The organism is Nocardioides sp. Z30_9 (genome assembly GCF_058215735.1).
The window spans coordinates 1,515,754-2,211,807 of sequence record NZ_JBZAJF010000001.1; the positions used below are offsets into that span (position 1 = coordinate 1,515,754).

General features: G+C 70.7%; 656 protein-coding genes, 8 tRNA genes, 5 pseudogenes and 1 riboswitch (1 of these 670 only partly in view). Of the genes and pseudogenes, 224 read left to right on the forward strand and 445 right to left on the reverse strand.

From position 1 onward, the window contains the following. Window positions 1-628: the 3' portion of a hypothetical protein gene (locus AC4BGB_RS07360; RefSeq protein ID WP_490546115.1), read on the forward strand. It extends 728 nt beyond the left edge of the window; only the last 628 of its 1,356 coding nucleotides appear in the window; the start codon falls outside the window, past its left edge; it ends in the stop codon at window positions 626-628. 12 nt (window positions 629-640) lie between these two features. On the opposite strand, the gene AC4BGB_RS07365 is transcribed toward AC4BGB_RS07360, so the two are convergent. Both AC4BGB_RS07365 and AC4BGB_RS07370 read right to left on the reverse strand, forming a co-directional pair. After that, complete coding sequence (locus AC4BGB_RS07365) at window positions 641-1,693, reverse strand: NAD-dependent epimerase/dehydratase family protein (protein ID WP_490546117.1); 1,053 nt, start codon at window positions 1,691-1,693, stop codon at window positions 641-643. Beyond that, on the reverse strand, window positions 1,690-2,538 hold the full coding sequence (locus AC4BGB_RS07370) for an S-methyl-5'-thioadenosine phosphorylase (protein WP_490546119.1): 849 nt from the start codon (window positions 2,536-2,538) through the stop codon (window positions 1,690-1,692). The genes AC4BGB_RS07365 and AC4BGB_RS07370 overlap by 4 nt, the downstream gene beginning before the upstream one ends. Before the next feature lie 48 nt (window positions 2,539-2,586). Here AC4BGB_RS07370 and AC4BGB_RS07375 point away from each other — a divergent pair, with 48 nt between their 5' ends. The 5 genes from AC4BGB_RS07375 to AC4BGB_RS07395 all read left to right on the forward strand — a co-directional run bounded on the left by AC4BGB_RS07375 (window position 2,587) and on the right by AC4BGB_RS07395 (window position 11,608). After that, the gene (locus tag AC4BGB_RS07375) at window positions 2,587-3,483 is read left to right on the forward strand and encodes a sterol desaturase family protein (RefSeq protein WP_490546121.1); all 897 of its coding nucleotides are present in this window, start codon (window positions 2,587-2,589) and stop codon (window positions 3,481-3,483) included. Between the two features lie 52 nt (window positions 3,484-3,535). Next, window positions 3,536-8,188, forward strand: coding sequence for an ATP-dependent helicase (locus tag AC4BGB_RS07380; protein ID WP_490546123.1), 4,653 nt, complete (start codon window positions 3,536-3,538; stop codon window positions 8,186-8,188). Further along, window positions 8,188-8,973, forward strand: coding sequence for an Fpg/Nei family DNA glycosylase (locus AC4BGB_RS07385; protein WP_490546125.1), 786 nt, complete (start codon window positions 8,188-8,190; stop codon window positions 8,971-8,973). The genes AC4BGB_RS07380 and AC4BGB_RS07385 overlap by 1 nt, the downstream gene beginning before the upstream one ends. A 103-nt stretch (window positions 8,974-9,076) precedes the next feature. Continuing rightward, window positions 9,077-10,591 (forward strand): spermidine synthase, encoded by a 1,515-nt coding sequence (locus AC4BGB_RS07390; RefSeq protein WP_490546126.1) that lies wholly within the window; start codon window positions 9,077-9,079, stop codon window positions 10,589-10,591. Window positions 10,592-10,615: 24 nt separating this feature from the next. Beyond that, on the forward strand, window positions 10,616-11,608 hold the full coding sequence (locus AC4BGB_RS07395) for a hypothetical protein (RefSeq protein WP_490546128.1): 993 nt from the start codon (window positions 10,616-10,618) through the stop codon (window positions 11,606-11,608). Window positions 11,609-11,640: 32 nt separating this feature from the next. Here the strand turns inward: AC4BGB_RS07395 and AC4BGB_RS07400 are convergent, their stop codons facing one another. Both AC4BGB_RS07400 and AC4BGB_RS07405 read right to left on the reverse strand, forming a co-directional pair. Further along, window positions 11,641-12,300 (reverse strand): LuxR C-terminal-related transcriptional regulator, encoded by a 660-nt coding sequence (locus AC4BGB_RS07400; RefSeq protein ID WP_490546130.1) that lies wholly within the window; start codon window positions 12,298-12,300, stop codon window positions 11,641-11,643. After that, complete coding sequence (locus AC4BGB_RS07405) at window positions 12,297-13,625, reverse strand: ATP-binding protein (RefSeq protein WP_490546132.1); 1,329 nt, start codon at window positions 13,623-13,625, stop codon at window positions 12,297-12,299. Before AC4BGB_RS07405 ends, AC4BGB_RS07400 begins: the two co-directional genes overlap by 4 nt. A 124-nt stretch (window positions 13,626-13,749) precedes the next feature. Here AC4BGB_RS07405 and AC4BGB_RS07410 point away from each other — a divergent pair, with 124 nt between their 5' ends. From AC4BGB_RS07410 to AC4BGB_RS07420, 3 genes are read left to right on the forward strand one after another with little or no spacing between them, the layout of a single operon-like run. Then, window positions 13,750-15,096, forward strand: a complete 1,347-nt coding sequence (locus tag AC4BGB_RS07410) for a PspC domain-containing protein (protein ID WP_490546134.1) — start codon at window positions 13,750-13,752, stop codon at window positions 15,094-15,096. A 56-nt stretch (window positions 15,097-15,152) separates the two neighbouring features. Next, entirely contained in the window at window positions 15,153-15,503 is a 351-nt protein-coding gene (locus AC4BGB_RS07415) for a hypothetical protein (RefSeq protein ID WP_490546136.1), read from the forward strand. Further along, a complete protein-coding gene (locus AC4BGB_RS07420; protein WP_490546137.1) occupies window positions 15,500-15,760 on the forward strand; it encodes a PspC domain-containing protein in 261 nt (86 codons plus the stop codon). Before AC4BGB_RS07415 ends, AC4BGB_RS07420 begins: the two co-directional genes overlap by 4 nt. 6 nt (window positions 15,761-15,766) lie before the next feature. On the opposite strand, the gene AC4BGB_RS07425 is transcribed toward AC4BGB_RS07420, so the two are convergent. Next, window positions 15,767-16,531, reverse strand: coding sequence for a MerR family transcriptional regulator (locus tag AC4BGB_RS07425; RefSeq protein WP_490546139.1), 765 nt, complete (start codon window positions 16,529-16,531; stop codon window positions 15,767-15,769). Between the two features lie 142 nt (window positions 16,532-16,673). Between AC4BGB_RS07425 and AC4BGB_RS07430 the strand changes: the two genes are divergently transcribed. The 4 genes from AC4BGB_RS07430 (at window position 16,674) to AC4BGB_RS07445 (ending at window position 21,943) form a co-directional block, all read left to right on the forward strand. Continuing rightward, window positions 16,674-17,813, forward strand: coding sequence for an acyl-CoA dehydrogenase family protein (locus tag AC4BGB_RS07430; protein WP_490546141.1), 1,140 nt, complete (start codon window positions 16,674-16,676; stop codon window positions 17,811-17,813). 3 nt (window positions 17,814-17,816) lie between these two features. Continuing rightward, window positions 17,817-18,995, forward strand: coding sequence for an acyl-CoA dehydrogenase family protein (locus tag AC4BGB_RS07435; protein WP_490546142.1), 1,179 nt, complete (start codon window positions 17,817-17,819; stop codon window positions 18,993-18,995). Between the two features lie 50 nt (window positions 18,996-19,045). After that, window positions 19,046-20,899, forward strand: a complete 1,854-nt coding sequence (locus AC4BGB_RS07440) for an AMP-dependent synthetase/ligase (RefSeq protein WP_490546144.1) — start codon at window positions 19,046-19,048, stop codon at window positions 20,897-20,899. A 222-nt stretch (window positions 20,900-21,121) separates the two neighbouring features. Continuing rightward, window positions 21,122-21,943 carry a sigma-70 family RNA polymerase sigma factor gene (locus AC4BGB_RS07445; RefSeq protein WP_490546145.1) on the forward strand — a complete coding sequence of 274 codons (822 nt, stop codon included), beginning with the start codon at window positions 21,122-21,124 and terminating at the stop codon, window positions 21,941-21,943. A 46-nt stretch (window positions 21,944-21,989) separates the two neighbouring features. Here the strand turns inward: AC4BGB_RS07445 and AC4BGB_RS07450 are convergent, their stop codons facing one another. Beyond that, complete coding sequence (locus AC4BGB_RS07450; RefSeq protein ID WP_490546147.1) at window positions 21,990-22,877, reverse strand: glycerophosphodiester phosphodiesterase family protein; 888 nt, start codon at window positions 22,875-22,877, stop codon at window positions 21,990-21,992. 109 nt (window positions 22,878-22,986) lie between these two features. Here AC4BGB_RS07450 and AC4BGB_RS07455 point away from each other — a divergent pair, with 109 nt between their 5' ends. The 8 genes and pseudogenes from AC4BGB_RS07455 to AC4BGB_RS07490 all read left to right on the forward strand — a co-directional run bounded on the left by AC4BGB_RS07455 (window position 22,987) and on the right by AC4BGB_RS07490 (window position 33,272). Beyond that, complete coding sequence (locus tag AC4BGB_RS07455; RefSeq protein WP_490546148.1) at window positions 22,987-23,535, forward strand: YbaK/EbsC family protein; 549 nt, start codon at window positions 22,987-22,989, stop codon at window positions 23,533-23,535. A 186-nt stretch (window positions 23,536-23,721) separates the two neighbouring features. After that, window positions 23,722-24,674: pseudogene (locus tag AC4BGB_RS07460) on the forward strand (MMPL family transporter); the annotation flags it as partial. A gap of 309 nt (window positions 24,675-24,983) precedes the next feature. Further along, a complete protein-coding gene (locus AC4BGB_RS07465; protein WP_490546797.1) occupies window positions 24,984-25,763 on the forward strand; it encodes an MMPL family transporter in 780 nt (259 codons plus the stop codon). 54 nt (window positions 25,764-25,817) lie between these two features. Then, window positions 25,818-26,849: an LLM class F420-dependent oxidoreductase gene (locus AC4BGB_RS07470; RefSeq protein WP_490546149.1), complete on the forward strand. Its 1,032-nt coding sequence runs from the start codon at window positions 25,818-25,820 to the stop codon at window positions 26,847-26,849. 83 nt (window positions 26,850-26,932) lie between these two features. Beyond that, window positions 26,933-29,479: a bifunctional FO biosynthesis protein CofGH gene (locus tag AC4BGB_RS07475; protein ID WP_490546150.1), complete on the forward strand. Its 2,547-nt coding sequence runs from the start codon at window positions 26,933-26,935 to the stop codon at window positions 29,477-29,479. A 51-nt stretch (window positions 29,480-29,530) separates the two neighbouring features. After that, window positions 29,531-30,940, forward strand: coding sequence for a xylulokinase (xylB, locus tag AC4BGB_RS07480; RefSeq protein ID WP_490546151.1), 1,410 nt, complete (start codon window positions 29,531-29,533; stop codon window positions 30,938-30,940). Continuing rightward, on the forward strand, window positions 30,937-32,100 hold the full coding sequence (gene xylA / locus AC4BGB_RS07485) for a xylose isomerase (RefSeq protein ID WP_490546152.1): 1,164 nt from the start codon (window positions 30,937-30,939) through the stop codon (window positions 32,098-32,100). The genes xylB and xylA overlap by 4 nt, the downstream gene beginning before the upstream one ends. Before the next feature lie 2 nt (window positions 32,101-32,102). Beyond that, entirely contained in the window at window positions 32,103-33,272 is a 1,170-nt protein-coding gene (locus AC4BGB_RS07490; RefSeq protein WP_490546153.1) for an ROK family protein, read from the forward strand. 358 nt (window positions 33,273-33,630) lie between these two features. Here the strand turns inward: AC4BGB_RS07490 and AC4BGB_RS07495 are convergent, their stop codons facing one another. The 10 genes from AC4BGB_RS07495 to AC4BGB_RS07540 form a co-directional block, all read right to left on the reverse strand. Next, on the reverse strand, window positions 33,631-34,860 hold the full coding sequence (locus AC4BGB_RS07495; protein ID WP_490546154.1) for an ROK family protein: 1,230 nt from the start codon (window positions 34,858-34,860) through the stop codon (window positions 33,631-33,633). Between the two features lie 2 nt (window positions 34,861-34,862). Then, complete coding sequence (locus AC4BGB_RS07500) at window positions 34,863-36,152, reverse strand: sugar ABC transporter permease (protein ID WP_490546155.1); 1,290 nt, start codon at window positions 36,150-36,152, stop codon at window positions 34,863-34,865. A 7-nt stretch (window positions 36,153-36,159) separates the two neighbouring features. Next, window positions 36,160-36,939 carry an ATP-binding cassette domain-containing protein gene (locus tag AC4BGB_RS07505; RefSeq protein ID WP_490546156.1) on the reverse strand — a complete coding sequence of 260 codons (780 nt, stop codon included), beginning with the start codon at window positions 36,937-36,939 and terminating at the stop codon, window positions 36,160-36,162. Window positions 36,940-37,048: 109 nt separating this feature from the next. Next, window positions 37,049-38,164, reverse strand: a complete 1,116-nt coding sequence (locus tag AC4BGB_RS07510) for a sugar ABC transporter substrate-binding protein (protein ID WP_490546157.1) — start codon at window positions 38,162-38,164, stop codon at window positions 37,049-37,051. 159 nt (window positions 38,165-38,323) lie between these two features. Next, the gene (locus AC4BGB_RS07515; protein WP_490546158.1) at window positions 38,324-39,346 is read right to left on the reverse strand and encodes a zinc-dependent alcohol dehydrogenase family protein; all 1,023 of its coding nucleotides are present in this window, start codon (window positions 39,344-39,346) and stop codon (window positions 38,324-38,326) included. Then, window positions 39,346-40,215 (reverse strand): sugar phosphate isomerase/epimerase family protein, encoded by an 870-nt coding sequence (locus tag AC4BGB_RS07520; RefSeq protein ID WP_490546159.1) that lies wholly within the window; start codon window positions 40,213-40,215, stop codon window positions 39,346-39,348. The genes AC4BGB_RS07515 and AC4BGB_RS07520 overlap by 1 nt, the downstream gene beginning before the upstream one ends. Before the next feature lie 32 nt (window positions 40,216-40,247). Beyond that, a complete protein-coding gene (locus tag AC4BGB_RS07525) occupies window positions 40,248-41,234 on the reverse strand; it encodes an NAD(P)-dependent alcohol dehydrogenase (protein ID WP_490546160.1) in 987 nt (328 codons plus the stop codon). Window positions 41,235-41,293: 59 nt separating this feature from the next. After that, complete coding sequence (locus AC4BGB_RS07530) at window positions 41,294-42,535, reverse strand: sugar ABC transporter permease (RefSeq protein ID WP_490546161.1); 1,242 nt, start codon at window positions 42,533-42,535, stop codon at window positions 41,294-41,296. Then, window positions 42,532-43,365, reverse strand: a complete 834-nt coding sequence (locus tag AC4BGB_RS07535) for an ATP-binding cassette domain-containing protein (RefSeq protein ID WP_490546162.1) — start codon at window positions 43,363-43,365, stop codon at window positions 42,532-42,534. Before AC4BGB_RS07535 ends, AC4BGB_RS07530 begins: the two co-directional genes overlap by 4 nt. 76 nt (window positions 43,366-43,441) lie before the next feature. Next, complete coding sequence (locus AC4BGB_RS07540; protein WP_490546163.1) at window positions 43,442-44,518, reverse strand: ABC transporter substrate-binding protein; 1,077 nt, start codon at window positions 44,516-44,518, stop codon at window positions 43,442-43,444. Between the two features lie 148 nt (window positions 44,519-44,666). Between AC4BGB_RS07540 and AC4BGB_RS07545 the strand changes: the two genes are divergently transcribed. After that, the gene (locus AC4BGB_RS07545) at window positions 44,667-45,716 is read left to right on the forward strand and encodes a LacI family DNA-binding transcriptional regulator (protein WP_490546164.1); all 1,050 of its coding nucleotides are present in this window, start codon (window positions 44,667-44,669) and stop codon (window positions 45,714-45,716) included. Then, entirely contained in the window at window positions 45,713-47,215 is a 1,503-nt protein-coding gene (locus AC4BGB_RS07550) for an FGGY-family carbohydrate kinase (RefSeq protein WP_490546165.1), read from the forward strand. Before AC4BGB_RS07545 ends, AC4BGB_RS07550 begins: the two co-directional genes overlap by 4 nt. 22 nt (window positions 47,216-47,237) lie before the next feature. Here the strand turns inward: AC4BGB_RS07550 and AC4BGB_RS07555 are convergent, their stop codons facing one another. The 4 genes from AC4BGB_RS07555 to AC4BGB_RS07570 form a co-directional block, all read right to left on the reverse strand. Beyond that, window positions 47,238-48,509, reverse strand: a complete 1,272-nt coding sequence (locus AC4BGB_RS07555; protein ID WP_490546166.1) for a cytochrome P450 — start codon at window positions 48,507-48,509, stop codon at window positions 47,238-47,240. Window positions 48,510-48,635: 126 nt separating this feature from the next. Further along, the gene (guaA, locus tag AC4BGB_RS07560) at window positions 48,636-50,207 is read right to left on the reverse strand and encodes a glutamine-hydrolyzing GMP synthase (protein ID WP_490546167.1); all 1,572 of its coding nucleotides are present in this window, start codon (window positions 50,205-50,207) and stop codon (window positions 48,636-48,638) included. 235 nt (window positions 50,208-50,442) lie between these two features. Then, a complete protein-coding gene (locus AC4BGB_RS07565; RefSeq protein WP_490546168.1) occupies window positions 50,443-52,173 on the reverse strand; it encodes a GMC oxidoreductase in 1,731 nt (576 codons plus the stop codon). Next, complete coding sequence (locus AC4BGB_RS07570) at window positions 52,170-53,789, reverse strand: succinic semialdehyde dehydrogenase (protein WP_490546169.1); 1,620 nt, start codon at window positions 53,787-53,789, stop codon at window positions 52,170-52,172. Before AC4BGB_RS07570 ends, AC4BGB_RS07565 begins: the two co-directional genes overlap by 4 nt. A 184-nt stretch (window positions 53,790-53,973) precedes the next feature. Between AC4BGB_RS07570 and AC4BGB_RS07575 the strand changes: the two genes are divergently transcribed. Both AC4BGB_RS07575 and AC4BGB_RS07580 read left to right on the forward strand, forming a co-directional pair. After that, the gene (locus tag AC4BGB_RS07575) at window positions 53,974-56,868 is read left to right on the forward strand and encodes a metallophosphoesterase (RefSeq protein ID WP_490546170.1); all 2,895 of its coding nucleotides are present in this window, start codon (window positions 53,974-53,976) and stop codon (window positions 56,866-56,868) included. A 159-nt stretch (window positions 56,869-57,027) separates the two neighbouring features. Beyond that, window positions 57,028-58,584 carry a glycoside hydrolase family 16 protein gene (locus AC4BGB_RS07580; protein WP_490546171.1) on the forward strand — a complete coding sequence of 519 codons (1,557 nt, stop codon included), beginning with the start codon at window positions 57,028-57,030 and terminating at the stop codon, window positions 58,582-58,584. Between the two features lie 10 nt (window positions 58,585-58,594). On the opposite strand, the gene AC4BGB_RS07585 is transcribed toward AC4BGB_RS07580, so the two are convergent. Genes AC4BGB_RS07585 through AC4BGB_RS07595 form a run of 3 tightly spaced genes read right to left on the reverse strand, consistent with a single transcriptional unit; the run spans window position 58,595 to window position 61,370 of the window. After that, complete coding sequence (locus AC4BGB_RS07585) at window positions 58,595-59,491, reverse strand: hypothetical protein (protein ID WP_490546172.1); 897 nt, start codon at window positions 59,489-59,491, stop codon at window positions 58,595-58,597. Beyond that, on the reverse strand, window positions 59,488-60,657 hold the full coding sequence (locus AC4BGB_RS07590) for a Gfo/Idh/MocA family protein (RefSeq protein ID WP_490546173.1): 1,170 nt from the start codon (window positions 60,655-60,657) through the stop codon (window positions 59,488-59,490). The genes AC4BGB_RS07585 and AC4BGB_RS07590 overlap by 4 nt, the downstream gene beginning before the upstream one ends. Then, on the reverse strand, window positions 60,654-61,370 hold the full coding sequence (locus tag AC4BGB_RS07595; protein WP_490546174.1) for a Wzz/FepE/Etk N-terminal domain-containing protein: 717 nt from the start codon (window positions 61,368-61,370) through the stop codon (window positions 60,654-60,656). Before AC4BGB_RS07595 ends, AC4BGB_RS07590 begins: the two co-directional genes overlap by 4 nt. A 108-nt stretch (window positions 61,371-61,478) precedes the next feature. Between AC4BGB_RS07595 and AC4BGB_RS07600 the strand changes: the two genes are divergently transcribed. From AC4BGB_RS07600 to AC4BGB_RS07615, 4 genes are read left to right on the forward strand one after another with little or no spacing between them, the layout of a single operon-like run. After that, window positions 61,479-62,393: a glycosyltransferase family 2 protein gene (locus AC4BGB_RS07600; RefSeq protein WP_490546175.1), complete on the forward strand. Its 915-nt coding sequence runs from the start codon at window positions 61,479-61,481 to the stop codon at window positions 62,391-62,393. Beyond that, the gene (locus tag AC4BGB_RS07605) at window positions 62,394-62,843 is read left to right on the forward strand and encodes a UDP-N-acetylglucosamine--LPS N-acetylglucosamine transferase (protein ID WP_490546176.1); all 450 of its coding nucleotides are present in this window, start codon (window positions 62,394-62,396) and stop codon (window positions 62,841-62,843) included. Next, entirely contained in the window at window positions 62,840-63,418 is a 579-nt protein-coding gene (locus AC4BGB_RS07610; protein ID WP_490546177.1) for a glycosyltransferase, read from the forward strand. Before AC4BGB_RS07605 ends, AC4BGB_RS07610 begins: the two co-directional genes overlap by 4 nt. A 7-nt stretch (window positions 63,419-63,425) precedes the next feature. Then, window positions 63,426-64,766 (forward strand): phenylacetate--CoA ligase family protein, encoded by a 1,341-nt coding sequence (locus tag AC4BGB_RS07615; protein WP_490546178.1) that lies wholly within the window; start codon window positions 63,426-63,428, stop codon window positions 64,764-64,766. Here the strand turns inward: AC4BGB_RS07615 and AC4BGB_RS07620 are convergent. The 5 genes from AC4BGB_RS07620 to AC4BGB_RS07640 form a co-directional block, all read right to left on the reverse strand. Then, on the reverse strand, window positions 64,752-66,275 hold the full coding sequence (locus tag AC4BGB_RS07620) for an MATE family efflux transporter (RefSeq protein ID WP_490546179.1): 1,524 nt from the start codon (window positions 66,273-66,275) through the stop codon (window positions 64,752-64,754). The two genes, AC4BGB_RS07615 and AC4BGB_RS07620, sit on opposite strands and share 15 nt — an antisense overlap. Continuing rightward, a complete protein-coding gene (locus AC4BGB_RS07625) occupies window positions 66,272-67,639 on the reverse strand; it encodes a hypothetical protein (RefSeq protein WP_490546180.1) in 1,368 nt (455 codons plus the stop codon). The genes AC4BGB_RS07620 and AC4BGB_RS07625 overlap by 4 nt, the downstream gene beginning before the upstream one ends. Beyond that, the gene (locus AC4BGB_RS07630; RefSeq protein WP_490546181.1) at window positions 67,636-68,412 is read right to left on the reverse strand and encodes a CDP-alcohol phosphatidyltransferase family protein; all 777 of its coding nucleotides are present in this window, start codon (window positions 68,410-68,412) and stop codon (window positions 67,636-67,638) included. The genes AC4BGB_RS07625 and AC4BGB_RS07630 overlap by 4 nt, the downstream gene beginning before the upstream one ends. A 65-nt stretch (window positions 68,413-68,477) precedes the next feature. Continuing rightward, complete coding sequence (locus AC4BGB_RS07635) at window positions 68,478-71,522, reverse strand: fibrinogen-like YCDxxxxGGGW domain-containing protein (RefSeq protein WP_490546182.1); 3,045 nt, start codon at window positions 71,520-71,522, stop codon at window positions 68,478-68,480. A gap of 178 nt (window positions 71,523-71,700) precedes the next feature. Further along, window positions 71,701-72,396, reverse strand: coding sequence for a hypothetical protein (locus AC4BGB_RS07640; protein ID WP_490546183.1), 696 nt, complete (start codon window positions 72,394-72,396; stop codon window positions 71,701-71,703). Between the two features lie 326 nt (window positions 72,397-72,722). Here AC4BGB_RS07640 and AC4BGB_RS07645 point away from each other — a divergent pair, with 326 nt between their 5' ends. Beyond that, a complete protein-coding gene (locus AC4BGB_RS07645) occupies window positions 72,723-73,160 on the forward strand; it encodes an FAD synthase family protein (protein ID WP_490546184.1) in 438 nt (145 codons plus the stop codon). Between the two features lie 19 nt (window positions 73,161-73,179). Here AC4BGB_RS07645 and ligD read toward each other — a convergent pair whose 3' ends face one another. The 8 genes from ligD to AC4BGB_RS07685 all read right to left on the reverse strand — a co-directional run bounded on the left by ligD (window position 73,180) and on the right by AC4BGB_RS07685 (window position 80,646). Next, on the reverse strand, window positions 73,180-74,136 hold the full coding sequence (ligD, locus tag AC4BGB_RS07650; RefSeq protein WP_490546185.1) for a non-homologous end-joining DNA ligase: 957 nt from the start codon (window positions 74,134-74,136) through the stop codon (window positions 73,180-73,182). A 10-nt stretch (window positions 74,137-74,146) separates the two neighbouring features. Further along, window positions 74,147-74,932, reverse strand: a complete 786-nt coding sequence (locus tag AC4BGB_RS07655) for a 3'(2'),5'-bisphosphate nucleotidase CysQ (RefSeq protein ID WP_490546186.1) — start codon at window positions 74,930-74,932, stop codon at window positions 74,147-74,149. Between the two features lie 42 nt (window positions 74,933-74,974). Then, window positions 74,975-75,586, reverse strand: a complete 612-nt coding sequence (gene pth, locus AC4BGB_RS07660; protein WP_490546187.1) for an aminoacyl-tRNA hydrolase — start codon at window positions 75,584-75,586, stop codon at window positions 74,975-74,977. Window positions 75,587-75,596: 10 nt separating this feature from the next. After that, on the reverse strand, window positions 75,597-76,289 hold the full coding sequence (locus AC4BGB_RS07665; RefSeq protein ID WP_490546188.1) for a 50S ribosomal protein L25/general stress protein Ctc: 693 nt from the start codon (window positions 76,287-76,289) through the stop codon (window positions 75,597-75,599). Between the two features lie 206 nt (window positions 76,290-76,495). Continuing rightward, the gene (locus AC4BGB_RS07670; protein ID WP_490546798.1) at window positions 76,496-77,467 is read right to left on the reverse strand and encodes a ribose-phosphate diphosphokinase; all 972 of its coding nucleotides are present in this window, start codon (window positions 77,465-77,467) and stop codon (window positions 76,496-76,498) included. A gap of 91 nt (window positions 77,468-77,558) precedes the next feature. After that, complete coding sequence (gene glmU / locus AC4BGB_RS07675) at window positions 77,559-79,016, reverse strand: bifunctional UDP-N-acetylglucosamine diphosphorylase/glucosamine-1-phosphate N-acetyltransferase GlmU (RefSeq protein WP_490546189.1); 1,458 nt, start codon at window positions 79,014-79,016, stop codon at window positions 77,559-77,561. Between the two features lies 1 nt (window position 79,017). Then, window positions 79,018-79,096 (reverse strand) — tRNA-Gln (locus AC4BGB_RS07680). Between the two features lie 68 nt (window positions 79,097-79,164). Further along, window positions 79,165-80,646: a sensor histidine kinase gene (locus AC4BGB_RS07685; protein WP_490546190.1), complete on the reverse strand. Its 1,482-nt coding sequence runs from the start codon at window positions 80,644-80,646 to the stop codon at window positions 79,165-79,167. Window positions 80,647-80,809: 163 nt separating this feature from the next. Between AC4BGB_RS07685 and AC4BGB_RS07690 the strand changes: the two genes are divergently transcribed. Next, window positions 80,810-81,298 carry a MarR family winged helix-turn-helix transcriptional regulator gene (locus AC4BGB_RS07690; protein ID WP_490546191.1) on the forward strand — a complete coding sequence of 163 codons (489 nt, stop codon included), beginning with the start codon at window positions 80,810-80,812 and terminating at the stop codon, window positions 81,296-81,298. 20 nt (window positions 81,299-81,318) lie between these two features. Here AC4BGB_RS07690 and AC4BGB_RS07695 read toward each other — a convergent pair whose 3' ends face one another. The 7 genes from AC4BGB_RS07695 to rsmI form a co-directional block, all read right to left on the reverse strand. Then, a complete protein-coding gene (locus AC4BGB_RS07695) occupies window positions 81,319-82,167 on the reverse strand; it encodes an acyl-CoA thioesterase domain-containing protein (RefSeq protein WP_490546192.1) in 849 nt (282 codons plus the stop codon). A gap of 29 nt (window positions 82,168-82,196) precedes the next feature. Further along, window positions 82,197-84,020, reverse strand: a complete 1,824-nt coding sequence (locus tag AC4BGB_RS07700) for an ABC-F family ATP-binding cassette domain-containing protein (RefSeq protein WP_490546193.1) — start codon at window positions 84,018-84,020, stop codon at window positions 82,197-82,199. Further along, a complete protein-coding gene (locus tag AC4BGB_RS07705) occupies window positions 84,020-84,931 on the reverse strand; it encodes a 4-(cytidine 5'-diphospho)-2-C-methyl-D-erythritol kinase (RefSeq protein WP_490546194.1) in 912 nt (303 codons plus the stop codon). Before AC4BGB_RS07705 ends, AC4BGB_RS07700 begins: the two co-directional genes overlap by 1 nt. Beyond that, complete coding sequence (rsmA, locus tag AC4BGB_RS07710) at window positions 84,928-85,815, reverse strand: 16S rRNA (adenine(1518)-N(6)/adenine(1519)-N(6))-dimethyltransferase RsmA (RefSeq protein ID WP_490546195.1); 888 nt, start codon at window positions 85,813-85,815, stop codon at window positions 84,928-84,930. The genes AC4BGB_RS07705 and rsmA overlap by 4 nt, the downstream gene beginning before the upstream one ends. A gap of 22 nt (window positions 85,816-85,837) precedes the next feature. Next, window positions 85,838-86,941: a resuscitation-promoting factor gene (locus tag AC4BGB_RS07715; RefSeq protein ID WP_490546196.1), complete on the reverse strand. Its 1,104-nt coding sequence runs from the start codon at window positions 86,939-86,941 to the stop codon at window positions 85,838-85,840. A 267-nt stretch (window positions 86,942-87,208) separates the two neighbouring features. Next, window positions 87,209-88,087, reverse strand: a complete 879-nt coding sequence (locus AC4BGB_RS07720) for a TatD family hydrolase (RefSeq protein WP_490546197.1) — start codon at window positions 88,085-88,087, stop codon at window positions 87,209-87,211. Next, the gene (gene rsmI / locus AC4BGB_RS07725; RefSeq protein ID WP_490546799.1) at window positions 88,084-88,905 is read right to left on the reverse strand and encodes a 16S rRNA (cytidine(1402)-2'-O)-methyltransferase; all 822 of its coding nucleotides are present in this window, start codon (window positions 88,903-88,905) and stop codon (window positions 88,084-88,086) included. Before rsmI ends, AC4BGB_RS07720 begins: the two co-directional genes overlap by 4 nt. 111 nt (window positions 88,906-89,016) lie before the next feature. Between rsmI and AC4BGB_RS07730 the strand changes: the two genes are divergently transcribed. After that, the gene (locus AC4BGB_RS07730) at window positions 89,017-90,672 is read left to right on the forward strand and encodes a dolichyl-phosphate-mannose--protein mannosyltransferase (protein ID WP_490546198.1); all 1,656 of its coding nucleotides are present in this window, start codon (window positions 89,017-89,019) and stop codon (window positions 90,670-90,672) included. 14 nt (window positions 90,673-90,686) lie between these two features. Here AC4BGB_RS07730 and AC4BGB_RS07735 read toward each other — a convergent pair whose 3' ends face one another. Further along, a complete protein-coding gene (locus AC4BGB_RS07735) occupies window positions 90,687-90,845 on the reverse strand; it encodes a hypothetical protein (RefSeq protein WP_490546199.1) in 159 nt (52 codons plus the stop codon). Window positions 90,846-91,209: 364 nt separating this feature from the next. On the opposite strand from AC4BGB_RS07735, the gene AC4BGB_RS07740 reads away from it, so the two are divergent. Beyond that, window positions 91,210-93,360, forward strand: coding sequence for an MMPL family transporter (locus tag AC4BGB_RS07740; protein WP_490546200.1), 2,151 nt, complete (start codon window positions 91,210-91,212; stop codon window positions 93,358-93,360). Between the two features lie 19 nt (window positions 93,361-93,379). Here AC4BGB_RS07740 and AC4BGB_RS07745 read toward each other — a convergent pair whose 3' ends face one another. Beyond that, window positions 93,380-94,813, reverse strand: a complete 1,434-nt coding sequence (locus AC4BGB_RS07745; RefSeq protein WP_490546201.1) for a sugar porter family MFS transporter — start codon at window positions 94,811-94,813, stop codon at window positions 93,380-93,382. A gap of 73 nt (window positions 94,814-94,886) precedes the next feature. Then, a complete protein-coding gene (locus AC4BGB_RS07750) occupies window positions 94,887-95,357 on the reverse strand; it encodes an SRPBCC family protein (protein WP_490546202.1) in 471 nt (156 codons plus the stop codon). A gap of 92 nt (window positions 95,358-95,449) precedes the next feature. Here AC4BGB_RS07750 and AC4BGB_RS07755 point away from each other — a divergent pair, with 92 nt between their 5' ends. Both AC4BGB_RS07755 and AC4BGB_RS07760 read left to right on the forward strand, forming a co-directional pair. Further along, complete coding sequence (locus tag AC4BGB_RS07755) at window positions 95,450-96,040, forward strand: TetR family transcriptional regulator (RefSeq protein WP_490546203.1); 591 nt, start codon at window positions 95,450-95,452, stop codon at window positions 96,038-96,040. Between the two features lie 57 nt (window positions 96,041-96,097). Beyond that, complete coding sequence (locus AC4BGB_RS07760; protein ID WP_490546204.1) at window positions 96,098-98,422, forward strand: MMPL family transporter; 2,325 nt, start codon at window positions 96,098-96,100, stop codon at window positions 98,420-98,422. Here AC4BGB_RS07760 and AC4BGB_RS07765 read toward each other — a convergent pair. After that, window positions 98,412-100,370, reverse strand: a complete 1,959-nt coding sequence (locus AC4BGB_RS07765; protein WP_490546205.1) for a S9 family peptidase — start codon at window positions 100,368-100,370, stop codon at window positions 98,412-98,414. The two genes, AC4BGB_RS07760 and AC4BGB_RS07765, sit on opposite strands and share 11 nt — an antisense overlap. A 245-nt stretch (window positions 100,371-100,615) precedes the next feature. Between AC4BGB_RS07765 and AC4BGB_RS07770 the strand changes: the two genes are divergently transcribed. Next, window positions 100,616-101,848, forward strand: coding sequence for a TerC family protein (locus tag AC4BGB_RS07770; protein ID WP_490546206.1), 1,233 nt, complete (start codon window positions 100,616-100,618; stop codon window positions 101,846-101,848). Window positions 101,849-101,898: 50 nt separating this feature from the next. On the opposite strand, the gene AC4BGB_RS07775 is transcribed toward AC4BGB_RS07770, so the two are convergent. The 4 genes from AC4BGB_RS07775 to AC4BGB_RS07790 all read right to left on the reverse strand — a co-directional run bounded on the left by AC4BGB_RS07775 (window position 101,899) and on the right by AC4BGB_RS07790 (window position 107,851). Further along, entirely contained in the window at window positions 101,899-103,806 is a 1,908-nt protein-coding gene (locus tag AC4BGB_RS07775) for a glycosyltransferase family 2 protein (protein WP_490546207.1), read from the reverse strand. Between the two features lie 7 nt (window positions 103,807-103,813). After that, window positions 103,814-105,628, reverse strand: a complete 1,815-nt coding sequence (locus tag AC4BGB_RS07780; protein ID WP_490546208.1) for a hypothetical protein — start codon at window positions 105,626-105,628, stop codon at window positions 103,814-103,816. Then, on the reverse strand, window positions 105,628-106,818 hold the full coding sequence (locus AC4BGB_RS07785; RefSeq protein WP_490546209.1) for an NAD-dependent epimerase/dehydratase family protein: 1,191 nt from the start codon (window positions 106,816-106,818) through the stop codon (window positions 105,628-105,630). Before AC4BGB_RS07785 ends, AC4BGB_RS07780 begins: the two co-directional genes overlap by 1 nt. Window positions 106,819-106,960: 142 nt before the next feature. After that, entirely contained in the window at window positions 106,961-107,851 is an 891-nt protein-coding gene (locus AC4BGB_RS07790) for a LysR family transcriptional regulator (protein WP_490546210.1), read from the reverse strand. An 85-nt stretch (window positions 107,852-107,936) separates the two neighbouring features. On the opposite strand from AC4BGB_RS07790, the gene AC4BGB_RS07795 reads away from it, so the two are divergent. Further along, on the forward strand, window positions 107,937-108,662 hold the full coding sequence (locus AC4BGB_RS07795) for an aspartate/glutamate racemase family protein (protein ID WP_490546211.1): 726 nt from the start codon (window positions 107,937-107,939) through the stop codon (window positions 108,660-108,662). Window positions 108,663-108,871: 209 nt separating this feature from the next. Here the strand turns inward: AC4BGB_RS07795 and AC4BGB_RS07800 are convergent. The 7 genes from AC4BGB_RS07800 to AC4BGB_RS07830 all read right to left on the reverse strand — a co-directional run bounded on the left by AC4BGB_RS07800 (window position 108,872) and on the right by AC4BGB_RS07830 (window position 114,270). Further along, window positions 108,872-108,944 (reverse strand) — tRNA-Ala (locus AC4BGB_RS07800). A 166-nt stretch (window positions 108,945-109,110) separates the two neighbouring features. Continuing rightward, window positions 109,111-109,977: a divisome protein SepX/GlpR gene (gene sepX, locus AC4BGB_RS07805; protein WP_490546212.1), complete on the reverse strand. Its 867-nt coding sequence runs from the start codon at window positions 109,975-109,977 to the stop codon at window positions 109,111-109,113. 61 nt (window positions 109,978-110,038) lie between these two features. After that, complete coding sequence (locus AC4BGB_RS07810) at window positions 110,039-110,644, reverse strand: GNAT family N-acetyltransferase (RefSeq protein ID WP_490546213.1); 606 nt, start codon at window positions 110,642-110,644, stop codon at window positions 110,039-110,041. Window positions 110,645-110,658: 14 nt separating this feature from the next. After that, window positions 110,659-111,129, reverse strand: coding sequence for a MogA/MoaB family molybdenum cofactor biosynthesis protein (locus AC4BGB_RS07815; protein WP_490546800.1), 471 nt, complete (start codon window positions 111,127-111,129; stop codon window positions 110,659-110,661). 5 nt (window positions 111,130-111,134) lie between these two features. After that, window positions 111,135-111,614 carry a cyclic pyranopterin monophosphate synthase MoaC gene (gene moaC, locus AC4BGB_RS07820; RefSeq protein WP_490546214.1) on the reverse strand — a complete coding sequence of 160 codons (480 nt, stop codon included), beginning with the start codon at window positions 111,612-111,614 and terminating at the stop codon, window positions 111,135-111,137. Window positions 111,615-111,626: 12 nt separating this feature from the next. Then, window positions 111,627-112,874 carry a molybdotransferase-like divisome protein Glp gene (glp, locus tag AC4BGB_RS07825; protein WP_490546215.1) on the reverse strand — a complete coding sequence of 416 codons (1,248 nt, stop codon included), beginning with the start codon at window positions 112,872-112,874 and terminating at the stop codon, window positions 111,627-111,629. A gap of 10 nt (window positions 112,875-112,884) precedes the next feature. Continuing rightward, window positions 112,885-114,270, reverse strand: a complete 1,386-nt coding sequence (locus tag AC4BGB_RS07830; RefSeq protein WP_490546216.1) for a UTP--glucose-1-phosphate uridylyltransferase — start codon at window positions 114,268-114,270, stop codon at window positions 112,885-112,887. Between the two features lie 22 nt (window positions 114,271-114,292). Here AC4BGB_RS07830 and AC4BGB_RS07835 point away from each other — a divergent pair, with 22 nt between their 5' ends. After that, window positions 114,293-114,907 (forward strand): 5-formyltetrahydrofolate cyclo-ligase, encoded by a 615-nt coding sequence (locus AC4BGB_RS07835; protein WP_490546217.1) that lies wholly within the window; start codon window positions 114,293-114,295, stop codon window positions 114,905-114,907. Here the strand turns inward: AC4BGB_RS07835 and AC4BGB_RS07840 are convergent. From AC4BGB_RS07840 to AC4BGB_RS07860, 5 genes are read right to left on the reverse strand one after another with little or no spacing between them, the layout of a single operon-like run. After that, window positions 114,897-115,703, reverse strand: a complete 807-nt coding sequence (locus tag AC4BGB_RS07840) for an ABC transporter ATP-binding protein (RefSeq protein WP_490546218.1) — start codon at window positions 115,701-115,703, stop codon at window positions 114,897-114,899. The genes AC4BGB_RS07835 and AC4BGB_RS07840 overlap by 11 nt on opposite strands. After that, the gene (locus AC4BGB_RS07845) at window positions 115,700-116,749 is read right to left on the reverse strand and encodes a FecCD family ABC transporter permease (protein WP_490546219.1); all 1,050 of its coding nucleotides are present in this window, start codon (window positions 116,747-116,749) and stop codon (window positions 115,700-115,702) included. Before AC4BGB_RS07845 ends, AC4BGB_RS07840 begins: the two co-directional genes overlap by 4 nt. Next, on the reverse strand, window positions 116,746-117,792 hold the full coding sequence (locus AC4BGB_RS07850) for a FecCD family ABC transporter permease (protein ID WP_490546220.1): 1,047 nt from the start codon (window positions 117,790-117,792) through the stop codon (window positions 116,746-116,748). The genes AC4BGB_RS07845 and AC4BGB_RS07850 overlap by 4 nt, the downstream gene beginning before the upstream one ends. Beyond that, window positions 117,789-118,823, reverse strand: a complete 1,035-nt coding sequence (locus tag AC4BGB_RS07855; protein ID WP_490546221.1) for an iron-siderophore ABC transporter substrate-binding protein — start codon at window positions 118,821-118,823, stop codon at window positions 117,789-117,791. The genes AC4BGB_RS07850 and AC4BGB_RS07855 overlap by 4 nt, the downstream gene beginning before the upstream one ends. Window positions 118,824-118,875: 52 nt before the next feature. After that, window positions 118,876-121,437, reverse strand: a complete 2,562-nt coding sequence (locus tag AC4BGB_RS07860; protein ID WP_490546222.1) for a penicillin acylase family protein — start codon at window positions 121,435-121,437, stop codon at window positions 118,876-118,878. Window positions 121,438-121,520: 83 nt separating this feature from the next. Between AC4BGB_RS07860 and AC4BGB_RS07865 the strand changes: the two genes are divergently transcribed. From AC4BGB_RS07865 to AC4BGB_RS07875, 3 genes are all read left to right on the forward strand, one after another. After that, entirely contained in the window at window positions 121,521-121,841 is a 321-nt protein-coding gene (locus AC4BGB_RS07865; RefSeq protein ID WP_490546223.1) for an FmdB family zinc ribbon protein, read from the forward strand. A 52-nt stretch (window positions 121,842-121,893) separates the two neighbouring features. Further along, the gene (locus tag AC4BGB_RS07870) at window positions 121,894-122,559 is read left to right on the forward strand and encodes an SAF domain-containing protein (protein ID WP_490546224.1); all 666 of its coding nucleotides are present in this window, start codon (window positions 121,894-121,896) and stop codon (window positions 122,557-122,559) included. A 62-nt stretch (window positions 122,560-122,621) separates the two neighbouring features. After that, complete coding sequence (locus AC4BGB_RS07875; RefSeq protein WP_490546225.1) at window positions 122,622-122,987, forward strand: MscL family protein; 366 nt, start codon at window positions 122,622-122,624, stop codon at window positions 122,985-122,987. 5 nt (window positions 122,988-122,992) lie between these two features. Here AC4BGB_RS07875 and AC4BGB_RS07880 read toward each other — a convergent pair whose 3' ends face one another. Both AC4BGB_RS07880 and AC4BGB_RS07885 read right to left on the reverse strand, forming a co-directional pair. Beyond that, the gene (locus tag AC4BGB_RS07880) at window positions 122,993-123,169 is read right to left on the reverse strand and encodes a hypothetical protein (RefSeq protein ID WP_490546226.1); all 177 of its coding nucleotides are present in this window, start codon (window positions 123,167-123,169) and stop codon (window positions 122,993-122,995) included. Between the two features lie 18 nt (window positions 123,170-123,187). After that, complete coding sequence (locus AC4BGB_RS07885) at window positions 123,188-124,321, reverse strand: LCP family protein (protein ID WP_490546227.1); 1,134 nt, start codon at window positions 124,319-124,321, stop codon at window positions 123,188-123,190. A 279-nt stretch (window positions 124,322-124,600) separates the two neighbouring features. Between AC4BGB_RS07885 and AC4BGB_RS07890 the strand changes: the two genes are divergently transcribed. From AC4BGB_RS07890 to efeB, 5 genes and pseudogenes are all read left to right on the forward strand, one after another. Next, window positions 124,601-124,676: transfer RNA gene (locus AC4BGB_RS07890), tRNA-Arg, on the forward strand. Window positions 124,677-124,839: 163 nt separating this feature from the next. Next, a pseudogene (locus tag AC4BGB_RS07895) lies at window positions 124,840-125,016 on the forward strand (BldC family transcriptional regulator); the annotation flags it as partial. A gap of 499 nt (window positions 125,017-125,515) precedes the next feature. Further along, a complete protein-coding gene (efeU, locus tag AC4BGB_RS07900; protein WP_490546228.1) occupies window positions 125,516-126,391 on the forward strand; it encodes an iron uptake transporter permease EfeU in 876 nt (291 codons plus the stop codon). A gap of 16 nt (window positions 126,392-126,407) precedes the next feature. Continuing rightward, a complete protein-coding gene (efeO, locus tag AC4BGB_RS07905; RefSeq protein ID WP_490546229.1) occupies window positions 126,408-127,574 on the forward strand; it encodes an iron uptake system protein EfeO in 1,167 nt (388 codons plus the stop codon). After that, the gene (gene efeB, locus AC4BGB_RS07910) at window positions 127,571-128,854 is read left to right on the forward strand and encodes an iron uptake transporter deferrochelatase/peroxidase subunit (protein WP_490546230.1); all 1,284 of its coding nucleotides are present in this window, start codon (window positions 127,571-127,573) and stop codon (window positions 128,852-128,854) included. Before efeO ends, efeB begins: the two co-directional genes overlap by 4 nt. An 18-nt stretch (window positions 128,855-128,872) precedes the next feature. On the opposite strand, the gene AC4BGB_RS07915 is transcribed toward efeB, so the two are convergent. Then, the gene (locus AC4BGB_RS07915; protein ID WP_490546231.1) at window positions 128,873-130,042 is read right to left on the reverse strand and encodes a saccharopine dehydrogenase family protein; all 1,170 of its coding nucleotides are present in this window, start codon (window positions 130,040-130,042) and stop codon (window positions 128,873-128,875) included. Between the two features lie 697 nt (window positions 130,043-130,739). Between AC4BGB_RS07915 and AC4BGB_RS07920 the strand changes: the two genes are divergently transcribed. Together AC4BGB_RS07920 and AC4BGB_RS07925 are read left to right on the forward strand one after the other, a co-directional pair. Further along, the gene (locus AC4BGB_RS07920; protein ID WP_490546232.1) at window positions 130,740-131,012 is read left to right on the forward strand and encodes a DUF2277 domain-containing protein; all 273 of its coding nucleotides are present in this window, start codon (window positions 130,740-130,742) and stop codon (window positions 131,010-131,012) included. Then, window positions 131,005-131,880 (forward strand): NAD-dependent protein deacetylase, encoded by an 876-nt coding sequence (locus AC4BGB_RS07925; protein WP_490546233.1) that lies wholly within the window; start codon window positions 131,005-131,007, stop codon window positions 131,878-131,880. The genes AC4BGB_RS07920 and AC4BGB_RS07925 overlap by 8 nt, the downstream gene beginning before the upstream one ends. Here the strand turns inward: AC4BGB_RS07925 and AC4BGB_RS07930 are convergent. After that, a complete protein-coding gene (locus tag AC4BGB_RS07930; protein ID WP_490546234.1) occupies window positions 131,818-132,504 on the reverse strand; it encodes an iron-dependent transcriptional repressor DtxR in 687 nt (228 codons plus the stop codon). The two genes, AC4BGB_RS07925 and AC4BGB_RS07930, sit on opposite strands and share 63 nt — an antisense overlap. A gap of 178 nt (window positions 132,505-132,682) precedes the next feature. On the opposite strand from AC4BGB_RS07930, the gene AC4BGB_RS07935 reads away from it, so the two are divergent. Continuing rightward, window positions 132,683-133,354, forward strand: coding sequence for a LuxR C-terminal-related transcriptional regulator (locus AC4BGB_RS07935; RefSeq protein ID WP_490546235.1), 672 nt, complete (start codon window positions 132,683-132,685; stop codon window positions 133,352-133,354). A gap of 28 nt (window positions 133,355-133,382) precedes the next feature. Here the strand turns inward: AC4BGB_RS07935 and csrA are convergent, their stop codons facing one another. Genes csrA through AC4BGB_RS07960 form a run of 5 tightly spaced genes read right to left on the reverse strand, consistent with a single transcriptional unit; the run spans window position 133,383 to window position 136,894 of the window. Further along, entirely contained in the window at window positions 133,383-133,622 is a 240-nt protein-coding gene (csrA, locus tag AC4BGB_RS07940) for a carbon storage regulator CsrA (RefSeq protein ID WP_490546236.1), read from the reverse strand. A gap of 44 nt (window positions 133,623-133,666) precedes the next feature. Beyond that, on the reverse strand, window positions 133,667-134,134 hold the full coding sequence (gene fliW, locus AC4BGB_RS07945) for a flagellar assembly protein FliW (RefSeq protein ID WP_490546237.1): 468 nt from the start codon (window positions 134,132-134,134) through the stop codon (window positions 133,667-133,669). Then, window positions 134,131-135,021, reverse strand: coding sequence for a flagellar hook-associated protein FlgL (flgL, locus tag AC4BGB_RS07950; protein ID WP_490546238.1), 891 nt, complete (start codon window positions 135,019-135,021; stop codon window positions 134,131-134,133). Before flgL ends, fliW begins: the two co-directional genes overlap by 4 nt. Further along, a complete protein-coding gene (gene flgK, locus AC4BGB_RS07955) occupies window positions 135,021-136,415 on the reverse strand; it encodes a flagellar hook-associated protein FlgK (RefSeq protein WP_490546239.1) in 1,395 nt (464 codons plus the stop codon). Before flgK ends, flgL begins: the two co-directional genes overlap by 1 nt. Before the next feature lie 2 nt (window positions 136,416-136,417). Beyond that, the gene (locus AC4BGB_RS07960; RefSeq protein ID WP_490546240.1) at window positions 136,418-136,894 is read right to left on the reverse strand and encodes a flagellar protein FlgN; all 477 of its coding nucleotides are present in this window, start codon (window positions 136,892-136,894) and stop codon (window positions 136,418-136,420) included. Between the two features lie 289 nt (window positions 136,895-137,183). Between AC4BGB_RS07960 and AC4BGB_RS07965 the strand changes: the two genes are divergently transcribed. The 31 genes from AC4BGB_RS07965 (at window position 137,184) to AC4BGB_RS08115 (ending at window position 162,278) form a co-directional block, all read left to right on the forward strand. After that, window positions 137,184-138,047 carry a sigma-70 family RNA polymerase sigma factor gene (locus AC4BGB_RS07965; protein ID WP_490546241.1) on the forward strand — a complete coding sequence of 288 codons (864 nt, stop codon included), beginning with the start codon at window positions 137,184-137,186 and terminating at the stop codon, window positions 138,045-138,047. Between the two features lie 112 nt (window positions 138,048-138,159). Next, a complete protein-coding gene (locus AC4BGB_RS07970; RefSeq protein ID WP_490546242.1) occupies window positions 138,160-138,957 on the forward strand; it encodes a flagellin N-terminal helical domain-containing protein in 798 nt (265 codons plus the stop codon). A 114-nt stretch (window positions 138,958-139,071) separates the two neighbouring features. Then, window positions 139,072-140,394: a flagellar filament capping protein FliD gene (gene fliD, locus AC4BGB_RS07975; protein WP_490546243.1), complete on the forward strand. Its 1,323-nt coding sequence runs from the start codon at window positions 139,072-139,074 to the stop codon at window positions 140,392-140,394. A 29-nt stretch (window positions 140,395-140,423) separates the two neighbouring features. After that, on the forward strand, window positions 140,424-140,801 hold the full coding sequence (fliS, locus tag AC4BGB_RS07980) for a flagellar export chaperone FliS (protein WP_490546244.1): 378 nt from the start codon (window positions 140,424-140,426) through the stop codon (window positions 140,799-140,801). Next, the gene (locus tag AC4BGB_RS07985) at window positions 140,798-141,133 is read left to right on the forward strand and encodes a hypothetical protein (protein ID WP_490546245.1); all 336 of its coding nucleotides are present in this window, start codon (window positions 140,798-140,800) and stop codon (window positions 141,131-141,133) included. The genes fliS and AC4BGB_RS07985 overlap by 4 nt, the downstream gene beginning before the upstream one ends. A 149-nt stretch (window positions 141,134-141,282) precedes the next feature. Continuing rightward, entirely contained in the window at window positions 141,283-141,651 is a 369-nt protein-coding gene (gene flgB, locus AC4BGB_RS07990; protein ID WP_490546246.1) for a flagellar basal body rod protein FlgB, read from the forward strand. Continuing rightward, a complete protein-coding gene (locus AC4BGB_RS07995) occupies window positions 141,651-142,043 on the forward strand; it encodes a flagellar basal body rod protein FlgC (protein WP_490546247.1) in 393 nt (130 codons plus the stop codon). Before flgB ends, AC4BGB_RS07995 begins: the two co-directional genes overlap by 1 nt. After that, window positions 142,043-142,372 (forward strand): flagellar hook-basal body complex protein FliE, encoded by a 330-nt coding sequence (gene fliE, locus AC4BGB_RS08000; RefSeq protein WP_490546248.1) that lies wholly within the window; start codon window positions 142,043-142,045, stop codon window positions 142,370-142,372. The genes AC4BGB_RS07995 and fliE overlap by 1 nt, the downstream gene beginning before the upstream one ends. Beyond that, entirely contained in the window at window positions 142,372-143,961 is a 1,590-nt protein-coding gene (fliF, locus tag AC4BGB_RS08005; RefSeq protein WP_490546249.1) for a flagellar basal-body MS-ring/collar protein FliF, read from the forward strand. Before fliE ends, fliF begins: the two co-directional genes overlap by 1 nt. Then, window positions 143,961-144,974 (forward strand): flagellar motor switch protein FliG, encoded by a 1,014-nt coding sequence (gene fliG / locus AC4BGB_RS08010; RefSeq protein ID WP_490546250.1) that lies wholly within the window; start codon window positions 143,961-143,963, stop codon window positions 144,972-144,974. The genes fliF and fliG overlap by 1 nt, the downstream gene beginning before the upstream one ends. Then, complete coding sequence (locus AC4BGB_RS08015; RefSeq protein ID WP_490546251.1) at window positions 144,958-145,644, forward strand: FliH/SctL family protein; 687 nt, start codon at window positions 144,958-144,960, stop codon at window positions 145,642-145,644. Before fliG ends, AC4BGB_RS08015 begins: the two co-directional genes overlap by 17 nt. Further along, window positions 145,641-146,945, forward strand: a complete 1,305-nt coding sequence (locus tag AC4BGB_RS08020) for a FliI/YscN family ATPase (protein ID WP_490546252.1) — start codon at window positions 145,641-145,643, stop codon at window positions 146,943-146,945. Before AC4BGB_RS08015 ends, AC4BGB_RS08020 begins: the two co-directional genes overlap by 4 nt. Continuing rightward, the gene (locus AC4BGB_RS08025; RefSeq protein ID WP_490546253.1) at window positions 146,942-147,388 is read left to right on the forward strand and encodes a flagellar export protein FliJ; all 447 of its coding nucleotides are present in this window, start codon (window positions 146,942-146,944) and stop codon (window positions 147,386-147,388) included. Before AC4BGB_RS08020 ends, AC4BGB_RS08025 begins: the two co-directional genes overlap by 4 nt. Then, complete coding sequence (locus AC4BGB_RS08030) at window positions 147,385-148,344, forward strand: transglycosylase SLT domain-containing protein (RefSeq protein ID WP_490546254.1); 960 nt, start codon at window positions 147,385-147,387, stop codon at window positions 148,342-148,344. Before AC4BGB_RS08025 ends, AC4BGB_RS08030 begins: the two co-directional genes overlap by 4 nt. After that, window positions 148,341-149,654 (forward strand): flagellar hook-length control protein FliK, encoded by a 1,314-nt coding sequence (locus AC4BGB_RS08035; protein WP_490546255.1) that lies wholly within the window; start codon window positions 148,341-148,343, stop codon window positions 149,652-149,654. The genes AC4BGB_RS08030 and AC4BGB_RS08035 overlap by 4 nt, the downstream gene beginning before the upstream one ends. Before the next feature lie 9 nt (window positions 149,655-149,663). Continuing rightward, window positions 149,664-150,188 (forward strand): flagellar hook capping FlgD N-terminal domain-containing protein, encoded by a 525-nt coding sequence (locus tag AC4BGB_RS08040; protein WP_490546256.1) that lies wholly within the window; start codon window positions 149,664-149,666, stop codon window positions 150,186-150,188. A gap of 51 nt (window positions 150,189-150,239) precedes the next feature. Continuing rightward, on the forward strand, window positions 150,240-151,094 hold the full coding sequence (locus AC4BGB_RS08045) for a flagellar hook-basal body complex protein (RefSeq protein ID WP_490546257.1): 855 nt from the start codon (window positions 150,240-150,242) through the stop codon (window positions 151,092-151,094). Between the two features lie 237 nt (window positions 151,095-151,331). After that, the gene (locus tag AC4BGB_RS08050) at window positions 151,332-151,628 is read left to right on the forward strand and encodes a flagellar FlbD family protein (protein WP_490546258.1); all 297 of its coding nucleotides are present in this window, start codon (window positions 151,332-151,334) and stop codon (window positions 151,626-151,628) included. After that, entirely contained in the window at window positions 151,628-152,392 is a 765-nt protein-coding gene (locus AC4BGB_RS08055) for a motility protein A (protein ID WP_490546259.1), read from the forward strand. Before AC4BGB_RS08050 ends, AC4BGB_RS08055 begins: the two co-directional genes overlap by 1 nt. Window position 152,393: 1 nt before the next feature. Further along, window positions 152,394-153,290 (forward strand): OmpA/MotB family protein, encoded by an 897-nt coding sequence (locus tag AC4BGB_RS08060; protein ID WP_490546260.1) that lies wholly within the window; start codon window positions 152,394-152,396, stop codon window positions 153,288-153,290. After that, window positions 153,287-153,730: a flagellar basal body-associated FliL family protein gene (locus AC4BGB_RS08065; protein WP_490546261.1), complete on the forward strand. Its 444-nt coding sequence runs from the start codon at window positions 153,287-153,289 to the stop codon at window positions 153,728-153,730. Before AC4BGB_RS08060 ends, AC4BGB_RS08065 begins: the two co-directional genes overlap by 4 nt. Before the next feature lie 45 nt (window positions 153,731-153,775). Beyond that, the gene (locus AC4BGB_RS08070; RefSeq protein ID WP_490546262.1) at window positions 153,776-154,726 is read left to right on the forward strand and encodes a flagellar motor switch protein FliM; all 951 of its coding nucleotides are present in this window, start codon (window positions 153,776-153,778) and stop codon (window positions 154,724-154,726) included. Then, window positions 154,723-155,529, forward strand: a complete 807-nt coding sequence (gene fliN / locus AC4BGB_RS08075; protein ID WP_490546263.1) for a flagellar motor switch protein FliN — start codon at window positions 154,723-154,725, stop codon at window positions 155,527-155,529. The genes AC4BGB_RS08070 and fliN overlap by 4 nt, the downstream gene beginning before the upstream one ends. Window positions 155,530-155,531: 2 nt before the next feature. After that, window positions 155,532-155,984, forward strand: a complete 453-nt coding sequence (locus tag AC4BGB_RS08080) for a flagellar biosynthetic protein FliO (RefSeq protein ID WP_490546264.1) — start codon at window positions 155,532-155,534, stop codon at window positions 155,982-155,984. Beyond that, on the forward strand, window positions 155,981-156,880 hold the full coding sequence (gene fliP, locus AC4BGB_RS08085) for a flagellar type III secretion system pore protein FliP (protein WP_490546265.1): 900 nt from the start codon (window positions 155,981-155,983) through the stop codon (window positions 156,878-156,880). Before AC4BGB_RS08080 ends, fliP begins: the two co-directional genes overlap by 4 nt. 8 nt (window positions 156,881-156,888) lie before the next feature. Next, window positions 156,889-157,158 (forward strand): flagellar biosynthesis protein FliQ, encoded by a 270-nt coding sequence (gene fliQ, locus AC4BGB_RS08090; RefSeq protein WP_490546266.1) that lies wholly within the window; start codon window positions 156,889-156,891, stop codon window positions 157,156-157,158. 3 nt (window positions 157,159-157,161) lie between these two features. Continuing rightward, complete coding sequence (locus AC4BGB_RS08095) at window positions 157,162-157,929, forward strand: flagellar biosynthetic protein FliR (RefSeq protein ID WP_490546267.1); 768 nt, start codon at window positions 157,162-157,164, stop codon at window positions 157,927-157,929. 3 nt (window positions 157,930-157,932) lie between these two features. Beyond that, complete coding sequence (locus AC4BGB_RS08100; RefSeq protein ID WP_490546268.1) at window positions 157,933-159,093, forward strand: EscU/YscU/HrcU family type III secretion system export apparatus switch protein; 1,161 nt, start codon at window positions 157,933-157,935, stop codon at window positions 159,091-159,093. A gap of 76 nt (window positions 159,094-159,169) precedes the next feature. Next, entirely contained in the window at window positions 159,170-161,215 is a 2,046-nt protein-coding gene (gene flhA / locus AC4BGB_RS08105; protein ID WP_490546269.1) for a flagellar biosynthesis protein FlhA, read from the forward strand. Continuing rightward, entirely contained in the window at window positions 161,212-161,460 is a 249-nt protein-coding gene (locus tag AC4BGB_RS08110) for a hypothetical protein (protein WP_490546270.1), read from the forward strand. The genes flhA and AC4BGB_RS08110 overlap by 4 nt, the downstream gene beginning before the upstream one ends. Before the next feature lie 62 nt (window positions 161,461-161,522). Continuing rightward, on the forward strand, window positions 161,523-162,278 hold the full coding sequence (locus AC4BGB_RS08115) for a hypothetical protein (RefSeq protein ID WP_490546271.1): 756 nt from the start codon (window positions 161,523-161,525) through the stop codon (window positions 162,276-162,278). Between the two features lie 49 nt (window positions 162,279-162,327). Here the strand turns inward: AC4BGB_RS08115 and AC4BGB_RS08120 are convergent, their stop codons facing one another. Further along, complete coding sequence (locus AC4BGB_RS08120; protein ID WP_490546272.1) at window positions 162,328-162,762, reverse strand: MarR family winged helix-turn-helix transcriptional regulator; 435 nt, start codon at window positions 162,760-162,762, stop codon at window positions 162,328-162,330. Window positions 162,763-163,034: 272 nt separating this feature from the next. On the opposite strand from AC4BGB_RS08120, the gene AC4BGB_RS08125 reads away from it, so the two are divergent. After that, window positions 163,035-163,442, forward strand: a complete 408-nt coding sequence (locus AC4BGB_RS08125) for a hypothetical protein (RefSeq protein WP_490546273.1) — start codon at window positions 163,035-163,037, stop codon at window positions 163,440-163,442. Between the two features lie 3 nt (window positions 163,443-163,445). Here AC4BGB_RS08125 and AC4BGB_RS08130 read toward each other — a convergent pair whose 3' ends face one another. From AC4BGB_RS08130 to pdxH, 3 genes are all read right to left on the reverse strand, one after another. Continuing rightward, a complete protein-coding gene (locus tag AC4BGB_RS08130; protein ID WP_490546274.1) occupies window positions 163,446-165,482 on the reverse strand; it encodes an ABC transporter ATP-binding protein in 2,037 nt (678 codons plus the stop codon). Continuing rightward, window positions 165,479-167,215, reverse strand: a complete 1,737-nt coding sequence (locus AC4BGB_RS08135) for an ABC transporter ATP-binding protein (RefSeq protein WP_490546275.1) — start codon at window positions 167,213-167,215, stop codon at window positions 165,479-165,481. The genes AC4BGB_RS08130 and AC4BGB_RS08135 overlap by 4 nt, the downstream gene beginning before the upstream one ends. A gap of 82 nt (window positions 167,216-167,297) precedes the next feature. Beyond that, window positions 167,298-167,954, reverse strand: a complete 657-nt coding sequence (gene pdxH, locus AC4BGB_RS08140; RefSeq protein ID WP_490546276.1) for a pyridoxamine 5'-phosphate oxidase — start codon at window positions 167,952-167,954, stop codon at window positions 167,298-167,300. A 131-nt stretch (window positions 167,955-168,085) separates the two neighbouring features. Here pdxH and AC4BGB_RS08145 point away from each other — a divergent pair, with 131 nt between their 5' ends. Next, entirely contained in the window at window positions 168,086-169,216 is a 1,131-nt protein-coding gene (locus AC4BGB_RS08145) for a citrate synthase 2 (RefSeq protein ID WP_490546277.1), read from the forward strand. Window positions 169,217-169,234: 18 nt separating this feature from the next. On the opposite strand, the gene AC4BGB_RS08150 is transcribed toward AC4BGB_RS08145, so the two are convergent. Then, on the reverse strand, window positions 169,235-169,774 hold the full coding sequence (locus tag AC4BGB_RS08150) for a GNAT family N-acetyltransferase (protein WP_490546278.1): 540 nt from the start codon (window positions 169,772-169,774) through the stop codon (window positions 169,235-169,237). Between AC4BGB_RS08150 and serC the strand changes: the two genes are divergently transcribed. After that, window positions 169,773-170,906 carry a phosphoserine transaminase gene (gene serC, locus AC4BGB_RS08155; RefSeq protein WP_490546279.1) on the forward strand — a complete coding sequence of 378 codons (1,134 nt, stop codon included), beginning with the start codon at window positions 169,773-169,775 and terminating at the stop codon, window positions 170,904-170,906. The two genes, AC4BGB_RS08150 and serC, sit on opposite strands and share 2 nt — an antisense overlap. A gap of 42 nt (window positions 170,907-170,948) precedes the next feature. On the opposite strand, the gene AC4BGB_RS08160 is transcribed toward serC, so the two are convergent. The 5 genes from AC4BGB_RS08160 to AC4BGB_RS08180 all read right to left on the reverse strand — a co-directional run bounded on the left by AC4BGB_RS08160 (window position 170,949) and on the right by AC4BGB_RS08180 (window position 176,716). Continuing rightward, the gene (locus AC4BGB_RS08160; protein ID WP_490546280.1) at window positions 170,949-172,013 is read right to left on the reverse strand and encodes a hypothetical protein; all 1,065 of its coding nucleotides are present in this window, start codon (window positions 172,011-172,013) and stop codon (window positions 170,949-170,951) included. Between the two features lie 8 nt (window positions 172,014-172,021). Beyond that, on the reverse strand, window positions 172,022-173,230 hold the full coding sequence (locus AC4BGB_RS08165; RefSeq protein ID WP_490546281.1) for a class I SAM-dependent methyltransferase: 1,209 nt from the start codon (window positions 173,228-173,230) through the stop codon (window positions 172,022-172,024). Between the two features lie 96 nt (window positions 173,231-173,326). Then, on the reverse strand, window positions 173,327-174,604 hold the full coding sequence (locus AC4BGB_RS08170; RefSeq protein ID WP_490546282.1) for an MFS transporter: 1,278 nt from the start codon (window positions 174,602-174,604) through the stop codon (window positions 173,327-173,329). Next, a complete protein-coding gene (locus tag AC4BGB_RS08175) occupies window positions 174,601-175,068 on the reverse strand; it encodes a MarR family winged helix-turn-helix transcriptional regulator (RefSeq protein WP_490546283.1) in 468 nt (155 codons plus the stop codon). Before AC4BGB_RS08175 ends, AC4BGB_RS08170 begins: the two co-directional genes overlap by 4 nt. A gap of 220 nt (window positions 175,069-175,288) precedes the next feature. Beyond that, entirely contained in the window at window positions 175,289-176,716 is a 1,428-nt protein-coding gene (locus AC4BGB_RS08180; RefSeq protein WP_490546284.1) for an NCS2 family permease, read from the reverse strand. Between the two features lie 68 nt (window positions 176,717-176,784). Between AC4BGB_RS08180 and AC4BGB_RS08185 the strand changes: the two genes are divergently transcribed. Together AC4BGB_RS08185 and AC4BGB_RS08190 are read left to right on the forward strand one after the other, a co-directional pair. Beyond that, window positions 176,785-177,099 (forward strand): DUF2530 domain-containing protein, encoded by a 315-nt coding sequence (locus tag AC4BGB_RS08185; RefSeq protein ID WP_490546285.1) that lies wholly within the window; start codon window positions 176,785-176,787, stop codon window positions 177,097-177,099. A gap of 100 nt (window positions 177,100-177,199) precedes the next feature. Further along, window positions 177,200-177,745, forward strand: coding sequence for a dihydrofolate reductase family protein (locus tag AC4BGB_RS08190; protein ID WP_490546286.1), 546 nt, complete (start codon window positions 177,200-177,202; stop codon window positions 177,743-177,745). Between the two features lie 18 nt (window positions 177,746-177,763). Here AC4BGB_RS08190 and AC4BGB_RS08195 read toward each other — a convergent pair whose 3' ends face one another. Then, window positions 177,764-178,507 (reverse strand): DUF3027 domain-containing protein, encoded by a 744-nt coding sequence (locus AC4BGB_RS08195; RefSeq protein WP_490546287.1) that lies wholly within the window; start codon window positions 178,505-178,507, stop codon window positions 177,764-177,766. A gap of 69 nt (window positions 178,508-178,576) precedes the next feature. On the opposite strand from AC4BGB_RS08195, the gene AC4BGB_RS08200 reads away from it, so the two are divergent. Next, window positions 178,577-179,998, forward strand: a complete 1,422-nt coding sequence (locus AC4BGB_RS08200; protein WP_490546288.1) for an MFS transporter — start codon at window positions 178,577-178,579, stop codon at window positions 179,996-179,998. Between the two features lie 66 nt (window positions 179,999-180,064). Here the strand turns inward: AC4BGB_RS08200 and AC4BGB_RS08205 are convergent, their stop codons facing one another. Continuing rightward, window positions 180,065-180,460: a cold-shock protein gene (locus AC4BGB_RS08205; RefSeq protein ID WP_490546289.1), complete on the reverse strand. Its 396-nt coding sequence runs from the start codon at window positions 180,458-180,460 to the stop codon at window positions 180,065-180,067. A 161-nt stretch (window positions 180,461-180,621) separates the two neighbouring features. Continuing rightward, window positions 180,622-181,272, reverse strand: a complete 651-nt coding sequence (locus AC4BGB_RS08210; protein WP_490546290.1) for an HAD family hydrolase — start codon at window positions 181,270-181,272, stop codon at window positions 180,622-180,624. 79 nt (window positions 181,273-181,351) lie between these two features. On the opposite strand from AC4BGB_RS08210, the gene AC4BGB_RS08215 reads away from it, so the two are divergent. Then, the gene (locus AC4BGB_RS08215) at window positions 181,352-182,512 is read left to right on the forward strand and encodes a fatty acid desaturase family protein (RefSeq protein WP_490546291.1); all 1,161 of its coding nucleotides are present in this window, start codon (window positions 181,352-181,354) and stop codon (window positions 182,510-182,512) included. Between the two features lie 25 nt (window positions 182,513-182,537). Here AC4BGB_RS08215 and AC4BGB_RS08220 read toward each other — a convergent pair whose 3' ends face one another. The 4 genes and pseudogenes from AC4BGB_RS08220 to AC4BGB_RS08235 form a co-directional block, all read right to left on the reverse strand. Continuing rightward, entirely contained in the window at window positions 182,538-184,190 is a 1,653-nt protein-coding gene (locus tag AC4BGB_RS08220) for a DUF885 domain-containing protein (protein WP_490546292.1), read from the reverse strand. After that, on the reverse strand, window positions 184,187-185,863 hold the full coding sequence (locus AC4BGB_RS08225) for an AMP-binding protein (RefSeq protein WP_490546293.1): 1,677 nt from the start codon (window positions 185,861-185,863) through the stop codon (window positions 184,187-184,189). The genes AC4BGB_RS08220 and AC4BGB_RS08225 overlap by 4 nt, the downstream gene beginning before the upstream one ends. A gap of 43 nt (window positions 185,864-185,906) precedes the next feature. Next, window positions 185,907-186,626 (reverse strand): annotated as a pseudogene (locus tag AC4BGB_RS08230) (SDR family NAD(P)-dependent oxidoreductase). Between the two features lie 62 nt (window positions 186,627-186,688). After that, a complete protein-coding gene (locus AC4BGB_RS08235) occupies window positions 186,689-187,354 on the reverse strand; it encodes a histone deacetylase (protein ID WP_490546294.1) in 666 nt (221 codons plus the stop codon). Window positions 187,355-187,414: 60 nt separating this feature from the next. Here AC4BGB_RS08235 and AC4BGB_RS08240 point away from each other — a divergent pair, with 60 nt between their 5' ends. After that, window positions 187,415-187,993, forward strand: coding sequence for a YdeI/OmpD-associated family protein (locus AC4BGB_RS08240; RefSeq protein ID WP_490546295.1), 579 nt, complete (start codon window positions 187,415-187,417; stop codon window positions 187,991-187,993). A gap of 4 nt (window positions 187,994-187,997) precedes the next feature. Here the strand turns inward: AC4BGB_RS08240 and AC4BGB_RS08245 are convergent, their stop codons facing one another. Both AC4BGB_RS08245 and AC4BGB_RS08250 read right to left on the reverse strand, forming a co-directional pair. After that, complete coding sequence (locus tag AC4BGB_RS08245) at window positions 187,998-189,365, reverse strand: MFS transporter (RefSeq protein ID WP_490546296.1); 1,368 nt, start codon at window positions 189,363-189,365, stop codon at window positions 187,998-188,000. Between the two features lie 34 nt (window positions 189,366-189,399). Further along, complete coding sequence (locus AC4BGB_RS08250; RefSeq protein WP_490546297.1) at window positions 189,400-190,158, reverse strand: 3-hydroxybutyrate dehydrogenase; 759 nt, start codon at window positions 190,156-190,158, stop codon at window positions 189,400-189,402. A 124-nt stretch (window positions 190,159-190,282) separates the two neighbouring features. On the opposite strand from AC4BGB_RS08250, the gene AC4BGB_RS08255 reads away from it, so the two are divergent. The 5 genes from AC4BGB_RS08255 (at window position 190,283) to serA (ending at window position 197,069) form a co-directional block, all read left to right on the forward strand. Further along, window positions 190,283-192,454 carry a helicase-associated domain-containing protein gene (locus AC4BGB_RS08255; RefSeq protein WP_490546298.1) on the forward strand — a complete coding sequence of 724 codons (2,172 nt, stop codon included), beginning with the start codon at window positions 190,283-190,285 and terminating at the stop codon, window positions 192,452-192,454. Between the two features lie 55 nt (window positions 192,455-192,509). Then, window positions 192,510-193,478: a lytic transglycosylase domain-containing protein gene (locus AC4BGB_RS08260; RefSeq protein ID WP_490546299.1), complete on the forward strand. Its 969-nt coding sequence runs from the start codon at window positions 192,510-192,512 to the stop codon at window positions 193,476-193,478. A 100-nt stretch (window positions 193,479-193,578) separates the two neighbouring features. Next, window positions 193,579-194,085 carry a TY-Chap domain-containing protein gene (locus AC4BGB_RS08265; RefSeq protein ID WP_490546300.1) on the forward strand — a complete coding sequence of 169 codons (507 nt, stop codon included), beginning with the start codon at window positions 193,579-193,581 and terminating at the stop codon, window positions 194,083-194,085. A 99-nt stretch (window positions 194,086-194,184) separates the two neighbouring features. Further along, on the forward strand, window positions 194,185-195,834 hold the full coding sequence (locus tag AC4BGB_RS08270) for a DNA repair helicase XPB (RefSeq protein ID WP_490546301.1): 1,650 nt from the start codon (window positions 194,185-194,187) through the stop codon (window positions 195,832-195,834). Between the two features lie 26 nt (window positions 195,835-195,860). Further along, window positions 195,861-197,069, forward strand: a complete 1,209-nt coding sequence (gene serA, locus AC4BGB_RS08275) for a phosphoglycerate dehydrogenase (protein ID WP_490546302.1) — start codon at window positions 195,861-195,863, stop codon at window positions 197,067-197,069. A 10-nt stretch (window positions 197,070-197,079) separates the two neighbouring features. Here serA and AC4BGB_RS08280 read toward each other — a convergent pair whose 3' ends face one another. Next, complete coding sequence (locus AC4BGB_RS08280; RefSeq protein WP_490546303.1) at window positions 197,080-198,705, reverse strand: alpha/beta hydrolase; 1,626 nt, start codon at window positions 198,703-198,705, stop codon at window positions 197,080-197,082. A gap of 97 nt (window positions 198,706-198,802) precedes the next feature. Continuing rightward, window positions 198,803-199,558 (reverse strand): copper homeostasis protein CutC, encoded by a 756-nt coding sequence (locus tag AC4BGB_RS08285; RefSeq protein WP_490546304.1) that lies wholly within the window; start codon window positions 199,556-199,558, stop codon window positions 198,803-198,805. On the opposite strand from AC4BGB_RS08285, the gene AC4BGB_RS08290 reads away from it, so the two are divergent. Together AC4BGB_RS08290 and AC4BGB_RS08295 are read left to right on the forward strand one after the other, a co-directional pair. Then, window positions 199,551-199,904, forward strand: coding sequence for a DUF8819 family protein (locus AC4BGB_RS08290; RefSeq protein ID WP_490546305.1), 354 nt, complete (start codon window positions 199,551-199,553; stop codon window positions 199,902-199,904). The two genes, AC4BGB_RS08285 and AC4BGB_RS08290, sit on opposite strands and share 8 nt — an antisense overlap. A 19-nt stretch (window positions 199,905-199,923) precedes the next feature. Continuing rightward, window positions 199,924-200,565: a maleylpyruvate isomerase family mycothiol-dependent enzyme gene (locus tag AC4BGB_RS08295; protein WP_490546306.1), complete on the forward strand. Its 642-nt coding sequence runs from the start codon at window positions 199,924-199,926 to the stop codon at window positions 200,563-200,565. 9 nt (window positions 200,566-200,574) lie between these two features. On the opposite strand, the gene AC4BGB_RS08300 is transcribed toward AC4BGB_RS08295, so the two are convergent. The 8 genes from AC4BGB_RS08300 to AC4BGB_RS08335 all read right to left on the reverse strand — a co-directional run bounded on the left by AC4BGB_RS08300 (window position 200,575) and on the right by AC4BGB_RS08335 (window position 210,432). Further along, on the reverse strand, window positions 200,575-201,312 hold the full coding sequence (locus AC4BGB_RS08300) for a GntR family transcriptional regulator (RefSeq protein ID WP_490546307.1): 738 nt from the start codon (window positions 201,310-201,312) through the stop codon (window positions 200,575-200,577). 116 nt (window positions 201,313-201,428) lie between these two features. After that, window positions 201,429-203,969, reverse strand: a complete 2,541-nt coding sequence (locus AC4BGB_RS08305) for an ABC transporter permease (protein WP_490546308.1) — start codon at window positions 203,967-203,969, stop codon at window positions 201,429-201,431. Further along, entirely contained in the window at window positions 203,969-204,742 is a 774-nt protein-coding gene (locus tag AC4BGB_RS08310; RefSeq protein ID WP_490546309.1) for an ABC transporter ATP-binding protein, read from the reverse strand. The genes AC4BGB_RS08305 and AC4BGB_RS08310 overlap by 1 nt, the downstream gene beginning before the upstream one ends. Window positions 204,743-204,974: 232 nt before the next feature. Next, complete coding sequence (locus tag AC4BGB_RS08315; RefSeq protein ID WP_490546310.1) at window positions 204,975-205,748, reverse strand: SRPBCC family protein; 774 nt, start codon at window positions 205,746-205,748, stop codon at window positions 204,975-204,977. A gap of 8 nt (window positions 205,749-205,756) precedes the next feature. Then, window positions 205,757-206,608 (reverse strand): FAD binding domain-containing protein, encoded by an 852-nt coding sequence (locus AC4BGB_RS08320; RefSeq protein ID WP_490546311.1) that lies wholly within the window; start codon window positions 206,606-206,608, stop codon window positions 205,757-205,759. After that, window positions 206,605-209,139, reverse strand: a complete 2,535-nt coding sequence (locus AC4BGB_RS08325; RefSeq protein WP_490546312.1) for a xanthine dehydrogenase family protein molybdopterin-binding subunit — start codon at window positions 209,137-209,139, stop codon at window positions 206,605-206,607. Before AC4BGB_RS08325 ends, AC4BGB_RS08320 begins: the two co-directional genes overlap by 4 nt. Before the next feature lies 1 nt (window position 209,140). Then, complete coding sequence (locus AC4BGB_RS08330; protein ID WP_490546313.1) at window positions 209,141-209,674, reverse strand: (2Fe-2S)-binding protein; 534 nt, start codon at window positions 209,672-209,674, stop codon at window positions 209,141-209,143. Between the two features lie 107 nt (window positions 209,675-209,781). Further along, complete coding sequence (locus AC4BGB_RS08335; protein ID WP_490546314.1) at window positions 209,782-210,432, reverse strand: VOC family protein; 651 nt, start codon at window positions 210,430-210,432, stop codon at window positions 209,782-209,784. A 75-nt stretch (window positions 210,433-210,507) separates the two neighbouring features. On the opposite strand from AC4BGB_RS08335, the gene dapD reads away from it, so the two are divergent. Continuing rightward, window positions 210,508-211,473: a 2,3,4,5-tetrahydropyridine-2,6-dicarboxylate N-succinyltransferase gene (dapD, locus tag AC4BGB_RS08340; protein ID WP_490546315.1), complete on the forward strand. Its 966-nt coding sequence runs from the start codon at window positions 210,508-210,510 to the stop codon at window positions 211,471-211,473. Between the two features lie 6 nt (window positions 211,474-211,479). Beyond that, window positions 211,480-212,322, forward strand: coding sequence for a hypothetical protein (locus AC4BGB_RS08345; protein WP_490546316.1), 843 nt, complete (start codon window positions 211,480-211,482; stop codon window positions 212,320-212,322). A gap of 52 nt (window positions 212,323-212,374) precedes the next feature. On the opposite strand, the gene dapC is transcribed toward AC4BGB_RS08345, so the two are convergent. Both dapC and fdxA read right to left on the reverse strand, forming a co-directional pair. Beyond that, a complete protein-coding gene (dapC, locus tag AC4BGB_RS08350; RefSeq protein ID WP_490546317.1) occupies window positions 212,375-213,502 on the reverse strand; it encodes a succinyldiaminopimelate transaminase in 1,128 nt (375 codons plus the stop codon). After that, window positions 213,499-213,825 carry a ferredoxin gene (gene fdxA, locus AC4BGB_RS08355; protein ID WP_490546318.1) on the reverse strand — a complete coding sequence of 109 codons (327 nt, stop codon included), beginning with the start codon at window positions 213,823-213,825 and terminating at the stop codon, window positions 213,499-213,501. Before fdxA ends, dapC begins: the two co-directional genes overlap by 4 nt. 57 nt (window positions 213,826-213,882) lie before the next feature. Here fdxA and AC4BGB_RS08360 point away from each other — a divergent pair, with 57 nt between their 5' ends. Next, complete coding sequence (locus tag AC4BGB_RS08360; RefSeq protein ID WP_490546319.1) at window positions 213,883-214,905, forward strand: GNAT family N-acetyltransferase; 1,023 nt, start codon at window positions 213,883-213,885, stop codon at window positions 214,903-214,905. 8 nt (window positions 214,906-214,913) lie between these two features. On the opposite strand, the gene AC4BGB_RS08365 is transcribed toward AC4BGB_RS08360, so the two are convergent. From AC4BGB_RS08365 to AC4BGB_RS08395, 7 genes are all read right to left on the reverse strand, one after another. Next, window positions 214,914-215,429, reverse strand: coding sequence for a flavin reductase family protein (locus AC4BGB_RS08365; protein WP_490546320.1), 516 nt, complete (start codon window positions 215,427-215,429; stop codon window positions 214,914-214,916). Continuing rightward, window positions 215,426-215,938, reverse strand: coding sequence for an NADPH-dependent FMN reductase (locus AC4BGB_RS08370; protein WP_490546321.1), 513 nt, complete (start codon window positions 215,936-215,938; stop codon window positions 215,426-215,428). The genes AC4BGB_RS08365 and AC4BGB_RS08370 overlap by 4 nt, the downstream gene beginning before the upstream one ends. Window positions 215,939-216,063: 125 nt before the next feature. Further along, window positions 216,064-216,888, reverse strand: coding sequence for an esterase/lipase family protein (locus AC4BGB_RS08375; RefSeq protein WP_490546322.1), 825 nt, complete (start codon window positions 216,886-216,888; stop codon window positions 216,064-216,066). Between the two features lie 38 nt (window positions 216,889-216,926). Further along, complete coding sequence (locus AC4BGB_RS08380; protein WP_490546323.1) at window positions 216,927-218,642, reverse strand: VanW family protein; 1,716 nt, start codon at window positions 218,640-218,642, stop codon at window positions 216,927-216,929. A 9-nt stretch (window positions 218,643-218,651) separates the two neighbouring features. Next, a complete protein-coding gene (mshB, locus tag AC4BGB_RS08385; protein WP_490546324.1) occupies window positions 218,652-219,557 on the reverse strand; it encodes an N-acetyl-1-D-myo-inositol-2-amino-2-deoxy-alpha-D-glucopyranoside deacetylase in 906 nt (301 codons plus the stop codon). A gap of 9 nt (window positions 219,558-219,566) precedes the next feature. Beyond that, window positions 219,567-219,854 carry a hypothetical protein gene (locus tag AC4BGB_RS08390; RefSeq protein WP_490546325.1) on the reverse strand — a complete coding sequence of 96 codons (288 nt, stop codon included), beginning with the start codon at window positions 219,852-219,854 and terminating at the stop codon, window positions 219,567-219,569. After that, window positions 219,854-220,240, reverse strand: a complete 387-nt coding sequence (locus AC4BGB_RS08395; RefSeq protein ID WP_490546326.1) for a (deoxy)nucleoside triphosphate pyrophosphohydrolase — start codon at window positions 220,238-220,240, stop codon at window positions 219,854-219,856. Before AC4BGB_RS08395 ends, AC4BGB_RS08390 begins: the two co-directional genes overlap by 1 nt. 211 nt (window positions 220,241-220,451) lie before the next feature. Between AC4BGB_RS08395 and AC4BGB_RS08400 the strand changes: the two genes are divergently transcribed. Together AC4BGB_RS08400 and AC4BGB_RS08405 are read left to right on the forward strand one after the other, a co-directional pair. Then, entirely contained in the window at window positions 220,452-221,276 is an 825-nt protein-coding gene (locus AC4BGB_RS08400) for a hypothetical protein (RefSeq protein WP_490546327.1), read from the forward strand. A 65-nt stretch (window positions 221,277-221,341) separates the two neighbouring features. Further along, complete coding sequence (locus AC4BGB_RS08405; protein ID WP_490546328.1) at window positions 221,342-222,385, forward strand: hypothetical protein; 1,044 nt, start codon at window positions 221,342-221,344, stop codon at window positions 222,383-222,385. Window positions 222,386-222,433: 48 nt separating this feature from the next. On the opposite strand, the gene AC4BGB_RS08410 is transcribed toward AC4BGB_RS08405, so the two are convergent. Both AC4BGB_RS08410 and AC4BGB_RS08415 read right to left on the reverse strand, forming a co-directional pair. Next, window positions 222,434-223,264 (reverse strand): thioesterase family protein, encoded by an 831-nt coding sequence (locus tag AC4BGB_RS08410; protein WP_490546329.1) that lies wholly within the window; start codon window positions 223,262-223,264, stop codon window positions 222,434-222,436. Window positions 223,265-223,317: 53 nt separating this feature from the next. Next, window positions 223,318-224,544 (reverse strand): NADH:flavin oxidoreductase, encoded by a 1,227-nt coding sequence (locus tag AC4BGB_RS08415; protein ID WP_490546330.1) that lies wholly within the window; start codon window positions 224,542-224,544, stop codon window positions 223,318-223,320. Window positions 224,545-224,690: 146 nt separating this feature from the next. Here AC4BGB_RS08415 and AC4BGB_RS08420 point away from each other — a divergent pair, with 146 nt between their 5' ends. Beyond that, window positions 224,691-225,902 (forward strand): GAF domain-containing sensor histidine kinase, encoded by a 1,212-nt coding sequence (locus AC4BGB_RS08420; RefSeq protein ID WP_490546331.1) that lies wholly within the window; start codon window positions 224,691-224,693, stop codon window positions 225,900-225,902. A gap of 125 nt (window positions 225,903-226,027) precedes the next feature. On the opposite strand, the gene AC4BGB_RS08425 is transcribed toward AC4BGB_RS08420, so the two are convergent. From AC4BGB_RS08425 to AC4BGB_RS08455, 7 genes are all read right to left on the reverse strand, one after another. Beyond that, window positions 226,028-226,723 (reverse strand): hypothetical protein, encoded by a 696-nt coding sequence (locus AC4BGB_RS08425; protein WP_490546332.1) that lies wholly within the window; start codon window positions 226,721-226,723, stop codon window positions 226,028-226,030. A gap of 104 nt (window positions 226,724-226,827) precedes the next feature. Then, entirely contained in the window at window positions 226,828-227,463 is a 636-nt protein-coding gene (locus AC4BGB_RS08430; protein WP_490546333.1) for a class F sortase, read from the reverse strand. Next, window positions 227,460-228,527 (reverse strand): ice-binding family protein, encoded by a 1,068-nt coding sequence (locus AC4BGB_RS08435; RefSeq protein ID WP_490546334.1) that lies wholly within the window; start codon window positions 228,525-228,527, stop codon window positions 227,460-227,462. The genes AC4BGB_RS08430 and AC4BGB_RS08435 overlap by 4 nt, the downstream gene beginning before the upstream one ends. A 179-nt stretch (window positions 228,528-228,706) precedes the next feature. Next, window positions 228,707-230,347, reverse strand: a complete 1,641-nt coding sequence (locus tag AC4BGB_RS08440) for a peptide chain release factor 3 (RefSeq protein WP_490546335.1) — start codon at window positions 230,345-230,347, stop codon at window positions 228,707-228,709. 54 nt (window positions 230,348-230,401) lie between these two features. After that, window positions 230,402-230,782 carry an SdpI family protein gene (locus tag AC4BGB_RS08445; protein ID WP_490546336.1) on the reverse strand — a complete coding sequence of 127 codons (381 nt, stop codon included), beginning with the start codon at window positions 230,780-230,782 and terminating at the stop codon, window positions 230,402-230,404. Between the two features lie 40 nt (window positions 230,783-230,822). Further along, a complete protein-coding gene (locus tag AC4BGB_RS08450) occupies window positions 230,823-231,587 on the reverse strand; it encodes an endonuclease/exonuclease/phosphatase family protein (protein WP_490546337.1) in 765 nt (254 codons plus the stop codon). Window positions 231,588-231,733: 146 nt separating this feature from the next. After that, window positions 231,734-232,357 carry a CGNR zinc finger domain-containing protein gene (locus AC4BGB_RS08455; protein ID WP_490546338.1) on the reverse strand — a complete coding sequence of 208 codons (624 nt, stop codon included), beginning with the start codon at window positions 232,355-232,357 and terminating at the stop codon, window positions 231,734-231,736. A gap of 54 nt (window positions 232,358-232,411) precedes the next feature. Here AC4BGB_RS08455 and AC4BGB_RS08460 point away from each other — a divergent pair, with 54 nt between their 5' ends. Continuing rightward, a complete protein-coding gene (locus tag AC4BGB_RS08460; protein WP_490546339.1) occupies window positions 232,412-233,803 on the forward strand; it encodes an MFS transporter in 1,392 nt (463 codons plus the stop codon). Window positions 233,804-234,162: 359 nt separating this feature from the next. Further along, window positions 234,163-234,987 carry a maleylpyruvate isomerase N-terminal domain-containing protein gene (locus AC4BGB_RS08465; protein WP_490546340.1) on the forward strand — a complete coding sequence of 275 codons (825 nt, stop codon included), beginning with the start codon at window positions 234,163-234,165 and terminating at the stop codon, window positions 234,985-234,987. Here the strand turns inward: AC4BGB_RS08465 and AC4BGB_RS08470 are convergent. After that, complete coding sequence (locus tag AC4BGB_RS08470; protein ID WP_490546341.1) at window positions 234,956-235,534, reverse strand: putative immunity protein; 579 nt, start codon at window positions 235,532-235,534, stop codon at window positions 234,956-234,958. The genes AC4BGB_RS08465 and AC4BGB_RS08470 overlap by 32 nt on opposite strands. A gap of 139 nt (window positions 235,535-235,673) precedes the next feature. Between AC4BGB_RS08470 and AC4BGB_RS08475 the strand changes: the two genes are divergently transcribed. Further along, a complete protein-coding gene (locus AC4BGB_RS08475; protein WP_490546342.1) occupies window positions 235,674-235,901 on the forward strand; it encodes a hypothetical protein in 228 nt (75 codons plus the stop codon). Window positions 235,902-236,024: 123 nt separating this feature from the next. On the opposite strand, the gene AC4BGB_RS08480 is transcribed toward AC4BGB_RS08475, so the two are convergent. Next, window positions 236,025-237,041 carry a hypothetical protein gene (locus AC4BGB_RS08480; protein WP_490546343.1) on the reverse strand — a complete coding sequence of 339 codons (1,017 nt, stop codon included), beginning with the start codon at window positions 237,039-237,041 and terminating at the stop codon, window positions 236,025-236,027. A 95-nt stretch (window positions 237,042-237,136) separates the two neighbouring features. On the opposite strand from AC4BGB_RS08480, the gene AC4BGB_RS08485 reads away from it, so the two are divergent. After that, window positions 237,137-237,706, forward strand: a complete 570-nt coding sequence (locus AC4BGB_RS08485) for a TetR/AcrR family transcriptional regulator (RefSeq protein WP_490546344.1) — start codon at window positions 237,137-237,139, stop codon at window positions 237,704-237,706. 72 nt (window positions 237,707-237,778) lie between these two features. On the opposite strand, the gene AC4BGB_RS08490 is transcribed toward AC4BGB_RS08485, so the two are convergent. The 4 genes from AC4BGB_RS08490 to AC4BGB_RS08505 form a co-directional block, all read right to left on the reverse strand. Further along, window positions 237,779-238,132 carry a DUF1801 domain-containing protein gene (locus tag AC4BGB_RS08490; RefSeq protein WP_490546345.1) on the reverse strand — a complete coding sequence of 118 codons (354 nt, stop codon included), beginning with the start codon at window positions 238,130-238,132 and terminating at the stop codon, window positions 237,779-237,781. Between the two features lie 294 nt (window positions 238,133-238,426). Further along, window positions 238,427-239,176, reverse strand: coding sequence for an SDR family NAD(P)-dependent oxidoreductase (locus AC4BGB_RS08495; RefSeq protein WP_490546346.1), 750 nt, complete (start codon window positions 239,174-239,176; stop codon window positions 238,427-238,429). A 564-nt stretch (window positions 239,177-239,740) separates the two neighbouring features. Further along, entirely contained in the window at window positions 239,741-239,971 is a 231-nt protein-coding gene (locus AC4BGB_RS08500) for a type II toxin-antitoxin system RelE/ParE family toxin (protein WP_490546347.1), read from the reverse strand. Beyond that, window positions 239,968-240,189, reverse strand: coding sequence for an addiction module protein (locus AC4BGB_RS08505; protein ID WP_490546348.1), 222 nt, complete (start codon window positions 240,187-240,189; stop codon window positions 239,968-239,970). Before AC4BGB_RS08505 ends, AC4BGB_RS08500 begins: the two co-directional genes overlap by 4 nt. A 376-nt stretch (window positions 240,190-240,565) precedes the next feature. Here AC4BGB_RS08505 and AC4BGB_RS08510 point away from each other — a divergent pair, with 376 nt between their 5' ends. Both AC4BGB_RS08510 and AC4BGB_RS08515 read left to right on the forward strand, forming a co-directional pair. Further along, a complete protein-coding gene (locus AC4BGB_RS08510; protein ID WP_490546349.1) occupies window positions 240,566-241,120 on the forward strand; it encodes a hypothetical protein in 555 nt (184 codons plus the stop codon). A 604-nt stretch (window positions 241,121-241,724) separates the two neighbouring features. Next, on the forward strand, window positions 241,725-243,302 hold the full coding sequence (locus AC4BGB_RS08515) for a tyrosine-type recombinase/integrase (RefSeq protein WP_490546350.1): 1,578 nt from the start codon (window positions 241,725-241,727) through the stop codon (window positions 243,300-243,302). A 171-nt stretch (window positions 243,303-243,473) separates the two neighbouring features. Here AC4BGB_RS08515 and AC4BGB_RS08520 read toward each other — a convergent pair whose 3' ends face one another. From AC4BGB_RS08520 to ychF, 3 genes are all read right to left on the reverse strand, one after another. Next, a complete protein-coding gene (locus AC4BGB_RS08520; protein ID WP_490546351.1) occupies window positions 243,474-244,826 on the reverse strand; it encodes a carotenoid oxygenase family protein in 1,353 nt (450 codons plus the stop codon). A 153-nt stretch (window positions 244,827-244,979) separates the two neighbouring features. After that, on the reverse strand, window positions 244,980-246,176 hold the full coding sequence (locus AC4BGB_RS08525; protein ID WP_490546352.1) for an amidohydrolase family protein: 1,197 nt from the start codon (window positions 246,174-246,176) through the stop codon (window positions 244,980-244,982). A 331-nt stretch (window positions 246,177-246,507) separates the two neighbouring features. Continuing rightward, window positions 246,508-247,584, reverse strand: coding sequence for a redox-regulated ATPase YchF (gene ychF, locus AC4BGB_RS08530; protein ID WP_490546353.1), 1,077 nt, complete (start codon window positions 247,582-247,584; stop codon window positions 246,508-246,510). A gap of 203 nt (window positions 247,585-247,787) precedes the next feature. Between ychF and AC4BGB_RS08535 the strand changes: the two genes are divergently transcribed. The 4 genes from AC4BGB_RS08535 to AC4BGB_RS08550 are packed head-to-tail and all read left to right on the forward strand — an operon-like array spanning window position 247,788 to window position 253,064. Beyond that, a complete protein-coding gene (locus AC4BGB_RS08535) occupies window positions 247,788-249,287 on the forward strand; it encodes a long-chain-fatty-acid--CoA ligase (RefSeq protein ID WP_490546354.1) in 1,500 nt (499 codons plus the stop codon). Beyond that, complete coding sequence (locus AC4BGB_RS08540) at window positions 249,284-251,005, forward strand: PHA/PHB synthase family protein (RefSeq protein WP_490546355.1); 1,722 nt, start codon at window positions 249,284-249,286, stop codon at window positions 251,003-251,005. The genes AC4BGB_RS08535 and AC4BGB_RS08540 overlap by 4 nt, the downstream gene beginning before the upstream one ends. Before the next feature lie 12 nt (window positions 251,006-251,017). Next, a complete protein-coding gene (gene phaZ, locus AC4BGB_RS08545) occupies window positions 251,018-251,872 on the forward strand; it encodes a poly(3-hydroxyalkanoate) depolymerase (RefSeq protein WP_490546356.1) in 855 nt (284 codons plus the stop codon). Further along, window positions 251,865-253,064, forward strand: coding sequence for an acyl-CoA dehydrogenase family protein (locus AC4BGB_RS08550; protein WP_490546357.1), 1,200 nt, complete (start codon window positions 251,865-251,867; stop codon window positions 253,062-253,064). The genes phaZ and AC4BGB_RS08550 overlap by 8 nt, the downstream gene beginning before the upstream one ends. Before the next feature lie 12 nt (window positions 253,065-253,076). Here AC4BGB_RS08550 and AC4BGB_RS08555 read toward each other — a convergent pair whose 3' ends face one another. The 8 genes from AC4BGB_RS08555 to AC4BGB_RS08590 form a co-directional block, all read right to left on the reverse strand. Then, the gene (locus AC4BGB_RS08555; RefSeq protein ID WP_490546358.1) at window positions 253,077-256,121 is read right to left on the reverse strand and encodes a hypothetical protein; all 3,045 of its coding nucleotides are present in this window, start codon (window positions 256,119-256,121) and stop codon (window positions 253,077-253,079) included. A gap of 140 nt (window positions 256,122-256,261) precedes the next feature. Then, the gene (gene ilvA, locus AC4BGB_RS08560) at window positions 256,262-257,503 is read right to left on the reverse strand and encodes a threonine ammonia-lyase IlvA (protein ID WP_490546359.1); all 1,242 of its coding nucleotides are present in this window, start codon (window positions 257,501-257,503) and stop codon (window positions 256,262-256,264) included. A gap of 43 nt (window positions 257,504-257,546) precedes the next feature. Beyond that, a complete protein-coding gene (locus AC4BGB_RS08565) occupies window positions 257,547-257,981 on the reverse strand; it encodes a VOC family protein (protein ID WP_490546360.1) in 435 nt (144 codons plus the stop codon). A 24-nt stretch (window positions 257,982-258,005) separates the two neighbouring features. Continuing rightward, window positions 258,006-260,537 (reverse strand): DEAD/DEAH box helicase, encoded by a 2,532-nt coding sequence (locus AC4BGB_RS08570; RefSeq protein WP_490546361.1) that lies wholly within the window; start codon window positions 260,535-260,537, stop codon window positions 258,006-258,008. 62 nt (window positions 260,538-260,599) lie between these two features. After that, the gene (locus tag AC4BGB_RS08575) at window positions 260,600-261,889 is read right to left on the reverse strand and encodes an acetamidase/formamidase family protein (RefSeq protein WP_490546362.1); all 1,290 of its coding nucleotides are present in this window, start codon (window positions 261,887-261,889) and stop codon (window positions 260,600-260,602) included. Between the two features lie 92 nt (window positions 261,890-261,981). Beyond that, window positions 261,982-262,164, reverse strand: a complete 183-nt coding sequence (locus tag AC4BGB_RS08580) for a hypothetical protein (RefSeq protein ID WP_490546363.1) — start codon at window positions 262,162-262,164, stop codon at window positions 261,982-261,984. Window positions 262,165-262,286: 122 nt separating this feature from the next. Beyond that, entirely contained in the window at window positions 262,287-262,613 is a 327-nt protein-coding gene (locus AC4BGB_RS08585; RefSeq protein WP_490546364.1) for a TraR/DksA family transcriptional regulator, read from the reverse strand. A gap of 54 nt (window positions 262,614-262,667) precedes the next feature. Then, window positions 262,668-263,549 (reverse strand): metallophosphoesterase, encoded by an 882-nt coding sequence (locus AC4BGB_RS08590; protein WP_490546365.1) that lies wholly within the window; start codon window positions 263,547-263,549, stop codon window positions 262,668-262,670. A gap of 100 nt (window positions 263,550-263,649) precedes the next feature. On the opposite strand from AC4BGB_RS08590, the gene AC4BGB_RS08595 reads away from it, so the two are divergent. After that, complete coding sequence (locus AC4BGB_RS08595) at window positions 263,650-264,426, forward strand: exodeoxyribonuclease III (RefSeq protein WP_490546366.1); 777 nt, start codon at window positions 263,650-263,652, stop codon at window positions 264,424-264,426. Here AC4BGB_RS08595 and AC4BGB_RS08600 read toward each other — a convergent pair whose 3' ends face one another. Then, a complete protein-coding gene (locus AC4BGB_RS08600; RefSeq protein WP_490546367.1) occupies window positions 264,427-265,683 on the reverse strand; it encodes a metallophosphoesterase in 1,257 nt (418 codons plus the stop codon). Window positions 265,684-265,753: 70 nt separating this feature from the next. Further along, entirely contained in the window at window positions 265,754-266,842 is a 1,089-nt protein-coding gene (locus tag AC4BGB_RS08605) for a glycoside hydrolase family 26 protein (protein ID WP_490546368.1), read from the reverse strand. A gap of 204 nt (window positions 266,843-267,046) precedes the next feature. On the opposite strand from AC4BGB_RS08605, the gene AC4BGB_RS08610 reads away from it, so the two are divergent. The 4 genes and pseudogenes from AC4BGB_RS08610 to AC4BGB_RS08625 all read left to right on the forward strand — a co-directional run. After that, a complete protein-coding gene (locus AC4BGB_RS08610) occupies window positions 267,047-267,763 on the forward strand; it encodes a DUF222 domain-containing protein (RefSeq protein WP_490546369.1) in 717 nt (238 codons plus the stop codon). Then, window positions 267,733-268,149: an HNH endonuclease signature motif containing protein gene (locus tag AC4BGB_RS08615; RefSeq protein ID WP_490546370.1), complete on the forward strand. Its 417-nt coding sequence runs from the start codon at window positions 267,733-267,735 to the stop codon at window positions 268,147-268,149. Before AC4BGB_RS08610 ends, AC4BGB_RS08615 begins: the two co-directional genes overlap by 31 nt. Beyond that, window positions 268,146-269,330, forward strand: coding sequence for a DNA recombination protein RmuC (locus AC4BGB_RS08620; RefSeq protein ID WP_490546371.1), 1,185 nt, complete (start codon window positions 268,146-268,148; stop codon window positions 269,328-269,330). The genes AC4BGB_RS08615 and AC4BGB_RS08620 overlap by 4 nt, the downstream gene beginning before the upstream one ends. Window positions 269,331-269,382: 52 nt before the next feature. Continuing rightward, a pseudogene (locus AC4BGB_RS08625) lies at window positions 269,383-269,712 on the forward strand (DUF6542 domain-containing protein); the annotation flags it as partial. Between the two features lie 38 nt (window positions 269,713-269,750). Here the strand turns inward: AC4BGB_RS08625 and AC4BGB_RS08630 are convergent. Further along, window positions 269,751-270,371 (reverse strand): L-threonylcarbamoyladenylate synthase, encoded by a 621-nt coding sequence (locus tag AC4BGB_RS08630; protein ID WP_490546372.1) that lies wholly within the window; start codon window positions 270,369-270,371, stop codon window positions 269,751-269,753. Window positions 270,372-270,375: 4 nt separating this feature from the next. Further along, a complete protein-coding gene (locus AC4BGB_RS08635) occupies window positions 270,376-271,386 on the reverse strand; it encodes a 4-hydroxy-3-methylbut-2-enyl diphosphate reductase (RefSeq protein WP_490546373.1) in 1,011 nt (336 codons plus the stop codon). Window positions 271,387-271,423: 37 nt separating this feature from the next. On the opposite strand from AC4BGB_RS08635, the gene xseA reads away from it, so the two are divergent. Beyond that, the gene (xseA, locus tag AC4BGB_RS08640; protein ID WP_490546374.1) at window positions 271,424-272,686 is read left to right on the forward strand and encodes an exodeoxyribonuclease VII large subunit; all 1,263 of its coding nucleotides are present in this window, start codon (window positions 271,424-271,426) and stop codon (window positions 272,684-272,686) included. Next, window positions 272,679-272,885: an exodeoxyribonuclease VII small subunit gene (locus AC4BGB_RS08645; RefSeq protein WP_490546375.1), complete on the forward strand. Its 207-nt coding sequence runs from the start codon at window positions 272,679-272,681 to the stop codon at window positions 272,883-272,885. Before xseA ends, AC4BGB_RS08645 begins: the two co-directional genes overlap by 8 nt. 15 nt (window positions 272,886-272,900) lie before the next feature. Here AC4BGB_RS08645 and AC4BGB_RS08650 read toward each other — a convergent pair whose 3' ends face one another. Continuing rightward, window positions 272,901-273,497 (reverse strand): DUF4245 family protein, encoded by a 597-nt coding sequence (locus AC4BGB_RS08650; RefSeq protein WP_490546376.1) that lies wholly within the window; start codon window positions 273,495-273,497, stop codon window positions 272,901-272,903. A gap of 43 nt (window positions 273,498-273,540) precedes the next feature. Here AC4BGB_RS08650 and glpX point away from each other — a divergent pair, with 43 nt between their 5' ends. Both glpX and AC4BGB_RS08660 read left to right on the forward strand, forming a co-directional pair. Next, window positions 273,541-274,566, forward strand: a complete 1,026-nt coding sequence (glpX, locus tag AC4BGB_RS08655) for a class II fructose-bisphosphatase (protein WP_490546377.1) — start codon at window positions 273,541-273,543, stop codon at window positions 274,564-274,566. Window positions 274,567-274,575: 9 nt separating this feature from the next. Further along, complete coding sequence (locus tag AC4BGB_RS08660) at window positions 274,576-275,484, forward strand: carbohydrate kinase family protein (protein ID WP_490546378.1); 909 nt, start codon at window positions 274,576-274,578, stop codon at window positions 275,482-275,484. On the opposite strand, the gene AC4BGB_RS08665 is transcribed toward AC4BGB_RS08660, so the two are convergent. Further along, window positions 275,417-276,280 carry an esterase/lipase family protein gene (locus tag AC4BGB_RS08665; protein ID WP_490546379.1) on the reverse strand — a complete coding sequence of 288 codons (864 nt, stop codon included), beginning with the start codon at window positions 276,278-276,280 and terminating at the stop codon, window positions 275,417-275,419. The two genes, AC4BGB_RS08660 and AC4BGB_RS08665, sit on opposite strands and share 68 nt — an antisense overlap. 128 nt (window positions 276,281-276,408) lie before the next feature. Between AC4BGB_RS08665 and AC4BGB_RS08670 the strand changes: the two genes are divergently transcribed. Further along, on the forward strand, window positions 276,409-277,290 hold the full coding sequence (locus AC4BGB_RS08670; RefSeq protein ID WP_490546380.1) for an alpha/beta fold hydrolase: 882 nt from the start codon (window positions 276,409-276,411) through the stop codon (window positions 277,288-277,290). Window positions 277,291-277,320: 30 nt separating this feature from the next. Here the strand turns inward: AC4BGB_RS08670 and AC4BGB_RS08675 are convergent, their stop codons facing one another. Further along, window positions 277,321-277,965 carry a DUF1707 SHOCT-like domain-containing protein gene (locus AC4BGB_RS08675; RefSeq protein WP_490546381.1) on the reverse strand — a complete coding sequence of 215 codons (645 nt, stop codon included), beginning with the start codon at window positions 277,963-277,965 and terminating at the stop codon, window positions 277,321-277,323. Window positions 277,966-278,062: 97 nt separating this feature from the next. Between AC4BGB_RS08675 and AC4BGB_RS08680 the strand changes: the two genes are divergently transcribed. Then, entirely contained in the window at window positions 278,063-278,737 is a 675-nt protein-coding gene (locus AC4BGB_RS08680; RefSeq protein WP_490546382.1) for a spermine/spermidine synthase domain-containing protein, read from the forward strand. Window positions 278,738-278,761: 24 nt separating this feature from the next. Then, on the forward strand, window positions 278,762-280,159 hold the full coding sequence (locus tag AC4BGB_RS08685; protein WP_490546383.1) for a class II fumarate hydratase: 1,398 nt from the start codon (window positions 278,762-278,764) through the stop codon (window positions 280,157-280,159). A gap of 16 nt (window positions 280,160-280,175) precedes the next feature. Here AC4BGB_RS08685 and AC4BGB_RS08690 read toward each other — a convergent pair whose 3' ends face one another. The 6 genes from AC4BGB_RS08690 to AC4BGB_RS08715 form a co-directional block, all read right to left on the reverse strand. Then, window positions 280,176-281,036 carry an alpha/beta fold hydrolase gene (locus tag AC4BGB_RS08690; RefSeq protein WP_490546384.1) on the reverse strand — a complete coding sequence of 287 codons (861 nt, stop codon included), beginning with the start codon at window positions 281,034-281,036 and terminating at the stop codon, window positions 280,176-280,178. A gap of 69 nt (window positions 281,037-281,105) precedes the next feature. After that, a complete protein-coding gene (locus tag AC4BGB_RS08695; protein ID WP_490546385.1) occupies window positions 281,106-281,825 on the reverse strand; it encodes an aggregation-promoting factor C-terminal-like domain-containing protein in 720 nt (239 codons plus the stop codon). A gap of 163 nt (window positions 281,826-281,988) precedes the next feature. After that, the gene (phoH2, locus tag AC4BGB_RS08700; protein WP_490546801.1) at window positions 281,989-283,266 is read right to left on the reverse strand and encodes an RNA 5'-3' helicase PhoH2; all 1,278 of its coding nucleotides are present in this window, start codon (window positions 283,264-283,266) and stop codon (window positions 281,989-281,991) included. A 338-nt stretch (window positions 283,267-283,604) separates the two neighbouring features. After that, window positions 283,605-284,660, reverse strand: coding sequence for an oxidoreductase family protein (locus AC4BGB_RS08705; protein ID WP_490546386.1), 1,056 nt, complete (start codon window positions 284,658-284,660; stop codon window positions 283,605-283,607). Next, window positions 284,657-285,745 carry a TIGR03857 family LLM class F420-dependent oxidoreductase gene (locus AC4BGB_RS08710; RefSeq protein WP_490546387.1) on the reverse strand — a complete coding sequence of 363 codons (1,089 nt, stop codon included), beginning with the start codon at window positions 285,743-285,745 and terminating at the stop codon, window positions 284,657-284,659. The genes AC4BGB_RS08705 and AC4BGB_RS08710 overlap by 4 nt, the downstream gene beginning before the upstream one ends. Further along, window positions 285,745-286,506 carry an SDR family NAD(P)-dependent oxidoreductase gene (locus AC4BGB_RS08715; RefSeq protein ID WP_490546388.1) on the reverse strand — a complete coding sequence of 254 codons (762 nt, stop codon included), beginning with the start codon at window positions 286,504-286,506 and terminating at the stop codon, window positions 285,745-285,747. Before AC4BGB_RS08715 ends, AC4BGB_RS08710 begins: the two co-directional genes overlap by 1 nt. Window positions 286,507-286,581: 75 nt before the next feature. Here AC4BGB_RS08715 and AC4BGB_RS08720 point away from each other — a divergent pair, with 75 nt between their 5' ends. From AC4BGB_RS08720 to AC4BGB_RS08735, 4 genes are read left to right on the forward strand one after another with little or no spacing between them, the layout of a single operon-like run. Then, window positions 286,582-287,931 carry a flavin-containing monooxygenase gene (locus AC4BGB_RS08720; RefSeq protein WP_490546389.1) on the forward strand — a complete coding sequence of 450 codons (1,350 nt, stop codon included), beginning with the start codon at window positions 286,582-286,584 and terminating at the stop codon, window positions 287,929-287,931. Further along, entirely contained in the window at window positions 287,928-288,581 is a 654-nt protein-coding gene (locus AC4BGB_RS08725) for a TetR/AcrR family transcriptional regulator (protein WP_490546390.1), read from the forward strand. Before AC4BGB_RS08720 ends, AC4BGB_RS08725 begins: the two co-directional genes overlap by 4 nt. Beyond that, window positions 288,578-289,495, forward strand: coding sequence for an alpha/beta hydrolase (locus AC4BGB_RS08730; protein ID WP_490546391.1), 918 nt, complete (start codon window positions 288,578-288,580; stop codon window positions 289,493-289,495). Before AC4BGB_RS08725 ends, AC4BGB_RS08730 begins: the two co-directional genes overlap by 4 nt. Window position 289,496: 1 nt before the next feature. Next, a complete protein-coding gene (locus AC4BGB_RS08735; RefSeq protein WP_490546392.1) occupies window positions 289,497-290,495 on the forward strand; it encodes an LLM class flavin-dependent oxidoreductase in 999 nt (332 codons plus the stop codon). On the opposite strand, the gene AC4BGB_RS08740 is transcribed toward AC4BGB_RS08735, so the two are convergent. The 11 genes from AC4BGB_RS08740 to AC4BGB_RS08790 all read right to left on the reverse strand — a co-directional run bounded on the left by AC4BGB_RS08740 (window position 290,492) and on the right by AC4BGB_RS08790 (window position 301,731). Beyond that, window positions 290,492-291,730, reverse strand: coding sequence for an Nramp family divalent metal transporter (locus AC4BGB_RS08740; protein WP_490546393.1), 1,239 nt, complete (start codon window positions 291,728-291,730; stop codon window positions 290,492-290,494). The genes AC4BGB_RS08735 and AC4BGB_RS08740 overlap by 4 nt on opposite strands. A gap of 17 nt (window positions 291,731-291,747) precedes the next feature. Continuing rightward, window positions 291,748-292,377, reverse strand: coding sequence for a hypothetical protein (locus AC4BGB_RS08745; protein WP_490546394.1), 630 nt, complete (start codon window positions 292,375-292,377; stop codon window positions 291,748-291,750). A 9-nt stretch (window positions 292,378-292,386) separates the two neighbouring features. Then, entirely contained in the window at window positions 292,387-294,078 is a 1,692-nt protein-coding gene (groL, locus tag AC4BGB_RS08750; RefSeq protein WP_490546395.1) for a chaperonin GroEL, read from the reverse strand. Between the two features lie 65 nt (window positions 294,079-294,143). Next, window positions 294,144-295,172, reverse strand: coding sequence for an NAD(P)-dependent alcohol dehydrogenase (locus AC4BGB_RS08755; protein ID WP_490546396.1), 1,029 nt, complete (start codon window positions 295,170-295,172; stop codon window positions 294,144-294,146). Further along, entirely contained in the window at window positions 295,169-295,909 is a 741-nt protein-coding gene (locus AC4BGB_RS08760) for an iron-sulfur cluster assembly protein (protein WP_490546397.1), read from the reverse strand. The genes AC4BGB_RS08755 and AC4BGB_RS08760 overlap by 4 nt, the downstream gene beginning before the upstream one ends. Then, window positions 295,906-296,961 (reverse strand): amidohydrolase family protein, encoded by a 1,056-nt coding sequence (locus tag AC4BGB_RS08765; RefSeq protein ID WP_490546398.1) that lies wholly within the window; start codon window positions 296,959-296,961, stop codon window positions 295,906-295,908. Before AC4BGB_RS08765 ends, AC4BGB_RS08760 begins: the two co-directional genes overlap by 4 nt. Window positions 296,962-296,968: 7 nt before the next feature. Next, window positions 296,969-297,367, reverse strand: coding sequence for a propane 2-monooxygenase effector subunit MimD (gene mimD / locus AC4BGB_RS08770; RefSeq protein WP_490546399.1), 399 nt, complete (start codon window positions 297,365-297,367; stop codon window positions 296,969-296,971). Further along, entirely contained in the window at window positions 297,364-298,533 is a 1,170-nt protein-coding gene (locus AC4BGB_RS08775; RefSeq protein ID WP_490546400.1) for a ferritin family protein, read from the reverse strand. The genes mimD and AC4BGB_RS08775 overlap by 4 nt, the downstream gene beginning before the upstream one ends. 39 nt (window positions 298,534-298,572) lie before the next feature. After that, window positions 298,573-299,598 (reverse strand): NADH:ubiquinone reductase (Na(+)-transporting) subunit F, encoded by a 1,026-nt coding sequence (locus tag AC4BGB_RS08780; RefSeq protein ID WP_490546401.1) that lies wholly within the window; start codon window positions 299,596-299,598, stop codon window positions 298,573-298,575. 128 nt (window positions 299,599-299,726) lie between these two features. After that, the gene (locus AC4BGB_RS08785) at window positions 299,727-301,379 is read right to left on the reverse strand and encodes a ferritin family protein (RefSeq protein WP_490546402.1); all 1,653 of its coding nucleotides are present in this window, start codon (window positions 301,377-301,379) and stop codon (window positions 299,727-299,729) included. A gap of 103 nt (window positions 301,380-301,482) precedes the next feature. Further along, window positions 301,483-301,731, reverse strand: coding sequence for a hypothetical protein (locus AC4BGB_RS08790; RefSeq protein WP_490546403.1), 249 nt, complete (start codon window positions 301,729-301,731; stop codon window positions 301,483-301,485). Window positions 301,732-302,000: 269 nt separating this feature from the next. Between AC4BGB_RS08790 and AC4BGB_RS08795 the strand changes: the two genes are divergently transcribed. Both AC4BGB_RS08795 and AC4BGB_RS08800 read left to right on the forward strand, forming a co-directional pair. Then, window positions 302,001-303,770, forward strand: coding sequence for a sigma-54-dependent Fis family transcriptional regulator (locus AC4BGB_RS08795; protein ID WP_490546404.1), 1,770 nt, complete (start codon window positions 302,001-302,003; stop codon window positions 303,768-303,770). A gap of 54 nt (window positions 303,771-303,824) precedes the next feature. Further along, window positions 303,825-304,043, forward strand: coding sequence for a hypothetical protein (locus tag AC4BGB_RS08800; protein WP_490546405.1), 219 nt, complete (start codon window positions 303,825-303,827; stop codon window positions 304,041-304,043). Window positions 304,044-304,062: 19 nt separating this feature from the next. Here the strand turns inward: AC4BGB_RS08800 and AC4BGB_RS08805 are convergent, their stop codons facing one another. After that, window positions 304,063-304,839 (reverse strand): isoprenyl transferase, encoded by a 777-nt coding sequence (locus AC4BGB_RS08805; RefSeq protein ID WP_490546406.1) that lies wholly within the window; start codon window positions 304,837-304,839, stop codon window positions 304,063-304,065. A 103-nt stretch (window positions 304,840-304,942) separates the two neighbouring features. On the opposite strand from AC4BGB_RS08805, the gene trhA reads away from it, so the two are divergent. From trhA to AC4BGB_RS08825, 4 genes are all read left to right on the forward strand, one after another. Further along, entirely contained in the window at window positions 304,943-305,668 is a 726-nt protein-coding gene (trhA, locus tag AC4BGB_RS08810; protein WP_490546407.1) for a PAQR family membrane homeostasis protein TrhA, read from the forward strand. Window positions 305,669-305,786: 118 nt separating this feature from the next. Further along, the gene (locus tag AC4BGB_RS08815) at window positions 305,787-306,635 is read left to right on the forward strand and encodes an aldo/keto reductase (RefSeq protein ID WP_490546408.1); all 849 of its coding nucleotides are present in this window, start codon (window positions 305,787-305,789) and stop codon (window positions 306,633-306,635) included. A 58-nt stretch (window positions 306,636-306,693) separates the two neighbouring features. Continuing rightward, window positions 306,694-307,065, forward strand: a complete 372-nt coding sequence (locus tag AC4BGB_RS08820) for a thioredoxin family protein (protein WP_490546409.1) — start codon at window positions 306,694-306,696, stop codon at window positions 307,063-307,065. A 32-nt stretch (window positions 307,066-307,097) separates the two neighbouring features. Then, on the forward strand, window positions 307,098-307,715 hold the full coding sequence (locus tag AC4BGB_RS08825; RefSeq protein ID WP_490546410.1) for a class I SAM-dependent methyltransferase: 618 nt from the start codon (window positions 307,098-307,100) through the stop codon (window positions 307,713-307,715). A gap of 40 nt (window positions 307,716-307,755) precedes the next feature. On the opposite strand, the gene AC4BGB_RS08830 is transcribed toward AC4BGB_RS08825, so the two are convergent. After that, entirely contained in the window at window positions 307,756-307,983 is a 228-nt protein-coding gene (locus AC4BGB_RS08830) for a hypothetical protein (protein WP_490546411.1), read from the reverse strand. 12 nt (window positions 307,984-307,995) lie between these two features. Beyond that, on the reverse strand, window positions 307,996-308,871 hold the full coding sequence (gene mca / locus AC4BGB_RS08835; RefSeq protein WP_490546412.1) for a mycothiol conjugate amidase Mca: 876 nt from the start codon (window positions 308,869-308,871) through the stop codon (window positions 307,996-307,998). A gap of 24 nt (window positions 308,872-308,895) precedes the next feature. Here mca and AC4BGB_RS08840 point away from each other — a divergent pair, with 24 nt between their 5' ends. After that, window positions 308,896-309,321: a DUF4307 domain-containing protein gene (locus AC4BGB_RS08840; RefSeq protein ID WP_490546413.1), complete on the forward strand. Its 426-nt coding sequence runs from the start codon at window positions 308,896-308,898 to the stop codon at window positions 309,319-309,321. Window positions 309,322-309,421: 100 nt separating this feature from the next. Further along, window positions 309,422-309,919: a transcription elongation factor GreA gene (greA, locus tag AC4BGB_RS08845; RefSeq protein ID WP_490546414.1), complete on the forward strand. Its 498-nt coding sequence runs from the start codon at window positions 309,422-309,424 to the stop codon at window positions 309,917-309,919. 3 nt (window positions 309,920-309,922) lie between these two features. On the opposite strand, the gene ilvA (AC4BGB_RS08850) is transcribed toward greA, so the two are convergent. The 4 genes from ilvA (AC4BGB_RS08850) to AC4BGB_RS08865 are packed head-to-tail and all read right to left on the reverse strand — an operon-like array spanning window position 309,923 to window position 314,999. Next, window positions 309,923-311,125: a threonine ammonia-lyase gene (gene ilvA / locus AC4BGB_RS08850; protein ID WP_490546415.1), complete on the reverse strand. Its 1,203-nt coding sequence runs from the start codon at window positions 311,123-311,125 to the stop codon at window positions 309,923-309,925. Next, window positions 311,122-312,486, reverse strand: coding sequence for an AI-2E family transporter (locus tag AC4BGB_RS08855; protein WP_490546416.1), 1,365 nt, complete (start codon window positions 312,484-312,486; stop codon window positions 311,122-311,124). The genes ilvA (AC4BGB_RS08850) and AC4BGB_RS08855 overlap by 4 nt, the downstream gene beginning before the upstream one ends. Then, on the reverse strand, window positions 312,462-313,829 hold the full coding sequence (locus AC4BGB_RS08860; protein ID WP_490546417.1) for a glutamate mutase L: 1,368 nt from the start codon (window positions 313,827-313,829) through the stop codon (window positions 312,462-312,464). The genes AC4BGB_RS08855 and AC4BGB_RS08860 overlap by 25 nt, the downstream gene beginning before the upstream one ends. Before the next feature lie 9 nt (window positions 313,830-313,838). After that, window positions 313,839-314,999, reverse strand: a complete 1,161-nt coding sequence (locus AC4BGB_RS08865) for a cystathionine gamma-synthase (RefSeq protein WP_490546418.1) — start codon at window positions 314,997-314,999, stop codon at window positions 313,839-313,841. 101 nt (window positions 315,000-315,100) lie between these two features. On the opposite strand from AC4BGB_RS08865, the gene msrA reads away from it, so the two are divergent. The 3 genes from msrA to AC4BGB_RS08880 all read left to right on the forward strand — a co-directional run bounded on the left by msrA (window position 315,101) and on the right by AC4BGB_RS08880 (window position 318,366). Then, a complete protein-coding gene (gene msrA / locus AC4BGB_RS08870) occupies window positions 315,101-315,739 on the forward strand; it encodes a peptide-methionine (S)-S-oxide reductase MsrA (protein WP_490546419.1) in 639 nt (212 codons plus the stop codon). Window positions 315,740-315,812: 73 nt separating this feature from the next. Beyond that, complete coding sequence (locus AC4BGB_RS08875; RefSeq protein ID WP_490546420.1) at window positions 315,813-316,559, forward strand: hypothetical protein; 747 nt, start codon at window positions 315,813-315,815, stop codon at window positions 316,557-316,559. An 88-nt stretch (window positions 316,560-316,647) separates the two neighbouring features. Beyond that, window positions 316,648-318,366 carry a glycoside hydrolase family 2 protein gene (locus AC4BGB_RS08880; RefSeq protein ID WP_490546421.1) on the forward strand — a complete coding sequence of 573 codons (1,719 nt, stop codon included), beginning with the start codon at window positions 316,648-316,650 and terminating at the stop codon, window positions 318,364-318,366. A gap of 51 nt (window positions 318,367-318,417) precedes the next feature. Here the strand turns inward: AC4BGB_RS08880 and AC4BGB_RS08885 are convergent, their stop codons facing one another. Further along, entirely contained in the window at window positions 318,418-318,993 is a 576-nt protein-coding gene (locus AC4BGB_RS08885; protein ID WP_490546422.1) for an IMPACT family protein, read from the reverse strand. A 42-nt stretch (window positions 318,994-319,035) separates the two neighbouring features. Here AC4BGB_RS08885 and AC4BGB_RS08890 point away from each other — a divergent pair, with 42 nt between their 5' ends. After that, a complete protein-coding gene (locus tag AC4BGB_RS08890) occupies window positions 319,036-319,932 on the forward strand; it encodes a cobalamin-binding protein (RefSeq protein ID WP_490546423.1) in 897 nt (298 codons plus the stop codon). Window positions 319,933-320,175: 243 nt separating this feature from the next. On the opposite strand, the gene AC4BGB_RS08895 is transcribed toward AC4BGB_RS08890, so the two are convergent. Further along, entirely contained in the window at window positions 320,176-321,558 is a 1,383-nt protein-coding gene (locus AC4BGB_RS08895; RefSeq protein WP_490546424.1) for a cystathionine beta-synthase, read from the reverse strand. A gap of 176 nt (window positions 321,559-321,734) precedes the next feature. Here AC4BGB_RS08895 and AC4BGB_RS08900 point away from each other — a divergent pair, with 176 nt between their 5' ends. Together AC4BGB_RS08900 and AC4BGB_RS08905 are read left to right on the forward strand one after the other, a co-directional pair. Then, window positions 321,735-323,036, forward strand: coding sequence for an endonuclease/exonuclease/phosphatase family protein (locus tag AC4BGB_RS08900; RefSeq protein WP_490546425.1), 1,302 nt, complete (start codon window positions 321,735-321,737; stop codon window positions 323,034-323,036). A 26-nt stretch (window positions 323,037-323,062) separates the two neighbouring features. Further along, entirely contained in the window at window positions 323,063-324,130 is a 1,068-nt protein-coding gene (locus tag AC4BGB_RS08905; protein ID WP_490546426.1) for an SGNH/GDSL hydrolase family protein, read from the forward strand. Window positions 324,131-324,150: 20 nt separating this feature from the next. Here AC4BGB_RS08905 and AC4BGB_RS08910 read toward each other — a convergent pair whose 3' ends face one another. The 21 genes from AC4BGB_RS08910 to AC4BGB_RS09010 all read right to left on the reverse strand — a co-directional run bounded on the left by AC4BGB_RS08910 (window position 324,151) and on the right by AC4BGB_RS09010 (window position 345,896). Then, a complete protein-coding gene (locus tag AC4BGB_RS08910; RefSeq protein WP_490546427.1) occupies window positions 324,151-325,017 on the reverse strand; it encodes a Bax inhibitor-1/YccA family protein in 867 nt (288 codons plus the stop codon). Window positions 325,018-325,183: 166 nt separating this feature from the next. Continuing rightward, window positions 325,184-325,257 (reverse strand) — tRNA-Leu (locus tag AC4BGB_RS08915). A 29-nt stretch (window positions 325,258-325,286) separates the two neighbouring features. After that, complete coding sequence (locus AC4BGB_RS08920) at window positions 325,287-326,120, reverse strand: uracil-DNA glycosylase (protein ID WP_490546802.1); 834 nt, start codon at window positions 326,118-326,120, stop codon at window positions 325,287-325,289. Between the two features lie 19 nt (window positions 326,121-326,139). Further along, complete coding sequence (locus AC4BGB_RS08925; RefSeq protein ID WP_490546428.1) at window positions 326,140-327,090, reverse strand: Ppx/GppA phosphatase family protein; 951 nt, start codon at window positions 327,088-327,090, stop codon at window positions 326,140-326,142. After that, a complete protein-coding gene (locus AC4BGB_RS08930) occupies window positions 327,087-327,587 on the reverse strand; it encodes a DUF501 domain-containing protein (protein WP_490546803.1) in 501 nt (166 codons plus the stop codon). The genes AC4BGB_RS08925 and AC4BGB_RS08930 overlap by 4 nt, the downstream gene beginning before the upstream one ends. Window positions 327,588-327,625: 38 nt before the next feature. After that, window positions 327,626-328,207, reverse strand: a complete 582-nt coding sequence (locus tag AC4BGB_RS08935; protein WP_490546429.1) for an FtsB family cell division protein — start codon at window positions 328,205-328,207, stop codon at window positions 327,626-327,628. A gap of 16 nt (window positions 328,208-328,223) precedes the next feature. Beyond that, entirely contained in the window at window positions 328,224-329,501 is a 1,278-nt protein-coding gene (eno, locus tag AC4BGB_RS08940) for a phosphopyruvate hydratase (protein WP_490546430.1), read from the reverse strand. A 150-nt stretch (window positions 329,502-329,651) separates the two neighbouring features. Further along, window positions 329,652-330,365, reverse strand: a complete 714-nt coding sequence (locus tag AC4BGB_RS08945; RefSeq protein WP_490546431.1) for a hypothetical protein — start codon at window positions 330,363-330,365, stop codon at window positions 329,652-329,654. Beyond that, complete coding sequence (locus AC4BGB_RS08950; RefSeq protein ID WP_490546432.1) at window positions 330,362-331,045, reverse strand: nucleoside triphosphate pyrophosphohydrolase; 684 nt, start codon at window positions 331,043-331,045, stop codon at window positions 330,362-330,364. The genes AC4BGB_RS08945 and AC4BGB_RS08950 overlap by 4 nt, the downstream gene beginning before the upstream one ends. A 4-nt stretch (window positions 331,046-331,049) precedes the next feature. Next, a complete protein-coding gene (locus AC4BGB_RS08955; protein WP_490546433.1) occupies window positions 331,050-331,748 on the reverse strand; it encodes a hypothetical protein in 699 nt (232 codons plus the stop codon). Continuing rightward, window positions 331,745-335,299 (reverse strand): transcription-repair coupling factor, encoded by a 3,555-nt coding sequence (mfd, locus tag AC4BGB_RS08960; protein WP_490546804.1) that lies wholly within the window; start codon window positions 335,297-335,299, stop codon window positions 331,745-331,747. The genes AC4BGB_RS08955 and mfd overlap by 4 nt, the downstream gene beginning before the upstream one ends. A 562-nt stretch (window positions 335,300-335,861) precedes the next feature. Next, the gene (locus tag AC4BGB_RS08965) at window positions 335,862-337,583 is read right to left on the reverse strand and encodes a glycerol-3-phosphate dehydrogenase/oxidase (protein WP_490546434.1); all 1,722 of its coding nucleotides are present in this window, start codon (window positions 337,581-337,583) and stop codon (window positions 335,862-335,864) included. A gap of 38 nt (window positions 337,584-337,621) precedes the next feature. Beyond that, a complete protein-coding gene (locus AC4BGB_RS08970) occupies window positions 337,622-338,098 on the reverse strand; it encodes a universal stress protein (RefSeq protein WP_490546435.1) in 477 nt (158 codons plus the stop codon). Between the two features lies 1 nt (window position 338,099). After that, window positions 338,100-339,521 (reverse strand): APC family permease, encoded by a 1,422-nt coding sequence (locus AC4BGB_RS08975; RefSeq protein ID WP_490546436.1) that lies wholly within the window; start codon window positions 339,519-339,521, stop codon window positions 338,100-338,102. Window positions 339,522-339,622: 101 nt separating this feature from the next. Next, entirely contained in the window at window positions 339,623-340,729 is a 1,107-nt protein-coding gene (locus tag AC4BGB_RS08980) for a GuaB3 family IMP dehydrogenase-related protein (RefSeq protein WP_490546437.1), read from the reverse strand. A 35-nt stretch (window positions 340,730-340,764) separates the two neighbouring features. Further along, the gene (locus AC4BGB_RS08985; protein WP_490546438.1) at window positions 340,765-341,262 is read right to left on the reverse strand and encodes a universal stress protein; all 498 of its coding nucleotides are present in this window, start codon (window positions 341,260-341,262) and stop codon (window positions 340,765-340,767) included. Then, complete coding sequence (locus AC4BGB_RS08990; RefSeq protein WP_490546439.1) at window positions 341,259-341,531, reverse strand: SRPBCC domain-containing protein; 273 nt, start codon at window positions 341,529-341,531, stop codon at window positions 341,259-341,261. Before AC4BGB_RS08990 ends, AC4BGB_RS08985 begins: the two co-directional genes overlap by 4 nt. 93 nt (window positions 341,532-341,624) lie before the next feature. Then, window positions 341,625-342,722: a GNAT family N-acetyltransferase gene (locus AC4BGB_RS08995; protein ID WP_490546440.1), complete on the reverse strand. Its 1,098-nt coding sequence runs from the start codon at window positions 342,720-342,722 to the stop codon at window positions 341,625-341,627. Window positions 342,723-342,732: 10 nt separating this feature from the next. After that, entirely contained in the window at window positions 342,733-343,524 is a 792-nt protein-coding gene (locus tag AC4BGB_RS09000) for an HAD family hydrolase (RefSeq protein WP_490546441.1), read from the reverse strand. Continuing rightward, window positions 343,521-345,041, reverse strand: coding sequence for an IMP dehydrogenase (gene guaB, locus AC4BGB_RS09005; protein WP_490546442.1), 1,521 nt, complete (start codon window positions 345,039-345,041; stop codon window positions 343,521-343,523). The genes AC4BGB_RS09000 and guaB overlap by 4 nt, the downstream gene beginning before the upstream one ends. 42 nt (window positions 345,042-345,083) lie before the next feature. Beyond that, a complete protein-coding gene (locus tag AC4BGB_RS09010; RefSeq protein ID WP_490546443.1) occupies window positions 345,084-345,896 on the reverse strand; it encodes a GNAT family N-acetyltransferase in 813 nt (270 codons plus the stop codon). A gap of 104 nt (window positions 345,897-346,000) precedes the next feature. Between AC4BGB_RS09010 and AC4BGB_RS09015 the strand changes: the two genes are divergently transcribed. Beyond that, window positions 346,001-346,558 (forward strand): protein-L-isoaspartate O-methyltransferase family protein, encoded by a 558-nt coding sequence (locus tag AC4BGB_RS09015; RefSeq protein WP_490546444.1) that lies wholly within the window; start codon window positions 346,001-346,003, stop codon window positions 346,556-346,558. An 88-nt stretch (window positions 346,559-346,646) separates the two neighbouring features. Here the strand turns inward: AC4BGB_RS09015 and AC4BGB_RS09020 are convergent, their stop codons facing one another. The 5 genes from AC4BGB_RS09020 to AC4BGB_RS09040 all read right to left on the reverse strand — a co-directional run bounded on the left by AC4BGB_RS09020 (window position 346,647) and on the right by AC4BGB_RS09040 (window position 351,508). Next, window positions 346,647-348,026, reverse strand: coding sequence for a GntP family permease (locus AC4BGB_RS09020; protein ID WP_490546445.1), 1,380 nt, complete (start codon window positions 348,024-348,026; stop codon window positions 346,647-346,649). Continuing rightward, window positions 348,026-348,529 (reverse strand): gluconokinase, encoded by a 504-nt coding sequence (locus AC4BGB_RS09025; protein ID WP_490546446.1) that lies wholly within the window; start codon window positions 348,527-348,529, stop codon window positions 348,026-348,028. The genes AC4BGB_RS09020 and AC4BGB_RS09025 overlap by 1 nt, the downstream gene beginning before the upstream one ends. A gap of 190 nt (window positions 348,530-348,719) precedes the next feature. Next, window positions 348,720-350,339 carry a chaperonin GroEL gene (groL, locus tag AC4BGB_RS09030; protein WP_490546447.1) on the reverse strand — a complete coding sequence of 540 codons (1,620 nt, stop codon included), beginning with the start codon at window positions 350,337-350,339 and terminating at the stop codon, window positions 348,720-348,722. Window positions 350,340-350,475: 136 nt separating this feature from the next. After that, window positions 350,476-350,772, reverse strand: a complete 297-nt coding sequence (gene groES / locus AC4BGB_RS09035; RefSeq protein WP_490546448.1) for a co-chaperone GroES — start codon at window positions 350,770-350,772, stop codon at window positions 350,476-350,478. A gap of 169 nt (window positions 350,773-350,941) precedes the next feature. Further along, entirely contained in the window at window positions 350,942-351,508 is a 567-nt protein-coding gene (locus AC4BGB_RS09040; RefSeq protein WP_490546449.1) for a hypothetical protein, read from the reverse strand. A 192-nt stretch (window positions 351,509-351,700) separates the two neighbouring features. On the opposite strand from AC4BGB_RS09040, the gene AC4BGB_RS09045 reads away from it, so the two are divergent. Beyond that, entirely contained in the window at window positions 351,701-352,882 is a 1,182-nt protein-coding gene (locus AC4BGB_RS09045) for a class I SAM-dependent methyltransferase (RefSeq protein ID WP_490546450.1), read from the forward strand. A 9-nt stretch (window positions 352,883-352,891) separates the two neighbouring features. Here the strand turns inward: AC4BGB_RS09045 and AC4BGB_RS09050 are convergent, their stop codons facing one another. The 5 genes from AC4BGB_RS09050 to tsaD are packed head-to-tail and all read right to left on the reverse strand — an operon-like array spanning window position 352,892 to window position 356,775. Then, window positions 352,892-353,506 carry an MBL fold metallo-hydrolase gene (locus AC4BGB_RS09050; RefSeq protein WP_490546451.1) on the reverse strand — a complete coding sequence of 205 codons (615 nt, stop codon included), beginning with the start codon at window positions 353,504-353,506 and terminating at the stop codon, window positions 352,892-352,894. A gap of 58 nt (window positions 353,507-353,564) precedes the next feature. Next, a complete protein-coding gene (locus AC4BGB_RS09055; protein ID WP_490546452.1) occupies window positions 353,565-354,191 on the reverse strand; it encodes a nucleoside deaminase in 627 nt (208 codons plus the stop codon). Continuing rightward, window positions 354,188-354,577 carry a VanZ family protein gene (locus tag AC4BGB_RS09060; protein WP_490546453.1) on the reverse strand — a complete coding sequence of 130 codons (390 nt, stop codon included), beginning with the start codon at window positions 354,575-354,577 and terminating at the stop codon, window positions 354,188-354,190. Before AC4BGB_RS09060 ends, AC4BGB_RS09055 begins: the two co-directional genes overlap by 4 nt. A gap of 2 nt (window positions 354,578-354,579) precedes the next feature. Further along, complete coding sequence (locus tag AC4BGB_RS09065) at window positions 354,580-355,665, reverse strand: S-(hydroxymethyl)mycothiol dehydrogenase (protein WP_490546454.1); 1,086 nt, start codon at window positions 355,663-355,665, stop codon at window positions 354,580-354,582. 51 nt (window positions 355,666-355,716) lie between these two features. Further along, the gene (tsaD, locus tag AC4BGB_RS09070) at window positions 355,717-356,775 is read right to left on the reverse strand and encodes a tRNA (adenosine(37)-N6)-threonylcarbamoyltransferase complex transferase subunit TsaD (RefSeq protein ID WP_490546455.1); all 1,059 of its coding nucleotides are present in this window, start codon (window positions 356,773-356,775) and stop codon (window positions 355,717-355,719) included. A 116-nt stretch (window positions 356,776-356,891) separates the two neighbouring features. Here tsaD and AC4BGB_RS09075 point away from each other — a divergent pair, with 116 nt between their 5' ends. The 3 genes from AC4BGB_RS09075 to AC4BGB_RS09085 are packed head-to-tail and all read left to right on the forward strand — an operon-like array spanning window position 356,892 to window position 359,536. Beyond that, window positions 356,892-357,653 carry an SDR family NAD(P)-dependent oxidoreductase gene (locus AC4BGB_RS09075; RefSeq protein ID WP_490546456.1) on the forward strand — a complete coding sequence of 254 codons (762 nt, stop codon included), beginning with the start codon at window positions 356,892-356,894 and terminating at the stop codon, window positions 357,651-357,653. Between the two features lie 34 nt (window positions 357,654-357,687). Next, a complete protein-coding gene (locus AC4BGB_RS09080) occupies window positions 357,688-358,827 on the forward strand; it encodes a serine aminopeptidase domain-containing protein (RefSeq protein WP_490546457.1) in 1,140 nt (379 codons plus the stop codon). A gap of 40 nt (window positions 358,828-358,867) precedes the next feature. Beyond that, window positions 358,868-359,536: a GntR family transcriptional regulator gene (locus tag AC4BGB_RS09085; RefSeq protein ID WP_490546458.1), complete on the forward strand. Its 669-nt coding sequence runs from the start codon at window positions 358,868-358,870 to the stop codon at window positions 359,534-359,536. 18 nt (window positions 359,537-359,554) lie between these two features. Here the strand turns inward: AC4BGB_RS09085 and AC4BGB_RS09090 are convergent, their stop codons facing one another. The 11 genes from AC4BGB_RS09090 to AC4BGB_RS09140 all read right to left on the reverse strand — a co-directional run bounded on the left by AC4BGB_RS09090 (window position 359,555) and on the right by AC4BGB_RS09140 (window position 368,981). Continuing rightward, a complete protein-coding gene (locus AC4BGB_RS09090; RefSeq protein ID WP_490546459.1) occupies window positions 359,555-360,265 on the reverse strand; it encodes an ABC transporter ATP-binding protein in 711 nt (236 codons plus the stop codon). Then, window positions 360,255-361,106: an ABC transporter ATP-binding protein gene (locus tag AC4BGB_RS09095; RefSeq protein ID WP_490546460.1), complete on the reverse strand. Its 852-nt coding sequence runs from the start codon at window positions 361,104-361,106 to the stop codon at window positions 360,255-360,257. The genes AC4BGB_RS09090 and AC4BGB_RS09095 overlap by 11 nt, the downstream gene beginning before the upstream one ends. After that, window positions 361,103-362,110, reverse strand: a complete 1,008-nt coding sequence (locus AC4BGB_RS09100) for a branched-chain amino acid ABC transporter permease (protein WP_490546461.1) — start codon at window positions 362,108-362,110, stop codon at window positions 361,103-361,105. The genes AC4BGB_RS09095 and AC4BGB_RS09100 overlap by 4 nt, the downstream gene beginning before the upstream one ends. A gap of 4 nt (window positions 362,111-362,114) precedes the next feature. Beyond that, the gene (locus AC4BGB_RS09105) at window positions 362,115-363,032 is read right to left on the reverse strand and encodes a branched-chain amino acid ABC transporter permease (protein WP_490546462.1); all 918 of its coding nucleotides are present in this window, start codon (window positions 363,030-363,032) and stop codon (window positions 362,115-362,117) included. Between the two features lie 66 nt (window positions 363,033-363,098). Continuing rightward, entirely contained in the window at window positions 363,099-364,211 is a 1,113-nt protein-coding gene (locus AC4BGB_RS09110; protein WP_490546805.1) for an ABC transporter substrate-binding protein, read from the reverse strand. Window positions 364,212-364,480: 269 nt separating this feature from the next. Next, window positions 364,481-364,801, reverse strand: a complete 321-nt coding sequence (locus AC4BGB_RS09115; RefSeq protein WP_490546463.1) for a hypothetical protein — start codon at window positions 364,799-364,801, stop codon at window positions 364,481-364,483. Next, complete coding sequence (locus AC4BGB_RS09120) at window positions 364,798-365,145, reverse strand: Dabb family protein (RefSeq protein WP_490546464.1); 348 nt, start codon at window positions 365,143-365,145, stop codon at window positions 364,798-364,800. The genes AC4BGB_RS09115 and AC4BGB_RS09120 overlap by 4 nt, the downstream gene beginning before the upstream one ends. Then, a complete protein-coding gene (locus tag AC4BGB_RS09125) occupies window positions 365,145-365,945 on the reverse strand; it encodes an aspartate/glutamate racemase family protein (protein WP_490546465.1) in 801 nt (266 codons plus the stop codon). Before AC4BGB_RS09125 ends, AC4BGB_RS09120 begins: the two co-directional genes overlap by 1 nt. Continuing rightward, window positions 365,945-367,141: a CaiB/BaiF CoA transferase family protein gene (locus AC4BGB_RS09130; protein ID WP_490546466.1), complete on the reverse strand. Its 1,197-nt coding sequence runs from the start codon at window positions 367,139-367,141 to the stop codon at window positions 365,945-365,947. Before AC4BGB_RS09130 ends, AC4BGB_RS09125 begins: the two co-directional genes overlap by 1 nt. A 48-nt stretch (window positions 367,142-367,189) precedes the next feature. After that, window positions 367,190-367,513, reverse strand: coding sequence for an antibiotic biosynthesis monooxygenase family protein (locus AC4BGB_RS09135; RefSeq protein WP_490546467.1), 324 nt, complete (start codon window positions 367,511-367,513; stop codon window positions 367,190-367,192). Window positions 367,514-367,556: 43 nt separating this feature from the next. Beyond that, a complete protein-coding gene (locus tag AC4BGB_RS09140) occupies window positions 367,557-368,981 on the reverse strand; it encodes an FAD-dependent oxidoreductase (RefSeq protein ID WP_490546468.1) in 1,425 nt (474 codons plus the stop codon). Between the two features lie 150 nt (window positions 368,982-369,131). Between AC4BGB_RS09140 and AC4BGB_RS09145 the strand changes: the two genes are divergently transcribed. Genes AC4BGB_RS09145 through AC4BGB_RS09155 form a run of 3 tightly spaced genes read left to right on the forward strand, consistent with a single transcriptional unit; the run spans window position 369,132 to window position 371,765 of the window. Beyond that, window positions 369,132-369,917, forward strand: a complete 786-nt coding sequence (locus AC4BGB_RS09145; protein WP_490546469.1) for an SDR family NAD(P)-dependent oxidoreductase — start codon at window positions 369,132-369,134, stop codon at window positions 369,915-369,917. 49 nt (window positions 369,918-369,966) lie between these two features. Continuing rightward, window positions 369,967-371,199 (forward strand): homogentisate 1,2-dioxygenase, encoded by a 1,233-nt coding sequence (locus AC4BGB_RS09150; protein WP_490546470.1) that lies wholly within the window; start codon window positions 369,967-369,969, stop codon window positions 371,197-371,199. Next, on the forward strand, window positions 371,196-371,765 hold the full coding sequence (locus AC4BGB_RS09155; RefSeq protein WP_490546471.1) for an NADPH-dependent FMN reductase: 570 nt from the start codon (window positions 371,196-371,198) through the stop codon (window positions 371,763-371,765). The genes AC4BGB_RS09150 and AC4BGB_RS09155 overlap by 4 nt, the downstream gene beginning before the upstream one ends. A 21-nt stretch (window positions 371,766-371,786) precedes the next feature. Here AC4BGB_RS09155 and AC4BGB_RS09160 read toward each other — a convergent pair whose 3' ends face one another. The 3 genes from AC4BGB_RS09160 to rimI all read right to left on the reverse strand — a co-directional run bounded on the left by AC4BGB_RS09160 (window position 371,787) and on the right by rimI (window position 373,799). Then, window positions 371,787-372,611: an aspartate/glutamate racemase family protein gene (locus AC4BGB_RS09160; RefSeq protein WP_490546472.1), complete on the reverse strand. Its 825-nt coding sequence runs from the start codon at window positions 372,609-372,611 to the stop codon at window positions 371,787-371,789. Window positions 372,612-372,623: 12 nt separating this feature from the next. Then, the gene (locus tag AC4BGB_RS09165; protein ID WP_490546473.1) at window positions 372,624-373,097 is read right to left on the reverse strand and encodes a carboxymuconolactone decarboxylase family protein; all 474 of its coding nucleotides are present in this window, start codon (window positions 373,095-373,097) and stop codon (window positions 372,624-372,626) included. Window positions 373,098-373,304: 207 nt separating this feature from the next. Continuing rightward, entirely contained in the window at window positions 373,305-373,799 is a 495-nt protein-coding gene (rimI, locus tag AC4BGB_RS09170; RefSeq protein ID WP_490546474.1) for a ribosomal protein S18-alanine N-acetyltransferase, read from the reverse strand. Window positions 373,800-373,943: 144 nt separating this feature from the next. On the opposite strand from rimI, the gene sigK reads away from it, so the two are divergent. From sigK to AC4BGB_RS09200, 6 genes are read left to right on the forward strand one after another with little or no spacing between them, the layout of a single operon-like run. Beyond that, window positions 373,944-374,567, forward strand: a complete 624-nt coding sequence (gene sigK, locus AC4BGB_RS09175; RefSeq protein ID WP_490546475.1) for an ECF RNA polymerase sigma factor SigK — start codon at window positions 373,944-373,946, stop codon at window positions 374,565-374,567. Further along, the gene (locus AC4BGB_RS09180; RefSeq protein ID WP_490546476.1) at window positions 374,564-375,379 is read left to right on the forward strand and encodes an anti-sigma factor; all 816 of its coding nucleotides are present in this window, start codon (window positions 374,564-374,566) and stop codon (window positions 375,377-375,379) included. The genes sigK and AC4BGB_RS09180 overlap by 4 nt, the downstream gene beginning before the upstream one ends. After that, a complete protein-coding gene (locus AC4BGB_RS09185; RefSeq protein WP_490546477.1) occupies window positions 375,376-377,445 on the forward strand; it encodes an FAD-dependent oxidoreductase in 2,070 nt (689 codons plus the stop codon). Before AC4BGB_RS09180 ends, AC4BGB_RS09185 begins: the two co-directional genes overlap by 4 nt. Window positions 377,446-377,448: 3 nt before the next feature. Beyond that, window positions 377,449-378,738: a class I SAM-dependent methyltransferase gene (locus AC4BGB_RS09190; protein ID WP_490546478.1), complete on the forward strand. Its 1,290-nt coding sequence runs from the start codon at window positions 377,449-377,451 to the stop codon at window positions 378,736-378,738. Further along, entirely contained in the window at window positions 378,738-380,072 is a 1,335-nt protein-coding gene (locus AC4BGB_RS09195) for a class I SAM-dependent methyltransferase (RefSeq protein WP_490546479.1), read from the forward strand. The genes AC4BGB_RS09190 and AC4BGB_RS09195 overlap by 1 nt, the downstream gene beginning before the upstream one ends. Further along, entirely contained in the window at window positions 380,069-380,842 is a 774-nt protein-coding gene (locus AC4BGB_RS09200) for a DUF1295 domain-containing protein (protein ID WP_490546480.1), read from the forward strand. Before AC4BGB_RS09195 ends, AC4BGB_RS09200 begins: the two co-directional genes overlap by 4 nt. Here AC4BGB_RS09200 and tsaB read toward each other — a convergent pair. From tsaB to glmS, 7 genes are all read right to left on the reverse strand, one after another. After that, window positions 380,835-381,464: a tRNA (adenosine(37)-N6)-threonylcarbamoyltransferase complex dimerization subunit type 1 TsaB gene (gene tsaB / locus AC4BGB_RS09205; RefSeq protein WP_490546481.1), complete on the reverse strand. Its 630-nt coding sequence runs from the start codon at window positions 381,462-381,464 to the stop codon at window positions 380,835-380,837. The two genes, AC4BGB_RS09200 and tsaB, sit on opposite strands and share 8 nt — an antisense overlap. 581 nt (window positions 381,465-382,045) lie before the next feature. Continuing rightward, the gene (gene tsaE / locus AC4BGB_RS09210) at window positions 382,046-382,969 is read right to left on the reverse strand and encodes a tRNA (adenosine(37)-N6)-threonylcarbamoyltransferase complex ATPase subunit type 1 TsaE (protein WP_490546482.1); all 924 of its coding nucleotides are present in this window, start codon (window positions 382,967-382,969) and stop codon (window positions 382,046-382,048) included. Further along, a complete protein-coding gene (locus AC4BGB_RS09215; protein ID WP_490546483.1) occupies window positions 382,966-384,030 on the reverse strand; it encodes an alpha/beta fold hydrolase in 1,065 nt (354 codons plus the stop codon). Before AC4BGB_RS09215 ends, tsaE begins: the two co-directional genes overlap by 4 nt. Further along, window positions 384,027-385,184 carry an alanine racemase gene (alr, locus tag AC4BGB_RS09220; protein ID WP_490546484.1) on the reverse strand — a complete coding sequence of 386 codons (1,158 nt, stop codon included), beginning with the start codon at window positions 385,182-385,184 and terminating at the stop codon, window positions 384,027-384,029. The genes AC4BGB_RS09215 and alr overlap by 4 nt, the downstream gene beginning before the upstream one ends. A 21-nt stretch (window positions 385,185-385,205) precedes the next feature. Further along, entirely contained in the window at window positions 385,206-386,579 is a 1,374-nt protein-coding gene (locus AC4BGB_RS09225; protein ID WP_490546485.1) for an NAD(P)H-hydrate dehydratase, read from the reverse strand. A 38-nt stretch (window positions 386,580-386,617) separates the two neighbouring features. Continuing rightward, complete coding sequence (locus tag AC4BGB_RS09230; protein WP_490546486.1) at window positions 386,618-386,974, reverse strand: holo-ACP synthase; 357 nt, start codon at window positions 386,972-386,974, stop codon at window positions 386,618-386,620. 7 nt (window positions 386,975-386,981) lie between these two features. Continuing rightward, window positions 386,982-388,826: a glutamine--fructose-6-phosphate transaminase (isomerizing) gene (glmS, locus tag AC4BGB_RS09235; RefSeq protein ID WP_490546487.1), complete on the reverse strand. Its 1,845-nt coding sequence runs from the start codon at window positions 388,824-388,826 to the stop codon at window positions 386,982-386,984. A 24-nt stretch (window positions 388,827-388,850) separates the two neighbouring features. On the opposite strand from glmS, the gene coaA reads away from it, so the two are divergent. Beyond that, entirely contained in the window at window positions 388,851-389,807 is a 957-nt protein-coding gene (gene coaA, locus AC4BGB_RS09240; protein WP_490546488.1) for a type I pantothenate kinase, read from the forward strand. A 100-nt stretch (window positions 389,808-389,907) separates the two neighbouring features. After that, window positions 389,908-390,540: a hemerythrin domain-containing protein gene (locus tag AC4BGB_RS09245; protein ID WP_490546489.1), complete on the forward strand. Its 633-nt coding sequence runs from the start codon at window positions 389,908-389,910 to the stop codon at window positions 390,538-390,540. Between the two features lie 5 nt (window positions 390,541-390,545). On the opposite strand, the gene glmM is transcribed toward AC4BGB_RS09245, so the two are convergent. Genes glmM through rplM form a run of 3 tightly spaced genes read right to left on the reverse strand, consistent with a single transcriptional unit; the run spans window position 390,546 to window position 392,891 of the window. Continuing rightward, window positions 390,546-391,895 (reverse strand): phosphoglucosamine mutase, encoded by a 1,350-nt coding sequence (glmM, locus tag AC4BGB_RS09250; RefSeq protein ID WP_490546490.1) that lies wholly within the window; start codon window positions 391,893-391,895, stop codon window positions 390,546-390,548. Window positions 391,896-391,914: 19 nt separating this feature from the next. Beyond that, window positions 391,915-392,406 carry a 30S ribosomal protein S9 gene (gene rpsI / locus AC4BGB_RS09255; RefSeq protein ID WP_490546491.1) on the reverse strand — a complete coding sequence of 164 codons (492 nt, stop codon included), beginning with the start codon at window positions 392,404-392,406 and terminating at the stop codon, window positions 391,915-391,917. Between the two features lie 41 nt (window positions 392,407-392,447). Then, window positions 392,448-392,891: a 50S ribosomal protein L13 gene (rplM, locus tag AC4BGB_RS09260; protein WP_490546492.1), complete on the reverse strand. Its 444-nt coding sequence runs from the start codon at window positions 392,889-392,891 to the stop codon at window positions 392,448-392,450. A 336-nt stretch (window positions 392,892-393,227) separates the two neighbouring features. On the opposite strand from rplM, the gene AC4BGB_RS09265 reads away from it, so the two are divergent. After that, window positions 393,228-394,529 (forward strand): citrate synthase, encoded by a 1,302-nt coding sequence (locus tag AC4BGB_RS09265; RefSeq protein ID WP_490546493.1) that lies wholly within the window; start codon window positions 393,228-393,230, stop codon window positions 394,527-394,529. A 59-nt stretch (window positions 394,530-394,588) separates the two neighbouring features. On the opposite strand, the gene AC4BGB_RS09270 is transcribed toward AC4BGB_RS09265, so the two are convergent. Continuing rightward, window positions 394,589-394,747: a hypothetical protein gene (locus AC4BGB_RS09270; protein WP_490546494.1), complete on the reverse strand. Its 159-nt coding sequence runs from the start codon at window positions 394,745-394,747 to the stop codon at window positions 394,589-394,591. 268 nt (window positions 394,748-395,015) lie between these two features. Between AC4BGB_RS09270 and AC4BGB_RS09275 the strand changes: the two genes are divergently transcribed. Next, complete coding sequence (locus AC4BGB_RS09275) at window positions 395,016-397,820, forward strand: bifunctional glycosyltransferase/CDP-glycerol:glycerophosphate glycerophosphotransferase (RefSeq protein WP_490546495.1); 2,805 nt, start codon at window positions 395,016-395,018, stop codon at window positions 397,818-397,820. 40 nt (window positions 397,821-397,860) lie between these two features. Here AC4BGB_RS09275 and AC4BGB_RS09280 read toward each other — a convergent pair whose 3' ends face one another. The 3 genes from AC4BGB_RS09280 to AC4BGB_RS09290 form a co-directional block, all read right to left on the reverse strand. Further along, window positions 397,861-399,447: a long-chain-fatty-acid--CoA ligase gene (locus AC4BGB_RS09280; protein ID WP_490546496.1), complete on the reverse strand. Its 1,587-nt coding sequence runs from the start codon at window positions 399,445-399,447 to the stop codon at window positions 397,861-397,863. Between the two features lie 90 nt (window positions 399,448-399,537). After that, window positions 399,538-400,422 carry an EamA family transporter gene (locus AC4BGB_RS09285; protein ID WP_490546497.1) on the reverse strand — a complete coding sequence of 295 codons (885 nt, stop codon included), beginning with the start codon at window positions 400,420-400,422 and terminating at the stop codon, window positions 399,538-399,540. 204 nt (window positions 400,423-400,626) lie between these two features. Further along, window positions 400,627-401,838, reverse strand: a complete 1,212-nt coding sequence (locus tag AC4BGB_RS09290) for a PucR family transcriptional regulator (protein WP_490546498.1) — start codon at window positions 401,836-401,838, stop codon at window positions 400,627-400,629. A gap of 165 nt (window positions 401,839-402,003) precedes the next feature. Here AC4BGB_RS09290 and AC4BGB_RS09295 point away from each other — a divergent pair, with 165 nt between their 5' ends. Genes AC4BGB_RS09295 through AC4BGB_RS09315 form a run of 5 tightly spaced genes read left to right on the forward strand, consistent with a single transcriptional unit; the run spans window position 402,004 to window position 406,867 of the window. Further along, window positions 402,004-402,816 (forward strand): ABC transporter ATP-binding protein, encoded by an 813-nt coding sequence (locus AC4BGB_RS09295; protein WP_490546499.1) that lies wholly within the window; start codon window positions 402,004-402,006, stop codon window positions 402,814-402,816. 1 nt (window position 402,817) lies between these two features. Further along, entirely contained in the window at window positions 402,818-403,522 is a 705-nt protein-coding gene (locus tag AC4BGB_RS09300) for an ABC transporter ATP-binding protein (protein ID WP_490546500.1), read from the forward strand. An 11-nt stretch (window positions 403,523-403,533) separates the two neighbouring features. After that, entirely contained in the window at window positions 403,534-404,412 is an 879-nt protein-coding gene (locus tag AC4BGB_RS09305; RefSeq protein ID WP_490546501.1) for a branched-chain amino acid ABC transporter permease, read from the forward strand. Next, window positions 404,412-405,530 carry a branched-chain amino acid ABC transporter permease gene (locus AC4BGB_RS09310; protein ID WP_490546502.1) on the forward strand — a complete coding sequence of 373 codons (1,119 nt, stop codon included), beginning with the start codon at window positions 404,412-404,414 and terminating at the stop codon, window positions 405,528-405,530. The genes AC4BGB_RS09305 and AC4BGB_RS09310 overlap by 1 nt, the downstream gene beginning before the upstream one ends. Then, window positions 405,527-406,867: an ABC transporter substrate-binding protein gene (locus AC4BGB_RS09315; protein WP_490546503.1), complete on the forward strand. Its 1,341-nt coding sequence runs from the start codon at window positions 405,527-405,529 to the stop codon at window positions 406,865-406,867. The genes AC4BGB_RS09310 and AC4BGB_RS09315 overlap by 4 nt, the downstream gene beginning before the upstream one ends. A gap of 28 nt (window positions 406,868-406,895) precedes the next feature. Here AC4BGB_RS09315 and AC4BGB_RS09320 read toward each other — a convergent pair whose 3' ends face one another. After that, on the reverse strand, window positions 406,896-407,495 hold the full coding sequence (locus AC4BGB_RS09320) for a class I SAM-dependent methyltransferase (RefSeq protein WP_490546504.1): 600 nt from the start codon (window positions 407,493-407,495) through the stop codon (window positions 406,896-406,898). 110 nt (window positions 407,496-407,605) lie between these two features. On the opposite strand from AC4BGB_RS09320, the gene AC4BGB_RS09325 reads away from it, so the two are divergent. Then, window positions 407,606-408,028 carry a single-stranded DNA-binding protein gene (locus AC4BGB_RS09325; protein WP_490546505.1) on the forward strand — a complete coding sequence of 141 codons (423 nt, stop codon included), beginning with the start codon at window positions 407,606-407,608 and terminating at the stop codon, window positions 408,026-408,028. On the opposite strand, the gene truA is transcribed toward AC4BGB_RS09325, so the two are convergent. Further along, the gene (truA, locus tag AC4BGB_RS09330) at window positions 407,973-408,851 is read right to left on the reverse strand and encodes a tRNA pseudouridine(38-40) synthase TruA (protein WP_490546506.1); all 879 of its coding nucleotides are present in this window, start codon (window positions 408,849-408,851) and stop codon (window positions 407,973-407,975) included. The two genes, AC4BGB_RS09325 and truA, sit on opposite strands and share 56 nt — an antisense overlap. A 50-nt stretch (window positions 408,852-408,901) precedes the next feature. Between truA and AC4BGB_RS09335 the strand changes: the two genes are divergently transcribed. Both AC4BGB_RS09335 and AC4BGB_RS09340 read left to right on the forward strand, forming a co-directional pair. Then, a complete protein-coding gene (locus AC4BGB_RS09335) occupies window positions 408,902-409,498 on the forward strand; it encodes a DUF6198 family protein (RefSeq protein WP_490546507.1) in 597 nt (198 codons plus the stop codon). Window positions 409,499-409,545: 47 nt separating this feature from the next. Continuing rightward, window positions 409,546-409,953, forward strand: a complete 408-nt coding sequence (locus AC4BGB_RS09340; RefSeq protein WP_490546508.1) for a GatB/YqeY domain-containing protein — start codon at window positions 409,546-409,548, stop codon at window positions 409,951-409,953. Window positions 409,954-410,070: 117 nt separating this feature from the next. Here AC4BGB_RS09340 and rplQ read toward each other — a convergent pair whose 3' ends face one another. The 36 genes from rplQ to AC4BGB_RS09520 form a co-directional block, all read right to left on the reverse strand. After that, the gene (gene rplQ, locus AC4BGB_RS09345) at window positions 410,071-410,652 is read right to left on the reverse strand and encodes a 50S ribosomal protein L17 (protein ID WP_490546509.1); all 582 of its coding nucleotides are present in this window, start codon (window positions 410,650-410,652) and stop codon (window positions 410,071-410,073) included. A gap of 156 nt (window positions 410,653-410,808) precedes the next feature. Next, window positions 410,809-411,822, reverse strand: a complete 1,014-nt coding sequence (locus AC4BGB_RS09350; protein ID WP_490546510.1) for a DNA-directed RNA polymerase subunit alpha — start codon at window positions 411,820-411,822, stop codon at window positions 410,809-410,811. Window positions 411,823-411,891: 69 nt separating this feature from the next. Next, entirely contained in the window at window positions 411,892-412,500 is a 609-nt protein-coding gene (gene rpsD, locus AC4BGB_RS09355; RefSeq protein WP_490546511.1) for a 30S ribosomal protein S4, read from the reverse strand. A 28-nt stretch (window positions 412,501-412,528) separates the two neighbouring features. Then, on the reverse strand, window positions 412,529-412,936 hold the full coding sequence (gene rpsK / locus AC4BGB_RS09360; RefSeq protein ID WP_067441111.1) for a 30S ribosomal protein S11: 408 nt from the start codon (window positions 412,934-412,936) through the stop codon (window positions 412,529-412,531). Between the two features lie 77 nt (window positions 412,937-413,013). Continuing rightward, window positions 413,014-413,388: a 30S ribosomal protein S13 gene (gene rpsM / locus AC4BGB_RS09365; protein WP_490546512.1), complete on the reverse strand. Its 375-nt coding sequence runs from the start codon at window positions 413,386-413,388 to the stop codon at window positions 413,014-413,016. A 175-nt stretch (window positions 413,389-413,563) separates the two neighbouring features. After that, entirely contained in the window at window positions 413,564-413,677 is a 114-nt protein-coding gene (gene rpmJ, locus AC4BGB_RS09370; protein ID WP_004008316.1) for a 50S ribosomal protein L36, read from the reverse strand. Between the two features lie 32 nt (window positions 413,678-413,709). Continuing rightward, window positions 413,710-413,931 carry a translation initiation factor IF-1 gene (gene infA, locus AC4BGB_RS09375; protein ID WP_056536352.1) on the reverse strand — a complete coding sequence of 74 codons (222 nt, stop codon included), beginning with the start codon at window positions 413,929-413,931 and terminating at the stop codon, window positions 413,710-413,712. A gap of 239 nt (window positions 413,932-414,170) precedes the next feature. Continuing rightward, window positions 414,171-416,441: a transglutaminase-like domain-containing protein gene (locus AC4BGB_RS09380; protein ID WP_490546513.1), complete on the reverse strand. Its 2,271-nt coding sequence runs from the start codon at window positions 416,439-416,441 to the stop codon at window positions 414,171-414,173. Next, on the reverse strand, window positions 416,438-417,610 hold the full coding sequence (locus AC4BGB_RS09385; RefSeq protein ID WP_490546514.1) for a DUF58 domain-containing protein: 1,173 nt from the start codon (window positions 417,608-417,610) through the stop codon (window positions 416,438-416,440). Before AC4BGB_RS09385 ends, AC4BGB_RS09380 begins: the two co-directional genes overlap by 4 nt. Window positions 417,611-417,613: 3 nt before the next feature. Then, entirely contained in the window at window positions 417,614-418,579 is a 966-nt protein-coding gene (locus AC4BGB_RS09390; protein WP_490546515.1) for an AAA family ATPase, read from the reverse strand. Window positions 418,580-418,630: 51 nt separating this feature from the next. After that, window positions 418,631-419,371: a glutamine amidotransferase gene (locus AC4BGB_RS09395; RefSeq protein ID WP_490546516.1), complete on the reverse strand. Its 741-nt coding sequence runs from the start codon at window positions 419,369-419,371 to the stop codon at window positions 418,631-418,633. Beyond that, complete coding sequence (map, locus tag AC4BGB_RS09400; protein ID WP_490546517.1) at window positions 419,372-420,211, reverse strand: type I methionyl aminopeptidase; 840 nt, start codon at window positions 420,209-420,211, stop codon at window positions 419,372-419,374. It lies immediately after the preceding gene. A 2-nt stretch (window positions 420,212-420,213) separates the two neighbouring features. Beyond that, entirely contained in the window at window positions 420,214-420,789 is a 576-nt protein-coding gene (locus AC4BGB_RS09405) for an adenylate kinase (RefSeq protein WP_490546518.1), read from the reverse strand. Continuing rightward, window positions 420,790-422,085 (reverse strand): preprotein translocase subunit SecY, encoded by a 1,296-nt coding sequence (gene secY / locus AC4BGB_RS09410; protein ID WP_490546519.1) that lies wholly within the window; start codon window positions 422,083-422,085, stop codon window positions 420,790-420,792. A gap of 157 nt (window positions 422,086-422,242) precedes the next feature. Continuing rightward, the gene (rplO, locus tag AC4BGB_RS09415) at window positions 422,243-422,683 is read right to left on the reverse strand and encodes a 50S ribosomal protein L15 (RefSeq protein WP_490546520.1); all 441 of its coding nucleotides are present in this window, start codon (window positions 422,681-422,683) and stop codon (window positions 422,243-422,245) included. Beyond that, window positions 422,680-422,880 (reverse strand): 50S ribosomal protein L30, encoded by a 201-nt coding sequence (gene rpmD, locus AC4BGB_RS09420; protein WP_490546521.1) that lies wholly within the window; start codon window positions 422,878-422,880, stop codon window positions 422,680-422,682. Before rpmD ends, rplO begins: the two co-directional genes overlap by 4 nt. Next, window positions 422,880-423,506: a 30S ribosomal protein S5 gene (gene rpsE / locus AC4BGB_RS09425; protein WP_490546522.1), complete on the reverse strand. Its 627-nt coding sequence runs from the start codon at window positions 423,504-423,506 to the stop codon at window positions 422,880-422,882. Before rpsE ends, rpmD begins: the two co-directional genes overlap by 1 nt. A 40-nt stretch (window positions 423,507-423,546) precedes the next feature. Further along, entirely contained in the window at window positions 423,547-423,930 is a 384-nt protein-coding gene (gene rplR / locus AC4BGB_RS09430) for a 50S ribosomal protein L18 (RefSeq protein ID WP_490546523.1), read from the reverse strand. Window positions 423,931-423,932: 2 nt separating this feature from the next. After that, a complete protein-coding gene (gene rplF / locus AC4BGB_RS09435; protein WP_490546524.1) occupies window positions 423,933-424,472 on the reverse strand; it encodes a 50S ribosomal protein L6 in 540 nt (179 codons plus the stop codon). A 22-nt stretch (window positions 424,473-424,494) separates the two neighbouring features. After that, window positions 424,495-424,899 (reverse strand): 30S ribosomal protein S8, encoded by a 405-nt coding sequence (gene rpsH / locus AC4BGB_RS09440; RefSeq protein ID WP_490546525.1) that lies wholly within the window; start codon window positions 424,897-424,899, stop codon window positions 424,495-424,497. 101 nt (window positions 424,900-425,000) lie between these two features. After that, window positions 425,001-425,186 carry a type Z 30S ribosomal protein S14 gene (locus AC4BGB_RS09445; protein ID WP_027860504.1) on the reverse strand — a complete coding sequence of 62 codons (186 nt, stop codon included), beginning with the start codon at window positions 425,184-425,186 and terminating at the stop codon, window positions 425,001-425,003. 1 nt (window position 425,187) lies between these two features. Then, window positions 425,188-425,787 (reverse strand): 50S ribosomal protein L5, encoded by a 600-nt coding sequence (rplE, locus tag AC4BGB_RS09450; protein WP_490546526.1) that lies wholly within the window; start codon window positions 425,785-425,787, stop codon window positions 425,188-425,190. Continuing rightward, complete coding sequence (rplX, locus tag AC4BGB_RS09455) at window positions 425,787-426,140, reverse strand: 50S ribosomal protein L24 (protein WP_490546527.1); 354 nt, start codon at window positions 426,138-426,140, stop codon at window positions 425,787-425,789. Before rplX ends, rplE begins: the two co-directional genes overlap by 1 nt. Window position 426,141: 1 nt before the next feature. Then, the gene (gene rplN / locus AC4BGB_RS09460) at window positions 426,142-426,510 is read right to left on the reverse strand and encodes a 50S ribosomal protein L14 (RefSeq protein WP_490546528.1); all 369 of its coding nucleotides are present in this window, start codon (window positions 426,508-426,510) and stop codon (window positions 426,142-426,144) included. A 12-nt stretch (window positions 426,511-426,522) separates the two neighbouring features. Continuing rightward, on the reverse strand, window positions 426,523-426,810 hold the full coding sequence (rpsQ, locus tag AC4BGB_RS09465) for a 30S ribosomal protein S17 (RefSeq protein WP_490546529.1): 288 nt from the start codon (window positions 426,808-426,810) through the stop codon (window positions 426,523-426,525). Next, window positions 426,807-427,049 carry a 50S ribosomal protein L29 gene (gene rpmC / locus AC4BGB_RS09470; protein WP_490546530.1) on the reverse strand — a complete coding sequence of 81 codons (243 nt, stop codon included), beginning with the start codon at window positions 427,047-427,049 and terminating at the stop codon, window positions 426,807-426,809. Before rpmC ends, rpsQ begins: the two co-directional genes overlap by 4 nt. Continuing rightward, window positions 427,049-427,468, reverse strand: coding sequence for a 50S ribosomal protein L16 (rplP, locus tag AC4BGB_RS09475; RefSeq protein WP_490546531.1), 420 nt, complete (start codon window positions 427,466-427,468; stop codon window positions 427,049-427,051). The genes rpmC and rplP overlap by 1 nt, the downstream gene beginning before the upstream one ends. Window positions 427,469-427,473: 5 nt before the next feature. Continuing rightward, entirely contained in the window at window positions 427,474-428,337 is an 864-nt protein-coding gene (gene rpsC, locus AC4BGB_RS09480) for a 30S ribosomal protein S3 (RefSeq protein WP_490546532.1), read from the reverse strand. Further along, the gene (gene rplV, locus AC4BGB_RS09485; RefSeq protein WP_490546533.1) at window positions 428,337-428,774 is read right to left on the reverse strand and encodes a 50S ribosomal protein L22; all 438 of its coding nucleotides are present in this window, start codon (window positions 428,772-428,774) and stop codon (window positions 428,337-428,339) included. The genes rpsC and rplV overlap by 1 nt, the downstream gene beginning before the upstream one ends. Window positions 428,775-428,801: 27 nt before the next feature. Then, complete coding sequence (rpsS, locus tag AC4BGB_RS09490; RefSeq protein WP_490546534.1) at window positions 428,802-429,083, reverse strand: 30S ribosomal protein S19; 282 nt, start codon at window positions 429,081-429,083, stop codon at window positions 428,802-428,804. Between the two features lie 28 nt (window positions 429,084-429,111). Then, the gene (gene rplB / locus AC4BGB_RS09495) at window positions 429,112-429,945 is read right to left on the reverse strand and encodes a 50S ribosomal protein L2 (protein WP_490546535.1); all 834 of its coding nucleotides are present in this window, start codon (window positions 429,943-429,945) and stop codon (window positions 429,112-429,114) included. Window positions 429,946-429,979: 34 nt separating this feature from the next. Further along, the gene (gene rplW / locus AC4BGB_RS09500; RefSeq protein WP_490546536.1) at window positions 429,980-430,285 is read right to left on the reverse strand and encodes a 50S ribosomal protein L23; all 306 of its coding nucleotides are present in this window, start codon (window positions 430,283-430,285) and stop codon (window positions 429,980-429,982) included. Further along, window positions 430,282-430,977: a 50S ribosomal protein L4 gene (gene rplD, locus AC4BGB_RS09505; RefSeq protein WP_490546537.1), complete on the reverse strand. Its 696-nt coding sequence runs from the start codon at window positions 430,975-430,977 to the stop codon at window positions 430,282-430,284. Before rplD ends, rplW begins: the two co-directional genes overlap by 4 nt. Further along, entirely contained in the window at window positions 430,974-431,642 is a 669-nt protein-coding gene (gene rplC / locus AC4BGB_RS09510; protein WP_490546538.1) for a 50S ribosomal protein L3, read from the reverse strand. Before rplC ends, rplD begins: the two co-directional genes overlap by 4 nt. A 7-nt stretch (window positions 431,643-431,649) precedes the next feature. After that, window positions 431,650-431,958: a 30S ribosomal protein S10 gene (gene rpsJ / locus AC4BGB_RS09515; RefSeq protein ID WP_008360994.1), complete on the reverse strand. Its 309-nt coding sequence runs from the start codon at window positions 431,956-431,958 to the stop codon at window positions 431,650-431,652. A gap of 379 nt (window positions 431,959-432,337) precedes the next feature. Beyond that, the gene (locus AC4BGB_RS09520; protein ID WP_490546539.1) at window positions 432,338-433,657 is read right to left on the reverse strand and encodes an MFS transporter; all 1,320 of its coding nucleotides are present in this window, start codon (window positions 433,655-433,657) and stop codon (window positions 432,338-432,340) included. Between the two features lie 116 nt (window positions 433,658-433,773). Here AC4BGB_RS09520 and AC4BGB_RS09525 point away from each other — a divergent pair, with 116 nt between their 5' ends. Further along, window positions 433,774-434,199, forward strand: a complete 426-nt coding sequence (locus tag AC4BGB_RS09525) for a hypothetical protein (RefSeq protein WP_490546540.1) — start codon at window positions 433,774-433,776, stop codon at window positions 434,197-434,199. Between the two features lie 21 nt (window positions 434,200-434,220). Here AC4BGB_RS09525 and trmB read toward each other — a convergent pair whose 3' ends face one another. Further along, window positions 434,221-434,952 carry a tRNA (guanosine(46)-N7)-methyltransferase TrmB gene (gene trmB / locus AC4BGB_RS09530; protein ID WP_490546541.1) on the reverse strand — a complete coding sequence of 244 codons (732 nt, stop codon included), beginning with the start codon at window positions 434,950-434,952 and terminating at the stop codon, window positions 434,221-434,223. 186 nt (window positions 434,953-435,138) lie between these two features. Between trmB and AC4BGB_RS09535 the strand changes: the two genes are divergently transcribed. After that, complete coding sequence (locus tag AC4BGB_RS09535) at window positions 435,139-436,482, forward strand: aspartate aminotransferase family protein (RefSeq protein WP_490546542.1); 1,344 nt, start codon at window positions 435,139-435,141, stop codon at window positions 436,480-436,482. A 19-nt stretch (window positions 436,483-436,501) separates the two neighbouring features. Here AC4BGB_RS09535 and AC4BGB_RS09540 read toward each other — a convergent pair whose 3' ends face one another. From AC4BGB_RS09540 to rpsL, 5 genes are all read right to left on the reverse strand, one after another. Beyond that, a complete protein-coding gene (locus AC4BGB_RS09540; protein WP_490546543.1) occupies window positions 436,502-436,870 on the reverse strand; it encodes a VOC family protein in 369 nt (122 codons plus the stop codon). A gap of 114 nt (window positions 436,871-436,984) precedes the next feature. Continuing rightward, window positions 436,985-438,178: an elongation factor Tu gene (tuf, locus tag AC4BGB_RS09545; protein ID WP_490546544.1), complete on the reverse strand. Its 1,194-nt coding sequence runs from the start codon at window positions 438,176-438,178 to the stop codon at window positions 436,985-436,987. Between the two features lie 83 nt (window positions 438,179-438,261). Next, a complete protein-coding gene (gene fusA / locus AC4BGB_RS09550) occupies window positions 438,262-440,322 on the reverse strand; it encodes an elongation factor G (protein WP_490546806.1) in 2,061 nt (686 codons plus the stop codon). Window positions 440,323-440,458: 136 nt separating this feature from the next. Continuing rightward, on the reverse strand, window positions 440,459-440,929 hold the full coding sequence (rpsG, locus tag AC4BGB_RS09555) for a 30S ribosomal protein S7 (protein ID WP_490546545.1): 471 nt from the start codon (window positions 440,927-440,929) through the stop codon (window positions 440,459-440,461). Further along, on the reverse strand, window positions 440,929-441,303 hold the full coding sequence (gene rpsL, locus AC4BGB_RS09560; RefSeq protein WP_179517431.1) for a 30S ribosomal protein S12: 375 nt from the start codon (window positions 441,301-441,303) through the stop codon (window positions 440,929-440,931). Before rpsL ends, rpsG begins: the two co-directional genes overlap by 1 nt. Before the next feature lie 222 nt (window positions 441,304-441,525). On the opposite strand from rpsL, the gene AC4BGB_RS09565 reads away from it, so the two are divergent. From AC4BGB_RS09565 to AC4BGB_RS09575, 3 genes are all read left to right on the forward strand, one after another. Beyond that, the gene (locus tag AC4BGB_RS09565; RefSeq protein WP_490546546.1) at window positions 441,526-442,776 is read left to right on the forward strand and encodes a uracil-xanthine permease family protein; all 1,251 of its coding nucleotides are present in this window, start codon (window positions 441,526-441,528) and stop codon (window positions 442,774-442,776) included. Window positions 442,777-442,863: 87 nt separating this feature from the next. Further along, window positions 442,864-443,130: a helix-turn-helix transcriptional regulator gene (locus tag AC4BGB_RS09570; RefSeq protein ID WP_490546547.1), complete on the forward strand. Its 267-nt coding sequence runs from the start codon at window positions 442,864-442,866 to the stop codon at window positions 443,128-443,130. Further along, on the forward strand, window positions 443,127-443,633 hold the full coding sequence (locus AC4BGB_RS09575; RefSeq protein ID WP_490546548.1) for a hypothetical protein: 507 nt from the start codon (window positions 443,127-443,129) through the stop codon (window positions 443,631-443,633). Before AC4BGB_RS09570 ends, AC4BGB_RS09575 begins: the two co-directional genes overlap by 4 nt. Before the next feature lie 6 nt (window positions 443,634-443,639). Here AC4BGB_RS09575 and AC4BGB_RS09580 read toward each other — a convergent pair whose 3' ends face one another. Both AC4BGB_RS09580 and AC4BGB_RS09585 read right to left on the reverse strand, forming a co-directional pair. Beyond that, window positions 443,640-446,399, reverse strand: coding sequence for an FAD-binding and (Fe-S)-binding domain-containing protein (locus AC4BGB_RS09580; RefSeq protein ID WP_490546549.1), 2,760 nt, complete (start codon window positions 446,397-446,399; stop codon window positions 443,640-443,642). Between the two features lie 118 nt (window positions 446,400-446,517). Beyond that, on the reverse strand, window positions 446,518-447,420 hold the full coding sequence (locus tag AC4BGB_RS09585) for an NUDIX domain-containing protein (protein WP_490546550.1): 903 nt from the start codon (window positions 447,418-447,420) through the stop codon (window positions 446,518-446,520). 35 nt (window positions 447,421-447,455) lie between these two features. Here AC4BGB_RS09585 and AC4BGB_RS09590 point away from each other — a divergent pair, with 35 nt between their 5' ends. Next, window positions 447,456-448,511, forward strand: coding sequence for an acyltransferase family protein (locus AC4BGB_RS09590; protein WP_490546551.1), 1,056 nt, complete (start codon window positions 447,456-447,458; stop codon window positions 448,509-448,511). Here AC4BGB_RS09590 and AC4BGB_RS09595 read toward each other — a convergent pair. The 22 genes from AC4BGB_RS09595 to AC4BGB_RS09700 all read right to left on the reverse strand — a co-directional run bounded on the left by AC4BGB_RS09595 (window position 448,441) and on the right by AC4BGB_RS09700 (window position 474,169). Continuing rightward, window positions 448,441-449,256: a lysophospholipid acyltransferase family protein gene (locus AC4BGB_RS09595; RefSeq protein WP_490546552.1), complete on the reverse strand. Its 816-nt coding sequence runs from the start codon at window positions 449,254-449,256 to the stop codon at window positions 448,441-448,443. The two genes, AC4BGB_RS09590 and AC4BGB_RS09595, sit on opposite strands and share 71 nt — an antisense overlap. 105 nt (window positions 449,257-449,361) lie before the next feature. Beyond that, window positions 449,362-450,606 (reverse strand): geranylgeranyl reductase family protein, encoded by a 1,245-nt coding sequence (locus AC4BGB_RS09600; RefSeq protein ID WP_490546553.1) that lies wholly within the window; start codon window positions 450,604-450,606, stop codon window positions 449,362-449,364. A 108-nt stretch (window positions 450,607-450,714) separates the two neighbouring features. Further along, on the reverse strand, window positions 450,715-454,599 hold the full coding sequence (locus AC4BGB_RS09605) for a DNA-directed RNA polymerase subunit beta' (protein ID WP_490546554.1): 3,885 nt from the start codon (window positions 454,597-454,599) through the stop codon (window positions 450,715-450,717). Window positions 454,600-454,689: 90 nt separating this feature from the next. After that, window positions 454,690-458,193, reverse strand: coding sequence for a DNA-directed RNA polymerase subunit beta (rpoB, locus tag AC4BGB_RS09610; protein ID WP_490546555.1), 3,504 nt, complete (start codon window positions 458,191-458,193; stop codon window positions 454,690-454,692). A 182-nt stretch (window positions 458,194-458,375) separates the two neighbouring features. Then, window positions 458,376-459,275, reverse strand: a complete 900-nt coding sequence (locus tag AC4BGB_RS09615) for a J domain-containing protein (protein WP_490546556.1) — start codon at window positions 459,273-459,275, stop codon at window positions 458,376-458,378. A 4-nt stretch (window positions 459,276-459,279) separates the two neighbouring features. Next, a complete protein-coding gene (locus tag AC4BGB_RS09620; RefSeq protein WP_490546557.1) occupies window positions 459,280-459,828 on the reverse strand; it encodes a hypothetical protein in 549 nt (182 codons plus the stop codon). Window positions 459,829-459,831: 3 nt separating this feature from the next. Further along, the gene (locus AC4BGB_RS09625) at window positions 459,832-461,115 is read right to left on the reverse strand and encodes an MCE family protein (RefSeq protein ID WP_490546558.1); all 1,284 of its coding nucleotides are present in this window, start codon (window positions 461,113-461,115) and stop codon (window positions 459,832-459,834) included. Then, on the reverse strand, window positions 461,112-462,731 hold the full coding sequence (locus tag AC4BGB_RS09630; RefSeq protein ID WP_490546559.1) for an MCE family protein: 1,620 nt from the start codon (window positions 462,729-462,731) through the stop codon (window positions 461,112-461,114). Before AC4BGB_RS09630 ends, AC4BGB_RS09625 begins: the two co-directional genes overlap by 4 nt. Then, entirely contained in the window at window positions 462,728-463,921 is a 1,194-nt protein-coding gene (locus tag AC4BGB_RS09635; protein ID WP_490546560.1) for an MCE family protein, read from the reverse strand. The genes AC4BGB_RS09630 and AC4BGB_RS09635 overlap by 4 nt, the downstream gene beginning before the upstream one ends. Then, window positions 463,918-464,904, reverse strand: coding sequence for an MCE family protein (locus AC4BGB_RS09640; RefSeq protein WP_490546561.1), 987 nt, complete (start codon window positions 464,902-464,904; stop codon window positions 463,918-463,920). Before AC4BGB_RS09640 ends, AC4BGB_RS09635 begins: the two co-directional genes overlap by 4 nt. After that, a complete protein-coding gene (locus AC4BGB_RS09645) occupies window positions 464,901-465,953 on the reverse strand; it encodes an MCE family protein (RefSeq protein ID WP_490546562.1) in 1,053 nt (350 codons plus the stop codon). The genes AC4BGB_RS09640 and AC4BGB_RS09645 overlap by 4 nt, the downstream gene beginning before the upstream one ends. Then, window positions 465,950-467,281, reverse strand: coding sequence for an MCE family protein (locus AC4BGB_RS09650; RefSeq protein ID WP_490546563.1), 1,332 nt, complete (start codon window positions 467,279-467,281; stop codon window positions 465,950-465,952). Before AC4BGB_RS09650 ends, AC4BGB_RS09645 begins: the two co-directional genes overlap by 4 nt. Window position 467,282: 1 nt before the next feature. Further along, window positions 467,283-468,110 (reverse strand): MlaE family ABC transporter permease, encoded by an 828-nt coding sequence (locus AC4BGB_RS09655; protein ID WP_490546564.1) that lies wholly within the window; start codon window positions 468,108-468,110, stop codon window positions 467,283-467,285. 4 nt (window positions 468,111-468,114) lie between these two features. After that, window positions 468,115-468,900, reverse strand: a complete 786-nt coding sequence (locus tag AC4BGB_RS09660; RefSeq protein ID WP_490546565.1) for an MlaE family ABC transporter permease — start codon at window positions 468,898-468,900, stop codon at window positions 468,115-468,117. A gap of 7 nt (window positions 468,901-468,907) precedes the next feature. Then, window positions 468,908-469,861 carry an ABC transporter ATP-binding protein gene (locus tag AC4BGB_RS09665; protein WP_490546566.1) on the reverse strand — a complete coding sequence of 318 codons (954 nt, stop codon included), beginning with the start codon at window positions 469,859-469,861 and terminating at the stop codon, window positions 468,908-468,910. A gap of 314 nt (window positions 469,862-470,175) precedes the next feature. Beyond that, window positions 470,176-470,562 (reverse strand): 50S ribosomal protein L7/L12, encoded by a 387-nt coding sequence (gene rplL, locus AC4BGB_RS09670; RefSeq protein ID WP_490546567.1) that lies wholly within the window; start codon window positions 470,560-470,562, stop codon window positions 470,176-470,178. A 49-nt stretch (window positions 470,563-470,611) separates the two neighbouring features. After that, window positions 470,612-471,256, reverse strand: a complete 645-nt coding sequence (gene rplJ, locus AC4BGB_RS09675) for a 50S ribosomal protein L10 (protein ID WP_490546568.1) — start codon at window positions 471,254-471,256, stop codon at window positions 470,612-470,614. Between the two features lie 288 nt (window positions 471,257-471,544). Then, window positions 471,545-472,255 (reverse strand): 50S ribosomal protein L1, encoded by a 711-nt coding sequence (rplA, locus tag AC4BGB_RS09680; RefSeq protein WP_490546569.1) that lies wholly within the window; start codon window positions 472,253-472,255, stop codon window positions 471,545-471,547. Between the two features lie 109 nt (window positions 472,256-472,364). Continuing rightward, window positions 472,365-472,793 carry a 50S ribosomal protein L11 gene (rplK, locus tag AC4BGB_RS09685; RefSeq protein ID WP_490546570.1) on the reverse strand — a complete coding sequence of 143 codons (429 nt, stop codon included), beginning with the start codon at window positions 472,791-472,793 and terminating at the stop codon, window positions 472,365-472,367. 82 nt (window positions 472,794-472,875) lie between these two features. Then, the gene (nusG, locus tag AC4BGB_RS09690) at window positions 472,876-473,706 is read right to left on the reverse strand and encodes a transcription termination/antitermination protein NusG (RefSeq protein ID WP_490546571.1); all 831 of its coding nucleotides are present in this window, start codon (window positions 473,704-473,706) and stop codon (window positions 472,876-472,878) included. Window positions 473,707-473,775: 69 nt separating this feature from the next. After that, window positions 473,776-474,006, reverse strand: a complete 231-nt coding sequence (secE, locus tag AC4BGB_RS09695; RefSeq protein WP_490546572.1) for a preprotein translocase subunit SecE — start codon at window positions 474,004-474,006, stop codon at window positions 473,776-473,778. A 90-nt stretch (window positions 474,007-474,096) separates the two neighbouring features. After that, a tRNA-Trp gene (locus tag AC4BGB_RS09700) sits at window positions 474,097-474,169 on the reverse strand. Between the two features lie 156 nt (window positions 474,170-474,325). On the opposite strand from AC4BGB_RS09700, the gene AC4BGB_RS09705 reads away from it, so the two are divergent. The 3 genes from AC4BGB_RS09705 to AC4BGB_RS09715 are packed head-to-tail and all read left to right on the forward strand — an operon-like array spanning window position 474,326 to window position 477,426. Further along, on the forward strand, window positions 474,326-475,618 hold the full coding sequence (locus tag AC4BGB_RS09705; RefSeq protein ID WP_490546573.1) for an aspartate aminotransferase type Ic: 1,293 nt from the start codon (window positions 474,326-474,328) through the stop codon (window positions 475,616-475,618). Between the two features lie 4 nt (window positions 475,619-475,622). After that, on the forward strand, window positions 475,623-476,711 hold the full coding sequence (locus AC4BGB_RS09710; RefSeq protein WP_490546574.1) for an adenosine deaminase: 1,089 nt from the start codon (window positions 475,623-475,625) through the stop codon (window positions 476,709-476,711). A gap of 49 nt (window positions 476,712-476,760) precedes the next feature. After that, a complete protein-coding gene (locus AC4BGB_RS09715) occupies window positions 476,761-477,426 on the forward strand; it encodes a DUF4190 domain-containing protein (RefSeq protein ID WP_490546575.1) in 666 nt (221 codons plus the stop codon). A gap of 40 nt (window positions 477,427-477,466) precedes the next feature. On the opposite strand, the gene AC4BGB_RS09720 is transcribed toward AC4BGB_RS09715, so the two are convergent. From AC4BGB_RS09720 to AC4BGB_RS09735, 4 genes are all read right to left on the reverse strand, one after another. Next, a complete protein-coding gene (locus tag AC4BGB_RS09720; RefSeq protein ID WP_490546576.1) occupies window positions 477,467-478,555 on the reverse strand; it encodes a UDP-N-acetylmuramate dehydrogenase in 1,089 nt (362 codons plus the stop codon). A gap of 91 nt (window positions 478,556-478,646) precedes the next feature. After that, window positions 478,647-478,817: a 50S ribosomal protein L33 gene (rpmG, locus tag AC4BGB_RS09725; protein WP_183407901.1), complete on the reverse strand. Its 171-nt coding sequence runs from the start codon at window positions 478,815-478,817 to the stop codon at window positions 478,647-478,649. A gap of 50 nt (window positions 478,818-478,867) precedes the next feature. Next, window positions 478,868-478,941, reverse strand: a tRNA-Met gene (locus AC4BGB_RS09730). Window positions 478,942-479,009: 68 nt separating this feature from the next. Beyond that, window positions 479,010-479,082, reverse strand: a tRNA-Thr gene (locus tag AC4BGB_RS09735). Window positions 479,083-479,175: 93 nt separating this feature from the next. Between AC4BGB_RS09735 and AC4BGB_RS09740 the strand changes: the two genes are divergently transcribed. Further along, on the forward strand, window positions 479,176-480,000 hold the full coding sequence (locus tag AC4BGB_RS09740; RefSeq protein ID WP_490546577.1) for a thioesterase family protein: 825 nt from the start codon (window positions 479,176-479,178) through the stop codon (window positions 479,998-480,000). Between the two features lie 4 nt (window positions 480,001-480,004). Here AC4BGB_RS09740 and AC4BGB_RS09745 read toward each other — a convergent pair whose 3' ends face one another. The 9 genes from AC4BGB_RS09745 to AC4BGB_RS09785 all read right to left on the reverse strand — a co-directional run bounded on the left by AC4BGB_RS09745 (window position 480,005) and on the right by AC4BGB_RS09785 (window position 489,241). After that, window positions 480,005-480,916, reverse strand: coding sequence for an alpha/beta hydrolase (locus tag AC4BGB_RS09745; RefSeq protein ID WP_490546578.1), 912 nt, complete (start codon window positions 480,914-480,916; stop codon window positions 480,005-480,007). Between the two features lie 22 nt (window positions 480,917-480,938). Further along, window positions 480,939-482,372: an amidase gene (locus AC4BGB_RS09750; protein WP_490546579.1), complete on the reverse strand. Its 1,434-nt coding sequence runs from the start codon at window positions 482,370-482,372 to the stop codon at window positions 480,939-480,941. 62 nt (window positions 482,373-482,434) lie between these two features. Continuing rightward, window positions 482,435-483,019, reverse strand: coding sequence for a DNA-3-methyladenine glycosylase I (locus AC4BGB_RS09755; RefSeq protein ID WP_490546580.1), 585 nt, complete (start codon window positions 483,017-483,019; stop codon window positions 482,435-482,437). Beyond that, window positions 483,016-483,930, reverse strand: a complete 915-nt coding sequence (locus tag AC4BGB_RS09760) for a homocysteine S-methyltransferase family protein (protein ID WP_490546581.1) — start codon at window positions 483,928-483,930, stop codon at window positions 483,016-483,018. The genes AC4BGB_RS09755 and AC4BGB_RS09760 overlap by 4 nt, the downstream gene beginning before the upstream one ends. 50 nt (window positions 483,931-483,980) lie before the next feature. Then, window positions 483,981-484,262 (reverse strand): hypothetical protein, encoded by a 282-nt coding sequence (locus AC4BGB_RS09765; protein WP_490546582.1) that lies wholly within the window; start codon window positions 484,260-484,262, stop codon window positions 483,981-483,983. A 138-nt stretch (window positions 484,263-484,400) separates the two neighbouring features. Continuing rightward, window positions 484,401-485,327, reverse strand: coding sequence for a pirin family protein (locus AC4BGB_RS09770; protein ID WP_490546583.1), 927 nt, complete (start codon window positions 485,325-485,327; stop codon window positions 484,401-484,403). A 102-nt stretch (window positions 485,328-485,429) separates the two neighbouring features. Further along, window positions 485,430-486,878 (reverse strand): DEAD/DEAH box helicase, encoded by a 1,449-nt coding sequence (locus tag AC4BGB_RS09775; RefSeq protein ID WP_490546584.1) that lies wholly within the window; start codon window positions 486,876-486,878, stop codon window positions 485,430-485,432. A 252-nt stretch (window positions 486,879-487,130) separates the two neighbouring features. Further along, window positions 487,131-488,327 carry an acyl-CoA dehydrogenase family protein gene (locus AC4BGB_RS09780; RefSeq protein WP_490546585.1) on the reverse strand — a complete coding sequence of 399 codons (1,197 nt, stop codon included), beginning with the start codon at window positions 488,325-488,327 and terminating at the stop codon, window positions 487,131-487,133. Window positions 488,328-488,377: 50 nt separating this feature from the next. Beyond that, a complete protein-coding gene (locus AC4BGB_RS09785; RefSeq protein ID WP_490546586.1) occupies window positions 488,378-489,241 on the reverse strand; it encodes an oxygenase MpaB family protein in 864 nt (287 codons plus the stop codon). Between the two features lie 83 nt (window positions 489,242-489,324). Between AC4BGB_RS09785 and AC4BGB_RS09790 the strand changes: the two genes are divergently transcribed. Together AC4BGB_RS09790 and AC4BGB_RS09795 are read left to right on the forward strand one after the other, a co-directional pair. Continuing rightward, on the forward strand, window positions 489,325-490,668 hold the full coding sequence (locus AC4BGB_RS09790; RefSeq protein ID WP_490546587.1) for a cytochrome P450: 1,344 nt from the start codon (window positions 489,325-489,327) through the stop codon (window positions 490,666-490,668). Further along, window positions 490,665-491,213: a TetR/AcrR family transcriptional regulator gene (locus AC4BGB_RS09795; protein WP_490546588.1), complete on the forward strand. Its 549-nt coding sequence runs from the start codon at window positions 490,665-490,667 to the stop codon at window positions 491,211-491,213. The genes AC4BGB_RS09790 and AC4BGB_RS09795 overlap by 4 nt, the downstream gene beginning before the upstream one ends. A gap of 61 nt (window positions 491,214-491,274) precedes the next feature. On the opposite strand, the gene AC4BGB_RS09800 is transcribed toward AC4BGB_RS09795, so the two are convergent. The 4 genes from AC4BGB_RS09800 to AC4BGB_RS09815 are packed head-to-tail and all read right to left on the reverse strand — an operon-like array spanning window position 491,275 to window position 495,937. Next, window positions 491,275-491,943 carry a GNAT family N-acetyltransferase gene (locus AC4BGB_RS09800; RefSeq protein WP_490546589.1) on the reverse strand — a complete coding sequence of 223 codons (669 nt, stop codon included), beginning with the start codon at window positions 491,941-491,943 and terminating at the stop codon, window positions 491,275-491,277. 45 nt (window positions 491,944-491,988) lie between these two features. Beyond that, a complete protein-coding gene (locus AC4BGB_RS09805; RefSeq protein ID WP_490546590.1) occupies window positions 491,989-493,413 on the reverse strand; it encodes a carboxyl transferase domain-containing protein in 1,425 nt (474 codons plus the stop codon). Beyond that, window positions 493,413-494,612, reverse strand: a complete 1,200-nt coding sequence (locus AC4BGB_RS09810; RefSeq protein WP_490546591.1) for a CaiB/BaiF CoA transferase family protein — start codon at window positions 494,610-494,612, stop codon at window positions 493,413-493,415. The genes AC4BGB_RS09805 and AC4BGB_RS09810 overlap by 1 nt, the downstream gene beginning before the upstream one ends. Before the next feature lie 5 nt (window positions 494,613-494,617). Further along, on the reverse strand, window positions 494,618-495,937 hold the full coding sequence (locus AC4BGB_RS09815; RefSeq protein ID WP_490546592.1) for an SLC13 family permease: 1,320 nt from the start codon (window positions 495,935-495,937) through the stop codon (window positions 494,618-494,620). A gap of 116 nt (window positions 495,938-496,053) precedes the next feature. On the opposite strand from AC4BGB_RS09815, the gene AC4BGB_RS09820 reads away from it, so the two are divergent. The 3 genes from AC4BGB_RS09820 to AC4BGB_RS09830 all read left to right on the forward strand — a co-directional run bounded on the left by AC4BGB_RS09820 (window position 496,054) and on the right by AC4BGB_RS09830 (window position 497,971). Further along, the gene (locus AC4BGB_RS09820; RefSeq protein WP_490546593.1) at window positions 496,054-496,770 is read left to right on the forward strand and encodes a FadR/GntR family transcriptional regulator; all 717 of its coding nucleotides are present in this window, start codon (window positions 496,054-496,056) and stop codon (window positions 496,768-496,770) included. Continuing rightward, entirely contained in the window at window positions 496,767-497,534 is a 768-nt protein-coding gene (locus tag AC4BGB_RS09825; RefSeq protein ID WP_490546594.1) for a sulfite exporter TauE/SafE family protein, read from the forward strand. The genes AC4BGB_RS09820 and AC4BGB_RS09825 overlap by 4 nt, the downstream gene beginning before the upstream one ends. Window positions 497,535-497,605: 71 nt before the next feature. Beyond that, window positions 497,606-497,971: a UBP-type zinc finger domain-containing protein gene (locus tag AC4BGB_RS09830; protein ID WP_490546595.1), complete on the forward strand. Its 366-nt coding sequence runs from the start codon at window positions 497,606-497,608 to the stop codon at window positions 497,969-497,971. A gap of 2 nt (window positions 497,972-497,973) precedes the next feature. On the opposite strand, the gene AC4BGB_RS09835 is transcribed toward AC4BGB_RS09830, so the two are convergent. From AC4BGB_RS09835 to AC4BGB_RS09875, 9 genes are all read right to left on the reverse strand, one after another. After that, window positions 497,974-498,285, reverse strand: a complete 312-nt coding sequence (locus tag AC4BGB_RS09835; RefSeq protein ID WP_490546596.1) for a DUF202 domain-containing protein — start codon at window positions 498,283-498,285, stop codon at window positions 497,974-497,976. Between the two features lie 11 nt (window positions 498,286-498,296). Next, a complete protein-coding gene (locus AC4BGB_RS09840; RefSeq protein ID WP_490546597.1) occupies window positions 498,297-498,671 on the reverse strand; it encodes a YidH family protein in 375 nt (124 codons plus the stop codon). A 31-nt stretch (window positions 498,672-498,702) separates the two neighbouring features. After that, window positions 498,703-499,347 (reverse strand): response regulator, encoded by a 645-nt coding sequence (locus AC4BGB_RS09845; RefSeq protein ID WP_490546598.1) that lies wholly within the window; start codon window positions 499,345-499,347, stop codon window positions 498,703-498,705. Then, window positions 499,344-500,582, reverse strand: a complete 1,239-nt coding sequence (locus tag AC4BGB_RS09850) for a sensor histidine kinase (protein ID WP_490546599.1) — start codon at window positions 500,580-500,582, stop codon at window positions 499,344-499,346. Before AC4BGB_RS09850 ends, AC4BGB_RS09845 begins: the two co-directional genes overlap by 4 nt. A gap of 48 nt (window positions 500,583-500,630) precedes the next feature. Then, window positions 500,631-501,386 (reverse strand): ABC transporter permease, encoded by a 756-nt coding sequence (locus AC4BGB_RS09855; RefSeq protein ID WP_490546600.1) that lies wholly within the window; start codon window positions 501,384-501,386, stop codon window positions 500,631-500,633. Then, the gene (locus AC4BGB_RS09860) at window positions 501,383-502,318 is read right to left on the reverse strand and encodes an ABC transporter ATP-binding protein (protein ID WP_490546601.1); all 936 of its coding nucleotides are present in this window, start codon (window positions 502,316-502,318) and stop codon (window positions 501,383-501,385) included. Before AC4BGB_RS09860 ends, AC4BGB_RS09855 begins: the two co-directional genes overlap by 4 nt. A 101-nt stretch (window positions 502,319-502,419) precedes the next feature. Continuing rightward, window positions 502,420-503,874 (reverse strand): NAD-dependent succinate-semialdehyde dehydrogenase, encoded by a 1,455-nt coding sequence (locus AC4BGB_RS09865; protein ID WP_490546602.1) that lies wholly within the window; start codon window positions 503,872-503,874, stop codon window positions 502,420-502,422. Between the two features lie 71 nt (window positions 503,875-503,945). Then, window positions 503,946-504,350: a DUF2237 family protein gene (locus AC4BGB_RS09870; protein ID WP_490546603.1), complete on the reverse strand. Its 405-nt coding sequence runs from the start codon at window positions 504,348-504,350 to the stop codon at window positions 503,946-503,948. Then, the gene (locus AC4BGB_RS09875) at window positions 504,347-505,132 is read right to left on the reverse strand and encodes a MerR family transcriptional regulator (RefSeq protein ID WP_490546604.1); all 786 of its coding nucleotides are present in this window, start codon (window positions 505,130-505,132) and stop codon (window positions 504,347-504,349) included. The genes AC4BGB_RS09870 and AC4BGB_RS09875 overlap by 4 nt, the downstream gene beginning before the upstream one ends. Window positions 505,133-505,184: 52 nt before the next feature. Here AC4BGB_RS09875 and AC4BGB_RS09880 point away from each other — a divergent pair, with 52 nt between their 5' ends. The 3 genes from AC4BGB_RS09880 to AC4BGB_RS09890 all read left to right on the forward strand — a co-directional run bounded on the left by AC4BGB_RS09880 (window position 505,185) and on the right by AC4BGB_RS09890 (window position 509,018). Beyond that, on the forward strand, window positions 505,185-507,044 hold the full coding sequence (locus tag AC4BGB_RS09880) for a hypothetical protein (protein WP_490546605.1): 1,860 nt from the start codon (window positions 505,185-505,187) through the stop codon (window positions 507,042-507,044). After that, window positions 507,041-507,229, forward strand: a complete 189-nt coding sequence (locus tag AC4BGB_RS09885) for a hypothetical protein (protein ID WP_490546606.1) — start codon at window positions 507,041-507,043, stop codon at window positions 507,227-507,229. The genes AC4BGB_RS09880 and AC4BGB_RS09885 overlap by 4 nt, the downstream gene beginning before the upstream one ends. Before the next feature lie 73 nt (window positions 507,230-507,302). Continuing rightward, window positions 507,303-509,018: an NAD(P)/FAD-dependent oxidoreductase gene (locus tag AC4BGB_RS09890; protein ID WP_490546607.1), complete on the forward strand. Its 1,716-nt coding sequence runs from the start codon at window positions 507,303-507,305 to the stop codon at window positions 509,016-509,018. 17 nt (window positions 509,019-509,035) lie between these two features. Here the strand turns inward: AC4BGB_RS09890 and AC4BGB_RS09895 are convergent, their stop codons facing one another. The 5 genes from AC4BGB_RS09895 to AC4BGB_RS09915 form a co-directional block, all read right to left on the reverse strand. After that, window positions 509,036-510,079 carry a substrate-binding domain-containing protein gene (locus AC4BGB_RS09895; RefSeq protein WP_490546608.1) on the reverse strand — a complete coding sequence of 348 codons (1,044 nt, stop codon included), beginning with the start codon at window positions 510,077-510,079 and terminating at the stop codon, window positions 509,036-509,038. Between the two features lie 23 nt (window positions 510,080-510,102). Further along, window positions 510,103-511,131 (reverse strand): ABC transporter permease, encoded by a 1,029-nt coding sequence (locus AC4BGB_RS09900; RefSeq protein ID WP_490546609.1) that lies wholly within the window; start codon window positions 511,129-511,131, stop codon window positions 510,103-510,105. 37 nt (window positions 511,132-511,168) lie between these two features. Continuing rightward, entirely contained in the window at window positions 511,169-512,722 is a 1,554-nt protein-coding gene (locus AC4BGB_RS09905) for a sugar ABC transporter ATP-binding protein (protein ID WP_490546610.1), read from the reverse strand. A 225-nt stretch (window positions 512,723-512,947) separates the two neighbouring features. Further along, the gene (locus tag AC4BGB_RS09910; RefSeq protein ID WP_490546611.1) at window positions 512,948-521,614 is read right to left on the reverse strand and encodes a hypothetical protein; all 8,667 of its coding nucleotides are present in this window, start codon (window positions 521,612-521,614) and stop codon (window positions 512,948-512,950) included. Between the two features lie 418 nt (window positions 521,615-522,032). After that, a tRNA-Tyr gene (locus tag AC4BGB_RS09915) sits at window positions 522,033-522,118 on the reverse strand. 92 nt (window positions 522,119-522,210) lie between these two features. On the opposite strand from AC4BGB_RS09915, the gene AC4BGB_RS09920 reads away from it, so the two are divergent. Both AC4BGB_RS09920 and AC4BGB_RS09925 read left to right on the forward strand, forming a co-directional pair. After that, entirely contained in the window at window positions 522,211-522,702 is a 492-nt protein-coding gene (locus AC4BGB_RS09920; protein WP_490546612.1) for a YajQ family cyclic di-GMP-binding protein, read from the forward strand. After that, on the forward strand, window positions 522,699-525,482 hold the full coding sequence (locus tag AC4BGB_RS09925; protein WP_490546613.1) for a DEAD/DEAH box helicase: 2,784 nt from the start codon (window positions 522,699-522,701) through the stop codon (window positions 525,480-525,482). The genes AC4BGB_RS09920 and AC4BGB_RS09925 overlap by 4 nt, the downstream gene beginning before the upstream one ends. A gap of 105 nt (window positions 525,483-525,587) precedes the next feature. On the opposite strand, the gene AC4BGB_RS09930 is transcribed toward AC4BGB_RS09925, so the two are convergent. From AC4BGB_RS09930 to AC4BGB_RS09950, 5 genes are read right to left on the reverse strand one after another with little or no spacing between them, the layout of a single operon-like run. Then, the gene (locus tag AC4BGB_RS09930; protein WP_490546614.1) at window positions 525,588-526,400 is read right to left on the reverse strand and encodes an isocitrate lyase/PEP mutase family protein; all 813 of its coding nucleotides are present in this window, start codon (window positions 526,398-526,400) and stop codon (window positions 525,588-525,590) included. 56 nt (window positions 526,401-526,456) lie between these two features. Continuing rightward, window positions 526,457-527,458 carry a sulfate/molybdate ABC transporter ATP-binding protein gene (locus AC4BGB_RS09935; RefSeq protein WP_490546615.1) on the reverse strand — a complete coding sequence of 334 codons (1,002 nt, stop codon included), beginning with the start codon at window positions 527,456-527,458 and terminating at the stop codon, window positions 526,457-526,459. Next, a complete protein-coding gene (locus AC4BGB_RS09940) occupies window positions 527,458-528,264 on the reverse strand; it encodes a sulfate ABC transporter permease (RefSeq protein WP_490546616.1) in 807 nt (268 codons plus the stop codon). The genes AC4BGB_RS09935 and AC4BGB_RS09940 overlap by 1 nt, the downstream gene beginning before the upstream one ends. Continuing rightward, complete coding sequence (gene cysT, locus AC4BGB_RS09945) at window positions 528,257-529,105, reverse strand: sulfate ABC transporter permease subunit CysT (RefSeq protein ID WP_490546617.1); 849 nt, start codon at window positions 529,103-529,105, stop codon at window positions 528,257-528,259. The genes AC4BGB_RS09940 and cysT overlap by 8 nt, the downstream gene beginning before the upstream one ends. After that, window positions 529,102-530,130: a sulfate ABC transporter substrate-binding protein gene (locus tag AC4BGB_RS09950; RefSeq protein WP_490546618.1), complete on the reverse strand. Its 1,029-nt coding sequence runs from the start codon at window positions 530,128-530,130 to the stop codon at window positions 529,102-529,104. Before AC4BGB_RS09950 ends, cysT begins: the two co-directional genes overlap by 4 nt. A gap of 331 nt (window positions 530,131-530,461) precedes the next feature. Here AC4BGB_RS09950 and AC4BGB_RS09955 point away from each other — a divergent pair, with 331 nt between their 5' ends. The 3 genes from AC4BGB_RS09955 to rarD are packed head-to-tail and all read left to right on the forward strand — an operon-like array spanning window position 530,462 to window position 534,431. Continuing rightward, the gene (locus AC4BGB_RS09955) at window positions 530,462-532,411 is read left to right on the forward strand and encodes a 2-oxoacid:acceptor oxidoreductase subunit alpha (RefSeq protein WP_490546619.1); all 1,950 of its coding nucleotides are present in this window, start codon (window positions 530,462-530,464) and stop codon (window positions 532,409-532,411) included. Further along, window positions 532,408-533,493 (forward strand): 2-oxoacid:ferredoxin oxidoreductase subunit beta, encoded by a 1,086-nt coding sequence (locus AC4BGB_RS09960; protein ID WP_490546620.1) that lies wholly within the window; start codon window positions 532,408-532,410, stop codon window positions 533,491-533,493. Before AC4BGB_RS09955 ends, AC4BGB_RS09960 begins: the two co-directional genes overlap by 4 nt. Before the next feature lie 29 nt (window positions 533,494-533,522). After that, window positions 533,523-534,431, forward strand: coding sequence for an EamA family transporter RarD (rarD, locus tag AC4BGB_RS09965; protein ID WP_490546621.1), 909 nt, complete (start codon window positions 533,523-533,525; stop codon window positions 534,429-534,431). A 13-nt stretch (window positions 534,432-534,444) separates the two neighbouring features. On the opposite strand, the gene AC4BGB_RS09970 is transcribed toward rarD, so the two are convergent. The 18 genes from AC4BGB_RS09970 to AC4BGB_RS10055 all read right to left on the reverse strand — a co-directional run bounded on the left by AC4BGB_RS09970 (window position 534,445) and on the right by AC4BGB_RS10055 (window position 553,028). Continuing rightward, complete coding sequence (locus tag AC4BGB_RS09970) at window positions 534,445-534,828, reverse strand: DUF2752 domain-containing protein (RefSeq protein ID WP_490546622.1); 384 nt, start codon at window positions 534,826-534,828, stop codon at window positions 534,445-534,447. A 60-nt stretch (window positions 534,829-534,888) separates the two neighbouring features. Beyond that, the gene (locus AC4BGB_RS09975; RefSeq protein WP_490546623.1) at window positions 534,889-535,254 is read right to left on the reverse strand and encodes a CD225/dispanin family protein; all 366 of its coding nucleotides are present in this window, start codon (window positions 535,252-535,254) and stop codon (window positions 534,889-534,891) included. Window positions 535,255-535,358: 104 nt separating this feature from the next. Continuing rightward, window positions 535,359-536,351 carry a polyprenyl synthetase family protein gene (locus AC4BGB_RS09980; RefSeq protein WP_490546624.1) on the reverse strand — a complete coding sequence of 331 codons (993 nt, stop codon included), beginning with the start codon at window positions 536,349-536,351 and terminating at the stop codon, window positions 535,359-535,361. A gap of 31 nt (window positions 536,352-536,382) precedes the next feature. Continuing rightward, window positions 536,383-537,975 (reverse strand): NADH-quinone oxidoreductase subunit NuoN, encoded by a 1,593-nt coding sequence (gene nuoN / locus AC4BGB_RS09985; RefSeq protein ID WP_490546625.1) that lies wholly within the window; start codon window positions 537,973-537,975, stop codon window positions 536,383-536,385. Further along, a complete protein-coding gene (locus tag AC4BGB_RS09990) occupies window positions 537,972-539,501 on the reverse strand; it encodes an NADH-quinone oxidoreductase subunit M (protein ID WP_490546626.1) in 1,530 nt (509 codons plus the stop codon). The genes nuoN and AC4BGB_RS09990 overlap by 4 nt, the downstream gene beginning before the upstream one ends. Beyond that, the gene (gene nuoL, locus AC4BGB_RS09995; RefSeq protein ID WP_490546807.1) at window positions 539,498-541,396 is read right to left on the reverse strand and encodes an NADH-quinone oxidoreductase subunit L; all 1,899 of its coding nucleotides are present in this window, start codon (window positions 541,394-541,396) and stop codon (window positions 539,498-539,500) included. Before nuoL ends, AC4BGB_RS09990 begins: the two co-directional genes overlap by 4 nt. Before the next feature lie 66 nt (window positions 541,397-541,462). After that, a complete protein-coding gene (gene nuoK, locus AC4BGB_RS10000; protein WP_490546627.1) occupies window positions 541,463-541,762 on the reverse strand; it encodes an NADH-quinone oxidoreductase subunit NuoK in 300 nt (99 codons plus the stop codon). Further along, window positions 541,759-542,541 (reverse strand): NADH-quinone oxidoreductase subunit J, encoded by a 783-nt coding sequence (locus AC4BGB_RS10005; protein ID WP_490546628.1) that lies wholly within the window; start codon window positions 542,539-542,541, stop codon window positions 541,759-541,761. The genes nuoK and AC4BGB_RS10005 overlap by 4 nt, the downstream gene beginning before the upstream one ends. Next, on the reverse strand, window positions 542,538-543,098 hold the full coding sequence (nuoI, locus tag AC4BGB_RS10010) for an NADH-quinone oxidoreductase subunit NuoI (protein WP_490546629.1): 561 nt from the start codon (window positions 543,096-543,098) through the stop codon (window positions 542,538-542,540). The genes AC4BGB_RS10005 and nuoI overlap by 4 nt, the downstream gene beginning before the upstream one ends. Beyond that, window positions 543,098-544,294 carry an NADH-quinone oxidoreductase subunit NuoH gene (gene nuoH, locus AC4BGB_RS10015; RefSeq protein WP_490546808.1) on the reverse strand — a complete coding sequence of 399 codons (1,197 nt, stop codon included), beginning with the start codon at window positions 544,292-544,294 and terminating at the stop codon, window positions 543,098-543,100. The genes nuoI and nuoH overlap by 1 nt, the downstream gene beginning before the upstream one ends. 59 nt (window positions 544,295-544,353) lie before the next feature. Beyond that, on the reverse strand, window positions 544,354-546,858 hold the full coding sequence (locus tag AC4BGB_RS10020) for an NADH-quinone oxidoreductase subunit G (RefSeq protein WP_490546630.1): 2,505 nt from the start codon (window positions 546,856-546,858) through the stop codon (window positions 544,354-544,356). Further along, a complete protein-coding gene (gene nuoF, locus AC4BGB_RS10025; protein WP_490546631.1) occupies window positions 546,855-548,165 on the reverse strand; it encodes an NADH-quinone oxidoreductase subunit NuoF in 1,311 nt (436 codons plus the stop codon). The genes AC4BGB_RS10020 and nuoF overlap by 4 nt, the downstream gene beginning before the upstream one ends. Continuing rightward, a complete protein-coding gene (gene nuoE, locus AC4BGB_RS10030) occupies window positions 548,162-549,067 on the reverse strand; it encodes an NADH-quinone oxidoreductase subunit NuoE (RefSeq protein ID WP_490546632.1) in 906 nt (301 codons plus the stop codon). The genes nuoF and nuoE overlap by 4 nt, the downstream gene beginning before the upstream one ends. Further along, complete coding sequence (locus AC4BGB_RS10035; RefSeq protein WP_490546633.1) at window positions 549,064-550,404, reverse strand: NADH-quinone oxidoreductase subunit D; 1,341 nt, start codon at window positions 550,402-550,404, stop codon at window positions 549,064-549,066. The genes nuoE and AC4BGB_RS10035 overlap by 4 nt, the downstream gene beginning before the upstream one ends. Further along, window positions 550,404-551,183: an NADH-quinone oxidoreductase subunit C gene (locus AC4BGB_RS10040; protein ID WP_490546634.1), complete on the reverse strand. Its 780-nt coding sequence runs from the start codon at window positions 551,181-551,183 to the stop codon at window positions 550,404-550,406. The genes AC4BGB_RS10035 and AC4BGB_RS10040 overlap by 1 nt, the downstream gene beginning before the upstream one ends. Beyond that, the gene (locus AC4BGB_RS10045; RefSeq protein ID WP_490546635.1) at window positions 551,180-551,734 is read right to left on the reverse strand and encodes a NuoB/complex I 20 kDa subunit family protein; all 555 of its coding nucleotides are present in this window, start codon (window positions 551,732-551,734) and stop codon (window positions 551,180-551,182) included. The genes AC4BGB_RS10040 and AC4BGB_RS10045 overlap by 4 nt, the downstream gene beginning before the upstream one ends. A 58-nt stretch (window positions 551,735-551,792) precedes the next feature. After that, window positions 551,793-552,158: an NADH-quinone oxidoreductase subunit A gene (locus AC4BGB_RS10050; RefSeq protein ID WP_490546636.1), complete on the reverse strand. Its 366-nt coding sequence runs from the start codon at window positions 552,156-552,158 to the stop codon at window positions 551,793-551,795. Window positions 552,159-552,338: 180 nt separating this feature from the next. Then, on the reverse strand, window positions 552,339-553,028 hold the full coding sequence (locus tag AC4BGB_RS10055) for a demethylmenaquinone methyltransferase (protein ID WP_490546637.1): 690 nt from the start codon (window positions 553,026-553,028) through the stop codon (window positions 552,339-552,341). An 81-nt stretch (window positions 553,029-553,109) separates the two neighbouring features. Here AC4BGB_RS10055 and AC4BGB_RS10060 point away from each other — a divergent pair, with 81 nt between their 5' ends. Continuing rightward, window positions 553,110-554,396, forward strand: a complete 1,287-nt coding sequence (locus tag AC4BGB_RS10060; protein ID WP_490546638.1) for an isochorismate synthase — start codon at window positions 553,110-553,112, stop codon at window positions 554,394-554,396. A gap of 154 nt (window positions 554,397-554,550) precedes the next feature. Here the strand turns inward: AC4BGB_RS10060 and AC4BGB_RS10065 are convergent, their stop codons facing one another. From AC4BGB_RS10065 to AC4BGB_RS10085, 5 genes are all read right to left on the reverse strand, one after another. After that, window positions 554,551-555,168 (reverse strand): hypothetical protein, encoded by a 618-nt coding sequence (locus AC4BGB_RS10065; protein ID WP_490546639.1) that lies wholly within the window; start codon window positions 555,166-555,168, stop codon window positions 554,551-554,553. A gap of 10 nt (window positions 555,169-555,178) precedes the next feature. Next, window positions 555,179-555,814, reverse strand: a complete 636-nt coding sequence (locus tag AC4BGB_RS10070; RefSeq protein ID WP_490546640.1) for an MBL fold metallo-hydrolase — start codon at window positions 555,812-555,814, stop codon at window positions 555,179-555,181. Window positions 555,815-555,999: 185 nt separating this feature from the next. After that, window positions 556,000-557,616, reverse strand: coding sequence for a 2-succinyl-5-enolpyruvyl-6-hydroxy-3-cyclohexene-1-carboxylic-acid synthase (gene menD / locus AC4BGB_RS10075; protein ID WP_490546641.1), 1,617 nt, complete (start codon window positions 557,614-557,616; stop codon window positions 556,000-556,002). Continuing rightward, window positions 557,613-558,566 carry an o-succinylbenzoate synthase gene (locus AC4BGB_RS10080; protein WP_490546642.1) on the reverse strand — a complete coding sequence of 318 codons (954 nt, stop codon included), beginning with the start codon at window positions 558,564-558,566 and terminating at the stop codon, window positions 557,613-557,615. Before AC4BGB_RS10080 ends, menD begins: the two co-directional genes overlap by 4 nt. Beyond that, window positions 558,563-559,621 (reverse strand): AMP-binding protein, encoded by a 1,059-nt coding sequence (locus AC4BGB_RS10085; protein ID WP_490546643.1) that lies wholly within the window; start codon window positions 559,619-559,621, stop codon window positions 558,563-558,565. The genes AC4BGB_RS10080 and AC4BGB_RS10085 overlap by 4 nt, the downstream gene beginning before the upstream one ends. Before the next feature lie 63 nt (window positions 559,622-559,684). On the opposite strand from AC4BGB_RS10085, the gene AC4BGB_RS10090 reads away from it, so the two are divergent. Beyond that, on the forward strand, window positions 559,685-560,578 hold the full coding sequence (locus AC4BGB_RS10090; RefSeq protein ID WP_490546644.1) for a 1,4-dihydroxy-2-naphthoate polyprenyltransferase: 894 nt from the start codon (window positions 559,685-559,687) through the stop codon (window positions 560,576-560,578). Window positions 560,579-560,651: 73 nt separating this feature from the next. After that, window positions 560,652-560,786 (forward strand): hypothetical protein, encoded by a 135-nt coding sequence (locus AC4BGB_RS10095; RefSeq protein ID WP_490546645.1) that lies wholly within the window; start codon window positions 560,652-560,654, stop codon window positions 560,784-560,786. 6 nt (window positions 560,787-560,792) lie between these two features. On the opposite strand, the gene AC4BGB_RS10100 is transcribed toward AC4BGB_RS10095, so the two are convergent. After that, window positions 560,793-561,056, reverse strand: coding sequence for a DUF4229 domain-containing protein (locus AC4BGB_RS10100; protein WP_490546646.1), 264 nt, complete (start codon window positions 561,054-561,056; stop codon window positions 560,793-560,795). 69 nt (window positions 561,057-561,125) lie between these two features. Between AC4BGB_RS10100 and AC4BGB_RS10105 the strand changes: the two genes are divergently transcribed. Further along, window positions 561,126-561,338, forward strand: a complete 213-nt coding sequence (locus AC4BGB_RS10105) for a hypothetical protein (protein ID WP_490546647.1) — start codon at window positions 561,126-561,128, stop codon at window positions 561,336-561,338. Between the two features lie 144 nt (window positions 561,339-561,482). Here AC4BGB_RS10105 and ccsB read toward each other — a convergent pair whose 3' ends face one another. From ccsB to hemL, 6 genes are read right to left on the reverse strand one after another with little or no spacing between them, the layout of a single operon-like run. Continuing rightward, the gene (ccsB, locus tag AC4BGB_RS10110; protein WP_490546648.1) at window positions 561,483-562,505 is read right to left on the reverse strand and encodes a c-type cytochrome biogenesis protein CcsB; all 1,023 of its coding nucleotides are present in this window, start codon (window positions 562,503-562,505) and stop codon (window positions 561,483-561,485) included. After that, window positions 562,502-564,100 (reverse strand): cytochrome c biogenesis protein ResB, encoded by a 1,599-nt coding sequence (resB, locus tag AC4BGB_RS10115; protein ID WP_490546649.1) that lies wholly within the window; start codon window positions 564,098-564,100, stop codon window positions 562,502-562,504. The genes ccsB and resB overlap by 4 nt, the downstream gene beginning before the upstream one ends. A gap of 6 nt (window positions 564,101-564,106) precedes the next feature. Continuing rightward, window positions 564,107-564,880: a cytochrome c biogenesis CcdA family protein gene (locus AC4BGB_RS10120; RefSeq protein WP_490546809.1), complete on the reverse strand. Its 774-nt coding sequence runs from the start codon at window positions 564,878-564,880 to the stop codon at window positions 564,107-564,109. A gap of 11 nt (window positions 564,881-564,891) precedes the next feature. Further along, window positions 564,892-565,452, reverse strand: coding sequence for a TlpA disulfide reductase family protein (locus AC4BGB_RS10125; protein WP_490546650.1), 561 nt, complete (start codon window positions 565,450-565,452; stop codon window positions 564,892-564,894). Window position 565,453: 1 nt separating this feature from the next. After that, entirely contained in the window at window positions 565,454-566,149 is a 696-nt protein-coding gene (locus AC4BGB_RS10130) for a histidine phosphatase family protein (protein ID WP_490546651.1), read from the reverse strand. Next, the gene (gene hemL, locus AC4BGB_RS10135) at window positions 566,146-567,567 is read right to left on the reverse strand and encodes a glutamate-1-semialdehyde 2,1-aminomutase (RefSeq protein ID WP_490546652.1); all 1,422 of its coding nucleotides are present in this window, start codon (window positions 567,565-567,567) and stop codon (window positions 566,146-566,148) included. The genes AC4BGB_RS10130 and hemL overlap by 4 nt, the downstream gene beginning before the upstream one ends. A gap of 280 nt (window positions 567,568-567,847) precedes the next feature. Between hemL and AC4BGB_RS10140 the strand changes: the two genes are divergently transcribed. Continuing rightward, the gene (locus tag AC4BGB_RS10140; protein ID WP_490546653.1) at window positions 567,848-569,158 is read left to right on the forward strand and encodes a lytic transglycosylase domain-containing protein; all 1,311 of its coding nucleotides are present in this window, start codon (window positions 567,848-567,850) and stop codon (window positions 569,156-569,158) included. An 80-nt stretch (window positions 569,159-569,238) separates the two neighbouring features. Here the strand turns inward: AC4BGB_RS10140 and AC4BGB_RS10145 are convergent, their stop codons facing one another. From AC4BGB_RS10145 to AC4BGB_RS10180, 8 genes are all read right to left on the reverse strand, one after another. After that, on the reverse strand, window positions 569,239-570,723 hold the full coding sequence (locus tag AC4BGB_RS10145) for a SulP family inorganic anion transporter (RefSeq protein ID WP_490546654.1): 1,485 nt from the start codon (window positions 570,721-570,723) through the stop codon (window positions 569,239-569,241). A gap of 146 nt (window positions 570,724-570,869) precedes the next feature. Then, a complete protein-coding gene (gene hemB / locus AC4BGB_RS10150) occupies window positions 570,870-571,850 on the reverse strand; it encodes a porphobilinogen synthase (protein ID WP_490546655.1) in 981 nt (326 codons plus the stop codon). Window positions 571,851-571,866: 16 nt separating this feature from the next. Further along, the gene (locus AC4BGB_RS10155; protein ID WP_490546656.1) at window positions 571,867-573,549 is read right to left on the reverse strand and encodes a bifunctional uroporphyrinogen-III C-methyltransferase/uroporphyrinogen-III synthase; all 1,683 of its coding nucleotides are present in this window, start codon (window positions 573,547-573,549) and stop codon (window positions 571,867-571,869) included. Next, window positions 573,546-574,523 carry a hydroxymethylbilane synthase gene (gene hemC, locus AC4BGB_RS10160; protein WP_490546810.1) on the reverse strand — a complete coding sequence of 326 codons (978 nt, stop codon included), beginning with the start codon at window positions 574,521-574,523 and terminating at the stop codon, window positions 573,546-573,548. Before hemC ends, AC4BGB_RS10155 begins: the two co-directional genes overlap by 4 nt. Before the next feature lie 44 nt (window positions 574,524-574,567). Beyond that, a complete protein-coding gene (locus tag AC4BGB_RS10165; RefSeq protein WP_490546657.1) occupies window positions 574,568-575,863 on the reverse strand; it encodes a glutamyl-tRNA reductase in 1,296 nt (431 codons plus the stop codon). 49 nt (window positions 575,864-575,912) lie between these two features. Beyond that, on the reverse strand, window positions 575,913-576,590 hold the full coding sequence (locus AC4BGB_RS10170; protein ID WP_490546658.1) for a redox-sensing transcriptional repressor Rex: 678 nt from the start codon (window positions 576,588-576,590) through the stop codon (window positions 575,913-575,915). A 140-nt stretch (window positions 576,591-576,730) separates the two neighbouring features. Continuing rightward, window positions 576,731-576,967 carry a glutaredoxin family protein gene (locus tag AC4BGB_RS10175; protein ID WP_490546659.1) on the reverse strand — a complete coding sequence of 79 codons (237 nt, stop codon included), beginning with the start codon at window positions 576,965-576,967 and terminating at the stop codon, window positions 576,731-576,733. Window positions 576,968-576,971: 4 nt separating this feature from the next. Next, window positions 576,972-578,555, reverse strand: a complete 1,584-nt coding sequence (locus AC4BGB_RS10180) for a class I adenylate-forming enzyme family protein (protein WP_490546660.1) — start codon at window positions 578,553-578,555, stop codon at window positions 576,972-576,974. A 51-nt stretch (window positions 578,556-578,606) separates the two neighbouring features. Here AC4BGB_RS10180 and AC4BGB_RS10185 point away from each other — a divergent pair, with 51 nt between their 5' ends. From AC4BGB_RS10185 to AC4BGB_RS10195, 3 genes are all read left to right on the forward strand, one after another. Further along, window positions 578,607-579,515: an HAD family hydrolase gene (locus AC4BGB_RS10185; protein WP_490546661.1), complete on the forward strand. Its 909-nt coding sequence runs from the start codon at window positions 578,607-578,609 to the stop codon at window positions 579,513-579,515. A 119-nt stretch (window positions 579,516-579,634) separates the two neighbouring features. Continuing rightward, window positions 579,635-580,447, forward strand: coding sequence for a sigma-70 family RNA polymerase sigma factor (locus tag AC4BGB_RS10190; protein WP_490546662.1), 813 nt, complete (start codon window positions 579,635-579,637; stop codon window positions 580,445-580,447). Window positions 580,448-580,589: 142 nt separating this feature from the next. Beyond that, complete coding sequence (locus AC4BGB_RS10195; protein ID WP_490546663.1) at window positions 580,590-581,813, forward strand: DUF5667 domain-containing protein; 1,224 nt, start codon at window positions 580,590-580,592, stop codon at window positions 581,811-581,813. An 80-nt stretch (window positions 581,814-581,893) separates the two neighbouring features. On the opposite strand, the gene AC4BGB_RS10200 is transcribed toward AC4BGB_RS10195, so the two are convergent. The 15 genes from AC4BGB_RS10200 to AC4BGB_RS10270 all read right to left on the reverse strand — a co-directional run bounded on the left by AC4BGB_RS10200 (window position 581,894) and on the right by AC4BGB_RS10270 (window position 594,883). Then, window positions 581,894-583,321: a lysophospholipid acyltransferase family protein gene (locus tag AC4BGB_RS10200; protein WP_490546664.1), complete on the reverse strand. Its 1,428-nt coding sequence runs from the start codon at window positions 583,319-583,321 to the stop codon at window positions 581,894-581,896. Next, window positions 583,314-584,342 carry an NAD-dependent epimerase/dehydratase family protein gene (locus AC4BGB_RS10205; protein ID WP_490546665.1) on the reverse strand — a complete coding sequence of 343 codons (1,029 nt, stop codon included), beginning with the start codon at window positions 584,340-584,342 and terminating at the stop codon, window positions 583,314-583,316. The genes AC4BGB_RS10200 and AC4BGB_RS10205 overlap by 8 nt, the downstream gene beginning before the upstream one ends. Before the next feature lie 16 nt (window positions 584,343-584,358). Beyond that, window positions 584,359-584,460, reverse strand: coding sequence for a 30S ribosomal protein bS22 (locus tag AC4BGB_RS10210; RefSeq protein WP_081683056.1), 102 nt, complete (start codon window positions 584,458-584,460; stop codon window positions 584,359-584,361). 149 nt (window positions 584,461-584,609) lie between these two features. Next, a complete protein-coding gene (locus AC4BGB_RS10215) occupies window positions 584,610-584,807 on the reverse strand; it encodes a helix-turn-helix domain-containing protein (protein ID WP_490546666.1) in 198 nt (65 codons plus the stop codon). A gap of 165 nt (window positions 584,808-584,972) precedes the next feature. Next, window positions 584,973-586,157 carry an acetoin utilization protein AcuC gene (locus tag AC4BGB_RS10220; protein WP_490546667.1) on the reverse strand — a complete coding sequence of 395 codons (1,185 nt, stop codon included), beginning with the start codon at window positions 586,155-586,157 and terminating at the stop codon, window positions 584,973-584,975. A gap of 10 nt (window positions 586,158-586,167) precedes the next feature. Next, complete coding sequence (locus AC4BGB_RS10225) at window positions 586,168-587,583, reverse strand: DUF2079 domain-containing protein (RefSeq protein WP_490546668.1); 1,416 nt, start codon at window positions 587,581-587,583, stop codon at window positions 586,168-586,170. Continuing rightward, on the reverse strand, window positions 587,576-588,379 hold the full coding sequence (gene proC / locus AC4BGB_RS10230; RefSeq protein WP_490546669.1) for a pyrroline-5-carboxylate reductase: 804 nt from the start codon (window positions 588,377-588,379) through the stop codon (window positions 587,576-587,578). Before proC ends, AC4BGB_RS10225 begins: the two co-directional genes overlap by 8 nt. A 12-nt stretch (window positions 588,380-588,391) precedes the next feature. Next, complete coding sequence (locus AC4BGB_RS10235; protein ID WP_490546670.1) at window positions 588,392-589,321, reverse strand: proline dehydrogenase family protein; 930 nt, start codon at window positions 589,319-589,321, stop codon at window positions 588,392-588,394. A gap of 51 nt (window positions 589,322-589,372) precedes the next feature. After that, complete coding sequence (locus AC4BGB_RS10240) at window positions 589,373-590,119, reverse strand: ABC transporter permease (RefSeq protein ID WP_490546671.1); 747 nt, start codon at window positions 590,117-590,119, stop codon at window positions 589,373-589,375. Continuing rightward, window positions 590,116-590,832 (reverse strand): heme ABC exporter ATP-binding protein CcmA, encoded by a 717-nt coding sequence (gene ccmA / locus AC4BGB_RS10245; RefSeq protein ID WP_490546672.1) that lies wholly within the window; start codon window positions 590,830-590,832, stop codon window positions 590,116-590,118. Before ccmA ends, AC4BGB_RS10240 begins: the two co-directional genes overlap by 4 nt. Window positions 590,833-590,900: 68 nt before the next feature. Beyond that, window positions 590,901-591,521 (reverse strand): TetR/AcrR family transcriptional regulator, encoded by a 621-nt coding sequence (locus AC4BGB_RS10250; RefSeq protein WP_490546673.1) that lies wholly within the window; start codon window positions 591,519-591,521, stop codon window positions 590,901-590,903. Between the two features lie 34 nt (window positions 591,522-591,555). Then, window positions 591,556-592,410, reverse strand: a complete 855-nt coding sequence (locus AC4BGB_RS10255) for a hypothetical protein (RefSeq protein WP_490546674.1) — start codon at window positions 592,408-592,410, stop codon at window positions 591,556-591,558. A 103-nt stretch (window positions 592,411-592,513) separates the two neighbouring features. Further along, complete coding sequence (locus tag AC4BGB_RS10260) at window positions 592,514-593,083, reverse strand: hypothetical protein (protein WP_490546675.1); 570 nt, start codon at window positions 593,081-593,083, stop codon at window positions 592,514-592,516. 67 nt (window positions 593,084-593,150) lie between these two features. Continuing rightward, window positions 593,151-593,942 (reverse strand): sugar phosphate isomerase/epimerase family protein, encoded by a 792-nt coding sequence (locus AC4BGB_RS10265; RefSeq protein WP_490546676.1) that lies wholly within the window; start codon window positions 593,940-593,942, stop codon window positions 593,151-593,153. Window positions 593,943-593,950: 8 nt separating this feature from the next. Further along, a complete protein-coding gene (locus tag AC4BGB_RS10270) occupies window positions 593,951-594,883 on the reverse strand; it encodes a Ppx/GppA family phosphatase (RefSeq protein ID WP_490546677.1) in 933 nt (310 codons plus the stop codon). A 52-nt stretch (window positions 594,884-594,935) separates the two neighbouring features. On the opposite strand from AC4BGB_RS10270, the gene AC4BGB_RS10275 reads away from it, so the two are divergent. The 3 genes from AC4BGB_RS10275 to AC4BGB_RS10285 all read left to right on the forward strand — a co-directional run bounded on the left by AC4BGB_RS10275 (window position 594,936) and on the right by AC4BGB_RS10285 (window position 597,158). After that, window positions 594,936-595,709: a DUF3109 family protein gene (locus AC4BGB_RS10275; RefSeq protein WP_490546678.1), complete on the forward strand. Its 774-nt coding sequence runs from the start codon at window positions 594,936-594,938 to the stop codon at window positions 595,707-595,709. Window positions 595,710-595,782: 73 nt separating this feature from the next. Continuing rightward, complete coding sequence (locus AC4BGB_RS10280; protein WP_490546679.1) at window positions 595,783-596,421, forward strand: VOC family protein; 639 nt, start codon at window positions 595,783-595,785, stop codon at window positions 596,419-596,421. 26 nt (window positions 596,422-596,447) lie between these two features. Further along, window positions 596,448-597,158, forward strand: a complete 711-nt coding sequence (locus AC4BGB_RS10285) for a class I SAM-dependent methyltransferase (RefSeq protein WP_490546680.1) — start codon at window positions 596,448-596,450, stop codon at window positions 597,156-597,158. Between the two features lie 140 nt (window positions 597,159-597,298). On the opposite strand, the gene AC4BGB_RS10290 is transcribed toward AC4BGB_RS10285, so the two are convergent. After that, on the reverse strand, window positions 597,299-598,396 hold the full coding sequence (locus tag AC4BGB_RS10290) for a LacI family DNA-binding transcriptional regulator (RefSeq protein ID WP_490546681.1): 1,098 nt from the start codon (window positions 598,394-598,396) through the stop codon (window positions 597,299-597,301). A gap of 114 nt (window positions 598,397-598,510) precedes the next feature. On the opposite strand from AC4BGB_RS10290, the gene radA reads away from it, so the two are divergent. Together radA and disA are read left to right on the forward strand one after the other, a co-directional pair. After that, window positions 598,511-599,944 (forward strand): DNA repair protein RadA, encoded by a 1,434-nt coding sequence (gene radA, locus AC4BGB_RS10295; protein ID WP_490546682.1) that lies wholly within the window; start codon window positions 598,511-598,513, stop codon window positions 599,942-599,944. A gap of 9 nt (window positions 599,945-599,953) precedes the next feature. Then, window positions 599,954-601,039, forward strand: coding sequence for a DNA integrity scanning diadenylate cyclase DisA (gene disA / locus AC4BGB_RS10300; RefSeq protein ID WP_490546683.1), 1,086 nt, complete (start codon window positions 599,954-599,956; stop codon window positions 601,037-601,039). 55 nt (window positions 601,040-601,094) lie between these two features. Here disA and AC4BGB_RS10305 read toward each other — a convergent pair whose 3' ends face one another. Beyond that, window positions 601,095-601,856 (reverse strand): hypothetical protein, encoded by a 762-nt coding sequence (locus tag AC4BGB_RS10305; protein WP_490546684.1) that lies wholly within the window; start codon window positions 601,854-601,856, stop codon window positions 601,095-601,097. A 157-nt stretch (window positions 601,857-602,013) separates the two neighbouring features. Between AC4BGB_RS10305 and AC4BGB_RS10310 the strand changes: the two genes are divergently transcribed. Further along, window positions 602,014-602,874: an HhH-GPD family protein gene (locus AC4BGB_RS10310; RefSeq protein ID WP_490546685.1), complete on the forward strand. Its 861-nt coding sequence runs from the start codon at window positions 602,014-602,016 to the stop codon at window positions 602,872-602,874. A gap of 63 nt (window positions 602,875-602,937) precedes the next feature. Here AC4BGB_RS10310 and AC4BGB_RS10315 read toward each other — a convergent pair whose 3' ends face one another. The 7 genes from AC4BGB_RS10315 to lysS form a co-directional block, all read right to left on the reverse strand. Next, window positions 602,938-603,387 (reverse strand): hypothetical protein, encoded by a 450-nt coding sequence (locus AC4BGB_RS10315; RefSeq protein ID WP_490546686.1) that lies wholly within the window; start codon window positions 603,385-603,387, stop codon window positions 602,938-602,940. Between the two features lie 285 nt (window positions 603,388-603,672). Then, window positions 603,673-606,213: an ATP-dependent Clp protease ATP-binding subunit gene (locus tag AC4BGB_RS10320; protein WP_490546687.1), complete on the reverse strand. Its 2,541-nt coding sequence runs from the start codon at window positions 606,211-606,213 to the stop codon at window positions 603,673-603,675. Window positions 606,214-606,340: 127 nt separating this feature from the next. Beyond that, window positions 606,341-606,955 (reverse strand): flavin reductase family protein, encoded by a 615-nt coding sequence (locus AC4BGB_RS10325; protein WP_490546688.1) that lies wholly within the window; start codon window positions 606,953-606,955, stop codon window positions 606,341-606,343. A 4-nt stretch (window positions 606,956-606,959) separates the two neighbouring features. Continuing rightward, complete coding sequence (locus tag AC4BGB_RS10330; RefSeq protein WP_490546689.1) at window positions 606,960-607,676, reverse strand: response regulator; 717 nt, start codon at window positions 607,674-607,676, stop codon at window positions 606,960-606,962. Continuing rightward, a complete protein-coding gene (locus AC4BGB_RS10335) occupies window positions 607,673-608,944 on the reverse strand; it encodes a sensor histidine kinase (protein ID WP_490546690.1) in 1,272 nt (423 codons plus the stop codon). Before AC4BGB_RS10335 ends, AC4BGB_RS10330 begins: the two co-directional genes overlap by 4 nt. A gap of 93 nt (window positions 608,945-609,037) precedes the next feature. After that, window positions 609,038-609,361 carry a histone-like nucleoid-structuring protein Lsr2 gene (locus AC4BGB_RS10340; RefSeq protein WP_490546691.1) on the reverse strand — a complete coding sequence of 108 codons (324 nt, stop codon included), beginning with the start codon at window positions 609,359-609,361 and terminating at the stop codon, window positions 609,038-609,040. Window positions 609,362-609,441: 80 nt separating this feature from the next. Continuing rightward, window positions 609,442-610,911, reverse strand: coding sequence for a lysine--tRNA ligase (gene lysS / locus AC4BGB_RS10345; RefSeq protein ID WP_490546811.1), 1,470 nt, complete (start codon window positions 610,909-610,911; stop codon window positions 609,442-609,444). Between the two features lie 160 nt (window positions 610,912-611,071). On the opposite strand from lysS, the gene AC4BGB_RS10350 reads away from it, so the two are divergent. Beyond that, entirely contained in the window at window positions 611,072-612,235 is a 1,164-nt protein-coding gene (locus AC4BGB_RS10350; protein ID WP_490546692.1) for a zinc-binding dehydrogenase, read from the forward strand. Window positions 612,236-612,288: 53 nt separating this feature from the next. Here the strand turns inward: AC4BGB_RS10350 and AC4BGB_RS10355 are convergent, their stop codons facing one another. Genes AC4BGB_RS10355 through AC4BGB_RS10365 form a run of 3 tightly spaced genes read right to left on the reverse strand, consistent with a single transcriptional unit; the run spans window position 612,289 to window position 614,845 of the window. Continuing rightward, window positions 612,289-613,068 (reverse strand): type III pantothenate kinase, encoded by a 780-nt coding sequence (locus AC4BGB_RS10355; RefSeq protein WP_490546693.1) that lies wholly within the window; start codon window positions 613,066-613,068, stop codon window positions 612,289-612,291. Beyond that, window positions 613,068-613,943 (reverse strand): pantoate--beta-alanine ligase, encoded by an 876-nt coding sequence (panC, locus tag AC4BGB_RS10360; RefSeq protein ID WP_490546694.1) that lies wholly within the window; start codon window positions 613,941-613,943, stop codon window positions 613,068-613,070. Before panC ends, AC4BGB_RS10355 begins: the two co-directional genes overlap by 1 nt. Next, entirely contained in the window at window positions 613,940-614,845 is a 906-nt protein-coding gene (locus tag AC4BGB_RS10365; RefSeq protein ID WP_490546695.1) for a Rossmann-like and DUF2520 domain-containing protein, read from the reverse strand. The genes panC and AC4BGB_RS10365 overlap by 4 nt, the downstream gene beginning before the upstream one ends. 195 nt (window positions 614,846-615,040) lie before the next feature. Between AC4BGB_RS10365 and AC4BGB_RS10370 the strand changes: the two genes are divergently transcribed. After that, window positions 615,041-617,215 (forward strand): acyltransferase family protein, encoded by a 2,175-nt coding sequence (locus tag AC4BGB_RS10370; RefSeq protein ID WP_490546696.1) that lies wholly within the window; start codon window positions 615,041-615,043, stop codon window positions 617,213-617,215. Between the two features lie 86 nt (window positions 617,216-617,301). Here the strand turns inward: AC4BGB_RS10370 and AC4BGB_RS10375 are convergent, their stop codons facing one another. Beyond that, a complete protein-coding gene (locus AC4BGB_RS10375) occupies window positions 617,302-617,658 on the reverse strand; it encodes a CDP-glycerol glycerophosphotransferase family protein (RefSeq protein ID WP_490546697.1) in 357 nt (118 codons plus the stop codon). A gap of 101 nt (window positions 617,659-617,759) precedes the next feature. Between AC4BGB_RS10375 and AC4BGB_RS10380 the strand changes: the two genes are divergently transcribed. Next, window positions 617,760-619,544: a glycosyltransferase family 61 protein gene (locus AC4BGB_RS10380; RefSeq protein ID WP_490546698.1), complete on the forward strand. Its 1,785-nt coding sequence runs from the start codon at window positions 617,760-617,762 to the stop codon at window positions 619,542-619,544. 6 nt (window positions 619,545-619,550) lie between these two features. Here AC4BGB_RS10380 and AC4BGB_RS10385 read toward each other — a convergent pair whose 3' ends face one another. Beyond that, window positions 619,551-621,698: an acyltransferase family protein gene (locus AC4BGB_RS10385; RefSeq protein WP_490546699.1), complete on the reverse strand. Its 2,148-nt coding sequence runs from the start codon at window positions 621,696-621,698 to the stop codon at window positions 619,551-619,553. A gap of 153 nt (window positions 621,699-621,851) precedes the next feature. Continuing rightward, complete coding sequence (locus AC4BGB_RS10390) at window positions 621,852-622,943, reverse strand: glycosyltransferase family 2 protein (RefSeq protein ID WP_490546700.1); 1,092 nt, start codon at window positions 622,941-622,943, stop codon at window positions 621,852-621,854. Between the two features lie 81 nt (window positions 622,944-623,024). Between AC4BGB_RS10390 and AC4BGB_RS10395 the strand changes: the two genes are divergently transcribed. Continuing rightward, complete coding sequence (locus AC4BGB_RS10395) at window positions 623,025-626,639, forward strand: bifunctional glycosyltransferase/CDP-glycerol:glycerophosphate glycerophosphotransferase (RefSeq protein WP_490546701.1); 3,615 nt, start codon at window positions 623,025-623,027, stop codon at window positions 626,637-626,639. Between the two features lie 30 nt (window positions 626,640-626,669). On the opposite strand, the gene AC4BGB_RS10400 is transcribed toward AC4BGB_RS10395, so the two are convergent. Next, entirely contained in the window at window positions 626,670-628,457 is a 1,788-nt protein-coding gene (locus AC4BGB_RS10400) for a glycosyltransferase family 61 protein (protein ID WP_490546702.1), read from the reverse strand. A gap of 90 nt (window positions 628,458-628,547) precedes the next feature. On the opposite strand from AC4BGB_RS10400, the gene AC4BGB_RS10405 reads away from it, so the two are divergent. Continuing rightward, a complete protein-coding gene (locus AC4BGB_RS10405) occupies window positions 628,548-629,303 on the forward strand; it encodes a class I SAM-dependent methyltransferase (RefSeq protein ID WP_490546703.1) in 756 nt (251 codons plus the stop codon). A gap of 22 nt (window positions 629,304-629,325) precedes the next feature. Here the strand turns inward: AC4BGB_RS10405 and AC4BGB_RS10410 are convergent, their stop codons facing one another. From AC4BGB_RS10410 to hpt, 14 genes are all read right to left on the reverse strand, one after another. Next, window positions 629,326-630,765, reverse strand: coding sequence for a hypothetical protein (locus tag AC4BGB_RS10410; protein ID WP_490546704.1), 1,440 nt, complete (start codon window positions 630,763-630,765; stop codon window positions 629,326-629,328). A 73-nt stretch (window positions 630,766-630,838) separates the two neighbouring features. Beyond that, entirely contained in the window at window positions 630,839-631,852 is a 1,014-nt protein-coding gene (rfbB, locus tag AC4BGB_RS10415) for a dTDP-glucose 4,6-dehydratase (RefSeq protein WP_490546705.1), read from the reverse strand. Window positions 631,853-631,949: 97 nt separating this feature from the next. After that, window positions 631,950-632,897: a glycine betaine ABC transporter substrate-binding protein gene (locus AC4BGB_RS10420; protein WP_490546706.1), complete on the reverse strand. Its 948-nt coding sequence runs from the start codon at window positions 632,895-632,897 to the stop codon at window positions 631,950-631,952. A 56-nt stretch (window positions 632,898-632,953) separates the two neighbouring features. After that, window positions 632,954-633,745 (reverse strand): ABC transporter permease, encoded by a 792-nt coding sequence (locus tag AC4BGB_RS10425; RefSeq protein WP_490546707.1) that lies wholly within the window; start codon window positions 633,743-633,745, stop codon window positions 632,954-632,956. Next, window positions 633,742-634,437, reverse strand: a complete 696-nt coding sequence (locus AC4BGB_RS10430; RefSeq protein ID WP_490546708.1) for an ABC transporter permease — start codon at window positions 634,435-634,437, stop codon at window positions 633,742-633,744. The genes AC4BGB_RS10425 and AC4BGB_RS10430 overlap by 4 nt, the downstream gene beginning before the upstream one ends. After that, complete coding sequence (locus tag AC4BGB_RS10435; RefSeq protein ID WP_490546709.1) at window positions 634,434-635,537, reverse strand: ABC transporter ATP-binding protein; 1,104 nt, start codon at window positions 635,535-635,537, stop codon at window positions 634,434-634,436. The genes AC4BGB_RS10430 and AC4BGB_RS10435 overlap by 4 nt, the downstream gene beginning before the upstream one ends. A 186-nt stretch (window positions 635,538-635,723) precedes the next feature. Further along, entirely contained in the window at window positions 635,724-636,299 is a 576-nt protein-coding gene (locus AC4BGB_RS10440) for a hypothetical protein (RefSeq protein ID WP_490546710.1), read from the reverse strand. Between the two features lie 18 nt (window positions 636,300-636,317). After that, window positions 636,318-636,848 carry a DUF3180 domain-containing protein gene (locus tag AC4BGB_RS10445; RefSeq protein ID WP_490546711.1) on the reverse strand — a complete coding sequence of 177 codons (531 nt, stop codon included), beginning with the start codon at window positions 636,846-636,848 and terminating at the stop codon, window positions 636,318-636,320. A 40-nt stretch (window positions 636,849-636,888) separates the two neighbouring features. Then, window positions 636,889-637,458: a 2-amino-4-hydroxy-6-hydroxymethyldihydropteridine diphosphokinase gene (folK, locus tag AC4BGB_RS10450; RefSeq protein ID WP_490546712.1), complete on the reverse strand. Its 570-nt coding sequence runs from the start codon at window positions 637,456-637,458 to the stop codon at window positions 636,889-636,891. Next, a complete protein-coding gene (gene folB, locus AC4BGB_RS10455) occupies window positions 637,455-637,853 on the reverse strand; it encodes a dihydroneopterin aldolase (RefSeq protein ID WP_490546713.1) in 399 nt (132 codons plus the stop codon). Before folB ends, folK begins: the two co-directional genes overlap by 4 nt. Window positions 637,854-637,944: 91 nt before the next feature. Continuing rightward, a complete protein-coding gene (folP, locus tag AC4BGB_RS10460; RefSeq protein ID WP_490546714.1) occupies window positions 637,945-638,799 on the reverse strand; it encodes a dihydropteroate synthase in 855 nt (284 codons plus the stop codon). A gap of 31 nt (window positions 638,800-638,830) precedes the next feature. Then, on the reverse strand, window positions 638,831-639,442 hold the full coding sequence (folE, locus tag AC4BGB_RS10465) for a GTP cyclohydrolase I FolE (protein WP_490546715.1): 612 nt from the start codon (window positions 639,440-639,442) through the stop codon (window positions 638,831-638,833). Next, window positions 639,439-641,478 (reverse strand): ATP-dependent zinc metalloprotease FtsH, encoded by a 2,040-nt coding sequence (gene ftsH, locus AC4BGB_RS10470; RefSeq protein WP_490546716.1) that lies wholly within the window; start codon window positions 641,476-641,478, stop codon window positions 639,439-639,441. The genes folE and ftsH overlap by 4 nt, the downstream gene beginning before the upstream one ends. A 117-nt stretch (window positions 641,479-641,595) precedes the next feature. Continuing rightward, on the reverse strand, window positions 641,596-642,147 hold the full coding sequence (gene hpt, locus AC4BGB_RS10475; protein WP_490546717.1) for a hypoxanthine phosphoribosyltransferase: 552 nt from the start codon (window positions 642,145-642,147) through the stop codon (window positions 641,596-641,598). 65 nt (window positions 642,148-642,212) lie between these two features. Between hpt and AC4BGB_RS10480 the strand changes: the two genes are divergently transcribed. Beyond that, the gene (locus tag AC4BGB_RS10480; protein ID WP_490546718.1) at window positions 642,213-643,250 is read left to right on the forward strand and encodes an LLM class flavin-dependent oxidoreductase; all 1,038 of its coding nucleotides are present in this window, start codon (window positions 642,213-642,215) and stop codon (window positions 643,248-643,250) included. A 62-nt stretch (window positions 643,251-643,312) separates the two neighbouring features. Here AC4BGB_RS10480 and tilS read toward each other — a convergent pair whose 3' ends face one another. The 3 genes from tilS to dacB are packed head-to-tail and all read right to left on the reverse strand — an operon-like array spanning window position 643,313 to window position 646,799. Then, window positions 643,313-644,290: a tRNA lysidine(34) synthetase TilS gene (tilS, locus tag AC4BGB_RS10485; protein WP_490546719.1), complete on the reverse strand. Its 978-nt coding sequence runs from the start codon at window positions 644,288-644,290 to the stop codon at window positions 643,313-643,315. A 2-nt stretch (window positions 644,291-644,292) separates the two neighbouring features. After that, window positions 644,293-645,360, reverse strand: coding sequence for a zinc-dependent metalloprotease (locus AC4BGB_RS10490; RefSeq protein ID WP_490546720.1), 1,068 nt, complete (start codon window positions 645,358-645,360; stop codon window positions 644,293-644,295). Then, the gene (gene dacB, locus AC4BGB_RS10495; RefSeq protein ID WP_490546721.1) at window positions 645,357-646,799 is read right to left on the reverse strand and encodes a D-alanyl-D-alanine carboxypeptidase/D-alanyl-D-alanine endopeptidase; all 1,443 of its coding nucleotides are present in this window, start codon (window positions 646,797-646,799) and stop codon (window positions 645,357-645,359) included. Before dacB ends, AC4BGB_RS10490 begins: the two co-directional genes overlap by 4 nt. Before the next feature lie 106 nt (window positions 646,800-646,905). Between dacB and AC4BGB_RS10500 the strand changes: the two genes are divergently transcribed. Next, on the forward strand, window positions 646,906-647,448 hold the full coding sequence (locus tag AC4BGB_RS10500) for an inorganic diphosphatase (protein WP_490546722.1): 543 nt from the start codon (window positions 646,906-646,908) through the stop codon (window positions 647,446-647,448). Window positions 647,449-647,466: 18 nt separating this feature from the next. On the opposite strand, the gene AC4BGB_RS10505 is transcribed toward AC4BGB_RS10500, so the two are convergent. The 6 genes from AC4BGB_RS10505 to AC4BGB_RS10530 all read right to left on the reverse strand — a co-directional run bounded on the left by AC4BGB_RS10505 (window position 647,467) and on the right by AC4BGB_RS10530 (window position 655,948). After that, window positions 647,467-649,425 carry an acyl-CoA dehydrogenase family protein gene (locus AC4BGB_RS10505; RefSeq protein WP_490546723.1) on the reverse strand — a complete coding sequence of 653 codons (1,959 nt, stop codon included), beginning with the start codon at window positions 649,423-649,425 and terminating at the stop codon, window positions 647,467-647,469. Window positions 649,426-649,490: 65 nt separating this feature from the next. Beyond that, complete coding sequence (locus AC4BGB_RS10510; protein ID WP_490546724.1) at window positions 649,491-650,852, reverse strand: C40 family peptidase; 1,362 nt, start codon at window positions 650,850-650,852, stop codon at window positions 649,491-649,493. 161 nt (window positions 650,853-651,013) lie between these two features. Further along, window positions 651,014-652,057 carry a phosphatase PAP2 family protein gene (locus AC4BGB_RS10515; protein ID WP_490546725.1) on the reverse strand — a complete coding sequence of 348 codons (1,044 nt, stop codon included), beginning with the start codon at window positions 652,055-652,057 and terminating at the stop codon, window positions 651,014-651,016. Window positions 652,058-652,113: 56 nt separating this feature from the next. Next, window positions 652,114-653,211 carry an ABC transporter ATP-binding protein gene (locus tag AC4BGB_RS10520; RefSeq protein ID WP_490546726.1) on the reverse strand — a complete coding sequence of 366 codons (1,098 nt, stop codon included), beginning with the start codon at window positions 653,209-653,211 and terminating at the stop codon, window positions 652,114-652,116. Beyond that, window positions 653,211-654,809 carry an ABC transporter permease gene (locus AC4BGB_RS10525; RefSeq protein WP_490546727.1) on the reverse strand — a complete coding sequence of 533 codons (1,599 nt, stop codon included), beginning with the start codon at window positions 654,807-654,809 and terminating at the stop codon, window positions 653,211-653,213. Before AC4BGB_RS10525 ends, AC4BGB_RS10520 begins: the two co-directional genes overlap by 1 nt. An 86-nt stretch (window positions 654,810-654,895) precedes the next feature. Next, window positions 654,896-655,948 carry a thiamine ABC transporter substrate-binding protein gene (locus tag AC4BGB_RS10530; RefSeq protein WP_490546728.1) on the reverse strand — a complete coding sequence of 351 codons (1,053 nt, stop codon included), beginning with the start codon at window positions 655,946-655,948 and terminating at the stop codon, window positions 654,896-654,898. Then, window positions 655,946-656,061: riboswitch (TPP riboswitch) on the reverse strand. (Overlaps the previous gene by 3 nt.) A gap of 149 nt (window positions 656,062-656,210) precedes the next feature. On the opposite strand from AC4BGB_RS10530, the gene AC4BGB_RS10535 reads away from it, so the two are divergent. Then, entirely contained in the window at window positions 656,211-657,482 is a 1,272-nt protein-coding gene (locus AC4BGB_RS10535) for a resistance to Congo red protein (RefSeq protein ID WP_490546729.1), read from the forward strand. A gap of 39 nt (window positions 657,483-657,521) precedes the next feature. Here AC4BGB_RS10535 and AC4BGB_RS10540 read toward each other — a convergent pair whose 3' ends face one another. From AC4BGB_RS10540 to AC4BGB_RS10565, 6 genes are all read right to left on the reverse strand, one after another. Further along, the gene (locus tag AC4BGB_RS10540) at window positions 657,522-658,604 is read right to left on the reverse strand and encodes an MBL fold metallo-hydrolase (protein WP_490546730.1); all 1,083 of its coding nucleotides are present in this window, start codon (window positions 658,602-658,604) and stop codon (window positions 657,522-657,524) included. Next, on the reverse strand, window positions 658,601-659,701 hold the full coding sequence (locus AC4BGB_RS10545; protein WP_490546731.1) for an NAD(P)H-dependent amine dehydrogenase family protein: 1,101 nt from the start codon (window positions 659,699-659,701) through the stop codon (window positions 658,601-658,603). The genes AC4BGB_RS10540 and AC4BGB_RS10545 overlap by 4 nt, the downstream gene beginning before the upstream one ends. Further along, on the reverse strand, window positions 659,698-660,504 hold the full coding sequence (locus AC4BGB_RS10550; RefSeq protein ID WP_490546732.1) for an SDR family oxidoreductase: 807 nt from the start codon (window positions 660,502-660,504) through the stop codon (window positions 659,698-659,700). Before AC4BGB_RS10550 ends, AC4BGB_RS10545 begins: the two co-directional genes overlap by 4 nt. Window positions 660,505-660,568: 64 nt before the next feature. Then, window positions 660,569-661,474 (reverse strand): NAD-dependent epimerase/dehydratase family protein, encoded by a 906-nt coding sequence (locus AC4BGB_RS10555; protein WP_490546733.1) that lies wholly within the window; start codon window positions 661,472-661,474, stop codon window positions 660,569-660,571. Between the two features lie 66 nt (window positions 661,475-661,540). Continuing rightward, a complete protein-coding gene (locus AC4BGB_RS10560; protein WP_490546734.1) occupies window positions 661,541-662,308 on the reverse strand; it encodes a sensor histidine kinase in 768 nt (255 codons plus the stop codon). 213 nt (window positions 662,309-662,521) lie between these two features. Continuing rightward, on the reverse strand, window positions 662,522-663,526 hold the full coding sequence (locus tag AC4BGB_RS10565; protein WP_490546735.1) for a LacI family DNA-binding transcriptional regulator: 1,005 nt from the start codon (window positions 663,524-663,526) through the stop codon (window positions 662,522-662,524). A 104-nt stretch (window positions 663,527-663,630) separates the two neighbouring features. Here AC4BGB_RS10565 and AC4BGB_RS10570 point away from each other — a divergent pair, with 104 nt between their 5' ends. The 6 genes from AC4BGB_RS10570 to AC4BGB_RS10595 are packed head-to-tail and all read left to right on the forward strand — an operon-like array spanning window position 663,631 to window position 671,945. Then, window positions 663,631-664,989: an MFS transporter gene (locus AC4BGB_RS10570; RefSeq protein ID WP_490546736.1), complete on the forward strand. Its 1,359-nt coding sequence runs from the start codon at window positions 663,631-663,633 to the stop codon at window positions 664,987-664,989. Then, on the forward strand, window positions 664,986-665,855 hold the full coding sequence (locus AC4BGB_RS10575; RefSeq protein ID WP_490546737.1) for a shikimate dehydrogenase: 870 nt from the start codon (window positions 664,986-664,988) through the stop codon (window positions 665,853-665,855). The genes AC4BGB_RS10570 and AC4BGB_RS10575 overlap by 4 nt, the downstream gene beginning before the upstream one ends. Next, the gene (locus tag AC4BGB_RS10580; RefSeq protein WP_490546738.1) at window positions 665,855-667,678 is read left to right on the forward strand and encodes a sugar phosphate isomerase/epimerase and 4-hydroxyphenylpyruvate domain-containing protein; all 1,824 of its coding nucleotides are present in this window, start codon (window positions 665,855-665,857) and stop codon (window positions 667,676-667,678) included. The genes AC4BGB_RS10575 and AC4BGB_RS10580 overlap by 1 nt, the downstream gene beginning before the upstream one ends. Before the next feature lie 38 nt (window positions 667,679-667,716). Further along, window positions 667,717-670,122: an ATP-binding cassette domain-containing protein gene (locus tag AC4BGB_RS10585; RefSeq protein WP_490546739.1), complete on the forward strand. Its 2,406-nt coding sequence runs from the start codon at window positions 667,717-667,719 to the stop codon at window positions 670,120-670,122. A gap of 48 nt (window positions 670,123-670,170) precedes the next feature. Continuing rightward, a complete protein-coding gene (locus AC4BGB_RS10590; RefSeq protein ID WP_490546740.1) occupies window positions 670,171-671,181 on the forward strand; it encodes a methylenetetrahydrofolate reductase in 1,011 nt (336 codons plus the stop codon). Continuing rightward, complete coding sequence (locus AC4BGB_RS10595) at window positions 671,178-671,945, forward strand: class I SAM-dependent methyltransferase (protein ID WP_490546741.1); 768 nt, start codon at window positions 671,178-671,180, stop codon at window positions 671,943-671,945. The genes AC4BGB_RS10590 and AC4BGB_RS10595 overlap by 4 nt, the downstream gene beginning before the upstream one ends. 41 nt (window positions 671,946-671,986) lie before the next feature. On the opposite strand, the gene AC4BGB_RS10600 is transcribed toward AC4BGB_RS10595, so the two are convergent. After that, window positions 671,987-672,742 (reverse strand): DUF1353 domain-containing protein, encoded by a 756-nt coding sequence (locus AC4BGB_RS10600; RefSeq protein ID WP_490546742.1) that lies wholly within the window; start codon window positions 672,740-672,742, stop codon window positions 671,987-671,989. 184 nt (window positions 672,743-672,926) lie between these two features. On the opposite strand from AC4BGB_RS10600, the gene AC4BGB_RS10605 reads away from it, so the two are divergent. Continuing rightward, a complete protein-coding gene (locus AC4BGB_RS10605) occupies window positions 672,927-674,342 on the forward strand; it encodes an MFS transporter (RefSeq protein ID WP_490546812.1) in 1,416 nt (471 codons plus the stop codon). Window positions 674,343-674,376: 34 nt separating this feature from the next. After that, a complete protein-coding gene (locus AC4BGB_RS10610; RefSeq protein WP_490546743.1) occupies window positions 674,377-674,937 on the forward strand; it encodes a universal stress protein in 561 nt (186 codons plus the stop codon). Between the two features lie 22 nt (window positions 674,938-674,959). Here AC4BGB_RS10610 and rhaI read toward each other — a convergent pair whose 3' ends face one another. The 11 genes from rhaI to AC4BGB_RS10665 all read right to left on the reverse strand — a co-directional run bounded on the left by rhaI (window position 674,960) and on the right by AC4BGB_RS10665 (window position 688,359). Next, a complete protein-coding gene (gene rhaI / locus AC4BGB_RS10615) occupies window positions 674,960-676,123 on the reverse strand; it encodes an L-rhamnose isomerase (RefSeq protein ID WP_490546744.1) in 1,164 nt (387 codons plus the stop codon). Between the two features lie 13 nt (window positions 676,124-676,136). Continuing rightward, window positions 676,137-678,197 (reverse strand): bifunctional rhamnulose-1-phosphate aldolase/short-chain dehydrogenase, encoded by a 2,061-nt coding sequence (rhaD, locus tag AC4BGB_RS10620; protein ID WP_490546745.1) that lies wholly within the window; start codon window positions 678,195-678,197, stop codon window positions 676,137-676,139. Window positions 678,198-678,207: 10 nt separating this feature from the next. Beyond that, window positions 678,208-679,644 carry an FGGY-family carbohydrate kinase gene (locus tag AC4BGB_RS10625; RefSeq protein ID WP_490546746.1) on the reverse strand — a complete coding sequence of 479 codons (1,437 nt, stop codon included), beginning with the start codon at window positions 679,642-679,644 and terminating at the stop codon, window positions 678,208-678,210. Beyond that, entirely contained in the window at window positions 679,641-680,363 is a 723-nt protein-coding gene (locus AC4BGB_RS10630; RefSeq protein ID WP_490546747.1) for an HAD family hydrolase, read from the reverse strand. Before AC4BGB_RS10630 ends, AC4BGB_RS10625 begins: the two co-directional genes overlap by 4 nt. Then, entirely contained in the window at window positions 680,360-681,139 is a 780-nt protein-coding gene (locus tag AC4BGB_RS10635; RefSeq protein ID WP_490546748.1) for a class II aldolase/adducin family protein, read from the reverse strand. The genes AC4BGB_RS10630 and AC4BGB_RS10635 overlap by 4 nt, the downstream gene beginning before the upstream one ends. Beyond that, window positions 681,136-682,248 (reverse strand): ABC transporter permease, encoded by a 1,113-nt coding sequence (locus AC4BGB_RS10640; RefSeq protein ID WP_490546749.1) that lies wholly within the window; start codon window positions 682,246-682,248, stop codon window positions 681,136-681,138. The genes AC4BGB_RS10635 and AC4BGB_RS10640 overlap by 4 nt, the downstream gene beginning before the upstream one ends. Then, the gene (locus AC4BGB_RS10645) at window positions 682,245-683,261 is read right to left on the reverse strand and encodes an ABC transporter permease (protein WP_490546750.1); all 1,017 of its coding nucleotides are present in this window, start codon (window positions 683,259-683,261) and stop codon (window positions 682,245-682,247) included. Before AC4BGB_RS10645 ends, AC4BGB_RS10640 begins: the two co-directional genes overlap by 4 nt. After that, on the reverse strand, window positions 683,258-684,781 hold the full coding sequence (locus AC4BGB_RS10650) for a sugar ABC transporter ATP-binding protein (protein ID WP_490546751.1): 1,524 nt from the start codon (window positions 684,779-684,781) through the stop codon (window positions 683,258-683,260). The genes AC4BGB_RS10645 and AC4BGB_RS10650 overlap by 4 nt, the downstream gene beginning before the upstream one ends. Before the next feature lie 100 nt (window positions 684,782-684,881). Beyond that, window positions 684,882-685,919, reverse strand: a complete 1,038-nt coding sequence (locus tag AC4BGB_RS10655; RefSeq protein WP_490546752.1) for an autoinducer 2 ABC transporter substrate-binding protein — start codon at window positions 685,917-685,919, stop codon at window positions 684,882-684,884. An 89-nt stretch (window positions 685,920-686,008) separates the two neighbouring features. Next, entirely contained in the window at window positions 686,009-687,553 is a 1,545-nt protein-coding gene (locus tag AC4BGB_RS10660) for a rhamnulokinase (protein WP_490546753.1), read from the reverse strand. Then, on the reverse strand, window positions 687,550-688,359 hold the full coding sequence (locus AC4BGB_RS10665; protein WP_490546754.1) for a DeoR/GlpR family DNA-binding transcription regulator: 810 nt from the start codon (window positions 688,357-688,359) through the stop codon (window positions 687,550-687,552). The genes AC4BGB_RS10660 and AC4BGB_RS10665 overlap by 4 nt, the downstream gene beginning before the upstream one ends. Window positions 688,360-689,058: 699 nt before the next feature. On the opposite strand from AC4BGB_RS10665, the gene AC4BGB_RS10670 reads away from it, so the two are divergent. Together AC4BGB_RS10670 and AC4BGB_RS10675 are read left to right on the forward strand one after the other, a co-directional pair. Then, window positions 689,059-690,138, forward strand: coding sequence for an MsnO8 family LLM class oxidoreductase (locus AC4BGB_RS10670; RefSeq protein WP_490546755.1), 1,080 nt, complete (start codon window positions 689,059-689,061; stop codon window positions 690,136-690,138). A gap of 305 nt (window positions 690,139-690,443) precedes the next feature. Next, complete coding sequence (locus tag AC4BGB_RS10675; RefSeq protein WP_490546756.1) at window positions 690,444-690,647, forward strand: hypothetical protein; 204 nt, start codon at window positions 690,444-690,446, stop codon at window positions 690,645-690,647. A 365-nt stretch (window positions 690,648-691,012) separates the two neighbouring features. Here the strand turns inward: AC4BGB_RS10675 and bla are convergent, their stop codons facing one another. Together bla and AC4BGB_RS10685 are read right to left on the reverse strand one after the other, a co-directional pair. After that, window positions 691,013-691,846: a class A beta-lactamase gene (gene bla, locus AC4BGB_RS10680; protein WP_490546757.1), complete on the reverse strand. Its 834-nt coding sequence runs from the start codon at window positions 691,844-691,846 to the stop codon at window positions 691,013-691,015. 247 nt (window positions 691,847-692,093) lie between these two features. Beyond that, complete coding sequence (locus tag AC4BGB_RS10685; protein ID WP_490546758.1) at window positions 692,094-693,038, reverse strand: hypothetical protein; 945 nt, start codon at window positions 693,036-693,038, stop codon at window positions 692,094-692,096. Between the two features lie 737 nt (window positions 693,039-693,775). On the opposite strand from AC4BGB_RS10685, the gene AC4BGB_RS10690 reads away from it, so the two are divergent. Both AC4BGB_RS10690 and AC4BGB_RS10695 read left to right on the forward strand, forming a co-directional pair. Further along, entirely contained in the window at window positions 693,776-693,973 is a 198-nt protein-coding gene (locus AC4BGB_RS10690) for a hypothetical protein (protein WP_490546759.1), read from the forward strand. 281 nt (window positions 693,974-694,254) lie between these two features. Beyond that, window positions 694,255-694,575 (forward strand): response regulator transcription factor, encoded by a 321-nt coding sequence (locus AC4BGB_RS10695; RefSeq protein WP_490546760.1) that lies wholly within the window; start codon window positions 694,255-694,257, stop codon window positions 694,573-694,575. A gap of 847 nt (window positions 694,576-695,422) precedes the next feature. Here AC4BGB_RS10695 and AC4BGB_RS10700 read toward each other — a convergent pair. Beyond that, window positions 695,423-696,054: pseudogene (locus AC4BGB_RS10700) on the reverse strand (hypothetical protein); the annotation flags it as partial.

Here is a 696,054-nt window from a genome sequence, read left to right on the forward strand (position 1 = left end):
GCTGGCCGCGGCCGCCGTACGCCGTAGCGCGGTGTGGTCCGTCGTCTGGGCCGTGGTCGCGGGGCTGCTCCTGGGGTACGCCGTGATGCTCTCCTACGGACTCCCCCTGCTCGGGCTGCTCGCCGTCGCGGTGCTGGTGGTCGCCCGCAGCTGGCGTCCGCTGCCGTGGGCAGTCCTCGCGGCGCTGGCCGTGGTGCTGGCCTACGCCGCGCTCGGGTTCCGGTGGTGGGAGGCGCTGCCGGTGCTCCAGGAGCGCTACTGGGACGGGGTGGCCCGCAACCGCCCCAAGGAGTACTGGATGTGGGGCAACCTCGCCGCCCTGGTGTTCTGCACCGGGCCGATGATCGGCGCCGGACTGACCACGCTGTGGCAGCGGGCGCGTGACCTCGAGGTCGGCGCGGACGCGGCCCGGGCAGCGAGGTGGCTGGTCGGTGCGGGCTTGGCGATGGTGCTCGTCGCCGACCTCTCCCAGATGAGCAAGGCCGAGGTGGAACGGATCTGGCTGCCGTTCGTGCCGTGGCTGCTGGTCTCCTGCGCGCTGCTGCCCGAACGTTGGCGCCGGGCCGGGGTCGCGGTCCAGGTGGTCTCGGCGCTGGTGGTCCAGCACCTGCTGTTCACGGGCTGGTGAGCCTCGGCGTGCTCAGCGCACGGAGTCACGCAGCGGAGCCGTCGCGAACGCCGCGACGCCGCGCTCGGGAGGGATCTGCGCGGTGAACCCGAGCTCCGAGGTCGCCAGGGCCGGCGAGGCCACGACGTGGCGCACGTCGCCGACGCGGTAGTCCCCGGTCACCTCGGGGACCGGCCCGCCGGCGGCCTGCGAGAGGAGCTCGGCGACCCGCAGGATCGGCACCGGCGAGCCCGAGCAGACGTTGTACGCCGACCACGACTCCGCGGGACGGTCCGAGACGGCGTCGATTGCCAGCACGTTCGCGCGGGCGACGTCGTGGACGTGCACGAAGTCGCGCATCTGGCCCCCGTCCTCGAAGACCCGCGGTGCCCTCCCTGCCTCCAGGGAGGAGCGGAAGATCGCCGCCACCCCGGAGTACGGGGTGTCGCGCGGCATCCCGGGACCGTAGACGTTGTGGTACCTCAGCCCGATCGCCCGACCCGGCGCCTGCCGGGCCCACGCCAGCGCGTAGTGCTCCTGCGCCAGCTTGCTCGCGGCATAGCTGCTGCGCGGGTCCAGCCGCGCGTCCTCGGGCACCAGCTCCCACTGCAGCGACCCAGCGCAGCGGGGGCAGTGGTTCTCGAAGTCGCCGCTGTCCAGGGCGGTGCGGCTGCGAGCCGGCGGGGCCTGCTCGCCGTGCTCCGCGCATGCGTAGCGGCCCTCGCCGTAGACGACCATCGAGCTGGCCAGCACGAGTGCGTCCACGCCGCGGGTGTGCATCGCGGCGAGGAGCACGGCGGTGCCCAGGTCGTTGTGCCCGGCGTACGACGGGAGGTCGGCCACCGTGACGCCCGCCCCGACCATCGCCGCCTGGTGGCAGACCACGTCGACACCGTCGAGCAGGTCGGCCCACTGGTCGGCGGCGCGCACGTCGAGCAGGTGCAGGTCCGGGTCGGCGTAGCGGTGGGGTCCGTGGGCCTCGGGGATCAGCGCGTCCACCCGGACGACCTCGTCGCCGCGGGCGGCGAGCTGCTCGGCGATCTGGGTCCCGATGAACCCGGCGGCACCGGTCAGCAGGACCTTCACGCGGGCGCCGTGCTCGGCCCGGGGAGCTCGAAGGGCAGGGTCACGTCGGCGTGCCAGTCGGCGCAGCCACAGGGTCTCGACCCTCCACGGGGCTCACCGTCCGGCAACCCGGTCACGACGCGTGCCAGGAGCTCCTTCAGGCGCCCGATGTGCTTCTCGAACAGCGCGAAGACCTGTGCCTGGTCGACCGAGTCCTCGGCGCTGACGCCGGCGTCGAGGTCGGTGACCAGGGCGATCGTGGCGTAGCAGAGGCCGAGCTCGCGGGCGAGGACCGCCTCGGGGTGACCGGTCATGTTCACCACCGTCCAGCCGGCCTGCGCATAGCTCTGCGACTCGGCGCGGGTGGAGAACCGCGGCCCCTCGATCACGACCATCGTCCCGCCGTCGATCGTCCCCTCGCCTGCGGCGCCGAGGAGCGCCGCGCGCAGGTCGGGGCAGTAGGGATCGGCGAACGGCGCGTGCACCGCCCCGGAGTCGATGAAGGTCTGCGTCCGGCCGTAGGTGCGGTCCACCACCTGGTCGGGCACCACCAGCGTTCCCGGCTGGGTCTCCGGTTGCAGGCCGCCCACCGCGCAGGGGGCGAGCACCTGCTGCACCCCGAGGCTGCGCAGTGCCCAGATGTTCGCCTGGTAGGGGATCAGGTGCGGCGGGTACCGGTGACCCTTGCCGTGCCGGGGCAGGAACGCCACCGGCGTACCCCCGACCTCGCCGACGGAGATCGGCGCCGAGGGCTCGCCGTAGGGCGTGGACACGAACACCTCGCGCGGGTCGTCGAGGAACTCATAGAAGCCGCTGCCGCCGATCACGGCGACGCGCGGGTGCTCCGTGCCGGGGAGGTCCGTCATGCAGGCAGTCTGCCAGCGCCCCGGCCGTGGGTCCTCTATCGTCCGCCCATGCAGATGCTCGCCGACCTCTGGAACGCCGTTCCCGAGCCGTTGCAGGACCCGGTGGCGCTGGCCATCCCGGTGTTCCTGGTGATGCTGGCGCTGGAGTCGACCGCGGCCGTGGTCCTGGAGGAGCACGAGTCCCGCCCCGGCAGGGGTGCCTACGAGCGCCGCGACGCCCTCGCCAGCATCTCCATGGGCCTGGTCTCGATCCTGACGATGACCGCCTGGAAGCTCGGGGCACTGGTCGGATACGCCGCGCTGTTCGCCTACGTCGCGCCCTGGCAGCTCGACCCCCGCCACTGGACGACCTGGGTGATCGCGATCGTGGGCGTGGACCTGCTGTTCTACGCCGCCCACCGCCTCGCCCACCGGGTCCGGATCGTCTGGGCGACCCACCAGGCCCACCACTCCAGCGAGTACTTCAACTTCGCCACCGCCCTGCGACAGAAGTGGAACAACTCCGCCGAGATCGTGATGTGGCTGCCGCTGCCCCTGCTCGGGGTGCCGCCGTGGATGGTGTTCACCGGCTTCTCGATCAGCCTCGTCTACCAGTTCTTCGTGCACACCGAGCGGGTCGACAAGCTGTGGCGGCCGATCGAGCTGGTCTTCAACACCCCCTCGCACCACCGGGTGCACCACGGCTCGGACCCGGAGTACCTCGACAGGAACTACGGCGGCATCCTGATCGTCTGGGACCGGATGTTCGGCAGCTTCCAGCCCGAGCTGCACCGCCCGACGTACGGCCTGACCCAGCCGGTGGGCACGCACAACATCGTCCGGCTGCAGACCCACGAGTACGCCGCGATCGCCCGCGACGTACGCCGTGCGCCCGACCTCCGCACTCGGTTGGGCCACCTGTTCGGCCCGCCCGGCTGGCGGCCGGCCGCGCCCGGGACCGACTGAGGTCCCCTCCCACCGGCCCGGGCCTGTCGGTGCCGTCGGGCAGGATGTTGCGGTGCACCAGTTCAGTGAGGCGACCCGTACCTGGTTCGCCGCGGCGTTCGCCGAGCCGACCCCGGCCCAGGTCGGCGCGTGGGACGCGATCGCCGCCGGCCGGCACGCCCTGGTGGTGGCCCCGACCGGCTCGGGCAAGACCCTCTCGGCGTTCCTGTGGTCCATCGACCAGCTCGCCACGCAGCCGGTGCCGGAGAAGACCAAGCGCTGCCGGGTGCTCTACGTCTCCCCGCTCAAGGCGCTCGCCGTGGACGTGGAGCGCAACCTGCGGGCGCCGCTGGTCGGGATCCGCCAGACGGCCGAGCGGCTCGGCACCTCGGTGCCCGAGATCCGGGTCGGGGTGCGCTCGGGCGACACCACGCCCCAGGAGCGGCGCCGGATCCAGAGCACCCCGCCCGACATCTTGATCACCACCCCCGAGTCGCTGTTCCTGATGCTCACCTCACGCGCCCGGGAGTCCCTGGCCGGGGTGGACACCGTGATCATCGACGAGGTGCACGCGGTCGCCGGGACCAAGCGCGGCGCCCACCTCGCGCTCTCCCTGGAGCGGCTCGACGAGCTGCTGGACCGGCCGGCCCAGCGGATCGGCCTCTCCGCCACGGTGCGCCCCGTCGACGAGGTCGCGCGCTTCCTCGGCGGCTCCGCGCCGGTGGAGGTGGTCTCGCCGCCCTCGGAGAAGGAGTGGGACCTCAAGGTCGTGGTCCCGGTCGAGGACATGACCGAGCTCGGCGAGGAGGGCGACGACGGTCCCCGCGCTGGTTCGATGTGGCCCCACGTGGAGAGCCGCGTCCTCGACCTGATCGAGCAGCACCGCTCCACCATCGTGTTCGCCAACTCCCGCCGCCTCGCCGAGCGCCTCACCGCGAGACTGAACGAGCTGGCCGGGGAGCGGCTGGCGCTGGCTGAGGGATCCGCGACCGAAGTGAGCGGCCCACCCGGCGGTCGAGCAGCGAACGAAGTAAGCGGTCCACCCGGCGGTCGAGCAGCGAACGAAGTGAGCGGTCAGTCGAGACCCCCCTCGGAGATGGCCGGGCAGAGCGGCACCGCCGAAGGAGCCGCCCCGGTGGTTGCCAGAGCCCATCACGGTTCGGTCTCCAAGGAGCAGCGATCCGTGATCGAGGACGACCTCAAGCGGGGCCGGCTGCCCTGCGTGGTCGCGACCAGCAGCCTCGAGCTGGGCATCGACATGGGTGCGGTCGACCTGGTCATCCAGATCGAGTCACCGCCGTCGGTGGCCAGCGCGCTGCAGCGGGTCGGGCGCGCCGGTCACCAGGTCGGGGAGGTCTCCCGCGGCGTGCTGTTCCCCAAGCACCGCGGCGACCTGGTCCCCTCGGCGGTCACGGTCGAACGGATGCGCACCGGCGGCATCGAGGCGCTGCACGTGCCGGCCAGCCCCCTCGATGTCCTCGCCCAGCACGTCGTGGCGGCCACCTCGATGGACGCGTGGAACGCCGAGGCGCTCTTCGACGTCGTACGCCGCTCGGCACCCTTCGCCACTCTGCCCCGCAGCGCCTACGACGCCACGCTCGACCTGCTCGCCGGCCGCTACCCCAGCGACGAGTTCGCAGAGCTGCGGCCCCGGCTGGTCTGGGACCGGGTCTCCGGCGAGCTCACCGGGCGCCCGGGGGCCCAGCGGCTCGCGGTCACCAGCGGCGGCACCATCCCCGACCGTGGCCTGTTCGGGGTGTTCCTCGTCGGCGGCGCAGAGTCGTCCTCGGGCTCCGCCCGGGGGCAGTCCCGGGTGGGCGAGCTCGACGAGGAGATGGTCTACGAGTCCCGCGTCGGGGACGTGTTCACCCTCGGCACCACCAGCTGGCGGATCGAGGACATCACCCACGACCGCGTCCTGGTCTCGCCGGCCCCCGGCCAGCCCGGCCGGCTGCCGTTCTGGACCGGCGACACCCTCGGACGGCCCGCGGAGCTCGGCGCCGCGATCGGGAAGTTCACCCGCGAGATCGCGGCGATGACCCACGACCAGGCCATCGCCCGGGCCACCGGCGCCGGGCTCGACGAGTGGGCGGCGCGCAACCTGGTCGGGCTCGTCGAGGAGCAGCGCGAGGCGACCCAGGCAGTGCCCAACGACCAGCAGCTGGTGGTCGAGCGGTTCCGCGACGAGCTCGGCGACTGGCGGATCGTGGTGCACTCCCCCTTCGGCACCCCGGTGCACTCGCCGTGGGCGCTGGCGATCAACGCCCGGCTGCGCGAGCGCTACGGCGTGGACGCCCAGGCGATGGCCACCGACGACGGCATCGTGCTGCGGATCCCCGAGACCGACCAGGACCCGCCGGGCGCCGAGCTGATCGCCTTCGAGCCCGACGAGCTCGAGCAGATCGTCACCACCGAGGTGGGCGGATCCGCGCTGTTCGCGTCGCGGTTCCGGGAGTGCGCCGCGCGCGCACTGCTGCTGCCCCGCCGCGACCCCGGCCGCCGGGCTCCGCTGTGGCAGCAGCGGCAGCGGTCGGCGCAGCTGCTCGAGGTGGCGGCGCGCTACCCCTCGTTCCCGATCATCCTGGAGACGGTGCGCGAGGTCCTCCAGGACGTCTACGACCTCCCCGCCCTGGTGGCGTTGCACCGCAGGATCTCCGAGCGGCGGCTCCGCCTGCTCGACGTGAGCACCCAGCGGCCGTCCCCGTTCGCGCAGTCGCTGCTGTTCGGCTACGTCGCGGCGTTCATGTACGAGGGCGACTCCCCCATCGCCGAGCGCCGGGCCGCCGCCCTGACCCTCGACCAGGGCCTGCTCGCCGAGCTGCTCGGCCGCGCCGAGCTGCGCGAGCTGCTCGACCCCGACGTGCTCGCCGAGGTGGAGTCCGAGCTGCAGCGGCTGGCCGAGGACCGGCGGGTGCGCGACAGCGAGGGGATCGCGGACCTGCTGCGGCTGCTGGGTCCGCTGTCGACCGAGGAGGTCCAGGCGCGGTGCGTCAGCCCCGACGAGGTCCCCGGCTGGCTCGCGCTGCTCACCGACTCGCGCCGGGTCGTGCCGGTCTTGATGAGCGGCATCGAGCGCTGGGCGGTGGTCGAGGACGTCGCCCGGCTCCGCGACGGGCTGGGCGTGCCCGTGCCTCCCGGCGTCCCGGACGTGTTCACCGAGCCGGTCGAGGACCCGCTCGGGGACCTCGTGGGTCGCTACGCCCGCACCCACGGGCCGTTCCTGGCCGCGGAGGTCGCCGACCGGCTCGGGCTCGGCGTCGCCGTGGTGCAGCAGACCCTGTCCCGGCTCGGGGCCCAGGGCCGTGTCCTCGAGGGTGAGTTCCGGCCGCAGGGATCGGGCTCGGAGTGGTGCGACGCCGAGGTGCTGCGCTCGCTGCGCCGGCGCTCGCTCGCCCGGCTGCGGCACGAGGTCGAGCCGGTCGAGCCGGTGGCCCTGGGACGGTTCCTGCCGGCATGGCAGAACGTGACTCCCTCCGGCAGTGGGGCGCGAGCCCGTCTCCGCGGCGTGGACGGGGTCCTCACCGTGGTCGAGCAGCTCGCCGGGTGCGCCGTACCCGCCTCGGCGCTGGAGACCCTCGTGCTCCCCTGCCGGGTCGGGGACTACGCGCCCGCCATGCTCGACGAGCTCACCGCGGGCGGTGAGGTCCTCTGGGCCGGCCACGGGGGGCTGCCCGGCTCCGACGGGTGGGTCTCGCTGCACCTGGCCGACACGGCACCCCTCACCTTGCCCGAGCACGGCGAGCTGGAGCTCTCCGTCGACCACCAGGCGGTGCTCGACGCACTGGCCGGTGGCGGCGCCTACTTCTTCCGCCAGCTCGCCACCTCCGCGGGGACGCGCGACGACAAGGCCCTCTCGGCGGCCCTGTGGGACCTCGCCTGGTCCGGCCGCGTGGGCAACGACACCCTGGCTCCGCTGCGCGCCCTGACCCGCACCGGACGCAGCGCGCACCGCGTCAAGCGGGGACCGACGCGCGTGCGCAGCGCCCGGCCGCGGTTGACCGGGGCGGCACTGCGCGGGTCGCCCCCCGACGTGGCCGGGCGCTGGTTCCTGCTCCCGGAGCGGGAGAAGGACCCGACCAAGCGCGCGCACGCCACGGCCGAGAGCCTGCTCGAGCGGCACGGCGTGGTCACCCGTGGAGCGGTGGTCAGCGAGCGCACGCCGGGCGGGTTCGCCGCGACGTACCGCGTGCTGGCCGCGTTCGAGGAGACCGGGCGCTGCCGGCGTGGCTACTTCATCGAGGGCCTCGGGGCCGCCCAGTTCGGCACCTCGGGGGCCGTCGACCGGTTGCGCACCTTCCAGCAGCCGGTGCCGCAGGGCCGCGGTGAGGGCGACCAGGTCGCGGTCGCCCTGGCAGCGACGGACCCGGCGAACCCCTACGGCGCGGCCCTGCCGTGGCCCACCTCGACCGGGTCCGACGGCACCGGCCACCGTCCCGGTCGCAAGGCCGGCGCCATCGTCGCGCTCGTCGACGGGGAGCTCGTGCTCTACGTGGAGCGTGGCGGCAAGACGCTGCTCACCTTCACCGACGACGAGAACTGCCTCGCGACCGGCATCGAGGCCCTGGGCCGCGTCGTGCGCGAGGGCGCGCTCGGCCGGCTCACCGTGGAGAAGGCCGACGGCACCAGCATCCTGGGCGAGGACTCCGAGGTGCTCCGGCGCGCGATGGAGTCCGCCGGGTTCGTGGCCACCCCGAGGGGGCTGCGCCTGCGGCAGGGGGTGAGCTAGTGCCCGAGGGCGACACCGTGCACCGCACGGCCCGCAGGCTGGACCGGGCGCTGACCGGGCAGACCCTGGTCGCCAGCGACTTCCGGATCCCCTCGCTCGCGACCAGCGACCTCGCCGGCGCCTCGGTGCTGGGCACCGTCGCACGCGGCAAGCACCTGCTCACCCGCTTCGACACCGGCGTGACGCTGCACACCCACCTGAAGATGGAGGGCAGCTGGTCGGTGCACCCGGTCGGCACCAGGTGGAACAAGCCCTGGCACACCGCCCGGGTCGTGCTGCGCACGGCGACCACCGAGGCGGTCGGCTTCCAGGTGGTGCTCGACCTCGTCCGCACCGACCAGGAGGAGACCCTGGTCGGGCACCTCGGCCCCGACCTGCTCGGCCCCGACTGGGACCCCGACGAGGCACTGGTCCGGCTCGTGTCCCGACCGGAGGTCCCCATCGGCGACGCCCTGCTGGAGCAGCGCAACCTCGCCGGGGTCGGCAACGTGTTCAAGTCCGAGCTCTGCTTCATCGGCCGCGTCGACCCGCTCACCCCCGTCGGCGAGGTCCCCGACCTCCCCGCGATGGTCGCCAAGGCCAAGCAGCTCCTCGAGGTGAACAAGGACCGCCCCACCCGGATCACCACCGCCGACACCCGCCGCGGCTACCAGCTGTGGGTCTACGGCCGCCGGGGCCCCTGCCTGCGCTGCGGCACCCGTATCGCCAAGGCCGACCAGGGTCCCCCCGGCCAGGAGCGCCCCACCTACTGGTGCCCTCGCTGCCAGGTCCGGTTTCCCAGGTGATGAACCCGTACTGCCTCTTCACACACCCCTGCCACGTACGCCGCAGCAGCCCTCCCGATGACCGCCCAGGGACTGTTCTTGGGGGTCCCTATATGTTTCCGGCGTGACTGCACCTGTACGGGATCGTCCCCGCTACCTGCTCGAGCTCGTTGTCTTCGCTGTCGGCATGTCCAGCCTGGGGGCCGAGATCGCGGCGGCCCGGCTGCTGGCGCCGTGGTTCGGGGACAGCACCATCGTGTGGGCCAACACGATCGCCACGGTCCTGGTGGCGCTCTCGATCGGCTACGCGATCGGCGGCCGGCTGGCCGACCGCAACCCCACGATGGCGGGGATGGCGCGCTGGGTGCTTGCGGCCGCGGCGCTGCTCGCGCTGGTGCCGTTCGTCGCCGGCCCGTTCCTGCGCCTGTCGACCAAGGCGTTCGCCGACCTGTCCGGTGGGCTGTTCGTCGGGTCGCTGGTCGGCGTGGGCGTGATGATCGCGGTGCCCGTGCTGCTGCTCGGCATCGTCTCGCCGTACGCCGTGCGGCTGAAGGTGGACATCGTCGAGGACGCCGGCCGGGTCGCCGGACGGCTCTACGCGATCGGCACGCTCGGCTCGCTCGCCGGCACCTTCGGCGCCTCGCTGCTGCTGATCCCGCTGGTCGGCAGCCGCCGCACGTTCCTGATCTTCGCGCTGATGCTGGCGATCTCGGTGATCCCCGCGTTCGGCCGCAAGTGGGTCGTCGGCGCCGCGGTGGCCGCCGTGATCGCCGTGCTGATCGCCCTGCCGGTGGGGTCCACCAAGACCGTGACCAGCGGCGGCAAGGTGATCTGGGAGAAGGACACGGAGTACCAGTACGCGCGGGTCATCGAGGACGCTGACGGCGACCGCGTCCTGGAGCTCAACGAGGGCCAGGCCGTGCACTCGGTCTACCGCCCGGGCGAGTACCTCATGGGCGGGTACTGGGACTCGATGCTCACCCTGTCGTTCGCCGGTGAGCGCGAGCCCGAGCACATCGTCAACCTCGGCAGCGCTGCCGGCACGGTGGCCCGCGGGCTGACCCACTACTTCCCCGGCATGAAGATCGACGCCGTCGAGCTGGACCCGGAGGTGACCAAGGTCGGCCAGGAGCTCTTCGACTACACCGGCGAGAACATCACCACGCACACCGCCGACGCCCGTCCCTGGCTGCAGTCGCGCGAGGACAAGTTCGACTCGATCCTGGTCGACGCCTACCGCCAGCCCTACATCCCGTTCTACCTGACCACCAAGGAGTTCTTCGAGGTCGCGCTGGACCGGCTCTCCCCCGGCGGCACCGTCTCGGTCAACGTGGGTCACGTGCCCGGCAACGACGACCTGGAGAAGGTGCTCACCGCCACGATGCGCTCGGTCTTCGGCGAGGGCCGCGTCTGGCGCGACCCGGTGGACGAGACCAACACCGTGCTGCTGGCCACCAAGGGCGACTTCGACCCCAGGGTCAACCTGCGCAAAGCCGAGATGCCGGCAGAGGTGCGGGCGGTGGCCGACGAGGCCGCTGACCGCCTCGAGCCCGGCCTGCGCGGCGGCAAGGTCTACACCGACGACCGCGCCCCGGTGGAGTGGCTGATCGACGCCTCGCTCGCGAAGGTGGCCGAGTAGCCCTCCGCGGTTCACAATGGCTCGATGCTGCCAGACGCCCTGCCCGACCCCGAGGAGCTGTGGTGGTCCTGGGTCGTGCTCGCGGCCTCGCACCGCGCTGCGGGCGACGACCGGTGCTGGTACGACGCCCGGCAGGGCACCTTGTGCCTCGAGCTCGACTCCGGTGAGTGGCTGCGGATGCAGCGAGTGCGCGGCACCCGCTTCTCGCTGTGGGGCCGGTCCCGCGTGGCGCCGAGCACCGCGCCGGACCCCCGGCAGCTCGCCCCTGAGTGGGCGGTGACCGAGGCGACCCTGGAGGACCACCCCTCCTTCGTCGGCTGGCACGCCCACGGGGAGTGGGACACCAGCTCTCCGGGCACCGACGAGGGCGCCCCGCACCTGATCCGTCCGTTGCTCACCGTCGACCCGCGGGCAGTGACCGCGGTTCGTGAGGGGCGCACCGACCCCCAGACGCTCTCCACCTGGATCAACGGCGAGGACCTCACGGGGGCGGTCGACGTGGTGCTGCTCGCCACCGGAGCCGCCCCGGCCGCCGCGACCACGGGAGCGGTGAGCGCCCGGTTGCGCGCCCAGGTTCACGACCAGATGCACGATGCCGCCGAGCGCGAACGCCCCGTGGTCCAGCGGCCACCGGCCCTGGTGCGGTGGCTGCGCGTCAACACACCCCCCATCCCCTTCGAGTACGCCGTGATGGCGCGCCGTGAGCAGCTGCTCCCCGCCCCGCGGAACACCCCGCTCACCGAGCCGGCCCGGCGGAGCCTGACCAACGTGCTCGCGACCCTCCACCGCGACGAGGCCAACGAGGAGTCCGGCGCCTGGCTCTTCGCCCGGGTCGCCTCCAGCGACGGGGTCAACGTGCGCTTCCAGCGCGCCTTCGACAGCTGGCCCGAGTGGTACCGGCTGCACGCCGGCGAAGCGGCCCCGACGCTGGAGGACCTCGCCTGGGAGATGCACCAGCGCATCCCCGCCTGGCGCCCGCTGTGGGCCAGCCTGCTGCCGGCGGTCCCCCCGACCTGAGCAGCGCCTCGGCAGCGTCCGGGGCTCTGCCCTCAGAGCAGCCTGCGGTCCGATGCCCAGCGGGTCAGCTCGTGACGCGAGGAGAGCTGCAGCTTGCGCAGCACCGAGGACATGTGGGTCTCCACGGTCTTGATCGAGATGAACAGCTCGGCCCCCACCTCCCGGTAGGAGTAGCCGCGCGCGATCAGCCGCATCACCTCGCGCTCGCGCTCGGTGAGCCGGTCGAGGTCCTCGTCGACCGCTGCCACCTCGACGGTCCCGGCGAACGCGTCCAGCACGAAGCCGGCCAGGCGCGGGGAGAACACCGCGTCGCCCGAGGCCACCCGGTCGATGGCCGCCACCAGCTCGGGGCCGGTGATCGTCTTGGTGACGTAGCCGCGAGCCCCGGCCCGGATGGTCCCGATCACGTCCTCGGCCGCGTCGGAGACCGACAGCGCCAGGAACTGGGTCGGTGGGCCCTCGGTCTCCCGCCGCGGGGAGGCGGCCACCCGGCGCATCACCTCGGCCCCGCCACCGCCGGGCAGGTGCACGTCGAGCAGCACCACCTCGGGCTGGTGCGCGAGGACGGCGGCGACCGCCTCGTCGACGTCGGCCGCCTCCCCCACCACGTCCACGGCCGAGCCGAGCTCGGCCCGGACCCCGGTACGGAACATCGCGTGGTCGTCGACGATGACGACGGTGTGCAGGCTCATGGGCTGGACTCCTTGTTGCGTTGGCCGTGCGGCATGGACAGGCGGACCTCGGTGCCGGAACCCGGCACGCTGCGCACCGACGCGGTGCCGCCGTGGCGCTCCATCCGGCCGATGATGCTGCTGCGCACGCCCTGACGGTCGGGGGCGACCTGCGCCGGGTCGAAGCCGGTTCCGCGGTCGCGGACGAACACCTCGACGCCGGCCGGGGTGGCCTCGCCGTACACGTCGACGGCGCCGGCCCCGGAGTGCAGCGCCGCGTTCGCGATCGCCTCCCGGGTGGCGAGCACCAGCGGACGGTCACCCTCGGCGAGGGTCGCGTCGCCCACGCAGACCACCTCGACCGGTACGCCGAGACTGTCCTCCACCTCCGCGGCCACGCCCCTGAGCGCGTCGGCGAACGTGGCCGGCCCGGCGGTGTCGGGGTCAAAGAGCCACGAGCGGAGGTCTCGCTCCTGCGCGCGGGCGAGGCGGGAGACCGTCGCGGGATCACCGGCGGAGCGCTGGATCAGCGCCAGGGTCTGCAGCACCGAGTCGTGCAGGTGCGCGGCCACGTCCGCGCGCTCCTGGGACCTGACCCGGGCCTCGCGCTCCTCGCTGAGGTCCGAGGAGAGCCGCAGCAGCCACGGCCCGACCATGAACCCGAGCCCCACGATCCCGAAGGCGGCGGCCAGCCCGACGTTGAGCGCGACGGTGAGGTTGCCCGAGCGCAGCGAGAACAAGGTGACGGCGGCGATCAGCAGGAGCAGGCCGACGCCGATGCGCAGGTAGGACCGCCAGCCGCCCTCGCCCACGAGCGCTCCCACGGGACCCAGCCGGCCCCCGGGGTTGCGCCACCGGCCCTGCTGGGCCTCGTCGGCCTGGTGCCAGAGCAGCGCCACCCCGCAGCCCGCGAGCAGCAGCGGCCCCTGGGCCAGGGTCTGGCCGGTGACCATGGCGAGGGCGATCAGGATCCCGATCGCGATGGCGCCGACCGCGACCAGCGGCCCGTAGTCGGCCAGCCGTTGCTGCGGTCGCGCGCCGCGTCGGCCCTGCCGGGTGGCGGCGTCCAGGCCGGGTGAGCGCGACTCGGTGTGGCGTTGGGCGGGCAGGAACATCCACAGGGCGCCGTAGAGCACCACACCGAAGCCGCCGAACGCGACCAGGGCCAGCATGGCCATCCGCACCCACAGCACCGGCAGCCCGAGGTGCTCCGCGAGGCCCGATGCGACACCGCCGATCCAGCGGTCGTCGGTGGAGCGGAACGCGCGCCGGGGCCCGTCCGGGGCGGCGCCGGGCGGCACCGGGCCTGGGCCGGCGGGCAGTGGAGGGGGCAGGGGGCGGCTCATTTCCAGGTCATCGTGTCACCGCGCACCCCCGAGCCACATCAGGTATGACCCCTGAGCCGGTGCGCCGGGGTTTCAGGGTCGTCCCCGATGGTGCCGCTCGCCAGGCACCGCCACGATGGATGACATGAACCAGTACGGCGCCACCACCGACCCCTCCGGCACCTCGCCGGGTGACTCCCCGGACAACTCTCTGGGATCCGAGGAGTCCGGGCAGCACGGCGGCCCCCGCGTCACCGCCGAGCAGCTGCGCGACATCGACCGCCTGCGCCGCAGCACCAGCGACCGCTACATCGCAGGTGTCGCGGGCGGACTGGGCCGCTACCTCGACGTCGACCCCACCGTGATCCGCGTGGTCCTCGGGGTGCTCACCTTCTTCGGCGGGGCAGGTGTCCTGTTCTACGCCGTGGCCTGGCTCGTCCTTCCCGAGGAGGGACAGCAGCAGGCCACCGTCGACCTGCCTCCCGACGTACGCCGGGTGGTCCTGCTCGTGGTCGGGGTGGTGGCCCTCGCGGCCGTCCTCGGCACCCCGTTCATCGGCGACAACTGGGGCACGAACTTCCCGTTCCCCCTGGTCGCACTCGCCCTGGTCGCCGTGGCCCTGTTCGCCACCCGCGGTCGCCGCCGGGCCGACCGCGTCCCGCCGGCCCCCTGGGGCAGCGTCCCCACATCCCCCACCCCGACCCCCGACCCGAGAGGCACCACCATGTCGTCCACCCAGAGCGCGCCCGTCGAGCAGACCCGCCCGATCCACGCGCCCGGCACCGAGGCGGGTTGGATGCCGCCACAGAACCCCCCGCAGCACCCGGCCCAGGGCCCGCCGCCGGCCTACCTGCCGCCGCTGCCGCCCCGGCCACGGCGCACCGGGATGGTGCTGTTCTGGCCCACGCTGGCGCTGATCGCGATCGCCCTTGGCACCCTGGGCATCTTCGACGTCTCGGCGACGGTGAGCCCCTCGGCGTACTTCGCCCTCGCCCTGGCCGTGACGGGCGTGATGCTCCTGGTCGGCGCCTTCGTGGGCCGGCCCGGCGGCCTGATCGCCCTGGGACTGATGACCAGCCTCGCCCTGGGCGTGGCGAGCACCATCGAGGCCACCACCGACTGGGAGACCAGCGGTGAGTCGATGCGCGCCCAGCCGACCAGCGCCCAGGCGGTCCAGGACAGCTACCGGGTCCCCAACGGCTCGATCGACCTCGACCTCACCGGCGTCCGCGACCTCGCGGCCCTGGACGGCCGCACCATCGAGGTCGGCCTCAACGCCGGCGACATCACGGTGGTCCTCCCCCGCGGCCTGAACGCGATCGTCGACGCCGACCTGCGCTTCGTCGGGAACATCACCATCGGCAGCAGCAGTCGCGGGGGCTTCGAGCAGTCACTCACCCGGACGCTCACCGGATCGACCGATCCGACGGCTCCCACGATCACCCTGGACATCGACGCCCGCGCAGCCGGCATCGACGTCCAGCAGGAGTGATCCCCCGGTGACCACACGCCCGTCCCCGACACGTCCCCCGACTTCAAGGAGCACCCATGTCCGCCCCCCAGCCCCCCGCTGACCGCCGCGTCAAGATCCCCCACCTCGTCTTCGCCCTGCTCTTCCTCGGCCTCGTCGTCATCTGGTCCCTGGGTACCAGCGGGGTGCTGCGAGGCGAGTCCCTGACCATCCTGGGCCCCGCCGTGCTCGTCGCCGCCGGCGTCATCGGGCTCGGCGCCAGCCTCGCCGGCAGCCGCAGCCGCAACCGCGACGCCACCCTTGCCGAGCCCTTTACCGAGCCCTCTACTGGGCGCTCTTCCGAGGGCGAGGAAGCAGGTCGTTACGGGTACGACCACGATGAGTACGACCAGCCCGCGCCGTCCGACGACACCGAGGAGCTCCGATGACCGACCAGCCGAACGATCCCTACATGCAGCCCCCCGGGCAGCCGCCCGTGCAGCCCCCGCCGCCGCCGCGGCCGGTCAAGCGGCTCACCCGCAGCTCGGTGGACTCCCCGGTGAGCGGGGTCTGCGGCGGCATCGCGGAGTACCTCGGGATCGACGCCACCGTCGTTCGCGTGCTCGCGGTCCTCGCGATGGTGTTCACGTTCCCGGTGGGCCCGCTGGTCTACGTCGTGCTGTGGGCGATCATCCCCAAGCAGTGAGACGCCTCAGTCCCGCGAGGAGTCCGAGAGCGACCGGGTGATCACCTGGTTGGAGGCCCGCTGGAAGCCGCCGACGACCGCCTCGAGCGTGAGCTGGCGCAGCTGCGAGACCTTCTGCTCGAACGCGGCCTTGTCGGCCTCGCTGTGCGGCTGGCCCCGGAACGGGGCGAGGACCCGCGTGCGCAGGATGTGGGTGAGCTCGTCGGCCAGCGCGTCCATGTGCCGGGTGATCGCCTCGGCGGCCTCCTCCACGGAGTCGACCGGGATGTCGAGCTCGACCAGCTTCAGCGCGGAGTCGAAGGACGGCAGCGGCTCGTAGCGGTCGCCGTCGACGCGGACCGCGTAGATCCTCACCAGCCGGTCGATGTCCTCGTCGTCGAGGGTGCGCCCGGCGCGGCTCTCCAGCTCGCGCCGGGTCACCGACTCCCGCGGCCCCGCGCTCCACGAGGTGAGCAGCGCACGCTGCAGGGTGAGGTCCTCCACGGAGGCGTCGGCCGGGACCCGGGCGAGGTACTTCTCGATCGCGGCCAAGGTGAAGCCGTGGTCCTGCAGGGCCCGGATCAGGTCGAGGCGGGCGCGGTGCGCCGGGGTGTAGTACGCCATCCGCCCGCGGCGCGCCGGCGGTGGCAACAGCCCCAGGCCCGCGTAGTAGCGGGTGGTGCGCACCGTCATCCCGCTGGCTGCGGCGAGCTCGTCCACGGTGTAGAGCTGCTCCCCGGGCCCGGCTCCGGCCCCGGGTCCAACTGCGGGTGACCCTGGCTCGTCCGACACCCCTCGACCGTAACAGTCCTACTGGCACAGTGCCGCCTCCGCGTCTCATTGGCAGGCGGGTGCAGCCGCGTCGGCCTTGAAGCGTGACAGTTTTGCTGTAACAGTGAGAACGTCATCCTCACCCTGCCGACTGGAGCCCTTCATGCCCGACCTGTACACCGCTGAGCACGAGGACTTCCGGAAGAGCGCCCGGACATTCTACGAGCGCGAGGTCGTGCCGTTCCACGACCAGTGGGAGCAGGACGGGATCGTGCCGCGCGAGCTGTGGCTCAAGGCCGGCGAGGCCGGGCTGCTGTGCTTCGACGTGCCCGAGGAGTACGACGGCCCCGGCGTCGACGACTTCCGCTACAACGTGATCGTCTCCGAGGAGCAGACCCGCGCAGGAGTCAGCGGCCCCGGGTTCTCGGTGCACACCGACATCATCGTTCCCTACATCACCAGCCTCGGGACCGAGGAGCAGAAGCAGCGCTGGCTGCCCGGCACCGTCTCGGGCGAGATCGTCACCGCGATCGCGATGACCGAGCCGGGCGCGGGCAGCGACCTGCAGGGCATCCGGACCACCGCGGTCGACAAGGGTGACCACTACCTGCTCAACGGCTCCAAGACCTTCATCAGCAACGGCATCCACGCCGACCTCGTGATCGTGGTCGCCCGGACCGACCCCGAGGCCGGCCACAAGGGGATCAGCCTGCTGGTCGTCGAGCGCGGCATGGAGGGCTTCGAGCGTGGTCGCAACCTCGACAAGATCGGGCTGCACGCGCAGGACACCTCCGAGCTGTCCTTCACCGACGTCGTGGTGCCCAAGGAGAACCTCCTCGGCGAGGAGGGCCAGGGCTTCATCTACTTGATGATGAACCTCCCCCAGGAGCGGCTGATCATCGCGGCCCAGGCCGTCGCCGCCGCCGAGGCGGTCGTGGAGATGTGCATCGACTACGCCAAGACCCGCGAGGCGTTCGGCAAGCCGATCGGCAAGTTCCAGCACAACCGGTTCCTGGTCGCCGAGATGGCCACCGAGGTCCGGGTCGCCCGCGCGTTCCTCAACGAGTGCCTCACCAAGCACCTCGCGGGCGAGCTCACCGCTGTGGACGCGTCGATGGCGAAGTACTACTGCACCGAACTGCAGAACAAGCTGGTCAACCAGGGCGTCCAGCTCCACGGCGGCTACGGCTACATGATGGAGTACCCCATCGCCAAGGCCTACCTGGACAGCCGGATCTCCACGATCTACGGGGGCACGACGGAGATCCAGAAGGAGATCATCGGCCGGAGCCTGGGTCTCTAGGCGATGGACTTCGACCTTCCCGAGTCCGCCGTCGCCGTACGCGCGGGTGTCGCTGCCGTCGCAGCGAAGTACGACCACGCCTACTGGTCGCGGTGCGAGGAGAACCACCGCTATCCCGAGGAGCTCTACCGAGACCTCGCCGACGGCGGCTGGCTCGGCCTCAGCGTCCCCGAGGAGTACGGCGGCGGCGGGCAGGGACTGCTCGAGACGGCGATCGCCTGCGAGACCCTGTGCGCCTCCGGGGGCACGGCGGGCTCGTTCATCTACGTGCTCAACCCGGGCTTCGGCGTCACGACGCTGGCCCGGCACGGCACGCAGGAGCAGAAGCAGGAGATCCTCCCGGGCCTGGCCACCGGCGACCTCCAGTTCAGCTTCGGGCTGACCGAGCCCGACGCCGGCTCCAACGCCATCGAGATCACCACCAGCGCCCGCCCCGACGGGGACGACTTCCTGATCAAGGGCCAGAAGGTGTGGATCTCCAACGTCGAGCGGGCCGACTGGATGGTCGTGGTCACCCGTACGATCCCGGCCGCCGAGGCGAGGCCGCGCACGTCCGGCTTCACGCTGTTCCTCCTCGACGTCAAGGAGGCTCTGGCCGCCGGGACGTTGAGCTACACCCCGATCCCGAAGATGGGGTCGAACATCCTGCACTCCAGCCAGGTCTTCCTCGACGACGTCCGGGTCCCCGCCCACCGGGTGCTCGGCGAGGTCGACGAGGGCTTCCGGGTGCTGTGGGACGTGCTCAACCCGGAGCGGATCATCGCTGCTGCCGGTGCCGTGGGCGGTGCCGACGCCGCACTGGACGTCGCCTCCGACTACGCCCGTGAGCGCCAGGTCTTCGGGCGCCCGATCGGGTCGAACCAGTCGATCCAGTTCCCACTGGCCCAGATCAAGGCGAAGGCCGAGCTGGCCCGGCTGATGACCTACAAGGCCGCCTGGCTCTTCGACCGGGGCAGGCCGTGCGGGAGCGAGGCGAACGTCGCCAAGCTGACCGCGGCCCAGGCCTCGTGGGAGGCCGCGGACCAGGCGTTCCAGACCCTCGGCGGGATGGCGTACTCCAAGGAGTACCCGGTGGAGCGGATGTTCCGCGACGCCCGCATCGCCAAGAACATCCCGGTCTCGGAGCAGATGGTGCTCGCCCACATCGGCACCTCGATGCTGAACCTGCCGAAGAGCTATTGACGCTCCCCCGGACTGCGGAGAGACTCCAGACCCCCGACCAGGAGACTCACATGACCGATGTCCTCGCAGACCGGCAGCAGATCGAGGCCCTGATCGCGGGGAGGTCGATCGTGCAGGCGTTCGCGGACACCGTGGCCGAGCAGGGCGACGCCCCGGCGTACTCCGACAAGATCGGGGTCGAGGACCCGGCCGGCTGGCGCACACTGTCCTGGCGCGAGCTGCGCGAGACCGCCCTGGACGTGGCCGCGGCGCTGGTCGACCTCGGCGTGCAGCCCGGTGACCGGGTCGCGATCATGGCCTCGAACCGGATCGAGCACGTGGTCGCCGACATCGGGGCCCTGCACGCCGGCGCGACGCCGATGTCCATCTACAACACCCTCTCCCCCAGCCAGGTCGGCTACATCGCCGGCCACGCCGCCCCCGCGGTCGTGGTGCTCGAGAGCGCCGACCACCTCGCCCGCTGGGCCGACGCACTGGCCGCCGGCGAGGTCCGGCAGGTCGTGGTGCTCGACCCGGCCGCCGTACAGGGCGGGGCGATCACCTGGGACCAGCTGCTCGAGCGCGGCCGCGCCACCAGGGAGCAGCACGCCGCGGAGGTCGACCGTCGCTGGCAGGCCATCGACCCCGACCAGCCGGCGACGATCCTCTACACCTCCGGCACGACCGGCAACCCCAAGGGCGTGGTGATCACCCACCGCAACGTGCTCTTCGAGGTGGAGAGCAGCACCCGGACCGCCGGGCTCGAGGGCGAGGAGAACATCGGGGTCTCCTACCTGCCCTACGCCCACATCGCCGAGCGGGTGCTGGGCATCTACCTGCCGATGGCCCAGGGCGCCCACCTGCACCTGATCGGTGACCCGGCCCAGCTGGTCGGCGCGCTCGGCCAGGTCCGCCCGACGCGGTTCTTCGGGGTTCCCCGGGTCTGGGAGAAGATCCAGACCGGCATCGGCGGGCTGCTCGCGATGGAGACCGACGCGGCGAAGAAGCAGGCTGTCGCCGACGCGATGGCGGTCGGCCTGGAGTACGTCGAGTCGCTGCAGGTCGGTCACCAGACCAGCCCCGAGCTCCAGGCGAGGTACGACGCCGTCGACCAGGCCGTGCTCACCCCGATGAAGTCGATGCTCGGCCTGGAGCGGGTGACCTGGGCCGGCTCCGCTTCGGCCCCGATGCCGCTGGAGACCGCGCGGTTCTTCGCCGGCCTCGGGTTCGCCATCTTCGACATCTACGGGATGACCGAGACGACCGGCTCGGTCACCGCCTGCGGGCCCGGCCGGTTCAAGCTCGGCACCGTCGGCCAGGCCCAGCCCGGCATCGAGATCGCGATCGCCGAGGACGGCGAGATCCTCACCCGGGGCCCAGTGAACACCTCCGGCTACCTCCAGAACCCCGAGGCCACCGCCGACCTCGTCGACGAGGACGGCTGGGTGCACACCGGCGACATCGGCGAGCTCGACGAGGACGGGTTCTTGAAGGTCGTCGACCGCAAGAAGGAAATGATCATCACCTCGCAGGGCAAGAACATCGCACCCTCGAACATCGAGAACCTCCTCAAGGAGAGCCCCCTGGTCGGGCACGCGCTCGCCTACGGCGACTCCAAGCCCTACGTGGTCGCCATCATGACCCTCGACCCGGACGTCGCACCGGTGGTCGCCGGCAAGCTGGGCCTGGAGTACGCCGACCTCGCCGGCCTCGCGCAGGCACCCGAGATCCTCGCCATGGTGGAGGACGCGGTGGCGAAGGCCAACGAGCGGCTCTCCCGCCCCGAGCAGGTCAAGAAGTGGACCCTGCTGCCGGTGGAGTGGACCGCCGAGACCGCGGAGCTGACCCCGACGCTGAAGGTGAAGCGTCGCGTCGTGCACGCGAATTACGCGGACGCGCTCCAGGGTCTCTACGCCCAGTCGTGAGGCTGGACGCGGGCCTGCCACCCGGGCCCCTTACTTTGTAAACTTTTTGCCCTCGCACCCTTTGTGATGCTCATCTCGTCGGCTACTGTGAAACGACGCGCCGCGCAGATGCGGCGGGCATCTCGTTGAAGCCAACCGGCCGGATGCCGCAGTGCTGTAGGGGAATGGCACTCCTTCCCTCAGCTCTCCCTCGGGGAGCGATTCACAGGTCGGTGAGCACACATGCCTGCACTAGCTCAACCCCAAACGGCCGGTCAACTGGCCCCCGAACAGACCCGTCCCGAGAACGCCCGGGCCACCCGGACGCGCGAGCTCTTCACGCTTGCCGGGTGCGCCGGCACGGCCGAGGAGCGACGCGCGCTCCTCGACACCGTGATCGAGATGCACCTCGACCTCGCCCACGCCGAGGCCGGCCGCTACCGCTCGCGGGGCATCCCCGTCGACGACCTGCGCCAGGTCGCCGCTCTCGCGCTGACCAAGGCCACCCGGGGCTACGACGTCGCCACCGGCCACGACTTCCTTTCCTACGCCGTGCCCACCATCCGCGGCGAGCTGCGCAAGTACTTCCGCGACCACGGCTGGATGATCCGGCCGCCTCGCCGGATCCAGGAGCTGCAGGCCCGGATCAACGCCGCCGAGGCCGTGCTGTCCCACCGGCTCGGCCGGTCTCCGCAGCCGGCCGAGATCGCCGAGCACCTCGACGAGCCCCGGGAGTCGGTGATCGAGGCGCTGGCCAGCGACGGCTGCTTCGCGCCGGCCTCCCTGGACCACCCTGCCGGTGGCGACGGGTCCACGACCCTGGGCGAGCTGCTGCCGCTCGACGACGCCGAGCACCGCGCAGCCGACGCGCGGCTGATGCTCAGCCCGGTGCTGAACACGCTCGGCAAGCGCGACCGGCTGATCCTCGACATGCGCTTCCACCAGGGGATGACCCAGCGCGAGATCGCCGCCTGCATCGGGGTCACCCAGATGCAGGTCTCCCGGCTGCTGACCCGCATCCTGGGCCAGCTGCGCAACAGTGTCGGCGAGGTTCACGCGTCCTGAGGCGGGCCGATCCTGAGCCGGGCCGAGGCAGACGGGTCGTCGGCCGCTAGGACGCTGCCACGCCTCGCCCGGAGACCCAGCGGTCCCTGACCGTGACCGTTGCCGCGGGGAAGTCGGTGAGCAGCCCGTCCACCCCGAGGTCGAGCAGCCGGACGATGTCGTCGGGCGTCTCCTTCCTCAGGGTCCACACGAGGACACCGAGGCCCGCCCTCCTGGCCACCTCGACCGTGCGGGCGCCCGCGTGCCGCTTGTGCACCCCGATCGAGCTCGCATACCTCGCCTCTCGGTGCAGCACCCGGCGCTTGACCGGTTCCAGGGGCCCCACCAGGCGGACCAGCTCGTTGTCCACGCGGTGCCGCAGCGCCCGCAGCACCGAGGAGTCGAACGACATCACGCTGACCGGTGACAGCGCGCCGGTCAGGCTGCGCCGCCGCAGCAGGTCGAGCAGCGGCTCGTGCATCGGCATCCCGAGACCGGCGAAGACCTCGGGGTGCTTGAGCTCGACGTGCACCCCGAGCCGGCGGCCGGACCGGGCCGACTCGGCCTCCCGCAGGTCGAGCAGCTCCTCGAGGGTGAGCACGTGCCCCTGGCCGTCGTACATCGCGCTGGTGGGTCGCTTGCGCGGCCAGCGCTCGCGCGCCCGGAGCCGCCGCAGCTCGGCGAGGTCGAAGTCCTGCACGAACCAGCCGTGCTGCACCAGGCCGTCGACCACCAGCCGGCGGCGGCGGTGCGCGAACTCGGCACGCTGGGCCACGTCGGTGGTCCTGGCCAGGTCGAGGTCGTGGCGGCAGACCAGCACCCCGTCGCGGGTGCAGACCACATCGGGCTCGACCGACTCGGCGCCCGTGCGCCAGGCCAGCCGGTAGGCCATCGAGGTGTGCTCGGGGCGATGACCGCTGGCACCGCGGTGCCCGATCACGAGGGTTCTGTTCACACTCGCGACGCTCCCCGCCGCGAGTGACGGACCGGTGACGTGCGCCCCAACGGAGGGCGAGCGTCTGGGGCCGTCTGCGGCCGATCCGGGGTCCCCGTACCTTTCTCGCATGCAGATCGACTCGTTCGGCTCCTTGTCGCTCCGACCGGCCCTCGACCACCCCGAGCTCCTCGCCGCCCCGGTGCGCGAGGCGCTCGCCTCCTGGGAGCACGCGGGCGAGGTCGCCGTGGCCGTGATCGACCCCGAGCTGGCCGACACCGCAGCGATGACCGAGGCGTACGGCGTCTCGCTGGAGGCCAGCGCGAACTGCGTCGTGGTCTCGGGCCGGCGCGACGGCCAGGAGCGCTCGGCGGCCTGCGTGGTTCGCGCGGACACCAAGGCCGACGTCAACGGCGTCATCAAGCGCACCCTCGACGTGCGCAAGGCCTCCTTCCTCAACCACGACCGTGCCGTGACCGAGACCGCCATGGAGTACGGCGGGATCACGCCGGTCGGCATCCCCTCGGACTGGCGCCTGCTCCTCGACCCACGCGTGGTCGACATCGAGACCGCGATCATCGGCAGCGGCATCCGTGGGTCCAAGCTCTTCCTGCCGGGCCGGCTACTGGTCCAGCTCCCCCGGGCCGAGGTGATTCCGGAGATGGCTCGCCAGGTCTAGTCTCGAAAACTCGGGGTGGACGATGAGTTCTGGACGCTCCCGGGGTCTGCCTCAGGTCAGTGAGGTGACTCGCGCCTCGCGCCCGTCCCCTGGAGTGGACCCATGCATCGTCAGATCGCCGGAAGGCTGACCGGCCGCGTCACCAAGTGGATCGTGCTCGCCCTGTGGCTGGTCGCCTTCGGCGTCATGGGCAGCTTCGCGGGCAAGCTCACCGACGTACAGAACAACGAGGCCGCCTCCTGGCTGCCGGGGAACGCGGAGTCCACGCGCGCCCTGGACAAGCTGGGGCCGTTCCAGGACCCGAACGCGATCCCGACGACCGTGGTCTACGAGAAGGACTCCGGGTTCACCGCGGCCGACCTCGCCACCCTGCAGAAGCAGGCCGGCGAGCTGCAGGCGATGGACGACGTCGAGGGCAAGGTGATCGGGCCGATCCCCTCCAGGGACGGCAAGGCGGTCCAGACAACCGTGACGTTCGACCTCGGGTCCAACGGGTGGAACCTGATGCCCGACATCGCGAAGGACATCAAGGACATCACGGCGCTCGACGGCACCGAGGTCTACATCGCCGGGGCGGGCGGCTCGGCCGTGGACTCCTTCGAGTCCTTCGAGGGGCTCGACAGCAGCCTGCTGGTCGCGGCCCTCGGCGTGGTCATCGTGCTGCTGCTGCTCACCTACCGCAGCCCGATCCTTGGATCCTGCCGATCTTCTCCGTGGTGGTCGCGCTGGTCACCTCCCTGGGGGTGATCTACTTCCTGGCGAAGTACGCCGACCTGACCGTCAACGGGCAGAGCCAGGCGATCGTGTCGATCCTGGTGATCGGGGCCGGGACCGACTACGCGTTGCTGCTCGTCGCGCGGTACCGAGAAGAGCTCCGTCGTCACGACGACCGGCACGAGGCGATGGCGGTCGCGCTGCACCGGGCCACCCCGGCCATCATCGCCAGCGGGAGCACGGTGATCGTGGGCATGCTGTGCCTGCTGCTCGCCGAGATGAACTCGACCGCGGGGCTGGGCCCGGTGTGCGCGATCGGCGTGGGAGTCGCGCTGCTGGCGATGATCACGCTGCTGCCCGCCCTGCTGGTGATCTTCGGCCGGTGGATGTTCTGGCCCAAGCGCCCGACGTTCGGCTCCGACGAGCCGACCAGCCGCGGACTGTGGGCGCGGGTGGGCCAGTTCATCGCCCCGCGGCCGCGCAGGGTCTGGGTGGTCACCGCGGCCTGCCTCGGTGTCGCAGCGCTCGGCGTACTCACCCTGAACACCAACGGGCTCTCCGCCGAGGACACCTACACCCAGGAGTTCGAGTCGGTCACCGGCCAGAAGGTGCTCACCGAGCACGGCCTCGCGGACGCCTCCACACCGCTGCAGGTGGTCGCGAACGCGGACCGGGCCGACGCAGTGGCGCAGGCCCTGCGCGGCGTGGAGAACCTCGAGCCGCCGAGCCGACCGGTGGTCCAGGACGGGGTCGCGTTCATCAGCTCGAACCTGACCGTCGACTCCACCTCCGACGCAGCCTTCGACACGGTCGACGAGGCACGCGCAGCGGTGCACGGGGTCGACGGGGCGGACGCACTGGTGGGCGGCAGCTCCGCGATCCTCGCCGACATGCTGGAGGCGAACGCCCGGGACTCCCAGGTGATCATCCCGGTGACGCTGCTCGTGGTGCTGCTGATCCTGATGGTGCTGCTGCGAGCCGTGGCCTCGCCGCTGATCCTGATCGCCACGGTGGTGCTCTCCTTCGGCGCCGCCCTCGGCCTGAGCGCCCTGGCGTTCACCTACCTGTTCGACTACCCCGGCGTGGATCCCAGCTTCCCGCTGTTCGTCTTCGTCTTCCTGGTCTCCCTGGGCATCGACTACAACATCTTCTTGATGACCCGGGTGCGCGAGGAGACGATGACCCGCGGGACCCGGGCCGGGTCGCTGGTGGCGCTCTCGGCCACCGGCGGGGTGATCACCTCGGCCGGGCTGGTGCTCGCCGCGACGTTCGCGGTGCTGGCGTCCCTGCCACTGGTGTTCCTGGTCGAGCTCGGCTTCGCGGTCGCGCTCGGGGTCATCCTGGACACGATCATCGTCCGCTCGGTGCTCGTGACCGCGATCAACCTCGACCTCGGCGCGAAGATCTGGTGGCCCAGCGGGCTCGACCGCGCCGGTGGGCACGGCGGGGCGGGGGCGGTCCCGGGCCGATCGTCAGAGCAGAGCGAGCGCAGCGACGTACGCGTGCGGACCTGAGGAGGAGCGGCCCCGAGGTGGCGCCACGACCCTGACACCAATACTGTCAGCGTCATGAAGCTCTCCACGATGTTGATGTACGACGGAAACCCGCGCTCCGCCGCCGACCAGGTCGTCGGGCTGGAGAAGGCCGGGATCGACACGGTCTGGGTGGCCGAGGCCTACGGCTTCGACTCCCCCACGCTGATGGGCTACCTGGCCGCCGTGACCGAGACCGTCGAGATCGGCGCCGCGATCCTCAACGTCTACTCGCGCACGCCGACGCTGCTCGCGCAGACCGCCGCCGGCCTCGACAACGTCTCCGGCGGGCGCGCCATCCTCGGCCTCGGCGCCTCGGGCCCGCAGGTCATCGAGGGCTGGCACGGGATGCCGTACAGCAAGCCCCTGGGACGCACCAAGGAGGCGATCGAGATCATCCGCGCCGCTCTGCGCCGCGAGGTGATCGAGTACGACGGGAAGAGCTTCCACCTCCCCCTGCCGCAGGGTGAGGGCACCGGGCTCGGCAAGCCGCTGAAGATGCTGACCCGCCCCGAGCGCAGCAGCGTCCCGATCTACATCGCCGCCCTCGGGCCGAAGTCGGTCGAGGGCGCCGCGGAGTACGCCGACGGCTGGCTGCCGTTCATGTACAGCCCCGAGGGCGCCGCCCAGGTCTGGGGCGACGCGATCGCCGCCGGCACCGCCAAGCGCAGCGAGGACCTGGCGCCGCTGGAGATCTCCGCGGGCGGGCTCGTCGCGATCGGCGACGACGTCAAGGGCTTCCTCGACTTCGCCCGCCCGATGGCCGCGCTCTACATCGGCGGCATGGGTGCCCGAGGCAAGAACTTCTACAACGAGCTCGCCTGCAAGTACGGCTACGAGGCCGAGGCCAAGGAGATCCAGGACCTCTACCTCGACGGCAAGAAGAAGGAGGCCGAGGCGGCAGTGCCGCTCGAGCTTCTCGAGCGCACCAACCTCGTCGGCCCCGAGGGCTACATCAAGGAGCGGATCGCGGCCTTCCGCGAGTCCGGCGTGACCAACCTCCAGGTGGCCCCGGCCAGCGACGACCCGGCCGGGCTGGTGCGCCAGCTCAAGGAATGGGTCAGCTGAACCGGCCGGTTCGCCACGCGCGGGCGGGGCCCGACAGCGGGCCCTGCCCGCGTGGGCCCGGCACGCGGCTAGCCTGAAGCACGATGAGCGACCAGCCGGCCACCAGGCCCACCCCCCAGCAGACTCGCCGGGCGATCGCACGCGCCGAGCGCGGCGCCGCCCTGGACCTCGCCGAGGCCGCGGTGCTGCTGGAGGCGCGCGGCGAGGACCTCCAGCGACTGACCGCCGTGGCCGCACGGGTGCGGGACGCGGGCCTGGTCAGCGCGGGCCGGCCGGGGACCGTGACCTACTCCCCGAAGGTGTTCATCCCGGTCACCCGGCTGTGCCGCGACCGCTGCCACTACTGCACGTTCGTCACCACGCCGGGGCACCTCGAGCGCGCCGGCGAGGCGCCCTACCTCTCCCCCGACGAGATCCTCGAGATCGCCCGCCAGGGTGCCGAGCTCGGCTGCGCGGAGGCGCTGTTCACCCTCGGTGACCGGCCCGAGGACCGCTGGCCCGAGGCACAGGCCTGGCTGGACGCGGAGGGTTACGACTCCACCCTGGCCTACGTGCGCGCGATGGCCGTGCGCGTGCTGGAGGAGACCGGGCTGCTGCCCCACCTCAACCCCGGCGTGATGTCGTGGGAGGAGATGAACCGGCTCAAGCCGGTCTCCCCCTCGATGGGGATGATGCTGGAGACCACCTCGCGACGCCTGTTCGAGGTCAAGGGCGAGGCCCACCACGGCTCGCCCGACAAGGACCCGGCCGTGCGCGTGCGCGTGCTCGAGGACGCCGGCCGGCTCGGCGTACCGTTCACGACCGGGCTGCTGATCGGCATCGGCGAGACCGTGACCGAGCGCGCGGAGTCGATCTTCGAGCTGCGCCGCGTGGCCCGGCAGTACGGCAACGTCCAGGAAGTCATCATCCAGAACTTCCGCGCCAAGCCCGACACCGCGATGCGGCACACCGACGACCTCGGCCTCGAGGAGTACCTCGCCGCGATCGCCGTCTCCCGGATCGTGCTCGGCCCCAAGCTCCGGCTGCAGGCTCCCCCCAACCTCGTCGACCTCGAGGAGTGCACTGCGCTGCTCGGGGCCGGCGTCGACGACTGGGGCGGCGTCTCCCCTCTCACCCCCGACCACGTGAACCCCGAGCGTCCCTGGCCCTCCCTGGAGCGGCTGCGCTCGATCACCGAGTCCGCCGGGTTCACCCTGCGCGGGCGCCTGACCGCGCACCCGGAGTACGTCCTGGCCGGCGAGCCCTGGATCGACCCCCGCGTCTCGGCCCACGTGGCCGCCCTCGCCGACGACGACGGCCTGCTGCGAGACGGCGTACGCCCGGCCGGCCACCCCTGGCAGGAGCCTGACGGCGGCTTCGCGGTCGCCGGCTCCGGCAAGGGCCGCACCGACCTGCACGCCAGCGTCGACACCGAGGGCCGCACCAACGACCGCCGCTCCGACTTCGACGAGATCTACGGCGACTGGGACTCGCTCAAGGAGGGGATAGTCCGAGACAGTCCCGTCGCGGAATCGGTCAGTTCGGGACGGAAACGTCGCGGACTATCCGGTACGGCGGCACTCAAGGCAGCCGAGCGCGATCCCGGAAACCTGAGCGACGAGCACGCGCTCACCCTGATGACCGCCGAGGGCGAGCTGCTCGACCAGGTGTGCAAGCTGGCCGACGACCTGCGGCGGGAGACTGTCGGCGACGACGTCACCTACGTGGTCAACCGGAACATCAACTTCACCAACGTCTGCTACGTCGGCTGCCGGTTCTGCGCGTTCGCGCAGCGGCGTACCGACGCCGATGCCTACTCGCTCTCGCTGAGCCAGGTCGCGGACCGGGCCGAGGAGGCCTGGAACCTCGGCGCCACCGAGGTCTGCATGCAGGGCGGGATCGACCCCGAGCTCCCCGGTACGGCGTACTTCGACCTCGCCGCCGCCGTGAAGCAGCGGGTGCCGCAGATGCACGTGCACGCGTTCTCGCCGATGGAGATCGTCAACGGCTCCAGCCGCACCGGGCTGTCCTTCGAGGACTTCCTGATCAAGGCCCGCGAATCCGGCCTCGACACCATCCCGGGCACCGCGGCCGAGATCCTCGACGACGAGGTCCGCTGGGTGCTCACCAAGGGCAAGCTGCCCACCGCCACCTGGATCGACGTGGTCAGCACCGCACACCGCGTGGGGGTGCGGTCGAGCTCGACGATGATGTACGGCCACGTGGACAACCCGCGGCACTGGGTGCAGCACCTGCGGGTGCTCTCCCGGATCCAGGACGAGACCGGCGGGTTCACCGAGTTCGTGCCGCTGCCGTTCGTGCACACCTCCTCGCCGATCTACCTCGCCGGCGTCGCCCGGCCGGGCCCGAGCCTGCGCGACAACCTCGCGGTGCACGCGATGGCCCGGATCCTGCTGCACGGCCGGATCTCCAACATCCAGACCAGCTGGGTCAAGCTCGGTGTCGAGGGCACCCGGGCGATGCTCCAGGCGGGCGCCAACGACGTCGGCGGCACCCTGATGGAGGAGACGATCTCCCGGATGGCGGGCTCCGAGCACGGGTCGGCCAAGACGGTCGCGGAGCTGGTGGAGATCGGCGCAGGCATCGACCGGCCGGTCGTCGAGCGCACCACGACGTACGCCGCCCGCTAGTCCGCTCCCGCAGGCCCTTGACTTAGTTCAAGAGTCGTATAAAAGTAAGGGATGGCCGACTCACCCCTCGTCCTCGGCATCGACTCCTCGACCCAGTCGACCAAGGCCCTCCTCGTGGACGCCTCAGACGGCACTGTCGTGGAGCAGCGCTCGGCCGCGCACCCACCCGGCACCGCCGTCGACCCGCGGGCCTGGATCGCGGCGCTGGAGGAGGCTGCGGGACCGCTGCTCCCCCGCGCGGCAGCGGTGGCGGTGGGAGGCCAGCAGCACGGTGCGGTGATGCTCGACGAGTCCGGCGAACCGGTGCGGGACGCACTGCTGTGGAACGACCTCCGCAGTTCCGCGGCCGGCGAGGAGCTGGTCGCGGAGCTCGGCGGCCCCGACGCCTGCGCCGAGCTGACCGGGAGCGTGCTCACCGGCTCCTTCACGGTGACCAAGCTGCGCTGGCTGCGCGACCACGAGCCCGACGCCGCTGCGCGGGTGGACCGGATGCTGCTCCCCCACGACTACCTCACCTGGCACCTCGCCGGGCGACCCGAGGAGGCGACCACCGACCGCGGGGACGCCTCCGGGACCGGGTACTTCTCCACCCGCGAGGACACCTGGCTCCCCGACGTGCTCGAGCGCGCCCTGGGCCGCGGCGTACGCCTGCCCCGGGTCGCCGCCCCTGCCGAGGTGGTGGCCACCCGGGACGGGGCCGTGATCGCGCCGGGCACCGGCGACAACATGGCCGCGGCCCTCGGCCTGGAGCTGGGTCAGGGCGACGTCGCGGTCTCGATCGGCACCTCCGGCGTCGCCTCCGCGGTGACCACCGAGGCGGTCGCCGACGGCACCGGGCAGGTCTCCGGGTTCGCCGACGCCACCGGACGGTTCCTGCCGCTCGCGTGCACGATCAACGCCGCCCGCATCCTCGAGCTCGCCGCCCGGCTCCTCGACGTGGACCACGACGGCCTCGCGGAGCTGGCGATGCAGTCCGAGCCCGGCGCCCACGGCCTGACCCTGCTGCCCTACCTCGATGGCGAACGTACGCCGAACCGGCCCGACGCCACCGGCACCCTGCACGGGCTGACCACCGCGACCACGCGCGCCGACCTCGCCCGCGCCCACGTGGAGGGGCTGCTGTTCAGCCTGGCCGACGCGGTGGACGCCCTCGCGGCGGTCTCGGGGGCGACCGCCGAGCGCCTGCTGCTGATCGGCGGGGCGGCGCGCAACCCGGCCGTGCTCGCGTTGGCCCCCCTGGTCCTCGGCGAGCCCGTCGTGGTCCCGGCCCCCGGGGAGTACGTCGCCCTGGGCGCGGCCCGCCAGGCCGCCTGGGCCCTCTCGGGCGCGCCGACACCACCCGTCTGGAAGGTGTCCACCACCGAGCTGCCCACCGGTCGCACCGTCGCCGGTCTCCGCGAGGACTACCACCTGCTGCGCGAACGCACCGCCAACTGGAAACCACGAGAGGCACAGCCATGAGCGACTTCACCCCCACCCCGGAAGACAAGTTCTCCTTCGGTCTCTGGACCGTCCAGTACGGCGGCCGCGACCCGTTCGGGGAGCCCACCCGGCCCCCGATGGACCCGGTGCGCGCGGTGCAGAAGCTGGCGGAGATCGGCGCCTACGGGATCAACTTCCACGACGACGACGTGGTCCCCTTCGGCTCCGACGACGCCACCCGCGAGCGGATCCTCGACGGGCTGCGCAAGGCCCTCGCCGAGACCGGCCTGGTGGTCACCACCGCCACCACGAACCTGTTCTCCCACCCGGTGTTCAAGGACGGCGCGTTCACCTCCAACAACCGGGAGGTGCGCCGGTTCGCCCTGAAGAAGGTGATGCGCAACATCGACCTCGCCGCCGAGCTCGGCGCCAAGGTCTACGTGGCCTGGGGCGGCCGCGAGGGCGCGGAGTCGGGTGCCTCCAAGGACGTGATCACTGCCCTGGACCGCTACCGCGAGGCGTTCAACATCCTCGGCGACTTCGTCACCGACCGCGGCTACGACCTGCGGTTCGCCATCGAGCCCAAGCCCAACGAGCCGCGTGGTGACATCCTGCTGCCGACCGCCGGGCACGCGATGGCGTTCATCGAGACCCTCGACCGGCCCGAGATGGTCGGGATCAACCCCGAGGTCGGTCATGAGGAGATGGCCGGGCTCAACGCGGCGGCGGGGTACGCGCAGGCGCTGTGGCAGGGCAAGCTCTTCCACATCGACCTCAACGGCCAGAACGGGCCGAGGTACGACCAGGACCTGCGCTTCGGCGCCGGCAACGTGCGCGGCGCCTTCTGGGTGGTCGACACCCTGCTCGCCGGCGGGTACGACGGCCCGGTGCACTTCGACTTCAAGACCCCCCGCACCGAGGACGACAACGGGGTCTGGGTCGCCGCGCAGGCGTGCATGCGCAACTACCTGATCCTGCGCGAGAAGGCCCTCGCGTTCCGCGCCGACCCGGAGGTGCAGGACGCCCTCGAGCAGGCCCAGCTGCCCGAGCTCGCCGTACCCACCCTGGCCGAGGGCGAGAGCTGGGGCGACCTGGAGGCCGCGGACGTGCCCGACGTCGATGCGCTCGGGGCCCGTGACACGTCCTTCGAGCGGCTCGACCAGCTGGCGCTCGAGCACCTCTACGGGCTGCGCCCCTGAGCGTGCAGGCCGACGCAGGTCCCGCGGCCACCGACGAGGTACGCCGCCGCAACACCGCGCTCGTGCTGCGGCTGCTGCGCGAGGCAGGCTCGTTGAGCCGGGCGGACCTGGCGCGGCGCTCGGGGCTCGCGAAGGCCACGGTCGGGACGATCGTCACGCAGCTCGAGCGTGCCGGGGCGGTGAGCGCGGGCGAGAGTGAGTCGACCGGGCGGGGCCGTCCCAGCACTCCCCTGGCCCTGGCCGGGCGCAACCTGGCCGGGCTCGGGATCGAGGTGAACGTCGACTACATGACCGCCACCGCGCTCGACCTGGCCGGTCGCGAGCTCTTCTTCGAGGAGCGCCCGGTCGAGCCCGGGGCCGCCCGGCTCGGCGACGTGCTGGGGATCGTGCGCGAGCACGTGGAGCGCCTCGCGACCGACGGAGTCTCGCTGCTCGGCCTGACCATCGCGGTCCCGGGACTGATCGACCACGACCGCGGCGTGGTCGTCGCCGCCCCCAACCTCGGCTGGACCGAGGTTGCGCTCGCCGACGCCGTCCGCGCCGACCTCGGGCCGGGCATCCGCGTCGCCGTCGACAACGACGCGAACTGCGCGGCCCGCGCCGAGCGGGTGCACGGGGTCGCGGCGGGCATCGACGACTTCGTCTACCTGACCGGCACGGTGGGCCTCGGCGCCGGGGTGTTCAGCGGAGGCCGGGTGCTGCGCGGATCCCGCGGACTGGCCGGGGAGGTCGGGCACCTCCGCGTCGGGGACGACCAGCACGTCTGCGCGTGCGGGCGCACCGGCTGCTGGGAGGCCCTGGTCGGCCAGCGCGCACTGTCGCAGGCGACCGGGGTGCCGGTCCGGCCAGGCGAGGACCCGGTGTCGTACGCCGAACGGCTCGTCGCCGCGCCTGATGTCGGCGACGGCCTCGCCGTGGTCGCCGACGCGCTCGGTCGCGGGGTGGCCCAACTGGCCCTCACCCTGGACCCGCGGATGGTGGTCCTCGGCGGAGCGTTCGTACCCCTCGGCGAGCTCCTGGTCCCCGCAGTCGAGGCCGCCCTGGACGCGAGCTTCACCGGCGCCGGCTGCACCGTCACCCTGAGCACCCTCGGCCTGCACGCCGCCTCCACAGGCGCAGCAGTCGACGCCCTGGACGAGGTGTACGCCGGCACCCGCCCCCTGCCCGGCTGAGGCTGGGGGCACCACAAGGTGGTCGAGCAGCGAGCGGTGGGGCGAGCCCACGCGAGGTGAGCCAGGAGGCAGACGTACGCCGGGGCACGCGCCCGAAAGGTGGTCGAGCAGCGAGCGCCAGCGAGCGGACAGTCGAGACCACTCAGGGTGACCCGACAAGCAGCCGTACGCCGAAGCACGCGACCACATGGTGGTCGAGCAGCCTGGGGCGCGCGCCCCGGCGTACACCCGCCCCTCGGCGTACTTCTAGCTCCCGCCTCACCCGACGTGGTCTCGACTATCCGCTCGCTGGCGCTCGCTGCTCGACCACCTTGTGGGTCTCGCCCCCAGCCCGTCAGCCCGTCAGCCCGTCAGCCCGTCAGCCGAGGATCTCGGCCACTGCTCCCTGGGACCGCTCCAGGGACTCGGCCGGGTTGGCGAGGAGGTCGGTGAAGGCGAGCTCGGCGGCTCCGATGATCACCGAGTCGCCGCCCAGCCAGGGCAGGACGATCTGGACCTGTTCGGCGGGCGCGCGCAGGGCCCACTCGTCGAGGGCCTCCAGGACGTCCTCGCGGACCAGGGGGAAGACCCAGCGGAGCACGCCGCCGAGGATGACCATCTCGGGGTTGAACACGTTCACCAGGCCGCCGAGGCCCAGGCCGAGCGAGCGGCCCAGCCGCCGCAGCTCGGGGGACACTCCCGGTCCAGGCTGCAGGTAGTCGGCCAGCCGGTGGATCGCCTCGGGCGGGCAGCCGACCGCCTCGGCGACCGCGTGCGAGCCGATCTCCACCTCCCAGCAGCCGACGTTGCCGCAGCGGCAGGTGTGCCCGCGGGGGTTGAAGGGCTGGTGGCCGATCTCGCCGGCGTACCCGCTGGCTCCCCGCATCGGTGATCCCCCGACGATCACACCGCCACCGACGCCGACGTCACAGGAGATGAAGATCAGGTCGGACTTGTGCCGCCCGACGCCACGCGTGTGCTCGGAGAGCGCCCCCATCTCCGCGTCGTTGCCCAGGTGCACCGGCACCCGGCCGAGCCTGCTGGAGATCATCGAGCTCAGCGCCACGTCGGTCCAGCCGAGGTTGGGCGCGAACCGGACCAGGCCGACGCGGTCGGTCACCACGGCGGGTACGGCGATACCCACGCCCACCAGGCGCCCGTCCGGACCCGCGCTCCTCAACGTGGAGCGCATCATCTCCACGAGCGAGTCGAACAGCTCGTCGGGATCGGGATCACTCGGCGTCGCCATGGACACCCGGTCCAGGGGCAGCCCGCCGAGGCCGACCCGGGCGACGTCGACCGTGTCCACGCCCAGCTCGGCGGCTAGCACGAAGACGCCTTCCGGGTTCGGGTTCACGTCGATCGACGGCCGGCCGGCTCCGGCGCGCGGACCCGCTCCGACGAGCGGGATCGACTGGCGTACGGCGTCGAGGTCCTCGAGCTCGCGGACGAGGTCGGCGATCGTGGACCGGTTCAGCCCCATCCGCTCGGTCAGCTGCGCACGCGAGATGCCTCCCGAGCGGTGGACATGGCCGAGCAGCGTGCCGAGGTTGTGGCGTCGTACGGCGCCCTGGTTGGTGCCCGCGCCACGACGGGCCCGGTCGGCCACCGTCACGTCCCCGTGGCGGACCGGCGTCGGCGCGTGATCGCGTCGACCGATGCGGCGAGGAGGAGGACGCTGCCGGTGATGATGTAGTTGATGTAGGCGGACTGGTTGAGCAGGCCCAGGCCGTTGTCGATCGTGGCGATCACCAGACCGCCGATCACCGCGTCGCGGATCTTGCCCTTGCCGCCGAAGAGGCTGGTTCCGCCGATGACCGCGGCAGCCACGGCGTAGAGGAGCACGTTGCCCCCGCCCGACCCGGGTGAGACCTTTCCGGTGTACGACGCGCTGATGATGCCGCTGAGCACCGCCATGCTCGAGCAGATCACGAACGCGGAGACCTTCAGCCGGTCCACCGGGATGCCGGCTCGCCGCGCCGCCTCGGTGTTGCCGCCGACGGCGTAGATGTGCCGACCGTAAGGGGTACGACTGAAGACCAGCGTCCAGAAGATGAGCAGGGCGCCCACGACGAACACGGCGTACGGGATGCCCTCGATGACGAAGGTCGGGACCCGGCTCCGGTTCTTGCTCAGGACGAACGTCATCCCGAGCAGGACGACGCACAGGGCCACGAACTTGAACGCCACCAGCGAGTTCGGCGGGCGGTGCAGGTTCTTGCTCGCCAGCCGCGCCTGCCGCCAGAACAGCAACGCACCATAGGCCGCCAGCAGTGCGACCATCACGATCCAGCCGGTGAGGACGGGCATCGACTTGATCGTGATTGCTCGCAGCACCTCGTCGCGCACCGGGATCGTGCCGCCGAGCCCGATCAGCTTCAGGATCACGCCCTGCAGACCGAGGTAGAACGCGAGGGTCACCACGAACGAGGGGATCCCCAGCTTGGCGACCAGCACCCCGATGGCGAGCCCTACGAGAGCGCCGACGAGGAGCCCGATCAGCACCGCGACCGGCCAGCCGAGGTCGTGCCGGTCGATGGCCACCGCCGTGAAGCCAGCCGCCATGCCACCGGCGACGCCTGCGGACAGGTCGATCTCCCCGAGCAGCAGGACCGGGACCAGCCCCATGGCGAGCACGGAGATGGCGGATGCCTGAACCAGCAGGTTGGCGATGTTCAGGGTGCTGGTGAAGGTGTCCGGGCGCAGGGCGGAGAACACGATGAACAGCACTACCAGGCCCAGGATCGCCGGGAGCATCCCCATGTCGCCGCCGCGGAGCCGGTCACGGTAGGCCCGGAACGAGTCGCTGAGGGAAGCGCTGGCCTGGTCGTCGGCGAAATCCGCCGCGGCGAGGCTCGGCGCGGCGCCGGTGGACGCGGTGTCCTTCGGAGTGGTGGTCACGTCGCTCCTAGGCCGACTCGGCCGCGGTGGCGGCCGAGATGCCGATGTCTCCGGACCGCCCGGCTGTGATCAGCTCGACGATCTGGCTGTGGTTGGTCTCGCTCGTCTTCAGGTCCGCCGCGACCCGGCCCAGGAACAGGGCGGTGACCCGGTCGGAGACCTCGATGACGTCGAGCATGTTGTGGGAGATCAGCACGACGCCGAGCCCGTTGTCCGCGAGGCGCCGGACCAGGTCGAGAACCTGCCGGGTCTGTGCCACTCCCAGCGCCGCGGTCGGCTCGTCGAGGAGCACCACCTTGGAGTTCCACAGCACTGCCTTGGCAATGGCCACGGTCTGGCGCTGGCCGCCGGAGAGCGATGCGACGCTCTGCCGCACCGACTTCACCGTGCGGACCGAGAGCGAGGCCAGGGTGCTGCGCGCGCGATCCTCCATGGTCAGCTCGTCGAGCAGGACTCCCCCGGTCAGGGTCTCGCGACCCAGGAACATGTTCTGGACGATGTCGAGGTTGTCGCACAGCGCGAGGTCCTGGTAGACGACCTCGACACCGAGAGCGGCAGCGTCCTTCGGAGTGTGCAGAGTGACCGGCTTGCCCTCGAAGAGGAACTCACCGGAGTCCGCGCGGTTGATGCCTGCCACGGTCTTGACCAGGGTCGACTTGCCGGCCCCGTTGTCACCCACCAGAGCGGTCACCTGGCCGGGATAGACCTTCAGGCTCACGTCGTGGAGCACCTGGACAGCGCCGAAGCTCTTGTTCACTCCACGCAGTTCGAGCAGGGGTTGGGTCATGACGCCTCCGAGGTCGGTCGGGACGAGAGGTGCGGGAAAGGAGGTCGAGCCACGAGGGGCCCGGTCCCGGTGAGGAAGACCGGACCCGACGTGGTGATCGTCTGCCGGGTCAGGAGATCCCGGCCGCCTCGCACTCCTTCTCGAAGCCCTTGCAGACGTCGGCGGCCTTCTGTCCACCGTCGTCGATCACGGCCTTCACGTTCTCCTTGGTCACCGCGACCGGGTCGAGCAGGACCGAGGGGACCTCGCGCTTGCCCTCCGGGTCCTGCGAGGTGCCGTTGGTGTCGCCCTTCTCGCCCTTGGTCAGGCCGATGGCCAGGTCCGCGAGTGCTCCGGACTCTTCCTTGGCGGACTTGTAGACGGTCATGCACTGGGTGCCCCCGAGCACGTCCTGGAGACCCTGGACCGTCGCGTCCTGACCGGTGACCGGGACCTTGCCGGCGACACCGTTCTTCTCCAGGATCGCGATGGCCGAGCCTCCGAGCCCGTCGTTGGCGGCGAGCACGCCGTCGATCTTCCCCTTGTTCTGGGTGAACATCTGCTCGAAGATGTTGCCGGCCTCCTCGTTGTCCCAGCCGGGGACGGCCTGCTCGGCAACCTTCGTGTAGTTCTTGTTCGCGTCCAGCACCGAGTGCGCGCCCTTGGAGAACGAGGTCGCGTTGGAGTCGTCGGGCGAGCCGTTGAGGAAGACGATGTTGGCCTTGGTGTCCTGGCCGAGGCACTTCTGCAGCCCCTCCCCCTGGAGCTGGCCCACCTTCTCGTTGTCGAAGGAGACGTAGTACGCCGCGGAGCCGCCCAGGGTGAGCCGGTCGTAGTCGATCGTCGCGATGCCCTGGTTCTTGGCCTTCTCCTGGATCGCGGCGCCGGAGGCGTTGTCGAGGTTGACGATGGCCAGCACGGTGACGCCGCTGGAGATCATCGAGTCGGCGATCTGGGCCATCTTGTCGGCGTCGCCCTGCGCGTTCTGGATGTCGTAGTCGACGCCGGCCTCCTTGAACGCCGCCTCGAGGGCCGGACGGTCGGCGGTCTCCCAGCGCACCGAGGACTCGGTGTCGGGGAGGATCACCCCGACCTTGGCCTCGGACGCGCCGCTGCTGTCGCCGCTGTCGCTCTTCTTGTCGCTGTCACTGCCGCACGCGCTCAGGGTCAGGGAGAGCCCCAACGCACCAGCGACGAGTAGAACCGGGATCCGCTTCACGCAGATCGCCTCCTTTTGTGAGGTCACCGGCCCACTGCCCATGGTTCCCGGGCGGGTCGGAGAGGTAATAGTTGGTCGCGCCAACGTAACCTTCGTCACATTCCCGGTCTAGTGGTCTCGAACAACAAATGCCCGACGCCTACACCGGTCTAGACAGGTGTGAGGCACCGGGCATCGCTGTTTGAGTCACCGCTGCGGGTCGACGACCGCCTTCAGGCAGGTGGGGTCCGAGGACAGCGCGTCCAGGGCCGCGGCGTACTCCTCGAGCCCGAACCGGTGGGTGACCAGGCCGTCGGTGCGCACTCGTCCCGAGCGCAGCATCGCCAGCGATCGGTCCATGCAGTTCACCTGGGCGAAGGAGCCCTTGACCGCGAGCTGGCGACGGAAGATGTCGTAGGGGCGCCACTGCACCCGGTCCTCCTCCTCGCACATCCCGTAGACGAACACGGTGCCGTTGGCCCGCACGAGATCGGGCAGCAGCTGCACCACCGAGGACGCGCCGGTCACGTCGATGGCGACGTCGAACCCGCCCGGCTGCAGCGCTCGCAGCGTCTCGAAGGTGGCCTCGGCGTCGCGGGTGATCTGCACGACCCGGTCCACGCCGTACGACGAGGCCAGCACGAGCTTGAACTCGGTGGGAGCCGCGACCGTCACGCGGCCCGCTCCCCCGTGGACGAGCAGCTGTGCCAGCAGCAGCCCGGTCGTGCCGGACCCGATCATCAGCACGTCGGCACCGGGCTCGAGGCCCAGCACGTCCATCCCGTGCACCGCGCAGGCGAGCGGCTCGGCGAACACCGCGACCTCGTCGGGCAGGTCGTCGATCGGGTAGACCTTGTGCGCCGGGCTGACCAGCGAGTCGGCGAAACCGCCGGGTGCGTTGACGCCCAGGGACAGGAAGCTCTCGCAGAACAGGTGCTGGCCGCGCGAGCACTCAGGACAGCGCCCGCACGCCGAGGCGTTGTCGACCGCGACCCGCTGCCCGGGGACGAGGTGATCCACCCCGGCGCCGACCTCGCGGACGACGCCGACGCTCTCGTGCCCCGGCGTCAGCGGGAACTCCGCGAAGAACCCGCCGGCGTGCAGGTGCAGGTCGGTGCCGCAGACCCCGGCCAGGGTGACGTCGACGACGACCTCACCGGCGCCCGCGCGAGGCGTCGGCACCTCCTCGACGGCGAACTCGCGCGGTGCCGAGTAGACCAGGGCGCGCATCAGTGCAGCTGGACCGAGGCGACAGCGGCGAGCTGGTTGCGGATGTAGGAGTTCGCGTGCCGACCGAGGTCGTCACCGTCCTGCCACAGGTTGCGCCAGATCCCGAGCATGTTGCTCAGGTCCTCGTGCACGACGGCGGAGGAGAACGACTCGAACACGACCGGGCCGTCGAACCCGATCGTGGCGAGGCCACGGAAGAACCCGTCGAAGTCGACTGTCCCCGAGCCCAGGTAGCCGCGGTGGCTCTCCCCGATGTGCACGTAGCCCAGCCGATCGCCGGCGGCGAGGACCGGGGTGATCATGTCCGGCTCCTCGATGTTCATGTGGTAGGTGTCCAGGTGCACCGAGAGGTTCGAGGAGCCGGTCTCCTCGACGAAGCGCAGCGCCTGCCTGCTGGTGTTCAGCAGGTTCGACTCGTAGCGGTTGACCACCTCGACCCCGACCTTGATCCCCAGGGTGGCGGCGCGCTCGGCGATCCGGCCGATCGCCTCCTGGCTGTGCCGGCGGTTGAGGTCGGTCGCGGGCGCCATGTACTTGCGCATCGCGCTGTAGATCACGCCGACGAGGTGGGTGCCGCCCACCTCGGCGAGGAACTCCAGGCAGCGGCCGAGGAGGTCCTCACCGGCGGCCACGATCTCCGGGTCCTCGCTGGAGAGGTCGGTGATCTCCGAAAGACCCAGGGAAGCGGTCGCGGCGAGGCCTGAGTCGGCCAGCACCTTGCGGACCGAGGCCGCGTCGGCCTTGTCCGGATCCATCAACGGGATCTCGATGAGGTCGAAGCCCGCCGCGGCGGTCTTCTCGACCGCGAGCCGCAGGCCCGCGTCGTCGAAGGTTCCAGTCCACACGGAGGCGTGGCACCCGATCTGCATGGTCGTCCTTTCGAGGCCCCGAGCGGGACCGGTCAGAGCTGGGGGTGGATGACGGCCTTGACCGAGTCGGCAACGCGGCTGCCCAGCATGAGGGCGTCCGCGGTCTCCGCGAGCGGGAAGTGGTGGGTCACCAGCGGCGCGACGTCGATGCGCCCCGAGGAGACCAGCTCGATCGCGAGCGGCCACGTGTGGTTGTAGCGGTTGACCAGGCTCAGGGTCAGCTCGTTGACGTTGAGCTGCGAGAGCGGCAGGCCGATCGCCTCCTCCTTGGACATCCCGATCATCGCCGCGCGACCCGCGGGACGCAGCCGGCGCATGGCCTCGCCGAGCACCCCCGGAGCGCCCGAGCACTCGAGGAGCACGTCGAAGCGGTCCTCGGTGGGGGCGTCGCTGCGCTCGGTCTCGAAGCCCATGTCGCGGGCGATCCCGAGCCGGAAGTCGGAGAGGTCGGTGACGGTGACCTTGCCGGCGCCCAGGGCGCGCGCGGACGCGGCGGCCAGCAGCCCGACAGGACCGGCGCCGGTGACGAGCACCTCGTCGCCACCCGCGAGACCGGCGCGCTTGCAGCCCCAGATGCCCACCGACAGCGGCTCGAGGAGCGCGCCCTCCTCGTAGGTCATCTCGTCGGGGATCGGGTAGAGGTTGCGCGAGTCGATCGTCATCTTCTCCAACAGCGCACCGTCGTAGGGCGGCGTCGCGAGGAAGACCAGGTCGGGGCACAGGTGGTAGCGCCCGGCCATGCACTCGTGGCAGTTGCGGCACGGCGTACCCGGCTCGACCGCGACGCGGTCACCGACGGCGACGTTGGTGACGTCGGTGCCGACCGCGATCACCTGGCCGGAGACCTCGTGGCCCAGGATGATCGGGCCGTCGACGACGTAGTCGCCGATGCGCCCCACCTTGTAGTAGGCGGTGTCGGAGCCGCAGACGCCCACTGCCTCCACCCGCACCACTGCCTGCTGGGGGGACGGGTCCAGCTCGGGACGCTCCTCGATGACGATGTTCTCGAGCTCGGTCATGACTGCTGCGCGGTTAGCCACGGTGTTGCCTCTCTTGAGGGACGTGCACGTCGGTTGGGTCAGGCCCGGCCGTGTGAGACACGAGACTTGCGGGCCACGGAGTCGATCGCAACCGCGACGGCCAGGACGAGCCCGGTGATCACGAAGCGGTACGACGAGTCGAGGTTGAGCAGGGTGAGGCCGCTGGCGATCGCCGAGATCACCAGTACCCCGAGCAGGGCGGAGAACGCGCTGCCCCGGCCACCGAAGAGGCTGGTGCCACCGATCACGGCGGCAGCGATGGCGTTCAGGTTCACGTCACCCGTGCCGCTGCTGAGGTTCGCGGACGCCAGCCGGCCGGCGGCGAGGAGACCACCGACGCAGGCGAGCAGCGAGCACAGCATGAACGCGCTGAGGTAGACGTTGCGGACGTTGATGCCGGACCGGCGAGCGGCCTCGGCGTTGCCGCCCACCGCGAGCAGCGAGCGTCCCCACCGGGTGCGGGTGATCGCGTAGTTGAGCAGCAGCACCAGGCCCACGAAGAACACGACCATCCAGCCGACGCCGCGGTCCTGGTTGAGGTACCAGACCACCAGCCCGAGGACGACGACCAGGGCCACCGACCGCAGCACCAGCGTGCTGACCGAACGCGCGGACAGGTTGGCCTTGCGCCGGCGGGTCATGGTCTCGAACCCGGTGAGGAACAGGGCCAGGCCGGCGAGGACCACCAGCACGTAGGAGAGCCAGTGCGGCACGAACGCCAGCTGGGCGAAGTGCACCAGGGTGGAGTCGAAGGGCAGGTTGACCGAACCCTTGTCACCGAGGATCGCGAGCTGCAGGCCGAGGAACGCGAGCAGGCCGGACAGGGACGCCACGAAGCTGGGCATCCCGAACTTGGTCAGCAGGATGCCGTAGAGCAGCCCGATCGCCAGGGCCACCAGGCAGGCGACGCCGACGGCCAGGATCCAGTTCCAGTCGTGGCGCACGAACAGCACCGCGACGATGGCGCCGGAGAAGCCGCTCACCGAGCCGACCGAGAGGTCGATCTCACCGACGAGCAGGACGCACACGATGCCGAGCGCGATCACGCCCACCGCGCACATGTCGAGGATGAGGTTGACCATGTTGCCGCTGGAGAGGAACACCGGGTTCAGGATCTGGAAGACCGTCCCGATGAACAGCAGCCCGACGATCACGGGAAGCGCGCCCACGTCGCCGGCCTTGACGCTGCGCCAGAAGGTAGCGAGGGATCCCTTGATCCCCTGGCTCTGGCTGAGCCGCTCGTCGCTCTGGTCGAGGTTGGGCAGCTGCGTGGTGCTCATCGGTTCTCCTCCTCGACGGAGCCGTCGGCGACGGCGGGGTGCTCGGTGCCCTGCAACCGGTCACGACGACGCGTGACCACGTTGTCGCTGGCACCGGTGATGGCGGCGACGACCTCCTCGGAGGAGACCGTGCGCGCGTCGAACTCGCCGTTGTTGCGGCCGAGCCGGAGCACCACCACCCGGTCGGCGACCGCGCGGACGTCCTCCATGTTGTGGCTGATCATGATCACGCCGAGCCCGCGCTCGCGGAGCCGCTCGATCAGGTCGAGGACCTCCGCGGTCTGTGCCACACCCAGAGCCGCCGTGGGCTCGTCGAGGATGATGACGCGCGGGTCGCCGAGGAGCGAGCGGGCGATCGCGACCGTCTGTCGCTGGCCGCCCGAGAGCGAGGCGATCGGGATCCGGACGGTGGGGATCTTCGCCGAGAGCTGGCGCAGCAGCTCCCACGACTTGACCTCCATCGCCACCTCGTCGAGCCGGAGCGGCGAGAGCTCCTGGCCGAGGAAGAGGTTCTCGACGACGTTGAGGTTCTCGCACAGGGCGAGGTCCTGGAACACGGTGGCGATGCCGAGGCGGATGGCCGAGCTCGGGTCGGAGATCTGCACCTCCGAGCCGTCGAAGGCGATCGCTCCCGAGTTGGCCTGGTGCACGCCCGCGAGCACCTTGACCAGCGTCGACTTGCCGGCGCCGTTGTCGCCGACGATCGCGACCACCTCGCCGGCTCGTACGTCGAGATCGATGTCGGTCAGTGCGTTGACGGCACCGAACGTCTTGCTGACTCCGCGAAGACTCAGCAGCGCGGTCTGCGGCGTGGCGGGTGCAGCATTCATCGCTTCTCCTCAATCAGGTTGTCTCCCCCGAACCGGTCGCCGGGGCCCGCGTGGGGGACGCGGGCCCCGGCGTGGATCAGGAGATGCCGAGCTTGGCGCAGGCTGCGGCGTACTCCTTGGTGCACAGCTCCTTGGCCGTGTTGATCTTCTTGTCGATGATCTCGGCCTTGAAGTTCTCCGCGGTCACCAGCGTGGGCTCGTAGAGCTTGGTCGGGGAGCCGAACAGCTCCTCGGGAGAATCGGGCTTGTCACCGTTGATGAAGTCGGCGACGACCTCGGCCGCGGCTCCACCGACGATCTCGCTCGGCTTGCTGATGGTGTTGTACTGGTCACCGGAGATGATCAGCTGGAGGCCCGCGACGGTGGCGTCGTTGCCGCTCACCGGAGGGTTGGGGTTCATCCCGGCGGCCTTGAACGCAGCGATCGTGCCGCCGGCGGTGCCGTCGTTGGCAGCGACCACGCCGACGATCTTCTTGCCGAAGCGAGCGATCTGGCCGGCCACCCACTTCTGGGCGTTCTCGGGCTTCCAGTCGATGGTGTCGTACTCCGCCAGGACCTTCAGGCCACTGCCGTCGACGCCGTTGTGGATGCCCTTCTTGATCAGGCCGGCGGCCGCGTCGGTGGGCGAGCCGTTGACGATCAGGATCCCGGAGCCGGCCGGGACGGGAGCGGTCTTGACCTTCTCGACCAGCGAGGTGGCGATCTGCTCGCCGAGCGCCTCGTTGTCGAAGGAGACGTAGAAGTCCACCTTCGCGTCCGGGATCGGACGGTCGTAGGCGATCACCTTCACGCCCTTGGCGTGGGCCGCGTTGACCATGGTCACCGCCGCGGCGGAGTCGACCGGGTCGAGCACGATCGCCTTGGCGCCCTGCGCCAGCGCGGAGTTGAACTGCTGCTGCTGCTTGTTGGCGTCGCCGTCAGCGTTGTTGTAGAGCGGGGTGCAGTCGTCGCACAGCTCCTTGAGCCTCTTCTCGAAGCCCGGGCGGTCGTGCAGCTCGTAGCGCGTCGAGCCGGTGTCCGGCATCAGGAAGGCCACCTTGGTGGACCCCGATCCCCCGCTGCCACCGTCGTCGCTGCCGCATGCAGCGGCCGTCCCGGCGAGCAGCAGAACGCCTGCTGCCGCAAGGGCCTTCCGTGCGAAATGCCTTGCCATGGTGAGTCTCCCTCGGTGAGTTGTGCCGGCCTCGCGATCACCTTGACCCCGATTTTGAATCGTGTCAAAACTTGCCGGTCCGGCGATGCTAGGGTCCGGCTTGAAACGTGTCAACCATCACAGCCTCGGCCCACGAACCGGAGATCCCATGGACAGCGAGCGCCGCGTCGGCATCAAGGACGTGGCCCGGCACGCCGGCGTCTCGCAGGGCACCGTCTCCAACGTGCTGAACCATCCCGACCGGGTGAGCGGTCCCCGCCGGGAGGCGGTGGAGCAGGCCATCGAGAAGCTCGGCTACGTCCGCCACGAAGCTGCGCGGCACCTGCGTGCCGGGTCCTCCACCACGATCGGGCTGCTGCTGCTGGACGCCTGGAACCCCGGCTTCATCGACATCGCGCGCGGGGTCGAGGACACCACCACCGACCACGGCTGGACCGTGCTGATCTCCAACAGCGCCCGTGACAGCGAGCGGGAGAACGCCTACCTGCGGCTGTTCTCCGAGCGCCGCGTGGCGGGGTTGATCGTGGTCCCCCACGACCGGTTCGCCGAGGGGCTGCACCAGGTCCGGGCGATCGGCCTGCCGGTCGTGGTGGTGGACCGCGACGAGAGCGGCGAGCCCGGCATGTCGGTCGCCGTGGACGACATCGCGGGCGGGGAGCTCGCCGCGCGGCACCTGATCGAGCTCGGGCACCGGCACCTCGGGTTCGTCGGCGACGAGGAGTCCGCCGGCCCGGTGCACGAGCGGCTGGCCGGAGTCCGCAAGGCGGTCGCCGACTCGGCGTACGACGTGCGGCTCGACGTGCTGCCCGCGGACCTCAGTGCGGACGCCGGACGCGTGGTGGGCGACCAGCTGGCCGCGATGCCGCCCCTGGAGCGGCCCACGGCCCTGACCGCGGCGATCGACCTGCTCGCCTTCGGGGTCCTCCAGTCGCTGCTGCAGCACGGCATCCGCGTGCCCGACGACATCTCGCTGATGGGGTACGACGACATCCCGTTCTCCCGCCAGCTCTCGGTGCCCCTCTCGACCGTGCGCCGACCCCACTACGAGATGGGCGTGGCGGCTGCTGAGATGCTCACCGAGACACTGGCTGGTGACCCGCGCGAGGAGCGGCACGTGGTCTTCGAGCCCGAGCTGGTCGTGCGGGACTCGACCACCAGCCCTGCGAGCAGACGACCGGAGACGAGGACGAGACGATGAGCGAGCTGCTGCTGGGGATCGACCTCGGGACCGCGAGCAGCAAGGCCGTGCTGACCACGCCGGACGGCCAGATCGTGGCCACCGCCGTACGCCCCCGGCCGCGCAGCGTGCTGATGCCGTTCCCGGGCCACAACGAGGTCGACGCGGAGGCCGTGTGGTGGGGCGACGTCGTCTCGCTGACCAGGGAGCTGACGCAGGCCGCCGCCGGGCGCAGGATCGCCGCGCTCTGCGTGAGCGGCGTCGGCCCGTGCCTGCTGCTCGGCGACGACGACGCGAACCCGGTGCGCCCCGCGATCCTCTACGGGATCGACTCGCGCGCGACCGCGGAGATCGCGGAGCTCGACCGGCGCCTGGGCAGCGAGGAGGTGCTGCGCCGCTGCGGCACCCCGCTGACCACGCAGGCCGTCGGCCCCAAGGCACTGTGGCTGCAGCGGCACGAGCCCGACGCCTGGGCCCGGGCCACCCGGTGGTTCAACTCCAGCTCGTTCGTGGTGCAGCGCCTCAGCGGCGAGTACGTCCTGGACCACCACACCGCGAGCCAGTCGGTGCCGCTCTACGACATCGAGGCCAACACCTGGAACGACGACTGGTACGACGAGGTGATGGGCTCGATGGCGCGCCCCCGTCTCGTCTGGTCCACGGAGATCGTGGGCTCGGTGACCGAGGCCGCCGCGGCCGAGACCGGTCTCGCAGCGGGCACGCCGGTGTGCGCCGGCACCGTGGACGCCTGGGCCGAGGCGTTCAGCGGCGGGGTGCGGTCGCCGGGTGACCTGATGCTGATGTACGGCTCCACGATGTTCTTCGTCCAGGAGCTCGCCGACTTCGCCCGGCACCCCCAGCTGTGGAACACGATGGGGGTCGCCCCCGGCAGCAAGTGCCTGGCAGCGGGCATGTCCACCTCGGGAAGCCTCACCGGGTGGGTGCAGAGCCTGGTCGGCGACGTCCCGTTCGGGACCTTGGTGGAGGAGGCGGCCGCCGTACCCGCCGGGTCCGACGGGCTGCTCCTGCTGCCCTACTTCGCGGGCGAGCGGACCCCGATCTTCGACCACCACGCGCGCGGCGTGCTCGCCGGGCTCACCCTGCGCCACCAGCGCGGGCACATCTTCCGCGCGGTCTACGAGGGCATCGCCTTCGGGATCCGGCAGATCCTCGAGCTGCTCGACACCGAGACCAACCCGGTCACCCGGCTGGTCGCCGTCGGCGGCGGCACCCAGGGCCGGTTGTGGACCCAGGTGGTCAGCGACATCACCGGCCGCGAGCAGGAGGTGCCGGAGCAGACGATCGGCGCCAGCTACGGCGACGCCCTGATGGCCGCGATCGGCAGCGGCCTCGTGCCCGCGGAGACCGACTGGGCCAAGGTGGCCGACGTGATCGAGCCCGACCCGGCGGTCAAGCCGCTCTACGACGAGCTCTACGGCCTGTACTCCTCGCTGTACCCCGCCACCCGCGAGCACGCCCACGCACTGGCGAGGATCCAGGAGCTCGGCTCCCAGAAGTGACCGGAGCTGGGCTCCCAGGGGCTCAGCCGAGCAGCACCGGCACCGACTCCACGCCGTAGACGATGCTGAGCATCCGGTAGTCGAGGTCCTCGGAGGGGACCGCGAGCCGCATGTCGGGGAACCGCTTCGCCAGCGCGGGGAAGGCCATCTTCAGCTCCATCCGGGCGAGCTCGGCGCCCACGCAGCGGTGGAAGCCGTAGCCGAACGCGAGGTGGGAGGTGGTGGCCCGGTCGAGGTCGATGTGGTCGCCCGTCGTCGACCGGGGATCGCGGTTGGCGGCCGGGAGCGAGCAGACGATGACCGACCCCTCGGTGATGCGCTTGCCGCCGATCTCCACGTCACGCTTGACGAAGCGCGGGAACGCGACCTGGACCACGGAGAGCTGGCGCAGCAGCTCGTCCACGATCGGGCCGACGCTGGTGGGGTCGTCGACGAGGCTCTTCCACAGCTCGCGGTTCTCCAGCAGCACGGCGGTGCCGAGCGCCAGCATCGAGGCGCTGGTCTCCAGTCCCCCGGTGAACACCCCGTCGGCCAGGCCCCCGAGGTCGAAGTCGTTGATCTCGTCGCCGTGCTCGCGCACGATCTGGCCGATCAGGCCCGGGCCGGGGTTGAGCCGCTGGCGGCTCGCCTCCGCCAGGAGGAACTCGCGGGAGCCGCCGATCGCACCGATCGAGCTCTGCGCACCCTTGGAGATGTCGAAGCGTGCCGTTGCCAGCCTGCTGAACGTCTCCCGCTCCTCGTCGGGCAGGCCGAGGAGGTCGCAGATCACCAGGAACGGGATCGGGAACGCGAACGTCGGCACGAGGTCGACCTGACGTCCCTGCTCCCCCGCCGTCTCGATCTCGGAGACCTGCCTCTCCACGATGGAGGCGATGCCCGGCCGGATCCGCTCGAGGCGGCGCATCGTGAACTCCGGGGTGAGCAGGCGACGCAGCCGGGTGTGGTCCGGGGGGTCGGTGAAGCCGAGGCCGCCGAAGTCGCCGTCGGTCACGGACCCGCGACGGCCCATGTAGGGCCGGATGTCCGTGGAGTACGACGTGGCGTCGGAGAGCACCTCGCGGGACTCGGCGTCCCCGGTGACCAGCCACACGTCGAGCCCCATCACGGAGACGAGCTTCTGGACCGGGTCCTCGTCGCGCATGGCGCTCAGCCGCGGGCTCGGGGACATCACGTCGCGGCGCAGCGGCCACGACAACGAGTCCGGGACCTTCTCCATCCGGGAGAGGTCGATCCCTCCGGCGCGTGCGACCAGCCGCTGGCGCACGGCCTTCTTCACCGACATCATCAAGCTCATCCCACACCCCCTCGCACCAAACGTCTGACTGTGAAGTCTACGAAGTCCCCGGCTCGGCAGCCATCAGGAACACCCCCGTGGACCCCCCTGGTCCTGGCCGGGGAGGGGCCGGGGTCCACCCCGGCGCTACTCCCACTCGATGGTGCCCGGGGGCTTGCTGGTGATGTCCAGGGCGACCCGGTTGACCTCGCGGACCTCGTTGGTGATCCGCGTCGAGATCGTCTCGAGCACCTCGTAGGGCACCCGCGCCCAGTCGGCGGTCATCGCGTCCTCGGAGGTCACCGGGCGCAGCACGATCGGGTGGCCGTAGGTGCGTCCGTCACCCTGTACGCCGACCGAGCGGATGTCGGCGAGGAGCACCACCGGGAACTGCCAGATGTCGCGGTCCAGTCCGGAGCGGGTCAGCTCCTCGCGCGCGATCGCGTCGGCCTCGCGGAGGATGTCGAGCCGCTCGCGGTCGACCGATCCGATGATCCGGATGGCCAGGCCCGGCCCGGGGAACGGGTGCCGCCAGACGATCTCCGCCGGGAGCCCCAGCTGCTCACCGACGAGGCGGACCTCGTCCTTGAACAGCGTGCGCAGTGGCTCGACCAGCTCGAACTCCAGGTCGTCGGGCAGTCCGCCCACGTTGTGGTGCGACTTGATGTTGGAGGTGCCCGCGCCACCGCCGGACTCGACGACGTCGGGGTACAGGGTGCCCTGGACCAGGTAGGCGACCTTGGTCCCCTCCTCGGCCATCGACTTCGCGAGCACGTCGGCCTCGGCGGCCTCGAAGACCCGGATGAACTCCCGGCCGATGATCTTGCGCTTCTCCTCGGGGTCGCTGACCCCCTCGAGCGCGTCGAGGAAGCGCTTCTCCGCGTCCACGACGTGGAGGTCCACGCCGGTCGCGGCCACGAAGTCGCGCTCGACCTGCTCGGCCTCGCCCTTGCGCAGCAGCCCGTGGTCGACGAACACACAGGTCAGCCGGTCCCCGATCGCGCGCTGTACGACGGCCGCGGCCACCGCGGAGTCGACCCCGCCGGAGAGGCCGCAGATCGCCCGGCCGGAGTCGCCGAGCTGCTCGCGGATCCGCTCGATCTGCTCCTCGACGATGTTGACCATCGTCCAGGTCGGCCGGCAGCCGGCGATGTCGAGCAGGAAGTGCTCGAGCACCCGCTGGCCGTGCTCGGAGTGCAGCACCTCGGGGTGCCACTGGACGCCGGCGAGGCGTCGCTCGGTGTTCTCGAACGCCGCGACCGGGGTGGCCGCGGTCTGCGCGAGCACCTCGAAGCCCTCGGGTGCGCGTCGCACGGAGTCGCCGTGCGACATCCAGACGCGGTGCTGGGCCGGGATGTCGGCGAGCAGGGTGCCGGGAGTGGTGACCTCCACCGGCGTACGCCCGAACTCGGAGACGCCGGTGCGGGCGACCTCGCCGCCGAGCACCTGGGCCATCGCCTGGAAGCCGTAGCACATGCCGAACACCGGGACCTCCGCCTCGAAGAGGTCGGCGTCCACGTGGGGGGCGCCCGGGGAGTACACGGAGGAGGGCCCACCGGAGAGGATGATCGCGGCGGGCTTGCGGGCCAGCATCTCCGCGACGGGCATGGAGTGCGGGACGATCTCGGAGTAGACCTTGGCCTCACGTACCCGGCGAGCGATCAGCTGGGCGTACTGGGCTCCGAAGTCGACGACGAGAACGAGGTCGTGGTCGCTCAAGTTGGGCCCTTTCAGCGGAGATTTTCGTTCCTCTGAGTCTGTCAGAGAAAAATCTGGGATTCCGCGCGGGGGCGCATAACCCGATCGGGCAGGTGTCGTTGGTCCGAGCAGATCCGGTGTGACTGCTCCCTCCCAGGCCGGGTCGAACTGGTCCGCCCCCGCGTGGATCTCCCAGGGTCCGACCACCTCCCTCCCCGGTCGGGCCCTGGGTTCGTTTCCGGCTGCTGGAGCCGCGTCAGCTCACGCTCACGATCGGGAGCCGCAGCGCCGCAGGAGCCGTCTCGGGAACCGCCGGGTGGTTCGGGGCCACCGGGGTGAGCCGCTCGTAGTCCTCACCGATGGCCGGGCGCGGGTCCGGCTCGCCCTTGTTCGGCCACAGCGACATCGCCCGCTCGGCCTGCGCGGTGATCGTCAGCGACGGGTTCACGCCGAGGTTGGCCGAGATCGCGGAACCGTCCGCGACGTGCAGCCCCTCGTAGCCGTAGATCCGCTGGTAGGGGTCGACGACGCCGTTCTCGGGGCTGGTGCCGATCACGCAGCCACCGATGAAGTGGGCGGTCATCGGCATGTTGAACGGCTCGCCGATGGAGCCGCCCGCCGTACCGCCCATGATCGAGGCCATCTTGCGGACCACCTGGTTGGCGATCGGGATCCAGGTCGGGTTGGGGGTGCCGTGGCCCTGGCGCGAGGTCAGCCGCCACTTCTTGGTGCCCGGGATCGGCTTGGCGTAGGTGGTGATCGAGTTGTCCAGGGTCTGCATCACCAACGCGATGATCGTGCGCTCGGACCAGTGCTTGACGTCGTAGAGGTTGGCGACGTTCCTGCGTTCGCGCCACAGCTCCTTGAGCCAGGTCTGCCACCGGGGGGTGGGGCCGTCGCCGTCGGTGAGCACCGTCTGGATCAGGGCCATGAAGTTGCTGCCCTTGCCGTAGCGCACCGGCTCCACGTGGGTGTCCCCGTCGGGGTGGAACGAGGAGGTGATCGCGATGCCGTAGCTGTAGTCGATCGAGGTGTCCGGCGCGATCGCCCCGAGGATCGACTCGGAGTTGGTCCGCGACAGGAACCCCAGCCGGTCCGAGAGCTTCGGCAGGTGCCCCTCGGCCTTCATCCGGTGCAGCAGCTTCTGGGTGCCGATGGCCGCGGCGGCGAAGACGACCTGCTCGGCGGTGATGGTCTTCGTCGAGCCCGGGGTGGAGCGCTTGGCCTTGGTGAACTTCAGGTCGAGCTCGTAGCCACCCTCGGCGCCCGGCCGGACCCGCCTGACCGTGGTCAGCGGCATCACCTTCGCCCCGCGCTGCTCGGCGAGGTAGAGGTAGTTCTTCACCAGGGTGTTCTTGGCGTTGTACTTGCACCCGACCATGCAGTCGCCGCAGGCGATGCAGGTGTTGCGGTCCGGGCCCTCACCACCGAAGTAGGGGTCGGCCACCCGCTCGCCCCGGCGAGAGTCGGGCTCGCCGAAGAACACCCCGACCGGGGTGGGGTGGAAGGTGTCGCCCACGCCGAGATCGTTGGCGACCTTCTCCATCACGTCGTCGGCGGGGGTGCGCAGCGGGTTCTCCACCACTCCCAGCATCCGCTTCGCCTGGTCGTAGTACGGCGCCAGCTCGGCCTTCCAGTCCGTGATGTCGCGCCACTGGGCGTCGTTGTAGAACTGCTCGAGCGGCTCGTAGAGCGTGTTCGCGTAGACCAGCGACCCACCGCCGACACCGGCGCCGGCCATGATCAGCGAGTCCCGGACGGCCTCGATGCGCTGGATCCCGTAGCAGCCGATCTCGGGCCGGAACAGGTACTTCTTCACCTCGAAGGAGGTCTTGGCGTAGTCCTCGTCCTCGAAGCGGGCACCGGCCTCGATCACCGCGACCTTGTAGCCCTTCTCGACCAGGCGCAGCGCGCTGACCGATCCCCCGAACCCGGATCCGACGATGATGACGTCGTAGTCGAACCCTGATCCCGTGTCGGTGCTCATGCGCGTCCCAGCTTCTTCATGAGGCGCAGGTTAGCGTTCATCACCTTCGCGTAGGCCTGGTCGTTCATCCCCAGCATCGGGCCGAACCTGATCAGCTTCTGCACCGCCACCGACTGGGTCTCGGTGTAGCGCAGGATGCCCTCGGCGCCCTGTCGCCGGCCCATGCCGGACTTGCGCATCCCACCCATCGGGGCGTCGATGCTCGCGAAGGTGGCTCCGAAGGCCTCGTTGATGTTCACGGTGCCGCACTTGACCTGCCTGGCGATGATCCGCGCACGCCGGGTGTCGCGGCTGTAGATGGAGGCGTTCAGGCCGTACTCACCCGCGTTCGCGCGCGAGATGGCGTCGGCCTCGTCGTGGAACCGGTAGAGCGCGATCACGGGACCGAAGGTCTCGTCCCCGAAGCAGGTCATCTCCGGGGTCACGCCCTCGAGGATGGTGGGCTCGTAGAAGTAGGGCCCGAGGTCGGGTCGCGCCCGCCCGCCGGCGAGCACCGTGGCGCCCTTGGCCACGGCGTCCTCGACGTGGGCGGTGACGGTGTCGAGCTGGTCCTGGCTGATCAGCGAGCCCATGTCGGAGCCCCACTCGAGGCCGGGGCGCAGCGTCATCGCGCGCACGCGCTCGACGAACTTGTCGCGGAACCGGTCGTAGACCTGGTCGGCCACGAACATCCGCTCCATGGAGACACACAGCTGGCCGGCGTTGGAGAAGCTGGCCCGCACCGCACCCTCGGCAGCCCGGTCGAGGTCGGCGTCGCGCAGCACCAGGATCGGGTTCTTGCCGCCGAGCTCCAGCGAGCAGCCGATGAGCTGCTCGGCGCACTGCTGGGCGATGATCTTGCCCGTGGCCGTCGAGCCGGTGAAGCAGATGTAGTCGGAGCGCTCGATCATCGGTCCACCGAGCTCACGCCCTGGACCCGCGACGACGTTCCACAGCCCTGCCGGGAACCCGGCCTCCTCCAGCAGCTGCGCGGCCAGCAGCGCGCTCAGCATCGTCTGGGCGTCGGGCTTGGTGACCACCGCGTTGCCCGCGAGCAGCGCGGGAAGGCCGTCGCACAGCGCCATCGTGAACGGGTAGTTCCACGGCGAGATGATCCCCACGACGCCCTTGGGCACGTGGTTGACCTCGACGCGGGTCAGCCCGGGGACCACGCCGAGCTTGCGCTCGGTGCCGAGGTGCTGGTCGGCGGTGCGTGCGTAGTAGCGCGCGGTGAGCGCGATGTGCAGCGGCTCGTCGAAGGCGTGCTTGCGGGCCTTGCCCGACTCCCAGCAGATCAGGTCGATGATCTCGTCCTGGCGGTCCAGGACGAGGTCGTGGAGCCGCAGGAGCAGGGCGGAGCGGTGCTCCAGGCTGGTGCGTGCCCAGGCCTGCTGGGCGATCCTGGCCCGGTCGTAGGCCGCGCGCACGTCCGCCTCGCTGGACTGCGGGATCATCGCGAGCGGCTGTCCGGTCACCGGCGAGTACGCCGGGACGGCCTCCCCCGTGGTGGACACGACCCGCTGGGTCAGGCTCCGGGCATACCCGGGGTCCAGGGCGTACGACGCCGTGGGGTCGTGCTCGGGATCGGCGGGGCCGACCTGCTGGCGGGCGGACGAGGGCTCGGGCTGGGCAGTCATGCCGGGCAGCCTAGACTCGGCAGTAACTTTACACAATGGCTTGCGATGTAAAGACCGCCGCTTGAACCGCTAGACCACCTCCCCCACCTCCCTTCCGCCCGGCGCCCCCCGGTGTCAGACTCCGGGTTCTCCAGGGGGGTCCTCATTGCGTGCAGCCTGCTTCACCCTTGCGCTCGGATGCCTCGTGGCGACCGGCCTCACCAGCCCCGGCACCTCGGTGGCCGCGCCTCCGGCGGCCTCGGTGTCCCCGGCACTGGCGGACCAACAGGAACCCGCAGCCCCCTTCACGCTCGCCGTCATCCCCGACACCCAGGGCTACACCGTCGACGACACCCGGGCCGCGACCATGCACGCACAGACGCAGTGGGTGGTCGACCACTCGGAGGAGCTGGGCATCGAGTTCACGGTGCAGCTCGGCGATCTGGTGGAGACCTGGAACGACACGACCATGTGGCGCAGGGTGAGCTCGGCGTTCGAGACCCTCGACCAGAACGCGATCCCCTACTCCGTGCTCCCGGGCAACCACGACCTCAACGCGAGCACCGGCCTCGCCCAGTACTACGACCAGTTCTTCCCACCCTCGAGGTTCAGCGGCGCCGCCTGGAACACCGCCGAGAAGCGGTACGGCGGCTACCTGGGCTCGAACACCTTCGGCCCGGACCCCGCGAACCGCCGCAACATGAACAACTTCTCGCTGTTCAGCGCCGGCGGCCTCGACTGGGTCGTGATCAACCTCGAGTTCGAGTCCCCGACCGACAGCCTGCAGTGGGCCCAGCGGGTCCTCGACGCCCACCCGGACCGCAGGGCCATCCTGGTCACCCACGGCTTCGTGGACACCGCAGGTGCGCGCAACAACCTCAAGGTGCGGACCGGCGCCGAGATCTCGTCATCGAACCGCGTCTGGAACGACCTGGTCCACAAGAACTGCAACGTGGCACTGGTGATCAACGGCCACTACCACGACGGCGATCTCGGCGAGGCCCGTCGCAGTGACCCGAACGCCTGCGGGACACCCGTCCACCAGCTCCTCTCGGACTACCAGAGCCGGCCCAACGGAGGGGACGGCTGGCTGCGGTACTACACCTTCGACCCCGCCCACGACCGGATCGACGCCTTCACCTACTCACCGACCAGGCGGGAGTTCGAGACCGACGCGTCCAGCCGCTTCTCCCTCGACTACGACATGACGCCGGACCCCGACACGCGCACCGAGGTCGTGGTCCCGGGCGGAACCCCCTGGCGCTACCGCAACGCGACGGGCGCCTGGCCCAAGGACTGGGACCAGCCGGCGTACGACGACTCCTCCTGGCCCTCGGCGCGGGGACCGCTGGGCTTCAACGCGGGCATGCTGGCCACCAGCATCGACCTGGGCCCTCCGACCTCGAACCGGGCACGCGGCATGCTCTTCCGGCGAGGCTTCGCGCTCGACCGGCCCGAGGAGGTGACCAGCCTGCGACTGGTGACGAAGGCCGACGACGGCCTGGTCGTCCGGGTCAACGGACAGGAGGTCGGTCGCGCGAACATGCCTGCCGGTGCGGTGGACGCCACCACCTACGCCAGCGCCGCGCCACGCTCGATGGCCGCCACGACGGCCACCTACGAGGTCCCACTCGCGCTCCTGCGCCCGAGCGGCAACGTGATCGCGGCCTCCACCCACCTCAACTACCTCGGCACCACCGACGCCCACTTCGACCTGGTCGCGGTCGCGCGACGCGGGAGCGTCGCGGCGCCCCCCACGACACCGCAACCGCAACCGGTCACCCTGGTCGATGGCAGCGGCACCTGGCGATGGCGGTTCAGCCCAGACCCCTGGCCGGCCTCGTGGACCACGCCTGCCCTCGACGACTCGAGCTGGCGAACGGGAGCGGCCCCCCTGGGCTTCGGCACCACGGTCGCCACGAACATCGACGTGCCCGCCCCCACCAGCAACCGGCCGCGCAGCGCCCTGTTCCGCCGGACCTTCGTCATCGACGACCCCGCGCTGTACTCCGGTCTTCGACTGAGGAGCCGGGCTGACGACGGGGTGGCGATCTGGGTCAACGGCACCGAGGTCAACCGCACCAGACTGCCCGCGGGTGCGTTGTCCAACGCCAGCTACGCGACGGCCGCGGTGTCCACGGCCACCGCGGTCGGCACCCCCGTGGACGTCAGCGTCCCGGCCTCCCTGCTGCGTGCAGGGACCAACGTCGTCACCGCCGCCACCGTACTGAACTACCGGGGCACGCCGAACGCGTCCTTCACCGCGGAGCTCACCGCACTGCGGACACCCCCGCCGACAGCCCCTCTCGTTCCGGCCAGGCCGCAGGTGAGCGTGCGCGCCACGACGGCAGGCTCCGTGACCCTGGACTGGGCTCCCGGGGACGCCGTTCCGGTCACGGGGTGGGTGCTGCAGCGAACCGGGGCACCGGCGCTGGAGCTTCCCGGAGGCGCCAGGAGCCACGCGGACTCCGGGCTGGCTGCCCAGACGACGTACTCCTACACCCTGACGGCACGTAACGGCACCGCCTCCTCACCCCCGGTCACGGTCACGGCCACCACCCCCCGACCGGCCACGGCGACACCGGTGACCCTGGTGCCCACCGGTTCGCCCTGGAGACATCTCTACTCCTCGACCTGGCCGGCCGGATGGACCGCCACCGGCTTCGACGACACCGCCTGGGGCCGCGGCACGGCACCGCTGGGCTTCGGGTCCCCGACCATCGCCACGAACGTGGACGTTCCCGCGCCTACCTCGAACCGTCCGCGCAGCGTCCTGCTGCGGCACAGCTTCGAGGTCACCGACCCCGAGAAGCTCTCCGGGTCCCGGATCAGCACCCGGGCCGACGACGGCGTGGTGGTCTTCGTCAACGGCGTCGAGCTCGGCCGGAGCAACGTCGTCGCGGGCGCCGTCGGTCCCACGACGTACGCGACCGCCGCTCCGAGCACCAGCCGGGCGTTGGGCGCCGAGGTACGTTGGGAAGTGCCCCCCACGATGTTGCGAGTGGGCACCAACACGATCGCCGCACTTGTCCTGGTGAACTACCGAGCGACACCCGATCTGAGCTTCGACCTGTCGCTGACCGCCCAGTCGGTCAACTGAACCGTTCTGGAGTGCGGGATCTTTAATCCCGGTATGTCCGTTTTGCCTACTTCTAGGTGAATTAGACATTATTGTCACTTCATGACGACTTCGCCCCCCGCAGGTGGCTCGGCTTCCGCCCGACCCCACTCGGCGCTCTCGCGTCTACGAGTGGGCGTCGTGCTCGCTCTGCCCCTGGTCCTCGCGCCCGTGGCCCTCCAGGGCCCCGCACCCGCCAACGCGAGCGCCAGCACCTCGACCCTCTCTTCGGCCACGCGCATGGTGCAGACCGTCGCCCAGCGCAACGGGACCTTCGAGCGCGGCGCCCAGGGCTGGGCCGCGACGAAGACCCGACCCAAGCGGCTGGTCGCCGCCCGGGTCGGCGTCGCGCGCAGTCGCGCCGCGGTGCTCAAGGTGACCCCGCGCCGGGGAACCGTGCTGTCCAACAACCCGAACGCGGCGCAGGGCGTCCGGAGCAGCGACGTCTACCACGTCTCGGCCTGGGTCCGCACGACCCGGCCCGGGATCGGCGTACGCCTCTCGGCACGCCAGGTCAGCGGCAAGGGCACGCTCGTCTCGCGCACCGCCGGTCACCGGTCGGCCAACCGTTCCTGGCGCCTGCTCCGGACGACCCTGGCCGCCGCCCCCGGCGGTGGCTCGATCGACGTCCGTGTCCACGCACTGCCCGGGCCCCGCGGCCGCGTGGTCGTCGACAACATCAACCTCGTGCGGTCGCGCGCCGTGACCCAGGCCGTGTACGTGCCGGTCAGGCCGCCCACCCCGGCGCCGACCACCCCGCCCGTCTCCGGTCCGGTGAAGCCGCCGACCACACCGCCGGTCAAGCCGCCCACGACCCCGGCACCGACTACGCCGCCCGTGACCCCTCCGGTCACCCCGCCGCCGACCACGCCGCCGTCGTCGGCACCGGCGAGCTGGGGCGAGCCCACCTGGCGCGACGAGTTCAACGGGACCGCGATCGACCCCAAGAAGTGGAACGTCCGCACGCAGAGCAACCTCGGCCTGACCATCGACAGTGCCATCCCCGACGCCGGCCAGGTCGACGTCGAGGGAGGCCTGCTGCACCTGCGGGGCGACTGGCTGCCGAACGCGCCCCAGACACGTGCCGCCTCCGCGACCGGGGTCAAGATCCTCACCCACAAGACCGGCTACATCGACCAGCGCGGACTCCGCTCCGGGGACGTGTCCCTCGCACAGCGGTACGGCCGCTGGGAGATCCGCGCCAAGACGCCGACCGGCACCAACACCCTGGGCGCCCTGGCCGCGTTCTGGCTGCGCAACGGCAACAGCGGCGAGATCGACATGATGGAGGCCTGGGGCTACGGCACCGACTTCCCCAGCTCCGGCAAGGCGCTGAAGGACACCGCCAAGACGACCGTGTTCACCAACACCAACACGACGTCCTCCCTGGTCGCACAGGTGCGGCACCGGGAGTTCGGGGTGACCAGCAAGCCCTGGGAGGGGTTCCACAACTACGCCTTCGAGCTGCTGCCCGACAGCGCGGCGATGTACGTCGACGGCAAGAAGATCTGGAGCGTCACCCCCGCCACGCTGCCCGCCCTGTGGGGCCCGTCGTTCCAGACTCCACTGCACATGCGCCTGAACCTGCACGTGGGGCCCTCGGCCGCCTACTGGGGACTGCCCGACGCGGCCAACAAGCACCTGACGAAGCCGCTGGACTTCCAGGTCGACTACGTCCGGGTCTACGGAGCCAGCTGATCGCTCGGGTTCAGCCGCGAGCGGCCGAGGCCTCCGGCCAGGCCGCCGCGGCGACCTCGACGGTGTTGGCGATGTTCGCCCGGCTCGAGGCGCCGAAGACGACGCTGCGGATGTTCGGGAAGCCGGCGACCCACTCGAAGGCCTCCTGCGGTCGCACCGCGCCCGAGGCGTAGACCGACATGGCGATGGCCCTGAACTCGCGGTTCGCCAGCGCGTCGCGGTAGGCCTCGAAGCCGCCGCTCATCCGGAACCCGATCTTGTTCATGTTGGCGCACACGATCGGGTTCTCGATGCCGACCTGGTCGAGCTTGTCGAGCAGGAGCGGCAGGTTCATCGTGATGAAACCCGGCTCCGCGTCGTACTTCTCGCGCACGTGGCGGGCGAAGACGCTGAAGGCCTCGTCGAAGCCGAGCCCGAGCAGCAGGTCGACGACGACGTTCTGCAGGAAGACGACTGGCGTGGAGACGCCCTCGAACATGCTCATCTCGGCGTCGATCAGCATCGTCATCAGCTGGGAGACGTCCTTGGAGGCGAGCGCGGCGCCGCCCTTGAGGGCAGTGCCCACCAGGCTCGTCTCCGGCAGGAAGGCACGCACCGCACCGATCATCCCGAGCTCGGTCACCGCGTTCGCGTACTTGTGGGCGTAGGGCATGCACGGGTAGAAGCGGAAGTCGGCGTAGCGCGCCGGCTCGGCCCGCACCCGGTCCACGACCTCGGCGATCCGCTCGTGGGTGGTGCACATGAAGGTGCGCACGCCCTCGTCGTACGCCGCGTCGATCACGCTCATGATCGCGTCGGTGTCCTGGAAGCGCATCGACTGGGCGCGTGCCTTCTCCTCGGACATGTGGTTCACGCCGAAGAACTGGTTGTCCCCGAACAGGAGGCGGTCCATCTGGTGCTCGCTCATCGTGCCCGTCCCTTCACGCGGTGGCGGAGTTGGCGCAACGACGAGACCAGCCGTCGTGCGGCCGAGCCTCGAGACGTCGAACGCAGGGGCGGCTGTGGCCCCTGGGAGCCCGGCTGGAGCGAGGTGCCCGGAGCCTGGGAGTCGGTCAGCATCAGGTCCATCACCCGGTCAGTGATGGAGGCGGACGCGAAGGTGTTCAGGCCCGGGGGCCGGGTCTCGGGCAGCGTGCCGCGGGCCGACTGCACGAAGTAGTCGATCTCGGCGGAGTACTCCTCGCCGCGCAGGTAGAACCAGACCGGTTCGGTGAGGTCCGTGGTGTAGCGGACGTTCCAGCCCTGCCGGTAGCCGTCGGGGACCTCGGCTGCCTCGGTGAGGTAGACCTGGCACTCCTGGCGGTCGACGGTGATGCGGCCGTGCGTGCCCCACAGGGTCACCTTGGTCGACATCTTGCGGTAGGACTCGTCGGACCAGTTCACCGAGAGCTGGGCGCTGCACCCGTCGGCGTAGTCGATGGTCGAGTAGACGGCGTCCTCGGTGTCGGCGGAGAAGATGTGGGCCAGCACTGTGCCGCGGACCGACGTGGGCTCGCCGAGGTACCACGCGAGCAGGTCCAGCGGGTGGGCCGCGTAGTCGTAGAGCGCACCCCCACCCTGGTCGCGACGGGTCCTCCACGTGCTGCCCTTGGGTCGCAGCACGACCGGGCCGTAGGCCTCCGCCAGAGCGTGGGTGACCTTGCCGATCGCGCCCAGGTCGAGGAGGCGCCGGGCCTCGGCGAACGCGGCGACGAAGCGGTTGTGGTAGCCGACCTGGGTGCACAGGCCACGTTCGGCCGCCAAGGCGGCCAGCTCCTCGGACTCGGCGCCGCTGAGCGTGAGGGGCTTCTCGCAGAACACGTGCTTGCCCTGCTCGAGGGCCGCCTTGACCATGGAGAAGTGCGCCGTGGTCGGCGTCGCGATCACGAGGGCGTCGACCTCCGGGTCGGAGACCAGCTTCGCGTAGTCGCCGAGCCCGCGGATCCCGGTGTACTTGCCGAGGATGTCGAGCAGGTAGCCGTTGGAGTCGCACATGGCCGCGAGCTCCACGTCGGGGTGGGCCCCCAGCAGGGACAGGTGGGACAGGCCCATCTTGCCGACGCCGACGACGCCGACTCTCAGCTTTGCGCTCATGCTCGTCGACCGAACCGCAAGCGCACGGTGGCTGCGTAGAACCCGATCAGCGCTCCCGCTGCCAGGCCTCCGGCCACCCACACGAGGAGCCCGGGGGTGGAGGGGCTCGACGGCGCCTCCGCCTCGGACAGCACCCGGCCCGGCGACCCCAGGGTCTCGCGGGCGTCGTCATAGGAGGCGTTCAGGCTGGCGAGCCGCGCCTCGAGGACGGTCCGGTCGGCCGGGACCGTGGTCTCGGCGACCTCCTTCTTGAGGTCGGCAATCTCGGTGGACAGGAGCGCGACCTCGCGCTGCTGGCGACCACCGTTCTCGTTGGCCCGGTCCTCGAGGTAGGCCTTGGCGACGGCGTTCGCCGCGGCGGCGGCACGGTCCGCGTCGTCGGCGCTGACGCTGACCTGCAGCACGTCCGCACCCCGCGGGACGTTGACCGAGACCGAGTCCTTGAGCTCGCTGAGCTTCCAGCGGGACAGGTCCTTGACGGCCTCACGCAGCACTCCGGTGGAGCGCGCGATCGTCGCCTGGGTCTCCATGTTCGGCGAGCTCGAGTCGTCCAGGGTCGCAACCTCGACCGTCGTCGTGGCCTCGTAGGTGGTGGGCAGCAGGAAGCCGACCGCCGCCGCGACCAGGGCGCAGGCTGCGGCAGAAATCGCGATCAGGGTCCATCCGCCCCGCAGCACGCGCAGGAGGTTGACGAACGGCGCGTCCTCGGACAAACGGACTCCTATGTCATGGAACAAATCAAAAGGGCCGCTCCAAGAGCCGACCCAAGGCACACTAGGATAAACGACCCCGGCGCCGGATACTGAACAAAGGGCCATTACGTGACGCTTCATCCGGCTGTTTCAGCCGTTGTCCCGACTCACAACCGTCCCGAGCTGATGCGTCGCGCCGTCGAGAGTGTCCTGAACCAGGACTACCCCGGCCCGATCGAGGTCGTCATCGTCTTCGACGCGTGCCCCGAGGTCGCCCCCGACGTCGAGATCCCCGAGGGGCGCACGCTGCGCACCGTGACCAACCAACGCAGCCGCGGCCTCGCCGGCGCCCGCAACACCGGCATCGAGACCGCGAGCCACGACTTCGTCGCCTTCCTCGACGACGACGACTACTGGCTGCCGGGCAAGCTCGAGGCGCAGATGGCCAGGTTCGCCGAGTCGCCCCAGCCGGTGCTCGTCGGCACCGCGATGATGGTCGACGACGGCACCCGCCAGTACGAGCGGCTCGTGCCGCTGGAGGACATCCGGCACGCGGACCTGCTGCGCGACCGGATGGCCGGGCTGCACTCGAGCACGTTCGTCTTCCCCAAGCAGACGCTGTACGACATCGGCCTCGTCGACGAGCAGCTGCCCGGCAGCTACGGCGAGGACTTCGACCTGCTGCTGCGTACGGCGAAGCTCGGCCGGATCGCGGTGGTCAACCGACCGCTGGTCAACGTCACGTGGGGCGGCCAGTCCTACTTCTTCGGCAAGTGGTCGCTCTACGCCGACGGCCTGACCTACCTGCTCGAGACGCACCCCGAGTTCCGCCAGGACCGGACGGCGTACGGCAAGATCCAGTCGCAGATCGCGTTCTCCCGGGTGGCCGCGGAGGAACGCCGGACCGGTCGCACCTGGGCGCTCAAGGCGCTTCGGACCGACCCGCGGCAGATCAGGGCATGGCTGGCACTGGGCATCAGCCTGCGGCTGCTGTCCACCGGCTGGGTCGTGCGGACCGTGCAGCGGATGGGCAAGGGCATCTGAATGCGGCTGCTGATCACCTGCTCCGGGGGCGGACATCTCGCCCAGGCCTGGGCGCTGCGGCCGTGGTGGGAGCAGTTCGAGCGCACCTGGGTGACCTTCCCGACCGAGGACGCCCGCACCCGGTTGCGCGGTGAGCACGTGATCGAGTGCCACTACCCCACGGTGCGGCACCTGCCGAACCTCGTCCGCAACACCAGGCTCGCCAGGAAGGTCCTCGACGAGGTGCGCCCGGACCTGGTCCTGAGCACCGGCGCGGCGATCTCGGTCCCGTTCTTCGCCCAGGCCCGGCACTTCGGCGCCCGCACCGCCCACCTCGAGCCGATCGACCGGATCAACAACCCCTCGCTCAGCGGCCGGCTGCTGTACCCGTTCGCGGACCTGTTCATGGTGCAGTGGGACACGATGCAGTCGCTGCTTCCCGACGCCACCGACGTGGGCGTGGTGCTGTGAGCTTCTCGATCGTCGTCAGCGCCGGCACCTACCACTTCGGCTTCGACAGGCTGATGGGCTGGACCGAGTCGTGGCTGCGCCTGCACCCCGAGGTCGAGGCGACGGTCCAGCACGGCCAGAGCCGGCCTGTCGAGGGGGCCACGAACCACGAGATCATCGCCCACCCCGACCTGCTCGACCTCTACCGGGCCGCCTCCGTCGTGGTCCTCCAGGGCGGAGCCGGCGGCGTGATGGACGCCCGGGAGCTCGACATCGTGCCGATCGTGGTGCCCCGGATTCCCGTGGACAACGAGGTCGTCGACGACCACCAGATCGTCTTCGCCACCCGCTTGCGCGACCTCGGCATGGTCCACCTGGCCCAGTCGGAGGAAGAGCTGCACGCCGCCCTGGACCAGGCCCTGGCCGGCACGCTGCGGGTGCGCCCCGAGAAGTCCGACCCCTCCCCCGGCCCGGCAGCCGCCGCAGCGGCGCTGGACGCGCTGCTGGCCTCCCCCGTGCCCGCGGGTTCCTCGAGGCGCCGTCTGCGCCGGCTGACCACCCTGGTCGGGCGCCCCTCCTCGCGAGGCAGGAAGTAGGTCCGCGATGGCCTCACGCACGGCCAGGGTCGCCTTCGACCTGAAGACCCGCGCGGCGATGCGTTCGCAGCGCCGTGTGGCTGCCGCGCTCGAGGTCTCGGAGCGCCTGGACCCGGCCCTGCTGGTCCGGCAGCAGGCCAGTGAGTCGATGGCCCTGGCGCGGCACGCGTTCGACACCACCGAGCACTACCGAACCGCCATCACCGCAGCGGGCCTCGAGGCCGGTGACCTGACCGATCCCGGCAACTGGCGCCACCTCCCGGTCCTGGACAAGGCGACCCTGCGCACGGCGGGCCGCAGCCTCGTCTCCAGCGAGTGCCGGGACAAGGACCTGCTCCCCTCGGTGACCGGGGGCAGCACCGGTGAGCCGCTGACCGTGTACAACGACGCCCGGTCACCGGTCGCGCCGATGTGGTGGCGTCCCTACCGGTGGTGGGGCGTCTCCCCCGCCGACCACAGCGCCCTGATCTACCGGATGAAGCACTCCCGCCGCCAGGAGCTGCGCGAGCGGCTGGAGTGGTGGCCGACCCGGACGATCAAGCTCGACGCCCGCGGGACCACCCCCGAGGCGATGGATGCGTTCCTCGAGCGGTGGCGACAGGTGCGCCCACGCCTGCTCAACGGGTACGTCGGCGCGGTCCACGAGCTCGCCGCCCACGTCGCGGCCAGAGGCATCCAGGTCCCGCCGCCCGTGGCGATCGCGGTGACCGCCTCGATGCTGCACGCCACCCAGCGGCGCGAGATCGAGGAGGCGCTCGGCGCCCCTGTGCATGACTGCTACCGCTCGGCCGAGGTTCCCTGGATGGCCGCCCAGTGCGGCGAGCGCGACGGGCTGCACGTGATGGCGGACCTGCGCCGCATCGAGGTGCTCGACGCCCGGGGCGAGCCCGTCGCCCCGGGGACGACCGGCGACGTGGTGGTGACCGACCTGACCAACCACGCGTTCCCGATCATCCGCTACCGGATCGGCGACCGGGGGCGGCTCCGCGAAGATCTCTGCGCCTGCGGCAGGACCCTGCCCCTGATGGACCCCGTCGAGGGACGTGTCGTGGACGTGCTCAGGACGCCGTCGGGACGCACCCTTTCGGGCGGTCTCGGGACCCTGCTCACCCCGTGGTCGGGCACCTTGCGCAAGTTCCAGCTGCACCAGGCCGCGGACTTCAGCGTCGAGCTGCACTTCGTGGCGGCCGCGGAGGCCGGCAGCGAAGCCGTGGCCGCTGCCTGCGCCGAGGTGGTCGCCCAGCTGCGCGGGATGCTGGCGGACGAGGTGCCGGTGCAGGCCCGCCAGGTCGACGACATCGTGCACCAGGGCGGCAAGGTCCGCCTCGTCGTCTCAGCCCTTGCCTGACCCGGCGAGCACCTTGGCGCCCCTGAACTCGAGCCAGAAGGCCTCGAGTCCCAGCCGCGCGCGCAGCGCCCACGCCAGCGCCAGGTACACCGGTCCCAGCACCACCAGGTAGACGACGAGGTCCAGCACCTCGGTGCCCAGGACGAAGCGGAGCAACGCCCCGGCCACCCCGAACACGGCCAGGGGAAGCAGGCCTGCCCCGAGGAGCCGGTGCGGCGCGAGGTGCACCCCCATCCGCCCGTGCACCAGCCAGGCAGCGACGCAGGTGTCGAAGGCCACCACGAGGGCCCAGGTGACAGCGGCCCCGACGAGGCCGAACCTCGGCACCAGCAGCAGGTTACCGGCCAGGCTCAGCGCCAGGGCCGCGCCCTTGTTGTAGACCTGCCAGGTGCTGTTGCCGCCCATCAGCAGGATCGACTGCAGCATGCCGGTGCTGACCACGACCATCATCACCGCGCCGAGAAGCCCCACGACGAAGGCACCTTCGCGGAACCCCGGCCCGAACAGCCCCATCACCGCGGGGCCCATCACCACGAGCATCAGGTAGAACGGCCAGCTGATCAGCACCGCCGCCCGGGTGACCAGGGTGTGCAGCTCGCTCGCCTCGCGCAGCTCCCCTCGGGCCAGGAGTTGGGCGATCGTGGGTGCGGCAGCCACCCGGACCGCACGGTCGACGACCCGACCGGCCTGAACCGCCCGCGAGGCGACGGCATAGATGCCGGCCTCGCTGGGCGAGCGCACCGCCGCGACGATGAGCACGTCCACCCAGTCCAGGCCGAACTCGATGGCCACGCCCAGGGCCCGTGGCGCGGAGTACCTCCAGAACTCCCGCGCCGTCGGCCCGGCGTCCTGGCCCTCGCGGTCCCTGGTCCTCTTCAGGTCGCGGCGCAGCGGCACCACCAACCAGGCGAGCGTCACCAGCAGCCACAGCGGCACCGACGCCACCCAGGCGGCCAGCGTGACGTAGGTGCCCGCGCCCAGCAGGACCGCAAGGAAGACGCCGGCGAGGCGACTGGCAGGCACCGCGACGTCCTGGAGCAGGCTGAACGAGACGACGCCCCGCATCACCCGCACGGCGGTGTGCAGCACCCCCATCACGGCGGCCGCCGGCAGGAACCACGCGAGCAGCCGCAGGATGCGCTCCAGCGCGGCGGGGCTTCCCCCGGACATGACCTCGGCGATCGGCCCGGCCGCGAGGTGAAGCACGATCGCCACGACGACGGAGATCACCAGCACCGGCTGCACGGCCGTGCGGACCAACCGGCTCTCCCCGCCGACCTGGCCCAGGGCACGCCTGCGCGACAGCGCCCAGATCAGCCCGCTGCTGGTGCCGAGCCGCAGCACCGCGATCAGGATGGAGAAGACCGCGACGGCCTGGAAGAACAGGCCGGTACCGCTGGTCCCCAGCCCGCGGCCCACCGCCACCGCGACGAGCAGGGCACTGGCGGCCGAGAAGCTGGAGCCGACCAGGCTGACCGCCCCGGCCTTGAGGACACTCTCCCGGCTCACCCGTCCGGTCCGCCCGGTCGAGCCCGGGCGTCGCCCGTGTAGCGGTCGCGCAGCAGCCCCGCCACCAGGATCCCGAAGGGCACCAGCATCCGGTCCAGCCCGTAGTAGAGCGACATCACGCAGGTCGCGACCAGGGCCGCGCTGAGCCACACGTCAGCGCTCGAGCGCAGCTTCCAGGTGCGTACGACGACCCCGACCAGGAACCAGGCGAACAGCGCCATCCCCACGAACCCGAAGCAGAACATCATCGACCAGATGGCGCCCTGGGTCCCGACCGTGATCTCGCTGCTGAAGGACTCCCGGGGTGCGCCGTACCCCAGCACCGGCGACCCCAGCGCTCGTTGGAAGGTCTCCTGATAGAGCTGCATCCGGCCCTGGGAGGAGTTGCCGGTGGCCTCCCGCTCGAGGACGCTGGTCAGCAGCCCCATCCTGACCATGGCCACGGCCGAGACCAGGCCGAGACCGAGCACCGCGGCCGCGACGCGTGGCCGCCCGTTCGCGGCCGAACGCACCACCACCACGACCAGTGCCGCGCCGAGCGCGAGGATCATTCCCCGGTTGTTGGCTGCCACCGCGGGGGGGATGGTCAGCGCCAGCCCGACGAAGGTCAGGATCCGCGTCCTGCGGCTCCCGCTGTCGATCGCGGCCGCTATCGCGATCGGGATGAGCATCGACATCGCGGCGCCCCAGCCGTTGGTGAAGGAGAACGGTGCCGAGGGGCGCAGGAAGGGAGCGGCCGCCCCGTAGGGCGTCTGGATCTCTGCGAACTGGGGGAAGAACAGGCTGCGGACGTAGGGGTGCGAGGCCATGTCGGCGGGGAGCAGGTTCCCGACGGTGACCTTGAGCCGGCCGTAGGGCAGCAGCAGTCCCAGGTAGCCGCCCGCCAGCACCGCCACCCACATCGCGCTGAGTCCCTTGAGCAGCCGGGCCCGGGGAAGGTTCTCCGGAGCGTTCACCACGTAGACCATCAGCACGCCGACCGAGGCGAACTGCGAGAGCCGGACGACGTAGCCGAGCTCGTCGCCGGGCTCGAGCATCACGGCGCACGCGACCATCCAGGCCACCAGGGCCAGGAACGGCAGCACCCCGGGCACCACGTTGAGCGACCGGCGCAGCGTCAGGTAGAAGAGCAGCACGGGCATCAGCACGACCGAGCTCAACGGGAACAGCCCGGTCAGCCACCACAGCGGGACACCCCACAGCAGGCACAGGACGGGCCACGCCGGCAGGACGACCTCCGGCGTCGGCAGCAGGTCCTTGCCCCGTGGCGCCAGCAGCGGCCGGCGGTGCTTGGGAGCGCGCCGGGCCGGCGGCCCGGATGCTCCCCCGGCGGTCGGCACGGACGTGCCGGTGTCCACCGTCATCGATCAGCCTGCGAGGGGGCAGGGACCTTCCCGGGGCGACCGAGAGCACGCAGGGCGTCGTACTTGCGCCACAGCGAGAGGCAGGCGACGGCCACGGTGAACAGCAGCAGCGCGACGTAGGCGGAGACGAACACCGGCGCCCAGGGCAGGAGCAGCACCAGGAGGTAGAGGAACCCGACGTCGTAGGGGATCTTCACGAACGAGACCCAGGCCGGAGCCGAGGCGCCGGGCGCCGCGACCTGCTTGGGCAGCAGCCCGTCGGCGAGGATCTGGCCGAAGAACCACACCGAGGAGACGGTCGCGAACACGATCGCCGCGACGGGGGGCCAGGACTGCCCGAGGTCGCTGTGGAAGTACAGCGATGCCGCGATCGCCAGGTGGGTGAGCGGCTGGCGGATCGCGTCGACGACGTGGTCCAGGAACTCCCCCGAGGGACCCGAGGACCCCGAGAGCCGGGCCAGCTGCCCGTCCGCGGAGTCCAGGGCGTAGCCGAGCAGCAGGGCCAGCGAGCACCCGACGGCGACGGCCGGTGTGGGCGTTGCCAGGGCGATCACGCCCAGCCCGATCGCCGAGACCAGTCCGCCCAGCAGCGTGACCTGGTTGGGCGTCATGCCGGCGACGTGGGCCAGGGCCGCGAGACGTCGCCCGAGTCCCCGGTTGACCCAGCGGAGGTACGCCGGGACACCGGCCCCACTCTTCTGCGCCGCGGCCAGACGCGCTACAGCATCGCTGTAGCGGCTGGCCGCAGCGGCCTGTGCACCGCTCGAATCCATGCAGGTTCCCTCCCGACCTGCACGAGCCTAGATCACCAGGCCGTGCAGGACGGGAGAACCACTCACTAGCCCGCCGACTCCAGGACCGCCCGGAATAGCGTGTCCGGTGTCGCCCGGTAGTTCAGGTGCGTCTGCGCCGCGATCACGTTGGTCCCGTTCACCAGGGCCGAGGCAGGCACCGAGACCACGACGGGCGCTGCGTTCGTCTTCGTGCTGCGCGGGGCCGCGGTGGCGTAGGTGTTCGGGCCGATCGTGCCGGCGGGGAGGTTGACCCGCTGCGCCTCGACACCGTTCACGTAGACCACGACACCGTCGTCGGCCACGAATGTGAGCCGCTGGGGACCTGCCGCGCTCGCGTCGGCCACCTGGAAGGTGGTCCTGAACTGTGCCGAGAGCGGACGCGAGGTGGGTGCCCCCACGCTGATGTCGGTGGTCACCAGGTTGCTGCCGAACCCGAAGGTGCCGGTCCCGGTCCCCCACGACGCGTCGTTGAAGCCCGCCGTGGTCCAGCCGGCCTCCGGCCCGGTCGCCGCGTAGCGCCAGCGCCACTGCGTGGTGGGCCCGACCAGGATCTTGGGCGCCGTGGTGGTCACCGAGACCTCCCCGGACGTCGCCTCCTGGCCGTACTGGTCCCTGGCGGTCACCTTGTAGGTGTACGCCGTCCCTGCGCTCAGCTCGGTGTCGTCGTAGCGGGTCGCACCGGCAGCCAGGGTCGCCACCGTGGCGTTGCCCCGGGTGACGATGAACGAGCTGCCCGCCTGTGCCGGCCAGGTGAGCCTGATCGCCGTCGTCGACACAGCCTGGCCCGTGACAGCCGGAGCCGGCGGGGGCGCCGGCAGGTTGTCGGGGTCGGCGGAGGTGATCGACAGGGCCGAGGTGCTCGCCGAGCGGTTGCCGTTGGCGTCCACGGCGCGCACGAAGTAGCGCCGGGTGCCACCGAGCCGGCTGATCACCGTGCTGGTCGAGGTGGTCGTGGCGATGACCCGGTTCTCCTCGAGCACCTCGTAGGTGAGCGCACCGGAGGAGTCGTTGCTGCCGTTCCAGCTCAGCCGCACGTTGAGTGCGTCCACGTTGGCCTGGGACAGGCCGGAGGGGCTGGTGGGCGCCTGGTTGTCGCGCGGGGCGTACTTCATGAAGCCGCCCGACCACTGGTTGATGTATCCCTTGCGGATGGAGGTCGCGTAGTCACCGCCCACCCACAGCGCACCGCCGGAGTCCACGAACGTCCCCCAGGCACCGTAGCCCTCGCGACCCTTCACGATCGGGTTGAAGCCGGGCACGTAGTTGCCGGTCGCGGAGTCCCAGGCGCCGACGGTGCCGATGGAGTCGGCCTGGGTCCAGGTGGTTCCCGGGTCGCTCCAGGTGTAGGCGTCCTGATAGGTGTAGTCGCCGCAGTGGCACCCTCCGAAGACGGTGTCGGAGTTGGCGGCGAGCGTCTGGAAGTCGCCACCGGCCATGGTGATGCTGCCGGACCTCCGGGTCATCGTGTCGCGGTCGTAGCCGATGATCTGGTGCTGGGCGCCACCGTGGTAGAACCGGTCGCCGACCTCCTGGACGTCGAACTGCCAGGGCTCGGAGTTGAAGGCGCTGAAGTGAGCCCGCCATCCGGGGATGGCCTGGGGCGCGTCGGTCGTCGGCTGCACCGCGGTCACCTTGGGCTGGTCCTGGCCCTTCACGGTGGTGAAGTAGCCGGAGAAGTAGACCCGGTCTCCCTTGGTCGACGCGTTCACGCCGACGGTGGTGCCGTTGATGGCCGGGTTCCAGCGGATGTCCGGGCGCCCGTTGGACAGGTTGATCCGGCCGCCGTCCCACGAGGACGCGGCGTACGGCGCCTGGACGAGGTGGGTGAACGCGCCGGCGACGTAGAGGTAGCCACCGAAGACGTCGAGGCCACGGACCGCCGGGACTCCGCCGGAGTTGCGGTGCTCCACCTGGACCTGGGGTCCGGTGAGCGCACCCGTGGCGGGGTCGAGGAAGGCGAGGCCGGTCTGGGGCTGCCCGTTCACCTGGGTGAACGCACCGCCGACAGCGAGCCGGCCGTCCGGCAGCGCCTTGAGGGCCTTGACCTGGCCGTTCAGCGTCGGCTTGAAGCCGGAGACGAACTCCCGGGTGTTCACGTTGAACCCGGCCAGGTTGGACTGCTCGACCCGGCCGGTGCCTGCGGCGTCACGCTGGACGTACTTGAAGTTGCCGCCGGCGAAGACGGTGCTGCCGATCTGGGCGAACGACTGGACCTCGACGTTGAGCTCGTTGTTGATGCCGTTGGCGAGTCCGTTCACGCCCCAGACGGTGGGCTGGGCGTCGCTCTCGGGCAGGGCACGCAGCTCCTGCTTCGCGGTCCCTTCATTGGAGACCGTCGCGGTGAACACGGCGTCGCGCTGCAGCCGGGGACGCAGGAACATCTGGGTGAACGGGCGGCCGGCGCCCGCGTTGGCGACGTTGGACCAGATGTAGGAGTCGGCGGCGGTCGAGCCGCGCACGTTCGCGCCGTAGGCGAAGCCCCACAAGTAGCCCTGCGCCTGGGGGGCGTTGGTGTCCACGCGCCGCAGCGAGGTGTCCTGGCCGAAGCTGGAGGTCATGCCGCCACTGGACCCCGAGCCGTCGAAGGAGAAGCTCCCGACCGGGTGCCGGGCGCCGAAGGTCCAGGTCCAGCGGGTGCGCCGAGGCATCTGGAACCGCACCTCCTGCCAGCTCGTGCCGGCCTGGTTCGTGGCGCGGCGCAGCCGCACCCCCTCGGCCAGGGCGTTCACGTTGCCGCCGTTGAGGAGGCCGTCGATCGTCTCGGCGGGCAGCTGCGCGGGACTGAACGCAGCCGTGCCGGTGACGTTGTTGCGCACGTCCGCAGCCGAGCGGAGGCCCTGGTAGTGGGTCTTCCAGCCCTGCCGGCCCCGGCCCACGAGGACCCAGCCACCGCCGTCGGTGACCTGGTCGCAGTAGAACTGCTGCGGCGCCTGGAGCTGTGGGGTCACCAGCCAGTAGACGCCGCTGGGTGCGGCGGGCGTCTTCTGCTTGATCTCCCAGCACGAGGCTGCCGCGGACTCCTGGGTCAGGCCGTCGACCGGTCGCGTGGTCGCGGCCTGGCTCGGGGCTCCCGCCAGCAGCACGGGCACGCTGGCTCCTACGAGGATCGTGATGACCGCGCGGGCCACACGTGAGCGGGACGACATCATGTGCATTGCTCCATCTGAAGGGTGAAGAGGAAGTCCGACGTGCTGCGGTGCGGGGTCGATGGGCGGTGCGACGGGGCCGGAGGGGCCGCTGCGATCGCACCGGTGCGAATCCGGAAGCTCATGAGCCGGTCCCGGGGCACGCGGAGTTCGACGGGATCGAGTGGTCGACCACCCGCCACTTCCCGCCGATCTCGTGGACGCGGTAGATGTTCAGGACGCGCACCTCGGAGGGGCGCCGGTCCTTGGTCAGGTTGCGGCCCCGGGCGTCGCGCACGATCACCGGGCTGTTGTCCAGGCAGGCCGCGAGCACGACCGTCGGCGGCTTGGCGTCGAGGTCGACCGACCGGGTCGTCACGGAGAGCACCTTGGGGGCGCCCTCGATGGTCTGCTCCTCGAGCTCGTACTGCTGGGCGAGCGCCTCCATCTCGCCGAGCGCCGGGCCGGCGGCGTAGCTGCTCAACCCGGTGACCTTGCCCGGGTTCTCGGCGAGCTGCTCGGACGAGGCCTTGAGGAACCCACGCAGCCGGTCGTCGGCCGCCCGAGCCGTGCTCTGCTGCTTCGCGCTCAGGCCCTTGACCGCCGGGGCGGTGTCCCAGCCCTTCGGGGCGGGGGGCACGCTGGGGTCCGCCGGGCGGGGCGAGCCCGGTGAGGGCGTCGCGGTGGCCGCGGCGGAGGGGTCGCCCGGTGTGGAGCGAGCGGCCTCCTGGTCGTCGCCCCCGAGGACCCAGGTGAGCCCGAGCGCGGCCACCAGGACCACTGCGCAGGCAGCCACCAGGGCAGTGCGCCAGTTGCTCCGGATGAATCGTGGCGACATCAGCTGTGCTTCCCCCCAAGCCAGTCAGTGCGCCCAGTCGGAGCACCGCGATCATTGTGGGGTTGAGGTGGCAAATCGCCCAAGGACGACGATTTCGCGGCCTAGTCCACATAAATCTTCCGCCGGCCGTTCCCACGCTCATCTGGGTCCGCGCTCCGCGGATCGTCCTCGCCAGCCGCCGGGATCGCCTACCCTGAGGGCACTGGATCGAGGTCGGGACGACGGGGGGCGGGCATGCGCGAGTACGCATGGCCACAGATTCACGGTGTGAGCGGGTGCGGCGCGGACTCCTGCGCGCACCCCACGCAGCTGCCGGAAGGCGCGTCGTGACCGCGGCCGAGCGCTTCCGGGTCGGCTACGCCAGCGGCGTCTTCGACATGTTCCACGTCGGCCACCTCAACATCCTGCGCCGCGCCCGCCAGCACTGCCAGACGCTGGTGGTGGGCGTCGCCTCCGACGAGTACGTCGAGGCACTCAAGGGCAGGAGCCCGGTCGTGCCCCTGGTGGAGCGACTCGACATCATCTCGGCGCTCAGCATCGTGGACGAGGTGATCATCGACCACTCCGAGGACAAGACCCTCGCGTGGGAGGAACGCAACTTCGACGCGATCTTCAAGGGCGACGACTGGAAGGGCTCCCCCAAGGGACAGCGCCTCGAGCAGGCGATGCGTCCACTCGGGGTCGAGGTCGTCTACTTCCCCTACACGCTGAACACCTCGAGCACGCTGCTGCGCGCGCACCTCACCCGTTCCGAAGCGGTCTGAGCAACCGACCGGGTCCTGCTCAGTCCTCGTCGGGTTCGGCGGGCGGTTCCGCGCCGGCCTCTTCATCGCGCTCGGCCCACTCGAGCAGCGCGGCGAGGTCGAAGACCGCCTCGTCGATGCCGGCGTGCAGGTCGCCGAGCTCGGCGTACCTCGCCGGCATCGTCTCGATCGTGAAGTCGTCGGGACGGCAGGTGTCGACCTCCTCCCAGCGGATCGGTGCGGACACTGTCCCGATCGGGTTGCCCCGCACGGAGTACGCCGCCGCGATGGTGTGGTCGCGGGCGTTCTGGTTGTAGTCGACGAAGAGCTGGGCGGGGTCGCGGTCCTTTCGCCACCACGTCGTGGTGACCTCGTCGGTACGCCGCTCGACCTCCCGGGCGAAGGCGAGGGCGGCACGGCGTACGTCCTTGAAGCCGTGGTCGGGCGAGATCCGCACGTAGATGTGCATCCCGTTGCCCCCGCTGGTCTTCGGGAAGCCGGTGGCACCGAGGTCGTCGAGCACCTCGTGCGCGACGTGCGCCACCTGCTGCACCGTCTCCCAGGGGCACTCGGGTCCGGGGTCGAGGTCGATGCGCCACTCGTCGGGCTTCTCGGTGTCCGCGCGGCGGCTGTTCCAGGGATGGAACTCCACCGTGCTCATCTGCACCGCCCAGATCACCTGGGCCACCTCGGTGACACAGAGCTCGTCGGCGGTGCGGTTCCAGCGAGGGAAGTGCACCCGGACCGTCTCCATCCACGGCGGCGCTCCCTTGGGCAGCCGCTTCTGGTGCACCTTCTCCCCCGTCACCCCGGTCGGGAACCGGTGCAGCATGCAGGGCCGCTCCCGCAGCGCGTTGACGATCCCGTCCCCGACGCCGAGGTAGTACTGCACCAGGTCGAGCTTGGTCTCGCCCCGCGCCGGGAAGTAGACCCGGTCCGGATTGGAGACCCGGACCACCCTGTCGTCGATCTCCACCTCGGTGGCCGGGGAGGGCATCGGGACGCCCTCAGTCGGTGCCGTGGGCGCGGACGAAGTCCAGGATCACCTCGGCGAGCTCGGGGCGGCAGATCACCAGGTCAGGCAAGGAGACGTCCTCGCGGTTGTAGACCAGGGGGCTGCCGTCGACCCGGCTGGTGAACAGGCCCGCGGCCCGGGCCACCGCGACGGGGGCCGCGGAGTCCCACTCGTACTGGCCGCCCGCGTGGACGTAGGCGTCGCTGACGTCACGGATCACCGACATCGCCTTGGCCCCGGCCGATCCCATCGGCACCAGCTCGGCGTCGATCTCCTCGGCGAGCGCCCGGACGAAGGCGGGCGGGCGGGTGCGCGAGACGACCAGTCGCGGACGGGCCGAGGTCGAGGGAGGTACGACGGGCGGGTGGCCGGTGTCGTAGGTGGTCCCGAGCGCGGGCAGGGCCACTGCACCCGCGACGAGCTCGCCGCGCTCCCACAGGGCGACGTGCACCGCCCAGTCCTCGCGGGGCGGCTCGGAGAACTCGCGGGTCCCGTCGAGGGGGTCGATGATCCAGACCCGGTCGGCGTCCAGGCGAGCCTTGTCGTCGGTGCCCTCCTCGCTGAGCACCACGTCGTCGGGACGGGCCTCGCCGAGCAGGCGCAGCAGGAGCTCGTGCGCCGACAGGTCACCCGCGTCCTTGAGCGAGGCGCCCACCAGGCCCTGCTGCCTGATCCACAGGAGCTGCTCGCCTGCCTGCGTCGCTGCCCAGGCAGCCACTGCGTGGTCGTCGGCGCCGGGGGGCAGCTGGTTCTCGGGTGTCGGTGCGGATTCACTCACGCAGTCGACCCTAGTGCCCGCGACCTGACCAGCTCGGGAGCCTCAGCGGTTGTAGCGCTGCTGCGTGGCCTCGAGCCCGTCGGTGATCAGCGACTCGACGGCGTCGGCGGCGCTGTCGACCTGGAACGGCAGCTCCTTGCGTTCCGCCGCGGTGTAGCCGGAGAGCACGAAGTCGGCCGGGCTCTGCCGGCCCGGGGGACGCCCGATGCCGGCCCGCACCCGGTAGAAGTCGCCGGACCCCAGGGAGGCGCGCATCGACTTCAACCCGTTGTGCCCGTTGTCCCCGCCACCGAGCTTGGTGCGCAGGGTGCCGAAGTCGATGTCGAGCTCGTCGTGGATCGCGATGATCCTTTCCACCGGCACCTTGTAGAACGAGGCCAGCGCCTTGACGGGCCCGCCCGACTCGTTCATGTAGGAGCGCGGACGCGCCAGCACCACCCGCGCCGAGGTGGTGCCGGGCGCGCCCAGGCGTCCTTCGACGACCTGGGCGCGGCTGGCCTTGTGGGTGCGCCAGCCGCTGCCGAGGCGTCGGGCCAGCTCGTCGGTGACGAAGTAGCCGATGTTGTGCCGGGTCCCGGCGTACTCCGGGCCGGGGTTGCCGAGACCGACCACGAGCCACACCTCCGAGCCCGGGGACGGGGTCGAGTCGGTCACGGCAGGAGCGTCAGCTCTCGGAGCCGGAGTCACCCTCGGCGGAGGCGGCCTCGCCGGCCTCGGCCTCGGCTGCGATGTCCTCGTCGGACTCGTCGCGCTCGATGCCGACCTCGGCCTCGGCCTCCTCGAGCTCGGCCTCGACCTCGGCGGCCGTCGGCGCGTGCACGACGTTGACGACCAGCGCCTCGTCGTCGGTGAGCAGCAGCGAGCCCGTGGGCAGCGTGAGGTCCTTGGCCAGCACCTGGAAGCCGGCTGCGGCGTCCTCGACGGAGACCTCGATGAACTCGGGGATGTGGGTGGCCTCGGCCTCGACCGAGACGGTGTTCAGGTCGGTGACGACCATGGCGTCGGACTTGGCCTCGCCCACGACGTGGATCGGGATCTCGACGGTGACCTTCTCGCCCTTCCGCACCTCGACGAAGTCGACGTGCTCGAGGAAGCCCTTGATCGGGTCGGCCTGGACCTGCTTGGTCAGCGCGATGGTGGTGGTGCCCTCGACCTCGATGTAGAGCAGCGCGTTGGAGCCGCCGCGCTTGAGCGCCATCATCGTGTCGTGGCCCGGGAGGGTGATGTGCTTGGGGTCGTTGCCGTGGCCGTAGATGACCGCGGGCACCTTGTCGGCGCGACGGATGCGGCGGGCAGCGCCCTTGCCGAACTCCGTGCGGGTCTCGGCGGTGATCTTCTCTTCGGGCTTGTCAGCCATGGTCTGGTGCTCCTCGTGAGGTCAGGGGGGTACGTCGGCAGCGGCTGTCTCGGGGCCGGGACGAGCGATGCACCGCACTCCAGACGGGACGGTGCATGGCGAACCACGTTCCGGCCACGTCGATCACGGAGGTCAGTCCCTCGCCGAGGCAACTGGGCGATCCTACGCGACCCGGGCCGAGGGAGGCCAATCGGCAGCGGCCAGGCTCAGGCGTGGCCGTCGAACATCGAGGTGACCGAGCCGTCCTCGAAGACCTCCTTGATCGCCCGCGAGATCAGCGGCGCGATCGAGAGGCAGGTGAGCTTGTCGAACTCGTTGCCCGGGGCCAGCGGCAACGTGTTGGTGACGATGATCTCGGTCGCCGGTGAGTTCTTCAGCCGGTCCACGGCCGGGTCGGAGAGGATCGCGTGCGTGGCGGCGATGACCACGCCGGCCGCGCCGTCGGCCATCAGGGCCTCGGCGGCGTTCACGATGGTGCCGCCGGTGTCGATCATGTCGTCGACCAGGACGCACATCCGGCCGGCCACGTCGCCGACGACCCGGTTGGCGACGGTCTCGTTGGGGCGGTCGATGCGTCGCGACTTGTGGATGAAGGCCAGCGGCGCGCCGCCGAGGCGCGAGGACCACCGCTCCGCGACCTTGATCCGGCCGGCGTCGGGCGAGACCACGGCCAGCTTCTGCCCGGAGTACTTCTCCTTGACGTAGTCGGCCAGGATCGGCAGCGCCATCAGGTGGTCGACGGGACCGTCGAAGAAGCCCTGGATCTGGTCGGCGTGCAGGTCCACGGCGATCAGCCGGTCGGCGCCGGCGGTCTTGAACAGGTCGGCCATCAGGCGCGCGGAGATCGGCTCGCGACCGCGGTGCTTCTTGTCCTGGCGCGCGTAGCCGTAGAACGGCAGCACCACGGTGATCCTCTTGGCCGACGCGCGCTTGAGCGCGTCCACCATGATCAGGTGCTCCATGATCCACTCGTTGACCGGAGCCGTGTGGCTCTGGATCACGAATGCGTCGGAGCCGCGCACGGACTCCTCGTAGCGGACGTAGATCTCGGAGTTCGCGAACTCGTAGGCGGAGGTCGGCACCAGCCCGGTGCCGAGGTCCTCGACGACCTCCGCAGCCAGCTCGGGGTGAGCCCTTCCGGTGAAGACCATCAGGTTCTTCTCCGTGGTCTTCTTCATTCCGCTCACGCTTGGCGCTCCTCGGTCGGGCGGGACATGCCGGTCAATCGATTGTGACGCACCGACGGTCGGTTGACGAAACCGCGGGGGGTCACTGGCCGGATTCGACGGCGTTCTGCGCCGCCTCCGCCTGCCGGGTCCCGGCGCGGCGGCGCGCGACCCATCCCTCGATGTTGCGCTGCTGACCTGCGGTGACCGCCAGCGTGCCGGGGGGCACGTCCTCGCGGATCACGCTGCCGGCCCCGGTCGCCGCGCCGTCGCCGATCTCGACCGGCGCCACGAACGTGTTGTTGCTCGCAGTGCGGGCGTGGCGGCCGACGACCGTGCGGTGCTTGTTCACTCCGTCGTAGTTGGCGAAGATCGTGCCCGCACCGATGTTGGTGCCCTCGCCGATCTCCGCGTCTCCGACGTAGGACAGGTGCGGCACCTTGGCGCCGTCGCCGATCTTGGCGTTCTTGGTCTCCACGAACCCGCCGATCTTGCCGTCGGCGCCGAGCTCGGTGCCGGGGCGCAGGTAGGAGAACGGGCCGACGTTGGCGCCGGCGCCGATCACGGCGAGCTCTGCCTGCGTGCGTACGACGTGCGCGCCGGCCCCGACCTCGACGTCCTTGAGGGTGGAGTCCGGTCCCACGACGGCGTCCTCGGCGACCACCGTGGCGCCGAGCAGCTGTACGCCGGGCAGGATCGTCACGTCCTGCTCGAGCTTGACGTCCACGTCGATCCAGGTGGTGGCCGGGTCGACGATGGTGACCCCGTCGCGCATCCACCGGTCGAGGATCCGCCGGTTCTTCTCCCTGGCGAGCACGGCGAGCTGGGCCCGGTCGTTGGCCCCCTCGGTCTGCACCACGTCCTCGATGGCGAACGCCCCGACGGCGAGCCCGTCCTCGCGGGCGAGGCGCACGGTGTCGGTCAGGTAGTACTCGCCATTGGCGTTCTCGTTGGTCAGCCGCGGCAGCGCGCTGTCGAGGAAGGCCGCGTCGAAGGCGAGGATCCCGCTGTTGATCTCCGCCACGGCGGCCTCGGCCTCGGTGGCGTCCTTCTGCTCGACGATGCCGGTGACCTGGCCCGCCTCGTCGCGCAGCACCCGGCCGTAGCCGTGCGGGTTCGGCACCACTCCGGACAGGATGCTCACGCCGCGTCCGGCTGCGACGTGGTCGGCCACGAACGCGCGCAGGGTCTCGCCCTCCAGGAGCGGCGTGTCGCCGTACGCCACCAGCACCGTGCCCGAGCGCTCCTCCTCGGCCAGTGCCTCCCAGGCGATCCGGACGGCGTGACCGGTGCCTTCCTGGGTGTCCTGCACCGCGAGGACCGCGCTGGGCAGCAGCTGCTGGATGTGGGGACCGACCTGCTCGCGCTGGTTGCCCACCACCGCCACCACCCGGTCCGGGGCCAGCGAGGCCACCGCCTCCAGCACGTGTCCGATCATGCTGCGCCCGGAGATGGGGTGCAGGACCTTCATGGTCTTGGACTTCATCCGTGTGCCGCCACCCGCCGCGAGGACGATGACGGTGACGGACCCTGGGGTCGTGGTTTGCCTCGTGGTGCTCACGCTCCCCGGGTAGGAGTCGAACCTACGTCGCTAGTCCTGATTCAAAGTCAGGCGGGCCCTGCCGGCAGACCAACCGGGGATGGTGGAACGAGGCTACTTGCCCGGGGCGGGCCGGCCTCCTCGGCCCGTCCGGTTTCGCCGGGATTCCTCACCCCGGGACGTGCGGCAGGGTGACCCGGAAGGTGCTGCCCAGGCCCACCTCGCTCTCCAGCGCCACCGCCCCGCCGTGGGCGGCCACGATCGAGCTGACGATGTCGAGCCCGAGCCCGGTGCCGGGAATGTGCCGCTCCAGCGCGTCGCCTCCGCGGAAGAACCGCCCGAAGACGTGCTCGGCCTCGTGCGCGGCGATGCCGATCCCGTCGTCGCAGACCTCGATCTCCACCCCCTCCGCGCACTCCCGGAGCGAGACCCTCACCGAGCCCCGGGGCCGGCCGTACTTGATGGCGTTGGAGAGCAGGTTGTCGAGCACCTGGCGGATGCGCTGCTCGTCGACGAACGCGCACAGCCGATCGCCCGGGCCGGTCTTCAGCTCGAGGTGCGTCTCGGACTTCTCGGCGACCGGACGCGCGGCCTCCACGGCCTCATCGACCAGGGCGGTCAGGTCGGTCGGAGCCCGGTAGAGCTGCAACCGGGCCTCGCCGACCTGGCCGACGTGCAGCAGGTCGGAGAGCAGCGCGGCCAGGCGCTGCGCGTTGCGCTGGACCACCTGGAGCTGCTCGCTCACCTGCGCAGGCAGCTCGTCGTGCTCGCAGAGGATCTCGAGGTGCCCGAGGACCGAGGTGAGCGGTGTGCGCAGCTCGTGGGACACCGAGGACACGAACTCGTCCTGGACCTGCATCGCACGCATTAGGTCGGTGATCTCCTGGTAGGCGAGCGCGGCACCGAGCCGCTCCCCGTCGGGACCCCGCACCTGGCGCGCCGACGCGGAGAACGCCGTACGCGTCCGGGGGTCGCTCCCGACCCAGTACGTGTACTCGTCGAACTCCTCGCCCCGCACCGCCCGGGACGACGGGAGGTCCTCCTCGGCCATCCTGGTGCCGTCGAGGTGGTGGAGATGGTCGGGCTGCCCGGTCGCGCCTGCGTCGTCCGCGAGGACCGGGGCCTTGATGATCTCCCGGTAGCTGCGGTTGGTGCGTTCGTAGTGCCCGTCCCTGCCGATCAGCAGCAGTCCCACGCTGACGGCGTCGAAGACGGCCTCCAGTGTCTGGTGCTCCCGCTCGAGCGCCGCCCGGGCGGCCTCGATGCGCGCCTCGGTGTCGCGCTGCTCGGTCACGTCGAGGATCTGCGAGATGAAGTGCATCGGCGACCCGTCCGGTCCGCGCACCAGCGCCACCGAGAGGTCGCCCAGGACCACGTGGCCGTCGGCGCGCAGGTAGCGCTTGCGCAGCCGGTAGGAGTCGATCTCACCGGCGAGCGCCTGCCCGAAGAGGTCGAGGTCGGTCCCGAGGTCGTCGGGGTGGGTGATCTCCTGGAACCCCAGGGACATCAGCTCCTCGGCCTCGTGGCCGAGCAGGTCGCACAGGGCCCGGTTGACCATCAGCAGCCGGCCGTCGAGGCCGACCAGGGTCATGCCGATCGGCGAGTGCTGCAGGGTCAGGCGCCACAGGTCGCTGCCTGCTCCCTCGCCCATCGCACCTCCTGCGCTTCTGCGCGCACCGGACGCGGCGTCCGAGAGTGGCGCGGGGCCAATCTATCCACGGAATCACCCAAAACGTCCAGTTTTGACCACCAAGTGAAACTCGACCTCCCGCACTATCTCGATGTCAAGAATCTTTTTGAGCTAGAATCTCGGCATGGAGCAGGACGAGGTGGACGAGCTGGTCGAGGCATGGACCCGCGAGCGCGACGACCTCGATCTGGCACCCGTGGAGGTGTTCAGCCGGATCAGCCGGCTCTCGCGCCTGCTCGACAAGGCTCGCCGGGCCGCGTTCGCCGCCCACCAGGTCGAGCCGTGGGAGTTCGACGTCCTGGCCGCGCTACGCCGTGCCGGGCGCCCCTACCAGCTCACCCCGGGCGCCCTGCTCAAGCAGACGATGGTCACCAGCGGCACGATGACCAACCGGGTGGACCGGCTGGCCCAGCGCGGCTTCGTGGAGCGCTCCCCCGACCCGAGCGACCGTCGCGGGGTGCTGGTCCGCCTCACTCCTGCGGGCAAGCGCCGGGTGGACGCCGCCTTCGAGGCCCTGCTCGACAGCGAGCGCGCCCTGCTGGACCGCCTGCCGGCCGAGGACCGGACCCGGCTCGCCGCCCTGCTCAAGCAGCTGATGGTCCCGCTGCGCTGACCGGACCCCGGCTCGCGGCCTCAGGCCCCGGAGTTGCGGGGGTTGCGGGGGTCGTCGGCGAAGTCGTGGACCTCGAAGTCCACGCTGCGCTTGGCGTTGGCGATCGAGGTGACGACCGCGGTGCCCAGCCTGCCCTGGCGGTCGAAGACCGTGGCGGTGCCGACCGCGATTCCGTCGGAGCTGACCCGGTCGGTGGCGTGCAGGCCGATCTCGCGGCCGACCGGCAGCCGCGCCAGGGTCAGGGTGATGTCGGTGTTGATCTGCTCGACGCCGTTGCTGCCCCAGTTGGTGACCATGCTGGTGGAGTCCGCGACGCTGGCCGCCACCACGAAGCCCGAGGGGATCTCCTCGGGCACCACGGCGACGCCGACCTGCCAGGTGGACTTGCGCCGGCCGTTCTGGTGGGCCTTGAACGAGGGGTCCCACCCGAGGCCCTCGCTGGAGAACATCGGCACGTGCGGGTCGTCGGTGGGCGGGGCGACCTCGTGCGGCGGCGGCTGGGGCGACTCCGTCGGCTCCCACACGTCGCCGGTGGCAGGGTCGCTGACCTTGAGGAACAGCCCGCTGGCACGCGCCACCGGGACCCCGCCCTGCTCCACGACGGCGTCGACCAGGCACAGCCGGCGTCCCTCGCGCACCACCGTGGTGGTGGTGCGGCACAGCTCCATCGCGGCGGGACGGAACAGGTCCACGGTGTAGCGGGCCGGGCGGAGGTCGTCGCGTCCCAGCTCCGCGACCTGTCCCTCCAGTGCCCGGGCCAGGGCGCCGCTGAGCGCCACGCCGTGCATCTGGTTCTCGCTCCACAGGCTGCGCGCGAGGTCGGTGGGAGCCAGTGCGTCGCCGCTGGTGGTGAAGAACGAGAGCGTCATGGGTGCATTCTGACCCACGCCTGCTCCGCTCAATCCAGCAGTGCGACCGCCTCGAGCCATTCCGCCTCGAGCTCGCTCTTCTGGGCGGCGATCTGGTGCGCCTCGGTGGAGAGGGCTGCGAGCCTGCCGGTGTCGGAGGAGTGCTTGGCCATCTCCTCGGTGATCTCGGCCTCCCGCGCGGCCAGCCGGGCGATCTGCTTGTCCAGGCGCGAGACGGTCTTGCGGGCCGCGCGCTCCTGCGCGCCGCCGACCTTCGCCTTGGTCGACGGGGGCCCGGCGGGTGCGGCGTCGGTCTCGACGGGCGTCGTCCCTGAGGCTGCCGAGGCGGGTGCCGGCGGGCGCGCGTCGCCCCGCTTCCGGGCGGCGAGGTACTGGTCGACCCCGTTGGGCAGCATCGAGATCTGGCCGTCGCCCATCAGCGCCCACACGGAGTCGGTGACGCGCTCGAGGAAGTAACGGTCGTGCGAGACCACCACCAGGGTGCCGGGCCAGCCGTCGAGGAAGTCCTCGAGGACGTTGAGGGTGTCGATGTCGAGGTCGTTGGTGGGCTCGTCGAGCAGCAGCACGTTCGGCTCGGCGAGCAGCAGCTTGAGCAGCTGGAACCGGCGCCGCTCCCCACCGGAGAGGTCCCCGATCCGGGCGGTGAGCTTGTCGCCGGTGAAGCCGAACCGCTCCAGCATCGAGCTCGCCGAGATCTCCTGGCCGGTCGCGGTACGGGTCACCCGGCGGATGTCCTCGATGCTCGGCAGCACCCGAGCGTCCGGGTCCTCGGCCGGGACCTGCTGGAACAGGTGGGCCAGCGCGATCGTGCGGCCGTGCTTGACCGTCCCCGCGTCGGGCTGCAGCGATCCACCGATCAGCTGGAGCACCGAGCTCTTCCCGGCACCGTTGACGCCGACGATGCCGACCCGGTCGCCGGGACCGAGCCGCCACGTGGCGTCGTGCAGCAGCTGCTTCTCACCGCGGCTCAGGTCCACGTGCTCGAGGTCGACGACCTGCTTGCCGAGGCGCTGGGTGGCGAACTTCTGCAGCTCGATCCGGTCGCGCGGCGGAGGCACGTCCTGGATCAGCTCGTTGGCGGCGTCGATGCGGAACTTGGGCTTCGAGGTCCGTGCGGGAGCACCGCGCTGCAACCACGCGAGCTCCTTGCGGAGCAGGTTCTGCCGGCGCGACTCCGAGGCCGAGGCCTGGCGGTGCCGTTCGGCGCGAGCGAGCACGAAGGCGGCGTACCCGCCCTCGTAGGAGTCCACGACCCCGGCACCCTGCGGGCCGGGGTGCACCTCCCAGGTGCGCTCGGAGACGGCGTCGAGGAACCAGCGGTCGTGGGTCACCACCACCAGCGCGGACGTACGACGGACCAGGTGCTCGGCCAGCCAGGCGACCGCCTCCACGTCGAGGTGGTTGGTCGGCTCGTCGAGGATCAGGAGGTCGACGTCGTCGAGCAGCAGCCGGGCCAGGGAGCAGCGGCGGCGCTCGCCACCGGAGAGGCCGTGCACGGAGCGGTCCAGGGACACGTCCGCGAGCAGCACCTCCACCACCTCGCGGGTGCGGCTGTCGCCGGCCCACTCGTGGTCCTCCTTGCCAGCGAGCACGACCTCGCGCACCGTGTGGGTGTCGTCGAGCAGGTCGCGCTGGTCGAGGTAGCCGATGTGCAGGCCGCGCGTGAGCGAGACCCGTCCGGAGTCGGGCTCCTCACGCCCGGCCATCAGGTTGAGCAGGGTGGTCTTGCCGTCACCGTTGCGGCCCACGATGCCGATCCGCTCGCCCTCGGCCACGCCGAGGCTGACCTCGTCGAGCAGGATCCGGACGCCGTAGGACTTGGTGACCTTCTCGAGGTTCAGGAGGTTTGCCATCAGGAGTACTCCACCACGTGGGTTCCGGAGACCGGACCGAGGGCGACCAGCACCCGCGGATGACCGGCGTCGAGCAGGGTGGTGCGCACCCGGTCGGCGGAGCCGCGGTCGGCGCACAGGAACAGGCAGGTCGGTCCCGAGCCGGAGATGATGCCGCGCAGCGCGCCGGCCCGCTCCCCCGCGTCGATCAGGTCGCCGAGCTCGGGACGAAGGTCGATCGCCGCCGACTCGAGGTCGTTGCCCAGCGCGGCGGCGAGGACTCGGTTGTCGGAGTCCGCGAGCGCACCGAGCAGCGCGGGCGGCACCGTGACCTTCTCCGGCGCGTCGGGGCACAGCTCGTCGAAGTGCCGGTAGACGGCCGGGGTGGAGAGCCCGACCCGTGCCGGCACCGCCACCCACCACCGCGTGGCCTCGTCGAGCAGCGGGGTGACGATCTCGCCGCGGCCCCCGCCGTGGGCGGTGCCGCCCAGCAGGGCGAAGGGGACGTCGCTGCCCAGCTGGGCCCCCAGCGCCAGGAGGTCCTCGTCGGTGGTCTGCAGGTCCCAGAGCCGGTCCAGCGCCACCAGGGCGGCAGCCGCGTCCGCGCTGCCCCCGGCCAGGCCGCCGGCGATCGGGATGGACTTGCGCACGGTGAGCTCGGCGGCCCGGTCCACGCCGGCATGTGCCGCGAGCAGGCGTCCGGCGCGCACCACGATGTTGTCCTCGCCCAGCGGGAAGCCGTCGCGGTCGATGTCGTCCTCGGCCACGAGGTTCACCGACCAGCTCGAGGCGGTCACGGCGGTGACGTCGTCGTGCAGGCTGAGCGTCTGGTAGACGGTGGCCAGCGGGTGGTAGCCGTCTGGGCGCGGTCGCCCCACTCCGAGATGGAGGTTGACCTTGGCTGCCGCCCGCACGGTCACGGAGTCGGTCATCGCCGGTCCCCCTCCTGCTCCTGGGCCAGTGCCTCCGCGATGCGCACGAACTCGGGCAGCCGGAGCTCCTCACCGCGACGCATCGGGTCGATCCCGGCGGCGAGCAGGGCGCGCTCGGAGGCCTCCGCGGACCCGGCCAGCTCACGCAGGGACGGTCGCAGGGCCTTGCGCCGGTGCGCGAACGCCGCGTCGATCACCGCGAAGACCTGGTCCCGGCTCACCGCGGTGCTCGGTGGCTCCCGGCGCGTCCAGGCCACGAGCCCGGAGTCCACGTTGGGCGCCGGCCAGAACACGTTGCGCCCCACCGACCCCGCCCGGCGTACGTCGGCGAACCAGGCGGCCTTGACCGACGGGATTCCGTAGACCTTCGAGCCGGGCTGGGCCGCGAGCCGGTCCGCGACCTCGGACTGCACCATCACCAGCCCGCGCTCGAGCGAGGGCAGCAGGGCGAGCAGGTGCAGCAGCACCGGCACCGAGACGTTGTAGGGAAGGTTCGCCACCAGCGCGGTCGGAGCAGGCCCGGGCACCGAGGTGACCCGCATCGCGTCGGCGAGCACCACCTCGAACCGGTCGGTGTGGCCCGGGGCCCGGTCGGCCACCGTGGCGGGGAGCAGCCCGGCCAGTGCCGGGTCGACCTCGATCGCGACCACCCGGGCGGCGACGTCGAGCAGCGCCAGGGTCAGGGAGCCCAGGCCGGGACCCACCTCGAGCACCACGTCGGCGGGCCCGACTCCGGAGTCACGGACGATGCGCCGCACCGTGTTGGGGTCGATCACGAAGTTCTGCCCGCGCTGCTTGGTGGGGCGCAGGTCGAGCGATGCTGCCAGTGAACGCACCTCCGCCGGCCCGAGCAGTGCCGGGCCGGCGGAGGCGATGTCGTTCACAAGATGGAGCGTAGTCAGGCCCTCAGCCGAACTTCGCACCGCAGTGCGGCCAGGCGCCGTAGCCACCCTCGGCGGCCGCCACGCGTTCCGCGACGGCGATCTGCTGCTCGCGGCTGTTCTGGTGCGGCATCCCGGAGCCGCCGTAGGCGCGGAAGGTGCTCGGCAGGAACTGCAGGCCGCCGTAGTACCCGTTGCCGGTGTTCGCGGACCAGTTGCCGCCGGACTCGCAGGCGGCGATCGCGTCCCAGACACCGGTGTTCACGGTCTTCGTGCCGACCTTGACGATGCCGGCGACGGGCTGGCTCACGACTGCCTGCTTGACGACGGTGCGCTTGACGACCTTGCCGTTGCGGAACCGCACCTGGTAGGTCACGTCGCGGGCGCCGTCACGTCCCTGGCGGACGGTCTTCGTCTCGCCGGACATCATCGAGGAGTCCTTCTGCTTGCGGACCGGTGCGGGGATGGCCTCGCGCGGCACACGCTTGGTCTTGACGCCGATCTTGGTGACCACGACGCGGGTCCCGTTGGTCAGCTCGGCGCTGCGCGAGGGACGGACGATGTCGTTGCGGTCCACGTTGGCGCCCACCTCGTCGAGCAGCTCACCGACGGTGGCTGCGGGCACGTTGTGCCGCGAGGCCTTGGCGTCCGCGACCTGCACGGAGACGCGCTTGGGGGTGACGACCTCCAGCGCGAGCCCGGAGCGGTCGATCGAGGCGCTACGGCTGACCGAGAGCTGCGCGGCGGTGCCGATGCGCATCCCGATCTGGTCGAGCGCGGCCGACACCTTGGTGGCGGTGGTCCAGAAGGTCTTCTTCTCGCCGTCCACGGTGAGGTCCAGCGGGCGGGCGAGACGTACGGCGATCCGGGAACCGTCCTTCACCGGCGATCCGACGGCCGGGACGATGACGTCGTGCTTGCCGGGCTCGATGCCCTTGTCGGCAAGGACGTCGCCGACGTCCTTGGCGAAGGTGCGGACCTGCTGTTCCTTGCCGTCGACCGAGAGGGTGACGGTCCGGCTCATCGCGCTGTAGGCGGTGGCGGTGCCCGCGAGGGCGAGGACGGTCGCTGCGACCAGTCCGAGTAGAAGGGGTTTGTTCCGGCCGGGGTGCGTGAGTGAAGCGCGCACGGTTCTCCGATGTTCGCGATTTCCGGGCCGCAGGAGGCGGTGCCTGGCAACGAACGCGGTGATGGTCGCGACGCGGCTCCTAAGTGGCACCACCGGGTGTAGATAGAGCCTGCTCCCGGCCAACAGCCCACGACACTAGGTATGTAGCTCCCGGTTAGCAAGGTTGCTAGCAAGACGTGTGGGAGTGCTCACATTGGGATCCCGGGCGTGTCTGGGCGTGTCTGCGCGTGTCGCACCCGGGCCGATGCGACTGGTCGGGCCCCGGGGTCAGCCCCAGGGCCCTCCGAAGGCAGCGTCGGTGTTCGCCTCGATGGCGCGGCACAGCAGCCCCAGCCCCTCCTCGGTCTGCAGGCCCCGGGTCGCGGCCATCGAGCGCACCGTGAGCGGGACCAGGAAGGAGGCGTTGGTGCGCCCCCGGTGCGGCATCGGGGTGAGGTACGGCGCGTCGGTCTCCACCAGCACCCGGTCCAGAGGGGTGATCCGCAGGGCCTCGCGCAACGGCTCCGCGTTCTTGAAGGTGACCGTCCCCGCGAAGGACAGGTAGGCCCCGCGGTCCAGGCACCGCCGGGCGAAGTCGGCATCGCCGGAGAAGCAGTGCATCACCCATCGTTGCGGCGCCCCGACCTCGTCGAGCACGCGCAGCACGTCGTCGTGGGCGTCGCGGTCGTGGATCACCAGGGTCTTGTCCAGGGAGGTGGCCATCTCTACGTGGGCACGGAACGACTCGTGCTGGGCCGCGACGCCCTCCGGGCCGGTGCGGAAGTAGTCGAGGCCGGTCTCGCCGATCGCGCGGACCCGCTCGCTGCTGCGCGCCAGCGTCTCGATCTCGGCCAGTGCCTCCCCCAGCCGCCCCTGCTCCGCGAGACGCGGGGCCTCGTTGGGGTGCAGGGCCACGCCCGCGACCAGCCGGTCGTGCCGTTCGGCGGCCTCCACGGCCCAGCGGGCGCCGGGGAGGTCGCACCCGATCTGCACGATGCGCGCCACCCCCACCGATGCGGCGAGCGCGAGCGCCTCGGTCACCGGCAGCGCGGGCGACTCGCCGCGGCCCAGGTCGAGGTGGCAGTGGTTGTCGACCACCGGGTGGGGCAACGGCTCCGGCACGCCGGGGAGGTCGGAGCCGGCGGACGCGGGCGATCCGGGGCTCACGGGCGGTGCACCGCGTCGTAGACGACCCGCTTGGGGACCCCCGAGCGCCGGGCGACGTCGAGGATGGCCTCCTTGCGCGTGGCGCCGAGCTCCTCCTCCTCGGCGACCAGCGCGGCCAGGGCGAGCGGGTCGGTCACCGCCTCGGGCGCGGCCGCACCCTCCACGACGATCGTCACCTCACCCCGTACGCCGCCCGCGGCCCACTCGACGAGCTCGGCCAGCGGGCCGCGGCGTACCTCCTCGTGGGTCTTGGTCAGCTCCCGGCACACGGCCCCGCGCCGGTTCGCGCCGAACGTCTCCGCCATCGAGCCGAGCGTCGCGGCCGTGCGGTGCGGGGCCTCGAAGAACACCAGCGTGCGCTGCTCGTCGGCCAGCGCGGCCAGCCGCCGCGTCCGCTCCCCCGGCTTGCGAGGCAGGAACCCCTCGAAGCAGAACCGGTCGACCGGGAGGCCCGAGACCGCGAGCGCGGTGAGCACGGCGGAGGGGCCGGGGATGCCGGTGATCTGCACGCCGCGCTCCACGGCGGCGGCGACGAGCCGGTAGCCGGGGTCCGAGACGCTCGGCATCCCCGCATCGGTGACGAGCACGACCCGGTCGCCGGCGAGCAGCGACTCCACCAGCGAGTCGGTGCGCAGGTGCTCGTTGCCCTCGAAGTAGGACACCACCCGGCCGGAGATCTCGACGCCGAGGTCGCTGGTCAGGCGCCGCAGCCGGCGGGTGTCCTCGGCCGCGACCACGTCGGCGCCGCGCAGCTCGGCCGCCAGCCGCGGCGAGGCGTCGTCGGGCCGGCCGATCGGGGTCGCGGCCAGCACGAGCACGCCCGGACCGCGTCCGTCTCCCTGCGGGCCGGCCGGATCGGTGATCCGGTCGGCGTGGTGCTCGGCCGGTTGCGTCATGGCCCGATCATCGCAGCCGTAGCATCGTCCGACGTGACCCTCCCCGCCCCGCTCGAGCGCACGGTCGGGCTCAGCCGCACGGCAGCGGGAGACGTCGTGCCCAGTGCCTCGGTCCGGGCACGCCTGCGGGCCGTCGACACCGATCCGGTGCTCGCGTGGGTCGGCACCGCCGCGGTCACCCTCCTCGCCGCGTTCCTGCGGCTGTGGGACCTGGGCAAGCCCCGCGCGTTCCTCTTCGACGAGACCTACTACGCCAAGGACGCGTGGTCGCTGCTCCACCACGGCTACGCACAGGGCTACGTCGACAACGCGGACGTGCAGCTCCTCGCGGGCCAGACCGAGGGGCTGTGGAACGGGACCCCGAACATGGTGGTGCACCCCGAGGTCGGCAAGTGGCTGATCGCCCTGGGCGAGAGCGTCTTCGGGATGACCCCGTTCGGCTGGCGGGTGGCCTCGGCGGTCGTGGGCGCCCTGATGGTGCTGGTGATGATCCGGCTCGCGCGCCGCGTCACCCGCTCCACCCTGCTCGGGCTGGTCGCGGGCCTCCTGATGTGCTTCGACGGCCTCCAGCTGGTGCTCTCGCGGCTGGCGCTGCTGGACCTGTTCCTCGCGTTCTTCGTGCTGTGCGCGGTCAGCTGCATGGTGGCCGACCGCGACTGGGTGCGCAGCCGGCTGGCCCGCGCGGTCCCCGAAGGCTCCCGGCTCTCGCCGGACTCGTGGGGACCGCTGCTGCTGTGGCGGCCGTGGCGGTTGGCCACCGGTGTCTGCTGGGGGCTGGCCGTCGGCACGAAGTGGTCGGCACTGTTCCCGCTCGCCGCCTTCGGCCTGCTGATGTGGGCCTGGGACGCGGGCGCGCGGCGCTCCTTCGGCGTACGTCGTGCGTGGGTGAAGTCAGCGCTGATCGACGCGGCCCCGGCGGTGGTCTACGTGGTCGTGGTCCCGTTCCTGATCTACCTCGTGTCGTGGACCGGCTGGCTGCTGCACGCCGCCGAGTACGAACGGGCGCTCTCGAACACCCAGTACGGCCCCTACTGGGGCCGCTACCTGGAGAAGGACGCCCAGGGTTTCTTCCCCGAGCTGTGGCAGTCGCTGCGCTCGCTGTGGCACTACCACCACGACGTCTACTCCTTCCACACCGGCTTCCTCAACGAGAGCACCCACGTCTACCAGTCCAACCCGTGGGGATGGCTCACGCTGAACCGGCCGGTGGGGGTCGACGCCCAGCTCAACATCGCGCCCGGCCAGCAGGGCTGCGAGGCGGCGGCGGGATCGACCTGCCTGCGCCAGGTGCTGCTGCTCGGCAACCCGGTCGTGTGGTGGTTCGGCACGATCGCTGCACTGTGGGCGGTGGTGGCGTGGGTGGCCCGCCGCGACTGGCGCTACGGGCTGGTGCTGGTGGGCATCGCATCGACCTGGCTGCCGTGGTTCCGGTACGACGAGCGGCCGATCTTCAGCTACTACGCGGTGACGATCCTGCCGTTCCTGGTGCTGGGCGCGACCCTGCTCCTGGGAGAGATCCTCGGCCGGCCGGACGCGTCGAGGAGACGACGCAGCATCGGGGCCGTGGCGGCCGGGAGCGTCCTGGTGGCGACGCTGCTCGCGTTCGCCTGGTTCTGGCCGATCTGGACCGACCAGCTGGTCACCCACCGCGAGTGGGTGCAGCGCATGTGGTTCAAGCGCTGGATCTAGCGGGACCCGGCAGGTCAGACGCCCGAGTCGGCGAAGGCGCGGGGGGTGGGCTCACGCAGCGCGGGACGCTGGACCTGGCGCTCGAGCATGGTCATCCGGGCGACCGCGAACGCGATCACGAACATGCCGAAGATCCCGATCAGGATCACGGATGCCGGTGCGATGGTCAGCATGGCGTCCCTCCCTGGTGCTCGATGTGGACTAGACCGACAACATACCCTAAAACGACGAAAGCGGACATAGTTTGCTAAAGACTGATTTTTGGGCGTATAGCGACGTGGCGTAGCTCACTGTCGCGGGGCCATTGTGCAGCGCGGGGCCACCGGCCGGAAGCGTCGTCGCTCCGGGCCGTACCACCGCACCTGCAGGGCCCACGATCCGACCCTACGACGCGAACTCGCGCCGCGCCCGCATAACGCCGGAGAACTCGCGGGTCAAGTCCGGCCGTCCAGTCAGGGTCCAGTCGAGTGCAAGCCAGGCACAGAGCGCCGTCACAAGGTGTGCGACACCGGTCACCGACGACGCGAAGGACCTCCCATGTCACGCCTGCTGCACCGCCTCGGCCACGACACCGCCGCCCACCCGTGGCGCACGATCTCCGCCTGGCTCGTCCTCGCGGCCGCCGTCATCGCCCTCGCGGGGGCCTTCGGCGGGACCCCGCACGACGACTGGGACATCCCGGGGGCCCGGGCCCAGCGGGGCATCGACCTGCTCCGCGCCCACCTCCCCGAGGCCGGCAACGCGAGCGCCAGGGTCGTCGTGCACACCCGCGACGGGGCACCGGTGGCTGGAGCCGAGCTCGATGCGCTGAGCGACCGGCTGCGGGCGATGGACCACGTCCTCGGCGTCTCCGCCCCACGGATCAGCCCCGACCAGGACACCGCCCTGCTGACCGTGCACTACGACGTGCCGGTCACGGACCCCGACCTGATGGGCGAGCTGGGCCCGCTCGAGGCGGCGGTCGCGCCGACGAGGGCGGCCACCGACGGCGGCGTACGACGTGCCGAGCCGCCGCGCCTGTTCCAGGTCGAGCTCGGCGGGGAGCTCCCGGACACGGCGGCGGCGCCGATGTCAGGCCGTGGCGAGCTGATCGGCGTGGTGCTCGCCCTGCTGGTCCTGGTGCTGGTCTTCGGCTCCGTCGTGGGCGCCGGCCTGCCGGTGGCGGTGGCGCTGGTCGGGCTGGGAGTCGGCTCGGCGGGGATCACCCTGCTGGCCGCGGTGACCGACGTGAGCAACTCGGCCCCCACCGTCGCCTCGATGGTGGGGCTGGGGGTCGGCATCGACTACGCCCTGCTCCTGGTGACCCGGCACGTGGAGTTCCTCCGGGCGGGACAGGACCCTCGCCGGGCGGCCGGCAGCGCCGTGGCCACCGCCGGGCGCTCGGTCGTGTTCGCCTCGGCGACGGTGCTGGTCTCCCTGCTCGGCCTCAAGCTCGCCGACCTGCCCACCTACGACTCCTTCGGCTACACCACCGCGATCGCGGTGGTCGCGGTCGCGTCGGCTTCGCTCACGCTGGTCCCCGCCCTGTGCGGCCTCGCCGGACAGCGCCTGCTGCCCCGCCGGGTGCGGGCCGGGCGCCGTCCGACCGGCAGGCAGGTGACCGCCCGCTGGGCGGGCGTCGTCACCCGCCGGCCACTGGCGTGGACCCTGGCCGCGACGGTGCTGCTGCTGGCGCTGGCGGCCCCTGCCCTGGGGATGCGGACCTGGCCGCAGGACTCGTCGTCGTCCTCGACCGACCTGACCACGCGCAAGGCGCACGACCTGGTGGCCGCGGAGTTCGGCGCCGGCGCCAACGGCCCTGTCGCGTTCGTGACCCGGGGCAGCCCCGAGGACGCCGCGGTCCACGCCCGGGAGGTGGAACGGCGAGCCGACATCGCCGGCGTCTCCCCCGTGCGTACCTCCCCCGACGGCGCGGTGCACGTCTTCGAGGCCGAGCCCACCTTCGGTCCCACCGACGAGCGGACCCAGGCCCTGGTCGCCGACCTGCGCGAGCAGGCACCGCCGGGTGTCGAGGTCACCGGCACCACGGCCCTGTTCGCCGACATCGCCGACCAGCTCTCCACCCGGCTGTGGCTGGTGGTCGGGTTCGTGGTCGCCGTCTCGATGCTGCTGCTCGCGATGATGTTCCGCTCCGTGGTGGTGCCGGTGAAGGCGGCCGCGATGAACCTGCTCTCGATCGCGGCGGCGTACGGCGTGCTCACCGCGGTCTTCCAGTGGGGCTGGGGTGTGGAGCTCGTGGGGCTCGACCACGCGATGCCGATCTCGAGCTGGGTGCCGATCCTGCTGTTCGCGGTCCTGTTCGGCCTCTCGATGGACTACGAGGTGTTCCTGCTGTCCCGGGTCCGCGAGGACTGGCTGGACAGCGGTGACGCGCACGGCAGCGTGGTGCGCGGCCTGTCCTCGACGGCACGGGTGATCTCGGCCGCCGCATCGATCATGGTCGCCGTGTTCTGGGGGTTCGCCACCGAGGTCGACGTCGTGGTCAAGCAGCTCGGGGTCGGGATGGCGGTGGCGATCACCCTCGACGCCACCCTGGTCCGGATGGTGCTGGTGCCCGCCACGATGACCCTGCTCGGGCGCTGGAGCTGGTGGATGCCCACCTGGCTGGAGCGGGTGGTGCCCGTCCTCGAGGACGGGAGCAGCGCCACCTTCCCGGCGGCCACACCCCGCACGCCCGCCGGCGTGTGAGCCCTGCCTGGACATCCCGCTAGGCGGGCGCCACCTTGTCCTCGGCGAAGTCCTGCGGGCGGAACTCGCCGTCCTGCAGGTGCTGCTCGATGTTCTCCAGGCTGTGCCCGGTGAGCTCCGGCAGCAGCCGCCACACGAAGATCCACGCCGCCACATTGAAGAGCCCGTAGAGCCAGAAGACCTGACCCACCCCGAACGCGTCGATCATGGTCAACAGCGTCAGGGTGATCAGCAGGTTGGTGCCCCACAGGGTGGCCGACTGCACGGCCGTCCCGGCACCGCGTACGGCGAGCGGGTAGATCTCGGACCCGGTGAGCCAGCCCATCAGCTGCAGGCCGCCGGCGTTGAAGAACATGAACACGATCAGGCAGGCGATGATGAAGCCGATGTTGTCGCGACCGGCGTTGTCGGTGACGAAGAAGGCACCGAGCACGAACAGGCTGATCGCCGCACCGGGCACCATCACCAGGGTCAGCCGGCGACGACCGACCCGGTCCACGATGGCGAGGCCGACGATCATCATCACCAGGTAGGTCACGCCGAGCGCGACGCTGACCCGGAGCGCCTCGGTGGTGGAGAACCCGTTGTCGGTCAGGATCGTCGGGGCGTAGTAGATGATCATCTCGATCCCCGACAGCTGGGTGAACGCGGCGATGCCGCAGCCCACGACCAGGGCCGGCCGGACCCAGGGCTGGCGCAGGCCGCTCCAGCCCCGGTGGCTGCGCTTGGTCTCCTGCTTGCGCTGCTCGACCTCGACGATCTCCCCCAGCTCCTCGGAGATGTCGAAGCCCTTGGGACGCACTCGCTCCAGCACGGCGCGGGCCTCGTCCTCACGGTCCTGCTTGACCAGCCAGCGCGGGCTCTCGGGGAGGCGGAGCTGCAGGAGCAGCATGATCAGGGCGGGCACGGCGGCGGCGCCGATCGAGATCCGCCAGTCCACGGACTCCGAGGCACCGACCAGGGTCGAGATCACGATTCCGACGCCGATCGCGAGCTGGAAGCACAGCACCAGCCGGCCGCGCAGGCCCGCCGGCGCCATCTCGGCGACGTACATCGGCACGGTCTGGGTGGCGCCGCCGACCGCGAAGCCGAGCAGCACCCGCGCCCCGGCCAGGCTCAGCGCGTCCGGCGCCACCGAGCAGGCGAGGCTGCCGGCGATGAAGATCCCGCAGATCAGCAGGATGGTCCGGTGCCGGCCCCACCTCTCGGAGAGCAGGCTGCACACGAGGGCACCGATGACGGCGCCGAGCAGGATGCCGGCGGCGATGGACTGCTCCATCCCGTGGCCGGTGTCGAACTCCTCGCCGATCTGGAGCAGGGCGCCGGAGATGATGCCGGTGTCGTAGCCGTAGAGAAGTCCGCTGACCGCCGAGACCACGGCCACCGCGAGCATCAGCCCGTTGAGGGTCCCCGGAGCAGCGGCCGGGTCGTCCTGCTTCGTCGTCTGGCTCATGGACCCCTCCAAAGGATGTGGCGACAACCATGGCCGTCGTACCCCCGGGTAGCGCCGCCCACACCTCGGGCGGTCAGGACACGAGCAGCCGCTCGATGTTGTCGAAGGCCTGGCGTGCGTAGCCGCGCCACATCCGGCCGAAGGCCGGCATCGCCAGCGAGCCGAGCCGGCCCGCGGGATGCACGGTCCACGACCAGGTGATGCGTACGCCGGTGCCGGCTGGCTCGAAGGTCCACGCACCGTCGATCGAGGCGACCAGCAGCTTCATCGGCCCGGTGATCTCGCTGATCCGGTAACCGAACCGGCGCGGCCCGTCGACCTCCACCAGCTCCTCACGCATCGTGCCGCCGTCGGCGAGCGCGATCGTCCGCGTCTGACCGGCGGTGGCCCAGGGGCCGTCCTGGTCGCGGGTCGCCCTGATCGGCGGGATCGCGGCGTACCGCCGGTCGAAGATGCGGCTCAGCTCGTAGGGCAGCAGCTCCTCGAACGCGCGTCCAGGTTCCGCCGGGTAGGTGCGGCTGTGGCTCAGCTCGGTTGGTGTCATCCGGTGACCCTAGTCCCGGAGTCGTCCCCCGGTGGGCGAGATCACACCACGATCAGATGCACTCCTTGGGGCAGAGTGCAAGACTGCACTACGTGACTGAAAGTGCAACCTCCAGGGCCGGACGACGTCAGGAGACGTCGCTGCGGATCTCCAGGTGCGCCCAGGCGCTCGTCGACGAGCGCGGTCTCGACGGCTTCACGATGGACGAGCTCGCCGAGGCGGCCGGCGTCTCCCGCAGGACCCTGTTCAACTACTTCCCCGGCAAGCTCGACGCCGTCCTGGGCGACTCCCCCGAGCCCTCGGAGGAGGCCCTGGCGAGATTCCGTGCACGCGGGGCCGGCAGCAACCTCGTCGACGACCTGCGTGCCCTCGGGATCGACCTGCTCAGCGTCCCTGACCCGAGCCGTGCCGACCTGCTGCGGTTCCGCCGGATCGTGCACGAGCATCCACGGCTCCTCGCGGCCGCCTACGCACGCTTCCAGGTCCTGACCGGCCGCATCGTCGACGAGATCCGCCTGCGCGAGGGTGCGTCGTTCGACGCACAGCGGGCGCAGGTGGCGATCCGGCTCCTGTGCGGGCTCTTCGAATCCGCCTTCGAGCTGTTCCTCGACGACCCCGAGGAACGACCGATCACCACTGCCTTCGACGAGGTCCTCCAGGCAGCGCGTCACCTGCTCGCCTGACCTTCCTCCCTTCCCCCTTCCCCGCTTCCACTCGATCACCCCCCAGGAGAACCACCCATGGCCACCCTTCTGTACCGCCTCGGCAAGACCGCCTTCCGGCGGTGGCCGTTCTTCCTGGCCGGCTGGCTGATCGCGATGATCGCGGTCGGCAGCGTCGCGGCCACGCTCTCCAAGCCGATGAGCGACTCGTTCTCGATCCCCGGCATTCCCTCCGAACGCGCGGCGGACATGCAGGCCGAGCTCTTCCCCGGCGCCCAGGATGCCTTCGACCAGGCCTCGGTGAAGGTGGTCGTCGCCGCCCCGAAGGGCGAAACCCTGGCCGACCACAAGGCCGAGGTCGACGCCCTCGTGGAGGACCTCGCCGCACTGCCGCAGATGCCCGACGGCAAGGACCCGGAGGCACCGGGACCGGTGAACCCGGTGGTCGCTGCCCAGGCGCAGGAGCAGATGCTCCTCAAGTCCGCGGAGCAGTCCGGCCAGCCGGCAGCCGTCGCCAAGGCCAACGCCGAGGCACTCTCGCCGCTGTCGAAGGACGGCCGGGTCGGGACCATCACCTGGGACTTCGACGTGGACACCGTGGCCGACGTCGAGCCCGGCACCATCGAGGCTCTCAACGACACCATGGCGCAGGCCCGCGACCAGGGGCTCACCGTCGAGGCGAACGGGTCCGGCACCAGCGGCGTGCTCGAGATCGGAGGCACCTCCGAGCTGATCGGCATCGCGGTCGCCGTGCTCGTCCTGATCCTCACCTTCGGCTCCCTGGTCGCCGCCGGTCTGCCCGTGGTCACGGCCCTGTTCGGTGTCGGGCTGGGCATCACCGGCATCACCGCCCTGACGGCGGTCATGGAGATCGGCTCCACCACCCCGATGCTGGCCACGATGATCGGCCTCGGCGTCGGAATCGACTACGCGCTGTTCATCCTGGCGCGCTACCGCAGCGAGCTCGACCACACCGACGACCGAGAGGAAGCCACTGGCATCGCCGTGGGCACCGCCGGCTCCGCCGTGGTCTTCGCCGGGCTCACCGTCCTGATCGCCCTCGCCGCGCTCGGTGTGGCCAGGATCCCGTTCCTGACCACGATGGGTATCGCAGCGGCGGCAACGGTCTTCATCGCCGTGCTGGTGGCGCTGACCCTGCTCCCGGCCGTGCTCGGGATGATGAAGTCCAAGGCCTTCGCCGGCCAGGTGCGCAGCCCCCACCCCAAGCGCGACGCGAGCGGCAAGGTGCTGAACAACGGTGTCCGCTGGGCACGCCTGATCGGGCGACGCCCGGTCGCCGTGGTCCTGCTGGTGGTCGTGGCCCTCGGCTCCCTGGCCATCCCGCTCAAGGAGCTCCACCTCGCGTTCCCCAACGACAGCACCGCCTCCACCGACACCACCCAGCGCAAGGCCTCGGACCTGATCGCCGACGCCTTCGGGCCGGGTCGCGACGCGCCGCTGGTGCTGGTCGTCGACGGTCGTGACGTCGCCGAGAAGGACCGCCCCACGGCGTACGGCGAGATCGTGGAGTGGGCCAACGCACAGCCCGGCGTCGTCAACGCCCAGGTCGTGATGCAGAACGAGGAGGGCACCGGCGCCCAGGTGCTGGTGACCCCGTCGGCCGCCGGTGACGACACCGAGACCGAGGACCTGCTCGTGGACCTGCGCACCAACCAGTCCGACATCGAGGAGCAGACCGGCACCGAGATCGGGGTGACCGGCCTGACCGCGATCACCGCCGACGTCTCGGAGCGGCTCGCGGACGCGCTGCCGATCTACCTCGCGGTGGTCATCGGCCTGGCGTTCCTGCTGCTGACGCTCGTCTTCCGCTCGCTGCTGGTGCCGCTGACCGCGACCTTCGGGTTCCTGCTCTCCGTGCTGGCCACCCTGGGCGCCACCGTGGCGGTCTTCCAGGAGGGCGCCTTCGGGCTGATGGAGGGCTCGCCGATCGTGAGCTTCATGCCGATCTTCCTGATCGGCCTGGTCTTCGGCCTCGCGATGGACTACCAGGTCTTCCTGGTGACCCGGATGCGGGAGGCACACGTGCACGGCGCCACGACCAGCGAGGCGGTGATCGACGGGTTCCGCAACAGTGCCCGGGTGGTCGCTGCGGCCGCGGTGATCATGATCTCGGTGTTCGCCGCGTTCATCCTGATCGACGAGCCGATCATCAAGTCGATGGGCTTCGCGCTCGCGATCGCGGTGTTCTTCGACGCCTTCGTGGTGCGGATGGCGCTGATCCCGGCGCTGATGTACCTGCTCGGCGAGAAGGCGTGGTACCTGCCGAAGTGGATCGACCGGATCCTGCCGAACATCGACGTCGAGGGTGAGCAGCTCGACCGCCCGCACATGAGCGAGCTGCACGGCAGCCGGGCCGAGGACGAGGAGCTGGTCAGGGTCTGAGGTTCTCCACCTCGAGGGCCGGGATCTCCTCCTGCGCCGGGAGCTCGAACCCGAGCACCTGGGAGTAGAAGGAGAGCTCGGCCCCGAGGGAGTCCTTGATGTTCGCCGCCTTGCGGAAGCCGTGCTGCTCCCCCTCGTAGAGCCGGTAGGCGACAGGAAGTCCCTTCGCGCGCAGTGCCGAGACGATCATCTCGGACTGCGCCGGGGGGACAACCTTGTCCTCGGAGCCCTGCAGCACGATCAGCGGCGAGGTCAGCGAGTCGAGGTGCGAGAGCGGCGAGCGCTCCACGTAGACCTCGCGACCCTCCGGGTACGGCGCGATCAGCCCGTCGAGGTAGCGGGACTCGAACTTGTGCGTCTCCTCGGCGAGGGCCTCGGTGTCCGCGACGCCGAAGTAGTCGGCTCCCGCTGCGAACACGTCTGAGACCGCCAGCGCCATCAGCACCGTGAAGCCGCCGGCTGACCCGCCGCGGATCAGCGCGCGGGCAGGGTCGACCCGGCCCTGCTCCACCAGCCAGCGCACGACCCCCACGCAGTCGCCCACGTCGAGCACCCCCCACTGACCCTGGAGCCGTTCGCGGTAGGCACGTCCGTAGCCGGTGGAGCCGCCGTAGTCGACGTCGACGACCGCGAAGCCACGGCTGGTCCAGAACTGGGTCCCGAGGGCGAGAGCCGCCTTCGCGTTCGAGGTGGGGCCACCGTGGATCATCACGAGCACCGGCGGCAGCTCACCCTCGAGCGGGCGGGTCTCCGGGTTCGTCGGTGGGTAGAAGTTGGCGTACGTCGCACGGCCGTCCCCGCCCGGGAACTCGATGTGCTCGGGCACGGCGAACCACTCCGGGTCGATGCCCAGCTCGCGCACGGCGCTGAGCGTCTGCACCCGGTCCGGGGCGCCGGCCTCGAAGGCCAGCACCGCAGGCTCCTGCACGGGTGAGGCGCCGACCAGCACGACCCGGCTCCCCGAGGCCGCCAGGTCCGCGACATGGGTCACCTCGGTGGGCAGCCGGTTCGCCGTACCGTCGGGACCGACCAGCCACAAGGTGTCGACGCCCTGGTGCAGCGCGGCGAGGACGACGCGGCCGTCGCCGAGGAAGCCGTAGCGCCGCTGCGCGAAGGACCACTTGGGAGCACCGACGTCACCGGGCTCCTCGAACATCCGCTGGACCCCGCCCTCGGGCGTCCAGCGGTAGAGCGACCACCAGTCCGCGCGGTCGGAGCAGAACCACAGGGAACCGTCCGGCGCCCACTGTGGCTGGCAGATCCCCTCGGCGGGCTCGTCGACCCCGCCCGCGACGGTCTGCGCCCCCATCGGGGTCTGCACCTTCAGCGTCGAGGCGTCCCAGGGCATCGAGGGGTGGTTCCACTCCAGCCAGGCCAGGGAGCTCCCGTCGGGCGACCAGCGCGGGTCGGAGACGAAGTCGGGACCCGAGACCACGGTGTCCTGCGATCCCGCGGCATCGATCACGACGATCTCGTTGACCACGTCCACCGCGCGGCTGGTGCCCACCGGGTGGGTCTCGCGGACCACGGCCACCCGGCCGTCCACCGGGTGCACGTCGCCGTCGGCCCAGCGCACCGAGCCACCCTCGGGCGACGCAGGCGTCACGGCGACCGGCGCGGCGCCGGGGTCGACCCTCCGGAGCCGCTGGTCGGCCCAGTCGACGTACCAGACGACGCCGTCGCGGACCCACCACGCGCCCCCGCCGTACTCGTGGACGGCGGTGCGCGCATTGGCCGTCTCGTCCAGGACGTCCACGGGATCGGCACCCGGGGCCTGCCGCACGATCACCGTGCGACCGCCCTCGTGGGGCCGCATCTCGGACCAGTAGACGTCCGCGGCGTCCAGTGCCACGGCGCCGACGGCGCTGGCCTGCTGCACCACGACGTCCGCGGTGACGGGGGTGGACCAGGAACCGCAGGGACGTCGTACGGGAGCGTCGTGAGTCATCCTCCGACCCTAGTCATCGGGCTTCGCGCCGCCACAAGTCGTGCCCGCATCGATGTTTAGCCACCTCGCCGACCGGACAGGCTCACAGTGCTCTTCAGGGAGCAGACCACCCGCGGTTCCCCTTCCCCCCGATGGGGGTCCGCGGGTGGTTCTCTGGTTCTGGGTCCGCCCCGACCAGCACGTTTGGTCGGCCTCCTTACGCTGTCAGCGCCCGCGTCGATCCCCGGTATAGGAGTAACAGCTCGATGGATGTTTCGGCTCTCGTCTGGGGGCTGACGATCGTCGCGATCCTCGGCCTCCTGGCCTTCGACTTCGTCTTCCACGTCCGCAAGGCCCACGTCCCGACCCTGCGCGAGGCTGCACTGTGGTCCGCGCTGTACGTCGGCATGGCGGTGCTCTTCGGCCTCGGCGTGCTGGTGTTCGGCGGGACCGGGCCCGGCTCGGAGTACTTCGCCGGCTACGTCACGGAGAAGGCGCTCTCGGTCGACAACCTGTTCGTCTTCCTGATCATCATGAGCAGCTTCCGGGTGCCGCGCGAGGACCAGCAGAAGGTGCTGCTGTTCGGGATCGTGTTCGCGCTGATCGCCCGGACGGGATTCATCTTCCTCGGCGCCGCGCTGATCAACTCCTTCGCCTGGATCTTCTACCTCTTCGGCCTGATCCTGCTGCTCACCGCGGGCAACATGCTCAAGCCCGAGGGCGAGGAGTCGCACTCGGCCGACAACTTCATCATCCGGCTCGCCCGCAAGGTCTTCCACACCACCGAGCACTACGACGGCGACAGGCTCTTCACCGTCGAGAACGGCAAGCGCGTGATGACGCCGATGCTGCTGGTGATGGTGGCCATCGGCGGCACCGACATCCTGTTCGCGCTCGACTCGATCCCGGCGATCTTCGGCCTCACCCAGAACACGTTCATCGTGTTCACCGCCACCGCCTTCTCCCTGCTCGGGCTGCGCCAGCTCTACTTCCTCATCGACGGCCTGCTGGACCGGCTGATCTACCTCTCCTACGGCCTGGCGGCGATCCTGGGCTTCATCGGCGTGAAGCTGATCCTGCACGCCCTGCACGAGAACAACGTGCCGTTCATCAACGACGGTGAGCACGTCAAGGTCGTCGAGATCAGCACCGGGCTCTCCCTCAGCGTGATCCTGGGTGTCCTGGTCGTGACGGTCGCGGCCTCCTTGCTGAGCCCTGCCGGAAAGGCGCAGAACGCGATCGCCAACGCCCGCCGGCACGCGACCAACTACCTGGACTCGGAGTACACCGCCGACCCGGCCGAGCGCGAGCGGATCTTCAAGCTGCTGCTCGAGGAGCGTGACCAGATCGTCGACCTCGGGGCGAAGTACCGCCAGAAGGTGCGCGACGAACCCGCGCTGATGGCCCTGCTGGAACGGGCGCGCGCGAGCCACGAGGCCGCGGTCGAGCGGGGCGAGGCGGACCCCGCCGGTCCGTCGAAGATCATCGGGTCCCCGTAGCAGCCACACGGCTTGTCACGCGGGGTCCACGCTGCTGAACACCGACCGGGTCAGCGTGAGGTGCGACCGGGGTGGGAATCGGGCTCGTCCGGTGCCGGCCTCCCCCGGGCGCGGTACCACTGCCACGGGGAGTCAATCGGGGGGAACCGCATCGTGAGCAGCGAGGACAGGGTGAGGTAACTGCGGATCATCCGGAACACGAGGTACTCGGGCAGATAGAGCAGGGCCCTCGGCCGACCCAGCAGCAGACACACCGCGATCGCGACGAGCGCGGGGAGCCCGATCACCATGGCCAGCAGTGGCTGCCAGCCCACGCCGGCGAAGGCGACCTCGAAGATGCTGAGCGTCAGCGCGGCGAAGAAGAGCAGCGGGATCAGCATCGCGCGACGCGCCGTGTTGAACAGTGCGAAGGGCAGCACCACGGTCCCCGCCATCGATCCCGGCCGCAGCAATGCTCGCCGGTTGTGGGCGGCCACGTGGTAGGTGCTGCGGAACCACCGGATCCGCTGCTCGGTCAGGTGTGCCCAGGTGCGGGGGACCTCGCTGGCGTAGACGGCCCGCGGGTCGACGACGCAGCGGTAGCCCAGCGAGTTCAACCGCATGCAGATGTCGGTGTCCTCACCGTTGATCCCCTGCATGATCGGCCCGGCCTCGTCGAGCGCCGAGCCCCGGTACGCCGTCAGCATGCCCGGCACGCCCACGACCCCGCCGTACCCCATGCGTGCCACCTGGTAGAAGGCGTGCCGCAGGAGCACCTCGACCAGCCGCACCCGGTCGATGGAGGTCTCGGTGCGCGTCGGCAGCGGCAGGCCCCCCACGGCACCGACAAGGGGATTGCTGAAGTGCCGCATCACCTTGCCCAGGCAGCGCTCCTCGACCAGGGAGTCGGCATCGAGGCGCAGCACGAAGGGCTCGGTCAGCCGGTCCAGCCCGTGGTTCAGGGCCGCGGCCTTTCCCGGCCGGGCACAGCTGAGCATCGTGCAGGTCAGGTGACGGGTCCGCGCCATGGCCTCTTTCGCGACGGCGACGGTGTCGTCGTCGGAGGCGTTGTCCACGACGTACAGGTGCACCGGAGCGTCGTAGGACCCGGCCGCGAGGTCGAGAGCGTGGATGGTCGCCGCGATCCCGTGCGCCTCGTTGTGGGCGGGGACCAGCACGCCGACCGGCCCAGTGAAGTGCGAGCGGCTCCCCCTGGCCACCAGGACGACCCCGATCGCCGCGGCGAACACCGAGACTGCCTGCTGGACCAGGAACACGCCGGGGCCGATCCCGCCGAGGAGGGCGACGGCCCGCATCACCGACACCACGCCGTCCAGCTCCTGCGCCACATGGACCGCCAGTGCGACCGCCAGTAGCACCGGCACCAGCAGCCGGGCCCAGCCTCCGGCGCCGATCCGGGCCGTCGGCGCCGGAGCGGGCACGGGATCGGGAAGCCGGGCGTTGGCCAGCACGACCACGGGAAACACGGCCACGGCGATGATCGAGCCGATGATCTGTTGCGCGGCCACCGGTGGGGAGACGCCGGGGATCCGGTGTGCCGCCAGGGTCAGCAGGTCGACGGCCAGGCTGATCAGCAGGACTGATCCGACAAGCTCGAGGAACACCAACAGGCGACGCCAGAGGTTGGTGGCCAGGGTCAGGCTGTACACCGTGAAGTACACCAGGATGAAGATCCGCACGGGAATCGTCGCCTTGCTCCCGGAAGCGGAGAACAGCACGATGTCCCGGTCCTCCAGCCGTCCCGTCCCGATCAGGCCCGCGATCAGGAGCAGCGCCAGGAGGCTGAGCGCCACGAACGAGACGAGGAACGCGATCACCGTTCGGGGTGAGCGCCTCATGGCGTATTCCTCGGGGGCGCTGTCCACCGAGCGGTAGTGCTCACGAACGGCCTCGGGAGCGATGAGCTCCTCGGACCTCGACCCGGGCTCTCCCGCCCCGTCCTCGGCCGGAGTGGTCACCGCGTCGTCACCTCGGGGTCTCCGCCCTCACCTCGGGTGCGCTCACCACCCGGCCCGACCTGCTCACCACGAACCCGCCACCACCGCCGGCGACCAGGCGGGCCTGCTCCCGGCCGTACGGCGGCACGACCACCTCGGGGTCACCGACTGGTGTGAGCACCATGCCGGGCTCTCGGCCCGCACGTACGCACTGCAGCACGATGCCGTCCTCGAAGGAGGACAGGTCGAAGCCGCCGGAGCGGATCCGCCCGCCGGCGAGGGTGACCAGTGGAGCGTTCCGGGCCGGAGGCGGACCGAAGAACAGGAAGGGGCGCGCCCGGAGCGTGCCGTCCCAGGCGAACACGGCCTCCTGGCGCCAGCCGCTGAACTCCCCCAGCGTGGGCACCAGCCCGGCGAGGGCGGTGGTCGGGTCCTCGAGGACCGAGCTCGGCACGATGACGTCGTAGCCGTCGGCGTACTGCGCCGGTACGGCGGTGAAGCCGGCGCCTGCCCCGCCGCCGGTCAGGGCGGAATCCTTGAGCAGCTGAACGTCGTAGGAGGTCTGCCGGACGTTGCAGCCACCGAGGTCGCGGTCACGGATCAGCGTCACCGTCAGCTCGTTGCGCACCAGCTGGTCCCGGGGCGGGAGTGCGACCGACAACGACTGACGGCCGGCGCCGGGAAGCCGTGAGCTGGCGAGGAGGTCGTCGTTGAGGCGCACCTCCACCAGCCAGCGGGCGTCGACGGTGGTGGCAGGGACCATCATCGAGATCTGGAACGAGGCCGGCACGGTGCCACCCGGCAGGTCCGCCAGCGAGTACGGCACCCGCCAGCTGCGGCGGTCGGAGATCTGCTGCACCGACGTGTCGACCCCGAGGTCCTCGAGGGTCGCACCGCTGCCGACGGCCCGCTGAGGCGCAGCCGCCCTGGGGTCGGTGGAGCCGGAGTCACTCGTGGTGACCGCGCTCGTGGTCAGGAACGTCGGTACGACGTCGGCCGCGGGCGTGACCACACCGAGCAGCGTCACGTCGCCTCGCGTCCCGACCCGAACCGAGCCGCTGTCGGCCGCTGTCTCCCAGTCCAGGGTGGAGAGCGCGTCAGGGGGGCCGAGGAGGATCGGGGTCTCACTGTGGTCCTCGGCGTCCGGGACGCTCTCGGAGTAGGAGACGTCGTACCCACGCTGGGTGAGGAAGGCGCCCAGCCGGGCCGCGGTCGCGAACCACTCGCGTGAGCTCGCCCGGGGCGAGAGGACCAGCGTGACCTCGTGCCCCAGCTCCGCGACCACGTCCCGCACGGTGTGCAGCGGCTCGTCCAGCAGCTCCCCCCGCACCCGGGTGTCCTCGGCGTCCAGGGCCACCAGGGCACCGATCTCGGTGGTGACGTTGCACCGCCGCTGGTCCAGACTGCCCGTCGTGCGGAGCTGCACGTGCAGCTCACCGTCCTCGACGGCCCACCTGGGCACGTCGATGTCCGCCTTCAGCTCGCGGTCACCGGGCTCGAGCTCCGAGACGAAGACCGACTCGCCGTCGATCAGCACCCGCAGGAAGACGGTGCTGGCCTGCGCGACCTCGGTGTTCCCGCGCAGGAGCAGCACGGAATGCTCCAGGCGGGAGTCGACCGGCACCGGGACGGTGAAGCTCCCCGAGGTTGAGTTGTCGTCGCTGAGACGGATCCCGCTCACCTTCCCCAGGTCGAGCAGGCTCGTGCTGAACACGTGATCCGGGGGCACGTTGTCCTCGTCGTTGCTGAACCAGCTCGGGCGAGCCAGCACGGCCCCGACCACGACGAGAATCGCCACGAGGAGGAAGACCAGCGCCCCCACCGGCAGCCACCTTCCGCGCATCAGCCCTCCTCCGCGGCAGCTCGCCGGCCACGGGTCCAGTAGGACTCCGCCCGGATCTTGGAGCGGTCACAGCGATCGGCGTACCGGCTGGCGATCTCGATCGACTCCCGCATCAGCCCCTCGCCCACCAGGATCGGGTCGAGGCCGAGCGCGCGCAGGTTGTCGTTGCGCAGCGCCAGCTCGTTCTCGGCCGCCTCGACCCGGGGGTTGGAGACGTGGTCGACGGTCCCGCCGAGCATCCCCGCCACGAGCTGGGCGAGGTCCTCGACGCGCAGGGTCTCGGCGAGCTGGTTCATGATCCGCGCCCGGCCCCGCACCTGGTCGCCGGACTCCACGGCCATCCGCACGCAGCGCACGGTGTCCTGGATGTTGATGAACGCCCGCGTCTGGCCCCCGGTGCCGTACACCGTCAGCGGGTAGCCGATCGCTGCCTGCATCAGGAACCGGTTCAGCACGGTGCCGAAGTCGCCGTCGTAGTCGAACCGGTTGACCAGCCGGTCGTCGAGCCGGGTGTCGTCGGTCTGGGTGCCCCAGACGATGCCCTGGTGCAGGTCGGTCACTCGCACCTTGTCGTTCTCGGCGTAGTACTGGAACATCAGCTGGTCCATCGACTTCGTCAGGTGGTAGACGCTGCCGGGCTTGGTCGGGTAGAGGATCTCGCGGGTGACCGTGCCGCCCTGACGATCGGGGTAGCTCACCTCGAGGTATCCCTCGGGCAGGTCGACCGGCGAGGTCTCATAGCCGTAGACGCCGGTGGTCCCGAGGTGCACCAGGTGCGCGTCGAGGCCCACCTCCACGAGGCCCGCGAGCAGGTTGTGCGTGCCGTTGGCGTTGTTGTCGACCGTGTACCGCTTGTGGGCGCTGTCCTTCATCGAGTACGGCGCGGAGCGCTGCTCGGCGAAGTGCACGACCGCGTCCGGGCGCAGATGCTCCAGCAGGGCGAGGAGGCGGTCGTAGTCGTGGGCGAGGTCGAGGTCGTCGTACCCGATGACCGATCCGGTGACCTCTTCCCAGGCCGACAACCGTTCGGGCAGCGTGCGGATCGGGGTCAGCGACTGCACCCCGAGCTCTTCGTCCATCCGTCGCCGGACCAGGTTGTCGACGATGGTCACGTCGTGGCCCGCGCGGGACAGGTGCACCGCACTCGGCCAGCCACAGAATCCATCGCCCCCGAGAACAAGCACCTTCATGATCTCTCCTCACGGGTTGACCACATTCAGCGTAGGTCGCAGCCCTGCACCGAGGCTTCGTCCCGACCCGGCCGGCGGGCCTCACCGGCGGCCCCGCCTGCAGGGGCGGTCCAGACCGCTTCCGGCCCGGGCACAGCCGGGCTCAGGGCCGAGGCGCCCGCTGCAGCTCGGCGATCATCGCCTGCGTCGCTGGAACCCGGTCAGCCCCTTCACGGTGCACGAAGCCGAAGGTCCGGGTGCCGAAGGACGCGTGCCCGCGCACGGACACGGCCGGGTGCCGGTAGGCCTCCAGCGCCGACTGGGGCAGCAGCGTGACCCCCAGCCCGGCCGCGACCAGGTTCTGCACCACCACGTAGTCGTCACTGACGTGCCGCACGCGAGGCTCGAAGCCGGCGGCGGCGCACAGCCGCAGCGTGTGCGCCCGGCACCGCGCGCACCCCACGATCCACTCCTCCTCGGCGAGGTCGCGCAGGGCGAGGCGGCGGCGGCTCGCGGCGGGGTGCTCGGCCCCGACCACGAGGCGCACCGGCTCGTCGGCCAGGGGGTGCCACAGCAGACCCGGCGCCTCGACGGGCGCGAGGTCCTCGTATCCGAAGACCAGGGCGAGGTCGACGTCACCAGCGATCACCTGCGCGATCGCCTCGGGCGGCTCGGCCTCGACGAGCTCGACGTCGACCTCGCGGTGGCGTTCCCGCAGGCCCGCCACCGCACGCGGGACCAGGGTCGCCGCCGCCGAGGGGTACGCCGCCAGGCGGACCCGGCCGCGCCGGAGCTCGGTCAGGTCGGCGAGCTCCTCCCCCGCCATGTGCAGCTGTACGGCGATCGCGTCGGCGCGCGCGAGCAGCACCCGGCCCGGCTCGGTGAGGTCGACCCCACCGGCGCCGCGGAGCAGGAGGGCGCACCCCACCGACCGCTCCAGTGCCCGCAGGTGCTGGCTGACGGCCGGCTGGGTCCAGCCGAGCTCGCGGGCGGCGGCGCTGATCGAGCCCGCCCGGGCCACGGCACGGAAGATCAGCAGGCGTTTCGCATCCACCTGCTCGAGCATAAGTCCTGCTTATGGGTCGTCCTAGGAACTCGGGACTTCCGTAGGGCCCCGACCGGTGGCGAACATGGAGGGCATGAAGACGATCGGCCTCATCGGAGGCATGAGCTGGCACTCGACGCTGCAGTACTACCGCGTGGTCAACGAGCTCGTGGCGCAACGCCGCGGCGGCCACGCGTCGGCGCGGATCACCATGGAGTCCCTCGACTTCGCCGAGGTCAGGGAGCACCAGGTCCGCGGCGACTGGGACGCGGCCGGGCGCCTGCTCGCCGAGGCCGGCCGGCGTTGCGAGCGGTCCGGCGCCGATCTCGTGCTGATCTGCACCAACCTGATGCACCGGGTGGCCGACGACGTGGAGGCCGCCATCGACGTCCCGCTCCTGCGCATCACCGACGCGATCGCGGACCGGGCGCGCGAGTCCGGCTGGTCTCGACTCGGCGTGCTCGGCACGCGCTGGGTGATGGAGGAGGACTTCTACGTCGGACGGCTCGCCCGGGCGGGCCTCGACGTGGAGGTACCCGACCCCGACGAGCGCCGGGAGGTGGACCGGATCGTCTTCGACGAGCTCACCCTCGGCCGGGTCGAGGACCGGTCGCGGGCGGCGTACCTCGCGGTGATCGAGCGGCTGCGGGAGGCCGGCGCCGAGGCCGTGGTCTTCGGGTGCACCGAGATCGAGCTGCTCGTCAGTCCCGAGGAGTCACCGATCCCCGTCCTGGACTCGATGCGGACCCACGCCGAGGCCGCCGTCGCCGCCGCGCTCGGGGATCGCACCCCCGCCCCTGGCATCGGACGGGCTCCGTGAAATCCATATTTCGGACGAACCATGGCTTTATTGGTGCAGGACCGGCATCATCGCTGAGGTTTGCGGGCCGACCCCCGAGACGGCCCGAGACAAGCTGCCCGTCGTTAGGATATTGCGGCGGGCAGCACCCTTTTCCGCCCCGCCCACACCCTGCAGAAGTAGAACCGCCCGCCTCCTGCAGCTGCAGGTGACGGGCGGTTCGTCGTCGGTGGAGCTGAGGGGATTCGAACCCCTGACCTTCTCATTGCGAACGAGACGCGCTACCAACTGCGCCACAGCCCCATGCGCCGTTCAGCGCGAGGGAAAAGTTACCACCGGCAGGGCTGGCCCTCCGAATCGCCCCCTGCTGACAGCCTGCATGTTGGAGAGGGTTGTGGACGCTTCAGGCCCGGTCGGCACCTTGATGAGCGTCCATAACCCCGATTTACATGCGGTTGGCGCCGCGGCCCTAGGCTCCGGCGACCCGGCGCTCGCCGTTGCCGGTGTCGGTCTCGGTGGAGGCCGCCTCGGCCGACTCGGCGGCCTCGCGGGCCAGGGTGCTGTCGGCCTCGTCGTGGCCGGAGCTGTTCATCCCGGTGAGCTCGATCGTGCGGACCGTACGACGGGCGCGAGCCTTGTTCACGTAGGTCGGCAGCGTCAGCGGCAGCGGGTCCCACAGGGAGCCGTCGTCGGCGAGGGCGGCCTCGATCTCCGCACGCTCCAGGCCCACGGTGTCCTCGGCGAGCAGGTCGACGAGGTCCTGCGAGTGCTGGACCTTCTCGACGGGCGCGGGTGCGTGCTCGACCTCGATCGCGTCGGCCTGGGCGGCCTCGGGGACCGACGGGGCCACGACGGCCGAGGACCGGCGGGCGTTGAGCTTGCGGACCGAGAGCCGGGCGAGGACCAGCCAGCCGACCACCAGTGCCCCGGGGACCGCGGGCGCCCAGATCGGCAGGTAGGCGAACCAGGTCAGGGCCCACACGACGGCGAGTGCCGCGACGAGCAGCCCGAGCACCCGGCGGCGGCGCTGGGCCGCCTTGCGGGCCGCGGCACGGGTCACGAGGGGACGCGTCTGTGCAGGGACGCTCGGGGCAGCGGGCTTCGTGCGCCGGGGGGCGGTGACTGTCTTCTCGACGGTCTCGACGTGCTCGGTCTCGACCTCGACCACCTGCGTCTGGCCGCCCTTGGCCTTGCGGGTGAGGATGCGCACCTTGTCAGAGTGGCCCTCCACGAGGCGGTCACTGGCCAGCTCGTCGTGGTGCTTGAGCGCCTTCGGGATCAGGTAGAGCGCCCAGGCGACGGCGAGCACGACGAAGATAACTGCTGACAAGTCCACGGGGCTGACGATACGAGGGGGGCTGGGCCCGGAGCCGCATGCGTGGCGGTGTGTCGGGAGATCACTCGTGTGACTGCTGTGAATCTTGTGATCGGCGGGTGTTCTCGAGGCGTTTCAGCAGTCCCAGCGGCACTTCCTCGCGGGTGATCGCGAACAGCCGGTGGTCGCGCCAGTTGCCGTCGATGTGCAGGAAACGAGGGGCGAACCCGAACTCCTTGATGCCGAGCTTCTCCACCACGCGCAGCGAGGAGGTGTTCTCCGGCCGCACCGCCACCTCGATGCGGTGCAGCCCCACCGGTCCGAAGCAGTGGTCGATCGCCAGCGCCACCGCCACCGGGGTGATCCCGCGCCCGGCGTACTCCTGGTCGATCCAGTAGCCGATCGAGGCGAACTGCGCCGATCCCCGCACGATGTTGCTCACCGTCACCTGCCCGACGAACCGGCCGCCGAACTCCACCACGAACGGCAGCTGCCGGCCGGCCTTCGCCTCGATCAGCATCTGGCGCACCATCGCCCCGTAGCTGCGTGGCTGGACCTGGCTGCGGGAGGGCGCGGTCGCGTCCCAGCGGCCGAGCCAGCCGGCGTTCGCCTGCCGGACCCGCCGCCAGACGTCCTTGTCGTGCCGGCTGATCGGCCGCAACCGCACCTCGCCGGCATCCAGCACCACCGGCCAGCCGGCGCTCAGTGGTCGCTCCCCACGATCTGCTCGACGGCGTGCCGCAGCAGTGGTACGACGACCTCGAGGCCGTCCCTGACGCCGCCGCGCGACCCGGGGAGGTTGACCACGAGCGCGCCCCCCAGGGTGCCGGCGACCCCACGGGAGAGCGCCGCCGTGCTGACGCCCTTGCCGATGCCGTGCGCCCGGATGGCCTCGGCGATCCCGGGCACCTCGCGCTCCAGCAGGCCGCGGGTCACCTCGGGGGTGAGGTCGGTCGGGGTGAGACCGGTCCCCCCGGTGGTCAGCACGGCCCGCGCCCCGGACCGCACGGCCGCGCGGATCGCCTCCCCCACCGGCTCCCCGTCCGGTACGACGACGGGGTCGCCCACGGTCCAGCCGGCGCCGCGCAGCGCCTCGGCGATCAGCGGGCCGGTGGTGTCCTCGTAGACCCCGGCCGCCGCGCGGTTCGAGGCGACCACGACCGCCGCGGGCAGCGAGGTCACCGGGAGCCCTCGCGCCGGTAGGTGCCGCTCTTCCCGCCGGTCTTCTCCTCCAGCCGCACGTCGGTGATCTCCGCGTTCTTGTCGACCGCCTTGACCATGTCGATCACGGTCAGCGCCGCGACGCAGACCGCGGTCAGCGCCTCCATCTCCACCCCGGTGCGGTCCGTGGTGCGCACGGTCGCGGTGATCGTGACCCCGGAGTCGTGGACCTCGAGGTCCACGGTGACCCCGGAGATGGACAGCGGGTGGCACAGGGGGACCAGGTCGGGGGTCCGCTTGGCGGCCATGATCCCGGCGACGCGAGCCACCCCGAGGGCGTCGCCCTTGGGCACCCCGTCCCCGCGCAGCGCCTCCACCACCGCTGGGGAGACCAGCACCCGGCCGGTCGCGGTGGCCGATCGCGAGGTGACGTCCTTGCCGGAGACGTCGACCATCCTGGCCGCGCCGGACTCGTCGAGATGGGTGAAGCGCTCCATGTGGTTCCTCCCTCAGTCCAGCGGCCGGTCGAGCAGCAGCACCGGGACCTGGTCACCCTGGTCGATCCGGGTGACTCCCTCTGCCAGCACGATCAGCGCGTCGGCCTCGGCGAGGCCGGCGATCAGGTGCGAGCCCGCGCCACCGACGGGGGTGACCCGGACCCCCTCGGCGCCGAGCTCGACCTTCGCCCGGACCAGCTGCTGCTTGCCCGGCATCGAGCGCAGCGAGGTCTGGACGGTCGCGGTCACCAGCCGCCGCCCGGCGGGCTCGCGGCCCATCAGCTTGTGCAGGGCCGGGACCACGAACATCTCGAAGGAGACGTACGCCGAGACCGGGTTGCCCGGCAGCGTGAAGATGGGAGTCCGGTCCTCGCCGACGACGCCGAACCCCTGCGGCTTGCCGGGCTGCATCGCCACCTCGAGGAAGTCCACGGTGCCGAGCTCGGTGAGCACCTCCTTGACCACGTCGTGGGTGCCCTTGCTGACGCCGCCGCTCGTGACCACGAGGTCGGCCCGCGCCAGCTGGTCGGTGAGCGCCTCGGTGAACGCGGTGGGGTCGTCCGAGCTGGCGACCACCCGGTACGCGCTGCCGCCGTGCGCGCGGACCGCCGCCGCCAGCAGGTAGCTGTTCGCGTCGTAGATGCTGTCGTGCCCCAGGGGCCGTCCGGGCTCGACGAGCTCGGAGCCGGTCGACATCACCACCACCCGGGGCCGGGGCGAGGTGGAGACCCGGCCGAGGCCGACCGCGGCGAGCAGCCCGACCTGCCGGGTGCCGATGACCTCACCGCGACGCATCAGCACGTCGCCCTTGGAGACCTCCTCGCCGGCGCGACGGATGTGCTGGCCCTCCTCGGGCGCCCGGTGGACGAGCACCTCGCGGCCCTGCTCCTCGGTCCACTCGAACGGGACCACAGCGGTGCACCCGGCGGGGACCGGCGCCCCAGTCATGATCCGCACGGCGGTGCCCGGCGTCAGCGAGAAGATCGTGGCCTGCCCGGCCGCGATCTCACCGACCACCGGCAGGTGGGCGGGCCGTTCACCGGTGGCCTCGGCGACGTCGCGGAACGCCACGGCGTACCCGTCCATGCCGGAGTTGTCGAAGACCGGCAGCGAGACCGGGGAGACGACGTCCTCCCCCACGGGCAGGCCGATCGCGTCCATCAGCGGGTGGTCGAAGGGCTGCATCGACTCGATGCGGCTGAGCACTCGCTCGAGGTGGTCCTCGACCGGCAGCAGGTCCGGGGGCGGCTCGACAGGCATGGGGACGACCCTAGTCCGCGGTGGGTTCCTCACCGAGGACCTGGCCCGCCTCGATCCGGCCGTGCGCACCCTCGACCTCGACGGCGCCCCGGATCCGGACTCCCTTGCCGAAGGTCCAGTCGCCGGAGACCACCAGCGACTCCGCGCCCTTCAGCGACGGGACCCCGGTCGGGAACCGCTTGTCGAAGTCCTCGACCAGCTTGTAGTGCTCGTCGAGGTCGATGAACGGGAGCGTCTCGGCCACCTGGTCCAGGACGAAGTCCTCGCCGAGGTCGTAGGCGTCCGAGCGGAGCACCAGCAGGTCGTTGGTCGTCTTCACCGGCACGAACCGGTCCCGGCCGACCTCGATCGTGCGGGAGTCGTCGAAGACCTCGATCGCCGCGCCCATCGCGGTCTCGATCTGGATCACCTCGGGGCTCGAGGAGTCGCTGGGGTCGACGTTCTTGACGTTGCGGATCAGCGGCAGCCCGAGGATCCCGTCACGGCGCCGGCTCTCGTCGCGCATCCGCTCGAGGTCGAACCACAGGTTGTTGGTCGAGCAGTACTTGTGCCGGTCGAGGTCGCCCAGCGCCTCCAGGTCGGCCTTTGCCGTCTGCGCCGTCTCGCGCAGCACGATCCGCCCGTCGGCCTTGCGGCGGGCGAAGTGGCCGCCCTTGCGGTCGGACTTGGTACGCCGCACGGCCTCGATCGCGAACGGCGCACCCGACTCGGCGAACCACCCGGCGACCCGCGCGTCGGCCACGGCACCGAGGTTGTCGGAGTTGGAGACGAACGCCTGCCGGTAGCCGGCGTCGATGAGCTGGTCGAGCAACCCGCTCGACATCAGCGCCGTGTAGATGTCGCCGTGCCCGGGCGGACACCACTCCATCGACGGGTCCCGCGGCCAGCTGACCGGTCGCAGGTCGTCGGCGCGCAGCTTGGGCTCCTTGTTCTGCAGGAACTCCAAAGGCAGCCCGGGGACGGCGAGGTCCTGGTAGCGCTCCAGCGCGGCGAGGGTGTCGGCCGAGGTGCGGAAGCTGTTCATGAAGATCAGCGGCAGCGTGGCGCCGTACTCCCGGCGCTGGTGGAGCACCTGCCGGGCGATCACGTCGAGGAACGACAGTCCCCGGCGCACGCACAGCAGGGACTTGGCGCGGGCCATCCCCATCGAGGTGCCGAGGCCGCCGTTGAGCTTGATCACGACCGTGGCGCCGATCGCCTTCGCGGCCGCTTCCTCGCTCACCTCGACGTCGTCCAGTGAGGGCATGTCCAGCGGCTCGATCGTGCTCTCGGCGATCACGCCCTTCTCGCCGTGCTCGAGCTGTCGGTAGTAGTGCGCGAACACCTGGATGGCCAGGTCGTCCACGCCCGCGGCCTGCATCTTCTCGGTGGCCTGCCGCAGTCCTTTCGATGTCATGTGCCGATCGTAGGCTGATCGCGTGCCCGACTACATCGCTGCCGCCAAGCTAGCGCTCCGCGACCAGGTTCTGACCGCTCGCAAGCACCTCCCGCTGACCGTCCTGGGCGAGCGCGCCCGGTCGCTGGCCGACCATCTCGTGGCGACTCCCGAGGTCCGGGACGCCGCCACGGTCGCGGCCTACGTCTCGGTCTCCAGCGAGCCCGGCACCGGGCCGCTGCTCGACCGGTTGCGCGAGCAGGGCAAGCGGGTGATCCTCCCGCTGCTGCAGGGCGACGACGACCTCGACTGGGCGCCGTACGCCGGCCCGGAGGACCTGCACACGGCCCGCCGCGGGCTGCTCGAGCCCTCCGGTCCCCCGCTCGGCCGCTCCGCGGTGGCCACCGCGGACGTGCTCCTGGTGCCCGGCCTGGCGGTCGGCAGGGACGGCGTGCGCATGGGCCGGGGAGGCGGGTCCTACGACCGGGCCCTGGCCCGGGTGCCCGTGGGGACCTTCGTGTGCGTGCTGCTCAACGCCGAGGAGGTGCTCGACACCGTGCCGCACGAGGACCACGACCGGCCCGTCGCCGCCGTGGCGACCGAGCTGGGCGTCACCCGCCTCGGCCGCGGGGCGTCCCAGGCAGGGCCTACGCCGTGAGCGAGTGGTGCCGCCCGATCGGCAGCACCATCGGCTTGCCCGAGACCGGGCAGGGCTTGACCTGGCTCTCCATCCCGAACACGTCGCGCACCACCTCGGCGGTGAGCACCTCGTGCGGGTCGCCGGCGGCGTGCAGCCGGCCGGCCCGGACCGCGACGAGGTGGTCGGAGTAGCGCGCCGCGAGGTTCAGGTCGTGCAGCACCATCACGATCGTGGTGCCGCGGGTGCGGTTGAGGTCGGTGAGCAGGTCGAGGACGTCGATCTGGTGGCTCACGTCGAGGAACGTGGTCGGCTCGTCGAGCAGCAGCAGGTCGGTGCGCTGGGCCAGTGCCATCGCGATCCACACCCGCTGGCGCTGCCCGCCCGAGAGCTCGTCGACCGGCCGGTCGGCCAGCTCGGTGGTCTCGGTCACCGCCAGCGCCTCGGCGACGGCGTCGTCGTCCGCGGGTGTCCAGCGGGCCAGGAAGCCCTGGTGGGGGTGGCGGCCGCGGGAGACGAGGTCACCGACCACGATGCCCTCGGGGGCGATCGGCGACTGCGGGAGCAGCCCCAGCGTCCGGGCGACCTCCTTGGTCGGGAGGCGGTGCAGGTCCTTGCCGTCGAGCAGCACCCGGCCCGCCTGCGGCGAGAGCAGCCGCGCCATCGAGCGCAGCAGGGTCGACTTCCCGCACGCGTTGGCCCCGACGATCGCGGTGATCCGTCCCGGGGGGACGACGAGGTCGAAGCTCTCGACGACCGTGCGGTCGCCGTACCCGAGGGTGACGCCCTCGAGGCTCAGGGAATGTAGGTCGGTCACAGTGACCCTCCAGCACGGTTGTTCCGGACGAGCAGGTAGACGAGATACGGCGCACCGATGGTGCCGGTGATCACCCCGACGGGGTAGCGGGCGCCGAAGGCGAACTGGCCGACAAGGTCGGCGGCCATCACGAGCACCGCCCCGACCAGGGCCGCGGGGACCATCAGGGACCCGCCACTGCCCACGATGCGGGCCGCGATCGGGCCGGAGAGGAACGCGACGAACGCGATCGGGCCCGCCGCGGCGGTGGCGAAGGCGATCAGCGCGACCGCGGCCACGATCGACACGATGCGGGTGCGCTCCACCCGGACGCCGAGGGCCGACGCGGAGTCGTCCCCCTGCTGCATCAGGGTCAGGTTGCGCGACTGGGCGAGCAGGACCGGCGCGACGAGCACGACGGCCACCAGCAACGGGCCGACCTCGCCCCAGGTGGCGCCGTTGAGGCTGCCGGTGAGCCACTGCATCGCGGTCTGCAGGTCCCACGCCGCGGCCTGCACGATGACGTAGGCGACGACGCTGTCCAGCATCGAGGCGATCCCGATGCCGATCAGGATCAGCCGGGTGCCGACGACGCCGTCCTTGTAGGCCAGCACGTAGATCAGCAGCGCGGTGACCAGGGCCGCGGTGATCGCCATCAGCGACACCACGGTCTCCTCGACCGAGAGCACCACGATCGCAATCACGGCGGCTGCGCTGGCCCCGGAGCTGATCCCGATCACGTCGGGCGAGGCGAGCGGGTTGCGCAGCATGGTCTGGAACGTGGTGCCGGCGATGCCGAAGCAGGCGCCGGTGAGCACCGCCAGCACGGTCCGCGGCAGCCGCAGCTCCCCCACCGTGAACGACGCGCCCGGCACGACCTCGCCCATGATCACGCGGAGGACCTCACCGGGTCCGTAGAAGGTCTGCCCGACCATCAGGCTCACCGCGAACAGCACCACGGCGATCACGGCGAGGTTCACGCTGGTGAGGGCACGGCGGCGACTGCGGCGTACCCGCGACTGGGCCACGGTCCGGGCCGCCGAGTCGCGCACCGTCTGGGCACTCACAGCGCACGCAGCTTCTGCCGGCGGACGATCGAGATGAACACCGGGGCTCCGATCAGCGCGGTGACGATGCCGACGTCGATCTCGGTGGGCCGGGCCACGACCCGGCCGATGACGTCGGCGGTGGTGAGGAGCAGCGCGCCGACCACGGCCGAGCTCGGCAGCAGCCAGCGGTGGTCGATGCCGATCACCAGGCGGCACACGTGCGGCACGATCAGGCCGACGAACGCGATCGGCCCGGCCACCGCGGTGGCCGCACCGCACAGCGTGACCGCCCCCAGGAACGCGATCACGCGGGTCCGGGCGACGTGCTCGCCCTGTCCCGCGGCGACGTCGTCACCGAGGGCCAGGGAGTTCAGGCCGCGGGCCGTGGCCAGGCAGATCACCGCGCCGACGACGAGGAAGGGCAGGACCTGGCCCAGCTTGGAGTACGACGCGCCGCCGACCCCGCCGATCTGCCAGAACCGGAACTGGTCCATCACGTCGATGCGCGGGAGCAGGATGGCGCTGATCAGCGAGGTGAGCGCCGCCGAGGTGGCTGCTCCCGCGAGGGCGAGCTTGAGCGGGGTCGCACCGCCCCGTCCCAGGGAGCCCACCGCGTAGACGAACAGCGCCGCCAGGGCGGCACCGAGGATCGCGACCCAGATGTAGGAGGTGGACGACGAGAGCCCGAAGAAGGCGATGCCCGTCACCACGGCCAGCGAGGCCCCGGTCGTCACCCCGAGGATGCTGGGGTCGGCGATCGGGTTGCGGGTCACGCCCTGCATCACCGTCCCGGCGGTGCCCAGCGCCGCGCCGACCAGCATCGCGAGCAGGGTGCGCGGGATCCGCTTCTCCACCGCCGCCTGGGCGAGACCGTCGCTGCCGGCTCCCAGGGCGGCGAGGACGTCGCCTAGGGAGACGACGCGAGCGCCGAAGGCGACCGAGGCGAGCGCTGCGAGCGCCAGCAGCCCGAAGGCCACCACGATCCACAGCGCCCGCCCTGCCGCGGGACGCCGCCCGGGGGCGACGTCCCGCGGCATCGTTCGCAGGGGTGTCTGCGTCACGCCTTTTCAGCAGCTGCGGCCAGCAGGGCGAAGTACTTGTCGATGCCCCACGGGATGGACAGCGGCGAGGGGTTGGCCGAGGCCGCCAGCGGGGTGTTCTCCTCGAGCACGGCCACGGCGCCCTTCTTGATCGCCGGGATCTGCTTGAGCAGGGCGTCGGACTGGATCCCCTTGAGGATCTTGCCGTCCGGGTCGCCGTAGGTCACGAAGACGTCGACGTCGTTGAACTGGTCGGCGTTCTCGGAGCTGACGCTGCCCAGGAACTCGTCGCTGCCCTCGGAGGCCTTCGTCACCGCGGCGGGCATCTTCATGCCGACCGACTCCATGAACCCCGGACGGGTGTCGTTGGTGGTGTAGAAGCCGATCTTGCTCATGTCGGCGGGGTCGAAGTAGGAGAAGATCAGGCTCTTGTCCTTCAGCACCGGGTACTTGGCGAAGGCGTCACCGACCTGCTTGTCGAGGTCCGCGATGAGCTTCTCGCCCTCGGCCTTCATCCCGAGCGCCGTGCTGTTGAGCTCGATCATGTCCTGGACCGAGGTGGCCCAGGCGATCTCCGGGTAGGCCACCGTGGGGGCGATCTTGCTCAGCGTCTCGTAGTCCTTGTCGGTCAGGCCGGAGTACGACGCGAGGATCACGTCGGGCTTGGTGTCGGCCACGGCCTCGAAGTCGATGCCCTCGGTCTCGTCGAAGAGCACCGGGGTCTTGGCGTCGAGCTCCTCGAGCTTGTCCTCCACCCACGGCAGGACGCCGTCGGCGTCGTCGTCGCCCCAGGTGGCCTTGCTCATGCCGACCGGGACCACCCCGAGTGCCAGCGGCACCTCGTGGTTGGCCCACGCCACCGCGGCGACCCGCTTGGGCTTGGACGTGATCTCGGTCTTGCCGAGGGCGTGCTTGATCGTGACCGGGAAGGCGTCGGACCCGGCGTCGGACCCGGAGCCGGCGTCCCCGTCGTCCGACGAGCTGCCACAGGCACTGAGGGTCACGGCGAGGGCGACCGAGGTGGCCACGGCCAGCAGGCGCGGTGTGCGCATGATGGTGCTCCATTCTGCTAAGTAGGTAAGGCAAACCTAACCTACCGCGGACCTACCGCGGAGCGAGGACCATCCTGTGGTCCACTTCGCGACGTACGGCGTCGCGGCCGAAGGCCCAGCGCAGGGTGCGCCCCGACGCCCACAGCGGGGTCTGGTCGCGGTAGTTCCCCGAGGCGGGATGGCCCGAGGCACCGGTGAGGTTCACCCACCGCGAGCGGTCGAGGTCGTCGAGATCGACCACCATCCGCATCGACGGCGCCGAGGTGACGGTGTACCCCTGGCTGGCGTCCCAGTTTGTCGCGTCCACGGCGGCGCTCCCCCCGGCGGCCGCGAACGGCCCCCGGTTGAACAGCGCCTCCACGAGGCCCACACCGCTCTGGCCCAGCGACTGGTTCTCCAGCTCCAGGCGGTGCAGCCGGCCCCACTCCCACCGGTTGGGGCTCAGCGCCACCTTGCGGGTGAGCTCGTCGCGGGCGGCGAGCATCGCCTGGGACAGGATCATGTCGCGGTCCTCCACGACGTCCTCGGTCTTCGAGTCGTCCCACCACTGGTTGTCGGGCTGGCGCAGCAGGTTGCTGACCACCGCCATCCAGCGTTGTCCGCCCTCGGGCCACAGCGCCTCGGGCAGCTCGTCGTGGAAGGTCCGGCGCAGCAGGTTGCTCCAGACCACGTTGAAGTAGGCGGCCGGGGCGGAGTCGGCGGGCTGCGAGTAGTCCCAGTCGAGCAGCAGCCGCTGGCCGTCGGCGTAGTACTCCGAGGTCATCAGCTGGCGCAGCAGGTAGGGCACCAGCACCGGCGCCATCGGGTTGCGGTCGTCGAGCTGCAGGGCGCTCATGTCGCCGACGTCGAGCCGGGCCCCCTCCTCGAAGCGGCTCATGAGCACCGACCGGATCCGCTGGCTGCGGTAGCCGTGGTCCGGGGAGTCGCTGAGGTAGTGCTCGTACGACGGGCCGGTGACCGCCTGGTTGGCGGTGACGATGAACCCCTCGGCCGGGTTGAGGACGTTGGGCAGCTCCTCGAACGGCACGTAGCGGCCGCTCCAGTCGTTGGCCGAGCGCCAGCCCTCCGCCGGGTAGGCCCCGCTGCGGTTTCCCTTGCGGATCGGGATCGCTCCCGGTGCCTGGTAGCCGATGTTGCCCGCCCGGTCGGCGTACACCAGGTTCTGGCTCGGCACGGCGAACTTGGAGGCCGCCTCGCGGAACTCCCCCCAGTTCCTGGCCGCGTCGATCATGAAGATCGCGTCGGCCGTCGGCCGCGGGGTCAGGGCCGTCCAGGCCAGCGCCACGGCGTAGCCGTTGTCCCGCTCCGGGGAGTCCGCCCCCACCTTGGCGTTGGCGCCCACGCTGGAGAGCTCGGCGGAGACGTCGGAGAGCAGCGGTCCGTGGCGGGTGGAGCGCACCGTGATCAGCCGCGAGGACGAGCCGGCGACCCGGATCACCTCGTCGCGCTCCTCCAGCGGCACCTGCTTCCCGTCGTAGAGGTAGCTCTTGCCGCTGACCTTCTCCAGGTAGAGGTCGGTCACGTCGGGGTCGAGGTTGGTGAACCCCCAGGCGATGTCGCGGTTGTGGCCGATCACCACGCCGGGCATCCCGGCGAAGGTGAAGCCACTCACGTCGAAGGGGCACTCGGCGGTGACGGTGTTGCAGTGCAGGCCCATCTGGTACCAGATGCCGGGGATGGAGACGCCCAGGTGCGGGTCGTTGGCGAGCAGCGGCTTGCCCGAGACCGTGTGCTCCCCCGAGACGACCCAGCTGTTGGAACCGATCCCGCCTCCCTTGCCGAGCAGGTCCGGGATCGCCCCCACCCCCCGCTCGACCGCCTCGAGCGCCTGCAGGGCCGCGCGGCTCGGTGCCGGCCGCGGGTTGCCCTCCGCCAGTCCGCCGGACGACTCCTCGGCGTCGCGGACGATCGGGCGGTGCCGGTCGTAGGGGTAGCGCGGGTAGAGCTCGTCGACCTGCTCGGGGGTGCGGTTCACCGCCAGCCGGGTGCGGGCGATCTCCTCGCTCATGTTGCCGCGCAGGTCCCACGCCATCGCCTTGAGCCAGGCCAGCGAGTCGACCGGCGTCCACTTCTCCGGCTTGTAGTCCAGGCCGGTCGCGCCCAGGACGGTGTACTCCACCGCCAGCTCGGTGGCCGTGCGGCCCTCGAGGTAGGCGTTCACGCCCTCGCTGTAGGCCTCCAGGTAGGTCCGGGTCTCCGGGGCCAGCAGGTCGAGCTCTTGCGCCGCCACCCGGCGCCACCCCATCGTGCGGATGTACATGTCGGTCTCGACGGTGCTCTCGCCGAGCAGCTCACTGATCCGTCCCGCGGTCACGTGACGACGGAAGTCCATCTCGAAGAACCGGTCCTGCGCCTGCACGAACCCCTGGGCCTTGAACAGGTCGACTGCAGTGTCGGCGTACACCGAGGGGATGCCCTGCTTGTCGCGCAGCACCTCGACCTCGCCCGAGAGTCCCTCGATGCGCTGGACGCCCTCGGTGTCCGGGAGCGGGCGCCGGACCATGGCGATCCCGGCCACGAGACCGGCCACCAGGACGAGCACGACCACCATCGCGACGTACGCCGAGGCGCGTGCCCATCCGGGCCAGTCGCTGATGGGGTGCTTGGAAGTCACCTCAGGCATTGTGCCGTAGCATTCGCAGTCGACGACCACGAGTGCCAACCCCTCGTCCCGCACGACCCCCGGAGGACCAAGCAGTGCCCACGTACCAGTACTCCTGCACCGAATGCGGCCACTTCTTCGAGATCTTCCAGAGCTTCTCCGACGACTCGTTGACCGTCTGCCCCGAGTGCGAGGGACGGCTCCGCAAGGTGTTCAACGCGGTGGGCGTGGTCTTCAAGGGATCGGGCTTCTACCGCAACGACAGCCGCGGGCAGCAGAGCGGCGCCGACGCCCCCAGCGCGCCCAAGGAGTCCTCGGGCTCCTCGGAGAAGACCGGGGACACGGCCGCCAAGACCTCCACGCCGGACAAGCCCAAGGCCGCCACCCCCTCGTCGCCGGCCACCACCTCCTCCTGACCCTGTGGACGACCGGCGCACGCGCTGAGCGATCGTCCTACCGTCGGGGGCCATGAACCCCCTGCACCCGGTCCTGGGCCCCGTACTGGGCCCCGTCCTGCTCCGCCTCGGACGGCTGCGCCGCCGTGTGCTCCTGCACCGCCGCCCACTCGCGGCACTGCTCGCCGGGGCCGCCGTCCTGGCGGCCCTGCAGGCGACCTCTCCCCCACCGCCCGAGACCGTGCGGGTCTGGACGGCGAGCCGGGACCTGCCCGGCGGCACCGTGCTTGAGCCCGCGGACCTCGCGGACGTCCGGTTCGAGCCGGGCTCGGTGCCCGCCGCGGCCGTGCGCGACCCGCGTTCGGTGCTCGGACGCCCCCTGGCGGCGCCGATGGGGCGCGGCGAGGTGGTCACGGCGCTGCGCACCGTCGGTGAAGGGCTGCTCGCGGGCTACCCGGGCCGGACGGCGGTGCCGCTGCGGGTCACCGACGGCGCAGTCGTCGACCTGCTGCGCGTGGGCGACCGGGTCAGCTTCGTGGTGGCCGACCCCGAGGGCCGGACCGCGCCCCTCGTGCTGCTCGAGCGCACCCCCGTCGTGGCGATCCCCGCGGAGCCGGACTCCCGCTCGGACACGGGGCAGCCCGGGCGCCTGGTGGTCGCCGCTGTGCCGAGCAGCCGGGCCGGCGAGGTCGCCGCGCGGGCCGCGACGTCGATACTGATCCCGGTATGGGACCAGTAGCGTTGTTGAGGACTAGGAGAGGGCGTCCGAACCGGTCGGGTCCTCAACCAGGAGGAATCACCATGAGCGGCTTCAAGAACTTCATCCTGCGCGGAAACCTGATCGAGCTCGCCGTGGCCTTCATCATGGCCACGGCGTTCGCGGCGGTGGTCACCGCCACCGTGGAGCTGATCATGTCCCTGATCGGCAAGCTCGGCGGCCAGCCGGACTTCAGCGCCTGGCGGCCGGGCGACCTTCCCGTGGGCGCGTGGATCACCGCAGTGGTCTCGTTCCTGATCATGGCGGCGATCGTCTACTTCCTGATCGTCAAGCCCTACACCGCGGCCAAGGACCGGTTCTTCCCTGCCGAGGAGACCGGGACACCGGCCGACATCGCGCTGCTGGAGGAGATCCGCGACCTGCTCGCGACGCGTTCCGGTCCCGCCTGAGGGAGCTACTGGCCGTGGTGCGGCGGCACCTGTCGTCGCAGCCACTCGTCGCTGCTCTCGGAGGTCGTCCCCGACTCGTCGGCGTCGTCGTTGGTCTGCTCGGGAAGCACCTCGCCGAAGACCTCGGCGAGGCGGCGGCGCCTCGCCGCGCGCTCCGCGGGGGTCAGCTTGTCGTCGCTCATCGGCTCACGCCGTAGCGCTCAGGCACACAGGCCTGCCTCGGCGGCCGCCCTCTTGCGGGCCTCCTCCTGCGCCTCCGCGTCCGGCGAAGGGGCCTGCGACGGGCTGGCCGAGGCGGAAGGTGACCCGGACGGGGACGGGGTGGCCGAGCCGCTGGGGGCCTCTCCGGGCTTGCGTCCGGGGGTGACCGCGTCGGCGGCGAGGCGGCCGAGCGGCTTGTCGAATCGCACCTTGCGCCACACCTCGTCGGCCTCGGGCGCCCACTCGAGGCGGTTGGGATCGGGCGCGTAGGGCCGGTTGGGCACGGTGATGAACTGGATGTTGTCGAGCCCGATGTTCTTCAGCGACGACCCCAGCGAGGTGAGCTCCTGGAGGTGCGCGAACCCGGTGTCGGTGGTCAGTGACTCGGTGGCTGCGTCGAGGAAGCGGTAGAGCCGCACGGGGTTGGCCAGGGTGCCCTTGGAGACGACCTTCTCGATCATCGCCGCGATGAAGGCCTGCTGGCGCTTCATCCGGCCGATGTCGCCGTTGGCCGCACCGATGTCGTGGCGCACCCGGACGTAGTCCAGCGCCTGGGCGCCGTTGACCTTGTAGGTGCCCGCCGGGAGGTGGATGTGCCCGATGTCGTCGTTGACCTCCTTGGGCACGCAGACCTGGACACCCTCGATGGCGTTGACCATGTCCTTGAAGCCGGCGAAGTCGATCACCACGAAGTGGTCGATGCGGACGTCGGTCAGCTGCTCGACGGTCTTGATGGTGCAGGCCGGGCCGCCGACGGCGTACGCCGCGTTGAACTGGGTCAGCCCACCGGGGATGGTGCGCTTGCCGTTCTTGCTCACGCACTCGGGTCGCTCCACCATCGCGTCGCGCGGCAGGCTCACCCCGTAGGCGCGCTTCCGGTCGGCGGAGAGGTGCAGCAGGATCGTGGTGTCCGAGAGACCCGGGGTGTCCCCACCGATCTTGGTGCCGTCGCGGTTGTCGGAACCCATCACCAGGATGTTCAGCGGCCGGGTGGGCCCGTCGACCACCTGGTCGGGGCGGTCGTCGCCGAGCTGGTCGCCGAGCGTGACGGCATTGATGTTGCCCTCGAGCTTCTTGTAGGCCACCAGCAGCACCGAGGTGAGGACGAGGAAGAGGACGCCGACTACGATCACGACGCGTTGGGCGATCGTTCGGCCACGAGACCTGCCCTTGTGGCGCGGCGCTTCGCCGGGCGACTCATCCTCGGACAATGTGACCTTCGATCTCGACAGTGACCCCCCATTGTGACCGTGCGACCTCGGGTCGCCCAAATCATGACATGTGGCAGGTGGGGAACGGTGCACGTTCGTCCGGACCGTCGCGAACCGCCGACGGCCCAACGGCACCGCCTCGTCCCCGCATGGCAAACTTCTGCCGAACGCGCCGGAGACACTGCTTTCCGGACGCGTCCCGCCCCAGTAGCTCAGTGGATAGAGCAGCCGCCTCCTAAGCGAAAGGTCGCCAGTTCGACTCTGGCCTGGGGCACCACGGCTGGAACCGCTCTAGTCCAGTGGGGAGCAGTTTCAAGCGTGAAACCGAGGTGGAAGTCTCCGAGAAACGCCCAATTTGGAGCAGATCACCTTTTGACCATCCGAGTCCCAATATTTCGGGCCTATCCTCGGCAGGTACCTTCGGGGGAGATGAGGAACCGATGACCCAGCACCAGACCGCAGAAGAGCTGCTCACACCGGCAGAGGTGGCAGCCATGCTCTTCGTGGACCCCAAGACCGTGACCCGGTGGGCACGGGCCGGCAAGCTCGACGCGATCCGGACGCCCGGCGGTCACCGCCGCTACCGGACCAGTGATGTCCTCGCGATCATGGCGGGTGACTACAGCAACGAGATCGAGTCCGGATTCGAGACCCCCAGGCCGCTCGTCGCGAGCGTGGACGACGCCGAGCTCGGCACGGACGAGGCGACCGCACGCGCTTTCGAGGCCGAGGCCGACCGCGCCACCCGCCACGTCCTCGAGGCAGCTGCCGCGGTGACCGCGGCCGCGGAGAAGGCGGCCACCGCGGTCGCCCGCGCCCGGGCCGCACGCGCCCTGGTCGGCTCGCCGGCCCCAGCGGATGTCCAGGCGGATGTCCAGACCGGTGTCCAGTCGACTCCGGAGCCGGCTCCGGCCCGCCGCCGGCCCACCACGGACCTACAGGTGCCCTCGCAGCGCGGGAGCACCCACCAGGACGCCCACACCGCCTGACCGGCGGCGACGCGGTCCGTTCTCGCAGACCGTTCTCCTGGCCGGGCTCGGGCCCGGACGCCTTTTGCGCACCGGGTGGGGCAGGTTTACCTTAGCGAGGTAAGCCTTACTTCACTCCGGAGCCTCGATGTCCTCTTTCCCGCTCGGCAACTACCTGATCGGGTTGCGCGAAGGACTCGAGGCCAGCCTGGTGGTGGTCATCCTGATCGCCTACCTGGTGAAGTCGGGCCGAACGCACCTCCTCCCCCGCATCTGGGCCGGGGTCGGGGTCGCCGTACTCATCTCGCTGGCCTTCGGTGCGCTGCTGACCTACGGGCCGCGGCGGCTCACCTTCGAGGCGCAGGAGGCCATCGGCGGCATCCTGTCGATCGTCGCGGTCGGCTTCGTCACCTGGATGGTCTTCTGGATGGGCTCCCACGCCCGCGGGCTCTCCGGTGAGCTCCGCGGCAAGATCGACGTGGCGGCCGACGCCGGCCGGTTCAGCCTCGCCTTCGTCGCCCTGCTCGCTGTCGGGCGCGAGGGGCTGGAGACCGCGCTGTTCCTCTGGGCCGCGACGCAGGCGGCCACCGGGTCGGAGGGGTCCACGCTGACCCCGCTGCTCGGTGCCCTGCTCGGCATCCTCACCGCGATCGCGATGGGCTTCGCCTTCTACAAGGGCGTCCTGAAGATCAACCTGTCCAAGTTCTTCACCTGGACCGGCGCCATCCTGATCGTGGTCGCCGCCGGCGTCCTGGCCTACGGCGTGCACGACCTGCAGGAGGCCGGCATCCTCCCGGGGCTGAACAACCTCGCCTTCGACGTCAGCGCCCAGGTCCCGCCCGACTCCTGGCGGGGCACCCTGCTGAAGGGGACGCTGAACTTCTCCCCCGCCACCACGTGGTTCGAGGCCGGGGCCTGGCTGGCCTACCTCGTCCCCACGATGACCCTGTTCCTCCTCCGGATGCGCACCCCGCGCCCACCGGCCTCCTCCGCTCCGGCAACCTCGCCGGCGCGGGCCGCCTGACGAAAGGCTCCACCCCGTGAACCGACTGATCACGACCTCATTGGCGGTCGTCCTGCTGGGTGCGGGCTCGGCGTGCAGCCTGACCGAGTCCAACGAGCCCTCCTCCAGCGGGGGCAAGGGCACCATCGAGGTGGACTCCTCAGCCAAGGACTGCAAGCTCACCGCCACCGAGGCCCCCTCGGGCAACGTGGTGTTCAAGGTGAAGAACACCGGCAACCAGGTCACCGAGTTCTACCTGTACGCCGAGGATGGGATGCGGATCGTCGGCGAGATCGAGAACGTCGGGCCGGGCCTGTCGCGCGACCTCGTCGTACGCACCGCGCCCGGTGACTACGTCACCTCCTGCCGCCCGGGGATGACCGGCAAGGGGATCCGCTCGGACTTCAAGGTCACCGACTCCGGCAAGGACACCAAGATCACCGGGGTCGACCAGGCCACCATCGACGCCGCGACCACCCAGTACGCCGCCTACGTCAAGGACCAGGCCTCCCAGCTCGTCGACGAGACCGAGGCGTTCACCACCGCCTACGAGAAGGGCGAGGACGAGAAGGCCCGCGCCCTCTACCCGCAGGCGCGCGGCTACTGGGAGCGGATCGAGACCGTCGCGGAGTCCTTCGGCGACCTCGACCCGAAGATGGACCTGCGCGAGGCCGACCTCGAGGAGGGCCAGAAGTGGACCGGCTGGCACCGGATCGAGAAGGACCTGTGGCCCCCGGCGTCGGGCTACAAGCCGCTCACGCCGGCCCAGCGGGCGACGTACGGCGACGACCTGCTGGCCAACACCAAGACGCTGGATCAGCGGGTCCAGACCCTCGACTACACGGTGGACCAGATCGGCAACGGCTCCAAGGGCCTGCTCGACGAGGTGGCCGCCGGGAAGATCACCGGCGAGGAGGACATCTGGTCGCACACCGACCTCTACGACTTCCAGGCCAACGTCGACGGCGCCCGGGTGGGCTTCGAGGGCCTCGAGCCGCTCCTGGAGGTCAAGGACCCCGAGCTGGCGAAGCAGATCGAGTCGGCCTTCGCCGCCCTGCAGACCCAGCTGGACAAGTACAAGGTGGGCAAGGACGGCTTCGTCTCCTACGACAAGGTGACCGAGCCCCAGCGCAAGCAGCTCTCCGACGCCGTGAACACGCTCGCCGAGCCGCTCTCGAAGATGACCGGGGCGATCACGCTGTGACCCAGGGCCGTCCCCCCGGCAGCGGGCTCTCTCGCCGGCGGCTCCTCGGAGCAGCCGGCGCGGGAGCGCTCGCGGCGGGCGCTGCGGGGGTCGGCGGCTTCGCCTACGGCCACGAGTCGCAGGAGCCTGCTGCCGGCGGGGTCGACCGGGCGGCGTACCCCTTCGGCGGCAAGCACCAGGCCGGGATCACCACCCCCGCCCAGGACCGGCTGCACTTCGCCACCTTCGACGTGACCACGGACTCCCGCGAGCAGCTGGTCGCGCTGCTGCGGGAGTGGACCTCGGCTGCCCGTGAGCTGACCACGGGGGTGGCGGTCGGCGACGGCCTGCCCACGTCGTACGACGCGCCCCCGACCGACACCGGTGAGGCCGTCGGGCTCGACGCCTCGGGGCTGACCCTGACGTTCGGGTTCGGTCCCACCCTGTTCGAGAAGGACGGCAAGGACCGCTTCGGGATCCGGGAGCGGCGCCCCGCGGCGCTGCGCGAGCTGCCGCACTTCCCGGCCGACAACCTCGACCCCGCGCGCAGCAACGGCGACCTGTGCATCCAGGCCTGCGCGCACGACCCGCAGGTGGCGGTGCACGCGATCCGCAACCTCGCCCGGATCGGCTTCGGGACGGTCGCGATGCGCTGGACTCAGCTCGGCTTCGGGCGGACGTCGTCGACCTCGACCCGGCAGGCGACCCCGCGCAACCTGTTCGGGTTCAAGGACGGCACCGCTAACCTCAAGTCCGAGGACCCGAAGAACCTCGAGGAGTTCGTCTGGGTCCACGAGGACGACGACGCAGGCGCCACCTGGCTCGCCGGCGGCTCCTACCTGGTCGCCCGCCGGATCAACATGCACATCGAGACCTGGGACCGCACCAGCCTGCGCGAGCAGGAGACGCTGGTGGGTCGCGACCGCACCGAGGGCGCACCGCTCTCCGGCGGGACCGAGTTCACCGAGCCCGACTTCAAGCTCAAGGGCCGCGACGGACCGCTGATCGCGACCGAGTCGCACGTGCGGCTGGCGCACCCGACGCAGAACAAGGGCACCAAGATGCTGCGCCGCGGCTACAACTTCACCGACGGGAGCACCTCGCTCGGGCGCCTGGACGCCGGGCTGTTCTTCATCGCGTTCGTGCGCAACCCCGACGAGCACTACATCCCGATGCAGAACACACTCTCGGCGAAGGACGGGTTGATGGAGTACCTCCAGCACACCGGTTCCGGCCTGTTCGCCGTACCGCCCGGGGTCACCTCGAGGAGCGGCTACATCGGCGAGGGCCTGTTCGCCTGAGGCCCGGCTGAGGTTCGGCTAGCCGACGACCTCGAACTTCATGCCGGCCTTCTGCAGGCGGGAGAGCAGGTTCTCGGCCATCGCGGTCGCGGTGGTCACCTGCCCGGCCGTCGTGGGGTTGTCGTCGAGGACCAGGCACATCGCGGACTCCGCGAGCATCTTCGCGGTCTCGGTGTAGCCGGGGTCGCCGCCCGAGACGCGGGTGTGCACCGACTTGCCGGCACTCGTCCCGACGAAGTCCACCGTGAACCACGACTTCTCCCGGCGCTTCACCGAGGGTCCCTCGCCCTGCTGGAACTTGCCCTGGAGGAGGTTGCGCACCGGCTTGACCTGCGCGGCGAGGGCCAGCGCAGAGACCGCGGCGACACCGCCCACGGCGTACGGCAGGGTCTTGAGACCGGCGTAGTGGCTGTAGCGGAAGTCCGGGCCGTAGCTGGCCAGGGCCGCACCCGAGCGGGCCACCACGAACGGGTCGATCGTCGGCAGCGGCAGCAGCCACAATCCGAGCTCACGGTCCCGGCCCGGCTTGCCGGAGACCGCACGCGACTTGCGACCCTCCGGCCGGCCCTCCTTCTTGCTACGGGCGACCATCGCCTCGCGCATCTGCTTGGCCCGGCTGATCTGGCCCAGCGCCGAGGCGAGGGTGCCGCCGGAGAACTGCGCGCCGGCACGTACGGCGCCGCGCAGCGTGATCGGGTCGCTGGAGCCGAGCTGCTGGACGGTGAACCAGGCGCCGAGGTCGTGCGGGATCGAGTCGAACCCGCAGGCGTGCACGATCCGCGCCCCGGAGGCGACCGCGGCGTCGTGGTGCGCGAGGTACATCCGGTCCACGAACTCCGGCTCCCCGGTGAGGTCGACGTAGTCGGTGCCGGCGGCGGCGCACGCGGCGACCAGCGGCTCGCCGTACTCCAGGTAGGGACCGACCGTGGTGACCACGACGCGCGTGGACTCCGCGAGCGTGCGGAGCGAGGCCGCGTCGGTGCTGTCCGCCTGCAGCAGCGGGAGCTCGGTCAGCGCCGGGTCGATCTTGGCGAGCCGGGCCCGCACCACCTCGAGCTTGGACTGGTTGCGCCCGGCGAGCGCCCACCGCAGCCCGGCTGGGGCGTGCTCGGCGAGGTAGGCGGCGGTGAGCTCACCGGTGAAGCCGGTGGCCCCGAGGACGACGATGTCGTGTGCGCGATCAGGCAAGGTCACTCCTGGGTCGGTTACGAGCTGGTCCCCCATCCTCACCCATCCGCACGCCCCGCCGCCCCCACGGTCCGCGATGCGGTGCCCCAGCCGCCCCAGGGGGTCGAGCAGCGAGCGGTAGAACTCCCGGGCGTACGACGGCAACGAGTCGGACGTACGAGGGGCACGACCACAAGGTGGTCGAGCAGCGAACGCAGTGAGCGGACAGCCGAGACCACACAGGCGACCCGGGAGCCAGACGTACGACGGCACGAGGGCCCGCACTCGCACGTACGACGGGTACGACCACAAGGTGGTCGAGCAGCGAGCGCCAGTGAACGGACAGCCGAGACGAGCGGACAGTCGAGACCACCATGGGGGTCGCGCCCTACGGGGCGTACCCCCGCCCTCGGCGTACGTCTGGCTCTTGGCTCACCTGACGTGGTCTCGACTATCCGCTCGCTCCGCTCGCTGCTCGACCACCTAGTGGTCGCGTGCACCGGCGTACGTCTGCTTCCCCGCTCACCAACGTGGTCTCGACTAGCCGCTCGCTTCGCTCGCTGCTCGACCACCTAGTGGTCGCGCGCCCCGGCGTACGTCTGCTTTCCCGCTCACCCGGCGGGGTCTCGACTGTCCGCTCGCTGACGCTCGCTGCTCGACCACCTTGGGCGCCGCGGAACTGCTCGACCGGTCGGGAGGGGGCGCCTAGACTCGAATTATGTGCCGCAACATCCGCACCCTGCACAACTTCGAGCCGCCGGCGACGCGGGACGAGGTGCACGCTGCTGCGGTGCAGTACGTCCGGAAGATCAGTGGGTCCACCAAGCCGTCGCAGGCCAACCAGCATGCGTTCGACCACGCTGTCGCGGAGGTCGAGGCGGCGACGCGGCGGCTGCTGGAGAGCCTGAGCACCAGTGCGCCGCCGAAGAACCGCGAGGAGGAGGCGGCCAAGGCCCGCGCTCGGGCCGAGGTGCGCTACGCGCGTGGCTGATCCGGTCGGCACGCTGCTCGGCGGGCGCGTCGTCGTGCTCACCGGCGCCGGTCTCTCCACCGACTCGGGCATCCCCGACTACCGGGGCCCGGGGGCGCCGGTGCGGATGCCGATGACCTACCAGGATTTCGTCGCCACCCCGGACAACCAGCGCCGCTACTGGGCCCGCGCCCACGTCGGCTGGTCCCGGATGGGCGAGGCCGAGCCCAACGAGGGCCACCGCGCGCTGGCCCGGCTCGAGGCCGCCGGACGCGTGTCCTTCCTGATCACCCAGAACGTCGACGGCCTCCACGAACGCGCCGGCAGCCAGCGGATGGTCGCCCTGCACGGCCGGATCAGCGAGGTCGTCTGCCTGGACTGCCGCGGCCGCACGCACCGTACGGCGATGCAGCGACTGCTGAGCGAGGCCAACCCCGGCTGGCTGCAGCGGCACTCAGAGGTCCTGTCCCGACCGGACGGAGACGTCGAGCTCGACGACACGCACGCGTTCGTCGTCCCCGGCTGCTCGGGCTGCGGCGGCCGGCTCAAGCCCCACGTGGTCTTCTTCGGCGAGAACGTGCCCAAGGACCGGGTCCAGCGCTGCTACACCGCTCTCGAGTCGGCCGATGCCCTGCTGGTCGCGGGCTCGTCGCTGACGGTGATGTCCGGCCTCCGCTTCGTGCGGTACGCCGCCAAGGCCGGCCTTCCCGTCGTGATCGTGAACCGCGGCCCGACCCGCGGGGACCCGCTGGCCACCGTGAAGATCGAGGCCGGCTGCAGCGAGTGGCTCACCGCCTGGTCGCTCAGTGCCGGCGACGCAGAGCCCTCAGGAGGGCGTCACGAAGATGTGCTCGGCCGCCTCGGTCACGATCTCGGTCGTCTCGCCTGAGCTGCCCAGCAGCACGCCCTCGGGGGTGGAGACAGCGGCGATCACGGCGCCCGGGATCGCGCCCGCACGGCGCAGGGCGCCCATCAGCACCTCGTCCTTCTGCATCTCCTCGCTGATCCGGCGTACCCGCACCCGCCGCGACTCCGGGCCGACCACGGAGCTCAACGGTTCGACCCCGTCGCGGAAGTGCTCGCCCTCGCCGCTCTGGCCCAGCTCGGCCAGCCCGGGGATCGGGTTGCCGTAGGGCGACTCCGTGGGGTGGTCGAGCAGCTCGAGCAGGCGGCGCTCGACGGTCTCGCTCATCACGTGCTCCCAGCGGCACGCCTCCTCGTGGACCAGCTCCCAGTCCAGGCCGATCACGTCGGTCAGCAGGCGCTCCGCGAGGCGGTGCTTGCGCATCACCCGGGTGGCGAGGCCGTTGCCCTTCTCGGTCAGCTGGAGGTGCCGGTCACCCTCGACGGTCAAGAGGCCGTCGCGCTCCATCCGGGCGACCGTCTGGCTCACCGTGGGCCCGCTCTGGTGCAGCCGCTCGGCGATCCGGGCGCGCAGGGGCACGATGCCCTCCTCGACGAGCTCGTAGATCGTGCGGAGGTACATCTCGGTGGTGTCGATCAGATCGCTCACCCACTCATTCTGGCACTGTTCGCATGACGAGCGGGTGCCCACCTCGCTGCCGCGGACGCCGGGCGGCGCGAGCGCGACCCGGGCCCGGCGCTCTCAGCACGTGGACGCCAGGCGCGCCCTGAGGCGCCAATTCCCGCGTTTTGTTCCGCGCCGTCCCCCTTTGCGGATACAACTGAGCGTGCACTCATCGGGGCCCCATCGAGTCTTCCTCCTCGACGAGAACGAGATCTTCCGTCTCGGGGTCCGTTCGGTGCTCTCCGACAGCGAGGCCCTGCACGTCGTCGGCGAGACCGGGAGCCCGGAGCAGGCGATCTCCCTGGTGGCGGCCGCCCGCCCGCACGTGGCCGTGGTGGGTATCCGCGAGGACGGGGTGTCCCTGCTCGAACAGCTGCCCGAGCTCAAGGAGCGGCACCCGCCGATGCGCGTGCTGGTGCTGAGCCGCGCCGACAAGGACGAGCTGCTGGACGCAGCCCTGCGGGGAGGTGCCGACGGGTACCTGTTCACGAACCTCCACGCCGAGCAGCTCACGGCGGCGGTCTGCGCCATCGCCGAGGGCCGCACCCTGATCGACCCGGCCGTCGCCGTACGCCTGGCGACCCGCCGGCAGCGCGCACCGGAGGCCTCAGACGCGGCGGACGCGTTGCAGCTGCTCACGCCCCAGGAGCACAAGATCCTGGCCCTGATCGGCGAGGGGCTGACCAACCAGCAGATCGCCGACCGGCTCTACCTGGTCGAGAAGACCGTGCGCAACCACGTCACCCGGCTGCTCGCCAAGCTCGGGGTGCAGCGCCGTACGCAGGCCGCCCTGCTGGCGGCACGGCTCGGCGTGGGTCCGCACACGGGCAGCTGAGCGGCACCGGCCCTGCGTGAAAAGCGGGTCAGAGACCGCGCTGGCGGCGGATCGCCTCGCTGAGCGACTCCACCGTCTCGTCGCTGGGTGAGGCGGCGTCCTGGTTGGTGCTCTCCAACTGCGCCAGCAGCTCGGCGCGGTGCACCGCCACCGACCGTGGGGCGGCGATCCCCACGCGCACCACGTCGCCGCGCACCTCGAGGACGGTGACGACGACATCGTCTCCGATGGCGACGCTCTCACCTACGCGACGGCTCACAACCAGCATGCGCCCACGCTACCTGCCGAAGGACTCCACGGCAGGCACGTGGCTCAAGCGGCGCTCAGCGGCGTGGTCAGCGAGAGGGCGGGATCGTCGAGGACGACCTGCTGGGCCCGCCTGGTCGAGGTGTTCACCAGCAGGGGTGCCGCGAGGTTGGCGGTCGAGTCGGACAGCGAGGCGCCGGCGTTGACCACCACCAGCACGAGGACGTCCTCCGGGCCGGCGATGCCGAGCTCACGGACCGTGTCCTCGTCGACCTCGGGCACGTAGTCGGGGAAGAAGGCCGCCGGCGGCATCACCAGGAAGCGCAGCTCGGGCTCCTCGATCGAGCGGAGGGCGCAGAGCAGCCCGTCGTCGTCGAGCTGCACCAGCGCGAAGCGGCGCAGGGCGGGGAAGCCCGGCATCGGCTGCACGAGCTCGATCAGCGGTACGTCGGACATGTGACTCCCTGGTGAGTGGGCGGTCCTGTCGAGGTCGGTGACCTTGTCAGTGACCGGGGGCGCGTAGTCGATGGTCATCGCAAGAAGTCCAGGAGGCTCGGCTGCATCACGCGGGCCGTGGCCGCGAGGGCGGCCTGGTAGGCGGTCTCCTGCAGCTGCAGCTCCACCATGACCTTGGGAAGGTCGGCGTTCTCGACCTCGGAGAGCGAGCTCCTCAGGCGCAGCTCGAGGTCCGCGGAGGTCTGGGTGGCGGCATCGACCTGCTTGGCGCGCGTGCCGACCCCGGCGTGGGCCGTGTTCAACCGGTCGAGGTCGGCGTTGAGGTTGGTGATGCCTGCCTGGATGCCGGCCTGGTCGCCGTCTCGCAGCGCGGTCGAGAGCGCGGTGAGGTGGTCGAAGACGTTGTCGCCGGCCGGGCCGAACACGGCGTCGGCATCGGTGTCGACCCGGACCTGCACCCCGTCGGCGATGGTCCGGTTGACGGCGCCGGGCGTGCCCACGAAGGTGCCGGAGGCGTCGTACGCCTTGTCGCCGGCGGTGATGCCACCGAAGACCGGGCGACCGAGGTAGGTGGTGTTGGCCGCGGCCAACAGATTCTTGCGCAGCTCGTCGACCGTCGTGGCGAGGGCATCGCGAGCGGACTGGCCCACGGCGCCCGCATTGGCGCCCTGGAGCGCGAGGTTGCGCGCCTCCCGGGTCTGGTCGGTCACCGAGGTCATCGTGTGGTCGATGGTCCCCAGCCAGGCGGCGCCGTCCTGGGCGTTGCGCTGGTACTGGCGGGCCGCCGCGAGGTCGTCGCGCAGCCGCATCGCCGTGGTGGTCCCGCTCGGCGAGTCCGAGGGCCGGTTCAGCACACGGCCGGTGGACAGCTGCTCCTGGAGCCGGCCCATCCGGGACATGTTGGCCTGCAGCGACTCCAGCGAGTTGCGGGTCAGCATGCTCTGGGTGACGCGAGTGATGGCCATCAGCGCAGCAACCCGGTCCGGTTGATCAAGGTGTCGAGCACGGAGTCGACCGTGGTCATCACCCGGGCGGCCGCCTCGTAGGCCCGCTGGGCCGCGATCATGTTCACCATCTCCTCATCGAGGTCGACGCCGGCGAGCTGCTCCCGTGCGCTGTCGACCTGGCCGGTCAGGACCTGCTGGTTGGCGGCACGCCGCCGTGTCTCGATCACCTCGGTGCCGAGCCCGTTGACGAGCCGCTGGTAAGCCCCCTCCACCCCGGGTGCGGTGGCGAGCAGGTCAGCGTTCCCGGTGTCGGTGCCGCCCCCGGGGACCGAGGAGGCGGCCACGAGCCGGGGGTCGGTGAGGCTCACCGCGAGGGTGCCGAGGACGTCGGCCGGGTCGTAGGAGAACACCGCGAGGCCCGGGTCGCCGGCAGCGTCGTACCCCGCCTGGTGGCGGGTGTTGATGCCGTCGGCCAGGTCCTTGGCCACGGCGGAGAGCCCGGTCAGGTAGCCGGGCAGGGTGGTGGTCAGCAGGTCGGTGAGGCCGCCGAGCTCGCCGCCGATCCCGGCCGGGACCGCCGTGGTGCCGGACGCGTCCACGACGGCGAAGGAGACCGGGGCACCGTCGCTGTCCCCCGTCGGCGTGACTCCGCCGGCGACGGTGAGGCTGCCTGCCCGGCTGCCGGTCACGAGGGGTACGCCGTTGACCGTCACGTCCGCGCCGCCGTCGGCCCGCACGGTGGCCTTGGCGCCGGTGAGCTCCGCGAGCCGCATGGTGAGCTGGTCGCGCTTGTCGAGCAGCACGCCCACGTCGGAGCCGTTCATGGTGCCGGCCGCGATCGCCCGGTTGGTGTCGGCGAGGCCCCGAGCCACGGTGTTGGCCTCGCTCACGTCGCCGAGCAGGCGGACCCGCTGGTCCCCGGCCTCGGTCTCGACGTGGCGCGCCTGGACCCGGATGGCGTCGAGGACGTTGCGTGCGCTGGAGAGGACCTGTGCCCGGGCGGACTCGCTGGTCGGGCTCTTGGCGAGCTCGGACCAGGCGTCGCGCAGCTCGGCCAGCGAGGCGGCGATCCCCGCGTCGCCGGGCTCGCCGAGGCCGTCCTCGATCCGCTCGAGGCTGGCCGTGCGGACGTCGAGGTAGGCCTGGTTCCCGTGCTCACGGCGACCGCGCACGTTGAGCAGCTCGTCGGTCATCCGGGTCACCCCGGAGACCTGCACGCCGTCACCGGCACCGTCGTAGCGCGACCACATGGCCGGCTGGGTCGGCCCTCCGATGGCAGCCGCCTCCACGCGGCGCCGGGCGTATCCCTCGGTGGAGACGTTGGCGATGTTGCCGCCCGCGACGTCCATGGCCACGCGGTTGTACCGCAGCGCCGACAGGGCCGTGTTGAGGGAGGAGAAACCGCCGGACACCGCTACAGGCTCCTGTCGACCAGTCGCGGGACGGTCTCGGTCATCACGGCCGCTCCGTCGGGCGAGTAGCCCTGGGCGACGCGCTCGAGGCTCAGCAGCGCCTCGCGCGCGGAGCGCAGGCCGGTGGTGAGCAGGTCGCGGTTGGTCTCGGCCATCGCCGTGATCTCGCGGCTGACCTTCTCGAAGGAGTCCTTGTGGTCGAGCAGGATCGAGCGCCACGGCTCGTCGACCGCCTCCGCGAGGGCGCGCAGGCTCGGGTTGCTGGACAGCCCGATCGAGTCGGCGGCCTCGTCGGCCGCGACCGCCCGCAGGATCTCGGTCTCCCGCAGCATCTCCAGCACCAGGGCGACCTCCTTGGCGGCCCGGGACAGCCAGCGCGTACGACCGCTCGCGAGCACCAGCTGCTCCATCTCGAGCTTGAACAGCAACGAGTCGAGGAGCTCACGCTCGCGCCACAGGATCTGCGACAGCTTGTCCACTGGTCCTCTTCTCCTCGTCCGGTGCGCACTTCCCCAGGTCGGCCCCAGGACGGCGATGTCCCTCTCATCGGCGGCGAGCGGCCCGGCGTGAGCAGAACGAGCAAGAAATTCCGGCGCGATCGGCACGAGCTGGTCTACAAGGTGGACCTGTTTCGCTGGCCGCCGCGGAACCCCGAGTAGTCCCACCTAGCTATGCCTACTAGGGACATACGTCCCGAATCTCGCGACTCGCCCGATTTATCCCAAGAAACCCACCAGAAGGGACATAGAGCGCAAGAAGGTACGTCTCGTGACCAACGCACTCCAGTCCCCCGCCGTCTCGTCGGCCGACGAGATGATCACCGCGCATCTGCCCCTCGTCGCCCACGTGGTGCGCGAGACCATGGGCCGGGTGCCGGGCCACGTCAACCGCGACGACCTCACCTCCGCCGGCATGATGGCGCTGGTCCAGGCCCAGCGTGCGTACGACGCCAGCCGGGGCGTTCCCTTCGCCAGCTACGCCACCACCCGGATCCGCGGCGCCGTGCTCGACGAGCTGCGCAGCGTCGACTGGGCCTCCCGCTCGGTACGCCGCCGGGCCCGCACCCTCGACGAGACCCGTACCCACCTCGCCACGTCCCTGGGCCGGATGCCGAGCGCCCAGGAGGTCGCCGCCGCCGTCGGCCTGACCGCCGATGAGATCGCCCGCAACCAGGACGACATCGCGCGGGCCCAGGTCCTCTCGATCCAGGGCTCCGAGCAGTCCGACCTCGAGCACCTGCTGCCCACGGCCGGCGAGACCCCCGAGCAGGTCGTGGAGAACCGCGAACAGCTCACCTACATGGTCGAGGCCGTCGCCGAGCTGCCGGAGCGGCTGCGCACCGTGGTGGAGCAGTACTTCCTCGTCGAGCGCCCGATGGCCGAGATCGCCGCCGAGCTCGGGGTGAGCGAGTCCCGCGTCTCCCAGATCCGCGCCGAGGCGCTCGTCCTGCTCCGCGGGGCGATGGAACGCGCCCTCGCGCCCGAGCAGGTCGCCGAGACCGGCCGGGCGACGGGCTGCGCAGCTCGCCGCCGCGAGAGCTACTACTCCGCGGTCGCCGCCCGGCACGCCGCCGGCGGCAGCCTCGCGATCGGGGCCCACGCACACCCGGTCTCGCTCGACGAGACCGCGTGAGAAAACTTCTGTAAAAACATCTCAGGAGGTCGGCGGCCACGCCGATGAGACAGCCACGGAACCCAAGGACGGGGACCGGCACCACGACTCAACATCCAGGAAGGAAACCATCATGAGTCTTCGCATCAACCAGAACATCGACGCCTTCAACAGCTACCGCAACCTGTCGGTGACGCAGGGCCAGATGTCCAAGTCGCTGGAGAAGCTGTCCAGCGGATTCCGCATCAACCGCGCTGCCGACGACGCCGCCGGCCTCGCGATCTCCGAGGGCCTGCGCTCGCAGGTCGGCGGGCTCAAGGTGGGCGTGCGGAACGCCCAGGACGGTATCTCCGTCGCGCAGACCGCTGAAGGTGCCCTCACCGAGGTCCACTCGATGCTGCAGCGGATGAACGACCTGTCCGTCCAGTACGCGAACGGCACGCAGAACACCGAGTCGCAGGCCGCCCTCTCGGCGGAGTTCGACGCACTCAGCACCGAGATCGGCCGGATCAAGGACAACACCAAGTTCAACGGGGTGGAGCTCTTCTCCGGCGGCGCGCTGGCGTTCCAGGTCGGCTACGACAGCGGGGACACGATCGAGATCTCCGCCACCGCCCTGGCCGACTTCTCGACGGCCACCGCGATGGCTGCGATCGACATCACCGACAGCAACACGCTGAAGGCGGCCGTCACCGAGGTCTCCACACAGCGTGCCGCCCTGGGTGCTGTGCAGAACCGGTTCGAGCACACGATCAACAACGTGAACGTTGCGATCGAGAACCTGTCCGCCTCGGAGAGCCGGATCCGCGACACCGACATGGCCTCGGAGATGGTGAACTTCACCCGCTCCCAGATCCTGTCGCAGGCCGGCACCGCGATGCTCGCTCAGGCCAACCAGGCCCCGCAGAGCGTGCTCAGCCTGCTCCGCTGATCGACCACCGTCTGATCAGCACAGGCAGTACCAGCAGCTCCGGCGAGGGGGCGAGACCCCCTCGCCGGAGCTGTTCCACCTAAAAGCAACGACCAGCCAGGGAGGGGACGTCAGATGGCCACCGCATCGATCAGCGGACTCTCGAGCGGGCTCGACACCGCCACGATCATCGACCAGCTGATGCAGCTGGAGTCCGCCCCCCAGACCCGGCTCCGGACCACCCTGACGGCGGAGCAGAGCAAGGTCGCCCAGCTCCAGTCGATCAACACCAAGGTCGCCGCCCTGATGACGCAGGCCAAGGACCTGGCCGCCGGCACCGGGTGGAACGCCCTCACCGCCACCTCCTCGAGCACCGGCGTGGCCGTGAGCACCACCGGGGGCACGGCGGTCGGCAGCTTCGCCTTCACCGTCGACGCGACGGCCGCAGCCCACCGGCTGACCTTCGCGACCACGTCCGCCGCGAGCACCACGGTCGTCTCCGGTGGCACGACAGTCCAGCTCACCTCCGGTGGAGTCACCCAGAGCCTCGAGACCGGCGACGGCACCCTGGACGGCCTGGTCAACGCCCTCAACGGCTCCGGCACCGGCGTCACCGCCGCCAAGGTCAAGCTCGACGACGGCAGCTTCCGCCTGGTCGTCAGCGCCAGCAGGACCGGCGCCGCCGCAGGCTTCACCCTGACCAACGCCGACGGCTCGGACCTGCTCGGCGGGGCGAGCGTCACCGCCGGCCGCGACGCCGCCATCACCATGGGCGCCGACACGATCCACTCCCCCACCAACACCTTCACCGGAGTCGTCCCGGGCGTGGACCTCACCGTCTCCAGCGCCGCCGTCGGCACCTCCGTCGAGGTGTCCGTGGCGCGGGACAGCAACAAGGTCAAGGACAACGTCAAGTCGCTGGTCGACGGGGTGAACGCGATCCTGACCCAGATCGACTCGCTGACGGCGTACAACCCCACGAGCAAGACCACCGCGCCGCTCGCCGGCGACACCGGCCTGCGGGAGCTGCGGACCCAGCTGCTCAACTCGGTCTACCCCGGCGACGGGACCTCGATGGCCGAGATCGGCCTGCAGACCGACCGCTACGGCAAGCTCGTCCTCGACGCCACCAAGTTCGCCACGGCGTACGCCGCTGACCCCGCACGGGTCGCCGGCGCGTTCACCCGTGACTCCGGTGACGGGTTCGCGGCCCGGATCGCGACCATCGCGGAGAAGGCGAGCGACAAGTACACCGGCACCATCACGACCGCGATCACCGGCCGCAACTCCGCGATCGGGCGGCTCAACGACAGCATCGACAACTGGGACACCCGCCTGGAGCTGCGGCGCACCACCCTGACCCGTCAGTTCACCGCCCTGGAGACGGCGCTGAGCCAGATGACCAGCCAGTCCAGCTGGCTCGCGGGACAGATCAGCTCCATGACCGGATCATCGTAGAAGCCAAGGAGGGCACGAAGATGATGATGATGACCAACGCACGCGCCGCATACATGGATGCATCGGTGGCGACGGCAGACCCCAGCAGGCTCCTGCTGATGCTCTGCGACCGGCTGGTGCTCGACGTGCAGCGCGCGCACACCGCCCAGGTCGCACAGAACCACCAGGCCGCCCACGACCAGCTCCTGCACGCGCAGGCGATCGTCAGCGAGCTGCGCACCAGCCTCGACCCTGCCGGGTTCAAGGGCGGCGTCGAGCTCGCGGCGCTCTACGACTACCTCTACCAGCAGCTCGTCGTGGCCAACATCCGCCGCGACGCCGAGGTGACCGCGCAGTGCGAGCAGATCGTCGTCCAGGTCGCGGAGACCTGGCGCCAGGCAGCGCTCTCGCTGGCCAGGACGGCGTGAGCACGATGAGCGCGATGGCACGCGACGAGCGCCACGACGTGGCCCTGGAGTGGGAGGTCGAGCTCGACCGCCTCGACCTCGAGGTGATCAGGGTCGAGCGGCTGCTCAAGGCGATGAAGCCGATGGAGCACCCGGACTGGGTCGCGCCGTCCCCCTCCGGCCCGATGCCGCCGCACCTGCTCCCGCGAGCGATGGAGATCCACCGCCGGCAGACGGCGATGCTGGAGCGCGTGCTCCGCGCGATGCGGAGCACCACGCTGCACCGCACCTACGTGGAGACCCTCGCGGATCCGAACGACGCGGCGCCGCGCTACGTCAACGTGACCGGCTGAGTGGCAAATCCGCGATATTAGGGACATTTGGCCCCAATATCGGATTTTCTCCTTAACCCCGGCCTAGTCCGGCCGAAAGAACCAGCGAGCACGGATTGCTCGCCACTGCCGAAGGACCGGCGCCCCATCGCCATCTCCGGAGGCATGTCGTGTCCTTGGCCGTATCCGACGCTGTGAGCCGTGTGCTCGGAGTCGCCCTCGAGGGCGTCACCCTGCGCCAGAAGGTGACCGCCGACAACATCTCCAACGTCGACACCCCGGGGTTCCGGGCGACCAGCGTCGACTTCGAGACCTCCCTGCGACAGGCGGTCGAGGGCGGCAAGATCACCGCGAGCTCCAGCGGTGGCGTGAGCGTCGAGACGAACCCGACCGACACCCCCGTGGGCGCCAACGGCAACAACGTGGACCTGCGCAAGGAGACCCTCGCCGCGGTCCAGACGCAGTACCAGTACCAGATGCTCTCCCGCGCCGTGAACGACCGGTTCACCCGCATCCGCGACTCCCTCGGCGGCATGTGATGGGCGCCTTCGACGTGCTGCGGATCGCCAGCTCCAGCCTGGGCATGCACCAGACCTGGCTGGACACGCTCGCCAACAACATCGCCAACGTGAACACGGTCAAGCCGACCAGTGAGGACGCCTTCACGGCGCAGTCCGTGATCGCCGAGGCCCGCCAGGGCGGCGGCGTCCAGGTGGGCGGCATCGTCGAGGGTGACCCGGCCGGTCGCCTGGAGTACGCCCCGGACCACCCGCTGGCCGACGAGCAGGGCTACGTGCGGACACCCGAGGTCGACATGGCCAGCCAGATGAGCCAGCTGGTGATGGCCCAGCGCGGCTTCCAGGCCTCGGTCCAGGTCACCAAGGACGCCCAGGAGACCTACCAGTCCGCCCTGTCGATCGGACGTGCCTGATGAGTGTCTCCGGGATCGAGTCCATCGGGTTCACCCCGCTCGCCACCCCCACCCTCGACGCCGGCAGCGGCGTCAAGGGAGCTGCCGCCAGCAGCTCCGTCAAGGGTTCCGGCGAGTTCGGGGAGCTGGTGCTCGACGGCATCGACCGGCTGGAGTCGGTCCAGGCCGCCAGTGACCAGCTGGCCGTCAAGGCCGCGACCGGTGACCTCCAGGCGATCCACAACTACACGATCGCCGCCACCGAGGCTGCGGTGACCACGCAGCTGACGGTCGCTGTGCGCAACAAGGCCCTCGAGGCGTTCAACGAGATCATGCGGATGCCGGTGTGATGAAGGATCGAGTACTGCAGAAGTTCTCCGGGTACCAGCAGACCTTCTCCGGCTTCACCGCCGCGCAGAAGGTGGTCGCCCTCCTCGGGACCGGGGCCCTGCTCCTTGCCGCGGTGATGGTGTTCCGCTGGGTCTCCCAGCCCGACTACGCCCCGCTCTTCAGCAACCTCTCCTCCGAGGACGCCTCGGCCGTGATCGAGCAGCTCGACGCCCAGGGCATCGACTACGAGCTCGGCAACGGCGGCAACAGCGTGCTGGTGCCCCGCAACGACGTCTACAAGACGCGCATCCAGCTCAGCGGCGAGGGCCTGCCGAGCGGGTCCAAGGGCGGCTACTCGCTGCTCGACGAGCAGGACCTCTCCACCTCGCAGTTCAAGGAGCAGACCGACTTCAAGCGGGCCATGGAGGGCGAGCTCTCCAAGACGATCGAGGCGATGGACAGCGTCCAGTCGGCCGTCGTCCACCTCGCCATCCCGGCCAAGCAGGTCTTCGCCGACAAGCAGGACCCGCCGACCGCGTCGGTCCTCGTCGGCACCCGCCCGGGCTCCACGCTGAGCAACGAGCAGGTCCAGTCGGTCGTGCACCTGGTGGCCGCGAGCATCGACGGCATGGACGCGGAGAAGGTCACCGTCGCCGACTCCACCGGCAAGCTGCTCTCGACGAACGGATCGGTCGGAGGCGCCGCGGCGAGCACGCGCAGCCAGTACGTCACCGACTTCCAGAACGAGATCAACGCCCGTGTCCAGGCGATGCTGGACCGCGTGCTCGGCCCGGGCAACTCCAACGTCCAGGCCACCGCGGACCTCAACTTCGACAAGACCGTCACCGAGTCCCGCAAGTACGCGCCCGCCGACCCCGAGGGCCTGGAGCTCTCCTCCACGACCAACACCGAGGACTACACCGGACCGGCCGGCTCCGCCGCCGCCGCCGGCGTGGTCGGCCCGGACGGCCAGATGGACACCTCCGCGGGCGGGGACGGCTCCGGCTCGAGCTACGCCAAGAAGTCCGAGACCAAGGACAACGCGATCAACAGCACCACCGAGCGCCGCGAGGCCGCCCCCGGTGCGGTCGACTCCCTGCACATCGGCGTCGCCCTCGACCAGGAGGCCGCGGCGAGCAACGACCCCGAGGAGATCCAGCAGATGATCGCCTCGGCCCTGGGCATCGATCCCAAGCGCGGCGACACGGTGCGCGTCTCGGTCCTGCCCTTCGACCGCAGCGCCGAGGAGGCTGCCGCCAAGGCCGTCAAGGCCGAGGCGGCCGCCGCCGAGAAGGCCGGCCGGATGGAGCTGCTCCGCAACGTGTCCATGGGCGTCATGGTGCTGCTCGCGCTCCTCGCCGCCTGGATCACCGGGCGCCGCCGCAGCAAGAAGCGGCAGGAGGCAACGACGTACGTCGTCGAGCAGCTGCGCAACGACGCCGCCCGCCGCGACGAGGGCCGTGCCCTGGAGAGCCCGGCGAGCGCACTGCTGAGCCTCGAGGGTGCGTCCTCGCCCGAGGACGACATGCGCGCGGAGCTGATCGCCCTCGTTGAGAGTCAGCCCGAGGACGTCGCGGCCCTGCTACGCGGATGGCTGGTGGAGCGCTGATGACGCCGTCGGTTGCCACCATCGGGGTCCGCAAGGCCGCGATCGTGCTGATCCAGCTCGGCCGCGAGCGCGCGGCCCTGGTGCTGAGCAAGCTCAGCGAGGCCGAGGTCGAGGCGGTCAGCGCCGAGATCGCCCGCCTGGACTCGATCACCCCCGAGGAGAACTCGGCGGTGATGGGCGAGTTCCACGACCTGATGACCGCCCGGTCGCACATCGCCCAGGGCGGCCTGGAGTACGCCAAGCACCTGCTCGAGCAGTCCCTCGGTCCCGAGCGCGCCTCCGAGATCATGGACCGGCTCAACGCCGCGGCCGTGCAGCTGCCGTTCCAGTTCCTGCGGCGGGTGGACCCGGCCCAGCTGCGCTCCTTCATCGTCGACGAGCACCCGCAGGTGATCGCCCTGGTGCTGGCGCACATGTCCGCGGAGAAGGCCTCGCTGCTGCTCTCCGGGCTGCCCTCGGACCAGCAGGCCGAGATCGCGCACCGCATCGCGGTGATGGACCGCACCTCCCCCGAGATGATCAAGGCCGTCGAGAGCACCCTGGAGCGCAAGCTCTCCTCGATGCTCCAGCCGTCCGACGTGTCGCGCGTGGGTGGCGTGGACCCGCTGGTCAACATCATCAACCGCTCCGACCGGTCGACCGAGCGCCAGATCGTCGAGGGGCTCGAGGCCCTCGACGCCGCTCTGGCCGAGGAGGTCCGGAGCCGGATGTTCATGTTCGAGGACATCGTCCAGCTCGACGACCGCTCGGTGCAGCTGGTGATGCGCACGATCGACACCGGCAGCCTGGCGCTCGCCCTGAAGGGTGTCTCCGAGACGGTGCGCAGCAAGATCACCACGAACCTCTCCCAGCGTGCCGCCGCCGACCTGATCGACGAGATCGAGATCCTCGGCGCGGTCCGGCTCACCCAGGTCGAGGAGGCCCAGCAGGGCATCATCCGCTCGATCCGCGAGCTCGAGGAGCAGGGCCAGATCATGCTGCGCCGCGGGAACGACGATGACTTCGTCGTCTGAGCCGCGCGTGCTGCGCGCCGGCCAGGCCGGATCGGCGTACGCCCCGAGCACGCCGGACCTCCGTGCCGGCACCTGGACCCGGCTGGGGTCCAACAGCACCTTCGGCGACCTGGTCACCGAGGACACCCTGTCCGGCCTTGCCGAGCGCACCCGCTCGACCGCGGAGGCACAGGGGTACGCCGTCGGCTGGACCAAGGGCGTCCGCGAGGCCCGGGCCGCCGAGCAGGCCGCCCGCAGCGAGCAGGAGGAGCAGCTCCGTCTCGACTCCGAGCGCCGCGAGGCCGAGCACGCCAACGCCCTCGCCGCCCTGCGCGCCGCCGCCACCAAGCTGGGGCAGGCCCGGGCCGAGCTGGTGCACCGCCTCGAGGAGCAGTCCGCCGCCCTCGCCGTCGCGGTGACCACCGAGGTGCTGGGCCAGCGGGCCGCGGAGCAGACCCCCGTCGAGGTGGTACGCCGCGCGCTGGACGTCCTCCCCGAGGGCGCCCTGGCCACCGTGAGACTGAGCCCTGCCGTGGCCTACCACGTGCTCGACGCCGAGCTGCCCGCCGGCGTGACGATCGCGGTCGACGCGACCCTCGCGCAGGCCGACGCCCTGGTCGAGCTGCACGACCACGTCCTCGACCTGCGCATCGACCGCGCGGTCGCCCGGGTGCGGGAGGCGCTGCGATGAGCCTGCTCGCCACCTCGATGCTCGACCTCGCCAGGGACGCGGCCCGCCCCGCACGCCTGGGCCGGGTCTCCGAGCTGCTCGGGCTGCAGCTGCGGGTCACCGGCCTCGACGCCGCGGTCGGCGACCTGCTCTCGGTCGAGGGCGCCTCCCCCGTGCTCGCCGAGGTCGTCGCCAGCGGGCCGTCGGGCCTGGTGTGCCTGCCGTTGGGCTCCACCTCGGGCCTGAGCATCGGGGCGCCGGTGCACCCTGCCGGCGGGCCGCTGCGGATCGGTGTCGGCGACGCCCTCCGGGGACGGGTGCTCGACGGCCTCGGACGCCCGATCGACGGCGGACCCTCGCTCGACTCCCTGCCTCGCGTCACGGTGGAGCACGCTGCTCCCGGCGCCCTGGCCCGCCCGCGCATCGACCACCAGGTCGGGCTCGGGGTCCGTGCCCTGGACGCGCTCGTCTCCTGCGGCCGCGGCCAGCGTCTGGGCATCATGGCCGGCTCCGGCGTCGGCAAGTCCAGCCTGCTCTCGATGGTGGCCCGCGGCACCGACGCCGAGGTGTCGGTGATCGCCCTGGTCGGTGAGCGCGGCCGTGAGGTGCGGGAGTTCATCGAGAACGACCTCGGGCCCGAGGGCCTCGCTCGGTCGGTGGTCGTGGTGGCCACCTCGGACGCTCCTCCGGTCGAGCGGCTGCGCTGCGCCTTCGTGGCGACCCGCATCGCCGAGTTCTTCCGCGACAGCGGCTCGCACGTCGTACTGATGATGGACAGCCTGACCCGGGTCGCCATGGCGCAGCGCGAGATCGGCCTCTCGGCGGGCGAGCCCCCGGCCACGCGCGGCTACCCGCCCAGCGTGTTCACCCTGCTGCCGCGGCTCCTCGAGCGCGCGGGCACCAGCCCCGAGGGCAGCATCACCGGGCTCTACACCGTCCTGGTCGAGGGCGACGACCTCCAGGACCCGATCGGCGACAGCGCGCGCTCGATCCTCGACGGCCACGTGGTGCTCTCGCGGCGGCTCGCCACCTCGGGGCACTTCCCGTCCATCGACGTGCTCGAGTCGATCTCGCGGGTCACCGGCGCCGTGACCACCCGCGAGCAGCAGGAGGACGCCCGTCGGCTGCGCCGGCTGCTCGCCGCCCACCGGGAGGTGCGCGACCTCGTCGAGATCGGCGCCTACGTCAACGGCGCGGACCCGAACGCCGACCAGGCGCTGGAGCTGATGCCCCGCATCGAGGCGTTCCTGCAGCAGTCGATGGACGACCCGACCGACTGCGCCACCACGTGGGAGCGACTGCACGGGCTGGTGAACCGATGACCGCACGCGACGTGCACTCCCTCGACGCCGTGGCCCGGGTGCGCCGGGTCCGCGAGCGCGACAGCCTGGCCGGCCTCCAGATCGCCCTGCGCGAGGTGGAGACCTCCCGCATCGAGCTCGCCTCCGTCGAGTCGCGGCTCGCGGGCCTCGCCGGCGAGCACGCCTCCTCCCCGCTGGAGTTCGTGGCGCTGCGCCAGACCATGCTGGCCCTGGGCCAGGCGGTCGCGACCGCCCGCACCCGGCTCGAGTCGGCGGGCAGCCTCGCCGCGTCCGCACAGTCCCACTGGCAGCACGACCGCACCCGCCTGCGCACGATCGAGATGCTCCAGGAGCGACGCCTCGACGAGGCCCGCGCCGAGGCCCTTCGTGCCGATGCGAAGGTCCAGGACGAGGTCGCCACCCAGCTGTGGCGGCGTACCCGTGCGCTCGGGGAGGCATCGTGAGCGTCGGCGACGTCACCTCCCGGATCCAGCAGCTGCAGTCCCAGCTGGCGCTGCTCAGCCCGGTCCGCACGTCCTCGGTGGACGCGGCCAACGGGACCGCGTTCGCGCAGGCGCTCGGCACCGCAGGCACCGGCACCGGCGCGGTCACCGGCAACGACATCGTCAACGAGGCCAAGGAGTTCCTCGGCCTCCCCTACGTCTGGGGCGGCAACTCCAAGGAGCGCGGCGTCGACTGCTCCGGCCTGGTCCAGCAGGTCTACCAGAAGTTCGGCTTCGACCTCCCCCGTCTCTCCGCGGACCAGGCCCGCCAGGGGCGGCCCGTGGCCAGCCTCGCCGAGGCCAAGCCCGGCGACCTCCTCGCGTGGGACAACTCCAGCCGCAACAACGGCGCCGACCACATCGCGATCTACGTCGGCAACGGCAAGATGATCGAGGCACCCCGCACGGGACTCGACATCCGCATCGTCGACGTGCCGAAGACGCCCGACATGATCCGCCGGATCCTGCCCGACTCGGCCGTCTCGGGAGTCTCCCCCGTGGCCGCCGCCGGCGTCGCGGGTGGCGGCACCGTCTCCGGCGTGCCGTACGCCGACCTGTTCAACCAGGCAGGCGCGAGGTACGGCGTCAGTCCCGCCCTGCTCTCCGCGGTGGCCAAGCAGGAGTCCGGCTACCGCCCCGACGCCGTCAGCCCCGCCGGGGCGCGCGGCCTGATGCAGCTCATGCCCGGCACCGCGAAGGGCCTCGGCGTCACCGACTCGATGGACCCGGCCCAGGCCGTCGACGGAGCCGCCCGGATGCTCCGCGACCTGCAGAACCGCTTCGGCAGCACCGAGCTCGCGCTCGCGGGCTACAACGCCGGCCCCGGTGCGGTGATGAAGTACGACGGCATCCCGCCGTACGCCGAGACGCAGAACTACGTACGCAACATCATGTCGATGTTGGGGAGGACCGCATGACCCAGATAGCAGTCGAGTCCTCGGTCTCCGCCCTCCCGGCAGGGGTCCTCGGGAACCCGCCGGCCGTGGGGATCGGCGCCGCGGAGGCCTTCTCCGTGGCCATCCGGCTCGCGCTCGGAGTGCTCACGGCTCCGGCGACCACCGGGACCGCTCCCGGCGAGCAGGAGGGCGCCCAGGAAGGTGGCCAGGAGGGTGCGCAGGAAGCACCCGCCGATCTCCTGGCCGACCTCCTGGCCGGCTTGCGGCCAGGTCTCCAGGCCGGCGCCGCCGCGCTCTTCCCGGGCCCCCTCGGTGGCAGCCCCTCCGGGGACGCCACCGAGACCACCGACCCCGAGGCCGACGCCACTGCCGGTCCCGCTGTCGATGCTGGTGCCGTGCTCGGCCTCGCGTTGGCGCTGGACGGACTGCTCACGGTGCCGGTGCCCCCGGCACCGGAGGCCATCGCACTGTCGGGCGACGCGGGCACGGGCAACGGCGTCAGTGCCGACCTGGTGGTCCCGCCGGCCGACGGCCCGTCCGCGGACGCCCCGGCCGCCGCCACCCAGGCAGCGGACAACCGGTCCGGCGCCCAGACCACCGGCACCCAGCCCACCGGCACCCAGCCCACCGGCACCCAGCCCACCGGCACCCAGCCCACCGGCACCCAGCCCGTCGACGTACAGCCCGGCGACGTACAGCCCGGCGACCACCAGGCCGAGGCCGTCCCCGCGCCCTCCGGCCCCACGGGCAGCCAGGCCGTTGCCGGACCGGCGCAGGTCGCACCGGCGCCGGACCTGCCCACGACACCCGTCTCGCGCGCGGTGGCCGGCCAGGTCGTCCCCGAGGTGACCAAGCTGTTCAGCAACGGCGAGGGCGTCCACCGCGTGACCCTGGAGCTGAACCCGCGCGCGCTCGGCGAGGTCCGCGTCGTGCTGACGGTGCGCGACGGCGACGTGCACGTGCGGCTCGCCGCCGGCAGCGAGGCCCGGGAGGCGCTCGCGCTCTCCGCCCGCGACCTGACCCGCGCGCTCGAGCTGATCGGCGTCAAGGACCACAAGCTCACCCTCGCCGAGCTCCCGGGGGTGGCCTCCTCGAGCGGCACCCAGTCCGGGTCGCTCGCCGACACCCCGGAGAACCGGGACCAGCAGGCGGCCTTCACCGGTCGCTTCGACACCCAGCAACACCACGGATCGCGTCACTCACGGATGGGCGACGACAGCCATGCCACGGACGGCACCGACCACGACCACGGCTCCCGCTCCCGCGGGGACCGTTCGATCCACGAGGTCAGCCACGTCCCCAGCCGGGGCGGGGTCGACCTCCGGATGTGAGGAGGACGCATGTCCATCGGAGCCACCGAGCCGCTGACCTACACCGGCATCCTCGGCACCGGACCGACGACCGGTGCCGCCACCGGACCCACCACGACGACCAGCACCTCGGCCGACAAGGACATGTTCTTGCAGCTGCTGGTCGCCCAGATGAAGTACCAGGACCCGATGAACCCCACCGACTCCAGCCAGTTCCTGGCGCAGTCGGCGCAGTTCACCGCCCTGGAGAAGATGCAGGACGTCGCCGACCAGACCGCTCAGCTCGTCGCCAGCCAGATGGCCTTCGGTGCCAGCGGGCTCGTCGGGCGCAGCGTCTCCTGGACCTCGGCTGACGGGGCCCTCCAGAACGGCACCGTCAACGGGGTCACCTTCGGCAGCGACGGGCCCGTGCTCGACGTCGCCGGCAACCAGGTGCCGCTGGCCCAGGTCCAGTCCGTGACCTCGGGTACGCCGTCGACCGCCATCAGCAGAACCGATGGCAGCAGAACCGATGGCAGCAACACCGACGGCACCGAGAGCCCCATCACCGCGTAGCACCGCCGGCCCAGGGGCCGGTGCACCCATCCATCGAGAGGAACCCATCCCATGCTTCGCTCACTCTTCGCCGGCATCAGCGGCCTGCGTGTCAACCAGACCATGCTCGACGTCACCGGCAACAACATCGCCAACGCCAACACCGTCGGCTTCAAGTCCAGCACCACCGTCTTCTCCGACACGCTGAGCCAGATGCTCACCGCGGCGTCGGGGTCCAACGCCGCCCGCGGCGGCACCAACCCGGTCCAGGTCGGGCTCGGCGTCCAGGTCGCGGGCACCACGACCAACTACAACCAGGGCTCCGCGCAGAGCACCGGCCGGGCCACCGACCTGATGATCCAGGGCGACGGCATGTTCGTGGTCCGCAAGAACGGCGAGCAGCTCTACACCCGCGCCGGCTCGTTCACCTTCGACGAGACCGGCGGGCTGGTCAACCCGACCGGCGGCCGGGTCCAGGGCTATGCCCTCGACGGCAACGGCAACCCCACCGGCGGGCTGATCAACGTCTCGCTCGACTTCAGCGGGCTGACCCCGCCGGTCCCCGCGGGGGTGCAGATGACGTCGTACAACATCGGTGGCGACGGCAAGCTGCGTGGGGTGTTCTCCGACGAGACCCAGCGCGACATCGCCCAGCTGGCGATGGCCAACTTCAACAACCCGATGGGGCTGGAGAAGGTCGGCGAGACCTCCTTCCGGGAGACCGCGAACTCGGGCGCGCCCCAGGTCGGCCTCCCCGGTGCCGGCATGAACGGCGACCTCGTCGGCGGCATGGTCGAGATGTCCAACGTGGACCTCGCCGTGGAGTTCACCAACCTGATCCTGGCGCAGCGCGGGTTCCAGGCGAGCTCGCGCGTGATCACCACCTCCGACCAGGTCCTCGAGGACCTCGTCAACATCAAGCGCTGACCCTGCCGAGAGCACCCTGGCGCCCCGCGAGTCCGCGGCGCCAGGGTGCTCTCGTACGTCCGCCCGGCTCCTCCCCGCGCCACTGCTGCGACAACTGCTTCGGCCACCCTGCACAAAACCGCCTTTTTCGGACACCTTTTTCGGATCAACGGCTCAGGTCGGGGCGGGCACGGCCGATGGATCAGGTACCTGGCCACGGATGGCCGCTCACAGGTGTAGGCACAAGGAAGGTGCGTCGTGATAGCGCTCACGCGAATCTCAGGTCAGCCGTTCGTCTTGAACTGCGACCTCATCGAACGAGTCGACTCGACGGCCGACACCGTGATCACGCTGGTCGACGGCAAGAAGTACGTCGTCCTGGAGTCCCCCACCGCCGTGACCGAGGCGATCCGGCGCCACCGCAGCGAGATCATCACGCTGAGCCGCTACCTGCAGCCGGTCGACGTCGGCCTGGACGCCGACGGCCACTGCGGTGAGCCGACCCCCTCGGTCCCGCACCTGTCCCCGGTCACCCCGATCTCGCGGGAGGTGTGATGGATCCGGCACCCGCCATCGGCATCGGCGCCGCCTTCGCCGTCGTCGTCACCGCGAACGTGCTCGAAGGGGGCGACCCGACGAGCCTGTTGCTGCTCCCGCCGATCCTGCTCGTCTTCGGCACCACCCTGCTGGTCACCATGGCCGGCGGCACGATGCACGACGCGAAGACGGCCGTCTCCTCGGCCAAGCGCGCCTTCACCGGCAAGGCCGAGTCCCCCGAGGACCTCGTCCCGCAGGTGGTCACCCTCGCCGAGCGCGCCCGCCGCGAGGGGCTGCTGGCCCTGGAGGACTCCGTCAAGGAGGTCGACGACGACTTCCTGCGCCGCGGCGTCACCATGGCCATCGACGGCACCGACCCCGAGGAGCTGCGCGAGATCCTCGAGTCCGAGGTCTATGCCAAGCGTGCCGCCGACAAGCAGGCGGCGAAGTTCTACGCCGACGCCGGCGCCTACGCGCCCACCATCGGCATCATCGGCACCGTCATGGGCCTGGTGCACGTGCTGGAGAACCTGGCCGCGCCCGAGGAGCTCGGGCACCTCATCGCCGGCGCGTTCGTGGCGACCCTGTGGGGCGTCACGTCCGCCAACGTGATCTTCCTGCCGCTCGGCAACCGCCTCAAGCGGCTCGGCGAGCTCGAGGCGGCCCGGATGGAGGTCACCATCGAGGGCGTCGCGGCCATCCAGGCCGGGTCGAACCCGCGCGTGGTCGCGCAGAAGCTCCGCTCGCTGATCATCGGGCGCAGCCAGGAAGAGGCGGCCTGAGATGAGCCGCGGCAAACGTCAGGCTCCGCACGAGGAGCACGAGAACCACGAGCGCTGGCTGGTCACCTACGCAGACATGGTGACGTTGCTGATGGTGCTGTTCATCGTGATGTTCGCGATGAGCCAGGTCGACGAGAAGAAGTTCAACGCCCTCAAGGTGGGTCTCGCGGCCGGGTTCGGCCAGTCGACCTCCCTCCTCGACGGGTCCAGCAGCCTCCTCGAGCAGCCCGGCACCGCCATCGCGGCGCCGATCGCCCCCGCGGAGCTCGCCAGCGACCTGCCGCCCAAGCAGCAGGCCGCGGTCGCCCAGGCAGTGGAGCGCAACGACCGTCTCCGCCAGCAGCGTGAGTACGCCGACGCCGAGGTGGAGGTCGACCGGCTCGAGGGCATCCGCAAGCGGCTCTACGAGGCCCTGAAGAAGGCCGGCCTGCAGGACGACGTACGTACCGCGCTGGACGAGCGCGGCCTGGTGGTCAGCCTGGTCTCGCGCCACGTGGTCTTCCAGAACGACGTCGCCGAGCTCTCCCCCCGTGGCCGCAGGGTGGTCGACACGATCGCCCCGGTCCTGGCCGAGCTCGACGAGTCCCTCTCCATCGACGGGCACACCAACCAGGTGAAGGTGAAGCCGAAGTACTTCCCGACCGACTGGGAGCTCTCGGCCGCCCGGGCCGTGCGGGTGCTGCGGTACCTCAACGAGACCTGGAAGCTCCCCAACAAACGGATGACCGCCAGCGCGTTCGGCCCCGAGCGGCCCATCCTCGACCCGGCCAAGCCCGGGTCCCAGGAGGTCAACAAGCGCGTGGACATCGTCATCCACTCGTCGCTGCCGGCCCAGACCCGTTCCCTGATCAAGCAGGTCCTCAGCACCCACGACCTCCCCGGAGGAGAGCCCTCATGACCATCACTGCCATGCCCACGAGCCCGCCGGCCCAGGGCACCGACGGCGCGGCCCCGGCCGAGAGCAAGAGCCGGAAGAAGATCGTCGTCATCGTCCTCATCCTGGTGCTCGCCGCCGGCGGCTACTGGAAGTTCCGGCCCCAGCCCCCGGCCCCGCCGAAGCCCGGCGAGGTGATGACGCTCGACCCGATCCAGATCAACCTGGCCGGTGCGCACTACCTGCGCCTGGGCCTGGCGCTCCAGCTGTCCGACAAGGCCCACGAGGCCGACGGCAGCAAGGCACTGGACGCGGCGATCAGCGAGTTCAGCGGGCGCGACCTCGCCGAGCTCACCGACCCGAAGAAGAGGGAGAAGCTCAAGAAGGACCTCGAGCACGAGCTCGGGGAGCGCTACCACGGGGACGTGATGGAGGTGTACTTCACGGAGTTCGTCACCCAGTGAGCTGAAAAGGCTCAGGTCAGGTCCACGCCGGTCGATACGACGGGCGTGAACCCCGCATCCTCACCCTCCCGCGCCACCGGGGGTTCCGTCCTGCCCGAGGGCCGCGAGCGGCCCGCAGCGGTCGCCTACGACTTCAGCCGGCCGATCCAGCTCTCCCGCGAGCACGCCCGCATCCTGCAGGTGGGCCTGGACAGCTTCGCGCGCCAGGCGACGACCCTGTTCACCTCGTCCCTGCGGACGGTGTGCTCGCTGACCCTGCTCTCGGTCGAGCAGCGCAACTACGGCGAGTACGTCCACGGGCTGCTCGCGCCGACGTACATGACCATCTTCACCGCGGACCCGCTGGCGGGTCGCGGCGTGCTCGAGATGCCGGTCAAGGCCGCGATGACCTGCATCGACCACATCCTCGGCGGGCCCGGCTCCGACTCGCAGCCGCTGCGCACGCTGAGCGAGATCGAGAGCACCGTGATGACGCGGCTCATCGAACGCCTGCTGGCCGAGATGCGCTACTCGATGGGCAACGTGCTCGAGTTCGACCCCGTGATCCAGGGCGTCGAGTACAACCCGATGTTCGCCCAGCTCGCCGGCGCCTCCGACGTGGTGGCCGTCGCGACCTTCGACCTCCGCATCGGCGAGCGGCCCCACCGGGTGACGCTGTGCCTGCCGTTCAGCGAGCTGCTCCCCTACCTCGTCGCCGCGGCGGCACCGGCTCCGGTCTCCGACCGCGAGCGCGCCACCCGGGTCCGCTCGGCCGAGCTTCTGCGCCGCCAGTTCGAGTCGGTCCCGGTCGACATCGCCGTCCGCTTCCGGACGACGCACGTCTCCCCCGACTCGCTGGGCGAGCTGGCCGTCGGCGACGTCATCCGGCTCAGCCACCCCGCCGCCGCACCCCTCGACGTCACCACCGACGACACCGTCTTCGCCCACGCCACCCCGGGCTCGAAGGGTCCGAAGCTCGCCGCCCTCGTCGTGGGCGCCCCCAAGGAGGACCGATGACCACCCAGCTCCCCACCGTCGACACCACGATCGCGATCGCGGCCGCCACCCTCGCCTCGGGCGTGCTGCCCTCGGTGCAGCCACTGATCGTGGCAGGCGCCCAGGTCGGCACCGCCGAGGTCGGCGCCGGCTTCCCCGGCGCGGTGGTCGCCCGCCTCACCGGTCACCCCACCGCCCGGATCGGGATCCTCGTCGGTGACGAGCTCGTCGGCGCCCTCGCGTCCAGCCCGACGCCGGGGCTGCGACTCGCCGCCGCGGTGCAGCCCGCCGTGGACGCCGTGGCCCTCACCGTGGGCGCCACCGCCGAGGCGGCCACCGACGTCGACCCCGCCTCCCTGGCCGCCGAGCTCGGCGGGCCGTTCACCGTCGTACCGCTGATCGGCGCCGGCGCCGCCGCCGCGATCGCCGTGACCAACGACGTCCTCGTCGCCGCGACCACCGAGACGGGTCAGTTCTCCACCGCCACCAGCGCGGCCGCCGCGAACGCCCCGACCGTCCCGCCGGCCGCCGTCACGCACCAGCCACTGACCGGGAACCCACAGCCCGGAGTGGCTCCGCGACGCGGCATCGAGATGCTGCACGGCGTCGACATGGAGCTCACGGTCGAGCTCGGGCGCACCCGGATGGCCGTGCGCGACCTGCTCGCCCTGGCACCCGGCGACGTCCTCGAGCTGGACCGCGCAGCGGGCAGCCCCGCCGACCTCCTGGTCAACGGCCGATTGATCGCCCGCGGCGAGGTCGTCGTCGTGGACGAGGACTTCGGACTCCGGATCACCCAGATCCTCGACTCCAGCGCTGGGTGACCATGGTCGAGCTGGCAGTACGACTGGTCTTCTCACTGGCCGTCGTCATCGGTCTCCTCCTCGTCACCGTCAAGGTGGGAGGACAGAAGTTCCGTCCCCGCAACGGCGCCCTGGTGCGCGTCGTGCACCGTCAGGCGCTCAGCCGGGGAACCGCGGTCGCCGTCGTACAGGTCGGCAGCCGCGTGCTGGTGCTCGGCACCACCGAGCACCAGGTCAACGTGCTCGCCGAGCTCGAGGAGGGCGAGCTCGGCGAGCCGGCAGAGGTCGTCACGGCCCCGGCCGCGCGCGACGACCACGCCGAGGTCACCGACCTCGACGACGTCGCCGCCAGGCAGCCCCTCCCGTCCCTGCCGAAGGAGCGGTCGCTGGCCGCCACCGGCCCGCTGGCCGGCTCGGTGCTCTCCGCCGAGACCTGGCGCCAGGCGATGGCCGTCGCCACCGGACGCGCCTCGTGAGCACGGTCCGGCGCGCGCTGCTGCTCCTGTCGCTGCTGTTCGCCGGGTTCGTCGTCTCGATCGCCGTACTGCCGGCCACTGCCGGCGCGGCCACCAGCCCAGCCGTCAGCCCAGCCACCAGCACGGCCGGCGTCGGCCAGGTGAGTACGCCGAGCCTGCTGCCCGCCGCGCCCGGTGACCCCGGCGAGCCCGACGGCCCGGAGGGGCCGGACGGACCCGCGGAGCGAAACCAGACCGACGTCAACGTCAACCTGAGCGGGCTCACCGACAAGCCGAGCACCTCGGTCTCGGTCATCCTCACGATGACCCTGCTCTCGCTGCTGCCTGCGATCGTGCTGACCTGCACCAGCTTCACCAAGATCCTGGTGGTGCTGGGCCTGACCCGCAACGCGCTGGGGCTGCAGCAGTCGCCGCCCAACCAGGTGCTCGCCGGCCTCGCGCTGTTCCTGAGCCTGTTCATCATGACCCCGGTGCTCAGCGGCATGAACGACGCAGGGCTCAAGCCCTACATGGACGGCGACAAGACCTCCGCGCAGGCCTGGGAGGACGGCTCGGAGCCGCTCAAGGAGTTCATGCTGGACAACACCGAGGACGAGCAGCTCGAGCTGCTCACCAACGTGGCCAAGCGGGAGCTGCCCAAGAACCGCGCCGACGTCGGGCTGAGCACCCTGATCCCCGCGTTCGTGCTCAGCGAGCTCAAGCAGGCCTTCATCATCGGCTTCATCGTGTTCATCCCGTTCCTGGTGATCGACATCGTCGTCGCCGGAGCGCTGATGGCCCTGGGCATGATGATGATGCCGCCCGTGATGGTCTCGCTGCCCTTCAAGCTGCTGCTCTTCGTCCTCGTCGACGGGTGGGGACTGCTGATCAAGTCACTCATCTCGAGCTACGGGTAGGTGCCTCGATGACAGACACCACGATCATCGAGCTGGCGATGAGGACCATGATGGTGGCGCTGAAGCTCTCGGCACCGATCCTGGTCACCTCGCTGGTCATCGGCTTCGTCATCTCGATGTTCCAGTCGATGACGCAGATCCAGGAGTTCACGCTGTCCTTCGTGCCGAAGCTGATCGGCGTCGGGATCGCGCTGCTCGTGTGCGGCAACTGGATGCTGCACACGCTGATGACCTTCACCATCGACCTGTTCGAGGGCCTTCCGGCCATGCTGGGCTGACCGATGGAGATCACGGTCCCGGGCGACGCGCTCATCGGGTACCTGCTCGCCTCGGTACGGATCGTGTCGTGGCTGGCCGTCGTACCCCCGTTCTCCTCGCGAGCGGTGCCCAACACCGCCAAGGTGATCCTGTCCCTGGGACTGGCCTTCGCCGTCGCCCCCGCACTGAAGGACACCGCGCTGCCGACCACGGCCCTCGGCCTGGCCGCCGAGACCGCGACCCAGGTCGCGATCGGGGCCTCGATGGGCTTCGTCACCTTCATGCTGCTCGCCGCCATCGCGGCCGCCGGCGCCATGATCGACGTCTTCGGCGGCTTCTCGCTGGCCCAGGGCTTCGACCCCCTCGGGATGAACTCCAACACCGTCTTCGGCACCTTCCACCAGATGCTCGCGACGAGCATCCTGTTCGTCACCAACGGGCACATGCTCGTGCTGGGCGGCCTGCTCAGCACCTTCCGGTTCCTGCCGGTCGGCGCCAACCCCGACACCACGCACGCCACGGAGGTGATCGGGTCGGCCTTCCGGGTCTTCTTCACGACCGCCGTGCAGATCGCGCTGCCGCTGATCGCCGTGCTGTTCATCGCCGACCTCGGGCTGGCGCTGCTGACGAAGGTCGCGCCCCAGCTCAACGCCATCAATGTGATGTTCCCGGCCAAGATCGGGCTGACGCTGCTGCTGCTCGGGCTCTCCTTCCCGGTGCTGCCGCCCGCCGTGGCCAGGCTGACCGACCTCGCCCAGCAGGCGATGGCCGTGATGTCCGGGGCGGGGTGAGCGATGAGCGCAGGTAGCGGCGGCGGGGAGAAGACCGAGAAGCCCACTCCCAAGAAGCTCAAGGAGAGCCGCAAGGAGGGCCAGGTCGCACGGACCCAGGACCTGGGCGGCTGGGCCTCGATCCTGCTGTTCGGGCTGGCCCTGCCGATCCTGCTCAAGCACGAGCTCACCGCGCTGTGGGAGCTGCTCGAGCGGACCCTCGCGCTGACCGAGAACCCCTCCACCTCGGTGGCGCTGGACCTGCTCGGCGAAGGCGCCCGGCACGCGTTCTTCGCGCTGGTGCTGCTCGGCGGGCTGGTGATGGTGGTCGGCGTGGCCTCCGCGGTGGCCCAGGGCGGGTTCGTGCTGGCGACCAAGTCCGCCAAGCCGAGCGCCGCGAAGCTGGACCCGATCAAGGGGGCCAAGCGCATCTTCGGCCCGCAGGCCGCCTGGGAGGGCGTGAAGATCCTGCTCAAGAGCACGGTGGTCGCCCTGCTCGCCTATCTCGCCATCCGTGACCTGATGCCCCTGGTGGGCGGCCTGGTGCCGATGCAGGCCACGCTCGAGCAGCTCTCGCAAAGCGTCTTCGCGATGATTCGCAACATCGCCCTGGCGGGTCTGGTCCTGGCCGCCGCCGACTACGCGATGCAGCGGCGCCGCGTCGGCAAGCAGACCAGGATGAGCAAGGAGGAGGTCAAGCAGGAGCACAAGCAGGCCGAGGGCGACCCGATGCTCAAGGGCGCGATCCGGTCACGCCAGCTCGCCGCCTCGCGCAACCGGATGATCGCCGACGTGGCCACTGCCGACGTCGTGCTGGTCAACCCCACCCACGTAGCCGTCGCGCTGCGCTACGAGTCCGACAAGGGCGCACCGCGGGTGGTCGCCCGGGGCGCCGGCGCCATCGCGGCCAGGATCAGGGAGCGTGCCGTGGAGGAGCGGGTCCCGCTGGTCAGGGACATTCCGCTGGCCCGGGCGCTCTACTCCTCCACCCAGGTCGGCCAGACGATCCCGGGCGAGCTGTTCGCCGCGGTCGCCACGGTCCTCGCGTTCGTGATCAGCAGGCGCACCACCGGTCAGTACGGCGGCGAGCACCGGTCCCCCCGGCGCCAGGACGACCTGCCCGCCGTACTCCCCAACGGACGACGTCCCCGGATCTCCTCAGCATCTCCCCCGGCCGGCCGATAGGACCCACGTCGCCAGGACGGCGGGCACCGGCGCCAGGACGGCGCAGCGATCTCCGTTGTCCCCCGAAAGGCTCTCCGTGCCGCTGAAGCGTCTGACCCAGCTGGGCGTGCCCGTCGGCGTCGTCCTCATCGTGGTGATGCTCGTCGTACCGCTGCCCGCGATGGTCCTCGACCTGCTGATCGCGCTGAACATCGTCGCGGCGCTGCTGATCCTGCTCACCGCGATGTTCATCCACCGCCCGCTCGAGTTCGCCGCCTTCCCGGCGGTGATCCTGGTGATGACCCTGTTCCGCCTCGCCCTGAACGTGAGCGCGACCCGGCTCGTGCTCCTCGACGGGTACGCCGGCAAGGTGATCGACACCTTCGGGCACTTCGTCGTGGGTGGCTCCCTGATCGTCGGCCTGATCGTGTTCGCGATCCTGCTCGTGATCCAGTTCGTGGTCATCACCAACGGCGCCGGCCGCGTCGCCGAGGTGGGCGCGCGGTTCACCCTCGACGCGATGCCCGGCAAGCAGATGGCCATCGACGCCGATCTCAACTCCGGCCTGATCGACGAGGACGAGGCGCGCAGGCGGCGTCGTGAGGTGCACGCCGAGGCCGACTTCTACGGCTCGATGGACGGTGCCTCGAAGTTCGTCAAGGGTGACGCGATCGCGGCGATCATCATCACGGTCGTCAACCTGCTCGGCGGCTTCGCCGTCGGCGTCGCACAGAAGGGGATGCCCTTCGGTGAAGCGGTCGAGACCTACAGCCTGCTCACCGTCGGCGACGGCCTCGTCTCCCAGATCCCCGCACTGCTGCTCTCGGTGGCCACCGGCCTGATCGTCACCCGCAACACGGGCGAGGACGACATGGGCTCGGACATCCTTCGGCAGGTCACGGCCCAGCAGGTGCCGCTGCGGGTGGCCGGCTTCGCCGGGCTCGCCCTGTGCCTGATCCCGGGCCTGCCCAAGCTGCCGTTCATCGTCGCCGGTGGGGTGATGCTGCTGGCGTCCACGCGAGCGGGCAAGAAGCCCGAACCACCGGAGCCCGAAGCCGCCCTGGCCCTCACGTCCGGGGAGCAGGAGACGCCGGAGGACCTCGCCCTGGAGATCCAGGTCGACCCCCTGGCCCTGGACCTCTCCGCCGACATCGTCGACCTCGTGGACCCCAACGTGGGCGGCGACCTGCTCAGCCGGGTCAAGGCCCTGCGCCGCAAGATCGCCGCGGACATCGGCATCGTGATCCCACCGCTGCGGACCCGGGACAGCCTCGACCTGCCCGCCCAGACCTACGCGATCAAGCTCTTCGGCGTCGAGGTCGCGCGGGGCGAGGCGCCGCGCGGACAGGTGCTCGCGATCGGCGAGTTCCTCGGCTCCCTTCCCGGTACGCCGACCCAGGAGCCGGTCTTCGGCCTGGACGCCAAGTGGATCGCCTCCGAGCTGCGCAGCCAGGCCGAGCTCAGCGGTGCCACCGTCGTCGACCGGCCCTCCGTGATCACCACCCATCTCGCCGAGGTGGTGCACCAGCACGCCGCGCGCCTGCTGGGACGCGAGGACGTGCGCCTGCTGACCGACGTCGTCAAGCGCAGCCACCCGGTGGTCGTCGAGGAGCTCACCCCGGCCCAGCTCAGCCTCGGCGAGGTGCAGCGCATCCTGCAGGCCCTGCTCGACGAGGGCATCTCGATCCGCGACCTGGTCCGCATCTTCGAGGCGATCTCGCTGCGCGCGCAGAGCACCAAGGACCCGGACACGCTCGTGGAGAGCGCCCGGGTGGCGCTCGGCCCCGCGATCGTGGCCCAGCACACCAGCGCCGACACCGTGAACGTGATCAGCCTCGACCCCCGGCTCGAGCAGCAGATGCTCGAGGCCCAGCGCCAGACCGAGGCCGGCACCATCCTCGCGCTCGACCCCGACACCGGCCAGCGCGTGCTGACCCAGGTCGACCAGCTCGTCCGCGAGGCCCAGAACGCGAACACCAACCCCGTCGTCGTCTGCGCCCCGCAGATCCGGGCGTCCCTGCGCCGCTTCCTGCGGCCGACGATGCCCCGGCTGCCGGTGCTGTCCTACTCGGAGCTGATCGGCACCGGGCAGGTCCGCTCCGTCGGCGTGGTCGTCGTGGAGCGCCTGGCGGTCACCCGATGAGCGCTCCCCTCGGCCTGGTGCTCGGCACCAGCCTGGTGGTGGCCTCACCGGTCCTGTGGATGGTGCACGAGGGCAGCCTGAGCGCCACGGTCGCGCTGCAGCGCTGGGGCATCTGCCTGGTGGTCTGCTGGGTCGCGATCTCGGTGATCGGCGGCCTGGCGTTCCCGGACACCCGCAAGGGCGCGGCTGCCGCCGTACCGCCGGAGTCCGCGCAGCCGGAGACCGAGCCCACCGTCGCCGTGTGAGATCGGTCAGAGCGGGTGGGCACGGCTTGCCTCGGTCCGGGTGTCACGGGCAGGGTGGCCCGATGGAGGACGTGTTGCTGGTGCCGTCGCGCTACTGCGGGCCGGCGAAGTCGGGCAACGGCGGCTACGTCGCCGGAGCCCTGGCTGCCGAGCTCGGGGACACCGCGGGCCGAGCCGTGACGGTCAGGCTCCGCCAGCCCCCACCCCTGGACGCCACGATGCGGATCGTCCGCGCCGATGACGGGCTCGAGCTCACCTTCGGCGGCGCCGTGGTCGCACAGGCAGCCGGGTCCGAGGTCGACGTCGAGCCGGTCGAGGCGGTCCCGTGGGACCAGGCGGTCGCGGCGAGCGCGTCGTACCCCGGGCACCGCTCGCACCCGTTCCCCTACTGCTTCTCCTGCGGCACCGAGCGGATCGACGGGCTGCGGATCTTTCCCGGCGAGGTGCCCGCCGTCCGCGACGGACGCACGCGGGTGGCCGCACCCTGGGTGCCCGAGGACACCTCGGGCACTCCCCTGCGCGAGTACGACGACACCGCCGCCCGGGCCTGTCTGGCCGTGACGTGGTCGGCGCTGGACTGCGTCGGGGGCTGGGCCGGGGACCTGACCGAGCGGCTGATGGTCCTGGGGCAGATGACCGCCATCGTCGACGACCTTCCCGTCACCGGGGAGCCCCACGTGGTCACCGGTGAGCACCGCGGCTCCGAGGGACGCAAGACCTTCACCGCCTCGACGCTGCACGACTCCGACGGGCGCATCGTCGGGCGGGCCGAGCACACCTGGCTCGCCGTCGACCCGGCGACCTTCAACGGCCCCTGAAACGGCCCTGACGGCCCCTGACGGCCTTCAACCGCTGAGGGGCTGAGGGTCACTCCAGGGTGGCGTTGTAGGCCGTCAGCGAGCGCACGAACTCCCGCAGCTCCTCGTCGGTCCAGCCGTGCAGGCGCTCCCCGAGCGCCTGCCGACGGACCTCGGCGATGTCGGCGAGGCGCCGGTGCCCCTCCTCGCTGACGGTGAGGATCATCGCGCGCCGGTCGTCGCTGTCGCGGGCCCGCTCGATCAGCCCGAGGTCGAGCAGCACCTGGACCTGGCGGCTCACCGCGCCCTTGTCGATCGAGAACACCTCGACGAGGTCGCTGGCCCGCCGCGGCCCCGAGTCGTGCAGGGCCATCAGGATCGAGTAGGCCACCGGGGGCAGATCCGGGTGCAGCATCCGGGCGCGGTCCGCGATCACCCGCCGCAGCCGGCGCGCGAGCACGCTCATCTCGTGCTCGAGGGCTCGCAGGGTCTCGTCGTCGGCCACGGCCTCACCCTACAAATGTGTGCGGAATGCAGCGACCCGCAGGTGTGGCTTCGAGAAGCCGCTCGGGGGACGTTCCCGATTCACCTGCGGGTCGGGTGACTGCTTTGGATTCACCAGCGCGCTCTCGCACGGCTGGCCGGCGGGCTGCTAGCGGGCAGCCACCTCACGCGTCCTTGAAGAAATCATTCTTCGGACCACCTCCTTTCCCGTGTCCCACCACCGTAGGTCGTCGCGAGGCGTGACTCAACGGGTTTTCGGGTATGCACCCACGCATGAGCGAACAACCAGCAGACGCGACCGCCGACTCCGCGCCCGAGCCCGACGCCGGCAGCGACTCCGAGGAGTCCAGCTCGATCGAGCTCGAGGAGAGCGAGCCCGGCGAGGTGGGCGACGACAAGCTGCCCGAGGACCTGCAGCCGACCGAGGACAACCCGCTGGCCCGCCACCCCGGCCAGACCGGGAACGACGAGGACAAGATCGGCGCCGACGTCGAGGGCACCGACGCGGGGAACCCGTCGACGAACACCACCTACGGCAGCGGCCCCGACGACGGCGGCGCCTCGCAGGCGGAGCAGGACTCCTCCGACGACGCTCCCGGTGAGTCCGAGAACAGCGAGGTCAAGGCGGAGGAGGACGACGGCTCCTCGACGCTGGACAACGGCGGCGGCGGAGCCGGCTGACCCCTACCCGCCGGTGGCCGTGGGTGCGGCGAACTGGGCGTTGTAGAGCCGGGCGTAGGCGCCGTCGGCCAGCAGGAGCTCCTCGTGGGTGCCCTGCTCGACGATCGCCCCGTCCTCCATCACCAGGATCAGGTCCGCGTCGCGGATCGTGGAGAGCCGGTGCGCGATCACGAACGAGGTCCGGTCGCTGCGCAGTGCCGCCATCGCCTGCTGCACCAGCAGCTCGGTCCGGGTGTCCACCGAGCTGGTCGCCTCGTCGAGGATCAGCAGTGCGGGATCGGTCAGGAACGCGCGTGCGATCGTGACCAGCTGCCGCTCGCCGGCGGAGAGGTTCGAGCCCTCCTCGTCGATGACGGTGTCGTAGCCCTCCGGCAGCGAGTGCACGAACCGGTCCACGAACGTCGCCCGGGACGCCTCGAGGATCTCCTCCTCCGTGGCGTCGGGACGGCCGTAGGAGATGTTGTCGCGGATCGTGCCCTCGAAGAGCCAGGTGTCCTGGAGCACCATCCCGATCTGGCTGCGCAGCGCCGCCCGCGGCATCGTGGAGATGTCCACCCCGTCGAGGGTGATCCGGCCGCCGTCGACGTCGTAGAAGCGCATCACCAGGTTGACCAGGGTGGTCTTGCCGGCGCCCGTGGGGCCGACGATCGCGACGGTCTCCCCCGGCCGGGCGACCAGGGAGAGGTCCTCGATCAGCGGGACGGCCGGGTCGTAGGAGAACGTGACGTGCTCGAAGGACACCTGCCCCCGGCGCGAGCCTGCCGGTGCCGGAAGACTGTCGGAGTCGGCCGGCTCCTCCTCCGCGTCGACGAGCTCGAAGACCCGCTCCGCGGACGCGACCCCCGACTGGAGCAGGTTCATCATCGAGGCCACGGTGGTCAGTGGCTGGGTGAACTGGCGGGTGTACTGCACGAAGGCCTGCACCTCCCCCAGGGACAGGGATCCCGAGGCGACCCGCAGCCCGCCGATGACCGCGATCACGACGTAGTTGAGGTTCCCGATGAACATCATCGCCGGCATGATCAGGCCCGAGACGAACTGGGCGCCGAAGCTGACCTTGTAGAGCTCGTCGTTCTCCTCAGCGAGAGTCCGCTCCACCTCCTGCTGCCGGCCGAAGACCTTCACCAGCGCGTGGCCTGAGTAGGCCTCCTCGATCTGCGCGTTCAGTCGTCCCGTACGGCGCCACTGGGCCACGAACTGTCCCTGCGAGCGCTTCATGATCGCCCGCGTCAGCAGCAGCGAGACCGGCACCGAGACCAGGGCCACCAGCGCCAGCAGCGGGGAGATCCAGAACATCATCCCGAGCACGGCGAACACCGTGAGCAGCGAGGTCATCAGCTGGCTGAGCGTCTGCTGGAGGGTCTGGCTGACGTTGTCGATGTCGTTGGTGACCCGGCTGAGCAGCTCGCCGCGCGGGGATCGGTCGAAGTAGTTCAGCGGCAGCCGGTTGATCTTCTCCTCGACGTCCTGCCGCATCCGGTGCACGGTGTTCTGCACGACCCGGTTGAGCACGATGCCCTGGAGCCATCCCAGCAGCGCCGCCCCGACGTACACCGCGAGCACGGTGAGCAGCACGTTGCGCACCGCGACGAAGTCGACGCCCTGGCCGGGCACGATGTGGTCCATCCCGGCGAGCACGTCGGCGAGCTTGCTCTCACCGCTGTTCCGCAGCCGCTCCACCGCCTGCGCCTGGGTGGACCCGGCGGGGACGAAGTTGCGGCTGAACATGCCGGAGAACACCAGGTCGGTGGCGTGGCCGAGGATGCGCGGGCCGACCGAGAGCAGCAGCACGCTGCCCACGCCGAGGAGCACCACCACCACGGCCTTGGCGCGGTCCGGGCGCATCTGGGCGACGAGCCTCTTGGAGGACGGGATGAACGTCATCGCCTTCTGCCCGACCATGCCCCCGCCCATGGGGCCGCGGCCGGGGCCGCCGGCGGGCGCCTCGATCCGCTCGGTGGCCTCGAAGCCGGCCTGCTTGTCCTTCACGGCCGGGGCCTCGACCGGGGCCTCGACGGGGGCCTTCTCGCCCGGGCTCATGCCGCCTCCTCCGCGGTCAGCTGCGAGGTGACGATCTCCTGGTAGGTGCCGCAGGTCTCGAGCAGCTCGTGGTGGGTGCCGCGTCCCACCACCCGGCCGTCCTCGAGCACCAGGATCAGGTCGGCGTCGATGATCGTGGTCACCCGCTGGGCCACGATCAGCGTGGTCGAGTCGCGGGTCGTCGGTCGCAGCGCCGCCCGCAGCCGCGCGTCGGTGGCGAGGTCGAGGGCAGAGAACGAGTCGTCGAACAGGTAGATCCCCGGCTTGCGGACCAGGGCCCGGGCGATCGCGAGGCGCTGGCGCTGGCCGCCGGAGAAGTTCGTGCCTCCCTGGACCACCGGCGCGTCGAGCCCCTCGGCGAGGGACTCGACGAAGTCGCGGGCCTGGGCGATCTCAAGCGCGGCCCACAGCTCGTCCTCGGTGGCGTCGGCCTTGCCGTACTCCAGGTTGCTGCGGATGGTCCCGGAGAACAGGTAGGCCTTCTGGGGCACCAGCCCGATCTGGGACCAGAGCGCGTCCGGGGCGATCCGGCGTACGTCGGAACCACCCACCCGGACCACGCCCGAGGTCGCGTCGAAGAGCCGCGGGATGATGTTGACCAGCGTCGACTTCCCGGCACCGGTGGAGCCGATCACCGCCACGGTCTGTCCCGGTCGAGCGGACAGGGACACGTCGCTGAGCACCGGGGACTCCGCACCGGGGTAGGAGAACGTCACGTCCTCGAGGTCGAGCCAGCCGCGCCGGGCGGGGTCGGGCAGCTCGGGGTCCTCCGGCGGCGGTACCGAGGTCTGCGTGTCCAGCACCTCGACGATCCGGTCCCCGCAGACCGAGGCCCGCGGCACCATCATCAGCATGAACGTCGCCATCATCACCGACATCAGGATCTGCATCAGGTAGGACAGGAACGCGGTGAGCGCCCCGACCTCCATCTGGCCGTCGTCGACGCGGTGCCCGCCGAACCAGATCACGGCGACGCTGGAGACGTTCACCACCAGCATCACCAGCGGGAACATCGTGGCCATCCACCGCCCGGCCCGGACCGAGACGTCGGTGAGGTCGTCGTTGGCGCGACGGAAGCGGGCGGCCTCGTGGGGCTCCCGGACGAACGCCCGGATGACGCGGATGCCGGTGATCTGCTCGCGCAGGATCCGGTTGACCTCGTCGATGCGGACCTGCATCCGGCGGAAGTTGGGCACCATCCGGCTGACCACGAGGCCGACGCTGAGGAACAGCGCGGGCACGACCACGGCGAGGATCCAGCCCAGGCCGAAGTCCTCGCGCAGGGCCATCACCACGCCGCCGACCATCATGATCGGGGCGGAGACCGCGATGGTGCAGGCCATCAGCACCAGCATCTGCACCTGGGTGACGTCGTTGGTGCTCCGGGTGATCAGCGACGGGGCCCCGAACTCCTGGACCTCCCGCGCGGAGAACGTGCCCACGCGCCGGAACAGCGCGGCCCGCAGGTCGCGGCCCAGGCTCATCGAGGTCCGGGCGCCGAACCAGACGGCGCTGACCGAGCTGGCCGCCTGGACCAACGTGACGGCGAGCATCACCCCGCCGGCACGGACGATGTAGCCGGTGTCGCCGGTGGCCACCCCGCGGTCGATGATGTCCGCGTTCAGGCTGGGCAGGTAGAGCATCGCCACCACGCCGACGAACTGCAGGACGACGACGGCGGCCAGCCAGGACCGGTAGGGCTGGAGGTACTCGCGGACGAGGCGCAGCAACATCTCAGCCCTTCCTTCCCTGGTCCCCGGGAGGCGTCACGCCGGTCTCGCGCCTCATTCGCTCACTGCGGGTCACCTGACCACACTAGGGAGCAAGGCGCGACGTGCTCCAACCATTTGTCCCGCGCCGGTAGACCAGACGGTCGTGCAGCCGGCCCTTGCGTCCCTGCCAGAACTCCACCAGGTCCGGCAGCACGCGGTAGCCGCCCCACCGGGGCGGGAGCGGGACCGGGTCGGCGTCGGCGAACCTGCCCTCGACCTGCGCGTACAGGTCGTCGAGCTCGTGTCGCGAGGACACCTCCTGCGACTGCGGCGAGGCCCACGCGCCGAGCTGGGACTCGCGCGGCCGCACCGAGAAGTAGGCCTCGCTCTCCTCCTGCGAGACCGGGGTCGCGGTGCCCTCCACCCGGACCTGGCGCTGCAGGTCGTGCCAGGGGAAGAGCAGCGCGACCGCGGGGTTGGCGGCGAGGTCGTGGCCCTTGCGGGAGTCGTAGTTGGTGTAGAACACGAAGCCCTCGTCGAGCCCCTTGAGCAGCACCATCCGGGACGACGGGCGTCCCTGGTCCGAGACGGTGCTCACGACCATCGCGTTGGGCTCGTGCACCCCGGCCGCGACCGTGTCCTCGAGCCAGGCCCGGAACATCTCGACGGGGTCGGGCCGCAGGTCTGGAAGGTCGAGCCCGCGGTCGCCGTACTCCCTCCTGAGGGCGGCAAGGTCGGCACCGTTCGGCTTCTCGCGCATCCTCCGAACCTAGCGCCAGCGCCCCGGCCGAAGTCCGCAACTGGGTACCCAGCGTGACGGCGCGCACAGGAGTAGGCATGATGTGACAGTCCGCGACACTGCCGGACAGCCACTCGAAGGAGTCGTCACCAATGACCGAGGTACACCACGGCCTGGAGGGCGTAGTCGCCTTCGAGACCCAGATCGCCGAGCCCGACAAGGAAGGGTCCGCGCTCCGTTACCGGGGCGTCGACATCGAGGAGATCGTCGGCCGGATCCCGTTCGAGAAGGTCTGGGGCCTGCTCATCGACGGGTCCTACGACCCGGGTCTTCCCCCCGCCGAGCCGGTCAACCTGCCGATCCACACCGGCGACGTCCGCGCCGACGTCCAGGCCGGTGTCGCGATGCTCGCACCGATGCTGGGCATGAAGCAGACCTACGACATCTCCGACGAGGAGGCCCGCACCGACCTCAGCCGCGTCGCGGTGATGGTGCTGTCGTACGCCGCCCAGTCCGCTCGTGGTCTCGGCCTGCCGATCGTCCCCCAGCGCGAGGTCGACAAGGGGAACACCCTCGCCGAGAAGTTCATGATCCGCTGGAAGGGCGAGGCCGACCCCGCCCACGTCAAGGCGATCGACGCCTACTGGAGCTCGGCCGCCGAGCACGGGATGAACGCCTCGACGTTCACCGCCCGGGTGATCACCTCCACCGGCGCCGACGTCGCCGCGGCGTTCTCCGGCGCGATCGGCGCGATGAGCGGCCCGCTGCACGGCGGCGCCCCCTCCCGCGTGCTTGGGATGATCGAGGACGTCGAGAAGACCGGCGACGCGAAGGCCTACGTCAAGAAGCTGCTCGACGACGGTGAGCGCCTGATGGGCTTCGGCCACCGGGTCTACCGCGCCGAGGACCCCCGTGCCCGCGTGCTGCGCCGCACCGCCAAGGAGCTCGGCGCCCCTCGCTACGAGGTCGCCGAGGAGCTGGAGAAGGCCGCGCTCGCCGAGCTCAAGGAGCGCCGCCCCGACCGCGTCCTGGAGACCAACGTGGAGTTCTGGGCGGCGATCGTCCTGGACTTCGCCGAGGTCCCGGCCAACATGTTTACCTCGATGTTCACCTGCGCCCGCACCGGCGGCTGGTCGGCGCACATCCTGGAGCAGAAGACCACCGGCCGGCTGATCCGGCCCTCGGCGATCTACGTCGGCCCGGGCGAGCGTCCGGCCAGCGACATCGAGGGCTGGAACCCTGCGTGGGGCGACACCGACGCCTCCGAGGAGCCCGTCGCCTGATCGTCCGACGGCCCGGGGTCAGGTGCGGCGATCGCCCTGCCCCCGGGCCGTTGCGCGCTCCGGGGTGGGCGCCAGGCTGCGTGCGAAGCAGCGCGAGAGCGGCGCGTCCTTGTAGAACCCGAACCCGGGGATGCGCACGTAGCCCGAGGACTCGTAGAGCGCGATCGCCTCGGGCTGGCGGATCCCGGTCTCGAGCACCATCACCTGCGCCCCGGCTTCGCGGGCGGTCTGCTCGAGATGGGCCAGCATCTCGCGGGCGAGGCCCAGGCGCCGGCCGCTGGGGGCGACGTACATCCGCTTCACCTCGGCGCTGAGCCGGGTGCCGTCCACCTCGACGTCCTCGCGCCGGCGCCAGGCTCCGGTGGCCACCGGCCGGTCCTGGAGGTAGCCGACGAAGAAGGCGCCCATCGGCTCCTCGAAGTACGTCGGGTCGATCGGGGTCTCGTCACGCCCGCCGTAGCGCCGGACGTACTCCTCCTGGACCTCCTCGACGAGGACGGCCGCGTCCGGATGGGTGATCGGCAGCCGTTCCACCCGCCAGCCCGAGAGGTCCACCATGACTGACAGAATAGTGACCGTGACCGACATCGTGATCCCCGAGGAGCTCAAGCCTGCCGACGGACGATTCGGAGCCGGACCCTCGAAGATCCCTGTCGGCGCCCTGGACGCGCTGGCCGCGACCGGCACCTCCCTGATGGGCACCTCGCACCGGCAGGCTCCCGTGCGCAACCTGGTCGGGCACGTCCGCGAGGGACTCGGTGACCTGTTCTCGCTCCCCGACGGCTACCAGGTCGTGCTCGGCAACGGCGGCTCCACCGCGTTCTGGGACATCGCCACCTTCGGGCTGATCCGGGAGAAGAGCCAGCACCTGAGCTTCGGCGAGTTCGGCTCGAAGTTCGCCCAGGCCGCCACTGCGGCCCCCTTCCTCGCCGACCCCACGGTGATCAAGAGCGAGCCCGGTTCGCGGCCCGAGCCGGTGGCCGAGGAGGGCGTGGACGCCTACGCGTGGGCGCACAACGAGACCTCGACCGCGGTGATGGCGCCGGTCCGGCGGGTGGCCGACGACGACTCCCTGGTGCTCATCGACGCGACCTCCGGCGCCGGAGGGCTTCCGGTGGACCTCAGCGAGGCCGACGCCTACTACTTCGCGCCACAGAAGGCCTTCGCCTCCGACGGCGGCCTGTGGATCGCCCTGATGTCGCCGGCCGCCCTGGACCGGGCGGCCTCGATCGCGGCGAGCGGCCGCTGGATCCCCGCGTTCTTCGACCTGCCCACCGCCATCGAGAACTCGGCGAAGAACCAGACCTACAACACCCCCGCGGTCGCGACGCTGTTCCTGATGGCACAGCAGCTCGACTGGATGAACGGCCAGGGCGGACTCGACGCGATGGTCGCGCGGACCACCGCTTCCTCCCAGGCGCTCTACGGGTGGGCCGAGCGCACGTCGTACACCACGCCGTACGTCGTCGACCCGCAGCACCGCTCGCTGGTGATCGGCACCGTCGACCTCGACGAGGCGATCAGCGCCGACGCGGTCGCGGCGACCCTGCGGGCCAACGGCATCGTGGACACCGAGCCCTACCGCAAGCTGGGGCGCAACCAGCTCCGGATCGCGATGTACCCCGCGGTCGACCCGGCCGACGTCGAGGCGCTCACCGCGTGCGTCGACTTCGTGGTCGAGCGCCTCTGACCTGACCCGACCCCAGCTCGCGGCCGCCGCACCGGGGCAGGGTCAGTCCGACCGGTGGCGCAGGCCCAGGCCGATTCCCGAGGCGCCCACGCCGACGACGCCCAGGATCGCCCACATCAGCCAGGGGTCGGGCATCTCGAACCCGGCCCGGTCCTGCTCGCCCGGCGGCGGCTCGGGTGTCGGCACGGGACTGGCCGTGGACGAGGGGGTCGGGGCGGTCGGGGTCGCGGAGGCCGACGGGCTCGCCGAGGGCGTACCCGAAGGGGTGGCCACCGGGGTCGCTGCCGAGGTCGCCGCGGGTGCGGCAGCCGGCTGTCGCATCCGCTGCACCACGGCCGCGGGGAGGGACACCTCGTGCACCACCGCGCGCACGCCCTCGCTGCTCAGCCGGATCCGCCCGGTGGGCCCCACGGAGATCCCCTCGCCCTGGGGCTGGGGTGGGAGCGCGAAGGTCCCGACGGGTGCGAAGCCCGGGAAGGTGTAGACGCTGGCCTGTCCGGGGCCACGCACGATCACGTGGCGCCCGTCGGGCAGCATCGCGGCGTCCGTGGCGAGCTCGGCCACCCGGCCCACCGGCTCGAGCCGGTTCACCTTCGTGCGGCTCAGCCGGGCCGGGGCCCGGAAGACGGCGCCGCCGGAGAACGCCTTGGTGATCACGTGCAGGCGACCGGAGCGGTCCGCGAACAGGGACTCCGCGTCCCTGGAGCCACCGGGGTAGGCGAAGCGGTAGGTCGCGGCGACCCGGGTGGTCCGTCCGGGCAGCAGCTGGACTCGGTGGACGCTGACCCACTTGCGCCGGGCGCGGTTGTCCCCGATGTCACCGACCCAGACCGACCAGCCCCCGGCTGGGGCGAGGGCCTCCACGTCGACCAGGTCGGCGCGGTACCTCGTCGTGGCGACCGTGGCGCCGGTCGCCGCGTCGAGGAGGTAGAGCACCGGTCGGCCACCGGAGTCGTTGGTGGTGACCATGGCAGAGCCCAGGTCGACGAGCCCGCTGGACTCGTCGATCCGGGTGTCGCTGAACGCGAAGGCAGGACCGTCGTTGCCGTGGGCTGCCGACGCAGGGACCGACACCATCCCCCCGGTCAGCAGCGCAGCGATGAGCATGCGCCACCTCAATGCGGATCCCCCTCGTTCAGCAGCTCCGCCAGCTGCGGTGTGAGGTGCCACGAGGACACCAGCACGTCGTACTCGTCCTGGGCCTGCCTTGACGGAGCAGTCCCCGTACGCACGGCTCGCAACAGGGTGTTGCGCGGAGTGTGCACGCTGTCGACGAACTCGACGACGTCGACTCGGTAGCCGACCTGTCGGAGAATCCCTGCCCGCAGGGCGTCGGTCAAGGTATCGGCCAGACGTTCGCGAAGAATGCCGTCTCGGGTCAAACTGGTGTAGCCCACCGGTGTCGGATTTTCCCGTAATTGTCGAGAAATATCGTGATGACAGCACGGTGCTGCTAGCACCAGTTCCGCCTGCCAGCCGATGGCCCGGAACAGGGCGTCGTCGGTGGCCGTGTCGCACGCGTGCAGGGCCAGCACGACGTCGGGATGCTCCTCCAGGACCACGTCCCGGATGCCCGCGGTGAGGAAGGTGAGCTCATCGGCCACGCCGAGCTGCTCGGCGACCTCGGTGTTGTGCCGACGCGACTGCTCCTTGACGTCGACCCCGATGAGGTGCACCGGCAGCTGCTCGCGCAGCCAGGCGTGAGCGGCGAAGGTCAGGTAGGCGTTGCCGCAGCCGAGGTCGACGACCCGCAGCGGGTTCTCCGGCGTCGGGGTGCGCAGCCTCCCCGCCCGGGTGGCCTCGTCGATGGCCGCCGAGAGCGAGCGCAGGAACTCCTCGACCTGGCGGTACTTCGCCTGGCGCGACGGCTTCACCCGCCCCTGGGCGTCGGAGATGCCGAGCGCGCGCAGCACCGGGTGGTCACCGGGCAGGAGACGCTGCTTGGCGTGGTCGTGGCCGCGCTCGGGGACCACCGGCTGCTCCCGGTCCGTGGAGTGCGTCAGCGGCCGCCCCTTCTTGGTCACCCGGAGCTGGTGGGTCTGCGTGGTGGTCTCGACGTGCCAGTTGGCGAAGGGCTGGGCGAACAGCTCCTCGAGGGCGGCTGCGACGTCCTCGTGGTTCGTGACGTGGGCCTGGGTGTCGTCGTACGCCGTGACCTGGAGGCGCCTGCCGGCCTTCAGGTCGACGTAGCGCAGCTCCACGCGGCGCCACCGGGGCTCCGGCTCCCCGCGGCGCCGGCCCGAGGCCAGAGCGCGGACGAGGTGCTCCTCGTCGGCCACGAGGTCGCGCAGCCGGGTGAGTGCCAGCGAGAGTTCCTCGGCCATCACAGCCCTCGCTCTACTTGCTCAGGGCTGCGATCACCACGATGAGGATCAGCCCACCCAGCGCGACCGGAATCACCATGCGGCGGTAGCGGGGGTTCATGCCGGCGAGTCTATGGGCTCGGCAAGCGGCGCCCGACCGACCGTCACCTGGGGCTCGACGAAGCCCCGGCGGCGGGTGAAGATCGCCATCGCGAGCAGCACCCCGAGGATGGTCAGCCCGCCCCCGCCGATCAGCGTCCACCGGGCGCCGAACTGCTCACCGATCCAGCCGATGAACGGCGAGCCGATCGGCGTACCCCCCATGAACACCATCAGGTAGAGCGCCATCACGCGGCCCCGCAGGTGGGGTGCGGTGGCCAGCTGCATCGTGGTGTTCGCGGCCGTGATCATCGTCAGCGCGCTGAACCCGAGGAGCGGGACGATCAGGGCGAACGTGAGGTACGTCGGCACCAGGCCGGCGAGGATCTCGACCACCCCGAAGACCAGCGCGGCGCCGGCGACCAGCCGCAGCCGGATCCGGACCCGGCGAGCGGCCAACAGGGCTCCGGTGAGCGATCCGACGGCCATCGCGGAGCCGAGCAGGCCGTACTCGGTGGCGCCCTTGTCGAAGACCTGGGTGGCCATCAGCGCGGAGGTCATCTGGAAGTTCAGGCCGAAGGTGCCGGCGAAGAACACGATGGTGAGCACCAGCATCAGGTCCGGGCGACCGCGCAGGTAGCGCACGGCGTCGCGGATCATCCCCTTGTGCCGTGGCTCGGGCGGACTGGTGTTGAGGTCGGCGACCACCATCCGACGCAGCGCGAACACCACCGCCGCGTAGCTGAGGCCGTTGAGCAGGAACACCCAGCCGGTGGCCTCCGCTCCCCCGCCCAGCGCGCCGATCAGCAGCCCGGCGATGGCCGGCCCGGCCACCCGGGCGGCGTTGAAGGACGCGGAGTTCAGGCCGACGGCGTTGCTCAGGTCGTCGGGGCCCACCATCTCGCTGACGAAGCTCTGCCGGGCCGGGGCGTCGAAGGCCGAGCCGACCCCGAAGACGAACGCCAGCACGTAGACGTGCCAGACCTCGACGGTGCCGGTCACCGCGAGCGTGCCGAGCAGCAGCGCGGTGAGCCCCATCACGACCTGGGTCACCTGGAGCAGCCGGTGCTTGGGGAACCGGTCGGCGACCAGCCCGGCGTACGGCGAGAGCAGCAGCGCGGGCAGGAACTGCAGCCCCGTGGTGATGCCCAGCGCGACACCGTCGTTGGTGGCCAGCACGACGACCAGCCAGTCCTGGGCGACGCGCTGCATCCAGGTGCCGGTGTTCGACACGACACCACCCGTGGCGTACAGGCGGTAGTTGTGGTTGTGCAGGGAGCGGAACGTAGGACTCAAGTAGTGGCCAACCTCTGGATCAGTGGCGCGGCCTCACGCAGGAGGGCGCGCTCGTGCGGAGTGAGCTCGCGCAGTCGCTGGCTCAGCCAGGCGTCGCGCCGCCGGCGGCCGGCAAGCACGGCCTCCCGCCCCTGATCGGTCAGGTCGACGAGCACCTGCCTGCCGTCGCTGTCGTGCGGCCGGCGGACGACGTACCCCTGCTCGACCAGCCAGTTCACCGTCCGGGTCATCGACGGCGGCCGCACGTTCTCGTGCGCAGCGAGCGCACCGACGGTGCACTCGCCCTCACGGAACAGGATACCGAGCGCGCTCGACGCGGTGCTGGTCAGCGGGTCGTCCGGGTCCCGCTCGTTGCGCAACCGTCGGGACAGCCGCGCCACCGAGAACCGGAGCTCACTGGCCAGCCCACCCTCGGACCGCGACGTCTGCGGCCGGGGCTGCGGCGACTGCGTGACTGAAGACATATCGTTAGCATAAGTCATTACCCCCGCTAACCATTCCCTCAGCGCACAAACTTTCCCGCCGCCCGCCGAGCGGCGGCTGTGGCGCAGACGCGCGGACACAAGTTCTCGTTTCGCGGGAGCACGCACGCTCAGCCGACGCGGTCGACCCGACTTGTGTCCGCGCGTCTACGAGGCTGGGCCGGGACAGCTGGGCCAGGACAGGAGTGCCCGGTCAGCGTGCTCAGGTGAGGAGGTTGGTGAGCGGGTCGATCGCGAAGTAGGCGACGAACATCACGCTGATGCCCCACATCAGGGGGTGGATCTGGCCGATCTTGCCGCGGACGACCTTGATCAGGACGTAGGACAGGAAGCCGGCGCCGATACCGGCGGTGATCGAGTAGGTGAACGGCATCAGCACGATGGTGAGGAACGCCGGGATCGCGATCTCGATGTCGTCCCAGTCGATGCCCCGGACCTGCTGCATCATCAAGAAGCCGACCAGGACCAGCGCGGGTACGGCGGCCTCGCTCGGGATCACCTTGACCAGGGGGGCCAGGAAGATCGAGAACAGGAAGAGCACGCCCGTCACGACGGCGGCGAGACCGGTGCGGGCGCCCTCGCCCACGCCTGCCGCGGACTCCACGTAGGAGGTGTTCGAGGACACGCCGCCCGCGCCACCGGCGACGGCGGCGAGGGAGTCCACGACCAGGATGCGCCGGGTGTTCGGGGGTGCGCCTTCCTCGTCGAGCAGCCCTGCCTCGGCGCCGATGGCCGTCATCGTGCCCATCGTGTCGAAGAAGTCGGCCAGCATCAGCGTGAACACCAGCAGCACGACCGCGACGACGCCGATCGACTCGAAGGAGCCGAGCAGGTTGAACTCGCCGAGGGTGCCGAAGTCGGGTGCCTCGAAGATGCTGTCCGGCAGCGCCGGCACGGTCAGGCCCCAGCCGGTGGGGTTGTCGGCGCCCGCGGGGCCGAACTTCCCGAGGGTCTCGACCACGATCGCGATCACCGTGGTGGCGAGGATCGAGATCAGGATCGCGCCCCTGACCCGCAGCACCCACAGGGCGATCATCAGCACCAGGCCGATCACGAACACGGCCACGGGCCAGCCCTGGAGGCTGCCACCGTTACCGAGCTGGACCGGCACGGTGCTCATCGCGGCGTCGGGGATCCGGCGGACGAAGCCCGCGTCGACGAAGCCGATCAGGGCGATGAACAGTCCGATGCCGACCGAGATCGCGACCTTGAGCTGCGCGGGGACAGCGTGGAAGACCGCTTCCCGGAAGCCGGTGAGCACGAGGACCAGGATCACGATCCCCTCCATCACCACCAGGCCCATCGCGTCCGCCCAGGTCATCTGGGTGGCGATCGAGACCGCCACGAACGCGTTCAGCCCCAGTCCGGCGGCCAACGCCAGCGGATAGTTCGCGAACACACCCATCAGGATGCTCAGCAGGCCGGCCACGAGCGCCGTACCCGCGGCGATCGCCGCGAGGTTGCCCGGGGCGGCTCCTCCGAGGAGGTTGCCGTCGGTGTCCTCGATGAAGCCGAGGATCAGCGGGTTGAGCACGATGATGTAGGCCATCGTGAAGAAGGTGACCACACCACCGCGGATCTCCTGGGCGACGGTCGATCCACGTTCGGTGATCTTGAAGAACTTGTCCACGCGCGGAATCCAACCACGATGTCGGCTCCGGCCACGAACGGAGTCCCCAGCGGGGCTAGATTGGGGGCATGCAATCCGCCGACGACCAGCCCATGGTCCACGAGATCGGCAACCACACCTACGTCGTCGCGCCGGTCGATCCGCTCGACCTCGACGGGGTCCGCACGATGCAGGTCGGCACCGCCATCTGGGCCGTCGCCTTCGTCCTGCTGCTGCCGTTCTACAGCCGCCTCGAGGAGGCGGACAAGCTCTGGTGGCTGTGGACCTGCCTGGCCGGCTTCGGGCTCGGCCTCGTCGGCTGGGACCACGTACGCCGCCGGCGCAATGCCCGACAGCAGCCCACGGAGCAGCAGCTCACAGACCAGCAGCTCACCGACCGGTAGCCGGCCGGCGCGGCGACCGGGAGCGAGCTGCCGGGCCCGGCCAGGTTGTCGACGAGGGCGACCCCATCGCGTGGCACCGGCGTCGCGCAGGAGGCGAATGATGACCCGCACCGTCTACTACACCGCCACCACCCTCGACGGCTTCCTCGCCGACGAGCACGACTCCCTGGCGTGGCTCTTCGAGCAGGACATCGACCAGGCCGGACCGGGCGGCTACGAGCCGTTCATCGCCACCGTGAGCGCCCTCGTGATGGGTACGACGACCTACCGCTGGATCGGCGACCACATGCGCGCCCACGACGAGTCGTGGGCCTACGACATCCCCTGCTGGGTCTTCACCCACCAGGAGCTCGAGCCGCTGGGTGACGACATCACGTTCGTCTCGGGCGAGGTGGCCGAGCAGCATGCGGCGATCACCGCATCGGCGGGCGAGCGTGACCTCTGGGTCGTCGGCGGCGGCGACCTCGCCGGTCAGTACGCCGACGCGGGGCTGCTCGACCAGGTGATGGTCGCGATCGCACCGGTCACGCTGGGCGCGGGGCGTCCGCTGTTCCCGCGCCGGCACGACCTGGAGCTGGTCGAGGTGGGCCGCAACGGCGACTTCGTCGTGGCGACGTACGACGTCCGCGGCCCCCGCAAGGACTGACCGGGACCCAGCGGCGGCTCAGAACTGCTCGAAGTCGTCCACGCTCAGCGAGTCGAACACGTGGTCCGGCAGCGGGGGCGGCAGCTGCTTCTTGCGCAGCTGCGCCTCGGAGTGCGCGCCGCAGCCGTGGTCCAGGGAGACCACCTGGCCGTCGTCGTTGGCGAACTCGTTGGCGCACACGCCGAAGGTCTCCGACAGTGGGCCGGCGAGCCGGACCAGGAAGCCGCAGCCCTCGCAGCGGCCGGGGGCCGACTGCGCGATCGGCGTGTTCGGGCCGCGCTCGCCGTCGTACCACCGCTGCGCCGCCAGGTCACGGCCCTCCGTGGAGAGCACCCGGGAGCGGCCCAGGCCGAGCTCCTCGATGACGGCGCGATCCCACTGGTCGACGTCGCCGGCGAAGTAGGCGGGGACCAGGCGGGGGTCGTCCTCGTCGGTGGGCAGCAGGTCCCCCGGCGACAGGTCGCCGGACTGGATCCGCTCGCGCCACGGCACCCAGGCGGGCGCGAGGATGGCGTCGTCACCGGGGAGCATCACGATCTCGTCGATGGTCACGCGGTCCGACCCCGGAGCGTGGGCGACGGTGACCGCCCAGGCCCAGCCCGGGTAGCCGGCCTCGGTGCACGCGAAGCTGTGCGTGACGACGCCCTGCTCCTCCGGGGTGGCACCGAGGTGCTCCCCCACGACGTCGGCACCCACCTGCTCCACGAGGGCGGCTCGGGCGGTGTCGACTGCCTCGAGGGCGGACGGGTCAACTTGGGTCATCACGACCCCATTGTCACTCATGGGCAAGGGCTGTGTCCGTTGTGCCCTCGGAGTTGACAAGATGTGGACATGCATGACGAGGGGGCTGCGCCCGAGACCGAGGAACCGGCCCCGCCCGCGTCCGCTCCGCCGCGCGGGCGCCGGGTCGCCGGCGCGACCGGCCGCGGCCTGAAGCGGGCGGGTACGGCGACCGGCTCCGCCGCGACGTACACCTTCCGTCAGGCGCGGCGCGCCTCGCACGCCGAGGGCGCCGGCGACTCCGGCCTCTACCGGCTGATCGAGCTGCACGCGTTCAACGCCGCCGGCGACGCCGCGGTGGCGATCTCGCTGGCGGGCACCCTGTTCTTCGCCCAGCCCGGCGAGGCCCGTGGGCAGGTGGCCCTGTTCCTCGGCCTGACGATGCTGCCGTTCGCCATCGTCGCTCCCCTGCTCGGCCCGTTCCTGGACCGGTTCAGCCACGGCCGGCGCTGGGCGATCGGCAGCACGATGGCCCTGCGCGCGTTCCTGTGCTGGCTGATGGCCGACGCCGTCGCCACCCAGTCCCTGGCGATGTTCCCCACCGCCCTCGGTGTGCTCGTCTCCTCCAAGGCGTACGGCGTGGCCCGCGCCGCGACGGTCCCCCGCCTCCAGCCACCGACGCTGACCCTGGTCAAGGCCAACAGCCGGATCTCGCTGGCCGGGGTGGTGGGCGCCGGGATCGCGGCGCCGTTCGCGGCGGGAGCCGCGACCTTCGGCGCGCAGTGGTCGCTGCGGTTCGCGTTCGTGGTCTTCGCCGCCGCGACGATCCTCTCGATCCTGCTGCCCGCGAAGGCCGACGCCCACGGCGGCGAGCTCGGGGTCAGCCTGAGCGGCGGTGACAAGAAGAAGTTCCGCGTTCCCGCCGACCTCGTCTTCGCCCTGCGGTGCAACGCCGGACTGCGGATGCTCTCGGGCTTCCTGACGATGTACATGGCCTTCCTGCTGCGCCAGCACCCGCTGCCGGGCTGGGAGAACCGCACCACGCTGTTGATGGCGCTGGTGATCGGCGCCGCGGGGTTGGGCAACACCGTCGGGATCGGGCTCGGGTCCATCCTCACCCGGCTCAGACCCTCGGTCACGGTGGTCGTGGCGCTGCTGGCGGACGCGACCGCCGCGGTGGTCGTGGCGCTGTTCTACGGGCTGGTGCCCGCCGTGATCCTCGGCCTGACTGCAGGCATCGCCCAGGCGATGGGGAAGCTGGTGCTGGACGCGACGATCCAGCGCGAGGTGCCCGAGCGCAACCGCACCTCCGCGTTCGCGCGCTCCGAGACCCTGCTCCAGCTGTCCTGGGTGGTCGGCGGCTTCATCGGGATCGCGCTGCCGCTCCAGGTGGGCGGCAAGGTGGTCCCCGAGCTGGGCCTGGGCGTCCTGGCCACCCTGATGGTCGGCTGGACGGTGTTCGTGCTGCTCAAGCGGCCCGGACGGGCCTCGGAGGAGCCTGCGACCGCAGGCTCCGGGCCGCAGCCCGGCTGAGGGTGCCGCTCACCGCGAGCGGCGCCCAGAGCTCGCTGCCCAGAGCTCGCTGCCCAGAGCTCGGGCCTAGAGCTCCAGCTCGTCGGCCAGGCCACGGAGCAGCTTGGCGGTGGGCCGGGCGGTCTTGGCGTCGGGGCGGCGGCCGTGACGGTAGGCCTCCTCGACACCCTCGAGGAGGCGGATCAGGTCCTCGACGATCCCGACCATCTCCTCGGGGTTCTTGCGCTGCGCCTCACGCCGGTTCGCGGCGACCGACGGCGGGGCGTCGAGCACCTTGACCTGGTGGGCCTGCTCGCCCTTGCGGCCCGAGAGGATGCCGAACTCGACCCGGGTCCCGGCCTTGAGCGTGGTGAGCCCGTCGGGCAGGGAGGAGGAGCGGACGTAGACGTCGTCTCCGTCCTCGCGGGAGAGGAAGCCGAAGCCCTTCTCCGCGTCGTACCACTTGACCTTTCCGGTGGGCACGGCACTGCCTTTCTGTCTTGCTCGTCATGACTGGGCCGATGTCTGCCGGCCCGGGGAGTGCACAGCGTACGTGCTGCCCCCAGGGCCCACGAACCAGTTTCGGACGCTGGGCGCGTCTTGACCAGCCCACCGGGCAGGCGTCCGGCCCGGCAGCGGGGACGCTAGCCGCCCTGCCGCTCGCGGGGGCCCTCGACGAGGCGCTCGAGGACGAAGGCGTCCAGCCAGGCCGGGAACTCCGCGAGGTCGGTGAGCACCACGTCGGTGCCCGCCTCCACGAGCTCGTCGCGGGTGCAGCCACCGGTGAGCACCGAGACGCTCACGGCGTCCGCCGCCAGGGCGCCCTCCACGTCGTGCACGTGGTCGCCGACGTAGACCTGGGCCCCGTGCCGCCGCAGCACCTCCCCCTTCCCGGCTCCCCAGACCCGGCCCTCGACGACGTCGACGTCGAGGCCGAGGTGGTCGACGTGCAGCTGGGCGTTGGGCGTGTGCTTGCCGGTGACCAGGACGATGCGCCCGTCGTGACGGCGTACGGCGGCCAGCGCATCGGCCACCTCGGGGAACGCGGGCGTCGGCTCGACGGCGAGGTCGGGGTAGATCTCCCGGAACCGGTCGGCGGCCGCCTCGATCCGGTCAGGGTCCAGGTGCGGCTGCAGCAGCATCTCCAGAGGCGGGCCGAGCCTGGTGGTCATGTCGGTGGTGGGGAACTCCACCCCCAGCTCGGCCCCGAGGGCCTCCAGGGTCGCGGCGAAGCCCACCACGGTGTCGATCAGCGTCATGTCGAGGTCGAACCCCACGACCAGCCGGGCACGCATGGCGCCAAGGCTACGGGGTTCCGTCCGCGATTCCGGCGGCACTCTGGGGGTCCCGGCGCCGCTTGGTTAACCTCTTCTCGTGACGGCGCTCGAGAACAAGCCCCAGAACCAGGTGAGCCACCTGACGGCCGAGGACGTCGAGGCGCTCGGACGCGAGCTCGAGGACATCCGCGAATCGGTGCTGGAGAGCCGCGGCGAGGTCGACGCGGCGTACATCCGCCGGGTGATCGACACGCAGCGCAAGCTGGAGATGACCGGCCGGGCACTGCTGCTCGCGAGCCGCTACCGGCCGGCCTGGGTGCTCGGCACCGCCTGCCTGGCGCTCGCCAAGATCCTGGACAACATGGAGATCGGCCACAACGTCATGCACGGCCAGTGGGACTGGATGCGTGACCCGAAGATCCACTCGAGCACCTGGGAGTGGGACCACGCCTCACCCGCCGCGCAGTGGAAGCGGGCGCACAACGTCCAGCACCACACGTTCACCAACATCCTGGGCAAGGACAACGACCTCGGCTACGGCATCATGCGCGTCGACGAGGACCAGCCCTGGAAGCCGCGCTACCTCGTGCAGCCGCTGTGGAACTTCCTCAACGCCTGCATCTTCGAGTACGGCATCGCGATGTACGACATGGAGATCGGCGACCACCTCCGCCAGAAGCGCGGGGTCACCCCCGAGCTGCGCGCGAGCATCCGGCAGACCGCCGGGAAGGTCGCCCGCCAGGCCGCGAAGGACTACGTGCTGTTCCCCGCCCTCTCCGGGCGCGCCTGGCGCCGGACGCTGGCCGCGAACATCACCGCGAACGTGGTCCGCAACGTCTGGTCGCACTCGGTGATCATGTGCGGCCACTTCCCCGAGGGCGTGGAGACCTTCGAGCAGGAGTCGCTGCCGGTCACCGAGACCAAGGGCGAGTGGTACCTGCGCCAGATGCTGGGCTCGGCCAACATCACCGGCAGCCCGATGATGCACCTGCTCAGCGGCAACCTCTCCCACCAGATCGAGCACCACCTGTTCCCCGACCTGCCGAGCCGGCGCTACGCCGAGATCGCCCCGCGCGTCCGGGCCGTCTTCGAGCGCCACGGGCTGCGCTACCACGCCGCCCCGCTCGTGCGGCAGGTCGGCAGCGCGTGGCACAAGGTGGTCCGGCTCTCGCTGCCCAACGACTGGCTGGCCGAGACGAACGTGCGCACCGCCCCCCGACAGCTCGCCCGGCTGTTCCGCAGCGAGGTCCCTGCCTGAGCGACCCTCCGCCCCAGCCCGTGGCTCAGCCGGGCAGGCGAGAGCGGACGACGGCGTCGAGCACCCCCAGCGGGAGGGACCCGGAGTCCAGGACCGCGGAGTGGAACCGCTTGACCTCGAAAGCAGCCCCCTGCCGTGCCTGCGCGTCGGCGCGCATCCGCTGGATCTCCAGGCGGCCCACCATGTACGACGTGGCCTGACCCGGCAGCACGACGTAGCGGTCGATCTCCGGCCGGACCACGCCCTCGGCCAGCGGCGAGTTCGCGAGCATGTACTCGACCGCCTGCTCGCGGCTCCAGCCCAGGGCGTGCAGCCCGGTGTCAACGACGAGGCGGCAGGCACGCAACGAGTCGGCGGCGCACATCCCGATCCGGTCCACCGCCGTGCTGTAGAGCCCCATCTCGTCGGCCAGGCGCTCGGTGTAGAGCCCCCAGCCCTCGGCGTACGCCGAGTTGTTCAGGTGCTTGCGGAACTCGGGGACGTCGTCGAGCTCGCTGGCGATGGCGATCTGCAGGTGGTGGCCGGGGATGCCCTCGTGGAAGGCCATCGACTCCAGCTCGAAGGTGCCCCAGGCGGTGGGGTCGGAGATGTTGACGAAGAAGGTGCCCCCGCGGCTGCCGTCGCTGGCCGGTGGGTAGTAGAACGCCAGCGGGCCGGTCATCGTGGACTGCACGTCGCACGGCGCCTCGGGCAGCACCTCGAACCACTCCGGCATCGCCTCCCAGGCGCGGGCCATCGCCACCTCGGAGTCGTCGACGATCTGCTGGCCGGACTCGAAGTGCAGCCGCGGGTCGGTCCGCATCGCCTCGAAGATGCCGGCGAGGTCGTCGGTGCCGACGACCTCGGGGCCGAGCGCCCGGTACTCCTCGGCGAGCTTCGCGACCTGCTCGAGCCCGATCTCGTGGATCTCCTGCGCGGACTTGTCCGTGGTGGTGAACAGCCGCAGGCTGGAGGCGTAGGCGGCCTCGCCGTCCTCGACCCAGCTCAGGCCGCAGCGGTCGTCGGGGCGGCTGACCGGCAGCACCTCGTCGCGCAGGACGTCGCGGTAGGCCCGCATGCCGGGGCGGACCTCGGACTCCACGACCGCGCGCAGCCGTGCCTTCCACGCGTCGGCGTCCATCCCGTGCGGCGGCGAGCTGGTGACCAGCAGCGGGTCGTCGGCGACCGGCTTGGCCAGCAGCTCGTCGAGCTGGGTGAGCGTGTCCGCCGTCGCGAACCTCGCCGGGACGCGGCCGGAGGCGACGCCCTCGCGGTGCCGCTCGGCGAGCTGGCGGTAGTAGCGGGCCAACCCCCGGAACTTCTCCACGAGGGCGTCGGCGACCTCGGGGTCAGGCAGCGCCAGCATGCCGACCACAATCGGCATGTCCACCTGGATGCCGAAGACGGGGTCGACGGCGAACTCGGTCAGGCGGTGCTCGATCAGCTCCGCGCGGGTGGTGGCGTCGGAGACCAGCACGTCGCGGGTGACCCGCTGCTGTGGGTCCAGGTCGTCGTCCGCGATCGCCCGGGCCCGGTCCACGAACCCGCGCAGGGCAGCGACGTCGCGGTCCTCGTCCTCCCGGGTCACGGCCTCGAACCGGTCCGCCCGACGGTAGTCACCGAGCATGTGGCCCTCGGTGGGGTGCGTGTCGAGGTAGTGCTCCCAGTACGCCGCGGCCAGGGTCTCGATCTCGCTCATCGCTCGTCCTTCGTGTCGGTGGTCCCGAGGCCGAGGATCTCGTAGGTCTCCTCGCGCATCTGCACTTTGCGGATCTTGCCGGTCACCGTCATCGGGAACTCCTCGACCAGGAGCACGTAGCGCGGGATCTTGTAGTGCGCCAGCCGGCCGGAGGCGAACTCCCGCACCTTCGCCTCGTCGAGGGGCTGGGCGCCGGCGCGCAGCTTGATCCAGGCGGCCAGCTCCTCGCCGTAGCGCTCGTCGGGTACGCCGATGACCTGCACGTCCTCGACGTCGGGATGGGTGTAGAGGAACTCCTCGATCTCGCGCGGGTAAATGTTCTCCCCGCCCCGGATCACCATGTCCTTGATCCGGCCGACGATGTTGCAGTAGCCGTCCTCGCGCATCTCGGCGAGGTCACCGGCGTGCATCCAGCCGTCGGCGTCGATCGCCTCGGCCGTCTTCTCCTGCCCCTCGGGGTCGTCCAGCGGCCAGTAGCCGAGCATCACCGAGTAGCCCCTGGTGCAGAACTCCCCCGGCTCGCCGCGTTCCAGCGTCTCGCCGGTGGCCGGGTCGACGATCTTGACCTCCACGTGCGGGTGCACCCGCCCGATCGTGGCCGTACGACGGTCCAGGTCGTCGTCCGCACGGGTCTGGCAGGAGACCGGCGAGGTCTCGGTCATGCCGTAGGCGATCGCCACCTCCTCCATGTGCATGTCCTCGATGCAGCGCTTCATCACCTCCACCGGGCAGATGGAGCCGGCCATCACACCGGTGCGCAGGTGGGAGAGGTCGTGGTCGGCGAAGCTCGGGTCGTTCTGGATCGCGATGAACATCGTCGGCACGCCGTACAGGCCGGTGCACCGCTCCGCGGCCGTGGCCTCGAGCGTGATCGCGGGGTCGAAGCCGGGCGCGGGGATCACCATCGTCGCGCCGTGGGTGGTGCAGCCGAGGTTGCCCATCACCATGCCGAAGCAGTGGTAGAAGGGCACCGGGATGCACAACCGGTCCTCGTGGGTGAAGTTGATCAGCTCGGTGGTGAAGAACCCGTTGTTGAGGATGTTGCGGTGGCTCAGGGTCGCGCCCTTGGGGTAGCCGGTGGTCCCGGAGGTGTACTGGATGTTGATCGCGTCGCCCGGGTCCAGGGTCGCCATCCGTGACGCCACGGCGTCCTCGGGCAGCCCCTCGCCCTCGGCGAGGAGCGCGGCCCAGTCCTCGGTGCCGATGTGGACGACCCGCTCGAGGCTGCCGCCGTTGGCCGAGCCGGCCGAGACCTGGGGCCACACCTCCTCGACCATCGCCCGGTAGTCGCTGCTCTTGAACGACTCGGCGCTGAACAGCAGCCGCAGGCCGGACTGGTTCACGGCGTAGGAGAGCTCGTGGGTGCGGTAGGAGGGGTTGACGTTGACCAGGATCGCCCCGACCTTGGCGCTGGCGAACTGCGCGATCGTCCACTCCGCACAGTTCGGCGCCCAGATCCCGACCCGGTCGCCCTTCTCGATGCCCGTGCCGATCAGCCCGCGGGCCAGGGCGTTCACGTCCCGGTCGAGCTCCGCGTAGGTCCATCGCCTCCCCGTGGCGAACTCGACCAGCGCCTCGTTCTCGCCGTGCTCGCGCACGGTGCCTTCGAAGTTGGCGCCGATGGTCTCCTCGATCAGGGCCGGGCTGGTCTCACCGGCGGCGTAGGACTCCATCCCAGGAACCTACCGAGGCGACCGGGGAAGCGACAGGATCGACTCAGCCCATGCCGCCGTCGACGGCGAGCACGGCGCCGGTGACCATCCGAGCCTCGGGTGAGGACAGGTAGCGGATCGCGGCCGCGATCTCCGCCGGCGCGATCGTCCCCGACAGCATCATCATCAGCCGGTCCGCGACCCGGGTGTCGAGGTCGTCGGTGATCTTCTCGAACACCTCGGCCACGATCGGGGTGTCGACGGTTCCCGGGCAGATCGCGTTGACCCGGATGCCCTCGGGCGAGAGCTCGAGGGCCAGCGCGCGGGTGAGCATGGTGAGTCCGCCCTTGGCTGCGGCGTACGCCGTCGTGTAGGGCTGTGGCACCCGGCCCGCGACCGACGAGACGTTGACGATGTTGCCGGTGCACGCGCGGACGAGCGGCAGCGCCGCCTGCATCACCATGAACGGGCCCTTGAGGTCGATGTCATGCACCCGGTCCTACTCGGCGTCGGTGATCGTCTCGAACCGGCCGAACTGCACCACCCCCGCGACGTTGGCGAGCACGTCGATCCGGCCCTCGCCCGAGCAGGCCGCGATCGCGGCGTCCACCGACGAACGGTCACCCACGTCGCACGCGACGTGGGTGACGCCCTCGGGGACGCTGTCGCGCAGGTCGAGCCCGTAGACCCGCTCCCCCATCTCGGCGAACATCGCGGCAGTTGCGTGGCCGATCCCCGAGGCGGCTCCGGTGACGACGACGACGCGTGGCTCGGCAGTGCTCAACGGATGCCTCCTGGACCGTGGGACCGACGGTCAGGGCACTGCGCCGTCGGTAGGCCCGGACGCTACCAGCGACCTAGAACGTGTTCTAGGTTCGTTCGCGGGACACCGACCCGCTCCAGGTAGGCCGACGCCTCGCGCTCGGTCCAGTCGCGGCTCTCCCGCAGGCCCTCGGCGAGCATCGCGACGTACGCCGCCGACGGCTCGGTGCGCTCGACGTGGTCGAGGCCGTGCGGCGCCGTGAACAGCAGCATCGGGGCGCCCTCGAGCCGGCCCACCTCGACGAGGGTCTCGTAGCGACCCGGCCCGGCGCTGTGCCGACCACCGTCGATCCCACCGATCAACAGCTCCTCCAGCGGGTCGTCCTCCTGCGGGAGGCGATACATCTCCTGCGCCGCGATGTCCGCGAACTGCTGGGCGGTGACCAGGTAGGCGCGCGCCGCGGTGGGCGCTCCCCGAGCGGGGTCCTGGGTGTCGTGGTCGTAGAAGGCGACACCGCCGCCCCACTGCCGCGACTCGCCGGCGAAGTACAGCGTGCCCGGGAGGTCCACCGGCACGCTCCGGGTCGGCAGACGCCGATTCCGGGCGCCGGGGTTGGCGCGGCTGCCGCCCGGCGGGACGCCGCCCTCGAGGTAGGCCGCGAGCCGCCCGGCCGCCATGTTGGACCCGTAACTGACGTACCAGACCTCGCCGTGGACGGGCAGCTGTTCGGCGGCAGGATCCTCAGGCATCGCCCTCGACGTTACCGAACGGCCTTGCAAGCGAACGGTGTGGTCACCGAACCTTGACCGATGAGCAGTCCCGATGCCGAGCGCGTGCACCCGGAGACGGCGCAGGAGTGGCGGGCGTGGCTCGATGCCCACCACGAATCGTACGCCGGGGTGTGGCAGGTCTCGTGGCGCAGGCACACCGGGCGCCCCACCGTCAGCTACGACCAGGCGGTCACCGAGGCGCTCGCGGTCGGGTGGGTGGACAGCAAGGGGCAGCGCCTCGACGAGGACCGGACGATGCTGTGGTTCGGCCCACGTCGGGCCACCAGCGGCTGGTCACGCCCGAACAAGCAGCGCATCGAGCGGCTGTACGCCGAGGGCCGGATGGGCCCGGCCGGCCAGGCCGCGATCGACACGGCCCGGGCGAACGGCACCTGGACCCTGCTCGACGCCGTGGAGGACCTCGTCGTACCCGAGGACCTGGCTGCGGCGCTCGCCGCACACCCCGGCGCGCACGAGACCTGGGAGGGCTTCCCGCGGTCGGTCAAGCGCGGTCTCCTGGAGTGGATCGTCACCGCGAAGCGGGCGCCCACCCGGGAGGCCCGCATCGCCGAGACGGCCGAGAAGGCGGCGCGGGGCGAGCGCGCCCACCGGCTGTAGTCGCTCAGTCGTGCGCGCCCCGCACCACCCGGTCGTGGCGCAGCGAGGACGCCTTGGTCTCCTTGGCGAACAGGACCGCCACGATCGTGATCAGCGCGGCGACCGCGACGTAGACCCCGACCGCGAACGTGTCCTTCTCCTCTGCCGACCCGAGCAAGCGCACCGCGATGATCGGCGCCAGCGCACCGGCGAAGATCGAGGCGAGCTGGTAGCCGACCGAGGCACCGGTGTAGCGCACCGAGGTACCGAAGAGCTCGGAGAAGAACGCCGCCTGCGGCGCATACATCAGCGTGTGGAAGAACAACCCGACCACGACCGCGAGCAGGATCTGCCCCGGGCTGTTGGAGTCGAGCAGGCCGAAGAAGACGAACCCCCAGACCCCCACGCCGACGGCTCCGGTGAAGTAGAGCGGCCGCCGACCGACCTTGTCGGAGAGCGCGCCGATCGCCGGGACGAGGAAGAACTGCAGGGCGGCACCGATCAGCAGCATCCTCAGGATCACGTCGTTCTTCTGGTCCAGGTAGGTGGTGACGTAGGTGATCGAGACGATCGTGAAGATGTAGTAGCTGATGTTCTCCGCCATCCGCATCCCCATCGCGATGAAGACCTCCTTGGGGTAGGTCCTGATCACCTCGACGATCGGCATGTGCGAGGACTCGTCCTTCTTGGCCGCGATCTCGGCCTTGGCCTCCTTGAAGACCGGCGACTCCTCGAGCTGGAGCCGGACCCACAGCCCGATCAGCACCAGCACGGCGGAGAGCAGGAACGGGATCCGCCAGCCCCAGGCCTCGAAGTCGGCGTCACTCTGGAAGGCGGCCAGCACGAACAGCACCCCGGTGGCCAGCAGGTTGCCCAGCGGGACGCCCGCCTGTGGCCACGAGGACCAGTACCCGCGGCGTGCCTCGCTGCCGTGCTCGGCGGCCATCAGCACCGCTCCGCCCCACTCCCCGCCGACGGCGAAGCCCTGGAGCAACCGGCACACCAGCAGCAGGATCGGTGCACCGATGCCGATGGTGGCGTACGTCGGCAGCAGCCCGATCGCGAAGGTCGCGGCGCCCATCAACATCAGCGCGACCACGAGCATCTTCTTGCGCCCGACCCGGTCACCGAAGTGGCCGAAGACCACCCCGCCGAGCGGCCGGGCGACGAACCCGACGGCGTAGGTGCCGAACGCCAGCAGGGTGGCGTTGACCGGGTCTGCGTCCGGGAAGAACAGCTTGCCGAAGACGAGCGCGGCAGCCGAGCCGTAGAGGAAGAAGTCGTACCACTCCACGGCCGTGCCGACCAGGCTGGCGAAGACGACCTTGACGATGCCGTTCTCCTCGCCGCGGGACTGCTCCTCAGGGTTCAGGGGGGTGCTCATGGTGGACATCTGCGGCTCCTGGGGGGTGCGGCGGGTGGTTCGGTCAGGCGGCTGTCCAGCCGCCGTCGAGCAGGTAGGAGGACCCGTTGATCGAGGCGGTGCCGGGTCCGCACAGGAACGCGACCACCGCGGCGACCTCGTCGGGCTCGACAAGCCGCTTGACCGGCGTACGCGCGAGCAGGACCTGGTCGAGCACCTCGTCCTCGGCGATGCCGTGGCTGCGCGCCTGGTCGGCGATCTGGCCCTCGACCAACGGCGTGCGCACGTAACCGGGGCACACGGTGTTGCTGGTGACCCCCTTCTCGGCCCCCTCGAGCGCGATCACCTTGGACAGCCCCTCGAGCCCGTGCTTGGCGCTGACGTAGGCGGACTTGTACGGCGAGGCACGGAGGCCGTGCACGGAGGAGAGGTGCACGATCCGGCCCCAGCCGGCGGCGTACATCCCCGGCAGCAGCGCGCGGGTCAGCAGGAACGGCGCGTGCAGCATCACCCGGTGGATCTGGGCGAACCTCTCGGGGTCGAACTCCTCGATCGGCGCGACGTGCTGGATGCCGGCGTTGTTGACCAGGATGTCGATGCCGCGGTCGCCGAGCCCGAGGCCCTCGATCGAGCCGGCGTCGGCGAGGTCGGCGACGAGGTGCTCTCCGCCGACGTCGGCCGCCACCTGCTTGACCCCGTCCTCGTCCCGATCGAGGAGGAGGACGTGGGCACCGTCAGCGGCGAGGCGGCCGGCGACGGCGCGGCCGATGCCGCTGGCGGCCCCGGTGACCAGCGCGGTGTGTTCTCCGAGCGTGCTGTCCATGGATCAGGACGCTACGTGACGAAGATCACTCCCGCTACCGCTCGGCCACCCCGGATTCACTTGCGGCGCCGTCGGGGTCTGCGAACTCTCGCCCCGCACCGGGCGCCACCGTAGGATCGGACGGATGCCCACCCCCGCCCCGCGCACCCTCGCCGACCAGTTCCGCAGCTGGCCGGACGCGAAGCTGGCCGCGCTGCTGGAGGCCCGTCCCGACCTGGCCACCCCCGCACCGCACGACTCCGCGCAGCTCGCCGCGCGAGTGGTGGTCAAGGCCTCGGTGCTGCGGGCGCTCGACGGCCTGGACGCGCTCGAGCTCACCGTGCTCCAGGCGATCGTCCAGGAGGACGACCCCGCCGGCCTGCCGGCCCGGCCGGCGGCCATAGCCGAGGCGATCGAGCGGCTGGAGCAGCTCGCGCTCGTCTGGGGGTCGCCGCCCAGGCCGGTCCTGGTCGTCGGCGACCTGCTCCGGCTCCCGGCCGGCCCGCCTGCCGAGGAGGCGGCCCGCCTGCTCGAGGCCGCCGCACCACCGGCCCGGGCGATCCTGGACCACCTGGACGAGAACGGCGTCGACGGCAGGTGGAGCGGCGGTGCCGGCCCGACCGCCGATCTCGTCGCCGCCGGCCTGCTCGCCCGCACCGACGAGCGCCACGTGACGGTGCCGTGGTCGGTCCGGCTGGCGCTGCGGGTCGCGAGCGGCCGGCCGCTGGACGAGCCACCCGGGCTGGCCACCTCCGGGCGCGACCAGTCGATGATCGACCGGGCTGCCGCCGGCGCCGCCTTCGAGCTGGTACGCCGCGTCGAGCTCCTCCTCGACCGCTGGGGCACCCACCCCCCGGCGGCGCTGAAGGCCGGCGGTCTCGGCGTACGCGAGCTGCGCGCGGCGGCCACCCTGCTCCACATCGAGGTCGGCGTGGCAGCGCTGGTGATCGAGACGGCGGCGGCCGCGGGGCTGCTGGACCAGGGCCTGGGTCCCTCGATGAGCGGCGAGAACGACGCGGCCTGGTTGCCCACCGAGGCGTTCGACGCCTGGCAGCTCGGGTCGAGCGCCGAGCGCTGGGTGGTGCTGGCCCGCGCCTGGATGACCAACCCCCGACTCGTCTCCGCGGTCGGTGGCCGCGTGGCCGACAAGCCGGTGAACGCACTCTCCCCCGACCTCGCCCGGACCTGGCAGGTGGGGCTGCGCGCCGACGTGCTCGAGGAGCTCGGCGGCCTGGACGAGGGCCAGGTGCTCGCGAGCGGTACCGGTGTCCCCTCGCTGATCGACCGGATGCGCTGGCGCCGTCCGCGCCGCCCGGCGATGCGGCTCAACCAGGTCACGCCCACCCTCGAGGAGGCGGCGCTGCTCGGGATCACCGGGCTGGACGGCTACTCCACCTTCGGTCGCGAGCTGGTCGCGGGCAACGACCCCACCAAGGTGCTCGACGACCTGCTCCCGGCCCCCGTGGACCAGGTGCTGCTCCAGGCCGACCTCACGGCGATCGCCCCGGGACCGCTGGAGCAGGAGCTCGCGCGGAAGCTGGCGCTGGTCGCCGACGTGGAGTCGCGCGGCGGGGCGACGGTCTACCGGTTCGCCGCGTCGTCGGTCCGGCGGGCCTTCGACGCAGGCTGGTCGGCCGCCGAGGTGCACGAGTTCGTCGCCGAGACCTCGCGCACGCCGGTCCCGCAGTCGCTGACCTACCTCATCGACGACGTCTCCCGCCGCTTCGGCACCTTGCGGGCGGGACATGCGGAGTCGTTCCTGCGCAGTGACGACGAGACCGCGCTGACCGAGCTGCTGCACGCGGCCGGCGCCGAGTCGCTGCGCCTGCGCCGGATCGCGCCGACGGTGGTGATCTCCGACGTACCCCTGGGCACCCTGCTCCCCCGGATCCGCGAGCTCGGGCTGGCGCCGGTCGTGGAGGCCGCCGACGGCACCGTCCGGGTCGCGCGGCCCGACGTCTTCCGCGCACGGTCCCCGCGCCGCAAGCCGACCGCTCCCCCGCGGGTGCGGGCCGTCGCGCACACCACGGCCGTGGTGGCAGCGGTGCGCGCCGGGGACCGGGCCGCCGCCTCCCGGCCGACCCGCGGGGCCAGCGCCTCCAGCCCGACCGACGTGATCGCGATGCTGCGCCAGGCCGCCGAGTCCCGCGAGCAGCTGCTGATCGGCTACGTCGGCAACGACGGCACCGTCGCCGAGCGGGTGGTCAGCCCCGAGCGCGTCGAGGGCGGTCGCCTCACGGCGTACGACGAGCGCAGCGACGCGTCCCGCACCTTCGCCATCCACCGGATCACCGCGGTGTCCAAGCCCGTGTCCTGAGCGCCGCTGCGCGGATCGCTGCGCCGGGTCTTGACTGGTCAGTGAGGCTGGTGGGGTGTCGCGTCCCCGATGCCTGATCTCGCTGTTGGTCTGCCTCGTCCTGACCGGCTGCTCCGGCACCGGTGACCAGAGGGAGCCCGACCGCGCCGAACAGGGATCCCCTACACCCGGACCCGCGAAGACCGAGCTGCCGGAACCGCTGGCGCAGGCTCTGTCGGGCCGCCCACCGGTCTCCACCTCGCCGAGACAGCTGGTCGCACACGTCGTGGCCGCAGAGGGGGCGATCGACCAGCCGTCCACACCGCCCCATGTGCTCGCGGCGGCCGGCCACCTGCAGCAGGTGGCCTACCGGACGCTGGCCAGCCGGCCGCAGTGGGACGCGAAGGTCCGCCGCGCCCTGCCACCCGGGCTGGTCCGGGTGGTCGCCGACAACGTCGCCTCGCGCCGGGCGTTCCGGTCGATGCACCCCACCGCACGGGCCGACCTCCACACGGACCTGCCTGCCTGGCGGATCGTCCCGGCAGCCCCAGCCGCCGAGCTCCTCGGCCACTACCGCGCCGCGGAGAAGCGGTTCGGCGTCGACTGGGCCTACCTGGCGTCGATCAACCTCGTGGAGACCAGCATGGGCCGGATCCGGGGCACCTCGGTGGCCGGCGCCCAGGGACCGATGCAGTTCCTGCCCACGACGTGGGACATCTACGGTCGCGGCGACATCAACTCCGTGCGCGACTCGATTCTGGCGGCGGCCCGCTTCCTGCGCGCCCACGGGTTCAACGAACCGGGCGGCCGGCCGGGCGCCCTGTATCGCTACAACAACTCCAACGCCTACGTGCGAGGGGTTTCCCTCGTGGCCAGGCAGATCCAGCAGCGCCCCCGCGCCTTCCACGGCTACTACCACTGGAAGGTCTACTACCTCACTCGCCAGGGCAGCGTGCTGCTCCCGGAGGGGTTCTCCTCCACCCGCCGCATCCCCGTGCGCACGTGGCTGACGCAGAACCCGGACTCGCGCCCCTCCGACCCGTGAGCTCGGAAGCCCGGGCTCAAACCATGGCCTGAGACGGGAGCTGCTCAGGCACTGGACCACGGGGGGCATCCGCCCCTGCCTCCGACGTATGTTTGACCGCATGCCTTATGCAGACTGGGCGTCGGTCACGCGTGCCCTCGACACCACGCTGGAGCGCCTCACCGACGGGGAGTTCCTCATCCTCGGCGAGCCGGTCTCCTTGCGCAGACCCAGCCGCGGCCAGTTCCCTCTGCCCCACCGCGAAGCCAGCACCCGCTACGTGCAGGTGCTCCGGGTCGGCGAGGTCCTCTCGGCCGAGTGCGTGGGCGCCACCTCGATGGGCGGCACCTGGACCATGGCCCAGCACACGATCGAGCAGCTCCGCGGCCTCGGCTGGCTCACCCCGGCGGAGTGCCTGGTCGAGTTCGGCACCGTGACCCCCAACTTCGGCCAGTACGTCGACGTGGAGACCGCAGGCGCCCTACCCGACGTACTCGCCGCCAGCCTGGCCGTGCTCGGCGCCCGCCCCGAGTCCCTGGTCCTGGAGCACGCCGGCGGACTCGTCCGGCAGCCGATGGTCCCCTCGCAGGAGCGTCGGCGGCCGCTGGGCGAGCGCCCCTGGGCCTAGGGTCCCCGCCTGCGCTCGCCTCGAACCGCCGCCGAGGACACCGCGCCCAGCGGCCCGAATGGTGCTGCCGCGAGGACCGGTCCGTAGACTCGGCCTCCTATGAGCGACGGCCCCCTGATCGTCCAGTCCGACAAGACCCTGCTGCTGGAGATCGACCACGAGCAGGCCGACGCCTGCCGCAAGGCGATCGCCCCGTTCGCCGAGCTCGAGCGCAGTCCGGAGCACATCCACACCTACCGGCTCACGCCGCTCGGCCTCTGGAATGCGCGGGCCGCCGGGCACGACGCGGAGCAGGTCGTCAACGTGTTGCTGACCTTCAGCCGGTACGCCGTCCCGCACGCGCTGCTGGTCGACGTGGCCGAGACGATGGCGCGCTACGGAAGGCTCCGGCTCGACAAGGACCCCGTGCACGGCCTCGTCCTGAGCAGCGTCGACCGCGCGGTCTTCGAGGAGGTCGTCCGCTCCAAGAAGATCGCCGGGATGCTCGGTGAGCGCCTCGACAACCTGCCGGGCCAGGAGGGCAGCGTCGCGGTCCACCCGAGCCAGCGCGGCAACCTCAAGCAGGCGCTGCTCAAGCTCGGCTGGCCGGCCGAGGACTTCGCCGGGTACGTCGACGGCGAGGCCCACCCGATCGCGCTCGACGAGTCCGGGTGGACGCTGCGCCCCTACCAGCGCGAGGCGGCCGAGTCCTTCTGGCACGGCGGCTCCGGGGTCGTCGTACTCCCCTGTGGCGCCGGCAAGACGCTCGTCGGAGCCGCTGCGATGGCCGAGGCGCAGGCCACCACCCTGATCCTGGTGACCAACACGGTCAGCGCGCGGCAGTGGAAGGCCGAGCTGGTCAAGCGCACCAGCCTCACCGAGGACGAGATCGGGGAGTACAGCGGCGCGAAGAAGGAGATCAAGCCGGTCACCATCGCGACGTACCAGGTGCTCACGATGCGCCGTAAGGGCGTCTACCCCCACCTCGAGCTCCTCGACGCCAAGGACTGGGGCCTGATCGTGTACGACGAGGTCCACCTGCTCCCGGCTCCCATCTTCCGGATGACCGCCGACCTCCAGGCGCGCCGGCGGATCGGGCTGACCGCCACCCTGGTGCGCGAGGACGGCCGCGAGGGCGACGTCTTCAGCCTGATCGGCCCCAAGCGGTACGACGCGCCCTGGAAGGACATCGAGAGCCAGGGCTGGATCGCGCCCGCCGACTGCGTCGAGGTGCGGGTGACCCTGCCCGAGGGCGAGCGGATCGCCTACGCCACCGCCGAGCCCGAGGAGCGCTACCGGCTGGCCAGCTGCACCCACGCCAAGGTGCTGATCGCCGAGCAGCTGGTCAAGAAGCACCAGGGCGAGCCCACCCTGGTGATCGGGCAGTACCTCGAGCAGCTCGACGAGCTCGCCGAGCACCTCGACGCCCCGGTGATCAAGGGTGAGACCAGCGTGAAGGAGCGCGAGCGGCTCTACGCCGAGTTCCGCTCCGGCGAGATCGACCTGCTGGTGGTCTCCAAGGTGGCCAACTTCTCCATCGACCTGCCCGAGGCTGCGGTGGCCATCCAGGTCAGTGGCTCCTTCGGCTCCCGGCAGGAGGAGGCCCAGCGGCTGGGCCGGTTGCTGCGGCCGAAGGCCGACCAGCGGACCGCCCGGTTCTACACGATCGTCAGCCGCGACACGGTGGACGCCGACTTCGCCCAGAACCGGCAGCGGTTCCTGGCCGAGCAGGGCTACGCCTACCGGATCGTGGATGCGGACGACCTGTGAGAAATCCGCCCTCGTAGGCTGGCAGGGTGAGCAAGCACCAGGTCCTCCTCCTCGAGAACATCCACCCCGCCGCGACCGAGGTCTTCGAGCGCAACGGGCTCGTCGTACACACCCGCCCGGGATCGTTGGGTGAGGACGAGCTGATCGAGGCGCTCCAGGGCATGTCGATGGTGGGGATCCGGTCGAACACCAAGGTCACCGAGAAGGTCCTCGCCAGCGCCCCGGACCTGCTCGCGGTGGGCGCCTTCTGCATCGGCACCAACCAGATCGACCTCACCGCCGCCGCCCAGCGCGGCGTCGCGGCGTTCAACGCGCCTTACTCCAACACCCGCAGCGTGGTCGAGCTGGTGATCGGCGAGATCATCGCGCTGGCCCGCCGGCTGACCGAGAAGACCCAGCGGATGCACGACGGCATCTGGGACAAGTCGGCCGAGGGCAGCCACGAGGTCCGCGGGCGCACGCTGGGCATCGTCGGCTACGGCAACATCGGCACCCAGCTCTCCAACCTCGCCGAGGCCCTCGGGTTCCGGGTGATCTTCTTCGACAAGGCCGACCGGCTGGCCCACGGCAACGCCCGCCGGGTGAACACGCTCGAGGAGCTGCTCGAGCAGGCCGACGTGGTCAGCCTCCACGTGGACGGCCGCCCGGGCAACGCCGGCTTCTTCGGCGCCGCCCAGTTCGCCCGGATGAAGCCGCGGTCGCTGTTCATCAACGCCGCCCGCGGGATGGTCGTGGACGACGTCGCCCTGCGCGAGCACATACTGTCCGGACACATCGCCGGCGCCGCCCTCGACGTCTTCCCGATCGAGCCCAAGGCCCAGGGAGAGCCGTTCGAGTCGGTGCTGCGCGGCCTGCCCAACGTGATCCTCACCCCCCACGTCGGCGGGTCCACCCAGGAGGCGCAGGAGGAGATCGGCTACTTCGTCTCGGGCAAGCTCACCCGGTTCCTCACCGCCGGGAGCACCGAGCTGTCGGTGAACCTCCCCGAGGTGGCCGCCCCGGCGCTGGAGAGCGGTTCCAGGATCGCGCTGCTGCACCACAACGTCCCGGGTGTGCTCGCCTCGGTCAACCAGGTCCTTGCCGACCAGGACGCCAACGTGACCGCGCAGTACCTCTCCACCCGGGGAGAGCAGGGGTACGTCGTCACCGACGTGACCACCCAGCTGGCGGCCGACGCCCTCGAGGGACTGCGGACGGCCGACCACACGATCTGGCTGCGGACCTACTCGGCCTGATCGGTGCCGCTCAGCGCAGTGAGTGGCGCTGCGCGGCCACCAAGTCGGCCCGCAGCGACGCGGGCAGCCGGTCGGCGGGTCGTGCTGCCCCCGGGCGCCAGGTGGTGAACGCCTCCGAGGGGGGCGGCAGCCGTGGGCAGGCCCGGTCCGACCGCGTGCCGGGCAGCCTGGTCGGGGTCACCCCGGTGCGCAGGTAGCTCGCCACCGCGTTGTCCACGCACGTCACCCCGGACAGCGAGCTCGCGTGCGTGGTTCCACCCACGCCTGCGACCAGTGACGCCGAGGGGAACAGCCGGCGTACCGCGAGGGCACCGGAGTACGGCGTGGCCGCGTCCCGGGTCTCGCTGATGAGCAGGATCTTCGCCCGCACAGCCTTGCCGGAGACGGGCGGGCGGGACCGCTGGGGAGCCCGCCAGGTCAGGCAGGGCGCGTTGTACCAGGTGTTGCTCCAGGTCAGGAACGGCGCTCGGCGGTGCAGCACCCGTGCGTCGGAGAACGTGCGCGCCGCCGTCGGCCAGGGGGCGTCGGTGCACTCGGTCGCGTTGTAGACGGCGTACCCGTTGTCGTCGCCCATCTGGGCGACCCGGTAGCGGGCCAGGATCCCCTCGCCCTTGCGCCGGCGGACCAGCGCCGAGTAGTCGAGCCCGAGGCCCTCCCAGTCCTGGACGTAGTAGCCGGCCGTCAGCATCGTGTCGGCCAGCTCCGCGGGCCCCAGTCGCCTGCCGGCAGCGGGCTTGCGGTCCAGGCGCCGCAGCGTCTTGTAGTAGCCGCGCTTGATCGCGCGCCAGCGCTTGCCGAGGTGGAAGAGCCGGGGACGCGACGCGAGGTAGCGCCAGTAGACGTCCATGTTGGCCTCGAACGCACGGTCCTGGTCGAGGTTCGCGGCGTACCAGGTGCGGGCGGGGTTCACCACGCCGTCGAGGACGAAGCGTCCGACCCGGCTCGGGTAGCGGGTCGCGTAGACCTGCCCGAGGTAGGTCCCGTAGGAGAAGCCGTAGTAGCTGATCTTCTCCGCACCGAGGGCCTGGCGGATCGCGTCCATGTCCTTGACCGTGTCCAGCGTCGTCAGGTGCGGCAGCAGGGCGCGCTTGGCTGCGGTGTTGGCGCACGCGGCCGCGTAGCCGTTCGACTTGCGCAGCCAGTAGCGGGTGATCCAGCGCTTCTTCGGCACGTAGTTGGGGCGGTCGTAGCCGAACTGGTTCCGCGAGCAGCGCAGCGCCGGGCTGCTGGCCCCCACTCCGCGGGGGTCGAACCCGATCCAGTCGTAGGTCGAACCGACCCCGCCGGGAACGAAGTCGCTCAGCGCCGGCAGCGTCAGGTCGGACCCGCCGGGTCCGCCGGGGTTGGTGAGCAGCACGCCGTTGTAGGTGCGGGAGGTGTGCACCTTGCGGGTCAGGGCGAGCCTGATCCTCGGCCCCGTGGGCCGGGCGTGGTCGAGCGGGACCGCGAGGCTGGCGCACTGCAGCTCGTAGTAGGACAGCTCGGGGTCGGCGCACGGCCGCCATGCCAGCGTCGGTGCGGGGGCCGCTGCCGTGACTATTGTCGCGGCCGGGGGCTGGGCCTGGGAGCCGGCCGGGATGCTCACCAGCGTGACGCCCAGCGCCACCGCAGTGACGATCACCGACCAGCGCAGCACCGTGGTGGTTCCTTCCCGAGGACCGAGGGTCCGTCCGGTGGAGACCCACCAGCTCGCCAGTGCAGCATCCCGCCCGCCCGGGCCCCTGTCCACCCCCTCAGTCGTCGGTCGGGATCCCCAGGGCCCGGTAGAGGGCGTCGTCCAGAAGCATCCGCCACGAGCGGACCCGGTCGGCGTCGACGATCCCGCGGGTCCACGAGCCGCCGGCCCGGGCCGAGGACCCGATCGCGAAGCGGCGTACGCCGGCGCGCACCAGCCAGGGCACGACCTCCGGGGTGAGGGCACCTCCGACGGTGAGCAGCTCGGCCACCCGTGGGTCCCTGCTCGCCCTGGCGATCAGCTCGTCGGCTCCGTAGGCGAGCCCGCGTGTGGAGCCGGCGGAGATCACCGACTCCAGCCCCGGCAGCCCGATCACGTCGCGCCAGGCGCGGTCGGGGTCGAGGACCTCGTCGAACCCGTGGAACATCCAGGGGACACCGCCCAGCTCAGCGCACAGCAGGGCGCAGGTCGGCCGGTCGACCTCCAGGTTGCGATCCAGGTAGCCGTAGGCGACGCCCCGGGCGCCGAGCTCGACGAAGGTGGTGCCCAGGGTCACCAGTCGCCCACCGGGCACGGGCACCGGCTCGCGCCGGTCGCGGAGCACCACCCACACCGGGAGGTCGGTCTCCTTGACGACCGCCGAGACCAGCGCCGGCTCCGGGGACCAGTGCCCGTCCTCGGGATCGGCGCTGAGCAGGAGCCGGTCGGCGCCGCCTGCGGCGGCTGCGTGGGCGTCGCGCGGATGCAGTACGACGACATCGAGCTGGGCACCATCGGTGGGGCCGGCCACTTGGTCGGGGTTCACAATGTTCATCGTGACATCCCATGAAGTCCTGATGACGGCGCGTGCCCTGGTGTTGCACGACCTCGAGGTCACAGGGGTTGCCGGCCCCGAGGCCGTCTCGGCGCTCGAGGCCGCCGTGGTGGACCGCTCCTGGTGGCTCGAGCAGTGGGCGGAGGGTCGCGACTACGTGGTCGGCCTGGTGGCCCAGGACGTGCAGGACGCCCTCCTGGAGACCAGGGGCCGGTGGCCGCTGTGCCAGGTCTGCGACGACGGGGACCCGCACGCCCTCTACGTCCAGCCGGACCTGGGCGGCCCCGACCCCGTCTGGGCGTGCGAGCAGGCCGGCGTCGTGGTGGCGCCCGTCGGGAGGCTCTGACGGCGCTACCCTGCCGCGCATGACCCGCGAGACCCCCGACTCCGACCTCTGGCCGGCGACCCACGCAGCACGCCGTGCCCTGGCCGCGGACTTGTCCGCACTCTCCGAGGCCCAGTGGCGGCAGCCGTCGCTGTGCGCCCAGTGGAGGGTGGAGCAGGTCGTGGCCCATCTCAGCGCGGCGGCCAGCGTCGGGCGGCTGCGCTGGCTGGCGAGCATCGCCGGAGCGGGCTTCCGTCCCGCGGTACACAACGACCGGCGCCTGCGCGAGCACCTCGGCCATACCCCGGCGGAGACGCTGCGCCGCTTCGAGGCCGTCGCCGACTCTGTCACGGCGCCGACCGGGGACACGGCCGCCTACCTCGGCGAGGTGATCGTGCACAGCCAGGACATCAGGCAACCGCTGGGGATCGGCACCGAACCGGATCCGGCCGCGCTGCTGGCGGTCGCGGAGTTCTACTCCCGGCGCGACTTCACGGTGCCGAGCCGGACGCTGACGATCGGGCTGCGCCTGCGCGCGACCGACAGCGCCTTCGTCACGGGCGACGGTCCCGAGGTGGCCGGGCCGACCCTGGCGCTGGTGATGACGATGGCCGGACGGCGCGCGTACGCGGACGCGCTGGAAGGTCCAGGGGTGAGCGTCCTGCTCGACCGGCTCGGCTGAGCCGTTCGACTAGCGCAGGTGCTCTGGGCGCAGCACCGGCACCCACAGGGTGTAGCGGTCGGCGCGGTAGACGCTGCGGGTGACCTCCACGACGTTCTCCCGGCAGAACGCACGCCGGGAGATGTGCAGGACGGGCGAGCCGGGCTCGAGCTCGAGCAGCTCGGCCTCCTCGTCGGTCGCGATCCCGGCCAGCACCGAGTCCTCGCCCCAGGTGGGCATCAGGTCGCGCATCGCCAGCCAGAAGTACAGGCTGGCGGGCAGGGCCTCGTCGAGGAAGTTCGGGAACAGGTCGAGGGAGAGGTAGACGTGCTGGATCGCCATCGGCACCCCGTCGGCCAGCCGCAGGCGCTGCCAGTGGGCGATCGCGGCGCCCTCCTCGACCTCCAGGGCGCGGGCCACGCCCGGTCCGGCGCTCTCCCGACGGGCGAGCAGCGTCTTGGACTCCGGCAGCTTGCCGCGCCGCTCCATCTCCTCGGTGTAGGCCGAGAGCCGCATCTGCATGTCGATGAGCGGCTTGGTCACGAAGGTGCCGCGGCCGGCGACCCGCTCGAGCAGCCCCTGGGCCACCAGCGCGTCGATCGCGTGCCGCACCGTCATCCGGGCGACCCCGAACTGCTCGGCCAGGTCACGCTCGGAGGGTGCCGGCGTACCGGGCTCGGCGCTCACGATGACCGAACGGACGTACTCGCGGACCAGCACATGCTTGCGCCCGCGCCTGCCTCCGCCTCGCGGCGAGTGCTCGTCCACCCGTGAGCTCCTTCTTCAGACTTACCCCGAACCTAGCGGGCCGGGGGGCACCTGGGGGCCGAAGTTCACAAGATTTCACACTGTGCCCCTCCTGGACAGGGGTCTGAGGCCCCCGCTCAGTCGGTGCCGATGGCCTGCAGCACGTCGAGCCGGCCTGCGCGGCGGGCCGGCAACCGGGCCGCGAGCAGCCCGATCAGCACCGACGCCAGCAGGTAGATGCCCAGACTGAGCCACGGGACCTTGGTGACCTCAAGTCCCTCGTCGCGCAGGGAGGCCACCAGGGCGACGCCGAAGACCAGCCCCATCCCGATCCCCATCAGCGAGCCCAGCACGGCGATCGCCACCGACTCCAGACTGACCATCCGGCGCATCTGGCGGCGGTCGACCCCGATCGCCCGGAGCAGCCCGATCTCCCGGGTCCGCTCGATCACCGAGAGCCCCAGCGTGTTGACCACACCCAGGACCGCGATCACCAGGGCGAGCCCCAGCAGGGCGTAGATCATCAGCACCAGCCGGTCGATCGGGGCCCGCTGCTCTGCCGCGTACTCCCGCTGGTCCTTGACCGTGATGATCGGCAGGTCCTCGGTGTCCTTCTCCAGCGCCTGCTTCACCTTCGCCGAGCTGACTCCCGGGTCGAGCTTGAGCAGGAGGCTGGAGTCCTCGGGCTTGAACCCTCCGCCCTGCAGCGCCTCGAGGGTGGTGAGGTAGTTGGCGAAGTCGGCGTCGTGGATGCCGACCACGCGCAGCTTGGTGGGCCCCTTGGGGAACCGGAACGTGATCTCGTCCCCGACCTTGTAGCCCTCGTCCTTGGCCACGTTCTCGCTCACCAGCAGGGTGTTCCCGGTGAGGTCGTCGAGGGACCCGGCGCTGAGGTCCAGGCGCAGCACCTGGCCCACCGTGCGGGGGTCGGCCGCGCTGAGGTAGGTGCGGTCGCCGCCCTGCCGCTTGGCCGCTGCCTGGCGGACCTGGGTCACCGACGCGACCCCGGGCTCCTTCGCCGCCAGCTTGGCGATCTCGGGCGAGAAGCCCTGCCCGATGGCGTTGCTGATCACGATGTCGCCCTGGAAGGTGCGCTCGATGGTGCGGTCGATGCTCGCCTTGGCCGAGGACCCGGCGATCGACATGGTGGTGACCAGGGTCAGGCCGATCATCAGCGCGGAGGCGGTGGCCGCCGTACGCCGCGGGTTGCGCAGGGAGTTCTGCCCGGCCAGGGTGCCGATGCTGCCGAAGACCCGGCGATAGGCACCCGCAGCCACCGAGAGCAACGGTCGCGAGGTCGCCGGGCTGGCCGCGGCCATCCCGAGCATCGCCAGCAGGGCGCCCGCGCCGACCCAGTAGCCCTGCTTCGGCACGTCGGCGAACAGGCCGGTCGCGCCGGCGCCCACCCCGACGACCATCATCAGCGTCCCGACCAGCAGCCGGCGGCGCAGGGAGGACTCCGGCATCGCCACGTCGTCGCGCAGGGCCGCCACCGGCGGGATCCTGCTGGACCGCCTGGCCGGGAGGTACGCCGCGACCATGGTCACGAGCAGACCCACGCCGTACGCCGCCAGCGGGGTGCGCCAGCCGATGACGAGGCTGGTGCCGGCCAGGTCCAGCCCGAAGCTGGCGAACAGCGCGCGGATGCCGATCGCGAGGAGCACCCCGAGGCCGAGGCCGAGGCTGCTGCCCACCAGTCCCACGACGAACGCCTCGAAGAGCACCGACCGGGTGACCTGCCTGCGCGAGGCCCCCAGGGCGCGGAACAGGGCCAGCTCGCGGCTGCGCTGGGCCACCAGCATCGAGAAGGTGTTCACGATCAGGAACGACCCGACCACCAGCGCGATCCCGGCGAAGACGAGCAGGAAGATCGTGATGAAGGAGATCGCCTGGAGCAGGTCGCTGGCCGACTGGTCCGCGGCCTTGTCGCCCGTGACCGCCTGGACCCCCTTGGGGAGCACCTTCGCGACCTCGTCGCGCAGCTCCTCCTGGGAGACGCCCGGCTTCGCGGTCACCCAGGCGTCGCTGTAGACGTCCTTGCCGCCGAGGAACAGGTCCTGGGCGGTCCTGGTGTCGAACATGCTCACGGTGGCCCCGTTGAGCGAGCCGCCCTCCGGGAAGTCGGCGATGCCGACCAGCCGGGGCTGGAGCAGCGCCCGGTCGCCCGAGCTGATCAGCCGGACCTTCTCGCCCAGGTCGAAGTTGGCCCGTCGTACGGTCGCGGCATCGATCGCCACCTCGTCCTTCCCGCGCGGCTCGCGCCCCTCGGTGACCTGGAGGCCCTCCACCCCGTTCGCCGCCGGCGCCGAGCTGGAGTTGATGGCCAGGCCGGGCGCTCCCTGGCCGCCGACCACCCGGTTGTTCTCGCCGATCACGAACACCCCGACGCCGGTCACGTTGCCGTCCGCCCGGGCGGCCCCGGGCACCTTGGCCAGCTTGGCGACCAGGTCGCCGGGGATGGTCAGCGTGGTCTGCGCGGAGCTGTTGGCGTCGGTCCCCACCGGGCGCACCACCACGTCGCCGACGGTGCTGTCGAAGATGGCGGTGAAGCTCTTGTTCAGCGTGTCGGTGAAGATCAGCGTCCCTCCGACGAACGCCACTCCCAGCACGATCGCGAAGGTGCTCATGATCAGCCGCAGCTTGCGGCCGAGCAGGCTCTTCCAGGCAGCGCGCAGCATCAACGACCCGCTTCGCGCGCGGCCATCTGCTCCAGCACCGCCTCGCGAGTGGGCTCGCGCAGCTCCCCGGCCAGGCGGCCGTCGGCCAGGAACACCACCCGGTCCGTGTACCCGGCTGCCACCGGGTCGTGGGTGACCATCACGATCGTCTGGCCGAACTCGGTGACCGAGCGCCGCAGCAGGGTCAACACCTCGGCCCCCGAGCGGGAGTCGAGGTTGCCGGTGGGCTCGTCGGCGAAGACGATCGCGGGGCGGCTCACCAGCGCCCGCGCCACGGCGACCCGCTGCTGCTGGCCGCCGGAGAGCTGGTTGGGCCGGTGGTCGAGCCGGTCGCGGAGCGAGACCGTGTCGATCACGGTGTCGTACCACTCGGCGTCCGGCTTGCGGCCCGCGATCGACAGCGGGAGCAGGATGTTCTCCTCCGCGGTCAGGGTGGGGACGAGGTTGAACGACTGGAACACGAACCCGATCCGGTCCCGGCGAAGCCGGGTCAACCGCTTGTCGTCGAGGCTGCCGATCTCGGTGTCCCCGACCAGGACCTGCCCCGAGGTGGGCGTGTCCAGGGCCGCGCAGCAGTGCATCAGCGTCGACTTGCCCGAGCCCGAAGGCCCCATCACGGCGGTGAACTCCCCCGCACCGATGTCCAGGGTGACCCCGTCCAGCGCCCGCACCTCGGCCATCCCGCTGCCGTAGACCTTGGTCAGGTCCACCACCCGTGCCGCCACCTCGGTGCCGTCGGGAACAGGGGCCGGCACGTTCTCCACCGTCGTCATGAGGACAACCCTCCCAGCCGCCCGGTGATCGCGCACTCCACAATCGCCGTCGACCGGGCACTCGCGTCCCGCCGTAGCTCGCCGACCGGGCAATTGTGTTCCGCCGTACGCCGCCGACCGGGCAAATGTGTTCGCGGGCGACCAGGACGCACCCTGCTCGCTGTGACGTTTCTGCCCGCTCGGCGCAGTACGGCGTGACGTTTGTGCCCGCTCGGCGCAGTACGGCGTGAGGTCAGTGGCGCAGGCGGCGGCGGAGCTGGCGCAGGGCGAGGAGGACCAGGACGGCGGCGAGGGCCTGGCGCCAGTAGGCCTTCGCGATCACCGGGAGCACGGTGGCGCCCAGGTCGAGAGCCTCGTCGTTGCCGGGCCTGTTGACCTCGCGGGGGTGGAGCTCGCGCAGGTTGTCCGTCGACGGCTCGGGGGCTGGGGTACCCGGCCCGGTGACCAGACCCGTGGGTACGGCCGCCGAGGTCTCCGGCTCGGCGCTCGCGCTCTCGGCTGCGGCTGCGACTGCGGCTGTGTCCGCCTCCCTCGCGGCGGCGCTCGCCGCGCTGGAGTCGCCCACCTTCTGCTCCAGGCAGGCGGTGAACTGCCCGAGCAGCTTGTCGCTGACGTCCTGCATCACCCCGCGGCCGAACTGCGCCGGCTTCCCGGTGATGTTCAGGTCGGTCAGCACCTCGACGCGGGTGGAGGTGCCGTCCGCGCCGTCGGGGGTCATCGTCGCCGTCACGTGGGCTCCGGCCGTGCCGTTGCCCCGCTTGTCCTTGCCCTTGGCGTCGATGACCATCCGGTGCGCCGACTCGTCCTTCTCCACGAAGGTGCCCGAGCCGTTGTAGACGAGGGCGATCGGCCCCAGCTTCACCTTGCAGCTGCCGGTGAAGGTGTCACCGTCCACGGATCCCACGGTGGCTCCGGGGAAGCACTCGGCCACGGACTCGATGTCGTTGAACGCCGCCCAGGTCTCCTCGATCGTCGCCGGGACCGTGAACTCGTGACTCAGCTCCATGCCCATGCTCAGCCTCCCGCAGCGGAGACGACGGCACGACGGACCAGGACCGTGGCGAGGTGCCGCCGGTAGTCGGCGTCCCCGTTGAGGTCCGAGGGCGGGTTGGTGCCCTCGGCGGCCAGGTCGCAGGCCTCGCGTACGCCGTCCGCGGTCGCCGGCTGACCGACCAGCGCCTGCTCGGTGGCCGTCGCGCGCAGCGGGGTCGACCCCATGTTGACCAGGCCGATCCGTGCCTCGCTGATCGTGCCGCCGTCGGACTTCACCGCTGCCGCGACCGCGACGATCGGCCACTGGTGGGCGACGCGCACGAACTTCTCGTAGTCGGTGCCCCATCCGTCGTACTTCGGGATCCGGATGTGGGTGAGCAGCTCGTCCTCCCCCACAGCGGTCTCGAAGAGGTCCTGGAAGAAGTCGGCCGCGGCCACGGTGCGCTCACCGCCCTGCCCGGCGATGACCAGCTCGGCGTCCAGCGCCAGCACCGGCGCCCCGCAGTCGCCGGCGGGGTCGGCGTGCACGAGCGCGCCGCCCAGCGTGCCGCGGTGCCGGATCTGCGGGTCTGCCACCTCGGTGATCGCCTGGTGCAGCAGCGAGAGGCTGCTCTTCACGGTGGGGTCGGCCAGCAGCCGGTAGTAGGGCACCATCGCGCCGATCAGCACGCTGTCCCCCTCGTCCACGACCTCCTGCAGCGTGTCGATCGCACCGATGTCGACGAGCAGCTCGGGTGCGTTCAGCCGCATCCGGAGCACCGGGAGCAGCGACTGGCCCCCGGCGATCACCTTGGCGTCGTCACTGGCGGCGAGCGCCGCGAGCGCGTCGGCCACCGAGGTCGGTGCGAGGTAGTCGAACTTGGCGGGGATCACTGGCCCGCTCCTTCCGTGCGGTCGGTCTGGCCCTCTTGGCCGGTGGACTCGTCGAAGTGCGGGGCCGCACCTCCGGTCGTCGGGTCCGATCCCCCGGCATCACCGGAGTGGATCGCGCGCCACACCCGCTCGGGGGTGCACGGCATCTGGATGTCGCTCACCCCGAACGGCCGCAGTGCGTCGACCACGGCGTTGACCACCGCCGGGGTGGAGGCGATCGTGCCCGCCTCCCCGACGCCCTTGGTCCCGAGCGTGTTCGTGGTGGCCGGGGTGGTGTTGTGGTCCACGTCGAAGCTGATCGTGTCGGCCGCGGTGGGCACGAGGTAGTCCACGAACGACGCCGAGACGAGGGTCCCGGACTCGTCGTGAACGGCCTCCTCCCACAGCGCCTGGGCGATCCCCTGGACGAGCCCGCCGTGCACCTGGCCCTCGACGATCAGCGGGTTGACCACGTTGCCGACGTCGTCGACGCAGGAGTACTTGCGCATCTTGATCTGGCCGGTCTCGGTGTCCACCTCGACGGCGCACAGGTGGGTGCCGTGGGGGTAGTTGAAGTTCACCGGGTCGAAGGTCGCGTCCGCGTCGATGCCGGGCTCGATCCCGTCGGGGAGGTCGTGCGCGGCGAAGGCCGCCAGGGCCACCTCGGTGATCGCGACACCCTGGTCGGTGCCGCGTACGCCGAGCCGGCCCGCCTTGAACTCGATGTCGTCCACGTTGGCCTCGAGCATGTGCGCCGCGATCGGCTTCGCCTTCTCGATCACCTTGTCAGCCGCGCGGACCAGCGCCTCACCGCCGACCACCAGGGACCGGGACCCGTAGGTGTCCAGGCCCTTGTGCGCGATCGCGGTGTCGCCGTGCAGCACCTCGATGTCCTCGAAGGGGATGCCGAGCCGGTCGGCCACGATCTGGCTGAACGCGGTCTCGTGTCCCTGCCCGTGGGCACTGGCGCCGGTGAGCACCTCGACCTTGCCGGTCGGCAGCATCCGCACGCTCGCGTGCTCCCAGCCGCCGGCGCCGTAGTCGAGGCTGCCGAGCACCCGGCTCGGCGCGAGGCCGCACATCTCGGTGAACGTGGAGACGCCGATCCCGAGCTGGACCGGGTCGCCCGCCTCACGGCGCCGCTTCTGCTCGGCCCGCAGCTCGTCGTACCCGAAGCTGGACTTGGCCATCTCGGTGGCCACCTCGTAGTTGCCGGAGTCGTACTCCAGCCCCGCGACGGTGGTGAACGGGAACTCCTCGTGCTTGATCCAGTTCTTCTCCCGGACCTCGAGGGGGTCGACGCCGAGCTCGGCCGCGAGCTCGTCCATCAGCCTCTCGATGGCGTACGTCGCCTCCGGCCGGCCGGCTCCCCGATAGGCATCGGTCCACGTCTTGTTGGTGAGCACCGTCTGGACGTTGAACTGGTAGGCCGGGAACTTGTAGATCGCGTTGAACATGAACGCGCCCAGCACCGGCACCCCACCGCCGACGAGGCTGACGTAGGCGCCGAGGTCGGCGAGCAGCTCGACCTTCAGCCCGGTGACGGTGCCGTCCTTCTCCGCGGACAGGGTGAGCTTCTGCCACTGGTCGCGACCGTGGTGGGCGGCCATCAGCGACTCGGAGCGGGTCTCGGTGTACTTCACCGGCTTGCCCAGCCGGCGGGCCAGCACCATCGTGATGAACTCCTCCGGCGTGCTGTTCAGCTTGCCGCCGAAGCCGCCGCCGACGTCGGGTGCGATCACCCTGACCTTCGACTCCGGGATGCCGAGCACGTTGGCGAGCAGGAACCGCAGGATGTGCGGGATCTGGGTCGAGGACCACATCGTCACCTGCTCGCCGGTGGGGTCGACCACCGTCGAGCGGGGCTCCATGAACGCCGGGATCAGCCGCTGCTGGCGGTACTCGCGCTCGATCACGATGCCGTCGCCGCGTGCCTTCTCGATGGCCTGGTCGACGTTGCCGCCGGTGCCGGCCTGCTCGGAGTCGAAGACCCACAGCGCCGACTTGTTGGTGCCGAGGTCGGGGTGCGCGAGCACGGTGTCGGCCGCGGACTCACGCAGGTCGAGGGCGGCCGGGAGCTCCTCGTAGTCGACGTCGACGAGCTCAGCGGCGTCGCGCGCCTCGGCTGCCGTGCGGGCCACGACGACGGCGACGATCTCGCCCGCGAAGGCCACGTGGTCCACCGCCACCGGCGGATGGGCGGGAGTGACCTGGTCGGGGGTGATCGGCCAGGCGTTGGGCAGCGAGCCCTGCTCCTCGGCGACGTCCTTGCCGGTGATCACGGTGACCACGTTGGGGGCGGCCTTGGCGTCCTCGGTGTTGATCGCGGTGATCCGGGCGTGCGCGAAGGGGCTGCGCACCATCGCGAGGTGGAGCATCCCGGGCAGGGTGATGTTGTCGGTCCAGCGGGTGCGACCGGTGATCAGCCGCTGGTCCTCCTTGCGGCGCCGGTCGCGCCCGATCTCCATGCCGGTGCCGCCCGAGCCGTTGGCCGAGCCTGCCGAGGCGTCGACCGACCCGGTCGAGGCGGGAGCGTCCTGGGTGGTGGTCATCTCACATCACCGCCGTCTCGGTCTCGGCGTTCTCGGCCGGGGCCCCGTCCGCGGTCGTGTCCGCGGAGCCGCGGGCCGCGGTCTGCACTGCCTTGACGATGTTGTGGTAGCCGGTGCACCGGCACAGGTTGCCCTCGAGTCCGACGCGGATCTCCTCCTCGCTCGGATCGGGGTTCTCGTTGAGCAGGTCGACCGACTGCATGATCATCCCGGGGGTGCAGAAGCCGCACTGGAGGGCGTGGCACTCGTGGAACGCGGCCTGCACCTTGTGCAGCGCCCCGTTCTCCCCCGCCGTCGCGGCGAGTCCCTCGATGGTGGTCACCTCGCCCCCGTTGGCCTGGACGGCGAGGACATTGCAGGACTTCACGCTGCGCCCGTCGAGGTGCACCGTGCAGGCGCCGCAGTTGCTGGTGTCGCAGCCGATCACCGTGCCGGTCTTGCCGAGCTTCTCGCGCAGGTACTGCACCAGCAGCATCCTGGGCTCGACTTCGTCGGAGACCCGGTCCCCGTCGACGGTGAGTTCGATACGTGCCATGGGCGCACTCCATCATCAGGTGTCGGCTTGTGTGACCCCGCTCACAGTAGGGCGCGCCGGTTGGGGAAAGGTTGGCCCCCGAACCCCCGGGTCGGGTGACCCTCGCTTCACTGCGCAGGTGCGGCGAAGACGCAGAACTCGTTGCCCTCGGGGTCGGTCATCACGGTCCACTCCGGCAGCTCGGCCAGCACGGTGGCACCTGCCGCCAGGAACTCGCCGACCTCGCCGTAGACGTCCCAGTGGATCCGGTTCTTGACGGTCTTGGGCTCAGGGACGGGATCGAAGACCATCGCCTCGAAGGGCAGGCCGGGCACACCACTCAGGGACCACCAGGGATCCCCGTCGTTGTCCGCCTCGCCCCCGAACACCGAGGCCCACCAGCGTGCCTGCGCCTGCGCGTCCCCGCTGTCCACGACCAGCTCGTAGCCTCGGTAGGCCGGCAGCGCACCCTGGCGCACGAAGGCGCAGAACTCGCCGCCCTCCGGGTCGAGCAGCACCGTCCAGGGGTCACCGCCGTACCCGGGTGCAGGCCGGGCCCCCAGGGACAGCAGTGAGTCGACGGAGTCCGTGTGCACGTCGAGGTGCACCCGGTGCTTGACCGTCTTGGTCTCGGGCACCGGACAGATCCCGATGCCCATCCCCTCCTCGGTCCCCACGACATCGCCCGGGTCGCCGGGATCGCTGGGCTCGGCGAATGAGCACCCGGTCACGGCCGCCCAGAACCGACCGAGCTCGGTGCCCGGTCGGGCGCTGTCCATGCACAGCTCCTTGAACCTCGTCACGCCGTTCTCCCCTCACTGGCCGGTGCCTGCCCCACCGGTACCCTTCTGGCCATGTCCTCGCAGTCACCAGATTCCAGCCTGCCCGAAAACTCACGCGCGTGGGGCCACGGCCTGGCCACCATCTCCGATGACGGCACGGTCCTCGACACCTGGTTCCCGGCCCCGGAGCTGGGCACGACGCCCGCCGGCGCGCCCCCGGAGGAGCTGACGGCGCTCGCGCGCAAGCACCCCGAGCGCCGGGTGCGGACCGAGGTCGTCACCGTCGAGATCGACCTGGCCGAGGCACCGAAGGACGCGAGCGACGTCTACCTGCGCCTGCACCTGATCAGCCACCGGCTGGTCCGTCCGCACGGGCTCAACCTCGACGGCATCTTCGGCAAGCTCGCCAACGTCGTGTGGACCAGCGCCGGCCCCTGCTCGGTGGCCGACTTCGAGCAGGTCCGCCTCGCCCTGCGGGGCAACGGCCCGGTCCAGGTGTTCGGGGTGGACAAGTTCCCCCGGATGACCGACTACGTGCTCCCCAGCGGCGTACGCATCGCCGACGCCGACCGGGTGCGCCTCGGCGCGCACCTCGCCGAGGGCACCACCGTGATGCACGAGGGCTTCGTCAACTACAACGCCGGCACCCTGGGGAGCTCGATGGTCGAGGGCCGGATCAGCGCCGGGGTCGTCGTGGGCGACGGGTCCGACATCGGTGGCGGCGCCTCGATCATGGGCACGCTGTCCGGTGGCGGCAAGGCGGTCATCTCCATCGGCGAGCGCTGCCTGCTGGGCGCGAACGCCGGCATCGGCATCTCCCTGGGCAACGACTGCGTGGTCGAGGCGGGTTGCTACGTCACCGCCGGGACCAAGGTCAGGGTCGAGGGCCTGGACTCCGAGCCGCAGGTGGTCAAGGCGGCCGAGCTCTCCGGGGTCGACAACGTGCTGTTCCGCCGCAACTCGCTCAGCGGCGCGGTCGAGGCGCGCCCCTGGGCCGGCGAGGGCATCAGCCTCAACGCCGCGCTGCACGCCAACTAGACCCGCATGCGTTTCCGCTACCTCGTCTTCTTCGTCGTCCTCGCGGTCGTCGTGGGCGTCGGAGTGGCCATGTGGCGCGGGTCCGGCCCACTTCGCGACCCCGAGGGCTGCTCGGCCGCACTCGGCGCCCACCAGGTCGACCTCAGCGTGGAGCAGGCCGAGAACGCCACCCTGATCGCCGCGATCGGCCTGAGCCGGGGCCTGCCTGCCCGGGCCGTCTCGATCGCGCTGGCGACGGCGTACCAGGAGAGCAAGATCGCCAACATCGACTACGGCGACCGGGACTCGCTGGGCATCTTCCAGCAACGCCCCTCCCAGGGCTGGGGTACGCCGCAGCAGGTCCGCGACCCGGTCTACGCGACCAACAAGTTCTACGACGCGCTGGAGAAGATCCCCGACTACCAGAGCCTGCGGATCACCGAGGCGGCCCAGCAGGTGCAGCGCTCGGGCTTCCCCGAGGCCTACGAGGACCACGCGGCGGACGCCCGCACCCTGGCCTCGGTGCTCACCGGCTACAGCCCCGGCGGGCTGTTCAGCTGCGTGGTGCACGAGACCACCGAGCGGAGCACCGCGGACAAGCTGGTACGGCACCTCGAACGCGCGTACGGCGACCTCGACGTGACCCGCACCGGCTCGCGCCAGGACGTCGTGGTCACCGTGGGCAGCGGCGAGGCAGGCCAGCGCCTCGGCTGGTCGGTGGCGCAGTTCGTGGTGGCGCACGGGGTGCGGCTACGCCCCCAGACCGTGACCTACGGCGGGAAGCAGTGGCGCACCGGCCGGGACTCCGAGGACGGCTGGGTGGACGGCGCCGCAGGCAAGCCGTCCCGGGTGCGGGTCAGCCTCGGCTGAGGTCTTCGACAGCACGTCGGTCGAGCCTGTCGAGACCGGCCTTGTGGCCGGCTCAGGCGGTGAGGCGCGCGGCGGCGGCGGCCACGCGCTCGTCCGTCGCGGTGAACGCGACCCGGACGTGCTGGGTGCCGGTGTTGCCGTAGAAGGCCCCGGGGGCGACCAGGATGCCGCGGTCGGCGAGCCAGGCGACGGTGTCCCAGCAGGGCTCCTCGCGGGTGGCCCAGAGGTAGAGCGAGGCCTCGGAGTGGTCGACCCGGAACCCGGCGCTCTCGAGCGCGCCCCGCAGCGCGGCCCGGCGTACGGCGTAGCGGGCGTGCTGCTCGTCGACGTGGACGTCGTCGTCGAGGGCGGCGACCATGGCGCGCTGCTGCGGGCCGGGCATCATCAGCCCGAGGTTCTTGCGTACGGCGAGCAGCTCCGCCACGACCGCGGGGTCGCCGGCGACGAAGGCGCACCGGTAGCCGGCGAGGTTGGACCGCTTGGACAGCGAGTGCACCACGAGGATGCCCTCGGAGGAGCCGCCGGAGATCTCCGGGTGCAGCACCGAGAGCGGCTTCCCCTCCCAGGCGCACTCCAGGTAGCACTCGTCGCTGACCAGCAGCGTCCCGCGTTCGCGGCACCAGTCGACGACCTTGCGCAGGTGGTCGGGGGGCAGCACCCGCCCGGTGGGGTTCGACGGCGAGTTCAGCCACAGGATCCGCGGGGTCCTCGGCCCGATCGCGGTCAGCGAGTCGGCCGCGAGCACGTCGGCGCCGACGAGCCTGGCCCCCACCTCGTAGGTCGGGTAGGCTACCTCGGGGAAGACCACGAGGTCACCGGGACCGACGCCGAGGTGCAGCGGCAGCGACGCGATCAGCTCCTTGGAGCCGATCGTGGGCAGCACCGAGTCCAGCCCGAGGCCGGTGACGCCGTGTCGCCGCTCCAGCCAGTCGGCGCACGCCTGCCGGGTCTCGGGCAGCCCGATGGTCACCGGGTACCCGGGAGAGTCCGCCGCATCGGCGAGCGCCTGCCGGACGACCTCGGGGGTCGGGTCGACAGGCGTGCCGATGGAGAGGTCGACGATGCCGTCAGCGTGCGCGCCCGCCCGGTCGGCGTACGGCACCAACTGGTCCCACGGGAAGTCGGGCAGCCGGGAGGAGACCAACCCGTCGGGGATCGGCCCGGGAATGGCCGTGGTCACTCCGCCTGGGGCTGGGGAGGCAGCGCTGCGACCAGCGGGTGGTCCTTGTCGATCTCACCCATCTTGGCGGCACCGCCGGGAGACCCGAGGTCGTCGAAGAAGTGCACGTTGGCGTCGTAGTACTCCTTCCACTCCTCGGGCGTGTCGTCCTCGTAGTAGATGGCCTCGACGGGGCAGACCGGCTCGCACGCACCGCAGTCGACGCACTCGTCGGGGTGGATGTAGAGCATCCGCTTGCCCTCGTAGATGCAGTCGACCGGACACTCGTCAACGCACGCGCGGTCCTTCAGATCGACACAAGGCTGGGCGATGACGTAGGTCACCTGGGTCCTCCTGAGGTTCGGTCCGGGAGCGGACGGCTGCAAGCCTAGTATCCCACCGTGGCCGACGACGACAGCCCCGAGGTCCGAGACACGGGACCGCGCATCGTGAGCGGCCTCGGGCCCCACGTGGTGGGACAGCGAGTGGTCGTACGCCGGGTGCTGCGCGGCGAGACCGGCCCCTCGGGCGGCCCGGCGATGACCGACGTGCTCGGAGTCTGCGAGTCGTGGGCCGGCGGCGTGCTCACGGTCCGCCGCGAGGACGGCCTCCTGGTGGAGATCGCCACGGCCGACGTCGTCTCCGGCAAGCCGGTCCCGCCCCGCCCCTCGGTGCACCGGCGCCTCGGGGACGCGCAGGCCGACCTGCTGGCGCTGCCCGGCTGGCGCCCGGTCGAGAGCGCCCCCCTGGGCGAGTGGCTGCTCCGGGCCTCCGGCGGGTTCTCCTCCCGCGGCAACTCCGTGCTCGCGCTCGGCGACCCGGGGATGCCGCTCGAGGAGGCGGTGAGGCAGGTGACGCAGTGGTACGACGCCCGCTCACTGCCCCCGCGGGCCCACGTGCTCCCGGGCGGGGCGGAGGCCGCGGCCTTCGAGGCGGCGGGCTGGGCGGCGTACGACCCGACGCTGCTGATGCTCGGATCGGTGGCCCGGGTGCTGCGGCGCCTCGGCCGTGACCAGGTGGCTCTGCCCGGCCACGGAACCCGGGTGGACCAGGGCTGGCTGGCGACCGACGAGCGGGCGACCCGCTACGGCGAGGCCGCGGTGAGCGTCCTCGAGGCGGGCGAGGTCACCTTCGCCACCGTCAGGGACGAGGACGGCACCGTGCTCGCCCGCGGCCGGGGAGCCCTGCACGGCGAGTGGGTCGGGGTCTCCTCGCTGTGGACCCGGGAGGACCTCCGCGGCACCGGGCTGGGCAGCGCGGTGCTGTGGTCGCTGCTGGAGTGGGGCGCGGAGCGTGGGGCCACGACCGCCTACCTGCAGGTGGTGGAGTCCAACGATGCCGCGCGACGCATGTACGAGCGCCACGGCTTCGAGGTGCACCACCGCTACGCCTACCTCGTGGCCGAGGGCAGACAGGCGCGCTGAGCAACCCCTCAGGCGGGCGTGGCCAGCCTGCCGAAGCCGCTGCGGTGGAAGACCAGCGGACGGCGGCTCCCCGGGTCGTTGACCGCGTGCAGCCGCAGCAGCACGATCGTGTGGTCCCCCGCGGCGACCTCCTCGTGCAGGCTGCAGTCGAAGGACGCGACCGCCTCGTCGAGCAGCACGGCCCCCTCCCGGGTGGTGCTCGTCGCGAGTCCGGCGAACCGGTCTGCGGCCGGTCCCGCCAGCTGGCGGCAGGCGCGGTCGTGGTGGTCGGCCAGGACGCTGAGGCCCAGGTGCGCGGAGCGACGCAGCGCCGGCCAGGTCGCCGAGCCGTTCGCCACCGCGAACGAGACCAGCGGAGGATCCAGGCTGACCGAGGTGAACGAGCTCGCCGCCAGCCCGACCGGGTGGCCGTCCACCTCGGCGGCCACGGCGACCACGCCGCTGGGGAACGCGCCGAACGCGGACCTGAGCACGAGCGGGTCGAGCGCCTCGAGGACCGGCGATCCCGTCGTGGCCCGGGTCATGCCGGGACTCCCAGGTGTCGCTGCAGGAGCGGTCGAGCACGGCCCAGCCAGGCGTCGTACGCCGCCGGGTCGTCGTACGCCGAGTCGAGGACGTAGAGCCCACGGGCGGGGACGGCAGCGCCGATCTCGGTGAGCACCGGCCGCAGGGTCAGTTCCGGGGCCAGCGCGTGGGCCGGCCCGGCTCCCAGCATCAGCGGGACCGCCACCCCGGTGATGCCGTCGGCGGCGAACCGGTCCAGGAACAGCTTCAGCAGGCCGGTGTAGGTGCCCTTGTAGGTCGGGGAGGCGACGACCACCAGCTCGGCCGCGCCCACCGCCGCGACCAGGTCGGACACGACGGGGTCCTTCCAGTCCAGCAGCGCGGGGCCAAGGTCGGCGAGGTCGACGACGAGGTCCGGCTCGGTACCGGTGAGGGCCCGGGCGAGCCACTCCGCGGCCGCGCGGGTGCGCGAGCCCGGTTTCGGGTTGCCGACCACCACGGCGATCCTGGGCGCAGGTTCGATGCTCAACGTGTGGTCCTCACCTGGTCGGGAAAAAACTGCCTTATGTTTACTGCCTTAGTAGATTATCAAACGACGGCGGGTTCTGCTCGTCCCCACTCGGTGTCACGGGTGCGGCGGGGCCGCGACCGCGGTCAGGACAGGCAGGACGGCCGGTGGGCCGGGTTCGCCGGGCCCTCGCGGCCCAGGGCGTTGAGCACCCACCCGATGGCAGGTCCGTCCATCGGGATGAGCACGTGGCCGGCAAGATCGAAGGGACAGGAGGCCTGGAGCTTGATGTTCGTGGTGTTGTCCCCCGCGAGGTATCCCGAGGTGTAGGGCAGCACGACCTCGTCGTTGCGGGTGACGATGTTGGTGTAGCTGACCTCGCCCGGGGTCTCGTCGCCCGCGTTGAGGCGGCGCAGGAAGTCCGACCCGGTCTTCTGCTGCAGGCAGGCAGGGCACACGTAGCTCAGGCCCGGGGTCAGCAGGAGCGGGTTGGACGTGCCGTGGTTGGAGGGCGCGAGCCCGACGAGGTCGTCGACCTTGTCGGCTCCCCCGAGGAACTTGATGTAGTACCGCGGCATCATCCCGCCCTGGGAGTGGCCCACCATCGAGACCTGCCGCGCCCCGGTGCTGGCCAGGACCCTGTCCACGAACGTCTTGAGCTGCTGGGCCGACTGCTCGATGGGGCCGGTCGCCCGATTGCCGTAGTCCAGCGCGAAGACGCAGTAGCCGGCCGTCCGCAGGCGTGAGGACAGCCGGCCGAGCAGGCTCATGCTGTCCCCGAAGGTCCCGTGGACGATCACCACCGGCTCTGGGTGCGCCGCGGTCGGCCGGCACGACCACGGGTCAGCGGCCGTTGCCGCCTGCACCGCCACCCGAGGTGGGGCAGCACCCGCGGACGGGGCTGCGAGGATCCCGGTCCCCAGGGCCAGTGCGGTGAGTACGACGGCGATCCTGCGGGTCCGAGCGCGCATGTGGTGATCTCCAGGTCAGCTGCCTCGAGTCGGCTCCACTACGGCTTCGGCGGGGGCCCGCATCGAACGGTGTCACCAGCGATGTAGTCGGTGTGGAACTTCTCCTTGCGCAGCACCTTGCCAGATTCGAGGTCCCGGAAGTAGCGGAAGACGTCGACGCTGAAACCCTGCGTCCCGCTGGCCGGCTCGCAGTCCTCGTCCTGGAGGTACCGCACCTGGGGCGACCTGAAGTTGTAGCGGGACCCGGTGGTGGTGGTGATGTCCCAGCGCTTGGTGGAGTACATCGACACCGTGGCCGACCCCTGGCTGCCCGGGGTTGACTTGACCACGTTGGCCTTGACGAGCACGCCGTACGGCGAGTCGTTGGTGAACTTCAGGTCGAGCGTCGGCCAGGCCACGGTGGCCTCCCGGCCCTCGGGGTAGCGGTCGATGTAGACCGAGTGCGGCTTGTGCTCCACGTCCTTGAGCCCGGCGAAGAACATCGCGTTGAAGGTGGTCGTGGCGATCTGCGAGACGCCTCCGCCCAGGTCCTTCTTGAAGATCCCGTCGGAGACGATGTAGCCCTCGGTGAACTGGTTCTCCGCGGTGCGCTCGCCGACGATCCCGTTGAGGCTGAACGTCTCCCCCGGCTTGAGCAGGGTGCCGTCGATCAGCTCCGCCGCACGCGAGAGGTTGACGTTGCGGTACTCCGCGTAGGGGAAGTTCGTGGTGAAGGTGCTCACCTGCTCGGTGATCTTCAGCGCCTTGGCATCGGCGGTGGTGAACTTCGGCTGGCTGGTCCTGCCCTCGACCTCGAGGCTCCGCTGCGGCCCCGTCGCCACCGCGGCGTCGAGGAACCCGGTCTCGATCTCCTCGGGGTCGAGCTCCACCCCGACTCGTGCGGGGACCACGCGCGGCTTGCCGTTGCGCACCACGATCTCCGCGTCCCGTGGCTCCCGGCCGAGCGTGCGCATCACCGGTTCGAGCGCCTCGAGCATCTGCTCGCCGTCCACCCGCGGCTCCAGCTCGCCTTCGGCGGCCTCCATGGAGAGGGCCTTGCCGAACAGGCGCGGCGGCGCCTTCACCCGCTGGCCGCCGAGGACCAGGGTCACCGGCCCGGACATGGCTGGCTCGGCGAACTCGTCGAGCGCGCGGCGTACGGCCTCGTCACTGACCTCGGGCTCACGCACCGTCGTGGGCAGCTTCTGGGTGCCACCGCGCAGGAACCGGCTCTCGATCACCGACTCGGCCTTGTCGCGGTCGACCACCCGGCCGGGCCGGGCGAGGACCGGGACGGCACGCCCCTGCTTGAACTCGATGTTCCCCTCCACCGGGGGCGAGCCGAGCTTGGTGTCGAGGTCGTCGAACCTCGCCTCCAGCCTCGACCGGTCCACCGCGACCACCGCGGGGTGGTCCTCACCACCGGTGATCACGGCCCACATGCGGCTCAGCCCGAATCCCGAGCCGCCACCGGCCTTCTCGACCGAGGCGGCGTAGTCGACCGTGAGCCCCGCCGCGGCGGGCTTCACCTTCGCGGAGCGCCCGTCCCCGTAGGTCAGCACGACCGGCTGCTCCTCCCGGGGGCCCAGGCGGTCACGGAGTCGCTGCTCCGCCTCGCCCGGCGAGAGCCCGGCGATGCTGATGCCCTCCACCTTGGCGTTGCGGGGGGTCGAGTCACCGGCGACCAGGTACGTCGCCGTCCAGCCGCCGGCGCCGAGGACTGCCAGGCCCAGGACTGTCCATCCGGCGACCTTGGCGCCGAGCTTGTCACTCACCACCGGGCCTCAGCCGAGCCCGGCGAAGAGGTCGGTCTCGAGGCCGTCGGGTCCGACCGGGCCCTGGTGGCCCTTGGCGATCCGGAAGAACTCGGTCCCCCAGATCTCGTTGCCCTGGTTGTTGGAGAGGGCGAAGAACGGCCCGTCCACCGCGATCTGGGTGGCGTGGGCGCGCATGGCCTCGCGCTTGACCCCGGCGTACTCGTCGGCCTCGACCTTCGCGGCGAGCTCCGAGTCAGGAACCATGAACGCCGGCAGGTCGCCGTCGGGGTCCATCCCCTCGAAGGTGGTGGTGTCGCCAGCGGCGCGCAGGTCGCGCAGGCCCTGCCGGACCCGCTCCACTGACATCGCCCCCCAGTAGACCTTCGCGACGTCGTGGGCCTCGCCGAGGTCACGACGGAAGGACGGCACCGCGGCCAGGGCCACGGCGTACGTCGCCACGCGGTGGGCCTGGATGTGGTCGGGGTGGCCGTAGCCGCCGAAGTCGTCGTAGGTCACCAGCACCTGCGGACGGACCTCGCGGATGATCTCGACGAGGTAGCTGGCGGCCTCGGTGAGGTCGGCGTTCCAGAACGCGTTCGCGTGGACGTCGTCGGCCGGGATCGCGTGCCCGTCGGAGTGCCACTGCATCCCGGAGTCGCGGTAGCGCTTGAACCCACCGAGGTAGCGGTGGTCGGTGACCCCGAGCGCCTTCATCGCGTTGGTGAGCTCGATCTTGCGCTGGTCGGCGAGGGTGTCGTCCTTGTCGGCCGCCATGTGCTCCATCTCGGGCACGAGGATCTCGCCCATCTCCCCGCCGGTGCAGGTCACCAGGGTGACCCCTGCCCCTTCAGCGACGTAGCGGGCCATCGTGGCGCCCTGTCCGATGCTCTCGTCGTCAGGGTGGGCGTGCACGAGCAGGAGGTGCTTGTTCATGGGCTGATCCTATGTGGGCGGGAGAGGTGGCTCCCGTTTCAGCCGTCGCGGAGCGTCCGGCAGGACGAGCGGGGAGGGCGCCTCAGGCGGGGCGGGAGGCTCCAGCCAGCCGTCGTACTCCTCCAGGAGGATGTCCAACATCACGTCCGGAGCATCGGTGGTGACCACCCAGGGGTGGTCCTCGTCGTCGTCCTCGCCGGCGAAGCGCTCACGCTCGCAGGTCGCCTCGAAGCCGTTGGTCCGGAGCCGGGCGGCGACCGCACGCGCGTCGTCCTCGTCGAACAGCACCGCACGCATCAGGTGCCTCCCAGCAGATCGGCGAGCGGAGCCAGGAACGGCACGTCCGCCGGCGCCCAGCGCACCTCGTCGAACTGCTCCGCGCCCAGCCAGCGAACCGCGTCGTGCTCGGTGGGGACCGGGTCGCCGTCGACCAGGCGGGCCACGGCGACGCGCAGGGTGAGGTCCTGGCTGATCCGGCTCTCACCGTCGAGCCAGCCGGTCACCGCGATGCCGCAGCCGAGTTCCTCGGCCAGCTCGCGGACCGCCGCCGCCACCGGGTCCTCCCCCGGCTCCACCTTGCCGCCCGGGAGCTCCCAGAGTCCCGCCAGCTCGGAGGGACCCGACCTGCGCGCGGCGAGCACTCGGTGCTGCTGCACCAACGCGACACCCACGACCTCCTGCACCAGCGCAATCTAGCCAACCGCGACCCCCGGGCCCGACACCCGGGGTGAGCCGTTGGCAGGCCGTGGACATGAGTTCGCGGCCAGACGTCAGGGCCCTCGACGGCGACTGCGACGACGCCGGGCGGGTCGACACCCCCGCCTTCGGCGAGGGAGGTCCGTTCTCCGGAACGAAGGCCTGAACCCACGCGGCTCGCTCACTAGGATGCCGGCCATGCCGACGGCCTCCCGTGTCCCGCCAGTCTCGCCCTCCCCTGCCGGGGGAGCAGCGCCGGCGAGGGCGACCGGCCTGCCGCCCGTGCTGCTGCTGCCGTGGCGACTGGCGAACGCGGGTATCACGGTGACGCTCGCCGCAGGCGCTCTCCTGGCACCGCACGGGCCCGTGCGGCGCCGTGGCGGGTACGCCGACCAGGTGGCCGCGCTCTTCGGCGAGGACGGCATGATCGGCAAGCTCGACGCGATGTCGCGCGATCCCGAGAGCCCGCTGGGGCGGATCGCCGCCCTGGCTGAGGCGGCCGGGTCCGCGCGTCCCCTCGGCCGGGCCATCGCGAATGGCGGCGTCCTCGACCGGGTGCTCTCCGAGGACGGCCCCCTGACCCGGTTGCTCAGCGACGGAGGCGCCGTCGACCGCCTCCTGGCTTCCGACGGTCCCCTCGACCGGCTGCTCGCGCCGGGCGGTGCCCTCGACCGCTTGCTGGTCGAGGGCGGCCCGCTCGAGCGCCTCCTGGAGGACGACGGCGCTCTGGACCGGCTGACGCGTGCAGGAGGGGCGCTGGACACGGTGCTGCAACCCGGTGGGCTCCTCGACCGGCTGCTCGACGACCGTGGCTTCGTGGAGAAGCTGGTCGCCGACGGCGGCACCCTGGACCAGCTGGTCGCCCTCGGCCCGATGCTGGAGAAGGTCAATCCACGTCTGCTCGAGCTCGTGGCCCTCGTGCCCGACCTGCGCGACTCGATCGACGTCCTCGCCGCGTCGGTGGGTCCCCTCGGCGACCTGGCCAACCGGCTCCCGGGGCGCCGCAAGGTGCCCCCGACCTGACCTCGCCGTCCCCCGGCTCCCCCGGCTCCCCCCACGCGGGTGGCACGAGCCTCTACGTTGGCACGGTGGACCATCCTGACCAGCCGCACCTCCACCTGCGGCGTACCGACGAGAACTCCGCCGACATCGACGCCGCCGCGGACCAGCTCGGCCGGCGCGTGGGGATCGACGGCGTCCTGGCGAACCTCAACCGGTCGGCGCAGCGCACCCGGGTGCCGGGTCTCGCGGTCCGGCAGGGCTTCCGCTGGGACGACACCGACCAGGCCACGCAGCGCTGGTGGCCCCAGGGGATCACCACCTCGGCCGACGCCAGCGACACCGAGGACATCGGCGGGCGGCGCCTGCTGGTCACCAGCTGGTACTCCAAGAACGTGGACGGCCAGAACCACGGCAGCCGGGTCACGGTGGTCGACATCGACTCCCTGGAGTACCGCCACGTCCTGCTCGTCGTCCCCGAGCGCGGCCGCGACGGCCGGATCGAGCTGAAGCCACTGGTCGTGCACGCCGGCGGCCTGGTGTGGCGCGGCCCCTACCTGCACGTGGCCGGCACCCGGCGCGGGCTCTCCAGCTGCCTGGTGGACGACCTGATCCGGGTGGACTCGACCGAGGACACCTTCGGCTATCGCTACGTGCTGCCGGTGCGGTTCAGCTACTCAGCTGCGGCGACCAACGGGGTGGAGCAGCTGCGCTACTCGTTCCTGTCCCTGGACCGCAGCTGCCAGCCCCCGCGGCTGATCGCCGGGGAGTACGGCGTGCGCGAGATGACCCGGCGCCTGGCCAGCTTCCCGCTCGACCCGGACACGCACCACCTCGCCGCGCACGAGGACGGCACCTCCCGGCCGGCCTGGCTCGACGACCGCGGGATGGGCCACATGCAGGGGGCCGCGGTCGTCGGCGACACCTACTACGTCACCGCCAGCCGCGGCCGGCACCGCCTCGGCCAGGTGTACGTCGGCCGGCCCGGCGACTTCCGCCCCTTCCCCCGCACCTTGCCGGTCGGCCCCGAGGACGTCTGCTACTGGCCCTCGACCGACCAGCTGTGGTCACTGACGGAGTACCCGGGCAAGCGGTTCGTGTTCTCGATGGACCGCGCGCAGTTCCACCGGTGAGCGGGCGACCGGCGTACCCAACCGCCGCCGGTCAACCGACGCGGGGGCTCAGCTGACCGGCCGCGGCAGCAGCGCCAGCTGGCGGGACTGGGCGACGAGGCGGCCGGTGGAGTCCCAGACCTCGCAGTCCTCCTCGAACATGCCGCCGGAGATGTTGCGGCTGGCGTGCCGCACGATCGCCCAGCCGGGCGCGGGCCTGGTCCGCACGTGCGCGGTGAGCTCCAGGGTCGGTGCCCACCCGGGCAGGCCGAGGTCGAAGGTGACCGGAGGCAGCGCGTCGAGCACCAGCAGCAGCGCGATCGGGTCAAGCGGCCGGTCGTCGGCGAGCTTGAACCAGCCCTGGATGATGCCGCTGCGGCTCGGCTCGCCCAGTGCCCAGCCCGCGTACGCCGGGTCGAGGCGGGTGCCGAACCGTGCGAGGAGCGGGGCGACGGTGAGGAAGTCCGGAGGCGCGTCGGCCGTGGCCACGCACTGGTCGACCGGGGGCAGCTCGGGAGGCGGGATCTCCCGCAGCACCTCGCCCGGCGCCTGGTCGAGGTCGCTGAAGACGGCCAGTGCGGTGATCCGTTCGACCTGCCGGCCGTCCTGCTCCTGGACCAGGGTCGCCGACACCGTGGAACGACGCTTGCCCTCGCGCAGCCGGCGTACCTGCACCACCGCAGGGCCCGGCACGGTCGGGGTCAGGTAGTGGGCGGTGACGGTGACCGGGTCCGGCTGGCCCGCCTCGGCCAGCTCCGCTCGGATCGCGTTGCCGATCACGGCGAGCAGGTAGCCACCGTTGAGACCACCCCCGATCCCCCAGCCGGCGCCGAGGGCGACGGCGTACTCCCCGTCGGCGTTGCGGTGGTTGGCGATGCCGCGGTCGAGCTCGAAGTCCATGCGCGGACTCTACGACGGGCGCATCGGCGTACGGCGCGGCCCGCCGCCGAGGCTCATGCGTAGCCGGCGGGGGTCCCCCACGTCGCGCTGCGCGAGGAGCCGTCGGTGATCACCGGGCAGTGGGTGCCGACGAAGTTGGTCGGCATGCAGCGGTTGCAGTGGATGCACAGCGACGGGGTGCTCGCGTCCGCGGCGATCCGGTTCACCAGGTCCGGCTCGCGCAGGAGCGCACGCCCCATCGCCACGAACTCGAAGCCCTCGTCCATCGCGAGGTCCATCGACCGACGGTCGGTGATCCCGCCCAGCAGGATCATCGGCAGGCTGATCTCCTGACGCACCTTGCGGGAGTGCTCGAGCAGGTAGGCGTCCTGGTAGGGGTACTCGCGGATGAACTGCTTGCCCCCGTAGCGCATCACGGTCTTGATCGGCTGCGGCATCACCTCGGCGAACTCCTTGACCGGAGCGCCGCCGCGGAAGAGGTACATCGGGTTGAGCAGCGAGCTCCCCCCGGTCATCTCGAACGCGTCGACGGTGCCGTCCTCCTCGATCCAGCGGGCGGTCTGGATCGCCTCCTCCAGGGTGATGCCGCCGCGCACCCCGTCGGACATGTTCAGCTTGGTGATGATCGCGATCCGGTCGCCCACCACCTCGCGCACGGCGCGCAGGACGCCGCGGCCCACCTTGGCCCGGTTCTCCAGCGAGCCGCCGTACTCGTCCTTGCGGTGGTTCAGCTTCGGGCTCAGGAAGGCGCTGGCGAAGTAGCTGTGCCCCAGGTGCACCTCCACCGCGTCGAAGCCGGCCTCGATGGCCCGGCGCGCCGCGTTCGCGTGCGCCGCGGTGATCCGCTCGATGTCGGCGACCTTGGCCTTGCGCGAGATCCCGCCGGACATGTTCGGGAACCGGGTGCTCGGGGCCAGGGACGGGAGCTTGTTCCCGCGGGCGTCGGCCACCGGGCCGGCGTGGCCGATCTGGGCGGAGATCGCGGCGCCCTCGGCGTGCACCGCGTCGGTCAGCGCGCGCAGGCCGGGCATCGCCTCGTCGGTCCACAGGATCTGCTCGGGGGCGGTGCGGCCGTCGGGCGCCACGGCGCAGTAGGCGACGGTGGTCATCCCCACTCCCCCGGCGGCGTACGCCCGGTGGAAGTCGACGAGGTCCGTGGTCACGCGCGAGGCGTGGCTGAGCCCTTCGTACGTCGCCGCCTTGACCACCCGGTTGCGCAGGGTCAGCGGGCCGATCCGGCCCGGGGTGAAGACTGTCGGCTCTCCTAGAACGTGTTTCACTTTTTAAGGCTAGCGGGTCCTTTTCCGCGCGGAAAGCCGCTGAGACGGGATCTTCACATTTGTCCGGCTCAGCCGTAATTTGGATCAGCGGAGCACGATGAACATCGGTTCCCCCGAACCGGGGTCCGTGGACGAGGGGGCGAGGCATGTCTTCGAGTCCTTGTCCGCCCGTCCGTCCGGCCGACGCCGTGCTCGACATCTTGTCCCGACCCGACGACGCCGAGCTGCTCGAGCTTGTCCGGCTCGCCGCCGAGGTCTGCGAGAGCCAGGCCGCGGGGATCACCATCCAGCGTGGGGACAGCTACCACGTCCCGATCACCCACGGGCTGGCTCCGCTGGTGTGCTCCTCCGACGACACGTTCTGTCGCTACACGATGAGCACCGACGGCGTCTTCTGCGTCGAGGACGCCACCACCGACCCCCGGTTCGCCGGCATCAGCTGGGTGGACGGCCGCCTGGCACAGACCCGGTTCTACGCCTCGGCCCCGATCCACGCCCCCACCGGGGAGATGGTGGGCCGCCTGTGCGTCATCGACCCCGCGCCCAAGGTGCTGAGCAAGCTCCAGGAGCGGACCCTGGATGCGCTCGCGCTCAGCGCCACCCGGGTGATCGAGCTGCGGATGCTCCAGATGCCCCCGGTCACGGCGATCTCCCCCGAGGCCCACCGGGCCGGGGCGATCCCGATGGAGCAGGTCGCCGCCGAGCTGAGCCACGACCTGCGGGTGCCGCTGAGCGCGGTGATCGCCAGCGTGGAGATGCTCCAGGACGTCCTCAGCGAGGAGCCGGAGCGTGCCGTCGGCGCACTGCTCACCAGCGCGATGCGCGCGGCCGATCGGATGGACCGGATGCTCGACCAGCACCTGGGGTCACGGTCCGGTCCGGAGCCGACCCTGGACGAGGTCGACCTCGAGCAGGTGGCGCACCAGCTGGTGCTCGACTCGGCGCCCCTGCTGGAGCCGCTCGGCGCGGTGATCAGGACCGGGGAGCTGCCCGTCGTACGCGCGAACCCCGACGACATGTACTCCGTGCTGCAGAACCTGGTCACGAACTCGGTCAAGTTCGCCCGCCCCGGGCTGCCGCCGGTGGTACGGATCGCGTCGCGGCAGACCCACGGTGGCTGGCGCATCTGGGTCCGCGACAACGGGGTCGGCATTCCCGAGGACCGGCGGGTGGACGTCTTCTCGATGTTCAGCCGGGTCCACGACGACGTGGCCGGGCACGGCATCGGACTGGCCACGGTCGCCCGCATCGTCCGGGCCAACGGCGGCAGGGTCGGCGCGGAGTCGGTGCCCGGTGGTGGCACCGAGATCTGGTTCGAGCTCCCCGACACCGACGCCCGGCACGAGTCCGCGAGCTGACCTTGCTGGAGGCCCGTCGCGGGCCGCGCCCGCAACCCTCGCGGCCCGGACGTGGCCGACCCCCGTGACCTGTGGGCCACGGGGGTCGGAGTCATTGCACTGCGAGTGGACTCAGAGGTGAGCGATCACTTGCCGGGCGTGGTGTTCACGGTGATCTTGGCGGTGCCGACCAGCAGGCCGGGCTTGACCGCGTCGGTCTTGAAGGTCTCGTTGAGCAGCGGTGCGGCGACCGGCGAGATCTTGACCTGGGTGCCCTCGAGGGTCGCGGTGCCGGAGCCGGTCTGCAGCGGCTTCAGCGTGCGGCCGTCGAGCTCGAACACGTAGGCGCTGGAAGCGGCCGTCTTGCCGTTGACGACCACGTCGCCGTACACCCTGGAGACGCCGGGGTCGACGTTGAGGTTGTTCAGCTCGACCTTGGTGTCACCCGCGGTCAGGGAGAGGCCGGAGCCCTCGTGCTGGATCTGGCCGATGACGTACGGCGAGACCGCACCGGGCTTGAACACGGTCACGTTGCCGCCGCTGACCGGGAACACCAGGGCGCCGTCGGTGAGCTTGGCGGTGCCGGTGGTCCCGGGGGTGAGCTTGAGCGTGGTCAGTGCGTCCACGAAGCCCTGGTCGAGGGCGACCTGGGTGTCGTTGCCCTGGAGCGAGACGATCTCGGCCACCGGCTTGGGTGCCGAGGCCTTGCTCGAGGAGGAGGAGGAGGAGGAGGACGACGAGCTGCTGCTGTCGTCGCTGCTGCCGCACGCGGCGGCGGAGAGGCTGGTGGTCGCGACCAGCGCGACGACGGCGAGGGTCTTGCGGGAGAAGATGGTGCTCATGGGAAGTCACATCCTGTGGCTTGGCTTTGGGTTCGAAGCTGTCTCAGGAGGTGGTTCGCCACCAGCAGGGTTACGGATTGGTGCGTCTCAGGGGAGCTCAGGGCTCAGGCGTCGGGGAGCAGCTCGGCGAAGACCACGACGTTCTCCTCGAAGACGTTCGTGCCGGCCACCAGTCCCCCGCAGGTGATCAGCCTGAGTCCCGCGTGGTCGATGTTGCCGTAGACCTTGCGGGTCGGGAACCGGGCCTTCTCGAAGTGCTCGATCCGGGTCACCCGGAAGGTGGCGGTGCTCCCGTCCCTGCGCTCCACGTGGATCCGGTCCTCGCGGCGCAGGTCGGTCAACCGGGCGAAGACACCTGGCTCCACGAACCGGACGTGGCCCACGATGATGGCCGGCCCCAGCTCCCCCGGTGTGGGAGCACCGGTGAACCAACCGGCGGGAAAGGCTCCCGGCGGCGTCTCGAGCGCGCCGCTCTTCTCCAGGTCGAGCGCCATCAGGTCGGAGTCCACCTCGATGGCGGGGATCCGCAACCGGGTGGGGACCGAGCGCGGCATCGACGGCGCGGCGGCCTTCACCGCGGCCGGTGAGGGTGAGCTCGCTGCCGGCGGCTCGGGCACCGCGCGAGGTGTCGGCTCGGTGCTGCCGCAACCACCCAGCGCCATCGCCCCCAGGGCCAGGCACGTCGCCAGCGGGGCCCGCCACCTCCTTGAGCGCAGAGGTGACGGACGTGTGGTGCTCACCCGCGTTCGCGCCCGCGGCCCCGGACGGCGAAGACCAGCGCCGCGAAGATCGCGAACGCCGCGCCGCCCAGCGCCCCGACCGGTGCGCGCTCGGTGCTGACCGGTCCGACGTAACCGGTGTCGACGGATCCGGTGGGAGTCCGCTTCACCTGGTTGTCGGTGAACGTGCCCGTGCCGAACGAGCCGCTCTGGGTCCCACTCTGGGCGCCGGAGCCGGCCGAGCCCCCGGTGGCGCCGGGCGTGGCCGGCACCGGTGCGGCACTGGGTGCCGGGGTCGGGCTGGGGGTGGGGGTCGGCGGAGTGGCGGTGCCGGGGGCCACGGCGGTGTCTCCCGCACAGGTCGGGGTGGTGATCACGTTGCGGTTCAAGTTCACAGCACCGTTGCGGGCCAAAGCGCGGCCCTGGAGTGTCGCGCCGTCGTTCATGGTGATCGTCGTGAGAGCCATGATGGTGCCGACGAACGTGCTGGTTTTCCCCAACGTTGCCGAGCTTCCGACCTGCCAGTAGACGTTGCAGGGGTTGGCGCCGCCCGTCAGGACGATCGAGGCCGCGTCCGCGACGGTGAGCGTGGATCCAGCCTGAAAGACCCACACGGAGTCCGACGTCCCGCCGTCGGTTCTTCCACCGTCCAGGGTCAGCGCACCGGTCAGCGCCATCCCCGCCCCACGGTTGTAGATACCAGCGGTGAGCACCTCGCCGCCCAGCTCGTCGTCGGAGGCGTTCCTCGGCGTCTGGTCGGCTGCATTGACGTAGGCCGCCGTGAGGTGGTCCTTCGCGGTCAACGCCACTCCATCGGCCACGTGGTACGTGCCGCCCACCACCATGCTGCCGTTACCGGTGACCGCCGTGCCGGGGTGCAGTCCGACGTCGCGACTGATGGTCGTGGCCCCGGTGTTGGTCACTGTGGAGCCGGCCAGCACCGAGAAGGCAGAGGCAGTTCTCAGCGGCGGCACCTCCACGGCAGCGTGGGCGGCGCCGGAGAGCGGCCCGCCGACGAGCAGCGCGGCGAGCGCCGCTGCGGAGCTGGCACGGTAGAGATTGGTACGGGTCGGCGACGAGGGCATCAATACGGGTCCTCTGCTTGTGAACGTGGCGCCCTGAGGGATTTCGAGGTGGGGCTTATCCGGCAAAAACGCCGCGATCTGCCCCCAGCATAACCTCTGAAAGAGAACTATTTGGACATTTCTCTCGACGAAGCCCACGAGGCGACCACACCCGCGCCTGGCAACCGGCGACCGGTCGGTCAGCGCTCCCCCGCCAGGAGCGGCTCCAGGGTGAGCTCTGGATGGTCGCGCTCGACCACGCTGATCCGCCACTTGTCCGGCGCGAGCACCAGCAGGGTGCCGTCGTTGCGTTCCATCACCTCGAGACCGCGGATGGAGCCGAGCTCGGCGGCTGACGCGGCATCGGTACGACGGGCCTGGGTGTAGCCGAGCATCTCCAGCCGGATCGGGGCGCCGAACTCGCTCTCCATCCGGGCGACCGCGACCTCGAACTGCATCGGCCCCACGGCCGCGAGCACCGGCGACTGCGCCCCGCGCAGGTCCGAGCGGAGCACCTGGACCACGCCCTCGCCGTCCAGCTGCTCGATGCCGCGCCGGAACTGCTTGAACCGCCCACTGTCGGCCGCCCGCGCCACCGCGAAGTGCTCGGGCGCGAAGGTCGCGATCGGCGGGAAGGTGACCGGCTCGTCGAGGTAGATCGTGTCGCCGATCTTCAGCGAGAGCGCGTTGACGAGCCCGACGATGTCGCCGGGGTAGGCGGTGTCGATCACGGCACGCTCACGCCCGAAGATCGCCTGGGCGTACTTGGTCGCGAAGGGTCGCCCTGTCTGGGCGTGCGTGACCACCATGCCGCGCTCGAAGACACCGGAGCAGACCCGCGCGAACGCCACCCGGTCGCGGTGGTTGGTGTCCATCCCGGCCTGCACCTTGAACACGAACGCGCTGAACGGCGCGGCCACGTCGCGGACCTGGGCCGGACGACCGTCCGGGCCCTCCTCGCCGTGGCGGAACGCCGCGGCCGAGGGAGCCAGCTCGATCAGGGTCTCCAGGATCGCCGCGACGCCGAAGTTGGAGATCGCCGAGGCGAACAGCACCGGGGTGGTGAACCCGCTGAGGAAGAGGTCCTGGTCGTGGTCGGCCCCGTCGCTGGAGAGCAGGTCGGACTCCTCGACGGCCGTGTCCCAGGCATCCCCCTCGCGCGCGGCGGCCGCGTCCGCGCCCATCCGCTCCTCGGGTGCCCGGGTCGCGCCGCCCGCCGTACGCGTGTAGGCGACGTAGTCACCGGTACGCCGCTCCAGCACCCCGCGGAAGTCGCCGGCGATGCCCACGGGCCAGGTCAACGGAGTGGGGACGAGCTTGATCTCGTTCTGGATCTCCTCCATCAGCGACAGCGCGTCGAGGCCGGGACGGTCCCACTTGTTGATCACGGTGATCACCGGGATCCCCCGCGCCTTGCAGACCCGGAACAGCTTCAGCGTCTGCGGCTCGAGCCCCTTGGCCGCGTCCACCAGCATCACCGCGGCGTCCACGGCGGAGAGCACCCGGTAGGTGTCCTCGGAGAAGTCGGAGTGACCGGGGGTGTCGACCAGGTTGACCACGTGGTCGCCGTAGGCGAACTGCAGCGCCGCGGAGGTGATCGAGATGCCGCGCGCCTTCTCCATCTCCATCCAGTCCGAGACCGTGGAGCGCCGCCCGGACTTGCCGTGGATCGCACCGGCCTCGTTGATCACCCGGGCATGCAGTGCCAGGGCCTCGGTCAGCGTCGACTTTCCGGCGTCGGGGTGGCTGATCACGGCGAAGGTACGTCGACGGGCCGCCTCGCGGCGTACGTCCTGCTCGTGGGGCGTGCTGGGGCGGCTGTCTGTGGGCGTGGAAGTCACGGGGTCCTGCATCATCGGGGATCGGCCCGGCGGCGGCACGGGCGGCTGCCCATTCTACGGCCCGCTGGGACCCGGGCCGGCCCCTGCGGCTCGGGCTGCCCGGCCGCCGGCCACCGCCCCGTAGGTGACGAAGCCGAGGACCGCCACGCTGCCGACGAGGACCGCGACCGCCGCCACCTCGATCGAACCGACCAGGAGGGCGACCAGCCCCGCGACGACCGAGCAGCCGGCCGCCGCGACGGTGGGGCGCTCGGCGCGGCGATGCCCGGCCAGCCAGGCCTCGTCACTGGCCATCGTGCTGGGGATGCGGATGCCGACGTACGCGTTGCGTCCGAGCCGCCCGGCGGCCGCAGCGCGCGCCATCCACCACAGCATGGCGCCCGTGCCCAGCATCACCGCGCCCGTCACCAGTCGGACGGCCAGCTCCTCGCTCATGGGCGGGGACCCTAACAACCAGCCCGGCGGCGTACCTGCCTCAGGCCAGGTCGACCGTCAGCGCACGGTGGTCCGACAGTGGCAGCCGCCGTACGCACGAGCCCACGACGCGCTCGGCGATGCCCTGCGTCGCGAGCACGTGATCGAGCTGCGACCACGGTGACCCTGCGGGGAAGGTGCGGCCCGTGATCAGCGAGGTCATCCCCGTGAGGCGTTCGGCCCGCGCCTGCCCCATGTTCAGGTCACCCATCAGCACCAGCGGGCCGGCGCCCGCGTCGAGACCATCGCGGACGACGACCAGCTGCCGGCGGTTCCACCAGCCGAGGAAGGTCAGGTGCGTGGTGGCTACGGTCATCGGACCAACCGGTGTTTCCACCACCGCCGCCACCGCGACCCGCGGCTCGTCCTGGAGCATCGTCGGGAGCCGGCCTCCGGTGAGCCGCATCGCTCCCGTCATCGGTGCCGGCGCGAGCCGGAGCACCTGCCAGGAGCGCACCGGCAGCCGGGAGAGGAGCGCGACGCCGTACGCCGCAACGTCGGGGGTCTCGGTCCCGTCAGCGGGTGTCCACGCCGCCCCCGGTGTCCCGGTGAGGGCGGCGACGAAGCGGTGCTCCACCGCTCCCATCGCCTCGGCGGCCACGGCCGTCAGGTCCGCACCTCCGGAGCGCGGCTGCGAGCGATCGACCTCCTGCAGCGCCAGCACGTCGGCGTCCAGCGACCGCACCGCATCCGCGAACCGACCCACATCGACCCGCCCGTCCCCCGGATCCCGCCCGTGCAGGATGTTGAACGTCGCCAGCCGCATCCCCCGAGTCTCCCCCAGGTCACCCACGGCAGAACCGCATGTAAATCGGGGTTATGGACGCTCATCAAGGCTCGGACCGGGCCCGAAGCGTCCACAACCCTCGCCCAGTTGAGGCTGCCGGGGGGCCGGTACGGCGCTCGGCGCCGTCAGCGCTTCCGGGCGGCGGCGCGGCGCGCGACGTACCGCTCGATCTTCTGGGCGCGCCCGCAGTCGTCCATGTCGCACCACCGCCGGCTCCGGTTCTTCGACTGGTCCAGGAACAGCCACGGGCAGCGGGCGCAGCGCTTGACGCGGCGCAGGTCCGGGGACACCACCAGGTCCGCAGCCGACCACGCGACCGGGTGGAGCGGCGCCACCAGGTCGCCGTCGTCCGGCCAGGTCCAGGCCCGGCGCCCATCCTCGACCGGGTGCAGCTCGGCGGCCGCGAGCGCCGCCGTCGCGAACCCGCGCAGGGTGGTCCCCCACGAGATGGAGAGGTCGCCCTCCCCGGTGGCGACGCCGCCGAAGACCTCGTTGAGGCCGTCACGGAGCTCGTGCGCCTTCCCGAGGGCGGCCCGGGCCCGCCGGGGATGCCGTTCCGCCTCACGGCGCAGGGCAGCGACCCGGGACTCCGTCAGCGTGCCGACCCGCAACGACCAGCGCAGCAGGTCTTCGTAGTTCGAGACGTGGTCGTGCCGCGCCGGCCCCAGGGGGTCGTCGACGGTGTTCGCGTAGTCCAGAGCGAGGTTGCCCCCGATGATCGGCAGCTCTCGCGGTCGTGGTGTTTCCATCGAAGACAGTTTTACCAGTTGACGACCGATGGCACCTCTGCAAGCGTTGCCACCATGGCGGGTTTCACCAGAAACACCTCGTCGGAGCGGGCCGGCTCCACCCGGGTGGTCGCGGTCGCCGTCGTCCTGTGCGCGGTCCAGTTCGTCGACGTCCTGGGTGTCACGGTGGTGACCGCGGCGCTGCCGAGCATGCTGCGCGACCTCGACGCGAGCCCGGCGCAGGGCGCGATGGTCGTGAACGCCTACGCCCTGTTCTTCGGTGGGCTGCTGATGGTCGCCGCCCGCCTCGGGGACCGCGTCGGGCACCGGCGGGTGCTGCTCGCGGCGCTCGGGCTGTTCGCCGCAGCGTCGGTCCCCGGGGCCGTGGCCGGTTCGGTGTGGGTGCTCGCCGCGTCGCGTGCGCTCCAGGGGGTGGCAGCCGCCGCCTCGGTGCCCGCGGCGCTCCGGTTGCTGACGACCGTCGTACCCGAGGGCCCGGCGCGGCGACGGGCGATCGCCGGCTGGAGCGCCGCGGGCGCGGCAGCCGGCGGTGCCGGACTGGTGCTCGGTGGGCTGCTCACGCAGCTGGTGTCGTGGCGCGCGGCGTTCTGGGCCGACATCGTGCTGGGGGTCCTCCTCGCGGCGGCAGTCGTGCGCGCCATCCCGCGCGACGAGCTGTCCGGGGAGTCCGGACGGATCGGCTGGCTCTCGGCCGCCACCCTCACCATCGCCGCGATGGGCATCGTCGCCGGGACCACCCTGCTCGGCGACTCAGACTCGATGACGGCCGCACTCCTCGTGGTCGTCGTGGGGGTCGTGGCTGCGTTCGCCTTCGTCGTCGCGGAACGCCGGGCCACCCACCCGCTGGTGCCACCCCGCGCCCGCCGGTCACCCCAGCTGAAGTGGGGGGCGGTCGGCTCGTTCTTCGTCACCGCCACGTCGAGCGCATCGGTCACCGTGGCCACTCTCCACCTGCAGGACGAGCTCGGCCTGGGGCCTCTGGCCGCGGGAACCGTCCTCGTCGGGTTGAGCGTGCTCGTGGTGGCCGGTTCGGTGGTGGCCCCACGGTTGCTCCGGGCCTTCGGCTGGGGACCGGTGATCGGGGTCGGCCTGGGCACGATCGCCGTCGGCACCGGCCTGCTGGCCGCGTGGCCCCACGTGGTGGTGATCGGTCTCGGCACGGCGCTCTCCGGCCTCGGGGTGGGGATCGGCTCGGTCGCCTCCAACGACCTCGGGACCTCGGTCGTGGAGCAGCTGAAGGGCACCGCCACCGGCGTCCTGAACACGGCCGCCCAGCTCGGCACCGCCGTCGGTACGGCGCTCACGGTGCTGGTCGCCACCACGATCGGACCCCGTCCCGCCTGGCTGTTCGTCACGGCGTACGCCGTCCTGGCGGCTCTGGCCACGACGGCGCGGGGCCCTCGGCGCTCCTCCGCGACGCGGCGCGAGGAGACCGGTGTGACCTGACCTGCCCCGGTCGGAGGCGGTTCAGCCGAGGTCGACCGTGAGTGCGCGGTGGTCGGAAACCGGGAGCTGCCACGCCCACCGGCAGCCGGAGAGCAGCGCGACGCCGCTCCCAGCGACAACCCCTACGGCCAGCACGTAGGTCCCCTGGGCCAGCGTCGTACGCCACCGTGTGCCGGCAGGTCCGCCCGTGGCCCGATCATGTCCGAGCCCCGGCTCTGGCACCCCCGTTCGGCTTCGGTCCCCGTCGCTTGGGCGCCGCCTCGAGCCCGTCTCATTTCCACCAGCGCCGCACTGTCGGAGCCCGGGCCCGGTCACCTAGGATCTGCCCCCTCGGGCCGATTCCGACTGCGGAGGCAGCCATGCCCGATCGATCTCTCCAGAGCCCGGACAGGGACCACGTGGTGGCCGCGATGGCCATCCTCGCCAACCAGGTGGCGAACCTGATGGACGCTGTCACCGACTGGGACACACCGGTCCACGGGAAGCACTCCTGGTCCGTGGCCGACCTGGTCCGGCACATGTCGCTCCTCCCGGAGGTCTACACCCAGCAGGTGGGCGCCGAGACACTCGGCTACTCCCCTTCCGCAGCGGCGATGTCGCAGACCAACGCCGCGACCCTGGCGGCGACGGCGAGCCGGCAGCCCTCGGACCTCGCGGAGAACTTCCGTGAGGCCGTACCGACGCTGCTCGCCCACCTCTGTGACAGCGACCCCCAGGCCCCGTTGCCGTGGCACGCCGGGCTGACCCTCACGCCCGGCGAGCTGGGCGGCATGGCCATCGGGGAATGGCTGGTCCACGGCTGGGAGCTGGCGAAGACCATCGGTGCACCCTGGAACATCGAACCCGCGCACGCTCGCCTGGTCCTTGGCGCCTTCACCGCCATGCTGCCCGCGTGGCTCGACGTCGAGAAGGCTGCCGGCCACACCAACCGCTACGAGTACCGCCTGCGCGGCACCGACGAACGCTTGCGGATGACGTTCACCGACGGAGTGCTGAGCACCCGACACCCGGAGGGAGTGCCGTTCCGCCCGGACACGATCGTCTGGGCAGAACCGACGGCGCTGCTCCTGTACTTCTACGGGCGCACGCCGCTGTGGCGAAACGTGCTGAGCGGCAGCCTCCTCGCAGGCGGACGGCGCCCGCACCGGGCGCTCACGGCGAGCAACCTCTTCCACCCGGCCTGACCCGCTCTGGCGTCATCGACGGCTGACGTGCCTGGACCTGCTCGATGACCGCACCCAGGACGCCTCGCGAGAGCAGGCCGGGGCCCAGTGGTCCGGAGGGGTCCGCGCCCAGCGGCGGCAGCAGGCGCAGCACGGAGCTCTCCTCGTCCGTCAGCTGCGCCAGCTGCCAGTCCACCTCGCCCTGCACGGCGTCGGCACGCGCCGGCTCGGCCAGCGAGACCGCCTTGGCCGCGTACGCGGCAGCCCCCAACGCGTGCGCCCCCATGTGTGCGACGGCAGCAGCCTGGGCAACGGCTCGCGCCGCAGCAGCACCGGCAGGACTCGTGGCCGCACCGGCCGCCTTGACTGCGACCATGCGCAGACGAATCTGCTCGGCCGCCGTGCTCTCACCGCGTGCGAAGGCACGCGCGCGAGCCAGCGCGTCCGGCACGCGTGTGTCATCCGCCGCCTCGGCGCAGAACAGCGGCAGCACGCGCCCGGCGCACTCGGCTGCCCATCGCGCAACCACGCGACGGTCCGCTTCGCTCAGCGACTGCCTGGAGGTCACGCGGCGATCCTGCCACCACCGGGCCGGCGCGCTTTGGCGTACCCGCGTCTGCGCACCCGTGCCGCATTTGCTGGCGAATGACACTCGAGATCGGGCATCGGGATGTCATTTCCCAGCAAATGCGTGCGCGAGCGTCGAGGTGCACGGGAGCACCGGCACCCTCGAGCGTGTCGGCGAGCGGCAGGCACTGGTGCGCCTCGCCGCGCCGGTGCCCGGGATGTTCACCGTCTGCACGCACGACGAGGGCGAGGACAAGGCAGCCGCGAGCGTCCGGGCCTACCTGTTCTCCCCCGACGCGGCCGACCACGTGAAGCGCGAGGAGCCGTCATGGCAGGCCTGGCTGCAGGGACTCTCCGTCCCGGCCTGATCCCGGGGATCCCCCGTCGAAGCGGAGCGGTACGCGGTGAGCGCCGCTGGTCGCGTCCGCCGCAGCACCACGTCACCTGGTCGGACACGGAGTGCCTGATGCCCAAGGGCGGACGGCACGATCTCAGGCCGTCGGGAGTGCTGCCACCACTTTCCTGGCTCTGCCCGCCGCGATGCGCGGGCCGCTGAACCACAGCACGATCCCCGCCAGGACCCACAAGCCCAGGGTCAGTGCCGCAGCGCCTCCGCCGGCGCCGTCGAAGTACGCCACAGCACGGACCAGGGTGCCCGAAGCGCCGGGCGGCAGGAGCTGACCGATCATGGCCACCCCGGAGGGGAGCCACTGCGCGCTGGTCGCGATGCCGGCGAAGGGGTTGCCCACAAACATCATGGACATGGCGGCAATCGTGAAGCCCTTGGTGCCAAAGCACTCATGGAGGCCGGCGAGCGGCAGGGCCAGTGCTGCGATACCCAGGGCGACGCTTGCCGCGACCGGGACCAGAGGACCATCGATGCTGCCGAAGAGGTACTTCAGGACGGCAGCGACCACGAACCCACCGGCGACCGAGAAGCCGGTGAGGCCGGCGAAGATCCACCGGCGTCTCCCGGACAGCATGGAGCGGAACGCCACGGCGGGCACGATGCCGCCGAAGACCAGAGGGAAGGCCAGGCCGCCGATGCCCACACCCGTCGGGTCGTCGGCGGGAAGCGGAACCACGTCCACGATCTCGGCCGTCTGCCCGGTCCTGTCCGCCATCGTGACGCCGACGTCACTGACTGTCCCGGACACCGCGGTCGATCCGGCGCTCGCCACGTACACCTGCATGTCCTGGGGATCTGAGAAGTCGAAACCGCCGGCGATCTCCCGGTCCCGAACTCCCTGCTCCAGGTCGTCGACGCTCTCATAGGCCTTGACGACGAAGGCGCCCGGTGACTGGGACTCCAGGGTTTGCGAGACCGATTCGACCTTCTCCTGCGCCCCGACTACGCCCAGGTCCAGGTCCCGCGGTCCGGAAAGGATGGAGGGTGAGATGAAGAGCATCAGGAGTGCAAGCAGGATGACCGAGAGCCCGACGGTCAGACCCGCCCAGATGGCTGCGTGCTTTCGATGGAAGCCGGGTGCCGGCGGTTGAGCAGTCATGGATCCTTCGAAGATCTATGTGGAGGGATTTCCTCCGCTTCTACCGGACGATGTTCCTCCGGTTTAGACTCGCAGTCAATTCGGAGGGAGCCGGGATGAGGGCTGACGCTGCGCGGCGCAGAGAAGCGATCCTTGCCCAGGCGCGGCACCTGTTCGCCCAGCGGGGCGGCGACGTTGCGTTGGAGGCAGTGGCCGCGGCCAGCGGAGTGGGCATCGCCACCCTGTACCGCAACTTTCCCTCCCGCGACGAGTTGGCCCGAGCCGTGGTCCAGGACACTGTCGAGAGCATCCTGGAAGCCGCGAACGCGGCCCGCGCCGGGCTCGGCACGAACGCTGCAGCGTCGTGGGAGCGGCTGTTGTCGCAACTGACGTCCATGGAGCTGGGTGCGCTGACCGATGGCCTCGCACTGCAGGCCGGTGCCGACCTCGACTTGAACGCCACTCCCCTGGCGCAGGTTCAACGCCCGGCCGTCGAGGCGCTGGATCAGGTGCTGGCCGAGCTGAAGACCCGGGGGGCCGTGCGGCCGGCCCTCACCGCGCTGGAGGTGATCGTTGCGGTGGCGACGATCACGCGCCCGCAGATCTCTCCCATCCGCGAAGCGGCGCCGGAGGTGCAGGCCCAGCTGGCGCAGGCGTACCTGCTGTGGAGCACGACCACACGTTGAAGCGGAGCTCCACCGCATTCCGGAGCGAAGGAACGTGTGACCCGCCCCGGGGAGGGGCGGGTCACACGACGGTCAGGAGACCACGGTGCTGACGATCTCGGAGATGCGCTTCTCCGTGTCCTCATCCACGGTCTCGAAGTACCAGGCAGCTGGCATCAGCGCACCGTCCACACCGCCAGCGGGCCGGAAGTCAGCCTTCTCGGTGATGGCGAGATTCAGGCGTTCGTCATTGCGCAGCGTCACCAATGCCGGCGTGCTCGCCGACAGCGCATAGGCGGGCATCCCGTACCAGATCCGCGGCTTCAGAGCGGGGGCGACGGTCACGATGATGTCGTGAACACGCTGCATGGTGGAGCGCCGTGGCTCGTCCATCTTCGCGATCCTGTCGAGCACCTGGGTGAGGTTCTTCTCGTCCTTCGATGACATGTCATGTCCTCTCGTCGGCCGATGTCGAGCATCGGCGGAATGAAGTCGGCGCGTTGATGCGCCGCACCCCAACCCGGACGTGTCCTGAACTACTCAGGCCTCTCCGCGATGATTCAGGTGGTCTTCACCTGGAAGTGCTGTCGGTGGCGCGAGCCACCGCCCTAAGCGTATCCAGCGCGAGCCGACGACGCAGCAGCTCTCCCCACTTCACCAGTGTTGAACGCTGGAACTGGCCTACACGTTGAACTGGCCTACACGTTGAAGCCGACGCGCGGGCGAGGCTGGCCGGCGCGGTCAGCGGAGCATGACGCTGCCGCCGTCGACCATCAGCGTCTGACCGGTCATGTAGGAGGCGTCGTCGCTGGCCAGGAAGACTGCGGTGCGGCCGACATCGGCCTCGGGATCACCCAACCGTCCCAGCGGGGCGGCGCCCAGCAGCGCGGCCTCCCGCTCGGGGTGCTCAGCCAGGTACCGGTCCACCCCCTCGGTGCGCGCCAGCGGCGAGATGACGTTGACATTGATGTCGTCGCCGGCCCACTCGTGAGCGGCCACCCGGCTCATGGCACGCACCGCCTCCTTCGCGGCCGCGTAGGACAGCTGGGTGGGGTGCCCGGTCAGCCCGGCGCCGGAGGCGAAGTTGATCACCGAGCCGTGGGTGGAGCGCAGGTCCTCGTAGCAGGCACACATCAGCCAGAAGGCCGGGTAGAACCCGGTGTCGAACGAGATCGCGAACATCTCCATCGTGGTGTCCACGAAGGGCGCCTGCCGGCTCACGTGGGCATTGTTGACCAGCACGTGGACAGGGCCGTATGCCGACTCCGCCGCGTCTCGGATGACCTCGGCATTGCCCTGCTGGGAGATGTCGCTCGCCAGGAACTGGGCGGCGTCACCCAGCTCCGCGGCCAGCTCCTCGCCGCGGGCCTCGTCGACATCGACAAAGAGCACTCGGGCTCCCTCGGCGACGAACGCGCGCACGATCCCCTTGCCGATTCCGTTGGCGCCACCGGTGACGATGGCGGTCCTGTCCCGCAGTCGGTCGGCCATGCTCACTCCTGGATGTGTGGCGGTGCCCGGAACGTAGGGACCGAGCACATGGCGCCTTACCAAGGTATCTCTGCGCTCCGCATCGCCGCGCCGGAGAAGCGCTACCGAGCGGCCCCGAGCGGTACGCCAGGAGGACCCGTGCCCGACATCCCTCGGCCACGGACGACCGCAGGCCGGTCATCGCGATGGGGCACGGTTTCGGGGGTGTCCGGGCGCTGCGGCTCTATGCCTGTGCCGAGCGTTTCGTCGCCGCCGGTTATCTGGTCGCGGTCTTACACCTGCGCTGACCTGCGGTCATGCGTCGATTCAGACGTTGAAGCGGAACGAAATCGCCGGTTTTTTCGGCTGCTCTTGATTGTCGCCGGTTTCCGTTGAAACGGGCCTCTGACCTGCGCAAACACGGCCTTGAGGCCGTTGAGCGCCGATGGTCGGGATCGGTCTCAGCGTGACTTCTTGCGGACTGTTTGCGGACCGCTGGCTAGCCGACAGAGCGCCCGGAGACCGTCTCCTCGATCGACGCGGGGTCGCGCCGGACGTTCACGAGTGCGAGTACATCGATCCGGCTCACGCCAACGAGATACACGGCCATGTACGGGAACCCCTTGAGCAGCACTCGGCGGTAGGACTCAAACAGGATGACCCCGGCTCGGGGAACGTCTCGATGCGCTCGACCTGCTCGTCCAGCCGCGTCTCGAACCGACTCGGCAGCGCTGGGTCGAACTGCTCGTAGTGGTCATAGATCGCAGTCAGGTCATCTTCCACGCTGGGGTGGAAGACCAGAGGTAGTCGACTCACGCCCTACGCGCGGCAAGCCGGGCCTTGAGGTCGTCCCACGTCAGCCCCACCGAGGGGTCAGTTTCAAGCTCTGCTGCCCGGGCCCGGATCATCGCCTTCTGATCGTCGGTGACCTCGAGCGGCTCGGACTCGACAGTGCTCTCGATGTACTCGACCAGCTCCAAGCGCTCGTCAAGGCTCATTGCCTGGATCGCGGACTGAAGTGATGGGGTCACCATGATCAAAGGGTACGCCGACCCCGCCTCCGGCCGGCGGCGTTAGCTGGTGGCAGTCGTCCCCTCGGACGCCTGCACGCGTAGCAGCCAACGCACACCAGGCGGCGGATCCGACGTTCGGCGGACTAGTGGTCATGGTCGAAGAGGGGGAGCGCCAACCTTTGCGATGTGCCGCGATGGGAGGTTTTACGGTCCATGGCGAATCACGCCCAAACCCGAGCCAACGCACGCGCCATCTGTCGACCCGGCGCACGCACCCAGCCAGCCCCAAAGGCAGGTTAGGAAACACCTGAAAACGGACTCGCCAGGGCCCCGTGAAACGTAGCCTCGTGGCAACGTCGTCCGCCGCGGCCGACTGTGGCCCCTCCTGGGAGGCGCAATGCGTCCGGACGAAATCGACCTGTCCGCCTACCCCTCGTACCTCGGGCGCCACCCGGACCCCGCGAGCAAAGGCAGCGACATGTCTACTGAGGGAGTGGTGCGTGGCCTGGTCCGCGCGGCCCTCGCGGGCCTGGTCGGGGTGGGGCTGGGTCTGGTGGTCACGCGCGTAGGGTTCGTGTCGATGTCGGGTGGCATGTTCACCGGCGCCCTGACGTCGGCAGCGATGGTCTTGCTGTACACCCGCGGAGCCGGGGCAGCCCCACGGCGTGGCCTGGTCCCACTCATCCTGCTACACCTGATCGTCCTGGTCACGACCTTCACCGCGGTCCTCATCAGCAGGGCGTGGTGGGTCTACACCCTGCTGGACACCGAGCTTGGGGGCATGCCCCCGAGTAGGAGCAACTTCGTCTGGTCCACAGTCGTCGCTCAGCAAAACCCCGGCTATTTCTGGCGCTCGATGCTGTTGCTCACGCTGTACAGCATCTCTGGCAGCTGCCTGGCGCTCTGGTGGGTCTGGCGTCGCGCACGACTAAGCGAGGATCAGCAACACTGAGCGTGGTTGATCGAGCTCACCTGAGGGGACATGCATCACGGGCAAGCCGTGGACATGGACCGTCGGCCGATCGAGGGCCTTGGCCCGGTGTTGACGGAGGTGCGTGGCAAAGGGCGACTTCTCGCCTCGGGGGCTGCACCAACTAGAAGTGAGAGTCGTTGGTGGCGTGCCAAAGGCGGCTCCACGACAGAGCCCACGCCAGGTAGTCATCCGCTCATCGGCTATGTCAGTGCGTTCGCAACGCGCGCCGCGAGGAACGAGACGTGGTGGTGCGCACCGTCAGCAGAGCCCGTTGAGAGCCGTCTCTGGCCTTGGCCGACCAGAGACCACCGCGAACACGAGCTCTGCAGATGACGACACCACGACGCCCGCATTGAACTCCTCGATGTCCCGATGAATGGCTGACGTTGGCTGTCGACGGAACGAAGAATCTCCCTCCAGGACAGCGAAAATCGCTCTCAAATCACTGTCAAAGACGTCGTCAAAGACGTCGGCACGCATGCTACGAATGACGTAGGTGGGTCGCCCGTGGACGGGCGGCCCACGACGCATTTTTGGGCCTGCTGTTGGAAATCGTGGGTGGTGATGGGACGTGCACGGTGGCGTGAAGATCTACCGCGGGAACGCTGCTGCCGCCCGCTCATACGTGGAGGCCGACCACGCGCGCGTTGACGACTACTACCTCGCCGAGGGCAGTGGCCTGGCCGAGCGCTTCGTCGCCTCCCCCGTCGGAGTCGAGCGGGCCGGCGCTCTCGACGGTGACGGCTACGAGGCATGGGTCGCGGGTCTGGATCCGCTGAGCCGCGAACCACGTGGGCGACTGCGGACCGACCCCAAGGCCGTCCGGTTCGCCGAGGTCGTCGTGAACGGCCCCAAGTCCTGGTCGCTCGCTGCGGCGCTGCATCCTGAGATGGCCGCGGCGTACGACGCAGCAATGGATCGAGCCGCCGTGGAGATCGCGGAGTGGCTGGCCGAGCACTCCACGACCCGGGTCGGTCCTCGGGGTCGCCAGGTGCAGGTACCAGTGGCGGGCACCTACCGAGACGAGACCGGCAACGAGCACTCGCGCCACTTCGACCGCAAGGTCGATGCCCAGCACTGGCTGGACCGAGTCACGGCAGCCGTGGTGGCCGGCACCTACGCCGACCCCAAGGCCGGCCGGATCACCTTCGCGGCATTCTTCGGCGAGTGGTCAGCTCGTCGGGTCTGGGCACCCGGCACAGTGCTCGCGATGTCCCTGGCTGCAAGGTCGGTGCCGTTCGCTGGGACGCCACTCCAGCAGGTCCGACACTCGGACGTCGAGTCCTGGATCAAGACCATGGACGCTGCCGGCCTCGCCCCGGGCACGATCAAGACCCGATACGTCAACGTCCGATCGGTGTTTCGAGCAGCCGTCAAGGACCGAGTGATTGGCACGGACCCGACCGACGGCGTACGCCTCCCCCGCGGTCGTCGCGCCGACGCCGCGATGTCGGTCCCCACCCCGGAGGAGATCGGGCAGCTCATGGCCGTGGCCGACGAACGATTCCGGCCGTTCATCGGCCTGTGCGCGTTCGCTGGTCTCCGCCTGGGCGAGGCCGCCGGCGTACGCCTCGGCGACATCGACTTCCTTCGCAAGACGCTCAAGGTCTCGCGTCAGGTTCAGCGCGTCAACGGCGGAGCGATCGACATACGCGCGCCGAAGTACGGCTCCGAGCGAGTCGTCTACCTCGCCGACAGCCTCGTCAACCTGCTGGCCGACCACGTCGCCACCTACGGCACCACGGGGATGGATCGGTGGCTCTTCACCGGAGACAGCGACGACCCGCCGCAACAGAACACCGTCGGCTACTGGTGGCGCAAGACCCTCCGAGACGCGGGGCTGTCAGGCGTCAAGCTCCACGACCTGCGGCACTTCTACGCCTCCGGGCTGATCGCTGCCGGGTGCGACGTGGTGACCGTCCAACGCTCGCTCGGACACGCGAAGGCGACCACGACCCTCAACACCTACGCACACCTCTGGCCGGAACGCGGAGGACCGCACTCGCAAAGCCGCGGAATCGATCATGTCGACGGCCCTCGGACACCAGCCAACGGACATGCTTGCAGACGACGGGTCCCGCCGACACCCATCGTGAGAGTTCGCGCTTTCCAACCAATGCGAGCTTCCGCAACTGCATCCGAACAGCGCATCTGCCCATGACTTCAGGAGGCCTCCGATTGCCCGGGTCGAGAGTGTCTGGGGCGCTGCACATCACCCACTGTGACGCGGCTGGCACACGGTGAAGAACGCCGGAAGGTGTCCCCGTTGAACTGCGCGTTCGTCAGGTGCGGTTCCCTTGGGGCGACCCGCTCGGATCCCGAAATTCAATGCTCAGGCGAGGGACGAGTCGGGGATCCAGTTCCCATGGAATCCCTGCGGCACCCGGACCGGCAGGTGGACCGTGGCCACCGGATGTCCGAAGTCGTGGGCATCGATGATCACCAGGTCGCTGGCGTCGCGCGCGGCGTCGTACACGTAGCCCATGAGCCACCCGTCGTCCTCGCCAGCCGCGCTGCCGGCCGGGACGAACACCATCTCGCTGGCGATGCGGCCGGAGCCCAGGTCCACCTCGACGGTGGTGCCGCCGACAAGGTCGTGCTTGCGCACAGCGGTCCGAGGGTCATCGCCTAGGGCGCCCAGGTCGCGCACCGCGGATACGCCGATCGTGTAGCCGTAGCGGTGGCGGCGGCCAGTGAGTCGTTCGTCCCCGCGTGGGAACTCCGTGCCGCGATCGTCGATCGTCTGGGTGAGAACCTTGCGTGCCTGCGGGTCGATCGTCCAGCGCTCCAGACGGGGGCGATCGGACAAGGGCTCGCCGTCTTCGGCGAAGGCGTGGTCGTGCACCACCAGGTCGATGATCACTCGATCAGCGTCGTCGAAGGCGTTGAGGGGGTGGTACACGAAGCACGGCTCGACGTCGATCCACACGACGTCGGACCCGGTGCCGGCCCGGGGCAGGAGCCCGACCCGGGCCCCGTTGTCGGGGCGCCAGCGGAAGGGCAGGGCAACGCTCTGGAGGGCGAGCTCCAGGTCGAAGAGCACAGGCAGGTCGAAGAGCACGACCCGGGAGGCGGTCAGGCCCATGTCGTGGAGCATGACTGGAGCCGGAAGGTCGATGTCGACAGTGCTGATGAGCTCCCCGGCAGAGTCGATCACGTGATAGCGCAACGCGGGGTTGTCGAAGCCGTAGCTCATCACGTGCATCTCGCCGCTGTTCGGGTCGAACTTGGGGTGAGCGTTGATGCCGGCAGGGAGTGGGCCGCCGAAGTTGCGCGTGGCGACCGTTTCCAGGTCGCCCGTCAGCTCATAAGGCAGCGACCCCTCGGTCACGGCCAGGATCCGGCCGGCGTGGGCGAACACGTTGGTGTTGCCCGAGCCGGAATACCACCCGCCGTCCTCGTGGGGCACGGGGGACTGATCAAGATGCGCGCTGGCCTCGGGGCTACGCACCCAGCGGTTGCGGTACCAGCGTGGCCGGCCGCCGTGCAGGTCGACGCCGTGCACCATCCCGTCGCCCGCGAACCAGTGGTACGTGTCGGCCTGCGCTGCGAACGGGTTGGGCCCGGTGCGGATGTACCTGCCCGCCAGGCTCGGCGGCACCGCGCCCGTGACCTCGAGATCCGTGGCGGTCAACTCAGTGGCCACCGGCGCGAAGTTGCCGTCGAGGTACGTCGCTGCAGTCATCGTCTGCTCCCTGGCATCGAGCCGCCGAGCCGGCCCCACCAATAGACACCCTCTCCGGCTACGCGTCAATCCGCCGCCGGCGTCCCGTCAAATGCTCGTTCAGGATCGTTTGCCCCGCTGCGGTGTGCTCGCGTCTGCGATCGCGGGCGTCGCTCAGCCCAGCACGTTGGCGCCTCGGACGAGGACGGCGACCGGCCGGTCGAGCGCGGTCGGGTCGGTAGCGAGGTCGCCGTCGACGACCAGCAGATCAGCCGTGAGCCCGGCGGCTACCGCCCCGGTCACGCCGGCGAGGCCGACATGCTCGGCCGCGAACGATGTCGCGGTGGCCACCGCCTCCGCGACCGGATAACCGGCCTCCACAAGCGTCTGGATCGCGAGCGTGGTCCCGCCGTGCCGCTTTGGTGGCGCCGCCCCGGCATCGGTACCGGTGACCAGCCGGATGCCGTGCCCGCGGATCCGACGTGCCAGCTCGACCCGCTGGGCGTCCATGGTGCGGAAGTCCATGCCTGTCCGCACCATGACTGCCCGGATATCAGGCGGAATCGTGTCCTCCGGCGGCATCTGGGAGAAGTCGAAGCCCAACGTCATGTCAATCGTTATCCCCGCCGCAACCACCGCCTCCAGCAGCTCCTCCGACACCTCCGGCCCCCTCTCCGTCAGGCAGCTGAAGTGCTCGATCCCGTCCACACCAGCCCGGATCGCGTGCCACACCCCGGCGAGCGCATGCGCATGGGCCAGCACCGTCAGCCCGGCCCGGTGGCCGGCCTCGACGACGGCCGCCAACTCCTCATCGCTGAACTGTGCGGCGAACACATCGGTTCCGGCCGTGATCATGCCGCCGCTGGCCATCACCTTCAGCACATCAACCCCGCGGACGGCATGCTCGGCGACCTGCTCGCGCACGCCGTCCACGCCGTCCGCTACCCCGCCGAGGAAGTGGCAATGCCCGTCCGGCACGGTCAGCGGCGGCCCCGCCGTGCGCACCCGCGGCAGACCGGGCAGGGCGCGCGCCTTCAGCGTCCGATACCTGCGGTCCCCAAGGTCCAGGACGGTGGTGAGCCCGCGTGCGGCGCTGGCGGCCAACGATGCGCGGATCTGCGCGTCCAACTCCTCATCGGTTGCAGCGCCGGCTCGCTCCAACGCCCCCAGATCACCGTTGGACACCAGGTGCACGTGGCAGTCGAGCAATCCCGGCAGCAGCGTCCCCGCGTACGTCGTGACGTCGACGTCGCTCGGCAGCTCCCGGTGCCCCGACTCGACACCCAAGATCCTCTCGCCATCGACCAGCACCGTGCCCGCGCCCAAGAAGGCGGTCCCGTCGAACACTTGACCTGCCCGCATGGCCCGCATGCCACCGAGTCTGCCCCGAAGCCAACGTGCCCGCTAGGCGCCTTCGGACAGACCGACGCTTACCGCAGAGTCCGCCGCCGACCCCGGCTGCCATCCCTAGGAGTGACCGAGCGCAGCGGACCACGCGGCCCGACAGACCTACTGACGCCCGCCCATCTTGGGTGCGTCACATCGCCGCCAAAGCCCGAGGTGTAGCCAAGCCACCGACAGATCAAAGAGCCCACGCGCGCCCTCAGAACAGGCCTTGCGAGCAGGTCACGCTGAAATTCTTGCGGACTCAGTGCGGACCGCAGGGGTTCACACCCCCTCTGACCTGCGCTTTTACACAGATTCAGACGTTGAAGCGAAACTCCACCACGTCGCCGTCGGCCATCACGTAGTCCTTGCCCTCCATGCGGACCTTGCCGGCCGACTTGGCCGCGGCCATCGACCCGGCGGCGACGAGGTCGTCGTAGGAGACGATCTCGGCCTTGATGAAGCCCTTCTGGAAGTCGGTGTGGATCACGCCGGCGGCCTCGGGGGCGGTGGCGCCCTTCTTGATCGTCCAGGCGCGGGCCTCCTTCGGCCCAGCCGTCAGGTAGGTCTGCAGGCCGAGGGTGTCGAAGCCGACGCGGGCGAGCTTGTCCAGCCCGGGCTCCTCGACCCCCATCTCCGCGAGCATCTCGCGGGCCTCGGCGTCGTCGTCGAGCTCGACCAGCTCGGCCTCGAACTTGGCGTCCAGGAAGATCGCCTCGGCGGGTGCGACCAGGTCGCGCATCTTCTGCTTCAGCGCCTCGTCACCGAGCTCGTCGGCGTCGCAGTTGAACACGTAGATGTAGGGCTTCGCGGTGAGCAGCGAGAGCTCGCGGACCAGTGCGAGGTCGACCTTGGTCGAGATGATCGGGGTGCCGGCCTCCAGGTGCTCCTTGGCCTCCTGGGCGGCGGCGAGGTTGGCGGCGATCGCCTTGTTGCCGCGCGCCTCCTTCTCCAGCCGCGGGATCGCCTTCTCCACGGTCTGCAGGTCGGCCAGGATCATCTCGGTCTGGATCGTGGAGATGTCCGACTCGGGGTTCACCTCACCGTCGACGTGGGTGACGTCCTCGTCACGGAAGACCCGGGTCACCTGGCAGATCGCGGCGGCCTCGCGGATGTGCGAGAGGAACTTGTTGCCCAGCCCCTCCCCCTCCGAGGCGCCCTTGACGATGCCTGCGATGTCGACGAACTCGACCGTCGCGGGCAGCAGCTTCGCCGACCCGAAGATCTCCGCGAGCTTCGCCAGGCGCTCGTCGGGCACCGCCACCACCCCGACGTTGGGCTCGATGGTGGCGAAGGGGTAGTTCGCCGCGAGGACGTTGTTCTTCGTCAGGGCGTTGAAGAGGGTCGACTTGCCCGCATTGGGGAGACCGACGATGCCGATGGTGAGTGCCACGGCGAAGGAGTCTACGGCGGCGTACGACGCACCACGAATCGGCCGCGGCAACCGATACGGCCGTTCACCGACAAAGGGTGTGGCGCGCGCCACATCGGGTAGAGGACAAGGTACGAAGCAGCGACCCAGGGGGTCGTGATGCCTCGGACAGACTGTGACTGCCACCGGCACGCATCAGTGCAAGCGACGCTTTGGAGGCGACCGTGACCAACCTGGCCGACAACCTGACCCGAACAGCCGAACAGCACCCTGACCGGCCCGCCGTGAAGCTCGACGACCTGGTGCTGAGCTACGCCCAGCTGCAGGACGGCGCCCGCCGCGTGGCGGCGATGCTGAAGTCGAAGGGGATCGGTCCCGGCGACCGCGTCGGCCTGGTGCTGCCGAACGTGCCGCCCTTCCCGGTGCTCTTCTACGGCGCGGTCTCGCTGGGCGCCGTCGTGGTGCCAATGAACCCGCTGCTCAAGGCGCGCGAGGTGAAGTACTACCTCGAGGACTCCGGCGCCTCGTTGGTCTTCGCCTGGAAGGACATGGCCGAGGAGGCCGACAAGGGCGCCTCGGAGGTCGGCATCGAGTGCGTCGAGGTCGGCACCGACTTCGCGGAGATGCTGGCGGCCCACGAGCCGGAGACCGAGGTGGTCAGCCGCGACGACGAGGACGACGTCGTGCTGCTCTACACCTCCGGCACCACCGGGCAGCCCAAGGGAGCCCAGCTGACCCACCACAACATGATCACCAACGCCGCGACGACCGCCGAGACGCTCGTGGAGCTCACCGAGGAGGACGTCGTGATGGGCTGCCTCCCGCTCTTCCACGTCTTCGGCCTCACCTGCGGCCTGAACGCCTCGGTGCTCAAGGGCTCCTGCCTGACGCTGATCCCCCGCTTCGACCCGGCCAAGGCACTCGAAGTCGTGGCCCGCGACAAGGTCACGGTCTTCGAGGGCGTCCCGACGATGTACGCCGCGATGCTGCATGCCGAGGGCGCCGAGGAGGCCGACATGACCAGCCTCCGCTCCTGCATCTCGGGCGGCTCCGCGATGCCCGTCGAGGTGATGAAGAACTTCGAGAAGACCTTCGACTGCATCGTGCTCGAAGGCTACGGCCTCTCCGAGACCTCGCCCGTGGCCTCGTTCAACCAGCCCGGTCAGGAGCGCAAGCCCGGCTCGATCGGCACCCCCGTGCGCGGGGTGGAGATGAAGATCGTCGACGACGAGGGCCAGGACGTGCCCGAGGGCGAGGTCGGCGAGATCGCGATCAGGGGCGAGAACATCATGAAGGGCTACTGGGGCCGCGATGAGGACACCGCCGACGCCGTCAAGGACGGCTGGTTCCTCTCCGGGGACATGGCGAAGGTCGACGAGGACGGCTACTTCTTCATCGTCGACCGCAAGAAGGACCTGATCATCCGCGGCGGCTACAACGTCTACCCCCGCGAGGTCGAGGAGGCGCTCTACGAGCACGAGGCGGTGGCCGAGGTGGCCGTGATCGGGTTCAAGGACGACCACCTCGGCGAGGAGGTCGGAGCCGCGGTGGCCCTCAAGGACGGCTACGACGTGGAGGGCGAGGAGCTCCAGGCCTTCGCCAAGGAGCGATTGGCGGCGTACAAGTATCCCCGGGCGGTCTGGATCGTCGAGGAGCTCCCCAAGGGGCCCACCGGGAAGATCCTGCGTCGTGAGGTCGAGGCTCCCGAGGAGGCCAGGTCATGAGCGCCACCACCCAGGCCGAGGAGCGCATCCACGCGGCCGACGAGGACGGCAGCAGCAACGCCGCCGCCCCGCTCGACCTCCTGCTCGCCGACGCCACCAGCAGCCCGCTGCGCCGGTTCCTGCCCGGGATGTCCGGCGTCCGGTTCACCGCTGCGCTCGCTCGGCACCCCGGCCGCGTCGCGGGTCGCACCCTCGGGCTCGCTGCGGAGCTGGCCAAGGTCGGCGTCGGGAGGTCCGACCTGGAGGCGGGAGAGAAGGACCGCCGCTTCTCCGACGAGGCCTGGGACCGCAACCCGCTGTTCAAGCGCACCCTGCAGGGCTACCTCGCCCTCGGGGCTGCCGCACGCGGGCTGGTGGAGGACGCCGGGCTCGACTGGGGAGACGACCAGCGGATCAAGTTCATCGTCGACAACCTGGTCGAGGCCACCGCGCCGAGCAACAACCCGTTCCTCAACCCCAAGGTCCTCAAGCGGATGGTCGACACCGGGGGCGGCAACCTGGTCGAGGGAGGCCGCCGGTTCGTGCGGGACTTCGCCAGTGCCCCGCGGGTGCCCTCCATGGTCGAGCCGGACGCGTTCGAGGTCGGCACCGACCTCGCCGTGACGCCGGGTGCGGTGGTGCTGCGCACCGACGTCTTCGAGCTGATCCAGTACACCCCGCAGACCCCCAAGGTCCGGCAGGTGCCGCTGTTGATCGTGCCGCCCACGATCAACAAGTACTACGTGATCGACCTCGCCGAGCAGCGCAGCCTCGTCGAGTACCTCGTCGCCTCGGGGCAGCAGGTCTACTGCATCTCCTGGCGCAACCCCGACGTCCGGCACGCCGACTGGGGCCTGGACACCTACGGCCAGGCGATCATCGAGGCGATGGACGCCTGCCAGTCGATCTCGCGGCAGGACAAGGTCGCGCTCTTCGGGATCTGCTCGGGCGGGATGATCGCCTCGATGCTGCTCGCCCACCTCGCGGAGGTCGGCGACCTCGACCGGGTGGCTGCCTTCAGCCTGGCGGTCACGGTGCTGGACCAGGAGCAGGCCGGTCTGCCCAGCGCGCTGCTCTCCCACAAGGCGGCGGCGGCCTCGACCCGGGCCTCGGCCGAGAAGGGCTACCTGGACGGCAAGGTGCTGGCCGAGGTGTTCGCCTGGCTGCGGCCCAACGACCTGATCTGGAACTACTGGGTGAACAACTACCTGCTCGGGCACGCACCCAAGGCGTTCGACATCCTCTACTGGAACGCCGACCCGGTGCGGATGACCGCGGCGATGCACCGTGACTTCATGGACCTCATGATCAACAACAGCCTGACCAAGGCCGGCGAGGCACGGATGCTCGGGACCGACATCGACCTGGGCAGCATCTACACCGACACCTACGCGGTCGCCGGCATCGCGGACCACCTGTGCAAGTGGGAGTCCTGCTACCAGACCACCCAGCTCTTCGGCGGCGACACGAAGTTCGTGCTCTCCACCAGCGGGCACATCGCCGCCATGGTGAACCCACCCGGGAACCCCAAGGCGAGCTTCCAGACCGCGACCAGCAACCCCCCGGAGACCTCGGATTGGCTGAAGCAGGCCAGCAAGGTCAAGGGCAGCTGGTGGGACGACTACGTCGACTGGCTCGGCGAGCGCACCGGGCCGGAGCGGGCGAAGCCGCGGCGGATGGGCTCTGCCACCTACGAGCCCATCTGCGATGCTCCTGGAACCTATGTCCACGACCGCTGAGGAACGCCCCCTGTGACTGCCGACGACCGCGACCGGATCCGCACGGTCGCGATCCGAGGACTGCAGGCGCGGGTCTCCGTTCGCCCTGCGCGTGGCCGGCTGGCCGACGAGCCCCCGCTGCTCCTGTGCAACGGGATCGGGATCAGCTTCGAGGCGCTGCAGCCGCTCGTCGACGAGCTCGACCCCGACCGCGGCGTGGTCCGTTTCGACGTACCCGGCGTTGGCGGCAGCCCTGCTCCGCCGTTCCCCTACCCGATCGCCGCCCTGTCGTCGTGGGTCACCGCACTGATGGCGCGGCTGGGGCACCAGCGCTTCGACGTGTTCGGCCTGTCCTGGGGCGGTGGACTCGCCCAGCAGCTCGCGATCCAGTCCCCCCGCAAGGTGCGTCGGGTGGTGCTGTGCGCCACGGGGACCGGCGCCATGATGGTGCCCGCCCATCCCCGGGTGCTGGCCCGGATGCTCACGCCCCGGCGGCACCGGGATCCGAAGTACGCCGCCCGGATCGCGCCGGAGATCTACGGCGGCACGATGCGCAGCGACCCCGAGAACGGTGCGGCGCTGCTCCACGGGGCGACCCGTGCCGGACCGAAGCGGGGCTACTACTACCAGCTCGCCTCGATGGCCGGGTGGAGCAGCCTGCCGTTCCTGGGCTTGATCCGGCAGCCGACGCTGGTCATGGGCGGTGACGACGACCCGATCATCCCCGTCGCGAACCCGCGGATGCAGGCCGCGCTGATCCCCTCGTCGACGCTGCACGTCTACCACGGTGGGCACCTGGCGATCGTGACCGAGGCCGACGAGCTGGCCCCGGTGATCGAGCAGTTCCTGAACGACCCGAACGCGACCGAGAGGACCGGCGATGGCTGAGTCGACGGACCTGGGCCTCGAGGACTCCCCGTTCTCGGACTTCCTCGGCTTCGAGCTGCTGCTCGACGAGGCCGACCGCGAGCTGCTGAGCAACGTGCGCGCGTTCATGACGCGCGAGGTGGAGCCGGTGATCAACGACTACTGGACCCGCGCGGAGTTCCCCCACGACCTGGTGCCCGGGATCGCCAAGCTCGGCATCGCCGGGCTGGCGTACGACGGACCCGGCTGTCCCAACCGGGGGGCCGTGGTCGACGGCATGGTGGCGATGGAGCTGAGCCGGGTCGATCCTTCCATCGGCACGTTCATGGGGGTCCACGGCGGCCTGGCGATGGGGTCAATCCACCTGTGCGGCTCCGACGAGCAGCGCGAGCGCTGGCTTCCCGCGATGGCGCGGATGGAGCTGATCGGCGCCTTCGGCCTGACCGAGCCCGACGTCGGGTCCGCGATCTCCCAGGGCCTGGCGACCACCGCCCGCAAGGACGGTGAGGACTGGATCCTGAACGGCGAGAAGAAGTGGATCGGCAACGCCGCCTTCGCCGACCTCGTCGTCATCTGGGCCCGCGACGAGGACGACGGCCGGGTCAAGGGCTTCGTGGTGGAGAAGGACACCGAAGGGATGACCTTCGACAAGCAGGAGGACAAGATCGCCCTGCGCGTGGTGCAGAACGCGGAGATCCACCTGCACGACGTACGCGTCCCGGAGGCCAACCGCCTGCAGAAGGCCGACAGCTTCCGCGCCACCGCCGACGTCCTCCGGGTCACCCGGATGGGGGTCGCCTGGCAGGCCGCCGGCTGTGCGCGCGGCGCCTTCGAGCACGCATTGCGCTACACCAAGGCCCGCGAGCAGTTCGGCCGTCCGATCGCCTCCTTCCAGATGGTGCAGGACCTGCTGGTGAAGATGCTCAGCAACGTCACGGCCTCCACCGCCATGAACGTGCGTGCCTCCCAGCTGCTGGAGGCAGGCCTGCTCAAGGACGAGCACGCCTCGCTGTGCAAGGCCCACTCCACCGTCCGGATGCGTGAGGCGGTCGGCTGGGCCCGCGAGGTGCTCGGCGGCAACGGCATCCTGCTGGAGCACCACGTGGGCAGGTTCGTCGCCGATGCCGAGGCGATCTACTCCTACGAGGGCACCCGCGAGATGAACACCCTCATCGTCGGCCGCGCGATCACCGGCGAGGCCGCCTTCGTCTGAGCGGCCACCGGCTCACGGCTCCGGGAAGAACGCCACCGTCCGGAAGGGTGGCACCCAGGTGCCCGGCGGGAATTGCCGCGCCCAGTCCTCGACGGTCTCCCGATAGGCCGCGGTGTGCGGATAGCCGCTGTGCGTCATCACGAGCGGCCCCGGGTCCCCCGACGGCTCCACCGGCACCTCCGGGACGTAGAGGTCGTGGGTCCCCTCCCCGTTGGAGAAGACCCGGAAGCCCAGGGGGTCCGAGCGACGGAACAGGTTCACCCAGGGCGGTCGCTGCGAGTCGGTCCACGAGGTCGCGGCCAGCAGCCGCGCCCGCAGCGAGCCCGTCGCGTCGGGCGCCGGTGGAGCGGCGTCGGCAGGGAACGCGGTACCCGCCCGGGGTGCGTCGGGCTCGGGGTCCGCGAAGCGCACGGTGCCGCTCGTGGCGGCGTACCCCAGTGGTTCGGGACCGAGCACGGCCGGGAAGATCCGGCCGTACCAGGCGCGGATCTGGCTGCCGTAGGTGATGATCCGGACCCGCTGCAGCTCGGGCATCGTGAGCCTGCTCGCCACGGCCATCAGGATGGCCGACCCCTGGCTGTGCCCGGAGAGCACCACGAGGTGCCGGGTGTCGCGCAGCACCCAGCGGACCCGCACGAGGAGCTCGGGGACCACGCGCTCCGCGTAGCAGGGCGGAGCCAGCGGGTGCGCCGCCCGGGGCCAGAACGTGGTGAGGTCCCACAGGATCCCCACTCCCTTGCGCGTCCCGTCGTCCTTGCGCATCCGGGAGAGCACCAGGACCAGCGCCAGGGAGAAGCCCAGCACCCCCCACAGCGCGAGCTCCGCGAGCGGCCGGAACCCCGACCAGTGCCTCCACGGGGCCTTCCCCGTCGAGGCCCCCACGATCAGCACCAGCACGATGGGGACCGTCATCGCACCAAGCAGGTCCAGCAGGCGCTCGGCACGGTGGACGTACGCCGCCCGCAACCGGGCCCGCACGCACGCGTCCCGGTCCTTGGCCGGGACCGTGGGATCCGCTTCGATCACCGCACGCACCGGCCCGCTCAGGCGGCTGCTCAGCCGCAGCAGGCACACCCCCGCGAGGACCAGCGCGACCAGGAACCACACCACCTGCACGATCGGTGCCCACACCAGGACCTGCGGCAGCACGAGCGGTGCCTGCGGCGGGTCGCTGACCGCGACGTCCACGTCCGGTCTCTTGTCCACCGTCCGCACGCCGACCTCCGCGCCCTTGGTGTCCAGCGAGGCGCTCGCCACGAACCCGGGCTCCTCGACGGTGCAGGTCTCCGGCGGCTCGGTCTCCGTGTCCGCCCCGCTGCGCAGGCAGCCGTCCTGCACCACCAGCGATCCGTCCTCGGGCAGCACGAGCACGGAGTTGTGCATCTCGGTGGTGCCCAGTCGCACCGCCACCCGGCGCGAGTCCGCGTCGGCGCCCGGCAGTACCCGCACCAGGGTGTCCGTCTCGAGCCGGCCCGAGCGCACCACCAGCCGGTCGCTGGAGACGTCGACCACGCCACCGACCACGCGCACGTCACCGCCGAGCCGGTAGACGTAGCGACCGGTGGGGTCCCCGTCGTCCACCAGGTCGAGGTCCTGGGCATTGAGCGCCGATCCCACCTGGGAGGCCGCGTAGTGCGTCTGCAGGTCGGCGACGTCGTGCGCGGAGCCGTTGAGCTGGTCGGCCGCCAGCGTGACCACCGCTGTGGTGAACAGCAGCGCCGTCCAACCGGCGGCGTTGAGCAGCAGCGAGGCTCCGGCGCCGCGCCAGGCCGTTGGGGAGTCGTCTCGGCCGCGGTACTGCCGCAGCAGCATCACCAGCCAGCCGACCAGCAGCAGCCCCCACGCCGACCAGGTCACCTCCCGCGGCAGGCCGATCTCGTCCCCGACGTAGGTGCTCGAGGCCAGCAGCAGCACCGGGACGAGGAAGCCCGCCCCCACGGGCAGAGCGGTCCGCTTGCCGCTGCAGAAGGTCAGGGCCCCGACCGCGGCCAGCCCGACGAGCGTGGCGATGAACCACACGTTGTGCCCCGTCAGGTCACCCCCCTCGTCGAGACGTCCCGGGACCGGTGGCAGCACCAGCAGCGCCAGGTGGACCACGAGCAGGAGCACCGACGCCCGTAGCAGCTGTCCGCCCTGTCCGGTGGCGTCGTCCCCGGGCTCCGTGGCGCACTCCACGTCACCGGGTCGCAGCGATCCCGCGGTCCACACGACGACTGCGCCCAGCAGCGCCGCGGCCGCCAGCACGCCGGCCTGGAGCCAGGTCCACACCGAGGCCTTGTCGCTGCCGAGACCCAGCTGGACCACCGGCGCTCCGGTGTAGACGATGACCACCACCAGGGCGAAGGCGATGTGCAGGCGACGCAGCCGCAGGACCGTGATCCGCCCGTCCCACATCGCCCCGCGCTCCAGCGGGGCTGCCCCTACCCGGCGCTCCGGGCGGTCGGGGTCGCGCACCTCCTCGAGCCGGGCAGCCGAGCGCCCGGACAGCAGCCACAGGCCGGCCACGACCAGCAGTGGGACCACCGACCCCACGGCGATCCGTCGCGGCACTGTCTGCCACGGGTCGCGGGCCAGGAAGTCGAGCAGTCCGGGAAGAGCGCCGCAGCCCGGCGTCCCGCCGCGGTAGCACTGCCACGCGAGCAGGTCGATGCCGAGCAGGCAGGCCGTCAGCACGACCAGGGCCGTCAGCAGGAGCGCGCCGGTGCGCACGTAGCGGGCCGTCCGACGAGCCGCCGCGGTGTTCGTACCGAGCTCGGGGCGGGCCCAGTAGGCGAGGTTGGCGAGCGCGAACGGCAGCAGGAACAGCCACCCTGCACGGCGTACCCATCCCAGGAGCCCGCCGACGCCTGAGGTGAGGTTCCCCCAGGAGTAGGCCTCGACGGCCATGTTCTTGGGCAGCGTGCGGTTGGGGACGCAGCCGTCCGTCGTGCGGTAGAGGCCGGTGAGTCCGTCGCCGGCCACTTGCCCCACGGCGGTCGTGCCCAGCATCGAGGCAGGGGTGGTGCCGTGCACGCCGTGCACCCGGACCTCGAGAATGCCCGCGCCGTCCTGGGGCATGGCCGCCACCACCGATCGATCGCCTGCCCGTCAGCATCCACCGCCGTTCGGTCAGGGGCAATGGCCCGATCCGCTCATGACAACCGGGGCATTCCTCGCAGTGCCGGACGAGTCGGAGAGCGTCGTCGAGCGTCGGGGCCCTAGGTGACGAACTCGAACAGCGGCGACCCGGAGGCGACCTTCTCGATGGTCAGGTTGCTCGCACCCATCCGCTCCATCAGGTCGGGCAGCCCGTCCGCGGACGCGAGGTCGATGCCGATCAGCGCCGGGCCGGTCTCGCGGTTGGACTTCTTGACGTACTCGAAGACCACGATGTCCTCGCCGTCGGCCAGCACGTTGTCGAGGAAACCGCGCAGCGCTCCGGGCTCCTGGGGGAACCCGACCAGGAAGTAGTGCCGGATCCCCTCGTGCACCATCGAGCGCTCGATGATGTCGGCGTAGCGGCTGACGTCGTTGTTGCCGCCGGAGACCACGCACCCGACGCGGGACCCGGGTTCGAGGTCGAGCTGGGCCAGGGCGGTGGAGGCCATCGCTCCCGCGGGCTCGGCGATCACGCCGTCGCTCTGGTAGAGCGCGAGCATCTCGGTGCAGACCGCGCCGGGCTCGACGGTCACGATCTCGTCGACCAGGTCGCGCACGATCGGGAACGTGCGCGAGCCCACGGTGCCGACCGAGGCGCCGTCGATGAACGTGTCGAGCTCGGGGACCGGCACCGGGTGGCCGGCGGCCAGGGCCAGGGTCATGCTGGGCGCCCCGGAAGGCTCCACGCCGACGATGCGGATGTCGGGCCAGGTCTCGCGCAGCCAGACCGACATCCCCGCGAGGAGTCCCCCGCCGCCCACCGGGATCACCACCACGTCGAGCGGGCGGTCGGCGTCGCGGACGAGGCCCACCGCAACCGTGCCCTGCCCGGCGATGGTGCGCTCGTCGTCGAACGGATGTACGTAGGTGCTCCCGTGCTCGGCGGCGTAGAGCAGCGCGGCCGCGGAGGCCTCGTCGTAGGTGCGTCCCTGCATCGTCATCTGGACCCGGCCCGCGCCCAGCTCGCGGATCCGGTCGCGCTTCTGGCGAGGGGTGTTGGTGGGCAGGAAGATGTGACCCTCCGCCTGCAGGCGCGCACAGCTCAGCGCCAGGCCCTGCGCGTGGTTGCCGGCGCTGGCGCACACGACGCCGCGGGCGAGCTCGTCCGGGGTCAGCGAGGCCATCAGGTTGAAGGCGCCGCGCACCTTGTAGGAGCGACCGACCTGCTGGTCCTCCCGCTTGAGCAGCACCTCGACGCCGTACTTCTGCGAGAGCCGCTCCGAGCGCTCCATCGCGGTCGGCCGCGCGATCAGGGGTACGACGGTCGCCGCGTGAGCGACGTCCTCAGGGGTCACGGTCATGCCTCGACCCTAGAAGGTGGCCGCGGTCGGTCGAGCAGCACGGCTAGTCGAGGCAGAACTCGTTGCCCTCGACGTCCTGCATCACCAGGCACGACTCGTTGATCGCGTCCGCCGGCAGTAGGTGCATCCGCCTGCCGCCGAGCGCCACGAGCCGTGCCGCTTCCTCCTCCAGGACCGTGACCCGCTCGTCCCCGGTCAGGCCCACGCCGACGCGTACGTCGAGGTGCACCCGGTTCTTCACCGTCTTGGGCTCGGGCACCCGCTGGAAGAACAACCGCGGCCCGACCCCGTCCGGGTCCTGGCAGGCCCACTTGGAGCCCTGGGCCTCGACGGGAAGCGTGGCGTCGACCGCGTCCCAGGACTCGAACCCCGGCGGGACCGGCGGATCGACGTACCCGAGCACGGCCTTCCAGAACTCCGCGACTGCGCGCGGCTCCGCACAGTCGAAGGTCACCTGTACCTGTCTCACCTGGGCCATCGACCCAGAGTAGAACGCGGAGGCTCAGCCGCCCAGCCGCTGGAACCCGGTGACGTCGAGGACCAGCTCGCCCTCGTCGTCGGAGGCCGCCAGGTCCACGGTCGCCATGATCCGCCAGTCGTGGTCGCCCTCGGGGTCCCCGACGATCTGCTGGACCTCCCAGAACTGCTCGCCCTTCTCGATGAGCAGCATCTGCGGTCCCCGGGCGTCCGGTCCGGTGTCGATCGAGTCGTGCTCGGCGAAGTAGTCCTCCAGCGCCTCGCGCCAGTCCTCGGCCGTCATGGTCGAGGACGCGGCGACCTCGAGCTCGCCGAGCTGCTCCCAGCGACGCAGCGCCGCCAGCTCGACCCGGCGGAACATCGCGTTGCGCACCAGCACGGTGAACGCGCGCTGGTTGGCGGTGATCCGCTCCGGCACCGGGGGCAGGATGTCCGGGGCGACCGGCCCGGCCAGCCGGTCGGGGTCGCTGAGTCGCTCCCACTCGTCGAGCAGGCTGGAGTCGGTCTGGCGTACGACGGCGCCGAGCCACTCCTCGATGTCCTCGAGCTCGTCGGTCCGCACCCGGTCGGGAACGGTCTGGCGCAGCGCCCGGTAGGCGTCGCCGAGGTAGCGCAGCACCAGGCCCTCCGAGCGGGTGAGGCCGTAGTAGGCGACGTACTCACCGAACGTCATCGCGCGCTCGTACATGTCGCGCACCACCGACTTCGGCTGCAGCGCGTCCTCGCCGACCCACGGGTGTCGCTGGCGGTAGAGGCCGAAGGTGTGCTCGAGCAGCTCCTCGAGTGGCTTGGGCCAGGTGACCTCGTCGAGCAGCTCCATCCGCTCGTCGTACTCGATCCCCTCGGCCTTCATCTCCCCGATCGCCTCGCCGCGGGCCTTGTGCTCCTGCGCGGCGAGCACGGGACGGGGGTTCTCCAGGGTCGCCTCGAGCACGGAGATCACGTCCAGGGCGTAGGTCGGAGCCTCGGGGTCGAGGGTGTCGAAGACCGCCAGGGCGTACGCCGAGAGCGGCTGGTTCAGCGCGAACCCCAGCTGGAGGTCCTCGACCAGGCGCACCCGCCGGCCCTCCTCGCCGCGCGGCTCGACCAGCTCGACCACGCCCGCCGCGAGCAGCGAGCGGTGCTGGGCGGCGGCGAGACGCATCAGCCGGCGCTGGGAGCGCTCGTCCTCGTGGTTGTCGCGGAGCAGGTGGCGCATTGCCGCCGCGGGGTCACCCGGCCGGGCGATCACGTTGAGCAGCATCGCGTGGCTGACCCGCATCCGGGAGACCAGCGGCTCCGGCTCGGCGGCGACGATCCGCTCGAACATCTCCTCGGTCCAGGTGACCTGCCCCTCGGGCGCCTTCTTGCGCTGCACCCGCTTGAGCTTCTTCGGGTCGTCACCGGCCTTCTTGACCAGCCGGGCGTTCTCCACGACGTGGTCGGGCGCCTGCACGACGACGGTGCCGGCCGTGTCGAACCCGGCCCGTCCAGCGCGCCCGGCGATCTGGTGGAACTCCCGGGCCTTGAGCAGGCGCTGGCGGCGGCCGTCGTACTTGGAGAGGCCGGTGAACACCACGGTGCGGATCGGCACGTTGATGCCGACGCCGAGGGTGTCGGTGCCACAGATGACCTTGAGCAGGCCGGCCTGCGCGAGCTGCTCGACCAGGCGGCGGTACTTCGGCAGCATCCCCGCGTGGTGCACCCCGATGCCGTGCTTGACCAGCCGCGACAGGGTCTTGCCGAACCCGGGGCTGAACCGGAACCCGCCGATCAGCTCGGCGATCCGGTCCTTCTCCTCGCGGGTGCACACGTTGATGCTGGTCAGCGCCTGGGCGCGCTCCAGCGCCGAGGCCTGGGTGAAGTGCACGACGTAGACCGGGGACTGGTGGGTGGTGAGCAGCTCCTCGAGGGTCTCGTGCATCGGGGTCACCGCCCACTCGTAGCTCAGCGGGACCGGCCGGGTGACGCTGGTGACGGCCGTGGTCTCGCGTCCGGTACGACGGGTCAGGTCCTCCACGAACCGGGTCACGTCCCCGAGCGTCGCCGACATCAGCAGGAACTGCGCCTGCGGCAGCTCGAGGATCGGCACCTGCCAGGCCCAGCCCCGGTCGGGCTCGGAGTAGTAGTGGAACTCGTCCATCACCACCTGGCCGATCTCGGCCTCGGCTCCCTCGCGCAGCGCGATGTTCGCGAGCACCTCCGCGGTGCAGCAGATGATCGGCGCCTGGCTGTTGACCGCGGCGTCGCCGGTGAGCATCCCGACGTTCTCGGGGCCGAACACCTCGATCAGCGCGAAGAACTTCTCCGAGACCAGGGCCTTGATCGGCGCGGTGTAGAACGTGCGCTGCCCGCGGGCGAGCGCCGCGAAGTGCGCGCCGGTGGCGACCAGGCTCTTGCCCGTCCCTGTGGGCGTGGAGAGGATCACGTTGTTGCCGCTGACGATCTCGATCAGCGCCTCCTCCTGCGCCGGGTAGAGCGTCAGCCCCTGGTCGGCAGCCCAGGTCTCGAAGACGTCGAAGAGGACATCGGGGTCGGGGTCACCGGAGGCGGGGGGAAGACGGTCGAGGAGGGGCATCGCCCCGTCATCGTCCCCGAACGGCGAGCGTTAACCCAATTGCGCCCAGACTCCTGCGAGGGTCACCACCGCTTGGTCCGGCCGAAGTCCGCCTTCCGGATCAGGGCGTGGATGCCCGTCGTACGGTCGACGACCTGTGAGCACTGGAAGTCCGACGCGGCGGACAGGTAGGCGTAGGCGACCGGTGCGGCCATCCCGATGTCCTCGGTGAGGAACTTCAGCGCCTGCCGCACGGCGGTCTTCATCGCGATGTCGAGGCTGGTCGCGTTGCCGCCGTTCTCCGGGCCGTCGGGGTCGCTGAGCCCGATCGGGATCCACGACTCGGGTGTCTCGGCGAAGGGGTAGTCGAACGCCGTCCTCGGTGCCCCGCGCTGGCCCTTCTTCACCACGGTCAGCCGGAACGTGGGACGCAGCGACCCCTCCATCGCGGTCAGGGCGACCTCGCCGTCGCCCTGGGCCATGTGCGGGTCACCGGCGAAGAACATCGCTCCGGCGACCTGCACCGGGAGGTAGAGCGTGGAGCCGACCGTGAGGTCGTTGATGTCGATGTTGCCGCCCGCGTCGGTGGGCGGGACGGAGTCGACGACCGCGGAGGTGTCCCGCGCGACTCCCATCAGGCCCATGAACGGGTGCAGGTCGAAGCCGACCGGGACCGAGCCCGGCAGCCGGCCGCGCAGCACCTTCCCGCGGCGCTCCACCGAGGTGAACACGCTGATGTTGCCGCCCTCGTTGAAGTACGGCGCGAACGCGCGCACGCCCTCGAACTTCTCGGGGTACTCCCCCGGGAGCGCTCCCTTGCCGTGCCGGTTGGAGATCACGCCGTAGGGCACGCGCAGCGGCAGGTCGAGCACCTCGATCTTGAGCACGTCGCCCGGCTGCGCGCCGCGTACGGCGATCGGGCCGGTCACCACGTGCGGCCCCGGTCCGTCGTGGGTGGACCGGGCGGCGACGGCGATGGCGTCCTTGAGCACCTGTCGCTCCGGGACGCCGTAGGTCTCGAAGAACGCCCGGGGGTCCTTGCCCTGGTCCTCGAGCAGGCCCTCGTGGGAGATCGTGTCCATCGTGACGACGGACCCCGAGCTCACCACCGCGACCGGGGTGCTGGTTCGGTTGGGCAGCTTGCCCCAGTAGACCTCGTTCGCCTTCGCGGGCACGTAGCGCCCACGGGGTCGCCCGGCGCCGGGTTGCAGCACCGCGGTCGACCGCGATCCGGCCGTTGCCGCCTCGGCGTCGAGCAGTGCCGGCGCCGCTGCGGCCCCGGCGACGGCCGCTCCCAGGAGGGTCCGTCGGCCCAGGCCGGAGGCCGGCTCGGCCAGCGCGCTGGTGGTGGTGTCGTTCTCGAACTGAGGCATCTGGGACTCCCGAGGGGGTGAGGATGGGCTCCTCACGCAACCAGCGCCGTGTTTCAGCCTCAGGCTGCCGAGGTTGCGTCCCGGTTAACCACTCAGCGCCGCAACCGGCTCAGCACACCGCGCACGCCACGCCCGACCGCCTCGTCCTTGCGCCGCTGGCCGCCGTCGCCCGTACCCGGCGTGGTGCCGCCGGCGGGCCCGCCACGACGACCGCCCGCTCCCCCACCACTGCGCGAGCCCATCACCCGGTTCACGATTCCCCTGAGGTTCGCCATGACCCCTCCTGATCTGTCCGGCCGGGCGTCGTTGCCCGACGTACGTCTCGTGCCCCTGCTCCCCCGGATGCATGCCTGCGGACGGCAGCAGCGGTCCGGATCAGGCCCGGATCAGGCCCGGATCAGGCCCGGGCTGCGTCCCGCACGCAGAGCACCGACCACGGCAGCGCCTCGAGGCGTCCCTCAGGAATCTCCTCACCGCACACGTCGCAGCAGCCGTAGGTGCCCTCGTCGAGCTTCTCCAGCGCGCGCACCACGTCGGCGCGCGTCCCCTGGAGACCGTCGTGCACGGCGACCTGGGTGAGCCGGTCCACCGCCATCGAGGTCCCCTCGCCGATGCGCTTGCCGAACGAGATCGAACCCTGGTCCGAAGGCTTCTTCTCCAGGGTCGCCATCTGGTCGTCGATCTCCGCGAGCTTCGCGACGAGGGTGGTGCGGGGGTCATCCATCCCTCCAGCATGCCCCTCCGGCGCTCGCGCAACCCGACTGCCGGGAGACTCGCCTCAGTCCAGCGGGTTCTCGTGCGCCCAGACCGGCGAGTCCTTCGCGGAGAGCAGCTCGTGCCGGTCGGCGGGCGCCATCTCCTCGAGCTCGGCGGCGAGGTGCAACGGGTAGCCGGCCACCTCGTCGGCGTCCGGGAGCGGGACCACCGAGTGCACCACCCGGTCGTCGTAGAGGTGCATCATCGTGAGCGACTGGTGCCCGTCGACCGCCGAGAGCAGGCGTGCTGTCGGCGCCGGGTCCGCGAGGTAGCAGGTGGCCGACGCGACCGAGACCGGAACTCCGGCGAAGGTGGAGTACGACGAGTAGTGGAAGTGGCCGCCGATCACGCCACGCACGTCGGTGCCCGCGATCACCTCCCCCAGCCGGTCCTGGTCGTGCAGCTCGATCAGCGCGGCGGCCCGGGTCATCGGCACCGGGATCGGCGGGTGGTGCAGCGCGACCAGGGTGCCGTACGGCGCTCGCTCGGCCAGCACGTCGCCGAGCCAGGCGAGCTGGTCGGCGGAGAGCTCGCCGTGGTGGTAACCGGGGACGGAGGTGTCCAGGGCGACGATGCGCAGCCCGTCGACCATGTGGACGCGGTCCTGGGTCCTCACGCCGGAGCCCTCCTCACCAAAGAGCTCACGGGCGTAGTGCTCCCGCTCGTCGTGGTTGCCCATCACCCAGACCACCTCGGCGCCGAGCGCGGCGGCAGCCGGCTCCACGATCTCGCGCAGCGCCGCGTAGGCCTTCGGCTCCGCACGGTCGGCGAGGTCGCCGGTGAACACGATCACCTGGGGCGGCATCTCCAGGCGGCCGAGCCGCGCCATCGCGTGCCGCAGGTTCTCGTGGGTGTCGATCGAGTCGTAGAGGCGTCGTTCGGCCAGCAGGTGGGGATCACTCACGTGCGCCACGACATGACGAGGAAGGGGATGCTGCCCCAACGGCTTCACACGGACGAGCATAGGGGTCTCGTCTCAGATACTGACCACATAGGCTCGCCCGATGCGCATCGCCACCTGGAACGTGAATTCGCTCCGCAGCCGGATCGATCGGGTCGAGGCGTTCCTGCAACGGCACGACATCGACGTGCTCGCCCTGCAGGAGACCAAGGCCCGCGAGGACCAGCTGCCGCTGATGGGCCTCTCGGTGCTCGGCTACGAGGTCGCGGCCGTGGGCCACGACCAGTGGAACGGGGTCGCGCTGATCAGCCGCGTGGGCCTCGAGGACGTCGAGGTCGGGTTCCCGGGGATGCCGACGTGGGGCGACCCGGCGGCGGCCGAGGCCCGTGCGATCAGGGCCACCTGCGGCGGCGTACGGGTGTGGTCGCTCTACGTCCCCAACGGCCGCAAGGTCGACGACCCGCACTACCTCTACAAGCTCGAGTGGCTGGCCCGGCTCCGGACCGCGGCGCGCTCGATGACCGGTGACGTGGCCCTGGTGGGCGACTGGAACATCGCCCCGCAGGACGACGACGTCTTCGACATCGCCCAGTTCGCCAGGAGCACCCACGTGACCCCGCGGGAGCGGGCCGCCTTCAACGGCTTCCTCGAGGACGGCTGGGTCGACGTGGTCCGCCCGCACACCCCGGGCCCCGAGGTCTACACCTACTGGGACTACTACCGGCAGCGCTACGAGCGCAACCGCGGGATGCGGATCGACTTCGTGCTCGGCTCCCCCTCCCTCGCAGCCAGGGTGACCGGCGCGTTCATCGACCGCGAGGAACGCGCCGGCAAGGGCGCCAGCGACCACGCGCCGGTGATCGTCGACCTCGCCGACTAGTCACTTCGAGCGCAGCTGGAGCAGCGTCACCTGGGGCGGCGCGCCGACCCGCACCGGCGGGCCCCAGAAGCCGGCGCCGTTGGTGACGTAGACCGGCACCCCGTCCACCCGGCCCAGCCCCGAGACGACCGGTTGCTCCAGTCGGGCCAGCTGTCCGAAGGGGGCCATCTGCCCGCCGTGGGTGTGCCCCGAGACCTGCAGGTCCACGCCGTACTTCGCCGCCGAGTGCGCCTGCACCGGTTGGTGCGCCATCAGCACCACCGGGACGTCTGGGTCCCGGTCGGCGAAGGTCTGGGCGAAGTCGGGGGCGTCGTAGTAGTCCTTGCCGGCGAGGTCGTTGACCCCGGCGAGGTCGAGTGCCCCGCCTCGGAACAGCAGCTGCGTCCGCTCGTTGCGCAGCGTGCGGACGCCGAGCTCGTCGAGGCGCTCGATCCATTCCTCGTGACCCGAGTAGTACTCGTGGTTCCCGGTGACGAAGAACGAGCCGTGGCGTGACCGGATCCCGGCCAGTGGCTCCGCGCCGACGCCCCGATCCTCGACCGAGCCGTCCACCAGGTCGCCGACGATGGTCACGACATCGGCGTCGAGCTCGTTGATGCGGTCGACGATCCGGCGCACGTGCGCCTCGCCCGCCAACGGCCCGAGGTGGATGTCGGAGACGACGACCAGCCGGGTGCCGTCCAGCGAACGCGGCAGCCGGGGAAGGGCGATCTGCCGGCGGTCGAGCTGGGGTGGCCCGAGCGCGGTCCGTACGCCGTACCCGGCGGTGCCGGCGGTGGCCACCACGGCCCCGATCGCGAGGCCCCGGGAGAGAACCACCCTGCGCGTCGGACCGCTCGCCTCCGGCCCGGTTTCCTGAGTCCCGGTTTCTGGCCCAGGCCCAGGCCCACACACAGGCCCAGACGCAGGCACAGTCTCAGACGCAGCCCCGACCGCAGCCTCCTGCCTCTCCTGCCGGCGCCACCACCGCGAGACCGCGAACCGCGGAACCTCCAGGACGACCAGGAACGTGACCAGGTAGAACAGCACCCCGAGCCAGAGGTAGCCGGGCCAGGCCAGCCACTCCGCGACCCCGGTCCCGACCCCCACCAGGGTGGCCGGCACCAGCAGTCCGAGCACCCCGAAGACAACAGCGCCGATCCTGCGCACCCGTCGGTCGAGAACCGTGTCCCGCACCAGTCGTCGCCACAGGTAGAAGTGCACCGCAACGACCAGGAGCAGCGCGACGACGAGGGCTGCCAGGAAGGCGAGGATCACGCTCGGACGCTACGGGGGTGCGCCAACTACCGTGCCCATCCCCTTGACTTCTGGCCCCTGAACGCGCCGGTCAGAAGATTCGGTCCCTCCCGACCGCCCGGCCTGCCTGGGCGAAGGAGGCGAGGCTGCCGGGCCCGTTGGTCAGGTAGAAGTTGCAGCTCTTCCCCCGGAAGGTGCCGTTGGCGTCGAAGCGGACCACTGCCTTGAGGTTGGACAGCTGCCGCAGCGTCGCCGGGATGCCGGCGTGCCACTGCTTGGACCGGGTCTGGTTGGCGTTGTCGTACTGGGTGCCGTACTCGCTGAGCAGGAACGGCTTGTGCGCAAGGCCGATCTTCTGCATCCAGCGGTAGGTGGGCCAGACCTTCTGGCCGAACGTCTGCCAGCCCGTGCCGTTGCACCGGTAGAAGTTGTAGGGGTCCCAGCCCACCCAGTTGACGTAGGCGCCACCGGGATAGCCCTGCCGGATCCGGGCGGCGTTGCCCCCGCCGAGGTAGCCGGTGGAGACCCAGGCCCAGGCGACGTTGGAGACCCGGTAGCGGTTGAACACCTTGACGATGTGCCGGTACGCCGCCACATAGTCGGCCATCGAGCCCTTGTCGCGATGGGAGTCGAACTCCGGGTCGAAGGCGATGAACACCGGCCTCTTGTAGGCCTTCACCCGCTTCGCCGCGTTGTTGACGTAGCGGTCGTAGCGCCCGTTGGCGATGGCCCGCCAGGAGAGGTTCCGGTTGGTGTCGGAGACCCGCGCCTGCCAGGAGATGAACAGCTTGCGGCCCTCGGCGCCGAGGCGGCGCTCGTAGACGTCGGGGAACTGTCCCTGGTGGATGTGGTCGGAGAAGTCGTGGTACCTCAGGCTCAGGTCGAACCTGCGGCCCACCTGGGACTCGAGCCGGCGCACGGACGCCTCCGGGCCGCCGTTGCGGATGCTGTAGACCCCCCAGAGGGCGCCGCACTTCGGTGCGAACTTGGCCTTCGCCCCGCACCGGCGCTTCTTCTTCTTGGCCACGTGGACGACGTCGTCCTTGACGACGGCCTTCGAGCCGTCGGTGTCGGGCTGGGGGCCGGGGACGACCGCTTGGGTCGACATCACCAGGGCGGCGACGGCAGATCCGGCGATGAGGATTCTGCCCAGTCGTAGGGTCCGAGACGTGGGGAACATGGTGCTCCTGTCGATGCGAGTCGATCCGAGCCCCCGTTCGAGCAGGCTAACAAAGGAACCGGTTTCCCATCAGTGCCTCCGAAGACCGGATTGCCCGCGCGCCCGGACTGCCTGCTCGTCGCGACAAGCGGTTGAGTCCGCTGTTGCACACAGATCCGTTGTCACCTCTTGACTCGAACATCTGTTCGAATCGAGAATGGGTGCATGACCTCGCTCCTGGACCGCCGGCCTGACAGTGACCACCCGGTCCTGTCCGGGATGGCCGCCCTGGAGGCAGCGCTGGACCAGCTGCTGGCCGGCGCGAAGCAACCGCTCCCGGATGGCGAGTACTCCCTCCTGGTGACCCGGCTGGAGCGGGACAGCCGCCGCCTGGAGGCGGTGAAGCTCAAGGTGATGGGCGCGGCCGACAGAGCCGGGGCTGCAGCGGCCGCGGGGTTCACCGGGACAGAGGCATGGGTGGCCCGGCAGACCACCACCACCCGCGTCGCCGCGGCCCGGGAGGTGGGGATCGCCCGCGAGCTCGCCGGCGGTGGGCACGACACCACTGCTGCGGCTCTCGACGAAGGGACGGTCTCCCCCGCGCACGCCGCGGTGATCCTCCATGCCGCTCGCCAGCTCCCCGGGGGTGTCAGCGCGGAACAGCGCGAGGTCGTGGAGGCGATCCTGGTCGCCAAGGCGCAGCGGTTCGACCCCGACCAGCTGCGCCGCGAGGCCCGCCGTGCGATCGAAGCGATCGAGCCCGACCAGCAGGTCGTCGACGCCCACGAGGACGCACAGCTGCGCACCGAGGAGGAGGCCGCTACGACTGGGACCACCGCCGTGGTCTCGCGTTCGGCGAGCTGCTCGAGCACCTGCCCACCGACCACCTGCACCACAAGACCGCTGCCACCGTGGTGGTCACCATCGACCACACCGTCCTGACCGGGGCGCTGAAGGCGGCCCACCTCGACACCGGCCACCAGCTCAGCGCCGGTGAGGCACGGCGGCTGGCCTGCACCGCAGCGATCCTGCCCGCCGTCCTCGGCGCCGGCTCAGTGGCGCTGGACCTCGGCCGGGAGAGCCGACTGTTCTCCCAGGCACAACGCATCGCCGCCGGGCTGCGCCACGACACCTGCGCGGCCGAGGGCTGTGAACGTCCCTACGCCTGGTGCGAGCTCCACCATGAGCACTCCTGGAGCCACGGCGGCAGGACCGACCTGGCCAACGCGATCCCGTTGTGCCACTGGCACCACCAACGCATCCACGACTCCGGCTACCTCCACCACCGACAAGCCGACGGCACCCTGCGATTCAGCAGACATCGATGAGGTCCCCGGTGTTGTCGGTGCCTGCTGCCACCCTGATGGGCATGGACCTCCTGCTGCCCGTGCTCACCCTGGTCATCGGCATCCTGCTCGGCGCCGTCGCGGTGCTGCTGTGGTCCCGGCGTGCCGGGGACCCCGACGTGCTGCGGGCGCTCGCTGCCCGCGGTGACGACCAGGCCGTGCTCCGGGACGGCCTCGACCGGCTGCACGAGCGGCTGATGGACGTGGAGCAGCAGCGGGCCTCCTGGCAGGGCCAGCTGCGCCAGCAGGTCGCCGACATGCGGCACAGCACCGACCAGCTGCGGCGGGAGACCGGAGCACTGTCCACTGCCCTGCGCAAGCCCCAGGTCAGGGGCCAGTGGGGCGAGCTGCACCTGCGCAAGGCGGTCGAGCTGGCCGGGATGGTGGAGCACTGTGACTTCCAGCAGCAGGTCCACCTGACCCGGGAGGACGGCGCCCTGCGGCCCGACCTCGTGGTGCACCTGGCGGGGGGTCGCTCCGTGGTCGTGGACTCCAAGGTGCCGCTCGACGCCCACCTCGACGCGCTGGCGAGCGAGGACCCCGAGGAGGTCGAGGCCCACCTGCGCCGTCACGTGCGCCAGGTGCGCAGCCACGTCGACGCCCTTTCCGGCAAGGCCTACTGGCGCTCGATGCCCGGCGCCCCCGAGTTTGTGGTGATGTTCGTGCCGGCCGAGTCGTTCCTGGCCGCGGCGCTGGAGACCGACCCCGGCCTGCTGACGTACGCCGCCACGCGGGACGTGGTCATCGCGACCCCCACGACGCTGATCGCACTGCTGCGCACCGTGGCCCACGGGTGGACCACCGAGGCGCTGGCCGAACGCACCCGGGAGATCCACGAGCTCGGCCGCGAGCTGCACACCCGGGTGGGGGTGATGGGCGCCCACCTCGACAAGATCGGCCGCTCGCTGAAGGGAGCCGTCGAGGCGTTCAACAGCGCGGTCGGCTCGATTGAGAGCCGGGTGCTGGTCACCGCCCGCCAGTTCGAGGACATCGGGGTCACCCGCGCCGAGATCGCCCCGGTCCAGCCGGTGACCCAGGCCCCCCGGCCGCTGACGGCGGCCGAGCTGCTGGACGCCGTGGCCGAGCCACGACCGGAGTTCGGGCCCACCACTGACCCGGTGATGGGTGCCGAGACCGGCGAGTCGCGTCGCCCGAGCGCCTGACTGAGCCTACCTTGTCGCTGTGAGCGCACCCACCGTGTGGGAAGAGGGTCGGATGTCAGCCAGCCGCGTCACGCGGTTGGCGGTCCTGCTCGGCCTGGTGGTGCTTGCCATCGACCTGGCTATCTTCGGCCGGCTCACCGTTCTCTTCGACATCGGGTTCGTCCTGATCTGCATCGCCGCGGCGCTCGCGGTCCGTCCGCGGGACTCCTTCCGCGTCGGGGTGCTGCCCCCGCTGCTGATGCTCGGCTTCATCGCCCTGGTGGCCGTCGTCCATCGCGAGTGGATCGCCGACCCCGGTGACGGTCTCGTCCAGGCCGTGGTCTCGGGCCTCGCGCACCAGGCCAGCGGGCTGCTCACCGGCTACCTGCTGGCGCTGACCGTGCTCGGCGTACGCCAGCGGGTGCGCGTCCGGCGGCGGATTCACTCGAAGCGCGTCGGGTCCCCGGCGCCGACCCGTTCGACCACGGGCACCCCTTCGGACAGGTCGACCACGGTGGTGGGCACCGAGCCCGTCTCCCCGGCGTCGATCACCGCGTCCAACCACTGATCCAGCTCGTCCTTGATCTGCCAGCCGTCGGTCATCGGCTCGGCTTCCCCCGGCAGCAGCAGGGTGCTGGACAGCAACGGCTCCCCCAGCTCCTCGAGCAGCGCCTTCACCACCGGGTGGTCGGGGATGCGCACCCCCACGGTGCGCTTCTTGGGGTGCATCAGCCGCTTCGGCACCTCGCTGGTGGCGGGCAGGATGAACGTGTAGGGCCCCGGGGTGGCCGCCTTGACCGCCCGGAAGGCGGCGTTGTTGAGCTGGACCAGCTGACCGAGCTGGGCGAAGTCGCGGCACACCAGCGTGAAGTGGTGCTTGTCGTCGAGGCGACGCAGCCGCTTGATCCGGTCGAGACCGTCGCGGTTCCCCAGCTGCACCCCGAGCGCGTAGCAGGAGTCGGTCGGGTAGGCGACGAGGCCGTCGTTCCGCAGGAGGTCCACGACCTGCGCGATCGCCCGCGGCTGCGGGTCGACCGGGTGGACGTCGTAGTACCTCGCCACGACGCTACTGCCCGCTCTGGGCCAGAGCCGCCTTGCGGATGTCGCGCCGCAGCTCGGGGGGAAGGGCGAAGATCAGCGACTCCTCGGCCGTGTGCACGGCCTGGGCGTCGGGGAAGCCGCGTGCGGTGAGGAAGTCGAGCACGCCGGTGACGAGGTCGTCGGGCACCGAGGCACCGGAGGTCACGCTGATCGAGCGCACCCCGTCGAGCCACGCCTCGTCGATCTCGCTGGCGTCGTCGATGCGGTACGCCGCCCGGGCACCCGCCTCGAGCGCCACCTCCGCCAGCCGCACGGAGTTCGAGGAGTTCGCCGAGCCCACCACGATCACCAGGTCGGCATCGGGACTGATCGCCTTGACGGCCAGCTGCCGGTTCTGGGTGGCGTAGCAGATGTCGTCGCTCGGGGGGTCGAGCAGCAGCGGGAAGCGTTGCCGGATGGCGTCGACGGTGGCCATCGTCTCGTCGACCGACAGCGTCGTCTGGGACAGCCAGGCCACCCTCGCCGGATCCCGCACGACGATGTTGTCCACGTCCTCGGGGCTCTGCACCAGCTGGATGTTCTCCGGCGCCTCGCCGGCGGTCCCCTCGACCTCCTCGTGCCCCTCGTGCCCGATCAGCAAGATGTCGTAGTCGTCGGCGGCGAAGCGCTTGGCCTCGTGGTGGACCTTGGTCACCAGCGGGCAGGTGGCGTCGATCGTCTTCAGGCCGCGCTCGGCAGCCTGGGTGTGCACCAGCGGGGAGACCCCGTGGGCGGAGAACACCACCGTCTTGCCCTCGGGCACCTCGTCGAGCTCCTCGACGAAGATGGCGCCGCGGGCCTCGAGACCGGCCACCACGTGCTTGTTGTGCACGATCTGCTTGCGTACGTAGACGGGGGCTCCGTAGAGGTCGAGCGCCTTCTCCACGGTGATCACGGCACGGTCGACACCGGCGCAGTAGCCCCGCGGAGCGGCCAGCCGGACCGCGCGGTCGGCCTCCTCTGGAGGCAGGAAGCTCGGCGTACCCAGGTCGGTCATGTGCCTCATCGTAGGTCGCTGGCCTTAAGGTCGCCCAATGGCCATGGACACCTCTCCGGAGCATCCGGCCCCCGTCCGCCAGATCACCCAGGCGATCGGGCAGTGGATCGACCGGCTCGGTGCCGTCTGGGTCGAGGGCCAGGTCACCCAGATCTCCCGTCGTGGGGGGATGAACACGGTCTTCCTGACCCTGCGCGACAAGCTCGCCGACATCTCCGTGCAGGTGACCTGCAACCGCGCCGTGGTGGACTCCCTGCCCACGCCGCTGGTGGAGGGCGCTCAGATCGTCTGCCATGCGAAACCGACCTTCTACGCCAACCGCGGCACGCTCTCGCTCGCGGTCCGCGAGATCCGGCTGGTCGGCGAGGGCGAGCTCCTCGCCCGGCTGGAGCGTCGTCGCCAGCTGCTCGCGGCCGAGGGACTCTTCGCCGTCGAGCGCAAGCGCCCCCTGCCCTTCCTGCCGCGCAACGTCGGCCTGGTCACCGCGCAGAACTCGGCCGCCGAGCGCGACGTCCTCGAGACCGGCCGCCGCCGCTGGCCCGGTGTCCGCTTCACGGTGAAGTACGCCGCGATGCAGGGCATGCACGCCGTTCGCGAGGTGATCGCCGCGGTGGAGGTGCTCGATCGCGATCCGTCGGTCGACGTGATCGTGATCGCGCGCGGCGGCGGCTCGGTCGAGGACCTGCTGCCGTTCTCCGACGAGGCCCTGATCAGGGCGGTGTTCGCGGCGACGACGCCGGTCGTCTCGGCGATCGGGCACGAGCCGGACTCCCCGATCCTGGACCTGGTCAGCGACGTCCGCGCCTCGACCCCCACCGACGCCGCCAAGCGGGTGGTGCCCGACGTGGCCGACGAGTCGCAGCGGGTGATGCAGCTGCGTGAGCGTGGCCGGGCAGCGATCAGCAACCTGGTCGCCCGCGAGCTGCACCAGCTGGCCGCCCTGCGGTCGCGCCCGGTCCTGGCCGACCCCCGGACCGGACTCGACGAGCGGATGGCCGAGGTCGAGGCCTACCGCGAGCGGGCCCGGCGTACCTTCCGGCACCGGATCGACCGCGGCGACGACGACCTCGTGCACCAGATCGCCCGGGTGCGTGCACTGTCCCCGCTGGCCACCCTGCGCCGCGGCTACGCGGTGCTCTCCGACGGGCAGGGACAGGCCCTGTCCAGCGTGGCGACCCTCGAGGCCGGCGACACCATCCACATCCGGGTGGCCGACGGCCGCATCGGCGCCACCACCACCTCGGTCGACCAGATCGACCTGATGCCCGACTCCAGCGACGACGAGGACGACCGTGCCTGAACAGCCAAGCGAGACCGAGCTCTCCTACGAGGACGCCCGCGACCAGCTCATCGAGGTGGTGCGCACCCTCGAGCAGGGCGGCACCAGCCTGGCCGAGTCACTTGCCCTGTGGGAGCGGGGCGAGGAGCTGGCCAAGGTGTGCCAGCGCGCGCTGGAAGGGGCCAGGGCACGGCTCGACGAGGCCCTCGAGGAGGACTGACCCGGTCAGTCCGGCTCAGCCTGTGGCGGGCGGCACGCCCACCAGCGAGCCCGCGAGCTCGCGGACCTGCGCCGGCTTCGCTGTTCCCACCACGATCCAGGACTCCGAGGGCCCCGAGCTCTTGCCGCCGCCCGAGGAGCGGGCGACCGCGTAGTCCCCGCCGGCGTCGGTCCAGGTCTGCCAGGTCTCCCCCGCGATGGTGACGTCCTTGCCGCGTTCGGCATCGATGTCGACGTGGTCCTTGACCAGGTCCTCGATGCTCACCCGCGCCTCGTCGACCCCGACGTACTTGCCCTGGCCGGTCAGCATCCCGAGGTGCCAGCTCGGCGACACGCCGCGGGTGTACGTCGCGCTCGTGGCCCGCCATCCCGCCGGCAGCTGCTTCGGTGCCATCACCAGCAGCTGGCCGTCGGCCCTGGCCTGCTTGACCGAGGCCTGGTAGTCGACGGTGCGGACCGGGGTCGGCTCGTTGTCGGTGAACAGCGAGCGGAACGCTGTGAAGGCGAGCACCGCCAGCACCGTCACGAGCAGGGCGGCCAGCAGGCCGCCGTTGGTGCGCGTGTAGCGAGAACCCCCAGCAGATGGGGGTGTGGGGGTGTCCGACTCGCTCATGCGGCCCATCCTGCCAACCCGGTGGGAGGCTACGATCACTGCCATGACCGAGAGCCATGTCCCAGACTCCCTGTCCGTTGCTCCTTCCTTCCCCGACCGCAACCTGGCGCTGGAGCTTGTCCGGGTCACGGAGGCCGCGGCGATGGCTGCGGGCCGCTGGGTGGGCAAGGGCGACAAGAACGGCGCCGACGGGGTCGCGGTGAACGCGATGCGCACGTTGATCTCCACGGTCGGGATGCGCGGCACGGTCGTCATCGGCGAGGGCGAGAAGGACAACGCCCCGATGCTCTACAACGGCGAGGAGGTCGGCGACGGCGACGGGCCGGAGTGCGACGTCGCGGTCGACCCCATCGACGGGACCACGCTCGCGGCCAAGGGGATGGCGAACGCCATCGCGGTGCTGGCCGTCGCTCCCCGTGGCTCGATGTACGACCCCTCAGCGGTGTTCTACATGGAGAAGCTGGTCACCGGGCCCGAGGCCGCGGAGGTCGTCGACATCCGCTACCCCGTGGCCGAGAACATCCACCAGATCGCCAAGGCCAAGGGCACCAAGCCCGAGGACGTCACCGTCGTCGTGCTGGACCGCCCCCGTCACCAGCAGCTCGTCGACGACATCCGCGCCGCCGGCGCCCGGATCAAGTTCATCACCGACGGTGACGTCGCCGGGGCCATCATGGCCGCCCGCGAGGGCACCGGCATCGACCTGCTGATCGGCATCGGCGGCACCCCCGAGGGGATCATCTCCGCGTGCGCGATGAAGTGCCTCGACGGTGTCATCCAGGGCCGGCTGTGGCCCACCGACGACGCGGAGCGGCAGCGCGCCCTCGACGCGGGTCACGACCTCGACCGGGTCCTGTACACCGAGGACCTCGTCTCCGGCGACGACTGCTTCTTCGTCGCCACCGGCATCACGGAGGGCGAGCTGATGCAGGGCGTCCGCTACAAGGCCGGCGGCGCCACCACCCACTCGCTGGTGATGCGCTCGCGCAGCGGCACGATCCGCTCGATCCACTCCGAGCACAAGCTCAGCAAGCTGCGCGCGTACGCCGACGTCGACTACGAACGCTGACCCGCTCCGATGATCGTCGTCGTCGGTGAGGCGCTCGTCGACATCGTGGTCGACCGGGACGGCGACACCAGCGAGTCCCCCGGCGGCTCGCCGCTAAACGTGGCGGTAGGGCTGGGCCGCCTGGAGGTCCCCGCGACCCTGATCAGCCAGGTCGGGCACGACGAGCGCGGCGGGCTGGTGGTGCAGCACGTGACCGCCAGCGGCGCCGAGATCGTCACCGCGCCGACCTCCAGCGCCCGCACCTCCACCGCCACCGCCAACCTCGACGAGCGCGGTGCCGCCAGCTACGACTTCGACCTGGAGTGGTCCCTCCCGACGCAGGTCCTACCGCCCTGCCAGGCCCTCCACGTCGGATCGCTGGGCACGCTACTCGAGCCCGGGCGCGACAGCGTGCTCGACCTGGTCGAGCAGGCCTGTGCCCGCGACGTCTTCGTCAGCTACGACCCGAACCTGCGCGAGACGTTCGTCGACGACCGCGACCGGGTCCGCCGCGAGGTCATCGACCTGGCGGCCCGGTGCACGCTGGTCAAGCTCAGCGACGAGGACGCCGACCTGCTGGCGCCGGGGCTGGACCCCGACGACCTGGCCCGCGAGCTGCTCGGCGGCGAGCGCACCGAGCTCGTGCTGCTCACCCGCGGCGCCGAGGGGGCAACCGCGTTCACCCCCGCGGGCGAGATCAGCGAACGGCCCGGTCCGGTCGAGGTGATCGACACGGTGGGAGCCGGCGACTCCTTCACCGCCGCCACGCTGGCGCAGCTGTGGGACCTCGAGGCGCTCCGGCCCGCGGGCACGCCCCTGGAAGCCGACGCGGTGGCCCGCCTGCTGCGCGGCGCGGTCGAGGTCTCCGCGATCACCTGCCAGCGACGCGGAGCGAACCCACCTCGGCGTCAGGAGCTGCCTGCTGGCTGGCCCGGGTGACCTGCTGGGCCCGGAGCGCCGTGAGCACGTGCGCCATCACGATCGGGTCCACGGCCATCCCGCAGTGGCTGGTGCGCACCTCGACCTGCTTGGCCGCCGGGTCCAGGCAGGCCCGCCAGTCCACGATGCCGTCGCGCTTGCTGTAGATCGCGGTGAACGCGACCTCGGGATCGAGCGCCTCCTGGCTCTCCTCCCAGGACAGCCGCGCGCAGGTGCCACCGAAGCAGTCGGCGCTCATCATGCCGCCGAAGCCCACCCGGGTGAGCTTGGCGAGCATCTGCGCGTCCCAGGCCAGGATCTTGTGGATGGCTCCCGGTGCGAGCACCGGGCTGCCCATGCTGACGATGCCCTCGATCAGGTCGGGGCGCCGCGCGGCGAGGCCGCGGGCCAGCATGCCGCCGAGACTGTGCCCCACGACGGTGACCTTGCGGTCGCGCTTGATCGCGATCGACTCGATCCGCCGCTCGAGCCGGTCGGCCGCCTCGCGGGTGCACCCGACGTTGAGCAGGATCTGCGAGCGGTAGGTGCGGAAGCCCTGGTGGCGCAGGAAGACCGAGAGCCCCTTCAGGGTGCCGTCGAAGGCCATGAACCCCGGGACGAGGAGCACCGGGTCGTGCGGCGCGACCCGGTGGCTGCCGGCGTACGGCAGCAGGTCGCGGGCGCGCCGGTCGCTCCGGGCCTGGCGGAACAGTCGCGCACCCTCGGTGACGGCGCTGGCCTCGCGGGCGAGCGCCCGCAGGCCCTGGGGCCCCTCGAAGCCGGGGGGTGCCAGGAAGGACCCGATCGGAGAGTTCATTTTCTGAAGGTAGCGTTGCTACCGAGCTGTCCAACGTATTTCATTGATTGTTCCCACATTTCGTCACTTTAGGGTCATACATGCCTGTGCCGGTCTCGAAAGAACTGTTCGCTCCAGTCTCCCCCGGGGTGGAACTGTGCTACCAGACCTTCGGTGGTCCCGGCGGTGATCCGCTGGTGCTGGTGATGGGGTTGGGCGGCCCGATGACGTGGTGGGACCACGACCTGTGCACGATGCTCGCCGAGGCGGGATTCCACGTGGTGCGCTACGACAACAGGGACACCGGCCGGTCGACCAAGGTCCGCGGTCGCGTCTCCCGGCGCCAGCTGGTGGAGTCCTTCGTCGGGCGCCGCAGCGGGAAGGTCCCCTACACCTTGAGCGACATGGCAGCCGACGCGTTCGGGCTGATGGACCACCTCGGCTGGGACAGCGCCCACGTCGCGGGCGTGTCGATGGGCGGGATGATCGTGCAGACCATGGCCGTCGACCAGCCGGCCCGGGTGCGCTCACTGACCTCGATCATGTCCACGCTGGGCAAGCGTACCGTGGGCTGGCAGCACCCCTCGCTGCTCCCGATGCTGCTCGCCAACCGTGGAGCCGGCCGCGAGGCCTACGTGAAGACCTCGGCGAAGATGCAGCAGCTGATCGGCTCACCCGGCTACCCACAGACCGAGGAACAGGTGCGGGCGCGGGCGGAGGAGACCTTCAACCGTGGGATCTCGGCCACCGGGGTGATGCGCCAGATGCTGGCGATCCTGAACCAGCCCAACCGTGCCCGTGCGCTGGGATCGATCCGGATCCCCGCGGCGGTCGTGCACGGGTCAGCCGACAAGATGGTGCACCTCTCGGGCGGTCGCGCCACCGCCCGGGCGATCCCCGGGGCCGAGCTGCTGGTCATCGACGGCATGGGCCACGACATGCCGGCCGAGCTGTTCGCGACGTTCACCGAGATCATCCGTCGTACGGCGGACCGGGCGACGCAGCCGGCCAGGACCGACCGCTCGTCCTGAACCCTTAGTCCGGGAAGCTCTCGCCCGAGCTCAGGACCCCAGCATCCGGCGCTTGCGGGTGCCCGGCTGCGGCCGGCGCTGCACCGTGACTCCGCCCATCAGCGCGAACCCGTTGACCCGGACCAGCGGGGAGTCCGGGCCGAGCTCCGGCTCGACCTTGTCGCGTGCCTGGTCGAACGCACCCATGATGCCGACGCCGTTGACCACCACGCGGGTGTGCGCGTCGACGTAGACGTCGATGCCGCCCCAGATCGTGTACGCCTGGATCACCGTCTCCCGGCTGGTGAACTGCGCTTCCCGGAGGTCGATCTCGATCCCGCCCATCAGCGCGAAGGCGGTGTGCGAGGAGCCGACCTCCCACAGCCCCTTGCGCGAGACGCCGCTCATGATGGCGAGCGAGGTGTCGTAGCGCGTCGCGGGGACGCGAGGCACCTCCGGCCGCGGCCTGGCGACGGGTGCACCGGCCTGGGCGTTGAACGGCAGGTCGGCGGTCAGCGGGACCAGGTCGGCATAGGTCTTGGCCCGGTACGCCGCCTCGAGGCGCTCGTCGAGCTCCTCCATGTCGAGGCGCCCCTCCCCGGCAGCCTTCCGCAGCAGCTCGGAGACCTGGTGGCGGTCGGCATCGGAGATGCGCAGTCGCGACCGTTCGTCGTAGGGGTCGAGATGGCTGGGCATGAGCACAGGTTAGACAATCGGGCGAGCGGAGGGCACCGGGGCGAGCAGAACCCTGGCCGTCGTACCGTGTGGGGACGTCGAGCTCGGGAGGCAGGCAATGACCGGGTACGCCGAGACGGCGCGCGCAGAGTCGGCCCGCGGCGAGGTGGTGCTGCGGCGCCGGATCGAGGAGCATGCCGCGGACACGCTCGAGCTGCGCGTCAACGGGGTCTTCGTGATGGACACGCGGGAGACCACCACCGAGGTCGAGCTCGCGGCTGCCGCCCTCGACCTGGTCGAGGAGCCGCGCTCCGTCGTGGTCGGCGGACTTGGGCTCGGGTTCACCACGCAGCGTGTGCTGGCCGACCCGCGGGTGGAGCAGGTCACGGTGGTCGAGATCGAGGAGGCGGTCGTCGGCTGGATGCGCGACGGCACCATCCCGCACGGCCCCGCGCTGCTGGCGGACAAGAGGGTGCAGGTCGTCAACGCCGACATCGTGATGGCCTTCGCCGAGGCCACGAAGACCTACGACCTGGTGCTGCTCGACGTCGACAACGGTCCCGGGTTCCTGGTCCACGAGTCCAACGCGAAGCTCTACGAGACGCAGTTCCTGCGCACCGCCAGGGAGCTCGTCAACCCCGGCGGAGCGCTCGTGGTGTGGTCGGCGAACCCGGCGCCCGAGCTGGAGGCGGCGATGACCGAGGTCTTCGGCAACTGCACCGAGCACCGCTACGACGTGCTCCTTCAAGAGCGTTCGGAGCACTACCTGCTCTACCTCTCGCGACGTACCTGAGCCACCACCGGTAGCGTCCACCCCATGAGCGCCGAGAACACCGAGACCCGTACCGAGCACGACAGCATGGGCGACATCGAGGTCCCCAAGCACGCGTTGTGGCGCGCCCAGACCCAGCGCGCCGTGGAGAACTTCCCGATCAGCGGCACCACCCTGGAGCCCTCCCACATCGTGGCGATCGCCCGGGTGAAGAAGTCGGCCGCGAAGATCAACGCCGAGCTCGGGATCATCGCCGACGAGCAGGCCGCCGCGATCGCTGCCGGCGCCGATCAGATCATCGGCGGCGACCACCACGACGCCTTCCCGATCGACGTCTTCCAGACCGGCTCGGGCACCAGCTCCAACATGAACATGAACGAGGTGCTGGCCTCCCTCGCCGCCGGTGCCGGCACCGACGCGCACCCCAACGACCACGTCAACGCGAGCCAGTCGAGCAACGACACCTTCCCGACCTCGATCCACGTCGCCGCGGTCGAGGCGAGCGCCAACCTGCTCGTCCCGGCCCTCGACGAGCTCGCCACCTCGCTGGAGGCGAAGGCCGAGGAGTTCAAGAACGTCGTGAAGTCGGGGCGCACGCACCTGATGGACGCCACCCCGGTGATGCTGGGCCAGGAGTTCGGCGGGTACGCCGCGATCGTCCGGATGGGCATCGAGCGGGTCGAGTCGACCCTGCCCCGCGTCGCGGAGCTGCCGCTGGGCGGCACCGCCGTCGGCACCGGCATCAACACCCCCGAGGGCTTCGCCGAGCGCGTGATCGCCGACCTCGCCGCCGAGACCGGCCTGCCGTTCACCGAGGCCCGCAACCACTTCGAGGCCCAGGGAAGCCAGGACGCGCTCGTGGAGCTCTCCGGCCAGCTCCGCACGATCGCGGTCGGCCTGACCAAGATCTGCAACGACCTGCGCTGGATGTCCTCGGGCCCCACCACCGGCCTCTCCGAGATCCGCCTGCCCGACCTCCAGCCCGGCTCCAGCATCATGCCCGGCAAGGTGAACCCGGTCCTGCCCGAGGCGACGCTGATGGTGTGCGCCCAGGTGATCGGCAACGACGCCACCGTGGCGGTCGGCGGGGCCAGCGGCAACTTCGAGCTCAACGTGATGCTCCCGGTGATGGCCCGCAACCTGCTGGAGTCGATCCGGCTGCTCGCCAACGTGGCCCCGCTGCTCGCGCACCGCTGCATCGACGGGATCACCGCCGACGAGGAGCGCTGCCTGACCTACGCCGAGTCCTCGCCGTCGGTGGTGACGCCGCTGAACAAGTACATCGGCTACGAGGAGGCCTCCAAGGTCGCCAAGGCTGCCCTCAAGGAGGGCCGGACCATCCGCGAGCAGGTCCTCGAGATGGGCTACGTCGAGCGCGGCGACCTCACCGAGGAGCAGATGGACGAGGCCCTCGACGTACGGTCGATGACGCGCTCGGAGTGACCTGACACGCGCCGGGTCAGGACGCGGTGTGCGCCACGATCGCCGGGACCACGGTGTCCCACAGCGCCCGTGGCGGCACCTCGTGCCCCATCCCCCGCAACGGGAGCAGGGTCGCGCCACTGATCTCCGCGGCCAGCGCCTCGCCGTGGGCCAGCGGGAACAGCGGGTCGTCGGTGCCGTGCAGCACCAGGGTCGGCGTGTCGACGTCGGCCATGGTGTGCCCTGACTCCTCGCCCGTCCCCACCGCCACCCAGTGGTTGGCCAGGCTGGCGGCCAGGTCGCGGGTCCGTCCCACGACGGTGCGGCTCACGGCACGCACCTCCTCCTCGTCGAGGCCCAGCGACCCGGCGTAGGGCCGCAGCGCCTCCACGTTGGCCGCCACCACGGCGTCCGTGTCCGTCCAGTCCACCTCCGGTGTCTCCGCGGAGAACGTCTCGGCGACGCGTGCCTCGGGCGGCGGCAGCGGCGTCGACGACGTACGCCGGAACGCGCACGTCGTCGCGACCAGGGTCAGGCTGAGCACCCGGTCGCGCTGCCGCACGGCGAGGTCCTGCGCGATCCCACCGCCCATGGACACCCCGACGAGGTGGGCCGCGGCGATCCCGAGACCGTCGAGCACGCTGACGGCGTCCAGGGTGAGGTCGTCGCCGGTGTAGTCGGGCCGGCCCACCGGGGAGGCCGTGGACCGGCCGGTGTCGCGGTGGTCGTAGCGGACGACGAGGCGCCCTGCCTCGGCCAGACGACGACAGAAGTCCGGCTGCCAGTAGTCCATCGACGACGTCGCGCCGCCGATCAGCAGCACGGCCGGGTCACCGGCGCGTCCGAACGTCTCCACGCACAGCTCTGCCCCACGGGTCGGGACCATGGCTTCGGTCATGCCGGTGCCGACTTCCAGCGTCGGCCGAACTCATCGGCCTGCGCATGTCGGCCGAGAACCAGGCCCGGCTCAGTACCAGCCGGCGCCCTGCTTGAAGGACCAGGCGTCGCACGCGGTGCCGTAGCGGTCGTTGATGTAGCCCAGGCCCCAGCGGATCTGGGTCTCGGGGTTGTTCTCCCAGTCGGGGCCGGCCGAGGACATCTTCGATCCGGGCAGGGCCTGCGGGATGCCGTACGCGGAGGACGTGGGGTTGTCCGCGTTCACCTTCCACCCCGACTCCGATGACCAGAGGTTGTCCAGGCAGCTGAACTGCGAGGCCGGCATGTCGAACTCGGGCATCAGGGTGCGGGCGAGCTGCTGGGGGTTGGACCTGGCCCGCTCCAGCGACCTGGAGGCCGCAGCCCGGCGCTCGGCGCGCTTCACGAGAGCCTGAGCCTTCTTCTGGGCCTTCTTCTGGGCCTTCTTGGCCCCTGCCGCCTTGGCCCGTTCGACCAGGGGCTGGCGGTCCCCGGCCGAGCGGGAGACCCGCTCCTCGCGATCATCTGAGGAGGGGGGCGGCGTGGTGGTGGGGCTCACGCCGGTGAACGCCGTGGCCGTGGTCTCGTCGGGCGAGTCCTGCGCGACCATCCCCGAGGCGACGACGAGGCCGGTGCCTGCGACTGCGATCCCCGAGGAGAGGGCGAACTTGCGCAGCCGGCTGCGCAGACGGGCGATGCGGGTGGTTGTGGGCGTGCTTCGGTGGCTTGCGGAGTACTTGTGGAACAAGGGGGACCCTAGCGTTGACGACATGGAAGTCATTCACGCTCAACGTGCTGGGGGGAAGCGCGGAGCGTCAGGCGGGGAAGACCCGTCACCTTTCCCCATCTCCGGGGGTCGTGACAAGGCCAACCACGCCCTGAGCGGCGTGATCTCGTGCACACCCGCCCGACGCCACCCCGGCATCACCCCGGCATCACATGGTCATGTGCTCCAGCATCTCGGTGACCAGCGCGGCGATCGGGGACCGCTCCGAACGGGTCAGCGTCACGTGGGCGAACAGCGGGTGCCCCTTGAGCCGGTCCACCACCGCGACCACACCGTCGTGGCGTCCCACCCTCAGGTTGTCGCGCTGGGCGACGTCGTGGGTGAGCACCACCTTGGAGTTGGCGCCGATCCGCGACAGCACCGTGAGCAGCACGTTGCGCTCCAGCGACTGCGCCTCGTCGACGATCACGAAGGCGTCATGCAGGGACCGTCCGCGGATGTGGGTCAGCGGCAGCACCTCGAGCATCCCGCGGTCGAGCACCTCCTCGACGACGTCGGGGGTGGTGATCGCTCCCAGGGTGTCGAAGACCGCCTGGCCCCAGGGCGACATCTTCTCCGACTCGCTGCCCGGCAGGTAGCCGAGCTCCTGGCCCCCGACCGCGAACAACGGCCGGAACACCACCACCTTCTTGTGCGTACGGCGCTCCAGGACCGTCTCGAGGCCCGCGCACAGCGCCAGCGCCGACTTGCCGGTCCCGGCCCGGCCGCCCAGCGAGACGATCCCGATCTCGGGGTCGAGCAGCAGGTCGAGCGCGATCCGCTGCTCGGCCGAGCGCCCGTGGATCCCGAACGCCTCCCGGTCCCCGCGGACGAGGTGGACGCGCTTGTCCCCCTTCACCCGGCCCAGTGCGCTCCCCCGGTCCGACATCAGCACCAGGCCGGTGTGGCACGGCAGGTCGCGGGCGACGTCGAGGTCGACCACCTGGTCGTCGTACAGGTCGTCGAGGTCGGCAGCGGTCACGTCGACCTCGGCCATCCCGGTCCAGCCTGCGTCGGACTCGTGCACCTGCTCCCCGCGGTACTCGGCCGCGTCGAGGCCCACGGCGGAGGCCTTGATCCGCAGCGGCAGGTCCTTGGAGATCAGCGTGACGTCGTGGCCCTCGTTGCGCAGGTTGCAGGCCACCGCGAGGATCCGGGTGTCGTTGTCGCCGAGGCGGAAGCCCGAGGGCAGCGACGCGGGGTCGGTGTGGTTCAGCTCGACGCGCACGGTGCCGCCGTGGTCCCCCACCGGGACCGGCTCGTCGAGGCGGCCGGCCTGCACCCTGAGCTCGTCGAGCATGCGCAGCGCGGACCGGGCGAAGTAGCCGAGCTCGGGGTGGTGGCGCTTCCCCTCGAGCTCGGTGATCACCACCACGGGGAGGACGACCTCGTGCTCATCGAACCGTCTCAACGCGCCCGGATCAGCCAGCAGCACCGAGGTGTCCACGACGTAGGTGCGTCGACCGGAGGGCTGCGCCGGGGCCTCGGACGTGCTGGTCCCGACGGCTGCGCGCTTCGCTGTTGTCACTGGATCCCCTTGTGACCGGTGCGCGCACCCCTGCGCCCCGGTCCGCTAGCAGTGGTGCACGGACCGGGTGAGGCGTCGGGGGCCGGGGTGCCGACCTCCGATGGTGCTGTGGCCGTGATCTCTCACGAACTTCGCCCTCCTGGTGCGGCCTGCTTCCCCACAGGCCGGTCCGACGAAACTACGTCCGCCGGTGGCGCCATGGTGATCGACACGCCCTAGCCGGGAGGTGAACAGCCCGGTCCGCCTGGCGCCACGACTCAGAGCCGGCGCACGAGGTCGAGGGTCCCGTGGTCGCGGACGGCCGCGCACGAGCGGCGCACCATCGCCGCGAACATCTGGTCACCGCGCTCGGTCCGGGTGCCGTAGGCGCACCCGAAGACGGCCACCAGCGGCCCCTGGACCATCGCGAGGCGGTAGTCCTCCCAGCAGGCCTCGAAGGAGTAGTCAGCGACCCCGTGGCCCACCAGCGTCGAGTGGTAGGCCTCGACGAGCTCGCGCTCGCAGGCACGCCGGTCCGCCACCGGGAGGCTGGTCCCGAGGAAGTAGGCCAGGTCGCGGGCCGGCAGGGCCAGCGACAGCGTCTGCCAGTCCACCGCCCACACACGCACCTCGTCACCCCCGTCGCCCAGGGCGAACATCAGGTTGTCGAGCCGGTAGTCCCCGTGCATCAGCGCGAAGCAGTCCGGGCGCGCCAGCGCCCAGGGCTCGGCGACCTCGACACAGGCTCGGAGCGTCGCGACGTCCTCGGCGGCGATCAGCTCGCCGAGTCCCTCCACGAACAGCTCGGTCGCCGGCCCGTAGAGCTCCGCCAGCAGCGCCGCGTCGTCGGGTCCGTTCAGGGCCAGTCCCTCGACCTCGGTCAGGGCGGGGTCGCACCAGCGCGGCCCGTGCAGCCCCGCGAGGTTGACCACCGCCGCCCGCGCCTGCGCCACCGAGCACCCCGCGACCTGGTCACCCTGCTGCGCCGGAGCCAGGTCCTGCAGGAGGAGGGTGAAGTCGCCGGTGCCGGGGGTGATCAGCGCCAGGTCGCAGCTCGGGACCGTGACGGCGACCGTGCCCGCGAGCTCCGCGTAGAACCTCACCTCGCTGCGGTAGGCACCGGCCAGCAGCTCGCGCATGGCGGGGTCCGCGGCCGGGAGCTTGGCCAGCAGCGTGTGCTCCCCGTCCGAGTCGTCGAAGCACACCCGGAAGCAGGTGCCGATCTGGCCGGTCCCGACCGGCGCGAGGGACCTGACCTGCACCTCATGGCCCAGGGCCGTGCTGAGCCACTGCGAGGTCAGCCCGCCGGGCTCACAGATCACTGACCCGCTCACTGCTGCACCATCCAGCCGGGGTTGGCGGGCAGGGCAGCGAACCGCTCCGGCTCCCGGACGCGGGCCCAGGCCCCGAGCACGGGCTCCAGCTCGGCCGGGGTGGCGCCGTGCAGGATCACGCTGTCGGCCCCGGCGTCGAACTGGTCGGCGACCCGGGCCGCGCACTGCGCGGCGGTGCCGGTCGCGGAGGCCGCCAGCCAGTGCGCCGGCAGCACCTGGTCGCGCAGGTAGGTGAGCTGCTCGGTGGTCCCGATCGCGTCGAAGGCACCGGGGTAGCCGGTCACCAGAGGGTCGCCCCGGAACCTGACCAGGTCGTCGGGGTCCCAGCCGTTGGCGTCGACGAGGACCTGGCCGTAGCCCTGGAGATAGGTCGCCAGCCGGCCCACGGTCTTGCGCAGCGCGACCTCCTCGGGCACCGACTCCTCCACGGTCGCCAGCACGGACCAGACCCGCACCGAGGCCGGGTCACGCCCTGCCTGCTCCGCCGCGGTCCGCACGGTGCCGACGGCAGCGGCGAGCGTCTCGTCGGTGAGGTAGGTGTGCAGCACGACACCGTCGGCCACGCGTCCGGCCAGCTCCAGGGTCCGTGGGCCGATCGCGGTCATCAGCACCGGGATGTGCTCGTCGAAGGAGGGATCCTGGCTCAGGTAGGGGAACGACCCGGCGGGGCCGTCGTGGCCCACGACCGTGCCTCCCGACCACAGGGTCCTGAGGATGCCGACGACGTCCTCGAGCTGTGCGCCGGTCACCCGCGGCAGCCCCATCACGTCGAAGAGCAGGTCGAACCCGCGGCCGAGGCCGAAGGCGTACCTCCCGCCACTGAGCCGGTACAGCGTGGCCGCCATCGTGGCGGTCACCAGCGGGTGCCGGGTGTTGTGGTTCGTGGCCGCCGTACCGATCCCGATCCGGCTGGACACCGCGGCGGCGGCGCCGGCCAGCACGCCGGCGTCCTTGAGGCTGAACCGCTCGGAGAGGAACACCGCCCCGAGCCCGAGCTCCTCGGCCTCACCGACCTCCGCGAGCAGGTCACGGGGGTCGGCGGAGTGGCCGGCCAGCCCGTAGCACCCCAGCTCGGGGAAGAGCATCAGCCGAACGCCTTCATCACGTGGCCGTGGATGTCGGGGTAGCGCTTCAGGTGCGCTCCCCCGTTGATGTCGAGCACCTCACCGGTGATCCACTGTGCCGAGGCCAGGAACAGCACGGCCTCCGCGATCTCCTCGGGTGCGCCGGCCCTGCCCAGAGGCGTGTTCTCGAGGTAGTCGTCCTCGATGCCGGCGATGTCGAGCGCCGGGGCGGTCAACGGGGTGGGCACCAGACCGGGCGAGACGGCGTTGACCCGCACCCGCCGGAGCCCCAGCTCCAGGGCCGTCACCTCGGTGAGCATGGCCAGCCCTGCCTTCGCAGCGCAGTACGCCGAGAGCCCCGACCCGGGCTGACGAGCGTTCAGCGAGGTCAGCGAGATGATCGAGCCACCGTCGTCGACCAGCCGCCCGGCGTGCTTGAGCACCACGAAGCCACCCGTCAGGCAGACGTCGACCACCCGGCGGAACTCCTCGACCGGCATCTCCGTGACCAGCCCCAGCGTGCTCGACCCGGCGCTGTTCACCACCAGGTCCAGCCGACCCTCCTGCTCGCGGACCCCGGTCAGGAACGCCTCCACCGATGCCTCGTCGGTCACGTCGACCGGTGTGGAGCCGGTCAGGTCGGCGACGTGCACGCGGTACCCGGCGCGTTCGGAGGCTGCCGCGATGGCGGCGCCGATGCCGGAGGCTCCGCCGAACACCACCGCCACCGGGGTCTCGGTGGAGCCGGAGGTGGATGTGTCGTAGGTCACTGTCTGGGACATAGCCGGAACCCAAGCAGGTTTCTCCCGGAATTCACAGGTGTTGATAAAAATCGACACGTGCCAGAGGATGCGGTGGTGAACGCACCCACCACGGCTGTCATCGGCGCCGGCATCAGCGGGCTGACCACCGCGAAGATGCTCCAGGACTACGGCCTGCCCTACACCTGCTTCGAGGCCTCGGACCGGGTCGGAGGCAACTGGGCGTTCGAGAACCCCAACGGGCACAGCAGCGCCTACCGCTCGCTGCACATCGACACCTCGAAGCACCGGCTCTCGTTCCGGGACTTCCCGATGCCCGAGGACTACCCGGACTTCCCGCACCACACCCAGATCAAGGCCTACCTCGACGACTACACCGACGCCTTCGGCCTGCGCGAGCACATCGAGTTCCAGAACCGGGTCCTGAGCGCCCGACGGCTCGAGTCGGGCGGCTGGGAGCTCGACACCGAGGCCGGGGAGACCCGCCACGCCGACCTGCTCGTCGTGGGCAACGGGCACCACTGGGACCCGCGCTTCCCGAGCTTCCCCGGCGAGTTCACCGGCGAGGTGATCCACTCCCACGCCTACGTCGACCCCCGCGACCCGCTCGACTTCAGCGGCAAGCGGATCCTGGTGGTCGGCATCGGCAACAGCGCGGCCGACATCACCGTCGAGCTGTCCTCCAAGGCGCTGCAGAACGAGGTCACGCTCTCCACCCGCTCCGGCGCCTGGATCGTGCCGAAGTACATCGCCGGGAAGCCGGCCGACAAGTACTACGCCACCACGCCCTACCTACCGCTGTCCTGGCAGCGCAAGTTCGTCCAGGTGATGCAGCCGGTGAGCACCGGTCGGCCCGAGGACTTCGGCCTGCCCACGCCCAACCACAAGTTCTTCGAGGCCCACCCGACCCAGTCGGTCGAGCTCCCGCTCAGGCTCGGCTCCGGCGACGTCACCCCCAAGGGCAACGTGTCCCGGCTCGACGGCAGCACCGTGCACTTCGAGGACGGCACCAGCAGCGACTTCGACGTGATCATCTACGCGACCGGCTACAACATCACGTTCCCGTTCTTCGACGAGTCCTTCCTCTCGGCTCCCGACAACCGGCTGCCGCTCTACAAGCGGATGTTCAAGCCGGGGATCGACGACCTCGTCTTCGTCGGCTTCGCGCAGTCCACACCGACCCTGTTCCCGTTCGTGGAGTGCCAGGCCCGGCTGGTCGCGGCGTACGCCGCCGGCCGCTACCGGCTCCCCGAGCAGGAGGTGATGGAGCGGGTGATCGTGGAGGACGAGCAGAAGTACATCGGGCACTACAACACCACCGCCCGGCACACCCAGCAGGTCGACTTCTTCATCTACGAGCACGACCTGCGCACCAAGGAGCTCCCCCAGGGGCTGCGCCGGGCGGAACGGCTCGGAGCCCCGGCGCTGACCCGGGCCACGGCGTGAGCCGCCCATTGGCGGGCACGCGTGATCGCCGTCCGCCCCAGAAGGGCGACCAGCGCCGCGCCGCGCTGCTCGAGTCGCTCGACCGGCACCTCCAGGAGAGCAGCCTGGAGTCGGTCAACATCGCCGACATCGCCCGCGGGGCGGGAGTGACGCGGTCCGCCTTCTACTTCTACTTCGAGAACAAGGCCGTCGCCGTGGCCGCCCTGATGGAGGAGATGTACGACGAGGTCGTCGCCGCCTCGGGGCTGGTGGCCACCACCGACGGCCCGCCGGTGATGCGGATCGAGACCATGCTGCGCGGGCTCTTCGACGTGGTCGAGCGGCACCAGCACCAGTTCGCGGCGATGCTCGAGGCCCGGGCCACCACCGAGGCCGTCCGGGCCATGTGGGAGTCGGACCGCCAGTCGTTCGTGCAGCCGGTCTCCGACATGATCCAGCGCGAGCGGGCTGCGGGCCGTGCGCCCACCGGCCCCGACCCGGTCGCGCTCGCCACCGTGCTCCTCGAGCTCAACGACCGGATGCTCGAACGGGTCGCGCTCGGCGGCAGCCTGACCCGGGACCAGCAGATCGAGGCGTTGACCGCCATCTGGCTGCGCACCATCTACGGCACGCTCCCCGAGGAGCCTGCGTCCGAGGAGGACGGCTCATGACGCCCGAACAGCTCACCTTCGACTCCGAGGGTGTCGCCTGCGACGCCTGGCACTTCGCCGCGGGCAGCGACGACCTCACCGGCCCGGCCGGGCGGCCCGTCGTGGTGATGGCCCACGGCCTCGCCGGCACCAAGGACTCCGGCCTGCAGCCGTTCGCCGAGGCGCTGGCCGCCGCCGGGCTCGACGTGCTGGCCTTCGACTACCGCGGGTTCGGCGCCAGCGCCGGGACCCCCCGGCAGACGGTCAGCATGAGCGGCCAGCTCGCCGACTACCGCGCCGCCATGTCGGCAGCCGCCGCGCTGCCCGGCGTCGACCCCGACCGGCTGGTGCTGTGGGGGGTCTCCCTCGCCGGGGGCCACGTCTTCGACGCAGCTGCGGGCCGTGACGACGTGGCCGCGGTGGTGGCCGTGACCCCGCTCGTGGACGGCCTCGCGGCGGGCCGGCACGCGCTGGCCAGCCACACCAAGGCGGAGATGCTGCGCTCGACCGCCGCCGGGTTCCGCAGCCGGGTGGCCGGCCTCCGGGGCCGGGCGCCGGTGATGATGCCCGTCGTCGGCCGGCCCGGCGAGCTCGCGGCCCTGTCGCTGGAGGGCTCCTACGAGGACTACCTCGCGATCGCCGGCCCGACCTGGCGCAACGAGATCGACGCCACCGTGGGCCTGGAGCTCGGCGGCCACCGCCCGGTCCGGAGCGCCAGGCTGGTCCGCGCCCCCGTGCTGGTGCAGATCGCGGACTTCGACCGCAGTGCTCCCCCGCACGCCGCGTCCAAGGCCGCCTTCAACGCCCGGGCCGAGGTCCGGCACTACCCGTGCGACCACTTCGACATCTACCCCGGCAAGCCGTGGTTCGAGCCCGCGGTCGCGCACCAGGTCTCGTTCCTGACGCGCAAGCTGGCGCCGGTCGACGCGGTCTGACGTGGTCACCTTCGTCACCCGCTTCGACTTCCGCGCACCGGGCGCCGATCCCCGGGCCCGCCGGGAGCTGTTCGCCCGCGCGCTGGACCAGGTCACCTACGTCGAGGAGCACGGACAGGACGCCCTGATGCTCTCCGAGCACCACGGATCCGAGGACGGCTACCTGCCGAGTCCGATCGTCGCTGCGGCCGCGCTCGCCGCTCGGACGAGCCGGATCCCGATCTCGGTCTCGGCGCTCCTGGTCAACCTCTACGAGCCGATCAAGCTCGCCGAGGACGTGGCCGTGCTCGACCATCTCAGCGGTGGCCGGGTCAGCTACACCCTGGGGCTCGGCTACCGCCGCGAGGAGTACACCCTCTTCGACCAGCCGTGGTCGACCCGGGGCGCCGACATCGAGGAGACGATCCGGCTGCTGCTCTCCTTGTGGGCCGGCGACGAGGTCGAGCACCAGGGTCGCCGCGTCCGGATCACTCCCTCGCCGTACAGCCGGCCGCACCCGCTGCTCTTCTACGGCGGCGGGTCGCCGGTGGCGGCCCGGCGGGCCGCGCGCCTCGGGCTCGGCTTCGCGCCCCAGGTCGCCGACCGCGAGCTCCGCGAGCTCTACCGCCAGACGTGCCGCGAGCTGGGCCGGGAGCCCGGTTTCGTGATGGTGCCCCCTCCGGGTCCGGCCATCGTCTTCTGCGCCGAGGACCCCGACGCGTTCTGGGCCGAGCACGGCCACGTCCTGCTCGCCGACGCCCGGGCCTATGCCGCCTGGGCCGGCGACCAGCCCTCGGTCGTGCGCGACGACTCCACGACCGTGGCGGGCCTGCGCGAAGCCGGCCGGTACGTCGCGCTCACCCCCGACGACCTCGCCGAGCGGTGCCGGTCGGGCGAGATCAAGCTCGTCACCAGCCACCCGCTCTGCGCGGGGATGCCGGCCGAGCCGTCCTGGGAGAGCCTGCGCCTGATCTGCGAGCAGGTGATGCCCGCGCTGCGGGAGCAGGTCCCCGCTCCCTAGCGCGCGACGGTCAGCGCGATCAGGGTGACGTTGAGCCCACAGATCACGGTGGCCACCGCGGCGGCCGCGATCGTGGTCGGGCGCCGGTTCACCAGGGCGCCCATCACCTTGCGGCGGCTGGTGAGCAGCACCAGCGGGATCAGCGCGAACGGGATGCCGAAGGACAACACCACCTGGGAGATCACCAGCGCCCGCGTCGGGTCGACACCCGCGCCGATCACCACCAGGGCAGGCGCGAGCGTCACCAGCCGGCGCACGACGAGCGGCACCTTGCGGCGCAGGAAGCCCTGCATCACCACCTGGCCGGAGAACGTGCCCACGCCGGAGGCGGCGAAGCCCGAGGCGAGCAGCGCGAGCGCGAACAGCAGCGCCGCCGTGGGGCCCAACGCCTCGGAGAGACCGGCGTGGGCACCCTCGATCGTGTCCACGGGCTCCGGTCCGCCCGAGAGCACCTGCGCGGCGACGACGAGCATGGTCAGGTTGATGACCCCGGCCAGGGTCATCGCGGTGACCACGTCGATCCGCTGGCTGCGCAGCAGCGCCAGCCGCTCCCGCTCGGTGGAGCGCGCGTAGCGGTTCTGCGTGAGCGCCCCGTGCAGGTAGATCACGTGCGGCATCACCGTGGCACCCAGCATCCCGGTGGCCAGCAGCACCGTGTCCGTGCCCTCGAACCGCGGGGCCAGGCCGCCGACGACGCCACCGGCATCGGCCCCGCCGTGGACCAGGCTGTAGAGGAACCCCACGAGCACGACGAGCAGCAGCCCGGTGATCGCCATCTCGAACGGGCGCGCGCCCCGGCTCTGCAGCCCCAGCAGGGCGAACGCCACCGCGGCCGTGATCGCCCCGCCCACCAGGAGCGGCAGCCCGAACAGCAGGTGCAGCGCGAGCGCGCCGCCCAGGACCTCGGCCAGGTCGGTGGCGATGGCCACCAGCTCGGCCTGCGCCCAGAGGCCGCGCGTGACCCGGCGGGGGAAGTGGTCCCGGCACAGCTCGGCCAGGTTCTTGCCGGTGGCGATGCCGGCCTTGGCGGAGAGGTACTGGATCAGCATCGCCATCAGGTTGCTGACGACGACGACCCAGACCAGCAGGTAGCCGAACCGGGACCCGGCGGTGATGTTGGTGGCGAAGTTGCCGGGGTCGATGTAGGCGATCGCCGCGACGAACGCAGGTCCGAGCAGCGGCAGCGGTCCCCGCACGAACGCGACGCTGGCGAACCGTGCCTTGCGCTGGAACATCCTCCGGCTCCGGCTCGCTAGGCGAGCGCGTCCGCGAGCTCGACCGTCTCGAGCTTCTCCAGGTCGTCGCGCGAAGTGCCCTCGAGCTCCTCGAAGACCACCAGCTGCTGGGCCTCGATGCGCTCGTTGACCAGTGTGCTCAGCGCGTAGGCGATGGCGCCGGTCTGCCGCACGGTCAGCTCGTCGACCAGCGGGGTCCGGGCGGAGGTGATCGCCACCCCGCTCGCCGCACCCTGCTCGTCCTGGGTCACCGCGATGGTGAACTGCTCCCGCGGGCTGGAGACCGGGTCCGTGTGCTGCTCGCGCAGCTGGAGCAGGACCTGGTGCCAGGTGAGCACCTCGGTCTCGGGCAGCGCCCGGGTCAGGTCCTCCTCGGTGAGCACCGGCCCCGAGGTGCGCTCGGCGAAGCTGCGCGCGTAGGACAGCAGCGCCATCGTCCAGACCCCCTCGACGACGACCTCGTCGGGGCGCGGGCGGCCGGCGGTCTCGGCCACCAGCCGCTCGCAGCAGCGCAGCACGGTCTGCAGCTCCTCGAAGGTCTCGACCAGGTCGCGGAGCAGGGTCGCGCTCGGGCCCTCGAGCCGTCGTACGACGGCCGGTGGCGGGGGTGGCTCAGGCTGCTCGGGCGTGACGCCGTCGGCCGGCATGGTCCGCCCTCACCCGACCGACGGGCCGAGGCCGAGCGACTGCGGCGTGCTGGAGTCCGGGGAGGGCTGGTGCAGTCCCTCGTCGAGCTCCCCGAACTCGCTCATCAGCGCGCGGCTGCCACCCCAGGGGGTCTGCTCCTCGGCGATCAGCGTGTTGGTCGTGAGCAGCAGCCCGGCGACGGAGGCGCCGTTCTGCAGGGCCGAGCGACACACGCGCAGGGGGTCGATGATCCCCATGTCGATCATGTTCCCGTAGCTGCCCTCGAGCGCGTCGAAGCCCTCGTCGACGCCCATCCCCGCCACCGTGGCCACCACCTCGTGGCCGGGATAGCCGGCGTTGGCGGCGATCAGGTACGTCGGCTCGGTGAGCGCACGCCGGACGATGCCCACCCCGGTCGCGTAGTCGTCCTTGACGTCGAGATCGTCGAGGACGGGCGCCGCGTGCATCAGGGCGACGCCCCCTCCGGCCACGATGCCCTCGGCCATGGCGGCGCGCGTCGCGGACAGGGCGTCCTCGACCCGGTGCTGCAGCTCGGCCAGCTCGGCGTTGGTGGGTGCCCCGACCTTGATCACGGCGACCTTGCCCGACAGGGAGCCGATCCGCTCGCTGAGCACCTCCTCGTCGATACCGAACGTGGCCCGCTCGAGCTCCGCACGCAGCTGGGCGACGCGGAACTCGACCTTCTCCGAGGAGCCGGCGCCGTCGATGATCGTGGTCCGCTCGGCGGTGACCCGCACCTGGCGTGCCCGGCCGAGCTGCTCGATCTTCATCGTCTCCAGGCTGAACCCGGAGTGCTTGCTGTAGACCTCGCCGCCGGTGATCGTGGCGATGTCCTCGAGCTTGCGCAGCCGGCGGTCACCGAACCCGGGCGCCTTGGTGGCCACGCACCGGAAGACCCCGTTGACGTGGTTGTGCACCAGCATGCTCAGCGCCGATCCCTCCACCGTCTCGGCGATGATCACCAGCGGCTTCGGGTTGCGCATCACCTTGTCCAGCAGCGGCATGATCTCCTGGACCTTGGTGATCTTCTCGCTGCACAACAAGATGTAGGGGTCGTCGAGGATCGCCTCGAGGCTGGCCGGGTGGGTGACCAGGTAGGGCGAGAGGTAGCCGTTGTCGTACTCGAACCCCTCGACGAAGTCGACGCTCATCCCGTGCGCGGTGGACTCCTCGACGGTGACGATGCCGGAGTCCCCGACGGCGTGCAGCGCCTCGGCCAGCACCCGCCCGACGGTCTCGTCGTTGTTGGCGGAGATCGACGCGACCCGGGCGTAGTCCTCGAAGCTGACCACGGGGTGGGCGACCTTGCGGAGCTGGTCGACGAGGCTGCCGACCGCGAGGTCGACACCGCGCTTGACCAGGACCGGGTTGCCGCCCTTGCCGATCGCCTCCATCCCCTCGCGGATGATGGCCTGCGCGATCACGGTCGCGGTCGTCGTACCGTCGCCGACGATGTCGTTGGTCTTGATCGCCGCTTCCTTGACCAGCTGGGCGCCCATGTTCTCGAACTGGTCGCCGAGGTGGATCTCGCGAGCGATCGTGACGCCGTCGTTGGTCACCACCGGCGACCCCGTGATCTTCTCGAGGATCACGTTGCGCCCCTTCGGACCGAGCGTCGACTTCACCGCCTCAGCAAGCTGGTCCACGCCGGACAGCAACAGCCGCCTGGCCTCCTCGCCGAATCTCAGGTCCTTGGCCATGAGCGTCCTTCCTTGGTCGTAGCGGTGGTGACTCCGTCGTTGCTGGGTGCTGGTGGGGTGACGTCCTAGGGGACGAGGATCGCCCTGCCTCGGACCTTGCCGGCGTCGAGATCTGCCAACGCCTGCGGGGCTTCGCTGAGCGGATACGTCTTGGTGTGCAAGGTGACCTTGCCGGCCTGGGCGAGCACCATCAGCTCGGCCAGCTCGTTGTAGGTGCCGACGATGTTGCCGATGATGTTCCGCTCCGTGGAGATCACGTCGAGCGTCGGGACGACGAGGGTTCCGCCGTACCCGATGACGAAGTAGGAGCCGCTGGGCCGGGTCATCGCGAACCCCTCGTTCTCCGCGCCCTCCTCGGCCACGAAGTCGAGCACCACGTCGGCGCCCTCGCCGTTGGTGAGGTCCTTGACCGCGTCGACCTGCTTGCCGTCGGCGACCACGGTGTGGTGGGCGCCGAGCTGCTCGGCCAGCTCGAGGGCAGCCGGGTTGCGGTCGACGACGATGATGTTCGTCGCCGAGAGCGCTGCCAGGCACTGGATGCCGATGTGGCCCAGGCCGCCGGCGCCGATCACGACCGCTGTCGTGCCCGGGTAGAGGAGCGGGAGCGCCTTGCGCACCGCGTGGTACGCCGTGATGCCGGCGTCGGCCAGCGCGGCCACGTCCTGGGGTTGCGTGGACGGGTCGAGCTTCACGCAGGCCCGGGCGGAGGTCAGCAGGTACTCCGCCATGCCACCGTCGGTGCCGTCGAGGCCCGGGAACACGCTCTCGGTGCAGTGCATGTCCTGGCCCGCCCGGCACGCCCGGCACAGGCCGCACGTCGGTGTCGGGTGCAGGATCACGGTGTCGCCCACAGCCACGTTCGTCACCGCCGAGCCGACCTCGTGCACCCAGCCGGCGTTCTCGTGGCCGATCGTGTAGGGCAGCGACGGGTTCATCGCCTCGTCCCACTGACCCAGGATGATGTGCAGGTCGGTCCGGCACACCCCGGCTCCCCCGACCTTGACCACCACGTCGAGCGGACCCTTCACGGTCGGCTCGTCGACGTCCTCGACGGTCGGCTCTTCGTTGTACGCGTGCAACCGCACGGCCTTCATCTGATCTCCTCCAGCTGGCCCTCGCCGCGGGTGGCATAGCGGTGGGACAGCATGCCGCGGCACACGCTGCCGTTCGCCTCGGTGTTGACCCGGGTGAGGCGGGCCTTGCGCAGGTGCAGCGGCAGCGCCTCCACGCCGATCGCCGCACCGCTGATCGCGTCCACCAGCAGCGGGGAGTCGTCCCCGGCCGGCAGGCCCAGCTCGGCCCGCCGGTCACGCAGCCGGTCGAGCTCCGCGCTGGGCGGCACGTCACGCAGCCGCATCGCCGCCAGGTCCTCCGCGGTCCGGCCCGCGGCGAGCAGCGGGCGGCAGACCCGGTCCGTCCCCGCGAGCACGGCCTTGCGGACGAAGTCGGCCCGTAGCTCGTCGAGCTCCCCGGCCGCGAGCGCACCGAAGGACTCCGCGAACCCCGACCTCGCCGCGACACCCCGGTTGATGTCGGTGGAGGCGAAGTGGTCGTCGAGGAGCACCTCGGTGCGGCGTACGCCCTCGAGGGCGCTGACCGCGTCGTAGGCATCGGCGACCATCAGGAACGCGAAGTTGGGTGCGCAGAAGTACGTCGGCAGCCGGAGCCGCACCTGCACCTCTCCCCCCGGTGACACGGTGCACGACGAGACGAAGCCGAGCTCGGTGACGGGCTCGTCCAGCTCCGGGTCGCGCACCGTGCCCAACGCGGCGAGGACCCGGTCCCGCTGCGTCTCCCCCCGGCTCACCCCGTGGGTCACTGAAGAGGTCACACCCCGGCTCCGTGCTCCACCAGCTTGGCGTCGTCCGGGGCACCGGGCTCACCGGAGCCCTTGAGCTGGAGCTCGGCAGGCACCTCGATCCCGTAGAGCTCGGCCGCGTTCAGGCCGAGGATCTTCTTCTTGGTGTCGACGTTGACCCGCGGGTAGTCGGAGTACGTCTCGTCCGGGTAGTCCCAGTCGACGAAGCCCTCGATCTGCCACCTGGGCTCCCAGATGTTGTAGTCGCTGCCGAAGGTCATCTTGTCCTCGCCGACCCAGAACAGCAGCTCGCCCATCACCGTGGCGAAGAACTTCGGCCGCGCGTGCATCAGGCCGCCGATCACCACCGAGAGTCCCGCATACACGTTGGGCTCCTGGGTCGCCATGAAGCAGAAGTCCTCGATCCGCGGCAGCCCCACGTGCTCGACGATGAAGTTCAGCTCCGGGAAGTCCGTCGCTGCGTGGTCCACGTCGGAGACGTCGAAGGCGTCCTTGTCCAGCGGCCAGATCGTCGGTCCCTTGTGGACGTGGACGTTCTTGATCCCGAGCTCCTGCGCCCTCTCCAGGAAGCGGTAGGCGTCGGGGTCGCTGAGCTTGTAGCCGCGCGAGCCGTTGTTCCACTCGGCGGTGTAGAGCTTGACGCCCTTGGAGCCCCACTTCGCGACGTTGTCCTCGAACTCCTTCATGCCGGCGTCACCGTCGCGCGGGTCGAACCGCGTGTTCACGATGAACTTGTCCGGGTGCTTCAGGGCCAGGTCGCCGTTGCGCTCGGTGGTGTTGAACCCGTCGGTGTACCACTCCCGGAGGTACGTCGGCTGGAAGATCGCCTTGTCGACGTACCCGTCCTCGAAGACGTCCTTCATCAGGTCGTCCTCGGTGACCTTCTTGAAGTGCTCCGCGGTCTGGTGGGTCTCGGGCGGCCCGAGTCCCTGGTAGGCCTGGAAGCAGTCGATCCAGCCCTCGGCGTAGTTCTCGGCGCCCTTCACCCAGTTCTCGGGACTCGCGTCCCAGTAGTGCATGTGGCTGTCGACGACGAAGTACTTCTCCCCATCCTTCTCGTACATGGGTTCCTCACTTCTTCTCGAACGTGGGCAGGTCGAAGCCGATGTACTCGGCAGCGTCCTCGGGATTGGCGAACATGATCGTGCGGTCGTCCTCGTGGATCATCCGGCCGTAGTGGGTCGACATGTTCTCCTCGAACTGGGCGGCGTCGTAGAAGCCCTCCTCCTCGCCGAGGGCCTCCGAGATCTCGTCGTAGTCGAACTCCATCCGGTTGATCCCGTCGACGCGGATCATCGAAGGGAGCCGCGTGATCGTGACGCCCTCCTTGCTGCTCATCACCTCCGCGACGACGGCACCGACCTGGTTGTTCATCAAGGTCACACCGCACTTGTTCGAGGGGGTGCTGTCCTGCTTGAACGAGCTCTCGGTGGTGGCGTACGACGACTTCGTCGGCTGGTATCCGGTCACTGGGTCAGCTCCTGGGGGTTGTCGAGGCTCAGGTCGGAGAGGATTCCGCTGAACCGGCTCTTGGCACGGTCGAGGCCGTCCTCGAACCGCGGCGGCTTCGCGTCGGGCTGCGACCAGAGCGGCTGCAGCTGGCGGGCCGCGACCAGGCACTTGGGCACCCAGTTCGAGAGCCAGCCGTCGATGATGTCCTTGTTGTGGTCGGCGAACTCCTTGTCGTTCGTCAACAGCTCGAACATCGCCTTGGTGTAGCGGAGGTCGCGCGAGGCGTAGTCCCACTCCCCCGCACCGACGACCGTCGGCGTCACGTAGTCGCCGTTGCCCGGCGAGGCCTGCTGCACCAGCTGGCTCCGGAACAGCTCGCCGATCAACGGCTCGAAGACGACGTTCGCGGCGAAGATCGCCTCGGCCCAGTCGTCGATCACGGTGAGCTCCTCGGCCACCTGCCGCACGCCCTGCCACGAGGGGTCCTCGTTCCAGGTCGCGACGTGCGCCGTCCCGTCGAACCCGTCGATCTCCTCACTCAGCGTGAGGTTGTAGAGCGCCAGGTCCTGGGCGAACCGGATCCGGTGCATGCTGTTCACCGAGATCGCGTTGTTGTGCATGTTGGTGGGTGCGCGCCGCTGGGCGTTGGCGAACAGGTAGAGGCCCAGTCCGTGCTCGACGTGCATCCAGGCGCCGACGTTGCGCTCCACGAACGTGACCCAGTTGGGGTTCCACTGGTCGAACGCCTTGGTCTGCCGGGCCGTCTCCACGTTCTGGTTGATCTGCCGCACGACGTTGGAGTTGTTGCGGTAGAACGTCAGCTCCCACTCCTCGTTCGGGTCGCGGAACTCGTGCCACCCGTGGGCCGGCCACTCGTAGCCCCTGCCACCCGAACCGGGGTAGCGCTCCGGGTCACCCCGGTCCACGCCCCACGCCTTCATCACCGTCCAGTCCAGGGGGTAGCCACCCCGACCGTCGGAGAACCCGTAGAGCCACCCCTGGGCCAGGTAGTGCCGGGGGTCCGGCTGCACCTCGACCGTGACGTCCTCGTAGTGGGACTGCTTGCGCTTCTGCGGCGTGTAGTAGTTGTAGTGCCGCAGGGTGGAGTCGGGGAACTCCTTGGCGCCGGCCTCGGCGTCGGTGAACTCCGGCTTCGGTGAGCTGCGTTCCACTGTGGTGGTCATGGTCCTTCGGCCTCGCCTTCCTTGTTCTTCAGATGAGCCTTATTCGGGTTCGCTGGTGGTGGTGAACTTGTCGTAGTAGATGTTCTTCTCGGGCGCGCCCAGGGCGCCGAGGACCTCCATCGCCGCCTCGACCATCGGCGGCGGGCCGCAGACGTAGGAGTCGACGGCCGAGAGGTCGGTCTCGTACTTCTTGACGATGTCGGTGATCAGGCCGACCTCGCCGTCCCAGGGCTCGCCCTCGACGACCTCCGAGAGCGCCGGGACGAACTTGAAGTTGGGCAGTCGCTCCGAGAGCGCGTAGAGCTCCTTCTCGAAGCAGAGGTCCTGCTGGGTCCGGGCCCCGTAGTAGTACGTCGCCTTGCGGGTGCTCCCCTTCTCGGCGAGCGACCGCAGCACCGAGAGGATCGGCGCCATCCCCGCACCTCCCCCGACGAAGACGATGTCGGAGTCACGACCGTCGCGCAGGGTGAAGACCCCGAAGGGCCCGACCACCTCGATCTCGTCGCCGACCACGAGCTGGGTGTCGAGGTAGTTGGAGAACTCCCCGTCCGGGTAGCACCGGATCACGAACTCGAGGTGCCCGCTGTCCTTGCTCGAGGTGTTCGCCATCGAGAACGACCGGGTCGAGTCGGTGCCGGGGATGGTGATGTCGACGTACTGGCCGGGCCAGAACGCGATCTCCTTCGGCTCGACGAGCTTGAGCACGAGGTGGCGCATGTCGTGGGTGACGCGCTCGTTCGAGACGACCACGGCCCTGCCCTCCTGGATGGGGTGGCCCGAGCGCAGCATCTCCTCGTCGTAGTTGAGGAGCTCGATCGTCACGTCCTCGTAGACGTGCGCCCGGCACAGCAGCGTGTAGCCCTCCTCGAGCTCGAAGTCGGGAAGGGCGAAGGTGGAGTACTTGTCGAGCTCCATGTCGTCACCGTCGAGGACGAACGACTTGCAGGCGGCGCACTGCCCCTCCTTGCAACCGTGCATGAGCGTGATGCCCTGCTCGGCGGCGGCCCGCAGCACCGTCTTCTCCTCGTCGACCTCGATCTCGACGCCCACCGGCTCGAATCGCACGACATGCTTCTCGCCCATGAATCCCTTCCTGGCTGTTCTGGCTTGACCGCTGCTGACACCGGATCGGGGCCCCTGCGAGGAGTGCCGGCCGTTGGGCCGACGCTCCTCGCAGGCCCCGAATCGGTGGGTCAGGCGTCTGCCGGCGCGGGACGACCCGCGGGACCTCCCTTGATGTAGTTCGCGTGGAAGGCCTTCTGCTCGTCGGGAGTCATCTCGTTGAGCAGAACGTTGGGACTCTGCAGCGGAGGCATCCGGCGCAGGTGGTCCAGGTTCCACATCTTCTTGGGGTCGAGGTTCAGGTGCGGCTGCGCCACCAGCGTGTGCCCGTCGTCTCGCACGTAGCCCATGTCGGAGACCACGTCGGCCCAGTTCCAGCCGTGGTAGAGCGTCTCCCACTCGCGCTTGCCGATCAGCTGACCCATGTTGGGGGTCTCTCGTCCCTGGTAGGTCGGGCGGAACGCCTCGACGTCGGTCCAGCGGCAGGCCTCGTGGCAGTAGGTGCGCATCTGCCCGTCGACCTCGGCCATCACCATGTCCTCACGGACCAGGCACGGCACCATGCACGTCCAGCAGCGGTGCGGGTAGTCGTAGTTGACGTCCTCCGCCACGATCGGGTGGTGGCCGTTCGGCGTGGAGAGCCGGTTGTAGTTCTCCCACCAGGCGCCGTACTTGTCGTACCAGCCCGGGTACTTGTACTCGAACCACTCGAAGTCCTTGTCCGTCATCGGGTCCATCCGCCAGTAGTTGGCGACCCACCCGGTGCAGAAGAACTGGGCGACCTCGTGCACGTAGCCCTTGTTCCAGATCTGGTTCCACGACTCCTCGATGAGGTCGTGCGGGATGACCAGTCCGTACTTCTCCAGGGGCACCAGGTAGCTGCGGTAGTAGTCGTCGTAGATCCACCGGCGCCACATCTCCGCGTAGCTCTCCCGGTCCTTGCGGCGGTCCTTGGTGCCGTACTCGATGAACGTGCCGATCGCCGCGTCCACGACGCGGTGGTTGTTCCACCACGCGTAGCGCAGGTCGCGCTCGAGCAGCTGGTGGTTGCCCTCGTCGGCGAGTGCCATCAGCAAGGTGGCGTACCCGTTGCTGATGTGGCGCGACTCGTCGGACTGCACCGAGTGGAACACCGTCGGCAGCAGGTAGTCGCCGTTGGCGGCCGCCTCGGCCGGCATCGCCACGAACAGGGTGTTGGTGAAGGCCGTCTCGGCCACGATCGTGAGGTAGATGCTCGCCGCCGTGATGGCGTCACCGGTGATGAAGCCCTCGGCGAACTGGCGCCCGATCGTGCCGCAGTAGTCGTTCTGGAAGTTCCTCAGGCTGCTGTTGAAGCCGGCGGGATCGATGTAGTTGTTCATGTAGAGGCGCTTGAGGTTCTGCTGGATCGTCGAGTGGCGGACCTCGTCGATCATCTGGATCGCCTGCCCGTTGTGGAGCTCGGGGTTGGGGACCGTGCGGAACAGGAGGGGCATCGCCCGCGCAGCTGAGATCTCCGGCAGCGGGATGATGGACAGGAACAGCTTCTGCCACTCCAGCCACCGCTCCTGGACCTGGCGGAACATGTTGCCTCGGATGGCTCCGTCGGCCGCGCCGTAGACGCGGTGGTCCTTCTCCTCCTGCATCGGGAAGTACGACCGCAGCACCTGCTTGAGCGGATCCTTCTTCTTGGCCTTCTGGAACGTGTAGTCGGTTCCGTACTGGGAAACCGGTTCGTGGTAGAGAGGCTCCCAGGCCAGCTCTTGGATCTTCTCGTGAGCCTTGGCCACGCTTTGGCGAGTCATCACTACTCCTTCCTGTTCGTCGAGTAGTCCGGCTTTCAGTGAAGACCGATGTGGAGCGCCGTCACGTCTCACAATGAGACGAGCCGCCGCGGAGCCACCCGGCTCAGTCGTCCTCGAAGACGGCCTCGCGGATCTGGGCCAGGTGGGCTCGGACGTCGCGGGTCACCTCCCGGTTGCCCTCGGCCCGCGGCTCGATCCCGAGCGCCTGCAGCAGCGCCCGTGCCGGTGGCCCCGGGTCACCGCTCTCGCCGAGCACCGGATGCAGCCCCTGGTCCGAGAGGTGGGTGAACACCAGGTGCACCACGGTCCAGGGGTTGTAGCTCTCGGCCTCCGCGCCGTCGGCTGGGCCCATGTCGCACCTCCACAGATCCGGGCCGGAGGATCCCGCCCGGTCGAGATGCCGGGGACGCTACGCCGACCTCGGAGCCGGGCTGTCTCAATCTGAGACACCCCGTCAGGTGCCCCCGAGCGACACTCGACGGGACATTCGACTCGCGCTTACTGTGGCTGGTGGCCCGGACCTTGCTTCGGATCCACTCGGCACGTGGGTCCCGTGAGCCGCGCGGACATCGACGCTTGGGGGTCGGCTTGAAGCCATCACCGGTCTCATCGGGTCGAGCGGTGCCTGCGCAGAAGGTCGTGGCCGAGGGCCGGGTGCGCTTCCTGACCGACGACACCCCCGAGCCGATGACGGTGCGCGACACCATCCTCGCGTCGTGGCGCCGGTCCCAGGCCATGAAGGTGGCGGCCGACAAGATCGAGATGAAGTTCGAGCCCGACATCCACCTCGACACCCGGCTCACCCGTAGCGCCCAGCCCGTCCTGCGCAGCCTCGGCGAGCAGCTCCAGGGGCAGTCGCTCAGTGTGATCCTCACCGACCCGTCCGGGCTGGTGCTCAGCCGGCTGACCGGCGACGGCGAGCTCGAGCGCCACCTCGACCGCGTGCTGCTCGCACCCGGGTTCAGCTACGCCGAGGAGTTCGTGGGGACCAACGGGATCGGTACGGCCCTGGAGGTGGGCGGGCCCACCCACGTGTTCGGTCACGAGCACTACGCCGAGAACCTCGAGGAGCTGGCCTGTGCCGGCGTACCGATCCACCACCCGGTGACCGGCCGGCTGGTGGGGGCGGTCGACCTGACCTGCTGGCGCAAGGACGCGGGCAGCCTGCTGCTGACCCTCGCGAAGACCACGGCGCAGCAGATCCGGCAGGCGCTCCTGGCCGAGACCAGCGCCTCGGAGCTCGAGCTCCTCCAGGAGTACCTCCGCACCTGCAGCCGCCGGACCGGCATCGTCTTCGCCCTGAACGACGACATGGCGATGATGAACGACCACGCGCGCGCCTCGCTCGCCCACGGCGACCAGGCCACGCTGTTGACGCAGGCCTCGGAGGCCCTGGCCACCAGCGGCCGCGAGACCTTCGACGTCGAGCTGCCCTCGGGGCAGCAGGCACGGATGTTCTGCCGGCGCGTGGGCAGCGGGGACGCCCCGTCCGGGGTCGTGGTGCACGTGCAGCTCGAGCAGGCCGGCAAGCCGGGAGGCGGCGCCCTCGACCTCGCGCCCGCGGTCCCCCTCCCGAGCGTGGTCGGCTCGGGACCACGGTGGCTGCACGCCTGCCAGGAGGTCGAGCGGGTGTTCCGGTCGGGCGAGTGGCTGGCCGTCGAGGGCGAGCCGGGGGTCGGCAAGCTGACCGTCCTGCGCGCGGTCCAGCTGCGTCGTCAGCCGGTCGGCCGGTTCGAGCTCCTCGACGCGCGGAACGCCGCCCGGGAGCCGGACTGGCTGGACTCGGCGCGGCGGGCTGCGCTCGGGGACGCGCAGACGCTGGTGATCACCCACGTCGACGAGCTGACCGCGCCGGTACTGCGCAGCCTGGCCAGCACACTCCAGGACGCCCGGACCCAGGCCCGTCCCCCGTGGGTGGCGGTGACGCTGAACGACCGCAAGGTCAGTCCGGTGCTCGACCCCCTGCTCAGGCTCTTCCCGAGCACCGTCGAGCTGCCCCCGCTGCGACTCCACCTCGAGGACCTGCCGCTGCTCGTCGGCAGTCTGCTCGCCCGGCTCGGCCAGGGGGGCCACCTCAGCTGCTCGCCCGAGGCCCTGCGGCTGCTGATGAGGATGTCGTGGCCCGGCAACACCGAGCAGCTGCGCACGATGCTCCGCGAGGTGGTCCGGCATCGTCGTACGGGCGTGATCACCCCCGAGGACCTGCCGCCCGAGGTGCACGCGATGAGCCGCCGGGTGCTGAGCCCGCTCGAGGCGATGGAGCGGGACGCGATCGTGAGGTGCCTCAACGACGCCGGGGGCAACAAGGTCGCGGCGGCGCGAGCCCTGGGCATGTCGAGGGCGACGATCTACCGCAAGATCCACCTCTACGGGATCCTCACGCCCACCTGAGCGCGTCTCACAATGAGACGTGGGTCACATCCGACGCCACGTAGCGTCCGTGGAGTGGACCCCACTCCGTCCGTCGCGGTGCCGATGCTCCAGCTCGGCGTGCTGATGGGGATCGTCCTGCTCGGCAACGTGCTCGTCGCCAACCGGCTGCCCATCGAGAACGTGCCCGTGGTGCTTCGGCAGCGGGTGCTGCTGTGCAACCGGATGCGCCCCTGGCTGGGGGCCCTGGCGCTGGCGTTCACGGTCGGCGGGCTCGTCCTCCTGCTCGCCTGACGGTCGCTGCGCGACCTCCTCAGGAACCGTAGCGGCGCTCGCGCTCGGCGTAGGCCCGGACCGCGCGCAGGAAGTCCACCCGGCGGAAGTCGGGCCAGTAGGCCTCGCAGAAGTAGAACTCGCTCTGTGCGCTCTGCCACAGCAGGAACCCGCCGAGCCGCTGCTCGCCGCTGGTGCGGATGACGAGGTCGGGGTCGGGCTGTCCCTTGGTGTAGAGGTGCTTGGCGATGTGCTCGACGTCGATGACCTCGGCGAGCTCCTCGAGGGTGTCGCCGAGCCCGGCGTGCTCGTGCAGCAGCGACCGGACCGCGTCGGCGATCTCACGGCGCCCGCCGTACCCCACGGCGACGTTGACCAGCAGCCCGTCCACGTCGCTGGTCGACTCGGCGGCCTCCTTGAGCCGGGTCGCCACCTGGTCGGGCAGCAGGTCGAGGGCACCCACGGGGTGCAGCCGCCACCGACGCTGCTCGGCGAGGGTCTCGACGGCGTCCCCGATGATGCCGAGCAGCGGCTCGAGCTCGGCGGCGGGGCGGTTCAGGTTGTCGGTGGAGAGCAGCCACAGCGTGACCACCTCGACGCCGATCTCCTCGCACCAGCCGAGCAGCGGCTCGATGTTGGCGGCGCCGGCCCGGTGGCCCTGGGCGGTGTCCGCGCCGACGGCCCTGGCCCAGCGCCGGTTGCCGTCGAGCATCACCCCCACGTGCTTGGGGACCCGCGATGCGGGGAGGCGACGGGCGACTCGCGCCTCGTACGCCGGGTAGAGCACCCGACGCAGCCCCCGCTTCCAGTCCGCCACCCGGACGACTCTACTCGGGCGAACCCTTCAGGAAGCTGTGATTCCGCACTCCCGCGCCTCGGAGTCCGGAGCACTACTCGCCGCAGACCGGTAGTTTTGACCCGTGCCCCCCGAACACCCGCTCCCCGAGCGCATCACCGAGAACGCTCATGAAGCGGCCGAGCATGTCCGGACCAAGGTCCGCTACGTCAAGGACGAGGTCAAGCCCAAGCTGCGCGGGTGGCTGCACGCGAGCACCGTGCCGCTGGCGCTGGCTGCAGGCATCGTCCTGATCGCCCTCTCCCCGACCCTGACGACCCGGGTCGGGTCGGCCATCTTCGCCTTCACCGCCCTGCTGCTGTTCACGGTCTCGGCGATCTACCACCGCGGCAACTGGTCTGAGGGCACCTGGGCCTTCCTGCGCCGGTTCGACCACTCGAACATCTATCTGCTCATCGCCGGCTCCTACACCCCGTTCACGCTGATCCTGCTCGAGGGCAGCGCACGCGTGACGCTGCTGACCATCGTCTGGGTTGGCGCTGCCATGGGCGTCGCCTTCCGGATCTTCTGGGTCGATGCCCCGCGGTGGATCTACACCCCGATCTACTTCGCCCTCGGCTGGGTGGCCATCTTCTACGCCGACGACTTCGCCGACGGCGGCAACGCCGTGATCACGCTGATCGTGGCCGGCGGCGCCCTCTACACCCTCGGCGGCCTCGTCTACGGCCTCAAGCGCCCCAACCCCAACCCCGCCTGGTTCGGCTTCCACGAGGTCTTCCACACCTTCACGATCCTGGCCTTCATCTGCCACTACGTGGCGGCCTCGATCGCGACGTACCAGCTGCGCTGAGCAGCGGGATAGTCCGAGACGTTTCCGTCCCCGATCGGCCGGTTCGACGACGGGACTGTCTCGGACTATCCCGAACCGGGGCCTTCAGACCGGGCCCCGGGGCTGGCAGGGTGGAGGGATGAGCGACGCGATCTCGGTTCCGACGTACACCCTCAACGACGGGAGCACGCTGCCGGCCATCGGATTCGGCACCTATCCGCTCAAGGGTGCCGAGGGGGTGGAGGCGATCCTGAGCGCGCTGGAGAACGGCTACCGGCTGCTGGACACCGCGGTGAACTACCAGAACGAGACCGAGGTCGGGGAGGCGCTGGAGCGCTCGGGACTGCCGCGCGAGGAGGTCCAGGTCACCAGCAAGCTCCCCGGTCGCGACCATGCGTACGACGACGCGATCGCCTCCGTGCACGGCTCGCTGGCGCGGCTGGGCCTGGAGTACCTCGACGTGGCGCTGATCCACTGGCCCAACCCCCGGGTCGGGAAGTACGGCGAGGCCTGGCGCGCCCTGGTGCACCTGCGCGAGGAGGGGCTGGTCCGCTCGATCGGGGTCTCCAACTTCACCGAGGTCCACCTGAGCCGGATCATCGACGAGACCGGCGTGACCCCGGCGGTCAACCAGATCGAGCTGCACCCGCGCTTCCCCCAGGACGAGATGCGTCGCGTCCACGCGCGGCTCGGCATCCGCACGGAGGCCTGGAGCCCGATGGGCAAGCGGCAGGCGCCCCTGGAGGAGCCGGCGGTCACCGCACCCGCCGAACGGCTCGGCGTGACGCCGGGACAGGTGATCCTGAGGTGGCACGTCCAGCTGGAGTCGCTCCCGATCCCCAAGTCGAGCACCCCGGAGCGCCAGCGGCAGAACCTCGACGTCTTCGGCTTCGAGCTCACCGAGGCGGAGATGGAGGCCATCTTCGGGCTGGCTGACCCCGGCGGACGGCTCTTCGACGGTGACCCGGACACCCACGAGGAGATGTGATCTCGACCGGCGAACCCGCGATGTGCCCCCTCCTCTGACCGCCCGTACCGTGGAACCCATGGCAACCATCGAGCTGACGGGTGAGAACTTCGAGTCGAGCGTGGCGGAGAACGACGTCCTGTTCGTCGACTTCTGGGCGAGCTGGTGCGGCCCCTGCCGCCAGTTCGCGCCGACCTACGAGGCAGCCTCCGAGGCGAACCCCGACCTGGCCTTCGGGTCGGTGAACACCGAGGAGCAGCAGGAGCTCGCGGGCGCCGCGCAGGTCAGCTCGATCCCGACCCTGATGGCCTTCCGCGAGGGGATCCTCGTCTTCTCCCAGGCCGGCGCGCTGCCGCCCCCGGCCCTGGACCAGCTGATCACCGCGGTGCGCGAGCTCGACATGGAGGACGTACGCCGGCAGATCGCGGCTCAGAGCGCGAGCGAGGCCTGACCCGCGACCCGGCCCGCGGATAGCCTGCGGAGATGGACTCAGCAGCCTGGGACGAGAGGTACGCCGCGACCGAGCTCGTCTGGTCGACCGGCCCCAACCAGTTCGTCGAGCAGGAGCTGGCTGTGCTGCCGCCGGGGCGGGCCCTGGAGCTCGCGTGTGGCGAGGGACGCAACGCCCGCTGGCTGGCCGAGCGCGGCTGGCAGGTCACCGCGATGGACTTCTCCCCGGTCGCGATCGGGAAGGGCCGGCGGCTGAGCGAGGACAGGCGGGTCGCCGTGGACTGGCAGGTCGGCGACGTACTCACCGCGCCGCTGCCCAGCGGGCTCGACCTCGTGCTGATCACCTATCTGCAGGTGAGCGCTCCAGAGCGCCGGACCGTCGTACGCCGCGCCTTCGACGCGCTGGCCGGGGGCGGCACCCTGTTCGTGGTCGCCCACGACTCCACCAACCTCACCGAGGGCACGGGCGGCCCTCAGGACCCGGCCGTGCTGTACACCGCCGAGGACGTGCTCTCCGACCTCGAGGACGCCCCCCTCGACGTCATCCGCGCCGAGCGCGTGCCGCGGCACGTCGCCGGCACCGACGAGCACGGCTCCCGCGGAACAGCCTGGGACGCGCTGGTGCGGATCACCCGGAGGCCCAGCAGCTGAGCCGGAAGCTCGCCGAGCGGCCGCCGGGGCCAACCAGAAGTCAGGGCACCCGGCGCTTGCGGGGCTCGCTGGGCTCGAAGGTGCCTTCGTCGGCGTTGGTGCGCGCCTTGCGGAGGTGGCGGGTCAGGCTCCAGCCAAGCAGGCCGAGCGCCACCGCCAGCCCGATGAACACGAACATGGCCGTCCAGCCGGCCTTCACGTCCTCGGCGACGGGGACTTCGTCCACCCCGGACACGATCAGGGGGATCAGGGACATCAGCGCGTTCATGGCAACAGTCTCTCAGGCGCTCAAGTCGTCGCGCCCGCGGATGCCCGCGAACAGGTCGTCCTCGGGCAGCTCGGTCTCCACGAAGGACCGCGCCAGCTCGTAGTCCTCGGTCGGCCACGCCGCCTGGTGCACCTCGAGCGGCACGTGGAACCACGGGCCGTCGGGGTCGATCTGGGTGGCGTGGGCGAGCAGGGCCCGGTCACGTACCGGGAAGTACTCCCCGCACGGGACCCGGGTGGTGATCCGCGCGTCGTGGGCCGGGTCGACCTTCCAGTCCTTGAGCCGCTCGGCGTACGGCGACTCCAGGCCGCGGCGCAGCATCTCCTCGTGCAGCGCCTCGGTCCGCGGCCGGTTGAACCCGTGGTGGTAGTAGAGCTTCAGCGGCTGCCAGGGCTCCCCGGCCTCGGGGAACCGGTTGGGGTCCCCGGCCGCCTCGAAGGCGGCGACCGAGACGTTGTGGCACGCGATGTGGTCCGGGTGCGGGTAGCCACCGTTCTCGTCGTACGTCGTGAGCACGTGCGGGCGGAAGCTGCGGATCAGGCGCACGAGCGGCTCGGCCGCGACCTGCGGGTCCATCTGCCCGAAGCACCCCTCCGGAAGCGGGGGCTTGGGGTCGCCCTCGGGCCACCCGGAGTCCACGAACCCGAGCCAGTCCTGGGTCACGCCCAGGATCTCGCGGGCCGCCTCCATCTCCTGGCGGCGGATCTCGGTGATGTTGGCCAGCACGTCGGGCCGATCCATCTTCGGGTTCAGGATGGACCCGCGCTCGCCGCCGGTGCAGGTGACGACGTGCACGTCGACGCCCTCCTTGACGTACTTGACGGTGGAGGCGGCCCCCTTGCTCGACTCGTCGTCGGGGTGGGCGTGCACGTGCATCAGGCGGAGCATGGCGCCAAGTCTAGGGATGCGAACATGGTCCTTGTGAACGACGTGAAGACCGACGTGCTGGCGGACCGCTACGGGTCCGCGCGACCCCGCCGGCGCCCCGCCGTGATGGTCGCGTTCGTGCTCGCCACCATCCTGGTGGTGGCCTGGCTCGGCTGGATGGTCTGGGACCGGAGCAACCCGGAGGTGCAGTCCTCGCTGCGCACCTTCGACGTCGTCGACACCCGCACCGTGACTGCCGGCGTTGCCGTCAGGACCCACGGTGACGACGTCTCGGCGAGCTGCCTGCTCCGTGCTTTCGGCGACGACCACTCGGTGGTCGGCGAGAAGAACTTCAAGGTCTCCGGCTCGGAAGGGACCCGGGTCTACGAGGTGGAGGTGCGCACCGAACGGCCGGCCACCTCGGTGGAGCTGATCGGCTGCACGTCCGAGGGACAGTCCAGCCCGCGCTGATCCGGTGACGGGATCTGGCCGATGATTCTCCCTCCGGGGCGTCTCGTTGGTAACATTGTCCACTTGCCCGAATGGCCACACCGATCTGTAGGAGACATCCATGACCGAGCCGATCCAGGGCGATGTCGTCTGGTTGACCCAGGGGAAGTACGACGAGCTGCAGGCCGAGCTCGAGCACCTGCGGGGGGCCGGCCGCGCCGAGGTCGTCAAGAAGGTCAGCGAAGCCCGTGACGAGGGTGACCTGAAGGAGAACGGCGGCTACCACGCTGCGCGCGAGGAGCTCGGCAAGATCGACGGCCGCGTCCAGCAGCTGGTGGACATGCTGCGCCGTGCCCAGGTCGGCGAGACCCCTCCCGACGACGGCGTCGTCGAGCCCGGCATGAAGGTGACCGTGAAGCTGCTCGGCGCCGACCTGACCGAGGAGTTCCTCTTCGGCGCCCGTGAGATGGCCGGCGACGACATCAAGGTCTACTCCCCGCAGTCACCGCTCGGCCTGGCGATCCAGGGCGCCCGTCGCGGCGAGACCGTGACCTACACGCTGCCCAACGGCCGCGACCAGAAGGCCGAGATCCTCGAGGCCGTCCCCTACGTCGACTGAGCGCTACTCGACCACGTGGTGGGCGTGCTCGCGCAGGCGCAGGAGCACCTCCTCGGCATGCTCGAGACCACGGGTCTCCAGCTGCAACCGGACCGCGACCTCGCCCAGATGGAGCGAGGTGGTGGTCCGGTCGTGCATCACCTCGAGCACGTTGGCGCCTGCGTCGGCGAGGTCGGTGAGCAGCCGGGCCAGGCCGCCGGGGCGGTCGGGGATGTGCACCTGCAGGCTCAGGTAGCGCCCCGCCGAGGCCAGGCCGTGCCGGATCAGCTTGCCCAGCAGCAGCGGGTCCACGTTGCCGCCCGAGAGCACGGCCACCACGGGTGTCCCGAACGCCTTCGGCTGGTCCATCAGGGCCGCCACCGCGGCGGCGCCGGACGGCTCGACGACCATCTTCGCGCGCTCCAGCAGCATCACCAGGGCCCGGGAGAGTGAGTCCTCGGAGACGGTGACCACGTCGTCGACGTAGCGCTGGATCGCCTCGAACGGGACGTCGCCGGGCCGGGCCACCGCGATGCCGTCGGCCATCGTCGACATCTGGGTCAGCGCGACGGGCGCGCCCGTGCGCAGCGACTCGGGGAAGGCCGCCGCCTCCTCGGCCTGCACGCCGACCACGCGTACGTCGGGGCGCAGGCTCTTGACCGCGATGGCGATGCCCGCGAGCAGCCCGCCGCCGCCGGTGGGGACCATCACGGTCGCCGCCTCGGGGGCCTGCTGCAGGATCTCGATGCCGCAGGTGCCCTGCCCGGCGAGGATGTCGGTGTGGTCGAAGGGGTGGATGAACACCGCGCCGGTCTCGTCGGCGAACTCCTGCGCGGTGACCAGCGCCTCGGTGAGGGACTGCCCGGAGAAGCGCACCTCGGCGCCGTACCCGCGGGTGGCGTTGGCCTTGGGGATCGGCGCGCCGTGGGGCATGAACACGGTCGCCCTGATCCCGAGGAGCTGGGCCGCCAGCGCGACCCCCTGGGCATGGTTGCCGGCCGAGGCCGCGACCACTCCCCTGGCCCGCTCCGGCCCGGTGAGGCGCGAGAGCCGGACGTAGGCGCCGCGGATCTTGAAGGAGCCGGTGCGCTGCAGGTTCTCGCACTTGAGCAGGACGCGCCCGCCGACGATCGTCTGCAGCCAGCGCGACTCCTCCATCGGGGTGGTGATCGCCACCTCGGAGACCAGGCCGGCGACCGCCTCGATGTCTGTCAGGGCGACACTCACGTGGTCCCCGGTCCAGTGAGCTGCGGGCTGCCCGGGTCGTCGAGGTCGGCCAAGTCCTCACCGGTGGCGTCGCGGGGCACCGTGACGGGATCGTCGTCGGAGGCCTCCTCCGGGTCCTCGCCGACCTCGGTGTAGTTCGCGAGGTGCTGCACCACGGCGTTGAGCGACGCCGCCAGGGGTACGGCGATCAGGGCCCCGGGAATCCCGGCCACGATGATGCCCAGGGCGATGGCGACGATCACGCCGAGCGGGTGCACCGAGACGAAGCGGCCCATCAGGAACGGCTGGAGGACGTGGGCCTCGAGCTGCTGGACGGCGAGGACGACACCGAACATGAGCAGCGCGGTGAACGGCCCCTGGGCGACGAGGGCGACCAGCACGGCGACACCACCGGAGACGAACGCCCCGATCATCGGGACGAACGCGCCGAGGAAGACCAGCACACCGATGGCGCCCACGAAGGGCACGCCCAGCGCGAAGGCGCCGACCATGATCCCGATGGCGTCCGTGGCCGCCACCAGCACGGTGGCGCGCACGAACTGGGTCAGCGAGGTCCACGCCACCCGACCCGAGGAGTCGGCCCGGAGGCGTCCCGCACGGGGGAAGAGGCGGACCATCCAGGCCCAGATCATCGCGCCGTCGGCGAGGAAGAAGTAGGTGGCGAACAGCACGATGAACAGTCCCGCCACGACGTTGCCCACCGCGGCACCCACCTCGGTGACCTTGCCGACGGCGTCCTCGCCGAGGTTCGTGATCTGGGACTGCGCCCGGTCCAGGGCCTCGGTGATCTGGGAGTCGGTGATGTTCAGCGGGCCGGTGAGCAGCCAGTTGCGGATCTGCTCGATGCCGTCGGTGACCTGCTTGGACAGGTCCCCGACCCCGGAGACCACCTGGTTGCTGACGAAGGTCACCATCAGCGTGATCACGCCGATGCCGCCGATCACGACCAGGAGCGCGGCCAGCTTGCGCGGGATCCCGATCCGCTGCATCACCGTCACCAGCGGGCTCGCGAGCGCCGCGATCAGCAGGGCGATCACGATCGGGAGGACGACCACCATGAAGTAGTTGAACAGCCACAGGATCGCCAGCGCCGAGATGGAGATGACGATGAACCGCCAGGCCCAGGCCGCGGCGAGGTCGACGCCGTAGGGCACCTGTGCCCGCTTGAGGTTCGAGGGTCCCCCGGCGATCTCCGGCTGCTCGTTCATGGCGCGGCGGGCGGCGCGCACCTCCGCCCACTGGGCCGCGATCCGCTCGCGCAGCTCGGAGCTCTCGCTCTCGATCTGCTCCTCCCGGGAGTCGCCCCGTGACCGCGCCCGCTCACGCGCCCGGCCGATCAGGTCCTTGGGGATACCTCGCACGCGGACAGGCTACGTGCCAGCGCGCCCGCGGCAGCACGATGACGCTCCGCGAGAAGGCCGACGGCGGCGAGCACGTGCCGCCGGTCCACGACCGCCCTCGGGTCCTCGGGCAGCTGCCACCCCTCGGGCGAGGGGCCGGTCAGCGCGTGGTGCAGACGCTCCAGCGCAGGGTCGGTCGCGTGCCGCAGCACTCCTCCGGAGGTGATCAGCAGGTCCACGGCGCGGAGGTCCTTGCCGCTGCGCTCGACCACCCTCCCGGTGGGACCCACCACGACCCGCGAGCGCCCGACGTGGCGGCGCAGCGCGAGCACGGCGGCGGCCCGGGCGAGCTGCTCGTCCACCTCGCGCTCGAGTTCGCTGTCGGGCAGGAAGGACGGCTCCGTGCTGCGGCGTACGGCCTGGGCGGCGAGCTCCTCGCCGAGCAGGCCCGCCTCGCGCCCGGCCTCCCAGGTGGTCTCCGCGCTCCAGCGCACTCCGAGGTCGGCCTCGACGGTGCGGCTCAGGGGCACGGTGGCGACGACCTCCCTGGACAGCTCCGCGGTCTCCGGGTCGACGCGCACCGCGGAGTGCACGTCGGTGGTGGCGCCGCCGATGTCCACCACGACGACCCCGTTGCCGCCGGTCTCGGCCGCGAGCACCTCGACCCCGCTCAGCACCAGGTCGGGGGTGGCGCCGCGCACCATCGAGACGAAGTCGGCCCTGCGGCTCAGCTGCTTGCCGCCGATCACGTGCGCCAGGAACATCTCCCGGATCGCGCGTCGCGCAGGCTCGGGGTCGAGCACGCCGATCCGCGGGACCACGTTGTCGGTGACCACGACGGGGAGGCCGTCGAGCAGGTCGACCACGTCCTGCTGGGCCTCACGGTTGCCGGCGACCACGACCGGTCCGCGCCAGCCGCTGCCCACGATCCGGCGGGCGCCGTCGAGGACGCCGTCCCGGTCGCCACCGTCGGTCCCCCCGGTGAGCAGCACCACGTCGGGGCGGGCGACCTCTCCGAGGTCGCGGTAGCGGGCCTCGTCGGAGGCCCGGCTGAGCACGGCGACGACCTTGCCGCCGCTGGAGAGCGCCACCCGGCGCCCCGCCTCGGCGGTGACCAGCTCCTCGTTGCCGACCACCGCGATCCGCAGGCCGCCGCCGGCCGACGAGCAGGCCAGCACCTCGGCGTCGAGGACCTCGGGCCGGCCCTCTGCGAGCGCCGAGCGGCAGGCATCCACGCCGTCGAGGACGTCGGTCTCGATCGTGGTCCGGTGGCTGGCCACGGCGAGCAGGGCCCCGGTCTCGTCGTCGACGAGGGCTGCCTTGGTGAACGTGGACCCCACGTCCACGCAGACGACAGCGGTCACCTCGAGCCGTCAGCCCAGGGCGCGGTCGAGGTCCGACAGCAGGTCGTCGACGGTCTCGATGCCGACGCTGAGCCGGATCAGGTCGCCGGGCACCTCCAAGTCGGTCCCGGCCACGCTCGCGTGCGTCATCCGGCCGGGGTGCTCGATCAGCGACTCCACCCCGCCGAGGGACTCGCCGAGCGTGAAGATCTCGGCGCGGCCGCACACGTCGACCGCGTGCTGCTCCCCGCCCGAGACCTGGAAGGACACGATCCCGCCGTACCTCTTCATCTGGCGGCTCGCGACCTCGTGGCCGGGGTGCTCCTCCAGCCCCGGGTAGAGCACCCTGGTGACGGACTCGTGGGCGGTGAGGAACTCCACGACCTTCTCGGCGTTGTCGCAGTGGCGGTCCATCCGGACGCCGAGGGTCTTGAGCCCGCGGAGCACCAGCCAGGAGTCGAAAGGGCCGGCCACCGCGCCGACGGAGTTGTGGTGGAACGCGATCAGCTCGGCGAGCTCGAGGTCGCGCACGACCAGCGCCCCGCCGACGACGTCGGAGTGCCCGCCACAGTACTTCGTGGTGGAGTGCACGACCACGTCCGCGCCGAGGGTGAGCGGCTGCTGGAGGTACGGCGAGGCGAAGGTGTTGTCCACGACCAGCAGCGCCCCCGCCTCGTGGGCGACCGCAGCCAGCGCCTCGATGTCGCCGACGTTGAGCAGCGGGTTGGTCGGCGTCTCCACCCAGACCGCCTTCGTCCGGCCGGGGACGATCGCGGCGCGGACTGCGTCGAGGTCGCTCACGGCGGCGGAGCCGTGCTCGAGGCCCCACCGGCTGAACACCTTGTCGACGAGGCGGTAGGTGCCGCCGTACGCGTCGTCGGGGATCACGAGGTGGTCTCCGGGAGCGCAGATCGCCCGCAGCAGGCTGTCCTCGGCGGCGAGCCCCGAGGCGAACGCGAACGCCCGCTCCCCCAGCTCCAGCGACGCGAGGTTGCCCTCGAGCGCGGTCCGGGTGGGGTTCCCCGAGCGGCTGTACTCGTAGCCGCCCCGCATCCCGCCGACCCCGTCCTGCTTGTAGGTCGAGGTCGCGTAGATCGGGGGGATCACCGCACCGGTCATCGGATCCGGCTCGTAGCCCGCGTGGATGGCGCGCGTCTCGAAACCGGACTTGTTCGTCTGCTCCTGGCTCACCCGCCCGAGGCTACTCGCCACGGAGTGAGCGCTCACCGGCTGCCGGGAAGGTCCGGGGCGCCTAGGTTGTTGGCCTGGTGGCACCCCACGAAAGGCAACTGATGTTCCAGCGAACCAAGAGCACCCTCCCCACCGCCGAGCAGGCCCTCCCCGGGCGTCCCGAGCGGCCCTTCCAGCTCTCCGAGCGGCACAAGGCACTCGACGCGCCCCTGGTCACCGACGAGGTGCCCGAGGGCTACGAGGTGGCGCTGTTCGGCCTCGGCTGCTTCTGGGGCGCCGAGGAGATCTTCTGGCAGGTCCCGGGCGTGTGGTCGACCTCGGTCGGGTACGCCGGCGGCACCACCCCGAACCCGTCGTACGAGGAGGTGTGCAGCGGGCGTACCGGGCACACCGAGGCCGTCCGGGTGGTCTACGACCCCGCCAAGGTCTCCTACGCCGACCTGGTCGCGACCTTCTACGAGGTGCACGACCCGACCCAGGGGATGCGCCAGGGCAACGACCACGGCACCCAGTACCGCTCGGCGATCTACGTCACGTCCCCCGAGCAGCAGATGGTGGCCGAGCTGGTCACCGAGCGCTACCAGCCCGAGCTGACCAAGCGCGGCTACGGCCAGATCACCACCGAGATCAAGCCCGCGGAGGAGTACTACTACGCCGAGGACCACCACCAGCAGTACCTGCTGAAGAACCCGTTCGGGTACCGCTGCCACTCCGCGACCGGGGTCCCCTGCCCCCGGTGAGCCTTCTCACCCGGGGGCCGCAGCGGGTTCGCCTGAGTTTGAGAACGATCCGATTGTCTGCACACTGGGGGCCATGAGCGACCAGACTCCGCCCACCGGCCAGCCCACACCGCCCCCCTCCGAGGGTGTCGGGGAGGGCGTGACGACCGGTCAGGACTCCGCTCCGCCGCCTCCGCCGCCGGTCGACCCGCCCGGGCCCGACGCGACGGGTGCCACGCCCCCGCCGCCGGCACCCAAGAGCCGCAAGAACCTGCTGATCGGGCTGGTGGCAGGCGTGCTGGTGCTGGCCCTGATCGGCGGCGCCGTGGCGACCTACCTGCTCACGCGCGGGCCGGACACTCACTCGATCACCGTGACCTCCAAGGCCGGCGGGATGGAGCGCGACAAGGCCCAGGAGAAGGCGCTCGAGAGCCAGCTCACCGCGACCGAGGACCAGTTCGAGAAGCAGTTCAAGGTCGACACGGTCAAGGCGGGCCTCTACAAGCAGGAGAAGGCCTCGCGCGGCCCCGAGGGGCAGATGCTGTTCGTCGGCTTCGAGTTCAAGACGCCCTCGGAGAAGAACCCCTCCAAGATGATCAAGCAGCTCCGGACCATCGCGGAGCGCAACAAGCTCGAGGCCGCCGACATCTCCACCGGCGACGACGACAGCAAGGCCGTCTGCCTGGGCACTCCCGCCGAGGCCGCCCAGCAGAGCACCAGCTGCTTCTGGTTCACCCAGGACTCCGGCGGCGGTCTGTTCCCCAACGTGGCGGGCTACGACGTGAAGCAGGTCTCCTCGATCCTGCGCGACGTCCGCTCGGACGTCGAGAAGACCGAGTAGTCACCTGCTGACCCGGTGGGGCCGGACGCTCGATCGCGAACGGCCGCTCCCGGAGTACCCCCGCCCGCAGCTGGTCCGCGACCGGTGGGTGAACCTCAACGGGATCTGGGAGCACGCGTTCACCCCGGGCCCGGAGCGTCCCGAGGTCTGGGCCGGCCCGATCGTGGTGCCGTTCTCCCCAGAGGCGGAGCTCTCCGGCGTCGGCCGGCAGCTCGGGCCCGACGAGTGGCTGTGGTACCGAAGGACCCTGGCAGCACCCGACCTCCCGCAGGGAGGACGGGTGCTGCTGCACTTCGGCGCCGTCGACCAGACCTGCACCGTGTGGGTGGACGGGCGCGAGGCCGGGTCCCACACCGGCGGCTACCTCCCCTTCACCCTCGACGTCACCGACCTGCTCGGCCCCGGTGAGCACGTGCTCGAGGTGCAGGTGCGCGACCTCTCCGAGACCGGGGTGCATGCGCGCGGCAAGCAGCGCCTCGACCGGGGCACGATCTGGTACACCGCGCAGTCGGGCATCTGGCAGACCGTGTGGCTCGAGGCGGTGCCGGCCACCCACGTCGCGGGGCTCACCCTGGTGCCCCACCTCGACGAGGGCGCGCTGGAGGTGACCGTGCATGGCGCCGGCCCCGCCGCCGGCGCGGCCCGGGTGGTGGTCACCAGCGGCGCGAGCGTGGTCGCGACCGCCACCGTGCCCGTCGGGCAACCGGCGCTGGTCCCCCTCTCCGAGGTCCGTCCGTGGTCGCCTGCGGACCCCCATCTCTACGACCTCGAGGTGACCCTCGGCGCGGACCGCGTCACGTCGTACGCCGGCCTGCGCTCGTTCGGGGTCGGGACCGACGACCAGGGCCGTCCCCGGCTGCTGCTCAACGGCGAGCCGTGCGTGCACGTCGGCGTGCTGGACCAGGGCTACTGGCCCGACGGACTGATGACCCCTCCGAGCGACGAGGCCCTGGTCCACGACATCGAGGCGATGAAGGCGCTGGGCTTCACGATGCTGCGCAAGCACGCCAAGATCGAGCCGCTGCGGTGGTATGCCCACTGCGACCGGCTCGGGATGCTCGTCTGGCAGGACATGGTCAACGGCGGCGCCCGCTACCGCGCCCTGACCACCACGATGCCCGCGACGCGACCGGTCCGGCTCAGCGACCGGCGCCACACCCTGTTCCACCGCGACGACGCGGAAGGCCGGGCGGAGTTCCGGCGCGAGGTCGCCGAGACGGTGGAGCTGCTGCGCAACGTGGTCTCGGTGGCCGTGTGGACGCCGTTCAACGAGGGCTGGGGCCAGTTCGACGCCAACGAGATCGCCCTCGAGGTGGCCCGTCTCGACCCCACCCGCCAGGTGAACCACGTGAGCGGGTGGGTGGACCAGGGCGGCGGGGACATCCGCAGCTTCCACAGCTACGTGCGGCCGTTCCGGATGCCCGGTAGCTGGCGCCGACGGCTCGGCGGCAGGCGCGGTCGGCGCGTGGTCGCGCTCACCGAGTACGGCGGCCACAGCATGCGGGTGGAGGGGCACGACTGGAGCAGCCGCGAGTTCGGCTACCGGCACGCCGCCGACGCCGCCGAGCTCGAGGCCGGCTTCGTCGCGCTGCACGAGCCGCTGGTCGACGCCGTCCGCGAGGGGCTCTCCGCGACCGTCTACACCCAGCTGAGCGACGTCGAGGACGAGCTGAACGGACTGCTGACCTGGGACCGGGAGGTGCTCAAGCTCGACCCGGCAGTGGTCCGGAAGGTCACCGCGGCGCTCACCGGCGCCGTGGCCCGGGACGAGCCCTTCGAGGAGCCGGGGCTGACCTCGCTCAGGTGACGGCGTCGACCCAGCGCTGGCCGACGACCTGGAGGCCGGCCGTCCCGGCGGTCAGCTCCGCCACGATCTCCTCGGCGGCGGCGCGGGCTCTCGGCGGGATCGCGAAGCGCAAGGACGCCTCGCCGGTGTACCCACCCCGAGCACCCGGGCACCTCGCGAGCGCAGGGCGTGCTCGAGCCGTCCTACGGCGGCGATGTCGACCTCGACCTCGCACAGGTCCTGCAGCATCCGCTCGACCACGCCCACCTCGTCGAGCGCGGCGCGGGTGGCTCCGGCGTACGCCCTGGCGAGGCCTCCGGTGCCGAGCAGGGTGCCCCCGAACCAGCGCGAGGTCACCGCGACGACGTCGCTGACCTCGCGCCCGCGCAGCACCTCGAGCATCGGTGCTCCCCCGGTCCCGGGAGGCTCGCCGGCGTCGTTCGAGTGCGCGACGGCACCAGTGGGGCCCAGCACGTAGGCGGTGCAGTGGTGGCTGGCGCCCCAGAACTGCCGGCGCACCTGCTCGATCACGGCGCGGGCCTCCTGCTCGTCACCGACGCGGGCGACGTCGCAGCGGAACCGCGACCGGCTCTGCTCGATCTCGGCGAACCCCGCCCGGCGGATGGTGAGGTACGACGTCTGGGACACGTCTCCTCGTTCCCCCCGGGGCGGCTTTGGCACGATCAGTGCATGCGTATCGTCTCACTCCTGCCCAGCACCACGGAGATCCTGTTCGCGATCGGCGCCGGTGACGAGGTCGTCGGGGTGACCTTCGAGTGCGACCACCCGCCCGAGGCCCGCCAGCGACGGATCGTCTCGACCAGTGCCCTGCCCGAGGGCCTGGGCCCGGCCGGCATCGACGCCCACGTCTCGGCCGCGATGCGGGCCGGCGAGGACCTCTACCACCTCGACGAGGGGGCCCTGGCCGGTCTCGACGCCGACCTCGTCGTCACCCAGGACCTGTGCGCGGTGTGTGCGGTGGACGTCTCGGTCGTCGACGACGCACTGGCCCACCTCGGCTGCACCGCCGAGGTGCTGACCATCGACCCGCACACGCTCGAGGAGGTGCTCGCCTCGATCACCACGCTGGGTCGCGCCACGGGCCGGGAGCCGGAGGCGCTGGCCCTGGTCGCGTCCCTGGAGGCGCGGCTGGACGCCGTACGCGACGAGGTGGCGCGGCGGGCGGCACCCACCCGCCCGAACGTGCTGCTCCTGGAGTGGACCGACCCGCCGTTCGCCCCGGGGCACTGGGTTCCCGAGATGGTGCTGGCGGCCGGCGGGGTCCCCACGATCGGTGCGGCCGGCGAGAAGTCGGTGCGGGTCACCTGGGACCAGGCGCTGACGGTCGAGCCCGACCTCGTGGTGTGCGCCCCGTGCGGCTACGACCTCGAGGGCTCCACCGAGCTGGCCCGGGCGGTGGTGGAGTCCGGGGCGCTTCCCGCCACGACGCCGGTGTGGGCCGTGGACGCGAACGCGTCGTTCGCACGGCCCGGGCCCCGGCTGGTGGACGGCGTGGAGTCGCTGGCACGCATCTTCGACACGGGAGGTGCGGCGCCGGCGGGCGGGTCGGCAGCGCGGGTGCGCTGAGCCGATCGCGGCCACCGAGGTGGCAGTCCGGAGGTGGTGAGGCAGCCTTGGGATAGCCACCCCACCACCAGGTATCCGTGGGTGATGGAAGTGGAGGGACTCGCTTGCGCGAGCTTTCCATGCCTCGGAACCACACACCGGCTGCGGACGGGAACCACTGGGCCGATCTGCTTGATCAGAGTATGCAGTGCCCCGCCTGGAAGGGGAGACATTTCGGACACAAATATTCCGGCATTTCGGACCTCAGCCGTGGGCCACGAAGCTCAGCAGGTCCTGCCTGGTGAGTACGCCGACCGGCCGACCGTCCTCCTGCACGAGCAGCGCGTCGGCGTCGCGCAGGGCGGCGACCGCCTCGGCCACGCCGATGCCGGCTCCAACAGTGGGCAGCGGCTCGTCCATGTGCAGCTCGACCTGGTCGGTCAGCCGGGCCTGGCCGGTGTAGAGCACGTCGAGCAGCCTGCGCTCGGAGACCGAGCCGGCCACCTCTGCGGCCATCACCGGCGGCTCGGCACGCACGACCGGCATCTGCGAGACGCCGTACTCCTGGAGGATCTTGACCGCGTCGGCGATCGTCTCGGCGGGGTGGGTGTGCACCAGCGCGGGGATGTCCCCCTTCTTGGCGTGCAGCACCTCCCCGATCGTGAGCCCGCTCTGCGTTCCGTCGACGAACCCGAAGCGGCCGAGCCACTCGTCGTTGAACACCTTGGTCAGGTAGCCGCGGCCGCTGTCGGGGAGCAGCACCACGATCACCGCATCGGCACCGCCGGGTGTGGCGTCGAGCTCGTGGGCGAGCTGGACCGCGGCGTGCGCCGCCATCCCCGAGGAGCCGCCCACCAGCAGGCCGTCCTCGCGCGCCAGCCGACGCGTCATCGCGAACGAGTCCCCGTCGGAGACCTCGATGATCCGGTCCGCGATCTCGCGGTCGTAGGTCTCCGGCCAGAAGTCCTCGCCGACACCCTCCACGAGGTAGGGACGCCCGCTGCCACCGGAGTAGACCGAGCCGGCGGGATCGGCGCCGACCACCACGATGTCGGGGTTGCGCTCCTTGAGGTAGCGGCCCACCCCGCTGATCGTGCCGCCGGTGCCCATCCCGGTGACGAAGTGGGTGATCCGGCCCTCGGTCTGCTCCCAGATCTCCGGCCCGGTCTGCTCGTAGTGGGAGAGCGGGTTGTTCACGTTGGCGTACTGGTTCGGCTTCCAGGCGCCGTCGACCTCGCGCACCAGCCGGTCCGAGACGCTGTAGTAGCTGTCCGGGTGGTCGGGCTCCACCGCCGTGGGGCACACCACGACCTCCGCGCCGTAGGCCTTGAGGACGTTGCGCTTGTCCTCGCTGACCTTGTCCGGGCACACGAAGATGCACTTGTAGCCCCGCTGCTGGGCCACCAGGGCCAGCCCGACCCCGGTGTTGCCGGAGGTGGGCTCCACGATCGTGCCGCCGGGCTTGAGCTCCCCGCTCTCCTCGGCCGCATCGATCATCCGGATCGCGATCCGGTCTTTGACCGACCCTCCAGGATTGAGGTACTCGACCTTGGCGAGCACCAGCGGGGAGGCGCCGTCGACGGTTCGGTTCAGCTTGACCAGAGGAGTGTTGCCGATGAGCTCCAGCAGTGAGTTCGCGTACTTCATGTAGCCAACCTACCGGCCCGATCGGCGGCGCGTAGCGGGCCCGGTTTGCAAGCACCGACACGCCTCACGGGTGCATCAAAAATGCACTTCAGCCCCACCCGACCCAAAAAATGGTGCATACTGCTCGAAGTTGCTTACACCGTCTGGGGGCCGTTTTGCGAGGGAGACACGCCGATATGACTAGCCGACGTCCGAAGATCCTGGTTCGGGCCATCGTCGGCCTCCTCTCTCTCGGCGTGGTGCTCACACCTGCTCTCGCCGACGGAGCAGCGAGCGCCGCGAAGACCAAGGACCCGAAGTTCCGGGTGGTCAGCCCGCCCAACGTGTTCTACCCGGTCACCGGGGGCAAGAAGGTCAAGGACCTCAAGACCTACCGCAAGAAGCACAAGGCCACCGACATCCGCACCGGCTGCGGGTCCGTGGCCTGGGCGAGCCACCCCGGCGTCGCCTGGATCTACCGCGACCCCGCCTGGGGCGGCCGCTCCGTGGTGAGCGTCATCAGCGGCAACCCGGGCATCACCACCCGCTACCGCTACCTGAGCCGGGTGCTGGTCAGCAACGGCCAGGCGATCCAGTCCGGCCAGGCACTGGGCAACCTCGGCACCAAGCCGAAGTCGAAGTCCAAGAAGTGCGCGCTCCAGTTCTCCGTCGCCGGCGCCAAGGGCCCGGTGAACCCCTCGAGTTGGTTGAACGCGATGGTCGGCAAGACCCCGCCCGTCTCCGGGCTGTTCAGCATGAAGGGCATCACCCTCGCCTCGTTCAACCTGCTCGGCGCCAGCCACACGGCGTCAGGCTCGCGCGGGTTCTCCACCTTCCCCTCGAGGCTGGCCCGCACGTTCTCCATGTTCAACTCCCGTGCCATCGACGTGGTCGGCACCCAGGAGTTCCAGGAGCGGCAGTTCGACCACTGGACCGCCCAGGGCTACGCGAAGACGTTCGGCGCCTACTACTGGGATCCCGCCGGGAAGCGACGCGACACCGAGAACGCGATCCTGTGGCGCAAGTCGACGATGGAATTCGTCTCCGGGTCCACCTACGACATCCCCTACTTCAACGGCAACATCCGCCGGGTCCCCGTGGTGCTGCTGCGCCACAAGGCGAGCGGCCGCACGGCGTACTTCCTCAACGTGCACAACCCGGCCAACGTCAAGGGGCCGGCCGCCAAGTGGCGCGCCCAGGCCATCGCGATCGAGCGCAAGAAGATCGTCGCGCTGCGGGCCACCGGTCGCCCGGTGTTCATCACCGGCGACTTCAACGACCGCCAGGCCGCGTTCTGCCCGCTCACGGCCGGGAAGCTGATGATCTCGCCGAACAGCCTGCCGAGCACGACCTGCGCCTACCCCAAGCAGGGCTCGATCGACTGGATCTTCGCCGCCGGACAGGCTCGGTTCTCGTACTTCCAGCGCGACACCTCGCCGCAGAAGAACAAGATCAGCGACCACCCCCTGGTCATCACCCGGGCACACCTGCAGAACTGACGGGGCCCTTCCGTAGGATCACCACCGTGAGCACAGGAGCAGCGGCGCGCCGGATTGCCGCCGCACTGGCCTACGGCGGTGGCGGGGCCTCGGTGCTGGGCGCCTCGGTCTACGGCCTGCTGCGGGCCGAGGCGAAGCTCGCCCGACGCACGATCGGCAACGCCGTGGGCCGGACGCCGGACGCCACCGGGTGGTACGGCCGCGGCCGTCCCGGCCCCGCGATCAGGATCGCCCTGCTGGGCGACTCCAGTGCCGCCGGGTACGGCGTGGACACGGTGGAGCAGACCCCCGGCGCCTGGCTGGGCTCCGGGGTGGCCGAGCGCGCCGACCAGCGCGTGCACCTGCGGGAGTTCGCTGCGGTCGGCGCCCAGTCCAAGGACCTCGAGCAGCAGGTCACCCGCGCCCTGCTCACCGACCCGCACGTGGCAGTGATCCTGATCGGCGCCAACGACGTCACGAACACCGTGCTCCCCTCCGCGTCGGTGCGCTTCCTCTCCGCGGAGGTACGCCGCCTGCGGGAGGCCGGCGTCGCGGTGGTGGTCGGCACCTGTCCCGACCTCGGCACCGTCTCGCCGATCCCGTTCCCGCTCCGTCAGGTGGCCAGGACCTGGTCACGACAGCTGGCGGCCGCGCAGACGGTCGCCGTGGTCGAGGCCGGTGGGCGAACCGTCTCGCTGAGCTCCATCCTCGGACCGGAGTTCGCGGCCGCCCCGGCGCTGCTGTTCGGACCCGACCAGTTCCACCCCTCGGCCGCGGGCTACGAGTCCCTCGCCCGGGTGCTGGTGCCCTCGGTGCTCTCCGCCCTCGGCAAGGGCGAGGCCGAGGAGGAGACCCCGCGGGTAGGCCGGGGCGAGGCCGTGCTGCCGATCGGGTACGCCGCGGTCAAGGCGAGCCGCAACCCCGGCACCGAGATCGACGGCACCGAGGTCGGTGGCGCGAAGCGGGGCATGGGTGGTCGCTGGGTGACGCTGATGCGGCGCCGCCTGCTGCCCACCGGCGAGGCGGAGACCCCCGAGGACGGCGTCGCCGACGCCGCAGATGGCCCGGAAAGCCCAGACGCCCCGGCCGACGAATCGACCGAGGCGCCTGCGTAGCTGGCTGGGTGACCCGAGGGTCAGTCGCCGCGCATGATCGCGAGCAGCCGGAGCAGCTCGATGTAGATCCACACGATGGTGACGGTCAGGCCGAAGGCCGCACGCCACGACTCGCGCTCGGGGAGCCCGGCAGCGATGCCCCGCTCCACGTAGTCGAAGTCCAGGATCAGCATCAGCACACCGAGGCCCAGGCCGATCAGGCTGGAGACGAAGCCCATGGGGCCGAAGCCGTTGAAGCCGAAGCTGCTGCCGAAGAAGCCCAGCACCATGTCGAGCAGGCTGACCGCGACGAAGCCGAACAGCGCGCCGATCACCCACATGCGGAACTTGGCGCCGACCTTGATGTTGAAGAACTTGTAGGCGGCGAGGGTGCCCGCGACGGCGGCCATCGTGCCGACGACCGCACCGATCACCAGGCCACCCTGGCTGGAGTCGGGGCTGGCGAACATCGCCTCGATCGCCTTGCTGAACGCACCGATGAAGATGCCCTCGACGGCGGCGTAGGCCAGCACCAGCGCGGGGCTGACGACCTTCTTGAACGAGTTGACCATCGCCAGGACGAAGCCGACCAGCGCGCCCACCAGGGCGAGGCTGTAGAGCGAGCCGAGCGAGGTCTCGCTGGTCACCTCAGGGGTCATGAACCAGGTGATCGCGGCCGTCAGGACCACGACACCCAGCGTGAGGCCGGTCTTCTGCACCACCGAGTCGATGGTCATCCGGCCCTGGTCGACCTGCGGCGCGGGCTGTCCGGGCGCCCCGATCCCCCACTGGGAGGGGTCGTTGCCGTAGCCGGCGTACTGCTGCCCGCCGCCCGGGTAGGCGGCCGCGCCGTTGCCGCGACTGTTGAAGCCCTCGGCTCGGGTGAAGATCGGGTTCTTGCTCTGCATGCTGTGTGTCCTCCTCGGAGGCTGTTGCGAAGCTCCCACCCTGGGGTTCGCGTGACGGGCCCGACCCTACCGGGGCGTCACCTGTGAAACGTCCGGGACCGGGGTGATGTTCCCGGCGCGTTCGTCCGGGTTCCTCACCAGTTGCGCCCCCGAGGCGTCCTGAGCGTGCCCCGGGTGGGACTCGAACCCACACTGAGCGGTGTTTAAGACCGTTTCCTCTGCCGATTGGGACACCGGGGCTGGTCTCGCAGTGCTCGACCACCCCGTGATCATAGGGAGGCGCGACCGAGCTCCGCGGCCCGTCCGAGAACGGCGTCGATCATCGGCTCGGTGAGCCGGCCGGTGAAGGTGTTCTGCTGCGAGGGGTGGTAGCAGCCCAGCAGGGTGAGCGGGCCGGGGCCCGAGGACCCGTCCGAGAACCGCACCTCGGCCGCATGGCCGAACTTCGGCCGAGGGCGCGGGATCGGCACCCCCGCCGACCCCAGGGCCCGCAGGGCGGCGTCCCAGCCGATGCCGCCCAGGCAGACCACCGCGCGCAGCCGGGGCAGCAGCAGCTCGATCTCGCGGGCCAGCCAGGGGGCGCAGGTGTCCCGCTCCTGCGTCGTGGGGAGGTTCTGCGGCGGCGCGCACTTGACCGCGGCGGCCATCCGGGCGCCGATCAGCCGCTGCCCGTCCCCCGCGTGGACCGAGGTGGGCCGGCTTGCGAGACCGACGCGGTGGAGCGAGGCGAACAGCCAGTCGCCGGACCGGTCACCGGTGAAGATCCGGCCGGTGCGGTTGCCGCCGTGGGCGGCCGGAGCCAGCCCGACGATCAGGATCGTGGCCTCCGGGTCGCCCCAGCTCGCGATCGGGCGGCCCCAGTAGCTCTCCCCGGCGTACGACGCCCGCTTCTCGTGCGCCACCTTCTCGCGCCACGCGACCAGCCGCGGGCACGCCGCGCACACGGAGCTGCGTGCCTCCAGGACCGGCAGCGAGGCTCGCGAGGACAGCCGCACCACGCCTGCGGCCGACCGCGCCACCGGCGGTACCGGGGCACCGGGACCGACCGGGTCGTCGGGCCAGCCCGAGCCAGGGGGCACCGGGCTGGGGAAGCCCGCGGGCATCGGCGAGGCGCCGTCCGGCTCAGGCACGACCCTGGTCGCCGGCCGCGTCGGGCCCGGTCAGGGACCACGCGATCCCGTCGAGGATGTCGTGCTCGGAGACCAGCATGGAGCCGACGCCGGTGCGTCGCAGGATGCGGTCCAGGATCAGCCCGCCCGCGCCGATGACGTCGGCCCGGCCGGGGTGCATGTAGGGCAGCGCCTTGCGCTGGTCGACGCTCATCGTGAGCAGCCTGGTGACCAGTCCCTGGATCGCGTCGGGACGCAGCACGCTGTGGTGGATCACGGTGCTGTCGTAGAAGGACAGGTCGAGCACGCCCGCCGCCAGCGTGGTCACCGTGCCTGCGACCCCGATGACCGCGCCCGCGTCGGCGGGGTCCACCGAGCACCGGTCGAGCGCCTCGTCGATGTCCGCGATCGCCGAGGCGATCTGGTCCCGACCGGGCGGGTCGTCGTGGAGGTGGCGCTCGTTGAGCCGCACGGAGCCGATGTCGAGGGACTCCTGGGCGACGATGGTGCCGTCGGCCCGCCCGAGGACCAGCTCCGTGGACCCGCCGCCGATGTCCAGGACCAGGATCGGCTCGCCCAGCGGGGGCAGGTCGCGGGTCGCGCCCGCGAAGCTCATCGAGGCCTCGGCGTCACCGTCGAGGACCTCGGGATCGACCCCGGTGCGCTCGCGGATGCCGGTCAGGAAGTCCTCGGAGTTCTCCGCGTCCCGGGCCGCAGAGGTCGCGCAGAAGCGGATCGCCCGCACGTTGTGCTCCTCCACGACCGCCATGAACTCCTCGACCGCGCCGAACACGCGCGCCAGCGAGGCGTCAGCGATCCGCCCGGTGCGGTCCACCCCCTGGCCGAGGCGTACGACGCGCATCTCGCGGACCAGGTCCGTGATCGTGCCCGCCTCGGCGTCGATGTCGGCGACGAGCAGCCTCAGCGAGTTGGTGCCGCAGTCGAAGGCGGCGACCCGGGTCACTTGCCCTCCTCCGCGGGGACCGAGACGCAGGGTCCGCTGCGCCACCACTCCCCCAGCTCGGCCAGCACCTCGTCACCCAGCGGGTTGGTCCCCGGTCCCTGGGCCAGGGACTGCGCGGCGAGCACGTGCAGGCACTTCACCCGGTCGGGCATCCCGCCGGCGGAGACCCCCGCGATCTCGGGGACCTCGCCGATCTCCGCCCGCGCCGCGAGATAGGCCTCGTGCGCACGACGGTAGCCCGCGGCGAGCTCCTCGTCGTCCTGGAGCCGCTGGCTCATCTCGCGCATCAGCCCACTCGCCTCCAGCGTGCCGATCATCGACGCGGCCCGCGGGCAGGTGAGGTAGAAGGTCGTCGGGAACGGGGTGCCGTCGTCGAGGCGGGGCTCGGTGGTCACCACGTCGGGGTTGCCGCACGGGCACCGGTGGCCGACGGCGTGGATCGCGCGCGGAGGGCGCCCGAGCTGGGCCCGGACCACGGCGACGTCCCGGTCCGAGATGTGCCCCTCGGGTCCGGGGCGAGCGGGCTCGTCCTGGCTCACTGGCCGGGAGTGGGGCTGGGGGTGGGCAGGGGCGCGGGGGTGATCTTGGTGACCGGGGTGGGCGCCTTCTTCGGGTGGTCGGCGGCCTCGAGGGAGCTGTAGACCTTGTCCCACCAGGGGTCGGGCACCGGACGCGCCACCGAGTCGGGGTCGGTCAGCTCGTCGTCGCGCTCCAGCGGCTTCCCGTCACGGTCGATCACCTGGTAGCTGGTCTCCCCCGGCATCACCCAGCCGAACCGCTCCCGGGCCTGGGCCTCGACGTAGGCGTCATCCTTCCAGCGTCGCTTCTCACGCTCCAGCGCGGAGATGTCCCGCTCGGAGGTGACGATCTTCGCGCGCAGGTCGGCGATGTGGGAGCGCTGCTGGAGGTAGGCGCGCATGGAGGAGGCGTAGGACACGACGAGCACCGCGAGGACTACGACCAGGATCGCCATCCGGTTGGTGAACCGGGGCCGCGGGGCGGGCTGGGCCGTCGTACGTGCGCGTTCGCTGCCCCGGGCGCCTGGCCGGTTGTTGCCCGGCAGCCGTCCGGGGCGGCTCCCCTTGCGGGGACCGCTCTGGGTACGACGGGTGGCCATGGCTCAGTCGCCCGGCTCAGGCCTGGTATCTGGGGAACGCGCCTCGGCCGGCGTAGCGCGCCGCGTCGTCGAGCTCCTCCTCGATACGCAGCAGCTGGTTGTACTTCGCGACCCGCTCGGAGCGCGCGGGGGCACCGGTCTTGATCTGGCCGCAGTTCGTGGCAACGGCGAGGTCGGCGATCGTGGTGTCCTCGGTCTCGCCGGAACGGTGGCTCATCATGCAGCGGAACCCGCTGCGGTGGGCCAGGTCGACGGAGTCGAGGGTCTCGGTCAGGGAGCCGATCTGGTTGACCTTGACGAGCAGCGCGTTGGCCTGCCCGCCTGCGATGCCGCGAGCCAGCCGCTCCACGTTGGTGACGAACAGGTCGTCGCCGACGATCTGGATCTGGCCGCCGAGCCGGTCGGTCATCGCCTTCCAGCCGTCCCAGTCCTCCTCGTCGAGAGGGTCCTCGATCGAGACGATGGGGTAGGCGGAGACGAGGTCGGCGTAGTAGTCGACCATCTGCTCCGAGGTCTTCTGCGCACCCTCGAAGCCGTAGGCCTTGTCCTCGAAGAACTCGCTGGCCGCGACGTCGAGCGCCAGGGCGAAGTCGGTGCCGAGCTTGAACCCGGCCGACTCGACAGCCTGCGCGATCAGGTCCAGGGCCGCCCGGTTGCTGGCCAGCTCGGGGGCGAAGCCGCCCTCGTCGCCCACCCCGGTCGCCAGCCCCTGCTTCTTCAGCACGGCCTTGAGCGCGTGGTAGACCTCGGCGCCCTGCTGGAGCGCCTCGCGGAAGGAGGAGGCGCCGATCGGCGCGATCATGAACTCCTGGACGTCGACGTTGGTGTCCGCGTGGGCGCCGCCGTTGAGGATGTTCATCATCGGCACCGGGAGCAGGTGGGCGTTGGGCCCGCCGACGTAGCGGAACAGCGGCAGCCCCGCGCTCTCCGCGGCGGCCCGGGCCACGGCCAGGGAGACGCCGAGGATCGCGTTGGCGCCGAGGTTGGCCTTGTTGGGGGTGCCGTCGAGGTCGAGCATCGCCTGGTCGACGAGGCGCTGGTCGCTGGCGTCGAGGCCGATGATCTCGGGCTCGATCTGGTCCTGCACGGCGCTGACGGCCTTCTCGGTGCCCTTGCCGCCGTAGCGGGAGCCTCCGTCACGGAGCTCGACTGCCTCGAAGGCGCCGGTCGAGGCACCCGAGGGGACGGCTGCGCGGCCCAGCGAGTCGTCGTCGAGGAGCACCTCGACCTCGACCGTGGGGTTGCCGCGGGAATCCAGGATCTCCCGGGCGATGACGGTGTCGATGGAAGCCAAGACGTTTGCTCCTGGGTCGAAGGATCGGCCGTTCGATCGGGCCTGCTGCGCGATCCACCCTAGCGCCGAGCGCCGGTGATCCCGGGCAGCACCCGCGCTCGGTCGGCGGCCGGTCGCACCTTCCGCGCGACCGCTCGGCGCGGCTGCCTCTCAGGTGCCGGTGCCGAAGCGGACCGGGAGCTCGGAGTCGACGGTGGCCACGGGCTCGCAGGAGCGCGTCGTCACCGCGCAGGCCACCAGCTCCGCGGGTCCCTCCCCCGCGCCGGCGAGTCCGTAGAAGGTGTCCGGGCCGGACCAGCCGGCCAGCTCGAAACCGACGGGGACCCGCACCCCGCTGCGGTCCGGGCCCCGGAGCCGGTCCCGGGCGGTGGCGGCGTCCACGTCCTCGGCGGGTACGGCGCGCCCGTCGCCGGTGTCGAAGGCGTGCACCGTCGGCGTGCCGGAGCCGGTCACGGTGACCTTGATCCGGCTGCCGTCGAGGGTGGACTCCAGGGCGGTCACGCCGGTGATCCCGGTGCCCTTGAGGCGCGAGAGGTCGGTGAACCAGAGCTCGCCCTGGTGGAGGAGGTAGATCCCGCCCGGCGCCGCGACGAACGCGTCCACCCCGACCGGCGAGAGGTCGACCTTGCGCCCCGAGACGTGCAGGACGTTGCCCTGGGCCCACACGACGTCCCCGGGCCGCACCACGTCCCGGCCAGCCGGCACCGAGTCCGGCACGGCGGTGGTGGGCGCTGCGGGCGAGGCGGTCACGGTGCGCGTGGGGGCCACCATCTCGTCGTCGTCACCGATCTCGCAGCCACTGGTGAGCGCAGCGAGGGCACCGAGCAGGACCGTGGCGAGCACGAGCCTCGGTCGCGAGGTCATGCTGTGGCCCGGCGTACGGCGTCGCGCAGGGCCTGCTCGGGGTCCTGCCCCGTCTCGCGGGCCTCCGCCACCAGGGCGAGGAGCCGGTCACCGAGGTCCGGGGAGCCCTGCGGCGCCGGCAGCGACCCGGCGCGCTCGAGCCGGTCCAGGACCTTCGCGGCCAGGGTGAGTGCGGGCAGCTCGAGCGGGATGCCGTCGAGCAGGCCGGGACGCTGCTTCTCGGTGGCCTTGAGCCGCTCCCAGTTCGCGTTGATCCGGTCCGGGTCGGTCTCCTGCACGTCGCCGAAGACGTGCGGGTTGCGGGTGATCATCTTGTGCACCAGACCGCGGGCGACGTCCTCGATGTCGAACTCGCCCGCCTCCGCGGCGATCGCCGCGTGCAGGTAGACCTGCAGCAGGACGTCGCCGAGCTCCTCGCGGAGGTGGTCGGGGCTGCCGCCGGTCTCCAGCGCCTCGATGGCCTCGATGGCCTCGTAGGTCTCCTCCAGCAGGTGCTTGACCAGCGAGCGGTGGGTCTGCGCGGCCTTCCAGGCGCACTCGGCGCGGAGTCGGGCCATGATCTCGACAAGCTCGATCAACGGGGACTCGCCCTTCAACGGGGACTCGCCGTTCAGCGGGGACTCGCCGTTCAGCGGGGACTCGCCGTTCAGCGGGGACTCGCCGTTCAGCGAGCCGACCACAGCGTCATCCGCACTTCTGGCTGGCCGGGAGGCCGGCCACCCACTCGGCGTCGGGCTGCTCGATGCTGGAGCCCTTGGCGAAGGCGGAGACCGGCTTGGACACCGAGCCGTCGCTGCCCGGCGTCGGGAACCCTCGCGAGTCGGGGCCGTAGACCGGGTTGGTCTCGATCTTCGCCTCCTTCAGCCAGGCATCACGGGCCTGGAGGCCGGCGTTGAGCAGCTGCTCGAGGTTCTCCAGCGACGTCGGCTGACCGGTCTCCTTGCTGCCGACGGCGACCAGGGTCGCGCGACCCTCGGACCACTTCTGGAACACGTCGGTGAACTCCGTGCGCGCCTTCTCGGGCAGCTGCTCGAAGACCGGCTCGACCTGGCCGAAGAACGCCTGCGCGAGCGCCTTGTCGCCCTTGACCTTCTCGTGCTCGCCGAACTGCTCGCTCAGCTCGGCGTCCATCAGCAGGCTCAGGGACTCCTGGTTGACGCGCGCGACCGAGGTCGCGGGAGCCGTGCCGTCCTTGGCCAGGGTGCCGCGGAGCTCGCACTGCGCGTCGGCGAGGTCGGTCACGTCCCCGGTGGTGATCCGGGTGCCGTTGACCACCGAGGCGGTGCCCGGTTGGATCTCGCCGCACCCGCTCAGCAGCAGCAGTGCGACCACCGCAGCCGGAGCTGCCCATCCCCTGGGGGTGGTTCGGCCTCGGAGCTTCACGATCCGGTCTCCTCACTGCCGCTGGTCGCGGCCCTACGCTGCTGCGTGTCCGGTTCGATCACGCTGTCGATCACCTGACGCGCCCAGTCGAGCAGCTCTTCGTCCCGGGGTGCCTGGGCGCCGAAGCCGGCCGGCTGTGGTCGCGGCACCAGCATCGTACGCACGGGGACCTTGTACAGGCTCTTGGGGTAGAGCCGGTTCAGGCGGATGACGCGTGACTCGGGCAGGTCGACCGGGTGGAACCGGATGAACTTGCCCTGCGCGGTGACCTCGGAGATCCCCGCGTCGCGGCAGCGAGCCCGGAAGCTGGCCACCGACAGCAGCCGGGTGACCGGGGCCGGCGGGGTGCCGTAGCGGTCGACCAGCTCGGCGCGCAGGAGCGCGACGTCCTCGTCGGAGCGGACCTCGGCCATCCGCTTGTAGATCTCGAGCCGCAGCCGCTCGCTCTGGATGTAGTCGTGCGGCAGGTGCGCATCGATCGGCAGCTCGATCTTGACCTCGATCGGCTGCTCGACCTCGGTGCCGTCCTGGCGGAACTCGCTGACCGCCTCGCCGACGAGGCGCACGTAGAGGTCGAAACCCACGTCGGCGATGTGGCCCGACTGCTCGCCGCCGAGCAGGTTGCCGGCGCCCCGGATCTCGAGGTCCTTCATGGCGATCGCCATGCCGCCGCCGAGGTCGGAGTGCTGGGCCAGCGTGGCGAGCCGCTCGTGGGCGGTCTCGGTGAGCGGCTTGTCCGCGGGGTAGAGGAAGTACGCGTAGGCGCGCTCGCGGCTCCGGCCCACCCGCCCGCGCAGCTGGTGCAGCTGGGAGAGGCCGAGGGTGTCGGAGCGCTCGATGATCATCGTGTTCGCGTTGGAGACGTCGAGGCCGGACTCCACGATCGTCGTGCACACGAGCACGTCGAAGCGCTTCTCCCAGAAGTCGAGCATCACCTGCTCGAGCTGGTGCTCCCCCATCTGGCCGTGCGCGGTGGCCACGCGGGCCTCCGGGACGAGCTCCCTGATCCTCGCGGCGGCCTTGTCGATCGACTGCACCCGGTTGTGGATGTAGAAGACCTGTCCGTCGCGCAGCAGCTCGCGGCGTACGGCGGCGGTCACCTGGCGGTCCTCGTAGGCGCCGACGTAGGTGAGCACCGGGTGCCGCTCCTCGGGCGGGGTGGCGATGGTGGACATCTCCCGGATCCCGGTGATCGCCATCTCCAGGGTGCGCGGGATCGGGGTCGCGGACATGGAGAGGACGTCGACGCTGGTGCGCAGCCGCTTCATCTGCTCCTTGTGCTCGACACCGAAGCGCTGCTCCTCGTCGACGACGATCAGCCCGAGGTCCTTCATCCTGATGTCGGGGTTGAGCAGCCGGTGGGTGCCGATGACGATGTCGACGCTGCCGTCCTGGAGGCCGTCGATGACCTCGCGGGCCTCCTTGTCGGTCTGGAACCGGCTGAGCGCCTTCAGGGTCACCGGGAAGCCGCTCATCCGCTCGCTGAACGTCGCGAAGTGCTGGGTGACGAGCAGCGTCGTGGGGACGAGCACCGCGACCTGCTTGCCGTCCTGGACTGCCTTGAACGCGGCGCGAACGGCGATCTCGGTCTTGCCGTAGCCGACGTCACCGCACACGAGGCGGTCCATCGGTACGACGCGACGCATGTCGGCCTTGACCTCCTCGACCGTGCTCAGCTGGTCGGGGGTCTCGTGGAACGGGAAGGCGTCCTCGAGCTCGGTCTGCCACGGGGTGTCCGGCCCGAAGGCGTGGCCCTTAGTGGCCTGCCGGGCGGCGTACAGCTTGATCAGCTCGGCCGCGATCTGGCGCACGGCCTTCTTCGCACGCCCCTTGCGCTTGGCCCAGTCGCCGCCGCCGAGCCGGTCCAGGCTCGGGGCCTCGCCACCGACGTAGCGGGTCACCTGGTCCAGCGCGTCGGCAGGCACGTAGAGCCGGTCCGGCGGCGCGCCGCGCTTGGAGGCGCCGTACTCCAGGACGAGGTACTCGCGGACGGCGCCCTGCACCTCGCGCTGCTTCATCTCCACGAAGCGGCCGACACCGTGCTGCTCGTGGACCACGTAGTCGCCGGCCTTGAGCTCGAGCGGGTCGATCTGCTTCTTGCGCCGCGCCGGCATCTTGCGCATGTCGCGGGTGGTGGCCTTCTGGCCGGCGATGTCCTCACCGGTGAGGAGCACCAGGCCGGGCCGCTGGCCGTCGCCCTCGATGACCAGGCCGTGGTTGATGCAGCCCTGGGTGACCAGGACGAGGCCCGGGTCGAGGTCGGCCGGGTCGGTCGCGGTGATCTCGTCGACCAGGCGCGCGGGTACGTCGCGCTCCCCCAGCACCTCGACCATCCGCTGCGCGGGTCCGTGGCCCTGGTGGAGGGTGACCACGCGCCTGCCCTCGGCGAGGTGGGCCCGGATGTCGGTGACCACGGCCTCGATGTCGGCCCGGTAGGCCTCGGCGGGCTGCGCGGCGACGGTGCGGGTCTCCGGGGCCCGGGGGTCGACCTCGGCGAGCGCGTCGTCGCTCTCGATCCCGAACGGGCTGATCCCCCACCAGCCCAGGCCCTGCTCCAGGACCTGGGTGCGTACCTCGCCGATCGCGCGCAGGGACGCCTTGCCGAGGTCGATCGGCGCGGTCCCGCCCGAGGCGGCCGCGGCCCAGCTGGCCTCCAGGAACTCGTCGCTGGTGGCGACCAGGTCGTGGGCGCGGGTGCGGACGCGTTCGGGGTCGAGCACCAGGACGTGGCTCTGCTCGGGCAGCAGCTCGACCAGCAGCTCCATCTCGTCGACCAGCGCCGGGGAGAGCGACTCCATCCCCTCGACCGCGACGCCCTGGGCCAGCTTGTCGGTGAGCTCGGCGAGCTGGGGGTGCGCGGCGCCGAGCTCGGCGGCGCGGCGGCGTACGTCGTCGGTGAGGAGCAGCTCGCGGCACGGGGGCGCCCACAGTCGCGGCACCGGCTCGAGGGTGCGCTGGTCGGCCACGGCGAAGGCGCGGATCTCCTCGATCTCGTCGCCGAAGAACTCCACCCGCAGGGGGTGCTCCTCGGTCGGCGGGAACACGTCGACGATGCCACCGCGGACGGCGAACTCGCCGCGCTTCTCGACAAGGTCCACCCGGGAGTACGCAGCACCGGCCAGGCGTCGTACGACGTCGTCGAGCTCGACCTCCTGGCCCGGGGTCAGCTCGACGGGCTCGAGGTCCGCGAGGCCCTTGACCTGCGGCTGGAGAACCGAGCGCACCGGCGCGACGATCACCTTGAGGGGACCGTTGTTGGCCTCGGTGCCGGGGTGCTTCATCCGGCGCAGGACCGCGAGGCGACGACCCACGGTGTCGCTGCGCGGGCTGAGCCGCTCGTGGGGCAGGGTCTCCCACGCGGGGTAGAACGCGACCGCCTCGGGGTCCAGGACGTCCTGCAGCTCCTCGGTGAGGTCCTCGGCTTCGCGCACCGTCGCGGCCACCACCAGCACCGTGCGCCCGGCGTCGACGAGCCCCTTGACCACGAACGGCCGCAGCGCCGCCGGCCCGGTCAGGTCGAGCGTCGCCAGACCGGCCCCGGCATCCTTCATCGACGCCGCGAGCGCGGGCTCGCGCAGGACGAGGTCGGCGAGGGACACGGCGTCTCCTTGGGATGGATCGAGGCAGCGCGCAGGCACGCATGCAGGCCCCCAGCCAGGCAGGACAGGGGGTTGCCCCCAGTCTACGAGGTGCAGCGAGTGCCACCGCACGACGGGAACCGAGCAGGCAGCAGCCGACCCGAGGTGGTCGAGCAGCGAACGAAGTGAGCGGACAGTCGAGACCACACCGGGCGAGGCCGGAGCCAGACGTACGACGGATCGGGCCAGACGTACGACGGCAGGGGCGCCTGCACATGGGGCGTACGACGGCCAGGCGACCAGATGGTGGTCGCGTGACCACGGCGTACCCCCGGCCCACCACCCGGCGTAGGTCTGCTTCCCGGCCCACTCACGTGGTCTCGACTATCCGCTCGCTCCGCTCGCTGCTCGACCACCATGGGGTCGCGTGCACCGGCGTACCCCGGGCCCACCATCCGGCGTACTTCTGCCTCCCCGTTCACCCAGCGTGGTCTCGACTATCCGCTCGCTCCGCTCGCTGCTCGACCACCTCGGGTCAGACTGCCCAGGGTCCTTCCGGGGCCTGGACTCGGGCTTCGTCGGCTTCCTGGTCGGTGAGCTTCTCCTGGCTCTGTCGTTCGGCCTCGACGCGGCGGAGGTAGTGGTCGACCTCCTCGTCCAGGCGGGTCTGGTCCCAGCCGAGCTCGGCTGCCATCAGCTCCGCGGCGGGGCGGGCGGCGGCGGTGCCGCGGTCGAAGGACTCCACCGACAATCGCGTACGACGGGCCAGGACGTCGTCGAGGTGCCTGGCTCCCTCGTGGGTGACCGCATAGACGACCTCGGCCGCGAGGTAGTCCTCCGAGCCGGGCAGGAGCTCGGCCAGCTCGGGGCGAGCCCGCACCAGGTCGAGGACCTCGTCGACGAGACCGCCGTAGCGGCCCAGCAAGTGGTCGACCCGGACCAGGTCGAGGCCGCTGGACCGGGCCAGCGCCACCCGCTGGTTCGTGCGGGCCTCGAAGCCCGCCGCCCCGAGCAGCGGCACCCTCTCGGTGATGCTCGGGCCCGCGTTGTTGTCGAGGAACTCCTCGGCCGCGTCCACGGCGTCACGAGCCATCACCCGGTAGGTGGTCAGCTTGCCGCCCGCGATGATCACCATGCCCGGCGCCGGGGTGGCCACGGTGTGCTCGCGGGAGATCTTCGAGGTGGGCTCGGTGGCGCCCTTGAGCAGGGGTCGCAGACCGGCGTACACGCCCTGGACATCGGTGTGGTCCAGCGGCGTCCGCAGCAGCCTGTTCACGTGCTCGAGCACGTAGTCGATGTCGCTGCGCGAAGCCGCCGGGTGGGCGAGGTCGAGGTCCCACGGGGTGTCGGTGGTGCCGATGATCCAGTGGCGGCCCCACGGGATCACGAAGAGCACTGACTTCTCGGTCTTGGTGATGAAGCCGGCCTCACTACGGATCCGGTCCCGCGGAACGACGAGGTGAATCCCCTTGCTGGCCTCGACGTCGAGCGCCCCGCGCCCCCCGAGCATCTCCTGGACCTGGTTGGTCCAGACGCCGCCGGCGTTGACGACCACCTTGGCGCGCACGTCGAACTCCCGGTCGTTCTCGAGGTCCACGGCGCGTACGCCGACGACCCGGTCGCCCTCGCGCAGGAAGTCGATGACCTTGGTCCGCGAGGCCACGTGCGCGCCGTACGCCGCCGCGGTCCTCGCGATGGTCAGCACCAAGCGCGCGTCGTCGACCTGGCAGTCGTAGTACTGGATCGCGCCGGTCAGGTCCTCGCTGCGCAGGTCCGGGGCGATCCGCGCCAGCTGCTTGCGGAACAGGTGCCGGTGTCGCGGCACCCCCATCTCGTGCCTGCCCGCGCGGGCGCCAGCCAGCGCCATCCCGTCGTAGAGCACCAGCCCGGCGCCGACGTAAGGGCGCTCCCAGGTGTGGTGCAGCGGGTAGAGGAACGGCACCGGCCGCACCAGGTGCGGCGCCAGCCGGGTCAGCAGCAGCCCGCGCTCCTCGAGGGCCTCCTTGACCAGGGGGAAGTCGAACATCTCCAGGTAGCGCAGCCCGCCGTGCACCAGCTTGGAGGAACGCGAGGAGGTCCCGCTGGCGAAGTCGCGCTGCTCCACCAGCGCGGTGGAGCGTCCGCGCGAGACGGCGTCCAGCGCGGTGCCGGCACCCACGACACCGGCGCCGACCACGAGCACGTCGAGCTCGCCCGCCTGCATCGACTCCAGCGCCTTCGCGCGCGAACCCGGACCGAGATCAGCCGTCAGCGTCATGCATCCAGTCTGTCAGCGGGGTGTTACTTCCTCGTGGATCAGGAGGTCTTGCGCTTCGCGGCCGACTTCCGCGGCGTCGGGCGTACGACGAGCACCGGGCACGGCGCGTACTGCTGCACCCGCTGGGCGGTGCTGCCCATCAACACGTGCTCGCTGAGCCCGCGACCACCGCTGGCCACCACCACCAGGCCGGCGTTGAGCTGCTTGGCGGCCTTGATGATCTCGTTGGCCGGCGACCCGCTGCGCAGCCGGCGGTGCACCTTGGGGCCCCATCCGTCGAACTCCTCGGCGACCTTCGCCACGGCTGCCTCCGCGGCCTCGCGGAACGTGCGCATGTCGGGGTCGTCGGCGCTCTTCGACGTGCTGATCTCGTCGGCGAAGGAGACGGCGGCCAGTGGCCGGACGACCGCCAGGATGGAGATGTCGGAGATCTTCGCTGGGTCGGCGAACGACTTGAGGTGGCGAGCCGCGCTCAGCGACTGCCGTGATCCGTCGATCGCGATGATCACGTGCATCTCAGATCTCCTTCGGTGCGTTCGAGGTTTCCTTGGGTTCCGGCCTGCCGAAGAAGTACTCCGCCAGGTAGAGCGCACCGCCCAGGGCGAGGAGCCCAGCGCACCACACCAGCGAGAACGGGTCGTCTACGACGACGTAGATCAGCAGCAGGAAGTTGCCCACGATACCCAGATAGAGCAGCGGGCGGGACGCACGGAATGAGTCGTCGTGGTTGTCCTGGTCGCCGAGCTTGAGGCAGGCCAGGATCACCATCACGTAGATCGCCAGGGTCAGCACGACGGTGACCAGCGAGAGCCGCTCCACCACGTCGACTCCCACGCCCGCCTTGTTCAGCGCGGCGCCCACCAGCAGCAGGCCGATGACGACGATCGCCGAGAAGATCAGCGCCACCCACGGGCTGCGGCGCGAGGCGTGGATCTTGGAGAACATGCCGGGCACCACGTCCTCGCGGGCCATCCCGTAGAGGATCCGCGACTGCGTGACCACGGCCACCAGCGTGGTGTTGGTGATCGCGACCATCGCGATCACCGCGAACAGCATCGTCATCACGCCTACCGGCACGGGCAGGATGCCCTCCTTGACCACCTCGAGCAGCGCGGCGTCGGAGTCGGCGAGCGTCCTGGTGGGCACGGTCAGCGCGGCGGTGACCGCCACGATCACGTAGATGACACCGGCGGCGATCATGCCGCCGATGAGCGCACGCGGGAAGTTCTTGGAGGGGTTGATCGTCTCCTCGGCGACGTTGGCGGCGTTCTCGAAGCCGGTCATCGCGAAGAACGCGAGCGCGACGCCGGCGACCAGAGCGAAGACCGGGTTCCCCTCGGCCTCGAACTCCACCAGGCTGCCGAAGTCCGCGTTCCCCTCGGCGACGTAGATGATCCCGATGATCATGATGATGATCAGCCCGGCGATCTCCACGAACGTCATCAGCATGTTGGCCACCACCGACTCGGTGATGCCGATGAAGTTCACCACCGCCAGCAGCAGGATGAACACCAGGCTGATCAGCAGTGCCGGCGGCAGGTCCCACACCTGGGAGAAGTACGCGGAGAACCCGGTCGCCAGGGAGCCCGCGGCAGCGAAGCTGGCGGACAGGAACGTGACGGTGACCAGGAAGGTCAGCGCCTTGTTCTTGAAGGCCTTGTTGACGTAGAGCGCCGCACCGGCGGCCTGCGGGTACTTCGTGACCAGCTCTGCGTAGGCGAGCCCGGTGATCGTGGCGATCGAGACACCGACCGCGAACGCCATCCAGAAGGCCCCGCCGATGGCGCCGGCGACCGCGCCGATGAGCACGTAGATCCCCGAGCCGAGGACGTCACCGAGGACGTAGAAGAACAGCAGTCGACCGGTGATGGACCGTTTCAGCTCACTGTCGGAGCCTGAGTCGGCGGGGTCCGCCCGCTCTGCGGTGGTGTCGGACATGAGCGCCTCGCATCCAGGAGTGGTGCAGCGTGTTTCGCTGACCGTTCCCGAGGAGCCCGAGGAGGAAACCTCCCAGGATCACCCGTCTCGTCGCGTGCCGATCAGCTGACGACGACCTCGATGCGCTGGAACTCCTTGAGATCGGTGTAGCCGGTCGTCGCCATCGCCCGGCGCAGCGCGCCCATCAGGTTCATCGTGCCGTCGGCGACCCGGGAGGGACCGAACAGGATCTCCTCCAGCGTGCCGACCGTCTCGAACCCGACGCGCTCGCCCCGGGGCAGCTCGGCGTGGTGCGCCTCCGCGCCCCAGTGGAAGCCACGGCCGGGAGCATCCGTTGCACGTGCCAGCGGCGAGCCGATCATCACCGCGTCGGCGCCACAGGCCACGGCCTTGGCGATGTCGCCGCTCTTGCCGATCGACCCGTCGGCGATCACGTGGGCGTAGCGGCCGCCGGACTCGTCGAGGTAGTCACGCCGTGCGGCCGCGACGTCGGCCACGGCACTCGCCATCGGTACGGCGACACCGAGCACCTGCCGCGTGGTGTGCGCGGCACCTCCGCCGAAGCCGACGAGGACACCCGCCGCGCCGGTGCGCATCAGGTGCAGGGCGGCCTGGTACGTCGCACAGCCACCGACGATCACGGGGACGTCGAGCTCGTAGATGAAGTCCTTGAGGTTCAGCGGCTCGGAGTGGGCGCTGACGTGCTCCGCGCTCACCGTGGTGCCGCGGATGACGAACATGTCGACCCCGGCGTCGACCACGGTCTTGGCGAACTCCTTGGTCCGCTGCGGGCTCAGGCTGCCGGCGACGGTCACGCCGGCGTCGCGCACCTGTCGGATCCGCTCGGTGATCAGCTCGGCCCGGATCGGCTCGGTGTAGATCTCCTGCATCCGGCGTACGGCGTCGGGACCGGTCAGCCCGGAGACCTCCTCGAGCAGGTCGGTGGGGTCGTCGTACCTGGTCCAGAGGCCCTCGAGGTTGAGCACGCCGAGCCCGCCGAAGGTGCCGAACGCGATCGCGGTCTCCGGCGACATCACGGAGTCCATCGGGGCCGCGAGGATGGGCAGCTCGAACCGGTAGGCGTCGATCTGCCAGGCGGTGGACACCTCCTCGGGGTCACGCGTGCGCCGGCTCGGCACGATCGCGATGTCGTCGAAGGCATAGGCGCGGCGGCCGCGCTTGGCCCGGCCGATCTCGATCTCAGTCACCCCGTGAGTCTTTCACGCCGCTGGTCCACCGAGGATCACCGAGCCTCGCGCGGGCGGACGATGAGCACGTCGCAGGTCGCACGGCGGACGACTTCGGCGACCACGGTGCCCAGGAGCCGGTCGGCGATCGAGGTGGCCTGGTGGGCTCCGAGCACGATCATCACCGCGTCGTAGAAGGTGCCGGTCCGCAGCAGCGCCTCGGCCGGGGTGGAGTCGAGCATCACCGCCGCCATCACGGTCGCCTTCTGCGACCGGGCGATCTCGACCGCCTCCGCCAGGGCCTGCTCGGCCCGCCCCTTCCCGAAGACGTGCCCGATCCTGCTGTCGCCCCCGCTGGTGGCGACCATCCGCGCGTCGTCGCGGCGCGACAGGTCGGAGTAGGCGCACACGATCACCAGGTAGGCCCCGTCCCGGTTCGCCAGCCAGGCCGCCCGGTCCACTGCCGGCCCTGCCAGGGGACCTCCGTCGGTCCCGACCACGATCGTGCGATCGCCGCTCCCCGCGGTCCCCACCTCGGCCCCGGCCGCGGTCATCGCTGCTTGGCCACGAAGACGTCGGGGTCGAAGAACTCGGTGAACACCGCGTCGGTCGTCACCCGCACCTGCGGATCGTCGTCGCGGACCTTCACGTGGTGGTGCCGCCCACCCAGCCGCAGTTCGGAGGTGTAGCTCCCGGGCTCCACGTGCCAGCCGGGGCTGCCGCGCCAGTGGACCGCCTGCTCAGGGTCGGTCCAGGCCTTGAACAACACTGCCCGGGGGACGTCGAACCGTCGTTCCACGACGACGACGACGTTGGTGGTCAATGGCCTGCTCCCGCCGGTCGGCCGCTGTTCCCCCGTCCTTGTCCAGAGTCGCGCGGGGACAAAGGGGTGCAGGCCGGTCCGAGTGGGCGCGGGTCAGCGGCCGCCGTTGACCGCGTGGTCGAGAGCGTCACGCAGCCAGTCGCGGTAGCGCTCCGGGCTCCAGCCAAGCGCCCGGAAGGCCAGGAACGTCTCCGCCGAGGTGAGCATCTGCACCACCGGCACCGCGTCGGGTGAGGGCGTGCCGTCGCGGACCAGGAGGGATACCACGGCGCGCGAGGACCCCAGGCGCCGGAGCTCGGCGCCGTGACGCACGGCCAGCGCGGTGGCGTCGCTGCCGGCGGCCTCGTTGAGTACGGCGACCAGCGGCGCCATCTGCCCCAGCACGTCGCACGCGAACCCGGCCGCCCGCTCCAGGCGCCCCTCGACCCCCTCGACCTCGTCGAGCCGCAGGGCCGAGAGAGCAGCCTGCAGGTCGGGGTGCTTCCCGAAGCTCACCCGACGGATCGCCGCGATCAGCAGCTCGGCGCGGGACCCGAAAGAGCGCGTCACGGTCTCCTCCGGGACCCCGGCGTCACGGGCCACGTCGGCGAACGTGGTGCGCCCCCAGCCGCGTGCGGCGAACTGCCTCGCCGCGGCCCCCAGGATGCGGTCCCGGTGCACGCCGGCGGGTTGAGCGGGAGTCGGGGGCAGCGGTGGCCGCAGGTCCAGGTGCATCACGTGCAGGTCGGCATGCTCGGCGTCGTGGCCCGGGGGCAGCCGGTAGGCGTCCGGGACGGTGCCCACGACGCGGAAGCCCAGCGACTGCCACAGCCGCACGGCGGCGACGTTGGTGGAGACGACTGCGTTGAACTGGATCCCGGCGTACCCGGCCTCCCGCAGCCATGCCACGCCGTACTCCCCCAGCAGCCGGCCGACGCCTCGGCCGCGTGCCGCCTCGGTGACCATGAAGCTCGCGGTGCCGACGTGGGCTCCCTGGGCGGGCCGGTTGGGGCCCATCTTGGCGCTGCCGAGGAGCTCGTCGCCGTCCACGGCGACGACCACGTGCTGGCCGGACCAGAACTCCCGCGTCTGCTCCTGCGAGGCGGGCACCTCCATCGCGTAGGTCTCCCCCGCCGTGGCGACCTCGACCACCAGGTCGTGCACGCTCGGCCAGTCCGAATCGCGGAGGGGCCGGAGGATCACGTCGTTCACGGGAGCAGTCTCACAGCCCGAAGAGCTCGCCGAGCACTGTTGCCACACCGTCGTCGTCATTGGTGGGCGCCACGTGGCTCGCGACCTCGAGGACGCTGGGGTGCGCGTTGCCCATCGCGTACGCCGTCCCGGCCCACGTCAGCATCGCCAGGTCGTTCGGCATGTCCCCGAACGCGACCACCTCATGCGCCTCGACGCCGAGCTCGGTGCTCACCCGCTCCAGGGTGGCGGCCTTGGTGATCCCCGCGGCACTGATCTCCACCAGGCCTTCCATCGACCACGACGGGGTCGCGAGGTCACCGACGGCGGCCGTCACGGCGTCACGGAGCTCCTCGAAGGGCACGTGCGGGTGCCGGACGAGCACCTTGACCGCGGCCTGGTCCCACACGTCCTCGAGCCGGCCGCTCGGGGTGTCGGGCGGGAAGGGACGCCGCCCGGCGAACCCGTCGCCCAGACGCGGTCCGTCGACGGTCTCGATCGCGAACGCCGAGCCCGCCAGCTCGGCGGTGATCGCCTCGACCAGCTCGAGCCCGGCCTCACGCTCGATGCCGGTGACGTCGCGGACCTTCTGGGCGGTCACGTCGTAGACCACTGCACCGTTGGCCACGATCGCCAGCCCGTGGGCGCCGACCGAGCCCCACAGCTCCTCCATCCACCGCAGCGGCCGCCCGGTCACGAACACGACGGGGACACCCGCGGTGTCCAGCTCGACCAGGAGGTCGCGCGTCCGCGGCGAGACGGTGCCGTCACTGCGCAGCAGGGTGCCGTCGAGGTCGGTGGCGACCAGGCGCGGGCGCCTCACCGCCACGAGTAGTTGGGCGCCTCGGCCGTGATCTGGACGTCGTGCGGGTGGCTCTCCTTGAGGCCCGCCGAGGTGATCCGCACGAAGCGGCCCTTCTCGCGCAGCTCGGGGATGGTCCGGGCACCGACGTAGAACATCGACTGGTGCAGGCCGCCGAGCAGCTGGTGGGCCACCGCGGCGAGCGGCCCGCGGTAGGCGACCTGGCCCTCGATGCCCTCGGGGACGATCTTGTCGTCGCTGGTCACGTCGGCCTGGAAGTAGCGGTCCTTGGAGTAGGACTTCTTCCCGCGGCTCGACATCGCGGCGAGCGAGCCCATCCCTCGGTAGGACTTGTACTGCTTGCCGTTGACGAACACCAGCTCTCCGGGGCTCTCCTCGCACCCGGCCAGCAGGGAGCCGAACATCACCGACTCCGCACCGGCCACGAGGGCCTTGGCGATGTCACCGGAGTACTGCAGCCCGCCGTCGGCGATCAGCGGCACGTCGGAGGGCCCACAGGCCAGCGAGGCCTCGTAGACCGCGGTCACCTGGGGTACGCCGACCCCGGCGACCACGCGGGTGGTGCAGATCGAGCCCGGCCCGACGCCGACCTTGACCGCGTCCGCACCCGCGTCGATCAGGGCCTGCGCCCCGCCTCGGGTGGCGACGTTGCCGCCGACGATCTGGACGTGCCGGGTCGCCGGGTCGCTCTTGAGCCGGCCGATCATGTCGAGCAGCAGCCGGGCGTGGCCGTGCGCGGTGTCCACCACGAGCACGTCGACGCCGGCCTCGACCAGGGTGGTGGCGCGCTGCCAGGCCTCGCCGAAGTAGCCGACGGCCGCACCGACGAGCAGCCGCCCGTCGGCGTCGTTGGAGGCGTTGGGGAACTGCTCGGACTTCACGAAGTCCTTGACCGTGATCAGGCCGGCAAGGCGGTCCTGGTCGTCGACGATCGGCAGCCGCTCGCGCTTGTGCTGGCGCAGCAGCGCGGTGGCGTCCTCGCGGCTGATCCCGATCGGTGCGGTGATCAGCGGCATCGGGGTCATCACCTCGTCGACCTTGGTTGTCGCCCACTCGGCCAGCGGGGTGAAGCGCAGGTCGCGGTTGGTGATGATGCCGAGAAGCCGGTTGTCGGTGTCGACCACGGGCAGTCCGGAGACGCGGTACTCACCGCAGATCTGGTCGAGCTCCTCCAGGGTCTTGTCCGGGGTGATCGTGACCGGGTTGGAGATCATGCCGGTCTGGGTGCGCTTGACCAGGTCGACCTGGTAGGCCTGGTCCTCGATGGACAGGTTGCGGTGCAGGATGCCGATGCCGCCCTCGCGGGCCATCGCGATCGCCATCCGCGACTCGGTGACCGTGTCCATGGCGCTGGAGATCAACGGCGTGCGCAGCGAGATCTCGCGCGTGAGCCTCGTGCTGGTGTCGACCTCGCTCGGGATCACGTCCGTCTCACCCGGCAGGAGCAGCACGTCGTCGTAGGTCAGTCCGAGCGGTGCGAACTTGCTGGGGACTTCTGAGGGGACACCTGGTGTCATCGGATCCGGGGCCCTTCCCGTGGAAACGTCTGGACCCTGAGTCTAACGACCGGAAGGGCTGCGATCTTCCCCCGGGACCGGTGCAGCGGTCGTGGAACGGTGCACTCCGGTCACCACGATCCGTGCCCGCAGCAGCCCGTCGCCGGCCTTGATCCTCGCCCGGAGGCCGACCTTGCTGAGCATGGAGACGAAGCCGGAGTCCTCGGGCAGCGCCAGCAGCACGATCTCGTCGGCTCCGGCGGCCGCCGCCTTCGACGCCGCCCGGGTGAGCAGCTGGGTGCCGATGCCGAGCCGGCGCCAGGACGGAGCCACCTCGATGGTCAGGTCGTGGTCCTCGGTGGGGCCGAACGTGGCGACGCCGACGACGTGTCCGCCGATCCGGGCGACCACGCCGCGGGGAGTCTCGTCGTACTCCACGGGGGTGGCGTTCCTGCGGGTCACGGGACGTCCCGCCGAGGAGGCGAGCGCGGTGAGCGCCGCGGCGCGGGAGTGCTCGGTGGCGCTCCACTTCTCCCGGTGCGGACCGAGCAGCTTCTCCAGCAGGGTCGGGAGCAGGTCGGGGTCCGCGACCACGTCGTGCGCCGCGGTCAGCCACCGGGTCGGCTGGTCGATCAGGTCGTGAGTGGTGCAGGGTTCGACGCTCACCTCGTCCCCGCCTGCACCACTCACGAGTTCGGCGACCGCTTTCGCGGTCCAGGTGTCGGGCGCACTGATCACCAGCTCGTCGGTGACGCGACCCAGGTCGGGAAAGATCTGCAGTCCGAGGATGTTCAGGCCGGCGTCTCCGCAGCGCGTGGACAGCAGCGCCAGCGCGCCGGGCCGCTCGGTGAGCGAGGCCCGAACTCGGAAGAACATGTGGCCACAGTGGCGGGAGTGTGTTGCGCGCTCGCTGCGCTTGTGTTGCAGGCATGTCAACAAGTTCGGCAACTCGGGCGGGGCCGGGTGGTTCAGTGGTGGGCATGGATCCGGTCACGGCCGCGTTCGACGCCGTCCCCCGAGCGGACTTCCTGCCGCGCCTGGCACGGCTCCGCTCCGGCCTCGACGCGCCCATCTCGATCGGTCACGGGCAGACCAACTCCCAGCCGCGCACGGTCGAGGCGATGCTGCGCCTGCTGGAGGTGCGAGCGGGGCACCGGGTCCTCGAGGTCGGCGCCGGGTCGGGCTGGGTCACCGCCCTGCTGGCCCACCTCACCGGGGTCACCGGCTCCGTGATTGGGGTCGAGCTGGTGCCGCAGCTGAGCGCGTGGGGCGCGCGCAACCTGGAGCGCCGGGACCAGCCGTGGGCCACCATCCGGCCCGCGGTCCCCTCGGTGCTGGGTCACCCCGAGGGGGCGCCGTACGACCGGATCCTGGTCTCCGCCGAGGCCGCCACCCTGCCCGAGGAGCTGCTCGACCAGCTCGGCGACGGCGGGCGCATCGTGGTCCCGGTCGCCGGCACGATGACCCTGGGAGTACGGCGAGGGGACGCCGTGGAGACCAGCGAGCACGGCAGGTACCGCTTCGTGCCGCTGCTGTGACGCCCGAACCCTCACAAATGTTGGGTTGTGACGTCCGAAACTGCGGTTTCGACATCCCGACCCAACATTTGTGGGGTACGGCGTCGCGCTAGATGACCAGGCCCAGCAGGAGCACGAACACCAGGCCGGTGACCGACAGGGTGGTCTCCATCAGCGACCAGGACTTGATCGTCTGGCCGACCGAGAGCCCGAAGTACTCCTTGACCAGCCAGAAGCCGGCGTCGTTGACGTGGGAGAAGAACACCGATCCCGACCCGATCGCGAGCACCACCAGCGAGACCTCGCCCTGGCTGAGCCCCTCGACCAGCCCGAGCATCAGGGCCGAGGCCGTGATCGTGGCGACGGTGGCCGAGCCGGTCGCCAGGCGGATCAGCACCGCGAGGAACCAGGCCAGCAGCAGCACCGAGACGTTCGCGCCCTTGGCCCAGTCGGCCAGCAGGGTGCCGACGCCCGTGTCCACCAGCACCTGCTTGAACCCGCCGCCGGCCGACACGATGAGCAGGATCCCGGCGATGGCCGGCAGCGAGCTCTCCACCGACTTGGTGATCGCGGCGCGGTCCATCCCGGACCCGCGGCCGAAGGTGAACATCGCCACGACGACCGCGATCAGCAGCGCCATGAACGGGTCGCCGATCACGTCGAAGACCTGCTGCACCCGGTTGTCCTCGTCGTCGATGGCGATGTCGGCGACCGCCTTGGCCATCATCAGCGCGACCGGCAGCAGGACGGTGGCCACGGTGACACCGAACCCGGGCCGGTCGCCCACATCGGTCTCCTCGCGGCCCGAGAACATCTCGGGGGCGGGTACGTCGACCCAGCGGGCGGCCACCCGGCCGAAGAGCGGCCCGGCGACCACGACGGTGGGGACGGCGACGATGATGCCGAGCATCAGGGTCGTGCCCAGGTCGGCGCCGAGGGAGTCGATCGCGACCAGCGGGCCGGGGTGCGGGGGCACCAGACCATGCATCGCGGAGAGCCCCGCGAGCGTGGGGATGCCGATCGCGATCACCGAGAGCTGGGCGCGCCTGGCCACCAGGTAGATCACCGGCATCAGCAGCACGAGGCCGATCTCGAAGAACATCGGCAGCCCGATCAGGGCGCCCACCCCGGCCATCGCCCACGGCAGTCCCGCCTTCGAGGACCGCCCCACGATGGTGTCGACGATCTGGTCGGCGCCGCCGGAGTCGGCGAGCAGCTTGGCGAACATCGCGCCGAGGGCGATCAGGGCGCCGACGCCGGCGGCCGTCGTACCGAAGCCGGTGGAGAAGCTGCCGATCACGTCGCTGAGGTTCTGGCCGGCCACGATGCCCACCGTGAGCCCGCCGAAGATCAGCGCCAGGAACGGGTGCAGCTTGAGCCAGGTGATCAGCACGACGATCAGCGCGATCGCCAGGAGCGTGGCGGTGACGAGCTGCCAACCCGCGGCGACGGGCTCGATGATCGGTGCGGCGTCGGCGAGGGGAACCATCACGTCTCCCGGCGGTGCTGGGCGAGGTAGGACTCCACGATCGCGTCGACGCCCTGGTCCACCTCGATCACGATCCCGTGCTCATCAGGCTCCAGTGGCTCCAGCGTCGCGAACTGCGAGCTGAGCAGCGAGGCCGGCATGAAGTGCCCCGGCCGGCTCGCCTGGCGACGGGTGATCACCTCGGGGCTTCCGTGCAGGTGCACGAACTCGACGGCGGAGGTGTGGCTGCGCAGCTGGTCGCGGTAACGGCGCCGCAGCGCGGAGCAGCTGATCACTCCCCCGGTGGCCTCGTGCTCGTGCAGCCAGCGGCCGATCTCCTCGAGCCAGGGCCAGCGGTCGTGGTCGTCGAGCGCCTCCCCGGCGCTCATCTTCGCGATGTTGGCGGGCGGGTGGAAGTCGTCCGCGTCGGCGTACGGCGCCCGCACCCGCTGCGCCAGCGCCGCCCCCACGGTGGACTTCCCCGAACCGGAGACGCCCATGACCACGACCAGCGGTGGCGGCACGCTGACTCCTCGCAGATCAGACGGTGATGGCGCTCAGTCTGCTGGATGTGGGGCTCCACGGCGAGGGTGTGCGGCGTCCGGTTTCCCGGGTGATGAACCAAAACTGCCTCTTCACACACCGGGTGAGGTGTGTGAAGAGGCAGTTCGGGTTCATCACCTGGGAAACCGTCAGGCCCCCCGGGTCAGTCGATCAGTGGCCGTGCCCGTGGCCGTGACCCGCGGCGGCGGGCTCTTCCTCTTCGGGCTTGTCCACGATCAGGGTCTCGGTCGTGAGCAGCATGCCCGCGATCGAGGTGGCGTTGGTCAGCGCGGACTTGGTCACCTTGACCGGGTCGAGCACGCCCTGGGAGACGAGGTCGCCGTACTCGCGGGTGGCGGCGTTGTAGCCGTTGCCCACACCGAGCTCGCGGACCTTGGCGACCACGACGTAGCCCTCCTGGCCACCGTTCTCGGCGATCCAGCGGAGGGGCTCGTCAGCGGCCTTGCGCACGATGCGCACGCCCATCGCCTCGTCACCGGTGAGGCCGAGGTCGTCCTCGAGCACGCTGACCGCGTGGATCAGGGCCGAGCCACCGCCGGGGACGATGCCCTCCTCGATCGCGGCGCGCGTCGCGGAGACGGCGTCCTCGATGCGGTGCTTCTTCTCCTTCAGCTCCACCTCGGTGGCGGCACCGACCTTGACGACACACACGCCGCCGGCGAGCTTCGCGAGCCGCTCCTGCAGCTTCTCGCGGTCCCAGTCGGAGTCGCTGGCCTCGATCTCGGCCTTGATCTGGTTGACGCGGCCGTTGACCTCCTCGGCGTTGCCACCACCCTCGACGATCGTGGTGTTGTCCTTGGTGACCACGACGCGGCGGGCGGTGCCGAGCACGTCGAGACCGACCTGGTCGAGCTTGAGGCCGACCTCGGGGGCGATGACCTGGCCACCGGTGAGGGTGGCGATGTCCTGCATCATCGCCTTGCGGCGGTCACCGAAGGCGGGAGCCTTGACCGCGACGGCGTTGAACGTGCCGCGGATCTTGTTGACCACCAGGGTCGAGAGCGCCTCGCCCTCGACGTCCTCGGCGAGGATGAACAGCGGCTTGCCGGCCTGGATGACCTTCTCCAGCAGGGGCAGCATCTCGGCGATCGCGGAGATCTTGCCCTGGTGCAGCAGGATGTAGGGGTCGTCGAGGACGGCCTCCATCGACTCCTGGTCGGTGACGAAGTACGGCGAGAGGTAGCCCTTGTCGAACTGCATGCCCTCGGTGAACTCCAGCTCGGTGCCCATGGTGTTGGACTCCTCGACGGTGATCACGCCGTCCTTGCCGACCTTGTCGAAGGCCTGCGCGAGCAGGTCGCCGATGTGCTCGTCACGGCTGGAGACGGTGGCGACGGCCTCCATGTCCTTGCGGTCGTCCACGTCGCGGGCGGCCTTGCTCAGCGCCTCGTTGACCGCAGCGGTCGCCTGGTCCATGCCGCGCTTGAGGCCCATCGGGTTGATGCCGGCCGCGACGAAGCGCAGGCCCTCGTGCACCATCGACTGGGCGAGCACGGTCGCGGTCGTCGTACCGTCACCGGCGACGTCGTTGGTCTTGGTCGCGACCTCCTTGGCGAGCTGGGCGCCGAGGTTCTCGAACGGGTCGTCGAGCTCCACCTCACGGGCGACGGTCACACCGTCGTTGGTGATGGTGGGCGCGCCCCACTTCTTGTCCAGCACGACGTAGCGGCCGCGCGGGCCGAGCGTCACCTTGACGGCGTTGGCGAGCTTGTCGACGCCACGCTCGAGCGAGCGGCGTGCGTCCTCGTCGAACTCGAGAATCTTGGGCATGTGTGCCTCCTACGAAAACAGTTGAAGGCCCGAGCCGGGCAGGACGGGCCTGCGAGCTCTGGACCGGGGGACGTGCGGACTCAGGAGGCTGGGGCACACCGACGGCGTACGTCGGGTGCCCCAGCCGTCCGAGAAATCAGGAGACGACTGCGAGCACGTCGCGCGCGGAGAGGATGAGGTACTCCTCGCCGGCGTACTTGACCTCGGTGCCGCCGTACTTGCTGTAGATCACCTTGTCGCCGACAGCGACGTCCACCGGGATGCGCTCGTCGCCGTCCTCGTTCCACCGGCCGGCGCCGACTGCGATGACCTCGCCCTCCTGGGGCTTCTCCTTGGCGGTGTCCGGGATGACGAGTCCGGATGCCGTGGTCTGCTCAGCCTCGAGGGCCTTGACTACGATTCGGTCCTCGAGGGGCTTGATGTTGACCGACACTCTGATCAACCTCCATTTTCCACACAGTCGTTGGGATGTTAAAAGTTCTCGGCCTGCACTGACGGACGCCGTCGCGGGGCTCGTACGCCGGTACAAACGCAAACACTCACCGGGTGAGTGCCAGTTCAAAAACTAGCACTCGCACCCGATGAGTGCCAGAGCGGGGGCCTCAGACGGTTGTCGTCGAGGAGGCCCGGCGTGCGTGACGCAGACCCAGCAGACCCAGCAGCAGCATCCCTGCGGCTCCCACGAAGGAGGCGATCGCGGCGTAGCCGGCGATGGTGCCCATCGTGGCGAAGGCGTAGCCGTAGAGGAGCAGGCCGCGAAGCGTGTTGCCCTGCAGGAGGCTCTCGCGCAGCGCGCCGGCCTCCTGGCCCTCCGCGGATGCCTTCTGCTCGTCGGTCATGGCCTGGAACTCGCTGCTGACCTCGGAGTAGGAGCGTCCTTCGCTGGAGTGGTTCATGTGGGTCAGGATGTAGTGGTCAGCGAAGGCACGCGCCTCGGGACCGGTGTCCATCTTGCTGCCCGCGAACTCCTTGAGGACCTTGGCGTCAGCGGGGGTGACGCTCTTCAGCGCATCGCCCTCGGGCATCGTGATGTCCTGCATGGTGAGCTGGTCATGCACCTGGTCAGCGATGAACGTGTTGGCCCAGGTGAGGAGCCCACCGGCTGCGAGGAGGACTGCGGCCAGGGCGAGCCCGGTCCACGAGATCAACTTGTCAAGTACAGAACGCATCGGTGACTCCTTGTCATGGCGGTTTCTCCGCCGGTTGTTCTTGTTTGATAAGCCTAGAAGTACGGATATCTACCGCCCAGAGGCGAAATCCCCCTGTTTATAGGGACCTATGGTTCCACCCGATGGGACCTTCACCGCGGTCCAGGACGGCCGTGGCGAGTCGCCCTCGGGGTCGGGTGACAGACTCCGCGCGTGGACCTCGACTCCTTCCGCTGGCTCCTGACCGGGGCCGGTCAACGCCTGCTCGAGCAGGCCGACGAGGTGACCCGCGGTGCGGCGCCCGGTGGCGCGGACAGCCTCCGCGCCCAGTCGGCGCTGCGGCGTGAGGCGTCCCCGGAGCACGTCGGCGCGGCGCTGACCCAGGTGGAGCTGCGCCGCCGTGCGGAGGCGAAGTTCGGTGACCTCTCCGCGCGGATGTACTTCACTCCCGAAGGCCTCGAGCAGGCCACCCGGCTCCCGGTCGCCACCCACCGCGCGGCCCGGGCACACGCCTCCGGGGCGGGCACGGTGATCGACCTCGGCTGCGGGATCGGCGGGGACCTCATCGCCTTCGCCGGCGCGGGCCTGACCGCTGCCGGGGTCGACCTCGACCCGGTCCGCGTGGCCGTCGCCGAGACCAACCTGCAGGTGCTCGGGCTCGGCGGCGCGGTGACCGTGGCTGACGCCACGACGATCGACACCTCCCCCTTCGCCGTCGCGTACGCCGACCCGGCCCGGCGCTCGGCCTCAGGCCGCAGCTTCAACGTCGACGAGTGGACGCCGCCGTGGTCGTTCGTGGAGACCCTGTTCGCCCGCGACTCGTGCGTGAAGCTCGCGCCCGGCATCCCCCACCACCTCGTCCCCGAGGGAGTCGAGGCCGAGTGGGTCAGCGACAACCGCGAGGTCAAGGAGGCCGTGCTCTGGTCGGGCCGCCTGGCCACCACCCGGCGCCGCGCCACGTTGATCGCCGGCGGGGGCCTGGCGACGCTCACCGACGAGGACGACCCCGGTGCGGGGACCGGCCCGGTGGCCCGGTTCGTCTACGAGCCCGACGGCGCGGTGATCCGGGCGGGCCTGGTCACCGCGGTCGCGGCCATGATCGAGGGACACCTCCTCGACGAGCACATCGCCTACGTGGCCTCGGACCTGGAGCGGCGTACGCCGTTCGCGCGGGGCTACCGGGTGGTGGAGGAGCTCCCCTACCGTGAGAAGCCGCTCAAGGCCGCCCTGCGCGCTCGTGGGGTCGGGCGCCTGACGATCAAGAAGCGCGGCGTCTCCGTGGTGCCCGAGGAGCTGCGCAAGCGGCTCTCGCTGCGTGGGGACCAGGAGGCAACGCTGGTGCTGACCCGCGTCGCAGGCAAGGGCACGGCGCTGCTCGTCGAGCCGCTGCCCTGAGCCGGCGGCTCAGGCGCCCAGCGACTCCTTCTCGGCGCCGATCGTGGTGTCGTCGCCGTGACCCGTGTGCACGACTGTCTCGTCGGGCAGCGCGAACAGCTTGGTGCGGATCGACTCGACGATCAGGTCCTCGTCGCTGAACGAGCGGCCGGTGGCGCCCGGGCCGCCCTGGAACAGGGTGTCGCCGGTGAACACGCAGCCGAGGTCGTGCACGTAGAGGCAGATCGCACCGGGCGCGTGGCCCGGGGTGTGCAGCACCTTGAGCGCGGCTCCCCCGACCTTGATCGTCTGGCCGTCCTCGAGGTCGACGTCCCACAGCTGGTCGGGGTGGGTGAGCTCCCAGACCGGCTTGTCCGCGGGGTGCATCAGGATCGGCGCGGTGACGCGCTCCCGCAGCTGCGGCGCGACCCGCACGTGGTCGTCGTGGGCGTGCGTGCAGATGATGGCCTTGACCTGCCGGCCGCCGACCAGCGCCAGGATCTCGTCCACGTCGTGGGGCGCGTCGATGACCACGCACTCGTCGTCGTCGCCGATCACCCAGATGTTGTTGTCCACCTCGAAGGTCTCGCCGTCGAGGGAGAAGGTGCCGCTGGAGACGGCGTGGTCGATGCGTACGGAGCTCATGGGTCGACCCTACGGCGCGTGCGAGCGGCGCCGGCACGGCCGGGTCGCCGGGCGTGAGTCAGGCCAGCGCGATGTTGACGGCCGATCCCTTGGTCGCCTGGTAGCCGGCCGACAGCTCGTCGTACGTCGTCGCGATCCGGGCCATCCGGCTCGCCAGCTCGGGTGAACCGGAGTCACGCACCTGTGCCGCGAGATCGGTGGAGGTGAAGAACTCGTTCACCCGGTTGTAGCGGTCGCGACCGGACGCCGGCTCGTCACGGTCCGGGTCTGGCACCGCAAAGACCGCACTCAGGATGGCCAGGTCGTGCGGGATCGCGAACGACTCGGCGGAGTCCTCGTGGCTGAACAGGTAGCTGAAGTTGTCGAAGCCCGACCACGTGATCCCTGACAGGCACAGCGAGCACGGCTCGTGCGTGGCGAGGAAGACGCAGTCCTTGACGTCGGGCCGACTCGGCAGGGCGAAGAACTCGCGCAGCGCGACGATCTCGCCGTGCCACAGAGGGTTTGCGGTCTCCTCGTTGGTGGCGGCCACCACCACCGACAGGTCGCTGGCGTCGAGGATCGCTGCACCGAAGAGCTTGTTCCCGGTCGCCACCCCCGCGCGGGTCAGCGGGACGATCGCCTGTTCGATCACCTCCAGGAGCCTCCCGACCTCCGCCTCGGACACCGGTGCGCGATCCGTCACGTGCTGCTCCCGTCGTCGGTGGTCCTCGGCCCGCCGCGGAGCGGGTCGGGCGACCTTACGGTGCGGCGCAGCAACGCCGCCAGGCCCAGCGCCACCAGCACCCCGGCGGCGTCCGCGAGGGCGTCGCGCACGTCGCCGTGACGGTTGATCGGCAGCACGGACTGGAGCACCTCGGAGAGGCCGGCGTACGCCAGCAGGCCGAGCGCCAGCGCCCGGACCGGCAGGCCGGCGAGGCGGCCCGAGACCGCCAGCACCGCGAACAGGCAGAAGTGCACCAGCTTGTCGCTGACCTCGATGCCGCTCGGCACGTCGTCCGCCGGTGAGAACAGCATCACCAGGCTGAGCGCGCAGACCGCCGCGAAGACGACCCTGTTGGTGGTCGCCAAGCTCAGAGGATGACCACGGAGCGGAGCACGTCGCCGTGGTGCATCTTCTCGAACGCGGCCTCCACGTCGTCGAGGGCGATCTCCTCGGTGACGAACGCGTCGAGGTCCAGGCGGCCCTGCTGGTAGAGGTCGACCAGCATCGGGAAGTCGCGGCTGGGCAGGCAGTCGCCGTACCAGCTGGACTTCAGCGAGCCACCCCGGCCGAACACGTCGATGAGCGGGATCTCGGGGATCTTCATGTCCGGGGTCGGTACGCCGACGAGGACGACGGTGCCGGCGAGGTCGCGGGCGTAGAACGCCTGCTTCCAGGTCTCGGGCCGGCCGACCGCCTCGATGACGACGTCGGCGCCGTTGCCGTCGGTGAGCGCCTGGATCGCCTCGACCGCGTCGTTGTCCTTGCTGTTCACGGTGTGCGTGGCGCCCATCTTCGTGGCGGCCTCGAGCTTCTTCTCGTCGATGTCGACGGCGATGATCTTGGCGGCGCCCGCCAGTGCGGACCCGGCGATCGCGGCCACGCCGACGCCACCGCAGCCGATCACTGCGACGCTCATCCCCCGGCCCACGTTGCCGGTGTTGATCGCGGCGCCGATGCCGGCCATCACGCCGCAGCCCAGCAGGCCCACGGCAGCGGGGCGGGCGTTCTCGTCGACCTTGGTGCACTGGCCGGCGGCGACGAGGGTCTTCTCGGCGAACGCGCCGATGCCCAGTGCCGCGGACAGCTCGGTGCCGTCCTCGAGGGTCATCTTCTGGGTGGCGTTGTGGGTGTTGAAGCAGTACCAGGGCTCGCCGCGCTTGCAGGCGCGGCACTCGCCGCACACCGCGCGCCAGTTGAGCACGACGAAGTCCCCGGGGGCCACCTCGGTGACGCCCTCGCCGACGGACTCCACGACACCGGCCGCCTCGTGCCCGAGCAGGAACGGGAACTCGTCGTTGATCCCGCCCTCGCGGTAGTGCAGGTCGGTGTGGCACACCCCGCACGCCTGGATCTTCACCACGGCCTCGCCCGGACCGGGGTCGGGGACGTTGATCGTCTCGATGGAGACGGGCTCGCCCTTGGCGCGAGCGACGACGGCCTTGACCTGCTGCATGGTGGTCCTCCTGGGTGGGCGAGTGGAACGTTGGCCGGCGCCGAGCCCTGCCTACACCAGTATCTCGGTCACCGGCATCGAGGAGTCGGCGGGGAGGTCGAGCGCCGAGGGGGTCCGGCCGCGTGCGACCATCTCGGCCCCCAGGGCGGCCACCATCGCGCCGTTGTCGGTGCACAGGCCCGGGCGGGGGACGCGCACGCGGATGCCGTGTACGGCGGCACGCTCCTCGGCGAGCACACGCAGCCGGGAGTTCGCGGCCACGCCACCGCCGATCAGGATGTCCTCGACGCCCTCGGAGACGGCCGCGGCGACCGCCTTGCGGGTGAGCACGTCACACACCGCCTCCTGGAAGGAGGCTGCGACGTCGGCGACCGGGACGGGGTCCCCGGAGGCCTCGCGCGCCTGCACCCACCGCGCGACGGCGGTCTTGAGCCCGGAGAAGGAGAAGTCGAAGCGGTGCCGCTCGAGGTCGCGGTTGGTGGAGAGCCCGCGCGGGAAGTCGATGGCGACCGAGGACCCGGAGGCGGCGGCCCGGTCGATGTGCGGGCCGCCCGGGAACGGGAGGCCCAGGAGCCGGGCGACCTTGTCGAAGGCCTCTCCGGCGGCGTCGTCGATCGTGGCGCCCAGCGGCTCCACGGACGCGGTCACGTCGCCCACCCGGAGCAGCGAGGAGTGACCACCGGAGACCAGGAGCGCCAGGCAGGGCTCGGGCAGCGGACCGTGCTCGAGCTGGTCGACGGCCACGTGGGCCGCGAGGTGGTTCACGCCGTACAGCGGCTTCTCCAGCGCCAGCGCCAGCGACTTGGCCGCCGCGACCCCGACCAGCAGCGCCCCGGCCAGTCCCGGCCCCGCGGTCACCGCGATCGCGTCGACGTCGCGCAGGGACACGCCTGCGGTGGCGCAGGCGCGGTCGAGGGTGGGCACCATCGCCTCGAGGTGCGCACGCGAGGCGACCTCGGGGACGACGCCGCCGAACCGCGCGTGCTCCTCGACCGAGGACGCCACCGCGTCCGCGAGCAGGGTGTGCCCGGAGACGATGCCGACCCCGGTCTCGTCGCAGGAGGTCTCGATGCCGAGGACGAGGGGTGCGGAGGCCGAGAGCGAGGTCACGGCGCCATTGTGCCCGCTGCCCCGCAGGCCGAGGACTTCGTATACACATCCATCGCCGCACTTGCAGGCTAGCGAATCCATTGACGGCGCTCTCGCGACACATGTATACAACTCGCATGTCAGCACGATTCACAGACAAGGTCGTCATCGTCACCGGCTCCGCCTCCGGCATCGGACGCGAGGTCGCCGTCAGGTTCGCCGCCGAAGGTGCCGTGGTGGTGGTCGCCGACGTCGACGCAGCCGGGTCCGAGGGCACCGCGACGCTGATCCGCGAGCAGGGTGGGCGGGCCGAGGTCGTGCCCACCGACGTCTCCGACGCCGAGTCCGTGCAGGCACTGATCGACGGCACGGTCGAGCGACACGGCCGGGTCGACGTGCTGCACAACAACGCCTTCTGGGCCCCGCTGTACCGCCCTCTCGCGGAGACCACCCTGGAGGAGTGGGACCGGACGATGGGGGTCACGCTCACCGGCGTCTTCCTGGGCTGCAAGTACGTCCTCCCCCACATGGTCGCGGCGGGCGGCGGCGTCATCATCAACACCGCATCGGTCGCGGCCTTCAACGTCAACCCGGCCTACGCCGCCTACATGGCTGCCAAGGGCGGCGTGGTCTCGCTGACCAAGTCGGTGGCCTGGGACTACGGCAAGCAGGGAGTGCGCTGCGTCGCGATCGCACCCGGGCTGATCGAGGGCACCGGCGTGACCCTGGAAGTTTTCGAGGACCCCGAGCGCGTCGCGATGCTCAAGGCCAAGCTGGCGCTCGACCACGCCGGCACGCCGGCCGACATCGCGCACGCGGTGCTCTACGCCTCCTCCGAGGAGGCCCGCTACATGACCGGGTCGACGCTGATCGTCGACGGCGGCCGGACGATCGTGTGACCACCCTCGACCCCGCACCACGAACGGAGACCGCATGAGCCGGATCGAGCTGCTGGGCATCCCCATGCAGACCAGCGACAAGATCGACGTCTACTCGGGCGTCGCCCGGATGGCAGGCAAGATCTGGGGGTCGCTGCACCGCGCCGAGTCCCCGTCGAAGACGGTGGCCCTGGTGGTGCACCCTGCCTCGAACTTCATGGGGCACTACCTCCTCGCACCTCTGGCGGCACGCGGGATCGACGCCGTGGGGCTCGCCACCCGCTACATCGGCAACGACAGCACGCTGACGATGGAGAACTGCGTCCTCGACCTCGGTTCGGCCATCCGGTTCCTCAAGGACCGCGGCTACGAGAAGGTCGTGCTGATCGGCAACTCCGGCGGCGGAGGACTCTCGGCGCTCTACCAGAGCCAGGCCGAGTCCCCCACGATCACGGCCACCCCGGCCGGCGACCCACCCGACCTCACCAAGGCCGACCTGCCGCCCGCGGACGCGCTGCTCGAACTGATGGCGCACCCGGGGCGGGCCCAGGTCTTCGTCGACTGGCTCGATCCTGCGGTCCGGGACGAGCACAACCCGTGGGACCGCGACCCCGAGCTCGACCTGTTCAGCGGCAGGTTCACCCCGCCGTACGACGCGGAGTTCATCGCCCGCTACCGGGCGGCCCAGCTCGACCGCAACCGGCGCATCACCGCGTGGGTGCACGACCAGCTGGCCCGCCTCGACGAGGCCGGTGGGGAGCTCTCCGACCTGCCCTTCGTGGTGCACGGCACCACCGCCGACCCGAGGTTCCTCGACGTCACCCTCGACCCCTCCGACCGGACGCCGGGCACGATGTGGGGGCCCACCGAGGTGGCCAACATGATGCCCGCCTCGCTCGGCCACTTCTGCAGCCTGCGCTCCTGGCTGAGCCAGTGGAGCGTCGACGAGACGAACTGCAACGGTCCGCGGCATCTGGCCCGCATCTCCGTCCCGGCGCTGATCATGTACGGCACCGCGGACCAGGTGTGCTTCCCCAGCTATGCCACCGACATGTACGACGCGATCGCCCACGAGGACAAGACGCTCGTGCCGGTCGAGCAGGGCCTCCACTACCTGACCTCGCAGCCGGAGAAGGTCGACTTCGTCGCCGACACGGTCATCGAGTGGCTCGCCGACCATGCAATGCTGGCCTGAGATGGGCTTCGCGGCCCGGCCACGAGACTAGAGTTCGGTCGTGGCACGCGCAGCAGAGGCCGCCTACGCATCCATCCGCGACGGCATCCTCACCGGGAAGCTCGAACGCGGCTCCCGGCTGCGCGAGGAGAAGCTGGCCGCCGCGGCGGGGGTCTCGCGTACTCCCGTGCGGGAGGCGCTGCGCCGTCTCGACGCGGAGGGCCTGGTCGAGTTCTCGCCCAACCGGGGCGCGCGCGTGTCGGCCTGGTCCGCACGTGAGCTCGAGGACCTCTACGAGCTCCGGGCGATGCTCGAGGGTCTGGCCGCCCGGCTCGCGGCCCAGCGCATCTCACCGGAGGAGATCGAGGCGCTCGCCGACCTCGCCTCGCGCATGGAGTCGGCTGAGGACCTGGCGACTGTGAAGACCCTGAACAGCGAGTTCCACTGGCGCATCGTGCGGGCTTCCCGCAACTCCCAGCTCGACACGCTCGTGCGGGGCATCGTGGACACCCCGCTGGTGCACCGCACCTTCGAGCACTACTCCGAGGAGCGCCGGCTCGCCTCGCACGCGCACCACCGCGACCTCGTGGCGGCTCTGCGCGCCGGCAACCCGGCGTGGGCGGAGTCGATGATGCGCGCGCACATCATCGCGGCCCGGGCCACCGTCGTCGTCGCCCTAGGGAGCGCGCCGGACGGGGCCGACGAGCTGCCGGGCTCCGACTCCGCCTGACGCACGGCGGCCCTCCGGTCACCCGAGGAAAGAGGCCTCGAGCCGTCCGCCGTCGTCGAGGAGGCGCTGAGGGTCGGGCTCGTCGATCAGGATCTCGCCCAGACGCAGGACGTAGGCATGCGTGGCGATCTCGAGGATGCGCACACTCTGCTCGACCACGAGCAGCGTCAGCCCGGTTTCCTTGTTGAGCCGGGCCAGCGCATCGACCACGACATCGTTCACCGCCGGGGCGAGGCCGAGGAAGGGTTCGTCGAGCATCAGCAGCTTCGGACCGCTCATCAGGGCTCTACCGATCGCCAGCATCTGCCGCTCGCCTCCGCTCAGCGTGCCGGCCTTCTGCTTGAGCCGGTCGGCCAGTTTCGGGAAGACCTCGGCGACCAGGTCCAACCGTTCCTGGACGAGCGCGGAGTCGCTGACCGTGAAGGCGCCGACCATGAGGTTCTCGGTCACGGTGAAGTCCCGGAAGACACCGCCTGCCTCGGGTACCAGCGCCATCCCCCGCGTCACGTTGGTGGCAACCGAGGGATTGCGCAGCTGCTGTCCGTCGTAGGTGAGCGTCCCGGAGCTGACCTTGACCGACCCCACGAGCGCCCGCAGCGTAGTCGACTTGCCGGCGCCGTTCGTTCCCAGGATGACCGTGACAGCGCCGGTCTCGACCTGGAGGTCGATCCCGTGCAGCACCTCTCGCCGGCCGTAGCCTGCGTGGAGGTCATGGGTCTCAAGCAGCACCGTCGTCCCCTGTCGTCGTCGTGATCGTCGTCTCGGACGCCGTCTCGCTCGGCCGGCCGAAGTAGACGTCCATCACCTGCTGGTTGCCCTTGATCTCCTCGGGGGTCCCGGTGGCGATCACCTGCCCGTGATGGAGCACGACCACGTGGTCGGCGTACGTCATCACGAGGTCCATGTTGTGGTCGACCAAGATCACCGTGCGACCGCGCCCGGCGATCTCACCGAGCACCTTGCCGATCTGGTGCAGGTGCGCCGCGGGCAGTCCCGAGCCGGGTTCGTCGAGCATCAGCAGGCCGGCGTCGGTCGCCAGCAGGCGGGCCAGGGTGAGCATCTTCTGCTCGCCGTAGGAGAGGTCCGCGGCCACGACGTCGGCACGGTCGAGGAGACCGACCTCGGCCAGGATCGCCTTTGTGCGGCGCAGCAGATCGGCCCGCTCCCGCCGGCAGGCACGCGGAGTGAGGAACAGCCGCCACAGCTTCTCCCCCAACGGGGCGGGGAATCCAAGCAGGACGTTCTCGGCCACGGTCAGGCGCTGCATCACCTCCAGGTCCTGGAAGGTCCGGGCCATACCGAGGCCGAGGCCCTGGTGGGCACGCATGTAGGTGATGTCGCGGCCACGCAGGACGACGCGCCCTGTCGTCAGGGGCTGGAAGCCCGAGATCGCCGCCAGCAGCGTGCTCTTGCCGGCCCCGTTCGGCCCGATCAGGGCGGTCACCTTGCCCTCGGGCACGGTGATGGTGACGTCCTTGACGGCATCGAGGCCGCCGAAGCGGACACCCACGCCTTCAACCTCCAGGACCGCGGTGGACGCCTTCTCGGACGCCACGTTGCTGGCACTCACTGTGTAGCCCCTGCCGTCGACGAACCACTTGGTACCGAGGCACCCGCAGCCGTTCCGCTCCCGTCGGGAGACCCGTGCCCGTCGGCCCCGGTTCCGCCCAGGTCGCGACGCCGGCCGAGACGACGGCCAAGACGGATGACGGGTCGCTCGGGCAGGATGCCGCTGGGCCGCAGCGAGATGAAGAGCAGCAGCACGACGCCGTAGATGATCTGGTCGACCGGGCCGGCCAGGTTGGTGGGCACCAGCTCGAAGCTGTTGATCACCTCGGGCACCGAGAGCAGGACCACCGCACCGAGCAGGGCCCCGAGCATGTTGCCGAGGCCGCCGACCACGAGGTAGGCGATGGCGACCACCGAGACCATGATCCCGAACGCGTCGGGCGACAGGAACCCGATCATCGTGGCCTGCAGACCCCCTGCCACCCCGGCGAAGGCTGCCGAGATGACGATGGCGACGATCCGCAGCCGGGTCGTGTTGCGCCCCAGCGCCCGCATGCTGGGCTCACTCTCCCGCATGCCCCTCAGCGCCAGGCCGAACTGGCTCCGGCCGAGGTAGAAGAGCACGATGGCCGAGATGCCGGCGAAGACCATGATCACGGCCGTGAACTGCGGCAGGTCGTACATCGGACCGCCACCCAGCGTTGGCCTGGGCACGCCCGCGAGGCCGTAGGTACCTCGAGTCACCGAGGTCCAGCGACTGATGGCCTCGATGATCACCATCTGGAGCGCGAACGAGGCCAGCGTGAACTCGTCCCCGTCCGTGCTGGCCGTGGCCAGGCCGAAGACGATGGCGACCACGGCGGTGAACACCGCGCCGGCGACGATCGCCCAGACCATGTCGATCTCCAGGCGCATGGCGATCACCGCGCTGGCGTAGGCGCCGACCGCCATGAAGCCCGCGTGGGCGATCGTGACCTGGCCGGTGTAGCCCATGACCAGGTTGAGCGACATCGACAGGACGGCGCCGATCGCCATGAAGATCGCGAGGGTCAGGAAGTAGTCCATCGGCTCATGCCTCCGCTCGTGCGGCGGCGCGACCGGCCGCCGCGTACTTGGCCGTGGTGACCAGTCCCTTGATGCCTCCGGTCCCCTTCTCCCCCGGCCGGAGCACGAGGTAGACGAGCATCACCGAGAAGGCGAGCAAGGTCTTGAACTCGGTGGGGAACTTCCATGCCACCAAGGCCATCAGCAGGCCCAGGCCCAGGCTCCAGGCGGCGACCCGGTTCAGGTTGCCGGCCCCCAGCATGGTGGCGATGAAGGCGAACAGCATCACGTCGAATCCCGAGGAGGGCTTGATACCGGTCTGGGCGACGCTCAACACGCCGGCGACCGCGCCGACGGCCGAGCCGAGGGCGTAGGCGAGCACCTTGATCCGGACGCTGCGGATGCCGACGAGCTCGCTCATGTCCGGGTCCTTCATCACCGCACGCAGCGCCAGACCGATGCGCTGCCGCTCGAGCAGGTTCCAGAGCAGCAACCAGATGAGGAGGAAGGCGACGACCCCGACGAGGTCGATGTAGCGCCCGAGCACCTCCCCGTCATGGCTGAAGGTCTTGGTGACCGCGCTCGGGGAGAGGACCAGGTCGCTGGGTCCGAACTTCATCTGGAGGAGATTCTCGATGATGATCGCGAGCCCGAAGGAGAACAGCAGCACGCCGAGGTGGTCGCGCATCCGTCGGTAGCAGAAGTACTGCACCGCAGCACCGGTGGCCGCCCCGAACACCAGCGCCGCGACCACGGCGACGACGGCGGGCAGTCCGAACGACTCGGCCACGCCGTAGAAGACATACCCCGAGGCCGTGAGCAGTGCTCCGAATGCGAAGTGCAGCTCTTTGGTCGTGTAGAAGATCAGCGCGAAACCGACAGCGGCCAGGCCAATCTGGCTGCCCTCGAACACCCCGCTGGTGAACAGGTCGAGTGGTGGCATGTCATCGCTTCCTGAGAAGCCTCCGGCGGGCCCCGTGGGCCCGCCGGAGGCATGAGTCGGGCTGGGTCAGCTCCAGTCCTGGACGCTGTTGCCGGCGCCGATCTCCCAGAGCTTGAGCGGGATCTCGACCTGACGGTCGGAGTCCATGGAGGTGTTGCCCATGACGGTCGGGAAGTCCTTGACCGAGGCGATGTACTTCTCCAGCGCCTCAGGGTCGTTGCCGACCTCCGCGATGCCCTTGGCGATGACGGTCATCGCCTCGTAGGTGATCGCCCCGTAGATGATCGGGTCCTTGCCGTAGGCCTTCTTGTACCTGTCGGCGAACTCCTTACCGACACCGGTGGTGGCGTCGAAGTTGACGGCAACACCGCGCCAGCCGACCATCGCGTCCCCGGCGATCTTGAAGTTGGTCGGCGACAGCGCGTAGGTGAACCCGAACGTCGGGGTCTTCAGGCCGAGCTCCTTGGCCTGGGCCGCGACGTGGCCGACCTCGGCCTCGCTGGCGCACACCACGACGGCGTCAGGCTTGCTTGCCTTGATCTTGCGGAGCTGGTCACGCATGTCCGTGGCCGCCAGGTCGTGACGCTCCGATGCGATCACTTTGCCGCCAAGCTCCTCGAAGGCCTTCTTGAACTCCGCGGTGGTGTCGATGCCGTAGTCACTGTCGACCATCTCCGTGGCCACCTTGCGCGCGCCCGTGTCGTAGACCTGCTTGGCCAGCTCGACCGCCTCGGCCTTGCCCGTCGGGATGAAGTTGTAGACCGAGGGGTACTTGTCCGTGGTCAGGGTGGGCGACTGCGCTGCGACGTTCGCGAGCATGAGCTTGTTCTGCTCCGCCAACGGCGCGAGCGCGATCACCACCGAGCTGCCACCGGTCATCACGGTGACCGGCTTCTTCGACATCATCGACTGGAACGCCGTCACCGACTTCGCGGGGTCGGCCTGGTTGTCCTCGTAGATCATCTTGATGGTCGGACCACCGTCGGCCTTGGCATCCTCGAGCGCGAGCTTGATCGCGTTGGTCGACTGCTCACCGAAGATGGCCTGCGGCCCACTGAGCTGGCCGATCCATCCCACGGTGACGGTGTCGGAGTCAGAGCCGGAGGAGCCGCCGTCGCTGCCGCAGGCGCTCAGGAGGAGGCTGCCCGCGAGCGCGGTCACGAGCCCAAGATTTCGCATCTTCTTCACGTTCAGTCCTTTGCCTTACCCGAGTCCGATGGAGTGACGCACGTCTCACGACCGTGCGGTGATGTATACACTGGAGGGAGCGTGTCGCCCTGTCAAGGGATCTGCCTAGGTGTCCGAAGAACTTTCGCGGAGTGCGCTTATCCCGCTCAGAACAAGTGCCCTGACGCTCTCGCACCGGAGCAGGCGACGACTGGCATCGGCGTCACGCACGCGCACCTATGGGGGTCATCTCGTATACAAATAGGTCGATGTCTTCGAGATCAAGTCACCACGTCCAGCAGCCGCCGCCGCCCGCCCGTCCGCAGGCTGTCGGCGAGCTCGACCCAGGCCGTGGCCCGCGGCTCGTTGCCGACCTGGAAGAAGGCGCGGAAGTCGGAGTACTCCTGCCACCCGGCCACGTCCCAGACGAGGACCAGTTCCTCCTCACCGGTGCCGGCGGGACTGCACAGCACCTCTCGCAGCGTCAGTCCCCTCCTCTCGGTCATCGGCACGTAGTCGCGGTGCAGCGCCTCGAGGTACGCCGCAGTGCAGCCGGGGCGCAGCACCACGGTCTCGACCATCCGCAGCTCGGACCCGGTCACGACTCCTCCTCCGCGGGGACGCCCGCCGGTAGCGGCGCCGACTCGTCCCAACGCAGGCACACGATCTCCACGACGACGTTTCCCGGGTGCTCGCGGTACATGTACTGGTCGATCACGTTGCAGTGATAGGGGTGGACGAGGTACTCGAGGTAGCCGGCTTCGTCGTCGAAGTCGTTCTCCCAGACCAGGTCCCAGCCGGTGTGCGGGGTGACCTCGACGGAGACCCGTGAGCTGCGCATCGTGGTGATGTGCTGCGGCGTCCGCCGAAGCACGTCGACGAACTCAGCCACGGTCTCGTCGCTGAGCCCCGGCCGGAGCGCGATCGCGTAGGCGCGGCGGTACATCAGTTCCCTCCCACTCGGACGGAGCGAACGACCTCGAGCAGGTCGGCCGGGAGCCGGGGATAGGTCCAGACGCGCCCCGGCGTCAGCGATGCACGCTGCCAGGCGGTCGTCAGGAAGTGGGCATGCAGGACTGTGACGCCAACACAGTCGACGACGGTGGCGCCGTGCACCCGGTGCACCCCGGCCACCCGGAGCACCTCGCTGAGGATCCCCTCTCCCGGAACGATCACGTCGGCGCCTGCGGCGACGCAGGCCGCTGCCGCCCGCTCGAACCGCTCCACCACCGACGACGGGTCCTCGAACGCGGGTCCCGCAAGCTCGTCCTCGAACACCTCGGGCTCCATCACCGTGACCGGCCCCGCCCGGTCGGCCAGGCCGTGTGCCGCGACGTGCTGGCGGATGATCCGCGCGAGGTGGGGGGTGATCGTGACGATGCCGACGCGAGCACCGTGCGAGCAGGCCGCCAGCAGGGTGGCCTCGGTCATGGACGTGACGGGCACGTCGAGCAGCGAGCGGACCTCGTGCAGATGCGGCTCGGTGTAGGAGCCCAGCACGTAGCAGTCGAAACCCTCTTGCTCGGCCTGCAGCGCCAGCTCGGGGATCACCTGCATCAGCCGGTGCGAGGCGTAGGGGTAGCGCAGCAGCTGCATGGGCGGGTGACCGCCGAAGGCGCCGGCCGGTAGCCCGTGCAGCTCGAAGGTGGCGAGGTCGCCGAGCACCTCTCGGGCGTGCTCGACGAGATGATCGCGGTAGGGGCCCGTCCAGTCGGGTCCGGAGAGGGACTGCCACCAGATCCGCATCACGCACCGCCTACTGTCATCGGCGCGTCGCCCGGGTCGGCGAGCAGCTCGGCACGGACCTCCACGTCGTGCTGCCCGTGGTCCGCGCCGCCCCACCGGACACCGCCCGGGGTCCTCGACAGTCGCGGGGCCACGTTCTGCATGGGCACGGCTCCGAGCACGTCGTCGTCGACCTCGATGATGCTGTGCCGGGCACGGAATTGTGGATCGGCGAGCATGTCCCGGGCGACGTACACCCGGCCGACGGGCACCGCGTGCTCCTCGAGCAGGGCGAGCACCTCGTCGGTCGGCAGCGACCGGGCCCACGCCTCGATCAGCTGGTCGAGCTCGACCTGGCGCTCGCCCCTGGCACCGTGGGTGCCGAACTCCGGGCACGTGCCCAGCTCGGGGCGCCCCATGGCGGTGGCCAGCCTGCGGAACACGGTGTCCTGGTTGGCCGCGATCAACAGCTCGTCGTCGTCGGCGGTCCGGTAGACGTTGCTTGGCGCGACGCCGGGCAGGACCGGACCGGAGCGTTCGCGAGTCACCCCCGAGATCGCGTAGTCGGAGACCAGCGACTCGGTCAGGGCGAGCACCGACTCGTAGATCGAGACGTCCACGACCTGGCCCTGTCCGGTGGCATCACGCACGCGCAGCGCCATCAGCGTGCCCATGGCCGCATGCGTGCCGGCGAGCAGGTCCCCCATCGACACCCCGATCCGGGCCGAGGGTCCCGAAGGATCCCCCACCAGGTGGCGCAGTCCGCCCATCGCCTCGCCGATCGAGCCGTAGCCGGGACGGTGCGAGTACGGCCCGTCCTGGCCGAAGCCGCTGACGCGGGTGAAGACGATCCCCGGACGGACGCGCTCCAGCTCCTCGTACCCGAGGCCGAAGCGCTCCATGGTCCCGGGGCGGAAGTTCTCCACCACGACATCGGCCTCGGCTGCCAGCCGGAGCACGAAGTCCCGGCCCTCCGGGGTGCGGAGGTTCGCGGTGACGCAGCGCTTGCCCCGGGCGATGACGTTCCAGGACAAGGACTTGCCCTCGGCGATCACGCCCCAGGAGCGCATCGGGTCACCCCGGTCCGGCTCCTCGATCTTGATCACGTCTGCACCGAAGTCCGCGAGCAGCTGGCCGCAGAAGGGGCCGGCGATGAGCTGGCCGAGCTCCAGCACGCGGATCCCTGCGAGGGGTGCGGTGGTCGTGGTAGGTGACATGGGGCCGCCTTCGGACGAGTGATCGGTGGTCGGACTGGACGTGCAGGCTCAGCCGATGTCGTGGTGTCCGAGCATCCGGTAGTAGGAGTGCCCCTGCGGCTCCGCGAGACCACCGAGGAGGTCGTTGATCAGGGCACCGTTCTCCCCGTGCTGCGGGCTGTTCTGCGCGCGCTCGAGGTCCTCCTCGGAGTCCCAGCCCGAGAACGCCTGCACGGTCAGGCCGTCGGTCGAGATCATCCACTCGATGCTCCGCATGCCCTCGAGCGTGGCGGCCTTGGGCAGGATCTCCGTCTCCAGGACCGATAGCAGCTTGGCGACGGTCTCCTCGCTGGCCGGGGTCAGCAGGCGGCGGGTGGTGTTCAGGTAGTACATGGAGGAACCTCTCGGTGGTGGTGGGTGGTGAATGGGTGGGTCTTCAGGCGGGGACGATCCCGGTGGCGGCGTGCCGGCCGGCAGTGGCGCCGTTGACGAGCGCGTTGGCGATCGAGTTGCCACCGCCGACGTAGCGGACCCCGAGGAGCCCGCCGGCGGCCTCGCCCGCGGCGTACAGGCCGGGAATGCGACGCCCGTCGTGGTCAAGCACCGCGGCGGTCTCGTCGATCTGCATGCCGGCGTGACTGACCGCCAGCTCGGCCGGCAGGCACCGGACGGCGTAGAAGGGCGCCGTGCTGATCGGGACCAGCGCCGGGTCCTTGCCCTTGGCGACCAGCGACTCGTGCCGGAGGAACTCCGGGTCCTCGCCCCGGACGAGGGTCTCGTTCCAGCGATCGAGGGTCGCTGAGAGCGCGGAGACAGGGACCTGCATCGCGGCCGCGAGCTCTGCGACCGACCCCGCGGCGAGGGTGCGTCCCGCCGCCACCTCCTCGGCGATCCGCTCCGGCGTCCAGTCGACGAAACCGGTCGGCAGCTCGAGCCGGGCACGCTCGTCGAAGACCATCCAGGCCTGGTTCCCGTGGTCGGCCACGATCCCCGCGGCGACGGCGTAGGAGGCGTCCTCGTCCATGAACCGGCGCCCGGTGTCGTCGACCAGGACCCGTGAGGCGGGCGGGAAGCCCGACTCCCAGTGGTGCCGGGTCTGGAAGTACGCCGTGACCAGGAGCATCCCCCAGCCCTGTCCCACGATCGGGCTGCCGACCTGCTCGGCGAACCCGATGTGGTCCCCGCGGGAGCCGGGCGCCGACACCACGAACAGGCTGTCCCCCGCCAGCAACGAATCGGGGTAGTACCGGGCCAGCAGATCGGGGTTGCGAGTGAGCCCCCCGGAAGCGACGACGACGGCGTCGGCCTCGACCTCAATGCCGTCCACGAGCACACCGCTCACCCGGCCCTCGGAGACCAGCAGCTGCTCCACCCTCGCGTGGAGCACGACCTCGACGCCTCGTTCCCGGCGAGCCCGGTCGAGCGCCTGGACGAGGCCGTACCCCTCGCCCGCCGGGACGTGCCCACGCCAGGTGTCCTCGACGCCGGCGCGGCACAGTCCTGGCATGTGGGCATTCGTCGAGCGCTGCGCCGGGATCTCCACGCCGATCTCGAGCAGCCACTCGAAGGTCTCGCGGGACCGCTCGCAGAAGCTGCGGACCAGGCCGGGACGCAGCCGCCACTGGTTGAGGTCCATGTAGTGCTGGAAGTAGCGCTCCGGTGAGTCCTCGATGCCCAGCGCCGCCTGGACGCTGGTGCCGCCGGCGGTGAACATCCCCGCGGACAGGTTCGTCGACCCTCCGATGTCGCCCTCGGACTCGAAGACCACCACGCGACGACCCGCCTCCGCGGCGGTGATCGCGGCGCTGAGCCCGCCCCCGCCGGCGCCCACGACGACGACGTCCCACTCCCGGTCAACCATTCCGCACCTTTCTTCCCGCGCATCGCACGCAGCCCCGTCCCACAAGATGCTTTTGTATACGCAAGCGTCGTGCTTGAATGACGCAGATCACACACTCAAGCGCGTCTCCGCGTCAAGGGTTTCAGTCTTTGTACACAAGCAAAGGTCCTCATGAAGCGCACAGATCCGTTCGCCGACCTGGGCGGCCGCACCGCCGTCGTGACCGGTGCCGCCCGCGGAATCGGCCTGCGCATCGCCGAAGAGCTCCAGAGCGTGGGCATGACCCTGCTGCTCGTCGACCGGGACGGGGACGAACTCGAGCGCGCCTGCAACGGACTCCGGGCAGGCGGCGAGGTCCACGGCACCACGACCACGTTGAGCACCGAGGAATGCGTCGAGCCGATCGAGACGGCGCTGGCCGGCCTGCCGCCCCTCGCCGTCTGGGTGAACAACGCCGGCCGGGTGAGCCACGCCGACGCGGCCGACGTCGACCTGGCCGAGTTCGAGGCGGTGCTGCGCGACAACACCTCCAGCGCACTGCGCGGCAGCCAGATCGCCTACCGGGCGATGACGACCCTTCGCGACGGCGTACCGACCGGGGGCGCAGTCGTCAACGTGACCTCGCTCGTCTCCGCGCGCGCACTCCCCGAGCGCCTCTCCTACGCGACGTCAAAGGCGGCCCTGGAGAACGTGACCCGCTACACCGCAGCCGAGTGGGCGCCCCACGGGATCCGGGTCAACGCGGTCTCGCCCGGGTACGTCGACACCCGGCTGACCGCCTGGCCCGACGACGACCCCCGGGCGATCGCGAAGAAGGCGACCCTCGCCGCCCTGCCGATGCGGCGCGCCGGCAGCGCCGGGGACATCGCCCGTACCGTGCTCTACCTCGCCTCGTCGTTGTCCGCGTACACGGTCGGCCAGACCGTGTACGTCGACGGCGGCTGGCATCTCGTCTGAGCGGCCCGGGCCGCTCACAGCAACCGCCCAACCAGGCACAGGAGGAACGATGGTCTACTACCGCAGCATCGGACAGGTCCCGCCCAAGCGTCACATCCTCCACGAGGTCGACGGCGAGCCGACCTTCGAGGAGTTCATCGGCGAGGAAGGGTTCTCGAGCACCGGCTCCCTCCTCTACCACCGGGGCGTGCCGTCGAGCCTCGTCGACCACCGCGAGTGGGACCTCGGGGACACCAGGACGGTCGACAACACCCCACTCGGCCCGCGCCACTTCCGCCTCCCCGACCTGTTTCCCAAAGCTGCCGAGAAGGGCACGGACGTCGTCCGGGGTCGGCGCACGATCCTGGCCAACGCCGACGTGCGGATCGGCTACGTCGTTGCGGACACCCCGTCGCCGCTCTACAGCAACGGCATCGGCGACGAGTGCGTCTACGTGGAGAGCGGCTCGGCCGTCGTCGAGTCGGTGTTCGGCTCGATCGAGGTCCACGCCGGCGACAACGTCGTCATCCCTCGGGTGACCATCCACCGGTGGGTCCCGCAGGACGTGGCGCAGAACGGCCCCCTCAAGTGCTTCACGGTCGAAGGTTCGGGTCACATCCGCTTCCCCAAGAAGTACCTCAGCGCCTTCGGCCAGTTCCTCGAGGGTGCGCCCCTGTGCGAGCGAGACCTCCGGGTGCCGACGGGCGCGACCTGCGTCGAGGAGGACGCGCTCTGGTCCGACACCGAGGTCTACGTCAAGCACCGGGGCGGGAACGGGGTCGTCGGTAGCGTCGTCACCTACGACCACCACCCCTTCGACGTCGTCGGCTGGGACGGCTGCCTGTACCCCTACGCGTTCAACTATCGGGACTTCTCACCGGTGACCGGCGAGATCCTCCAGCCGCCGCCGACCTACCAGATCCTGGAGGGGCACAACTTCGTGGTGTGCAACTTCGTTCCGCGCCTGCTCGAGACCCACCCACGGGCCCTCAAGGTGCCCTACTACCACTCCAACGTGGACTCCGACGAGGTGATGTTCTACCACGCCGGGGAGACCGCTGCCCGCAAGGGATCCGGCATCGGAAACGCCTCGGTGTCGCTGCACCCGGCCGCCTACACCCACGGGCCGAACCGGCAGGCTTACCTCGACTCACCGTCGCTGACCGAGAGCAACGAGAACGCCTTCATGGTCGACACCTTCAGCCCGCTGCAGCTCGGCGAGGGTGCCCTGGCGTGCGACGACCCCGAGTACCCGTGGAAGTGGTCCGGCCGTGGGCCGGGCCTGGGTCGAGGCGGCCGGTGAAGCTCCTGGTCCTGCTCGCCAGCACCCGTCCCGGCCGGCTCGGCCCCGCGATCGCACGATGGGGCGCCACCCACCCCCGTGCCGGCGAGCTCTTCGACGAGGTGGACCTCGTCGACCTCGCCGAGGTCGGGCTGCCGGTGCTGGACGAACCCCACCATCCGCGGCTCTCGTCGTACACCCAGGCGCACACGCACGCGTGGAGCGCCACCGTGGCGCCGTACGACGCCTACCTCTTCGTGACGCCGGAGTACAACCTGACGCCGCCGCCGTCCCTGGTGAACGCGATCGACTACCTGCACAACGAGTGGCGCTGGAAGGCGGCCGCGATGCTCAGCTACGGCGGTGCGGCCGGGGGCGTGCGGTCGGCGCAGATCGTCAAGCAGATGCTGGCTTCGATGAACTGCTTCACCGTGCACGAGGCCGTGATGGTGCCGCTGGTCCACGAGAAGGTCGACGGCGAGGGCCACTTCGAGGTGCCGCCCGGCGCCCACGAGGCCGCCGGCGTGATGTTCGAGAACCTCGCCGTCCTGGCGGGGGCGCTGCGACCGGTCAGGGCCAGCGTCTGACCGGTCGCTGCACCCGGCTGATCAGGACAGCCGCGCCGCCGAGAGCTGGTGGCCGGTGGTGTGCTTGACCAGCTGCTCGCGGATCTCCGGGCTGACCATGGGGTACTCCCAGCGCCGGCCCTGGATCAGCCCCGTGCGCTGGTGCAGCACGGCCATCGCCTCGGCCTGGAGCACCGTCACGGCCACGCAGTCCATCACGCTGACGCCGTCGATCGAGCGGACACCGTGCTGGGCGAGCACCTGGGTGAACAGCCCTTCGGCGGGGATCACGACGTCGGCGAAGTCGTCGATGCAGCGCCGCGCCGCGGCGGTGAACGCCTCGATGACGACCTCCGGCTCCTCGAAGGCCCGGTCGAGCTGGTCCTCGAGGAGCTCGGGCTCGATGGTGCGGATCGGCGTGAACCGGGAGCGCAGGTGGTGCGCGTCGAGATGGTGCTCGATCATCCACTGAACCGACTTGGTGATCGTGACGACGCCGACGCGCTTGGCCAGCGTGCACCCCACGAGCATCGTCGTCTCGGCCAGGGACACCACCGGGATGTCGACCGCGCTGCGGATCGTGCGGAGGAAGGGCTCGCTGTAGGAGCCGAGGACCATCACGTCGTACCCCTCCTGCTCGGCGGTGATCGCGTTGCCGATCACCTGGTCGAGGAGGGTGTGCGAGGCGAACGGGTGGATCGAGACCGAGGCCGGCGGCAGGCCGCCGTACGTGCCCGGGGCGACGCCGTGCACCACCACCTCGGTGTCCGGCCGCGCCACCTCGGACGCGGTGCGCACCAGCGCCTCGCCGTACGCCGGGTAACCGGCCACGTCGGTCATGGTCTGGTACCAGACGCGTACGCCCATGGCCCGGCCTCCTCAGGCTTCCGCGGGCGCGGCGAGACCGGCAGGCGAGGCCGGGATCGGGCACACCGGGTTCTCGAGGCCGAAGACCATGACCAGCCGACCGAAGCCCAGGAACTGCGCGCAGAGCATGCCGATCTCCACGACCTCCTCCTCCGTGTAGTGGCGGCGGAGCTCGACGAAGTCGGCCTCCCCGATCGCGAAGTGGTCGGCGCCGAACTTGGTGGCGAACGAGACCACCGCCAGCTCGGCGGGGGTGAAGGACTCCTCGTCGGGGGCGACGATTGCCGCGATCTGCTCCTCGGTCATGCCCTCCTCGAAGGCATCGTCGCGACGCCCGGCCAGGCAGATCGGGCACTGGGTGGTCTGGGCCATCGCGAGCCGGAGGAGCTCGCACGTCTTGGCCCCGATCAGGGTGTTGAACCGGAGACCGTTGTAGTAGGGCAGGAGTCGCTCAGCATGCTCGGGAGCGTGCGTCACGGCTTCCACGAAGTGCTTCCCGCCGGGAGAAGCCGTCTCCCACGCCTGACGGGCGATGGGCAACATGTCATCGGGAGCTACGGGGCTGACGTACACGGCAGGACCTCTTTCCTCGTGGAGGGCCTCAGTTTGTATGCAACTACTTGAGATTGACAAGAGGTTGAGCCTGCTTCATTTGACTTGAAGCCATGATTGTGTACGAGTCAATCCACTCGTTCAGTCCCCGATCCTCCCGCAGCCGCGGCCCAGGCCCAGCCGGAGCACGACCGCGGTGGCCCCGTCGGTGTAGTAGCGCGGACGCCGGTCGATCTCCACGAACCCGCTCCTGGCATAGAACGCGAGGGCGCCTCGGTTGTCCTCGCGGACCTCGAGCAGCAGCCGGTCGGCTTCGGTGCGCGCTGCGGCCGCCACCACCGCTGCCAGGAGGGCCGAGGCGACGCCGGTACGCCGGTGGGCCGGGTCGACGGCGATCCGCTGGAGCTCGGCGATGTCGCCCGCCGCCGAGGTGACCGCGTGGCCCACCACGACGCCGTCGGCCTCGGCCACGAGGTAGCTGACGGTGGGCAGCGTCCCGGCGATGCCCTCGGCGACCAGCCCCCGGCTCCAGGCGTCGGCGCCCAGGCACTCCGCCTCCAGGCGTGCGACCGCCTCCACGTCCTCGGGCTGCGCGGGCCGGACCGGGACGGGCGGAGTCACGGCGGGGGCGGGCACGCGCCCATCCTGCCTCGCCGCCGCGGGTCGGCTCACCCCGGCCGCCGGGCCGTCCCGAAATCTCCGGTCCGTCACCAATCCGCGGGAGGCGGCACTCCGAATCACCTGCGTGACCAGGCCTGCACATGTTGAGAAAGTGAGTCCGTGAACCCGATCAGTCCCGATCCCGCCGACCCCCCGCCCCGGGGTCGACCGGGCTCGTTTCCGGGAAGCACCGGTGACGCCGGCGAGCTCGCCGCCCTGCTCAGGCTCTCGGGCCGCGGCGACGAACAGGCCTTCGCCCGGCTCTACGACGCGACCGCGGCACGTGCCTACGGGTTGGCGTTGCGAGTCGTCCGGGACCCGAGCCAGGCCGAGGAGGTCACCCAGGAGGCGTTCCTCGAGATCTGGAGGACTGCCGGGAGGTACGACGCGGGCCGCGGCAGTGCGGTCTCCTGGATCCTGACGCTGGTCCACCGCAAGGCAGTGGACCGGGTCCGGTCCGCGGAGGCCAGCACCCGTCGCGACACCAGGTACCACGCGGGAAACCAGTCCGTGGAGCACGACTCGACGGCCGAGGCCGCCCAGGCCTCGCTCGAGGCACGACGGGTCCGGCAGGCGCTGGACTCGTTGACCCAGGTCCAGCGCGAGGCGCTGGAGCTGGCCTATTTCAGGGGCTACACCCACACGGAGGTGGCGACGATGCTCGACCTACCGGTGGGGACGGCCAAGACAAGGATTCGAGACGGCCTGATCCGTCTCCGCGACACGATGGGAGTAGGACAGTGAACGAGTCCCTGCACGCGCTGTCCGGCGCCTACGTCGTCGACGCGCTCGACGACGCCGAACGCGCCGCCTTCGAGCAGCACCTTCCCGATTGCCTGGATTGCCAGCGCGAGGTAGCCAGCCTCCGTGAGGCGACCGCCCTGCTGGCCGACGGGGCCGCGACCACCCCGCCCCCGTCCCTGCGCGACTCGGTGCTGGCGGAGATCACCACGATCCGTCCCCTGGCCCCGGAAACCGGGTCCGGAACAGATTCGGCGACTGATCCGGCGTCGGGCCCCGCGCCCGGTGCCGGCCCGGCCGAGGAGGACACGAGCCCGGACCAGCGCGCCAAGGTGCTGCCGTTCCGGCCGCGTGGTCCCCGGGTGGCGAAGCTGCTGGTCGCCGCCGCGGCCGTGGTGGCGATCGCGGGTGGGGCGATCTACCAGCCGTGGCAGGACGCGAACCCGCCCACCCAGACGCTGAGCGCCGCAGACCGGGTGCTGGCCGCGTCCGACGCCAAGCACTACTCGATCGACTTCAAGGACGGCTCCAGCGCCACCGTGGTCCGTTCCATGAGGGAGGGACGCGCAGTGCTGCTCACCCGGGACATGGCCGCTCCCCCGGCCGGCAAGGCGTTCGAGATCTGGTTGCAGGACGACAAGGGGACGATGCTGCCCGCTGGGATGATGAAGACCGAGGGCGACCACAAGGTGCTCCTGGAAGGTGCTGCCGACAAGGCGACCGGCGTGGGCATCACCGTGGAGCCCGCGTCCGGATCCAAGGAGCCGACCAGCCCGCCGATCGCGCTCTTCGAGCTCGACAAGGGCAGCGCATGACCCTTCCCCCGACGCGACGCGTTGCCGTGATCGGCAGCGGGGTCGCCGGACTGGCGGCTGCCCACGTGCTCAGCGGCGAGGCCCGGGTGACGCTCTACGAGGCGGACGCTCGGCTTGGCGGCCACGCCGACACCCACGTGGTCGAGGGCCCGGGAGACACGTCCTGGGCGGTCGACACCGGCTTCATCGTGCACAACACCCGCACCTACCCCCACCTGGTCCGGCTCTTCGACGAGCTCGGCGTGCAGACCCAGGAGTCCGACATGTCGATGTCGGTGCGCTCGGACGCCGACGGCCTGGAGTGGGCCGGGGCGCTCGGGCTGCCGGGGCTGTTCCCCACGTGGCGCAACCTGCTGCGTCCGGCGTACCTGCGGATGCTCACCGAGATCCCCCGCTTCCACCGGATGGCACGGCGGGTGCTGGCGGAGGTTTCGACAAGCTCAACCACCGACGGAGCAAGCTCGACCACCGGTGCCGGCTCGACCACCGGTGCCGACGAGACGCTGCGGTCGGTGCTCGAGCGGGGCCGGTTCTCGCCCGCGTTCCGCACCCACTTCATGGAGCCGCTGGTCGCCTGCGTGTGGTCCTGCGACCCGGCACTGGCCCTGGACTACCCCGCGCGCTACCTGTTCACCTTCCTGCAGCACCACGGCATGCTGCAGGTCTTCGGCTCCCCGCGGTGGCGCACCGTCACCGGCGGGTCACAGGAGTACGTCGGGAAGGTGGCCGCCCGCCTTCCCGACGTGCGCACCTCCACCAAGGTGACCACCGTCCTCGAGACGCCGACCGGGGTGCAGGTCACCGACGGCAACGGCCACGTGGACACCTTCGACGCCGTGGTCATCGCGACCCACCCCGGACAGGTCCTCGCGATGCTCGCGCAGCCGACCGCGGTGCAGCGCGAGCTGCTCGGCGCGATGCCGTACTCCGCGAACATCGCACAGCTGCACACTGACCAGGGCGTGCTTCCCCGCAACCCTCGAGCGCGCGCCTCGTGGAACTACCTGCGGCGGGTCTCGACAAGCTCGACCGACGGAGCGGGCTCGACCGACGGCCCGCAGGCGGTGACGGTCAGTTACGACATGACCCGGCTGATGCGCCTGCCCGTGCCCGAGGACGGGCGGCGGTTCATCGTGACGCTGGGTGGCGCCGACCTCGTGGACCAGTCCCGGGTGATCGCGACGATGGAGTACGAGCACCCGATCTACACCCCAACCTCGGTGGCCGCCCAGCGTCGCCTGTCCGAGTGCGACACCGACCGGGTGGTGCTCGCCGGCGCCTGGCACGGCTGGGGCTTCCACGAGGACGGCGCCCGCTCCGGTGTCGAGGCGGCCGCGAAGCTGGGCGTGGAGTGGAGCAGGAGTACGCCGCCGCCGACCGAGCTCACGACGTACGCCACCACAATCCGGCACCTGCGCCGCCGGCCGTTCCGTCGCAGCTTCACGCACCGTTCCCGGACGATGCTCGTCGACCTCGACCACCTGCCCGACGACGGGGTGCTGGGGCGCTTCGAGGCGCGCGACCACCTCGGCGACCCGGGCTCGACGATCAGGGCGAACGTCGAGAACTTCCTTTCCCTCAACGGGGTCGAGGCCGACGGCGGCCGCATCCTGATGGCCGCCAACGCCCGTGCCCTGGGCCACTGCTTCAACCCGATCAGCGTCTTCTGGTGCCACCGGGTCGACGGCGACCTGGCCGCGGTGGTGGTCGAGGTGCACAACACCTACGGCGACCGGCACGCCTACCTGGTGCACCCCGACGAGCAGGGCCGGGCGCGGACCGAGAAGCAGATGTACGTCTCCCCGTTCCACGGCATCGACGGCCACTACGAGATCGCCGTACCGCAACCGGGAAACCGCCTGCACGTCACGGTGTCGCTGCACACCGACGACGGCGCCGTCTTCACGGCCTCGCTGGACGGCCGGCCCACCCGTACCTCCGCACTGCGCAGCGCGCCCTCTGCCCTGCGCGGCACCGTGCTGATCCATGCCCACGGCATCTGGCTGTGGGCCCGGCGACTCGGGATCCGGGCACGACCCGACCATCCCCGACAGGAAGGCGTCTGAGAGATGACGACGACTCCCCTCCACCGGCCCAGCACCCGCTGGGCCGGGCTCGACGACCCGCCCACCGGGCTGGTGTCCGACGTCTCCACGCGGGTCGCCCGGCGGCTGTTCCGGGCCGCAGTGAACCGACTCCCGGTCACCGTGCGCGTGGGCAGCGACTCCGCCACGACCTGGGGCACCGGTGGGCCCGAGATGACGATCCAGCGCCCCACCGAGTTCTTCGCCCGGCTGGGCCGCGACGGCCTGATCGGCTTCGGCGAGGCCTACCTCACCGGCGCCTGGGACGCCGAGGACCTCGGCGGCTTCCTCACGGTGCTCGCGGCACGGATGCCGACGCTGGTGCCGGCACCGCTGCAGAAGCTGCGCTCTGCCTACGTACGCCGCCCGCCGCGCGCCCAGAGGAACACCCGGGGCAACACCCGCGGCAACATCGCGCACCACTACGACCTGTCCAACGAGCTCTTCCAGGAGTTCCTCGACGAGACGCTGAGCTACTCCGCGGCGCTGTTCGACACCTCGGTGGTCGACCGCGGCGACCGGCTCCAGGCCTCGCCGCCCGACCTCGACCACCCCGAGCCGCTGGCACAGGCGCAGGCCCGCAAGATCGAGCGCCTGCTCGACGAGGCCGGTGTCGGTGCGGGCAGCCGGGTGCTCGAGATCGGCACCGGCTGGGGCGAGCTGGCTGTCCGTGCAGCGCGCCGCGGCGCCAGCGTCCACTCCGTCACCTTGTCCAGCGAGCAGCTCGAGCTCGCCCAGGATCGCGTCGCGGCCGAGGGTCTCGCCGACCTGGTCACCCTCGAGCTGTGCGACTACCGCGACGTCCGGGGCAGCTACGACGCGATCGTCTCGGTGGAGATGATCGAGGCGGTCGGGCACGAGTTCTGGTCGACGTACTTCTGCGCGATCGACCGGCTGCTCGCCCCGGGCGGGCGCGTCGGGATCCAGGCGATCACGATGCCGCACGACCGGATGCTCGCGACCCGGAACACGTGGACGTGGATCAACAAGTACATCTTCCCCGGCGGGTTCCTGCCCTCGGTCACCGCGATCGACGAGATCACCAGGGCGGACACCACCCTGCGGCTCACCGGCCGGCTGTCCTTCGGCCAGCACTACGCCGCGACGCTGCGTCGGTGGGACCGGGCGTTCGGAGAGGCCGAGGACAGGGTGCGCGAGCTCGGCTTCGACGCGACCTTCCGGCGGATGTGGCACTTCTACCTGGAGTACTCCCGGGCCGGGTTCGCGTCCGGCTACCTCGACGTGCAGCAGCTGACGTTCTCCAGGGAGGGCTGATGACCACCACCGTGTCCCGCCCCGCCGAGGCGCCGAGCCGCGCGGGCGGGGTCGCTGCCCGGCTGGAGGACGCGTTGCGCCCGTTCGTGGGAGGCGACCTCCCCGTCCGGCTGCGTGCCTGGGACGGCTCGGAGGCAGGCCCGGCGGAGGCTCCGCTCGTCGAGCTGCGCTCCCCCGACGCTGTACGCCGACTGCTGCTCCATCCCGGTGAGCTCGGCGCCGCCCAGGCCTACGTCACCGGCGAGATCGAGGTGCACCACGACCTGGACCGAGCTCTGACCCACGTCTGGTCGGTCGCCGAGCAGCGGGGGCTCAGCGGCGTCCGACCCTCGCCCGCGGCCTTCGCGCGGGCCCTGCACACGGCGATCGCCGTCGGCGCGCTCGGCAGACCGCCGGCGACTCCGGCCTCGCAGGCGCGAGTGCGGGGGCGGCTGCACAGCAAGCTGCGGGACCGGAGCGCGATCAGCCACCACTACGACCTCTCCAACGAGTTCTACTCATTGATCCTCGACCCGCAGATGGCGTACTCGTCGGGCTACTGGCGGTCCGCGGAGCCGTCGTACACCGTGGAGGACGCGCAGCACGACAAGCTCGACCTCGTCTGCCGCAAGCTCGGGCTGGGCCCGGACATGCGCTTCCTCGACGTCGGCTGCGGCTGGGGCGCCCTGTCGCTGCACGCGGCCCAGCACTACGGGGCGCGGGTCACCGGCGTCACGATCGCCGCGGAGCAGAAGCGGTTCATCGACGGGCGGATCCGCGAGCGCGGGCTCGAGGGCCAGGTCGAGATCCGGCTGCAGGACTACCGCGAGATCCCCGAGGTGTCGGCGTCGGGTCTCAGCGCGGGACCCTTCGACGCCGTCGGCTCCCTGGAGATGGGCGAGCACGTCGGTGAGCAGAACTACGGCACCTACGCGCAGGTGCTGCACGACGCGGTCCGACCCGGAGGTCGGGTGCTGGTGCAGCAGATGTCCCGTGCCGGCGGTCGTCGCTCGCACCCTGGTGGCGGTCCGTTCATCGAGTCGTTCATCGCACCCGACATGCACATGCGGCCCGTCGGCGAGACCGTGGCGTTCCTCGAGCGTGCCGGGCTGGAGGTGCGCGACGTCCACGGAATGCGTGAGCACTACGTGCGCACGGTCGAGGGATGGCTGGCGAACTTCGAGGCCAACCTCGGCCGGCTCACCGACCTGGTGGGCGAGGAGGTCGTGCGGGTGTGGCGGCTCTACCTGGTCGGGGGCTCGATGGCCTTCCGGGACGGCCGGATGGGCGTGGACCAGCTGCTGATGGTCCGGCCGGGCGCCGGCCACTCGCTGCCCCCGGTGAGGAGCTGGTGAGCCTGCTGGGCGTGCTCCTCGCGAACGCGCTGGCCGTCACCGCGCTGATGACGGTGACCGCGCTGGTCGCCCACCGCATCGGACGGGTCGCGGTGGTCGACCTGGCGTGGGGCCTGGGCTTCGTGCTGGTCGCGGCGGTCAGCGCGCTGCTCGGCGAGGGTACGCTGCGGTGGCTGCTGCTCGCGATGGTGGCGCTGTGGGGCGGCCGGCTGGCCTGGCACGTGGGCCGCCGGGTGCTCGCCACCGACGAGGAGGACCCGCGCTACGCCAAGATGCTCGACGGCAAGCCGTTCTCCTTCGCGGTGACCCGGGTCTTCGCGACCCAGGGCGCGGCGATGTGGTTCGTGTCGCTGCCGGTGCAGGTGGCCTCGGTCGCCGAGCAGGAACCGTGGCCCTGGCTGGTCGCGGCCGGTGTGCTCGTCTGGGCGGTCGGGCTGGTGTTCGAGGCGGTCGGCGACCAGCAGCTGGCGGCGTACAAGCAGGATCCGGACCGCGGCCCGGTGATGGACCGCGGGCTGTGGCGCTACACCCGGCACCCGAACTACTTCGGCGACGCCTGCGTGTGGTGGGGCATCTTCCTGGTCGCCGTCGGGGACAGTCGTCTCGCCCTCACGACGGTGCTCTCGCCGGCCGTGATGACCTACTTCCTGGTGTTCGCGACCGGCGCCAGGCTGCTGGAGCAGACGATGATGAAGCGCCGCGGCTACCCGGAGTACGCCGAGCGCACCTCGATGTTCTTCCCGCTGCCGCCGCGCAACCGGGTCAGCTGACCCGCTTCGGCTTCCCGGGCTCGACCGCGTCGGGGCGGCGCAGGTAGAGCGGGTTCGGCTCGGTGAGCTCGAACCGCTGGTTGACCACGACGTCGCACAGCACGGCGGCCGAGGGGTGCTCGGGGCCGGTGGCGTGCGGGAAGGCCTCGGGGTAGAGCACCGCGCCCCGACCCACCGTCGGCTGGTCGGTCGCGGCGTCGACGGGCTTGAGCACTTCCGGGCCCGAGACGCGTCGCCCTGCGGCGTACGACGCGATGTAGACCTCCTTGCGGCGAGCGTCCGTGGCCACCGCGAACTCCGTGAGGCCCAGGTCGATCGCCTCCGCAGCGAGGATGTCGAGCGAGCACACGCCGTGGACCGGGATCCCGCGCGCATGGGCGAGCGTCCGCGCGGTGACCAGCCCGACGCGGAGCCCGGTGTAAGGCCCCGGCCCGACCCCGACCGCGATCGCGGTGAGGTCCGCCGCCCTGGCGCCGGCCTCGTTGAGCACGTGCTCGATCCCCGGCGCCAGCATCTCGCCGTGCCGCATGGACTCGGTCGAGACGAACCTCGCCACCACCGACGTCCCGTCGTGCAGGGCGACAGTGACGTGAGGCGTAGCGGTGTCGAAGGCAAGCAGCACCCCCCGACCCTAAGCCGCCCCCCCTCCCCACGCTCGGCAGGTGGTCGAGCAGCGAGCCGGCGGACGAAGGAGCGGTGGGTGAGGGATGTACGCCGGGGGCCGACCCCAAGGTGGTCGAGCAGCGAGCGCAGCCGTGCGTCGAGCAGCCCACCCCAAGGTGGTCGAGCAGCGAGCGCCAGCCTTGCGTCGAGCAGCGAGCGCCAGCGAGCGGACAGCCGAGACGAGCGGACAGTCGAGACCACTCGGGCGAGCCCGCAGCCAGACGTACGACGAGCAGCCCACCCCAAGGTGGTCGAGCAGCGAGCGCAGCCTTGCGTCATGCCCCGGGTCGGTTGGGCCCCTTGCGCGGCTCGGGTCTGCTTGCCGGGTCACCCGGCGCGGTCTCGACTGTCCGCTCGCTCCGCTCGCTGCTCGACCACCTTGGGTCGCGTGCCACGGCGTACCCTCGGCCCACCACCACCCGGCGTACTTCTGCTTGCCGGGTCACCTTGCGTGGTCTCGACTATCCGCTCGCTTCGCTCGCTGCTCGACCACCTTGTGGGTCGCGGCCCGCCGTACGGCCCGGTCGAACACCTTCAAGCTCACCCGCTGGTGAGTGATCCCACCGGCCCGAGGTCGAACTCTCGCCAGCGGGGGCCGACGGGGGTGAGGGTGATGGTGCGCTGGTCGTCGGGGGCTTGCTTGAGGCTGAGCTCGAGGCGGTCGACGGAGAGGGCCTCGGCCAGGCCCTCGCCCCACTCCACGACGGTGACGGCCTCGTCGAGGTCGGTGTCGAGGTCGAGGTCGTCGAGCTCGGCGGTGCCGCCGAGGCGGTAGGCGTCGACGTGAACCAGCGCCGGGCCGTCGGTGAGCGAGGGGTGCACGCGCGCGATCACGAACGTGGGCGAGGTGATGTCGCCGCGGACCCCCAGGCCCGCGCCGATCCCCTGGGTCAGGGTGGTCTTGCCGGCGCCGAGGTCGCCGGTGAGGATCACCAGGTCACCGGGGCCGAGGCGAGAGGCGAGGTGCTCGCCGAACTCACGGGTCTCCTCCGGCGTGTGCAGGGTCGCGGTGATCGGCAGCATCCGCAGCATGGTGAGGCGGTTGCCGTTGCGGTCCGCCTCCACGTAGCCGAGGTTGCGCCAGAAGTTGATCGTCCCCGGCAGCTCCACCCGCGCCTCGAGCTCGAGGCCGGTGAACCCGAGGTCCTGGGCGATCTCGCGGGCCCGGGAAGCCATCTGGGCAGCGACGCCGAGCCCCCTCACCTGGGGCAGTACGCCGACCCGGCGCAGCCCGAGCAGCCGCCCCCGCGGCTCGAACAGCAGCGCTCCCACGGGCGATCCGTCGTGCTCGACGAGCAGGCCACCGTGGGCGTCGAGCGCCTCGCCGATGGACTCGACCGACTCCTGCAGCGCGGTCGCGGGCGGGTCCAGCGGTGGACGGTTCGCGAACGCCTGGTGCACGATCTCGAGCACGTCTGCTGCCCGGGAGCCGTCCACGGTCTCGATCGTGGTCTCGTCGCTCATCGCCGCTCCCCCGCTAGCTCCTGGAGTGCCGAGCTGATCGTCTCGTGGGCCTCGAAGATCACCATGTGTCCCGCGCCCTCGCACTCCACCAGCCGCGCCTCCGGCATCCGGGCAGCCATCTTGCGGCTGTGCCCGATCGAGGTGAGCTTGTCCCTGGTGCCGCAGATGATGGTCGTCGGGATCCTCGCGAACGCGGTGAGGTGCTCGAACTTGTCGAGGACCGAGAAGTTCGGGAAGAACTCGGCCAGCACGTCGAAGGACGTGCCCGCCAGCATCTCGTCGAGGAACTCCACCTGCGCGGCCGGGACGTCCTTGCTGCCGAACGCGAACAGGTCCGCCACGATGAAGCCGATGTTGGAGCCCGAGCGGCGCGCGGAGTCGACGAGCTCGGGTGCGCGCGCCAGCGCCGCGATCACCCGCGGGGCGAGCACCTCCCCCAGGCGGTCGGGGATCCAGCGGCCGAGCGTGCGGTGCGGCCGCAGGCCGCCGGCAGTGGTCGCGATCAGGGCCACGCCGCGCACCCGTCCCGCGAACAGGTCCGGGTGCCGCTCCGCGAACGCGATGATCGACATCCCGCCCATCGAGTGGCCCACCAGGATCACGTCGCCCTCGGGCGCGAGCGTCGAGATCACGCTCTCCAGGTCGTCGCCGAGCTGGTCGATGGTGGCGTGCTCCCGGTCGGAGCGCTGGGACCTGCCGTGGGAACGCTGGTCGTAGAACGCCATCCGGTACTTCCCGCGCAGGGCCTCGCGCTGGAAGTGCCAGCAGTCCAGGTTGAGTGCGTACCCATGCACGAAGACCAGGGTCACGTCGGCGCGCGGCGACCGGTTGCCCCCGGCGTACGGCGCGATCTCGTCGACCTCGGCGTGGAGCACCGTGCCGTCGCTGCAGGTGACCTCCACCGGCGCCGAGCGCAGCGCGCCGAGCCGATCGGCCTCCGCCGCCCCGGCACGGCGGGCCTGCACCACCCGGCGCTCGAAGGCGACCCCGGTCGCGGTGGCGGCCAGGACCGCGGCGCCGAGGCCACCGGCTGCGTAGGCGAGGGAGCGTCGCTTGCTCATGCCTCTCCGATCCAGATCCGGTCGTGGCGACCGCCCATCCGGGTCACGATCTCGTAGTTGATGGTGCCGCACCATCGGGCCCAGTCGGTCGCGGTCGGCTCCCCCTCGGTGCCGGGGCCGAGCAGCACCACGTCGTCGCCGGGCTCGACATCCGCTCCCTCGACGACGAACTGGTCCATGCAGATGGTGCCGAGCACGCTTCTCCTGCGCCCGCCGATCCAGACCTCCGCGGTCGAGGAGGCCGCACGAGGGACGCCGTCGCCGTACCCCATCGGGACGAGCGCGACCTGCATCGGCCCCGGGGCGACGAACCTGTGCCCGTAGGAGACGCCGTCCCCGGTGTCGAGCTCCTTGGTGAGCACGACGGAGCCGCGCACCGTCATCGCGGGGACCAGCCCGAGCTCGTGGGCGGTGCTGATGTCCGGGGCGGGACTGAGCCCGTAGACCGCGATCCCGAGGCGGACGAGGTCGTAACGGGTGCTCGGCCCGAACAGTGCTCCGGCCGAGTTGGCCAGGTGCCGCAGCCGCGGGTCCAGCCCGATCTCCTCGCAGACCGCCAGGGCGTCGTCGAAGGCAGCCAGCTGGGCCGCGTTGGCGGGGTGGTCGGGATCGTCGGAGCAGGCCAGGTGGGACCACACCCCGGTGACCACGAGCGAGCCATCCTCCTCGGCGGCACGGGCCGCCTCGACCAGCGCCGGCCACTGCGCACTCGTCGCACCGCCACGGGAGAGGCCGGTGTCTATCTTCAGCTGCACCCGGGCGACCACACCGGTGGCCCGGGCGGCGTGGAGGATCTCCTCCAGCTGGGACACGGAGTAGGCGGTGATGTCGACGCCCGTCGCGACGAGCCCGGTGTAGTCGGCATCGGGAGCGGCGAGCCAGCACAGGATCCGCCCGGTGTCGCCGGCGACGCGCAGGGAGAGGGCTTCGGCACCCGTCGCCACACCGAGCCACTCGGCACCTGCGGCCCGAGCCGCCCGGGCGACCTGGATCATCCCGTGCCCGTAGGCGTCGGCCTTGACGACCACCATCACCGCGGGACCTGCCCCGGGCTCGGCGCCCTCGGAGACCAGCTCTCGCAGCCGCGTCACGTTGTGCCGGATGGCGCCGAGGTCGACGACGACCTGGGCGTGCGCGCTCGGCGAGGAGTTCATGGCAGCGCCATCATCCCATTCTCACCGGAGCAGGCTGCGCACGACCTGCGGCACGGCCTCGGCCACGCCGCTCGCGGTGAGTGGTCCCCCGCCTCCGGCGACGGCTGCGGCAGCGCCGTGCAGCCAGGAGCCCACGGCCGCTGCGTCCCACGGCTCCAGCCCCGAGGCGAGCAGGGCGCCGATCACCCCGGACAGCACGTCCCCCGCTCCTGCCACGGCCAGCCATGGGACGCCGCTGGTGGTGACGCGGACGCGTCCGTCGGGGCGCGCGACGAGGGTACGGCGCCCCTTCAGCAGCACCACCGCGTCGTACTCGGCCGCGGCCCGCCGCGCGAAGCCGAGCGGGTCGGCCTCGATCTCCTCGCGCTCCACCGAGAGCATCCGGGCCAGCTCCCCGGCGTGCGGCGTCAGCACGAGGCCGGGGGTGCCCGCCTCGACGTGGACCAGAGCGTCGGCGTCCACCACGGTGGGGACCCCGTCCTCGAGCGCGTCGGCGAGGGCCTGCCGGGCGTCCGAGTCGCCGCCGGACCCGACGACCCACGCCTGGACGCGGCCCGCGGAGGCCACGACCTCGGGGTGCCGGGCCCGGACCGCGTCCGCGGCGGACCCGAGGTAGCGCACCATCCCGGCGAGGCCGCTGACGGCGCCCGACGTGCACAGCACCGCCGCCCCGGGGTAGGTCTTCGAGCCGGCGCGGACGCCCACGACCCCGCGGGTGTACTTGTGCTCGAAGGGACCCGGCACGCGCAGCAGGACGGCTACGTCCGCGGGCTGCGGCGCCTCGACGGGGGCCTCCGGCAGGTCGAGACCGATGTCCACGAGGTGTACGACGCCGCTCGCCTCGGCAGCCGGGTCCACGAGGTGGGCGACCTTGTGGGTGCCGAACGTGACCGTCACGTCGGCGCGCACGTGCGCCCCCTCGAGACGGCCGGTGTCGACGTCCACGCCCGAGGGCACGTCCACGGCGACCACGGCGGCCTCCGGGAACGCCGCCAGGGCTGCCTCGGCCTCCGGGCGAAGGCCCGGCTGTCCCCCGATCCCGACGATGCCGTCGACGACCACGTCCGGCCGGTGGGCCTCGTCGATCGAGACGACGCGGCCGCCGCTGCTCAGCAGCGCCGCCAGGCCGTCCGGGCGGGCCTTCTCCGAGAGCAGCACCGCCTCCACGGCCACGCCGCGCCGGGCGAGGCGGGCCCCGGCCCACAGCGCGTCGCCGCCGTTGTCCCCCGATCCGACCAGCAGCAGCACCCGGGCGGCGTACGACGAGCCCAGCAGGTCGGTGACCGCGACCGCCAGCCCCGTCGCGGCCCGCTGCATCAGCGTGCCCTCCGGGAGCTGCGCCATCAGCTCGGCCTCCGCCGCCCGCACCTGCTCGACCGTGTGTGCGCTCCGCATGACCTCAAGTTATCTCGCGCCGCCCTCGCGGGCGGGTCTCAGCGGCCCGACTCGAGCACCACGAACGCCACTGCGGTGCCTCCGTCATGGGAAAGGGACAGGTGCACCCGCTCCACGCCCAGCTCGGCAGCCCGGGCAGCCACGGTGCCGCTGAGCTCGAGTCTCGGGCGGCCGTCCTCGTCCACGACGACCTCGGCGTCACGCCAGGACAGCCCTCCGGGGGCTCCGAGCGCCTTGGCCAGCGCCTCCTTGGCGGCGAAGCGTGCCGCCAGGGACTCGGCGGGGTGGTCCGCCTCGGCCGGGGTGAACAGCCGCTCGCGCAGCGTCGGTGTGCGATCCAGGGCCGCGCTCAACCGGGCGACCTCGACCAGGTCGGTCCCGACGCCCAGGATCAACGCGTGGTCACTCGACCGTGACCGACTTGGCCAGGTTGCGCGGCTGGTCGACGTCGTGGCCCATGGCCGTGGCCATCTCGCAGGCGAACAGCTGGAGCGGGACGGTGGCGAGGATCGGCTGCAGCAACGTCGGCACGACGGGCAGGGTGATCATGAAGTCGGCGTACGGCGCGACCTCGTCGTCACCCTCCTCGGCGAGCACCAAGGTGTTCGCTCCACGGGCCCGGATCTCCTGGATCGCGCTGATCATCTTGTCGTGGAGCTGGTCGCGTCCCCGGGGCGGCACGATGCAGAACACCGGCAGCCCGGGCTCGACCAGGGCGATCGGGCCGTGCTTGAGCTCGCCGGCGGCGAACCCCTCGGCGTGGATGTAGGCCAGCTCCTTGAGCTTGAGCGCCCCCTCGAGCGCCACCGGGTAGCCGGCGTGCCGGCCCAGGAACAGCACCGACCTGGCGCCCGCCAGCTCTCGTGCGAGGCCGTAGACCCTCTCGGCGTCGTCGAGGACGGCCTGCACGTGGTCGGGCATCCTCTCCAGCTCGCGGAGCACGTCGGAGATCTCGTCGCCGTACTTCGTGCCGCGCACCTGCGCCAGGTAGAGGCCCAGGATGTAGCAGGCGACCAGCTGGGTCAGGAAGCCCTTGGTGGAGGCGACCCCGATCTCAGGGCCGGCGTGCGTGTAGAGGACCGCGTCGGACTCACGCGGGATCGTGGAGCCGTTGGTGTTGCAGATCGCCAGCACCTTGGCCCGTTGCTGGCGCGCGTAGCGGATCGCCATCAACGTGTCCGCGGTCTCACCGGACTGGCTGATCGCGACCACGAGCGTGTGCCGGGTCAGGATCGGGTCGCGGTAGCGGAACTCGTGGGCGAGCTCGACCTCGCAGGGGATCCGGGTCCAGTGCTCGATGGCGTACTTGGCGACGAGGCCGGCGTAGTGCGCCGTGCCGCAGCCGATGATGATGATCTTGTCGACGTCGCGCAGCTCGTCCTCGTTGATCCGGGCCTCGTCGAGCTGGAGCTGACCGGCCCCGTCGTGACGACCGAGCAGCGCGTCCGCCAGGGCCCGCGGCTGCTCGAAGATCTCCTTGCGCATGAACCAGTCGAAGCCGTCCTTCTCCGCCGCGGCGAGGTCCCAGTCGACGTGGAACGGCTTGCCCTGCGCCTCGACACCGTCGAAGTCGGTCACGCGTACGTCGTCACGGGTGATCGTGACGACCTGGTCCTGGCCGAGCTCCAGTGCGTCGCGGGTGTGCTCGATGAACGCGGCGACGTCGGACCCGAGGAAGTTCTCCCCCTCACCGAGCCCGACCACGAGGGGCGAGTTGCGCCGCGAGGCGACCACCCGGTCGGGGTCCAGGGCGTCCACGGCGACCAGGGTGAACGCGCCCTGGAGGCGGCGACAGACCGCCTGCATCGCCGAGGTCAGGTCGCCCCTCTCCTCCAGCTCGATCTCCAGCAGGTGCGCCGCGATCTCCGTGTCGGTCTCCGAGGTGAACTCGTGCCCGATCCGCTCGAGCTCCTCACGGAGCCGGGCGAAGTTCTCGATGATCCCGTTGTGCACCACCGCGACCCGTGCGTGCTGGCCGAGGTGGGGGTGGGCGTTGGTGTCGTTGGGCGCGCCGTGCGTGGCCCAGCGTGTGTGCCCGATGCCGGTCGTGGACGCAGGCAGCGGATTCTCCAGCAGCGCCTTCTCCAGGTTGGCGAGCTTGCCGGCCCGCTTGTCGCAGGCAAGGGCCCCGTCGGTGACCACCGCGATGCCCGCGGAGTCGTATCCGCGGTACTCGAGGCGTCGCAAGCCCTCCACGACCACGTCCTGGGCCTGCCGCTGACCGACGTACCCCACGATTCCGCACATGCGCGCCAGTCTAGGGTGGCGCGCATGTCCAACGGACAACCGAGCGAGAGCTCGCCGTACGTCGAGCTCGACCGGGATGCCTGGGCAGCCCTGGGCCGCGCGACCGAGCAGCCCCTGTCACCCGAGGAGATCGACCGTGTCCGCGGCCTCGGGGACGAGCTGGACCTCCAGGAGGTCCAGCAGGTCTATCTGCCGCTGTCTCGCCTGTTGAGCCTCTACGTGGGCGCCGCGAGCCAGCTGCACCGCAGCCAGGAGGAGTTCCTCCACCAGCGGCAGCCACCGCGTACGCCGTTCGTCATCGGCCTCGCCGGGTCGGTGGCCGTGGGGAAGTCGACCACCGCGCGCGTGCTGCAGCAGATGCTGGCGCACTGGCCCGAGCACCCCCGCGTGGCGCTGGTGACCACCGACGGGTTCCTGTTCCCCAACGCCGAGCTGCGCCGCCGCGGGCTGATGCACCGCAAGGGCTTCCCGGAGTCCTACGACCGCCGGGCGCTGCTGCGGTTCGTGATCGACATCAAGTCCGGCAAGGACGAGGTGGAGGCGCCGACGTACTCCCACCTGGTCTACGACGTGGTGCCGGAGGAGAAGGTGGTGATCAGCCACCCCGACATCGTCATCATCGAGGGCCTCAACGTGCTCCAGTCCGCGGGCCCGCGGCCCGACGGGCGGCACGGGCTGGCCGTCAGCGACTTCTTCGACTTCTCGGTCTACGTGGACGCGGCCACCGCCGACATCCGTCGCTGGTACACCGACCGGTTCCTGCGACTGCGCGAGACCGCGTTCCGGGACCCCGCGTCGTACTTCGCCCGCTACGCCTCGCTGTCCCACGACGAGGCCGTGGACGAGGCCAGCCGGATCTGGGACGAGGTCAACGGCCCCAACCTGAAGCAGAACGTGCAGCCCACCCGCTCCCGCGCCACCCTGGTGCTGCGCAAGGACCACGACCACTCGGTCAGGTGGGTCCGGCTGCGCAAGCTCTGACCCTGCTCGGGCGGGTCCGGTGGACTGGTCGGTTCGCTGGTCTTGACCACCTGGCCGTGCCCGGAGCCATCGGCTGCCCGCGACCCTAGGGTGAGCAGGCATGGCACAGGTGAGCATGAACAAGGTGATCCATGCGGCGGTACGCCGGGACCTCGACCGGTTCCATGCGGCGCTGACCGCCTTCCCCGACGGGGACGCGGACCGGGCACGAGCCCTCGGGCGGGCATGGGACAACTTCGAGACCGAGCTCACCCATCATCACGAGGGCGAGCACGAGATCGCCTGGCCCGCGCTGGAGCAGGTCGGCGTGGACCGTGTGACGCTCGAGCAGATGGACGCCGAGCACCACGCGATGGCCGCCGCGATGACCGGAGCCGGGACCGCCATCAGCCAGCTGCAGGCGTCGCCGGGAGCCGACCAGGCCGCGGCGGCCGCCACCGCGATGGACCGCCTGCGCGAGGTCACGGTGCTCCACCTCGACCACGAGGAGCAGGTGATCGAGCCGACCTACGTCGCCAACCACGACTCACCCGCGATCAAGGCGATGAGCCGCAAGTTCTCCCGCGCCCAGTCGCTGCCCGAGGCGGGCCGCTTCATGGCCTGGCTCACCGACGGCGCCAGCCCCGAGGAACGGGCGGCCCTCGCCCAGAACGTCCCCCGTCCCGTCGTGGCGGTCCTCAGCGGCCTGTTCGGCAGGAGCTACCGCAAGCAGGTCGCCCCCACCTGGACCTGACCGGGTCAGGCCAGGGTGAGCTGGTCGCGTACGACGAGGGCCAGGCGGTCGGCGATCGCCTGGGCCTGCTCCGCGCTCGCGGCCTCGACCATGACGCGCACGAGCGGCTCGGTGCCGGAGGGGCGCAGCAGCACGCGGCCGGAGTCGCCCAGCTCGGCCTCGGCGTCCGCGACCGCCGCGGCGAGGACGAAGTCGTCCTCCGCGCGGGCCTTGTCGACGCCGGGGACGTTGACGAGCACCTGCGGCAGCCGGCGCATCACCCCGGCGAGGTCGGCCAGCGAGCGGCCGGTGGCGACCATCCGGTCCAGGACGTGCAGGGCGGTGAGGATGCCGTCACCGGTGGTGGCGTACCTGCTCATGATCACGTGGCCGGACTGCTCGCCGCCGAGGGTGAACCCGAGGTGCTTCATCGCCTCGAGGACGTAGCGGTCGCCCACCTTGGTCTGTCGTACGCCGATGCCGGCCGCCTTCATCGCCTGGACGAAGCCGAGGTTGCTCATCACGGTGGCCACGACCGTGTCGTCCTGCAGCTCACCGGACTCGCGCATCGACAGGGCCAGGATCGCGAGGATCTGGTCACCGTCGACGATCTCCCCGGACGCGTCCACGGCCAGGCAGCGGTCGGCGTCACCGTCGAGGGCGAAGCCCACGTCGGCGCCGTGCTCGAGCACCGCGCGCTGCAGCACGTCGAGGTGGGTGGAGCCGCAGCCGTCGTTGATGTTCAGCCCGTCGGGCTCGGCGCAGATCGCGACGACCTCGGCGCCGGCGTCGCGCAGCGCCCGGGGACCCGCCTGCCAGGCAGCGCCGTGGGCGCAGTCGAGGACGACCTTGATGCCGGCGAGGGGGTGCTGGATCGTGGAGACGAGGTGCGCGGCGTACTCGGCCACGGCAGTGGTGTGCTCGCGGACGCGGCCCACGTCGCCGCCGGTGGGGCGGTGCCACGGCTCGCGCAGGCGCTTCTCGATGGCCACCTCGATGGCGTCGTCGAGCTTGACCCCGCCGCGGGAGAGGAACTTGATCCCGTTGTCGGGCATCGCGTTGTGCGAGGCCGAGAGCATCACGCCGAGGTCGGCGCCGAGCTCGGCGGTCAGCCAGGCGACGCCCGGGGTGGGCAGCTCCCCGAGGAGCAGCACGTCCACCCCTGCAGAGGCCAGGCCGGCGACGACCGCGGCCTCCAGGAACTGTCCCGAGATGCGGGTGTCGCGACCGACGACCGCTACCGGTCGGTGTCCGGCGAAGATGCCGCGCTCGCCCAGCACGTGGGCAGCCGAGACGGACAGGTCGAGGGCCAGCTCGGCGGTCAGGGACCCGTTGGCCAGGCCCCTGACCCCGTCCGTTCCGAAGAGACGCGTCATCGCACCTTCTCCGGGTGGATCAGCGCTTGCTGAACTGAGGTGCCTTGCGCGCCTTCTTCAGACCAGCCTTCTTGCGCTCGATGACGCGGGCGTCACGAGTCAGCAGGCCGGCCTTCTTCAGACCCGGGCGGTTGGCCTCTTCGTCGAGCCAGTTCAGGCAGCGGGCCACGCCGAGGCGCAGGGCGCCGGCCTGACCGGTGATGCCGCCGCCGTGGATGCGGGCGATGACGTCGAAGCGACCCTCGAGCTGCGTGGTGGCGAACGGCTCGTTCACGACCTGCTGGTGCAGCTTGTTGGGGAAGTAGCTCGCGAGCTCGCGACCGTTGACGATCCACTTGCCGGTGCCGGGGACGATGCGCACACGGGCGACCGCCTCCTTGCGGCGGCCGGTGGCCGCGGCGGGACCGATCGTGGCCGGCTTGAGGGGCGCGTCGGCGCTGGGGGCGCTCTCGGAGGAGTAGGCGATGCCCTGCTCGTTGACCTCGAAGGTCTCGGTCTCTACGTCAGCCACGGTGTTCCTTTGCGGGTTCGTCTCGGAAGATGAAGAAGTAGTCACTGGGAGATCTGCTTGATCTCGAAGGGCTTGGCCTTCTGGGCGGTGTGCGGGTGGTCGGGCCCGGCGTACACCTTGAGCTTCTTGAGGATCTGACGCCCGAGACGGTTCTTGGGCAGCATCCCCCACACGGCGTTCTCGATCGCCCGGCGGGCGTCCTTCTCCAGCAGCTCGCCCATCGGGATCGAGGAGAGGCCACCGGGGTAGCCGGAGTGCCGGTAGGAGAGCTTCTTGGTCGCCTTGTCACCCGAGAGGGACACCTTGGAGGCGTTCACGACGATGACGAAGTCACCGGTGTCGGCGTGGGGGGCGAAGATGGTCTTGTGCTTGCCGCGGAGGAGTCCGGCGACCTGGACGGCGAGCCGACCGAGTCGGACGTCGGTGGCATCGATCACGTGCCACTCGCGCTGGATGTCGCCGGGCTTGGGGCTGTACGTACGCAACGTCGTAGGCCTATCACTCGTTCGTGTCCGTCCCGGGCTGATTCCCGGGCCGGTGGTGGTACCGCGTCTTCTGACGAACACTGCCCGCACCCACGGTCCAGTGGACCGACGGCGAGTCTGCGACGGGGCCACAACGAAGGAGCCCTGACGCGGCAGGAGACGCGACCCTTGAGATTACCGGCCGTGCGGGGCGCCCGTCAAAACAGGGCGGGCTGGCCGGTCCCGACTGGGCTGGCATAGGTTGATCTTGGTGTACGCCGGGCATCCTCGACGTCGCCGCACGATCATGACATCGGGCCCACCGCCCCCCGACACGAGCACCCCCGAGGAGCCGACGTGACACCCACCGGTGACAACACCCTCACCGTCCGAGACAACCGGACCGGCAAGGACTACGAGATCCCGATCACCGACGGCACCATCCGCGCCGGCGACCTGGGACAGATCAGGATCGACGACGACACCCCCGGCCTGGCCACCTACGACCCCGGCTTCACCAACACCGCGTCGTGCAAGAGCTCGGTCACCTTCATCGACGGCGAGAAGGGGATCCTGGAGTACCGCGGCTACCCGATCGAGCAGCTGGCGGAGAAGTCCAACTTCCTCGAAGTGGCCTACCTGCTGATCCACGGCGAGCTGCCCACCAAGGAGCAGTACGACACCTGGGTGCACGAGATCACCCACCACACGTTCCTGCACGAGAACGTGAAGACCTTCATGCAGGGCTTCCGCTACGACGCCCACCCGATGGGCATGCTGATGGCCTCGGTCGGCGCGCTGTCCACGTTCTACCCCGAGTCGGGCAACATCCAGGACGCCGACAACCGGCACATGCAGATCGTCCGGATGATCGCCAAGATGCCGACGCTGGGCGCCTGGGCCTTCCGGCACGCGCAGGGCAAGCCCTACGTCTACCCCGACAACGAGCTCAGCTACACCGCCAACTTCCTCTCGATGCTGTTCAAGATGAGCGAGCAGAAGTTCGACGCCGACGAGCGCCTGGTCAAGGCCCTCGACGTGCTGTTCATCCTGCACGCCGACCACGAGCAGAACTGCTCGACCAACGCGGTCCGCTCGGTCGGTTCCTCGCAGGTCGACCCCTACTCCGCCGTCTCGGCCGGGGTGGGCGCCCTCTACGGGCCGCTGCACGGCGGCGCCAACGAGGCCGTGCTGCGGATGCTGCGCCGGGTGGGCAGCAAGGAGAACATCCCCGACTTCATCAAGGGCGTGAAGGACGGCAACGAGAAGCTGATGGGCTTCGGCCACCGGGTCTACAAGAACTACGACCCGCGCGCCACGATCATCAAGAAGGCCTGCGACGACGTCTTCGAGGTCACCGGGGTCAACCCGCTCCTCGAGATCGCCCAGGAGCTGGAGAAGATCGCGCTCGAGGACGAGTACTTCGTCAAGCGCAAGCTCTACCCCAACGTGGACTTCTACTCCGGCCTGATCTACGAGGCCTTCCAGTTCCCGCCCGAGATGTTCACCGTGCTCTTCGCCATCGGCCGTACGCCGGGCTGGCTGGCGCAGTGGCTCGAGCTGGTCCAGGACAAGGACCAGAAGATCGCCCGTCCCAAGCAGATCTACACCGGCGACCGCACCCTGGACTTCGTCCCGGCCTCCGAGCGCTGGAAGTGAGCTGAGAGGTCCCGGCCGGTCGACCGGCCGGGACCTCCCCGCAGATCCCACGCCTTGGATCACTCGGTGGCACGGGCGAGCGCGGCGCTCTCCTGCTCGAGCAACGAGGCGCTGCGTCGCGCGGCGACGAGCGCCGCATCACCACCCCGCAGGCCGAACAGCCGCTTGGTCCACAGCAGGTAGGCCACGGCGAACACGATGACGGCGCCAGGCCTCACCCACGGCGGTCTGGGCGCAGAGCCGGTCGGCGAGCGCCCGGTCTTCCGGTCGGTAGGTCACGTGCCCCCGCCAGCCGCAGCACAGCGCATTCCAGTCGAGCTGCGCGCGCGGGCGCCTCATCACTGCAGCGTAGGCAGGCACTGTCCACGGAGTGGGAAGTGCCACAAACGGCGCCAACACCGGGCGTAGTTGCCCAGTTCGGGCTGAAACCGTGGCTACCATCAGCCCCGTTCTGAACAGCAACTGATGCCGTCCAAGGAGTACGCCGTGCGCGAGAACGTCCTGGACAGAGAACTGTCACCGACCTTCACGTTGATCTCAGCGGTCTACAACGTCGAGAAGTACCTCGAGGAGTTCATCGCCTCCGTCGAGGCGCAGGACTACCCACTGAGCCGCGTCCAGGTCGTGATGGTCGACGACGGGTCGACCGACACCACCCCGCGGATCCTCGCCGAGTGGGCGGCTCGCCGGCCCGAGCTCGTCACCGTCATCACCAAGGAGAACGGCGGGGCCTCCTCGGCCCGCAACGCCGGCCTGCCCCTTGCCCGGGGCGCCTGGGTCAGCTTCCCCGACCCCGACGACCAGCTGGCGCCCGACTACCTGACGCAGGTGGCTGCCTTCGTGCACGGCCGGCCCGAGGTGGCCATGGCCGTCACGGTCCGGACGATGTTCTCCGAGGCCACGGGCGCCCGGACGCTGCACCCGCTGACGCAGGTGCATTTCCGCGGAGGCAACCGGGTCAGGAACCTGGACGAGGAGCCCGACTTCTTCCACGAGAGCGCGCCCACCGCGTTCTTCCGCACCGAGATCGTGGCCCGCACGGGCCTGCGCTTCGACGAGCGGGTCCGGCCCGCCTTCGAGGACGGGCACTTCTGCGTCCGCTACCTCCTGAGCCTGGAGCACCGTCTGGTCGCGTATCTCCCGAATGCGCACTACGACTACCGCAAGCGGCTCGACAAGAGCTCGGCGCTGGACACCAGCTGGTCCGACCCGGACCACTACACGGCCCAGCTCGAGTTCGGTTACCTCGACGTCCTCCAGCAGGCGCGGGCGCGGTTCGGGCACGTGCCGCACTGGCTCCAGACGAACATCCTCTACGGGCTCTCCTGGTACTTCCAGCACGACACGAACGGGCGCCCGATGGCCACCGCCCCTCACTGCGACATTGCCGGTGAGTTCCACCGGCTGCTGGGCCAGATCGCGTCGTTCCTCGACCCCCTGGTGGTGCAGACCTTCAGGCTGCGCCGGTTCGACCTGGCCTGGCGCACGATCCTGCTGCACGCCTACCGGCCCGAGCCCTGGCACTCCGACTTCGTCTTCATCAGCAAGCTGGACACCTGGCACCGGCTCGTGCGAGTCAGCTACACCTACACCCACGAGGCCCCGCACGAGGAGTACTTCAGCGACGGTGTGCCCGTGGAACCGGTCTTCGCGAAGACCCGGAGCGTGGTCGCCTTCGACCGCACCCTGATGTTCGAGCGGATCGTCTGGCTGCCCTCGGGGGCGATCCGGGCCCGACTCGACCACACCGAGGTCGAGGCGCGGCTCGGTGGGCGGGAGGTGCCCCGGCACTCGCTGCCGCTGGCGGTGATCCGGTCGCGGCTGGTGCCGCGACTGGTGGCCAGGCAGCGAGACCGCGCACGGGCGAGCGCCCGGCGGGAGCCGCTGAGCGCCTTCGAGCGATTCGTGGTCTGGCTCTCCGCCACCGCGCTGGTGCGACGCTACTTCGGCAACGCCTGGGTGCTGATCGACCGGATCGACAACGCAAACGACAATGCCGAGTTCCTCTTCCGCTACATGCGCCGGCACCGGCGGAAGACCAACGCCTGGTTCGTGATCCGCAAGGGCACCGCGGACTACCGGAGGCTGCGCAAGGACGGCTACCTGCGGATCATCCCGCACGGTTCACTGCGGTGGAAGCTGCTGATGCTGAACTGCCGCCACCTCGTCTCCTCCCACGCCGACCCGCCGATCGACCGGCCGCCCGCGATCACCCGGCTGCGGCCACCCCGGTGGCGGTTCTCCTTCCTGCAGCACGGCGTGATCAAGGACGACCTCTCCAGGTGGCTCAACCCCAAGGACCTGGACCGGTTCTTCACCAGCACCCGTGCCGAGTACGAGTCGATCGTCGGCCACGGCTCGCCGTACCGCTACACCGAGCGGGAGACCAAGCTGACCGGCATGCCACGGCTCGACGTGCTGCGGGCGGCTGGTGAGCGTGTCGGGCCCGACGACCGCGACCTGCTCCTGCTCGCCCCCACCTGGCGCCGCTGGCTGATGACCTCGAGCACCGAGAGCGGAACCGGACAGCAGCCGATCGACCTGGCCGACTTCGTGCGTACCGAGTTCGCCCAGAACTGGCTCGGCCTGGTCACCGACCCGCGGCTGAAGCGGCTCGCCGAGGACCAGGGGGTGCGGGTGGGGCTGCTGATGCACCCGAACCTGCAGCCGCTGAGCGGCGAGCTGGACCTGCCCGAGCACGTCCAGGTGTTCACCTACGACGGCCAGGACATCCGCACGCTCTTCGCGCGCGCCCGCGTCCTGGTCACCGACTACTCCTCGGTGTCCTTCGACGCCGCCTACATCGACCGCCCGGTGGTCTACTTCCAGTTCGACCGGGACCGGGCTTGGAGCGGCGAGCACCCCGGCAGACCGGGCTACTTCGACTACGACCGCGACGGGTTCGGGCCGGTGGCCCTCACCGTCGGCGACGCCGTCTCGGCGATCATCGAGACCGTCGAGCACGGCCCCGAGCCGCGCCCGGAGTACCTCGCGAGGATCGCGGAGACGTTCCCGGTGCGGGACGGGCGCTGCACCGAGCGGGTCTTCCTCGAGATCCGGCAGTCCACCCGCCGCGCGCCGAAGGTCGAGGCGTCGTACCCCGCCGCGGCCCTGGCGCAGCCTCGTGAGCTGGCCGAAGTCGGCAGCTCGCGGCGTGCCGTCCTCCGGGGAATAGCCGTGCATGACCTCACGGAGGTCGAGGCCGGGCTCATGACGCGCTCCGAAGAGGAAGTGCGACGTGTGGGCCGCGGCACGCGCCAGGCTCCGGAGCCCCAGGACGAATCCGCCTGACACCAACCCGGCCGGGCCAACCGGCCCGCGAGCCGCTCGCTCAGACCGTGGAGCGGTCGCGCCCCTCCCAGTAGGGCTTGCGCAGGTCGCGCTTGAGGATCTTTCCGGTCGGGTTCCGGGGCAGGGCTTGGAGGATGTCGACCGACTTGGGGCACTTGAAGCTCGCCAACTGCTCGCGGCACCACGCGATCAGTTCGTCCTCCGTGGCCGAGGTGCCGGGCTTGAGGGCGACCACGGCCTTGACCGTCTCCCCCCAACGCTCGTCGGGCACGCCGATGATCGCGACCTCCATCACGGCCGGGTGCTCGGCGAGCACCCGCTCGATCTCCGGGGAGTAGATGTTCTCGCCGCCGGAGATGATCATGTCCTTGAGCCGGTCCTCGACGTAGACGAACCCGTCGGCATCGACCTTGCCCATGTCCCCGGTGCGGAACCAGCCGTCCTCGGTGATCACCTGGGCAGTGTCCTCGGGCCGGTTCAGGTAGCCCTTCATCAGCTGCGGCGTACGGAACCAGAGCTCACCGTGCTCACCGGTGGCGACCTCCCGCTCGGTCTCGGGGTCCACCACCTTGACCTCGGTGCCCGGGATGCACTGGCCGGCGCTGACCAGCCGCTCCGGGTGCTCCTCGTCGCGGTGCGCCTCCGGCATCAGGTGGGTGATCACGCCGCAGACCTCGGTGAGGCCGTAGACCTGGATGAAGTCGGTGTCGGGCCAGGCCGCGATCGCCGCGCGCAGGAGCGGCAGCGGCATCGGCGCCGCGCCGTAGCAGTAGGTCTTCAGGTTGCCGAAGAGCTTGATCGCGTCGTCGCCGGACTGGAGCACCTGCGCCAGCACCGCCGGCACCAGGAAGGTCCGGTTGGCGCCCTGCATGATCGCCCCGGCCAGCGACGCGCCGTCCGGGTCGCGCGTGACCACGCTCGGGACCCCGTCGTGGATGCCGAACAGCACGTACGACGAACCGCCCACGTGGAACAGCGGCATCGAGACCATGTTCTTGTCGCCCTCGTCGAACGCCCAACCGTCATGGGCGTTCACGGTGTGGGCGATCATGTTGTCCTGGGTGAGAGCAACGCCCTTGGGACGGCCGGTGGTGCCCGAGGAGTACATCACCAGGCAGACGTCCCCGGGCTCGACCTCCGGGTCGCGCCCGACCGGCTCGGCGCCCGCGAGCAGGGCCTCGTACTCGTCGCCGTCCGCGCCGTCGGGGGTGAGCTCGATGACGTGCTCGACCGTGGTCAGGCTGTCGCGGATCTTCTCCACCAGCGGCATCAGCTCGGAGCCGACCACCAGCACCTTGGCGCCCGCGTCGTTGACCGCGTAGTCGACCTCCGCGCCGGCGAGGCGGAAGTTGATGATCGCGTTGGCCGCCCCGAGGCTGGCCGCGGCCATGGTCAGCTCGACGCAGGCCGGGTGGTTCTTGTCCAGGAACGAGACCACGTCGCCGCGACCGACGCCCATGGCCTTGAGGGCACCCGCGAGGCGGCGTACCCGCTCCTCCCACTGCGCCCAAGTCCACGTGCGGCCCAGGTAGGTGAACGCCTCACCGTCGGGGTTGGCCGCCGCCCAGTGCGCCAGTCGGTCGTCGAGGAACCGGGGCGTGGCGAGCTCGGTGGCGGCGACGGTCATGGGCGTGCTCCTCGGTCCGGGGGTCGGGGTGCGCAGCAGCGTGACACACGTCACGTCACCGGGCAAACGACCCCCGGCCACCGGCACGTGTCAGGTCATCTCGATGTGTCCCGGCTCCTCCGGACGCCGCAGGCCCATCACGATCGCGCTGGCGAGCACGACGAGTGCGAGGCCCAGCAGCTGCAGTGGTTCGAGGCGCTGACCCAGCAGGAGCAGTCCGGCCAGTGCGGCCACCGCGGGCTCCAGGGACAGCAGGATGCCGAAGACGGCAGCGCTGAGCCGGCGCAGGGCGAGCAGCTCCAGCGAGTACGGCAGCAGCGAGGACAGCACGGCGAGCCCGAGCCCCTTGAGGAGGTGCTCGGGTGTCCAGAGGTCGGTGCTCCCGAGCCCGGCCGGGAGCACCACGACCGTCGAGACCGCAAGCGCGAGCGCCAGTCCCTCGAGTCCCTCGAACGCGGCGCCGGTACGCCGGCTCAGCAAGATGTACGCCGCCCACAGCGCCCCAGCGGTCGCCGCGAGCAGGAGGCCGATCAGGCTGAGCTCGTCGAAGGGGACCGTGAGGGCACCGGAGATGAGCACGACCCCGCACGCGGCGGCGGCGACCGCCAGGAAGTCGAGTGGTCGCCGGGAGAGCACCGTGGTGAGCACGAGCGGGCCCAGGAACTCCACGGTGACCGCGACGCCGAGCGGCAGGTGGGCCAGGGAGCTGTAGAAGCTCCAGTTCATCAGTCCCAACGTGGTCCCGAACGCCACCACGGTGAGCCAGGCACCGCGCGAGTGCGCTCGCAGCCGCGGCCGGGCCAGGGCGAGCAGGATCAGCGCCGAGATCGTGATGCGCAGCAGCACCGACCCGCCGGCCCCGATCTCCGGCACCAGCGTGGCCGCGAGCGCTCCGCCGAACTGCACCGAGACCACTCCGCCCAGCACCAGGAGGGGGGCCGGCACGGAGGCGGCCGACGGGGCACGACGAAGCACGCAGGCCAGCGTAGGACCGCTCCCCCGGTCCTCGTCGAGAGGGCGGCGTCAGCGGCCGCGCCGGACGCGACCCTCGTCCCAGACCGGCCCATCGGACTCGTAGACCGACCCGTCGGCGCCGTGGACCAGTTAGCGGTCGAAGTCGGCTGGTTGACCGCTGCGAGGGGTCTCGACTGATCGCTCGCTGCTCGACCGCCTAGGACCTCACTCGCAGTAGGTCTCGCGCTCCACCGACATCAGCCCGAGCTGGAGCATCAGCTTGTCGCGCGGATCGGCGAGGCTGCGCCCGGTGAGCTGCTCGATCTGCTTCATCCGGTAGATCACCGTGTTCCGGTGGCAGTAGAGCTCCTCGGCCGCGTGCTTGGCCGAGCCGTCGTGCCGCAGCAGCGCCGACAGGGTGTCCAGCAACGTCCGTGTGTGTCCGTCCGGCTGCGCCAGCAATGGGCCCAGGGTCCTTGCCAGGAGAAGTGGCGCGATCTGGGGACTGCCGGCGAGCAGGACCTCCGGCAGCCGGTCCAGCACGGAGACCACCTCGCGCTTTCCGTGCGCCACGGTCTCTGCGGCCCGTGTCGCCAGCTGGAAGGCGGTCGCGAAGCCGGCGAGGCCCTCCGGTGACGCGGCGACGCCCACTCGGCCCATCGAGTGCGGGGTGAACAGCTCCACCAGGCCAGGCTCATCGGGCAACGGGCCTGCCAGCAGCCCGAAGTAGACGCCGGCCCGGACGTGCCAGAACGACGCGATACCGAGCCGCTCCAGCCGGTCCTCGGCCGGGGTGAGTGGTTCGTCAAGCGCCCCGTCGAACAACGCCACGACACAGGCGATGGCGGCGTCGCCGCCGATGCCGAGAGCCTCGCGAGCGCCGGCATCGAACTCCAGATCGGCACCGCGCCCCTCGACCAGGGCGTCCAGGATGCTCTGCTGGCGCTGCAGGTCGCGACGCTGCAGCCGGGCGCTCTCTCGCCGGTACCCGTCGATCATCACGGCGTTCTGCACGTCGAGTGCTCCCCACACCGCCAGTCCCGCCTCCAGCAGGACGGCGTCGTCGATCTCGCTCCTCCGGGACTCCTCGACGAGGCTCTGCCACAGGATGCGCGAGCCCAGGGTGTAGGCACTGAGCACCAGCTCCAGAGGCACGCCTTGACGAGCCCGGCGACGACCCGTCTCGCGCCACAGTTCGACGGTGGAACCCTCCTGCACCCCGGTCTCCGAGAGCACCTCGAGTCCGCGACGGATGTGCACCCGGGTGCTCTCACGCACGTCGGCGCGCAGGTCGGGACCCACCCGGTCGTAGGTGTCCCGGTCGCGCTCGAACAGCACTGCCGAGATGGCGTCGGCGATCGCATCCGCCCGCGCGAACAGCAGGCCCCAGGCGGACGCCACTCGGGCCCGCGTCGGAGGCACTTGGGCCGGGCGCATGACAGCACCGTTGCACTCGTGGCCCGAACTGACCAGCACCTGCCGCCGATTCGAGCTCGGTCACCAAGCATTTTTGGGCGTTCGGCCCAATGCGCATTCTGTGCTCTGGGACCAAAGTGGTCCACATCACATGCAAGGCACCCGTCCCACGGGAAGGCGACCGGAATGGACCCGACGCACGCCCAGGCCGCTCCCGGCCCCGCGAGCCAGGCCCCCGGGTTCGACCTGCGCGACGTCACGGTCACCTACGGTGGCCTCACCGCCCTCAGTGAGGTCAGCCTGAGCGTCTCCCGGCACCAGGTCCACGGCGTGATCGGGCCCAACGGGGCCGGCAAGACCACGCTGTTCAACGTCGCCTGCGGGTTCACGACACCGGACAGCGGTGTCATCGCCTGGCACGGGCAGGAGCTCAGCCGGCTCCGACCGCACGACCTCGCCGGGCTCGGTATCGCCCGCACCCTGCAGGGCGTCGGCCTCTTCGACCGGATGAGCGTGCTGGAGAACGTGGTCCTCGGTGCCGACGCGCACGCGAGAGCCGGCTTCCTCAGCTCCCTGTTCGGACTGCCCCGCTCGGCCCGGGAGGAACGTCGCCTGCACGCGAACGGCCTGGAGGTCCTCGACCGCCTCGGCATCGTGGAGTACGCCGACCGGCAACCCGCGAGCCTGCCCTACCCGGTCCGCAAGCGTGTGGCTCTTGCCCGAGCCCTGGCGGCCCAGCCCGAGCTGCTGCTGCTCGACGAGCCGGCGAGCGGGCTCTCCGCGGAGGAGATCGACGAGCTCGGCGCCCTCGTCGGTGAGCTGACCGGGGAGATGTCGGTGCTGCTCGTGGAGCACCACATGGACCTGGTGATGTCGGTGTGCCACGAGCTCACCGTCCTCGACTTCGGCCGGGTCATCGCCCAGGGGACTCCCGCGTCCGTGCGGGACGACCCGGCCGTGCTCTCGGCGTACCTCGGCACTGCGGTGGAAGGGACCTGAGGTGCTCACGATCCAGGGGCTGAAGACGAGCTACGGACCGGTGCGTGCGCTCGACGACGTCAGCCTCACCGCCGAGCGGGGCAAGGTGACCGCCGTGCTGGGCGCGAACGGCGCGGGCAAGACGACCCTGCTGCGCACCGTCTCGGGGCTGGTGCGACCCCAGGCCGGCAGCGTCCGGTTCGGTGACCGGGACATCACCCGGACCCCGGCCGAGCAGCTGCCCGCCATGGGGCTGGCGCACGTCCCAGAGGGGCGCGGGGTGATCACCGAGCTCACCGTCTCCGAGAACCTCCACCTCGGCGGTCTCGGCCGCGGCCGGTCGGTGGCGAAGTCGGAGTTCGACCGGGTCTACGACCTCTTTCCGGTGCTCGGCGAACGCCGGTCGGCGAAGGCGCACACTCTCTCGGGAGGCGAGCGCCAGATGCTCGTGGTGGGACGGGCCCTGATGGCGCGGCCGACGCTGCTGCTGCTCGACGAGCCCTCACTCGGCCTTGCCCAGCGGATCGTCACCCAGATCTTCGAGCTCCTCCGCGGGCTGGTGCAGTCCGAGGGGCTGACCGTGCTCCTGGTCGAGCAGAACGCACGCAGCGCCCTGTCCCTGGCCGACCACGGCGTCGTGCTCAACCTCGGTCGGGTCGTGGCCGACGACCACGCCCACGTGCTGGCCGGCGACGACCAGCTCCGGCACGCCTACCTCGGGTTCTGAAGGCGGAGACCATGCAGCAGTTCATCAACACCGCGCTCGGCGGGCTCACGCTCGGCATGGTGTACGCCGCCTTCGCACTCGCGCTGGTGCTGATCTGGCGGTCCACCCGGATCGTCAACTTCGCCCAGGCGCCGATGGCGATGATGAGCACCTTCGTGGCACTCACGGTGATCGACGCCGGCTACTCCTACTGGCTCGGCTTCGCCGCCGCGCTGGTCTCGGGGCTCCTGATCGGCGCCTTCGTGGAACGAGTCGTGATCCGACCGGTCGAGGGCGGTTCCGAGATCAACGCCGTGATCTTGACCTTGGGGTTGTTCATCGTGCTGCACGCCCTCGCCTCGCTCCTGTTCGGCAACCGTTACCGCTCCTTCCCGGCGCCGTTCGGGATCCGCGGCCTGGAGGTTGGTGACACCACGATCGCGCTGACCGGGTCCGGCATCTTCACGATCCTCTCGGTGCTGCTCGTGATGGGCCTGCTGGTGCTGCTCTTCCGGTTCACCGACATCGGCCTGCGGATGCGGGCCTCGGCCTACAACCCCGAGGTGGCCCGCCTGCTCGGCGTGCAGGTGGGACGGATGCTGACCCTGGGCTGGGCACTGGCGGCGCTCGTGGGGTCACTCGCCGGACTGCTGATTGCCGGCGGCAGCCTGGTGCACCCGGGATACATGGACTCGATCGTGGTCTACGGCTTCGTGGCCGCGGTGCTCGGTGGGCTCGACTCACCCCTCGGCGCCGTGCTCGGCGGACTGCTGCTGGGGCTCTCGCTGAGCTTCGTCAGCGGCTACCTGGGTTCGGAGCTGGTCGCGCTGGCCTCTCTCGGGATCCTGATGGTGGTGCTGCTGCTGCGGCCCGGGGGCCTGTTCTCCCAGCCCGAGGAACGGCGGGTGTGATGAGCCGTCTCGCCCGTCGCGTCTGGGACCACTCGGCCAGCCGCCACCTGCTGGTGGCCGTTGTCGGGCTGCTCGTGGTCGTGCTCGTCCTCGAGAACGCCAGCGACTTCCGCAGCGTCCAGCTCGCCTCGATGGCCTACCTGGGGATCGCCGTCGGCGGGCTGACCGTGCTGACCGGGCTGAACGGCCAGATCTCCCTGGGTCACGGCGCCCTGATGGCGATCGGCGCCTACACGGCCGCACTCCTGCTGCAGGACACCGAGCCCGCGCTCCCCCTGCTGGGCATCGTCGTGGTGGCGACCTTCACGACCGTCGTCGTCGGAGCGCTCGTGGGGGTGGCGGCCGCACGGCTGCACGGTCCCTACCTGGCCGGCGCGACCCTGGCCCTGGCCGTGGCCGTCCCCGGGCTCGCACTCAGGTTCAGCGAGCGGCTCGGCGGTGAGGCCGGCCTCCGGGTCCGGCTGCCGGAGATCCCGGTGTGGGTCCTCGACGCGGCGTACTTCGTCACCGGCAACGAGCTCACCCGCAGCCGGTACGTCGCCTACCTGGCCTGGCTGGTGCTGATCGTGACCTTCGTACTGCTGGCCAACCTCTCCCGCAGCAGGGTGGGGCGCCGTTGGCGCGCGGTGCGCGACGACCAGGTGGCCGCAGAGCTGGCCGGGATCAACCTGGGCCGCGCCCGGGTCTCGGCTTTCATGGTCAGTGCCGCAGCCACAGGTGCTGCCGGCGCCGTGATGGCGTTCGCGGTCCGCCTCGCGGCCCCCAGCGGGTTCACGCTCACCCTCAGCCTGACCCTGCTCGCCGCAGCCGTCCTCGGCGGCCTCGGCAGCCTCACCGGCGCCCTGCTCGGCGCGGCGCTGCTGACCTTCCTGCCCGACGTGGCGGCCGACGCCGGACGCAGCGCCGGCCTCAGCGACATCAAGGCCGCCGAGCTCGCGCCGCTCGTCTACGGCCTGGTGATGGTCGCGGTCGTGCTGGTCGCCCCCGCGGGCATCGTCGGCTCGCTCCGCATGCTCGCCGCCCGGACCAGGGCCACCCGGCGCGGCGCCCGTCGTACCGCACCCACCACCGCGCCACCGTCCGGTGCCGCGGTCACCTCGAAGGGAGAAGCCCGATGACCCACGACCAGGCCAGGAGGCCCCGCGCCAGGGGTAGGCGAAGCGCCGTCCTCGCAGGACTCGCTGCCGCCACGCTGCTGATCTCCGCCTGCGGCGGTGACCGCCCCGAGGGTGGCTCCTCGAGCCCCGGCGTCACCGAAAGCTCGGTCAAGATCGGCGGGCACTTCCCCCTGACGGGCGTGGCCGCCCCCGGGTACAGCGAGATCCCCACCGGAGCGCAGGCCTACTTCGACTACGTCAACGCGGCAGGTGGGGTGAACGGGCGCAAGATCGAGTACCTCGTGCGCGACGACGGCTACGACCCGACCAAGACGAGCACGGTCACCAACGAGCTCGTCCTCAAGGACAAGATCTTCGCCATGGTCGGCGGCCTGGGCACTCCGACCCACGGGGCGGTCGTGGACTTCCTCAACGACGAGGGGGTCCCCGACCTGTTCGTCTCGTCGGGGTCCCTGGCCTGGGGCCAGGACCCGAAGAAGCACCCGTGGACGTTCGGGTGGCAGACCGACTACGAGAGCGAGGGGAAGGTCATCGGGAAGTACATCGCCGACAACCTCCCCGACGCCAAGGTCGGCCTCTTCCTCCAGGACGACGACCTCGGGGCCGACGGTGAGAAGGGGCTGCGGCAGTACATCGACGACCAGATCGTCGAGACCCAGAAGTACACCAGCGGCAACACCGACGTGGCCCCGCAGGTCTCTGCCCTGCAGTCGGCCAAGGCCGACCTCGTGGTGGGCTTCAACACCCCGTCGTACACCGCGCTCACGCAGCTGACGGCACTCAAGCTGGGATACAAGCCGCAGTGGTTCTACACGAACGTGGGCTCGGACGCGAACCTCGTGGGGGCACTGCTCTCCCGGTTCTCCGAGGGAGCGGTCAAGGGCAGCGCGAGCTCGCTGGACGGCGTCCTGACCACCAAGTACATCGACACCGTCGACGACACCGACAGCGCGTGGATCAAGCTGTGGAGCAAGGTGTGGGAGCAGGAGGGCGACAGCCAGCCGCTGACGAACTACCGGGTCTACGGGATGGCCCAGGCCTACACGTTCGTCCAGGCGCTGCAGGCCGCCGGCAAGGACCTCACTCGCCAGGGCATCGTGGATGCCGTGGAGGAGCAGGGATCCGACTTCGAGGGTCCGATGCTGGCCCCCTTCGCGTACAGCAAGGAGAGCCACATGGGCACCACGGGGATGCGGGTGGCGAAGCTCGAGGGGGCGCTGGTCCAGCCCGCGACCGAGGTCCAGGTCACCGAGATCGGGGACAACCCGATCGAGGAGGACACCTCCGCGGCCGGGAAGGACGCACCCCCGGCGTCCGGCATCCCCGGGAGCGAGTGAGTCCCGCCGGAAGTGGCTGGAGGCGCGCTCAGCCCCGGCGGGTCTCCAGCACCCGGAACCCCTTGGCGCTCGCCGACTTCTCGGTCGGGTAGCCCTGCTCCCCCAGCCATGACGTGAGGGAGTCCGACCCCAGGTTCTTGCCCACCACGAGCACGGCGCGGCCCTCGGGACGCAGCCGCGGCAGCCAGCGCAGCAGCAGCTCGTGCAGGGCCTCCTTGCCCACCCTGATCGGGGGGTTCGACCAGATCTCGTCGTACGACGCCTCGGGATCGACCTCGTCGGGGAGCATCGCCCGGAACCGGTCACTGACCCCGAGCCGCTCGGCGTTCTCCCGGGCGAGGAGCAGCGCGCGCTCGTTCACGTCGATCGCGGTCACGCGGACCTCGGGGACCGCGACGGCGATCGCCAGCCCGATCACGCCGTACCCACAACCGAGATCGAGCACCTCGCGCGCCCCCACCGGGGGTGCCGCCTCACGCAGCAGGACGCCGGTGCCGGTGTCGAGGCGTCCCTGGGCGAACACCCCGGACCCCGAGGTGAGCTCGAGCCAGTGCCCCCAGACGTTGGCGCGGACCGGGACCCGCTTGAAGGTGGAGGCCGGGTCAGCGGTGAAGTAGTGCTCGTCCACTGCTGTCCTCTCGACCCGTTGGCGCCCACAGGGGGCCAGAACCGCCAACCTATCCCCAGCCCCAGGGCTTCCCATGTCCGGGGAGGCCGCCGCCGCAGTGTGCTGGGCCCATGACACGTTCGGCCCCGGCCCCCGCCCACACCCCCGTCCCAGCGACCGATCCCGGTCCCGAGTCCCGCAACGAGGTCACGCTCGTCGGTCGGGTCAGCGCACCACCCGAGCGCCGTGAGCTGCCCAGCGGCGACACCCTCGCGACCCTGCGCCTCGTCGTCGACCGGCCCCCGCGCAAGGGCACCACCAAGCGGGCGGTCGACGTGATCGACCTCGCCTGCTGGACCAGGCGCACCCAGCGCGCGGCGGCAGCCCTGGTCGCCGGCGACGCCGTCCGCATCGAGGGGTCGCTGCGGCGCAGGTTCTACGCAGCGGCGGGCGCCCGGGCCAGCCGCTACGAGGTGGAGGTGACCCGGCTGGTCCGGCTCAGCCGGCGTCCGGGGTCGGGCGCGCGCTCTGCCCAGGGCCAGGATCCGCGCTGAGGGTGCGCACGGCCCGGGACTCGCGGGCTCGCGCGGCCAGGTCGGTGTCAGCGGGGTACCCGACCTCCTCGAGGGTGAGTCCGTGCGCACGCGCGACGGTGACGGCCGGGTGGCGCTGGCGTCCGGCCAGGACCTCGGCGGCCCACGACGGCTCTTGTCGCCCCTCCCCCACGACGATGAGGCAGCCGACCAGGGCACGCACCATGCTGTGGCAGAACGCGTCCGCGCGCACGGTGGCGATCGCCCGGCCCGCGGGGTCCCGCTCCCAGTGCAGGTCGAGCAGCGACCGGATGGTGGTGGCTCCCTCCCGCTTGCGGCAGAAGGCAGCGAAGTCGTGCTCACCGAGCAGGCCCGCCGAGGCGACGTTCATCGCCTCGAGGTCCAGGACTCGCTGGTGGGTGAGCACGAACCCGCTCACCAGGGGATCGACGAGCTCGGGACGGTCGGCGATCCGGTAGACGTATCGGCGCCAGATCGCCGAGAACCTGGCATCGAACCCCTCCGGCGCCTCGCGCACGCGGCGGATCCGGACGTCGGCGTCCAGGAGGCCGTTGAGGCGTCGCCGTACGGCGTCCAGCACCGGCTCGTCGCTGCGCCCGGCCGCCGTGACCACGGCGTCCGGGTCCACGTCGAGGTGGCAGACCTGCCCCCGGGCATGGACACCGGTGTCGGTGCGCCCGGCGACGGTCAGCGAGCTCCCGCTGGTCCGCAGCACGGTGTCGAGGGCCTTCTCGACCTCCGCCTGCACCGTGCGCAGGGACACCTGGCGAGCCCAGCCGTGGAAGGCGGATCCGTCGTAGGCGAGGTCGATTCGCAGTCGCACCGACCCAACCTACCGTCAGCCGCAGCCAGCCCGTCTGGGATGCTGCCCCGGTGCCAATCCCCTCCCCGCAGCGCCTGCTGCAGCTCGTGCTCGGCTGTCTCACCCTGGGGCTCGGGGTCGCACTGCTGCTCACGGCCGACCTCGGTTCGGATGGCTACTCCACCCTCGTCAACGGGGTCTCCATCGGCGCGGACATCCCGTTCCTGGTCTCCAACATCTCGATCAGCGCGGCGTTCCTGGCACTGGCAGCGGTGCGTCGGCTGCGCCCGGGCATCGGCACGATCGTCCAGATCGTGGTGGTGGGCTTCACCGTTTCCTGGCTGCTGCCGGCGCTCGAGACCCCCGGCTCGCTGCTGGGACAGGCGCTGATGCTGCTGGCTGCGCTCCCCGTGCTCGCGATCGGGATCGCGGCCTACCTCGGCACGCACCTGGGTGCCGGACCGGCCGAGGCGGCCGCGCTCGCCTGGGACCCGCCGCTGCCGTTCAAGTGGAGCTACAGCGTCGTCCAGGGGCTCGGTGCCCTCGTCGGGTGGGTGCTCGGCGCCACCATCGGCCCCGGGACGGTCGCGGTGATCGTGCTGCTCGGGCCTGCGGTCGCACTCGCCGGACGGCTGCTGCGCCTCGACGTACGCCAGGACCGGGCTTGAGCGAAAACCGGCTGACCGCGAGCCCCGCTGCTGGCTAGCATCGGCCGATGGACTCCCCGGCCCAGCCCACACCGCCCACGCAGCCACAGGGACTCCGCGCGCGCCTGATCGCAGGTCTCCCGGTGGCGATGAAGGCCCGTGACCGGTCAGCGGTCACCGCCATCCGGTCCGTGCTCGGCGCCCTCTCCAACGCCGAGGCCCAGGGGCTGGGCGCGGACGCCGACGGAGCCGGTGAGCAACCCGCGGGATCCGCCGACGTCGCCGGTTCCACGCTGGGCGTCGGCAGCACCGAGGCCCTGCGCCGAGCCCTGGCGGAATCGGAGGTGACCGCGATCGTGCTCGCCGAGGCGACCGAGCGCGAGGAGGCCGCCGGCGTGTACGACGACCGGGGCCATCCCGAGCGCGGCGACCGGTTGCGCGCCGAGGCAGCCGCGATCAGGGCCTTCCTCGACTGAGTCCGGCCGGACATGCGCGGACATGCACCAGGACATGCGCCAGGACATGCACCAGGGCCCGCCACCACGAAGTGGTGACGGGCCCTGGGGCGTTCTGTGCTTGTGCTGAGCCGGGACTCAGGCCTTCGCGTCGTCCTCGGACTCGGCGTCTGCCTCCGGTGCCTCAGCCTCAGACTGGGCCTCGGCCGACTCGACGTCGGTCGACGAGGTGTCCAGCACCTGCTCCTCGCCGCTCGCGTCGGTCGCCTCGACCTCGGCAGGAGCGACGTCGTCGGCCTTCTCGACCTCGGCCACCGGGGCGGCGGCTGCGGTCTTCTGCGTCTTCGGAGCCGAGGGCTTGAACTCCTCGTTCACCAGCTCGATGACCGCCATCGGGGCGTTGTCGCCCTTGCGCGGGCCGAGCTTGGTGATCCGGGTGTAGCCGCCGGGACGCTCCGCGAACTTGGGACCGATCTCGGTGAACAGCGTGTGCACGACCGACTTGTCGCGGATGGTCTTGAGGACCTCGCGCCGGTTGTGCAGGTCGCCCTTCTTGGCCTTGGTGATCAGCTTCTCCGCGACCGGACGCAGCGTGCGCGCCTTGGCCTCGGTGGTGGTGATCCGGCCGTGCTCGAACAGTGCCGTGGCGAGGTTCGAGAGGATCAGCCGCTGGTGCGCCGGGCTACCGCCGAGACGGGCACCCTTCTTGGGAGTAGGCATTTGCTTCTCTCACATTCTCCCCGGCCGTGTCAGGTACCGGAGTAGATAGATCGTCTGGTTCAGAGCTGGGCTTGACCACGGTTTCGGAACGCAACCATGGACGGGGGTCCGGGGGGCTTCATCCCCCGGTGTCGGGCATGAGCGAAGCTGATTCCGTTAGTACTGCTCGTCCTCGACGAAGGAGTCGTCGTCGTCGTCGTAGGCCGCGAGGGCGGTTGCCGGGTCGAAGCCGGGCGCGCTGTCCTTGAGGGACAGGCCCATCTCGACCAGCTTGGCCTTGACCTCGTCGATCGACTTCGCACCGAAGTTGCGGATGTCGAGCAGGTCCTGCTCCGAGCGCGAGATGAGCTCACCCACGGTGTGGATGCCCTCGCGCTTGAGGCAGTTGTAGGAACGCACGGTCAGGTTCAGGTCCTCGACCGGGAGGGCGAGGTCCTGGGCCAGCTGCTCGTCCACGGGCGAGGGGCCGATGTCGACACCCTCGGCCTCGACGTTGAGCTCACGGGCCAGGCCGAACAGCTCGACCAGGGTCTTTCCGGCCGATGCGATGGCGTCGCGCGGGGTGATCGACGGCTTGGTCTCGACGTCGATGACCAGCTTGTCGAAGTCCGTGCGCTGCTCCACACGAGTGGCCTCGACCTTGTAGGTCACCTTGAGCACGGGGCTGTAGATCGAGTCGACCGGGAGCCGGCCGATCTCGTTGTCAGCGCCCTTGTTCTGGACCGAGCTGACGTAGCCGCGGCCCCGCTCGACGATGAGCTCCATCTCGATCTTGCCCTTGGCGTTCAGGGTGGCGATCTTGAGGTCGGGGTTGTGCACCTCGACGCCCGCGGAGGACTCGATGTCCGCCGCGGTCACCACGCCGGCGCCCGACTTGCGGAGCACCATGGCGACCGGCTCGTCGTGCTCGCTGGAGACGACGAGGCCCTTGAGGTTGAGGATGATCTCGGTGACGTCTTCCTTGACGCCCTCGATCGTGGAGAACTCGTGCAGGGCCGTGTCCACCTTGATGCTGGTGACCGAGGCCCCCGGGATCGAGGACAGGAGCGTACGGCGAAGCGAGTTGCCGAGCGTGTAGCCGAAGCCGGGTTCCAGCGGTTCGATCACGAACCGCGAGCGGAACTCGTCGACGACATCTTCCGACAGGGTCGGGCGCTGAGCGATGAGCACTATTTTTTCCTTTCCGAGCCCACCCGATATTTGACGGACTCGAACTTCATGCAGCGGTGGGTGGAGTTGTTACTTCTTCGAGTAGTACTCGACGATGAGCTGCTCCTGGACCGGCAGCTCGATCTGCGCGCGCACCGGCAGCGAGTGCACCAGGACCCGCATCCGCGAGGGGATCGCCTCGAGCCAAGCGGGGACGATCCGGTCGCCGTGGGTCTCACGAGCCACGATGAACGGGGTCATCTCCAGGCTCTTCTCCCGCACGTCGATGATGTCGTGCGCCGCGACCTGGTACGACGGGATGTCGACCTTCTTGCCGTTCACCCGGAAGTGACCGTGCACGACGAGCTGACGGGCGTGACGACGCGTGCGGGCGAACCCGGCGCGGTAGACCACGTTGTCCAGACGGCACTCGAGGAGCTGCAGCAGGTTGTCACCGGTCTTGCCGGGACGGCGGCTGGCCTCGTCGTAGTAGTTGTGGAACTGCTTCTCCATCACTCCGTAGGTGAAGCGGGCCTTCTGCTTCTCCTGGAGCTGGTTGCGGTACTCGCTCTCCTTGATCCGCGTGCGGCCGTGCTGGCCGGGCGCGTAGGGGCGCTTCTCGAACGCCTTGTCTTCACCGACGAGGTCGACACCGAGACGGCGCGACTTCTTGGTCATGGGGCCGATGTAACGAGCCATGGGTCAAAGTCTCCTTTTCAGTCTCGGGTCAGACGCGCCGGCGCTTGGGCGGGCGGCAACCGTTGTGGGGGGTGGGCGTGACGTCCTGGATGGTGCCGACCTCGAGGCCGATGGCACCCAGCGAACGGATGGCGGTCTCGCGGCCCGAGCCCGGGCCCTTCACGAAGACGTCGATCTTCTTCATGCCGTGGTCCATCGCCCGGCGACCGGCGGCCTCGGCGGCCATCTGCGCGGCGAACGGGGTGGACTTGCGCGAGCCCTTGAAGCCGACGGTGCCGGCAGAGGCCCACGAGATCACTGCGCCCGTGGGGTCGGTGATCGTGACGATCGTGTTGTTGAACGTGCTCTTGATGTGGGCTTCGCCCTGAGCGACGTTCTTCTTCTCCTTGCGGCGCACCTTCTTGGCGCCGGCCGCGGTGCGGCTCTTGGGGGGCATTCACAAACTCCTGGTGTGTGTTCGGTAGCTGAGGTGGGGGCGGTGAGCAGGCCTACGTGCGGTGACGTGGCCTGGGGTCACTTGGCCTTCTTCTTGCCGGCGACGGTGCGCTTGGGGCCCTTGCGGGTGCGCGCGTTGGTCTTGGTGCGCTGTCCGCGAACGGGCAGTCCCTGGCGGTGTCGGCGGCCCTGGTAGCTACCGATCTCGATCTTGCGGCGGATGTCGGCCTGGACCTCGCGACGGAGGTCACCCTCGATCTTGTAGTCGGCCTCGATCGCGTCGCGGAGCTTGACCAGCTCCTCGTCACCGAGGGTGTGCACCCGAGCGTTCGGGTCGACACCGGTGACGGCGAGGATCTTCTGGGAGCGGGTACGGCCAATGCCGTAGATGTAGGTGAGTGCGATCTCGATGCGCTTGTCGCGCGGGAGGTCAACACCAACGAGGCGTGCCATGAATGGCGGTTCCCTTCAAGTGGGTCACGGTGGTCTGGTCGTGTCGCGTCCCCCGCATCAGCAGGAGCTCCGGCCATCCGTTCCGGAGGTGGTCCGGGTCCCGACGGTGGAGCTGTCGAGTCCCTTGAGCGAACACGTAGTGGATGTCTTCAGTTGTGGAGCACAGCGGCTGGGCTCAGCCCTGGCGCTGCTTGTGACGCGGGTTCTCGCAGATCACCATGACGCGGCCGTGGCGACGAATCACCTTGCACTTGTCACAGATCGGCTTGACGCTCGGGTTGACCTTCATGTCAGCCCTTTCTCATTGGTCGGCTGGTTTGGTTACTTGTACCGGTAGACGATCCGACCCCGGGTCAGGTCGTAGGGGGACAGCTCCACCACCACGCGGTCCTCGGGGAGGATCCGGATGTAGTGCTGGCGCATCTTGCCGCTGATGTGGGCGAGCACCTTGTGTCCATTGCTCAGCTCCACTCGGAACATCGCGTTGGGAAGGGCCTCCACGACGGAGCCCTCCATCTCGATCACGCCTTCCTTCTTCGGCATGTCCTCCACAATCTGGTCGCTGGTGTTGGTTGTCTACCGTTGGCCCGGGAACCGCCTGCCACGACCGGCGGACCGGGCGGGCAGTGGACGTCGTGGGCCGCCCAAGGAACCTCAACCCCGGGCACGCACAGACCCATTCCTTCGAGCGAGTCCGCTGGTGTCCGGGCAGCCGCGAGGCGCCACAAAACGAGCCCACGTTGGGCCGACTCCCCAGTCTAGGACGAAAACGGGGTGGAGCGTTAATCCGTCCGGCGCCGGCCGACCAGGGAGGCGGGGTTGAACGGCGCCCAGATCCGTCGTCGCAGCGGCTGGGTCCGGCCCAGCGCGGCGCGCTCCCCCAGCACCTGCTCCCAGTAGGCACCCACAGTCTCCTCCTCGGGCTCCACCGCGGCGAACACGCCCTCGTCCCCCTCGCGGGACAGCGCCCCCGCTCGCGCGAGCACCCGTGCCTGCGCCGGGCGGGAAGTGTGCCGCGGCACGGGGATGCCGAGGTCGCGCGCGTGGTCGACGAGCTCGTTCCAGGCGCCGGCCATCTGGTCGGAGGGGCGTCCGCGAGTACGACGCAGCCGGCGGCGGACCAGCTTGGCCGCGGGGACCAGCAGCGCCAGGAGGAGGGCGAGCAGCCACGGCAGCGTGCGCACCACCGTGCCGCGGGTCTGGTCCTCGGCACGCTGCTCGGCCTTGCGCTTGGTGGCCCGGTCCCGCTTCACCAGGTCCTGCTTCTGCGTCTCCGTGCTCGCCGGCATCTGGGGCGGCGGCGGTGGCACGGGCGCGAGGTCGCGCAGCGGGGGCCGGCGGCTCATGAACTGCTCGGTCGGCAGCGTGCGCCAGATCCCGTCCACGGTGCGGACCTCGACCCACGCCCGCACGTCGGAGCCTCGCACCCGGCCGTCCTTCGGGACGACCGCGCCCACCACCACCCGAGCCGGTACGCCGACCCGGTTGGCAAGCACTGCCATCGCCGCGGCGTACTGCTCCTCGTTGCCCACCATGAGCGGGGCGAACAGGAACCCCTCGAAGAGCCGCTTGCTGCCGTGGCCCGCGGTGTACTGCTGCTCGCCGGGGAAGGCGCCGTTGCTGTACTGCCCGACGTCGCGCAGGTACTTGGCGAGCACGAACATCTTGCGCATCGGCTCGGCCGGGCTCGCCAGCAGCCGCTGCACGAGGGGGTCCGCCTTCTCCGCGTCCTCGACCGTGATCAGGTCACCGGGCCAGGCCCGCATGGACCGGGTGAGCCGCTGGTCGGGGATCACGGCAGTGAACTCGTAGGTGTTGCGCGGCTTGAGCCCGGCGGGGATCACGGCCGAGGAGGTCTCCAGGTCGTAGCGGACCTCGGTGCGCCGGGCCAGCCGGTCGGCGTTGAGGAACCGGAAGGACGTCAACGAGCCGACGGTGGGGATCCAGGCGCTGCGGTAGGCCCGGGTCACCGACACCCGCATGCGGTACTCACGACCGGGGGTGGAGTTCTCGATCCGGCTGTCGATCCGCAGGAAGCGGTCCAGGAGCGTGTCCGGCATGGTGTCGTTCTCCGCGCGCCACTCCTTGCCGTCGTACCGGTCCAGCGTCACCATCCTGATCCGGCTGCCCCGGGGCGCACCCGTGACGCTGAACAGCAGCTTCTGCCGCACGTTCTGCGGAGTGTCGGGCGGCTGCTCGGTGAAGGAGCGGAAGCGGCGCAGCGGCGAGTCGAGGGCGGCGACGTCCGGGACCTGGCCGATACGGCCCTGCAGGCTGGCGCCGGCCAGGCTGTCGCTGCCCGAGGTGACCACCGCCGCGATGGTCAGGGCGACCGCCGCGACCACCACCGCGGCTACCCCGCGCTGCCCCCGTCCGTGCGCTGCGCCGGCGACCTGCCGGGAGTGGGGCGCCAGGCCGAGCCCGCGGGCCACCACCCACACCACGGACACCACGGCGAACGCGGCCGGTGCCCAGTCGTAGGGGCCGCCGTCGGTCCGGCGCAGCAGCAGCACTACGACCAGGACGGCGATCAGGGGCAGGAGGGGACCTCCGACACTCCTGGTGCGCAGCGCCACCGCCGAGGCGGCCGCGCCCCCGAAGAGTCCGAGCAGGAACGGCACCAGGGCCGGGGCCCCGGCCAGGTCGACGCCGGGCAGGGTGGTGAGCAGCTCCCCCCAGCCGGTGACGCTGCCCTGCATCACCTCCACGAGCACGCCCAGGTCAGGGATCCCGGCGCCGAACCCCCCGCTGCGCAGCGCCATCGGACCGGCGAGCAGCAGTCCCCCCAGCGGGACGGCGGCGAGCAGCACGACGACCGACTGGCGCAGGGTGAGCAGCACGAGGGCCACCCCCGTCGCGGCCGCGGCCGCTCCCAGGACGAGGTAGCCCCAGCCGGCGAAGATCGTGTGCAGCCCGAGCAGCGCCAGGATCACCAGCACGAGCACCGCGACCAGGTCGGCCACCCCCACCGCGAGGCGGTACGGCGTCATGGCCGGGCTGCTCGTCAGGCCGCTCTCCGGGTGGCTCTCCGGGTGGCTCTCCGGGCCGCTCATCGGGCCGCCCCCGCGGCCACGGCGCGCACGGCACGCGACAGCTCGTCGAGGGTGCGCAGACCGACCAGCATCGCGTTGCCGGCCGCGGAGACGCTGGTGCTCGCCGTACCGTCCGCCCGGACCAGGAGGAGGTGGACCTCGGGTGGAAGCACGATGCGCAGGGCGCTGGTCAGCCCTTCGTCCGCGGCGCTCCCGGTCAGCAGGGCCAGCCAGCTGGTCTCGGGTGCCAGCCGCAGCGCCTGTCGGGCGGCGACGACGGGGTCGGAGGAGCTCGCGAGCTCGATGCGGCAGCACGCGTCCAGCACCCCGTCGAGACCGCGTCCGGTGACGGCGTGCTCACCGCACAGCATGGAGAGGTCGACCCCGTCCTGGTGCGCGCGGGCGGCGAGCGAGGCCGCGGTCGAGACCACGGTCTCGAAGTCCTCCGGGTCGAGGTAGGAGTCGCGGTTGTCGTCGATCACCACGGTCAGGTGGCTGCGCCTGCTGTCGTGGTACTGGCGGATCTGGAGCTTCCCGGCCTTCGCCGAGGAGCGCCAGTGCACGTGCCGCAGCTCGTCCCCCGGCGCGTACTCCCGCAGGGCGTGGAAGGCGAGGTCGCTCATCGAGACCTCGTCGCTCGGCGTCCCCTCCTGGTCGCGGATCACCCCGGCGCCGACGGAGTCGACCGGCACCATCCGCGGCAGCACCAGGAGCTCGGTCGCCGGGGACCACCGCTCGGTCCACTGCAGCAGCCCGAGCGGGTCGCTGCGCCGCGCGATGACCGGGCCCACCGGCACCACCCCCCGGCGCAGCTGGGACAGCTCGATGCGCTCCTCGACGACCTTGTCCCGGCGCAGGACCGGCAGCCTGATCAGGTGCTCCTCGGACCCGACGGGCACGTCGACCACGGGGCCGAGGATCCGGAGCCGGCCGACGCTCGTCGCCCCGAGCACCACCTCCGCGACGTCTCCGGCCACCGCTCGCGGCGGCGAGACCGTGAGGTCGACCCGGGCCCGCGTGGGCAGGAACACCGATGCCACTGCCAGCAGGCCCATCACCAGGCAGGCCACCCACATCAGCTGGAAGACCGACCAGCTCCCCACGGCGTCCATCAGGTAGCACAGGAGGGCGACCAGGAGCAGCCAGCGCCCCGAGGGCGTGACCACCCGCAGAGGCGCCGGGAGCTTCACGACCTACACGCGTACCGAGGGGACCGGGACGCGGGCCAGCAGGTCGTCGACGACGTCGTCGATGCTCACGCCGCGGAACTGTGCCTCGCCGTCGAGGATCAGCCGGTGCCCCAGCACGGGGTGGGCGAGCTCGGCCACGTCCTCGGGCACGACGTAGTCCCGGCCGTCGGCGGCCGCCCAGGTCTTCACCACCCGCATCAGGGCCAGGCAGCCGCGCGCGGACAGGCCGAGCCGCACGTGCTCCATCTCCCGGGAGGCCTCCGCCAGCTGCCGGATGTAGGTCACGATCGAGCGGTCCACGTGCACCTCGTCGGCGATCCGGCCCATCTCCTCCACCAGGGCGATCGCCATGATCGGCTGGACCAGCGTGGCGCGGTCGCGCAGCCGCGAGTTGAGCAGCAGCTCCTCGGTGGCCTCGGCGTCCGGGTAGCCCACCGAGGTCTTCATCAGGAACCGGTCCAGCTGGGCTTCGGGAAGGCGATAGGTGCCGGCCTGCTCGATGGGGTTCTGGGTGGCGATCACGATGAACGGGTGCGGCACGTCGTGGGTGATCCCGTCGACGGTGACGTGCCCTTCCTCCATCACCTCCAGGAGCGCGGACTGGGTCTTCGGCGAGGCACGGTTGATCTCGTCGGCCAGCACGATCGAGTGGAAGATCGGGCCGGGGTGGAAGGTGAAGGTCCCCTTGTTCTGCTCGTAGACGGTGATGCCGGTGACGTCGCTGGGCAGCAGGTCGGGGGTGAACTGGACGCGAGCGTGCGATCCCTCGAGCGTCCCGGCCAGTGCCCGCGCGAGCATCGTCTTCCCGGTGCCGGGGAAGTCCTCGAGCAGCAGGTGCCCACCCGAGACCAGGCAGGTCAGCGTCAGCCGGATCACGTGCCGCTTGCCGAGCACGGCGAGCTCGATGTTCCCGGTGAGCGCCTCGAAGGTCTCCTGGAACCACTCCACGCGCTCAAGGCCGATCGTCATGGCCGTCATCGTAAGGGACCCCGAGTGCCCCGCATTGGGCGATACGCCCGATCAGCGCCGGTGCAGCCGCACGAAGTTGGCGAGCATCGTCATCGGGTGGACGACCTCGACGGCACGGGAGGCCTCCTTGAGGCTCTCGGCCTCGCCGGGGTCGAAGTAGCCGGCGTCCTTGTACACCTCGATGCGGGTGCAGATCCCCTCGTCGTCGAGCTCGGGGTGGAACTGGGTGGCGTAGACGTTGTTGCGCACGCGGAAGGCCTGCACCGGGCAGGCCTGCGAGGTGGCGAGCTGCACCGCGCCGGGTGGCAGTCGCAGCATCGACTCCTTGTGACCGCCGTACGCCGCGAACTCGACCGGCAGGCCGGCGCACACCGGGTCAGCCTCCCCCTCCGGGGTCAGGCTCACCGACAGGGGGCCGACCGGCTCGGGCCAGCTGCGGTCCACCACCCCGCCCTGGTGCAGCCCCAGGGTGCCGATGCCGTAGCAGGCACCGAGGAACGGGAAGTCACGGCGGACCACCTCGTCGAGCAGCGCCGAGATCGCCTGCTCGGCGCGCACCTGCTCAGGCGACTTGGAGTCCTGGGGGTCGCTGGCGTTCCACGGTCCCCCGCCGAGCAGGATCCCGGACCAGTCGTCGAGGTCGATGCGGGGCAGGTCCTCGTGGGCGAGGTTCACCAGCGGCAGCTGGGCCTCGGCCAGGCCGGTGAAGCGCCGGAAGGAGTCGTACTCGTTCGCGGCGGCGGCTTCCTCACCGCGGATCGAGAGCAGCAGGAAGGGTCTGGTTTCGGGCATTCAGTCCCCGCCGTACGGGACCCCGAGCTCGGTCAGCTTCGCCTTGCCGCCGTCGACAGCGGTGAGGATCCACGCGCCGTCCGGGGTCAGGGTGAAGCTGTGCTCGAAGTGCGCCGCCCAGCTGCCGTCGTCGGTGACGACCGTCCACTCGTCCTCGGCGATGTCGGTGTACTTGCTGCCCAGGGTGATCATCGGCTCCACGGCCAGCGCCAGGCCGCGCTCCAGCTTGGGACCGCGACCGGCACGGCCGTAGTTCGGGACGTTCGGCGGCTGGTGCATCGCGGTGCCGATGCCGTGCCCGGTGAAGTCCTCGAGGATGCCGTACTCGCCGCCACCGGGGTGCGGCTGGGAGCGCACGTAGCTCTCCACGGCGTGCGAGATGTCGGTGACCCGGCCGCCGAGGCGGGCCGCGGCGAACCCGGCCCACATGGACCCCTCGGTCACCCGCATCAGCTCCAGCACGTCGGGCCGGACCTCGCCGACCGCGACCGTGATCGCGGCATCGCCGTGCCAGCCGTCGACGATCGCGCCGCAGTCGATGGAGATGACGTCTCCGTCCTCCAGCGTCCGGGCCCCCGGGATGCCGTGCACCACCTCGTCGTTGACCGAGGCGCAGATGCTGGCGGGGAAGGGCGGGTGCCCGTAGCCGAGGAAGGAGGGTACGCCGCCCCCGGCCCGGATGTTCTCCTCGGCGATGGCGTCGAGCTCGCCGGTGGTGATGCCGGCCCGTACCGAGGCGCGCAGCAGCTCCAGGGTCTCGCCGACCAGGAGACCGGCGACCCGCATCTTCTCGATCTGGGCGGGTGTCTTGATCTCCACCCCGCGGTCACGGAAACCCATGATCAGCTCTCGTTGACGTCCTGGAGCGCCTTGAAGATCCGCTCGGTGACCTCGTCGACCTCACCCATGCCGTCGACCTCGATCAGTCGTCCGCGCTTGCGGTAGACCTCGATCAGCGGCTCGGTCTGCTCGACGTAGAGCTCCTGGCGGCGCCGGATGACCTCTTCGGTGTCGTCGGAGCGGCCATCGGTCTCCGCGCGCTGGAGCAGCCGCTGGACGAGCTCCTCGGGGTCGACGGTCAGCACCACGACGGCGTCGAGCTCGTGCCCGGTGTGCTTGATCATCCCGTCGAGCTCCTCGACCTGGGCCACCGTGCGCGGGTAGCCGTCGAGCAGGAACCCCGGTGCGGCGTCCGGCTCGTCGATGCGGTTGCGCACCATCAGGTTGGTGACCTCGTCGGGGACGTACTCCCCCGCGTCCATGAACTGCTTGGCCTTGACTCCGAGCTCGGTGCCCTCGGAGACGTTGTGGCGGAAGATGTCGCCGGTGGAGATGGCCGGGATGCCGAAGTGCTCAGCGACGCCCTTGGCCTGGGTGCCTTTGCCGGCCCCGGGGGGGCCCATCAGGATGATTCGCATTTATCGCAGGAACCCTTCGTAGTTGCGCTGCTGGAGCTGGCTCTCGATCTGCTTCACGGTGTCGAGTGCGACACCGACCATGATCAGCAGGGAGGTGCCACCGAAGGGGAAGTTCTGGTTGGCGCCGACAAGGACCAGGGCGACCAACGGGATCAGCGACAGCAGACCCAGGTAGAGCGCACCCGGCAGCGTGATGCGGGACAGGACGTAGGAGAGGTACTCCTCGGTCGGCTTGCCTGCCCGGATCCCGGGGATGAAACCGCCGTACTGCTTCATGTTGTCCGCGACCTCTTGGGGGTTGAAGGTGATCGCGACGTAGAAGTAGGTGAAGAAGATGATCAGCAGGAAGTACGCCAGCATGTACAGGGGGTGGGATCCGCTGACGAAGTAGGTGGAGATGAAGCGCACCCAGGGCGACGTCGAGTTCTGGTTGAACTGCACCGCCATCGCTGGGAGGTAGAGCAGGCTCGAGGCGAAGATGACCGGGATGATGCCGGCCTGGTTGACCTTGAGCGGGATGTAGGTGGAGGAGCCGCCGAACATCTTGCGGCCGACCATCCGGCGGGCGTACTGCACCGGGATCCGGCGCTGCGCCTGTTCGATGAAGACCACGGCGGCCATCACCACCAGGCCGATCAGGAGCACGGCACCGAAGATCCAGGGGCCCTTGGCCTTCTGCACGCCCCACAGGGAGGCGGGGAAGGTGGCGACGACCTGGGTGAAGATCATGATCGACATGCCGTTGCCGATGCCGCGCTCGGTGATCAGCTCGCCGAACCACATGATGATCGCCGTGCCGGCGGTCATGGTGAGCACCATCAGCATCGCGATCAGCGTGGTGTCCTCGTAGAGCAGCGGCTTGGTGCACCCCTGGAGGAGGTTGCCGGTGCGGGCCAGCGCGACGATGCCGGTGGCCTGCAGGATCGCCAGGGCAAGGGTGAGGTATCGGGTGTACTGGGTGATCTTCGTCTGCCCGGACTGGCCCTCCTTCTTCAGGGCCTCCAGGCGTGGGATCACCACCACCAGCAGCTGCAGGATGATGCTCGCGGTGATGTAGGGCATGATCCCGAGCGCGAACACGGTCAGCTGCAGCAGCGCGCCACCGGAGAACAGGTTGATCAACCCGTAGATGCCGCTGTCCTTGGTCTGGTCGAAGCAGGCCTGGACGTTGGGGACGTGCACACCCGGCGTCGGGATCTGTGACCCCAGACGGAAAAGGGCGACGATGAACAGCACGAACAGCAGCTTGTTGCGCAGGTCCGGTGTCCGGAAAGCGTTGGCGAAGGCGCCTAGCACGTGCTCCTCTTTCGGAAATCGACTGGTCTAGCCGGCGGACTGACCCGCAGACAGGTTCAGTCGGGACCGAACCCGTGGAAGCCTAACAGGGCGGGAGGATCATCACGGGTCTAGGTGTGATGATCGTCCCGCCCTGTCGGCGATTGACGTCTCGCGCTCAGCGCTCGGTCGCGGTGCCACCGGCAGCCGCGATCTTCTCCTTGGCAGAGCCGGAGAAACGGTCAGCAGTGATCTGGACGGCCACCGTGATGTCGCCCTGGCCCAGCACCTTGACGGGCTGGCCCTTGCGGACGGCACCCTTGGCGACCAGGTCGTCGACGCTGATGGTGCCCCCCTCGGGGAACAGCGCGCTGACGCGGTCCAGGTTCACCACCTGGAACTCCACCTTGAACGGGTTCTTGAACCCGCGCAGCTTGGGGAGACGCATGTGGATGGGCATCTGGCCGCCCTCGAACCCTGCCGGGATCTGGTTGCGGGCCTGGCTGCCCTTGGTACCGCGACCGGCGGTCTTGCCCTTGGAGGCCTCACCGCGACCCACACGGGTCTTCGCGGTCTTGGCGCCGGGGGCAGGGCGCAGGTGGTGCAGCTTCAAGCTCATTTGGAGTCAACCTCTCCGTCAACTTCCGTGACCGTCACCAGGTGACGGACGGTGTGGACCATGCCCCGGAACTCGGGGCGGTCCTCCTTGACGACCACGTCACCGATCCGCTTGAGACCCAGCGAGCGCAACGTGTCGCGCTGGTTCTGCTTGCAGCCGATGGTGGACTTCATCTGCTCGACCTTCAGGCGGGCCATCACTGCACCCCTGCCTTCTCGGTCCGGGCGGCCTCGATGCCCTCGGCCTGAGCCCTGAGCATCGCAGCCGGGGCAACGTCCTCGACGCGCATTCCGCGCCGGGCGGCGACGGCTGCGGGGTCCTCGAGGGAACGCAGGGCCTCCATCGTGGCGTGCACGATGTTGATCTGGTTCGAGGAGCCGAGCGACTTGCTCAGGACGTCGTGGATGCCGGCGCACTCGAGCACCGCGCGCACCGGGCCACCGGCGATCACACCGGTACCGGGGGACGCGGGACGCAGGAACACGACGCCGGCGGCCTTCTCGCCCTGGACGGGGTGAGGGATGGTGCCCTGGATGCGGGGGACGCGGAAGAAGGACTTCTTCGCCTCCTCGACACCCTTGGCGATGGCCGCGGGAACTTCCTTGGCCTTGCCGTAGCCCACGCCGACCATGCCGTCGCCGTCACCGACGATCACCAGGGCGGTGAAGCTGAAGCGACGACCACCCTTGACGACCTTGGCGACGCGGTTGATGGCCACGACGCGCTCGATGTACTGGCTCTTCTCCTGCTGGCCGCCGCGACCACCGTCACGGCCGCCGCGGCCGCCACCTGCGCGCTGACCGCGCTGCTGGGATCCGCTCATGAGATAACTCCCTTGAATGTCATGTCTGCACCACTCGCCATCAGAAGGTCAGGCCGCCCTCACGGGCGCCGTCAGCCAGGGCCGCGACGCGACCGTGGTACTTGTTGCCGGCGCGGTCGAAGACCACGCCCTGGACTCCGGCCGACTTCGCGCGTTCGGCCACGAGCTCGCCGACCTTGCGAGCCTTGGCGGTCTTGTCGCCCTCGCTCGAGCGCACGTCGGCCTCCATGGTCGAGGCATACGCGATGGTCTTGCCCACCAGGTCGTCGACGAGCTGCACGGTGATGTGCTTGGACGAACGGGTGACCACCAGGCGGGGACGCTCGGTGGTGCCGCTGATCTTCTTGCGACCACGGATCTGGCGACGCGTGCGCGAGGCGACGCGAGCCGACGTGTGCTTGCCAGTCTTGAGTGCGATAGCCATCGTCACTTACCAGCCTTTCCGACCTTGCGGCGAATGTGCTCTCCGGAGTAACGCACGCCCTTGCCCTTGTAGGGCTCCGGCTTGCGCAGCTTGCGGATCTTGGCCGCAGTTTCGCCGACGAGCTGCTTGTCGATGCCCTGGACACCGAGCTTCGTGGGTCCCTCGACGGTGAACGTGATGCCGTCAGGGGCGTTGAACGTGATCGAGTGCGAGTAGCCGAGCTGGAACTCCAGCTGGGTGGGGCCCTTGGAGAGCACGCGGTAACCCACGCCGACGATCTCGAGCTTCTTCTCGTAGCCGTCGGTGACACCGATGACCATGTTGTTGATGAGCGTGCGGGTCAGGCCGTGAAGGGACCGACTCTGGCGCTCGTCGTTGGGACGCTTCACCTCGAGGGCTCCGTCACCGTTCTCGACGGTGATCGGGGAAGCGACCGTGTGGCTCAGGGTGCCCTTGGGCCCCTTGACCGTGACGGTCTGGGAATCCACCTGCACGTCGACACCGGACGGAACCGGGACGGGCAGCTTGCCAATTCGTGACATTGCTATTCCTCCTGGTTCCTGGTCACCAGACGTAGGCGAGGACTTCCCCACCTACGCCCTTGCTGTTGGCCTGACGGTCGGTGAGCAGACCCTGGCTGGTCGAGATGATTGCGACGCCGAGGCCGCCGAGCACCTTCGGCAGTGCGGTGTGCTTGGCGTACACGCGCAGGCCCGGCTTGCTGATCCGGCGTACGCCGGCAATCGAGCGCTCGCGGTTGCGGCCGTACTTGAGCTGGATGTCGAGCGTCTTGCCGACCACGTCCTCGTGGTCGTGGACCTCGAAGGAGGTGATGTACCCCTCCTGCTTGAGGATCTCGGCAACGCCCTGCTTCAGCTTGCTGTAAGGCATCGACACCGAGTCGTGGTACGCCTGGTTGGCGTTGCGCAGACGCGTGAGCATGTCTGCGATCGGGTCAGTCATTGTCATGGCCGTCTCGGCCCTTTCTCCACTCCGGTTTCGCCCTGCGTCTCAGGGCGACCTGTAGCGATCATTGGTTGGTGGTCAGGCGGTGATCGAGCGGGTGGGGATCACCAGGAGCTCTTGGTCACGCCGGGCAGCTCGCCGGCGTGCGCCATCTCCCGCAGGCAGATCCGGCAGAGGCCGAACTTGCGGTAGACGGCCTTGGGCCGCCCGCACCGCTGGCACCGGGTGTAACCGCGCACCGCGAACTTGGGCTTGCGTGCGGCCTTGACCTTCAGTCCGGTCTTTGCCATGTCAGTTGCCTTCCTTGAACGGGAAACCGAGCTTCTTGAGCAGTGCCCGGCCTTCGTCGTCATTCGTCGCGGTGGTCACCACCGTGATGTCCATGCCGCGCGAGCGGTCGACCTTGTCCTGGTTGATCTCGTGGAACATGACCTGCTCGGTCAGACCGAAGGTGTAGTTGCCACGGCCGTCGAACTGGCGGTCCGAGAGTCCACGGAAGTCGCGGATACGGGGCAGCGCCAGCGCGAGCAGGCGGTCCAGGAACTCCCACATGCGGTCGCCGCGAAGCGTCACGTGGGCGCCGATCGGCATCCCCTCGCGCAGCTTGAACTGGGCGATCGACTTGCGGGCCTTGGTGACCTGCGGCTTCTGGCCGGTGATCGCGGTGAGGTCCTTGACGGCGCCCTCGATCAGCTTGGAGTCGCGAGCAGCCTCGCCCACGCCCATGTTGACCACGATCTTGGTCAGGCCGGGAACCATCATCACGTTGGCGTAGCCGAACTGCTCGCGCATCGCGGGGATGATCTCCTCGCGGTAGCGCACCTTCATCCGCGGTCCGGCAGACGCCTCGGCCGACTGGTCGCTGTTGATCTCGGTCATTGCTTCACTCATCAGATCTCTTCTCCGGACTTCCGGGAGATGCGCACGCTGCGCTCGGCCTGGTAGGTCGAGCCGTCGGAGCGGCGCTTCGTCGTCTCCACCCGCTTGGAGCCGAGGCGGGTGATCCCGTCGCCGTCGACGACCATCACGTTGGAGATGTGGATCGGCGCCTCGGCGGTCACGATGCCGCCGGTGCTTGCCGCACCGCCCTGGTTCACGACCTTGGTGTGCTTCTTGACTCGGTTCACGCCCTCGACGATCACCCGCTGCTCCTCGCGGAGCACCTGGATGACCTTGCCCTCGGCGCCCTTGTCCTTGCCGGCGATCACCTTGACGGTGTCACCCTTCTTGATCTTGACGCTCATCTCAGAGCACCTCCGGTGCCAGCGAAATGATCTTCATGAACTTCTTCTCGCGCAGCTCGCGGCCCACAGGGCCGAAGATGCGCGTTCCACGGGGTTCCCCGTCGCTCTTGAGGATCACTGCTGCGTTCTCGTCGAAGCGGATGTACGAGCCGTCCGCACGACGACGCTCCTTGACGGTGCGCACGATGACGGCCTTGACGACGTCGCCCTTCTTGACGTTGCCGCCGGGGATCGCGTCCTTGACGGTGGCGACGATGACGTCGCCGATGCCGGCGTAGCGCCGACCAGAGCCGCCGAGCACGCGGATGCAGAGGATCTGCTTCGCACCCGTGTTGTCGGCGACCTTGAGTCGCGACTCCTGCTGGATCATGTCTTAGTTCTCCTACTTCGCCTTCTCGAGGATCTCCACGACGCGCCAGCGCTTGGTGGCGCTCAGCGGACGGGTCTCCATGATCCGGACGCGGTCACCGATGCCACAGTCGTTCTGCTCGTCGTGGGCCTTCAGCTTGCTCGTGCGCCGAAGGACCTTGCCGTACAGCGCGTGCTTGACGCGGTCCTCCACGGACACGACCACGGTCTTGTCCATCTTGTCGCTCACGACCAGGCCTTCACGGACCTTGCGCGCAGAGCGCTCCTCCACGGAGCCCTCGACTACCGGGTTCTCGCTCATGCGCCAACCTCCTCAGACTGTGCCTTGGAGCCCGGGGCCGTCCGGATGCCGAGCTCGCGCTCACGCACCACGGTGTAGATCCGGGCAATGTCCTTCTTGACCGCACTGAGGCGGCCGTGGCTCTCGAGCTGACCGGTGGCGGCCTGGAACCGGAGGTTGAACAGCTCCTCCTTGGCCTCACGCAGCTTCGACTCGAGGTCGACGTCGTTCAGGTCGTCGAGCTCATGGGCTGTCGCCATCAGAAATCACCTGCTTCACGGCTGATGAACCGGCACTTCATCGGGAGCTTGTGGATCGCGCGGCGCATCGCCTCGCGGGCGACGTCCTCGTCGACTCCGGCCAGTTCGAACATGACACGGCCGGGCTTGACGTTGGCCACCCACCACTCGGGCGAACCCTTACCGGAACCCATGCGGGTCTCGGCGGGCTTCTTGGTCAGCGGACGGTCGGGGTAGATGTTGATCCACACCTTCCCGCCACGCTTGATGTGACGAGTCATCGCGATACGCGCCGACTCGATCTGGCGGTTGGTGACGTACGCCGGCTCGGTCGCCTGGATGCCGAAGTCTCCGAAGGAGAGCTTCGTGCCGCCCTTGGCTGCGCCGGTGCGCTTGGGGTGGTGCTGCTTGCGGTGCTTGACCCTGCGGGGCATCAACATGGGACTCAGGCCTCCGTTCCGGTGGTCGCGGCGGCCGGTGCCTCGGCGGCGGGAGCCGCAGCGGTCTCGGTCGCGGGGGCGCCCGCACGGTCAGCGCGGGTCGGGCGGTCTCCCGCACCGGCGCCGCGGGAACCGCGGGTCGGGCGGTCGCTCGCACGGTCTCCCCTGGCGCCGCCGGCCGCTCCGCGGCCACGGCCGGGAGCACCTGCACGGGCAGCTGCCTGGGCCTCGCGCTCGGCACGGGTGCCGGCGACCTCGCCCTTGTAGATCCACACCTTCACGCCGATGCGGCCGAAGGTGGTGCGGGCCTCGTAGAAGCCGTAGTCGATGTCGGCGCGCAGCGTGTGCAGGGGCACGCGGCCCTCGCGGTAGAACTCCGAGCGCGACATCTCGGCGCCGTTGAGACGGCCCGAGCACTGGATCCGGATGCCCTTGGCACCCGAGCGCATCGAGGTCTGCATGGCCTTCTTCATCGCGCGACGGAACTGCACGCGACCGGAGAGCTGCTCGGCGACACCCTGGGCGACCAGCTGTGCATCGATCTCGGGCTGCTTGACCTCGAGGATGTTCAGCTGGACCTGCTTGCCGGTCAGCTTCTCGAGCTCGCTGCGCAGGCGGTCGGCCTCAGCGCCACGGCGACCAATGACGATGCCCGGGCGAGCGGTGTGGATGTCCACCCGCACGCGGTCCCGGGTGCGCTCGATCTCGACCTTGGAGATGCCGGCCCGCTCCATGCCCTTGGAGAGCAGCTTGCGGATCGCGACGTCCTCGCCGACGTAGGACTTGTAGAGCTTGTCGGCGTACCACCGGCTCTTGTGGTCGGTGGAGATACCGAGGCGGAACCCGTTCGGGTTGATCTTCTGACCCATCAGGCGGTCCGTCCCTTCTTCTTGGTCTGCTGCGTGGTCGACTCGACTGCGGGCTGCACCACCAGGGTGATGTGGCTGGTGCGCTTGTTGATCCGGGTGGCCCGGCCCTGCGCACGCGGTCGCCACCGCTTCATCGTGGGGCCCTCGTCGACGGTCGCCTTGCTGACCACCAGAGTGCCGCGGGCGAGGTCCTCGGTCGTCGTGGCGTTGGCCACGGCGCTCTCGAGCACCTTGTAGACGGTTTCGCTGGCGGCCTGCGGCGCGAACTGCAGCAGTGCCAGGGCATCGTCGACAGGGAGCCCGCGGACCATGTCCACGACTCGACGCGCCTTCATCGGGGTGATCCGGACGAAGCGCGCGCTGGCGAAGGCGCCCGGCTGGTCACCGAGCAGCGAGTCACGTCGGGCGCTCGTGCGCCTGCGATCTGTAACGCTCATTGCTGTATCTCTCCTTGCGACGCCGCGTCAGCGGCGGCGGCTCTTCCGGTCGTCCTTCACGTGCCCGCGGTAGGTGCGGGTCGGGGCGAACTCGCCCAGTTTGTGGCCGACCATCGAGTCGGTCACGAACACCGGGACGTGCTTGTGTCCGTCGTGCACGGCCAGCGTGTGACCGATCATGGACGGCACGATCATCGAGCGGCGCGACCAGGTCTTGATCACGGTGTGGGTTCCGGCGTCGTTCTGCGCGTCCACCTTCTTGATCAGGTGGTCGTCGACGAACGGGCCCTTCTTCAGGCTGCGAGGCATCTCTGGGCTCTACCTTCCGCGCTATCTCTTAGCGCTTCTTGCCGGACTTGCGGCGACGGACGATCAGGGCATCGCTGGCCTTGCGCTTGCGCGTGCGGCCCTCGGCCTTGCCCCAGGGTGAAACCGGGTGGCGACCACCGGAGGTCTTGCCCTCGCCACCACCGTGCGGGTGGTCGACCGGGTTCATGACGACACCACGGACGGTCGGGCGGCGGCCCTTCCAGCGCATCCGGCCGGCCTTGCCCCAGTTGATGTTCGACTGCTCGGCGTTGCCGACCGCGCCGATGGTGGCACGGCAGCGGACGTCGACGTAGCGCATCTCACCGGAGGGCATCCGCAGCTGTGCGCGGGACCCCTCCTTGGCGACGAGCTGCGCGCTGTTGCCGGCGGAACGGGCGATCTTGGCACCGCCACCGGGCCGGAGCTCGATGCAGTGGATCGTCGTACCGACGGGGATGTTGCGCAGCGGCAGGTTGTTGCCGGGCTTGATGTCGGCGGTGGGACCGGCCTCGATCGCGGTGCCCTGGCTGACGCCGAGAGGAGCGATGATGTAGCGCTTCTCGCCGTCGGCGTAGTGCAGCAGCGCGATGCGTGCGGTGCGGTTCGGGTCGTACTCGATGTGGGCGATCTTCGCCGGGACGCCGTCCTTGTCGTAGCGACGGAAGTCGATCACCCGGTAGGCCCGCTTGTGGCCGCCACCCTGGTGCCGGGTGGTGATCCGGCCCTGGTTGTTGCGGCCGCCCTTCTTGGGCAGCGGCTTGACCAGGGACTTCTCCGGCGTGGTCCGGGTGATCTCGACGAAGTCAGCGACCGACGAGCCACGACGGCCCGGGGTGGTCGGCTTGTACTTGCGGATTGCCATGTCTTTACCTCAGTCAGTTCTCAGCGGATGCCGGTCAGGAGACCGGTCCTCCGAAGATGTCGATGCGGTGACCCTCTGCGAGGCTGACGATCGCGCGCTTGGTGTCCTTGCGCTTTCCGGTGCCGGTACGGGTACGCCGGGTCTTGCCGGTGCGGTTCATGGTGTTCACCGAGGTGACCTTCACGTCGAAGATCTTCTCGACCGCGATCTTGATCTCGGTCTTGTTCGCGTCCGGGTGGACCAGGAACGTGTACTTGTTCGCGTCGAGGAGGCCGTAGCTCTTCTCGCTCACGACCGGTGCGATCAGGACGTCGCGGTGGTCCTTGTGCAGGGTGCTCATTTCTCGTCCTCCACGGGCGTCTCAGCGGGGGCGTCCTCGATGACCGCGTCGTTGGCCGGGGCCTCGACGATGGTCGCCTTGCGAACGCTGGACGACGCGGTGCCGTTGACGAAGGCGTCGTAGGCGTCCTGGGTGAAGATGACGTCGTCGGACAGCAGCACGTCGTAGGTGTTGAGCTGGTCGACGGCGAGCAGGTGCACCGAGGCCACGTTGCGCAGCGAGAGCCAGGTCAGCGCGTCGTCACGCACGAGCACGACCAGCTGGCGACGCTCGCCGGCGAGGCCGGCCAGCGCTGCGACGGCGTCCTTGGTCGAGGGCTTGTCGCCACCGACGAGGGACTCCACCACGTGGACGCGTCCGGCGCGGGCCCGGTCGGAGAGGGCACCGCGCAGGGCGGCGGCCTTCATCTTCTTGGGGGTGCGCTGGTCGTAGTCACGCGGCTGCGGGCCGTGGACGACGCCACCACCGACGAACTGCGGGGCGCGGGTCGAGCCCTGACGGGCGCGGCCGGTGCCCTTCTGCTTGTGCGGCTTGCGGCCACCGCCGCGAACCTCGCCGCGGCTCTTGGTGGAGTGCGTGCCCTGACGGGCCGCTGCCTGCTGGGCCACCACGACCTGGTGGATCAGCGGGATGTTCGTCTCGACGTCGAAGATCTCGGCGGGGAGATCAACCTTGACAGTCTTCGCGGTCATGCGCCGGCCTCCTGGGTCTTCTTGGCTGCCGAGCGGATGATGACCAGCCCACCCTTGGCGCCGGGAACGGCACCCTTGAGGAGGATCAGGCCCTTCTCCACGTCCACGGCGTGCACGGTGACGTTCTGCGTGGTCACGGTGTCGCTACCCATGCGACCAGCCATGCGCGTGCCCTTGAAGACACGGCCCGGGGTCGCGCAGGCGCCGATGGAGCCCGGCTTGCGGTGGTTCTTGTGGGCACCGTGAGAGGCACCGACGCCGTGGAAGCCGTGCAGCTTCATGACGCCGGCGTAGCCCTTGCCCTTGCTCGTCCCGGTGACGTCGACCTCCTGGCCGGCGGCGAACAGCTCGGGGCTGAGCTCCTGGCCGACCTCGTAGGTGGGGGCGTCACTGGTGCGGATCTCGACGACGTGGCGGCGTGGGGTCACGCCTGCCTTGCCGAAGTGACCAGCGGTCGGCTTGTTGACCTTGGCGCCGTCGATCTCGCCGAAGCCAACCTGGATGGCGTTGTAGCCATCCTTCTCGGGGGTCCGGACCTGGGTCACCACATTGGTGCCGGCCGCGACCACGGTTACGGGGACGACGCGGTTGTTCTCGTCCCAGGTCTGGGTCATGCCGAGCTTCGTGCCCAGCAGTCCCTTGACGTTGCGTTCGAAAGTGCTCACAGGAACCTCAGAGCTTGATCTCGATGTCGACACCGGCAGGCAGGTCGAGACGCATCAGCGAGTCGACCGTCTTCGGTGTGGGGTCAATGATGTCGATGAGGCGCTTGTGCGTGCGCATCTCGAAGTGCTCGCGGCTGTCCTTGTACTTGTGCGGCGAGCGGATGACGCAGTAGACGTTCTTCTCGGTCGGCAACGGCACCGGGCCGGCGACCTTCGCGCCCGTACGGGTCACGGTGTCCACGATCTTGCGCGCCGAGGTGTCGATCACCTCGTGGTCATAGGCCTTGAGCCTGATGCGGATCTTCTGTCCCGCCATCAAACAACGTCCTTACTTCGTAGTCCTGCGACTGGTCTCCAGACGTCCTCGGTGAGGATGTCCGCGCTGCTGCCACCCCGTCTCGTCCGACCCCCGCGGTCGGGCGTGTCGTGCGTCTTGACGAGCGCGCGACACACACAGAACTCGTGCGGGTCGTTGTTTCGGAGTGGTGCCCGGGGGTCCGGGCTGAACGGGATCTCCTGATGCGGCGCGAACGCGCAACCACGTCTGCTGCGATGAGCAGCTCAGGAAAACCTGTTCAGTGGTCAATGTCCGCGCCCCGGCAATCCCGCCGGAGCAACCTGACTATCTTGTCAGAGACACCCGCCCTGCGCCAAATCGGGTGCACGCGGGGGCCTCGTGGGGGCTGCCGGAGAGCTCAGATCTGCGGGTTCTCCTGGCCCACCTCGTCAAGGATAGCGCCGTGGGTGGCACGCATCCTGGGGATGGTCATGCACAGCAGCGCCGCTCCCAGGCACATCGCACCCGCGGTCACCCAGGCCAGGAAGTAGTCGCCGGTCCCCTCCCGGATCCAGCCGGCGTACGACGCGGCGACGCCCGCTCCCACCATGTGCGAGGCGAACACCCACCCGAAGACGACGCCGGACCGCTCCAGGCCGAAGTGGTCGCGGCACAACGCCACGGTGGGCGGCACCGTCGCCACCCAGTCCAGGCCGTAGAACACGATGAAGAAGAACAGGCTGGGCGCGACCTCAGGCCCCAGGAGCGAGGGCACCACGAGCAGCGAGAGCCCGCGCAGCGAGTAGTAGGCGAACAGCAGGTAGCGGGGATCGACCTTGTCGGTGAGCCAGCCGGACGCGACCGTGCCCACGATGTCGAAGACGCCGATCAGGGCGAGCAGCCCGGCCGAGGTGGTCGCCGGCATCCCGTGGTCGTGCGCCGCCGGGATGAAGTGGGTGCCGATCAGCCCGTTCGTCGACCAGCCACAGACCCAGAACGTGAGGAACAGCACCCAGAACGTCCACGTGCGGCCGGCCTCCCGCAGGGTCCGGACCGCCAGGGCCGCGGCACCCGAGCCGGCACCGGTCGCAGCGGGCGGCTCGACGTACGACGGTGGCGCGCCGTAGGGCACCTCCCCCACGTCGGAGGGCCGGTCGCGCAGCACCAGGAGCACCAGCGGGACCAGCAGCAGCGCGAACGCCGCGACCAGGCCGGCCGCCCAACGCCACCCGGGCCCGGCCGCGAGGTGTGCGATCACCGGCAGGAAGACCAGCTGACCGGTCGAGCTCGCCGCCGAGAACAGCCCGGTGACCAGGCCGCGGTGCCGGACGAACCAGCGGTTGGCCACGATCGCGCCGAAGACCAGCGCCATCGCCCCGGTGCCGAGGCCGATCGGCACTCCCCACAGGAACCACAGCTGCCACGCCTCGGTCATCACGAGCGTCAGGCCCGCCCCCAGCGAGACCAGGGCGAGCGCACCGGCCACCACCCGTCGTACGCCGAACCGCTCCATCACCGCAGCGGCGAACGGCGCGGTGAGGCCGTAGATGACGAGGTTCAGGGTGACGGCGCCCGAGGTCATGCCCCGGGACCAGCCGAACTCGTGCTCCAGCGGCTCCAGGAGGGCCCCTGTGGAGGAGCGGAAGCCCGCCGCGGCCACCAGGGCCGCCATCGTCGCCGCGGCGACCCACCAGGCCCGCCCGCTGATCCGGGCGTCGGGCACCACGACTCCGCTCACCCCCGAAGTCTAGGAACACCCATGCCCGGGGCGCAGGCACGACAGCTGCCGGCTTGCACCGGTCCGGCGTCCAGACCAGCCTTGTCCGGGCCGCGATCGCGGCTTAGCGTCGCCTCATGGACGCCACCGTCCTCATCGGCTTCGCCAAGGTCATCGGGATCTCCCTGGTCCCGGTGGCCCTGTTCGCGGGCGCCCTGCACGCCCGTGCCGCGGTGGAAGGGTGCCGCTCGCTGGGCAGGCGGGCGAAGCTGCTCCCACCGGCACCCGATCCCTCGCCGCCACGGCCGCCGCTGCAACGACTGGCCGCGGACCTGCGCCGGCTGCGTCCTGAGGTGCGCTCCCCCCGCGCCGGGGTGGCGATGGCCCGCCAGCGCGGGGTGGTCGCCGCCTACGACAGCGTGCTGATCAGCACCGCCGAGGCGCTGGACGTGCCCACGCTCCTCGGCGAGCTCACCGATGGCCTCGACCGCGAGGCGGAGCGGCTGCGGCTCGAGCACGCCCTCGAGCGGGCCGGCCTGAGCTGGCAGGTCGAGGACGGCTGAGCACAGGCCGCTGGGGGCGGATCAGCGCCGGCGGTAGGCGAGGTCGACGATCTCCCGCTCAGCGGCCACGCCCTTGCGCTCGAACTTGGTGACCGGCCGGTCCTCCCAGCGCTCGACCCGGCCACCCTCCAGGGCGGGCTCCTGGTCCAGGACCGCCCGCATCTGCTCGGCGTACTCCGCCCAGTCGGTCGCCAGCCGCCACACGCCGCCCGGGCGCAGCCGGGAGGCCGCCAGCGAGGCGAACTCCGGGGTGACCAGCCGCCGCTTGTGGTGGCGCTTCTTGGGCCACGGGTCGGGGAAGAACGTCCACAGCTCCTCGACCTCGCCGGGACCGAAGAGGTGCTCGAGGCACCAGACCGCGTCCACCGACAGCAGCCGGACGTTGTCCGCCCCCGCTTCTGCCAGCAGCCCGAGCGTGTGCGCGACCCCGGGGCGCCAGACCTCCAGCGCCACGATGTTGCACTCCGGCCGCTGGGCGGCGAGCACAGCCGTCGCCTCCCCCACCCCGGACCCGATCTCCACGATCAGCGGCGCCGTCCGCCCGAACACCTCGCTCCAGCTGAACGCAGGGTCGTCGACCGCCTCCTCCGGAATCACCCAGTCGCGGTGGTGCGCGTCCCACGACTCCTGCTGGGAAGGCGTGAACCTCCCACCCCGCCGGGAGTAGGTGAGCACCTCGCGCATCCGCGTCCCGTCCTCGGTGTACTTCTGGCGCGGTCGAGCAGCAGGAAGGGTGTTGTCCACGCAGCACATTGTGTCCGACGGGGGCGAGCCGTTGATCGGCCGGTTGGGGGTCGGGTTGGGCTCGGCAGTTGGGCTCGGCAGTTTCCCAGGTCATGAACCCGAACTGCCTCTTCACACATGGGGTGGGGTGTGTGAAGAGGCGGTTGTGGTTCATAACCTGGGAAACCGGCAGCTGCGACGCCCTAGATTGCGGGGATGATCGATCGTCAGCACCTGGCCGAGCTCCGCAGCGTCGAGGAGCAACGGTTCCGCGAGCTCCATCCGCGTTCGGCCGAGCTCGCGGGGCGGGCCCGGGGCCCCTTGCTTGCGGGGGTGCCGATGCCGTGGATGACCCGGTGGCCCGGGGCGTTCCCGCTGTTCTTCGACTCCGCCGTCGGGGCGCGCCTGACCGACGTCGACGGCATCGAGTACGTCGACCTCTGCCTCGGCGACACCGGCGCGATGACCGGGCACGCCTTGCCGCAGGTCGCGGAGGCCGTCGCCCGTCAGGCGTCGCGCGGACTCACCACGATGCTGCCTTCGGCCGACGCGGTCTGGGTCGGTGAGGAGCTGGCACGCAGGTTCGGGTTGCCGACCTGGCAGCTGGCGATGTCGGCAACCGACGCCAACCGGTTCGTGCTCCGGTTCGCCCGTTTCCTGACCGGTCGACCCCGGATCGCGGTGATGGACTGGTGCTACCACGGCACGGTCGACGAGACCCTCGCCGTGCTCGACGGTGACCGGGTGGTCCCGCGGCCCGGGGCCCTCGGACCGCAGGTCGACGTGGCGCAGACCACCGCGGTCGTGCCGTTCAACGACCTGGACGCCCTGGACCGCCGCCTCGCCGAGGGCGATGTCGCCTGCCTGCTGATGGAGCCGGCCCTGACCAACATCGGCATCGTGCTTCCGGAGGAGGGCTACCTCGCCGGGGTCCGCGAGGTCACCCGACGGCACGACGTCCTGCTCGTCGTCGACGAGACGCACACCTTGTGCGCCGGTCCGGGCGGGTGCACGCGCGCCTGGGGGCTCGAGCCCGACTTCGTGGTGCTCGGCAAGCCGATCGGCGGCGGGGTGCCCTCAGCGGCGTACGGGATGAGCGCCGAGGTGGCCGATCGGCTCTCCGGGCCCATGCTCGGTCACGAGATCGACGTCGCCGGCGTCGGCGGCACGCTGACCGCCAACGCGCTCTCGCTGGCGGCGATCAGGGCGACCCTGTCCACGTGCCTGCGCGAGGAGGACTTCGCGGTCGCCGTACCCCTGGCCCAGCAGTTCGCCGACGGCGTCGCCGGGGTGATTGCCGAGCACGACCTGCCCTGGCACGTGCAGCGGCTGGGCTGCCGGGCGGAGTACTGGTTCTGTCCCCCACCGCGTGACGGCGCCGCGGCCGCCGCAGCCGTCGACGAGGACCTCGAGGGCTTCATGCACCTGTGGGCCCTGAACCGCGGTGTTCTGCTCACGCCGTTCCACAACATGGCGCTGTTCAGCCCGCAGCACAGCACGGCGGACGTGGAGCGCCATAGGGAGGTCTTCGCAAGCGCGGTCGCGGCGCTGACCGCCTGACCGGCCACAACGAGGAGCGTCAGTAGGACTCCTCGGCCTCGGCCTGGCTCGCCACGCAGAAGTGGTTGCCGTCGGGGTCCGCCAGCGTCACCCAGCTGAAGCTCTCGTCACCCCGCCGTGCGACCAGCGTCGCTCCGGCGTCCAGCAAGCGGTCCACCTCGGCTTCGACGTCTGGAGCCGTCACGTCGAGGTGGAGGCGGTTCTTGCCCGGCGTCGGGTCGGCGACCTTCTGGAACGCCAGCAGCAGCGGCAGGCTGCCCCCCGCGACGACGACGAACTCGCCGCCGTGGTTCTGCACGATCTGCGCGCCGGTCTGCTCGGCCCACCACCCGCCGAGCGCCTCGGCGTCGGCGGTGTCGAAGTTGATCATCCCCATGGTCAGTGTCATGGAGCGACGGTAACGACGGCCACCGACATTCGGCACTGGCGACGGTTTCCGGCAGCCGGAATAGCAGAACGGCCCCGGACCGTGAGGTCCGGGGCCGTTCGGTGAAGCGCTAGATCACTTGGTGATCTTGGTGACGCGGCCGGCGCCGACGGTGCGGCCACCCTCGCGGATAGCGAAGCGGAGGCCGTCCTCCATGGCGATCGGCTGGATCAGCTCGACGATCATGTCGGTGTTGTCACCGGGCATGACCATCTCGCGGCCCTCGGGGAGGGTCACGACGCCCGTCACGTCCGTGGTGCGGAAGTAGAACTGCGGGCGGTAGTTGTTGAAGAACGGCGTGTGACGGCCGCCCTCCTCCTTGGAGAGGATGTAGACCGAGGCCTCGAAGTTCGTGTGCGGGGTGGTGGTCCCCGGCTTGATCACGACCATGCCGCGCTCGACGTCCTCGCGCTTGGTGCCACGAAGCAGCAGCCCGACGTTCTCGCCGGCCTCGCCGGTGTCGAGGAGCTTGCGGAACATCTCGATGCCGGTGACGGTCGAGGTCTGCTTGGTCTCACGGATGCCGATGATGTCGACGGTCTCGTTGACCTTGACGATGCCGCGCTCGATGCGACCGGTGATGACGGTTCCACGACCGGTGATCGTGAAGACGTCCTCGACGGGCATCAGGAAGGGCTTCTCGGTCTCGCGCACGGGCTGCGGGATGTAGGTGTCCACCGCGTCCATGAGCTCGAGGATCGAGTTGCCCCACTTCTCGTCGCCCTGGAGCGCCGGGAAGGCCGCGACCTTGACCACGGGGATGTCGTCGCCGTCGTACTCGTACTCGGAGAGGAGCTCGCGCACCTCCATCTCGACGAGCTCGATGAGCTCCTCGTCGTCGACCATGTCGCACTTGTTCAGCGCGACGACCAGGGCGGGGACGCCGACCTGGCGGGCGAGCAGCACGTGCTCACGGGTCTGCGGCATCGGACCGTCGGTGGCGGCCACGACCAGGATCGCGCCGTCCATCTGCGCGGCACCGGTGATCATGTTCTTGATGTAGTCCGCGTGACCGGGGCAGTCGACGTGCGCGTAGTGGCGCTGCTCGGTCTGGTACTCGACGTGCGCGATCGAGATGGTGATACCGCGCTGACGCTCCTCGGGGGCCTTGTCGATCTCGTCGAAGGCCGAGGCGGCGTTCAGGTTGGGGTACTTGTCGTGCAGCACCTTCGTAATTGCAGCCGTCAACGTCGTCTTGCCGTGGTCGATGTGACCGATGGTTCCGATGTTGACGTGCGGCTTGGTCCGCTCGAACTTCGCCTTAGCCACTGGGGCTCCTCCTGTTGATGTACTTGATCGTCTGATTGAAAAGTTACGGGTGAAACTGTGCTGCCGACGGTGCGGGGAGAACCCTACTCGCCGCGGACCTTCTTGATGATCTCGTCGGCCACGTTCTGGGGAACCTCGGCGTACGAGTCGAACTCCATCGAGTACGACGCCTGACCGGAGGTCTTCGACCGCAGGTCACCAACGTACCCGAACATCTCCGAGAGCGGCACGAGGGCGTCGACGACGCGGTCCCCGGAACGCTCCGACATCGCCCGCACCTGACCGCGACGCGAGTTGATGTCACCGATGACGTCACCCATGAAGGTCTCAGGGGTCACGACCTCGACGGCGAACATCGGCTCCAGCAGAACTGGCTTGGCCATCCGCGCCGCTTCCTTGAACGCCTGGTTTCCGGCGATCTTGAAGGCGAGCTCGGAGGAGTCGACGTCGTGGTAGGCGCCGTCCTCGAGGGTGAACTTGACGTCCACCATCGGGTAGCCGGCGAGCACGCCGAACTCCATGGCGTCCTGTCCACCCTGGTCGACCGAAGGGATGTACTCCTTCGGGACGCGACCACCGGAGACGTTGTTGACGAACTCGTAGCCCGCGCCGTGACCGGTCTCGGGGTCGATGTTCGGCTCGAGGGAGATCTGCACCTTCGCGAACTGGCCGGACCCACCGGTCTGCTTCTTGTGGGTGTAGCCGTGCTTCTCGACCTTCTTGCGGATGGTCTCGCGGTAGGCGACCTGCGGCTTGCCGACGGTGGCCTCGACGCGGAACTCGCGCTTCATCCGGTCGACGAGGATCTCGAGGTGGAGCTCGCCCATGCCCGCGATGATGGTCTGGCCGGTCTCCTCGTCCGCCTTGACGGTGAACGTGGGGTCCTCGTCGGAGAGCCGCTGGATCGCGGTGCCGAGCTTCTCCTGGTCACCCTTGGTCTTGGGCTCGATGGCCACCTCGATCACGGGTGCCGGGAACGTCATCGACTCGAGGATCACCGGGTTCTGCGGGTCACACAGGGTGTGCCCGGTCTTGGTGTCCTTGAGGCCCATGACGGCCACGATCTGGCCGGCGCCGACCGACGCGATCTCCTCACGCTTGTTCGCGTGCATCTGGTAGACCTTGCCGATCCGCTCCTTGCGGCCGTTGACCGAGTTGAGCACCGAGGTGCCCGCCTCGAGCTTGCCGGAGTAGACGCGGACGTAGATCAGCTTGCCGAGGTGCGGGTCGGTCGCGATCTTGTACGCCAGGCCGGAGAACGGCTCGTCGTCGGACGGCTGGCGGACGATGACCTCTTCCTCGTCCTTGACCGAGTGCCCCTGGATGCCGTCGATGTCAAGCGGCGAGGGGAGGTACTTCACGACGGCGTCGAGCAGGGGCTGCACGCCCTTGTTCTTGAACGCGGTGCCGCACAGGACGGGGTTGATCTTGTCGGCGAGCGTGGCGCGACGGATCGCGGCCTCGAGCTCCTCGACGGTGAACTCACCCTCCTCGAGGAACTTCTCCATGATGGCGTCGTCGGCGTCGGCGAGCGTCTCGAGCAGCTTCTCGCGGTACTCGGCGGCCTGGTCGGCGAGCTCGGCCGGGATCTCCTCGACCTCGTAGTCCTCGCCCATCTTGGTCTCGCCGCGCCAGGTCAGGGCACGCATGCCGACCAGGTCGACGACACCGATGAAGTCGCCCTCGGCACCGATCGGGAGCTGGAGGACCAGCGGGGTGGAGTTGAGCCGCTCGACCATCATGTCGACGCAGCGCCAGAAGTCGGCACCGGTGCGGTCCAGCTTGTTCACGAAGCACATCCGGGGCACGGAGTACTTGTTGGCCTGGCGCCACACGGTCATGGTCTGGGGCTCGACACCGGCGACACCGTCGAAGACGGCGACGGCGCCGTCGAGGACGCGCAGGGAGCGCTCGACCTCGGCGGTGAAGTCGACGTGCCCGGGGGTGTCGATGATGTTGATCTGGTGGTCCTTCCACCAGCAGGTGGTAGCGGCGGACGTGATCGTGATGCCGCGCTCCTGCTCCTGCTCCATCCAGTCCATCGTGGCTGCGCCCTCGTGGACCTCACCGATCTTGTACGTGATGCCTGTGTAGAACAGGATCCGCTCGGTGGTGGTGGTCTTACCGGCATCGATGTGAGCCATGATGCCGATGTTGCGGACCTTGTTCAGGTCCGTGGTGATGTCGACTGCCACTGAAAGTCAGTTTCCTTAAGGTAGAGAAAGTCTGGGACTCGGGAGGAGAACGCCTGCGAGGAGCGAAGTGTTCCCCTCCCGGCGATCACCAGCGGTAGTGCGCGAAGGCCTTGTTGGACTCGGCCATCTTGTGCGTGTCCTCACGCTTCTTCACAGCGGCGCCGAGGCCGTTGGACGCGTCGAGGATCTCGTTCATCAGACGCTCGGACATCGTCTTCTCGCGGCGAGCCGCGGCGTAGCCCACGAGCCAGCGGAGCGCCAGCGTGGTGCTGCGGTTGGGCTTGACCTCGATCGGCACCTGGTAGGTCGCGCCACCGACGCGGCGGGACTTGACCTCGATGGCCGGCTTGACGTTGTCGAGCGCGCGCTTGAGGGTCACGACGGGGTCGGTGCCGGTCTTCTCGCGGGTGCCCTCGAGGGCGCCGTACACGATGCGCTGGGCAACCTGCTTCTTGCCGTCCTGGAGCACCTTCGAGACGAGCTGCGAGACGAGCTGCGACCCGAAGACGGGGTCCATGTCGATCGGCCGCTTGGTGGCCGGGCCCTTGCGAGGCATTAGCTCTTCTCCTTCTTCGCGCCGTAACGGCTGCGGGCCTGCTTGCGGTTCTTGACACCCTGGGTGTCGAGCGAGCCGCGGATGATCTTGTAGCGGACACCGGGAAGGTCCTTCACCCGGCCGCCGCGCACGAGCACGATGGAGTGCTCCTGGAGGTTGTGGCCGACACCCGGGATGTACGCCGTGACCTCGACGCCACTGCTCAGGCGCACGCGGGCGACCTTGCGGAGGGCGGAGTTCGGCTTCTTGGGGGTGGTCGTGTAGACGCGCGTGCAAACGCCGCGTCGCTGGGGCGAACCCTTCAGGGCAGGCGTCTTGTTCTTCGACACCTTGTCCTGGCGGCCCTTGCGGACCAGTTGGTTGATCGTGGGCACCTGGTTGGTTCCCTTTCTTTTCTGCTCTCAGTACACGGCGACTTGCCGGCACGAAAATACTTCGTTCCTTGGTGCAGTGGAGTGCGACGCCATCAGGGCACGCAGACAGGTCTGGAGATCCAGACACAAGGATTGAGATTACCGGGTCCCCGGTGATGGGTCAAAACGAGCGCTGCCGCACTCGATTTGCCCGCGGGCCCGGATGTGCCGGAGGCTGCGCTCATGGCACTGACCTGGAAGCTGCACGGTGACGGACGCACGATCACCGAGGGCGAGATCGTACGTCCCGACGAGCGCCTGGCCTGGCCGGCCACGATCGGCCTCGGCCTGCAGCACGTCGTGGCGATGTTCGGCGCCACCTTCCTGGTGCCGCTGCTGACGGGCTTCCCGCCCACGACCACCCTGTTCTTCTCCGGGGTCGGCACCATCTTGTTCCTGCTGGTGACGCGCAACCGGCTGCCGAGCTACCTGGGTTCCTCGTTCGCGTTCATCGCCCCGATCACGGCCGCCACCGCCTCCGACGGACCCGGCGGGGCGCTGTTCGGGATCGTCGTGGTCGGACTCATCCTGGCGCTGGTCGGAGCCCTGGTGACGTTCACCGGCACCGGCTGGATCGACGTCCTGATGCCCCCAGTGGTGGCCGGCGCCATCGTGGCCCTGATCGGGCTCAACCTCGCGCCGGTCGCGAAGGACAACTTCGTCAAGGCTCCCTGGGTGGCGCTGATCACCCTGGTGGCGGTGATCGTGTGGACGGTCGCGTTCAAGGGGCTGGTGGCCCGCCTCTCGATCTTCTTCGGCGTGATGATCGGCTACGTCGCCGCTGTGGTCGCCGGCCAGGTGAACTTCACGCCGGTCGAGGACGCCGCCTGGTTCGGCTGGCCCGAGCTGTCCTCCCCCACGTTCGCGTGGTCGGTTCTTCCCGCGTTCATCCCCGTGGTCCTGGTGCTGGTGGCCGAGAACGTCGGGCACGTGCGCAGCGTCGCCCACCTCGCGGACCCGAAGCTGAACGCGCTGACCGGCCGAGCGCTGCTCGCCGACGGCGTGGCCACGACGGTCGCGGGCCTCGGCGGCGGGTCGGGCACAACGACGTACGGCGAGAACATCGGTGTGATGGCGGCCACCAAGGTCTACTCCACGGCCGCCTACTGGGTCGCAGGCGTCTTCGCGATCCTGCTCGGGTTCCTGCCCAAGGTCGGGGCGCTGGTGAACACCATCCCCTCCGGTGTGCTCGGCGGCGTCACCACCGCGCTGTACGGGCTGATCGGCGTGATCGGCATCAAGATCTGGATCGACAACCACGTGGACTTCTCCAAGCCCCGTAACCAGTTCACGGCCGCCACGGCGCTCATCGTGGCCATCGCCGACTTCACCTTCACCGCAGGCGACCTGAGCTTCAACGGCATCGCCCTCGGGACGGTCGCAGCGATCGTGGTCTACCACCTGATGGCAGGGGTGGAGCGCCTCCGCGCCTGATCCCGGGAGCTCGGGCGGCCCCACGGCGGGTCGTCCCCAGCGACGCAGGGGTGTTGTTCCCATAGCATTAATGCTACAAATGGTGGCATGGGTCGGCAGCCGCGAGACGAGCCGGACCAGGTGCACCACCGCATCGCCGTCCTGCGCGCCGAACGAGGGACGAGCCGCAAGGAGCTCGCTGACAGCGTGGGCGTGCATCCCCAGACGATCGGCTACCTGGAGCGCGGGGAGTACAACCCCTCGCTCGCGCTGGCCCTGCGCATCGCCCGGTTCTTCGAGCTCCCGGTCGAAGCCGTCTTCTCCCTCGACCCGCTCCCATCGCTCAGCCACGAGATCTACCGGAGGCCGTCGTGAAGACCATCGACCAGCGCACCTCGCTCACCGACACCTTCGACGACCAGCGCTACGCGTGGACGCGGAGCCGGCGCCTACGTCGTCGTCTCGTCGCCGCGGAGGCGCTGCTGCTGGCGGCACTGACCCTGGTGGTCCTGGTCGCGAGCGGCATCACCGAGGAGCCGCACACGGTGGCTCTCCTGGTAGTGGCCGCCGGCCTCGTCGGCTTCATCCCGCTGCACTCGCTGCTCAACCTCGGCATCCGGGGACTCTTCGACCGCGGGCGGGCCACGCTCGACGAGCACCAGCGCGGCACCCGGGAACGCTCGGCCAGCGCCACGAGGTCGGCCAACGCCGCCCTCACGCTCACGGCATGGCTCGGAGGTGTCGCCGTGGTCGCCGCCACCGGCCACACCGTGCTCGGCCTCTTCACGGGGTTCCTGCTCTGGTTCACCGCCGGGCTGCTGGCCTACTGGCACCTCGCCTGGACCCTGCCCGACGAGGTGCTCGAGACCGAGGACTGACCCGGCTCAGCGCCGGGCGCCCCGCAGCAACAGCTCGGCGAGGTGCACTGCCTGACGCCCGGCGAGGTCCTCGAGCTGGGTGCGGCAGGAGAACCCGTCGGCCAGCACCACGGCCTCCGGCCCCGCAGCGCGTACGGCGGGCAGCAGGTCGTGCTCGGCGATGGCGACGCTCGTCTCGTAGTGCCCGAGCTCCACGCCGAAGTTGCCGGCCAGCCCGCAGCACCCGCCCACCCGCTTGACTGTCGCGCCGGTCCGGGCGAGCAGCGCCGCATCGGTCTGCCACCCGATCACCGCGTGGTGGTGGCAGTGCGGCTGGGCGACGACCTCGACCCCGGAGAGGTCGGGCGGGGTCCAGGTGCCGGCGGCCACGCGCCCGGCGAGGAACTCCGCCAGCGACTCGATCCCGGCGCTGACCTCGGCAACGCGGGGATCGTCGAGCAGCTGCGCCGCGTCCTCGCGGATCGCGGCCAGGCAGCTCGGCTCCAGGCCGATCACCGGCGTCCCGCTGCTGACGTAGCCGTGCAGCGTCTCGATCGCACGACCCACGATCCGCCGCGCCGCACCCAGCTGCCCGGTCGTGATCCAGGTGAGCCCACAGCAGGCGGGCTCGGAGATGACCGCCGCCCGCAGGCCCATGGACTCCAGCAGCTCGATCGCGGCCCGGCCCGTGTCGGCGGCGAACCGGTCGGTGAACGAGTCGGCCCAGATCCAGACGTCGACGTTGGCCGGCAGCGGCGACGCACCGGAGCGCAACGGCTTCTCGGAGAACTGCGGCAGGCTGCGGCGCTGGTCGACGCCGGCGGCGGCCTTCGCGATCCGGCCGGCGACCTTGCTCCGGAGCATCGCGTTGGCCAGCCTCGGCGGGGCCATCCGCGCCCACCGCGGCAGCTGGCCCAGCGTGTAGTGGGAGCGCGGGCGCACCTTGCCGGCGTACTTCTGGGAGAGCGCCTCGGACTTGTAGGTGGCCATGTCGATCCCGGTCGGGCAGTCACTGGCACACCCCTTGCAGGCCAGGCAGAGGTCGAGCGACTCCGCGACCGCCGGGTGGTCGAACCCGATCACGCCGGTCGCGACGTCCTGGAGCACGTGCGCACGGCCGCGGGTGGAGTCCTTCTCCTCACGGGTCGCGACGTACGACGGGCACATCACCCCGCTCGAGGCGGTGTTGTCGGCGATGCACTTGCCGACGCCGGTGCACCGGTGCACGGCGCCGGAGAACGACCCGGCGTCGTGGGTCAGCCGCAGCGTCGTACGCACCGGCACCGCGGGCCGGGCCAGTCGCAGGTCGGAGTCGAAGGGGGCAGGGGCCACCAGCACCCCAGGGTTGAGCAGGTCCCCGGGGTCGAGGATCCGCTTGGCCTGCTCCATCATCGCGATCGCCTGCGGGGAGTACATCCGCGGGAGCAGCTCCGAACGCGCGCGACCGTCGCCGTGCTCCCCCGACATCGAGCCGCCGTAGGACGCCACCAGGTCCGCGGCGTCCTGGACGAACTCGCGGTAGGTCTCCCGGCCGCGGGTCCCGTCGAGCTCGAAGTCGATGCGCACGTGCACGCAGCCGTCGCCGAAGTGGCCGTAGGGAACGCCGTCGAGGTCGTGCTGGCGCAGCAGGGCGTCGAAGTCGCGGAGGTAGGCGCCGAGCTTCGCGGGTGGGACCGCGGCGTCCTCCCAGCCCGCCTGCGCGGGTCGGCTCAGCGAGCGCGCCGCCAGGCCCGCCCCCTCCTCGCGGATCTTCCAGATCGCCAGCTGCTCCAGGTTGTCGGTGACGATGCGGTGCGGCACCCCCGCCGTGCGGGCGACCTCCAGCGCCAGCGCCTCCGCCTCGGCCGGCGTCGCCGCGGTGACCTCGGCGAACAGCCACCCCGAGCCGGCGGGGAGGTCGGGGCGTCGCGCCACCAGGCCGGCGATGCGCTGGTCCAGCCCCTCCAGGGCCACCAGGGGGTGCTGCAGCAGGGCCGGTACGGCGTCCGCCGCATCGGCCATCGTCGCGTAGCCCAGCACCGCCAGTGCCCGCGCCGGGGCGTCCTCGACGAGCCGGACGGTGGCGTCGAGCACGACGCCGAGGGTGCCCTCGGTGCCTACCAGGAAGCGGTCGAACCGGCGGCCCCTCTCCGGGAGCAGGTGCTCGAAGGAGTAGCCCGACACCTGACGACCGAACCGGCCGAACTCGGTGCGGACGACGTCGAGGTGGGCGTCGACCAGCGCGTTCAGGGCGCCCACCCCCGGGGCGTCCGCACCGGTGCCGGTGGTGACGATGCTGCCGTCGGCGAGCAGCACGGTGAGCGCCTCGACGTTGTCGACGGTGCGTCCGTAGCCGAGCGCGCGCGAACCGCAGGCGTTGTTGCCGATCATCCCGCCGATCGTGCAACGGGTGTGGGTCGAGGGGTCGGGGCCGAACCGGAGGCCGAGGGGGATCGCCTGGCGCTGCAGCGTCGCATGCACGGTGCCGGGCTGGACCCGGGCGGTGCGAGCCTCGGCGTCGATCCCCAGGACCCGGTTGAGGTGCCTGCTGGTGTCGACCACGATGCCGGTGCCGATCGCGTTGCCGGCGATGGACGTGCCGGCCCCGCGCATGGTCAGCGGGACGGAGTTCTCCCGTGCCACCGCCAGCGTCGCAGCGAGCTCGTCGGTGTCGCGCGGGCGGACCACGACCTGCGGCGGTATCCGGTAGATGCTGGCGTCGCTCGCGTACAGCGACCTGGCCAGCTGGGAGTCGTCCACCTCCGCGAGGCCCTGACGCCGCAGGGCGTCGACCACTCCGGCGTTCACGCGCGGGTGCCGGAGGCGAGGACCTGGTCAGTGCTCATGGGACGAATCTAACCGGGACGACGCGACGGCTCTGCCCCAGCACCGGCCGGACCGCTCCACGTCCGCGGCAGCGGGCTCGCTACCCGGTTGCCGGGCGCATCTCCAGCGCCGCCGGCACCAGAGCGGTCACCGCCACCGCGCCACTGCGCACGTCCGCCACCGGCACCCAGGCCGCGGCGTCGGTGGTGCCCCCCGACTCGCGCACCTGCGGTGTGCCGGCTCCGGCCGAGGCCTCGAAGACGAGGTGCACTGCGTGGAAGTCCTCCTCGCGGCCGCTGGGCGCGGTCCCGGTGAACTGCTCGTCGTGCACCCCGAGGAGTGCGCCGACGCTCACCCGCAGGCCGCACTCCTCCCAGGTCTCACGCGCCACCGAGGCATCGGGGTGCTCGCCGTGGTCCACGCCTCCACCGGGCAGGGTCCAGACGCCCGGACGCGGCCCGCGATCGGAGTTGCGGGTCAGCAGCACCTCCTCCCCACGCCTCACAAGGGCGTAGGCCCCGAGTCGCTGGTGGGGCACGGGCCGGTGGCTCGCCAGCGCCTCGCGCACCATCGGGACCGTGGGGACGGTGCCGTCCTCCACGTCACCCAACGGGTGCCAGCGGGCGTCGACGGTGGATCCGTCCACCTCGAGGACCCGCGGCTCGGGCGCGTCGACGGGCACCCAGGCGTCGTACACGATCCGCACGGAGTGCAGCTCCGAGGCCGCCAGCTCCTCGCGGGGCCCGGTGTCGAGGAAGCGGTGCGCCGAGCCGACCCAGATGGGAGACCCCAGCTCACAGTCCAGACCGGTCTCCTCGCGGACCTCGCGGACCACCGCGTCCGCCGGGTCCTCGCCGAAGTCGATCCCGCCGCCGGGAAGCGTCCACTGCTCCCTCGCGGAGATCGCCGGCGCGATCCGGGCGAGCAGGATCTCCCCGGCGCGCACGATCACGGCGTACGCCGCCACGCGCTGGCGGCGACCGGGGACGGTGTCGTCGGACATGGCGGGAAGTCTATGGAGGTCGGTAATTTGTGCGGGTGCAGGACACAGCGCGGACAGCCACCCAGCAACCACCGACCCCTGCCAAGCAGCGCGACCCGTGGTTCGACAACGCCAAGATGGCCCTGGTCGTCCTGGTCGTGATCGGGCACTCCTGGACGCTGCTGCCGGCCGAGCACCGCCTGGACAGCTGGAGCTACGACTTCCTCTACCTCTGGCACATCCCGGCGTTCGTGATCGTCACCGGCTACCTGTCGCGGTCCTTCCAGTGGACCCGCAAGCGGATGTGGCTGCTGGTCACCACCGTGGCCGTGCCCTACGCGCTCTTCGAGGGCCTCTACGCGCTGTACCGCCACGAGCTCGGCGGCGTGCAGTTCGAGCGGCTCTGGGCCAACCCCCACTGGCCGATGTGGTACCTCGCCGCGCTGTTCTTCTGGCGGCTCTCGGTGCCGCTGTTCCAGTGGATCCCGGGGAAGGTGGTCGTCGCGGTCGCGATCAGCCTGCTGGCCGGGCTCTATGCGACCGACCTGTTCGACAACGCCCGGATCCTCGGCCTGCTGCCCTTCTTCGTCCTGGGCCTGAAGATGCACGAGGGCCACTGGAACCTGCTGCGCACCCGCCGGGCGCGCTGGTACGGGCTGGCCACCCTGGTGGCGCTGCTGGTGCTCGCCCGGTTCTCGGGGACCTGGGTGGAGACCGAGTGGCTGTACTACCGCACCCGCTACGACGAGCTCGACCCGGACAACCTGCGCGCCATCGTGATCCGGTTCGCACTGCTGATCACCGGCCTGGTCGGCGCGTTCGCGTTCTTCGCCGTCGTGCCGCGGACCAAGACCTGGTTCAGCGCGCTGGGCGCCGCCACCCTGGTGGTGTACCTGATGCACGGCTTCGTCGTGCTCGGGGCCGAGTTCGCCGGGTTCCCTGCCTGGGCCGAGGGCCACATGCCCTACGCGTGGTTCATCACCACCGCGTGCGCGGCCGCGTTGGCACTGCTGCTGGCCTGGCGCCCGGTCGCCACCAGGCTCAACGTGTTGGTGGACCCTGTGGGGGCGTTGCGTCGTAGGCGTCGAGGTCAGGCCCCCAGCTCGGGGTGACCGCGTTGAACGGCACCACGTCGAGGCCCGCGGCGGCGCGCTGACGGGTGGGTGCGTGCCCGCCGAGGTGGGCGGGGTACCAGGTGGCCACCTCGCCGGGTCGTGGGCGGTGGTGCGGCAGCTGCTGGAGGCCCTCCAGGAGCCCCGTGAGCTCGTGACCGAGGGCATGGGTCCTCTCGGTCAGGTCATCGCCCTTCTCGACGTACACGGGCGCGCCGAAGGCGAGGTCCACCCGGCGCCGGCGCGTGAGGTCGGGCGGCGGCTCGGGCTCGCCCACGGTGAACAGTCGTTGGGCGCCCCAGATGGCCAGCGGTACGACGGGAGCGCCGGTCTCCTGGGCGAGGGCCGCGAACCCGCGCATCAGCGGGCGCACCGTGTAGGAGTAGGAGATCCCGGCCTCGGGGAACCCACCGACCGCCTCCCCCTGCTCCAGCAGCCGCCGCGCCCGCAGGTAGGCGTGCACCGGCGCCTCGCGGTCGACGGGGATGTGCCGCATCCCGCGCAGGAACCGCCCCGCGACGGGGTAGTTCCAGGCATCGTGGCGGCTCATGAAGCGGACGTAGCGACCCCGGCTCACCGCGGCGCGCTCGATGAACACGAAGTCGGGGTAGGAGACGTGCGTCGCCGCCAGGAGCACCGGCCCCTCCAGCGGCACGTTCTCCGCGCCGGTCCACCGCACGTCGACGTCGAGCGCCCACAGCGCCGCCCGGCCCACGCCGTTCACCAACCGATAGACAGCATCCACGCGCACAACCTAGAACAGCCCCCACCGACCGGGCACTCGCGTCCCACGTTGGGACGCCGACCGGGCAGTTGTGTCACGCCGTACGACGCCGATCGGGCACAAACGTCAGCTGAACGGGGGCCGCTCGTCGAGCCGGACCGAGCGCCGACCCGCCCAGCGCCACACCCGTGCCGCCCGGTCGCGGTCCTCGTCGGTGACCAGGTTGCCCATCCAGCGCAGCGCGAGCGTCATCAGCCAGTCCGATCGCATGCCGGCGGGACCCAGCGTGGGCAGCAGCCGGGGGACGGTGACCAGGCCCGCCAGCCGGCGGGCGATCGAGAACGACTCGCCGTAGTGCTCGCGGAGCAGGTCGGGCCAGGCTGTGGCGAGGTCACGGCGCTCACCGAGCAGGTCGACGACGAGCCGGCCACCCTCGAGGCCGTAGTCGATGCCCTCGCCGTTGAGCGGGTTGACGCACCCGGCCGCGTCGCCGACCAGGGCCCAATTCGGCCCGGCGACATTGGAGACCGCCCCGCCCATCGGCAGCAGCGCCGACGCGGGGGCGCGCAGCTCGCCGCGGAGCTGGAACTCGTCACGCCGCTGGTCGGCGTAGAACTGCATCAGCGGGCGCAGCGCCACGTTGGCGGGTCGCTTCTCGGTGGCCAGCGTGCCGACGCCGATGTTCACCTGGCCGTCGCCCAGGGGGAAGATCCAGCCGTAGCCGGAGAGGATCTCGCCGCCCTCGCCGCGCAGCTCGAGGTGGCTGCTGATCCAGGGGTCGTCGTGCTTGCCGGAGTCCACGTAGGAGCGGGCGGCGACGCCGTACGCCGTGTCGCGGTGCCAGACGCGTCCCAGCTTCTTGCCGAGCGTGGAGCGCACCCCGTCGGCGACCACGAGCCGTTCGCAGCGGATCTCGAAGCGCTCCCCGTCGCGCTCGAAGACCACGGCGGAGACCCGCTCGCCGTCACGGCGTACGTCGACGGCGCGGACACCGTCCATGCCCACGGCGCCGGCCTTGATCGCGTTCGTGCGCAGGTGGTCGTCGAGCTCGGTGCGGGCGACCGCGGAGCCGTACGCCGGCAGCGTGCCGCCCGGCCACGGCAACAGCAGCGTCTGGCCGAACCCGTGTGCCCGCAGGCCGTGGTTCACGGTGTGGGCCCGGACCCACTCCCCCAGGCCGAGCCGCTCCAGCTCACCGATGGCCCGCGGGGTGAGGCCGTCGCCGCAGGTCTTGTCGCGCGGGAACACCGCGGCGTCCGCGAGCACCACGTCGAGCCCCGCGCGGGCCGCCCACGCAGCCGTCGCGGAACCGGCAGGCCCGGCCCCCACGACGAGGACGTCGGTGCGCAGATCGGCTGGCGAGTTGGTCACCGGCACATTCTCGCAAGGGGATGTGCGCGGGGTGTGGCGGGGCATCCCCCACCACAGCCGAAACGGCCCCCGGCAAGCGCCGGGGGCCGTTCTCGGTGGAGCGATCGATCAGTTCTGGTAGGACCCGAAGTCGAAGTCGTCCAGGGCCACGGTCTGACCGCTGCCGGAGCCGAAGTAGTCGTCTCCGTAGTTGTCGTAACCGGTGACGGCGTACGCCGCGGCGCGCGCCTCCTCGGTGGGCTCCACCCGGATGTTGCGGTACCGCTCGAGGCCGGTACCAGCCGGGATCAGCTTTCCGATGATCACGTTCTCCTTCAGACCCAGCAGCGAGTCCGACTTGCCGTTGATGGCAGCGTCGGTGAGCACCCGGGTGGTCTCCTGGAAGGAGGCCGCCGAGAGCCACGACTCGGTTGCGAGCGAGGCCTTGGTGATGCCCATCAGCACCGGACGACCCGAGGCGGGCTTGGTGCCCTCGGAGACCGCGCGGCGGTTCTCCTCCTCGTAGCGAACGCGGTCGACCAGGTCGGAGGGCAGCAGCTTGGTGTCACCCGACTCGATCACCGTGACACGGCGCAGCATCTGCCGCACGATGATCTCGATGTGCTTGTCGTGGATCGACACGCCCTGGCTGCGGTAGACCTGCTGGACCTCGGCCACCAGGTGCTCCTGCGCCTTGCGGACGCCGAGGATGCGCAGCACGTCCTGCGGGTCGGGAGTTCCCTGCGTGAGCAGCTGGCCGACCTCGATGTGGTCGCCGTCGGCCACGATCAGGCGCGAACGCTTGCTGACCGGGTACTCCTGGACCTCGGAGCCGTCGTCGGGGGTGACGAGGACCTTGCGGGCCTTGTCGGTGTCCTCGATCTCGACTCGTCCGGCTGCCTCCGCGATCGGTGCACGTCCCTTGGGGGAACGCGCCTCGAACAGCTCGACCACACGGGGCAGACCCTGCGTGATGTCGTCGGCCGAGGCCACACCACCGGTGTGGAAGGTACGCATCGTCAGCTGCGTGCCGGGCTCACCGATGGACTGCGCGGCGATGATGCCCACGGCCTCACCGATGTCGACCATCTTGCCGGTGGCCAGCGAACGGCCGTAGCACTTCGAGCACGTACCGGTCCGCGCATCACAGGTCAGCACGGAGCGGACCTTGACCTGCTCGATCCCGGCCGCGACGAGCTCCTCGATCTTCAGGTCGCCGAGGTCCTCGCCGGCGGCGGCAAGAACCTTGCCGGTCTCCGGGTGCAGGATGTCGACGGCCGCGCTGCGTGCGTACGCCGAGGTCTCGGCGTTCTCGTCCTTGCGGACCACACCGTCCTCGCCGCGCACACCGATGACCTTGGGCATGCCGCGCTCGGTGCCACAGTCGTCCTCGCGGATGATCACGTCCTGCGAGACGTCCACCAGACGACGGGTCAGGTAACCCGAGTCGGCGGTACGCAGCGCGGTGTCGGCGAGACCCTTGCGGGCACCGTGGGTGGAGATGAAGTACTCCAGGACCGAGAGGCCCTCACGGAAGTTCGCCTTGATCGGACGCGGGATGATGTCGCCCTTCGGGTTCGCCACCAGACCACGCATGGCCGCAACCTGACGCATCTGCATCATGTTTCCGGACGCACCGGAGTCGACCATCATGTAGATCGGGTTGTTCTTGTCGAAGTTGGCTTCCATCGCCTTGGCGACCTCGTTGGAGGCCTGGGTCCAGATCTCGATGAGCTCCTGACGGCGCTCGTCGTCGGTGATCAGGCCCAGCTCGGCCTGCGACTGGACCTTGGCGGCCTTCGCGTCGTACTTCGCGAGGATCTCCGGCTTGTCCGCAGGAGTCACGACGTCCTCGATCGAGACCGTCACACCCGAGAACGTGGCCCACAGGAAGCCGGTGTCCTTGAGTGCGTCCAGGCTGTTGGCCACCTCGACCTTGGTGTAGCGCTCGGCGAGGTTGTTCACGATCCGGCCGAGCTCGCGCTTGCCGACGTTGAACTCGGCGTACTCGTAGTTCGCGGGCAGCGTCTGGTTGAACAGCGCCCGGCCCAGGGTGGTCTCGAGGGTGATCGGGTCACCCTCCTCCCAGCCCTCGGGAAGCGTCGTGCCGGCAGGCGGCACCACACCCGTGAGACGGATCCGGATCTTCGACTGGATGGTGATCTCGCCCTTGTCGAGCGCCATGATCGCCTCGGCGACCGAGGAGAACGCACGGCCCTCGCCGGGTGCACCCTCGTCCGCACGGGTCAGGAAGAAGATCCCGATGATCATGTCCTGGGTGGGCATGGTCACGGGGCGACCGTCGGAGGGCTTGAGGATGTTGTTCGTCGACAGCATCAGGATGCGGGCCTCGGCCTGCGCCTCCGCGGAGAGCGGCAGGTGCACGGCCATCTGGTCACCGTCGAAGTCGGCGTTGAACGCCGAGCAGACGAGCGGGTGGATCTGGATGGCCTTGCCCTCGATCAGCTGCGGCTCGAAGGCCTGGATGCCGAGGCGGTGCAGCGTGGGTGCACGGTTGAGCAGCACCGGGTGCTCGGCGATGACCTCTTCGAGCACGTCCCAGACCTCGGGGCGTACGGCGCGCTCCACCATCCGCTTGGCGGACTTGATGTTCTGCGCGTGCGAGAGGTCGACCAGACGCTTCATCACGAACGGCTTGAACAGCTCGATCGCCATGTTCTTGGGCAGACCGCACTGGTGCAGCTTGAGCTGCGGACCGGACACGATGACCGAACGACCCGAGTAGTCCACGCGCTTGCCGAGCAGGTTCTGGCGGAACCGGCCCTGCTTGCCCTTGAGCATGTCGGAGAGCGACTTCAGCGGCCGGTTGCCCGGGCCGGTGACCGGACGCCCACGGCGGCCGTTGTCGAACAGCGAGTCGACGGCCTCCTGGAGCATCCGCTTCTCGTTGTTGACGATGATCTCGGGAGCACCGAGGTCCAGGAGCCGCTTGAGCCGGTTGTTCCGGTTGATCACACGACGGTAGAGGTCGTTGAGGTCGGAGGTGGCGAACCGGCCACCGTCGAGCTGCACCATCGGGCGCAGGTCCGGCGGGATCACCGGGACGGCGTCGAGCACCATGCCCAGCGGGCTGTTCTGCGTCTTGCGGAACGCGTCGACGACCTTGAGACGCTTCAGCGCACGGACCTTCTTCTGACCCTTGCCGTTGGCGATGGTGTCGCGCAGCGACTCCACCTCAGCGGCGATGTCGAAGGTCTCCAGGCGCTTCTGGATCGCCGTGGCGCCCATGAAGCCCTCGAAGTACTTGCCGAACCAGTTCTTCATCTCGCGGTAGAGGAGCTCGTCGCCCATCAGGTCCTGGACCTTGAGGGTCTTGAACGTGTTCCAGACCTCGTCGAGGCGGGCGAGCTCGGCGTCCGAGCGCTTGCGCACGGCCGTCATCTCCCGCTCGGCGCCGTCGCGGACCTTGCGCTTGACGTCGGCCTTGGCGCCCTCTTCCTCCAGGGCGGCCAGGTCGGTCTCGAGCTTCTTGGTGCGCTCCTCGATCTGGACGTCACGACGGTTCTCCAGGCTCTTGCGCTGGAGGCCGATCTTGCCCTCGAGGTCGGAGAGGTCCCGGTGACGGGCCTCCTCGTCGACGCTGGTGATCATGTACGCCGCGAAGTAGATGACCTTCTCCAGGTCCTTCGGGGCCAGGTCGAGCAGGTAGCCGAGCCGGCTCGGCACACCCTTGAAGTACCAGATGTGCGTCACGGGCGCGGCGAGCTCAATGTGGCCCATGCGCTCACGACGAACCTTGGAGCGGGTCACCTCGACGCCGCAGCGCTCACAGATGATGCCCTTGAAGCGCACGCGCTTGTACTTGCCGCAGTAGCACTCCCAGTCCCGGGTGGGACCGAAGATCTTCTCGCAGAAGAGTCCGTCACGCTCGGGCTTGAGCGTGCGGTAGTTGATCGTCTCGGGCTTCTTGACCTCGCCGTGGCTCCACGCGCGGATCTCGTCCGCGGTGGCCAGGCCGATCTTGAGCTGGTCGAAGAAATTTACATCGAGCACAGTGGCTGCTTCCCTCGTTCTACTTCTTTAGCTGAATGTGTGGGGACTGAGGTGCCGGGCGGCGACCAGTGGTTGCCGCCCGGCGACATCTCAGACTTCCTCGACGCTGCTGGGCTCGCGGCGGGACAGGTCGATGCCGAGCTCCTCGGCGGCGCGGAAGACGTCTTCCTCCGCGTCGCGCATCTCGATCGCGGTGCCGTCCTGGGACAGCACCTCGACGTTGAGGCAGAGCGACTGCATCTCCTTGACGAGAACCTTGAACGACTCGGGGATCCCGGAGTCGGGGATGTTCTCGCCCTTGACGATGGCCTCGTAGACCTTGACGCGACCAGGCACGTCGTCGGACTTGATCGTCAGCAGCTCCTGGAGCGCGTAGGCAGCGCCGTACGCCTCCATGGCCCAGACCTCCATCTCACCGAAGCGCTGGCCACCGAACTGGGCCTTACCGCCGAGCGGCTGCTGGGTGATCATCGAGTAGGGGCCGGTCGAACGAGCGTGGATCTTGTCGTCGACGAGGTGGTGGAGCTTGAGGATGTACATGTAGCCCACCGACACCGGGTCGGGGAACGGCTCCCCGGAACGGCCGTCGAACAGCTTGGCCTTTCCGTTCTCACCCACGACTCGGACACCGTCACGGTTGGGCAGGCTCGACCCGAGAAGACCGACGATCTCGTCCTCACGCGCGCCGTCGAACACCGGTGTCGCCACGTTGGTGTCCGGCTCGGCGGTGTCGGCGTGGATCTTGATCAGCCGCTGCTTCCAGTCGGCGTCTGCCTTGTCCTCGTGCAGGTTGAGGTCCCAACCCTGCTTCGCGATCCAGCCGAGGTGGAGCTCGAGGATCTGGCCGATGTTCATCCGTCGCGGGACGCCCAGCGGGTTCAGGATCACGTCGACCGGGGTGCCGTCCTCAGCGAACGGCATGTCCTCGATCGGCAGGATCTTGGCGATGACGCCCTTGTTGCCGTGACGACCCGCGAGCTTGTCGCCCACGGAGATCTTGCGCTTCTGCGCCACGTAGACACGGACCAGCTGGTTCACGCCCGGGGGCAGCTCGTCGCCGTCCTCGCGGTTGAACTCGCGGACGCCGATGACCGTGCCGGACTCGCCGTGCGGGACCTTCATCGAGGTGTCGCGCACCTCGCGCGCCTTCTCACCGAAGATCGCGCGGAGCAGGCGCTCCTCGGGGGTCAGCTCGGTCTCGCCCTTGGGGGTCACCTTGCCGACGAGGATGTCACCGGTGGTGACCTCCGCGCCGACCCGGATGATGCCGCGCTCGTCGAGGTCGGCGAGCAGGTCGTCGCTGACGTTCGGGATGTCGCGGGTGATCTCCTCGGGGCCCAGCTTGGTGTCGCGTGCGTCGACCTCGTGCTCCTCGATGTGGATCGAGGTGAGGACGTCCTCCTGCACCAGACGCTGGGAGAGGATGATCGCGTCCTCGTAGTTGTGACCCTGCCAGGGCATGAAGGCGACGAGCAGGTTGGTGCCCAGCGCCATCTCGCCCTCGTCGGTGCACGGCCCGTCGGCGATCGGCGAACCGACCTCGACCCGGTCACCCTCGGAGACCAGCGGACGCTGGTTGATGCAGGTGCCCTGGTTGGAGCGCGTGAACTTCAGCAGACGGTAGGACTTGTCCCCACCCTCGTCGGTGAAGATCACGACCTCGTCGGCCGAGACCTCCTTGACGACGCCGGCTACGTCGGAGGTGACCACGTCACCCGCGTCCACCGCCGCACGGAACTCCATGCCGGTGCCCACCAGGGGGGCGTCGCTGCGGATGAGCGGCACCGCCTGACGCTGCATGTTGGCGCCCATGAGCGCACGGTTGGCGTCGTCGTGCTCGAGGAACGGGATCAGCGCGGTCGCGACCGACACCATCTGGCGCGGCGAGACGTCCATGTACTCGACCTCGTCGCGCGGGATGTCGACGGTCTCACCGCCGCGGGTGCGGACCAGGACCCGCTCGTCGACGAAGTTGTCGTCGTCGTCGAGCACGGCGTTGGCCTGCGCGATGACTCGCGAGTCCTCCTCGTCGGCCGTGAGGTGGTGGATCTCGTCGGTGACGTGACCGTTGGTGACGACCCGGTAGGGGGTCTCCACGAAACCGAACGGGTTGATCCGCCCGTAGGAGGCGAGCGAGCCGATCAGGCCGATGTTCGGGCCTTCAGGCGTCTCGATCGGGCACATGCGGCCGTAGTGCGACGGGTGCACGTCGCGCACGTCCATCTGGGCGCGGTCACGGGAGATACCACCCGGGCCGAGCGCGGAGAGACGACGCTTGTGCGTGAGGCCGGCGATCGGGTTCGTCTGGTCCATGAACTGGCTGAGCTGGGAGGTTCCGAAGAACTCCTTCAGCGCCGCCACCACGGGCCGGATGTTGATCAGCGACTGAGGCGTGATCGCCTCGACGTCCTGGGTCGTCATCCGCTCGCGGACCACCCGCTCCATCCGGGCGAGGCCCGTGCGGAGCTGGTTCTGGATCAGCTCGCCGACCGTGCGCATGCGCCGGTTGCCGAAGTGGTCGATGTCGTCCTTGCGGACCTCGATCGACTCCCCGTTGGCGTTCTTGACCTCGTTGCCCTGCGCGTCGACGAGGTGCTTCTTGTCGGCGTGCAGCTGCACGATGTAGCGGATCGTCGCCACGATGTCGTCGATGGTCAGCGTCTGCTGGTCGAAGGCCTCGTGGGTGCCGAGCTTCTTGTTGATCTTGTAGCGACCGACCTTGGCCAGGTCGTAGCGCTTGGGGTTGAAGTAGTAGTTCTGCAGCAGCGTCTGCGCAGCCTCACGCGTGGGCGGTTCGCCCGGGCGGAGCTTGCGGTAGATGTCGAGCAGCGCGTCGTCCTGAGCCTCGGTGTTGTCCTTCTCGAGGGTCAGCATCATCGACTCGTACTCGCCGAACTCTTCGCGGATCTGCTCGTTGGTCCAGCCGAGGGCCTTGAGCAGCACCGTGACGTTCTGCTTGCGCTTGCGGTCGAGGCGTACGCCGACCATGTCGCGCTTGTCGATCTCGAACTCCAGCCACGCACCGCGCGACGGGATCACCTTGGCGGTGAAGATGTCCTTGTCCGAGGTCTTGTCAGCCGAACGCTCGAAGTACACACCGGGCGAGCGGACGAGCTGGGAGACCACGACACGCTCGGTGCCGTTGATGATGAAGGTGCCCTTGCGGGTCATCATCGGGAAGTCACCCATGAAGACCGTCTGGCCCTTGATCTCGCCGGTCTCACCGTTGGTGAACTCGGCCGAGACGTAGAGGGGCCGGGAGTAGGTGAAGTCCTTGTCCTTGCACTCCTCCTCGGTGTACTTCGGGTCGAGGAACACGGGGTTCTCGAACGAGAGCGACATCGTCTCGGAGAAGTCCTCGATCGGGGAGATCTCCTCGAAGATCTCGTGGAGTCCCGACTTCTGCGAGAGCTCCTCGCCGAGACTGCGGCGATCCGCGACCTTCTGCTCCCACTTCTCGTTGCCGATCAGCCAGTCGAAGCTGTCGGTCTGGAGGGCCAGCAGCTGCGGGACCTCGAGTGGTTCGGAGATCTTTGCGAAGGAGATGCGTCGGGGGGTCTTGATGTTGCTGTTCTTGCGGCGCGAGGCGGCCAAGAGTGGTCCTTCCGAGGCTCACATGTGTGGCGGCGCCGTCCCACCACGAACCAAGCCACCGGGCAGGCAGGACGTATTTGAGGGAGGGCGCAAAGATTCAGATTACAGTACGCCCCAAGCCAGACACAACCCGGGTCTTGCAGCGGATCAGCCTGGCGCCTCTTGGCCGAGACCCTACCCCGTCAGTAGCTCTTGAGATCGCCGACAAGCCAGTTGTTGCCGGCCTTCTCCATCGTCATCGCGACCCGGTTCTGGAAGATCTGGGGGTCGCGGCCGGGCCGGGTCGAGGTCTGGTTGACGTAGACGAGGACCTCGACGACCTCAGCCTCCGCCTTCATCACGCCGGAGCCGAGCACCGCCGCGGTGACCGCCGTCTTGCTCTGCACGGCTGCACCCGGGGTGCCGTCCTTCTGCTTCTCGAGCAGCTCGAAGTTCTCGAGGTAGTCCTTGGCGAAGTCGTCGGTCAGGAAGGCCTCGGCCCGCTTCCGGTCCGCCGGCAGGTTCTTGTAGTCGTAGGCGAGCATCGCCTTCGCGGCCCGCTCGGCTGCGGCCGGGGCCTGGTCGCGCGCGTCGGCCACCCGGGCGTTCTCACGCACCTCGAGCCCGAACCAGCCTGCCGCGACCAGCATCGCGACGGTGAGGACGGCAAGCACGGCGGCGAGGATCACCGAGCCGCGCGTCGCCGGCTGCCCCGGTGGCCTCGCGGCTCGCGGAGCCCGCTGCTTGCGGTCCAGGCGGGGCTTGCGCCGCGTGACCGGCGCAGTGTCCGGTCCCTCGACCGGCGCGACAGGCGCCGGGGCAGCCTCGGCAGATCCGGAGTCCTCGACCTCGCGCCACGGGCGCTTGGCCAGGTCGACCGTCGTCCCGCCGGCGGGCGCCCCGAGGCTGCGGTCGTACGCCGCCCGGCTCGCCGGGTCCAGCAGCACGTCGGCGGCCTCGTTGAACAGCCGGAACTGCCCGGATCCGGAGCCGGGCTCGAACCGGTCGGTCGAGTTCCGCCAGGCGGCCTTGATCTGCTCGGGCGTCGCGTCCGGCTCGACGCCGAGGACGTCGTACCAGGTCGGGTTCGTGGAGGAGGTCATCTCGTCAGCTCACCGGGTTGAAGTCGTCGACGCGCCAGGATCCGTCCACCTTCACCACGTCCACCGTCCAGCGGTAGTGGTGCTGGAGCTTGCCCTGGGTGGTGGTCACCTCGGCGTCGTGGACGACGAGCACCGTCGCGGAGTCGTCGTCGGCACTGCCGACACCGGTGAGGAGGACCTTGCCCGAGCCCTTGACCTTGGCGGCCTCGTAGCTCTGCTTCATCACCTTGAAGACCTCTGAGTTCTTGGTCTGGGCCTTGGTGGTGAGCAGCTCGTTGACCTGCTTGATGTAGTCGTCGAACTTCGCTCCGTCCACCTTGTCCATCCGCAGCGCGAACTGGGTCGCGACGTTGACCGCGGCCGTGCGCTCCTTGTCCTGCTCGCGTTCGTCCCGGACCTGCAGCCCCAGCCAGACCGCCGCGACGGAGCCCGCGACGAGGAGCACCGCCAGCACCAGGCTGAGGATGCGGATCGGGCGCGCTCCGACCCGGGCGCGTCCACGACGCGGAGGGGTGCCGAGGTCGTCGACCTCGGCACTGGTTGCCTTGCTCAAGAACTACTCCTGGTCTGCCATCGCCGGCTTCAGCAGCAGGGACTTCCAGGAGTCCTTGCCGTAGAGCTGGGCGGCACCGCCGTCGTAGGCGATCCTGGCGCTGTCGTCCTGGTCGGCCCAGGCTGTCTTGCCGGTGGCCGCATCGTACGTGGCCACCGGTGCCCGGTAGCCGGCGCCGGTTCGCCCGACCGGGGTCTTCTCGGCCCCTCGGTACGCCTTGCCCGGGTTGGTGCAGCCTGCCTTCACGTTCATCGGACGGTCGGCCGTGTCCTGGGGCTCGCGGCGGTCCGTGGACTCGTAGCCCTCGCGGCAGACCTCCGGGACGGGGTTGAGCACCAGTCCGAACTGGGCGTCGTAGCGGCCTTCACGATTCTTCTTGGAGACGGTGTAGCCGCCGGCGACCACGTAGGGGTAGATGATCAGCAGCTGCTTGATGCCCTTGAGGTGCTTGACCACCACCTCGCCGGTGGTGACCAGGTTGTTGAGCAGCTCGCCGAGGTTCACCTGGTTCTGCTCCAGGAACGTGCGCAGCTCGTTGGCCGTGGCCGAGCCGTTGTCGATCACCGAGCGCAGCGAGGCGTCGTTGTCGGCGAGGGTCCCGGTGAACAGGGACAGGTCGCGGGAGAAGCTCCTGATCGCCGACCCCTTGTCCACCTGGGTCTGCAGCACCACGCGCGCATCACGGATCAGCGCAGTGGTCACGTCGAAGTTCGCGTTGGCAGTGTCGATGAACGAGGTCGAGGTGTCGATGATCTGGCCCAGGCTGGGGCCGGCGTCCTTGAACGCGGTGCCGGTCTCGGAGATGACGGTGCGCAGGTCGGCCTGAGGCACCGAGCGCACCAGCTTGCTGAGGTTGGTGAGCAGCTCGGTGGTGGAGACCGGGGTCTCGGTCTTCTCCGCGGCGATCTCGGAGTCGTCCTCGAGGTAGGGACCCTCGTCGGTCTGCGGCTGCAGCTCGACGTACTGCTCACCGACCGCGGACTTGTTCCCGACCAGGGCCAGGGTGTCCTTGGGGATCTTCTCGCTGCTCTTCTCGATCGAGAGGAGCACGTCGACCCCCTCCTCGGTCAGCTTCATCGCCGAGACCTGCCCGACGCCGACGCCGCGGTAGGTGACCTCGGCCCCGGTGAAGATCCCGCCGGACTCCTTGAGGTGCACCTTCACGGTGTACGCCGAGTCGTAGAACAGCCTGTCCAGGCGCGCGTAGCGGGCGCCGACGAAGGTCACTCCCACCAGCGTGAGGATGACGAACGCGATCAGCTGCTTCTTCGTGCGTGAGGTGATCATCGGACCTCAGCCACCCCCTGCAGGAGCATCGTGCCGATCCCGGGGTGCCGGCCGTGGGCAGCCAGGCCGAACGGGTCGAGCGGACCGGAGGTGTCGCCCGGCGCGACCCGGGGTCGCAGTCCCAGGCCGCCGGTGAGCCCACCGAGGAGCCCGCCGTTGGACTGGTTGCCGTTGGCCTTGTTCCCACCGAGCAGGCCACCGGCGGTGCCGCCCCTGATCGTGCCACCGGTGGTGGCGCCGCCCTTGGTCAAGTTGGCAAGCGCATCTCCGAGCGGGCCTAGGAGGCCCTGGAGGAGCTGCTGGATCTGCGGGGGCGTGAGGATCTCAAGCGTTTTCAGCAGGTCCTGGACCAGGGTGCCCACGCTGCCGAGGAGCTTGGTGGGGTCCGGGGCGCGGCACTGCTTCTTGGCCTGCGACAGCGCATTGGCCAGCAGCCGGTCCACGATGGCGGCCCGCAGTTCTTCCCGCTCGTCGTCGGTGATCAGAGGGTTGGGCGGGAGCGCGTCGACAAGGGTCCTCGCCACCTGCCGCACGGCGGCCTCGGTCTGGTCGACCACCTCGTCGAGGATGTTGCACACCGGGGCGAGCACGTCGCCGAGCGTCTCCAGGCTGAGGTCGAGGTTGATCGAGAGGTTGGTGTAGTCGCCCATGTGCAGGTTGCGCGCCACCTCCGGGTCACGGCCCACCGCCTCGTCCACGAAGGGATAGGTCAAGAAGACCTGGAAGGCCTTGGGGAGGTACTCCCCCGCCTTGGCGAAGCCGTCGAGCACGGGCGCGAGGTCGCGCAGGCTGTTGATCGTGGACTCCTTGGAGGCCTGGATCACCCGGACCCCGACACCGCTGAGGCGGTTCAGCGCCTCGAGCAGCTTGACGAGGTCCTCGCGCTGCCGGTTCACCGAGCGCAACGTGTCGGGCACGTTGTCCAGGGCGCTCTTGATGGTGGCGTCCTGGCGCTTGAGCTGCACCGCGAGCCGGTTGGTGTTCTCCAGGGCCTGGACGATCGCGCCCTTGTTGCGGTCGAGCTGACCCATGAAGGAACGGATCTGGTCGAGGACCGAGCGCACCTCGGACTCGCGTCCCTCGAAGGTGTTGTTCAGCTCGGAGACGATCGTCTTGAGCTGGGCGACGCCACCGCCGTTGAGCAGCAGCGACAACGCGCCGAGGACTTCCTCCACCTCGGGGTTGCGCCCGGTGCGGTCGAGGCCGATGACGTCCTTGTCGCCCAGCTTCCCGCTGCCGGGCTCCTGCGGCGGGCTGAGCGACACGAACTTCTCGCCCAACAGGCTGGTCTGGCGGATCTCGGCGCGCGCGTTGTTGGGCAGGTCGACGTCCTTGCGCATCTCGATGGCGACCTCGGCGACGTACCCCTTGAGCTTGACCGACTTGACCTTGCCGACGGTGACGTCGTCGACCTTGACCGTGGACTGGGGAACCAGGTCCAGGACGTCGCGGAACATCACCGTGACCTTCATCGGGTCGTCGCCGGTATCTGCTCCACCGGGCAGCGGCACGTCGTAGACCGAGCAGCCGGAGAGCACCAGCGCAGCGGAGACGGTGCCGACCAGGCCGGTGAGGGCGCGCCGCCCCCACGAACGGTGCGGTCGGGGCGTGCTCATCGCGACACCTCCATCAGGCCACCGAGCGACCGGTCGATCGGCTCCAGGACGCGCGGCTCCATCTCGACGCCATTGCCGGCGAAGGGTGCCGCACGGTTGAGGGCGCCCGGCTTCAGGACGGTCTTGATCAGGTCGCAGGCACGGTCACCGAGCCCGTCGTTGCCGTCCAGCTTGACGATCCCGCACAGCACGGAGGCGGGATCGGCGCTCAGCTGGCTGAACGTCTCGCCGATGTTGAGGCGGGTGTCCAGGGTGCCGTTGCGGACGTTGCCGGACAGGTACAGGTTGTTCAGCGCGCCCGGAGCGATCCGCAGGATCTCGTCGAGTGCGGAGCGCCGCTTGACCAAGGTCTTCGAGAGCTGGTTGAGCCCGGAGATGTTGCTGGTCAGGGAGTCGCGGTTCTCCCGGACGAAGCCACGGACCTCGCGCATCGCCACGCTGAGGTTGCGCAGCGCGGTGGCGAGCTCCTCGCGCTCGTCGGCCAGCAGGTCGGCACCACTGGCCAGGGAGTCGTTGAACTTGCGCACCGTGGTGTCGTTGTCGGCCAGGGTCTTGGTGAAGTCCTCGACCTGGGCGATGGTCCCGAACAGCGCGTCCTTGTTGTCCGCGAGCGTCTTGGTGAACGCGCCGAGGTCCTTCAGCGTGGTGTTGAACTGCGCACCCTGTCCCCCGAAGTTGCGCGCGGTGGAGTCCAGGAGCCGGGTCAGCGGCCCGACCCCGCCCTCGCCGGGCTTGTTGGCGCCGTCGGGGCCCAGCGCGATGTCGAGGTCGTTGAGGCTGCCGAAGATCTCGTCGAGCTCCAGCGGCGTGCCGGTTCGGTCCAGGCCGAGCTTTGCCTTGTCGGCAAGCACTGGTCCGGAGTCGTAGGCGGGCGTCATCTGGACGAAGCGGTCGCCGACGATCGAGGGCGAGATCACCGCCGCCTGCACGTCCTCGGGCAGCTTGTGCTTGGCGTCGTAGGTCATCTCGACCCGCACCTTGGTGCCTATCGGGGTCACCTTGTCGACCTTGCCGACCGCGACGCCCAGGATCTTCACGTCGGAGCCCTCGTAGAGGGAGACCGTGCGCGGGAAGTCGGCGGTGACCGTCCTGGTCTCCGCGCCGGGCCAGAACGCGACGAGCAGGGCCGCCACCAGCGCCACCGCGAGCAGTACGCCGAGGATCGGGTTCACCTTGCTGAAGATCTTCATCGTCCCCCCACCCCCGCTGAGGGGACCCCGATCGGGTTGGTCAGGTTGGCGAGCCAGACGTCGAACCAGGGACCGTTGCCGAGGGTGTTGGCGAAGACCCGGTAGAACGGGGCCATCAGCCGCAGGCTCTCGTCGAGGTTCGACTGGTTCTTCAGCAGCACGTTGACCACGCCCTGGAGGTTGGTCAGGGCCGGCTTGAGGTCGGCACGGGTCTGCCGCACCAGCAGGGTGAGCTCGTTTGAGAGCCTGCTGGTGGACACGAGCAGCTGGTGCACGGCCTCACGCCTGGCCACCAGCGCCCGCAGCAGCACGTCGCTGTCCTTCATCAGCGCGACGATGTCCTTGTCGCGCTTGGCCAACGTGCCCGAGACGGTGTTGAGGTTCTTGAGCAGCTCGCCGATCTGGTCATTGCGGCTGGCGACGGTCTCGGAGAGCCGGGAGAGCCCACGCAGGGTTCCCTGGAACGCCGCCGGGGTGTCCTTGGTCAGCTCAGCGAGGGTGTCGATGGACTCACTGAGCTGGTCGACATCGATGTCCTCGGCGCGTTCGGCGAGGCCGGAGAACGCGTCCACCACGTTGTACGGCGAGGAGGTGCGCTCGACCGGGATGGTCGAGTCCTCCTTGAGCTGGCCGGACCCGGCGGGCTCCAGGGCGACGTACATGGCGCCGAGGAGCGTCTTGACCTTGATGGCCGCTCCCGTCTCCTTGCCGAACTTCGAGGGCGTGTCGACCTTGAAGGTCGCCTTCACCTGGTTGCCGTCGAGCTCGACGCCGGTGACCTTGCCGACCCTGACCCCGGCGATGCGTACCTCGTCGTCGGGCTTGAGCCCACCCGACTCGGCGAAGGCAGCGTGGTAGGTGTCGCCGCCGCCGATGATCGGCAGGTCCTGGGCCTTGAAGGCGACCGCCATCAGCAGCGCCAGCACGGCGATGCTGATCGCGCCGATCGGCACTGGGTTGCGTTCGCGGAATGGCTTGCTCATCCGAGGTTGCACCTCGATTGCGCGATGTCGTACTTGATCTGGAACTCCGGCAGCGCGGGCAGGCCGGGAATCTTCGGCGGGACCACGTTCCCCTGGAACTTGCACAGGAAGAAGTTGAAGAACGAGCCGTAGATCGCGGTGCGGCCGATCTTCTCCAGCTTGATCGGCAGGACCTGCATCGCCCGGTCCAGCTCGGCCCGGTCCTTGTTCAGGTTGGTGGCCACCTGGCGCAGGCCCTTCACGTCCTTGACCAGCGAGGGCCGGATGCCCACCGCCAGGTCGGAGGTCTCGTCGGCCAGCGTGGAGATCGACTCCAGGGAGCCGAGGATCGCGTCCTTGTCCTCCACCAGCCCGGCCATGAACGTCTGGAAGGTGGTGATCAGCTCGTTGAGCTGCTTGTCCCGCCCGGCGAGGGTGACCAGGACGTCGTTGAGGTTCTCGATCACGTCGCCGATGACCCTGTCGCGGTCGGCCAGGGTGTTGGTCACCGACGCGGTGCTCTGCAGGAGGGCGTTGAAGTTGCCGCCCTCACCCTGGAAGACGGCGATCAGCTCACTGGAGAGCTTGTTGATGTCGGCCGGTGACAGGGCCGCGAACAGTGGCTTGAACCCGTTGAACAGCACGGTGAGGTCCAACGCCGGCTCGGTGCGGTCCATCGGGATCGTGGTCTGCGCCGCCATCGGCTGCAGGTCACCGACTCCCTGGGTGAGCTGGATGTAACGCTGGCCGACCAGGTTGCGGTAGCGGATGGTCGCGGTGGAGCTCTTGGTCACGATCGAGCTCTTCGCCACGTTGAACGACACCAGCGCCCGCTCCCGGTCGATCACCTTGATGTCGGTGACGCTGCCGACCTTGACGCCGGCGATCCGGATGTCGTCGCCCTTGACCACGCCGGTGGCGTCGGAGAAGACCGCCTTGTAGTCCCGGGTGGAGGTGAAGCTCAGGTTGCCGATCAGCACCACGAGCACGCCCGTGGCCATCGTGGTCACCAGGATGAAGATCACCAGCTTGACTAAGTCGGCGCCGGTCTTCTTGTCCAGGATGCTCATCCGACGCTCACCTCCGTGCCGGCGAGTGCGGGCACGAACAGCAACGAGGCGACGTCGGCCATCTCGTCGACGGGAACGCCCACCGAGGGACCCACGATCGAGTTGATCAGGGCCTTCTGCGAGGCGGTGCCCGAGGTGCCGACGGTGAGACCGGCGGGCTTCGCGGGCTTGTCCGTGGACTGTCCGCCGGCGAACCCGGGGGCGACCCGCTGGTTGTCGCCCTTGCCGATGTTGTCGCTGCCGTCGTTGAGGTTGGGGAGGTCTCCCATCGCCGGGTAGTACGGGATCGGCGGGCTGGGCAGTCCGGCGCAGTTGGGGTCGTTGTCGGCGCCGTACACCGGACGGTCGCTGGCGTTGTAGCCGCGCGGGCCGAAGGTCAGCGTCGTCGGCAGGACCACGACGTTGATGTGGAAGATGAAGTCGCGGAAGGTGTCGGCCAGCCGCGGCGCCTGCTTGACGATCCCCTCGAGCAGGCACGGGAAGGTGCTGGAGTAGCGCTTCAGCAGCGCTATCGTCGGCTCGCTGAGCTTGCCCAGCCGGATGACGTTGTTCCCGTTCTTGTCCAGGAAGCCCTTGGCGGTGTTGGAGAACGAGGTCAGGTCGGTGAGGAACGCGTTCAGCTTCTCCTCCTTGGTGACCAGGGTGTTGCCGGTCTTCACCGTGTTGCGCAGCGTCGCCGCGAGCTGCGGGACCACGTCGGCGTAGGTGTCGGTCACGGTCGCCAGCAGCTTGATGTCCGCGATCAGGTCGGGGATCCGCGGGTTGAGCCGCTTCAGGTAGCCGTCGAGGGTCACCAGGGACTCGCCGACCTTCTCGCCCCGGCCCTCGAGCGCGGTGGCGAGCGCGTTCAGGGTGTAGTTGAGCTCGGCCGGCTGCACCGTGCGCAGCAGCGGGTAGAGGTCGTTGAGCACCCGCTCCACCTCGATGGGGAGCTTGGTCTCGGAGATCTCGTCACCGGCCTTCAGCGACTTCGAGGAGGGCGAGGAGGGGATGGCGAGGTCGACGTACTTCTCGCCGAACAGGGTCTTGGGCAGCAGCGCCGCCGTGACGTTGGCGGGGATCGTGTCGATCACCTCGGGCTTGATGCCGAGCTTCATCGTGGCGCCGCCGCCCTCGGACTTGACCTCGTTGACCTGGCCGACGATGACGCCGCGCACCTTCACGTCCGCCTTGGCGGGCAGGTTGAGGCCGACCGTGCTGGACTTCAGGGTCACGGTGTCGAACGAGGTGAACTTCTGGGTGAAGACCCCGTTGACGACCCAGACGGAGAGCACGAGGAGGGCGACGAAGACGACGCCGAGGATGCGGTGATGGTCCAGAGGTCTCATCTCAACCCGCCAACCTGACGGTGGTCGCCGAGCCCCAGATGGCCATCGAGAGGAACAGGTCGATCACGTTCACGGCCACGATCGAGGTCCGGACGGCACGGCCCACGGCCACCCCCACACCGGCGGGGCCGCCGCTGGCGGTGTAGCCGTGGTAGCAGTGGATCAGGATCACCACGACGGCGAAGACCAGCACCTTCCCGAAGGACCACAAGACGTCACCCGGTGGCAGGAACTGGTTGAAGTAGTGGTCGTAGGTGCCCGGACTCTGGCCGTAGAACTGCGTCACGGTCAGCCGGGTGGCGAAGTAGGAGGAGAGCAGGCCCACGACGTAGAGCGGCACGATGGCGACGAGCCCGGCCACGATCCGGGTGGTGACCAGGAACGGCATCGAGGGGATCGCCATCACCTCGAGGGCGTCGACCTCCTCGGAGATTCGCATCGCCCCGAGCTGGGCGGTGAACCCGCAGCCCACGGTCGCCGCGAGCGCGATGCCGGCGACCAGCGGGGCGATCTCCCGGGTGTTGAAGTACGCCGAGATGAAGCCGGAGAACGCCGCGGTGCCGATCTGGTTCAGGGCGGCGTAACCGGACAGGCCCACCTGGGCGCCGGTGAAGAACGTCATCGCGGTGATCACCCCGACGGTGCCGCCGATGACCGCCAGCGCACCCGAACCGAGGGTGACCTCGGCCAGCAGCCGCAGGATCTCCTTGGGGTAGCGGGTGACCGAACGCGGCGTCACCCGGATGGCGCGCAGGTAGAACGCCAGCTCCTCCCCCATCGTGTCCAGGGAGGAGAGCGGCTTCTCGTAGATGCCCTTGAAGTTCGCCATCGCCTCAGCCCGTCTTCGGCGGGATCAGCTGGAGGTAGAGGGCGCTGATGATCAGGTTCACGATGAACAGCAGCAGGAACGTGATCACCACCGACTCGTTGACCGCGTCGCCGACGCCCTTGGGGCCACCGCCCGCGTTCGAGCCCTTGTAGGCCGCCACGATGGCGGCGATCATCCCGAAGATGAGCGCCTTGATCAGGCCGACCCACAGGTCGGGCAGCTGCGCGAGCGCGGTGAAGCTGGCGATGTAGGCACCTGGCGTGCCGTCCTGCAGGACGACGTTGAACACGTAGCCGCCCGCGACGCCGACGACGGTGACCAGGCCGTTGAGGAAGACCGCGATCATCATGCACGCCAGCACGCGGGGTACGACGAGCCGCTGGATCGGGTCGATGCCGAGCACCATCATCGCGTCGAGCTCTTCGCGGATCTTGCGGGCACCGAGGTCAGCCGCGATCGCGGACCCGCCGGCACCGGCGATCAGCAGCGCGGTGGCGATCGGCGCCGCCTGCTGGACGACCGCCAGCACGGAGGCGGAACCAGTGAACGACTGTGCGCCGAACTGCTTGATCAGGCTGCCCACCTGCAGCGCGATCACCGCACCGAAGGGGATCGCGACCAGGGCGGTGGGCACGATCGTCACCGAGGCGATGAACCAGGCCTGCTGGATGAACTCGCGAGCCTGGAACGGTCGCTTGAACAGGTTGCGCGCCACGTCGAGCGCGAATGCGAACAGCTTCCCCGCGGTTCCGATCGGTGAGAGAACGCGGGTGGCCACAGCGGAGGCCATCAGCAGATCATCCTCCGGTGGTCATGGACATGTTCTCCTCGAACGAGCCGGGAGGCGGCTCCACGCCGTTCTCCCGGCACCAGGCACCGGGCTCGCGCTGGCTGCGCCGGGGCTGTCCGTTGGAGGGCTCGATCTGGAGGGGGATCGGCGGCAGCGGCGGCAGCTCCATGTCCTTCTCCGCCTCGAGCTCGTCGGCGTCCTTCTCCTCCGACATGCCGATCGGGCCCACGACCTGGGCGTTGAGGAACTGACGGACCACCGGCTCCTCCGAGGAGAGCAGCATCTCGCGGGGGCCGAACATCGCCAGGTGCTTGTGGTAGAGCAGGCCGATGTTGTCCGGCACCATCCGGGCGGTGTTGATGTCGTGGGTCACGATCAGGAACGTCGCGTCGATCTGGGCGTTGAGGTCCACGATCAGCTGGTTCAGGAAGGAGGTGCGGACCGGGTCGAGGCCGGAGTCGGGCTCGTCGAAGAGCACGATCTCCGGGTCCAGCACCAGCGCACGGGCGAGGCCGGCGCGCTTGCGCATCCCGCCGGAGATCTCACCGGGCAGCTTGTCCTCGGTGCCGAGCAGCCCGACGAGGTCGAGCTTCTCCATCACGACCTCGCGGACCTGCGACTCGGTCTTCTTGGTGTGCTCGCGCAGCGGGAAGGCGACGTTGTCGTAGAGGTTCATCGAGCCGAACATCGCGCCGTCCTGGAACAGCACGCCAAACAGCTTGCGGATCTCGTAGAGCTCCTTCTCGGGACACGTCGCGATGTCGGTGCCCTGGATGACGACGCTGCCACGGTCGGGCTTGAGCAGCCCGATGATCGTCTTGAGCAGCACGGACTTGCCGGTGCCGGAGGGACCGAGCATCACGCAGATCTCGCCCGCGGGAACGGTCAGGGTGACGTCGCCCCAGATCAGCTGCTTGCCGAAGCTCTTGGTCAGATCCTTGATCTCGATCTCAACACCCATCGAAGGGCCTCCCTGTGCCTCGTCGAACAGCAATCCATGACTGGGCGTCGGCCAGCGCGCAAGCCTCCCCACCTACGCGTACCAACGAGTAGCCCGAGGACAAGTTACGCGTTCTAGTGTCGTGCGTCACCCCGGTGTGCCGGGAGTCTCATGAATGACCGCACTCGTCCCCGAGATTGAGTGAACGACCGTACACGATTCCGGGGACAGCGCAACGGCCGCTCCGGACCCGGAGGTCCGAAACGGCCGTTGCAGATGGTCCCGACCTGCCCGAGCAGGTGCGACCGTTATTCAGCTGTTGCTGGGGAGCAGCGTCACTTGAGGGTGACGGTGGCGCCGGCGCCCTCGAGGGACTCCTTGGCCTTCTCCGCGGCCTCCTTGGTGACCTTCTCGAGGATGGCCTTGGGGGCCGCCTCGACGAGGTCCTTGGCCTCCTTGAGGCCCAGGCTCGTGAGGGCGCGGACCTCCTTGATGACGTTGATCTTCTTCTCGCCGGCAGCCTCGAGGACGACGTCGAACTCGTCCTGCTCGACAACTTCCTCGGCAGCCGCGCCGCCGCCTGCGCCGGGGGCCGCCTGGACGACGGGGGCCGCAGCGGTGACGCCGAAGGTGTCCTCGAACTGCTTCACGAACTCGCTGAGCTCCAGGAGGGTCATCTCCTTGAAAGCGTCGAGCAGCTCGTCGGTGCTGAGCTTCGCCATGGTGGCGTTCCTTTCAGTGGTGCTTATGGCTTCTGCCACGAGCAGGTGGTCAGGCCTCGGGGGTCTCGGGGGCCTCGGTGGTGGTCTCCTCGGCCGCGGGTGCGTCCTCGGTTGCCTCTGGTGCTGCGTCCTCGGTCACGGCCGCCGGCGTACCGGCACCGCCTCCCAGGACACTCGGGTCCTGCTGGGCCTTGGCCTCCAGGGCGCCGGCGAGCCGGGCAACCTGCGAGATCGGGGCCTGGAGCAGGTAGACGGCCTGGCTGAGCGAGGCGAGCATCGCGCCCGCAAGCTTGCCCAGGAGAACCTCGCGGGACTCGAGATCGGCCAGCTTGGCGATCTCGGCAGCCGCCATCGGGGCACCGTCGACATATCCACCCTTGACGACAAGGGCGGGGTTAGCCTTGGCAAAGTCACGCAGACCCTTGGCCGCTTCGACCATGTCGCCGTTGATGAAGGCGATGGCGGTCGGGCCGTTGAGGAGGTCGTCGACGCCGTCGACACCCGCCTGCTTGGCAGCGATCTTGGTCAGCGTGTTCTTGACCACGGCGTAGTGGGCGTTCTCGCCGAGAACTCGCCGCAGTTCCTGCAGCTGCTTCACGGTGAGACCGCGGTACTCGGTCAGCACAGCGCCGGTGGAGTCGTTGAACGAGTCGACGATCTCCGCGACGGCTGCTGCCTTGTCTGGCCGCGCCATGGGTCTCCTTCCAGCTTGAGCACTGATGTGTGCACGGACGACGCGCGGGTTGCACGGCGTCCAGAAGCCGGGACCGACATGAAAAACGCCCTGTGCAGGTGCACAGGGCGGATGACGACTTCGTCGTCTCACTCGGTGTCACCTGGGCAGGTCGTCCGCTTGTCGCGAACCTTCGGATCCTTCCTGTGAAGGAGGGACCAACCGGCTGTCTTCGGCTTCAGGGAGTGACTCTACGGGCTGGGGGTGCCGGTCACCAAATCACGCTGGTGCCGGCCCCCCGGCCGTGGCTCACTCGTCGGCGGCAGCGACGTTCTTGGTGCGGTTGGGGTCGACCTGGATGCCGGGGCCCATGGTCGTGGAGACCACGACCTTGCGGATGTAGCGGCCCTTGGAGCTGGCCGGCTTGAGCCGCAGCACCTCCTCGAGGGCAGCGGCGTAGTTCTCCGCGAGCTGGAGCTCGCTGAAGGACGCCTTGCCGATGATGAAGTGCAGGTTGGCGTGCCGGTCGACGCGGAACTCGATCTTTCCGCCCTTGATGTCCGAGACGGCCTTGGCGACGTCAGGGGTCACCGTGCCGGTCTTCGGGTTGGGCATCAGGCCACGGGGGCCGAGGACGCGGCCGAGGCGGCCGACCTTGCCCATCATGTCCGGGGTCGCGACGACGGCGTCGAAGTCGAGCCACCCGCCGTTGACCTTCTCGATCAGCTCGTCGCCACCGACCACGTCGGCGCCGGCCTCGCGGGCGGCGTCGGCCTTGTCACCGTTGGCGAACACGAGGACCTTGGCGGTCTTGCCGGTGCCGTGCGGGAGGTTGACGGTGCCGCGGACCATCTGGTCGGCCTTGCGGGGGTCGACCCCGAGGCGCATGGCCACGTCGACGGTCTCGTCGAACTTCTTCTTGGCGCCGTCCTTGGCGATCTTGATCGCGGCGAGGGGGGCGTGGGTCTCGTCCTGGTCGAACGACTTCGCCACCTCGCGGTAGGTCTTGCTGCGCTGCATGTCTGGTTCCTTTGCTTTCCAGTTGTGGTCTACGTGGGCCAGCGCGGCCCTGCCACTCTTGCTTGTCTGCTCGTGCCTGTCGGATCCGGGCGAGCGCCCGGGACCGGTCTCAGTCGGTGGTGATGCCCATCGAGCGGGCGGTGCCCTCGACGATCTTCATCGCCGCGTCGATGTCGTTGGCGTTGAGGTCGGGGAGCTTGGTGGTGGCGATCTCGCGCACCTGGTCCTTGCTCAGCTTGCCGACCTTGTCCTTCTGCGGGACGCCGGAGCCCTTCTGGATCCCGGCAGCCTTCTTGATCAGCTCGGCGGCCGGCGGGGTCTTCGTGATGAAGGTGAAGGACCGGTCCTCGTAGATGGTGATCTCGACGGGGACGACGTTGCCGCGCATGGCTTCGGTCTGGGCGTTGTAGGCCTTGCAGAAGTCCATGATGTTCACGCCGTGCGGGCCGAGTGCCGTACCGACGGGCGGGGCGGGGGTGGCCGCGCCGGCCTTCAGCTGCACCTTGACCAGCGCTGCGATCTTCTTCTTGGGAGGCATTGCTTTCTTCTTTCTCTTCTCGTGGTCAGGACGAGGGCCATGTGCCCTCTGCCACTGGTGTTTCGCGTTGCGGTGTTGCGGGTCAGACCTTCTGGATCTGGGTGAAGCTGAGCTCGACCGGCGTCTCCCGGCCGAAGATCTCGACGAGGGCCTTGACCCTCTGGCTCTCCGCGTTGATCTCGGTGATCGTCGCGTGCAGGGTGGCGAACGGGCCGTCGACGACCATCACCGAGTCGGAGACGTCGAAGTCGGCGACCGCGACCTGGGTGCGGGTCGCGGTCTTGGCGGGAGCAGGTGCTCCCGACTGCGCCGCGGCCGCAGCGGCCTCGGCGTCGGCCTCTGCCTGGACTGCGGGGCCGAGCATGTTCTCGACCTCCTCCAGGCTCAGCGGGACGGGCTGGTGGCTGTGCCCCACGAACCCGGTCACCGACGGCGTGTGGCGTACGGCGGACCAGGACTCGTCGGTCAGGTCCATCCGGACCAGGACGTAGCCGGGGAGCACGGTGCGGCGGACCAGCTTGCGCTGCCCGTTCTTGATCTCCGCGACCTCCTCGGTGGGTACGACGACCTCGTGGATGTAGCCCTCCATGTTCAGCGAGGTGATCCGGTTCTCGAGGTTGGCCTTCACCCGGTTCTCCATGCCGGAGTAGGTGTGCACCACGAACCAGTCGCCCTCCTTCTCGCGGAGGGACTGGCGGAACGCCTCGAGCGGGTCGACGGCGGCGTCGTCGTCGTCGGCTGCCGCCTCGTCGGACTCGTCGGCTGCGTCCTCGACCTCGTCCTCAGGCGTGTCGGTAGCCTCGACGGGCCCGCCGAGGACCGTCACGGTCTCCCCGGTCTCGGGGTCGGTGAGGACCTCGTCGGTGGGCTCGGTCGACTCGTCGACCGGCTTCTCGTCGTACTGCTCAGACACGATTGCTCCGTAACTAAATCCAGCTGGGAAAACTTCCTCGCGGCCCGGGACCCGGGCTCACGCGTGTGGCTACTCGCCGCCGAAGATCGCGAACACGGCCTTGCCGAAGCCGAGGTCGAGGAGCGATACGTAGGCGATCATCACGAGCACGAAGACCAGCACCACGATCAGGTAGGTGACCAGCTGCTGTTGGGTCGGCCACACCACCTTGCGCAGCTCGGCGACGACCTGCCGGTAGAACGTGACCGGGTTGGTGCGCTCACGCTTGTTCCCCGAGCGGGTTGGTGAGCTCTCCGACACGTTCTTCCTTCTTTCGTTGCCCCGATGACCTGGGTGACGAGGTTGGCTTGCCTGCTGCCTGGTGCATGGATCTGTGTTCGTGACTTCTCGCAGGGCACGAGGGACTTGAACCCCCAACCTTCGGTTTTGGAGACCGATGCTCTGCCAGTTGAGCTAGTGCCCTAGGGCGTATTCCGGGCATAGGAAAAGATTGGCCGGATTCACCAAAACGCGAGTCTACGGGGACGGTCCACCCAAAGTCGAACCGGGAGGCCCTTCCAACCGAAGGATCCGGCAGGCACCCTGCCCTGCCCGTGGCGGCCTCTGCGAACATGGAGGCGTGACCGAGCAGAGCCAGCAGACCCGTCCCCTCGCAGACCTCGACCCGGCGGAGGTGGAGAAGTTCCACGAGGAGCAACGAACAGCCTACGAGGCGCTGCGTGAGCAGGGCCTCAAGCTCGACCTCACCCGCGGCAAGCCCTCGGCTGCCCAGCTCGACCTCTCCGACGGTCTGCTGACGCTGCCCCGCACCACCAAGGACCCCGACGGCGTCGACGTGCGCAACTACGGCGGCCTCGAGGGCATCAAGTCGATCCGGGCCATCTTCGCCGAGCTGTTGGGCATCGAGACCGAGCAGATCGTCGCCGGCGGCAACTCCAGCCTGGTGATGATGCGCGAGGTGCTCACCGACCTGTGGCTCAAGGGCGGCGTGGACAGCCCCCGCCCCTGGGGAGCCGAGGAGAAGGTCACGTTCATCTGCCCGGTGCCCGGGTACGACCGCCACTTCACCCTGCTCAGCTGGTTCGGCATCGACATGGTCACCGTGCCGATGACCGATGACGGACCCGACGCCGAGGCCGTGGCGGAGCTCGCGGCGAGCGACCCGAGCATCAAGGGGATCTGGGTGGTGCCGACGTACGCCAACCCGACCGGCTCGGTCGTCTCCCCCGAGGTCGCCTCCCGGCTGGCGTCGATGGAGACCGCGGCGCCCGACTTCAAGATCTTCTGGGACAACGCCTATGCCGTGCACCACCTCACCGACGAGGAGGCACGCAGCGCCGACATCCTGGGCCTGGCCGCCGAGGCCGGGCACCCGCACCGCCCGGTGATGTTCGCCTCCACCTCCAAGATCACCTACGCCGGTGCCGGCGTGGCGTTCCTGGCCGGCTCGGTGGAGACCGTGCAGTGGTACGTCGGTCACCTCGGCAAGGGCGCGATCGGGCCCGACAAGCTCAACCAGCTGCGGCACGCGGAGTTCTTCGGCTCCGCGGACGGCGTGCGCGAGCACATGGTCCGGCACCGCGAGATCATCGCGCCCAAGTTCGCGGCCGTCGACGAGATCCTCACCGAGCGCCTCGGCGGCCTGGGGATCGCCAGCTGGACCCGCCCGACGGGCGGCTACTTCGTGAGCCTCGACGTCCAGGACGGGACGGCGTCGCGCGTCGTGGAGCTCGCCAAGGAGGCCGGGATCTCCCTGACCCCCGCGGGAGCCTCCTTCCCCGACGGCAACGACCCCCGCGACCGCAACATCCGCCTCGCCCCCACCTTCCCGGGCCTGCCCGAGGTCCGCGGGGCGATGGAGGCCGTCGCCACCTGCGTGCTGCTGGCCGCTGCCGAGAAGGCCCGCGGCTAGTCGGATGGACTCGGCCGGACCAGACGCACCCCGACCCGGCCACGACGAGGGAGCGCAGCAGCCCACGACGCGCTTCCGCGACCTCGAAGAGCTTCCCAAGGCGCATCTGCACCTTCATTTCACCGGGTCGATGCGGCACTCCACGCTCCTCGAGCTCGCGGAGCGTGACGGGCACACCCTGCCCGAGAGCCTGGTCGAGGACTGGCCGCCGCAGCTCTCGGCGGCCGACGAGAAGGGCTGGTTCCGCTTCCAGCGGCTCTACGACGTCGCCCGCTCGGTGCTGCGCACCGAGGACGACGTACGTCGCCTCGTCCGCGAGGCCGCCGAGGACGACAAGCGCGAGGGCTCCCGGTGGCTGGAGATCCAGGTCGACCCCAGCGGGTACGCCGCCCGGTTCGACGGGGTCACTGCGTTCACCGACCTCGTCCTGGACGCGGTGCGGGAGAGCAGCCGCGACGTCGGGATCGGCATCGCCGTGGTCATCGCCGCCAACCGGACCCGGCACCCGCTGGACGCGCGGACGCTGGCCCGGCTCGCCGCGCAGTACGTCGGGCGGGGCGTGGTGGGCTTCGGGCTCTCCAACGACGAGCGCCGCGGCAGTACCCGTGACTTCGCACCGGCCTTCCGGATCGCCGAGCGGGCCGGCCTGATGCTCACCCCCCACGGCGGGGAGCTGCTGGGCGCCGACGCGGCCCGGCTGTGCGTGGAGGCGCTGCACGCCGACCGCCTCGGCCACGGCATCCGATCGGTCGAGGACCCCGCGCTGCTCGACCTGATCGTCGCCCGGGGGATCCCCCTGGAGGTGTGCCCGGTCTCCAACGTCGCCCTCGGGGTCTACAGCGACCTGTCCTCGGTGCCGCTGCCGGAGCTGATGGCTGCCGGGGCCACCATCGCCCTCGGCGCGGACGACCCGCTGCTGTTCGGGTCCCGGCTCGCAGGGCAGTACGCCACGATGCGCGCGGCGCACGAGCTCAGCGACGTACAGCTGGCCGAGCTGGCGCGGTCCTCGGTCCGGGCCTCCCGCGCCACGGACGAGGACAAGTCGACGTGGTTGGGTGAGATCGACGCCTGGTTGGGGACAATGGCCCCATGACCTTCCCCACAGTGGCCTGCCTGCGCCCACAGCCGTCCCGGACGCCTCGATGAGCACCTACCCCGGGGAGGACCCGCAGGAGCCCCGTGGGGAGCAGTCCGCCGAGGGCACCGGCACGGAGCCGACCCAGCCCGTGGGCTACTGGGAGCGGCTCGCCGCCGAGCAGGCGCAGTCGGGCCAGAGCGACGCCTACGGCCAGAGCGACACCTACGGCCAGGGCGACGCCTACGGCCAGGCCCCCACAACCACCCCCTACGGCACCTACCCCGCCGGGCAGCAGCCCTACGCCGCTCCGGCACCGGGCGCTCCCGCCAGTGGACAGGCGGGCGGCCAGCAGCCGTGGTACCCGCCGGCGCAGCCGCAGGCCTTCCCTCCCCCGCCGCCCGGCTACGGCGGGTACGCCGCAGCGCAGCCGGAGCATCCGCAGGCGACCCTCGCCCTGGTGCTCGGGCTGGTGGGCCTGGTCGGCGGTCTCGCCGTGTGCGGCCTCCCGCTCGTGGTCGCGCCGTTCGCCTGGGCGATCGGCCGCAAGGCGCTCAACGAGATCGAGGCCTCCCAGGGGCGCCTCGGCGGTGACGGCCTGGCGCGGTCCGGGATGATCATGGGCATCGTCGGGACGATCTTCCTGGTGCTGGCGATCATCGCCGTGATCGGGTTCGTGCTGCTGATCGCCGCGGGGCTCTGGACCGGTGGCAGCACCGTGAGCCAGGTCTGACACAGCACTGGAGCAGGCCTGTGGGCCCGCTGCGGGCCCGTCAGAGCGAGCAGCCCACCAGGACGGGCTCGTTGACCAGGGTGATCGCGAAACGCTGCTCCACGCCGGCGCGCAGCTCGCGGGCCAGCTCCAGCAGCTCGGCCGTGGTGGCGCCGCCGCGGTTGGTCAGCGCCAGGGTGTGCCGGTGGGAGATCTGCACCCGCTCGGTGCCGTAGCCCTTGGCGAACCCGGCCTGCTCGATCAGCCAGGCGGCGCTGGTCTTCACCTGCCCGTCGGGCTGCGGCCACGCGGGGGCGCCGGGCGGGACCCGGTCGGCCGGCACCACCGGGTTGGTGAAGAACGAGCCGGTGCTCCACGTGTCGTGGTCGGCCGGGTCGAGCACCATGCCCTTGCTGCGGCGCAGGGCGAGCACCGCGGCACGTACGTCGGCGGCGGGGGCACGCTCCCCCACTGCCACCCCGAGGGCGCGGGCCAGCTCGGCGTACTGCACGGGCGCGCCGAGGTCGCCGAGCCGGAACGCGAAGGTCACCGAGAGGACCACGTGACGTCCGGGCTCCTCCTTGAAGCGGCTGGTCCGGTAGCCGAAGCCGCAGTCGGCGGCCGCGAAGGTCCGGACCTGACGGTCGACCCGGTCCCAGGTGCGCACCCGCGCGATCGTCTGGGCGACCTCCTGGCCGTAGGCGCCGACGTTCTGGATCGGGGTCGCACCGACGGTCCCCGGGATGCCGGAGAGCGCCTCGATGCCGATCCACTCGCGCTCGACGGCCGTGGCGACCAGGTCGTCCCAGCTCTCTCCCGCGCCGACCTCGACGTAGGCCCCGCCGCACAGGTCCGACTCGGCCTGCAGGCCCCCGTTGCGGACCACGAGCACGCGCCCGGCGTACCCCTCGTCGGCGACCACCAGGTTGCTGCCGCCCCCGACGACCAGGAGCGGCGTCCGGGCGTCGTCGGCCGTGCGGACCGACTCGACGAGCTCGGCCTCCTCGCGGGCCTCCACCAGATCGGTGGCGGGGCCGCCGAGCCGCAGGGTGGTCAGGTCGGCCAGCCGCGCCCCGGACGCAGTGACTGGCTGGGAACCGGGCTCGGGGCCGGGCTCGGAGCCGGGCTCGGGACTGGGCTGGGAGCGCACGCTCATGACGCTAGCCGGAGCGGGACCCGGGATACACAAAACGGCCCCGGCCGAGCCGGAGCCGTCTGTGCGATGGGTCGATCCGCTCGGATCAGCGGGTCTCGCGGTGGTCGGTGTGCGTGCGGCAACGCGGGCAGAACTTCTTCAGCTCCATGCGGTCCGGGTCGTTGCGGCGGTTCTTCTTGGTGATGTAGTTGCGTTCCTTGCAGTCCACGCACGCCAAGGTGATCTTGGGGCGGACGTCAGAGCTCTTGCTGGCCACTTTCGTGCCTTCTTCCTGGCTTGTGATGCTTGCTGCGTTCGACGAATCCGTAGCGGGGGCGGGACTCGAACCCGCGACACCACGATTATGAGCCGTGTGCTCTAACCACCTGAGCTACCCCGCCATAGGAACACGCCCGAGCACCCACACATTCCTGCTCGTCGTGTGGGTGGACCGGGCGCCACTTCCCTGAGCCCCTTTACGGAATCGAACCGTAGACCTTCTCCTTACCATGGAGACGCTCTGCCGTCTGAGCTAAAGGGGCGTGACCGTAGGGCCAGCGAGAAGACTACACAGCCTCGGTGGGATACCTGAAATCGGGCCCGGTCTGCCTTGACCTCGACGGGATGATCGAGCTGTGAACCCGCCTGCCACCACCTGGTACGAGCCCCTCGGAGAGGGGCGTTTCCTCTCCACCGAGGCCACCGCCGGCCCCTGGAGCCCGGACGCCCAGCACGGCGGTCCACCGGCGGCCCTGCTCGGCCGGGCCCTGGAGACCCTGCACGAGGGAGCCGACGGGAACGAGGGGCAGCCCCGGGTGATCGGCCGGTTCACGATGGACCTGCTCGGCCCGGTGCCGGTGCAGGAGCTGCAGGTCACCACGTCGGTGCTGCGCCCCGGCCGGTCGGTCTCGCTGCGCCAGGCCGAGCTCAGCGACCTCACCGGGCGCGTCGTGGCACGTGCCCAGGGGTGGGCCTTCCCCGCGGGAGCTGGGGACACGGCGGAAGGCGGCGCCGCCTCCGCGGTGACACCATTGCCGCACCTCCCGCGCGACGGGCACCACGAGGAGCCGCCCGCGACCTGGTCCCGCGGCTACCTCGACTCCGTGGAGTGGCAGTGGATCGACGGAGCCGTCACCCGCCCCGGGGCGGCCGTGGTCTGGATGCGCCCCCTGCTCCAGCTGGTCCCGGGCGAGGAGATGAGCCCCCTCCAGCGGCTGCTCGGGTGCGTGGACTCCGCGTCGGGCGCCTCGGCGGTGCTGGACCCCACCCGGTGGAACTTCCTGAACACCGAGCTCACCGTGCACGTGCTGCGCCCACCGGTCGGCGAGTGGGTGTGCCTGAGTGCCGAGACCACCATCGGTCCCGGCGCCGTGGGGCTGGCCTCCTCCGAGGTGTACGACGAGCTCGGGCTGGTCGCCCGGTCGGCCCAGGCGCTGCTCGTCACACCCAGGAGCCGCTGAGGCGCTACCCGGCGAGGTGGCGCCCGACGAACCGCAGCTGCGCCGGGGCGATCCGGCGCCAGTAGGCCAGGTCGTGGGCGCCCCGCTGGAACCTGACCCGGAGGTCCGGCCGCTCGGAGAACCCGGCGACGTAGCTCCTCGTGGCCGGGTAGAACGGGTCGCCGGTCCCGCAGTCGATCCGGACCGGGATGCCGGCGAGCTCGTCCTGGTGACCGAAGACGCTGAACTCGGCGTACTCCTCGGCGTCGCGGAACCCCGACCTGGAGGCATCGGCGCCGTCGGTCCACAGCGCCGGGCTCGCCGCGACCACCACGGCGCACCGTTCCGGGCCCAGGACGGCGCCGAGCCGCAGGGCGGCGTACCCGCCCATGGACCAGCCCAGGAGGCCGATCCGGCCGGTCTCCAGCCCGTGCCGGGCCAGGAGTGGCACGAGCTCCTCGAGGACCATGGCGCCGGCGTCCTCGCCGTCGGGCCGCCGGTGCCAGTAGCTCCGCCCGCCGTCGACGGACGCGATGGCGAACGGCGGGAGGGCACCCCGCTCCCCGGGTCGATCCTTGCGCCGTACCCCGGCCGCGAGGAAGCGGTCCAGGCCCAGGCGCGGGGCCAGCGCCGTGCGGTGGTCACCGCCGAGGCCGTGCATCACCACGAGCACCGGAAGCGGCCCGTCCGCGGGCACCGACGGAGGCCGGACGATCGCCCACCCGGTCGGCACGCCACCGCGTGCCCTGGAGACGAACGACCCGGTGACGACCTCCCCGGATGAGACGGCCGGCACCCGGCCCGGCTCCCCGTTGAGCCCGAGCCGGTCCTGCACCCAGGGCCTGCCCGGAGCCACGCCCCGCTCCACCGCGAGCGCCAGTCCTCCGAGCCCTGCCACCCCGGCTCCCCCGCCCAGGAGGACACCTCGGCGGCTCACCCGGGTCATGGTCGGCCCCGCCTCAGGCCCGGTCCTGGATCCTCGCGAACGGCTGGGCGGCCTCGAGCTCGTAGGCGACCTGCAGCAGGCGGCGGTCGCGCCCCCGCTCGGCTGCCAGCTGTACGCCGATCGGGAGTCCCTTCGAGGACCGGCCCATCGGCAGCGAGATCGCGGGGTCTCCGGTGGCGTTCTGCAACGGCGTGAAGCAGACCCACTCCAGCAGGTGCTCGATGATCGTCTCGTAGGGCTGGGATGGGTCCAGCCAGCCGAGCTCGGGAGTCACCCGCGCGAGCGTCGGGGTCAGGACCACGTCGTGCTCGGCGAAGAACCGGCGGCTGGTGCGGTAGGACCTGTTCAGCCGCACGATGGCCCGCGGCAGCTTCAGGGAGTTCCGCAGCGCGTGCCGGGCCAGGCCCTTGGTGAGGTTGTCGTTGCGGCTGCGCTCGTAGCTGCGGTTGAACCGCTGCTTGCCGGTGCTGCTCAGCGCGAGCGCCAGAGAGCTCCAGTAGAGCAGGAAGTCGTCCTCGAAGCTGGCGGGCACCGGGGCCGGGACCGGCTCGATCGTGTGCCCGAGGCCCTCGAGGAGGGACGCGGTGTGCAGCACCGCAGCGGTGGTCTCCTCGTCGGTGGTCCGGCCCCCGATCGAGTCGGTGACCAGGGCGACCCGCAGGCGCTTCCTGCCGGGGCCTGTGACGTCGCCCACCGGCGGGAGACCCACGTCGCGGTAGACGCGCTCGGACTCGCGCAGGAAGGCGGCGGTGTCGCGCACCGAGCGGGTCACCACACCGTCGTGGACGATCTTGACCGGCATCTCGCGGTTCGACCGGTCACCGGGGACGCGGCCCCGGGTGGGCTTGAGGCCCACCAGCCCGCAGCAGGCGGCCGGGATCCGGATCGACCCGCCACCGTCGTTGGCGTGCGCGATCGTCACCGCACCGGCTGCCACGAAGGCCGCCGACCCGGCCGAGGACGCCCCCGAGGTGTGCCCGGTCTGCCACGGGTTGCGCACCGGCGGGTCCTCGACGAACTCGGCGCTCGCGCTGAAGCCGTACTCCGAGAGCCGGGTCTTGCCCAGCGTGGTGGTGCCGACCAGGCCGTACATCCGCGCGAAGTCCCCGTCGGCGCGGGCCGGCTCGGCCACGTAGGCGCGGGTGCCCTGCTGCGTCGGCAGTCCGGCCACGTCGCTGTTGTCCTTGACGAAGCTGGGCTGACCGGCGAAGAAGCCGCCGTGCGGGGCCGCGGCCTCGGTCCTCGCGGCGCCGAACCGGTCGACCGCCAGGCCGTGGAGATCCGGGTCGAGCAGCGTCGTACGCGCGATCGCCGCCTCGACCGCCTCCTGGCGGGAGACCCTGCCGGAGCGGATCTCCTCGGCGAGGCCGACGGCGTCGTGATCGCCGAGGGCGTCGTCACCGAAGGCGTGGACACGGGACTGCGAGGCCGCTGCGACGTCGGGCATGGGCCGAACCGTAGCCCGTCGCCGGGGCGTTTCGCGGCGGCGACGGGCGCCGTCCTCGGGCGTCACCGGGCGATGCCCCTGCGGTGGCAGCCGACGAGGTGGGTGTCCACCATCCCGGTGGCCTCCATCAGCGCGTGCACGGTGGTCGGCCCGACGAAGCCGAACCCACGTTTGCGCAGGGCCTTGGACAGCGCCGTCGACTCCGCCGAGAGGGTCGGGACCTCCGCGGCGACGTGCGGCTCGGGGTCGTGCTCGGGGGCGTAGCCGTCGAGGAACGCCTCCAGCCCGCCGTCCGCACGCAGCGTGATGGCAGCGGCGGCGTTCTTGCGGGTGGTCAGGATCTTGGCGCGGTTGCGCACGATCCCGGTGTCCTGCATCAGCCGGTCGAGGTCGGCGTCGGTCATCGCGGCGACCTTGTCGACGTCGAAGTCGTGGAACACCTCGCGGAACCGGTCGCGCTTGTTCAGGATCGTGGACCAGGACAGCCCCGCCTGGAAGCCCTCGAGGCTGAGCCGCTCGAACAGCCCCCGCTCGCCGCGGACGCGCACCCCCCACTCGGTGTCGTGGTAGTCGCGCATCGTGCCGGGCCGGCTCGCCCAGGGGCAGCGTGCGACCCCGTCCTCACCCACGACGGGCCCCTGGCTCATCCCCGCCCTCGGCCGATCGCCCGGCTGATGGCACTGATGTGTGTGGGGGTGGACCCGCAGCAGGCACCGATCAGGTCCACCCCGAGGTCGCGCAGCTCGGCCGCGTGGGCGGCGAGGTCGTCCGGCGTCGCGTCGTACTCGAAGTGGTCACCGACGACCTGAGGCAGCCCGGCGTTGGACTGCGCGACGAGCAGCAGCCCCTCGGGCCGCGCCGCGACCATCTCGGCGGCGATCGCGGCCATCTCGGCGGGTCCGCGGCCGCAGTTGGCGCCGACCGCATCGGCTCCGGCCGCGGCCAGGGCGACCACGGCCTCCGCGGGCCGGACGCCCATCATCGTGCGCAGGTTGGTGTCGAAGCTCATCGTGGCGACCACCGGGAGCCCGGGGACGACCTCGTGTGCCGCAGCCACGGCTGCCTCGGCCTCGGCCAGGTCGCTCATCGTCTCGATCAGCACCAGGTCGATGCCGCCGTCACGGAGCCCCTCGAGCTGCTCGGCGAAGAGCGCCTGCGCGGTCAGCCCGTCCATCGTGCCGAGCGGGGCCATCAGCTCGCCGGTGGGACCCAGGCCACCCGCGACCAGGGCGCCGTACTGCTCGGCGACCTCGCGGGCGATCCGTGCCCCCGCTTCGTTCAGCTCGTGCACCCGGCCCCCCAGCGCGTGCATGTCCAGCCTCGGACGGGTCCCGCCGAACGTGTTCGTGGTGAGGATCCGCGCCCCGGCCTCGGCGTAGGCCCGGTGCGCGTCGCGGACGGCCTCGGGGCGGTCGACGTTCCACAGCTCACCGGAGCCGCCGTCGTCGAGCCCGAGGTCCTGCAGCAGCGTCCCCATGCCGCCGTCGACCACGACGGGACCGCGGGAGGCGAGGTCGGCGAGCGTGGGGCGGGTCTGGCTCAGCTGGTCATCGGTCACGAACCGAGCCTAGGGTGCCGCGGCAACACAGCCCGGCTCCGCGGTTCCCGCTAGTAGGAGTCGCCGGGGACCACCGTGCACGGCTTGACCGGACCGGCAGTCACGTCGAACTCCGTCCAGCCGCTGAAGCCGCCGAGATCCGTGCCGCTGGCCCCGGACTCCTCGCCCGACGGCGGGAGGGGCTCACCCGAGACGGCCATCACGAAGGTCCCCCGTCGCGGACCGTGCCCGGGTGCGCACTCCTGGTGCCCGGGCACGTAGGTGACGTCCGCGGCGACGCCGTGCTCCCGGAGCGCGGCCTTGAGCCCCCCAGCGTCCTCGAGCCGTCGCACCTCGACACGAAGCGCTGCACCGCCTCCAGGTGTTCGCGGTAGAACGCCTCCAGGGCATCCGGGTCTCGTCCGGTCTCGGCGAGACCGGCAACGGTCGTCATGCCTGATTGTGGTCGCAGACCCCGATCGCGTTACACCTCAGGGACCGCGCTGGACCATCCGGGCGTTGGGCAGGGGCGGGGAGTGCAGCGCCTCGAGGGGGTCGTCCTCCGGCAGGGAGAACCTGTCGCTGGCGCCCTCGTCGAGGAGACGCTCCCAGTCGGCCCGGTAGCCGACCACCTCGTCGTGGTCGCGGCCGATGTAGTTCCACCACATCACGATCCGCTCGCCGAACGGCGGCCCGCCGATGAGCAGCAGCCTGGTCGGCTCAGTGGCGCTGAGCTCGATCGAGTCCTGCCCGGGCGCCAGGAAGCCGAGCTCGTGGGCGCCCAGCGGCTCGCCGTCGACGCTCACGTTCCCGTGGTCCACGAGCACGCCCAGCTCGTACGCCGGGTCGACCGGCACCTGCAACGTCGTACCGACGTCCAGGGTGAGCTCCGCCCCGAGCAACGGGCTGAACGTCCGCACCGGGGAGGTGGACCCCAGCAGCGAGCCGATGAACACGCGAGCCTCCCAGCCCTCGCCACTGACCGGCTCCGGAGCGTGGTGCTCGAAGGCGGGATCCACCTGCCGGTGCGCGTCGGGCAGGGCCAGCCACAGCTGGGCTCCGTGCAGGATGGTGGTCTCGGGCGTGGAGTACTCGCTGTGGCTGATCCCGCGTCCGGCGGTCATCAGGTTGAGCTCGCCGGGGCGCACCGTCGCGTGGTGCCCCGCGGAGTCCCGGTGCTCGATCTCACCGGTGAACAGCCAGCTCACGGTCTGCAGGCCGGTGTGCGGGTGCGGAGGCACCACCATCCCGCCCTCAGGCGCTTCCCGCGAGCCGGTCGAAGGGACCTCGTCGGGACCGTAGTGGTCCAGGAAGCACCAGGCGCCGATCAGGGAGCGCTGCCGCTGCGGGAGCGTGCGCCGCACGTTCATCGCACGCAGACCGCCGAGCGGCACGTCACGCGGGGTCAGGATGTCCATGCGCCACAGGGTGACACGGACACAAAGACACCGAGGCGGCTCGCGTCCGATCGCTGGCGAGAGCGTCGGACGGACGAGCCGCCTCGGTGGGTTCTGGGGGGATCAGCGCGTGCGGCCGCTGAACCCTGCTGCGCTGTGGCCGCTGCCCGAGGAGCTGCTCGAGGAGCTGCTCGAGGAGTAGGCCACGGACGAGCCAGAGCCGCCACGGCGACCGCCGGAGCGACCGCTCTGGCCGCCGGAGCCGCCGGAGCGGCCACCCTGGCCACCGGAGCGCGGCTGGCCCTGCGAGCGGCTGCGGCCGCCGCCGCCACCGCTGCGACGACCGCCGCCACCGGAGTTGCTGGACTGGACGGGACGCTCGTCGGGCAGTCCGCCGGCGACGAGGACCCGCTCGCCGGGAGCGAGCTGGCGCAGCAGCGCGTGCTCGGGACCCGAGACCTTGGTGGTGGTCGGCTTGATGCCGGCGGCACGCGTCAGCGTGCGCACGTCGTTGACCTGCTGGTCGGTCATCATCGTGATGACCGTGCCGGCGGCACCGGCGCGGGCCGTGCGACCGGAGCGGTGCAGGTAGGCCTTGTGCTCGGCGGGCGGGTCGGCGTGGACCACGAGGGCCACGTCGTCCACGTGGATGCCGCGCGCGGCGATGTCGGTGGCCACGAGGGTGCTGGCCTTGCCCGACTGGAACGCCTCCATGTTGCGGGTGCGGGCGTTCTGCGCGAGGTTGCCGTGCAGCTCCACCGTGGGCACGCCGCGAGAGTTCAGCTGCCGGGCGAGCGCCTTCGCGCCGTGCTTGGTGCGGGTGAACACGATCGTGCGGCCGGGCGCGCTGGTCAGGTCGACGAGCACGGGCACGCGCTGGTCGCGGTGCACGTGCAGGACGTGGTGGTCCATCTTCGCGACCGGCGACTGGGCGGAGTCGGCCTCGTGCGTGGCCGGGTTGCTCAGGAACTTCTTAACCAGGACGTTGACGCCGGCGTCGAGGGTGGCCGAGAACAGCATCCGCTGCCCGTTGCCGGGCGTCTTCTCCAGGATGCGGCGTACGGCGGGCAGGAAGCCCAGGTCGGCCATGTGGTCGGCCTCGTCGAGGATGGTGACCTCGACGGCGCCCAGGTCGCAGGCACCTTGCTGGATCAGGTCCTCGAGGCGTCCCGGGCAGGCGATCAGCACGTCGACACCGGCTCGCAGAGCCTGCACCTGCGGGCCCTGGCCGACCCCACCGAACACGGTGCGGGTCTTGAGGCCGTTGACCTTGGCCAGCGGCTCGAGGGCCGCGGTGATCTGGGTGACCAGCTCCCGGGTGGGGGCGAGGATCAGGGCGCGCGGGCGCTTCGGCGTACGACGGGCGCCGGACTTCTCGAGCCGGGCGATCATCGGCAGCAGGAAGGCGAGCGTCTTGCCGGAGCCGGTGCGGCCACGCCCGAGGACGTCGCGACCCGCGATCGAGTCAGGCAGCGTCGCCGCCTGGATGGGGGTCGGCTCGGTGATGCCCTGGGAGGTGAGGATGTCGCTGAGCCCTGCGGGTACGCCGAGCTCGATGAAGGATGTAGACAAGGGAATTGGTATCGCTAACTGTGTGAATGTCTCGCCACAGTCACGTCGAGGTTCTCGTCGTGATGACTGGGCGTCGTGGAGCACTGGTGCCCGAAGGTCCGTGGAGCTGCAACACGCATCAGGGTCGAGGCAAGACTGGACGACCCTTGTGGTTGAACTGTAGGGCACGCGGGCCCGGCGGGTCGCATTTCGGGTGCCCGTGGCGAGTGTGACGTGGGACTCGCCGGGCGTTCGCACGGCCCGGCGGAGGGCTCAGCGGAAGGCGTCCTGGCCGGTCAGCGCCTTGCCGAGCACGAGCTGGTGGACCTCGGAGGTCCCCTCGTAGGTGAGCACCGACTCGAGGTTGTTGGCGTGGCGCAGCATCGGCCACTCCAGGGTGATCCCGGCGGCGCCGAGGATCGTGCGGCACTCGCGGGCGATCGCGAGCGCCTCACGGATGTTGTTCAGCTTGCCGAAGCTGACCTGCTCGGGGGTGATCCGGCCCTCGTCCTTGAGCCGGCCGAGGTGCAGCGCGAGCAGCATCGCCTTGCCCAGCTCCACGGTCATGTCGGCGAGCTTGGCCTGGGTGAGCTGGAAGCCGCCCAGCGGCTTGTCGAAGATCTCGCGCTCGGCGGCGTAGCGCAGGGTCGCCTCCAGGCAGTCGCGGGCCGCACCGACGGAGCCGAAGATGATCCCGAACCGGGCCTCGGTCAGGCAGCTGAGCGGACCCCGCAACCCGGTGACGTTCGGCAGCACCGCGTCGGCCGGGAGCCGCACCCCGTCGAGGACGAGCTCGCTGGTCACCGAGGCGCGCATGGACAGCTTCTGCTTGATCTCCGGGGCGGAGAAGCCCGGAGCGTCCGTGGGTACGACGAACCCGCGGATCCCGGCGTCGGGCCCAGTCCCGTCGACCCGGGCCCAGACCACCGCGACGTCGGCTACCGAGCCGTTGGTGATCCACATCTTGGTGCCGTCGAGGATCCAGTCGGCGTTCTCCCCCGACCCGTCGCGCCTCGCACGCGTACGCATCCCGGCCGGGTTGGACCCGAAGTCGGACTCGGTCAGCCCGAAGCAGCCGATCTTCTCCCCCTTGGCCATCTCCGGGAGCCACTGCTGGCGCTGCTCCTCCGAGCCGTGGGCGTGGATGGCATACATCGCCAGGCTGCCCTGGACCGAGACCAGCGAGCGGATCCCGGAGTCCCCCGCCTCGACCTCCAGGCAGGCCAGGCCGTAGGCCGTCGTGCTGGTGCCGGCACAGCCGTAGCCCTCGAGGTGCATGCCCAGCGCCCCGATCGACCCGAGCTCGCGGGCCAGCTCGCGCACCGGCGTGCTGCCGTGCTCGTACCACTCCGCGATGTCGGGCCGGATCCGCTCGTCGACGAACCGCCGGACGGTCTGCTGGATCGCGCGGTCCTCCTCGCTGAGCAGCGAGTCGGTGTCGAGCAGTCCCAGGGGAGAACGATCAGCCATGCACCCTTTCTACCCGCCGGGGCCGCTGTCTGCTCGGCGTGCGACCGACCTCAGGCGCTGGCGCCCGCCCGCTTGAACGCGCGCAGGGCGATCGGGTGCATCCGGCGCCGGGCGGGGAGCCGGCGGTAGAGCGGGTCGAGGGCGCGGCACACCGCTGCGAAACGGCGGTAGCGCCGCTCCTGCGCCTCGGTCCAGGGCAGCCCGAGGATCTCCCGGCCACGCGGCGGCATCCCGCCGATGGTGATCGAGGCGCTGACCGCGTTCACCGGCCGCTTGACCAGCCACCAGACCGGCTTGGGCACCTTCGCGGGCCGGGGCCAGCCCTTGGTCGCGTAGCCCACGCCGTAGGACGCGGTGCGGTGGGCGACGAGTCGCTCGCTCAGCGCCTGCTCGAAGTAGGCCTCGAACTCGGCGTACGTCGAGGGCGTGCCGCGGGAGGAGACGCCGTACCGCTCGAACCAGGTGATCGACTCGGCGAAGATCTGCTCCCTGTCCGCGCGGCTGAGCCGCCGGATGAAGGTGTCGGTCGCGGTGATCAGGTGCTCGACGAAGCAGGCGTGCGCCCAGTAGTAGGTGTCCGGGTTCAGCGCGCTGTAGGGGGATCCGTCGGGGAGCTTGCCCTTGATCGGGCGGTGGAAGTCGCGCACCTCGTGGCCGCTGGACTCCGGGTCGGCGCCGTAGACGGTGTTGAAGATCGGCGGGATGCTGCGCTGCAGCCGGGCCAGGGTCTCCGCGAACCACACGGAGTGGTCCTCCACCCCCTGCCCCAGCGAGGGGAGCATGTTCTGCAGCACGGCCGCGCGGGGCCCGAGGAGCACCTGCCGGTTGTCGGCGAAGTACCTCCAGGTCAGCGACTCCGGGCCGAGCGGGAGGGGCTCGGCCGTGGCTGCGGCGGCGTGCTGGAGAGAGGTCATGGTGATACATTGAAACAGATTTGTCTCATCATTCCAACGCCTCTGTGCGAGGCCGCATCCTCAGACCCGGAGGTCACCACCGGATGACTACGACGACACCCACCGCCCCGCGGAAGGTCCGCGGGCCGCTGCTCGGCATCCCGCATCTGCTCCAGCTGCGGGCGAACCCGATCGGGCACAACGAGTTCCTGCGGGAGTCGTACGGCGAGGTCTACCGGCTCAACGTGTTCGGCGTGAGGGTCTTCGTCACCGCGGGGGCCGACATGGCCGAGCAGGTGCTGGTCAACCGCGACCGCACCTTCGCGAACGGGCCGGCGTGGTCGCACTTCATCGGGCCGTTCTTCCACCGCGGGATCATGCTGCTCGACTTCGACGAGCACCTGCACCACCGCCGGATCCTGCAGCACGCGTTCACCAACGACGCCCTGCGCAGCTACCACGCGGTGATGGCCCCGCACGTGCGCCGGAACCTCGAGACGTGGAAGGACGTGGAGAACCCGCGCCTGCACCACATGTTCAAGGAGCTCACCCTCGACCTCGCGCTGGAGACCTTCGTGGGCGTGAAGCTGAGCGCCGAGGAGCAGCGGGAGGTGAACAAGGCGTTCATCGCCGCGGTCCGCGCGGGCACCTCGCTGGTGCGCAAGAACATCCCCGGCACCCCGTGGGCCAAGGGCCTGCGGGCGCGCAGGTTCCTCGAGGACTTCTTCCGCTCGCACCTGCCGGCCAAGCGGCGCGACGGTGGCGACGACCTGTTCGCCCAGCTGTGCCAGGCGCAGAGCGAGGACGGCGAGCAGTTCAGCGACGACGACATCGTCAACCACATGATCTTCCTGCTGATGGCCGCACACGACACCACCACGATCACGATGAGCTCGATGGCCTACCACCTGGCCACCCACCCCGAGTGGCAGGAGCGGGCGCGCGAGCAGTCGCTCGCCGTCGGCGAGACCGACTACGACGGCATCATGGGCCTCGACGTCCTCGACCGGGTGATGAAAGAGGCGCTGCGGCTGTGCTCGCCGGTACCCTCGCTCCCCCGGGTGGCCACTCGGGACACCGAGATCGCCGGGTTCGCGGTCCCTGCCGGCTCGTTCGTCACCGTCTCGCCGTACATGAACCACTACCTGCCCGAGCTGTGGCCCGACCCCACCCGGTTCGACCCGGACCGGTTCGCACCGGACCGGCGTGAGGACCGCTCGCACCGGCTGGCCTACGAGCCGTTCGGCGCGGGGGTGCACAAGTGCATCGGGATGCACTTCGCCGGGATGCAGGTGCGCGCGATCTTCCACGAGCTGCTGCGCAGCTACAAGTGGTCGGTGCCGGAGGGCTACGAGTGGCCGATCGACCTCACCGCGCTCCCCTACCCCCGCGACGGCGTACCCGTGACCCTGGAGCCGCTCACCGAGGGGGAGAAGATGCCCTCGTGACCACTGCGATCCTCGATGCCGCACAGCAGGTCTTCGAGCAGTACGGCGCCCGCCGGGCCAACGTGGAGGACGTGGCCCGCACCGCGGGGATCAGCCGGAGCACGCTCTACCGCGCCTACCCCAACAAGGAGGTGCTGCTCGAGGCGGTGCTGCTGCGCCAGCTCGACGACTTCCTGACCGCCCTGGACCGCGTCGCCGCGGACCTGCCTCCCCGGGAGGCCGTGGTGGAGTGCTTCACCCGCGGCCTGGCGCTGACCCGCGAGATCCCGCTGCTCGCCCGGCTGGCGCAGAGCGAGCCCGACGTCGTCAGCGCCGCGGGCGCCGCCTCCCAGAGCACGCTCGTCCTCGGCTCGGCGTCCCGCGTCGTCGCCACCCTGCGCCGCAGCGGCGCCACCATGCCCGACGACGAGCTCGCCACCGTGGCCGAGCTGATGCTCCGCGTCTCCTGGACCTACCTGCTCAACCCCCGCGGCGGCCTCGACGTCACCGACGAGCACGCCGTACGCGAGTACGCGCGGAAGTACCTCGCGCCGCTGGTCTACTGAGGCGATCCGGATAGTCCCTGACGTTCTGGTGGGCCGATGTCCGGTTTGGGCGACCAATTCGTCAGGGACTATCCGGTGGCCTGGGCAGTAGCCGCTCCGGCACCAGCTCCTCGAGCGCCTTGCGGAGGGGTGCGGGGGCCCTGAGCTTTCCGTGCGCGAAGGCACGCATCAGGTCGACGACCTCGTCGCTGCCCTCGGGGGTGGGGGTGGGGGTGAGGGTGTAGTCGACGGCGCCGGCCCCGTTGGGGGTGGAGCGGAGCTCACCGCCGAGGTCGTGGAGTACGGCGACCATGGCCGCGTTGTCCGCCGCCACGAGCGCGGTGAAACGCCGGATGCCGTTGCCGGGGGCGAGCCGCATCAGCTGGGTCAGGAGCTCGGTGCCCAGCCCGCGTCCCTGCCAGCTGTCGACCACCGACACCGCGATCTCGGCGACTTCCGGGTCCTCGGTGTCGCGGATGTAGCGGGCGATACCGACCGCCTGGCCGTCGACCTCGTCCACAGCGCCCAGCGCCTCGTGGTCGTAGTGGTCGACCTGGGTGAAGTAGCGCAGCTCGCGCTGGCTGAGCCTCGCCTTCCCGGAGAGGAACCGAAGCCGGCGGGACTCCTCGCTGAACCTCGCGAACCCCTCGGCCAGCAGCGGCGCGTCCTCGCGGTGGACCTGACGGATCACCACTCCGGAGCCGTCGCGGAGCACCACATGGCTGGGGTGGCGCGGGCCCATCTCGCTCATGTCAGCTCGCGTCCCTACGTCGTCGGGTTCCTCCCAGCCTAGGGCTTATGTCCCGAGCCGGGACAGCTCGGTCGCGACCGTGGCGGCGACCGCGGTGGCGAGGGACTCGGCGTCGTCGTCGGGCAGTTCGGGTACGACGCGGTGCACGATCCCGGCCTCGACCAGCCTGGCCGAGCCGATCCCCTGGGACTCGGCCATCTCGGCGGCGTGCTCGGTGTCGCCGAAGCGGATCACGCTGGCTCCCTCGGGCGGGAGCGGGGAGAGCCAGGCGTTCTCGGTCGCGAGGACGACCCGGGCCGGGAGCAGGGCGAGCGCTCCCCCGCCGCAGCCCTGACCCAGGATCACCGAGACCGTCGGGACCGTCATCGTCACCAGGGCGGCGATGCAGCGGGCGATCTCGCCGGCGACGGCGCCCTCCTCGGCGGCCGCGGAGAGCTCGGCTCCCGGGGTGTCGATCACCGTGACCAGCGGCAGGCCCAGCTCCTCGGCGAGCCGCATCCCGCGGCGGGCCTCGCGCAGCGCGGCCGGTCCCAGCGGGGTGGCCGGGGTCTGCTGGTGCCGGTCCTGTCCGACCAGGACGCAGGGCTGCCCGTCGAGGCGGGTCAGGGCCACGAGCACGGCGGCGTCCTGCTCGCCCTCCTCGGTGCCGTTGAGCTCGAGGGTACGGCGGGCGCCGTACCTCAGCAGCTGGCGTACGCCGAGCCGCGAGCCGTCGCGCGTGTGCGTGACCGACTCCCAGACCCCGAGGCCGGTGCCGCCGCCGGAGGGCCGCGGCTGCAGCGCCGGCGGCACCGGCGGGTCGACCAGCACGGCCAGGGTGCTGTCGATCAGCGCCGGGAGGTCCTCGGTCGCCACGACGGCGTCGATGACGCCCTTCTCCGCGAGGTTCTCCGCCCGCTGGACGCCCTCGGGGAACGGCTTTCCCTCCAGCGCCTCGTAGACCTTCGGGCCGAGGAACCCCACGAGCGCACCGGGCTCGGCGACCGTGACGTGACCCAGCGACCCCCAGGACGCGTAGACCCCGCCCGTGGTCGGGTGCCGCAGGTGCACCAGGTAGGGCAGCCCCGCCGCCCGGTGGTCCATTACGGCGCGGGAGATGTCGACCATGGTGAAGAAGGCGGGCGTGCCCTCCTGCATCCGGGTGCCGCCCGAGGCGGTCGTCGCGAGCAGCGGCAGTCCCTCCGCGGTCGCCCGGCGGACGCAGGACACGATGCGTGCCGCGGCGTCCCTGCCGATGGAGCCGCCGAGGAAGGCGAACTCGTTGACCACGACCGCGACCTCGCGCCCGCGCACCAGCCCCCGGCCGGTGAGCACCGACTCGTCGGTCCCCGCCCGCTCGGACGCCGCGCGCAGCTCGGCCCGATAGGCCTCGGAGTAGCCGCGAACGTCGATCGGCTGGTCCCAGGACTGGAACGACCCCTCGTCCAGCACCAGGTCGATCAGTCCCTGTGCCGACCACCGCTCCGCCATCAGGACTCCTCTCGGGAGGTCTCGTCGAGCCAGGCGCGCACGGTATCGCCGTGCTGGTCGAGGACGGGCGGTGCCTGGTGGCCCGTCCGGGTCACCTCGGTGCCGTCGCCCTCGAAGAACCGCAGTGGCGGGCCGGGGAGCGTGACCGGCCCGAGCACGGCGTGCTCGACGTCGACCAGCAGGCCCTGGCTGCGGGTCTGGTCCCAGGCGTAGACCTCGTCGATGCTGCGCACCTTGCCCGCGGGCACACCGACCTCGGCCAGGCGCGCCAGCAGGGGCTCGGGCTCCCAGTCGGCGAAGACCCCCTCGACCACCTCGATGGTCCGCTGCCGGTTGGCGACCCGTTCGGGGTTGGTGGCCAGCCCCTCGACGGCAGGGTCGAGACCGAAGCCGTCGCAGAACCTCCGCCACAGCCCCTCGCTGCCCACGGAGATCTGCACGGCGCCGTCGCGGCAGCGGAACAGGCCGTAGGGGGCGATCGAGGGGTGGTGGTTTCCCTGGGCCCGGCCGACCTCGCCGGCCACGGTCCAGCGGGTGCCCTGGAAGGCGTGCACGCCGACGGTGGCGGCGAGCAGCGAGGTGCGGACCACCGTTCCGCGGCCGGTGCTTTCCCGCTCGTGCAGCGCGGCCAGCAACCCGTAGGCGCCGTACATCCCGGCGAGCAGGTCGGCGATCGGGACCCCCACCCGCTGCGGGTCCTCGGGCCCGGAGCCGGTCAGGGACATCAGCCCGGCCTCGCCCTGGGCGATCTGGTCGTAGCCCGCGCGACCACCTTCCGGGCCGTCGTGGCCGAAGCCGGTCACGGAGAGCACGACGAGCCGTGGATTGCGCCGCTGCAGCAGCTCGAAGCCCAGCCCCAGCCGGTCCAGCACGCCGGTGCGGAAGTTCTCCACCAGGACGTCGGCGCGGTCGACGAGCCGCAGCAGCACGTCGCGGTCGGCCTCGTCCTTGAGGTCGAGGGTGATCGACTCCTTGTTGCGGTTGGCGGAGAGGAAGTACGTCGACTGCCGGTCGTCCTCGGGCCCGACGAACGGCGGCCCCCAACCACGGGTGTCGTCGCCGTGCCCCTTGGCCTCGACCTTGATCACCCGAGCCCCGAGGTCGCCGAGCATCATCGTGGCGTGCGGGCCGGCGAGGGCCCGGGACAGGTCCACGACCAGGACGTCGTGGAGCGGTCCGCGTCCGGTGGAGCCGGTCATCGCGCTCACCACCCCGGCAGCACGAGGGCCGCCCAGACGAGGAGAGGTCCGACCAGGGTGACGATCACGCTGTAGGTCAGGACCTGCTTGTAGTAGACCGGTTCCTCGATGGTGTCGGGCTTGTTGGCCAGCATCAGGGCTCCGTTGGTGGAGAACGGGCTCACGTCCACGATTGTCGACGACACCGCCAACGCGGCCACGAACAGTGCGGCGTTGATGCCGCCGTCGGCGATCAGCGGCACGGCGATCGGGATGATCACCGGCAGCAGCGCGGTCGAGGAGGCGAAGGCCGAGACCACACCGCCGACGTAGCACAGGACCAGGGCGCCGATGGCGATCGCGCCGAGTCCCGCGGCCCAGCTGCCGACGAACTCCGGCGCCTCGGCAGTGGTCAGGATCGTGGCGTAGGTGCTCACCCCGGCGACCAGGAGCACGGTCGGCCAGGCGATCTGCCGCACGGCGTCCTTGTGCTCGTTGGGGGCCAGCATCGCGAGGATCACGGCTGCGGTGATCGCCACGAACCCGATGTTCTTGTCGAAGGCCAGCGCGATCACCGCGACCGCGACGAAGGCGACGAGGGTGAGCAGCTGGTCACGGCGTACGCCGAGCGCCTGCGTGCCGGTCGGGGCACTGGCACCCATGCCGCGGGCCGGGACGGTCGCGCCGCCCCGGTGCAGGTCCTCGGCGAGCGTGTCCGGGTCGTCGGGGTCGAGCCGAGCGGCCATCAGGTCCCGCCCGCCCAGGGTCACGAACAGCACGGAGGCGAGGACGAGGTTCACGACCAGGCTCGAGAAGAACACGGCCAGCTCGCTGGACGGGAGGCCGGCGTCGCGCATCACCGAGTTGGTGATCGTGCCGTAGATGCTGATCGGCGAGAACCCGCCGGCCTGGGCGCCGTGGACCACCATCATGCCCATCATCAGCGGGCTGATCCGGTACCTGCCCGCGAAGCCGAGGGCGATCGGGCCGATGATCGCGCACGCCGCGGGACTGGCCGCGCCGATGGCGGTGAGCAGCGCCGTGACGAAGAACATCACCCACGGGATCAGCGCCACCCGGCCGCCGACCGCCTTGATCGCGCTGCGCACGATCAGGTCCACGGTGCCGTTGTTCTTGGCGATCGCGAACAAGTAGGTGACCCCGATCAGCGTGAGGATCAGGTCACCGCTGACGCCGGCGAGGATCTCCTTCTCGTCGAGGTCGAGCGCGTACATCCCGACCAGCCAGGCGGCGACGTAGGCCAACGCCCCCATGTTGATCGGCAGCACCGTGCCGATGACGAACAACGCCACCAGCGCGGTGATCGAAACCCATTCCGGTCCCATGCTTCTTCCTTCCGGTGCAGAGCCACCGGGCCGGCACGTCTGTGATGCCGATCACCCCACTGGTTCAGTGGCCTAGCCAATAGGTCAGTCGGCCACCTGTCAATAGACTCGTCCACATGGACTCCACCTCGCGCCGACCGATGCCGGTCTTCCCCGAGCGACTGGTGCGCACCCGCCTCTACGAGCAGGTGGCCGAGCAGATCACCACCTGGATCGCCGAGAACGGCCTCGCCCCCGGCGACCGCCTCCCCCCTGAACGCGAGCTCGCGACCCGGCTCGGGGTCAGCCGCGCGACGCTGAGCCAGGCCCTGGTCGCCCTCGAGGTGATCGGCGTGGTCGCGGTGCGCCACGGCGACGGCACCGTGGTCACCCAACCGCGGACGCGCCGGATCGTGGAGGCGATCCGCGAGCACGCCGACCGCCTCCCGGAGATCATCGAGACCCGGGACGCGCTGGAGACCAAGATCGCTGCCCTGGCCGCCGTACGCCGCACCGACGAGGACCTGCGTCGCATCGACGAGGCCCTGGACGCGATGGCCGCCGACATCGACGCGGGCGGCCGCGGCGTCGAGGGTGACGAGCGCTTCCACGGCGCCGTGACCACCGCCGCGCACTCCCTGCTGCTGGCCCGGCTGATGGACGAGATCGGCGAGCTGATCAAGGAGACCCGGATCGAGTCGCTGTCCCAGCCCGAGCGGCCGCGTGCCTCCCTGGCCGGGCACCGCGCGATCGCCGAGGCCATCCGCGCCGGCGACCCCGAGGGCGCCTCCGGCGCGATGCACGCGCACGTCGTCCTGGTCAGCGACGTGGCCCTGCTCCGCGACGACCGGTGACCGGCGCGGAGCAGCTGGCGGTCCTCGCCGCCGGCCTGGGTGCCGGCGTGCTCACCTCCACGGTGGGCGTGGCCTCGCTGCTCAGCTTCCCGGTCCTGGTCGCCGTGGGGCTGCCACCGGTGGTGGCCAACGCCTCGAACACCATCGGCATGACCCCCGCCGGCCTCAGCGGCTCGTTCGGCTACCGCCGTGAGCTGCGCGAGCACCCGCGGATCACCTTCCTCGTCCTGGTCCTGTGCGCCGGCGGCGCGGTGCTCGGCGCACTGCTGCTCCTGGCCCTGGACCCGGGCGTCTTCGAGGCCGTCGTCCCGTGGCTGATCCTCGGCACCAGCCTCCTGGTCGGCGTCCAGCCGCTGGTGACCAGGCGACTGCGCGCCCGGCGCGGCCCGGACGCCGCCGACCGCGTGCAGATGTCGCCCGCCACCGGGTTCTGGGCCGCGCTCACCGGGGTGTACGGCGGCTACTTCGGCGCCGGCTCGGGGGTGATGATGGTCGCCGTGCTCGGGTTCGGGCTCGACCTCGAGCTGCGCATCGTGAACGCACTGAAGACGCTGGCGGTGATGTCGGCCAACATCGTGGCCTCGGTGATCTTCCTGTTCCTCGCCGAGCTCGACTGGGTCGCGATCGGCCTCCTGGCCGCGGGATCGGTGTTCGGCGGCTACCTCGGCGCCCACATCGGCCGCCGGCTGCCGCCTGCGGTGTTCCGGACGCTGATCGTGCTCGTGGGGGTCACCGCGGCGACCCTGATGCTGCTCGAGGGCTGACCGGGTCGGGGGCGGTCTGGGAGACTGGAGGGCGCTGCGGATCATCGGCACCCCCGGGATCGGAGACCCACATGACTGAGGACCACCTGCCCGAAGGCATCGACGTGGCCGCCCTGCCCAGCGGCACCGGGTGCGCGGAGTGCGACGCCGCCGATCCGGCGGGCTGGTGGGTGCACCTGCGCCGGTGCGCCGAGTGCGGGCACATCGGGTGCTGCGACTCCTCCCCGGGGCAGCACGCCACCGCGCACGCCGAGTCCAGCGGTCACCCGGTCATCCGCAGCTTCGAGCCGGGTGAGGACTGGTTCTACGACTACGAGACGGGCCAGCCCTTCGACGGCCCCGTCCTCGCCGGGCCTGAGTCCCGGCCGGTCGACCAGTCGGCACCGGGCCCCGCCGGGCGCGTCCCCCCGGACTGGTCCCAGCGCATCCACCCCTGAGGTCAGGCCAGCACGAGGGCCACTGCCGAGGCCACGGCGAGTCCAGCGATCGCAACAGCCAGACAGGTGAACGCGGTACCAGCGGGACGGATCCGATGGTCCGGCGTGGAGACCAGCCGGCCCCGTCGCCTCGAGTACGCCAGCACCAGCACCCCGAGGGCCACCCAGACGCCGGCGAGGGCGACCGCGAGCGGCATCGGGAAGGCCCGGTCGTGGCGGACCAGCACCAGTCCGCCGTTGGCGAACATGGCCAGCGAGGTCCGGGACCACGCGAGCACGGTCCGCTCCCGCTGCAGGCCGCTGTCCAGGGCCATCGCGGCCGGCCTCAGCCCAGCAGCTCGACGAGCAGCACGACCAGCACACCGATGCTGATCGCGGCCAGCCCGATGCCCAGCAGCACGGGGAGTCCGCCGACCTTGAGCCGCCCGCCCCGGGCCATCGCCTCCTGCACTGCGCGCCAGCGCCACAGGCCGCCCAGGCAGACCCCGCCGGCGAGCGCGGCCAGCACGATGCCGGCGGCGTCTCGGAAGACGTCGGATCCGAGGTCGGGGGCGAACTGGTCCAGGGCCACGGCCGAGGCGATCAGCGCCAGCCCGGTGCGCATCCAGGCCAGGAAGGTGCGCTCGTTGGCGAGGGTGAACCGGTAGTCGGGCTCACGGCGCTCCCCCGTGTGGTGCTCGTCCTGCTGCTCCTGCGACATCCCGCTCCTCTGCGTGGCCGGACCGACGACCCTAGACGGGTGGGACGCCCCCCAGGATGCCCCGCTCGTAGGCCGTCGCGACCGCCGCCGCACGGTCGGTCACCGCGAGCTTCTCGTAGACGTGCACCAGGTGGGTCTTCACGGTCGCCTCGCTGACGAACAGCTCCTGGGCGATCGCGCGGTTGGAGTTGCCCTTGGCGACCAGTGCGAGCACCTCGCGCTCACGGGCGGACAGCGCGGCGCCGCTCGGCGGGCGGCGTACGTGCGAGGCCAGCCGGCTGACCACCGCCGGGGAGAGCACCGTCTCCCCGGCCGCGGTGGCGCGCACCGCGGCGAAGATCTCCTCCGCAGGGGTGTCCTTGAGCAGGTAGCCGGTCGCGCCGGCCTCGATCGCCGCGACCGTGTCGGAGTCGGTGTCGTAGGTGGTGAGCACCAGGACCGCGGCCCGGGAACCCTGGGCCCGCAGCGCGCGAACGGCCTCGACCCCGCCTCCGCCGGGCATCCGGAGGTCCATCACGACCACGTCGGGATCCAGCTCCAGCACGCGGGCCACCGCCTCGGGACCGCTGGCGGCCTCGCCGACGACCTCGAAGTCCGCCACCGAGCTGAGCATGCTGCGGATCCCGTCGCGTACGACGGGATGGTCGTCGGCGACCACGATCCGGATCGTGCTCACGCGGCCTCCCGGGGCAGCGCCGGGAGCCGGAGCGACACCGCGGTGCCGCCGCTCCGGCTCGACTCCAGGGTCAGGTCCCCGGCGAGCCGCTCGGCGCGCTGCCGCATGCCGCGTACGCCGAAGGAGGTGTCCTTGGCCGGCTGGCCGGGGTCGAACCCGGCCCCGTCGTCGCGCACGTCGAGGAGCACCTCCTCCCCCTCGTAGGAGAGCGTCACCCCCACCCGTTGCGCAGCGGCATGGCGGGCGACGTTCGCCAGGGCCTCCTGCACCACCCGCAGCACCGTCGCCTCCACCTCGGGATGCAGCGGCCGGACGTCGCCGGTGACGACCACCTCGGCGCGGGCGGGGTGGTCGGAAGCCCACGCGGACACGATCGCCTGCACCGCCTCCGGCAGCCCGGTGTCGGCGAGTGCCGCCGGGGCCAGGTCCATCACCGACCGGCGGGCCTCGGCGAGCGCGGCGCGGGTCAGCTCGGTCGCCCGGGCGATCCGGGCGCCGGGATGCGCCTCCTGGCCGGCTGCCTGGAGCTGGGCGAGCACCCCCGCGAGCGACTGCGCGATGGTGTCGTGGATCTCGCGGGCCAGCCGCTGCCGCTCCTCGTGCACGCCGGCGACCCGGGCCTGGGCCACCACGGTGTCCTGCAGGGACTCGTTGCGCTGCAGGGTCTCCTCCAGGGCCCGGTTGACCCGCTCGAGCTCGGCGAGCGCGACCGCGCGCTCCTGGTGGGTCTGGTCGACGTGCAGCGAGTAACGGCCCATCGCGGCCGCGAGCCCGAAGTTCACCGCCATCAAGACCAGGAAGAACGCCAGGGAGGCTGCGACGCCCTCGCGCACGCCGCTCGACTGGCCCAGGGCCATCACCGCGGCCGTCGCGCCGAAGGCCCACCACACCCGTCGGCCCTTGAACGTCTCGGTGGCGTCGGCGAAGCCGATCCAGGCGAAGATGCAGAACAGCGGGTTGAGCAGGGTCAGCGCGAACGCGAGCAGGGTGCGGACGACGTAGCGCCGCGGCGTGGGCCCGCTCTGCGTGTGGCGTGCGCCGTAGGTCGTCCAGGCCAGCCAGGCCGCGGTGAGCGCGGCCAGCACGAGCTGGGCGGCCAGGCGCCATCCCGGGGACGTGGCGCCGGTCGCCGGGCCCGTGGCCAGGGCCACCACCGTGACCCCCGCGAGCAATCCCAGCGGCAGGTGCCGGAACCAGCGCTGCCAGTCCAGGGGGTCCGCGACGGTCGTGCTCACGCGTCGTACCCTCTCACTTCCTGGCTCACTTCCGGCTCACTCATGCACTCACTCCCAGCGGAAGCTGCGCACCGCCACGACCGAGAGCACCGCTGCCCAGGCCGCGACCACCAGCAGGTGGCCGACGCCGGGGAAGTCGCCGGCCATCGCCTCGGTCATCGCCTCCGCCGCGGCGGTCAGCGGGGTGTAGCCGAGCACCTCCCGCAGGGTGTCGGGCAGCACCTGCACCGGCACCCAGAGGCCGGCAGTGAACATGGCGGGGAAGAACACGATGGTGCCGATCGCGGTGCCGATCCGCTGGTTCGGGGAGACGGCCGTGACCACCGCGCCGATGGAGAAGGCCGCCACCAGGACGAGCAGGTAGGCCAGCGCGTAGCCCAGGACGGACGCGGGCAGCGGGGTGCCGAAGACCACCCTTCCCACGGCCAGCACCAGCACGGTGGAGACGAGGACGGCCGCGGCGTGCAGCAGCACCTGCGCCCCCAGCACGGTGGCGGGACCCAGCGGGGTGGTGCCGAGCCGGCGGAGCACGCCGCTCTCGCGGTAGGCGAAGACCACCGGGGGCATCGCCATGATCGCCGCCATGATCATCGAGAGCAGGATCATCACCGGGAGGTAGACGTCCACGGTGCTCAGCCCGCCGAGGTCCGCGTCCGGCTCGCGGAAGCTCGGGATCGCCCCGAGGATGCACAGCAGCGCCGTCGGGAAGACCAGGATCCAGAACAGCGATGCCAGCTCGCGCGTGAACAGCCGCGCCTCGACACGTACGACGGCAGCGGCACCGGGCCGGGTCAGGGTGCTCATGCCGGCTCCTCCACCTGGTCGGCGGTCAGGCCGAGGTAGGCGCTGTCCAGCGAGCCGGAGCTCACCTGCAGCCCCCGGGGCGCGACTCCCTGCTCGCTGAGCCAGGTCAGCGACGCCAGCGCCACGTCCTCCCCGCCGGTCACCACGACCAGGCCGTCCTCGCTGCCGACCGAGCGGACAGCCGGGAGCAGGCCCAGCGACTCCAGGTCCACCGGCACCTCGGGCCGGAAGCTCATCACGGTCTCCTCCCCCGCGGTGCGGATCAGGCCCTCGGGGGTGTCCAGGGCCCGGAGCCGGCCCCGGTCGACGATCGCGATCCGGTCGCACAGCGCCTGGGCCTCCTCCATGGAGTGGGTCACCAGCAGCACGGTGACTCCCTGGTCACGCAGGTCCCGGACGATCTGCCACACGTCGCGCCGGGCCCGGGGGTCCAGCCCGGTGGTGAGCTCGTCGAGGATCACCACCTGCGGGTTCGCCACGAGCGCCAGGGCGATGGAGAGCCGTTGCTGCTGGCCACCGCTCAGCGTGCCGAAGCGGCGGCCGAGGTGCTCGACGAGGCCGAGCCGCTCGGCGACCTCGCGCCAGGGCACCGGGTCGTCGTACAGCGCGGACCAGAGCTCGAACGCCTCCTGCACCGTGATCTTGGCCTGCAGACGGCTCTCCTGGAGCTGGATCGACAGCACCCGGGTCAGGGCGTCGCGGTCGGTCCACGGGTCGATGCCCAGCACGCGTACGGCGCCGGCGTCGCCGGTGCGCAGCCCGGCGATCGACTCGACGAGGGTGGTCTTGCCGGCACCGTTGGGCCCGAGGATCCCGAAGATCTCCCCGCCCTCGACGGTGAGACTGATGTCGTCGACGGCGACCTTGGTGCCGTAGGCCTTGCGGAGACCATCGACCTGGACGGCGTGCTGTGCGGACGTGGTTGGAGGCATGCGCCAACACTCGCTGCTCACCCCACCCCGGCACATCGGGCACCAGGCGGAGTCGCAGGGTCAACCGATCGGTTGACCCCGCGGCCGCGAGATCGTCAGCGTCAGGGGGCGATGCCGACGTACTTGACCGAGAGGTACTCCTCGATGCCCTCGGGTCCTCCCTCGCGGCCGAAGCCGGAGTGCTTGACCCCGCCGAAGGGAGCCGCGGGGTTGGACACGATCCCCTGGTTGATCCCCACCATCCCGAACTCGAGGCCCTCACTGACCCGGATGGTCCGGCCGAGGTCGGTGGTGAACGCGTAGGCCACCAGGCCGTACTCGGTGTCGTTGGCCATCCGGACCGCCTCCTCGTCCTCGGAGAAGGTGACGATCGGGGCGACGGGACCGAAGATCTCCTCGCGGAACAGGTCTGCGTCCGGGGACACGTCGGTGAGCACGGTGGGCTCGAAGAAGTAGCCGGCGTCGCCGGTGGTGGAGCCGCCGGTGACCACTGAGGCGCCCCTGCCCGTGGCGTCGCCGACCAGCTCGGCGACCTTGTCGAGCTGCTTGGCGTCGATCAGCGGGCCGACGGTGACGCCGTCCTCGGTGCCGCGCCCGACGACCTCCGCCGACATCTTCTCGGCGAACCTCGCGGCGAACTCCTCGGACACCGACTCGTGGACCAGGAACCGGTTGGCGGCCGTGCAGGCCTCGCCCATGTTGCGCATCTTGGCCAGCATCGCGCCCTCGACTGCCTTGTCGAGGTCGGCGTCGGCGAAGACCAGGAACGGCGCGTTGCCGCCGAGCTCCATCGAGACCCGCAGCAGCTGGTCGGCGGACTGGCGCACCAGCGTCTTGCCCACGGGCGTGGACCCGGTGAAGGTCAGCTTGCGCAGCCGCGGGTCCCCGATCAGCGGCTCCATCACCTCGCCGGTGTGCGCCGTCGAGACCACGTTGAGCACGCCGTCAGGGACGCCGACCTCCTTGAGGAGGTCCGCCAGGGCGAGCATGGTCAGCGGCGTCTGGGAGGCGGGCTTGACCACCATCGTGCAGCCGGCGGCGATGGCCGGGCCGATCTTGCGGGTGCCCATCGCCAGCGGGAAGTTCCACGGCGTGATCATCAGGACCGGGCCGACCGGCTGCTTCATCGTCAGCAGCCGGGTGTTCCCGTCCGGTGAGGAGGCCCAGCGGCCGGCGATCCGGACGACCTCCTCGGAGAACCAGCGGAAGAACTCCGCCCCGTAGGTCACCTCGCCCCGGGACTGCGCCAGGGGCTTGCCCATCTCCAGGGTCATCAGCATCGCGAAGTGGTCGGCCCGCTCGGTGAGCAGCTCGAACGCGGACCGGAGCAGCTCGGCGCGCTCGCGCGGGGCCGTGCGCGCCCAGTCGGCCTGCGCCGCCACGGCGGCGTCGAGGGCGGCCTTGCCGTCCTCGGCGGTGGCCGAGGCCACGCTGGTCAGGGTCTTGCCGGTGGCGGGGTCCTCGACGTCGAGCGTCGAGCCGTCGGAGGAGTCACGCCACTGCCCCCCGATGAAGAGGCCGGTGGGGACGCTGTCCAGGGTTTCGTTCTCGGTCATGGTCCCAACCTAGGACAGGATCGGTGGCGCCACGAGGGATGAGCCCGACCACCCGGTCGTCGGGCCCGGTGTCACTCCAGCCCGCGCGGGTCGGTCGGTACGTCCACGGCGTGCAGGCGCAGCGCGGACAGCGGCACGATCTGCAGGACCGCCTCGTTCGTGGAGGCGAGCACGACCGGGGCCGCGGCGCCGTCGAGGTGCGCCCGGGCCCAGTTGACCGCGGTGACGCACCACCGGTCGCCGGGCACGAGCCCCGCGAAGCCGTACTGCGGCATCGGCGTGGAGAGGTCGTTGCCGATGCTGCGCTGGTGCTCGAGGAACTCCGCCGTGACGACCGCGCAGATCGTGTGGCTGCCGCGGTCCTCGGGGCCGGTGGCGCAGCAGCCGTCGCGGTAGAACCCCGTCATCGGGTCCGTCCCGCAGGGCTGCAGCTCCTCGCCCAGGACGTTGCGCTCGGTCACTGGCTCCGGGGTCATCGGCTCCTCCGCTCCTTCGACCGGCTCCCACCGGCCGGGGACCGGAGCAGCTCGCGGTCGAAGGTCTGCTCGATGCGCTCGGACATCACCAGCTCGAAGGCGCCGAGCAGCGCCTCGGTGGCCAGGGTCCGGACCTCCTCGAGGGCACGCTGCACCTGGTCCCACTGCTCCTGGGGTCGACCGGCGTCGACGAAGGGCGTCCACACCCGCTTGAGGTAGAGCTCGAGGTAGACCCGGGCCACGCCCTCGGCGTGCTTGCGCAGCTGCCCGACGACGTCGAGGGCCTCCTCGAGCCCGAGGCCGAGGGTCTTGATGGCGTGCTCGCCGGCCTGGAGGAGTCGCGGGGCGAGCTCCTCGTAGGTGTCGTCCCCGACGGGACGGATCAGGCCGAGCTTCTCCACCCGGGCCAGCACCGGCGCCGCGGCGGCGGGGTCCTCGATCCCGAACCTGCGCACGAGGTCCTCGATCGTGGTGACCTGCCCCTCGGTGGTGCTGAACAGGCCGCGCACCGAGCGGGTGAACCGCAGCAGCTCTGCGTCGGAGAGACCGCCCTCGTCGAGCATCCTGGCGAGGCTGTCGAGCTTGAAGCCCTCGCTCTGCAGGTCCTTGATCAGCTCGATCCGGGCCACGTGCCGGTCGTCGTAGTACCCGGTCCTGCCCCGCACCTGCGGCGGTGGCAGCAGCCGGCGTGACTGGTAGGAGCGCAGCGAGCGCACCGTCATCCCGGTACGGCGGGAGAGCTCCTCGATCGTGAAGTCCTCCGCGCGTGCCTCGTCCGTCACACCCCGCACGCTACCCCTTGCTATGTGCCATTGAATATTGTTACATCCACGCATGACATCGTTCGGTCTCCTCGTGACCCAAGCCGACTCCCGGCCGGCGGGCGCCGCCCCGATCGACCAGATCGTGCTCGCCACCGGCGCCGCCGTGGTCCTGATCGGCCTGCTGGGGGTGCTGGCCATCGGCCACCGCACCGGGCGCATCGACGTCCTGCAGCGACTGATGGACCGCACCGAGAAGTCCTGGTTCGGCACCGGCCTCGCCGGGTGGGCGATGTTCCCCCTGCTGCTGGCGATGGCCTCGCTGGTGACCGCCCTGCTCGGGATGTACTGGGACATCTCGCTGCACATCGGGGTCGGACGCGACGAGGGCCCGCTGGCGAACCCCGCGCACTACCCGATCATGTTCGGCCTGTTCGGCATCTCGGCCTCCGGCGTGCTCGCGTGCGTTCTGGCCCGCGACGAGAAGCCCGGACCCGCGTCGGTGCGGCTCAGCCGCACCCTGCACGCCCCCGTCGGCGGCGTGCTGCTCACCGGCGCCGGCTCCTACGCCCTGCTGGGCTTCCCCCTCGACGACGTCTGGCACCGGATCTTCGGCCAGGACGTCACCCTGTGGGGCCCCACCCACCTGATGCTGATCGGTGGCGCGGGCCTGTCCCTGGTCGCGATGGCGATCCTCTACGAGGAGGGCCGCGACGCGCGTGACCCCTCGGCGACACCGGGCGGGACCCGCGTGCGCACCTACCTGCACCGCAGCTTCATCATGGGCGGGATGCTGATCGGCCTCTCGGTCTTCCAGGCCGAGTTCGACTTCGGCGTACCCCAGTTCCGCCTCGTGCTGCAGCCGATGCTGATCGCCCTGGCCGCCGGACTGGCGCTGGTCGGAGCACGCCTGTGGATCGGCCGCGGCGGGGCCGTCGCCGCGGTGCTGTTCTACCTCGCGGTGCGCGGCGGCGTCAGCGTCGTGGTGGGCCCGGTGCTCGGTGAGCTCTGGGCCGCGGTGCCGCTCTACCTCGCCGAGGCGGTCATCGTGGAGATCGTCGTGCACCTGCTCCGGCAGCGCCCGGTCGTGGCCGGAGCCGTCAGCGGGCTGCTGATCGGCACCGCGGGCTTCTGGGCCGAGTACGCCTGGACCCAGGTCGCGTTCCGGCTGCCCTGGACCGGCGACGTCGCGCTCGAGGGGATGGCGATGGCCGTCGTCGGCGGCGTCAGCGGAGGCGTCTGCGGCGCGCTCCTGGTCCTCGGACTGCGTGGCCAGCTGCCCGTACGACGTGCACCCGCGATCGCGTTCGGGCTCAGCATCCTCGCCGTCGCCGCTGCCGCGACCAACGGCCTGGTCGTGACCCGGCCCCAGGACCTCGGCGCGACCATGGAGATCAGCCCGGTCGGCCAGGACGGCGCCCGCGCGAACGCGTCGTTCGAGTTCGACCGGGCCCCGGTCGACGGCGCCCCGGCCTGGATCATGATCACCGGCTGGCAGGGCGGCGGATCCAAGGGCCTGCACATCGACCACCTCGAGAAGGTCTCCTCCACCACCTACGAGACCACCAAGCCGATGCCGGTCGCCGGCAGCTGGAAGACGATGGTGCGGATCCAGGACGGCCGCCACATCGCCGCACTACCCGTGTTCCTGCCCGAGGACACCGCGCTGGACAAGCCCGAGGTCAGCGCCACCGACGGCGCGCAGCGCGAGGTCGGCAACGAGAAGCTGCTGCTCCAGCGCGAGCTCAAGGAAGGCGTCCCCGGCTGGCTGTGGCTCGTCGCCGGATTGGTGGTGCTGGCGTGCTCGCTGGTCCTGGTCCTCGCGCTCGGCTGGGGGGTTGCCCGCTACTCCGCACTCCGGGCCCGTCCGGCCGGCGCAACCGAGCCCGTTCCCGCGCCGGATGACGGGCCCAGCGTGGGCGCTTCCCGGTGAGCGCCGCCGGGAGCCTCCCGGTGGCCGTCGGGGTGCCCCAGCACATGGGGCCGATGCACGGGTTCGAGGCGGCACTGTTCTACCTGCTGGTCTTCGGGCCGCTCCTGGCGCTGGCGATCACCCTGGTCGTCGTACGCCGCCGCGACAGCAGGCTCGAGGAGACCGAGCCCGAGCACCACGGCTGAGCCGGACGGGCCTGCCCGCCGCCGCGGAAACTGGGCACCGCCGCCTGCCCGAAGTCGGCCTACGCTGGAGAGCGTGGCAGAGCCGACCATCGTCCTCGTCGCAGAGCACCACACCGACGTGCTCCTCGAGGAGTTCCGGAGCAGGTACCAGCGCGACTACGACCTGCGCACCGCGACGGACGCCAGCGAGGCCGAGGAGACCGCCCGCGCGGTCCTCGACGCCGGCGGCCAGGTGGCGATGTTCGTCACCGACTCGCGGCTGCCCGACGTCGAGCACGTCTTCGAGGCGCTCCACCGCTGGCGCCGGCTGGTGCCCACAGCCCGGCGGGTGATCGCCGCCCACCTGGACCACTTCCTCGCCGATGCCCCCGCCCTCCGCGTCGGCCTGGCCAAGGGCAAGTACGACGCCTACCTGCTGATGCCCCGCGGCAAGCGGGACGAGGAGTTCCACGGCGCGATCACCGACCTCCTCTCGGAGTGGACGGCCACGGTGCCGCGCCCCGAGGTCGTCACCGCCAAGGTCATCTCCCCGGCCCACGACTCCCTCACGATGGCGATCCGCGACTTCCTGGACCGGATGGGGATGCAGAACCGGGTGCACCACCCCGACGACCCGGAGATCGCCGAGTACCTGGTCGGCGTACGCGAACAACTGGGCGTCGAGGACCTGCGCTGGCCCGTCGTCGTCTCGGCCAACCGCACGCCGATCGAGGCGACCAGCGTGCGCGACGTGGCGATCTCGATCAACGGCAAGCCCGGCGACCTCAGGCTCGAGGAGGTCGTGGACCTCGCCGTGGTCGGCGGCGGACCGGCAGGACTGGCAGCAGCGGTGTACGGCGCCTCCGAGGGCCTCTCGGTCGCGGTGCTGGAGGCCGAGGCCGTCGGGGGCCAGGCCGGCACCAGCTCGATGATCCGCAACTACCTGGGCTTCCCCCGGGGCATCTCCGGGATGCGGCTGGCCCAGCGCGCCCGCAACCAGGCACTGCGCTTCGGCACCCGGTTCCTCACCGGCTGGGAGGTGACCGGCCTGGAGCCCGGCGCCGACGGCACTCCGCACCTGCTGCGCACCGAGGGGGGCGAGGTGCACGCCCGCACCGTGCTGATCTCCAGCGGCGTCACCTACCGCAAGCTGGGGGTGCCCGCGCTGGAGGACCTGGTCGGCTCGGGGGTCAACTACGGCGCCGCCATGACCGCGGCCCGCGAGATGGAGGACCGCGACGTGATCGTGGTCGGCGGCGGGAACTCGGCCGGGCAGTCAGCGCTGCACCTGGCCCGGTTCGCGAGCACGGTCACGATCGTGGTCCGGCGGTCCGGCCTCGCGGAGACGATGTCTCGCTACCTGATCGACGAGATCGGCTACAGCGAGCGGATCCGGGTGCGGCCCTGCACCCGGGTGGTCGACGGCGGCGGCGACGGGCAGCTGGAGTGGCTGTGCCTGGAGGACACCACCACCGGCGACCGCACCACCGAGCCGGCACAGGGGCTGTTCCTGCTCCTCGGTGCAGAGCCGCGCATCGACTGGCTGCCCCCGGAGCTGGCCTGCGACCGCGACCGCTTCATCCTCACCGGCCGCGACGTCCCCCGCGATCGCTGGATCGACGGGCTCCCCCCGGCCAACCTGGCCACCACCGTCCCCGGGATCTTCGCTGCCGGCGACGTCCGCTCGGGCTCGATGAAACGGGTCGCCTCCGCCAGCGGCGAGGGCGCCTCGGCCGTCCCGCTCGTGCACGCCTACCTCGCCCCGGCACCCGAGGACGGGGCCGCCACGATCAACCCGCCGTTGTCCTGAGGCGGGACCGGTCCGCGCTAGAAGATGCTCTTCGGGTCGTAGTACTCCTCGATGTTCGCGCAGCCGATGCCCACCGCCTTGGTGAACGACTCCTCCGGGTAGTCGGCCGGCTTCTTGGCGCCGGTGCCGATCTCCAGCGCGATCTGCAGCGCCTTCTCGGCCGCCAGCGTGGGCGAGTTCAGCCCGGTGGAGATGTAGCGCCCGTCGCACCCGCCGTCCTTGATCAGCTTCAGGCCCTCCTTCTGGCCGTCGGCCGCGGCCGCGACGTACACGTCCTTGTAGCGCTCCTTGCCCTTGATCACGTTGTAGGCACCCAGGGCCATCGAGTCGTTCAGCCCCACGACCAGGTCGGTGTCCGGGTTGGCCGCCAGCATGTTCTCCGCGGCCACCTGCCCCTTGTCCTGGGCGTAGTCACCGCTCTGCGACCCCACGATGTCGTACTTGAGCCCACCCTCGTCCAGCCCGGACAGGAAGCCCTTGCGCCGCGCAGGGCCGACGAACTCGTCGGTCGCCGGGCCGGTCAGCAGCGCCAGCTTGATGTTCTTCTTGCCCATGTCCAGGAAGCGCTTGGCGGTGATCTTGCCCGACTCCCGGCCGATGGTCAGGTTGTCGGACTGCACGCTGGTGGTCCCCGTGCCGGGCACGCTGGTGTCGATGTAGACGACCGGGATCTTGGAGGCGATCTGGGTCATCATCTCCTTCTGGCCCTTGACGCTGGTGGCGTTGACCACCAGGACGTCGGCGCCCTGGGCGAGCATCGCCTGCATCTGGTTCATCTGGACCACGGGATCCTTGTTGGCGGCCTGGAAGAGCAGCTTGAAGCCCTTCTCCCGGGCGATGTCCTGGGCCTTGACCTGCATCGCCGCGAAGTACGGCGCCTGCAGCTGCTGCTGGGCGAAGCCCACCACCACGTCCTTCGGATCCGACCTCACCCCGTTGGCCGGCGCGGACGCCGGCTTGCTCGACGGGTAGATCTGCCCACCGCAGGCCGAGAGGAGCACCAGCGCTGCGATGACTACGCCCGCACGCCCGGTCCCACGACGCCGTCTGCCTGCCTGCATGTCCGTCTCCCTCACCTCGCCGGCTACTTGGTCGCGGGCTGGGTCGAGTCGGTCTTCTTCCTCGACTTGATCTGCACCGTCGCCAGGGTGACCGCCACCAGGATCAGCGCACCGCGGAACGCGTCCTGGAGGAACGTGGAGACGTTGAGCAGCGAGAGCAGGTTGGCGATCACCGCGAAGATGATCGTGCCGACGACCGCGCCGAAGACCTTTCCGTAGCCACCCGCGAGCCGGGCACCGCCGATCACCACCGCCGCGATCGCCTCGAGCTCGAGGAGGTTGCCGGCCGTGGAGGTACCACTGGCGAACCGGGCGAGGAACATCCAGCCGCCGAGCCCGACCAGCAGCCCGGCCAGGATGTAGACCGACCACAACGTGGTGCGGACGGGGATGCCGGAGCTCCTGGCCGCCTCCTTGTTGGAGCCGATCGCGTAGACGCGGCGGCCCCACACCGTGCGGTTGAGCAGGAAGCTGACCAGGGCGATCATCAGGATCCAGATCAGCGCCAGCACCGGGATCCCCAGCAGTGTCGCCTGGCCGACGTCGGCGAAGGTCGCCGCGGCCTCGGGGACGATCGGGATGCCGTTGCCGTAGGCGTAGACCAGTCCGCGGGCGAGGGCGAGCATGCCGAGGGTGACGATGAACGGCTCCAGGCCGCGGTAGGAGACCAGCCACCCGTTGACGGCGCCGACCGCGCCACCGATGAGCAGCGCCACGACGAGGGCGAGGAGCACCGAGGGGCCGCCGAACAGGCCGGCGGAGATGACGGCGGCCAGGCCCAGTGCGGAGCCGACACTGATGTCGATGCCACCGGTCAGTACGACGATCAGCTGGGCCAGGGTGACCACGCCGATGATGGACATCTGCAGCAGCAGGTTCGTGATGTTGGTCCCGCCCCAGAAGACGCTCCCCTTGGTGACCGTGGCCACCAGGAGGATCGCGACCAGGATGTAGAGGGCGTACTGGCCCTTGAGCCAGCCGACCAGGGCCTGTCCCCGGGAGTAGTTCTCCTCGTGGTCGTGCACTGCCGGAAGAGCTTCGCTCGCAGTCATGATCGAGTCCTCTGCTGGTGGGGTCGGAGCGGTGGGTTCAGTCCTCGTGGGAGAGGGCGGTGCGGATGAGGTCGTCGGTGTCCGCCTCCTCGGGGTCGAACTCGGCGACGATCTCGCCGTTGCGCAGGACGAGGATGCGGTGGCACAGCGACAACAGCTCCTCGGCCTCGCTGGAGACGACCAGGACCCCTCTGCCGCGGGCGGCGACGCGGTGGATGATCTCGTAGATGTTGGCGCGGGCACCGACGTCGATCCCCTTGGTCGGCTCGTCGAGGACCACGAACTCGGGGTCGGTCTCCATCCACTTCGCCACGACCACCTTCTGCTGGTTGCCGCCGCTCAGGGTGCGGGTGTAGGTCCTGGTGCCGCCCTTGACCTGGTACTCGCCGATCAGCTCCCGGACGCGCTTCTTCTCCTGCGCCGTCTGTACGACGCCGCCCCGGGACAGCTTGGGGAGCACGACCAGGCTCATGTTCTCGCCGTTGTCGAAGTCCTTGACGAATCCCTCCAGCCGGCGGTCCTCGGTGAGGTAGGCGATCCCCTTGGTCACCGCCGTCTGCGGGTTCGGCAGGTCGATCTCTTCGCCGTGCAGCCTGATCGAGCCACTCACCGCCGGGCGCTGGCCGGTGATCGTCCGGGCGACCGAGGAGCGCCCGCTGCCGACCAGCCCGTAGAGGCCGAGGATCTCGCCCTGGTTCACGTCGAACGAGACGCCCCTGGCCGCGCCACCGTGGAGGTCGCGCACCGACATCACCGGGACCTCGTTCTCGCCCACGTCGACCGGGGCCGGACGGTCGAGGGCCTTGAGTGCCTGCCCGATCATCAGCGTGGTGACCTCGTCCGGATCGCTGTCCGCCGCGTCGAGCACCTTGACCAGCTTGCCGTTGCGTAGCACCGCGATCCGGTCGCACATCGCGAACACCTCGTGCAGGCGGTGGGAGACGAAGATGACCGAGGTCCCGGCCCTCTTCTCCCGCTCGACGAGCTCGAGGATGTCGTTGAAGTGCTCCTCGCTCGTCGAGGCGGTGGTCTCGTCGAGGATCATGATCTTGTGGTTGCTCACCGCGGCCCGGCTCAACGACAGCATCTGCCGCTGCCCCGGTCCGAGGTCGCGTGCCAGCTCCCGGGTGGACAGGTGCCCCAGGCCGACCCCCGCCAGGACCTTGCGGGTCTCCGCACTGTTCGTGTCGGTCTTCGTGGCCCACGGGCGGATGTCCTTGCCGGCACGCAGCTTGTAGAGCCAGACGTTCTCCCCCACGGTGAAGTCGTCGATGATCAGGGGCTCCTGGTGCATCATCAGCACCCCCGCCTGCTCGGCCTCCGCGGCGTCGCGGACCGGGTGCGGGTAGCCCGCGATGCTGATCTCGCCGTCGGTCAGCGTCTCGACCCCGGCCAGCAGCTTCGCGAAGGTCGACTTGCCGGCGCCGTTCGCCCCGCACACGCCCAGCACGCTGCCGGCGTACCCCTCGAGATCGACGCCGTCGAGCGCCTTGACACCGGGGTAGTGCTTCTTGACGCCCACCGCCCTGAAGGCCACGGTCCTGCCGTCTGCCTGGGCTGAGTCCTCGTCGAACTGCTGGGCGGTGGTCACGGCTCTCCTCACCTCACCCGGCGCCGCGCTCCCGTGAATCGCAAGCCCACCAGGTGACTCAGGTCACAGGGCAGTCTGCACCCACGGGGCCCGGTGTGGCTATGGGGGCGGGCCCGGACGTGCCTCGGAGGCGCAGGTGGCGGGCGCGGCGGTGGGGACCGCCGGGGCATGTCACCGGGCACGACCGCCCATGGATGCTCCGATTCACCTGCCGAACGTTCGGGACTATCCGGTTTGCTGGCCGGATCCCTGACCCAGGGCCCGGCCGCGCCGACCCCGGCGCAGCACCAGCCATCCGGCCAGCACGAGGGCGGCGCCGAGCGGAACCGGCCACCAGACCGGTCCGCCCGTGTCCGGGAGGTCGTCGGACGACCCCGTGGTGATGGCGGCTGACCCGGCGGCCGATGCCGCAGGATCACCCGGGATCAGGGTCGCCGCCGACACGTCAGTCGCCTGGCGAAGGCGCCAGCCACCCGTCACCGAGGCCACGTTGCGGATCGGGCCCGTGGCAGCGGGCGCGACGGCGGTCGTCAGCAGGATGGTCGAGCTGGCCCCGGCCGCCATGGTGCCCTCGTGCAGGCAGGTCACCCGGCTCCCGATCTGCTGGCAGTCCCATCCCGGGCCACGAGCGGACTCGTACCGCAGGCCCGAGGGGATCTGGTCGACCACGGTGACCGGGTCGACCGTGGCGCTCGGTCCCTCGCTGGTGACGGTCAGTGCCCACGTGGCGCTGGTCGCGCTCTGACGGTGCACCGACTTGTCCAGGGACAGGTCCACCGCCGGGTGCACGGGCGCCTGGTCGGTCGAGGAGTTGTTCGCCGGCTCCGGGTCCTCGGCCGGGCTGGTCACGGTCGCGAGGTTGGTGACGGACGGGTAGGCGGCCGGCCCGACGTCCACCACCAGCTCGACGGTGCTGGTCTCGCCCGCCGCGAGTCCCGCACGCGTGCACGTGACCGTGCCCGCCGGCTCGGCGCAGGTCCAGCCCTTCCCCTGTCCTGAGACGAACGCGAGCCCGTCGGGCAGGGCGTCGCTCACGCTGACCGTGCCCGGCGCCTCGGTGGGGCCGGCATTGTGCACGGTGAGCGTGTACGCCGCCTGCTGCCCGACCTTCATCACCGCGCGGTGCTCCTTGACCAGCGAGAGGTCGGCCAGCGGCGGGACCTCCACCGTGTCCTCGTTGCTCACGACCGGCACCGCGGAGGACAGGGATTCCACCGTGGCGAGGTTCGTGACCCTCGGGTAGGCAGCGGCCGTGACGGCAGCGGTGACCACTACCGGCTCGGCATCCTGCACGGCGGCCAGCGGACCGTCGTGCTCACAGGTGACGGTGGCGCTCGCACCGGCGTACTGGCACGACCAGTCGGGGCCCCCGTCGGCCGAGACGAACTCGAGCCCGGAGGGGACCTGGTCGGTGAGCACCAGTCCGCGTGCGGTGGACGGCCCCTCGTTGCGGACCGACATCGTGAACGCGACCTCCGAGCCGATCCTGCCGTCACCGGTGTGGCTCTTGGTGACCGTCAGGGCTGCTGCCCGGGTGATCGCCACGTCGACGCCGTGCGTGTTGTCGCTGCGGTCCGGGTCGGTGGTGGGGCTGGTGACGCCGGCCTCGTTGCGCGCCGTGGGGGTCTCGTCCGCGTCGGCCGCCACGTGGACCCGCATCCGCAGGGTGGGTGCGTCGGCACCGGATGCGAGGCCCTCGGCCAGCTCGCAGGTCACCACGCGCCCGGCGGGCGTGCAGTCCCAGCCGTTGTCGGCCGCGAGGAAGCTCATCGAGTCCGGCAGCGTGTCGGTGACCACCAGGTCGGTGAGGGCGTCCGACGGGCCGTCGTTGTGGACGTCGATGTCGTACGTCGTGGCCTCCCCCGCCGTGACGGTCCCGGTGGCGTGGGTCTTCGCGATCACCAGGTCGGCGCGGGCGATCACGTCGATGTCGGCGCTGGCGGTGTTGTCCCGTGCATCGTCCCCGCCCGTCGAGGTGGAGATCCGTGCCGTGTTGGTCAGGGTCGAGCCGTCCACGACGGCGGCGTCGACCGCGACCACGACCTGGATCGTGGAGTCGGCCCCGGCGGCGAGGGTGGCGCGGGTGCAGGTGGCGGTCGCCGGCGTACAGGTCCAGCCGGTCCCGCTCATGCTGACCATGCTCATCCCGCTCGGGAGCAGCTCGGTGACCGACACCGAGTCGGCGTCCGAGGGCCCGTCGTTGTGGGCCGTCAGGGTGAACGTCTTCTCGGTCCCGGCGCGCACGGTGTCGCCGTCGGGTGACTTGGCCAGGCTCACGTTCGCGCGGTCCACGACCTCGGTTGGGTCCTGGGCGCTGTCGTTGGTCGGGTCCGTGTCGTCGGGACCGGCCACGAGGGCGCGGTTGGTGAGGGTCGCGGGCCCCGCGGAGGCAGCGGCACGGGCGACGACGACGACGCTGAAGGAGGCGTTCGGCGCCAGCGAGGCCACCCGGGTGAGCTGGGCAGTGCCTCCCTGGCAGGCCTCGCCGTCCACGGTGACGCAGCTCAGGCCCTCCGGCAGGGTGTCGGTCACCCGGATCGGCCCACCGCTCACGGAGGGTCCGTCGTTGGTGACCGTCACCGTGTAGGACACGGTCTCGCCGGCGACGACCTCGCCGACGGGGTGGCTCTTGGTGATCCGCAGGTCGGCGTCGACGGCACCGGTGGTGTCGTCGGTGTCGCTGTTGTTGTCCCGGTCGCCGGCCGGCTCCGGGGTGTCCGCCTGGACCGTGGCGGTGTTGCGCAGGTTGCCGGTGTGCCCCGCGTCCACGTCGACGACCACGTCGAGCACCGCGTCCCCGTCGACACCGAGCGTCCCCGCGAGCTCGCACCGCACGGCGCGGCCCGTGGCCGAGCAGTCCCAGGCGCCCTTGACCGAGGTGGCCCCGGAGTACGCCGTCCCAGCGGGCAGGGTGTCGCTCACGACCACGCCCCGCGCCACCGACGGCCCTGCGTTGCGCACGGTGATCCGGTAGCTGCCCGGCTGCCCGGCGGTGAAGGTCCCCCGGGAGACCTTGTCGACCGACAGGTCGGCAGCGGTGGCCGGGGTGGTGGTGGTCTGGTCGGCGTCGTTGCTGGTGACGCTGTCCGGCGTACCGCTGGTCCGGCCGTCGACCACGGCCCGGTTCACCACGGCCGCCGTACGCGCCGGGTCCACCCGGACCCGCACGCTGACCTGCCCCACGGGACCCACTGCCTGCTCGTCGGTGCGGCTGCAGGTGAGGGTTCCGGCGGCCTCCGCGCAGCTCCACCCCTCCCCGGTGGCGCCGACGAACGTCGTCCCGGCCGGGATCTCGTCGGTGACCGAGATCGAGCCACGGTGGACCGAGGGGCCCCTGTTGGTCACGTCGAGGGTGTAGGTCGCCACGGTCCCGGCGGTCATCGCACCGGTGAGCTCCTTGTCGATCGCCAGGTCCGCGTCGGTGGTCACGGTGACCTGGTTCGAGGTCTCGTTGTTCGCGGGGGCCGGGTCGTACGTCGGTCCGCCGACCGTCGCGCGGTTGGTCAGCTCGGTGCCCGTCGTGGTCCCTGCCGGGATCCGGCCCGTCACCTCGACCGTCGCCAAGGCGCCGGAGTCGAGGCCGGCAGCTCGGGTGCACGTGACCGGCGCGGTGCCGCTGCAGGTCCAGCCCGTTCCCGTCGCGGTGACCGAGGTGAGCTGTGCCGGCAGCGTGTCCACCAGCGTGATCGGCCCCGCGGCCGTGTCCGGACCGTTGTTGCGGACCGTCACCCTCCAGGTGAGGTCCCGGCCCGCCACCGGGGTGCCCACGGCAGCCTTGGTCACCTGCAGGTCCGCGGAGGCGACGCGGGCCACGGCCGTGGCTGCGGGACCGTTGTAGAGGACCCCGTCGGCGCTGGCCCGCTTGCCGTTGACGTCCTCGGCGGTGGTGGACACGGTGTTGGTGTGGGTGGCCGCCATCCCCACTCCCGGAACGGTCGTGACGGCAGCCCCGGGGACCGCCTGGAGGGTGACGACGACGGTGTCGTTACGAGACGGAAGGTTTCCCAGGTCGGTCCAGGCCAGGCGCTGCCCGGTTGCCACCGACCCGCTGATCGTGGGCTCGAGCGCGACCGGCGCCGCCCCGCGCACGGAGACCCGCGCCGAGTCCGGCACGTACTCCCAGTTGGGCGGCAGCGTGTCCTCGACGTCGACGCCGTACGCCGTGGACGCGCGGTCGTTGGTCACCGTGAGCTGCCACGTCTTGGGTGCACCGATGTAGGCGAGCACGCCACCGACGACCGACTTCGCGACCACGACGCGCGGCAGGGCCGCGTTGATCGTGGCAGTTCTGGACTCGCCCGGGTACGCCCGCCCGGCCCCGGGGAGCGACCGGTAGCCGGTGATGCGCGCCGTGTTGGTCAGCTGGCCACTCGGGGTGGGAGTGGCCAGCTGGGCCTGGTAGGTGAGCGTCTGCGATGAGCCAGCTCCGACCTCGCCGCTCAGGGCCCAGGTGATCACGCCGCCCCCGCTGGCGGACGCTCCGGTGATGGTCCCGGCGTGACTGATGCTCGAGGGGTCCACGACGACACCGTCCGGGACCGTGTCGCTCAGGGTGACGTCATGCGCGGCGGACACGTTCGCCCCGGACGAGCTGGTGACCCGGACCGAGTAGCTGAAGACCTGGCCGGGCACGGGTGCGGAGGTGCTGGCGGTCTTGGCGAGGTTCAGCCTGGGCTCGGTGACCCTGACGCTCGCCGCCCCAGGGGAGCTGGCGCGGCCGCTCGTCTCCGAGACCGTGGTCCTGTCCGGCCCGTCGGTCAGGTCCCACCCGAGGACGGCCGTGTTCGCGAGCACGTCCCCCGCCTTGTTGCCGGCGACGTCCTGCACCAGGGCCGTGTAGGTCAGGGTCATGACGCGTTGCGCGCCGGAGGACAGCAGGTCGCCCAGGGACCAGCCGATCCTCTGGCCGTCCCCGGTCAAGGGCACCGGGGCGACGGCGCAGCCGGGTGAGCAGGTGCTCCCGGTGAGGACGACAGTGTCGGCCTCGAGGCCGTCGGGCAGGGTGTCCACGATGGCGCTGTCGTAGAAGTTGATCCCGGGCGGGAGCGTCGCCGTCGTGGTGAACACGGCGCGCTGGCCGATCGTCCTGGTCGGTGTGCTCGTGGACTTGGCCAGGCCCGCTCCGCCCACCGTGATCGTGTTCGAGGCCGAGGCGCCGTAGGAGCGCTCCTCCGGGACGGCGGCATCCGTGCCGTTGCGGAGGCTGGAGCCGGCCAGGGTCACCGCGTTGTGGTAGCTCTGCAGACCGGCGGAGGCACTGGAGACGACCGCGGTGTAGCGCAGCACCTCCGCGCCCGAGAGGTCGCCGACCTGCCACCGGAGCACCGTCTGCCCGGCAGCGCAACCGTTCTGCCCGTTCCCTGCCGTCTGGGTGGTGGTGTCGCCCCCGGGCACCGAGGTGACGCCGGTGAGGGTCAGCCCGTCGGGCACGCAGTCGACCACCCAGGTGTCGTGCAGGATCGGGCGACCGGTCGGGTTGCCGGCGGTCAGCGTGTAGGTGACCGTCTGGCCGGCGACGACCCGGTCGCCGGTGGTGTCGTTCGTCTTTTTGAGCGTGGGCGCCGGCTCGACGACTGTGACGCCCGAGGTCGCGGTCTCCGTCGTCGCGGTGCTGCCGGTCGCTGTGGTCGCCGTGTGCCTCAGGGTCGCGGTGTTGTTGCGCAGCACATTGTGGACGTTGACGGCCGTGGTCGTGGCGCGCGCCTGGATGGTGATCCGGAACATCTGCGGCTCGTCGCTCGAGTTCACGTAGGTGCTGCCGAGCGCCAGCGTCGCGGTCCCCGCGGCCCCGACTCCCGGGACCGGGGAGAACACCACCCCGGAGGGGAGTGTCGCGGTGAAGCTGGGCTCGATGCCGGGCGCGCCGTCGGCGTCGGCTGAGTACTCCACGGCAGCGGAGCGGAGCTCGACACCGGTCGGCATCGGGTCGGTCACCGTCGCGTTGTGGATCGTGGTGTGGGCCGGCACGGTGAGCGAGACGGTGTAGGTGATGCCCTCACCGATGACGACCTGGTTCGCGGCGTTCGAAGGGTCGGGGGGCGTGCTGGTGGGGGTCGTCGCGGTCGTGCTCTCCTTCGCCAGGACCGGTGAGGGAACCACGCCGGTGAACGTGGCACTCGCCGCGATGGTGTCCTCCATCGCGCGCGTGACCGACGTGTCGATGTTCTCGGCCGGGTAGTGCTGGCCGAGGCTCCCCGTGTTGTCGATGGTGGCGAACGACGCGACGGCGGCGGTGTTGGTGTAACTCGTCCCCACACGCGGGTCGGTCGGGATGGTCATCGTGTAAGTCAGGGAGCGGGTCACTCCGGCCTCGATGGTGTCCGTGTCCGGCAGGTTCCAGCGGATCGCGCTGAGGGTGTTGTTGCCGGCGTACGACGGGGGCGAGTCCTGCGGGTCCGTGCACACCCCGAGGTCGGAGATGCCGGTGACGAGGGCGCAGCTGATGCCCGCGGGCAGCACGTCCCACACGTCCGGCCCCACGACCTCGACGGCGTTGCGGGTGGCCACCGACCCGTTGTTGCGGACGCCGACGGTGAACGCCAGGGCCTCGCCCGACCGCACGGTGCCGTCGTTCGCCACGGTGGTGCCCCCGCGGGTGGCCGTCTTGGTGATGGCGAGGGGCGGGTCGGCCGCGATCGAGAAGTCGACCTGGTCGCGCAGGAACCCGACCTCGCCGGCAGTGTCGGTCCAGCTCAGCTTGGCCAGGTTGGCGGTGATGTCGGGGGTCGGGACACTCGACGGCGCGGTGACGATTCCGGCCACGGTGTACTCGAAGACCGCTCCCTTGCCCACGAACCTCCCACCGCCCTCGGGAGAGCCGATGGTCCAGGTGAGGGGGCCGGTGGTGTCCAGGTCGGCGAGGACCGAGTTGTTCGCGGTCGCGGTTGCCGACCCGGGCTCGTAGGCGACGTAGCTGGGCAGGAAGTCGGTGACGACGGCATCCTTGGTCGCGTTGCCCTCGGAGAAGTCGACCCGGATCTTGAAGCAGATCCGGTCGCCCTCGGCGAAGGTCAGCGCCGCACTGTTCGCGGCCGTGCGGTCGTTGTCGGTGTAGGTCCCGTCGAGGCCGCACGCATAGGGGCTGGCGACCGGCTTCATCGTCTTGGTCAGCCTGGGCGCGTCGGAGCTCAGCGAGACCTCGGACTCGTCGCGGACGTCGGTGAGTACCTCCCCCGGCTCGGGTGCCTCGACCTCGGCGCGCATGGTCGTGGTGCCCCGCAGGGAGACCCGGTTGAGGTACCCGTCGCCGGAGACGGTCGGGTCGCCGTTGGCGGCGTACTCCGCACGCATGCGCGCCGGGAACGTCACGGTGGCCGTGCTGTCGTGGGCGAGGTCGATCGGGGCGAACCTGATCGAGTAGGTGCCGTCCGCGTGGGACACCACCTCGTCGAAGGAGGTGCCCCCGGTGGTCGTGAAGCCCGGGCCGGGCGCGCACTCCTCGGGGCTTCCGGGGGCATGGTTGGTGGTCGTGTCCAGGGGGCACAGACCGTCCGGCAGCAGGTCGGTGAGGACGACGTCGGAGGCGTCGGCGTACTCCCCGGTCCGGAGCCGGAAGGTGAAGGTGGCGACCTGCCCGGCCTCGAAGCCGGTCGGGGTGACCGACTTCTGGAGCGCGAGGTCCTCGGCGGTGACCGCGAGCCGCGCGGAGTCGCTGACCGACCTCGACGCTCCACTCGCCACCGGACCCTGGTAGGTCCCGGTCACGGTCGCGAGGCTGGTGAGCGCCTGCTCCGCCGTGCCCTCCCTGGTCGAGGGACCGGTGTTGTTGTCGAGGTTCGCGGCCTGGAGTCGGCTCCCGGCCGAGGGACCGTCGACGAAGGGGACGTTCGCGCGCTGGGGGATGCCTGCGCGGTAGCGGATGGTGGCGCTCGAGTTGGCCCCGAGGTTGGCCAGGCTCCACGTGACGACCGTGTACACGCCCGCGGAGAGACCCTGCGCGTTCCCGCCGGACAGCGTCACCGTGCTCACCGTGGCTGGGAGCGGACAGTCCCCGGCCAGGGACGGGGTGCTGACGTCGAGCCTCGGGGCCCCCGGGTACTCCACGGTGCCTGCGGCGGTGTTGTCGGTGGCGCCGCAGCCGAGGAACTCCAGCCCGGCCGGGAGGTACTCCACGACGCTCACGCCCTGAGTGACCTGTGTGGAGTTGTTCGTGACGCGCAGGGTGTAGACGGTGCTGTGCTCGTGGATGCCGCGCAGGAGCTCGTTCTCGGGACTGGGCTCGCTCTTCTCGATCCGCAGCGCGGTGATCCGGGTGGTCGCCGGGGACGAGCTCGCCGTCTCGGTGTAGCTGCTGGCCACCGGTACGCCGTCGGCCTCGAACCGGGGCAGGGTGCGTGGGTCGCTCTGGGCGAACCCCTGGGCCACGTTGGTGACGGTGGCGCCGACCGGATGGGTCGTGGTGGACGGAGTGGCCCGGAAGGAGAGTGCCGTGCTGGCCCCGACCGGCAGGTCGTTGAGGTTCGACCAGATCAGGGTCTGGACGCCGTTCGTGGCGGTGACCACCCTGGGCTCCCCGCTGGAGCTCGGCGTGGTGGATCCCGCGACGTAGGTGACGCCGGCCGGCAGCACGTCGCGGAAGGAGACGTTGTACTCCGGCCTCGCACCGGTCTGTGCCGGGTTGGTCATCCTCAGCGTGTAGCCGATCGCGCCGCCCAGCAGGACCTGGCCGTCGCTGGTCTTCGCGACAACGATGGCCGGCCCCGCGGCCGCGGCGGGTGAGACCGGCATTAGCGCCAGCAGCGATCCCACCAGCGCCAGCACCGTGACGTGCACGAGGCGGCGCCCGGTACGGCGGGGCAGCGGACGTCCAGCACGGGGGGCGAGCACCGAGGAGAGCTCCTTCTCGAACCGCGATGCGGCCGGAACGGTCTCGCCGCGCCCTGAAGAAGCCACTGATCGGATTGCATCCAATCCTGTCCCAGAGTCAACTGCCTTGTCCGGGGATCGGACGAAATCGCCTAGGTAAGGAGCCCTTGTACGAAACTGCCGGATCACACAGTCATCTGTTTGAACCGGCAGCTCACCGTGAACCGGTGTCTCTTCGGCGCTTCACGCCTGTGTTCTGCGTTCGGGATGGTGCTGGCAGACGAGGACCTGCTCTGCGAGGACATCGAGACCACCACACCACCGGGTTGGGACTCGGCCAAGCAGCGCGACGTTCGCCACCGCACCCGCACACGGTGGCCCCGGCGACGAACGGCGTACGGCGCGAACGACGTACGGAAGTGAGACACCTCACCCCGGACCTCGCCATGCCCCTCGAACGCGAAGACCCGCAGGTCAGCGACCTGCGGGTCTTTCAGCATCCAACTGGTGGCAGGTGCAGGATTCGAACCTGCGTAGGTATACACCGACGGATTTACAGTCCGTTTCCATTGGCCGCTCGGACAACCTGCCATGCGAACCGACCCACTAGAGTGGGCCAGCAGCGCAGCCGAGGATAGCGCAGCAGTGACCCAGAACTTAAATCGCATGGAGGACCCCCCACGATGGCCGATTCGTCGTTCGACATCGTCAGCAAGATCGACCGCCAGGAAGTGGACAACGCCCTGTCCCAGGCCGCGCGTGAGATCTCGCAGCGCTTCGACTTCAAGGGCACCGGCGCCGAGATCAAGTGGTCCGGCACCGAGGCGATCGAGATCTCCGCGAACGCGGAGGACCGGGCCAGCGCCGTGCTCGAGGTCTTCAAGGAGAAGCTGATCAAGCGCAACCAGTCGCTGAAGATCCTCGACGCCAGTGAGCCGCGGGCGTCGGGCCGCGAGTCCAAGATCAGCATCGCGCTCAAGGAGGGGATCAGCACCGAGGACGCCAAGAAGGTCGGCAAGCTGATCCGCGACGAGGGCCCCAAGGGCGTCAAGGTGCAGGTGCAGGGCGACGAGCTCCGGGTGACCAGCAAGAAGCGGGACGACCTGCAGGCGGTGCAGCAGCTGGTGAAGTCGCAGGACTACGAGTTCGCAGTGCAGTTCACGAACTACCGTTGAGCACCCGCGAGGCGCTGGGACCGCTCCAGTCCTACGAGGACATGGTGTGTCCCCACGAGCTCCGCAAGCACCAGCGCGAGGCCCTCGACGCCTTCGAGGCGGCCCGCGCCGGCGGTTCCACCCGCTGGTGGGTGACGATGCCGCCCGGCGCCGGGAAGACGCTGGTCGGCACCGAGGTGGCTCGCCGGCTGGGTCGACGCACGGTGGTCTTCTCGCCGAACACCGCGATCCAGGGCCAGTGGGCCCGCGCCTGGGACGCGTACGACGGCCCGCGGGCGGGCCTGCGGCGCGAGCTGCGCACGTCGTTCACCTCGTTGACCTACCAGTCGCTTGCGGTCTTCGACGACGACGACGGAGCGGGTGACCGCTCCCAGGTGGAGCGGCTGCACCCCAACGGGCGCGCGCTGATCGAGACGCTGCGGGCGGCCGGTCCGCTCACCATCGTGCTCGACGAGTGCCACCACCTGCTCGAGGTCTGGGGACAGCTGCTCCGCGAGGTCCTCGACGAGCTGCCCGAGGCTGTCGTCCTCGGGCTCACCGCCACCCCGCCCGGGGCGATGACCCGTTCCCAGGCCGAGCTCACCGCGACCCTGTTCGGACCGGTCCTCTACGAGGCCCGGATCCCGGCGCTGGTCAAGGAGGGTGCGCTGGCGCCGTACGCCGAGCTGGCATGGCTGACCACGCCCACCGCCGAGGAGGCGACCTGGCTCAGTGAGCAGTCGACCAGGTTCCGGGAGCTCACCACCGACCTGTTCGCCCCCGGCTTCGGGTCCACCCCGCTGCCGCAGTGGCTCACGCAGCGGTTCGTGCGGCCCGTCGCCGACGGCACCACGACCTGGGCCGAGGTCACCGCCCGCGAGCCCGAGCTCGCGGATGCGGCGCTGCGGCTCGCTCACGCCGGGCTGCTCGAGCGGCCCGCGGACGCCATGGTGCACGAGCAACACCGGCGACCACCCTCCGCGGAGGACTGGCGCCGGCTGCTCGACGACTGGCTGGTGAACTGCATCGTGCCGGGCAGCGACGCCGAGGGCGACGCGGGCGCCGGTGACCGCGCCGTGCTCGAGGCCGTACGCCGCACGCTGCCCGCGATCGGCTACGTGTGGACCCGCACCGGCATCCGCACCGGACGCGGCACCGTCGACCGGGTCACGGCGCGGTCGGCCGCCAAGCAGGACGCCGTGCCCGTGATCGTGGCGGCCGAGCACGCCAGCCTCGGCGACCGCACCCGGGCGCTGGTGCTCTGCGACCACGAGCGCGCCACCCCGACCACGCGCCAGCGGATCTCCGACGAGCCGGACACCGCTCCCGACCCGGCCGGATCAGCCATCGGGGTGCTCTCCCGCCTCTTGGCCGACCCCGCCTGCGCCGGGCTCGCCCCGATGCTGGTCACGGGCCGGACCGTCGCGGGCGCCGAGGAGACCCTGGACCGGCTGATCACCTGGATCGACCGCACCCATCCCGGGATGGCCGCCAGCCTCGTCGTGGACGCCTCCGGCGAGGTCCCCACGCTGAGCGGGAGGTGGACCAGCGCGCAGTGGGTCGAGCACGTCACCGCGTTCTTCGCCGCCGGCGGCACCAGGGCGCTGGTCGGCACCCGCGGCCTGCTCGGCGAGGGCTGGGACGCGCCCGCGGTCACCAGCCTGATCGACCTGACCACGGCGACCACCCCCACCGCGGTGGTGCAGACCCGGGGCCGCGCCCTGCGCATCGACCCCGCCGACCCGGACAAGGTCGCCCTGATCTGGTCGGTGGTCTGCGTCCACGACGGCCACGTCGCCGGCGCCAACGACTGGGACCGCTACGCCCGCAAGCACCAGGGCTACTTCATGGTCGACGAGCTCGGCGCTGTCGTCGACGGCGTCGGCGGGGTGGACTCGACGTTCAGCAGCTACCGGCCCCCACCCACCTCGCAGTTCGAGGCGATCGACGCGCGGATGCTGGTGAGGGCGCAGGACCGCGACGCCGTGCGTGAGAGCTGGCGGGCCACCCCGGCGTACGCCGACAGGGTCGAGCACGTGGTGCGCCTGGTCGCGGACAGGCCCGCGGCCTCACCGGCTGCCTTGTCCACGGTGTCCGGCACGCAGGGACTGGTGCCCTGGACCGACCGGGTGCAGCTGCACCCGGGGCGCCGCCTGGCCCTGCTCCCGCTCGTCCCGGTGCTGCTCCTGCTCGCCGCCGTGCTCGCGCTCGGGGTCTCCCCTGCCGTGCTGGTGCTCGCGCTTCCCCTGGTCGCGTGGAGCGTGGCCCTGTGGGGCCGGGACGCGGTGCGCGTGGCCAGCGAGCACCGGGTCAGCCTCGGCCTGGTGGCGGCTGCCGTCGCGGACGGGCTCCGGAACGCCGGGCTCGCGCCGGTCGGCTCCGAGGCCCTGCACCGCTCGGTCTCCCCAGACGGGACCGAGTCGTACAGCCTGGTCAGCGCCGACGAGAGCGCCTCCGCCCGGTTCGCCGAGGCGCTGGAGGAGGTGGTCTCGCCGATGTCGGGGCCGCGCTACGTCGTACCCCGCTGGGTCACCTCGCCGCCTCGGGGCCTGGACGGCCTGCGGCGGGGGCTGCGGTCGCTGCGGGGCGACCGTCCCGACGGCGAGGTCTGGCACACGGTGCCCTCGGTGCTCGCGACGACCCGCCAGCGCGCGGACGCGTTCGCCGCTGCCTGGGGCCACTGGGTCCGCGGCGGCCCGGCCGTCTACGTGCACTCCCCCGAGGGAGCCGGGGCGCTCGCGGCGAGCCGCGGGCAGGACCCGTTCGGCGTCACCTGCGTGATCCGCCGCGTCTGGACCTGAGGTCCCGCGCCCCACGTACTGCATGTAACGCGGGGTTATGGACGCGAACGGGCCGGCAGGGCTCTTGATGAGCGTCCATAACCCCGATTTACATGCGCGGCGGCGCTAGTTCAGCGGACGCATGTTCCCGGGTACGCCGCCACCGCGGTGGATCTCCTCGACCAGCTCCTGGAGCGCGGTCAGCGCGACCCGCTGGGGCATCGGGCCGTAGGAGACGCGGGCGACGCCGAGCTGCTCGAGTCGCTCCAGCGACGGGAGGCCAGGCAACCCGATCAGGGTGAGCCGGCGGGGGCCGAACGCGTCGACCAGGGTGGTGATCTGCTCCTCGTCGAGCTTGCCGGGCACGAACACGACCGGAGCCCCGGCGTCGAGGTAGGCCTTGCCGCGCTCGACCGCCTCGGCCAGCACCTCGGCGGGGTCGCGGTCACCGGCCTTGAGGAACGCGTCGGTGCGGGCGTTGAGGACGAAGTCCGGGACGCCCTCGCTGATCGCCGCGTCCATGATCGCCTTCACGCCGGCGGCCGCCTCGCCGAGCGGGCGCATCTGGTCCTCGATGTTGGCGCCGACGATGCCCACGCCGATGGCCCGGCGGACGGTGTCGACAGCGTCGCCGTACCCGCCCTCGAGGTCGGCGGAGACCGGCAGGGTCGTCGCTTCCGCGATCCGGCCGACGGCCTCGATCATCAGCTCCACGGGGATCTTCTCGCCGTCCTCGTAGCCCAGCGAGGCCGCGATGGAGTGGCTGGCCGTGGCCAGCGCGGCGGTGCCGGGGGTGTCGGCGACCACCTTGGCGCTGATCACGTCCCACACGTTGACGACCGTGAGCAGGGTCGGATCCTCGTGCAGCCGGGACAGCTCCGCCGCCTTGCCCTCCAGGCTGTCTCCCGAGCTGTTCTGCGTGACGTGGTCAGGGCTCATGCGGTGTCTCCTCTAGAGGGGCGGTGAAGCTCCACCGAGCCTAGACCCGGACCCGCTCAGGCCAGGCCGGCTCCCAGCACCTGGTCCACCAGCGGGCCCTTGGCGGCCGTGGTGGTCGCGCCGCCCTCGGGCGCCAGCCAGACGGCCGAGCCGTGGTCGAGCTCCAGGGACCGGGCATGGGCGCGGGTCATCACCACGATGACGTCCTTGGCGCCCTCGACCTCCACGGTCACCCGGACCTCGAAGCCGATCCGCAGCACCCGCGTCACCTTGCCGGCGATGCCGCCGGCGAACGGCGAGACCTCGACCCGGATGTCGTGCGGCCGCAGGATGACGTCCCCGAGCTGGGTGACCTCGCCGAGGAAGCCCATCACGAAGTCGTTGGCGGGCTCGTCGTAGAGCTGGTCGGGCGTGCCGATCTGCTCGATGCGGCCCTCGTTGATCACCACGATCTCGTCGGCGACCTCGAGGGCCTCCTCCTGGTCGTGGGTCACGAAGACCGTGGTCACGTGCACCTCGTCGTGCAGCCGCCGCAGCCAGTCGCGCAGCTCCTTGCGGACCTTGGCGTCCAGGGCCCCGAACGGCTCGTCGAGGAGCAGCACCGTCGGCTCCACCGCCAGCGCACGCGCGAGCGCCATCCGCTGTCGCTGCCCGCCGGAGAGCTGCGAGGGGAGCCGGTGCGCGAACTGGGAGAGGTGCACCAGCTCGAGCAGCTCCTCGACCCGTCGCTTCACCTCGTCCTTGGGTCGCTTGCGGATCTCGAGCCCGAACGCGACGTTCTTGGCGACGGTCATGTGCTTGAACACCGCGTAGTGCTGGAAGACGAAGCCCACGTTGCGTTTCTGCGGTGGCAGCCGGGTGGCCTCGGTCCCCTCGATCTCGACCGTGCCCTCGTCGGCGGAGTCCAGGCCGGCGATGATCCGCAGCAGGGTGGACTTGCCGCCACCGGACGGCCCCAGCAGTGCGGTCAGCTGGCCGGTGGGGATGCTCACGGAGACGTTGTCGAGGGCGACGAAGTCCCCGAACCGCTTGCTGAGTCCCTTGACTTCGATGCTCATCAGTGTTGCTCCTTGGGGCGGAGGACGGCCACGACCACGATGCAGATCACCGAGACGGCCGCGAGCAGGAAGGCCACGGCGTACGCCGAGTCCTGCTGGAAGTTCTGGTACTGCTGCTCGACCACGAGGGTCGCGGTCTGGGTCTGCTGCACGACGTTGCCCGAGACCACCTTGACGGCCCCGAACTCACCCAGTGAACGCGCCAGGGCCAGCACCACGCCGTAGATGACGGCCCAGCGGATGCTGGGCAGGGTGATCCTGCGGAAGGTCTGGACGGCGTTGGCGCCCAGGCTGCGGGCAGCCTGCTCCTGCTCGTCACCGATCTCCTCCAGCACCGGGACGACCTCACGGATCACCAGTGGCAGCGCCACGAACACCGTGGCCATCACGATGCCCGGCGTGGAGAAGATGATCTGGATGCCGAGGTCCTGCAGCGGCCCACCCAGGGTCCCGTCCCGCTTGTAGACCAGCAACAGGGCCAGCCCGACGACGACCGGGGACACCGAGAGCGGCAGGTCGACCAGCGCCGAGAGCGCCCGCTTGCCGGGGAACTCGTAGCGCACGAGCAGGATCGAGATGGTGACGCCGAAGACCAGGTTGATCGCGACCGCCCAGAAGGCGACGATCCCGGTCAGCTGGAGGGCGTCGGTCACCACGGGGTCCGCGAACGCCTCCCTGAGGCTGGTGAGGCCGTCGGCGAAGGTGTTCCTGACCACCAGCGAGACCGGCCAGGCGACCAGCAGGAACAGGTAGGCGACGGCGACCAGGCGCAGCAGCCACTTGATCACCACGGGGGGCCTAACCACGACGGGCCACCCTCCGCTGGACGATGTCGAGCACGACGATCACCAGCAGGGCGATCACCAGCATCACCGTGGCCACCGCCGCGGCGGCGGCGGTGTTGCCGTTCTCGATGTAGCTGAGCACGCGCACCGAGACGACCTCGGTACGGAACGGCAGGTTCCCGCTGAGCAGCACCAGGGAGCCGTACTCGCTGATCCCGCGCGCGAAGGACAGCGCCGCGCCCGCGAAGATCGCGGGCACCAGCGCGGGCAGGATCACCCGGCGGAACGTGGTCAGCTGGCTGGCTCCCAGCGAGGCTGCGGCCTCCTCGACCTCGGCGGAGAGCTCCTCGAGAACCGGCTGCACCGTGCGCACGATGAACGGCAGCGTCACGAACGCGAGCGCCAGGTAGACGGCCTTGCGGGTGTTGGCCACGTCCACGCCCAGCGGGCTCTGCGGACCGTAGAGGGAGAGCAGCACCAGGCCGGCGACGATCGTGGGCAGGGCGAACGGGATGTCGATGACCACGTTGAGGATCGACTTGCCCCAGAACCGGTCCCGGACCAGCACCCACGCGATCAGGGTTCCCATCACCACGTTCACCAGGGTCACCAGGGTCGCCTGGACCACCGTCAGGGTGATCGCGGAGCGGGTCTGCTGGCTGGCGATGACGTCGACGAAGTTCTCCCACCCGCCGGAGACGGTGGTGCCGACGATGGCGGCGAGGGGGATCAGGACGAGCAGGCTCAGCCACATGACCGCGACCCCGAGACCGATGCCCGCCCCGGTGGTGAGCGACCCCGGACGGCCCGACCAGCGCTTGCGCGTGGTCGGGCCGTCAGGAGCGGTGAGGACAGTTGTCACTGCTTCCCGGTCTCAGCCTGGATCTTGGTCACGATGCCGTCCTTCTCGTCGAAGAACTTCGTGTTTGCCTCCGACCAGCCCCCGAAGTCCTTCTCGATGGTGAGCAGCTTCGCCGGGGCCGGGAACGGCTTGGCCGGGTCGTTGGCGCCCTCGACCTCGTAGTCGACGTCGTCGCCCGAGAGCGGCCGGAAGCCGGACTTGCCGAAGAGCGCCTGGGCCTCGTCGGTCAGCACGAACTCGAGCCACTTCTTGGCCTTGGGGTCGGCGTCCTTCAGCACGGCGCCGGGGTTCTCGATGAGCAGGGTCTCCTCGGGCACGACGTAGTCGAAGTCCTCGCCGTTCTGGCGGGCCAGGATGGCCTCGTTCTCGTAGGAGATGAGGACGTCGCCGTTGCCGGAGGTGAAGGCGGTGGTGGCGTCCCGGCCGCCGCCCGGCAGCGCGACGGTGTTGCCGAAGAACTTGGTCAGGTAGGCCTTCGCGTCGGCCTCGGTGCCGCCGTTGGCGATCACGCTGCCCCAGGCGGCGAGGATGTTCCAGCGCGCGGATCCCGAGGAGCCCGGGTTGGGGGTGATGATCCCGACACCCGGCTTGACGATGTCGGCCCAGCTCTTGATGTTCTTCGGGTTGCCCTTGCGGACGACCAGCACGACCGTGGACTGGGAGACGATTCCCTTGTTCTCGCCGGCATTCCAGTCCTTCGCGACGAGGCCGGCGTCCACGAGCCGGGTGACGTCGCCCTCGAGCGAGAAGTGCACGTAGTCGGCATCCAGCCCGTTCTCCACTGATCGGCTCTGGTCGCCGGAGGGGCCGTAGGAGGACTTCCAGGTGACGCCCTTGCCCTCGTCGGTCTTCGCCCAGGCGGCCTCGATGGTCTTGTTCGCGGCCTCGGGAACGGCGAAGCCGACCAGGCTCAGCTGGGTGCCGCCCTCACCGCCGCTGTCAGAGCCACCGCACGCGGCGGTGGCGAGCAGGGCCAGGGAGAGCGTGGCTGCGCTGAGCAGACGGAAGCGTGACGTGCGGGCCATGGGTGGACCTTTCGGGGGGAACGTCGAGGACTCGACTCGGTGCGGAGGAGCAATACTGCTGTAAGTTACTACATTTTAGTGAAGTGCCCGTCTATTGGGACGGCGCGCCGCAGCACGTGGTCCAGACCTGTGCAACCCCGTCTTGGCAGCAGAGACGGGCGTCGAGGGTGCGCGCGGGCCGATTACCGTTGCCCAGGCGGGCATCGCGCCGTACCGGCGGCCCCTGCGGATTAGAACCTGTTCTAGTTCTAGGCGTAGGATCTCCCCGTACCATAGGAACGCGGGGCACTTCTGTGCGCCGCGATTCGCCTCAGAAAGAAGGACACCCAAGGTGACCAAGCAGGTCAAGCAGCTCGACCGCGTGATCATCCGGTTTGCCGGGGACTCCGGCGACGGCATGCAGCTCACGGGGGACCGTTTCACCCAGGAGTCCGCTGCCTTCGGCAACGACCTCCAGACCCTGCCGAACTTCCCCGCCGAGATCCGTGCGCCCCAGGGCACGCTGCCTGGCGTGTCCTCGTTCCAGGTGCACTTCGCCGACCACGACATCCTCACCCCGGGCGACTCCCCCGACGTGCTGGTCGCGATGAACCCGGCGGCCCTGAAGGCCAACCTGCCCGACATGAAGCCGGGCACCTCGATCATCGTGGACAGCCACGACTTCAGCGGGCGCAACCTGATCAAGGCCGGGTACGCCGGCAACCCGCTCGAGGACGACTCCCTGAGCGACTACGCGCTCAACGTCGTGGACCTCACCGGCATGACGGTCGCCGCGGTCAAGGAGTTCGGCCTCTCCCGCAAGGACGCCGCCCGCGCGAAGAACATGTTCGCCCTCGGGCTGCTGTCGTGGATGTACGGCCGCCCGACCGAGACGACGACCGAGTTCCTCACCAAGCGGTTCGCCAAGGCCCCCGACATCCGCGACGCGAACATCACCGCGTTCAAGGCCGGCTGGAACTTCGGTGAGACCACCGAGGCGTTCGCGGTCCAGTACGAGATCAAGCCCGCGCCGATGTCGGCCGGGGTCTACCGCAACATCACCGGCAACCTGGCGCTCGCCTACGGCCTGGTGGCCGGATCGGTCCAGTCGGGGCTGCCGATCTTCCTGGGCACCTACCCGATCACCCCGGCCTCCGACGTGCTGCACGAGCTGAGCAAGCACAAGCGGTTCGGGATCACCACCTTCCAGGCCGAGGACGAGATCGCCGGCGTCGGCGCGGCGCTCGGCGCCTCGTTCGCCGGCCACCTCGGGGTCACCAGCACGTCCGGCCCCGGCATCGCGCTGAAGTCGGAGACCATCGGGCTCGCCGTGATGACCGAGCTGCCGCTGGTGATCATCGACGTCCAGCGCGGCGGCCCCTCCACCGGGCTTCCCACCAAGACCGAGCAGGCCGACCTGCTGCAGGCCATGTTCGGGCGCAACGGCGAGTCGCCGGTGCCGATCGTGGCCCCGCAGTCCCCCGGTGACTGCTTCACCGCGGCGGTGGAGGCGGTGCGGATCGCAGTCACCTACCGCACGCCGGTGATGCTGCTCTCCGACGGCATGCTGGCCAACGGCTCCGAGCCCTGGGCGATCCCGGAGATCGACGACCTGCCGGTGATCGACCCCGGCTTCGCGACCGGACCCAACCACGAGTCCACCGACAAGAACGGCGACCCGGTCGCCGACTTCTGGCCCTACCTGCGCGACGAGGAGACCCTCGCGCGCCCGTGGGCCATCCCGGGTACCGCTGGCCTCGAGCACCGCATCGGCGGGCTGGAGAAGGGCGACGGGCACGGCAACATCTCCTACGACCCGGGCAACCACGACTACATGGTCCGGATCCGGCAGGCCAAGACCAACCGGATCGCCGACTCGCTGCCCCCGCTGGAGGTCGACGACCCGTCGGGTCGGGCCAAGGTCCTCGTGATGGGCTGGGGTTCGACGTACGGCCCGATCGGCGCGGCCTGCCGCCGGGTCCGCAAGGCCGGCATGGACGTCGCCCAGGTCCACCTGCGCCACCTGAACCCGTTCCCCAACGACCTCGGCGAGATCCTCAAGCGGTACGACGCCGTGATGATCCCCGAGATGAACCTCGGCCAGCTCTCCTTGCTGATCCGGGCGAAGTACCTCGTCGACGTGGTCGGCTACAACCACGTACGCGGCCTGCCGCTCAAGGCCGCCGAGCTCGCCGAGGCGATCACCGACCTGATCGAGACCACCGACTCGTCCTCGTCGGTCGAGCCGTCGTCGTCGGTTGAGCCTGTCGAAACCACGACCTCCCAGGAGTCCGCGCGATGACCGCCACCCAGCCGCTGCCCTTCCCCGGCCTCAAGGGCGTTCCCACGACCGACCTCAAGCAGACCGGCAAGGACTTCACCTCCGACCAGGAGGTGCGCTGGTGCCCCGGCTGCGGCGACTACGCCGTGCTCAAGGCCGTGCAGTCCTTCCTGCCCGACCTCGGCCTGCTCCGCGAGAACATCGTGTTCGTCTCCGGCATCGGCTGCTCCTCGCGCTTCCCGTACTACCTCGAGACCTACGGGATGCACTCCATCCACGGGCGTGCCCCCGCGATCGCCACCGGCATCGCCACCGCGCGCGAGGACCTCTCGGTGTGGGTCGTCACCGGCGACGGCGACGCGCTCTCCATCGGCGGCAACCACCTGATCCACGCGATGCGCCGCAACGTGAACATGACGATCCTGCTGTTCAACAACCGCATCTACGGCCTCACCAAGGGGCAGTACTCCCCCACCTCCGAGCCCGGCAAGGTCACCAAGTCCACGCCGGCCGGATCGGTCGACCACCCGTTCAACCCGGTGTCGCTGGCGCTCGGCGCCGAGGGGACCTTCGTGGCGCGCACGATCGACTCCGACCGCAAGCACCTCACCTCGGTGCTCGCGGCCGCCGCCGCCCACCGCGGCACCTCGCTCGTGGAGATCTACCAGAACTGCCCGATCTTCAACGACGGCGCCTTCGACGCGATCAAGAACCCCGACACCAAGGCCGACGCGATCATCCCGCTCGTCCAGGGTGAGCCGATCCGGTTCGGTCTTCAGGACGAGCACGGCAACCCCAGCAAGGGGATCGCCCGGTCCGCGACCGGTGGTGTCGAGGTGGTCGACCTGGCCACGACCGACGAGGCCGACCTGCTCGTCCACGACGCCCACGCCGACGACCCGACGACCGCGTTCGCGCTGTCGCGGCTGACCGACGCGGGCGTGCTGCACCAGTCCCCGATCGGCATCTTCCGCCAGGTCGAGCGGCCGACGTACGACGACCAGGCGCGGCAGCAGATCGCCACCGCCTCGTCCGCTCAGGACGACCCGCGGCAGGCGCTGGGCCGGCTGATCAGCGGCAGCGACACCTGGACCGTGGTCTGACCCCGTTCCCGGGCCGTTAGGCTCCGGAGGTGACAGAGCAACGTCGTGGCTTCCTGCTCGGCGCTGCGGCGTACACGATGTGGGGCGTCTTCCCGCTCTACTGGGGGCTGCTCGAGCCCGCGGGCCCCGTGGAGATCCTCGCGCACCGGATCGTGTGGTCGCTGCTGGTGCTGCTCGGGCTCACGTTCGCCCTGCGGCGTACCTCCCAGCTGCGGGCCATCGCGCGCAGCCCGCGGCTGGTCGCGATGCTGAGCGTCGCCGCGGTCGTGATCGCGATCAACTGGGGTGGCTTCATCTACGGCGTGAACCAGGACAGGGTCGTCGAGGTCTCCCTGGGCTACTTCATCAACCCGCTGGTCACCGTCCTGCTCGGCGTCCTCGTCCTCAAGGAGCGCCTGCGCCCGCCGCAGTGGGTGGCGATCGGGATAGCCACGCTGGCGGTCGTCGTGCTGACCGTCGACTACGGCCACCCGCCGTGGATCGCGTTCATGCTGGCGTGCTCGTTCGGGACCTACGGGCTGGTCAAGAAGAAGGCCAACCTCGAGGCGGTGGAGAGCCTCACCTTCGAGACGTTGGTGCTCACCCCGGTCGCGCTGGGCTACCTGGTCTGGCTGTGGTCCCAGGGGTCCGCCAACTTCGGCGCCCACGGCCTCTCCCACGAGCTCCTGATGGTCTCCACCGGCCTGGTCACCGCGGTGCCGCTGATCTGCTTCGGCGCCGCCGCGATCCGGGTCTCGATGACCACGATCGGCCTGCTGCAGTACCTCGCCCCGACCATCCAGTTCGCCCTCGGCCTGCTGGTCTTCCACGAGGTGATGAGCCCGGTGAAGTGGATCGGCTTCTCCCTGGTCTGGGTCGCCCTGGCCATCTTCACCGTCGAGGCGATCCGCAACCGGTCCATCCAGCTCCGCCTCGCCGCGGAGGCAGCCGCCCTCTGACCCGGTCACGCCCTCAGGCCGGGGAGAGCCAGGTCCAGCCGGGAAGATTGCGCAGTACGCCGAAGGCGAGCACCAGGGCGAGGAGGGTCCAGATCGTCCAGGGCGGCAGGGAGGTGGACCGAGGGGCGGGAAGGCCGGCGACTCGGAGCACCCAGGTGAGGAACGCGAGCGCGAGGTAGGGCACCGCCAGCACCGCGAGGGGGTTGCGGGCCAGTGCGCCCACCAGGTCGCCGTGCAGCAGGTCGTGGGTGGCGCGCAGGGCACCGCAGCCGGGGCAGTACAGGCCGGTGGCGGCCAGGAACGGACAGGTCGGGTAGTGGCCGGGCTCGTTGGGGTCCACCACGAACAGCGTCACGCCGGCAGCGAGGCCACCGAGGGTCACCGCCGCGATCGCCAACGCCCCGCCCCGCCGGCTGCTGCCGACAGGTGCGGGGCGTTGCGCGAGAGCCACGTCGGGCTACGGCGCGGTGGTGGTGTCCATCGACACTGCGCCGACAGCGATCAGCACGATGTAGAGCAGCACGAAGATCGCGCCGATGACCGTGGCCCACAGGGCGAAGGTCTTGGCCTTCTTCGAGGCGGCCTGGGCTCCGGCGACGTCACCGGCGGTGAACTTGCTGTTCACCTGGGCCGAGAACACGATCGCGGCGATACCGAGCGGCAGGCAGCAGAACAGCGTGCTCAGGATCGACCAGACCAGGTAGTTCGGGGGCGGGGTGCCCCCGTAGCCACCGCCGTAGCCGGGCGGCGGGGGCGGCGGGGCCGCCGACCCGTAGTCGCCGTATCCGCCGCCGGGCGGTGGTGTGTTCGCAGACATCGACATCAGTACTTTCTCTCGGACACGCTGCTGGATTCACGTGATCGGGAAACGCACCCTATCCACATCCACCGGTCGCAGCGGACATTTCACCCCGGACACACGGCGGGTCAGCTGGTGCGGAGCGCGACCGCGTCCGCGAAGCCCTCGAGAGCTGTCCGGATGGCACCCTCGGGCAGGACCTTGAGCAGGTCCTTGGCCTGCGCGGCCAGCTCGACGACGTAGGCCTGGGCCTCACGCATGGCCGGGTGGGCGCGCAGCAGCGCCAGCGCCTCCGCGTGCAGCGTGTCGTCGGAGAGGTCGGCGTCGAGCAGCTCCAGCAGCCGGGCGTCGGTCGGGTCCTGCGAGCGCTTGGCGATCAGCACCGGCAGGGTGGGCACGCCTTCACGCAGGTCGGTGCCGGGGGTCTTGCCGGAGTCCTCGGAGTCCGATCCGACGTCGAGGATGTCGTCGGAGAGCTGGAAGGCGACGCCGACCTTCTCGCCGTACGCCGTGAGCGCCTCCTCGACCTCCAACGGGGCCCCGGAGAACCGGGCGCCGTAGCGGGCGGAGGTCGCGATCAGGGAACCGGTCTTGCCGGCCACCACCCGCAGGTAGTGCTCCAGCGGGTCCTGCTCGGCCGTGGGGCCGAGGGTCTCCAGGATCTGTCCCTCGACCAGGCGGCCGAAGGTCTGGGCCTGGACCCGGACCGCCTCCGCCCCGAGGTCAGCGGTCAGCTCGGAGGCCCGCGCGAACAGGAAGTCGCCGGTGAGGATCGCGACGTGGTTGTCCCAGCGGGCGTTGGCCGAGGCCGCCCCCCGGCGCAGGTCGGCCTCGTCCATCACGTCGTCGTGGTAGAGCGAGGCGAGGTGGGTCAGCTCGACGACGCACGCGGCAGTCAGCACACCGTCGGCGTCCGGGTCGCCGGTCTCGGCGGCCAGCAGCACGAGCAGGGGACGGAACCGCTTGCCCCCGGCGCTCATCAGGTGCCGGGCGGCCTCGGTGACGAACGGCGCCTCGCTCCTGACATGGCCGACGAGGGCTTCCTCCACCTCCTCCATCCGCGCCCGCAGCCGTGCCTCGAGTGCCGGATCGACGATGGGGAGGGCCAGGGACGTGCTCACTGGGAGCCCCGGTGGGATCGTGCGGTGATGCTCACCGGATGAATACTCCCACGCGCCCGAGCATGTCGAGCAGGGCACCCGGGACGAGCCCGAGGAGCAAGGTCATCGCGACACCGACGGCGATCACGGTCCCGGTGAGCACGCTCGGGGTGGTGACGCTGGGCCCCTCCCCGACCGGCTCGGCGAAGAACATCATCACGATGACCTTCACGTAGAAGTACGCCGCCACGGCGGACGCGATCACCGCCACGATCACCACGGGCCAGGCGCCCGCCGCCACTGCCGCGGCGAACACGGCCCACTTGCCGGTGAACCCGCTGGTCAGCGGGATGCCCGCCATCGCGAGCAGCAGGAAGGCGAACAGGCCCGCCACGAGGGGCGACTCCTTGCCCAGTCCCTGCCAGCGGGCGAGACCGGTGGCCTCCCCGCCACCGTCGCGGACGACGGTGACCAGCGCGAACGCGGCCAGCGTGGTGAAGGCGTAGGTGGTCAGGTAGAACAGCACCGCCGAGACGCCGGTCAGGCTGCCCGGCTCGACCACGTCGAGGGAGCGGATGCCCAGGAAGCCGGTGAGGATGAACCCGGCGTGCGCGATCGAGGAGTAGGCCAGCAGTCGCTTGATGTCGGTCTGCGTGAGCGCCAGCACCGAGCCGACGACCATCGTCAGGATCGCGATCACCCACACCATCGGGAGCCAGTCCACCCGGTTGGCACCGAAGGCGACGTAGAACAGCCGCAGCAGGGCACCGAAGGCAGCCACCTTGGTCGCGGCCGCCATGAACGCGGTCACGGCGGTGGGGGCGCCCTGGTAGACGTCCGGGGTCCAGGCGTGGAACGGGACCGCGCCGACCTTGAACAGCAGGCCCACGGCCATCAGCGCGATGCCACCGAGGAGCAGTCCGGCGCTGCCGGTGTCGCCGGAGACGGCCTCGGTGATCTCCGCGAAGCCCATCGACCCGGCGTACCCGTAGACCAGGGCGATGCCGTAGACGAAGAAGCCCGAGCTGAACGCACCGAGCAGGAAGTACTTCATCGCCGCTTCCTGGCTCAGCAGGCGACGACGACGCGCCAGCCCGCACAGCAGGTACAGCGGCAGGGAGAGGACCTCGAGCGCCACGAACATCGTGAGCAGGTCGTTGGCCGCAGGGAACATCAGCATGCCGGCGACCGAGAACATCAGCAGCGGGAAGACCTCGGTGTGCTCGAGACCCTTGGTCGACGCCTCGCGCTCGGCATCGGTGCCCGGCAGCGCAGCAGCCTGTCCGGCGAAGGCGGTGACGCCGCCCTCGAGCCGCCGCTCCGCGAACAGCAGCACGCTGAGCAGGGCCAGCACCAGGACGAGCAACCAGCAGAACAGCGCCGGGCCGTCAGCGGCCAGGGCCCCCATCGCGACGACCTTGCCGCTCTTGGGGGTGTCCGCGCCGGGGTCGAGCCGGGCGAACACGATCACGGTGGTGGTGATCGCGGCGACCAGCCCGACCAAGGCGACGAGGACCTGCAGCAGGTACCGGCGGCCGCGCGGGACGAAGGCCTCGATGAGTACGCCGATCACGGCGATCCCGAAGACGATCAGGATCGGCGAGACGGTGAGGTACTCGATTTTCGGAGCTTCGAAGCCGTTCACTTCGCCGCCTCCCCTTCACTCACCCGCGGCTGCGGGTCCTGCAGGCCGACCTCGGACATGGTGTGCTCGACGGCCGGGTTGATCACGTCGAGCAGCGGCTTGGGGAAGAACCCGAGCACGATGATCAGCAGCACCAGCGGCGCCAGCGAGGACACCTCGCGCACGTTGAGGTCCGTCATCCCCGCGATGCCCTCACGGACGGGGCCGGTCATCGTGCGCTGGTAGGTCCACAGGATGTAGATCGCGGCCAGCACGATCGCGGGCACGGCGAACGCCGCCACCCACGGGGAGTAGACGAACGCGCCCACGAGCACCAGCAGCTCCGAGACGAACGGCGACATGCCCGGCAGGGACAGGGACGAGAGCCCCGCCACCAGGAACAGGCCCGCGAGCACCGGGGCGACCTTCTCGACCCCGCCGTAGTCGCTGATCAGCGCGGAGCCGCGCCTGGAGATCATGAAGCCGGCGACCAGGAACAGCGCCGCGGTCGAGAGACCGTGGTTGAACATGTAGAGGTTGGCGCCGGCGAGGCCCTGGCTGTTCATCACGAAGATGCCCAGCACGATGAAGCCGAAGTGCGAGACCGACGTGAACGCGATCAGCCGCATGATGTTGTCCGAGCCGATGGCCATGAACGCGCCGTACAGGATGCTGATGATCGCCAGCACCACGACCACCGGGGTGGCCCAGCGCGACGCCTCGGGGAACAGCTCGAGGCAGAACCGGATCATCCCGAAGGTGCCGATCTTGTCCAGCACGCTGACCAGCAGCACCGAGGTGCCGGGGGTGGCGTTCTCGGCCGTGTCGGGCAGCCAGGTGTGCACCGGGAACATCGGGGCCTTGATCGCGAACGCGATGAAGAAGCCGACGAACATCCAGCGCCCGACCGAGGTGCCGAAGTCGATGTCGGCCAGGTCCGAGATGAGGTACGACGGACCGCCTGCCGTCTTCGAGGACTCGACGTAGAGGCCGATCACCGCGGGCAGCATGATCAGCCCGCCGGCCAGCGAGAACAGCAGGAACTTCACCGCTGCGCGGACCCGGTTGGCACCGCCGTACCCGGCGATCAGGAAGTAGACCGGGATCAGCGTGGCCTCGAACAACACGTAGAACAAGAACACGTCGGTGGCCGCGAAGACGCCGATGGAGAGGCCCTCGAGGGCGAGCACCCAGGCGAAGAAGCCCTTGGCGCCCCAGCGACCCTGGTCGGCGTCGTGCCACGAGGCCAGCATCACGATCGGGGTGAGGATCACCGTGAGCAGCACCAGGATCAAGCCCAGGCCGTCGAGCCCCAGCGCGTAGTGGGCGCCGAAGAGCCCGATCCAGGTGACCTGCTCGGTGTACTGGAAGCCGTCACCGGCGTCGTACCCCAGGGCCAGGGCGATGCCCAGCGCGAGGGTGAGCACGGAGAACCCGATCGCGACCTGCTTGATCGCAGCCGATCCCGGGCGTGCGGGCATGAACAGCAGCACCAGCGACCCGATGATGGGCAGCAGGAGGAGGAAAGTCAGCCAGGGGTAGTTCATGCGAGGTTCACCACCACGAGCGCGAGAAGGACCAGGACGGCGCCGGCGAGCAGCGACAGCGCGTAGGAGCGGACGAAGCCGTTCTGTCCGAGCCGCATCAGGGTGGAGAGCCCACCGAGGGCGCGCGCGGTGCCCTCGACCCCTCCGTCGACGGTGTTCCGGTCGAAGGTGGCCAGCCCCTGGGTGAAGCTCTTGCCCGGGTTGACGACCACGAGGTCGTTGAACGCGTCGCCGTAGAGGTCGTTGCGTCCGGCCCGGGTGAGCACGGAGACCTTCTCGGGAGCCTCGCGGGGCACGTCACGCTTGCCCACCAGGAACCAGGCCAGGGCGACACCTGCGGCGACGACCGCCACGATGAGGATGGTGATGACGATCGCGGGCAGCGGGGGCTCCTCGTGGGGGGTCGCACCGGTGACCGGTGCGAGGAACTTCAGGATCCAGTCGTTCAGCAGCAGGAACCCGCCCAGCACCGACAGCGCGGCGAGGACGATCAGCGGCACGGTCATCACCTTGGGCGACTCGTGCGGGTGCACCTCGGGCTCCCAGCGCTTGTCGGTGAAGAAGGTCATCAGCATCAGCCGGGTCATGTAGAAGCCGGTGACACCAGCGCCGAGCAGCGCGCAGATACCGAGCACCGGGTTCTGGGCCAGGGCCGTCTCGATGATCTTGTCCTTGGACCAGAAGCCGGAGAAGCCGGGAAACCCGATGATCGCGAGGTAGCCCATCGCGAACGTGGCGAACGTGACCGGCATCGCCTTGCGCAGTGCGCCGTAGTGCCGCATGTCCACGTCGTCGTTGGTCCCGTGCATCACCGAACCGGCACCCAGGAACATGTTCGCCTTGAAGAAGCCGTGGGTGATCAGGTGGAAGATCGCGAACGCGTAGCCGGCGACGCCGAGCCCGGAGGCCAGCACCATGTAGCCGATCTGGCTCATCGTGGAGCCGGCGAGCACCTTCTTGATGTCGTCCTTCGCGCAACCGATCCAGGCGCCCATCAGCAGCGTGATCGTGCCGATGATCGCCACGGCGAGCCGGGCGTCGGGGGTGTACTCGAAGATGAACTGCGAGCGCACGATCAGGTAGACGCCGGCGGTGACCATGGTGGCCGCGTGGATCAGGGCCGAGACCGGGGTCGGGCCCTCCATCGCGTCCAGCAGCCAGCTCTGCAGCGGGAACTGCGCGGACTTGCCGCAGGCGGCAAGCAGGAGCAGCAGGCCGATCGCGGTCATCACGCCCTGCGTGGCGCCCTCGGTGAGCCCGCTGACCTTCTCGAAGGAGGTGGTGCCGAAGGTGACCAGGATCAGGCCGATGCCGAGCGAGAGCCCGATGTCGCCGATCCGGTTGATCACGAACGCCTTCTTGGCGGCGGCTGCGGCGGTGGGCTTGTGCTGCCAGAAGCCGATCAGCAGGTACGACGCCAGGCCGACGCCCTCCCAGCCGAGGAACAGCCCGACGTAGTCGGAGGAGAGCACCAGCACCAGCATCGCGGCGACGAAGAGGTTCAGGTAGGCGAAGAAGCGGCGACGACGCGGGTCGTGCTCCATGTAGCCGATCGAGTAGACGTGGATCAGCGCCCCCACCCCGGTGATCAGCAGCAGGAACAGCGCCGACAGCGGGTCGTAGAGCAGCCCGAGCTCGACCGTCCAGTTGCCGGTCTCGAACCAGGTCCACAGGTTCAGGCTGATCTGCCGCTCGGCGGCGTCACGGCCCAGGATGCCGAAGAACAGCACCAGCGAGCACACGAACGAGCCGATGACGGTGGCCGTGCCGAGCAGGTGCCCGAAGCGGTCGGTACGACGACCGCCCAGGAGCAGCACGGCAGCGCCGATCGCCGGCAGGGCGATGACGAGCACCAGCGGAAGTCCCAGCGACCCCGCCGAACCGGGATCCACCACGGGGACGTGTCCCTCGTGGCCCCCTTCGGCGAGGACGCTGATGGCAGATGTGATCACTTCTTTACCTCAGTACTTCAGCAGGCTGGCGTCGTCGACCGAGGCCGACCGGCGGGTGCGGAAGATGGTCATGATGATCGCGAGCCCGATCACGACCTCGGCGGCGGCCACGACCATGACGAAGAACGCCGCGATCTGCCCCTCGAGGTTGCCGTTGACGCGGGCGAAGGTGATCAGGGCGAGGTTGCTCGCGTTCAGCATCAGCTCCACGCACATGAACACCACGATCGCGTTGCGCCGGGTGAGTACGCCGACCGCGCCGATGGTGAACAGGATCGCGGAGAGCACGATGAAGGGTGTGGCGCTCATCGGCCTGCACCCCCGTGGTCGTCACGCGGCTCGACGCTCTCGTCGTCGCCGAAGCTCTCCACCTGCCGGGCGCTGCCGGGGTCGCGGTTGACCGACCCACGGGCGAGCAGCACGCGGGAGATCGACGACTGGGCGACGCTCCCGTCGGGCAGCAGCGCCGGGGTGTCGACCGCGTTGTGCCGGGCGAAGACGCCGGGCGCGGGAAGCGGGCCGAGGTGCTTGCCGTGCTCGGCGTAGTCACGCATCCGCTGGGCGGCGGTCTCCGCCTGTCCGGCCTTCGGGCTGAGTCGCTCCCGGTGGGCGAGCACCATCGCGCCGAGCGCAGCGGTGATCAGCAGTGCCGAGGTGACCTCGAAGGCGAAGACGTACTTGGTGAACAGCAGCTGGGCGATGCCCTGGACGTTGCCCTCCGCGTTGGCGTTCTCCAGACCGGTGATCATGCCGACCGAGACCTGGGCGACGCCGAGGACGAGGATGGCGCCGAACGCGAGCCCGACCAGCACGGCGAAGAGCCGCTGTCCGCGGATCGTCTCGACCACGGAGTCGGAGGCGTCGACGCCCACGAGCATCACCACGAACAGGAACAGCATCAAGATCGCGCCGGTGTAGACGATGATCTGCACCGCGAACAGGAAGGGCGCGTCCTGCACGGCGTACAGCACGGCGAGGCTGATCATCACGACCGCGAGCAGCATCGCGCAGTGCACGGCCTTGCGCGCGAACAGCAGCCCGAGGGCGCAGATCACCATCACCGGGGCGAGGATCCAGAACGCGGTCATGACGTGGTCACGTCCTGACCGTCGTCCTTGCGACGCATCGTGCCGCGGTAGTAGTCGCCTTCGTCGTCGCCGAGCCGCATCGCGTGCGGCGGCGGCTCCATGCCGGGCAGCAGCGGTGCGAGCAGGTCGGACTTCTCGTAGATCAGGTCCGAGCGGTTGTTGTCGGCGAGCTCGTACTCGTTGGTCATCGTGAGCGCACGCGTGGGGCACGCCTCGATGCACAGACCGCACAGGATGCACCGCAGGTAGTTGATCTGGTAGACGCGGCCGTAGCGCTCACCGGGGCTGAACCGCCCCGAGCCGTCCTCGGTATCGACGTTCGAGGCACCCTCGACGTAGATCGCGTCGGCCGGGCAGGCCCAGGCGCACAGCTCGCAGCCGATGCACTTCTCCAGCCCGTCGGGCCACCGGTTGAGCTGGTGCCGGCCGTGGAAGCGCGGCGCTGTCGGCTGCTTGTCCTCGGGGTACTGCTCGGTGACCACCTTGCGGAACATGGTCCGGAACGTGACTCCGAACCCGGCGACCGGGTCCCAGAACTGTTCTTTCAGGGACGCCATCAGCGCACCTCTCTCTCAGGCATGGGGGGCACCGGGTAGCCGCCGGCGAAAGCGTCGAACGGTTCGTCGGAGGTCGTCTCGGCCTCGGCCGGCTTCTGCCGGTCCTCGAAGAAGAGCAGCGCCACCACCAGCACACCGAGCACCGCGGCGATGCCGATCAGCCAGTTGCGGTCGAAACCACCCTGCAGGTCGACCACGCGGATCGCAGCGACAGCGACGATCCAGACGATGGAGATCGGGATGAGCACCTTCCAGCCGAACGCCATGAACTGGTCGTAGCGCAGCCGGGGCAGCGATCCACGCAGCCAGATGAAGATGAAGATGAAGAAGAGCACCTTGCCCATGAACCACAGGAACGGCCAGTAGCCCTCGTTGGCGCCTTCCCAGATGTGGGCGATGCCGAAGGGCGCCCGCCAGCCTCCGAGGAACAACGTGGTCGCGAGCGCCGAGACCGTGGCCATGTTGATGTACTCGGCGAGGAAGAACAGGGCGAACTTCAGCGAGGAGTACTCGGTGTGGAAGCCGCCGACGAGCTCGCCCTCGGCCTCGGGCAGGTCGAACGGCGCCCGGTTGGTCTCCCCCACCATCGCGATCATGTAGATCACGAACGAGGGGATCAGCGTGAACGCGAACCAGATGTCCTTCTGGGAGTTCACGATCTCCGAGGTCGACATCGAGCCGGCGTGCAGGAAGACCGCGACCAGGGCCAGGCCCATCGCGACCTCGTAGGAGATCATCTGCGCGCTCGAGCGCAGGCCGCCGAGCAGGGAGTACGTCGATCCCGACGACCAGCCGCCCAGGACGATGCCGTAGATCCCAATCGAGGCGATCGCCATCACGAAGATGACCGCGACCGGCATGTCGGTGAGCTGCAGCGGCGTACGCAGGTCGGTGAACGGGACGTCGACCACCGGACCGAACGGGATCACCGAGAAGGTCAGGAACGCGGGGATCACCGCGATCACCGGCGCGAGGACGAAGACGACCTTGTCGGCCGCCGTCGGGATGATGTCTTCCTTCAGCGCCAGCTTCACGCCGTCGGCCAGGCTCTGCAGGAGGCCGAAGGGACCGTTGCGGTTCGGACCGATCCGGTGCTGCATCCGGCCGACCACGCGGCGCTCCCACCAGATGTTGAACAAGGTGAGGAGCACCAGGACCACGAAGACCAGTACGGCCTTCACGATCACCAGCCACATCGGGTCGTGCCCGAAGTCCTTGAGCGTGACGCTGGTCTCGAGGGCGACGACTGCACTGGTCACTGGATGCCTCCGGTGATGGTGACGGGACTGCCGGCCGGCCCGACGTGGTGCCGGACCGAGGCGCCGGGGGCGCTGGCAGGCGCCCAGACCGTGCCGGGAGCCAGGTCGGCGACGCCGACCGGTAGCTCGAGGGAGCCCAGCGGGCCGGTCAGGGTGACCAGGTCACCGGCGAGGACGCCGATCTCGGCCAGCGTGGTCTCGTTGACCAGGACCACCGGCTTGCGTGCGGTACGGCGCAGGTCGTCGGCGCCGTCCTGCATCCGGCCGTCGTCGATGAGCTGCTTCCACGAGGCCAGGACGAGGGTGCCGTCCTCGTGCGTGCTCGACTGCCCGGTCGGGCGGTCGAGCGCAGTCCCTTGGTGGTCGGACGTAGTCCCGTGGTGGTCGAGCAGAGTCGAGACCCGCTCGCCGTCCCAGGGACCGACGTGGCCCATCTCGGTCCAGACCTGGTCGGAGGTGCGGAAGCCCAGTCCCTGCGCGAGACCGGTGTCGAGCTCCTCGGCGATGCCGGCGAGCACGCGCAGGTCGGGCAGCGAGTTCGGGTTGTGCAGGACCTTGCCGAACTGGCGGATCCGGCCCTCCCAGTTCACGAACGTGCCGGAGCGGTCGGTGACCGGTGCGACCGGGAAGACAACGTCCGCGGCCCGGGTCACCTCGGAGGCACGGACCTCCAGGGAGACGACGAAGCCGGCGTTGGCGATGGCCTCGCGGGCCAGCGCCGGGTCGGCGAGGTCGGCGGGGTCGACGCCACCGATGACCAGGCCACCGAGCTCGCCGGCCGCCGCGGCCGCGATGATCGCGTCGGCGTCGCGACCCGCCGTCCCCGGCAGGTCCTCCACGCCCCAGACACCGGCCAGGTCGGCGCGCGCCGCGGCGTCGGCCGCGGGTCGTCCACCGGGAAGCAGGTTGGGAAGCGCACCGGTCTCGATCGCTCCACGGTCACCGGCACGCCGGGGGATCCAGGCGACGCGGGCACCGGTGACAGCAGCGAGGCGGGAGACCGCCGAGAGCGCACCGGGTACGGCGGCGAGCCGCTCGCCGACCAGGATGAGGCCACCGCTGTCGAGGGCGACGTCGCCGTCGTGGGCCAGGGCGTCCAGCGCCGCTGCCTCGTCGCCGGGCCGGGTCGGGATCAGCGTGCCGGACATCTTGTGCAGTCCGCGCGAGGTGAACGGGGCGATGGAGTAGATCGGCAGCAGGCGGCCCCGCGCGGTCTTGCGCAGCCGCAGGAAGACGGTGCCGGCCTCGTCCTCGGGCTCGAACCCGACCATCACGATCGAGCGGGCGGACTCGAGGTCGGCGTAGGTCACGGCGCCCGTCTCGGGGACGGTGAGCACGACGTGCGCAGCGAGGAACTCGGCCTCCTCGGCCGAGTGCGGCCGGGCGCGGAAGTCGATGTCGTTGGTGCCGAGGGCGACGCGGGCGAACTTGGAGTAGGCGTAGGCGTCCTCGACGGTGAGCCGACCCCCGGGGAGCACACCGACACCGCCGGCGGCACGGGCGGCGGCGAGGCCGCGGGCTGCCACGAGGAACGCCTCCGGCCAGCTGGCCGGGCGGAGCTCGCCCCGCTCACCATCGGCAGAGGCCTCGTCGCGGACCATCGGGTAGGTCAGCCGGTCGTCGAGCATCGCGTAGTTGAACGCGAACCGGTCCTTGTCGGTGATCCACTCCTCGTTGACGGCGGGGTCGTCACCGGAGAGCCGGCGCATCACCTTGCCGCGACGGTGGTCGGTGCGGATCGCGGAGCCGCAGGCGTCGAGCTCGGCGATCGTCGGCGTGGAGATGAGGTCGAAGGGCCGGGCGCGGAAGCGGTACGCCGAGGAGGTGAGCGCACCCACCGGGCAGATCTGGATGGTGTTGCCGGAGAAGTAGCTCTCGAAGGGCTCCTTCTCGTAGATGCCGACCTGCTGCAGGGCGCCGCGCTCGAGCAGCGCGATGAACGGGTCACCGGCGATCTGCTCGGAGAAGCGGGTGCACCGCGCGCACAGCACGCAGCGCTCGCGGTCGAGCAGCACCTGCGCGGAGATGTTGATCGGCTTGGGGAAGACGCGCTTGCTCTCGGTGAACCGGGTCTCGCCGCGTCCGTTGCTCATCGCCTGGTTCTGCAGCGGGCACTCGCCGCCCTTGTCGCAGACCGGGCAGTCGAGCGGGTGGTTGATCAGCAGGAACTCCATGATCCCCTGCTGGGCCTTGTCCGCGACCGGGGACGTGGCCTGGGTGTTCACGACCATCCCCTCGGCGACCGTGATCGTGCAGGAGGCCTGGGGCTTGGGCATGGCGCGGCCGTTGCCGGCGTCGGGGACGTCGACCAGGCACTGGCGGCAAGCGCCCACGGGCGCGAGCAGCGGGTGGTCGCAGAAGCGCGGGATCTGGACGCCGATCTGCTCGGCAGCCCGGATCACCAAGGTGTTCTTGGGGACCGAGACCTCGACTCCGTCGATGGTCAGGGTGACCTCGTCGGACTTCTCCACCTCGGTCGTCGAGTCCTTCGTGACCGTCATGCGTGTGCCTCCACCTTCGCGAAGATCGTGGACGCCTCACGGTCGAAGGGACAGCCGCCGTGGGCGAGGTGAGCGAGGTACTCGTCGCGGAAGTACTGGATCGAGGAGCTGATCGGGCTGGTCGCACCGTCGCCGAGGGCGCAGAACGCACGCCCCAGGATGTTGTCGCACTGGTCGAGCAGCAGCTCGAGGTCGTTCTCCGAGCCCTGCCCCTGCTCGAGCCGGGCCAGGGTCTGGGCCAGCCACCAGGTGCCCTCACGGCACGGGGTGCACTTGCCGCACGACTCGTGCTTGTAGAACTCGGTCCACCGCAGCACCGCGCGTACGACGCAGGTGGTCTCGTCGAAGATCTGCAGCGCCCGGGTGCCGAGCATCGAGCCCTCCGCCGCCACGCCCTCGAAGTCGAGCGGGATGTCGAGGTGCTCAGCGGTGAGGATCGGGGTGCTGGACCCGCCCGGGGTCCAGAACTTGAGCTCGTGGCCCTCCCGCATCCCGCCGGCGAGCTCGATCAGCTGGCGCAGGGTGATGCCCAACGGCGCCTCGAACTGTCCCGGGTTCGCGACGTGGCCGGAGAGGGAGAAGATGCCGAAGCCCTTGGACTTCTCGGTGCCCATCGAGGCGAACCACTCGGCTCCGCGGTCGATGATGCTGGGGACCGAGGCGATCGACTCGACGTTGTTGATCACGGTCGGGCTGGCGTAGAGGCCGGCGACGGCGGGGAACGGCGGTCGCAGTCGCGGTTGGCCACGGCGGCCCTCGAGGGAGTCGAGGAGCGCGGTTTCCTCGCCGCAGATGTAGGCACCGGCACCGGCGTGGACGACGAGGTCGAGGTCGTAGCCCGAGCCGTGGATGTCCTTGCCGAGGTGACCGGCGAGGTAGGCCTCCTGCACGGCGCGCTGGAGGCGGCGGATCACGTGCAGCACCTCGCCGCGGACGTAGATGAACGCGGTGTTGGCGCGGATCGCGTAGGCGCTGATGATCACGCCCTCGACCAGCGTGTGCGGGGTGGCCATCATCAGCGGAATGTCCTTGCAGGTGCCCGGCTCGGACTCGTCCGCGTTGACCACGAGGTACTTCGGGTTGGGGTTGTCCTGCGGGATGAAGCCCCACTTCATCCCGGTGGGGAAGCCCGCGCCGCCCCGGCCGCGCAGGTTGGAGGCCTTGACGACCTCCACGACGTCGGCCGGCGCCATCGCGAGGGCCTTGCGCATCCCGGCGTACCCGCCCTGCTGCTCGTAGGCAGCCAGGGTCCAGGACCGGTCGGAGCCCCAGTTGTCGGTCAGGACAGGGGTCAGCGTGTCTGTCATGCGTCGTCACCACCGGTGTTCGCGGGGTTGTCCTCGTGCTTGGCCTCGATGCCGGACTTCTCGACCTCGGACTCGGATTCGGTGTGCTCGGCCTCGTGGCTCCCGTCCGCCTTGTCGGCGGCCGTGGAGCCCTCGGCGACGTCCGCCTCGTCGCTGCTCTGCTCGGCCTCCTCGACCGAGGGTGCCGCCCAGCCCTGCTCGCGTGCGATCACGCGGCCGACCAGCGAGGAGGGTCCCGCGGAGGGGCCCTCGTCGGCGAGGTCGTCGGGGAAGCCGGCCAGCACGCGCTCGGCCTCGCGCCAGGTGCCCAGCCGCGGTCCGCGGGTGGAGTGCACCTCCACGCCGGTGCGGAGGTCGTCCACGAGCTGGGTGGCCGACTCGGGGGTCATGTTGTCCATGAACTCCCAGTTGACCGTCATCACCGGTGCGTAGTCGCAGGCCGCGTTGCACTCGATGTGCTCGAGGGTGATCTTGCCGTCCTCGGTGGTCTCGTCGTTGCCGACGTCGAGGTGGTCCTTGAGCCGCTCGAAGATCAGGTCGCCGCCCATGATCGCGCACAGGGTGTTGGTGCACACCCCGACGTGGTAGTCCCCGACGGGACGGCGCTTGTACATCGTGTAGAAGGTCGCGACGCCGCTGACGTCGGCGGCACTGATGCCCAGGATCTGGGCGCAGGCCTCGATGCCGCGAGCGGTGACCCGTCCCTCGGCGCTCTGCACGAGGTGCAGCATCGGGAGCAGGCCCGAGCGCGCCTGCGGGTAGCGGGCGGCGATCTCCTCGAGCTCGGCGTAGGTCTTGGGGTCCAGCGGCGCCTCGCGGGTGACCTCGCTGGTGGAGACCCCGGTCGCGGTGGTGCCGTCGTCGATGCCGGGGATCCGGCCCTCGCTGCTGTCGGAGGTCATCTGTCCACTCCTCCCATGACGGGGTCGATGGAGGCGATGGCCACGATCACGTCGGCGACCATGCCGCCCTCGCTCATCACCGAGGTGCCCTGCAGGTTCACGAACGACGGGTCGCGGAAGTGCGCGCGGAACGGGCGGGTGCCACCGTCGGAGACGAGGTGCGCGCCGAGCTCGCCGCGCGGGGACTCCACGGGGACGTAGACCTGGCCGGGCGGGACCCGGAAGCCCTCGGTGACCAGCTTGAAGTGGTGGATCAGGGCCTCCATCGACTCGCCCATGATGTGCTTGATGTGGTCCAGGCTGTTGCCCATCCCGTCACTGCCGATCGCCAGCTGGCTGGGCCAGGCGATCTTCTTGTCGCCGATCATCACCGGGGCCCCCTCGAGGCCGGCGAGGCGCTCGACGGCCTGCTCCACGATCCGCAGCGACTCCCACATCTCGTTGAGCCGGATCCGGAAGCGCCCGTAGGCGTCCGGGGTGTCCCAGGTCTGGACCTCGAAGTCGTAGTCCTCGTAGCCGCAGTACGGCTCGCTCTTGCGCAGGTCGTGGGGGTAGCCGGTCGAGCGCAGCACCGGGCCGGTGATCCCCAGCGCCAGGCAGCTGGCCAGGTCGAGCTGGCCCACGCCGACGAGGCGGGCCTTGAAGATCGGGTTGGCGTTGCACAGTGCGGCGTACTCGGGCAGCCGCTTCTTCATCAGCGCGATGAAGGACCGGATCTCCTCCAGGGCGCCCGGGGGCATGTCCTGGGCGACGCCGCCGGGGCGGATGAACGCGTGGTTCATCCGCAGGCCGGTGATCAGCTCGAAGAGGTCGAGGACGAGCTCGCGCTCGCGGAACCCGATCGTCATCACGGTCAGCGCGCCGATCTCCATGCCGCCGGTCGCGATCGCGACCAGGTGGGAGGAAAGGCGGTTGAGCTCCATCAGGAGCACCCGCATGACCTGGGCCTTCTCGGGGATGTCGTCCTCGATGTCGAGCAGCCGCTCCACGCCGAGGCTGTAGGTCGCCTCGTTGTAGAACGGGGAGAGGTAGTCCATCCGCGTGCAGAACGTGACGCCCTGCACCCAGGTGCGGTACTCCATGTTCTTCTCGATGCCGGTGTGCAGGTAGCCGATGCCGCAGCGGGCCTCGGTGACCGTCTCGCCCTCGAGCTCGAGGATCAGCCGGAGCACCCCGTGGGTGGAGGGGTGCTGCGGGCCCATGTTCACGACGACCTTGTTGTCGTGCTCCTCGTTGATGCCGGAGACGACGGAGTCCCAGTCCTGCCCGGTGACGGTGAAGACCCGTCCCTGGCTGGTCTCGGACTGCGGGGCGTAGGCGTCTTGTTCGGTGGTCATCAGCTGTAGCTCCTCCGCTGATCGGGCGGCGGGATGGTGCCGCCCTTGTACTCGACCGGGATGCCGCCGAGCGGGTAGTCCTTGCGCTGCGGGTGGCCGGGCCAGTCGTCGGGCATCTGGATGCGGGTGAGCGCCGGGTGGCCGTCGAAGATCAGGCCGAAGAAGTCGTAGGTCTCGCGCTCGTGCCAGTCGGCCGTGGGGTAGGTCGCCACCACGCTGGGCACGTGCGGGTCCGACTCAGGGGCGGTGACCTCGACGCGGATCCGGCGGTTGTGGGTCATCGAGAGCAGGTGGTAGACCGCGTGCAGCTCGCGTCCGGTGTCGTCGGGGTAGTGCACCCCGCTGACGCCCGAGAGCAGCTCGAATCGCAGCTTCTCGTCGTCACGGAGCAGCTTGGCCATCGCGGCCAGCTCCTCGCGGCGGACGTAGAAGGTGATCTCGCCGCGGTGCACGACGACGCGCTCCACGGCCGACTCGAGGCCGGCAGCCCGGGTGGCCTCGGTGAGCGCGTTGGCCACGTCGTCCATCCAGCCGCCGTACGGCGGGTGCGAGGCGCCGGGCATCTCCACGGGACGGGTCAGGCCGCCGTACCCGGAGGTGTCGCCGCTGCCGTGGACGCCGAACATGCCCTTGCGACGGCCGATCTGCTCGCCGGTGCCGTCGTCGGGGAGGTTCTCCGGCATCTTGTCGGTGGAGTCCACCTCGGTGCCGGGGCTGGTCTCGCGGTTGATCTGGGGGTTCTTCTCGGCGCTGTTGTCCGGCTTGTCTTCTGGGCTCACCTCATCAGCCCCTTCATCTGGCTGGAGGGGATCGCCTTGAGGCCGGTCTCCTCGTTTGCCTCGATCTCGGCGAGCCGGTTCACCCCGAGCTTGGTGGCCTGCACCTGGTCGTGGAGCTTGAGGATGGCGTCCATCAGCATCTCGGGGCGCGGCGGGCAGCCCGGCAGGTACATGTCCACGGGGACGATGTGGTCGACGCCCTGGACGATCGCGTAGTTGTTGAACATCCCGCCTGAGCTGGCGCAGACGCCCATCGCGAGCACCCACTTGGGCTCGGCCATCTGGTCGTAGATCTGGCGCAGCACCGGGGCCATCTTCTGGCTCACCCGGCCGGCCACGATCATCAGGTCGGCCTGCCGCGGGCTGGCGCGGAAGACCTCCATGCCGAAGCGGCCCAGGTCGTACTTCGGGCCGCCGCTGGTCATCATCTCGATGGCGCAGCAGGCCAGGCCGAAGGTGGCCGGCCAGAACGACGCCTTGCGGAAGTAGCCCGCGACGCCCTCGACGGTGGTGAGGAGTACGCCGGCCGGGAGCTGTTCTTCAATGCCCATGACTTTCAGTCCCTGCTAGTCGGGAGGTGTCCGGAGATTCGTTCGGAGAGACCCATGCTCAGTCCCATTCCAGGCCGCCGCGGCGCCATACGTACACGTAGGCGACGAAGACGGGCACGATGAACAGCACCATCTCGACGAGGCCGAACAGGCCCATGTCGTCGAAGGCCACCGCGATCGGGTAGAGGAACACGATCTCGATGTCGAAGATGATGAACATCATCGCGGTGATGTAGTAGCGGACCGGGACCCGGCCGCCGCCGACGGGCTGCGGCGTGGGCTCGATCCCGCACTCGTAGGAGTCGAGCTTGGCGCGGTTGTACCGCTTGGGGCCGGTGAGGCTGCTGACCACCACGGAGAAGATCGCGAAGCCGGCCGCGAGGACCATGAGTGCGATGACCGGCGTGTAGAGCGCGTTGTCCATGGTCCTCCTCGATCATGTCGCTTCGTGAACATGTGAATACGTTCACGAACTCTCGACGGTGTCAGCATAGAGGTCTCGATCACATCATGCGAACCCGCCCTGTCCGGGTCGCGCAAGCCTCTGACCAGCGAATTTAGGGCACGTTCGTGTTGCCTATATGAGGCCCGGCGAAGTCGCTGGTCAGGCCCTCGCGCGGTGCAGCGCGACGATGCCGCCGGTGAGGTTGCGCCACTGCGGAGCGCTCCAGCCCGCCGCCGCGATCCGCTCGGCGAGGCCGGCCTGGTCGGGCCAGGCACGGATCGACTCGGCGAGGTAGACGTAGGCGTCCGGGCTCGAGGAGACCGCACGGGCGATCGAGGGCAGCGCCTTCATCAGGTACTCCAGGTAGAGGGTCCGGAACGGCGCCAGGGTCGGCGAGCTGAACTCGCACACCACGAGGCGGCCGCCCGGACGCGTGACCCGCAGCATCTCCCGCAGTCCCGCGTCGGGGTCGACGATGTTGCGCAGCCCGAAGGAGATCGTCACCGCGTCGAAGGTGTCGTCGGCGAACGGCAGCCGGGTGCCGTCGCCGGCCGTGAACGGCAGGTGCGGCCGGTTGCGCTTGCCGACCTGGAGCATGCCGACCGAGAAGTCGCACGGGACGACCATCGCGCCCCGGTCCAGGAACGGCTGGGAGGAGGTCCCGGTGCCGGCCGCGAGGTCGAGCACCCGCTCCCCCGGCTGGGGATCGACCGCCTCGACGACGTCGTGCCTCCAGCGACGGTCCATCCCCAGGGAGAGGACGTCGTTGGTGAGGTCGTAGCGGCGGGCGACGTCGTCGAACATCGCTCGCACCTCGGCAGGCTTCTTGTCCAGGTCAGCGCGAGTCACGACTGCAGCCTATGCAGCGCCGGCGTGAACACCGGGGCTGGTCCCGGGAAAACCGGGTTCGCCACCGCGTAGGCTTTTTCCGTGACCAGCCCCAGCCAGGCGAGCGCAGCTCCCGTCAGCAGGCTCGTCGCGCACACCTTCGAGGTCACCTCCGGCGACACACTGCCCGCGAACCTGCTGGACCTGCTCCCCGCCACGGACCCCGTGGCGTGGCTGCGCAGGGGCAAGGGCCTGGTCGCGTGGGGCGTGGCAGCACGCTGCGTGACCTCGGGCCCGGACCGCTTCGCCGACGCCGACGACTGGTGGCGCGCGGTCACCGACGCCGCCGAGATCCACGACGAGGTGCGCGTCCCCGGCACCGGACTGGTGAGCTTCGGCAGCTTCGGCTTCGCCGACGACCCCGGCGACAGCGTCCTGGTCGTCCCCCGCGTGCTCGTCGGTACCCGCGAGGACCGGGCCTGGGTCACCGTGATCGGCACCGACGAGCGGCCGGCGGTACACGAGCTGGTGCGCCAGGAAACCGTCCCGGCGCCCCGCGGCGTGACCTTCGCCGACGGCGCGATGAGCGGCGCGGCGTGGGAGTCGGTGGTGGCGCAGGCCGTGCAGCGGATCGCCGCCGGTGAGCTGGAGAAGGTCGTGCTGGCCCGCGACCTGATCGCCACCGCGACCGAGCCGATCGACGTGCGCTGGCCCCTGCGACAGCTCGCCGAGCACTACGAGATGTGCTGGACCTTCCACGTGGAGGGCCTCTTCGGTGCCACCCCCGAGATGCTCGTGCGCCGGGAGCGGGGCCTGGTCACCTCCCGGGTGCTGGCCGGCACCATCCGGCGTACCGGCGACGACGATCACGACCTGGCACTCGCCGGGCAGCTCGCCCGGTCCTCGAAGGACCTGGAGGAGCACGAGTACGCCGTCCGCTCGGTCGCCGACTCGCTGGCGCCGTACTGCTCCTCGATGAACGTCCCCGAGGTGCCGTTCGTGCTGCACCTGCCCAACGTGATGCACCTGGCCACCGACGTCGCGGGCGTGGTCCACGCCCCCGCCTCCGGGGCCGGCGGCGCCACCGTCCTCGAGCTCGCCGCCGGGCTGCACCCCTCGGCCGCGGTCGGCGGGACGCCGACGAAGGTGGCGACCGAGATGATCACCGAGATCGAGGGGATGGACCGCGGTCGCTACGCCGGCCCGGTGGGCTGGATGGACGCCGCCGGCGACGGCGAGTTCGGCATCGCCCTGCGCTCCGCCGAGCTCGACGGCAACCAGGTGCGCCTCTTCGCCGGCTGCGGCATCGTCGCGGACTCCGACCCCGAGGCCGAGCTGGCCGAGGCCCAGGCCAAGTTCCTGCCCGTCCGCGACGCGCTGGCGGACTGAGCCCGCCCCCTCTTAGCCGGGGGGTGTTCGCATACGCGCGGACACAAGTCGGCGCGATCCGGGCTGCTGAGCGTCGCGCCACCCGCTTTTCAGGACTTGTGTCCGCGCGTCTGCGAGAAACGGCCTGCGAGAAACAGGCTGCGGGATCCCCGTCCTAGTAGGAGCGGCCGGGTCCTCCGCGGACGCGCGGCCGCGTCCCCACCATGGGCGACCGGGTGCCGGGAGCAGTGGGAGGCGAGATGTCCGGCGGGGCGTGCGGCTCCACGTCGAGGTGCTCGCGCTCGTGGACGGCCCGCTTGATCTGGTCGAGGTTGTTGCGCAGCAGGTCGGCGACCAGCTCGTCCATCCTCGGGTCGCCCAGCATCTCGATGACCACCCGCAACGTGGTCTCGCTGGCCTGGCTGATGATCGTGTCGTAGCCGGGCAGCAGGCCGACCACCCGCGACGCGGGGTCGGCGCGGACCTTCTCGGCCACCAGGGCAACCAGCTCGTCGCGGTTCTCCAGCAGCGCCGCGGAGATGTTCTTGGTGTAGTGGCCCGTCTGGATCACGTCGGCCACCTCGTCGAGCACCGCGACGGTGATCGGCCGCTTGACCAGCTCCACCACCCAGAGCGAGAGCCGGTTGATCCGGCGTACGACGAACGGTGCGCGCAGCCCACGCCGCACCAGGGCCCGCGTGGTCAGGGCGGCACCCAGGGACAGGACGAGGAAGGCGCCCAGCGCCAGCAGCACCAGCTCGACGACGGAGCGGTCCCGGAGCCAGTCGATCACCCGCGGCCGCTCAGAGGTCCTGACCCGGCTCGAGGCGCACGTAGGTCTGCGCGCGCTCGCCCAGGAAGCGGTCCAGCTGCGGGCCGATGACCTTCAGCCCGATCTCGCTGTAGATCGAGTCGTGGATCGCGAGAGAGCGCGGCGCCCCGACGTCGCGGGCGAAGTCGATGCACTCACTGACCTTCAGCCACGGCGCGCTGACCGGGAGCAGCAGCAGGTCGACGTCGACCTCCGGCACCACCAGCGCGTCACCGGGGTGGAAGATCGTCATCCCCTCCACCTCGAGCAGGTAGCCGCTGTTGTCGAAGCGCGGCAGCTCGGGGTGGATCACCGCGTGCTTCTCCCCGACCACCCGGGTCGGCACACCCGGGTCGAGCTCCTGGCCGGGCTCGACCACGTTGACCCGCTCGACGAGGTCGGGGGCGTCCTCGCGGATCTTCGCCGCGACCGCGGCGATGGTGTGGATCGGGGCGTCCGTACGCCGCAGGTGGTCGGCCAGGTAGTGATCGGGGTGCTCGTGGGTGATCAGCACGGCGGTCGCCCCGGCCACCGCCTCGGCGTCGGTGAACGCGCCGGGGTCCAGCACGATCGTGTGGTCGCCGGTCTCGATTCGCACGCACGCGTGCCCGAACTTCGTGATTCTCATGGGGCGACGGTAGCGACCACCGAGGAGAACGGGGAGACCGCGCGCGTCACCGGTCGAGGTTGACGCCGCTCGGCGGTGCCGGGATGTTGGCGCCCACGACGCTCTGCACGTTCAGGCACCCCTGGTTGCCGCCCGCGGCGCACACCCTAGGCGCTGGTGCCGCAGGTGACGTACAGCGTCAATCGTCACCGAGCCAGGGCCCGGAGCCGTTCGTCGAGCTCGCGCCGGTTGTCGCGGCGTACCACGGCCTCGACCACCTCGATCCCGCCGTTCGGGCTGGCCAGGGCGTGCTCGAGCTCGGCCCGCTCGGTGACCCGCCAGTGCGGGGTCCGGGTGGCGGCGCACAGCGCGGCGAGGTCGACCCCGTGGGGAGTGCCGAAGAGCTTGTCGTAGGCGCCGGCGTGCTCGGGTCCGCCCTGCTCCAGGGTCGCGAAGATGGAGCCGCCGTCGTCGTTGGCCACCACGATGGTCAGGTCAGGACGGGCCTCGGCGGGCCCGGACACCAGCGCGGTCAGGTCGTGCAGGAACGTGACGTCGCCGAGGTAGGCGATCGCGCGGCTGCTCCGCGGCCGCCCGAGCGCTGCGCCGATGGCGCTGGACACGGTGCCGTCGATCCCGGCGAGCCCCCGGTTGGCCAGCACCATCCGCCGTTCCCCGACGGGGTGGGCGCTGGCCATCAGGTCGAGGTCGCGGATCGGGTTGCTCGCCCCGACGAACAGCAGCCCACCGGGCGGGTTCGCGGCGTTGACCACCGCGGCCACGTCGTACGGCGTGAGGCCGGGCTGGGCCGCGACGAAGGCATCGACCCGGCGGCCCAGCTCCCGGTCCGCCGTACGCCACTCGTCGAGCCAGCCGTGGTCGTCGCTCTCCGCGACCGAGACGGCGTCGTGCTCGGCGTCCACGGGGAACGGCCGCTGCGGCCACCGCCCCCGAGGGCGCACCGAGACCACCTCGACATCCGCGCGTCCCAGCAGCCGCGACACCGGCCGCGACAGGGTCGGGTGCCCGAAGACGATCGCCCGCTCCACCCGCGCCCCGAGCTCGGTCCCCAGCAGCAGCCGGTAGGTCCGGATCGGGTTCGCCCCCGTCCGCGACCCGCTGCTCGGCTCCGCGAGCAGCGGCCACCCACCCCGCTCCGCCAGGATCCGTGCCGGCGGCCCCGCGTCATCCCCGGCGACCACGACGGTGCGCGGGCCGTGGGCCAGGTCGTGGGGGTGCCCAGGACCCGCATTTGCTGGCAAATTCCGCTGCTCCGGCTCGACAGAGTGAAATTTCCCAGCAATTGCGGGGAGCTGGCCCCCCACGAGCGGCTCGTCCAGCTGCACGTTCAGGTGCACCGGCCCGTCGGGGAGCCAGGCGGCGTCGAGGGCGTCGGGGGACGGGGCGGTGAGGTCGGCGAAGCTGGCGGCGTCGCCGAAGAGGCGGACCTGGTCGGTGGTCTGGTTGGCGCCGGTGCCGCGGAGGCGGGCGGGGCGGTCGGCGGTGATCGCGACCAGGGGTACGCCGGCATGGGCAGCCTCGAGGACCGCGGGGTGCAGGTTGGCCGTCGCGGTGCCGGAGGTGGTGACCACGGCCGCGGGGCGGTGGGAGCTCTTCGCCAGCCCCAGGGCGAGGAAGGCGGCGGTGCGCTCGTCGATGCGGGTGTGCAGGGTGATCCCCGGGTGCGCCAGCAGCGCGAAGGACAACGGGGCGTTGCGCGAGCCGGGGCACAGCACCACGTCGGTCATCGCGCGCTCGACGAGCTCCTCGACCAGCCAGGTGGCCAGGAGCGTCGAGGGGGCGGGCGGCTCGGGAGAGGTCACGAGCGACGATCCTGCCGCACGGCCTCCACCTCGGCCATTCGCAGGCGCCAGTGCTCGACCCGGTCCGCGGGCGCGGCGAACCGCGCCAGCGCGGCCTCGTCGACCAGCGGGCGGCGTACGGGCAGGAACCCGTCGACCGGCAGCAACGGGTCGGCGACCACGTCGCCGCTGAGCAGCTGCACCGTCGCCAGCCCGCAGGCGTGCGGCAGCTCGGGAAGGGCGGCGGCGAGCGCCACCCCCGCGGCGATGCCGATGCTCGACTCGACGGCGCTGGAGACGACGACGGGCATCGCGATGTCCTCGGCGATCCGCAGGCAGGCGCGTACGCCGCCCAGCGGCTGCACCTTGAGCACCGCGATGTCGGCCGCCTCGAGGTCTCGGACCCGGTAGGGGTCGGCCGCGCGGCGGATCGACTCGTCCGCCGCGATCGGCACCGAGACCCGGCGGCGCACCAGGGCGAGGTCCTCGACGGAGGCGACCGGCTGCTCGACGTACTCCAGCCCCCCGGCCGCCCGCTCGAGCGCGGCGATCCGGCGGACCGCCTCCTCCACGGACCAGCCGCCGTTCGCGTCCACGCGGACCATCCCGTCGGGCCCGAGCGCGTCCCGGACGGCCTCCAGCCGCGCCTCGTCCTCACCGGGCTCCTGCCCGGCCTCGGCGACCTTCACCTTCGCGGTCCGGCAGCCGGAGGAGGCGAGCACGATCTCGCGGGCACGCTCCGGCGAGCAGGCCGGCACGGTCACGTTCACCGGCACCCGTGATCGCACCGGCTCGGGCCAGCCGAGGTCCGCGGCCTCGCGGGCACAGGCGAGCCAGGGCGCGGAGGTGGGCGCGTCGTACTCCAGGAACGGGCTGAACTCTCCCCATCCCTGATCGCCCCGGACCAGCGCGCCCTCGCGCACGGTGATGCCGCGGAACCGGGTGGTCAGTGGGATCGCGAAGACGCTCATGCCAGCTCCCGCAGCCGGACCCGGTCCGGCTTGCCGTTGGGCAGCAGCGGGATCTCCTCGACGACGACGAGCTGTCGCGGCGCCCACGTCCGCGGCTCGACCAGGTCGCGCAGCCCGTCCAGGGTGAGCGGGTCGTTGGGGGCCACGAACGCCACCACGCGCTCCCCCCACTCGGGGTCCGGGGCGCCGAGCACCTCCACGGCCCGCACCGCCGGGTCGGCGGAGAGCATCGCCGCCACGGCGGCCGCCGGCACCTTCACGCCGCCACTGATGATCACGTCGTCGGCCCGCCCGGTCACGCGCAGCCGGCCGTCGGCACCGAGCCGGCCGAGGTCGCCGGTGCGGAACCACCCGTCGCGCAGCACCTCTGCGGTCCGCTCCGGGTCGTCCTCGTAGCCATCGAAGAGCATCGGCCCGCGCAGCAGCACCTCGCCGTCCTGAGCCTTCCGCAAGTCACCGGTGTCCTCGGGCTCCTCGATGCGCACCTCGACCCCGGCGAGCGGCTCGCCGTCGTAGACGCAGCCGCCGCAGGTCTCGCTCATCCCGTAGGTCTGCACCACGCGGATGCCGTGGGACTCCGCCTCGCCGCGCACCTCGGGGTTCAGGGGTCCCCCGCCGATGAGCACGGCGTCGAAAGCCGCGAGCGCCTCGACGTCCTCGGCGCTCCCGTCGTTCATGTCGCGCAGCAGCCGGACCAGCTGGGTCGGGACCAGCGACACGTAGCCGCGTCCGGACATGCGCTCCAGCGCCTCGGCGAAGTCCTGCTCGAAGAGCACCGGCTCGGTCCCGGCCACCACCGAGCGGTAGAGCACCTGCACCCCCGCGACGTAGGTCGGCGGCAGGTTGAGCACCCACTGCCCGGGGCCGCCGAGCCGCTCGTAGGTGCCGAGGGCGGAGGCACGCATCGCGTCCCGCGACAGCCGCACCCGCTTGGGCCGGCCGGTCGAGCCGGACGTGGCGATCACCAGGGGCTCGGGGTCGGTCGCGGCGTCCCACTCGCGCAGCAGCGCGAGGATCTCCTCGGCGTCACCAGTCACCGGCCGCAGGCTGCTCACGTCGGCCACGCTAGTCGGACCGGCACCGGCCGGTGGCGGCGCGTGCCCTGACACAATCCGGCCATGCCCTCCCCCGCCCCCTCGATCAGCCAGTGGGTCGCGGGCGCGCGGCCCCGCACGCTGCCTGCCGCCGTTGCCCCCGTCCTCGCCGGAACAGCGATCGCGCTGTGGGAGGACCAGGCGGTGTGGTGGAAGGCGGCGCTGGCCCTGGCGGTCTCGCTGCTGCTCCAGGTCGGCGTGAACTACGCCAACGACTACTCCGACGGCATCCGTGGCACCGACGACTCCCGGGTGGGACCGCTGCGCCTGGTCGGCAGCGGGCTGGCCACTCCCCGCGCGGTCAAGACGGCGGCGTTCGCGGCGCTGGGCGCTGCCGGGCTGGTCGGGCTGGTCCTGGCCGCGACGACCGCGTGGTGGCTGGTGGCGGTGGGCCTGCTCTGCATCCTCGCGGCCTGGTTCTACACCGGGGGCTCCCGCCCTTATGGCTACATGGGGCTCGGCGAGGTGATGGTGTTCGTGTTCTTCGGGCTGGTCGCGGTCCTGGGCACGACGTACGTCCAGACCGAGACCTTCGAGCTCCCCGCGCTGTACGCCGCCGTCGGGGTCGGGGCCTTCGCCTGCGCCATCCTGGTCGCCAACAACCTGCGGGACATCCCGACGGACACCGTCTCGGGCAAGCGCACGCTGGCCGTGGCCCTCGGCGAGGACCGCACCCGTGGCCTGTTCGCCCTGCTGGTCGCCACAGCCGGTGTGGCCCTGGTCGGGGTTGCCCTGACCACCACCTGGTGGACGCTGCTCGCACTGGCCGCCGGCCCCGCCGCACTGCGGGCCACCGCGACCGTGCTCCGTCAGCGAGCGGTCGGGCCCGGCCTGATCCCCGTGCTCCAGCTGACCGGCGTGGCCGAGCTCCTCTACGCAGCGGGGATGCTCGCGGGCGTGGCGATCAGCCGGATCTGAGCGACGCCCCTCGCGGCGGCCGAGGCGGCCCCGCGCTCCGCGTCACGCCCGGGACGGTGGCACACTGGCCGGCATGTGGCTCATCATCCTGCTCGGCATCGTGGTCGTCTGCGCACTCGCCTACACCAACCGCGTCAAGCTGCTCGCCAAGGTGCTCGGTCAGTCCGAGACCCGGATCAACCGGCAGCTCAAGCGCAAGCCCCGCTGACCGGACTCAGTCCGAGTCCTCCTTGGCCCGGTGCTCATCGAAGCTCCGGCTCGCCCGCTTGGCGCGTGCCTCGATCGAGAGTGCCAACCGCTCCCGCTGCGGCGCCAGGAGCTTCAGCGACAGCATCGAGGACCCGATCAGCGCGACCAGGAACGGCACCAGCAGGACGCCGTCCTTGCCGAACAGCAGCACCCAGACGAAGGCAACGACCGCGAAAGTGGTCACGAACAGACTCAGGCGGAGCAGCGTGTAGATCGCGAATGCCTTCACAAGACAAGGCTACAAGCGGCCTCGACCCGGTCTGAGAGCGGCCTACCGCCCACCAACTACATTGGAGCCATGTTGCGGGTCGTTTTCTTCCTTGCCTTGTTCGCGGCGGTCCTCTACGCGTTCTTCTGGCTGCTCGACCAGCGCAAGAACCGTGGCGGCGGCGGTGGCACGGCCGCCAAGCGCACTCCCCCCGGCCCGGTCGGGCCCGACGACGACGAGGAGTTCCTGCGCGAGCTCGAGCGCAAGCGTCGGCACAGCAAGGACGAGGGCTCCCCCTCCTAGCGGCGAGGCGCTAGCAGCGCCGTACGCCCCGGTGAGACTTCGGTGAGTCAAGATCCCGGGTAGTCCCGATCATTCGGCAGGTCTGTACGCCGTCCGGGCTGCGATTCGTTCGGGACCATCCGGTTCGTCAGCAAACCGCCCCGCTCACTCCAGGGTGCGGACGATCGGGAGCGGCTCGGGTGCGGCGTAGGAGTGCTGGCTGGCGCTGCCGAAGAAGAAGTTGATCCCGACGAAGTTGAACCACAGCGTGGCCAGGCCGACCAGGGCCACGATGGCTGCGGAGCGGCCCTTCCAGCCGGAGGTGGCGCGGGCGTGCAGGTAGGCGGCGTACACCACCCAGGTGATGAAGGCCCACACCTCCTTGGGGTCCCAGCCCCAGTAGCGGCCCCACGCGTAGTGGGCCCAGATCGGCCCGGCGATCAGGGCGGCGAAGGTCCAGATCGGGAACGCGAACGCGTGCGTGCGGTAGGCGACGCGGTCGAGCACGCGCAGCTCGGGGAGCCGGGCGAGGTAGCCGCTCGTGCCGGCACCGGGCGAGCGCTCCTGCTTGCGCAGCCAGCGCTCCTTGACCAGGTAGAGCGCCGAGCACATCCCGCCGAGGGTGAAGGCGCCGGTGGCGATGATCGCGGCCACCACGTGGATGATCAGCCACGGCGACTGCAGCGCGTCGCGCAGCGGGACGACCGGGGTGTAGAGCACCAGGACGTCGATCATCAGCGTCACCAGCACGAAGCTGGTCACGATCGGGGACAGCCACGACAGCGAGTACCGGCGGTAGAGCAGCAGGTAGCCCATCGTGACGACCCAGGTGCCGGTCAGGGTGAACTCGTACATGTTGCCCCAGGGCACCCGCACGGGGTCCGAGGCCAGCCCGCGGCTGACGACCGCGATGAAGTGCACGAAGGCAGCGACCACGGTGATCGCGAGGCCGATCCGGCCGAAGAGCTCCGCCCGCTCCGGCTCCTCGGCCGTGGCAGCGCTCACCGGGGCCGCACCGGAGCCGGCACCGGTCTCCGCGGCGCCCACGGCGACGGGCTGCTGCTCGGGCTCAGCGACCGTGCGGCCGGCCGCCCACTGGGCGAGGTGGGCGAGGACGGCCAGCGCGTAGACGACGGCGCACGCCGCGACCGCCTGGTTGCTGAGCACCTCGAACTGTTCGTGGGTCACGACGACTCTCCTGCTGCTGTGGAACCTGGTGGTGTGGCTGTGCTGCCGGGGCTCGCCGCGCCGAGTGCGGCAGCGAGGTCCTCAATCTCCTCGGACAGGTCTCCCCCTGAGCTGCGGTCGAGACCCGCGACCTCGACGGTAGTACGACCGCCCTCGGTGCGTGCACGCACCCAGATGCGGCGGGGCCGGATGAACAGCGAGCCGAGCAGTCCGACCAAGGCGAGCACGACGCCGCCCAGGGCGACCTTCTGGCCCGGGGTGTGGCTGACCTGGAGCTTGACGTAGCGGCTCACCCGGTCGAAGGTCACCGTGCCGAGACCGTCGGGCAGCGTGGTGGTGCCGCCCATCGCGAGGTCGATGCGCAGCGGCTTCCCGTCGGCCTTCTTGATCGGCTCCAGGCCGTCCTTCTTGAGGCCGTAGACCGACTGCGGGGTGCCGTCGTCGAGGCCGAGGTCGCCCCGGTAGGCCAGCATCGAGATCGCGGGGTTCTTGTCGTCGGGGAACGCCGAGAACGGCCCACTGGCCTGGGTGAAGCCGTACGTCGGGTAGAACTCGCCCTCGAGCCCGAGCTGGGTGTTGCCGTCCTTCTGGGTGGCGTCGGGGACCTTGACCACCCCGTAGGAGAGGAACGTGGCGTCCTCGGGGAGGAAGACCACCGGCCCGGAGAACGCGATGCTCTTGTCGGCATTGCGCACCGTGATGTGCGGCGCGTAGCCGTGGCTGATCAGGAACACGTCGGTGCCGTCGAGGGTCAGCGGGTGGTTCACCGCGATCTCCTGGTGCTTCTCCTCCGCGTCGGGCGAGGCCCGGTAGGTCAGGTCGGCGGCGAACTTGTGCGCCATCCCGGCGTCGCGGCCCTCCCGGATGAACGTGACGTCGAAGTCTTCGACGGTGAACTCGAACGGCGCCAGGTTGGCGGGGTCGAACAGCGCGCCGGCGCGGAAGTCGTCGTACTGGCCCAGGGTGTTGGCGAACCCGTCCTTGGTCACCACGATGACGCCGCCCTTGTAGCCCCACAGCCCGCCGATGGCGAACCCGACGAGCACGATCAGCACGGAGAGGTGGAAGACCAGGTTGCCGGCCTCGCGCAGGTAGCCACGCTCCGAGCTGACCGACCCCTCGGCGGTCGAGACGCGGAACCGCCGCTTGCGCAGCAGCGCCCGGGCCCGTTCGACGACGGCGTCGGGGTCCTCGTCGGTCTCGAAGGTGCGGCTGGCCGGCATCCGGGACAGGTGCCGCGGGGGCGGCGGCGGCTGACGTCGTACGCCGCGCCAGTAGACCATCAGCCGCGGGACGATGCAGCCGACGAGCGAGACCATCAGCAGGATGTAGATCGCGGAGAACCACACCGAGTTGTAGACCGAGAACAGGCCGAGCTTCTCGTAGATCGGCGTGAGCTGCGGGTGCTGCTCGCGCCACTGGGAGGCGCGCAGCGAGTCCACGGACTCCTGCGGGACCACCGAGCCGGGGATCGAGGCCAGCGCCAGCAGGAACAGCAGGATGAGCGCGGTGCGCATCGAGGTGAGCTGGCGCCAGGCCCAGCGCGCGAACTCGCGAGGGCGCAGCGGAGGGGCTTCGTAACCGGTGGCGGGCATGTCTTTCTAGACCCCTGACTCGAAGTTGGGGAAGAACCAGGTCTGGATCCAGCCGACCATCTCGGCCCACCAGCCGGTGACCAGCAGCAGGCCCACGACGACCAGCATCAACCCGCCGAACGCGGTCACCCACCGCTGGTGGCGCCGCACCCAGCCGATGGTGCCGAGCATCCGGCGGTAGGCCAGTGCGGCGGCGATGAACGGTAGGCCCAGGCCGAGGCAGTACACGAAGCTCAGCAGCGCCCCGCGGCCGGCGGAGGCCTCGTTGACCGAGAGGGCGAGGACCGCGCTCAGCGTCGGCCCGATGCAGGGCGCCCAGCCGAGGCCGAACAGCACCCCCAGCAAGGGAGCGGCCACCAGGCCGACCGAGGGGACCTTGTGGACGCGCCAGTCGCGCTGCATCCACGGCACCACCCCGAGGAACACCAGGCCGAGCAGGATGGTCAGGCTGCCCAGCGCGATGGTGATCTGCCGCTCGTAGGTGAACAGCCACTCCCCCACGGCCCCGAACAGGGTGCCGAAGGAGACGAACACGAACGAGAACCCGAGCACGAACAGCAGCGACCCCGCCAGCATCCGGCCGCGACGGGCGTCCGCGAGGTCGGCGCCGGAGAGCCCGGTCGCGTAGGAGAGGTAGCCGGGCAGCAGCGGCACCACGCACGGGGAGAAGAACGAGACCAGCCCGGCGAGCAGCGCCACCGGGACCGCGAGCAGCAGGGTGCCGTTGTTCGCAGTGCTCGCGAACCAGTCCCCGAGATCGAGCGGAAGGAGCAGCCCCATCACTTCTTGGGTCACTTCTGCACGTCCCGGATCAGGTCGACGAGGGTCTGCTGGGTGGGGATGGCGCCGAGCACGCTCGCGGCCACGCGGCCCTGCGCGTCGATCACCACAGTGCTCGGGATCGCGCTGGGCGGCAGCGTGCCCCGGAAGGCGAGCAGGGTGCGACCGGAGGGGTCGTAGAGCGAGGGGTAGGGGACCTCGAACCGGCGCTCGAAGGCCAGGCCCAGCTCGGGGCTGGAGTCTCGGGTGTTCACGCCGAGGAACGCGACCTCGTCCCCGAGCTCCCGTGCGGCGCCGGACAGCGCCGGGGCCTCCTTGCGGCACGGGGCGCACCAGGAGCCCCAGACGTTGAGCACGACGACCTTGCCGGCGTACTGGTCCAGCGAGACCTCCTTGCCCTCCAGGGTGGTGCCGGAGACCTCACCGGGCTTCTTGCGCTCATCGGCAGGCAGGCGGGTGATGCCGGAGCCGCTGACGTAGCCCTTGTCGCCGGTGCCGGTCGAGCCACCGCAGGCAGAGACGACCGATGCCAGGAACAGCACGGCGAGCAGGAGACGAACGGGGGCACGCACCTCAGGAACGGGATTCCGACGGAGGCTCCGGAAGCGCCTCCGGGTCGTCGGCGCCTCCCGAGGAGAACGCCTTGTTGCGGTCGGCGACCGGGATCAGGTCACCGGCCGGCTCGGAGTAGCCCACGCTGACCAGCTTGTCGTCCTCGAAGGTGAACGAGGTGACGCTGGCCAGGGTGCAGTGGCGCTTGCGGGGGTCGTGCAGGAAGCCGCGCCCCTCGGCCTTGAGCCGCGTGACCCAGATCGGCAGCTGGTGGGAGACGATCACCGCCTCGTGGCCCCGGGCGGCGTCCCGGGCGTCCTCGACCGCGGACCACATCCGCGCGACGACCTCCTTGTAGGGCTCGCCCCACGAGGGCCGCAACGGGTTGAGCATCTTCGTCCAGACCTGCGGCTTGCGCAGGATCGAGCTGCGGACCCGGAACGGGCTGCCCTCGAAGATGTTGCCCGACTCGATCACCCGGGGGTCGAGCTCCACGGTGAGCCCGCGTACGGCGGCCAGCGGCGCCGCGGTCTCCTGGGCCCGCTCCAGCGGGGAGGAGACGATGTGGGTGATGTCGCGGTGGCCGATCCGCTCGGCCACCCGCTCGGCCATCGCGTTTCCGCGCTCGGAGAGGTGGTAGCCACCCGAGCGCCCGTAGAGGATGCCCTGGGGGTTGTGCACCTCTCCGTGACGGAGGAGGTGGACGACGGTCTTCACGAACGGTCAGTCCCTTCTGGAGCACTGGTCGGTCCGGTCGACGTGCTGGTCGAGCCTGTCGAGACCCGCGCGGCGGCCTCGGCCGCCGCCGGGAGCGCGTCGATCACGTGCTGCAGCGCACGCTCGTCGTGGGCGGCGGAGAGGAACCAGGCCTCGTAGGCGCTCGGCGGGAGGTAGACGCCCTGGTCCAGCATGGAGTGGAAGAACGCCCCGTAGGCCCCGGTGTCCTGCTGCGAGGCCTCGGCGAAGTCGCGGACCGGTCCCGACTCGATGCCGAGGAAGACGCTGAACATGTTGCCGCCGGCCTGCACGACGTGCGGTACGCCGGCCCGGGTCAACGCGTCGCCGGCCGCGGAGGACAGGGTGCGGGCCGCCTCGTCGATCTGGGCGTACACCTCGTCGGTGGCCAGACGCAGGGTGGCCAGGCCGGCGGTGGTCGCGACCGGGTTCCCCGAGAGCGTCCCGGCCTGGTAGACCGGCCCGTCCGGCGAGAGCATCCCCATCACGTCGGCGCGACCGCCGAAGGCAGCTGCCGGGAAGCCGCCGCCCATCACCTTGCCGAAGGTGACCAGGTCGGGCTGCCAGCCCTCGCGGGCGCCGTCGAGGCCCCACTGACCCTGGCGCGAGACGCGGAAGCCGGTCATCACCTCGTCGGAGACGAACAGGGCCCCGTGCATGGCGCAGGTCTCGGCGAGGAACTGGTTGAAGCCGGGCTCGGGCGGGACCACACCCATGTTGCCGGGCGAGGCCTCGGTGATCAGGCAGGCGATCTCGGAGCCGCGCTCGGCGAAGGCCGCCTCGACGGCCTCACGGTCGTTGTAGGGCAGCACCAGCGTGGCCGCGGTGGAGGCGGCGGGCACGCCGGGCGTACCCGGCACGGCGCCCTCGAACCCATGGGTGTCCCCGTGGGTGGCCAGACCGGACCCGGCCTCGGCGAGCAGGGAGTCGACGTGGCCGTGGTAGCAGCCGGCGAACTTCACCACCAGCTCACGGCCGGTGAAGCCGCGGGCCAGCCTGATCGCCGACATGGTGGCCTCGGTCCCCGACGAGACCAGGCGCACCCGCTCCACGGAGGTGCGCGCCACGATCTCCTCGGCGAGCTCGACCTCGGGCCGGGTGGGGGTGCCGTACGACGTGCCGCGGGCCACCGCGTTCAGGACGGCGGTCTGCACGTCGGGGTGGGCGTGCCCCATCAGCATCGGGCCCCAGGAGCAGATCAGGTCGACGTACTCGTTGCCGTCGACGTCGCGCAGCCAGGCACCGGCTCCCGAGGCCATGAAACGCGGCGTCCCGCCGACGGCGTTGAACGCCCTGACCGGGGAGTTCACGCCTCCCGGGGTGACGCGGTGGGCACGCTGGAACCAGTCGGCGGACTGGGTCGCGGGACTGGCGGAGGAAGGGGTGACGGACGCGGGCACCCCCGTATTCTCCCCGACCGCCCAACCGCTCACCAATTGCCTGCCTGAGGGTGATCTGGACAACAGGTGAAATCCTCCCGAACAACCATTTACTGCAACAGGCTCCAGTCCTAACCTGAGGGCCGTGCCGCCCGGAGGCCGCGTGGGCGGTTGTCGGATGTGATCTGGGTCACACGCAAAGTTTCACCGTGACGCCGGGTGGGAATGGTCGTTGGACCACCTGTCGGAACGGCTCGGGGGAGTCCGCGACACGTGATTCACCAGGGGAGAGAGCAGACCAATGACGAGCAAGCCCATGTCGCGCCGGAGCAAGGCACTGACCCTGCTGCCGATCGCCCTGCTGTCCGGGGCCTGGACGGCGAGCCTGATGAGCGCCACCGCCACCGCGAACAGCTCCGCCGAAGGGGCCCCGCTCCCCGACGGGACCACGGTCCCCAATGACGCCATCGAGGTGCCGGCCAGCGTGCCGGTCCCCGGCGTGATCGCCCCCGCGGTCCCCGAGGGCTCGGCCGACTCCGTGGTGAGCGGCGCCTCCAGCAACGGCATCCCGGCCCCCGCGCTCGCCGCCTACCAGCGCGGCGCCCAGATCATCGCCGCCGCCGACAAGTCCTGCAACATCCCGTGGGAGCTGATCGCGGCGATCGGTCGGGTCGAGTCCGACCACGGGCGGTACGGCGGCAACACGCTGACCGAGGACGGCGTCTCCAAGCCCGGCATCTACGGCATCCCCCTGAACGGCAAGAACGGCACCCAGGCGATCAACGACACCGACGGCGGCGAGCTCGACAACGACACCGTCTACGACCGTGCCGTGGGCCCGATGCAGTTCATCCCCTCGACCTGGCAGGTCGTGAAGGTCGACGCCGACGGCGACTCCAAGCGCAACCCCCAGGACATCGACGACGCCGCGCTGGCCACGTCGGTCTACCTGTGCTCGGGCACGGACAACCTGTCCACCCGCAAGGGCCAGGAGACGGCCGTCTTCCGCTACAACCACAGCCGCGACTACGTGAACCTCGTGCTGCGCCTGATGGAGTCCTACAGCTCCGGCGACTACACCGCGGTCCCCTCGGGCACCTACGGCGGCAGCACGTTCTCGCCGAGCTACTCCTCGCAGATCGACAAGTCCTACAAGGTCGCCAAGCAGCGCAAGGCCAAGGCTGCCAAGGAGAAGCGGGAAGCGATCGCCAACGGCACCTACAAGCCCGGCAGCACCGGCTCGGGTTCGGGGTCCAGCGGCACCGGTGGCACCGGCAGCAGCGGTGGCGACACCAACGGCTCCGCTCCAGGCAACGGCAACGGCTCCAGCCCTCTGCCGGGCGGCAGCACCAACACCGGCGCCGGTACGGCGCTCAAGGAGCACGCCGATCAGCAGAAGAACAACGCCAACGAGGTCGGCGAGGCGCTCAAGGGCACGCTCACCCCGCCCACCAAGGCGCCCACCACCGCGCCGGAGATCAAGGACCAGATCTCCCGGGCCGCCGCCAGCACCCTGTGCCTGGTCGAGGTCGGTGTGAAGTCGCTCGCCGGGCTGCTGCTGCCCAAGCAGAAGGCGAGCTACGCGGGCTGCATGTCCCGCTACGGGTACTGACCGGAGTCAGCTTCGAGAATCGAGGAACCCCCGGTCCGGCGACCGGGGGTTCCTCGCGTCCGGGCCCTGGTCGTGTCGCCTCAGCTCCCGCCGAGCTTCCCGGCGAGCCGCTGGTGCCGGTCCAGGCTGGCCTGGTTCAGACCCCGGATCTCGACCCGCTTGCCCCGGGCGGCGTACTTCGTCTCGATCGCGTCCAGGGTCGCGACCGTGGAGGCGTCCCAGATGTGGGACTCGGACATGTCGATGACCACGTGGTCGGGGTCCCCGGCGTAGTCGAACTGGTGCACCAGGTCGTTGCTGGAGGCGAAGAACAGCTCCCCCACCACCTTGTAGACCCGGGTGTCGGCGTCGGTGGAGACGTCGATCACCTCGGTGAAGTGCGCCACCCGGCGCGCGAACATCACCATCGCGGTGAGCACCCCGAACACCACCCCGATCGCGAGGTTCTCGGTGGCCACGGTCACGACCACGGTGGCCAGCATCACCCCGGTCTCGCTCAGCGGCATCCGGCGCAGGGTCCGCGGCGAGATGCTGTGCCAGTCGAAGGTGGCCACCGAGACCATCACCATCACCGCGACCAGCGCGGCCATCGGGATCAGGGCGACCAGGTCGCCGAGGACCACCACCAGGACCAGCAGGAACACCCCGGCCAGGAACGTGGAGAGCCGCGTGCGGGCACCGGAGACCTTCACGTTCATCATCGTCTGCCCGACCACGGCGCAGCCGCCCATGCCGCCGAGGAACCCCGTGACCAGGTTGGCGGCACCTTGCCCCCACGCCTCCCGGGTCTTGCCCGAGCGGGTGTCGGTGATGTCGTCGACGAGCTTGGCGGTCATCAGCGACTCCATCAGCCCGACCAGTGCCATCCCGAGGGCGTACGGCGCGATGATCCGCAGCGTCTCCAGCTCGAGCGGAACGTCTGGCAGGAACAGCCCGGGCAGGCTGTCCGGGAGCGCACCCTCGCCGCCCACGTCCGGTACGTCGACCGCGGCCACCACCGTGACCACGGTGAGCAGCACGATCGCCACCAGCGGCGCGGGGACCGCCGTGCTCAGCCGGGGCAGCCCGACCAGGATCACCAGTCCGGCCAGGACCATCGGGTAGACCGGCCACGGCACGTCGACCAGCTGCGGGAGCTGGGCGAGGAGGACCAGGATCGCGAGCGCGTTGACGAAGCCGACCATCACCGAGCGCGGCACGAACCGCATCAGCCTGGCCACCCCGGCGACCGCGAGGAGGATCTGCAGCACGCCGGCGAGGAGCACGGTGGCGATCAGGTAGTCGAACCCGTGCTCGCGCATCACCGGGGCGATCACCAGGGCGACCGCGCCCGTCGCCGCCGAGATCATCGCCGGCCGGCCGCCGAGGAACGAGATCGAGACCGCCATCGTGAACGATGCGAACAGCCCCACCCGGGGGTCCACCCCGGCGATCACCGAGAACGCGATCGCCTCGGGGATCAGCGCCAGCGCCACCACCAGGCCGGCCAGCACCTCGGTGCGCAGCAACCGCGGCGAGGTGAGCGCCGCGCGGACCGTGGGTTGCGGAGCCTCCGAGGTGGTCACGATGCAACTATCCGCGAGCCGGCCGACACCGCTGCCGCCGGTGCACCGACACTCCCCTGCTGGCGGGATAGTCCGAGACGGTTCCGTCGTCGTACCGGACGAAACGGAACGGAACTGTCTCGGACTACCCGGACTGCAGCGAACACTCAGGCGTGCAGCATCCGGGCGGCGTCGAGGGCCCAGTAGGTGAGGATCACGTCGGCGCCGGCGCGGCGGATCGAGGTGAGCACCTCGAGGACCGCGGCGTCGCGCTCGATCCAGCCGTGGGCGGCGGCGGCCTCGACCATGGAGTACTCACCGGAGATGTTGTACGCCGCCACGGGGACCGGGACCGCCTCGCGCACGGCGGAGACCACGTCGAGGTAGCTCAGCGCCGGCTTCACCATCACGATGTCCGCGCCCTCGGCGACGTCGAGCAGCGCCTCGCGCACGCCCTCGCGGGAGTTCGCGGAGTCCTGCTGGTAGGTGCGCCGGTCTCCCTGGAGCGAGGAGTTCACCGCCTCGCGGAACGGGCCGTAGAACGCCGAGGCGTACTTCGCGGAGTAGGCGATGATGCCGACGCCGGAGTGCTGCTCGTCGTCGAGCGCCTTGCGGATCGCCCCGACCTGGCCGTCCATCATCCCGCTCGGGCCGACGAGGTCGACCCCGGCGGAGGCCTGGGCCCGCGCCATCTCGGCGTAGATCTCCAGGGTGCGGTCGTTGTCGACCCAGCCGTCAGGATCCAGCACGCCGCAGTGGCCGTGGTCGGTGAACTCGTCGAGGCACAGGTCGGACATCACGGTGAGCTCGTCGCCCACCTCGGCGACCACGTCGGTGATGGCGAGGTTGAGGATCCCCGAGGGGTCAACGGCACCCGAGCCGACGGCGTCCTTCTCGGCCGGGAGGCCGAACAGCATCACGCCACCCAGCCCCGCCTCGGCGGCGTCGTTGGCGACCTTCTTCAGCGAGTCACGGGTGTGCTGGAAGACCCCGGGCATGCTCGAGATCTCCCGCGGCTCCGTGGCGTCCTCGGCCACGAACAGGGGCAGCACCAGCTGGCTGGGACGCAGGGTCGTCTCGGAGACCAGGCGTCGCATTGCCGGCGTACGCCGCAACCGGCGCGGCCGGGTCTCCGGGAAGCCCGGCATCAGAGCCGCCCCGCGCTCACTGGGTGCGGACCTTGCGCCGGGTCGCCGGGCGGCGGTCGGACGGCTTGGTCACCTGCTGACCCGACTCGACCAGCGAGGCCCGGCGGGCGGCGCCGAAGTCCGCGAGGGCGTCCACCAGCTCCTCCACCGACGGGTTCGGGGCGAGCACGTCGACGCGCAGCCCGTGCTCCTCGGCCGTCTTGGCGGTGGCGGGACCGATCACCGCGATGATCGTCGAGGTGTGCGGCTTGCCGGCGATCCCGACCAGGTTGCGCACCGTCGAGGACGAGGTGAACACGACGGCGTCGAACTTGCCGCTCTTGATCGCCTCGCGCGTGGGCGCGGGCGGCGGGGCCGCACGCACGGTGCGGTACGCGGTCACGTCGTCGACCTCCCAGCCCAGGTCGACCAGGCCGGCGACGAGGGTCTCGGTGGCGATGTCGGCGCGCGGCAGGAAGACCCGGTTGATCGGGTCGAGCACGTCGTCGTAGGGAGGCCAGTCCTCGAGCAGCCCGCGGGCGGACTGCTCACCGGAGGGCACCAGGTCGGAGTTCAGGCCCCAGTCGCCGAGCGCGGCCGCGGTCTTCTCGCCGACGGCGGCGATCTTCAGGCCGGAGAACGCGCGGGCGTCGAGGCCGTACTCCTCGAACTTCTCGCGCACGGCGCGCACCGCGTTGACCGAGGTGAACGCGATCCACTCGTAGCGGCCCTCGACGAGGCCGCGCACGGCCTTGTCCATCTGCTGGGGGTTGCGGGGCGGCTCGACCGAGATGGTCGGGACCTCCTCGGGCACCGCACCGAAGCCGCGCAGCCGCGTGGAGAGCCCGGCGGCCTGCTCCTTGGTGCGGGGCACGAGCACACGCCAGCCGAACAGCGGCTTGGTCTCGAACCACGACAGCGTCTCGCGCAGGTCGACGACCTGGCCGATGACCGTGATCGCCGGCGGCTTGATGCCACCGTCGCGGGCGTCGGCGGCGATGTGCTCCAGCGTGGAGACGACCGTGTGCTGGGTGGTCACCGTGCCGGTCGAGGTCATCGCCACCGGGGTCTGGGCGGACCGGCCGGAAGCGATGAGCTGCGTGGCGATCTCGCCGATGGATCCGACCGCCGAGAGGAGCACCAGGGTGTCGTGGGAGGCGTAGCAGTCCCAGTCGATCTTGGCGTCGCTGCAGGTCACCACGGCCACCTCGCGGTGGTTCTTGGTGGTCAGCGGGATGCCGGCGTACGTCGGCACGGCGCTGACCGAGGACACGCCAGGGACGATCTCGAAGCCGATGCCGACCTTGGTGCAGGCCTGCGCCTCCTCGGGCCCGGAGGCGTAGAGGAAGGGGTCACCGGCCATCAGGCGCACGACGCGCTTGCCGGACTTGGCCGCGCGCACGACCACCTTGGCGCGGGCAGCGTGCGTCAGCGGCTGGCCGTCCTCGCCGAAGCCACCGTCGACGAAGACCGGGCCGGTCGCCACCTCGGGCTCCTCGCCGGACTCCTCGCCCTCGAAGACCGGGGGCAGTCCGAGGACGCCCCGGACCAGCTCCTCGTGGCCGGCCACCTCGGTGATCACCACCTCCGCGTCACGGATCAGCTCCACGGCGCGAACCGTGAGCAGGCCCGGGTCACCGGGGCCGCTGCCGACGAAGGAGACCCACTTCACCGGGCGGACGCCGGGGGTGGGAGTGCTGGACGTGTTCTGGTTGGTCACGATCGCCTTCTTGCTACGTCGTCGGTGGGGGTTGTCGCATTGATCAGTTCGGCCGCGCCGTCGGCCAGCATCTCGGCGGCGAGCTTCTGCCCCAGGCCGATGGGGTCCTCGAGAGGTCCAGAAGCGGAGCGGCGTACGGACAAGGTGCCGTCGAAGGACAGCGCCACCGCCCGCATCCACAGTTCGTCACCGAGGTCTCCCTCGGCAACTTCGGCGAGGGCGCCGACCGGGGCCGAGCACCCCGCCTCGAGCTCGGCGAGCAGGGCCCGCTCCGCCTCGACACAGGCCCTGGTGCCCGGGTCGTCCAACGCTTCGCGCAGGGTGGAGACCAGCTCGACGCCGGCACGGCACTCCACCGCCAGTGCGCCCTGACCCGGTGCGGGCAGAACCTGCAGCGGGTCGAGCACCTCGGTCGCCTCCCCGGCCCGGCCCAGGCGGGCCATGCCGGCGCGGGCGAGCACGACGGCGTCGAGCTCCCCGGAGGCCACCTTGCGCAGTCGGCCGTCCACGTTGCCGCGGACTCCGACGATGTCGATCCCGAGACCCAGCGCCTCGAGCTGGGCCACCCGGCGAGGTGCACCGGTGCCGACCCGGGAGCCGGTCGGCAGCTCCGCGAGCGTGAGCCCGTCCCGGGCCACGACCACGTCCCGAGGGTCCTCGCGCACGGGTACGGCGGCCAGGACGATCCCCTCGGCAGGGGTGGTCGGCAGGTCCTTGAGGGAGTGCACGGCCACGTCGACCTCGCCGCGCAGCAGCGCCTCGCGCAGCGCGCTCACGAACACCCCGGTGCCGCCCATCGAGGCGAGCGGCGCGGTGGAGACGTCACCCTCGGTGCGGATCAGCACCAGCTCGGTGGGCAGGCCGGTGGCCGCGGTGAGGGCAGCCGCCACGTGCCCGGTCTGGGTCCGGGCCAGGTTGGACGCGCGCGTGCCGATCCGGATGGCCGTGCCCGGGGTCGCCGTGGCGGGGCTCATCTCGGAAGTGGTCTCGGGGGTCACCGGTGCACCGGTCTGCGGGCTCATATCGGCGTCCCCGGCCTGGTGACGGCCTCGACCGCGTCCGCGTCGAGGGCGAAGAGCTCGGCCAGCGCGGCGGCGTAGGAGACCGCCCCGGTGTGGTTCGCCAGCTCCTTGACCCGCACGGTCGGCTGGTGGAGGAGCTTCTCCGCCACGCGGCGGATCGCCTTCTCCACCTCGGCGCGGCTGTCGTCGTCGAGGTCGGGCAGCCGGGTGGCCAGCCTGCCCAGCTCGGCCTCCACCACACCGGTCGCCATGGTCCGCAGGGCGACCACCGTGGGGGTGACGCTCTTGACGCTGCGGGCGGTCAGGAAGGCGGCGAGCTCCTGGGTGACGATCTCCCGGACCCCCTCGACGCCTGCGACACCCTGGGCGCCCTCGAGCTCGGCGGCGAGCGTGTCCAGGGCGATCAGCCGGACGCCGAGGAGGTCGGCGACGGCCGGGTCCACGTCGCGCGGCAGGGCGAGGTCGATCACGGCCAGCGGGCCGGCGGTGGCCGAGCGGCGCGCGGAGAGCGAGTCGGCGTCGACCACCACGCCGGTCGCACCGGTGCACGAGACGAGCACGTCCACGGGGCCGGACTCGGCGACGAGGTCGGCGAGCGGGATCGCCCGGGCGCCGTACTGCTTCGCGAGGCGCTCCGCGTGCTCGTGGGTGCGGTTGGCGACCACGATCGAGGCGGCACCCGCACGGGACGCGGTCGCCACGGTGAGGCTGGCCATCGAGCCCGCGCCGACCACCACGACGTGCTTGCCGGCGAGGTCGCCGACGTGCTCCGCAGCCCGCTCCAGCGCGGCGGTGACCAGGCTCGGTGCGACCCGGTCGATGTCGGTCTCGGCGTGGGAGCGCTTGCCCACCCGCAGTGCCTGCTGGAACAGGACGTTCAGGGTCGGGCCGATGGTGCCGGCGTCCTGCCCGGCGCGCAGCGCCTCCCGGGTCTGGCCCAGGATCTGGCTCTCGCCGAGCACCATGGAGTCGAGCCCGGACGCGACGTGGAACAGGTGCGACACGGCACCGTCGTCGTAGTGGACGTAGAGGTGCTCGAGGATCTCGTCGGGGACCTGCCCCGCCCGCTCACCGATCAGGCGGGAGATCGCCTCGACGCTGCCGTGGAACCGGTCGACGTCGGCGTAGACCTCGGTGCGGTTGCAGGTGGAGAGCACCGCGACCTCGGTGACGTGCTCGTTGTCGGAGATCTGCCGGATCAGCTTGTCCACGCCGTCGGCGTCGAGCGCCACCCGCTCGAGCACCGAGACGGGGGCGGTCTTGTGGGAGATGCCCACGATCAGGACGCTCATCGCTCACCCCCGGCAGGGGCCGCCGCGCGCGGGCACTTCGTCAGGGAGCTCATCCCACGTCCTCCGTCAGCTCGACGACCGGCGCCAGCGCCTGGTCGGTGGTCTTGCGTTGTTCGTGGTAGGCGAGGATCTGCAGCTCGCTGGACAGGTCCACGCGGCGTACGTCGACACCGTCGGGGACCGAGAGGATCGTCGGCGCGAAGTTGAGGATGCTGCGGATCCCGGCGCTGACCATCCGGTCGCAGACATCCTGGGCGGCGACGGCGGGCGTGGCGATCACGCCGATGCCGACACCGTGCTCGGCGACGACCTGCTCGAGGTCCTCGAAGCTGCGGATCTCCAGCCCGGCGACGACCTCGCCGTGCCGGCTGTGGTCGGCGTCGAGCAGTGCGACCGTGCGGAACCCGCGCGAGGAGAAGCCGGAGTAGTTCGCGAGCGCGTGACCGAGGTTGCCGATCCCCACGACGACCACGGGCCAGTCCTGGGTCAGGCCGATCTCGCGCGAGATCTGGTAGCGGAGATACTGCACGTCGTAGCCCACGCCGCGGGTGCCGTAGGACCCGAGGTGCGACAGGTCCTTGCGCAGCTTGGCGCTGTTCACGCCGGCTGCGGCCGCGAGCTCGAGGCTCGAGCAGGTCGTGGTGTCGGCGTCGCTCATCGCGTTCAGCGCCCGCAGATAGACCGGTAGACGGGCGACCGTCGCCTCGGGGATTCGGGTGCTGCTCACGTAATGACACTCTCCAGAGTTGCGAACCTCTGCACTCTAAGAGTTTGTGAACTCGGGAACAAACTGAGACGGGTCCATGGCCTAGCACATGTGAGATGTCTCATGGCAGCGGGGGTACTCTCCGCCCCCGGGCCGGCGATTCAGGTCAGTGCGGCGCGCAGGCGGGCCTCGTCGACGCGCCAGAAGTCGTGCTGCCGGCCGTCGACGAAGGTCACCGGGATCTGCTCGCCGTAGGTCTCCATCAGCTCGGTGGAGCCGGTGATGTCCACCTCGTCGTAGGTGGTGCCGACCTCGGCGCAGACCCGCTCGATCACGGCCCTGGCGTCCTCGCACAGGTGGCAGCCGGGCTTGGCGTAGAGCGTCACGCGCGCGTTCACGGCCTCACTCCAACAGGCCCAGTGCCCGGCGGCGCTCGGTCGCCCGCAGGCGGCCCTTCTGCACCTTCCCGGTCGGGGTGTAGGGGAGCTCTTCGACGACGTGGATCCGCGAGGGCTGCTTGAACCCTGCGAGTCGCTCCTGGCAGTGGCGGCGTACGACGTCCTCGAGGTTGTCGCTTGCCCCGGCAGCGGTCGGCTTCACGTAGGCCACGACCGCCTCCCCGGTGATCGGGTGCTCGACGCCGATCACCGCCGCCTCCGCGACGTCCGGCAGCTCGCAGATCACGTCCTCCACCTCGCTGGGGTAGACGTTGAAGCCCGAGACGATGACCAGCTCCTTGAGCCGGTCCACGAGGTAGAGGTCGCCGTCCTGGTCGAGGTAGCCGACGTCCCCCGTGGCCCACCAGCCGTCCGGGCCCGGGCCGTCGGCCCCGTCGGGCCAGTAGCCGGAGAAAAGGTTGTCCCCGCGCACGTGGATCTCGCCGCCGTCCTCGTCGTGCGGCTCCCGACCGTCCTCGTCGACCAGCTTGATCTCGATGCCCGGCAGCGCGGCGCCGACCGATCGCGGTGAGCCGGGGTTCTTGCTGCACAACGTCGAGGTCACCACCGGCGCCGCCTCGGTGAGCCCGTAGCCCTGGTGGATCGCGACGCGGGTGCGGTCGGTGAACGCCGCGGTCAGCTCCGGGTCCAGCGGCGCCGAGCCGCTGAGCACCAGCCGCACGGGTCCGAGCCTGTCCTCGAGGCCCGGGACCTGCATCCAGTACGCGAACACGGGCGGGGCGACGGGGACCACGGAGATCGCCTCGTCCTCGATGATGTCCAGGGAGCCCTCCGGCTCGAACCCGTCCACCAGGACCAGGCGCGCCTTCTGGTGCAGCGCCTGTCCCAGCACGGCGTTGAGGCCGTAGACGTGGAACAGGGGCAGCACCCCGAGCACCACGTCACGACCGGTGATCATCGGCGGGTCGACCCGGGCCACCTGCTCGACGTTCGCGAGCAGTGCCCGGTGGGAGAGCATCGCGGCTCGTGGCCGGCCGGAGGTCCCGCTGGTGTAGAGGAGCACGGCCAGGCTCTCCGGGTCGGCCCGTCCGGGCATCGGCCGGCCCCGGGTGGCGGTGAGCTGGTCCCAGCCGCGTTCGCCCGGCTCCAGGGTGGTCCCCACGGTGACGATCCGCGGTCGCGCGGCGGCCTCGTAGCCGGCCGCCTCCATCGCCTCTCCCAGACCTCCCGCCGCCTCGCGCACCGAGGAGATCGTCGACGGGTCGGCGATCACCATCCGGGTGCCGGAGTCGGCCAGCATCCGGATCAGCTCACCGGTGGCGCTGCGCGGGTTGACGGGTACGACGACCATCCCGGCGCGCAGCGCGCCGAGGTAGGCGGCCACGAACTCGATCCGGTTCCCGGTCGCGACCATCACCCGGTAGCCGGCCACCATGCCTGCGTCCGAGAGACCCTGCACGACCCGGTCGACGAGCTCGTCGAGGGCGCTGCAGGTGATCGTGCGCCCCGTCGCCGCCTCGCACAGGATCGTCTTGTTCGGCTCCTCGAGGGCCGCACGGCTCAACAGCTCCGCGACGTTGGAGTCCATCGGGTGAGTCTCGCACATCCACGCCTGCCGCCCACGCCCTACTCTGGTCGCGTGACCCCTCCCCCGCCGCGCGCCATGCCGGGTCGCAGGACGCCGTCACGCCCGCCCAACCTCAAGCGCCGCTCACAGCTCGCCGGAGAGGCCGCTGCGGCCATCGCAGAGGTGGAGAGCGCGCTCAGCGTGGAGAACGACGACACCTCCGCCGCCTTCTTCGACGTCGACAACACCGTGATGCAGGGCGCCTCGATCTTCCACCTCGCCCGGGGCCTGCACCGCCGCGAGTTCTTCACCACCAAGGACATCCTCGGTGCGGCCTGGAAGCAGGCCTACTTCCGCATCGTCGGGGTCGAGGACCCCGAGCACGTCGCGGACGCACGCGCCTCGGCGCTCTCCTTCATCGCCGGCCACACCGTGGCCGAGCTCGAGCAGCTCGGCGAGGAGATCTTCGACGAGCGGATGGCCCACCGGATCTGGCCCGGGACCCGAGCCCTGGCCCAGCTCCACCTCGACCAGGGACAGCGCGTGTGGCTGGTGACGGCCGCCCCCATCGAGATCGCCACGATCATCGCCCGCCGCCTCGGACTCACCGGCGCCCTGGGGACAGTGGCCGAGCACGTGGACGGCGTCTACACCGGCGAGCTCGTCGGGGAGATGCTGCACGGCTCCGCCAAGGCGGTCGCGGTCAAGGAGCTGGCCGAGCGGTTCGGCCTGGACCTGGCGCGCTGCTCGGCGTACTCCGACTCCTACAACGACCTGCCCATGCTCAACGTGGTCGGGGACCCCTGCGCCATCAACCCCGACGCCCACCTGCGTGAGTACGCCCGCGAGCACGGCTGGCGGATCCGCGACTACCGCACCGGCCGCAAGGCCGCCCGTGCCGGCGTGTTCACCGCCGCCCTCGCCGGGGCCGTGGCCGGGACCGTGGCCGCCGGCGCCGCCATCCGGCGGAAGATCACCTGACCTGCGACATCGCGTCATCGCAGGGCGTGGAACTGGTCGTTGAATCTGTTCACAAGCGCGCTACTGACGCGTAGCATCGGGCTGGCTCGGAGGGAGCCGACGAGGTCGGTGCGGTGGTCATGGGTATGGACATTCAGGAGCTGGAGCGCGGTCTTGACGCGCTGCGGCATGCCCTGGCGCAGGTGCTGCCGCACCTCGCCACCGGCTTCCCGGTCCCGGCCCATGCCACCCTGTCCGGGCCGTCGGGTCCCGACGTGGCGCGCTCCGCGCCGTGGCTGCTGACCCAGACCAGCGAGCGCTCGGGTCAGACCGCTCCCCAGCCCCGGTCGGGACGGCACGACGACGACTCCGAGCTGGCCACCTCCTCGGTCCAGGACGAGGCCGAGGGCACTCGCCTGATCGCCCTGGTCGAGCTCGCCCGCCAGGGTGACTCGGAGGCCTTCGGGCAGCTCTACGACCACTACCACGTCAGCGTCTACCGGTTCCTCTACTACCGCGTCGGGTCGGTGACGCTGGCCGAGGACCTCACCGGGGAGACGTTCTTCCGGGCGCTGCGCTCGATGAGCACCTTCCGCTGGCAGGGCAAGGACTTCGGCGCGTGGCTGATGACCATCGCCCGCAACCTGGCCACCGACCACTTCAAGGCCGGACGCACGCGGCTGGAGAGCACCACCGAGGACATGAGCACCCTCGACACCACCACCGACGGGCCGGAGGGGGCGGTGCTCGCGTCCCTGACCAACGAGGCGCTGCTGGCGGCGCTCGCCGAGCTGCCCACCGAGCAGCGCGAGTGCCTGGTGATGCGGTTCCTGCAGGGCCTCTCCATCGCCGAGACGGCCGAGGTGCTGGGCCGCAGCGCGGGTGCGGTCAAGCAGCTCCAGCTGCGCGGCGTACGCAATCTGGGACGGCTGCTGCCCGAGGGGATCCGGTAATGTCTCACCCCACGGGATACCTCGAGCGCACCATAACCTCCGCGTTTCACGCCTCGTTGAGAGCGATGTCAACGCGCACGCCGTCGGACCGCACCCCGGCCCGTCGGCCCCGCACGAATCTCCACAGCTCAGGAACGAAGCCATGACACCCCTCTTCCCCGCCCAGCGCGCGGCCGAGGAGTTCGACCAAGTCCTCGGAGGAACGGCCACCCACGCCGTCGCCGATCGCTACGCCGAGCTGCTCGACACGGTCGTCCTGCTGCGCGAGCAGCCGGAGCTGACCCCCCGAACCGACTTCGCCGCCGAGCTCCGCTCACGGCTGATGGCTGCCGCCGAGACCGACCTGGTTCCCGCGCCCCCCGTCCTACGCCCGGCCCCGGCCGCACCCTCCGCCGCCCGCCGCCGGATCAGCACCCTGGCGGCCTCCCTGGTCATCGTCGGCGGCACCGCCGGCATGGCCGCGGCTGCCAACGGCTCGGTGCCCGGCGAGACGCTCTATCCGGTGAAACGCGGGATCGAGACGGCCAGCACCGCGGTCCGGTTCAGCGAGGCCGCCAAGGGCCGCGCCCTGCTGGACCAGGCGTCCACCCGGCTCGACGAGGTGGCGGCCCTGCAGCGGGCTTCCCGTCCCGACACCACCCTGATCACCACCACCGTCGACTCCTTCCGCAGGAGTGCCGACGCCGGCTCGGACAACCTGTTCAAGGCCTACCAGGCCACCGGCGACCCGGCCGACATCTCCGCGGTCCGCACCTTCACCACCGCCCAGATGGGGGAGCTCGCCGCGCTCTCGGACGCCCCGACGAGCTCGGTCCTGGTGGACGCGGCGGACACCCTGGCCGACATCGACCAGCAGGCGCGGGTGCTGTGCAAGTCCTGCGGTCCCGAGCAGCCCCTCGTCCCTCCCGGCAGCCTCAGTGCCGGCGCGGGAGCCGCCACCGTCGAGGACCTGCTCGCACGGCCGGCGAGCCGGGTCCAGGCCGAGTTCGACGCAGCAGAGGCCGAGCGGATCAGGCAGCTGACCAAGAAGGCCGAGGCGGGCGCCGGCAAGGTGCCCGAGCAGGTCAACCCCCTGGTCCCCGTCCCGACCCCGGGCGGCGGCACCGGGCAGGCGCCCGCGCCGGAGGCCGGCCAGCCGGGAACCGAGGACGGCTCCCTGGGCACCAGCAAGGTCGTGCCCCGGGACCAGCCGCTGATCACGACCACCACCACGACGGTCGTCAAGGACCTCGTCTCCGGGGTCACCGGGACGCTCAGCGGCGTGACGGGGACGCTGCTTCCGAACACGCCCGTCTCGGACGGCGTCAAGAAGATCACCGACGCCCTCGACAAGACCGTGGAGAGCCTGCTCCCCCGGACCAGGTGAGCCCGCACCACTGATCGACACCACCGCCCGGACGGGTCGGTGGTCGAGTCACGTCCGCACCCTCCCGCGGAGGGTGGGCGTCAGGAGAAGACCGACTTGCGCTTCATCAGCAGCGAGTAGAGCGTCTGCTGGATCGACTCGCGGACCTGGTCGGTGACGTTGAAGACCAGCATCGGGTCCTCGGCGGCGCCCGCGTCGTACTCGTCGGTGCGGATCGGCTCCCCGAACTCGATCAGCCACTTCGAGGGCAGCGGGACCAGCCCGAGCGGACCGAGCAGCGGGAACAGCGGGGTGATCGGCAGGTAGGGCAGGCCGAGCAGCCGGGCGAGCGAGGACACGTTGCCCACCAGGGGGTAGATCTCCTCCGCGCCCACGACCGAGACCGGGATGATCGGTACGCCGGTGCGGATCGCGGCGGACACGAAGCCGCCGCGACCGAAGCGCTGGAGCTTGTAGCGCTCGCTGAACGGCTTGCCGATCCCCTTGAACCCCTCGGGCCAGACCCCCACGAGCTCGCCGTCGCGCAGCATCCGCTCCGCGTCCTCGTTGCAGGCGAGGGTGGCGCCGCCCTTGCGGGCCAGGTCCCCGATCACGGGCAGCCGGAAGATCAGGTCGGCGCCGAGCGGGCGCAGGAAGCGGCCGGTGTGGTCACGGATGCTGACCGCGGTCATCAGGCCGTCGAGCGGGATCGTCCCGGAGTGGTTGGACACCACCAGGGCGCCCCCCTCGGCGGGGATGTTCTCGGCGCCGAGCACCTCGATGCGGAACCACTTGCGCGCCAGCGGCCGGAACGCGGCCAGCAGGAGCTGCTCGGTGATCTCCTCGTCGAAGCCGAAGTTGTCGACCGTGAAGTCACCGGTGACCCGACGGCGCAGGAAGGCGAGGAACTCGGCCAGCCGGGGCTCCCAGTTCGCGCCGAAGACCTCCTTGGACGCCGAGGTCAGCGCCGCGAGCCACTCCACGGGCGGGATGCCCGGCGTGGGGTGACGGTGGTCGGCAGTGACCGGCGGCCGGGTGGGCAGCACAGTCGGCTGCTCCGGGCCGGCATCGCCCGAGGCACCCCCGGAGTCCCCTACCGGGGGCTCGACGGTCGTGCCGGCGTTGTCGCCCACGCGTGCGTCCGGAGTGGCGGCCGTGGGCAACGGCGAGGCGGCGCCGTTGGCCCTGCGTCCGTTGGTGGCCCCGTTGGCCCTGCGGCCGTTGCTGGCGCCGTTGGTGGTGCCGTCGACCGACGACGAGGCCGACCTCGCGGCGCTCCCGGGGGCGTCCGTCGTGTGGTCGCCCGTCGCCTGGTCGGCCGGGGTCTGGTCGGCCGGGGTCTGGTCGGCCGTGGTCTGGTCGGCCGGGGTGTCCCTCGACTGGGCGCGCTTGCTCCCGTCCCTCTTCGGCTGGTCCTTCGCCGGGGACCTGGGTGCCAGGCTCCGGCTGTTGGCGGACGGCCTCTCCTCGCCGGTGCCCCTGCCGGGCTTGCCCCGGGTCCCGATCGGAATGATCTCTGCGTCACCCACGAGGCTGCCCCCCTGAGGTCAGGGCGCTGACCAGCGCCGTCTCCGCGGCCCGGACCCGGGCCGGTGCGAGGATGCCGGGCGCCAACGACGCGGCGAAGTCCTCGAACGCCTCCGTCGTGCTGAACGAGGGCTCGAACCCGAACATCGTGCGCATCCTGGTGGTGTCCAGCCCTCGGCCGTAGGTCAGGAAGGCCACCTGCTCGGAGGAGAAGTCGGCCACGCGGTTCGTGCGGATGGCCGACCCGAAGGCGGGCAACGCGAAGCCCGGCAACGAGATCGAGGGGCGACCGAGGCGGCGTACCGCCTGGGTCAGGGTGAGCATGCCGTCACCGCTGATGTTGAAGGTGCCGCTCACGTCGCTGCGGGTGGCGTGCTCGAGAGCGGCCAGCGCGTCCAGCTCGTGCAGGAACTGCAGCCTGGGGTTGAACCCGAGCACCGTGGGGATCACCGGCAGCCGGAAGTAGCCCGTCATCGCCGAGGTGATCTCGGGGCCGATGACGTTGGCCAGGCGCAGCGTGGTGACAGCCACGTCGGGGCGACGCCTCGCGAAGCCCCGGGTGTAGGACTCGACCTCGTTGACGTCCTTGGCGAAGCCACCGCCCGGCAACCGCTTGGCGGTCATGTTCTCGGTGAACATCGCCGGGTCCCGGTGCGAGGCACCGTAGAAGGCCGCGCTGGACTTCAGCACGAGCTTGCGGACGTCGGGCGACTGCTGGCACGCGGCCAGCAGCTGCATCGTCCCGATGACGTTGAGCTCCTTGGTGGAGTTGCTCCCAGCCGCGGCAGCGGTCGCTGCCACGCTGGTGTGCACCACGGTGTCCACCCGCTCGCGCACGATGACCTTGGCGATCACCGGGTTGCGGATGTCGGCGCGGACGAAGTCAGCACCGCCGAGGTCGCCCCTAGGCGGCACGACGTCGACGCCGATGACGCGTTCGACGTCCGGCGATCCCGACAGCTGCGCCGCGAAGCGACGCCCAAGATCGCCGGCTACGCCGGTGACGAGGACAACCTGGCCCATGGGACTCCCGGTCGGCCTACTTGCCGAGACGGCGGCGCTGTACGCGCGTCTTCTTCAGCAGCTTGCGGTGCTTCTTCTTCGCCATACGCTTGCGGCGCTTCTTGATGACTGAACCCACGTCTGACCCATCCGTATAAGAGAGAGGGACCCGGCAGGGTCCGTCCGAAGGCCACAGCCTATAGGTCCGGCGCAACGCTGCCGAATCGGGCTGAATGCTCTCGCGAAGTGGTCACCCAAGGGGTGGGCACGGGACGTGTCCCGCGACCCCTACCCGGCGTCGAAGAAGCTGCTCTTCAGGTAGTCGTTGACGTCCTCTTCGCTGACCCGGAACGAGCGGCCGACGCGTACGGCGGGCAGTTCTCCGTTGTGGACCAGTCGGTAGACCGTCATCTTGGAGACGCGCATCACCGCAGCCACCTCGGCGACGGTTAGGAACTTCACCTCGGAGATGTCGTTCGTGGGCATTGCGCACCGCTCTTTCTCTCGCACGCCCCACGGCTTCCCCGCCGCAGACCCTTCGTGCGTCTGTGGGTGAAGAATAGGGGTCATTGGGGCGCATGTGCCAGAGATTCTCCAAAGTGAAAGATGTGGCTCCGGCGTGTCTACTTGCCAAGCCTACTCAGCGACCCCTCAGAAGTGGGGGTCGAGGCCGTGGTGGGGGAAGGCCTCGGCGCGCGTCGCCTGCACCGCACGGTCCAGCCAGGTGTCCGGGTCATAGCCCTGGGACCAGTCCCTGAAGGCCGCGTCCCGACCGTCGGTCATCCGCGATGGACCGCGTACGCCGAGCCGCTCACGGATCTCCTCGCGCCACGACTCCGGGGTGTCCCTGGCTGCCTCCAACGGGGTGCCGGAGACCACGGCGAGCAGGTGGGTCCACGCGCGCGGGACCACGTCCACGACCGAGTAGCCACCGCCGCCGAGGGCCACCCAGCGCCCGGACGCGACCTCGTGCGCCAGGTCGTGCAGCGCGAGGTAGCTGGCCCGTTGGCCGTCGACGCTGAGCGAGAGGTGGGCGAGCGGGTCGTCGCGGTGACTGTCGCAGCCCTGCTGGGTCACCAGCACGTCGGGTGCGAACTCTCGCAGCAGCGGCGGGACCACGGCATGGAAGGCACGCAGCCAGCCCGCGTCGCCAGTGCCGGGCGGCAGCGCCACGTTCACCGCCGACCCGGGGGCCTGCGGGCCACCGGAGTCCGCCGGGAACCCGGTGCCGGGGAAGAGCATCTGGCCGGTCTCGTGCAGCGAGATGGTCAGCACGCGGGGGTCGTCGTAGAAGATCCGCTCCACGCCGTCCCCGTGGTGCACGTCCACGTCGACGTAGGCCACCCGCTCGGCCCCGTTGGCCAGCAGCCACCGGATCGCGATCGCGACGTCGTTGTAGACGCAGAAGCCGCTCGCCCGGTCGGGCATCGCGTGGTGCAGGCCGCCGGCGATGTTCGCCGCGTGGTCCACCTGGCCGGTCCACACCTGCCGCGCCGCCTCCAGGGTGGCCCCGACGACATGACGCGCCGCTGCGTGCATGTTGCGGAAGGTGGGGTTGTCGTCGCTGCCGAGGCCGAAGGCGGCGTTCGTGCGCGTGGGGTCCTCACTGGAGGCCATCACGGCCTCGATCAGCGCCGGGTCGTGCACGGTGACCAGGTCGTCCTCGGTGGCGTCGGGCGCCAGCACCCGCGGCAGCGCCTTGAGTACGCCGAGCTGCTCGGCCAGCGAGACGGTGAGGTCGACGCGCACCGGATTCATCGGGTGGGTGGGACCGAAGTCGTAGGAGGTGAGCGACTCGTCGTACACCACGCAGGCGCGGCAGCTCGGCTCTTCCATGCCGCGGACGCTACTCCTTCTCGGCGCTCCCGCGCCTCTTGGCCACGACCACACCTTCGGCTTCGGCGACCACCTCGAACTCGCCGCTGTCGACCAGCTGGGCGAACCCCTTCCACGCGGGCGTCGGGAGCACCGGCCACCCCCGGTCGAAGGCCACCCACTCGACGCCGTCGAACTCGGAGGCAGGCAGTGGCGGTCCGTCGGGGCTCAGGGTGTCCCCGATCAGGTAGAGCTCGGTGCGCAACGCGATCCGCCCACCGAGATCGTCCGAGGCCGCGACCCGGCTGCCGGACGGGATCTCGTCGAGGACCCGGTCGATCGCCGCGGTGCGTGGTTGGTCGCGCCAGAAGTCGCGGTTCCAGGCCTGGGAGAGCGCCTGCTGCGGGACGAGCAGCAACGTCGCGGCCACGGCGAGGCCGAGGACCAGGTTGCGCAGCCGGGGGCGCAGCAGCCGCGCGCCCTCGATCATCGCGGCGACGGCCACGGGGACGAGGATGGCGTCGTAGTGGAACCACGGCTCCCAGTAGGTCTGCCGGTCCGAGACGAACCGCCACCCGAAGGTGGGCAGTGCGACCAGCAGCAGCATCGGCGCCCGCAGCGCCAGCAGCCCGGTCGGCACCAGCAGGAACAGCACCGTCCGCAGCTTCGACTGCCACCCTTCCGCAAGCGTGCGCAGGGCCTCCACGGGACCGCCCGGGGCGTACTGCTCGGCGAACCCTGCGGCGTCGCCGTTCACGGCGGGCAGCAACCACCAGTGCAGCAGTGCGAACGCCCCGGCCCCGATCACCGTCGTCACCGCGCCGAGGCGGCGTGACCCGCGCAGGAACACCACGGCTCCGAGCGCCGCGACCGACAGGCCGAGGTCCTCCTTGACCAGGATCAGCGGCAGCGCCCACAGCACCGCCGCACGGTGGTCCGAGCGCAGCATCGCCGCCATGCTCAGCGCCATCAGCGGCACCCCGAGCGCGACCTCGTGGAAGTCGAAGCCGATCAGCGCCGCGAGACCCGGCGAGAGTCCGTAGCTGATGGCGACCGCCCACGCGATCCAGCCCCGCCCCGCGGCGCGCATCAACGGCACCACCCCTGCCGCCACCGCCAGCGCCTGGACCCCCAGGATGGTCAGCGGCGACGGGACGAGCAGCACCAGGGGGGCCAGCAACGCCAGGAGGGGGCTGAAGTGCAGGGTCGCCGTCGTGCTGTCGGTCACCTGCAGCTCGGGCAGCCGTCCCTGGGCGTAGTCGCGCACCACCGACTCGAAGAACCCGAGGTCGAAGATGTAGGAGTCCATCCGGTGGTACTGCTGGAACGAGACCGCCGCGTAGAGGACCGAGAGCAGCACGAACACCAGGCCCGCCTGCCAGAACGGCAGGGGTCGCGCTTCGGGTTCGAGGGCCTGCTGCGCTGTGGTCGGGCCCAGGTCACTCATCGCTGGCGGCAAGAGCGACCGAGCGGTCGCGCGCAGCCTCCATGGCCTCGATGAACGCCGAACGCACCTTGTGGTTCTCCAGCTGGCGGATCGCGGCGGCGGTGGTGCCTCCGGGTGAGGTGACCCGCTCGCGGAGCACGGTCGGGTGCTCGCCGGTCTCGCGCAGCAGCTTCGCCGAGCCGACCACGGTCTGCACGACCAGCTCGGTGGCGGTGCTGCGCGGCAGCCCGAGGTGTACGCCGGCCTCGATCATCGACTCGACGACGAAGAACAGGTAGGCCGGCCCGGAACCGGAGATCGCGGTCACCGCGTCCTGCTGCTTCTCCGGGACCCGCATCACGCGGCCGGTGACCGAGAGCATCCGCTCGGCCATCGCGAGGTGCTCCTCGGTGCAGTGCCTGCCGCCGGAGATGGCGGCCATCCCCTCGTCGACCAGCGCCGGCGTGTTCGGCATCACCCTGATCACGGCGATGCCGTCCGGGATGTGCCGCTCGATGTGGCTCGTGGTGATGCCGGCGGCAAGGCTGATCAGGACCTGCCCCGGGCGCAGGTGCGGGCCGATCTCGGTGAGCACGTCGCCCATGTCCTGCGGCTTGACCACGAGGGCCACGGTGTCGGCGCGGGAGGCGGCCTCGGTGTTGGCGACCACGTCGACCCCGTGCCGTTCCCGGAGCTCGGCCGCCCGATCCGGTCGCTTCTCACCGACCATCAGGTCGGCGGGCTCGTGCCCGCCCTTGAGCAGACCGGAGAGCAGGGCCTCGCCCATGACGCCGGCACCGATGATCGCGAAGGTCATGAAGGAAGCGCCCTACTTCTGGGAGACGAGTGAACGCAGGAAGAATGTCAGGTTCTGGGGCCGCTCGGCGAGTCGGCGCATCAGGTAGCCGTACCACTCCTGGCCGTAGGGGAGGTAGACCCGCACCTTCTCGCCGGTGTCCGCGAGCCGGCGCTGCTCGTCGCCACGGACCCCGTAGAGCATCTGGAACTCGTAGGTGCCCGGCATCCGTCCGTGCCGGGTGGCCAGCGCGGCCGCGATCTTGACCAACCGCGGGTCGTGGGTGGCCACCATCGGGTAGCCCTCCCCCGCCATCAGGATCTTCAGGCAGCGCACGTAGGACTTGTCGACGTCGTGGCGATCCTGGTACGCGACGTCCTCGGGCTCCTTGTAGGCGCCCTTGCACAGCCGGACCCGGCTGCCCTCGTGCGCCAGCGCCCGGCAGTCCTGCTCGGTGCGGTAGAGGTAGGCCTGGAGCACGGCGCCGGTCTCGGGGAAGTCCTTGCGCAGCTCGTGCAGCACCTCGAGCGTGCTGCTGGTCGTGGTGTGGTCCTCCATGTCGAGGGTCACCGTGGTGCCGGCGTTGCGGGCAGCACGGCAGATCCGGCGTGCGTTCTCCACGGCGAGCTTGGGACCCACCTCGGGCAGCGCCTGCCCGATCGCGGAGAGCTTCACGCTCACCTCGGCGTCGCGGGCCAGGCCCGCTGCGGCCAGCCCCTCGAGCAGGTCGAGGTAGGCCAGGACCGTGCTCTCGGCCTGTCCCTGGTCCAGGGTGTCCTCGCCGAGGAAGTCGAGGGTGACGTGCAGGCCGTCCTCGATCAGGGCGTTGGTCGCCTCCACGGCCTGCGCGGTCTGCTCGCCGGGCACGAAGCGGTTCACGACGCCGCTGCTGACGGGCAGCCGGGTGGCGATCTCCTTGACCTGGTGGCTCCGGGCCAGCATCAGCAGGACGTGTCGCAGCAAGGGGATCCTCCGTACGTGTGGCTCCCGGCCACGGTACAGCCGACCCCGGACTCAGTCCGACTGTCGACGCAGGGTGAGAGCCCCGAGGCCCAGTGCCACCACGGCGTACGCCGCGACCAGCGCGACGTCGCGCCAGGCGTCCCCGGTCAGGGTGCTCGACGCCACCGTCTGCATCGCCTCCACCCCGTAGGACAGCGGCAGCACGTCCGAGATCACCTCGAGGACCCGCGGCAGGTCCTCTCGCGGCAGGAACAGGCCGCACACCAGGATCTGCGGGATCACCACGGCCGGCATGAACTGCACGGCCTGGAACTCCGTGCGGGCGAACGCCGAGACGAGCAGGCCCAGGGCGGTGCCGAGCACCGCGTCCACGACCGCGACCACCATCAGCATCCACACCGGGCCGGCGACGTCGAGGCCCAGCAACCAGACGCACACCCCGACGGCCAGCGCGGACTGGAGCGCGGCGAGGCTGCCGAAGGCGATCGCGTAGCCGAGCAGGAAGTCGAGCTTGCCCATCGGCATCGCGAGCAGGCGCTCGAGGGTGCCCGAGGTGCGTTCGCGCAGCGTGGTCACCGAGGTGACCAGGAACATGATGGTGAACGGCACCAGGGCCAGGAGCGCGGGGCCCAGCCGCGAGAACCCATCGCCGGGAACGGCCTCGAACATCCACCAGAGCAGGGCCATCAGCGCGCACGGGAGAACCAGGAGCATGGCCAGGGTCCGGTGATCGCGGCGGAGCTGGGTCAGTACCCGCGTCGCGACCGCCCCCGTGACCCGCGGGCTCAGCACGCTCATGACGCCTCGGCCTCGACGAGGGCCAGGAACGCGTCCTCGATGGTCTGTGACCGCGTGCGCTCCAGCAGCCCACGGGGGGTGTCGTCCGCGATCAGCCGACCGGCCCGCATCAGCAGCAGCCGGTCGCACCGCGAGGCCTCGTCCATCACGTGGCTGGAGACCAGCACCGCCGTCCCGGCGGCGGCGAGCTGCCGGAAGGTCCCCCACAGCTCCACCCGCAGCACGGGGTCGAGGCCGACGGTCGGCTCGTCGAGGACCAGCAGCGGCGGCTCCCCGAGCAGGGCCACGGCGAGCGAGACCCGGGAGCGCTGGCCGCCGGAGAGGTGGGCCACGACGCGGTCCCGGTGGCTCTCGAGCGCGACGATCCCGATGCACTCGGCGACCCGGTCGGCGCCCACGCCGAGCACCCGCGCGAAGAACCGCAGGTTCTCGGTGACGGTGAGGTCGTCGTACACGCTGGGCTGCTGGGTCACGTAGCCGATCCGCTCGCGCAGCGAGGCCGACCCTGCCGGGGTCCCGAGCACCTCCACCGAGCCGCCCGCGATGCGCTGCACGCCCACCAGGGTGCGCATCAGGGTGGTCTTGCCGCACCCCGACGGCCCGAGGAGGCCGGTGACCTCCCCCGGGCCGACCTCGAAGTCGAGCTCGTGCAGCACCTCCCGCCCGCCGCGGCGCACGGACAGCTCGCGGACGGCAGCCGCGTTTTTCATCATCTGATGAATTAAGCACGGGCGCCGGACCCCGTCAAGGGGCTTCCGGTCCGTAACGGCTCAGGAAAGGCTCAGGGCAGTGGATCCGCGAGGTAGCGCTGCAGGGTGGGGCCGTAGATCGCCACCAGCTCGTCGGTGCCCATCGAGGCCAGCGGCTCCACCTCGAGGACGTAGCGCAGCATCACCAGCCCGACCAGCTGGCTGGCCACCAGCGGCAGCCGGCGCTCGGGCTCCTCGAGACGCAGCGCCGGCCCGAGCGGGCCCAGCACCAGCGCGAGCAGGCTGTCGCGGAGCACCTGGCGTCCGGTCGGCTCGAAGGCGCCGCGCACCACGCCGAGCAGCGAGACCCGCGCGGCATCGTCGTCCCAGACCGAGAGGAACACCCGCAGCAACCGGTCCCCGGCGCCCTCGAGGCCGCCCTCGAGAACGGGCTTGAGGGCGACCCGCGGGACCACCGGCAGCTCCAGCGCCGCGACGAACAGGTCGTCCTTGGTGCCGAAGTAGTGGTGCACCAGGGACGGGTCGACGCCTGCCTCCGCGGCGATCGCACGGAGCGAGGTGCTCCCGAGGCCGCGTGCGGCGAACAGGGTCCTGGCAGCGGCGAGGATCTCGGCCCTGGTGTCGGGCGCACCGGGCCGCCTCCCCCGGGTCGTCCGGGTGCCGGCGTGGTCTCCGGGCTCGCTGGGGCTCACCCGCGCAGTCTTCCACCGTCGGGAGGAGCCGCCGTCACCTGGCGAACGTGGTCCGGGTCTGGATCTCGCCCACCTCGAGCGGAACGGGCGGGCTGGGCGGGGAGGTCAGTGCCACCGTCTGGGGTCCCTGGCCCGGGAGCACGAAGGTGAGGTCGTAGCTGGTGCTGGTGCTGATCGCGTAGTCGCCGCCCCGGGCGTAGGCGTGCTCCACCGCTCCTGGTGCACCCACCTCGGCGTCCGCGACCCCGTTGCCCGTGGCGGTGGCGCCGTCACCGAAGTTCCAGGTGGTGCCGGTGGGGGCCCAGTGCAGCGGGATGGTCACCCCCAGCAGGGTGAGCGAGGTGTCCACGGTGGGCGCGTCGGTCCAGTAGTTGTTCGGGATGTTCACAGCCGATCGCGTACCGGGCTCCACGTGCGGCGGGCTGGTCGGCGCGACGGCCGACGCGGCGGCCACGACCATCGCCGTCGTGATCTGCGGCGGACCCGGGAGCTCCTCGGTGGCCGGTGCCGCCGGGTCGCAGGGAGTCGCCTCGGCGTACTGCGCGTTCCAGCCGTCCCCACCCCAGGTGCTGCCGCAGGCGTCCACGGCACCGGGCATCCAGGAGAGGTCGGCGTTCGGGTTCTTCGGGAAGGCGTCCGCATAGGTGCCGTAGGGACCGGCGGGAGGGTAGGGCGAGGGAGCCGACACGGATTCGTTGGTGCTGGCGGAGGTGCTGGGCGTGGTCGTGGCGGGAGTCGAGGGGGTCTGGGTGTGAGTGGTCTGGGTCCCGGTGAGGGCTATCGAGCTGGGACTCGTGGTTCCGGCGTCGAACTCGGTCCTGTCCTTGTCTCCCGCATGCGCGGTGCCGGCGACGCCCAGCAGCACGGCCAGGACAGCACTCGTGACCACCCCTCGAGCCCTGCGCCTCATGCGATCAGCTCCCCCCAGAGCTCCACGACGATTTTCTGGGGACTGCATTCCCGCACAGGACGAATGTCAAACCAGAATCGCGTCAACTCTTCCGCTTGTAGATGAAGTCCAGGACCCGCCAGGTCGACTGCTTCTCGACCCACCACAGGTCGACCCAGTAGCTGTAGGGAGCTGGGGTGCCTGTTCGTCGGACCTTGCCGCTGGCCTCGACGTTGCTCACCGCGGGATACACGAACGAGCCGGTGACTCGCACCCCACCCTTCAGCGGAACCGCGCGGAACTTGCCGAGCTCGAGGGGGTCGCTGAGCTGCCAGATGCCATCGCTCTTCAGTCCGTCGACCTGCTTGGCCAGCGCGACACAGTTGGAGCAGCCTGTCTGGTCGAACGCCTCGGCACTGACCACGCGGGAGTCGCGGGTCTCGATGGCGTACTGCACCAGCAGCGCGAAGTAGCGGCCGTACTCCATCGCGCTCTCGGGCGTCTTCGCCAGCTTCTGGGGCTTGGTCGGCTCGACGGCGTCCACCCCCGCAGGCGCCGTGGGACTTGGTGTGGCCGTTGGTTTCGGGGCGCTCTTCGGCGACTCCTCCCCGCAGCCGGCGAGCGTCACAGCCGCGACCAGGACCATTCCGCACACGGCGAGACGTTTCGACATGCCGGGACCATATCGGCCACGGCAGCGATTGGGCGGTCACCGCGAGAACGGTTCGGGAATCGTGACGCTACGTGGCCGCGGCTGCGAAGTGCAGCCGGCTGAAGGCGAGCGCCTCGATCAGGTCGCGCTCCCGGTCCTCACGGTTGCCGGCGCGACGGGTGTTGATCTCGGCCACGATGTGGCCGGTGAACCCCTGCCCGGCGAGGGTCTCGAGGAAGGCGCCGCAGGGCTGGGCGCCGCGGCCCGGCACCAGGTGCTCGTCCTTCGAGGAGCCGCTGCCGTCGGTCATGTGGACGTGGCGGAGCCGCGAACCGAGCCGTTGCGCCATCGCGATCGGGTCCGACTGTGCCGTCGCCGCGTGGGAGAGGTCGATGGTGGTGTTCGCGTAGGACTCCTCCGAGGGGTCCCAGCCCGGCTGGTAGACCTTCAGCTCGCGCCGTGAGGTGGCCCGCCACGGGTACATGTTCTCCACGGCGAACGCGATGCCGGTACGGCGCTCGAGGTCGGCGATCCCGTCGACGAACCCGCTGGCGTACTCGCGCTGCCACCGGAACGGCGGATGCACGACCACCACGTCGGCCCCCAGCGCCTCGGCCATCTCGGCACTCCGCTCCAGTTTCGCCCAGGAGTCGGTGCCCCACACGCGCTGGGTGATCAGCAGGCACGGGGCATGTACGGCGCACACCGGCATCTGGTGGTAGTCGCGCAGCGCCCGGACCTTGTCGATGCTCTGGCTGACCACGTCGATGCCGACCATCACCTCGACGGCGTCGTAGCCCAGCTTGTCGGCGTACTCGAAGGCGTGGCTGGTGCTCTCGGGGTAGACCGAGGCCGTGGAGAGCGCGAACACAGGGGCCACGACGCGAATCAGCCGATCGCGCTGAGCTGGTCGAGACGGTCCAGGATGACGCCTTCCCGCAGCGCCCACGGACAGATCTCCAGCTCCTCGAGATCGAAGATGTCCATCACCGCGGACGCGACCAGCGCGCCGGCGACCACCTGGTGCGCCCGGCCGGTCGAGACGCCTGGCAGCCCGGCGATGTCCTCGCGGCTCATCTCCAGCAGCTTGGGGACCCATGCCTCGAGGTCGCTGGCGCGGAGGATCCGGCGTACGAGCGGCCCCTCGCCCGAGGGCGCCGCCCCGCAGATCCGGGCCAGCGAGCGGAACGTCTTCGACGTGGCGACCGCGTGGTCGGGCGCCCCTCCGCGCAGCAGCATCCCCGCGTCGTGGGCCACGGAGGTCCGGATGTGCCGGCGCAACCGGGCCAGCGACTCCTCGTCGGGGGCCCCGTCGGTGAAGTGCTCCCGGGAGAGGCGTCCGGCCCCGAGCGGCACCGACCACGCGACGTCCGGCGCCTCGTCCTCGCCCGCCGCGACCTCGAGCGAGCCGCCGCCGATGTCGAAGACGGCCAGTCGCCCGGAGGACCAGCCGAACCAGCGGCGTACGGCGAGGAAGGTCAACCGGGCCTCGTCGGCGCCGGGGAGGACCTGGATCTGCGCCCCCGTGCGCTCCTGCACGTGCGCGAGCACCTCGTCGGAGTTCTCAGCGTCGCGGACCGCGGAGGTGGCGAAGGCGAAGACCTCCTCGCAGCCCTTGTCCTCGGCCAGGCGCAGCGCGTCCGCGACGAACTTCGTCAGCGCGTCCACCCCACGCTGGGTCACCGAGCCGTTCTCGAGGTGCTCGGCGAGCCGGAGCGGCTCCTTGTAGGAGGAGGCGGGCATCGGCGCCGCCCCGCGGTAGGCGTCGACAACCAGCAGGTGCCCCGTGTTGGAGCCGATGTCGAGCACACCGAGTCGCATGTAGCGAGGCTACCCGGCTCCCCGTCGCCCCGGAGGCGGCTAAGGTCGAGACGTGCCTGAGGTCGACCCCGTCTTTCCCCGAGCCTGGATCGAGTTCCAGGACCCGACCGACGCCGACCAGGTCTTCCGCTGCGACCTGACCTGGCTCACCTCGAGCTGGACCTGCATCTTCGGCAACGGCTGCGCCGGCATCTACGCCGACGCCCCCGAGTCCGGTTGCTGCACCCTGGGTGCCCACTTCTCGGACAAGGACGACGAGAACCGGGTCGCCGAGTGGGTCGAGCGCCTCGACGACACCATCTGGCAGCGCCGCTCGGAGGCCCTGGGCAGGCGTGGCCAGGTGAAGCGCTCGGGGTGGGTGATTACCGACGACGACGGCGACCGCAAGACCCGGGTCTCCGGTGGCGCCTGCATCTTCCACAACACCCGCGGGTTCGAGGGCGGCTACGGCTGCGCCCTGCACCGCCTCGCGCAGGACGAGGGCGTGCACTTCGTCGAGACCAAGCCGGACGTGTGCTGGCAGCTGCCGCTGCGGCGCTCGTTCCGCAACGTCGACCGTCCCGACGACACCACCTACCTCGAGATCAGCATCGGCGAGTACGACCGCAGCGGCTGGGGCCCCGGCGGCCACGACCTGGACTGGTACTGCTCGAGCAACACCGAGGCGCACGTGGGCCTCGAGCCGGTCTACGTCTCCAGCGCCACCGAGCTGATCGCGATGATGGGGCAGGCGGCGTACGACGTCCTCGCCGCGCGCTGCGAGGCCCACCTGCGCTCGCGTTCGGCGCTCGCGCTGCATCCGGCCTCACCGCCTCCGCACCGCTGAATCGGGGCGTGACCTCGGATAACACCCCACCCCCCGGTGTTCCGTGACGATCGGGTACAGGTCAGAATCAACTATGCGTCTGGACCACATCGTCTTCGCCGCCGGACCCGGTGGCCTCGCCGGTACGACGGAGCGACTCTCCGCCCTGCTCGGCGAGCAGTTCTTCAGCGGCGGCATCCACCCCCGCTTCGGGACCCGGAACTCGATCCTGCCCCTGACCCAAGGGGTCTACTTCGAGGTCGTGGAGGTGCTCGACCACCCGGCATCGGACAAGGCACCGTTCGGCCAGGCCGTGCGTGCCCGCTCCGAGCTCGGCGGAGGCTGGCTGGGCTGGGTCGTCGCGGTCGACGACATCGCTCCCCTCGAGAGCCGGCTCGGACGCGAGGCCGTCAACGGCAACCGGCACCGCCCCGACGGCACCGAGCTGCTCTGGAAGCAGCTGGGCGTCAAGGGGCTGCAGGCCGACCCGCAGCTGCCGTTCTTCATCGAGTGGAACATCGACCCCGCCAACCACCCCAGTGTCGGCGCGACCGGTGACGTCTCCCTGGAGTGCCTGGAGATCGCGGGAGACCCCGACCGGGTCTCGGAGTGGCTCGGGCAGTCCGTCTACGAGCCGCTCGAGGCGGTCAAGGTCGACTGGGTCGCCCCCAACGGCACGCCCGGCATCGTCGCCGCGCAGTTCCAGACCCCCAACGGGCTGATCCGCATCTGACCTGCCACCCGGCGGTCGAGCAGCACGTGGACGGTCCAGGGCCCGAGCTGGCTCCGGGCGCGATCCCGAGCCCGAACATCTGGGCGCACCCGGGCCTCTACGAGCTGGAGAACCACGCGGTGGACCGCGACGGCTCCCTCACCGAGATGGTGACGAGGCTGGCCCCGTGGGCGGGCCGTGACGTCCTCGACGTCGGCTGCGGCACCGGCTTCCACCTGCCCCTGTTCGCCGCCACCGCGCGCTCGGTCACCGGCGTGGAGCCGCACGGAGGCCTGGCCGCGGTCGCACGGCGCCGTACCCGCCGGCTGCCGAACGTCGACGTGCTCCCGGGATCGGCCGCCGCGCTGCCCTTGCCCGACGACTCCGTGGACGTGGCGCACGCCCGCTGGGCCTACTTCTTCGGCCCAGGCTGCGAACCCGGGCTACGCGAGCTCGAGCGCGTGCTGCGCCCCGGCGGCCGCGCCGTGGTGATCGACACCGACGCCTCCCGCTCCACGTTCGGGCAGTGGTTCCGGCGCGGCTACCCCGAGGTCGACCCCGTCCGGGTGGAGCGGTTCTGGGTCGAGCAGGGCTGGGAACGGCACCCGGTGGTCATGGAGCTGGCCTTCGAGACCCGCGAGGACCTCGAGTCCGTGATCGGCATCGAGCTCCCCACCGAGGTCGCCGCACAGGCCCTGGCCGGGCACGAGGGCACCTCGGTGGACTACGCGGTCAACGTGTGGAGCCGCGGGTACTGAGCCGTGCGGCGGGTCGGGTCCGGTCAGCGGGCTGACCCCACAAATGTTGGATCGTGACGTCCAGATCGGCCTTCTCGACGTCCCGATCCCACATTTGTGGGGTCGGGGCGACCTCAGCGAGCCGGCCGTCCTCCCCCCGGTCAGTCCGTGCGCCGGCTGGAGCGGCGTACGACGAGAGCGGGCTGGAGCATCCGGCCACGGTCGCCGATGGGCTTGTGCGCCAGCACGAGGTGCAGGATGCGGACGAGCTCGACGGCCACCTGCTCCAGGGGCTGACGCACGGAGGTGAGGCCGGGCCAGGTCACCTGGGCGGCCAGCGAGTCGTCGAAGCCCACGACCCCGATGTCGGTGCCCGGACGGAGGCCACGCTCGGCGCATGCGTGGAGCACGCCGATGCCGAGCGTGTCGCTCGCGCAGGCGAACCCGGTGATCGAGGGGTCCTGCATCAGGCCGTGGGTCGCCATCCGCGCCGCGTCCACGTTGTCGCTCAGGTGTACGCCGAGCCCGGCGGTGTCGAGCCCGGCGGCGCGCATCGCCCGCTCCCAGCCGCTGCGACGGTCCTGGCCGATCCGTGAGGCGCGCTCCCAGCCCAGCCACGCGATCCGGCGGTGCCCCTGGGCGATCAGGTGCTCGGTGGCGATCTGGGCGCCGTGCGCGCCGTCCACGTCGACCCAGGCGTGGTCGGCGTCCGGCTCGTCCCAGGGGCGGCCGAAGGCGACGAACGGAGCCCCACGCTCCTGGAGGAACGCAGACTGCGGCGTGCCGGCGTAGGTGTCGGTGACCACGAAGGCGTCCACCGCGGTGGAGCGCAGGAGGTCGTCGTACCCGTCGAGCGGGTCGGTGGGGCTCCCGGAGAACAGCAGCACGTGGTGCCCGGTGCGTGAGGAGGCCTCCACCAGGCTGTGCAGGAAGCGGTCCATCAGCGCGTTGCTGGTGCCCTCCTGCGCCTGCTCGAAGCGCAGGCCGATCAGGTGCGAGGAACGGGTGCGCAGCTGGCGGGCGGCCCGGTTGGGCGAGTACCCGAGCCGCTCGATCACCTGCTGCACCCGCTCGAGGGTCTCGGGCCGCAGCAGGTCCGGGTTGTTCAGCGCGTTCGAGACGGTCTGGCGCGAGACGCCGGCCTCGTCGGCCACCGTGGCCAGGGTGGGCGGCACCTGGTGGCGGCCCCGGCTCGCCTCCCGGGCCCCGTCACGGCCGGGGTCCCGGCTGGGATCCCGGCTGAGGTCTGGCCGACTCACCGACTGGCTCATGTCTGTCCCCCGGTTTCTGGATCGTTCAAATCCTAGACTGGACCATACGCGCGAGCACGTCGTACGCGGTATCTGTCGGTGGGCTCGCCTAGCGTTCGGGGCATGGCTCAGTACAGCGGACGCACCTCCCCCAAGCCCCCTCGCTCGACCTACCACTGCACCGACTGCGGCTGGGAGGCGATGAAGTGGGTGGGCCGCTGCTCGGAGTGCCAGGCGTGGGGCACGGTCGTGGAGAAGTCAGCCCCGAAGAGCCGGGTGCAGGCCGGACCCGTCACCGCGCCGGCACGCCCAATCGGCGAGGTGCCGATCGAGGACTCGATGGCGCGCACCAGCGGCGTGCCCGAGCTCGACCGGGTGCTCGGCGGCGGGATGGTGCCGGGCGCCGCGATCCTGCTCGCCGGCGAGCCCGGTGTCGGCAAGTCCACGCTCCTGCTCGAGGTGGCCTCCCAGATGGCCCGCCAGCGACAGCGCGTGCTCTACGTGACCGGCGAGGAGTCGGCCGCCCAGGTGCGGATGCGCGGTGACCGCACCGGCGCGATCCAGGACGAGCTCTTCCTCGCCGCGGAGACCGACCTCGGTGCCGTGCTCGGCCACGTCGAGGCGGTCAAGCCCACCCTGCTGGTCGTCGACTCCGTGCAGACGATCAGCGCCGGTGACGTCGACGGTGTCCCCGGAGGTGTCTCCCAGGTCAAGGAGGTCTCGGCCGCGCTGATCCGGATGGCGAAGCTGCGCAACATCACCCTGGTGATCATCGGCCACGTGACCAAGGACGGCACGATCGCGGGCCCACGCGTGCTCGAGCACCTCGTCGACGTCGTGCTCCACTTCGAGGGCGAGCGCACGTCCAGGCTGCGGATGGTCCGCGCGGTGAAGAACAGGTTCGGCCCTGTCGACGAGGTGGGCTGCTTCGACCTCTCCGCGGAGGGCATCGTGGCGATCACCGATCCCACGGGGCTGTTCCTCGACGCAATGCGCGGCCCCGTGCCCGGCACCTGCGTCGCGGTCGCCCTCGAGGGACGCCGGCCGCTGCTCAGCGAGGTGCAGGCGCTGGTCACCCACACGGCCTCGGACCGCCCACGGCGTACGACGTCGGGAGTCGACTCCTCGCGGGTGGCGATGATCCTGGCGGTCCTGCAGCAGCACGCCGGGGTGCGGCTGCACAACCACGACGTGTTCGTCTCCAGCGTGGGCGGCGCCAGGCTGACCGAGCCGAGCAACGACCTAGCCATCGCCCTGGCGATCACCTCCGCCTCGCGCGGCAAGCCGCTGGGACGCAACGTGGCCGCGATCGGTGAGCTAGGTCTTTCCGGCGAGCTGCGCCGGGTGCGCGACGTCGGGGTGCGACTCGCCGAGGCGGGGCGGATGGGCTTCCGCTCCGCGATCGTCCCGGCCGTCACCTCCGACACGGCCGGGAACAGCCGGATCCTGGACGGGATGCGGGTCGTGGACGTCGACAACATCGCGCGCGCGCTCACCCTGCTCGGCCTCGGCTCGGGCGACACCGTATCGGGCGATTCACGCTCGCAACTGCCCTAGACTTTCGCCGTGGCTCCTCCCGAACGGCTCGACGACGCCGCCCGACTGCGCGAGACCCTTGCCCGGATCGCGCCCGGAACCTCCTTCCGCGACGGGCTCGAGCGCATCCTGAGGGGCCGTACCGGCGCCCTGATCGTGGTCGGGCACGACAAGGACGTCGAGGGGATCGTCACCGGCGGGTTCAACCTCGACGTCCCGTTCACCGCGACCGCACTTCGTGAGCTGGCCAAGATGGACGGCGCCATCGTGCTGGACCGCGACATCTCGCGGATCTACCGCGCCAACGTGCACCTGATGCCCGACCACACCATCCACTCCGAGGAGACCGGCACCCGGCACCGCACCGCCGACCGGGTGGCCAAGCAGACCGGCGCGCCGGTGATCTCGGTGTCACAGTCCATGCAGATCATCGCCATCTACGTCGGCGCGATCCGCTACGTCCTCGAGGACTCCGGGAGCATCCTGGCCCGTGCCAACCAGGCGCTGGCGACCCTGGAGCGCTACAAGGTGCGGCTCGACGAGGTCTCCAGCACCCTGTCCGCGCTGGAGATCGAGGACCTGGTCACCGTCCGCGACGTCGCCGTGGTGGCCCAGCGGCTGGAGATGGTCAGCCGGATCGCCCGCGAGATCGACGACTACGTCAACGAGCTCGGCACCGACGGGCGGCTGCTCTCGCTCCAGCTCGAGGAGCTGGTCACCGGCGTCGAGGCCGAGCGTGGGCTCGTGGTCCGCGACTACCAGGCCGGTGGACGCCGCACCCAGCCCGCCGAGGAGATCCTCGCCGAGCTGGAGGCCCTGCTGCCCACCGAGCTCGTCGACATCGCCGCCGTGGCGAAGGCGCTCGGCCTCGGCCAGGGCACCCACCTCGACGGCGCCGTGACCCCCCGGGGTCACCGGCTGCTGGCCAAGGTCCCCCGGCTCCCGATCACGGTGGTGGACCGGCTCGTGGAGCACTTCGAGACCCTGCAGAAGCTGCTCTCCGCCACGGTCGAGGACCTGCAGATGGTCGAGGGCGTTGGCGAGCTGCGCGCCCGCAGCGTGCGTGAGGGCCTCTCCCGACTGGCGGAGTCCAGCATCCTGGAACGCTACGTCTGAGGCGTACCCCGGCTCGACCGCTCGGGACCGCCTCGGCCCGCTCGGGCCGGCTGCCTCAGGGGCGCTTGCTGGGCTTGGTGCTCGGCTTCGCGCTGGGCTGCGCAGAGGCCTTCGCCGACGGGCTCGCGGTGGCGCTGGGGCGGGGCTTGGGCGTCCGGGTGACGACCGTCGGCTCGGCCTTGGTCACCTCGAACTGCACGTCGCTGGGCGTGGACCCGTAGGCGGCCGCGTAGACGTGGTAGAACCCGGGCAGCGCCCAGGCGGAGAACTGTGCGCATCCCTGGTCCGAGCGTCGCCCGCTCCAGGTCACCGGCACGTGCACGGGCTGGCCGCTGCGGACGACGACCTCGGCCGTCGGGATCGCCTTGGGGCAGTCCTGGCTGGACCAGATCCGGTCCTTGCCGGAGGCGATCTTCACCACCAGGCTCTGCGGTGAGACCTTGAAGGTGCAGGCCGGCTGCGTGCCGTTCAGCCGCAGGTTGATCACCACCGGCGTCCCCGCCCACGCGCGCGAGACCGAGGGCAGCACGCTGACGTCGTCCTCGGGGCACACCCCGTTGGGCGGGATCAGCGGCACGTTGGCCCGGGGGCTCGGCCTGGTCGAGGGCGCGACCGGCCCGAGGCTGACCGGATTCCCGGGCTGGTCGGCAACGGTGCGGGTGCTCGCCTTCGACGCGGTGGGCGGGTCCTCGCCGGTTCCGCCGAGCAGCTTGGCCACCCCGAAGACGAGGAGCAGCGCGATCAGGAGCACCAGGGCCCGGCGTACCCAGTAGACGCGCTTGGGCAGCCGTCCACGCGGTGTGATCGCCGAGCTCATGGGGTCACGGTAGTCAGGCACGGTCCCCGATCCGGGTTGCAACGCCGGGCGCCCGGGTGCGGTCCCCGCCACACCCCCGCCCACCGGGCACAGACGTGCCGCTCATGTACGCCGACCGGGCACTCGCGTCCCGCGCCGACGCGGATAATGAGCGCCGATGAACGCCCTCCACGAGCCCCTGGTCGACTGGTACGCCGAGCACGCCCGCGACCTGCCCTGGCGCGGCCCGGAAGCGACTCCCTGGGCGGTACTGGTCTCGGAGTTCATGCTCCAGCAGACGCCGGTCGCCCGGGTACTGCCGGTCTTCGAGCAGTGGATGAACACGTGGCCGACCCCGAGCGACCTCGCCGCGGCCCCGAGCGGGGAGGCGGTCCGGGCGTGGGGGCGGCTCGGCTACCCGCGACGCGCCCTGCGACTGCACGCCGCCGCGACCGCGATCGTGGAGCAGCACGGCGGCGAGGTCCCCGCCGCCCACGACGACCTGCTGGCGCTGCCCGGCGTCGGCGACTACACCGCCAGCGCGGTGGCCTCGTTCGCCTTCGGCGGCACCCACGCCGTGCTGGACACCAACGTGCGGCGAGTGTTCGCCCGCGCTGTGGAGGGGGTGGAGTTCCCGCCCGCCTCCGTCACGAAGAGCGAGCGCGCGCTGGCGGAGTCGCTGCTGCCCGAGGATGACGCGGCCACCTGGGCGATCGCCGTGATGGAGCTCGGCGCCCTGGTGTGCACGGCGGCCAGCCCCCGGTGCCCGGCGTGCCCGATCAGCGATCTCTGCTCGTGGAACCTCGCCGGCCGTCCGGCGTACGACGGCCCACCGCGGCGCGGCCAGACCTGGGCCGGAACCGACCGCCAGGTCCGCGGCCGCCTGATGGCGGTCCTGCGCGACGCCCCCGGCAGCGTCACCCGGACCCGCCTCGACTCCGCCTGGGCGGACCCGGTGCAGCGCGACCGTGCCCTCCAGAGCCTGCTCGCCGACGGCCTCGTCGTGGAGAGCGACGGCCGCTTCGCCCTCCCCGGCTGAGCCCTGCCTGATCGATCCCGGGAGGGTGCCCGGCGAAGGAGCAACAAGGCGGTGCCGCTGCCGCTACGTGTCGTACTCGACGCCGTCCCACGGTTCGTAGTACACGATGAAATCACCCGGCTCGATGCCGATGGAGAACGTGCCGTCCTCGTACTGCTCGACCTTCCAGCCGAAGGTGACGCCCCTGACCTGCTGGGTGAACGGCGCGACCTCGATGGGCTCGAGGACGTAGTCGCCCAGCTCAGCCAGCCGGGAGGCGACGAGGGCATCCGCATCCGAGGCGCCGGCCTGCCCGGGGGGAAGTCCATCGACTCGGGGGACCTCGTCGATCCTCACCTCGTCGAAGCTCCCGTCGGGCTTCCACAGGAAGAGCCCGACGTACGCCGCCCCCGAATGGCCCGGGACGAACAGCTCGTCACTGAGGAAGAACTTGCGACCGTCCATCGCGGTTCCTGCGTAGGGAACGTGGTAGTCGTCGGGGACGATGGTGAATCGTTCGGGTCTCGTGTTCACGGCAGCTCTCTCCTCCTGGTCCTGTGAGGGGGTTGCGCACCCGGCAAGCGCTGCGACCAGTACGAGCACGACCACGTAACGCAAGGCGAAACGGCGCTGCAGGCGATGCCCGAGGCGGATCGTTCGCTGCTTGGTACCCGGTTGAGTCACAGCGCGGAGCCTAGGTCGCCGCGAAGCTCCTTGTTCACGATCCGCCGCTAGCCCGGCTCGCAGTCTCCGATTTCAGGGGCCAGAAAGCGGAACGGCCCCCCGGGGTCACCGGGGGGCCGTTCAGGTCAGGACGGGTCAGGCGGGGTCGCCCTTGGTGATGTCGACCGGGCCGTCGCTGTCGTCGGGGCCGCCAACGGGCTCGAGGAGCGGGGCGTCCGGCAGGTCACCGCGGACGGTGCCCTCGAAGGTGAACTGCGCCGCGGCGCCTTCGCCCTCGACGCCGACCAGCACGATCTGGCCGGGGCCGACCTCACCGAAGAGCATCTTCTCGGCGAGGACGTCCTCGATCTCGCGCTGGACCGTACGCCGCAGCGGACGCGCACCCAGCACGGGGTCGAAGCCCCGCGTGGCGAGCAGGTCCTTGGCGGCCTGGGTCAGCTCCAGGGACATGTCGCGGTCCTTGAGCCGCAGCTCCACCGAGGCCACCATGTTGTCCACCATGGAGACGATCTGCTCCTTGGTCAGCGGCGGGAACACGATGATCTCGTCGACACGGTTGAGGAACTCGGGCCGGAAGTGCTGCTTGAGCTCCTCGGTGACCTTGTTCTTCATCCGGTCGTAGGTGCCCTCGTCGCCGGACTGGTTGAAGCCCAGGCTGACGCCCTTGGAGATGTCGCGGGTGCCGAGGTTGGTGGTCATGATGATCACCGTGTTCTTGAAGTCGATCACCCGGCCCTGGCTGTCGGTCAGGCGACCTTCCTCCAGGATCTGCAGCAGGCTGTTGAAGATGTCCGGGTGGGCCTTCTCGACCTCGTCGAAGAGCACCACGGAGAACGGCTTGCGGCGCACCTTCTCGGTGAGCTGGCCGCCCTCTTCGTAGCCGACGTAGCCGGGAGGCGAACCGAAGAGCCGCGAGACGGTGTGCTTCTCGGAGAACTCCGACATGTCGAGCTGGATCAGCGCGTCCTCGTCGCCGAAGAGGAACTCGGCGAGCGTCTTGGACAGCCACGTCTTACCGACACCGGACGGGCCGGCGAAGATGAACGAGCCGCCGGGGCGCTTGGGGTCCTTCAACCCGGCGCGCGTACGACGGATGGCCCGGCTGAGCGCCTTGACGGCCTCCTCCTGGCCGATGACCCGCTTGTGCAGCTCATCCTCCATCTTGAGCAGCCGGGTGGACTCGGCCTCGGAGAGCTTGACGATCGGGATCCCGGTCGCCACGGCCAGCACCTCGGCGATCAGCTCCTCATCGACCTCTGCGACGACGTCCATGTCACCGGCACGCCACTGCTTCTCACGCTCACCCTTGGCGAGGATGAGCTGCTTCTCCTCGTCGCGCAGGCGGGCGGCCGCCTCGAAGTCCTGTCCGTCGATGGCCCCCTCCTTGCGGCGGCGCACGTCGGCGATCTTGTCGTCGAACTCGCGCAGGTCCGGCGGAGCGGTCATCCGGCGGATCCGCAACCGGGAGCCGGCCTCGTCGATGAGGTCGATCGCCTTGTCGGGCAGGAACCGGTCGGAGATGTAGCGGTCGGCCAGCGTCGCCGCCGAGACCAGGGCCTCGTCGGTGATCGTGACCCGGTGGTGCGCCTCGTAGCGGTCGCGCAGACCCTTGAGCATCTCGATGGTGTGCGCGATCGAGGGCTCGGCGACCTGGATCGGCTGGAACCGGCGCTCGAGCGCAGCGTCCTTCTCGAGGTGCTTGCGGTACTCGTCGAGCGTGGTGGCACCGATGGTCTGCAGCTCGCCGCGCGCCAGCATCGGCTTGAGGATGCTGGCGGCGTCGATGGCGCCCTCGGCCGCGCCGGCCCCGACGAGGGTGTGGATCTCGTCGATGAACAGCACGATGTCCCCGCGGGTGCGGATCTCCTTGAGCACCTTCTTCAGGCGCTCCTCGAAGTCACCGCGGTAGCGCGAGCCGGCCACCAGGGCCCCGAGGTCGAGGGTGTAGATCTGCTTGTCCTTGAGCGTCTCGGGCACGTCGCCGCGGACGATGTCCTGCGCGAGGCCCTCCACGATCGTGGTCTTGCCGACGCCGGGCTCACCGATGAGCACGGGGTTGTTCTTCGTACGCCGGGACAGGATCTGCATGACCCGCTCGATCTCCTGGCCACGTCCGATGACCGGGTCGAGCTTGCCCTCCTTGGCGGCCTGCGTCAGGTTGCGGCCGAACTGGTCGAGCACCAGCGAGCTGGAGGGGGCGGCCTCGGGCGCCGTGCCCGCGGACTGCTGCTCCTTGCCCTGGTAGCCCGACAGCAGCTGGATGACCTGCTGGCGCACCCGGTTCAGGTCGGCGCCGAGCTTGTGCAGCACCTGCGCGGCGACGCCCTCACCCTCGCGGATCAGGCCGAGCAGGATGTGCTCGGTGCCGATGTAGTTGTGGCCGAGCTGCAGCGCCTCGCGCAGGGACAGCTCGAGCACCTTCTTGGCTCGCGGCGTGAACGGGATGTGGCCGCTGGGGGCCTGCTGGCCCTGGCCGATGATCTCCTCGACCTGGGCGCGGACGGCCTCCAGGGAGACGCCGAGGCTCTCCAGCGCCTTCGCGGCGATGCCGTCGCCCTCGTGGATCAGGCCGAGCAGGATGTGCTCGGTCCCGATGTAGTTGTGCGAGAGCATGCGGGCCTCTTCCTGGGCCAGCACGACAACTCGTCGGGCTCGGTCGGTGAACCGCTCGAACATGGGCTACTCCTCAAGTCTCTGCAGGGTCGACGCGTGCGACCCGCACGGCCGGTTAAACCCTTCCCTCAGCCTACGTGTTCCGCGCGCAGGTGGTTATCGCTCTCAGCGAACACGGCCGGGTGGCCGCTCACAGCACGTCCTCGGGGCGGGCGGGGCGGGTCAGGTGGAACACCTCAGGAGGCCGGCCCCACTCGTCGCCGCCGAGGCGGGAGACCGGCCGGAGCAGGTCCATCGCCGGTTGACCGTCGCGCAACACGTCGTCGCGCACGGTGATCGCGGTGACCTCCCCGAACACGACGTACGCCGAGCCGACCTCCACCACCCGCTCGAGGCGGCACTCGATCGAGGCAGGCGACCCGGCGACCCGCTGCGGGGCGACCGTGTCGGAGGGCTCCATCGCGATCCCGAGCTGCTCGGCCTCGTCGTCGCCGTGGTCGAACGGCGCGCTGCTGGCGTTGACCTGCTCCAGCAGCGCCTCGGAGGTGTGGCTGATCACGAACTCGCCGGTCTCCTCGACGTTGCGCACGGTGTCCTTGTGGCCCAGCGAGCTGAACAGCACCACCGGCGGTCGCCCGCTGGCGACGGTGAAGAAGGAGTGCGGCGCCAGGTTGCCCCGCCCCCGCGCGTCCAGCGTGGAGACCCAGGCGATCGGGCGCGGCACCACCAGGGCGGTGAGCAGCCGGTAGGCGTTCACGTCGGGATCGCCGGGGTCGAAGACCGTGCGCGCGGTGGAGGTGGCCATCGCGTCAGCGTAGAAGGTCAGCGCTCCGGTCACCGCTGCCGTTCCGGGCCTGAACGCCGGGTTGGGCACCGGGCTGGCCGCCGGGCTGGGCCAGTCCGTGCTCGTAGCACCACACCACCGCCTGCACCCGGTCCCGCAGGCACAGCTTGCGCAGTACCTCGGCCACGTGGCTCTTGACCGTCTCGTTGGCGACCACCATCGAGGCGGCGATCTCCGCGTTGGACCACCCCCGCCCCAGCAGCACCAGCACCTCACGCTCACGCGGGGTCAGCGAGCGCCCCGCGAGCGGGTCCGCGCCGGGCTCCCGGCGTACGCCGAAGTCCTCCACCAGCCGCCGGGTGACGCCGGGGCCGAGCAGCATCGACCCCTCGCCCACCATCCGCACCGCCTCGACGAGCCGGTCCCCGGTCACGTCCTTGAGCAGGAACCCGCTGGCGCCGGCCCGGATGGCCTCGAAGACGTACTCGTCGAGGTCGAACGTGGTCAGGATCAGCACGCGCGCACGGTGCTGCGCGGCGATCACGCGGGTGGCCTCGATGCCGTCCATCACCGGCATCCTCACGTCGACCAGCGCCACGTCCGGCTCCTGCTCGGCGACCAGCGCCAGCAGCTGCTGGCCGTCGGCGGCGGTGCCCACCACCTCCAGTCCCGGCTGCGCGTCGAGCAGCGCCGCGAATCCCGCACAGATGATCGGCTGGTCGTCGGCGACCACGACCCTCATGCGGAGGGCTCCGGCTCAGTGACCAGCGCCGGGAGCCTGGCCTCGACCACGAACTCCCCGTCCCGGACGCCGGCCTTGAGCTCCCCGCCGACTGCACGCACCCGCTCCGCCATGCCGGTCAGTCCACCACCGGGTTCGGGCTCCTGGACACCCGGAGCGCGGTTGGAGACCAGCACCCGCACCCCGCCGGCCCCGTCGCCGTGGGCGATCACGTCCACGGGCACGCCGGGCGCGTGGCGACGCGCATTCGTGAGTGCCTCCTGCACCACCCGGTAGGCGACGTAGCCCGGCGTCGCGAGCACGTCGTCGAGCCCCTCCAGGGACGCCGAGACGACGTCGGTGGCCGACTGCGCGTCGAGCACCAGTCGGCTGATGTCCCTCGCCGTGGGCTGGGGGGTCCGGTGCGGCGCACCGTCGGAGCGGCGCAGCACCCCGAGGACGCCGCGCAGCTCGTCGAGCGCCTTGCGGGAGTCCTCCGCGATCTCGGCCAGCACCAGCCTGGCCTCTGGTGAGAGATCGGGACAGGTGTACGGCGCCGTCTCTGCGCGCACGGCGATCAGCGAGACGTGGTGGGCCACGACGTCGTGCAGGTCGCGGGCCAGCCGGGAGCGCTCATCGAGGACAGCCGCGTCGCGGGTCACCTCACGCCGCCGGCGCACCAGCTCGAGGAGGCCACGCTCGCGGGAGGCCTCACGGCGCAGCAGGATCGTCACCAGCATCACCAGCGCCGTGCCCAGGGCGTACATCGTGCAGACCAGGATGTCGTACGACGCGCCCCCCATCAGGCCGGGCAGCCCGAACTCCACGGAGCCGCCGGGGGTCATCATCCGGCCGTCGAGCAGGATCACCCCGATCGGCAGGCAGGTCGCGACGGCGGCGAGCAGCCAGGCGAGCCGGGGCCGGCGCCAGGCCCCGCAGACCGCGACAGCGACCAGCGCGGCGTACGCCGTCCAGGGCCACGCGAGCCCCATCAGGCCACCCGCGACGAGGCGGGGCAGCACCAGCACGACACCGAGCACGAGCGAGCGCAGCGCCGCCAGCGGGGCGAGCGCGAGCAGCAGGCCACTGAGGGACACGGCAGCGTGCACCCAGCCGGCGTAGTTCTTGTCGGTGACCAGGAAGCCACCGTCACCGAGGTAGCGGTAGCGGATGTCGAGCGGCGTCTGGGTCTCCAGGAACGCCAGCAGGAGGGCGGCGGCCGCAGCGACCACCAAGAAGACCTGCGGTGCATCGGCCCAGCGACGCAGTCGGGCGAGGATCTCGGTCATGGGCTCAGCCTCGCGGCCGGCCCGGACGCACGACCACCCCCGGGCGAGCGAACTGCGTCACTCGCGCGGGGGTGGTCGTCGTGGAGCTCGGGATCAGTGCGCGGCTGCGTATGCCTCGCGGACCTCGGCCGAGACGCGCCCACGCTCGGGGACGTCGAAGCCGTTGTCCCGGGCCCAGGCCCGGATCTCGGAGGGGGCGGCACCGCTGGCGGCCGTCTTGGTGGTGCGGCGGCCGCTGCGGCCTCCGACGGGACGCCCGTGGGCGACATAGGGGGCGAGCGCGTCACGCAGCGAGCGTGCGTGCTCGTTATTCAGGTCGATGGCATATTCCTTGCCGTCCAACCCGAAAGTGACCGTCTCTTCCGCATCGCTCTGGTCGATGTCGTCCACGAGTACGATGTTGACTTTTTGAGCCATGTTCCTGACCGTCCTTGCACAAATCGAGTGAGAGAGTTTCCCACTCGACACTAACAGACCACTATGTGAGAACCGCGCCCTCACTCAGGTCGGAGCAGCGGAAAAAGAATCGTCTCCCGAATGCCGGCTCCGGTCAGCAGCATGACCAGGCGATCGATGCCCATCCCCATCCCGCCGGCAGGCGGCATTCCGTATTCCATCGCCTTGAGGAAGACCTCGTCGAGCTCCATTGCCTCGGGATCACCCTGCGCGGCAAGGGCAGACTGCGCCTGGAGCCGTTCACGCTGCACGACAGGGTCGTTCAGCTCGGAGTACGCCGGCGCCAGCTCGACGCCGTTGATGATCAGGTCCCATGCCTCGTTGATACCCGCTTTGTCGCGATGCGCCTTCGCCAGCGGCTTGACCTGCGAGGGGTAATCCATCACGAAGGTCGGATTGATCAGGTCGTCCTCGACGAGCTGCTCGTAGAGCTCGACGAGAATTTCCGCCGCTCCCCATTTCGGCTGCAGTTCCACACCGTGGGTATGTGAATACCCGCGCAGGGTTTCCGCGTCGGTCTCCACCGTCACCTCGGCACCCACGGCCTCGGAGACCAGGTCAAAGATCGAGGCCTGGCGCCATTCGGCCTCCAGATCGATCTGCGACCCGTCCCGTCCGGGTACGACGGTGCGGCCCACGGCCCGCGCGGCGTCGAGCACCAGCGCCCGGGTCAGCTCCATCATCGTGAACTGGTCGCCGTAGGCCTCGTAGGCCTCCAGCATCGAGAACTCGGCGGCGTGAGTGGAGTCGAGCCCTTCGTTGCGGAACGTGCGGCCGATCTCGTAGACCTTGTCGACGCCGCCGATCATCGCCCGCTTCAGGTCGAGCTCGAGCGCGATCCGCAGCAGCATCGGCTGGTCGAGTGCGTTCAGGTGCGTGCGGAACGGGCGAGCCGCGGCGCCGCCGTTGGTCAGCTGCAGGATCGGGGTCTCGACCTCGGTGTAGCCACGCTCGTCGAGGGTCCTGCGCAGGCTCTTGAGCACGGTGGCCTTGGTGCGCACCATCTCGCGCGCCTCGGGGCGGATCATCATGTCGACGTACCGCAACCGGATCCGGGCCTCGTCGGAGAGCGGCCGGTGCTCGTTGGGCAGCGGGCGCAGCGTCTTGGCCGCGAGCTGCCACTGGGTCACCGAGACCGACAGCTCACCGCGGCGACTGGTGATCACCTCGCCGCGCACGGCCAGCAGGTCGCCGATGTCGACGAGCGCCTTGTAGTCCGCGAGGGACTCCTCCCCCACGTCGGCGAGGCTGAGCATCGCCTGGATCTCCGAGCCGTCGCCCTCGCGCAGCTTGGCGAAGCAGAGCTTGCCGGTGTTGCGCTGGAAGATGACCCGGCCGGTGATCGCGACCTGCTCGCCCGTGCGCGTGTCGGGCTCGAGCTCGCCCGACTCCATCAGGGCGTCGTACTTCTCCCGGATCTCGCGGATGGTGTGGGTGCGCTCCACCGTGGTCGGGTAGGGCGCGACGCCCTTGTCGAGGAGCCGCTGCCGCTTCTCCCGGCGTACCCGCATCTGCTCGGGGACATCGTCCGCCGGGAGGGTCCCCGCGGCGTCGGTCTGCGCATTCTCCGGGGCTTTCGCCTGGGCATCGGACTGGGCGCCACCGGGCTGGTCATTCATGTGGCACACGCTACTTTGCTCCCTACCCGACAAGGACAACAGGAGCGTGACGATGAAGGCCGTTGTGTGCCAGGACACGATGCTCGAGGTCGCCGAGCTCCCGGACCCGGTCCCTGGGCCCGGCCAGGTGCTGCTCGAGGTCGTCCGCACCGGCATCTGCGGCTCCGACCTGCACGCCCGCAAGCACGCCGACCAGCTCGCCGACGTGGCCGCGGCGATCGGCTACCACCACGTGATGCGACCCCACCAGTCCGTGGTGATGGGACACGAGTTCAGCGGCCGGGTGCTCGACTACGGCCCGAAGACCCGCAAGCCGTGGTCGGAGGGGACGCCCGTGGTCTCGCTGCCGATGATCCAGATGGGCGAGCAGGTGCAGATGACCGGCCTCTCGGCGCAGGCGCCGGGTGGGTACGCCGAACGCGTGCTCGTGCAGGAGTCCCTGACCATGGAGGTCCCCAACGGGCTCGCCCCCGAGACGGCGGCGCTCACCGAGCCGATGGCGGTCGCGTGGCACGCCGTACGACGCAGCGGCGTACGCAAGCGCGAGACCGCCGTGGTGGTCGGCTGCGGCCCGATCGGGCTGGCAGTGATCCTGATGCTCAAGGCCCGCGGCGTACGCACCGTGATCGCCAGCGACTTCTCGCCGGGCCGGCGTGCGCTCGCCGAGCAGTGCGGCGCCGACGTGGTGATCGACCCCGCCGCCGGCTCGCCGTGGGCCGGCTTCGAGCAGAGCCGCTACATCACCGACGCGAACGGGCTCTTCGACCTCGCCCTCGGCACGATGGGCAAGCTCCGGAAGGTCCCGATGCTGCCGTGGTGGCAGGTGCTGCGCGCCGCCGAGGCTGCCGGAGCCACCCCGAGCGGACCGGTCGTGTTCGAGTGCGTCGGGATCCCGGGGATCATCGACCAGATCGTCAACGAGGCACCGCTCGCCGCACGGGTCGTCGTCGTCGGGGTCTGCATGGAGCCGGACACCTTCCAGCCCGCGATGGCGATCAACAAGGAGATCGAGCTGAAGTTCGTCTTCTGCTACCAGCCCCACGAGTTCCACGAGACCCTGCAGATGATCGCGGACGGCAAGGTCGACCCCACCCCGCTGATCACCGGCACCGTCGGCCTCGACGGGGTCGCGGCCGCGTTCGACGCCCTCGCCGACCCGGAGCGCCACGCGAAGATCCTGATCGATCCGGCGAGCTCAGCGGCCCTGCCGGGATAGTCCGAGACGTTTCCGTCGTCGTACCGGACAAAACGGAGCGGGACTGTCTCGGACTATCCCGAATTCCGGGCGAACACCAGCTCCAGACCCAGCAGCGTGAGCCAGGGCTGGCGGGCGGTGAACACGCGGCACTCGTCGACCACGATGGGGGCGAGGCCGCCGGTGGCGATGACGTGCACGGTCTCGGGCTGTACGCCGAGCTCCTCGATCATCCGGGCGACGATGCCGTCCACCTGGCTGGCGAAGCCGAAGACCAGGCCGGACTGGAGGGCCTCGACGGTGTTCTTCGCGATCACCGAGCGGGGGCGGAGCAGCTCTACCTTGCGCAGCTGGGCGCCGCGGCGGCCCAGCGCCTCCAGGGAGATGTCGATGCCGGGGGCGATCGCGCCGCCGACGTACTCGCCGCGGGGGCTGACCACGTCGAAGGTGGTGGCGGTGCCGAAGTCGACCACGATCGCCGGGCCGTCGTACAGGCTGGCCGCGGCGAGGGCGTTGACCACCCGGTCGGCGCCGACCTCGCGCGGGTTGTCCATCAGCACGGGTACGCCGGTCCGGACGCCCGGCTCGACCACGACGTTGGGCAGCGTCCCGTAGTGGCGCACCAGCATGTCGCGCCACTCGTGCAGCACCGCGGGCACCGTGGCGCACACGGCGATGCCGCTGAGCCCGTCGGAGACGTTGCTCTCGCGCAGCAGCCCCCTGAGGAGCACCGCCCACTCGTCGGCCGTACGACGCTCGTCGGTCGCCACCCGCCAGTGGTCGAGCACCACGCCGTCCGCGAGCAGGCCGAGGACCGTGTGCGAGTTGCCGATGTCGGCGCAGAGCAGGGTCATCAGCTGTCCCGGCCGAGCACGAGCTCCACGTTGTCGATCAGCCGGGTGGGTCCCACGCGGGCCGCGATCAGCAGCCGGGCAGGGCCGCTCTCGGGGGCGGGTCCCAGGTCGGGGTCGCGCAGCTCGAGGTACTCGAGGTCCACGCCGCGGGCGTGCCGCAGCTCGTGGCGCGCGGCGCCGATCGCGGCGGAGGGGCCGTACCGCGCGGCGTTGCGCGCGGCGAACAGGGTGCGCGCGAGGGCCGCGGCACGCCACCGCTGGTCCTCGTCGAGGTAGCCGTTGCGGGTGGACAGCGCCAGGCCGTCGGGCTCGCGCACGGTCTCGGCACCGATCACCTGCACGCCCATGCACAGGTCGTCGACCATCCGCCGGATCAGCACCAGCTGCTGGTAGTCCTTCTGCCCGAAGACCGCCACGTCGGGCCGGACGAGCCCGAACAGCTTGGCGACCACCGTGAGCACCCCGTGGAAGTGGGTCGGGCGCGAGCCGCCCTCCAGCACCGTGGCGAGGGGACCCGGGTCGACGGTGACCTGGGGGTCGCCCCCCGGGTAGACCTCCTCCACCGAGGGCGCGAACACGATGTCGACGCCCCGCTCCGCGCAGACCTGCACGTCGGACTCGAACGTGCGCGGGTAGCGGTCGAGGTCCTCACCGGGGGCGAACTGGAGCGGGTTGACGAAGATCGACGCGACCACGGGGGCCTGCGCACCGACCTCGTCCCGCGCGCGGGCGAAGAGCGCGGCGTGCCCGGCGTGCAGGGCACCCATGGTCGGCACCAGCGCGACGCGGGGGCTCGGCGTGGCCCCGCCGGCGAACCGGTGCAGGGCGTCGTGCAGCTCCTCGCGACTGTGCGCGAGGAGAGGGGCGGACGTCATCGCGAGTCGCTCCTGGTGCGCTGGCGCACGACGGCAGGCGCGGTCCCCTCGACGCGCGCCAGCGCCTCGTCGAGCATCCCGACCAGCCGGACCGCGCGGATGGGCAGCAGCCGGCCGTCGAGGACGGCCCGCTCGGCGGTGGCCTTGGCCATCGCGACGTACGACGGGATCGTGGCGGGCGCGTTCTCGGTGATGTCGTCGAGGTGCGCCTGCACGGTGAGCACGTCTCCGCGCACGATGGGACCGGTCAGTGCCGCGTCGCCGGAGGCCAGCGCGTTGTCGAGCGCCGCGTTCAGCAGCGGCCGCAGCGTGGCCGCCGGGTCCTCGGCGCCCGAGGCTGCGAGGAGCTCCATCGCCTGGCTGACCAGGGTGACGAGGTGGTTCGCGCCGTGCGCGAGGCCTGCGTGGTAGAGCGTGCGCTTGCTCTCCGGCACCCACAGGGGGATGCCGTCGAGGTCGGCGACCAGCGCCTCGGCGTACGCGCGCTCCCCCTCACCGGCCGTCATCCCGAAGACGCAGCCCGAGAGCCGGTCGAGGTCCAGGGCGGTGCCGGTGAAGGTCATCGCCGGGTGCATCGCGACGGGGCGCGCCCCGATCGCGGTGGCGGGCTCGAGGACCGCCAGCCCGTGACGGCCCGAGGTGTGGCACACGACCTGGCCCTCGCGGATCGCGCCGGCCCCCACGAGGGTGGTCACGACGTTGCCGAGCATGTCGTCGGGGACCGTGAGGAGCAGCAGGTCGCTGGACCGGGCGACGTCGGTGGGCTTGGCCACCGGTACCCCGGGCAGCATCGTCGCGATGCGGTGCAGGGAGGCAGGTGAGTCGCCGGCGGCGGCCACGACCTCGTGACCCGCGGCGCGCAGCGCCGCGGACAGGACGGCGCCGACACGACCGGCGCCCACAACTCCGACTCGAGCCATCAGACGACATCCCTTTCGTTCCAGTCCCTGGCGGGTACCGGACTACTCACGAATGGTGCAGACCGAGCGTACGCCCGGCCGACGGGCAGTGGAACCGAAGGGGAGGGGTTAGTTTGGTCACAGCCACGCGCCCTCACCGCCGCCCCTGCGGGCGCAGGCCCAAGTACGATCCACCCGATGAGCGCGACCACCAGGAACCCCGAGGACCTGGGGGTCGGCGATCCGTCCGGGAAGACGTCCGGCAGGCCGCCTCACGGGGCCGAGGGCCGCACCAGCGGGGGCCACGCGCTGCGCACCGACATCCAGGGGCTCCGCGCCGTCGCGGTGTCACTGGTGGTGATCTATCACCTGGTCCCCTCGAGCCTCACCGGCGGCTTCGCGGGCGTCGACGTCTTCTTCGTGATCTCCGGCTTCCTGATCACGCTGCACCTGATGCACAGGCCCCCGGCCGGCGGAGGCGACCTGGCGCGGTTCTGGGGCCGCCGGATCCGGCGGCTGCTGCCGGCATCGTTGCTCGTCCTGACCAGCACCCTGGTGCTCTCCCGGCTGTTCGCCCCGGACACCCAGTGGGCCAACACCGCCTCCCAGGCCCGCGCCGCCACCCTCTACGTCGTCAACTGGCTGCTGGCCCGGGACTCGGTGGACTACCTCGCCGCCGAGAACGCACCCAGTCCCGTCCAGCACTTCTGGTCGCTCTCCGTGGAGGAGCAGTTCTACTTCGTCTGGCCCCTCCTGATCCTCGCCGTCCTCGTCCTGGCCAGGAGGCGTCGCTGGAACCCGGACATCGCGATCCTGTGCGGCCTCGCGACGCTGGTCACCCTGTCCCTGGGGTACTCGATCTGGGCCACCGCCCACGACCCCGCTGCGGCCTACTTCGTCACCCCCACGCGGATGTGGGAGCTCGGGATCGGCGGGCTGCTGGCCGTCGTGGTCGCGGTGCGCCGCCGACGTGACCTCCCCTCACTGCTCCCCGATCGGACCCGGGTCGTGCTGGCGTGGGCAGGCTTCGCGGCAATCGCGTGGACCGCGTGGAGCTACACCGGCGAGACTCCGTTCCCCGGATGGCGTGCCCTGCTCCCCGTGGTCGGCACCGCACTCGTGATCGGCGCGCACGCTCCGATGAGCAGGCTCTCCCCCGGGCCGCTCCTCGCCGTACGCCCGATGCAGTGGCTCGGGGACGTCTCGTACTCGGTCTACCTGTGGCACTGGCCGCTGATCGTGCTGATCCCCCAGGCACGTGGCGACGCGATGGACAACCTCGACCGGGTCCTGGCCCTGGCGCTCACCTTGGTCCTCGCCCACGTGACCAAGGTGTACGTCGAGGACCGGTTCCGCACCCCGGGATGGGGACGTCCCCTGTACAAGCCGTTCCTTGTCGGCGCTGCCGGGATGGCCCTCGTGCTCGCCCTGGCCGGGCTCCAGCAGCTGGAGGTGGACCAGCGCAAGGATCGCTCGGACGCCGAGCTCGCCCGCGCGCTGGCAGACGGTGGGGCCTGCTTCGGAGCCGCTGCCCTGGACGCAGCCGAGCGGTGCGACCCGGTCCCCTCCGAGAAGATCGTGCCGGCCCCCGTCGACGCTGCAGGCGACAAGTCCCGAGCCTACGAGGACGTCCCGGGCGGCAAGAACTGCTTCGCCTACCCCCCGAAGTTCCGCTCGGTGCGCTGCACCTTCGGTGACGTGGACGCCGACACGGAGATCGCCCTGGTCGGCAACTCCCATGCCGGCCAGTGGCTACCCGCGCTCGAGCGTCTCGCCGAGAAGAACCGGTGGCGCGTCACCACCTACCTGGCCTCCCAGTGCGCTGCCGCTGACACCGCGCAGTCCTTCGACACCCCGGCTGGGACAAGGGCATGCCTGGCCTGGGTGGAACGGACCACCAGCGCCGTGGCGCGCAGCGGGCCGGACGCCGTCGTCTACACGAACCGCATCTCGGTGGCGGCCGAGGGCAAGTCCTTCGAGGACAGCGGCGAGGACTACCGCGACGGGATGGAGAGTGTGCTGCGCGAGTGGGGCTCCGAAGACCTGCGGGTGCTGGTGCTTCGCGACACCCCCGCCCCGGGCGCGTCCATCCCGGACTGCCTTTCCGAGCACCCGGACGACCTCCCCGCCTGCGACGGGACCCGCGAGGAGTGGCTGCCCGCGGACGAGTCGGAGAGCGCCGTACGCAGCGTCGGGTCGCCCCGAGCCACGTTCGTCGATCTCACCGACCACATCTGCGAGGAGGAGAGGTGTGGCGCGGTCACCGGCGGCGTGGTCACCTACTTCGACGGCTCCCACCTGACGGCCACCTTCGCCGCCACCCTGCACCCGTACCTGGGACCGCCACTGCGACGTCTGGTACGTGGTGGGTGATCCTTCGTCCCCCGTGTGGTGACCCGGCACCACTCAGGGAGCAGGGACGACCGGCCGCTTGCGCGCGGAAGCCAGGACCGCGTCGGTCACCCGCTCACAGCACCGCCGTGGCCGACGTGACCTCCGCTGCTGACCCGGTCCCGGTCGAACTGGTAGTAGACGACCGCCCGGTCGATGCAGGCGGAGTTGAAGGCCATGGATGAGTAGTCCGTGACGAGGACTGCAGCCCGGGCGAACAGCTCCTGGACGTCGTCGTCGAAGGTGAACCTGCGAATGTGCTCGGGCAGCGTGCCGTCACGCAGGGCATCGTGCAGGTTCGGATGAGGAAGGAAGCCCACCTCCACCCCCAGCTCCGCGGCAGCGTCGCGCAGGCGTGAGGAGCTGAGGATCACCTCGCGGTCGGTGAACACGTAGCTGCAGACCGAGCGTACGCCCGGCGCCACCGGGTGGGAATGGTCGTCTCGGTGTGCTGCATCACAGTGCCGCCCGGCGGCTATGCTCGGGCCCCGCATCCCGTGTTCCCACCTGCCGAAGGACCCGACGAGTGACCCTGTTCCGCCCGTGGCGCACGCGCGCGAGCGGTGTCCTCAGTGACGAGGCGAGCACCGGGTCCTCCGGCTCCGGCCTCTACGCCCGGTACGCCGACCTGCTCCCCGAGACCGACGGTCGCCGAACCGTGGTGATCGTCTCCGACGACGACCCCGACTCGCCGGTCCCCGAGCTGGTCGCACCTCCCTGGCCCGCGCGGGTCATCGTGCTCTCGCCCACCGGCCTGCCGGAGTGGGGGCTCGAGGAGCTCGGCGTGGAGCACCACGCGGCCCCGATCGACGACGTCCACACCGTCAACTGGTGGCTGCGGTTCGTCGGCCCGGTCGACGTGATCGTGGACGCTGCCCGCCGCGAGGCCGAGGAGTACGACGCTCTGTGGTTCCGGATCTTCTTCCACCTGCGCCGCCGAGGCCTGTACGTCGTCGACCGCCGCCGCTCCATCGACGGCCTCGAGCCTCCCCAGATCCTCGACATGGCCCGCACTGCCGGCCTCAAGGCGGCCGACCTCCCGGGAGAGGCCCCCGAACGGCGACGCCGCGCCTCCGTGCACTCGGTCAGGGTCGACGCGGACCACGTCGTGGTGGTCAAGGGCGGGCGCCACGTGCTGAAGGTCCGGGAGAAGGACGCCGACCGCATCCTCGCCCAGCGTGAGCCGCAGCTGCGGGTCCAGCAACTGCTGAGCCTGCCCGGGGGCACCCTGACCAGTGCTGCCACGGTGCACTCGCACGAGTCGGCGGTGCCGATTCCCTGGCTCGAGGACAAGCTGACCTACCCCGAGCACCACCTGCGGCACTACCAGGGCGACATCTCGATGATCTCCAACGCGCTCCTGGTCACCGGCCACTCCGCGCTGCCCGACTCGTTCCGGCACCACCGGGCCCACTACCTGGAGAACCCCGTGCTGCACAGCGTCAACGGGGACTTCGCCAGGACGCGGCCGCGCGACCGGCCCCAGCGGACCCTCGAGGGCAGCTACTACCACCTCGACTCCGAGAACTCCGGTCACTACGGGCACCTGCTCACCGAGGTGATGAGTCGCCTGTGGGGCTGGGACGAGGCCAAGAAGCAGATCCCGGACCTCAAGGCGATCTTCCGCATCCGCTACGAGGACGAGCGCGACCCCGCCCTCGAGCGGCAGATCTTCGGTGCCTACGGCATCTCCGAGGACGACATCTGCTGGGTCCACGAGCCCGTCCGGCTGGAGTCGGTGGTCGGCGCCACCCCGATGTGGCACAACCAGGAGCCCCACTACGTGCACCCGGAGATCACCCGTGTCTGGGACCGGGTCCGCGAGTCGCTGCTCGCCCAGGCCACCGTGCCCGTGCAGGGCTTCGAGCGCAGCGGCGGCCGCCGCATCTTCGTCTCACGGCAGGACATCACCACCAACCGCGCCTGCCGCAACACCCGTGAGGTCGAGGCTTTCTTCAGCGAGCGCGGGTTCGACATCGTCTACCCCGAGAACCACGACATCGCTGCCCAGGCGGCGATCTTCGACCGGGCCGAGGTGATCGCCGGCTTCGGCGGGTCCGCGATGTTCAACATCGTGTACTCCCGTGGCTACCGGGGGGTGATCCTGCTGAACCACGAGGCCTACACCGCGCGCAACGAGCACCTCTACACGGTCCTGCTCGGGGGCGAGGTGCACTACTTCTGGAGCACCCCGGACATCCAGCACCCCGCGGGCGGAGGGTGGAGCCGCGAGGCCTACTTCTCGCCCTGGGCCTTCGACTTCGCCCGCAACGCCGACACCCTCGACGACGTCATCACCACCCTGGGCTGACCCGGCTCAGCGCGCCTTGAGCACCCCGGTGCCGAGCAGCTCCTGGTAGAGGTACGGCGCCAGGGTGCGCGCGTAGGTCACGGTCATGTGGCTGTTGTCGCGGTAGACGTTGGCCCCACCGATCACCACCGGGCACTCGTCCTCGTCGCAGAAGAAGCGGGTCAGGTCGACGAGGTGCGCCCCGGGCGTGCGCTCGACCGCGGCGGCGAAGGGGTCATCGAAGCGGTCCAGGGCCTGCTTGCGGCTCAGGCCGCACTTCTCGTTGGCCTCGGAGATCTCCACCGTCGCGAGGCAGTTGTTGGGGTTGTCCTCGGTCGCGCCGCCGGCGCTCGGGTTGTCCCGGACGGCCACGATCGGCACCTTCATCGCAGCGACCGGCGCCCACGAGGCCACCAGCCCCGGCACCATCGACCGGAGCGGCTTCGAGGTCTTGTTGGTCCAGCCGGTGGTGATCACGAAGTCGTACTGGCGCGCGGTGCTGCGCAGGAGCGGGTCCAGGTCGGCCTTGAAGCTGATGCAGGCGTCGCGCAGGGACTTCTCGAAGATCCGGGGACGACCCTCGCCCCAGACGCAGCCGCCCGAGGTGAACAGGTGCAGGGAGAGCACCCGCTTCTCGGCCAGCTCGACCAGCGCGGGCATCAGCGCTCGGGCGTGGGAGTCCCCGATCACGGCGACGTGCGGGACCGAGGGGTCGTCGACCGCACCGAACTCGCACGGCTTCAGCGGTCGCTGGGTCATCAGCTTCTCGCAGTCGGGGTAGTGCGCGTAGTCGTCGGCCACGGCCGTGACGGCCGGCACCAGGTTGCCCTCGAGCTCGGGGTTCGGGCACTCCTGCGACTTCGGGTCCCGCGCGGCAGCGCCGAAGCAGGCGGGCGCCTTCTCGGTCAGCGACTGGGCGAGGGCGGCGGAGCGGCGTACCTCGTGCTCCACGTCCCACCAGGCGGCGGTGCACGCGCCGACCACCAGCGCCGCCGACAACGCTGCCGCCCCCAGTGCCACGCCGGGGCGCCGCAGGTGCAGCCTCCGGGTGGTGCGCACGGGGTCCTCGACCAGGATCTTGGTCAGCCACGCGGCGAGGATCGTGGCCACCAGGACCAGCACCCGCGCGAGGAAGCCCGGGGTGCGGTCGATGACGTAGGGCAGCAGCACGATCAGCGGCCAGTGCCACAGGTAGATCGAGTAGGAGATGTCACCGAGGAAGGTCGCCGGACGCCAGGTCAGCAACCGGCCCGGGGACCAGGGGAGCTCGGGGTTCCCGGCCCACAGCACCGCGACCGTGGCGGCCACCACCACGATGGCGGCGGTCCCGGGCATCGGGGTGGAGTGCGAGAGCACCAGCGCGGCGCCCGCGATCACCAGCAGGCCGAGCCAGGACGCGGCGGCGGCCAGCCGTGGGGCGGCGACGGTGCGGCTGCCGACGAGGCAGGCGAGCAGGGCGCCCGCCCCGAACTCCCAGGCCCGGGTGAACGTGGAGAAGTAGGCCACCGAGGGGTTGTTCACGGTCTGGTGCAGCGAGAACGCGAGAGAGGCCACGGTGGCCACGGCGAGGGTGACCGTGACGACCCTGAGCAGTGACCACCGGAACAGGTTGGCGAGCAGCACGGCACCGAGCACGAGCAGGGGCCAGCCGATGTAGAACTGCTCCTCCGCGGAGAGCGTCCAGTAGTGCTGCACCGGCGAGGGCTCGTTGGAGGAGGCGAGGTAGTCGACGGCGTCGCGCGCCAGCGACCAGTTCTCCACGTAGAGGACGGCGGCGCCGATCTCCTTGAAGAACTGCTGCCACAGCAGCCGCGGGACGAACAAGAAGATGCCCACGCCCGTCGCAGCGAGCACCAGCAGCGCCGCCGGGAGCAGCCGGCGGACGCGCTTGGCCCAGAACTGGGCCAGGGCCACCCGGCCGGTACGCCGGACCTCCCGGACCAGGTTGCCGGTGATCAGGAACCCGGAGATGACGAAGAAGACGTCGACGCCGATGTAGCCGCCCGGCAGGCGGCCCGGCCAGAGGTGGTAGACGACCACGAGCAGGACGGCCACGGCCCGCAGCCCCTGGATCTCCGGGCGCACCGGGGTCGGCGAGGCGGCGGGGCGGGAGCCGCCCTCGGTAGGTCGGGCTTCCCGCACCTGGGGCGGGCCGTCCTGGCCGGTCACCGTCACGCCGAGCGCTCCACTTCGATCCGTCCTCCGGTCCCCGAGAAATCACGCAGCGCTGCACACCGTCGACCGCGGTCCCGGCGCAGGCACCGACCGCCAACGTACCGTCGCCCGCTCACCGGTCAGAACCACCCGGGCGGCGTGGCGTCGTGTGGGTCACACGGGGAACGCGGGAACCCCCGGCCGCCCGCGCCAGGGATGGTCGAGCTCACCGCCCGCCACCGGCAGCGGCCGGTTCGCGTCGATCCAGGCCAGCAGCGCCTCGAGGTCCTCGCGCCTGTCGTGGCTGACCAGCCACCCCATCAGGCGCTGCTGCGCCGGCACGCGGGTGTCCTCGAAGGGCACCGTGCCCTCGTTCCACAGCTCCCGGACGCCCTCGACCAGCAGCGACCAGTAGTCCTCACCGCAGCCCGGCACCGCGCGGAAGTACTCCCACATGTCGATGGGCAGGACCTCGGCGTGGAAGACGTGGCCCACCTCGGGGCCGGCGTGCTCGCGCACCACCCCGGCGCTGTCCCGCTTGGTCTCCAGCCGGTCCACGAGGTCGTCGAGCTCGTGGCGCTTCTGGGTGATCGAGGAGCGATCCTCGCGGACCGCCCACCGGTAGACCACCTCGGTGAGCACGTCGAAGGTGCGCGCCTGCACGAACGCCCTGGTCAGGGCGGGCTGGTCCTCGTAGCGGGTCCCCTCCGGGAAGCGGAGGCCTGCCGAGGTCCAGAACGACCGCCGGTAGAGCTTGTTCCACGCGAACACGTCCGCGAGCATCAGCGGCGCCTGCTCCAGGTCGGTCGCCGCGCGCGCCACGGCGTGGTTGCGCGCCATCAGCGGGGTCGTCCAGCGGCGTACGCCGTCATCGCGCTCGGCCGAGCCCACGGCGAAGTCCGACCCGGTGCGCTCCAGCGAGGCGAGCATGGCGCTCCACGCGTCGGGGGGCAGCACGTCGTCGCTGTCGACGAAGGCCAGGAAGGTCCCCCTCGCCTGTGCGATCCCGGCGTTGCGTGCCGCACCGAGACCGGCGTTCGGCTGGCGGACCAGCCGGATCCTGCCGTCACGACGCATCAGCCTCTCCACGATCGCCACCGAGTCGTCGGGAGACCCGTCGTCGACGACGATCACCTCGTGGTCCGCGACCGGCTGGGCGCCGATGCTGGACAGGCACGCCTCGACGTACGCCGCCACGTCGTAGACCGGGACCACAACGCTGACCACGGGATCGGGCCGCGCGGGCACCCGACGGCGGAACAACATGCGTGGGATCCTAGTGCGGGGGCCGATCAGGCCCGACGGCTATCATCCGTGTGTCACCCGTACCCGCCCGAGGAGGCTCGATTGCCCCCGATCGACCGCCCGCTGAAGCGGGCACGGGCGGTGGCAGGGCGCCTGCGACGGGCGCCACGGCGGGTCTCCCGAGTGGCCCACCGGGCCCGCGGCAAGGTGGCCAGCCGGCTCCCCGGGCGGAGGCCGGCGCTGAGCGTGGTGGTCCCGGTCTACAACGTCGGGGACTGGATCCGGCCGGCGATGGAGAGCCTGGTGACCCAGACTCTCGCGGACCTGGAGATCATCGTCGTCGACGACGGCTCCACCGACGGCTCCATCGGCATCGTGCGCGAGTACGCCGCCCGCGACGACCGGATCTCGATCGTCACCAAGGAGAACGCCGGTCTGGGCGCGGCCCGCAACACCGGGGCCGAGCACGCCACCGGGGAGTTCATCGCGTTCTTCGACTCCGACGACCTGGTGATGCCCGACGCCTACCAGGCGATGGTGGAGCAGCTGCGGCGCAGCGGCTCGGACTTCGTCACCGGTGTCTTCGAGCGCGGCGACGAGTCCGCCTCGGTCAGGCCCAACTGGGTCCGGCGGACGATGGGACGCAACCGCACCGGGATCACGCTGGTCGACGAGCCCGACCTGCTCCTCGACATCACCGCGTGGAACAAGGTGTTCCGGCGCTCGTTCTGGAGGCGCAACGGCTTCCGCTTCGTCGAGGGCGTCCGCTACGAGGACCAGGTCCCGATCACCCGCGCCTACCTCACGGCGCGCTCCTTCGACGTCCTGCGGCAGCGGGTCTACATCTGGCGGACCCGGCTCGACGGCAGCTCCATCACCCAGCAGAAGTCCTCGATCGCGGACCTGCGCGACCGCCTGCGCAGCCAGGTGGAGTGCGCGGAGATGATGCGCGAGGCGCCCGAGCTGATCCGGGAGACGTGGTACCTCAAGCTCCTGGACTACGACTTCCCCAACTACCTGATGGCTGCCCTCAACGCCGATCCCGACTACGTGAAGCTGTTGTTCGGGCGCCTGGAGCGACTGCGCACCGAGGTCCCCCCGCACGTGTGGAGCAGGGTCGCCTTCCGCAACCGGGCGAAGTCGTGGGTGCTCAGCCACGGCCGGCTCGACCTCGGCGTCGAGCTCCGCGCGTGGTTCGAGCGCGACCAGACCGGGCTGCCGACCGTCGACCGCGGCGACCACCTCGCCTACGCCCCGCCCTTCGAGATCAGCGACGAGGACCTGCCCGACTGGGTGTGCCGCATCTACGAGGTGGACGTGCGGCCCGTGGTCCGGCTGGTCGGCGCGACCTGGGAGGACCACGAGCTGGTCCTGCGCGGTTCGGCGTACCTCGCCCCGCTGCCGCGCGACTTCGGCTCCCCCACCCTGGAGCTCCACCTCGTCACCCCTGAGGGCGAGCGCCTCGAGGTGCCGGTGAGCAGGTACGCCGACCTCGAGCTCGACCACCTCGCCCGGATGGCCTTCGCGGACATGTCCGACACCGGGTTCGAGGCGCGGATCGACGGCGACTGGCTGGCGAAGGTCGCGCCGGAGGGCCAGGCCAGCCTGCTCCTGGAGTTCACCCAGCGGCAGGGCGGCTTCGAGCGGGTCAGCAACCTCACCCACGTCGTCCCCACCTGCAACGGTGCGAGCCGCGAGCCCCGCAACTGCAACGGCCGGATGGTGCGGCTGGCCGGGGTGGTGGACACGGGCCACCGCCTGCTCGTCCACGACACCTGGGCCTGGTCGAGCAGCCACCGCCCCCTCGACGACTCCACCCTCGAGCTCACCCTCGAGGTCCCTGCCTCGGACCCGCCCACGCGGGCCTGGCTCGCCCGCCGCGGCGAGCCCAACACCCCGGTGCCGCTCGAGGTCCGCGGCGACGGCACGGCGCTGGTCCGGCTGCAGCCCGGGTCCGGGCAGCGGCTGCGCACCCGGCACGCGTCCGGCGTGAAGCTCGACGTGTTGTGGGCCGAGGAGCCGAACGTCCTGGGGAGCAACGCGGTCGGGGGCTTCGTGCACCGGGGCCCGGCGCAGAACGTCCTGGTGGGCGAGCCGCTGCCGGCGGCGGCGATCTCCGAGGTGATCGAGGGCGAGAGGTCGCTCGTGGTGCGCGGCACCACCCTCGCCGCCGCGGGCGGGCACCTCCACCTGCGCGGTCCCCGCAGCACCGGCCTGCCCTCGGCCCCGCTGCCCGCGGGTGACTTCGAGGTCGAGCTGCCGCTGGAGCAGGACCCCTGGGGGCTGGGCCGGACCCCGCTCACCGCGGGCCTCTACCTCCTGGCCCTGGAGCCGGCGGACGCCACCGATCACGCTCCCGGCCACCCCGCCGGGGCTCCCTCCGGGGACGCCGAGGAGAGCAGCTACGTGTTCGCCGCGACCTCGTTGCGCCGGCGCCTGCCCCTGGTGGTGGACCAGTCGCCCTTGCACGCCGAGGTCGGGACGTCGCACCTGTGCCAGATCGAGGTCTGGTCCCGGCCGCTCCCGCAGTCCGAGGCCTCGCCCCGGCAGCGACAGCACCTGCGCACCGAGGTCTACCCGGAGGCGATCGCCGCCCCCCGGCTGCCCTGCGTGCTGTTCGAGGCGTTCAACGGCACCAGCACCGGCGACTCGCTCGCCGCGATCGCCCGCGAGCTGCTGCGCCGTGACGCCGGCCTCGACCTGGTGTGGAGCATCGCCGACAGCTCGGTCGCCGTACCCCCGGGGACTCGGGGCGTGGTCCGCCAGAGCCGGGAGTGGTACGAGCTGCTGGGCCGTGCGGCGTACGTCGTCAACAACGCGAACTTCCCGTTCTACTTCCGCAAGGCGCCCGGGCAGGTCTACCTGCAGACCTGGCACGGCACCCCGCTGAAGCGGATCGCGAACGACATGGAGGACACCCGCTACCTCTCGGTGACCTACAGCCGGACCATGGTCTACGAGGCCTCCGTGTGGGACTTCCTGATCTCCCCGAGCCCCTTCTGCTCCGAGATCTTCCCGCGCGCCTTCGACTACCACGGCAAGCTTCTGGAGAGCGGCTACCCGCGCAACGAGGCGCTGGTCGGTCCCGGGCGCGAGGAGCGCCGCCAGGACGTACGACGCCGGCTCGGCATCGCCGAGGACCAGCGGGTCCTGCTCTACGCGCCCACCTGGCGGGAGACCGCCAGGTCCGGCGGCTCCCACTCCAAGGTCCTCTACCTCGACGCCCGCGAGGTGGTCGAGGCGGTGCCGGGGACCGTGGTGCTGGTCCGCGGGCACGCCAACACCTCCGGCTCGGGATCGGTCGCCGGCGACGGGTCCTCGAAGGTCATCGACGTCACGCTCTACCCCGACATCAACGACCTCTACCTCGCCAGCGACGCGCTGGTCACCGACTACTCCTCGGTGATGTTCGACTACGCCCTGCTCGACCGGCCGATGATGTTCCTGGTGCCCGACCTGGTCGACTACCGCGACCGCCTGCGCGGGTTCTACTTCGACTTCGAGGCGACCGCCCCGGGCCCGCTGTTCGCCGACCAGGAGGCACTGGTCCAGCACCTGCGCGACGCAGCGCTCTCCGGCGACGAACACGCCCCCGACGACTACGCCCCCGACGACTACGCAGGGGCCCGAGCCGCCTTCCGGGACCGGTTCACCCCCTGGGACGACACCGGGACCACCGGCCGCGTCGTCGACGCCGTCTTCGGCCCGTCCGCCTGACCCGACTGGCAGCGGGCTCCGGACCGGGGCTCAGAACCGGTCGAGCAGCTGCTCCAGGGCCGGCTGGTCGCGCGCGAAGTCGAACCGGTAGTCCCGGTGCATCCCGGTGATCGGCCGTCCGGTGACGTCCTTCTCGCGCAGGACCGGCTCCTCGGGGCACCAGAACTGGTGCAGCGTGTGCCCCAGCGCCGTGGCCAGGAGGTACTCGTTGTTGGAGTTGTAGGAAGCTCCGACGAACCCGATCACGTCGAGGTGCTCACGGCTGAACAGCTGGCCGTAGAGCTGTGAGCCGATGTAGCCGGCGACGACCCTGGCCTCCCGGAACAGCGCCGCCTGCTCGGCGATCGTGTGCTCCTCGGGCCGCAGCACCGTGAACCCGCGCGCCGCGAACAGCGCCTCGAGCTCGTCGGCGTTGACGCACTCGCGCCAGAGCCCGCGCTGGCGGCTGAGGAAGATGCGCTCGTACCCGGCTCCGTGCACCTGCTCGACACCGCTCTGCAGCCGGCTGTAGACGTCCCTGATCTGCGGGCTGACGTAGCGCCCGATGTGGTACATCGGCATCGCCGCGACCAGCGAGTCGACCCGCACCGCCCCGTCGAAGACCACGACGTCCTCGGGCGGGATGCCGAAGGCCGCGAGCAGCTCGAGCTGGAACGGCACCACCTTGCTGACCAGCAGCTTGAGGCCGGGGTTGGCGGCCTTCGCCTGCGGCCAGCCCCAGAGCCTGCCGAGCCGCTCGGTCATGAAGTGGCCGAAGTGCGCGGGGTACTCGTGGTCGAGGTGGTAGTACTGCCCGACGAGCCGGTCGGGCGACGACACGTCTGGGGCGTGCACGAAGTAGTGCGAGGTGTCGCGCAGCCGGGTCCGCGTCTGCATCGGGCCACCCCACAGCCGGAAGGAGTCGGGCAGGACCAGGTTGTCCTTGACGAGCAGCCCCGCGGGGAGGGCGACGACGTCGTCGTACTCGCGGAGCAGGAGCTTGGGGACCCCGAACCTGACCGGGTAGCGCCTGGCCCGCTGCTCCTCGTCGTTGTGGTGGCCCAGGGCGCTGGAATCGACGACCGTGCGGCGTATCTTGCGCACGACGCGGGACCAGTCGGCACCCTCCCGGCGCCGCAGGATCGGCTCGAGCTCGGTGTGCCGGACCTTGATGCTCACCTCGCCACGACGCCGTACGACGACGAGGTCCCGGGAGACCTCGACGCTCTCGATCGTCCTGGCGAGCTCGCGATCCAACGGGTCCAGGCCCGCGGCGGGTGCGGCTGCGCCACCGGCGGCCTGCGCCAGCCGGCAGGCGAGCTCGACGACGTTGCCCCCGGTGACGTCGGCCCCGTCGTCGGACCAGACCGAGGCCGCGTCGTCGACGACGTAGACCCCACCCGAGCGGACGTGGCCCAGCAGCCACCTCAGCAGGCGGCGCTTCTCGTACTGGGAGGTCGAGCCGTGCTCGACGACGAGGTCGTAGGGGCCCGAGCTCGACATCAGCTGATGCAGCTCGGGCGAGGTCGCGACCGGGTGCCGCGGCCACGGCACCTCCGGAACGCGCTCCCCGGGCACGGCGGGCTTCTCCTCCGACCCCTCACCCAGGACGAACCCGGTCACCGAGGCGCCGTCGAGCAGTTCGCGCAGGGAGGCGTACAGCGCGTCGAGGTCGCCGGGACCCGCCACCATCGCCACGGTCTCGATCCGGAGGCCCGCCAGCGCGCGGCGGTAGGCCGCCAGCCGCGGACCGACCTCGTGGACCTGCGGCTGGACGGACGGACGTGCGAGCTGGACCGGCGTGAACCTGCGCAGCAACGGGGAACGGATGAGCGGCATGGCAGATGGTTACACGCGAGAGCGCCAAACGTAGCGCGCAGCGTCCAGGGTCTATCCGGCTCACCGTGTCTCGGATTAGTGTCCCTGTGCATGTACTACCTCGACTTCTTCACGCAGATGCACGCTCGGCTGCAGCCGCAGACCTACCTCGAGATCGGCGTCGCCGAGGGCAAGAGCATCCGGCTCTCCTCCTGCCGTTCCGTGGGCATCGACCCCGGCTTCAAGATCGTCACGCCGCTCGACGGCGACTACGCCCTGATCCGTACGACGAGCGACGAGTACTTCAGCCGTGAGGACCCTCTCGAGCCCACCGGCGGGCGTCGTTTCGACCTGGCCTTCATCGACGGTCTGCACCTCTTCGAGTTCGCACTGCGCGACTTCATCAACACCGAGCGGCACTGCACGGAGCAGTCCCTGATCGTCTTCGACGACGTCCTCCCGCGCTCGGTCGACGAAGCGGCCCGCGAGCGGCACACGACGGAGTGGACCGGCGACGTCTTCCCGATCCTCGACGTGCTGGCCCAGTACCGCCCCGAGCTCTCCGTGGTGCCGGTCAACACCAGCCCGACCGGGTTGCTGCTGGTGATGGGGCTGGACCCGGGCAGCACCGTGCTCGCGGACAACTTCGAGGCGATCCTGGCCAGCAGGCGGCGGCCGGACCCCCAGGACGTGCCGGAGCTGCTGCTGGACCGCACCAGCGTCTCGTCACCCCAGCGGGTGCTGGACTCGGGGTTCTGGGACGTGCTGCGCGAGTCCCGTGAGGGCAACCCGAGCTTTCGGACCGACCTCAACCAGGCGCTCACCACCAGCCTGGGCCCGGCCTTCGCGGGCCGGGTCCCCGCCTGACCCACGAGGCAGCCTCTCCGGGTCAGCCGACCCGGTCGCCGTACCACCGGCGCAGCGCGGGCACCTTGCGCAGGCCCGCGACCACCGGGCCCGGCACCGCCTTGCGCACCCGGACCAGGACACCCGCACCGGACGTCCCGGCCGCGCCCGGCGCCGGGCCGGACCCCGAGGTGAGCGATGAGGTGAGCGATGAGGTGGGTTCCAGGGACATGGAGCCCACCCCGTCCACGGCGAGGGTCAGGCCCAGCGGCGCCGGCTTCATGTTCCCGAACGCGACGGACAGCGGGTAGCGGCCGGCGAGCCCGGAGAGCCACGCCTGGAGGTGCGTCCCCTCGGCGTCGGTCCGCAGCACCGCAGGGATCCTCAGGCCGCCCAGGAGCAGGGAGCCCGCCAGCTCGTCGGTCCGGGCCACGTGGGGACCCCGGACCGGCAGCACCAGCTCGATGCCCTCGACCGACTCGGTGATCCGCGCCGCGGTGTGGTCGGGCTTGAAGTAGCGGCGCCGGACCCGGTCCACCTGCAGCAGCAGGTCGTCGCTCTGCAGCGTCGGCACCACCGGGCGTCCGCTGATCAGGCCCGCGGCCAGCCGGGTCCGCGGGAGCGGGGACCAGGCGCTGTGCCCGGGTGCAGTGGCGAGGACCCCGACGAGCCAGTCGCCCTCGTCGAGGGGGTGACCGAGCGCAGCGGTCCCCACGTCGAGCCGCCCGCTGAGCACGACCCCGTCCGTGGTGGTCTCGGCCTGCGTCGGCACGGCGTACTCGATCCCGTCCTGACCGCGTACGGCGAAGCGGTACTCCGCCTCGGGCCACGCCACGGAGGCGATGGCGCCCAGGACCAGGTCGACGCCGTCCCAGGTCGCGCTCGGCTCCCGGACCGTGACCTCGTCCTCGACGCCGGCGTCGCCGCCAGCCTGCGAGGCGGCCAGCACCGGGTAGTCCTCCAGGGCCGTTACCTTCTTCGCCTCGGCGAGCAGCGTCTGGTGCCAGCCGTCCAGCCAGCCGGCGGCGGACTCGGCGGACGGCACGGGCACGCCGGCGGCCAGGGAGGCCGACACCAGGGCGACGGCCACGGGTCCCCCGGAGGCCTCCGCGCCCCACGTCGCCTGCCCGACCCGGCGGCCCACGACGAGGTCGTGGCCCTGCTCCGCCACGGCCGTCAGCCGGGCGATCGCCTCGGGATGGAGCAGGTCGCCGATCCTGATCACCAGGAGGCCGTCCGCACGGCTGTGCGTCACCACCCGCTCCATCGCCGGACCCCAGCCGTCGGCCTCCACGGTGACGACCTCGAGGTTCGGCCGCTTCCGGACGAGGTCCTCGAGTCGCTCCCGCGACGCCGGGTCGAGCTCCGGGACCACGTAGGTGACCGAGAAGTCCGGCAGCGGGACCTGCTGGAGGTCGAGGGCACCGGAGGTGCGGGCGAGGTCGTCGAGACTCTCGCACAGCACGGGGACCTGAACGTGCATCGGCGGACTCCTGGAGCTCGGGTGCAGGAACGCCCGATCAGGCTAGCCGAGAATCAGGGTCTGCACCCTTCGCTCACTGGCCCAGTTTTTCGTACTTCGCCTCGGTGGCGGCCTTGCGGGGGCGCCACCAGTCCTCGTGGGTGCGGTACCACTCGATCGTGCTGGCCAGCCCGCTCTCGAAGTCGGTCATGGCCGGCTCCCAGCCCAGCTCGGTGCGGAGCTTGGTGGAGTCGATCGCGTAGCGCAGGTCGTGCCCGGCCCGGTCGTTGACGTGGTCGAAGTCGTCCTCGGGGCGGCCCATCAGGCGCAGCAGGGCCTGGACGACCTCCAGGTTGTTCCGCTCCCCGTCGGCCCCGATCAGGTAGGTCTGGCCGATCTCGCCGCGCTCGATGATCCGCAGCACCGCGGAGCTGTGGTCCTCGGCGTGGATCCAGTCGCGCACGTTGAGGCCGGCGCCGTACAGCCGCGGCCGGATGCCGTCGATCAGGTTGGTGATCTGGCGCGGGATGAACTTCTCCACGTGCTGGTAGGGGCCGTAGTTGTTCGAGCAGTTGCTGATCGTGGCGCGCACCCCGAAGGACCTCACCCAGGCGCGGACCAGCAGGTCCGAGCCTGCCTTGGTCGAGGAGTACGGGCTCGAGGGGTTGTACGGCGTGGCCTCGGTGAACCTGTCCGGCGAGTCGAGCTCGAGGTCGCCGTACACCTCGTCGGTCGAGATGTGGTGCATCCGCAGGTCGTGACGCCGGGCGGCCTCGAGCAGGGTGAAGGTGCCGGTGAGGTTGGTGTGCATGAACGGCGACGGGTCGTCGAGCGAGTTGTCGTTGTGCGACTCCGCCGCGAAGTGCACCAGCACCCCGTCCTCGGCGGCGGTCCTGGCGGCCAGGTCCCCCACCAGCGCGGGGTCCGCGATGTCGCCCACGACCAGCTCGAGCCGCTCGGGCGGCAGCCCCTCCAGGGTGCGCCGGTCCCCGGCGTAGGTGAGCTTGTCGAGCACGGTCACGTGGGCGTCGGTGTGCTCGAGCACGTGACGCACGAAGTTGGAACCGATGAATCCAGCACCACCGGTGACCAGGAAGGACGAAGGCATGCGCCGCACTTTATCGGTCGGCCCCGCTCGCCGGCGGCGCCGGACCCCGTGGGCCCGGCGCCGCCGCTCAGTGGTCCCGTGGTGGGGCCGTGCGGGCTCAGCCCTTCTTGGCGAGGTCCGCGATCGTCTTCAGGTCGAACTTCTCGGCCGTCTCCTTGGTGACCACGACCGCGTCGCTGTCCTGGGCCTCCGACTGCTCCAGCGCGACCAGGTTCGCCGGCAGCGCCTTGGTCAGGGCGGCGTAGACGTCCTCGGGGCTGGTGGCGGTGGTGTTCTTGTCGATGAAGGTCAGGATCGTGCCGGTGTACTCGGGGAAGAGGTCGAGCGAGCCCGACTCCAGCGCCGGGTAGTACTTCTCCCGGCTCCCGATGTTCAGCTTCTTCTTGACCGTGGCTCCCTGCGCCTCCAGCGCCTGCGCGTAGATCTCGGCGAGGATCTCGTTCTCGGTGAAGTTCGCCGAGCCGACGGTCAGCGACACGTCCTTCGCGGAGTCCGTGGTGGTGGTCGGCAAGTTCTCGGCCAGCCAGCTCTTCGCGACCGCGGCGGGCTCCTTCTTCTCGTTGGTGACCTCACCGATCAGGTCACCGACGCCGTCGGTGGTCAGCTTCGCCGAGATCCCGTCGAGGACCTTCTTGACGCCGTCGGTCGCCTTGTCCTTGTTGATGATCGGGACGATGTTCTGCGCTGCGAAGTTCGACTTGGGGTCCTCGAGGATCACGAAGTCGTTCGCCTCGATGGCCGGGTCGGTGGTGAACAGGTCGACCGCGTCGACCTGTCCGCGCTTGAGCGCGTTCACGGTCACCGGGCCGCCGACGTCGGTGACGGTGTACTTGGCGAACTTCACCCCGTAGTTCTTCTCCAGGCCGGGGATCCCGTCGGTGCGGGTCTTGAACTCCGGCGGTCCCCCGAAGATCATCTGGGAGGCGATCGTCCCGCTCCCGCTCTTGGAGCCCGAGTCCGAGTCCGAGTCGCTCGACCCGCACCCGCTCAGGCCCAGGGTCAGGGCGGTGGCGGTCGCTGCGAGCGCAACGAGCTTGGTTCTCATGTTCTTCTCCTGGTGGTTTCCACTGGTGGACAACTTCTCGGCGAGCCGGGCCCTGGTCATGCTGCCTCCGCGGTGAGCTCCTGCTCGAGCACTGCCGTGCGCGAGTCGGGGGTCGCCCCGCCATTGCCGTCGTACCCCTCACGGTCCGCACGACGCGTGCGGCCGGTGATTCCCCGCGATACGGACAGTCGCTGCAGCGCGGCCAGGAGCAGGTCCGCCGCGAGCGCGAGGGCCGCGACCAGCAGCCCGCCGCTCACCATCTGCGGGTAGTCCTGCTGCGCGAGGCCGTCGTAGATGAACCGGCCCAGGCCGCCGAGCGTGACGTAGGCGGCGATCGTGGCGGTCGCGATCACCTGGAGCGTGGCGGAGCGGAAGCCGGAGAAGATCAGCGGCAGCGCGTTCGGCAGCTCCACCCGGAACAGCACCTGCGGACCGGTCATCCCCATGCCGTACGCCGCGTCCCGCGCAGCCGGGTCGACGTTCTGCACCCCGGCAACGGTGTTGGACAGAATCGAGGGGATCGCCAGCAGCACCAGCACGATCTCGGTCGGGATCACGTAGCCGGCGTCGGTGCGGCCGTAGAAGTTGGGCGCGATCATCACCACGAGCAGCACGAGCAGGCCGACGCTGGGCAGGGCCCGGATGGCATTGGCCGCGCTCACCAGCCAGGTGGCGCGGTGGGAGTGCCCGATCCAGAGCCCGAGCGGCAGCGCGAGGACCAGGGCGATCGCGAGGGCGACTGCGGAGTACTCGAGGTGGGCGCCGAGCTGCTCCCAGATGCCGGGGTCGAAGTTCGTGCCCTCCCAGTGCACCGGGTCGGTGAGCCAGTCGAAGACGGAGCCGATCATGCGCTCACCGCCCGTCGCCACGGGGTCAGCAACCGGCTGGCCAGGAGCACCAGGCCGTCGAGGGTGGCGGCGAGGAGCACGCACAGCACGATGCCGAGGACGATCGGCGGGTAGTACGGCGTGTCCGTGGACAGCTTGAAGCCCTCGTCGAAGAGGCGGCCCAGGTTGTCGAAGCCGATCGTGCCGGCGACGGTGACGATGCTGACGTTGGCGACGATCGCGACCCGCAGCCCGGCGGTGATCACCGGCACCGCCATCGGCAGCTCCACACGGAAGAACCGGCCCAGCGGGCGGTAGCCCAGCGCCGTCGCCGCCTGCAGGGTCTCCTGCGGGACGGCTCCGAGGCCGTCAGCGACCACGCGCACCAGCAGCGCGAGCGAGTAGACGCTCAGCGCGATCGGCACCTGGACCGGGCTGAGCGGGTCGAGCCCCAGCAACGGCGGGATCAGCACGAACAGCGCGATGGAAGGGATCGTGTAGAGCAGTCCGGAGATCGACATCATCGGCGGGTAGAGCCAGCCGTGGCGTCGGGAGAGCCAGCCCAGGGGCAACGCGAGGAGCAGCCCCACCACGACGGGGACCACCGAGAGCCAGGTGTGGTCCCACAGGTAGCCGAGGTCCTCGGAGCGATGGTCGAGGAAGTAGCCGAAGAAGTGCCACGGCGACGAGCTCGCGGAGTCCAGAGGGATCACCTCGGCGTCTCCGGGACCCCGGCGGGAGCCTCGATCAGGGCGAGCACCTCGCTCGCCGTGGTCGAGCCGAGCAGCCGGCCGGAGTCGTCGACGACGATGCCGCGCCCCGAGGGCGAGGACAGGCAGGCGTCCAGGGCCGCACGCAGGGTGCCGCCCTGGGTGGCCAGGGTCCCGCCGCGGTAGAGCATCCGGTCCTCGACCACCGTGCCGTGCGGCTCGTCGTCGAGGTTCAGCCACCCCTGCGGCTCACCGGACCCGTCGACCGCCAGCAGCCACTCGCCGTCGCCGCCCGAGGGCAGCGGCTCACCCATCGTGACCGTGGCCTCGTCGTGGGTCTCGATCGTGCCCGCGCTGGTGAACCCGAGGGCCCGGTAGCCCCGGTCGCGCCCCACGAAGCCCGCGACGAAGGCGTCCACGGGTCGCGAGAGCAGCTCTGCCGGGGTGGCGACCTGGGCCAGCTGCCCACCGACGCGCAGCACCGCGACCCGGTCACCGAGCTTGATCGCCTCGTCGATGTCATGGGTGACGAACACGATCGTCTTGCCGAGCTCGCCCTGCAGCCGCAGGAACTCGTCCTGGAGCTGCTCGCGGACCACCGGGTCGACGGCCGAGAAGGGCTCGTCCATCAGCATCACCGGCGGGTCGGCGGCCAGTGCCCGGGCGACGCCGACACGCTGCTGCTGGCCACCGGAGAGCTGACCGGGATAGCGGGTAGCGAACGCAGGGTCGAGGCCGACCCGCTCCAGCAGCTCCATCGCACGCGCCCGGGCCGTGGCCTTCTTGGTGCCGAGCAGGAAGGGCACCGTCGCCACGTTGTCCAGGATCGTGCGGTGTGGGAACAGCCCGGCGTGCTGGATCACGTAGCCGATCTGCCGGCGCAGCTCGTGGGCCGCGATGGTGCCGGTGTCGGTCCCGTCGAGCCAGATCTTGCCGGAGGTCGGCTCGACCATCCGGTTGATCATCCGCAGCGAGGTGGTCTTGCCGCATCCCGACGGGCCGACCAGGACGGTGATCTCCCCCGTCGGTGCCTCGAGGTCCAGCTCGTCCACCGCGACGGTCCCGTCCGGGTAGCGCTTGGTGGCTCGGTCGAAGCGGATCATCCTCGGGTCTCCTCCTGCTCGGGGACCGGGCCCGGTGAGGCGTCCAGCCTCTCGGAGGCGCCGACGCGGCGGAAGGCCACACGCACCTTCGGTGAGCCCTCGGCTGCCGTGCGCCGACTATCGCATTCCGGGCTCACGTTCGGGAAGTCTCCCAGACCGCTCGCCGACCGCGCCGTCGGAGAGGGTTCAGGCCTGCTTCAGCGTGACCTGGGTCTCAGCCTGCTGCTGGGCCGAGCGCTGGGCGCTCTGCTGCGCGTCCCAGGCGACCAGCTCGACGAGCGGGTCGGAGACGGGGACGGCGCTCTCGCCGCGGAGCACGGCGATGCTGTCCTCGAGCACGTGCACCCGCTCCTCGGCCTGCGCGAGCCGGGACTCCGCACGCTGGGCCCGGGTCTCGTGCTGGGTGAGCAGGCCCTCGAGCTCGCGCTGGCACAGGTGGGACTCGGCCAGGCGCTCGGTCATCGCGGTGGTGAACTCGGCGTGCTCGGCCGCCCGCTCACTGAACAGCGTCTTGTAGGCGGCCGCAGCAGCGGCGCGGTCCCTGGCGTTCTCGCGCCGCGACTGGAGCACCTCGGTCCAGGTGATGCGGACGGCGGTCCACCCCAGCACCAGCGAGGTCACCGAGGCCAGGCTGAGCCACAGCGGCGACTGGGTCGGCAGCGAGGCGAGGACCGCGGCCGTGGCCACGCAGAGCAGCGAGACCGCCACGGTGAGCCGGACACTGCGCTGACGACGGCGCATGCGGGTGCGCGGGGCGGCCATGCGCCGCAGCCTAGGTCGCTACTCCCTGGGGCGGGGCACGCGACACGCATGCTCCAGTGCCAGGGCTGCCCCCGTCGCAGCGGCCGCGCCGAGCGCCGCGAGGCCCGAGTGCCACAGCCGGGTGGTCGAGGAGGGGTCGCCGACCCCGAGCTGGCTCACGGCGTACCCGACGTACCCACCGGCCAGCAGCACCCCGACCAGGGCGCACGCCTTGCCCAGCACCAGCCGGTTCACGGCCTGGTGCGTGGCCAGGGCGAAGCGGTCGCGACGCACCGTGCGCCAGGTGAGGTACGCCGTGCCGCCGATGATCGCGGCGGCGAAGAACAGCAGTGCCACCGAGAACAGCGAGACGTCCGGCTCGGCCAGCCCCAGCCGCAGGCACAGCGGGCGGACCGCCCAGCCCACCACCATGCCCACGACACCGGTCAGCACCAGCGGACCCGGCCCGGTCGGCTGGATCCGGCCCTGCTGGTCCGGCTGCTCGGACTCGTCGTCCGGCCCGGACTCCTCGCGGCGTCCGCGGGGCTGCTCGTCGCCGGGCCCGCTCACGGGTGCGGCCTCGAGCAGCGCCTCGTCGAGCCCATGGGCCTCAGCCGAGCTCGAGCTCGATGTCCTCGCGCAGCCGGACACCGTCGCGGCCGGTCTTCTCGACCAGCTCCTTGACGGGGCCGACGCCGGGGATCTCGGCGTCGGGCTCGAGGTCGAGCCACGGCACCAGCACGAACGCCCGGCCCGCGGCGCGAGGGTGCGGCAGCACGAGGTCGTCCTCGTCGGCACGGCGGTCGCCGAGCACGATCAGGTCGACGTCGAGGGTGCGCGGAGCGTTGCGCTCCCCGCCCGCCTCACGGCCGTAGGCGGCCTCGGTCGCGAGGGCCCGCTCGAGCAGGGTGCGCGCGGAGAGCGTGGTGTCGAGCAGCACGATCGCGTTCAGGAACTCCTTGGAGCCCTCGGTAGCGTCGACAGGGTCGGTCTCGTAGACCGGCGACACGTCGGTGACCCACACGTCGGGGGTGTCCGCCAGCGCGTTCACCGCGCCCTGCAGGTTGGCCCGGCGCTCACCGAGGTTGGACCCGATCGAGATCACCGCACGGCGGATCGGGTGCATCTCACCGGTGAGGCTGTCGGTGTCGACGATGTTGGGATTGGGGGACTCGGTCACGTGGAGCTCCGGTTGATGGTCAGGGCGACATCGTCGAACTTCGCCTGGATCGGGGCGTGCGGCTTGTGCACGGTCACTTCTACGTCCTCGACCCCGGCGTGACGCAGACAGGTGTCCGCGATCCGCTGCGCCAAGGTCTCGATCAGGTCGACCGGGTCGTTCTCGACGGCCGACCGGACCTCATCGACAAGAGTTCCGTAGTCGACCGTGTCCTGCAAATCGTCGCTGCGCGCGGCCGCGCTGGTGTCCATGCCGAGCACGAGGTCGATCACGAACTCCTGGCCGTCGCGACGCTCGAAGTCGAAGACGCCGTGGTGCCCGTGGATCGCGAGACCCCGCACCGCGAGGCGGTCCACCGGCTGGCGTGCGGGAACGGTACTGAGCTGGTCGGTCATCGTGGTCAGACACTACCGGCGGGTGCATGGGACCGGAACGGCCGTCCCACCCTGCTCGCCTGCGGCGTCCTGACCTGCGCGAACGCCGCTCTCAGCCGTCTCCGCGCCAGCGGCTGACCACCCGGATGGCGTCCAGGCTGGCCCGGACCTCGTGCACCCGGACCGCCCAGACCCCCTGGATCGCGGCGATGGTGGTCAGGGCCACGTTGGCGTCCTCACGGTCGTGAACCGCCCTCGGGTTGCCGTCGGGATCGGCCAGGAGGGAGCCGAGGAAGGACTTCCGGCTGGAGCCCACGAGGATCGGCGTCCCGAGCGTCTCCAGCTCCGGCAGCCGGCGCAGCAGCTCCCAGTTGTGCGTCGGCATCTTGGCGAACCCCAGGCCGGGGTCGACCACGATCCGGTCGGGGTCCACCCCCGCGGCGACCGCGTCCTCGATGCGCTGCGAGAGCTCGTCGCGGACCTCGACCAGCACGTCGTCGTAGGACGCCAGCTGCTGCATCACCTCGGAGTGGGCCCGCCAGTGCATCGCGACGTACGCCGCTCCGTGCTCGGCGACCACGTCGAGGACCTGCGGGTCCGCCAGCCCGCCGGAGACATCGTTGACCAGCACCGCGCCGGCCTCGAGCGCCGCGTGCGCGACCTCGTGGCGCATCGTGTCGACCGAGACCGCGACCCCGTCGGCGGCCAGTGCCCGGATCACCGGGACGACCCGGTCGAGCTCCTCGGCGGCCAGCGGCCGGGTGGCCCCCGGCCGGGTGGACTCCCCGCCGATGTCGAGCAGGTCGGCGCCCCGGGCGTGCAAGTGCAGGCCGTGGGCGATCGCCGCGTCCGTGGTGGCGTGCTGCCCCCCGTCGGAGAAGGAGTCGGGCGTGACGTTGACCACCCCCATCACCAGCGGACGGGTCAGCACCGGCAGGCCCTCGGCCCACGACTCCCGGCCGGTCATCGCAGCTGCAGCGGCTTCCGGGTGGGCCGGCTCATCGTCGTGCGGCGTTGATCAGGGACATCGCCTCGGCACGCGTGGCGGGGCGGTGCATGATGCCGCGCACGGCGGAGGTGATCGTGCGGGCGCCCGCCTTGCGGACCCCGCGCATGGTCATGCACAGGTGCTCGGCCTCGATCACCACGATCACGCCGCGGGCCTCGAGGATGTCGACCATGGCGTCGGCGACCTGGGTGGTCAGGCGCTCCTGGACCTGCGGGCGCTTGGCGTAGACGTCGACCAGCCGCGCGAGCTTGGAGAGCCCGGTGATCTTCCCGTTCTCGTTCGGGATGTAGCCCACGTGGGCCACCCCGGTGAACGGCACCAGGTGGTGCTCGCACATCGACCACAGCTCGATGTCGCGCACCAGCACCATCTCGTCGTGCCCGATGTCGAAGGTGGTGCTGAGCACGTCCTCCGGCCGCTGGTGGATCCCCTGGGTCAGCTCGGCGTACGCCCTGGCGACCCGGGCCGGGGTCTCCTGGAGCCCCTCGCGGTCAGGGTCCTCACCGATCGCGATCAGCAGCTCGCGCACCGCGGCGGCGGCCCGGTCGTGGTCGAACGCCGCCACCGCCCCCTGCCCCTCGCCGATGGGGTCGACGGTCATGACGAAGGGCTCGGCGGGGCCGGCGGGTTGACCCCGAGTCCCGGTTCCCCGTGGACGTCCCCGCCCGGTCCGGGAGGCGTGATCACCGCCGCGTTCTGGTCCTCGTCGGTGGTGGCGCCCTCGGCGGCCGCCACCCGGATCTTCTCCGGGATCACCACGGGCGGGATGTTCGACGGGTTGCGCTCGGGCGACCCGGTCCACGCGGGACGACGCGCACGGCGGCGCAGGGGCTCGAAGATCTCGGCGATCTGGGCCTTGTCCAGCGTCTCCTTCTCCATCAGCGCGAGCACCAGGCTGTCGAGGACGTCCCGGTTCTCCTCCAGGATGTCGAACGCCTCCTGGTGCGCGGCGGCGAGGAGGTTCTTGGTCTCCTCGTCGACGATGGCCGCGATGGACTCCGAGTAGTTGCGGGTGTGGCCCATGTCGCGGCCCAGGAACGGCTCGCCCTCGGTCTCGCCGAGCTTGATCGCGCCGAGGCGCTCGGTCATGCCGTACTGGGTCACCATCGCGCGGGCCAGCGAGGTGGCCTTCTCGATGTCGTTGCCGGCGCCGGTGGTCGGGTCGTGGAAGACCATCTCCTCCGCTGCCCGGCCGCCCATCATGTAGGCCATCTTGTCCAGCATCTCCGAGCGCGTCTGGGAGTACTTGTCCTCGTCGGGGAGGACCATCGTGTAGCCCAGCGCCCGGCCGCGCGGCAGGATCGTGACCTTGTGCACCGGGTCGGTGCCGGGGAGCGCCGCGGCGACCAGGGCGTGGCCGCCCTCGTGGTACGCCGTGATCATCCGCTCCTTCTCGCTCATCAGGCGGGTGCGCTTCTGCGGACCTGCGATGACTCGGTCGATCGCCTCGTCGAGGGCGTGCTTGTCGACCAGCTTCCCGTTCTCGCGCGCGGTCAGCAGGGCCGCCTCGTTGAGCACGTTGGCCAGGTCCGCACCGGTGAAGCCCGGCGTACGGCGGGCCACGGAGAGCAGGTCCACGTCGGGCGCGATCGGCTTGCCGCGCGCGTGCACCTTGAGGATCTCGAAGCGCCCGTTGAGGTCGGGGGCGTCCACGCTGATCTGGCGGTCGAAGCGGCCCGGGCGCAGCAGCGCCGGGTCGAGCACGTCGGGACGGTTCGTCGCGGCGATCAGGATGACCCCGCCGCGCACGTCGAAGCCGTCCATCTCCACCAGCAGCTGGTTCAGGGTCTGCTCGCGCTCGTCGTGACCGCCGCCCATGCCGGCGCCGCGGTGGCGGCCGACGGCGTCGATCTCGTCGATGAACACGATCGCGGGGGCGTTCTCCTTGGCCTGCTCGAACAGGTCGCGCACGCGGGAGGCGCCGACACCGACGAACATCTCCACGAAGTCCGAGCCGGAGATGGAGTAGAACGGGACGCCCGCCTCGCCGGCGACCGCACGCGCGAGCAGCGTCTTGCCGGTTCCGGGCTGCCCGTAGAGCAGCACGCCCTTGGGGATCTTGGCACCCACGGCCTGGAACTTCGCCGGCTCCTGGAGGAACTCCTTGATCTCACCGAGCTCCTCGATCGCCTCCTCGCAGCCGGCCACGTCGGCGAAGGTCGTCTGCGGCATGTCCTTGGTGATCAGCTTGGCCTTGGACTTGCCGAACTGCATCACCTTGCCGCCGCCGCCCTGTACCTGGTTCATCAGGAACAGGAACAGCAGCACGATCAGCACCAGCGGGAGCAGCGTGGCGAGGATCGAGCCCAGCAGGCTGGGCTTGGGGTTCTTGACGTTGAAGTCCTTGATGGTGCCCTTGTCGACCTGGTCCTGGACCTGGTTGACCAGCTTGACCTGCTGACCGGTGACCCAGGTGGCCATCACCTTCTTGCCGTCGTCCAGCGTCGCCCGGATCTGCTGGTCGCCGCCGTCGACGAAGGTGACCTCCTTGACCTTGCCCGAGTTGATGTCCTCCACCATCTGGGAGGTCTCGACCTCGGTGTACCCACCGTTGGGCACGAGGTACTGGAGGGCCAGCAGGACACCGACCACGGCAACCGGGATCCAGAGCCATGGACTACGCACGATTCGCTTCACCGCGTAATCCTCTCAGGTCACTCCACAGCGTGGAACGAGTCTCCCCATCCGGCTTCCCAGAGGCGTCTCTGCCGCGTCTCTGGAGCGTCTCCGGGGCGTCTCTGGGGCGTCCGGCGCCTATGAATAGACGTGCGGAGCGAGGGTCCCGATGTCCCTGAGGTTGCGGTACTTCTCGTTGTAGTCGAGGCCGTAGCCGACCACGAACTCGTTGGGGATGTCCCAGCCGACGTACTTGGGGTCGATGTTCATCTTCTGCGCGTCCGGCTTGCGCAGCAGCGTGCAGATCTCCACCGACGCGGGGTTGCGCGAGTTCAGGTTGGAGGTCAGCCACATCAGCGTGAGGCCGGTGTCGATGATCTCGTCGACGATCAGCACGTGACGTCCGCTGATGTCGGTGTCGAGATCCTTGAGGATGCGTACGACGCCGGAGCTCTTCGTGCCCGAGCCGTAGGAGGACACCGCCATCCAGTCCATCTCGACGTGGCGGTTGAACGCCCGGCCGAGGTCGGCCATCACCATCACGGCACCGCGCAGGACGCCGACGATCAGCAGGTCCTCGCCCTCGTAGTCCCGCTCGATCTGCCGGGCCATCTCCTGGAGTCGACCCAGGATCTGCTCCTCGGTGAACATGATGTTGACGAGGTCACCTTCGACGTCTGCTGCGTCCATGTGCGAAAGCCTGCCACGTCACCGGTCGCGGGAAGTCTCAGGGTCCCCCGAGCGTTGTGCCGTTCATGCACCTTTCCGTACTCGATCTCGTCCCCGTCCGGACCGACCAGACCACCAGCGACGCCCTCGCGGCCACCCGTCGCCTCGCCCGCGCCGCCGAGGAGGCGGGCTACCGCCGCTACTGGCTCGCCGAGCACCACAACATGCCGGCGGTGGCCGCCACGAACCCGCCGCTGCTGATCGCGATGGTGGCCGCCGCCACCGAGCGGATCCGGGTGGGCTCCGGCGGCGTGATGCTGCCGAACCACGCGCCCCTCGTGATCGCCGAGCAGTTCGCCCTGCTCGAGGCCGCGTACCCCGGCCGGATCGACCTCGGCATCGGCCGCGCCCCCGGGTCGGACCCGGTGACCAGCTGGGCGCTGCGGCACGGCGCCGGCGGGGTCGAGGACGACGCGGTGGCGCGGTTCCCGACGTACGTCGACAACATCGTCTCGATGATGAGCCCCGAGGGAGTCGGGCTCCAGGTCCAGGGCCGGATGCACCCGCTGCTCGCCACCCCGCAGGCCACCTCGGTGCCGCCCGTGTGGCTGCTCGGCTCCTCGGACTACTCGGCGCGGCTGGCCGCCCAGCGTGGGCTGCCCTACGTGTTCGCGCACCACTTCTCCGGCGAGGGAACCGCCCGCGCGCTGGAGCTGTACCGCTCCACCTTCCAGCCCTCCGAGGCGCTCGCCGAGCCGCGCACGTTCCTGACCGTGAACGCGTCTGTCGCCGCGACCCAGGATGAGGCCGACCGGCTCGCGCTGCCGCAGCTCGAGGCGATGGTCCAGCTGCGCACCGGCGGCCAGCTGCGCGCCCAGCGCTCCGTCGAGGAGGCCGAGAAGGACCCGGTCCCGGCCGCCCACCAGGGCCTGATCGACTCCATGCGCACCCGCTGGGTGATCGGCTCCCCCGACACCGCGGCAGCCCAGGTCCGCGAGCTCGCCAGCACCTTCGACGTCGACGAGGTGATGCTCCACCCCGTCGGCGGCGCGTTCCTCGGCACGGCCCCCGACGCCTCCCCCGCCCGCGAGGACACCCTGCGCCTGCTGGCCGAGGCGATCTGATCCGGATAGTCCGAGACAGTTCCGTCGTCTGAACACGCAAATCGGACCGGAAATGTCTCGGACTATCCCGTCGGGCGGAACCGGAGCAGGGGGCCGTCGGCGTACGCCGTGACGTGGCCGGGGAGCTGGACCTGCTTGCCCCTGGTGCCGGCGAGGCGCTGTACGGCGCGGACGTGGGCGTGGGTGAGCTCGGAGGGGATGGCGCCGGCGGCGATCGCGGCACGGCGTACGACGCGGGAGCGGATCGCCTCGGCGATGTCGTTGATCGCACCCAGGTCGAGGCCGTCGTCGGTCCGGGCCCGCTCGTAGGCCTCGAGCTCGAACGGCTCCACGAACTCCAGGTCCTCCCGGAGCTGCTCCGCGGTCCGGGCCAGGGCCGCGGCCACCCCCGGGCCGAGCTCGCGCTCGAGCACCGGCAGCACCGTGTGCCGGATCCGCGAGCGGGTGAACCGGGGATCGGTGTTGTGCGGGTCCTCCCACCAGGTGATCCCCTCGGCGCGGCAGGCGGCCTCGGTCTGGGCCCGGGTGAGGTCGAGCAGCGGGCGGGCGAAGCAGACCCCCTCCTCGACGTAGGAGCGGCGCATCCCCTGCAGCGACCGGCCCCCGGAACCGCGGGTCAGCCCGAGCAGCACCGTCTCGGCCTGGTCGTCGAGGGTGTGGCCGAGCAGGACCAGCCCGGCCCCGAAGTGGGTGGCCAGCTGCGAGAGGGCGACGTAGCGGGCCTGGCGGGCGCCGGCCTCCAGCCCCGAGGGGCCGGTGTCGACCGTGACCCTGATCGAGGCAGTCTCGTCGACCCCGAGCTGCGCCATCTGGGCGACCACCCGGGCGGTGTGCTCGTCGGACCCCGGCTGGAGCCCGTGGTCGACCGTGACCCCGATGACCCGGGTCCCGGCCTTGTGCGCCTCGAAGACGCTCGCCGCGAGCAGGGCCAGCGAGTCGGCGCCACCGGAGCAGGCGACGAGGACGGGGTTGCTCCCGTCGGCGGCGAGGCAGCGGCGTACGGCGACCCGCACCGCGGCCACCGAGGGATCCAGCGCCATGCTCAGCCGTGCACGCGGGCGACCCACAGGGAGGGGTCGAGGATCTCCGCCTTGCTGGGCAGGTTGGCCGGCTCGGCCCAGACCGCGTTGAAGCCCTCCAGGCCGACCTTGTCGACCGCGGCCCGGACGAAGACCGCGCCGTCGCGGTACTGCGCCATCTTCTGGTCCAGGCCCAGCAGCCGGCGCAGCAGCCGGTCGAGGCCGCCGGCACCCTTGCGGCGCTGGGTGAACTTGCGGCGGATCTCGGCGACGCTGGGGATGATCTCGGGCCCGACCCCGTCCATCACGACGTCGGCATGTCCCTCGAGCAGGCTCATCACGCCGGTGACCCGCTCGATCACCGCCTTCTGCTCGGGGCTGGAGAACAGGTCGAGCAGGCTGCCCTCGGACTTGCCGCTGACCACGTCGCCGACGCGGCGTACGGCGTCACCGACCAGGGCGGCCGGGTCGGTCGGTACGGCGTCGATGATGCTGCTCATCTCCGAGCGGAGGTGGTCGGTCATCCACGGCACGGCGGTGAACTGCACCCGGTGGGTCTCCTCGTGCAGGCACACCCACAACCGGAAGTCGTGGGGATCGGCGGCGATCTCCCGCTCGGTGTGCACGATGTTCGGCGCGACCAGCAGCATCCGGCCCTGCTCGCCGGGCACGTCGTGGAAGGGGTCGAACTGGCCGAGCACCTTCGAGCCCAGGAAGCCCAGCATCGCGCCGAGCTCGACACCGGTGACCCGGGAGCCGATCGCCTCGGTCAGCGCCGAGGGCGGGCCCTTCTTGCCCTGGAGCTTCTCGATGAGCGGAGCCACGATCGCGGCGAAGCTGTCGGCGTTGGCCTGGACCCAGCCCGGCCGGTCGACGACGAGCACCGGGGCGGTGCGCGCCTCGGCTACCAGGCCGGTGTACTCGCGGACCAGCGGCGTCGAGCGGGCGGCACCCGCACGGAGCTCCTCGACGGCCTCGACCGCCTCGGCGCGGGAGACCTGCGGCCCCTCGCCCACGAGGCGGGACCCGACCTTCACGGCGAGGTCCCAGTCGATCATCCCCGGCCGTCCCGACTGGCTCGCTGCGCTCATGACGACGACCCTACGCCGCAGGTGCACGCCCCCAGGGCGGCCGCGATCTTGTCGATCAGCACCTGCGCCTCGAGGTTCTTCAGCGGCCCGACCCGGTCAGCGACCACCACGAAGGCCATCCGGCCGCCGTCCGCGCCGTCGGCCACCCCTGCCAGCCCGTGCACCCCGGTCAGCGTCCCGGTCTTGGCCCGCACCCGGCCCCGTGCCTCGTCGGGCCCCTGGTCGAAGCGATAGGCCAGCGACCCGGTGAACCCGGCCACCGGCAGGCCGGTGAAGACCTGGCGCAGGTCGGGGTGGCCGGGCTCCTCGACCACCCGGAGGAGGCCGGCCAGGGTCTGCGGGCTGAGCCGGTTCTCTCGGGAGAGCCCGCTGCCGTCGTAGAGCCGGTCCCCGTCGGTGGGTACGCCGAGCCGGCGCACCACGTCCAGCACGGCCGCGGCGCCCGCCTCGAACGAGCCCTCCTGGCGCTCGGCCAGGCCCACGTGGCGGGCCAGGACCTCGGCGGCCTGGTTGTCGCTGACCGCGAGCGTGCGCTCGACGATCTCGCCGAGCGGCGCGCTGGAGGCCGAGGCCACCTCGACCGCGCCCTCGGGCGCAGTGGCGCGGACCGTCCGCGGACCGACCTGCACCCCTGCACGGCTCAGCGCGTCCCGGAACACCCGGGCCGCCCCGGCGGCAGGGTCGTCGAGGTACCCGGCCCCCTCGGGAGAGGCGCCCTGGTCGACCCACAACGCGCTGATCGGCGGCACCACCGACTCGGGGACGTAGCTCGCCGGCCAGTGCGGGTTGATCGCGGGACCGGAGAAGTAGGAGTCGTCGAAGGCCAGCCGGACCCGGGTCACCTTCATCGCGCGCAGCTTCTGGGCGGCCTGCTGCGCCAGCGTGGCGATGTCGGCCCGTTCGGGGTAGCTGCCCTGTGCCTTGCCCCGGGAGCTGGCCAGGAAGGGGTCCCCGCCGCCGACCAGCACCAGCTGCTGGGTGTCGGGCACCCACCGGACCGTCGTACGGAAGCGCGCCATCGGCCCGAGCGCCTCCAGCGCCGCCGCCGAGGTGACCACCTTGGTGGTCGAGGCGGGCGTGAGCACCGCAGGCCCCTGCTGGAAGACCGGCTTGCCCGTGCCCAGATCGGTGACGAGCACCCCGAAGCTGGGACCGAGCACGCGCTTGCGCAGCAGCGGGCGCACGGCGGCGGTCACGCGCGCCGGGTCGATCGCCCGGGAGGGGCCGGCCCCGGCGACCGGGGGGACCACCCCCGTGGAGGGCAGGCGCAGGCCCTCCGGTGGCTGCACGGCAGAGGGGTCCGTGGCCGGGTCGGCCGGTCCCCAGCCGAACCAGCGCTCCCCGAGGTCGAAGCGGTAGCTGGCGAACGCGCTTGCGAGCAGGACCAGGACCAGGATCTCGGCGGAGAATCCACGAAGAGAGTGGCGTACGTCACCCAAGGTGCCCCGAGCCCCCTTTGATGTGCCGTTCGAGGTCAATGTGCGCGAGACTAGCCCCTGGCACGCTCATGCTCGGGCGTGCGGTGGCCGTGTGGAAGGAAGTTCCGTGGAGTTCGACGTGCTGGTGGAGATCCCCAAGGGTGAACGCAACAAGTACGAGGTGGACCATCTGTCCGGCCGCCTCCGCCTGGACCGCACGCTGTTCACCTCGACGGCCTACCCGGCCGACTACGGCTTCATCGAGGAGACCCTGGGCCAGGACGGCGACCCGCTGGACGCCCTGGTGATCCTGCAGCAGCCCACGTTCCCCGGCTGCCTGATCCGCTGCCGCGCGATCGGCATGTTCCGGATGACCGACGAGGCCGGCGGTGACGACAAGGTGCTGTGCGTCCCCGCGCAGGACCCGCGCCTGGAGCACCTGCGCGACATCAACCACGTCTCGAAGTTCGACCGCCTCGAGATCCAGCACTTCTTCGAGGTCTACAAGGACCTCGAGCCCGGCAAGTCCGTCGAGGGCGCCAACTGGGTCGGCCGCGCCGAGGCCGAGGCCGAGGTGAACGCGTCCTTCCAGCGCGCGAAGGATCACGCCGACGAGGTCGAGGTCAAGAACGACGGCAGCCCACAGACCGGGCGTACGCCGGACAACTGACCGAGTGGGCCAGCTCTGCTACTCCGGGCTGCCCGGCTCCTCGAGCATCTCGGCCCGCAGCATCTCCGGCGGGATGCCGAAGGCGTCCACCAGGTCGGCCGCCAGCGGCCGCAGCTGGCGGCACAGCGACGAGACCTCGCGGCTGATCGCCTTGGAGCGGGCGCTGGAGAGCCGCCCGTGCTCCATCCAGAACGCCCGGTCGGCCTCGATGGTGGACAACGCGTAGAGGTCGCACAGGATGTTCAGGGCGACCTTGTTGTCGCCCTCGCCCAGCGCCGCGGTCTTCTCCACGAAGGCCTCCAGCACGAGCCGCTCGACGTGGGCCCTGCCTGCCGCGATCACGTGGTCCTGGACCTGGCTGAACACCTGGACGGTGTCCATCCCGTTGTCCATCCCGCGCTTGAGCCGGCGGGCCGCCCCGGCGAGGATGTGCTCCTCGCGCCAGCGGAACATCGCGAGCTGGTACTCCGGGTCCAGCAGCCCTGCCTCCTGGTCCCAGTGGTCGTCGTTCCCGCCCGGCAGGACGTCCCTGAGCCGCTCGAGCAGCTTGTGGGCGCTGGTGCGCTCCACGACGGTCTCGACCGCGAGGCCGGCCACGAAGCGGACCATCCCGAGCTGGTCGAGGTCGCCGAAGGACGAGGAGTAGTCGGTGAGCAGGCCTTTGGCGACGAGCTGGAGCAGGATGTGGTTGTCGCCCTCGAAGGTGGTGAACACGTCGGTGTCCGCGCGCAGGGCGCCGAGCCGGTTGGACATCAGGTAGCCGGCTCCCCCGCAGGCCTCGCGGCACTCCTGGATCGTCCTGCTCGCGTGCCAGGTGCCGATCGCCTTGGTCCCGGCCGCGCGTGACTCCAGGGCCCGGCGCTGCCGGTCGGGGGCCTCGGTGGTGGAGAGCACGTTGTGCAGCTCGTGCACCAGCACCTCCTGGGCGAAGTGCAGGGCGTAGGTCTTGGCCAGGAGCGGCATCAGCCGGCGCTGGTGCATGCCGTAGTCGAGGAGCAGCTCCTCCTCGTCGCTGTCGGGCGCACCGAACTGGCGGCGCTTGTTGGCGTACTTCACCGCCACCGCCAGAGCCACCTTGCTGGCGCTGATCCCGGCCCCGCCCACGCACACCCGGCCCTGGATCAGGGTGCCGAGCATGGTGAAGAACCGCCGGTCCACGTTGTCGATCTCGGAGAGGTAGCGCCCGTCCTCGGTGACCTCGGCGTACCTGTTCAGCATGCTCGTGCGGGGCACCCGGACGCCGTCGAACCACAGTCGGCCGTTGTCGACGCCGTTGAGCCCGATCTTCTCGCCGTCGTCCTCGATGCGGACGCCCTCGGCCGGGCGGCCCAGCTCGTCGCGGATGGGGACCACGAACGCGTGCACGCCCTCGGAGCTGCCGTCGATCTCGAGCTGGGCGAAGACCACCGCCATCGAGGCGTGTGCGGCCGCGTTGCCGATGTAGTCCTTGCGCGAGGCGGCGTCGGGCGTGGTGATCACGAACTCGCGGGTCTCGGGCTCGTAGACGGCGCGGGTGCCCAGCGCCTGCACGTTGGACCCGTGCCCGGTCTCGGTCATCGCGAAGCAGCCGAGGAGGTCGCCGCTGACGAGGTCGGCGATGTAGGCGTCGTGGTGGTTCTTCGAGCCCAGCTGGAGGATCGCGCCGCCGAAGAGGCCGAACTGCACCCCGACCTTGACCAGGACCGAGAGGTCACCGAAGGCCATCGTCTCGAAGCCGGCGACCGAGGCGCCGATGTCGCCGCCACCGCCGTACTCGGTGGGGAAGCCGAGGCCGGTCGCACCGGTCTTCGCCATCATCCGGACCAGCTCGAGGACGCGCTCGCGGAACTCGGCGGTCGACAGCTCGATGGCCTCGTCGAGCACGTGGGCGTTCTCGGCGAGGTTCCTGCGCGTCATCTCGCGGACGTCGGCGTACTTGCCGTCGAGCAGGGCGGTGAGGGCGGGTACGTCGATTTCGGGCTGCGCGTGATCGGCCATGGCCGAACTCTGCCGCATTCCGCGCGAGCCCGTCACCCGGTGCCCGAAAGTGGGCAGCCGAGGGGTCAGGGACGGGCCACGAAGTCCGGGTACCAGTTGTAGATCGAGTTGTAGCGGACGTTGAGGCCCGTGCGCGGCGCCTCGATGAACTGCCCGCCACCGAGGTAGATCGCCACGTGGTGGATGCCGCTGGGGCTGCCGTTCTTGGTCCAGAACAGGAGGTCGCCCGGCCGGGCGTCGCTCATCGAGACCCGGGTGCTCTGGGCGAACTGCGCGACCGAGTAGTGCGGCAGCGCGACACCGCCTCGGGCCCAGGCCTGCATGGTGAGGCCGGAGCAGTCGAACCTGCTCGGGCCGGAGGCGGCCCACAGGTAGGGCTTGCCGATCTGGGCCTTCGCGTAGGCGATGGCGCGCTTGACCGCGATCGCCTTGTTGGGGGCCGGGTTGATCATGGGCGGCGGTGCTGCCGACGGCAGCGGGACGCCGACCTGCCCCGACCCGGAGCCGGTCTGCCCCTTCGTCCGCACCTTGCCCGGCTTGGCGGCATGCGCGAGCTTCTTGGCCTTCTTGGCCTCCTTCTGGAGGGCGGCCTGCTCGGCGGCCTCCTGGGCCATCGCGGCCGCCGCGGCCTTCTGGCGCGCGATCCGCTCCAGCGCCGTGTGCCGGGCCCTGGCCATCGCGATCGAGATGTTCTCGGCCTTCGCGAGCGCCTCGATCAGCTGCTGCCTCTGGCCGGCGATCTGGTTGGCCGCGGCACCGGCGGCACTGGCGGCCTGCCCGGCGGCGACGGCGAGGTCCTTGGCCTCCGCGGCGAGCTCCTGCTGGTGCTTGTGCGCCTTGGCCGCGTCGGCGGCGTACTTCTTCGCCTCGGCGGAGGCCACCCTGAAGGCGTCGTAGCGCGCCTCCATGGAGTCGCCGGCGCTGGAGACCACGGCGTAGCGGTTCATCAGCCCGCGGGGGCCGTCGTCGCCCATCATCGCCGTGGCGGTGTTCAGCTCGGTGCCGTTCTGGTAGCTGTCGGTGACCAGCGTGACGATCCCGGCGCGTTGCCGCTCCACGCTCGACGCGGCCTCCGCGGCAGCGGTGCGTGCACGCTGGCTCGCCTTGCGCGCCTCACCGAGGCGCCACATCGCCCCGTTGTAGTTCTCCGCGGCCACGGACGCCTCCAGCGAGGCGGTCTCCATCCGCGCGGTGGCAGCAGCGAGCGCCGCCTCGAGCTCGACCACGGTCCGTCGCTTCCGCTCCACGTCGGCACGTGCCCGGTCGACCTGCGACTGGCTCGGCACCGAGGTGGCCGGGCCGGGCGGGGTGGGCTTCGGCTTCGCGCTCGCCACCCCGGTCGTGGCCAGGGTCAGCGGCAGGGTGAGAGCGACCGCCGTCGCGGCCACCAGGGCCGTACGTAGAGCAGGGTGAACAGCGGGGCGCACCGAGAAGTCCCTTCGTCGTGGGTCTCGCGCCGCTTCTCACGGCCCAGACAAAACCGACGTTAGGCTGCTTCTGTCCCTCGCGGAACACATTTCACATAATTACAGTGATGTAATACGCGTGTCGTCTTGACAACACACCCGCACAACCCGGCAGAAACCTCTCAGGTGTTGGTGGTCGGGGCAGCCTGCCCGGTGGATTCCTCGTAGTCGATCGGCACCATGCTGGTCGTAGTCGTCGGATGCGAGTGCCGCCCGTGCTCGTCGAACTTCTGGCCCGACGCGATCCCGCCGAGGTAGAAGGACATGAACGCGATCACCGCACCGGCGATGTCGTCTGCGATGTAGTGCCAGCCGAAGTAGGTCGTGGAGATCACGGTGATGCCCATGTAGGACCACAGGACGATCTTGATGATCCGGTTGCGCAGGGTGTACTGCGCGACGAGCGCCATCAGCAAGGTGACGGCGACGTGCAGCGAGGCGAAGCCCGCGACCGACTGCACGCCGCTGGTGAACGGGTCGTAGCGCACGTTCTGCCGACCGTAGTAGAGCGCGTCCTGCAACGCGGTCACGCCGGTGGTGGCGAGGTCGCCGTACAGCCAGGGGAAGGCGAAGTTCGGGCCCAGGGTCGGGATCATGTAGTAGCTGGCCGTGCCCAGGGTCCAGCAGATGCACTGCGAGGTGACGTACCAGTAGCCGAAGCTGATGTTGCGCGACCACACCACCCAGATGGTCACCATGACCGGGACCAGGGGCAGGAAGATCAGGTAGAAGAACGACAGGATGTGCGCCGAGAACGTGGTCCCGAGCACGTTGTGCAGCAGGGTCGCTGGGTCGCTGCCGAACGTCAGCCACTGGTCCAGCCGGTGCAGCTCGTAGTCACCCTGCCTGGTCCGGTCCCCGCGGATGAACGGCAGGAAGTTCTTCAGGTTTCGGTAGCTGACGTAGGTCACGTAGAAGCAGACGACCCCGAGCACCACCAGCGTGATCCGCTCCCGGGTCCAGTGCTCGCGGATCAGCACCCGCGCCTCGCCCCGGAACTGGCGCACCCGGCCCCGGGTCCGCCACAGGGTGCGAGGCACGATGTCGACGACGAAGGCCCCCAGGCACAGCAACGGCAGCCGGGTCCACGCCGGGCCGAGGAAGCCGTCCGGGTCGCGCAGCGGGATGTCGAGCGACAGGCTCGTGATCAGGGCCAGAGAGCCCATGACGACCGCAATCGCCACCATTGGTGCATACGCTCGCCGCTTCACAAGGCGACATTCTAGGGTCCCTGAGGCGTCCGGGGCACCGCGGCGATCCGCGACGTGTCCACCGCCACGTGCACCTCCGCACCGACCCGTACGTCGGTCCCGGGATCGGCCACGGCAGGCACCGAGCCGACTCCCTCGACGTCGAGCTGCACCCGGATCTGGTCCGGGGTCACCCGGGCCTCCTGCACGCGCGCGGCGAGCGGGCCTGCGGGGTCCACCCGCAGCGCCGACCGGCGCAGGGCGACCGAGCCCCACGTGGCGCCGGGCACGGCGAGCTCGCGCAGCCGCCGGGCCCGCTCCCCGGTGAGCACCGTGGGGTAGCCCAGGAACTGCGCGGTCCAGGCGTCGGCGGGACTGCTCCACACCTCGTCCAGGGTGCCGCTCTGCACGATGCGGCCGTCACGCATCACCGCCATCCGGTCGGCGACGGCGAAGGCCTCCTCCTGGTCGTGGGTCACCAGCATCGCCGTGACCCCCGCGGCACGCAGGATGTCGTGCAGGTCGCCGGCCAGCCGCTCCCGCAGGCCCCGGTCCAGCGCGCTGAGCGGCTCGTCGAGCAGGAGCAGCCGGGGGCTCACCGCCAGGGCCCGGGCCAGCGCCACCCGCTGGCGCTCCCCGCCGGACAGGGTTCGGGGGGAGCGCTCGGCGTACCCCTCCAGGCCGACCAGGGCCAACAGCTCGGCGACCCGGGTGCGCTGCTCGGACCGGCTGCGGCGCCCCGGTGAGCCGCGCAGCCGCATCGGGTAGGCGATGTTGCCCGCGACGTCGAGGTGCTCGAAGAGCTGGCCGTCCTGGAACATCAGCGCGAACCCGCGCCGGTGGGTCGGCACCCCGGCGAGGTCGACCCCGGCGTAGGCCGTGGTCCCCGCGGACGGGACCTCGAGGCCCGCCACCGTCCGCAGCAGCGTGGACTTGCCGCACCCCGACGGACCGAGCACGGCGACCACGGAGCCGGCGGGCACGTCGAGGTCCACCTCCGCCACCGCGACCGTGGCCCCGAAGCGCACCGTGAGGTCCCGGACCACCAGCCCGGTCGAGCCCCCACCGGTGGTCGAGCCCCCACCGGTGGTCGAGCCGCCTCCACCGGTGGTCGAGCTTGTCGAGACCATCAGAACGCCCCCAGGGATCCCACGCGCAGCCGCTGCACGGCCATCATGATCGCCGCAGCGGTGGCGGCGAGCACCACCGAGGCGGCCATCGCCATCCCGAAGTTCTCCGCCCCCGGGTGGCCGATCAGGCGGTAGATCACCACCGGGAGCGTCGGCTGGTCGTCACGCGCCAGGAAGCTGGTGGCCCCGAACTCGCCGAGCGAGACCGCGAACGCGAACCCGCCGGCGGCCAGCAGCGCGCGCCAGGCGAGCGGCAGGTCCACGGTGAGTACGACGCGCAGCGGCCCGGCCCCCAGCGAGGACGCCGCCTGCCGCTGGCGGTCGTCGATGGAGCGCAGCACCGGCCCCACCGTGCGCACGACGAGCGGCAGCGCCACCATCGCCTGGGCGATCGGGATCAGCAACGAGGAGCTGCGCAGGTCGATCGGCGGCCGGTCCAGGGTGATCAGGAACCCGAACCCCACGGTCACCGCCGAGACCCCCAGCGGCAGCATGAACAGCCCGTCCAGGAGGCCGGCCAGCCGGCCGCCCGCGGGCCGGGAGACCAGGTAGGCCACCACCGACCCCAGGGACAGCGCCATCACGCTGGCCACCAGGGCGATGCCCAGGGAGTTCAGCAGCCCGTCGGTCGCCGGCACCAGCAGCGCGTTGCCGTCCCCGGTGGTCCCCAGCGCCCGGTAGTTCTGCAGCCCCCAGCTGTCTCCCCGGCGCAGCGAGGCGGTGACCAGCGAGGCGAGCGGAGCGGTGAGGAACACCAGCACGACCGTGGTCCAGGCGAGCACCGGGAGGTGTCGTGCCCGCGGACGCGGCACCGGGCGCGAGGTGCGGTCGACCGGAGCGGCCGAGCGGCGTACCCGGGCGGAGACAGCGAGCAGCGAGGTGATCACCAGGAGCTGGAGCACGGAGAGGGCTGCGGCCCCGGTGAGGTCGAGCTCCTGGGTGGTGAGCAGGTAGATCTCGGTCTCCACGTTGGCGTAGCGCAGTCCGCCCATCGTCAGCACCACGCCGAACGCGGTGGCGCAGAACAGGAACACCACGCTCGCGGCGGACACCACCCCCGGGAGCAGGGCCGGCAGCGTGACCGTGCGGAACACCTGCGCCGGGCTCGCGCCCAGCCCCGCGGCGGCCTCCTCGCGACGAGGGTCGATCGCCTCCCAGAACGCGCCGACCGTGCGGACCACGACGCTGATGTTGAAGAACACCAGGGCCGCCACGATCGCGGTCGCGGTGCCGTCCAGGCCGAGTGCCCCCAGCGGGCCCGTGGGCGCGATCAGCTGGCGGAACGCGACCCCGACCACCACGGTCGGCAGCACGAACGGCACCAGCACGATGGCACGCAGCAGGTCACGGCCGGGGAAGCGGAGGCGGTGCAGGGCGAACGCGACCGGCACGCCCGCCACCAGCGCCAGCGCGGTGGCGCTCGCGGCCGACCAGAGCGTGAACCAGAGCACCCGGTGCACCCGTGGCCGACCGAGGACCTCGAGGACCGCACCGGGGTCGAAGGCACCCTCGGGCCAGAACCCCCGCGCGAGCATCCCGCCGACCGGGTAGAGGAAGAACAGGGTCAGCGCGCCCAGCGGAACCGCGGCCAGCGCCACGGTCCCCCACCGAGCCCGCCTCGGTGGTCGAGCCCTCCCCGGTGGTCGAGCCCGCCCCGGTGGTCGAGCCCAGTCGAGACCCGGCGTCACCGGCTGGTGAGGTCTCGCCACTCACGCAGCCACTCGGTACGGTTCGCCGCGATCTCGTCGGCGTCCACCGACAGCGGCCGCGGCGCGGGCGGGGCGTGCTTCGCCCAGGACGCGGGCAGATCCACGGTGGTGTCCACCGGGTAGACGTACATGTTGTCGGGGAGCGCGGCCTGGAACTCCTGCCCGAGCATGAAGTCGATGAACTGCTCCATCCCCTCGGGGTTCTCGGCCCCCTTCAGCACCCCGGCGTACTCCACCTGGCGGAAGCAGGTGTCGAGCAGGGCGTGCGTGGTGGGCGTCGTCCCGCCCTCGGGGATGGTGAACGGCGGCGAGGAGGAGTACGACGTCACCAGCGGCCGGTCCCCCTTGCCCCCGCCGGCGGTGAAGTCCACCTCGTAGGCGTCGGACCAGCCAGAGGTCACCTTGGCGCCGTTGGCCATCAGCTTCTCCCAGTAGTCCTTCCAGCCCTCGCCCTTCGCGGCGACGGTGGCGAGCAGGAAGGCGAGGCCGGGTGAGGACGTGGTCGCGCCCGGCGTGACGAACAGTCCCCGGTAGACGGGGTCGGTGAGGTCGTCGAGGCGGGTGGGCGCGGGCAGCTTCTTCTCCGCGAACCAGGCGTCGTCGACGTTGACGCACACGTCGCTGTAGTCGACCGGGGTGAGCTTGTCGGCGCCCGAGCCCTTCAGCCGGAACTGCGTCGCCGATTCCGGCAGGTCCTTCGCGGCGTACGGCGCCAGCACGTCCTCCTCGACGGCGCGCGAGGCGAAGGTGTTGTCGATGCCGTAGACCCCGTCGGCGAGCGGGGAGTCCTTGGTCAGCACCAGCTTGTTGGTGAGCTGGCCGGCGTCGCCCTGGGGCTGCACCTTGACGGTGATGCCGGTCTTCTCCTCGAAGGCCGACAGCACCTCCTTCGGCATCGCCCAGGAGTCGTGGGTGACCACCACGAGCGTCTTCTGGTCCTGGGAGTCGCCCTCCCCCGACGTACCGCTGGAACCACAGCCGGTCAGCACCACGAGTGCTGCCACACAGGCCAGGAATTGCTTGCGCATGGATCTCCTTCGACTTCCTTCGCCGGTACTAACCGGAGCAGGTTCAAGGGTCTGCGACTCATCGCACTCTCAGCGCCCCCGATGTGATCCCGGGCGCTCCCCTGTCGGACACCGGCACCGTACCCGATGCCGGGCCAAGTGATCACTCGCGGGGTCGGTCGGATAAAGTCCCGCCGACCTCACATCGGTTAATAGCCGGATTTTTCACCCCAAGTCGACCCCGGCGGTGCGCTGCCGGAGGCGAAGAGCACACAGGAGCACCATGAGCGGCACCGATCCCCACGGCACCGACCCCAGGGGCAGCGAGCCACACGGCAACCAGCCGAACGGGGCCACCCCCCACGGCGGTCACGACGCCCCCGGAACCTCGCCCCAACAGGGCCAGTACCCGCCGGCGAACCAGTACCCGCCCACAGGCGGCCAGTTCCCGCCCCCGGCCGGCGCCTACCCGCCGCCGTCGGGCCAGCAGCCGGCCAACCCCTACGCGCCGACCCCGCAGGGCCCCGGCCCCAACGCCTACGGCCAGCCGCCGGCCGGCCCCCCGTCCGGAGGGTCCGGCAACAAGGCGCTGTGGATCATCCTGGCCGCGGTCGCCGGGTTCGTGGTGCTGGCCATGATCGCCGTGGTGGCCCTGGTTGTGGCCAGCGGCGGTGACGACGAGGACGCCAAGGCCAAGACCAGCTCCCAGCCGCAGGTGGTGAAGGCCTACCTGGACGCGGTCGCCAAGGGCGACGCCAAGCAGGCGCTCGCGCTGGCCGCGGTGGAGCCGCTCGAGAAGACCTTCCTCACCGACGAGATGCTCGCCGAGTCCGCGAAGCTGGCGAAGATCACCGAGATCCGGGTCGGCGAGGTGGCCAACGAGTACACCTCCCAGGTCCCCGCCACGTTCAAGATCGGCGACCGCACCGTGAGCCAGAACTTCTCGGTGACCAAGTCCGGGGACGCGTGGAAGATGCGCACCGCGGGCAGCGAGCTGGACTTCACCTCGATGCGCAAGAACACCCTGCCGCTGCTGATCAACGGCAAGCTGCTCGAGGTCGACAAGGTCACCATGTTCCCGGGCACCTACTCGCTCAGCACCGGTACCGAGCACATCAGCTACGGCCCGACCGGCCAGTTCACCGTGCAGGGCACGATGGACTTCCTGCGCAGCAGCGAGATGACCCCGGAGCTCACCGCGACCGGCGCCCAGGCCTACCTGCAGGCCGTCAAGGCCTCGACGCGTGCCTGCCTGTCGAAGAAGGAGCTGGCCCCGGCCAACTGCCCCAACCAGGCGGGCGGCAGCCAGACCTACAAGATCGAGAAGGCCAGCATCAAGTGGGGCCAGCGCGGCGGTACCGACCCGTTCGCGAACCTCAAGCCGCGACTGGACTACCAGAACCCCAACATCGCGACGTCGCGCCCCAACCTCCAGCTGGAGATCAAGGCCGACTGCAACTCCTCGTCGGGCAAGTGCACCCTGAACACCTACAACTCCTTCGAGGCCACGGTCGACATGACCAAGGACCCGCTGGCAGTCACCTGGGTCGACTGACCCGCACGACCGCACCTCACGCCGTGACCGGCGCGTGCCTCACTCGGATCGGGTGGGGGGCGCGCCGGTCACTGCGTTGAAGCGCACGGTCGCGCCGTCGGTGCGGCCGATCCGGCCCTGCAGGGCCAGCAGCTCCAGGTGGGCCAGGGTCTCGAAGGCCGCGAGCACCCCGTCGAAGGGGCCGAGCTCGTCGCGGTTGCGCTCGTGGCGGGTCCACGGGAGCAGGCCGGCCACCTCCCACGCCGTGGCGGCGCCGGACTCCACGGCGGCGAGCGACTGGGCCAGGCGTACGTCGTGGTGCGCCACCAGCTCGTCGATCCGGGCGTGCGAGGACGCGGTCACCGGCCCGTGCGCGGGCAGCAGTGCCATGTCGGGCATGGCGCGCACCTTGGCCAGCGAGGCCAGGTAGTCGCGCAGCGGCTGCTGGACGTAGGCCGGCTCGAAGCCGATCGAGGGCGTGATCGTGGACAGGACGTGGTCCCCCGCGAAGAGCAGCGACGCCTCGGCGTCGGCGAACACGTAGTGGCCCTGGGTGTGTCCCGGGGTGGAGACGGCGTCCAGCCGGCGCGCGCCGAGGTCGATGACCAGGTCGCGGTCGAGCCACTCGTCGGGCATCCCGTAGACGTCCATCGAGGGTGGCCGCGAGGGCATCATCGCCCGCCAGCCCTCGGCGAGCTCCTCGGCGCCGGCAGACCGGAGGCGGTCCAGGTTGGGGTCCTCGTTGAGGGCGTCGTTGTGCATCAGGTCCATCGTGGCCTTGTCGCCGAGGCCCAGCGAGACGTGCGCCCCCACCTCGCGCCCGACCACCGACGCCTGCGTGTAGTGGTCACGGTGCATGTGCGTGACCAGGAACCGGCGGATGTCGCGGGTGGTGTAGCCGAGCAGCTTGAGGCCGGCGTCGAAGGCCTTGCGGGACTCGGGGATCGCCCAGCCGCCGTCGATGAGGACCAGGCCTTCGTCGGTCTCGAGGACGTAGACGTTGACCGCGCGCAGGCCGTCCATCGGCAGCGGGAGCGGCAGCCGGTGCACTCCGGGGGCGACCTCGAAGGCCCCCGGCTCGGCCCACTCACCGCGTCCGGTGCTGTCGCTGGCTGAGCTGGGTCCCGGTTGCGTCGAGGTCACCGCGGCGACGCTACCAACCCGCGTCCGGTGATCATGGGCAGGTCCTTGGCGAAGACCAGTCCGGGGGGCGAGGCGCACACCGCGTGCACGGCGTTGACCAGCCGCATGGCGGTGACGATCATTCCGGAGACGTTGTGGTCGCCGTCCTCGCCGTGGTGGGTGAAGTCGATCCGCATCACCGGCTCGCCCTCCACCTCGACCCGGTAGCAGCCGCCGCCCTCGGGCGGTTGCGGCCACCCGGGCATCTGGTCGACGTGGGTGCGGGTGACGTGGTCGAGGATCACCCGCGGCACGCCGCCGGCCTTCCCGACGACCTGGAAGCGGACCGCACCCATGGTGCCCTCGGCGATGTCCACGCTCGCGGTGTGCAGGTCCCGGTCGGCGGGGACGCGCTCCACGATCTCCTCGAGCTCGGGATCGAGGTCGAGCTCGAGGCCCGCGGCGATCTGGCGCACGACCGGACCCCAGGCGGTGGTCAGGATGCCGGGCTGCCAGAGCATCGCGACGTCGTCCATCGGCGCACCGAAGCCGTAGATGTCGCGCATCACCACCGGCTGGTAGTACGTCGAGTAGTCCGCGATCTCCGAGACCCTGACGAGGTCGATCCGCTGGGACAGCGAGGTCAGCGCGAGCGGGAGCACGTCGTTGGCCCACCCGGGGTCGATCCCGTTCACGTGCAGGCTTGCACCGGTGCGCTCCCCCGCCTCGTCGATCGCGTCGACGAGGTTGTCGAGGCCGAGCCCGCGGGGGTAGCAGAACAGCACCGGCCCGCTGGAGACCACGTTGATCCCGCGCTCGACCATCTCGGTGAGGTCCGCGATCGCCTCGAAGATCCGGTCGTCGGTCATCGCGGTGTGCACGATGCAGTCCGGCTCGAGGGCGTAGAGCGCCTCCTTGTCGTTGGTCGCCACGATCCCGAGGTCGCGCCCCAGGCCCGCGAGCCGTCCGGCGTCCTGGCCCTCCTTGTCCTTGCTGGAGACCCACACGCCCACGAGCTCGAGGTCCGGCCGCGCCTCGATGCCGGCGATGGCGTGCCGCCCCACCGTGCCGGTCGACCACGCGACCACTCGCTTCACCGCTGCACCCGGATCGCTCATCTCGCCTCTCCTGCCTCGAGGTCCGGCAGCCGGAGGTCGAGGTTGGGCTGCTGGAGCCCGCCGTCGAGCTCCAGGATCTTCCCGGTCAGGAACGCCCCTGCCGGGCTGCTCAGGTAGACCACCGCCGAGGCGATGTCCTCGGGCTCGCCCACCCGGCCCAGCGGGGTCTTGCTGGTCATCTCGTGCATGGTGGCCGCGTCGCTCGCGACGAACTCGAGCGCGCTGGTCATCACGCTGCCCACGGCGATCGCGTTGACCCGAATGGTCGGACTCAGGTCCTGGGCGGCCAGCCGCGTGTAGTGCGCCAGCGCGGCCTTCGCGGTGCCGTAGGCGAGGTAGCCGCGCCCGGCGACCCGACCGACCACGCTGGTGATGTTCACGATCGAGCCGCCGTCGCCCTGCAGCATCACCGGCACGGCGGCGCGGGTGAGCGCGTGCGCCGTGGAGACGTTGAAGTGGAACGCCTCCTCGAGGTACGCCGGGTCGGTGTCCAGCAGCGCGTTCGGGATGGTTCCCCCGACGTTGTTCACCACGATGTCGAGGCGGCCGAGCTCCTCGTGGGCCCGCTGCGCCAGGGCGGCCACGGCGTCGAGGTCCATCAGGTCGGCCGGTACGACGTACGCCCGCCGGCCTGCCGCCTCGATCCCCTTCGCGACCACGTCGAGCTGGTCGGCGCTGCGGGCGCTGATCACCACGTCGGCCCCCGCGTGCGCGAGCGCCAGCGCGCTCGCGGCACCGATGCCGCGGCCGGCCCCCGTGACGACCGCGACCTTTCCATCCACCTTGAACCGGTCCAGGATCATCAGCGGAATGTAACAGGTTCTAGTTCTGCGGGGGCAGGCCCGAGGAACGGACCGCCGGGCTGCCTCAGTGGCGTTCGGCCCCGGGGTCGTCCAGCACCTCGCGCCAGGAGTGCTCCGGGTCGAAGCCGAGGAGGTCGCGCGCCTTGTCGATGGCGTAGAACGTCTCGTCCCGACCCATCTCGCGGCGCACCTTCACCCCGTCGTAGAACCGCTCGCGGACCTCCTGCGTCGTGGCGGCGACCGACATGTCGGCGTTGGCGACGTTGAAGACCTGGTAGCCCAGGCCGTCGGTCTCCAGGCAGCGCTCGACCATCTGGCCGAGGTCGCGCGCGTCGATGTAGGCGAACACGTTGCGCCGGCGCAGGGCCGGGTCGGCGAGGAAGGGCGGGAACATCTCGGCGTACTCGTCCGGCTCGATCACGTTGTTGATCCTCAGGCCGTAGACATCCACCCCGGTGCGGGCCTGGAAGGAGCGGGCGGTGACCTCGTTGGCGACCTTGGACATCGCGTAGGAGTCCTCCGGGACCGTCGGGTGCTCCTCGTCGACCGGCACGTAGAGCGGCCGACGCTCACCCCGGGCGAAGCAGATCCCGTAGGTGGTCTCCGAGGAGGCGAACACGATCTTGCGCACTCCCAGACGGGTGGCCGCCTCGAGCACGTTGTAGGTGCTGAGCACGTTGGTGGCGTACGTCGCGGCGTCGGGCCGGAGCAGGATCGCGGGCACCGCGGCGAAGTGCACCACGGCGTCGTAGCCGGGCTGCTCGGGAAGGTCGAGCTCGGCCTGGGTCGCGAGACCGGCCAGCGCGGAGTACACCTGACCGGCGTCGGTGAGGTCGACCGTCAGGTCGGAGACCGCCGGGTGCCGCAGCGGGACGAGGTCCGCGTTGGTTACCTGGTGCCCCTGCTCGGCGAGATGGGGGGCGACGTGTCGTCCGGCCTTGCCGCTGCCGCCGGTGAAGAAGATGCGCATGGCGACGTCGTACCCGCCAGCGTGCGGAGCAGTCCTCGGACCGGACGACCGGCCCGGCGCCAACCCTCAGGCGAGCTCGCCGAGGGGCTGGTCCACCGCGAGGGGCACCTGGAGCAGGAAGGTCGCGCCGTGGCCGGGCCTGGAGTCGACACTGATGCTGCCGCCGTGGCTCTCCACGATCTGCTTGGTGATGAACAGGCCCAGGCCCTGCCCCGGCAGGTGGCTGGTGTGCGGTTCGCGGTGGAAGACCTCGAAGATGCGCTCCCGCCCCCTGCTGCTCACGCCGGGACCCTGGTCGCTCACGGCGATCTTCGCGTCACGGACCCCTCGGTCCAGGGCCACCGACACCCGTGACCCAGGGGGTGAGAACTTGATCGCGTTGCCGATCAGGTTGGTCAGCGCGCGCTCGAGCTTGACCTCGTCCGCGTCCACCCAGCACCCGTGGCGATCGGGCTGCTCCGCGAGCATGAGGAGCTTCATGTTCTTCGCCGCGGCCAGTACCCGGTTGCGCTCCACCACCGAGGAGACCAGCTCGACGAGGTTCACGTGGCGCAGGTCCAGAGCCTCTTCGTCGTCGACGGCGTGACCGTTGCTCAGGTCGGAGATCATCGCGCTCATCGCGATCGCCGAGCGGTGCATCTGCTCCAGCCTGCGGCGGTCGAGCGGGTCGAGCGTCTCACTCTCCAGCAGCATCTCGCTGAGCCCGAGGATGACCTGCGCGGGGCTGGCGAGGTCGTGCACCGTCATGGCGCTGAGCCGCCGCTGGGAAGCAAGCTCCCCGTTGATCCGGCCGAGCTCGCGGACGAGGAGCTCGTGGCCCCGCTGCTCAGGCATCGGGCCGACCCTGCGGTCGGCAGGTGGAGAATGGCGACGATGTCTGGAGCGTGCCCGAAGTGCTCCCTTGTAACGACATGTCCCAAATGTTAGGCCGATTTGTCAGTTAAATCATTGGTGGACCCCAAAGTGTCGGTTATGGTACGCCACAAATACGGACACAATGGGCGTTTCTTCCCTGATTTGTTCCACATGTTGAACATTTGACGGCCTTCATCGCCCGGGCGCCGGCCCGGTGGAGCTCCGGACGACCAGCTGGGTCGCGAGCACCCGCGCGGGACCGCCTGCGGGACGCAGCGGGAGCTGGCCGACGAGCAGCTCGACGGCCCGCATCCCCGCCTCCTCGGTCCGCTCCGCGAGCGTGGTCAGGCTCGGGTGGCAGAAGTCCGAGCCGAAGACGTTGTCGAAGCCCACCACGCTCACGTCGTCGGGGACCGACCGGCCGCGCTCGACCAGTCGCCGCATCAGCCCGATGGCCAGCATGTCGTTGTGGCAGACCACCGCAGTCTCCCCGGACGCGAGCACGGCGTCGGCCGCGGCCGGCCCGCCCTTGAGCGTGGGCTGGTAGGGGCCCGACCTCCGCGCAACCAGGCCCTTGCTGCGCGCGGCCTCCCTCAACCCGTGCCAGCGGCGGGCACCCGACCAGGACTCCGCGGGACCGCCGACGAAGACGAACGACCGGTGCCCCAGCGAGGCCAGGTGGTCGACGATCTGCTGGGTCCCCGAGTCGTAGTCGGCCACGACACAGCTCATCGCCGGCACGGCCCGGTTGACCAGCGTGATCGGCGTACGCTCCGCGGCGGTCGCGAGCTCCTCGTCGGTGAGCCGGGAGGCACTGATCACGAAGCCGTCCACCGCGCGCTCGAGCCGCTGGACCAGACGAGCCTCGGCCACCGGGTTCTCCGCGGTGTCACCGAGGACGAGGGTCAGTCCCGCCAGCGCCGCGGCGCGCTCGGCCCCCTTGATCACCCCGGAGAAGTAGGGGTTGGTGATGTCCGGGACCAGCAGCGCGATCGTCCGGGTCCTGCCGGTCCCGAGCGCCTGTGCGGCGGGGTTGGGGACGTAGCCGAGCGCCGCGGCCACCTCGAGCACGTGCTTGCGGGTGTGCGGGTTCACCCGCTGGGGCCGGGAGAAGGCGCGGGAGACCGTCGAGGTGGCCACCCCGGCCTCCCGGGCCACGTCCGCGAGGGTCGAGCGACGGCCGCGGGCGGGGTCCATGGACACATGATGGCAAGAAATGGCAAACGGTTGTCGTGTGACGCAGGCCACTCCTAGCGTCCGGTGGGAGACAGCACAGCCAACCGAGAGTCAGGCCACCGACCATGGACGCATCCACCGAGACCCGGCGGACCCCCGGCCGCGCGGCGGTCGCCGCCTGGACGGGCAGCGCGCTGGAGTACTACGACCTCGCGATCTACGGCACCGCCGCCGCGCTGGTGTTCCCGAAGATCTTCTTCCCGGAGGGCAACGACTCCGCGGCCTCCGTCGCGGCCTTCGCCACCTTCGGCGTCGCGTACGTCGCCCGCCCGTTCGGGTCGTTCCTGATGGGCCACATCGGCGACCGGCTCGGCCGCAAGACGATCCTGATCGGGACGCTGCTGCTGATGGGGATCTCCACGTTCCTGGTCGGCTGCCTGCCGACGTACGACCAGATCGGGATGCTGGCCCCGATCCTGCTCGTCACGCTGCGCCTGCTGCAGGGGCTCTCGGCGGCCGGTGAGCAGGCCGGCGCCAACTCGATGTCCTTCGAGCACGCCCCCGAGGACCGGCGTGGGTTCTTCACCAGCTTCACGCTCAGCGGCACCCAGGGCGGCCAGGTGCTGGCACCGGCGGTGTTCCTGCCGCTGGCGGCCGTGCTTCCCGAGGACGACCTGCTCTCCTGGGGCTGGCGGGTGCCGTTCCTGCTGAGCGCGGTGGTCGTGGTGGTCGGGATGGTGATCCGGATCAAGCTCGACGAGACCCCGGAGTTCCAGGCCGAGAAGGACAGCGACGAGGTGGCCGCCGCGCCCCTGGGCGTGCTCTTCCGCGAGCACCGGGCCGGCGTGCTGCGGGTGTTCTTCGCGGCCTTCATCGCGATGGTGAACACGATGTTCCAGGTCTTCGCGCTCAACTTCGCCACCTCCGACGACTACGAGGTCGGCTTCAGCTCCACGTTCATGCTCTGGCTCGCGATCATCGCCAACATCGTCGCCATCGGCACCATCCCGCTGTGGGCCAAGCTCTCCGACCGGGTCGGGCGCAAGCCGGTGTTCCTGGCCGGCGTAGTCGGCAGCGCCGTGCTGGTCACCGCGTTCCTGGGGGCGATCGCAGCCGGGAGCCACGTGCTCACCTTCGTCCTCGGGGTGCTCCTGGCGGGCGTCGTCTACAGCATGCCGAACGCCGTGTGGCCGGCCACCTACGCGGAGTACTTCCCCACCAGCGTGCGTCTCTCCGGGATGGCGATCGGCACCCAGTTCGGGTTCGCGCTGGCCGGCTTCACCCCCACCATCGCCAGCGCGCTGATGGACGGTGATGCCGGCAACTGGTACCGCGTCGCCCTGTTCGCCTGCGCCGCGTGCGTCATCTCCGCGGTCGCGGTCCTGTCCGGCCCCCGGGCAACGCACAAGGTGCCCACCAGCGAGCTGGGCCTGGGCCGGACCCTGACCCGCGCCAGGGCAACCCCGGCAGGCAGTGAGGCGTGAGCCCGGGAACCGTGCCGGCGCCGGGCTCCGTCGTCCTCGGACTGGTGGGTGCGGGCATCGGCGCCTCGCTCACCCCGGCCATGCAGGAGCAGGAGGGGCGCGCGTGCGGGATCTCGCTGGCCTACCGGCTCGTCGACACCGACCGTCTGGGACTGGGCGCACCGGACCTCCGCGACGTCCTGTCCTGGGCCCGGCGCCTGGGGTTCGACGGGCTCAACATCACCCACCCGTTCAAGCAGGCGGTGGTGCCGCTGCTCGACGAGCTCTCCGAGGACGCGAACGACCTCGCGGCCGTGAACACGGTGGTGTTCCGCGACGGGCGGATGCTCGGGCGCAACACCGACTGGTCCGCCTACAGCGGTGCGTTCACCGCGATGCTCCCCGGGGCGGTCCACGACCGGGCCGTGCTCGTGGGCGCGGGAGGGGCGGGGGTCGCTGTGGGCTATGCCCTGCTGCGCCAGGGTGCGGAGCACCTCGCGGTGCACGACACGGACCCCGCACGCGCCACCGCCCTCGTCACCCGCCTCGCGCAGCGGTTCGGCGAGCAGCGGGTCTCGCTCGCACCCGACCTGGCCGGCGCCCTCGCGCACGCCGGCGGCGTCGTGAACGCGACCCCGGTGGGCATGCACGGGCACCCCGGGTCCGCAGTCCCGGCCGACCTGCTGCGCAGCGACCTGTGGGTGAGCGACGTCGTCTACTTCCCGCTGGAGACCGAGCTCGTCGCGACCGCGCGCCGCCTCGGCTGCCGGGTGCTCGCCGGAGGCCAGATGGCGGTCCACCAGGCCGCCGGCGCGTTCGAGTACTTCACCGGCCGGTCCCCCGACCCTGCCCGGATGACCCGCCACTTCGAGGAGCTGACCGCCTGATGCGCAAGGGGATCGCCACGGTGTCCATCAGCGGGCTGCTGGAGGACAAGCTCGCCGCCGTCTCCCGGGCCGGGTTCGACGCGATCGAGCTCTTCGACAACGACCTGATCAGCTCGCCGCTGAGCCCCACGGAGGTGGCCGCCCGGTGCGCGGACCTCGGGCTCGAGCTCGCCCTGTTCCAGCCGGTCCGCGACGTGGAGGGCGTGCCCCCCGAGCAGTTCGAGGCAGTGCTGCACCGGCTGCGCACCAAGCTCGGGGTGATGTCCGAGCTCGGCGCCACCACGCTGCTCGCGTGCTCCAACGCACGCCGCGACGCGCTCGACGACCTCGACCTGACCGCGGAGCAGCTGCACCGGGTGGGCGAGGTGGCAGCCGAGTCCGGCGTCACGATCGCCTACGAGGCGCTCGCCTGGGGCCGGCACGTCAACCGGGTACGCCGGTCCTGGGAGGCGGTCCAGCGCGCCGACCACCCCGCGATCACGCTGGCCGTGGACACCTTCCACATCCTCGCCCGCGGCGACGACGGCAGCGCCCTCGCCGGGATCCCCGGCGAGCGGATCGGGTTCCTGCAGGTCGCGGACGCCCCCCGGCTCGAGATGAACCTGCTCGACTGGAGCCGGCACCACAGGTGCTTCCCCGGCCAGGGCACCCTCGACGTCACCGGCGTGGTGGCGGCCACCCTGGAGGCCGGCTACCGCGGGCCGCTGTCGCTGGAGGTGTTCAGCGACGTGGTCCGCGAGGCGGACCCGTTCGTCACGGCCCGCGACGCGATGCGCTCCCTGCTCTTCCTGGAGGACCAGCTCGCGGGCGTCGTACGCACCGTGGAGCCGGGGGTGGTCACCGCAGCTCCCCCACCCGCAGCGCGCACCGACGGCGCCTTCCTCGAGCTCGGCAACCCGGGCGGCGGCTCCGCGCTGCCGGCCCTGCTGGGCTCGCTGGGCTTCACGACCGCCGGCCACCACCGCAGCAAGCCGGTCACCTGGTGGCGTCGCGACGAGGCGCACGTGGTCGTCAACGACGCCCCGGAACCGGCCGGCCACTCCCACCCGCACGCGACGGCGCTGGGCGTCTCGGCGCCGCCGGTCGAGGCGGTCGCCGCCCGCGCGGCAGCGCTGCTGTGGCCGGAGGTGGGCACCTCCCGGGGGGCCGGCGAGGCGATGCTGCCGGGGATCACCTCTCCCTCGGGGATGCACGTCTTCGTCAGCGACACCCCCGGGCACCGCGACCACTGGCAGCGCGACTTCGAACCGGTCCCCGACGCCCCGTGTTCCGGGGAGCACCCCTGGGTCGGGCTCGACCACCTGGCGATCTCGGTGGCGCCGGACCGGCTCAACGAGGAGATGGCGTTCTTCCGGACGCTCTTCGACCTCGTTCCCGGTGCGCCGGAGGAGTTCATGGAGCCGCACGGCCGGTTGCGCAGCCTCGCGCTGCGGCCCCGCGCCGGGGACCTGCGGGTCGTCCTGAACGTCACCGAGGCGGCCAGCCCGGCCCCCGAGCACGGCGTCACCCAGGTCGCCTTCGGGTGCACCGACGTGGCGGCGTCGGTCGCAGAGCTGCGCTCGCGAGGGGTGGGGTTCATGCGCGTCCCCGACAACTACTACGTGGACCTGGTGGCCCGGTTCGACCTGCCGCCCGGGACGGTGGAGCGGTTGCGCGAGCTGCAGCTGCTCTACGACCGCAGCGACGACGGCGAGCTCCTGCACGCCTACACCGACCCGCTGCCCACCGGCTTCCACGTGGAGCTGCTCGAACGCCGCGGCGGGTACGCCGGCTACGGCAGCTCGAACACCTTCGTCCGCCTCGCCGCGCAGCGCCCCCGCTAGGCCTGCCGGCGCGCAGCCCCTCGCGCTACGGTCGCCGGATGAACACGGCGGACCGGAACGGCGACCAGCCCCACGCACACGCGGCCGACACCCACGACCTGATCCGCGTGCACGGCGCCCGGGTGAACAACCTGCGCGACGTGGACCTCGAGATCCCCAAGCGCAGGCTCACCGTGTTCACCGGCGTCTCGGGCTCGGGAAAGAGCTCGCTGGTGTTCGCCACGATCGCGGCCGAGTCGCAACGGATGATCAACGAGACCTACAGCGCCTTCCTCCAGGGCTTCATGCCCAGCCTCGCGCGTCCCGACGTCGACCGCCTCGAGGGCCTGACCACGGCGATCATCGTCGACCAGGAGCCGATGGGCTCGAACCCCCGCTCCACGGTGGGCACCGCCACGGACGCGAACGCGATGCTCCGGATCCTGTTCAGCCGGCTCGGCACGCCGTACATCGGCTCGCCCCTGGCGTTCTCGTTCAACGTCGCCTCGGTGAGCGGCGGCGGTGCTGTCACCTTCGAGCGCGGTGGCCGCGAGGTCAAGGAGCGGCGCACGTTCAAGGTCGTCGGCGGGATGTGCCCCCGGTGCGAGGGCCGGGGCTCGGTCACCGACTTCGACCTGACCGCGCTCTACGACGAGGACCTGTCGCTGAACCAGAGCGCGATCAAGGTGCCCGGCTACAGCATGGACGGCTGGTACGGCCGGATCTACCGGGGCTGCGGGTTCTTCGACCCGGACAAGCCGATCAGGAAGTACGGCAAGCGGGAGCTCGAGGACCTCCTCCACAAGGAGCCGACCAAGATCAAGGTCGAGGGGATCAACCTGACCTACACCGGGCTGATCCCGCAGATCCAGAAGTCCTTCCTGGCCAAGGACGTGGACGCGATGCAGCCGCACATCCGCGCGTTCGTCGAGAAGGCGGTGACCTTCACGACCTGTCCCGAGTGCGAGGGCACCCGGCTGACCAGGGAGGCACGCTCCTCGAAGATCAACGGCAAGAGCATCGCCGACCTGTGCGCGATGCAGATCAGCGACCTCGCGCCGTGGGTCGCGCAGCTCGAGGAGCCCAGCGTGGCGCCGCTGCTCACCGGACTGCAGCACCTGCTCGACTCGTTCACCGAGATCGGGCTCGGCTACCTCTCCCTCGACCGGCCGGCCGGCACTCTCTCGGGAGGCGAGGCGCAGCGGACCAAGATGATCCGGCACCTCGGCTCCTCCCTCACCGACGTCACCTACGTCTTCGACGAGCCGACCATCGGCCTGCACCCTCATGACATCGAGCGGATGAACAACCTGCTGCTGCAGCTGCGCGACAAGGGCAACACCGTGCTCGTGGTGGAGCACAAGCCGGAGACGATCGCGATCGCCGACCACGTGGTCGACCTCGGTCCCGGCGCCGGCACAGAGGGCGGCGAGATCTGCTTCGAGGGCACCGTGGAGGGACTCCGCGCCAGCGACACCGTGACCGGGCGCCACCTCGACGACCGGGCGGGCCTCAAGGACTCGGTGCGCCCCTCCACCGGGACCCTGGAGGTCCGCGGCGCCTCGACGCACAACCTCCGCGACGTGGACGTGGACATCCCGCTCGGGGTGCTCTGCGTGGTCACCGGCGTGGCCGGGTCCGGCAAGAGCTCGCTGGTCCAGGGATCGGTCGCCTCCCGGGACGGCGTGGTGGTGATCGACCAGGGCACGATCCGCGGGTCGCGACGCAGCAACCCGGCGACCTACACCGGGTTGCTCGACCCGATCCGCAAGGCGTTCGCCAAGACCAACGGGGTGAAGCCGGCGCTGTTCAGCTCCAACTCCGAGGGCGCCTGCCCCACCTGCAACGGTGCCGGCGTCATCTACACCGACCTCGGGGTGATGGCCACGATGGAGTCGCCGTGCGAGGAGTGCGAGGGCAAGCGGTTCCAGGCCGAGGTGCTGGAGTTCAAGCTCGGCGGCAAGGACATCAGCGAGGTGCTGGCGATGTCGGTCGCCCAGGCCGCGGAGTTCTTCGGCGACGGCGAGGCGAGGACCCCGGCGGCGCACCGGGTCCTCGAGCGCCTCGCCGACGTCGGGCTGGGCTACCTGAAGATCGGCCAGCCGCTGACCACCCTGTCCGGAGGCGAGCGCCAACGGCTCAAGCTCGCCACCCACCTCGGCGAGAAGGGCGGCGTCTACGTCCTCGACGAGCCGACCACCGGCCTGCACCTCGCCGACGTGGAGAACCTGCTCGGGTTGCTTGACCGGCTGGTGGACTCCGGCAAGTCGGTGATCGTCATCGAGCACCACCAGGCCGTGATGGCGCACGCCGACTGGATCATCGACCTCGGCCCGGGCGCCGGGCAGGACGGCGGCCGGGTCGTCTTCGAGGGGCCGCCCACCGAGCTGGTCGCCTCCCGGAGCACCCTGACCGGCGAGCACCTGGCGGCGTACGTCGGCCACGAGGCGGTTCCCGCACGGTGACCCCACGACGTTCCTGCGACCAGCCCACCTGGAGCGGGGTGCGCCAGCGTGCAGCCGGTCGCTGAGTGCCCCAAGCGGATGGTGTTCGGGCCGTGCGGGGGCGTCAAGGACGACCGCACCTGCGAGATGGGCCCGCACCCGTGCCCGTTCGCCCAGGACGTCCGGCCGGTGGAGTGGCTCGGCACTCCCGGGGACCTCCCGGCCCCGCACAGCGAGCTGCTCGCGGCGATCGCGCGCGGCCCGGTCGTGGTCACCGACCTCACCGTGCCCGCCTTCGACCGCGCAGCCGTCGCCGGCCTCACCGGGCTGCTGCGCGACTCCTGCGACGCCCTCCTGGTCGGTGAGCACCAGAACCGTCCCGACTTCCCGCCCACGCTGATGACCGCGCTGATCAAGGCTGCCGGGGGCGTCCCCTGGGTGACCCTGACCTGCCGGGACCGGAACAGGCTGGTCCTGGAGCAGGAGCTCGCCGGCCTGCGCGAGGTGGAGGCCGACGGCGTCCTGTGCGTCACCGGCGACGGCCGGGCCCAGGGGGTGCGACCGGGCGTGACCCAGGTCTTCGACCTCGACGGGACCCAGCTGGCCGCGCTGGCCCAGGAGATGGGCCACGCGGTGGCGGTGCCCGAGGCCCCGGAGGCCGCCCCCACCGCGCTGCGACCCGGCCGGCTGGTGAGCAAGCAGCGCGCCGGGGCGCACGTCGCGATCCTCAACCACGTGAGCCGTCCGTCCGAGGTCGCCCGGTTCGTCGCGCAGGCGCGGGCACTTGGCCTGGAGATCCCGGTGATCGCCGCGGTCGCGGTGTACACCGACGAGGCCTCGGCGCGGGTGCTGCAACGCTTCCCCGGGCTGCACGTCGATGCGAACGAGGTCGACCGGGTACTGGGCGCACCGGACCCACGGGCCGCCGGGATCGAGACCGCGCTCGCGGAGGCGCAGCGCCTGCTGGCGGTCGAGGGGGTGGCCGGGGTCAACCTGTCCGGGCTGGCCTCGGGTCGTGGTGAGCTCGCCGGCACCGAGGTGAAGGCCGAGATCGGACACCGACTGAAGGAAGAGCAGTGAGCGAACCAGACGAAGCGATGATCGACGAGTTCGACACCGTGGCCCGGTGGACCTCCGATGCGGTGGAGGAGCTCGGCAGCGACCACGCGCTGCCGGCCGCCTGCCGGGGCAGTGGCAGCCCCGCGGCCCTGGAGTGGCTGGGCACGACCATGGGGCTGGGCAGGGACACCTCGCTCCTCGACGTGGGCGCCGGGGTCGGTGGTCCGGCCGAGGCGGCTGCGCGCACCCACGGCGTGAAGCCGGTGCTGGCGGAGCCGATGCTGGGCGCGTGCATCGCCGCGCGCACCCTGTTCGACAACCCGACGGCCGCAGCTGACGGCGGCGCTCTGCCGTTCCGCGACGACTCCTTCGACGCAGTGTGGTCGCTGGGGGTGCTGTGCACCCTGGAGGACAAGGCTCCCCTGCTCGCCGAGGTCACGCGGGTCGTCGTACCGGACGGAGTGGTGGGTCTGCTGGTCTACCTGCGCAGCGTCGAGGAGCTGCCCGACCAGCCCGAGGGGAACCACTTCCCGAGCGAGGACGAGCTGGAGCGGCTGCTCGGTGAGGCGGGCCTCGGGGTCGTCGACTCGGCCCTGCTGACCGACTTCGAGGCAGCCGCGCCGGAGTGGAAGGAGGCCGAGTCGCGGGTCGAGGAGGTGATCGAGCGGGACCACTCCCACGACGAGCGGTGGCAGCGGGCCCAGGAGCAGCAGGACACGATCGTCGGGCTGATCACCGACGGGCTCGTCGTCGGCCGGATGGTGGTCTGCCGGCCGGTGGCGTGACTGCCCGTGCCGGGACCGGGGGCCGCCCACCAGCGGTCGGCTCAGAAGTGCCCGTACTCCACCGGCTCGTCCCCCTTGACCTCCGCGGCCAGCGGCAGCGCGGACACGGCTCGCTCCACCAGCCAGTAGACCCAGAAGCCGACAGCCCCCAGGATCGTCGGCGGAAGCACCCACACCGCTGTCGCCGCCGCGGTCAGCCCTGCGCCGAACTGGCGCCCCCACAGCAGTGAGGCCGGGAACGGCGCGAGCAGGGCGAGGGCGACGACGCTCCAGTCCTGCGCGAACGATCCGTAGACGAGCGCGGTCATCCCTACCACCGAGGCGAGCACCCACAGCAGCAGCACCGGCCGCAGCCGGTCGCTGCGCCACCGGGTCGCGAACGCCACGGCGGTCCACATCATCCAGCGGCGGACGAACCGCACCCCGAGCTCCCGGAGCATGAACCGGAAGAACCGGTCGGCGTCGACCGGGGAGACCCCGAGGTCGTTGGCCCGGCCGACGAGCCGGTCGTGCAGCAGCGCGGCCGGGGTGTGCACGCCGTACGGACTGACGAACCAGCGCAGCGCCGGCGGCACCGAGGCGAGGTCGGTCAGCGCGGGGTCGCCCAGGTCCTCGGGGCGTAGCACGGTGGCCGCGTCGGGCAGGTCCGGCACCCCGGTCTCGCCGAGGTACTCCAGGGAGGACCGGAGCACGAACGTCTTCCGGGTCACCTGCTGCAGCTCGATCACGGCCGGTACGCCGGGCAGGTCGGGGTCCTGGAAGCAGTCCGCCCAGGGCGCGGCAGGTAGGGACGCCATGTGTTCAGGTTCGCTGGTCCGCAGCCGCGACGACAAGACCCCATCGATGAGGATCGAACCGGGCGTTACCTGAGCCGAACGCCGGGTACGGGTTCCTCGCTCGTTTCCAGATGGAGGTGTCCGCGTGTCCAGTTCCGCCACCACACCACAGGACCGGCCGATCCGGAGCCTGATCCCGGCGCGCATGCACGACATGCCGTGGTCCCGGTTCCACTGGATGGTCATCTTCGGGCTGGGCACCGCCTGGATCCTGGATGGCCTCGAGGTGCAGATCGTGGCTGCCGGTGGTTTCGAGAAGTCGCTGGACATGAGCGCTGCCGACGTGGGCCTGGCCGGCACCGTCTACCTGCTCGGCGAGGTGGCCGGCGCGTTGATCTTCGGCCGGCTCACCGACACCCTCGGCCGCAAGAAGATGTTCACGCTGACGCTGACCGTCTACCTGGTCGGGGCCGCGCTGGCCGGCCTGGCGCCGAACATGTGGATCTTCCTGGTGTGCCGGTTCATCTCCGGCATGGGCATCGGCGGTGAGTACTCCGCGATCAACTCAGCCGTCGACGAGCTGATCCCGGGCAAGCACCGCGGTCGGGTCGACCTCGCGATCAACGGCACCTACTGGGCCGGCGCCGCCATCGGTGCTGCCGCCAGCTCGTTCCTGCTGGACACCGACCGCTTCGGCGAGAACATCGGCTGGCGGATCGCCTTCTTCATCGGCCCCGTCCTCGGCCTCGGCATCATCTACCTGCGCCGGCACATCCCCGAGAGCCCCCGCTGGATGCTCACCCACGGCCGGGCCGAGGAGGCGGAGAGGATCGTCTCTCGGATCGAGGAGCAGGTCCGGGCCTCCGGTCTGGAGCTGCCGCACCACGACGACTCGGAGGCGCGGTGGATCAAGGCCGGCTCGGGCCTCACCGGAAAGCAGCTTCTCTTCGTCTTCTTCAAGCTCTACCCGACCAGGACCGTCCTGGGACTGACGCTGATGATCACCCAGAGCTTCCTCTACAACGCCATCTTCTTCACCTACGCCTTGGTGCTGAAGAACTTCTACGGCCTCAGCGCATCCCAGGCGGCCCTGTTCTTCTTCCCGTTCGCGATCGGCAACCTCCTCGGACCGCTGGTGCTGGGTCCGTTGTTCGACACCGTGGGGCGTCGCAAGATGATCGGGGGCTGCTACGCCACCAGCGGCATCGTGCTCGCGATATCGGCGTTCCTGTTCCAGGCCGACGCGCTGACCGCCGGGACCCACACCGCGTTCTGGTGCGTGGCGTTCTTCTTCGCCTCCGCCGGAGCCTCCGCGGGCTACCTCACGGTCTCGGAGATCTTCCCCCAGGAGGTCCGCGGCCAGGCGATCTCCTACTTCTTCTCGATCGCCCAGGTCTTCGGCGCCCTCGGGCCCGTGCTCTACGGCGCGCTGATCGGCGACGGCACGGACCGCAACCCGATGTTCTGGGGCTACCTCCTGGCCACCGGGGTGATGCTGCTCGGGGCCCTGGTGGCGGCGGTCTGGGGCGTCGATGCCGAGGGCAGGTCCCTGGAGGAGATCGCCCCGCCGCTGACCGAGTTCGACGAGGACGGCAACCAGAAGACCCTGCTCCCGGTCTGACCCCCCCAACGACTCACGACAAGAGAGGTTCACCATGCCTGAGCAGCACGAGCACGAGCCGTACACCGTCGTGGTGGGTGTCAGCCCGACGACGAAGTCCCCCACCGCGCTGGCGTGGGCGCACGCCCAGGCCCTGGCCAACCACGGCCGGGTGGTCGCCGTACGCGCCTTCAAGACCGCCAAGGTCCCCGGAGGTCCCTCGGGAGCCGCGCTGCACGTGCCCCAGGACGCCCAGACCCTGCACCAGGAGGTGCTGTCGCAGCTCCAGCAGGACGTCGCCGAGGTGCTCGGCCCGGACCACGGCGTGGAGACCCACGCCGTCCAGGGCGGCAAGCGCCGGGTGCTGCTTGCGGAGGGGAGCAACGCGGACCTCCTGGTGATCGACGCCCCCCGGAAGCCGTCCACGTCTCCACTGCTCGCCCACCACCTCGTCTATGCCGCCCAGTGCCCCGTCGTGGTGATGCCGCCGTCGATCGCCGGGGCTCCCGAGTCGGCCCTGTCCAAGTCGGCCCGCGCCGTCGGCCGGGCGGCTCTGCGCTCGGCCGCGACCAGCGGGCGGCCGGGCTACCGGCCGCCACTGATCACCGACGAGTGAGCGCGACCGCGCTGGCGGTCCCTCAGCTCCAGCCGACCTGGGTGCCGCCCACGCGGTCCGACTCGATCTGCTTCTGGTAGCCGCTGTCCCGGTAGGCCGCCATCGGGTCGCCCGGCAGGCCGCGCTCCTCGCGCCACCGGGCCAGGTCGGCCCGCACGTCGGTGTAGAAGGTGTCCATGAACACCTCGTTGGCCGCGAGCACGTCGCCCTCGGTGCGAGCCCGAGCGAGCGCCTCGGTGTCGAGCAGCAGGGCCCGTGCGGTCATCTCCTGGACGTTGAGCACCGACCGGATCTGCCCGGGCACCTTCGCCTCGATGTTGTGGCACTGGTCGAGCATGAACGCGACCTCGGAGCCGGGGCCGAACCCGCCGCCGCGGATCACCTCCACCATGATCCGGAACAGCTGATAGGGGTCGGCGGCACCGACGATGAGGTCGTCGTCGGCGTAGAACCGCGAGTTGAAGTCGAAGGACCCGAGCTTTCCGAGGCGAAGCAGCTGCGCCACGATGAACTCGATGTTGGTGCCCGGCGCGTGGTGGCCGGTGTCCAGGCAGACCATCGCCCGCTCCCCCAGCGCGCTGACGTGGGCGTACGACGTGCCCCAGTCGGGCACGTCGGTGTGGTAGAACGCCGGCTCGAAGAACTTGTACTCCAGCACCAGCCGCTGGTCCTCCCCGATGTGCTCGTAGATCTCGAGGAGTCCCTCGGCCAACCAGTCCTGACGGTCGCGGATGTCGCCCTGGCCTGGGTAGTTGGTGCCGTCGGCCAGCCAGATCTTCAGGTCTCGTGACCCGGTCTGGTTCATCACCTCGATGCAGTCCAGGTTGTGCCGCACCGCCTTGGCCCTCACCCGCGGGTCGGAGTGGGTGAGACTGCCCAGCTTGTAGTCGTCGTCCTGGAAGGTGTTGCTGTTCACCGTGCCCAGCCGGACGCCGAGGTCCTCGGCGTACGCCCGGAGCGCGCCGAAGTCGTCGACGACGTCCCAGGGGATGTGCAACGCCACCGACGGGCACAGCCCGGTCACCTGGTTCACCATCGCGGCGTCGGCGATCTTCTCCTCCACGCTTCGCGGCGTGCCCGGCGACCCGAACACCTTGAAGCGGGTGCCGGAGTTCCCGTAGGCCCAGGAGGGCACCTCGACGGCGAGCGCCCCGAGGCGGTCGCTGATCCGGTCGAAGGTCTTCATCTCTCACTTCCGTTCATCGCAGGAACGCCTGGGGTACGCCGGAGTCGACCGGGACGATCAGGCCGGTGGTGATCGGCAGGGTGCCGTTGGTCAACGCCAGGGCCGCGGAGGCGACGTGCTCGGGCAGCACCTCGACCTTGAGCACCGTGCGCTGCGCGTAGTACTTGCCGAGGTCCTCCTCGGCCACGCCGTAGGTCTCCGCACGCGAGGCTCCCCACCCCCCGGAGAAGATTCCGCTCCCGCGGACGACCCCGTCGGGGTTGATCCCGTTGACGCGCACGCCGATCTCGCCGAGCTCCGCTGCGAGCAGCCGCACCATGTGCGCCTGGGCCGCTTTGGCCGAGGAGTAGGCGACGTTGTCGGGTCCGGCGAAGACGGCGTTCTTGGAGCAGACGTTGACGATGTCGCCGCCGAGCCGCTGTGCCCGCAGCACCGGCTCGACCGCCTTGCTGGCGAGGAACGAGCCGCGGGTGATGATCGCGTACTGCCGGTCCCAGTCCTCCAGGCTGGTGTCGGCCAGCGAACCCGCCCGGGTGATGCCGGCGTTGTTCACCAGCAGGTCGATGCCCCCGAAGGCGAGGACCGCCGCGTCCACGCCCGCCTGCACCGCGGCGGCGTCGGTGACGTCCATCGCGACGCCGGCGGCCACGTCGGCGCCTCCGAGGTCGGCTGCCACCTCGGCGCACCCGTGCGCATCGAGGTCGGCGACCACGACGTTGGCGCCGTGCTCGGCGAAGATCCGGGCGGTGGCCAGCCCGATCCCGGAGGCACCACCGGTGACGAGCGCGACCCTGCCCGCCAGCGCCCGGGGCCGGGGCCGCCGCTTGAGCTTGTCCTCCTCGAGCTGCCAGTACTCCACCGCAAACTTGTCGGCCTCGGAGACCGGCTGGTAGGTCGAGACGCCCTCGGCGCCGCGCATCACGTTGATCGCGTTGAGGTAGAACTCCCCGGCCACGCGGGCGGTCTGCTTGTCCGCGCCGAAGGAGAACATCCCCACGCCGGGCACCAGGACGATCGCCGGGTCGGCACCTCGCATCGGCGGGCTGTCGGGCGCCGCGTGGCGCCGGTAGTAGCCGGCGTACTCCTCGCGGTACTCCGCGTGCAGCACCGCGAGCCGCTCGACGACCTCCTCGACCGGCGCGTCCACCGCGTTGTCCAGCAGGAGCGGGCGCACCTTGGTGCGCAGGAAGTGGTCGGGGCAGGAGGTCCCGAGCGAGACGAGGTGCTCCAGCTTCTGGCGGGAGACGAAGTCGAGCACGGCCTCGGTGTCGGTGAAGTGGCCGACCTGGCGACGGTCGGCGGAGGCGACCGCCCGCAGGTGCGGGAACAGCTGGGCTGCCCGGGCACGACGCTGCTCCACGGGCAGCGCCTCCCGGCCGGGAACGACCGGGCCGAAGGGCTCCGGGGACGACTCGCGGGAGAGGAACTCCTCCGCCTCGCGGATGATCCGCAGCGAGCGCTCCTCCACCTCCGTGCTCGTCGCTCCCCAGGCGGTGAGCCCGTGACCGCCGAGCACGGCGCCGATGACCTGGGGGTCGCGCGCGAGCTCGGCCATGGCCCGACCGAGCTCCCAGCCCGGTCGCATCCACGGCACCCAGGCCACGACACCGCCCCAGATCTCGCGGACCAGCTTCTCGCCGTCGGCGGCGCAGGCCAGGGCGATCACCGAGTCGGGGTGGAGGTGGTCGACGTGCGGCAGGTCGACGAGGCCGTGCATCGGGGTGTCGATCGACGGGGTGGCGCCACCGTGTCCGAAGGAGCAGTACGCGAACAGGCCCACCATCTCGTCCTCGTGCTCAACGCCGCGGTAGACAGCGTCCAGCGCCACCAGGCGCTCCCTCTCCAGCGCCGCCAGTCCGTCTGCCTGCAGCGTCCCCAGGTCGCCACCGGAGCCCTTGACGTAAAGCACCTCCACCTCCTCGCCCGTTGCAGGGCTGGTGACCGCGACCTTGGCCGAGGTGTTGCCGCCCCCGTAGTTGGTCACCCGCGGGTCCGAACCCAGCCGGTTGGAGCGCTCCAGCAGCTCGCGGGCCTCTTTCGGCAACTGGCCGGTCGCTGTCCTCGTGGTATTCATCGTCGTCCTCCTAGGCAGTCCTGGGTGCGGGAACGTGGTCGAGCAGCCCGCGACGGTGGAGCTCGTCGCGCAACCGGTGGAAGCTCTCCAGGAGGCGGTCCCGCTCATCCTCGAGCGGTTCCACCAGCGCCTGCTCCGCCGGCGACGAGGTGCGAGCGACCACCTCGGGAAGAGTCGCCTCCTCCGTGGCGGCCAGCGCGAGCAGCGCAGCGCCGTACGCACTCGAGGCGCGGCGGGCCCGGATGGTCGGCACCTCCAGGACGGTGGCCCGCAGCCGCGACCACAGCTCGCTGCGGGAGCCGCCGCCGGCCAGGTGGTGCAGCCGCGGCACGACGCCGTGGGACCGCAGCGTGTCCAGGGCGATGCGTTCCACGAACGCGACCCCCTCCAGGAAGCTGCGGTACGCCGCGGCATCGTCGGCGGGCCGGCCGAGCGTGAAGCCGGTCGCGTCCGGGCGGGAGAACGGGAACCGTTCGCCGGTGCCGCGCAGCGGGTAGGTCACCGACGGCGACGGCCCAACGGCACCGACACGTCGCTCCAGGTCGGCGAGGGCCTCGGGCGTGGTGCCCCCGAACTCGTCGCCCACCGCCCCGGCTCCGACGTTCGAGGCTCCTCCGGCCCACCAGGAGCCGTCGGGTGCGTAGTGGGAGTACAGCGCGCCGCCGATCCCGCGCACCTCCTGGGCGGCCACGGCCTTGACGACCAGCGTCGTGCCGAGCACGCCGACGCTGTCCCCTTGTGCAACCGCTCCCGCCGCGATCTGGGCGGTGCACCCATCGGTCATTCCGGCGACCACCACCGACCCCGCGGGCACCCCGGTGCGCTCGCACATCGCGGCCGTCACCTCACCCAGCACCGTGCCGGGGTGCACGAGCTTGGGCACTGCGTCGTCGGGTACTCCGAGGACCCCCAGCGCGGACCCGTCCCAGGTGCGCCGCAGCGGGTCGATCCCCGCCTTCAGCGCGTGCGAGGTGTCCGCTGCGACGACGCGCCCGAGCAGGCCCGCATGCACCACGTCGGGCGTGTGCAGGACCATCTCGGCACCCATCGAGTGGAGGCGGCCGATGCGCGCCATCGGCGACGTGGCCGTCGCCTCGATCCCCGCGCGGCGCAGGCGCGACGCCTCGGCGCCGGACTGCTGGTCGTTGTAGAGCAGGGCCGCTCCGGTCGGGCGACCACGGTCGTCACAGGGCACCATCGTGCCGGAGGTGCCGGTCACCGACATCGTCCTCACTCCGCCCACCCGGGACCCGAGGTCGCTCGCTACCTGGCCGAGGAGCGCCACCGCGGCCTCGAGGTACGCCGCCTGCTGCTCCCTCGCGTCCGGTGCCGGAGAGAGCACAGGGGGCAGCGGGGTGTCCCGCTCGGCCAGGACCGCACCCGCGTCGTCGACCGCGACCACGCGGGCATGTGCCGTGGCCAGGTCGATGCCGAGCGCGATGCTCATGCGGACGCCCCTGCCGGGAGCAGCACCCCGGCCAGTCCTCGCAGGTCCGGGACGGCGAGGTCGGGCTCGGCCAGCTGCTCGGGGGTGGGGTCGTCCGGGGCCTCGCCGCGCAGGACCCACACCGTCGCGAGGCCGAGCTGCCTTGCCGGACGGACGTCGGTGTCCAGGCGGTTGCCCACGTGAACCGCCTCCGCCGCCTCGACCCCCGCCTCCGCGAGCGCCCACCCGAACAGCTCGGGGCTGGGCTTCTCGTGGCCGACGACGGCGGAGATCCCCCACACGTCGACGAGGTCGCCCAGCCCGTCACGCCGTAGCGCGTCCATCACGGCTCGCTCCTGGTTGGCCACGACGCCCACGACGAGTCGGTCGTGCACGGCGCTCAGGAACGGGACCACGTCGTCGTACATCGTGCCGACGGGGTGCACCCAGTGCTCGCGGGTGCGCTCCTGTAGCTCGCCGCGCAAGCCCGGGTCACCGAGCAGCTCCTCTGCCAGTGCCGTGCGCAGCGAGCCGGACTGGGCAGCGCGGATCCGGTCGTAGACGCACCGGAACTCGGCCCGGTCGACGGGCCCGCGGCCCTGGGTCGCCCGGATCTCGTCGAGGGCGGTCAGGGCCGCCCGCACGAAGTTCTCGTCGGAGTAGATCGGGCCCCCGACGTCGAGGAACACCGCGCGCAGGCCCGGTCGCAGCGTCCCGGGCACCTCGCCGCCCGCCGTCACAGCCTGCCTGCCGCGATGTTGCCCCGGCGCTCCGCGACGTCGTCGCGGGCGAAGAACTTCGCCACGGCCTCGTCGCTCAGCGGCGCCAGATCGCCTACGCCGTAGGCGATCCGGCGCACGGCCGCCGCCTTCACGGCCATCTCGGAGATGGCGTCGACGCCGTCCGCGGTCGGGGCGATGGCCACGATGCCGTGGTTGGCGAGCAACACGAGCTGGGGCAGGGTGCCCTCGCGGTCGGCGTACTCGACCAGGCACCGGTGGTAGACCCGCCCGAGGTCGAGCCCCGGTTGCGCGTAGGGGACGAACAGCGGCCGGCCGATCACGACCGCCTCGTCGGAGTACGCCGCCTGCCGGAACGACTCCTCCGCGCGGGTGCTGGCGAGCAGGCCGACCACCTCGGTGGGGTGGGTGTGCCCGACGTACTCCGCCGGGGCGACCGCCTGCACCGCCGCGTGCACCAGGGTCTCGATGGACCCGCGTCGAGCCGGCGCACCCTCCGCGGTGGTCGCCACCAGGGCCGCGGTCAGGTCGGCCTGGGTGGCAGCAGTGTCGGTGACCAGCTCGACCAGCGGCCCGACCTCGACGGTCACGAAGTCCTCGGCCGTGGCGTCACGCATCCGCGCCCCGGACGCCTTGACGACCATGCGTCCGTCAGCGAGGCGCTGGGAGGTGTTGCCCTCCGCCAGGATGACCAGCCCGCGCTCTGGGCGGCCGAGCTCGCGGGTCAGCGCGAGCAGCTCAGGGCTGACCAGCTCGGGCCGGTGCAGCGCCGTCATCTCGTGCCCCCGTAGCGGCGTACGGTCCACGCGTTGAGCAGGGCGGCGAAGACCAGCACCGAGCCGAGTGCGAGCAGCTGGAACTGGGTGCCCTGGTTGCCCTCGAAGTAGAGCAGGATGCCGGCGTTGAGCCAGGTGACCAGGAGTGCGGCCAGCACCACGCCGGAGACCCGTCCGATGCCGCCGGTGATGGCGACACCGCCGAGGACGGCGATGGTGATGGCCGGCAGGGCGAGGCCGTTGCCACTCGTGCCGGCGTCCGGACGGGCGGACGCGAACTGCGCCGTCAGGTAGACCGCGACCAACCCGGAGAGGACCCCCGCGGCGACGTAGGCCACCAGCCGGGTCCGGGCCACGTGCACGCCGCTCCAGGCGGCCGCCACGTCGTTGGTGCCGATGGCGTAGAGCCGGCGTCCGTAGGTGCTGCGGTTGACCACCAGCCACACCACGACGACCGCAGGGAGCAGGAACGTGAACACCCCCAGCGGGATGGGCGGCAGGAACGCGGAGAGCCCGGGGATCTCGACGCTGCGGGTCAGGGAGTACATCGAGGCGATGTCGCCACCGCTGATCGGCTTCTGGTCGTTCACGACGACCGCGAGCGAGCCGAAGGCGTAGTACGTCGCCAGCGTGGCGATCAGCGCCGGGAAGCCCAGGTAGGCGACCAGGACGCCGTTGACCGCGCCGAGGAGCCCGCCGACCACGATCGCCAGCAGGACCGCGGCCGTGAGCGGCCAGCCCCACTCGCCGTAGGCGAACCCGAAGATCATCGCGGTCAGCGAGACGATCGACCCGACGGAGAGGTCGATGCCACCGCGGCCGCTCACGATCACGATCAGCTCGGCCAGCGCCAGCAGCGCCAGTGGGACGAAGTCGATCAGGGCGGAGCCCATGTAGTCGCGGTCGTAGTTGGCGGTCAGGTTGCCACCCCAGCTGAGGTACATGAAGCTCGCGACGACCACGACGAGGAGGACGGCGATCAGCATCTCGCGCTGGGTCACCACGGCCTTGACCACTCGCGCCCCGAGGCCGGGCGACCTGTCGGCGGAGCGCCCGTCGCCGGGCTCGGGCGAGGAGGTGTCGGCGGGGAGGGACGAGGTGCTGGTCATGAGACGGTCCTGGTGCGCTCGCGAATGAGGTCGGCGCCGACCGCGACGATCACGAAGACGCCGACGAAGAGGCTGGAGAGCTGGCTGGGCCAGCCCAGCTGGGTGACGCCCGAGACGACGGTCTGCACGAGCAGCGCACCCAGCACGGTGCCGAGCACCGAGCCGCGGCCGCCGACGATCGAGGTGCCGCCGATGACGACCGCCGCGATCACCGACAGCTCGAGGCCGAACCCGATCGACTGGTCCAGGGTGCTGGTGCCCTTGGCGATGGTGAACACCGCGGCCACACCGACCATCACCCCGGTCAGGACGTAGGCCGTGGCCACCCTGCGGCGTACCTTCACGCCGGCGAGGTCCGCGGCCAGCGGGTCACCGCCGATGGCGTAGTAGTGACGGCCACCGGGGGTCTGTCGGAGGTACCACCACGCGGCACCGGCGACCAGCAGCATCATTACGAACGAGTGCGGCACCGAGAAGGTGCTGCCCGCCTGCCCGCGGCCGAAGAAGTCGAAGGTGCCGGGGATGCCGTTCACGGTCGAGGAGTCGAACACCTGGCGCCCGACCCACTGGAAGATGTTCAGCGTCCCGAACGTGATGATGATCGGGTGCACCCGCCCCCAGGCGATGAGCACGCCGTTGACCAGTCCCAGCGCGGCCCCCACCGCCATCGAGACGAGCAGGGCCGGCAGCAGCGCCAGGTCCTGGTCGACCAGCAGCTTGGCGGTGACCACGCCACAGACCATCACCGCGCTGCCGACGGAGACGTCGATGCCGCCGGCGATGATCACGAACGTCATGCCGACGCCGATCAGGGCGATCGGGGCGACGCCGATCAGCAGGGGGCGGATCGACCCTCCGGTGAGGAACGCCGGCGTGAACAGGCCCAGCACCACCCACAGCGCGGCGATGACCACGAGCAGCACGACCTCCTGCCCGGACACAGGCGGCGCGATGATCCGCTGCTTGCTCCGCCGGCCTCCGGACGCGGCCGAGGGCTTCGTGGTGGTGCTCATGCGCTCACCTCCGACTCGTCCTCGGCACCTGCTGCGGCGGCCAGGACGTCGGCCTGGCGGGCGCCGCGCCCGAACTCCCGGGTGGTGGTGCCGTTGCGTACGACGATCAACCGATCCGCGATTCGCAGGGCCTCCGGCAGGTCGGAGGTGACGACGAGGACGGCCGTGCCCTCGTCGGCGAGCTCGTTGATGATCCGGTGGATCTCCTCCTTGGCACCGACGTCGACGCCCTGCGTGGGCTCGGCCAGGACGAGCACCTCGGGGCGCTCTACGAGCTGGCGGGCGAGCACCACCTTCTGGGCGTTGCCACCGGACAGGTCCCCGATGCTCTGCCGCTGGCTCGGTGTCTTGATCGCGAGCCTGCTGATCATGTCGTCGGCCACCTTTCGTTCGCGGCGACGCTCCATCCAGCCCAGCCTGGAGAGCAGCGGGAGGTGGCCCACCGAGATGTTGAAGCTGATCGCCAGGTGGGCGAACATCCCCTCGACCTTCCGGTTCGCCGGGAGCAGTGCGATGCCCAGTCGCTGCGCGTGTCTGGGGCTGGCCGGGCTGACGGTCCTCCCGTCGAGCCGTATCTCGCCGCCGGAGGCCCGGGTGATGCCGTAGACGGTCCGGGCGATCTCCGCGACGCCGGAGCCGACCAGCCCGTAGAGACCGACGATCTCGCCGGGCCGCACGACCAGGTCGACGTCCTCGTACTCGCCCTCGCGGGTCAGGCCGACGAGCTCGAGGCGTGGGTCGCCTGCGGGCACGCTTCGGGGCGCGGCCGTCTCGTCGAGAGCACCGCCGACCATCAGCTCGGCGATGCGGCGTACGTCGAGCTCGCCGATCGGCCAGGTGCCGATCGTCTCGCCGTCGCGCATCACCGTGACCTCGTCGGCGATGCGGAACAGCTCGTCGAGACGGTGGCTGATGTAGACCACCGAGACACCCGACTCGGCCAAGCGGCGTACGACGCCGAAGAGCACGTCGATCTCGGCGTCGGTGAGGATCGCGGACGGCTCGTCGAGGATGAGGATCCGGGCCTCCCGGGAGAGCGCCTTGGCGATCGAGACCTGCTGCTGTTGGGCGATGCTGAGGTGGCCGACCGACCGCGTGCTGAGCGAGGCCGGCAGGCCGAGCAGCTCGAGCAGCTCGACGACCTGTGCGTTCTGTGTGGCCCAGTCGATTCGCGGGCCCTTGCGCTGCTCCCGCCCGAGGTAGATGTTCTCGGCGACGCTGAGCTCCCCGAACAGCTGCGGCTCCTGGTAGACGGTCGCGACCCCGAGCCGGAGGGCGTCGCCGGTGGTGGCGATGGAGACCTGCTCGCCGTCGATCGCGACGGTCCCGGTGTCGGGGGTGACCGCTCCTGCGAGGACCTTGATCAGGGTCGACTTCCCGGCGCCGTTCTCGCCGACCAGCGCGTGGACGGTTCCCGGCTGCACCTCGAATTCCGCGTTGCGGATGGCGCGGACTGCGCCGTACCGCTTGGCGATGCCGTGCATCGCGAGACGTGCCGCTCCGGTGCTCTCCTGGCTCACACGAGACTCCTGGCCTGGGTGAAGGATGTGGTCGAGCTTCGGCGTCCGGTGGTGGCCAGCAGGTTCCGGCCGGCCACCACCGACGCGCGACGTGGACCGATCAGTAGTCGAACTCGTCCACGTTCTTGGTCGTGATCTCCAGCGGTGGGCCGAGCAGCAGCGTCTTGCTGGCCTCGTCCCAGGTCACGTCGGGGAGCTTCTTCTTCAGCTCGTCGTCGGGCTCGAAGCCCTCCCCCGACGCGGCGCGCTTCCCGGCCCACGCGGTGAGGTAGCCGAGGTCCTCGACGTTCCACAGGATCGAGGCCGAGGAGGACTTGTCGCTCAGGTAGGGCTTCATCGACTGCGGGGTCCCGAGACCGACGGTGAAGACCTTGCCGATCTTGTTCGCGTCCTTCACGGCCTGGGCCACGCCGGGAGCCGAGGAAGTGCACTCGCCCACGAGGCCGGTCAGGTCGGGGTTGGAGTTCATCAGGTCGGTCGCCATCTGGGTCGCCTTGGCCTGGTCCTCGCCGGCGTAGACGATGTCGACGATCTCGGCGTCGGGGTACTTCTCCTTGGTGTAGGCCTTCTGCACGTCGATCCAGCCGTTCAGGTTCTCGGCCGTCTCACCGCAGGAGACGATCGCGTACTTGCCCTTGCCGCCCATGGCCTTGAGGAGCGAGTCGGTCAGTGCTTGGCCGATGCCCTCGGTCGACGCCTGGCTGACGAACGCCTCGCGCACGGAGTCGGGAGCGTCGGTGTCGGAGGTGAGCACCGCGATGCCGGCGTCCTTGGCCTGCGAGAGGATCGGTGCCATCGAGTTGGGGTCGTTCGGCGCGACCACGATCGTGTCGACCTTCTTCTGGATGTAGGAGCGCACGATCTGCGCCTGCGCCGCGGCGTCGGCCTGGGTCGGCCCCTGGTACTGCCAGGTGACGCCGTCGAGCTCCTTCTCGGCGCCCTTGCCGCCGCTGTCCATCGCCTCGAAGTACGGGATCCCCTGCAGCTTGGGCACGAACGCCACGGTGGCCGTGTCGCCGCCCGAGCCGGATCCGGAGCCGGAGCCCCCCGACCCCTTCTGGCTCCCGCATCCACTGGCCGCCATCACGGCGACCAGGCCGATCGCCGCGAGGGCGGTGGTCTTCCTGGTTCTGCGCATCGTCTCTCCTGTGTTCTGGTCCCCGCCCGCGCACGGAGGGGGCTCGTGGGTGCTGCTGTCCTGGTGGAGCGCGGAGGGCCGCGTCAGGTTCAGACCGCTGCCCCCCGTTCCCGGTGGCCGGTCTCGTGGCGGAGTCCCGACTCGGCCTGGTCGCGGCGCCTGAGCCGGGCCACGACCTCGGCCGCGGCGGCCCAGTCGTGCCCGGTCCTCGATTCGCTCGCCGGTTCGTAGGTGACGAGGCCGGAGGAGGCAGCGACGACGCTGCGGATCTCCCCGAGGCCGTCCAGCTCGCCGAGGGCCGCGAGCTGCACGGCCCCGTTGCCCAGGGCGGTCGCCTCGACGGGTCCGCAGCGCACGGGCAGCCCGGTGGCGTCGGCGGTCAGCTGCGAGAGCAGCCCGTGGCTGGCTCCTCCGCCCGTGATGGCCACGGCGCCCGGCGCCTCGCCGGTCACGGCCTCGATGGTCTCCGCGACCGCGCGGTAGCCCAGGGCGAGCGAGTCGATCACGCAGCGCGCGACCGCACCGACCGAGTCCGGGACGGGCTGGGCGCTGCGACGGCAGTACTCGCGGATCCGCCCCGGGAGGTCACCCGGCGCGAGGAACTCCTGGGCGTCGGGGTTGATGACGCTCCTCAGTCCCGGCGCCGCAGCCGCGAGGTCAGCGATCTCCTGGTAGCTCAGCTGCTCCCCCTCCAGGGCCCACTGGCGCCGGCAGCCCTGGAGGAGCCAGAGCCCCATCACGTTGGACAGCAGCCGGATCGTGTCGGCGTACCCGCCCTCGTTGGTGAGGTTGGCCTCGCGCGAGGCCGCGCTGACCACGGCGTGCGGGCGCTCGACACCGACGAGCGACCACGTGCCGGAGGAGATGAAGAGCTCGTGGGGTGCGCGGAACGGTGTGCCGACCACGGCGCTGGCGGTGTCGTGCGCCGCAGGCAGGACGATCCGGGCTCCGGCGAGCGCACCCGAGTGCTCGCCGAGCAGGGCGCCCACGTCGGTGCCGGGCGGGACGACCTCGGGCATCAGCCGCGCGGGGATGCCCAGCCGGTCGAGCAGGGCGGTGGCCCACTCGCCGGTACGCATGTCGAGCGCCCCGGTCGTCGAGGCCGCGGAGTACTCCGTGACGGTGCTGCCGCACAGCAGGTGGTGGATCACGTCCGGGAGCATCAGCAGCCGGTCCGCGGCGACGATCCGGTCGGTGTGGTCGCGCACGTCGGAGACCAGCGAGAACAACGTGTTGATCGCGATCAGCTGCACCCCGGTGGCGTCGTACAGCTCCTCGGGTCCGTGGTTGTCCAGGGCCCACCGCATCGCCGTGAGGTTGCGCTGGTCGCGGTAGCAGGTTGGGGTGTCCACGAGGGCGCCCGAGCCGTCGAGCAGCCCGTAGTCGACACCCCAGGCGTCGACCCCGACCGAGGAGACCGGCTCCTCGCCGGCGTCGACGCGAGCCAGGCCCTCCTCGACATCGCTCCAGATCTGGTCGAGGTCCCAACGCAGGATGCCGCCCTCCTCGGTCGGCACGTGGGTGAACCGGTGGGCAACGTCGAGGTGCAGGCGCTCGCCGTCGAAGGCGATCGTCGCGACCCGGCCGCTCTCGGCACCGAGGTCGACCGCAGCGACGCTGCGCCGGGCGCTCATGCGGAGTCCGGGTGGATCAGGCTCACCTTGGCGCTGGGGCCTGCCGTACGGATCTCGACTCCGGCCTCGCGCCACTCGGCCCGCACGGCGGGAGCGATCCCGGCATCGCTGTAGAGGGCCGTGATCCGCTCGGTCTCCACGAACGAGTGCAGGGCGAACCGGTCGGCCTTGGCGTGGTCGAAGAGTCCGTAGACCTCGTCGCAGGCGGCCGCGAGAAGACCCTTGGTGTGCGCCTCGTCGATGCTGACGTCGAGCAGCCCGAGCTCGGTGGAGAGCCCGACCAGGCCGAAGAATCCCTTGCGGATGCGCCCGCGGCCCGAGAGCAGGTCCCCGATCGGCCCCACCATCGACTCCGAGGAGCGGCGCAGGACTCCACCGGGCAGGACGACCATCGCGTTGCTCCCCTCCATCAGCAGCCTGGCCGTGCGGAGCCCGTTGGTGACCACCACGAGGTTGCGGCGGTCGAGCAGGCGGTTCGCGAGGTAGAAGCAGGTGGTCGAGGAGTCCAGGGCGATGGTGTCGCCGTGGCGGACCTGCTCGGCGGCAGCGGCCGCGATGTCCTGCTTGGCCTCGGCGGAGTGCCGCACCCTCATCGACCAGGCGCCCTCGTCGGCGTTCCCGGCGCTCACCGCACCGCCGCGGATGCGTCGCAGCAGGGAGCGGCGCTCGAGACCGTCGAGGTCCTTGCGCACCGTGACGGCCGAGACCCCGAACCTCGGGACGAGGTCGTTGACCATCACCCGGCCGCTGGATTCGAGCTCGAGCAGGATCGCCTGCTCACGCTCGTACTCGTCGAGACCTTCCATGTCTCACTCCCAAGATCACCGTGTGACTGTTGTGAAACCTGTCACTCGCGCAATCGGGAGGTCAATGAATTGAAAGGAAGCGAAAGTCGTCGGGTTGCGAAGTCGTGCTTCGCACGTGCGTCGGCGCCGGGCAGGGAAGGTGGTTCCCTCGCGGCGCCTGAGCCGAGCCTGGCTCGTACTACGAGAGCGGTGTGGGCCAAGCGCGTCGCGTAGGCCAAGTCAGGTCACGGAGGTCCGGATGGTTTTCCCGCCTCGCGCGGGACGCGAGTCCCGTACGACGGTCAGTCGGCTGGGCCTGCCAGCAGGTGCTCACCGCAGCGCTGGAGGGTGTTCCTGTCGTCCGCCGACAGGGCGTCGCCCAGCGCGTAGGAGTTCAGCACGCTCGCGAAGGCGTGCGCCGTGGCGGGTCGAGTGAGTGGTATGTCGCTACCCACATCGACTTGCCGTGGACTGGGGTCGGCGGTCCCGGAGAAAACATCGGGCAGATCGCACCGTCACCTGTCCGAGCCGTCCCTCTCCCGCGCCGTATCTCTGACCCCTGCCGTGCCATATCTCTGATCGGAGAATGTGGGGTCTCCTGACGACTTCGAGGGCCTACCGCCCGGCCCCGGGCGCTCGAGGTGCCCCAGCAGAGCCACCGGGGCCGGCGGCTCCGTTAGCGTCACCGGACGCCGTCATCGAGACCGAGGAGCACCCCCCATGAAGTTGTCCATCGTCGACCTCGCGACGGTCGCACCAGGAACCACCGAGAAGGACGCCCTGTCCGACGCACTGGACACCGCCCGCCATGCCGAGGAACGGGGGTTCCACCGCATCTGGTTCGCCGAGCACCACCTGAGCCGAGCGGGTGCCTCCCACCACCCCGAGCTGCTGATCGCAGCCGCCGCCATGGTCACCAGCGAGATCCGACTGGGGTCGGGGGCCGTACTGATGAACCACTACAGCCCGTTCAAGGTGGCCGAGATGTTCAAGCAGCTCGAGGTGATGGCGCCCGGGCGGATCGACCTGGGCATGGGCCGGGCCACCGCAGGGCCGGTCCTCGACCTCGCCTTCCAACAGAACCGTGAGAACCCGGCTCAGGTCAATCACCAACAGCAGGTGCTGGAGACACTGGCCTGGTTGTACGAGTCCTTCCCAGACGACCACCCGTTCGCCGAGCACCCCTTGATGACCACCGTGCCCGAAGTGCCACAGACCTGGCTGCTGGGCTCCAGCCCGAACGGGTCGAACCTCGCCGCCGCTCTCGGCATCGGCTACACCTTCGCCGGCTTCATCAACCCGCCCGGTGCCGCACCGGCCCTGCGCCACTATCGCGAACAGTTCAAGGCCCAGGGCTTCGGGCTGGACTCGCCACGGGCGATCCTGGCGGTCAACGTGGCCGTCGGCGAAACCACAGATGAGGGCCTGCGCCTGGCCAACTCCCCCAAGGGCTACTACGCCCGACTCAGCCGCGCCGGCCGGGCCGCAGGTTCGGTGATGGCACCCACTCCTGAGGAAGCCGCCCGGGAGATGACTCCGACCCAGTTGGACGAGCCGACGACGATCGTGGACGGTCAGTGGCCGCGCTTCGTGGCCGGCGGGCCCGACGACGTCCGCGCCACACTGGAAACAATGCTGGAGGAGAGCGGCGCTGACGAGGTCATGGTCCAGGACCTGATCGTCGACCCCGTCGACCGTCGCCGCTCCCACGAGCTTCTGGCGCACGCCTTCGGCCTCCCCCCACGGGGAGCCGCACCCGCCACGGCCACGACGGGCCGGTCCCGTTCGACGACGTGGTGACCGACGACGTCGAGTTCGACCTCACCTGCGCCGGCCCAGCCCAATCACCGGGCACGTGCGCTAGCCACGCGGGCGACCACCAGTTCCGCTTGCCGAGCAGGCCGTCAGTGACGGCACGAGCAGCGAGGTTGGAACGGGAGCTGGTCTGCACCTGGGCAGTCCGGGTTGGCGGGCAGCCTCGTAGGCAGCCAGCGCGGCGGCTGGCTTGACCGTTTCCCCTCAGCGAGCGCCCGAGCGAGGACGACCGCGACACCGCTCGCATCCAGCTCATGGGTATGCGAGACAGGGACCAGCGGCCAGCTCACGTGCGCGTCGACCGGGAGACCCTCACACTGGGCTACGCCGGTGTCTACGGCAGCTTCCTGCGCCACGCCGAGGCGGCAGCTGAGCGCTACGGCGTCGACGTCCGCACCATCCTCATCGAGGTGGGCAAACGCGGCCTCGTCGGCGGCCAGGAAGACATGATCACCGACGTGACGCTAGGACTTGCCGGTCGAGGTGCGGCCTGATGTCTCCGACGTGCGGCACTCACGATCGACCAGGGGCAGGGTGCAGGCGCCGACCTTGAGGTGACCCAAGCGGCGTTACCTGAGCAGCCTGTGCGACATGGACACGCTGTCCTCCCACCGCGGTCGCTGCGACACGGATCGAGTGCACCCGAGAGTCCCTGGCGCCGCAGGCTCGGGGCTGGCAGCGGCAGCCTTCGCGAAGGCGTGCGCGGCCTCGGGCTACGGGGCCGGTGTGCCGAAAGACCGAGAGCCGTTGGTGGGTCGGTGATGAGCCGGCGGTTCGGGCTAGCTAGTCATCAAGTCCATCGAGCGCAATTCCGCGAGAACAGGCAGCCATGGATGTCAGGTCACCCTGTGGCAGGTGCTCACCGCAGCGACTGGACGACGACCCGGGCAGCGTCGGCGACCAGCTGGTCGTCGTACTCCGCGTCGGCGTCCGCGCGGTCGGAGAACACCGCGAGGACGATGGGAGCTGCCCCGGGCGGCCAGACGACCGCGATGTCGTTGCGCGTTCCGCGTCCGCCCGCGCCGGACTTGTCGATGACGCGCCACCCCTGCGGCAGGCCCGCCTTGATCAGCGTCTCCCCCGTGCGGTTGTCGCTCATCCAGCGCTGGAGGGTGTTCCTGTCGTCCGCCGACAGGGCATCGCCCAGCGCGTAGGAGTTCAGCACGCTCGCGAAGGCGTGCGCAGTGGTGGTGTCACGTACGTCGCCGGGGGCGGCCTCGTTGAGCTCGGTCTCCGTGCGGGCGGACACGGTGACGTCGTCACCGAGCGCCTCGAGGGTCTTCTGGAAGCCGGCAGGGCCGCCCAGGCGCTCGAGGAGGAGGTTGCCTGCGGTGTTGTCGCTCTCCCGCACCGCCGCCTCGGCGATGCGCCCCAGGGACAGCCCCGTCCCCAGATGACGTTCGGTGACCGGCGAGTGGGCGACGAGGTCCGAGGCGTCGTAACTGACGACCCGGTCGAGCTCGGCCGGAGTGGTCCGGTCGAGGACGGCGGCAGCCGCCAGTGCCTTGAAGGTCGAGGCGAAGGCGAACCGTTCGTGGGCGCGGTGCGCGACGGTGGCACCGGTGCCCGTGTCGAGCGCGAAGACGCCGAGGCGGGCCGAGTAGCGCTTCTCCAGGGCGCGGAGCCGTTGCTCCGCACGCTCGGACGGCGCGCGGTTCTCGCTCTCCCCGGCGGGGGTCGGGGTGGCTGACACGGTCGGCTCGTCACGACCCTGGGGTGTCTCGGAGGCGCACGCTCCCGACAGTGCTATGGCAAGGACGACCAGGGCTGTGCGCGCTGCATCCCGAGCCGGCGTGCGCTGCGCGGTGGCGACGGGCCACAGACGCATGTGTTCCTCTCAGCAGGTGGAGATGTCGGGTTGACGAGTGTGTCAGCACCGCGAGGAACGGCCGCATGCGGCGTTCGCCCTCGGGCCGGATCTCCCCGGCCTGCGCTCGCGGTCACGACCGGCGACGGGGCCTCGGCCGGCCGACCGTACGCCGGAAGCGTGCGGACATCGCCCTGACGAGGTCGCGCGCCCCCAACGGCGGAGCCGGATCTGCGAGCGACAGCCAGGCAGCGTCGAAGTCGAGCCAGGCGACCTCCGACTCCAAGAGCTCCGAGCCTGCGACCAGCAACGCCTGAGGGTCCGGACCGATGTCGATGACCGAAGCGAACTTCCGGTCTGGTTCCTCGGAGGCGCGTAGTGCTCGATGAACGTCCTCCCCGTAACGCTCCACCACAACCTCCGCACCGTCCCTGCGAATCCTTGAGATCTTCAAACCACGGGGATCGAAGTCATCGGCGACGCGCACACAGAGCACGACCTCCAGTGAAGCCACGAGAATTCGATACCGCTGCCCCCGGGCATCGACGAACTTCGTCAGCGGCAATCCGGCCTCGACGTACTCGCGCTCGGACTCGAACTCCAGGTCGGTCGCTAGATCACTCGGGCTCTCGTAGGTTCGGTCCAGGCCATCTCCGGTGGCTCGGATCGGAGGTACTGGCCCGGTGCCCGCTCCTGCTGCCACGGTCGCCCCCATCCCCTCCCTCGCCAACACGCTGCGCGCCACTTCATCTCCTGCCGCCGTGTTGTCCAGCCATCCGATCGCTCCCGGCGTCGGGACCTCGTCTCCCCAGTTCTCGATCCATTCGCGGGAGATGCGATCGACGGACTCCGCCGAGTCTGCGTTCCAAGGGACGTGCCGGCCAGCCACGATGTCGCCGGCAACCACGAGGCCGGAGCCCAAGAGGTCGGCGATCAGAGCCAGGGTCGAGTCACGCAGCGTGCCGGGATCGACGTCCTCGGACGGTTGTACCGCCCCGGCTGCCCAGCTCACGTCGGTCCAGTCCGTCAGCCCACCGACGAGCACTTCCTCCATGGCCGTCCTGGAGTTCGTCGTCATGGCTGAACACACCTCCTGACCGGATTCCGTGAATACCTGATGCCGAGGGTCCCGTTCACCGCCCTCACGGAGCGGTGTCGACGACCTTCATCTCGACCGATGCCGAGTACATGATCGCGTGGGCCGGGACGGCGCCCACGCGGCCGAGCTGGGTCTGGCGTTGTCCAAGGTAGTCGCCGCTCCCCGGGTCGACGATGACCTCGTAGATCCTTTCCGTTCGAGCTGGGCACGCCGATCGCGGTGCCCGTGCGGCCCTCGAAGCTCGCCTGGTTGTCGGTGATCACCACGCCGGGCAGCAGCGCGATCACGTCGTACATGGCCGCCTGGAGGTCGCGCGGCACCAGTCCCGAACGCAGCAGCGCCGTGACCTGGGACATCACCTTGTCGACGCGGGGCCCCTCGGCACCCGGGGCGTTCTCCAGCCGTTTCAGCAGCTCGGGTCCACTGCGTTGCAACGAAGGCAGGTCCTCGACCCCGATCAGCTGCCCCTCACCGCCGCCGAGCTCCCCGTTGCCGAACGCACCGGACGGGCAGTCGAAGCGCCCGTGTCGGGGCTATAGCGGTTGACAGGCGTCGGAGCTGGGGTCGCCTGTCGGACAGGACCGCCTTTATCGCAGTTCGTCCTCCCGATCCGATGCGGACGCCGGGCTCCTCCTCCTTGCCCGAGGACCTTTGACCCACAACCGGCAGCCAACCGACACTGCCGTGGACAGCGTGCCGGCGAGAACGTGGGGAGCATGGCGCGCTTTGTTCGCAGGGTCGCCCGGACCTCGCTCAGGCACGCTCGCTGCCGCCACTGCGGCCAGGACATCGTGCTGGTTCCGGAGATCGGCTGGCTCGACCCGACCCCGGGAAGCACCTACGACATGTGTCCCGACGCGCCGTACGCCGACCACGAGCCGAGTGACTCCCGAGGCGACATCCCGAAGGTCTAGGGCCCCACGTCGACGAGAACCTCAGGGCACCCACGCCCTGGCCGGGCAGACACCCTCTCGACAGATCCCGCGAGTCCCCGAGTCGGAGTGCATCGAGGCTGCGATGACAACCCTGGATTCGTCGCGGTCGACTGAGACCGGCGATGGTACGAATGTGGACATCGAGATGCCGCACGTCCGGGCCTCGATGCCGCCGAGGAGCTGGCGCGGTTGATGCCGGAGTGCCGGGGTCATCTTGACCACCTTCGGCCGACCCGGCTATCTCCAGCGGGCGATGACAAGTGGGGTCAAAGGCTTCCTGGTCAAGGACCAGCCGGCCGAGGGCCTGGCCGACTCCATCCGGAGGGGTCGCCTCTGGCGCCCCCGTCGTCGACCCCGAGCTTGCGGGCGCCACCCTGCGGACGGCCACGAATCCGTTCACAGCGCGTGAGCGCGACGTGCTCGCGGCGGCCGAGGACGGGTCCGCAGTCACCGACATCGCCCAGGCGCTCTTCCTCAGCGACAGCACCGTACGCAACTACCTCTCGGCCGCCATCGGCAAGACAGGCACCCGCACCAAGACCGAGGCCGCAATTGTCGCGCGCACCCGGGGCTGGCTGTAGCGACCCGAGGGACCCGGGGCGCTGCCGTGGCCAGCGTTCGGCGCCGCCACGACGCCCAAGGGGTTTGTTGGGAGCTTGGCGCTGCTGGGTGCGTGGGGGGTGCGCGCTCGGACCCGGCCAGGAGGGAGCCTCCGGCCCGATAACCAGCCCTCTGCTCGGTGGTGGCCGGGGTCCAGGGTGGCCGGAGGCAATCGCGCAGCGACGCTCTGCGCCCTTGATGCCGGGCGGCAGCGGGCAAACGATTCGGGATCGGGTCGGGGGGTCGGCGGGGAGTGGCGCTCCAGACCTTGACCGCGCGAGTTGCGGACGATGACGCTCGTCTCCTGGTAGGGGGCGGGCGTTTCGATGTGCCTGCACTTGCGCTGGATGGGGTGCGCGAGGACGGCGCGCCAGCGCCGCCCGCAGTGCGCCCTCGCGCCGAAGGCGCGCTTGAACCAGTAAGGCAAGTCGTAACGGCACACGCAGCCGCAGCCGTGGCTCCGTGTGCTCGTCGACCCGCGTGGCGCCCAACTTGGCGGGGTCATGCTCACCACGCGGATCGCGGCCATGAGCGTGCATTCACGACGGACAATGGCGGCCAGTCTGTGGTGTCGAGGAGGCGGCCACGACATGCCAACCAGGCGACCTTCGAGTTCCTCCTATCTCCCGATCGGGTTCTGAAAGCGGCAACCCAGTCACGCGAGCTGGACGCGGGTGTCCGAGTCGTTGGACGCCTTCACGTCACTTTGAAGCCCCCTCCCCCCTCCACCCGGGTGGAGGGGGGAGGGACTGCTTCATTCCAGCGTCGCCCCCGTTGCAATAGCCGCCTCTGTGTCACCCGAGCTCGAGTGCGTGTGGCGGTTAGGAGTCAGGCGTAGACGTGGCCATGCGCCGGGGCACAGTCCTTGTCGTGGTGCTTGTGGCCCGAGTCCTTGTTCCGGTCCTTGTCCCAGTCCTTGTTCTGGTCCTTGTGGCCCCAGTCCTTGTTCTGGTGCTTGTCCCAGTCCTTGTTCTGGTCCTTGTGGCCCCAGTCCTTGTCGTGGTGCTTGTGGCCCCAGTCCTTGTCGTGGTGCTTGTGGCCCCAGTCCTTGTTCCGGTCCTTGTTCCAGTCCTTGTCCCAGCCCTTGTTCCGGTCCTTGTTCCAGTCCTTGTCCCGGTCCTTGTTCTGGTCCTTGTGGCCCCAGTCCTTGTCGTGGTGCTTGTGGCCCCAGTCCTTGTTCCGGTCCTTGTTCCAGTCCTTGTCCCGGTCCTTGTTCTGGTCCTTGTGGCCCCAGTCCTTGTCGTGGTGCTTGTGGCCCCAGTCCTTGTTCCGGTCCTTGTTCCAGTCCTTGTCCCGGTCCTTGTTCTGGTCCTTGTGGCCCCAGTCCTTGTCGTGGTGCTTGTGGCCCCAGTCCTTGTTCCGGTCCTTGTTCCAGTCCTTGTCCCGGTCCTTGTTCTGGTCCTTGTGGCCCCAGTCCTTGTCGTGGTGCTTGTGGCCCCAGTCCTTGTTCCGGTCCTTGT

Bases quoted from the DNA above. Each gene is read 5' to 3' on its own strand.
- AC4BGB_RS09815 (WP_490546592.1), bottom strand. From the start codon at position 495,937: ATGGGACCGGAATGGGTTTCGATCACCGCGCTGGTGGCGTTGTTCGTC.
- AC4BGB_RS07745 (WP_490546201.1), bottom strand. From the start codon at position 94,813: ATGAGCCAGACGACGAAGCAGGACGACCCGGCCGCTGCTCCGGGGACC.
- alr (WP_490546484.1), bottom strand. From the start codon at position 385,184: ATGAACTCCTCGCCGAGCGCGCACGCCCAGGTCGTCGTCGACCTCGGC.
- AC4BGB_RS08060 (WP_490546260.1), top strand. From the start codon at position 152,394: ATGAGCCGCGGCAAACGTCAGGCTCCGCACGAGGAGCACGAGAACCAC.
- rpmJ (WP_004008316.1), bottom strand. From the start codon at position 413,677: ATGAAGGTCAACCCGAGCGTCAAGCCGATCTGTGACAAGTGCAAGGTG.
- AC4BGB_RS10670 (WP_490546755.1), top strand. From the start codon at position 689,059: ATGAAGTTGTCCATCGTCGACCTCGCGACGGTCGCACCAGGAACCACC.
- xylB (WP_490546151.1), top strand. From the start codon at position 29,531: ATGGCCGACTCACCCCTCGTCCTCGGCATCGACTCCTCGACCCAGTCG.
- csrA (WP_490546236.1), bottom strand. From the start codon at position 133,622: ATGCTGGTTGTGAGCCGTCGCGTAGGTGAGAGCGTCGCCATCGGAGAC.
- lysS (WP_490546811.1), bottom strand. From the start codon at position 610,911: ATGCGGGTACGCCGGGAGAAGCGGCAGCGGCTCCTCGACAAGGGCGTC.
- AC4BGB_RS10400 (WP_490546702.1), bottom strand. From the start codon at position 628,457: ATGCCGCTCATCCGTTCCCCGTTGCTGCGCAGGTTCACGCCGGTCCAG.
- AC4BGB_RS09120 (WP_490546464.1), bottom strand. From the start codon at position 365,145: ATGTACCGCCGCGCCTACGCGATCGCGCTCCGGCCGGGGCTCAGCGAC.
- AC4BGB_RS09295 (WP_490546499.1), top strand. From the start codon at position 402,004: ATGGACCCGACGCACGCCCAGGCCGCTCCCGGCCCCGCGAGCCAGGCC.
- fliD (WP_490546243.1), top strand. From the start codon at position 139,072: ATGGCCACCGCATCGATCAGCGGACTCTCGAGCGGGCTCGACACCGCC.
- rpsC (WP_490546532.1), bottom strand. From the start codon at position 428,337: ATGGGTCAGAAGATCAACCCGAACGGGTTCCGCCTCGGTATCTCCACC.
- AC4BGB_RS07415 (WP_490546136.1), top strand. From the start codon at position 15,153: ATGTCCGCCCCCCAGCCCCCCGCTGACCGCCGCGTCAAGATCCCCCAC.
- AC4BGB_RS09390 (WP_490546515.1), bottom strand. From the start codon at position 418,579: ATGACGATCGGCCTTGAGCGCGTGGAGTGGTTCCAGGAGACCTTCGAG.
- AC4BGB_RS10355 (WP_490546693.1), bottom strand. From the start codon at position 613,068: ATGACCCTGCTCTGCGCCGACATCGGCAACTCGCACACGGTCCTCGGC.
- AC4BGB_RS07695 (WP_490546192.1), bottom strand. From the start codon at position 82,167: ATGACGCTCTCGTTCTTCACCACCAGCGGCGACGCACTGGCTCCCACC.
- AC4BGB_RS08365 (WP_490546320.1), bottom strand. From the start codon at position 215,429: ATGACCCGGGCCACGACGGGATCGCCGGTCCTCGAGGCGCTCGACCCG.
- AC4BGB_RS08195 (WP_490546287.1), bottom strand. From the start codon at position 178,507: ATGACCCAAGTTGACCCGTCCGCCCTCGAGGCAGTCGACACCGCCCGA.
- AC4BGB_RS09645 (WP_490546562.1), bottom strand. From the start codon at position 465,953: ATGAGCATCCTGGACAAGAAGACCGGCGCCGACTTAGTCAAGCTGGTG.
- AC4BGB_RS09325 (WP_490546505.1), top strand. From the start codon at position 407,606: ATGACACGTTCGGCCCCGGCCCCCGCCCACACCCCCGTCCCAGCGACC.
- glmS (WP_490546487.1), bottom strand. From the start codon at position 388,826: ATGTGCGGAATCGTGGGGTACGTCGGTCAGCGGCAGGCCCAGGACGTG.
- AC4BGB_RS07855 (WP_490546221.1), bottom strand. From the start codon at position 118,823: ATGCGCACACCGCGCCTGCTGGCCGTGGCCACCTCGGTCGCCCTCGCC.
- AC4BGB_RS07430 (WP_490546141.1), top strand. From the start codon at position 16,674: ATGCCCGACCTGTACACCGCTGAGCACGAGGACTTCCGGAAGAGCGCC.
- AC4BGB_RS08650 (WP_490546376.1), bottom strand. From the start codon at position 273,497: ATGAGCGAGTCGGACACCCCCACACCCCCATCTGCTGGGGGTTCTCGC.
- AC4BGB_RS07520 (WP_490546159.1), bottom strand. From the start codon at position 40,215: ATGCAGATCGGGTGCCACGCCTCCGTGTGGACTGGAACCTTCGACGAC.
- AC4BGB_RS10515 (WP_490546725.1), bottom strand. From the start codon at position 652,057: ATGGGCTCTCTGGCCCTGATCACGAGCCTGTCGCTCGACATCCCGCTG.
- AC4BGB_RS08250 (WP_490546297.1), bottom strand. From the start codon at position 190,158: ATGGACAGCACGCTCGGAGAACACACCGCGCTGGTCACCGGGGCCGCC.
- rplA (WP_490546569.1), bottom strand. From the start codon at position 472,255: ATGCAGCGCAGCAAGACCTACCGCGAGGTGGCGAAGTCGTTCGACCAG.
- AC4BGB_RS07615 (WP_490546178.1), top strand. From the start codon at position 63,426: ATGGCCTCACGCACGGCCAGGGTCGCCTTCGACCTGAAGACCCGCGCG.
- ilvA (WP_490546359.1), bottom strand. From the start codon at position 257,503: ATGACCGTGACCCCTGAGGACGTCGCTCACGCGGCGACCGTCGTACCC.
- hemB (WP_490546655.1), bottom strand. From the start codon at position 571,850: ATGCCGGGCTTCCCGGAGACCCGGCCGCGCCGGTTGCGGCGTACGCCG.
- AC4BGB_RS10640 (WP_490546749.1), bottom strand. From the start codon at position 682,248: ATGACCAGCACCTCGTCCCTCCCCGCCGACACCTCCTCGCCCGAGCCC.
- AC4BGB_RS08185 (WP_490546285.1), top strand. From the start codon at position 176,785: ATGCAATCCGCCGACGACCAGCCCATGGTCCACGAGATCGGCAACCAC.
- AC4BGB_RS09975 (WP_490546623.1), bottom strand. From the start codon at position 535,254: ATGTCGATGTCTGCGAACACACCACCGCCCGGCGGCGGATACGGCGAC.
- nuoK (WP_490546627.1), bottom strand. From the start codon at position 541,762: ATGAGCGCCACACCCTTCATCGTGCTCTCCGCGATCCTGTTCACCATC.
- AC4BGB_RS09310 (WP_490546502.1), top strand. From the start codon at position 404,412: ATGAGCCGTCTCGCCCGTCGCGTCTGGGACCACTCGGCCAGCCGCCAC.
- AC4BGB_RS09185 (WP_490546477.1), top strand. From the start codon at position 375,376: ATGACCCTTCCCCCGACGCGACGCGTTGCCGTGATCGGCAGCGGGGTC.
- AC4BGB_RS10165 (WP_490546657.1), bottom strand. From the start codon at position 575,863: ATGAGCGTCCTGATCGTGGGCATCTCCCACAAGACCGCCCCCGTCTCG.
- AC4BGB_RS10325 (WP_490546688.1), bottom strand. From the start codon at position 606,955: ATGGCCACCTCCACCGCGCGCACGGTCTTCGACCCCGGCGATCCCGAC.
- AC4BGB_RS10655 (WP_490546752.1), bottom strand. From the start codon at position 685,919: ATGCGCAGAACCAGGAAGACCACCGCCCTCGCGGCGATCGGCCTGGTC.
- AC4BGB_RS08460 (WP_490546339.1), top strand. From the start codon at position 232,412: ATGGCGGGTTTCACCAGAAACACCTCGTCGGAGCGGGCCGGCTCCACC.
- AC4BGB_RS10600 (WP_490546742.1), bottom strand. From the start codon at position 672,742: ATGGCGTCCCTACCTGCCGCGCCCTGGGCGGACTGCTTCCAGGACCCC.
- AC4BGB_RS08840 (WP_490546413.1), top strand. From the start codon at position 308,896: ATGGTCCTTGTGAACGACGTGAAGACCGACGTGCTGGCGGACCGCTAC.
- AC4BGB_RS08490 (WP_490546345.1), bottom strand. From the start codon at position 238,132: ATGTCATCGAAGGACGAGAAGAACCTCACCCAGGTGCTCGACAGGATC.
- AC4BGB_RS08435 (WP_490546334.1), bottom strand. From the start codon at position 228,527: ATGCCCTCGTCGCCGACCCGTACCAATCTCTACCGTGCCAGCTCCGCA.
- AC4BGB_RS08190 (WP_490546286.1), top strand. From the start codon at position 177,200: ATGACCCGCACCGTCTACTACACCGCCACCACCCTCGACGGCTTCCTC.
- AC4BGB_RS07570 (WP_490546169.1), bottom strand. From the start codon at position 53,789: ATGACTGCCCAGCCCGAGCCCTCGTCCGCCCGCCAGCAGGTCGGCCCC.
- AC4BGB_RS08680 (WP_490546382.1), top strand. From the start codon at position 278,063: ATGACCGGGTACGCCGAGACGGCGCGCGCAGAGTCGGCCCGCGGCGAG.
- AC4BGB_RS07445 (WP_490546145.1), top strand. From the start codon at position 21,122: ATGCCTGCACTAGCTCAACCCCAAACGGCCGGTCAACTGGCCCCCGAA.
- AC4BGB_RS08675 (WP_490546381.1), bottom strand. From the start codon at position 277,965: ATGCCCAGCCATCTCGACCCCTACGACGAACGGTCGCGACTGCGCATC.
- AC4BGB_RS10305 (WP_490546684.1), bottom strand. From the start codon at position 601,856: ATGAGCTCGGCGATCACACCGCGTGGACGGCTGCCCAAGCGCGTCTAC.
- AC4BGB_RS08100 (WP_490546268.1), top strand. From the start codon at position 157,933: ATGAGCGCAGGTAGCGGCGGCGGGGAGAAGACCGAGAAGCCCACTCCC.
- moaC (WP_490546214.1), bottom strand. From the start codon at position 111,614: ATGGAGCGCTTCACCCATCTCGACGAGTCCGGCGCGGCCAGGATGGTC.
- AC4BGB_RS07740 (WP_490546200.1), top strand. From the start codon at position 91,210: ATGTCACGCCTGCTGCACCGCCTCGGCCACGACACCGCCGCCCACCCG.
- AC4BGB_RS09065 (WP_490546454.1), bottom strand. From the start codon at position 355,665: ATGCAGCAGGTCAAGGCCGTCGTCGCTCGCGCCAAGGGCGAGCCCGTC.
- AC4BGB_RS09125 (WP_490546465.1), bottom strand. From the start codon at position 365,945: ATGCGGATCTGGTGGCAGTCCCTCTCCGGACCCGACTGGACGGGCCCC.
- AC4BGB_RS09990 (WP_490546626.1), bottom strand. From the start codon at position 539,501: ATGAACTACCCCTGGCTGACTTTCCTCCTCCTGCTGCCCATCATCGGG.
- rplX (WP_490546527.1), bottom strand. From the start codon at position 426,140: ATGAGCGTCAAGATCAAGAAGGGTGACACCGTCAAGGTGATCGCCGGC.
- AC4BGB_RS10580 (WP_490546738.1), top strand. From the start codon at position 665,855: ATGCGCAAGGGGATCGCCACGGTGTCCATCAGCGGGCTGCTGGAGGAC.
- rplR (WP_490546523.1), bottom strand. From the start codon at position 423,930: ATGGCTATCGCACTCAAGACTGGCAAGCACACGTCGGCTCGCGTCGCC.
- folP (WP_490546714.1), bottom strand. From the start codon at position 638,799: ATGACCGGCCGGGAGTCGTGGGCCGAGGGCCTGCCGGTGCTGACCCGT.
- folB (WP_490546713.1), bottom strand. From the start codon at position 637,853: ATGACCGACCAGCTCAGTACCGTTCCCGCACGCCAGCCGGTGGACCGC.
- fliN (WP_490546263.1), top strand. From the start codon at position 154,723: ATGACCACCCAGCTCCCCACCGTCGACACCACGATCGCGATCGCGGCC.
- AC4BGB_RS08985 (WP_490546438.1), bottom strand. From the start codon at position 341,262: ATGACCGCGGCCGGGGCCGAGGTGGGGACCGCGGGGAGCGGCGATCGC.
- fliS (WP_490546244.1), top strand. From the start codon at position 140,424: ATGACCAACGCACGCGCCGCATACATGGATGCATCGGTGGCGACGGCA.
- AC4BGB_RS10390 (WP_490546700.1), bottom strand. From the start codon at position 622,943: ATGTTGTTCCGCCGTCGGGTGCCCGCGCGGCCCGATCCCGTGGTCAGC.
- AC4BGB_RS07375 (WP_490546121.1), top strand. From the start codon at position 2,587: ATGCAGATGCTCGCCGACCTCTGGAACGCCGTTCCCGAGCCGTTGCAG.
- AC4BGB_RS08410 (WP_490546329.1), bottom strand. From the start codon at position 223,264: ATGGACTTCGAGCTCGACCGCGGCATCGCCAACCACCGCAACGCCGAC.
- AC4BGB_RS09010 (WP_490546443.1), bottom strand. From the start codon at position 345,896: ATGTTCTTCCGAGTTCGGGCCTCGCTCACCGAGCGGCCCGGCGCGCTG.
- AC4BGB_RS07420 (WP_490546137.1), top strand. From the start codon at position 15,500: ATGACCGACCAGCCGAACGATCCCTACATGCAGCCCCCCGGGCAGCCG.
- AC4BGB_RS10205 (WP_490546665.1), bottom strand. From the start codon at position 584,342: ATGGGCCAGGTTGTCCTCGTCACCGGCGTAGCCGGCGATCTTGGGCGT.
- groL (WP_490546395.1), bottom strand. From the start codon at position 294,078: ATGGCCAAGGACCTGAGATTCGGCGAGGAGGCCAGGCGGCTGTTGCTG.
- AC4BGB_RS09585 (WP_490546550.1), bottom strand. From the start codon at position 447,420: ATGTCCGACGACACCGTCCCCGGTCGCCGCCAGCGCGTGGCGGCGTAC.
- AC4BGB_RS10645 (WP_490546750.1), bottom strand. From the start codon at position 683,261: ATGAGCACCACCACGAAGCCCTCGGCCGCGTCCGGAGGCCGGCGGAGC.
- AC4BGB_RS09405 (WP_490546518.1), bottom strand. From the start codon at position 420,789: ATGCGAATCATCCTGATGGGCCCCCCCGGGGCCGGCAAAGGCACCCAG.
- AC4BGB_RS09640 (WP_490546561.1), bottom strand. From the start codon at position 464,904: ATGAGCAAGCCATTCCGCGAACGCAACCCAGTGCCGATCGGCGCGATC.
- AC4BGB_RS09225 (WP_490546485.1), bottom strand. From the start codon at position 386,579: ATGCGGAGCGCACACACGGTCGAGCAGGTGCGGGCGGCGGAGGCCGAG.
- AC4BGB_RS07700 (WP_490546193.1), bottom strand. From the start codon at position 84,020: ATGGCAAACCTCCTGAACCTCGAGAAGGTCACCAAGTCCTACGGCGTC.
- AC4BGB_RS08605 (WP_490546368.1), bottom strand. From the start codon at position 266,842: ATGTTCCCCACGTCTCGGACCCTACGACTGGGCAGAATCCTCATCGCC.
- fliG (WP_490546250.1), top strand. From the start codon at position 143,961: ATGACGCCGTCGGTTGCCACCATCGGGGTCCGCAAGGCCGCGATCGTG.
- AC4BGB_RS08685 (WP_490546383.1), top strand. From the start codon at position 278,762: ATGAGCGCCGAGAACACCGAGACCCGTACCGAGCACGACAGCATGGGC.
- AC4BGB_RS08695 (WP_490546385.1), bottom strand. From the start codon at position 281,825: ATGTCGTCAACGCTAGGGTCCCCCTTGTTCCACAAGTACTCCGCAAGC.
- AC4BGB_RS07590 (WP_490546173.1), bottom strand. From the start codon at position 60,657: ATGAGCGCAAAGCTGAGAGTCGGCGTCGTCGGCGTCGGCAAGATGGGC.
- AC4BGB_RS10095 (WP_490546645.1), top strand. From the start codon at position 560,652: ATGTGGCTCATCATCCTGCTCGGCATCGTGGTCGTCTGCGCACTCGCC.
- AC4BGB_RS09195 (WP_490546479.1), top strand. From the start codon at position 378,738: ATGACCACCACCGTGTCCCGCCCCGCCGAGGCGCCGAGCCGCGCGGGC.
- AC4BGB_RS08620 (WP_490546371.1), top strand. From the start codon at position 268,146: ATGAGGTCCCCGGTGTTGTCGGTGCCTGCTGCCACCCTGATGGGCATG.
- AC4BGB_RS09315 (WP_490546503.1), top strand. From the start codon at position 405,527: ATGACCCACGACCAGGCCAGGAGGCCCCGCGCCAGGGGTAGGCGAAGC.
- AC4BGB_RS09870 (WP_490546603.1), bottom strand. From the start codon at position 504,350: ATGACCCCGGAGCCAGTGACCGAGCGCAACGTCCTGGGCGAGGAGCTG.
- AC4BGB_RS07535 (WP_490546162.1), bottom strand. From the start codon at position 43,365: ATGAATGCTGCACCCGCCACGCCGCAGACCGCGCTGCTGAGTCTTCGC.
- rpsK (WP_067441111.1), bottom strand. From the start codon at position 412,936: ATGCCCCCCAAGAGCCGCACCGCGGCCGGCGCCAAGAAGGTGCGCCGC.
- AC4BGB_RS09245 (WP_490546489.1), top strand. From the start codon at position 389,908: ATGGCACAGGTGAGCATGAACAAGGTGATCCATGCGGCGGTACGCCGG.
- rplQ (WP_490546509.1), bottom strand. From the start codon at position 410,652: ATGCCTACTCCCAAGAAGGGTGCCCGTCTCGGCGGTAGCCCGGCGCAC.
- AC4BGB_RS09805 (WP_490546590.1), bottom strand. From the start codon at position 493,413: ATGGCGGAGCGGTGGTCGGCACAGGGACTGATCGACCTGGTGCTGGAC.
- AC4BGB_RS08160 (WP_490546280.1), bottom strand. From the start codon at position 172,013: ATGCTCATCGCTGCGCTGCTGACCGGGGGGATGGTGTCGGTCCCTGCG.
- AC4BGB_RS08235 (WP_490546294.1), bottom strand. From the start codon at position 187,354: ATGCCTGAGGATCCTGCCGCCGAACAGCTGCCCGTCCACGGCGAGGTC.
- AC4BGB_RS09960 (WP_490546620.1), top strand. From the start codon at position 532,408: ATGACCGCCACCCAGCCGCTGCCCTTCCCCGGCCTCAAGGGCGTTCCC.
- AC4BGB_RS09305 (WP_490546501.1), top strand. From the start codon at position 403,534: ATGCAGCAGTTCATCAACACCGCGCTCGGCGGGCTCACGCTCGGCATG.
- AC4BGB_RS08225 (WP_490546293.1), bottom strand. From the start codon at position 185,863: ATGGAGTCCTACGCCGCCGGTGAGACCAGCCCGGCCCTGATCGAGGAG.
- AC4BGB_RS08025 (WP_490546253.1), top strand. From the start codon at position 146,942: ATGACCGCACGCGACGTGCACTCCCTCGACGCCGTGGCCCGGGTGCGC.
- AC4BGB_RS08245 (WP_490546296.1), bottom strand. From the start codon at position 189,365: ATGTCCACCATGAGCACCCCCCTGAACCCTGAGGAGCAGTCCCGCGGC.
- AC4BGB_RS08920 (WP_490546802.1), bottom strand. From the start codon at position 326,120: ATGCCCGCGGGCTTCCCCAGCCCGGTGCCCCCTGGCTCGGGCTGGCCC.
- AC4BGB_RS10585 (WP_490546739.1), top strand. From the start codon at position 667,717: ATGAACACGGCGGACCGGAACGGCGACCAGCCCCACGCACACGCGGCC.
- hpt (WP_490546717.1), bottom strand. From the start codon at position 642,147: ATGGACGCAGCAGACGTCGAAGGTGACCTCGTCAACATCATGTTCACC.
- AC4BGB_RS08610 (WP_490546369.1), top strand. From the start codon at position 267,047: ATGACCTCGCTCCTGGACCGCCGGCCTGACAGTGACCACCCGGTCCTG.
- nuoH (WP_490546808.1), bottom strand. From the start codon at position 544,294: ATGTGGCTGGTGATCGTGAAGGCCGTACTGGTCTTCGTGGTCCTGGTG.
- AC4BGB_RS08125 (WP_490546273.1), top strand. From the start codon at position 163,035: ATGAGCGAACAACCAGCAGACGCGACCGCCGACTCCGCGCCCGAGCCC.
- AC4BGB_RS08495 (WP_490546346.1), bottom strand. From the start codon at position 239,176: ATGGCCGACCGACTGCGGGACAGGACCGCCATCGTCACCGGTGGCGCC.
- AC4BGB_RS10005 (WP_490546628.1), bottom strand. From the start codon at position 542,541: ATGACCGCGTTCTGGATCCTCGCCCCGGTGATGGTGATCTGCGCCCTC.
- proC (WP_490546669.1), bottom strand. From the start codon at position 588,379: ATGACCTTCGCGATCATCGGTGCCGGCGTCATGGGCGAGGCCCTGCTC.
- AC4BGB_RS09050 (WP_490546451.1), bottom strand. From the start codon at position 353,506: ATGAGCTCCGTACGCATCGACCACGCCGTCTCCAGCGGCACCTTCTCC.
- AC4BGB_RS08480 (WP_490546343.1), bottom strand. From the start codon at position 237,041: ATGACTGCTCAACCGCCGGCACCCGGCTTCCATCGAAAGCACGCAGCC.
- AC4BGB_RS08210 (WP_490546290.1), bottom strand. From the start codon at position 181,272: ATGCGTGCCCGGCTGGTCGTGGGGTTCGACCTCGACATGACGCTGATC.
- AC4BGB_RS10440 (WP_490546710.1), bottom strand. From the start codon at position 636,299: ATGGCCGCCCCGCGCACCCGCATGCGCCGTCGTCAGCGCAGTGTCCGG.
- AC4BGB_RS10310 (WP_490546685.1), top strand. From the start codon at position 602,014: ATGAACGCCCTCCACGAGCCCCTGGTCGACTGGTACGCCGAGCACGCC.
- AC4BGB_RS08730 (WP_490546391.1), top strand. From the start codon at position 288,578: ATGACGCCCGAACAGCTCACCTTCGACTCCGAGGGTGTCGCCTGCGAC.
- tsaE (WP_490546482.1), bottom strand. From the start codon at position 382,969: ATGAGCGACGAGACCACGATCGAGACCGTGGACGGCTCCCGGGCAGCA.
- fliQ (WP_490546266.1), top strand. From the start codon at position 156,889: ATGACAGACACCACGATCATCGAGCTGGCGATGAGGACCATGATGGTG.
- AC4BGB_RS09895 (WP_490546608.1), bottom strand. From the start codon at position 510,079: ATGCAGGCAGGCAGACGGCGTCGTGGGACCGGGCGTGCGGGCGTAGTC.
- ligD (WP_490546185.1), bottom strand. From the start codon at position 74,136: ATGCCCTCCCCGGCCACCGAGGTGGAGATCGACGACAGGGTGGTCCGG.
- AC4BGB_RS08785 (WP_490546402.1), bottom strand. From the start codon at position 301,379: ATGACTCGCCAAAGCGTGGCCAAGGCTCACGAGAAGATCCAAGAGCTG.
- AC4BGB_RS09100 (WP_490546461.1), bottom strand. From the start codon at position 362,110: ATGGACTACTTCCTGACCCTCGCGATCTTCATGGCGATCGGCGCCGTC.
- glp (WP_490546215.1), bottom strand. From the start codon at position 112,874: ATGCCTGTCGAGCCGCCCCCGGACCTGCTGCCGGTCGAGGACCACCTC.
- AC4BGB_RS10190 (WP_490546662.1), top strand. From the start codon at position 579,635: ATGGGTATGGACATTCAGGAGCTGGAGCGCGGTCTTGACGCGCTGCGG.
- rpsD (WP_490546511.1), bottom strand. From the start codon at position 412,500: ATGGCTCGTTACATCGGCCCCATGACCAAGAAGTCGCGCCGTCTCGGT.
- rpsH (WP_490546525.1), bottom strand. From the start codon at position 424,899: ATGACAATGACTGACCCGATCGCAGACATGCTCACGCGTCTGCGCAAC.
- AC4BGB_RS08890 (WP_490546423.1), top strand. From the start codon at position 319,036: ATGCGTATCGTCTCACTCCTGCCCAGCACCACGGAGATCCTGTTCGCG.
- AC4BGB_RS07440 (WP_490546144.1), top strand. From the start codon at position 19,046: ATGACCGATGTCCTCGCAGACCGGCAGCAGATCGAGGCCCTGATCGCG.
- AC4BGB_RS09145 (WP_490546469.1), top strand. From the start codon at position 369,132: ATGAAGCGCACAGATCCGTTCGCCGACCTGGGCGGCCGCACCGCCGTC.
- AC4BGB_RS08130 (WP_490546274.1), bottom strand. From the start codon at position 165,482: ATGAGCCCGGGCGAGAAGGCCCCCGTCGAGGCCCCGGTCGAGGCCCCG.
- AC4BGB_RS08975 (WP_490546436.1), bottom strand. From the start codon at position 339,521: ATGTCCGACACCACCGCAGAGCGGGCGGACCCCGCCGACTCAGGCTCC.
- AC4BGB_RS10280 (WP_490546679.1), top strand. From the start codon at position 595,783: ATGCGTCTGGACCACATCGTCTTCGCCGCCGGACCCGGTGGCCTCGCC.
- folE (WP_490546715.1), bottom strand. From the start codon at position 639,442: ATGACCGTCGACCCCATCGGCGAGGGGCAGGGGGCGGTGGCGGCGTTC.
- rplO (WP_490546520.1), bottom strand. From the start codon at position 422,683: ATGAGCTTGAAGCTGCACCACCTGCGCCCTGCCCCCGGCGCCAAGACC.
- AC4BGB_RS09535 (WP_490546542.1), top strand. From the start codon at position 435,139: ATGATCGATCGTCAGCACCTGGCCGAGCTCCGCAGCGTCGAGGAGCAA.
- coaA (WP_490546488.1), top strand. From the start codon at position 388,851: ATGTCCAACGGACAACCGAGCGAGAGCTCGCCGTACGTCGAGCTCGAC.
- AC4BGB_RS09930 (WP_490546614.1), bottom strand. From the start codon at position 526,400: ATGAGCCCTGACCACGTCACGCAGAACAGCTCGGGAGACAGCCTGGAG.
- fliW (WP_490546237.1), bottom strand. From the start codon at position 134,134: ATGACCATCGACTACGCGCCCCCGGTCACTGACAAGGTCACCGACCTC.
- rplB (WP_490546535.1), bottom strand. From the start codon at position 429,945: ATGGCAATCCGCAAGTACAAGCCGACCACCCCGGGCCGTCGTGGCTCG.
- AC4BGB_RS07470 (WP_490546149.1), top strand. From the start codon at position 25,818: ATGAAGCTCTCCACGATGTTGATGTACGACGGAAACCCGCGCTCCGCC.
- rhaI (WP_490546744.1), bottom strand. From the start codon at position 676,123: ATGAAGACCTTCGACCGGATCAGCGACCGCCTCGGGGCGCTCGCCGTC.
- AC4BGB_RS07780 (WP_490546208.1), bottom strand. From the start codon at position 105,628: ATGCGCGGAAGGTGGCTGCCGGTGGGGGCGCTGGTCTTCCTCCTCGTG.
- rplW (WP_490546536.1), bottom strand. From the start codon at position 430,285: ATGAGCACCCTGCACAAGGACCACCGCGACGTCCTGATCGCACCGGTC.
- AC4BGB_RS09150 (WP_490546470.1), top strand. From the start codon at position 369,967: ATGGTCTACTACCGCAGCATCGGACAGGTCCCGCCCAAGCGTCACATC.
- AC4BGB_RS07705 (WP_490546194.1), bottom strand. From the start codon at position 84,931: ATGACCGACTCCGTGACCGTGCGGGCGGCAGCCAAGGTCAACCTCCAT.
- AC4BGB_RS07545 (WP_490546164.1), top strand. From the start codon at position 44,667: ATGGACAGCGAGCGCCGCGTCGGCATCAAGGACGTGGCCCGGCACGCC.
- AC4BGB_RS09130 (WP_490546466.1), bottom strand. From the start codon at position 367,141: ATGTCACCTACCACGACCACCGCACCCCTCGCAGGGATCCGCGTGCTG.
- efeU (WP_490546228.1), top strand. From the start codon at position 125,516: ATGTCCTCTTTCCCGCTCGGCAACTACCTGATCGGGTTGCGCGAAGGA.
- AC4BGB_RS10565 (WP_490546735.1), bottom strand. From the start codon at position 663,526: ATGGACCCCGCCCGCGGCCGTCGCTCGACCCTCGCGGACGTGGCCCGG.
- AC4BGB_RS08565 (WP_490546360.1), bottom strand. From the start codon at position 257,981: ATGGCCCAGGTGAGACAGGTACAGGTGACCTTCGACTGTGCGGAGCCG.
- AC4BGB_RS10420 (WP_490546706.1), bottom strand. From the start codon at position 632,897: ATGAGAACCAAGCTCGTTGCGCTCGCAGCGACCGCCACCGCCCTGACC.
- AC4BGB_RS10120 (WP_490546809.1), bottom strand. From the start codon at position 564,880: ATGGGGCTGCTCCTTCCGCTCGATCTCGGGGACTGGTTCGCGAGCACT.
- AC4BGB_RS09650 (WP_490546563.1), bottom strand. From the start codon at position 467,281: ATGAGACCTCTGGACCATCACCGCATCCTCGGCGTCGTCTTCGTCGCC.
- greA (WP_490546414.1), top strand. From the start codon at position 309,422: ATGACCGAGCCGATCCAGGGCGATGTCGTCTGGTTGACCCAGGGGAAG.
- rplL (WP_490546567.1), bottom strand. From the start codon at position 470,562: ATGGCGAAGCTCAGCACCGACGAGCTGCTCGACGCTTTCAAGGAGATG.
- AC4BGB_RS09615 (WP_490546556.1), bottom strand. From the start codon at position 459,275: ATGACCTCCTCCACGAACCCGACCTGGTACGACGTCCTCGGCGTCGAG.
- AC4BGB_RS10570 (WP_490546736.1), top strand. From the start codon at position 663,631: ATGGACGCATCCACCGAGACCCGGCGGACCCCCGGCCGCGCGGCGGTC.
- AC4BGB_RS08040 (WP_490546256.1), top strand. From the start codon at position 149,664: ATGTCCATCGGAGCCACCGAGCCGCTGACCTACACCGGCATCCTCGGC.
- AC4BGB_RS08875 (WP_490546420.1), top strand. From the start codon at position 315,813: ATGAGCGACCAGACTCCGCCCACCGGCCAGCCCACACCGCCCCCCTCC.
- glpX (WP_490546377.1), top strand. From the start codon at position 273,541: ATGACCGAGAGCCATGTCCCAGACTCCCTGTCCGTTGCTCCTTCCTTC.
- AC4BGB_RS09630 (WP_490546559.1), bottom strand. From the start codon at position 462,731: ATGAGCACGCCCCGACCGCACCGTTCGTGGGGGCGGCGCGCCCTCACC.
- serC (WP_490546279.1), top strand. From the start codon at position 169,773: ATGACTGACAGAATAGTGACCGTGACCGACATCGTGATCCCCGAGGAG.
- AC4BGB_RS10555 (WP_490546733.1), bottom strand. From the start codon at position 661,474: ATGCGCATCTTCTTCACCGGCGGCAGCGGCAAGGCCGGACGACACGTC.
- AC4BGB_RS08400 (WP_490546327.1), top strand. From the start codon at position 220,452: ATGCCGACGGCCTCCCGTGTCCCGCCAGTCTCGCCCTCCCCTGCCGGG.
- AC4BGB_RS09755 (WP_490546580.1), bottom strand. From the start codon at position 483,019: ATGAGCCAGGGGCCCGTCGTGGGTGAGGACGGGGTCGCACGCTGCCCC.
- AC4BGB_RS10610 (WP_490546743.1), top strand. From the start codon at position 674,377: ATGCCTGAGCAGCACGAGCACGAGCCGTACACCGTCGTGGTGGGTGTC.
- AC4BGB_RS10685 (WP_490546758.1), bottom strand. From the start codon at position 693,038: ATGACGACGAACTCCAGGACGGCCATGGAGGAAGTGCTCGTCGGTGGG.
- AC4BGB_RS07880 (WP_490546226.1), bottom strand. From the start codon at position 123,169: ATGAGCGACGACAAGCTGACCCCCGCGGAGCGCGCGGCGAGGCGCCGC.
- AC4BGB_RS09830 (WP_490546595.1), top strand. From the start codon at position 497,606: ATGACTGAGGACCACCTGCCCGAAGGCATCGACGTGGCCGCCCTGCCC.
- AC4BGB_RS10435 (WP_490546709.1), bottom strand. From the start codon at position 635,537: ATGATCCGCTTCGACCGAGCCACCAAGCGCTACCCGGACGGGACCGTC.
- AC4BGB_RS10215 (WP_490546666.1), bottom strand. From the start codon at position 584,807: ATGCCCACGAACGACATCTCCGAGGTGAAGTTCCTAACCGTCGCCGAG.
- AC4BGB_RS09715 (WP_490546575.1), top strand. From the start codon at position 476,761: ATGAGCACCTACCCCGGGGAGGACCCGCAGGAGCCCCGTGGGGAGCAG.
- fusA (WP_490546806.1), bottom strand. From the start codon at position 440,322: ATGGCTCACATCGATGCCGGTAAGACCACCACCACCGAGCGGATCCTG.
- AC4BGB_RS08325 (WP_490546312.1), bottom strand. From the start codon at position 209,139: ATGACCACCACCCAGGACGCTCCCGCCTCGACCGGGTCGGTCGACGCC.
- AC4BGB_RS09880 (WP_490546605.1), top strand. From the start codon at position 505,185: ATGACATCGTTCGGTCTCCTCGTGACCCAAGCCGACTCCCGGCCGGCG.
- AC4BGB_RS07435 (WP_490546142.1), top strand. From the start codon at position 17,817: ATGGACTTCGACCTTCCCGAGTCCGCCGTCGCCGTACGCGCGGGTGTC.
- AC4BGB_RS10405 (WP_490546703.1), top strand. From the start codon at position 628,548: ATGTACTACCTCGACTTCTTCACGCAGATGCACGCTCGGCTGCAGCCG.
- AC4BGB_RS08965 (WP_490546434.1), bottom strand. From the start codon at position 337,583: ATGACGCTGACGGCTGATCTCGGTCCGGGTTCGCGCGCGAAGGCGCTG.
- AC4BGB_RS08900 (WP_490546425.1), top strand. From the start codon at position 321,735: ATGACTAGCCGACGTCCGAAGATCCTGGTTCGGGCCATCGTCGGCCTC.
- AC4BGB_RS08015 (WP_490546251.1), top strand. From the start codon at position 144,958: ATGACTTCGTCGTCTGAGCCGCGCGTGCTGCGCGCCGGCCAGGCCGGA.
- AC4BGB_RS10480 (WP_490546718.1), top strand. From the start codon at position 642,213: ATGCACCTTTCCGTACTCGATCTCGTCCCCGTCCGGACCGACCAGACC.
- AC4BGB_RS07505 (WP_490546156.1), bottom strand. From the start codon at position 36,939: ATGACCCAACCCCTGCTCGAACTGCGTGGAGTGAACAAGAGCTTCGGC.
- AC4BGB_RS09380 (WP_490546513.1), bottom strand. From the start codon at position 416,441: ATGAGCGGCCCGGAGAGCCACCCGGAGAGCCACCCGGAGAGCGGCCTG.
- rplP (WP_490546531.1), bottom strand. From the start codon at position 427,468: ATGTTGATGCCCCGCAGGGTCAAGCACCGCAAGCAGCACCACCCCAAG.
- AC4BGB_RS07405 (WP_490546132.1), bottom strand. From the start codon at position 13,625: ATGAGCCGCCCCCTGCCCCCTCCACTGCCCGCCGGCCCAGGCCCGGTG.
- AC4BGB_RS09445 (WP_027860504.1), bottom strand. From the start codon at position 425,186: ATGGCAAAGACCGGACTGAAGGTCAAGGCCGCACGCAAGCCCAAGTTC.
- AC4BGB_RS08970 (WP_490546435.1), bottom strand. From the start codon at position 338,098: ATGCACGTGATCATCGCGATCGACGGATCACGGCAGTCGCTGAGCGCG.
- AC4BGB_RS08345 (WP_490546316.1), top strand. From the start codon at position 211,480: ATGCGTTTCCGCTACCTCGTCTTCTTCGTCGTCCTCGCGGTCGTCGTG.
- AC4BGB_RS07995 (WP_490546247.1), top strand. From the start codon at position 141,651: ATGGGCGCCTTCGACGTGCTGCGGATCGCCAGCTCCAGCCTGGGCATG.
- AC4BGB_RS09660 (WP_490546565.1), bottom strand. From the start codon at position 468,900: ATGGCCTCCGCTGTGGCCACCCGCGTTCTCTCACCGATCGGAACCGCG.
- AC4BGB_RS07970 (WP_490546242.1), top strand. From the start codon at position 138,160: ATGAGTCTTCGCATCAACCAGAACATCGACGCCTTCAACAGCTACCGC.
- AC4BGB_RS08310 (WP_490546309.1), bottom strand. From the start codon at position 204,742: ATGACGACGGTGGAGAACGTGCCGGCCCCTGTTCCCGACGGCACCGAG.
- AC4BGB_RS09770 (WP_490546583.1), bottom strand. From the start codon at position 485,327: ATGGACATCCTGACCCCGCGTGACGTGCCGCTCGGCGGTCTGCGTGCG.
- AC4BGB_RS08150 (WP_490546278.1), bottom strand. From the start codon at position 169,774: ATGGTGGACCTCTCGGGCTGGCGGGTGGAACGGCTGCCGATCACCCAT.
- rplD (WP_490546537.1), bottom strand. From the start codon at position 430,977: ATGACCGCGAAGACTGTCAAGGTTGATCTCCCCGCCGAGATCTTCGAC.
- AC4BGB_RS08175 (WP_490546283.1), bottom strand. From the start codon at position 175,068: ATGTCTTCAGTCACGCAGTCGCCGCAGCCCCGGCCGCAGACGTCGCGG.
- AC4BGB_RS08165 (WP_490546281.1), bottom strand. From the start codon at position 173,230: ATGGCCGAGGAACTCTCGCTGGCACTCACCCGGCTGCGCGACCTCGTG.
- AC4BGB_RS07370 (WP_490546119.1), bottom strand. From the start codon at position 2,538: ATGACGGACCTCCCCGGCACGGAGCACCCGCGCGTCGCCGTGATCGGC.
- AC4BGB_RS08240 (WP_490546295.1), top strand. From the start codon at position 187,415: ATGAGCAGTCCCGATGCCGAGCGCGTGCACCCGGAGACGGCGCAGGAG.
- AC4BGB_RS08290 (WP_490546305.1), top strand. From the start codon at position 199,551: ATGTTCATCGTGACATCCCATGAAGTCCTGATGACGGCGCGTGCCCTG.
- AC4BGB_RS09110 (WP_490546805.1), bottom strand. From the start codon at position 364,211: ATGCGAAATCTTGGGCTCGTGACCGCGCTCGCGGGCAGCCTCCTCCTG.
- AC4BGB_RS08045 (WP_490546257.1), top strand. From the start codon at position 150,240: ATGCTTCGCTCACTCTTCGCCGGCATCAGCGGCCTGCGTGTCAACCAG.
- AC4BGB_RS08575 (WP_490546362.1), bottom strand. From the start codon at position 261,889: ATGCCTCAGTTCGAGAACGACACCACCACCAGCGCGCTGGCCGAGCCG.
- rplF (WP_490546524.1), bottom strand. From the start codon at position 424,472: ATGTCACGAATTGGCAAGCTGCCCGTCCCGGTTCCGTCCGGTGTCGAC.
- hemC (WP_490546810.1), bottom strand. From the start codon at position 574,523: ATGAGCCCCGCCACGGCGACCCCGGGCACGGCCATCCGGATCGGCACG.
- AC4BGB_RS09810 (WP_490546591.1), bottom strand. From the start codon at position 494,612: ATGACCGGCTCCACCGGACGCGGACCGCTCCACGACGTCCTGGTCGTG.
- nuoF (WP_490546631.1), bottom strand. From the start codon at position 548,165: ATGACAGACACGCTGACCCCTGTCCTGACCGACAACTGGGGCTCCGAC.
- AC4BGB_RS07555 (WP_490546166.1), bottom strand. From the start codon at position 48,509: ATGAGCTTGATGATGTCGGTGAAGAAGGCCGTGCGCCAGCGGCTGGTC.
- mshB (WP_490546324.1), bottom strand. From the start codon at position 219,557: ATGAACAAGCACCTCCTGCTCGTGCACGCCCACCCTGACGACGAGAGC.
- AC4BGB_RS08095 (WP_490546267.1), top strand. From the start codon at position 157,162: ATGGAGATCACGGTCCCGGGCGACGCGCTCATCGGGTACCTGCTCGCC.
- AC4BGB_RS08055 (WP_490546259.1), top strand. From the start codon at position 151,628: ATGGATCCGGCACCCGCCATCGGCATCGGCGCCGCCTTCGCCGTCGTC.
- AC4BGB_RS07870 (WP_490546224.1), top strand. From the start codon at position 121,894: ATGAACCCCCTGCACCCGGTCCTGGGCCCCGTACTGGGCCCCGTCCTG.
- tilS (WP_490546719.1), bottom strand. From the start codon at position 644,290: ATGGCGCTGGATCCCTCGGTGGCCGCGGTGCGGGTCGCCGTACGCCGC.
- AC4BGB_RS07875 (WP_490546225.1), top strand. From the start codon at position 122,622: ATGAGCGGCTTCAAGAACTTCATCCTGCGCGGAAACCTGATCGAGCTC.
- AC4BGB_RS08580 (WP_490546363.1), bottom strand. From the start codon at position 262,164: ATGGCGAACCTCAGGGGAATCGTGAACCGGGTGATGGGCTCGCGCAGT.
- AC4BGB_RS08420 (WP_490546331.1), top strand. From the start codon at position 224,691: ATGTCTTCGAGTCCTTGTCCGCCCGTCCGTCCGGCCGACGCCGTGCTC.
- map (WP_490546517.1), bottom strand. From the start codon at position 420,211: ATGGGTTTCCGTGACCGCGGGGTGGAGATCAAGACACCCGCCCAGATC.
- AC4BGB_RS10330 (WP_490546689.1), bottom strand. From the start codon at position 607,676: ATGAGGGTCGTGGTCGCCGACGACCAGCCGATCATCTGTGCGGGATTC.
- mca (WP_490546412.1), bottom strand. From the start codon at position 308,871: ATGCTCCGCCTGATGCACGTGCACGCCCACCCCGACGACGAGTCGAGC.
- fliF (WP_490546249.1), top strand. From the start codon at position 142,372: ATGAAGGATCGAGTACTGCAGAAGTTCTCCGGGTACCAGCAGACCTTC.
- AC4BGB_RS08585 (WP_490546364.1), bottom strand. From the start codon at position 262,613: ATGGATGACCCCCGCACCACCCTCGTCGCGAAGCTCGCGGAGATCGAC.
- AC4BGB_RS10105 (WP_490546647.1), top strand. From the start codon at position 561,126: ATGTTGCGGGTCGTTTTCTTCCTTGCCTTGTTCGCGGCGGTCCTCTAC.
- rpsS (WP_490546534.1), bottom strand. From the start codon at position 429,083: ATGCCTCGCAGCCTGAAGAAGGGCCCGTTCGTCGACGACCACCTGATC.
- AC4BGB_RS08820 (WP_490546409.1), top strand. From the start codon at position 306,694: ATGGCAACCATCGAGCTGACGGGTGAGAACTTCGAGTCGAGCGTGGCG.
- AC4BGB_RS08825 (WP_490546410.1), top strand. From the start codon at position 307,098: ATGGACTCAGCAGCCTGGGACGAGAGGTACGCCGCGACCGAGCTCGTC.
- AC4BGB_RS07765 (WP_490546205.1), bottom strand. From the start codon at position 100,370: ATGACTCACGACGCTCCCGTACGACGTCCCTGCGGTTCCTGGTCCACC.
- AC4BGB_RS10320 (WP_490546687.1), bottom strand. From the start codon at position 606,213: ATGTTCGAGCGGTTCACCGACCGAGCCCGACGAGTTGTCGTGCTGGCC.
- AC4BGB_RS08425 (WP_490546332.1), bottom strand. From the start codon at position 226,723: ATGAGCACCATCTTCTCCCGCAAGACCCTCGCCGTCGTCGCGCTGGTC.
- AC4BGB_RS09665 (WP_490546566.1), bottom strand. From the start codon at position 469,861: ATGGGTGTTGAGATCGAGATCAAGGATCTGACCAAGAGCTTCGGCAAG.
- AC4BGB_RS07670 (WP_490546798.1), bottom strand. From the start codon at position 77,467: ATGAAGAAGACCACGGAGAAGAACCTGATGGTCTTCACCGGAAGGGCT.
- AC4BGB_RS10490 (WP_490546720.1), bottom strand. From the start codon at position 645,360: ATGAGCGCAGCGAGCCAGTCGGGACGGCCGGGGATGATCGACTGGGAC.
- AC4BGB_RS10020 (WP_490546630.1), bottom strand. From the start codon at position 546,858: ATGACGGTCACGAAGGACTCGACGACCGAGGTGGAGAAGTCCGACGAG.
- AC4BGB_RS08450 (WP_490546337.1), bottom strand. From the start codon at position 231,587: ATGCGGCTGGCGACGTTCAACATCCTGCACGGGCGGGATCCGGGGGAC.
- flgL (WP_490546238.1), bottom strand. From the start codon at position 135,021: ATGGCCATCACTCGCGTCACCCAGAGCATGCTGACCCGCAACTCGCTG.
- AC4BGB_RS09920 (WP_490546612.1), top strand. From the start codon at position 522,211: ATGGCCGATTCGTCGTTCGACATCGTCAGCAAGATCGACCGCCAGGAA.
- AC4BGB_RS08035 (WP_490546255.1), top strand. From the start codon at position 148,341: ATGACCCAGATAGCAGTCGAGTCCTCGGTCTCCGCCCTCCCGGCAGGG.
- AC4BGB_RS07795 (WP_490546211.1), top strand. From the start codon at position 107,937: ATGAAGACGATCGGCCTCATCGGAGGCATGAGCTGGCACTCGACGCTG.
- AC4BGB_RS08330 (WP_490546313.1), bottom strand. From the start codon at position 209,674: ATGGCACGTATCGAACTCACCGTCGACGGGGACCGGGTCTCCGACGAA.
- AC4BGB_RS07640 (WP_490546183.1), bottom strand. From the start codon at position 72,396: ATGTCGCCACGATTCATCCGGAGCAACTGGCGCACTGCCCTGGTGGCT.
- rplN (WP_490546528.1), bottom strand. From the start codon at position 426,510: ATGATCCAGCAGGAGTCGCGACTCAAGGTCGCCGACAACACGGGTGCG.
- AC4BGB_RS08710 (WP_490546387.1), bottom strand. From the start codon at position 285,745: ATGCTCTTCCCCGAGCTGGGGTGCTACGGGCTGGCCGGCCACTCCGCC.
- AC4BGB_RS09015 (WP_490546444.1), top strand. From the start codon at position 346,001: ATGGATCCGGTCACGGCCGCGTTCGACGCCGTCCCCCGAGCGGACTTC.
- AC4BGB_RS09215 (WP_490546483.1), bottom strand. From the start codon at position 384,030: ATGAGCAAGCGACGCTCCCTCGCCTACGCAGCCGGTGGCCTCGGCGCC.
- AC4BGB_RS09080 (WP_490546457.1), top strand. From the start codon at position 357,688: ATGAGCCGGATCGAGCTGCTGGGCATCCCCATGCAGACCAGCGACAAG.
- AC4BGB_RS08505 (WP_490546348.1), bottom strand. From the start codon at position 240,189: ATGGTGACCCCATCACTTCAGTCCGCGATCCAGGCAATGAGCCTTGAC.
- AC4BGB_RS09820 (WP_490546593.1), top strand. From the start codon at position 496,054: ATGGACTCCACCTCGCGCCGACCGATGCCGGTCTTCCCCGAGCGACTG.
- pdxH (WP_490546276.1), bottom strand. From the start codon at position 167,954: ATGCGCGAGAAGCCGAACGGTGCCGACCTTGCCGCCCTCAGGAGGGAG.
- rpsJ (WP_008360994.1), bottom strand. From the start codon at position 431,958: ATGGCGGGACAGAAGATCCGCATCAGGCTCAAGGCCTATGACCACGAG.
- AC4BGB_RS08775 (WP_490546400.1), bottom strand. From the start codon at position 298,533: ATGACCACCACAGTGGAACGCAGCTCACCGAAGCCGGAGTTCACCGAC.
- AC4BGB_RS08115 (WP_490546271.1), top strand. From the start codon at position 161,523: ATGGAGGACGTGTTGCTGGTGCCGTCGCGCTACTGCGGGCCGGCGAAG.
- AC4BGB_RS08255 (WP_490546298.1), top strand. From the start codon at position 190,283: ATGCCCACCCCCGCCCCGCGCACCCTCGCCGACCAGTTCCGCAGCTGG.
- AC4BGB_RS09855 (WP_490546600.1), bottom strand. From the start codon at position 501,386: ATGAGCACCCTGACCCGGCCCGGTGCCGCTGCCGTCGTACGTGTCGAG.
- AC4BGB_RS10370 (WP_490546696.1), top strand. From the start codon at position 615,041: ATGAGCGCGACCACCAGGAACCCCGAGGACCTGGGGGTCGGCGATCCG.
- AC4BGB_RS08540 (WP_490546355.1), top strand. From the start codon at position 249,284: ATGAGCGCCACCACCCAGGCCGAGGAGCGCATCCACGCGGCCGACGAG.
- AC4BGB_RS08265 (WP_490546300.1), top strand. From the start codon at position 193,579: ATGCCTTATGCAGACTGGGCGTCGGTCACGCGTGCCCTCGACACCACG.
- AC4BGB_RS08660 (WP_490546378.1), top strand. From the start codon at position 274,576: ATGATCGTCGTCGTCGGTGAGGCGCTCGTCGACATCGTGGTCGACCGG.
- AC4BGB_RS09160 (WP_490546472.1), bottom strand. From the start codon at position 372,611: ATGGGCGTACGCGTCTGGTACCAGACCATGACCGACGTGGCCGGTTAC.
- trmB (WP_490546541.1), bottom strand. From the start codon at position 434,952: ATGTGCTGCGTGGACAACACCCTTCCTGCTGCTCGACCGCGCCAGAAG.
- AC4BGB_RS09950 (WP_490546618.1), bottom strand. From the start codon at position 530,130: ATGGCCCGCACGTCACGCTTCCGTCTGCTCAGCGCAGCCACGCTCTCC.
- AC4BGB_RS07400 (WP_490546130.1), bottom strand. From the start codon at position 12,300: ATGAGCCTGCACACCGTCGTCATCGTCGACGACCACGCGATGTTCCGT.
- AC4BGB_RS08315 (WP_490546310.1), bottom strand. From the start codon at position 205,748: ATGGAGCTGAGTCACGAGTTCACGGTCCCGGCGACGATCGAGGAGACC.
- AC4BGB_RS08555 (WP_490546358.1), bottom strand. From the start codon at position 256,121: ATGCCCCAGGACGGCGCGGGCATTCTCGAGGTCCGGGTGCACGGCGTG.
- AC4BGB_RS09140 (WP_490546468.1), bottom strand. From the start codon at position 368,981: ATGGTTGACCGGGAGTGGGACGTCGTCGTCGTGGGCGCCGGCGGGGGC.
- AC4BGB_RS08390 (WP_490546325.1), bottom strand. From the start codon at position 219,854: ATGCGTGCGGTGCTGTTCGACGAGGACGACGCGCGTGCGGTCGCCGCC.
- AC4BGB_RS07625 (WP_490546180.1), bottom strand. From the start codon at position 67,639: ATGACGGTGGACACCGGCACGTCCGTGCCGACCGCCGGGGGAGCATCC.
- rpmD (WP_490546521.1), bottom strand. From the start codon at position 422,880: ATGGCCCGCCTGAAGGTCGAGCAGATGAAGTCCACCATCGGCTGCAAG.
- AC4BGB_RS08745 (WP_490546394.1), bottom strand. From the start codon at position 292,377: ATGCCGGCCGACGGCGTCACGCCCGAGCAGCCTGAGCCACCCCCGCCA.
- rpsG (WP_490546545.1), bottom strand. From the start codon at position 440,929: ATGCCTCGCAAGGGCCCGGCCACCAAGCGGCCGATCGACATGGACCCC.
- AC4BGB_RS10660 (WP_490546753.1), bottom strand. From the start codon at position 687,553: ATGAGCGCCCGGCGCAGCGTCGCTGCGGTCGACCTCGGTGCCGAGAGC.
- AC4BGB_RS09835 (WP_490546596.1), bottom strand. From the start codon at position 498,285: ATGGCCCTGGACAGCGGCCTGCAGCGGGAGCGGACCGTGCTCGCGTGG.
- radA (WP_490546682.1), top strand. From the start codon at position 598,511: ATGGCTCAGTACAGCGGACGCACCTCCCCCAAGCCCCCTCGCTCGACC.
- groL (WP_490546447.1), bottom strand. From the start codon at position 350,339: ATGCCCAAGATTCTCGAGTTCGACGAGGACGCACGCCGCTCGCTCGAG.
- AC4BGB_RS08520 (WP_490546351.1), bottom strand. From the start codon at position 244,826: ATGACTGCAGCGACGTACCTCGACGGCAACTTCGCGCCGGTGGCCACT.
- AC4BGB_RS10530 (WP_490546728.1), bottom strand. From the start codon at position 655,948: ATGCGCAAGCAATTCCTGGCCTGTGTGGCAGCACTCGTGGTGCTGACC.
- rpsE (WP_490546522.1), bottom strand. From the start codon at position 423,506: ATGAGCGGATCCCAGCAGCGCGGTCAGCGCGCAGGTGGCGGCCGCGGC.
- AC4BGB_RS07540 (WP_490546163.1), bottom strand. From the start codon at position 44,518: ATGGCAAGGCATTTCGCACGGAAGGCCCTTGCGGCAGCAGGCGTTCTG.
- guaB (WP_490546442.1), bottom strand. From the start codon at position 345,041: ATGACACCAGGTGTCCCCTCAGAAGTCCCCAGCAAGTTCGCACCGCTC.
- AC4BGB_RS08485 (WP_490546344.1), top strand. From the start codon at position 237,137: ATGAGGGCTGACGCTGCGCGGCGCAGAGAAGCGATCCTTGCCCAGGCG.
- AC4BGB_RS10560 (WP_490546734.1), bottom strand. From the start codon at position 662,308: ATGCCTGAGCAGCGGGGCCACGAGCTCCTCGTCCGCGAGCTCGGCCGG.
- AC4BGB_RS09105 (WP_490546462.1), bottom strand. From the start codon at position 363,032: ATGCCACCACTCGACCTGTTCACCAGCGGGGTGTTCGAGGGCAGCCAG.
- mfd (WP_490546804.1), bottom strand. From the start codon at position 335,299: ATGAAGGATGCCGGGGCCGGTCTGGCGACGCTCGACCTGACCGGGCCG.
- nuoE (WP_490546632.1), bottom strand. From the start codon at position 549,067: ATGACCTCCGACAGCAGCGAGGGCCGGATCCCCGGCATCGACGACGGC.
- AC4BGB_RS09570 (WP_490546547.1), top strand. From the start codon at position 442,864: ATGGGTCGGCAGCCGCGAGACGAGCCGGACCAGGTGCACCACCGCATC.
- AC4BGB_RS07665 (WP_490546188.1), bottom strand. From the start codon at position 76,289: ATGGCTGACAAGCCCGAAGAGAAGATCACCGCCGAGACCCGCACGGAG.
- AC4BGB_RS08080 (WP_490546264.1), top strand. From the start codon at position 155,532: ATGGTCGAGCTGGCAGTACGACTGGTCTTCTCACTGGCCGTCGTCATC.
- AC4BGB_RS07735 (WP_490546199.1), bottom strand. From the start codon at position 90,845: ATGCTGACCATCGCACCGGCATCCGTGATCCTGATCGGGATCTTCGGC.
- rpmC (WP_490546530.1), bottom strand. From the start codon at position 427,049: ATGGCGACAGCCCATGAGCTCGACGACCTGAACGACGTCGACCTCGAG.
- AC4BGB_RS08110 (WP_490546270.1), top strand. From the start codon at position 161,212: ATGAGCGCTCCCCTCGGCCTGGTGCTCGGCACCAGCCTGGTGGTGGCC.
- AC4BGB_RS08945 (WP_490546431.1), bottom strand. From the start codon at position 330,365: ATGACCTCGCGACCGAGGCTCGTGCTCGCCACGGTCCTGCTCGGTGCC.
- AC4BGB_RS07395 (WP_490546128.1), top strand. From the start codon at position 10,616: ATGCTGCCAGACGCCCTGCCCGACCCCGAGGAGCTGTGGTGGTCCTGG.
- rfbB (WP_490546705.1), bottom strand. From the start codon at position 631,852: ATGCCTTCGTCCTTCCTGGTCACCGGTGGTGCTGGATTCATCGGTTCC.
- AC4BGB_RS10545 (WP_490546731.1), bottom strand. From the start codon at position 659,701: ATGAGCGATCCGGGTGCAGCGGTGAAGCGAGTGGTCGCGTGGTCGACC.
- dapD (WP_490546315.1), top strand. From the start codon at position 210,508: ATGTCCTCGCAGTCACCAGATTCCAGCCTGCCCGAAAACTCACGCGCG.
- AC4BGB_RS07690 (WP_490546191.1), top strand. From the start codon at position 80,810: ATGGAGCAGGACGAGGTGGACGAGCTGGTCGAGGCATGGACCCGCGAG.
- AC4BGB_RS08270 (WP_490546301.1), top strand. From the start codon at position 194,185: ATGAGCGACGGCCCCCTGATCGTCCAGTCCGACAAGACCCTGCTGCTG.
- AC4BGB_RS07530 (WP_490546161.1), bottom strand. From the start codon at position 42,535: ATGAGCACCACGCAGCTGCCCAACCTCGACCAGAGCGACGAGCGGCTC.
- AC4BGB_RS10140 (WP_490546653.1), top strand. From the start codon at position 567,848: ATGACGAGCAAGCCCATGTCGCGCCGGAGCAAGGCACTGACCCTGCTG.
- AC4BGB_RS10260 (WP_490546675.1), bottom strand. From the start codon at position 593,083: ATGTCGAAACGTCTCGCCGTGTGCGGAATGGTCCTGGTCGCGGCTGTG.
- AC4BGB_RS09710 (WP_490546574.1), top strand. From the start codon at position 475,623: ATGGACTCGGCCGGACCAGACGCACCCCGACCCGGCCACGACGAGGGA.
- AC4BGB_RS08595 (WP_490546366.1), top strand. From the start codon at position 263,650: ATGCGCATCGCCACCTGGAACGTGAATTCGCTCCGCAGCCGGATCGAT.
- AC4BGB_RS10535 (WP_490546729.1), top strand. From the start codon at position 656,211: ATGAGCGGCACCGATCCCCACGGCACCGACCCCAGGGGCAGCGAGCCA.
- AC4BGB_RS07750 (WP_490546202.1), bottom strand. From the start codon at position 95,357: ATGACACCAACCGAGCTGAGCCACAGCCGCACCTACCCGGCGGAACCT.
- AC4BGB_RS09190 (WP_490546478.1), top strand. From the start codon at position 377,449: ATGACGACGACTCCCCTCCACCGGCCCAGCACCCGCTGGGCCGGGCTC.
- AC4BGB_RS08765 (WP_490546398.1), bottom strand. From the start codon at position 296,961: ATGTACGAGAAGGATGGGGAGAAGTACTTCGTCGTCGACAGCCACATG.
- AC4BGB_RS07785 (WP_490546209.1), bottom strand. From the start codon at position 106,818: ATGAAGGTGCTTGTTCTCGGGGGCGATGGATTCTGTGGCTGGCCGAGT.
- rpsQ (WP_490546529.1), bottom strand. From the start codon at position 426,810: ATGAGCGAGAACCCGGTAGTCGAGGGCTCCGTGGAGGAGCGCTCTGCG.
- AC4BGB_RS10240 (WP_490546671.1), bottom strand. From the start codon at position 590,119: ATGAGCGTGCTGAGCCCGCGGGTCACGGGGGCGGTCGCGACGCGGGTA.
- AC4BGB_RS07685 (WP_490546190.1), bottom strand. From the start codon at position 80,646: ATGGGCGAGGGAGCAGGCAGCGACCTGTGGCGCCTGACCCTGCAGCAC.
- AC4BGB_RS10665 (WP_490546754.1), bottom strand. From the start codon at position 688,359: ATGGAAGGTCTCGACGAGTACGAGCGTGAGCAGGCGATCCTGCTCGAG.
- msrA (WP_490546419.1), top strand. From the start codon at position 315,101: ATGTTCCAGCGAACCAAGAGCACCCTCCCCACCGCCGAGCAGGCCCTC.
- AC4BGB_RS07585 (WP_490546172.1), bottom strand. From the start codon at position 59,491: ATGAGCGAGCACCAGATGGACCGCCTCCTGTTCGGGGACAACCAGTTC.
- AC4BGB_RS09865 (WP_490546602.1), bottom strand. From the start codon at position 503,874: ATGACCGAGAACGAAACCCTGGACAGCGTCCCCACCGGCCTCTTCATC.
- AC4BGB_RS09900 (WP_490546609.1), bottom strand. From the start codon at position 511,131: ATGACTGCGAGCGAAGCTCTTCCGGCAGTGCACGACCACGAGGAGAAC.
- AC4BGB_RS10225 (WP_490546668.1), bottom strand. From the start codon at position 587,583: ATGAGTGACCTGGGCCCGACCACAGCGCAGCAGGCCCTCGAACCCGAA.
- AC4BGB_RS10690 (WP_490546759.1), top strand. From the start codon at position 693,776: ATGGCGCGCTTTGTTCGCAGGGTCGCCCGGACCTCGCTCAGGCACGCT.
- AC4BGB_RS10635 (WP_490546748.1), bottom strand. From the start codon at position 681,139: ATGACGGCGCTGCACCGGCCCGAGCTGGTCAGCCCTGAGCTGCTCGCG.
- AC4BGB_RS10045 (WP_490546635.1), bottom strand. From the start codon at position 551,734: ATGGGCATTGAAGAACAGCTCCCGGCCGGCGTACTCCTCACCACCGTC.
- AC4BGB_RS10335 (WP_490546690.1), bottom strand. From the start codon at position 608,944: ATGACCGAGATCCTCGCCCGACTGCGTCGCTGGGCCGATGCACCGCAG.
- xylA (WP_490546152.1), top strand. From the start codon at position 30,937: ATGAGCGACTTCACCCCCACCCCGGAAGACAAGTTCTCCTTCGGTCTC.
- AC4BGB_RS09020 (WP_490546445.1), bottom strand. From the start codon at position 348,026: ATGGTTCCCCTCGCCGACGCCGCACCGATCATCGAGCCCGTCGCCGCG.
- AC4BGB_RS10050 (WP_490546636.1), bottom strand. From the start codon at position 552,158: ATGGACAACGCGCTCTACACGCCGGTCATCGCACTCATGGTCCTCGCG.
- AC4BGB_RS07525 (WP_490546160.1), bottom strand. From the start codon at position 41,234: ATGACCGAGCTCGAGAACATCGTCATCGAGGAGCGTCCCGAGCTGGAC.
- AC4BGB_RS08445 (WP_490546336.1), bottom strand. From the start codon at position 230,782: ATGAGCGAGGAGCTGGCCGTCCGACTGGTGACGGGCGCGGTGATGCTG.
- glmM (WP_490546490.1), bottom strand. From the start codon at position 391,895: ATGACGCGTCTCTTCGGAACGGACGGGGTCAGGGGCCTGGCCAACGGG.
- AC4BGB_RS10625 (WP_490546746.1), bottom strand. From the start codon at position 679,644: ATGAGCATCGCGCTCGGCATCGACCTGGCCACGGCACATGCCCGCGTG.
- AC4BGB_RS09525 (WP_490546540.1), top strand. From the start codon at position 433,774: ATGGACGCCACCGTCCTCATCGGCTTCGCCAAGGTCATCGGGATCTCC.
- AC4BGB_RS10195 (WP_490546663.1), top strand. From the start codon at position 580,590: ATGACACCCCTCTTCCCCGCCCAGCGCGCGGCCGAGGAGTTCGACCAA.
- panC (WP_490546694.1), bottom strand. From the start codon at position 613,943: ATGACGTCCGCCCCTCTCCTCGCGCACAGTCGCGAGGAGCTGCACGAC.
- AC4BGB_RS07410 (WP_490546134.1), top strand. From the start codon at position 13,750: ATGAACCAGTACGGCGCCACCACCGACCCCTCCGGCACCTCGCCGGGT.
- AC4BGB_RS08375 (WP_490546322.1), bottom strand. From the start codon at position 216,888: ATGCGCGCTCGGACCCGCAGGATCGCCGTCGTACTCACCGCACTGGCC.
- rplJ (WP_490546568.1), bottom strand. From the start codon at position 471,256: ATGGCGCGGCCAGACAAGGCAGCAGCCGTCGCGGAGATCGTCGACTCG.
- fliE (WP_490546248.1), top strand. From the start codon at position 142,043: ATGAGTGTCTCCGGGATCGAGTCCATCGGGTTCACCCCGCTCGCCACC.
- AC4BGB_RS09800 (WP_490546589.1), bottom strand. From the start codon at position 491,943: ATGAGCGAGATGGGCCCGCGCCACCCCAGCCATGTGGTGCTCCGCGAC.
- AC4BGB_RS10340 (WP_490546691.1), bottom strand. From the start codon at position 609,361: ATGGCTCAAAAAGTCAACATCGTACTCGTGGACGACATCGACCAGAGC.
- AC4BGB_RS10270 (WP_490546677.1), bottom strand. From the start codon at position 594,883: ATGCGACTCGGTGTGCTCGACATCGGCTCCAACACGGGGCACCTGCTG.
- AC4BGB_RS07515 (WP_490546158.1), bottom strand. From the start codon at position 39,346: ATGCGCGCCCTGGTCTACTCGGCACCGCGCGAGTTCGCCGTCGAGGAG.
- AC4BGB_RS07605 (WP_490546176.1), top strand. From the start codon at position 62,394: ATGCGGCTGCTGATCACCTGCTCCGGGGGCGGACATCTCGCCCAGGCC.
- AC4BGB_RS07830 (WP_490546216.1), bottom strand. From the start codon at position 114,270: ATGACATCGAAAGGACTGCGGCAGGCCACCGAGAAGATGCAGGCCGCG.
- xseA (WP_490546374.1), top strand. From the start codon at position 271,424: ATGGCCATGGACACCTCTCCGGAGCATCCGGCCCCCGTCCGCCAGATC.
- AC4BGB_RS08200 (WP_490546288.1), top strand. From the start codon at position 178,577: ATGCATGACGAGGGGGCTGCGCCCGAGACCGAGGAACCGGCCCCGCCC.
- AC4BGB_RS10180 (WP_490546660.1), bottom strand. From the start codon at position 578,555: ATGGACTCCAACGTCGCGGAGCTGTTGAGCCGTGCGGCCCTCGAGGAG.
- AC4BGB_RS08635 (WP_490546373.1), bottom strand. From the start codon at position 271,386: ATGACCGACCTGGGTACGCCGAGCTTCCTGCCTCCAGAGGAGGCCGAC.
- AC4BGB_RS07920 (WP_490546232.1), top strand. From the start codon at position 130,740: ATGTGCCGCAACATCCGCACCCTGCACAACTTCGAGCCGCCGGCGACG.
- AC4BGB_RS08815 (WP_490546408.1), top strand. From the start codon at position 305,787: ATGAGCGACGCGATCTCGGTTCCGACGTACACCCTCAACGACGGGAGC.
- AC4BGB_RS08020 (WP_490546252.1), top strand. From the start codon at position 145,641: ATGAGCCTGCTCGCCACCTCGATGCTCGACCTCGCCAGGGACGCGGCC.
- AC4BGB_RS09135 (WP_490546467.1), bottom strand. From the start codon at position 367,513: ATGTACTACCTGAACACCACCCGCCGCCTGCTGACCCCGGCCAGCGAG.
- AC4BGB_RS08895 (WP_490546424.1), bottom strand. From the start codon at position 321,558: ATGAAGTACGCGAACTCACTGCTGGAGCTCATCGGCAACACTCCTCTG.
- AC4BGB_RS09040 (WP_490546449.1), bottom strand. From the start codon at position 351,508: ATGCGTTCTGTACTTGACAAGTTGATCTCGTGGACCGGGCTCGCCCTG.
- resB (WP_490546649.1), bottom strand. From the start codon at position 564,100: ATGCCCGCCACCGGTTACGAAGCCCCTCCGCTGCGCCCTCGCGAGTTC.
- infA (WP_056536352.1), bottom strand. From the start codon at position 413,931: ATGCCGAAGAAGGAAGGCGTGATCGAGATGGAGGGCTCCGTCGTGGAG.
- AC4BGB_RS07760 (WP_490546204.1), top strand. From the start codon at position 96,098: ATGGCCACCCTTCTGTACCGCCTCGGCAAGACCGCCTTCCGGCGGTGG.
- AC4BGB_RS09625 (WP_490546558.1), bottom strand. From the start codon at position 461,115: ATGATCACCTCACGCACGAAGAAGCAGCTGATCGCGTTCGTCATCCTC.
- rplV (WP_490546533.1), bottom strand. From the start codon at position 428,774: ATGAGCGTTACAGATCGCAGGCGCACGAGCGCCCGACGTGACTCGCTG.
- AC4BGB_RS08465 (WP_490546340.1), top strand. From the start codon at position 234,163: ATGCCCGATCGATCTCTCCAGAGCCCGGACAGGGACCACGTGGTGGCC.
- AC4BGB_RS09540 (WP_490546543.1), bottom strand. From the start codon at position 436,870: ATGACACTGACCATGGGGATGATCAACTTCGACACCGCCGACGCCGAG.
- AC4BGB_RS08690 (WP_490546384.1), bottom strand. From the start codon at position 281,036: ATGACCGAAGCCATGGTCCCGACCCGTGGGGCAGAGCTGTGCGTGGAG.
- AC4BGB_RS07455 (WP_490546148.1), top strand. From the start codon at position 22,987: ATGCAGATCGACTCGTTCGGCTCCTTGTCGCTCCGACCGGCCCTCGAC.
- AC4BGB_RS09860 (WP_490546601.1), bottom strand. From the start codon at position 502,318: ATGCCTCCAACCACGTCCGCACAGCACGCCGTCCAGGTCGATGGTCTC.
- AC4BGB_RS08740 (WP_490546393.1), bottom strand. From the start codon at position 291,730: ATGTTCCAGCGCAAGGCACGGTTCGCCAGCGTCGCGTTCGTGCGGGGA.
- AC4BGB_RS10520 (WP_490546726.1), bottom strand. From the start codon at position 653,211: ATGGTCTCGACAAGCTCGACCACCGGTGGAGGCGGCTCGACCACCGGT.
- AC4BGB_RS10070 (WP_490546640.1), bottom strand. From the start codon at position 555,814: ATGAGAATCACGAAGTTCGGGCACGCGTGCGTGCGAATCGAGACCGGC.
- AC4BGB_RS08455 (WP_490546338.1), bottom strand. From the start codon at position 232,357: ATGGAAACACCACGACCGCGAGAGCTGCCGATCATCGGGGGCAACCTC.
- AC4BGB_RS08065 (WP_490546261.1), top strand. From the start codon at position 153,287: ATGACCATCACTGCCATGCCCACGAGCCCGCCGGCCCAGGGCACCGAC.
- AC4BGB_RS10550 (WP_490546732.1), bottom strand. From the start codon at position 660,504: ATGATCCTGGACCGGTTCAAGGTGGATGGAAAGGTCGCGGTCGTCACG.
- AC4BGB_RS09785 (WP_490546586.1), bottom strand. From the start codon at position 489,241: ATGACCTCTCTCCAGCACGCCGCCGCAGCCACGGCCGAGCCCCTCCCG.
- AC4BGB_RS10410 (WP_490546704.1), bottom strand. From the start codon at position 630,765: ATGCACGTTCAGGTCCCCGTGCTGTGCGAGAGTCTCGACGACCTCGCC.
- AC4BGB_RS08755 (WP_490546396.1), bottom strand. From the start codon at position 295,172: ATGAAGGCCGTGCGGTTGCACGCGTACAACGAAGAGCCGACCGTCGAG.
- AC4BGB_RS08830 (WP_490546411.1), bottom strand. From the start codon at position 307,983: ATGAACGCGCTGATGTCCCTGATCCCCCTGATCGTGTCCGGGGTGGAC.
- AC4BGB_RS09655 (WP_490546564.1), bottom strand. From the start codon at position 468,110: ATGGCGAACTTCAAGGGCATCTACGAGAAGCCGCTCTCCTCCCTGGAC.
- AC4BGB_RS09840 (WP_490546597.1), bottom strand. From the start codon at position 498,671: ATGTCGCAGGAGCAGCAGGACGAGCACCACACGGGGGAGCGCCGTGAG.
- rplE (WP_490546526.1), bottom strand. From the start codon at position 425,787: ATGAGTGAAGCAATGACCGAGATCAACAGCGACCAGTCGGCCGAGGCG.
- nuoI (WP_490546629.1), bottom strand. From the start codon at position 543,098: ATGGCGTCCCTGAAAGAACAGTTCTGGGACCCGGTCGCCGGGTTCGGA.
- AC4BGB_RS08135 (WP_490546275.1), bottom strand. From the start codon at position 167,215: ATGTTGCTGCGCCTCGTCCGCGAGTACCTCCAGCCCTACCGGTCCTGG.
- AC4BGB_RS09750 (WP_490546579.1), bottom strand. From the start codon at position 482,372: ATGCCCGACGTCGCAGCGGCCTCGCAGTCCCGTGTCCACGCCTTCGGT.
- AC4BGB_RS10080 (WP_490546642.1), bottom strand. From the start codon at position 558,566: ATGAGCGTCTTCGCGATCCCACTGACCACCCGGTTCCGCGGCATCACC.
- AC4BGB_RS08285 (WP_490546304.1), bottom strand. From the start codon at position 199,558: ATGAACATTGTGAACCCCGACCAAGTGGCCGGCCCCACCGATGGTGCC.
- AC4BGB_RS08145 (WP_490546277.1), top strand. From the start codon at position 168,086: ATGACCGAGGTACACCACGGCCTGGAGGGCGTAGTCGCCTTCGAGACC.
- rhaD (WP_490546745.1), bottom strand. From the start codon at position 678,197: ATGAATACCACGAGGACAGCGACCGGCCAGTTGCCGAAAGAGGCCCGC.
- AC4BGB_RS08790 (WP_490546403.1), bottom strand. From the start codon at position 301,731: ATGGGCCCAGCCGACGGCGCGGAGGCCGAGAGCTACAACCCCTGGACC.
- AC4BGB_RS10350 (WP_490546692.1), top strand. From the start codon at position 611,072: ATGAAGGCCGTTGTGTGCCAGGACACGATGCTCGAGGTCGCCGAGCTC.
- AC4BGB_RS08295 (WP_490546306.1), top strand. From the start codon at position 199,924: ATGACCCGCGAGACCCCCGACTCCGACCTCTGGCCGGCGACCCACGCA.
- AC4BGB_RS08525 (WP_490546352.1), bottom strand. From the start codon at position 246,176: ATGCGGGCCATGCGGGCAGGTCAAGTGTTCGACGGGACCGCCTTCTTG.
- rpsM (WP_490546512.1), bottom strand. From the start codon at position 413,388: ATGGCACGCCTCGTTGGTGTTGACCTCCCGCGCGACAAGCGCATCGAG.
- AC4BGB_RS09395 (WP_490546516.1), bottom strand. From the start codon at position 419,371: ATGCCCGAAACCAGACCCTTCCTGCTGCTCTCGATCCGCGGTGAGGAA.
- AC4BGB_RS09635 (WP_490546560.1), bottom strand. From the start codon at position 463,921: ATGAAGATCTTCAGCAAGGTGAACCCGATCCTCGGCGTACTGCTCGCG.
- AC4BGB_RS09780 (WP_490546585.1), bottom strand. From the start codon at position 488,327: ATGGCTGATCGTTCTCCCCTGGGACTGCTCGACACCGACTCGCTGCTC.
- AC4BGB_RS09340 (WP_490546508.1), top strand. From the start codon at position 409,546: ATGGACTCCCCGGCCCAGCCCACACCGCCCACGCAGCCACAGGGACTC.
- AC4BGB_RS07550 (WP_490546165.1), top strand. From the start codon at position 45,713: ATGAGCGAGCTGCTGCTGGGGATCGACCTCGGGACCGCGAGCAGCAAG.
- AC4BGB_RS10090 (WP_490546644.1), top strand. From the start codon at position 559,685: ATGCCCTCCCCCGCCCCCTCGATCAGCCAGTGGGTCGCGGGCGCGCGG.
- AC4BGB_RS10035 (WP_490546633.1), bottom strand. From the start codon at position 550,404: ATGACCACCGAACAAGACGCCTACGCCCCGCAGTCCGAGACCAGCCAG.
- AC4BGB_RS10505 (WP_490546723.1), bottom strand. From the start codon at position 649,425: ATGGCCGATCACGCGCAGCCCGAAATCGACGTACCCGCCCTCACCGCC.
- AC4BGB_RS08570 (WP_490546361.1), bottom strand. From the start codon at position 260,537: ATGCCCCTCCTCGACCGTCTTCCCCCCGCCTCCGGTGACCCCGACCCC.
- AC4BGB_RS09790 (WP_490546587.1), top strand. From the start codon at position 489,325: ATGACTACGACGACACCCACCGCCCCGCGGAAGGTCCGCGGGCCGCTG.
- AC4BGB_RS08935 (WP_490546429.1), bottom strand. From the start codon at position 328,207: ATGGCCACCCGTCGTACCCAGAGCGGTCCCCGCAAGGGGAGCCGCCCC.
- rplK (WP_490546570.1), bottom strand. From the start codon at position 472,793: ATGCCTCCCAAGAAGAAGATCGCAGCGCTGGTCAAGGTGCAGCTGAAG.
- AC4BGB_RS07770 (WP_490546206.1), top strand. From the start codon at position 100,616: ATGGATGTTTCGGCTCTCGTCTGGGGGCTGACGATCGTCGCGATCCTC.
- AC4BGB_RS09565 (WP_490546546.1), top strand. From the start codon at position 441,526: ATGGCACTGACCTGGAAGCTGCACGGTGACGGACGCACGATCACCGAG.
- AC4BGB_RS08335 (WP_490546314.1), bottom strand. From the start codon at position 210,432: ATGGACAGCGCCCGACCGGGCACCGAGCTCGGTCGGTTCTGGGCGGCC.
- AC4BGB_RS09935 (WP_490546615.1), bottom strand. From the start codon at position 527,458: ATGAGCATCGAAGTCAAGGGACTCAGCAAGCGGTTCGGGGACTTCGTC.
- AC4BGB_RS10425 (WP_490546707.1), bottom strand. From the start codon at position 633,745: ATGATCGGCTCCGTCTTCGACTGGCTCACCGACCCGGTGCACTGGGAG.
- AC4BGB_RS08910 (WP_490546427.1), bottom strand. From the start codon at position 325,017: ATGCAGAGCAAGAACCCGATCTTCACCCGAGCCGAGGGCTTCAACAGT.
- AC4BGB_RS08510 (WP_490546349.1), top strand. From the start codon at position 240,566: ATGCGTCCGGACGAAATCGACCTGTCCGCCTACCCCTCGTACCTCGGG.
- AC4BGB_RS08550 (WP_490546357.1), top strand. From the start codon at position 251,865: ATGGCTGAGTCGACGGACCTGGGCCTCGAGGACTCCCCGTTCTCGGAC.
- AC4BGB_RS07475 (WP_490546150.1), top strand. From the start codon at position 26,933: ATGAGCGACCAGCCGGCCACCAGGCCCACCCCCCAGCAGACTCGCCGG.
- AC4BGB_RS07630 (WP_490546181.1), bottom strand. From the start codon at position 68,412: ATGGATTCGAGCGGTGCACAGGCCGCTGCGGCCAGCCGCTACAGCGAT.
- AC4BGB_RS08305 (WP_490546308.1), bottom strand. From the start codon at position 203,969: ATGCTGCGCGCTGCCTGGAAGAGCCTGCTCGGCCGCAAGCTGCGGCTG.
- AC4BGB_RS08220 (WP_490546292.1), bottom strand. From the start codon at position 184,190: ATGAGCGAGATCGAGACCCTGGCCGCGGCGTACTGGGAGCACTACCTC.
- AC4BGB_RS09075 (WP_490546456.1), top strand. From the start codon at position 356,892: ATGTCAGCACGATTCACAGACAAGGTCGTCATCGTCACCGGCTCCGCC.
- AC4BGB_RS09290 (WP_490546498.1), bottom strand. From the start codon at position 401,838: ATGCGCCCGGCCCAAGTGCCTCCGACGCGGGCCCGAGTGGCGTCCGCC.
- ccmA (WP_490546672.1), bottom strand. From the start codon at position 590,832: ATGATGAAAAACGCGGCTGCCGTCCGCGAGCTGTCCGTGCGCCGCGGC.
- AC4BGB_RS10220 (WP_490546667.1), bottom strand. From the start codon at position 586,157: ATGGAAGAGCCGAGCTGCCGCGCCTGCGTGGTGTACGACGAGTCGCTC.
- AC4BGB_RS07565 (WP_490546168.1), bottom strand. From the start codon at position 52,173: ATGAGCACCGACACGGGATCAGGGTTCGACTACGACGTCATCATCGTC.
- AC4BGB_RS09280 (WP_490546496.1), bottom strand. From the start codon at position 399,447: ATGACCGTCGCCGCCACCGAGCTCGCCACGCCCCGGTTCCTCGACGAC.
- AC4BGB_RS10605 (WP_490546812.1), top strand. From the start codon at position 672,927: ATGCACGACATGCCGTGGTCCCGGTTCCACTGGATGGTCATCTTCGGG.
- AC4BGB_RS08715 (WP_490546388.1), bottom strand. From the start codon at position 286,506: ATGTCCCAGACAGTGACCTACGACACATCCACCTCCGGCTCCACCGAG.
- AC4BGB_RS08665 (WP_490546379.1), bottom strand. From the start codon at position 276,280: ATGAACTCTCCGATCGGGTCCTTCCTGGCACCCCCCGGCTTCGAGGGG.